The following is a 706,527-nucleotide window of genomic DNA, read 5'->3' on the forward strand; positions in this document are numbered from 1 at the left end:
CGATAAAACTGGGGTTACCTATTGGTGGGACTGTATTTGCTGAAGTTGCTATTTTTTCAGCCGTTGGCTTGATTATGGCGAAGTTTTCATCATTGATAATAGCTAGTCATCAGTCTGCCATGAACTTTTCATCTCTCATGTACGCTTTTCCTATGAGCATTTCAACAGCAATGGCTATTGTTGTTTCTTACGAGGTTGGTGCTAAACGTCAAGAGGATGCTAAGAAATACATAAAAATCGGACGACTATCAGCTATGGCATTCGCAATTTTAACCCTTTCTTTTCTGTATGTTTTTAGAAAAAATGTTGCCAGTCTCTATGGTCATGATCCAGAGTTCGTTCAACTAACTGCTAGTTTTATGACCTATAGCTTATTTTTCCAGTTAGCTGATACATTTGCGGCACCATTACAAGGGATTTTACGAGGCTACAAAGATACTGTCATACCTTTCTACCTTGGTCTCCTTGGATACTGGGGAGTTGCTATACCTCTTGGTTTGTTTCTAGATTATTCAACAAATCTCGATGCTTATTCATATTGGATAGGTCTTATCGTAAGTTTAGTTGTCAGCGGATTACTCTATCAGTGGCGTTTACAAGTTATTATGAAAAGATTCAAATAATTTGTTGAAAATATCCTTGAAAAATCACTTTGTGAAATAGTCATTTTACGTAAAGAAAAGTCTTGATTTCATTGACTTTTCTTTTTTTATATTGTGAAAAAATATTAAGCATAATCTTTGACTATAGTTAACCTATAAGTTAGAATAGAATTATAAGAAATTAAACTTAGAAAGGCAAGATTATGTCAACTTTAGATAAAAATCTTTTGCTTGAGATGTTCCGTAAGATGGAAGAAATTCGTCGTATGGATTTAAAAATTGCTCAATTAGTAAAAAAAGGTAAAGTGCCAGGTATGACGCACTTTTCTGTTGGTGAGGAAGCTGCAAACGTTGGGGCTATGTTAGCTCTAAACGAAGACGACCTCATAACATCAAACCACCGTGGTCACGGACAAGCCATTGCTAAAGGAATCGACCTTAATGGTATGATGGCTGAAATCCTTGGTAAGTATACTGGAACTTGTAAAGGTAAAGGTGGTTCAATGCACATCGCCGACCTAGATGCGGGTAACCTTGGTGCTAACGGTATCGTAGGTGGTGGTATGGGGATTGCAGTAGGTGCAGCCCTTACTCAACAAATGAAAAACACTGGTAAAATCGTTGTCTGCTTCTTTGGTGATGGAGCGACAAACGAAGGTGTATTTCATGAGGCTGTTAATATGGCTTCGATTTGGAATCTACCTGTTATTTTCTACTGTATCAATAACGGTTATGGAATTTCTGCCGACATTAAGAAAATGACAAATGTCAAGCATATCCATGAGCGTAGTGCTGCTTACGGTATTCCTGGAATGTTTATTGAAGACGGTAACAATGTTATCGATGTCTACGAAGGATTTAAGAAAGCAGTTGACCATGTTCGTTCTGGTAAAGGTCCTGTCTTGATTGAAAGTGTAACCTATCGTTGGCTTGGTCACTCATCATCAGACCCTGGTAAATATCGTACACGTGAAGAAGTCGATGAGTGGAAAGAAAAAGATCCAATCGAAAACCTTCGCAAGTACCTTGTTGAGAATAAAATTGCTAGTGCAGAAGAACTTGAAGAAATTCAAGCACAAGTTAAGGAAGCAGTGGAAGCATCTGTTAAATTTGCTGAAGAGAGTCCATTCCCTCCACTAGAATCAGCATTTGAAGATATATACGCAGACTAAGGAGAAGTAGAGAAAATATGGAAACTAAATTAATGTCTTTCCGCGATACCATTATCCTTGCAATGTCTGAGGAAATGCGTCGTGATGAAAATGTGCTTTTGATGGGTGAAGATGTCGGAGTTTTCGGTGGAGACTTCGGGACTTCTGTAGGTATGCTTGAAGAATTTGGGCCAGAACGTGTACGTGACTGTCCGATTTCTGAAGCTGCTATCTCAGGTGCAGCTGCTGGTGCAGCCATGACTGGACTTCGCCCAATCGTTGACATGACTTTCATGGACTTTTCTGTTATTGCCATGGATAATATCGTCAACCAAGCAGCTAAAACTCGTTACATGTTTGGTGGTAAAGGTCAAGTACCAATTACAATCCGCTGTGCCGCTGGTAACGGAGTTGGATCTGCAGCTCAACACTCCCAATCTTTGGAATCATGGTTTACCCATATTCCTGGTTTGAAGGTTGTAGCTCCAGGTACACCAGCTGATATGAAGGGTCTTCTTAAGTCTTCTATCCGTGACAACAACCCTGTTATCATTCTTGAATACAAATCAGAATTTAACCAAAAAGGTGAAGTTCCTGTTGATCCAGACTATACTATCCCACTTGGTGTCGGAGAAATCAAACGCGAAGGAACTGATGTAACTGTAGTAACATACGGTAAAATGCTTCGTCGTGTCATGCAAGCAGCTGAAGAATTGGCTGAAGAAGGCATCTCAGTAGAAGTAGTAGACCCACGTACTTTGGTTCCACTTGATAAAGAAATCATCATTAACTCAGTTAAGAAGACTGGAAAAGTAGTTCTTGTCAACGATGCCCACAAGACAAGTGGTTTTATCGGTGAAATTTCAGCTATTATCTCAGAATCAGAAGCATTCGATTATTTAGATGCACCTATTCGCCGTTGTGCAGGTGAGGATGTACCAATGCCTTATGCACAAAATCTTGAAAATGCAATGATTCCGACAGTTGAAAGCATCAAAGATGCAATCCGTAAAACTCACAACAAACAATAATACATAATATAAATTATGTAAATAAATTAATCGGACGAGATGCTTTGTATCTATAGATGCAAAGTTCTCTACGTCCTTGATATCTTATAATAGAATAGGAGAGGTCATGGCTGATGATAAGCTAAGAGCGACTCCTGCAGCTAGAAAATTAGCGGATGATTTAGGAATTAATCTCTACGATATTTCTGGCTCAGGCGCAAACGGTCGTGTCCACAAAGAAGACGTGGAAACATTTAAAGACACTAATGTGGTTCGCATTTCACCACTTGCAAAACGAATTGCCCTTGAACATAACATTGCATGGCAGGAAATCCAAGGAACTGGTCATCGTGGCAAGATTATGAAGAAGGATGTTTTAGCTTTCCTTCCGGAAAATATTGAAAACGATACAATCAAGTCACCTTCTCAGATCGAAAAAGTGGAAGAAATTCCAGATAACGTAACTCCTTATGGGGAAATCGAGCGTATTCCGATGACACCAATGCGTAAGGTTATTGCTCAACGTATGGTTGAATCTTACTTGACTGCACCAACCTTCACGCTTAACTATGATGTCGATATGTCTGAAATGCTTGCCCTTCGTAAGAAGGTCCTTGATCCAATCATGGAAGCAACTGGTAAGAAAATTACCGTTACAGACTTGCTTTCACTTGCGGTTGTTAAGACGCTTATGAAACACCCGTACATTAACGCTTCATTAACTGAAGACGGTAAGACAATTATCACTCACAACTATGTCAACCTTGCGATGGCAGTTGGAATGGATAATGGTTTGATGACGCCAGTTGTTTATAATGCTGAAAAATTGAGTTTGTCTGAGTTAGTAGTTGCCTTTAAAGATGTTATCGGACGTACTTTGGATGGTAAACTAGCTCCTAGCGAGTTGCAAAATTCAACCTTCACCATTAGTAACTTGGGAATGTTTGGTGTTCAATCATTCGGTCCAATCATTAACCAACCGAACTCAGCAATCCTTGGGGTTAGCTCAACAATTGAGAAACCAGTTGTTGTTAATGGTGAAATCGTGATTCGTCCAATTATGAGTCTTGGTTTAACAATTGACCACCGTGTCGTAGATGGTATGGCTGGTGCTAAGTTTATGAAAGACTTGAAAGCTTTAATTGAAAACCCAATCTCAATGTTGGTTTAGAGAATTTATTTTTAGAAATATAGATAAAGGAAGTAAGATATGGCCTTAGAAGTAATTATGCCAAAAGCAGGCGTGGATATGACAGAAGGACAAATCGTCCAATGGAATAAAAAAGTCGGAGAATTTGTAAAAGAAGGAGAAATCCTTTTGGAAATCATGACTGACAAAGTCAGCATGGAATTGGAAGCAGAAGAAGACGGTTACTTGATCGCTATCCTGAAAGGGGACGGCGAGACTGTTCCTGTTACTGAAGTTATCGGTTATCTTGGTGAAGAAGGGGAAAATATCCCAACAGCTGGAGCAGCTGCACCAGAAGCTAGCCCAGCACCTGCAGCAAGTGCTTCGAACGATGATGGTAAGAGCGATGATGCTTATGATATCGTTGTTATTGGTGGTGGACCTGCTGGTTATGTTTCTGCCATTAAAGCAGCTCAATTAGGTGGTAAGGTCGCTCTTGTTGAGAAATCTGAACTTGGTGGAACATGTTTGAACCGCGGATGTATCCCAACTAAAACTTACCTTCATAACGCTGAAATTATCGAGAATATCGGTCATGCAGCCAATCGTGGTATCGTGATTGAAAATCCTAATTTCACAGTTGATATGGAGAAACTTTTGGAAACTAAATCTAAAGTTGTCAATACCCTTGTAGGTGGTGTTGCAGGACTTCTTCGTAGCTATGGAGTTGATGTTCATAAAGGTATCGGTACTATTACTAAAGATAAGAATGTTTTGGTAAATGGTTCTGAATTGCTTGAAACTAAGAAGATTATCCTTGCTGGTGGTTCTAAAGTAAGCAAAATCAATGTTCCTGGTATGGAATCATCTCTTGTGATGACTAGTGATGACATCCTTGAAATGAATGAAGTACCAGAAAGCCTTGTGATCATTGGTGGTGGAGTTGTCGGTATCGAACTCGGTCAAGCCTTCATGACATTTGGTTCAAAAGTTACGGTTATCGAAATGATGGATCGCATTGTCCCAGCAATGGATGCGGAAGTATCTAAGAACCTTCGCTTGATTCTTGAACGCAAAGGTATGACTATCTTAACAGGTACTAAACTTCAAGAAATTATTGAAGAAGATGGCAAACTTCGTATCAAAGTTGAAGGAAAAGATGATATCATCGCAAATAAAGCCCTTCTTTCAATCGGCCGTGTTCCAGACCTTGAAGGTATCGGAGAAGTTGAGTTTGAGTTAGACCGTGGTCGTATCAAGGTTAATGAATACATGGAAACTTCTGTTCCAGGTATCTATGCACCAGGTGATATCAACGGTACTAAAATGTTGGCACATGCTGCCTTCCGTATGGGTGAAGTTGCTGCTGAAAATGCCCTTAAAGGAAATCACCATGTTGCTAAATTGAACTTGACTCCTGCAGCTATTTACACACTTCCAGAAGTAGCAGCAGTTGGTTTGACTGAAGAACAAGCTCGTGAAAAATATGATGTCCAAATCGGTAAATTCAACTTTGCTGCAAACGGACGTGCAATTGCATCTGATGCAGCTCAAGGATTTGTTAAAGTCATTGCAGACAAGAAATATGGTGAAATCCTTGGAGTCCATATCATTGGTCCTGCTGCTGCAGAGTTGATCAATGAAGCGTCAAGTATCATCGAAATGGAAATCACTGTTGAAGAAATGCTTAAGACAATCCACGGTCACCCAACATACTCTGAAGTTATGTACGAAGCATTTGCTGATGTTCTTGGAATGGCCATCCATTCACCTAAGAAAAAATAAAAATAGATAGACTAGACTGGAATTATTTTCCAGTCTCTATCGTATTAGAAGGTATCTTATGAAATACATTATCAATCATTCAAACGACACTGCCTTTAATATTGCTTTAGAGGAATATGCTTTTAAACACCTTTTGGACGAGGATCAAATCTTCCTTCTTTGGATTAATAAGCCATCTATTATTGTAGGACGTCACCAAAATACCATCGAAGAAATTAACCGTGACTATGTTCGTGAAAATGGAATTGAAGTAGTCCGTCGGATCAGTGGTGGTGGGGCTGTTTACCATGATTTGAACAACCTTAACTATACCATCATTTCAAAAGAAGATGAAAACAAGGCCTTTGACTTTAAGAGCTTCTCTACTCCAGTTATCAATACTTTGGCTGAACTTGGTGTTAAAGCTGAATTTACAGGCCGTAACGACTTAGAAATAGACGGTAAGAAATTCTGTGGAAATGCACAAGCCTATATCAATGGCCGTATCATGCACCATGGTTGTCTTCTCTTTGACGTGGATTTGTCTGTCCTAGCTAACGCACTTAAAGTGTCTAAAGATAAGTTTGAATCAAAAGGGGTTAAGTCAGTCCGTGCTCGAGTAACTAATATTATCGATGAGTTGCCAGAAAAGATCACTGTTGAAGAATTCCGTGATTTACTCTTGGAATACATGAAAAAAGAATACCCTGAGATGACTGAGTATGTATTCTCAGATGAAGAATTGGCTGAAATCAATCGCATCAAAGAAACTAAGTTTGGAACTTGGGACTGGAACTATGGGAAATCACCTGAATACAACATCCGTCGTGGAACTAAATTCCCAAGCGGTAAGGTTGAAATCTTTGCTAATGTTATTGAGTCAAAAATTCAAGATATCAAGATTTATGGAGACTTTTTCGGTATCGAAGATGTTGCAGCAGTAGAAGATGTCCTTCGTGGTGTCAAATACGAACGTGAAGATGTCCTCAAAGCCCTTCAAACCATTAACCTAGGTCGTTACTTCGCAGGAATCACTGCAGAAGAAATTGCTGAAGCAGTTGTTGAATAAACAAAAAAAGAAGTTGGTTTTTTCCAGCTTCTTTTTTTGTAACTATTATTTACATAATTTATATTATGTATTTTATAAACTATCCAAGGCGTTTTTCTGTTCGTCATTGACTATATGCGTATACAAGTCAGTGACTTGTGTGCTCGCATGTCCTAGCTGGTGGCTGACCAAAACTTGGGATTTGGTGGCATCATATAGACGGGTTGCAAGAGTATGGCGCAGTTTGTGGGGGGTTACTCGGACTTTAAAGTCTTCTGAATACTTGGCGACCATTTTTTCAACACTAGAAGCATCAATCCGGTTTGGAACACCTCGATACAAGGTTAAGAAGAGGGCAGTATCGGTCTTTTCTGTCTTATAACGTTTGTCTCGAATAGCAAGATATTGCTCTAAATAAGTCTTAGCAAAGGCAGCAACATTGACTGAGTCTCGTTTTCCACCTTTTCGAGTGACGTCAATCACCATCATCTTAAGATTGAGGTCTCGAAGATCTAGGTTAACTGCTTCAGAAAGACGGACACCAGAGGCAAGAAGGAGTGCAATAATGGCTAAATCACGCTCTTTATTCTTATTGAATGAAGATAAGGCGCGATTTGAGAGAGTTTGAGGGTACTCATGGTCGATATAGTTCAGGAAACCTTCTGTTTCATCCCCTAAAAAAAGCTTTTGCTTGATATTTTCAGCTCGGGCCGCCAAGGTTTCTTTCTTTTTCTTGGTAGCAACCTTCTTCATGACATTGCGATAGAAATAAGGTTCACCTTGTTCGTTTTCAACCTCCTCAGTCAAATACTTATAAAGACTAGAAAGTGCAGAAAGTGTACGATTAATGGTTGTTTGAGAGACACCATTTTTCGTCGTATTGGCATTGAGCAGAGGACGTTCACGTAAGTAAAGAATAAAAGATTCCATGTCTTTCTTGGTCATGTGCTCCAGAACGTCTAAGGGAATATTAGCCATGGTGTCAGCATCCGATATACCAGATTCCAAGACCCAAGTAAAAAATCGATCGTATTCCTTTAAGTATTCGTACAAGGTCGTAAAACTGTATGGAACAGCCAGTTTCGATTGATAGTATTCAAGAACATACCAGGGCATAACTTGTTTAAGTTTATCAATTCGTTCCAATAAGATCTCGCGTTTCATGTTTTTCTCCAAATCTTGCTATACTAGTAGTATAGCATACCCATGTATATTTTTCAAGAAAATTATAGTTTTTCGGAAAGATGTTATAGAGGAGAAAAGCGTTAACTGGAAAAAATTTTTCTCGAAATAATGTACTTTATTCCCGTGAAAACTAAATCTTTCGCATACTAAAATTCTGTACACTATCTACTTGAAAACTAAAAATACAATCTTTTAAAATAATGTACTTTATAAAAATCTATGATAAAAAACAAGTTCAAATTTGAACCTGTTTTTTAAATTTTCCTATAAGGAACAAAATGTTCTCTTTTTCGTCTACGCCCTTTACAAAATATGCATGGCTCGATAGATCGTTTTACATTTGCAATCTTATCTACAATAGCCATTCTATAACGATGCTCTGGATTATTCTTACAAATCCACCAAAATCTTAATTGCGTATTATTTGGGATTCTTTCTGGATCCCCTAGAATAAGATTGTTAAGATAGTCCCACTCGTTCATCAAATCTTCAAATGAGATATTATCTTGTCTTTCTTTTAATTCTGCACAAAATGGACACATTTCTTTAAGATCTTTTGTCTCGGAATTTAAATACTTATTTAATATAATGCTGAAGCGCTCATGAAATTCGAAGTTACATTCTTTGCAGCGCCATAAATAAAACCTTTTTTCAGTTAATAATGGAACAAAACTATCTATTGAGACTTTATTATTTGGTGCCCACAATTTTGCTAGTTCAGGGTACAAATAATCAAATGTATTATACCCATTCAGAGGCTTATCGTTGTTACAGAAAGGACAACACTGAGAAACTTCTCTTCGAATTGGGATAGAACATAAATATGTCCCATGACACTTTGAACAATCCCACCAATATTTTTTCGTTTCTATTGTTGTCTGAGATAAATGAATAGGAATTTTATTTTTATCGCTCCATTCTTTGATGAGTTTTGGTTCTTTAAGGAAAATATTATTTTTAAATACCTCAGTCCTCCAGTCACATTGATTGGGACATGTTTGAAAGTTTTGATTTTCTAAATCGGTTCGACTGATCATTTCGGCTGGGCTACATTGAAAGTTGATTTTACAACAAGGACAAACCCAACTAACTACATTATTTGACTTAAACCAATATTCGGAAAAATCCCTTTCATTACTGAGGTCCCAAAATTCCCTCAAATAGGGATGTGTTTCATTTAGTGTATTAAAATCCTGAAGTTTTTCTCTATTTGAACAAAATGGACAAGACCTATCTGTTTTTTCAAATAGTGAGCATGAATACTCTCCGTGACAATTCGTACATTCCCATAACACATGAACATTAGATAATACATCAACTTGATTAGGTGTATTATTGTTCCTTTTAGACCACTCCTTGAGCATGGAAGAATTTAAAAAAGATAGAGGAGAAACATCAAAATCTTTATCCAATAACTCTTCAAATGAAGAATGACACTCCAAACAGTAATGACCACTTCTTTTAATTCGGTTCAATAATCTATCAATAGATAATTCAAATTTGCAATGACACTTATCACATTCCCAATGGATAGGTACTGTTATATTGTAACTCAGCTTCAGTTCGTTAAATTTAAATTTGTTTAAATGTTCGCTATAGATTTTAGCTAAATTTGGATAAATTGATTTGTAATCGCAATGATAGGAAGTTTCATTGCAGCCAAAATGAAATAAATCCCCACTTGTTAGTTGAAATAACCTCTTATTTGTCGCAGAATCTTTCCAACTTAATTGACACGTCGGACATTTAAAATTGAATTTTCTTTTACTATTGAACGGCAAGGTAAGAAGTTTCTCATCTAATTCTTCATCTCGCTCAATGCTGTAGTTTATATAATTTCTGAAATCGGGATAAACCTGAAGGACGCTCTCATTTTCATCAATGGAACGTTCACCTAATCCACAATGGGGGCAACACCTAAGATATTCATAACTGTCAAGCTGCACATCAATGATTTTCGCTTCCCAATGGTGTTGACAATAAGGGCAAGACCAATAGGCATATTTTAAACTATTTGACGATAATTTTTTGGGGTCAAGAACATTTCGTTTTTGATCCCAGTACATGTAAATAGCTGGATTATCTTTAACTTTCTTGTTCATTTCTTTCCTCATTTATAATTAGTTTTGCTGTCTAGTAAGTTTTTAATAGAAACCACTTTAGTTGATTTTTGAGGATTTTCTTGTTCAATAAGACCACCAGAATGAAAATCTATTTCTGAATCAGCGGTGATGATATTGTCTGCTAGGAAATCCTCACTGATAACCTTTTGAGAATATTTTAACAATCCTTCTTCTTTTAAAAGCTCATTCGCAATTTCTGGATAGACACTTGTTTTGATTATTTGTAATAGTTTTTGATTCTCATCACTTAACTCATTTTCTCTTTGTAGCTTCTGTTTTAAATCTTCATTAGTTGACTGTAGTTCAGAATTTAAACTACGTAACTTATCTGCTTCTTGTTTATAGCTGGCCGCAATGTTTGCTATTTTCTTGTAGTATTGGCTAATTTCCACCAATGCTCTTTTCATAGCACCTGGAGCACGATTTTTTGCCATAAAATTGTCAGGATCTATGGTCTTATAAGTAATTACAGCTTCATAATTTTCATCTTGGTATTTAATTTCACTTTCTTTTAAAAAATCCCTGAATCTTTTATTACGTCTAATGGTTGTATCCGCAACATTTTGATAGCCATTATTCCTAACATAGTCACCAAACCGAGGGATTTTTACCAAGCTTAAATCACAGGAACACTGGGAAATTAAATACTGTTCAAACAAATGAATCAATTCATCATCAGAAATTGATTTCTTTCTAGCCATTAGACTTATTCTCCTCTAAAGATAGTTGTTTAGCATTTAAGTAATCTTGATAGGTATTGCTAACTGTTTTTAATTTCAACAAAGCTTCTCCAATATCTTCAATATGACCTTTCCCTTGCCTAACTTTTCTAATCGCTTCATCTACAACCATAGCTTTTTCATCAACTGACTTTTTAAATGTTTTATCCATTGAAAAATAATCTTTACCTGCTTTACGGTAAAAAGGGCAGCTCGTACAAGCACCTAGTTCTGCATGCTCACTAATAACTTTCAGACAATCTGAATAATCACCTTTCGCAAAGCGGGGTGAGTAACACCGTCCTTTATTTTCTAAAGTGATGTATTGTCCTTGTGCTGTATAAAATGGCTGTCTCTTACTTATGGTGTAATTCGTATTCTTACTCGTTAGTTTACGATACATTTGATAACTACGACATTCAATAAATTGGCTTAAATTTGAAAAATAGTGAGATGAAGTTGTCACATCTTCATGACCAGCTAAAAGCATAGCTGTAACAGGACTAGCCCCTTCTGCAATTAAATTGATCATTGCAATGTGTCTCGTATCCCCAATATGAATCAAATTAATCTCGTTTTCATCTAATCTAGCTGGAAAACTAAAATAATTAACTTGATAACCGTATTTTTGAGAAATAATCTCATTAAAAAAATACCTCAAAATAGTATTGAGATTAGTGTAAGTTAAAAATCGGTTATTAACACCTGTTCGACGACCCCAACGGTTATAATGAGGATCAGTCACAAATAATGTATCTAATTTAGTAGAATTATTATTTTCCGTAAGTTTGAGGTAAGTCTTTATTTCAGAAGCTAATGAATTAGTAATTTCATAAGTATTCAAAGTATAATCTTCAGAAATTTTATGTGCAACAAGTCGATCCCTTCCTTTGATTATATTTCTCCTTAATGTAAGAAAATATTTTCCATCTTTCTCGGTTAAACAGTTTCTTTGTATTAAAAGAAATTCTCTTGGCCTTAAAGGTAAAATTGCTGTAATCTGCCACCAGAGATACAATGGATAATAAAATAGACGTTCTTTCTTAGATAATGTTTGAGACCAATAATCATTTAAAATGTCATTAAAAGTAAAATAGGATTGAAATTGCGCTAATTGTCTTTGCTGTTTTGACCTCTGCTTTTTTTGAAGGTTGATAGTTAATTTATTATCTAATTGCTCCAATAGTTGATTTAGTTGACTATCATCTGAACAGGGAAGATTTGAGAAAAAGTCAATACATAAACCAGGAAATTTTACAGAAATATTTTCTAAATCTAAAAACGTATCTTTGGTTGTATTTTTAATAATTTGTTTAATATCCATTAGAAATAGCTGTAAAGTTTTTAAAACATGTTGTTTCATTGAGAAAACAATAAAACTTTTTAAGTAATTGATAAATTCCTTATAAGACAACTGAAAAAATGATTGATAAAATCTCCTATATTGAAATTCAGAAATGTTAAAAAACAGGCTAATATTGGCATATTCATTTGTAGTTTCCCATTTCTTATGATCAAAATCGTAACTTAGAATAATTCCTTTATCAAAATAGTCATCGAAAACTTCTTTTGCTCGCAGAACACAATCACGGTCAAAAGTTTCAAAATAATTTTCAATTTTAAAAAGTTTAGCTTGATTGTTCAATTTATTAACTCCTTTATTATTTCTTCGTAATCATGTAACACGTCATCTCCATATTGCTCGCATAAAGCTTGCAACATTTCAGTTAAACAAGGTTTTATTTGTTCTTCTAAAATACTCCGAATTTTACCTTTTTCTAAATCAGTTCGAACTCTAGAGTATTGTTTGTTCAAACGATTGAATTCTCCTACTAATAACAATAAAGTAGATTTCGTTTGTAATTCATAATGACAACCGATGCAATGTTGCCTATCGTCATATGGACAAATCTTTCCAAGCGCAGATAAAAGACACATGCTTTCACCTTGTTTTGAGAAGGCTTCACCGTTTCCTATACGATGACAAATAGTAAGAAGTTGATTAGGCTCTGCTTCTTCTTCTACCAAAATCTTTAATGCCTTTTGCGATTTCACTTCTGCCTGAATGCTTAAAGCCAATGTTTTTTCAATCTCATTTGGTGTCAAATCTAACTGTTTAATCATCTGAGTCTGTTGACTAGGACTTAATTCTTTATACTTTCCTCTAGTTACAATCGTCAGGATCATTGATGGAATCATAGATAAAACACCTCGTTCAAATAGTTCTCTCGCAACCATTTCTGGTTTAAGCTGGCTTAGTTGGGCATCTTTTAGGTACGTTGTTGTAGTTTGTGCAAATTCATCGAATGAACCTTTATGGCTACGGGCTAATGCGGCTAAAAAATAGCCTTTAATATTTAACTCAGATTTTTCTTGCAAAACATCATCTGCTAACATGGCAACAGTTTGAAGATAGGATTTATTTGCAGATCTAGAACTAAAATTCCTTTCAAGAAATAAGTCTCCAATTTCTTTCCCCATATATCGATTAATTCGTTTATATTCTTTTATTTGTCGAATTAAAGGTTCATCATTATTATCTTTATTCAACTGATAATGAGCTTCACAGATAGCCAACAACGTTCCAATCAATACCTGACAACTCTCAGGGACCTGAAATTTAATCTGACTAATATTTTTAGTTCGCTTTGTTTTGTTTGGAGTAATATTTAAATAAGTTAAACGAGTTGTAATACTTAAAAGAGTTCTTCTTGCCTCACTGCTACTCCAATTACCACTTCTAACTGATTTTAGAACTTCTTTCGGTGTTCTAGGAAGTTGTGGATGTCCAAGTTGTTCTAAATCTGTTCCACGTAGCGCACATATAAAATGAAGTGCTAGAAATAGCCAGGTATCTGCGTAGTCTTTTGAGATTGCTGCTTTATAAAGCATATCTTCTTTTCTAATGTAATTGTCATTAAAAAGAAAATACAGTAATTCTAAATATTCGTCTAACTCATAAGCGTTAGTCTCCTGTTCTAATGTGTATCGAGGTGTAAATTCATATCTTTTGTGATAGTTACATCTCATTTTATTCATTAACCACTTTAAAAAATCAATAAAAACTTCGCCTTTTTGCTTTTCAAGTGCATATACTGCTTCTTCAACCAACAATTCAATCTCATTATCATTACAGAGAAATAAATCTCTTTTAAGATAAAAAGCAAGAAAATCTTGAACATAAAACATGTTTTCCTTAGATAAGTTGCTATCTTCTGAGTATTGCTGAAAATATTTGTAAGTTAATGGGAATTTTTGTTTAAATATAGGCTGAATTCCTGCTAAACCAGTTGGTCCAAGAAGATAATTGGTTATTTTTTCTATTAATAATTGAGCATCTTTATCTGAGATAGAATAGTTATCCAAATCAATCTCAATATTAAACCAATTGTTATCAACTAAAAACTTACTAATTTTGCCTTTATACTGTATATCGTTTTTTCCGAGTTCACTTAACAGATTTTCGATCAAAGATTTAATTGAATAAGTCATACATTACCTTTCTAACTTATCACCAAAAAGTTCATTTGCTCGCCAATTCATATAGTCAAAAACACCATTATTAACTTGACCATATTGTTTTGCGATTTCTCCTTTGTTTTGTAGATAAACCCAAGCACTCTCAGGCGATTTATCACCTCTTGCTGACATAAGCTCACTTATTTCAGAAACCCCAGATAATACTAACTGTGTCGTGTACCAGTGTCTGAAAATATGTGGGGAAATATTATGCTCCTGCAAAAGCTGCCCAAAAAAGACAACCTCTGCATCATCAGATTTTAAGAAGATTGGGATCATTTCGTCGCGAATAATCTTACGAAATCGTTGATAGTATACATCGTATGATAATGCTTTTCCTCGTCTGTTAAGATTTAAAGGTCCATAATCCTTCTCATACTTCTTACCTTCCAGATAAGTCATATAGTCATTATAAGTGTCTAAAAAGACCTCCAGAAAGATATAAGGTACTGCTTGAAGTCTTTCCTTTTTAATCCGTCCAGTTGGCTTTAAATCGCTTCGGAGAGGTATTTCTTTTCGTAGATCGATCTCAATCTTAAATACTTGCCCATCACTTTGGTGAAACAAAATACCTGGCCCTAGAGGACTATCTTCACGTCTTACATTGCATGCTTCTGATGGTCTTAAGCCAACAAAGGCTCCCAAGGCCACAACCATGAGTAGATCTTTATGATAGTGTGCTATGTGAGAAAATAACATCTCAAAAGCACTATTTGGCATATCACGAAAAATAGCTTTCTCAGTGTTGCTATCATTTACGTATATTTCAAAATTTGGTTCTTTACGTTTTATAACCCGTCCTCTACTATTCGTAAAAGTTGTCGTAGAATACAATTCTTCTGCTTTTAACTTAGCCTTTCCCTCTCGCTCACTTAAATAAAGAGTTAAGAAGTCAAGAACTGCATTTACGCATTTTTCAACGGTGCTTTTCTTTCTTTTTTCTCTATCTCCTGGTAACTGAGATAATCCATAAAGCGTAAAAAATTCTCTAACCATTTCAAGTGTAAGTTGATCTATACTTTTAAGTCCAGAAGTACCAAATATAAAATTTAGAAACTTAACAACGTAAGAAAAGCGTTTATTCCCATCATCTGAAATAGACTTGATTCTTGAAGTAGATTTAACATAACGATGAAAATCAGTAAATTGTAAGTTGCCGTCATCGTGCTTCAGAACGATAAATTGCTTTGTCACGATGTTGTTATCACCTAAAACTAGTGAATGTTTATATACAACAAATCTCATGTTATCTCCTTGTTTAATATGACTGAAGGTTCTGACTGGGTTTTAGGATGTCAATACACAAAAAAACGATCAAATCAGTACCATTTTCCTTTGTGCTCTAAACTGCATAAAGGGAATATCGATGAGTACTTTCATTGATCGTTATTATTATTTGAATTAATTCAATAACAAAAGTAACTTCATCTAAGTAATAAGAGCAATTAATTAGCTCAGCAACAACGATAACCACAGCAACTCCTTCTAAACAATGAAAGGAATATCCGCCGTGGCTATCTATTTACTTTTTTTCTTTTACTTTTGTAAGTTACTTTTGTTATTTTTACTTTTTCTGTATTATATCATATTTTGATTAAATTGTCATCTGAGATAGTGATTTTAAAAAAACTGGAAATTTTTTTAATTGTATATTTTGACAATAAAAAACATTTTTATATCAATTTAATGATTTTAGAGCGTTTTTAGCTTATTTGATTTTAAAGTTGTCGTCTATTCCTCAGGATTACTTGAAGAACAGGAAAAATTCGACAACAAAGTAGTCGATCTATTCAGTTATAAAACCTATGAAGGTCTTTCTGCTGGAACTGGCCACTCCTACTTTGGAGATGTAGATTATACTCTTACTTATTCAACTGAGAATATCCCTCATGATTTCTCCTCATGTGCTGAGAGCTTTCTTCTATACTAATAGACGAAAGGGTGTGAAAATGATTTTTAAATGATACTGTGGAACGGAACAGTAGCCCTAGTATTGACTACTGTCGTTTCTATTCATATTGGCTATTCTAGGACTGAGATGAAAAAATCTATAAATGCTCAGAATAAAATTGAACCCGCAAATCTCCCCAAAACAATGGTGAGTCATGTACTTGTATTATTCCGAAAAAATACACCTCTGGTGCAGTGAGACAAATTGGTGTATCTTATAGTGGCTTCGTAGATGAAAGCTATACTCTACTATCACTCTTTGATGATGTAGAACAAATTGAAAAAGATAATAGACTTCAGACAGCTATTGATGTTGTCAGAGAACAGTTTGGTTTTTTAGCCATACAAAAAGGAACCGTCCTAACTGAAGGTTCCAGAAATATTGAACGCAGTAAACTTATCGGTGGTCATTCCGCGGGTGGATTGGAGGGATTAAAATGAAACAAGAAAAAAATACAGTACAATTTTCAGAAATCCGTAGCAAAGGATGTAATGATATTGAAATGCTTGAAAGATTTTTACATGGAATCGTTGAAACAGCAACTTCAAAACTTCGTCAGAGAAAACTCAAAACAACTGAAATATCGATACGACTAGTACATGCTAAATCTGAAAACCGATTACCATTGGAATTTACATTTAGCATTAAGCCAACAAGCTCATCTGTGATAATCTATACTGAGGTAATCAATCGCTTTAAAGAATGTTACACAGGTGGGGGAATTCAAGGTTTTACGATTCAATTTGATAAAAATACCCTTGCCTCTGCATAGAAAGGATTTGATATGATTGACCGTTCATATTTACCATTTCAATCAGCAAGAGAGTACCAGGATACAAAGATGCAAAAATGGATGGGCTTTTTCCTATCTGAACATGCATCAGCACTCTCTGATGATACAAACAAAGTAACGTACATGTCTGACTTATCACTAGAGAAGAAATTATTACTCCTCAGTCAAGTATACGCCGGGCAGCTACGCACACGCATTCAAGTGATTGAAAAAAACAAGCGTGTTTCCTACACTGGAACAATACCAAGTCTGACCAAAGATTTCATTTTGATAAAAACTACAACAGGTCACATCAATTTGAAATTAAAAGACATTATTAGTATTGAACTTGTCGAGGAGGTGCTCTATGAATCAGCTTGAGTTTCAGCGTAATCACCTACAAATGGACTATTATAGCGAGAGCTACCAAGATTTTGAACGTGACTTCTACCGCTACTCTAACATGAATATTCCATTGACCTTCCTAACTGATGATATCCTAAAAACAATGGCGACTTCACGTAAGAATTACTTTGTCCTCAATAAGGAAAAGTCCAGAGATAACCGCGATCACTTCTTCATATTTGAAGTAAGTACCGTAGATGAGAATCCGCTAATCTATCATTATACATATAAGAAAACTACAATATATTTAGCAGAAAAATAGGAGCAGTTCAATTGACTGTTCCTATTTTTAATATTCATAAAATCTAAAGTCTTTATACTCTTTAACAATGGAGTCGCCAACCAGAACAGACTATACTGACCAGCGACTACCTTAAATTTAATGTTTCAGATTTATTTTCTTATCTCTAATTTCATAAACTACATCTGCTACATTTTCGAGTAATCGTTTATCGTGGGTGATAAACACGATAGTTCCGGTGTACTCCTTCATTAGTATTTCCAAAGCCTCTAAACTTGGTATGTCAAGGAAGTTACTGGGTTCATCCATTATTAGGATGTTATATCTACCCATGAGCATTTTAGCAAGCAACAATTTTATAATTTCTCCACCGCTTAAAACAGATAAACTTTTTCCAATATCGTTCTGTTTGAACCCCATAGATGCTAGCACTGAACGAATTTCTGATATATTGTAGTCACAATCCTTCTGCATAAACTCCATAACATTCTGATTACTGTTGTACTTGTAACCATTCTGTGCAAAGTAACCTATTTTTGCCTTAGGCGAAATAGAAATTCCTTCTTCATGGTTTAAGATCATTTGGATTAAAGTTGTTTTTCCGATTCCATTACCACCAGTTAACGCCACTTTTGCTCCTAACGGAATTTGAAAAGATGCATTTTCAAACAGAGCCTTATCCCCAAATACTTTATTAATTTCTGCACCGACTATAGGGTATGGATTATGGAGCTCCAATGCTTTACTTTGCCTGAAACGAATTCTGCGAATGCCTTCCGGAGCTTCTACTTTTCCTAAGGCCGCAATCCTGTGCTCTAGGGTTTTAGCAGCATTATACATCTTTTTTTCCTTACTTCCTATTGATTTTTGATGAGCTAAACGCCCTCCGTCTTCAGTACTTTTTTTCTTTGAAGAACCTTTTGCCTTCTGTTCTATTTTACGAGCCTGTTTTCGCTTTTCCTCCGCAGCCCTTTCCAATCGGGCACGTTCCGCAATAAATTGTTCGTATTCTGCAGCTTGGCTCTTACGTTCTTCCTCTTTCTGACGAAGATAATCAGAATAGTTTCCCCAATACTCAGTGATTTTGCCATCTTTCAGTTCCCATATTTTATCTACTATTTCATCAAGAAAATAGCGGTCATGGCTAATAACTAACAGTGCACCTGTAAAATATTTTAGCTGTCCTATTAGAAAATCAATTCCTTCACGGTCTAAATGGCTCGTAGGTTCATCCGCTAAAATACCATGAACCTGTGCCGATAAGGCCTGTGCTATTTTAAGCCTTGTTTCTTCACCACCGCTCATAGTCTGTATATTTAATTGCTCAACACCTAGCTTGCCTACAAGTGCAAAATCTTTTTCCTCCTGCAGAGTTACTTCGTCCAACTGGGGAATATAGGCAAGTTCACCCAGACGATTCATTTTACATCCTGGGGGAGTTAATTCTCCTAAAAGTACCCTGAGTAAAGTGCTTTTTCCAGCACCATTTGCTCCTACTAAACCAATACGGTCATAATCATATACTTCTAATTCATTTATATCTAAAACATCGCGTCCTTTGAATTCCACACGAATGTCTTTTGCTTTTAATATTAATTCCATAACATTTCCTCCTGTCTATAATCGCATGCTTTCATTTGCTTGTATGCAGGGAAAACCCTGCGATTTTAGCAGGAAGAGTTACATGAAAATAAGATACATAAATATTCCTCCAATATTGTTTATTTTAAATCTAATTTTCTAACCTCAGTTATCATTTGGCAAACTATAGCAATGCCAATAATTAAAATACCTGATAGTAAAAACCAATGATTTACACCGATTTTATCAGCAAAGAATCCAGAAAGAATTAACCCAATTGGCATAGCAAGTGACATGATACTTCCGATCAAAGAAAATACACGTCCTAAATATTCAGGCTTAATTTTCTCCTGAAAAAGAGCTGTTTGCACACCGCTATAAAATGGCACCGAAAGCCCCATTATTGCACAGCAAACTACGAATATTACAAATCCATTTGGAGGAAGTATTCCCGAAACGGCTAAACTGGTCCCCATTATAAAAAATGAACTTGTTATTAGTAATACATGCTTTTCGAAGCCCCCTAATCTTCCTAATAATAAGCCTCCTGCTAGCATCCCAAATGCAAAGGAAATTTCCGTAATAGAAATATGCACAGGCGTTCCATTAAAGTGTTCCATGCTTATTAAAGGAAATAGTGCATTGATTGGCATATAAACAAAAGTATATAGTGTTCCTAAGAGTAATAAGGCAAACAATCCTTTGTTTTGTCTCAGAACCACAACTCCTTCTTTCATCTCCCTTATGAAATTTGGTTCTAAACTTTGCACTTGATTACCCAGCTTAGGTATACGTACAATTGCTACCGTAATAGATGCAATCACAGCACCCAATACGTCGATGGCAATAATAGCATTTAAATCCCAAACGGAGTATAAGAGTGCTGCAACTGCCGGACTAACAATATAGCTTATAGACTGCAAAGACTGACTATAGCCTGCGCATTTCGTTAGCTGTTCTTCTGGTACTAAAAGTGGTGTAACCGCATTGAGTGCTGGGGTATGAAAAGCTGTTCCAATGCTACGGATAAACAATACTATCATAATCATCCAGACAGGTAGCTCCATACAGAATGCAACAATAGCAAGCACTGCACCAGCTGCTGCGATAATTAAATCGGCACCAATCATTATCTTCTTCCTATCATGACGATCCACTAGCACACCAATGGCAGGTCCCAAAATCGCATAGGGTAAAAAACCTACTAATGAAGCCATAGACAAGACCATCGCAGATCCTGTTTTTTCTGTAAGGTAAAAAATAATCGCCATTTGCAGGATGGCACTAGTGATTAATGATACTGCTTGCCCTGCCCATATTGCATAAAATTTTCGTTTCCAATTGTTGTATTTTTCCATTTATATTATCTCCTGCATATTATTTTGCTTGAATTTCTATTTTGAATAGCATTCTAGGCAATAAAAAATGCAGGCCAAACCCCACAATGTGGCTTTTGGTCTGCATACATACAATTTGGAAACATTCATATTAAAGACATAGTTAAATAAAGGTATAGTTAAATAACCAATATCCTCACCGTAACTAATGAATGCTCAATATCGTATAAATAAGCACAACAAAAAAGCCTATCATCGGGTATAGATTCTGCTTTTTTTATTGCCAGCTTATCTTAAACGCATTGAGGCTGTCATAGTTTCGGTTCCTCCTACATCTTTTTTTATATCAATTTATAGTATAACACAACAAGATGATATGTTCAATATAAAAGTTATGGAATGAGACTCATACTTCCAATTCGATGCCAGATTTAAAGGATATGACGAAGTTTTCTTCATAGACTGTAACGCTCTGGATTATCTTCCTTAGTAGCAAGCGATTAGCTTTCACAAAATCTTCTGTTTGTAGTTTTAAAAATTCATCAGGATTTTCTAACTCAACCTCAAAATATTTCATTTTACATTCCCTCATTTCATTTATTGATAAATTGAGTTTGCAAAAAAGAGTGGACAATTTTTGTCTACTCTTAACCTTTAAAATAGTTTTTTTTAATCGATTTGAAGTTGCCTAAATTATTACTTATTCGGTAAAATGAAGTATTGCTTTCAACAGATTTCCTTCAACTACACTTCACTTGATTCAAACAAGGTGGGTACATTTCTATTCCCACAAACTCCTTGTCAATGGAAACAAACACGTACCCACAGGGTAAATGGAAATAGAAACTGATAATTTCTAGCTATCACTTCTACTCATTCCAAAAATTTTCTCACTCTGATACTTACCCACCATAAAGCAAAAAGCCTTGCAATCAAGGCTTTCATTATCCCTTTCGTTCAAAGGTTTCTAAGCTTTTACGAGCAGAGCGACACACTCAGCGGTTCGCTATCTCCGTTCTGTCTGCGTGCTAGCACTTGTCAATCACGGACAGCTATCGCATGGGCGGAAGTAAATGCTAATCTTCGTCGTTTTACTCCTTGACTAGCAAACTTACCGCCTCAACATGTGGTGCTAGCAAGCTTATATATTATAGAACGAAAAGGATAGAGTGTTTTATAAAATTATACTATAAAATGAAAGAGAATTACACACTCAACTCAAACAACTTATAAAACTCACCTCTCCTATCCATCAAATCACTGAAAGAACCATCTTCAACAATAACGCCATCTTTCATAAAGAGAATTCTATCGTATTTTTTCAAAATGTTCTCATTCAACTTGTGGGTTACTACAAGTGCAGTCAAATTTTGAATATCCAAGATTGAACTTTCAATTTCAGTAGTTACTTGATTATCCAAAGATGAAGTAGCCTCATCCAATAATAAGATTGGTGTTTTTCGAATCAAGGCACGCGCAATACTAACTCTTTGTTTTTGTCCGCCAGATAGATTTGAGCCATTCTCTCCACATAAAGTTTGTAGACCAGATTCATTTTCTAAAACATAACTTTCTAAACCCGACTGCTGTACAGCTTGCTTTATTTCCTCATCAGTGAAGGATTGATTAAGAGTAATATTTGCTCTTAAAGTATCATCAAAGATATAAACGTCTTGTTGAACAATTGTCATTAAGTTATAAAGGCTCTCTGCTGAAATAGCTTGCAAATCTATATTATCAATGGAGATGTGCCCACTTGTTACATCGTAAAAACGCAGTAATAGATTGAGCAAAGTTGATTTCCCACTCCCTGACATTCCAACAATTGCAATTTTTTCTCCTTTTTGAATCTTCAAAGATAAATGGTTAAAAATTTTTTCTTTAGTATTAGGGTAAGAAAAGTCTATATTTGAAAAAGAAATAACATCATCGAAATATTCTTTTGTTTCACCAGTCTGAAGCTCAGTTACATCTTTTACCTCAAATGCATCTAGTGTTGCCTGACCTTCACGAAATTTACTTATTCCCATTCCAACTTCATTCAGTGGCATTACTACAAAATTGACCAGTTGAACAATAGCTGTTACACTCCCAATTGTGGTAGAGCTATTAAATACGAGATACATCCCTCCACCAAAGGCTACCAAAAAAACAATCATCCCTGAAAGCTGTGAAATAACATTAGTTAAAACGTCAAATTTCCCTTTTATAAAATTTATTTCATCAAATTTTTCACTTTCATGACTATAATCCTCACAGATAGCATCTTTCACATTAAAACTTTTAATAACAAGAAATCCTGCTAAAATATCTTTAACCTTAGCTAAATACTTCTGATCGGCAACCATAGCTCTATTTTGTAAAGAGGCTGATTTTTGTCCAATAAATCCTGAAATCATCATCGGAATGATGCTAGCAATGATAACTAATAAGGTCAAAAACCAATTACCTATAAACATAGTTAGAAGTGAAAAAATCATTAAGGAAAGGTTTTTTGAAATATTAAAATACTGGTATAGATAATCTTGCTCAATTTTCTTCATATTTTCGGTTAATACGGAAATAAATTTCCCTGATTTTTCTTTAGAAAAGTCTCTATAATCCCTATCTAAAATAGATTGGAACACCTTGTTTTTGTATCTTGACATGATTTGCCTAACAAGTTTATTTCTCAATCGAAGAGATATAAAGTTGAGTGCTGCATAGATGAAAATAACAGTAGCTCCTACTAGTACCGCTTGAGTTAAGGCTTCTTTATTTTGGGACATGCCACTATCAATAATACCTTTAATAGAATAAGCAAAAGCAATATTAGTTAAAGGGACCAGTATATTAAATATCATGAAAGCATAAAAAGCCTTCTGATGGTTCTTTATCAATTGTTTCATCCTTAATCTACCTCATAATTCTTAATTTCATTTAGAAAATGTGACATAAAATATTCTTCTAAGTCAATATTCTCTCTCCTAATCTCTTTCATAGAAACCTGTTCTACAATTTCTCCATTTTTGATAAAGCCAATTTTATCTGCTATCTGTGAAATTTCCGATAATATATGACTCGATATTAGAATAGTAATTCCATGCTCCTTAGAAAGCGACAACAAAAGATTTCGAATTTCTTGAATCCCTATTGGATCTAAACCATTGATTGGCTCATCTAAAATTAACAATTTAGGTTTTGTTAGAAAGGCACGAGCTAAACCAAGCCTTTGCCTCATTCCTAACGAAAAATCTTTTACTTTTTTAGTCGTATTTTTTAAGCCGACCATTCTTAAGGCTTTTTTTATATCTGATTCAATAATATTTTTCCCCATATATTGAGCGTGAATTTCCAAAATTTCTTTTGCAGTGCAATTATCATAAAAAATTGGTGATTCAATAATACTTCCAATCTGACTTAGGATTTCTTCTCTGTGTTCTTGTAGATTTTTCCCAAAAATTTCAATACTACCTGATGTAATTGTTGATAAGGTTAACATACATTTCATTAACGTTGTTTTTCCAGCACCGTTCGGTCCTAAAAAACCATAGATTTCTCCTTCAGCAATTTGAAGGTTGATACCACTTAAAATTTCTTCTTTATCAATTGTTTTAAAAACTTCTTTTATTTCAACAATATTTCTCATTTCTATCTCTCTTTCTATATCCAGCTTTAAATGAAAGAATTTTTCTCCTGGAGCATAAATACCAACTTATACAGCCTCTTTTTTTATAGAAATCATCAAGGAATTATCACATTCCTTCAATTAAATTCAGCTATGCTACTTGATACTAATATCTTGTCTTGAAATATTATAAATTGAAAATGAAGTAATCATTAAACTTATGAAACTTGCAAATATCAAAAAGAATAAGTTATCAGCAATATTATTAGATAAACTTCCTGGACTGGCATTCGAAAGTAATGCTGCTAAACCAAGTCCTGTAAGCATTGTTATAGCTGTTGAATGCTTAATCATACCTAAAACAAATGGTAATAACCCTATTAGTACTGTTCCAAACGTAATTCCAGCTAAGTTAATTAATTGATTAGCTACAGGGATACAACTAGATTCAGTTACAACAGCCATGAATCTAATGAATATTTGAATAACTAAATGTGCAGAAAAATGGGCAATAAATGATATTAGGATGACTAAAAGAATTTTTCCCCATAGTAACTTTATTTTAGAAATAGGGTAAGAAAACAACTGAAAAATTGTTCTTCGTTTAAATTCATCAATGATAATCGTAGATAATAAATAAGATTCGAAAATCAAAAATGCTGCTTTTGTAAATAAAGATGAAAACAATGAAGCTACAATTGCCCAGCCTTCCCATTTACCAGTAACTCTAATAACATTAGAATCCTGACCAGCGAATTCTCCTAGTTTATTGTCAGTACCTAAACCCATAATAATGATTGCTGTAATGCCTAACACTATAAAAATAGTACACAACCAGGCTAAAAATAATTTAGGTTTAGAAATTTTATTTAATTCAATTTTAATAAGCGATAACATAGATTCTTTCCTCCAAAGTGTAAATAAAGAGTAAACTATTCAAACTAATCTCAACAAATATTTAAAAATTAGCTTATTTTTCAGACAATTACACCATACATACTATCGGTATGGCTACACTGAAAAATAAACATACCTACGGTATGTATAGTGGATTTTTAATAACACACTTTAAGTGTGTTATTTTTAAATTATAAATTATGTAATATAGTTTATTCAATTGATAATACATAAATAGAAATTAGTATTAACAAGAATGTCATGCGACTACTTATTTACTATTTTTTTAAGTGATCAAATAAGTTGAAAATCACCTCCATCATTTCATCAGAAATTAACTGTACCCCTAGACCTTCAAAAGTAAGTTTAATGAAATTCATTTTGCGCTTTAATTCTACTAATGAAAAAACGGAAATTTGAAAACCAATCCAAATATTTAGAGTTAAAACAATTAAATCTGCTAGCTCTTCTGGATATTCTGTTTTAATAGACCCATCTTCAACTCCTTCGTAAACTTTTTCTCTAATTTCGGGTAAAAAATCAGAAAATAGACCTAGATACTGCTCTCCTAACAAACGTGGACTTCTAAGCATGATTGAGGCAGAGTAAACGAGCCTTTGGTGTTCAAAATTAGAGAAAGAGTCCATCAAAGAATTTTGTATCTTTTCTAACCCAGTATTTCCTCTCCAATTATAATTTAAAATTTCTTGATTATTTTCGCTAATGATTGTTTGCAGTATATCGTATTTAGACTCAAAATGATGATAGATAACACCTTTTGTTAATCCACCTAACCCATCTATGATATCTTGTATTGACGTATTATCAAATCCTTTTTCTAAAAATAAATTTTTAGAGACCTCTAGTATTTTTTGTCTAGTTTCATGTGAGTTTCTATTTCTTGCCATTCCAGTCCCTTTCTATCATACCAATGGTATGTAATTCTATTGTAGTGGAAGTAACTAATAATGTCAAGTTCTTTATTGGAATATGAAAAACCTTTATAATAAAGGCTTTTCATTATTACTTCGCTACAAGGTTTCTAAGCTTTTACCAGCAAAGATACACACTCAACATGGGTTTTAGAGGACTAAATGGAGTCTGAATTGCCTGATAGAGATGTAGTATTGATTAAGCCATCAACAAAAAATGTACAAAACAAAAATAAAGTACACTACTTAATGAGTGCACTTTATTCTTCTAATTCAGTTTTATCAATGGTTTAGCTCTAGTTAAATCAATTGTACATAAACTTTTAGTTTTTTTTTGGAACAAAAATATCCTAAAGTCTACCCTATCAAAGTGAAAACTGGAAATTTATTAAACCTGAATTTTAGTGAGAATATACTTTACTAAAATCATATAGTTAAAGTCTGACAAGGAATTTGCCAGACTTTTTGTCATCAGTGTTCTTTAATATAATTCATCCCTGATTGATTCAACAAACTCCGTGTAAAAGCGCTGAATGGATTGCTTAACATAATCAGATTGGCGGTCATCAGTCCCATCTAACAATCTCTGATAGCTATCCAAAGATTCTACATCCTTGAGTTGACTTCAAAGGTGTGCCTAATACACCGGCTTCTCAAAGTCACTAAGAAATCCTTTTAGCGATTCTTTTTGCATTCCTTGGTAAATATTTTTATCTAACCGAATACCAAGAGTGTTTAACTCAGTTGATAGGTTGTCGTAAAGTTCTTGTAAGTCCATAATGTACTCTTTGTAAATAAATTTCATGCGGGAATAGAGATATCCATTTGGACATTTGGGAGAATATCTCTGAAATTATTGCTGTCTGTTAATTAAATACTTGCAATATTTTATAGTTTTGGTATAATATAGTTAACTCATCGACCAAGTTGTTGAAGGAGATTGCGATTACGTCCCTAATCATAGGGACGTTTTCTGTTTTTCTCAGTTAGTTTTATATTTATCGTATTCTTTCAGTTTCTTTCGAAGTACATTATCATAGTGTATGTAAAATGCTGTTATCAATAAATAGTAACTAGGTCTTTCTTCAAGTACAATAAAATAGCGATCTACTGGATCTAATAAAAATATTCTATTAGATTTTTTATACGGTCGTTCATATATTAAGAAACAATCTTGTTTGCAAATCTTGTTATGATCCGTTTCTATTGCAGGTCTTAACCAACATAATCTTTCGCTCCTTCTTAAATCAGGTTCTCGTTCTTCTGAATCTATATCAAAATTTTTACAGGTAAGATGAAAATAACTATCTTCTTTACCTTCAAAATACGGATACGACTTTAACTCGACAAATTTCCCTCTAAAAGTTATCTTGAAGTTGAACAATTGCTCTAAAAATACATTCTCATATAAAAAATCATCATAAAGAGCATAGTCACCATTAAATTGATCAAGTGTTATCTTCGGAGGAAGGATAGGACAAAAATCTGTTACGTTACTGCTCATCACTTAACTCCATTTTAAAAATATTGAATTTTATTGCGTTATACTTTGTATTCGTTGTTAACTCATGCTTAGCTCTATTAGAGATTAAATTACTTAGCCTGATTCTAGCTAAACTACTTTCAAAGCTCCTATTTTTATAAGCTACTGCCCCTATCAATAGGTCAGCTAATTGCATTATTGAGTTTTCATGAGAGCGAATTTGTTGAATATTTTTGATATGTTTGGGTGACTGCTTCCAGTTTTCAAGAATATTCTTTAACTTGTTAACTTTTAAAATACTATTTGTGTCTTTTATATCTATAAAAACGTTAACATCATCCTCAAAGAGAAATTTTCTTACTAAATAAAAGTACTGCTTATAGTAAAAATCATCGTGGGTTTGATTATATTTCTTATGGTTTAATTTATTTTTGTCTATTATAACTACTCTAAAATTAAGATGCTCATTATCAAAAAAATAATTTACAAGATCTTCATAAAAGGTAATTTTAGAATTTGAAACTTTCCTCCACTTTATTTCAGAACGTGAAGAAATACCGTGTTTTCTTTTTATTTCTTTTATCTCCTTATAGACAATATTCCTTACATAGTCTGGACAAGAAATCCCTCCTATTAACATTACACTCTCACCATCATTTTCCAAATGACAAGACTCATCACAATATAAGTTGAGCATCTTAATAACTCCTAATTTTTGTAGTAATAATTCTATTATACCACGAACCCCCAGTAAAACTAAGACTTACAAAGGATTATTCTTCAAGAATTAGTATGTATTTTTAAGAACAATAATCTAAAATAGATTGGAGAACAGACATCTTACTTCGGTGTCTGTTTTTCTATACCTAAAAATGTACTTTTGCTCTTCATCAACTTCACCAAACTTTCTTCTAAAATATACATTAAAAAATCTCCTAATGGACTACAATATAGATACCACGATGAACGTTATTCTAGCTTTTTCAATTTTACATAATAAAATAAAGTACATTTTTCAAATAGTCTACATTACTCCTTAAACTCAGTTGTATCAAGGGTTTATCCACTGTCTCGGGAAAAGTACAAAATTTTTTAGTTTTAACATGTAGTAATTTTCAATGAAAACTTTATGTATACAAATAAAAAAAACAATATATTGTGTTTTGCTGAGTCTTTAATAAAAATAATTTTAATTTTTTGTACTTTTTTATTCTATCAAATATCTATCTTAGACTTAAATTTTTTTCATTATTCCATAATTTGGGTTCATCAGGAAAAATATAGTCATGTGTTTTAAAATATTGCTCTCTTACCACATCAATCCACTTATTTAGCATTTTTGCAGCTATTATAGAATCACCAGATGGATATACCATCAAAAGCAACCCCGTAAGTTGCGCTATTGTTATAGCAGAGTGTTCACCAGGTATTGTTAGTCCATAATCAGTATGCCCTACACTTATTTTCTCTTCCCCGTCCATTAGACCTAATCGATTAAATGTGCCTTGTGATGATGCATGTGTGACTTCATTAGAGATTCGATATGGTTGTTGCCATAATTCTGATGGGAAATTGGATTTTTTTCTGATATCGTCAAAACTTATATATCTCTTTTTAGGACTAAATTCACCACAAGCTCTTGCCCATTCATAACGATCTTCTGTATTATGTGATGAAATATAAGCTTCAGCAACTTCCTCTCCATATTCTGAAATAAACGACGCAATAATATTTAATTCGTAAAGTGAACGCCATCTAGAATACGCACCATCAGCAAATCCATTTTTCATTAAAGTGATTATCTCTAAAAATTGTTGTAGACCTCTTCCGTGTATGTATTTTAAGGCTGTGTATTTATGAATAGATTTTTCTCTCTCCTTGTTATCAATTTTATTTACATAATCAGAATAATCTTTTACAGATTCAAGAACCATCATATACATGGTCTCAGATGTAGCAAACGCATTAGACCACTTTTGCTCTATTCTTGCAATTATTTCTGTTTCCTCTCCTCTAAACAGTAACGTATTCTCATGCATTATCATCTTAGCATCTCTTACCATTTGATTTGAAGTGTCATTAATCATTTCTAGATATAATCCTGAAAAATCAGCCTTTTCATATTTTTCATAAAATTTATCAATTTCAGATTGATTTTTTAATTCTTTTACATGTTCTACGAGAATTTCTTTTAGTGTATCTTTAAAAAACTGTCCAAATTTATCGGCCATTATAGCTCCTACCTTTTTAATAGTTTATACATAGTATTTATTGCAATAATCTTCTAGTCTAAAAGAAAATAAATTAGAAAATCTTGTATTTTACGTTTAGAAATAGCGCATCATCTATCATTAATTATACCATCAACAAAATAAAAATCTATATCTTGTGTTAAGTAGGAACATAAATAAGTTTTAAAAAAATGTACAATTGAACCACCACTTCTTCTGCACTTATTAGAGTAAAAAATGTACAAAATAATCCCTTAAATCAGATGATGTTATGAACTAGAAAACATACAAAATACCACTCCAGAATAATGTACAAAATAAAAATAAAGTACACTTTTTAAAGAATGTACTTTATGCTTCTAATTCAGTTGTATCAATGGTTTAGCTCTAGTTAAGTCAATTGTACATAAACTTTTAGTTTTTTTAGGAATGTTCAAATAAGCTATATAATTCTAAAAAACGAATAGATTGGCTAACTGAATTATTGATCATTAATTTATTGACTTAAAAAATTTCTAAGGCTTCTACAGTTTAAGTTTATTAGAATACAATATAAAAACTCGATACCATTATTTAGGAATCGAGTTTTGATTCATATGATTCGGTCTATCATTTTAATTACTAATCTTAGACCACTAATATACAAGACATAATATAATTTATGTAAATAACTAATCCTACAACAATAAATCTTTCACTTTTCCAATTTCACTTTTTGGTATCACGAGATGAATCATATCACCTAGATACATCCTTGTAGATCCATTAACTGTCTTACTCTTCCCATTATGTACTTGGGTTGTGATGAGTACGTTGTGTGGTAAATTGAGTTCATGTACCTGCTTACCAGCTATCTTATCAGAAACTGGGATTTCTATAAGAGTAACTTCACCATCGTCACTTGCGGTTTCTGGTAACATTTTTTCAAGCATGGCTTCATAGACAGGCGCTCCTTTGAGCAGATCCATAACAATATAGGCAACTAGGGTTACCATCCCTAAAGGCATGAGATTTCGGATATCCCCAACCATTTCCGTTACAAGAATCATAGCAGTCAAAGGTGCTTTTGAGATAGCCCCAAAATACCCGCTCATCCCCAGAATTACAAAGATAGGGAATTGCTGCTGGGTAACAAGGCCTAGATTGACACAAATAACACCTACCAGGGCACCAAGTAAGGAGCCTAAAGCTAAAATTGGCAAGAAAATACCACCTGGTAGTCCACTACCATAACTGATCATACTCCAGATAAAGCGAATAATAAAGTAAGCCAAGAGAATTTGAAAACTAAAATCCTGTTCTGTTAAGGATAAGACAACCTGATTGCCTCCACCAAGTATCTGTGGTAGGAATATTCCTACTGGAATGATAAGGAGAAAGGCTAGAATAGGATAATAGGCCTTATCCAGATGAATCTTTTGACCAATCCAATCATATACTTTTCCGACATTCAGAACGGCTTTTTCATAGAGAAAACCTGAGAGTCCTAGAAAAATTCCCATCACTAGATAAATCCAATATTGGCTCAAGTTCATGAGAGGGATATTGTCCGGCATATCAAGTACAGGTGTTAAGCCAAAGATGAGAAGGGAAACAAAGTTTGCTACTAGACTAGCAGCCAAGGTAGAAACCCAGAAGAATCGTGAAAAATGGTGATAGACTTCTTCTACTACAAATAATAACCCCGCAATCGGTGCATTAAAGGCTGCAGCAAGTCCAGCAGCAGCTCCGCTAGCAATCAAAGAACGCTCCTCAACAGGGCTAGAATTGAGCCATTTAGCAATTCCTTTTCCTCCAGCGGCACCTAGCTGAATACTGGGACCTTCACGACCGAGCATGAGCCCACTCGCAATGGCCAAGATACCTAGAATGTATTTCTTCCAGAGGACACTCCACCAGTTGAGAGACATGAGACCTTTTAACTCGGCTTCAACTTGAGGAATACCAGAACCTTTGATATCTTTTTCTGAACGTGTTAATTTGGCACTAAGTAAGCAAATGAGGATATAAAACAATAAAATAATCAATAGATTCCGTATCAGATTCTCTTGGTCTTGATAAAATCCTTGAACGATATGAAAGCCTTTTTCGATCAAAAATCGAAATGATCCTACAATAATTCCTACGACTAATCCAACAATAATACCTCGCCCTACTTGAGCTAAGATCGTACTGGACGCGAAGGCAAATTCTTTCTCGGAACTAAGTATTTCCGATTGTTCCTCCATAATTCTCTCCTTTAATTATCTTTTACTAGATTCTGAAACGATCGTTTTAATTGGTTCAAAACTGGTGCGATGAATAGGTATGACACCGTGCTTTTCAATTCCTTCTAGATGCTTAGCAGTACCATAGCCAGCATTTTGAGCAAAATCATAGCCTGGAAATTCTTGGTCATAGTTAGCCATGATCTTATCTCTGGTAACTTTAGCTATAATCGATGCTGCTGCAATAGATAAGGAGTTGGCATCCCCTTTGATGATGGATGTCTGAGAAATCAGCAAGTCCAACTTCATAGCATCGATCAAGAGGTGCTCTGGTTGTGGCTCAAGCTGATAAATAGCTTCCTTCATGGCTAGTTTCGTCGCTTCATAGATATTGACTTGGTCAATGACATGATTGTCCATAATCCCGATACCGATTGCTAAAGCACTATCCTTAACGGCTTGAAAAATCTCCTGGTGTTTTTTCTTAGGAATTTTTTTACTGTCATTTAAACCTTTAATTTTACAATTTTGAGGTAAAATCACTGCAGCAGCTACCACTGGACCAGCTAGCGGACCACGTCCAACCTCATCTACACCTGCAATTAGAGATATCCCTTTACTATATAGATCTTTTTCATATCGAAGCATGGCTTCTAAGCGAAGATTTTCATCCATTTCTGCTTGGATGGCCTTTTTACGCTTTTCGATTTCCTTTTGTACACCTGAACGAGAATCTTTTTCAAATTCCTTAAACAAGGGACTTTCAAGTTCTCTTATCTTTGCTAATGCTTCTTTTATTTCTTTAATCGTTGCCATTGAGATCATCCAATGTATCTAAGGTATAGTTACCAAGTTTTCCATCACGAATTTCTTTGACAAAGAGATTGTAAAAACGATCGTAATCATCACGGAAACCAAGGGTACGCGTCATATCCATGATAATTTCTGGAGCCTCATCGTCCAGATTCATTTGTTTGAAACGTTCTTGAAGCTTTTCAGGATAATGCGTTTTAAAGTAATTGAGACCGAAAATCGTTACCTCATCCATTGGAAGCAACTGATCCTTGATTGCTCCCGTAAGGGCAAGTTTAAGAGCGACCGTTTCATCTTCGAATTTTGGCCAAAGAATCCCTGGAGTATCCAAGATTTCAAGATCTTTATTGGTTTTAAGCCATTGCTGGCCTTTTGTCACACCAGGCTTGTTTCCAACTACAGCAATTTTCTTACCAGCTAAACGGTTCATCAGAGTTGATTTTCCTGCGTTGGGAATCCCAATAATCATGGTGCGTAAGGTTTCAATTTTAATCCCACGTTCTTTTTGACGAGCTATCTTATCTGCCATGAGTTTCTTAGCAGCATCCGTTACGACTTTTACTGTTATTTGTTCCTTAGAGTTGATAGCAAGTGTTTGAATGCCTTGTGATTCAAAGTGCTGACGCCATTCTTTTGTTAATACTGGGTCCGCAAGGTCTGCCTTGTTTAAAATTAATAGTCTTGGTTTATCTCCGACAATTTTAGTCAGCATCGGATTTTGACTAGACAAGGGCAAACGTGCATCTACTAAAACTGTTACAAAATCAACAAATTTTAAATTTTCCTGGACCTGACGTCGTGCTTTGGACATATGCCCAGGAAACCATTGAATAGTTGCCATTTTATTTCCTTTTCTTCATACAAACTTATTCTATAAAACATAGATGATTACTGACTATTTTACCATATTTTGGCTATTTTTGCAGATGAATGATATCTTAATGAAATGGAAATCCCCCTTTACCAAGAGGAAAAGAGGGATAAAATTCTTATTGATGAACAGCTTGCGCTGCTGTAATTAGAGTTAATTTGTAAACATCGTCAGAGTTACATCCGCGAGAAAGGTCGTTTACTGGTTTGTTAAGTCCTTGCAAGACAGGTCCAACTGCAGCAAATCCACCAAGACGTTCTGCCATCTTGTAACCAATGTTACCTGCTTCAATACCAGGGAAGATGAAAACATTAGCTTGTCCAGCTACGTTACTTCCTGGTGCTTTAAGAGCTGCAGTTTCAGGAACAAAGGCTGCATCGAATTGCAACTCGCCATCAATTTCAAGGTCTGGACGCAAGTCGTGGGCGATTTTTGTTGCTTCAACCACCTTGTCAACACTTTCACCAAATCCTGAACCTTTAGTTGAATAGCTAAGCATAGCAATCTTAGGTTCGATACCAAACATCTTAGCTGTGATAGCTGAGTTAATCGCAATTTCAGCTAGAGCATCAGCATCTGGGTTGATGTTGATAGCACAGTCACCAAACAAGTAACGTTCAGTGCCACGAACCATAAGGAAGGCACCTGATGTACGGCTCACATTCGGACGAGTCTTAATGATTTGAAGAGCAGGACGAACAGTTGAAGCTGTTGAGTGAATAGCACCTGAAACCATACCATCAACCAAGCCCATATAAACTAACATCACACCAAAGTAGTTAACATCATTGATGAGTACTTCTCTCGCTTCTTCTTCTGTCATTTTTCCTTTACGACGTTCAACAAGCGCAGCTACCATTTCTTCAAATTGTGGGTAATGTTCTGGATTGATGACTTCGTAACCCTCTGTAATTCCTTCGATTTCAAGATAAATTTTAATCTTATCAGGGTTTCCTAATAGGACAGGGATAACTTCTGTTTCTTTTACCAAACGCTTCGTTGCTTGTAGGATACGTGGTTCTTCACCTTCAGGTAGAACGATGCGAGCATTTTTACCAACTAGGTTGGCTTTCAAACTTTCAAAAACTTCCATGAGTTTTGACTCCTTTTAAGATAAATTATTATTTGATAACTGTGTAATAAGTGTGTCGAAATCATCCGGCAGTGGGCATTCTAGCTCTAACTGCTCTTCTAAGAAAGGATGATAGAACGATAAGTAATGGCAATGTAGAGCCTGGCGATCGATGCCATATTCTAAGCTTCCCCCATAAAGATCATCTCCTAGTAATGGAAATCCAATATGCGAGAAATGAACACGAATCTGGTGGGTTCTCCCGGTGTGGAGACGAATATCAACTAAGTGAATATTCCCATAAGATGCCACGATTTGATAGGACGTATGGGCATATTTCCCCCCCTTTGCTACTCGTCGAGTAATGATAGAATCTTCATCCCGGGCTATTGGAGCGATGATTTCTCCCTGAGATTCCAAATGACCATGTCCCTTAACTAGGGCGTAATAACGCTTTTCAATAGCCTTTTTTTGCAACTGTTTATCTAATCTGGCATGCGCATAGCCGTGTTTAGCAAAAAGCATCAATCCAGAGGTATCTCTATCAAGCCGAGTCACAATATGAACCTGCTGATTCTCATAGTTTTGTTTTACATAGTAGCCCTTAATAAAGTTGGCAATGGTATTGGAATGATTGACACTAGGGATTGAAGCGACTCCAAAGGGTTTGTTGATAATCAAGAAATGATCATCTTCAAATAGAATATCTAGAGGATAATCAATTGCTTCAAGTGTCTCGAATCCTTCCTCTGGCGGAATATCAATAACGACTTCATCTCCGATATCTAAGAGATAAGTTGCATTCTGCGGATGTCCGTTAACTCGAATATCACCACCTCGAAACTTAATCTTGGCAAGTAACCCTTTTGAAACTTCATGTTTTTTCAGAAAGGTTTTGACCTTGACATGTTCATCGGCAATAAACTGAAACCTCATTCGTCCACCTCACCAATAAAGGCATCTTTAACACGATTCCAAAAACTGGTGTGGCTTGGCGTGGCTACAAAATGAATCTTGTGGTGATCAATCTGATACTCTATTTTCTCAATATTTCGGAAAGAATAAATACTATTATCGATTGAGATTGTGTGATAGTCATTTCGAGTCGGTATCAGTTCGATTTTATCTTTCTTAGGAACAATGATTGAAGAACCGAGTGTTCGATAAATTCGATTATTCAGACTAGCAATTTCCGCCAATTGTAATGCTTCTATCGTTGGATGTAAAACTGCTCCACCAAGCGATTTATTGTAGGCTGTGCTACCTGTTGGAGTTGAAACCGTCAAGCCGTCTCCTCGAAAACGTTCAAAGGGAACATGGTTAATGATAACATCTGCAACCATCGTGCGATCCGCTCGACGAATACTAGCTTCATTTAGTGCTCGGAAAGACTTGACTTCTCCATTTTCAAGAAAGATTTTAACACTTAAGAGCGGATAAGAAACTCGAGCTCCATTATCCAACTGTAAATTTGTGACTAATTGATCCAACTCAAAATCACGATAATCCGTATAAAAACCTAAATGTCCAGTATGCACTCCAATAAACCGAACCTTATCCAGTTGATTTTCATACTTGTGAAACGCAGACAACAACATGCCATCCCCACCAATAGAAACGACAATATCTGGATTTTTATCATTCAGGATAAAATTATTCTTTTTTAATCGGTCTTTTAACTCAAATAGAACTTTCTGACTCTGAGGTTTACGGTTGGCAATTAGGTCAATTCGTTTACCTGTATTCTTCATCGGTATCGTCACTGTTTCCTACCCCGTCATTTAACTTTCTGTGCAAAGGATCAAAGAGCGCTTGTGCTTCCTGAATATCAGCACGTATTTTACTCATTTCTTCGTCTAGCTGATGAGAAATTCTGGCAGTAATCTCAAGCCTTTCTTTGATTTCCTCTGGGAAATCTCCTTGATATTTATAGTTGAGTGAATGTTCGATTGTCGCCCAAAAGTTCATAGCCAAGGTACGAATTTGAATCTCAACTAGAATAGTTTTCGCACCGTAAATCGTATCAACCGTATACTCAATAATCACATGGTAAGAACGATAACCCGATGCCTTTCTATGAGTAATGTAATCACGTTCTTGAACAACTCTCATATCCTGTCTTTTACGAAGGATTGAAACAACCTCGTTTACGTCGTCTACAAATTGTACCATGACACGTAAACCTGCAATATCTTGCAAATCTTGTTCAAGCGTGTCATAGCCAATACCCCGGCGTGCCATTTTTTCTTTGATGCTTTCAATCGGTTTAACCCGACCCGTGACAAACTCGATTGGAGAATGTCGGTTTTGTTTTCTATATTGTTTTCGGATTCCTCGGAGTTTTATTTTTAATTCTCCGACAGCTTGAATGTAAGGATCTAAAAATTCTTCCCATTCTGTAATCATATAACTCTTACGTCCAATTCTCTATGAAGTTTAATTTATCTAGTTTTTGATTTTCTCATGAAAATCATATACAATAAATACAATGCTTATTATACCATAAATCGCTTTCAAATATAAAGAAAAGGTTGAAAAAATGAAACATTTAGAAATTGAAATGAAAACACTTCTCAGTAAAGAAGAATATCAGAGATTGCAAGGTCAGTTTTCAGAAATTACACCAATTACACAAAAAAATTACTACTTAGATACACCTGATTTTTATCTTCGTCAACATAAGATTGCCATGCGCATTCGTACATTTGAAAATAGTGCCGAATTAACCATAAAAATCCCTCAAACAGTTGGAAATATGGAATACAATCAAGCCCTCACTCTTGAGGAAGCCAATGCTTGTCTTGAAGAATGCAAACTCCCTCAAGGATTGATTTTTGATGAGTTATCAAATCGAGGTGTTTCACCAAGTGGCTGGGTTGTCTTAGGTTGTTTAACTACTGTTCGTTATGAGAAAGAGACGTCTATTGGGCTCATGGCCCTTGATCAAAGCAGATACTTTAATGTTGTTGATTATGAACTAGAGTTGGAAGTCGAAAATGGAGACCAAGGAAGTCTTGATTTTCAGGAGTTTTTACAGGCAAATGATATCGAATACAAGAAAGCTCCTTCTAAATTAGTGAGATTTATAGAAAATATGAAAAAATACTGAAATTATCTTCTTTTTTTGATAAAATAGAAGGGATAAAAAATAATAGAATCTGTAATGGACTACAGTTGTTAATAAAATGTTTTCTTTTACTGATTCACATAGTTTATAGAGGACGGTTTATCAATGTCAGATACAAAGAATATGAAGCTTTTTTCACTTTCATCAAATCATGAAATTGCTCAAAAAATTGCGGATGCTGCAGGTGTTCCGCTTGGAAAATTATCATCACGTCAATTTTCAGATGGTGAAATCCAAGTTAACATCGAAGAAAGTGTTCGTGGCTATGATGTTTATATCATCCAGTCTACTTCTTATCCTGTTAGCAATCATTTGATGGAACTTTTAATCACTGTTGATGCCTGTGTTCGTGCTAGTGCAAATACAATCAATGTTGTCATGCCTTATTTTGGTTATGCTCGTCAAGACCGTATTGCTTCCTCTCGCGAACCTCTTACAGCTAAACTTGTTGCAAATATGTTAGTAAAAGCTGGGGTTAGTCGTGTATTGACACTGGACCTTCATGCTGTTCAGGTACAAGGTTTCTTTGATATTCCTGTAGATAACCTCTATACAATTCCGCTATTTGCAAAACACTACATTGATAAAGGTTTAACTGGTCCAGATGTGGTTGTTGTCAGCCCTAAAAACTCAGGTGTAAAGCGTGCTCGTAGCCTTGCTGAATACCTTGATGCTCCGATTGCTATCATTGACTATGCTCAAGATGATTCTGAACGTAGCCAAGGTTACATTATCGGAGAGGTTGAAGGTAAGAAAGCAATCTTAATCGATGACATTCTTAATACAGGCCGTACTTTCTCTGAAGCTGCTAAAATTTTGGAACGCGATGGTGCTACTGAAATCTACGCGGTATCCAGCCATGGATTGTTCGTCAACGGTGCTGCTGAGTTGTTGGATGCAGCTAATATCAAGGAAGTCTTGGTTACAGATTCTGTATTGACAGAAAGTAAAAAACCTAAGAATGTACAATATATTACCGCAAGCGAACTAATTGGTGATGCCATGGTTCGTATTCATGAAAGAAAACCAGTTAGTCCACTATTTAAATTTAAATAGAAATTAGGTGAATTTTTGATTTATTTAGATAATGCTGCTACGACACCCATGTCATCTGCAGCTATCTCAGCAATGACTCAAGTCATGCAAGAGACTTATGGCAATCCTTCTAGTATTCATGGTCATGGGCGTCAAGCAGGAAAATTATTACGAGAAGCCCGTCAAGAGTTGGCAGGTTTACTAGCTACAAAGCCACAACACATTTTCTTCACTTCTGGTGGTACAGAAAGTAATAATACAGCTATTATCGGCTACTGTCTTCATCATCAAAATCGCGGAAAACACATTATTACTACTGCTATTGAGCATCATTCAGTTCTTGAGCCTATTGAATACTTGGTTGAGAATTTTGGTTTTGAAGTAACAATTTTACAACCCATTAATCAAGAAATCACTGCAGATCAAGTCAAAAATGCACTGCGTGAAGATACTATTCTCGTTTCAACTATGTATGTTAACAATGAAACAGGTACTCTTTTACCAATCGCTGAAATTGGTCAGATTTTAAAAGTCCATTCAGCTGCTTATCATGTAGATGCTGTTCAAGCTGTCGGGAAGCTAGAGATTCTTCCTGAAGAACTAGGAATAGATTTCCTCAGTGCTTCTGCTCATAAATTTCACGGTCCAAAGGGTATCGGTTTCCTATACGCTGCTTCTGCAGATTTTGATCCTTATCTACATGGTGGAGATCAAGAACAGAAAAAAAGAGCAGGGACAGAAAACCTTCCCGCAATTATAGGTATGGTTGCAGCTCTTAAGGACGATATAGATCATCTAGAGACTAACTTTAATAAAGTTCAAAAACTACAGAAAGTTTTTCTAACTGAAATGGCTGGATCAACCTATTATCTCAATCAAGGTAAAGAGCAACTCCCTTATGTCCTAAATATCGGATTTCCGGGACAACGCAACGATCTACTACTACTTCGTTTAGACCTTGAAGGTATTTCTATTTCAACAGGTTCTGCTTGTACAGCTGGTGTTGTTCAGGTCAGTCATGTTCTTCAAGCCTTCTACGGAGAAGAATCTCCTCGCTTACACGAGTCTGTACGCGTCAGCATTTCACCTCAAAATACAGAACAAGAAATGATAACTCTTGCTAAAACTCTTAAAAATATCATCGGAGGATAAACTTAATGGCATTTGAGCAAACGATTAAACTTAAAAATTGTCGTTACGAATACACACTTAGTCCAATTGTTAAAAAATTTACGCTTAAAGATAATACTTTTTTTGAAACTAAAGTTGGGAACTATGAATTAACGCGTCTACTTGAAAAAGTTCCAAACAGTGGAGAAGGTTTTCAACTCAAGATTATCATCAACAAAGACTTGACAGGTGCAAAAATCAATATCACTGATAAATTTGGCTTACGTCTAGTTGATATCTTCAAATCAGAAGAAACTCATATCCACCAAGAAAAGTTCTACTTTTTGATGGATAGCCTGGTTGAACGTGGTGTATTTACAAAAAGCGAAAGATAGAAGGTCATTATGTTTCGATTAACTTATAAAGATGCCTATCAAGTAGAGCGAGTGCAAGAATATGAAGACTATGAAGCTCTTATGCTCTCTCTATCGGGTTGTGTAACTCTCCCTGATACTACTCATATTACTTCATTAACACATGATGGAGTTGAAATCTATCAAGGACTCCTAGGTAACCTCTACCGCTTTTTAGGGACTTACCACGAAACCAAGATAAACTAAGATTTTTTCTTAGTTTTTTTCGTTATTGTTGCAATTTTCACAAGCTTTCTATAAAATAGTAGATAGAAAGGTTGTGATTTTGTGAAAGAAAAACAGTCTGCTATTCCTAAAGCAACAGCAAAGAGACTTTCTCTCTATTACCGTATTTTTAAAAGATTTAATGCCGAGAAAATTGAAAGAGCTAATTCCAAACAAATTGCAGAGGCGATTGGAATTGATTCTGCCACAGTTCGTCGTGACTTCTCCTACTTTGGGGAACTCGGTAGACGTGGATTTGGTTATGATGTCAAAAAGCTCATGACTTTTTTTGCTGATCTTTTAAATGATAATTCTATTACCAATGTTATGCTTGTAGGTATTGGAAATATGGGGCATGCCCTTCTCCACTATCGTTTTCATGAGCGCAACAAGATGAAAATCATTATGGCATTTGATCTAGATGATCATCCAGAGGTCGGCACTCGAACTCCTGATGGTGTTCCAATCTATGGAATCTCTCAAATTAATGAAAAAATTAAGGATAGTGATGTGAAAACAGCTATTCTTACTGTCCCTAGTGTTAAATCACAAGAGGTTGCTGAACTTTTGGTCGATGCTGGTATCAAAGGTATTCTCAGTTTTTCTCCTGTTCACCTACATCTTCCTAAAGACGTAGTTGTTCAGTATGTCGATCTTACAAGCGAACTTCAAACTCTCCTCTATTTCATGCGTAAAGAGGATTAGAAAGTGAAAGTATTTATGAAAAAACCAGTTATTGGGATTACAGGAAATGAAAAAACTCATCCTGATGATGAGCTTATGATGAGTTATGCTGCAAAAGGCTTTATAGAAGGTGTTAAAGAAGCCGGAGGAATTCCCATTATCCTACCAATTGGTGATGAAGAAATGGCTAGTTACTACATTAGCCTAATTGATAAATTGATCCTAACTGGTGGGCAAAATGTAGACCCAAAATTCTATGGTGAACCTAAAGCTATCGAAAGCGATGACTACCATCTTCAAAGAGACATTTTTGAACTAGAGCTCATCAAAGAGGCCATCAAACAAAAGAAACCTATTTTCTCTGTCTGTCGTGGAACACAACTCTTTAATGTCGCTATGGGTGGAACTCTTTATCAAGATATCGAACATCATTGGCAGGACACTTCTGCTGAGTATACAACTCAGAGACTTGTTACTGAGCCAGATACTATTCTTCGAGAAATCTATGGGGAAATTTCTCATATCAACTCTTTCCACCATCAAAGTATTAAGGACCTAGCTCCGAATCTAAAAGTTGTAGCTCATGATCCTAAAGATGGTATTATCGAGGCTGTTACAACTACAGACGGTTTCCCTTATCTTGGTGTTCAATGGCATCCCGAATTTCTTTTTGAAAATCGTCCCAAAGATAAAACACTTTTCGACTATGTCGTCAATGAATTGTAAAACCTGTATTATATACAGGTTTTTTATATCATATCTGTCTTCTCACGATAACTAAAATAGTCGGAGTGTGAGACGATTAGATGGTCTAGTAAGACCAAGCCCATTAACTCACAGGCTTCTTTAACAAGCTTGGTAACATGATCATCATTGGGGCTAGGAAGTACTGCTCCTGATGGGTGATTGTGAACCAGAATCACAGATGTTGCCATATGCTTTAAGGCATAGTGGAGAATCTCCCGTGGTTCAGCAATACTTCTAGTAGCAGAACCTATAAAAATAGTTTGCTGATGAATAATTTGATTCTGAGTATTCAGATAGAGCGCCACCAGGTGCTCTTGTTTTTTATCCCCTAGTTCATCTTGCATCTTTTTCGCTAACTTTCGACTACTTAGGATACTCTCCATCTCTACTGTTTCGCGTTTATGAATCCGGTAGCCTAGTTCAATCATAGCTTGTAGTTCGATAGCCTTAACACGTCCAATACCTGATAGAGTCTGCAATTCCTGTAGACTCATTTTTTTTAGGTCAGTTAAACATGTCAGTTGATTTAAGACCTTCTGTGCTATTTCAAAAACATTGGCCTGTTTTGTCCCTGTCCTTAGTAATATTGCCAGTAATTCTTGGTTGCTGAGCGCTTCTACTCCTTCTTTTACTAATCTCTCTCTGGGTAAAAGCGAATCTTCTTGAAATGAAATACTATACATAAAAATCCTCCTCACTTTATTATTCGTGAGAAGGATGCTTAATTTGATAAAAACTAGTTATTTTTAGATTTTTTCAAGTGCAAGACGCAAATCTTCAATCAAATCATCGACATTTTCTAGTCCAATTGATAGACGAATTTGATTTTTAGTTACTCCTGCTGCTTCTAGATCAGAGTCAGACAATTGAGCATGCGTTGTAGTTGCTGGATGAACGACCAATGACTTTGCATCTGCCACATTGGCTAGGTTTGAAAAGATTTCTAAGCTATCAATCACCTTACGAGCTTCTGCTTCTCCACCCTTAACATGGAAGGTAAAGATTGAACCAACACCTTTTGGTAAATATTTCTCCGCTAAGGCATGGTAAGGGCTATCAGCTAATTTTGGATAATTAACTTTTTCAACTTTCGGATGATTCACAAGGAAATCAACAATTTTCTCAGCATTTTGCACATGACGTTCAACACGGAGAGATAGTGTTTCAAGACCTTGTAAGAGCAAGAATGAGTTAAATGGTGAAAGGGCGGCTCCCATATCGCGAAGTAATTGCACGCGAGCAGCAACGATAAAGGCTGCAGCACCTACATCTCGAGTATAGCTTAAATTATGGTAGCTTGGATCTTCATTGACGAATTGAGGGAATTTCCCTGAAGCAGCCCAGTCAAATTTACCGCTATCAACAATGACACCGCCAATAGTTGTACCGTGTCCACCGATAAATTTAGTTGCCGAGTGAACTGAGATATCTACACCGTGTGAAAAGACATTAATGAGATATGGTGTTGCAAATGTATTGTCAGAAACTAAAGGAATTTGGTGTTTGTGAGCAATTTCAGCTATTTTTTCAATATCAGGAATGTTGATAACTGGATTACCCAAAGTTTCAATCAAAACAAGTTTGGTATTATCTTTAATCGCTGCTTCCACTTCTTCTAAATTGTCAATATCAACAAAAGTTGTGGTGATTCCATAGCGGGGAAGGGTTTCTTTCAAAAGGTTAAAGGTCCCACCGTAAATAGTTGAAGCTGCAACAATATGATCGCCTGCATGAGCAAGTCCAAGGATAGTATAAGTAAGAGCTGCCATCCCAGAAGCTGTGGCAAGTGCACCTACTCCGCCTTCTAGTGCTGCAATACGCTCTTCAAAGGCTGAAGTTGTTGGATTGGTAATACGAGTATAGATATTTCCAGCTTTTTGAAGGGCAAAAAGGTCTGCCCCCTCCTGTGTATCTTCAAATACAAAAGATGTTGTTTGGTAAATTGGTACAGCACGAGACTTGGTAGTAGCATCTACCACTTGTCCTGCATGCAATTGAAGAGTTTCAAATTTAAATTCACGAGTCATCATCAGACCTCCAAAGATTTCATTAAATTAATTGTATCATCTATGGCATTCAGTTACAAATACAACTTTGTTATATATTATCATAAGCAATAGCTATGGCATTTATTAGAATTGAAAAACTTTTTTCAGATAGTTTAAAAAGTTTGTATTCGCTATTTCTATACTTTATAATGGATAAAAAGGAGAAGACTATGTCAGAAATTACACATGAAATTGATTCAAACTTCGCTGGTCGTTTAAATATTTTACGTGCTGGTGTGCTCGGAGCCAATGACGGGATCATTTCCATCGCTGGAGTTGTTATCGGGGTTGCCAGTGCAACCAGTAATATCTGGATAATCTTTCTTTCGGGTTTGGCTGCCATCTTAGCAGGTGCCTTCTCTATGGCTGGAGGTGAATATGTTTCAGTATCCACTCAAAAAGACACTGAAGAGGCCGCTGTAGCTCGAGAGCAATTACTTTTGGATAAGGATATCGAGGCTGCAAAGAAATCTCTCTATGCTGCTTATCTTCAAAATGGTGAGTGTGAAACTTCAGCTCAACTTTTAGTCAATAAAGCTTTTCTTAAAAATCCACTTAAAGCCTTAGTTGAAGAAAAATACGGAATCGAGTATGAAGAGTTTACCAATCCTTGGCATGCTGCAGCATCTAGCTTCATCGCTTTTGTTCTTGGTAGTTTACCACCAATGCTTTCCATTACCATCTTTCCAAGTGACTATCGAATCCCTGCTACTGTTTTTATCGTTGCGATGTCTTTATTGATTACAGGTTACACCAGTGCCAAACTCGGAAAAGCCCCAACCAAAACAGCTATGATTCGTAACCTTTGTATCGGTTTGTTAACCATGGGAGTGACCTATCTATTGGGTCAGTTGTTTAGTATTTAAAAAAGATACCGTACGGTATCTTTTTTATTATCCAAACATAAACAATTAAGAGAAACTACCAAAACCAACCTTCATTATCATTAATTGGTTCAGCCTCTTTCATCTTACGTGGTCCTGTTCCGTACATTTCAGCTTCGATATCTTCTTTTGTTGGCAAGATAGAGGCCAGGATGATGTAGATGATGATTCCAAGTCCGAAGTTTGCGATTGTAAAGATAGCAAAAATGAAGCGCACAAGAGTAACATCAAGGTCCCATTTATCAGAGAGTCCAGCAAGTACTCCTGATATCATACGATTTCGTCTCATTTTGTAAAAATTTTTATTCATAGTTTGTACCTCTTTCGGTATTCTTGAAATAAGTATAACATGAAATAAAAACTTCTTGCATCAGTCCTTAGGCGGATTTTGCAAAATGAGTTTGCCACGACAGAGACCACAACGATAGCGTTTTGTATCAATTCGTCGCTTTCGCTGATAAGTCTGACCACAAGTTTGACAAGTATAGACTAGAACTGGTGTTTGACTGACACTTGATAAGGGTGGAACAAAGCGGAGCCCGTCCACTTCTTTTAACAGTTCCTTAAAGGCTAGATCTTTATGTTTATACCCCTTGCCCTCATAGTATAGATGATAATGACAGAGTTCGTGACGGACAATTTTCCGAAAAACCTCTAAACCTAGTTCTTGATAGACTTTGGGATTAAAATCCAAATGCCCATCCTTAGGAAAGAATCGCCCACCTGTCGACCGTAGGCGAGTATTCCATTGAGCTTGGTGTTTGAAAGGTTTTCCAAAGTCTTCTAAAGAAACTTGTCGAACGTAATTAGTTAGATTCATCTGGGGCAAGGAGCGACAGATTTACTTTTTCACGTTGGACATCGATTTTATTAACCCAAACGGTTACCAAATCACCAACTGAAACGACTTGACTCGGATGCTTGATGAATTTCTTGCTCATATGAGAGATATGAATCAGGCCATCCTCATGAATACCAATGTCCACAAAGGCACCGAAGTCAACGACATTGCGAACAACTCCTTCAAGTTTTTGCCCAACTTTTAAATCCTTGATATCCAAAACATCCTGACGAAGGACTGGAGCATCAAAAGAATCACGGAAATCACGACCTGGTTTGAGAAGGTCTGCAATAATATCTTTAAGAGTTTCTTGACCGAGGTCTAACTCTTGTGCCATTTCCTTGATTGAAATAGATTTGAGTTTGGCTTGCGCTTCTTCATTTAGGTCTTTAATGTCCAAACGTTTAAAGAGTTCCTTGACTGCAGCATAATTTTCTGGGTGAACACCTGTATTATCAAGGATATTGCTACTTTCAGGGATACGGAGGAAACCTGCAGCCTGCTCAAATGCTTTAGCACCTAAACGAGGAACTTTCTTAATTTGGGCGCGTGAAGTGATTTTACCTTCTTCTTCACGATACTTCACGATATTCTCAGAGATCGTTTTGTTAAGACCAGCTACGTGTGAAAGTAAGGCTGGACTAGCCGTATTAATATTAACGCCGACTTGGTTAACAACTGTATCCACAACAAAGTCAAGACTTTCAGACAGTTTCTTTTGACTAACATCGTGCTGATATTGACCAACACCGATGGATTTGGGATCAATTTTAACCAATTCAGCAAGGGGGTCTTGCAAGCGACGAGCAATAGAAATAGCAGATCGTTTCTCAACAGTTAACTCTGGAAACTCTTGACGGGCAAGTTCACTAGCTGAGTAGACAGATGCCCCGCTCTCATTTACAATAACATAGCTGACCTCAGGAAAATCTTTAAGTACTTCAGCGACAAAGGCTTCACTCTCACGACTAGCAGTACCATTACCGATAGCAATGATTTCAACACCATATTGGCCAATCAAATCAGCCAAATCACGCTTAGCTTCTTCAATCTGACGAGCCGAAGCTGGTTTGACTGGATAAATGACTTGCGTTGTCAACATCTTCCCAGTCGCATCTACAACAGCAAGCTTAGCCCCTGTACGAAAGGCTGGGTCAAAACCGAGAACCACACGCCCTTTAAGCGGTGCTACAAGAAGGAGATTACGAAGGTTTTCTGAAAACAGTTGAATAGCTCCTTCTTCTGCCTTTTCTGTTAATTCTGTACGAATACGACGCTCAATAGCTGGTAATACCTTCTTCTTAACAGATTGCTGAATGACTTCGTCAATATAATCATTCCTAACCTTGAAACGAGCAGCAAAGAAGGCTTGAATACGTTCAACCGCATGCTCAAAACCGATTTTCAAGATACCAAGCTTCTCACCACGATTAAGCGCAAGAGTGCGATATCCCTGCATATTGGCAACTGTTTCTGAGAAGTCATAATAAATCTGAAAGACTTGTTTTTCATCTAAAGTTTCGTCCTTGACTTGGGAAGTAATCTTAGAATGTCTAAGTACCTCTTGATAAGTCATTGAACGCAAGTTGACATCTTCAGATAGAGCTTCAACCAAGATATCAACTGCACCTGCTAAAGCCTCTTGAGGCGTAGCAAATCCTTCACAGACAAATGATTCTGCTTCTTTTTCTAGGTCAGAAACATTTTGTAAGATTAAGCGAGCAAGTGGGAAGAGTCCTGCCTCACGCGCAATCGTTGCCTTAGTGCGACGTTTTTCCTTATAAGGAAGATAGAGTTCTTCTACATCAGCTAGTTTTTCAGCTGCTAAAATAGCTTCTTCTAACTCCTTAGTTAGCTTGCCTTGTTCTTTGATTTTGGCTAAGACAGCTTCTTTACGATCATTAAGAGCAGTTAGACTTTTATCAAGGTCTATAATAGCCTTAATGGCCACTTCATCCAAGCTACCAGTCATGTCTTTCCGATAACGAGCGATAAAAGGAATAGTTGCTCCTTCAGCTGTCAAAGATAAGACAGTATCAATTTGTTTTAAGGTTACACCCAAATCTTGGGAAATTTTTTCATATTTTTTATCCATGAAACTATTATACCATAAGGAAGAAAGCTTGTTTTCATTAATTTGTTGCTTTCATTCAACTTTATAAAGATAAAAGCCATGTTTATTTTAAAATCCAAACATTTCTCAGAAATAATAGTATAATAGTGTTAACTAAAAGAATAGAGGTATGCCTTATGGCTGTTAAATTTACAAAAACTGATGACTTAGATAAGATGTTTGAGGAGTTCGCCAAGCTTCCTGACTTGAAGCAAGTAACATTTCCAGATGACAAAGAAAAGAAAGATAAGGCAGAAAAGAAAAAATAGATGGCACTCTTTCAAAGTTTACCTTCTAATGTGCTACAAGCTGGCGCCATTTTTCTTTCAATTATCATTGAAGCTTTACCCTTTGTCTTAATTGGTAGTATCATCTCTGGTGCCATTGAAGTCTATGTCACACCTGAGAAGGTTTATAAATCTCTCCCTAAAAATCGATTGGGGAGAATCTTTTTTGGTAGCTTCATCGGTTTTCTCTTTCCCTCTTGTGAGTGTGGAATCGTTCCGATCATCAACCGCTTTTTAGAAAAGAAGGTTCCTAGCTATACAGCGGTACCTTTTCTAGTAACGGCTCCTATCATCAATCCTATCGTACTTTTTGCGACTTATTCAGCCTTTGGCAATTCAATTCAAATGGTTTTCCTAAGAGCTTTGGGCGCGATTCTAGTTGCTACTATATTGGGTATCTTTCTTGGTTTTGTATGGCAGGAACCTATCCAAAAAGAAAATAGATTGGCTTGTCATGAGCATAATTTTTCTCACTTTTCTAAAAGTCAAAAAATCCTTCAGGTATTCATTCAAGCTATTGATGAATTCTTTGATATGGGACGTTACTTGGTCTTTGGCTGTCTTTTTGCAAGTATAGTCCAAGTCTATGTTCCAACTCGTATCCTAACATCCATCAGTGCGACACCACTGCTCGCTATTGTTCTTTTGATGGTCTTGTCCTTTCTTCTATCACTCTGTAGTGAAGCGGATGCCTTTATCGGATCTTCGCTTCTCTCTAGTTTTGGCTTTGCTCCAGTGCTTGCCTTTCTGGTTATAGGTCCCATGCTTGATGTCAAGAACCTACTCATGATGAAGAATTATCTTAAAACGCGATTTATTTGGCAATTCATGACAATTGTAACTCTTGTTGTTCTTGTCTATTCTTATCTAGTCGGGGTGATGCTATGATTCGATTTTTTATCTTATTTGGCTATTTTATCTTAACCCTTTATCTGCACCTATCAGGTAAGCTCAATCAGTATATAAACCTCCACTACTCTTATCTGGCTTATATCACTATGTTTTTATCTTTGTTACTAGCCATCGTTCAAGCCTATATTTGCCTCAAACGTTTGAAAGAACATAGTCACTTACATAGTTTTTCAGCCAAGCTTGCTAGTTTTGTCCTCTTAAGTTTACCCTTGTTAGTTGGATTTACCTTTCCAACTGTCACTCTGGATTCACAAACAGTATCGGCAAAAGGATATTATTTTCCTTTGTCGGAAGGAACTGACAAGGCAATCCAAGCAAGTGAAGGAACGAGCAGTCAGTATCTTAAGCCGGATACCAGTCGCTTTTATTCACAAACAGCTCATGAAAATATTATTCGAAAGAGTGCTGATAAATACTTAGCTCAATCTAGTATAGTTATCAATGATGAAAATTACCTGGAGGTCATGGAAGCTATCTACGATTATCCAAATGAATTTGAAGACAAGGAAATCGAGTTTATTGGCTTTGTCTATAACGATCCAAATCATACCAATAGTCAATTTGTTTTTCGCTTTGGTATTATGCACTGTATCGCTGATTCAGGAGTTTTTGGCCTCTTAACCACAGGAAATACCAATCATTATGAGAATAACACCTGGGTGAGAGTTAAAGGAAAGATTAGCAATCACTATCACAAAGAACTCAACCAAGTCCTCCCAACCCTTGAAGTCCAGTCTTTCATCAAAGTAGACAAACCAGAGAATCCTTATGTTTACAAAGAATTTTAAAAAGTAGCCTGAGGGGGCTACTTTTTCTTGTTTAGTAAGTTTTTAACTTCTCGGGCTCCGATCTGATCGCCAGTTTTTTAAAGAGCTTGATATAACCCAGCAAATTGAGAAGGCTGTAATCCTTGCAAGTTTCTAACGAGAAGATTTCTGAGACTATTTTCTTGGCCTCATCAATCTTCCCTTCAAACAATAATTCCCAGGCTTGATTCATGCTTATTCTCCTCTAGCTTATGTTGTATAGAAATCAATCGACAAATCACTATCAGACTCGTATTTTTTCCAGGCTATACTAAAGCCATAATAATCTTCAAATTCTGGATGCCAGTCATAATAAAGTGGGATACGGCTAAATTTTCTTGCAACTACTTCGTCTTCAAATTCTGGGGACTCTCCTGCAGTAATTCCAAATTGAAGACCATTCATTTCCCAGGTGTTTCCCCAAACATTTTCGTCTGATAGAACGTCAATCCAACGAGAGGCGTCAATATCAAAATCTGCACATAATTCAAGTTCTAACAATTTTCTGTAGTTTACCTTGGTGGGTTTAATGAAGAAGGCACCCTCTACCTGATACCTTTTATCTTTAACTTGAATTTGTGTGATTTTCATCGGAATTGGAATTCTATTTAACTCCAACCAAAAATAGCCTAGAGGAGTTTTGATTGCATGGTAAATTTGTTTAGACTCTATATTTACTTTGTTCGAACAAGCATTTAGAATTTTTCCATGCTCAAGTATATTTTTACAAACTATTTTTGAAGTCTCAGGATCAAAAATAGAATACCTACGGATGACTCTTTTTAACTTTTCAACGGGATAAGTGATATCTCTTGGGTAAGCATGATATTTCTGTACTACCAGAGCTATTTTTTCAATATTTTCCTTCCCTGTTGGGACAATAACAGCATGTCCAATATGGATATTTGGCTCGTCACATATATAAGTATAACCATTTCCACCTTCTTGAAACTCAACAACTACAATATTTAACTCCTGATCAGGATCGAAAAGTGGTTCAGCTTCTCCACTGGTCTGGCGCTCATAAAAAGTGAAACAATTTGGATTATCCACTTCGCCAAAGACCATAAAACTACCACAATTTGGGCACTTCCACATATAGAAGGAAGCCTCCGAAATGTCTTCATAGGAAATTCTATCATGTTCGTCAGTATTGTTAAAAATATCTTCAAGCAACTCATCCGAATAAACCGAATAAGCATTTGGATCAGGCGCTTGGTGGTCGTTCATTGCTTGACCACATCTACAAGTCCATTTTCCCATAATTAACCTCAGTCACTACTTAATTCTTCAAGGAAAAATTGATTAAGAGCTTTCCAGTCTTTCTTTTCCTCTGTAACACTTTGGACGTAGTCATCCAGCTCTTGGATATTTTTGATGATAAAGTCCTGAATCGGCTCTATCGGCTCAATTTCCATGCCTTCGGGTCCCTTTACCTTTATTTCAAGCAATTTAGACACATGCTCTTTCATTTCATCAGGGAGGAGTTCTTTGACCAAATCATCAAACAAAATCGGTGGAACAGAGTGATGTTTTTCAATCCAACGACAAGCTAAAATAGGACGAAGTGCATAGAAATACTTTTTAGGTTTGACCTTATCTCCTGAAAGATACTTATTCATTTGAGTTCTAGCAGTATTCAAGTAATGGTGGAGCATCTTTTTCTCGGAAAAATACTGACTGACAAGCGGACGGATACGGTCAATAAAGCCTTCGTCTTGCTGGTAAACGATTGGCGACTGTAACCACTCAAAGAGGGTTGGATTTGACTTATAAAGTAACTTTAAAGCCTTGTCCAAATCCCAGCCACTCACATCCCATGTATCGTCAATTGGTAGTTCGATGACATCTCGATGATCGTTCAAGCTTAGATAAAAATCTTGCTTGTGCTTGTATACAAAACGTACATCAAAATCACTATCCGGAGACTCAAAGCCCCAAGCGCGACTACCAGACTCAATTGCCCACAAAACAGTAACATCATAATTACGCTCAATTTCTGCTAGTTTTTCAGGTACCAAAACATTCATTTCTTCTTGTGTTTGCATGGTGATTCTCTTTCTATTTTCAAGCTACTTCTTCGGCGCGATTATTGATTAAGTCAATTGTTTGGACAATATTCCTCAATACTGGTATTTGATGTTGAAATAGTACTTGTACAGATCCATAAGATTTAAACGGTTCTTGTGTCAGGATCGACTTATCCATATAACCATTTTCAACGACATAATCGACAATCAATTTCACAAAAGAAATTTGCTTAGCATTAAGGCTTTCATCTGACAAGAACTTTGAAAACACTTGATTAGCGGCCTCTCTATCCAAACCTATAATCTCACGAACTAATCTAGGAATAGCCTTGTTCTCATAGTGTTGCTGATAGTCAGATCTACTTCCTAATTTTTCCCACAATAGAGTTTCTAATGCTAATAAATCTTGTGCAATCAACTTCTTGTTATGATACAATTTAGAAATTGCTTCCTCATCCAAATGAGCTTTCAAATAGTGTTCAACTTTTTCGTTATAGGATCGAAGATCATTTACCTGCAAATAAGGAGTGGTTTCATAAACAGTAGAAAGAATTCGATCTTCAAAATTGACATAATATACCTTTCGGCTCTTTTTATCCAAGAATTGCAATAAATCTCTTAGAGAAAGGCGTATTTTTTCAAGTTCAGACAAGCTTACTTCCTCCCAAAATTCAGGTTCTTGAACTTTCCTTATAATTTCAGCCTGTGCAAAGACCTGAGGGATATTACCAACAGAAGCAAGAGCCTGAGCAGTTTTCATAACTTGTAATATATGAGTCCGTGATGGCTTAGAGGTTAGTTGTCCGACTTGAATTTCTAACATCCATAAATCAAAGCGTCTAGCCATTTCATTTTCATTATCTTCATCAAACATGAGAGGAGATATATGAGTATGAAGACTTTCACATGAAATCGTTGTAAGATTTTGCCAATTTTCTAATTTCTTATATGTATACACCGTATCTAGAACCATACGAACCCTAAAGTCTAACTCATTCAAGTCCTCTACATGGCTATGAAGTTCTGAGACCAGTTGCTGACGATACTCTCTTGCAAACTGATTTTCTTGATAATTAAGGCTCTGCAGTTCACGAATCAAGTCTACCTTGATATTAAACAAACGCTGTGTCAAGGGAACAATATGACGTCCATTTCCTTCTCTCGGATCTGCTTTGAAGTATTCAAAGTTGTCACCATAATCAAATACCAAGAAGTTTTCCTTATCCTGGTCAGGTCCAAACAAATCTTTACAGAGACGGGTTCCACGACCAATCATCTGCCAAAATTTTGTTTTTGAGCGTACTTTCTTGAAGAAGACTAAATTGACAACCTCTGGAACATCAATACCTGTATCCAACATGTCAACTGAAATTGCAATTTGAGGATATTTCTCCTTAATTTTAAAATCATCAATCAAGGTTTGATAATGTTTAATACTGTAATCAATCACCTGAGCATAGTCGCTCCCCTTTTCAGGATATCGTTTATTAAAAATCTCTCTAATAAATTCAGCATGGTGGTGATTCTTGGCAAAGATAATCGTTTTTCCAATCTCATCCCCTGAAGCTGTTTGAATTCCTCTCGTCATTAGTTCATCTAGAACAATCTCAACTGTAGCTTTATTAAAAATAAAGGAATTAAAAGCTCCAGCATCAATGTCTTTTTCTAGACTATCATCTTCAAATTGGCTATCAAAATATTCTTTATCTTCTTGGGATAGATCATCGTAATGAAGCCCATCTGTAGGTAATTCTAACTTGGTTTCAATCGAATGATAGGATACCAAGTAGCCATCCTCAACAGCCTTTTCAAGATCATAAGCATAGGTAGGAACACCATTTTCCAAGTTAAAAAATCCATAAGTGTTTTTATCAAGATCCTGACGAGGTGTGGCCGTTAAGCCTACGATTCTAGCATCAAAATAATCAAAAATGGCCTTGTATTTTTGATAAATAGAGCGATGGGACTCGTCAATAATGATAAGATCAAAATGACCAACAGTGAAAGGGCGTTGAATGACTTCTTCCTGATCACTAATAGCTCCAATCATGGTCGGATAAGTAGAAAACACCATACGACTTGATCGTGCCCCAGCTTTATCCTCTAAAAAGTTACAAACCGAAAGATCTGGAAGTAATTTCCTAAATGAATCATAGGCTTGTTTTACAAGAGATGTTCGGTCAGCTAGAAAGAGAACATTTTTGACCCAATTGTGACGTGATAGGATATCAACAAGAGAGACTGCTGTTCGAGTTTTCCCAGAACCAGTTGCCATTACCAAAAGAGCTTGTCTTCGATTGTTGGAAAAAGACTCACAAACACTTGCAATCGCATGTTTCTGGTAATATCGACCAGAGATATCGTCTCTGATTTTACTAGAAATATCCTCCAGTGGTTTTTGCAAATGTCGTCTGTCCATCAATAATTGCAATTCTTCTTGAGAATAGAATCCTGCAACCTGGCGACGATTTACACCATCAAGAATGTAGTGCTTGAGGCCATTTGTAATAAAACAAATCGGTTGGTAACCTATTTTTTCCTCTAGCGCTTTAGCATATTCCTTAACTTGTACTTCACCGACTTCTGGATTAACTGCAGCCTTTTTGGCTTCAATAATTGCTAAAATCTTTCCATTTTTACCATAAAGGACATAATCACAATAACCTGTTCCCGATCCGTGTTTCAGTCCATTAACAGCGACTTCAACTCGACAATTTTCTTCAAATGTCCAACCTGCTAAGCGTAAATCAATGTCAATAAAGAGTTTTCTCGTCTCAGCCTCAGATAACTGATCGATATGAAAAGAAATCTCTTGCCGTTGAGCAGCAGTTTCACGTTTTTCTGTATAATTTTCTTGAACTTCCAAGGACTGTACAGCCATTTGTTCATGAAAGTCAGGCATAACAGGTAAACTTTCTTGCAGTTCCACCATGGCTTGTGGTGTTTCTCTTTTCTTGACATTCTCTGAAATTGGCAATAACTTCTCGTCAAAAAAACGTTCCACAAACTCATTGCTGTAGCAGTAATCAATAAAGTTTACGAACTGGTACAAATGATGTAAGGCTAAAATCGCTTCACGTTCTTTGATCTCCCCACCATGAGCAGCATGATTGCCCCAACGTATCAAGAGAACCATCTGACTATGAAGCTCTGGATCTACGATTTCTCTAAAGTCATCATCCCAAACTAATGAAGACAAGGTAGCACGATAAGGGGCTTCCAAATAAGAATCATGGCTATAAATCCAATGAACAGCCTGCTCCAAGGCACGACGTGCCATGAAAGCTGTCGCTACAGTAGATGTCCCAATCATATTCTCAGCTTCTATACAGGGCTTTGAAAAAGATCCATACTCCTCGTTATTTAAAAGAAAATCAAAATTTCCCATTTTTCTCTCACTTTGATTAAATAGATACCTATATTATACTAGATTTCAAGCTATTTCTCCACAGTTTTATAGCCTTCTGACAAGCAAATTGTGATTTGTCAACCTGAGCCACAAAGTCTGCGAACTCGTTTTGGAGGGAAAGAGGGGGGAGGGGGATGGTTAATTCTTCAATCTGATTTTTTGTTATCGCTTGACGAGTAGCACCTGAACTTTCTCCTATTTTCTGTAGCAAACTCTTAAACTCGGAAGTTATTAAAAGTTGATTTAAAAATATTGGTGATAATAAGTGCTTTTTACAACGAATTATAGAAACGTGCTGATTAACTCTCGCAGGCAAAATAATTTGTGGAACAATACAACAACGAGATACAGATGCACCTGTAATATTCAGCAAAACATCGTCAGATTCAACAATTACATTATTTAATTTTTCAGCCTGAACATTAGTTAAATAAGCTAAATCTTTGAAAATAAACTTACCATCATATACATTCATACTTCTAATGAGCGCTATCCCTTCGTTGACATAACTTTCTCTTCCTCCTCTAGGTGTAGCACCTGAACCAATTTTTAATGTTAATTTTGATAATCTATGCTTTTCCCAACCCATTTCATTCAAAACAGGATCCCCAAACATCTCGTTAAATCGGGATTTGCACTTAAGAGATGAATTTCTGATGGGAATGTTTGACATTACTTTGGTTTACCATAGCATAGGCTAAGGTTGTGTCAATTTTGCTGTGACCTAGCAGTTTTTGGACTTGTTCGATAGGCATTCCCTTATCAATTGCCTTTGTTGCTAGTGTTCTTCTAAATTTATGTGGGTGGACCTTTTGTATTCCAAGCTTTTGACCTAACTTTCTTAATCGAATCTCAACACCAGCTATTCCAAGTCTCTGGGCTTTTCCAAGTAAGGTAACAAAAAGAGCTGGATGATTATCTTCTCTGCTATTGATATAGTTCTTTAAATGGATTTTCGTCCGAGCATCAAAGTAAACAGGTCTTTCCTTTTTACCTTTCCCAAATACAACACATTCTCGATTTTCAAAGTCAATATCTGAGCGATTCAGCTGCACAAGTTCTCCCACGCGCATTCCTGTTGAAGCTAGTAGATCGATCATTGCTAAATCCCTTAAGTTTTCACAATTGTCTCGCATGATTTCAAGATGTTCATCAGTATAAGTTTCTTTCACAGTTTGTTCGGTCTTAATCTTTTTAATCCTTCGAATAGGATTTTTGATGATATATTCCTCCTGCTCAAGCCAAGCAAAAAACGAAGACAGGATGCGTCGGATATTGTCCAAATTTGCTTTACTGCAATCTTTTTCTGACTGATACTGTGCTAGATAACTTCTCAAATCATCTGTTGTCAGTTGTGTTACAGACTGCTTTATGCTTGTAAATAAGTTTTCAATGGTCCTTTGATAATAACGAATGGTTTTTGCACTACAACCCTCCACCTGTTTAGCAGTAATAAATAAAGCTAACAAGGAATTATTCGTATACTTCTGTTGATTTACACTACTCACTAAATGGCGCTCTAAACTCTCCCGCAATGCTAGTAATTGTGCATTGTTTAAAAGGGGTAGCATTTCTTGAATGATAATTGTCACTTTTGTTTCCATATTTTCTCACTTTCATCATTTCAATAAAAAGAGACAATATTAGTTTTCTGCATTACAGAATTCTAATACTGTCTGTTTATCTATTTTTTTCTTATAGGATTTAAACATCCAAGCTTAATTTTTGCCATTAACTCTAAACGAATTTTCAGATACCCATTTGGTGTAGGAAGCTAACTTTTCATCTGTCAAGGCTTCTACTGCGATAGTAACGCACATAGCGACCGCTTCTTCAACTGTTACAGAAAAACGATATCCATTCAACTGTAGGAATTTCACTAAAACGAAGAAAGCAGTTCGTTTATTAGCGTTGGCAAAAACATGCTTCTTGATCAATTGGACAAATAGTATCGTTGCCTTATCAAAAATTGTTGGATAAAGAGGTTTGCCAAAGACGAATTGTTCTGGTAAATTGACAATCATATTTAAGGCAGAAGGACTAACTGTTTGAATTTTTTCATTAGGTGAATACCGTTGAATTGCTAAAGAATTGATTTTCTCGATTTGCCTTTCTGTCAGATAGACTGTCATTTTTCCACCAAAGCTTTGAAAACATCATCGTATTCGTCAAAAATTTTGTCCAAATTTAAGTCAAAGGCATCATCAGATACATAAGAAATCTGATGCCCAGACTCTTCGGGAGTAAAGATAATTTCACCACTTGGTAACAATTTCGCTTCGTATTTAACACCACTTGGAATATTGAATTCACTTGGAATGGTGATGGTGATTGAATTTCCTTGTTTTCTTGTTTTTACTACCATCTGATTTCCTCCTTTGAAGTATTATAACAAATAAATACCGTAATTACAATGACAGAATATCAGCCAAAATACTCTTGCATGAGAGATTTTTTCAAGGTTTCCAGTTCTTCTAGTGATTTTTGAATTGCCAATTGTGATTTGTCTACCTGAGCCACAAAGTCTGCGAACTCATTTTGGAGGGAAAGAGGGGGGAGGGGAAGAAGTATTTTTTTTAATTTTATAATTGGTAACTGAGGTTGAGCACTTCCTGATATCGCTCGACTATAATTATTATTCCTTAAAACGTGGATAATAAATATCTGATTTAGATTTGGTTTCTTAGGACGTAATATTACCATACCTGAATTTATGCGTAAATGTTTATATTTTATTGATTCATCGTAGTACGCTACATTTCCAACAGTACCTCTTGTTGTCAAGACTATATCATAACGCTCAAGTTTGCCTTTTCTAAGCAATTTATCCTTTGTTTCAGTAATAAATTGATTTGTAATAAATGAAAATCCATTTTTTGTAACATTCTTTGTATTTAAAAATAAGCAATATTCTTCATCAAACAACTCATCTGATTTCGGATAATTTTTTCCTCTATCACCATCTATAATATCAAATAGATTATCAATACTTTCAAATTGTTTATTTCCCCCAAACATCTCGTTAAATCGGGATTTTACAAGGTTAGAAAGTTCACTAAGTTGTTTATTTCTAATTATAATTTCATTGTCTAACTTTTCTAATATTCTAATAATTTTATCTTGTTCAATAGTACTTCTCATTGGAATCTGTGCATCTGATAAATTATTGAGCTTAATATACTTTATAACTCCTCCAATTGATTGATATCGTAAAACTTCAATGTACTTATCAAGAAAGTAGTATAAATATTTCATTCTTACATTAGAATTACTAGTCAAAATATAGGTTCTCTGATAAGCATTAAATTTACCTTTATAATACTTAACATTTAAATCCCCATTTCCTGCTACTAAAACGACTTCATCGTCATAAGCGTATTCATTAATACAAGAAATTTCTTTTGCTGTTGTAAAAAATGGATACTTACCTCCAGGAACTGCCTCATTAGCATCCAATTTACCAGTTTGAATAGAAACCAATTGCCCTAACTTCACTTTCTTCATGCAACCACCTCCTCGAAATATCGGGATTTGACGAGCTCATTTAATCCTTCTGACTGAATTTTACGAAAATCATAAATATGACTAATTGTATTTAGTTTTTTTGAAATTAACTTTTGTTCCAGTTTATTAGGCAAAACAAATGAGATATCTTTAATTTCAGCTACTGAAAGATGTTTTACTGTAACAAAAGGGGTCTTATCTTCAATTTCTTTCAGGAATTTCGGAATCAACCAAGCTATATAACCTTCATCTACACTTTTATCCGTAATTTTAATTTTACAGACACGTTGATTAAGTAGCGCTAAATCCCCCTCCCATTTTTTCAATATAAAACTGCCATCCATTGTAATCAATAAATCTCCATTTTTAATCAAATATTCTTCTGGATAAGCTCCTTCAAAGTAGGTATCAGAAAAACCTCTCTCTACATCTCGAATTCGGATTAAGGGAAGCCCAATTTTTTTATCGTTAAATTGTGATGATTTAAAAGCGTAACCAGATAAAATCTCACAAACTTCCCCCAACTTCACTTTTTTCATACATGCATCTCCCTACTTTAGTAATTCTTCTAACTCTGCTAAGCCAGCTTGAATTTCTTTTTCTAGATCATTGATTTTCTTTAAGATGACTTCTGTTGGTTCATAGTCAACTTTTTCATACTCGATTTCTTTGTATTTATTGATGGACAAATCAAAATCATTTTCCTTAATCTCATCAACTGGAACAAAGAAGGACTGGTCTGTTCTCTTACGATCTGTTTCTTTCTCTAATTGATGGTATCGTTGAATAATATCTGGAATATCATTTTCGTTGATAGGCTGGCGTTTATCATCTAAACTCAGACCGTCTGCTTTCATATCGTAAAACCAAACCTTATCCGTTCCACCATTTCCAGTCTTAGTGAAGATAAGGATAGCGGTTGAAACCCCTGCATAAGGCTTGAAAACACCACTTGGCATCGAAATAACTGCATCTAGTTTATGATGCTCAACGATTTCCTGACGAATCCCTTTATGAGCTTTAGAGGAACCAAATAGGACACCGTCCGGTACAATAACAGCTGCACGTCCACCTGGCTTCAAAGTGCGTAAGAAAAGGGCAAGGAAAAGCAACTCTGTCTTCTTAGTCTTAATCGTAGCCAACAAATCTCCAGAGGTTGAATCATAATCAAGAGATCCTTTGAAAGGTGGATTGGCTAAAACTAGAGTATATTTATCAGCTTCTTCATTATCTTGAGATAGTGAGTCTAGATAGCAAATTTGGGGATTTTCAACCCCATGGAGCATCATGTTCATAGCACCAAGTCTCAACATTGTCGTATCCGTATCATTCCCATGAAACATAGTATTGTGGAAATGCTTTACACTGTCAATATTTGTTTGCCACTCTTCTTTTCTTCGGTCTAGGTAGCGACTTGCAGAAACTAAAAATCCTGCAGACCCCATGGCAGGATCTGAAATAATATCCTTAATTGTCGGTTGCATTAGCTCAACCATCATATCAATGATATGACGAGGAGTACGAAATTGACCATTTGCCCCTGCCTGAGATAATTTTGACAATAGATACTCGTAGATGTCTCCAATATCTTTTATATCCGTAGGTAACTCATCCAGAGCAGCTATCGCCTTTTGTAAGGTAGCAGGTTTATTGATTTGAAAAATCGCTTCACGCATATAACGTGAAAAAGCTGTATCGTCAGTATCCCCCTTCAGATTCTTAATAAATGGAAAAATCTCTTGTGACATCAGACGATAAACTTCTTGGGCATCTCCTAAGTTCTTAAAGGTTGACCAACGATATTCGGGTTTATCTTTTGGGAAAATTCCCTCATAGGGAATACCTAGAAATTCAGCATCATTTTCTCGTCCAAGTTCAACTCTGTCCAAATCCTTCATAAATAAAAGATAAGTCAATTGCTCAATGTTGGTCAAAGGATTCGCATTCCCCTCTGTCCATAGCATTTCCCAAAGCTGATCAATCTTATTCTTTAATTCGCCTGTAATCATATTTTACCTCTCAAAATGTTTTAATTTTAAAAAACTGTCATTTAAAATTTTAAAACTTCTTATACCCCATTTTATCAGATTTCTAATACTTTATCAAAAATTAATATAGTATATAAAGAAAAAGCCTCTTAGAGGCTTTTTCTCATCTGACAATATCTTTATACATGTCTGGTCTTCTGTCTCTAAAGAGACCCCAGTTCAGGCGTTCATTCGCTCCCTTGTCAAGGTCATAAGTGGTTAAGAGGATTGCTTCATCTTGTCGTTCGGCTTGACTTAAAATAGCTCCTGTTTCATCGGTCATAAAGGATGAACCGTAGAAGTTAAGACTGGAACTTTGTCCTCCATTTTCCTCGCAAGGGGTGACTTCTTCTAAACCATAACGATTGGCTGCAATAACTGGCACAATATTTGCTGCTGCATGCCCTTGCATAGTACGTTGCCAATGACCACAACTATCTGTATCCAAAATAGGCTCTGAACCAATAGCTGTTGGATAAAAGAGCAATTCTGCACCATTTAAAGCAAGGCAACGGGCTGTTTCAGGAAACCATTGGTCCCAACAGATGCCAATACCAATCTTGGCATAGCGAGTATCCCAGACCTTGAAGCCTGTGTTTCCAGGTGTGAAATAGAATTTCTCTTGGTAATAATGGTCATCAGGAATGTGAGTCTTCCGATAAACGCCAAGCACTTCTCCATCTGCATCAATGACAGCAATAGAATTGTACAAGACATTACCATCCTTTTCATAGAAACTGATCGGTAAAACGACCTTTAGCTCCTTGGCAATTCCTTTAAAATGCTGAATGGCCGTATTTTCTGTCACCGACTGGGCATACTGGTAGTAGTCATACTGACGCTCCTGACAGAAATAGGGACGTTCAAATAATTCAGGCAAGAGAATAATTTGGGCTCCTTGCTCAGCAGCTTGTCGAACTAGACGTTCAGCTGTTTGGATATTGGTTTCCACATCCTTAGCGCATTGCATCTGAATAGCTGCAACCGTTACATTTCTCATCTTTTTCTCCTATTCTGGAATTTGTTGGGTAATACAGTGGATATTTCCACCACCTAAAAGAATATCTCTTGCAGGAATTCCGACAACTTCACGGTCTGGGAAACACTGGCTCAGGATATTCAAGGCTACTTGGTCGTTTACATCCTGAAATTGCGGCACTAATACAGACTTATTAGCAATGTAAAAATTTACATAGGAAGCTGCTAGACGTTCCCCTGCATAACGCTCCTCTTCGCCTTCTTCATATGTATATCCCGGCAAATCTTCTTCTGTAACTACTTGATGAATAGCTGGGATTGGAAGTTTATGAATAGTGAAACTCCGGCCTTTTGCATCAGTTTCCTTCTCTAAGAGAGCTAAATCAGCTGCAGACATGGCATACTGAGGATCTTCTTGGTCGTCCGTCCAAGCTAAAACAACCTCTGCAGGACCAACAAAGGCAGCAACATTGTCGACGTGTTCATTTGTCTCATCTTGATAAATACCATAAGGCAACCAAATGACCTTTTCGGCACCAAGGCTCTCTAGTAAGGTCTCTTCAATCTCCTCTTTAGTCAGGTGAGGATTACGACCCGGACTGAGCAAGCAACTTTCAGTCACAAGTATAGTTCCTTGACCGTCATTATGAATAGCTCCGCCTTCCAGTACAAATGGTTTGGCATCGTAAACAGGTATATCTAAAACTTCTGCAAAGCGACTGGCTACTTGGTCATCTGCTTCATAGTCTTGGTAAAGACCGTCAACAGCACCACCCCAGGCATTGAAAGACCAATCTACCGCCAACTTTTTCCTTTGATCATTGAGGAGAATGGTCGGACCTGTATCACGAGCCCAGGCATCATTTGTCTGAATATCTAGATAAACAACATTGTCTCCAAGATAAGATTGTGCTTCAGATAGATAGTCTTGCTCCACCAAAAGGTAGACTGTTTCCCCTTGAGCAATGGTTTTGATAATCCGGCTAAAAGCAGCTTTAGCGGCCTTGCCTTCAAATGGCCAAGAACCTGGTCGAGTCGGCCATATCATGAGAGTCCCATGATGGGGTTCATACTCTGCAGGCATACGATAACCTAATTTCTTTGGGCTGTCCATCATGATAATCTCTCCTTAAAGTCTTGGTAGCCAAATGCTTTGACTAGACTGCACTCACCCTCTTTATCCATGAGATACAAACTTGGAAGTCCAATCCCGTTAAAGGTATTATTTTTGACAAAGGAGTAAATAGCCATGTCTTCAAAATAGAGGCAATCACCGATTTCTATCGGTTTTTCAAAGCTGTAATCCCCAATGATATCACCTGTCAGGCAAGTATTTGAAGAGAGTCTATAAGTATAAGGTTTTTCTTGCGCTTCAAATCCATCTCTTAATGGGGGACGATAAGGCATCTCAAGAACATCTGGCATATGGCAGCTTGCCGAGGCATCTAACACCAAGGTCTCAATCCCGTTTTCAACAATATCTAAGACTTCTGTTGCTAGATAACCCGCATTAAGTGCAATGGCTTCACCTGGTTCGATATAGACATCAAGGTTATAAGTTTCTCGAATTCGTTTAAGCTCAGAAATCAGTAAGTCCACATCATAGTCATCTCTCGTAATATGATGACCACCACCCATATTGAGCCATTTAACTTGATGCAAATAGGCTCCAAACTGCTCTTCTACTGCTTTCAAAGTCGTTTGTAAATCATCTGCCCCTTGCTCACAGAGAGTATGAAAATGAAGTCCGTCAACCAATTCCAATAAATCACTTGGTATCTTATCCAAAGTTACTCCAAAACGAGAGCCAGGTGCACAAGGATCATAAAGCGCGTGGTCACCCTGCGTTGAACATTGAGGATTGATGCGAAGACCTACACTTATACCAACTTCACGACAACGTTGACCATATTTTCGTAGTTGTCTCTCTGAGTTAAAAACAATATGATCAGATATTTGCAGCAACTCTTCCATATCTGATTCCTTGAAAGCAGGCGCAAATACATGGACTTCCCCCGGAAACTCTTCTCTAGCCAGCTTGGCTTCATAGAGTCCACTAGCTGTCGTACCTGATAGATACTGGCTAATTAGGGGATAGGTTTTATAGAGAGAATAAGCCTTTTGAGCTAGCAAAACCTTACAACCTGCCTTTTCCTGAACCTCTTGCAGAATTCTACAATTTTCTTCTAGTTTTGCTAAATCAATGACGTAAGCTGGTGTTGGTACTTGTTCTAATTTCATTAGTCCACCATTTGTGGATTTTCAACCACAACCCATGGCAAACCGTATTTATTTAAAGCTTCCATGAATGGGTCTGGATCCAACTCTTCAAGGTTATAAACTCCTGGTTGTTTCCATGTACCATCCATCACTAATTTTGTCCCAATCATAGCAGGAACACCTGTTGTGTAAGAAATGGCTTGTGAACCAACTTCTGCGTAACATTCTTGATGGTCGCAAACATTGTAGATGTAGATGGTCTTTTCAACTCCATCTTTGACACCAGTAAAGATACATCCGATATTAGTTTTTCCAACAGTACGTGGTCCAAGGCTTGCAGGATCTGGAAGCAAGGCTTTCAAGAATTGAATCGGAACAATTTCTTGTCCGTTAAAGTTAATCGCATCTGTACGAAGAAGCCCAACGTTTTCCAAGCATTTCATGTGCGTTAGATAGGATTGACCAAAAGTCATAAAGAAACGAATGCGTTTAACACCTGGAATATTCTTTGCTAATGATTCGATTTCTTCATGGTGGAGGAGATACATGTCTTTTTGACCAACTTGAGGGAAATCATACTCACGTTTGATAGACATTGCTTCGACCTCAACCCATTTTCCATCTTCCCAGTAAGAACCTGGTGCAGAAACCTCACGTAGATTGATTTCTGGGTTAAAGTTAGTTGCAAATGGATAACCATGGTCCCCACCATTACAGTCTAAAATGTCGATATAGTGGATTTCATCAAAGTAATGTTTGAGTGCATAAGCTGAAAAGACGCTGGTTACACCTGGGTCAAAACCAGAACCAAGAAGAGCTGTCAAGCCTGCTTCCTTGAATTTTTCTTGATAAGCCCATTGCCATGAGTAGTCAAAGTAGGCTGTAAAACCAAGTTCCTTACAACGTTTCTCATAGATGGCACGCCATTCAGGGTCTTCTGTGTCCTCAGCCTCATAGTTGGCAGTATCGATATAGTGGACTCCTGTTGCCAAACAAGCATCCATAATAGTCAAATCTTGGTATGGTAGAGCTACGTTCAAAACAGCTTCTGGTTTGTAGCTTTCAATCAAGGCAATCACTTCTTCCACCTTGTCAGCATCAAGAGCAGCTGTTTCAATTTTAGTACTTGTTTTTCCTTCTAATTTAGCCTTTAATTCATCACATTTTGACTTGGTACGGCTAGCAATCATAATTTCTTTAAAAGTATCGCTATCTTGGCAAATCTTTGATATAGCAACTTGGGCAACGCCCCCACATCCAATAACTAATAAACGACTCATTTTTTTCCTTCCTCTTCTTCTAAAATGTCTTCAACGTATTTTGGCAACATAAAGGCACCAACGTGTAGGTTTGCAGTGTAGTATTCTGTGAAAAGCTGGCGTTTTTTCCAGCCTTCCTTGTCAAAATCTTTGACAGGGTGATATTTTTTCGATGCAAATCCAAATAACCAATAGCCAGCAGGACTAGTTGGGATATGTGCTTGGTAAACCCTGCTGATTGGAAAGGCTTGATTGACCTTGCGGTGCATACTTCGGCAAGCCGACTCATCTTCGTCAAAGAAAGGACTACCATGTTGGTAAATCATAATACCATCTTCTTTCAAGGCTCTGTAACTATTGCCGTAAAATTCCTTGGTAAAGAGCCCTTCCGTATGGCCAAATGGATCTGTCGCATCGTTAATGATGATGTCGTAATCATCTTCACAGTTTCTCAAAAATCTCAGTCCATTTTGGTAGTAAATGGTGACACGAGGGTCATCAAGTCCCGCAGCAAAATCTGGGAAGTATTCTCGACAAACCTCAACCAGCATCTCATCTGGTTCCACGATATCAATTTGCTCCAGTTCAGGATATAGCGTTAATACTTGGGCAACACCACCGTCTCCCCCCCCGATAACCAAAACTTTCTTTGGATTGGGATGGACAGCCATTGGAACATGGACTGTCATTTCATTGTAGACAAAATCATCTGCATCTGAAAACAAGACATGCCCATTTAAAATTAACACTTTCCCAAAAGCTGGTGTATCTAATACTTCAATATCCTGCCATTCACTTTGACCAGAATACAGTTGCTTTGCTGTTCTCATCGTTAACTTCACATCTGGAGTATGAACTTCAGAAAACCATAAATCCATCTAGTTCTCCTTTCTTTCAATGACGTTGATGTGATTGACCTCTGGATCTTCCGTTCCTTGGAGGGAGCAACCACGTTCTTTGGCGAATTTTATATAATCCACAATTTCTCGTGTAATCCGTTCACCTGGCGCTAGGATTGGAATACCTGGAGGATAACACATGACAAATTCTCCGCAGACTTGCCCCACAGACTCGTCTAATGTTAAGCTTCTTCTCTCTGCATAGAAGGCTTCCTGAGGGGATAGCACCAACTCAGGCTGGATATATTCTCCAGCAATCAAGTCCTTCCCATCTCGTGAGTATAGTCTCTTGATATCAGCCAAAGCACCTACCAAGCGCTCAATATCTTGGATACGGTCACCGATCGAAATGTAGGCCAAGATATTCCCGATATCACCAAACTCGATCTGAATGTCATATTCATCTCGTAAGAGGTCATAAACCTCGATACCTGTTAAGCCAATACCCTGAGTATAGACTGACAACTTAGTCACGTCAAAATCACAAACTGAGACACCGTCTATTAGTTCTTTTGAGTAGGCGTAGTAGCCACCGATGGCATTGATTTCACGACGAGCATACTCAGATAACTCAATAACTTTCTCAAAGGAATCTTTGCCACGAAGGGCTAGGTTTCTACGAGAAACATCTAAACTAGCCATTAGCAAGTAGGATGCTGATGTTGACTGTGTCAGGTTAATAATCTGACGTACGTACTCAGGATTCATCTGATCGCCAACTAAAAGAAGGGAACTTTGAGTCAAGCTGCCACCGGACTTATGCATGGATACAGCTGACATATCTGCTCCTGCGTCCATAGCAGACAGAGGAAGTTTATCTGTAAAGTGCAGATGAGCACCGTGCGCCTCGTCTACTAAGACTTTCATTCCTGCGGCGTGTGCCATCTCTGTTAAACCCTTAAGATCTGAACAAATCCCATAATAGGTTGGATTGTTAATTAGGATAGCCTTGGCATCCGGATGGTCCTTAATAGCTTGCGCCACACGGTCATTCTCAAGCCCCAAAGCAATACCGATTTTGGGATCCACACTCATCTCAATATAGATAGGAATTGCTCCGCATAAAACGAGAGCATTAATAGCTGATTTATGGACATTTCGTGGAAGGATGATTTTATCACCGGATTTACAGGTGGAAAGAATCATGGTTTGCACGGATGAGGTTGTCCCGCCAATCATTAAAAAGGCATGAGCAGCACCAAATGCTTCTGCTGCTAGTTCTTCTGCATCTCTGATAATCGAAATGGGATGTCCTAGATTATCCAAAGGTTTCATAGAATTGACATCGATACCAACACATTTCTCACCAAGAAGTTCCACTAATTCCGGATTCCCACGACCACGCTTATGACCAGGTACATCGAACGGTACAATTCTTTTTTTTCGTAATTTGACCAACCCCTCATAGATGGGAGCTTGGTTTTGATTTAACATGTTTTAGACATACTCCTTTACCATAGTTTTACACCTTAACAATGCAAGGCTCTAAAGGATACTTATGAAAAAAAGAGCAGGTTGGCACCTGCTCTACAATCTACTGACGTGTTTATGTTTGTTTCTTTTGAGTATGTCTGTTCCTGATGTTTCCTAACTCTCTAGTAGCAAATATTACGTACTTTATTGATCGTTTCACAAGATGACGTGTGCTTTCACCACACTAACAAATCTTTACGAATTAGAACTAATGTCCTAACATCAACTTATAAAAGTAGGCTTTTAACCCTATCAATAATGTGGCTTTTCAACCACGCTTCGGCATTCAACCCTGCCTGTCCGTAGGCATTTTTTACTCGGGTTTATATTTGCTAGAAAACATCATCTCATTTTCTAAGCTTCATTACTATACCATGATTTCACAATCTTGTAAAGTATTTTTAGAACTTTTTTTAAATAATTTAATATTTAGTTCGTGTAATTTATTCAACCAAGAAATAGAAATCGTTTTACATTTAAATCAAAAACAAAAAAAGGAACTAAATAAATTAATTCCTATAGATAGTCATAAGCAAATTCAACTATTCAAAATCGTATTTACTCATCACGCGCAACTTTGGCAGCTAGTTCAAAATCAGTCATCAAGTAATTTTCATCTAGGCGGATGAGACTATAATACTCATTCCAAAATAGAGAGTCACTGTGACTTGACCACTGTAATCCATACCACAATTGAGTGACATCACTTGTATTTGATGGGGGGATTGACCATAGATGCTTTTTGAAAGTTTCTTGAACAAGCGGGATATCAAGTCTAGTAGTCAAGTCGAGTTCATCTAACTTGAAAGTGATAGAATGTTTCTTTGCTTCTTCAATACTGTCCTTATTAGATCGAACCTGAATAACCTTAGAATCTTCTAAAGCCACATCCTGGTCCTCAGCACCGTAAAAGGAAATACTGCCAAGAACTATGCCATCTTTTGCCAGAAGATAGGGAGCGTAGGGAACAGCATTGCTATCAAGTCTAAAGCCTTTTTCGATAGTGACTGATTTATCTCCTGAATACTTTTGAAAATTGCCATCTGTCAGGAGGTCTTCGTAGTCGCTACCACCATCACCTTGTCTGACATAGATATCAAATCCAGCTTCCATCAAATCACTTGCTTTGGTTTCTGCTAAAGTGATTTTACTTTCATTAATTTGCAAAATCGGTGCTTGAGGTGGCAAACCAATCGTGAGATGAAACATGACTCCTACTAGAAAGACCATCAAGGTTATAAGGAGGGCAAGCATAGACTTCCCAGTCCTTTTTCTCGCATTGAAAAGGGCCATTATAGCAGGTAGGAGAATCATTTTGGCTAAAATAGAATTCCCAACACCACCTCTATTTAAGGTCTGAAAGGCAAAGAGCCCTGCGATGACAATCAGGGACAGGTAGACCAAAATCTCTCCTAGACCCAGTTTTTCTGTTCGAGTTTGCTGATTTACAGGAGTTTCGTACAATGACTGCCCATTCTCTTTCCTCTTTTTTAGAAAGAGATAAAAACCCAGACCGAGTAGCAGATTAAAGATTGCAAAAACTATTAAAGTACCTATAATCACCGTTCTACCCATTGCTCTCTACTCCTTTATGTTCTCTCTCAAATCTTATCTTTCTCTTCATTGTCCAATTCCCAATCAATAAAACCATTAAGAAGAAGGGGGCAGCCTTCTATCAGCACAATCGGTAAAGCTTAAATGGCAATGATTCTCATCTTTTTATCTTTAAGGAAACTGCTGATATTTCTAGCTCTATTTCCCTAGAAAGTGCTATAATGGAGCTAACAAAATTGTTCTCTAGCAATTGAAAAACGGGGGAAGTAGTCATGCTCACCACTATTGTTTTAGGATTTTATGCTCTTTTCTTTCTATCCTTGTGCTTTACTATCTATCTCTATATTAGACTTGTAGTTGCGGTTAAAAAAGGCAAAGACATTCCCAAATGGATTTATAAACTCGGCCATGCTGTTCAAGGAAGAATTCACGTTGACTATGAAGAAATCACTGATGCTAATGCCCTTAAAGAGATTCATTGGTTCTTGCTAATCTATTTAATCGTAAATCTACTCGTATTGGCTGTCTTCTATTATCATGGTAATAGCTTTCCTCAAGCCATTTATGAATGTTTGAAAAAACAATTTTTTATCGTAATTGTTAGTATGGTTTTAAAAAGTATTGGCAAATTTGTTGTACTTGCTATAAGAAAGAACTTTCATAACAGTCATGTCTATGCATCAACCAACGCTTTTATCGGGACAGCTTTTTTAACGAGTTATGTTTTTATGTTTTGCATGATGATGAGTGGACTTCCAGCTCAACCTGTTTCAGTAACCATTCAAGATACCACTGTCATTATTGGTGAGACCAAGGCTTCCGAGCTTTTGGACCAAGGCTTTAGCTTCGAAGATAAAAATCCAGAGAGTTCCATCACCAATCCCAAAAACGACCACTTCTACTACGGTCAGCTTCTCGAAGTCAAGCGGGATAATCAGTCCTACGGCTTTATGAGCCTTACTCCTACGGGTAGAGATACTGATCAACTCAAAAACTGCGTCATCACCTATTACAGAACACCTAAGGATAACAATCAACTAGAAGAAATTTCCATCAATCATGTCAAGTTAGCAAATCTCAAGCTCCAAGATTTTCAAACACGAAAATTAATCGATATCTTTGAAGTCAATCCAGCTGATTATAACGTCTCTGATAAAGATACTAACTTTATCCTAACCATCCAAACAGCAGATTACGACCTCTGGAAAAGGTACCGTATTGAATCCAAGTTTAATTCAGATGGTTCGATTGATAGCTATGGAGTCAGAGCTCAGCATAGCATGTGGGAATGATGGAGTGTTAGCTTTAGTCATTAGTAAGCATATAATCAAATAGATGAGCGTTTAGGCGCTCCTACTTGATTTTATGCTTATTCATTTTTTCTTGGAAAATATCAGTAAGAATTTGTCGTAATTCTTGAGCTTCTTTATCTGGAAGTTGGCCTTCTTGTTCAGCAACAGCGTACAATTCCGGATACTCAAGAGAGATTCTCTTAATCGTACGAGTAATCGCATGTTTTCTAACAAAAAACGGGATACGCTTAATGTATTCTTGAGGGATTAGAGCGATAATCTTATCGGTTGTTTCCTTATCGCTAAGTTTAGAGAAAGTCAGTCCCTTTTTAATCATTTCTTGTTCTTTTTCTGTAAAATCTTGTAATTCCATATGTCTAGTCCTCATCTTCTGTCACTTCCCAAATCTCTGCTTGGTAGGGTTCTCCATCTTCATCGTATCGATTGATATAACCAATAAATCTTTCATTATTTCTGGGTCTCTGCTGGTTTCCTTTGATAACCCAAACAGCCCATACCCCAATTAGGAATAAGACTATCATTCCAAACAATGCATCCATAATGTCTACTCCCTTAAAATTGAACCCACTTATCATTATCCATAATAAATGGTTTAGCTAGACCTTCTCCTGTATAGTTTTCGTATTTTGTATCTAGATATTTGTAACAATCTTCCTTGGTCGCAAATTTGATGGCTTGATAAGGCTCCTCAAAGGTTAACTTTTCAACAAAGAGATAGCCGTCCTCACTTGGTACAAGTATCCCGACATGGCCAATAAAGAGGGATTGACCATCCAAGTCATCATGGACGACTACGGAGAGCATTCTTGCATTTTCATTAAACTTGAATTGAGAAAGGAATTGTTCCATCTTTGCAGCATGAACTTTGACATCTGTCGTTGCTTCGGTCTTGACTCTTGAGAATAAAATATCAAAGGCATCCTTGTCTTCTGCATCAAAGACCTTACCTTTGTCAATGGCATCATTATCGACAAACAAGAGAGAATCATCTTTCTCTAATTTAGGAATTTCGATAGAATTTTTTAATAAACAATAACTGTTAATACGACAGTTGGTACCGACAAAATCACCCTTTTTAGGAGCCCAAAGATTGCTTATCTTTTCAACATCATAGTCTGTTTTGGTAAATGGAGAAAAATCTCCAGTTAAGCCTACTGAACCGACAGTCGCGTTGTAATCATTGACAAGGTTAAAAAATGCATCGACACTATCTTTATCCAAATGTGCAGCTAAGGCTTTCCGAACTTCTTCTACACTCGGTTGATTATTCAAATTGCTATAAGTTGCTTTCCAGGAAACCTGATTTGACTGTGATTGAGTCACTGAAGTTTCAGCAGTACTATCAGAAGCCTTTTGAGTTTGACTACAAGCTACTAAGGTCAAAAGAAGTGTTGAGCAAAGACTAACAGTTGCTAATTTTTTAATTTTCATAGGCTTTCCTTTATTAAAAAATATCGTTAAAAAGACTTGTCAAAGTTTAAAAATCTTATTCTTTCGGTTGAGAATAGACCTCGATATGCTGACCTAGCACCTTGATTTCTACTGGTAGGTCATCAGATTTGTCACCATCAACATCTGTTTCTAATTCAGAATCAGAAGAAATTTTTATATGACGAGCTTTTATATACTCGATATTATCATTTACGACGACATCCCCTTTTAATAAATCAGGGATAACTGCCAATTTAGTAAGGATTGAAGCATCTTTTAAAATTAAAAGATTGGCATAACCATCCTTGTCTTCATCAAAGATTTTTTTGTCAGCGAAATAATTGGTAAGAAGAACTAAAACATGGCTAGCTGGGCCAATATAATTTCCATTTTCTGTCTCAACAGAAATATTAAATGCTTGATCTGTCACGACAGACTTCATGGTATTAATCACATAGGCAAGCATACCAAATTTTGTTTTATCTTCTATCCCAACGTTGTGGATAGCTTCTGGCAGTGAACCAATACTAAAAATGTATCCGAAATAGTGCCCATTTGATTTTCCGATATCAATCTTATTGGTAGAATTGAAATCGAGTTCGTCAATGGCACCATCAATATCTTGATTAATTTCTAATAGTTTGGTGATAAGATTTCCAGTTCCTCCTGGGATAATCGCAAGTTTAGGAATGTAGTCTTTTTCCGCGATACCAGAGATTACTTCATTGACAGTCCCATCACCACCAAAAACAAGAACAGCATCATAGTGCTCACGAGAAGCTTCTTCAGCAAAGTTTGTGGCGTCTTGCGCTTTCTCCGTAATTTTAATTTCCACATCTTCAAAATAGTCTCTAGCTTTATTCTCAAGTTTCACCTTATAATCCAAAGCTTTTTCGCCACCAGAGGTTGGATTGATGATTACCATAATTTTTTTCATTTATAATTCTCCTTACAACCTAACTATAAAAAATTAAGTTTCAATATAGCTTTTTTAATACTATGCCATTATATAACTAAATTCTCAAAATTAAAAATTGGATGTCCTGAATTTAAATAGATTGATCTCTTGCCTTTTATTGCCTTAATATTAATTCTTAAAGTTCTTAAGTTTTCAATGTTAAAAATCATCTAGAATAGAATGCTTGCTAATGGTATCCTTTGACACTCCATCTTGAGAGAACTTATTAAATCTAGTTAAAAAGGACGTTTATAGTCGTTCTACTTTTATTCCTTGACTCTTAAAAATATCCTCAACTTGTTCAAAATTACTAGTCATAATTGTCGCTTTCTTCAGATTAGGAAACTGTTGCAGTTCTTTAAGACTAACTTCATTTAGATCGAAACTATCATCTTCACCATCCCACTGAGGTATCAGATTCATATAAATCTCGTTACCTCCATCCATATCGATTTCTTGAACTTGTTCAGCATATTTCTTAGGTATAGGAAGATTTATCATATAATCAAGTGCTGGTTGAATAATCTCCATACTTTCTGTGTCGATATTCAACTCACTGGCTTCCTCTGCAAAATCAAAAATATTAAAAACAGGTTTCAAAACCTCTAAATCATACATTAAAACCTGGATAATGGCTAGTTTAAAAGTTATATTGTCAAAGTGAAGCACTTCTTCATCAGTTGTTTTTAACTTGTAACTTTCCGGTTCACGTTTTATCTCTGGAAAATAAGAAATAGAAAGTGTGTCTGTGATTGTCTCTGTAATTCCTTTAAAATTTGTTCCATAAGGAGTCCATAAAATAAGGTTAAAATCCCCTACTCTATGCCTATCAGAAAAGAAATAAGGCGATTTTCCATCTGATAATACCACAGCTTGACATGGTTGTTTTGGCAATTCTTTCTCTCCAGTCATAGATTTTACAACATCGCCATAGTAGAGGAAAACAGTAGAAATCAAATGTTCCTCATCAATGTATGTTTTAGATTTTTTTAAATGATTTTTAATTGAGAAAGAATGTTCAAATACAATACCAATATTGTCATAAATGTATTTAATAAACTTATTATCTCTTTTGACAACCTGGTCAGGCTTCCCCAAAACAGTTTCAATATCTTTCAAGGACAAAGGAAAAGATAAGCTGGTTCCGTTAATAATCATTGAGTTGTTATGGAGATTGATTTCAAGTTTTTTGTGTGTTGTTTTCTTAAAAAATTTAAACATATTACTACCTTTTCTTAAGTTTCTTCCAGATAAATCTTGACCGCTTGGTATTCCTGCTCTTTAGCATAGGCAAACACCTCTGAAGCTCTAATGTAATCAAAGATATTTTCCTCTAAATCTTCATCCCAGGTCGATTCATGAAATCTTTCATTCTCTTGACATGCTTCATAGAAAATATCGAGGTGGACTTGATAAAACTCTTCATCTTCATTTGGGGCTTGCCTTACTAAGGATAGTTGAAACATTGGCTTATCAGATATAGCTGTAAATGTCCCTGTTTCAAATAAAATCATCTCATCCTCAATAGGCTCACGGCACAAGTCTTCAAAGATTGCTACCATTTCCTCTAAGGACATCTTATCGGTAATTCTTTGTCTTAAAAATTCAAGTGATTGCTTCATATTTTTTCTCTTTCTAGATGTTTTCGTTCTTAGAATAATTCTATTAAAAAATTGAATCCCTACACCTTTTATTATACTACATTAACAGAAAAAAAGACCGAACCAGACGGTTTTCACCGTGGTTTCATTCTAGTTTTTTTATAACGAAAAAGTCTCTATGAAGACTCTATTTCAAATATAAACTCTTAACTTAAATTGATTAATTAGGTATAAGCTTAATTAAAAGTAGGCATTTTCAATTTGCAACTCACATCCTCTAGAAATTCTCATGAGCGACTTCTTCAAGATAGTCATCCAGATGATCGTAAATTTGTATATCTTCCTCTGAACTATCTAGTAAAACTGCAAATACCTTCACTTTCTCATCATTGACAAATACGAAATTATGTTCACCAAAATAAGCCTGATAACCCTTGTCAACTAAAGTCCAAAGTTCATCTTTTTTTAAACCAAAAATATCTTTTTTTACAAGATAGGTTTTCCCGACTTCCATTTCCATGATAGATATTTCTCCTTAAGAAGCTAGATAGTGCTAGATGTTTCTCTTTACTGCTCAATTCGTCTACTCAAGCGGTGGCATACACTCACAAAGAACTTTGGTTGACTATTGAATATCTTCCATAGCTTCTTTCACATATCCTTCGACATCTTCAATCTCTACAAACAGCGGGTCTAAGTGACATAAGAAGTGCCAATCTTGGGCGCCTTTTTTTCTGTAGACAATCGCTTCGCCGTCTTCACTTCCGAAAAAGCTTCTATCAACTTCATACCCTTTGCTTTCTAAGAAAGCTTTTGCCTTGCGGAAGTTTGCTTCTCTTGAATTGATATAAGCTTTGACTTCATCGTTATTCACGACATACGCGTCGACTTTTGTAGCTCCTTCAATCACTTTATCGTTTGGTTCGGATAGATTCGAAATCTCTTTCCAAATAATGTCCACGTTTTCCTCAGGATCAAACGAAAATCTAGATAAAGGGACAATATTTCCATTGAACACAATTTCCATATAATCCGGTAGATTTTTTGGATTAAAATACTCCATTTCAAACCCATCTTCGTTTTCTTGAGTATATCCAGGAATTTGAGCTACAAAATCTTTCCCTTCTTCTAAAGTCTCAAATACGACTAAATCCTTTTGATAATCACCTTGATACAATTCCAATATAACCATCGATAACTCTCCGTCATTCAGTATCAGTCCGCATAACGCCTATCTATTATTCTATTACAACCGTTTCTTCCCATCGTCTGAGCACCTCTTTCAAAGGCTCATCTAGATAGCTATAGGCCTTGTCCTTAATCCACTCAGGAACTCCATAAGCTGCCTCGGCGATACTTCCTGTGATTGCAGCAAGAGTGTCGCTGTCCCCACCAAGAGAAATCGCATTTCGAATCGCATCTTCAAAATCTGTACTCTCTAGAAAGGCAACGATAGCTTGAGGAACCGTATCCTGACACGTTTCATTGAATCGATACGTAGGACGAATTTCATCTAACGTTTTAGAAAGGTCATATCCATACTCTTTCTCGATATGTTCCTTGATACGTCTTTTAATATCCGCAGGGTTATCGCTACCATCACCGCCAAGGAAATAACGGCACATAAAGATAGCATCCGCTATGGCCATCGCTCCTTTGATTCCTTCTGGATGGTTATGCGTCACCTCTGCAGAAAGTTGTGCCAGACGTTTCACCTCGGACGGCAACTCGTCTGTTGTGGCATCCATGATCCAAGCGCACGGAGAAACGCGCATCGCAGACCCATTTCCAAAACTATTGTATGGTTCACGGTTGTCCGTTATCAGCCACCGGTTACACCTAGCACCGTAATCCGCGTTTGGATACCTTCTGCCGTACTTCTTCATGGCATCAATGAAGTCATCCTTCTGACCACCATTCATAATTGCTTCTGCAACGGCGCAGGTCATGACAGTGTCATCTGTGAAAAAACAGTCATCCCTAAACAATGGAAAGTCTTTCGTTTTAATGTTGTCCCATTCATAAACAGAACCTACAATATCTCCAACTATTGCTCCTAGCATCAGATTCCTCCTTGTGATATATCAGATTCATTACACATTTCCAATGAATCGCTCTTTAAAAACGGCTCTACCAAATCAATCCACTCTTGAGGTAGATAAGCTGATAAATAGCCGTGGTTATAGCCCTTAGCTTCATACAAGATCGTGTTTTGATGTATTTGTTGAAATAATTTTGCCGATGCTTTCACACAGTTCAATTCTTTTTCACCGTAGATATACAGAACCTGCGCCTTACTAGCAGAAATCGTGTCCTTCAGCTTGTAACGCTCCATATAGGTTTTGTAAATAGTCACTAATGTTTTGATAGGCGTCCTTGGCAGATCCTCCAAATAATAAGCTTTTATTTCCTCTGGATAAGCCAGTTTAGGATAGAGTCTGTCCATCATGCTTAATTGGAGTTTGCAAGAGAATTTACTGAACATCAGTTTACCAAATAGGGATACTAGAAAGATGCTGATTTTAGCTAACCCTGGTTGAGGAATACAGAGGCTTCCGTCTATGATGGCCTTCTCAGCTATATTGCTATCTAAGGATAAAAGCTCCATAGCAATTTGACCACCAAGTGAAACGCCACCAATCGCAAACAATTTCCCACCACAGTTTGCTTTGATATAGTCTAGAATCTCCAAAGCAGAATCTTCAGTAGAAATATAATCAAGTTGATATTCTTCGCCGTGGCCATTCAAGGTGGGTAGAATGACACGGTATTCTTCTGACAAGATCCGTGCTTGACAAAGATAATTCCACCAAGAACTGCCACCGCCATGTATCAGCAAGATAGAAGGCAAATTCTTATCACCAAATTCATGGAATTTCATATTTAAACTCCTTACTGTAAGACATTCCTAGCTACATCTTTGTTTAATCTGTTTGAACAAGCTGTGATACCACTTTAAACAGACAATCTCTAACATCGATTATCTAGAAAGAATGTTACCTTTAATAATGGGTATCCTGATCTAAATTTTAAAATCTTTTTTCCTTACTAATTCTATTACTCGCCAATATAGTATAGATTATATAACCAATAAAAATGATAATAAAAATAACATAGCAGCCAGTCTTACAACTTACTACTTTTCATATGATAATTTACAAATGTTTTTCCAGCCACTCGATCTTTTTAAAATCCTTATTGTTATTTTGTTCATTTCGATAGGAGTCTTGAGAAGAAGCTTTGTAAATACTTAGATACTGCACCAGACTTGGAAGACGAAAAGTGATGCCTTCAATGTGAATAAGCTCTATATCCGATTCCGAAACTCCTGCAAAATCGAGTAAGGAATCGATACTTCCAAATTCAACACTCTCTCTATCCTTTTGGAATTCATGCTCATGAATATCTATTAAGACGTAGCCTAAGTCTTTCATCACTTTCATTATCTTTTCCCAGTCATAAATTCTGAGATGGTCAGGTGCTTCCCAACCTCTAGGGTCACCAGGTACATGAATGTCAATGTCAGACGGCCCCCAATTTTCTTTCGTTCTAAACTCCAATCCCAAAGAACCCATCAGTGTCGGTGTAATTCCGACTCGATTTAAATGGAAACAAATGGTTTTAAATTCTTCAAATAAGAGACTCATGTTTACTCTAAACCTTTCATCTAAATGTTCGTTTACACTTTAGTTACCTAAATCAAGATTTAGATAATGTAAACTAGTCAATTTTCTCTATGATATTTCCAAGTTTATCCAATACAAGACATGAATGATCATTTAGTGGAATTACGGGAACATCAACAAGTTCTTCAGCTCTATCCTTATTAGCTTTATCATTCCATGAATCATAATGGACACTAATTAAAAACTGACTAAAGATTCCTAATCCATTTTTTATCATTATCTGATGATCTGAATTATCATTAGGTGAGACATAGACTTTTTCTCCTAATAATAGGGCTCCTGCAGAAAAACCTATAACTTTCGCCCCTTTATTAATCATATGATCGATATAATTTTTAAACTGCTGATTGACGTAAGTAGCTAGATACTTTTCCGTATTTCCACCACCAATGATGATTAGATCAGCGTCTAAATAGCTATCAAAATCAATCTGCTCAGTGTCCAAAAGTAAGTAATCAGTGTTTAGATTAGGAAATTGACTTTAGAAAACTTCCGTGTACTTTTTCATATAGGGTTGCCAATTATCTCGAAAAACTGTAAAAATAACAATTCTTTCAATCTTGCTTGATAATACAATTTTATTAACAATCGTATGGTTCTTTATCGGCGGATTTCCACTCATCAAAAGAATTTGTTCTTCCAATCTTTCACACTTTCTAAAGATACATAAAGTTTAAACAAGTTTATCCACGTTTCTAAATTATAATTTTTTCTTAAAATGAATAATTCTATTTGCCTCCTGAAATCCAATATTGAGATGAAATCTTATAGAATCCGTATTCGTTAAAGTACAGTCACTTGCAAATTCCTTACATCCTTTATTTTTCGCCCATTCCTCACATTTTGTACAGAGATTTTTAGCAATATCCTTTAAACGATATTCCTCGTCGACAATAATCCCTTCTAAGAATCCAACAGGACTATATTTACAACCTTCAACATAATCAAATCTGAGTGAACATAGTGCTAGACCTACAATTGTGTCACCTTCAACTTCAGTAAAGATTGCAGTATTTTTGCCATTCGTATATTTTTTTACTTCATCAAAAGCTTCTTTATCGGTCAATTCGGGCCATAATTGGTTTATTAGTTTAGCCGTTTTTATAGAATCTTTTGTTATTCCATCCATATTGATGTTCCTCCGCAAATTACAAGCAAATGTTTCGAATCATGCTGTTACTTTGTTACTCATTGATTGATACCAATACCATCCCCTTCTACTTTTCGACTGTCTTAGATCGGAAGAGCAGAGCCATGCACTCAGCGGTTCGTTATTACCGTATCGTTTCGTCGTATACTCCATACTCTACGACAGCTATCGCATGGGCAGATCATCTACTTCTACTTCGCTGATGCCTCAGCTCGTACAAGCAGTGATACTGCCTCAACATGATGCGTCTGCGGAAAAAGATCAACCGGCTGCACTTTCTTCAGTTCATAACCCAACTCTTGATAGAGTTTGATATCACGCGCCATAGTAGCGACGTTACAGGAGATATAGGCGATGCGGTAAGCGCCTGTTTGGGCACTTGCTTTGATAAAGCTTTCGGTTAAACCTTTGCGTGGTGGGTCGACCAAAATAACGGTTGGTTGGATACCTTCCTTGAGCCAATTCTTCATAGCATTTTCTGCTGTATCACAGACATAGTGGGCATTGGTGATACCATTCAACTCTGCATTCTTAATGCTATTCTCCACGGCTTCTGAAATGACCTCAACCCCATAGACTTCCTTGACATGTTTAGCGACTGATAAGCCAATGGTTCCGATTCCTGAGTAGGCATCGATGACCACATCATCTTCACTTAACTCCGCAAAATCAATGGCTGTCTGATAAAGCTTCTCTGCAATTTCTGTATTGACCTGGTAAAAGGCTGGTCCTGAGATTTGGAAGCTATTCCCCAACATTTGGTCTGTAATGTAATCTTGACCATAAAGTGTACGCCATTCTTTCCCGAAAATGGCATTGATATTCTGGTCATTGATATTTTGCATGACAGACACAATCTCTGGGAATTGCTTGATGACTTGTTCAATCAACTGTTCAACTCGGAAAATTTTAGGACGAGTGGTCACCAAAATAACCATGATTTGACCTGAATGATGGCCACGACGAACAACAAGGTTACGAATCAAGCCGGACTGTTCCTTCTCATCATAGGGTTTTAAGTCATAGCGACGAAGCAAATCACGTAAAGCAAGGATAACTTGGTCAATCACTGGATCTTGGATATAAAAATCCTCAAGAGGCATTAGATCATGAGAATTCTTACGGAAGAAACCAGTCTCCAGAACACCATTAACGCGACGAACAGGAACCTGAGCCTTGTTACGATACTTGACAGGATTTTCCATACCAAGTGTATCTGCGACCTCTATATCCGTGATTCCAGCAATCTTATATAGGCTATCTTTTACTTGCTTGGTTTTAAACTTGAGTTGCTCTGGATAAGCCAGATGTCCCAAGTCGGCAATGCCTGAACGCAGGTAAGCCAAATCTAAGTCTTGATTACGATGTGGAGATTGCGTAAGGTATTCCTCAACTTTACCAAAGCCAATCTTCTTGTTGACTTTAAGGACTCGCATAAGGACTTTTTCAGTTGGAAGAGCATTCTCTACAAAAAAGACCAAGCCATCTACCTTGGCAACACCTGCTCCTTCATGGGTCAAATCGACAATCTCAACTTCTACAATATCATTTTTCTTTAACATAATTTTCACTTTCTATAAGACGGCAACAATCCTGTTACCATCTATTATACCATGAATTGACCTAAGCACCAAAACTCTTGAAGAAATCAAGGATAGCTTGCCAAATTGAGCTAAGGATGTTTCCACCGTCTTGAATAGCTTTATTGGCATCAAAGTTTAAATCGATATTGCTAAAACTATCACCTGCTTGTGCAACGATACTTTGTTTCAAATCTTTTAGCGTCTTAGTAAAGTCTTCGTTGTTAAGAATATCGCTCTTAGAAAGATTGAAGGCAAAGTTGATGATGACATTGACTTGGTTGCCTGTAACAACTTGATCAAGTTTGTAGTTCTTTAAGGTATCTTCAACAATCTTACGAACATCATCTTCTGTAAGTTCACCCTTAGACTCTTTGGCTTTAGCAATAGCAGACTTGATATCAGCAAGGGCTACGTTCAGTTTATTGGCATCAAAGCCAGATTTGTCCTTGTTTTCATCATTGATATCTGACAAGGTTTTTAGCTCCTCTTGAGCCAAGTCTTTATTTTCTTGTGGAAGTTTGACCCCATTGGACTCAAGGGAATAGTAAATACCTGCTAGGGCACTTTCCCCAGTAACTGGAATTGGTGCCGCAACGGTGATACGCGCGTGCTCCACACCCAAGGTAACAGCCGCATTACGGTACATATCTTGCGTCACTTTAGTGATATTTTCAGGTGTCTCAATCTTGACCTCAAGTGGAGATTTTTCTCCTAATTTTTGAATTTTTGCTGATGAATAAAGTTGAAGACTAGAGTCGTTGGCCACATTCATAATTTTTGAGTAGACATCTGGTGTCATGGTCTTCAAATCTTTAGTATCTTTTGAGGCATCATAGCCAAGTTTTTTAAGTGTTTGATTTTTTTGATCTTCTGTTAGTGAAGAACCCAAGACATACTCAGGTTGAACATAGGTTTCATCAATTACTTTTTGAACATCAGTTGCTGCATGAACGTTTTGTAATGTTGCAACCGCCAAAAGAACTGCAGCACTCGTCAGAAAGAATTTCTTTCGCATGAGACGTTCCTCCTTTTCCACTCTAGCATATTAAAGTATTCTTAAAGAAAACTTATAAAAAGCACCTAGAAATTCTAGATGCTTAAAATAGATTAAAAATTTTCATGATATAGAGATTTACTTGAACCTGTCTAGAGTAATAATAGTTTCCCCCATCGACATAAAGTTCTCCACCCTGAAAAATGGAAATAGGATTGATGTAGCGATAGGTTTTTCCTGTTGTATTCCCTAATGTCGGCGCAACTGTATCTCTAGAATATTGTTTAGCTAGAGCAATCGTGTTTTTCTTGCCATTTTGGGCGATAAAATCAATATAAGCAGGTCCAAAGTTATAAGCTTGAATGGCTGTCCAGACATCCACTCCTTTTTCTTGAGCAAGATAGAGATTTTCTGTCAAGGTTTGAACCCCTTGCCGAATACTACTTGCATTATCGTTTATGGTATCAGTAGAGCCACTAGCAGATTCACTTGACTGCATCACGTCCCCTTCTTTACCCTTAGTTTCTGTATAAATCATGGCGAGCACAAGCTCTTCGTTTGCTGGGGTATCTTTTTCATTCAAGATTTCGCGAACCATGGGTTGGTAGGTCATGACTTGTTTGACATCCTGACGAATCAGATAAGCTTTATATCCAGCGAAAAGGAAGACTGCTAGTACCAGCATTCTTCGTATAAATTTAAACATTATTTATTTTGTATATCCTCGATGTTTTTGATTAAGATAGAATAGGTTCCATTATCGTTTTGAATGAACTCAACTGATTCCGCATCTTGATAGACATTGTTTGGTACGATGAGTTCAATTCCATTTGACAAGGAAAGTTTCTGATTCTCAAATCTCTTTAACTGACGACTGGCATCAATCTCATCAAACTGTACTGGCTCTGGTACTGCTTCTTTAACCTGGTCAATGAAGCTAAGTCGAGCAGTAAGATTATTGTCAAAAAGATCATTGGCTAATTTTTCTGGAGAGAGCTCATTATTCTCTTCAAGATTATTGAAAATTGCTGATTTTACCTTGGATTGAAATTGAAAATCATCTGTGTTAAAGGTTTCGGCAATCTTTTGAGCCGTTTTTTCCAGTTCCTTAATAGATTTCTTAGGTGAAATCTTTGGTTGTGCTTGAATAAGATTCTCAGAAAAATAGTTTAAAAAGGCTCCATTATACTTGATGCGTTTTTCAATCAAGTGATACTTGCGACTTTTAAGATTAACAACTAGGGCTTCATCTGCTCCAGTTCCAAACCCAGGTAAGTTATTTTGAGTCAGTTTGATTGGATTGTCAACCTCGCCACCCAAGTGTGTCAAGGTTTCGCGTAATGCAATTCGTAGAAAGGCAAAGTGGTCTACTCCCTCTTTTGAAAACTGGACAAAAACCAAGTCATTCGTCTTTTGGTTTTCAGATACAGAGAATTCCTCTTTCCAGAGATTAGCAATTGTAACAGATGTTTCCATTAAATCTTCTGTGATGTGATTGAAAAAAGGATTATCCTCTTCAAAAATACCAGTTTTGGCATCATCCGAATACACACGCTCCACTTTTTTACGCAAGTATTCCTCGATTTTAGGAGTGATATTGAGAAACTTATCCGCCAAGAACAACTCTGTGTCATCAGGGCTAAACTGATGGATAATGGCTTTCTTAATATAAATATCCATAAAATATTAGTCCTCATATAATGGGAAGGCATCTGTCAAGGATTTGACTGCACTTCTCACTTCTTCTAAGACAGCTTCGTTTTCTGCATTCTTAAGGGCTTTAATAATAAGTTCAGCAACTTGACGGCTTTCTTTTTCACCAAAACCACGAGCAGTAATTGCTGCCGCTCCGATACGAATACCACTTGTCTTAAATGGTGACAATGTTTCGTAAGGAATTGAATTTTTATTAAGGGTAATGTTAACCTCATCCAATAAGTTTTGGGCTACTTTTCCACTTTCTACAACCTTTGTTACATCCACTAAGAAGAGGTGGTTTTCAGTACCACCAGAGATAATGCGGAAATTAGGATCTTGCAAGAAGACATCTGCCATGGCCTTGCTGTTCTTTATGACATTAGCTGCATATTCTTTAAAGGCTGGATCCAATACTTCTTTAAAGGCTACAGCCTTAGCAGCAACAACATGCTCTAATGGTCCACCTTGGATGCCTGGGAAAATAGCGGAATTGATTTTCTTAGCAAGATCTTCGTCGTTAGTCAAAATCAACCCACCACGTGGTCCACGAAGAGTTTTGTGAGTTGTTGTCGTTGTGATATGTGCGTATGGAACTGGATTTGGGTGAAGACCGGCTGCAACCAAGCCAGCAATGTGTGCCATGTCGACCATGAGTTTTGCGCCCACAGCATCCGCAATTTCACGGAATTTTGAGAAATCAATAATGTGAGAATAGGCTGAGGCACCAGCTACGATAAGTTTTGGTTGAACTTCTTGAGCTTGTTTCAAGATAGCGTCAAAGTCCAATAGCTCTGTCTCCGGATCAACGCTATATGAAACGAAGTTATAGGTTTGACCTGAGAAGCTAACAGGAGCTCCGTGAGTCAAGTGCCCACCTGCAGCTAAATCCATCCCCATAACCGTATCACCTGGCTCAATCAAAGCCATATAGGCAGCACAGTTAGCTTGACTTCCTGAGTGAGGTTGGACATTGGCAAATTTAGCACCAAAGATTTCTTTGGCACGTTCAATAGCTAGACTTTCGATAACATCCACTACATCAGTACCACCATAGTAACGACGTCCAGGATATCCTTCAGCATATTTATTAGTCAAGATAGAACCTTGAGCAGCCATAACAGCCTTAGAGACTACGTTCTCTGAAGCGATCAATTCAATATTATTTTGTTGGCGTTCCTCTTCTTTAGCAATAGCATTCCAAAGTTCTGCGTCATATGTTTTAAAATCATCTTTGTCAAAAATCATAGTTTTTCTCCTTTAATTAACTTAATAAATCGTTTCTGCACTTTATCACAAGTATAACCCACTCTTTCATAAAATGCATGAGCACCAAGACGATGGTCTGCAGAGTTTAATCGAATAAACTTATAGCCACGTTTTTCTGCTTCTTGTTCTAATCCTTCAAGTAAATCTCTACCAAAACCTCTACCCTGGCTTTGTGGCAACACTGCCAAGGCTAAGATATTGAATCCTGCTTTAGAATAAAGAGACTCATAAACCTCAGCGTGAATATAACCAACTAGTTCGTGACTAGTATCATCCTCATAACCAAGTAGGAAATGATGTGAGTCTTGGGATAATTTGGTTAGTTGACTAGCCGTTTCCTCAGGGCTAAAATCATAACCTAAAGCTTCTTTGTTAATCTCATGAATCGATGCAACATCTGTTGCTTTCAAAGCACGTAGCATATCATACCTCCTCAAAAGGAATTTCAGGTATCTTGGCAAGGATATCTTCTCGAGTTATCGAACCTTGGCGTAGAATTCTTGCCTTAGAAGCAGTCAAATCTAAAATAGTCGAATCTTGACCTGTTAAAAAAGCATCATCTTCTATTCCCAGAACCTCTTGTCCAAATTCTTTTAAAATTTCTTCAAAGCTAACACCGCTTGTATGCCCTGAAATATTTGCAGACGGGCCGATTAAGGGACCAAACGCACGAATCAATTCTAGAGTTATAGGGTGACTGGGCATCCTAAAACCAACTGTCGGTAATCCTGAATTGACCCAGTAAGGGACCTTGTCATTAGCTTCTAAGATAATGGTCAATGGACCAGGAAGAAAACTATCAACAAGTTTTTGTAAATAAGGTGGCTGATTCTTAGAAAAGTTCAAGATATCGTCTAGATGAGCGGCATTGAGATTAAGTGCCTTGTCTCTAGGACGACGTTTAAGCTGGTAGACATGGTCAACAGCCTTTTCATCCAATGCTTTTGCAAAAAGTCCATAAACTGTCTCCGTTGGCAAAACAACAGCTCCACCTTTTTCCAACTCTTGCTTAATTTTCTCCATCATCAATGACTACCATCCTATCTTGGCCAAATTGGTCTTTGAGCGTTCGAACTCGTTTCTCGGGAAAATTTTCCGTAAAGAGAGCGGGCACACTTTGACCTTGTTTGTAGCCAATTTCGAGATAAATCTTACCACCATCATTTAGATAGTCCTTAGAGCTTTCCGCGATTCTACGATAGATAGCTAGGCCATCCTCGTCAGCAAAAAGTGCCAAATGTGGTTCTGAATGCAAAACATTCAAGCCAACTTCTTCTTGATCTTCACGAGAAATGTATGGTGGATTGGATACAATTATATCATATTTTGAAGAAATTTTAGAGAAACAGTCAGATTTGATAAAAGAGAGATTTAGATTTTGAACGTTAGCATTCTCTGTTGCAAGCTCTAATGCATCCTGTGAAATATCCGCTGCCGTAACCGACCAATCTGGCCTATTTTTAGCTAAAACAAGGGCTATTGCACCGCTACCCGTTCCGATATCTAGAACTTTTAGATTGTCCTTTAGATTCTCGGCTAGGATGAGCTCTACCAACTCTTCTGTCTCTGGGCGAGGAATCAAGACCCGCTCATCAACCTTTAACTGCATCCCAAAAAATTCTGCATGACCGATAATGTACTGGGCAGGAATGTGTGCTGCTAATTTCTTGAAAATTTCTTCCACAAATTGCTTCTCTTCCTCTGTTACTTCTTGCTGGAGGGCAAAGACGAAGTCTGTAAAAGATAGATTTTTTAGGCTACGATAGACAAAGGAGAGGCTTTCTGCTTCCTCTCCTTGTACTATTAACTTTTCCTCAAAATCTTTAAAAATTTGAGCTAATTTCATTATTTGTTTAATTCTTCCAATTTTTGTGTTTGGTCATAAAGAACCAAGGCATCTACAACTTCATCCAATTTACCAGCTAGAATTGTATCAAGTTTTTGTAGAGTCAAGCCGATACGGTGGTCTGTGACACGGTTTTGTGGGAAGTTATAAGTACGAATACGCTCTGAACGGTCACCAGTACCGATAGTAGACTTACGTTCAGCATCTTGTTCATCTTGGGCAATCTGTGCAAAGTGGTCAGCAACACGCGCACGAATGATTTTCATGGCCTTCTCACGGTTTTTCTGCTGGGTACGTTCTTCCTGCATCTCCACCTTGATATTGGTTGGCAAGTGAACAATACGAACGGCAGTTGCAACTTTGTTGACGTTCTGTCCACCAGCACCAGATGCGTGGTAGATGTCCACACGAAGATCTTTTGGATCAATATCGTACTCTACTTCTTCTACCTCAGGCATGACAAGGACAGTTGCTGTCGAGGTATGAACACGCCCTTGACTTTCTGTCACAGGGACACGTTGCACACGATGGGCTCCAGACTCATACTTAAGCTTAGAGTATACAGACTGACCTGATACCATGGCAACCACTTCTTTGAAACCGCCGACACCGTTCATTGACACTTCCATGACTTCAAAGCGCCAGCCTTGGGCTTCAGCATACTTTTGGTACATTGTTAGAAGGTCACCAGCAAAAAGTGCTGCCTCATCTCCACCAGCAGCTCCACGGATTTCAAGGATGATGTTCTTATCATCGTTTGGATCTTTTGGAAGAAGCAAGATTTTCAATTTTTCTTCGTACTCTTCTTTTTCTGCCTTAGCATCCTTGAGTTCTTGCTTGGCCATTTCTTCCAAGTCGGCATCTCCGCCAGACTCTTTAATCATTTCTTCAGCATCAACGATGTTTTGGAGGACTTGTTTGTATTCACGGTAGGCGGTTACGGTGTCACGAGTTGAAGCTTCCTCTTTTGAAAGCTCCATGAAACGCTTGGTGTCAGAGACCACATCTGGGTCACTCAGCAATTCTCCCAACTCTTCATAACGGTCTTCTACAGCTTGTAGTTGATCATAGATGTTCATTCTTTCTCCTTATTTCTCAATTGTTAAATCGTATATGGCTACTACTTCGTTCTCAAATATTTCCCCAGTTTCTTTAAATCCATAACTGAGGTAACAAGATCTTGCATGTTCATTTTCTGATTCATAAGACAACCAAAGTTTATTGGATAAACCTGCTGGCGCTGTCCGAACATAGTCTAGCACCTTATCCATAATTGGTTTAAAATATCCTTGATCTTGAAAATGCTTATCAATCATGAAACGAAATAGTAAATAATTTCCATTACTAATTCCGATTTTTTTATCATAAGCTAACATCACAAAACCTATGATTGCATCATTATCGTAAACTGCCAATGGAGCTACAAAATCTCCATTTTTTGTGTAGACATATGCTTCAGCTAAACTAATTGCGTTGGTAGCAATAAATTGTTTTTGATATTCCTTAACATCCAAATTCAGAACATCAAAATAATTTTTCATTGTAACATCTCTTAGTTCAATTGTCATAGTCTTGCTCCTTTTTAGATGTTATCAGTGGGGCAAAATAATGTTTACGGCAAACCGAGATATAGGTTTCATTACCACCTATCTGGATTTGTTCACCTTCATAAGTAGGTTTCCCATCTAACGTTCGTAGTACCATGGTCGCCTTTTTCTTACAATACTGACAGATGGTTTTAATCTCATCAATCTTGTCTGCTAGTAACAATAGATGTCTAGATCCTTCAAAAAGTTCATTACGAAAGTCGTTCTTTAAACCAAATGCCATAACAGGTATGTCTAACTCATCGACGACACGAGCTAAATCGTAAACATGATGACGCTTCAGAAACTGGGCCTCATCGACCAAAACACAGTAGGGTTTTTCAGGTAAGTCTCGAATAAAACCAAAAATATCCGTAGTATCATCGATAGCAACTGCTGGTCGCTTCATGCCAATCCGACTCGACACATAGCCTATACCGTCTCTTGTATCCAGAGCCGAAGTCATGATCACAACTCCCTTTCCTTGCTCCTCATAGTTATAGGCTACCTTGAGAATCTCGATGGTCTTTCCTGAATTCATGGTCCTATAACGATAATACAACTGTGCCATGTTTCTATTTCACGTCCATTTCTAATTTTCTGCTACATTCTAGTATATCATATTTTCCAAAAGCTTTAAACGGCAAAATGTGGTAAAATAGAAGAAATCAAAAACTAATGGAGGAAGCTATTATGCCATTTGTACGCATCGATTTATTTGAAGGTCGCACACTCGAGCAAAAGAAAGCCCTAGCAAAGGAAGTAACTGAAGCTGTGGTTCGTAACACTGGTGCACCACAATCTGCTGTTCATGTCATCATCAACGATATGCCTGAAGGAACTTACTTCCCGCAAGGGGAAATGCGCACTAAGTAAAGCTTAAGCGAAATGCTTAGGCTTTTCTTTATAAGTGGCATTCGTTGAATAAAAAACTATATTTTGTTACAATTTTAAGAGATATTTGTATATAAATTGTTAAAAGGAACTGAAATGATTACACGTGAATTTGATACCATTGCTGCAATCTCGACTCCGCTTGGTGAAGGAGCTATTGGTATTGTCCGCTTAAGCGGAACAGACAGTTTTACCATTGCGCAAAAGATTTTTAAAGGCAAAGACTTGAGTCAGGTCGCTAGCCACACACTGAACTACGGCCACATTGTTGACCCTTTGACTGGTAAGGTTATGGACGAGGTTATGGTTGGAGCTATGAAGTCTCCAAAGACCTTCACTCGCGAGGATATTATCGAGATTAACACCCACGGTGGTATTGCCGTAACCAATGAAATTCTGCAGCTGGCTATCCGTGAAGGGGCTCGCATGGCAGAACCTGGAGAATTTACCAAACGTGCCTTCCTCAATGGTCGTGTGGACTTGACTCAGGCTGAAGCTGTTATGGATATCATCCGTGCTAAGACTGACAAGGCTATGAATATAGCAGTCAAACAACTTGATGGATCCCTGTCTGACCTCATTAACAATACTCGTCAGGAAATTCTCAATACCTTGGCTCAGGTTGAGGTTAATATCGATTACCCTGAGTATGACGATGTAGAAGAAGCCACTACTGCTGTTGTCCGAGAAAAAACTATGGAGTTTGAACAACTCTTGACCAATCTCCTAAAAACTGCACGCCGAGGTAAAATCCTCCGCGAAGGAATTGCAACGGCTATCATTGGTCGTCCCAACGTTGGGAAGTCAAGTCTACTTAATAACCTCCTGCGCGAAGATAAAGCCATTGTAACAGATATTGCAGGGACTACTCGAGACGTCATCGAAGAATACGTCAATATCAACGGTGTTCCACTGAAGTTGATCGATACTGCAGGTATTCGTGAAACGGATGATGTCGTGGAACAGATCGGTGTTGAACGCTCCAAAAAAGCCCTCAAGGAAGCTGATTTAGTTCTACTGGTTCTAAATGCTAGTGAACCACTAACTGCCCAAGACCGACAACTTCTTGAAATTAGTCAAGATACTAATCGAATCATTCTTCTCAACAAAACTGACCTGCCAGAAGCGATCGAAACTGCTGAGCTTCCAGATGATGTCATTCGTATTTCAGTCCTTAAAAATCAAAACATTGATAAGATTGAAGAACGCATCAATAACCTCTTCTTTGAAAATGCTGGCTTGGTCGAACAAGATGCTACTTATCTATCCAACGCCCGTCATATTTCATTAATTGAAAAGGCAGTTGAAAGCCTACAGGCAGTTAACGAAGGTCTTGAACTGGGTATGCCAGTTGATCTGCTTCAAGTTGATTTGACTCGTACTTGGGAAATTCTTGGCGAGATAACTGGTGATGCAGCGCCAGATGAACTTATTACTCAATTGTTCAGCCAATTCTGTTTAGGTAAATAAAAAATTGTAAAAAGGAGTTATGATGAAATACCCTACATTACTAGAGCGTTTTTTAACTTATGTTAAGGTTAACACACGTTCAGACGAAAATTCTACTACTACACCAAGCACTCAGAGTCAGGTAGACTTTGCGACTAATGTCCTCATCCCAGAAATGAAACGTGTCGGTTTGCAAAATGTCTATTATTTGCCAAACGGTTTTGCTATCGGTACACTTCCAGCTAACGATCCAAGTTTAACTCGCAAGATTGGTTTTATCTCTCACATGGATACGGCTGATTTTAATGCTGAAGGTGTTAACCCACAAGTTATTGAAAACTACGATGGGGGAGTTATCGAGCTTGGGAATTCTGGTTTCAAACTTGATCCTGCAGATTTCAAGAGCTTAGAGAAATATCCTGGACAAACCTTGGTTACTACTGATGGAACTACTCTTCTCGGTGCCGATGATAAATCAGGTATCGCCGAAATCATGACAGCTATCGAATACTTAACTGCTCATCCTGAGATTAAACACTGCGAAATCCGTGTCGGCTTTGGACCTGATGAAGAAATCGGTGTTGGTGCCAACAAATTTGATGCAGAAGATTTCGATGTCGACTTTGCTTATACAGTTGACGGTGGACCTCTTGGTGAACTTCAATACGAAACCTTCTCCGCAGCAGGTGCTGAACTTCATTTCCAAGGACGTAATGTCCACCCTGGAACTGCTAAGGGACAAATGGTTAACGCTCTTCAGTTGGCGATTGACTTCCACAACCAACTCCCAGCTGGAGACCGACCTGAATTGACTGAGGGCTACCAAGGTTTCTACCATCTCATGGATATAACTGGTAGTGTTGAGGAAGCGCGTGCTAGCTACATCATTCGTGACTTCGAAAAAGAAAACTTTGAAGCGCGTAAAGCTGCTATGCAAGCTATCGCTGATAAGATGAACCAAGAACTTGGTAGTGATCGTGTAACCTTGACTTTGACAGACCAGTATTACAACATGAAAGAAGTCATCGAAAAGGATATGACACCAATCACCATCGCTAAATCAGTAATGGAAAGTCTTGATATCACACCTATTATCGAGCCTATCCGTGGAGGAACAGATGGTTCTAAGATTTCCTTTATGGGAATTCCAACGCCGAATATCTTCGCTGGCGGTGAAAACATGCATGGTCGTTTTGAATACGTTAGCCTTCAAACCATGGAACGTGCAGTTGATACTATTATTGGAATTGTAGCTTATAAAGACTAAAAAAGAAGTAGCAATGCTACTTCTTTTTAATTTACTTCTTTGTCACTTGTTTCAGGACTTGTAGTTGTTAAATGTGAACTTGATTCTTCACTTGTTACTTCGGTGCTAGCTTGACCTGGTGTTTCTTGTTTTGCTTCAACAGGTGTTTCTTGACTTGGCGTTGCTTTAGATCTAAGCTCTTGATTTAACAAGACTATTTCTTGGGCAAGAGCTAGAAGAGCCTGCTTATCTTTGCTTGCTGCACTTAGCTTATCAAACAAGGCATCTACTTTATCAAAGTCCGCATCAGAACCATTATTCATTTCCAAATAAGTATGGAGAGCAATGACACCGTTATAGAGTTTTTGGTAAAGAACTAAAACCTCTGGGTCTTGTTTCGAATTATCACGTTCATTTTGGATTGTTAGTGAAATACGTTTCAAGAGATCTTGAACCTGTGTATTTAATTCATCAAGGTCTGCGTCTTCTTTCTCCATAGCAACCTTCAGATTTTTCACTTCGTCAGAGAGTGAAGCTTTAACCCCCTCCTCATTGACTTGATTCACTAATTCTTCAGCTTTTGTTAGTAACTCTTCTACTTGCCCTTTTAAGACATGGTTACTTTGTTCCTCAGGTTTGAGATCATCATACAAACCTTTCAAGAACTCATAGACTGCAGTTTTAGCACTATGTCCATCCACTTTTTCTGTATCTAAGATTGTTTCAGAAGTCTTGCTTGCAACTGGCTCATTTTTCAGTGCTTCTTCTACTTCCAGTTTTGTTTGATAGATTTCTGGGAAGAGTTTGTTTAAGTCAGTTGCCTTAAGGAAGGATTGTGACTGATAAAGTGTCCACGTTAGGTTGGCAACTTTATTTCTAAGAGTGTCATTTAAACGACCGTCAGATAGATGTTGGTAGAAATACTTGATGTATTCTACTGTTGTAACTCCAGTACGGTCATTAAAATCTTGCAAAGCTAGTAACTTAGCTTCAACTGCATCTAAACCTGCTTCATCTTGGGCAAGTTTATTTTCTTGAAGCTGAGTCAATAAATCCTTCTTAGGAAGTCCATAAGCATCTGTGTCTAAGGTATTAATCTTATCTACTAATGCTTGATATTTCTTGTCTAAAGGACTGATTTCTGTTGGTTTGACACTTGAGTCAATGTGAATATACTGCTTATCAAACAAATCCAAAGCTGCCAAATAACCTGCAGTAGAGTTGGTTGATAGCTTCTTCATATTCTCAGAAAATTGCCCCAAAGCAAGTTCAATCTGTCTTTGTAAAATCGGTTTATCTTTATAAATTTCGCGCCTTTCTGCCAAGAGTTGATCAATCTTATACTGGACTGCTTTTTCATCAAAAGCACCAGGTTGGTAAGTTGACTGTAATGCAGGAATTTTGTTTTTCAAAGCGACTTCATAACCTTTAGTTTGAACCTTGATGTAGTGGTTATGGTCACCATGAGGGATAACAAAGCTACCATTTTCAACCTGCAAGCTATAAGGAGAAACACCATCACGTAGAGCAGTTGTATAGAGTTCGTTTAGGAAATCAAGCTCTGCATCACCTGTTTGAAGCGGAATACGAACGTGTTCCTTACGAACAGCGTAAGGGTGAATGTGAGTTGGGTCATAAGCCTGGTCTGGATTACCAAATACAAAGAATCCATTTGAAATTCTGATAGCCTCAAGAGGAACGCCATATGTTTTAGAAATATAAGCTATTTTTTCTTCATCGCTGGCATCTCGAGAGAAACTTTCAACCGTCTTGGCAAGAGGTTTAACAGGTTCTGTCTGCTGATGGCCATGAAGATGGTCTTGTGCAGCCTTAATCTGCTCTGCTGATAAATCTTTCTTAAAGAAATAATGGGCATGGTCTCCATGTGAAACTACAAAACCTTGCTCATCTTCACTTATCACTCGGTCAGCATCGAATCCGTGATCGTGGTCTCCACCATGGTGGTGATCATGCCCGTCTTCATCATGGTGATCATCTGATGGATTAGGTTTAACTTCGGTTTTGCCTTTCAAGTGTTCCTGGGCTTCTTTAATCTGTTGAGCCGTTAAATCTTTCTTGTAAAAATAATGATTGTGGTCTCCATGTGAAACTACGAAACCTTGGTCGTCCTCACTAACCACTCGATCAATAGCAAAGCCATGATCGTGGTCTTCTCCGTGTCGATGATTAGCATGGTCGTGGTCATGGTCTTCTTCGTGTTGATGATCAACATCTTCGTGGCCATGGTCGTGATCATGATCTTCGTTTGGTTTACTTGGAGTTTCTACGGGATTTGATGGTGTTACTAGACCTGAAAGTGGCATCAAGCGTGCAATCTTTTGCTCCAAAGCAGATAAACTAGTATAAGGGATGAAATGGTAATGATTCCCATGAGGGATAGCAACTCCATTAGGCGTACGACTGGTAATTTTAGCCGGGTCAAATACCAAACCATCAGATTCTTTATAGCGTTGACTAACTGGTAAAGCGTAAAGCTGTTCTAGAAGTTTTTGAAGATTATTTTCTTCTTGTACTGGATTGCTTGTAGCCGGTTTCTCTACTTGATGACTTGGTTCAACACTTGGAATCGGTTTGTAGTCTGTTAGACTTTGTTGACTTCCTCTTCCAGCAAGGTAAGCTTGAGCGGCAGCCAATTCACTTGAAGATAGAGCACTTTTAGGAACGTAATGATAATGGCCTCCATGAGGAACGATATAAGCGTCACCTGTGTCTTCAATAATATCTGCAGCATTAAAGACGTAACCGTCATCAGTTGTATATCGACCTTGTGCTCTGGCAGCAATAACCTCATTACTTGTACTGCTACTATCTGATGTGTGTTCTTGTTTTTGTTGCTCGATTTGGTCTTTGGTACGAATATTATCTGCGTGACTAGCATCCTTCAGATAGACATAATATTTGCCATCCACCTTGATGATATAGCCACCTTTAATCTCATTGACAATATCTCCATCACTTAGTTTATAGTTTGGATCTTTCATGACCAATTCTTCACTAAAGATGGCATCAAAAGGCACCTTACCATTGTAGAAATGGAAATGGTCACCGTGGGAAGTCACATAGCCTTGATCTGTAATCTTAGTAACAATCTGTTCAGCTTCTATTCCTTCTTTTTGGTTAACTTGATCAGGTGTCAGATTTTCATTCTTTTTAGCATCAGACTCTTTCCCATCAACATAGGATACACGGTTATTTTCTTTGTTCTCAGGCGCTTGATGTTGATTTAAAGCGTAAGCGCAGACACTTAATGCAAGGACCACTGCAGATCCTGCTAGATATTTTTTATTAATTTTCATAAACTCCTCATTTCAATTCTTCAGCTAAAATAGCTATATTGTCTTCTAAATTTTCCAAGTAGGACTTATCGTTTTGTGGGTCGGCCTCTAAAGGATTGAGTGTTTTAAGAGTCACACCTGTTGATTTGACAAGTGTATCAGCAACTTTAGACGAAGCATTGCTCTCTGTAAAGATAGTTTTGACCTTATAATTCTTTACAAATTCTTGAATTTCGGTTAACTGTCTCGGGCTTGGTTCTTGGTCTGGTGAAATACCAGCTATTCCAAGTTGATTTAATCCAAAGCGTTTAGCTAAATATGAAAAAGCTGTGTGTTGAGTTACAAAATTTCTTTGACTGACTTTTTCAAAAATGGGTTGGTATTTCTTGGTCAAATCATGAGCTTTAGCACTAAAATTTTGTGCGTTTTTCTGGTAAGTTTCCTTGTTAGCGCTGTCTAGTTCGGATAACTTATCAGCGATAATCTGGGCTTCTTCAGCAACCTTTTCAGGATCAAGCCAAGTATGAGGATCATACAAGGTCTTCTCATCAATCCCGTCTCCAGCTTTCATATCTTCTAATCCAGGCACGCGCTCCAAGGTCATACCTTCTGATGCTTCTAAAACCTTTACCTTAGACTTTTGCAGGCTTGGATCCAAACTTCCCGCCCATGATTCCAAGGTATGAGAATGATAAACGAAAACATCGGCATCATAGATGGCTGCAATATCATTTGCCGAAGGTTCAAAGGAATGGATACCTGAACTCGACTGAATCATCCGAACATCATTTAGGTCACCCGAAATTTCTTTGACCATGGCATATACAGGATAAAAACTAGTCACAATCTTCATTCCCTTAGTTTCATTCCGATTGTCTTGATTAGCCTTTTGTCCACAAGCTCCCAAAACGAGAACAAAGAAGGTAATCATGACCCATAGAATACTTCTTTTTTTCATAACAACTCCTTAACTAGTATTTAACCATTTAATTAACTAGTAAATAGTTTATCTTTTTTTATTTATTAAGTCAAGACTTTTTATCGTAAAAATAAAATCATTGTTTTAGAATTCCTTGATTCATTTTTTAATACAGCAAATTTCAGTTTTTTAACAAATAAAAGGACATTATTCAATCAAAAATCGAACAATATCCTTTCGAGTAGATTATAATTGATAAAAATATTTTAAGGCTTTACTTGTTTTAGTGTCTTAATGTCATACATCACTAATTCACCATTTTTATTGTAAAACTGAACACCTTCTGGCTGAAAAATTAGAAACTTAGGATCGATTTGAGCAATTTTTGCTAACTTTTCTATATGTTCATTTAAAGTTACTTTATCCAATCCGTAGTCTGGTAAATCATCGTCACTTTCTTCTTTGGAGTTTTCTTTATCTTCAACCTTGTTTTCTGAAGGAATTTTATTGGTTGTACCAGTCTCATTTACGCCTGTATTATTCTTCGGTTGCTCCTCAGTTTTATCTACACCAGTCTTATTTTTATCACTATTTTCAGTATTATTTGAATCAGGTTTTAATTCTTTATTAGGATGTGTAGACGTTTCAGTTTTGGATTCTTTTTCTTTTATTCTTTTTGCTATTAAGTCTTGTGCTTGTTTCCATTCTACTTCTGACAAGTCGGATTTAGTGATACTTCTCAATGAACCACCTCCCGCTCTTGGAATACTAAATGATTTGTCTTCCCATATAAAAGTTTCTTTTGCCAATACATCTTTCGGATCAAAAATATAACCATCTGGAGTTGCAAATCGACCTTCTGCAAGAGCTTTCTGAACTTCTTCAGCAGAATGGATAATTTGCCAATTCTGCATTCCAGCGCGTTTTTCAAGAGGAGTCACATTAGCAATAACGGAACCTGAGTCCTCGTGACCCGGCTTAGACCAAACTTCAGGACGAACCTCAGGGTGTTGCATGACATATTTAATAGTCGCAATTTGATCAGGCTCTAACCATGAGTAAGGCACAACGTGAATATGATCAATGTGTGGAATAATGAATGAACTTCCAGTATCATAAGTAGTATTTGCTGCATGCATCGGCAAACTTGAGACATCTACAGCTAATCTTGGTTTAATCCCTGTGTCTACTATATCATAACGATAATGATCTCGATCCTTAAGCATTAGTTCTTGCTCAGAAAAAGCAATTTGAGTAAGATCAAGTTCGTCTCGAGAATAGAAGTATTCTTTCCCGTCTTCTTTAAGAACATATCCAACTTTACCATCTTTGGTAACTTTGCTAGTCACTTTTTTTGAATTAAATTTTGGTTTATCTTCGTTATTCATTTTCTCTGAAGGAATAACACTATCATTAGCTTGACCTTTTTCCTTCATCCACTTGCTAACTTCATCTAATTCAAATTGTTCTAACTCTCCAAATCCCACATAATGGAAATGATTTCCATGTTTCGCTATAATGCCTGATTTATCAACTGAATAGATAGAATCTTTACTGAATACATATCCATCACTAGTATCGTATGGTTTGCCATCCAGCCCCTTACCATAAGCTTTAATTGAATTTCCTAAAAACGTATGCTCAACTGTACTGTTTGTTGGCTTTTGGGTATTTACTGGCTTGTTGTTCCCATTATTTTGTCCTTTTACTGGAATTATCCGTGAAATCTTTTCTTCCAAAGCTGACATTTGACTATAAGGGATAAAATGATAGTGATCCCCATGAGGTACTGCTACCCCATTTGCTGTTTTTTTCGTGATTTGGGCAGGGTCAAAGAGCAAACCATCGGATTCCACATGACGTTGGCTGAGTGGCAAGGCATAAAGTTGTTTCAAAAGACTAGATACATCTTCACTTGGACTTGCTTGATAACTATTATCCACTTGTGGGCTAACACTTGGGGTCCATCTTCTAGTATTTGCCTCAACATTGCTTTGATTCGTTTGTCTATATGTACTACTATTCGAAGCATCTGATGAGCTGCTAGAAGAATTTGTTGACTGTCGATACCCAACTGAGCTTGTTTGACCACCTTTAGCGGATAAGAAGGCTTGAGCAGCAGCTAATTCACTGGCAGACAAGTCACTCTTAGGAATATAGTGGAAATGATTGCCATGTGGAACGATGTAAGCATCACCCGTGTCCTCAATAATATCACTAGCATTAAAAATATAACCATCATCCGTCGTATAACGTCCCTGAGTTCTTGCAACAGCGACTTCATTACTAACCTTTACTCCTCCACCATGTCCATGTTCCTGCTTCTGACGATTGATCTCATCCTTACTACGAATATTTTCGGAATGAGAAGCATCTTTGAGGTATACATAATAGCGACCATCAACCTTAATGACATAGCCACCCTTGACTTCGTTGACAATATCCTCATTTCGAAGTTGATAATTCGAATCTTTCATCAAGAGTTCTTCACTAATAATAGCGTCATAAGGAACCTTACCATTAAAGTAATGATAATGGTCTCCATGTGAAGTTACGTAGCCTTGATCGGTAATCTTAACGACTATCTGTTCTGCATTGATTCCTTCTCGCTGACTAACTTCATCTGGCGTCAAATTTTCTCTCTTAGTACTAGCCTGATTTCCATCTATATAAGCCACACGATTAGACTCTTTGCCAGTCTGTACTGCTTGATAACGCCCTAATTCATAACTTGAAAGGCTTAAGGCTAAAAGAGCTACAGAACCAAGAACATATTTTTTATTGATTTTCATCTAAACACACTTTCTATTTTTACTACTAAATATAAGATTTAGGCAACACTATAAGTTTTGTGTCATTAACCAGTTAAGTTTATGACTAGAAATATTTATAAAAACAATTAAAATGTTCTAATCCTTTTTATAGATTTCTAGTATTGTTTAGCCAAATATATTGGATATATAAACTTAACCATTTAATTAACCAGTAAATATTCTACTCCTTAACATTTAAGATGTCAAGTTATAAATTCACTTTTTCCAAAATTTTACCCAAAAGGAAAAGCACCCTAAAAGATGCTTTCTTATAAACTACCAATGTTGATCTCAGGAAATTTTTTTGGAAGAAGATTCCAGAATTCTTCTAATTGTTCTTCTACTCTATTAGTATTTCGAATAGTTAGGCTATAATTCTTAGAACTATCTTTTCGAGTGTATACAAACTGATAAACTTTTGTAAAACGGCTATAACTTGTACGTACTAAATAGATCCTCCACACATCTCTAAGATCTAGAGCTTGGGTTCCTTTGTAATAAGTAATGAGATGATTCTTATACAAAATAACTTTCAAGTCCTGGTCGTAAAATTCAGCTTGAGTATCAAGCAGCTCAAGATTTCCGTCTAATTCAGGGTACAGACGATACAGCTCTTTGAATGAATCAACTGTTTTCTTTCGTATGATAAATGCTGCGATTAAAGTCATTAGCCCCATGCCGGAAAAAATCACAATACCAAAAATATAGCTCAGACTGTCTCGTAAGTATTCACTGAGACTGAGATAAATTCTTGTATTCATATTACGAGCGACAACCGATTTAGCAGGAAGAATAGAGCTAATAAATTCATCAAGATTGATAATCTTAGTGTTCTTCGAAGTATTGACAAAATTGGTATCAGTGAGGGGTTCTAACTGTATACCTGTGAGAGTTTCAGGATTATCAGCAAGACTGTCTGCGTTCTCAAGAAGTTTATTAATTGACTCATCTTTCACTTTAGATTCAACTACAGCAAACTTTCCTTCACCTTCCTTGCTATATTGCACAATATAAACAACAGTTCCACCATCAACTTCACCAACAGGTTCAGGATAGATACCGTAGACTGACATAGTAACTTCTTTTCCAGTATCAGTTGTATCTGCAAACCTCTCTGTAGGCTTCTTGTGCATTTGACCTAAGAATCCTGAAATAGAAGCAATCGCAAAGAATACCAGCGAAAGCATCAGTACAGAAATAAAACCCTTATTTCTTTTTTCTTTAAACATCATAATCTCCCTTAATCTCTTATTAGAATTATACCAGACTTAAGTTTATATCTCATCTCTTATTCTAATTTTTATTAGATTTTAACAAAATAAAAAGCTCGAATTTTCATTCGAACTTGATTTTATTTTCTTGCAGCTTTTTCATCTTCTTCGAGTTGTTTGACCAGTTGTTCAATGCCGTCAAATTTTACCATATCTCGGATACGATCTAACCAATAGACTGTCACTGTTTCGCCATAAATATCTTCATCAAAATCAAAGATATTCACTTCAAAACGCTCTTCCTCTCCATCAAAAGTTACGTTCTTCCCGACACTGGCCATTCCTCGATAGAGTTTTCTTTTGATTTCGATATCAACGGTATAGACACCATCTGCCGGCATATAAGTACGATCCAAGAGCACGAGATTGGCAGTTGGATAACCGATTGTTCGGCCACGAGCATTGCCATGAACGACAATTCCTATTGTTGGAAGTGGGCTACCAAGCAATTGGCCAGCTTCTTTCACATTCCCTTCTAGGATAGCTTGTCGAATGCGAGTAGAGCTAATCTTTCCTTTTTCATCTTCTACAGGTGGTACTACGACTACTTCTCCATCAAAGATTTCTTTTAAATCTTCTGCTGATTTTCTATCAGAACCAAGACTATAATCAAATCCAACTACAATGGTATCAGCTTTAACTTCTTTGACAAAAGTATCTACAAACTCTTGAGCTGTCATATTAGCGATACGACTTGAGAAGTCCATTAAATAAAGATTTTCAACACCAGCACGTTTAAACTTACGTTCACGTTCTTCTGCATTCAGGATATGAAGTAAATTTTCTGGTGTATAGGGTTTTAAGGTTAACTTCGGTGACTCATGAAAGGTAATTAAAGCAACGCTTAATCTCTTCTTAGCAGCAATTTCACCAGCAATACTAAATAATTTTTGATGTCCTAGATGAATTCCATCAAAATATCCTAAAACGAGGACTGTTGGACCTGGTGTTGCAATGTCTTTTTCAGTTTTTATAGGTATTGTTACAATCATAGTCATATTATACCAGAAAGAAGAAAGCATTCAAAATATTACGAATTTAAAAAACTATAAGTTACTTTTTACTTCTTTTCTCAATTGCTCCAGACTTTCGATATTATATTTGTCCATGACTTTTGGTAGGTTATCAATGATATCAGGACAGGCATAAGGATTGGTAAAGTTTGCTGTACCGACTCCTATTGCTGACGCACCCGCCAAATACATTTCTATAGCGGCTTCAGCTGAATCAACTCCTCCCATACCAATGATTGGAAGATTAGTTGTTTGAGCTACTTGACGGATTAGTTTAAGAGCTACCGGAAAGACTGCAGGCCCAGACATTCCACCAGTACCATTGGCAATGATTGGTTTTCTAGTTTTGAGATCAAAGCGCATACCAACAAGGGTATTGATCATAGTGAGACCACTAGCACCTGCGTCCTCTACTGCTTTTGCGATGGTTACGATATCAGTTACACTGGGTGTCAATTTAACGTAAACTGGCACATCTGATGCCCCTACGGCTGCTTTTACCACATCATAAGCTAAATCTGGGTCTTGCCCAATCAAAAGTCCGTGATTCCCATGATCGACGTTTGGACAAGAAATATTGAGCTCAATGGCTTTCACGTTAGGTGCCTTGGAAATACCACTAGAAACGGTTGCGTATTCTTGCTTTGAAAATCCAGCAACATTTGCGATTATTGGAAGATTGGGAAACTCTCTTTGCAACCAAGGTAATTTTTCAGAGAGAACGGCATCTAGTCCTGGATTTTGTAGACCAATGGCATTCAGCATACCAGCAGGTGTTTCTGCCACTCGTGGAGTGGGATTACCAAAGCGAGATTCAAGGGTTGTAGCTTTAATCATGATAGAGCCCAAGAGATCCAAATCATAGTATTTGGCATATTCTTGACCAAAGCCAAAACAGCCTGAAGCAGGAATGATTGGATTCTTTAGTTCTAAGCCTGGTAGAGAGACTTGTAATCGATTTGTAGTCATGACACTCTCCTTATAAAACAACAGTTCCTGTTTTAAATACAGGCCCATCTTCGCAGACGCGTTGACTAACTGTTTCACTATCTGGTACTTTCAAAACGCAAGCGTAGCAAGCTCCCATGCCACAGGCCATACGAGATTCTAGAGATAGATAAGCTCTTGGATGGTCATGAAAGGTTTGATTGATGTATTTCATCATACCAGGCGCACCGCATGAATAGATGGCATCAAATTTTGTGTCAAATTCATTAATCACTACCGATACATTTCCTTTAATACCATAAGATCCATCATCAGTCGTTACAAAGACCTGACTAAATTTGGATAATTCATCTTCCAAAATAACAGCATCTTTAGTAGCGAATCCTAAAACAGTTGTTATTTCAACACCACACTCATTCAGTTGTTTAGCTACTTCAAGTAAGGGCGGCACTCCTATTCCACCACCAACTATAAGAACACGATTCTTCTTGTCTAAATCAGATAAATCGAAACCATTTCCTTGAGGTCCCATAACATCTATGCTATCACCTGTTTTTAAGCTTGAAAAGATTGCTGTCCCTGCTCCTTCAACTCGATAGATAAGTCTGCATTGCTTAGTCACCTTATCAATTGATGAAATCGAAATTGGACGACGTAAGAGATGGGCATCATCAGGTACACGCAAATGAAGAAATTGGCCCGCTTTCATAGCTTCGACCATTTCTCCTTCAAGTACAAGCTCAAAGATTGCCGGCGCGATTTCCTCCTGAGATACTACTCTCATAACTTCCAAGTGAATGACACCCATTCGTTTTTTACAATTTGGATTCATAACTTTTCCTCCTTAAATTTTAAGGGGATCAGATAAAGAAAAACCTTGCTATTGCAAGGTTTCAGTTAAGATATTTACACAAAAGTAGCAAATAAGCACTCGCTTACTTGTTTCCATTGTTGCTTCTTTTTCTGACACCTTGTGAGTCTCTCTGGACTTCCCTTAAAGGTTAAATTTTCACTAGTATACTGTATCAAACATGAAAAGTCAAGTAAAAATAGGTAAGGTATCAGTTCATAAAAGTTGCTTATTTTTGTGAAGAAAGAATTTTTTCTAGTTTTTGATAATCTTTAACACTGTCAATTTCGTAGATAGAATTTTCTTCTAACTCCTCTACATAAACATCTAGTTCTTTGATGTTATCTTTAACCATGTTATCCCAGTAAAGGTCAACAAACTCGCCACTTTCATAGGCTTGGTTAATAAATCCTACAATCTTCTCAGCTGTTGGAGCATCCCAGAACGATACCCCACTCAAGATGCGTCCGTTTTTACTATCGACAATGATATCTTGAACTTTGAAGTCATCACCATAAACTAGGAACCACTCATTATCACAGTCTTCGCGATAAACACTAAAGTAAGTTGAACGTTCGATATCATTGCGGAACATATTCTTGAAAAGATAGTTATCTGCATCGATAACGTAGCTATTAGCCAATTCTTCTTTTACCAAGTAAAGAGAGTAAAAGTTATTGTAATCAGCATACTTATCGTTGAAGACCAAACGAACCCCGTACTTTTCTTTAAGATAGTCGAATTGTTCTTTTAAATAACCGACAACGATGATAATGTCATCAATTCCACGTTCTTTCAAAAATTCGATTTGATATTCAACCAATGGTTTTTGATTGACTTTAACCAAGGCTTTGGGAGTATTTTCTGTCATGGGTCTCAAACGTGTTCCCAAGCCAGCTGCTAAGATAATCGCTTTCACGCGTTTTCTCCTTTATTCTTTAATAATAATATAAACACCAGCCATTACGATAAGTGAAGTAATGATGGTCAGCAAATTAAGGGGCGAACCCAAGAAAATTGCTGCAAACAAAACAGTCCATACTACATAACTCACATTTAATCCAGTAGCTTTTGCTGGCTGCAATCGATTGATAGCAATGTAGTAGGCAAGGTAAGAGATCATATTACATGCTGCAAAGACAATTAATAGACCAAATAATTGTCCATTTGCCACTTCTGCAAATGAATGATGCGAGAAGAGAACAATAACAAGATAGGACAAGAAAGATGTGACTTGTCGTATCAAGAGTGCTTCGAGTTCACTGAGTTCACTTTCCATAGCAAATGAGCTGAGAACACTTTCACTTCCCCAAGCAAGGGCACAGATCAAGGCACAGAGGATACCAATATAGAATGAATTGACCTGTTCAACCTTGTAGGTCTGAGCAATAATTCCTGCAATGATTAATAAAATTCCAAATACTGTATTCTTCGAAACCTTATGCTTAAGAATAAAGAAGGCAAGAAGGACAGAAACCGCAGGATAAATCGCTGAAACAGATGATGCTAAAGAACTACCGATATACTTGACTGCATAGAGATTGGCCTGCATGCCTATTGGCCCAGCCAATAGTGCTCCTATAATAACACTGACATTTCGAATGTTCAAGAAAATTGAAAAACGTACCTTTCCTTCTTTAACTAGAAGATATCCTAGCAAGATAAAAATACTAAGAAAGTCGTGCGCTGCTGCTACTACAAAAGGTGACAAGTCAGTAAATATAGAGAAGATATAAGCACTAATGGTTAGCCCTAATCCCCAAAAAATACCTGATATAAGTCCAAAGGAAACTCCATTTTTAGTCTTCATCAATACCTCCCTGAGACTGCAATCCTTTTACAGCTCTATTATAACGAGTGATTCCATAATCTCCAAAATCTGCACCATTTTCTTCTTTGTAAATGGTCCATAGGCTCCAAATAATGTCTTGCAAGATTTTGTAGATACGAATTTTTTTCCGAGAAACTGGTGTCTGTTCGCTTTCATAATAAGACAAGAAGGAATCTTCTTCGTCTGGAGTAAATTCAGATTCTAAAAAGAGTGCTGCAAGGTCCCACATAGGGTCGTTCATGGAAGAATATTCCCAATCAATCAGATAAAGATGTCCATCTGGTCCTTCAATAAAGTTTTCTGGAACCAAATCAATATGACATGATTTCTTCTCAATACCAATTTTTTCAAGCTCATTTTTTAAAGAAAGAACTGATTTTCTGACAGCTTCATAATTAGGATAAGAAATCTCCCCTTGAATCAATGATTCATATTTTTTAATTTCCTCAAAAGGAGCAAACTCTCCTTTCAATTCTTTACCAGAAGCATGAATCGTTTGTAAAATTGGAGCTATCTTTTCAAATTTGGTTTTAATGATAGTTGAATCAAGTGTCTCAGCATTTTCAATGTATTGATTAACCTTAATTCCTGCTTCAATATCGAAAAGATAATTTTCTACATCTAATTTCAAATCTTTCAACAACTCAAGATTGTACTTTTCATTCTGGCGGTCGATTAATTTATCAGTACCTTTACCGAAAAACTTAACGATGTACTGGTTTGAGGTTGTCTTAACCAAATAGTTTTGATTGGTCATCCCCCCCAATTGTTCAACGATCTGAATTTCTTCGTCAGCTGACAATAAGGAAGCAATCTTTGCTTTAACGATTTCCTTCACAATCATCCTCCATTATAATTCCCACTTAAAGACTGTCTTAAATGCGGTATTTAAGTCAGTTGCAAAAACTCGGTGAATATCTTTAATTTCTCTGACTGGTTCTTCTAGATAAATGATATTCTTCAAACGATTGGCAAATTTTTTAATTTCCATCATTTGGATAGCATTTTCAAAGTCAATTCTTCCTGAACGTGAAGAGCCGACTAGTAACAAGCCTTTTTCCAATGAATCCCGAGTGTTGATGTTGACCTTATACTCACTAACACCCATCATCAAAATGGTCCCTTGTGGTTTGATGTAACGAATCAAGTCATTAATAGCAGGCCCGCATCCATCACCACCACAGCATTCGAAACCATGGTCAAAACTTAAATCTTCTGGAATACTATCAGTAATGTAAAGCTCTTTTGCAAATGAGAAGAGTTCTAATTTCTCCCAATGACGTCCGATAACAATAATCTCAGCATCAGGCAAAGTGTAGTTGATAATATTGGCCATGACAAAAGCTAAACTTCCATCACCAATGACAGCGATGCGTTGGCGTCTGCTGTGAGATACCGTCATGAAACGATTCATAGCATGCATGCCAACACTGACAAACTCTGTAATGGCGGCAACTGTGTCTTCGATTTCTTTGTAAGATACAACACGATCCTTAGGCAGAGATACAAATTCTCGCATAAACCCATCATAACCACTTGATAAGAAATATGTTCCAGTCATGTAATTTTCGTAGAATTCCTCATCACTTTGCATAGGTGGTTGATTTGGAACCATAACAACCTTCTGACCAACCTTATAGGTACCTGTTGGATCAGAAATAACAGTTCCACAAGACTCATGAATCATAGCCATTGGAAGCTTTTTAGATAATATTTTGGGATCACGCTTTCCTTGGTAATAGCGTTGATCCGCATGACAAACCGCCATATAATTTGGTCGAATGAGGATATGATTCTCTTGGTCAATCTCTTCTTCCTGATATTTAATATTGATAAATTTTGGTTTTGTCAGTTGATAAATTTGATTAATCATGTCTCTAGTCTTTCTCAATCATGCTTTTAGCAATCTTCAAGTCTGTAACTGTTGTAATTTTAAGGTTTGAGTATTCACCTTTAGCCAAGGCCACATCTTTACCCTTAATGACAAAGATTTTACATGCATCTGTTAAAATTTCTTTTTCTTCTGCTGATAATGAACCATACAAATCAATAAAGTCTTTACAACGGAATGTTTGTGGAGTCTGTCCTTGGTAAAGATGAGCACGATTTGGAATATCTGTAATAAACTGACCATTTGTGCTTTCAACAATTGTATCCACCGCTTCAACCACAGTGTCAACCGCATCATGTTTTTGAGCAAGAGCGATATTGTCTTGAATCATACGAAGAGTGATAAAGGGACGAACCGAATCATGTGTTACTACGATATCATCTTCTGTTAGTGGACGGTAAGCATCGATGGCTTCAATAATCTTTTCAATACTAGAATTACGATCAGCCCCACCTTTTGTAATGATAATACGGTCCTTGTGGAGTGGAAGGAATTTTTCAACTAAATCTTCAGCATGTGTCACCCAGTCTCCATGAACTCCGACTACAATTTTTTCAATACTTGGTTCTAAGACAAATTTTTCAATTGTATGGATTAGAATTGGGCGATCTCCCAACTCAAGAAATTGTTTGGGTAAATTACTGATACCCATACGCGTGCCGGTTCCACCTGCTAAAATTCCAGCGTAAATCATATCGATTCTCCTTTAGTTTGTTCTAAAAACTCATTCTTTACTATTATATCATAATCTAGCATTATCTTGAAATAAATACTAGTTCTCTCCAGTTAGAAACTGATGGCGAGAGCACTTTAGGCTTTGAACATTAAAAAATTTAATCCTTGCATTTTTATTTCTCGGTTAAAATAGAGTTCTTCAGAATAATATAGAAAGCTTAAAGAAACCTTAAATCAATGGTTGATATGTATAGAGATCCTGAAATTTTAATTAGACTTTTCCAATTAAAATTGTTAAAATAAAATGGAAAATAAAAGAAAAGGAAGCTAACTACCGCCATGATGAATATGCAAAACATGATGCGTCAAGCTCAAAAACTTCAAAAACAAATGGAGCAAAGCCAAGCTGAATTGGCTGCCACAGAATTTGTTGGGACTTCTGCTCAAAACCTTGTAACTGCTACCTTAACAGGTGATAAAAAAGTCGTAAAAATTGATTTCGATCCTGCAGTTGTGGATGCTGAAGATATTGAAACACTTTCAGATATGACTGTTCAAGCGCTCAATGCTGCTCTTGAACAAATTGATGAAACTACTAAAAAGAAACTTGGAGCATTTGCTGGTAAGTTGCCATTTTAATTATATTCTTAAAAAGAGGCTGATTTACAGCCTCTTTTAATTTATGTTAATAAGCAAAGAACTCATTTGCTTTATTTAGCAATAAGTCACTATATTCAGGGTCTTCCTGAGCAGTTACTAATTCTTCTTTTATGTTTTCCAAGTCGTCTGTAATCATTCCGTCAACACCTAGGTGAAAAGACTTATTAAATGATTCCGAACTATTGATTGTCCATACATAGAGCTTTTGTTCAGTATTCCATAGTTTCGTCACAAAGTATTCATCTAAAGTAGAGTACTCCATTGTGTAGCCTGTAGCAACCGTTCTAGGAAAAACAGAATTATAGGGAAGAATAAAGTAGACAGGAATATCCTTGTCATACTCTCTTACTTTTTCAATAACCTTATAATCCAAGGATTGCATTTGATGACCATAAACCTTAATTTTTGCACCGTATTTGTCTAGAAAATGTTCCATCATCTGCGGGCTATCTTTGTGGCTGGTCTTAATCTCAATGAGTAGTTTCTGATGCAGTTCATTTGCACGATTCAGATAATCATCAAAACTTGAAATCTTTGTCTCATAACCATTCTCATGAATGTCAATCTGCGTTAACTCTTCTAAGGTCAAATCCTGTGGTGTTTTATTAATACCAGCTAAGCCTTTAAGATTAGCATCATGCATCATAACAAATTGACCATCTTTAGTCTCCTGGATATCCATCTCGATTAAATCTGGTTTTAACTGCGCTGTCTTTTCTAAGGATTCTACTGTATTTTGGACACCATTTCCATTCGATACACCACGGTGTGAAATCACAAGCGGTGGATTGACTACTGGAGCTTCCAGATAATTATAGCCTTCAATCGCAAAGAAGATACATGCACACACCATAACACCCCACCTCATGATATGGTCCTTCTCGCGTCTTGGCATAATGTCAAGTTCTTCTCCTGTTAAGAAGGACGTAAATTTCACAAGGAAATAGGTCAGTGCCATATAGTGGAAATTCTTGATAAGAACGAAGTTGCAAATAGCAAGGAGTAGAGATTCTCTCTGAGTAAGGCTATCTACTAAATACTGGATTGATAGTAAAGGGATGAGAGGAAGATAGAAGAATAGATTGGTTTTTACAATAATTAAGAATAAATGCCAAGCATAAAACCAAAAGAAATTCTTAGTTTTATCCAAACTATAAATGATTGCTTCCTTAACCGTCATCTTTTCATAAAAGACCTTGGGCAGAGTGAATATCAAGCGAACTGAAACATAAAAGAATAAGAGTGATAAGATAATAATGGCTACCCACCACATCCAGTACTTATCTTCCATGTAGGTTTGAATAAACTCTGGAATTACGATTTTATTGAAATAATAAATCTTAAATATCTTTCTGATAAACGGAAATAGCATTGCTACAAATATAAAGATGAACAAAGCTTTTGAAATAGTCAATTCCTTCATAAAAGCAAGGCTTTCACGAAATACTTTTCGACTGTATTCTATAAGAGTTCTTTTTTCGTGATATAGGAGGTGGCGAGCTCCAATAAAGAGAATACTAAGTTGAAAATAGGCTACCAGCAGATTGATGGCTATTAAGATTACGAAGCCAAGACTGACTATAGGTGCGTTTTTTATAATCTCAAAAATATTGTTGTAGGAAATAAACAAATATCCAGTCTGACTTAGTAAAAATCCAGCTATCACTGAGTTTAATGGCAACCAGATATAGTCAACCAACATAAAGATTAGAAAGAATAGAAAGAGGATTTTATCTAGATTTAGGTAAATCTTTTTAAAACCCAATTTTTTCGGTTTTTCAGGTTTCATAAAACCTCCTAATCAAAAAACTGTGATAGATCTAAGGCATCAAATGGATTCGAATTGAGACTACTCTGAGAATTGAGTAACAGCCTACTCTCATCTGACTCAAGAAAAGCTTCATACACTCGAGCAGTCATACGAGCATCCTCTAAACTATTATGAGATCGCCCTTTAAAACCTAGAAAATTAGCCACAGTTTGTAATTTTAGATTAGCAATTCCATGCAAATCAGAACTACGTCGCTCAAGTGCCTCATTATAGAGATCGACTAAATATTGTTCTCGATAGTCCAAACCATGTTCTAGTAAAATCGGTAAATCACTCTTTGCTGCATTATAACCAACAAGGGGTAAATCACCAACAAAATCTTGAAATTTTTGGAGGACTTCTTCTACCTTTGGAGCATTCTTGAGAGTCTCTGAAGTAATACCAGTCAAACCATTAATAAAACTCTTTAAAGGTACATCTGAGTGAACATAAGAGTCAAACGCTTCTACCTCTTCACCATCTTTAAAGTGCACTGCCGATACCTGAATCAAATGAGTCTTATCCTGGTGTTTGTTGAATTCTAAGTCAAAGGAGATATAATCTCTTAATGTTTCCATCTTATCATTCCTTATTGATTTGTAAAAAGAAACCACCTGGTCTAGTCATAGAAACCAAGCAGTTTTTTCTTATTTGCCAAATAAGCGAGCAAAGAAGCCTTTCTTCGATGCCTGAACTTCTTGCTTAGCTTGATCCAACTCCAACTGAAGTGTTTCTTGATCCTTCATAGCTTGAAGGGTTAACTGTTGTTGTTGGTCCAATTGCTTATCTTTTTCAGCGATTTGGCGGTCTTTGACACGCATCTGTTCATCTTTTTCAGCCAGTTGCTTATCTTTAGCTTTCAATTGCTCATAAAGACGAATGATTTCAGCGTTCTTTTCATCAACAAGAATTTCCATGAGTTCTCGTTGCTTAACTTCATCACTAACCGGTTCATCTTCAAAGATAGTCTTTTTGTAGATTTCTTCAAGTTTGATCAATCCACTGCGAGTAACAACAGTAACACCCTTGTCGTTTTTTGTAATATCTTCTTCTGGTAATTCTTTGACACGATTATTGATTGCTTGTCGGGATAGTCCCAAGACCTCAGCAATCTCACTGACAGTCATTTCAATACTCATAATATCCTCTATTTTTCTCTAGCTTTTCTTAAATTAAATCTTATCATAAGTAAGCAAAACTGTCAAATAACACTGTATTTTCAATGGTTTTTTAAAACATAAAATATAAAAACTATTTATTGGCTAATATTTTAAAAAAATGAGAGCATCTCATCTTTAAACTAGTAGATAAAAATCATTGCTTTTCCAAATACTTAAGAGAAAACCTTTCTCGGTTTGTAAAGATGTTCTCGTTTCTCCATAATAGCAAGTAGCTTCTCGCCTTCGAAAGCGGCAACTTCTTTCTCGCTACACTCTAACTCAATAAAACGACCATAACGGACTTCATCTGCCTGCTCAGGAGTCAAGTTTACTTTTACTAAATCCCCTGTACCAATCTCAAGCGGATGGAGAAAGTCTAATTCACCAGCCTCTACTTTTTCTGCAATTTCTTCTAAGGTCAAGGAATCTTCTAACTGTAAACCAGCTGCACTAGTCCGTGTAAGATGAGACATGTGAGCTGCATAACCAAGCTTCTCGCCCAAGTCAACCGATAAGGTACGGACATAGGATCCCTTGCTACATTTTACTCGGAAGGTAAAACGCGCAAGTTTATCCTCGTAGCAAATGGGACTGGTTCTTTCAAAACTATAAATGGTCACCTGACGTTCTGGACGTTCGACTTCCTGACCAGCACGCGCATACTCATAGAGCTTGCGACCATTGACCTTGACAGCCGAATACATAGGTGGTATCTGAATGATAGGTCCAGTCAGACTAGCAATGGCTTCATCGACAAGCTTTTCATCCAGTGGAGACAAAACAGGAGTCTCTGCGACAAGTTCCCCACTAGCATCCTCGGTCGTTGTAGAATATCCTAATGTGATTTCCCCCTCGTAGACCTTACCCTCATCCTGCATGAACTCTACCATACGAGTCGCCTTCCCTACAGCAATGGGCAAAACACCCACAACATCCGGATCCAAGGTCCCACCGTGTCCGATTTTCTTGGTACCCAAAATCTTACGCAGTTTAAAGACCGCATCATGGGAGGTCATCCCTGCTTCTTTCTTTAAGTTGATAATACCGTTCATGTTTGCTTTCTGATTTCCTTTTCACTTTATATCAACATACTCTATCTTAGACAGATTTTAAAACTATATCAGCTCATTCTTCTAAATATTTCTGCGCTTCCTGAACATAAAAGAGTTCTGGATTTTCATGGGCGATGCTTTCAAACAAACTGCGAGTACGAGCTTCATCTCCTTTTAATTGGGCATTGAGAGCGCCGTAATAAGAAAACATGATTCGAGCTAACTTATTTTCTGGTTCCGCAGTGTCAAAATAGTCGTTTGATATTTTATTTAAAACAAGATCCTCTATAGCTTGTATTATGTTTATTGCATTCGTCTGCCTAGTGACCTGAGAATTTGTTCGAACTTTTAATGTAGCTAACATATCGATTTGGTTCGAAATTTCTTCTGTTTTATCAGCATGGATTAGAGAAAGAATCTTAAAGTAAGCTGTGGACAATTGGATCTCAAATTTCTTATTAAAATTTTTATCCTCAAAATTTATTCGTTCCAAATTATCAAGTGTTTCTTCAAACTTTCCTTGGTAGTATGACGCTTGGGCAATAGCTAGTAAATAATTTGCATTATTAAACAGTTGTTGAGACTTGACTGAGTGTTCAGCCACATAACGATAATAACTTATGTGCTTGTCGAAATTAATATCCGTCAAAAGGATATTATCTACAGCTAATTTAACTAGTTTATTGTTTAATGAAAGGAGTGTCTCAAACCCAAAACATACTACCGTATAAGTAATGAATTTCATAAAATTCATTTCCCCACCTTTAAATAATTCAACAACCATCCCTATAAATGCTAGACAAACTATAGGAAATAAGCAAATGTATACTATTTTTGTCAAATTATATAATTTTGGAATTTCAAATCCAGATATTTTCAACGAATAGTTATTTAATATTTCTTTCATCATTATCCTCCATTGTAGAACTTAAATATAAGAAGGCGCTCGCTATTACTGGAGCCGCTATCGAGACTCCAAATCCAAATGTTGATGCATTAACTGCTACCCCATAAATTATCACATCTATAACAAAAACTGTAGCAACAACCACTCTACATGTACTCATAATTCTCTTTATGACATCTACCCTTCTCATCCCCTGTTTCAGTGGTCGTGTTAACTGTTGCGTAGTCTTTTTTTGACCTGGTTACTCTCTTTACTTAATTTAGGGGAAAGGTACTAGACAACATTATTGCTTACAAAATATTTCTTCGCTTCCTGAACATAAAAGAGTTCTGGATTTTCATGGGCGATGCTTTCAAACAAACCACGGGCACGAGCTTCATCTCCTTTTAATTGGGCATTGAGAGCGCCGTAATAAGAGAACATGATTCGAGCTAACTTATTTTCTGGTTCTGTGGTATCGAAGTAGTCGTTCACTTCTTTATTGAACACAATGTCTTTTATGGCTTGAGTTTGGGCGACTAGTTTAGCTTTGCCTCCTTTAAAATCTGGCGCCTTGGACAATTGTTCCTCAAAGAAAGCAATATCTTGTGCATCTTGAAGATGAATGCAAACTTTTAATAGCTCATAGGTTGATATTAAAAATGTATGGTTCCTGAATCTCTTCCAAATTTTCTTCAAATCATATTTGGACATATTTTCCTTGGCAGCTTGAAAATCTCCTTTTAGATAAGCCACTTGACCTTGGATAAATTGGCAATACTCACGATATGTTGCCCTAAAGGGCTTAATAGACTTTTCTGATTGAACCCTGAACATGTCCACATAGAGCTTAAGATTAATAGCATCGTTTAACACTAGATAAATAACTTTGTTTAGGACAAAACGTAGGTATAAAACTAGACTAGCAAATAGTACTACTACTACTACTAATATTACTCCCCACTTTTTGGTATCACTTTGGAAAATTAAAAATACAGCCAACACATCCAAAACAAGTCCAATAATTGAGCTAATTTGACTAATAGTCTCAATTTGTAGAAGAATATTCTCTGTCGCCCTACTTACTATTTTTTCAATTAATTTCATATGTTACTCTCTTATTCCCCTGATCCTAAATATTTCTGCGCTTCCTGAACATAAAAGAGTTCTGGATTTTCATGGGCGATGCTTTCAAACAAACTGCGAGTACGAGCTTCATCTCCTTTTAATTGGGCATTTAGAGCTCCGTAATAAGAGAACATGATTCGAGCTAACTTATTTTCTGGTTCCGCAGTGTCGAAGTAGTCGTTTGATATTTTATTACAATAGATGTCAACAATAGCCTTTAAACTCAAAATATCTTCCTGATATTTTAGAATTTGAGATTGAACATTACTTGTTAGTCCTTCAATTTCTACCATCAATTCTTTTAATTCTAAACAATTATTCAAATGAAGCAAGTTTAGGATGCTATAATACTTGATATTAAATACATAGTACAGATTTTTGGATTTCTTTAGATTACTATTTTTTATGTTATTCAGCAATTCTAAACTATCTTGGAAGTGTCCTCTATAAAAGGATACTCTTGCATTTGCCAAATATTTTGGAAGAACTTGAACATTTCTATTTAAAGAATTTTCCTCAGCTCTAGCAATTATTTCTTGATACTTTGCTAAATTGATATCTTCAGATAAAATATCAATTAAAGCCTTATCAAGTAATAGTTTAGATAGAAGAATAAACAGTATAACAAAGACAAGAAATATTGTTAATGCCTTTGTGTAAGTGGTCGATGAATGGTTAAAAATATAGACATAAACAATTACCGTTGAAAACACTAATAAATACAGCAAGTATTTAAATATAATTTTAAGAAATACTAATTCTATTTTATCAGCTGACCATGTTCTAATAATTTCTATAACTCTTTTCATATAAATTCCTGGTTCTATGGAAAATTTACTCCCCCTTCAAGGCATCAAACTTAGCCTTCATGGTCGGATTCTTCCGAGTCAATTTTTTAACAGATACATCATCCAACTTATTATTGGCAAGTCGGAGTTGGTTTTCTGATGTTGTTAGGAATTTCTTGACATCTTCCATCCTTTTGATGGCCTTGTCGATTTCATCGATGGCCTTGCCAAAGTTGACTGAGGCTGAATTGTAGTTCTTAGCAAAGGCAATCTTGAAGGCGTCTAGGTCTTCTTCAAAGTGGGTAATGTCAATATTTTGCTCACGGATAAGTGCTAACTCCTGCTTGTATTTTAGAGAATTAAGGGCAGCATTACGCAAGAGCCCGATCAGTTGAATAAAGAATTGAGGACGAATGACATACATTTTCTCATATTCGTGACTAACATCGACAATCCCTGTATTAAAGGAGTCAGCATCAGCTTCAAGCATACTTACCAAAACCGCATACTCACATTTCTTTTCTCGTCTGTCCTTATCCAACTCCTTGTAGAAATCGGAATTCTTGTGTTTACTTTTTGTGCCATCAGCTTCATTTTTCATCTCAAACATGATGGAAATAAATTCTAGGCCATTTTCATCAAAATCACGGAAAATAAAGTCACCTTTAGAGCCACGTTCAGAAACCTTGTTGTCCTTTTCGAAATAGGCATTTGGAAAAGCTAAGCTACGAATCTTGTTGAACTCATTTTCCGCATATCTCTCTAAACTTTCACCGATTTCCTTGGTTGACTGTTGGGCCTTGAAATTCTTGTAAAACTCAACTTGCTCACTAGCTGCCTTGAGCTGGGCTTCATAGTTTTGTTTCACCGAAGCAAGAGAAAGCTCGTTTTCTTTTTCTTGTAAAAGGAGCTGATTTTTAACCTGATCGCGTTCTTTTTCAAGATCAGAAAGAGTTTTTTGTAGTTGATTTTCATGCTCTAAGCGTAAGGTAGCTAATTGATTCTCAAGAGCTTGGACCTCTTTTTCTTTTTCTAACAGACTTTGGCTAGCACTTTGCTCCACTTCTTTCTTAGCCAATTCTTTTTCAGTATCGAAATTTTGGATTTGACTTTGTAGCTGGGCAATTTCTTGGTCTTTTTGAGCGAGTTTTGCCTGTTGTTCATTTAAAGCTTTTTGTTCCACCAATGTCAATTCTTGCTTGATTCGCTCGTGCAATTCCTTGTCAAACTCTACAGTACGAACTTGAGAGATCAGCTCTGCATATTGACTTTCATTTACTGTAAAAACTTCCCCACAATTTGGACATTTAATTTCGTTCATAATTTTCCTCTATATCAAACTATTCTCCATTCATTATAGCATGGAAAAACAAAAAGAAAAAGTTGGAATCAATCCAACTTTTAATCTACGTATGTATCTTCGTTTTTGTTTAAGAAGGCGTAAGGCAATCCCATCAGTAGACCACCACCGATAAAGTTACCGATGAAGGTTACACCCCAGTGACGAAGAATATTTCCAATACCGAAGTTAGCGATTGAATCAGCAGCAACACTGAACTTCACAATAGCAAATGATGCAAAGTTTGCAGCGATGTGTTCATTTGTTAAGAATACAAACATGTAAATGGCTGAAAGAACCAACCAAAGTTTAGCTCCACCATCTTTAACCAAAACAAATGAAAGGATGGCGATGTTTACAAAGATATTAGCTAGAATACCTTCTAGCAATACTAATTCATTCGAACGTGCTAACTTCATTTCTACAACGCCAGAAATAAAGCTATCATGTGTAAGATTTGCATAGGCTGCTGAATGAGCAAATCCCCAACCGGCAATAAGCGCACCAATTAAGTTAAAGAAAGTACAATACAAAAGAATTTCAGCTGTTTTTCTCCAGCTAATTTTTTTCAAAAAGCTACCAGCTGTAAGGAACATCATATTAGATGTAACCAACTCAGCATTCAAGAATACAATGTAAGCCAATCCCCAAGCGAAAACAAATGGGAAAAGGAATCGTCCGCTACCTGGTGCAATCTTATTAATCAAATCTGCACCAACTGCTCCTGCTGCTGTACTGAAGGTAAGGAAAGCACCTGCAAACATTGAACGGATAGCATACTTGAATTTACTATTTGAATAAAGACTTTCTTTCTTTTTACAAGCAAATTCAATTTTTGAGATAAATTCTGATGAAACCATAAAAACTCCTAAAACTTTTATTTGTGAATATTATAACATAAAACCGACTTTATGGAAAGGCTTTCTGAAATTTTAAAAAAATTAAAACCTATGATTCTAAAATGCGAATTTTGATATTGTATTTTTTCGTTTCATTTTTTAGATTTCTGACAAGCTTATCATTCTCTTTTGATTGGCCAAAGAAAAAGGCTAGAGCTTTTCCGTTCTTTTGTTGGATACACAAAAAATATCTAGCTCCATTCAATTAACACTTGGAATAAAATGGACCTCAATCTTTTTTATATTATTCAGTGGTATAATTCGCTTTCTAAAAACATAAGCATTATGGATATAAAATCTTCCCTTAGCAATATGAAATGGGGCAAAAAAGTTTCCACCACTTTGACGCACAATGATATAACGGCGCCATAGAATCAGTAAAAGAAGGAGGGATACAAAGCAAATAGCAAAAGTCAAAACCGAGCTTTTCATCATCGATTTTAGCCCAATCAAAAAATAATCAATCATAATTAAACCTCCTTTTTCCCTTATTATATCACTTTTATTGAACTACTAGTTTTATGGACAAAGAAAAAGACTGAACAAAGTTCAGTCCTTTTCACAAATATTTGATGTGATATCTTTATCTAGTCAAATCAATACGTTGACCAATTTTACCAATGATAATTGCACCGACAATTAGTGAAGCGAATTCTCCGATTCCAGTAGTGAACCAAGTAAAGAAGAAAGGTGCTTCTGCTACGATGTTCAATTCAGCAGCAATGGTGATCATTGAAATTGAAAATAGAATTGAAAAGAAGAAATGATCTTTCCGAATCAATCCATTAAAAAGATAGTCTTTACTATATTTACTGAACAACAAAACTCCTAAGCTTAGGAAGACAAGAGTTGATCCTCCACCAACAGCGACATCAATGAGTCCAAAACTGAAAAAATTAGCAATCATACATCCAAGAGTAACACCAATAATGTACTTAGGATTGTAAAAAGCTAGAAAGTTCATCATTTCAGAAATACGGAATTGGTAAGCTCCGTAGCTAATGGCATTGAGTGGTGGTGTAATAGTCAAAACCACATAAATTGCTGCGACAATGGCAATGTCAGCCAAATCGCGGACAGTAAGTTTTTTCATGTTTTCTCCTTTAGCGGCTCCACCGCGTTTAATATGCTTGGTGAAAGAAGCTAAGCACCAAGGGTTGAACAAGTCAACTTTGTTAGTATAGCACATTTAAAGGCTTTATGCTATACTAATCTTATGAAAAGATACATTAAAAAATTCTTCGATAACGAAATTTTATCTTATTTATTTTTCGGCGTTGCTACTACTGTTGTTTCTGTAGGGACTCGAATGATTATTTTTTACTTGACTCAGCAAGAATTAACAGCTACTGCTCTAGGTAATATAACAGGTATTCTATTTGCTTTCTTTACCAATGACACTATTGTTTTTAAACAAAAACGAGAAAATTGGTTTGGACGTCTCATTAAATTCTCTGGAGCTAGATTTTTTACCTTCTTACTTGATATGGCACTAACCTTTATTTTTGTCACCAAGTTTCCTCATATAATTGGTCAATTTATAGATGATGATATTAATATAATTAATACGGTTGAAATAGTTCTCGCTCAAGTTACAATTGTCGTTCTAAATTACCTTTTTAGCAAGCTTTTTGTTTTTAAAAATAAATGAGCACTTTTCTTGCATTCAACATAAATTTACGATATAATGTGCCTGTAGAAATTTGATAAAATTTTGAAAGGAAAATATTATGTTAAAGGAACTTAAAGATTTCTTGCTCCGTGGCAATGTCGTTGACCTTGCTGTCGGTGTGATCATCGCCACTGCTTTTGGTGCTATCATCAATTCATTTGTTAATGATATCATCACTCCACTTCTATTGAACCCAGCCTTGGAAGCTGCGAATGTACAAAACATTGCTGAGCTTGCTTGGAATGGTGTTACATATGGTAAATTCTTGAGCGCTGTTATCAACTTCGTTGTAATTGGTACTGTTCTCTTCTTCATGATTAAAGCTATTGAAAAAGCTCAAAACCTTCGTAAGAAAGAAGAAGTTGCTGAAGAAGCTCCAGCAGGTCCAACTGAATTGGAAGTTCTTCAAGAAATCAAAGCACTTCTTGAAAAAAAATAAAAATGTAAAAGGATTTAGATATTGTCTAAATCCTTTTTTCTTCCTCTTTTTATATTGGTTTTAGTCTTGAGTAAAACTCCTATTTTTGATATAATGATGAGAGTTTCCACCCTTAGTGTAATGGATATCACGTAAGATTCCGGTTCTTGAGATGGGGGTTCGATTCCCTCAGGGTGGATAGATACAAACGAAAAAGCAACGGTGCCGTTGCTTTTTTATTATTAAACTTTTTCCGATAATTCTTCCCACTCTAGCATCGCTTCTTCCTGGCGCTGACTAATCTTATCTAGTTCAGCTTGTAATTGCATGAGTTCATCTGCATCATTGGTGGTATGCATTTGTTCAGAGATAACTTGGGCTTGAGTTTCCAGCTCTTCGATTTCTGTCTCAAGACTTTCGATTTGTCTCATCAATTTACGAAGTTCTTTTTGACTTTCCTTTTGAGCTTGGTAGTCATTAACTGGAGAAGCCTCTTTTTCTTGGCTAACAGCTGCCGCTTCTTCCTCTTGACTAGTTGCTAGCTCTGTTTTTTTCTCCACATAATAGTCATAATCTCCAAGATAGAGGGTCGAACCATTTTCGGACAATTCCAGAACATGTGTAGCGACACGATTGATAAAGTAACGGTCATGGCTGACAAAAAGTAAAGTACCATCAAAGTCAATCAGTGCATTTTCCAGAACTTCCTTACTATCAATATCCAAATGGTTGGTCGGCTCGTCAAGAATCAGGAAGTTATTATTTTCCATTGATAGTTTAGCCAGTAACAAGCGAGCTTTCTCACCACCTGAAAGCATGCCAACTGATTTCTTAACATCATCACCTGAGAATAGAAAGGCACCTAAACGGTTTCGAATTTCCACTTCTGGCGTCAATTTAAAATCATTCCAGAGTTCATCTAGAACAGTATTACTTGGTGTAAGCTTGCTTTGTGTTTGATCATAGTAGCCAACTTCGACATTGGCACCGAAACGCTTCTCACCCTTTATAAAAGGAATCTGATCAACAATAGACTTGATAAAGGTTGTCTTTCCAATCCCATTCGGACCTACAACTGCCACAGCATTCATCTTACGAAGATCAAGATTGATAGGCTCTGATAAGATTTCTCCATCATATCCAATAGCAGCATTCTCAACTGTCAGCACAATATTACCAGATGTTTTATCAGAGTGAAAGGTCATATTTGCTGATTTATTCCCAGCTTCAGGCTTATCTAAACGCTCCATCTTTTCCAGTTGTTTACGTCTAGATTGAGCACGCTTGGTTGTCGATGCTCGAACGAGATTTCGGTTAACAAAGTCTTCTAAAGCAGCAATTTCCTTCTGTTGCTTTTCGTAGTTCTTAGCTTCAGTCAGTAACTTCTGCTCTTTCTGCTCCACAAAACTAGAGTAGTTCCCTACGTATCTATCTAAAGAATGTTTGGTTAAGTCGAGCGTTATGGTTGCTACCTTATCTAGGAAATAACGGTCGTGACTGACAATTATCAAGGCACCACTGTAATTAACCAGATAGTTTTCTAACCAGGCAATGGTTTCAATATCCAGGTGGTTGGTCGGCTCATCCAAAACCAAGAGATTTGGTTTTTCAAGTAACATTTTTGCCAGAGCTAAACGTGTATTTTGCCCACCAGAAAGCTCAGCGATTCGCATCTGCCACATAGACTCGTCAAACTTGAAACCATTTAAAATAGAGCGAATATCAGCTTCATAGGTAAATCCTCCAGCTTGACGGAATTCTTCAGATAGACGATCGTAGTCTGACATGAGCTTATCGAGTTCTGCACCTGTCTTTTCCCCCATCTCTAGCTCCATTTGTCGAAGTTGTCTTTCAGTAGTACGTAAGTCGTCAAAGACGTGAAGCATCTCGTCATAGATAGTATTTTCGGATTCAAATCGACTATCCTGTGCTAAGTAAGAAAGGGAAATGTCTTTTTTCTTATTAATCTCACCAGAAGTTGGCTCTTCTTCCCCGACTAATATCTTTAATAGTGTCGACTTACCTGCTCCATTTTTTCCAACGAGAGCAATACGATCTCTTTCATCTACTTGTAGATTAATATTTTCAAATAGAACATCGCCTGCAAAAGAACGTTCGATTTTATTAGCTTGTAAAATAATCATGTAACTATTTTACTATCTTTTTCTGTTTTTAACAATTCAAATAAAAAAAGTTCGAGATTTAAACTCGAACTTTTAGATATTAATAACCGATACCACCACGGAATGTACGTGCCATATCTTTTAAGTTATAGTTCTTAGAAGATGTGTCGATTGTCCATTTACCGTCTTTCTTAGTCATCTTGATTTCGTATCCTTCTTTTTGCATATTATCGCTAGTATCAAGAGGAGTTGAATCAAATTGACTTGGTGCATTTTCTAAAATGTACTTCTCACCAGCTTTCATAGCTTCTGAGTAGCTGCTGTATTTACCTTTGTTTTCGTCGTAGAATTTACGGCTCAATTCATAAACATTTAAGTTATCCAAGTCGATTGTTTCTGGTCTTACATAAACAACTGCATAGTCTGGTAAATAAGTTTTTACTTTGTAATCAACTTTTGCTCGTTTTGCATTTGCTTTGATATATGCTTCTGCAAATGTACGAAGTTCAGAATCAGAAGGTTTGTAGTTGTAGAATCCTTTACCGAATGATTCGATGAATTTCTTGATAAATTCTTCTCTATCAGCCTTCACGTCATTTGTAATCACATCAGAATCGTTTGAAGATTTTTTGTCATCTGATTTTTTGTCTTCAGACTTATTATCATCTTTCTTTTCTTCAGATTTCTTGTCGTCTGATTTCTTGTCGTCTGATTTCTTGTTGTCTGATTTTTTATCTTCAAGTGCGACGATTTGAGTTTTGTCATTAGTAAAGCTTACGTTTGATGCACCACCAGTGTTTTCACCATCTAGGTAAACAGCATCAACATATTTTTTCATAGCTTCTTTAGCTTCATCAATAGTGTCTTCGTATTGAGTTGGGTCAACCTTGATAGCTACGTCATTTTTACCTTTTTTGTTTTCTTTTACATCATCGTAAAAGCTTGGGGCAAAGTGAAGTTCATATTTTGCATCTTTATCAACTTCATAAACTACATAACCAGCAACACTCTTGCCTTTAGAGAGGCTATCTCCGTACGACATGAATTTAGTTTTACTGTCTGACTCATAAATTTGAATTGGTTCAACTTTTTCGTCTTTTTCGTTATAAAGCGCGATATCTTGGCTAGTAAAGCTAAACTGTTTATCACGATTGTTTTTAATCTCAACTTGAAGTGCAAGGTAGTGTGAATTTGAATCTTCATCTTTTGGAAGAACATACATACCGTCTTTAACAGAAACTTCAAAGTTTGAATTAGATGCAGTACCATTGTCACTTGCTTTTTTACTATTTCCACAAGCTACTAATGCTAAAGCAGTTAAAACTAAAGCTGAATGCTTAAGAACTTTTTTCATAATAGAAAACTCCTTTTATTATTGACTATATTGTACCATATAGTCAATAATTTTCAAACTAAAAAAAGGAAATCGCTTTAAAAATATTGTAAATTTTTAAATATAATAAATTTCTACTCATTCTATGATTAAAATGAAACTTAAATTCAAAGAACTGAGCCACGCTAACGTTTTACTAAAACTTTAAATCGTGGTATAATGAAGGCGATTAGATTATATATTAAAGGAGATAACTTATGACTTACCAAGAAAACTACCAAAAATGGGTTGATTTCGCAGATCTTCCAGACTATCTTCGTCGTGATTTGGAAAGCATGGATGAAAAAACAAAGGAAGATGCCTTTTACACAAACCTTGAATTCGGTACTGCTGGTATGCGTGGTTTGATTGGTGCTGGTACAAACCGCATTAATATCTACGTTGTTCGCCAAGCAACTGAAGGTTTGGCTCGTTTGATCGAATCAAAAGCTGGAAACGAAAAAGAACGTGGTGTTGCCATCGCTTATGATAGCCGCCACTTCTCTCCTGAGTTTGCCTTTGAATCTGCTGCAGTTCTTGCAAAACACGGTATTAAATCGTATGTTTTTGAAAGTCTCCGTCCAACTCCAGAACTTTCATTTGCTGTTCGTCACCTCAATTGTTTCGCAGGTATCATGATTACTGCCAGTCACAACCCTGCTCCGTTTAACGGATACAAGGTATATGGTGAAGACGGTGGACAAATGCCTCCACACGATGCAGACGCTTTGACTACCTACATCCGTGCTATCGACAATCCTTTCGCTGTAGAAGTCGCTGATGTAGAAGCTGAAAAAGCTTCTGGCTTGATTGAAGTTATCGGCGAAGCAGTCGATGCAGAATACCTCAAAGAAGTTAAAGATGTAAACATCAACCCTGCCTTGATTGAAGAATTCGGTAAAGATATGAAGATTGTCTACACCCCACTTCATGGTACTGGTGAAATGTTAGCTCGTCGTGCTCTTGCTCAAGCAGGATTTGATTCTGTTCAAGTCGTTGAAGCTCAAGCAACTCCAGACCCAGACTTCTCAACTGTTAAATCTCCAAACCCAGAAAGCCAAGCAGCCTTTGCCCTTGCTGAAGAACTTGGTCGCCAAGTAGGCGCTGATGTTCTTGTTGCAACCGACCCTGACGCTGACCGTGTCGGTGTTGAAGTCCTTCAAAAAGACGGAAGCTACCTTAACCTTTCAGGGAACCAAATCGGTGCCATCATGGCTAAGTACATCTTGGAAGCTCACAAAAATGCTGGAACTCTTCCTGAAAATGCCGCTCTCTGCAAATCTATCGTATCAACTGACTTGGTAACGAAGATTGCTGAAAGCTACGGCGCAACTATGTTCAACGTTTTGACAGGTTTCAAATTTATCGCTGAAAAAATCCAAGAATTCGAAGAAAAACACAATCACACATACATGATGGGATTTGAAGAAAGCTTCGGTTACTTGATTAAGCCATTCGTACGTGATAAAGATGCCATCCAAGCCGTTCTTGTCGTTGCTGAACTTGCTGCCTACTACCGTTCACGCGGTTTGACACTTGCTGACGGTATCGAAGAAATCTACAAAGAATACGGCTACTACGCAGAAAAAACAATCTCTGTAACTCTCTCAGGTGTTGATGGTGCTGAACAAATCAAAGCGATCATGGCGAAATTCCGCAACAATGCTCCAAAAGAATGGAACGCAACAGAAATCACAGTCGTAGAAGACTTTAAAGCACAAACATCCACTGCCACTGATGGTACTGTAACAGCCTTGACTACTCCTCCAAGTGATGTCTTGAAATACACACTTGCTGATGGTTCATGGATTGCAGTTCGTCCTTCCGGTACTGAACCAAAAATCAAGTTCTACATTGCCGTTGTTGGAGAAAGCAACGAAGATTCACAATCTAAGATTGCTAATATCGAAGCTGAAATCAATGCCTTTGTAAAATAAACAATTAAAAGATGAGATCAACCAATCTCATCTTTTTTCGTATCAAATCTAAGCATTTTTAAAAACTTTATGGCATACTAGATTTAAAAGAAAGCGAGGAAAACTCATGGAACAATTTTTAGAAAACATTAAAGATCTTGAAGTGACAACTGTTGCGCGTGCGCAAGAAGCTCTTGATAAAAAAGAAACTGCTACATTCTTTATCGGTCGCAAAACTTGCCCTTACTGCCGTAAATTTGCTGGCACATTGGCTGGTGTGGTAGCTGAAACCAAAGCACACATCTATTTCATCAATAGTGAAGAACCAAGTCAACTTGAAGCACTGCAAGATTTCCGTTCACGCTATGAAATCCCTACTGTACCAGGTTTTGTTCATGTTGAAAATGGAGAGATTAAGGTACGTTGTGATTCTTCTATGTCAGCTCAAGAAATCAAAGAATTTGCTGGATTATAAAAATATATAAAAAAGAAGGCGTCTGCCTTCTTTTTTATATGTCTGTTAGTGGTGTTGCAGTGTCTGGAGACGTATCGTGAACTTGAAAATCCACCCCTACTCCTAGATCTGCTTGAGCTAGCTGATTGACCATGGTCATGTGGGCTAGCTCCTTGATATTATTTTCCTTGGATAGATGGCCTAGGTAAATTTTCTTCGTACGATTTCCTAGTGTGCGAATCATAGCGTCTGCTCCATCTTCATTTGAGAGGTGACCAAGGTCAGACAGGATTCGTTGTTTGAGTCGCCATGCGTAAGATCCTGCTCGCAGGATTTCAACATCATGATTAGACTCAATCAAGTAGCCATCGGCATTCTCGACAATGCCAGCCATACGGTCACTAACATAGCCTGTATCCGTCAGCATAACAAAGCTCTTGTCATCCTTCATAAAACGGTAGAATTGGGGAGCAACTGCATCATGGCTAACTCCAAAACTCTCAATGTCGATATCTCCAAATGTTTTGGTTTTCCCCATTTCAAAGATATGCTTTTGTGAAGAGTCAACTTTACCTAGATACTTACTATTTTCCATAGCTTGCCAGGTCTTTTCATTGGCGTAAAGATCCATGCCGTACTTACGAGCTAAAACTCCAACACCATGTATATGGTCAGCATGCTCATGCGTAATCAAAATAGCATCCAAATCTTCTGGTTTACGATTGATTTCACCCAATAAGCTTGTAATTTTTTTACCAGATAATCCTGCGTCTACTAAAATCTTTTTCTTAGGGGTTTCTAGATAGAAGGAATTACCACTAGAACCCGATGCTAAAATACTATATTTAAAGCCTGTTTCACTCATTCTAGTCTTCTACTTCATCCTCCCATACTTCTTCTTTTACAGCATCATTATCATAAGGAAGAACAATGGTAAAGGTAGAACCCTTCCCGTATTCACTCTTGGCCCAGATAAATCCATTGTGTTGTTTAATGATTTCTTTTGCTATAGCAAGACCTAAACCAGTCCCACCTTGGGCACGACTTCTAGCCTTATCAACCCTATAGAAACGGTCAAAAATCTTCGGTAAATCTTCTTTAGGAATCCCAAGTCCTTGGTCCGAAATAGATAAAATCATCTGGTCATCAGTGGTTTTCATGCTAACCGTAATTTTCCCACCATCAGGCGAATACTTGATGGCATTGTTAAGAATATTATCGATTACCTGAGTCATCTTGTCTGTATCAATTTCAATCCAGACCGATGTAATCGGATAATCTCGAACCAACTCGTATTTCTTTTCTTGATCCTGAGATCGCATCTTATCGAAACGGTTTAGGATAAACGTAATGAAAGCTGTAAAGTTAATCAATTCAACATCTAAATGGCTAGTTGCATTATCAATACGCGAAAGATGCAAGAGGTCCGTTACCATTCGCATCATACGGTTGGTCTCATTTAGAGATACTTTGATAAAATCGGGAGCAACAGGTTCATATAATGCACCCTCATCCAAGGCCTCTAGGTAAGATTTTACACTGGTCAATGGAGTTCGCAATTCATGACTAACGTTGGAAACGAAAAGCCTTCTCTCGCGTTCTTCCTTCTCTTGTTCAGTCGTATCATGTAGAACTGCTACCAAGCCAGAGATAAAGCCAGACTCTCTACGAATCAAGGCAAAACGCACACGCAAACTAATATACTCCCCATTTACATTTTGGGAATAAATCATCATTTCAGGACTTTGCGTAATTAAGTCTCTAAGCTCGTACTCATCTTCAATCTTGAGCAACTCTAAAATGTTCTGATTGAGCGCGTCATCACTTTCAACCCCAAGTTGTCTTTTAGCCATATCGTTAATCATAGTGATTTGACCACGACGATTGGTTGCAAGAACCCCATCAGTCATGTATGATAGAATACTATGCAGTCTTTTACTTTCCTGCTCAAGGTTTTCTTGAGTTAGACGAATAACTTCAGACAAATCATTTAAGTTATTCGTAATGTTAGTGATTTCAGTATTCCCCTGCATATTTAATACCTGAGAATAATCACCAGCAATTAAATCTTTAATCTTTTGATTTAACTGTTTGAGTCGAATATTATCTCTACGGCCTTCAAGCAAGAGAAAGCTAACAAGCATGATAAAACCAATTAATATGAGTACAAAGACGAAATCTCTGGTTAAAATTGTTTGTTTAATTATATCAATCATTATTTCTCATATAATAACCCACACCACGACGAGTTAAGATATATTCAGGTCTACTTGGTGTGTCTTCAATCTTCTCACGTAGACGTCTAATGGTAACATCTACAGTACGAACATCACCAAAATAATCATAACCCCAAACAGTCTCAAGAAGATGTTCACGGGTAATAACTTGACCAAGATGAGAAGCTAAGTGATGCAACAACTCAAACTCTCTGTGAGTTAAATCCAATTCTTCTCCATATTTTTTGGCTACATAAGCATCTGGAAGAATCTCTAAATCCCTAATTTGAAGACTTTGCAATTTAGTATCTTCCTCTTGGTTATCTACTGCTACTAACTCCGTACGACGAAGAAGAGCCTTCACACGCGCTTGTAGCTCACGGTTTGAAAATGGCTTGGTCACATAATCATCCGCACCAAGTTCAAGACCAATAACCTTGTCAAACTCACTATCTTTTGCTGAAAGCATGATAATTGGAACACTACTTGTCTTGCGAATTGTTTTAGCCACTTCAAGACCATCAATTTCTGGAAGCATCAAATCCAAAATAATAATATCTGGTTTCTCAGCTTCAAATAATTCGATGGCTTCGCGTCCATTAAAGGCTGTAACAACCTCATAACCTTCCTTGGTCATATTAAACTTAATAATATCTGAGATTGGTTTTTCATCATCTACAATCAATATTTTTTTCATATAGTCACCTTTTTCCTTATATCAATTATACCAAAAAAATGCAAAGAAGACACGAAAGACTGGTATTATCCTATCTTTTTAAATATGCTTGCCAAATTTTTTGTTGAGGTTTTGCTAGTGGATAGAGGTCAAACTCTTCAGGAGTTAACCAAACTACCTCTTTATCACAATATTCTTTGCTATCAACTACTTTCCCGGATAGGATTCGTACATGCCACTTTCGATGGCTAAAGATATGTTTCACTTCTTCGAAATGACTATCCTGCCACTCAACTTCTAAATCATAATCCTGCTCAAAACTTTCTTGCGGTGATGGCCCAAGTTGAATAGATGGTTCAGCTACCTGATTAAAGAGATTTAGTTCTTCATTTTTTGAAAATTCATCTACCTCAATCAAGGGAAAATGCCAAAATCCAGCAAGTAACTTTTCACTTTCATTCTTTTCTAGTAAAAACTGCCCCTTACCATTTTGAACAACTAAAGCATTAAGATAGACGGGAACTGGCTTTTTCTTTGGCGCTTTAATTGGATAGCGATCCATTGTTCCATTTTGATAGGCAGCACTAAAATCTTTAACTGGACTATCTTCTGGCCTCGGATTAACGGGTGCCTCAATATCTGAACCCAAATCCATCAAGGCTTGATTGAAATCACCTGGACGTTCTGGATCAATCAAATTTTCCATTATAGCTTGAAATATCTTGCGATTACTTGGATTACCAATGTCGTGATTGACTTCAAATAAACGAGCCAAAACACGCATGACATTCCCATCAACTGCAGGCTGTGCTAGATTAAAGGCAATACTTGAAATAGCTCCGGCTGTATAGGGACCTATCCCTTTCAAGCTTGAAATACCTTCGTAAGTTGAAGGAAATTCTCCATTAAATTCATTCATAATCTGCTGAGCTGCAGTTTGCATATTGCGAACACGAGAATAATAACCAAGACCTTCCCATGCCTTTAATAAGCATTCTTCAGATGTATTTGCTAAAGTCTCTACAGTTGGAAAGCTTTCTAAAAAACGTTCATAATAGGGAATAACTGTATCAACTCTGGTCTGCTGCAACATGATTTCAGATACCCAGATATGGTATGGATTTTTACTTCTTCTCCAAGGTAGGTCCCGCTTATTTTCATCATACCAGGCTAAAAGTTTTTGACGGAAAGAGAGAATTTTCTCCTCTTCCCACATGGTCACGCCGTATTTCTCCAAATCTAACATATATCTAGTATAGCATATCCTTATAGGATACTCAAAAAATGAAAATTGTCCTTGTTTTGGTATCGGCTCTCTTATCATACCTGACTATAAGTCATATCTCTACTCTTTCTGTTATTTTCTATGATTTTTTGATATAATGACTCTTGAATGATTCTTTAAAAGGAGATATCCATGCGTTTTAATCAATTTAGTTATTATCCCGTTACAAACCAACAAGCTTTACAGGAATTATCTGAGCTTGGATTCAAGCTTGATCTTTCAGCTTCACATAAAGAACAGTTTGAAGCTTTTGTTAGAACTTGTTTTTTCAATTTTAAAAATACGGATTATCCCCTCACTACTTTAGCAGTTGATAAAGAAACAGATTTACTCACTTTCTTCAATTTAGACCGTGAATTGACAGCAGAAATTTTCTACACTGTTGCCTTTCAATTGCTTGGATTCAGTTACTTAGTAGACTTTGAAGATGCTCTTGCTTTTCACAAAGAAACAGCGTTTCCGATCGTTTACGGAGATCTAATCGACAATCTCTACCAGCTTTTAAACACACGCACTAAAAAAGGGAACACCCTTATCGATCAGTTAGTTAGTGATGGTCTTATTCCTGAGGACAATAACTATCACTACTTCAATGGCAAGAGTTTGGCAACCTTCAATACTAACAATGTCATTCGTGAAGTAGTTTATGTAGAGACTCGTGTTGATTCTGATAAAGATGGTCTACCTGACCTCATCAAGGTAAATATCATTCGTCCAGCATACAATGGAAAGATTCCAGCTGTCATGACAGCAAGTCCATACCATCAAGGAACCAATGACAAAGCAAGCGATAAGGCTCTCTATAAGATGGAAGCCGAACTAGAAGTCAAGGAACCACATGAAATTACGTTAGAAAATCCAACCCTGGACTTAGTTGAACCCGTTGGGGAGGCTGAACTTGTTTCTGAAGCTGAAGAAAAACTCACTCATATCAATAGCAGCTACACACTTAACGACTACTTCCTTCCAAGAGGATTTGCCAATATCTACGTATCAGGTCTTGGTACTAAAGATTCACAAGGTTTAATGACCAATGGAGATTACCGTCAAGTTGAAGCTTTTAAGAATGTTATCGATTGGCTAAATGGTCGTTGTCGTGCCTTTACGGATCATAGTCGTAAACGTCAAGTAAAAGCTGATTGGTCAAATGGTAAAGTGGCAACTACTGGTCTTTCTTACCTAGGAACAATGTCTAACGGTCTTGCTAGCACAGGAGTTGATGGTTTAGAGGTTATTATTGCAGAAGCAGGTATCTCATCATGGTACAACTATTACCGTGAAAATGGTCTTGTGACAAGCCCAGGTGGCTATCCAGGTGAGGACTTCGATTCATTAGATGAATTAACCTATTCCCGTAATCTCTTAGCTGGTGACTTTATTCGTGGAAACGAGGCTCATAAAGCTTCCATAGAAGAACTCAAGAAAAATCTAGACCGTAAAACTGGAGATTATAACCAATTTTGGCATGACAGAAACTACCTTCTTAATGCTAAAAAGGTTAAGGCTGAAGTTGTCTTTACTCACGGTTCACAAGACTGGAATGTAAAACCTCTTCACGTCTATCAAATGTTCAATGCTCTTCCAAGTCATGTTAAAAAACATCTCTTTTACCATAACGGCGCCCACGTTTATATGAACAACTGGCAGTCAATTGATTTCCGTGAATCCATGAATGCCCTTTTGACACAGAAATTATTGGACCAAGAAACTGACTACCAACTTCCAAGAGTCGTTTGGCAAGACAATACTGCTCCTCAAACTTGGCTGTCACTTGAAGATTTTGGAAATCAAACTGACCATAAAACTTTCTCTTTAGGTACTGAGGAAGCTGTCATTGAAAATCATTACCAAGATTCTGACTTCGAACGATTTGGAAAGACTTACCAAACCTTTAATAATGAACTCTATCAAGGAAAAGTCAATCAGGTAACTATTGACCTGCCAGTGACTGAAGATCTTCATATCAATGGTCGTGTTAAACTAAACCTTCGTCTCAAGTCAAGTACCAATAAAGGTCTTCTCTCTGCTCAACTTCTCGAACTTGGTCAAAAGAAATACCTTCAACCTTATCCTGGAGTCTTGGCTGCTCGTACTATTGATAATGGTCGTTACCATATGCTGGAAAACCTTTGCGAACTACCATTTAGCCCAAATGCCCAACGTGTTATCACCAAAGGCTACCTCAACCTCCAAAATCGTCATGATTTATTAAAAATTGAAGAAGTTAAACCAGATGAATGGATGGAATTCCAATTTGAACTCCAACCAACAATTTACAAACTAAGAAAAGGTGATACTCTCCGTCTCGTTCTTTATACTACTGACTTTGAGATTACAATACGTGACAATACAGACTATCAATTAACTGTAGACCTTGCGCAATCTAGTCTTGAAATCCCAGATCAAAAATAGTTAGAAACCAGAAAACCCGTGATACAAATATCACGGGTTCTTTTATTCTTATTTTTTTTCTTCGGCTTGTTTCTTCATTCTCGCAAGTCTCAATGAACGATTGGGATTGAGGCGATTAAAAAGTTCTTCTAATTTCTTTTCATTCCAGACGTCTGCAGCAGAAACAAAATTTCCATCAGCATCTCGGAAAGATATTGGTTTATCACCCATAGCTATCTCCTAGTCTACAAATTCAAACTCAAATTTTCCAATACGGACAAGGTCGCCGTCCTTAGCTCCACGAGCACGAAGAGCTTCATCAACTCCCATACCACGCAACTGACGCGCAAATTTCATGACAGACTCATCACGGTCAAAGTTAGTCATGTTAAAGAGTTTCATGAGTTTTTCACCTGAGAGAACCCATGTTGCATCATCGTCACGACCAATCTCAAATGGTTTTTCTTCCTCATCGAAGCCATAATAAACCTCTTCTTCCATATCTGACTCATCATAAAGAAGGAATTCTGGCGTTTTATCAAGAAGTTCAGCCGTTGCATCTAATAGCGGTGCAAGTCCTTGCTTAGTCAAACCTGAAATTGGGAAGATTGGTGGCAATTCTTCAAATTCATCATAATTAGCAGCCAATTTTTTCTTGAACTCTTCAAGGTTTTCTTGACTCTCAGGCATATCCATTTTATTGGCAACAATAATCTGTGGACGCTCCATAAGACGAAGGTTATAAGATTCAAGTTCCTTATTGATCGCTAAATAATCCTCATAGGGATCACGTCCTTCACTAGCTGACATGTCAATGATATGAAGAATAACGCGAGTACGCTCGATATGGCGAAGGAACTGGGTACCCAAGCCAACACCTTGGCTGGCACCTTCAATCAATCCAGGAAGGTCTGCAACGGCAAAGGATTCACCGGACTGGGTACGAACCATACCAAGATTTGGAACAATTGTTGTAAAGTGGTAGGCACCAATTTTTGGCTTAGCAGAGGTAATCACGCTAAGGAGTGTTGATTTACCAACAGATGGGAAACCAACTAAACCTACATCCGCAAGGATTTTAAGTTCTAACTGTAATTCACGTTCTTGACCAGGTTCTCCGTTTTCTGAGATTTCTGGCGCAGGATTTTTAGGTGTTGCAAAACGAATATTTCCGCGACCACCACGACCACCGTAAGCCACGATGAACTCTTGTCCGTTCTCTATCAAATCAGTAAGAACTTTCCCAGTCTCCGCATCACGCACGGTTGTCCCTTGAGGTACACGGACAATCAAGTCTTCTGCCCCTCTACCATGCATTCCTTTTGTCATCCCTTTTTCACCTGATTGGGCCTTGAAATGACGATTGTAACGGAAGTCCATAAGGGTACGTAAACCTTCGTCTACAACGAAAACAACGTTACCACCACGTCCTCCATCACCGCCCCATGGTCCACCATTAGGGACGTATTTTTCACGACGAAAGGCAACCATGCCATCGCCACCATTACCAGCCTTTACTTTAATCTTGGCTGTGTCTAAAAACATACTCATATTCTTTTCTCACTTTAAAAAGGGCTGGGAAAATCCCAGTCACCAACTATTTGAAATAAATCCTACAACTAGCAATTTAGAATCTACTAAATACACCAATTGCAGTCGCAAAAATACCGGCTAAAGTAACAAACAACATGATTAATACGACAAACATTGTAAGTTTTTCAAAGAATGTTTTTTTACGTTTACCATTATCACCGAATGCCATGTTTTCTCCTTTACTCTAATACTCTAATATTAATACTCATCAGATACAGGAGCGATTGCCCACAAGATCAAGTAAGCAATAAGTCCTGCACCATAACAGAAAGCCAAAACTCCCCAAATAACACGTACGATTGTAGGGTCAATATCAAAATAATGTGCTAAACCAGCGCATACACCACCGATTTTTTGATCTCTACCACTTCTCATAAATTTCTTTTGCATATTTTTATTTCCTTTCTTTGATTTGATTAATCATTTAAATATTTTCTTAAATTTCTTAATTGTTTTCTAGATGCTTTAAGCATACGCTTCGAACCTTTAACTGGCATAGTAACAGCCTGTTGCGGAATATAGAAGACTGTCTTTAAAATACGTTTTGTAACAGGTTCGTCAGCCCCTGTTTCTTTGGCAAAATTATTTGAAATAATGAGGTCTAGATAAAATTCATGGACTCTTCTACCAAAATTCTCAGCAGAAATTTCATATAATTTTTCAGCCAAGTGTTTTTCATCCATTGACGGTGTAGCAAGTAAAGCCTCAAGAATCGCTCCTGCCAAGTCTCTTTCCTCATAATAAAGAGTTCCGAACATTTTATCATTGATGAGATTATCCAAATAAGGATTACCCTGGGCAATAACAGGTGTCTTACTAGCTAAACTTTCCAGATAAGTCAATCCCTGAGTCTCACTTGTAGAAGCCGATATGAAGAAATCAGCTGCCTTATAATAGAGTGCCGTCTCATTTGGCGGAATCATACCTGTAAAGATAACAGAATCTTGAATTTTTAAATCTTCTGCTTGCTCCTTAAGATTGTCTAAATAAGGTCCATCTCCAGCTACAACCAGTTTAACATTTGGTTCTTCTTTTAGGACATCTGGTAAAGCTTTAAGAACTGCTTGAATATTCTTCTCGTAAGAAACTCGAGAAAGACTTAGAAGCATCTTTTCGTCTTGTTGGATCCCTAGTTTATCCCTTAAGTCACTAATGTGTTCAGGACCAATCTCAGGGCGTTCAAATTTGGCAAGTTCAATTCCAGTAGGAATAACACGCTTTTCAACTTTTACCTTATAGTCAGATAAAAGATCGCGTACAATTTCACTCGGACAAATGACTCCATCAACGTCATGCAAAAAACCTCGAACAAGATATTTGACCATACTTGGACGAATCAACATCCCCTTAGCAATATAATGGACATAATCCTCATACTGGGTATGATATGTATGAATGACTGGGATTTTCAGTTCTCGAGCAATCCAAATTCCCAATAAACCAAGAGAAAACTCCGTTTGGGTATGAATAATATCGAGTTTATATTGTTTAGCAATTTCAAGAGCTTTCGTAAATCCGCGATAAGCAAAACGACGGTCTTTAAAGGCGAAGAAAGGAACACTAGGAATACGAATAATCTGCCAGTCTTCATAACGATTGACATCCTTATCGGTTGTCGTGAAGATAAAGACTGCATGCCCTTGCTTTTCAAGCTCTGTTTTTAAGGTTCGAATACTGGTTGCAACACCCGAAACCTGTGGGAAATAAGTATCTGTAAATAATCCAATTCGCATATACTACCTCATTTTTTTCCTAAAGCCGCTTGCTCCCGATAGAATTTTAGCCATATTTCAAGGAGATGCTCCTCTGAGTATTCTCTTGAAATAGCCTTGGCCTTTTCTTTTAACTCTTTCAAAGCTTCTGGATGCTCTCTATATTCCAAAATAGCTTGTTTCATCTCTTCCACATCGGTGGTTGGTCTGTAATTTCCTTCTAGAATCACCTTATAAAGATCTAAGTCCCGAAGCATAATGGGAGCTTCACAACTCGCAGCTTCTAGAATAGTCATCGGAAAGAGCTCATTATAGCTAGGAAGTAAGAACAGATCTGCCAAAGCATAGAGTTCTCTCATCCGTTCTGGCTCAACAATTCCAGGGAAAATCAGATTCTCCGGAGGATTATCCATGATTTTTTTATAGCGTTCATAACCATCTGTAATCCCACCAAATGAGAAGCCTCCCGCCCAAATAAAGGTGATATCCGGTAGTTCCTCAGCAAGAGTGATGAAATCATCGATTCCCTTACGCTTTTGAACCTGCCCAGCTCCTACTACTACAAATTGATTTTCGTTCAATCCCATGTCATTTCGAAGTTGACTTAGTTTTTCTGCAGAAAGTGGGTGCCATTTTTCTTTGTTAACAAAGTTAGGAATATAGGTCACCTTTTCACGATGAATACCAGCTGCAACCAAATCTTCGATAAAAGTAGGATTAACCACAACCAAGTGTTCCATACGGTCATAAAAGGAAAATACGTAGCGCTTCACGATTCCTTTTAGGAAGAACGGAATTTTCAAACTGCCCTCTAAGGTATCAGGTAAGAAGTGAACATAACCAATTCGACGTCCAGAGCGTTTCTTTTGGAAAGTGGATAAATAGTATGGAAGATCTATTGTATGAAAATGAGTAACATCAGCTTCCACAGGAAGATTCTCCGTTACAATTAGTTGGTCTTTCGCATCACGTTTCAAAAGTTGCACAAGTTCACGGTAAGCTCCAGAAACACCTTGTCCTGCTACCTTTTCACTCGAACTTAGCATGTTGATGCGTAATTTCTCTTTTTCCATACTATCCATTATATCATTTTATTGAAAGAAAATCAGCAAATTAAAAAAGAGATAGCATAAAAGCTAGGGAATTTCCTAACACTTATACTATTTCTTTTTTTATATCATTCTATTTAATACCTAAAGCGATACGTGCATAGCGACTCATTTTTTCAACCGTCCAAGCTGGATACCAAACTAATTTCACTTCAACGTTAGTAACCTCTGGTACATCTGTCATAGCATCATAAATTTGATCGGTCAAGAGATCTGCTAATGGACAACCCATAGTCGTTAAGGTCATATCAATCTCAGTATCACCGGTATCACCATCAAATCGAATCTCATAAATCAGACCTAGGTTGACGATATCGATTCCTAATTCTGGGTCGATAACTTCTTCTAGAGCAGATAAGATTTTCGTTTTGATAGTTTCAATTTGCTCTTCTGTGTAAGCCATATTTAGTCTCCTCTATCTTAATCCTCGATAAAGTCACGAAGCGGTTTGCTTCGACTTGGTTGGCGAAGTTTTCTCAAAGCTTTTGCTTCAATCTGACGAATACGCTCACGAGTGACGTTAAAGACTTTACCCACATCTTCTAACGTACGCATTTTACCATCATCGAGTCCAAAACGAAGACGCAAGACATTTTCTTCTCTATCAGTCAAGGTATCTAGAACTTCATCCAACTGCTCACGCAAGACGATACGAGTTGTGTAGTCAACTGGATTTTCAATCACTTCATCTTCGATAAAGTCACCAAGATGGCTATCATCTTCCTCACCAATAGGTGTTTCAAGAGAAACGGGTTCTTGAGCAATCTTAAGGATTTCACGAACTTTATCAGGTGTCATATCCATACGTTCAGCAATTTGCTCAGGAGTAGGATCTTGTCCCAACTCTTGAAGAAGATTACGTTGTTCACGAACAAGCTTGTTGATAGTTTCCACCATGTGAACTGGGATACGGATGGTACGAGCTTGGTCAGCAATGGCACGGGTAATAGCCTGACGGATCCACCAAGTTGCATAAGTTGAGAATTTGAACCCTTTAGAGTAGTCAAATTTATCAACGGCCTTCATCAATCCCATATTTCCTTCTTGGATCAAGTCAAGGAACTGCATACCGCGTCCAACATATCGTTTCGCGATAGACACTACCAAACGAAGGTTAGCCTCTGCTAGACGTTGTTTCGCTTCTACATCTCCCGCTTCAACAGCAAGAGCTAATTCTTTTTCTTCTTCGTTTGTAAGAAGAGGTACAACCCCAATTTCTTTCAAATACATGCGGACAGGATCGTTAACCTTGGCAGATGTTGAACCAATTAAGTCCTCATCACTTAGTTCCGGTTCTTCCTCTGTACTTAGAACACGCTCACTTGGATTTCCTTCGTTATCCGTGATTGCAATACCTGCATCTTGAATACGTTGCAAAAGATTTTCAATCCCTTCAACATCAAGAGCAAAAGGAATTACAAGGACATTGTTGATTTCGTCATCTGTCGCAGTACCAGTTTTCTTATGGTTACGAATAAACTCAGCGACTTGGACATCAAAAGTTGTTACTTCTTTTTGTTTTTTTGCCATTCTTACTCCATTCTTCTTTTTTGGGCAATTAAGCGTTTAAGCTCTTCTAAAGCAGTATCAGTATCACCTACATGACTAGCTTCCTGAACCTTCTTTTTAATTTGCAAGTTTTGTTGATTCAAAAGAGCACGATTACGAGACTCTTCCACTTCTTTTAGTTCTTCTGGAGACATTTCAGAAGGTAAATCCAAGGCTAACACTTGGTACCAAGCATTTTCAACTTCTCTAGTCTGATTTGCTAAGTCTTCAGAAGATATCGAACCATTATCAATCAAGAGTCCATACAAGGTCTGAAACTCTGGAGTTTCAAATACAAAATCATCTCTCAAACGATAATCATTCAACACAAGGGGGTGCTCCATCATACGATAAAGAATATGTGCTTCAGCTCTCATGACTGCAGTCAATTGTTTAGTAACCGACATAGTAATTGGTGTCGGATTAACAACCTGCTTCACTTTTTCTTGTCTTTGTCTGACACGACTTTCGTTGATGATGTGCTCAACTTGTTGATAATCAAAAGATGGTAAATGATCCGTCAACAAATGAATATAGGTGTTCTGGGCTGTGATAGAAGGTTCTTTGACGATAAGAGGTGCAATTTTCTCAATGAACTCAATCTGTGCTTGGAGATTATCACTATTACTAGGTTTGTAATGATGGATATAAAACTCAATCGGACTGATTCGAGTATTGGATAAAAGATAAGCCAAATCCTCTGGAGAATTCTTTTGTAAATACTCGTCAGGATCCATTGCATCAGGAATCTGGACAACTTGTACAGGTAGATCTTTAAGCTCGTCCAAAGCTTTAGCAGTTGCAGCTTGTCCTGCCTTATCACCGTCATAAGTGATAATCACTTTTTTTGTAAAGCGTTTGAGATGTTCGACGTGCTCAGCTGTCAAGGCCGTTCCCATGGAAGCTACTGCATTTTCAATACCAGCACGGTAGGCTGCAATAACATCCATAAAGCCTTCCATCAGATACATTTCAGGAGCTTTTCCAGACCCTTTTTTTACCCTATCCAAATGATATAATTCGTAACTCTTGTTAAAAATCGCCGTTGCTCGACTATTTTTATACTTGGCAGTTTGAGAATCTGTCTCTTGCCAAATCCGTCCAGAGAAAGCAATTACCTTTCCTTGGTCGTTTGAGAGTGGAAATATAATCCGGTTATGGAAAGTATCAAAAAATTGGTTACTCTCAGATAGATAAAATAGACCTGAATCCAGCAAGTCCTTCTCACTATAATCGTCTGCTAAACGCTGATAAAGATAAGAGCGTTCTGCTGGAGCTAGACCAATCATAAAGTGTTTAATGACATCATCAGTCAAGCCACGTTTATAGAGATAGTTTCTCGCCTCCTCACCCATTTTAGTCGTCATGAGGATTGCATGATAAAAGCGTGCAGCCTTGTCATGCATATCGTAGAGATTTTGATAGGGTGACGTGTGTGGGACAGGGTTATGTACAGGAGCTTCAAGGTGCATTCCGAGACGTTCGCCCAACATCCTTACCGCATCCGCAAAAGTTACTTGTTGATACTCTTCTATAAACTTAAAGACGTCTCCAGAACGACCACAACCAAAACAGTGGTAAAATTGCTTATCTTCGACCACGTTAAAGGAAGGGGTCTTTTCACCATGAAAAGGACAGAGCCCTAAAAAGTTCCGTCCAGATTTTTGTAAAGAAATCACTTCTCCTATGATTTCGACAATATTGGTATTGTTTTTGATTTCTTCGATGACTCTCTTGTCAACCATAGACAATACCTCCATTTTATCACAGTTTACTTTATATAGTATAGCTTATTTCTGAAAAAAAGTAAACCATTTCATACTCTTTACATGCTTCTATTTCATAGAAAATAGGCATTTTCGAGAGTAAAATTTTAGGAAATTACACATTTACTTAAAATTGAAAAAATATATAAATAAAAAAATCTCTATTTGCTCAACAAAAAACTTAGAGGTAAAATTTTATCCCTAAGTTTTTTGTAAATGAGTAATTTTATTCAAACAACTGATAGTAATCTGAAATCTTCATCTTGGCTTTTTCATCCTTGTTTAAATCTTGGATGATTCGTCCTTCCTTCATAACAATGAGGCGATTTCCATACTTGAGAGCATCTTCCATATGGTGGGTAATCATCAATGCTGTTAGATGGTCCTTGCTGACAAAGTCATCTGTCAATTCCATCAAGGCCACACTCGTTTTAGGGTCAAGGGCTGCCGTATGTTCATCCAACAAAAGGAGTTCAGGACGTTTCAAGGTTGCCATCAAGAGGCTCAAGGCCTGTCTTTGTCCACCTGACAAGAATTCAATCGGTGTATCCAAGTGTTTTTCTAGGCCATTTCCAACCTTCTCAATGGTTGCTTGAAATTCTTCCTTGTAAGCTGAGAGTCTTCTCGGAAAAAGTCCACGTTTTTCACCACGGAACTTTGCAATCAAGAGATTTTCTGCAACCGTCATTCGAGGGGCAGTTCCCATCTTAGGATCCTGAAAGACACGAGAAAGGTACTTAGCGCGTTTTTCAGGACTAAAATGAGTCACATCCTCACCCATAATACGGATAGTCCCACTAGTCAAGGGCAAAGTTCCTGCAATGCTATTAAAGAGTGTTGATTTTCCTGCACCATTTCCACCTAAGATTGTGATGAAGTCGTGTTCATAAATATCAAGCGAAACATCGTTTAGGATAATTTTTTCCTCGTCAAATCCATTTTTCACAATTTTTGTGGCATTTCTTAATTCTACAATCGCTGTCATTTGCTTAACTTGACTCCTTTCAAGTATTTATCCTTAAGGGTTGGAATGACTAGACAAGTTGCTAGGATAAGAGCACTGTATAGACGGAGGTAGCTAGTATTAAAGCCAAGAGCAATGACTCCCCATACCAAGAATTGGTAGCTAATAGACCCAACAACAATAGTAACCAAGCGTTCTGCTAGAGTCAAACTCTTAAAGAGTACTTCTCCGATAATTAAGCTTGCAAGACCAACTACGATAACCCCGATACCACGAGAAACATCTGCATATCCTTCTTGTTGAGCGATAAGAGCGCCAGCAAGTGCGATCACACCATTTGACAAGACCAAGCCCATCAACTCCATACGTCCAGTATTGATACCAAAACTACGAGCCATATCTGGATTATCTCCTGTTGCGATATAAGCTTGTCCCAATTTAGTATCTAGGAAGAAAAGCATAAGAAGGATAACCAAAGTCACAAAAATCAAACCTGTAAATAATTGATTAACCTCAGATGAGAAAGGAAGAACGTCCTGGATTTGTTTAGTTCCTAAGAGCCCAAGGTTTGCCCGTCCCATAATCATGAGCATGATAGAATGACAAGAAGTCATCACCAAAATACCAGACAAGAGTGTTGGAATCTTTCCTTTCGTGTAAAGAAGACCAGTCGCTAAACCTGCAAGACAGCCTGCTCCAACAGCTACTAAGGTAGCAAGAAAAGGATTGACACCTTGTGTAATTAGAGTTACTGCTACCGCTCCTCCAAGCGGGAAGGAACCCTCGGTTGTCATATCTGGAAAGTTGAGGATTCGAAAGGTCATAAAGATTCCCAAACCTAGAATAGCCCAGACAAATCCTTGTGAAATAATCGATACTATCATGTTACATTCATTTCCTTCTTTTAAAAATTGGAGGAGATGTCTCCAACTCCTCCTTCATTCTTATTCGATTACTTGACCAGCTTCTTTAAGAACTGATTCAGGTATAGTGATTCCAAGTTCTTGAGCCACTTTTTTATTGATAACTGATTTACCAGTTGAGAAGACATTAACTGGAGTATCAGCTGGTTTTTCACCCTTCAAGACTTTGGCAATCATCTTACCGGTAGCAACACCAAGATCGTGTTGGTCCACAACGACTGATGCCAAACCACCTGCTTCTACCATGGCAGTCGCACTTGGGTAGATTGGTTTTTTAGCTGTTTGGTTGCTTGATACTACAGTTGAGAACGCAGATGCGATTGTGTTGTCAATTGGAACCCAGATTGCATCTACTTTACCAGTCATAACGTTTACTGTAGAAGCAATTTCGTTAGTTGAAGGAACTGCAAAAGTCTCTACTTTCAAACCAGCTTTTTCAGCGTAAGCTTTGAATTCTTCGACTTGTGATTTTGAGTTATCTTCGCTACTTGAGTAAAGAGCTCCAACTGTCTTGACATCAGGAGTCAATGTTTTAATCAATTCAACCTGTTGTTCAGCAGGGTTATGGTCAGATACCCCTGTGATGTTTCCACCTGGTTTTTCCAAGTTTTGTACCAGGTTAGCTCCAACTGGGTCTGTAATAGCTGCCATGATAACAGGAAGGTCTTTTGTTGCACTTGCTAGACCCTGAGCTGCAGGTGTCGCAATTCCGACAACAACATCATTTCCATTTGACACCAATTGTTTACTCATTGTGGCAACCTTACTTTGGTCACCTTCTGAATTCATAAAGTCGATTTTAACTTGGTCGCCTTTATAGCCTTCTTCAGCAAGTCCATCTTGGATACCTTGGTAAATCAAGTCGAGTGATGGGTGACTGACGAACTGTAGAACACCAACCTTAGCTGTTTTGTTAGTTGTCTCGGTTTTAGTATCTTGTTTCATTAAGTTAGAGTAGACCAAGCTTCCTCCAACTACAAGTGCTAGTACTGCAATAATACCAATTAAACGTTTATTCATATCTATTTCTCCTTATTTCACTTAAACTTAGTAATGTTCATGTCACTTTCAATATAACTTTACCAAGCGTCGCCATCGTTTGATTTCCATCATTTTTTCCTCCCCATAGAAAAAGTCCTCACACAAAAAACTTGTGTGAGGACGTCGATGCGCGGTGCCACCTCAATTATAGGAATTATTCCTATCGCTCTTACTCGCTTCACGAGTTGCACTATAAGGTGTGCTCACCGAATTCTTATGATTTCAAATTCTTAATAACATCCAGCCCAATTTCTTCATCTTCATCTATCTGTTTCCACCAACCACAGACTCGCTAAAAAAATTCAATGATTACTTTCTGAATGCTTAAATTATATCATTTTACTAAAACTTGTCAAGGATTTTCATGAATTATTTTAAAAAATTATGAAAATTCCTACGGTTTTTGGAAAATATTTCTAGTATTAACCTGAATTACGTAATCCTGTAGCAATTCCGTTAATAGTTGTATGAATCAATCTTTCTTCATCTGAAGAAAGCTCGCCACGACGTTGACGCTTAATCAATTCCAACTGAATATAGTTAAGAACATTGAAATAAGGCATGCGGTAGTTCAAACTGTCTTTCAAGTAAGTATTTTCTGCCAAAAGTTCATCATAGCCTTCGATAGCTAATATAATGTTCTTGGTCAATTGCCATTCATCCAAAATAGTATAGTAGATTGCTTGTACTTCTTCGCTTTCACAAAGTTTAGCATATTCAAAAGCAATATTCATATTTGATTTTGATAAAACCATGTCAACGTTTGATAGGAGTGACTGGAAGAATGGCCAATTTTGATACATGTCACGAAGGTATTCAATATTTTTTGGATCTTGATCAATAAATTCCTTGAAGCTTGAACCAACACCATACCAACCTGGGAACATGACACGACTTTGTGACCATGAGAATACCCAAGGAATGGCACGTAGACCACCAATTTCAGTGATTGTTTTACGTGCTGCTGGACGAGAACCAATATTAAAGCTTGAGATATTCTTGATTGGACTAGATTCAAAGAAATAATCGTAGAAATGATCATTTCCAAATACTAGTTCACGGTAAATATCATAGCTACGACTGACTACTTGGTCCATGATGGCCTCATAGCGATTTGACGTATTGGTGTCACTCTTCTTCTGTGTAATCATACGGTTAATAGCTGCAGATACTAACATTTCTAAGTTATAGTAAGCTGCATCCTTGTTTCCGTATTTATTTCCGATAACTTCACCTTGTTCAGTTAATCGTATACGGTCCTTGATTGATTTGAGTGGCTGAGAAGCAATGGCATCATACGTAGGGCCACCACCACGGCCAACAGTACCACCACGACCGTGAAAGAAGGTTACTTTGACTCCAAATTCATCACCGATAGCGGTTAATTGTTGTTGAGCTTTGTATAGCGTCCAACAAGATGATAGATAACCACCATCCTTATTACTATCAGAGTAACCTAGCATGATTTCTTGATAATTATCTTTTGAAGCAATCCACTTCTTAGCAAGTGGTAATGAGAAATACTTTCTCATTGTTTCTTCGGAATGATCCAAGTCCTCAATTGTTTCAAAGAGAGGCACGATTTGAACCCGTGCTTTTTCAGCATCAACAAGACCGACTTCTTTCAGCATAATCGCCAATTCTAACATATCAGACACGCTGGTTGCATGAGAAATAATCGTTTGACGAATGACGTCTTCTCCCAAACGATCTTTTAATTCACGTGCAGTTTGGAAAATGGCTAATTCTTTTTCAAGAAGTTCAGACTTTTCAGCATGAGTAGCTGACAAGATTCGAGGATCTTCTAATAGTTCATGTAAAAGCAACTCGCACTTCTCATCTTCTGAAAGATCGCTATAATGGTCATTAATTCCGGCAGATGCTAACAATTCAGCAACACAGGCTTCATGAACACTTGAGTCTTGGCGCATATCGATAGATGCCAAGAAGAATCCAAAGACTTCAACAGCCTCCAAAAGCTCGGCAAACTCTCCAGTAAGCAAGGCCTCTGCCTTATTTTCAAGCAATGAATCTTTAATGATAGCTAAGTCTTGTTTAAATTCTTCAATTGTTTCGTAGTAAGGAGGACGATCTTCAGCCAATTCTTGAATGGCTCCTGAGAGACGGTTACTAATATAGTCAGTAACTACTCCTTGTTGATGTCCTTGAGTTCCAAAGAGTCGTTCAATGTGATGGCGTTCATCTGCTGATGAGCCGACAAGAGCCCACTCTTTCAAATTTAAAAGAGTTTGAATTAATTTTGATTGAATAAAGTGAAAAGCCCGACGATAAGGTTCTTTCTCGCGGAAAACAGAAGTATCTTGAGATTGAGCTGCCATTTCTTCAACCGCCTTACTTGTCTTAGATAAATTAGTAGAAAGAGAGAAGGTACGGTAGAGACTAGAAATCTTACTGATGTAGTAGTTTAAGATCACTTCACTTTGAATGGTAGCAGAACGCATGAGTGTCTCAGCAGTTACAAATGGATTGCCATCACGGTCTCCACCAATCCACATTCCCATGGTGATAGGTTTTGCTTGTTTTAGGTCAATTCCCTGCTCTTTTGCAAGACGCTTATACTCTAACATTAGATTTGGTACAGCTTGTAGGAAAGAACTATTGTAATATTCCATCACGTTTGTGATTTCATTCGTTACTTTTAGTTTCTTCTCACGAATCATATCCGTCTGCATGATAATCTCAATGTAGCGACGAAGATCATTATGCCATTTTTCTTTGTTAATAAGCCCCATTCTCACGTCACGGTATTTACGCAAGAGAGTATGGATATGATTAGTCAAGTCCAGCATACTCTTACGTTGAACCTGAGTTGGATGGGCTGTTAATACTGGCACCACGTTCAGATGTTCTAGAATTTCAGCCGCATTTTCTTTTTCAGCAACCATTTCAATGGTTGTTGACAATTTACCAAGATAATCTTGATCAATATTGTTTAGATGGTTAATCTCATATGCTAAGTCTACGTCTTCGGAGATGTTAATCAAAAGTGGTAAAATAGAGAAATATCTGGAGATGTAGACCATTTCATCATTTGAAAGGCTTCTCACTACATTATCTAGTCCTTGATAGTCTAGATTTGATGATAGCTTCTTCAACTGCATAATCTTGTCAAAGGTCTCAGCGGGAAGCATATTTTTAGTAATATCTTCAAGCAATTCTGTCAAAATTTGAACTTCTTCTTGCACGACAGTTTTGTTTCTGTTATTTTCTAGTTTTTGAAGAGACATATTTTTCTCCTTGTCACTTTTTCTTAGAGCTGTGCTTCATACTCGCTATAAAGTTTTGCACGTTTTTCACTAGCATCGATATTTAACACAAAGGCGATAGCTACTGATAGAACCAGGAGACTATTCCCCCCTTGAGAAAGGAATGGGAAGGTTACCCCTGTTGAAGGGATCAATCCTGAAATCCCTCCGATATTAACGAATACCTGAATTAAAATCATCCCACCAATACCGATTGCTACCATAGAGTTGAACGGATCTTTTGCTCGTACCCCCACTAAAATAATACGAAGAATTAGGAAGAATAATAGAGCTAAAATAAGACTGGCACCAACAAATCCAAACTCTTCAATTACAATAGAGAAAACAAAGTCCGTGTGTGCCTCAGGTAGATAGCCTCGTTTTTCGATAGAGTTTCCTAATCCTAGCCCAAACCATCCTCCATTTACCATAGCATAGTATGAATTTGCCAATTGGTGTCCTGCACCAGCGACATCATCAAAGGGATTAAAGAAAGCACTGAATCGTTTAGCTACGTATCCAAATACTGGAATCTTAGAAAACTTCTCAACACCAATAAACTTAATGGTTGTTAGAGAAACAAAGGATAAACTGGTCAATACTCCAAGAATAGTTGCAAACCATCGGTGAGCTATCCCACTAATTGAGTACATCAACAATGCTACTAAAAAGAGAATTGTAGCATTTCCAAGGTCAGGGAAAATAGCCAAACTACCAATCATGACTAGAAGTACAAACCGCCAATCGTTAAAGGATCTAGGCAACCATTGGTTTTGAGTTAAAACTTGGAAATCATAAACGGCAATTTCTTCTTGTTGTTTTGAAAAACGTTGAGCCAAGTACCAAATGATGATAATTTTCAAGTATTCCGCAGGCTGAACAGTAATAGGTCCTACTTTGATCCAACCGTAAGCACCATTGATGGGAATACCAATCAAACGAGCTAAAGCTAGTAACACTAACTCAGCAAACATAACGATAAATAACAAACGTTCGTTTCGAAGAAAACCAAGTTTCAGTTTATAGATTACTGCAATAAGCAACAAACTAACAATCCAAAACAAGCCCTGATTTCGAACCAATTGAAAGGCGCTCTTACCCTCCTGAATCAAGGATGCACTCGTTGTCGAATATACCACTATCAATCCCAGAACGGATAAGAGAATATAGGGCACTAAAATAGAGTAATTCAACAGGTGCCTTTTACTAATTTTCATATTTCACCATCCACTAAATTTTTAATTTTCTATTAATTCTAGTTTTACATGCTATTATACCACTTTTTAGACTAGAAAAAAACTCTTATCCGTTAAAGCCTAGAATTTAAGCTTTTAGAATTCACAAACATTTATTTATATTTTGGGATTTTAGCTAAGAAATCTCCAAAAAAACTCTACCTTTCAAGAGTAGAAAGATAGAGTTTTCATCTTTAGTTTGAAGATGTTGTTGTCGTTTCAGCTGCAGTTGTGGTCGTTTCAGTTGCTGCTGATGTTGTTGTCGTTTGAGTTGTTGTATCACTTTGAATGTACTGAGTAAAGATATTTTGGAAGGCTTGATCTTTAACCTTGATATTTGCTGCCTGCAACTCTTTACTAATTACACCTTGAACAAAAGTAGCATCATTTTGTTTTTGAGTCAGTATAACTGTCTTCAATTTTTCTTTATAATCTTCCCAGTTAGAAGATTTTTCTGTTTTCTTGGTCAATTTCACAATATAGAAACTGTTTGAATAAGCTTGCGTACCTGGAGCTGTGATCACATCTGAGATTCCATCAACATTTAGGGCAAAGGCTGCTTTTTTAACAACGTCTGGCAATTCTGTTGATGCAGAGTCGAAGGTGATTTCTCCACCATTTGCTTTTGTCTTTTCGTCAGTTGAATTATCCTTAGCCAATTGTGCAAAGTCAGCTCCAGATTCTTGCGCTTTAGCAAGTACTTCTTTAGCCTTATCTTCACTGTCAAGTTTAATCACTTGAGCAGTTACTTCTGGTGTGTACTCATCGTAAGCTTTTTTGTAGTTCTCATCTGTCAATTCAGCTTCTGCAGCTTTCTTAACAGCATATTCAACTAGTTTACTTGTACGAATTTGAGCTTTACGGCTTTCTGCTGTCATACCAGCACGAGAAAGAACGATTTGATAGCTATCACCATATCTTTTTTGCTCTTCTGCTACCGCATCTTCTACTTCTTTGTCACTTACTTCAGATCCATATTGTTTTTCAAAAACTTTTTGGATTGTCATATTGAGCAAGATTTGTTGAGCAGTTGGGTTGTTTTTCACTTCTTCATAAAATTGGTGCTCAGTGATGACATCACCCTTCATACTGATGAGGTCAGCTCCTTGAGAGCTATTTGAACAAGCAGCCAAAGTAGCTACTGATAACAAAGTGATGGCACCAGCCAATAATTTTTTCTTCATGTTTACTCCTTTTTATACACTAGATAAATGTTTACCTTATCTATTTTACTAAATTGTCTTAAAAATATCTGAAATTAATCAACATCAGGCAGTTCTATTTCTGCTTGATTCTTTCTTAGCATCAAGATTCCATCTCCAAGAGGAACTAGACTAGCTGTTAATCCTGGATTGTTTAGAGTTGCGTCAAATAGTCTTTGCAAACCACGATAAATGGTTCGTTGCCCGCGTCGGACTTCCATAATATCCTTAGCAATGTCTCCACCTTGGAAAATATCATCCAAGACAACTACTCCACCAACCTCAAGGTGTTTTAGGATTTCTGGCAAAAATACGATGTATTTGGATTTTGCAGAATCCATAAAAACAAAATCATAGGTCTCTGTCAATGTTGACAAAACGTCTACCGCATCGCCTTCCAAAAGAGTGATTTGTTGGCGATTATCAAACTTGGCGAAATTTTCCTTGGCAAAACCAATCATTTCAGGATTCCGATCAATGGTTGTAATTTTAGCCTCTGGGGCATGTTGAGCCATCAAAAGTGCTGAAAAGCCAATTGCCGTTCCAATTTCTAAAATATTTTTTGGTTGAATTGTTTCCATTAGAAAACGGAAATAAGCGACTGTTTCATGAGGAATGATAGGAATATTCTCCTTGCGAGCAAAGTTTTCTAGTTCTTTTAAAGAACCAGTCACCTGCTCTTGTCTGTGGCGCATAAATTCCACAATCTCATCCTTAACAACAGGCCGTCGCATGTTATGGTTAGCATTTTTACTGTATGACTCAACCATTTTATGCTAATCCTAATTTTTCAACAAGGGCTTCGAACTCATCCAAACGGCGTTCAAAGACTGCAAAGGCATCATTAAGATAGTCTTCTTTTTCCATATCAACACCAGCTTTTCGCATGATATTAAGAGGATAGTCTGACTTCCCAGCCTTGAGGTAATCAATATAACGGTCACGATCATCTTGACTACCATGAACAATCTTTTCAGCCAAGGCCGAAGCTGCTGCAAAGCCTGTTGAATATTGATATACATAGTAATTATAGTAGAAATGAGGGATACGAGCCCACTCGTACTGAATTTGAGGGTTGTCTTCCTTGCTCAAGCCATAATATTCTTGGTTCAAGTCAGCATAGAGATTGTTTAAGAACTCGCTTGTCAAGACTTCACCATTTTGATCGGCTTGGTGAATAGCATGTTCAAATTCAGCAAATTGAGTTTGGCGGAAGACTGTTCCACGGAAACCATCCAAGAAGTTGTTTAGAATAGCGAAGCGTGTTGCGTCATCTTGAACTTCTTGCAATAATTTTTCAGTTAAGATATTTTCATTGGTTGTTGAAGCAATTTCTGCCAAGAAGATTGAGTAATCTCCGTATACATAAGGTTGTGTTTCACGCGTGTAGCTAGAATGCATACTATGACCTGTCTCATGTACAAGAGTAAAGAGATTGTCTAGGTTATCTTGCCAGTTAAGAAGCATGAAGGCGTTAGTATCGTAGGAACCACCAGAGTATGCACCTGAACGCTTGCCTTGGTTTTCATACACATCAATCCAACGTTCGCTAAAGGCGCGTTTAACACGACTCAAGTAATCCTCACCAAGAACAGCCAAAGAATCTTCTGCTTTCTTCAAGGCTTCCTCATAAGTAAAGCTGTATTCTACTGAAGACAGTGGTGTATAGACATCGTACATTTTAAGATCTGGAATACCCAAGATTTTTGAACGAAGTGCGAGATAACGATGCAATAATGGCAAATGCTTACGAACAGCAGATACTAAGTTGTCATAGACACTTTCTGGAACAAAGTTGGTTGCAAGAGCTGCTTCACGCGCACTCTTGTAGTTCCGAACTTTTGCACGGTAGTTTTGTACTTTTACATTGGTCTGCAAGGTTTTAGCGTAAGTGTGCTGGTATTGCTCATAGGTAGAGTATAGTGCTTCATATGCACCACGACGAACTTCACGGTTCTTAGATTCTACTAAGCGCATATAGACACCATGTGACAACTGCACTTCATTTCCATCTTCATCTTTAACAAATGGAAAGACGATATCTGCATTATCTAAGATAGCAAAGGTTTCACTAGCTGCCCCGAAGATTTCACCAGCACCTGCTAACAACTCTTCTTCACGTTGTGAAAGGACATGTTCCTTATTTTGCAAGAGTTTATCAAAGAAGTGTTTATAAGGCTTGAGTTTTGGTTCTTCTGCTAAAAAGTTTTGATACAGCTCTTCAGTAATTGCCATAAATTCTGGCTCATAGAAAGAAAAGACTTGATCTAGTTGACTGTATAGAGTCATTGCCTTTGCATAATATTCTTGATATTTAGCAACTCGTGTATCCTGGTCGTTTTTCATATGAGCGTAGACATAGAGTTTTTCAAGACGACGGCTCAAATCCAAATAACGCTCTGTAATATTTAATAGGCTCTCTGCGCTATCCAAAAGATGCCCTTCAAGACTAGCTGCTTGTTTTGTATCTTCCGTTAGTAGGGCTAGTTCTTCTTCCCATTTTTGGTCTGTTTCAAAGATAGTGGACAAATCCCATGTATCTTTTTCATTGATTTCATTTCGTTGTAATACCATAAATTTCCTCCATCCTTTCTATTTTACCATATTTTTCGAGAAATACTGCTGATAAAAGGCAGGTGGATAGAGCTTTTGTTGTTGATTTTGTGAATTCAGTTCATAATAAGCCTGAAAGCTTCGATAATAATCATATAGATTTTGACTTATCTGACAAAAATGACCATGTTCTATCGGCCTTACTTGGGGATACCAGTCCTGTTTTTTTAGATTTAAAAGATTTTCTCCTCTCAAGTAAGCTTGGGCTTGTTGTTTCATCCAATAGGGATTTTGATAGTAGAGTTGTTTTTGAATGAAACGACAAATGTTTTTGTCCTGTTCAACTGAAAAAGTAATAAGAGCTTGTTGCTTATATGGACTACGTAAAATTTCTAGGAGATTTCCTTTGCCATAAGAAAATTCCTTGAGCTGATAATGGAGTTTCCCTTTCAAATCTTGGTGAAGGAGGTACTTGAGCCTCAAAACTTGTTTTTTATGATCTAACTCCCAAAGATAAAATCCCATATTATTACTAAAGTAAAGAAAATCTCTTTGAAGTTTAGTTAGTCGATCTTTAGGCCAGAGCTTTTCTCCCAGTAGCCAAAGAACTTGAATTCCCAAACTTCGATAACCATTGCTTCTCTCCCGTAAAAGTTCGCAAGAAATATGACTACACTGAACTTCTAGTGCTATTTTATTATTGATAAAGATATCTGCGATTTGCTTAAGTTCAGGAATCGAATATTCCATTTCTACTTCAGCATCTTTCTTAGCCCAATTAAAAAGTGCCACCTTATTCTCCAAATGTTCTGGTCCTTCGTTCTCATGATAAAAATCACAACTTTTTAAACTTTCATGCGCAAAATGAGTTCTTACATTTTTTCCTTTTTTCAAGCGAACACTCGTTCCGCAAGCTGGACAATAATAAACTTGTTTCTTTACTTCATTCTCTAAAGCGTTAATTAAGTTACCCTTTTCATCTCTAGCTATAAACATATATCCCCCTTTTCTACTTTATTCGAAAAGGATAAGAAAAGAGAGTGGGACAGAAATCGGTAATTTGTTAGAATTCGATTTCGTCGTCCCACCTCCGCACAGTTGAGTAGGGCTGTAAAAGCTGATGAAATCAGCATAGTAGAGCCCACTCAACCACTGCGTCTTGCTCGACAATCCAAAGACAATTGAGAGTCTAGAACTATTATCCCAGACTCTTCTTCACTATAACATCTAGTATCATTGACGTTTGTTCTTCATATATTTCCGTAACATGGGAATAAGATTCTGTATTTGATCCTGCTTTATCACCATTACACCATATTCCTGACAACGATTACTGTAAACGGGGTTAATCTTGCCTGAGCAAACAATTATTTTCAAACAATTATCACCTGCAAAATGATTGGCATAAACTTCAAGTTCGTTAATAGCTTCAACTGCTAGATCAGTCATTTTACAAGAAATGAAAACTACAGAGTGACCTTTACGAAGAATAACATCAATCTCATTTTGAACATTGTCAGCCTCAGGAAAAATCCCATTCCAGTCAATTTCAGTACCAATCATACATTCATTAAAATACTCCGACTCGAGAGCTAGTAAATAGATATACAATTCTAAAATATGCCCTTTAGTTCGACATAACAGATGTGCTTCTGGTGTTGGGAATGTATAAGTGACAGTATCCGTTGTTTCCTCTTCTACTTTCAATAAATTAGCTTTTGTGAACAAAGGAATCAAGCTACTGGGGTAAGAATAAATTTTTCTATTACTCTTTAAAACTTTTGCTGTTTCAGCGTGAAAATCATTTGTTTTTGCCAGTGCAAAGAATTGGGTAATCTGATACCATTTTTCAGGATTTTCGATAGCATATTTGGCCAATTTTTTAATAGCTAGCACTTGCTTATTAGAATGCTGAGGCCTTCTTGATTTAAGGACTTTTCCACCACGTAAAGCTATCAATTGTTCAATAGATAAACTAGGAATCTCTAACTTTTTATCATAAATCTTATCCCTTTCCCAGGCATACTGCATTCCTTGTTCTACATCCATAGCAATAATGGGAATACCTTTCTCCAAACCATACTGATATAGAACTATCGCTAATAGATTATCTCCACCAAAAACATCGATGGTCACTGTCTCAAAATCATTGATAAATACGTCTAATTCCTGGCAGATTTTTTCTAGGTGAAATTGTCGAAAATGTACTTGTTTTAAGTGTGGAACTTGTTCCATTAGAAAATGCTTCAAGGATAGCTTCTCTTCCTCAGCAATTTTTCTTGTAGAAAGATATAAAATCTCATCACAATCACTGACAAAAGCCTGATAGACATTTTTCTCAATGGTATGACGGTCGTACAGTTCAATTAAAAGACTAGTCATCCTAAGACCTCCTCTACAAAAAAGTTTGAAAGAATAGTGGTCGATTAGAATCATTTTAAAACCATCACAATTCTGTTTCATTTCATCGACTTCTCCTACTTCTAGTATAGCATAAATTGAGAATTCCCTTTCTTATTAGGGTAACAAATAAGGAATAGAAAACAACTGCTCTCTATTCCTTTTTTTCATTTATTTTACTTTTTTAGCCAACATGGTTGCAAAACGTAGTTGAATACGATTTCCGTTTTCATCGCGACGGTGGAGATGGCCTGGATTTTCATTGTACTTCACTAATTCCCAGTCCTTGTAGTAATTTGCCAACTCACCCTCTTTAAAGGTAAATGGGAAGTTCACTGAGCAAGGATAATCCTCCGTGTCCATAGCACACACAATCAAATTATAACCTCCAATTGAGGTTTGTTCTTGCATGTTTCGAATAATAGCTGGAATACGATCTGCTTGTAAAAACATGAGCACAACCGTTGATACGATAAAATCATAAGTTTGTCCAATGCTAGCTGAATTGATATCGTAGATACCGACAGGCATTTCTATATCTTCTTGCTCCACAATGCTTTGCAAGATTTCAAGAGATAGCTCATTTTGATCTACAGCTGTGACATCAAAGCCTTGTTGAGCTAGAAAGAGTGCATTTCTTCCTTGACCACATCCTAGGTCTAGTGCCTTACATGGTTTTACTGTATCCATAGCTTCTAAAACTTCCGAATGAACTGGATTAGTATTGTATTTCTTAGGGAAATAATCCTCCGGTTTACAATAGAATTCCAAGTACCATTCCACATCGTCTGTGGCAGCTTCTACTCTGTGCCAGGCTTGAGATTGCACCATAGGATTATCAGCACCTGCTTTAAAGAGATGCTCAGCTATCACTTCTCCCTCTTCGGTCAACTCAATAAACTTAAGAATCCCTTTTAATACGGTAATCTTACCCCAGGTTCCAACCTTAGTATTGTGTTTTCTTTGAACAGCCTCTGGCATGGTGTCTTTATTCCAGACAGGCATGCGTTTGTAGGCAACTAGTTTTTCCATATTCTTCACTCTTTCTATCGGTGGTTAACAGCTTTCATCACACGCGCAATATCACGATCTTGCTCACGGCGTTTGATAGACTCACGTTTATCGTAATCATGTTTCCCTTTTGCAAGTCCTAAAAGTAATTTGGCATAGCCATCTTTGATATAAACTTTAAGAGGAACCAAGGTCATCCCCGTCCCTTTTGTTTCTTGCTCTAATTTCTGGATTTGTTTCTTATGGAGCAGGAGTTTACGACGACGTTCGGGTTCCTGATTCCAGATATTTCCTTCTTCATAGGGTGCAATATGCACATTGCTCAGCCAAACTTCCCCATTTTTCACTTGGGCAAACCCATCTTTCAGATTGATGCGGGCTGCTCGAACACTCTTGATCTCAGTTCCTGTCAGGACCATTCCTGCTTCTAGCGTATCTACGATTGTATAGTCGTGGTGCGCCTTTTTATTTTGCGCGACGACCTTTCCCACGCCCTTTGCCATTCTTGGCTCCTTTCTTTACTACTTCCTTATAAAAAGGTTTCTTGCTTTTTTTCTTCTTGTCTTTTGGAGAATGCTTGCGCTTATCACCTAAGCGACCAGATTTTCTTTTGTCTTCTTTCTTATCTGAACGACGCCCTCTATCCTTACGACCAGAACCTTTCAAACCTTTTTCAATGACATCAAATTCACTTGGAATGAAGGAAAAATCGATCTCACCAGTCATCTTATCCGCTCTTTCGACACGAATACGGATCTGCTGCCCAACTCGGAAAGTAATTCCTGATTTCTCCCCACGGAGGGTTAAATCGCGTTCATTAAAATGGTAAAATTCAGGTAGATTGGTAATGTGAATCAATCCCTCAACTGTATTTGGCAATTCGACAAAAAGACCAAATTTAACGATGCTTGAAACAACTGCATCATACTCTTCACCAACGTACTCTTCCATGTATTCAGCTTTTTTCATGGCTTCGACTTCACGCTCTGCCTCGATAGCACGACGCTCACGGTTGGAAGATTGAGTCGCAATCTCTGGAATGACCTGTTCAAAATGATCTGCTACATCCTTAGAACGTCCATAGTCACGAATCATACGATGAACAAGGAGGTCCGGATAACGACGAATTGGGCTGGTAAAGTGAGTGTAGTAGTCTGCAGCTAATCCATAGTGACCGTGATTATGCTCAGAATAACGAGCCTGCTGCATCGAACGCAGAAGCATCATAGACAATACATCCGCATATGGCTCTCCCTCAACAGTACTCATGATGTCTTGGAGAGCTTCCTGACTTATCTCACTGGCAGTCCCATAAATTCGCAAACCAAAGCTCGAAGCATAATCAATAAACTTCTGAACTTTTTCAGCCTTAGGCTCCTCGTGAATCCGATAGATAAAAGGTAGGTCCAGCTTGCTAAAGTGCTCGGCAACTGTTTCGTTAGCAATCAACATAAAGGACTCAATCATACGTTCAGCAACACCACGATGACGAAGGACAATATCAACTGGCTTGCCTTTTTTATCGACTAAAATCTTAGCTTCATTGGTATCAAAATTTAAAGCACCACGCTTGATTCGCATACTTTCCAAAGTCTCATGGAGATTGGCCATAAGTTCGATACTAGGAACAATTTTCTTATAGTCTTGTCTCTTCTCCTCGTCACCAGCTAAAATGTCATTGACATCACTATAAGTCATACGAAAACTTGTCTTGATAACGGTCTGCGTAATCGTATAATTCACAACACGACCCTGCTTATTAATTTCCATAATAGCAGATTGAGTCAAGCGGTCCACTTGAGGGTTAAGAGAACAGATTCCGTTTGAGAGGCGCTCTGGCAGCATTGGAACTACACGGTCTGTCACATAGACAGAGGTCGCACGATTGAGAGCTTCCTTATCTAGAGCAGATCCCTCTGTCACATAGTAGGAGACATCGGCAATGTGAACACCTAGTTCGATATTTCCATTTTTCAATGGTTTGATATGAACAGCATCATCCAAGTCCTTAGCATCCGCTCCATCTATGGTAAATGTAATTTCATCTCTCAGATCTAGACGTCCGTTCAAATCCGCTTCAGATGGTGCATCTGGAACGCTCTCTGCTTCCTTAAGAACAGCCTCTGGAAACTCTGACACAATATCCATTGATTCCAAGACCTCGAGGACATCAATCCCTGCATCTGTAGAATGTCCAACAACATCTAGGACACTAGCGACAAAAAAATCGTGTTTCTTACTTGGGTACTTATCGATAAAGACCTTGAGAACTTCTGTACCGTCTAATTGAATAGCTGGTTTCTTAACGTAGATTGGTTGACTAATCTTTTGATTTTTTGAACGGATGTAACCTGCATACTTGGGTTTTTCCTCATCAAGAACGATTTGACCAACAACCGTCGTCAAACTGTGTTCTAAAATATCGATAATCTTTGCTTCAGCTGCAGTTCCTTTTTGGCGATCCGCAACCTTCTTGATTACAATTTCAACAGTATCGCCATCAATGGCATAGTTCACATCATTTTTTCCTACAAAAAGATCGTCTTCCTCACCTTCGAGACTAACAAAGCCGAAGCCATTTTTATGGGCATGAAAAGTTCCTTTAAGAGTAATCTCGTGTTTCTTCTTTTGGTCCAAGGTGAGACTACCATCTTCTTCAAAGCGAATTTGGTGCTTTCTCTCCATCAGGGACAAGGTTTTAATGAGCTCTCGAAAATCCTTGGAACCATCCTTTCCAAGAGCTTGGGCCAAGTCATTTACAGTGACTCGTCCTTTTTCTTTTAAATATTCTTTTATTCTATCTTTCATGTTTTCTTTCTAAATTGTAAATTTTTTTGGTGTAAAACCTTATTTCTTTCAAAAATAAAAATAGGCAAAGACCTAGTCTCGCCCATTATTTTCTTATCTACTTGATAATACCGTCAATGCTAAGGCAATGGCTAGCCAGAAAAAGACTAAGATTCCTGTCAAACGTTGCATTACGGCTTCAAAACCACGCGCTTTGCTACGTTCAAACAAGTCACCAGAGCTGGCATCAAATACATTGCTAGATTGATTTTTAGTTGGTTGCATAAAAATTGCAATCACAATCACAACAGATAATACTAATAAAATGGTTAATAATAGGTTATACATATCAAACTCCTTAAAATCCCTATTATTCTACCATAATTTCTACTTAGATTCAAGATGTAGCGTCACTTTTCTTTCTTTGGGACAATATTTTAAGACTTCAATCTTATCTGGATGTGTTTTGGAGTTCTTACTGGTTAGATAATTCATGCTGCCACAAGAGGAGCATTTTAGATTAATTTTTACACGCATTAGATTTTTTTGTATTTGATACTATTTCAATCTAAGATGATTTGAACAAACAATACCAAAATTCTCCTTCCTAACAATGTTAATTTATAGACACATTTCTTCAAGCAACTGAACTACTTGAGCTATCAACTGTTCCTGATTTCCATTATTATCTAGACTATGACTAGCCAGACTAATTTTTCTTTCTAAAGGCCATTGAGAGTTTAAACGGGATTCAGCTGCTTCTTTTGAAATTTGGTCCCGTTTCATTAATCGCTCCAATTGAACATCACGATTTACATAGACTAACCAAGTTTCGTAAAACCATGAAGCATAGTTCTGCTCAAAAAGCAGAGGAATATCCATGAAAAAGAGAGCTTCTGTTTGAGCCAAATGATTTCGTAATGCAGCTAACTCCTCACGAATAATCTCACCTTGGGTTATCTTAGACCATTCTTGCTCTTCAGGATTTGAAAAAATAAGGCTACCAAGCAAGGGGCGATTCAGTTCACCATTTTCAAGAAGGATTTTCTCCCCAAAATGCTCCACTAAAACCTGATAGAGTCGTCCACCTGGTTTTTGTAGTTGGTGGACGACTGCATCCGCATCTACAACTTGAAACCCTTTTTGTCTTAAAAATTCTGTTACAGTGGACTTACCTGACGCAATACCACCGGTGATTCCGATTATTTTTCCCATCACTTTCTCCTTTGACACTTAGGACAAAAGTGAGTTCCACGACCACCTAGTTGAATTTTTTCGATGATGGTTTCACAACGCGAACAAGCTTGACCTGCCTTGTCGTATACTTGATGGAATTCCTGCATGGTGCCATCTTCTCCAAATGCATTGGTATAAGTGCGAATTGTTGAACCACCCTTTTCAACCGCCTGACCTAAAACATTGATCGTTTCATCATGTACTTTTCTAGCCTCTTGTGCTGTTAAACTATTAGAGGTTCTAGAAGGATGGACTTTCGCTCTCCAAAGAACTTCATCAACATAGATATTTCCCAACCCTGCAACCAAAGTCTGGTCGAGAAGATGCGATTTGATTGGTTTTTTAGATTTTTTCAAGGCTAGTTTAAAACTCCCTAAATCAAAATCCTTCTCAGTGGGTTCCGGACCAAGTTTTTTTGAAATAAAGTAAGCTTCTAAAAGCTCAGGAGCAAGCAACTCCATAGTTCCGAACTTACGGACATCCTCATAGACTAAAGTCCCGCCATCCTTAAAATGAATCAACACATGTGCATGTTTGCGTTCTGGAACTTGGTCTGGGTAATAAAAATACTTGCCTTCCATTCTCAAGTGAGAGATTAAAACTTTGTCGGATAAATAGAAAAGCAAATACTTGCCACGACGTCCCATTGTTTGAATGACTTGACCAGGCATTTCCTTCTGAAATTCATGCAAATCAGTTTTAATCATCTTGGGGTAACGAATGTCAATGTTTGAAATCTTCTTCCCCAGAATCAATTTTTCCAGACCACGTCGGACAGTCTCAACTTCTGGTAATTCAGGCATAGCTCCTCCTTCTTTAAAAACAAGAAGCAGGCTCCTGCCCACCTCTTCTTAATATTCTTTTTCGTTGTAACCAAAATCGGCAAGATCTAATTTCTTATCGCGCCAATTTTTCTTGACCTTGACCCATGTTTCTAGGAAGACCTTGTCTCCTAGCATGAGTTCGATATCTTTGCGAGCCATGGTACCAATTTTCTTGAGCATGGCACCGCCTTTACCGATGATAATCCCTTTTTGGCTGTCACGCTCAACCATAATGGTTGCTCGGATATGAACCTTGTCAGTCTCTTCATCTCGTTTCATAGAATCAACCACTACTGCAACTGAGTGTGGAATTTCCTCACGCGTTAAGTGTAACACTTTTTCACGAATCATCTCTGATACTAGGAAACGTTCTGGGTGATCGGTGATTTGATCTGACGGGAAATATTGGAAACCTTCCTCTAAGTTTCCGCTCAAAATATCGATCAAACGCGAAACATTATTTCCTTGTAGAGCTGAAATCGGTACAATTTCCTTAAAGTCCATCTGATTACGGAAATCATCGATTTGCGCCAAAAGTTGGTCTGGGTGCACCTTGTCAATCTTGTTTACCACGAGAATGACTGGTACTTTAGCAGCCTTGAGGCGTTCGATGATCATATCGTCGCCCTTGCCTCGTGGTTCATCTGCTGGCACCATAAAGAGAACCGTATCGACTTCTCGAAGAGTGCTATAGGCTGACTCCACCATGAAGTCTCCAAGGGCTGTCTTAGGTTTATGAATCCCTGGCGTATCGATAAAGACGATTTGTTCCTTATCAGTAGTGTAGATTCCCATAATCTTGTTGCGCGTTGTTTGCGCCTTATCACTCATGATGGCAATCTTTTGCCCCATGACATGATTCAAAAAAGTTGACTTCCCGACATTGGGACGTCCTAAAATAGCTACGAAGCCTGATTTAAATGTCATAGTTACCTCTATAAATGTTTAAAATAGCAAATCCCAAATCCTAGGGATGAAAATGATAAGTCCAGTCACTGCAGCAAATAAAGACACTACAAGAACTGCACCTGCAGCCATGTCTTTAGCCTTCTTTGCAAGCATATCGAAGTGATAATGGCTAGCCAAATCCACTACATTTTCAATAGCAGAATTTAAAATCTCAAAAGCAATTACTAAAAAAATGCTTAATAGGAGAAAGAGCCATTCAATTCTGGAAACTTGAAAAACAATGCCTGCAAGTAGAACTAAGAGAGAAGTCACTGCATGCTTTCTCATATTACGCTCTTCTTTTATGGCAGTAAAAATACCTGTCAGGGCAAAATCTAGACTTGAGAGCAAGTCACGATTCTTCCATTTTCGTTTATTGTCTTGTGAGTCCATAGGCTGTTAAAATTTCTTCTTGTAAACCGAACATCTCCGCTTCTTCTTCCGGAGTGTAGTGATCATAACCGTTTATGTGTAAAAAACCGTGCACAGCTAAAAAGCCCATTTCACGTTCGAAACTATGCCCGTAGTCTTCAGCTTGCTCATGGGCCTTATCAATTGAAATGAATAACTCGCCGATATAAGAATCAAATTCTGACATCATTTCTGCTAAGTCAGGATCTTCTGCCAAATCCTCTTCGTCAAAGGTAATCTCTAATTCAGGTTTGTATTCAAGGCTAATAACATCTGTTGGACGGTCAGTAGAACGAAACTCTAAATTGAGTTCATGACTGCGTTCATTGGTCACAAAAGTGACTGCCATCTCCTTGTCTTCTTTTCCAAGCTTTTTAGCAGCAAATTCCAAAATTTCTTGAGTTTGCTTTAAAATTTCTTTAGAAACCTGACCAGTTTCATCTACCATTTCAATATACATGCGTTTCTCGATTCTCTTTACTTGGCTTTATTATACCATATTTCTATGATTTTATTCTACCTTTTTGATATAATACTATGGAATACATTCATAAGGAGAGAACCATGTCATTTGATGGATTTTTTTTACACCACATGGTTGAGGAATTGCGAGCTGAACTACTAAACGGTCGCATTCAAAAAATTAATCAACCTTTTGATCAAGAATTGGTCTTACAAATCCGTAGCAATCGCCAAAGTCATCGTCTGCTCCTTTCTGCTCATCCTGTTTTTGGACGCATTCAGTTGACAGAAACGACCTTTGAAAACCCTGCTCAACCTTCTACCTTTATCATGGTTTTAAGGAAATATTTACAGGGTGCTGTTATCGAGTCTATCGAGCAGATTGAAAACGATCGAATCGTTGAAATCACTGTTTCTAACAAGAATGAGATTGGAGATGATATTCAAGCCACCCTCATCATTGAGATTATGGGTAAACATAGTAATATCCTCCTCGTAGATAAGTCTAGCAACAAAGTTCTTGAGGTGATCAAGCACATTGGTTTCTCTCAAAATAGTTACCGTACACTCCTACCTGGTGCAACTTACATAGCCCCACCAAGTACAGAGGCCCTCAATCCTTTTACTATTAAGGATGAAAAACTTTTTGAAATCCTACAAACACAGGAATTGACAGCTAAAAACCTTCAAAGCCTCTTTCAAGGTTTAGGCCGTGATACAGCAATTGAATTAGAGAATTTATTAACTGATGATAGACTTTCCAATTTTCGTGACTTTTTTAAGCAAGAAACCAACCCATGCTTAACTGATAAGTCTTTTTCTTGTGTCCCTTTTTCAACTAAAATTGAAGGACATTTTTCAAACTTATCTCAACTTCTTGATGTTTTTTACAAAGATAAGGCAGAACGTGATCGTGTCAAACAACAGGCTAGCGAACTCATTCGTCGTGTTGAAAATGAACTACAAAAAAATCGGCAAAAACTGAAGAAGCAAGAAAAAGAACTTCAGGCTACTGAAAACGCTGAGGAGTTCCGACAAAAAGGCGAGTTACTAACGACTTTTCTTCATCAAGTTCCAAATGACCAAGACCAAGTCGTCTTAGATAACTACTACACCAATCAGCCTATCACGATTTCTCTCGATAAAGCTTTAACACCAAACCAAAACGCTCAAAAATACTTCAAACGTTATCAGAAGTTAAAAGAGGCTGTCAAATACCTGACTGATCTAATTGAAGAAACAAAGGCTACTATTCTCTATCTGGAAAGCGTCGAAACAGTCCTCAACCTAGCTGGGCTAGATGAAATTGCTGAAATTCGTGAAGAATTAATTCAAACAGGCTTTATTAGAAGACGCCAACGCGAAAAAATTCAAAAGCGTAAAAAGCCAGAGAAATATCTGGCTAGCGATGGTAAAACCATTATTCTCGTTGGACGAAACAATCTCCAAAACGAGGAATTAACCTTTAAGATTGCACGCAAAGAGGAACTTTGGTTCCATGCTAAGGATATACCAGGAAGCCACGTTGTCATCTCAGGAAATCTGAATCCTTCTGACGAAGTCAAGACGGATGCTGCAGAACTAGCTGCCTACTATTCGAAAGGACGCCTTTCCAATCTCGTTCAAGTTGATATGATTGAGGTTAAAAAACTCAATAAACCAACTGGTGGGAAACCTGGTTTTGTTACCTATACCGGTCAAAAAACTCTTCGTGTTACACCTGATTCCGAGAAAATTGAATCCATGAAGTTGTAATATCAGTCTTATTTTAATAATATTATTACTTCACTTTTACACAAAAATAGGAGGGGAGCTCAATGCTACGGCATATTAAACCAACTATAACTATTATATTCGGAGCTGCTATCTTCGCCTTCGGACTTACTTATTTTGTTGTTCCACATCACTTGTTCGAAGGTGGAGCAACAGGGATAACCTTGATTACCTACTATCTCTTTAATATCCCTATTTCGCTGATGAATATCTTAATTAATATCCCTCTCTTCCTACTAGCTTGGAAAATATTTGGACTAAGATCACTGTATTCCAGTCTACTTGGAACCATTGCCGTCTCCGTCTGGTTAGCTATCTTTGAGAAAATTCCTCTCCAGTTTAACCTTGAAGGAGATCTCGTTGTGGTTGCTTTAGTAGCTGGTGTCCTCCTAGGTGTTGGACTCGGTGTTATTTTCAACGCGGGTGGAACAACTGGTGGTACTGATATCGTCGCTCGTATCCTTAATAAATACACCAATATCTCTGTTGGAAAATTGCTTTTTGGACTTGATTTTCTGATTCTGATGCTGATTTTAATCATCTTCCAAGACCTACGTCTTGTAACCTATACTCTCTTATTTGACTTCATCGTTTCAAGAGTTATTGACTTAATCGGTGAGGGTGGATATGCTGGAAAAGGATTTATGATTATCACTCAAAAACCGATGGAATTAGCTGATAAAATTAATGAAGAACTCGGTCGTGGTGTTACCTTTATCTCAGGACAAGGCTACTATAGCCAAAAGGACTTAAAGATTATTTACTGTATTGTCGCAAGAAATGAAATTGTCAAGATGAAAGAAATGATTCATACAGTAGATCCGATGGCCTTTATCACTATCACGGAAGCTCACGAAATCCTTGGAGAAGGGTTTACTTTCCCAGCAAGAGACGAGGTTTCTTAACCTAAAAATAAAAAAGTAACTTCAATAGTTGAAGTTACTTTTTTTATTGACATATCATCAATTATTTTTCTGCTGTAAGTGCAGCCATTGTGATGTAGTTGTATGGTTTATTGAAGTGTGGCAAGAAGAATAGGTCTGTCAATGCTAATTTATCAATTGTAACGTGTTCTTGAATAGCAAGTGAGAACATGTGAATTCCCATGCTAATTGCTGAATCACGAGATACCATTTGAGCACCAAGGATTTCACGGCTATCTTTATCAAAGACGATTTTGATAGCTACTTCATAGTTGTCATGCTTCATAAATTCTGGTTTTTGAAGGTCGTTGAATCCAGTTTCAGTTGCGTTGTAACCAGCAGCTTTTGCTTTTTCAAGTGTCAAACCAGTTGAAACCATGTGAAGACCATAGATTGAGATACCATTTGATCCTTGAACACCGATTCCTTCAAGCTCATGTCCACAAGCATTGTAAGCACCTACGATACCAGTACGAACAGCGTTTGATGCAAGAGCGATGTAGCTAGTGTCTTTACGAGCGTTGTCATAAACAGTCGCACAGTCACCAACAGCATATACACCTGGGATAGATGTTTCTTGTTTCTTGTCAACAAGGAAAGCACCGTTACGGAAGAGTTCAATCTTACCATCAGCAAGTGCAGTGTTTGGGCGGAAACCAACTGCAAGAACAACCATATCCACATCAAATGTTTCTTTGTCAGTGATCAAGCGTTCAACTTTTCCTTCACCTTCGATAGCTTTAACAGTTTGACCAAGTGCCAAACGGATGTTGTGGTCTTCCAAGTTTTTAGCCATCAGTTGTGTGAAGTCTTTGTCATAGTATCCGTTCAATACAGTGTCAACGATATCAACAAGGACAACTTCTTTTCCAAGACGTTCAAAAGCTTCAGCAAGCTCAACACCGATGTAACCACCACCTACAACAGCGATACGCTCAAGGTGTTTGCTCTTGTCAGCAAGTTTGTTGATAACTTCTTCTGCGTTTTGGTACAATTTAACGAATTGTACGTTTTCAAGAGTTGCTTTGAACTCACGGTTACCTTTAACGATTTCAACGCCTTCGATTGGTGGCAAGATTGGAGTTGAACCAGTCGCAAAGATCAATTTGTCATAAGACTCTTTGTGTTCTTGACCTTCAACTTCTGCTGTTACAACTTTGTTGTCGTAGTCAATTGAAAGAACTGGTGAGTTCATGTAAACTTTAGCACCTTTCGCTTCCAATTTTTCTTTGTCAGAGTAGAACAAACCTTCAGGTCCGTCAATTTGTTCACCAATCCAAAGTGCCATTCCGCATCCAAGGAATGAAATGTTTGAGTTTTGGTCAAATACAACGATTTCGTTTTCGTTTCCAAAGTTATCCAACATTGTGTTGATACATGCAGTTCCAGCGTGGTTAGCTCCCACGACTACGATTTTACTCATAAGATAAATCCTACCTTTATTTTTTTATTTACCTCTCAAGTATACCATTATCTGTGAACGTTTTCAAGACTTTTGACCAGTTTGATGTTATTTAAGAAAGTTTTTGAAAGATATATCAACTTGTTTTCAAAGAGCTCTTATTGATTTGGAGCTGTTTTTATTTTTTTAAGCATATTTCTTGACTTTTTGTAAAAAATGATTTGTGAAAACGCTGACTTTATGATATTCTATTTATATGGAAATAGATTATAAATTTTAAATTTCTCATTCTTTCAAGATTTATAGCTATTTCCCAGTGATTTGAAGGGAGTTGATTCTTTGCCTCTTAGTTCATCATCTGAGCGATTAATGGGAACTACGATTACTATTTCCTTAGTACATGAACAAGCCGATAATCTTCTCCGTCAAGCTTTTGATTTGCTCAAGGAACTTGAATTCCGCTTCAATGCTAACAGTACTGAATCTGAATTAATGGAAATTAACTATCAGGCAGGTATCGCTCCAGTTAAAGTCCACCCTGATTTGTTTGAGCTGATTTCATTAGGTCTAGAACACAGTCTAGCACCTAAAAGTCATCTCAATATTAGTATAGGACCTTTGGTTCAAACCTGGCGTATCGGTTTTTCCGATGCAAAGGTTGCAAGCCCTGAAGAAATTGCTCAAGCTTTACCACTAATAGACCCTCATTTTATTATACTCGATTCAGTCAATTCTACGGTTTTCCTAGAAAAAAAGGGAATGAAAATTGACTTAGGGTGTTTAGCAAAGGGGTACAGTGCAGATAAGGTTGCAGCTTTCTTAAAAGAAAACGGCGTCACTTCTGCTCTTATCAATCTTGGAGGAAACATCCTCACAATTGGGAACAATCAATCAAAAGATGGACGTCCGTGGCAAATCGGCATTCAAGATCCAAATAATCCACGCGGTAATCACCTGATAACCTTGTCTATTACTGGAAAATCAGTGGTTACATCTGGGATTTATGAACGGCATCTTGCAATCAATGGCAAGGATTATCATCACATTTTCGATAGTGAAATAGGCTATCCTATTGAAACGGATTTAGCTAGTTTAACCATAATATCTGACCGCTCTGTTGACGGCGAGATATGGACCACACGATTATTTGGAGAACGCAGCGCCTCTATTATGTGGCAAGTCGAAAATATTGATGGTATCGAAGCCATCCTCATTGACAAAGATGGACACCTAGCTTGTTCATCTGGTATCCAACGATAAATCATTAATAATGCAAAAAGAGAAAGGAAAGCCCATGCTTAAACTTATTGCTATTGTAGGAACTAACTCAAAACGTTCCACAAACCGCCAACTGCTTCAATACATGCAGAAACACTTTGCTGATAAAGCAGAAATCGAATTGGTAGAAATTAAAGATCTACCTGTATTTAACAAACCAGCTGACAAACAAATCCCAGCTGAAGCTACGGAAATCGCTGCTAAAATCGAAGCTGCTGATGGAGTTATTATAGGTACTCCAGAATACGACCACTCAATCCCGGCTGTTCTTATGAGCGCTCTTGCTTGGATTTCATATGGTGTATTCCCGCTTTTGAACAAACCTGTCATGATTACAGGTGCTTCATATGGTACACTCGGTTCATCACGTGCTCAATTGCAACTTCGTCAAATTCTTAATGCTCCTGAAATCAAAGCAAATGTTCTCCCAGATGAATTCTTGCTTTCACATTCTCTTCAAGCATTTGATCAAAATGGTGACTTGGTAGATCTTGATGTCATCAAGAAATTGGATGCCATCTTTGATGACTTCCGTGTCTTTGTTAAAGTTACTGAGAAATTGCGTAACGCACAAGAGCTTCTTCGCAAAGATGCTGAAGATTTTGATTGGGAAAATTTGTAAGATAGGAGATCGAAAGAATGAAATTTGTTGGACTTGTTGGATCAAACTACGATCAATCATATAACCGCAAACTCTTGGAGTTCATCCGCCGTCAGTTTAAATTTAAATTTGAACTAGAAGTTTTGGAAATCGATGAAGTTCCAATGTTTAACCAAGACGAAAAATGGGACGAGAGCTTCCAGTTACGCCTTCTTTACAACAAAATTACTCGAGCTGATGGTGTGATTATTGCTACTCCAGAGCACAACCACACTATTTCTGCTTCACTTAAGTCAGTCCTTGAATGGCTTTCATACGAAGTTCATCCATTTGAAAACAAACCAGTTATGATTGTGGGTGCTTCATACTACGATCAAGGAACATCACGTGCTCAAGTTCACCTTCGTAAAATTCTTGATGCACCAGGAGTAAATGCCTACACATTACCAGGTAATGAGTTCCTTCTTGGAAAAGCCAAAGAAGCTTTTGATGCAAAAGGAAATATTATTAACGAAGGAACTGTTAAATTCCTTGAAACTTGCTTAGATAACTTTGTCAAATACGTAGGAGTCGTATCTAATTTGAAAAAACCAAAACCAATTGAACCAGAAGACTTGGATTGTGGAAAACCAATTGCCACAACTATTACAGAAGTTGACCCTGATGATCCAGAATGGGTAGAAAAAGTTGCAGAAATTACAGGTGCTGTTTCAGGTGATACATACGTTAAACTTGACCATGGTATCCTTACAGTTAACCAAATCGATATGTTCTTGAAAGCTATGCCTTTTGAATTGACATATGCTGATGACAACAACCAATTCCTATACTACAACAACGCTCATCAAGATCCAGAAACAATGTTTGCGAAACGTGTGCCACCTCAATCTGGTAGCCGTATGTCAACAGTTCACGGATCACTTCCACCTGCACGTATGAAAAACGTTGAGTGGGTTATTGGTACGCTTCGCAATGGCAACCAAGAATACGTACGTACAATTGTTCCTGGTTCACCTGCAGGTGTTATCAATACTCACAACTACCAAGCTATGTACTATCCTGATGGATCATATGCTGGTATCAATGAAATTGTCTTTAACTTCCAACCATGGCTTGACTGGTACTTGAAAGAAACTGGTCAACGTTTGGTAGGCGGTAGCGGACCTTTTGCTCCTGCTGCTGGAGGTCACGGAGATGCCGATGCTACTTCTGGTGCATCTGACGCTGGAGGACATGGTGATGGTGGCCACGGAGCTGCTGATGCTACTTCTGGTGCAAGTAACTAATAAATAACAAAAAGGAATCCAAAATGGTTCCTTTTTTATAATAGAAATCTCGGTTCGCACATACAAACCGAGAATTTTTTTATTTATGAATTCGGATCATCAAGACTACGGCCGTGTAAACCTTTTTCGCGTTGTACTTGACGAAGTTTTTCAGGAGTCACATCATTACCATCTTCATCGACGATTTTGATTCCTTCAACGTGATGACGAACTGAACGACGATAGCCTTCGATGTATTCTTCACGAAGTTTGGCTTGTTCTACTTTTTCTTCCGCAGTCAAGCCTTCTGTTTTTTTCTTCTTAGCAAGTTCATTAATACGAGCGATTTTTTCTGGTGTCATATTTGGACCTCCGATCTATTTTTCAATTACTATTTTGTATTAAGAAGGTTAAAAGCAGCCACTGTTTTTGCTTTATTGACAAGTTCAGCTAGAATAGCCAAACGATTATTCTTAACATCAATATCCTCTGCCATAACCATGGTATTGTCAAAGAATGCATCAATAACTGGACTAAGAGCAAATAGTTGTGTTAATTTATCGCTTGCTGAACCTTTCAATTCTAGGTTTTCTACCGCTTGAGCTAGTTCTTTTTCCTGTTCATTTTCAAAGAGACTTACATCAACTTTGACTGAACCTTCTGCCTTTTCTGCTAGGTTAAAGGCACGAGATAATGACTCAACTGATGATTTGTAATCTTCAGTTTTCGCAGCTTCTGAAAGAGCTTCTGCTGCTTCAATCATATCAGAGACAACAAAGTTTGAACTTGCGAGAACAGCCTCTTTAATATCTTTTGCAGTAGAACCCATCATCTTATCAACACGAGCTTTGATGAAGTTAAGCACTTCTTCTTGGTTATCGTAAGTTAAACTATCAAACGATAAAGCATAAAGACTCGCAATCAACTCGTCCATTGGAATATGCCATCCAAAGTCTTCTAAGATTCGAACAATCCCTTGTGTTGCACGACGAAGGGCATAAGGGTCGTTTGAACCAGATGGAATCAAACCAACAGAGAAGAAAGATAAGAGAGTATCTAATTTATCGGCTAGTGCAAGTATTGCTCCAACTTTAGATTCAGGAAGAGCTCCGTCTGCTGAGTCTGGAAGGTAGTGTTCACGGATTGCTTGTGCCACTGCAGCATTTTCACCTGCAAGAAGCGCATACTTCTCACCCATGATCCCTTGAAGCTCATCAAATTCACCAACCATACCAGTTAAGAGGTCAAATTTATAAATGGCTGCAGCACGAGCAAGATCAATAGATTCATCAACTGATAGACCAGCTTTTTCTGCTAGCAGGATAGCAATTTGCCCTGTACGAATCATATGTTCACGAAGTGAACCAATCTTTTCATGGAAGGTAACGTGTGAAAGTTTAGCAACTAAATCTTCAATCTTGAGTTTTTGGTCTTCACGCCAGAAGAATTCTCCATCTTCCAAGCGGGCAACCAAAACTTTCTCATTTCCTCGAATGACATTTTCCAAGTGTTCAGCATTTCCGTTACGAACTGAAATGAAGTTTGGTTTTAGATTTCCTTCAAGATCACGGACAACAAAATAACGTTGATGAGTTTCCATTGAAGTAACCAAAACTTCTTCTGGGACTTCTAGGTATTTAGGATCAAAATTACCCATAAAAGCGGTTGGATATTCGACCAGATTCAAGACTTCATTCAAGAGTCCTTCATCAATTTGTACCTGAACACCTTCTGATGCTTCAATTTCCTTAATTTGTTCACGAATCATATTTTCACGTTCAATGCTATCAGCAATGACATAGACTTTGCGTAAGTCTTCTTCGTAACTATCAGCATGACGGATTTCAACTTCATGTCCAAGGAAGCGATGTCCTCGACTCACTCTGCCTGAATGAATATCTAAGAAATCTAGTTCAAGAGCTTCATCATCCAAAAGCACTGTCAAAGTGTGGACTGGACGGATATATTCAAAAGTATTGTTTGCCCAACGCATGCTAACAGGGAAACTTAAGCTAGCCAAGACTTCTGGAATTCCAGTCAGAACTTCTTCTGCTGGTTTTCCAGCTTCATGCTTAGTTACATAGACGTATTCTTCACCTTTGATTTCACGAAATTCAATGTCATCTACAGTCAAGCCTTTTCCACGGACAAATCCTTGTGCTGCTTTAGAAAAGTTTCCTTCTGCATCCAAAGCAATTTTCTTAGAAGGCCCTTTAAAATCTTCAGTCAAATCAGTCTGCTGGTCTGCCAATCCAAGTACACGAACAGCCAAACGACGTGGTGTTGAGAAAGTTTGAATTCCTTCGTATGAAAGGCGATTTTCATCTAAGAAAGCTGCCATTTTTTCACCTAGTTGTTTTTCAGTTGGTGTGACAACGTAGGCTGGTAACTCTTCGAGTCCTAGTTCTACTAATAAGTTTTTTGTCATGTTTTTTCCTTTACACAATTAATGTTCTTCAACAAGACCTTTAGTAGTGGGGGACGCAAGCAAACCTTCGGTTTCATTGCTAACTGTCAAGCCTTAAGTCTCGTCAGTTCCCCAGTCGGATAAGAAACTTCTTATCCGACTTTCACTACAGCGATCTTGTTTTATTTAGCGACCTACGGTCGACTTTCAGTCATTTATTCCTGTAATTCTATCTATTCTTCCTCTTCTGCTAGGAGTTTCGCGCGTGTGGCTTCGTCGAGAAGTGGGTATCCGAGTTTTTTGCGTTCTGCGACGAAGGTTTTAGCAACGACACGGGCCAAGTTACGGATGCGGGCAATGTAACCGGCACGTTCTGTAACTGATACCGCTCCACGAGCGTCAAGCAAGTTGAAGGTATGTGAACATTTCAAAACGTAGTCATAGGCTGGGTGCACAAGGCCTAATTCCAAAGCACGTCCAGCTTCTTTTTCAAACTTTTCAAAGTTTTCAAGAAGCATATCTTGGTCAGAAACTTCAAAGCTGTATTTTGAATGCTCATATTCTGGCTGAAGGAAGATTTCTCCATATTTAACACCTGGAGCCCACTCAATATCGTAAACTGAGTCTACTTCTTGGATATAAGAAGCTAAGCGTTCCAATCCATAAGTGACCTCGGCGGTAACAGGACCTGTTGCTAAACCACCGACTTGTTGGAAGTAAGTGAACTGGGTGATTTCCATACCATCAAGCCACACTTCCCATCCAAGACCAGCTGAACCAGTTGATGGATTTTCCCAGTTATCTTCAACGAAACGAATATCGTGTTCCAATGGGTTGATTCCCAATTTTTCCAAAGACTCAAGGTAGAGTTCTTGGATATTTGATGGAGATGGTTTCATAACTACTTGGAATTGGTGGTGTTGGTAGAGACGATTTGGGTTTTCTCCGTAACGACCGTCAGCAGGACGACGAGATGGTTCTACATAAGCCGCATTCCATGGCTCAGGACCAATGGCACGAAGGAAAGTGTAAGGACTCATGGTTCCCGCACCTTTTTCGTTATCATAAGCCTGCATCAGCATACAACCCTGGTCATTCCAGTATTGTTGCAAAGTCAAGATAATCTCTTGGAAGGTTAGTTTTTTAGACATTATTAACTCCTTTTTTAAATTCTAACGACTTTGGATACAAAAAGAACCGTGTCTTTGCTCCTAAGTCAAGTGACCTAGGGGCGTCAAAAACGCGGTTCCACCCTAATTTATTACTTCATTATTTTTTATTAAAATACCAAAAGCGCCACACTTATCACTCAATCACCTGACTCTCACTATCTCAGGCTCGCTTAAGATCTACCGATAAGATATTCTTTCTTGCGTCTATTATAACAAAATGCAATTAAAAAGTAAATTTTTTTCATAAGGAATCTCCAATAATTCACCTAAAATAGAAATACTAATCTAACGTCATTCCCTTTTTTGCCCCTTCTAGAACAAAAAGAAAAACCGCTACTCCTAAGAATAGCGGTTTAATCATGTTTTTAAGCTACAAATGTAGTCGCTCTATTATTTAAGAGTAACTGAAGCTCCAGCTTCTTCCAATTTAGCTTTGATTTCTTCAGCTTCTGCAGTTGGAACACCTTCTTTGATGACACCTGGTGCACCATCAACAAGTTCTTTAGCTTCTTTAAGTCCAAGACCAGTGATTTCACGTACAACTTTGATAACGCCAACTTTTTTGTCACCAGCAGCTGTCAATTCAACGTCAAATGAGTCTTTAGCAGCACCAGCGTCAGCAGCACCAGCTGCAGCAACAGCTACAGGAGCAGCTGCAGTTACACCAAATTCTTCTTCGATAGCTTTTACAAGGTCGTTCAATTCAAGGATTGAAGCTTCTTTAATTTCAGCAATAATGTTTTCAATGTTCAATGCCATTGTTATTTCCTCCAAATAAGTTTAAATTTAATTTTGTTATTTTTTTGTAGCTAGGCTACGCTGCGTAGCTTATGATTAAGCTGCGTCTTCTTTGTTGTCTGCAACCGCTTTGACTGCAAGAGCAACGTTGCGCACTGGCGCTTGAAGTACAGAAAGGAGCATAGAAAGAAGTCCTTCGCGACTTGGAAGAGTTGCAAGAGCAACGATTTCTTCTTTTGATGCGACAGCGCCTTCGATTGCACCACCTTTGATTTCAAGTGCTTCAGCGTTTTTAGAAAAGTCGTTCAAGATTTTCGCTGGTGCGATAACATCTTCGTTAGAAAATGCTACTGCAGATGGTCCAACAAAAACAGATGCAAGATCTTCAAGACCAGCTTTTTCAGCTGCACGACGTAAGATTGAGTTTTTGATAACTTTATACTCAACTTCGCTTCCACGAAGCTCACGACGAAGAACTGTATCTTGTTCAACTGTCAAACCACGAGCGTCTACAACGACGATTGATGCAGCAGCTTTCATTTTCTCAGCTACTACGTCAACTAGTTCCGCTTTCTTAGCAATAATTGCTTCACTCATTAGTGTGTTCACCTCCGTAATTATTTTGCTTGGGGAATTTTTCCAAAAGAAAAACGCGCCCAAACCTAGACACGAAAGTACAATACGCTTCTTTTTACATGATACGTTTTGTCCTCGGTAGGATATTTATGAGTCTTGCTCCCCTACTGTCTTAGGCAGTTTTTTCAAACCGTTTATAAGTATATCACAAGAATTCTATCAAAGCAAGTATTTTTTAAAAAAAATTGAGTTTTTTCTCAATTCTACTGCCACTTAGAGAAGAATATTTAAATATTTTCTCAGTAAATGGAAAAGATTGGTACCAAGTTATTATAGATTAAGAGCGCATGAAAGATCAACATTAACACATGAAATATGAATGGAGTATTTTCCGTGGTTTGAATGTTCTGATTAGATTTTTGATTGTCTAAGAAAAAAGTTAATGACAAGAAAAGTAGGATTATGCCATAAATAATGCTAATGTGATAAAGAATGAGCCCTATGATACTGAAATAGAGGAAACCGAATATGGGTGTCGAGAAAACAATCAGAGCTAAGGAACCAAATGCGATTCTTATTATCGAAATCATTAAGAAACTATAGGCTGAAAATGTGGTAAATTTTGATACTTGGAATCCTGTTTTTTTCTGCTTGGATAAATAATGAATGATAAAAATCGGATAAAGAATATCTATCATCTTGACTCTCTCCTCTTTCTAAGATACTTTACTCTAATTTATTTTACCTATTTTTCCTTCAAAATTCAATTTCTCTCTTGACGGATAATATTATTTAGTGTACTATACAACTGTATATACACTTAAAAAGGAGTTATTATGAATACACAAAAGAAAACCCAATTCATGACTTTAACCGCATTGCTAACCGCTATCGCTATTTTGATTCCCTTGGCAATGCCCTTCAAGATTGTTATTCCGCCCGCTTCTTACACTCTAGGAAGCCACGTTGCAATCTTTATTGCTATGTTCCTTTCTCCTTGGATGGCAATCTTTGTCATTATAGCTTCTAGCCTAGGATTCCTCATGGCTGGTTATCCAATTGTCATTGTACTTCGAGCTTTCTCCCATATCTTTTTCGGCACTTTGGGCGCCTTCTATCTGCAAAAACATCCTCAAATCTTAGATAATCCAAAATCTTCTTTGATTTTTAACTTTGTACTTGGTTTAGTACACGCTATTGCCGAAGTCTTTGCTTGTATTATCTTCTATGCTAGTACAGGAACAGACCTAAAAAATATGTTCTATGTTCTCTTTGTATTGGTTGGTTTTGGAACTATTGTTCATAGTATGGTAGACTATTACTTAGCATTAGCTGTTTATAAAGCATTGAAAAAACGTCGTTAAGCGTTAAGAAAGAAGAATATGACAAAAAATCGAAAAGAAGCACTTCTACAACTCTTAAAAGAAGCTCAAAAACCTCAAAACGGAAAAAGCTTAGCAGAACATTTTCATGTCACTCGCCAGATTATCGTTCAGGACATTGCAGTTCTTCGTGCAGACGGTGCTCCTATCTTATCAACCAATCGTGGCTATATTTATAAAGAAAGCAAAACCAACCCGTATGTTCACAAGCTGTTTAAAGTAAAGCACGAGATGGAAGAAATCGGTCAAGAACTTCTAGCTATCGTCGATAATGGGGGGCGTGTTCAGAATACCTTAATTGATCATCCTGTCTACGGGGAAATTGAAACCTTGCTTAAACTCTCTTGTCGCCGTGACGTTCAGCATTTTTTAGAGCAAGTCGAACGGTCTGACTTTAGACCACTTTCTGAATTAACAGATGGCGTCCATTATCACCTAGTCGAAGCTGAAAACGAACAAGACCTCCTCTATATTGAGAAGGCCTTGGACAAGTTAGGGTATTTGGTAAAGGATTAAAAAATTCTTTTTTCCCATCCATCTTCTGTACGGTGACGGTAGAAAAATTCAGACTTGTCTGGAGCTTCCATCATCTTCATCAAAGGTAACATATCATAAGCCAGATCCAAATTCGGAATCTGGTCTTTTTGTACCCAGGAAACTTCTCCTTCTTCAGATGATTGTAGAGTACCAGTAAACTCAGTCGCCTTGTAACAAAAGACAATATAACGCTCACCTGTATCCAGTGGCCAATTTTTAATGCCGACAAGTTGAGGATTTTGGATTGTCAGACCTGTTTCCTCGTATATTTCGCGAATAACTGACTCTGCAAAAGCCTCTCCGTCTTCGACATGTCCTCCTGGAAAGGCATAGCCAGACCAGCGATTGCTTTCGGGTGAACGATACTGCATGACCACGCGCTGCTTTTCTAGATCTTCAATCATACAAATATTGGTAAGAATGGTTAATTGTGCTCGAGACATAGGACTCACTTTCTAATCTTTAATTTTCTATCTTATACTTAACTTTAGATTTCATAATCAAAGGATTAACTAAGTCATGATATTCATGAATTTCATGGAGCAAGGAACCTCTGATGATTCTAATTTCATTATTTTCTTTATTAACGTAGTAGTCTAAATTGATAGGCATAGATGAATCTGGAACCATGGAGAAAAAGAAAAATATCACGAACCAGATTATGAGAGCAAAGAATCCGCTGAGAGCTTGAAAAATCAAATGATGCCATTGAAAGATTCTTGTTTTATAAAAGATGGTCCATGGATGGATAAATAGGGTTAAGCAGAGACCAAAAAACCAGATATTCCACAAAACTGGGGTAAAAGCTAAACCAAATAAACCTAGGATAAAATGGAGTAGGGCAAATACCAAGAACAGTAGGTAAAGAATCCTAAATATAGTTAGATGTTTTCTCATAATTAACTCCTCTTATTTTCAATAAATTTCATAAACAAAATCGTTAAAGCAGCTACAGTAAAAAAGATTAGATAGGTTGCTATAGGAAACCAAATATAGCGGTGGTCTAGGGATACGAGAGAAGGTAAAATCCCTTTACTGTTTTTTCCACCAATCCCAATAAAGAGATGGACTATTAAACCGATACTATTAAGATAGATAAATAAATCTGCAAATCTTTTTATTGTCATCCTTGCCCCAGACAAGTCTAAGAACCAATAGTCAAATAATCGATATACCAGACAAAAAAGATTTATATATATCGGAAAACTATAGTTGATATCTCTGTATGGCGAAGGAATAGGGAGACATTCAAAAATTAGATTCAAACTTAGTCCTATTGCTAGGATAATTCCGAGAATCAAGAAGAATCCTAAAAATTTATGAGAATCTAGCCAAAGATGAAAACTTTCTCTCCTTGAGAGATTCTTTTTTGTATTTGAATTTCTTTTATTCTTTTTCATTTGAGTGGATTTTCCCTATTTTCTTCTTCCCTCTTTTTCTTTTCAATATGCTTGGAAATCAAAATGATCAAAGCAGGCACTAAGAAGAAAATTACATAAGTAAGAATAGGAAACCAGGTATAGTGGGGGTCTAAAGTTAGCAAGGGAGGAATACTCTTTCTATTTCGACCCATTATTCCAAAAAATAAGTGAAACAGAAAACCTACTCCATTTAGGTACAAGAATGGATTTGCAAAATCTTGGACTCTAGTCATTCCATCGAAATTATCTCTAAAAATACCCTGATAAAGTATATTCACTAAGAATACTAGATTCATATAAAGTGGAAAGACATAATTGAGGTTTTGATATGGTTTTGGAAGAAGAGTTGTCCCAAGTAACAAATAGATTATCCCACAAGCTGATAAGAAAAATATACTACTATCTAATAGAAAAGCTATTTTTGAATGCTGTAGCAACCACAATTTAACTTTATCCAGCCAGCTTATTTTTTGATTTTGCTTATAGTGTTTTTTTGATGTTTTCTGACTCTTATTTTCTTGTTTCATGATAGTTTCTTCACTTCTGCTGCAACCTTTTTGAGATGCTGTTCCCGCATACTAGCGGTATTCACATCCCGGCCAACTTCTCCTAAGATGCAGACGCGCTTGGTTTTAATCCCACAGTGGTTCAAGACGGCATTTTTCAAAACAGAGATACCATAACTATCAGGAATGTTGAGAGGACCTGAAAAGATCTTGTACCACCAGGTAGGTGCCATCGAAGTTGCATAAATACTTGCTGTTTTCCCTTTTAATAACTTTTTAAACTGTTTGCCTCTGAGGTAATTCCAAATAAAACTTCCCTGGTCATTGGCTGAGTAGGCAATTCCTGGTGTAAAGACACGATCAATCCAACCTTTCATAAGGCTAGGCATACTACTCCACCAGATGGGATAAACAAAGATGAAATGATCTGCCCACTTTATTAATTCCTGAGAACGAAGGATAAAAGAATCTTCTTCCATACGTTTTCGATAGCCATAACGTAAAACAGGATCAAAGTCCTCTTCATTAAGGTTGATGGCTTCAAGTTCATGGCGACCTGAGTCAAGATTTTCTACAATGGTTTGAAAAATAGCCTGACAGTAACTTTCCTTATCAGGGTGTCCATTGATGACTAGAATTTTCATTCGTCTTCTCCTTCATTTCTTTGGTTCATTCTATCTCTTTTAATTTTTTACTTGATTAATTGATAATGATTCAAAGATCGATAGATACGTCCTTTAGGAATCTTTATTTGAAGAACACACCATCCGCAATTCCTTAACAGATTTTCCAAGTTCAAGTATTTTTTCTGGGCCATCAACAGTAAAACCCATTTTTTGATAGAAAGCAATGGCTCGCTTATTATCTTTCAATACCCATAAATAAATTTCAGAGAAATGATCAAGAGCAGCAAATGCAGCATGCATTAACTGTTTACTCACACCTTTTCCATAGTAATCTTTTAAAACATATAAGGCTATGATTTCACCAGCTTGAATGGCTTCATCACGAAAATTTCCATAGCTGATAAATCCAACGACCTTCTTTCCATCCATCGCAATCAAGGTATTCTCTGGATATTTTTGACTAAAGAATCGACATTTTTCTAATGTCATCGTCTCCTGAAAATCCGCGGGTAAAAGATCGTCATAAGCCTCTCTCCACGTTTGCCAATGAACGAGAGATTTTCCTTCTATCTCTTCAGGAGTTTCCATTGTTTTAATGATAATCTTCATTCGCTTTATCCTATCTAATCCAAGGCCTTGACTTCCAACATCATATCACGTATTTGAGCAGCTAACTCGAAATCAAGCACTTCGACGGCTTCTTGCATTTGTTTTTCCAGTTTCTTGACAAGTTCTTTGCGTTCTTGTTTGTTAAGGCTATTAATATCGACTTCCTTGTCCTCTTCCTTGGCAACTACCTTGGTTACAGAAATCAGGTCACGGATTTCTTTCTTAATAGTTTGTGGCACGATACCGTGTTCTTCATTATAAGCCATCTGAATTTTACGACGACGAGCTGTTTCATCAATGGCGCGTTGCATAGACTGAGTCATAGTGTCTGCATACATGATCACGTGTCCCTCGCTATTACGGGCAGCACGACCGATGGTCTGAATGAGTCCACGCTCATTACGAAGGAAACCTTCCTTGTCGGCATCAAGAATAGCAACTAGACTCACCTCTGGAACGTCAATCCCTTCACGAAGGAGGTTAATCCCTACCAAGACATCAAAGACTCCTAAACGCAGGTCACGGATAATCTCTGTTCGCTCTAAAGTCTTGATATCCGAGTGCATGTATTTGACCTTAATCCCCATTTCCTTGAAGTAGTCAGTCAAGTCTTCAGCCATTTTCTTGGTCAAGGTTGTAATAAAGGTCCGTTCATTCCTTTCAACACGGGCGTTGATTTCACCTAAGAGATCATCAATTTGTCCCATAGTCGGACGCACTTCCACTTCTGGATCCAAAAGACCAGTCGGACGAATGATTTGCTCAATAACGGTCTCAGTCTGCTCATGTTCATAATCACCAGGTGTCGCTGAAACATAGACGATCTGGTGAACATGACTTTCAAACTCTTCACGACGAAGGGGACGATTATCCAAGGCAGATGGCAAACGGAAACCGTAATTAACCAACATTTCCTTACGTGAACGGTCTCCATTATACATGCCCTTGATCTGTCCCATGGTCATGTGGCTCTCATCAATCATAATCAAAAAATCATCAGGGAAGAAATCAAGAAGGGTGTACGGTGGCTCTCCTTCGCTTCGTCCATCCATGTGGCGGGAGTAGTTTTCAACCCCGTTTGTATAGCCCATCTCACGAAGCATCTCGATATCGTATTCTGTTCGTTGTTTCAAGCGTTGCGCTTCGAGGAGTTTACCTTCCTTCTCAAAGACAGCTAACTGCTCCTCCAACTCAGCCTCAATCTTAGCAATAGCTACTTCCATATGGTCATCATTCGTCACAAAGTGAGTCGCTGGAAAAATCGCCAAATGATCCACTTCACCCAGAACTTGACCAGTTAGAGCTTCAACTTCACGGATACGGTCAATCTCATCCCCGAAAAACTCAACACGAAAGGCATGCTCATCACGAGAGGCTGGGAAAATTTCCACCACATCCCCACGTACACGAAATCTTCCCCGTTGGAAGTCAATGTCATTGCGCTCAAACTGAATGTCCACCAAATCATTGAGCAGTTTATCTCGAGAAATCTCAAGACCTGGACGCAAACTAACCACGCTATCAGCGTATTCTTTAGGAGATCCCAAACCATAGATACAAGACACAGATGCAACAATGATCACATCATTACGCTCCAAAAGAGCTGATGTAGCGGAGTGGCGAAGTTTATCAATCTCGTCATTGACCGAACTATCTTTTTCGATATAGGTATCGCTAGAGGGCACATAAGCTTCTGGCTGGTAGTAATCATAGTAAGAAACAAAGTACTCAACAGCATTTTCAGGGAAAAATTCCTTGAACTCCCCATAGAGCTGTCCCGCTAGGGTTTTATTGTGGGCAATGACAAGAGTTGGTTTATTGACCTGGGCAATGACTTGACTCATAGTGTAGGTCTTTCCTGTACCAGTCGCCCCCATCAAGATTTGAGCCTTTTCTCCACCCTCAATATTATCCACTAACTGTTCAATGGCCTGCGGTTGATCCCCAGAAGGTTGGTATTTGGATACTAGTTTAAATTTGTTGTCTGTAATTCGATTTATCATAATAGCCTCATACATATTTTCTATCCTTCTATTTTACCATAAAAAGGAAAGAGTTTCTGTTTTTCAACAGACCACCTCACCTTGTTCTATGTTATATTTTCTTACATAGAAATATAAAATATTTGTCGTTCTTCAACTTTTTTGATATAATTTAAAAATATCTTGAAAGGAGACATCACATGAAGAAAAAAATCCTAGCTTGTTTGCTAATTTTATTTCCTATTCTTTCACTAGGAATAGCAAAAGCTGACACAGAAAAAACCAAGTATGTTATCGCCAGTGACTCATCTTTTGCGCCATTTGTTTTCCAGGACTCAAGCAATCAATACACTGGTATCGATATGGATCTAATCAAGGCAATCGCTGAAGACCAAGGTTTTGAAATCGAGATTACCAATCCAGGTTTTGATGCTGCTATTAACGCAGTCCAATCTGGACAAGCAGACGGTATCATTGCAGGTATGTCAGTGACTGATGCTCGTAAAGAAACTTTTGATTTCTCTGATTCTTACTATACAGCAAATACTATTCTTGGTGTTAAAGAATCAAGTACCATTTCTTCTTATGAGGATTTGAACAATAAGACTGTAGGTGTGAAAAATGGTACTGCTTCACAAACCTTCCTAACAGAGAATCAAAGCAAGTACGGTTACAAGATCAAAACTTTTTCCGATGCTGCATCTATGTATGATAGCTTAAACACTGGTTCAATTGATGCCGTTATGGACGACGAACCTGTTATTAAATATTCTATTAGTCAAGGACAAAAGTTAAAAACACCAATCGCAGGTACACCAATTGGTGAAACTGCCTTTGCAGTAAAAAAAGGAAGTAATCCAGAATTGCTAGAGAAGTTTAACAAGGGTCTTGCAAATCTTAAAGCAAATGGAGAATTCCAAAAAATCCTTGATAAGTATCTAGCTAGCGGTTCTACTACTACAAGTTCAACCGCTGATGAAACAACTATCTGGGGCTTGTTGAAAAACAACTACAAACAACTTCTCAGCGGACTTGGAATTACCCTCTCATTAGCACTTATTTCATTTGTAATTGCGATTTTCATCGGAATTATCTTCGGTATTTTTAGTGTCAGCCCTTATAAATCACTCCGTTTGATTTCAGAGATTTTCGTTGACGTTATCCGTGGTATTCCACTCATGATTCTCGCAGCCTTCATTTTCTGGGGAATTCCTAACTTTATCGAATCCCTCACAGGTCAACAAAGTCCAATCAATGACTTTGTCGCTGGTACAATTGCCCTCTCCCTAAACTCAGCTGCCTACATTGCTGAAATTGTTCGTGGGGGTATCAAGGCCGTGCCTGTTGGACAAATGGAAGCCAGTCGAAGCCTTGGTATTTCATATGGAAAAACCATGCGTAAGATTGTCCTGCCACAAGCAACCAAGCTCATGCTTCCAAACTTTGTAAACCAATTTGTTATCGCTCTTAAAGATACAACAATCGTATCTGCAATCGGTTTGGTAGAACTCTTCCAGACTGGTAAGATTATCATTGCTCGTAACTATCAAAGTTTCAAAATGTATGCAATTCTCGCAGTCTTTTACCTTGTGATTATCACTCTTCTAACTAGATTAGCGAAACGCTTAGAAAAGAGGATTCAATAATGGCAAAATTAAAAATTGACGTTCATAACTTACATAAACAATATGGTAAAAACAAAGTCCTTAAAGGAATTTCAGCGAAATTCTATGAAGGAGATGTTGTTTGTATCATTGGACCTTCTGGTTCAGGTAAGTCAACTTTCTTGCGTAGCTTAAATCTCCTCGAAGAAGGAACAAAAGGAAGCATCACAGTCAATGGCTATGATCTAACGGATAAATCTACCAATGTAGACCATGTTCGTGAAAATATCGGAATGGTGTTCCAGCACTTCAATCTCTTTCCACATATGACCGTATTGGAAAATATCACTTTCGCTCCTGTAGAACATAAGTTAATGACTAAGGCTGAAGCTGAAAAATTGGGTATGGAACTCCTTGAAAAAGTTGGGCTTGCTGACAAGGCCAATGCCAATCCTGAAAATCTATCCGGTGGTCAAAAACAACGTGTGGCTATCGCTCGTGGTTTAGCAATGAACCCTGATATTATGCTCTTTGACGAGCCAACTTCTGCCCTTGACCCTGAGATGGTTGGCGATGTTCTGAACGTTATGAAAGAATTGGCTGAACAAGGCATGACTATGATCATCGTAACCCATGAAATGGGATTTGCTCGTAAGGTTGCCAATCGAGTAATATTTACAGCAGACGGTGAATTCCTAGAAGATGGTACACCTGATCAAATCTTTGATAACCCACAACACCCTCGTCTAAAAGAATTTTTAGACAAGGTGCTCAACGCTTAAAAAACTGCAAGGTTTACCTTGCAGTTTTTTTCTCACTTGTATTGGATTTTTGGATTTTTTAGAAAATTATGATAAAATAAAGGGTATGAAAATGGGGATTCCTCATGCCTAGGATATCTAGGAAAGTAAATAGAAATTAGGTAGCTGGATGTCATCTAAAGTTATTGTTACAATTTTTGGTGCTAGTGGAGATTTGGCTAAACGCAAGCTCTACCCTTCACTTTTTAGACTTTACAAATCAGGTAATTTATCTGATCATTTTGCTGTTATTGGAACTGCTCGTAGACCTTGGAGTAAGGAATATTTCGAATCTGTTGTTGTCGAATCTATTTTAGACTTGGCAGATAGCGCAGAAGAGGCTCAAGCTTTTGCTAGTCATTTTTACTATCAAAGCCACGATGTTAATGATACCGAACACTATATCGAATTACGTAAGCTTCAGGCTGAGTTAAATGAAAAGTATCAAACTGAACACAACAAGCTCTTCTTCCTCTCAATGGCACCACAATTCTTCGGTACCATCGCCAAACACCTCAAGTCTGAGCAAATCGTTGACGGTAAAGGCTTTGAACGTTTGATTGTTGAGAAGCCTTTCGGTACGGATTATGAAACCGCAAGCAAACTAAACGAAGAGCTTCTAGCTACTTTTAACGAAGAGCAAATCTATCGTATCGACCACTATCTTGGTAAAGAGATGATTCAGAGTATTTTTGCCATTCGTTTTGCCAATATGATCTTTGAAAATGTTTGGAATCGGGAACATATTGATAATGTTCAAATTACCTTTGCAGAACGTCTAGGTGTTGAAGAGCGTGGTGGCTACTATGATGAGTCTGGCGCCCTTCGAGACATGGTTCAAAACCACACACTTCAGCTTCTGTCACTCCTTGCTATGGACAAGCCTGCAAGCTTTACAAAGGATGACATTCGCGCAGAGAAAATCAAGGTCTTCAAGAACCTTTACCACCCTACAGATGAGGAACTTAAAGAGCACTTCATCCGTGGTCAATATCGTTCTGGTAAAGTTGATGGCATGAAATATATTTCATACCGTAGCGAACCAAATGTCAACCCAGAATCAATGACAGAAACCTTTGCTTCAGGTGCCTTCTTTGTCGATACTGATCGCTTCCGTGATGTACCTTTCTTCTTCCGTACAGGTAAACGCCTAACTGAAAAAGGAACACACGTAAACATTGTCTTTAAGCAAATGGATTCAATTTTTGGAGAGCCTCTAGCACCAAATATTTTGACCATCTATATCCAACCAACAGAAGGTTTCTCTCTCAGCCTTAACGGTAAAGAAGTTGGAGAAGAGTTCAAACTTGCACATAACTCGCTTGACTATCGAACAGATGCGACTGCAACAGGTGCTTCACCAGATCCTTATGAAAAGCTAATCTACGATGTATTGAATAACGATTCAACTAACTTTAGCCACTGGGAAGAAGTTAGCGCTTCTTGGAAATTGATTGACCGTATTGAGAAGCTTTGGGCTGAAAACGGTGCTCCACTTCATGACTACAAGGCTGGTAGCATGGGACCTCAGGCTAGTTTTGATCTCCTTGAAAAATACGGAGCCAAATGGACATGGCAACCAGATATCGCCTATCGTAAAGATGGTCGTTTAGAATAATCAAAAACAATCCTGCAAGAATTCTTGCAGGATTTTCTTTTATATCAAACCTTCTAGAAGGCTCTTCATAAAGTTTTCAGAGTTAAACTCACCGATATCATCGATTTTTTCACCAAAACCAATTAGCTTAACAGGGATATTGAGTTCCTCACGGATAGCAAGAACAACACCACCTCGGGCAGTTCCATCAATCTTGGTTAAGACAATACCTGTCAAAGGAGTGATTTTTGAAAATTCTTTTGCTTGTACAAGAGCATTTTGACCTGTTGAGGCATCGAGGGCTAGAAAAGTTTCATGTGGTGCTTCTGGCACTACGCGTTTGATGATACGACCAATCTTTTCCAATTCTGCCATTAAGTTTTCTTTGTTTTGCAGACGGCCAGCTGTATCAATCATGAGAATGTCAATACCTTCTGCTACTGCTCGTTCCATCCCATCAAAGACAACACTAGCTGGATCTGCCTTCTCAGGACCAGTAACGACAGGAACATCTACACGACGTCCCCATTCTGCTAACTGAGCAACCGCACCCGCACGGAAGGTATCAGCAGCAACAAGCATAACCTTCTTGCCAGCTTGTTTGTATCGATTAGCTAATTTACCAATTGAAGTTGTTTTCCCGACCCCATTAACTCCAACAAAAAGCATAACCGTTAATCCATCTTGGAAGTTAATATTTTCATTATATATGCCGTCCTTTTCGTATAGCTCCACCAATTTTTCGATGATAACACGACGAAGGGCATCAGGTTTCTTAGCATTCTCAAGCTTGGCTTCATAACGCAATTCTTCCGTAAGATTTGAAGCCACCTGCACACCAACGTCACTCATGATGAGCAGTTCTTCAAGTTCTTCAAAAAAATCTTCATCGACTGAGCGGAAATTTGCAAAGAAAGCATTCAAACGGGCACCGAATCCAGTACGAGTTTTCTTGAGACTGCGGTCATATTTTTCCTGTACAGTCTCTTGAACTTGAGGAGTTTCTTCGATTACTAGATCTTCTTCCACTTCCTCAGCGATTTCCGGCTCTGTTTCATTTGATTGAGGTTGAACAGTTTCTTCCTCGTCACTTTCATTTGAAGGGATCTCTTCAACAGGAACCGATTCCACTTGAGGACTTTCTACCTCTTCAACTTGAATTGGGTCTTCTTGAGGAATTTCAACTTCATCAAGAGGTTCAATGATCGCTTCTTCTACAGCCTCTACTTCAGGTGAGTCTTCATTTGTTTCTTCCTGAGGTTCTGCAGGTAAGATAACTTCTTCTGATTCTGTCACTACAGCATTTTCAAATTCTGATGTATCGTTTTGCTCGTTATCATCTGATAAATCAATGTTTTCTAATGCTTCTTTGACGACATCTTCAATTTTCGGTTCTTCTATTTTTCCAAATAAACGGTCAAATAATCCCATACTTTAATTCTCCTTCAGTACATATTTTTCAATAGCCCAGGCGACGGCTTCCTCATCGTTGGTCATAGGCGTTACCACATTAGCCACAGCCTTAACTTCTGGCACAGCATTTTGCATGGCTACACCAAGACCTGCCCATTCAATCATGGAAAGGTCATTAGCTTCATCTCCACAAGCCATGACCTGACTTCGGTCAATTCCTAAATGCTCAATTAACTTAGCTAGTCCTGTCGCCTTATGAACATTCTTTGGTGACCATTCTAGCAAGAGTTCACGTGATTTAAAAATTTCATATTGGTCGTATAATTCTGGTGAAATCTTTTGAATAGCTTCATCCAAAGGCTCCTGAGGAAAGGCAGTCACACATTTATTGTATGTTACCTGACTAGACAAGTCTTCAAAAGCAGTTGGAACAAAAGTTAGAGCCGGGTTAAACTGAGCATATAAACTTTCTTGGTCAGACTGAATCTGGTAAACTGTTCCTTCTGAAATTGCATCTAAGGGGATTCCTAATTTTTCAGTTTCTTCATAAATACGTGTCACATCATCAATTGAAAAGACTGTCTTATCAAGAATCTCACCTGTATTTTTCTGAACCAATCCACCGTTGAATGTGATAGTATATTCGTCATCATGGCCGTCTGTTCCAAGCTCTTTAAGGAAGAAATCCATAGCCTTGAGAGGACGTCCAGTTGTTAGGACTACTTTGACACCCTGTTCACGCGCAGCCTTTAAAGTTGCCTTGGTACGATCAGTTAATTTCTTGTCTGTCGTCAGCAAGGTTCCATCCAAGTCTAGGGCAATTAATTTAATATCTGCCATTATAATCCCTCCATATAGGCGATAACTGATTGGTCCTTATGGTGACCGATAACTGTTTCGGCAAGTTCCAAAATCTCTGGGCGAGCATTTTCAGGTGCGACTGGGTGCCCTACAACTTGCATCATGTGAAGGTCATTGAGATTGTCACCGAAGGCCATCACTTGATCCATATCCAGATTTAACTTCTTAGCCAATTCGACAATCGCAACTCCCTTGTCCACATAATCAAGAACAATATCAATGGATTCAAAACCTGTCGTCATTGCCTTAACACCAGGAACATGTTCATTGACCCAAGCTTCGCCAGCTTCTACTGTCTCTTCTGTAAAGTTCGTCGTGAATTTGAAAATCTCATCTGTGATATCTTCAAGTTTGGCTACTTTTTGAATATTCTCATTGTAATGATGACTAAACATGAGATAGATTTCATCTACAGTATCTAAAACATAACAAGCTTTCTTACCTGTCAAGAGCATCTTCTTTTCATCAAAATAAGGTGAAGTCTTTAGCTTTTCAAATGTTGATAGGTAAAAATCTCTAGGCATGGTTGCTTCATAGAGGTCTTGTCCATGAAAACGAACGAGACTCCCATTTTCGGCAATAAAAATAATCTCATCTTTGACATCCGCAAAATGCTTTTCAAGCGACAAAAGACCACGGCCAGAAGCTACAGCAAAGTAAATCCCTTTTTCTTTATAAGAATGGAGAAGCTTTTTTAAACGCTCCATATCAAATTGGCCAGCTTCATCCAAAAAAGTCCCGTCCATATCTGTTGCGACTAGTTTAATCATAAATACTTCTATTCTCCAGTTGTAAATCTATCTTCTATTATACCATAGAAAAAGTAAAAAAAGATGTGCTGAATTGACACGTCCTTGTATTCTATAAATCAATTCCTGGAGCAATTTTGAAGGCCAGAGTGATTTGATTACCTTCTTTTATATCCAACCTCTCAACACTTTTCTTCCAAAGTTCTTGATTAAAGTCTATTCTGAGAGTTAATCAGCTATTGCGTAAAAATTATCAATCTTTGGTTGAGATATATTTGTCACAATCATAAATAGTATATAGTTCTTGACATATAGTCTTGCATATGAAAAAATACTTGTTGGAGGTTGATAATATGACTGAAAAAATCAAAAACTGGGTTAATATTTGCGTTTTGAAAAATCAAGAAATTTTATTACTTAATAGACAGCACGATAATTTTCCTGGCTGGATTCCACCGGGGGGAAAAGTTGAATTTCCTGAAAGTTTTTTTGAAGCTGCATTACGGGAACTTAAAGAAGAGACTGGACTCACTGCATTAAATCTTGAATTAAAAGGAATTTCAGGCTTTACTAATTCAATCGGAAATGAGAGATTTGTCTTCTATGACTTTTTGTGTACTCAGTTTACTGGTGAACTAAGCACATCTGATGAAGGTGAGCCAAAATGGTGGAATCTAAAAGAAATCGATAAAATACCAATGCAAGATGAAATCAGAAAAAGGCTACCCCTTTATTTAAGAAAAGGAAGCTTTGAAAGTATTAACTATTGGGATGATAATAAGAAATGCATTAGTGAAAACAAAACAATTTTATTTGACTAATATTCTCTACAGTATAATCAAATACAAAATTCTCAATCCATTAGTAATTTTTGTATAATTCAGTACTCAATACAATCTGTCTTTAATAACATATAGTTTAGAGTTTTACAAAATAATGGTATCTAATAATAATCATCTACTCTGACAATTTTTTCTTGTATCTATTGATAGCTAAAAAGCCTTGGAAACAGCTTATTCCAAGGCTTTCTCTATATTTAGAGCCGGTCGTTATTATAAATATAAGCCCCTCTCCACACTTTCCTGAATCAAATCTTCCGTCAGTTTCCATAATTCTTCTGATTCACTTTTTATGAACTTTTTCTTATCTAATACCATGTCTGCACTGATATTATCAGGGTTATAATTTAATTCTGACACTTCTAAGTGATTTATCAGTGGTAGCAATGCATCGATCACTCTTGCATATCTTGCTTCAGCACTCTGCCCTTTTTCAAATTCCAACCACAAATTTTTCATATTCAAATATTTCTCTTCTGGAAGGAGGCTCATTGTTTTTTCTATAGATTCTAACTCTCTATCATGAGAATGAACCTTTTTTTCATCATCAAAAACCCAAGTATCTCCGGCATAAATCTCACCTAAATCATGAATCAATAACATAGAAATAACTTTTTCCATTTTCAACTTTTCAGGATAATAATCTTGAAGAACTATAGCAGCTATAGCACCTTGCCAAGAATGCTCGGCACTATTTTCAAATCTTCCATCAAGAGTTCTATTAAATCTTGTTACTGACTTTAACTTCTCTATTTCTTTAATAAAATCGACTGAATTCTTTAAATTACTCATTGTAGCTCCTATCTTATTTAAAATTTTAGATATAATACCAAAAAATATTAATTTCATCAAATATTTCCCGTATTTGCAAAAATAAAACAGCGCCTAATCCATACGAGATTAGACGCTTGATTAAACTTGTAATTTATAAAATATTTCTCAATCGAGTGATTGAGCTTTCCTACCATCAATCAATTCCAAGTCTTTTTATCCATATTTGGCAAAGAGAGCTTAAACTTGATAATACAGAGTCGAATCACAAAACCGACAATTGAGAGAATGATAAAAGCAGTGATTCTTGGAAAGTGAAGGACAAAGGCCAACCAGTAATAAATAACGCCAATTACAAAAGATAGAAGGGCATAGATGTCCTCTTTTAGAACACTTGGGACTTCATTAATCAAGAGATCTCGGATGATACCTCCGCCAGCACCTGTTAAACAGGCCAAAATCCCTGCAGACATCAAGTTCAATTTACTATCAGCTAAAGCTGTAGCCCCGATTAGAGAGAAGATAATCAATCCAATCGAATCAAAGATGAGATAGGTTTCTCTCAGCCACTTATAGAATTTTTTTTCTTGACTAGCATTGGCTTGTTTTGATGTCACAAAGGCATACATAATAACAGCTACAAGGATAGAGACATAAATCGGTCCAGGATCTGCAAGAGCGGAGGGAAAACGACTGATAATAGAATCTCTTAAAATACCCCCGCCTACTGCCGTTACAATTGCCAATAAACTAATTCCAAAAATATCTAAACGTTTACCAAATCCTTTGATGGCTCCTGACGCCGCAAAGGCTATAGTCCCAATATAATTACAAATCATTAGGAATAGGTCAAAATCCATATAAGCTCCTCAATTTATTTTTGTAACCTTTCCGACTTCTTGAAGGTCTTTCTACATGCTTTAGCTTGAAATTTTGTAACAAGAACCAACTAAGCATCCATATTCTCTAAATCTTTTAGTTTAACAGATACAATCTTAGAAACACCAGATTCTTGCATAGTTACTCCATAAATAGAATCTGCGGCTGCCATGGTTCCCTTACGGTGGGTAACAACGATAAACTGGCTATCCTTGTCAAATCGGTTAAGATAATCTCCAAAGCGTTTAACGTTAGCCTCATCGAGTGCAGCCTCTACTTCATCCAAAATAACAAATGGAATGGTCTTGACACGAATGATTGAGAAAAGCAGAGCCAAAGCTGACAAGGCCTTCTCTCCACCACTCATAAGGTTGAGAGATTGGATTTTCTTACCAGGCGGTTGAACAGAGATTTCAACACCCGCTGTCAATAAATCTCCCTCGGTCAGGATTAGGTCCGCTTGACCACCACCAAACATCTGCTTAAAGGTCACTTTGAAGGATTCACGAATAGCTTCAAAGGTTGATTTAAATCGTTCCTTCACTTCATCGTTCATCTCTGTAATGGTTTCAAGAAGAAGATTTTTGGCAGAAAGAATGTCATCACGCTGACTATTTAAGAATTCCAAGCGTTCGTGAACTACGTCAAACTGTTCAATGGCATCCAAATTGACTGGACCAAGTGAACGGATAGATTTTTCTAAATCCTTGACCTCTTGTTCAGCGACAGCCAAATCTTCTAACGGATTGGCTTGTTCTAAAGCTTCCGTATAACTAATCTGGTATTCTTCAGTCAGTTGACCTTGAAGATAGCGAAGGCGGTCCATAATCTTCTCTTTGGTTGCTTCTGCACGTGTTTGCTTACGAATCCATTCTTCATTTTGCTGACGAGCTTGTTCTAAATGACTAGCAATATCATCCAATTGGCCTTCAATATCATCCAGCTCAAACTGCTTACGAATGAGTCCTTGTTGAATTTCTTCCTTCTGACTCTTAGCTTCTGCTTCCTGCTTGGTCAAAAGTTCCGTATCAACCTTTTCAAGATTGTCTACCTTTTCTTGGAGAAGGCGTTCGATTTCATCTTGCTCCATATCAAGGTGTTCAAGCTCTTTGTTGATACGCTCAATATCCGCAACTTCATAACGCTTTTGCCCTAACATTTCAGTCTTGCGAAGCCGCTCTTGAGAAAGTTTTTCCTGCAAGTTTTGGTAACGTTCCTGGATAGCATTTTTATTGGACTTGATTTCTTCAATCTCAGACTCCAGCTTTTGCTTTTCAGTTGAAATAACTGCAAGACGTTCTTGGCATTTTTCTTTTTCAGTTTGCCAATCTCCACCTCTTAGATTGTTTAATTCTTTTTCCTGAAGTTCTAACAGTGTTTCGAGTTCTTCGACTTGTTGGCAAGTTTGTTGATAAGCCAGATATAAGCCTTGCTCCTCTATTCGAGCTTGCTCTCCCTGGGATTTAATAGTTTCCAAAGTTTGACTAAGTTCATTCAAGGCTACTTGAACTGACTTGAGATTTTCTTCCTCTTGACGAAGAAGCTTTTCTTCTTGAGCAATCTCTTTTTGCAACTGTTCTAATTCAGGCTTGATGAAAATGCTGTTATTTTGACGATTGGCACCACCAGCATAAGAACCACCTGTACGCAATTCTGTACCATCTAGGGTTACCATACGAACTTGATAACGTACCTTACGAGCAGCATCACGCGCATGCTCAACCGTATCAAAGATTGCTGTTGTAGCTAGCAAGTTTTTAAAAATAGCTTCATGCTTTGCATCAAAAGTAACCAATTCATCTGCCATTCCAAGAAAACCTGGACTTGAGGCAATCACATCTTGGTTCTGACCAGAAATGCTACGAGCCTTGATGGTTGTCAAAGGCAGGAAGGTAGCACGACCAGCTCGGTTTCGCTTAAGGAAATCAATAGCTTTAGTCGCAGCCTGTTCATCTTCAACGATGATATGTTGACTACTTGCACCGAGGGCAATTTCAAGAGCTGTTTGATAACGAACATCAAAAGTTAAATGTTCACTGACCGCTCCGACAATACCGCCCAGGCGATTTTTTTCTTGTAGAACACTCTTAACACCCGCATAGAAATTACTATGATTTTTAAGAATGTTTTCCAGACTTTGCGCCTTGGCCTGCTTGTTTTTCAAACTATCTAGGCGGTCAAAAAGTTGATTTTGCTGACTTTGATAAGCCTGCTTTTGTTCTTCTTCCTGTTTAGCATTCGTCTGATAGTCAGCAAGCAAGGTCTGTACTTTTTCTTTTGCTGATTTAAGAGCAGTTTCTTGTTCACTTGCCTTAGATTTGGCAGAAGCTAATTGTTCCTTCAAGGACTCCAATTGTTCTTCTTGCTTTTGAGTCTGTTGGCGACTATTTTCAAGATCATTTTCAATCCGTGTCAATTGGTTAGAGACATCCGCTTCTTCCTGCAAGAAAGCAACAAAGCGCTCACGCAATTGCTCAATCATCTGATCTGGATCATCAGAAAATGCTTCTAACTCAGCTTCTAAACGAATGAGCTCCTTAGTATTGACTGCTAGATTTTCTTCTAACTGACTGAGATTTGCTTCTTTTTCTTCCTTCTCTTGAATAAGAACATTTCTCTTTTCATCCAAACTAGCTAAACGAGCTTGAGCCTCTTGTTGATTGAGAGCAACCTGCTCTGTCTCCAGTTTAGACAAGGCCAATTTCCGTTCTAAATCACTGATTAGAGCAGTCAAATCCATCAAACTAGTTTGATCTTTAGCCATCTCTGCTTGTAAATCTTGTCTCTGCTTCTTGAGAGATTGATTTTCAAGTTCTAGTGACTCGCGTTTTTGATAATAACTAGTCAACAGTTCTTGAACTTGGTTTAATTCTTCTTCTGTTAGATTCAATTCAGCCTTATTGGCTTGAATTTGTGCAACTAAAACATCTAAGTAGATGCCTTTACGCTGACTGTCCAAGTCTATAAATTTACGAGCTGTTGCTGCTTGCTTTTCTAAGGGCTTGATTTGATTGTCTAACTCATAGATGATATCTTCCAAGCGGTCTAAATTGTCTTGAGTTTGTTGCAGTTTACTTTCCGTCTCTTTACGACGAGTTTTATATTTTAAAACTCCCGCCGCTTCTTCAAAGATAGCCCGACGTTCCTCAGGTTTGGAGTTAAAGATTTCTTCGACCTTCCCTTGGGAAATAATGGAGAAGGAATCACGTCCAAGTCCGGTATCTAAGAAAAGATCATGAATATCACGAAGACGGACTTTTTTACCATCAATCTTGTATTCACTATCCCCAGTACGATAGATATGACGCTCCACCTTGATTTCCTGGCCTGCATCCTTGATGAAACCGTCCTGATTATCTAGAGTAACAACTACAGAAGCATAGTTTAATGGTTTTCTACTTTCTGTCCCTGCAAAGATAACATCAGGCATCTTCCCACCACGAAGACTTTTGACACTGGATTCCCCAAGAGCCCAGCGTAAACTTTCTGTGATGTTAGATTTTCCAGAGCCATTGGGTCCTACAACCGCTGTTACTCCTTGGTCAAAAACAACCTTGGTCTTATCAGCAAAGGACTTAAACCCCTGAATCTCAATTTCTTTTAAATACATGAATCCAGTCCTTCCTCAACTGCATTTTTAGCGGCTTCCTGTTCGGCCAATTTTTTAGATCGTCCTTGACCCCTACCTAAACTTTGACCCTCGACAAGGACTTCAACCTCAAACATCTTATCGTGGGCTGGTCCGATCTCTGAAATCACCTGATAACGAATATCAACATCACCATTGACTTGGAGTAATTCTTGGAGGTGAGTCTTGTAGTCTTTAATCATCTCAAAATCACCAGCCTCAACCTTCGGTATCATGACCTGGTAGATAAACACTTTTACCGTAAGTAGATCCTTATCTAAAAGCAGGGCACCCAAAAAGGCTTCGAAAGCATCTCCCAAGATGGTATCTCGATTACGGCCTCCAGATTTTTCCTCTCCCTTTCCTAGCTTGATAAACTGATCAAACTGGCAGTCACGGGCAAAACCAGCTAAACTCTCCTCGCGTACAATCATGGCACGGAGTTTAGACAGGTCACCTTCTGGTTTTTTAGGATATTTTTTGTACAGATATTCTGAAATCAATAATTGCAGAACAGCGTCTCCTAAAAATTCCAAGCGTTCATTGTGTGAAATTTTTAAGAGGCGGTGCTCATTGGCGTAACTAGTGTGAGTAAAAGCTGTTTCAAGTAATTGTTTATCTGAAAAAACAAGCCCAAAACGTTGCTCTAACACGGTTTCTAATTCTCTCATAAGAACCTCTTTCTAAAACATTATAATACACTCCATTATACCAAAAAAAGGTTTCATAGTCAGAAAATAACCGTTAAAAGTCCTTTTTCTGACTTGTGTTTAAAATCAATCCATTACTAGCAGTTCAGGCTATTTTTTGGTATAATAAATCTTATGGAAATTGAAAAAACCAATCGAATGAATGCTCTGTTTGAATTTTATGCAGCCCTTTTAACTGATAAGCAGATGAACTATATCGAGCTCTACTATGCAGACGACTATAGTTTAGCTGAAATTGCAGAAGAGTTCGGTGTCAGTCGCCAGGCTGTTTATGATAATATCAAACGTACAGAAAAGATTCTGGAAGATTATGAAATGAAGCTTCATATGTATTCTGACTACATTGTTCGCAGTCAGATTTTTGATCAGATTATTGAGCGTTATCCAGAAGATGCTTTTCTCCAAGAGCAAGTTGAGATTTTAACAAGTATTGACAATAGAGAATAAGAGGAATAAATATGGCATTTGAAAATTTAACAGAACGTTTGCAGAACGTCTTTAAAAACCTACGTAAAAAAGGAAAAATTACAGAGAGCGATATCCAAGAAGCAACCAAGGAAATTCGTCTGGCTCTTTTAGAAGCCGACGTTGCCTTACCAGTTGTGAAGGATTTTATCAAAAAAATTCGTGAACGAGCTGTCGGGCATGAAGTCATTGATACCCTCAATCCAGCCCAACAAATCATTAAGATTGTCAATGAAGAATTGACGGAGGTTCTTGGTTCAGACACAGCTGAGATTATCAAGTCCCCAAAAATCCCAACTATTATCATGATGGTTGGTTTGCAGGGTGCTGGTAAAACAACCTTCGCTGGAAAACTCGCTAACAAACTCAAAAAGGAAGAGGATGCTCGTCCCCTGATGATTGCGGCCGACATCTATCGTCCTGCTGCTATCGACCAATTGAAAACACTGGGACAACAAATCGATGTTCCTGTCTTTGCTCTTGGAACTGAAGTTCCTGCAGTGGAGATTGTTCGCCAAGGTTTGGAGCAAGCTAAAGCCAACCATAACGACTATGTCTTGATTGATACAGCCGGTCGTTTACAAATCGACGAACTTCTCATGAATGAACTCCGTGATGTCAAAGCTCTAGCTCAACCAAATGAAATTCTTCTTGTCATCGATGCCATGATTGGTCAGGAAGCTGCAAACGTTGCGCGAGAATTTAACGCTCAATTAGAAGTTACCGGTGTCATCCTTACCAAGATTGACGGGGATACTCGTGGTGGTGCGGCCCTTTCTGTCCGTCATATCACAGGAAAACCAATCAAGTTCACTGGTACTGGTGAAAAGATTACCGACATTGAAACCTTCCACCCTGACCGTATGGCCAGCCGTATTCTCGGTATGGGAGATATGCTGACTCTGATTGAGAAAGCTTCCCAAGAATACGATGAGCAAAAAGCCCTTGAAATGGCTGAAAAGATGCGGGAAAACACTTTTGATTTCAACGATTTCATCGATCAGTTGGATCAGGTGCAAAATATGGGACCGATGGAAGATTTGCTCAAGATGATTCCTGGTATGGCTAACAATCCTGCCCTTCAAAATATGAAGGTGGATGAAAAACAAATTGCTCGCAAACGTGCCATCGTCTCATCTATGACTCCTGAAGAACGTGAAAATCCAGATTTGCTCACTCCAAGCCGTCGTCGTCGTATTGCAGCTGGTTCTGGTAATACCTTTATCGATGTCAACAAGTTCATCAAAGACTTTAACCAAGCTAAACAACTCATGCAAGGTGTTATGTCTGGTGATATGAACAAGATGATGAAGCAAATGGGTATTAACCCTAACAACCTTCCTAAAAACATGCCTGGTGGCATGGATATGTCAGCCCTTGAAGGTATGATGGGACAAGGTGGCATGCCGGATATGTCTGCTCTCGGAGGAGCTGGAATGCCCGATATGAGCCAGATGTTTGGTGGAGGTCTCAAGGGTAAAATCGGTGAATTTGCTATGAAGCAATCCATGAAACGCATGGCCAACAAGATGAAAAAAGCTAAGAAAAAACGCAAATAAAAAGGACTCAATTGAGTCCTTTTTTTCTAATTATCTATAAAAGAAACTTTCTGGTGAAATAACTGCTGACTGACTAATTGTCGAAGCTTCGATTAAACGCTCCTTTGTCGCATCAGATTCACCGTTATTTGAGTAGGCAGGATTGCCAGCAGGAATCAATACATATGAGAGAGGCCCATAAGGATTAGATTCTTCTAAGTTCAATGTCAAAAGAGGTAACTCTGGATTTTTACGAAAGGCAGTTACTTGGAATGTTCCTTGTTTACCCTTATGGTGTTTTATTTCTTTACTTGTAATTGTAACAGTTTCTCCGCTACTATTAGTCCAATTCCCTTCAATGCTAGATACATCTCCAGCAAAAACAGAAGAAATATCAGCTTTTAATGTTGATTGTACTTCTTTTGTAACATCATCTTTATCTTTACTAGTATTTTGTTTAAAGTCGTTCCAAGTCACTTGTTTAAAATCAACTTTCTCAGATGAAATACCTAAAACTTCTGCTGGTTCATTCCCTTGAAACTGTTTAAAATCTTTCTTCACAATTTCTTCTAATTTGCCATCTTTTAATTGATAAGAGGTTGCTTCCCAGTTTGGATCAGTACCTTGACCAGCTAAATACTGTAACGTTCCGTCTTTGTAAATCGTTAGACTACTTCGCATTGACCCACCACCAGTACCCGCTCCTTTAACAAAAACTGGTTTCCCATCTTTCAATGTGTATATAGCTAGGATAAACTCTGAATCACCAATTAGAAGTTCCTGGGTTTTATCATTGTTAATGTCATAAAAAGCATATTTTTTCGTCTGCCCATTTTCTTTTATTTGAGCTACGTAATTCATTACCATAGCCTCTTGAGTTTCTGTTCCCTCTACTGCTGATTTGAGCGCGTCATTACCATTAGTAGTCAACTTCTCAAATTTTTCAATAATCGACGCGTATTGTTCCTCTGGTTTTAACTCAATTTCAGTAGTTGATGTAGTGCTTATTTCGCTTGTTTGAGATGTTAATTCTGTTTTTTCTGCTTTTCCTGAACATGCAGTCAATAAAAGTACAGAACCAAATAAAATCAAGAAACCTACCTTATTTGTCATAAAAACTCCTTTAAAAATTATTTCACCAAATATCTATTTACAATCCCAAAAATCTTCTTACTCTCTATAGTAAGAAGGTTTTAATAAATTAATAATAATGATTATGTCTTCTTAAACTCTTAAATTTTTTAGATAAGAAGTTGCTTCAGCAGTATTTAGACGAATATCTTCTAATTGTCCGATATGTAAGGTTTGCAAATAATTATTATATCGAAGTAATTCAATCATCCTCTTACTATTAATATACTGTTGTTTCTGTAATTGTAGCATCTCTGCTTGATAGGCTAACTGAGTCGCTTTGTATTGAGTATCATCATATAAATTGACCAATTCTTTTATATTATCAGCCTTAAAATTTTCAAGAGAAACAATAAAAAAATCCACAGCATCTATAAAATAATAATTTTTTGGATACCAATCTTTACCAAATACGAATAAAGCCTTTGCTGCTTCTGTTCGCTCGAGTTCACACTGAGCTTTTATTCTAGTAATTTCTTTGTTTTTCTCGATTTGACGATTATATTCCTCAATATTCTTTTCATTATTCTTTATACGCATACGATTTTCTTCATCAATTAAATTATTAGTAAACTCAATCCATTTTGGGTAAAATTTATTACCGAGATACAAAGAAACAGTCAACATTATTACTAATAAAATACCATATACGATTGTACCCAAGATGTCAAGACTTAACAATGACTTAACAACTATTTCAATAATATTAGCAGGTGTTGTTATAACTATGAAAACTGATACTAGGATACCTAGATTAGCCCATACATTTTTAGGTTGTCTCATCTTTCTTTGAATCATCGCAACTAGAAAAGCACTCGCTAATAAATAATTAAAAAGTTCGCCAATGTTACCCGCACCCCAAAGAGCTAAAAACAAAAATTTTATAATATTTCCAACTGTTCCCATTAAAACAGCGTAAAATAACCACTTTAAAAATCTTTCTGAAATTGGTTTTGATCCATCACCAAATGAATCAACTAATTCTTCTTGGGTAAGAATAACCTTTCTTCTAGAATTTTCAAGATCATTCAACTCGATTTCTTTTTCATAAATAAATGTAAGTCCTTGACGTACCATGTAAAGATTATTCAATAATTGCGTTCTATTATCCATTTTATATTCTGTTAAATTTTTCTATATTATTAAGAAAAATAAAGCAACAAGTGCTTTATTTTTCCCACCACCACTTATATCTCATCCTACTTGGCTTAGTAGCTACTTTAGATACTCTACCAGTTTCTTGAAAAATGTATTCCGTCAAAACTCCTATAGCTACAAAGAGTATCATTATAAATTTCAATAGGTATGATAAAAGTACTTTTACATCTTTCATATTTCACCCTTTACGCTTTCTAATTTCACCAAGTAAATAAATACCTGACAGTATTACAGCCCCAACTAACCCAAATAAGCTTTCTTGTTCACCTGTCTCCGGCAGTGTTTTTGCTCGTTCTACTCGTGAATAAATTGGCTTACTTGATACTTGTTGCTGACTTGTGTAGGCTTGACCATTAACAGTAACATTGCCTTTGTCATCAATAGCGAGTATCTTACTATCGTCAAGTCCTTTGTTCAAACTGTTAATGTCAAATTCTGGAAGCTCTTCGGCCGTTGGTGATCCATTAGGAATAGCAACAATTGTTCCGTCAGGCAATGTTGCAATGACATTATCTTTTGCTTTTTCTTCCAAATCTTGAAGTTTGTCAAATTTACTTTGAATTTCATCAAGTTTAGTTTGTTCAGCTTTAAGTGTTGTTGTAATCGCTTCAACAAGATTTTTTGCGCTTTTAGCTTTAGCTTCAGCATTTTTAAGTGCATCTTGTTTTTCAGCTAATGTTGTTTGAGCTTTAGCCAAATTGATTGGTGCTTCAACATAAGCTTTTAATTCTTCAGCAAGAGCTTTAGCTTCTTCTACTAAGCGGTCTTTTTCTTCAACCAATTTAGCTTTTTGAGCTTTAAGAGCTTCAAGTTTTGATTCTTGAGTTTTAAGTTCAGTTTTTGCATCAGCAAGAGCTTGAACTTTTTGTTCTTGAACACGTTTAGCTGATTCAAGAGCTGATTTAGCATTATCAAGAGCTTGTTTCTTAGAAGCAAGGTCAGCTGAGAAGTTATCAACTGCTTTTTGAGCATCAGCTTGACGTTTTTGTGCACTTTCAAGAGCAAGTTTTGCAAGACGCAAGTTGTTTTCAGCAACTTGTGTTTGAATTGGCGTAGCAGTAGCGTCAGATAATGTTTTTTCAGCTGAGGTCTTAAGTTCTAATGCACTTGCGTAATCAGCAGATGCTTGTTTAAGAGCGTCATTTGCTTTTTCTGAAGCAGTTTGAGCTGTAGCTTTTTCAGCTTTTAATTTAATAATGTCAGTTTTAGGTGTTAATGATTTAAGATAATCCAAATACTGACGATTTGTTACCATGTAATCAGCAGAGTCACTTGTGTCAACTCCGATACCAGCTGATGATAAAGTGTGCATCATTAGAGCATTTTTATCTGTAATAGTGAATGCAATTGCTGTATAAGGATATTGTGTTGTATTATGACGTGCGTGCCCCCACCCAGCATGTGCATCATTACTTGTTGAGTTCACTATTTCACGAATGACAGCTGATTTTAATTCAGCCATTGTACGATGGTAACGGTCTTTTCGTTTTTCAAAATTAGTTAAGTCTGATGATGTCGTTTCATCTAGACTGGTTCCAGTTCCAAAAATATTTTCGCTTAAAATATTGTATTTGTTAAGAATACTGTTATCGTGTCCATCAATGAAACCTTTAGCCATATATGCTTTTGCAACATTATATGCATTTTCTATAACTCCTTTAGACAGCTGACTTGGAGTAAACTTACTATTATCATAAGCTGCTTTTTGTTCACGTAGGTCATTTAAAGTACGAATTGCTAGTTCATTGATATCTTTTAAATCTTCAAATGACATATTTCGAACATCGACCCATTTTTTGGTGTCTGTAAATGTGTAAGGTTTACTGTACATTTCTTCAATGTTAATTCGATTGTTTCCAAAATAATTTTGTGCTTCAATCATTAAGTTCTTTGAACGTTTAACATTGGATTCAAAAACAGTTTTATCATGACTTGATGGAACATATGTTTTTGGAATAAAAGTTAAATCAATACCTGTATTTTCTTCAGGAAATAAATTTAACGAGAAAATAGAGGTTTTGTTTTCACCAACTAAAGCGTTAGATGTTTGTTCTGTTTTTTTCACAGCATCAGTTGCTTTTGCTAAAACAATATCTGTATTTTTTACCGCATCCTGTGCGTTTGTTAGAATGACTTTCTTAGTTTCAACACTGTCTGATTTTACTTTGACATCATTTTGAGCATTTGTGATAGCTTCTTGACGTTTTTCATCAGCTTTCTTAGCGTTAGTTAAAGCGTCATTTGCAAGAGCGACATTCTTTTCAGCACCCTTAGTTTCAGCTTTAGCTTCATCAAGTTTATCTTCAGCTTGAGCAAGTCCAGTTCCTGAAATTGCATCTTTAGCAGATTGAACTTGAGTTTCTTTAGCAGAAACATCAGCATTAGCATTTTTAAGTGCTTGTTCAGCGTTAGATACTTCTGATTTAGAGCTGTTAACAGCTTCAGTTTGAGTTGCAATTTTTGCATCAGTAGTAGCTGTTTCTGTAGCATTAGCTTCTTGGTCAGCAAGATTAGCTTTCTGGTCCGCTTTATTAGCTTTGATGTTTTGAGGCGTAGCCTTAGAAGCAACTTCTTCAGCGTGTTTAACATTAGCTTGAGCATCATTCACGTCTGATTGAGCGCTAGACACTTGTTTGTTAGCGTCATCAGCTTTAGCTTGAGCTTCAGTAAGTTGTTCTTTAGTTTGTTTTACAACTTTCTTTTGAGCATCAAGAATTGGTTTGACGTCTGATGATTTTTCAATAGTTGGCTTTTCAACAAGAGCTGGTTCATTTACACTTGTTGTCGTATCTACATCAGTGTTAGCTTCTTGAGCTAATGCAGGAATAGCAGCTGATGCAAGTCCAATAACTGCTGTAGTTGTCAGAATTTGCAATTTCTTCATCAATTTCTCCTTTAATCACTTATTGAGTGATTTTTTATAGTTTCATTATATTATTTTATCATTTGTCAGTGTAATATTCAACACTTAATATCATTTTAAGTGTAATTTATGCTACTTATTATTTATAATTTTTATCTTTACAATATAAAGTGAAGGTAAAAAAAATATGAATCAAAATAACTTACAAACATTTATTGCAAAAAGAATAAGATACTTACGCCTTACAAAAGGATTAAGTCAAGAGAAACTATCTGAATTGGCAGGATTGGGTTCTAAACATATTCATAACATCGAAAATGAGAAATATAATTTTCAAATACAAACACTGAATAAAATTCTAACTGCTCTTGAAGTAGATGAAAGAACTTTTTTTAACTTTGATTTCCCAATCCAAAGTAAAGAAATTGAAAACATCATCAGTCAACTTGAACAGCTTCCAGAGCCACAAAAAACAGATATAATAGATGCAATATCGACTTTATTAAACAATATAAATAACCATTAAAAAAACGCAAATAAAAAGGACTCAGTTGAGTCCTTTTTTGTTTAGTTGTTTCGAAGTTTTTCCAAAGTCTCTCTAAAGATAGCTGGGATATCGGAAGTAAATTCCATAGTTTCACTAGTCCTTGGATGGGTAAAACCAAGAGTCTTGGCATGGAGAAATTGCCCATGTCCCTTTAGGGTTTTACGAGGACCGTATACCTCATCACCAGCGACAGGATGACCGATATAAGCCATGTGCACACGGATTTGATGGGTCCGTCCTGTTTCCAGTTGTAATTCCAGTAAGGTATAATCACCAAAGCGTTCCAAGACTTGGAAACGTGTCACTGCTGGTTTTCCTTTGGCAGTCACAGCTTGTTTCTTGCGGTCTTTTTCGCTACGACCAATCGGCGCCTCAATGACTCCACGGTCATTTGGAAGATTACCATGAACAATGGCCCAATATTTTCGAAGAGATTTCTTGTCTTTTAATTCTTGAGCTAGTGCTAAATGGGCATCATCGTTTTTAGCAATCATGAGAAGCCCTGATGTGTCCTTATCAATACGGTGGACAATTCCTGGACGCAGCACACCATTGATTCCTGATAAGTCTTTGATATGATACATAAGGGCATTCACCAAGGTACCACTGGTATGACCAGCACTTGGATGAACGACCATCCCTTGAGGTTTGTTGACTACTGCTACATCCTCATCTTGGTAAATGATTTCTAAAGGAATATCTTCAGCCACATACTCTAAAACTTCTGGTTCAGGAATTTGGTAAGTGATGACATCCCCCTCTTGGACCGTATACTTGGCTTTCTTAACCTGGCCGTTGACCAAGACTTGACCAGACTTGATTTGCTCATTGGCGAGACTACGAGACAATTCTGTCAAATCTGACAAAGCCTTATCTAAACGTAGTCCACCTGTTTCAATTTTTATTTCCATTCATTTCCTCTTTTAGCATTGCAAGCAATAACACAACGACCCCTACTGTCAGATAACTATCAGCCACATTGAATATGGCAAAATTGACAAAGTCTAAGTGAAACATATCCACGACAAATCCTTGGCTAATGCGATCAATGAAGTTTCCCAGACCACCTGCAATAATCAGAACCAATCCAAAGACTGTCCAGAGGGAATCTTCTATATGCTTGTGCAAATACCAGATAGCCCCTGCCATAACTACTAGAGTAATCACCGCAAAAAACCACTGTTGATCTTGAAGAATAGAAAAAGCTGCTCCCCTATTTTGCAGATAGGTTAAACTAACTAGATTTGGAATCCATGATTTGATTTCATCAAGAGCAATATTATTAACGACATAAGCCTTTACCAATTGATCTAATACAATCAAGGCAGCTATAATTCCTGCTACTATTCCTCTTTTTTTCATGCTTTCCTCTTCTGATCAAAATACTCTTGCATGACCTCTACAAATAAAGTCCCTGCTTGACTCAAGTCTACTTCCTCACGTTTCACATAAACCATGCGATTATTGAGATTATCATTTAGCGGAATAACGGTGATTCCGTTCACACTATCGCTATCTAAGAATCCAGAACCAGTCGCATAAGCATTTGTTCTTTCAAGAATTCCATTTAAAGTAGCGCGGTCTGTTACGTTAAACATCTGAGAGCTGGCACTTGTGTCCACAAAGTTTTCTGAGTAATAGAGATATTCATCCTTCTCTTGTGTGAAACGAACTGTTGGCAAATCAACTAAATCCTCCATAACCAACTCTTTTTTCTTGGCTAAAGGATGTCCTTCACGAAGATAGATATGCGTCTGGAAAGGAATCAACTCAATCACTTCAAGGCCTAATTTTTCAATCCGCTGCATGATACCTTTTTGGTTTTGATTGTTGAGGTAAATAATCCCAATCTCACTATGACCTTGGGCTACTTCATCCAAAATCTGAACAGTTGTAGATTCAAAAATACGGAAATTTTTATATTCAGGATATTGTTGTGAAAATGCTGTAATGGTTGGTGGCAAGAAATCATAGTGCTGGCTGGCTATTGAAAACTCATCCTTCTCCTCTTCAGGATTAGCATACTGATTTTGAAATACATCAAACCCTTTTACTAACTCTTGTGCCTTTTCATAAAATTCCATTCCTCGGCGAGTAAGAAAGGTACCCGAACTAGTTCTGCGGAAAATCTTGAATCCTAGCTCTTTCTCCAGATCTCTTACAGAAATAGATAGACTGGGTTGGCTAACGTACATTTTCTCAGCAGCTTCACGAAAAGTACCACTATTTGCAATAGCAACAACGTAGCGTAATTGTTGAATATTCATGATTTCTCCTTCGTTTTCTATCTTATCATTATACCATAAATAAAGCCTATCCAACAAAGGAAAATCATGAGACAGTTACTTCTAAAAAATGCAAACAAAAAAACACCTTTAAAGCTAGACCCAAAATCCAACTAAAAAGGAGTGTTCACAAATGCGATTATTTAGCTGCTGCGTAAAGCTCGTCTACTTTGTTCCAGTTGATAACTGAGAAGAAAGCTTTGATGTAGTCAGGACGAACGTTGCGGTATTTCACGTAGTAGGCATGTTCCCAAACGTCCAAGCCCAAGATTGGTTTTTTACCTTCTGAGATTGGTGTATCTTGGTTTGCTGTTGAAGTCACTTCAAGTTTACCTTCTTTGTTAACAACCAACCATGCCCATCCAGAACCGAAACGAGTAGTTGCTGCTGCAGTAAATGCTGCTTGGAATTCTTCGAACGAACCAAATGTTGCATCAATTGCTGCTGCAAGTTCTGCTGAAGGAGCTGTTTTTTCAGGAGTCATCAATTCCCAGAAAAGAGCGTGGTTCAAGTGTCCACCACCGTTGTTGATAAGCGCTTGGCGGATATCAGCTGGGATAGATTCTACGTCAGCAAGCAATGCTTCAAGGTCTTCACCAATTTCAGGGTGTTTTTCAAGAGCTGCGTTTGCGTTGTTGACATATGCTTGGTGATGTTTATCATGGTGCAAATGCATCGTTTCAGCATCAATATATGGTTCCAAGGCGTCGTAAGCGTATGGAAGATCTGGTAAGATAATAGCCATCTGTAATACCTCTTTTTCTTTCTATATAAAAATGATAACGCAAACAACCTTTTTTTTCAAGTTATTTGCTCAATTTGACTGGCTGGCAATCTGCAATAAAGCCTTCTCAAACAAGTACCCTTTTTCGTAAACACCAGTCTTAATTTGATAATCTGCCTGAATGAGATAACGAATAGAATCTTGTAGGAAATTCAGGGACAATCCTCGCGTGTCACGAAGGGCAAATTTGATTTGATAGGGATTCGGATTGCGACCAAGATAGTGACCCAAACTGCTAACCATCTGTGATTCTGTCTGACCAGACTCTTGCAATATTTTTACCTGTGTATAGAGTCTAAACTGCCCCAGCATAATGGCAATCAGTTTAATCTCATCTTCACCCTGTAAGGTCAAATCTTTAACTAAATCTCTTGCCTGATCAATTTTCTTAGTTAATATTAATTGGGTCAAATCAAAAATATTATCCTGCAAAGTCTTTGGAATTGCTTCAACAATATCTTCTTCTGTTATTAGACCACTATCCTTATAAGACTGTAAGAAGAGCAGGTTTTTCTGAATTTCACTGAATTGAAAACTAGATTTGATAAGCAACTGTTCAAAGGAATTTCCATCAAAAATAAGTCCTTGTTCCTGAGTCCACTTTTGAAAATAGGCTCGCAACTCTTGCTCTTTAGGTTCAAGAGCTTCAAAAACAGTTGCATCTCTCTTGAGCAATTTGACCAAACGTCTCTTGCTATCTAACTTGCCTTCAGCAAAGATTACTAATTTACTTGATGCTACAGGATTTTCCAGATAGTCTTCAAAGGCCTTGAGCTCATCATCAGTTAGATAGCGTTTTTTAGCAGTTGTAATATCGAGAAAATGATCTAAAATAACAATTTTTTCATCCGAAAAGAAAGGAAGACTGACCAGCTCAAGTTCCAAGCTATTGTAGTCTACTTCTTTCATGTCAAAATAAGCAAAATTCAAATCTGCAGGATCGTATCCGATTTGCTTTAGAACCTGAGTTTTCATGATGTCGTACTGTCCTTGATCAGCCCCTGTAAACAGGGTCAAACTAGGAAGGTTCGCTAAGGATAGCTTTCGACTTTCTTCTATGGCTAGCATTTATTCTCCTTTCTTTTTAATTTAGCTTCTGTTTAATCCATATAATTCAATTTTCCACGGAAATCCTCTAGGCTTTGGTATCCTTTTTCCGACATAATTTCTTTGAGTTCCTTTGTAATACGCTCAAAAGCACCCACACCTTCTTTGTGTAGGGTAGTTCCTACTTGTACCATGCTGGCACCACATAGAATATGTTCAAAGGCATCACGCCCCGTTAATACTCCACCAGTTCCGATGATTTGAATCTGAGGATTTAAGCGTTGATAAAAGGCATGAACGTTGGCAAGGGCAGTTGGTTTAATGTATTCTCCACCAATTCCACCAAAGCCGTTCTTAGGACGAATCACGACAGACTCGTCTTCTATATAAAGACCATTTCCAATAGAGTTGACACAGTTGACGAATTTGAGTGGATATTTATTAAAAATAGCTGCCGCTTGATCAAAATGTACAATATCAAAATAAGGTGGAAGCTTAATTCCTAGAGGTTTTGTAAAATACTCAAAGACTTCTGACAAGATACGGTCTGTTGTTTCAAAATCATAGGCAATCTGAGGTTTTCCTGGAACATTGGGACATGAGAGATTGAGTTCAGTTAGACCACGAAAATCACTTTCTTGCACCTTTTTTAAGATAGTATGAGTTTCCTCTGGAGACATTCCAACTAAAGATAGGAAGAAGGTACGATTTGGTTCCTTTTCTTGCAATTCCAAAAGGTAGTTCAAATAATAGTCTAAACCATTATTCGGTAGACCCATAGAGTTAATAGAACCAAGTGGAACATCTTGATAGCGTGGTTCAGGATTTCCCTGACGAAATTCCAAGGTTGCAGTCTTAGTGACAAAGGTTCCAGCTGCTGAATTTTTGACACCTTCCAATTCCTCAATTGTCATACAAGCAACACCTGCTGCATTCATCAAGCAATTATCAAACTCAAAACCAGCAATCTGCGTTTTCGTTGATACCATGATTCTATTCCTCCAAAATCCATTATTTCTTTATTATTATACCATACTTTGCAAGGAGCCTTTTAATAAAACTAACCCTATAAAAAGGTTTCTAATTCAGCTAATAAAACTAGCTTATTCAAATTGAAAGAATTTTTAGAAAATTTATGTTTTTTTCTTTACACTGAAAATTTTTTCTGCTATAATGTCTCATGTAATAAAATATGACAACAAAAAAAGGAGAACGATATGACATCTGCTAAAGAATATATCCAAAGCGTGTTTGAAACTGTAAAAGCTCGTAACGGGCATGAGGCTGAATTTCTCCAGGCGGTTGAAGAATTCTTCAGTACTTTGGAACCTGTCTTTGAAAAACACCCTGAGTATATTGAAGAAAACATCTTGGCACGTATCACTGAACCTGAGCGCGTAATTTCTTTCCGTGTTCCTTGGGTTGACCGTGATGGAAAAGTTCAAGTTAACCGTGGTTACCGTGTTCAATTTAACTCTGCTGTTGGACCATATAAAGGCGGACTTCGTTTCCACCCAACTGTAAATCAAGGGATCTTGAAATTCCTCGGCTTCGAACAAATCTTTAAAAACGTTTTGACTGGACTTCCAATCGGTGGAGGTAAAGGTGGATCAGACTTCGATCCTAAAGGCAAAACTGATGCTGAAGTGATGCGCTTCTGCCAAAGCTTCATGACTGAATTGCAAAAATACATCGGACCATCTCTTGACGTACCTGCTGGTGATATCGGTGTCGGTGGACGTGAAATTGGTTACCTTTACGGACAATACAAACGCCTCAACCAATTTGATGCTGGTGTCTTGACTGGTAAACCTCTTGGATTTGGTGGTAGCCTGATTCGTCCAGAAGCAACTGGTTATGGATTGGTTTACTACACTGAAGAAATGCTTAAAGCAAACGGCAACAGCTTTGCAGGTAAGAAAGTTGTTATTTCAGGTTCTGGTAACGTAGCTCAATACGCTCTTCAAAAAGCAACTGAACTTGGTGCAACTGTTATCTCTGTATCTGACTCAAATGGTTATGTCATTGATGAAAACGGAATCGATTTTGACCTTCTTACAGATGTGAAAAACAACCGTCGTGCTCGTTTGACTGAATACGCTGCAGAAAAACCAACTGCTACTTACCATGAAGGTTCTGTATGGACTTACTCAGGCAACTACGACATCGCCCTTCCATGTGCGACTCAAAATGAAATTGACGGTGATGCTGCAAAACGTTTGGTAGCTCAAGGTGTGAAAGTTGTCTCTGAAGGAGCAAACATGCCAAGTAACTTGGAAGCTATCCATGTTTACAAAGAAAATGGTGTCCTTTACGGACCTGCAAAAGCTGCCAATGCTGGTGGTGTTGCTGTATCTGCCCTTGAAATGAGCCAAAACAGTCTTCGCCTTTCATGGACACGTGAAGAAGTTGACGGACGTCTCAAAGACATCATGACAAACATCTTTAACACTGCTAAAACAACTGCAGAAACATACGGTCTTGGTACTGACTACCTTGCAGGTGCAAATATTGCAGCCTTTGAAAACGTAGCAAATGCTATGATTGCCCAAGGTATTGTTTAAAATGAATAACTAAAAACCCCAATCACTCCGACTGGGGTTTTTAGTTTCGCATTTAAGAGCTTTACATAATAAAAATAAGAGGCCCTATGGACCTCTTATTTTTTTGGATTCTTAAACAAGATTTTATTGAAGCTTACTCTTAATTTTTCTTCTTTTTAAGCAGATAAGCTGCAAGGCTAACTCCAGCAAGAGCTAAGATTAGGCTAAGAATAGATTCAGTCGAACCAGTATTTGGCAACTCAACTTTCTTTTTCGGTTCTTCAGTTGTTGTAGTTGGAGGAATACTTGGTTCATGTTTATTTGTAAGAACAACATTACCTTGACCGTCATCGGTTTTCGTCACTTGGTAACCTGTTGGAACATCTACTTCTTCCACCGTGTAGGTGATAGCTTTGCCCTTGACATTTTTGTCCAAATCCGCAAAGGTATGAGTCCACTTGTTCTCAGCTGACAACTCAATGACTTCACCAGATTTCTTACCATCCGCATAAAGTTGCACTTTCACACTCTTCGGACGAAGGCCATCTTTGTCCTCTTGGTCATCCCACTGTTTGGTTACAGAGAGGGTGGTCTTACCTGGAGTGTGCGTATTGGTAATAGTATAGCTTTCTTGGTCAATGCTTGGTGAATAATTTTCAACCTTTTCTTCTTGAAGGGTGTAGACGATTTCCTTGCCATCCTTAAACTTAGGAAGGCCAGTAAAGGTTTCTTTCCAATCGGTCTCGCTTGTAATATCTTTGCGAGCCACTTCTCCACCATTGGCCAGAAGCTTCACAGTGATTTTAGCCGGACGAAGACCATCTTGGTTGTCATTGTCCAACCAGATCTTAGTGACTGGAATATCCACCGTACTTGGAGCGTGCGTGTTGGTCAAGACGACATCGCCCTTCTCCTTGCTCTCTTCTGTTACGGTGTAACCTTCCGGAACATCCACTTCTTTCACAGAATAGTGAATGTCTTGTCCGTTTGCTTTTTCAGCAAGTTTCTCAAAGGTATGAGTCCATTTATTGTCTGCAGACAAGACAACTTCCTTGCCTAGCTTTTGATCACCCGCATACAATTGGACGCGAATTTCTTTTGGACGTAGACCATCTTGGTTATTAGCGTCATCCCATTTCTTAGTTACTTGGATCTGAGTGACATTTGGTTCATGCTTATTGGTCAAGACAAGATGTGCTGGATCTTTATCATCGATCGAAAGAGTATAGCCTTCTGGGACATTCTCTTCTTTTACAGTGTAGTTAAGAGCCTTACCAGCTACATTTACATCAAGGTTTTCAAAGGTTCCATGCCATTGATTAGCTTCTGACAATTCCAGAGTCTGGTCTGTAGGTGCACCATCCTTATAGAGTCTAACCGTAATTGATGCTGGACGAATACCATCTTGGTTGTTGGCATCATCCCATTTCTTAGTTACTTGAACTTTAGTCTTAGAAGGAGTGTGGGTATTCGTAATCACTACCTGACCTGGATTAGTTGCTTCAACCGTTTGAGTATAACCTTCTGGCACTTCTGTTTCTTTCACTGTATATTGAACAGCTTTGCCATCTTTTTTCTCATCCAATTCAGAGAAGGTGTAAGTCCATTTGTTATCTTCAGAGAGCTCTACTACTTTACCTAATTCTTGACCATCAGCATAGAGTTGAACCTTGATAGTCTTTGGACGAAGGCCGTCTTGGTTTTCTGCATCAGCCCATTTCTTAGTCATTGTTAAACTAGTTTTACCTGGTTTGTAAGTGTTTGTGATAGTTGTACCGTCGATGGTTGTTGTGTAGTTTGCTACAGTATCTTCTGTCACAGTGTAGATGATTTTTTGACCTTTTTTATAGACTGGTAGGTTTGTGAAGGTATGACTCCATGTTTCACCCTCACCAGAAACTGTTGCTGTTTGGACTTTCTCACCATTAGCTAAGAGATGAACTGTAATGCTGGCAGGACGGAGACCGTCTTGATTTTTAGCATCATCCCAAACTTTTTTCACAGTTACTTCTGTTGTTTCAGGAGTACGCTTATTGGTAATTGTTGCTTTTCCATCTACAAACTGAGCTTCTTCTTTATCAACTGTGTAATAAGTTGGTACTTTAACTTCTTTTACTGTATAGCTGATGAGGTTGCCATTACTATCTTTATCTGGAAGATTGCTAAAGGTTACTTTCCAGTCACTTCCTGCTGAAAGTGCTACTGGATTCCCTTCTGCTTTTCCATTTTTGTACAATTGGAACTCGATGGATTCAGGACGAAGACCTTCTACGTTGTCTTGGTCATCCCAAACTTTAGTCGCTTCTAGATTGAGATATTTGATATCATTCTCATTTGTGATTAGTTTTGGTGAAGCTTTTGAACCAATAGCTTCTCCGTCAATTGTGACATGATAGATTTGTTGATCTGCATCGTAGGTCACCACGACTGCATGTTCAGTCTCATCCAACTTATAATTAGTTGGTGCTTTAGTTTCTTTAAGAGTATAAGTTCCTTCTGTTAAGGTTGTAAAAGCAACATTTCCATCCTTATCAGAAACTTGGGTCGCAAGGACTGCACCACTAGCATCCAATAGATTGAACTCAGCACCAGCTAATCCTTTGCTAGTATCGTCTTTATCAACCTTCTTCACATGGAAGCTAGCGCCAAAAATTTGAGAAGTTACTGTATTTGACTCACGGTTTCCTTCATGGCCTTTAGCCTTGTAACCAAATTGGTTATGGGCTTGCACGACACCAGAACGGCCACCATTGTCTTTGTTATCTTCTGTTCGGTCTAGCATCAATTGCTTAACTTGGTCTGTCAATTCACTTGGATTGACAACAGGTACAGCAATATCTACTTGACTACGAGCACCAATAGTGGTTCCTTCATTAGCGACAATCTTAATTCCTGTTACTTGACTGTAGTCTGTAACATCTTTTGACCAAATATCTTTATCTGCAGCTTGTGCCATGGTACTAGATGTAACTGTGGTATCTGTTGTGTAGTATGCTGTCCATCCTTCTGGCGCAGTGATAGGACCGCGAAGACTTACAGTGTATTCTGTCTTACGGGCTGAAGCATCAAGTGTATTGACATCACCTACTTTTGGAAGGGCATCAAAAATAACAGTATTTTCAACAGGAGTATCTGTATTATTTTTGATTGTTAATTTATAATTAAAGGTTTCCCCTGGTTTAAAGGTACGAGTCACTGTTGATGCATCAGATAAGTCGTCATTCTTGGCAATAAACTTACGAGAATATACACCTTCAGCAGCAACAATGGTATAGTTTGATTCTGCATGTGGGATTTTATCCGTTGTAGAACCATTGTTATTTAAATCAAAGTTATCTACTGCAACTTTATTAGGGTTAGCAGTTTCTAAATCCCAAAGTCCTTCTCCTGCCATATAGATATGGTTGGTAAAGATTCCACCGTCATCCTTACCTTTAAGCTTAGTATAGATAAATGGTAAACGAACTTGACCACCAGTCTCTAGAGAGCGTTTGATAAATTCCTTCTGATCCAAGTGGAAAATCAAGGCAGAACGTCCAGAGTTGTGGTAGTTTTCGATGACCTCATAGGATTTATACCAAGGGCTATAATAGCGACCGTTCTTATCAAAATATTGATCTAAGTTATTGAAGTCGATATCCAGCGTATTTGGATCAAAGAGGTCAATGACTCGCAAGTCTTTGTAGTCCTTACCTGGATCCAAACGCACATTCTCCGCAGATAGAGCAAAACGAATAGTTTTCCCATCTGTGAACTGGACATTGTTATAATCAGTATTTTTAGTTAGTTCAACATTTTCTGTCAATGGAAGAAGCTTAAATTTCCATTTAGCAGATTGATCTCTATCTGCGCCTGATTGAGTTTTATAAGTAATGCGACCAGTATTTTCATAGACATTCTTGGTCTCATCATTCTCGTCGTATTGAGTTTTTTCTGGATCTTTGAAGGCTGTGTAGGTAGTAATAAAAATCCCTTGACCTGATGGAAGCTCAAAATCATCTTTCATCTCCAGCTTCCAGCCAACGACCGTTCCATATTTGGTCAAATCAGTACTTCCAAATCCATCCTTGTCTGCCTCTGGTTGGATTTCTTTGGTCGAACCATCTTCCATTGTAAGGATGATGCGTTTTACATATTGATTGATCAAAGGTCCATTTCCATAGTTCCCAATCATCATGCGAGTATATTCTATCTTAGTGAACTTCAAACGAGAGTCTACTTGCTCGTCATAAAAGACAAGGTTTTTCTGAGCAAATGGTGTGATGTTATTGTATTTCAAGAGCCATTTGTAGTTGGCTGCCTTGTAGTCGGTCGAGTCGTAAACATTTCCTTCTGCTTGTTTCGCAAAAGATCCTTTTCCTTCCAAGTCACGAGAGGTTAATCGGAAGATGAGAGAGTCTTCAGCCGTTACATCAGGTTCTCCCTCCCCACGTTCCGCAGGAACCCCCACGACAGTTGCAGTATTAGTCAAGTCTTTCACTAAGACATCCTCTAGGGTTTGGTCTTTCTCCATGACCAAATCAGGGAACTTCAAGTACAAGAAACTCTTGTCTTGAATCTTTTGCATCAAATCTCCGTGGTAACTTTGAACATTTTTATTTTCATCAGCCACAAAAGTTTTTGAAACTGTGCCATCCCCATTGTCGACCCAGCCTTCTGATTTTTCTATATCTAGAACCGCTGTACGAGTTTTTCCATCTTTGTCCGTATAGGTTGGCAGCTTATCTGTGATCGTTGCAGATTCCAACTGACGATAGCTACCATTGTACTGTCCACGCATTCCATCTAACAAGAAGGCAAACGGAACTGAGGTAGTTTTTTCAATGTACTTTTTGCCATCTGCTCCAGTTACAATCCCTGGAGATGCTTCCGCATAGTCTCTAGACATCGTCGCATTATAGTTCTGATTGACAAACTTGGTCAAGGTATAATCCTTGTATTGAGGCTTCCAAGTGATACTATTTAAAGCAGTCTCAGCACCATTGATATTGAGCGTCCCTGTAATATCCATCAAGTAGTTGGTAGGAGGGAATCCTAACTTAAACTTGGCGATGAATGGCAGGGTCAAGACTTCAGATTTTTGGTAGTTCGTAAAATGTAGAGTTACATGGTAGTCATCTCCTACCTTGGTCACAGCTGGTGCATCATGTTGCGAACTACTATTGAAATCGGGAATATTAACCTCATCCAGGTATTTCCCTGGTAACACTAGATTCACAGCAACATCATCAAGGTCTGTTGTCAAATTTTTAGGTGTAATCTGGATGTACCCAGACATAGTGTCACCTGTACTATAGGCCATCCCACCAGGATGGTCTTGTTTATCGCCATACAATAGACTAACATCTAAGGCACCATTATCTCCGACCGCTAGTTCTTTAGCCAGAACTGATACAGTTCCTTGGCTCATTTGTCCTAGCATCATCAATATGGTGAATAGGGCAAAACCTTTCCTCAAAAAGGTTTTCCATAAGGACTTTCTCCTTTTCATTTTTCTTCTCCTTTATATTAATTGAAACACAATGGCTCAAATTAATTTTATCACAACTTATAAAAATAATCTACGAATTTATACATTTTTTCTCCCTATGTACATTTTTTTATATTTCTGTGTTTTGGAATCATCATATTTTTAGTAATTATTTCACCATAGGATAGATTGGATTCATTTACTACTAAAGAAATGACCGTTATTTTCTAATTAGTTATGAAGAGAATATTTCTAATAACCTCTAATAAATAAAAAATCTACCAAAATTGGTAGATTTTCTGTTTATAGTTTACCTGCTACTGCATCCAATAATTCTTGGATTTTCGCTTGGTTGCTTCCTCCTGCCATGGCCATGTCTGGTTTACCACCACCACGTCCATCAACGATTGGAGCTAATTCTTTAACCAAGTTACCTGCGTGGATGTCTTTTGTCTTGCTAGCTACAAGAAGGTTGACCTTGTCACCGATGGCTGCGACAAGAACAAGGACGTCTGAGTAGTCTTTTTGCTTCCAGTTATCTGCAAAGGTACGAAGAGCACCTGCATCTGAAACAGAAACTTGACTCGCAATGTAACGGTGGCCATTTGCTTCCTTAACGTCTTTGAAGACATCACCTGCCGCTGCTGCTGCCGCTTTTTCCTTCAATTCTGCATTTTCTTTTTGTAATTGACGGAGTTGTTCTTGAAGTCCTTCAACCTTATGAGGTACTTCTTTGAGTTGAGGTGCTTTCAAGGTTGCTGCGACTGCTTTCAGTGCATCTTCTTGTTCACGATAAGCTTCGAAGGCTTCCTTACCAGTCACTGCCAAGATACGACGAGTTCCTGATCCGATTCCTTCTTCCTTAACAATCTTGAAGAGACCAATTTCAGAAGTGTTACCTACGTGAGTACCACCACAAAGTTCAACTGAGTAGTCACCAATGGTCACAACACGGACTTCTTTACCGTATTTCTCACCAAAGAGGGCCATAGCTCCCATTTCTTTGGCTGTGTCAATGTCTGTCTCAACAGTTTCCACTGCGATGGCTTCCCAGATCTTCTCATTGACTTGTTGCTCAATAGCGCGTAATTCTTCAGGAGTGACAGCTTGGAAGTGAGTGAAGTCAAAGCGAAGGAATTCTACTTCATTCAGAGATCCTGCTTGAGTAGCATGGTGGCCAAGGATATTATGAAGAGCTGCATGGAGCAAGTGAGTGGCTGTGTGGTTCTTCATGACACGATGACGACGATTGCTATCGATAGCCAAAGTGTATTCTTGGTTTAAAGCAAGAGGAGCAAGAACTTCAACGGTATGCAATGCTTGTCCGTTTGGTGCTTTTTGAACGTCTGTCACAGTCGCTACGACATTTCCTGCAGCATCCAAGATTTGACCATGGTCAGCTACTTGTCCCCCCATTTCAGCGTAAAATGGAGTTTCTGCAAAGATCAGTGATGCAGTTCCTTCTGAAACAGCTTCTACTTCCGCATTGTCCGCTACGATAGCCACTAATTTTGAAGGTAATTGGCTGGCATTGTAGTTGAAGACACTCTCTACAGTGATGTTTTGAAGGGTTTCATTTTGCATCCCCATGGATCCGCCTTTAACAGCTGATGCACGCGCACGTTCTTGTTGCTCTTTCATGGCTGCTTCAAAGCCTTCACGGTCTACAGTCATTCCTGCTTCTTCAGCGATTTCTTCTGTCAACTCTACTGGGAATCCGTATGTATCATAGAGTTTGAAGACATCTTGTCCAGCGATAACTGTTTGGCCTTTTTCTTTCAAGTCTGCTACGATTGTTTCTGCAAAATGCTGACCTGAGTGAAGGGTACGAGCAAATGACTCTTCTTCGCTCTTGACGATTTTCTCGATAAAGTCACGTTTTTCAAGCACTTCTGGGTAGTAACTTTCCATGATTTTTCCAACAGTTGGAACGAGTTTGTAAAGGAAAGGCTCGTTGATGCCCAATTTTTGACCATGCATAGAGGCACGACGGAGCAAACGACGGAGGACATAACCACGACCTTCATTTCCAGGAAGAGCACCATCCCCAATCGCAAATGAAAGAGAACGGATGTGGTCAGCGATGACCTTAAAGCTCATGTTGTCGCCATCTTGGTCATAGACCTTACCAGACAATTTCTCCACTTCACGGATGATTGGCATGAAGAGGTCAGTTTCAAAGTTGGTCTTAGCACCTTGGATAACGGCTACCAAACGCTCCAAACCAGCGCCCGTATCAATGTTCTTGTGTGGCAATTCCTTGTATTCGCTACGAGGAACTGCTGGGTCAGCGTTAAATTGTGACAAGACAATGTTCCAGATTTCGATGTAACGGTCATTTTCGATATCTTCTGCAAGCAGACGGAGACCGATGTTTTCTGGGTCAAAGGCTTCTCCACGGTCAAAGAAGATTTCTGTATCAGGTCCAGAAGGTCCCGCACCGATTTCCCAGAAGTTGTCTTCGATTGGGATCAAATGACTTGGATCTACTCCCACTTCAATCCAGCGGTTGTATGAATCCTTGTCAGCTGGATAATAAGTCATGTAAAGTTTGTCTTTAGGGAAGTCAAACCACTCAGGACTTGTCAAAAGCTCATATGCCCATGTAATTGCTTCGTCACGGAAGTAATCCCCGATTGAGAAGTTCCCCAACATTTCAAACATAGTATGGTGACGGGCAGTCTTCCCTACGTTTTCGATGTCGTTAGTACGGATGGCTTTTTGGGCATTGGTAATACGTGGATTTTCAGGGATAATAGTCCCATCAAAGTATTTCTTAAGGGTTGCAACCCCTGAATTGATCCACAAAAGTGTTGGGTCGTTTACTGGAACCAAGCTAACGGATGGTTCTACTGAGTGGCCTTTTGTAGCCCAGAAATCAAGCCACATTTGGCGGACTTGTGCACTAGATAATTGTTTCATATGTATCTCCTTTTTACTAATTTGATTGGCTTTCTAGCATTTCTACATAGTCGATAGAGACACAGAGGGAAATGACTAGGTCTGCATAAGATTCGTCATAGACTGTTACAGTATAGGTAGAGGTTAAATGGAAAAGTTCCTTGGTAATCTCAGCAATCACTTGGTCACGATCATCCAGCAATTTAAAATTCAAATCCCAGACATTTCCTTCGATGCGAAGGCCGAGATTGTCAAACTCATAATTATCCTTCCAGAAAGTCAACTTCTTCCGAATATAAAAATGATTGCCGTTACTCAGTTGAATTTCAAAACGAGGTAGAAAAGTTAAGACTTCCTTACTAATCTCACTGACCTGTTCACCAGCAATATCATAGATGGTAAAGGTCTTCGGAATCTTTAAAAATGAACCTTCAACCTGATAGGCAACATTGCCCAACTCATCCTTGATATCAAAGCGTTCACCACCTAGGCGAAATTTTTGTTTGACAAGAAATGTTCTCATAAACACCTCCAAAAATAAAAGACAAATCCATATCACGAAGGGCGAAAAACCGCGGTACCACCTTCATTCAATGAACTTGTCATTCTTTCGTTCTTATGCAATTGTTAGATTGAGTAGCATGATTTTCTATCTTAGATGGCTCGCAGCACCGCCAATTCTCTGAACTAAGATGGAGAGAAAATCAATTCTCAACTCTAGTATTATACCGTTTTGATAGAAATTAGTCAAGTTTTATAATTTTATCGGTACTACACCAAGTAATAGATTCTGAAGCTTATATAGTAATCGTCTCTCCTACAGATAGGACTGTATAATTGGAAGCTTCAACTTCTGTTTTTGTCGTCTGGTAATGACTATAATCATCAATATGAATTGGATAGATATTTTGGGGCTGGAGTATAGTTTCTAATTGCTGTAACATCTTTAAATTCATTGTGAATGGACCACCAAATGAATCAGATTTAACGGCTCCAAGATTTGCAAAAATAGCATCACTTTTTTGGGGAACAAAATCTGTTACCCTTGGATATAAAATCGTGTCACCTGTAAAGTAGATTATTTTAGTTTGCAAAGGATTTGTGATTGTTATTTGATATCCATTAACCTTTCCAACTATTTTTTGCATTATATAATTACTCGCATGATAAGACGGTACAGCTTTAATGGCAATTTGATATTCATCAACTGAAAACAACTGCTCTTCTCCCCAATTTAAAACTATACTTTTTAAACATGACAAATCTTTTGTGATTTTTCTGTTGGGAGTAATTACAGTTTTATCCTTCAGGTATCCTTTGCCAACTTCATCTAAATGGTCTTGGTGACCATGAGTTATTAACCAAATATTAACATTATCAAGTAACTTCTTGTCGTTATTGACATCAGTTTGTTTTTTAGATACAAAACCATTAAATTGAACTAAAGTACCTTTAGGGGATAAGTCAGGGTCAATTCCTATATAAAATTTGTCATCTACAGAAATGACTCCACATGCAACTCCACAATAAGTAAACGAAATAGACATAATACTCCTACAAATACTACCCTAATCACTTTTTCTATGAAAAGATAGATTCCTTATGATTAGAAAATTATAACACGATTCACAAATTATTACTACTTAACACTTGTAACAATAATAAAACCTAGCTATAGAAACTTTACTAGTTACTCATAGCTAGGTTTTGTTCTACTTTAATTGAAATTTTTTACGACAGTTGGAAAACCGCTACTTCCGATACATCTTAAATTGTAGGAAGAGGTCACTATAGATACCTGTCCATTTATGGTCAAATTTCTCATAAACTTCTAGGTGTTTCATAGTATCTGCATCTGGATAGAAGGACTTATCCTCTTTTGTCTCCTCTGGGAGCATTTCCCTAGCTGTATTGTTTGGTGTTGAGTAGCCGACATACTCAGCATTCTTGAGAGCATTTTCGGGTTTCAACATGAAGTTGATAAAGGCATAAGCTGCATCCTGGTTCTTAACAGTCTTGGGAATAACCATATTATCAAACCAGAGGTTACTTGCTTCAGTTGGAACGACATATTTGAGGTTAGGATTCTTTTCCAACATCTGGCTAGCTTCCCCTGAGAAAGTCACACCGATAGCAGCATTATTCTGAATCATGTAACCCTTCATCTCATCGGCTACAATAGCCTTGATATTAGGAGTCAACTCATACAGTTTATCAACCGTTTGTGACAGTTGCTCTGGATTTTTTGAGTTAAGGCTATAGCCTAGTGAGTTAAGACCTAAACCAAGAACCTCACGCGCCCCATCAAAGAGCATGATCGAATCCTTGTATTCTGGTTTCCAGAGGTCATCCCAATGTTCAGGCGCTTCTTCCACCATGGTTTCATTGTAGACAATTCCCAAAGTTCCCCAGAAATATGGGATTGAGTACTGGTTGTTTGGGTCAAAAGACTGGTTGAGAAACTCTGGACCGATATTCTCAATTCCCTCAATCTTACTATAATCCAGTGGAACTAGAAGATCTTCATCCTTCATCTTATTAATCATGTACTCACTTGGGATAGCAATATCATAGGTTGTTCCACCCTGCTTGATTTTCGTGTACATGGCTTCGTTAGAGTCAAAGGTTTCGTACTGGACTTGGATTCCTGTTTCTTCTGTAAATTTCTCCAGAAGTTCAGGATCTATATAGTCTCCCCAGTTGTAGATAACCAGTTTTTGACTATCCCGACTATTGATTTTTCTATCAAGATGATAGGAAATTCCCCACAAGACAAGGATAATCGCTAAAATTCCTGCTAAAAATGAATAGAGTCGTTTCATGCTTGTTCCTCCTTCTCACGTGAAATGAAGTAATACCCTACAACCAGGATAATACTAAAGAGAAAGACCAAGGCTGAAAGAGCATTGATTTCTAGCGAAATTCCCTTACGAGCTCGAGAGTAGATCTCAACTGAGAGGGTTGAAAATCCATTACCCGTTACAAAGAAGGTCACGGCAAAGTCATCTAGTGAATAGGTGAAAGCCATAAAGTAGCCTGCGATGATAGAAGGCGTTAGGTAAGGGAGCATAATTTCCTTAAACATCTGGAACTGGCTAGCTCCAAGGTCATAGGCCGCATGAATCATATCTCCATTCATCTCTTTCAATCGAGGCAAGACCATGAGCACTACAATTGGAATAGAGAAAGCCACGTGACTGGACAAGACTGTCAGAAAACCAAGCGAAAACTTGAGTTGGGTAAAGAGAATCAAGAAGCTAGCACCAATCATAACGTCTGGCGCAACCATCAAAATGTTATTGAGAGATAGAAAGGTTTCTTGGTATTTTTTGCGTGATTGGTAAATATAGATAGCCCCAAAAGTCCCAATCACTGTTGCTATCAAGCCTGATAGAAAGGCTAGTAAAAAGGTCTGAACCAAGATGAGCATGAGTCTTCCATCTCCAAACATGGTTTCAAAGTGAGACAAACTAAAGCCTGTAAAGCTATTCATATCATCCCCGGCATTGAAGGCATATCCGATCAGGTAAAAGATTGGCAAATAAAGGACAATAAAGACAAAGGCTAGGTAAAGATTTGATAATTTTTTCATCGTTCTCTCCTTTCCTTAGTCACCCACATAGTGATAAACATAGTCAGGATAAGAACAACACCGATTGTTGAACCCATACCATAGTTGTCATTGGTCAAGAAGTTCTGCTCGATGGCAGTCCCCAAAGTAATCACTCGGTTCCCCCCAATCAAACGGGTCAACATGAAAAGACTCAAACTTGGGATAAAGACAGATTGGACTCCGCTTCGCACCCCGTTCATAGATAGAGGGAAAATGACATGACGGAAGGTTTCCCACTTGGTTGCACCAAGGTCATAGCTGGCATTGATGAGATTGTTATCCATATCATCCAAGACATTGAAGATTGGCAAAATCATAAATGGAAGCTCGATGTAGCTTGCAACAAAGATAAATGAGAAATCTGTAAATAGCAACTGCTGAGAACCAATTCCGATAAATTCTAGAAATTGATTAATAGAGCCATTTTGACCAAAAATCCCGATAAAGGCATAAGCCTTAAGGAGAAGATTGATCCAGGTTGGCAAAATGATTAGCATAAGCCATAGTTGACGGTGTTTGAGACGAGTCAAAAAGAGGGCTGTTGGATAACTGATAAGAAGCGTCACTAGAGTTACAATCCCTGCATAGAGAACTGAGTTGAAGCTCATTTTGAGATAGGTTAAGTTTTGCGACGCAAAATAGGATTTATAGTTTTCTAAACTAAACTGACCTTCGATGTTGAAAAATGATTGTCCAAAAATCAAGACCAAGGGTGCCAATACAAAGAGGGCAATCCAAAGCATGTAGGGCACGACAAAGAGTTTAGAGGTTGTTTTCTTCATCTCTTTCCTCCTCAATAGCGTTAATCAAACCTGCTTCATGCTCTTCGATTTCTACGTACTCTTCGATACGAGCATCGAACTCTTCTTCTGTTTCATTGAGACGCATGATGTGGATGTCTTCTGGTTCAAAGTCCAGACCGATTTCCTCACCAACGATGGCCTTACGAGTCGAGTGGATCATCCATTCATTACCAAGTTCGTCATAGGCGATAATCTCATAGTGAACCCCACGGAAGAGCTGCGTATCGACCTTCACTTGAAGTTTTCCTTCTTCTGGAAGAGTAATGCGCAAGTCCTCTGGACGAATGACGACTTCGACCGGTTCATTTGGCTTCATCCCACCATCGACCGCTTCAAAGCGTTTGCCGTTGAACTCGACCAAGTAGTCCTCAATCATGGTCCCTGGCAAGATATTTGATTCACCGATGAAGGTTGCAACAAAGTGATTGATTGGCTCGTCGTAGATGTCAACTGGTGTTCCTGACTGAACGATTTCCCCGTCATTCATGACAAAAATCCAGTCACTCATGGCCAAGGCTTCTTCCTGATCGTGAGTAACAAAGACAAAGGTGATACCCAAGCGTTGTTGCAGCTCACGCAGTTCGTACTGCATGTCTGTCCGCAACTTCAAGTCAAGGGCTGACAAGGGTTCATCCAAGAGCACCACACGAGGCTGGTTGATAATCGCACGCGCAATAGCTACACGCTGACGTTGGCCTCCAGATAACCTACGGATAGAACGTTTTTCATAGCCTTCAAGCTGTACCATCTTGAGAACTTCTAAGACACGTTGTTCGATTTCTTTTTTATCGACCTTGCGTAATCGCAATGGAAAGGCAACATTTTCAAAGACATTCATGTGCGGGAACAAGGCGTAAGATTGGAAGACTGTGTGAACATCGCGCTTATTGGTAGGGATATCATTGATTCTTACGCCGTCCAGTAAAATATCACCCGTCGTTGCATCCAGCAAACCGGCGATAATATTGAGAATGGTTGATTTTCCTGAACCAGAAGCTCCTAGCAGTGTATAAAATTTTCCTTCTTCCAACTCAAAGTTAATATCCTTGAGAACCTTAGTGTCACTATCTTCAAAAACTTTAGAAACGTTTCTGAATTCGATAATTGGTTTTTTCAATTCCTCTAAATTCCTTTTTCTTCGTAAATTAACAGATTGGGACCTTGTTAAATGCTAGCAATAACTGTAAGGAATTGACCCAAACCATATCTAGCGAAAGAATCCCAATCTTTGTATAATGTGTAATAATAATGTTATTCGTGTTCACCCAAGATACGAACTTCTCGCTCTAAGGTAACACCTGAATGTTCTTTAACTTTTTCAATGACAGACTCAATTAAGTCTTCATAATCTCGAGCAGTCCCATCGGCTACATTAATCATAAAGCCTGCATGTTTTTCTGAGACTTCGACACCACCGATACGGTAGCCCTTCAAACCAGCTTCTGAAATCAATTGTCCTGCAAAATGCCCAACCGGACGTTTAAAGACAGAACCACATGATGGATATTCCAAAGGTTGTTTGAGTTCACGAAGGTGGGTCAAGCGGCCCATTTCTTGATTAATAATCTCATAATTCCCTGGAGATAGTGCAAATTTAGCTGATAAGACTACTGCTCCAGAATCTTGAATAGCTGAATGACGGTAACCAAAGGCCAAGTCCTTGGCTGATAAAGTCTCGATTTCCCCATCCTTGGTCAATACTTTGCAAGACTGCAAAATATGAGCAATCTCACCTCCATAAGCACCAGCATTCATAAAGACAGCTCCACCGACGCTTCCGGGAATGCCACAGGCAAACTCAAATCCTGTCAAACTATGGCGTAGAGCGATACGAGTGGTCTCAATCAAGTTAGCTCCCGCTTCTGCTTCAATGGTGTAACCATCGACTGAAACATTGTTGAGCTTGTCACACATAATGACAAAGCCACGAATTCCGCCTTCTCGGACGATAATATTACTGGCATTTCCAAGAACCATCCATGGGATATTTTCTTGATTAGCGAACTTAACCACACGGGCCATCTCATAATGATTGCGAGGAAAAGCTAAGTAATCTGCCTTCCCTCCGACTTTGGTATAGGTATAAGTTTTCAATGGCTCATCGAATCGAATATCAATTCCTTCTAATGTTTCTTTTAATTTTTCTAATACAGTCATCTTTCTTATCCTTTTATAAAATTCATTCCATTATACCATTTTTAGCGATTTTTTTCGACGATTTGAAAAGCTTTTTTTATTCACACAAGTAAAAAAGAGGTCAGACCTCTTTTGCATGATTATTTTTTATATAAGATAGTTTTTGTAAAGTATACAAATAGAACAACTTCCACTGCTAACAATCCTTCAACAAGAAGCGGATTTGAAATCCAACCAACCTGAGATAGACTCGGAGCCAGATCAAAGAAGGCATGTAAACCATAAGCAGTTACTAGATAAATCCAATTCTTTTGACGGACTGCTTGATAAACCCAGAAAGAGAGACCGATTTGCATAACAAGAGCAAGCACACGCTCAACACCAAGTAAATAAACCTGCCATCCAGATAGAGATTGTACTGTTTCAAGTGTATTTTTGGGAAGGAGATTTGCCAAATCTGGATTTGAAGACTCTAATAAGGAAAAGAGGATCAAAAGACTAATCAAGCTTCCCATTCCGAGGTAGAGCAATTCCAAGCCACCATGACCAAGTCCATAGGCGAGGGCATCTGAATCTTCCAAAGCTCTCTTCTTCTCCAACCATTTAAAGAAGACAAGCCGAGCTGTTTCTTCAAATAAAGCAGCCATAAAGATCCCGTAAATCACATAGAGAAGGGGATTTTCCGTCATGAGTGGAACTGTCCCATCCTTTTGTGGATGAAGAACTATAAGGTGAACAATTTTCTCCAGTACTTGAGATGAGACAAAAAATGCAACTGCCCCAAGTCCTAAAACTGAAAGGTTAATCTTGTACTTCTTTTTTGAGAACCAAATGGCAGCTATGAGAATTACAAATAAAGCTATCATTGTGATTATTACATGAATTTTCATACTTTTCTCCTTTTATTCAGCCTGATCGATATCTTTTTTCATCTCATCAACATTGAACTTAGCAAAGAGGTACTGACGATCCTGGACAGGGAAACGTTGATCCAACTGATCGACAGCTCCAACCTCTACGATTCCTTCCTTGATGACAAAGTCCATAACGTGACCACCAAAGGTTAGGTCATCTGAAATAAAGTGCAAATGATAGCCTGCGACACTGACACCATGGAAAATTTCAGGTGTCCAGAATCCAACGATAGTCCCAGAGACATCTTCGCAACTATATTCAGGCTGATGAGTCGCAACCTCAGCAAATTTTGTTTCGCTTGTCGATTTTGGAATCATGCGAACATGCATGTGTTTAAAATCACCATGAATCTTAATCGAACGGAAAAGATTTTCTCCATCATAGTAGGACTCAATACGTTTTTCTAGTTCCTGATCAGTCATTTCAAAACGCTGGCGGAAAATAACTTCTGCCTGGTGGGGTACAACTGCCGCATAAGGAATCAGTGCATCTGGTGAAACTTCAACGATTTCAGGTTTCTCACCTGAACCTTTAGCTTGATAGGCTTTACCATCTAAGACAATTAACTCCCCATCAATAGAGTCCAAGGTTCCTAGCCCTAAATCTCCATGTTCAAGTAACTCACCAACTGTCATGGTCCCGCCGTAAAGTCCTGCCATCAAAGCTCCCAAAGTATTATATTGGAATAATTTAACTGGTTCTTGCACCTTTATCATCTCACTCTTCTTTGAAAATTTACTTACTAAGTATATCACATTTCTTCTTAGAATTGAATGCTAGACCACCTTTTAACATTGCCAAACGTTTAAAAAAAAGGTACAATGTAACAAAATCAAGAAAGGTCTGGAATGAAGCAAGAAAGTAAGTACGAACAAGTTGTTCACTATCTAAAAGAAGAGATTGAATCAGGAAAACTTCAAACAGGAAGTCGTCTACCTTCTATCCGAAAACTCAGTCAAGATTTTCACTGTAGCAAAGACACCATACAGCGCGCACTCTTAGAGCTCCGATACGAGAAATACATTTACTCCAAACCTCAAAGTGGCTATTATGTTTTAGAACAACAAGCTAGCCACGAAGACCTCGTTATCTCGGTCAATGACGAACATGCTGCTGCCTATGATGATTTTCGTCTTTGTGTCAATGAAAGCTTGATCGGTCGAGAAAATTATCTCTACAACTACTATGAACACCAAGAGGGTTTAGAAGAATTACGAAAGTCTGTTCATAAACTACTGTTTGACCAAGCTATCTATAGTAAACCCGATCAATTAGTCATGACAACTGGAACCCAGCAAGCACTGTTTATTCTTTCTCAAATTGACTTTCCAGGTAAGGGCCAAGAAATACTGGTCGAACAACCAACCTATCACCGAATGAACCAACTTCTGCTGGCTCAAAATATCCCCTATCGAACCATTGAACGTCGCGTGGATGGCATTGACCTGAAAGAACTTGAGAAACATTTTCAAAGTGGTAACATTAAATTTTTCTACACCATTCCTCGATTCCACTATCCTCTGGGTCATTCATATTCTGAAGAGGAGAAACGTGCTATCCTTGATCTAGCAGCCAAATATCAAATTTATATCGTTGAAGATGATTATCTGGGAGACCTAGATCCTAAAATGGGACAAACCTTTCATTATTTGGACCAAAATGATTTGGTCATCTACATCAAGTCTTTTTCAACAAGTATTTTCCCTGCACTTCGAATTACTGCTCTCATACTTCCAAATCCTATTAAAGGTCTTTTTGTGGCCTACAAAAACATTCTGGACTATGATAACAACCTTATTATGCAAAAGGCTTTATCACTCTACATTGATAGTCAACTCTTTGAAAAAAATAGAGTAGCAAGATTGGCACTGCAAGAGAAAAGTCAAGGCTTCATTCATAAGCTATTAAAATCTTATCCCCTTTCCCTGCCAAACTATCCTCTCCATGATGGACTTTTGCTTGATCTCAGAAACTATCCTAAGATTGCAAGCCTCAAACACAGCTCTTTAAATCTAGACTTTTTCGAATCGTCCTACATTGAGACTTGCCCCTATCAATTTGCTAAGGTTCCTTTAGAAAATCTTGAAACAACATTAAATTACTTAAAAACAGAGAGTGGGACAGAAATCGGTAATTCGTTAGAATTCGATTTCATCGTCCCACCTCCGCACAGTTGAGTAAGGCTGTAAAAGCTGATGAAATCAGCGTAGTAGAGCCCACTCAACCACTGCGTCTTGCTTGATAATCCAATGACAATTGAGAGGCTAGGACTTTTGTCCCAGCCTCTGTTATTTTTTATTGCTCTACTTCTGTTAGCTTGGCAGCTTTTTCAAGATATGTTTGATAAGTACCGTCATCTTTCAGTTTTTGAATAACCTTATCAACTACTTCCTTCAAATCTGAGTTGCCTTTCTTGATAGCAACTGCATTTTCTTCGCCTTCTTTCATAGTTAAGCTTACTGTTGCGACAGCCAAGTCAGCATTTTTTGTTGCATAGCTGAGGGCTACTGGCTCGTCCATATGAACAGCATCAACCTTACCTGATTGAAGTTCATTAACAGCTTCACCCATATTTGTCAATGAAGTCAACTGCGCTTTAGGAAGTTGCTCTTTGACCATAGATTCAGGAACAGTTCCTTTTTGAGCTGCAATATTTGCACTTGCTAGAGAATCTAAATCTTTGTATTTTTCAAGATCAGTTTTTCTGATTAGGAAGCTAATCTTGTTCTCATAGTAAGGAATTGAGAAATCAAAGACTTCTTTTCTTTCTTCAGTTGCACTAATTCCCGCAATGGCCAAATCTGCTTTCCCTGTTTGAAGACTGGTCAAGACATTATCAAAACTCATGCTGGAAACTTCCAATTTCACTCCAAGTTCATCAGCGATAGCTTGTGCCATATCAATATCAGCACCTACGACTTGGTTCTTGCCATCCACAAGTGCTTGAAATTCAAATGGTGCATAGTCTGGGCTAGTTGCGACAACTAATTTACCTTTTTGTTTGATTGCCTCTACTGCAGACTGTGAACTTGAGCTAGATGATTGGCAAGCAACTAAAAAGAAACTTGCAAGAAAACTACATAAGACAAATATCCATTTTTTAAACTTCATAAATAAACAACCTCTCTATCAATTTTGTATAATTATAACTTAATTAAAAATAATTGTCAACATTTTCTTGCGTTTTCCATAGAATAAATTTATAAAAAATACAAATTCAATGATTGGTTTATCTATCTATTGGGAAACAATTTTCAAAAAAATCATTTATCATATCTTGATGTTGCTGGTTTACAATTGTGATATTTTGCATGTCCCTGTGATCAAACAACCCTAATTCTAAAGTTTCATCACTCGTAAAAACATTTGTAGAGATCGAAGTTTCAGATGTAACTAAATACAACATTGTAATAACTTGTGCCTCATCACCATTTGGATAACTATCTGAATATTTTGTATAAACATTTAAGAGTTTTTTCACTATTACTTTCACTCCAGTTTCTTCATAAAACTCTCTCACTAATGCTTCTACAGCCGATTCACCTAATTCAATAGCACCACCTGGTAACCCCCAAGTTCCTTTGTCTGCTCGTTTTTGTAATAATATTTTTCCTGATTGACTTAAAATTCCACAAGTAAAATTTAGAATAATTTTATCTTTTCCAACTTTTTTTCTTATACTCTGTATATAGTTCATTATTCACCTCTGACAAAGTAAACTATCGATACAATGAAAGCTTACTATATTAAAAAGTAAGCTTTCACAATAATTTTTATCTTCTAAATATTTTACAATTCGACAATCTTACCTGTTTCAAAGTAAACAACCCATTCACAGATATTTTTAGCATAGTCACCGATGCGCTCCAAGTATGAAATCACTTGGAAGTAATCACGACCTGTGACAATAGCATCTGGATTCTTTCTGATTTCTTCAGTTGCCAGATCACGAATATTTTCAAAGTAATGGTTGATTTTTTCATCCATGGTTGCAACTTCATAGGCCTTATCAACTGATCCGTTTAGGTAAAGTTCAAGGGTTGTTTCTACGAAATCTTTAACATCACGTCCCATCTTTTTGATTTCTTCTTCAACTGCTGGGATGCGTTGTTCACCCTTCATACGAATGGTTGCCTCAGCAATGGATACTGCGTGGTCACCCATACGTTCCAAGTCTGAAACAGCCTTTAGAACTGTTAGAACTGTACGTAGGTCTTGTGATACCGGCTGTTGAAGGGCAATGATTTCAAATGATTTCTTTTCAAGTTTCAATTCGTATTCATTGACTTCTGCGTCTTGCTCAATGACTTCTTTAGCCAAGTCACGGTCATGGGTGACAAAAGCACGTACAGTACGATTGATTTGGGAAAGAACTTCTTGTCCCATAGCGTAGAATTGGTTATGCAATTTCTCTAAATCTTCTTCAAATTGAGATCGTAACATCTTTTTCTCCTTATCCAAATTTACCTGAAATGTAATCTTCTGTTTCCTTATGTTGTGGATAGAGGAACATTTCCTTGGTATCGTTAAATTCAATCAAATCTCCATTGAGGAAAAAGCCTGTTTTATCAGAGATTCGAGATGCTTGCTGCATGGAACGAGTAACCAATAGCATGGTGTACTTGTCCTTAAGACTATATAGGGTTTCTTCGATTTTTCCAGCTGAGATAGGGTCTAAGGCTGAGGTCGGCTCATCCAAGAGGATAATCTTTGGACTGGTTGCCAAAACACGGGCTACACAGACACGTTGTTGTTGTCCACCTGATAGACCAATTGCTGAATCATGCAAGCGATCCTTGACCTCATCCCAGATTGAAGCACGCTGTAAAGCTTTCTCCACAGCTTCGTCCAAGACTTGCTTGTCTTTCTCTCCATTAATTCTTAGTCCATAAACAACATTTTCGTAGATAGACATTGGGAAGGGATTGGGTTGTTGGAAGACCATTCCAATTTCCTTACGTAATTCAACCGTGTCGGTACGCGGACTATAGATATTGTGCCCATTATAAACCACTGATCCAGTTGTCGTCACTTCAGGATTAAGGTCACCCATTCGGTTAATAGCCTTGAGCAGGGTTGATTTTCCTGATCCTGATGGACCTATAAGAGCAGTAATTTCCTTGGGTTGGAAAGATAAGGAAACACTATTCAAAGCCTTCTTTTTGTTGTAATAAACAGACAGGTCTTTGACCTGTAAAATCGGTTCTGTCATACTGTTTCCTTTCTAACCAAAGTGTCCAGTTACGTAGTCATTGGTAGACTGTAGCTTGGCATTTTGGAAAATATTTGACGTTTTATCGTACTCAATTAAATCACCCAAATAGAAAAATCCAGTGTAATCACTTGCGCGCGCAGCCTGTTGCATACTGTGGGTCACGATAATGATGGTAAAGTCCTTCTTCAACTCCAGCATAGTTTCCTCAAGCTGAGCTGTCGCAATCGGATCCAAGGCTGACGCCGGCTCATCCATCAAGAGAATGTCTGGTTTTACAGAAATAGCACGCGCGATACAGAGACGTTGCTGCTGACCACCTGAAAGCGTCAAGGCTGACTTATGAAGGTCGTCTTTAACCTGATTCCAGAGGGCAGCCTGGCGAAGTGAGGTTTCAACAATTTCATCTAGGACTTTCTTGTCCTTAACACCTGCACGTTCATGTGCAAAGGTGATGTTGCGGTAGATTGATTTAGCAAATGGATTTGGACGTTGAAAAACCATTCCAATATGTTTACGCATTTCATAAACATTGATCTCAGGACGGTTAACGTCAATTCCTTGATAGAGAATTTGGCCTGTAACTTTAGCAATATCAATGGTATCATTCATACGGTTGAGACTGCGTAGGTAGGTTGATTTACCTGATCCTGATGGACCGATTAAAGCTGTAATTTTATTTTTTTCGAATTGCATATCCACGCCCTTGATGGATTCATTTTTACCGTAGTAAACATGTAAATCCTTCGTAGAGAGGGCCACTTTTTCTTCTGGAAAAGTAATGATATGCCTTTCATCCCAATTATATTTCGACATGGCTTCTCCTTTAGGCAGCAGTTAATTTCTTATGTAGATAGCTTCCGAGTTTACGTGCTCCAAAGTTAAAGATCAAGATAAAGATTAAGAGCACCGCAGCAGAACCTGCTGAAACCAAAGTTCCATCAGGAATGGTTCCTTCACTGTTGACTTTCCAGATATGGACGGCCAAGGTTTCTGCTTGACGGAAGATTGAGATTGGACTGGTTACGCTGAGGACATTCCAGTTAGACCAGTCCAGAGCTGGTGCCGATTGACCTGCTGTGTAGATAAGGGCTGCAGCTTCACCAAAGATACGACCTGATGCAAGCACGATCCCCGTTACAATTCCAGGAAGAGCTTCAGGAATCACGACATGTAGGACTGTTTCCCAACGAGAAAGTCCAAGCGCCAAACCAGCTTCACGTTGCGTATGGTGAACGTGCTTCAAACTATCTTCAACATTACGAGTCATCTGAGGTAGGTTAAAGACGGTCAAAGCCAAGGCACCAGAAATAATAGAAAATCCATACTCAAACTGGACTACAAAGATGAGGTAACCAAAGAGACCTACAACAACAGATGGTAGAGAAGATAAGATTTCAATACAGGTACGAACGAAATTGGTAATACGACCTTTTTTAGCATACTCTGCTAGGAAAATTCCAGCTCCCATTGATAGAGGCACAGAGATGAATAAGGTAATCACCAAAAGGAAAAAGGAATTATAAAGCTGAATCCCAATACCACCACCTGCTTGATAAGAGGATGATTTTCCTGTCAAGAATGACCAAGAAACATGAGGTAAGCCTCGAACCAAGATATAGAGAATCAAGGAAGCTAGAATGGTCACAATGATTCCTGCGATGGTGTAGAGGACAGCTGTTGCAAGTTTATCTAATTTCTTAGCGTGCATAGTTTTTCTTTCCTCTTTCTTTCGTAATCAATTTAATCACACTGTTAAAGGCCAAACTCATCAAGAGCAATACTAAGGCCAGTGACCAAAGAACATTATTATCAACAGTTCCCATAACGGTATTACCAATTCCCATGGTCAATACAGATGTGAGAGTCGCTGCTGGTGTCGTCAATGAAGTTGGAACAACTGCTGAGTTACCGACAACCATCTGAATCGCAAGGGCCTCACCAAAGGCACGAGCCATTCCGAAAACTACTGCCGTAAAAATACCTGAACGAGCAGCCTTCAAGGTTACACGCCAGATAGTTTGCCAGCGAGTTGCTCCCATAGCCAAACTAGCTTCACGATAGTGACGAGGCACGGCACGTAGGCTATCTGTAGTCATGAAGGTAACAGTTGGCAAGATCATAACGAAAAGAACAAAAATTCCTGACAAGATTCCAAACCCTGTTCCACCAAAGATACTTCGAACAAAAGGCACTACGACCTGCAAACCTATAAATCCATAAACTACTGAAGGAATCCCAACTAAGAGTTCAATAGCAGGTTGCAAAATCTTGGCTCCTTTTGGTGACACTTCTGTCATAAAGACTGCAGCACCAATGGCAAATGGAGTTGCAATAAGAGCTGACAGGATGGTAACAATAAAGGAACCTAAAATCATGGGAAGGGCACCGAATTGTTTCCCAGAAGGATTCCAAGTCTGTCCAAATAGGAAATCAAAAATGTTGACTCCATTGACAAAGAAGGTCGATAAGCCTTTCTGGGCCACGAAAATCAAAATCATAGCAACGATGATGACAATCAAAGAAAGGCAAGCAAAGGTTAGCCCTTTTCCTAATTTCTCAAGACGAGAGTTTTTTGAAGGAGAGAGCAATTTTTTTGATAATTCTTCTTGATTCATTATTGGCTCCCTTCTATTGCTGTCACTGTACCTGCAGCATCTTTTTCAACCTTCATTTCCTTGACAGAAATATAGCCCATTCCTTTTACGATTCCATTCTGAGCTTCATCTGAAAGAACAAAGTTCAAGAATTCTGCAACCAAATCATTAGGCTCACCTAGTGTATACATATGCTCATACGACCACAAAGGCCAGTTATTCGTGGTTACATTCTCAGAAATTGGTTCATAGCCGTTAAGTTTAATAGTCCCAACAGAATCATCAACATAGGCGAAAGCCAAGTATGAGATAGCACCTGGTGTTTGGGAAACTATGGACTTCACCATACCGTTTGAATCCTGTTCCTGACTTTGAACCGCTGACTGACCATTCATAATCACACTGTCAAAGGTAGCACGAGAACCTGAGCTCGCAGCACGGTTGATAATAGAAACAGCTAAATCCTTACCGCCGACTTCTTTCCAGTTGGTAATTTCACCTGTAAAAATTTTGCGAAGTTGTTCTGTCGTAAGATTATCAACATCTACTTCTTTGTTGATGATAACAGCTATGCCCGCAACAGCTACCTTATGGTCAACTAAGGCAGATGCATCGATTCCGTCTTTTTCCTCGGCAAATACATCCGAGTTACCGACGTCTACCGCCCCAGACTGGACTTGAGACAGACCTGTACCTGAACCACCGCCTTGAACATTGACAGTTTTACCAACGTGTGCGGACGCAAATTCATCTGCTGCCGCCTCGACTAAAGGTTGAAGGGCAGTTGAACCGACAGCCGTCATAGACTCCCCACGATCAATCCAACTTGCACATCCTGCTAGCGAACCAGCAAGTAAAAGAGTTGCAAGAGAGAGGGTGAGTTTTTTAAATTTTTTCACTATTTGTCTCCTTGAAAATAATGATGAATATCTTGAATTTTCGCCCTTATTTTCTATTGTTTTCAGGGAAAATCCATACTTCCACTATAACATAGAATACTGTTTTTGACTAGTTTTTCACCTGAAACCTCAAGCCCTTGGGAAAATAATTCTTCAAGGTATTTCCGGTTACTTTTGCAAAACCTAGACCATTTCCACCAACCAAAACTTGGTACCAACCATTTGGAAGAGTTTCAGCTAATTGGACCGTTTCACCAGCCACATATTTGACAAAGTCTTCTTGATGAATTTCGATTCCTTGCTTGACTTTGCTTGGTTTTAAAGCTAAGCCAAGAGCAAAACTTGGTTCAAAACGTTTTTTCTTAAAAGTTCCAAGATGAAGACCATTACGAGCTATCTTGAGTTTTCCTATATCGGGTAGGACTTCTGGCAAGAGATAAAGCTGGTCTCCAAAAACTTGTAGGACACCGGTCAGTTTTTCTTTAAGGTGTTTTTTCTCAAAATCCTGCCATAAGGAAATCTGTTCACGAGATAGGTTGGATTTAGAAGGTTTGAACTTCCCAGCCTTGTTTTGACCTTTAAACTGAAGATGGGCCACGAACTGACCTTCTCCCTTAAAGTGATGAGGGTACATCCGAGCTGTTTCAGGTAAATCAATCCCATGTACCATTCCATTGATGTGTTGGATTGGAATCAATTCAAAATGATAGCTATCCAGTAACCATTGGACGATTTCTTCGTTTTCTTCTGGCGCCCAGGTACAGGTTGAATAGACTAGTCGACCACCATCAGCCAGCATGGTAACAGCATCTGCTAAAATCTCACGTTGTAAACTAGCGCACTGACTAGGATAATCGACACTCCAATAATCAATAGCGTCTGGTTGTTTACGAAACATCCCTTCTCCTGAGCAAGGTGCATCTAAAACGATCAGGTCAAAATAGCCTTTAAAAACCTTGGCTAAACGGTCTGCTGATTCATTGGTCACAACGACATTAGTCGCACCAAAGCGTTCCATATTTTCAACTAAAATCTTTGACCGTTTGCTTGAAATCTCATTTGAAACAAGAAGACCGTCTCCTGCAAGATAGGAGGCCAGTTGAGTGGATTTCCCACCGGGAGCCGCTGCCAAGTCTAAGACCTTCATACCTGGCTTTGGCTGGGCTACTTGAGCGACCATTTGTGCGGCAGGTTCTTGTGAATAGACCAAGCCAGTTACATGTTCTGGTGATTTCCCTGAAACCTTCCCATAGTAGCCCCAGGGTGTATTGGGAATAGCATCTGAAAAAGAAAGCTGTCTTTCTTTTAAAGGGTTGATACGAAAAGCAGAAACAGCCTCATCATCAAAAGAGGCAAGAAAAGCTCTTGCCTCATCTCCCAATATTGTTTCGTATTTTTTTACAAATCCATCCGGAAATTGCATGTAGGTTTATTTCCTTTCATAGATATAGGATTGAATCTCATCTTTCATCTCGACTGGCACCATCATAACGGCCTGTCGTGTTTGAAAATCGACTTCCTCGCCAGCAATCGTAAAAACCTTATAACCCAAACTCTCACCTAGAATACTTGCAGCCGCATAATCCCAAGGTTGTAAATAAGTGATATAAGTTAAAAGTCGACCTGACAGCACCTTAGCAAAACTAATAGCGGCGCTGCCATAAACTCGTGTCCCAAGTGCAGCATTTCCCAAATCCGCTAAGCCCCATTCGTTAGTCGCTAACATTCCAGAATTACCAGCTACCAAAAATTCTCTCAAGGGTTTCTTTTTAAAGAGTGGTAAAAGTTCGTCATTGCGACAGGGCGGGAAGTCTCCTCCACCATGGTAACAATCACCCTTCATAACATCATAAATAATACCAAACTTACCAACACCATCCTCAAAATAGGCCAGCATAACAGCAAAATCTTCACCTTGTGCTACGAAGTTGTTGGTTCCATCAATAGGATCAATAATCCATACAGAACCTTGTCCTACTGCTGCACGCATGCAGCCTTCTTCTGCACAAAATAGATCATCTGGATAGCGAGAACGGATTCTTTTAATAAGTAAGTCTTGAACTTCTTTATCTAACTTAGTTACCAAATCTGTAGGGGAAGACTTTTTCTCAACATGGAGATCTTCTTTCATATGCTGGAGAATGTATTCCCCAGCTTCCCTGACAATTTCTTTGGCAAATGTAAATTTATTTTCCAAGTGAAATCTTCCCTTCTCCTTTTTCTTTGGCCAACTGGACTGCACGGTAGAAAGAGTATCCACTAACTGATTCAAACTCACGTCCCAAACGTTTTTCTTCGCTCTTGCTAGGCACAACTGACTTGAATACCTTGTAGGAATCTAATAGTTTCTTAGCATCTACCTGTGTCTCATAGGCAGCTTCAACATCATTAAAAAAAGAAAGCACTGAAGCAAGTTCTTCAGTGCTCCACGACAAATCTAGTGGGTAACTATACTGTTTATTCATCTAATTAATACCAGCTCTTAATGTAGCTTCTTTCAATTCTTGCTTACGGTAACTGCGAGGAAGAAATGCACGAATCTCATCTTCATTAAAGCCAATCTGCATACGTTTATCATCAATGATGATTGGACGACGCAAAAGACTAGGATATTGCTCAATTAAATTAAGCAACTCTGTCACCGAGATACTTTCCACATCGATATTTAACTTTTGGAAAATTTTTGAACGAGTTGAAATAATGTCATCGGTACCGTTTTCGGTCAAGGAAAGAATGTGTTGTAATTCTTTTCTTGATAAAGGACTGGTCATAATGTTGTGCTCTTGGAAAGGCACTTTATGATTATCAAGCCAGGCCTTTGCCTTACGACATGATGTACAACTCGGTGATAAAAATAGTGTAATCATGCTATTCTCTTCTTTGCATACTTTTCTAACTCTATTATACAAAAAAATAAAGCGCTTGACTAGTTATTTCCGAAAAAAAAACCTACTTTTTAAAGAAAAATAGGTTTTTCGTATAATTTTTAAAACATTTTTATGCATTTATGTTATTTTTGGTAATTTTTTCCAACTTAGTAGATAAATAAAGCCAAAAAGCAGTTCATACAAGCAGAAAAATAGGAGAAAGGCATGCAGGAAAAAATCCTCTGGTAGAATAAGAATGACCGGATCTTTAGCGGGATCAAAAAGCCAGGTATCATCACCTACAAATAGAATTTGATGAAACAAGGTAAAGAATTGTTCAAAACCAATGAAGACACCAACTAAACCAAGAACCAAAGGTAAAGACAGCATAATCAAGAGACCTCTGCGATATAGAGACAGAAAACCTTTCTGAATGACTTGCTTCCAAAAAAGGTAGAAAATCGGTAGAGTTACAATTGCTACTCCTTGCGCTAGGTGAAAGAGTCCCTTTACAACCACAAAGTGGTGAATTCCAGAGGCAGACGAAGGAAAATCTGGCATTGCTAATACTTGACTCAATGGATTGGTCAAATAATTCATCAAAACATTAAAGTTATGTTGGATGGTCTGAGGTTGGACATGAACACGACTTGTCAGATTTAACCAAGAAATCTCCAGAGGGTAAACCAACCAAGACAGGTAGATGGTCAATAAAATTGCAAGCGAGAGGAGAAAGAGAAGACATCCTACAAAAGTAAATTTAGTTTTCATCGAAATTCCACTCCGCTAGACTTGAGAGGACATGGGTTGGGGCGATTTGTAAATCCGCTACTTCTTCAGGTTTTGTAAATCCTGTCGTCACCAAAAGGCTAGGGATCCCATTGTCAATACCAGCGCGAATATCAGTCAGGTAATTATCTCCCACCATGACAATTTCTTGACGTTCAAGTCCTAGGTGTTCAACAGCCTTATCCATAATAATCGCATTTGGTTTTCCAATATAAACTGGTTTTACACGAGTTGCTGCTTCAAGAAGAGTAATCAGTGAACCAGCACCAGGTAAAAGTCCACGTTCTGTTGGAATATTTAAATCTGGATTGGTGCCGATAAAATGAGCACCTTTATGGATAGCTAGGGTTGCAGTAGCAAATTTTTCATAGTCAACTTGCCAGTCCAAACCTACAACCACATAGGCTGGATTTTCTTTATTTTCAACATAACCAGCTGCTTGAATGGCTTCCTTGAGCCCTGCTTCTCCAATTACATAAACAGTCTTTTCAAGACCTAAATCATTCATGTAATCAATAGTCGCTAAGGTTGCAGTATAGATTGTCGATACAGGTGTGTCGATGTTAAATTGATTTGCCAACATCTCTTGGACACTTTCAGGTGTACGAGTAGTGTTGTTTGTTACAAAAAGATAGGGAATCTCTCTCTTTTGTAACTCGTGAACAAAAGCTTCTCCCGCTGGAATTCTATCTTTTCCTTTATAAATTGTACCGTCTAAATCAATTAAATAGCCTTTATAAGTCATATATTACTTTCTAATCTGTGTTAATTTCTTGCCAAATTATCTTTGCCTGAGCATTGATATCGCCATCACTTGTGACTTGGTGATTGCTTTCTAGTTGATTCAATTCGTAACTAGAAGTAATCATACCACCTGGTCGAACTTCCTTGACATACTTGAGGTTTATTTTTTTAGGAATATGATTGGTTAGGAAATCTGCCCCCATGACCTCAAAAATCCAGTCTAGGTATTTGCTGTTATTGACGTGGCCATTCATATCCAAGTCGTAAAAACGGACATGATAATCTTTGCTAATCGCTTCTTCCAGCTCCAAGTATTTTGGCCCGCGAAGGAGTTTCTTAGAAAACTCAGATTGATAAGGGGCGACAATTTCTGGTTCTACAGGGTGGACCTTACGACTATCACGATCCATAAGGACAAAGGTAGCTAACATGCGAATGATTTCTTGACCATCTTCATCATAAATAGTAAATCGGCGGTAGCAAAATAGACGATTATAGGTCAAAGCTTCCGTTTCGATGGTAATTTCCTCGGCAAAACGAGGAAGTCTAATCACATCGATATCATAATCAGTGATAATCCAGACTAGATTATATCGTTCTAAAACGTCCTTATCACTCACTCCTAGATTAATGGATTGCATTCCTGATACTTGCAGGGACAACAAAATAACATCTGGCAACTTGATATGACCATTCATGTCAGCCATATCAAAAGGAATTTTCATCTTCATTTGATAAGTTAAGCCCATAATTCTACTCCAATATAAATCGTTCTGCTACTGTATCTCCTAAAAAGAGACCTCTTTTTGTCATTCGTATTTGTTGACCTTCTACTTGTAAAAGACCTTGATGACACAAATCTCTTACAACTTGACCATATAAATTTTCAAAAGACGTGCCAAATTTTTCTTCGAATCTTGCTTTTGAAACTCCTGTCTTCTTGCGAAGTCCAAGAAACATCTCTTCTTCCATTTGTTCCCTTAGACTCAGGTGTTCCTCATTGATGCGAGCATTGCCTTCTTCTACTGCCTTTAGATAATGGCGGATAGGTCCATGGTTTTTATAGCGAACACCATTTACATAGCCAGACGCCCCTGCACCTATACCATAATACTCAGCATTATCCCAGTACATAAGATTGTGACGACTTTCAAAACCAGGTTTTGAAAAATTTGAAATTTCATAATGCTCAAAACCAGCTCTCTCTAATTCAGCAATGATATATTCGAACATTTCAGCTTCTACTTCTTCTTTAGGAAGTGGTAACTTCCCACGACGCATACGATTCATAAAGACCGTATGGTTTTCCAAAATCAAGCTATAAAGACTCATGTGGGGAATGTCCAAAGTGATGGCCTTGGCAACATTGTCCTTGACCTGGTCCATAGTCTGACCAGGAAGAGCGTAGATTAAGTCAATGGAAATATTATCAAACCCTGCTAACTTTAGACGATCAATGTTTTCATAGATATCCTTCTCCAAGTGACTTCGACCAATTTTTTTCAGCATTTTGTCATCAAAGGTTTGGACACCCAATGAAACACGATTGACCGCTGAATTTTTCAAAACTGCAATCTTATCCTCATCCAAATCACCAGGATTAGCCTCAATGGTTAATTCTTCTAAGACTGACAAATCTAAGTTTTTAGTCAATCCATCCAGAAGAACCTCTAACTGTGGCGCAGACAAGGCTGTCGGTGTCCCTCCCCCAATATAGAGAGTACGCAACTTCTGAATGTCATAAGAATGAAATTCTTGCAGTAGATGTTCTAGATAGCTGTCTACTGGTTGATTTTTAATAAAGACCTTAGAAAAGTCACAATAATAACAGATTTGTGTGCAAAATGGAATGTGCACATAAGCTGATGTTGGTTTCTTCCGCATAGTATTTATTATACCACAAAGACTTCACTCAAGAAAAAAATCACCATCTCCGACTCTAAGGGAATCAAAAATGGTGATTTCTATTTTAATCTTCTTCGATTTCGATGATGATTTCTTGACCGTCTTCTGGGTCTTCAACAACTACTTTTTCTTCCAATTGTTCCTTGAGACTGTTCAAGGTCTCTTTTGAAGCTTCAGTAGCTTGTTGAGCTAAAGATTTAGATTTCTCAAGAACTGAATCCAAGGTAATTTCGCCTGATTCTACTTGTTCTTTTGTCTTTAGAACAAAATCTCTGGTTTGTTCTTTGACTTCTGTCAATTTTTCGATTGCTTGTTCCTTAGCATATTCTGGATCTTCTCTCAGATTTTCAATAAAGTCTTGTGCCTGACTAGTAACGCGTTTTCCTTTTTCACTTGTTAGAAACAAGGCAACAGCCACACCTGAAACAGTTCCTAAAAGGATTGATGATATTTTACCCATGAGTTATCTCCTTTTTATTTTTTAAAAAATTTACTTGCAATACGAACGGCAGATAAGCCTGCACTAGTCTTTAATGTTTTTGAACCTGCAGATGATGCTTTTTTACTCAAGACACGAGCCTGCTCATTTAAGTCAGAGACAGAAACAGAAAGGTCTGCAACTGCTGTAAAGAGTGGATCAATGGTTGCAACTTTGATATTGATATCATCAGCAAGAACATTGACCTTGGCAAGAAGTTCGTTTGTGTGATGTAGAGTAACATTTACATCTGAAGTTAGCGTTTTAACAGTATTTTCTGTTTCATCAATTACACGTCCAACTTTTTGAAGGGTAATAATCAAATAAACAATAAATACAATCAAGGCAATAGCCACAATAATATAAGCAACTTCTAACATTTTAATTCTCCTTTTTTACATTATAAAATGGTGCTTTTTTCCGATTTTGATAAACGATAATATAAATACCAAGTCCAATTAATAGAACAGACAACCACTGAGATACTCGAAGTCCAAAGAACATGAGACTATCTGTACGCATGCCCTCAATAATCATACGTCCAAAACCATACCAAATTAAGTAAAAGGCTGTGATATGACCACGACGAATGCCATTTAATCGGCGTCTAAAAATAACAATTAAACTAAAACCAATCAGGTTCCAAATAGATTCGTACAGGAAGGTTGGTTGTCGATATGAGCCATCAATATACATCTGATTCTTAATGAAACTAGGCAAGTAGTCAAGATTCTCTACAACTGCACCGTAAGCTTCTTGGTTAAAGAAGTTCCCCCAACGTCCTAGACTCTGAGCAATCATTACACTCGGAGCTGCAATATCCAAGAAATCCCAGGTATTGATTAATTTACGGTCTGCGAAAATATAAAGTACAATCGCTCCGGTAATTAGACCGCCGTAAATCGCAAGACCACCATTCCAGACAGCAAATATCTCCCCTAAATGTTGGCTATAATAGTCAAATTTAAAAATAACATAGTAAAGTCTCGCGCCGATGATTGACAAAGGGAAAGCCACTAAGATAAAGTCCAGAATATCTTCTGATAAGATTTTCTTTTTAGGAGCTTCTTTACTTGCCAAATATACCGCTAAGATAAGGCCTGAAACGATACAAAGTGCATACCATCTAATGGCAAATGGACCTATTTGAAAAGCAACTGGATCAATCATTTTGCACCTCGTTCTTTTCAATTAATTTCGTCAATCTTTCTTCAAACAGACGCGTCGCATCAAAGCCCATGTCTTTTGCACGATAATTCATAGCTGCCGCCTCGATAACAACAGAAATATTGCGCCCTGTTTTAACTGGGATGCGGATACGTGGAATGGTAACTCCAGAAACTTCTAGTTCTTCAGCATTATTTCCTAAGCGATCAAAGGTCTTATTTGTATCATAATTTTCCAAATAAACAGCTAGCTGAACTTGTGAAGAATCCTTAACGGCACTGGCACCGTATAGACTCATGACATCGATGATCCCTACTCCACGAATTTCGATCAGATGTTTCAAGATTTCAGCAGGTTCACCCCAGAGAGTCATTTCATCCTTAGAATAGATATCTACCCGATCGTCTGCTACCAAACGGTGACCACGTTTAACTAGTTCTAAACCTGTCTCACTCTTACCGATTCCACTATCACCTTGAATCAAAACACCCATACCATAGATATCCATTAGGACCCCATGTACACTTGTACGTTCCGCTAAGCGGGAGTCCAGATAACTAGACAGTTCTCCAGACAAACGACTGGTTGCTGTGCGACTTGTTAAAATTGCGATTTTACATTCTCTAGCTGCCTTTAACATTTCCTCAGGAACAACTAGACCACGCGCAACAATAACTGCTGGTGTTTCTGGTAGGAACATTTTTTTCAAAACAGTATAACGGTTGTGAGAAGACATACTGATCAGATAAGACCATTCCTTCATCCCCAACAATTGAATACGCTCTGGAGTATAGTAATCAAAATAGCCTGTCATTTCAAGACCAGGTCGCGTTATATCTGCAGTATTAATTTCCTTTTCAAGTAATTCAGGCTCTCCATAGACAATGTCTAATCTAAGCTTCTCAATTACTTCTTTTACTGAAACCGACATATATTTCTCCTTAAATCGAGTTCTCTTACTATTATATCAGATTGTAGGAAGAAGTTTGTATTTTTTACCGTGTTTACGCTATTAATTTATCTGATAATATTTGAACGATACAAAAAAGGATTAAACAACAAATTGTTGTCTAATCCTTCTGACTATTATTTCATAATAGATAGTGCACTTTAGTTATCTTGTTTCTTTAATCCCAAGACTCCAAGACCAGCTACCAAGAGTGCTACACCAGTTGTAAACAATGATTCTTTAGAACCAGTATTTGGCAATTCCTTTTTAGATTCAGATGTTGTAGATGTAGTTTCAGATTTTGTTTCTTCAGTTGTTTTACCTGAAGGAGTTTCTTCACTTGATTTACCTGGAGTTGTCTCAACTGTTGTAGTAGTGGTAGTTGATTTTTCTGTTGTTGTAGTTGTTGTTGGCTCTTCTGTCGTTGTAGTTGTTGAAGTAGTCCTTGGCTCTTCTGTTGTTGTAGTTGTTGTCGAAGTAGTACTTGGCTCCTCTGTGGTTGTCGTGGTAGTTGTTGTCGAAGTAGTACTTGGCTCCTCTGTGGTTGTCGTGGTAGTTGTTGTCGAAGTAGTACTTGGCTCCTCTGTGGTTGTCGTGGTAGTTGTTGTCGTAGTACTAGTTGTTGTTGTCGTAGTTTGTTCAACTTTTTTATACCAGTGGATACGATTTCCTTCACGATCTTTTTCTGTTTTTACAAACTCATAACCATCAATAGTAGCTGGATCTTTCCAACCCTTATCCTGTGGTTTAAGATTTTCTTTTGTATCGATATCTTTGTAGTCTGTCACAAGCGTATCAAGAACTAATTGTGCACCTGCAGAGTCATTAATGATACGGTAAATATAGATACCCTTTGAATCTTTCCCATCAATAGTTGCCGTAGCTACTTTCGAAACATCATATTGCATTTTTTCAAGATCAATCTTAGATTTATCGATGATATTAATACGGTTTTGACCAACGCCGAAGAATACACCTAATTCTTTAGGAACATCTCCTGAAATCATTTCCATTGTAATTTTCTTTTCAGAAATAGAAGTTACTTTGAATGTTGGCTCAACACCTGTCGGGAATACATATGCGCCATATTCATTGACTTCATATGTACTATATACAGGCAAGATAAATCTTGAAGTAAATGTATCTCCTACTTTGAGTGCAGTATCACCACTTGTTTTCCACTCGATACCTGAAGCATCATTGAATTCTAACTCAACAGTTGAACCAACTTTCATACCTTCACTTCCACGAACTTGGAATTGTGTAGTCGTTTCATATGATCCATCAGCCTTGAATTTAATCGTATTTCCAGAAGGTGTGAAGTTGATTGAATTTGTCTCAGTAGCAAATTGTTCTACTTTCGGAATATCTACTGTACTTGTCACAGAAGAAGACCCCACTTTAATCACTTGGTTTAAAGTGTAGTCTTTATTTGCGATTACAGCTCCATTATAAGCGTTATCTGATTTAATTTGGAACTTGACTTGTTTCAATACATCTGGTTTTTCAGCTTCAATAGCTTTCGTAAATGTAATTTTTAATGTCGCGCGTGTTGATTCCAATTGAGCTTGTCGCATTTGAGCTGTATCGTTTGAACCTTGACGTGCTTTATTGACGTTTTCAAACGAAACAATTGAAATTTTACCAATTGTCTTACCTTCGTAAGTGACATCCTTGCCATTTAATTGATTTAAGATAGCGACGTTTTCTAATGTAACTGTAACATAGTCGCCTTCTTTCACATCATCTTCTGTAATTGAAAAAGAAAGGTCTACATCTGTATAGTATTCAAAGTATTTAATGTCATGGTTTTTTATGGTACCAGTCACTTCTGCAGCTACTTCTCTAGCTTCACGTGCAGGAGTTTCTGTAGTTGTTACTGCTTCAGCAGTAGTTGTTGCTTCAGCACTTGTTGTAGAAATTTGCTCAGCCGTTGTTGTTTCTTCGGCAGTGATAATTTCTTGACTTTGAAGCGCAGCCAAAAGCACTCCAGTAGACAACAAAGTGATCAATAATTTTCCAAACCTTTTCTGGTTTTTCATCCCTATTTACCTCCGTGTAAAATTACACTATTTTATTACAATTTTACTACATTTGTCTTTCAAAATCAATTGAAATGTATGATTGTTTTTATATTTCAAATAAATTATTGAATAACTTCTACAATTTTTTGACCAACGAATCAATTTAGACAGATCTATATTTGATAATTGTAGGTGAAGATCTATTTCTTAGTTATTACTTTCTATTTCTTAGTAAGCAAGTGATTTATTTAGAAAATAACACCATCATCATTTCAATACTTTAGCCAAATCCACTGCAAATCGATCAACATCTATTCCCAAAACCCTTCCTGATTTTTCTATGTGAATTCTCGGAAGTTCATTTTTTAGTATTTTGTTTGCATCAGCCATATCTTGTGGATAGATATAGAACTGTTGTCCTTGTGGAAACTGATTTTGAACTTGCCATTTTTCAAATTCCTGCAGAAAAGTCTTATGAGACGGCATCCGAACCTCTTCAAACATGGAATCATCAAAATATTTCACCAAGCGATAAAGACCATGAACTTCATCAGCGAAGCATTTATCTATCTTCTCAAAGGGATAACCCCGTCTTTGATAAGCTAGGCATAAGTTTTGTAAGTTTTGGCTTATCCCAGCTGCGTCTTTTCTTGCCAAGTTTATAAAGTAACGAACAGAAAATTCTTCCATACCTGTTCGTTTTTTCTTCTCTAGAAACTGTTGTGCCAATATGATAGACTCTGATAATCTGTCTTCATCCTGATAATAAAGAGCGTGCAAAAGATTGATGACATTTTGGGGATAATAGGTTCCTTTCAGTAAAGGCAAGTCTTTTGGTATATAAGATGAAATGACTGAAAAATCGTTACATGCAAAAGAGGTAAATAAGCCCCTCAAAATACCATCAGTATAGATTGTTCCACTTGCAAGCAAACCACCTCTAATCAATTCTTCTCTTCCTGTTTGCCACATAGCATTATTTAATTGTTTGTAATCTCCGTCTAAAAAAGCTATATAGTATGCAAAATACTTGATATCATCTAGCAATAAGCTACTGTACAACTTTGTCCGTAAAACATCATCGGACAATACTTTCGAATCCTTCAAATACTTTTGAAAAATCCTCTGATTAGACTCTTCAAATTCCTGCCAGTTTATAGGAGTTGAATAATAACCCCAATCCTTAAAGCGTTTTTCGCGCATCTTTTGATATTCTTTTATATACTCTTTCATAAGTTCATCCTATCTCTAAACAGTGTACAAAAAAAGACTAGACAAGCCTAGCCTTTCATTTCAATTAGAATTTTTTACGTTTACGAGCTGCTTCTGATTTACGTTTACGTTTTACAGAAGGTTTTTCATAGAATTCACGTTTGCGTGTTTCTTGAAGAGTACCAGCTTTAGTAACCGCACGTTTGAAACGACGAAGTGCATCGTCAAGAGATTCATTCTTACGTACTACTGTTTTAGACATTTTTTTCACTCCCTTCAAGTTCAAGATCTATTCTATTTTACATGGAATGATATAAATTGTCAAGAAAAAATAGTGTAATCTATTCATTTCATTCATAAAAAAGAGGACATTAGAGCCCTCTTTTAAAAATTATAGTTGTTCTAAATCAATTATTTAGAATAATTCTTTTTCAGAACTAGAGCACTTGCAAACATCACAACACCTGCAATAACTAGTGCTAAACTAGTAGACTCCCCAGTATTTGGAAGTTTTGTTTTTTCCTCTGTTGTAGTCGTACCAGGAATATCTGGTTTTGAAGTTGTTGTTGTCGTTGAAGTAGTTGTTGACTCTTCTGTTGTTGTCGTTGTTGAAGTAGTCGTTGGCTCTTCTGTCGTTGTTGTTGAAGTAGTCGTTGACTCTTCTGTCGTTGTTGTCGTTGAAGTTGTTGTTGACTCTTCTGTGGTCGTTGTCGTTGAAGTAGTCGTTGGCTCTTCTGTCGTTGTCGCTGTTGAAGTAGTCGTTGGCTCTTCTGTCGTTGTTGTCGTTGAAGTAGTCGTTGGCTCTTCTGTCGTTGTTGTCGTTGAAGTAGTCGTTGGCTCTTCTGTCGTTGTTGTCGTTGAAGTAGTCGTTGGCTCTTCTGTCGTTGTTGTCGTTGAAGTAGTCGTTGGCTCTTCTGTCGTTGTTGTTGAAGTTGTCGTTGACTCTTCTGTCGTTGTCGTTGTTGAAGTTGTTGTGGTTTGTTCTTTTGGATTGACAATAGTTTTCGTAACTGACTTATCTGCTCCAAAATCTGTTGCATTTACTTCTGTATCTGCAGCATTCATAACATAACCTTTTGGCGCTTCAACCTCTGTGAGAATATACTTATCTTTTAAGAGACCAGTTACTGTAATTTTTCCTGCAGCATCTGTAACGTATTCTCCAATAACTTGATTATTAGCTTGTCGTACGACTTTAAACTTAGCACCAGCTACTGGTTGATTTTCATCATCAACTTTATGAATATTAATCGTAAATACGTATCCAACCCCAGAACCACCTGCTACTTGAACGACAGTGGATTGCTCAACATATTTGATAGCCTTTCCTTTACCTTTTAGGACAGCATCATTATTTAATACTTCTCCGTCTGCCGGTGAATAATTGGCTTGAACATTATATTCAATGCGGTATTGGTCATTTTCTGTGATATCACCAAGTTCAATAACAAATGACTGGCCATCTTCGCTTACTGTAACAGTATGTTGGTCTGTTACATCTGTTCTATCAGTAAATTCCCAAAGACCACTGACATACTCAAACTTACCTTTGATTACTCGAATGCTATCTTTGATATAAGTTGCATTAGAAAACTTCAAAGTATCTTCTACTGTAGCATCTTGAAGGCTTTCCTTAGTACGGTTGATTGAAATGGTATATGAAAGAGTCTTTTGATCCTCACTACTTACCCATCCTGTTTTAGAAAACAACACAGGATTTCCATCTCCAACACCGGTGAAGTTAACTTTTCCAACTACTTGTGTTTTCCCATTAATTGTAACCTCGACAGGGATTTCTCCTTCTTCAGGGTGTTTTTGGAAATCTACTCGAGTATAGACATAGAAAGAACCTTTGGTATCAGAGTGTTTTTCAACATAATCAGTATAGGTTAAGACGATATGTTTTTTTGTTTCATCAATCTGAGCATTTGCAATAATTTCATTTGTTTTCTCATCACGAATTTCAAAGTTTTGGGATTCTATATATAGAAAATCTGATAAATCAACTGTAGTTGTATCGCCAGCTTTAACATTTTTATCTGTTAAGTCATAATTTGCATTTAGCTTAAATGTAACCCACTGCTGCAAATCTTTATCAAGATTACCACCTTTTTCATTCGTAATATTGAGTGAAGTAATTGTGTCAACAGTCTTGCCACTGGTTGTATTTTCTGCAAAAGCTTTGCTCAAGCTAAGAGAAAATATAACAGTAAATACGAAAATCATAAACGAAAAAAATGTAATTTTTTTCTTATTCACCTTGAATTGTCTCCTTAAATTTAATTGTTTAACAGTAAACGAATTCAGTATACCAGTATTTTTTACTAAAGTCTAGTTTTAATCATAAAATAATTTGAAATATAATTACAAAATAATTGTTTCATATATTTATTGTATCCTAAAAACATTTTTGTGTTATTTATACTTTTTATTTCCTGTCATGTCTTGTAATTTTTTTCTTTTTACTTACTAGTATTTAAAAAAAGCCATCCAAACTAATTGTTTGAATAGCTCAAATGATAGAATGATACCTTTTAATTGTTTAATAGGCTTAACGCTCCAGCATCCGCAATAATAGTTACATCTGGATGGTTTTGTAAACTACTTGCTGGAAGACTTTCAGTAACTGGACCTTCAACAGTTCCAGCGATAGCTTCTGCCTTAGATTCACCATAAGCAAAGAGAAGAATAGATTTTGCATCTAGAATATTTTTAATTCCCATTGAGATAGCCTGTGTTGGTACATCTTCAATCTTATCAAAGAAGCGAGCATTTGCTTCAATAGTAGATTGATCAAGATCTACAAGATGCGTTTGACTATCAAATGGAGTTCCCGGTTCATTAAAGCCAATGTGACCGTTTCGACCAATTCCAAGAATTTGCAAATCAACTGGATGGTCAGCAAGAATTTGATTATAGCGTTCTACTTCTTCTTCTGCATTATCTTTGACACCACGAGGTAAAAAGCTTTCTTTAAATGGCTTTTTATTGAATAGATTTTCTTGCATAAAGTAACGATAAGATTGAGGGTTCTCTCCATCAAGTCCTACATATTCGTCCAAGTTAACGCTAGTAAGATTTGAAAAATCAAGATCACTCTTAACGATTTCTCCATAAAATTCAAGCGGACTGCTACCTGTCGCAAGTCCTAATGTTTGAGCACCGTTTGCTAACTTTTCTTTTAAAATTTCAAAAGCTACTTTTCCACCTTCTTCAGGATTTTTCACTTTAATAACTTTCATAATTGTTCCTCCATATTTCTTTATTTTATTATATGGTATAGACCAATTTTTGTCAAGTGTAAACGGTTTAATATTTTAAATTTTATAGGATAAAGTTAAGTAAAAAAGGCCCTGCTCTTTCGAGCAAAGCCTTTTATGTTAGAGCTAAAATTGTTATGTCAACACCAAAATGCTGATGTCATCTCAATCTTAGTCTTCACGTCTTTTTGGTTTTGCAATTAAACCAAGTCCTACTAGACCAAGGGCTGCACCTAGAGCAACTAATCCAACTTTAGATTGCTCACCAGTATTTGGCAACTCACGACCTTTAGGTTTTTCAGGAGTTGGTGGCGTTACTGGTGGTGTTGGTGGTGTTGGTGGTGTTGGTGGTGTTGGTGGTGTTGGTGGTGTCGGTGGTGTTGGCGGTGTTACCTTGTTGTTAAACTCAGTATCTTCAGGCATTTGTGAAGTAAGAGTCAACACTTTACCATCCTTAGTTACAGTAACTCCAACAGTCGCTACCATCTTATCGTACTCAACTCCAGCCTCTGTACCTTTCACTTCTTCTACATGATAAATATAAGTACCTTCTTGACCGCGTTTGAATTCAAGAGCAGAGAACTTGATCTTACCTTCAGCATCATTGCTTACAGTTTCAATCAAATTTCCATCCTTGTCTTTCAGTACAAAAGTAAACTCGCCAGCCTTCAGTGCACGACCTTCCAATTTCTTAGTGAAGTTGAATTCAACTTTAACTGGAATATTTACAACACGTTTTTCAGTTGGTTTTTCTGGTTTTTCAACTTTCTTCGTAGATGGGTTGTAGTAGTTTACAATTTGCGCTGCTGTATTTTCGATGTCTACTCCACCTTCAACGTCTGTTTTAACAGTGGCTGGGATATCGAATTTATAGTAGCGACCAAACTCGAATTTAGTTGTGTCGATGATTTGTGTATTGTCTGCGTCTCCAAGTGACTTAGTGAAGCCAGCTTTAAGAGTTGCGGTCATAACACCATTTTCAACCTTGATGTCGAATTTGTTTGTTACATCGTCACCAGTTACTGAATCGTAAGCCTTGATAGCTGAAGCGTCTACATCAACCTTAGTTTCATCGAAGTCATCAGAAATACTTACTGACTGGATATTATCCTTGTTGTTTGCGTCGAACTTAGTAGTATCAAGCCATACTTGGTAGTAGAGCTTAGCTCCACGCTTAACAGTCTTGGTATTCAAGTTTTCTGCTTCGTTGTTGTCAGTCTTATCTGCGTATGGATCTTTATTGGTATCTCCGTACTTGTCTGTCAACTCAGAATCATCATCAAGAAGCTTGTTATCAGTAATTGAGAACTTAGCTGTATCCAATACATACTTCTCTGGTTGGAACTTAGGCTCTTCTGGTGGAGTCACAGTGTTGTTAAACTCTGTATCTGGAGCGTCTGTCACTGTCTTCACAAGTGCTTTAGATTTTCCATTGTGTTCAACTTCTACTGTGATTTCAGCCTTCATGGTATCGTAAGTGACTGTAGCGTCAGATCCTTTAACTTCTTCTACAGTGTACTTATGAGTTCCAACTTGAGCCTTAGTGAATTCAAGTTTAGCGAATTTCACCTTACCATCTTTGTCGTTCTGAACTGTTTCGATTTCAGTACCTTTAGAGTCTTTCAATACGAAGCTAAACTCGCCAGCTTTCAACTCACGGCCTTCGAGTTTCTTAGTGAAGTTGAATTCGACTTCAATTGGAACTGAGTTGACACGTTTTTCAGTTGGTTTTTCTGGTTTCTCAACTTTCTTCGTAGATGGGTTGTAGTAGTTTACAATTTGCGCTGCTGTATTTTCGATGTCTACTCCACCTTCAACGTCTGTTTTAACAGTGGCTGGAATATCGAATTTATAGTAGCGACCAAACTCGAATTTAGTTGTGTCGATGATTTGTGTATTGTCTGCGTCTCCAAGTGACTTGGTGAAGCCAGCTTTAAGAGTTGCGGTCATAACACCATTTTCAACCTTGATGTCGAACTTGTCTGTCACATCTGCACCAGTTACTGAATCGTAAGCCTTGATATCTGAAGCATCTACATCAACCTTCGTTTCATCGAAGTCATCAGTGATTCCTACTGATTGAACGTTTTCTTTGTTAGTTGCTGAGAATTTAGTTGTATCCAACCATACTTGATAGTAGAGCTTAGCTCCACGCTTAACAGTCTTGGTATTGATGTTTTCTGCTTCGTTGTTGTCAGTCTTATCTACGTATGGATCTTTATTAGTATCTCCGTACTTGTCTGTCAACTCAGAATCATCATCAAGAAGCTTGTTATCAGTAATTGAGAACTTAGCTGTATCCAATACATACTTCTCTGGTTGGAACTTAGGTTCTTCCGGAGGAGTCACAGTGTTATTGAACTCTTTATCTGGAGCATCAGTTAGTGTCTTCACAAGTGCTTTAGCTGTACCATCGTAAGAAATTTCAACAGTAATTTCAGCCTTCATGGTATCGTAAGTTACTGTAGCGTCAGAACCTTTAACTTCTTCTACAGTATACTTATGAGTTCCTTCGTCACCCTTCATGAATGAAAGTGGTTCAAATTTCACCTTACCATCTTTATCATTCTTGACAGTTTCGATCTCGTTACCTTCTTCGTCTTTCAATACGAAGCTGAACTCACCAGCTTGCAGTTCACGACCTTCGAGTTTCTTAGTGAAGTTGAATTCGATATCAATTGGAATTGAGTTGACACGTTTTTCAGTTGGTTTAACTGGTTTTTCAACCTTCTTGGTTGATGGATTGTAATAATGTACTAACTGACTTGCAGTATTTTCAATATCAGCACCTGGTTTAACAGTATCTTTGACAGTAGCTGGGATATCGAATTTATAGTAACGTCCAAATGCGAACTTAGTTGTGTCGATGATCTGAGTGTTTTCCGCGTCTCCAAGTGACTTGGTGAAGCCAGCTTTAAGAGTTGCGGTCATGACACCATTTTCAACCTTTATGTCGAACTTATTAGTCACATCAGCACCAGTTACAGAGTCATATGCCTTGATAGCTGAAGCATCTACATCAAGTTTAGTTTCATCGTAATCATCTGTGATTCCAACAGTTTGGATATTATTCTTATTGTTTTCGTTAAACTGAGTTGTATCCAACCAAACTTGGTAAACGATTTTATCACCTTTATGAACTCCCAATGTGTTGATGTTATGTTCTTCGTTATTGTCATATCTATCAACATAAGGGTCGTTGTTTGTCTCTGTTACTGAATCAGCTAGTTCTTTATCATCATCTAATAATGACTTACCTTTAATATCAAAACCTTCTTGATCCAAAACATATTTCTTAGGTTGGAACTTAGGTTCTTCCGGTGGAGTTACAGTATTATTGAACTCTTTATCTGGAGCGTCTGTAACAGTTGCTACAATTGCCTTAGCAGTACCATCATGGGCTACCTTCACTGTAACTGTTGCAACCATATCGTCGTAAGTTACTGTTGTATCAGTACCTGCAACCTCTGAAACAGTATAAGTGTAGGTCTTGCCAAGATCATCTTTTCCAAACTTAAGTGTCTTAAAGGTAATCTTACCATCTTTATCATTCTTAACAGTTTCAACTGCAACATTGTCTTTCTTAAGAACAAAGCTAAATTCACCAGCTGCTAGAGTACGGCCTTCCAGCTTTTTAGTGAACTTGAGATCAACTGTAACTGGTACAGAGTTGACACGTTTCTGAGTTGGTTTTTCAGGTGTTTCTACAGATTTGCTTACTGGGTTGTAGACATGAACGATTTGGTTGGCTTTATTTTCAATATCAGCCCCTGCCTTAACTGTGTCTTTAACAGTAGCTGGAATATCAAATTTATAGTAGCGACCAAATTCGAATTTAGTTGTGTCGATAACTTGAGTATTATCCGCATCACCTAAAGACTTGTTCATAGAAGCTTTAGAAGTTGCTGTAATAACACCATTTTCAACTTTAATGTCAAACTTAGCAGTTACATCTTGGCCAGTTACACTGTCATATGCCTTAATATCAGCAGCATTAACTGTTACTTTTTCAGCGTCATAAGTATCAGAGATACCAACAGATTGGATGTTATTCTTATCTGAGAAGTTTCTAGTATCTAACCATACTTGGTAAACTAATTTCTCACCACGTTCAACGGTCTTAGTATTGATATTTTCTGCTTCGTTGTTCGTAGTTTTATCAGCGTACGGATCTGCATTGGTTTCTGTATACTCATTAGTCAACTCGTTGTCATCATCAACTAATTTAGTACCAGTGATGTCATACTTTTCTTTGTTAAGTACAAATTTTTCTGGTTGGAATTCAGGTGTTGCTGGAGGAGTGATTTTGTTGTTGAATACTTTATCTTCCTTACCATCAGTTGATGCTCCGTTATCATCTACACCACCAGTTGATGATACGCTTGTTACTGTAGTAAGTGTATGACCGTTCTTAGCAACCTTAACTGTAATAGTTGCCTTCATCGTATCGTAAGTCATACCAACTTCTTTCGTTGTTGGAATAACTTCTTCTACAGTATAGGTATGTGTACCAATTTTCGTATTGTCAAATGACAATTCAGTAAATGTCACTGTACCATCTTTTTTGTTGGTAACAGTTTCAACTTCTTGACCTCTTGAATCTTTAAGAACAAAGTTGAATTCTCCGTCTTTAAGTTCACGTCCAGCCAATTTCTTCGTGAAGTCAAATTTAACTTTTACTGGTGCTACCACATAGTTGTTGAAGATTTTATCATCATCACTTGATTTGAATCCACCTTCAGCACTGTATTTAACAGTTGCTTGCAATTCACCTTTAGAATTCTCAGTTACAGTAACTGTCATGGTAACAGTCATTGCGTCATAGTCAACGTCTGTATCAGAACCCTTTTGTTCAGTGATCTTGTATTTATAAGTACCAGCTTTGTTAAAAGTAAGCTTGCTAAATGTAGCTTTTCCATCCTTGTTGGCAACAGTTTCTTCGTGCTTATCAGGAGTACTTTTCTCTTCCGTTAATTTGAAAGTAAACTCGCCGTCTGTCAAGACACGTCCCTCTAATTGTTTTTCAACTTCTGGAGTGACTGTTACTGGTTCTTGTTTGACATAGTAATAAATTGGTTGTTTGTATGGTGTCAATGAGTTGAGCAAGTCAACGTTTGTACCTATTTGTACATATGCACCATTTTCTAATTGACTATTTGGTGAAAGGTGTCCGATACCGTCTCCTAAGAATGGTACGAATACCGTTTTATACGGTGTATATCCAGCAGCTTTTTGGAAATCAAATGTAACTTCTTTACCGTTTGGATAATTTACACCTTTATTATCAGTGAAAGCAATTGTGTTAAGAGGTGATTTCTTAACATTTAATTCTTGTTTGTTATAATCACCAGGTTTAATCGGCTTGGTTTCTGCCAACAACATGTAGCCATCAGTGCTCAATGTACCATCAGAACGTTTGCTTTGTTGTTTTGGATCTAGAAGATAAACACGAACGACTACAGTTCCATCTTCACCTACGATTTCCTTAATACGCTTAATTCCTGCACGCTCCGCGTCCATGAATTTGGTACCAACAATATAAGGACGGCTTACATAACCAGATGTTGAATCTGGATCTGCCGTTTGATACAATTTGTAGCCATCAAATTGGCGCTCACCAGATGCTGTGAAGTTTTGTCCTTCCATGGCTTTAGTTGTATATCTAGCCAAGTCTACTTCATTACCATTTGGTACGTAATCTTGAACAGTTTTATCTGTTTTATTAGCGTTAAATGTTGGGTTATTTTTATCAACTACTCTGTAGTAAGTTGTTTTATCAACGAATATTGGAATTTTAGCATTTGTATCTGTGATTGTACGACCATTATAAGCTGGTTCTACAACGTTAATAATATCAGTTGATGTACGAGCGTTATAAACATCTTGATATAATTTTTGTTCAGCTTCATTCTTTGGATTTACTAAAGCTTGAATACTTGCACCAACTTCATAACCTAATTGGATAAATGGTTGGTCCGTTTTACCAGGTCCAGCTCCTGTACCTGGGTTGTAATCAACTTGCCAAGTTAATTCACCATTTGATGCCGTCTTAGTAGTAGTGAATTTTTGAATTCCACTTGTTGCTGTGATTTTTCTAGTCTCTACTACATTACCAGTCGTTTTATCAATCAATTCAACCGTTGTGTCTGTAGTAACATCAAAATTCTTATATGCACGTGTATAGTAGTTTGTATTATAACGTTCATTGAACTTAGTAAGGTCTACGATACTATAAGTATAGTAATCACCTTCTTTTCTTGCATATCCAGCTGGTACAGTTTGAGACCCAACCGTAGCTCCATTTGGGTTTTGTATAGTTGGATCAACTGTTTCACCATCTTTTAGATATGTACTAACACTGACTGGCTTAGAGTTGTGATCTCCAGAAACTGCATCTTCCGTTGTAGCACGACGATTACGAACTTTAGGTTTATCACCTTCTGAAACAGCTGGCTTAGTTTCTTCAGCTTTTTCAACCGGCTTAGCAGTTTCCTTACTAGCAACCTCAGCCTCAGTTGAAGCAGGTTTTACTTCTTCTGATTTTTCTGAAGACACTGGTTCAGATTTAGCTTCTTCTGTTTTAGCCTCAGAAGCTGCTTTCCCTTCTTCAACCTTGTTTGTCTCAGCAAGTTCAGTTGTTGCAACATTTTCTACAACATTCTCTTCCTTCTTAGAGGAATCCTCGCTGACACTATCCTTTTTCACCAACTCTGTTTTTTCTTCAGAACTTGGTTGCGTAGGAAGTTCAGAAGCTTTTACTGCACCACCATTTGCCAACATAAAGCTAAGAGTTGTTCCTAAAAATACCGATGCAACACCTACCTTATATTTCCGCAAAGAAAAACGTTGTCGTTCTTTTCTTATCATATGATAAGTTCTCCTTTATATTTTTTACTATCAGAAGGTAATATTTTTACAATAATTGTATCTTAGGTACAATTATTGAAGTGTATAGAATACCCACTCTAGCATCTCCATCATATCAAAAGCTCAAACGGTTTTCAAAGAATTATGTGCTCCTGAAAACGTTTTCTTTATTGAATTTTAGGGTTTTAAAAAAACAAAAATACTCATTATATATATTTATATGTATGGAGATTTAGTTCCCCTTATTTATGGTTTTTTTATTTAACTATCTCATTATTTATTATAATTTTATTACTTAGTATTTCATTTTGATTACATTTTAATGATTGTGAAAATATTATCATTTTCATAAAATAAAAAATGATTCCCTTACGAGAATCATTTTTTTATTTAGATGGCTTCTGTGACAAAACTTCTGCTTTCTAGTACTTTGAGCATGGCATCTGCTGTGTCTAGAGCTGTAAAGAGAGGAACTCCATGTTCAATTGCTGAACGTCTGATTTGCTCACCATCTTCATCAGCTGTCCGTTTGGTACCAACTGTGTTGATGATAGCTTGAATTTTTCCTTTGCGGACGTAGCTTGGGATATCGTGCTCATTATCACCAATCTTTCCAACGAGTTGAGCCTGCAATCCATGACTTGCAAAGAAGTCTGCTGTTCCTTCAGTAGCAAGGATTCCGTAGCCAATATTTTGGAAACGACGAGCCAAATCTAGTGCTTCTTCTTTTGCATCATCTGCGATAGTGAAGACAACATTACCAAAGGTTGGTAAGTGAAGATAAGAAGCTTCAAAGGCCTTGTAGAGTGCTTTTTCAAGAGTGGTATCAGAACCCATGACTTCCCCTGTTGACTTCATTTCAGGGCCAAGAAGGCTGTCTACCTTAGCTAGCTTGGTAAAGGAGAATACTGGTGCCTTGATATGAACGCGAGTGCTTTCTGGGTAAAGTCCATCTTGGTAACCAAGTTCTTCAAGACTTTGACCGAGAATTAGCTTAGTCGCTACCTGTGCCATAGGGATATTGGTTACTTTAGAAAGGAATGGAACAGTACGGCTGGCACGAGGGTTTACTTCAATGACGTATACTTTCTCATCCTTGATAACAAACTGAATGTTCATCATCCCAAGACAGTTGAGGCCGATTGCAAGGCGTTTGGTGTAATCTGCAATCGTTTCTTGCACTTTTTGCGACAAGGTTTGAGGAGGATAAACCGCCATGGAGTCACCTGAGTGGACACCAGCGCGTTCGATATGCTCCATGATACCAGGGATGAGGACATTTTCTCCGTCTGAAATGGCATCGACTTCACACTCTTGTCCGACGATATAAGAGTCAACAAGAACAGGGTGGTCAGGACTTGCCTTAACCGCAGTACGCATGTAAGAACGAAGATCATCTTCATTCTCAACGATTTCCATAGCACGTCCACCCAAAACATATGAAGGGCGAACGAGAACTGGGAAACCAATTTTACGTGCAGCAAGTACTGCTTCTTCTTCATTAGTTGCTGTTTGTCCAGGAGGTTGTGGAATATCCAAGTCTTTGAGGGCTTGTTCGAAGAGGTCACGATCTTCCGCACGGTCCAAGTCCGCAACTTGAGTACCAAGAATAGTCACCCCAGCTTTTGCTAATGGCTCAGCTAGGTTGATAGCTGTTTGACCACCGAACTGAACAATAACACCTTTTGGTTGCTCCAAATCGATGACATTCATCACATCTTCAAAAGTCAATGGCTCAAAGTAAAGTTTGTCAGACACAGAGAAGTCTGTTGAAACTGTCTCTGGGTTTGAGTTCATAATGATGGCTTCGTAGCCAGCAGCTTGGATTGCCTTAACAGAGTGAACTGTCGCATAGTCAAACTCTACCCCTTGACCGATACGGATTGGACCAGAACCTAGGACTAGTACAGATTCCTTATCAGACTTGATAGACTCATTTTCCCATCCATATGTTGAGTAGAAGTACGGAGTTTCTGATTCAAATTCTGCGGCACAAGTATCTACCATCTTGTAAACTGGGACAATCTTATTTTCTAAACGAAGTTGGCGAACTTGATCAGCTGTAGTTCCCCAAAGTTCTGCGATTTTACGATCTGAGAAACCATTGAGTTTTGCTGTTTTCAGGACATCGATATCCTGAGGATGTGCGCCCAATTCTTGTTCAATCTCAAAGATATGCAAGAGTTTATCAAGGTAGAAAATATCAATCTTAGTTAAGTCAGCAATCTCTTCTGGTGTATAACCACGACGAATGGCTTCTGATACATAGAAGAGACGGTCATCTTGAGCCTTGACAACTTTTTCAATCAAGGCATCATCTGAAACATCTGCAAGCTCAGGCATTTCATTGTGATGGACACCAATTTCTAGAGAGCGACAAGCTTTAAGGAGAGATTCCTCGATGTTCCGACCGATGGCCATAACTTCTCCAGTTGCCTTCATCTGGGTACCAAGACGACGTTCCCCTTTTTCAAACTTGTCAAATGGGAAACGTGGAATCTTAGCCACCACATAGTCAAGGGCTGGTTCGAACATGGCATAGGTTGAACCTGTAACTGGGTTAATAACTTCATCCAAGGTCAACCCTACAGCAATCTTAGCCGCCAATTTGGCGATTGGGTAACCTGTTGCCTTAGAAGCAAGGGCTGAAGAACGAGATACACGAGGATTTACTTCAATGACATAGTACTTAAAGCTGTGTGGATCAAGTGCAAGCTGAACGTTACATCCGCCTTCAATCTTGAGAGCACGGATAATGCTCAAACTAGCATCACGAAGCATTTGGTTTTCATAGTCGGACATGGTTTGCGCAGGGGCAAATACGATAGAGTCCCCTGTGTGAATACCGACAGGGTCAAAGTTTTCCATGTTACAAACAACAAGTGCATTATCAGCTGAGTCACGCATGACCTCATACTCGATTTCCTTGAAACCTGCAATGGAACGTTCAATCAAACACTGGGTAACAGGTGACAACTTCAAACCATTTTCAGCAATTTCACGCAATTCTTCCTCATTGGCACACATACCACCACCAGTACCACCTAGGGTAAAGGCTGGGCGGACGATAACTGGATAGCCAATAGTTGCTGCAAAGGCAACTGCTTCCTCTACTGTGTTGACAATTTCTGATTCTGGAATTGGTTGCTTGAGTTCTTCCATCAATTGTTTAAAGAGATCGCGGTCCTCAGCTTGGTCAATAGCAGACAATTTAGTGCCGAGAAGTTCTACTCCAAGCTCATCTAAGATACCATTTTTAGACAACTCCATTGCCATATTAAGCCCTGTTTGCCCACCAAGTGTTGGAAGCAAGGCATCTGGACGTTCCTTACGAAGAATACGTGTTACAAACTCAAGTGTAATCGGCTCAATGTAAACCTTGTCTGCAATCTCTTTATCCGTCATGATGGTTGCAGGATTTGAGTTAACCAAGACAACCTCATACCCCTCTTCTTTCAAAGACAAGCAGGCCTGGGTTCCAGCATAGTCAAACTCAGCAGCCTGACCAATAATAATCGGACCAGAACCAATCACCATAATTTTTTGAATATCAGTACGTTTAGGCATAGTTTATGATACAAAGCCCGTCAAGAACAAAGTGAAAATAGGAAACTCGGTGCAGACGCCTTCAGCGTCAAGACGATGTTTATCTTTTTCACACAGTTCTTAGGGCGTGTTCACTTCCGCGAACATTGTACCCTTCTCCTTTCTATTCGTCGCCTCTCAGGGCGACATTAAATAAGATACAAAGGACGATAAGAAAGCAACTGAATTTTAGGAAACCAAAGAAGGATTTCTATCTTTGTTGGTTTCTCTAAATTCCGAGCTTTCCGTCCGTGTTCAATTCCATAAATTCTCCGACGATTTCTCACTCGTCTTTAGTTTGCTTGTTTGAAAGCTTCCATCATCTCTATGAACTCATCAAATAGATAACTTGCATCATGTGGCCCAGGAGCTGCGTCTGGGTGGAATTGCACAGAGAAACCTGGTAGATATCTGTGACGTACGCCTTCAACTGACTTGTCATTGATTTCTTCGTGGGTGATGATTAAGTGCTCTGGTAAATCCTCACGGCTAACTGCGTAACCATGATTTTGACTAGTGAAATCCACGCGCCCAGTTGCAATTTCACGAACAGCATGGTTAAAGCCACGGTGACCAAACTTCATTTTATAGGTCTTAGCACCATTTGCCATCGCAAAGAGCTGGTGACCCATACAGATACCAAAGATTGGAATTTTCCCGAGAATACCTCGGATCATCTCAAGAGCTTCTGGTACATCTTCTGGATTTCCAGGACCATTTGACAACATAACTCCGTCAGGGTTTAAATGCAAGATTTCCTCAGCCGTAGTTGTGTATGGAACTACAGTTACGTTACAATCACGTTTAGATAGCTCTCGTAAAATAGAGTGTTTAAGGCCGAAATCTACTAAAACAACGCTCAAGCCAACTCCTGGAGCCGGATAAGCCGTCTTTGTAGAAACTTGTCTGATATTATCAGTCGGTAAGACAGTTGCTTGAAGTTGATCTGCAATGTGATCAATACTATCACCAGCATGTGTTAGAGTCGCTCTCATGGTACCATGTTTACGAATAATCTTTGTAAGAGCTCGAGTGTCAATGCCTGAAATTCCAGGAATTTTCTTAGCCTTCAAGAATTCGTCCAGCGTCATTTGGTTACGCCAGTTGCTGGCTCTACGAGCCTCTTCGAAAACCACAACTCCCTTACAAGTAGGACTGATAGACTCGTAGTCGTCACGGTTAACTCCATAATTCCCTACTAGTGGATATGTGAAGGTCAAGATTTGTCCATTATAAGATTGGTCTGTAATGGATTCTTGATATCCTGTCATTCCAGTGTTAAAGACTATTTCCCCTGTTACATCAATATCTGCACCGAAGGCCTTACCTTCAAAAACTGTGCCATCTTCTAAAACTAGAAGTCGTTTTGTCATATTTTCACCTCTCGTGGACGCTCACTGGCGTCTTTTAACGTCTTGTGTATTATTTGGCTTTTCTACTTGCCAATACGGATTCTAAGATTGCCATTCGAACAAATACTCCATTGGTCATTTGTTGGACAATGCGTGATTTTGGTGCTTCAACAAGATGATCGGCAATTTCCACATCCCGATTAACAGGAGCCGGATGCATAATGATTGCTTCTTCTTTTAAACGATTATAGCGTTCTTGGTTCAAGCCATGTTGAGCGTGATACTCTTCTTTTGAGAAGACTGCTCCACTTTCGTGGCGTTCATGTTGAACTCGAAGCAACATCAGAACATCCACCTGGTCAACAATCTCGTCAATAGTTACGAACTGACCATAATCTGCAAACTCTTGACTTCTCCATTCCTCAGGTCCTGCAAAGTAAAGTTCAGCACCTAAACGTTTCAAAATCTGCATATTGGACTTGGCAACACGTGAATGGTCCAAGTCACCAGTAATGGCAACCTTGAGCCCTTCAAAACGGCCAAATTCCTCGTAAATTGTCATCAAATCAAGCAGACTCTGACTAGGATGTTGCCCTGAGCCATCACCACCATTGATAATCGATGTCGTAATGGTTGGGCTCGCAATCAATTCCCTGTAGTAATCAACCTCTGGGTGCCGAATAACACAGATATCTACACCAAGTGCAGACAAGGTCAGGATTGTATCATAGAGTGTCTCACCCTTGTTTACCGAGCTTGTATTCACATCAAAGTCAAGTCGTTCCAATCCCAGTTTAATCTCTGCAACTTCGAAGGATTTATGCGTTCTTGTCGAATTTTCAAAGAAAAGGTTGGAAACAATGGGATGGTCTTCGTAGGGCAACTGGGCTCCATTTTTAAACTCAATCCCTCGTTTAATCAATTTTATAACCTGATCTACAGTGAGATCTTCCATGGACACCACATGTTTTATTGCTTGTTGATTTTCTGACATGGCTACTCCTTTAGCTTTTAAGCTTCTTCAGTAATCAAAACTCTATCTTGGCCATCAAGTTCTGTCATCTCAACGATGATTTCTTCAGAACGACTAGTTGGAATATTTTTCCCAACGTAATCTGGACGAATTGGCAATTCTCTATGTCCACGGTCCACTAGTACTGCAAGACTCACACGGGCAGGGCGACCATGTCCGACAATGTTATCGATAGCGGCACGAATTGTACGACCTGTGTAAAGAACATCATCCACCAAGATAACTTCGCGGTCTGTCACATCCACAGAAATCAAGGATGTATCTTCACCACTTTTGACATCGTCACGGTAAGGTTTGGTATCTAATTCTACAACGGGAACAGAGATATTTTCCAATTGTTCCAAGCGCTCTTGGATGCGGTGAGCGATAAAGACACCACGTGTTTTAATTCCCGCTAAAATGATTTTGTTCAAATCTTTGTTGCGTTCGATAATTTCATAAGTGATACGCGTAATTGCTCGCTTGACGGTTAATTCGTCTACAACTTCTTTTGTCTTCATGACAAACCTCCAAAAAGAAAAGTCTCCTTAGACAAGGAGACTTGAGAATGTATCATTAAGCGAGCCATACTGGAAACAGCATAGACTTACCCTTCTACTTTATCGAGCTCCTTGCCTGCCTCACGGGACAGGTTTAAAGGAATATTTTATTGTTCTTACTATATCACAAAGCCCAGTTCAAAGCAAGTAAAAACATTCAATGTTTGACCTTATAATGAACTAAAATCATACAATTGTGGATAGTGTTCGCATTCTGGATTTTTCGGATGACAGATAGCACGACCAAAGTAAATCATGGCCTGATGCGCCGCCAACCACTTTTCTGGTGGCAAGACATCCATGACACGTTTTTCAACTTCTAATGGTGTAGCTGATTTTTTAACAATATCATGGTGTTTGCAAATGCGCTCCACATGAGTGTCCACTGCAAAAGCTGGAATTCCAAAGCCCACACTCATGACAACATTGGCTGTCTTGCGACCAACTCCTGCTAGACTTTCTAATTCCTCTCTAGTCTGAGGAACTTGACCATCAAAATCTTCTAATAACTGTTGCGCACATTTTTTAAGAAATTTTGCTTTATTTCGATACAGACCTAAACGAGAAATATGTTTTGCAATTTCACTCTCACTTGCGTCCGCCATGGCTTGAGGCGTAGGGAAGGCTTCAAAAAGAGCTGGAGTCGCTTTGTTTACTGCCGCATCTGTCGTCTGAGCAGACAACATAACTGCAACTAAGAGTTCAAAATGATTGCGAAAATCTAGACTAGGTTTTGCATCTGGAAAAAGAGCTATGATTTCCTCAATGACATGACGGGCACGTTTCTTGGATAAAACCATCTATTCGTCTCCATCAAACAGCCCTTGTAAACCTGCAAAAGGACTATTTTCTTCTTTTTTGACTGCTTGTTGAGCTTGATATTCTTCCTCAGTCATGATTTGCCAGTCATTTCCAGAAACAAATCCCTGACCAGCTTCTTCTTCTGCTGTTAAGACCTTGATTGGAATGTTTAGCAAGATATTATCCGAAACACTTTCAGCAAGGTCGATTTCACCATTTTCGATAGGTAAAACCAAGTCATCATCAAGAACTTCTTGGTCCAGTTGATTGGTAGCACCTTCCATAAAGACTTCTGTCACTGGATAAGACTCTGATAATTCAACAGGTTCCATACTACGACTAGAAGCAAGTACAATGGTATAAGACAGTTGGTAATCTAGGAAAAACATACGATCTTCGTACTGTACTTTCCCAACCGCTAGAATATCTTTTACGTCTAAAATTTCTTGGTTACGCTCACGTAAGTCAGCTGACAAGTCTAGAGTTTGCTCAAAATACAAACCTTCAGGCTGCTTACGAACTTCTTGAATATTTAATTTCATACTTCCTCCATAAAGATTTACTCACTTGATTATACCATGAAAGGAGGTCAAGTAAAGCCTCTAAACTTTTAAAACATCTTTCTGTATTTTTTGATATATTTATTATGACAAATTTATTTTTTGTGCTATACTATAGGCATCAATACATGAGCAAAGGAGGACGCTCATATGGAAGACAAAGCTCTTTTAACAGAAGCCTATCAGCTCGTTTCAGAATTAAACCAAACAATACAAAGTTGTAAACAGGGATTGCCAGATGACCTACGCTTACAACAAAATATAGACGAAATTCTCAGAGCACTTAAAAAAGCTGACAAACTAGACAACGCCATCTTAATTGAACTGGAAAGTTTTTACCAACGGACTAGTCTTTTGATTGGACTTGGTAGTCTAAAACTAAACGACCAGGCTCGCACTGCTTGGCGAAACTATGACAAGTTCCACTACGATCACGTTAAACATACATTGACACTTTACGGACCTGTTTTTGGTCTTTAATAAAAAGAGGATTTTCTGGCTTAATCTTGACAAATTTTCGCAAAAAGAGTATGATGATTGCAGCAATACTCGGAGGTAAGGGAGACATGAACAACTAAGTCTATCAAATAAAGAACCTTTATTTAGTAGATCTTGTTTCTGTCTCTTTTTCTGCTTGATTTTCAGCCCTTTTAAAAGAGTTTTTTTGACATAGACGATTAGCTCTACTAGATAAAGTAGAGCTTTTTGTTATGCAATATGGACATTCTAGAAAGGGCAATAATATGATAAAAATCAATCATCTGACCATTACACAAAACAAAGATTTAAGAGACCTTGTTTCCGATTTAAACATTAACATCCAAGACGGAGAAAAGGTCGCTATTATAGGCGAAGAAGGAAATGGAAAATCAACCTTACTTCGAACTTTAATGGGAGAAAGATTAGCTGATTTCTCTATCAGGGGAGAAATCCAATCTGACCTTCAGTCCCTGGCCTATATTCCCCAACATCTCCCTGAAGAACTGAAGAAAAAATCTCTACAGGACTACTTCTTTTTAGAGTCTACAGATTTGGACTACAGCATTCTCTATCGCTTGTCTGATGAATTACATTTTGACAGCGACCGTTTTGCAAGTGATCAAGAAATTGGTAGTCTCTCGGGTGGTGAAGCTTTGAAAATTCAGCTTATCCATGAATTGGCCAAACCCTTTGAGATTTTATTTTTAGATGAACCTTCAAATGACCTGGATATAGAGATGGTTGATTGGCTAAAAAAACAGATTCATAAAACCAGGCAAACCGTTATTTTCATTTCTCATGATGAAGACTTTCTCTCTCAAACAGCAGACACCATTATCCACTTGCGACTGATCAAGCATCGAAAGGAAGCGGAAACCCTAGTAGAACATTTAGACTACGATAGCTATAGTGACCAGAGAAAGGCTAATTTTGCCAGACAAAGCCAGCAAGCTGCTAACGACCAGAGAGCCTATGACAAAACCATGGAGAAGCATCGTCGCGTCAAGCAAAATGTAGTAACTGCACTTCGAGCTACCAAAGACAGTACTGCCGGTCGCCTATTAGCTAAAAAGATGAAAAATGTTCTTTCTCAAGAAAAACGCTACGAAAAAGCAGCTCAGTCCATGACCCAAAAGCCACTTGAAGAGGAACAAATCCAACTTTTCTTTTCAGATATAGAGCCATTAGCGGCTTCAAAAGTTTTAGTTCGACTAGAAAATGAGACTTTATCCATTGGCCAACGAATTCTGTCTCAAGGGCTACAATTAACTGTCCGTGGTCAAGATAAAATCGGAATTATCGGTCCCAATGGCGTTGGCAAATCCACTCTTTTAGCAAAGTTACATCAACTACTAAGCGGCAAAAGAGAGATTTCGCTTGGATTTATGCCACAAGATTACCAAGAAACACTACAATTGAATCTATCCCCAGTAGAATTTCTCAGCCAAACTGGACACAAAGAGGAAATACAGAAAATCCAATCTCACTTAGCCAGTCTTAATTTCAGCTATCCAGAGATGCACCACCAAATCCACTCCTTATCTGGAGGTCAACAAGGTAAACTCCTTCTTTTGAATTTAGTTCTGCGAAAGCCAAACTTTCTCCTTCTGGATGAACCCACACGAAATTTTTCTCCAACTTCTCAACCAAAAATCAGAAAACTCTTTGCCAATTATTCTGGTGGTCTTGTCACTGTTTCGCATGATCGACGTTTCTTAAAAGAAGTTTGTACGAGTATCTATAGTCTGACAGAGCATGATTTAGAAGTAGTTGATTTACAAGATCTTTAACTTTTGGAAATAAAACATCCAGAGAAAACCTCTGGATGTTTTTTACATATGTTTCAAACGCTCAATCCGTTCTGAAATGGGTGGATGCGTATAAAATAGTTTTTTCAAGAAACCTGGTTTTTGAGGATCATTGATATAAAGTGCACTACTAGCATCATCCACATGATGACTCATGGGTTGACTATTGTCTAATTTTTGTAAAGCATTGATCATCCCTTGCGGATTACGAGTTAATTCCACACTTGAAGCATCTGCTAGAAATTCTCGTTGGCGAGAAATGGCTAACTGTACCAAAGTTGCTGCAATAGGTGCTAGAACAATTGCTAGGAGAGAAATGACTAACATAATCACTTCAAGTCCTCCACTGTCACGGTCACTATTCCTTCTACTACGTGATGCTCCACCCCACCACATCATACGACCAGCCGTACTTGATAATAGCGTAATTGCACTAGCCAGAGCAACAGCAATGGTAGAGATTCGAATATCTAAGTTGCGAATGTGACTAACTTCATGCCCGATTACTGCCTCTAACTCCTCACGATTCATAATCTCTAGAAGGCCTGACGTAGCAGCAACAGCAGCATTTTGAGGATTCGAACCGGTGGCGAAGGCATTCAAACCCGGGTCATCAATTACATAAACTCGTGGCATAGGAATCTGCGCCACCATTGCCATATCCTCGACAACATGATAGAGAACAGGTTCTTCGTTTCTATCAACTTCACGCGCACCATTCATACTCATGACAATCTCTGTAGATTGAAAAATCATGGTCAAGGCATAGATAAAGCCAAGAATCATGGCTATAGTCACGCCCCCAAATCCTGAGTTCATGAAAAGATATCCAACTGCATAACCTACAATAGCTAACAAAAGAAAGAAGACAATTAAAAGAACCCAAGTTTTACGTTTATTACTAGCGATTTGTTCGTACAGCATCTTAGTCACCTAAACCACTAAAATCAACTCTAGGAACAGCCTTTTCTTCTTCTGGAGTCTGAAGGAAATCTGCTGCCTTGAAGCCAAAGATAGCCGCAACCAGATTACTTGGGAAAGTTTCTAATTTAACATTGTAGTTGCTAACGACACTGTTATAAAGTTGGCGAGAATATGATATTTTGTTTTCTGTGTTAGTCAGTTCTTCTTGTAAGTGAGCAAAGTTGCCACTAGCCTTCAAATCAGGGTAGTTCTCTGCAACCGCAAAGATACCAGATATCTGACGAGTCAGTGCATCACTAGCTTTCATGGCTTCTGCAGGTGTAGTTGCTGCAGCTACTTGTCTACGGAGTTCAGTCACCTTTTCAAGAGTAGAACTTTCGTATTTAGCATAACCTTTTACTGTTTCAATCAAGTTTGGGAGGAGATTATTACGACGCTTCAACTGAACATCAATCTGGCTCCAAGCCTCCTTGGTCTGCATACGATTTTTCACCAAACCGTTATAGCTAACAATCACAAAAATAACAATCAGAGCCAAAACTCCAAGAATAATCCAAGTCATAATCTTATCCTTTCTGCTTTTAGATTAGTACAAGTATATCAAATTTCCATGTTTTTGTGGTAAAATAAGATGATATACAAGAAGGATATAACTATGAAAACAGAAACTTTTTACTCACTACTTGACCAACAGAATATTAATCTTACTGACCAGCAAAAATTTCAATTTGAGCGCTATTTCGAACTCTTAGTCGAGTGGAACCAAAAAATCAACCTGACTGCCATTACTGAAAAGGAAGAGGTTTACCTTAAACACTTTTATGATTCTATCGCTCCTATCCTACAAGGGTTGATAGAAAACCAAGAAATTAAGTTACTGGATATTGGCGCTGGTGCAGGATTCCCAAGTCTTCCTATGAAGATTCTCTACCCTCAGCTAGATGTGACTATCATTGATTCTCTGAACAAGCGCATTAACTTCCTTCAGCTTTTAGCTGAGGAGCTTGATTTAGAAGGGGTTCATTTCTACCATGGACGTGCCGAAGACTTTGCCCAAGACAAGAATTTCCGTGCCCAATTCGACATTGTGACAGCTCGTGCAGTTGCACGCATGCAGGTCTTGTCTGAATTAACCATTCCTTATCTAAAGGTAGGAGGAAAACTTTTGGCTCTTAAGGCAAGTAATGCTCCTGAGGAATTGACAGAAGCCAAAAATGCTCTCAACCTTCTCTTTAGTAAGGTTGAAGATAATATCAGCTACACACTTCCTAATGGAGACCCTCGCTACATCACCATTGTAGAAAAGAAAAAAGAAACTCCAAACAAATATCCACGTAAGGCCGGTATGCCCAACAAACGCCCACTTTAGGATATTTTAAATAGATACTCACAAGATTATACCTCGCGTCTTTATTTCCTTGCTCGGGAAAAAATGATTTACAAAATCATTTTTTTCTGCTATACTATCACAAGCAAAGGTTTTTAATGTCATCCCGTGAGGTGACGAAGACGCAGATATATATGAAGTTCTTTAAATATTGGGATAACCATGTTTTAAAGATGTCTTACTCTGAGAGCCTATTGCTGTAAAATAATGGGCTCTTTTTTGATGCCCAAAAAGTGAGGTATTTATGAAACAAGAATCAACTGTTGATTTGTTACTCGACGTTGACCAACGTCCTTCTTTTGGTAAGGGGATTCTACTCAGCTTCCAGCACGTGTTTGCCATGTTTGGTGCTACCATCTTGGTGCCACTGATTTTGGGAATGCCTGTATCTGTTGCCCTGTTTGCATCAGGTGTTGGAACACTGATTTACATGGTATGTACTGGCTTTAAAGTTCCGGTCTATCTCGGTTCTTCTTTTGCCTTCATCACTGCAATGTCTCTTGCTATGAAGGAAATGGGTGGCGATGTTTCTGCTGCTCAAACAGGGGTTATCTTAACTGGTTTAATCTACGTTCTTGTTTCAACTAGCATCCGCTTTGCTGGTACAAAATGGATTGACAAACTTTTACCACCAATCGTTATCGGACCTATGATTATCGTAATTGGTCTGGGTCTTGCAGGTTCAGCTGTAACAAATGCTGGTCTTGTTGCTGATGGCAACTGGAAAAATGCTCTTGTAGCTGTGGTTACCTTCCTCATCGCTGCCTTTATCAATACAAAAGGAAAAGGATTCCTTCGTATCATTCCTTTCTTGTTTGCCATTATCGGTGGATATATCTTTGCAGTCTTTCTTGGTCTAGTAGACTTCACACCTGTTCTTCAAGCTAACTGGTTCGAAATTCCAGGCTTCTACCTACCATTTAGCACAGGTGGTGCCTTCAAAGAATACAACCTTTACTTCGGTCCAGAGACGATTGCAATCTTACCAATCGCGATCGTAACAATCTCAGAACACATTGGAGACCACACGGTCTTGAGCCAAATCTGTGGCCGTCAATTCTTGAAAGAACCAGGTCTTCACCGTACCCTTCTTGGTGACGGTATCGCAACATCTGTATCTGCCTTCCTTGGTGGTCCTGCTAATACTACCTACGGTGAAAATACAGGGGTGATCGGTATGACTCGTATCGCTTCTGTCTCAGTTATCCGTAACGCAGCCTTTATCGCAATTGCCCTAAGTTTCCTTGGAAAATTCACTGCTTTGATTTCTACAATCCCTAGCGCCGTACTTGGTGGTATGTCAATCCTTCTTTACGGGGTTATCGCCAGCAACGGTTTGAAAGTCTTGATCAAAGAGCGCGTTGACTTTGGTCAAATGCGTAACCTAATCATCGCAAGTGCAATGCTCGTGCTTGGACTTGGTGGAGCAATCCTTAAACTTGGTCCAGTTACACTTTCAGGTACTGCCCTATCAGCAATGACAGGTATCCTTTTGAACTTGATCTTGCCATACGAAAATAAAGACTAAAAACATTCATAAAAAAATCCACTCAAATGAGTGGATTTTTTGCTTAAGTTCTCCAAGTAATCAAGAGGTACAAGAGACTTGAACCAAACATATCTGCAAGAGCGTGCATGAGAAAGAATGGCAGTAAATTCTTGACTACATACTTGTACAAGAAATAATAGAATAGTCCGTAAACAAGACCAATAACCAAGGCCCAGAGTAATCCTTGGTAGGTATGGAAAGAAATCCGTATGATTACCGAGTATAATAGAACCAGCCACTGATGCTTTTCTCTTACTGAAGTCAGCAATCCCAAGAAGAAAAATTCTTCGTAAAAACCATTTAAAAGCGCATAGCCAATAGCCATTGGCGTTAAGGCCATGAATTTTCTAATGATTTCCATTGGGTCTATAAAAGGAATCAACTGAGGATTAAAATAATTGTACTCACCACTAAGGGTTGTTACAGTATCTCCAATTATTCCAACAATAGCGAAGATAAGGGGAACCCAGATGAAAACAGACCAGGAAAAACGTATAGGAAGTTGTTTAAAATCATAATTTCGAATCAAGAGATAAAGGAAAGTAATCCCTAACATCATCAGTTGAAAAGTAAAATTACTAGAATAAGCTGCCCCATCACTTGCTACATTTGTTGTAGTTTCCGCAACACTAGAAATAGTTGAAGGTGATAGACTCTCCATAAATTGTTGAGTAGAACGGATGATAAACTCTCCAAACATTAAAACAGTGATGATTAAGATGTCGAACCATTTTAAGTATCTTAAAGGTTTAGCAGGATGAATACTTTGTATAAAATTCATATTTCCTCCGTTTAGCTTATTTTTGTAACTTTATTATAAACTTTCAATCTTAAAATTAATTAAATTGATACTAGAGCATAAAAAACAACCTCTATATAAGGTTGTTCTGTTCTTAAATGGACTTGTGTTTCTTTTCTAGCATTAAATCCTTTAAAGAAATAATAGTCACAGCCAATAAAATCATTGCCATACCAAGAAAATCTACAGGATAAAAGATATCTCCCATAATTATGAAAGCAAAGAATACAGCAGAAATAGGCTCAATGGATGCTAAAAGACTCGACTTAACTGGTCCAACCAGACTTGCCCCCTTAAGAAAGGCCGTGTAGGCAAAAACAGTCCCGATGAGAATAATTCCAGTAAATGCTAAGAAGATATCAAAAGACATAGGTAGACTAGTACCGATAATCCCAGTAAATGGCACTGCTACAAAACCAGAGATGGTCATACCGACACCAATAACCAGAATACTCCCCCATTTTTGAATGAGCTTAATGGGTAAAATGATATAAAGAGCATAGGTTAAAGCAGAGAACAAACCCCAAAAGAGACCTGCTGGTGTCATAGAAAGCTGATCCATTTGACCGTGAGTCGCAATTAAAAAGGTTCCACCTATAGCCAAAAACATAGAAAGGATTTCTGCTATAGTAGGTGCTACCTTATCCTTTATACATGTGTAAGCCAAGATTCCAACAGGACAGACATACTGAAGAACCGTCGCTGTGCCAGCATTTGTCTCTTGAATGGCTGATAGATAAGCCAATTGATTTAGAAAGAGACCAAATAAAGAAAATAGCAAGAGAGAAAACAGACTCGATTTATCTTTTAAAAAAGCTAAAAATTGCTCTTTGGACTTAATATACGATAAAAGAACTAAGAGGAGACCTGCGATTATTAAACGGATATTAGTTAGGACTAGAGCTGATATTCCGTGAGCCATCAGGTACTGACCACTGGTCCCAGATAAGCCCCAAGCGATACCTGCAATTACTGTAAAAAGAGTTCCTTTAACAACCTTTGACATGCTTCCTCCCTAGTCTGCTTCACGAATTAGGTCCATGACCTGATTACGGTCTAGGATCCACTGGGCACGCTCGTCTTTTTCGTAGGTTCTATTGGACAAGAAAATCGCAGCTTCCTGCTTCTTACGATTCCACATGATAAAGGTTCCAGTATAGCCTGTATGGTCTAGCCAATCACCTTCAAGATTCCAGGCCAAGGAGCGTTCCTTATCACTCAAATCTGAAAAATTCTGGCTTAATCCGTCAGCAAAATCATCCTGTAAATAATGCTCAAGGAAGATTTTAAAATCCTTCACAGTTGAAAACAAGCCTGCACTTCCAGCATGTTTACCTAGTAAACGTGCCTTAGGATCATGCACCACTCCTGCTTTCTGTCCCCGAACTGTAGGAACAGCACTGCTAACTGGTCCAAACTGAGTTTCCTTCATCTTCCATGGATCCAAAACTTGCTCTTGTAAAATCTGTTCTAAATCTTTTTCAAAGTAGTTCTCTAGGAGAAAACCGAGCAAGAGAAAGTGCACATCCGAGTAGAGAAAGGCTCTCTTCTCTCGTCGATTCAAATGAAACATAGCTTCTTTCAATTCTTCTGCATTCAACTGGTCTCTATTGATAATAAACGGGTCCAAGTCCGTAGAATGTGTGAGGAGTTGACGAATAGTGATATCTGGATAATCCGCCTCTGGAAGATAGGTCTTTATGGATTGATTGATCTCAATCTTGCCTTGTTTCCACAAGAAGGTTAAGACAGTTCCAACTCCAACAACTTTGCTCACACTTGCCAAATCATAGACTAAACCTTGACAAGTCTGCTCTCCAATTTCTGGATTTGCTTCTCCGAGGTAGCAATCAGACCATTCACCATCCCGATAATACGCAAAAGAGGCACCAGGATAAATCCCTGCCTCAATTTGTTGCTCTATTTTTTGAATGATTTCTTGTTTCATACTTCTTCAAACCACAATTCGATATTGTTGGCATCCTTGGTTAGGAAAAACTTCTCAGACTTAGGAATAAAGTAACCTGCAGTTTCAAAACGTTGACGGAGACTAGCCAATTCAAGTTCTTTTACCTGGAATTTCAACATAGACAAATCCCAAGTTACATTATTTTCAACAAGCAAATCACTACCTTGGGCTTGTTTAAAAGTTATGCTAGTTTCGATTTCCTCTTTTTCAAGCAGGCTCGTCGTTTCAGCAGGCAAGTTAATTTCTGCTGAAATATCAAACGCTGTTAAATATTGCAGTTTCTCATCTTTTGTGAAAGTAACAGTTTCATCAAACTTTCTCAAATCTTTGATGTCATCTTCTGAATGGATTAGGACAAGATCCCCTTCTGGTGAAAAGATTTCAAAAGCATATCCCTTGTTTCCTTTATAGAGTTGAGGAAGTTTTTCCATTCTAGCTAGCAGTGCTTCAACCTCGGATGGATTCGCTACTTTTACAATCAATCTAGCTAATTTTTTGATCCCTTCAACCTTACGGCTTCTCATACTTGGTGATTCTTCTAAAACCAATTTTTCAATGCCTGACTGGTCTCCTAGCGATAAGAAAGCAGACTCTTCAAGCAAGGGTTTCATACCCAAGGTTTGGATATAAAACAATTCATTTAATCTTCTATTATTTATTTTAAGCGTCGGGATTATACGCACAATTTGATTTACATTCATAAATTCCTCCAACACATTTTATTTTAAAGGATTTTATTTCATTTTACAAGTTATTCAACTAAAAACTTTAACTATATTAACCTTTTTAGCACATGAAACTCCCTTCTAAATTAGAAGGGAGCCTATTGTATTTAGTAAACTAGTTATATCAATTCTTCCAAGAAAGTTCTGCTTGAAGACCGTAGTGATCACTGACCTGCGGACTTGCTTGGCCATCAAAAACTACCTGTAACTTTTCTACCTGAAGATCTTTTGTCGTAAAGACGTAATCAATTCGAAGCGGTTCTGTATTACCCTTCCAACCGTCAATTTCAGGTGGGACTGTATAGCTACCGCTTCTTTCTTGAGCAGCTTCATAGGCATCCTGTAAGCCTAGCGGACTAGTTAGGATAGCTTGATATCCTTCCTGACCTGCAGGGTTGTTAAAATCTCCTGCTAATAACAGAGGTTTATTCAACTCTTTTAAAACTGCTTCAAATCTTGTCCATTCCTCTTGGAATCCTTTATCCCACCAAGAGAGATGCACACTCGCAACTGCAAGCTCTTTACCTTCTACTACTGTTTCTACTAGTGCAACTCGACGAGTGTGATAATCAGTTGGATCATCTACATCTGAAACCAAAATCTCACGCGCCTCAATCGGTGTTTTAGATAGAATTGAAACTCCCTCATGATAACGGTCATATCCGATATGATTATAAGCCCATGTCCAATAATAGTCCAGTCCTTTTTCAGACAACTTCTCTACCAAAAGACGAACATAGTGGTCTTGGTGAATGGGTTCTGCTGAAGGTAACGGATTGTAAAGTGGTCCAGACTCTACTTGAGTTGATGTAATTTCTTGGTTGATTTCTTGAAAACAAATCAAATCATAACTGTTTTCAAGTATATCTTGAAACAAGAGCTGAAATTTTTCTTCAGGATTTTTTTCCATCCAACTATGAGTATTGAGTGTTAAAAACTTCATGTTTTTCTCCTATAAACAAGAGGTTGGAAAACAGCTTCCAACCCCTTAGTGTATTACAATTCTACTTTTGCAACTGCTGTTTTAGCTGCAAGAGAACCGGTTTTTTCTAATTTAACTGACTTGATGGCATATCCATTTGTAAAGACTACTACTGTTGTAGTTTCACGCTCAGCAGCCTGAATTGCTCCGAGGTCAGCTTTGACCAAGAGATCACCAGCAGCTACTGTTTGACCTTCTGAAACCACTACTTCAAATGGTTTTCCTTCAAGACTTACAGTATCAAGACCAATATGAACAAGAACTTCAAGACCTGCTTCAGTTACAAGACCAAGAGCATGTTTAGTTGGGAAGACGCTTGATACAGTACCAGAAACTGGAGATACAATGTTTCCGTTTGCTGGTTCTACTGCGAATCCATCACCCATCATTTTTTGTGAAAAGACTGGATCCTTAACTTGTTCCAATTCAATGACTTGACCGTCAGCAACTGAATAAACTTCTTCAGTTACACCTTTGTAGACAACAGTATCTTTTTGAGCTGCTGCCATTTGACTTGGAAGAGTTTCAGGAATCACTTCTCCAGAATCAAGAATATCTTGGATATCTGATTTCAAAACGTCAGCTTTAGGTCCGTAGATAGCTTGGACACCTTGTCCTTTCATGACAAGTCCCATAGCTCCTTCAGATTTCCATTGTTCTTCTGTTCCAACTTTTTCTGCATCTTTTACAGTAACGCGAAGACGAGTCATACATGCGTCAACATCAACGATGTTCGCACGTCCACCGAGAAGGTTGATGATGTTAACAGCTTGAGAAGCTTCTGCAACTTTAGTTTCACCGGCAGCTGAAGATTCAGAAGAACCATCTGCATTTTCGTAGTTACCGTTACGTCCTGGAGTTGCATAGTTGAATTTCTTAATCATGAAGTTAGCGATAAAGTACATGATAACTGCAAAGAGTACTGTCACCCAGATAAAGTTAACAATATCCATTCCAATACCAGCGTTGATAGCTAGCGGAGTACGAGTCAAGAATTCGATTGAACCGAATGAGTGCACACGAAGGTTCACAATATCAGCCATTGCAAAGGCAGCACCTTGAACAAGAGCGTAAACAAGGTAAAGAGGTGTTGCGATGAACATGAACATGTACTCAATTGGTTCAGTTACCCCTGTCAAGAATGTTGCAAGAGCTGTTGCAATCATCATACCTTTGTATTGGTGTTTCTTATCTGGATCAACGTTACGGTAGATAGCCACAATTACACCCATCAAGATACCAAATGAACCAATCATTTGTCCAACTTTGAAACGAGCTGGATGTACTGTATCTAACAAGTGTTGGTATTGAGCTGCGTCAGTACCTTTAAGGTTTACAAGGTCAGTTACCCATGCAAGCCAAAGTGGATCTTGACCAAATACTTGAGTACCTTTTGCCGCACCAGTCATGACATCATAAGTACCACCAAGAGCTGTATAGTTCATTGGGATAGTCAACATGTGGTGAAGTCCAAATGGCAAGAGTAAGCGTTCCAAAGTACCATACAAGAATGGTGCTAGAACTGGAGCTGTTTCTTGAGAGTTAGCGATCCAGATACCAAAGCTATTAATACCTGTTTGAACAAGTGGCCAGAAAATTGAAAGCAAGATTGCCGCAATTACTGAACGAAGAATAACTACAAACGGTACAAAACGTTTTCCGTTAAAGAATGAAAGTGCATCAGGAAGCTTACGGAAATTGTAGTATTTGTTAAAGGCAGTCGCCCCAATAAAACCAGAAATAATCCCTACGAAGACACCCATGTTAAGCGCTGGAGCTTCAAACACGCTGATAAAGTAATCAGAAACTTTGATAGAGTTACCAAAGATTGTTGAAACCATTGCATTAGGATCTTTCAACATATCACCACTAACACTAAAGATAGCACCAGTGATACGGTTGATCAAGATAAAGGCAAGTCCTGCTGCAAAAGCACCACCTGCACGTTCTTTAGCCCAGCTTCCTCCGATAGCTAGAGCAAATAAAATGTGAAGGTTAACGATAACTCCCCAACCGATTTGCTCAAGAATTCCACCTGTAATAACAAGTGGGGCAAAGTTAGGATTAATCATTGCAAGCGTCTTACCGATTGAAATCATCAAACCAGCCGCTGGCATAACAGCGATAACCACCATTAGAGCCTTACCGAATTTTTGCCAAAACTCGAAAGACAAAACATTTTTGAATGTATCTTTCATCATTCAAATCTCCTTATTTTTATTTTAATGCAAACGATTTACGAAAACGTTTGCACCATTAACACCTCTATTATACCACTTTAATTTTTTTTGTAAAGGATTTATATAAAATTTTTTCATTTTAAAAATTTCTTACTTCTCTTCAATTGTTTACTAACTTTGAGTTTACTGGGGTTTTCTGATATAATGTTAGCTATGAAATCCTATAATACCTTGAATGATTATTATCGAAATTTATTCGGAGAAAAAACTTTCAAAGTTCCTATCGATGCCGGATTTGATTGTCCCAATCGTGATGGTACAGTAGCTCATGGAGGTTGTACTTTCTGTACGGTTTCTGGATCTGGTGATGCTATTGTTGCGCCTGATGCTCCTATTCGTGAGCAATTTTATAAAGAAATTGACTTTATGCACCGCAAATGGCCAGATGTAAAAAAATATCTAGTCTATTTCCAAAACTTTACTAATACTCATGAAAAGCTCGAAGTGATTCGTGAACGCTATGAACAAGCTATTAATGAACCCGGTGTTGTTGGAATCAATATTGGTACACGACCAGATTGCCTGCCTGATGAGACTATCGAATACTTGGCAGAACTATCAGAACGAATGCATGTTACTGTAGAGTTAGGTTTACAAACAACCTATGAGGAAACTTCTGAATTGATTAACCGTGCCCACTCCTATGAACTCTACGTGGAAACGGTTAAGCGCTTGAGAAAATATCCAAAGATTGAGATTGTAGCCCATTTAATTAATGGTTTGCCAGGTGAAACTCATGACATGATGGTGGAAAATGTTCGTCGCTGTGTGACTGATAATGATATTCAAGGGATTAAACTTCACCTACTTCACCTTATGACAAATACTCGGATGCAACGTGATTATCACGAGGGTAGACTGCAGCTTATGAGTCAAGATGACTATGTGAAAGTTATCTGTGACCAACTTGAAATTATTCCCAAACATATAGTCATCCATAGGATTACGGGTGATGCGCCTAGAGATATGCTAATTGGTCCTATGTGGAGTCTCAATAAATGGGAAGTTCTAAATAGCATAGAAGCTGAAATGAGACGTCGAGGTAGTGTCCAAGGATGCAAGGCTGTAAAATAGGAGTTTATGAATGAAAAAACCACTTGAAATGGCGCATGATTTTCTTGCCCAAGTCATCACAAAAGATGATGTTGTTGTAGATGCAACAATGGGAAATGGACATGATACACTTTTCCTTGCCAAATTAGCTAAACAAGTCTACGCTTTTGATATACAAGAACAAGCTCTTGAAAAAACAAGTCAACGTCTACAAGAAGCCGGTTTGACCAATGTCGAGTTACTTCTACAAGGTCATGAAACTGTTGATCAGTTTGTAATTGAGGTGAAAGCAGCCATCTTTAATCTAGGTTATCTTCCTACTGCCGATAAGTCTATCATAACTAAGCCTCACACAACCATTGAGGCACTTGAAAAACTCTGTCAGATGCTCGTTAAAGGGGGACGAATTGCCATCATGATTTATTACGGGCATGAAGGCGGAGATATAGAACGGGATGCAGTTATGGATTATATTAGTCAGTTACCGCAACAAGAATATACTGCTACTATCTATCGCACCCTCAACCAAATTAACAATCCACCATTTTTAGTTATGATTGAAAAATTAGAAAGGTATCGCCATGGATAAACAATACCTAAAAGATAAAATCGAAGCTCTTCGTCACAACTTTGTCGAGTCAACCCAACATGAACGTGCAGTTGGTATTTTGGATGAAGCACATATGAGTAAAAAAATGCTGAAAATCAAGAAGAAAATGATTTCACTTGAAATGGAGCGTTGTCAGAAGAAAATCGAGCATAAGGAATGCTCAAAGATTGATCAAAAAATCCAAGAACAAAAGGAACTTTTTGAAAATTGTCGTAAACAAAAATAGGGAGGTGGAAAATGAATTTACTTTTTTATCTCTTGGTATTTTTACTAGTTCTTATTGTTTCTAGTACGACCAATAAGCTTCTGCCCTTTTTACCCATGCCTCTGATTCAAATTTTGTTAGGGATTGGAATTGGGCTTTGCTTACCCAACAACCAATATCATTTAGATACTGAGTTATTCCTAGCTTTAGTCATTGGACCGCTACTATTCCGAGAGGCTCAAGAAGCAGACATTACTTCTATCCTAAAACACTGGCGGATTGTCCTCTACTTGATTTTCCCAGTTATCTTTATATCAGCGCTGAGCATGGGAGGAGTCGCTCATGTCCTTTGGGCTAGCCTTCCATTGGCCACCTGCGTAGCAGTTGGTGCTGCTTTAGGGCCTACTGACCTAGTAGCCTTCGCATCCCTTTCTCAACGCTTTTCCTTCCCAAAGCGGGTCTCTAATATCCTAAAAGGGGAAGGTCTTCTGAATGATGCTTCTGGACTAGTAGCCTTTCGAATGGCTCTCATCGCTTGGACAACAGGAACATTCTCCCTTACCCAAGCCGGAACTTCATTAGCCATTTCCATCGTTGGAGGATTTGCAGTCGGCTTGATAACAGCCCTAATCAATCGCTTCCTTCATACCTTTCTACTCAGTGTCCGTGCAACAGATATCGCAAGTGAGCTCTTATTGGAACTTAGTTTACCTCTCTTGACTTTTTTCATAGCCGAAGAAATTCATGTTTCAGGCATTATCGCCGTTGTTGTTGCTGGGATTCTGAAAGCCAGTCGTTTCAAGAAAATAAATCTACTTGAAGCTCAAGTTGACACTGTCACTGAGACTGTTTGGCAGACTGTAACCTTTATGCTCAATGGGTCTGTCTTTGTCATTCTTGGGATGGAACTGGAAATGATCGCGGAACCAATTCTTAAGAGTGCTTTCTACAACAAAGTTCTTCTCTTACTCAGTGTTTTTCTCTTGACCTTCCTGCTTTTTGCTATCCGCTTTGTCATGATCTATGGATTTTACGCATTTCGGATTAAGAAGCTTCATAAAAGTTTAGACAAATATGTCAAAGACATGCTCCTTCTTACCTTTTCTGGTGTGAAGGGAACTGTATCCATTGCCACTATCCTTTTGATACCGTCTAATCTGGAACAAGAATACCCTCTTCTTCTCTTCCTCGTAGCTGGTGTAACCCTGGTAAGTTTCCTGACGGGATTACTCGTACTCCCACACCTTTCTGAAGAGAAAGAGCCATCTAAGAATCAGCTCATGCACATCGCTATCTTAAACGATGTTGCTATGGAATTAGAGAAGGATTTAGAGAACACAAAAAACAAGGTTCCACTCTATGCGGCTATTGACAATTATCATGGACGTATTGAAAATCTTATTCTTAATCAAGAAAACAAAGAAATTCAGGAGGACTGGGAAGCTCTTAAACTCTTGATTCTCAGTGTTGAAAGCGATGGTTTGGAACAAGCCTATGAAGAAGGAAAGATTGGAGATCGTGCTTATCGTGTCTACCAACGCTACTTGAAAAATATGGAGAAAAATATTAAGCGAAACTTTGCTTCTCGACTAACCTACTACTTCCTTGTCTCCATACGCATTCTTCGTTTTCTACTTCATGAATTGCTCACATTTGGGAAAACATTCCGTTCATGGAAAGACAAGGAAAAACAGCGACTTCTTGCCATTGATTATGACCAGATTGCAGAACTCTACCTAGCTAATACGGAAATTATTATCGAGAGTTTGGAAAACCTCAAAGGGATTTATAAGAGTTCTCTGATCAGCTTCATGCAGGAATCTCGTCTTCGCGAAACCAGTCATATTACGAGTGGTGCCTTTGTGGAACGGGTTATCAATCGTATCAAACCCAATAACATTGATGAAATGCTCAGAGGATACTACCTTGAGCGTAAATGTATCTTTGAATACGAAGCTCAAAAACTCATCTCAGCTCAATATGCCAAAAAGCTACGCCAAAATGTCAATAATTTAGAAACTTATTCCCTAAAAGAATCTGCTAATACCTTACCTTACGATATGATGGAATTAGTTCGAAGAAATTAAAGTCTATAGAAAACAAGAGAAAAACTGGAGGATTGTAACATGAAAAAGTTGTGGAAACAGCTGACTGATAGACCCTTATTAAAAGCTTTTTTGCACTACTATCAAGCCTCCGATAGTGAGTTAACTAGCGTTGCTGTTGCCTACTATTGGTTAATTTCAATCTTCCCTTTACTCATGATAGTGGTCAATATCTTGCCCTACTTTCAAATTCCCATCTCAAACTTTCTATTAACAATCAAGGAATTTTTACCAGATACAATCTATGAAGTTGTTGCAAAAATTGTCAGAGAAGTTCTAACTCAACCATCAACAGGTTTACTAAGTTTTGCTATCTTATCAGCTCTTTGGACATTTTCCAAATCCATGGATTTTCTTCAGAAGGCCTTTAATAAAGCCTATGGAGTTGCAAAAAATAGAGGAATTATCTCACACCAGCTGATGAGTCTCTTGGTTAGCTTTGGCCTTCAAATTCTCTTTGCCCTTGCCTTATTCCTCAGTATGTTCGGCCATATGTTATTGGACCTGCTTAAAAACTACTGGAAATCCGAGAGTGCTCTATTTTCTTATCTACAGGATTTTACAGGACCGCTGATCTATGCCTTCCTTTTTGCTACCGTGATTATGCTCTATTATTTCCTACCAAATGTTAAAGTAAGTAAGATTCGATACGTCATACCTGGAAGTCTCTTTGTACTAGTTACGACGATTGCTTTATTAAACATCTTTGCAGCTTATTTCAACAATTATGTCAATTATCTCGTTGACGTCAGATTTTTCAGTTCTATCGTCGTTGTTGTGATGATGTTCTGGTTCATTATCATTGCCAAGATATTAATTATCGGTGCTGTCATCAATGCCAGTGTTCAAAGCCTAAAAGACCCAGACTTTAAAGCAAATCAATAATTTTTTATCGATTAATACTCAATGAAAATCAAAGAGCAAACTAAGAAGCGAGCCGCAGGTTGCTCAAAACACCGTTTTGAGGTTGTGGATAGAACTGACGAAGGCAGTTCAAAATACTATTTTGAGGTTGCAGATGGAAGCTGACGTGGTTTGAAGAGATTTTCGAAGAGTATAAACAAATCAATCCCCCAGTCATTTGATACTGGGGGATTTTTGAATTTTCTACTTTATTGTCCACTCGTTAGGGCTTGCAATTCTGTTTTTAGATACTGAGCCAAATGTTGGTGAGCAAAAATATTGCCATTTTTTTCTGCGGTAGGATTGTAGTTGGTGTTGGTATTTACATCATAGACATAAATGTCTCCACTCTCTGATTGAACCCATTCAATCGCCGCAACTTCAATCTGAGCATTTTTCAAGAAATTCTCATAAGCTTCTCTCCGGTCATCTGGTAGAGGTTCTGTAATCTGGAATTTTTCAGACGTTTCTAGTTGCTCTGGTCTCTTGCCGATTTGGCAACCATCTGCTGGACACAGTTGGAAACCATCTGAAGAATCAATCGAAACAGTATAGAGAAACTTTTGATTGATAAATTCTGAACGACGGATACGTCCATCACTTGGCTTGATGTAGGCTTGTAACAAGGTAATCCCGTCCACTGAAGGTTCAAAGAGGGGACTATTGACATAAGCTGCCAGTTCCTCTTCATTTTGGAAGAGTTGAACGCCTAATCCCTTACCTGCTCGATTGTGCTTGGTAATCAAAGGATAAATGTTTAATTTTCTTGCTGCTTCAATGATGTTTTCTTGACCCAAAACTGCAACTGTCGCAGGAGTCTCGATACCAGATTCGTTTAACTTCAAATATTGTTTGACTTTACTAATTTCAAGGTTGATAGCACCGGTACCATTCACAACTTTGCGTCCGTGTGCTTCTAACCAAGTAATCACTTGCTCTGTAAATTCTGGAGCATAACGATGTCCTCTTGTGTGAGAAGAGGCAGACATACGATTGTAAAAGATACCTTGTGGCGGTGGACTTTGCAAATCTAAAATCCCACTAGACAAATCCCATAGTTCATAAGGGACTTCTAATTCTTCCAACCATTTCACTAAATGTTGAGTCCATTCTAGATTCTCATGAATCACATAAACTTTTGCTTCACTCATTACTTATAAACTCCTTAAGAAAAGCTGACTGATAATTGGCTTTCCTTTTCTTCCTCTAAAATATATCCTTCTGTTTTTTCAATAACGCTAACTGTTAAGATTTGTCCCAAAACATTGATCATGGTACGACCTGCATTGACAAAGAAATCAACTGCAAAAATCAAGGCCACTCCTTCAACTGGCAAGCCCAATTGAGGTGCTGCAGCTAATAGAACTACGATAGCTCCTGATGGCACAGTTGCTGCAGTTTTTCCAATCAAAGTCAACAATAAAACAGTAAACAAGAGACTTGATAAAGAAAATTGAATGCCATAGGCGTGGGCGATAAAAATTGTTGCTACTGAGAAATAAACCGCTGCTCCTTCTAAGTTAAAAGTATATCCTAAAGGAACAACTAAATCAATTGTATGCTCGTCATGCCCCTGTTTTTTCAAATCTTTAAGTAGTGATGGCAAGACCACACTAGAACTTCCAGTAACAAAAGCCAAAGTTAAGAGACTCCAATTTTCACGAAAGGCTGATAAATACGGTACTTTAAAGAAGAAAGCAATCAAAGGGAAAATAAGGAGAACCAAAACAGCATAAGCCAGATAAGTTCCAATTACAAACTGACCAAGCCCAATCAACTTGTCGACACCCGTAGTTGCAACATCTTTAGCGATAAATCCAAAAATTCCAATCGGTGATAGTTTGATAATTACTGCAACAATCTTGTAAATGGCTTCAATCCAGATTTGGAAACCTTCGATAATCTTCTGAGATTTATCAGTCTTAAGATTCCCAATTCCGTAACCAAGAAAGATTGCAAAAACGATAATTGGCAATAGAGCGCCATCTGAAAGAGATTTAACGATATTTGATGGAATGAAACCAAGCAAAAATTCGCTGAACTTGACATTGTTAGCAATCCCATCAAGGTTTCCACCAGTTTGACCGATATTCACTCCTTGACCAAATCCTAAATAGTAACTAGCAAATACAAACAAAAGAGTAATGGCAGTTGTTACAGCAAAAAAGTAAACCAAGCTCTTGGTCAAGATTTTTCCGAAAGATTTTTTTCCGATAACTCCAGCTACTGCAACAACGATGGTTGGGAAGATTAGCGGAATGATAACCATATTGATCAATTTAATAAAGGCTTGACCTAAAAATTGATAAAAGCCTGCAAATTGTGGCCAGATAAGGGCAGCGATAACACCCAAGACCAAAGCCACCAATAATTGAATGCCTAGTGAGAGTTTTGACCATAAAGTAACTAATTTCATAAGAAACTCCTTTGTTTTATTTGCTACTCATTCTACTACTATTCTTCTCTCCTGACTAATATATATTTTTTATTGTCACCATAAAAAAGATTTATCATGAAGGTTCAAACTACTCCAACTTTACAAAGTAAATCACATTGACGTTTGAAATAGTATAAAAAATCAGTTTCTAAACAAAAATTTTTAGAAAAACACTGTTAAATCAAGGAATATGCTTTCCTTTTATTCAAATTTTATGATACAATATTGTTATGATTTTAATGAAACTCGCTTCCGTCTTGCTTTTGGTACTAACCTTGGCTTTGGCTATTATCTTTAGTAGATTTTTTAAGTTAAAGAAAAAGGGGATTAACTTTGCAGATTTGGCTTTTCCTTTTCTGATTTTTGAATACTATTTAATCAGTGCAAAGGTTTTTACCCATAATCAACTTCCCATTTTGGGGGCAGCCCTATCTTTGCTAGCTATTATTCTAGCTTTTTTCTTCCTGAGCAAAAAACGCAGCTTTTATTATCCAAAATTCCTTAAATTCTTTTGGAGAGCTGGATTTCTACTCACATTGCTCATCTACATCGTTATGATTATTCAAATCTTCATGATGAAATAAAAAAAAATCATGCCAGCACCTCAACAGTTGGCGACTAGTTCTTCCACATGAGGTGCTTTTCTAATGACATTTTAAAAAGAGATTATTAAAAAAATAGGAGATCAAACAAGTGAAAAAAACGCTCTTGGCAAGTGCCATCACGCTTACTTACCTAGGAATCACAACAAACCCAGCTTTAGCTGAAGAAAGTAAAGTACAAACTACTTCAGCAGAAACAACGCAACAGCCTACAACGGCTAACAAGGTTGAAACGAAGGAAGCAGTTCCTTCTACTGAAGCAAGTTCAAGCGTACCAACAACTTCTACAACAAATCCAAGTGAAACTCCAGCTAAGAAAGAGGAAGACAAGGCTCCAGAAGTCAAAAAAGAAAGTTGGGTATTTGAAGAAAATATCTGGCGCTTCTATGAAGCAAACAAACCTGCTCTAAACTGGAAAAAAATTCAAGGAAAATGGTACTACTTCAACAAAGATGGCATCATGCTGAGCGATACTATTTTTGACGGATATATCCTGACTAGTAGCGGGGCTATGGTCGATTCTGGTTGGAGTAAACTCCAAGATAAATGGTATTACGCTAACGCTTATGGAAAAATTTCTCAACAAAAATGGGATAAAATCGGTGGTGTCTGGTACTATTTTGATCAAGACGGAGTCATGCTCAGCAACACCATTTTTGACGGTTATCTCTTTTCTAACAGTGGTGCCATGGCTGAAAATTCCTGGGTAAAACATGATGGCAAATCATATTACGCTCTAAGCTCTGGTAAAGCAGCACAACAAAAATGGGAAAAAATCGCTGGATCATGGTACTATTTTAACAAAGATGCCAGCATGGCAAACAACCAATGGCAAGGTAACTACTACCTAAAAGCTAACGGGGTTATGGCTGAGAAAGAGTGGATTTTCGATAAAAACTACAATAGTTGGTTCTACTTGAAATCTAGTGGTACTTATGCTGCGCGTGAATGGATTGGTTCCTACTACCTCAAGTCCGGTGGTTATATGGCTAAGAGTGAATGGATTGACGACAGCTACTACAATGCCCGTTACTATGTAGATGAAAATGGTGTCTATGTCACAGGAACTCGTAAAATCGATGGAAAAGCACATCAGTTCCAAAGTAATGGGAAATGGATTGGTGAAGTTCCAGTAAGTCGTGGGTTTGAAAAAGGAAAATACACGAAGACTGTTTTCTTAGATCCAGGACATGGCGGTACAGATCCTGGTGCTGTTTATTATAACACTCAGGAAAAAGACCTAACCATGCAAGTTTATCAAAAACTACGCAAGGAACTACAAGGTCTAGGTTATACCGTTCTTTCTTCGAGAGATAGTGATGTCTATGTTGATTTTATTACTGAACGTTCAAAAATGGTCAACAAGACAAACTCAGATATCTTCATAAGTATTCACTTCAATGCTAGTGGCAGCCCTGCTTCTAACCGTTCTGGAATTCAGACCTATTCTTACGAAGACGACCCGGGCTATCGCTCTAAGATTAATCCATACTGGCATAACCATCCTGATCGTATCAGTGAAAGTAATCGCCTGGCTGCTGATATCCACTATTCTCTTCTAGCTGAAACAGGTGCCAAGGATGCAGGTCTCCTCCAAAGTAGCTTTGCTGTCCTTCGAGAAACGGATAAACCAGCTGTTCTATTGGAGCTTGGTTACATTGACAATTTCAACGAAAACCAACAAATTCGTAGCGACGCCTATCAAAATAGACTGGTGAAAGGCATTGTCAAAGGTATTCAAAAATATTACGCAGGTAAATAATAAAAAGTCTCGAGAAAGCTCGAGACTTTTTTGTATTATGCTTCTTTCTTATTCGTTTCTGGGAAGAGGAAACCAATCCCCACACAAGCTAGCACACCTGCACCGATAACCAAACCACTTGAAAGTGGCAAGATATCAAGAATTGCATTTGCGATGATAAAGGCAATAATCAAGCTCATGAGACTGGCCTTATAATCTTTTTTGACTAGATTTTCAAGTGTAAAGAATAGAAATAGACCTACTGGAAAGAGGGCCCAGATGTTGACATCCAAACTTGGCCATCCAACAAAACCAAAATACAAGACCGCTACTGCAATAACTAAAAATCCGATCCCTAATACTTTTTTCATGATATAACCTCATTTTCTAATTTGTTAGGAAGCTTTATCTCCCTTTGACAGTTACTACTATAACAGAAATAAAAATCACAAACAATAGCTTTTGCCTATGTGGTAGACATCGCAGACTATGTGGTCAGAATCTTATCAAAAGAAAAAAAAGAAGTCCAAGAGGACTTCTTTTACTCTGCCGATTGCAGGGATCGAACCTGTGACCTACGCGTTACGAGTGCGGTGCTCTACCAACTGAGCTAAATCGGCAATTACCTTCTTAGTATAGCACTCTGAGAATAGATGTCAAGAAATTTTCATCTCCATTAGAAAAAGCCTATCCTGAGACAAGGCTTTGAGATTATTCCTCTTAGGAACCCGCACTTTCGTAGGCATCCAAGCCCCTGTCCCATAGTTTCAAAGAAATAACAAAGAAGACAAGGGAAATCAGAATCAAACCACCGATATTAAAGAGTCCATCCTTGCCCTGTAAGAAATAGCTGGCAGGATAGTAGGCCGTAAAGGCGAAAGGAACGATAAAGCTAATCAACCAACGAAGAAGCGAATTGTAAATGGAAATCGGATACTTGGCAAAATCATTAAACATATAGAAAATATAAATCATGGCACCTGACTGCTTGGTCCAAAAAGCGATGCTGGCTGTTGCAATTTTCAAGGAAGTATAGATCAAGGTCGCAAAAGGAATACAAACTAGAAAAATCAGGAATTTTGGAAGGGTCCAAGCAATGCTAGTCGCCGTTGTCGCTAGTAAAATTCCACCAACCAAAAGTTCACCCAAGGCATCAATCTGAAAGGTCTCAACGAGGATATGGAAGAGAGGATTGATGGGTCGAGTCAGATACTTGTCAAACTCTCCCTTTCTCACCAAGCGTTGCCCCAGTGCCCAGAGATTGTCAAAAAAGAGATGATCTAATCCCTTTGGAATTAAGGAAAATCCATAGATAAAGGCAATCTCTTGAAAGGTCCACCCTTCTAGCGAGGGGATGTGTTGAAAGAGTACATTAAGAAACAAGAGGTTCAGGCCTTGAGTCAGAAAGACTCCCAAGACACCTACCACAAAATCAACTTTGTATTCCATGATTTGCTTGATGTATTGTCTGATAAAAATCAGATGCATGCGTTGATATTTTTTCATCCTAACCTCCTTGAATGGTGATAAATGACTGGACTCGTTTCCAAATCAACTGAGACAAGCCCACCATCACTATAAGCCAGAAAAGCTGAAGCAAAAGTGCTTGAAGAATCTGACTGGTATCGTATTTCCCAACAATGATCATGACCGGAGTGTAAATTAATGATGAAAAAGGTAAGAAGGACAGAATATCTGAAACGATTTTCGGAAAGAAAGCCAAGGGAATTAAACTTCCAGACATAAAGGCCACTATTGAAGTTTTGAGTAGATTGGAACCCCATAGATTTTTAAACACAAAGGCTGAAAATCCAAAACAGATATTAAAGAAAAAGTTAATCAGATAAGCCAGAGTTAAGCTAAAGAGGTAAAGGACAGTTAATCCTAGCACCTCTAGAATACCTTGCCCAGATAAGATTTTCATCAAAACAATGACACTTAAAAATGGCAATCCAACAGAGATAAAAATCAACCACTTGGAACCAAGTTCGGTGAAAAGGTAAGAAGCCGCAAAATGCACTGGTCGCAACAAGCGCATGATAATGGAGCCATCCTTGACCTCCTCCCCAATCATAAAAGAGCTATCAGACCTGGTCAACAGATTGGTCACAAAACTCATAATGATGTAGAGGGTGATATCTGCCATACTGAAACCCTGAATCAAAGACTCTTTCGAAGAATCAAAGACAGCCTTCCAGAGATAAAAGGCCACAAAAGCCCCCATGACATCACCGATCCGATAGAGAATAAAGTTGACTCGATAGGTAATCAACTCCTGAATTCCTGCATTGATAAAGGGTTTATAACGTCTCCACAATTTGACCATCTTAGAGCTCCTTTCGATAGAAGCGACGGATAATATCTTCAATATCCGTATCTACCATCTTCAAATCACGAATTTCAAAATCAGACAGGGTTTGCTTGATAATATCAGCTGATTGGTAGCGGGAACTATCGAATTCAATAGTTAGGTTATTTCCTTGTCTATCAATGGACATATCAGACAAGCCTTCATAATGGGAGAATAGATGACTTTGACCTGGTAGCAGTTCAAAGGAGAGAGTCTTCATCTTGCCAAAGGTCTCCTTGAGCTGGCTCACCGTCCCATCAAAAATCTCTTGCCCCTTGTCAATCATAAAAATCCGATCACAGAGTTGCTCAATATCACTCAAATCATGAGTAGTCAAGAGAATAGTTGTCTCTTCCTCCTGATTGATCTGGGTGATAGCACGTCGAATGTTGTCCTTGACCGACACATCCAAACCAATGGTCGGCTCATCTAAAAAGAGAACTTTGGGATTGTGAAGTAAGGAAGCCGCAATATCCGCCCGCATCCGTTGACCCAGTGAAAGAGTCCGCACAGGATCCTTGATAAATTCCTTCAAATCCAAAACTTCATTTAAAAAGTCCATGCGCTTATGGAAAAGCGAGTCTGGCACATCGTAAATCTCCTTCAAGACCGTGTAGGTCTCTTGCAGTGCCAAATCCCACCATAGCTGGGTACGTTGTCCGAAAACGACTCCAATATCCTTGACATAATCTTGTCGATTGTCCTGTGGAATCTTGCCGTTAATCCGACAAAAACCAGATGTCGGTTTTAAAATCCCTGTCAGCATTTTGATGGTGGTTGACTTCCCAGCACCATTTGCCCCTATAAATCCTAAAATCTGCCCTTTTGGAACTTCAAAGGTTAAATCCTTGACCGCTTCAAATGTCTGCTTTTCAGGATGAATAAAGGAGCGCAAAGCTCCCTTCAAGCCCGGTTCCTTAACTGTCTTCACAAAATTTTTCTGAAGATGTTGCACTTCTATCATTGCCATATCTATCTCCCTATCGTAAGAAACAACATTGTATTTTTGACTACAAATATTCTAAATCCTTACTTTCTACACCTTCTCAATATTATTACAGAAGGATTTATACCAACCTATTATAATCCAATAAAAAAAGGAATGCAAGCGTTTGCTTATAGATTATGAAATTAGAGATTTCTCTCTTAAAATACTACTTTTGAATCAAAAATTCTGGTTTAATAGTTTCCTTAAAACATCAAAAAACCTGCCCCTAATGGGCAGGCTACGAATTGTAAAAAGGCAAACTATTTTGATCCATATGAATCACTATTTAATCAAAGAACTAATCTTTCATAATTCTTTTCACAATCCCATTTCTATCAATTAGAAAACAATCTGGAAAGGTCATCTGCTCCCATTTTTCATAATCAAAACTAGAATCAAAGTGATGTAGTAGTATTCCTATCAGATTCCCGTGTGAACTAAGTAAAATCGTTTTTTCTGAGTATCTCTCTTCCAACTCCATTAAAAAATTTAGTACTCTAGCTAGTGCATCTTGATTTGATTCCCCTCCTGAAAGAGATTCACTGGGATTTTGCCATAAATATTTAATACTGTCTTCAAACTCAGAATCTTTTATAAAGGTTGAAGATAATTTTCGCTCTCGTAACCGATTATCAAGAACTATTTTATCAAATTGAATTGGCGAGCTATTAATCGTTTCAAATGCTCGTTTATAAGGACTAGAAAAATAATAATCAATATTAAAAGAATTCAAAAACTCTAACTGGTCAAGAGATGAAAATCCTTTTTCTGATAAAGTTCTATTAAAATCATCACTTGAAAATCTTGAATGAGCATGTCTAAGTAAAATATAAGAATTATTCATAAGTCATTCCTTTCAATTATTGTCATCAGTATAAAATTTAAATAATCTCTAAACCATCAATTACTCTTTAAAAATTCTTCAATCTGAGAAACTATTTCATGACTTTGATAATAATAAAGTTCGTGAGGCGCATCCATATAGACGACTTTCACATTGGAGTGTCCACTAGCAAATCTCTCTGCATAGTTCTTCCACTCTAATTGACTAAAGCTAGTGCCTTGACCGTTAGAAACCAGTAGTAAGGCAGGAATTTTAGGATTAATTGAATTTCCTACTTTCTTAGCATTCTCCTTTACCAAACGGGATTCATGAAGCATGGCTTGTGACATCAACTGCTTATATGCTAGTAATTTATATTGTTGTCGTTCAGTTTCAGTCAGAGTTGGATTTTTTATATAAAAGGACTCAGGGAAATAGCGTAATAAGCCAATCTTACTGCTCCAATAAGCCACAGTAAGCAAGGCCTGATTATCCTTTAAATCCTCATAACTTGCTGGCAGTGCCCAATCCAGACCAACCAAGGCTTTCACTTCATCAGGATACTTTTCCTGCCAAGCCAGACTTTCGAGACTAGCCATGGAATGAGACAGAATGATAAAAGGTCCTGTTACATTTGCTTGTGATAGAGCTTGACGTGTCTCAGACAAAACCTCCATCACATCTCTGGATTGATTACTATCCTCGCTATAACCATAGCCAGCCCGCTCCACAATGACTACCTTATATTTTTTTGATAAGGAATCTGTTAGATTCTTAAAGTCTAATATAGGTGAAGCAATTCCAGCACCTGATAGAACTACTATTGTCTCTGGACCATCCCCCTCAACGTAGACATTAATTTTGTGCCCATTAACGAGAACAGTTTTACCCATAGGAGTTAGAGAGGCTTGTTCCTTTTCTAAGCTGATACGATGAAAGATAAATGTCCCTACTAAAAACAAGATAAGGAAACTAAGAAGGACAAGGGCTAATTTTTTCAGTATTTTCATAGCATTATTGTACAAAAATTAGACTCTTTTAGCAACTTAAGTTTAAGAATTTTCCTGTATAATCTGTCTATACCCAGAAACAAAAAACCCACCTTCACAGGCGGGTTTCATTTTGTATTGTTCAGCTAGATTATGCTTTACCTTCTGAACCGAATACGTCGATACGTTCTTCAACTTTAATATTCACTTAAAACTAATCCATACACTCACCTTTTTCATTAACTCTATAACCATCTATAGTAGTATTAACTGCGAGCTCTCCTGATGAATATGAATAGTACCATTTTTCTCCAACTTGATACCAACCGGTTGCCATCGAACCATTGTCATTTAAGTAATACCAAGCTCCATCGTCTTGAATCCATCCGGTTGCCATTGCCCCATTATCTTTTAAATAATACCAGACAACTTTGTCTTTAAGCCATCCGGTTGCCATAGTCCCATCATCGTTTAGATAATACCAATTGTCATTATCTTGAATCCAACCCGTTGCTAAAGAACTACTATTATTCAGATAATACCAAGCACCATCATATTGATTCCAAACTGAATCGGATGAATTCTCACTACCATTTAATACCTGAATTGCATCTATAATTTCTCTCAATTCAACTTTTTTTCTGTCTTTGATAACAGATTGAACTTGGCTCTCAACAAACTCTTTTGCATAGTTTCTACTTCCCTCTTTTCTCTGGAACATATCTTTTAATAAACCTTCTAAATGCTCATTAAATACACCTTCTTGAATTCTATTAAATTCTTCCTGAGACAAAGAAATTATCATTACAAGATCAATAAATTCTTCTTTTAATTGAGCAAACATTTCCACACGATCATCTTCTATAAATTGATCCGCAATGAGTTTAACTCCAAATCCTCCTGCGATACCACCAGCAATAGCTCCTACTGTGGCTCCTAATGGTCCAGCAAGTGCTCCACCTAATGCTCCTGCTCCTGCTCCTGCAAGCATCCCACCACCAGCAACCGCTGCGTTTTTTAAGAGTTGTTGTGAGGAAATTCTTCCTATTAGAGCATCAAATATATCTGGTGTAATAATAACTGCAAACGATATCACTGGTGCAGCTCGTCTTGCAACTACTTCAGCTGTAACTTTTTTTCCAAAATAATCATTAATTTGTTTTGTAAATACTTTTGCAAATTGCTGAGACGCAACATAGATACTAGTTCCCATTGCTAAAGTTCGTAATCCGGCTTTACCTGCCATCAATGCAGCATCCTTTGTTTCAGATCCTGACCACCGTGCCTGAGAAAAGACAATCACAAAACTAATACCCACACCAGGTAATGAATTAATAGCTCCATCAATTGCATCAAATTTAATAGAGGTCAAATTGCCTCCTTGAGCTATTAATTTTGCTTCCCTATAGGTAACATGCCCCTTTCTGATGTAATTTTTCGCTTCTTTTGGATTAGTGACTCCTTCAACCTTGCCTTGTTTAATTTTTTCTTCAAACAGCTCTACTGCTTTATCATACTGGTCTTTAGGAACTTCCAATTGCATTCCTTTATATCTATACATACCTCCATCACTCTTAGACTCAAAAGCTGAGTTTACAGTTCCACTTGCTCTGGCATAATATTTGGTTTGAATTTTTTGATTTCCAACCATTCTATCTGCGCCATTTTTTGCATTATCTTGACCTGTCTGTCTTACATATTTGAATGGATATTTGATCTTATCCATTAGATTATTTGCATACTCAGTGCATGACCATGACCTGATGGAGCACTAACAATCGAATTTATTTGAGCTTTATGTAGTTTATCACCAACATTTAGTAAAATCCAAGAAATAACACCTATCTGACTCCCTTTTACAAAATTAGTTGAATTAATATTTTTTTTTCCAATTTTCAATAACTGCGAATTTAAATTCTCTACTTGCAAATCATTGGTATATCCAGAAGCAATTAATTCGTTAAATTCTCTCAAAGTATAAATTAGGTTTTTTGGAGAATTCAATCGTTTGATAATGCCATATGGATAGTAAAATACTAAATTATCATTTTCGTCAACTGATACTTTCCATAAATTTGAAAAAGGGAAAAACTGTACATTACATTCTTCTTGATCTTTTATTTGAACTTTTTCAAAAATACCATACTGTGTCAGAAGTAAACCATACTCTTTAAACTCTTCTTCTTTTAAACTTCTAACTGGAGAATAACCAAAAAATTCAAATTCAGTATTACAAAATTCATAGTAAAAATCTTTTTCTGAATCAATAAACCATTTTGCACGACCATAAGGAACAGCTTCTCCATAATAATCAAATGCATTCCTTGCAATTGTTCTAAAAATCTGCCTTACCTTTTCTTCGCTATGATTGTGTACGCCTTTTATTTTTCTTTTCCAGGAAAAATATTGAAAAAAACTCACTATGTTATCTTTCATATGTAATAAAGAACCTCTCGAGTATTAACTAAAAACTATAAAAATAAAATTACTTTTTCCAAAATACCGGTTAAAATCATTTGTATAAATTATCAATATTTAGTTGTAAATTAAATAAATTATAACAAAAGTATAATATAAAGTCTATATGATTTATAATAATCATTTTATGTTTAAAAATAAAATTAATCCTCTTTTACTAAAATTACGAAATATATTAGAAACACAAAAAACCCACCTTCACAGGCGGGTTTGATTTTGTATTGTTCAGCTAGATTAAGCTTTACCTTCTGAACCGAATACGTCGATACGTTCTTCAACTGATGCTTGGATAGCTTTGACACCGTCAGCCAAGAATTTACGTGGGTCGAAGAGTTTCTTCTTGTCGTATTCTGCTTCGTTTGCTTCGTAGTCACGAGCAAATTTACGAGTTGCGTTAGCGAATGCGATTTGGCATTCAGTGTTAACGTTAACTTTAGCAACACCAAGTTTGATAGCTGCTTGGATTTGGTCATCAGGAATACCTGATCCACCGTGCAATACGATTGGGAAGCCTGGAAGAGCTTCTGTCAATTTTTGCAAGTGGTCAAGGTCAAGACCTTCCCAGTTTGCAGGGTATGGACCGTGGATGTTACCGATACCAGCTGCCAAGAAGTCAATACCAGTTGCAACCATTGCTTTAGCGTCTTCGATTGGAGCCAATTCACCTTTACCGATGATTCCGTCTTCTTCACCACCGATAGTACCAACTTCAGCTTCTACTGAGATACCTTTAGCGTGTGCTTTTTCAACTACGTCTTTAGCCAATTTAAGGTTTTCTTCAACTGGAAGGTGTGAACCGTCAAACATGATTGAAGTGTAACCAACTTCGATACACTCAAGTGCATCTTCGTAGTGACCGTGGTCAAGGTGGATAGCTACTGGTACAGTGATACCCATTGATTCTACAAGGTTAGCGATCAAGTTGCGAGCAACTTTGTAACCACCCATGTATTTAGCAGCACCCATTGAAGTTTGGATCAAAACTGGAGCTTTTTTAGCTTCTGCTGCGCGCAAGATAGCTTGAGTCCACTCAAGGTTGTTTGTGTTAAATCCACCAACTGCATAACCGTTGTCACGAGCTGCTTGGACAAATTTTTCTGCTGAAACGATTGCCATTTTATCAGGCCTCCTGTATATTTTTATGGGATATCCCATTTACATTGTTCATTTTATCACTTTTTGACAAAAAAATCTAGTTTTTCCTGTAGTTTAGATTGAATTTCTTCTATCTAAAAATATGGAACTCTCCTCAAAGTCCTAATCTTATAGGTCTTTAGGTAGGTTCATATAAAAGGCTAAGTGGTCTTCATAGCGTTCAAATCGATAGTCAATTTCTTCGTTTTCCAATAAACTTTTAACTACGAATAGTCCCAAACCAGCTCCCTTACTTTGTCGACTAGAAACCGCAAAGGATTGTTCAAACTTATCTTGCTCATCAGGAGTACAGGCGTTCTCAATGAAAACCCAGCCTTCTTCTGCCCCAATTTTTAGATAACCACCTTGAACAGAGTGTTTCACAGCATTACTGATAAGATTGGAAAGAATCAGCTTGAGTACCGAAGGATTTAGATATGTTTGTTGGTCAGTCAGTTGATTCACGACTGAGATTTCCCTCTCTTTGGCTAATAAATCATAATCCTTTAAGAGAAAATCTGTCATTTCAAGAAGGTTGATTACTTCCTTCTTATCTCGCAACTCCTGCACTGAAGAAAGGGATAAGATTTGCTGAACGTGATGACTCAAATCATCAACAATACCCAAAGAAACTCCCAGATAATAGTCACGATCTTTATAGCGTCCAATATTGGCTTTCATATTCTCCAGAAGAATCTTTAGGCTAGCTAGAGGTGTTTTCAGTTCATGGGAAGCACCTCGTAAAAACTCAACCTTCATCTTTTCCAGCTGGAGAATGGCCTCGTTTTTCTCATGCAAATCTGCAATCACAGTCAAGAGATGCTGATAAAGACTGTTGATTTGTTCTTTAAGATCGCCAATTTCATCCTTAGAATCCACGCGCAACCTTACTTCTGCATCCAAATCCATCATCCGTCGAGTCACTCGTTTAATTTCCAAAATAGGAGCAACAATGGTTCTAGCATAGATAAAGGCGATGAGGAGCGAAATGATAAAAGACGCTAATAGCGTATAAGGCAAAAATTGCAGACTGATGTCTTCTGCTTCTTTCTGCAAATCCATAGAAGCTAAAAACTGTAAGGTCATCGTCTGACCATCCTTAGTTTGAACTTCTCTTTCCTCAATAACCAAGGAAGCTGTTTGACGTTGTCTATCAATGGGAAGATTATCATTGACTTCCAACTTATCCTGAGTCATCTCTCCCTTAACAGCTCCCTTAATATCACTACTTTTAGAATAAAGTTCAAGGACTTCCTGAATAGCTTGACTATCTTTGCCTTGGAGAGACTGGGCAATTTCTGTAGCCTTTTGCCCGATGCTTTCCTGACGGTGACTGAGATAGGTCGGAGGAAAGAGGAAATAGATGGCCAAATGCAAACAAATGACCAAGGTAGAAAATACCGAGAAGGTATAGATAAAAATTTTTTTAAATAAACCTGAACGTCTCATTTTCTCTCCAATTTATAACCAACATTGCGCACGGTAAGAATACAGTCTAAATCTAATTTTTTCCGTAGTTCCTTGATATAGACATCGATCACTCTGTCAAAAGGAACCTCATCTGTCATCTTCCATACAGCATCGATAATCTGCGACCGTGTTAAGGCTCGACCTTCATTTCTAACCAGATAGTCTAAAATTTCCAGTTCTTTTGCATTCACTGCAACTTCTTGACCAGACACTTTGGCGCTATAACTGTCAAAGTCTACCTCGGTGTTCCTATAGGTAAAAATACGACCAGTATCATAATAGCGTTTAAAGATGGCATCCACTCGTACTTTTAACAAAGATAGAGAAAAAGGCTTTTCCAAATAACCATCTGCTAATGCAGCAAAGGCACTCATCTTATATTCCTCATCCTGAAAGGCTGTCAACATCAAGACCGGAACTTGGCTGCTTTTACGGATTTCTGACAAAACCTCTAAACCATTAAGTTTCGGCATTTGAATATCTAAGAGAACCAAGGCAACTTGGTGATTGGAAAATTGTTCTAAGGCCTCAAGACCATCTGCTGCCTGAATGGTTTCATAGCCACAATCCGTCAAATAGTCACTAATTCCCTCACGGATCATGTCTTCATCTTCTACAATTAGAATTTTCATATAAATCCTTTTCTATCAAAAATGCTACCTATATTATATCTCATTTGAGTGAGAATAGGTAGCAGGTTTTTTTATTCACTATCCAACAAGAGTTCTTTTGGTTGTTTAAAGAGGAGATTACTTGAAGCAAGTGCCATAACTAATACTACTAGAACCAAGCCAAGTACAAAGATGATAGCAAAGTCTGTGGGTTGAATGGAAATATCCAGACTTGAAAGTGTCTTGCTAAAGCCGTCAACTTCTGCACCACCACCAAGATTAGAGGCTTGGGCTGCCTTACTAGCTTGCTTAGCCACATCTGATGTGACATTTGCAAGAACTGTATTTCCAATGGCGCGAGCAGTATAGTTAGCTAAGAAGTAAGCTGAAATTAGTGCTGGAATTGCAATCATAACTGCTTCTGTGATAAATTGTCCTAGAATACTTGCTTGTTTTAGACCAATTGAAAGGAGAATTCCAACCTCTTTACGACGAGCGTTAATCCAAAGTGTCAGTAAGAGAGCAAGTAAAAGAACAGAGAAGCTCAAGCTACCCCAGAAGAGAAGATTAGCCATCTTGTACATGCCTGAGATAGATTGTTCGAGGGCAGGATAGTTAGATGAACTCTTAATCAAGCTATACATCTTCCAGTTGATGCCGTTGATCGACCCTAATTCTTGCATGACAGTATCTAGGTTCTTATCTCCAGCTACAAAGAAGGTAGCATCTCCATAAATAGCTGTATCTTCTGTATAACCATAGAGTTGGGCAGCTGTGTGAATATCTGTGATAGCTGTATTCTCATAAAGTTCTTGTGAATAGGTCACAGCAGATTTGTTATGTCCATCAAAAAGTCCTTTGATCGTTACTTCTACTGTTTCCTTTGCTCCTTTTTCATTATCTGCATCGTAGATATTGGAGTTCAGTTTGACCTTATCTCCTACCTTCCAGCCATGTTTAGCAGCCAAGTCTTTATGCATGAGAATCTGGTATTTGTCGTCGCTGGTTAAATGTTCTCCTTCGACCAGTTTGTAAGAGCCTGACACAAACTTGTCTTCTTTAGAAGAGTCATTTACACCTGTTATCATCAAGCTATTTCCAAAACGTTGAGCTCGATCTGCAGTTAGATTTTTCTTGGTTTCAGGCGTTTCAATCAGTTCATAGCCTGTCAAATCACCGATAGCATTAATCCGTTTGATGTAGGATTCAATGGCCTTATTCTCAGTAATTTTTTTGATATCTTCACCCTTGATATTCCCAGCACCACGTGGAGTTCCTTGATTAACCCTGCGGTTGATTTGCATGGAGAAACTATTGGTGATATTTTTAAAGGTTTCTTGAGAAGCCTTGGCTGTCGCTCCTTTGATAGATAAGCCGACCAAACTCAAACTAGCCATCAAGAGAATGATAAGAAAGATCACAAGCGACTTGAAAAATTTTCTTGTGACATAGGCAAATGCGTTGTGTAACATAAGATTCCTTTCTAGATTTACTTCCGTTTTTAATATGTTTAAAAGTTTTAGTTACTGTTTGTACTTATTTCAGTCAGTTTCTTATCCTTCAATTCAAGTGTAATATCTGATGCTTGTGCTACTTCCTTGCTGTGGGTCACAACGATCACACACTTGCCTGTTTTCTCAGCGAGAGATTTGAGCAGGTCAATAATATCTCCAGCAGTCTTAGGATCTAGGTTTCCTGTTGGTTCATCTGCTAAAATCACTGGTGCTTCCGATACAAGGCTACGAGCAATGGCAACCCGTTGTTGCTGCCCTCCTGATAATTGGAGAACATTCCGCTTGATTTGACTTTCATCTAAACCAAGTTCAAGAAGAGTATCTTTGCTAGCTTTTTTATTAACCAAGCGGATATTTTCCAATGGAGAAAGATAATCAATCAAGTTATAGTTTTGGAAAACTAGCGAGATATGGTGCATGCGATGATAAGAATAACCTTGTTCACGAATATCCTTGCCTTCGAATAGGATAGCTCCTTCGACTGGGCTATCAAGTCCTGCTAATAGAGATAAGAGTGTTGACTTCCCAGCTCCTGATTCTCCGATAATACTATAAAACTTACCAGGTTCAAAATCGTAATTGATTTTATATAATACTGCTTCTGCAGTGTTTTTATAACGATAAGTAAGATCTTGTAATTGTAGTAAAGTCATGATTTCTCCTTCATTAACTAATAGATGATAAAATTTCCTTAGGTGATTTTCTAAATAAAAATAGAAAACAAAGTGCAACTGACAAACAGCTAATTATAAGTAGGAAAATATAAGATTCTCCAAATGATAGAAGACTTGTTGAAAGATTCGTTGCTTTTGCCAGCGTATCTTGTAGGGCAGCTTGGTCGCCACTTGCTAGTACAGTCTTCAAGAGATAGGAAGTAATGGTATTCCCAGCCACAAATGCCGGCAGAATAGATGCCAATGAAACTAGGATGACTTCCAGGCAGAATTGGCTAAAGATTGCTCCTTTTCCTTTACCTAGTGCCAATAAAATACCAACCTCGTAGACTCGCTCTCGTAACCAAAGTGACAAGACCAAGATCAGCGCTCCTACACCAGCAATCATAATGCCATAGAGGAAAATCTGTAGAAAGGTTTGGAAGGTCGAAACTGAATCCTTGATTTGTTCAAAAGCCTTATTTTCCTTTTCAACTTGGTAACCTTTCGTTTCAAGAGATAACTTTTCAACCTCTTGAATGATACTATCCATATCTTTTGGATTTTCTAAATAAAAACGAGCGGCGCTAACTTGAGCTTCCTTATTTCCAAGAAGAGTTTGGCTACTTTCGTAGTCTGTATAGACCGTGTTTTCACTAAAATCTGACGAAAGACCAGTGAATTTTTCTTGCTTCTTACCTGAGAAAATACCCACGATTTCATAGTCTATCCTTTGTCCACTATTTCCTTCAACTTGTCCAGAATTTAAGTTAATCTTATCTCCTAGCTTTAGATTGTTTTTCTTAGCTAAATCTTCGTGGATTAAGATTTTTTTACTGTCCCCTTTTTCGAGATGTCTTCCTTCTTTAAGACTAAAGGCGGAGCTTGTAAAAGAAACATCCTTGGAAGAATCTTCTAATGCAATTAAAGTGATGAGATTTTTTTCAGCTTCTGTCAAATCATCCCTTTGGATGCTTTGTTCTCCAGTAACAACTTCTTTGTCAGTTAACTTGGCTATTGTTTCTAGCTCAGGTGAAATTTTCTCAAGCCCCTTTATGTTTTTAAGGTCATCTAGTTGAGACAGTTGAAAGGTCTGATCTACTTCTATTCTTTTAATCGAAAAAGACGTATTCAATGAGCGATAGAGATTATTTTCTACTGTTTTGTTGGACTTCATGAGCGTCAAACAAGCCGATATTCCAGCCAATAAGACAAATAGAATCAGGAATAATATGAGACTTCTCAGTCGTTTTCTGCTGACGTAAGCCCAAGCTCTTTGAGTGGGATTCATATAGCACCTCCATATTTGTAAAACCATTATAATATTCAAATATGAAATGTTTATGAAATACCAAAAAAAGAGCAAAAATATTTTTGCTCTTTTTGATGAAAAATAAAAAGCTAGCCAAAGCTAGCTCACTACTATGCGGAGAGAGGGACTTGAACCCTCACGACCTAAAGCGGTCACAGGATCCTTAGTCCTGCGCGTCTGCCAATTCCGCCATCCCCGCGTCGATTACTTTACTAGTATATCAACTTTGAAAAAAATTGTCAAGACTTTTTTCAGATTTTTTCATCTTGAAATGTATTATTCTGTAATTTCAAGCAAATTTTCATCAACCAATTTCGCACCAAGTGTATTCTTGAAATGTCCAAGTGCAAAGGCATGATTTTCAGGCCAAATGGATGCAACTGCTGGTTTGACCACTTCTATTTGATAACCAAGATTATAAGCATCAATGGCCGTATGCAAGACACAAATGTCAGTAAGAACTCCTGTCAAAATGACTGTATCTACCCTACGCTCTCTGAGACGGATATCCAAATCTGTTCCAGAAAAGGCCGAATAGTGACGTTTGTCCATCCAAAAAACACGACTATTATCGGCGTATTCCTGATAGAACTCGGCTAGTTTGCCATACAAGTTTCGTCCACTAGTCCCAATAATATTATGTGGTGGGAATAGTTTGCTTTCAGGATGAAAAACATCATTTTCTTCATGGGCATCGATGGTAAAAAAGATGTAATCGCCACGTTCAAAAGCCTTTTGGGTCACATGATAGATATCATCAGATATTGCTTGAGCTGGAGCGCCCGCAGTCAGTTTCCCATGATTCGCTACAAAATCTTCTGTATAGTCAATAGAAATTAAAGCCTTAGCCATTAATAGTCCCTCTTTTTCACTTCTTCAAAAATATCTGGAATGAGAACTTTGAGATAAGTTCCTTTCATACCAAGAGAACGACTCTCAATAATCCCTGCAGATTCGAGTTTACGAAGGGCATTAACAATTACAGAACGAGTGATACCGATACGGTCAGCAATGACTGAAGCTGTTAATTGACCTTCATTACCATTTAATTCAGCTAGAATAGCCGATACTGCTCTAAGTTCAGAGTAAGAAAGTGTATTGACCGCCATAGTTACAGCCGTACGACGACGAATATTTTTCTCATCTTCTTCACGTTGGAAGTTCAAGAGTTGAATTCCTACTACTGTACTGGCAATCTCAACCAGAATCAAATCATCTTCTTCAAACTTTTTATCATTGCGCCAAATAATCAATGAACCCAAGCGAATACCAGAGACATGGATTGGAGCAATCGTTGTCAAACCATCTGGGAAATCAGAACGACTCTCAGTTGGGAAAATTGTCAAATCATGCTCAACTGGAAGATTAGCCTCCGTATCGTAGATCATGTTCGCACCTTGCACATAATCTTCTGGGAAAGTCTTTGATTGGAAGAATTGCTCTACTCGGTCATTATTAGTTTTGTAGCGCATAAAGTAGCCCAACAAACGACCCTTGCTATTCACAATACAAGCGTTACAGTCAATAATATCTGCTAATTGACGTGTAATGGCATTATAAGGAAGCTCATCTTGTAATTGCTCCTCCGAACGCTTTAACATTGATGTGATTTTTCTTGTTTTTTCTAATAAATGTGCCATTTTTTACCTCGCATATAATCGCTTTCATTATATCATAAAATTCTGACTTTTTCAACAATTATCTGAAAATTGTTTATTGAATTGCAATTCAAGTGTATTCGAAAATTTTTCCTATTTTTTATAATTTTCTTATTGACAGCTTCCTAATTTTTTGATAATATAATATTACAAGATAACAAATATATAAATTCAATTTCAAGTATAACTTTATCTACTTTAATTTAGGTCTCCTTATATATAAAAAGCGATTCACAAAGTGAACCGCTTTTTATTATTTATCACCCTTGTTACGAATTACAAAGCCTGTTTGCTTCTCGCTTGAAGTATTGCGTGGTTTTTTATTGTCCTTACGGTAACGCTTCTCTTTATCAAAGCGATCCTTTGAACGTCCACCTTTACGATATTCATCACGACGTCCATTGCCACGGCGTTCACGGTCTCTACGGTCGTCACCACGACGGCCTCCTCGACCACCCTTGCCTTTGCCACCGAAACCACCACCAGATGGTTTAAATGGTAACGGTTTTTCACGGGCAATCTCAACCTCAGGAAGACTATCTGGGTCTTGAACAGTTAAGCTGAGAATATACATGGCCAATTCTTCTGGGCTGAATTCTGAAGCCAATTGACGAGCATCCTTGCCAAACTTCTCAAAGTTACTACGAATCTCCTCATTCGCAAAATCACGTTCAATTTTCTTAAGAGCTACTTGCTTCTTAGCTTGGAAGGCTTCTTCTGCACTTGCAGGTTTAAGACCTTTCATACGTTTCTTAGTCAAGTTCTCAATGATTTGTAGATAACCCATTTCATTTGGTGAAACGAAGGTAATAGACTGACCTGACTTACCTGCACGTCCTGTACGACCAATACGGTGAACATAACTCTCAGGGTCTTGTGGGATATCGTAGTTGTAGACATGAGTCACACCTGAAATATCCAAACCACGAGCAGCCACGTCTGTTGCAACTAAGACATCAAGGTTGCCATTTTTAAAATCACGAAGGACACGAAGACGTTTGTTTTGGTCCAAATCTCCATGGATCCCTTCTGCACGGAAACCACGGATTTTAAGCCCACGAGTTAACTCGTCCACACGACGTTTGGTACGACCAAAAACGATTGACAATTCAGGTTGATCAACATCCATAAGACGAGTCATGGTATCGAATTTTTCTTGTTCCTTAACGCGGATATAGTACTGGTCTACCAGTTCTGTTGTTAATTCTTTTGCAGCAATCTTTACATGCTCAGGTTCTTTCATGAACTGAACACCAATACGTTTGATAGCATCTGGCATAGTCGCTGAAAAGAGCAAGGTTTGACGATTTTCCGGTACACGAGAGATGATATCTTCAATATCTTCAAGGAATCCCATGTTCAGCATTTCATCTGCTTCATCTAAAATCAAGGTTTCAATATCATGCAACTTCAAAGCCTTGCGTTTAATCAAGTCAAGTAAACGTCCCGGTGTTCCTACAACGATGTGAGCACCTGATTTAAGAGCCTTGATTTGTTTTTCAATACTTGAACCACCGTATACTGAACGGACTTTCACACCTTTACTACGGCCAAATCGGAAAAGTTCTTCCTGACTTTGAACAGCCAGTTCACGAGTTGGGGCAATTACTAAAGCTTGGATAGTTGCTTCTTCTGTACGAATTTTTTCAAGGGTTGGCAATCCAAAGGCTGCAGTTTTCCCTGTACCAGTCTGTGCTTGACCGATAACATCTTTTCCCTCAAGAGCCAAAGGAATAGTTTGCTCTTGGATAGGACTTGCTTCTACAAATCCTGCTTTTTCAATTTCTGCTAACAAATCAGCAGAAATATTAAATTCATTAAATTTCACGTTTTTCTTCTTTCTAAAGATGGTGCGAAGCCATCCTATAGCGCTTAGTTTATACTTTTCTTGTCATGACGTACTTTCAGTTTTTATGAAAGACCGTGTTGCTTCTTTTCCACTAAAGAAAAGTACTGCTTTCTTTGCAACTTATCTAGTATAACACAAGAGAGGGCCAAAAGATAGTCTAACCACTTGATTAAATCATGTAAACGATTTTTCTATTTTTTGAACTTGATTCCCGAAAGCTTTCGTTAGACTATTTTAGTCCAATATTTTTTCCCGTAGCAGATTTGTGCAAAAGTTTTTTTCTTGTGCTAGAATGAAATCAAATAGGAGGATTTAAAAATGTTAACATACGATTTAATTGTAATTGGATTTGGTAAAGCCGGTAAGACTTTGGCTGCTAAGATGAATGCAGCTGGTAAGAAAGTTGCTGTCATCGAGCGCAGTAAAGCGATGTATGGTGGTATTTGCATTAATTTTGCTTGTATCCCAACCAAGACTATGATTGTAGCAGCTGAAAAGGGCTGGTCATTTGACGATACCATGAAAGAGCGTGGTGCGGTGACTGGTCGTCTTAACGCTAAGAATTATAAAATGTTGGCAGACAATGGCGTTGATGTCATTGATGCAGAGGCACATTTCGTGTCAAATAAGGTCATCGAAGTAGTGGCTGGTGATGACCGCCAAGAGCTTACGGCTGAAACTATTGTCATCAATACAGGTGCTGTGTCTAATGTCTTGCCGATTCCTGGGTTGACAACAACTGAGCATGTCTACGATTCAACTGGTATTCAAACCCTTGAAGCCTTGCCAAAACGTTTAGGTGTCTTAGGTGGTGGTAATATCGGTCTTGAATTTGCTGGCCTTTATAACCGTTTGGGTAGCCAAGTGACTGTCTTGGATGCAGCGACTAGCTTCTTGCCACGTGTGGAGCCATCTATTGCTAAGTTGGCTAAGGAATACATGGAAGAGGACGGCATTGTCTTTGAGCAAGGTGTTAAAACATCTGAAGTTAAGAATGACGGCGATGAAGTTGTCGTTGTTACTGATAAAGGAGACTTCCGTTTTGATGCGCTCCTTTATGCAACAGGACGCAAGCCTAATATTGAACCTCTTCACTTGGAAAACACTGATATTGCCTTGACTGAACGTGGCGGTATCCAGGTTAATAAGCATTTGGAAACAAGCGTTCCAGGTGTCTTTGCAGTAGGTGATGTCAATGGTGGTCTTCAATTCACTTATATTTCATTAGATGATTTCCGTATTGTCTTTAATTACTTGACAGGGGATGGTAGCTATAATCTTGAAACACGTGGAGCTGTTCCAACCGCTATGTTCCTCAACCCACCTTTGGCACAAGTTGGTCTTACTGAAGACCAAGCCAGAGCAGCAGGTGGACCAGTTGCTGTCAAGGAACTTCCAGTTGCTGGCATGCCTCGTGGTCATGTTAATGGCGATTTGCGTGGTGCCTTCAAAGCTGTGGTAAACCCTGAAACTAAGGAAATCTTGGGTGTGACCCTCTTTGGTCAAGAATCTCATGAAATTATCAATTTGATTACTCTTGCTATGAACCATCATATCCCATACACAGATTTGGCTAAACAAATCTTTACTCACCCAACTATGGCTGAGAACCTAAACGATTTGTTTGCGATTTAATACTCTTCGAAAATCAAATTCAAACCACGTCAGCTTCACCTTGCCGTACTCAAGTACTACCTACGGCTAGCTTCCTAGTTTGCTCTTTGATTTTCATTGAGTATAATTTTAGAAAGCAGCCCTCGTCGGGCTGTTTTTTCTTCACTGAAATCTCAAATCTATCTTTTCTGGCTTTTATGATATAATAGAAACATGAAATTAAAAACTACTTTGGGCCTTCTTGCTGGGCGTTCTTCTCACTTTATTTTGAGCCGTCTTGGCCGTGGAAGTACGCTCCCTGGAAAACTTGCCCTTCAATTTGATAAAGATATTCTACAAAATTTAGCAAAAAACTACGAAATTGTTGTGGTAACTGGTACCAATGGGAAAACCTTGACAACCGCTCTCACTGTCGGTATCCTAAAGGAAATTTATGGTCAAGTGTTAACCAATCCAAGTGGTGCCAACATGATCACAGGGATTACGACTACTTTCTTGACTGCAAAATCTTCAAAAACTGGAAAAAATATAGCAGTACTTGAAATCGACGAAGCTAGTCTCTCACATATCTGTGACTACATCCAGCCTAGTCTTTTCGTTATCACTAATATCTTCCGCGATCAGATGGACCGATACGGTGAGATCTATACAACCTATAACATGATTTTGGATGCTATTCGAAAAGTTCCTACTGCTACTGTTCTGCTGAACGGTGATAGTCCGCTTTTCTACAAGCCTGCAATTTCAAATCCTGTTCAGTATTTTGGTTTTGATCTAGAAAAAGGTCCAGCGCAACTTGCTCACTACAATACTGAAGGTATTCTCTGCCCTGAATGTCAACGTATTCTGAAATATGAGCTAAATACATATGCCAACTTGGGAGCTTATATCTGTGAGAATTGTGGATGTAAACGTCCTGACTTGGACTACCGTCTGACAGAATTGGTTGAGTTGACTAACAATCGTTCTCGTTTTGTTATTGATGGTCAGGAATATGGCATTCAAATCGGTGGGCTTTATAATATCTACAATGCTCTGGCTGCAGTTGCTATCGCCCGTTACCTAGGCGCTGATTCTCAACTGATTAAACAAGGATTTGACAAGAGTCGTGCTGTCTTTGGACGACAAGAAACCTTCCATATCGGTGACAAGGAATGCACACTGGTTCTTATTAAAAATCCTGTTGGTGCTACCCAGGCCATCGAAATGATCAAGCTAGCTCCTTACCCATTTAGTCTATCTGTTCTCCTCAATGCTAACTATGCTGATGGGATTGATACCAGCTGGATTTGGGATGCTGATTTTGAGCAAATCACTGACATGGATATTCCAGAAATCAACGCTGGCGGTGTTCGTCATTCTGAAATTGCTCGTCGTCTTCGAGTAACTGGTTATCCAGCTGACAAGATTACTGAAACAAGTAGCCTGGAACAAGTTCTCAAAACGATCGAAGTTCAAGACTGCAAGCATGCCTATATCCTTGCGACTTATACGGCTATGCTAGAATTCCGAGAATTACTAGCCAATCGTCAGCTTGTTAGAAAGGAGATGAACTAATGGTTTATACTTCACTTTCCTCAAAAGACGGCAATTATCCTTACCAACTAAATATCGCCCACCTCTATGGGAATCTCATGAACACCTACGGAGATAATGGAAACATCCTCATGCTCAAGTACGTCGCTGAAAAGCTGGGTGCACATGTAACAATTGATATCGTTTCGCTTCATGATGATTTCGATGAACATCACTACGATATTGCCTTTTTCGGTGGTGGCCAAGACTTTGAACAAAGTATCATTGCTGGTGATCTACCCGATAAAAAAGATAGTATTGATAACTTTATCCAAAATGATGGTGTCGTTCTTGCTATCTGTGGTGGCTTCCAGCTATTAGGCCAATACTATATTGAAGCTTCTGGAAGACGCATCGAAGGTCTCGGTGTCATGGGACATTACACACTCAACCAAACCAATAACCGATTCATTGGTGACATTAAAATTCATAACGAAGAATTCGATGAAACCTACTATGGTTTTGAAAATCACCAAGGCCGCACCTTCCTCTCAGATGACCAAAAACCATTGGGGCAGGTTGTCTATGGAAATGGCAACAACGAAGAAAAGGTCGGTGAAGGTGTTCACTATAAAAATGTTTTCGGTTCTTATTTCCACGGGCCTATCTTATCTCGTAACGCCAACCTAGCCTATCGCTTGGTCACTACTGCTCTTAAGAAAAAATATGGTCAGGACATTGTTCTACCAACTTATGAGGATATTCTCAGCCAAGAAATCGCTGAAGAATATAGCGATGTTAAAAGCAAGGTAGACTTCAATTAATATTTAGATTCCAACATGCTATTAGCTGTTGGAATTTTTTTAGGTTCTTTTCTCCTTCTTCCTTGCATTTTCTCCTAATTTTTGCAAAAATAGAGGGGTAGAAAGAAGGTAGCATATGTCTAAATTACAACAAATCTTAACTTATCTTGAATCAGAAAAGCTAGACGTCGCTGTCGTATCTGACCCCGTCACAATTAATTACCTCACTGGCTTTTACAGTGATCCACACGAACGTCAAATGTTCCTCTTTGTCCTTGGAAACCAAGAACCGCTTCTCTTCGTTCCAGCACTTGAGGTTGAACGTGCGACTAGCACTGTCTCTTTCCCAGTAGTTGGCTACGTGGACTCTGAAAACCCTTGGAAGAAAATCCAAAATGCTCTTCCACAGCTTGATTTCAAACGTGTAGCAGTTGAGTTTGACAATCTCATCTTGACTAAATACCACGGTTTGAAAACTGTCTTTGAAAGTGCTGAGTTTGAGAACTTAACTCCATTGATCCAACGCATGCGCTTGATCAAATCAGCAGATGAAGTGCAAAAGATGATGGTTGCAGGTGTTTACGCAGACAAGTCTGTTAAAGTTGGTTTTGACAATATCTCTCTTGATAATACGGAAACTGATATCATTGCGCAAATCGACTTTGCTATGAAACGTGAAGGCTATGAAATGAGCTTTGATACTATGGTCTTGACAGGAGATAACGCTGCAAATCCGCATGGTATCCCTGGAGCTAACAAGATTGAAAACAATGCCCTTCTCCTCTTTGACCTCGGTGTGATGGTGAATGGTTATGCATCAGATATGACTCGTACAGTCGCTGTTGGTAAACCAGACCAATTCAAGAAAGATATTTACAACTTGACTCTTGAAGCCCAACAAGCTGCCCTTGACTTTATCAAACCTGGTGTGACAGCTCATGAAGTAGACCGTGCGGCTCGTGAAGTGATCGAAAAAGCTGGCTACGGTGAATACTTCAATCACCGTCTCGGTCATGGTATCGGTATGGATGTCCACGAATTCCCATCCATCATGGAAGGAAACGACATGGTAATCGAAGAAGGCATGTGCTTCTCAGTTGAGCCTGGTATCTACATCCCTGGTAAAGTCGGTGTTCGTATCGAGGACTGCGGTGTTGTTACCAAAGATGGTTTCGATCTGTTTACAAGTACTAGCAAAGATTTGCTTTATTTTGATTAACGGTATTGTTTTATGTTAAATGATTTCTTTAAATTTGTAGATAACGTTACTAATGAAACTTCTAAAGTTGTAAATGGTATCGCCAATGAAACTTCTAAAGTTGTAAACGGTATCGCTAATGAATCCTCAAAGGTTGTAAATGATATTGCTACTGAGACTTCAAAAGCCGTAAAAGTAGTTGTTGATGAAACTTCAAAAATAACTAGTAATACTGTCGATGGAGTTGTTAGTGTAGCCAATAATACTATAACAGGAATTTCTAATGTTATTAGTATCCCAGGTAAAGTTGTAAATTTTGTTGCTGAAATACACTCATGGCATAGTCAAGAGCGTCTTGAAGAGAAACAAGACGAGGAGCTTAGACAGTCTTTATCCATTCAATTTCCAGAATTCTTAAATCAAGAAGAGTTCAATAGAATAATTCACGAAGAAATCGATAAAATTAATCGATTTAAAAAAGTAGAAATTAACCAAGCTTTAATTAATTTTGAGGTGTATTCAAATAGTCGAATTTCAACTTGGTGTTTTACTTTAGATTATAATGATTATGGAATTTTAACAGGGAAAGTTATAATCTCCAGTGAGAATAGTGATTCAAGTATTCCTGAAAATGTTAGTTTACGAATTTCGGAGCGACTTACTGATATTTTAAAAAATCAGTATATCCTTCCACCTGATGATTATGACATTTTACTTGCAAAAGAAGCTTCTGAAGTAAAAGAGCTTTTTGAAAATATTGGATTTCATAATGTAACATTACTTGAAAAAAAATATGAAAAATTACCTTATTTTATTAAGAATTACAAAATACATAGTATTACAATAGGAAATTGCAAATATTTTGATAAAGATTCTTATTTTGATAGTAATTCATTAGTTACAATATCATATTTTATGCAAGATGAGTAACCTTTCCACACTTCATATCTCAAACATTTTAATTAATACTTATAAAAAGAAAGAAGGAAAAGCAGCACTTTTCCTTCTTTTTTACTCCCAAAACGTATCAAAGACTGTGATTGGTAGGTGGCGTTTGTGTTGGCCTTTGTACCACCATTTTTCAATGGTTGCTTGGGCTTCTGGGCTTACTTGCTTACCTTCCAGGTAGTCATCAATCTCTGCGTAGGTTACACCGAGTGCAACTTCATCTGCCAATCCTGGTTTCTCTTCTTCTAGATCAGCAATCGGTACTTTTTCATAGAGAGCAGGATCAGCTCCTAGCTCCTTCAATAGTTGTTTTCCTTGGCGTTTGTTAAGACGATAAAGAGGGAGAATATCTGCTCCGCCGTCACCAAACTTAGTAAAGAAACCTGTGATATTTTCGGCAGCATGGTCAGTACCAATAACAGCTCCACTATGAGCTCCTGCGAGTGCATATTGGGCAATCATCCGGCTTCTAGCCTTGATATTCCCTTTATTAAAGTCTGACATTAGACTACCAGTAGCCTCTACTGCCGCTGCCATTGCATCTACAGAATCCTTGATATTGACCACCAAACTCACATCTGGCTGGATAAAAGCTAGGGCTTTTTGGGCATCATCCTCATCTGCTTGAATTCCATAAGGCAGGCGAACTGCTATAAATTTATAAGAATCATCACCGGTTTCAGCTCGCATTTCTTCCATAGCTAGTTGGGCAAGGCGACCAGCTAAAGTCGAGTCTTGACCACCAGAAATTCCTAATACAAAACTTTTAAGGAAAGGATGTTTTTTAAGGTATTTTTTCAAAAAGTCAATGGAACGACGAATTTCTTCTTGAGCATCAATGACTGGTTTAACACCTAGTTGTTGGATAATGGTCTCTTGCAAACTCATTCTTCTTCTCCTTCGCCCAGAGCTTCTTTACGCATCTTATCAATCAAGTCCATCTTGTCTTGCCATACATCACGAGCCAAGTCCACAGGATAATGTTGTGGGTTAAGAACACGTTTGTATTCGTCCCAAAGCTTGTCAAATTCCTTGCGAGCATAGGCTTGGATTTCAGGCAGACTTGGTAAATCATAGACTAGCTTACCGTCCTTGAAGATGTTTACCAAGAGAGGAACGGCATCAAAATTACGGACAGTTTTCTTGATGTAAGTATAGGTCGGATGGAACATCTTAATCTCTGTCATACTAGTAACATCTACACCATCGTAAGTAATGTAGTCACCTTCAGACTTGCCTTTTTCACGGCTGGTGATACGCCAAACTTGTTTCTTACCTGGTGTTGACACCTTCTCTGCATTGTTTGAAAGTTTGATAGTATTGCGCATCTGACCATTTTCATCTTCAATGGCAACAACCTTATAAACTGCTCCTAGAGCTGGTTGGTCATAAGCTGTAATGAGCTTAGTCCCGACACCCCAGACATCAATCTTAGCTTTTTGCATTTTGAGGTTAAGGATAGTATTTTCATCAAGGTCATTGGATGCATAAATCTTAGCATCCGTAAATCCTGCCTCGTCCAGTTGTTGACGAACTTTTTTAGAAATATAGGCGATATCACCAGAGTCAATACGAACACCCTTAAAGTTAATCTTGTCACCTAATTCTCTTGCAACCTGAATGGCAGCAGGAACACCGATACGAAGAGTATCATAAGTATCAACAAGAAAGACACAATCACGGTGAGTTGAGGCATAAGCCTTGAAAGCTTGGTAATCATTGCCATAGACTTGAACCAAGGCATGAGCGTGAGTCCCTAAAACCGGAATTCCAAAGAGCTTACCAGCACGCACATTACTAGTTCCATTGGCACCACCAATGACGGCGGCACGAGTTCCCCAGATAGCTGCATCCATTTCTTGCGCACGACGTGTACCAAACTCCATCAAAGGTTCATCATCAATGACCGAGCGAATACGAGCTGCCTTGGTCGCAATCAAGGTTTGAAAGTTGACAATATTCAAGAGGGCTGTTTCAACCAATTGACACTGCGCCAAAGGGCCTTCCACTTGAACAATCGGTTCATTAGCAAATACTAAGTCCCCTTCTTGAGCAGAACGCACAGTTAATTCCAACTTGAGATTACGGAGATATTCCAGGAAGGCACCATGATAACCCAGTGATTCTAAATAAGCAATATCGCTATCAGAAAAGCGCAGGTTTTCTAAGTAGTTCACAATTCGTTCCAAACCTGCAAAAACAGCGTAGCCGTTTTTAAAAGGTTGTTGGCGGAAATAAACTTCAAAAACCGCTTTCTTGTTATGAATTCCTTGGTTGAAGTAAACCTGCATCATGTTAATCTGATACAAATCTGTGTGCAATGTTAAACTGTCATCTTGGTACATATACTGTCCTTCTTCCTTATTTGTAAAAAGATGAAAATGCTTCTTCTTTTCTCATAAATTAGTACTATTATAACACATTTTACCAAGATGGATAAAAAGCTAACAAGCTATTCCATACTCTCAAGTTCATCCATATCTTTCTCAAACTTTTTCTGAGCCCATTCACCATAACTCTTTAAACCTAGGTTTCCAAGAAAGACCCAAGGAAGATAAAAGAGATAGGTAAAGCACCAAGCAAAAAGGTATTTGAAGTTTAATGGATTGTGCTGATAAATCTCTATATTGAACTGGTAGTTTTGCAACATTATAATAGTTGTGATTAGTAGTGTCATTAATAGACATCCCAAAATCGTAAAATGAAAACGACTATAGTAGGTCGCACCGAGGTTTCTCGCCCGGTTGAAGAAGTAAAAAAGTCCAATAATGTTAATGCTGAGAACCATAGTCGGATTAAAAAGACTTGGTGCTAATATAGCAATCATATAAGATAAAAGCAAGAAAACGATAGTGATATGGAAACTTTCTGCTCCTGCTTTATTCATCAGTTGTTCTTCTCTTTCATCCAATAATTGATAATAAAAAAATTTATTTTTCATCTTCTTCCTCCCAAAATAATTGATCCAGGGTTTTCCCTAAGCACCTACAAATGGATTGGCAAAGTGAAAGCGAAGGATTGTACTTGCCAGCTTCTATCAAGCCGATAGTCTGCCTAGTGACACCCACAGCTTCTGCCAAATCACCTTGTGTCATGTCAAGCTCCACTCGAGCTAACTTTAATTTTAAATTCTTAACCACTTGTTACCTCCTCCTTAATTTTAAAAGTCGCGCTTCTTTTTCAACTTTATTATATCATATATTTTACATAATGCAATATATATCTGTCATTTTGTGAGATTTTTTTTACAAAAAAACTCTACCACTTACATGATAGAGAGTTCTATGTTTACAAATCTTTTTGATAATAGTGCCTTTGTCCAGTGTAGGGATAATCTTTTAAGATAAAGACTTCCTTGTAGCCCTGCTTTTGATAAAAGGCTGGTGCTTGAAACTGATAGGTATTCACAAAAGCAAAGCGACAGTTTCTCATTTTAGCTTCACTTTCTGCTTGGTGCAATAGTTGGGAGCCGATTCCTTGTCCTCGCAAGTCCTCCTTCACAAACAAATACTCAATTTCTAACCAATTCCCGAAAGTCTCTGCTACTAAACCAGCCATGATTTCACCATGTTCATCTTCGACATAAAGGTTTAGTGGCTCACTTTCAGCAACTTCTCTTTTGGAACGATTATAGGAGCGAATCAAGTCTCCTATAATTTGCGATTTCTGAGACTCTGTATTTTCCAATCTTACCTGCATCCAAACCTCCTCGAAGATACTTATAGCTTGATTATAGTCTTATTACCAAGAGCTGTCAAACTAGAAAGCTCATCAACCTGAGTTGATGAGCTTATAACTTATTTTCTAAATTTCCATTGGCTATAAATACCAAAAGCAACAATCCAGATAGCTGAACCTCTGGCTCCCATTACAGTTGATTCTTGTAAGAAGAGAATTCCAAATACAAAGATAAAGAAGAGCATAGTCAGAGGATTTAGCAAGCGATATTGGGGCATGAGATAGCCATCTGCCATAAAGTCTTTTGACTTGCGATACTTAAGATGGGCCACCATGATTAAGATGTAGATGGCGATATAAACACCTGATGAAGAAGCCGTAATCAAAGCAAAGGCATCTGATACGCCAGGAAGTACATTGATGAAGGCTGCAAGACCAATCAATACCGCAGAAGCAATGATAGCATTCTGAGGAACGTTGTGGCGTGAAAGTGTATCTGCCTTAATAGCTTTCAAGAAACGATTTGGTGAATCATGGGCAATTTGATACAAGTGTCGACCTGTAGAATATAGGGTTGAATTCAAGGCTGATGCAGCTGATGTCAAGACAACGAAGTTAATCAAGGCTGCTGCCCACTTAAGACCAACAAGTTCAAATACCGTTACAAATGGTGAATCCGTCGCAGAAAGCTCACGCCAAGGAATAATAGACATGATTGCAAGCAAAGCCCCACCGTAGAAGAAGATAATTCGCAAAGGAATTTCCTTAACCGCCTTGGGCAATACTTTCCGAGGATCCTTAGTTTCAGATGTGGTTACACCGATAAATTCAATCATCAAGTAAGCAAAGAAAACCATTTGAAAGGCCATGACAAAGTTCATTCCTCCATTTGGGAAAAGGGAGAATTGCTCACTAATGTTGGTGAGACTTGCTGATCCATAAGGAGTTTCAAAGCCGGTCAAGACCATAAAAATACCCGTCGCAATCATGGCAAGAATAGCAACGATTTTAATCATGGCAAACCAAAATTCCACTTCACCAAATATTTTAACTGCAATCAGATTAACCAATCCTAAAATTGTTAAAAAGACAACCTGAATCAACCAAGACGGCCAAGACGGAAACCAAAACTGAACATAGTGAGCGATTGCTGTAATCTCAGCCATACCAATAAAGACTACTGATAACCAATAAGACCAAACCGAGAAATATCCCCAGCCCTTTCCAAGATAGCGAGTAATAAAATTGATAAAGGTGTGTTGCTCTGGGTCCTGGTACAACATTTCTCCGATAGCACGCATCATGAGATACATGAAGCCACCCGTAATCATATAGACCAAGACAATCGAAGGTCCAGTTAAACTGATAGACCGACCAGCCCCAAGAAATAATCCCGTACCAATCGTTCCTGCAATGGCCATAACCTGAACATGGCGATTGGTTAGGCCACGTTCCATTTTACTTTTCTTTTTGTGCTTTTTTTCTGAATTCATCTAGTCTCCTTAAGTTTTTAAAAAATAAGAAAAGGAGTGATAGAAGACGCTTTCCCTAAATCCACTCCTTCTTTTTATCCTATTAAGCGGTTTTTTCAACCTTTAAGATTTTAACATCATAGCTTCCAGCAGGTGTTTCGATTGTAACAACATCACCTTTTTTCTTACCAATCAATGCTTGACCAATTGGGCTTTCATTTGACACTTTTCCTGCAAAAGCATCTGCTCCAGCTGAACCAACGATAATGTATACTTCCTTTTCGTCTTCTCCAACTTCTTGGATTGTTACAGTTTTTCCGATAGCAACTTCATTTTTTGCAACGGCATCGCTGTTAACGATTTCTGCGTAACGAATCTTAGTTTCTAGACTTGAGATTTGTCCCTCAACGAAGGCTTGCTCATCCTTAGCTGCTTCATACTCACTGTTCTCTGACAAATCACCATATGAACGAGCAATCTTGATACGTTCTACAACTTCTGGACGACGTACTAGTTTCAATTCTTCTAATTCTTTTTCGAGTTTTTCCTTTTCTTCCAAGGTCATTGGATATGTTTTTTCTACCATTTTTCTCAACTTTCTTTTGATTTAATTAATAAATATATGCTTTAAAGCAAAATTATGTGGAAAACCACATAATTTAGTTTGTGCTATTTGATTGAGGTAATTTACTATTGATATGTTCTTGAACGTTACGATCATGTTCTTCTAGTGTTGTTGCATAGTAAACTTTACCATCTTGAACATTGGCTACAAAATAAAGATATTCACTCTTTGTCTGATTGATACTTGATTCGATAGCATCCAAGCTTGGGCTATCAACTGGACCAGGCATTAGACCTACTTTTGTGTAGACATTGTATGGTGAATTAATAGATGTATCAATGGCTGCATCATCAGAGAGACTGATGTTTTGACCAAGTTTGCCTTCTGCGTAAAGGATAGCAATATTACTTTGAAGTGGCATACCGAGGTTTAAGCGGTTATAGAAGATTCCTGCAATCAGCTTACGATCTTCTGTTTTTGCTCCTTCTTTCTCAACAAGTGATGCAATTGTTAAGAGCTCATTTACGGTCAAATTCTTTTCTTTGATAGCAGCATAGTGTGAAGAAAGGTTCTTATCCATAGCTGCAAGCATTGAATCAATTAAACTTTCAACAGTTGTACTTTCTTTGATCGTATAAGTCGCAGGGAAAAGATAACCTTCTAAACGGTAACGAACACCACTATCTTTTGCTGGCAAGCTTTCAAGCAAGTTTGGATATTTGGCAACCTCTTGAGCAATAAAGGTCTCATCTTGGGCCTTAGCCAAGAATGCTTCCGCTGTCAAAGGTTCCTTAAAGTCACCTTGAAGTTGGCCAACAGTTTGAGCAATTTGTTCCAAAGTATAGCCTTCAGGAATAGTCAAGTCTGCAAGAGCAACTTCCTGAGGTTCAGGTGTACCACCCTTTTGCAACTCTTTAATGACATCTTCAACACTCATACTCTTTTGCAAGTTATAATAACCAGACTTCAATCCAGTGTAGTTTTTATACTTGGCATAAAGTGTAAAGACCAAACCGTTCTTAATAACACCAGATTTTTCCAAAACTGAGCCAATTTCTTGAGTATTAGCACCATCTGGAATCTGAACTGACATATATTGTTTAGAACTTGGATCTACTGGTTGTAGAGCTGATTCAGCATAGCGTAGGCCAAAGAATCCACCAGCACCAATTAGAATCAATAATACCAAAACTGTTACTAAAAATCCTTTTAAGCGGGATTTCTTCTTTTTCTTGGCTGGTTTCACAGTCTCTCTCCGACTTCTTCTAGGAAGGTCTGCATCTTCAGTAGCTTCTTGACTTGTCAATTCTTCCTTGTGTGACGCAAGGTTTACTGTTTCTTTTTCTGGAACAGTATCAAATGCACGATAAGAAACTGAAACTCTAGTTGGAATTGAATCATTTTCTTCTTTTTCCGGAATTGATTGAGATGACTCAACTACTTCTTCTTGTACTGCTTCTGAAATTTCTTCTTGTACTTCCTCTGCAGCTTCTTCTGGAACTTCTTCTACAAGAACAGGACGCTCAGGAACAGTTGGGGCATTATCAATCAATTGATCAACAGCTGCAACTGATTTTGCAATCAACTCCTCTTCCGAAATACTTGGTTCCTTTTTTTCTGAAGTTGCTTCAGAAGATTTTGCTAAAGTTGAAAAAAGGTCATCCGTTTGTTCAACTTCATTTGCCTCTTTTTTTAGTCGTTCTAAATCTCGCAAAATTTGCTCTTTAAAACTCAACTTTTCTTCATTTGAATTTTCGCTCAAAGGTATTTACCTCCTTGTTGATAATCCTTAATATTATATCTTAAAAACTAAAGAAAAGCAACCTTAGAAGCCTTTCTACTCACTAATTCTTGTTTTCCCAGACCATATCATACCATTCTTCTCCCGCAAATTGGGACTTAGACTTTCCTTCATTGACAAAACCATGCTTCTCATAGTATTCAATAAGGTAGTCATGACAGGTCAGATTGATTCCCTCTCGTTCATGCTTGAGAGCCACTTCTTTCAATGCGGTCAGGAGTTTCTTCCCTAGCCCTAGAGATTGAGCTTTTTTTGCTATCGAAAGACAAGTCACAGATATATAACCACCTTCCTTATGACTGTGGTCTTGTATTTCTTCAGTGAAAGACTGGTCTTGTAAATAACGATGAGGGATTACCGGACCTTCGATATAACCAAGTATCTCTCCCTCTTTTTCAGCCACAAGGAAACTAGTTTTTATCTCTTTTAAGTGTGCTTCAAAGACAGATCGAGGTATGGCTTCTTCAATTGAAAAATTCTCTAATTCAATCTCTAAAATACGGTCTAAATCACTCAGTCTAGCTTGTCGAATAATCATAGTTCCTCCTGATAAAAGGGATTCTTCCAGCTCATGAGAAAATTAACTTCATTTCCGACTCCCAGATCTGCTATTCCTTGCTCTATAAATTCATTCATCTCAAAATAAGACAGGAATTCATCTTTACAGAGCAGATAAATACCTGGACTATTTTTCTGAAGAGCAACTTGTTTCATGGCTGCGAGCAACAAGGTTCCAAATCCTTGCCCTTGATAATTCGGATGAACAGATAAAGCATCAATAACAAGATTTTCATTACTAATAGCTTCTACATCTGCCATCTCTGCTATCCATCTACTTACTGAGGACGTAGCAAAATCTGTCACTAAAATATAAGCAATCACCTGATCATCCAAACTAGCTAAGAGAAACGTATCCGCAAAATTACGGATACGTTCTTCTATTATTTCTCTCTTAAATGTTTCTTGGAAGTTTTGAGTACTCTCCTGCATCAAGCAAACCTGCTCGATATCAGATTGCTGAACTTCCCTTATTTTAATTGGAAATTCCATGGTGTTCCTTACTGAACATTACTTGTCAAATTAGACAAGAGACGTTCGAATGAGTATTCATATGATTGAATGTCACCTGCTCCCATAAAGACGTATACAGCATTATCATGGTCTAAGAGCGGAGACACATTTTCAACAGTGATAACTTGATGTTTTTTATCAATCTTAGCTGCTAAATCCTCAACCTTAACATCACCATGGTCAACTTCACGAGCAGATCCATAGATTTGTGCTAGGTAAACTGCATCAGCCTGATTCAAGGCTTGTGCAAAATCATCCAACAAAGCAATTGTACGAGTAAAAGTATGCGGTTGGAAAATAGCAACGATTTCCTTGCTTGGGTATTTTTGACGTGCAGCATCTAGAGTTGCAATGATTTCAGTTGGGTGATGCGCAAAATCATCGATAATGACTGTATCGTTAACAATCTTTTCTGTAAAGCGACGCTTAACACCTCCAAAAGTATTCAAGTGTTCACGCACTAAATTCAAGTCAAATCCAGCAGTATAAAGCAAACCAATTACTGCTGTTGCATTCATGATGTTGTGGCGACCAAAAGTTGGAATGTGGAATTGACCCAATTCTTGACCACGGAAGTGAACTGTAAAGGTTGAACCTGTAGTAGAACGAAGTAAATCACTAGCTACAAAGTCATTGTTGTCTGCTTCAAAACCATAATAATAGATTGGAGCATTTGCCGTAATCTTACGCAACTCAGCATCTTCACCGTAGACAAACAAACCTTTGGTGATTTGTTTAGCATAATCATTGAAGGCATTGAAGACATCCTCTAAGCTTGTGAAATAGTCAGGATGGTCAAAGTCGATATTAGTAATAATAGAGTATTCTGGGTGATATGGCATGAAATGACGTTCGTACTCGTCTGATTCGAAGACAAAATACTTGGCATTTTCAGAACCACGACCTGTACCATCTCCAATTAGATAGCTAGTATCAGTGATGTGGGACAAAACGTGAGAAAGCATACCTGTTGTTGAAGTCTTACCGTGTGCTCCGGCAACACCCATGCTGATAAAGTCACGCATAAAGCTACCAAGAAACTCATGATAACGTTTATAGCTTAGCCCATTCTTGTCTGCATAGGCAATTTCAACATTGTTGTCTGGACGAAAGGCATTCCCAGCTATGATTTCTAAATCCCCTTGAAGATTTTTCTCATCGAAAGGTAAAATTTTAATCCCTGCTTGCTCTAGCCCACGTTGTGTAAAGTAATATTTTTCCACATCAGATCCTTGGACCTTGTGCCCCATTTGGTGCAACATCAAAGCCAAGGCACTCATTCCTGATCCTTTAATTCCGATAAAATGATAGGTTTTTGCCATCTTTTTCCCCTTTACTCTGTCATATTTGTCAAGTTCAACTCTTGAGCAATTTTACGTTCTTTTTCTGATTGATTTTCTTTTTTGTTATAAATTTGGCTTTTCTTTAAAAAATCATAATTATTTTTCTTTGGTCCAAGATGCTCTTCTTTGCTTGTCTGTTGCATCTGAGGAGCCATTTCAGCCAAAATATAATGGTTCTGAGTTAGTTTGTCACTAAATTTTGCTAGCTCCCCAGGATTTTCCTTTTGGAAAGGAGCTGTTGGCTGATTTGCCTGTCTTACTACATTATTTGAAGGTTTATAACGTTTCGTAAAACTAACATCTTGAGTCAAATATTTTGCTGAACGTTTCCGTTTTAGATCGGCTCTTGCTTCTTCACGAGCAAGTTCAGCATAGGATTTTTCCTTCTTTTCAGGTAGCTTATCTGATGCTTGAACCAGTGGCTTTTTTTCGGTAGTAATTGGTGACCATTCCAAGTAGTTTTTGTCCTGGTAATCTCCCTTGATATTACTAATGAGATCCGACTCATCATATAAATCCATAAATGGCATCTCTGTCAGCATAATCTCATCATCTGACACTATTGGAAATCGTACTTGTTTCATTTTTATTCCCTTTCAATACTCCATTATAACGTAAAGTCTTGATTTTTCAAGTCTTGGCTTCAGAAATTCCTAATATTTCTTGAATTTCAGTAAGTGTGAGACTTCCACGAGACTCTGTTCCATCCAATACTTCTGAGACCAGATTCTTTTTCTCTTCCTGCAACTCTTGAATCTTCTCCTCGATTGTACCTCTAGTTACCAGACGATACACCTCAACGGCTTGCTCTTGTCCCATACGGTGGGCCCGGCCAATAGCCTGCGATTCAACTGCCGGATTCCACCATAAGTCTACCAGAATAACTGTATCCGCACCAGTAAGATTGAGACCAACTCCACCAGCTTTTAGAGAAATCAAAAACACATCGCGCTCACCTTGGTTAAAAGCCTTGGTCATTTCTTGACGCTCCTGTGATGGTGTGGAGCCAGTAATCTTAAAGGAAGTTAAGCCAAGCTGAGGCAACTCCTTTTCGATGCGATCAAGCATTCCCCTAAATTGAGAGAAGATGAGTACACGATGATTTCCCTCAGCAATTTGACTTAGCAGATCTCGTAAACTATCAAGCTTCCCGCTATCTCCCTTATAATCCTCCATAAATAGAGCTGGAGTATCACAAATCTGGCGAAGACGCATGAGTCCTGTTAAAATTTCAACTCGATTTCGTTGAAATTCAGCATCGGTCACTTGTCCCAAGCGCTCTTGCATCTGTTGAAGTTGAGCTAGATAGATAGCTTTTTGCTGGTCCTCCAGTTCATTTTTATAAACGACTTCTATCAGATCAGGTAACTCTGTAAGAACATCCTCTTTTTTTCGACGCATGACAAATGGTTTGATAAACTGTGCCACTCTCTCAGCGGGCAATTTCATAAAGTCTTTTTTTGCCGGCAAAAGTCCTGGCAATACAATCTGAAAGATAGACCATAATTCCCCTAGATTATTTTCAATTGGTGTTCCGGAAAGAGCAAAAACTGATGGAACCACAAACTTTCTCAAAATCTTAGCAATTTTGGTTTGGGCATTTTTCATCACTTGTGCTTCATCTAGAAATAGAAAATCAAAAGATAAATTTCGATAGATTTCACTATCCTGACGGAAAGTGGCATAACTGGTCACATAGACCTGATGTTTTTCTGCTAAAATAGTCTCGCGATAAGGTTTCAATCCATGTACGACAGCCACATCCAAATTTGGTGCAAATTTTTTAAATTCATCAGCCCAATTATAGATGAGACCAGATGGAGCAAGAATCAAGACACGGCTATTCTCCTGAAGTTGGCTACTTAAAAAGGCGATGGCTTGTAAGGTTTTTCCAAGACCCATATCATCAGCTAAAATTCCACCAAATCCATAATGGTCTAACATCTGAAGCCATTGAATCCCTTTTTTCTGATAATCCCTGAGTTGGGCTCGAATATCTAGAGACTTCATCGGAAAATCCTCTGGATGCGTTAAATGATGCGCCAAATGACGAAATTCATCAGTAAAAGTAACTTGGTCCTGGTCCTTAAACAGATGAGATAAGGTATAAGCCAAAGACTTGCGAGCCTGGAAAGCAGTACTCTCTATCTCATCAATTCCTAATTCCTCTAAATCTTGTCGAATACGTTTTGTCTGTTCATCAAAATAATAGACCTGATCAGACGAGCTAATATAATAGTCCTGCTTGGCAACGAGAGCTTTCATTGCTCGATTGATTTCTTCTTGATCAATATCCTGGAAATCAAATTGAATTTCTAAAAGACTTCCCTTGGATGATATCTGAACTTGAGGTTTTTGAATTTGATAAAGATCTTGCATGCTCTCTGAAATCTTTAATTCTCCAAGTGCTGCAAAGGCTGGTAAAACTTCCTGAAAGAAAGCATGGACAGCTTCTGCTTTCAAACTTTGACGCCACGAACGAAAATCCGCTTCAAACCCAGCAGATAAGGCCAACTGAAAAATCTGTTTTTCCAATTGAATGTCACTAGCAAAAGGGAGGTTCTCTAGTTCATTACGATTGGTTACTAGGCAAGTTTCATATTGAAATTGCATATCTAATCGAATAGAACCATCCTCTTCACGATCCATGTAAAAAGACGGACGGAAGGATTGGATTTGTAGTGAATCAGGAGCCTCTACTTTTCCTAAGCATTTAAACTGTGACAAGGTCGAAGCTAAAAGATCTCGATCACGAGTATCAAACTGTAAGATTTTTTTGCCACCATTGTCTAAAGGAACTTTTCTAAGCGCATCTAATAAACTAGCCTGTTTTTTCGTCATCAGGAAAAAATTCCCTTTTGAGAATAGTACTTGTCCCCTATAAAAGAAATTGATCCCTGCCTGTTCGAAAATTTCCATCTCATAATAGGTGGATTTTTCTTCAATCTCAAAAGAAAACAAGCCTGCTTGGCCATCAAAATCTTGGAAAAGGAGTTCATGATAATTTGAAATCTGATGATCAAATTGAAACACATCTAAGCCCATTAAGAGACAAACCCCTTGCTCAAAAAAAGTCTTAGGGAAATAGAGGTGTCGTCCTTGATTTGGGAAAAAAATAGTGTACTCAATCTTCTCCTCAACCAAACCTAGTAAGAAATTCAAGACTTCCTGGCTGTCTTTATCAAAGTACTCAAATCTTAAAGAAGACTCGTAATGTTTTCCTATCATGTAAGGTTTGCAAGCCTCTATAACTTTTAAGAAAAGAGGGATATCCCTAATCATATAAAATTTGTCTTGCTGAGCAAGACCAATTCTTAAAGTCCAGATAATGCGATTGGTTCCTGCTTCCACCTGCCCTTGAGCAGAAAGCTGATATTTGTCAGTCTGACGCGGAACTTGGATAGACTTCAAGAATTCTCCTCCGAAAGTCACCTGTGTCTCAACAGTCTCCTTCTCTTCCTGATTAGCCTCCAGATTGAGTAAGATTTCCTGTCCTAGCTGGTCATTTTTCAAGTAATATTCTAGAGCTGCTAAATGAACACAGTAACCTCTTTTTTTGAAAAAATCACATGCACAAAAAATCAAGTCATCGTCTAAACTATAACGAATTTCTTCTTCCGCTACACGCGCATAGATGCGATGGTCTTGTTCTTTAATGATTTCAATCTGACCAGTTTCATAGAGTTCCACTCCCTCCATTCGAAGCTTTCCTGGAATCAATTTAGCCATAATTTCCCCTTTACTTTATCTCTTAATTATACCATATTTTCGCCTATGAAAATAGCCTTCTAGGAAGACTTTTCTCCTAAAAGGCTAGTTTTTAAAGATTTGAAAAAGTGGCAATGATTCGTTGGCAAACTTCTTCCAAAATAGATGTTGGCATGGCTACATTGAGACGAGCGTGGAGGGCTCCTTCTTCACCAAAGTCCAAGCCTCTGTTCAGGATAACTTTGGCTTCGTCTCTTAAAAGCTTTCTTAACTCTTCATCGCTAATATCATAGGCTGAAAAATCAAGCCAAATGAGATAGGTCCCTTGAGGTTTCATGACCTTGATTTTAGTTTCTTTGCCAAATACATCCACTACATAATTGATGTGTTTCTCAATCAGTTCTTTGAGTTCTGTCAACCAATCTTCACCATATCGATAGGCAGCTTCTGTTGCCAAATATCCCAAACCTGAGATTTCATGTTGATTATTAGCCAGTTGGCGTTTTTGGAAAGCAAGTCTCAACTTAGGATTTTCGATAATAGCGTAAGAATTTTTCGTCCCAGCAATGTTGAAGGTCTTGGTAGCACTACTTAAAATCAGTGAAAATTCTTTAAAATCTTCATTTACCGTGTTGAATGACTGGTGCTTGTTTCCAAATAGAGCTAAATCTTGGTGAATCTCATCAGATACTAGCAAAACTCCATGTTTTTGACACAGTTGTCCAATCTTCTCTAAGACTTCCTTTTCCCAAACGCGTCCACCAGGATTATGAGGATTGCAGAGAACGTAGAGTTTCACATCTTCTTCGACAAAGTCTTTCTCCAATTGATCAAAGTCAATCTCAAAAAGTCCGTCTTTTTCTACTAGAGAGTTGGTGATTAGTCTACGATTATTGAGCTTAATGCTTCGAGCAAAAGGAGGATAAACCGGTGTGTTAATCAGAACTGCTTGGCCTTCTTTGGTAAAGGATTGAATGGCTGTTGAAATAGCTGGAACTACCCCTTCGATAAAGACTAGAGCATCCTTTTCAAAGCGATAACTATGGTGTTTTTCCTCCCAGTTTTGAACGGCTACAATCAATCCATCACTAGCATAGGTATAACCATAGACTAATTGCTCAGCATAGTCATGGACAGTCTGACGAATCTCAGGTAAGACTTCAAAGTCCATATCAGCAATCCAGGCTGGCAATACTTGACGGTCAGTCTCTGCTTCTTTCCATTTGTAGGTATGATGTCCAAAACGATTGGGTAAAGTCGTAAAATCATATTTTCCCATAGTCTTATCCTTCCAAAGCTTGACGCAAATCTTCAATCAAGTCCCTTGCATCCTCAATACCAATAGACAAGCGTAAAAGGTCATCTGTTAATCCATAAGAATGACGAACCTCTGCAGGAATGTCTGCATGGGTTTGAGTGGTTGGGTAGGTAATCAGACTTTCTACACCACCCAGACTTTCAGCAAAAGAGAATACTTTCAAAGTGTTTAAGATATGAGGGATACGCTTCTCATCTGCTACTTTAAAGGAAATCATTCCCCCGCGACCTGTATACAAGACTTCTTTGACTGCAGGTGATTGTTCCAAAAAGGCTACGATTTCTTGAGCATTAGCTGTTGAGCGCTCCATACGAAGTGACAAAGTTTTAAGTCCGCGAATCAATTGATAACTATCAAATGGTGACAAAACAGCCCCTGTCGTGTTGAGATTGTAAAAGAGTTTTTCGTACAAATCAGCATTATCTGTCACAACTACACCGGCTAGAACATCATTATGGCCTGCAAGGTATTTTGTCGCTGAATGAAGGACAATATCAGCTCCTTCTTCTATCGGGCGTTGGTAAATAGGGCTGTAGAAGGTATTATCCACCACAACTGTCGCCCCTTTAGCATGAGCTAACTTTGATAATTTTTCAATATCAAATTCCAACATCAAAGGGTTGGTTGGTGTTTCGATATAAAGTACATCCACATCCTTTTCTAGCTCGGCAATTAGCTCTTCTTCTGTGTTGGCATAGGTAAAGTGGAATCGTCCTTCCTGCTCCACTTGATTGAACCAGCGGAAAGAACCACCGTAAAGGTCACGGACAGCTAAAACCTTGCTTCCTACTGGAAAAACGCTAAAGGCTAACACAATCGCAGACATACCTGAACTAGTCGCCAAAGCATACTTGGCTGATTCAATAGCTGCCAAAACTTCCTCTGCCTTGCTACGAGTTGGGTTTTTGGTGCGGGTATAGTCAAATCCAGTTGATTGACCAAATTCTGGATGTTGATAGGTCGTTGAAAAGTGAATAGGTGTAACCAAAGCACCTGTTGCCTCATCAGACTTGATGCCTGCTTGGGCTAAAATTGTGTTGATGTGAAATGATTTGCTCATACTTTACCTCCAAATCTATAGTAACTATTGTACCACTTATTTTGGATCCTTCGTTTTCTTGTTTTCAAGAGCTAGTTATAGTTTCAAACTATACAAAAACGATAGCTTCCTTAGAAACTATCGTTTTTCCTGTTGAATAGACTGATTATTTAACGTGTTTAGCAAAATCTTCTTGGGCTTTTTTATTAGATTCTTCTTTTTCTTTCAGCCATTTTTGTCTAGCTTCTTCATACTCAGCTGTTGTGACAATCTTATCTTGCAATTTCACGTATTTGTAGGATTCAACACCCTTATTACCAGCTTGAGAGAAGGCGGCAGAGAATGGAACTGTTTTTCTCAATGTAGGTGTTCCACCTTTAGAAACGTTTGGAATTGCTAGAGAGCTATCCACCAACCAAGCTTGTGCTTCAGCGTATTTATCATAACGTTTGTTCAAATCTTGTTCAGCATTGGCTTCTTCCAACATCTTAGTATAGACATCCAAACCAACAGCTGTTGCTTTAGCATTGGTTGCTCCTGGTTCCAAACCAAGGTTTTGTAGTGAGCCACCACTTGTTAAGCTAAGAGTATCGAGGTAAGTTGATGGGTCTTGGTAGTCTGGTCCCCAACCACCGTTATAAAGGTCATAGTCTTTTTGTGCAGCTGTATTCGCTAGATAACCAATACTATCCATTTCCTCAGTAGTCAGCATTTGAATATCGATAACGACATTATCTGCACCTAGAACAGATTCAATAGACTGTTTGAAAGAACTTGCCTCTAACACCCCCTTCTTAAAGGTTTGGTCAACCGGTAAATCCAGGTGAATTGGGAATTGAACACCTTTGGCTTCCAATTCTTTCTTGGCTTGAGCAAAAACTTCTTTGGCCTTATCGGCATTGTAGTAAGCATCTTGGGCATCAGCGAAGTTCATATTTTGCCATACTTGACCGTAATTGACCATCTTAGAAGCTACGACATCACCAAAATCTTTACCATCAAGTGTTACAAATGATGGTGGAACGAGCAAGTTTCTGATAATCTTAGTTGCTCCATCTTCCCCTTGAGATTGGGCACCATAAGCAGTACGGTCATAGGCAAAGTTGATAGCCTGACGGAATGATTTATTCAAAACTGCTTCTTGTTGGGCTGTCTTTTCAGCATCAGTTGTTTTTGAAGTATGGTTATAAGATTGTCTATCTAGGTTAAAGTTATAATAGTAGGATGTCGCATCTTGCATGCTGTAAATAATATTATCTTTATTCTTTTCCTTAATTCCTTCAAAGCTCGAACTATTTGGATAGAGACGTGCGTAGCTATAAACTCCTTCCATGAAGTTACGTGCCAAGGCATCTTGGTCGCTTCCATCGTAGTAAGTCAACTTCACTTCATCTACGAATACATTTTTTGCATCCCAGTAATTTGGATTTTTCTTGTATTCCATGACAGATTTAGATGTGAATGATTTGAGAATAAATGGACCATTATACAAGATATTTGCTGGATCCACTTTACCGAAATCATCCCCTTTTGAGTTCAAGAAGTCTGCATTTACTGGGAACAGAATAGTCGCAGTTGTTTTTGAGTTCCAGTAAGTTTCTGGGTGAGTCAAGGTATATTGGACAGTTTGGTCGTCAATAGCCTTTACACCAACTGTTGAAAAGTCTGTTGTTTTTCCGTTGATATAGTCATCCAAGCCAGCAACAGAATCTTGAACTAGATAGAGAGCTTCAGATTTTTTATCCGCAGCATATTTCAATCCTGTCACAAAATCTTGTGCTGTCACTGGTGCATACTCTTCACCATCTGCTGTATACCATTTGGCGTCCTTACGAAGTTTGTAAGTATAAGTCAAACCATCTTGGGATACAGTCCAATCTTCTGCCAATGAAGGAATATAATTTCCATACTGGTCATTTTCCATCAAACCATCTACCAAGTTTGTCACAACATCACCTGTTGTTGCACGATTCTCTAAGAGATAGTTTAGACTAGATGGATCGCTACTATATACATAGTTGTATGTTTTAGTAGAACTAGCTGAGTTGCTACAAGCCGCCAATAGCAGACCTGCACTTAGGACAACGCCTGCTAACGTCAGATATTTTGCCTTAGACTTTTTCATAAACAGAACCTCCAAATTTAAATATTTGTATCATTATACAGCTATTGTTTTTTTTAGTCAAGTGATTTTATCTAATTTTTACCAAATTATAGATTTTTTTCTACTAATTTTATATTTTATCCTATTTTTTAAATAAAAAAATGAACAATTTAAACTTTTTCGGATAGAAAAGTTCAAATTATTCATTTTATTTATAAATTTTTATGATAATTTTAATCGTGCTCGTAACTGATTGGCTTTTTCCTGTCCAATAACCTTATCCAAGAGACGAGTATAGAGACACATAACTCCGTAAAGCCCGCCACCGATTGTACCAATTAAGGCGACATATAGGAAACTCCAGAAACGTCCAGTTGGTTGGAAGACAAATCCAATAATCCATTGCAAGAGTCCTACTAGAATAAACATAACTAGAGTCAAAATAGTAACTAAGATTGTTCTCTTCAGAATAATCTTTCGACGCGCACCTGTCACCTCACATATATCACGGTACATCAAAACATTTGGAATAATGAGTCCGATTGTTGTTGAAATTAAAGGGCCATAACTATGGAATATCGCTATTGATGGTATTTGAAGAATAATTTTGGCGATAGAACCATATACAAAATACAAGACTGCTTTGCGGTTACGAAACATCGCCTGAAGCATCGGCGACAAAACCATGTACAAACCTAGAATTGTTGACTGCAAGACTGCAAAGACAAACAAACCCATAGCCAAGCCATCTGGCTTACCGTAAAAGACTGTATAGAGGGGTTCACCTACCATAACTACACCAACCGTTGCTGGTAAGAGGAATAGGAAGAGCATGGTGATACTATCTTGAACTAGACGAGAAGCCGCTGGCAAATCCCCTTTGACATAGTTCTCAGTCAAGAGAGGCAGACCAACACTACCAATCGAAACTCCAACCGAAATCAAAATCATAGTGATTTTATTAGGATTGGCAGAGAAATAAGAAAACATGACAACTAAGTCTTCATTACTATAGTTGGTAAACCACTTCATGCTATTGATAAAGGTCATTTGGTCCAAGATTTGGAAAAGCTGAATAGCCGAACCAGTCAAGATAAAAGGAATTGCTTCCTTAATCGTATCAACCAAAAGACTCTTACTGTCAATCTTATCTCGTGTTTCAAAAACTTTTTGGAGCAATCCTTCCTTATAAAGGAAATAAAGTAAGACTGCAAAACTAGCTACCATTCCCACAAAAGCTGCAAAGGTAGATTGGGTAACAGCTGATAGATAATCCTTTGAACCGAGCTTCATGATGATAAAGGTTGCTAAGAGCATCCAAATGACACGGATAACCTGCTCAGCAATTTGACTCATGGCATAAGGTTTAAGATTATTCATCCCTTGGAAAAATCCACGGATAACACTCATAGATGGGAATATCAAGACAGCCCACGCTAAACTTTGCATAATTGGAATTAAGTCCTTACCGACTCCGGAAAGGTCCGCCAACCAAGGTGCAAAGAGGTATAAGATCAAGGCAAAGGCAAGTCCTAGCACAGTCATAAAGCCCAAGAAACTTCGAATCAGGGCAAAACTATGCTCTTCCTCATGCATGGTATTGTATTTAGCGACCTGCTTTGCGACCGCCACTGGGATACCTGCTGTCGAAATCAACAAGAACCAAGCATAGATATTGTAACCCATGGTAAAGAGACCATTAGCCTTAGCAGCATATGTTCCCATCCAAATATACCAAGGGATAATGTAAATAGCCCCGAGCAGGCGACTGATAAAGTTACTAGCTGTAAGCCAAGCAGTCCCGCGTAACATCTGGGCCTGCTGATGATTATTTTCGTTAGACATAACTTCCTCATTCAATTTTAATCACTAGGAAAAGTTCCTTATCTTCCATTATAAACTTTTCCTTGTTACTTGTAAAATTCAGACTTTCAGTTTACAATAGAAAGTATGATAAAGATTGAAACCGTATTAGATATTTTAAAGAAAGACGATCTCTTCCGTGAGATTATCGACCAAGGACATTACCACTATAATTTTAATGATGTAACTTTTGATAGCATCTGCTACGATAGCCGAAAAGCAAAAGATAATAGCCTATTTTTTGTTAAGGGAGCTGCTTTCAAGAAGGAATTTCTTCTTTCAGCAATCTCACAAGGACTCGGTTGGTATGTAGCGGAGCAGGATTATGAAGTAGGCATTCCTGTCATCGTTGTTAGCGATATTAAGAAGGCTATGAGTTTGATTGCCATGGAATTTTATGGCAATCCGCAGGAAAAACTAAAACTTCTCGCTTTCACTGGGACCAAAGGAAAAACAACAGCGGCATACTTCGCCTACAATATCTTAAATCAGCAACATCGTCCTGCTATGTTATCAACTATGAATACGACTTTGGACGGAAAAACTTTCTTCAAGTCTGCTCTGACAACACCTGAAAGCATCGACCTCTTTGATATGATGGCGCAGGCAGTTGATAATGGAAGAAGCCACCTGATTATGGAAGTTTCTAGTCAAGCCTACTTGGTGAAGCGAGTCTACGGCCTCACTTTTGATGTAGGAGTATTCCTAAATATCAGTCCTGACCATATTGGTCCTATTGAGCATCCAACCTTTGAAGACTACTTCTACCACAAGCGTCTCTTGATGAAAAATAGCCGAGCAGTTGTCATTAATAGCGATATGGACCACTTCTCTGTTCTAAAAGAACAAGTAGAAAATCAAGAACATGACTTCTACGGTAGCCAATCTGATAACCAAATCGAAAACTCCAAAGCCTTTAGCTTCTCAGCTACTGGTAAATTAGCTGATGATTATGACATCCAGTTGATTGGACATTTTAACCAAGAAAATGCAGTCGCTGCAGGACTTGCCTGCCTTCGTTTAGGTGCTAGTCTTGAAGACATTAAAAAAGGGATTGCTACTACTCGTGTCCCTGGCCGTATGGAAGTTCTCACTCAGAAAAATGGTGCAAAAGTTTTCATCGACTACGCCCATAATGGTGATAGCTTGAAGAAATTGATCTCAGTCGTTGAAACGCATCAGACTGGAAAAATTGCTTTAGTTCTTGGTTCTACTGGAAACAAGGGAGAAAGCCGTCGCAAGGACTTTGGACTTCTCCTCGATCAACATCCTGAAATTCAAGTATTTCTAACGGCTGACGATCCAAACTATGAAGATCCAATGGCCATTGCTGATGAAATTAGTAGCTACATCCATCGTCCTGTTGAAAAGATTGCTGACCGTGAGCAAGCTATCAAGACTGCGATGTCAGTTACAAGTCAAGAACTGGATGCGGTCATTATCGCTGGTAAAGGAGCTGACTGCTACCAAATCATCCAAGGTAAGAAAGAAGACTATCCTGGAGATGCTGCTGTTGCAGAACGTTATCTATAGTATATTTAAATAAGGCTAGGAAATATCCTAGCCTTATTTTTTTATAAAAATGAATCGTTCTTTATCAAATTCTACAGCCAACTCATATTTCCCATCTTCATTTTGAACGATGTAGCCTAATAAGACTAGACTATCAACAAAGATATCACGTCGTTTCTGTAAGAGCTGGTCTTTTTTGAGGAACTTGAGCAAAAAAGTAGTCATGTACTTGAGAGCATACTCAGGATTGACATCCCCTAAAATTTCATACAGTCTCTGCTGTTCTTCCGTTAGTGGATACTGGAACTTGACCTTGTAGAAGTAATTAGACAAGGTCATCTTTTCCCTGGCAAAATCGGTGTGCTCTTCTAGGATAGCTGCATTTGTTTGATTGCGCAATTCTGTCTGAAAATCTTTCTCCAGGATTTCTTGATAGATAGGACTATCATCCCTCACAAAGACTTCTTGGTCAAGTGCAAGAGATTCTGTAGATTCTAGAAAGGGAAGATTGAGATAATAGCGTTTGTTTTCTCTCAAAATCAAACCCGCTTTAATATATTCCTCCAAAAACTTATCAACTGGTATCTCTGGAAACTGAGCCTTGATTTCACGGAGGATCACATCGTCATGCTGATCAAGATAGTCAACCAAATCCTTAAAGAATGGCTGTCGCGTTAAGCGAGATGGATTAAAAATCTGAATCATAAAGATTCCTTTCTTTACAAACTAAAAGAGGAGATACTGCTAATTGACTGGGATTGGTCCCCGGTTGGTTCAGAGGCACAGGAAGCCCCAACTCTCGATAGTATTCTCTCCAGAAATCACTGATTTCCTGTGTATCATCCCCAAACTTCATGGGAATGGTCTCATAAATAGGGAGGATTTCTGCTACAAACTGGGAACAATAGAAACCATCTCCATCTGGATAAAAGGACGCATTGTAGGGAGCCCCTAAGAGACTCTCTGCTCGCTTTTTGACCTCTGCACCATCAATCTGCTCATAGTGATAAAGGTCATAGACTTTTCCAGCTTCAAAGAAGTCCTCAGGAGCCTGGGTAAGGACGCCACCTTCCACCGTGGCATGATAGACCTGTCCGTCCAAAAAGATGGCCACATGGCTATAGTGACCAGTAGACTCCTGGATGGCCTGTCCTATATCCGAATCATCTTTCACAAAAATCAAATCACCATTTTCTAACATACTTCTCTCCTAGCAAAAAAGGAGCCGAAACTCCTTTTTAACAATGGGCTTCCCCATCTATGATTATGCATTAAAGCTTTCAGTCAATTGTGGTACCACTTGTTTCTTACGTGAAACAGCACCTGGAAGGAAAGCGTGGTTGTTTTCAAGTTTGAAGTTAAAGGCTGCTTCTACCTTGTCCATATTAGCACCAAGAGCCAAAATTTCTGAGTTAGAGTTGACGATATCTGTAATCATCAAGACAAAGTCAGAGTAGCCGTTAGCTGCAATTGCGGCTTGGATGGCTGCTTCGATTTCAGCTTGTCGTTCCAATACTTCAGCAATATCAACTGTGTTCACTTGAGCCACACGGACATTGTTTCCATTGAGTTCAAATGTCTTGGCATCGATATCAATCAATTCTTCAGCAGATTTACTTGCCAAGTTGGTACCAGCCTTGAGCATGGCAAGACCGTATTCTTCCAAGTTCACACCAGCCAATTCAGCCAATTCAGGAGCAATGACTTTATCTGATGGGTGAGTGGTTGGTGATTTCAAAAGAAGGGTATCTGAAATCAAACCAGATAGCATCAAACCTGCAATTTCTTTTGGAACAGCTACACCATGTTCTTTGAACATGCGGTATACGATAGAAGATGTGGATCCAACTGGTTCCAAACGCATGTAAAGTGGGCTGGCAGTTTCAAAGTTAGCCACACGGTGGTGATCCACCACACCGTAAACTTCTACTTCAGCGATATCTGAAACAGATTGTTGGAATTCATTGTGGTCTGTTAAGATGACTTGCTCTGCATCTTCTGCTTTAGCAGATGTGATCACGCGCGGTGCGTCTACACCAAAATAGTTCAAGACGAAAGTTGTTTCTTCATTTAGAGTTCCAAGAGCAACCGCTTCTGTATCCAAACCGTAAGCTTCTTTTGCAAGGTAAGCAAAAGCTACAGATGAACCAATGGCATCTGAATCAGGGTTTTGGTGACCAAATACTAGAATCTTAGACATGATAATACCTCGTTTCTTTATTCTCTTTATTGTAGCATTTTTTTCAATTTTTGACAAAAATAAGAGGAGCCAAAGGACTCCTCATTACATATCAAAAGCATCGACTAAATTCTTATTTTGACTCTCTTTGAGATAATGTTCTTTTTGCATGCGAGTCTTGCGCTTGAAAAGAGCTTCAGCAGACATGGCCTCTTCCTTGCTGTCAAAACCTTCCGCAAAGATGAGTTTTACTGGCAAGCGAGCTCGTGTATACTTGGCTCCTTTACCGCTATTGTGCACGGCAATCCGTTTCTTCACATCTGTTGTATAGCCTGTATAGTAGGAATCATCACAACACTCAACCACATACATATAAGCCTTATGATCCATAGTAAATCTCTTGAATTTCCGGTGTATAAGTACCATCACTATTATGAACAATGAGTGGTGGTAAAACCTTAAAGCCACTAGTGGAGCCGTCCTTGATAGCTTCAATCAAAAGCATATTAGCTTCCTTCTCCCGTTTAGGATAAACAAATTGCAGACGTTTTGGAGCCAGATTATGCTGTTGGAGCGTAGCTAAGATATCTAATAATCGATCAGGACGATGAACCATTGCCAAACGCCCATTTGATTTGAGAATACTCTGGGCACTACGACAGATTTCCTTAAGATTGGTTGTAATTTCATGCCGAGCTAAAAGGTAATGCTCACTTTCGTTCAGATTAGAATTTGGATCCACTTTAAAATAAGGCGGATTGCATAAAATCAAATCAACCTTGCTCCCCTGAATGTGACTAGGCATATTCTTCAAATCATCACAGATGACCTGCATCTGTCCGTCCAGCCCATTTAAACGTACTGAGCGTTCGGCCATATCAGCAAGACGTTCCTGAATTTCTACAGATAGAATTTTAGCTTTGGTCCGGCTACTGGCAAACAATCCAACAGCTCCATTGCCCGCACAGAAATCTACTATCAAACCATTTTTCGGAAAACGAGGAAAGCGTGACAAAAGTACACTATCCACCGAATAGCTGAAAACCTCACTATTTTGAATAATCTTGATATCTGTAGAGAAGAGTTGATTAATGCGCTCTCCTGTTTTTAATAATTGTTCTTCGTTCATACTTCCATTATAGCAAAATATAATAACATCACAATGATTTGAGGGATATCAATTACTGTTTTTCTTTAAATGTTCCAAGGCTTCTCGTGTCCAAACAGGCATCATGCGACCAAGCGGCGCGAATCCATGTTTGATGCGATCATTCGAAAAACGTCTCCGTCTAGGAAGTTGATGTTTTTCTTCTTCCAAGGTACGAATGGAAAGGCTAGCCTTCCCTGTATATTCGTCAAAATCTACTACTTGTACCTGGACCTCATCACCGATTTTTAAAACCTCGTAAATATTCTCGATAAATCCTGTCCGAATCTCCGAAATATGAATCAGTCCTGTCACTCCTGTTTCTAACTCAACAAAAGCTCCATAGGGCTGAATCCCAGTAATACGGCCATTTAGCTTATCACCGATTTTCATTTTAGTCCTCAATTTCAATAGTTTCAATTACGACATCTTCAACTGGCTTGTCCATTGCACCTGTTTCGACACCTGCAATTGCATCCAGAACTTCGTAAGAAGCTTCATCCGCAAGTTGACCGAATACAGTATGACGACGGTCTAGGTGAGGAGTTCCCCCTTGTTCTGCATAAATCTCCGCAATTGGCTCTGGCCAACCACCACGAGCGATTTCTTTCTTAGAATATGGCAAGTGTTGATTCTGCACGATAAAGAACTGGCTACCATTTGTATTTGGCCCAGCATTAGCCATAGAAAGTGCTCCACGGACATTGTAAAGTTCTTCTGAAAACTCATCCTCAAATGACTCACCATAGATAGATTCACCACCCATACCGGTTCCAGTTGGGTCTCCACCTTGAATCATAAAATCTTTAATAATACGGTGGAAAATCACACCGTCATAGTATCCATCTTTTGACAGAGCAATAAAGTTGGCTACTGTTTTTGGTGCGTGATCAGGGAAAAGTTTGATACGCATATCCCCATGATTTGTCTTAATAGTCGCAATTGGACCTTCTACTGCTTCAATGTTTACTTGTGGAAAATGTAATTCTTTTTCTACCATACCAAATCCTTCTAAGGCATCAAAGATGCCATCTTCTTCTAATGTTTTTGTAATATAATCTGCTTTTTCTTTGATTTTTTCATGAGAAATCCCCATAGCAACACTAATGCCTGCATAATCAAAGAGTTCTAAATCGTTAAGACCGTCCCCAAAAACCATAACGTTTTCAGGTTTTAAACCTAATTGGTCTACCACTTTGGCAACTCCAGCTGCCTTAGAACCGGAAATCGGCACCACATCTGACGAATGTTCATGCCAGCGTACCATACGCAAAGTCGATGCTAAAGCATCAGGCAATCTCAGGTCATCTCCCTGGTCCTCAAAGGTCCACATCTGATAAATATCTTCTTTTTGGTAAAAATCAGGGTCCACCTCTAAATCAGGATAAATCGGGTCAATAGCCTGGCTAATCATCTCTGTTCGCCTTGATAGTTTAGCAGCATGACTTCCCACCAAACCATAATCAATCCCAACTTCTTTGGTCCAAGTAATATACTCTTCAACCTTATCTTTAGCAATTTTGTTACTATAAATGACATTGCCCTTTTTGTCCTCAATATAAGCACCATTCAAGGTTACAAAGAAATCAGGTTTGAGGGCTTTAAGCTCTGGGACGACACCAAAAATACCTCGACCAGTCGCAATTCCTGTCAAAATTCCTTTATCAGGTAATTGTTTAAAGGCTGTTGGAATAGTGCTTGGAATAAAGCCAGTCTTTGAATTTCGTAAAGTATCATCTATATCAAAAAAGATAATCTTAATCTTCTTAGCCTTGTATCTTAACTTGGCATCCATTATAATACCTCCTTCAATTCACTCTTTCCATTATACCATAAAGTAGAGAAATCCCACATCCCCAATAAAATCCTTGTCTCTTATCCGAATTCCTTTACTAGATACAAAACCAAATCATCATTATTTTGGCTAGTTGCATTCATTTCCAAGGGTTGATTTCGATACCAGACACCTGTCCCATCTGGAATGTAGCCCCGTCTGATATACAATCTCTGAGCAGGGCCATAGCCTAAGTGCAAACCTACACCAAGAGTGACCTTACTCGAAACAAACTTGACTCGTTTTTCTGCTTCTTCTAGCAGTTGATTCCCAATCCCTTGATTTCGAAAAGGCTCAAAGACATTAAAATCTGATAATTCTGGATAGACTTCTGCAAAAGGACCATGTTTAGCAGAGGGCAAAATGGTAACATAGCCCGCTACAGCACCATCAATCTCTGCAACTAAGACTTCTCTCTCCCCACTTTCCTGTTCCAGGAAATATCTAGCTAAAATTTCCTCTCTACCAGGCCAACCCTGATTCATAAATCCATGAGATAAGGATTCAATATCAGACTTAATCATATTTCTAATCGTACAATTCATCTTTGACTTACCCACCTTTACTCTTTCTATTACAATTATAGCACGTCGAGGTCAGAAAAAAACTATCTCGTGAAAAAAGACCCGTAAGGGTCTTAATTCGCTTTCTTATTTCCGAGCTCATGAAAAAGAGGTCCAACCGGACCTCAACTCGCTCTCACATTTCAATGCTCATGAAAAAAAGACCCGTAAGGGTCTTACTCGCTCTCTTGTTTTCAAGCTCATGAAAAAGAGGTCCACTGGACCTCTTTTTTTAATCTTCGTTTACGAAAGGCATCAAAGCCATTACGCGAGCGCGTTTGATAGCTGTTGTTACTTTACGTTGGTTTTTAGCTGAAGTTCCAGTTACACGACGTGGAAGGATTTTCCCACGTTCTGAAACGAAACGGCTAAGAAGCTCAGTATCTTTGTAATCAACATATTCAATTTTGTTTGCTGCGATGTAATCAACTTTTTTACGGCGTTTGAATCCGCCACGACGTTGTTGAGCCATGTTTTTTCTCCTTTATAGTATTAATTGTCCATTAGAATGGTAAATCATCATCTGAAATATCCAAAGGATTGGTTGATCCAAATGGATTTTCATCACGTGAAAAGTCTGGTACTGAATTTGTAGCTGCTGCATGATTCGCAGTTGGTGCAGAATAAGCTCCACCACTTTGTCCTTCACGAGCACTACGGCTTTCCAACATTTGGAAATTCTCAGCTACGACTTCTGTCACGTAGACACGTTGTCCTTGCTGGTTATCGTAACTACGAGTCTGAATACGACCTGTAACCCCAATAAGTGAGCCTTTTTTAGCCCAGTTAGCAAGATTTTCAGCCTGTTGGCGCCACATAACGACATTGATAAAATCAGCCTCACGTTCGCCATTTTGACTCTTGAATGTACGGTTTACTGCAAGAGTAAAAGTCGCAACTGCTACATTTGATGGGGTATAACGTAACTCAGCGTCACGTGTCATACGCCCTACAAGTACAACATTGTTAATCATAATCTACCTTCTTACGCGTCAAGTTTGACGATCATGTGACGAAGAATGTCAGCGTTGATTTTTGAAAGACGGTCAAACTCTTTAAGAGCTGCGTCGTCGTTTGCTTCAACGTTAACGATGTGGTAAAGTCCTTCACGGAAATCTTGGATTTCGTATGCAAGACGACGTTTTTCCCAATCTTTTGATTCAACAACAGTTGCACCGTTGTCAGTCAAGATAGAGTCAAAACGTGCTACCAAAGCGTTTTTCGCTTCTTCTTCAATGTTTGGACGAATAATATAAAGAATTTCGTATTTAGCCATTGATATGTTCCTCCTTTTGGTCTAATGACCCCAAGCCTTTGCAAGGGGTAAGTGAGGTTTGCTCACAATAAACTATTATACTAGAAAAAAGTTTTTTTCGCAAGCTTAAAGTAAGTTATATTTTTCTTTTTAGAGTTTTTTTGCAGAAGTTTTTGTAATTTCATCTACGAGAATATTTTCATCCTCAAATTTCTTTTTCAATGATGAAAGATCAATGCTTCCCTCAATTTGTACTTCAATAACAATTTTACCATCCTTACGTGGAATGTTAACAGTATGAGAGATATTAAGATTTTCTTCAACGATTAAAGAAACTATCTTACCTAAAACTCCAACTTCATTTTCTGTGATAAAACGAACACGGATTCCCTCTTCACCATAACCAGCGATTTCAAGAAAGGCACTGAATACATCACGATCTGTAATGACTCCATACAATTGTCCATTGTCAACAACTGGCAAAATTCCAATCTTATTTTTAAGCATGAGATAAGTTGCATCTTCTAAACTTGCATAGCCTGAGACAGTAACAACATCTCGAATCATGACGTCTTTTACTTTTGTCTTATTAAGTAGATAATTCATCTCGAAGATTGAAAGACTAGTCGCTTTTGAAGGACTAGCTTCAGCGATTGTCCCTTCTGTTACCAAGCCTACTAATTTATCATTCTCAATAACAGGGAGACGGTGCAAGCCTTGTTCGCGCATCAAATCTGCTGCGTGTGCAACAGTTGTATCAGGACTGATATAAACGACCTTGCGTGTCATAAAATCTTTAACTGCCATAGGAAATCTCCTTTATGTTTATAGTTTTATTATACACTTTTTACGGAAAGCTATCAAACGCTTTCATTTCTTTTTCAAGATTCAGAAAAATCTGAAGGAGTTTACGAAAAAGAGCTCAACTTAGAGCCCTTAATCTTATACTTATGTAGATTGTATGATTGCTTTGCAATCTTTATCCGCCGACTAAAAAGGTCCCCCAGACTAGATGTTAATTGCTGACGCAATTTTTATCCGCCGACTAAAAAGGTCCCCCAGACCTTTTTAGCCACCTAGATATGCTTTTCTGACTTCGTCTGATGCTGCGAGTTCTTTTCCTGTTCCTGATAGGACAATCTTTCCTGTTTCAAGAACATATCCTCGGTCAGCGATAGCTAGTGCTTTATTAGCATTTTGCTCAATCAAGAGAACTGTTGTTCCTTGTTTTTGAATATCTTGGATGATATCAAAAATTTCTTGGATAAAAATCGGAGCAAGACCCATTGATGGTTCATCTAATAAAAGTAGTTTAGGCGTTGACATGAGTGCACGTCCCATGGCAAGCATCTGCTGTTCACCACCAGATAGAGTAGCCGCATCTTGATTTTTACGTTCTTCCAAACGAGGGAAACGAGAGAAGACTTTCTTCAAATTTGCTTGATTCTCTTCACGATTTTTCTTAAGAAAGGCTCCCATCTCCAAGTTTTCCAAAACAGTCAAACCAGGGAAGACATGACGTCCTTCTGGTACTTGAGAAAGTCCTGATGCCACAATCTTTTGCGCAGGCATCTTTTGGATTTCTTGTCCCAAAAATTCAATTCGACCAGAGCTTGGACGAACAAGGCCTGATAGGGTACGAAGGATAGTTGTTTTACCAGCACCGTTAGCACCGATAAGAGAAACAACTTCCCCTTCATTGACTTCAAAGCTCACATCACGTACAGCTTGAATCATGCCGTAGTGTACTGAGAGGTTTTCAACTTTTAACATAGACATTAGGCTTCACCTCCAAGATAAGCTTCGATAACTCGTTTATTGTTCTTGATTTCATCTGGTGTCCCATGAGCAATCAAACGACCGTACTCAAGTACGTAGATACGTTCAGTGACTTCCATGACCAAGTTCATATCATGTTCAATCAGCATGATAGTGATCTTGAATTCATCCTTGATGCGACGAATCAACTCAGTCAATTCTGCAGTTTCTTGTGGGTTCATACCTGCTGCAGGCTCATCCAAGAAGAGGATTTTAGGTTCAGTGGCAAGGGCACGAACAATTTCCAAACGACGTTGTTGGCCATAGGCTAAGTTTTTAGCTAAGGTTTCAGCATCACCATCTAAATCAAAGATTTTTAGTAATTCTAAGGCTTTAGCTTTTAATTCTTTTTCATTCTTATAAAAAGCTGGTAAACGCAAGAAACTTGCAAAAACATGTTGTTTGTGATGGTTACTAAATGCAATAAGAACGTTATCCAAAACTGTCAAGTCTTTAAAGAGACGAATGTTTTGGAAGGTACGCCCTAAACCAAGAGATGCGATTTTATAAGGTTGCTTACCATTTAATAAGTGGCCATCTAAGGTTACTGTTCCTTCGCTTGGTTCATAAACTCCTGTCAGCAAGTTGAAAAGAGTTGTTTTCCCAGCTCCGTTCGGTCCAATCAAGCCAACAAGTTCACCTTCGTTCAATTCTAGAGTTACATCTCCAACAGCAGTCAGACCACCAAAATGCTTGGTTAACTGTTTTACTTCAAGTAATGCCATTAGTTTTGTCCCTCCTTCTTACCTTTTTTAAAGAGTCTTGATAGGCTCAATTCCCAGGTTCCAAGAAGACCACCTGGTCTGAAAATCATAACGAGTACCAAGGCCAAAGCATAGATAATCATACGAACGCTAGCCACATCTTGAAGGAACATATTCAAAATACCAAGAACAATCGCAGCGACAATTGCTCCTGTAATTGATCCCAAGCCACCAAATACAACGATAATTAAAACGTTGATAGAGTTGATAAAGCTATAATCTTTTGGCACAACAGAACCGATAAATCCTGCTTGAAGGGAACCTGCAATACTTGCAGTCATAGCTCCAAAGACAAATGCGATAATTTTGATTTTTGTTGTATTGACCCCGACAGATTCAGCTGCAATTTCATCTTCACGAACAGACAAGGTTAAACGACCGATTGGACTACGAAGGAAATTCAGCGTTGCAAGTGTCGTAATCACGGCAAAAATGTATACCATTTGCCAATTAGTAAAGTTTGGAATACCAAGGATACCAGCAGCTCCGTTTGTTAAATCACCACCATTGACGATTAGGATACGGATAATTTCAGCAACCCCAAGTGTCGCAACTGCAAGGTAGTCCCCCTTCAAACGAAGGGTAGGAATTCCAACGACCAAGGCAACCAAACCAGCAATGATAGCACCAAGCAACATAGCTCCAAAAAAGGCACCATAAGTTGGAGATTTAGAACCAATAATGGCTGCTGCATAGGCACCGATAGCCATGAACCCAGCATGTCCAAGAGAAAATTGACCAGAAAAACCAACGATAAGGTTAAGTCCTACTGCAAGAATAATATTGATACCGATTTGTTCTAAAATCTGAATATGGAAAAGGTTTAAAATACCAAACGAAACTAATAAGCTAATCACACCATATCCAAGCAACAAAAGGAGCAACCAGAGAATATTAACTTTTAAATTTTCTTTCATTGTTTACACCTTCTCTTTCACATTCTTACCAAGGATACCAGCTGGACGAACAATCAAGATCAATAGCAAGATTCCGTACACGATAGCATCACGGAAATCTGACATTCCGAAGGCTGTTGCAAAAGTTTCCAATAGTCCGATTACAAAACCTCCAAGAGCTGCACCAGGAATAATACCGATTCCACCTAAAACGGCAGCCACGAATGATTTAATACCCGGAGTCATTCCCATCAATGGTTCAAGAGAGTTGTAGTAAAGGGCAATCAAGACACCTGCTGCACCAGCCAGAGCTGAACCTAAGGCAAAGGTGAAACTGATTGTACGGTTTACGTTGATCCCCATTAACTGAGCTGCATCACTATCTACAGATACGGCACGCATGGCTTTCCCCATTTTTGTTTTTTGCACGATGAGTTGCAAAAGAATCATCAAAACAATCGAAACCGTCAAAATCAACAATTGAATATTTGTTAGACTGATTGGACCCAAGTCATAACGAACTGTTTGGATTGCTTGAGGGAAGGCACGTGTATTGGCACCTACTAGATAGACCATTCCATACTCAAGCAAGAAGGATACCCCGATAGCAGTAATCAATACAGAGATACGAGTTGAATGTCGGAGTGGACGGTAGGCTAGAAACTCGATGATAACACCGAGAATTGCTGAACCAATCATGGACAAAATTAAGGCTAAAAAGAAATTTAAATGGAGGGCATTAATCAAGAAATAACCCATGAAGGCACCCATCATATAGATATCACCATGGGCAAAGTTAATAAGCTTGATAATTCCATAAACCATAGTATAACCCAGGGCTAGCAAGGCATAGACACTACCCAAGATTAAACCATTGACAAGTTGTTGAAGCATATGGTTCACTCTTTCTAAGTTTTATTTTTAGGATTTTATAAAAAATAATCCCTTTATAAATACCGAAACAGGGAGTGAGTAAAAGCTCATTCCCCATTTACGATATCTATAAAATTATGGTTTTACGACTTCTGCCGCATCTACTTTACCATTATTCATGGTCATCATGAAGGCTGTTTTCACAGTGTTATGATCTGCATCAAAGCTTGTTTGACCTGTAACACCTTCGAAGTTTTGTGTTTTAGCAAGATTGTTCTTGATATCAACTGAAGTTTTTGCACCTTTTGCTGCATTAGCTACAAGGTAAACTGAGTCATAAGCAAGAGCTGCAAATGTTGAAGGATCTTCGTTATATTTTGCACGATAAGCTTCAAGGAAGGCTTTTGCTTTATCTGAAACATCAACAGTAGTTGAGAATCCTGAGATGAAGTAGATATTTGATGCGCGTTCAGCAGTTGCTTGTTGAACAAATTCTGCACCGTTAAATCCGTCACCACCGATGATTGGCTTATCAATTCCCATACCACGAGCTTGGTTTACAATCTTACCAGCTTCTGTGTAGTAACCTGGCAATACGATTGCATCAAAGTCTTTATCTTTGATTTTTGTCAAAGCTGCTTGGAAGTCTGTATCACCTGATACAAATGTTTCATCTGCTACGATTTCACCTGTGAATGAATCACGGAAAGATTTTGCAATACCTTTAGCGTAGTCACTTGAGTTATCTGTATACAAGACCACTTTCTTAGCGTTCAATTTGTTTGAAACGTAGTTTGAGATGATTTTTCCTTGGAAACTATCTTGGAATGTTCCGATGAAGAGGAAATCTTGACCTTTTGTCAAACCATCTTGAGTAGCACTTGGAGAAATCAATGGGACTCCAGCTTGTGTAGCATTTGCTACTGCCGCTGCAGTTGCACCTGAAGTCGCAGGTCCTACGATAGCTGCTACCTTAGATTGAGTCACAAGGTTTGTTGAAACAGAAGCAGCTTCAGCAGTTTCAGATTTGTTATCTTTGTCGACTACTTCGATTTGTTTTCCATCGATACCACCTGCTGCGTTGATTTCATCAACTGCAAGTTGAGCACCCTTTTGCTCAGAAGTACCGTAAGATGCTACAGCACCAGTTTCTTCGAAGTTGAAACCAATTTTTACAACTTTTTCATCGATTGGGTTACCAGTTGTGTTTGAAGCTCCTGACTTCACTTCCCCACAAGCTGCTAAAAGAGCTGTACTTGCAAGAGCTACAAGTGACAATGCAAATTTTTTCTTCATGTTTATCTCCTTTTAATGTTCAATTTAAATTACATGTTAAGAATATACCGAATTATCAGAAAATTGTCAACAAGTTTCTCTCACTTTTTAAATGATAACGTTTTCGCTAGTTTTATATAGGTTCCCAACGAAAGGAGTTTCCAATTCTTGGATATGACAAACTCTCACTTTCTTGATAAATTTCTCTTTTCCTAAACGATTTACCAGCTCTTCTACTTCCTCTGTTGGGACATAAAGTTGTAGGTAACGATGTTTTTTTGAGTGGTAACAAATATCACCATAATTTGCGAGTTTTTTAGCATCGCGATTATAGTATAAATAGATAATCAGACCAGACCGATTCTCTTTTTGAAACATAATTCAACTTCCTTCTAACAATCTTCCTTCTATTATATCAAAAAAAACAAGCTCAGTCGAGCTTGCTTTAATAGTTTAATTCAAAGAATTATTAGCCATAATTTCGTCAATAAAACCGTAGTCAAGAGTTTCTTGAGCGCTCATCCAGTAATCACGTTCAGCATCTTTATGGATTTGCTCAACAGATTTGCCAGAGTTATCTGCTAGGATTTGCTCCAAAGTTTTACGAGTTTTAAGTAAGTGTTCAGCAGCGATGGCCATATCAGTCTGCTGAGTACCACCACCTGTACCACCCATTGGTTGGTGAATCATGTATTCTGCATTTGGAAGCATGAAACGTTTACCCTTTGCTCCACTTGATGCAATGACAGTCCCCATTGAGGCTGCCATTCCCATAACGATAGTTTGGACATCTGCCTTGATAAAGTTCATAGTATCAACGATTGCCAAACCAGCTGATACAGAACCTCCAGGAGTGTTTACATAAAGGTAAATATCTTTTGTACTATCTTGGGCATCCAAGAAAAGCAATTGGGCGATAACTGAGTTTGCCATATTGTCTTCGACTGGTCCAGTCAACATGATAATGCGGTCCTTAAGAAGACGTGAGTAAATGTCATACGAGCGTTCTCCACGACTTGTTTGTTCAATAACTACAGGAATCATTCATTTCTCCTTTTGATTTCTAATTTCTTTATTAATAGGATTATTATATATCTTTGGTCAAAAAAGGTCAAATTTTTGCTCTATCCTACTAACAGATACAAAAATTCAACCTCCTTTCAAAACTAAGACTAGGCTTTAGTCTCAATATCACTTTAGAATCTTATTTTGTTCCGAACAAGCGGTCTCCAGCATCTCCAAGACCTGGAACGATGTAACCATGTTCGTTCAAGCGTTCATCCAAAGCTGCTGTAAAGATTTCTACATCAGGGTGTGCTGCTTGAAGTGCCTTCACACCCTCTGGAGCTGATACAAGGCAGACAAACTTGATGTTTGAAGCTCCACGTTTTTTGAGGGAGTCAACAGCCAAAATCGCTGATCCACCTGTTGCAAGCATAGGATCAACTACAAAAATTTGACGTTGGTCAATATCTTCAGGTAATTTTACCAAGTATTCTACTGGTTGAAGGGTTTCTTCGTCACGGTACATACCAATGTGACCAACTTTTGCTGCTGGAACCAAACTCAATAGTCCATCAACCATACCAATACCTGCACGCAAGATTGGGACAATTGCCAATTTTTTACCAGCCAACTGTTTTTGAACTGTTTTTGTAATCGGTGTTTCGATTTCTACATCTTCAAGTGGAAGATCACGAAGCACTTCATATCCCATCAACATGGCAATCTCGTCTACTAGTTCACGAAAAGCTTTTGTAGAAGTGTCAGTGCGACGCAAGATTGATAATTTGTGTTGAATCAGTGGATGATTAATAACTTCAAGTTTTCCCATTTTCTGAATTCCTTCTTTCAATTTATTCTTCTTATTATACCAAAAAATGGTTTAAAAATCTTTCTAAACCATTTATTTTTTTATAACTCTAGATCAAATCTGCTGCTTGAAGAGCTGCTTGAACTGTCTCAAGTGGCAAATGTGTTAATTCTGTCCCTTTTTCTTGATAAAGGTATTGGGCATAATCGTCCATGCGATATTGATTAATATAAACCACACGCTCACATCCTACTTGTAGTAACTGCTTGGTACAGTTAAGGCATGGAAAATGAGTGACATAGGCTGTGAAACCTTTTGGAACGCCACGCTCTGACCCTTGTAAGATAGCATTCACTTCTGCATGAAGAGTGCGGACACAGTGGCCTTCAATCACCAGACAGTCATGATCGATACAATGCTCTGTTCCTGATACAGAACCATTATAACCTGTTGAAATAACCTTGTTATCCTTGACTAAAACTGCTCCTACCTTGGCACGTTTACAGGTTGAGCGATTGGCAATCAATAGGGCTTGAGCAGCAAAATACTCATCCCAAGCTAGTCTTTTTTCTGTCATAGCATTTCTCCTCATGTTTTATTTTTTGAAAAATGGCAGGCGTAGATCTGCGATTTTTTCAGCAGGAACCTTCATCCCATCCTTGATCCATTTAAGCAAGACCGATACGATGGCCGAACTCCAAAAAGAATGCAGGTAAGAGCTGACTCCTTTTGATTTTCCATAGTATTTTTCTAGAAATTCTTGCATGGCTTGCACAAAGATTTTTTCTAAGTGATAGTCTAGGGCAAGCTGAATAACTTTGGCTTCTTTCTTGGCTTCTCTAAAGAGGTGAACCCATACGAGATAAAGGTCTGTTTTAACATCGTAATGACTCAATTGCTCCATGATGTTATGAACGCTACGTTTAAAGACACTTTCTAAAATCTCTTCTTTTGAATCATAGTTTCGATAAAAAGCTGCACGAGAAACGCCAGCACGCTTGACTAACTCAGAAATGCTAATCTTGGCCAACTCCTTTTTCTCCAAGAGTTGCAAAAGAGCTGTTTCAATCGCTTCTCTGGTTAGCAAATTAGATTCTTGATTTGATTTTCTAAGGTTTTCAAGCGATTTTTCAGATATTTTACGTTCAGACATAACAATTTCTTTCTACTTGTGACAACAGAGAGGTACTACTTTTGTTTCAAGGGCTTTCATGATATAATTGTAAAAAAAGACAGAACCTTTGTCAATGTATAAGTGATAAAGATGGAGAATTTCTATGACTTGGAAGATTGTAGCTGACTCTGGTTGTGATTATCGCCAGCTGGAAAACCTTGCTTTTGATACTGAATTTGTCAGTGTTCCCTTAAAGATTCAGGTAGCAGATCAAGTCTTTGTCGATGATGCCAATCTGGATATCGATAAGATGATGGAAACTATGTATGCGACTTCTGAAGCTTCAAAATCAGCCTGCCCTAGTCCTGATGATTACTTACGAGCATTCGAAGGTGCCAAACATATTTTTGTAGTGACTATCACTGGAACTCTCTCTGGTAGCCACAATAGTGCTCAATTAGCTAAGAATATCTATCTCGAAGAACACCCTGATACTCAGATTCATGTCATCGATAGCTTATCAGCTGGTGGGGAAGTTGACCTAATCGTCGAAAAGATCAATGATTTGATCAAACAAGGACTTTCTTTTGAAGAAGTCGTTGAAGTGATTACTACTTACCAAGAAAAAACGAAGTTGTTGTTCATTCTTGCTAAAGTGGATAACCTGGTTAAAAACGGTCGATTGAGTAAGCTTATCGGTACAGTTGTCGGGCTCCTCAATATTCGTATGGTTGGTGAAGCAAGCGAAACTGGAACCTTGGAACTCCTCCAAAAAGCTCGTGGTGCTAAAAAGTCCCTTCAGGCTGCCTATGAAGAGTTGATCAAAGCTGGCTATGCTGGTGGGCGTATCGTCATGGCTCACCGCAGCAATGAAAAATTCTGCCAACAGCTCTCAGAGCTCTTACGAGAAAAATACCCACAAGCTGACATTAAAATCATCCCAACTTCTGGACTCTGCAGTTTCTATGCGGAAGAAGGCGGGCTTCTCATGGGATATGAAATTAACTAAGATTATAAGCAACAAGAGATGCCAAGCATCTCTTGTTTTTTATGGTACAATAGAGCTATGAAACATTTTGATACTATTGTCATCGGTGGTGGACCTGCTGGCATGATGGCTACGATTTCCAGTAGTTTTTATGGTCAGAAAACTCTACTCATCGAAAAAAATCGAAAACTTGGGAAAAAATTAGCTGGAACTGGCGGTGGTCGCTGTAACGTGACTAACAACGGAACTCTAGACGATCTACTCGCTGGCATCCCTGGAAATGGGCGATTCCTATACAGTGTCTTCTCACAGTTTGATAACCATGATATCATTAATTTTTTCACGGAAAATGGTGTTAAACTCAAGGTTGAAGACCACGGACGTGTCTTCCCAGTCAGCGATAAATCGCGAACCATAATCGAGGCTCTGGAGAAGAAAATTACGGAACTAGGCGGGCAAATTGCCACTCAAACAGAGATTGTTTCGGTTAAAAAGATAGACGACCAGTTTGTCCTTAAGTCCGCAGACCAGACCTTCACTTGTAATAAACTCATCGTCACAACAGGTGGTAAGTCTTATCCTTCGACTGGTTCGACTGGTTTTGGTCACGAGATTGCCCGTCATTTCAAACACACCATTACCGAACTTGAGGCTGCTGAAAGTCCCTTATTGACAGATTTTCCGCACAAGGCCTTGCAGGGAATTTCGCTAGACGATGTGACTCTCAGTTATGGCAAGCACGTCATTACTCATGATCTGCTTTTTACCCACTTTGGTTTATCTGGTCCCGCTGCTCTGCGTATGTCAAGCTTTGTCAAGGGTGGCGAAATCCTATCTTTAGATGTCTTGCCACAACTTTCTGAAGGCGACTTAATAAATTTTCTAGAAGAAAACCGTGAAAAATCCTTAAAAAATACCTTGAAATCTTTGTTGCCAGAACGCTTGGCAGAATTCTTTGTCCAAGGATACCCTGAAAAAGTTAAACAGCTAACTGAAAAAGAACGGGACCAACTTATCCAGTCTATCAAGTCCCTCAAGATTCCTGTAACAGGGAAGATGTCCCTTGCCAAGTCCTTTGTGACTAAGGGAGGGGTCAGCCTCAAGGAAATCAATCCTAAAACGCTAGAAAGTAAATTGGTTCCTGGACTTCACTTTGCTGGCGAGGTACTAGATATCAATGCCCACACAGGTGGCTTTAACATTACTTCCGCCCTCTGTACCGGATGGGTGGCAGGAAGTCTACATTATGATTAAACTTTAAAGTAAGAAATCGGCAGAGATTACTCCGCCGATTTTTTTACAATGTAAAGTTTTGCTTTTAGACCCAATATCTTATCAAGAAAAACGAAAATCGCTTTCTTGACAGGTTTCAGAAAACATGATAGGATAATCAAGTCTATCAATCAAATAAAAGGCTCTTAAAGAGCAATTGAGAGAGGGCTATTTGACAACTCAAGTAGCCTTTTCTTATTTTAAAAATAGATTGGAGTTTTAACGATGTCTGAAAAATCGCAATGGGGCTCAAAACTGGGCTTCATCCTTGCATCTGCTGGTTCTGCTATTGGCCTTGGAGCTGTTTGGAAGTTCCCTTATATGACCGCTGCCAATGGTGGGGGAGGTTTCTTACTGGTCTTTCTTATCTCGACAATTTTAATTGGTTTCCCTCTTCTACTGGCTGAGTTTGCCCTTGGTCGAAGCGCTGGCGTGTCAGCAATCAAAACTTTTGGAAAACTTGGCAACAATCACAAGTACAACTTTATTGGTTGGATTGGTGCCTTTGCTCTTTTCATCCTTCTCTCATTTTATAGTGTCATTGGGGGTTGGATTCTGGTATACCTTGGTATCGAGATTGGAAGATTATTCCACCTAATCGGAAATGGAGATTATGCCCAGCAATTCTCGTCCATCATTTCTAATCCAGTTATTGCTTTAGGAGCCCAAGCAGCCTTTATCTTCTTGAACATTTTCATTGTTTCACACGGCGTTCAAAAAGGTATTGAAAGAGCATCAAAGGTTATGATGCCCCTACTTTTTATCATCTTTGTCATTATTATCGGGCGTTCTCTTAGCTTGCCAAATGCTATGGAAGGCGTCGTTTACTTCCTCAAACCTGACTTTTCAAAACTAACAAGTGCTGGACTTCTCTATGCACTGGGTCAATCTTTCTTTGCCCTATCTCTTGGAGTTACAGCCATGCTGACCTACGCTTCCTACCTAGACAAGAAGACCAATCTGGTCCAATCAGGAATGTCTATCGTAGCCTTGAACATCTCAGTTTCTATCATGGCGGGACTTGCGATTTTCCCTGCTATGTCAGCCTTTAATATCCAATCTGAAGGTGGACCAAGTCTCCTCTTTATTGTTTTGCCGCAACTCTTTGACAATATGCCTTTTGGTACTATTTTCTATATTCTCTTTCTCTTGCTTTTCCTCTTTGCGACGATAACTTCCTCAGTCGTTATGCTTGAGATCAATGTTGGTAACATCACCAACCAAGACAATCGTAAGCGTGCTAAGTGGAGCATGATTTTAGGGGTATTGACTTTTGTCTTTGGTATCCCTTCGGCCCTATCCTATGGTGTGATGGCTGATGTCCATATCTTTGGAAAGACCTTCTTTGACGCTATGGATTTCTTGGTTTCCAACCTCCTTATGCCTTTCGGTGCTCTCTGCTTGTCCCTTTTTACAGGCTTTATCTTTAAAAAAGCACTCGCTATGGAGGAATTGCATCTTGATGAAACACCATGGAAACAAGGACTTTTCCAAGTCTGGCTTTTCCTTCTTCGTTTCATCATTCCAATTATCATCATCGTGGTCTTTATCGCCCAATTTATGTAAATACAAAAAAAGGACTTGAGAATATCTCTCAAGTCTTTTCTTTTTATGGATGGCTAACAATCAATTCTAGACCTTGCCCTTCCAAGGTCCAAGCTTCAACATCACTCGGCAAGATAAAGTGACTACCTTTTTGGATTGGATAATCTTTTCCGTCTACAGTCAGTTTCCCTTGACCAGCCAAGACACTCAACAAGCTGTAATCAGCCGTCTTCTCAAATTCAACTTTTCCTGTGATTTCCCACTTGTAGACTGCGAAGAAATCATTAGAGACAAGTAAAGTTGAGCGTAAATCATCAGCTTTGACAGTCACAGGACGGCTATTTGCAGGCTCACCAATATTCAAGACATCGATAGATTTTTCAAGGTGTAGTTCACGCAAGTTTCCATTATCGTCCTTGCGGTCAAAGTCGTAGACGCGATAGGTGGTATCACTAGACTGTTGGGTTTCAAGAATCAAGATGCCTGCACCAATAGCATGCATGGTGCCACTTGGTACATAGAAGAAATCTCCAGCCTTAACTGGTACTTTTGTCAACAGGTCATCCCAGTTCTTATCTTCGATTTGCTGACGGAGTTCTTCTTTTGACTTGGCATTATGCCCGTAGATAATCTCTGAACCTTCATCCGCAGAGATGATGTACCAACATTCTGTTTTTCCAAGTTCGCCTTCATGCTCTAGTCCATAAGCATCGTCTGGGTGAACTTGGACGCTAAGCCAGTCGTTAGCATCGAGTATTTTGGTCAAAAGTGGAAATACAGGTTCTGGACGGTTGCCAAACAATTCACGGTGTTCCGCATACAAAGTAGCTAGGTCTGTTCCCTCGTAGCGTCCATTTGCAACCTTTGAAACGCCATTTGGATGAGCTGAGATGGCCCAGTATTCTCCGATTTTTTCACTTGGGATGTCGTAACCAAACTCATCACGTAGCTTGGTACCTCCCCAAATTTTTTCTTGCATAACTGATTGTAAAAATAATGGTTCTGACATGTCAATCTCCTGTCTGATTTTTCTCCCCTCATTATAGCAAAAAAAGAGTTCGAATTGAACTCTTTTTCACATCTTATAAATTAGGGAGAAGATTTTATAAAAATAGTGAACAAATGTGCTCTACTCAATGCTTGCACCATTGCTGGCAATGACATCCTTGTACCAGTAGAAGGATTTCTTCTTGCTACGTTTGAGAGTCCCATTTCCTGCGTTATCTCGATCCACATAGATAAAGCCATAGCGCTTGTTCATTTCGCCTGTTCCAGCCGAAACCATCCGGAAAAGTCAGTTTTTCGGTCATAAGTCTACTCAACTTTCTTATTTGCTTGTTCATTTACTTATATTATAGCTCATTCTGAAACCTTTTCTTATAAAATACTGTGACATACTGATACTATTCTACTATTTAAGTTGATCAGATTGTTTTTTAAAAAATTATCCTCTCGAAAAAGCAAATAGCCTCCCCGGAAACAAAAAAAGAAGACTGAAAACTAGTCTCCTCTGTTCCTTTTAAATCAAAGCTGTGATAGCGGTTACTAGGCCAAAAATAATACCTGGTGCATTCGCTGCTGCAAGGGGGATATCTCTTTCTTTTTTGAAAAGACCGTAGTAGACCCATAGACTACAGTTGATCGCTGCAACCAAGGGCTCAATGAAATTTCCTTTTTGACCAGCCAGATTGTCCATGATTTGTGGGAAGTAAGACATATACATCATAACAGACATAAAGGTCGCTACCCAACCTAACATTTTCATTTGTTTTTCAGTTATTTTCAAAACCTATTTCATTTTTACTGAATCTTATTTTATAATCTTCTTTCAAAACAATCAAGACTTTGAAGCTTTTGTTATAAAGATGTAAACTATCACAATCTTGTGAGAAGAAAGAGGGAACAGAAAAAAGACTGGATTGCTCCGATCTGTTTAGTCAATCAAATATTAGAAAATGAATACTCCTTTTCAATGAATCGATTGATGGTAAATAAGCTGTTAGAAATTATTGACAGTATCGAAATTTTCTAGTAAAATGAATTTTGTTAATACCTAAATGGTGTGTAATTTTCTATCAACATAGTCAGGAGAAAAGGAACTTATGCTAAAAAAATTTAATGAATTGTCACTGAAAGATAAGGCTTATCTAATTGGCGGTTTGATCTTATTAGTCATTGTGATCTCCTTTGGTCTGCTCAATCGTCAAACAGTAACTGTCAGTCTTGTCTTTACACAACTATCTGCTCCCTTGATTTTGGTGATTTTTACTTGTCTAGTAATCGGGATCATTGTTGGTAGTGCTATTGGTTTTAGCTATCACCATGGCAAGACTCAAGAGCTGAAAAGCCGCATTGCTGAAGCAGAAACGACTATCCATAAAAAAGACAAGGAGCTTCTCCAGTACAAGGAACAGGTGCAACAATTAAAACAGGAAGCCAAACAATAAGTGTAGAAATCATAACCACCCGTCAGCGGGTGGTTTTTTGTCTCGCACCTAATGGAACGAGACGGACTGAAAATCGCATAACAGAAAAAAAACCGGATGACTCCGATCTTTTATTAGTTCATATTCTCATATTCTGTTTTAAGAATAGCTAAGGTTGACGTTAAATGACCACGCCTCCTACTTCATACGATAAAAATCAATCACTAGACCAGCAGGGCCTTCAACTAACAGGGATTCGGTTCCCCAATCGGTTACAACTGGGCCGTTTAAAACCTGGATACCAAGCTCTTTCAACCGTTTGTAGTTCTCGTCTACATCCTCAACCTCGATATGAAGAATGATTCCTGACTGAAAGTTTTCCAAAGGAACCAAATGATTTTGGGATAACATTAGACAATGACTGCCAATCGTGAACTGAGCAAAACTATCATCAGCATAATCTGCCTTTTTATCCAAGATATGCTCCAAGTCAGCACAGACTTGGGGAACATTTGAAACGATGATATCTATTTGATTTAAATTCATTTACTATCTCCATAAAAAGACCGGATTGCTCCGATCTTTTAAGTTTCCCTCTAAGAAAATCAATGCATAAAATCTACACTGTTTACTTTTGATTTTCGGCGAGAGGAATTATTTAATTGCGCGTGATTGCAATCCTTCTTCTTCCAAGAAGAGGCGGAATGGTACAAGCTCTTCAGCTTCGTATTTTTCCTTGAAGGCTTTGATGGCTTCTTCTGAGTGTTGTTTTGGATCCAACTCAAGAACTTCTACTGGAAGTGGACGGTGTTGAGTGATGCGAGCATCGATCACAACAGTTTTACCTTCTTTGTTCAATTTAACAGCTTCTGCAACGACTGCATCGATGTCTTCGATACGGTCAACTGTAAATCCTACAGCACCTTGAGCTTCAGCGATTTTCGCATAGTCAGCATTAGGGAAGTCACAACCAAACAAGTGTTTGTTTGTGTCTTCGTATTTGTCCTTGATGAAGGCATATTTACCATTTGAGAAGACAACGTTGATAACTGGAAGATCGTATTGAACGTTTGTGATAACGTCTGGGTAGCACATGTTGAATGCACCGTCACCCATGATGTTCCATACTTGGCGATCTGGATTGTCTTTCTTAGCAGCGATACCACCAGGAAGGGCGATACCCATTGTCGCAAAGAGTGGAGATGTACGCCACATGTTCTTAGGTGTCATGTGAAGGTGACGAGTAGATGTTTGAGTAGTGTCACCGACGTCGATTGAGTAGATAGCATCTTCGTCAGCGTATTTGTTAATAGCATTGTAAACTTGATACAATTGCAATTCACCCTCAGTTTTACCTTCGAGTTTGTTCATGTAATCACGCCAGTTTTGGTTGTTCTTCACGTTAGCACGCCACCATGGAGTAGACTCAACTGGGTTTACCTTATCAAGAATAGCTTGTGCTGCTTGACCTGCGTCACCAAGGATTGAAGCGTCAAGGGCGTGACGTTTACCAAGTTTGTAAGGGTCAATATCCACTTGGATGAATTTTTCAGTGTTCTTGAATGCTTCGTAAACTTCAGCAAATGGGAAGTTTGAACCAAGGAAAAGAACAGTGTCTGCTTCAAAGACCACTTCGTTGGCTGGTTTCCAACCAACACGGTATGCAGAACCTGTCAAACCTTCGTAGTTCCATTCGAAGGCCTCGAAGTTTTTACCAGTTGTAATGATTGGTGCTTTAATTTTACGAGACAATTCAGTGATCACATCACCCGCACCAACTCCACCGAAACCAGCGTAGATCACTGGGCGTTCAGCATTGTTCAAAATTTCAACTGCTTTATCGATTTCCACTTCGTTCAAGGCAGGAGCGATAAAGTGACGTTCATAAGAACCTGATCCGTAGTAAGAGTTTTCGTCGATTTCTTGGAAACCAAAGTTTACTGGAATTTCAACAACGGCTGGACCTTTTTTAGAAACGGCAGCACGGCAAGCTTCGTCGATTACTTTTGGTAATTGTTCTGCGTAAGCTACACGTTTGTTGTAAACAGCGATACCGTTGTACATTGGGTTTTGGTTCAATTCTTGGAAGGCATCCAAGTTCAATTCGTTAACTGGACGTGATCCAAGGATAGCAAGGAATGGAGTGTTATCCATCGCTGCATCGTAAACACCATTGATCAAGTGAGTCGCACCAGGTCCACCTGAACCAACTGCAACCCCGATAGAGCCACCAAATTTAGCTTGCATAACCGCTGCAAGAGCACCAGTTTCTTCGTGACGAACTTGCAAGAAACGGATATCTTTGTCTTCAGCCAAAGCGTCCATCAGTGAGCTAAGTGTTCCAGATGGGATACCGTAGATCGTATCTACACCCCATGTTTTCAATACGTTGAGCATTGCTGCAGATGCAGTAATTTTCCCTTGAGTCATAATGATAACTCTCCTTCAAAATAATTTCATATATTTACAAAAAACGCTTTTATATGTTATTTGAAAACGATTCAGTAAATTTACAATCCTAATTTATCACATTTGATTTTAGATTTCTAAGTATATGCTCAGAAACTTTCATTCTCTATTACAGTACAGTTTGGAAGCGTTTTGAAAATCTGTTTTAGAATAGAAAAAAGCGGTTAAGACCGCCTTTTTAATCGACTTTAGTAAAATTAAGCATGAGAGAGCTGATTAAAACAGATACTGAACTAAAGGCCATGGCCAATCCTGCAAGTTCTGGATTGAGTACCAAACCAAGACCAGAAAACACTCCTGCTGCAATCGGAATACCAATGAGGTTATAGATAGAAGCCCAGAAAAGATTGAGTAGAATACGATTAAAGGTCTTCTTACTCATATCAAAAGCACGTGCCAATCCTAGTAAATTGTTGGTTGTAAGGACAAGATCTGCTGATTCAATGGCAATATCTGTACCAGAGCCCATGGCAATTCCGACATCGGCTACACTGAGGGCCGGCGCATCATTGATACCATCTCCAACAAAGGCCAATTTGCCATTCTTTTGAAGCTTGTGAATTTCATGTGCCTTTTCCTCTGGCAAGACATTTGCGATTACTTCTTCGATTCCAATTTGCTCTGCAATCGCATGCGCTACTCCAGCATTATCTCCGGTAAGCATGACCGTTCTAAGACCACGTTTTTTCAATTTAGCAATAGCTTCTTTGGCATTTTCCTTAGGGACATCCTGCAAGGCAATTAAGCCTTTTAACTGACCATCTACGGATAGGAAGACAACTGTTTTTGCTTCTTTCTCAAGCAATTCAAATCGTTCTTGATAATCATGTGGAATAGCAAGGTCAGCTAAAAGTTTAGCATTACCCAGCAAGACTTGTTTACCATTAATAATCCCAGTCACACCTTTTCCATGCAAGGCTTGGAAGTTTTCCACTGGGTAAAGGCTAATTCCTAGTTCAGACGCACGATTAACAATAGCTTGAGCTAGCGGGTGTTGAGATACATCTTCCAGTGAAGCAGCCAAACTTAGCACTTCTCTTTCATCACCAATAACATCTGTCACTACTGGCTTCCCTTCGGTCAAGGTTCCTGTCTTATCAAAAACAACCGTTTGGACTTTTTGGATTTCCTGTAAAACTGTACCATTTTTGAGAAGAATCCCCATCTTGGCACTTCGTCCTGTTCCAACCATGAGTGCTGTCGGTGTCGCGAGTCCTAGTGCACAAGGGCAGGCAATAATCAAAACAGCAACTCCGTAAAGAAGTGAAGTCACAAAGCTTTCCCCTAGGAAAACAAACCAGATCCAAAAAGTAAGAAGTCCTAAAATGACAACTGCTGGTACAAAAATCCCAGAAATCTTGTCTGTCAAATCTTGAATAGGAGCACGACTCGTTTGCGCTTTTTTCACAAAGTCCACAATCTGAGCCAACATAGTCTCAGAGCCCACTTTTTCGGCTCTAAAAATGATCGTACCACTATTATTGATAGTTGACCCAATAACAGCATCTCCAACTGATTTATCGACTGGAATACTTTCCCCAGTCACCATTGATTCATCAATACTCGTTTCACCTTCTAACACAGTCCCATCAACGGCAATTTTTTCACCTGGTCGAACGCGAATGAGATCCCCAACTTTGACTTGTTCTAGAGGTATTTGAACATAAACATCATCACGCAAAACCTCTGCTGTTTTTGCTTGTAGGTCTAATAATTTTTCGACTGCCTGCGAAGTATTTTTTCGCATTTTTTCCTCAAAAACTGCTCCCAAAAGAATGAAGAAGAGGATAAATGCAGCACTTTCAAAGTAAACGGGCAGACCAGTGAAGAGGGCAACTAAGCTATAGAAATAGGCCACTAGAGTTCCCAGAGCAACCAAGGTATCCATGTTGGAATTATGCTTTTTAAAACTAGCCCAGGCGCTTCTGATATATGGAACTCCAGCTACCAGCATAATGGGTGTTGTGGCTAAAAAGGTGCCCCAACGCATGACTTGGTGACTAATTCCTCCTGTAGACATCCCAATCATGAGAATCACAAGAGGCACAGTAAAGATACTAGTAATCCAAAAACGCTGTAAAAGACTGAGAGACTTTTTAGTTTTTTCAACAACGGTGTATGTCCCCTTTTGCATCTTCATGCCGCATGAAAATTCATGCTCACCCAAGTCTTGAGGCGTAAAGCGAATGACTTTTTCCTCATCTTGAGCGATTGGTTCTAGAATCCCTTCTTCTTCGAAGAGAATTTCCTTATAACAGTTTGAAGGTGTCACACGATGAAAGGTAATCTCAGCAGGAATCCCTTTTTGCAGTTGAATGTGGGCTGGATGGTAGCCTTTGTCTGCCGTGATACGGATTTTTTGAACACCATTTTCAAGACTTGCTTTTACAATTTCAGTCATATCATTCTCCTATTCTACAATCATCTTACCGTGCATCATATTCATGCCACAAGAGAAACCATACTCACCTGCTTCTTCAGGAGTGATTTCAACCACATATTGGTCTCCCATAGGCAGATCTGCATGCACTCCAAAGTCTGGGAAAACGATTTGGTCCAAGCAAGGTGAAGGATCTTTTCGATCAAAAATAATACGAGCTGGTTGCGATTTTTTGAGGATAATAGTTCCTGGAGTGTATCCCCCCATGACTTCCACTCGAATTTCTTGATAGCCATTCTTTTCTTGAGCTCTCTTAGCATCTTCTTGCGGTTTTTTGAAAAACCAAAAGAGGATAAAAGCAATCATTCCTAAAACAACAATAGATACAAATAGATTTAACATAGCGTCTCCTTTACATACAATTACATCTTACTTCTGTTACAGCACTTGCTTTTTTCTTTGAAATCACTTCTTCCAAGCCTTCCAAGTCGGCTAGGGTAAAGTCACATTCTTCAATCAAATCAGCAAGTAACTGCTTGATCCTGCGGGAACAAACCTTGTCTTTGATATCCTGGACAAGTAACTTCTTGCTATCTTCCTGTGTCAACAGGGCTGAATAGATAAAGGACTTGCCCTGTTTTTCCCGAGTCAAACATTCTTTCTCCACCAAACGAGCCAAGAGTGTCTGGATCGTGGATTTGGACCAGCTAAACCTATTCTCTAATACTTTTATGAGATCAGTACTAGTCTGTTCTCCCTGCATCCAGATAATCTTCATGACCTGCCATTCTGCATCTGAAATCTGCATCAGCACACCTCCAAAATCTACATTTGTCAATTACAATTACCAGTATACTCTCAAAATCTACATTTGTCAACTAAATTTCCTAAAAATTTTAAAATAGTTTAAAATGTATTAAAATTTTTTCTTATATACTCGTTAAGTTCACTTTTTAAACTCTCTTTCATGTTTACAAAAACATAACTCAAAAACCTCCACATGGAGTGGAGGTTTGTTTTACTACTAATACAATTTTAAGTCACGAGGATCAACTGGGAAGGTTGGGTTGTAAGGGTTGTGACGGAGTTTGAATCGTTTCACATCTTCAATTGTCTGTGTTCCAGATAACTGCATAACTGTCTTCAATTCATCATTCAAATGTTCAAAGACTTGGCGTACACCAACACTACCACCAAGGGCTAAGCCATAAATGACAGGTCGTCCAATGGCTACTAAGTCAGCTCCAGAAGCCAAGGCTTTAAAGACGTGCTGACCACGACGAACACCAGAGTCAAAAACGATTGGCACACGTTTATTTACTGCTTCAGCCACTTCTTGTAGCGAGTCAAAAGCAGCCGGTCCACCATCAATTTGTCGACCACCGTGGTTGGTTACCCAAATACCTGAAGCCCCTGCATCCAGTGAGCGTTCAACGTCTTCACGGCATTGTGGACCTTTGACATAAACAGGAAGTCCTGAGTATTCTGCGATAAACTCTACATCTCGTGGAGATAGGCGCTGTTTGGCTGATTTATAGACATAGTCCATTGACTTACCAGCACCTTGAGGTAGGTATTCTTCTACGATAGGCATGCCAACTGGGAACACAAAACCGTTGCGTTTGTCTACCTCACGGTTACCTCCTACTGTCGCATCGGCAGTTAAGACAATAGCCTTATAACCTTCTGCCTTGACGCGATCCATAATGTGACGGTTAATGCCATCATCTTTACTAAAGTAGAATTGGAACCAATGAGGTGTCCCTTGAAGGGCTTGAGAAATTTCTGGCAGGTCAACTGTTGAGTAGGAGCTAGTTGTATAGAGTGAACCAAACTCGTGTACTCCACGCGCAGTCGCAACTTCTCCTTGCTCATTAGCTAGTTTATGGGCTGCAACAGGTGCCATAATGATTGGTGAAGATAGTTTTTCACCATCAAATACAATCTCTGTGCTTGGGTTTTCCACATCACAAAGCGTATGAGGAACAATGAGTTTGTGGTTAAAAGCTCGGATATTCTCTCTCAAAGTAAAAGTGTCCTCTGCACCACTTGCAATATACCCAAAAGAAGCTTTGGGAATAACTTGTTGGGCCATAGGCTCCAAGTCATAGGTATTTATAAAATCTACAGGTCCTTCTGCATTGCTTGTTCTATATGACATCAATAGTCCTCCTTAAACGTAACCGTTTACTTTTGTTTACTAGAATAGTTTAAAACTTTTTCATAATGTTTTCAAAAAATTTGTCTATATTTTTTATCATAAAGGTAAACAGATTAAGAACTAGAAGTTAAAGATGATACAGATTCACTCCGCCTATCCTACTCTAAACAAAGACTATGGTTATAAACCTTCCATTAAATAAAAAACTCAGGTAGTTCTATGAATACCTGAGTGTCTATCTATTTATACATTTTGCCAATTTTCTTGGTCTTCTTTAAAGCGTTTGAGGAGAGCAAGTCCTTCTGGTGTGATGTAGCCTTCTTCTTGGGCTAGGTGAATGAGCTCACTGTAGTTTGAAAGAGTCACTAGTTTGACACCAGCATCTGCAAAGTTCTTATCTGCTTTTGGTAATTGATAGCTGAAGATAGCCACAACGCCAAGCACATCTGCTCCTTCACGTTTAGCAGCTGCTACAGCTTCAAGAACCGACCCACCAGTTGAAATTAAATCTTCAACAACGACCATTTTTTGACCTTGGGCTACACGGCCTTCGATTTGATTCCCAGCGCCATGATCTTTTGGTTTGCTGCGGATATAAGTAAATGGCAGGTTCATCTTGTCAGCGATGATGGCACCATGAGGAATACCTGCAGTCGCTGTTCCTGCAATCACTTCTACCTCAGGGAATTCTTCCTTGATGGCTTCTACAAAACCATTCTCAATCAAAGTTCGAGTTTCTGGGTAGGCAAGTGTTACACGGTTGTCCGTATAAATTGGTGACTTGATTCCTGATGCCCAAGTGAAGGGCTCTTCTGGTTTGAGGTAAACGGCTTGAATTTTCAATAGATGGCTAGCAATGTCTTTAGCAAGTGTCATGGGATTCTCCTTTGTATTTTTACTTTATTCTTATTTCCAGTCTTGTGTCCATTCATCCTTGATAGCATGATAAGCTACTACTGGATCAGTGGCTTGAGTGATTGGGCGTCCAACAACGATATAGTCACTACCAATATGATAAGCATCTGCTGGTGTCATGACTCGTTTTTGGTCTCCAACAGCGGCTCCAGCAGGCCGAATACCTGGTGTCAGACAGATAAAGTCTTGGCTAGTAGCTTCTTTGATGAGTTTCACTTCTTGAGCTGAACAAACAACTCCATCTAAACCTGCTTCAGCGGTTTTCTTAGCATAATGAATGACCGATTCTTGAAGACTGGTTTGAATATTTTGAAACTCTCTCATTTGCTCCTCAGAGGTTGAAGTTAACTGAGTGACAGCAATCAATTTGGCTTCTTTCCCAAGTCCTTCACGCGCAGCCTTCATCATCTCTACGCCACCTGCTGCATGAACGTTTGTCATATCAACGCCAAGATGAGACAAGACCTTCATGGCTGATTTGACTGTATTTGGAATATCATGGAGTTTGAGATCCAGAAAGACACTATGTCCCAAACCTTTTAGATAAGAAACAATCTCAGGCCCTGTAGCATAATAGAGTTCCATACCTACCTTTAGATAGAGGCTCTCTCCTGCTGGAAAAAGAGCTAAAAATTGCTTGACTGCCTCAAAACTTGGAAAATCAAGAGCAATAACTGGACGAGCTTCACGCATACTTTTCTCCTTTTACCTTTGTGAGCTAGAGAGCATGAAAAAAGGAACCTGCCTACAGCAAGGTTCCACGAAAAATGGGTAGTCTCCACCCTTTCACCGTCTAACCTTAGCTGCCTCTCTGGACTGCTTTAAAGGTTTTTTACTATTCTATTATTTAAAGCGGTACTTGTCAAGTAAAAACAAGTAACTGAACGAATCATTTGAAACTTAGCGACTCTGTGTTGTTTGAGTCGTCTGTGTTGTTTGATCTTGATTTCCTTGCTCAGCTTGTTTTTTCTTCTCTTCTTCCTGCTTCTTCTTTTCCTCTTCTTTGGCTTTGACTCTTTCGTCATCCAGAGCCTTATCTACTAGACTATAGCTATAGATACCGACCTCCATGTCAATACCACTAGGAACTGTCAACTGTGGTTTTATCTTACTATAGTATGGTAATTTCTTCCCTAGTTCTGATAATGGCACCAAAATCTCGTCTGTGTCATACATGGTAATCTTTAGAAGGTCACTTGTTACCTTGCTTGGTGCAAGTTCAATCTTCTCAATCTCTTGCTTAATTTCTGGACTAACTTCATTTAGCTGAGAAATTAGGGTTTTAATCTGTTCCTCATCGTTAAATAAAACAGATATGTATTTCTCAGGTAAGTTGTCAGAACTAACGGCAGTTGATTCAATGCTTCCACTAGATAAGATTGGATAATAGTTATCTCCTGAAACTGAATAGGCTACAATCTCAAATTCTTTAACTTCAATAGTAAAGTGAACTGGGAATTGATAAACTATCTTAGCCGATTCAATCCAGTGATTTGATTTGACCATTTCCGCATGCTTATCTTTATTTAAAAGCAAGCTGATTGTATAGTCACTGTCACGAATGCCAGACGCTTCTTTAACTTGGTCTGCACTTGTCTGAACAGTGCCCGTAACCTCAATATGTTTCATTGTAGCTAGAGGGCTTAGAAGATAAATAGACAAGAATAAGATTATAAAACTTGGGACGAGGATTGTAACTGCTCGCCAGATATGTATAGAAGGAATGGCTGGTTTTGGAGGTTTACTCTTGGTTTTTGCCTTTTTCTGTTTCTTAACCTTTTCGTCAGCTTTTTCTTTCTCTACTTGAGCCTGACTCTTAGAGTCTTCTTGAGGAGTTTCCTCCGAATCTTTCTCTTCATTTGAAGTCTCATCGCTAGTACCCGAATCCTTCTCTTCAGATTTTTCGGATTCTTCGTCCACTTCTTCAGAACTCGTAGAGTTTTCTTCCGTTCTTTTGCTCAAATACTCGTGATGTTGTTTTTGCCATTCTGACACTTCTTGAGCGCTTTCAGAAGACTCTGATACTTGTTCTTCTTTTTCACGAGCTTCTTCTTCGGCACGTTTCGCCTCTTCTTCAGCTTTTTTTTGAAGATATTCTTGATTTCGTTTTTGCCACTCCGACAATTCCTTGCCTTGAGTGTCCTGATTCTTTTTATCCTTTGACATCAATTTTCCTTATGATAAATCTTTTTTGAGTAGCTCATAAAAATCTGCCACAGATTTTAATTCCTGAGAATTCTTCATCTTGTTTTGGTAAATCTCTTTGTTGGTCAAGAGTTGATTTACTTTTTCTTCTAAAGTTGACAAAGTCAAATCGCTCTCTTGCAACTCCTCAGCATAGCCTTTCTTGACAAAATAGGCTGCATTTTCAATCTGGTCTCCACGACTGGCTTCACGACCCAGTGGCACAATGACATGCAATTTAGCCATAGCAAGGAGTTCAAAAATCGTATTGGCACCACCACGAGTGATGACCACGTCAGCCATATTCATGAGTGGTTGATAGAGTTCCGTCGCATAGTCAACACGGTAGAGGTTTGAACTTAGTTCATTTAAACTAGCATCACCTGTCAGGTTAATGATATTATAGCGACTAGTCAGCTCTTCCTTATGGTCTGTTACTAGTTGGTTAAAGACACGCGCCCCAGCAGAACCTCCAACAAAGAGAAGAGTTGGTAACTTGTCGTTGAAAGAAGTTCGGATATCCACCATTTCTTCAGGTTCTTCCATAACTGGACCTGAAACCTTGGTCACAGCTCCTACATGTTCTACCTTAGTGAGACTAGACGCTTGCTCGAAAGTAGAGTACATCTTAGTCGCAAACTTATAGGCAATTTTATTGGCCAATCCCATAGAGAGATCAGACTCGTGGATGAAGACTGGTACTCTGCATACTCGCGCTGCGATAACAGGAGGAACAGATACAAATCCACCCTTAGAAAAGAGGGCTTGTGGACGAACTCGAAGCATGATAAAGAGCGATTGAAGAATTCCAAAAGCAACCTTAAAGACGTCAACCATATTTTGCCATGAGAAATATCGACGTAATTTCCCTGTTGCAATCGAATGGAAGGTAACATCTAAACCTGACTTGAGAATTTCATGATGCTCAATCCCATTTTTATCACCAATATAGTGGACTTCCCAGCCATCTTCGATAAACTTAGGCATTAACAAAAGGTTGAGGGTAACGTGTCCAACCGTTCCCCCACCAGTAAATACTATTTTTTTCATATTATCCCTTTAACTCCGCTACAGTGTCGATGAAAAGATCTCCACGTACTTCAAAGTTAGCATACATATCCCAGCTCGCATTGGCAGGACTAAGGAGAACAACATCTCCTTCTTCTGCAAGTTCAGAAGCCTTACGAGTCGCATCTGCAATATCAGTCGCGTCGACATAAGCCACACCAGCTTTATCCGCTGCACGTTTGACACGTTCTGCAGATTGACCGAGGATAACCATTTTCTTCAGTCCGGTAATATCTGGAACCAATTCGTCAAACTCATTGCCACGATCCAACCCACCAGCAATCAAGATAACCTTGCTATTATCAAATCCTGACAAGGCTTTTTGAGTTGCTAAGATATTGGTTGACTTACTATCGTTATAAAATTTAACGCCATTGATTTGGTCTACAAACTGGAGACGGTGTTTAACTCCTCCAAAGGCTGACAAGGTTTCCTTAATGGTTTCATTATCAACGCCACGCAGTTTAGCAACGGCAATGGTTGCAAGAGCATTTTCCACATTGTGGCTACCTGGAACACCGATTTCATCAGCTGCCATGACTTTTTCACCACGGAAGTAAAGAAGACCATCTTCAAGATAAGCTCCGTCAACCTTTTCAAATGTTGAGAATGGTACTACAGTCGCGTTTGTTTTTGTCGCAAGCTCTTTAGCTAATTCCTGGTTGAAGTTCAATACTAGGTAATCAGTTGCTGTCATATTGCTTTGGATATTCCACTTAGCTTCGACATAGGCTTCAAAAGAACCGTGATAGTCAATATGTGTTGGCATCAGGTTGGTGATAACAGCAATTTCAGGATGGAACTCCTGGATTCCCATTAATTGGAAAGAAGAAAGTTCCATGACAAGGGTGTCCTTATCTGTCGCAGTTTGAGCAACCTGACTAGCAGGATAACCGATGTTACCTGATAAGAGTCCATTTTGTCCTGCAGCAGTCAGAACTTCACCAATCATGGTTGTGGTCGTTGTCTTACCATTTGAACCAGTAATACCGACGATTGGTGCATCAGAAATCAAGTAGGCCAACTCAACCTCAGTCAAAACTGGAATGCCTTTTTCTATAGCTTTTTCAATCATAGGATTGGAGTAGGGGATTCCTGGATTTTTCACCATGAGGGCAAAATCTTCATCCAATAATTCCAAAGGATGTCCACCAGTGACAACCTTGATGCCCTCTTCCAAGAGACTTTGTGCTGCTGGATTTTCCTCAAAAGGCTTGCCATCATTAACCGTTACAATGGCACCTAACTTGTCCAAAAGTCGAGCTGCTGACTCACCTGATTTGGCTAAACCTAGGACTAATACTTTCTTATTTTCAAATTGATCAATTCGTTTCATATCTAGAACTCCATTTCTACTCTTACTATTTTACCATTTTTATGAAAATAAAAAAGCCACAAAGGGCTTTCTTATTTGTTTTTTGTTATTTGAAAACTCAATTATCAAGTTTAGCATCTTTGTTAAGGATTTTTTGCTACCAAGAAACATAAAAAAGCGGACAAGTTCTAGTTCTGTTTCTTGAAACTAGTTTGTCCACTTTTTATAGTTGAGATTGTTTTCTTGTCCAATCTCTATAATCTAAATACTGTCAGATTATTTTATTCTTCGTCTTTCTTCTTTCCCATTGCAAAGAGTCCAAGAAGCGCTCCCACAACACCTGCTGTTGCAAGGGTTGCATTTTCCTTAGTACCTGTTTCAGGGAGAATATGTTGACGGCTTGCAGGTGCCTGATAAGTCTTGTCTTGTGACATAGCAAGGGCTACAATCGACTGCTCATCTTTGTACTCCGGTACTTCATTAATCGCTGCTTCGGCTGCGTTCACGCCTCCAGTATATTCTGGAACTTCGTTCACCGCTGCAAAGACTGCATTGGCACCACCTTTGTACTCTGGCACATCGTTAACCGCTGCTTCGACCGCATTCACGCCACCAGTATATTCTGGTACTTCGTTCACCGCTGCCTCGACTGCATTGGCACCACCTTTGTACTCTGGCACATCGTTAACCGCTGCTTCGACTGCATTCACACCACCAGTGTATTCTGGAACTTCGTGAACTGCTGGTTCGACTACATTCGCTCCTAAAGTACGTTCTGGTACTTCGTGAACTGCTGCTTCAACTCCATTCACGCCACCTGTGAACTCTGGAACTTCATGTACTGCTGGTTCTTCTCCATTCACGCCTCCAGTGTATTCTGGAATTTCGTGAACTGCTGGTTCTTCTCCATTCACACCGCCTGTGAACTCTGGAACTTCATGTACAGCTGGTTCTGTCTTGGCGCTTTCAGTATCTGCCTTAGTCAATTGAATGCGGTATTCCTTAATATGTTTACCACTTTCTGAAACAAGATGAATCAAGACTGGAAGTTTATCATCACCACTATCAACAATAGTTGCTGCTACGTTTTCGCCAGCTTCAACTGTTACTTGAGGACGATTTCCACTGTAGGTTACTTGGTAATCCACACGATCTTCAGAGAAGTCAGCAATCTCTTTACCATCCACAAGAAGTTTTGCAGCTGTACTATCCTTAGGTTCCTCACTTGGAGCAATGAAGGCCATTTCTGTAATAGCTACACCCTTGGTATCAGCTTTTCTATCCATGCGCCATCTCATAGCCTTAGCTTTAACTGGGGCAAAGGTTACATGGATATCAGTACCTGCTTGAATCTCTTGATCCGCACGGTATTCAACCTTCTCCCAGTTAGAAGGAGTGTTGAATGGATGTTCTGGATCGTATGGTTGGTAGTTAGAGTAGTATTCTGGTGAGTCAAATTCTGGTCCCACATAGCGCTCTAAGACTAGTTTAGAAGGTGCATCTGTACCACCATCTGAGAAGAATCGAATGCTTCCTTCAGCAACTGTACGTTCAACAATCTTGCCAGCTTCTCTAAAGATAACCCCTACTGAAACTTCTGGATTATCAGATGGAGTTGGAGACCAGTTGGTCCAGCGACGGGTTTCATCATCAGAGCCATCGTTAACATAGTCCACACGGTCATGAGAATTTGGATCAATATCATTGGTTGCAGAAGCAAATGAACGGTTGCTATCGTCATCGAAATCAGGGTTGTCTGATAGGTTTTCACCGAGTTTATCAGTCACACGTACTGCCACTTCAGCAGTTAAATCAGTACCTAAAACGCGACCACGAACTGTAAATTCACCTGCATTCGCTAGATTTTCAGCTGGAACTTCATCCCATTCAACTGCCAAGTCTTTGACTTCATAGCCATCTTTACCTGTGAAGTAAACAGCGACTTTCGCAGGTAACTCAAGAGTATGGCCCTTAGCAACCAAGCGTGATGATTTCACAGCAACAACAGGTTTACTTGCTAGCAAGTCTTTATCATTTGTAAAGTGGAGACGGTATTCACCTAGAATATCTCCGTTTTCAGCCTTAACAACAACACGAACTGGATCCCCTTCACGAACGCTTGGAATCACTGTAGCAATACCATTATCTGATACACTTGCTGTTACAGTTGGTGCTTGGTCTTCTTTAGCTTCTAAATAATAGTCAGTCAAGCCAGGGTTAAAGTTTGGCAAATCTTTTCCATCTACTTGGATTTGAGCTTGAGCTTTCTTAGCTGCAGCTACTTGTTTAGAGAAGATTTGAATTTCTGTAATAGAAGTACCCCATTTGCCATCTGGTCTAACCATACGGATACGAACCGCATAGGTATTGACTTTATCAAAGCTAAAGTGAGTCATTTCTCCAGCTCTCACTTGATCTGGAGCTTTAAGATTTGTCACTTGTTTCCAGTTATTGTCATCGTTAAAGACGTGGTCTTCACTAGCTACAAAGCTTGGGTTCTTAGGAACTGTTGGAACATCTTTTCCTACATAGTATTCGATGACATAAGACTTAGGTGCACCAACACCGTGGTCTTCGTGGAAGGCAACATTGAGATTGTCAACCGAACGTTTAGACAGGATACCAGAATCACCAAAGAGGATTCCCACTGATGCTTCACTTGTACGGTTCCAGTTTGTCCAACGGTTAGCTGGTTGGTCGTTGTATGAGATTAGTTTGTCATTGACATTTGCTACTGAGTCACTTGGATTTGAGTCTGATGCAAAGGCAAGTGGTAACTCTGAACCTGTCCACTGGTCAGAAATATTGGCACCAGTTTCTGTCTGAGCAGATACACGAACATGAAGTTTTGTTGGTAACTGAGTACCTTCCACATGTCCTGTCACTGTAAAGCTACCTTCGTGTGCATACTGGCTTGGATCAATAGCATCCCAAGTCACTTTAGCTGAAGATACTTGTCCATTTGAATGGTAAGTACGGACGCTCTCTGGTAATTGAGGAGCTTCTGAAACTGGAGTTGTTGTAGTCACTTCTTCGACTGCAATGATACCTTCTACAGAAACTTTAGCATGAGCTTCGTTTTCAATTCCTTCTACTTTACCAAGAATATCAAAGCTATGGTATTTAGCAAGGTCTTCCTTAGCAACTGCTTGCCAAGTTACCTTGTGAACTTTTGGAAATCCTTTATCGTACTCTACCGTTACTGTATCAGGTAGACTTGGTTCTTGGTTCAAACCTGTCACGACACTTACTGGACGAATGGCCTGGACAACTTTATTTTCAGTATTTGCCTGAATGTTCAAGTCAATCTGACCTTCAGCTCCTTCAAATTGAGCTTTCAAAGTTACTTGACCAGGTTTATGCAATTCAAGCATACCTTTACGAACAGCTACGTCTCCTTCACCTGATGTTGAGAAGGTTACCTTGTCAGCTTTTAATACGGCCTGAGTTCCATCTTGATAATGAGCCAAGACTTTGATACCAACTGTTTGGTCTTCTTTCAGTGCGTCTGCATTTTCAACTTCTAGGCTTAAACGTTCAATCTGAGGAGCTTCTTGTAAGAATTGGATAGCATAAGTCTGAAGTGCTCCACCATCATTTGGTTGAACATAAATACTAGCACGCATACCATTTGCTTCGTTAGCTTGAATAACAGTAACTTGCGCATTTTCAGCTAAAGCTTTGACTTCAGGCAAAGTAGCTCCATAGACAAGTTTATGATATAGAACTGGTTGGTCAGTTGAGAGCCCTTCTACAGGCTGGTCTGCAACAGTTACAGTCGGTACTACTGGTGAAGATGCTTGACCTTCGGCAACTACGAATGTAGCAGCGATTTCATCATCACCTGAAATTCCTTTAGCTTGAATACGAGAGCCTGGGATAGTTAATTTAGCTTGATCTTCAGCTGCAACTTCCCACCTATCAACGTCATAGCTTCCTAGAGTACCATCTGACAATACATAGCTAACAGATGGATCAACCGTACTCAGATCTGTACTTGGTGCAATTCTCTTAACTACAGGTAATTCTGCTTCGAGCGCCAAGACTTCAACACGTGCTTCTACATCTCTTCCTTCTGCCACACCTTTAACAGTAAAAATACCAGGTTGGTTGACATCAACTGCGGACCATTCTACTGGAAGTTTTGCACGGCTGCCATCACTGTAGATAAATCCTACTTTTGAAGGCATTTTCGCTGCTTGACCGATTACTGTACGAACTTTAGGAACCTCTGTACCTAAAACAGTTTTTTCCTCTTGGTCTTTCTTACCTGTGAAGATAGTTGTTTGACCAGATTTCAAGAAATCAGAGTGGGCAGTCAAGGTGAATTTACCTGCTTGCTCAGTTGATTTGACAATCACAACACCCTTACCATTAAAGGCTTTGCGAATCCATGAACCATCTGCTTGTTCTTTATAACGTTCACGGCTGGCTTGTTCCCCGTTATCCACACCGACAATCTGACCTTGTCCATGCAACTGGAAGCGAACAAGATTATTGGCTGTAGGAACTACGTTACCTTTACTGTCAACAATTTCGTAATAGATATAAGTGAGGTCTTTTCCGTCAGCTGCGATAGCATTTTCTTCTTTGACCAAACGAACCCCTGCAGGTTCTCCAGCAGTCACAATCTTATCACGAGCAACGATATTACCAGCTTCGTCACGAGCTACTGCTTCTAAAGTACCAGCTTCAAAAGCAACCTTCCATTCAAGGTAAAGTTCATTCGGTTTAGCACCCTCTTGGTAAGTACGTCCATCACTTGTTTGTTTTTTAGTAAATGTCTTCTTGCCTAGAGTATTACCATTCAAGAATAGTTCTACACTTGCTGCATTAGAATAGGCACGGACTGGAATATTACCGTCTGCATCCGCTACATTCTCTTTTAGGGTAGGATTTTCCCAGTTCCAGTGAGGAAGCAAGTGAACCATTGGTTTCTTCTCAGCAGAAACCCATTGGCTTTGGTACAAGTAGTAGTCATTCTTTGGAATACCAGCTGTATCTACGATACCAAAGTAAGAACTCTTAACTGGTGTGTGGTTTTGGTTATGCCATGGAGTAGGTTCACCGATATAGTCCGTACCAGTCCAGATGAACTGACCTGCGTAACCTGCATTGTCACGGTCAAAAGTCCAAGATGCTGTAGCTGTTTTACCCCAACCAACACGGTCATTACCGTAGTCTGATTGCTCGTAATGACGGTAAGCCTGATTGCTGTGGACCAATTCACGTTCTGGACGGAAATAACTTCCACGTGTACGAGTAGCTGAGGAAGTTTCAGAACCGTAAATCAACCAATTTGGATGTTTCGCACGAAGTTTCTTGTAGTTGTCTTCTGAATAGTTAAATCCAACGGCATCAAGTTCATTGGCAATCTTTTCATGGTCACCACTACCATCACCAAAACGGAACTTATCTGCTCCCATAGTGACATAGCGTGTCTTATCAACAGCCTTGATAACTTGAACCAAGCGTTTAACCGTTGCTAGAGAACGAGGTTTCCCATCTGCTTCACCAATTTCATTACCGATAGACCACATGACAATAGCAGGGTTGTTTTTGCCTCTTTCGACCATGGTACGCAAGTCAAAATCAGACCATTTTTCACCTTTTTTAGCTTCTGGGTGAGTGGCATCTTTATCAAAGAAGCGTCCGTAGTCATACTGTTTCTTACCACCATACCAAGTATCGAAGGCTTCTTCTTGGACCAACAAACCAAGCTCAGCAGCAATCTGCAAAGTTTGCTCACTAGCTGGGTTGTGGGTTGTACGAATAGAGTTCACACCCATATCCTTCATCTGTTTAAGACGGCGGTATTCTGCTTTATAGTTTTCTTCAGCTCCAAGAGCTCCATGGTCATGGTGAAGAGAAACTCCATGGAATTTAATACGTTCACCATTCAAAGAGAAACCTTCGTTTGGAGTCCAGTTGTAGTAACGGTAACCAAACAAGTCTTTCTTAGCATCTACCAATTGACCGTCACGATAAACACGTGTAACCAATTCGTAAAGGGCAGGCTTGTCGCTATTAACTGTCCAAAGTTTTGGTTTATCAACTTGTAAAATAGCATTCAAGCTTGTTGATTGATGAGCTTTCAAGACTTGACTAGCAGTACGAACTAGGTCCGTTACAGCTTGACCATTACGTTCAATGATTTGATACTCAGCAAGAATTTCATAATCTTTATCATCAGTATTGACGATCTTACTTGTTACATGAGTATCTACCTTACCATTTTGTTGTTTTTCAAGGTCTGGAGTTAAGATAGTTGTTCCATTTTTCTCAGTATGGACCTTATCTGTGACTTGAAGGGTAACATCACGGTAAATCCCGCTTCCTGAGTACCAACGGCTACTTGGTTGTTTGTTGATGGCATGCACTGCTACGACATTCTCGCGACCGTCTTTATGGAGATAGTCAGTAATGTCATATGAGAATTGGTTGTAACCATTTGGATAATGACTAACTAGCTGACCATTGACATAGACCTGAGAATCCATATAAACCCCATCAAATGTGATACGAACATTCTTATTGAGGTCTTCTTCATCAAGTTTAAAAGTCTTACGATACCAAGCATCACCACCATTTAGCTGTCCACCTTCGTTTTGGGCAGGAGAGTTATGGTCAAAGTCATTGTAGATACTCCAGTCATGAGGGAGATCTAATTTCTTCCAACTAGTAACATCAGCATCCGGTTTGACTGCATCTTTTGCATTGGCATTGAGCTTGAAATGCCAGTTTTGGTTGAATTCTACTTTTCTATCCTCAATCAACTGTTTTACCTCATCATTAGTTGCAGGTTTGAGCTCTGGTTTTTCTGTTTGAGCAGATTGATCCTGAGTCACAGCTGGAGCTTGCTTCTCTACATCAGAGATTTCTTTTTTCTCAGAAGTAGTCTCAGTAGTTGGGGCTTCCACTTTTTTCTCTACTTCATGATTGGTTTCTACTGCTTCACTGGTAACAGTTTCTGTTGTTACAGGTTGTTCAGAAGCTTTTGATACTACAGCTTCCTCTTTAGGAGCTTCTTTCTCCACATTTTCTGTAGCAACAGCAACTGGAGTTTCATCCGCAGATACAGTACTTGCACTAGCTAGATTAGCTCCAAATAAAACTGAGCAAGTTCCGATTAACACTGAGCAAGTTCCTACCGTAAATTTACGGATGCTATAGACTCTTTTTCGATTCCAATGATCTTTTCCCATAGGGTTCTCCTTGTTAAGTAACCGCTTCCATTTTTAACCGAAAACGCTTTACTTTTGTTGTATTTATTACTTCTATTCTATAAAATAATATAGAAAACATCAATGGAATCCCTATAAAAATCATACTTTTGATTCTTTTTTCTATAATTTGTAGAAAAGCAGAAAAATGTGAATGTACATTTAGACAAATTCACCAAAAAAGCTGTTTCACTTATAGAAACAGCTGTTACTGAAAAACTATTCTGAATTTACCTTCGATTACTGATTATCCTTCTTTTCTTTTAACATCTTGAGCATCTCATTTTTACGTTCTTCTAGCTCTGAAATTTGCTGGAGTAAAAGTCCTGAAAAATCACAATGAAGCTCTTCAGTTTCGCCACTATTATACCAATCCAAAGCTACTATGTGATTGTCCTTATCAAAGCAGAAAATTACATCTCCATCACCGATGATAGACAAAAATGGAATATAATCCACAAAGCCCAGAGCGTGTAATTCCTTGGTTTTAATTCGAATATCTAAGAAATCTGGGATGCCATTTGCAATTCCAAAAACCTTAATACCTCGACAGAAGGTCCAAAATGGTGCTACATCGTAAACCTTGGCTCTTGGCCATAGCTCTTCCCTGACTTCCATAAAGAGACCTCCAAGAGCTGACCTGGTGAATTCTCTGAAATCTTCTGGAAGACGAATGCCATATTGAGTTTCAAAATCCTGAACATCTTCTTCCGATGGTTCATTGCCCATGCAAGCGACAACTTGATAAGTTTCCTTATCATAGTGACGAAAATAATCATAAACTTCCTTGAGTGCCATTATTTTAATCCTTTTTTACTCAGAAATATAGACCACAAATCCATCTGGCAAGATGACCTCTTGACCATCTTCAAACTGGCAATGACTCGCTAAGTCAACTGAATCTCTGTCTAAAGTATATTTCTCAGAAGACTGATTGAAGATGGCTTGAACTTCTATCCCTTGGTAGTTCCACTTCAAAGATAGGACATCTGGTTTCACTTCTTCCAAGCGATAATTTCCATGCTGAATAATGCTTGCCACTTCCTTACGGACTTGAATCAACTGTTTCATAAAATTCAGCATGTCATTGTCTTCAGAAACACGGTCCCAAGGCATGACACGACGGCAATCAGGGTCTGGTCCACCAATTAGTGCTAGCTCTGTTCCGTAATAGATACAAGGGGTTCCTTTTTGAAGATAGAGGAAAGTTAGGGCAGCCTTGACATGCTGAATATTTCCTTTGGCAGTTGTAAGGATACGCTCTGTATCATGAGAATCTAAAAGGTTAAACATCACCTCTGAGATTTGTTGCTTGTAGTACATAGACTGGCTGTTGATTTCTGAAATAAACTGCTCCGTTTTTTTATGCTGACGCAAGAAATAGTCCTTGATACTTTCAGAAAGTGGGTAGTTCATAACCGCATGGAACTCATCCCCTTCTAGCCAAGGCTGAGAAGTATGCCAGATTTCACCTAAAATATACAAATCAGGCTTTTTAGCGAGAACCGCCTTTCTGAAATCTCTCCAGAACTGATGGTCAATTTCATTGGCAACGTCCAAGCGCCAAGCATCGATATCAAAATTCTCAATCCAGTAGGTCGCAACACTTAAAAGATAGTCCCTAACCTCCGGATTAGCTGTATTCAACTTAGGCATGTAGCTAGCAAAGGCAAAGGTATGATAAGGGAGTTCTCTCGGGTTCTGAAGTTTATCCTCAGTAACTGGAAATTCTTGGATATGGAACCAATCTTTATAAGGGGAATTTTCTCCATTTTTTAGAACATCCTGCCATTGGGCAGACTGGTAGCCGATATGATTGAAAACAGCATCTAGCATAATCTTGATGCCCCGTTTGTGGGCTTCCTCAACTAGATTACGAAAGACTTCCTTGTCTCCAAAGTGACGGTCAATTTCAAAATAATCCGTCGTATCATACTTGTGATTGGTCGTAGCTTCAAAAATCGGACATAGGTAAAGTCCAGTGATTCCCAAATCTTTAAGATAGTCAAGATGGTCGATAATCCCTTGTAAATCTCCACCAAAAAAATCATCCCCATTAGGTGCAATGGCTGCATTCCACTCTCGAGCTCCATCTGGAGTCAAATTAGGATTTCCATTTGCAAATCGTTCTGGGAAAATTTGATACCAAACGGTATTTGAAACCCAGCTAGGAACCTGACATCCGTCGATTTCGTGAATGTATGGAAGTTTAAAGCCGTTTCCATCAGCATCCAAGTTTTCTTGAGTATGTTCTACGCAACCCTTATCACCGTAAAAAACACCTTGACCTTCTTTATCAAGGAGCTCAAAGAGATATTGAATCCGTGCAAAATCAACAGAGACCGTAACCTGCCAATAATCAAATAAAGCATCCGAGGTTACTTTAGTCATTTCTTTCTTGGCTTCATACTTATCCTCAATGAAAATAAAGGGATCTCCATAGTGTAAGATAACCTTCTGGACATCATTTTTCTTGGTTCTGATTCGGATATGTAGCTGACCTTCTTTGTAAAGATAAGCATACTCTGATTCTGGTCTATGATAAATGGCTGTTAATTCCATCATTTGTCTCCTAAAATTAATAAAACGCAAACGTTTCATAACTAACAGAACTAGTATACTATTTTAAGATTCGATTTGCAATTTTTATACCAGTTTTACGATAGATAGATAGATATATAGATGGACAAGGTAAAATTGAGTAGACTCTTTAAGAGCTTTAAAAAGAGAGTTTCCATGAACCGGAAAACTCTCCATCATTACGAATCAGATGATTAGAATAAATGCTATCTGATATCTTTAATCTTCTAAAATGAAAATTTCTTCAACATGTAGTCGTAGCAGCCTTGCAATTTTCATTGCTAGTTCAAGTGTAGGATTGTACTTGTCATTCTCGATAGCAATAATGGTTTGTCGACTAACGCCTAATATTTTTGCCATATCTTCCTGACGTAGTCCCTCAGATTTTCTTAACTGTTTGATATTATTTTTCATACAGCATTAGTCTTTCTGAAAAAAATAAACGCCAAGAGCCAATACTACGATAAGGATAACAACCATCAAAATTACTCCTTGAACAAGTTTATTTGGTTCTTTATACTCTTCATCACCAGCAATCATATTACGTTTCATTGCGGTTTGAGCAAATCCTTGCACACTTACAGATAAGATCAAAATTAAGCAAGGAAGCATTTCAAGTTTGCCACCACCAACAAGTGCTTGATAGATATTAAATCCTGTCCATGCACATAAACCCAAAAGCGCTGTTTTATAGCCCCACTCCTCAGAACGCAACTGAATATCTCTGTCCATTTCATCCATCTTTTTCATGGCTTTGTTCCTCCAAGTTTTTGTAATAATGTCAAGAGCTCTTTACATTTCTTATTATACTCTAAATAGATGAAATGTCAAGATGTTTTAACATTTTTACTTTTTTTATTTTCTTCATCTATTCTAAGAATATTCCTAACTCCAATTTACAGTCTAATCAATCTGACAAAGGGCAAGTTCTTTTAATCCTATTTTATCTTGACTTCATAAGCTTCCGCTATAGATATACTTTTAGTTATGTTAGACTCGAAGTTTATCCTCTCTTTTCTGCTTTCTTATCTCTATTTATACCTTAAATGGGCTTAATCGTTATAAACTGCCCGTTTATCATGAGATATTTGTCTACAAATTGACAACATAAAAAGCCATTCCTCAAGGGAACAGCTTTCTCACTTATAATTAAAAGTTTCTCCTGCCAACTTATCTGCTAACTTAGGAAAGAGGGTATAAAACTTATGAGCTAAATTTAACAACAGAGGGAGATTGAGCTCGCGTTTGTTTTTTCCTATGGTTTTGACAATCTTTCTAGCTACTGTATCTGGCTCGAGTAGAAAACGATCAACCGACTTGAGATAGGTACCATCTGGGTCTGCTTGGTCAAAAAATTCTGTACGGATAGGTCCTGGATTAACAGTTGTCACATAGACACCATAGGGCATGAGCTCAAGGCGAAGAGCATTTGAAAAACCAATGGCCGCAAACTTGGTCGCAGAGTAAAGACTGGACTTGCCAGTTGCTATCAAACCAGCCATGCTAACGATATTGATGATATGCCCTTTTCGAATCTCCTTCATACGAGAAGCAACCAAACGAGACAGATTCATCAAAGCAAAAGTATTGACTTCAAACATTTGATGAATATCTTGATTAGAAATCTTGTCAAAATCTTCAAAAATCCCGTATCCAGCGTTGTTAATCAAGACATCAATCTTACCATAACGATGATAGAGTTCAGCAACTAGGCTTTCTATAGCTTGAGCATCGGTAATGTCAATCCCAATCAATTCTGCATGTGGGTGATTTCCGTATAGTTGAGCTAATTTTTCCTTGTTTCTGCCGAGTAAGATGAGTTGGTCATCTAGCAAGAGTTTAACCATTTCTTGAGCTAGACCACCACTAGCTCCTGTTATGAGAATCGTACGCATACTCTTCCTTTCTCAATCTTCTAGATTTCCACTTCTTCTAGGTCTTTAACTACATGGACATTTTCAAAAATCGTTGCAGCATCTTTCTTAAGCTGGCTAATGTCTTTTGAAAGGAAGCGTGCACTGATATGGTTGAGCAAGAGTCGTTTGGCTCCTGCTTCTGCCGCTACTTGTGCAGCCTGCAGATTGGTTGAGTGACCGTGGTTGCGAGCAATCTTCTCATCACCCTTGCCATAAGTGGACTCATGAACAAGAACATCCGCATTGACTCCAAGACGCACACTAGCATCTGTTTTTCGAGTATCTCCCAAAATGGTGATAATCTTACCAGGTCGTGGGGCTGAGATATAATCTGCTGCCTTGATCTTGGTACCATCTTCTAGGATGACATCCTGACCGTTTTTGATTTTTCCAAAGAGAGGTCCAAATGGGACACCAGCAGCCTTTAGTTTCTCAGCATCCAAGGTCCCTTCAAGGTCCTTTTGCATGACACGATAGCCAACGCAGAAAATCGTGTGGTCCAACTCCTCTGCATAGACCGTGAATTTATCTATTTCAAGGATTTTCCCTAGAGAATCTTGGTCAAATTCATGGAAATGAATCTTATAAGGTAGGCGAGATCCTGATACCCGAAGGCTAGTCAAGACAAAAGACTTGATGCCTCGAGGTCCATAGATTTCCAAATCTGTTTGTTCTTCATTGGCCTGAAAGGCACGACTAGAGAGAAAGCCTGGTAGTCCAAAGATATGGTCTCCATGTAAGTGGGTAATAAAGATTTTACTAACCTTCCGTGGTCGAATCGTAGTTTCCAGAATGCGATTTTGCGTTCCTTCTCCACAGTCAAAAAGCCAAACTTCGTTAATCTCGTCCAAGAGTTTCAGAGCGAGACTTGAAACATTGCGGGCTTTAGAGGGCTGACCAGCCCCCGTTCCTAAAAATTGAATATCCATTCGTTACTTTCTAATTAATCAATATATAACATAGCGGTGCGGTTTTCCAAGCGGTAATAAAACTTGCCAGAGTAAGATTTAGCTTCTTGTAGTAAATCCTCTTGACTATAGCCTTTGAGACGCTTGCGACCATCTGCTAAGTTCTCCAAGTCAGTTAAAGCTGTGAGATTTTGAACGCTAACAACTTCCTCTTCTCCGATTGCCTTCATGTAAATTTTTCCAGACTCCTCAAAGACTAGCTGGTGAGGGAAGATTTGCGCAATCTCAAAGAGCAAGTCAGCAGTGATGACTTCCTCAACTTCTGAGAAAATCCGTCCAAGACCTTCTCTCTCATAGCAAAAACCAAAAGACTTTCCTGAGAGATTGAGGCGGATAAAAGGTTTGCTTTCTTCAGTGAAACTTGGCTCAACATTGTATAGGTTTAGCTCCTGAGTCAATTCAGCAAAATAATCTGTCGCAGCTTGAGGACTCTTTTTCTGATAAAGTTCTGCAAAGTAGGCATTCACTACACTGGGGGGAGGGGTGATGAGAGCTAGCTGCTCCTCTTCAGACCTACCAGCTAGTAGCTGGTCCAAATAGACCTTGTCTAGACTTGTATAGCCACCATACTTGAGTGCTAATGTTTTGATATCAGTCATAAAATTCTTCTAATCTCCATTTATTTTTCTCAGAAATGTAGCCTCTGATGACTTCGCCGTCATCTTGATAATCCCTTTCTTCTAGGATAGCAACACTCTCTAAATCGTGAATCTTATAGGATTTAGAAAAAGGTACACGCAAGGTAAAGGGTTCAAAAATGTCCTTAATCTTATCCAGCAATAAAGCCTGCAACTGTTCGCGACTATTCTCAGACTTGGCAGAAATCAGTGCATAAGGCGTTTGAGTAGGCGTAAAATCTTCCACCAAATCTGCTTTATTATAAAGGGTCAGGCGAGGAATATCCTCCATATCCAAATCTTTCATGATGGAGAGGACCGTTTTTTCATGCTCCTCGTGATAAGGATTGCTGGCATCGATCACATGGACCAGGAGATCTACATGCTTGCTTTCTTCCAAGGTTGATTTAAAACTAGACACCAACTCTGTCGGTAGGTCTTGGATAAATCCAACGGTATCTGTCAAGGTTACCTGAAGATTGCCCCCAAGATGGATGCTTTTAGTCGTCGCATCCAAAGTCGCAAAGAGCTCATCTGCTTCATACTGGGTCTTGCTGGTCAAAGTGTTCATAATAGTTGACTTCCCAGCATTGGTGTAACCAATCAAACCAATCTTAAAGGTACTTGACTCCAAACGTTTTTCTCGAACTGTCGCTCGGTTTTTCTCAACCACCTTGAGTTGACGTTCGATATCTGTAATCTGGTTGCGAACACTACGTCGATTAAGCTCCAGCTGACTTTCACCTGGACCACGGGAACCAATTCCCCCTGCCTGACGGCTAAGCATTATTCCTTGACCAACTAGACGAGGCAGGAGGTATTTAAGCTGTGCCAGATGAACTTGGAGCTTGCCTTCATGGCTTCGAGCTCTCATAGCAAAGATATCTAAAATCAACTGCATACGGTCAATGACCTTGACACCTAAGACTTCCTCTAAATTGACATTTTGTCGAGGTGTCAGACGGTTATTGACGATGACAGTCGTGATTTCTTCTGCGTCCACCATTTGAGCAATTTCTTCCAACTTACCAGAACCGACAAAGGTCTTAGAGTCGTATTTTTCTCGTTTTTGTCTGTAGCTATCTACCACAACTGCTCCAGCTGTCTTAGCTAGACTAGCCAACTCTTCCATGGAGAGGTCAAAATTATCCATGCCCTGGAGCTCAACACCAATGAGCAGGACTCGTTCCTCTTTTTTCTCCGTTTCAATCATTTAAAAACTCCTCAATCTGGCTTAAAATACGCTCTTTAACACCAGATTCTCCTATCTGATAAAAAGTCACATGCATGCGGTTACGGAACCAGGTCAACTGGCGCTTGGCAAATCGGCGAGTCGCCTGTTTGAGACTATCGCTAGCCTCCTCCAAACTCTGCTCTCCACGAAAATAGGGGAAGAGTTCCTTGTAACCTATCCCTTTAGCAGCCTGCACATCTGGATAATGGTCAAACAACCACTTGGCTTCGTCTAGAAGTCCAGCTTCAAACATCAGGTCCACTCTGTGGTTGATACGCTCATAAAGCTGACTACGCTCATCATCCAAGCAAATAATCAGCGGATCATATAAACTTTCTTGATTTTCCAAATCTTGACCAAAATGAGCAATCTCCAAGGCACGCATAGCACGACGACGATTAAATTGGGGAATTTCAAGACCTGCTTTCTCTACGAGATGAACTAACTCCTCATCCGAAACAGGTTCTAAACTAGCTCGATAGGTTAAAATCTCCTCGTGTGGTGTCTCTCCACCTAGATGATATCCCTCTAGTAGACTCTGGATATAAAGCCCTGTTCCACCAGCGATAATAGCAAGTTTACCACGATTTTGAATATCCTCGATGGCTGCCTTTGCTTCTGAAACAAAATCAAAAGCCGAGTAAGACTCGGTTACATCTCTCACATCAATCAAGTGATGAGGGACAGTTGACTGCTCCTCCGGACTTGCCTTGGCTGTTCCAATATCCAGGCCTCGGTATACTTGTTGGCTATCCCCACTGACTACTTCACCATTGAATCGCTGAGCAACTTCAATGGCTAGGGCAGTCTTTCCAACTGCAGTTGGACCAACAATCACAATTATTTTGCTTTTCATCGTTTTTCCTTGAAAAATTCCCATTTTTTCGTTACTATTATTATATCACAAAATAGACAGGCAGAAAAATGCTATATCTTAAGCTATTTCCGTCTGATTTATAAATAAAAGGAGGAAGACTCATGGCTAAAGGATTTGCTAAAGGTCTCGTAACAGGTGTTGCAGGAACTGTTGCTGCTGTTGCAGGTGCAGTATACGCATTCAAAAAGAAAGTGATTGAACCAGAAGAACAAAAAGCAGCTTTCATCGAAGAAAACCGTAAAAAAGCAGCTCGCCGTCGCGTATCACGCTAATTAATAAAAAAGAAGTTGGAATTTCCAACTTCTTTTTTTCTATTCTTTTATACTCAATGAAAATCAAAGAGCAAACTAGGAAGCTAGCCGTAGGTTGCTCAAAGCACTGCTTTGAGGTTGTAGATATGACTGACGAAATCAGTTACATATATCTACGGTAAGGCGACGCTGACGTGGTTTGAAGAGAATTTCGAAGAGTATTAAATAGCTAGGTCAAACTTCAACTGCGGCTTCACTGGATCATAGTCAACCAACTCAAAATCTTCTGCTTTAATATCAAAGAAGTTGGTCTTGTCTGGTACATTCAAGACCAAACGTGGTTGGCAATTTGAAGGCTCACGACGGAGCAATTCCCGAGCTTGTTCAAATTGATTATCATAGATATGAAGGTTATTGATAAAGTAGAAGAATTTCCCTACCTTCCAACCAAAGTGTTTGGCAATCATCATTTGAAGCGCCACATACTGCATGGCATTGATGTGATGAGCTACAAGCATATCGTTAGAACGCTGGGTCAAGGTTGCATCCAGATAGATGTCCCCATCTACACGACGGACATCAAACATGGTCTGGAAGGCACATGGAAGAAGGCCGTCTGTTTCCTCAAAAGCTTGGTAATCCCAGAGAGAGATGATATTGCGACGGTTCCAAGGATTAGCTTCCAACTGTTTGAGAATCTTGTTAATGATGTCATGCTTCTTAACAACAGCCCCGTAACGCTCACCGATTGTCCCTGTATCTCCTACTTCCCAGTCATTCCAGTAGTGAACATTGTACTTGTCATTGAGAACTTCTAGGCTATTTGTCTGGTCTTGGTAAATCCAAAGAACTTCCTTAATAGCTGATTTGATAGCAATTGGACGTAGGGTTGTGATGGGAAATTCACCCTTGGACAAATCATACTCCGCAAAAGTACCTGTGATGTACTTGGAGTTAGCCACTGTTCCATCCTTATACTTGGGACGAGCTTGTTCTGAAAAGACTCCTTCATTGAGAATTCGCTCAATATTTTCTTTAAAAATCTTATCTGCTTTTGTCATTTACTCTCTCCTCAACGTTTATTCTTAACTAGTATAGCATAAAAAAAGAAAGGAGGAAAATCACTCGCTTCGAGATAGTGATTTTCTCCTTCTTTTGTTTTTTTATTGCAATACAAGTGATGCTGCTCCGATAACTCCAGCGTCATTTCCTAGAGTCGCAAGAGCTAATTTCGTTGTTGTACGAACTTGCGGGAAGGTATTTTCGTCATAAACCTTTTGCACGCCTTGAAGAAGGAATTCCCCAGCAGCTGATACACCACCACCGATAACGATCGTTGATGGATTTAGGATAGAACCGATGTTGGCACACGCAATACCCAAGTAACGTGAGAAGTTACGGTAAACGATCAAGGCAAGATCGTCCCCTTCTTTTGCCAAGTCAAAGACAGTTTTAGCAGTTACTTCTTCACCGTCGTCAATCAAGCGTTTTAAGGCTGCATCGCCTTCATATTCGTCCGCGTAACGGCGAGTCAAGTTGACAATCCCTGTTGCTGAAGCCACTGTCTCAAGACAGCCTTTTTTACCACAAGTACATGGGATTGGTTGGTCAAAGTCAACTGTGATATGTCCAAGTTCACCTGCAGCACCTGCAACACCGTGAAGCAATTTGCCTTCTGCCACGATACCGCCACCAACACCTGTACCCAGAGTCATAAAGACAACGTCTGGTTGGTTTTCACCAGCACCCATCCAACGCTCACCAAGAGCAGCTACGTTAGCGTCATTGTCGATAAAGAATGGAATACCCAAGGCTTTTTCCATTTTCTCTTTGATCGGTTGAAGAGTTTTCCAGTTGAGGTTGTAAGCACCAATAACAGTTCCATTTTCACGGTCAACTACACCAGGTGAACCCATACCAATCCCTTGGAAATCCGTCGCAGCCAATCCAAGCAATTCAAAACGATGTTGAATAGATTCAATCATATCGTCTACGATATGGCTTCCTTCATCCAAAATGTTAGTCTTAATAGACCATTTTTCTTGGATTTCTCCTTCTTGAGTTAAAATTGCAAACTTGACAGAAGTTCCACCAAGGTCAATCCCAATAATCTTTTGACTCATATTATTCTCCTTTTTAATTGAAAATGCTTACAGACATAGTATAACAAAAAGATTTATACTATGCAAAGCTTTGCATGAAAAAGTTACATCTAATAATCAATAACTATTTATCCCCTAGTTTTTGAATGGCATAGTTTGCTTCTTCTTTTGTAAATTTTCCAATCCAAGGAGAAGTTAGCCTGTTATAAATTTCTGTTTTTGATAAATTGCTATATTTTCGATATTCTCTTGCTTTAACTAAAGCATTTGCTTTGTAATCTGCGTTCAAGTGATCAATGGCATACTGTGCTGCTGAGCTTGAAAAACCATGAGTAACTTGTGATGTTAACTGTTCATAAAGAGCTTTTTTTGACATATGTAAAGCCGAATTATAGCTTTTCGCTTTAGTTAAAGCAGCATTATACTGATTCCCGACTGCTGGTTTTGGTTGCCATACACCATTGTATCCCACATAGTAACGGCCACCATCTACCCATTTATCCCTAGCCATTTTACCATCTGATTCAACATAGTAACGGCCGCCATCTACCCATTCATTCTTGGCCATCTTACCATCTGATTTATAATAATAGTATCCTACCCATTTATTGCGGGCAGGGCTTCCTTCTGGTGTTAAATCTAGTTTTTGAATGGCATAGTTTGCTTCTTCTTTTGTAAATTTTCCAATCCAAGGAGAAGTTAGCCTGTTATAAATTTCTGTTTTTGATAAATTGCTGTATTTTCGGTATTCTCTTGCTTTAACTAAAGCATTTGCTTTGTAATCTGCGTTCAAGTGATCAATGGCATACTGTGCTGCTGAGCTTGAAAAACCATGAGTAACTTGTGATGTTAACTGTTCATAAAGAGCTTTTTTTGACATATGTAAAGCCGAATTATAGCTTTTCGCTTTAGTTAAAGCAGCATTGTTTTGATTCCCGACTGCTGGTTTTGGTTGCCGGACACCATTGTTTCCCACATAGTAACGGCTACCATCTACCCATTTATCCTTAGCCATTTTACCATCTGATTCAACATAGTAACGGCCACCATCTACCCATTCATTCTTGGCCATCTTACCGTCTGATTTAAGATAGTAATTTCCTATCCATTTATTACGGGCAATGCTTCCTTCAGCTGTTAAATAGTAATGAGAACCAGAATTTTTATCATAGATCCAATCGCTTTTTGCCCTCTTACCATCTGATTTAAGATAGTAATTCCCTACCCAAGTATTTCGGACAGCGTTTCCCGAAGCATTTAGGTAGAAATAAGAATTAGCTTTTTTATCAAAAATCCACTTATTAGCAACTTTAGCACCATTTTCATAATAAGATGAGCCTACCCAGCCAGACTGGACTGTAGACTTTGGCTTATCCTGTTTAGGTGTCGTATTCTTTTGTTTATCAGATTGCTTTCGTGCAGTATCTTTGGATTTCTCTGATTTTTTTGGAGCACTAGCTTTAGGCTTCTCTGATTGTTTTGGAGCGCTAGATTTAGGCTTTTCTGGTTGTTTTGGAGCGCTAGATTTAGGCTTCTCTGGTTGTTTTGGAGCGCTAGATTTAGGCTTCTCTGGTTGTTTTGGAGCGCTAGATTTAGGCTTCTCTGATTGTTTTGGAGCGCTAGATTTAGGCTTCTCTGTTTGTTTTGGAGCGCTAGTTTTTGGCTTCTCTGATTGTTTTGGAGTGCTATCTTTTGGCTTCTCTGATTGTTTCGGAGCGCTAGCTTTTGGCTTTTCTGATTGTTTCGGAGCGCTAGTTTTAGGCTTCTCTGTTTGTTTTGGAGCGCTTGATTTAGGCTTCTCTGTTTGTTTTGGAGCGCTTGATTTAGGCTTTTCTGACTGTTTTGGAGCACTAGATTTAGGCTTCTCTGATTGCTTAGGTAAATTACTTTCTTTTACGTTACCATTCTTAGGCGTACTCTTTTCTTGAGCAGAAACTTGCTGTATTGAAAAAGGGGACATACCTGCTGTATCTGTAAGCAAAGCAAGTCCAAGTGTTGCTGTCGCTATGCTTGTTACTATATATTTTTTTGATTTCATCTTAAACTATCCCTATTTTTAAATTTAATGACGCTTACATTATATCAAATGCTTAACTTTATTTCAAATTCAATATTTAATGTTCACAAATAATATCTAATAGCCATTATATTTTTAACTCATACAATTCCCTAACCGCATTGCAGGCATAAATAACTTCTGCTTGCTTCAAATCTTCTATGGTTAAGACCTTCTCTTCTACCTGCCCGCTTTCAAGTAAATGCTGGCGATAGATCCCTGGTAAAAGACCTAGCTGACTAGGAGGGGTATAGAGCTTGCTATTCATTTTTAAGACCAGATTCCCGATAGAGGTCTCAAGCAATTTTCCATCAGCAGTGTGATAGATGATTTCCTGCTCTCCCACTGTCAAATGTGGTCGGTGTGTCGTCTTAAAGTAGGTAAAGGCCTGCCCCAAATCAGCTTCTTGCTGACAAAGTTTGACCTGACAAAAGTTAGAGCTAAGTGGTGTCAATACTTGTCGTTCAATTTCAATCTCTCCAGATTTGCTGAGACTGATTCGCAAACGGTAGTCTTGATGAAGGTCACAAGCCTGGCACTCCTTCTCTAACTTTTGTCTTAAAACTTCTTGGTCAAATGGAAAGGCAAAATAACGACTAGCCTTTTGCAATCTTTCTAGATGTTGATTTTCAAAGAGCAATTTTTTCTGGCTGATTTTCCCTGTCGTAATCAGCTGAAAACGAGGTTGTTTTCGGTAAAGAACCGCTGCTTTTTGCTGGACTTCACAGTATTCTGACTTCCAAGTACTATCCCAAGTGATGCCACCTCCGACACCATAGATGGCTTGCCCTTCATGCAGTTGAATGGTTCGAATAGCCACATTAAAAATTCGTCGTCCATTGGGAAGTAAGAGGCCAACAGTTCCACAGTAAACTCCTCTGGGTTGGGGCTCCAAGTCCTTGATAATTTCCATGGTCGCTATCTTGGGAGCTCCTGTGATGGAGCCACATGGAAAGAGCGAACGGAAGATTTCCACTAGATCAACATCCGGTCGTAACTGACTCTTGATAGTCGAAGTCATCTGCCACACTGTAGAATACTGCTCCACTTGGCATAAACGCTCCACATGCTCACTACCAACTTCAGAAATACGATTCATGTCATTTCGCAAGAGGTCCACTATCATCATGTTTTCTGAACGATTTTTGGGATCCTGTTCCAACCAAGCCGCCTCTTGCAAGTCGTCATCGTCGTTCAGACCCCGTTTAGTCGTCCCCTTCATAGGACGAGTCGTCAACTCACGACCGTTTTGCTCAAAAAAGAGTTCTGGACTCATGGAAATCACTGCCATATCATCATGCTCTACGTAAGCATTATATCCCGCTTCCTGCTCCACCACCATACGATTATAGATAGCAAAAGGATTGGCACTTAAATTCTGCTTGAGTTGGACCGTATAATTGACCTGATAAGTATCGCCCTGTCGCAAATGATGGTGAATTTGGGTAATAGCCTTTTCATAGTCCTCTGCAGAAGTGATTTCCTGCCAGTTTGACGGCAAATCTACGTCCTCATAAGTCAGAGGTATACTCGATTTTTCTACACTTTCATGAACGGTGAAATAGAGGAGATACTCTCCCAGTAAGGGAGCTTTGTGGACCGCTAATTTTTCCTCAAAAGCAGGTGCTGCTTCATAACTAACATAACCAACTACATAATAGCCCTGTTCTTGGTAGCTTTCCACTTGTGCCAGCAAGTCTGCTACTTCTGCTAAATCTCTGGTTTTTAACTCTTTAATAGGCTGGGTAAAGGTGTATCTCTCGCCCAAAGCCCTAAAATCAATCACTGTTTTTCTATGCATATCCTAAGTATACCATAAAAGCCAGACCCCAAACAGGAAATCTGGCTTTTTAACTAATATGGTTGAGAAAACTTACTCAACATAATCCAACAAATAACCATAACCCTTTTCTTCCATTTGATCTTTAGGAATAAAGCGAATGGACAGACTATTGATACAATAGCGTAAGCCCCCCTTGTCCTGAGGCCCGTCTGTAAAGACATGTCCTAAGTGGGAATCACCAGTTCGGCTTCTGACTTCCGTTCTGTCCATATTATAAGACTTGTCTTCCTTATAGGTCGCAACATCTGGACTGATAGGCTGGGTAAAACTAGGCCAACCACAACCTGATTCAAATTTATCTTTCGAAGAAAAGAGGGGTTCGCCAGTCGCAACATCCACATAAATACCTGCTTCGAATTTATCCCAGTAACGATTTGAAAAGGCTCGTTCTGTTTGACTATTTTGAGTCACAGCATACTCCTCAGGAGACAGGAGCTTTTTCAATTCATCGTCACTCGGTTTTGGATATTTACTCGCATCAATAACAGGATAGGCTGCTTGATTGACATTGATATGGCAATAGCCATTAGGATTTTTCTGGAGATAATCTTGGTGATAGTCCTCAGCCACGATAAAATTTCTTAAGGCTTCTTTTTCAACCGCTAGAGGCTGGTCGTACTTCTTAGCAACTTGATCAAAAACTTGATTGATGACTTCTAAATCTTTCTCATCTGTATAGTAGACTCCTGTTCTGTACTGAGTCCCCACATCATTTCCCTGCTTATTCTTACTGGTTGGATTGATAATACGGAAATAATGGAGTAAGATTTCTTTTAAAGAGATTTGATTGGCATCGTATGTCACATGAACAGTCTCAGCATGCCCCGTTTGGCCAATTAATTCATACTGGGTTGTTTCTCCTCTGCCATTCGCATAGCCAGAAACAGCATCTGTCACACCCGCTACTCTTGAAAAATACTCTTCAACTCCCCAGAAACAGCCTCCCGCTAGATAGATTTCATGTAGGTCAGCATCTTTATCTGGCACAGTTTTTTTCTTAACACCTTGACCTTGACTAACTGCTGCCTTCTCGATTTGAGAGGTATCAGTGTTGATAGAGCTTCTTTTTTCCAAAAGAAACAAAACGCCTATGATGATCAAAATGATAGCTCCAATTAAGAATACTATTTTAAATTTATCATTCATGATCAACCTCTAATTCATGCTATTTAAGGTCTCTAGAATAGTTTTCTTGTCCATAAAGCCTGGTTGAGTCTTCACCAATTTGCCTTCTTTATCGATAAAGGCCTGAGTCGGATAAGAACGAACTCCGTAACTCGCTAAGAGTTTTCCTGAAGGGTCAAGAAGTACAGGGAGATTTTTATAATCTAAACCCTGATACCATTTTTGGAAGGCTTCTTCTGCTTGCTCTCCTTTTTGACCAGGAGAAACAACTGTCAAGATTACAAAGTCATCGCCAGCTTCTTTTGCCAGTTCATCGGTATCAGGTAAACTAGCTAGACAGACAGAACACCAAGAAGCCCAAAATTTTAGATAGACCTTTTTGCCTTTATAATCTGATAGGCGGTACGTTTTACCATCAACTCCCGTAAGCTCAAAGTCTGGAACTTCTTCTCCTTTTTTTGCAATTTGAGAGCTAACTTGCGTATTTTTGTCTCCATTTTGCTTATCAGCTTGGCTCTCCATCTGATTGTTACAAGCCGATAGACAGACCAGACTAGCACAGACCAATACAGTTGCTTGCCATTTTTTCATTTCCATAACCTTTCTTATTAGATATATGAATATAGATAACGATTTCATAGCTCTATTATATACCTACCTTTCTAAAAATACTCGGAATCTGCTCGGAAATTAATAGCACTTCTTGATGACAAGAAAACTCCCACCTGCTGAGCAGATGAGAGCTTTCAACTTTTTATCTATATTTTTCTTATAAAATCTTGAGGATATTGTGCACGCGCCCCTCCGATTAGTTTTGGACGACTAGCGAGGGCAGTTACGTGGGCTTGGCCGATTGATCTCAAAACTGGACGTATCGGCACTTGAACATGCTTGATATGCATCCCTATAGCTGTATCTCCAATATCGAGTCCTGCATCAGCTTTGATAAATTCGACTTCAACTGGATCTTTCATATAGCGAAAAGCCGCCAATTGCCCTGATCCTCCAGCGTTCAATGTCGGAAGGACACTAACAATCTCAAGATTGTATTTGATTGCAACCTCTCGTTCTACTACCAAGGCCCGATTGACATGTTCGCACCCTTGAACTGCTAGGTGGATTCCTCTAGCTGATAAGATTTCTAAGATTCTTTTAACAATTAATTCCCCAATTTCTTGACTAGAGGCTTTCCCGATGTGTCCTCCTATCACCTCACTGGAAGATAAGCCCAAAACAAAGAGAGCCCCCTCATGGAGAAAAGCTTTTGCTAATACATCTTCTAGGATTTCCTTTACCTCTTTTTGTAATTGTCCTTGGTCCATACTTTACCTCACTTACTCCTTTCTATGATATCGTTTTTTCATCATTTTAGCAAGCTAGGGACATAGCACACGTTCTATTGACTCATCTATTTTTTAACCAAAAAAGACAGAGAATGTCCATCTCTGTCTCATTTATAATTCTATTTATACTTTTTGGAGTCCTTGGACGGCATCGTGATTGATGATGATTTGACCGTATTCTTGGAGAACTGAACGGCTGATATCACTATCATCTGCGAATTCACGCATACGGGCCAATAACCACGCTGGATAAAGACTTGGATGATCCTCCACATCAACCAAGACTGTTAGATAGTATTGGTCGTTCATTTTGTAAAGTTCTGAAGTCTCCATTTGGTAATCAACTGTTTTCGCAAAAGAAACCAAACTAGTTAAGTCGTCAAAGCGTAGGATGTAGTAGATATAAGGTTCTCTTTTCCCTTCAGCCACCTCAGCAATTTCATCAATCACCGCTTCTTCCTCTTTTTCAACCTGCTCTAGAGATTGGATAGCTTCAATGTCTTCTTTAGTTTTCTCTGCCATGGTTTTTTCTAATGTTTTCAAAAACTCATCTGGAGACATTTTTGCTAGTTCATCCATATCAGGAAGGTCTGCCAAGTCCTCAAAATCCAAATTTTGGTCAATCTTAGACTTGGTTACAAAGACGTCGACCTTATCAGGCTTCGGTGTCACTCGGAAGCTAAGCATACCTGTATCCAAGAAACTGTCTGGCATCTCTAACTCATCCAGAATAGCATAGAAGAACTCTTCTGTTTTTTCCTGTGGAACGAGAAAGTCTGCGATTTCCATTCCACGATCCATCAAATCTTCTAAAGACATCGTGATTTTTAAAGTCGTATCACTGATTTGTTTCATTTTCATAGTTCGTAACCTCATACTTTCAGTTCTATCTATTATACAAGATTTAAATGATTTTATCAAAAGAATGGCGTCGGAATGTGATATAATACTAGTATCTATTTTAGAATGTAAGAAAGAAAGTTTCATGAAAAATATAAAAGTTAATGCTTTGGCCAGCTTGCTGGTCAATATTTTAAACATCGTTTTCCCTCTGATTACTAATCCCTATCTAACGCGGATTCTTAGTAAATCAAATTACGGCTACTTTAACACAGCTAACACCTGGGCGAGCTTTGTCATTCCACTAGCTGCCTTTGGGATTTACAATTATGGGATTCGAGCAATTAGTAAAGTAAAGGATGATAAAAATAAGATTAATTATGTCTTTTCTAAGTTGTTCTATATTTCGCTCATTACTTCAGTTGTAACAACAGCTATCTATTTCCTCTTTATTTATTTTGATACTAGTATTGTCAATCTAAAAATTCTTTACTACATCCTTGGAATCCAAGCTCTCTTCCAATTTCTGAATATCGAATGGATGAATGAAGCCTATGAGAATTATTCTTTTATCCTTTATAAAACACTCGTGATTCGTATTGGAATGTTGGTCGCTATCTTCGCTTTCGTTAAGACACCTGATGACATTGTTCCCTATGCTACAATCATGAGTGCAACAACCATTATCAACTATCTACTCAGCTTCCTATGGATTAAACGAGAAGTTTCCTTTGTCAAGATTGAAGTCATCGAACTTCTCAAAGCATCTAAGCCTCTTATGACCATGTTGCTCCTAGCAAATGCCAATATGCTCTACACCTTGCTAGACCGTATGTTCATTACCAAAGGACCTGATGAGAATTACATCTCCTACTACACTATTGCTTCAAGTATTGTTATGCTGATTGCTAGTGTCCTGAGTGGAGCTATCAATGTCAGCATTCCTCGACTTGGTTACTACTTAGGAAAAAAAGATTTTCATTCTTATAAGTATCTGGTCAACCAAGGTGCATCTCTCTTTTTCTTCCTCATGATTCCGACTAGTATCGGAATCATGGTTTTAGGAACTTATGCGACAGTTATCTACTCTTCTGAGAAATATATAGAAGCAGGAATTGTAACAAGCGTCTTTGCCTTTCGAACCATTATCTGGGCTATCGAATTAATCCTTGGAAAGCAAATTATCTTTATCAATGATCATGAAAACCGATTAACAGCTTTCTACTTTATCGGTGGCGGTGTCAATGTCATCCTAAACTCTCTACTCCTTTTCAATAACATCTTTACTCCTGCCTACTACATCGGGACAACGATTATTGCTGAAGCAATTGTGGTTCTGCTTGAAATCCGCTTTATTCAGAAACATAAACTCTTGGATTTGAAAGAAATCTTTGGAACATTGGCTCGCTACACAATTGTGTCACTAGGCTTTATTCCAATTTACTATATCTGTAAAATTCTCTTCCAAGTTCATTCATACACAGTGAATATGGCTATGCTCAGTATGGTAGTAGCTACAATTGCCGGATGTGCTATTTATTATGCTTTCGCTCTCTTCGCAATGAAGGATAAAACCCTTCACTATGCAATAGATCTAGTTCGTGCAAAAATCAAACGAAGTTAACAAAACACCTATAAAGCTTAAGCTTTATAGGTGTTTTTATTGTAGAAAAATTTAATTAAAAATCAGTTAAAAACTTAATTATTTTCTTGGCTCGTTTGTGTCTTAGGTTCAGTAGATTGATTTTTTTCCTCAGACGTAACAGATGAGCTTTCTGTTTGTTGTGTTCTCTCTACTTCTGTTGTTTCGAAAATGTGCCCCTGACTATTTGCCACAGTTCGTTCCTGAGTTGTTTCCTCGGTTGTAACAGTCGTCCAAATTCCATCTGCATTGAGCTTGTACCCGTCAGGACTTGTTCCATTTCTTAGGAGAGAACCATTTGTTTGGAAATAGTACCAGTTACCATTCAGTTGTTGCCAACCAGTTTCCATAGCACCACTTGCATTGAGATAATAGCTGGCTCCATTTATCTCTTGAAGGCCTGTTAGCATGATACCTTCCTTGTCGAGATAGTACCAAAGACCTTTGTCTTTGAACCAACCTGTTTTCATGGCACCACTTCCTGTGAAGTAATAATAATGGTTATCAAGCCATTTCCAACCTGTCTGCATAGCGCCACTTGCGTTGAGATAATAACGGGAACCATTAATTTCTTGAAGGCCTGTTAGCATGATACCTTCTTTATCTAGATAGTACCATAGTTCCTTATCTTTGAGCCAACCTGTCTTCATGGCTCCACTGCTTGTGAAGTAATAATAATGGTTATCAAGCCATTTCCAACCGGTCTGCATAGCTCCGCTTGCATTGAGATAATAACGAGAACCATCGATTTCTTGGAAGCCTGTTAACATGACACCTTCTTTATCTAGATAATACCAGATGTCCTTATCCTTGAGCCAACCTGTTTTCATCGCACCACTGCTTACGAAGTAGTAATAATGGTTATTGAGCCATTTCCAACCTGTCTGCATAGCGCCACTTGCATTGAGATAATAGCGAGAACCATTAATCTCTTGAAGGCCTGTTAGCATCACACCTTCTTTATCTAAGTAGTACCAAGTATCTTTATCCTTGACCCAGCCAGTTTTCATAGCTCCGGAGCTAGCAAAATAGTTCCAATGACCCTCAATTAAGGCCCAACCAGTTTGCATGATACCATTTTGATTAAAGTAATAGGTAGTGCCGTTGATATTCTTTTTACCAACTGTTCGAATACCATCTTCATCATAATAATACCAGCTTGAACCTTGCTTTTGCCAACTAGATGCGCTACCTTCTGTTTGAAGAGCGCCACTACTTGCAAAGAGCATCTTCTTGCCATTAAAGACTTGTAAGCCAGTCAGCATTTTACCATCTTTATCAAAGAGATATTTTTGACCACCAATTTCAGCTAGTTCATTGTAACGTCTTGCACCGTTTGACTGGATATAGTACCAAGTATTATCATGATAGAACCAACCACCCGTCTGCATTTTGCCATTATTGTTTAGGTAGTAGTCATTAAATTTTGGTTCTCCGTTCCATTCGTCGGTGATACGGAGCCAACGACCACTCTGCATTTGACCTTTTCCGTTAAAGAAATATGTAGCACCAGCAATGTCTTGCCAACCAATAGCCATCTGACCATCTTTCAAGCGATATTTCCAATGACCATCTTCTTGATACCATTTCTCTTCAACAGTAGGAATATTCGGAAAATCTCCTGAAACATTTGTAAAGCCTTTATCACTAATATCAAATACAGTTGCATCCTGAGTTTTACTTGATGCATGAATCACTTGAATATTTTTCTTTTGGAGATAATCTCTCGTTGAAGCAACGTTAATATCACCTCCAGTCGTTTGAATGACCATACTAGGAGAAAGATGATTAATGAAGTCAATTGTATTAGAAATCTTAGCATCATAGTGATGATTCCATTTCATCATATCTACTTTGCCAATCACAGGACCTAACTTGTCTTCTGCTCCTTCAGCATTATCTAAATCACCACCAAGATAAATTCTTTTTCCTGCAACAGTTACTACTGCTACAATTGAATTGGAATTATCATCAAGAACTCTTTTTAAGTTCCCATCAGAATCATATTCATTTTTATAATTATAAAGCTGAATATCCATGTCACCAAATTTGAAATGACTATCCTGATCTTTGATATCTTGAATTAATGTAACACCCTTATTCTGTGCAGCACGAAGAGCATTATCGTAATTGAAAAGGTTATCCCACAATCCCCAAGTGCTTGTAATTCGTTGATCCGAATATTTTTTCAAATAGAATTTATCGACTTGATAGCGATTAAGAATTTCATCTGCTCCACCTATGTGATCACTATGAACGTGAGTCCCTAGTATAAAGTCTAATTTCTTTACTCCTAACTGATCAAGATGACGAATTAAACGATCTTCTAATACTTGATAATTGTTAGTAGAAATTCCCCATCGATTTGGATAACGTGTATCCGTTCCATCCGGAAAGTCATAATCCTCTCCCATATCAATCAAAGCATAGTGACCATTACTTTCTAGTAAAATAGCATCACTTCCAGAGTTAGCTTTGGTATTGATAAAATGGATTCGATTCCCTGCACCTGCTGAGATTGTATCTGCATTTACTGTTTGTGCATGAATTATTGTTGCAGATAGAAGCACGGCACTAAGTAATATTGATTTTGTAAAACTTTTCATAAGGCATTCAGCTTTCTCTATTAATTCTCTACTCTTTCGCTAATCAATCCAATAATTCTTCTCATTTCCTGGTATCTGTTTGTCAGCAGGAGGTGGAGTCATATAATCTTCCCCAAATTCATAGACAAGAATCTCATGATATCTTCTTGGTACTTTTAGGATTAGATTTTCATAAGGCATATCAATTGTATCGTATAACCATTCTGTTTTAATACCAGCTGGATAGTATGAATCATAAGTTGAACAAACTAAGTCTGTAGAGTTTTCAACACTGTATTTTAAGGCAAGTTGTTCTAGCTTTTGATTCCAGAATTGAGGAGATGTAAATCTGAATATTGCTGATGCAATATAACGAGGAAGATTTTTAATTCCTCCGTTTTCATATTTAATTCCCTTAAAGTTTAACGACGATAGACGAATTAGTTGTTTATAGAGTTTCATTTTCTTACGATCTTGTTCATCTGTAACAAGACCATCGTACGGGAATACATCTACGCAAGTTCCAAGCACAACACTTGGATCTAAAAGATTTGAATCTCTCCGTGTTCGAATATCGTAAACACGCATATAACTATATGGATATCCCTTGGTTTCTCTAAAAGAAATCAGCTTATAGTATGGGTGTTCATCGTTTTTTAGAACAGCATATAACTTTTCAAATTCATCTCTAGCCAACGAAATGTCTGTATCATCATCCCAAGGAATAAAACCTTTATGACGAACTGCCCCTAGTAAAGTTCCAAAATCGATAAAATATTTGATATCATGTTTTTCACAAACTTGGTGTAAGTATTCTAGAATTCCAAGCTCAATTTGCTTGATTTCTTCAAGGCTTAAGATTCTTTCTGACATTACTTGTCACTCCTAATCTTTACTTCTTTGTTTAAATAATAATCTATTGGTTTTCAGTAATCTTCCACAATTTGAAGTCATGATGCGAAATTTGTTGCTCAACTGGAGGTAACTGCATGTAATCTCCATAATCTGAAGTTAGAATTTCATGATAATGTTTTGGAATCATAAATTCCTTACCTTCAAAGCTACCAGCTTCAACTTGTTCTAACCATTCACGTTTCCAAACGGGTTTATTCATATCTTTATAGACAACATAATCCACAAATTCATAATCTTCTACTTTTCTAGATTTAGCAAGCTCATCAATTTGGGCAACATACTTATTTGTGTTAGTAAAATAAAAGATAATAACAGAAATATAGCGGATAATTGAATTTACTACACTTTTACTATTCGTAATTCCTTTAAAAGTGTAGCAACTTAATTGACGCTTTTTAATGATCTTAGTCATCTTATCTTTAAATGCCTGATCATCTTCATATCCATCTACAGGAAAGATATCAACATAAATCCCCATATCTGAATCAATTCGAACATCTTCTTCAACCAAATAGGTATGATTGTCTTGAACTTTCATAAAAGGATAGACATAATTGACATTATTTTTATAAGACATTAATTCATAGCGCTCGTCTGGATGTGCAATCATATAATCTTGCAGTTTTTCATAATCATCACGAAGCATACAAATATCCATGTCATCGTCCCAAGGAATAAAACCTTTATGACGAACTGCCCCAATTAAACTACCATAGGACAAGAAGTATTTGACACCAATTTTATGACACACTTCATGGATATACTCCATGATTCCTAACTCCATTTGTTGAATTTCAGAAATATCAGTTACTTCTTTGTAACGGATATTTTTTTCTTTCTCACAAATCATTAGACCATATCCTACAACTAACCAAAAAATGATGTTGATGAAGTTGGTTGAATACATAATTTGGCTCTCAAACAACTGACCAAATAAAATTCCAAAGAATAGAATCATAATCAGTTTTTCACTATTTTTCTTTGATTTAACTAAGTAAGAAACAAAGCGGAAACCTACATAAGCAATGATGAGTATGAAAGAAATGAGACCCAAGAATCCGGAACTCACAAAAATTGTAACAAAGATATTGTGGAAATTACCTCCAATAAGTGAGTTTTCAATTTCAAATTTACTAAAATATTTTGTGTAATAATCTGATACGTTTCGAACACCATAACCAAATAGAGGTTTTGCACTTCCCATTTTGATTGCATTTTTCCAAATATAGGTACGTCCACTTGGAGTTGTTTCAATCAAGTGAAGTTCCCCATTTTTCTTAGCAACATCCGAATCAGTTTCAGAATAAGATTTACCTTTATTTAAGTCAATTACAGTTGCCTTGGCTGCTGAAATATATACTGAAGTTAAATAACTAATACCAATATTGCTACCTGTTAGTAAGATACTAGCTACTAAAAAAGTTAGCCATTTTTTGGCAAATCTTCCCCTAGTGACAAAAATACAATAGAATACTAGCATTAGAAGCACTGATAAAAGAGCTCCCCTACTTTGCATGGTTGCAAAATAAACTAACTGAACGACATTATTAATTTTAAGATAAACAGAGTATTTGCTTCCCTTATGTATTAAATACATAGCAAAAACGATACTAATGTATGAGAAAATCGCACTGGCGTTAGGGTTAACAAGTCCCCATAATCGGCCATTCATTACTCCGTAATAATAAGAGTTCTCTCCAATCTGAAATAGAATTAAAACTCTTGAAAGTAATAAAGCAAAAGCAAATATGGCCGAAGCAAATGAGACAATCTGTATGGTTCCTGCAATCATACCTAATAACTTCCTTAGCTGATCAGGTTTTACCATGGTAAATAATAAAACATAAGCCAGCATAAAGAAAATTTCAACCATATTTCCGAGCAGGTGTCCAGATCTATTAATGAGCGCTGATAAAAAGTGACTGCCCACTAAAAGACCAAATAGGGTAAGAAACTTCTTATCTATCTCTATTCGTTTCCAATTAAAAAATAAAGTTAAACAAATTGACAGAACAACAACTGCTGAAAGTCCCTTATAAATCGGATTTGTTATTTTATAAATTAGTGAACTCATACTTAAAATCGAAATGAAAACAAAAAGATATGAAATCCACAGTTTTGATTTTTCAAAGCATTCATTCATTTTTGAAAAATTCATCTTCAACTCCTTTAATGACATTATTTATTCAAGCCTACAATTTGTCTATAAATCCATGGAGAAATTCCCAGTGACAAAATGGCTATTTTCCGAAAACTAGTAAAATAAGGATCACTCAATATTTGCGAGGTATGACTAACTATCCACTTTCTCAATTGAGTTTTCTCATCTTGATATTCAGTCGAATCTGTGAAGATTATTTTATCGTAGACTGTAATATAAGACCAAGATTCTCTATTTACTAATTCAGGTTTTAATTGAGGGAAACATTGGTAAACTTTAGGAATAATGATTTTATATACTTCTATAGTGTCAAAAACATGGTTATTCACAGATGTAGTTGCGCTCCCTTCTCTATGATCGTAATAGTATATTGGTTTGTCTATAAATACACTCTTACATTTTGTTTCAAGTAAAACTTCTGTTAAGAATAGAGCATCTTCTGCTAAATGATAATCTGTACTAAATTTAAAATCTTCAATTAATTCCTTTTTAAATAATTTTGCAACAGGGAAAAAAGAAGTTCGAGTAGTCATCAATAGTTCTTTCATGGTTTGCTCAGCAGACCATATTGACTCTTGACCTGAAAACTCAGGCAAATCTGTCACTTGTCCATTTTTTACATGATGCAAACGAGCAACTGAGAAACCAACAGAAATATCTGATTTTACTGCGCTTATCAAAGTTTCCAAATAATCTGGCGTAATAAAATCATCACTATCAATAAAAGTAATCCATTCTCCAGTTGAGTTTTGGATACCTACATTTCTGGCATTGGAAACTCCAGCGTTCTCAAGATGAAAAACCTTGATATTTTCATTTTTAGAAACCAGCTGATCACACAAGTCACCACTCTGGTCTGTCGAACCATCATTGATAAGTAGCAATTCAAAATTGGTATAAGTCTGCTTTAAAATCGACTCAACACATCGTTCAAGATAATTTTCTACGTTGTATACAGGAACAATGATACTAATTTTTTCTTGCATTGTACTCTCCCTTATATTCTCTATAGCTCTTATCCATATCTGCTATTATGGCATCGTGGTGAGGTACTTGCTTGTCTGCAGGCGGTGGTGTCATATAGTCACCAAAAGCTGTACTAAGATAAGCATCATAACCAACCGGAATAGGCATTTCTGTTCCTTCAAAAGGTAGGAAGATGTTGTCTTCAAAGGCTTGAATTGGATACTTTTTCTTCATGTATCCTGGACCTGAACATAATTCTGTAATGCCATCACTTTCAGCTGGTCCATACTTGGTCATTTCTTTCTCAGCCTTTTTCCAGATACGATAGCGAAGCGATTTAGGAGTCAACCCTAGTAAAATGGTACTACCCCACTTCATGAGAGCTCCATGCTTTTCTGGAATGGTTTGTGCACAAAATAGAGAATAAATCAAAGCCCAGCGGACCTGTTTCTTGCGCTCTGCTGGATTTTTAGGGTAGTAGTCCAAGGGAAGAACATCCAAAGCCAAGCCGTGGGGAAGATCTAAATCTTGTTGATAAGGCTTGATACAAGTCGTCTCCTTATCACGAATGGTGATAAAGAGGTTACGGTCTACATAGTCTTTAGAACTCTTTGATAGGAAGTAACGCTCATCCGCATATTGAGGCCATAACTCTGCTAGTTTTTCATAGTCCTTTCGTGGCATAAAGAAGTCCAAATCATCATCCCAAGGGATAAAGCCCTTATTACGAAGGGCGCCAATGGCTCCTCCACCACAGAGATAGCACAACAAATCATGTTCTTTACAAAATGCGACGAAATATTCAGCCATTTCCAGACTACGAGCCTGAATCGCTTTCAAATCACTCATGTCTCTCCTCTTCTGTCCAATAACGAGTTATATCGTTTTATTATACCATAAAAAAGCCCTAAAAATCCATCAGATACTGAGAAAAATCAAAGCCTGAGACACCCATTTAGTTAGATGTTTCAAGCTTTGATTGTAGTATTTTTATCATCTAAATCCCATTTGGGCTAGCTTATTCTGGTAAGCTTTTTGATCCACTCGAAGGGCTTGGCCTCCATAGACATCATAGTCATCTACCCAGTCTCCAAGTTCCGGTACTGTTAGTCTTTCAATACCGTTCTGACCTCCTTCAAGGACGGATAAACCGTTGGTCAATAAGAAGGTATAAGGAAGGTTTGTAGATGTCATAGCGAATACTTTACCAAGTGCTTCTGAACCTGTGAAAAGTTTTGTAGGATCTTTAATTTGCTGTAAAACAGCAGTCATGACTTGTTGCTGTCTACGAGTGCGTCCATAGTCTCCTTCATCATCATCACGGAAACGTGCATAGTTGAGAAGAGTTGAACCGTTCATTTGTTGTGTCCCAACTTTAATAGTCTGTGTAGGTGATTCGGTTTCTGTCGCATGCAAGTCATCACCGACTGTAGCTTCTTTAACTGGAACACCATTTAGGGTTGAAAATTGAGCATCAATAGTCACACCATCAGGGAAAAGCGTATCAATGGCAGTCGCAAAAGCTTGGAAATCAACAAGGGCATAGTATTTGATATCTAGGTCAAAGTTATCTTTAAGGACCTTACGTACCATTTCAGCCCCTTGTTTTCCTTCTTGTTCCCCCAATTCGTAGGCCAAGTTCAACTTATGGTCAGCTTGTTTTTGTCCGTTAATAACTTGGCTATAACCATCAATATAAACTAGGTTATCACGCATAAAACTTACAAGTTTAAGCTTTTTATCCTTACCACTTACATTGAGAACCATAATAGAATCTGTCCGTGTTTCTGAACTATTCTGTCCAATACGGCCATCTGTTCCTAAGATAAGAATATTGACACCATCTCTTGTATCCTGTCCATTGAAAACTTCAACTTGGGCAGCCTTGGCATCTTTCGACCCGCTTGAGCCATTCGGATTGGCTGACTGGAAACCTTTCAAGAACATAAAAATCATTCCTACTGCAGCACAAAGCAACAGCATTCCTAACCAAGCAAGTATGCGTTTAAAGCGAAAGACTCTTTTTTTCTTTGGTTTCTTCTGCTTAGGAATCTTAGCTTTTGGTTGCGGTAGACTACTACGTCGACTAGCTCGACTTCGATTAGTATAACTCGGAAGACCTGTGTTAGGTTCCGTATAGTCTTGGCTTTCTGCTTCTTCTACGACAACTGAACGAGCTTCTTGTTGACCATCCAGCTTAGCTTGTAAAAAAGCAAACTCTCTCTTTTCTTTATCATTTAGATAGTGGATGTTTTTTAATAGATAGTCGTAACGTAGTTTCTCATGGTGTGTTAGAGGATTTTCTCTAGTCATTCCTTCTCCTTCCCTTTATCCTGTATGGTATAGATAGGGTAAGCTCCTAGTACTTTATAGTGGATCCCAATCGTTTCTAATTCTTTTTGAGCAAAATGGACCAATTCTTTGTCAGCATAGTCCACATCAATGATAAAAAAGTACTCACCTAGTGCTGTTTTTAGGGGGCGACTCTCAATCTTAGTTAGGTCAATCCCGCGCCAAGCAAAGGTAGAAAGTGCCTTATATAAAGCGCCTGGAAGATTGTCTGGCAAGGTCAATGCTAGACTCATTTTTTCAGTTGCAACTTGTAAAGGAATCTGTGGCAACTCTGCACCCAAAACCCAAAAGCGAGTGAAATTGGCTTCCATCTCTTGAATATCTTGAGCAATTAATTCCAAACCATATTCTCCAGCCGAACTTTTGGGGGCAATGGCCGCAAAAGGCTGTTCTGGATGCTCGGAAACATAGCGCGCAGCGTAGGCTGTACTGGCAGTGACTTCTAGTTGAGCGTCTGGATAATGCTCATCGATAAATTTCTTCCCCTGCGCCAAGGCCTGCGGATGAGAAAAGATTTTCTCAATTTTAACTTGCCCTGGCACTGCCATCAACTGTTGATGAATTGGCTGCACAATCTCCGCCACAGCTTGAATTCGAGCTTGATGAAAAAGATAGTCTAAGGTCTCATGAACACTACCTTCAATGGAATTTTCAACTGGCACTACTGAATAGTCTACCAAACCTTGTTCATATGCTTTGATAACGTCCGTAATATTTGAAAAAGGCTCTAGTTCCTCATGAGGAAAAGCCGTTTGCACCACATGGTGCGAAAAAGATCCTTTAGGACCTAGATAGGCAATTTTCATCTCAGTTCCTCTATAATTTCATCTGGGTTTAAACTTGATACATCTACAATCTGACTAGCCACTTCCTCATACCAAGCTTGTCTTTCTTTAAAAATTGCAGCCAAATCTTCCTTGCTATTCTTTAAAAATAGTGGACGTTGATTGTCCTTATCGGCTGAAATTCGCTGGTAAAGGGTATCGAAATCTGCTTTAAGGTAGATGTTGTCTGGATTTTGCTTGAGCAAGGCACGATTACGTGGCGAAATAACAATCCCTCCTCCTGTGGAAATAACTTTATCTGTCTTCAGCAGTTCAGCTAGGACCTCTTCTTCTAGCTGACGGAAGGCTGCTTCTCCTTTTTCTTCAAAGAAACGAGCAATCGGCATCCCCAGTCGGTCTTCCAGCAAGGCATCCATATCTACGAAGTCAGAATCCAGCTTTCTAGCAATAGTCGTTTTTCCTGAACCCATAAAACCTAGTAAAACCTTAGCCATGAATCAAAGTCTCCAAATCATCAAAGAAGCTTGGGTAGCTAGTATTAATAGCTTCGGATCGATCCAATTCGACTACTCCATCCGCAACCAAGAAAGCTGCAATGGCTGTCATCATACCGATACGATGGTCTCCAAAGGTGTTGACTTTGGCTTCATGGAGGGTAGATTTCCCTTTGATAATCATTCCGTCTGCTGTAGGAGTAATAGTTGCTCCCATGCTATTTAAAGCATCCGCAACAACTTGAATGCGATCCGTTTCTTTGACCTTGAGTTCTTCTGCATCTTTGATAACTGTTTGACCTTGAGCTTGGGTAGCAAGGAGCGCGATAATCGGCAATTCATCAATTAAACGTGGAATCAAGGCTCCACCAATTTCTGTCCCGTTTAGTTCTGAAGTCTCGACAGTCAAGGTTGCAGATTTGGCAATTGGATCCATATCAGTAATCTCTAATTTCCCGCCCATAGCTCGGATAACATCGATAATACCTGTACGTGTTTCATTAATACCGACATTCTTAAGTACCACTCGAGAATTTGGCACAATCAAACCTGCTACCAACCAAAAGGCTGCACTAGAAATATCTCCTGGTACGACAACCGTTTGTCCACTTAGTTTCTGTGGCCCCTGGACAGTGATTTTCTTACCATCGACACTCAAATCACCTCCGAATTGTTGGAGCATATCTTCTGTGTGATTACGAGTGCACTCCTTCTCGATAATGACTGACTGGCCGTGAGCCTGCAAAGCCGCAAAAATCAAAGCTGACTTGACTTGGGCAGAAGCGATTGGCAATTCGTATTGAATAGGTCTTAAGTTTTTCGTTCCTTTTAAGTACAAAGGTGGCAAGTCTCGCTCTGTTTGACCTGAAATGGTAACTCCCATCTTTTTCAAGGGAAGAGTTACACGATCCATAGGGCGCTTGGAAAGACTATCGTCTCCAAACATCTCTACTTCAAAGTCTGCGCCAGCAAGGACTCCTGAAATTAAACGAATAGAGGTCCCAGAATTCCCCATATCCAGGGCTTTCTGAGGTGCTTTCAATCCATCCATGCCAACACCTTGTATGGTAACGACACCATCCTTGTCCTCAATCTCTACGCCGAGATCACGAAATACCTGTATGGTTGACAAGACATCTTCACCACGCAAGATATCATAAACTTTAGTCTCACCCTCAGCCAAGCTTCCAAAAATAATAGAGCGATGACTGATGGACTTATCTCCTGGTACTCGAATACTACCTTTCAAATGGTTAACGTTTGTTTTTAACTTCATACCGGCCCTCATACTGACAATACTTTTTCTTATTTTATCATAAAAAGTCAGAAATTTCTTAAAAATTCCTGACTTTATGAGGTAAATTCTTATTTTAAAAGTTCTGAAATTGGTTCAAAGACAATTTTTTCAATATCAGAAAGGTAGATAGAAAGTTGTTGCTGTTTGGCAAAGAATTCTGACAAGAGAGAGTTCCCTTGAATCTGCTTACCAAAGCTTTCCATTTTTTCTTGGAAAGAAGCATCTGGAATTTGACCAGTCTGTGCCATGATTTGGATTTCATGTTGAAAAGCAATATAATCTGCAAAAATTTTGCTTGCTTCTGTATCCGCTTGGATGGCATCTCTAGCTTCTTTAACTGCCTTGTATTCAGGCAATTCGCGTAGTCCACGACTTAGGGCATTTGCACTATCATAAATATTTGACATAATTGTCCTCCTTATTTAATAACGACTGTGTAGTCAGTATTTTCTGTAATGACTTGCTCAGCACGTTTTAAATCCTGAGCATTCTTAAAGGAAATTTGCAGAATCCCGTGAACATCCTCACGGTTTTCCTCATTGATATGGATATTGACCAAAGAAGTTCCACGTAGCAATTCCAAGATGCGTAAAATCACATCTTCCTCATCGGGAACGTCTACATAGAGGTCAAATGAGCTATCTACTCCGCCACGTTTATGGATTTCCATAGCTTGACGTTGCTCACGCGCTTGATTGAAAAAATTCCAGATTTGGTTTTCATCACCCTTACTGATAGCTTGTCCAATCTCGTCCAAACGGCCCTTGAAGTCCTCGATGCGTTCAATAATGGTATCCCGATTGGATAAGAGGATAGAAGTCCACATGCCTGGCTCACTTTCAGCAATCCGGGTCATATCTCGAAATCCACCGGCCGCAAAGCGTCGCGCCATTTCATGCTCTTCAGCATAACTTGCAGTTTGTTCCATCAGGCCTGATGCTAAGATATGCGGAAAATGGCTAATCTGAGAAGTCACTCGGTCATGCTCATCAGCATCGATTTCAATGAAACGAGCATGGAGACCTGACAGCAAGTCTTTCATTTCTTCGAGCGTATCCGGAGTTGTCAGACTAGATGGCGTGAAGATATAATAGGCATTTTCAAAAAGATTAACATCCGCAGAGGCAGCTCCTGTCTTATGACTTCCTGCCATGGGATGAGCTCCAACAAAGCGAACGGACTTATCAGCAAAATACTTCTCTGCTGTAGCCACGATAGCTGACTTGGTCGATCCAGCATCAGAAATAATGACACCTTCTTTCAAGTTCAAGTTGGCCAATTCCTTAATAAAGGCAATAGTTTGCTCGATTGGCAGGGTAAGAATGATGACGTCTGCAAGTGGAGCAAAACTAGCAAAATCATCCGTCGCTCGGTCAATCATTCCTCTCTCCAAGGCAATATCTCTAGACGCTTGACTACGATTGTATCCTAAAATTTCATAATCAGGATGATCCCGCCTGATTCCGAGTGCCATGGAAGCACCAATCAAACCTAGTCCTGCGATATAGATGGTTTTTGCCATAAGAACTCCTTAATAATTCTTTGTATACTCCCGATGTTTCGCAACAGCTTCTTTTAATTCTTCCAGATTATCAGAGGAGAATTTCTCAAGGATTTCTTGAGCCAAAACCGTTGCTACGACTGCCTCCATAACGACACCTGCTGCTGGAAGAGCAGTAGGATCACTTCTCTCTACTGTTGCTTTATAAGGCTCATGAGTTTCAATATCAACACTCATCAACGGCTTGTAGAGAGTCGGAATTGGCTTCATAACTCCACGAACGATAATCGGTTGGCCGTTGGTCATACCACCTTCGAAGCCTCCAAGGTTATTAGTCCGACGAGTATAGCCATCTTCTGATGACCAGAGAATTTCATCCATGACTTGGCTACCCTTAAGATGGCCTGCTTTAAAACCAAGACCAAACTCCACACCCTTAAAGGCATTGATAGAAACAACAGCTTGAGCTAGCCTTGCATCTAGTTTACGATCCCATTGAACATAAGAACCAAGACCAACCGGAACACCTCCGACAACTGTTTCCACAACACCTCCGATGGTATCCCCATCTCGCTTAATCTGGTCAATATAGTCCTTAATCTCCTGCTCACGTTCTTGGTTGACGATAGAAACTTCAGACTGGGCAGCCAATTTCTTAATCTCTGAGACTGTTAAGTTTTCTGGAACATTGATTTCCTTACCACCGAAGATAACAACATGGTTAGCAATTTCGATATCAAGCTCAGCTAAAAGCCGCTTAGCAACAGCTCCAACTGCCACTCGCATAGTTGTTTCACGAGCAGATGAACGTTCCAAAGAATTTCGTAAATCATCAAAGCGGTATTTGATGCCCCCAACCAAGTCTGCGTGACCTGGACGAGGATGTGTGATTTTTCGTTTACTTTTGAGTTTGTCTTCAATATCCTCGGCAGACATGATATCTAGCCATTTTTGGTGGTCTTTGTTAATGACATCCATGGTAATGGGAGCCCCTGTCGTCTTACCATGACGAACCCCAGAAGTGAAGACAACCTGATCACTCTCGATTTTCATGCGTCCACCACGACCGTAACCGCCTTGGCGACGTTTGAGATCCTCATTGATATCTTCTGCAGTCAAAGGCAGTCCTGCTGGAATTCCTTCAATAATTGCTGTCAGACGAGGACCATGTGATTCTCCTGCTGTTAAATATCTCATACATTCTCCTTATTTTACTAAGTAATCTTTCATTTCTTCGAGAGAAACTGGGTGAATCGTCGCTGAACCAAGCTCAGGTACCAAAACTAACTTCATGGTATTCCCACGCGCTTTTTTATCATGAGTCAAAGCTTGATAGAGCTTTTCAAGATCCCAGTTTTCATAATCAACAGGAAGCCCAAATTTCTGACACATCTCTCGGATAGATTTGGTTATTCCCACTGGCATGAGTCCTTTTTCTTCGGCTACCTTAGAGACCTGAACCATTCCCATAGCTACTGCCTCACCGTGCATGACTTTTCCGTAACCAGCAGTTGCTTCGATGGCATGGCCAATTGTGTGACCAAAGTTGAGATATAAACGAACGCCATTATCCAACTCATCCTCAACTACCATCTTGCGCTTAACCTGACAAGAATGCTCAATCAAACTCTCGGAATGTTCCAATATGCTTTCGACAGAACCATCCATATCAGATAATAGGTCCCAAAGCTCTGAATCTTCGATCAGGCCATACTTGATGACTTCACCCATTCCTTCAATCAACTCTCTCTTACCCAAGGTCTCAAGAACAGTTGGGTCAATCAAAACACCATCCGGCTGGGCAAAAGTTCCTACCATATTCTTAGCAAAAGGAGTATTCACTCCTGTCTTACCACCGATTGAAGAATCCACCTGGGCTGTCAAACTAGTTGGAATTTGAACGAAATGAACTCCTCGCATGTAGGTTGAAGCCACAAAACCAGCCAAATCGCCAACTACACCACCTCCGAGGGCTACGATGCCATCACTACGAGTTAAACCTTGCTTAACTAAAAATTCATAGACTTTTTGAACTGTAGTCAGATTTTTTCGTTCTTCGCCCTCTAAAAAGTCAAAAACTGCCACTTGAAAGCCAGCATCCTCCAAACTCAATTTAACCTTTTCTGCATAGAGTGAAGCAACACGGTTATCCGTTATGATAACAATTTTTTGTGGTTGCCAAAGTTCGCGCAACCATTTTCCTGCTTGAGACAAGCATCCTTTTTCAATCTGAATATCGTAAGGATGATGTGGAAGGTCTATTCTAATTTTCATAGCAGATCTCCTTTTTCTTTATTGGTACTTTTGTTTTAATAATTCCCAGATTTGATCTGTTGGCATTTCCTTGCCTGTCCATAACTCAAAAGCTTCAGCAGCTTGGTAAAGCAACATGCCAAGGCCATTGATAGATTGATTTCCCTGCTCTTTAGCCCACTTTAGAAATGGAGTTTCAAAGGGTTGATAAATCACATCTGCTACCATGAGCTTCTCTGGTAAAACGATGCTGGTCGGGATCGGCTGAGAGGATCCATCCATGCCCACACTAGTAGCATTAACCAAGAGGTCGGCTTGAGTGATGCTGTCTTGAAGTTCTTGAATATCCTCTAATGCAAATAAATCTACTCTAAATCCAGTCGCATTCTGTATTTTTTCTAAGTAAGGTCTTGTTTTTTCCATGGATGAAGAACGAACAAAGACAGAAATCTGACTTACTCCATCCAAGATTGCCTGTGCCAAAATTGCCTTGGCTGCACCGCCTGCTCCTAACAAAACCACTCTTTTCCTTGATATTTTAAAAGAAGGCAAGCTCTTAAAGAATCCCTTGCCATCTGTGTTATATCCAATTAATGTTCCTTCTCGATTCACAACTGTATTAACTGCACCAATTAAACAAGCCTCTTCGCTCAACTGGTCCAGATAAGGAATCACTTGTTCCTTGTAAGGCATGGAAAGATTGATTCCATACATCTGGTAGCGACGAATATTAGCAACTGTTTCTGCTAGTTCAGCCGCATCTACTTCCCAAGCAAGATAAACACCATTGGTATTGGTTGCTTCAAAAGCGCTATTGTGAATAAAGGGAGAAATGGAGTGTTTGATAGGATTTGCGACTACAGCTGCTAAACGTGTGTAGCCATCAATCTTCATTTAGAAGCTCCCTAATTTTTTTCATGCTAGATAGTGAAATTTGTCCTGGAGCACTAGCTTCATCTAGACTTGCAAAAGACCAACTAGAACCAGTCACATCTGAAGTAATACGAGAGACCTTGCCCACTTTTCCCATAGAAATCGTTACATATTCTTGTTCAGGATTCAGTGTTTTAAAGCCACGTGTAAAGTTCATCAGATCCAACACATCTTGTTCTGTATTAGCCATAACAGCTATTTTCACAACCTTAGGATTTAAACTTGTTAACTCAGACAAGATTTCCATTAGATTCTCAGGTGTTTCTTGGAAGTTATGGTAGCTCAAGACGAGATTTGGAAAGTCCAACATCTGATCAAAAACATCCTTGTAGCTAAAATACTCAAAATCAATATAATCTGGTTGATAAAGCTGTGCCACTTCCTTGATAATCTGAACATACTCTTCTGAAGAGAGCTCAATTTGACCACCTTCGGCATGAGTACGTAAAGTGAAAACAAGCTCACGACCTGCAAATTTTTCAAAAATAGCTGGCGCTACCTGCAAGATAGCTTCCTTGGGTAAGAAGTCTGCTCTCCACTCAATGATATCTGCATCATGATACCGCATAACATCAATAGCCTGAGCCTCTTCTATACTTCTTGGCATGACAGAAACAATTAATTTCATTTACTAACCTTCATGGTAATCACTTTGAGGTAATTACTACTTTCATCTTTTTCATTGTAGACAAAGTCTGCTGGAAGTCCATATTTATGAAGGACCTGATACTTTCTACCTGCAAATCCTTTGTCGATTTGTTCTGTGAATTTTTGACGGGAAACATTAGCCGCATTGGTACTAGCAATAATGATTCCACCTGGGTTTAAAATCTCTAGGCTTTGGGAAATCAACTTATGATAATCCTTAGCTACAGAGAATGTTTGTTTTTTATTTCGGGCAAAGCTAGGCGGATCCAGAACAATCACGTCATAGCTTAAACCTTTTCTTTTAGCATATTTAAAGTATTCAAAGACATCCATGACAAGCAGTCGATGATTGTCTAGACTCAAACCGTTGGCATGAAAATGAGCTTCTGATAGTTCTCTTGAACGTTTGGCTAGGTCTACAGAGGTTGTTTCACTAGCTCCCCCCATAGCTGCAGCGACTGAGAAGGCCGCTGTGTAGGAAAACATATTGAGCAAGGATTTCCCCATTGCTAAACCATCAACCAAGCTCCCACGAACTTCATGCTGATCCAAGAAAATTCCTGTCATAAGACCATCATTCATAAATACTTGGTAGAAGACTCCATTCTCGAGAACAGTGAAATATTCAGCTGCTTCTTGACCATAGATATGGGCAGACTCATAGTCTAGACCTTTAAAGCGAATCTTTTCATAGGCACCTATGACTTCCGGGAATACCTGAGAGAAGGCTGCAATAATCTCTTGGCGAAGACTATAAATATAGGAGTTGTACCAAGAGAAAACAACATAATCTCCATAGAGATCCAGCGTCATTCCACCAAATCCATCGCCTTCTTGATTAAACAAACGAAAGGCAGTTGTCAACTCATCTTGATAGTAGGAAGAACGTTTTTGTTTAGCTTTTTCAAACAAGCTTTCAAAGAAGGTTTGATTAAAAGAAACTTTCTGGTTGGTTACAAACCAACCAATTCCCTTATTTTGTCGGGATAAATAAGCCTTCCCTAAAAATTCTTTGCTTTGGCTGAAAAGTTCAACTTCCTGATCAGTTTCAGATAAGTCTGGAAAATCAACTTCTTCCAAAAGAGCCTGACCTTTGTGGAGCTTTTTTTCGACACGCCGACTGACGAATACTTTATTCATAGATACAATTATATCAAATTTGTTGAAAATTCACAAAGTAGAAAGTGATTTCTCCATTGATGTCATAGGAACTAGCCAAGCTTTTTGTTTCTGCTTGATGATTTCTAAATGAGAATGGTCATTTGTGTTGAGAAATTTCATTCTATTACCGTAAAAATAGACATTCACATCCTGAGGTCTATTTTTGTAGCGCAAACGTTTGCTCATTTGCTTGCTTTGTGGTAAAATGATTCTCAAATTGTTAAGTATGAGGACTATCTATGAAAAACCAAACCCTAATGCAATATTTTGAGTGGTACCTTCCCCACGATGGACAACACTGGACGCGACTTACAGATGATGCTGAGCACCTTGCAAATCTAGGAATTAGCCACGTCTGGATGCCACCTGCCTTTAAAGCTACCAACGAAAAAGATGTCGGTTATGGTGTCTATGACCTTTTTGACCTCGGTGAATTTGACCAAAAAGGAACTGTGCGTACCAAGTACGGTTTCAAAGAAGACTATCTTCAAGCCATTCAAACACTTAAATCACATGGGATTCAACCTATGGCTGACGTCGTCTTAAACCATAAGGCAGCTGCAGACCGTTTAGAATCCTTCCAGGTTATTGAAGTCGACCCAGAAGATCGCACAATTGAACTTGGAGAACCTTTTACCATCAATGGTTGGACAAACTTTACTTTTGATGGAAGACAAAACACCTACAATGATTTCCACTGGCACTGGTACCACTTCACTGGAACTGACTATGATGCCAAAAGACGGAAGTCTGGTATTTACCTTATCCAGGGAGATAATAAGGGGTGGGCCCACGAGGAATTAGTCGATAACGAAAATGGTAACTATGACTATCTCATGTATGCGGACCTAGATTTCAAGCATCCAGAAGTCATACAAAATATCTACGATTGGGCTGATTGGTTCATGGAAACGACTGGCGTAACAGGTTTCCGCTTAGATGCCGTCAAGCATATTGACTCCTTCTTTATGCGTAATTTCATTCGTGATATCAAAGAGAAATATGGACAAGACTTCTATGTCTTTGGAGAATTCTGGAATCCAGACAAGGATGCCAACCTTGAATACCTTGATAAAATCGAAGAACGCTTTGACCTTGTCGATGTCCGACTCCATATGAGTCTCTTTGAAGCAAGCCAGGCTGGTGCAGACTACGATTTGCGTACCATCTTTAATGATAGTCTGGTTCAAATCAAACCAGATAAGGCTGTAACCTTTGTCGAAAACCATGATACTCAACGAGGACAAGCTTTAGAATCTACTGTAGAAGAATGGTTTAAACCAGCAGCCTATGCTCTTATTCTTTTGCGCGAGCAGGGTCTCCCTTGTGTCTTTTACGGAGACTACTACGGTATCTCTGGTCAATATGCTCAGCAAGATTTTAAAGAAGTTCTTGACCATCTGCTAGCTATCCGAAAAGATTTATCTTATGGAGAGCAGACGGACTACTTTGATGACCCTAATTGTATCGGTTGGGTTCGTTCTGGAGCTGACAACCAATCGCCTCTTGCCGTTCTTATCTCAAACGCTCAAGAGAATTTCAAAACCATGTTTGTAGGTCCAGAATGGGCTGATCATACTTTTGTTGATTTGCTTGGCAACCATTCAGACCAAGTGACTATTAATGCTGAAGGTTATGGTGATTTCCCAGTTGCTGAACGTTCTGTAAGTGTCTGGGGACTTACTTATTAAGAACACAAAAAAACTTGCCATAGGCAAGTTTTTTTATTGCTAAATATTAGTCTTTCCAAAGATCCATGGCATTTTTAAAATCAGATGAAACCTGAACATTTTGAGGGTTTGTTGCCTCTCTCTCTTGACGTTTCGCTTCTACCTGGGCTACACTCCTAATCCCTTCATGACGCCAGTTTCGTAGGATAGCTTGGATATATTTCCAATTTGGTTTTCCATTTAAAACAGCTTCTCGTAAGGCTTCTTTTATCAAATCTGCACTAGTTCCGTCTTCTTTCAAACTCTTTTCCAAATCTTCAATTTCAAATGGGCTCAATAGACGACCTAGCTCCTGTTGGAAAGTATCTACCAAGCTCTTTAAATCATTTGGAGCAGATTCCACCTGGTTTGGAGCTTGTTTTTCAAACAGTTGGTCTAGGCGCTCCAAGGCAAGAGTTGCATCGAAGATTACTTCTATTTCGCCATTCAGTTCAATGGTTCGGTATTGAAGCAACCCTTTTTCAGTCAATCGTGAAATAGCCTGATTGACTTCAGTGACATTTTTGCCGATTTTTTCAGCAATCTGACTTGGAGACAATTCACCTAAAGCCGTTGTATTCTGTAGGTAAAAGAACTGCCAAACCAAGAAATCATCGCTTGACGAGAACAGTTGATTGTAATGTAAGAGCAGGTCACTCGGTAACACTAAGTTTCCTGATTTGAAAGCATCTAAATATGTCATAATTCCTCTTATAAATATCCAAAATGAGACACATCATCTTCCACACTCTTCCACTCAAACGGCGTTTCTTGGTAAACTGCATAATTTACCCAGTTACTAAAGAAGAGAGCTGCAGATGAACTCCAACGCATACATGGGAGTTCATGAATGTCATCATTTTTGAAATAATTTTCTGGTATATGTGGATCTAAACCAGCATCTAGATCTCTAAAATATTCCTTTGCAAGCGTATCGCGATCATACTCTAAATGCCCAAAGCTATAGACTTCTCTCAAATCTCGACTCGCAAGGATAGAGATACCCACCTCTTTTCCTGATGCTAAAATCTCTAGATTTGTTTTATTCAGGATATCTTCTTTGTGGACTTCTGTATGGCGAGAATGAGGGGATACATATAAATCATCAAAACCTCTTAATAGGAGATGACCTTCTTTCAAAACATCTTGAGGATAAATCCCCGAAAGCTTTTGGTCCATCTGGTATTTATCTACGCCATAGCGATAGTATAGACCTGCCTGTGCTCCCCAACAAATATGCAAGGTCGAAAAGACATGAGTCTTAGACCAATCGATAACTTGGGTAAACTCTTGCCAATAGTCAACCTCCTCAAATGGAAGGTGCTCAACTGGAGCTCCTGTGATAATCAAGCCATCAAAATACTGGTCTTTGACTTCCGAGAAGGTCTTATAAAAAGTCTCCATATGCTCTGAGCGAGTTGTTTTTGATTGGTGACTTTCCATATATAAGAAATCAATATCTAATTGCAGAGGAGTATTAGCCAAATGTCTTAAGAGCTGAGTTTCTGTTACAATTTTTTGCGGCATTAGATTTAAAATAAGAATTTTCAAGGGTCGGATATCCTGATGAGCCGCCCGTTGATCATCCATGACGAAAATATTTTCTGTTTGTAAAATCTCAACTGCTGGTAATTTTTTATCAATTCGAATCGGCATGGAAATCTCCTAACTGTATCATACTGGACTCAAGTAACCTGACTGTCATCAAATGGAATAATCCAGCTGATGACACTTCTTCCCTTTATTATACTGTAAGAAGATATAGTTTTCAATTATAGTTTTTCTCTAACTAGATATAGCCTTTTTTTATATCATCATTAAGAGAAAACAGCCCTAGGGACTGTTTTTCATTAATAATGCATCAAAACTTTATAATCGTAATCTCCGATTGCCTCACGACCTTTTAGCTCATCAAGCTCAATCAAAAAGGCACAACCAGCTACGACACCACCTAATTTCTCAATCATTTCGATTGTCGCTTTAACAGTACCACCTGTTGCCAAGAGGTCATCTACAATAAGAACACGTTGACCTGGTTTGATAGCATCTGCGTGCATGGTCAAAGTATCAACACCATATTCTTTTTCGTAGTCAGCTGAAATCACTTCGCGTGGCAATTTCCCTGGTTTACGCACTGGTGCAAAACCAATTCCCAACTCAAAAGCAACTGGACATCCAACGATAAATCCACGCGCTTCTGGCCCTACGATCATATCAATCTTTTTGTCAGTAGCATATTGAACAATTTCACGAACAGCGTAGCTGTAGGCATTTCCATCTGCCATCAATGGGCTGATATCACGGAAAGTAATTCCTTCTTGTGGATAATTTTCAATACTTGCAATGTAATCTTTTAAGTTCATAGCGTTTCTTTCTTTTAAAGTTTTTACTCCCTATTATACCATAATTCCTAGAAAAGCAAAATAGAAAGAAGCCTTGAAACTTGGTACAAGACTTCTCATTTTTTCTTCAATTGTTGCTAGCATTCGCTGAATGAAGTACTTACTTCTTTTTGCTTTTAGTGCTTTGATTTCGCTCGCGATTTTGTTGGATGCACCACTCTCGCTCAAAGTAAGACATGGTTTCAAATACTCTCTTTGGTAAGCCAACATCCAGCAAATAGATTGGGATTTTCAAAACGTTAGAATGTTTTGAACTTGTAAATCTACTTCGAAGACGATACCAGAAAAAGTTGGATTTTAAAAGTTCCTTGTCATAAAACTGAACCTCAATCATATAAAAATCCCTTGCATTTCTACTACCCTTAATTCTCGTGAGAGCAAACTTTTCTACCTGTCCCCAGGAATAAAACTGCCAGTCCTTCTTTGGATATGGTTTATAGGAAAATCCTTGAGACGTAAATTTCAAATACTCTTTATCAGAAAAAAGCAGTCGCAAACGTTGATACAAAATGAAGCCAACGATGAGGATTAAGAAACCAATAAAGAGAATGAAAGCCACCAATCCCATAGGTGATTCTTCGGGATAGCTCAGCAAAAACGAAAAGATCCAAAGTAGAAGAGCCAATTCTAGTAGATAAAGAATAAGGCTCAAGACGATTTTCTTACTACTCCATTTAATAATCGTTTCTTCCATTATATCAACTCACTTAAATATTCATAGCGTTCATATTTTTCAAGCAAGGCTTCATTTTTCTCATCTAGCTCTTTTTGAAGAGTCGCTAGTTTTCCAAAATCAGAGCCATTTGCCTGCATTTCTTCTTCAATAGCCGCGATACGATTTTCCAGGTTTTCGATATCACCTTCAATACTTGCCCATTCCTGCTTTTCTTGGTAGGTCATCCGTTTCTTCTCTTCACGGACTTTGACGACTTTTTCCTTCTCAACTTTTTGACTTTGTGTTACTGCTTCTGCTTCAAAGGCCTTTTCATCTAGGTAGTCTGTGTAATGTCCAAAGAAAGGACGGATAGTCCCGTCTTCAAAAGCAAGAATCTTAGTTGCTACTTTATCAAGGAAATAGCGATCGTGACTAACTGTCAAGACTGGTCCTGCAAAACCTTGTAAGAAATTTTCTAGAACTGTTAAGGTCGCAATGTCTAGGTCATTTGTCGGTTCATCCAAGAGAAGCACATTGGGTTTTTCAAGGAGTAATTTGAGGAGGTACAGACGCTTCTTCTCTCCACCTGACAGCTTCTCAATCAAGGTACCGTGTGTTGAACGTGGGAAAAGAAATTGTTCCAGTAATTCTGCAATGGATGTCGTAGAGCCACCGCTCGTCTTAACTTCTTCTGCCACTTCCTGCAGGTAATTGATAACCCGCTTACTTTCATCTAAACCTTCGATTTGTTGAGAGAAATAAGCAATACGAACTGTTTCACCGATGATAACTTGTCCTTCAGTAGCTTCAAGTCTTCCTGCAATAAGGTTAAGAAGGGTTGATTTCCCAACACCATTGTCCCCGACGATTCCGATACGGTCTTTGGCTTGTACCAAAAGATTAAAATGTTTCAGAATCGGTTTATCGTAATAGGCAAAGGAAACATCCTTAAACTCGATAACTTTTTTACCGATACGGCTAGTTTCAAAATTCATGCTCAAGTCTGTCTCAAGGCTAGTATCTGAAACTTCCTTTTTCAAGTCATGGAATCGATTGATGCGAGCTTGTTGCTTGGTCGCACGAGCTTGAGGTTGCCGTCTCATCCAAGCTAATTCTTGTTTGTAAAGTTGTTCCTTTTTGTGAAGAAGAGCTGCGTCACGCTCATCCTGTTCAGCCTTGAGACGGACATAATCTTGGTAATTCCCCTGATACTCTGTTAATCCACCTCTATCCAATTCAAAAATTCGCGTAGAAAGAGCATCCAGGAAATAGCGATCGTGGGTGATGAAGAGGACGGTCTTCTTGGAATTCTTCAAGAAAAGTGTCAGCCACTCGATGGTCGCAATATCCAGATGGTTGGTAGGCTCATCAAGAAGCAAGAGATCATGATTTCCTAAAAGCACTTGCGCCAATTGAACCCGTCTACGAAGACCACCCGACAAAGCTCCAACAGGAGTTGATAATTCTTGAATGCCTAGTTTACTGAGAACAGTCTTGACCTGACTTTCGATTTCCCATGCTTGGAGAGAATCCATCTCCGCCATGACCCGTTCTAGACGCGCCTGCTTGTCCTCACTGTAGTTGAGCATAAGCAGTTCATACTCCCGAATCAACTGGATTTCCTTGAGGTCACTGGATAAAACAGTATCCAAGACAGTCTTGTTATCATCAAATTCCGGATTCTGGGTCAAATAACCAATCTTGTAATCACTCTTTGCTGAAAATGGGCTTACGTCACCATCAAAACCTGAAACACCAGAAAGCACATCTAGAAGGGTCGTTTTCCCAGTTCCGTTGACACCAATAAGACCGATGCGATCTAAGTCATGGATAATAAAGGAAATATCCTTAAAAACAGTCTTATCACCAACGGATTTACTTAGTTTTTCAACGATAAAATCACTCATTTTCTCTCCCTTAAGTATGAATGAATGGCTTCCACTTCATTATCTAGATTACCATCCACAATAGCGTACTCAATTTCCTCTAAAACATCTCCTAATTCTGGACCTGGATGATAGCCATATTCCTTGATGAGTATGCCACCATTAATTTGCATCTCTTTCTTATCATGAATAGTCAAGCTCTCGTAGGTTTCTGTGATCGCTTGTGGGTTGACTTCTTTTCCTTGAGCCTGACGAAGATTTTCAGCCTGTAGAAGCAAGTCCAAATCAAAACGGTAACAATCACGTTTACCTAGCTCCCCTTCTTCTCGGAGAGCCAAAATAGACAGCAAATCCTGTACCTGCTTGGCAAATTGGCGTGAAGTCTTCCAATGTTTCAAAAATTGTTGAGCATCTTCCACTTCTAAAACCCATAAAAGTGCTGCCCAAGCTTGCTCAGAAGATTCAAAAGTAAAATCATTTTCTAAATCAAACAAAGACTGGAGTTTCTCCTGACTGCCTACCATATCTGGTAGATAATCATAAGCTTGACTCTCAATCATAGATGATAAACCTACTCGCCAATAGGGAGCCAGTAAAAGCTTATCAAACTCGACAAAGGTGCGCTCCACAGAGATTTTATCTAAGAGTGGCGTTAAGGCCTTCATCGCTTCAAACGTTTCTTGCTCGAGTTCAAAACCAAGACTAGCTTGGAAACGAAAGCCACGCATGATGCGTAGTGCGTCTTCGTTGAAACGTTCACTAGCTACACCGACAGCTCGCAGGATCTGATTTTCTAAATCTTTGAGACCATCAAATAAATCAACGATTTCTCCTGTCTCATCCAAGGCAAAGGCATTGACTGTGAAATCTCGGCGTTTGAGATCTTCTTCGAGTGAACGAACAAAAGAAACAGAACTTGGTCTCCGATAGTCTACATAGACATCCTCTGTTCGAAAAGTGGTTACTTCGTACTCTTCATCTCCATCTAAAACCAAAACGGTCCCATGCTCAATGCCGATATCAGCTGTGCGTGGAAAAATCTGCTTGGTCTCTTCAGGATAAGATGAAGTCGCGATATCCACATCATGGATGGGACGATTGAGTAGGGCATCCCTAACAGAGCCACCAACAAAATAAGCCTCAAATCCTGCTTCTTTAATTTTTTCTAATACTGGTAAAGCCTTCTGAAATTCAGAAGGCATTTTTGTTAATTTCATAGTAAGTGTTCTAATCCATAGACAAGCTCATGACGCTTGACAACTTCTTTGATTCCCAAATTCACCCCTGTCATGAAGGAGCTACGATCATAGGAGTCATGACGCAGAGTCAATCCCTCTCCTTGATTGCCAAAAATGACCTCTTGATGAGCTACCAAACCTGGTAAACGAACCGAATGGATTCGCATACCATCAAAGTTAGCTCCACGTGCTCCCGCAATGAGTTCTTCCTCATCGCTAGCACCTTGTTGAATAGACTCACGAACTTCAGCCATCAACTCAGCTGTTTTGATTGCTGTCCCGCTCGGAGCATCTTTTTTCTTATCATGGTGAAGCTCAATAATCTCCACATTTGGGAAGTATTTAGCTGCCTGTGCTGCAAATTGCATCAGTAAGACAGCACCCAAGGCAAAGTTAGGAGCAATCAAGCCACCCAAGCCTTTGGAACGAGACATTTCTTTTAATTCTTCGATTTCTTGACTGGTGAAACCTGTCGTTCCTACTACTGGAGCAAAGCCATTTTCAAGAGCAAAGCGTGTATTCTCATAGGCGACAGCTGGTGTAGTAAAGTCCACCCATACATCTGCTTTAAAGCATGCCAAGTCATTTTTATCATTGAATACTGGAATTCCTTGCCATTCAGATGCAGTCTCAAAAGGATCCAAAACAGCTACTAGTTCAAGTTCAGGATCAGACAAAACCATCTGACAAGCAGATTGCCCCATTCTTCCCTTAAAACCAGCAATAATCACTCGAATACTCATCTTCACTCCTATCTAAGATACAAAGCCTGTAAGAACACAAAGTGAAAATAGGAGTTCTGATCAAGGAGTTTCTTCTCCTTGGAAGAACTATCTTTTTCACATAGGGTTCCAGGCGTGTTCAATTGCTAAGATACAAAGGACGTTAGCTGCCCATGAAAAATAGGGAATGGCGCCGACTTTCCATAAAAGGCAAGACTGGCATCTTTTTTCAAGAGGCAGATAGTCCGTGTTCAATTTTAAGATACAAAGCCTGTAAGAACAATCTAGACAATTGGTGTGTATGCCAAAGCGATGCTTCCTTCTCCCAGGTGGGTTCCAATAACACTACCAAAGGTTGCAATCTCAACATCTGTAGCTACTCCACTATCTAGCAATAGCTGACGTAAATCGGATGCTTTTTGAGAGGCATTCCCATGAATTACCATAATCTGGTAGTTTCCGTTACTTGTCACATCTTTGACAATTTCAACTAGACGTTTTGTTGCTTTCTTCTCTGTACGAACCTTCTCATAAACTTCGATAACACCTTGGTCATTGAAATATAGAATTGGTTTAATGCTAAGAAGATTCCCTAAAATAGCTGCGCCATTTGATAAACGACCACCTTTAACCAGATGATCAAGGTCATCTACCATGATAAAGGCAGAAGTATTTTCAATCTGTTCGGTTAACTTATCTAGTATAGACTGGAAATCATCTCCCTGATCAGACCATTGAAACACACTTTCCACCATAAATCCTAGGGGCGCACTTGTAATGCGAGTATCAGGAAAAGCAATGGTTAAATCTTCGAACTCATCCGTCATATACTGGATATTCTGGTGAAATCCTGAGATTCCAGAAGAAAGGAAGAGACCCAAAACATGAGTATAGCCTTTTTCTTTTAATGATGATAAAATTTCATCCAACTTTGCAATACTTGGTTGACTTGTTTTAGGTAGTTCAGATGAACGAGCCATTTTTTCATAAAATTCTTGAGCGGTTAGATTTACACCTTCAACATACTCCTGTCCGTCGATATTCACAGGAATATCAAGCATAAATAAATCTTCTTTCCGCAAGGTTTCCGCTTGTAGAAAAGCAGATGAGTCTGTTATGACCGCTAATTTCATTCTTTTAAAACTCCAAATTAATTCCTGGTAAGTCTAGTGCAATTTCCGTTACTTCATAAGTCAAACGGTTTAGCATATCCAAAGAAGGACGAGCAAGCGTCTCAACTTCTTCTTGACTAAAGTCACTTGGTTGATCTACGATACGACCTTCAACGTGGTTCACTTGAGAAATAGTACCGCTGATAACAAATTTATCAAAGACAATCATAAAGCTCAAAACAACTACGAGAGAAGTCACTTGATTTTCTTGGTCATGTTGAAGTAGTTGGAAGTTCACATCAACCTTTGTTTCAGGAATTCCGTTCTCATTTTCCCATTCAAAATTACGCGCATCAAAGTGATACTGACTAACAAATTCTTGTTCACGTTTTAAATTCATCATATTCTCCATGGTTACAATTTACTTTGACATTGTAACATATTTTCTTATTTTCTGCTAACTTTCCTAAATTCCGATTTCTGCTTTCACAACTTCAGCAATGGTATCCACATAGTAATCTACTTCTTCAGTTGTTGGTGCTTCAGCCATGACACGCAAGAGTGGCTCAGTTCCACTTGGGCGAACGAGAATACGTCCATTACCTGCCATCTCTTCTTCCATCTTATCGATAATAGCCTTTATAGCTGGTACTTCCATGGCTTTGTCTTTCATGGTGTTTTCCACACGGATATTAACCAATTTTTGTGGGTAAATTGTTACTTCTGAAGCCAATTGAGATAAGCTCTTACCTGTTTCTTGCATGATCTTAGTCAATTGAACTGCTGACAACTGACCATCACCAGTTGTATTGTAGTCCATCAAGATAACGTGACCTGACTGTTCTCCACCGAGATTGTAGCCCGATTTTCTCATTTCTTCAACTACATAGCGGTCTCCAACAGCAGTGACAGCTTTATTAATGCCTTCACGATCCAAGGCTTTATGGAAACCAAGGTTGGACATAACTGTTGTTACAATTGTATTTTGTGCCAATTGACCTTTTTCAGAAAGGTATTTACCGATGATATACATAATCTTATCACCGTCGACAATTTCACCATTTTCATCAACAGCAATCAAACGGTCGCTATCACCATCAAAGGCTAAACCAATGGCAGATTGATTTTCTTTTACAAGTTCTTGCAAGGCTTCTGGGTGAGTCGAACCAACATTCAAGTTAATGTTCAAACCATCTGGATTTTCTCCAATGACAGTGATTTGGGCACCCAAATCTGCAAAAATTTGACGAGCACTTGTAGAAGCTGCTCCATTAGCAGTATCCAAGGCTACCTTCATCCCTTCAAGAGCTGTTCCAGTTGAAACCAGGTAGGCTTCATACTTGCGTAATCCTTCTGGGTAATCAACAACAGTACCTAATCCTTCAGCACTTGGACGTGGGAGAGTATCTTCACTGGCGTCAAGCAAGGCTTCGATTTCTGCTTCTTTTTCATCGTCTAGCTTAAAGCCATCGCCACCAAAGAATTTAATCCCGTTATCAAGGGCTGGATTGTGGCTAGCTGAAATCATGACACCTGCGCTCGCTCCTTCAGTTTTGACAAGATAAGCTACTGCTGGTGTTGCAAGAACTCCAAGCTTATAAACGTGAATTCCGACTGAAAGGAGGCCTGCAATCAAAGCTGCTTCTAGCATTTGACCTGAGATACGAGTGTCACGTCCAACAAAAACCTTAGGCGCTTCTGTCGCATGTTGACTGAGGACATATCCTCCAAAGCGACCCAATTTAAAGGCCAATTCTGGCGTTAATTCTACGTTTGCTTCTCCACGGACTCCGTCCGTTCCAAAATATTTACCCATTTTAAGATTCCTTTTCTAGTTTAATGTTTATTTTAAGATTCTGACTTCGTCTCTGCTGCTGTCGTTGAAGAGTTTTCAGTAGATGAAGTATTACTTGTTGTGGTTGTGCTACTTGTTGTTCTTACAGCTTTGGTCGTTACTTTCATAGTAGTTTCAAAAGGTGTAATCACTGTTGGTAAGACAGCCCCATTTTTATCAACAGCTTGCAAAGGAACTGATCCAGAATAGTTCCCTGTAATCTGTTCACTCGTTGGTAAAACTGCAACAATCCGATCAATCTTAGATAGTGTATCCGCATCACTAGTTACTGAAACTTTTTCATCAGAAACAGTCACACGTTCGATTATAATCTTCTCATCAATTTGACTAGAATCAATTTGAGGTACAACAGGTACATTATCTCGAGTAACTTTCTTACCAACCTTGACTGTGATCTTTTGAGGTGTTGCTACAGCTGTCAAACCACTTGGAAGATTTTCAATGGTCAAGGGAACTTCAATCGTTCCTTCTGTAGCCTGGGTCAAATCAGCAGTCACTTTAAATTTACGAGTGCTTTCCTGCATCTCACTAGCCAAGGTGACTCGATTCGAACCCGTCAAAAATACCGTTACTTCTGAACTGAAACCACTGATAAAATACTGCTCACTATCATACTGAATATCAATCGGTACATTGACTACTGTATTGGTATAGGTTTCAGTTTTAGTTTGCCTTGCATTGGTATTGTTTTGATAATTGATTGATGTTGCATAGATAAACAGGACACATGCAAAGAGGAGTGAGGAGATGATATAAAGACTATTTCTTTTCATTATTCCAGCCTCCTAATAGACGTTCTTTTAAGCTTAGTTCTTGTTCATCCTTAGGTATCAGAATACGACGTAGTTCTTCCTCGAATTCTTCCAAACTTAGATCATGTTTGAAGACACCATTGTAGGTGATGGATATACCTCCAGTTTCTTCAGATACAACAAAAGTAAGGGCATCTGAAACTTCTGATAAACCAATGGCTGCACGGTGACGAGTTCCGAACTCTTTGGAAATACCTGTGTTTTCAGTCAGTGGTAAATAGGCAGAAGTTACTGCGATCCGATCTCCACTGATAATGACTGCACCGTCATGGAGAGGCGTATTAGGGATAAAAATGTTAATTAATAACTCAGCAGAAATCTTAGCATCCAAAGGAATTCCTGTAACGATGTACTCCTGCAAGGTTCTCACACGTTGAACAGCTACCAAAGCTCCAATCTTCCGTGGGCTCATATACTCAACCGATTTTACAAAAGCCTGTACCATCTGCTCTTCTGAACTTATAGGAGTATTTGAAAAGAAGTCCGTAGCTCGACCTAATCGTTCCAAACCTGTCCGAATTTCTGGAGAAAAGATAACAACCGCTGCGATAACTCCATAGGTAATCAATTGGTTAATCAACCAGGAAATAGTCGTCAAGCCCAAAAAATTAGCCGCAATCTGAGCTAAGATAAAAACTAAAACGCCTCGAACCAGAATCATAATCTTGGTTCCTGCAATTGATTTTGTAAATTGGTATAAGATATAAGCAACGATTAGAATATCAATCACATTTATCGCAATACTCCAAGGACTGGAAAACAAACTAGACCAGTATTGAAGATTAGATAATTGCTGAAAATTCATCCTGTGTCCCCTCTCCAAAAAAGCTTCTCTTCATTATACCATTTTTAATGGAAATTTTCTCCCCCCTACCTCATTTTAAATTGGCAGAAAATATGATAGAATAAAATGATAAAAATGAAATAAGGAGAAACCATGTCTGAATTATATGATATTACCATCATAGGGGGTGGCCCAGTTGGTCTTTTCGCAGCCTTTTATGCAAATTTACGTCAAGCTAAAGTACAAATCATTGACTCTCTTCCTCAATTAGGTGGCCAACCTGCCATTCTTTATCCTGAAAAGCAAATTCTTGATGTCCCAGGTTTCCCAAATCTCACTGGTGAAGAACTAACTAATCGCCTCTTAGAACAACTAAAAGGTTTTGATACACCAGCATATCTCAATGAAACTGTTCTTGACATTGAAAAAGAGAATGATGTATTTAAGATAACAACTACTAAAGGTATTCATAGTAGTAAAGCTGTTATTATCGCTATGGGTGGAGGTGCCTTTAAACCGCGTCCACTTGAATTAGAAGGTGTTGATAGTTATGAAAATATCCATTATCACGTTTCTAACATTCAACAATATGCTGGCAAGAAAGTAACCATCCTGGGTGGAGGAGACTCTGCTGTGGACTGGGCCTTAGCTTTTGAAAAGATTGCTCCAACTACACTTGTTCACCGTCGAGATAACTTCCGTGCGCTTGAGCATAGTGTCCAAGCTCTTCAAGAATCATCTGTTAGCATCAAAACACCATTTGTGCCAAGTCAACTTCTTGGAGATGGAAAAACTCTTGACAAGCTTGAAATCGCAAAAGTCAAATCCGATGAGACTGAAACCATTGAGTTGGACCACCTCTTTGTCAACTATGGCTTTAAATCATCAGTTGGTAATCTTAAAAACTGGGGACTTGACCTTAACCGTCACAAAATTATCGTTAATAGCAAGCAGGAGTCAAGCCAAGCTGGAATTTACGCTATCGGTGACTGCTGCTACTACGATGGTAAGATTGACTTGATTGCAACAGGTCTTGGTGAAGCACCAACTGCTGTCAACAATGCTATCAACTATATCTACCCTCAACAAAAAGTACAACCAAAACACTCAACAAGTCTATAAAAAACAACCACGAATCCTAGGATTTGTGGTTTTATAGTTCTTGAGCGCTTTGATGCAATCTTTCTGCTCTTGTATATCGTATTTATCTTTAGTATTGGTCAGCTTGATTATCTTTCTGATTGCCTTTTACAGCTTGCTGAAAGATTGCAAAGGCTAGTAATGCCTCATTGTTGCCAGCCATACCTATTTCTTCAAGTTGTTTCTTGATTTTACTATCCGTCACATCCAAAGATAAGAGGGTTTCAAATGCTTTTTTAGATCAATTTTTTTCTTCTAGCTATGCCAGACACTTTTCCTCCTTTTGAGCTAATAGCTCTTATTTCATCTTTGCTTCGTTCTGTAACTGGTTTTAAATTTTTAGTCCCATCTCTAGATAATTTTCACCCCCCTTTCAAACAAAAAAATCACAAATATTTTATACTTATGATTTCATTGTATATAGTAAAAAAGGGGATGTTTTACATTATTCCTAATAACTTTTCGATTTTGTTGAGTAAATCTCTATATTTTGAGTTGTCTTTTTCGTTGTTGACAAGATATTCGTTTGCAACGATGTTTAATGACTGATATAACCCGCCCATAATTCCGGATTGTTTCTCAGTCAGTTCAATCTTCTTAGCGTATTCATCATAATACATCTTGCAATTCTCATATATACGCTCATTCAACTTATTATAAAGATTAGTCATTTTCTATTGTACCTATCTATAGTTCATCAGCAATTTTATTAATCTTTCTCAGTCGATGATTGACACCACTTTTTGTGAGTGGATTTGTCAAACTGTCTGCCAATTGTTGGATAGAGTAGTCCGGATGTTGAATACGCAAATGCGCTACTTCCTGCAAATCTACTGGTAGGCTATCTAGACCTACGGTATCAATGATTTTACTGATATTGTTGATGGTTTTCATGCTCGCAGAAACCGTACGAGCGATATTAGCTGTCTCTGCATTATTAGCACGATTGAGATCATTCCGAGTTTCTCGGAGAATCTTGACGCCTTCAAAAGTATCTCTCGCCTCCATGGCTCCCACTAAAATCAGGAAATCCATAATATCTTCCGCTCGCTGAAGATAGGTCACTGCCCCCTTTTTTCGTTCGATAACCTTTGCATCTAGCAAGAACTGCTGCAAGAGCGAAGCAATCCCTTGGGCGTGGTCTAGATAAACCGAACTAATTTCCAACTGATATTTCCCTGACTCGGGATCACGAATGCTGCCATTCGCTAAGAAGGCTCCACAGAGATAGGCACGACCTGCTTCCTCATCTCCTAAAATTTCTGGATCAATCCCAGTCTCCAAACCAAAGAAAGAATCGGCCAAACGCAAATCTGCTAAAAGTTCCTGGACTCGCTCATCCGTAAATACAGTATAGACGCGATTTTTCCGTAGATTACTTCTCTGGTGGTGACGAATCTCAGACTTGATGCCATAAAAGTGCAAGAAAGATTCATAGAGATGACGGGCCAACTTAGCATTTTCTGTAATGACGGACAAGGTCAAACCAGAGCTCGATAAACCAATACTACCCGACATCTTGATAATAGCTGACAATTCATGACGACTCAGGTGATGCTGACTTAAAATTTCTTCTTTTACTGCTACTGTAAAACTCATTTTCTCACCTGTATAATCCGCATGAGCTCATCTACGATTAAATCACCATCGTGAAAGGCTCCCCCATTTTCCAAGCGTAGAAAGTTGGATGAAATGACACGTGGGACTTGCTTACGCAAACCTTCAAAATCATGCTCAACCTGCACCAAATACTCATCAAAACGGTTGGTATCCATATAGTCCCTCGGAACCTTTTCGATATTAACAAGGACAGTATCGATAAATGGACGGCCCAAATGACGATGCAAGACTTCTACGTGATCACTATCTGAGAAATGTTCTGTCTCTCCACGTTGAGTCATGATGTTGCAGACATAGGCAATTTCAGCCTTAGTTTCCAGAAGAGCCTGACCAATTTCTTCAATAACAATATTAGGCAAAATCGAAGTAAAGAGCGATCCCGGTCCCAAAACAATCATATCACTCTCAAGAATGGTATTGACAACACGACGGCTAGCCTGCGGTTTTTCATCATCTAGAGTGTTTGTCACATAGACATGGTCAATCATACCTGGATGATCTGCAATGTGACTTTCCCCAGCAACTTCTGATCCATCTTTAAAGACAGCATGGAGTGTCAAAGGATGGTCACTTGATGGGAAAATCTTCCCTGTAGTATGGAAAAATTTACTCAGCAATTGCATGGCATTATAGGTTGAGCCCTGCATTTCAGATAATCCAGCTATGATAATGTTTCCTAATGGATGACCAGCAAAAGCACCTGCATCCTCTGAAAAACGGTATTGAATGACCTTTTCATAGAATTTTGGCATATCTGACATGGCCACAAGGACATTACGTAAATCCCCTGGAGGTGTCAACTGTTGAATATTCTTACGCAATTCACCTGAAGAACCTCCATCATCAGCAACAGTTACAATGGCTGCAATGTCGACATCCTTTTCCCGTAAACTTTTTAAAATAACTGGGATCCCGGTTCCACCACCAATCACCGTAATCTTTGGTTTTCTCATGAACGGTTTACCGTTTCCTTTCTTCGGTCTTTATCACGATGACTTTCATTTACAGGCCAACTTTTAGATAGGTCATTCGCTAAACGCTTGGCAAAAGCGACACTTCTATGCTGTCCACCAGTACAACCAATCGCAATAGTTAAGACTGATTTGCCTTCTTTTTTATAGCCTGGTAGGATTGGTGCAACCAAGGCTAACAAATGACGGTAGAAATCTTCAGATTCCTCATGGTTCATGACATAGTCATAAACTGCCTGGTCTTCACCTGTCTGATTACGAAGTTCTGGCAGATAGTAAGGGTTTGGCAAGAAACGAACATCAAATACCAAATCGGCATCAATTGGAATGCCGTATTTAAAGCCAAAAGACATGACCTCGATACGGAAGGACTGAGTTTGTTCTTGGTCCGAGAATTGCTCTGCAATAGTCTTGCGAAGTTCACGAGGAGTTAACTCTGTTGTGTCAACCACGTTTTGACTCATATTTTTTAATGGGGCTAAGAGTTCGCGTTCTAGCTTGATACCATCCAAGATACGACCATCTGCTGCAAGAGGGTGACTTCTTCTAGTTTCCTTATAACGTGCCACCAATTCCTTATCAGCTGCATCCAAAAAGAGAATCTTGAAATCCAAATCATCTTGATTTTCCAATTCATCCAAGACAGCCTGAATCTCTGAGAAGAAAGAGCGGCTTCGCATATCCACCACTAAGGCTAACTTGTGGTCGTCATCCTTGGTCTCTACCAACTGCAAAAACTTTGGCAATAGAGCTGGTGGCATATTATCAATGGTAAAATATCCTAAATCTTCAAAGGATTGAATGGCTACAGTTTTCCCTGCACCACTCATCCCTGTTACAATCACCAGGTGAAGTTGTTTCATTGTCATCATAGTCTCCTTATATCAAAAGAAGTTTGGAAGAACCAAACTTCAACTCGCTTATCCAATCTCAGCGATGACTTCAATTTCGACTTTTACATCGCGAGGAAGACGAGCTACTTCCACAGCTGAACGAGCTGGAAATTCCTTATTAAAGGCTGTTTGGTATACCTCATTGAAAGGTACGAAGTCGTTCATATCGCTCAAGAAACAAGTTGTTTTAACAACATGGTCAAAATCTGTGCCTGCTTCTGCCAAAATAGCTCCAATGTTTTTCAAAACTTGTTCAGTCTGTTCTTGAATCGTTTCTCCTACGATTTCTCCAGTTTCAGGAGATAAAGGAACTTGACCGCTAGCAAACAAAAGGTTGCCAACGATTTTTCCTTGAACGTAAGGTCCGATTGCCTTTGGAGCTTTATCTGTATGAATTGTTTTTGCCATATGTATTCCTCACAATTTTTCTAAAATAGCATCCCAAGCTTTTTCCATTCCTTCCTTACTTACAGAAGAGAATAGGATAAAGTCATCACTTGGATCAAAATTTAATTTCTTTTTAATGGCTGATTCGTGCTTATTCCACTTGCCACGTGGAATCTTATCAGCTTTGGTAGCCACAATGATAACTGGAATCTCATAATATTTAAGAAATTCGTACATCTGTACATCATCTGCTGACGGATCATGACGAAGGTCAACGAGACTAACCACTGCTCGAAGATTTTCTCGAGTGGTTAAGTACTCCTCAATCATGCGTCCCCATTTTTCGCGTTCCTTTTTGGACACACGGGCATAACCGTAACCAGGCACATCTACAAAACGCATCTTATCATCAATATTAAAGAAATTAAGTAGTTGTGTTTTCCCTGGTTTTCCAGAGGTACGAGCTAGATTTTTACGATTGAGCATGGTATTGATAAAGCTCGATTTACCAACATTTGAGCGTCCTGCAAGAGCAATTTCAGGAAGTTCATCCTGCGGATAGTGGGACTTGTTGGCAGCACTCAGTAAAATCTCAGCATTGTGTGTATTGATTTCCATAGTCACCTCTAGGCTGTCTCTAGGATTGGCTTAGCTGTTCCATCAACTGCTTCTTTTGTGATACGAACAGTTTTCACATTTTCTTGACTTGGAACTTCAAACATAACATCTAGCATGGTTTCTTCGATGATTGAGCGAAGACCACGTGCTCCAGTTTTACGTTCAATAGCTTTGTTAGCAATCTCTTGGAGAGCCTCATCGTCAAATTCAAGCTCTACATCGTCATATGAAAGCAAGGTCTGGTACTGTTTAACCAAGGCATTTCTTGGCTCTTTCAAAATGCGAACCAAGTCATCCACTGTCAACTGCTCCAAGGCTGCAAAGACAGGCAAGCGTCCAATTAATTCAGGAATAATACCGAATTTCTGAATATCTTCTGCAATGATTTCTTGCATGTATGAGCTCTTTTCATCAATGGCCTTGTTATTTTGTCCGAAACCGATAACTTTTTCACCAAGACGCTGTTTGACAATTTCTTCGATTCCATCAAAGGCACCACCCACGATGAAGAGGATATTCTTGGTGTCTACTTGAATCATTTCTTGTTGTGGATGTTTGCGTCCACCTTGAGGAGGTACGCTAGCTACAGTTCCTTCGATAATCTTGAGGAGGGCTTGTTGAACACCTTCACCAGATACATCACGTGTAATAGAAACATTCTCGCTCTTCTTAGCAATCTTATCAATCTCATCGACGTAGATAATTCCACGCTCTGCTCGTTCAATGTTAAAGTCAGCTGCCTGCAAGAGTTTGAGGAGGATATTTTCCACGTCCTCACCTACATAGCCTGCTTCTGTAAGAGCTGTTGCATCAGCAATGGCAAATGGTACATTCAAACTTCTAGCCAGAGTCTGAGCAAGGAAAGTCTTCCCTGATCCAGTTGGGCCAATCATTAGAATGTTTGACTTTTGCAAATCAACATCTTCAGTCTCTTCACGAGTGTCATGGAAATTGATGCGTTTATAGTGGTTATATACAGCCACTGCCAGAGCACGTTTGGCACGATCTTGACCGATCACATAGTGGTTCAAAATGTTTAGGAGTTCGATTGGTTTTGGTACCTCAGACAAGTCAGCCAAAACTTCCTCAGCCAACTCCTCACGAATAATTTCCTGGGCCAACTCCACACATTCATTACAGATAAAGGCATTGTTCCCAGCAATTATTTTTTTAACTTCTTCTTGGCTTTTGCCACAAAATGAGCAATAAACCATCATATCATTTTTCCTATTTGTAGACATGATTCCCTTCCGTTCTAACTATTCATTCAATCTAAAATAAGGTCATATAAAAAGCATGAATGCTATTCACCAAGTTTGTGAAAGCATTTAGCCAAAGCAGAGTAGCAAGTCCAAAGCGCTTTTTACGAAAAGCGTGTGTTCCAGCTACAAGACAGACAGCACACAAAAGAGCTGTAAAAAATCCAAAAATACTGCGCTCCATTAGACTTCCTTTCTCTTTCTATATTCGATGGTAAAATCATAGACATTTTTCTCATCTTTGGAATAAGATTTGCTTGCAACAGTCTCAAAAACAGTCAAGTCAAAATCTTCTGGGAAATAGGTATCCCCTTCAACTTGAGCATGAATTTGTGTCACAATAATCTCATCGAGATAAGGTTCAAAAAGCTGAAAAATCTGCTTGCCACCAATGATATAGAGATTCTTAGCCTGATGATGATACCAGTCTAAAACATCCTCGACATTTTGGAAAACCAGTGCTCCTTCAATTGACTCTTCGGGATTGCGCGTCAAAATTAAGGTTTCACGTCCTGGAAGCAATCGTCGCCCCATCCCATCAAAGGTTACACGACCCATTAAAATGGCATGATTCAAGGTTGTTTCTTTAAAATGTTTTAACTCTGCTGGCAAATGCCAAGGCAAACGATCCTCTTTCCCGATCACACCCTTTTCATCTTGAGCCCAAATGGCTACGATTTTCTTTGTCATGCTTTCATCCTTTTCATTGATAGTTCTATTTTATCAAAAATCTTCAAAAAAGACTGTTTTGGAATGCCCTCTTGAATAGAAAAAATCCGTAGAAAACTTCTACGGATTTTTAGAAAAATACAGTATCTTACAAACCAGGTGCTTGTCCTAATTCTGCTGCAAGCATCCAGACTGTTTTTTCAAGATCTGCCTTAGCACCAACGAAGATATCATTGGTTACATCATCACCTTCTTCATCTGTTACATCCAATGCTTTTTGGAAAAGAGTGATAAGGTAACGATAAATTTCAAGGACACGTTCCAAACTTTCTTCTACGTTACGGAATTCTCCAACTCCTTCTTCGATTTCACTGTGTTGAAGGAATTCTGTCAAAGTAGAGTAGGGTTTGCCACCAAGTGTAATCAAGCGTTCGCTGATTTCATCAAGGTAAGCATCTAGACTATCCATGTATTCATCCATCTTAGGATGCCATACCATGAATCCACGTCCACGCATGTACCAGTGTACTTGATGAAGAGCGATATGTGCTACGTACAAGTCAGCTACGGCTTGATTCAAGACTTCTTTCGTTTTTACTAGCGTTTCAGGAGCTGTCTTAGATAATGTTGTTACGTCTTTTAATGCATCTTTTTTCAATTCTACCATTTTTCTCACCTCATAATATTATTTTTGTAACCATATTTATTGATTACTACCTCAGTATACTACACCTAGTAGACAAAAGCAAGAAAATTAACCCATATTAAAAAAGTTGTAATTGACTGATAATTTAAGAAAATGAGTGGCTATTTACCCTAGCTATTTTCTCTGTTTTTACTAGAAAATTGACTTTGATAAAGATCGTAATAGAAACCTTTTGCATCTAGGAGACTTTCATGATTTCCTTGTTCGATAATCTGCCCATCTTTCAGCACCAAAATTTTGTCAGCTTCCTGAATTGTCGAAAGTCGATGGGCAATGACAAAGCTTGTTCTCCCCTTCATCAAACGTTTCATAGCCTTTTGAATCAAGAGTTCTAGACGAGTGTCAACTGAAGAAGTCGCTTCGTCCAAAATTAAGATTGTAGGATCCGCCAAGAGAGCACGCGCGATAGTTAACAACTGTTTTTGCCCAAGAGAAATATTACTTGACTCTTGGTTCATTTCCATGTTATAGCCACCAGGAAGGGTGCGGATAAAGTGGTCAACATTGGCCGCCTTAGCAGCTTCAACGATTTCTTCATCTGTTGCATCCAGATTTCCAAAGCGAAGATTTTCCTTGATACTGCCTTCATAGAGCCAGGCATCCTGTAGGACCATACCAAACTGTCGACGATAGTCCTGACGAGACAGGTCACGAATATCTTGGCCATCTACTAAAATGGCACCAGCTGTCACATCGTAAAAACGCATGAGAAGGTTAATCAAGGTTGTTTTCCCTGCTCCAGTAGGTCCAACGATAGCTACCATCTCTCCAGGTTCAACATCTAAATTAAAATTGCGAATCAATGGTTTGTTTTCCACATATTGGAAATCAACATTTTTGAAGCTAACTTGACCTGTCAATGGTGCTAGTTCTTTCACTTCAGCAGTTTGGACTTCTTCCTGTTCATCTAAAACTTCGAAGACACGGTCAAGAGAGGACTTGGCACTTTGCATTTGCCCAGCTAACTGAGTGATATTTTGGATCGGCTGGCTGACTTGCCATACATATTGAACGAAGGCCTGCATGTTACCAATAGTCAAGCGTCCTGCAATAACCTGCAAACCACCTAAGACAGCAACAATCAGATAGGTTAAATCAGACACGATATGAAGGGCAGGCATCATCAATCCTGAAATAAAGCTCGCCTTAAATCCGACTTGTTGCAATTCATCCGTAATCTTTTCAAATCTCTCTTGAGAATTTTCTTCTCGTCCGAAAAGTTTTAAAACATTGAAACCTGTCAAGTTTTCCTGTACAAATCCATTCATACGTCCCAATATAGCTGCCTGCTGTTTAAAGTATGGCTGCGAACGATTTAGAATCGTTTTAGCTCCAAAATAAGTCACTGGAATCGACAAGATAACAATGATAGCCAACTGAAGATTTAGATAGAGGACCATTCCCATAACAAAAAGAATGGTAAAGACTGCATTGACAATCTGTAAGAAAGATTGTTGAAGGGCATTTGAAACAGTCTCTACATCACTGGTAAAACGGCCTAACAAATCTCCAAACTGGTGCTTGTCAAAGTAAGACACAGGAATACGATTGATTTTTTCACTCATTTCATTTCGCAAATCCTGTACCATAGACTGCACAGCATTGGTCATAAAGTAGTTTGAGTAGTAAGAACCCAACTCATAAAAAAGGCCACGCAAGAGATAGATCACCAGAATCACCGCGATATAACTGGTATTGATACCTGCTCCTGCAACACCATTTGCCATGGCAAGGAGGTTGCTGGTTAACTCAGTGATAGCAAGCCCCAATATGAATGGCTCAATAACACTCATTATGACGCTGACTATTTTCAAGAAGACTGCAAAGAAAACAGAGAAACGGTAGGCTTTTAAATAGCTCCATAGACGAGCTAGACTAGATTGTTGTTTCATCCTTTACCTCCTATTCTTCTGTCAGAGATGCATTTTTCAACTGCGACTCAGCAATTTCTCGATAGATGTCATTAGTCTCCATCAATTCTTCATGACGGCCACGACCAACGATTTCGCCCTTATCAAGGACGATAATCTGGTCCGCATCCATAATGGTTCCAACACGTTGCGCAACAATCAATACCGTAGCATCTTGAGTCACTTCCTTGAGACGACGGCGCAAGATAGCATCAGTACGGTAGTCCAAGGCTGAGAAGGAATCATCAAAGATATAGATATCTGGACCCTTGATGACTGCGCGGGCAATCGACAAGCGTTGCTTTTGACCACCTGATAGATTGCTTCCCCCTTCAGCTAGATGAGTTGCAAAACCTTCTTCTCGACTCTCGATAAAGTCCTTGGCTTGGGCTACATCAGCTGCTTGGTGCAAGTCCTCATGACTGGCGTCCTCTTTTCCGTAACGGAGATTATCTGCGATAGTCCCTGTAAAGAGCAAGGCTTTTTGTGGAATAAAACCAATTTTCTGGCGGAGTGATTTGAGACGGTAATCCCGGACATCAACACCATCGACCTTAATTTTCCCCAGTGTAACATCATAAAAACGAGGAATTAACTGAACCAGAGTAGACTTACCTGACCCAGTCGAACCGATAAAAGCAATGGTTTCTCCCGGTTTAGCAGTAAAGGAAATATTATGCAAAACAGGGCTTTCCGTCTCACCAGGATAAGCAAAGGTCACATTATCAAATTCTAAGTAACCATGTGTTTCTGTTTCTTGAATTCCGTCTTCATTTGGATCAATGGAAATAGGCATATCCATGATTTCCTTCAAACGCTCACTAGACACAGCCGTACGTGGATACATGGTAAAGAGGTTTGACAAGAAAAGGAAAGACAAGAGGGCGTGAAAACTATACTCGATGAAGGCTACCAAATCCCCAATCTGCAAACTTCCTTGCTTGAGAGGATCTAGAGCAAACCAAACGATAGCTACAATCATGGCAATAATGATTTGCACAAAAAGCGGCTCTGTCAAACCAGTCAATTTGAACAAACGATTTGAATTATCCGCATAGATTGCATTTTTCTCTTCAAAACGGATTTCTTGGAAATCTTCACGAGCAAAGGCACGAATCACTCGTAGCCCCATCAAATTTTCACGGACATATTGATTTATCTTGTCCAGTGTTTTCTGTTGTTTTTCAGATAAGGGGCGCGTTTTCACTGCCACATAAAGGACTACTACAGCTAGGAAAGGAACTGAAAAAGCGACAATCCAAGCTAGTGAGGGACTAGTTAAGAAAATCATGAGAATACTCGACAGCATCATCATGGGAGTGATCACACCCAACTTAAGCGTCTGCTCTGCAAACTGCATAAGGACAAAGGCATCACTAGTAATACGAGTCACCAATGAAGAAACACCAATTTGTTCATATTCGTGATGAGAATACTCTTGTAATTTAGCATAAACATCATTTCGCATATCCTTAACCATATTGGTGGTCAATTTACTAGCAGCATAGGATAGAACAACCCGCCCAAATGTCCCCAAGACGATAATAACCAACATTACGATAGCCCAAAAATAGAGCTTTTCTTCATTACCTTGATTAATCCCCTGGTCAATCATGCGAGCAAGAACAGTCGGTAGCCCAAGATTGACAATCACAAAGAAAATAGCTCCGAAGAAGTCTAACACTAGCCACTTGGGATAACGTTTGAGATAAGACCAAATATAAAGCATAATTCTCCTTTCCTTTTCATTCAAAATGCAGAAAAGAGCGTGCTTTCGCACGCCTTTTTACTAAAAGAAGACAGACAATCTTAACCTCGAGGGAGGGAACTGTCTGTCTCAGATATTTGAAGCTTATTTTACAAAGTCAAGCAATGCCAAGAAGCTTTCTGGATCAAGTGATGCACCACCAACAAGAGCTCCGTCAACGTCTGGACAAGCCATGTATTCTGCAACGTTTTCAGGTTTCACTGAACCACCGTATTGAACACGTACTTTATCAGCTACTTCTTGACCAAAGTCAGCTGCTACAACGTCACGAACAACTTTACACATTTTTTGTGCATCGTCTTGTGAAGCTGATTTACCAGTACCGATAGCCCAGATTGGCTCATAAGCGATAACTGATGAAGCTACTTGTTCTGCAGTCAATCCTGCAAGAGCAGCTGAAACTTGAGCACCTACGAATTCAGCAGCTTTTCCTGCTTCGTAAGTTTCAAGAGACTCACCACAACAGATGATTGGAAGCATACCGTTCGCAAAGATTGCTTTTGCTTTTTTGTTGATGTCTTCATCTGTTTCGTGGAAGTAGTCACGACGCTCTGAGTGACCGATCACAACATAGTCAGTACCGATTTCTTTCAAAACTTGTGGGCTAGTTTCACCAGTGAAAGCACCAGCATTTTCAAAGTAGCAGTTTTGAGCAGCAACTTTAAGATTTGAACCTTTAGCAGCAGCAAGAACAGTTGTCAAGTCAAGAGCAGGTACAGCAACCCCAGCTTCAACAAGGTCTGATGAAGGAAGTTTTGATGCTACAGCTTCAACGAATGCTTTTGCTTCTTCTGGGTTTTTGTTCATTTTCCAGTTACCAGCGATAAATGGTTTACGTGACATTTCACATACCTCTTTTTTCATTTTATTTTCTACTTATTTTATCATAAATATAGGGAGCTTGCAAATCTTACTCTGTAACTAGAAGTCTTCTTTTCAAATACTTTCCAGTCGTCAATTCTATTTAGAGTCTGGCTTTTTCCTGGTTAATTTGACCACTGCTTCTGTCCTAGCCGTGTGCGGAAACATATCAACTGACTGGATATAATGCAGGTCATAGACTTCAACCAAGCGGACTAAATCACGCGCCAGGGTAGATACATTGCAGGAAATGTAGACCATCTTTTCAGGAGCGTATTTGACGATGGTATCCAAGAGTTTGTCATCTAAACCGGTACGAGGCGGGTCTACAATCAAGGCATCGGCACGATAGCCTTCCTTGTACCAACGAGGGATGATTTCTTCTGCAATTCCAGCCTCATAGTGAGTATTGGTATAACCCATGCGCTGGGCATTTTCTTTGGCATCCTCAATAGCTTCTGGAATAATATCCATCCCTCTCAGACTTTTAACTTTTTTGGCAAAGGCAAAACCAATGGTTCCAACACCACAGTAGGCATCAATCAGATGGTCATTCTCATTTACGTCCAAGGCCTTAGCGGCTTCACTATAGAGGATTTCAGTCTGTTCAGGATTGAGTTGGTAAAAAGCTCGTGGTGAAAGAGAAAATTCATAATCAAGAACACCTTCGCCTATACTATTTTGACCCCAAATAATTTCAGTCTTGTCCCCATAAATCTCACTAGTTTTAGCGGTATTGGTATTGACTGCGACAGTCACTACTTCAGGATAATCCTTGACTAAATCTATCACAAATTGAGTCAGATTTAATTGACGATTGGTCACAATGATAATCTGAACTTGCCCAGTTTTCCGTGCGCGACGAACCATGATGGTCCGAACTCCAAGGATTTTTCGTTCATCCGTAATCGGAATTTGATGATAGGTCAAGAGCTCAGAAATGCGGTTGGCAATAGCTTGTGTCTCCTTGTCTTGAACCAGACAGTCTTTTAACTCGACCAAATAATGCGAATTTTGAGCATATAATCCTGTCTTGACCTGACCCTTAAACTTTCGAGTTTGGAATTGCAGTTTAGCTCGATAATACTTGGGTTCCTGCATACCAATGGTTGGTCTAATCTCAAAGTTTTCATAGCCTGCAGGTGCAAATTTTTTCAGAGCTTGATGGAGAAGATCCGTCTTGAACTCCAGCTGCTTGTCATAGTGCAGATGCATGATTTGACAGCCACCACACTCATTATAAATGGTACAGTCTGGAACCACTCGAAACTTAGATTTTTTATTGACCTCAAGCAGTTTGGCCTCAACGTAATTACGCTTAACAGAAGTCACCTGACAATAGATATCTTCTCCCTTGAGGGCACCTGGAACAAAAACAAGGGTTTTCTGGTAAAATCCGATACCCTCCCCGTTTATCCCCATACGCTTGATTTTTAATGGAATTTTTTGTTTGACTTTAAGACTCATAAGTCTATTATACCACGTAGTTTCTCAATGTTTAAGAATATGTTACAATAAAACCATGAATACAAAGATATCTCACTTTTCCCCATTGGATTTTCCTGAGCAATTACGAACTTATATAGAGGGAGCAACTCTTTCTGACAGCTCTTCTCATTCAGGCGCAAGGGTTCTCTATCTTGATTCAGGTTACTATTTGAAAATAGATCAAAAGGGAAGATTAGAGCGAGAAGCTAGCATTGCAAGTTTGTTTGAACAAGAAGGAATAGGAACTCCAGTCATCCACTATCTATCTACAAATAAAGACTACCTTCTGACGAAAGAGGCTATTGGCCATGATGCTCTCGCTTTTTTAGATCAGCCAGATAAAATTTGCCGAACCATGGCCGAGGCTCTTAAAAAACTTCACAGCTTTTATCCGCAAAATTTCCCATCAGAAAATCATTTACAGGCCTATAAAGACAGAGCCTTGAAAAACTATGAAAAAGGTGAGTTCTATGCCAAGGCTCTCCTACCCCAATTCCGGATTAGCAGTCGCGAAGAGGCCTTCCAGCTCATTCGAGAAGATGGGCACCTTTTAAAGACAGATGCCTTTATTCACGGGGACGCCTGTCTACCGAACTTTATTCTAAAAGATGCTGACCACTTCTCTTGCTTTATTGACCTTGGCTTAGCTGATTTCAGTGACCGACATATCGATCTCTTTTGGACAGTTTGGTCCCTCAACTATAACCTACATGACCCTAAATACGCTGAACTATTTCTTGACTGTTACGGGAGAGAGCTGGTTGATAGCAACAAACTTCGACTCGTTGCTGCCTTTGAAGCGTTTGGATAAAAGGAAAACCATGAAAATCACAAAACTAGAAAAGAAAAAACATCTCTATCTGCTAGAACTTGATAGCGACCAAACCTGCTATATTACAGAGGATACCATTGTTCGCTTTATGTTGACCAAGGATAAGGAAATTAGTCCTCAAGAATTTGCAGAAATTCAGACCTTTGCACAATTTTCCTACGGAAAAAATCTGGCCCTCTACCACTTATCCTTCAAGGCCCGTACTGAAAAAGAAGTCAGAGACTATTTAGTTAAACATGAGATTGATGAGAAAATCATACCACAAGTCATCCAAGCCCTCAAGGATGACAACTGGATCAATGACCGTCAATATGCTTATGCTATCATCAACTCCAATCAGCTATCTGGTGACAAGGGAAGCTACATGCTGATACAAAAGATTTCTCAAAAAGGAGTTGCTAAGGTCGTTATCCAAGACGTCTTACAAGAATTTGATCTGACGGAAGTCGCAGAGCGTACAGCCGAAAAACTACTGAAAAAATATCAGGGTAAATTGCCTGCTCGCGCTCTACAAGATAAGATAATCCAAAATCTTACCAACAAAGGTTTTTCCTACTCGGAAGCTAAAACAGCCTTTGATCAACTAGATAACCAGGTCGATGAAGAAACTGTTCAGGAACTAATCTTTAAAGAGTTGGATAAGCAATATCGGAAATATTCGCGTAAGTATGAAGGATACGAACTTAAGCAACGTTTGACCCAAGTTTTAGCTAGAAAAGGTTATGATTTTTCGGATATAGCCAGCGCTCTCAGAGAATATCTTTAATTTTTTCATGAAAAACTAAGAACTTTAAACAAAAATGTGATACAATAGTAAACGATAAACTTACAAATTGTAGAAAGTTGGTTAGTTATGAAACTTCCAAAAGAAGGCGACTTTATTACAATTCAAAGTTATAAGCATGATGGGAGTCTTCACCGTACTTGGCGAGACACCATGGTACTAAAAACAACAGAGAACGCTATTATCGGCGTCAACGACCACACACTTGTTACCGAAAGTGACGGTCGTCGTTGGGTAACTCGAGAACCGGCTATTGTTTACTTTCACAAAAAATATTGGTTTAATATCATTGCCATGATTCGTGATAATGGGATTTCCTACTACTGCAACATGGCTAGCCCTTATTATCTAGACGAAGAAGCTTTAAAATACATCGATTATGATTTAGATGTTAAAGTTTTTACAGATGGTGAGAAACGCCTCTTGGACGTCGAAGAGTATGAACGTCACAAGCGTAAGATGAATTATCCTGATGATTTAGACTATATTTTGAAAGAACATGTTAAGATTCTTGTTGATTGGATCAACAATGAACGAGGCCCCTTCTCAGAAGCCTATGTCAACATTTGGTACAAACGCTACGTAGAACTAAAGAATCGGTAAAGTTGTCAGAGGTCAGGAACAAAATCCTGACCTCGTTTTTTTTATAAGCAAAAACCTGCCTTGAGGCAGGTTTTCCTTTAAATATCTAACTTCGTAACAGTAAATTTGATATGGGAATAATCTTTCTCGATATCCTTATCTACCATAAAGGCTGTCGCATCCTTCTTGACCTGCACCAAGTCAATATTCTGTGCTTGAGCTGCATAGACACAGCCACAGTAACATTGGCGATAAATGTCGTACTCTTCACACATTTCTACAGAGCGTTTATAACCTTGATTTTTCTTAAAATCACTCGGAAGATAGTGAGTGGTGTAGATTTTCTGCACATCAATCCCAATACTGTTAATTGTTTGTGAATTTTTGTGAGGGCTGATGGTTAGGGCAGATCCAAAGTAATCAAATCCTAAGTCCATAGCCACTTGCGCTGTCTTGTCCAAGCGATAGTCAAAACATACCTTGCAACGGTCCCCACCTTCAGGTTCTTCTTCCAAACCTCGAACCAGTTTACGGTATTCATTTGGTTCATAAGGTGCTTCTAGGTATTGGACATGGTTACCAGTTCGTTCATTAAAATCGCTGACAAACTTTTTGGTTACATAAGCACGCTTGTGATACTCGGCTTTGGGATGAATATTTGAATTAGCAAAATAAATAGTCACATCTGCATATTTGGTCAAATACTCTAGAGTGTAAGTGCTACATGGAGCACAACAGACGTGCATGAGAATCGTTGGTCTCTCTTCATTTTTTTCCCAAACTTGGACCATCTTTTGCATAACACGGTCATAGTTGATTTTTTGATTGGGATTCATCTTGCTTAGAATTTCTTCTACATCAATCATGCTCTTCTCCTTTTCTTCTTGCTATTGTACCACAGGATCTTTCTTTGGGCAAATAGGGTTTCATGCTTTATTCAGTTATTAAGTCCATATCTAATAGCTTGCCCATCCTTTTTAGACCGATTATTAATATAGGACAACTTAAAAGTAAGATAAGGCCTAGAACTAAAAAGACAGCTACAAGACCCCAACGATCAATCAACCAACCTGTCAGTGGGAAAATGACAATCATGGAAAGACTAAAGAGCATGGAATTGATACTAAGCATTGTTGCTCTAACACTGGACGGTAAATAACCTTGTAAGTCATTGAAATAGATTGGCTGATAAACTGCATAGAGTGTATCGGTTAAAAGATAGACAAGAAGAAAAGCAAAGGGAGTTCCAGAAAACACCAATAGCAAGGCTAAGCCCGTTAGTGCAACAAGAGTCGGAAAAACTCGATTGCTATTCCATTTTTCACCAATTTGACTAGCTACATAAACTGCTATAAGATTTAAGCCACTACCAATCAGCATGACCAGCGATACCTGCCATCCTGCTAAGTCACTTACTTTCTGCTGATAGTAAAAGTAAAACATGCACATGAGTGTTCCGACTAGCTGATAAGTCATCATCCAATAAAAGAGTACTGGCTTTTCATGCCATTCTTTTCGAACTTGCAGGACAATCATTTTAAAGGTTAATGCTTCATTTTTTTCTCTCTTAGCCATTGGTTCTTTCATAAAATAAATCAAGATTATAGAAAGAAAAGATAATCCAATAGCAATTAGATAGGTCCAAGCCAATGCTCCGTGAATAAAGAAGCCTGCCACAACTGTACCTAAGGTTCGGGTGATTTCTGCCACACCAGACAAAAAGCTAGAAATCTGAAGATATCGATCCTTTTGCCCCGCTTCAACCGCCGAATCATATAAGAAAGCGGTACTGGTCCCCGAATCAAAATTGTAGGACCAAGCATTAACCATCATAGCGACAGCATAAATCCAAAAATTCCCCTTACCAAATAAAATCAAGATAGAGGATACAATACTGGCCAAGCGAGCCAAATAGAGATTGGTCTTGTAGCTAAACCGATCGGCCAACATACCAGACGGAATTTCACATAAGAGGCTTGTCCCGTGAAAGATACTTTCTAATAGACCGATTTGAAGTAAGGAAAGACCATTTTGAATGAAAAATAAAATCCAAAAACTGGTGATTCCAAAATAAGATGTAAATTCCAGACCTGCCAGGAGTGGAATATTGCGTTTGTAAGTTCTTTTAAACATCGTTTTCTCTCTTTCAATATGTAATATGAGTTTTTCTAAAAGACTTACTTAGAGTTGCCTACATTTTCTCCACCTCTTTCATTTAAAGTAATACTCAATGAAAATCAAAGAGCAAACTAGGAAGCTAGCCGCAGGCTGTACTTGAGTACGGCAAGGTGAAGCTGACGTAGTTTGAATTTGATTTTCGAAGAGTATAAAAACGCCAGACGGCGTTTTTATGGCTATTAAGGTTTGATACGGTGCAACATACGTGGGAATGGAATGGCTTCACGGATGTGTTTTGTACCTGCTGCAAAGGTTACCATACGCTCGATACCGATACCAAATCCACCGTGTGGTACTGTACCGTATTTACGAAGGTCAAGGTAGAATTCGTACTCTGTACGATCCATACCAAGTTCATCCATCTTAGCTACAAGGGCATCGTAGTCTTCCTCACGCATAGAACCACCAATGATTTCTCCATAGCCTTCTGGAGCAAGCAAATCTGCACAAAGCACGCGATCTGGGTTCCCAGGAACTGGTTTCATGTAGAAGGCCTTGATGGCTGATGGATAGTTGATCACAAAAGTTGGTACACCAAAGTGGTTTGAAATCCAAGTTTCGTGTGGTGAACCGAAATCATCTCCATGCTCAAGATGTTCGTAGTCAGCATCTTCGTCGTTCTCATGCTCTTGCAAAAGATCAATGGCTTCATCGTAAGTAATGCGTTTGAATGGCTCAGCAATGTAGCGTTTCAAGAGCTCTGTATCACGTTCTAATGTTTCCAAGGCTTGAGGAGCACGATCTAGAACACCTTGAAGCAACGCTTTAACATAAGCTTCTTGCAAGTCAAGTGACTCGTCGTGTGTCAAGTATGAGTACTCCGCATCCATCATCCAAAACTCAGTCAAGTGACGGCGAGTTTTTGATTTCTCCGCACGGAATACTGGACCAAAGTCAAAGACGCGACCAAGGGCCATAGCACCTGCTTCAAGATAAAGCTGTCCTGATTGGCTCAAGTATGCTGGTGTTCCAAAGTAGTCAGTTTCGAAAAGTTCTGTAGAATCTTCTGCAGCATTTCCTGAAAGGATTGGGCTATCAAATTTCATGAATCCATTCTTATCAAAGAACTCATAAGTTGCATAGATAATAGCGTTACGGATTTGCATCACTGCTACTTGTTTGCGTGAACGCAACCACAAGTGGCGGTTATCCATCAAGAAATCTGTTCCGTGTTCTTTTGGAGTAATTGGGTAGTCTTGAGATTCACCGATGACTTCGATGTCTGTAATATCCAACTCATAACCAAATTTTGAGCGTTCGTCTTCTTTGACAATCCCTGTCACGAAAACAGAAGTTTCTTGGCATAGGCGTTTGATGGTATCAAATTTTTCAAGACCTACTTCTTCACCGAATTTTTCGATAAAGTTTGGTTTGAAAGCCACGCCTTGGAAGAAGGCAGTTCCGTCACGCAATTGCAAGAAAGCAATTTTTCCTTTTCCTGACTTGTTAGCAACCCAAGCACCAATAGTCACTTCTTGACCAACGTAGTCTTTTACTTCGATAATTGTTACACGTTTTGTCATGTTTTATCTTCCTTTTTTTGTTTAACTTGTCTAAAGACATTATTACCCACTATTGTACCACAAATAATGCCTGATAGCTAGATTGTTCGACAGAAATTCATAAGTTTTTAAACACAAAAACCTCCGCCAAGGGGACGGAGATTTAGCTTCTTATTTTTCCATAAATTGGTGCAAGCGACGAATAGCTTCTTTGAGTGTATCTAGGTCTGTCGCATAGCTGAGACGGACATTCTCTGGTGCTCCAAATCCTGCTCCTGTAATCAGGGCCAGACCAACTTCCTCAAGAATAGCCGTTGTAAATGCTGTTACGTCTGTATAGCCTTTCATCTCCATAGCTTTTTTAACATTTGGGAAGAGATAGAAAGCTCCTTGCGGTTTGACTACTTCAAAGCCAGGGACTTGGCACAAGAGAGGATAAATGGTATTGAGACGTTCCTCGAAAGCCTGACGCATTGCTTCTACGGAGTCTTGTGGACTGGTTAAGGCCTCGATTGTTGCGTATTGTGAAACAGCGGTTAGGTTAGAAGTTGTTTGACCTGTTAGTTTACTCATAGCAGCAATAATTTCTGGATCACCTACTGCATAACCAACACGCCATCCTGTCATAGCGTAGGCCTTAGACACTCCATTGATGACAATAGTTTGTTTGCGAATAGCTTCTGACAGACTAGAGATTGGAACGAACTCATTCCCATTATAGACCAAACGACCATAAATATCATCGGCCAGGATGAGAATATCATGTTCAACAGCCCAATTTCCGATGGCCAAGAGTTCCTCACGAGAATAGATCATACCGGTAGGATTAGATGGTGAGTTAAGAACCAAGACTTTGGTCTTACCTGTGCGAACAGCTTCTAATTGCTCCACAGTTACTTTAAAGTGATTGTCTTCCTTGGCTTGGACAAATACTGGAAGACCTTCAGCCATCTTAACCTGATCCCCATAGCTGACCCAGTAAGGAGTAGGAATGATTACCTCATCTCCAGGGTTGATAACAGCCATAAAGAAAGTATAAAGGGAAAACTTGGCACCAGTCGCAAAAGTCACCTCGTTAGCTGATACAGAATACCCATAGTAACGTTCAAAATAGGTATTGACTGCTGCTTTTAACTCAGGCAAACCTGAAGCTACCGTATAGAAAGACGCGCGACCATCTCGAATGGCTGCAACCGCAGCATCCTGAATATTTTCAGGAGTATGAAAATCGGGCTGACCTAAAGTCAAGAAAAGAACGTCTTTTCCTTCAGCTTTTAACTTCTTTGCTCTTGCATCACTAGCCAGAGTAACGCTTTCTTCCATCTCTAAGACACGTTTGGATAATTTCATTGTTTCTCCTTTTCGACTAAGGCGCCAGATTCAAAATCTACTAGATAATAGTCTCCTCCAGACTTGATTTCCCAGACAGGCTTTTCAGCGTACCGTCCGAAGGTAATCTTGTCGATCTCAGTTGCTCCTTTTTCTCTGACAACTGCTTCTGCTTTTTCTCGAGAAGTACCATTTTCTAGTTGATATACGTAAATATTGTTGCTACTTTTCTCTATTAAGACAGCAACTGGTTTCTGGTTCTTATCTTGGCCAAGAACACTATAATAGCTTTCTAAACCATTGAAGATATCAATCTGGCTAACCGTTTCTAGATTTGCATACTGCTTAGCGAGTCTCTCACCTTCAACCTTTGCAGTTTGATAAGGCTTCATGCTGAGCCATACCAAGTAGAGAAAGGAAGAAGTGATGACTAGAGTTAACAAAGTTATACCAATAATGTACTGAAATAATAGGGAATTTTTTTCTTTTTTCTGTCTCTTTTTCACTCGTCTATTTTACCATCTATCCTAGTGAATTACAAGTGAAGTTAGGGGAGGAATCTGGATTTTCAATACGTTTTTAGGATATCATTACATAACTTCAAGCCGTGTTTTTATAGACTTTTCTACAGTCTTCATTTTTAATTAAAAACTTAGATTCTATTGATTTTATTTTCTGAGCATATCCCTTGCAAATGATTTTATCGTGTTGTAACATATATTATAACAACAGAGTGATTCTGATTAAAAGATTGAAATTTAAAGGAGACTCCCTATGTCTAAAAAAATATTGTTTATCGTTGGTTCACTTCGTGAAGGTTCATTCAACCACCAAATGGCACTAGAAGCTGAAAAGGCACTTGCTGGCAAAGCCGAGGTAAGTTACCTTGACTACTCAGCCATTCCTCTCTTTAGCCAAGACCTTGAAGTTCCTACACTTCCAGCTGTTGCAGCGGCTCGCGAAGCTGTTCAAGCTACTGATGCTATCTGGATCTTCTCTCCAGTCTACAATTTCTCAATTCCAGGGACTGTGAAAAACTTACTTGACTGGCTTTCACGCGCCATTGACTTATCTGACACTCGTGGAGCATCTGCTCTTCAAGATAAAATTGTTACTGTATCATCTGTAGCTAACGCTGGACACGATCAACTCTTTGCGATTTACAAAGACCTCTTGCCGTTCATCCGTACACAGGTTGTTGGTGATTTTACCGCAGCTCGTGTCAATGATTCTGCTTGGGCAGATGGTCAATTAGTCCTTGAAGATAGCGTCGCTGCTTCTCTTAAACAACAAGCTGAAGATTTACTTCAAGCTATTCAATAATAAAAAAGATAGTAGAAAATCTCATTTCTACTATCTTTTAGTTTATTCAACAAATTCTCCAATCATACTATGTTTTAATGGTAAACTACACATTACCAAAAGGAAGATGAAGGAGGATTGAATCCAAAAGAGGGCTAAATCAAAAATTCCATGCACAGCAACTACTGTTAAGAATGAAAGATAAAGACCAACAATTGGACGCTTGCTCGGCTCCTGACTCATATCAATCAACATTCGAATTGGACCAGAAGAAGCTATTCCTAACAATACCGTTCCTACCACACCGTAACTCAATATCGTATCAATGTATATACTATGAGCATGTTCGTGATAAGGAGCAAAAATACGAGGATAAGAGTGCATATAGGTTAGGGGACCCTCACCCCAGAAGGGATTTTGTTTGAATAAGGTCATACCTGCATTCCAGATCGACACTCGTTCTTCCATAGACGAATCGAGCGTTCCCATTCGAACTCCCAAATCACTCGAGAAGAGAAAGGCTAAACCAACACCAAAGACTCCGATACTGAGCCAGAAGGCACGCCAGTTCTTAATGGTAGTGAAAAGATAAATAATCGCACCAAAGATAATAGCTGGAAAAGCTGTTCTATTTTGGGTGAAATTCAAGCCAAACAAATTCGCAAAGATTGCAATGAGAGAGAAAATTCTCAACCATCTCAATCTAGTCGTACTAATTAGGTAAAATCCAATCATAATACAGAAGCAACAGATAATCCCATAATAATTAGGATTAAAGAAGGCTACCTCTGCACGGTTCTGATGCCAGACTTGCATCTTAGGTGATAAGAAAGTATAATCAAATTTCTTTACAATCTGAAAGTGCTCTAAGGCTGCAAAAACTGATGCTAGCACACTAAGCGACATAACCGATTGCAATACTAATCTGAAAAACTTAGGGGTTAAATGGGCTTGGTAATAATAAAAGAAAATTGCAAAGAGGAACATTCCTAAAGTGGAAACCATCCCCATCACATTTTGAGCTAAAAGCGAGATTACACCACTATAGCCGATAAATAAAAGTAAGATAAAATGGTGGGATAATCGTTTTAATATCCCCTTCATCTCTCCTGTAAATATTAGACCTATTAAGTAGGCGATAAAAATAATAACGAAAATATAAAAAGGCAAGAAAATACTTAGAATAACAGCTAGTAAGACTAGCTCTTGCTTGGATAAGCCTTTCAATTTTTCAATGATACCTATTGATTTCACAACAGATCCTTTCTCTCTGCGCTATAAAGCTCAGATAAATAAACTATTAAAACATTTTACCATTTTTCAAATGATTTGAAAACCACTTTGTCCATGGCATCCTGACTAAAACTAGGTAAAATTTTATAGCGAGCTAAGATATCTCTCAAAGCGCGCATCCTTTTTTAAAAATATGGTACAATAAATCTAGTTGTTCCAGAAAGGACCTAGTATGAAATCCTACCAAGAAGTTTACAAAATCTTAGCTCATGAAACAGATTATTTAAGCGGAGAGAAAATCGCTGAAATATTAAACCTCTCTCGCACCTCTGTTTGGAAGGCTATCCAGCGCCTCCAGCAGGAAGGTTTAGAAATTGACAGCATCAAAAACCGTGGCTACAAACTTCTTCACGGTGACCTAATCTTACCTCAAGAAATAGAAGCTAACAGCCCAATCTTAGTTCAATTTAAACCTATCACCAAATCAACCCAGAGTGATGCTAAGGAGGCCATGGAAGCTGGTGCCAAAGGAGACACACTCTACCTATCAACAGGCCAAACTATGGGACGTGGTCGATTTCAACGTCCCTACTATTCTCCAGAACAAGGTGGAATTTACATGTCTCTCCACCTCAAGCCCAATCTCTCTTATCTAGATTTGCCAGCCTATACACTCCTGACTGCAGCCGCAATTTATAAGGCTGTTAAAAACCTTTGTCTGATTGATTTAGATATCAAGTGGGTAAATGATTTATACCTAAATCAGAAAAAAATAGCCGGTATTCTAACCGAAGCCATCACTTCTGTCGAAACAGGCCTTGTCACAGATGTTATTATAGGTGTTGGTATCAACTTTTCTATCGCTGATTTTCCAAAAAACTTGCAAGGGAAAGCTGGAAGTCTATTCTCTCAAAACAGTCCAATCACTCGCAACGAACTGATTTCTGAAATCTGGAAATGTTTCTACGAAACTGAGGCCGATGAGCTGCTTTACCTTTATAAAAAACAATCAATTGTTTTAGGCAAAGAAATTTCCTTTAAGAAAGATCAAGAAATCATCTCAGGAAAAGCTTGTGATATCTCTGACCAGGGTCAACTACAGATCCAATTAGCTACTGGTGAAAAAATTTGGCTCAATAGTGGCGAAGTTTCGCTCACTAAATGGTGAAGATTTTTAAAAAATAAAAAATCGACCTCTCTTTCGAAAAGGTCGTTTTTCTTATCATTTATTTTTTCAAACGCTCAACATCACGCGCAATCACAAGTTCTTCATCAGTTGGGATGACAAGTACACGAAGTGTCGCAGCATCTGTAGAAATGTCTCCAGTTACTCCAAAGACATTTTTCTCTGGGTCTAGATCACAGCCAAACCAAGAGATACCTGAAATAACTTTCTCACGCACAAGAGTTGCATTTTCACCAACACCAGCAGTAAAGATAATAGCATCTGCCCCGTTTAGGACTGCCAAGTATTGTCCAATGTGTTTTTGGATACGGTCAACATACATTCCAAATGCCAAAGCAGCATCATGATCCCCTGCTTCCATTGCAGCAATCACATCACGCATATCACTAGACTTCCCTGAAACACCCAGCAATCCTGACTCACGATTAAGAATACGACTGATGTCCTCAGGCTTGTTAAAGTCCTCTGTATATTGCATTAAATAAGGAATGATGGCTGGATCAATATCCCCTGTACGAGTTCCCATCATAACACCACCAAGTGGAGTGAATCCCATTGATGTATCGATTGATTGACCACCTTTAACAGCTGTGATAGAAGCACCGTTACCAATATGGCAAGTGATCAACTTCAACTCTTCTAATGGACGTCCCAAAAGTTTTGCTGCTTCTTGAGCAACATATTGGTGACTTGTACCGTGTGCTCCATATTTACGAACCTTATTTTCTGTATAGTACTTAGTTGGTAATGGATAACGGTATGCTTTTTCTGGCATTGTTGTGTGGAATGATGTATCAAAGACTGCTACACTTGTAATATCTGGCAACAATTCTTTGAAGGCACGAATCCCAGCTGCATTGGCAGGGTTGTGCAATGGAGCAAGAAGTCCTAGTTCTTCAATTTTTTCTAAGACATCACCTTCAACAACTGTAGACTCTTTGAAGTACTCTCCACCTGCAACAACACGGTGTCCGACACCAGTAATTTCATCATAAGTTTTAATAATATTAAAACGAATCAAGTCATCAAGTAAAATCTTAACAGCCAAGGTATGGTTTTCAATATCAAGAACTTGTTCTTCAGAACGACCATCAAACTTAACTGTTGAAACAGAATCCTTCAATCCGATTCGCTCAATTAAACCTTTTGCAAGCACCTTTTCTTCTGGCATTTGATATAGTTGCCATTTCAAGCTAGAGCTTCCAGCGTTAATTGCAATGGTTTTTGTCATAAATTTATTCCCCTTTTTAAGCGTTTTCAACTATTATACCAAAATTTGCACTAGATTTCATGCCCTTGACACCATTTTTGAAAATTTTCCTTAAATTCCATCAAAATTTCAGGGTCACGAAGACTGGTAAGTGGATAAACAAATGGTTCAACTCCTTCTCCTGTCTTCTTTTGTAGGACAAAAATGCTCTTAGACTGAGCTCCTTGGGCGAAGAGATCCTCTGGTAAGGCAATAATTGCCACTAGTTGAGCCTGTTCAGTCAGCCATGATTTCAAAAGTTCACTCTGAGGACTTGTCAGGAGATCTGTTGGAGCTAGAAAAATCGCATAGCCTCCTGTTCTGAGATACTTGAGTGATTGTTCCATTAACAAATGATGAGCATAAGTATGTTCATTCTTAGCCGCTACTTGATAACGTGAGGCTGTCTGATCATCTGGATAGTAACCGACAGGCAGGTCGCTCACAATGATGTCACTTTCTTTTAATACTTGTGGACGTATTGCATCTCCTTGGACAAAGCCCATTTGAAGATCCATTACTTCCGCCATGCTTGCCGCCAAGTCAATCAATAGGTCATCAAGTTCTATTCCCAGGTAATCTACCTTTTTGTTCATGGACGTTAAGAAACTAGCTCCCAGAATTCCCATCCCAGACCCCAATTCCAATAAGCTCACATTTTCAGCAGGGAAAAGTTGTTCAATGATAAAAATCATCAAGTGACCAACCGCATCTGGTGTGAACTGGTGATTGGCTTGAAGAGGTTCTGTTTGAGCTGCCTTCATTAACAAAAATTGATAGGTCCGTAACCACTCCTCTTTTCGAAGTGCCAAACGTTTTAAGGCTTGGTTATTTTTTTTGACTTGCTCCAGAGCAGTTTGACCATCGAGATAAATCCCATTTTGTTCAATCAAGGCATCATAAAAACTTGTCGCCAAATCGTTTTGAATGATTTGGACATTTTCTAGTAAATAGGTATATGCTTGTTCAATTTTTTCAAAATCCATAATCTTATCTTACCAAATTCAGAGCTGATTTTCCAGATTTTCATAATACTGAGAACAAATATAAACCTCTGAGATGACTCTCAAAGGTTTATTCTACTATTTACTATTTTCAACAGCTGCTGTTACAAAAGCAGTGTAAAGTTCTTCTGGACGATTTGGACGACTTGAAAGCTCTGGATGGTACTGACAAGCCACAAAGAATTTGTTTTCTGGGATTTCAACAATTTCGACCAAGCGATTGTCTGGTGAAACACCTGAGAAGACAAATCCTGCCCCTTCAAACTGTTCACGGAAGGCATTGTTAAACTCATAACGGTGGCGGTGGCGACGTTGGACCACTTCTTTGTTATGATAAGCTGCCGCTGCCTTAGAACCACGTTTCAACTTAGAAGGATAAAGTCCCAAACGAAGGGTTCCCCCCATGTCCTCAACATCAATCTGATTACGCATGATATCGATGATTGGATATTTTGTATCAGGATCAAGCTCTGCTGAATTAGCCCCTTCAAGTCCCAAAACATGACGGGCAAACTCGATACAAGTCAATTGCATTCCCAAGCAGACACCCAACATTGGTACATCATTTTCTCGAGCATAGCGAATCGCTTGAATCTTACCTTCTGTTCCACGTTGACCAAAACCACCTGGAACGATAATTCCATCAGCGTCATCTAATAGTTCTGCCACATTGTCAGCTGTCACATCGTTAGCATTGACCCAATCAATCTTGACTTCTGTATCATTGGCATAACCAGAGTGTTTCAAGGCCTCTACGACAGAAATGTAGGCATCTTGCAACTCGACATACTTACCAACAAGAGCAATTTTGACTTGTTTTTTTAGATTCATAACCTTATCAACCATAGCTGACCACTCTGTCATATCTGCTGCCGGTGCATCAATCTTCAAATGGTCACAGACGATTTGATCCATGCCTTGAGCTTGCAGATTAAGCGGGATTTGGTAAAGATGATCTACGTCTAAGGACTCGATAACAGCATCTGGGGCCACATCACAGAACTGGGCTAGTTTGTTTTTAATCCCTTGTCCTGCTGGTTTTTCTGTACGAATGACTAACATATTTGGCTGGATTCCCAAACCACGCAATTCTTTGACAGAGTGTTGAGTCGGCTTGGTCTTCATTTCTCCAGCCGCCTTGAGGTAAGGAAGCAAGGTTGTATGGATATACATAACATTTTCTGCTCCGACATCAGACTTCATCTGACGAAGTGCCTCTAAGAATGGAAGGGATTCAATATCGCCGACTGTTCCCCCAACCTCTGTAATAATAACATCAGAGTCCGTTGTTAGGGCAGCACGCTTGATTTTCTCTTTCAAGGCATCTGTAATATGAGGAATGACTTGGACAGTTGCACCCAAATACTCTCCACGACGTTCCTTGCGAAGAACTTCACTGTAGATTTTACCAGTTGTCACGTTGGAATATTTGTTGAGATTGATATCGATGAAACGTTCGTAGTGACCCAAGTCCAAATCTGTCTCAGCCCCATCATCTGTCACAAAGACTTCCCCGTGCTGATAAGGACTCATGGTTCCCGGATCGATATTGATATAAGGGTCAAACTTTTGGATGGTTACCTTCAAACCACGATTTTTCAAGAGCCGTCCTAGGCTCGCCGCAACGATCCCTTTCCCAATAGACGACACCACACCACCAGTTACAAAAATATATTTCGTAGACATAGATTCCTCTTTCTAAAATGCTCAAAATCTTGTTCACTAGAGGGGGACTAAGAAAACAAAACTTCACCGATAACTACAATCCAGGATGATAATTTCCCTGGAAAAACAAAAATAGCTCCCTAGAAACTAGGAAGCTCCGACCTCAAAAAGAGGTGCCCGAACAATATCTTACCTCAATTTAGCTCATTTGTCAAATGTTATTCTTTGCTAGATTTATAGTTCTACTGTAGAAAAGAAAAACAACAAGGAAATTCCCTTGTTGTTTGGTATTATTCTTCTTCTTCCTCAGAATCTTCGTCATCTTCTTCAACGAGATCAACATCTTCCCCAAGATCGTCTGGTGCGATTTCGTTGATTTCAGCGTCGTAGGCTTCTACTTCGTTCTTCTCATCGTCTGGATTTTCATCATCATAAGAAAGAGCTGGATCTTCTTCGTAGGCGTCCTCATCCTCTGGATCATCTGCACCATAATCAATGGCATCCGTATCTCCATCCATAAAGGCATTAACACGTTTTTTCTTAGCCTTAGGTGCTACTTCTTCATCGTCACTTTCTTCAAGAGCAATGATTTCTTCGTCAATTTCATCAACTCCATACCATGAGCGAAGGCCCCATTTGTTATCTCCAAGAGAGATGAAGCTACCATCAAAGTTCAACTCTGTATAGAACAAAGGTAGTGCTTCGCGAATATCGCTATTAGAGGTACCAAGATAGTTTTGGATTTCATTGACCAAATCGCTAAAATGCATTTCGTGGTCGCGACCACGTTGTTCCAAGATGGCACGAGCCACCTCAATCATAGATAGTTCACTTTTTTCTTGCCCAGCAAATACTTCTAATTCCAAAGCGTTTCTCCTCTTTTTTTACTACTAATGCCAGAGTATATAAACTCTGGTCTCATTTTATCACGTACTCTTTATTGTACGATAATTTTCTTTATTAGTCAAAGGTTTAGAAGAAATTAATGTGAAATATTTCAGCGAATAAAAAGACCTGGGAGATACACTCACAGGTCCCTTACTTTATTTATAGCTTAAAGCTCGTTTAAAGGTTTTCCAGATACCTAAATCGTCTGTTTGGAGGACTAGGCTGGCATACATACGTCCGATAAAGGCGGTTGCAGTTACGGCAAATACAACTGTTATTGCAAGAGAGATCCAAGCCTCGATGCTATTTGCATAACCATTAATAGCTCTGAAAGGCATAAAGAAGGTCGAGATGAAAGGAATATAAGAACCTATTTTCAAAATCAAATTATCTCCTGCAGCGCCTAGGGCGGTTACCCCTATAAAACCTACCATAATTAAGAGCATCAAAGGGGACAAGGCCTTACCAGAGTCTTCAGGTCGAGAAACCATAGAACCCAGAAAGGCTGCCAAGACTACATACATGAAAAGACTGACTAAGACAAATAACAAGGTATTGATCGAAAAGGCTTCTCCCAAATGACTTAGAATACCTGAATTAGCCAAGAAAGGCATATCCTTAAAGAATAAGATAGCTCCAAGTCCACCTACAACATAAATACCAATATGAGTCAAAATGACAAGAAGCAAGGCAATCATGCGCGCGTAAAAGTAGTGGCTAGCACGAATACTCGAGAAGACCACTTCCATAATTTTTGTCCCTTTTTCACTGGCTACCTCTTGAGCAGTGACACTGGCATAAGTAATCAAGATCATATAGAGGAAGAAGCCTAGTCCTGCTGCCGCAAAGGTTTGGACCATCTTTTTACTTTCCTTAGATTCATCAATCTGCTCTGAGAATTGAATCGTTTGTGCCAAGTGCTGTTCCTGTTCCTGAGATAAATGTGCCTCTGAACGATTGAGTTGGTATTGGAGCTCATTCAACTTAGTTGTCACAGCTAATTTAATGCCACTCTCTAGTGAAGTTTCACCGTGATAGACTGCCTTGAGGACACTACCTTCTTGATCAATCGTTAGATAGCCCTTGATTTTTTCATCCTTGATGGCTTCTTGGGCGCTTGCTTCATCCTTATAGTCAAAATTAATGCCATTGGTCGATTTAAGACTCTCTGTTACAGCAGGTACCGAACTAACTACTGCCACCTTATTATTCTGAGCCAGAGAGGAACCTTGGAGATAGCCAATTCCGCCAGACAAGCCGATAAAGAGAAAAGGCGAGATTACCATAAAGAAGAAACTCCAGGATTTGACATGACGTAGATAAGTTTCTTTGATTACAACCAACATATTTCTCATACTTCCACCCCTGATTCTAGTTTAAAGATTTCATCAATTGTCGGAGCTTGCTGGTCAAAGGTCGCGATATAGTGTCCTTGAGTCAAGATAGCAAAAAGCTCCTGTCCAGCATTTTCATCATCTAGGATGAGCTTCCAAATCCCCTGCTTGGTCAAGCTAGCATGAATGACATGAGGAAGTTTTTCCAAGTCTTCCTGACTCTTTTCACTTGCAACAAAGAGTCTCGTTTTGCCGTATTGATTACGAACATCTTGGACTGGTCCATGCAAGACGACACGCCCATCACGAATCATAAGGATATCATCACATAGCTCTTCGACATTGGTCATGACGTGATCTGAAAAGATAATAGTTGCACCACGTTCTTTTTCTTTGAGGATAACCTGCTTGAGCAATTCAGTATTGACTGGATCCAGACCACTAAAAGGTTCATCTAGAATGATCAAATCTGGTTCATGCATTAAAGTAATGATCAGCTGAATCTTTTGTTGATTTCCTTTTGAGAGACTCTTAATCTTATCTGTCAATTTCCCCTTGACTTCCAGCTTCTCCATCCATTGAGGGAGTTTTTCTTTGACTTCTTTGGCATCCATGCCTTTTAACATGGCTAGGTAACGAACCTGCTCTAGGACTGTCAACTTAGGCATGAGACTACGTTCCTCGGGTAGATAGCCAATCCGAGCATAGGTTTCCTGACGAATTTCCTGGCCATCAAACTGAATTTCTCCTTGATAATCCAAAAATTTCAAAATACTGTGGAAAATGGTTGTTTTCCCTGCTCCATTTTTCCCAACTAGACCTAAAATTCTTCCAGGCTGAGCTTGAAAGTCAACGCCAAACAAGACTTGTTTTGGACCAAAATTTTTTTCAAGATTGCGGACTTCTAACATAATCCACCTCCTACTAATCTTACCCTCATTATACTCCTTTTTTTAGTCATTACAAGGATTTATGTACATTTTTATTAGTAGAATTTACTAGGCATTTTTTATATCAAAACAAATAAGATTCAACTTCATTTTTCTTTCCAATATTCGGCATTTACAAAGACAAAAAAATCCATCCCTCAGGATGGATTTTAGACTGTTAACGCACTTCTGCATTCACTTTTTCTTCGAGTGATGCTTGGATTTTTTCCATATAGCGTGCGACTTCTTCGTCTGTCAAGCTATCTTCTGGATTTTGGAAAGTCAAGCTATAGGCCATGGACTTCATACCAAGTCCTAGTTTTTCACCTGAGAAGACATCGAAAAGTTTGATATCTGTCAAACGTTTCACGCCAGCAGCTTTGATGGCGTCTACCACATCTTGGTGAGTCACTTCTGCCTTGAGGAGAAGGGCGATATCACGGCTGACTGCTGGGAATTTAGTAATTTCCACAAAGGCTGCTGCTGGTTGAAGGGCTTCTTCAATCGCTGAAAGGTTAAGCTCCGCTACATAAGTCTCTGGAATATCGTAAGCCTTAGCTGTCACAGGGTGCACTTGACCGAGGAATCCAAGAACTTGATCACCAAGTGAGATCAAGGCTGTACGTCCTGGGTGAAGACTCTTGATCTCTTGCGTTGCTGTATAGGTCACTTCAAGACCCAAGCGAGCAAATAGAGCTTCCAAAATTCCCTTAGCATAGAAGAAGTCAACTGGAACAGCTGGAGTCTGGAAGTCTTTTTCAGCGACTAAACCTGTCAAGGCAAAGGCAAAGCTGTTGATTTCATTTGGCAATTCTTCTTTTGGATTACCGATTTGCTCGAAGACTTTTCCAATCTCATAAAGAGCCAAGTTTTTATTCTTACGTGCTACGTTGTAGGCAACTGTATCCAAAATACCTGAAACCATATTTTGACGGAGAACTGAACGGTCCACAGTCATTGGCCACATGAGCTCCGTTAAGTTGCTTGGTGTAGTCGTAAACTCCACTGCTTTTTCAGGAGTTGTCAGAGCGTAGGTGATGATTTCTGTCAATCCAGCACCTTCTGCAATGGTACGAACTTGACGACGCAATTTTTGTGTCGCTGTTAATTCACCGGCTGTCCCATCATCTTTTGGAAGACTGGTTGGCAAGCGATCGTAACCATAAATACGAGCGATTTCTTCAAAGAGGTCCGCTTCGATAGTGATATCCCAACGGCGACGTGGAACGCTAACTGTGAAGGCTTCAGCATTTCCAGAAAGGCCAAATCCAAGACGACGGAAGACTTCCTCTACATCCGTGTAGGAAAGTTCTGTACCAAGAACACGATTAACGTCAGCAAGAGTTGAAGAAACTTCTACATCAGATGTATCCAACTGGCCTGCTGAAACGATTCCCTTCCGTACTGTCGCACCAGCCAATTCCGCAATCATGCTTGCTGCTGCATCAAGGGCTTCATTAACGGTTGCCACATTGATGCCTTTTTCAAAGCGAGAAGATGATTCAGAACGAAGGTTGAGGCGACCACTTGTCTTACGGATAGATTTGCCATTGAAGACAGCAGCTTCAAGGACGACACGAGTAGACTTTTCAGAGATTTCTGTAGCTTGTCCACCCATGACACCTGCAAGGGCTACTGGTTTGTCAGCAACAGTAATCACTAAATCAGTTGTTTCCAACTCACGCTCTTCGCCATCCAAGGTCACCAATTTCTCACCAGCACGTGCTTCACGCACACGGATATCGTTTCCTTCAAAGGTATCCAAGTCAAAGGCATGCATAGGCTGACCAAAGTAAAGCAGGATATAGTTGGTCACGTCGACGACATTATTAATCGGACGGATGCCTTCATTCATGAGGAGGTTTTGCAACCATTGTGGACTTGGTGCGATGGTCACATTGTCCAAGATACGAGTTGCATAATAAGGAGCCTTGTCTGTATCAATGCTGACAGAAAGAGCATCCGCTGCAACTTGGTCTGTTTCTGTTAAGGTAAATTCTTTGAAATTGACTGTCTTGTCATAGATAGCTGCTACTTCGTAAGCTACCCCACGCATAGAAAGAGCGTCTGCACGGTTAGGTGTGATAGAAAGCTCGATGATTTCATCATCCAAGTCGAGGTAAGAGAAGACTTCCTCACCTGGAACAGCTTCTTCTGGCAAGATTTGGATACCATCTGCAAATTCTTTCGGTACAACAGAGTCAGAAATCCCTAATTCACCAAGTGAGCAGATCATTCCGAGAGATTCCAAACCACGGATTTTCCCTTTTTTAATCTTGTAGTTGTCAGCGATGCGAGCTCCTGGAAGAGCCACCATAACCTTGATGCCTGCGCGCACATTTGGTGCTCCACAGACGATTTGACGGGCTTCTTCTTCGCCAACGTTAACCTGACAAACATGAAGGTGAGTTTCGGGCACATCTTCGCAAGACAAGACCTCACCGACGACAATTTTTGAGAGACCAGCAGCAGGTGATTCCACACCTTCTACTTCGATCCCTGTGGTTGACATTTTTTCAGCCAACTCTTGTGATGGTACATCAATGTCCACCAATTCTTTTAACCATTTATAAGATACAAGCATAATTTAGTTCTCCAGAATGACAGTTGTCACTCTAGTTTTTTTCCTTTCCTATCATTTCATTAGAAGAATCATCTTCTTACCTTAATTTCTTTTTCAGTAACCAATCCGTATCTACCTTTTGCCCAACCATAAAACGATGTTGGCTAAATTTTTCAAAACCATATCGATAATAAAATACTTGAGCTTTTGTATTATGCTCCCAAACACCTAGCCAAGCCCAGGAAAAACCATTTTTTTCGGCATGTTCCAGAGCGAATTCAAATAGTTGCTTACCAAGTCCAAATCCTTGATATGTTTGTAGCACGTAGAGGCGTTGAATTTCAAAAGCGTTCTCTAATTCTCTCTCGGTTTGAGCATTTCCCCAGTTGACTTTGAGAAAACCAGCTATCTCCTCTTCATGCATAATGAAATAGGTTTCGGAGTCAGGATCTTCCAACTCAGTTGACAAAACTCTCAGATTATAAGCCTCTTCAAAGTATTCCTGTAACTGCTCTTCCGTATTATCATGAGCAAATGTTTCACGAAAGGTTTGTTTGGCAATTTTTGCCAACACCTCAACATCTGCTATTTCCACTTTTCTAATCATTATTTAAACTGTTCTGAGAAGCGGACATCTCCTTGGTAGAATCCACGGATATCGTTGATTCCGTAACGAAGCATAGCTACACGTTCTTGTCCAAGACCAAAGGCAAAACCAGAGTATACAGTTGCATCGATACCACTCATCTCAAGGACACGTGGGTGAACCATACCGGCACCCATAATCTCGATCCAACCAGTTTTCTTACAGACGTTACAGCCGGCTCCTCCACATTTGAAGCACGAAACATCCACCTCAACAGATGGCTCAGTGAATGGGAAATAAGATGGGCGTAAACGGATTTGACGCTCTTCACCAAACATTTTTTGTACAATTAACTGGAGGGTTCCTTGTAGATCCGCCATAGAGATGTTTTTCCCAACAACCAAACCTTCGATTTGGTGGAATTGGTGACTGTGGGTTGCATCGTCTGTATCACGACGGAATACACGTCCTGGTGAGATCATCTTCAAAGGGCCTTTAGAAAAATCATGGGCATCCATCGCACGCGCCTGAACTGGAGACGTGTGAGTACGGAGCAAGATTTCTTCTGTGATATAGAAAGTGTCCTGCATATCACGAGCTGGGTGATCCTTTGGAAGGTTCATACGTTCAAAGTTATAGTAGTCTTGTTCTACTTCAAAACCATCCACTACTTGGTAACCCATCCCGATGAAGATGTCTTCAATTTCCTCACTAGTTTGTGTGAGGATGTGACGGTGACCAGTCGCAACTGGGCGACCTGGAAGCGTAACATCGATGCTCTCACTTGCTAGTTGAGCTTCAACTTTCTTTTCTTCCAAGAGCTTAGCTGATTCTTCAAATGCAGCTGTCAAAACATCACGCGCTTCATTGACGTGTTTCCCGATAATTGGACGCATTTCTGCAGAAACATCTTTCATCCCTTTCAGTATTTCAGTAAGAGAACCTTTTTTACCAAGGACATAGACGCGCAATTCTTGCAGCTCTTTTTCATTTTCAGCAGAAATCTGCTTCAAGCTAGCTAGCGTTTCTTCACGAAGCGCTTTTAATTGTTCTTCAATAGTTGACATAATTCCTCCATCAGTCTCTCGTAAGATAAAAAGAAAACCACATGCCAAAAACTCCACTCGGAGCGTTGACACGCGGTACCATCCGTTTTCATCTGACAAATCAGACCTTTATTTCTGAATCCATAGGCAAGTGAATTCACCCAGCTTTCATATAGAGAGCTTTCAGTCACGGCTCTCCTCCCTGATATACTTCCCCTGAGATACTAGTCTTGCAGATTCCTATTTAATTATTATTCATTTTATCAAATTTCAAGCATTCTTGCAAGATATTTTGCGACTAATCAACATAGTCCCCACCTTCAAAGCCGTAATACTCTTCCAAGCTGAGACCACTTGCAGCGATGTCCTTGGCTTCTTTCCCGACGTAGCGAAGGTGCCATTCTTCAGCCATATAGCCTGTTTCTTTTTCCTTACCTTTGAGATAGCGAACGACAAAACCATAGTCTGCAGCATGATCTAAAAGCCATTGGGCAGCTTTTTCTTCTGTCACTAAATCTCCATCTGTACCGATAAGGTCAAATGCTAGTCCAGTTTGATGTTCACTATATCCAGGCCGAGCAGAATAGCGGTCAGCCTCTGCCTTTCCGTCTTTGTTGACATAGTCCTGATAAAGTTGAGTTTGAGTTTCATAACTTCTGAAACCACTATAGTGGTCGCTGATTGGGAAACCTGCTTCCTGCATAGCAGCAATAAGCTTCAACAACTCTGCCTTTGCTGTAGGATTTTCTCCAGGATTATAGTCTTTAGACAAGGGATAATGCTTATTAGCGATAATAATCTCATCGTACTTCCCTTGAACGCTATAGTAATCTCCTTTATTAACTACTTCTGCCTTTTTCTGGCTTGCTTCTTGAGATTTACTACCGACAGTCCCTTCTTGGACGGTTTTTTCTTCAGTTGAAGTCTGCGTTTCTGAAGTCGCTGGCTTTTCTTGCGAACAAGCTGCCAATGTCAATGCTAGCAATCCTGATAATACAAGGTATCTTTTTTTCATTGTTTATCCTTTCATTTCTATCATTTGGTCCAAAGTTTTAGATAAGGTTTCAACCAAACCTTCTAATTTGCTTCCCTTAACCTGATATTCTTCAGCAACCATTTCTTCCCAAGGAACCCACCAAACTGGACCACGACCATTAAGACCATGTCCCTTCATATCACCCTCTCGTCTCGGAAAAATATGCCAGTGGGCATGTGCATCACCGTTTCCCAACAACTCTACATTCATCTTTTGAGCAGAAAAAGCCTTAGAGACGGCTTCCTGAACCAGACTCATTTCTTCTAAAAAGCGAAGTTTAACTGGAGCTTCCATATGATGTAATTCTGTGACATGTTCTTTTGCTAGGAATAGAGTGTAGCCTTCAAAATACTGGTGGTCTCCAATGACAACATAGCCTGTTTCCAGTTCTTTCACAAAGTAGGGATTATCCCCTGACTTTATCAATTCAATTCGTTGGCAAATCAAGCACATCTTAGTCCACCAACTCACTCTTGAGGTAAGCGTCTACCATACGCTCAGTAGCAAGAACAGAATCAATATGAGTTCGCTCGTAAGAGTGACTAGACTCAATACCAGCTCCGAGAAGGGCGTGTTTGACTTCTGCTCCAGCCGACATAGCTGCAGAAGCATCTGAACCGTAAAATGGATAGATATCAAGTTTAAATGGAATGTCCTGCTCTTTTGCCAGGGCAACCAGATGTTGACGAAATTCGTAGTGATAAGGACCTGAAGCATCTTTGACACAGATTGATACTGTGTACTCATCCGTCTGCTGGTCATCTCCCATTGCTCCCATATCTACCGCTAGATATTCGACAACCTGACTTGGAATACTTGAGTTAGCACCGTGCCCTACTTCTTCAAAAACCGAGAAGGCAAAATGCGTAGTGACAGGAAGTTCAATTCCTTCTTCCTTATAGACTTTAAGGAGATTTAGAAGGATAGCTGCACTGACCTTATCATCCAAATGACGAGACTTGATAAATCCTGAATCTGTCACGACAGTTCGTGGGTCAAAGCTGATAAAGTCACCAACCTCAATACCAAGTGCTCGTGTTTCTTTTTCATTAGTCACTTTTTCGTCCAAACGCACTTCCATATTGTCCTGCGTGCGTTCAGCAGTGCCAGCGTCCTTGTATACATGACAAGAAGTCTGGTGGATCAAAATGGTACCTGAAATAGTCTTACCTGTACTAGCCACATGAACTGTACAGTTTTCGCCTTCAATCATATTCCAAGGATAACCACCGATACGGTCCATTTTAAGACGACCATCTGGTTTAACTGCGCGAACGATAGCTCCCAAGGTATCCACATGGGCGGTCACATAACGCTGTTGCTCGTCATTTTTACCTTTGACAGTAACGTTGACACCACCTTTGGCAGTACGGATTGGTTGATAACCTAGTTTTTCAAGAGTCTCAACCAAATAATTCGTAATTTCACGTGTAAAACCTGTTGGCGATGCGATAGCAGTTAGTTCTTTGATATATTCTACAGTTTGATTCATTTCTTCACCTCTTCCTAATATTATATCACTTTTCCCATTTTAGTATGTGTAAAAAGGAAAAACGAATATACTTTGATTGCGAAAGTATTTTATGATATAATGAAAAAAGTTCTTATGATGAAAGGAAAAAATATGAACAGATATTTCAAAATGACGCTTCTCTTAGCCTTACCGTTGGCATTCTTGTTGGGATGTTCTAAACAATCATCAATAACTTCTAACTCCTCAAAAGCAGAGACAACTGAGGTAAAAACGACTGAAGCTGAAACTACAGAAAAGAAAGCTGAATCAAAAACTGTAGTCTTTGTTCATGACAGTAATCCAGGAAGACATTCTACCTTGACATATACTGTTGAGGGTGATGACGTTATGAAACAAGAAGTTTATAATGTTTTTGAACCTGAGATACTCAATAAGAGCGCTGATGAGCTTAAAGAACTTATCGTGAAAACTTATAAAGGGTATGAGGGAATCAAAGGTGTTACACAAAATATCGAATTCAAAGATGGAAAAGTCATCCATACCATGGTCATTGACATGACTGTAGTCAATCTTGATGAGATGAAAAAAGCAATGCCTAATGAATATTCAGGAGCTGGAAAACGAGTGAGTTTTTCAAAAACTAAAAAGATGCTTGAGGACCTTGGATATACTGAAAAAACGAACTAAGAGTAATAAAAAACCTTGGCATAAGCCAAGATTTTTTTTATTCCATCTCAAAAGCTTCACTCTTTTGCTTATTTGGAAGAACAAGAGAAAGTAAAATCCCAATGATCGCTGGTACTAACCATGGCAATGAAGCCTTAGCAAATGGTAGAGCATTCACAATGTTGGCAAGGAAGGTCACTTCAAATGAACTTCCCAAGACACTAGCTACGGCAATAGCTGTTACAAGTCCCATCGTCAATTGCATACCTGGTTTTGAAAGTGGTATAAACTTGTTCACAATCACAATCATAACAATCACAATGGTAATTGGATACAAGATAACTAGGACAGGGATAGAATATTTGATGATTGCATCAAGACCGAGGTTGGCAATTGCAAAACCAATCAAGGTAAAGACAGTCGCATAAACCTTATAGCTGAGTTGTGGGAAACGTCCGTTAAAGAATTCAGCAGTTGAAACAATCAAACCTACAGTCGTTGTGAAGCAAGTTACTGTTACCATGGCAGCTAGGAATAATTGAGCTGTTGAACCAAAGATTTCTTGGGTCGCTTGTGACAAGATATAAACCCCTGGAGTTCCACCCTTCATCGCTTCTTCTGTCATTGGGAAGTGATTTCCAAGGAAACCTAGGCCAATGTATAGAGCACTAAAGCCAAGCGCTACGACAATTCCGACTACCCAAATGGTTGAGATGTACTCTTTTTTACTCGAAAATCCAAGTTGTTTCAAGGTTTCAACCGCGATTACACTAAAGGCAACAGATGCGAGAGCATCTAGAGTATTATATCCTTCAAGGAATCCTGCTCCAAATGCTGAAGCTTGATAAGCTGCTGTAGCTGCTTGTGGAGCATTTCCACCATATTTGAGGGCTCCAAGGATTACCAAGATGATAATTAAGAAGGCAAAAACTGGTGTCAAAATACGACCGATACGATCCAAAATCTTTGAAGGATTAAGCGCGATTAAGAATGCTGCAACAAAGTAGATAAGGGTAAAGACAATCAAGCCTAGACCTTTGTCAGCATCTGCCAAGAGTGGACTAATCCCTACTGCATAAGAAGTTGTTGCAGTACGTGGAATAGCAAAGAATGGACCAATCGACAAGTACAAAACTGCTAGATAAATCGTTGCAAACCAAGGGGAAATCTTTGTAGAAATCTCATAGATATATCCCTTAGGATTTAAGGTCCCGATGATCAAGGTCAAGACGGCAAGTCCGACACCTGAAAGTACAAATCCTGCAATAGCAGGGAGAAAGTGTTCCCCAGATTGAGCACCTAGGGTAGGGGGGAAAATCAAATTACCCGCACCAAAAAATATTCCAAACAGGAGTAATCCTGTTAAAGCACCTTTTTTAGCCATAAACTCTCCTTATAAAAAATAAAATACTTTCTTAGTATAACATGATTAAAGGCTTGAAAAGGCTATCTCGGAATAATTTTAAAATGTTTTCAATTTTCTGATTTTTAGATTAAATAAACTCCCTTTAAAACCTTTCTTATTTTCGGTCTTAAAGGGAGATTTTCTTATTCTAAGGCATCCATGCCACCTTGGACATTGATAACCTCATATCCTTGTTCTGCTAAAAATTGACAAGCGCGTGCTGAACGCATTCCTGATTTACAAATCACGTAGTAAAGATTATCCTTATCTAGTTGTTTATAAGTATCAGCTAATTGGCTGAGAGGTAAATTACGAGCGCCTTCTAAATGAAGAGTCTCAAATTCCTCTACTTCTCTCACATCTAATACAGAAAGCGACTCTTTCTGGTATAGTTGGTAAAAATCATTAAAAGTAATTTCTTTCATTTTTCTTCTCCGAGAATTTTTTGAATTCTTTCTTTCAAGTCAGGCAAAACATCTGCTTCAAACCAAGGATTCTTTTTCATCCAGATTTGGTTCCGAGGTGACGGGTGCACCAAAGGGTAATAATCTGGCAAATAATCCTTAAAGCGATGCACACGGTCTGTTACCTTGCCACTGACTTTCTCATGTAGATAGTAGGCTTGGGCATACTGGCCAATCAAGAGTGTTAATTGAATATCTGGTAATTCTTTCAAAATTTTAGGGTGCCACTTTTCTGCAAAACCAGGTCTGGGCGGTAAGTCACCAGATGTCCCATGTCCTGGAAAATAGAAATCCATGGGCATGACAGCAAAGTAACCTGACTTGTAAAAGGTATCCTCATCCACACCCAACCAGTCTCGCAAGCGGTCTCCACTTTTATCCTTCCAGTAAAGTCCTGCTTCTTGGGTTTTGAGACCAGGTGCCTGCCCAATGATATTGATACGAGCAGTTTTTGGAGCTGCAAAGAGAGGTTCGATTCCTTGCTCAGTATAGTGTTGATTTTGTGGATCAGCCATGATGGCTTGTTTGATTCTTTCGATTTGAGACATCTACTCTCCTCCAAAAAGAAGTCTAAGCATAAAATCTCAGACTTCTATAGCATTATTTGATCAATTCATAGATAGCTTCAGCGTAGATGGCTGCTGCACGGAAAAGATCGTCCAAGGCGATAAATTCGTTGGCTTGGTGCATAGTGTCGATAGAGTCTGGGAACATAGCACCATAGGCTACACCACGCTCTAAGAGACGTCCGAAAGTTCCGCCACCAATAACTTGTTCATGCCCTTGAAGACCTGTTTGTTTTTCATAAACATTTAACAAAATTTGGACAAGCGGATCTTCCATTGGAACATAGTGAGGTGTGTGTCCATGTTCAGAAAGGCTAACTGAAGCAACCGGCAAGCTTTCAAGAACTGATTTGATTTGCTCTGGACTTGTTCCTTTTGGATAACGGAAGTTAAGGGCAATGGTATTGTCAGCACTTGTTTCATCAAAGCGGAAGACACCAGCATTCATAGAAAGAGCACCCATCTTTTCATCCACATGAGCCACTTTCAAGTTTTTGCCTTCATGGTCATTTAAGAGAATCTTACCTGCAATGTCAAGGAAGTCTTTTGCAGCTCCTTCAAAGGCAAATTGGCTGAGGAAGAGGGCTAGATAAGTTGCACCATTGACACCTGAAGCAGGCATAGCACCGTGGGCAGATTTACCGATAATCGTAACCTTGTACTTACCATTCTCTTCTTGAATGTCTCCTCTAAGCTTGTGCTCTGCAACAAATGCGTCTAGTTTCGCTTGCAAGTCAGCCAAGTCACCTGAAACAACTGCCGTTGCTGATTCTGGCACCATGTTTTCACGCAAACCACCTGTGAAGCTGTGAAGACGAGCTGCACCCTTGTTTTCACCGGCAAAGTGGAGGTATTCAGTGATATTTCCTTTTTCACCATTGATAATTGGGAATTCAGCATCTGGTGAGAAACCAAAATCTGGCTTCGCAAGTCCTACATGCTCAAAGTAGTAGTCCATGTCTGCCCAACCTGATTCTTCATCAGTTCCGACGATAAAGCGAACTTTTTTAGAAGTTGGAAGTCCCAATTCTTTGATGATTTTCAAACCATAGTAACAAGCAGTGGTAGGTCCCTTATCATCTGAAGCACCACGCGCATAGAGACGACCATCCTTGATGGTTGGAGTATAAGGATCAGTGTCCCATCCGCTACCTGCTGGCACCACGTCCATGTGGGCAAAGATACCGAGAACTTCTTCCCCTTCACCAAACTCAAAATGTCCTGCATAGTTGTCGACATTTTTTGTTGGGTAACCATCACGGTCTGCGATTTCAAGGAATTTCTCCAAAGCTTTTACCGGACCAGGTCCAAATGGGTGCTCCGCGTCTGCCTTACTGTCATCACGTTCTGAGTTGATTTCCAAAAGGCTAAACAAGTCAGCCAAGAGGGCTTCTTTACGTTTTTCTACTTCTGCTGTAAAATCAATAACTGTCATTTTTACTTCCTATCTTTTTTCGATAATTTCATCTACTGGCAAGCGGTAACTTGGTTCCAACTTCTCGTCTGTGTATCCTACTGTGATCAAAAGTTCTGGACGGAAGCGTTCTTCGATTTCCAAGACTTCATTGACTTTTGATTTGTCAAAACCAAGGATAATGTTTGAACCGATTCCCTGGTCAGTCAATGCAAGGACTAAGTTCATCGCAACCAACCCTGCATTAAGGGCTAGGTAGTCACTGATTTGTTGTTCATTGTAACGCGCAAACTCTGCTGGAAGATTTTTCATAAAGTACTGAAGTTGTTCTTCTGAGAAGTTCTTTGCTCCACCAACACGGGCAATCTTGCGAGCTCGTTTAGCTAGGTCAGTATCTGTAAACAAGGCAATGGTTACAGGGGCAGATGCTACTTGCTCAAAGTTTGAACCGTAAGCCAATTTTGCTAGTTCAGCATTTCTCTCGCGAACCACAACAAACTTCCAAGGCTGACTGTTGTGAGCACTCGGTGCCAAGGTTGCGATTTCAATAGCTGTTCGAACATCCTTAGGATCAACTGGTTTATCAATAAAATGCTTTGTCGCATGACGTTTTTTATTTAACTCAAGAAATTTCATAATTGATTTCCTTTTCTATTTCTACTGCTTCCATTTTACCACATTCTGAAAGAGCTTGCAGAGATTTTTCATTTGTGGCCTAAATTATCTTTTTCTTATCTGATTTAAATTTTAGATTACAAACTCAAACTGAAAATTATAATATTTTTCTATCACTTCCATAAAAAATATATATTGGCTATTTGATTGATTGTCTGGTAAGCTAGATACCATTAAGTAAAGGAGACACACATGAAAAAATTATTCTTATTATTAGCCATTAGTCCCTTGTTGGTGGCCTGTGGGCAATCTAAACAGGATAGTGCTTCAACTTCTACTACTAGCCCTAAAACCATTGTCGTAGCAACTGCTGGAGACATCCCTCCTTTTGATTTTGAAAAAGATGGTAATTTGACTGGATATGATGTTGAAGTTTTAAAAGCGGTCGATGAAAAACTAGATCAATACAAGATTGAATTTCAAAAAACAGCTTGGGAGAGTATCTTCCCTGGAGTTGATGCTGGCCGTTACCAAGCTGCTGCCAACAACTTGAGCTACACCAAAGAGAGAGCCGACAAATACCTCTACTCACTCCCAATCGCAAAAAATCCTTTGGTTCTCGTGAGCAGAAAAGACAAGGCTCTTACCTCTCTTCAAGACATCGCTGGTAAAACTACTCAGGATGACACTGGAACTTCTACTGCCAAGGTTGTTACAGACTGGAATCAAAGCCACTCCGACAATCCTGCTACCATCCAATATTCTGGCGAAGATGTGGCTAAGCGTCTGACTGACCTCGCCAACGGTGAATTTGATTTCCTAATCTTTGATAAAATCTCTGTTCAAAAAATTATCCAAGACCGTGGCTTAGACTTGAACGTAGTCGACTTGGAAAACAATGACAATCCAAACAACTACATCATCTTCTCAAGCGACCAAAAAGAATTTAAAGAACAATTTGACAAGGTTCTCAAAGAACTCTACCAAGATGGAACCCTTGAAAAACTCAGCAAAACTTATCTCGGTGGTTCTTACCTACCAGATTCTTCAGAATTAAAATAAAGAACAAGCAGTTTATAATATAAGCAAGCTCTCGTTAAGAGGGCTTTTTTGTATACAAAAAAAGCCATCCTTGCGGATGACTTTCTAGCAACCGAATCGGTGCTCACTTTTTCAAGTTGTGTACGGACAAAGCCTTATTTTAACTTGCTGTGTTGTTTCGAATAGTTCCAACACTATAATTGTATCACACATTACAAAGATTATCAAGTATATTGTTAATCAATTAGTGAGTAAAGTGTTAATTAATCTCTAAGCATTGTGAAAAAATATTTTATGTTCTAGAAGTAGTTATAATTAAGCATTTCTGTTAAAGCTTATTTTATTGTACTAGGATATTTCGGTAACTATTCGAAACAACACAGCTCTAAAACTGTTGTCGTCTTCCTCGAACCATTCGTCAAGTTTTGGAACCATTCGAAACAACACAGCTCTAAAACATATTACTGGCACTCATTCCCCGTTGTGTAGTTTTGGAACCATTCGAAACAACACAGCTCTAAAACCTTCCTCGCAGTGACAGACGAATGTCTGTCGTTTTGGAACCATTCGAAACAACACAGCTCTAAAACCAGCGCTATCTATTGTGTACTGTAAGGCTTGTTTTGGAACCATTCGAAACAACACAGCTCTAAAACACTATTGAAGAATGGGAAACCTGTACTGAAGTTTTGGAACCATTCGAAACAACACAGCTCTAAAACAGTCATTTTCAGATTGTCCGCTATTTGTACGTTTTGGAACCATTCGAAACAACACAGCTCTAAAACTACTCAGCCAATTCTTCTGAAATTTTTTCAGTTTTGGAACCATTCGAAACAACACAGCTCTAAAACAGGTGGACTAGCTATTGTCAATGACCAAAAGTTTTGGAACCATTCGAAACAACACAGCTCTAAAACCGAGGTCCGATAGGTCCGATATCCCCTTTAGTTTTGGAACCATTCGAAACAACACAGCTCTAAAACCGAGGTCCAGGTTCTCCATCTCGCCCACGCGTTTTGGAACCATTCGAAACAACACAGCTCTAAAACTCTGGTTTTTATGGGTCTGAATGTAACTAGGTTTTGGAACCATTCGAAACAACACAGCTCTAAAACACGCTGTGAAAACGAAGCTGATAGGAATATGTTTTGGAACCATTCGAAACAACACAGCTCTAAAACAGAACCGACTGCTCTGCAACTAGATCATGAGTTTTGGAACCATTCGAAACAACACAGCTCTAAAACTTGTTTCCAACGTTTTGTTGACGAGTACCAGTTTTGGAACCATTCGAAACAACACAGCTCTAAAACGCTAAGAAAGTATTACCAAATACTGGTGCTGTTTTGGAACCATTCGAAACAACACAGCTCTAAAACCTCGTAGAAAAATTTTTCTCACGAAATTTCGTAATCGCGCCATTCGTCTCAGCCAGACTTCAGCTCGTCAAGTTCCAATTGTTACTCTTATTATACCATATTTTCAGGGTTCAAGAAATAGTCTTGATCTAGTACATACTGCGGAAACTCAAAGACTTTTCGAGGCTCGACAAATAAAACTCTTAGTTGATTTAGTTTGATATACTCTATCAGATTTACTAACTCATCCTCTGATAGGTAGGCAGTAGCATTGATGAAAACAAGGAGTTTCTTTTTGGAAAGATATTTGAAGACCTGGACAATTTCAAGCATCTTTTCGAAAGGTGTATCACTCAGAGTTTCAACTTTGACTCCTAGTGCATCAATCAATTCTAGAATTGTGATTTCATCGTATTCTAGGTCTAGTTCATTTTCTAAGCATTCAAATGCCAATAATTCTGTAATCGTAGCAACCAACTTTTCAATCATGGACTTAACTTCGGGCTTGTCATTGAGTTGATTTTCTAAATCAGCATGTATTAGCTTTAGCATGGCAGGTGAGTTGAGATTGTATCCCAAGACATCTGTTATCACTAGCAATTCAGCCTCTTTCAGAGTTTTTAGATTTCTATCAAACAACTTCAACTCCCCATCATCGGTATATTGGTAGAACTGCTTGACGATAGTTGAAAAGGTAAGTTGGTCTTCCAACACTAAAAAAGTTGCATTTTCAATAGTTAATGGTTCATCCAATAGTGGGAAATTAATCTTCATCTCCAGGCTCCTCTCCTAGAAAGACCAAGCGTGCGTCGGAGTTTGCTACGCTGGTATTTCGCTCGCCATTTAAGTAAATCATGCGAGAAAACTGCTTTTCTGTAACGGTTAAGAGAGTAATGTTTCCTTTCTTAGGGTTATGAGTCTTGAGCCGCTCAATCATGGCGTTATTAGCAGAGTTATTGAGCAAGAGCTTGCTATAGATGGAGAATTGGTGCATGATAAATCCCTCATCTATGAGGAACTTCCGAAATTTCCGATAGGCCTTACGTTCCTCTACGGTATCAACGGGCATATCGAACATTAAAATCATACGCATATATCGATAACTCATATCCTAAACTCAGGAACTCCTTTCTCGGGTTGATTGAGAGCTTGGATGACTTTCTTAGTATAGTCACTGACGATATTGGACAGGTACATATCTTTGCCGTTGTAGTGGAAGGTATCTGAGAAAATAGTAAAAAGCTCTCGTTTGATTTTGACAAAAGAACTGCTTCGATTTTCATAGACGATCCTATCAATAATCGGACGAAAAGGTTCCATAATATCGCTAGCTAAGTTGAATTGATTGAACTGGTTGGCATGTTTCAATCCAAACTGAGTCATACAGCCAGACAACACAATTTCACGCGCAAACATACTCAAAATCAAGGTGTAGCCGTAGTCTAAGGCAGCATTGATATCACTATCTTGCTCACGGCTAAAATCATTTCCAAACAAGGTGTTGAAATAAATACGAGCTGCGTGCCCTTCGCGGTTACTAGGATCAAATAAATCCAAACCATGATAGAGATCGATGACGGACTGGCTCTTTTCCAAAAAACCACAACTCCCCAGATAAAAAGCCTGATTGAGAATCTTTTGTGCAATAATGGTGGTCCAAACTTGTGCTTTAGCCTCCTCGCTCCATGTGATTTGGCGAGAGAGTTGCAGACTGGAATCGTGCCGACCGTAGTAGGGCATTAAGTAGGCCGTTGGCAAACGTTTATCATCACAAAAGATGACCAGAATATTTTCATCCACCAAGCGTTTGATTAGCATAGTGGAGAGAACGATATCCGTTGTCTCCAAAAGCAGGATGTCCACCTCGGACAGGTGAATTAGCTCTGTCTGGGAGGCATCTTTAAAAATCAAGTGGTTATTTTTGTAAGAAAGCTTTGAATGTGTATTGACAACAACGGTTCTCCATCCCATCAGTCTTCTCCCAGTTTGCTCAAGTCTATACGAGTTTCATAAAGGCCTGTGATAGATTGGTGGATGAGGGTTGAGTTTAAAAGTGATGAAGGTGTATAGTCTCTATAACGTGGAATTTTAACACCTAAAAATTCAAAATCAGAGGCACTTCCTTGCGAAGTTAATTCAAATAGTCCTGCATTTTTACTATTTTCTGGACCAATGAAACTGAAACATAACTTTTCAATATCAACTGATTCCCAATCAGTAAATGCTTGTCTGATTCTTTCTCCATTTTTTAATGCGCCTACATACTTATCATTAAAATCAAGCACACATTCTAAAAGTTTAGCAAACTCTGCTCTATGTTTCGTAACATAATCCAAGTGTTCTGGTTCGAGAGACTTATTAATTCTCTTCGCATGATATAAAAGAGTAGTATACTTGTCAGGAAGGACTAATTCATTTCCTTTATGAATTTCTCCCCGTTTATTGTTTGTTGATAGAATACTTGCTAGTCTTCTTCTTGTACCATCAGGAAACTCAAACAAACTATATTTAGGTAAAGTAATTGTTGATAGAATTTCTATGTATCCTTTTTCAAGAAGATAATTTTCTTTATTCTTTTCAAATTTGATTTTATCTAAAATAGAAATCCCTTGAAATTCTAAAATCGTTTTTCTTTGTTTCTTTACTCCTTTTTCGATAATAGCTTTAACTAAGACAGCGTATGAGTTAGAAATACCTGCATAACCACCGTATTTTCGTGGATCAAGCCCTTGTTTAATTGGTACAAGATTTTCTTTACTATCTTCTGAAGGTTTAGGAGATGGATTAGAATTGAACAATCCTCTAGGTTTGCCTCTATCTAGACCATGTGTTTGAATCTCTGTTTTCTTCACAATATTCACTTGTGGATAGGAAAGCACTTTTTTGATTGTTGCGAAATCTTTTTCCTTATTCCAAGCGATTTCTCCAGTATCATTGGAGTATTCGATATTTTCTCTTTTTACAATGGTTCCGTCTGCGTAATGCACCTCTTCTTTGAAGAAGTTCAACAAGTTTGAGTAGAAGAAATACTTTTCTGTTGCTTTTTCAATTTCTTTAGGGTCTTTACTTCTTGAGATGTATCTCTTAAGATCATGTTTTTGATAGTCACCATAGACGAATTCAGGCTCTAGTTTAGGATATTTCTTAAGGATAGCCTTAGCAACCACTGCATTTAAGTATGCATCGTGTGCATGGTGATAGTTATTGATTTCCCTTACCTTATATAGCTTAAATTCTTTACGGAAGTTGGAAACAAGATTGGATTTTAAAGTGATGATTTTGACGTTACGGATTTTCTGCTTCTTCTCATTCACTTTTGTATTGAAGCGGGCATCCAAAATCTGTGCAACATGTTTTGTGATTTGACGTGTTTCAACTAACTGACGTTTGATAAAGACAACCTTATCTCGCTCATCTAGTCCGCCACGTTCAGCCTTGGTTAAATTATTGAATTTACGTTCTGAAATCAATTTAGAATCTAATAGTTGTTGCCAAAAACCTTTCATCTTTTCAACTACTTCAAGACTTGGGACATTATCAGATTTCCCACGATTATTTTTTGAACTCGTCAAGACACGATTATCAAGAGAATCATCCTTGATAAAGGCCTGTGGGATGATGTGGTCAATGTCATAACTGCTCAGTTGGTTTATATCAAGAGCTTCTCCAGTGTACATGTCTTTCCCATTTTGGAGATAGTAGAGGAAGAGACGGTCATTTTGAAGTTTAATATTATCTGTTGGATTTTCTTTTAATATATTTGAATCGAGCCCAGAAGCTAAATTTTTTAATGAATCTTCAATGCGCTTATATCTCTGTTGGGAATTCTTTTTCCCTCTGGCAGTAGTCTGATTTTCTCGTGCCATCTCAATCACAATGGACTCGGGAGCATGGCCCATAACCTTAACAAGTTCATCAACAATCTTGATACTTTGCAAAATTCCCTTTTTAATAGCAGGGCTTCCTGGAAGTTCTTGGACAACTTGTCGTAAATTATCTGTTTCACCCACAACTTGTGCTTTATCAATAATTTTCGTGAAAGAAAGTCCATCATCCTTGATTAACTGCATAAAGTTACGATTGCTCTTGCCATCATCCATCAAGTAGTCAAGAATAGTTTTCCCCGTTTGTTTATCCCTGATACCGTTAATCAACTTAGCAGAGAGTTTCCCCCAACCAGTGTAATGTTTACGAGACAGCGCCTTAATCACTTTCTCATCAAAGATAGAATTATATTGAGCAAGTCGTTGTTTAATCATTTCTCGATCTTCAAAAATTGTGAGAGTATGGATAACATTTTCAAGAATATCTCCATTTTTAGGATCATCCATAAATTCTTTATCTCTGATAATTTTTAGTAAGTCATGATAAGTAGATAGACTTGCATTAAATTGTTTTTCAATTCCTTTTAGTTCGATTCCATCGTAGTTATCAAGCTTTTGTAAACAATCGATGATATCATCTTCAGTTACTTTTCTTTTCTTTTTGAATAATTTATTGATAATTTCCTTTTTCTGTCCACTGTCAAGGAATTGATAGTCTCTCATTCCTTCAGCAATAAATTTTACTTTTGTTAATTCATTATAGACGGTAAATGTTTCATACAAGAGACTGTGTTTAGGCAAAACTTTCTCTTCTGGCAGATGCAGGTCATAGTTAGTCATTCTGTGGATGAAGTCTTCAGCAGAACTTGATTTATCAACAATTTCTTCGAAATTCCATGGTCGGATTGCATCGTCTGAATTTCGAGTCAGCCATGCAAAATCACGATTGCCACGAGCCAATGGACCAACGTAGTAAGGAATACGGAAGGTTAAGATTTTTTCAATCTTTTCTCTATTTTCTTTCAGAAATGGATAGTGTTCTCCTTGACGATGGAGAATAGCATTCATTTCTTGAAGATGAATTTGATAAGGAATAGAACCATTATCAAAGGTGCGTTGTTTTCTCAAAAAATCTTCACGTTCAATTTTATCAAGGAAATAATCGGCTCCGTCAAATGCAGATAGCAGTTTTTTGATATATTTATAAAATGCTTCTTGAGTGGTCTTCCCATCAACATACCCAGCATACCCATCTTTAGATTGATCAGAAAAAACTTCATCATATTTTTCTGTAAGATTGTTTTTGATGAATTGTTTTAAAGTTGCCAAGTCTTTTTGGTGATTTTCATAGCGCTCAATCATAGATGATGACAGAGGAGCCTGGGTTGTAGAATCTGTGACAGTTAATATTCCTGATAGGAGAATAGCGTCATAGAGTTTTTTAGCAACTAGGAAAAGGTCTGTATAGTCATCTCCAATTTGTCCGAGCAAGTTTTCTAAATCCTCATCATAGGTATCTTTAGAGAAATGTAGTGGGGCTTTTTCTTCTAAGTTAAAATGTTTTTTAAAATCAGCTTGATTCCCTAAAATTAGTTTCAAAAATTCAGCAAATAGTCCAATAGATTCTTTTTCTGGGAAAAGCTTTAGGATACGTTCTCTCTTTGCAGATTTAGTGATTTTATCAGTAAAAATTGCTTCTACTTGTGAGTTTTGTCCACTAAGCGAATTTCCTTCAAAGGTGTTGTCGTAAATGCTTAAAAATTCATTAAAGATTTTTTGGATATCATTGTTTTTAATATCGAAAGATTCTTCGTATAAAAAATGTCCGCGGTATTTAATCATATGAGCTAATGCCAGATAGATTAAGCGTAAGTCCGCCTTTTCTTTTGAGTCCGTCAAGTGTTTTCTCAAATGATAGATAGTTGGGAAATTCTTATGATATTCTTTTTCTTCTGACAAGGTAGGAAAAATAGGATATTTACTTCCTCTCTTTTCTTCAGGAACTAGGAATGAATCTTCTAAACGAAGAAAAAAGCTTTCATCTACTTTACTCATTTCTTCAACAAAGATTTCTTGTAAATAGCGAAGCCTATTGTGACGACGAATGTAACGACGGCGTGCTGTTCGTTTGAGACGTCTATCTTTAGCAGTAGTCCCCTCGTCAAATAACAATGCACCAATCAGATTTTTCTTTATGAAGTGTTTATCGGTATCACCTAGAACTTTCATTTTTTTTGACGGTACATTATAGTCATCCGTAATAATTGCCCATCCTACGCTATTTGTACCAATATCAAGACCGATAGAGTATTTTTTTGAATTCATGTATTTATAATCCTCCTATAAATAAATTTTTTAAAGTTTTCGAAATTAAAGTTAATTTTTTAACTACTATACTAATTTATTTTCATCCCTCTCCATTTTATAATTGTTATTATATAAAATATTTAACCCCTTAAAATATAACTATAGGTTCATTATACTACTTATTCTTAAGAATTCAACAAAAATAATGATTTATTAGTAAAAATTTGTTAAAATCAGTAAGGATGTTATATTTTAGTTTTAGAGCTGTGTTGTTTCGAATGGTTCCAAAATCTTCTTAAACTAAATATAGAACACCCCCCTAGTGCTTCTCCGTGCTAGGGGGTCTTTTAGTTCCTTAAATATCGTATATACTCTACTAATACGTAGATGAGGATTGTTAAACAAATAATCATCTCTAACCAAACGACGAGGTTGAGGACCGAAAACTGCAGAATGCCTTGGGCCATTTTCAATGAAGTTGCTGTGATGATGGTTGGAAAGGTTAGGGCTGAGAAAGCTGGTTGGAAACCTTGTTTTAAAATCCTTGGCAAGCGACTAAGGACAAAGAAAAAGAAGGTCTGTGATGCAAGGATCATAACTAGTAAAATCCAACTAGGAAGACTGTATCCTCCTACTCTCACTATTGCTGCCAAAAGGAGAGAAAATGGAGCACAATAAATACCTTCTTGCCCCAGCAAAGCGAGCGGTAATGGATTTTTCCTTAAATCTTGATAAATTAGAGGGTAAAGGATAAGGGTTAAGATAAAACCAAAAATCCAAGCTCCATAGGCAATCCCAACAATGCCCACCACGGGGTAGGTCAAACTTGCTACTGCTATTCCTACATAAAGAACCGTCCAAGTTGGTGTAGCACTGGCCCTTTGTTTAACCAAGGCATAGTTCTTTGTAAAGTATAAGATGAGGTAAACATCTAGAAGAAAAGCAAACCACCAGAGAATCTGTGCAACTATGCTCAAGCTCATAGGTAACGCTCTCAGCAAATAAGTCGATAAAATCATCCCTGCCATGGGAAAGGTTGCCATTCCTGACAAAACAGGGGCTTTTTTTAATTCTTGCTTACTTTCATGCCAGTTATTGAGGTGGCTCACCAAAAAATAAAACCATAAAATCAAGCCTGACAAACTAAAGATGTGTGATAAAAGCGGAAAAATATCCAAGATGAGATTTCCTGCTCCAGCCAATCCCAATAAGCAACCTGAAAAGGCTAAGGGGAGTTTTTTCATACCAACCTCCGAAAATGACGTTACTATCAGTATAGCATAAATAAAGCTCAGTTAGACAAGCCTTCATCAATTTTTTTGGCTATAAAACGATTGTACCCTTTTAAAATACTCACTAACAATAATAATTAAAATAAATTCATCAAAAAAGTACCTATCACTTGATAGGTACTCTTTTGACATTTCATTCTATAGCTTGGTTAGCCTTTAAAGGTTACGATAGTAGCTCCAGAACCACCTGCATTTTGTGGCGCATAGCCAAAACTCTTGACTTGCTTGTTTTTTTGGAGATATTTGGTTACTCCTTCACGAATGACTCCTGTACCGATACCATGGATGATATCCACTTGGGCCATGTTGTTGAGCAGGGCTTGGTCGATAAAGGCATCCAAGGCTTCCATTGCTTCCTCATAGCGTTTCCCACGAAGGTCTAGTCGAGCCTGTGGACCTTTACCACCTGCCCGTTTGACAACGTTGACTTGTTTTTTCTTGACTGGTGCTTCTTGCTGAGCCTGAACCAAGTCAAACTCTCTTTCCTCAAGGGTCATCTTAATCAAGCCAACTTGAGCTTCCCAGCGACCATCCTTGAGTTGATTAGTCAAGGTACCTCGTTGACCATAGCTTAAAACGATGATATCATCCCCAACTTTTGGAGCTCGTTTTTTCTTAGCCTTTTGGAGGACCTTATTTTTAGAAAGGTCAACTTTTTCAGGTGCTAACTTCTTGAGTTTGGCCTTGGCTTCGATAATCTCATGTGGTTTTAGTTGAGATTTGCTGTGAAGATTTTTAAGAATATCATCACTTTCTGCCAGAGCTAAGTCAACAATCTCCGCAGCTTGCTCACGCGCCTTGTTGAGTTCTGTTTCTTTCTCACGATTGAGCTCGTTGTAGAGTTTTTTTAGGGCACGGTTCATCTTGAGGTTTTCTTGCTCGACTTGGCGAATATTCTCAAGGCGTTTACGGCTTTCAAGCGTCTGCTCTTCCAATTGTTCAATAATGCGATTGACATCATTGTCTTGATTAATCTGCTTGCTAGCGTCACCTACAATGACATCTGACAAGCCGAGACGTTTAGCAATCTCAAAGGCATTGCTTCGACCAGGTACGCCTTGCATAAAGCGATAGGTCGGGCGCAAGCTAGCTGTATCAAATTCCATACTGGCATTCTGAACATAAGCCGTTTCAATCCCATAGGCCTTGAGTTCAGGATAGTGAGTGGTTGCCATAGTCTTGACCTGACGTAAACGCAAGTCTTCTAGGATAGACATGGCAAGGGATGCACCTTCTTGGGGGTCTGTTCCTGCTCCAAGCTCATCTAGTAACAAGAGCGAGTTTTGATTGACCTTACCAAGAATATCTACAATATTAGTCATGTGACTAGAGAAGGTTGAAAGACTTTGTTCGATGGATTGTTCGTCTCCGATATCCGCAAAGACCTCCTCAAAAATCCCTACACGACTTCCCTTATCGGCCAAAATCGGCAAACCTGACTGAGCCATCAATTGCGTCAAACCTAAGGTTTTGAGCATAATGGTCTTACCACCCGTATTGGGACCAGTGATGACGATGGCTGTTAGATCTTTACCAAAGTGTACATCATTAGCAACAGCATTTTGCACCAAGGGATGACGAACATGGAGGAGTTGAATCTCCTGGTCCTCAGAGACTTGAGGAACTACTGCTCCTGTCTCTTGGATAAAGCGAACCTTAGCCCGAATCAAGTCCAAATGTCCAATAATCCAGGCATCATTTGCGATTTCAGCTGCGTGCGGTCTTACTCGTTCAGAGAGTTCCTGAAGGATACGCATCATCTCATAGCGTTCGTCTGCACGAAGACTGGCGATTTCTTCGCTCAGCTTGACTACTTCACGCGGTTCGATATAGACAGTGTTCCCGCTGGCAGAAATATCATGAACCACACCGGCAATCTTATTACGATAGGTATTTTTGACAGGAAGAACCTGGCGACCATTTCTGCTAGCGATGATACCTTCAGTCAACATCTGAGCCTTTTGTTTGAGAAGTTCTTGCAAGACGTCACGGACTTGGCTCTCGCTATCATGGATTTTACGACGGATTCGTGCTAGTTCTTCACTAGCAAAATTCTCAATAAATCCAGCTTCATTGATGGCTTGGAGATTCCCCTGCAGATGTGGAAAATCATGAAGTTTCTCAAACCAATTTGCCAAGTGGTCCAAGCGTACATTTTCAAGATTATCATAGAAATTTTTCAGTTCACGGCTGGCAAATATGACACGTTTGAGAAGGAGAAATTCCTCTATGTTGAGATCGGCACCCATCTCCAAACGTTTGCAGGTAGCCGCAATATCTTTTGTTGCCGAAATGCTGAAATGAGGATGCTCAACAAAGAGTTCTTGCATCTCCTTCATCTCTGCAAAGGCCTGTCTAATTTTATCAGCTTTATCTGTTGGGACTAGCTCTTTTAACTGTTCTAGTCCTTGTTCCGTCAAAAGATGAGGTTCAAATAAAGCCTTGACCTTGTTAAATTCTAACGTTTCTAGTATTTTTGTGTTCATCTTATTTCCTTAGTATAAAAGTTATGGCTTTTCTTATTTTCAACTCTTTAAAGCAATCTCTTACTTTTCGAAATTGTAAACAAAAGGCTAGGAATAGTTCCCGCCCTTTTTAACCGATTATTTTAGTAACCCAAAGCTGTTTAATAAAATTAGTTGTGAATGGAATGCTTTGGATGATATGTCTAGCTACAAAGCTATTTTCAAGTGAATTTTGAACAATTTGTAATGGCACAGTCGCGAGAATCGTTAGCATCATCTGGAGGACAAACAAGGTCACACCGATTGATAGCACACCCGCACCGATACGATAGTATTTCCCATCAAGTATCTTACTTGGTACTAGGTTTAGAAAAAGACCAAGCAAACGGCCGATGCAGTAAAAAATCGTAAAGGCCAAGAGGAAGCCGACACCTGCATAAAAAACCTTATCTAGATGGAAAAGTTGATTGGATGGGAAAAAGAAAGTTCCCTGTCCTTCCTGCGGATTAGCATAAGGGATTAACAAGTTGAACTTCTGCCCTAAAGGCTGGTAATATTTGCTTGCAAAATAAGCAGAGACAATCGTTGCTACAAGATAATATGCTTGCAAAATAATTCCTCTGCGGTAGCCAATATAAAAGCTCCAAGCAAGGATTAATAAGAGTAGAATGGAAATCATAGGGAATCCTCAATCTTACTCTGCTCTTGTTTAGCCGCAACCACTTTATAACGGAGCGATTCTAACTCTTGCTCCTTATCATCAAATTCAATCTCACGGCTGAGCTGTGTTGACAAGCAGTTAACTGCTAAGAGAATAGCTACTGTCTCATCATCAGCTCCAGGCATTTGTTCTTTGATTGCTTCATACTTTTCCGTCGCAACTTTAGCAATCTCCTCCATGAAAAGATTGTCATGTTCAGTTGTCAGCGTTAATGTTTTTTTCCCAAATGTAAACTTGAATCGATTTAAATTTGCCATAAAATTCACCTCAAGATATTATACCAAATTTCACTTAGTTTGTCAGTTTTTACAAATTCTAGCGCTTTTATGGTACAATAGAGACTATGGCAAGTATCACATTAACTCCGAGTGAAAAGGAAATTCAGACTTTTGTTCAAAAGCATGAACATGCACTCACTCCTAGTAAAAATCCCTATATTCGCTACTTTTTAAAACTTCCTCAAGCCAGTGTTTCCGTCTATACATCTGGGAAAGTCCTCTTGCAAGGAGAAGCCGCTGAAAGCTATGCTAGCTTTTTTGGTTATCAAGTAGCACAAGTAGTTAGCGGGCAAAATTTCCCCTTGATTGGAACAGATGAGGTTGGAAATGGTTCCTACTTCGGTGGTCTGGCTGTAGTGGCGTCATTTGTAACTCCTGATCAGCATGACTTTTTACGAAAACTCGGGGTTGGAGATTCTAAAACACTGACTGACCAAAAGATCCGTCAGATTGCTCCCCTTCTTAAGGAAAAGATTCAACATCAAGCACTCCTTCTTTCGCCAAGTAAGTATAACGAAGTCATTGGAGAACGCTATAATGCTGTTTCTGTCAAGGTAGCTCTTCACAATCAAGCAATCTTTCTCCTCCTTCAAAAGGGAGTTGAGCCTGAAAAAATTGTTATTGACGCCTTTACCAGTTCACAAAATTATGAAAAGTATCTAAAAAATGAAGCCAACCATTTTCCCAATCCAATCACGCTAGAGGAAAAAGCTGAGGGCAAGTACCTAGCCGTCGCAGTTAGCTCTATCATTGCGCGTGATCTCTTCCTAGAAAATCTTGAAAACCTAGGACGAGAGCTGGGATACCAACTTCCGAGTGGGGCTGGTGCTGCTTCTGACAAGGTAGCCAATCAAATTTTGCAAGCTTATGGAATGAAAGGCCTCAACTTCTGCGCCAAACTTCATTTTAAAAACACTGAAAAAGCCAAGCAACTTCTAGAAAGGTAAAAGTATGAATTATTTTAAAATATTTTTAAAAGAGTGGGGAATTTTCTTCCTGATTATTGCATTAGTAGGTCTCAGCCGTCTCTTTCTCTGGAGCAATGTTCGTGTAGAAGGACACTCTATGGACCCTACTCTAGCTGATGGAGAAATTCTCTTCGTTGTCAAACATCTCCCTATCGATCGCTTTGATATAGTTGTCGCTCATGAGGATGAAGGGAATAAAGATATTGTGAAACGGGTAATCGGATTGCCAGGTGATACCATTCGTTATGAAAATGATAAGCTTTATATCAACGGACAAGAAACCGATGAACCTTATCTAGCAGAGTATCTCAAACGCTTTAAAGAGGATAAACTCCAATCTACCTATGCTGGAGATAGCTGGGATGGAAAAAAAGGTGAGTACTTCAGAAGCCTTGCTGAAAAAGCTGAGGCCTTTACCTTAGATGTTAATTTCAATACTAGTTTCACCTTCACTGTTCCAGAGGGACAATACCTCCTACTTGGTGATGACCGTCTAGTATCTAGCGATAGTCGACATGTTGGTACCTTTAAAGCAAAAGATATCATCGGAGAGGCTAAATTCCGCTTCTGGCCACTCAAACGTATTGGAACAGTTTAAGAACACTAAGAGGCCGAGAAATCTAAATCTCAGCCTCTTCTCATTCTATTCTGAATGATTTGCTCTCATTCATGAATGTAAAGGAATTATATGGAAGTTTATTTTACAGGTACGATTGAACGTATTATTTTTGAAAATATCAGCAACTTTTACCGTATTCTCCTTTTAGATATCGATGATACCAATGCCGAAAACTTTGATGATTTTGAAATCATTGTTACAGGGACCATGGCTGATGTCATTGAGGGAGAGGAATACACTTTTTGGGGGCAGATTGTTCAACACTCCAAATACGGGGAACAACTCCAAATGACTCGTTACGAACGAGCGAAGCCAACTAGTAAAGGTTTAGTCAAGTATTTTTCAAGTAGCCATTTCAAAGGGATTGGTCTCAAAACTGCCCAAAAGATTGTGGAACTCTATGGAGAAAATACCATTGATGAAATCCTGGAGCATCCTGAGAAACTCGAAACCATCTCAGGACTATCTTCTAAAAGTCGTGAGGCCTTCGTTTCTACACTTCGTCTCAACTACGGAACTGAAATGGTTTTGGCCAAGCTTGCAAACTACGGGATTCCTAATAAATTAGCTATTCAAATCCAGGATACCTATAAAGAGGAAACCATCGATATCGTTGAAAATTATCCTTATCAGTTGGTAGAAGATATCAAGGGTTTGGGCTTTACCATCGCTGACCAATTGGCGCAGGAATTGGGGATTGAAAGTCAGGCACCTGAACGCTTTCGAGCTGGCCTTGTTCATAGCCTTCTAAATGCATGTATGGAAAGTGGAGATACTTATGTTGAAGCCAGAGATCTATTAGAAAAGACTCTAACCCTACTTGAATCCTCACGACCTGTGGAATTAGAACCCAGTCAACTTGCACAAGAATTATCCAATCTCATTGAAGAAGAAAAAGTTCAGCAGGTTGATACGAAAATCTTTGACAACAGTCTCTTTTTCGCTGAAGAAGGAATTCACAATCACCTCATTCGTATTCTTGAAAAAGAAGACCCCAATAAACACGAAATAAAAACTATCCAGGAGCATATCGCAACGGTTGAGGAAGAATTAGGCATTCAATACGATACCATTCAAAAGCAGGCAATCTGCGATGCTATCCAAAACAAGGTCTTTATCCTGACCGGCGGACCTGGTACTGGAAAAACCACTGTTATCAATGGTATCATCGCAGTTTATGCACTTTTAGAAGGACTGGACCTGAAAAAAAAGAGTAGTCTTCCAATTATTCTAGCTGCACCAACTGGTAGAGCAGCTCGTAGAATGAACGAGTTAACTGGCTTGCCGAGTGCAACCATTCACCGCCACTTGGGTATGACTGGTGACGACGACACGAGCCATTTAGAAGATTATCTAGATGCTGACTTTATCATCGTAGACGAGTTCTCTATGGTAGATACTTGGCTAGCCAATCAACTCTTCTCAAATATCTCCTCTACTAGTAAAATTCTCATCGTTGGAGATAGTGATCAGTTACCATCGGTTAGCCCTGGTCAAGTTCTGGCTGACTTACTCCAGATTCCAAGTATCCCGCAGACGAGATTGGAACGAATATATCGTCAGAGCGAAGAATCAACCATTGTCACCCTTGCTAGTCAGATTCGTCAGGGAATTTTGCCTGCAGATTTCACTCAGAAAAAAGCAGACCGTTCCTACTTTGAAATCGCTAGTAACCAGATCCCAGCGACCATTGAAAAAATCCTAGACGCTGCCATCAGAAGTGGCATCCCTGCACGAGACATCCAAGTTCTAGCTCCTATGTATCGTGGAGCAGCAGGAATCGATGCCATCAATCAACTCATGCAAGAACTGCTCAATCCTCTTCAAAAGGGACAGAATAGTTTTGAAGCAAGTCAGTTTCAGTATCGTAGTGGAGATAAGGTCATTCATTTGGTTAACGATGCAGAAGTCAACGTTTTTAACGGAGATCTAGGCTACATCACGGACCTCATTCCTGGAAAATACACTGAATCTAAACAAGATGAAATGGTGATTGATTTTGATGGGAACGAGGTTATCTATCCACGCAACGAATGGTACAAGATTCGTCTTGCCTACGCCATGAGTATCCATAAATCTCAAGGAAGTGAATTCCCAGTTGTCTTTCTTCCTATCACCAGTGCTAGCAAGCGCATGCTAGAGCGTAACCTCATCTACACTGCTATTACTCGGGCTAAAAGCAAACTCATCCTACTCGGTGAACTTCAAGCCTTTGATTATGCGACTAAACATATTGGAACAGCTCGAAAAACCTATCTGATTGAACGTTTCAGCGACTTAACCGAAAGTTCTGAGGAACTAAATGAGCCAATTCTTGAAACAGAAAACCAGATTGATCCTCATCAACCTTACATCCTGACTGAAGAAAACTGGACTAGTATCCCAGCCATGATTGGGATTAGCCAAGATGACCTTGATGAGTTTTTCGGAAAATAAAGCACAAAAAAACCACCGGATTCGGTGGTTTTTTATCTTTTCAGATTATTTTACTGTTGCAGTGCTTGTGATCAATTCAACAGCTTTTTTGATTGTGATATCGTGTTTCAACATGTCGGCTGAAAGCAAGCTTTGTACTTGGGCAACTTCCATGTTGTAATCTGCAGCCAATTGCTCGATTTCTTTTTGGATTTCTTCTTCAGTAGCGTCAAATCCTTCAGCTTTCGCAACTGCTTCGATAACAAGGTTAGTCTTAGTGCGTGACTCAGCTTCTGCTTCGTATTGTTTGTGAAGGTCTTCTTGAGTAGTTCCAGTGATTTGGAAGTACATATCAGGGTTGATACCTTGACGTTGCAAGTTTCCAAGGAACTCATTTACTGAGCGGTGAACTTCTTCGTGGATCATTTCTTCTGGAAGTTCTACGATTTCAGCGTTTTCAACTGCTTTATCAATTGCTGCACCTTCAACGGCATCATTGTAAGCTTCTTCTTTAGCAGTAGCTAATTCTTTGCGGTATTTTTCTTTCAATTCGTCAAGAGTTTCAACCTCTTCGTCGATATCTTTTGCAAGTTCATCGTCAAGAGCTGGAACTTCTTTAGCTTTAACTTCGTGGATAGTTGTTACGAATTTAGCTTCTTTACCTGCAAGGTCTTCTGCTTGGTAGTCTTCTGGGAATGTTACGATAACGTCAACAGTTTCACCAGCTGAATGTCCAACTAATTGGTCTTCGAAACCAGGGATGAATTGACCTGAACCAAGTCCAAGTGAGAAGTTTTCACCTTTTCCGCCGTCAAATTCAACACCGTCGATAGAACCAACAAAGTCGATAACAACAGTGTCGCCTTCTTCAGCAGCACCTTCTTTGATCACCAATTCAGCCAAGTTGTTGCGTTCACGTTCGATACGCTCTTCAACATCAGCGTCAGTTACTTCTTTATCTACATCAACTGATACTTCAAGGTTTTTGTATTCACCCAATTTTACTTCAGGTTTTGTAACAACTTCTGCAGTGATAACCCAATCTTGACCTTTTTTCATAGAAGTTACGTCAATTTTTGGTTGAGCAACTACTTCAAGACCAGCTTCTTTAACAGCTGCTTCATAAGCGTCTGGCAAAAGAGCGTTCATTGCATCTTGGTAAAGTGCTTCTTCACCAAATTTTTGGTCGAAGATAGGACGTGGAAGGTGACCTTTACGGAAACCTGGAACGTTAAGAGTTTTCTTTACTGAGTTAAAAACACGGTCCAATTCTGGTTTGATTTGGTCTTGAGAGATAGTGAAAGTCAAGACACCACGGTTTGTTTCTTTGTTTTCAAATGATACAGACATTCTGTCATTTCTCCTTAAAATTTTTAATACAGTCCATTATACCACATAGTAGCGAACTTTTTCAAGTAATGGATGCGCTTTTCGTCCATGCTTCAGTTACATCCTATGTCCCCTAAAATTCATCAGAACCCACTAGATGATGTTGAAAAGCATAAACTGCTGCCTGGGTACGATCACTGACCTCAAGTTTGGCTAGGATATTGGAGACATGGGTCTTGACTGTCTTTAGGGAGATAAAGAGCTCATCTGCAATGCGCTGATTTTCATAACCCTTGGCAATCAGTTGAAGGACATCGCGTTCTCGCGCAGTTAATTCTTCGTGAAGTTCCATATGATTGCGGTGGTATTCTACTTTCTTACTCACCTCTTGTTCGATTGCTAGCTCTCCAGCTGCCACCTTTTGAACAGCATGGAACAATTCATCGGCACTTGATGTCTTGAGCATATAGCCTTTAGCCCCAGCATTTAAGACTGGCATGATTTTTTCATTGTCTAGATAAGAGGTCACAATCAAAATTTTAGCCTCTGGCCATTCTTTGAGAATAGCTAGAGTTGCGTCAATTCCGTTGACTTCAGGCATAACAATATCCATGACGATCACATCTGGACGAAGCTCCAAGGCCATGGAAATCCCTTCGGCTCCATTAGTTGCTTCTCCAACAACCTCTACATCATCTTGTAGTTCAAAATAACTTTTTAAACCAAGTCGCACCATTTGGTGGTCATCTACTAATAATAGTTTCATTTTATTTCCTTTTGTTCGTCAATCAAGCAAGGGGATCCGAATATCCACTGCCAAACCCTGCTTGGGTGCTGTTAATAGTTGTATGCTCCCTGCCATATCTTCCACTCGTTCTTTGATATTGCGTAGTCCATAGCTTAGTTCATCAACATCATCTAACTGAAAACCGAGACCATTGTCTACTACCTTCAACTGCAATTCAGTTTCCGTTTGATAAAGATAAACGTCTAGACAAGAAGCTTGGGCATGACGGAGAGTATTACTAATCAATTCTTGGACGATACGAAAGACATGCTCCTCAATCTTTTTAGGCAATTCGTCTACCTGATATTTAAAACTGACTTTGAGTTCACTTTTTTCTTCCAATTCTTTGAGAAGCAACTGAATTCCCTCAACCAAACTCTTTTGTTCCAGTTCAATAGGACGCAAATGCAGGAGTAGAATACGCAAATCTCTTTGGGCTGTCTCCAAAATAGCTGTTACACTCTGGAGTTGTGTCTGCATCTTCTCTTTGTCTAATCTGGAAGCTTGTTGACTGAGTCCTGATAAAATCATATGGGCAGCAAAAATTTCTTGGCTAACCGTATCATGCAAGTCACGCGCGATTCGCTTACGCTCCTTTTCAATAATCACTTCTTCCTTGATTAAGGCTTGATTGTCCGCTTTTTGAATGGCTTCTGTCAATAAACCAAGCTTGCCTGACAAGTTTCTAAAACTTGCGTCTAAATCAGCATCTCCAAGGCTTTTAATATCTTTACCAGTTAGCAGACGTTTAAGATTTGCTTGGATTCTTCTTCTTGAAATTTCGTCAACCATTGTCCAAAACAAGACCAATAAAAAGGCTAGAGCAAGACTAAACATCAAAGCTAGAAATAGGACTTTTTCTGTCTTTTCAAAATCTTGGAAAAGAGAAGTCCATTCCAAATCTAAGATCTTAAAAATGCTTCGAAATAGAAAAGCAACAAAGAAAAATGAGGTGAGACCAATTAAAATATAGGGTTGCTTTTTCATCCTCTCACCACCTCAACATCTCCAACCATAGTTGTCAAAAGAATCTTAACACTCTTTGGACTCTTGAGATAATCTCTGGTTTCTTGATGAAATTGCTCATTACGTAAAGAACGTTTAGGCTGGTCAAAAAAGGTTAAATCTCCGTACAGAGAATTGACGCATAGACTGACTTCAACATCCACTGGTACGATAATTCTAGTCGTACCAACCAGTTTTCTCAAGATGATGACATTATCATGATTGCTCAAAATCACGTGCTCTAGATGAATGGTATCCTTCCCCATAAGGCGAAAGAGATTGATATCATCAAAACGACAGGTCTGGTAACTTGAAAAATGGTGGAGATTTCCAAACCAACGATTTTTCTCCCTCTTTACTGTCACAACTTCTTCAAAAACCAGATTGGTATCTTCTCTTTCCTGGTTCATCATAGGGTAAAGCAGGAACAGGCTGTAAATCAAGGCTACAAAGATGGCTAAAATGACAAAGGGATTGAGCATGATGATAAAGAAAAATAGGATGCTCACTGCTACTAAAATAAAATTGTTCCCCTGTTTTCCAGTATAATATCGAATCAGCAGTAAAAACAAGAGCAAAATCAGTAGAAAACGGGAAAAATGCTCTGATACCATCATAATCAGAGCTCCTGTTAATAAACAAGCTTCAATAAATAGAAAAATTTGAAATTTTCGCATGTATCCGTCCTCTCCATTTAATTGTATCACAAATCCCAAAAGTCACATCAGTCTGAGGAATGATAAAGAGACCGGGACTAAAATCCCGATCTCTTTACATTTGATCTTTTGCTTCTTTCAATTTTCCATATAGGAGATAGTCAACCTCTTGCAAATCCTCAATTTTTTTACAATTAAGGGCACACATAATCAAGCGTAGGTCTTCCTTCCAACCTTCAACAATGGAAATAACGACATCAACAGAGTAATTTTCAACCAGCTCTAACATAGTGCGTGATAGACCAACTGCCTTGGCTCCAAACACCAAACATTTGATGATATCTAGTGGATTGCGAACTCCTCCACTAACCAAAAGTTCCATCTTGTCTTTCCAGTCTTGGGCATTCAGAAGAGCTTGCATGGTCGATTGACCCCAGTCATTTAGGTAATCACGCTGTCCACTGCGACGGTTTTCGATATAGGCAAAGCTCGTTCCCCCACGCCCAGACAAATCAACGGTTCGTATTCCCATCTCATAAGCCTTAGCAATGGTTTTCACATCCATACCAAAGCCGACTTCTTTTAAAACAAGTGGCACAGAGATTTGCTCAGCATAATCTTTCAGATTATGCTGCCATAATCTAAATTGACGTTCACCCTCTGGCATGAGCAATTCCTGCATGACATTAACATGAACTTGTAATAGAAGGGGATTCATCTCTTTTACTGTTTGTAATCCTAGTTCTACAGGTTTGTCTAAGCCAATATTGGTTCCAAGAAGGAGGTCAGGGTAACTAGTTTTGACTGAAAAAGAATCATCTGAAGGATCCTTGAGTGCAGCGCTGTATGAGCCCGTCACAAATAAAATCCCACAAGCATCTGCCACCTGAGCCAGCTTTTGATTGATTTCTCTCCCCTTATCGCTTCCACCTGTCATAGCATTTATATAAAAAGGAAAGTCCCACTTTCGACCTGCAAATTCTGTCGAAAGATCAATTTCATCTAAGTCATATAAGGGGAGCGAAGAATGAATTAGTTCAACTTCATCAAAACTATTATAAGAACTGTTTTGTTCAAGGGCATAGCGGATGTGTTCATCCTTCCGATTTGTCGTCATGTTCCATCCTTTCTTGATACAAGAGCTCAATTCCTAGATCAGCCCAGCGTTTTTTCAGTAATGTGGTCGAATCTTGGTCAAAGCTAAGTGCAATCCCACAGTCTCCTCCACCAGCACCACTGCTCTTAGCAACAGCTTTCAAGTCTTGGCTGGCATTTTTTAATTGCCTGAGCAAAGGTGTGTAAATATCTGAACTCAAGCCTTCTAAAAGTTGGCTGGCTTGTTCCAGCAAGTCAATAATGGTTTCTTCTTGACCTACCTCCAAAGCCTTTACCAAGTTAGCTACTGTTTCTTTTGAAGCCTGTAAAAAGCTAGCGTTCATATTATTCTTGATTTGCTTAACCATATGACTTGATACAGCCACTTCCTTGGTCCAACCAACCAGAAAATCAAATGTCAAGACCGGTTCAACACTCCTAATAGAAAAGCCCCAGTCACGTGCTAATACAGCTTGCAAGTCTTCTTTTTCTAGCCAATCTGCCACTTTCTCGCGGTCAAATGACTGATAGAGGATGAGGTCTTCTGATACGATACAGGCAATATCCCCCATGGAACCGTTGTCCCCACGTTTAAGAAGTACAGCACTCGCCAATTTAAACAAGAGTTCTCTGTCAGCTAATCTTTCATAGAAGGCAAGCATGGCCTTGATGACCAAAACAACCACACTGCCACTAGAACCCAGGCCAAATTTCTTCCCCTCGCGTTCCATTTTCCCACGAATATCTAAAGAAAAAGGCTGCAGTTCAACTCCTTGGGCAGTTAGATACTCCTCCACCAAGGCAACTGTTTCTTGAATCAAGGTATAAGAGGAATCCGGTCGCAAGTCTACACTATAGGAAAACATATCTGAGTAGAGTCGATAATTATTAGACGCTTTAATCTCAGCCGTCATATAGATGGGAATAGCCTTTATTAGTGCCAACTGTCCTGGTTCTAAAATAGCATACTCCCCAGCCCAATAGAGCTTCCCACAAGTTTTAACAATCGTCATCTTGGCTCAAATCCTTTGTTTTTGAAACGATTAAGCGATGGCGTTGACCTAAAAGTTCTGATAAATGTTCCAAGTCCTCTTCCAAGCAAAGAACCTTGACATTAGGGCCCGCATCCATGGTAAAGTAGCAAGATTCTCCTTGTTCTCTAAGCTGACGAACAAAATCCATAGCCTCATAACTAGCATCTGTCAGATAAGAGAAGGATGGAGTTGCAGTTTTTGTCGTAGCATGCATAGCTAACGCGTTCTTCTCTGTCAATTCTCCAACTTTCTTAAAGTCATTTTCCTTGAGGTAGACTAACATATCCTTGTAATCTTGTTCAGATTGACGAATCCACTCATCAAAAGTTGTCGAAGTCTCCACACAGAGCTTCATCCCATCTCGACTGGAAATTGGTTTTTTCTGGTCTTCCAAGACCAACATAATCATAGCTAGTTTCAAGTCGGTTTCAACAGGATAAATCTCTCCACTATCCTTGTCCCAGGCTGCCAAGGGGCCATAAAAACTACGAGACGAAGAACCCGATGCAAACTTAGCTTCCAAGGCCAATTCTCTCCGATTCAGCCCAAGTTGGAAATATGCATTACAAGCTTTGACCAAGGCAGATAAACCACTGGAACTTGAAGAAAGGCCTGCTGCTGTTGGCATATTGTTCTTAGTATCGATACGAACAAAACCTGCTCCTGCAGGACGGTAGCGGTCAATGATTTTACTCATCTTGTCATGCTCAGCTTCGTTTTGCAACTGACCATTGATGTAAAAGGCATCCGCCTTTGCATCTGCTGGTAAAGGAGAAAGTGTCGTCTCCGTATACATATTTTCTAAAGTCAGAGAGATACTGCTAGTCGCAGGAACCATCTCTTTTTCTGCTTTCTTTCCCCAATATTTAATAATAGCAATATTGGCATAGGAACGCACTGTTACAGGCTTTCGATCCATGTCTGAACAGCTCCTTTCTCTTCTAATCTTTCAGCTAGATCTTGAGCTTGGTGATAGTCAGCTACTAAGGCTATGATACAGCCACCTAAACCACCACCACTCATCTTAGCACCTAAAGCTCCATGTTGAAGAGCAGTATCAACCAAGGCATCAGCCTCAAGGCTACTAACTCCTATTTCTTTTAGATTTCCATGTGCTTTTGTTAAAATCTCTCCCAGCATCACGGCATCTCTTGCCTTTATTGCTTCTTCTGCTTGCTGGGTCAACTCTCCAAGTGCATACAAGAAAGGTAAAGCTTCCTTACCCTTGCTCTCTACAACTTGGATAGCTTCACGAGTATGTCCATAGACTCCTGTATCTGCAATGACCAGATAAGCCGACAAGTCCATGGCTAGTTCTTCAAAACCAACATTCTTGATAAAACGAATAGGTTGGTCACTAAGACAGGTCTTGGCATCCAATCCACTAGGATTCATATGGGCAATCATCTCAGCGCGATTGACCAGAATTTCTAACACATCATGTGGAAGTTCTGCTTGGTAATAATCAAATACCGCGCGAATAGCCGCAATGCTAATGGCTGCCGAAGAACCCATTCCACGTTTTTCTGGAATTGCAGAGTCAATTTGGCAACGGATGTAAGCATTTTTGATATTCAGATACTCGAGAGAAGCATAAACTGCCATGGACAAGGTATCCTCTTCAAAAAGGCGCCATGGTGTCGTTGCCGGTACAACCCGACAGGTCACTTCAACCTCTAAAAGAGGCAAAGAGATGGCTGGATAGCCATAAACTACTGCATGCTCTCCTATTAAAATAATTTTACTATGTGCCTGACCGACACCAACTTCTCTTGTCATTTAATCCTACTATCAGACGAAAAACGTCTTTTTCTAGATAAAATTTTAGAACTTTATTCCTTTCTATTTTATTATATTTTCACAAAAAAAGCGATTGTTTCATTCACAATCGCTTGTTTTCATTACTGGATCCACTCGCCATTATAGTTGACGTAGTAGCCACCTACTGTAGTATTCACAGCTAGGGCACCTGAACTATAGGCATAGTACCATTTCCCATTAACTTGGAACCAGCCTGTCTTCATATCGCCATTGCTTGCATTGAGGTAGTACCAAGTTGAGCCGTCTTGAAGCCAGCCTGTCGCCATAGCTCCTGATGAACGGAGGTAATACCAATAGCCATTGATAGAAGCCCAACCTGTTTTCATATCCCCATTTTCAGCGTCAAGATAATACCAAGATGAGCTGTCTTGATACCAGCCAGTCACCATAGCACCTGATGAACGGAGATAGTACCACTTGTTACCAAGGTATTGCCAACCAGTTTGCAATGCAGCGGTTGTTGGATCTAGATAGTACCAAGTTGAGTTATCATTGGTCCAGCCACGCACTAGCTCCCCAACCGTTAAACTGTTGACACGAGTATCGAAGCCACTATCCTTCTGTAAATAATACCACTGACCCTCGTCATATACCCAACCAGTTTTTAAAGTGTGATAGCTACGCTGATCTTCAAAATAGTAGACTCGTTTCTCAGCAGAGCTATCATATTGTTCACCATAATGTTTATTAGTGTTTGTAGCAGTTTTTGCTTCTAAAACTTGCTTGCCAACAAATTCTTGAAGAACTCCATCTTGACCAAAGTAATACCATTTTGACATTGGCATAAATTCCAACCTCGTACCATTTGGATAAGGACCAATGGTACTTCCTTGATATGGAAACGGAATGTATTGCCAACCAACAACCATCTCACCATTATAATCAAAATAATAGGTTTTTCCATCAATCACTCGCCAGGCCGTTTCTTTGAGTTCCCCCTTCTTGTAGTAGGTTCTACCATTTTCTTGGACAAATTGCCAACCTACTGAATCAGTGTCATCCGCTAATACTGTACTAGTTGCTAACAGACCAAAGAAAAATACTGCTAGTCCAACTTGCATCATTTTTTTCAAAAATTTCATTCTTGCTTCCTCCAAAATGATTATAGCAAAGACTGAACTATATGTCAATATATAATAATTTCAAAAAAAGCAGTTACACAAGGTAACTGCTTTTCTATTCTTGCATGGTGTAACCCACACCACGTACGGTTTTAATGTAACTCTTTTGACCTTTTACGTCAAGTTTGCTACGTAGATAACGGATATAAACATCCACAATATTGGTTTCGGTCGCACTTTCATACTTCCAAACACTTTCCAGCAACTGCTCTCGAGTTAAAACTTTCTTGCTTCCCATAAGGGTAGCCAAAAGGTCATATTCACGACGTGTGAGGGCAATCATTTCCTCACCACGATAGACTGTATGATGTTCTACGTCCATACGCAGATTGCGATAGGATGTCGGAACCTTCATTTGACTACAGTGTTGGTCGATAAAATCCCGACCTCGGAAAATTGCTGCAATACGAGCCACCAAATCATCAATAATGACTGGCTTGTAGATATATGAAACAGCGAAACGCTGGATTGTTTCAAGTTGGTCTTGCAATTCTTCTCGATGGTCCAAGACTATAATAACCGAAGCTGGCTTAGTCCGACTCAACTGTTCTGCAAAATCCTGGGCTGTCATATCCCCTAGATGAGCATTCAGTAAAATCAAGTCATAGTCTGTCTGAAGAGCCATGGAGAGGGCCTTTTGTCCCTCTTCTACCTGATCAACTCGGTATTGCTCTTTTTGGAGTTCCAGACTTAAAAAATGAGCTAGATTTCTTTCTTTCTCAAGTAATAAAATCCGTTTCCCCATGGCTGACCTACTTATTTTTCGTCATACCAAGAGTAGTGGAATGTTCCTTCTTTGTCTTTACGTTGGTATGTGTGGGCACCAAAGTAATCACGTTGTGCTTGGATCAAGTTTGCTGGAAGGTCAGCTGAACGGTAGCTATCAAAGTAAGTGATGGCAGCTGAGAATGTTGGTACTGGTACACCTGCTTGAACAGCAAGAGCTACGATATCACGAACTGATTGTTGGTACTTAGCAGTTACATCCAAGAAGTACTCATCCAAAAGAAGGTTAGCAAGGTCTGCATCACGGTTGTAAGCATCTGTAATTTTTTGCAAGAAACGAGAACGGATGATACATCCATCGCGCCAGATAGATGCGATGTCCGCAAATGGCAAGTTCCAGTTGTTTTCTTTAGATGCAACACGCAATTGTGCAAAACCTTGTGCGTATGAAATGATTTTTGAGAAGTAAAGGGCTTGACGGATCTTTTCGATCAACTCAGCCTTATCACCTTCAAATTTGAAAGCAGCTGGTTTTGGAAGCACCTTGCTAGCGTGTACACGTTCTTCTTTGTATGTAGAGATGTAACGGGCAAATACTGACTCCGTAATGAGTGACAATGGCACACCAAGGTCAAGCGCTGATTGGCTAGTCCATTTACCAGTTCCCTTGTTTCCTGCGGCATCCAAGATGTAGTCTACGATTGGGCCATCTTGACCTTCATCATCTTTACGTCCAAGGATGTCAGCCGTGATTTCGATCAAGTAGCTATCTAATTCGCCCTTGTTCCACTCAGTAAAGATTTCAGCCATATCTTGAGCTGAAAGGCCAAGCAAGTGTTGCATCAAGTCATAGCTTTCTGCAATCAATTGCATATCACCGTACTCGATACCATTGTGGACCATTTTCACATAGTGACCAGCTCCATCAGGACCGATGTAAGTCACACATGGTTTACCATCTTCTGGTGCTTTTGCAGAGATTTCTTCAAGAACATCTGCTACCAATTCATAAGCTTCTTTTTGTCCACCAGGCATGATAGAAGGACCTTCAAGGGCACCTTTTTCACCACCAGAAACACCTGTACCAATGAAGTTGATACCAGAGTTCGCCAATTCTTCGTTACGACGGATAGTATCTTTGTAGAACGTGTTTCCTCCGTCAATCAAGATATCGCCTTTATCCAAGTGTGGAAGAAGGGCTTGGATGGTTGCGTCTGTACCAGGTCCTGCTTGAACCATGAGCATGATACGACGTGGTTTTTCAATTGAGTTTACGAAGCTTTCGATATCATAGCTTGGCACAAAGTTCTTTTCAGGATGGCAAGCAACAACATCTTCTGTTTTTTCTTTACTACGGTTATAGATAGCAACTGTGTATCCACGAGATTCAATATTAAGGGCAAGGTTACGACCCATTACGGCCATACCAACAACACCAAAGTTTGCTTTTGTCATGTGACACTCCTCTTATTTAATAAGTTTTATTTTATCACGTTTATCTGTGAAAAGAAAGAATTTTATAACAATTTGACTAGTAGTCTAAATCATCCGCATGGCCAGAACCATTCCCAACAAAGTATCCTGTCTTACAGTTTAGAGTGAAGAGATAAGTTCCATCTGGTTTATAAAGATTGTAATATCCATTGCCATTCACAATATTTACACGTTCCAAGATATATTGGTTTCCAGTGATATATCCACGCGCACGGGATGTCTCAAGGATCTGTTCAAGAACACCATCTGCAAAGGTCCAGGCAGGATTACTACTATCGTTTACAGCAGATTGATTATACGGTACTCGGCTAGCGCTTCTTTGCAAATTAACACCTTCGCTTGACAAGCCACTATTAGTAGATGCCGCAGTATCACTTGTTGAAGTAGATGGACTGCTTTCTGTTGTTGGGCTTGACGCTTCCTGGCTCGCTGCTGTTGTCGAAGCAGTTGTTGAGGCCGTTGTTGTACTTGTTAATTGACTCTTACCAAGGCTGATTGCTTTATCAAGCAGTTTATCAATTTCTGTATTACCAGTCTTGATTTCCGTGAATTTAGCATCCGCTTTGATTTTTGCATTTGTATCCAAGACACCATCTGTAATAGCTGGAGTTTCAAATTGAGAGTTCACTTCTTGGATAGCCTTTATTTGAGTTTCTAGACTATCATATTTTGATTTAGCTAGAGTATGTTCTCTCGCTCCTTCTAGTTTATCTAGAAGTTCTTTCAATTGATTCAGTTGACTAAACTGGCTATTTTTAAGAGCCGTTTTGTTTTCATCAGTATAAAACGTGTCGTAGAGCGTATTAAATTGTTCATAGACTGACTGATTGCTTACCAAACCTGAATCCGCCGCCTTCGTTTGAAGCTCTTGAGAAGAACGCGTAATCTGACGATAAACGTAATAGCCACCTCCAAAAATCAAGAGGACTAGCAAAATAATGATTGATAAAATTGCCCATTTCTTTTTATTTTGTGGTTCATCATCTGCTTGAGCAGAACGAGACAAGGGTTGAAGTTGATCTTCATTTTCCTCATAAACCACTGCAACTTCGGAGTTATCAACCTCAGCCATTTCCACAGCTTCCAATTCATCCTTAAAAGGTTGCTCGAGAACTCTGGTTTCCTCTTCTTCGACTTCTTGGGCAACGATTTCAGTTGTATCTGTGGCTACTGCAAGAGCAATTGCTTCCTCTTCCGGACTTAACACATTTTCTTGTTCAGCAGTTTCTCTCACTTCTTGGATCATATCATCCAAGCTTTGAGTAGACTCCTCTTTTTTCGTTTGTAAATTTTCAAATTTGTCTGCTTCGATTTCTTCACGGTGTTGCTTGATATATTTATCTAAGATGGTATCATCTGGAGTCACACCTGCTTCAACCTCTTCGTTCTTACGAATAGCCTGACCAACCGTTAAATCTTTAGCCTCTTCAAATTCAAACTTAGATTCTTGCTCACCCTTGTGATGGCGATTGCGTCTTTTCTTACTCATTTGCATTCCTTTCCACTTTGACATCTTGTCTTTTCACTCGTTGACCAAAATATTGATATAAATCAACTTTCAAAGTACCGTTATAGAGTTTCCGTTTTTTATCTGCCTGACTACCATATTTACTTTCAAAAGCTTCATCACTGGTCAGGATAAATTTACTCCAGGTTTTAAGTGGTGCAAATACCTCTCCCATCTCAGCATAGAGCTTTGTTACTCCTGCGTCATCTAATAAGCGTTCCCCATATGGTGGATTCGAAATAATAACTCCATTAATCTTATCTGTTCGCAAATCCTGCACGCGCATCTGCTTAAAGTGGATATCCTTAGAAACCCCCGCAGCCTGAGCATTTTCCTTAGCAATTTCTACCATGCGGCCATCGATATCACAGCCCATGATGTCTAGCTCAATCTCACGATTAATCTTCTTGCTAGTTTCCGTACGAATCTCCTGAATCAAACGATCACTAACCCAATTCCATTCTTCGAAAGCAAAGGAACGGCGTAAGCCTGGCGCCATATTACGAGCAATCATAGCTGCCTCAATACAGAAGGTTCCTGAACCACAGGTTGGATCAATCAAAGGTTTATCTGGATACCAGTTTGATAATTGCAGAATTGCTGCTGCCATGTTCTCTTTAATAGGAGCACCACCTTTTTCAGTACGATAACCTCGTTTGAAAAGACTAGAACCACTTGTGTCAATCATGATAGTCGCAACATCTTTAAGAATTGAAACCTCTATTTTAAACTCTGGACCATTTTCCATCAAGGGAACGCCTTCTGGTCGAGCATAATGTTTCTGCAACTTCTTGACAACTGCTTTTTTAGAAATAGCTTGAACACTAGGTTCATTATGAAGTTTTGATTTGACACACTTAGCCTTTGAAATTGGAAAACGCGCTCCAAGTGGTAAATAGTTTTCCCAATCTAAGGCAAAAACTCCTTGAAAAAGTTCTTCAAATGTTTTTGCGGGAAAAGTCCCAACAACAATCTTAATCCTATCTGCAGCTCGTAGCCACAAATTAGTTTCAATAATTGTCTTTACATCTCCTTCAAAGCGAACGCGACCATTCTCAACTTGACAGTCATAGCCAAGTGCACGCACTTCCCGACCTACAACAGCCTCTAAGCCTGCTGCAGCAGTCGCGATTAAATTAAATGTTTGTTTCATGTCAGTCTTTAAAGACCTTTCTCTTGTTCACCTTTAAAAAATGAGGTTGAGAAAATTTCTCAGCCCCAACCTATATGCAATTTTCTATAAGCCATGTTTTGTTCCAGAAGTGACTAGGACCACTTCTTTCGATAATCATCTGTCTACCACTAACAGCTAGAAGCTGCTAGCAGTCAGAGTACTACGTTCGTTTCCGCGCACTCCATGCCCCGACCAAAATTTGGGTTGCTAGCTTGAGGGGTTTACCGCGTTCCACTCTCTCTGTTTCCAGAGAGACTTCGTCACTGTGGCACTTTCAGAGCTACTAAAACATATCCGAAAACTTAGTCTATTCACTCGCCGTAACGATTTCTCGTCCCTAGGCTTATGGTTTCGCCTAGCACAAACACTACAGGCATCACAGCCTGTGCTAGCATGGACTTTCCTCATGAAAAGATAAACTCTCCACGCGATTATCCAAAAATTGCACAACTGTATGATTCTAGAAATCAGAATTTTCTACGATTTGTTTGCCAAATACTTCTTTTTCAAGACGATTCAATCGTTTCAAGATATCAAAGTTAGTCATAGAAGTCGTACTTCCAAGCTCAGCAGGCTCAGACGTTACAGATACAGGTTCCACTTGAGGTTTGTTCGCCAATTGTTCTTTCAATTCTGCGACTTCCAAACGCAATGATTTAACCAACGCTGCATAGGTTTCATAATCCTTGATAACGTCATCTAAGAATTCATCTACCTCTGCTTTACTGTATCCACGTACTTCTCTTCCGAAATCCTGCTCAAAAATATCCTTTGCTGTAAAAATAATACTTGCCATGTCTCTCTCCATTCTCAGTTACTAGTATTATTATATAAAAAAAGGCAAACAAAAAGCAAGGTCAAAGCCTCAATTTTCGGAAAAATTTTCGGCTATTTCGTTTAAATCCTCAAATGTTAATCTTTTTGTAATATAGTTGTCTTTCTTTTTCATCAGTTCGTAAAAAAATCTCAGTTTTGTTTCGTTTTCTTGATCATAAAAAAGATAGGCTCCATCTGTATTTTCAAGTAAAAAAATCTGGTAATCTCTCAATTGGCTTTTATGCTCATAAGCCGGATAGGCATACTTTATAAAATCGACCTGTTTAAAATCACTCAATTTGATCTGATTTGCTTCATTCCAATTCGAGCCATGTGTTTCAAAATCAAAAATAGTCGCTAGTTGGAATCCATAGTCATCTTTCATTTCCTTGGCGACTTCTAAAACCCAATGTTCAAAACCAAGAGAACCTGTGAACACTAGCCATTGCAACCCTTCCTCAACCATTCTTTCCAAATCTCTTCGAATGGCTTTTTTGATAATTTTTAAGCGAATGTCCTTTTCATTAAACACTCCCAAATCAAAAGCTGAGTATCCCAAAACCATGGCTGTATGCATTTTTTCACCCTTTCTGAAAACCTTTGTGGTATAATAGAGTGATGTTATTGTACCAATAAGGAGGACTATGGTCAACTATCCACATAAACTTTCATCTAAGCCAAGCAAAACTTCTCTACCTCAAACTAAAAATTTCGCAAATCGAGGTATGAGCTTTGAAAAGATGATTAATGCTACCAATGACTACTATCTATCACATGGAATAGCAGTCATTCACAAAAAGCCAACCCCAGTTCAGATTGTTCGGGTCGACTACCCTCAACGGAGTCGTGCTAAAATTGTTGAAGCCTATTTTAGACAAGCTTCAACTACTGACTACTCGGGTGTTTATGAAGGATTTTACATCGATTTCGAAGCAAAGGAAACCAGACAAAAAAATGCTTTCCCGATGAAGAACTTCCATTCTCATCAGATACAGCATATGGAACAGGTTCTTGAACAAAAGGGAATTTGCTTCGTCCTAATCCATTTTTCTTCTTATCAGGAAACATATTTATTACCGGCAATTGACCTCATCCGTTTTTATCATCAGGATATGGGGAAAAAATCAATGCCACTTGATTATATCCGAGAGCACGGTTTTGTAATTGAACAACAAGCCTATCCTCAAATACCTTATCTCGATATCGTCAAACAACATTTACTAGGTGGTAAAACAATATGAACAAACAACTTATCTGGCGTATTGCTAAATATCTAGGGATTGGATTTTTAGCAGCCTTTATTGCTGCAATATTGATTGGTGGAAGTGTCTTCTTCTACTATGTATCTAAAGCACCAGAACTTTCTGAAAGCAAACTTGTCGCAACAACTTCAAGTAAAATTTACGACAGTAAAAACGAATTGATTGCTGACTTAGGAGCCGAGCGTCGTGTCAATGCTCAAAGCAATGAAATTCCTATTGAACTGGTTAATGCAATTGTCTCTATTGAGGATCACCGCTTCTTTAACCACAGAGGGATTGATAGTATCCGTATTATGGGCGCTTTCTTACGAAACCTCCGTAGCAATGGTCTCCAAGGTGGTTCAACCTTGACTCAGCAGTTGATTAAGCTAACATATTTCTCAACTTCTTCATCAGACCAAACAATCTCACGTAAGGCCCAAGAAGCTTGGCTAGCTATTCAGTTAGAAAGAACTGCGACCAAACAGGAAATTTTGACATATTACATCAATAAAGTATACATGTCAAATGGTAACTATGGGATGCAGACTGCTGCTCAAAATTACTATGGTAAAGATTTAAAAGACCTATCTATTCCACAACTTGCTCTTCTAGCCGGAATGCCACAGGCTCCTAACCAATATGATCCTTATTCTCATCCAGAAGAAGCAACAGAACGTCGTAATCTAGTCCTATCAGAGATGCAAAAGCAAGGTTATTTAACAGCTGAACAATATGAAACGGCTATAAATACACCTATCACTGATGGTTTACAAAGTCTTAAAGGAAGCAACTCCTATCCTCCATACTTAGACAATTACCTCAAAGAAGTGATTGAACAAGTTGAAACAGAGACAGGCTACAACCTTTTAACTACCGGAATGGATGTCTACACTAACGTAGACCAAGACGTTCAAAAGCGTCTTTGGGATATATACAACACAGATGAGTATGTTTATTATCCGGATGATGAACTTCAAGCAGCTTCTACTATCGTAGACGTTACAAATGGTAAAGTTATTGCTCAGCTTGGTTCAAGACACCAGTCAAGCAATGTATCCTTCGGACTCAATCAGGCCGTTGAAACCAACCGTGACTGGGGTTCTACTATGAAACCAATCACAGATTATGCACCTGCACTTGAATACGGAATTTACGACTCTACCGCAGCAATCATAAAAGATGCCCCTTATAACTATCCTGGAACAGATATTCCTGTTTATAACTGGGATAAAGCATACTATGGAAACATCACACTACAATATGCAATCCAACAATCGCGTAACGTACCTGCCGTTGAAACACTTGAAAAGGTTGGTTTAAACAAAGCCAAGACTTTCTTGAATGGTTTAGGTATTGACTATCCGGATATGCACTATGCCAACGCTATTTCAAGTAACACGACTGAGTCAAACAAAAAGTACGGAGCAAGTAGTGAGAAAATGGCTGCTGCTTACGCTGCTTTTGCTAACGGTGGTATCTACCATAAACCAATGTATATCAACAAGATTGTCTTTAGTGACGGTAGTTCAAAAGAGTACTCTGATCCTGGCTCACGTGCCATGAAGGAGACTACTGCCTATATGATGACAGAAATGATGAAAACCGTATTAACCTACGGAACTGGTCGTGGCGCCTATATGTCTTGGTTACCTCAAGCAGGTAAGACGGGTACATCTAACTATACAGATGATGAAATTGAAAATTACATTAAGAGATACGATTATGTCGCACCTGATGAAATGTTTGTAGGATATACCCGCAAATATTCAATGGCTGTCTGGACCGGTTATTCAAACCGCCTCACTCCAATCGAAGGAGATGGATTTAGAGTAGCGGCCAACATCTACCGATCAATGATGGAGTACCTTTCCGAGGATGATAACCCAGGTGATTGGACAATGCCTGAAGGTCTATATCGTAATGGTGAGTATGTCTTCAAAGTTGGCGCTCGTAGTAACTGGATCCCTCAAACAACCCAACAAGCTACTACAGAAGCTCCTACTACAACAACCGAAAATCAAACTACAGTAGCTGAAACTACTAGCCCAAATAATGGACAAAACCAAACTGTTCCAAATACTAATCAAAATCCTCAACAAAATCAAAATCCTCAAGGACAGCAATAATCTTAAAAGACCTAGGAAACATCTTCCTAGGTCTTTTATTAATGAAAAAGTGGAGTTAATAACTAACTCCACTTTCTTTTATTTTACATGGTTTGCAAGATCTTCTTGCGCTTTTTTATTAGATTCTTCTTTTTCTTTCTTCCATTTATCTTGAGCTTTTTGATATTCATCAGCAGTTACTGGTTTATCTTGAAGTTCAAGGTACTTGTACAAGAGGGCTTCACTCATACCCTTGTTACCTGAGTATGCAAATGGAAGGGTGAATGGTACCATCTTAGACAACATTGGACGTCCAGTTTGAGAAGTTGTTGGGATAATCAAAGCACTATCTGTCAACCAAGCTTGGGCCGCAGCATATTTATCATAACGTTTTGAAACATCTGTGTCTTCATTACCAGCTTCAACAACCATCTTTTCGTAATCTTCCAAACCAACTTGTTTGGCAGCAGCATTGTTTGTACCAGCATCAAATCCTAGATAAGTCTTAGTATTTTCACCAACAGATGGTTTGATGATATCAAGGTAAGTAGATGGGTCGATGTAGTCTGGAGACCATCCAACGTTATCTGAGAGATCCCAATCTTCTCCAGCAGCTGTTTCAGCAAAGTAGGTAACATTTAAGACTTCATCTTTTTGAAGTTGTTGAATGTCAATGACAACATTGTCAGTTCCTAACGTTGCTTCAAGCGATTGTTTCAATGATTGAACACGTTGAACTTTTGTAGTATTAGTTTGGTCAACTGGCATATCCAAATGAATTGGGAATTGAACGCCTTCTGCTTGGAGAGCTGTCTTAGCTTTAGCAAATTCTGCTTTCGCTTTTTCAGGATTGTATAGACCATCTTGAGCGTCGTCTAGATTAACATCCTTCCACTCGTCACCATAGGTTACCAATTTTTCTTTAACTAATTCACCAAAGTTTTTACCATCTGCTTGAACAAATGTTGGTGGTACGAACAAGTTACGAAGGAGTTTGCTTGCTCCGCTTTCTCCATTAACTTGAGAAGCATAAGCTGTTCTATCAAAACCAAAGGCGATGGCTTGACGGAAATCTTTGTTTAGGAGAGCTTTTTTAGTTGAAGTTTTTTGCTCATCTGTAGTCTTAGCGGTGTACTTGTAAGACTGACGGTCAATATTTGTCCCAACTAAGAAAGTAGCAGAATCTTGTGGTGTATAAACGATGTTGTCTTTAAACTCTTTTTCAAGTTCAGGATATCCTGCACTTGTTGGGAAGAGACGAGCCATTGAGAAGCCACCATCCTTAAAGGTATCTGCAAGTTTGCCTGTATCTTGACCATCCCAGAATGATAGTTTCACTTTATCAATATGAACATTATCCTTATCCCAGTAGTTTGGATTCTTCTCAAATTCTACTGAAGATTTTGCTACCAATGATTTCAACAAGAAAGGACCGTTGTAAAGAATACTGCTTGGATCAGTTGCTTTGGCAAAGTCACTTCCTTTAGAAGTAAGGAATTCTTCATTGACTGGTGCAAGAATACCCATGGTTGTCTTAGAGTTCCAGAAGGTTTCTGGTTTATTCAAAGTGTATTGAACAGTTTGATCATCAATTGCCTTGATTCCAACTTCTGAGAAGTCTTTTACTTCACCTTTGACATAAGCGTCAAGACCTTTAATAGATTCTTGAACAAGATAAAGGGCTTCTGACTTATTATCAGCTGCATATTTAAGACCTGTTACAAAGTCTTGAGCTTTCACAGGTGCATACTCTTCACCTTCAGAAGTGTACCACTTAGCATCTTTACGGATTGTATAAGTGTATGTCAAACCATCTTGAGATACAGACCAGTCTTCTGCCATTGATGGCACAAAGTTTCCGTAGCGGTCATTTTCCATCAAACCATCGATGACGTTACTAGTGATATTAGCAGTTGCAGCTTTACCAGTTGTCAAATAGTTGAGGTTGTCTGGGTCAGTTTCATACACGTAAGAAAACGTATTTCCACCTTTTGCGCTCGAACCTGAACAAGCTGCCAAAACACCTGACGCTAACAGAGTCACCCCTGCTAGGGCCATTACTTTTGAAAATTTCATAATAAACTCCTTTATGACTTTTTATACATTATAGTCCCTTTTTCGCCAAGTGTCAATACAATTTTCAGAATTTTTCAAATTGATTTGAAAATATTTTTTCCTATTTCTAACTTTTCAATAAATATCTGATACAAAGTTCTTTTTTTGACAATTATCAAATAAATCTTTATGATATAATGAAAGAAGAAAGTTGAAAGGAAATACTATGACAAAAGAAGTTATTGTTGAAAGTTTTGAACTAGATCATACGATTGTAAAAGCTCCTTATGTCCGCTTGATTGGAGAAGAGACTGGACCGAAAGGAGATATCATTTCTAACTTTGATATCCGCTTGGTTCAACCAAATGAGGACTCTATCCCTACTGCTGGACTTCATACAATTGAGCACCTCTTAGCTAAGCTCATCCGTACTCGCATTGATGGTATGATTGATTGTTCCCCATTTGGTTGTCGTACAGGTTTCCATATGATTATGTGGGGACGCCATACTAGCGCTGAAATCGCATCTGTTATCAAAGATTCGCTGAAAGAAATTGCAGAGACAACAACTTGGGAAGATGTCCCAGGGACTACCATTGAATCTTGTGGCAACTACAAGGATCACAGCCTATTTTCAGCTAAGGAGTGGGCAAAATTGATTCTCCAACAAGGAATTTCAGACGATGCCTTTGAACGTCATGTTATTTAACAATAGAAAAAGAACCAGCTTTTCAGCTGGTTCCTTTTTTATTTTCGAATTCTTGATTTAGGCTTTTTCACGAATGACCAAGACACCATCTTCCATGTCGGCTTCAAGGTGTTTAGCATCAAGATTATCCAAATGGAAGTCTGTTACTTTATCACGGATTTGTTGTTCAACTACTCGACGGAGTGGACGAACACCCATGACTTCATCGTAGCCTTCTTCAGCCATGTATTCTTTAGCAGCTTCGCTCACTGCCAAGTCGATTTCTTTCTTAGAAAGTGTCTTATTGACATCAATCAACATCAAATCAACAATCTTAGAAAGGTCTTCTTTGCTCAAGTGTGAGAATTCAATCACAGCGTTGAAACGGTTCAAGAATTCTGGACGGAAGTAAGGTTTCAAACGATCCAAGAGTTCTGGTTTATCCGCATCTTCTGTCAAGTTGGCTTCATAGCCAAAGCCAGCGTTCGAAGTTGCGATAATCACAGTATTCTTGAAGTTTACAGTGTTACCTTGACCATCTGTCAAACGACCATCGTCCAAAACTTGGAGGAGAAGGGTGATGACTTGAGGGTCAGCCTTTTCAATTTCGTCGAGAAGGACGATTGAGTATGGATTGCGACGAACACGTTCAGTCAAAGTATTGTTGTTATCGTCGTAACCAACATAACCTGCTGTTGTACCAATCAATTTAGAAACGGCTGTACGATCGCTGTATTCTGACATGTCCAAACGGATGATGGCATCTTTCGTTCCGAACATATCAAGAGCCAATTGTTTGGCCAACTCAGTCTTACCAACACCAGTAGGACCTACAAAGAGGAAGCTACCGATTGGACGGTTACCTTCATCAAAACCAGCACGGTTACGACGGATAGCTTTTGCTACTGCTTCAACAGCCTTGTCTTGACCAATAACTTTCGTTTGCAAACGGTGACCCATATCTTTCAAGCGTTCGATATCGGTTGCACCCATTTGTGATACTGGGATTCCAGTCATACGTTCGACAGATTCAGCTACATCATTAACTGTTGCTGTAACCTTGTGATCTTCTGTATGATTAGCAATTTGCTTTTCAAGCTCTTCGATACGGACTTTTGCATTTAGAGCTGCTTCGTAATCTTCTTTAGCCGCAGCTTCTTCTTGTTTAGTTTTTTCCGCTTGAATTTCGTGCTCAACTGCATGTACGTCTGTCACTGGGTGTTGTGCTGCCAAGTGAGCAGCTGTCACATCCACAAGGTCAATAGCCTTATCCGGCAAGCTACGTTGTGGAATATATTGAACAGAGTAATCAACGGCAGCTTTCAAGACTTCATCTGGCAAAATAACATTGTGGTGTTGTTGATAAAGATCTCGAATACCTTGAAGAATCTTGAAGGTATCTTCAGCAGATGGAGCATTAACCTTCACTTCGTTGAAACGACGAGCAAGGGCTGCATTTTTCAAGATAGTATTACGGTATTCATCTTGAGTAGTTGCGCCAATCACTGTCAATTCTCCACGTGAAAGAGCTGGTTTCAAGATATCAGCAAGACCTTTAGACCCTTGACCATCACCTGTGCTACCAGCACCTAGGATTTGGTGAATTTCGTCGAAGAAAAGGATAATATTTCCAGCTTCTTTGACTTCGTTTACCAAGTTTTGAATGTTTTCTTCAAAGCTACCACGGTATTGAGTACCAGCTTCAAGTCCAGAAATATCAATAGAAATGATCTCTTTGTTCTTGATTGCTGCAGGAACGTCACCGTTCACGATAGCTTGGGCCAATCCTTCTACTACTGCAGTTTTACCAACACCAGCATCACCGACGAGAACTGGATTATTCTTTGTGCGACGAGAAAGAATTTCAGAAGTTTCTTGGATTTCTTTATTACGTCCAATAACTGGATCTAACTTACCTTCACGTGCTTCTGCTGTTAAGTTACGTCCAAGTTTTGCAAGAACCCCATCTTGTTTCATACCTTTACCTTGAACGTACTGAGCTTGTTCACTTCCTTCGCTTGGAAGTTGACCAGTTTGACGGTAAATAGCGAATTCTTCAGGTGTTACTTCACGGCCGTTAATCAAGTAACGACGATTTTCTGAACTGTATCCACGCATACCGCCCATCAATTGGTTAAATAAATCATCCATGTTGTTAAAGTTATTAAAGTTGTTATTCATATTTCATACCTCGTTTGTTTTCAAATTTACTTAGTCAAAATAAATTGACTTTCTCTGACCTTTGTTTCAAAAAATTTAGACTAGCTATTTGCTACTCTACGTATAATTTCAGGTTTTTCTTTATCCAATACAGGTTTTTCGATTGGACTTCTAAAAATACTAATATTAACCATAGGTTGTACCTCTTTTCTAGGTTTTACCCATACTTTGATCTTAAGATACTATATACAATCACCTTAAAATCAAGGTTTTCTAAGGACTTTCATTATCCTTATGTTCTTAGTATATCACTTTGGTCAGTTTTAGTCAAGAGGTTTGATCAATTTTGACTAATTTTTTTTAAAAATTTTTATAACAAAAAAACCAGTCAGAGTGACTGGTTTTTGATTTACTATTTATAAATCTTAGCTCAATGCATCATCCATTGAAAGAACTTCGTGGAAGACACGTTGTGTTAATTCAGTTTTTTGTTCTGGAGTGAGGTATTTAGTGTTTACACAGTATCCAGAGATACGTACGATTACGTCTTCACCTGACATGATCTTTTCGTAAACATCGTTCAAGTCCATAACGTTCAAGTTAACGTGTTGTCCACCGTTTTCGAAGTAACCATCAAGGATTGTTACCAAGTTATCAACTTGTTCATCACGAGTTTTACCAAGAGCGCGAGGTGATACTTGAGTTGTCAATGAGATACCATCAGCTGCATAACCAAAGTCAAGGCTAGCAAGTGAGTTCAAGTTTTGCAACCATCCACCTTTAGCTTTGTTAGATGGGTTCGCACCTGGTGAGAAGAATTCCAATTTAGACAAGTTCACAGAACCATCTTCGTTGAGGTATACACCTTTGTGGACTGGTGAGTTACCAGTTTGTTTAGAGTAAGCAACGTTAGATGTGATTGTCAAAAGTGATACAGTAGCTTCTGCGTCTTTGTAAAGTTTGTGGCTACGTAGACGAGTTGTGTAAGCTTCGATCAACCATTCTGCCAATTCGTTTGAACGTGGGTCATCTTCACCCCAACGTGGGTATTCACCGATTGTTTCGTAATCGTAGATGTAGCCATTTTCGTCACGGATTGGTTTAACTGTAGCGTACTTGATAGCTGACAATGTATCAACAGTGTTAGCAAATCCACAGATACCGAATCCCATGTTAGCACGTTGTTTAGTTGGCAAGAAGGCCATTTGAACAGCTTCGTAGTTGTACTTATCAGTCATGTAGTGGATGATGTTCAAAGCATCTACGTAAGTGTCAGTCAACCAGTCAAGAGATTTTTCAAAGTTTGCTTTAACTGATTCGAATTCAAGAACTTCGTCACGGATTGGTTCGATGTCAAATACTTTATAGTCTTTATGAACATCGTCGTAACCACCGTTCAAACCAGTAAGAAGAGCTTTAAGAACGTTAACGCGAGCACCGAAGTACTGGATGTTGTGACGTTGCTCTTCGTTTTCTGGGTCAAGTGGAGACACACAACATGAGATACAGCTCATTTCACCGTATCCATCTTTAGCCATTGTTGTAACACCTTCGTATTGGATTGAAGAGTGTTTGTGGCTCATGTGCATACAGTAGCGACGGAAGTTGTATGGCAATTTGTCAGTCCAAAGAACTGTCAAGTTTGGTTCTGGAGAGTTACCGATGTTATCAAGAGTGTTCAAGAAACGGTAATCCATTTTAGTAACACGGTGACGACCGTCGTTACCCATACCAGCCATAGAAGTTGTGATGAAGGTTGGGTCACCTGAGTACAATTGGTCATAAGCTTTTGTACGAGCAAATTTAACTGTACGAAGTTTCATAACGAAATCATCAACAAATTCTTGGATTTCTGATTCAGTAAATGTACCACGAGCAAGGTCACGTTCTGCGTAGATATCCAATACGATTGGCACACGTCCTAGAGATGTAGCTGCACCGTTGATAACACGGCAGACAGCCATGAAGGCAATGTTTACCCATTGGATAGCTTCTTTAACGTTCATCGCTGGTTTGCGAACGTCAACTCCGTAAAGATCACCCAAGCGTACAACTTGTTGCAATGCTTGATATTGTAAGTTGATTTCTTCACGAAGACGGATTGTTTCTTCATCGATTTCTTCGATTGAGTTCCAATCGTTTACTTTTTCTTGCATCAAGTAGTCTGCACCATAAAGAGCAAGACGTGCATAAACACCGATGATACGTCCACGTGAGTATGCATCTGGAAGACCAGTTACAGTGTGAGCGTGACGAGCACGACGGATGTTTGAAGTGTAAGCACGGAAGATACCGTCGTTAACAGTTGTTACATATTTTGTGAAAATTTCGTGAACAGCTGGATCTGGTTCGTATCCGTTTTCTTTCAAAGTAGTTTCAGCCATACGGATACCACCTTTTGGCATGAAGTTCAATTTGAAGAGTTCATCGTTTTGGATACCATAAATAACTTCGTTTTCTTTGTCGATGAATCCTGCAGGGATGTCAGCGATAGAAGTTGGACGAGTGTCCATTGGGAAACGAGTTTCTTCGTAGTGTGCTTTAGTTTCTTCTACGATTTTTTTGATGTGAAGTGAACGCTCTGTTGGTCCTGCAAGGAAGCTTTCATCTCCATCATAAGGTGTGTAGTTAGCTTGTACAAAGCGTGATACACTTGCTTTTTCTTTCCAGTCAACACCTTTAAAGCCTTCCCAGGCTTTGTCAAAAATGTCCTGTGCTTCAACAACTGTCTTAACAACCATGTTAATGTCCTCTTTTATCTTTCTAGTAACAGTAATCTGTTACATTCATATATTCAGTATAACACACAGTAAACGATTTCAACAAGTGAAATCACACTTTTTAGGCACTTTCTTTTATAATACAGTTGTTATTTTAGTACAAACTGTAGTATATTTTTGAAAAATAATTAGCTATTTCCTATTTTTTCAGAAAAAAGGTATAATAAGGCTAGAAAAACTACCAAAGAAAGGCCATTTCATGCTGATATTTCCACTGATGAATGATTTATCCCGTAAAATTATCCATATTGACATGGATGCCTTTTTTGCTGCTGTAGAAATTCGTGACAATCCTAATCTTAAAGGGAAACCTGTTATTATTGGTAGTGACCCTAGGAAAACAGGTGGTCGGGGTGTTGTTTCAACCTGTAGTTATGAAGCCAGAGCATTCGGCATTCACTCAGCTATGAGTTCCAAAGAGGCTTATGAACGTTGTCCTCAAGCTATTTTTATTTCTGGGAACTATGACAAATATACTACTGTTGGCCAACAGATTCGAGCTATTTTTAAACGATATACGGATAAAATTGAACCCATGAGTATCGACGAAGCCTATCTAGATGTAACTGAAAACAAGCTTGGTATCAAATCTGCTGTTAAAATTGCTCGTTTAATTCAGCAGGATATCTGGAATGAATTGCGATTAACAGCTTCTGCCGGTGTATCATACAATAAATTTTTAGCTAAAATGGCAAGTGACTACCAAAAGCCTCGTGGTTTGACAGTCATTTTACCTGATGAAGCTGAAGATTTTCTCAAACAAATGGATATCGCTAAATTCCACGGTGTGGGCAAGAAAACAGTTGAAAAACTCCATCAAATGGGGGTATATACAGGTACTGACCTTTTAGAGATTTCTGAAATCACTCTCATTGATCGTTTCGGAAGACTTGGCTTTGATCTATATCGTAAGGCTCGAGGTATAGATAACTCTCCTGTCAAATCAAATCGTATCCGTAAGTCTATTGGTAAAGAAAAAACTTACAGTAAGATTCTAAGTCTAGATGAAGATATTAAAAAAGAGCTAACTCTCCTTTCGGAAAAAGTTGCTCTTAGTCTTCAAAAATATGAAAAAAGTGGTAAGATCGTCATTTTGAAAATCCGCTATGCTGACTTTTCTACTTTGACAAAACGAAAAACACTGAATCAACAAACACAAGACTCTGAAAAAATTGCTCAAAGTATTATCCAACTCTACGAAACACTGAGTGTTAAAGACAAGGGAGTCCGTTTATTAGGAGTCACTGTGACAGGATTTTAAAAACCTTGAAGGAATCTACCCTCAAGGTTTTTTTCTTATACAAATAATCGAACAAAGCTATAAAGTAGTAACACACTACCAAGGACAATACGGTATTTACCAAAGACTGTAAAGTCGTGTTTTTTTACATAGCTGGTCAAGAAACGAATGGCAACCATGCTGACTGCAAAAGCCACTACCATTGCTACCAAGAGCAAGAAGAATTGACCAAAACTCAAGACTTCTCCCGCCTTGATGAATTTAAAAATCTTCAAAGCACTGGCTCCAAACATAACTGGAATTCCTAGATAGAAGGTAAATTCTGTTACCACTGAACGACTAGTCCCATTCAACAAACCACCTACGATAGTTGCTCCAGAACGGCTAGTCCCTGGTAGAAGGGCCAAGACTTGGAAAAGACCGATATACAATGCTGTTTTGTAAGGTAATTTGTCTAACTCAGTAACTGTTGGCTCAATCGCTTGCGCTTTGTTGCGTTTTTCAAGATAGATAAAGGCAACCCCATAAACAATCAACATGATGGCTACTGAAACCATATTATGGAAGTGAGTATCAAACCAATCATCAAACTTAAAGACTAGGAGAAGAGGTAGGGTCGCAACAAAAACTTTGGACCATAATTGCCAAGTTCTACGAACTTGAACTTTATCCTTACCTGGTTTGAAGGGATTAAGCTTGTTAAAGTAGATAACCATAACGGCTAAGATTGCACCCAGCTGAATGACTACGTTAAACATAGTCATGAAGGCTTCATTTTGATCTTTATACTGGATAAACTCTTCTGCTAAAATCAAGTGACCAGTACTTGAAATCGGCAACCATTCCGTAATTCCTTCAACAATACCAAAAAAGATTGATTTTAAAATTTCAAAAAAATACATAGATTACTCCTTTTACTATCCTCCATTATATCATACTTTTAAAGCATGTGTTGAGTTTTATTTAGAAAGCACCAACACTTCCACCACCGCCACCGCCTGAGAAACCACCACCAGAGCTACCGCTTCCGGATGATACAGAAAAGGTACTTGCTGTATTTGCGACCGATGTGTATAGATTGATTTGAGTAGCAGATGTGTGAAATTGTTTATCCCACCCACAAGATACATAAAGATTCATAGCAGCATTTTCAAGTTGAATATTGTGAAGTTTCATGATTTTATTCACCTTCTTAGCGTATCCATAGAGAGTTGCATAGACCAAAAGACGATTCCAAACAACAATACTCTCTAGTTCAGCCTTATCAAGATGAGCAATATCCCGAAGCATATTTTCAAAACTTGTCCAGAGATAAACAACTTCTGCCCCTTCTTCATTTAAGACTCCATCACGAGAAGGTCCTCGAGTTACTAAATGAATCAAACCACTCGCTAGTAAACCAATTAAACCTAAGGAAAGTAAAGGAAGCGAGAAATAGCCATGTGTTCGAAAACTATAGTAGAAAATGATAAGTCCGACAACACCTGTTACAGCCGAACAGACTTTCATTTTTTTCACAAGATTATTTTCTTTTTCCGTTAAAGGTCGATAATAACTTGGAATTCGTAAAATTTTCACCTTGTCTCGAACACAACTTTGCATGCGTTCAAGTCGTCTCTCAAAGGAACGCTTGAGGTGCATGCCGAATTCTCGAATATGCTTCTCATCAGCTTCCTTAGCTCCATGGAACAATCCAGAAGAAACTTGATATTCAGGGAAAAGGTCTGAAAGAGCCAATTCTTTTTTTGTAGAAAGAGTCATCCGCAGGCACTCCTTCTCAAAATTAGACAAACCTTTTTCACTGTTAATTTTGATCCAAGGCTCTTCTTCACCTTGAAAAATGGATAAATGCCCTCGATCGACTAAATCTAACAAGGTTGCTTGAATTAGTTGTTCAAAGGTGAATTTACCAAACTTCTGCTTATTTAGAGGGCTAATTTCCTCTAAGGATGTTGAATAGATTGCTTCTGCCAAAACCATTGGAGGTAGGTCCATTGGGGGTTCGTAGAGACGATGATTCTTTGGATATACCTTTTTAAGAGTCGTATGCTGACGAAATTCTCTATAATAGTAGATCGTTAGTAGTAAGAGAGCGATAAAGAAGATTGGAAAAATCCATTTTATCATGACCTTGGCGTGCACTTTATCGGCTTTTATTTCTATCTCAACTCTTTTGAAGTTACTTAAATCATCTTCATTCAACCCTTGACTTGGAGCACTTGAGAAAGCCTCTCTTGGCCAATAGGCGTGTAGTTCAACTTGACGTTTTTTAGGAAGATCCTTCATCTTCACCCAGTAGATATCATTGACTTTTTCGACACTTTCCTCATTTAGGAGTTCGCCAGTATGGAAAAAGAGTTTCTCTGCCGGACTATCTGAAGTTACTCGAAATTCCAGATCTTTGATATCCCCTGAACTATCTGTCAATGGTTGCCAATTTAACTCAGCAATATCCTGATATAAGAAAAGAAGGTTTTTAAGTTGCCAAGTAACAGTCACACGAACAGTATCTCCTGCGTTTCCCGGATTAAAAATGGTGACCTTGTAGCCATCCTCTTCTTCCTTAGTATATGAAAGGACATCTTGAACAATCTGGCCATTTTTAGATACTAAGACAGTTGGTTCGTCATCAATTTCAAATCCCTTCGGCATTTTCCCTGCTTTTCCGAGTCCAATCAATTGACCATTAAAATCATCTTTAAAGTGGTAGGTGATTGTTTCTTTGAAAACCGCTGTATTATCTGCATGAATATTCAAATCACCCTTATAGGACAGAATATCGAAGTCTACTGCAAAAACTAGACGAGGCACAAATAGCAAACAGGTAAATACCAGAGCAAGAAGCCATCTCTTTTTCATTTTACATTCCCTTTCATGTTTTTTCACTATTATATCATTTTTTAGAAGTTAAGGTTTACTTGTATTGAAAATCTTACCATTTTTAGATACAATAGAGGGAGCCATTTTTAGACTAGAAATAGGAGAAAACATGAAAAAATTATGCTTATCTATCCTTGCTAGCTTAGCCCTTACTCTAGGACTAGTTAGCCAGGTCCAAGCCGATGAATATTTACGCATCGGAATGGAGGCAGCTTACGCACCATTTAACTGGACTCAAGATGACGACAGTAACGGCGCTGTCAAGATTGATGGAACAAACCAATATGCTAACGGTTACGATGTTCAAATTGCAAAAAAAATCGCTAAAGATCTGGGTAAAGAACCACTCATTGTAAAAACAAAATGGGAAGGACTTGTTCCAGCTCTGACTTCTGGAAAGATTGATATGATCATTGCTGGTATGAGTCCAACCGCTGAACGTAAGCAAGAAATTGCCTTCTCAAGCAGTTACTATACCAGTGAACCAGTACTTTTAGTCAAAAAAGATTCAGCCTATGCAAACGCCAAAACACTAGATGATTTTAAAGATGCAAAAATCACTTCTCAACAAGGGGTTTACCTTTACGACTTGATTTCTCAAATTCCAGGCGCTAAAAAAGAAACTGCCATGGGTGATTTCGCTCAAATGCGTCAAGCTCTTGAAGCTGGTGTCATTGACGCCTATGTTTCTGAACGACCAGAAGCCCTAACTGCTGAGTCAGCAAATGCAAAGTTCAAAATGATTCAGCCTGAACCTGGTTTTAAAACCGGGGAAGAAGATACCTCTATCGCTATCGGTCTTCGTAAGGATGACGAACGTATCAGCCAAATCAATGCTAGCATCGAAACCATCTCTAAAGATGAACAAGTTGCCCTAATGGATCGTATGATTAAAGAGCAACCTGTAGAAGCTACAACTACTGAAGAAAACAGCAGTAATTTCTTTAGCCAAGTTGCTAAAATTCTAACTGAAAACTGGCAACAACTCTTGCGTGGTGCTGGAATCACACTTTTAATTTCAATTATCGGTACCATCGTTGGTCTCGTTATTGGTCTTGCTATCGGTGTTTTCCGTACTGCGCCTCAATCTGAAAATCAATTTATCTACGTCATTCAAAATATAGTTGGTTGGATTCTCAATATCTATATTGAAATTTTCCGTGGAACTCCTATGATTGTACAATCTATGGTTATCTACTATGGAACTGCCCAGGCTTTCGGAATCAACCTAGACCGTACTCTGGCTGCTATCTTTATCGTTTCTATCAATACCGGTGCCTACATGACCGAAATCGTTCGTGGTGGTATCCTAGCTGTTGACAAGGGACAATTTGAAGCAGCTACTGCACTTGGTATGACTCATAATCAAACCATGCGTAAGATTGTTTTACCTCAGGTAGTTCGAAATATCCTACCTGCTACTGGTAATGAGTTCGTTATCAACATCAAGGATACTTCTGTATTGAATGTTATCTCTGTTGTAGAACTTTACTTCTCAGGAAATACAGTAGCAACACAGACTTACCAGTACTTCCAAACCTTTACTATTATCGCAGTTATCTACTTTGTCCTCACCTTTACAGTAACACGTATCCTACGCTATATCGAAAAACGTATGGATATGGATACTTACACTACAGGTGCTAACCAAATGCAAACGGAGGATTTGAAATAATGAATCAACCCATTCTTGAAATCAAACACCTCAAAAAATCCTATGGACAAAACGAGGTCCTAAAAGATATCTCTCTTACTATCCATAAAGGAGAAGTTATTTCTATCATTGGAAGTTCCGGTAGTGGTAAATCAACCTTCCTACGTTCAATCAACTTACTTGAAACACCAACTGAAGGTAAAATCCTTTATCACGGTGAAAATGTCCTCGAAAAAGGATATAACCTCACTCACTATCGAGAAAAACTAGGAATGGTCTTCCAGTCCTTCAACCTTTTTGAAAATCTAAACGTGCTTGAAAATACAATCGTTGCCCAAACAACTGTACTCAAACGTGATCGCTCAGAAGCAGAGAAAGTCGCTAAAGAGAACCTTGAAAAAGTTGGCATGGGAGAACGTTACTGGCAAGCCAAACCTAAACAACTTTCTGGTGGGCAAAAGCAGCGTGTTGCTATTGCTCGTGCACTTTCCATGAATCCTGATGCCATTCTCTTTGATGAGCCTACATCAGCCCTTGACCCTGAAATGGTCGGTGAAGTTCTCAAAATCATGCAAGATTTAGCTCAAGAAGGCTTGACCATGATCGTCGTAACCCACGAAATGGAATTTGCTCGCGATGTATCACACCGTGTTATCTTTATGGATAAGGGTGTCATTGCAGAAGAAGGCAAACCAGAAGATCTATTTACTAATCCCAAAGAAGAACGTACAAGAGAATTTTTACAACGCTATCTTCGATAATAAAAAAGACTGCCATTGCAGTCTTTTTTTTATATTCTAAAAAATTAAAAGGCAGATTCTTTTCGAACCTGCCTATATCCAAAGACTAATCTTCAAATTTTTCATGATTTTTATTGTAGAAATCAATTAAGCCGAGGGCTGTTTCAAAGGAAATGTTTTTAACTTTTGCACGTCCTTGAGCCAAAGCAATGATAGACATCTCACGCGCATTCGTTTCCTTAGAAATACGATACCCTGTGATTTTCTTATCACGAACCCAGCTAACAACTGCTTCTACTTTTTCAAAGTTAGACTTAGCCATGTTATTCTCCTATATTTTTTCTTTACGCAATCTCATTCTATATGTTTTTATAGTGTTTGTCAATTGAAACACATATATTAATAACGTTATTGCGTTAAGATTATAATTATTTAGCTTTCAAAGCTGATAATATATGGGTTCGAATATCTTCAACTCCATTAGGATTTGCTGGCAAGAATATTGTATTATTTCCTTGTTTATCTGCAAAATTATTCAATGTATCCAAATACTGATTGGTTAATAGGATTGACATAATTTGTTCTTCAGTTAATTCGACATTGGCTCCTTTTAACTCTTTAATAGAATCAGCAAGTCCATCAACAATTGCTTTCCGCTGCTCTGCGATCCCCACACCATGGAGGCGATCTTTTTCTGCCTCAGCTTCTGCCGCTGTAACGATCTTAATTTTATCTGCTTCAGCCAATTCTTGAGCTGCCACTCTCTTACGTTGGGCAGCATTAATTTCGTTCATTGATTGTTTGACTTCTGCATCCGGCTCAACTTTGGTAATGAGCGTTTTAACGATAATATACCCATACGTTGACATTTCTTCCGCTACTTGTTTTTGAACTTCTAATGCAATTTCATCTTTTTTCTCAAACAATTCATCCAAAGTTAACTTAGGAACAGATGAGCGCAATGCATCTTCAATATAAGATTTGATTTGAGCTTCAGGTCTCATCAATTTATAGTAAGCGTCTGTAACGTTTAACTCATTTACACGATACTGAGTTGCGACATTCATAGTCACAAAAACGTTATCTTGGGTTTTGGTTTCAACCACGATCTCACTTTGTAAAAGGCGTAGCTGCACACGAGCTGCAATTTTGTCAATGCCAAATGGTGCCCGTAGATGAATACCACTATTACTTAACTTTTGATACTTACCAAATCGTTCGATAATTGCAACAGACTGTTGACGAACGACATAAACAGAGCTCACTAACATAGCTCCTACAATAAGCATTAGAATCACTAGAACAAGTAAAACTTGTAAAACCATGGGAATCTCCCCCTTTCTTCACTTACATTATAGCACTCGTATATAGGTTAGGCAAATGATATGATAAAAATTTTATAGGATATTAAACAAGCATATTATATAGAGTTTCATTCCCATTCAAGTTAATATAAGACGGGTCAAATTTCTCCATTCGGTGAATCAAGCCCGCATAATCATGCTTGTTAGCAAGAGCAATACCGATTAAGACTGGTCCTGTTCCCTTGCTGGCACGTTTAATATACTCAAAACGAGTGATGTCGTCATTCGGTCCTAAAATATCATTTACAAACTCGCGAAGTGCACCTGGACGTTGTGGGAAGTTCACCACAAAGTAATGCTTGATGCCATCATAAATTAAGGCACGCTCTTCCATCTCTGGCATACGGTTGATATCGTTATTTCCTCCAGAGATGATACAACAAATAGTCTTACCCTTTATATAATCTGACAGTACTTCCAAGGCCGCCACACTAGCAGCACCTGCAGGCTCAGCTACAATCCCCTGTTTAGAGTATAGATCTATCAAGGTCTCAGAGATTAAACCTTCATCCACTCCGATAAGCGTTTCAACATTTTTACGGGTTGCTTCATAGGTCAATTGTCCAACCTTCTGCACAGCAATCCCGTCTGCAAACTTATCAATTTCTTTGAGTTTAACCGGACCTCCAGCCTCAAATGCTGCCTTCATGGAACGAGCTCCGTTGGCTTCTACACCCAGAACTTCAATAGCCGGATTCGTTTCCTTTATATAAGTAGAAACTCCTGCAATGAGTCCTCCACCTCCTACAGGCACCAAGACAGTATCAAAATCAATGGATTCTTTTCGCGCTTCTTCTAAAATTTCATAAGCCACTGTTCCTTGACCTGCTTGAACATTCAGGTCATCAAAGGGATCAATAAAAGTACGATTTTCAGCAACAGTGTAGTCTTGAGCCGCCTTAGCCGAGGCATCAAAGGTATCACCAACTAATTTGATAGTTACAAAATCTCCACCAAAGAAACGAACTTGCCCAATCTTCTGTTGAGGTGTTGTAATGGGCATAAAAATAGTTGCAGGAATTTTCATCTCGTTACAAGTGTAGGCAACACCTTGAGCGTGATTTCCCGCTGATGCGCACACTACACCACGTTCACGTTCTTCCTTAGTCAATTGTGAGATGGCATAATAAGCTCCACGAATTTTAAAAGAGCGGACTCGTTGAGCATTTTCTTTTTTGAGATAAATTTTAGCTCCGTATTTTTCTGATAAATAATGATCGTAGTCAAGTGGTGTATTGGCTACGACACCACTCAGAACCTTGTGGGCCTTCACCACATCTTTTGCACTAAGCATAATCTTCTCCTTGATTCTTTTTCAAGATAAAAAGCGGGTTAGGTACCCCCCAACTCGCCTTCTATTTTTATTCTCAAAAATTAGTTGTAGATTTTGAATGCGTCATCGTCGTTTTTACCAACAAATGGCATTGCTTTACGCAACTCAGCACCAACCTTTTCAATTTCAAGGTTAGCTGCTTGTTCACGGTAAGCAGTCAATTTTGGACGTCCAGCTTTGTAGTCGTTGACAAAGTCGTTAGCAAATGTACCATTTTGGATATCAGCAAGAACTGCTTTCATGTTTTCTTTCACTTGTTCAGTGATGACACGTGGGCCTGAAACGTAGTCACCGTATTCAGCTGTGTTAGAAATTGATTGACGCATTTTCTTGAATCCACCCTCGTAGATCAAGTCAACGATGAGTTTCATTTCGTGAAGCACTTCAAAGTAAGCCAATTCTGGAGCATATCCAGCTTCCGTCAAGACTTCAAAACCAGCTTCAATAAGGGCAGTCAAACCACCACAAAGAACTGCTTGTTCACCAAACAAATCTTCTTCAGTTTCTTCTTTGTAAGTTGTTTCCAAAAGACCAACGCGCGCTGCACCAACACCTTTACACCAGTCCATAGCGATGTTTTTAGCATTTCCGGTTGCATCTTGGTAGACAGCGTAAAGCGCTGGAACACCAAAGCCTTCTTCGTAAGTACGACGTACTAAGTGTCCTGGCCCTTTAGGCGCACACATGAAGACATCTACATCTGCAGGAACTTTGATGAATTCGAAGTGGATATTGAAACCATGCGCAAATCCAACTGCATTCCCAGCTTCCAAGTTTGGAGCAATTTCTGCTTCGTACAATTCTTGTTGGATTTCGTCTGGTGCCAAAATCATGATAACATCAGCCAATTTAGTTGCTTCTGCTACTGTATAAGTATCAAAACCATCTTCTTTTGCCTTATCAAAAGATTTACCTGGACGAACACCAATGATTACATCGTGACCTGAATCACGCAAGTTTTGAGCGTGAGCATGACCTTGTGAACCATAACCGATAACAGCGATTTTTTTACCGTCAAGTGCTGCTACTTTTACATCTTTTTCGTATTCCATTTGAACTGCCATAGTTTTTCTCTCTTTTCTATATTTATTGCCTGAAGGCTAGATTAACAAATTTAAGTTATTTTTTACACAATGAAAATCAAAGAGCAAATTAGGAAGCTAGGCGCAGGCTGTACTTGAGTACGGCAAGGCAAAGCTGACGTGATTTGAAGAGATTTTCGAAGAGTATTAATCGCGGGTAAACCCAGTTGCACCCGTACGAGCGATATTCTTGATACCGTATGGTCGAATAACCCGAATCAAAGCTTCGCTCTTTTCAGCATTTCCAGTCATCTGAACTGTAATGGAACTTGGAGCCACATCAACAACAGTTGCACGGAAAGGCTGGATAATAGCTAAAATTTCTGCTCGCTTCTCAGCTGGTGCTGAGACCTTGATCAGAATCACTTCACGCTCGAGGTGCGGTTTATCTGTGATATCACGGACACGAATCACGTCGACCTGACGGTTGAGTTGTTTGATGATTTGCTCCACTTCATCGTGAGATGCAACATCAATGATAATAGTAATCCGTGACACATTAGGATTTTCTGTCGCCCCTACCGAGATACTCTCAATATTGACTTGGCGTCTAGACAAGACACCGGTAAAGCGATTGAGAACTCCTGACCGGTTTTGAAGTTTGGCTGTTAACATTCTACGCATTAAACTTCACCCCCAACATCTCATGATTACTCTTACCAGCTGGTACCATCGGTAAAACATGCTCTTTACGAGAAATATCTACCTCGATAAACATTGGTACATCTTCCAAGATGACTTCCAAATCCTTCTCTAAGGTTTCAGGATTATCAAATTTATAATTCTTAATTCCATAGGCTTGAGCCATCAATTGGAAATCTGGGAGGCTATCAAAGACTGACTCTGATGTTCGACCATCGTAGAAGGCTTCTTGCCATTGACGAACCATCCCAAGTGAATGGTTATTAAGCATGATGACCTTGATTGGAATCTTGTAGATGTTCAAGATTGCCAATTCCTGATTGGTCATTTGGAAACCACCATCACCGACAAAGAGCACGACCTCCTTATCTGGATTGGCAATTTTTGCTCCAATGGCTGCAGGAACTCCAAATCCCATGGTTCCCAGTCCACCTGAAGTTACGAGTTGACGCTCGTTTTGGTATGGATAGTATTGAGCTGTCCACATTTGGTGTTGTCCGACGTCAGTTACGACAATGGCATCACCCTTAGTCAATTCGCCTATACGTTCAATAACCGCTTGTGGTTGGACGACACGTTCCTTCTTATCATAAGAACGAACACGATTCTTATCTTTTGTAACTTTTTCAATCCATTTTTCAGTATTGTTACGAACGATTGGCTCCGCTAGCAACTGCTGCAAGGCCTTTTTCGCATCACCAACAACTGGGATATCAACAGCGATAATCTTACCAATCTCTGCTGGATCGATATCAATATGCGCAACTTTGGCATTCTTCGCAAATGTCTTAGGATTACCAGTCAAACGGTCATCAAAACGACAACCAATCGAAATCATAAAATCAGCTTCTGTCATCGCAATATTAGCCGCAAAGGAACCATGCATCCCACCCATTCCCAAAAATAGCGGATGACTGGTTGCGATTGTTCCCTGTCCCAAAAGACTGGTCACAACAGGAATTTGATAACGCTCTGCAAATTCATTTAACTCCGCAGCAGCCTCTGCATAGCTAATCCCACCACCAGCTAACAAAACTGGCTTCTTAGCCTTAGAGAGTTGCTTCAAAATCTTCTTGATTTGCATCTCATTTGGCTCTAAAGTTGGTTGATAACTTGGTAAATCTATCTCTGAAGAATAGACAAAGTCCGTTTCAAGAGCAGAAACATCTTTTGGCAAGTCAATAACAACTGGCCCTGGGCGACCCGTAGTCGCAATATGTACAGCCTCTGTAATCACACGTGGAATATCTGCTGTCTCACGAACCTGATAGTTGTACTTGGTAATTGGCATGGTAATTCCGACAATATCTGCTTCTTGGAAAGCATCCTTACCGATTCCCGCTCTTGCTACCTGACCTGTGAAGACCAAAAGGGGAACACTGTCACTCATAGCATCTGCAATACCAGTAATGGCATTGGTAGCTCCTGGTCCACTTGTGACGACTGCGACACCAAGTTTCCCTGTTGACTTAGCATAACCTTCTGCTTCATGAAGACAACCTTGTTCATGCCGACCTAGAATATGGCGAATGCCTTTAAAATTATAAATAGCATCATATAAAGGCAATACCGCCCCGCCTGGATAACCAAAAATCGTATCGATTCCCAGGTCACGGAGCGTTTCCAAAACGAGTTCTGAACCTGACTTTGGTGAGTCTAAAATGATTTTCTCCATCGTTCCCCTTTCTCTTCTCTTAAAATGACTTGTTTCTATAATACCATTTTTTCAAAAATTTTCAAGAGAAAAGAAACAATTTTCTGAATTTTCTATCTAGATACTTTACACTATCAAATAGATTAGAAAGTTTATACGTATTTATATTTTTTGAATAGAAAAAAGGTTGAGACAAAATGTCCCAACCTTTTGATTATTTACTAATTAAAGTGAGTTAACGTCAACCTTGATACCAACACCTTGAGTAGTTGTGATTGTCAAGCTTGTTACGTAAGTTCCTTTTGCTGTAGCTGGTTTAGCTTTTTGGATTGTTTCGTTGAATGCTTTGAAGTTTTCAACTAACTTGTCAGCTTCAAATGAAACTTTACCGATGATAGCTTGTACGATACCTGCACGGTCAGCACGGTAAGTAATTTTACCACCTTTAGACTCTTCAACTGCTTTAGCAACATCCATTGTTACAGTACCAGTTTTAGGGTTTGGCATCAAGTTACGTGGTCCAAGGACACGTCCAAGACGTCCAACAAGAGCCATCATGTCAGGTGTAGCGATAACTACGTCGAAGTCCAACCAACCGTCGTTGATTTTAGCAACAAGGTCGTCTTCACCAACGAAGTCTGCACCAGCAGCTTTAGCTTCTTCAGCTTTTGCACCACGTGCAAATACAAGAACGCGAGCTGTTTTACCAGTACCGTTTGGCAATACCATTGCTCCACGGATTTGTTGGTCAGCTTTTTTCACGTCGATGTTCAAGTTGTATGCAACTTCTACAGTTGCGTCAAATTTTGCAAAGTTAGTTTCTTTTGCAAGAGCTACAGCTTCTTCTACGCTGTATGCTTTTGTGCTGTCGATTTTCTCAAGAGCAGCACGAAGTTGTTTGCTTTTTTTAGCCATTTTCTATTCTCCTTGTAAGTGGTTCAATCGATTTTCATCTCCCACGTCACTTCTCGAAATGATGAAGTCTTGCGGGTTATATAGGGAAGTTATTGATTAGTCAACAACAGTGAATCCCATAGAACGAGCAGTACCTTCGATCATACGCATTGCAGACTCAATGTTTGCAGCGTTCAAATCTGGCATCTTAGTTTCTGCAATTTCTTGTACTTGTGCACGAGTAACTGTAGCAACTTTAGTTTTGTTAGGTGTACCTGATCCTTTTTCAACACCTGCAGCTTTTTTCAAAAGAACAGCAGCTGGTGGTGTTTTAGTAACGAAAGTAAATGATTTATCTTCGTATACTGAGATAACAACTGGAATGATCATACCAGCTTGATCAGCTGTACGAGCGTTGAACTCTTTTGTGAATCCCATGATGTTGATACCAGCTTGACCAAGAGCAGGTCCAACCGGTGGAGCTGGTGTAGCTTTACCAGCAGGGATTTGCAATTTTACAAGTTTTTCGACTTTTTTAGCCATTTTTAAATCCTCCTTTGTGGTTTTGGCGGTAATTTAGAGATTTTTACCTCCCACAAGTATGTTTTACACATACCCTACTATTATACACTAATCTATCTCAAATGCAAGAGAAAAATTCTATTTTTAGAGAAATTTTATTACTGAATTTGGCTATTATTTCTTTCGTGAAAGAGTTCTGAACTACAAACAAAAAACCGCTCTGTTTTGAGCGATTATAAGAAATAATAAAGTTTAGTAGGAATCCAGTTTTAAGAGCAGGCTTTTCCCTTTTTCAGTACTTCCACTTTCCACAAATCCAAGGGACTCAAAACATCGTCTGGAGGCATAATTGAAATCATAGATTTCTTGAACTTTCAATTGTTTCCAACCCTTTTTCCGAGCTAGATCAATCAAAGTCTTCAATACCTTGCGTCCAATTCCTTGATGTTGATAAGTCGGATTGCCAATCACAATAGGAAGATTCTCCTGAGATAAGGTTACATCCCCAATTGGAAACCACTCTCCCTTTTCTCTAAACTCAATCCAAAACAAATCCCCGTGTTTTTCTAAATAGGAATACATAGCATTCAATTTTTCTACATTATAGGGGCTTCTGACTCCATCTACAAATTCAACCAAATCCACATCTTGATACCAGGCCAAAGCTGCATCCTGATGATCTGCTAAAAAATAAGGAACTAGACGTAGGGAATCATCTATCTGAATGATTTTTGTCATCATTTTCTACTCCTAATACTAGCTCCGCTGCTTGATTAAAACCATCACACCAGTTGTACCATTTTGCTTCATACTCATCTTGGGCTAAGATATGATTTTTTAAATCCAGAATAGAGTATATCTTTCTTTCCTCACAAGCTTGTGCATAGAGATGATATAGTTCATCACCACCATCTTTATCCCACTCAGCAAAAATCGTATCCCGACCTGCTAACAAAGCTTGGTAAGCTCTGTGATGCCCATCTGTAATCAGCAAGCGATCTCCAAATGCAAGAACACTGATTGGATCCATATTGATGATTTCAGCCGACTGATAAAGCATCTGGATATCTTGCAACTTCTTTTCTGATAAGTATAGTTGAGTTGGATGAAGATTTTTTATCTTGACTTCCATTTTTTCTCCTCAAGAAGAGTTAATATCTACTTTTGTTTGCCTGTAAAACGCCATTGAAAGCGAAGTTTGTCATAAAATGGAAATTCAATGAATAGAATTCCAAGACCCATACAGAGACTAGCAAGAACATCTGATGGGTAATGAACTCCCAGATAGACTCTGGAAATGATTACACTTACTAGGTAGATTCCCAGTAAAATCTGGAGAATGAGCTTTACAGTCCTATCTTTCACTCTCTGTCCCACAATGATAATTAGAGAACCGATTAAGAGGGTTACTGCTAGCGAGTGACCACTAGGGAAAGAAAAGCCCTCTTCTTCGACCAAGTGTAAAATTTCAGGTCGGGGACGCTGATAGAGGTGTTTTAAGGACACAATTAAAATTCCAGCCAAACTAAGATTGCCAGCTACTAAAAGGCTTTCTGACTTCCACTTTTTCAGATAAAAAATAACAGTCAATAGAATTGCCCAAGAAATAACGATTGGTAAGTCAATCAGACGAGTAATCCCTCGAAAGATAGTTGTCAATATAGCTGGTAAATCTCCACGGATTGCTGTCTGGATAGACGAATCAAATGGTATCAATTGTTCTGGATAAAACTTAACGACATAACCCAGAATTACAAATAGTAAAAGGGCAAAAGAGCCCTTTGTTAAATATGTTTGTTTATCTTTCATAGTATTTCAAAGTTGGTTTCAAGAGGACAAATAATAACCAGAATGAGATGGCAAAGATGACTCCTTCAATCAAATTAAATGGTAAGACCATTGCCAACAAGTAATTACTAAGTCCTAGAATATTCTCTATATCGAAGTTAGCAAATTTTGCGTACAAAGGTACAGCATAAACGTAGTTTAGAACTAACATGGCTAAAGTAAGACCAATCGTCCCTGCTAATGAAGCTAGGACAAAACGCATAGTTGTACGCTCTTTTTTCCAAATCAGACCAAAAGCAAGAACAAAGACTCCTAAGGCTACGACATTCATCGGCAAACCAATGTAGGTACTAACTCCTTGGTTGTTCAAAAGGATTTTCAACAAGGACCGAAGGAATAGTACTCCTAAAGCCGCTGGTAAATCCAAGACTACCAAACCTACAAGAACTGGTAAGATACTGAACTCAATCCTTAAAAAGGATGCCGTCGGTAGAAGCGGAAAGTCAAAGTACATCAACACAAATGAAAGTGCTGATAAAATTGCAATGGTCGAAAGTCGACGTGTGTTTGTCATAACAGGTTCCTCCAATTTTCTATAAAATCAGAAGAAGTTGGAAAGTTTCTCTCTATCTACTCTCTTAACTATCTCAAAAAAACAACCTAAGCTTACAAAGAACTGGTTTTATTTCTATTATAATGAAGCAGAATAGACAAAGCCATCCTTTCGTCTTCTCCCATCCAGACTATACTGTCGGTTGTGGAATCTCACCACATCAGCTTGCGCTCGCGGACTTATTTGGCTAAGATATTTTAGATTTATCTAGACGTCGCAGTCGAAGATAATACTTAAAGTATATCGAGACAAGACAACGAAGAGAAAGCTAAAATAGCTAGTCAAATTTACCGCCGGTCGGGAATCACACCCTGCCCTGAAGACCCCTTTATGATAACAAAAAAAGCTTGCAAGCGCAAGCATTTTATCTCTTCTCAGTATCTATTTCAACTTATCCGTTTCGTAAGTATGAACCAGTTCGAGACCCGCAAAATTTTGTTGACGAAGAGCCTCATAGACAATCATACATACTGTATTGGATACATTGAGACTACGGACATGTTCATCATTCATAGGAATTCTGAGAGCTTTTTCAGGATGTTCCCGCATAAATTCCTCAGGCAAACCTTTATCTTCACGTCCAAAAAGAAAATAATGATTTCCTTCTATCGTGAAGTCAGCATCTGAATAGACCTTTTCTGCAAACTTGGAAATCAAGTAGACTTGACCATCCATTTTTTTCATAAATTCATCTAAACTATCATAAAAATAGATTTCAAGTTTGTCCCAATAGTCTAGCCCGGCTCGCTTCATTTTACGATCATCAATCGGAAAGCCCATCGGTTTGATAATATGAAGGGGCGCATTCGTCGCCGCACAGGTTCGTGCAATATTTCCCGTATTCTGTGGAATTTGTGGTTCAAACAATACAATATGATTGGCCATGCCTTGCTTCCTCTCACTAGTGCAAAAAAATAGCCACACTGCCCGGAGTCAAGCTCAGCAAACAGCGTGGTTAAGGCATCGTTAACTTACCTCACAACAGGTTTGAAGTAAATCAGCGAAACTACTTTTTTAGTATAACACTTTCAGCTTGATTGTCAATAGAAATGACTTGATTTTTTCATTTTTTTTACAAGCATATTTACAAAAGTTAAAATTTCAACTTTCAGCAAGCAATATCATAGAATTTACATAGATTGAGAATTTTCGGAACAAGTTTTTTCATAAACATATGATGTTTAAAGCAAAATATTTATTCGAATTCCCCTAATCCCTTTATTAAAGAAGGAAACAGTCGGTTGTTGAGTGCATTTTTTTCTAAAAAAAGGTATGATAGAGACATATTGAAAAAGTAGGTTAACTAACTATGAAGATTATTCTTGTCGGAGGAGGAAAAGTAGGTTCTGCCCTCTGTCGTTCACTTGTTGCTGACAACCATGATGTTGTCTTAATTGAACAGAACGAAACTGTTCTAAAATACTTGACCAGCCGTTTTGATATTATGGGAATCGCAGGTAACGGAGCTGACTTTGCTATGTTAGAAGCAGCCAATGTTCAAGATTGTGATATTTTCATTGCCATGACTCAATACGACGAAGTCAATATGGTTTCGGCTGTTTTAGCAAAAAAAATGGGAGCAAAGGAAACCATTGTTCGTGTACGAAATCCTGAATATTCCAACCCTTACTTTAAAGAAAAAAATATTCTTGGATTTTCACTCATTGTAAACCCTGAACTCCTAGCAGCTCGTGCTATCGCTAATATTATAGACTTCCCCAATGCTCTTTCTGTTGAGCGTTTTGCAGGTGGATTAGTCAGCTTAATGGAATTCAAGGTACGAAATTTCAGTAATATTTGTCAGATGTCTATTGCTGATTTCCGTAAAAAGTTTGGTAATGTTATTGTCTGTGCTATCGAACGCGACCACAAACTCATGATTCCTAGTGGAGATATGATTTTAGAAGATAAAGACCGTATCTTTGTGACAGGAAGTCGTGTCGATATGATGCTCTTCCACAACTATATTAAGTCCAGAGTTGTTAAGAGTTTACTCATCATAGGAGCTGGGAAAATTGCTTACTATCTCTTAGGTATGTTAAAAGACAGTCGTATCGATACCAAGGTTATTGAGGTCAATCCTGAAAGAGCTGCCTTTTTCAGCGAAAAATTCCCTAAACTCTATATAGTCCAAGGTGATGGAACAACTAAGGACACCCTCTTAGAAGAAAGTGCACAAAACTATGATGCTGTTGCCACTTTGACAGGAGTCGACGAGGAAAATATCATTACCTCTATGTTTTTGGATAACATAGGTGTTCAGAAAAATATTACCAAGGTAAACCGCACTAGCTTATTAGAAATTATCCACGCAACAGATTTCTCAAGTATCATCACCCCTAAAACAATCGCTGTTGATACCATCATGCACTTTATCCATGGTCGTGTAAATGCGCAATATTCTGACCTTCAAGCTATGCACCATCTAGCAAATGGACAGGTAGAAACTCTTCAATTCCTGATCAAGGAAGCCAATAAAATGACTGGCAAGCCTTTATCTCAATTGAAGCTCAAAAAGGATATCTTGATTGCTGCTATTATCCGCAATGGAAAAACGATCTTCCCAACAGGAGAAGATACCCTCCAGGTCGGTGATAAGCTAGTGGTTATCACTTTGCTTTCAAATATCACCAAGATTTATGATTTGTTAGAGAGGTAAGCTATGAATAGAAGTATGGTACGCTTTCTTCTTGCAAAGCTACTCTTGATTGAAGCTGGGCTACTTTTAGTTCCGGTTGGTATTGCTCTCTACTATCGAGAATCTAATCAAGTTTTTACAGCTCTTTTCTCTACCATCGGGATTCTTGTTGTCCTAGGTCTACTCGGAATCATCAAAAAGCCTAAAAAACAACGTATCTATGCCAAAGAAGGAGTCTTAATTGTTGCCCTATGTTGGATCCTCTGGTCTTTCTTTGGCTCCCTTCCCTTTGTCTTTTCAGGTCAGATCCCTAATTTTATCGATGCCTTCTTCGAAACTAGTTCCGGCTTCACTACTACGGGAGCAACTATCTTAAATGACGTTTCCGTCTTAAGCCGTTCTCTTCTATTTTGGAGAAGTTTCACCCACCTCATCGGAGGTATGGGGGTGCTAGTTTTTGCCCTAGCTATTATGGACAATGCAAAAAATAGTCACCTTGAGGTTATGAAGGCTGAGGTCCCTGGGCCAGTATTTGGTAAGGTTGTGTCTAAGCTAAAAAATACAGCACAGATCCTCTACATCCTGTATCTGGCAATGTTCGCCCTCTTTGTAGTGATTTATTATCTTGCTGGTATGCCACTCTACGATAGTTTTGTCATCGCTATGGGAACTGCTGGGACTGGTGGTTTCACTGTTTACAATGATGGAATCGCCCACTATAATAGTTCTCTCATTACCTATCTGACGAGTGTTGGGGTCTTGATGTTTGGTGTCAATTTCAACCTCTACTACTATCTCATGCTTCGTCGAGTCAAGGAATTCTTTTTCGATGAGGAGCTTCGTGCTTATCTCTTGATTGTCGTTGTTTCTACCGGTTTAATTACTCTCAATACACTCCACCTTTATAGTGGCGTTTCACAAAGTTTTGAGATGGCCTTCTTCCAAGTTTCTAATATCATCACTACAACTGGTTTTGGTTACGGAAACATAACCAATTGGCCTTTGTTTTCACAATATATTTTACTGATGCTGATGGCGATTGGTGGTTCTGCTGGATCTACTGCTGGTGGTCTCAAAGTGATGCGTGGAGTTATTCTAGCTAAAATTGCTAAAAATCAATTTTTGTCTACCATATCACCTCACCGTGTTTTAACTCTCCATGTTAATCAAACGGTAGTCGACAAGGACACCCAACACAAGATTCTCAAGTACTTTGTAGTTTACGTCATGATTCTACTCAGCTTAATGTTCATTATCAGTTTAGATGCTGACAATTTAATGATTGTTACGAGTGCCGTTTTCAGTTGCTTTAACAATATCGGCCCAATTCTCGGAACAACTGCAAGTTTCTCCATTTTTAGTCCATTTTCAAAACTCCTCCTATCCTTTGCAATGATTGCAGGACGTCTTGAAATTTATCCAATCATATTACTCTTTATGAAGCGAACCTGGTCTAAGCGTTAGCAATGTTATTATCAAAAACCACATCCCTCAAAAATGAGGGATGTTTTTTTCTGTTGATAAGATTTTTAAAAGACAGTTGAGAGTCAAAAAATAACACTTGGGAAAAAGATGATTTTTCATGAATCATTTTAGTTATAATTTTTAAAAAAACGTAGGGGTTTTATATGGAAAAAATGAACAAATCAATCCAACTTCTTTTATTGATTTCCTTGGTATATTTAGGTTGCTGTAGTTGCTTAGTTTGGCCTGGTATTGCTTTAACACTCAAACAATCCTGCTTTTACTTTTTACTCCTCTTAATGTTATTAGCAGGCATCTGTACTTTTATCCACTATCTTTCAGGTCATACTCCCGTGAATAGTCAACTATGCAATCGTAGCCGATTCTTCTTTTTATTGTATGGCAGCATGGTGATCATTAACGTTGCTGGAGTCTGTTTTATTTTATTTGAAAGTATAAGCACTGACACTCTACTACAAAAGGAAATCGTTGACTTGTTACTCATCTCTTTCTTTTTCCTTTTCGGACTTGATATTGCTACCTTTCTGCCGTTAAACAAATGGAGAAAATTACCAACTCATAAAAAGACAGGCAGGCTAACAACCCTTATCTTTCTTAGTTTATTTTTTCTGCACAATCCTTTAACCATACTTTCTGTCGGCTTTTATATCCTCTTGGGAGCTAGCTTTCTCAATTTTTTATTTCCGAAAACCTTAAGACAAGATTTATCCTTCTATAGTCATTTAATTCGAAATATCTTACTTGTTTTATCTACACTTATGTTCTGGTAATTAATAGAATTCCTATCCAAAGTATGCTATAATAAGATAAATTTTTTAGGAGATATTTGGATGAATTTTTTTAAAGATTATCGCAAAAGACTGCTTTGGTTAGGAATCTTTCTTGTCGCTATGTGCCTATCGCAAGTTCCTATCGTAACTTTAATGTTACTTCAAAAAACTCAACTTGGATCTATCTGGTCATCTCTAATAGTTGGGCTTGTCTCTACCGCTATTGTTACACTCTTTTTATACAGTGCTCACAAAAGTAAGTTATTAAATCTAAAATCAAAACTCTTTACTATTAATGACGCCCCTCGAATCGCTCTTAGTTATGTAGCCATTGTCGCAGGAAATGTGATTGGTGCGATTTGGTTACAACTTCTGAAGCAAACAACTACTTCGAATCAAGAGGCTATCAATAGCATCATGTCAGAAAGCTCTCTAATTTCCAGCATTTTCGTGGTTGCAATAGTGGCACCTATTTGTGAGGAAGTTATCTGTCGAGGTATCATCCCTACTAAACTCTTCGAAGGATACGAGAAAATTGGATATATTTTCGGTTGGTTTCTCTTCACTATAGCCCATATACCAAATAATCTTCCTTCTTTCTTGATCTATGGCTGGATGTCTGCAGTACTAACTTGGACTGCTTATCGCACCAAACGACTAGAGATGTCTATCTTACTGCACCTAGTGAATAATGGAGTCAGCATTCTATTGCTTATCCTCCTTACATTCCTTATCAAGGTTGTTGGTATAGATGCTTTTCAATAAATAGAAGTTCCACTACTAATATAATTTAAAATAAAAAGACTAGAAATCTATCTAATTTCTAGTCTTTTTTGTCTATTTAAGAACGAAACACGAATTAGCTGCGAGAAGTTACAATACGGAGATAGTGACAGTAAGCTAGTCCACTCCTAAATGTTACGACACGAAGAGGCGAAAATGACTATTTTTCGTCGATGAGTTAGTAAGGCAACTAGACCGCTTTCTAACTATTACGACGAAAAAATCCACGAATCAATACCATTCGTGGACTTTTCCTAGTGAAGCGTTTAGGTAAACTGCCATAGCGGTTACCGTTTATTAGATTACGACACGGAGTTTGGCAAATCGATTATATTTACCAAACGTAGTTAGTAGGGCAGTTAGCTAGTTCGCCGAATAGCGACTAGCGTCCAACAATTAGGAACTTTAGTTCCAATTGTTGATACTGAGTTACATCTTTTCTTCCAACTCCACATCTGGATACTTGTCAGCAAACCAGCGGAGGGCAAAGTCATTTTCGAAAAGGAAGACAGGTTGGTCAAAGCGGTCCTTGGCCAAGATGTTTCGACTTGAAGACATGCGTTCATCTAAATCTTCAGGTTTAATCCAACGCACTGTCTTTTTACCCATTGGAGTCATGACCACTTCAGCGTTATACTCACCTTCCATACGGTGTTTAAAGACTTCGAACTGGAGTTGTCCAACAGCACCTAGCATATACTCACCTGTTTGGTAATTCTTATAAAGCTGGATAGCTCCTTCTTGTACCAACTGTTCCATTCCCTTGTGGAAGGATTTTTGTTTCATAACGTTCTTAGGCGAAACTTTCATGAAAATCTCTGGAGTAAAGGTTGGTAGTGGTTCAAACTCAAACTTATTTTTCCCAACAGTAAGCGTATCTCCAACCTGGTAGGTACCTGTATCATAAACCCCGATAATATCCCCAGCTACAGCATTAGTGACATTTTCACGACTTTCAGCCATAAACTGAGTGACGTTAGATAGCTTAGCTCCCTTACCAGTACGAGGAAGATTGACACTCATGCCGCGCTCAAATTCGCCCGATACAATACGGACAAAGGCAATACGGTCACGGTGACGAGGGTCCATGTTGGCTTGAATTTTAAAGACAAATCCTGAGAAGTCCTTATCATAAGGATCAACAATTTCTCCGTCTGTTTTCTTGTGTCCATGAGGTTCTGGAGCAAACTTGAGGAAGGTTTCAAGGAAGGTCTGCACCCCAAAATTAGTCAAGGCCGAGCCAAAGAAGACTGGTGTCAAATCACCTGCAAGAATGGCTTCCTCTGAGAATTCATTTCCTGCTTCATTCAAGAGTTCGATATCCTCTTTCACTTGTTCGTAGAATGGGTTGCTAGCAAAGAGTTTATCGCCATCTTCTAGGCTGGCAAAACGTTCATCCCCTTTGTAGAGTTCCAAACGTTGGTTATAGAGGTCGTAGAGCCCCTCAAAGGCTTTCCCCATCCCGATTGGCCAGTTCATTGGGTAACTCGCAATCCCTAATACTTCTTCCAATTCTTGCAAGAGGTCCAGTGGTTCACGACCGTCACGGTCCAGCTTGTTCATAAAGGTAAAGACAGGAATCCCACGGTGTTTAACAACCTCGAACAATTTCTTAGTTTGGGCCTCGATACCCTTGGCAGAGTCCACTACCATGACCGCAGCATCCACCGCCATCAAGGTACGATAGGTATCTTCTGAAAAGTCCTCGTGTCCTGGAGTGTCTAGGATGTTTACCCGTTTCCCATCGTAGTCAAACTGCATGACAGATGAGGTTACCGAAATCCCACGTTGTTTCTCGATATCCATCCAGTCTGACTTAGCAAAGTTTCCTGTTTTCTTCCCTTTTACAGTACCTGCCTCACGAATCTCTCCCCCAAAATAGAGCAATTGCTCAGTGATGGTTGTTTTCCCTGCGTCCGGGTGAGAGATGATGGCAAAGGTACGGCGTTTTTTAATTTCTTCTTGAATACTCATAAGTTCTCTTTCTTTCTACTTTTTTAATGATTTCAATTTATAATCACTCTTTATTACATCGGACCCTAACATTCCTTTCAACACTCCATTATATCGGATTTTAGAGAGTTTTTCAATTGCTTACACAAGAAAAAGCAGGTCAAGATACTAGACCTGCTCTTCAGATTCTTTTGTTCAATATTTATTTTGTATCTCTAGTTACAATCTCTTCAAAATTTAATTTTTTCTAGAGCAATTTTCTTTTGCCAACGTTTCTTAAACAAGATATCAAAAAGTACTAGGGCTGCAGATAGAATGATTGAAACCAGAAGATACTTTATCCATATAGGGGCATTTGGAATAAACGGCGTCGTATTCAAGAGTCCGTAATTCCCACCTGTTACTTGATTGACCCCAACTAGGAAAAGGTTGAGAATAAAAGTGTAGACGATAATTCGATACTTTTTAAGTAGGTTTTTATCGTAGTGATTCATGAGATAAACCAGGGAATTGACCAAGAGGGCATAATGGCCAATCAGGAAAGAAAAGCTGGTAATATGCGGGAAATCATAGGGGTCAAAAACAGGATAGCCTAAAGCAAATACTGCGCCGCTGGCTCCCATAAGGGCAAAATACTGCTTAGTTTTCCATTTGTCAGGTAAGAAAACAACCGCGAACATGGCCAAACGGCAATGGTAAAGAGGCAGGCTGTTCGAAAATGGAATGCTAAAACCTATATACCAAGTATAAAGAGCTAGCAATTGCGCTATTTGAATCCACTTAAACAATCGAACAAATTTGGGATTTTTGTAGTAAGTAAGAGAAGCATAAATAGACAAGGCAAGAAGGCCTATCATGACACCGTACCAAAAAATCGGAATAGGCGGTGGCGTCGTTTGGGTTCTTGTAATAAAATGATGCATAAAGTCTCCTTAAGGTAACGAATTCAGTTGTATATTAACTATTCTTATGTTTATATTTAACGAGTTGATTGATAAGGATGAGAATACCTGTTATCAAACTGGTTACTATCAAATAGTTAAGCAAACTACCATGATCCCCAATCACAGGTGGCTTGCTCATAAAGCCATAATTTCCTCCTGTCAAGAGGTTGGCAAAAAAGATAATGGCATTAACTCCAAGAGTCATCTGGCATATTTTCCAAGTATCCCCTTTTTCAACTTTATAATATCTAACAAGATAAATCAAGCAGTTAGCCAAGAGGGCCCAGTGTCCGAAAACATTGTTGACAGACGAAACATGAGGGAAAGGAAAAGGATAAAAGACTGGATAAACCAAGGCCATGATAGAACCAAAAACTCCCACTAAGGCAAAATATTGTTTGAAAAAGGTCTTATTAGGGGCAAAAAGTATAATCCACATAGCCATGCGACTATGGTAAAAAGGGAGAGCCTCAGACAAGGGCAGGCGTGCCGAAATATACCAAGCGTTGATAATGAGCAACTGAATCAATTGTCCCCAATACCAAAAGTTTCTGTAACCTTTAGATGATGCGAAACGAATCGATAAAACAGCTATGATTACCAAAGATGTAGGTAATAAAAAGTACCAGGCTCCCAAATGAGGAGGAACTGTCTTTTTACTGGTAAAAAGCAACTCCCAAAGCGTCATATGTCATCCTTAAAGTGTTCTAGTTGAGTCAATTCTACATCCTTTTTACCAACTAAAAACGACTGTTATTCTTTCTTCTAATTTCAACCATTATATCGAAATAAAAAGTATTTTTCAATTTCTGTTTCTTTTTAGCTTGGCTTGCCTTATTTATAGGAAAATATGGTAAAATAGAACAGATAAAGAATCATCATTTCACGAAAGGATATCCGATGAAAATTACGCAAGAAGAGGTAACTCACGTTGCCAATCTTTCAAAATTAAAATTCTCAGAAGAAGAAACTGCAGAGTTTGCGACAACACTCTCAAAAATTGTTGATATGGTCGAATTGCTCAGTGAAGTCGACACTACTGGTGTTGCACCTACTACAACGATGGCTGACCGTAAAACTGTTCTCCGACCTGATGTAGCCGAAGAAGGAACAGACCGTGACCGCTTGTTTAAAAATGTTCCTGAAAAAGATAACTACTATATCAAGGTGCCAGCTATCCTAGATGATGGAGGAGATGCATAATGACTTTTAACAATAAAACCATTGAAGAGTTGCACAATCTCCTTGTTTCTAAGGAAATTTCAGCAACTGAACTAACTCAAGCAACGCTTGAAGATATCAAATCTCGTGAGGAAGCCCTCAATTCTTTTGTTACAATCGCTGAAGATCAAGCTCTTGCTCAGGCTAAAGCTATTGATGAAGCTGGAATCGATGCTAACAATGTCCTTTCAGGAATTCCGCTCGCAGTTAAGGATAACATTTCTACAGATGGTCTCTTAACAACAGCAGCTTCAAAAATGCTCTATAACTACGAACCTATCTTTGATGCCACAGCTGTTGCGAATGCAAAATCCAAGGGCATGATTGTCGTTGGGAAAACCAACATGGACGAATTTGCCATGGGTGGATCAGGTGAGACTTCTTACTACGGTGCTACTAAAAATGCTTGGGACCACAGCAAGGTTCCTGGTGGATCATCAAGTGGTTCTGCTGCAGCTGTAGCTTCTGGACAAGTCCGTTTATCACTTGGTTCTGATACTGGTGGTTCTATCCGCCAACCTGCTGCCTTTAACGGGATTGTTGGTCTCAAACCAACCTACGGAACAGTTTCACGTTTCGGTCTCATTGCCTTTGGTAGCTCATTAGACCAAATTGGTCCTTTTGCACCAACTGTTAAGGAAAATGCTCTCTTGCTCAATGCTATTGCTAGCGAAGATGTCAAAGACTCTACTTCTGCTCCAGTCCGCATTGCTGACTTTACTTCAAAAATCGGTCAAGACATAAAGGGCATGAAAATTGCTTTGCCTAAGGAATATCTTGGTGAAGGGATTGATCCAGAAGTTAAGGAGACCATCCTCAAAGTCGCTAAACACTTTGAAAAACTTGGTGCTATCGTTGAAGAAGTGAGCCTTCCTCACTCTAAATACGGAGTTGCGGTTTACTACATCATCGCTTCTTCAGAAGCTTCATCAAACTTGCAACGTTTTGATGGTATTCGTTACGGCTACCGCGCAGAGGATACGACTAACCTTGATGAAATCTATGTAAACAGCCGCAGTCAAGGTTTCGGTGAAGAGGTGAAACGCCGTATCATGCTAGGTACTTTCAGCCTTTCATCAGGTTACTACGATGCCTACTACAAGAAGGCTGGACAAGTTCGCACCCTTATCATCCAAGATTTCGAAAAAGTCTTTGCGGATTATGACTTGATTTTGGGACCAACTGCTCCTAGCGTTGCCTACGACTTGGATTCGCTCAACCATGATCCAGTTGCTATGTACTTGGCTGACCTTTTAACAATTCCTGTCAACTTGGCTGGTCTCCCAGGTATTTCGCTTCCTGCTGGATTTGTTCAAGGTCTACCTGTCGGTCTGCAATTGATTGGTCCTAAGTATTCAGAAGAAACTATCTACCAAGCTGCTGCTGCTTTTGAAGCAACAACAGACTACCACAAACAACAACCCGTGATTTTTGGAGGTGATAACTAATGAACTTTGAAACAGTCATTGGACTTGAAGTCCACGTAGAGCTCAACACCAATTCAAAAATCTTCTCACCTACTTCTGCCCACTTCGGGAATGACCAAAATGCCAACACTAACGTGATTGACTGGTCTTTCCCAGGCGTACTACCAGTTCTCAATAAAGGTGTTGTTGATGCCGGTATCAAGGCAGCTCTTGCCCTCAACATGGACATCCATAAGAAGATGCACTTTGATCGTAAGAACTACTTCTATCCAGATAATCCTAAAGCCTACCAAATTTCTCAGTTTGATGAGCCAATCGGTTACAATGGATGGATTGAAGTGGAGCTAGAAGATGGTACGACTAAGAAAATCGGTATCGAACGTGCTCACTTGGAAGAAGACGCCGGTAAAAACACCCATGGTACAGATGGTTACTCTTATGTTGACCTCAACCGTCAAGGGGTGCCTTTGATTGAGATTGTATCTGAAGCAGACATGCGTTCACCAGAAGAAGCTTATGCTTATCTAACAGCCCTCAAGGAAGTGATCCAATATGCTGGCATTTCTGACGTTAAGATGGAAGAAGGTTCTATGCGTGTGGATGCCAACATCTCGCTTCGTCCTTATGGTCAAGAGAAATTCGGTACCAAGACTGAGTTGAAGAACCTTAACTCCTTCTCAAACGTTCGTAAGGGTCTTGAATACGAAGTCCAACGTCAAGCTGAAATCCTTCGCTCAGGTGGTCAAATCCGCCAAGAAACACGCCGTTACGATGAAGCCAACAAGGCAACTATCCTCATGCGTGTCAAGGAAGGAGCTGCAGACTACCGCTACTTCCCAGAGCCAGACCTACCACTCTTTGAAATCTCTGATGAATGGATCGAAGAAATGCGCACTGAGTTACCAGAGTTTCCAAAAGAGCGCCGTGCTCGCTATGTATCTGACCTTGGCTTGTCAGACTACGATGCTAGCCAGTTGACTGCTAATAAAGTCACTTCTGACTTCTTTGAGAAAGCTGTTGCCCTCGGTGGTGATGCTAAACAAGTTTCTAACTGGCTCCAAGGTGAAGTCGCTCAATTCTTGAACGCCGAAGGTAAGACACTGGAACAAATCGAGTTGACACCAGAAAACTTGGTTGAAATGATCGCTATCATCGAAGACGGCACTATTTCATCTAAGATTGCCAAGAAAGTCTTTGTCCACCTTGCTAAAAATGGTGGAGGTGCTCGTGAATACGTGGAAAAAGCAGGTTTGGTTCAAATCTCAGATCCAGATATCTTGATTCCAATTATCCACCAAGTCTTTGCCGATAACGAAGCCGCTGTTGCCGACTTCAAGTCAGGAAAACGTAACGCTGACAAGGCCTTCACAGGGTTCCTCATGAAAGCAACCAAAGGCCAAGCCAACCCACAAGTAGCCCTTAAACTACTTGCCCAAGAATTGGCTAAGTTGAAAGAAGATTCATTATAATATAACTGTCACAAGCTAATAAAAATTCTAGCTTGATGCCTTGCACTTTGTACTCACATAGTTAGGAGACATATGAAAAAGTTATATACTCTTATCGCTGCTTGCTTGCTTCTTCTCTTTGTGACACCCCTACAATCCATCGATGCAGGTGTCGGCCATTCTCGAAGTGGTAGCTCTAGTCGCAGTAGCTCACGAAGCAGTAGCAGTTCTCGCAGTAGTAGCTCTAGCCGAAGCCGTTCAAGTGGTAGTTCTTCTTCTAGAAGCAGCTATCGTTCTGGCGGTAGTTACTCGAATTTGGGGGATTCTTTAAGCACTGGCATGAACATTCTGATTATGTTTGGTGTCGGAGGTTTCATACTCTTCATGCTTATCAAATATCTGAATGACCAGAATTCATCATCTGGTAAATCTTATGGAAGTTCGACTAGCTACCAACCAGAAACAACTAGCCATCGTCGAGTTGAAAATAATAGCCAAGCTATTGATCGTCTTAGATACTATGATCCAAACTTTGATGCCTCTGCTTTCACTTCATGGGCTAAAGAAGTTTATATCCAGTTGCAGGCTGCTTGGACTAAAAAGGATTGGAATTTGGTGCGCTCGCTTGAAAGTGCTAGTCTATACACTCAACACAGTGCACAACTGGAAGAACATATTCAAGCACAAACAACGAATGTTTTGGAACGAGTTTACGTTGAAAATGTACGAATTAAAGATTTCAAGAGTAATCCAGATGGAAATGATACTTTAGTGGTTATCCTTTCATCTACTTTGAGAGACTATGTCATTGATGACAAGACTCGTAAGGTTATTGAGGGAGACCCTCAACAAGATCTATTTACAGTTTATCAAATGAACTTCATCCGCAAACATGGTAGCCAAACTGAAAACAATGTTCAAGATGAAGCTGTTAGCGACCACTGTCCAAACTGTGGTGCTCCACTTAAAATCTCAGCTATTAGCCAATGTGAATACTGCGGCGCTGAGCTCACACGTAGTCCAAATCAATGGGTTCTTGATACCTATGAAGTTGTGGATGAAGACGAACTATATAATTAGGAGGAAATTATGGGATTTATTCGTGCTGCCCTTTCAGCTGGGCTAAATAGTTTTAATGATAGCAAATTCAAGGAAGCCGTTGTACTTCCAGACCACGTCTCTTCAGACGTCATGGCCATCAAGGGACAATTGCTTACAAAAGACCCTGATGGTGGTTCAAGACAAAGCAACCAAAATACTGGTCTTTTAACAGACGGTTCTGTTGTTATTGTCCCTCAAGGATATGTTGCTGTTCTTGTCAATAATGGTACCTTCCTAGGGGATGTCCTTGAAGCTGGAAGCCATGAATGGCGTGCAGGTGATAACGCTTGGCTCCTTGAAAAAGGTGGAATTAAGGGTACTTGGGAAAACTTCAAAAACCGCTTCTCTTTTGGTGGACAAGTTATTACTCGACAAGAAATCATCTTTATCCGTATGCAACCAATCGCAGGGAATAAATTTGGTACCCAAAATGCTGTAGAGTATTTCAGTGAACGTTACCAACAAATGCTCAATATCCGTTTTTACGGTTTGTTTGACATCAAAGTTGCGGATCCAGTTCTTTTCTATGTTAGCTCTATCAGTCAACAAATTGAGGAACATAAACCATTTACACTCCAAGATATTGCTCAAGGAACACTTCGACAAAATATCTCTCCTAAAATCGCGATCGCAATTGCCAAATTTACTAATGAGTACCGAGTTGATATCTATAGCCTAAATGCTAATCAAGATACTTTCAATGAAATCGCTAAACAAGAAGTCAACAAGGTATGGACTGGTCTTTACGGTATTGAAGCAACCAATATCCTTCTTGAGGATTTGAGCTACGACCAAGAAAGCTTGGAACTAGTTCGCAAGCTTGACAGCGAACTAGTTGCCATGAAGTACAACACGATTGAGATTGAAGAACGTCGTGCTCGTAACGAAGCTCTTATTGCTGCAGCAAATAACGAAGGTAATGGCAATGGTATGAATATGTTTATGGGTATGAATCTCGGTCAAACTCTCGGTGGTCAACTCACCCAACAAGCTCAACCTGTTAGCCCAAATCAAACCGTTCCCCCAGTACAACCCGCTGATCCAAACCAAGCTTTTACTCCGGTACAAACTGCAAGTCCTGAGCAAGTTGCTAGCCCAGTAGAGACTGTTAGCCCTGAACAAACCGCTAACTCAGTAGAATCTACTAATCCTGAAATGACAACTCCTGCACAAGAATCTACAACTCAAGAAGTCTCAACTCCTGCAGAAGAATCTACTAGTCCTGAACAAACTACCAACTCTAAACAAACCGCTAATAAAAACTTCTACATCGAAGTCGATGGCAAGTACGTATTGGTAACCAAAGACGAAGAAGGAAACATCGTTCCTGTCAACTAATTTCACTTCCTTGATATTTGAGAAATCTTGCGACTTATGATACAATAAAGAGTAAATTATTTTATTAAAGAGGTAAAAACATGATCGAAGCAAGTAAATTAAAGGCTGGTATGACCTTTGAAACAGCTGACGGAAAATTGATCCGCGTTTTGGAAGCTAGCCACCACAAACCAGGTAAAGGAAACACTATCATGCGTATGAAATTGCGTGATGTCCGTACTGGTTCAACATTTGAAACTAGCTACCGTCCAGAGGAAAAATTTGAACAAGCGATTATCGAAACTGTGCCAGCACAATACTTGTACAAAATGGACGATACAGCTTATTTTATGAACACTGAAACTTACGACCAATACGAAATTCCAGTTGTAAATGTTGAAAATGAATTGCTTTACATCCTTGAAAATTCTGAAGTTAAAATTCAATTTTACGGAACTGAAGTAATCGGTGTAACAGTACCTACAACTGTTGAATTGACAGTTGCTGAAACTCAACCATCTATTAAAGGTGCAACTGTTACCGGTTCTGGTAAACCAGCTACAATGGAAACTGGACTTGTCGTTAACGTTCCAGACTTCATCGAAGCAGGACAAAAACTCGTTATCAACACTGCAGAAGGAACTTACGTTTCTCGTGCCTAATCTCTAGAAAGAGGTCATTCTATGGGAATTGAAGAACAATTGGGCGAAATCGTTATCGCCCCACGTGTACTTGAAAAAATCATTGCAATCGCTACAGCTAAAGTTGATGGTGTCCACTCTTTTTCAAACAAATCAGTATCTGACACCCTTTCAAAACTTTCACTCGGCCGTGGCGTCTATCTAAAAGAATCTGAAGAAGAACTAATAGCTGATATCTATCTCTATCTCGAGTACGGTGTCAAAGTACCTAAGGTTGCAATGGCTATCCAAAAAGCTGTAAAAGATGCCGTTCGTAATATGGCTGATGTAGAACTCAATGCTGTGAATATTCACGTTGCTGGTATTGCACCAGATAAAACACCAAAACCAGCATTAACAGATTTGTTTGATGAGGACTTCCTCAATGACTAGTCCATTATTAGAATCTAGACGCGAACTACGAAAATGTGCCTTCCAAGCACTGATGAGTCTTGAATATGGTTCTGATATTGAAACTGCTTGTCGCTTCGCTTATACTCATGATCGAGAAGACGACGAGGTAAAACTCCCTAGCTTCCTAATCGATCTTGTATCTGGTGTTCAAGCTCAAAAAGAGGAACTAGACAAACAAATCACTCAGCATTTAAAGTCTGGTTGGACGATTGAACGTTTAACCTTAGTGGAAAAGAATTTATTGCGTTTAGGAGTTTTCGAAATCACTTCCTTTGATACTCCTCAGCTTGTAGCTGTGAATGAAGCTATTGAACTTGCAAAAAGCTTTTCAGATCAAAAATCAGCCCGTTTCATTAACGGACTGCTCAGTCAATTTGTAACTGAAGAAAATTAAATAAAAAAAGTGTTTGATAGATATCAAACACTTTTTTATTTGTCTCCTCAAATTCTATCTAAAAAAAACGATTATAGATTAAATTAGAAAGCAACAACCAGATGAAATCTGCATGAATGAGAAAGTTAATAAAACTATGGCACAGGATGGTGATTTTTAAATTCTTTGTCCAACGGTATACTAAAGCAAAGAAAAGACCGAAAAAACAATAAATCATCAAACTGATGGGGTCGCGATGGGACAATACCAAATGACTGAGCCCAAATATAAGAGCTGATAAGATGACATCCAAGTAGTATTTGGACTGGGGAAAGAAGGTGTTCATAAAATATCCCCTATGAACTACCTCCTCCAATATAGGCCCCAAAATGACAACTGAGATAAAAGAGAAGCAAGTCGTTAAAATAGTAGATTGCTCACTGAAGGATAGGACCGAAAGAAGATCTTCAAAGATATAGTGATGATTAATGAAGCGACTAAACTGTAAGTAAAAAGCACTTAAGAACTGACGGACAAAATAAGCAGCCACTAAACTAACTACAAGGTAAAAGAATCTGGATTTCTTCGAGCCCCTTTTCTCAAAAATATAGAGCATTTTTTTCTTTTTAAGCCAATAGATAAATAGTCCTAAAAGAGCTAGTTGCTCTACTGCTACAATAATAGAATAGCCATCCATACCCCAGACAAACATCTTAGCCAGATAAAGACTACTGAAATCTAGTAGATAAATTGATAGGAATACCAGTAATGTATAGATTCCTAAATGCCCTAGTTTTTTCATACTCACTCCCAAAAAGCTTTGTTGACTTATTTTTATAGCACACGCATCCCTTGTTATATTAACAGATATTTTTACAAGAGTCAATTTTTCATCCTGAAATGTATTTTATAGAATCCAAAAAGCTAGAACTATATCTTAGTCCTAGCTTACTTTTTAGTATTTTCTAAAGCGTTGGTAACGTTCCTCAATGAGCTGCTCTAGGGGAAGTTTACCAAGTTCATCAAGTTCTGCTCGGAGTTGTACTTTTACTTGCTTGATCAGATCTTTACTTGATAGACCTACCTCAGAGATAACCTTATCAACAATTTTCATCTCTAGCAATTCGAAAGAAGTAATTTTCATCAACTCTGCAGCTTCCATGGCGCGACTGCCATCCTTCCAAAGAATAGAAGCAAAGCCTTCAGGGCTGAGAACTGCATAGATCGAGTTTTCTAACATCCAAACACGGTCAGCTACTGCAAGAGCTAAAGCCCCTCCTGAGCCACCTTCACCGATAATAATGGCAATAATTGGCACCTTAAGATCGCTCATCTCCATAAGGTTACGAGCAATGGCTTCACCTTGACCACGCTCCTCTGCTCCGACACCAGGATAGGCACCTGCCGTGTTGATAAAGGTTACAACAGGACGGCCAAATTTTTCAGCCTGCTTCATCAAGCGAAGGGCTTTTCGATAACCTTCCGGATGAGGTTGTCCAAAGTTACGGTTAAGATTATCTTGTAAGCTTTTACCTTTTTGGATTCCAACAACAGTTACTGCTTGGTTTCCCAACCAACCGATACCACCAATAATGGCACCATCATCACGGAAGGAACGGTCTCCATGCAACTCAACAAATTCATCAAAAATTCCTGTTGCAAAGTCCAAGGCAGTTAAGCGGGTTTGTTCACGTGCTTCTCTGACGATTTTTGCAATATTCATCAACAATCCCCCTTATGTAACCTTACTAATCGAGCAATCATATCTGGCAATTCTCTCCGTTTAACAATCGCATCCACAAATCCATGTTCTAACAAAAACTCTGCCTTCTGGAAATCCTCTGGCAAATCTTCCCTTACGGTATTTTCAATGACACGACGTCCAGCAAATCCTACCAAACTTTGAGGCTCTGCCAAGATAATATCCCCTTCCATAGCAAAGGAAGCTGTAACACCACCAGTTGTTGGATCAGTAAGGATTGTTAGGTAAAAGAGACCTGCATTGGAATGACGTTTGACTGCTGCAGAGATTTTAGCCATCTGCATCAAACTCATGATTCCTTCTTGCATACGTGCTCCACCAGATGCTGTAAACAAGACGACTGGTAATTTTTCAGCTGTCGCATATTCAAACAAACGAGTGATTTTTTCACCAACTACTGTTCCCATAGACGCCATGATAAAGTTGGAATCCATAATTCCGAGAGCAACTTTTTCGCCCTTAATCAAAGCAGTTCCTGTAACAACAGCCTCATCAAGACCTGTTTTTTCACGCATAGAGGCTAATTTTTTCTGGTAGCCTGGAAATTCCAATGGATCTTGCGTCTCAATTCCTGTGAACATCTCTAGGAAGCTTCCCATATCAATGGTTAAAGCAAGACGCTCTTGAGCTGAAATACGGAAGGTATAGCCACAGTGAGGACATATACGGTCACTTCCCAAATCCTTTTGGTAAATGGTATGTTTACAACCTGGACATTTTGAGAAGAGTTCGTCTGGAACCTCAGGCTTAGCTTGGGGCTTTTCTCTAAGTGAACGATTGGGATTAATTCGTATATATTTTTCTTTTTTACTAAATAGAGCCATACATCCCCCTTTTCAGTCTTATACTATTTTTATACTCAATGAAAATCAAAGAGCAAACTAGGAAGCCAGCTGCAGGTTGCTCAAAGCACTGCTTTGAGGTTGTAGATAAGACTGACGAAGTCAGTCACATTTATAATCCAAAGCGAAGCTGACGCGGTTTGAAGAGATTTTCGAAGAGTATTACATTATTCTTTTTCTTGATAGTGTGGTAAGAAAGTTTCCATCAAGAATGAAGTATCGTAGTCCCCTGCAATCACACGACGATCTGAAATCAAATCGAGTTGAAAATCAGCATTGGTGACCACCCCTTCAATTTCGAGTTCATAAAGAGCTCTTTGCATTTTCATGAGTGCATCAAAACGATTTTCACCATGAACAATAATTTTAGCAATCATACTATCATAGTATGGTGGAATGGTATACCCTGGATAAACTGCAGAGTCAACACGCAATCCAACACCACCGCTTGGTAGATAAAGATTAGTAATCTTACCTGGGCTCGGTGCAAAATTAAAGGCTGGGTTTTCTGCGTTGATACGGCACTCAATAGCATGTCCTTTTAGAACAATGTCTTCTTGTTTCAGAGTCAAAGGTTGACCTGACGCAATACGGATTTGTTCCTTGACAATATCCACACCAGAAACAAATTCGGTTACTGGATGTTCTACTTGGACACGAGTATTCATCTCCATAAAGTAGAATTTGCCACTTGCTTCATCTAGTAGGAATTCAATAGTACCAGCATTTTCATAACCAACAGACTCCGCCGCACGGACTGCTGCAGCACCAATTTCATTACGCAGTGTTTTTCCAATGGCAATTGAAGGACTTTCTTCTAAAACCTTTTGGTTATTCCGCTGAAGCGAACAGTCACGCTCACCTAGGTGAATCACATGTCCCATCTGGTCAGCAAGAATCTGTACCTCAATGTGGCGAGCAGGATATATCACGCGCTCGAGGTACATAGCCCCGTTACCAAAGTTTGCTTTAGCTTCACTAGAGGCTGTTTCAAAGGCTGATACAAGATCTTCTGCCTTTTCAACCTTACGAATTCCTTTACCACCACCTCCAGCTGAAGCTTTCAACATAACTGGATAACCAATTTTTTCGGCAACAGCAAGCGCTTCTTCTGCAGTATGGACTTCTCCATCTGATCCTGGAATGACAGGCACATTAGCCTTAATCATTTGAGCACGGGCGTTAATTTTATCTCCCATGACATCCATTACTCGAGCTGATGGCCCGATAAATTTGATACCGACTTCTTCACACATAGTTGCAAATTTGGAATTTTCACTTAAAAAACCAAATCCAGGGTGAATAGCTTCAGCTTCAGTCAAGACCGCAGCTGATAGGATGGCATTGATGTTCAGATAAGATTCTGTAGCCTTTCCAGGGCCGATACAGATAGCCTCATCAGCCAAAAGCGTGTGGAGAGCTTCCTTGTCAGCAGTCGAATAGACAGCGACTGTTGCGATTCCTAACTCTCGTGCCGCACGAATAATACGAACAGCAATTTCACCACGATTGGCAATTAAAATCTTACGAAACATGGAAAACCTCCCTAGTTTCCAATAGCAAAGGTCAGAGTACCGCTTGCTGCAAGCTTACCATCTACTTCTGCCTTCGCTTCTACTACGGCGATTGTGCCACGACGTTTGACAAAAGTTGCTGTCATGACAAGCTGATCACCAGGAACAACTTGTTTCTTAAACTTAACCTTATCCATACCAGCATAGAAGACAAGTTTCCCTTTGTTTTCAGGTTTAGACAATTCCAAAACACCTGCTGTCTGAGCCAAGGCTTCCATAATGAGGACTCCAGGCATAACTGGGTATTGAGGAAAATGACCGTTGAAGAACGGTTCGTTAAGCGTTACATTTTTAATAGCAACAATGGTGTCTTCGCTAACTTCTAAGACACGGTCCACTAAGAGCATGGGATAGCGGTGTGGCAAAGCTTCTTTAATTCCTTGAATATCAATCATTTGATACGTACCAAGCCTTTCCCGAACTCAACCATTTCTTCATTTTCAACAAGAATTTCTGTTACGACACCATCTTTAGGTGCTGGAATTTCGTTCATGACCTTCATAGCTTCGATGATGACCAAGGTTTGGCCTTTTTTAACAGTATCACCAACTGAAACAAAATTAGGTTTATCTGGTCCGGCAGCCAAGTATGCAACTCCGACAAGTGGACTTTCTACAAGGTCTCCTTCAGCTACTGATTCAGTAACACTTGATTCTGAAAATGCTTCTGCAGCTGGTGTTGTAGTTGGAGCTTGTGGTGCAGCTGTAGGTGCAACTGCTGGAACCACAGGTTGAGGTGCTGGACTTGTTTCTGCAACAAGTTTTGCTTCATTCTTACTGAAGACCAACTCATCCGTTCCATTTTTATAAGAAAATTCTTTCAAGCTTGACTGGTCAAATTGCGCCATCAAGTCTTTGATTTCATTTAAATTCATCTTTACTTATTCTCCCAACGTTTGAAAGCAAGAACTGCATTATGTCCACCAAATCCAAAGGTATTTGAGATAGCATAAGGAATTTCACGTTCCACACCTTGTCCATAAATAACATTTGCTTCAATGTAGTCTGATAATTCTGTTGTTCCAGCTGTCATTGGAACATAGTTGTTACGAATTGCTTCAATTGTTGCAATGGCTTCAACTGCACCTGCTGCACCGAGCAAGTGTCCTGTAAATGACTTGGTTGAAGATACAGGTACTGCCTTACCAAGAACCGCTACGATAGCACCACTTTCTCCTTTTTCATTAGCTGGAGTTGATGTACCGTGAGCATTGACATAGGCTACTTGGTCTGGTGTGATTTCAGCTTCATCCAAGGCAAGTTTGATAGCTTTAATAGCACCTTGGCCTTCTGGATGTGGTGAAGTCATGTGGTAGGCATCACAAGTGTTACCATAACCAACAACTTCGGCAAGGATAGTTGCTCCACGTTTTTCTGCGTGTTCTAAGCTTTCAAGAACCAACATACCTGATCCTTCACCCATGACAAATCCATTACGGTCTTTATCAAATGGAATAGAAGCACGAGTTGGATCTTCCGTTGTTGAAAGAGCTGTTAAGGCTTGGAAACCTGCAATCGCAAATGGAGTAATAGATGATTCTGAACCACCAACCAACATGATATCTTGGAAGCCAAACTTGATAGAACGGAAGGCATCTCCGATAGCATCATTTGATGAAGCACAAGCAGTATTGATAGATTTACAGATACCATTTGCACCAAAGCGCATAGCAACATTTCCTGCTGCCATATTTGGCAAAGCTTTTGGAAGTGTCAATGGTTTTACACGTTTTGGACCTTTTTCGTGAAGACGAAGCACTTGGTCTTCGATTTCTCTGATTCCACCGATACCTGATGCAACAATAACACCAAAGCGGTCTTTATCAAGCGCTTCTACATCAAGATTAGCATGGTCAACTGCTTCTTGAGCAGCATACAAGGCATACAAAGAATAATCATCGAAACGATTGGTATCTTTTTTTACAAAATATTTGTCAAAAGGAAAATCATTAATCTCTGCTGCATTATGGACGTCAAAAGCACTGTGATCAAACTTGGTGATTTCACCAATCCCAATCTTTCCGTTCTTCAGACTGTTCCAAAATTCTTCTGGTGTATTCCCAATTGGAGATGTTAATCCATAACCTGTTACTACTACACGATTTAGTTTCATTTTCATACCTCTATTTTAACTCTTATTGCATGGTAAGTCCACCATCAATTGCAATGACTTGTCCCGTTAGATAATCTTGGCTTGCAAGAAAGGCTGTCACCTCTGCGACCTGCTCAGCTTGACCAAATTGTTTCATCGGAATTTGTGCCAACATAGCATCTTTTACCTTATCAGATAGGACTGCAGTCATATCAGATTCGATCATTCCTGGTGCAATGGCATTGACACGCACATTACGATTAGCCACCTCACGTGCTACTGATTTGGTAAATCCAATTAGACCAGCCTTAGAAGCAGCGTAGTTTGCTTGACCGATATTTCCCATCAAACCAACGACACTAGACATATTGATAATGGCACCTTCACGTGCTTTTATCATCTGTTTCAAGACTGCTTGCGTCATGTTGAAGGCTCCCGTTAGATTGACTTTCAAGACCTTCTCAAAATCTTCTTCTGTCATCTTCAGCATGAGAGTGTCTTGAGTAATCCCAGCGTTATTCACTAGGACGTCAACTGAGCCTAGCTCTTCAATGGCTTGGTCTACCATACGTTTTGCATCCGTAAAATCAGAAACGTCACCAGAAATAGCAAGAACCTTCACCCCGTAAGGTTTAAAATCGTCTAGAAGCTCCTCGGAGATTTCACCACGACTATTCAAGACAACGTTGGCTCCCAAGCTGGCAAATTTATGAGCAATGGCAAGACCAATTCCTCGACTTGAGCCTGTAATAAAGACATTTTTCTGTTCTAGTTTCATTTTTCTCCTTTCAGAACTTCTACCATTTTGGTCTAATTTTCTAAGAGTGCTTGTAAACTTGCTTGATCTTCCACATTTGCAAGTTGAGCAGTTTTATCAATCTTTTTAACAAATCCTGACAAGACTTTCCCAGGACCGATCTCGATAAAACGCGTCACACCAGCTTCTTGCATGACTGCAATGCTTTCATAGAAACGCACAGGTTCCTTAACTTGACGAGTCAAGAGTTCTGCAATTCGTTCTTTTTCCATGACTTTTGCTTCTGTATTACCAACAAGTGGATAAGCAAAGTCATTAAACTCAACATCTTCTAAGACTTGAGCTAATTTTTGACTAGCAGGTTCCAATAAAGCTGTATGGAAAGGTCCAGAGACATTTAGCGGAATTAAGCGTTTTGCTCCTGCTTCTTGCAAGAGTTCAACTGCACGATCCACAGCAACCACCTCACCACCAATAACAATTTGACTTGGGGTATTGTAGTTAGCTGGAGTCACAACACCAAGTTGAGAAGCTTCTTGACAAGCTTCTTCAATAACTTCAACTGGAGTGTTGAGTACGGCTACCATTTTACCAGACCCTGCAGGTGCTGCTTCTTCCATATAAGCCCCACGTTTAGCAACTAGAGCCACCGCATCTTCAAAATCCAAGGCGCCACTAGCTACAAGGGCAGAATATTCACCAAGAGACAGGCCTGTCACTATATCTGGTTGGTAACCTTTCTCCTTTAGTAATCGGTAAATGGCAACGGATGTAGCCAAAATAGCTGGTTGTGTGTAACGAGTCTGATTTAGCTTCGTTTCATCGTTATCAATCAAGTCACGAAGATCATAACCTAAGACTTGGCTAGCTTGGTCGATTGTTTCCTTGACGATAGCCCATTGGTCGTATAGTTCACGTCCCATTCCAAGGTACTGGGCTCCTTGACCTGCAAATAGAAAGGCTGTTTTAGTCATTTCTTGTAACTCCTGCCCAACGAGCGGCTTCTTTTTGAATTTTCTCAGCTGCACCATAGTAGATATCTTTTAAGATTTCTTCAACTGTTTCTTCTTTAGATACCAAGCCTGCAATCTGGCCGGCCATTACTGAACCGCCATCTACATCACCATGGACAACAGCCTTAGCTAAGGCTCCAGCACCCATTTGTTCAAAGATTTCTAAGTCTGGATTTTCTTGTTTAAAGGCATCTTTTTCAGCTTGCTCGAAATCACGAGTCAATTGATTTTTGATGGCACGAACTGCGTGACCAAAATGTTGTGCTGAAATAGTTGTATCAATATCACGAGCTTTTAAAATCTTAGCTTTGTAGTTTGGATGAGCATTTGATTCTTTAGCAACTACAAAACGAGTTCCTACTTGCACAGCTTCCGCACCAAGCATAAATCCAGCAGCAGCTCCCTCACCATCTGCAATACCACCTGCAGCGATAACAGGAATTGAAACAGCCGCTGCAACTTGACGAACCAAGGTCATGGTTGTTAATTTACCAATGTGTCCACCGGCTTCCATACCTTCACAAATGACAGCATCTGCACCGATTTTTTCCATACGTATAGCCAAAGCTACGCTAGGAACTACAGGAATAACGGTGATTCCTGCTTCATGAAATCGCTCCATATATTTACTTGGGTTTCCTGCACCAGTTGTGACTACCTTAACCCCTTCTTCAATCACAAGGTCCACAATATCATCAACAAATGGAGACAAGAGCATGATATTGACACCAAAAGGCTTGTCTGTTAAAGATTTAATCTTATCGATGTTGGCTTTAACCACTTCTTTAGGTGCGTTTCCTCCACCAATGATACCGAGACCACCAGCTTTTGAAACAGCTCCAGCCAAATCGCCATCTGCTACCCAGGCCATTCCACCTTGGAAGATAGGATATTTAATATTTAATAATTCAGTGATACGTGTTTTCATATTGCCTCCATAAGTCTTGCTTACGTAATAGTTCGACTTTATTATAATTTGACGGTCAAACTATTACCTAAACAAGAGGGAGCGGGTCTCCCCTACTCCTTCTTTATTTATTCTAATTATTTAGTTTGCTCTTCAACGTAAGCAACCAAGTCGCCAACTGTTTTCAAGTTGTCTTCAGCTTCGATTTGGATATCAAAAGCGTCTTCGATTTCTGAGATTACTTGGAACAAGTCCAATGAATCTGCATCCAAATCATCAAAAGTAGATTCAAGTGTTACTTCTGATGCATCTTTTCCGAGTTCTTCAACGATAATTTCTTGTACTTTTTCAAATACTGCCATGATAGACTCCTTTAAAATAAATAGTTTTTTATAACAATGTGATCACCACATGATTACCTAAATTGTAACAATAAGTGTGCCCCATGTCAAACCTCCACCGAAACCTGACAAGAGAATTTTTTGGCTACCATCCAAATGGATGAGCCCTTCTTCTACACACTCAGAAAGTAAAATCGGGATACTTGCCGCACTAGTATTTCCATACTTCATCATATTAGCAGGAAGCTTGTCACGATCGACACCGATTTTTTTAGCCATCTTATCTAAAATTCGAATATTAGCTTGATGAAGCAATAGATAATCGAGTTCATCTGCTGATATTGGACTTTTTTCGATGGTCTGTTTAATAGATTTAGCCACGTCTCGAATTGCAAAGTCAAAAACTGCTCTCCCATCCATTTTCAAGAAAACATCAGGTTCTTCTTGAATCGAAAATGGTGAAATCAATCCTGTCTGTCCATACGTGAGACACTCACCACGAGAACCATCGCTATTGAGACTTTCAGCTAAGAAATGTTTTTGGTCACTTGCCTCAAGTAGTACACCACCAGCTCCATCTCCAAACAAGACAGCTGTTGAGCGGTCAGACCAATCCAAAGATTTTGACATGGTCTCACTACCGATAATCAGCCCCTTACGATATGTTCCTGAAGAAATGAACTTTTCTGCAGTCGATAGGGCAAAAACAAATCCACTACAAGCAGCTGTTAAATCATAGGCAAAAGCCTTATGAGCGCCAATCTTTGCCTGAACACGAGCTGCGGTTGAAGGCATCATCGAGTCAGGTGTCATAGTCGCTATAATGATGAAATCTAGCTCTTCAGCAGAAATCCCTGCCTTCTCTAGAAGTTGTCTTGCAACCTCTGTAGCCAAATCTCCTGTTGATTCTGTCTTGGAAATATGGCGTTCTTTAATCCCTGTCCGACTTGAGATCCATTCATCACTCGTATCCATGACCTGAGCCAAGTCTTCGTTAGTGATAATCTGCTCTGGAGCATAATGAGCGACCTGGCTTATTTTTGCAAAAGCCATTACTTCAAATCCTCCAAAAAGTGATAAAGATTAGTTAACCCTTTACCCATAACACTCATTTCTTCAGGGCTCATGCCCTCGATAATTCTTTCGACCATGGCCTTATGGAAACGTTTATGAAGACGATGAACGAGTCGACCTTTCTTTGTCAAATGCAGATGCACTACACGACGATCTTTATCTGAACGGATACGTTCGATGTATCCTTTTCGTTCCAAATTGTTTAAACTCGTTGTCACAGTCCCTAGAGTTACCATCAACTCTTTGGACACTTGACTTGGAGTCACTTCTGGATACTTACCGATAACATCAATCGTGTGCATTTCTTTGATAGAGATGTCTTTGAAACGACTACCTCGCAAACTTACTTCCTCGATCACTAGGACGTTGTTAAAAATTGATGTTAAATAATCATTGACTTGTTGGTAGTCCATTTCTCTTCCCTCCTTTATCAAAAAAAGTTTAATAATCAAAACATTTGACAAAAAAAGTATATCAAACTTCAAAGAATAGTGCAAGTATTTTTTATTTCCCGATAAATTTTGGACGTCTTCTTTCAGAATGTGCACGAACACCTTCTTTAAAATCTTCCGTATAGGATAGTGATTTTTGTAGTTCCAATTCAAGTTGAGCATATTCATGCCACTGCTTGAACTCACTTTCCCAAACAAGTTTCTTAATCGCAGCATAGGAATTTGAAGAGCCACGTCTCAACTTCTTCAACAATTGTTCTCTTGCTTTTCCTAATTGTTCACTAGTACATAGACGGTATAGAGCTCCTGCCTCCATTGCCTTTTCAGCGGTGAAAGCTTCTCCAGTCATAGCTAATTGAGTTGCTCTAGTTGCACCGAGCGATCTTGTCAGCAAGAATAAGCCACCCGCGTCAGGAGCTAATCCTACACCTACAAAAGCCTGAATAAATTTAGACTTGTCAGATGCGATACAGAAATCAACTGCCAAGGCCATATTGGCTGCAGCTCCAGCAACTGCTCCATCCACCTCCATGATAACAGGTTTAGGAATCTGTTTAATCTTATAAGAAATAGTATTGACCAATTCAGCAATTCGAGTTAAGGAAGCAATATCATCCTCATCAACAGCACGCTTCATTTCAACTAAATCGCCACCAACAGAAAACACCTTACCAGCAGCATTGATGAGAATAAATGAAACAGAATCGTCTTTTTCAGCTAATTCCAGTGCTCCTAAAATTTCTTCACACATAGGAATATGGAAACCATTTGCCACCTCGGGACGATTTAAAGTAATCACCGCTAAATCGTCTTGAATTTGAAAGATAATATGATTCATAGCCACTCCTTTAATTTAAAAAGCTGATTAAATTATTTTATCTTCAAAGTATATCTTTTTCTTGTTTATAAGACAAGAGAAAAATCGACCGAAAGTGTCTCGGCCGATTTTAAAACCTTAGTTTGGTCTCTAAAAATACAGGAAAACCAGTACTTGTATCATCCATGAAATCATAAATCACTTCAAGCATTCGCCCTCCTTCTCTCTGATAGAGCTGTTCTTGGTTGGATCCTTTATAGTAGAATTCTCCTGAAACCATGTAAAAAATACGATTTGGATCTTCAAGGTAGGCAAAAAGATTGCCTGTAAAAGGAGCTTCCTTGTCTCCGTCCTTGTTAACCAGACTTGTAGCTAAGAGTTTCGTGATTCCTCTATATTGTCCACTTTCATCTGTTCGACAATAAAACTTGACTCTAGCTTCATAGTTAGGATTGACGATAAGCTTTTCAGAGAGAATTCGATAGATCCTTGCCTTACTATCTGACAAGCCGATAGATAAGATAATTTTAGCCCTCTCAACTGAAATCTGACGCTCCTGCGCATACTCCATCGCTAATTCTTCTCCGGTCAAACGACCACTGGGAAGAGGATGAGACCTTGCTCCGATATTTGTAGGAATCATCACGAAGGTAAGGACTAGTAAGATTAAACAAACCACTCTTTTAATCATCTTCCCCCAACTCCTTCCATTAGAAGAGTCTTTCCTCCTACATCTTTATTATAAGCTTTCCTGATGAGACTTTCAAACAATTGTATAGGATATTTTCCAGATTGAAAAAAGCCCCTCTTTCTGCTATAATCGTATAAAATACTTACTTTAGGAGTTTTTATGAAGGTTGTAAAATTTGGGGGAAGTTCACTCGCCTCTGCAAGCCAATTGAAAAAGGTTTTAAACATTGTAAAAAGTGACCCTGAACGTCGTTTTGTAGTTGTATCTGCACCAGGGAAGCGCGATGCTAAAGATACCAAGGTTACGGATGCTTTGATTAAATATTATCGTGATTATGTAGCAGGAAATGATATCAGTGCTAGTCAAAATTGGATTATCGATCGTTACGCTGCAATGGTTAGCGAACTAGGGCTTAAACCTGCTGTTTTAGAACGAATCTCTAAAAGTATCCGAACTCTCGCTACCCTTCCAATTGAAAACAATGAATTTCTTTACGATACCTTCCTTGCTGCAGGGGAAAATAACAACGCTAAACTCATTGCAGCTTACTTTAACCAAAATGGATTAGAAGCTCGCTATGTTCATCCACGAGAGGCTGGTATTGTTGTTACAAGCGAACCTGGAAATGCTCGCATCATTCCTTCAAGTTATGATAAAATCGAAGAGCTCAATAATGGTACAGAAGTTCTAGTTATCCCAGGATTCTTTGGCGTGACCAAGGAAGATCAAATCTGTACCTTCTCTCGTGGTGGATCAGATATTACTGGTTCAATTATCGCAGCTGGAGTTAAAGCTGACCTTTATGAAAACTTTACTGATGTTGACGGAATTTTTGCTGCCCACCCTGGTATCATTCACAAGCCACACTCAATCCCTGAATTGACTTACCGTGAAATGCGAGAATTGGCCTATGCAGGTTTCTCTGTACTACATGACGAAGCACTCCTTCCAGCCTACCGCGGAAAAATCCCTCTTGTTATCAAAAATACCAATAATCCTGACCATCCAGGTACTCGCATCGTTCTAAAACACAGCAGTGATGAATTCCCAGTAGTGGGGATTGCTGGTGATTCTGGTTTTGTCAGCATCAATATGTCCAAGTACCTCATGAACCGCGAAGTTGGTTTTGGTCGTAAAGTACTTCAAATTCTAGAAGACCTGAATATTGGTTGGGAACACATGCCTACAGGTATCGATGACCTGTCTATCATCCTTCGTGAGCGCGAGCTTACACCAATCAAAGAGGAAGAAATCCTCCGTCAACTTGTTCAAAAAGCTGAAGTTGACCATGCAGAAATCGAACATGACCTGTCTATCATCATGATTGTTGGCGAAAAAATGAAGCGCCATATCGGTGTAACTGCTACAGCCACTCGTGCCTTATCTGAAAACAATATCAACATTCAAATGATGTCACAAGGTTCTAGTGAAGTTTCTATCATGTTCGTTGTTCACAAAGACCAAGAAAAAGCGGCTCTTAAGGCTCTCTACCAAGCATTTTTCGGTGAAAGTAAGGAAGACTAATCATGGCACAATCTCTCAACAAAGTCGTTGACTTACAAACTACTGGAACTTCTTACCTCTCTATACAAGGAAAAGTTGGAAAATTTCTGGTAGGAGACCAAGCCTTGGAGTTTTACTCGGATCGCAATATTGAGGATTATATTCAAATCCCATGGTCTAGCGTTAATCAAATCGGAGCCAATGTTTCAGGCCGTAAGGTTAGTCGTCATTTTGAAGTTTTTACAGACCAAGGAAAATTCCTCTTTGCCTCAAAAGACTCCGGAAAAATTCTTAAAATTGCTCGGGAAAAAATCGGAAATGAAAAGGTTGTGAAGCTTCCAACCTTACTCCAAATCATCGGTCGTAAAATCAAAAATCTATTTGCAAAAAAATAGAAAGTTTAGTATAATCATAGAAACGGATAAGTAGGTTATCCTCTTCTTCCAGAAAGTCTGCGGATGCTGCGAGCAGATAGGAGAGATAGGTGAAATTCTACCGTTGTTTTAAATCAAATACAGAATCAAGTGCACACCTGTGAAGTTGGATGGAACCGTGGCTCTGCCACTCCAACGCTTTGTCAGGTGTGCTTTTTTCATAAAGGAGTTTATATGCTAGATATCAAACGTATTCGTACAGACTTTGATGCTGTCGCAGAAAAATTGGCTACACGTGGTGTAGACGCTGCTATCTTGAACGAGATGAAAGAAATCGATGCTAAACGTCGTGACATCTTGGTTAAGGTTGAAACCCTCAAGGCAGAGCGTAACACGGTTTCTGCTGAAATCGCCCAAGCTAAGCGCAACAAGGAAAATGCCGATGATAAGATTGCTGCCATGCAAACCCTATCTGCCGAAGTCAAAGCACTCGATGCAGAATTAGCTGAAATCGATGCTAAATTGACAGAATTTACCACTACTCTTCCAAACATCCCAGCTGACAGTGTTCCTATTGGGGTAGACGAAGATGATAACGTAGAAGTTCGCCGTTGGGGAACTCCTCGTGAGTTTGACTTTGAACCAAAAGCCCACTGGGATCTCGGAGAAGACCTTGGTATTCTTGACTGGGAACGTGGTGGAAAAGTCACTGGAGCTCGTTTCCTCTTCTATAAAGGCCTCGGAGCTCGTTTAGAACGTGCAATCTACAACTTTATGCTAGATGAACACGGAAAAGAAGGTTATACTGAAGTCATCACCCCTTACATGGTTAACCATGACTCTATGTTTGGTACTGGTCAATATCCAAAATTCAAGGAAGATACTTTTGAGATCAGCGATACCAACTATGTCCTCATTCCTACAGCTGAAGTCCCTCTAACTAACTACTACCGTGATGAAATTATTGATGGTAAGGAACTGCCAATCTACTTTACTGCTATGAGTCCATCATTCCGTTCTGAAGCTGGTTCTGCTGGTCGCGATACTCGCGGTTTGATTCGTTTGCACCAATTCCACAAGGTAGAAATGGTGAAATTTGCTAAACCTGAAGAATCATACGAAGAACTAGAAAAGATGACAGCTAACGCTGAAAACATCCTTCAAAAACTCAACTTGCCATACCGTGTAGTTGCTCTTTCTACAGGAGATATGGGCTTCTCAGCTGCTAAGACTTACGACTTGGAAGTTTGGATCCCAGCACAAAATACCTACCGTGAAATCTCAAGCTGTTCAAATACAGAAGATTTCCAAGCACGTCGTGCCCAAATCCGTTATCGTGACGAAGCAGATGGTAAGGTTAAACTTCTTCACACCTTGAACGGTTCTGGACTTGCAGTTGGACGTACCGTTGCGGCAATTCTTGAAAACTATCAAAATGAAGATGGTTCTGTCACTATTCCAGAAGTCCTTCGTCCATACATGGGTGGAGCTGAAGTCATCAAACCATAACAATTTCAGATAAAAAAAGAGGAAGCTGAGCTCCCTCTTTTTAAGTGATTCAAAAGAAACAGGTAGAAATCATGATTTCTACCTGTTTTTATTTATTAGTAACCACCCATCATTGATGGATCCATAGCTGGAGCTGGTGCTACAGGTTCTGGTTTGTTAGCCACAACTGCTTCTGTTGTCAAGATAAGACTTGCTACTGAAGCTGCGTTTTGAAGGGCTGAACGGCTAACCTTAACAGGATCGATAATACCTGCTTCAATCATGTTAACCCATTCACCTGTTGCAGCGTTGAAGCCTGTACCAGCTTCTGCATTTTTCAAACGATCGATAACGATTGAACCTTCATAGCCTGCATTGTAGGCAATTTGGCGAACCGGCTCTTCTAAGGCACGAAGAACAATGCTACGTCCTGTTGCTTCGTCACCTGTCAATTCTAAAGCTTCAACAGCTGGAATGACATTCACTAAGGCAGTACCACCACCTGCAACAATACCTTCTTCCACTGCTGCACGGGTAGCGTTAAGGGCATCTTCGATGCGGAGTTTCATTTCTTTCAATTCAGTTTCAGTTGCAGCACCGACCTTGATAACTGCTACTCCACCTGATAATTTGGCCAAGCGTTCTTGGAGTTTTTCACGGTCGAATTCTGAAGTTGTTGTTTCGATTTGAGACTTGATGACAGCTACACGGTTAGCAATCGCTTCAGGATTTCCTGCACCTTCAACAATGACTGTGCTATCTTTATCTACAGACACTTTAGCTGCTTGACCTAAAGCTTCGATGGTAGCATCTTTCAACTCAAGACCAAGATCTTCTGTGATAACAGTTCCGCCTGTCAAAATCGCGATGTCTTCTAACATAGCCTTACGACGGTCACCAAATCCTGGTGCCTTAACAGCAACTACGTTGAAAGTTCCACGAATCTTGTTCAAAACAAGAGTTGGCAAAGCTTCACCATCAACATCATCTGCAATAATCAAGAGCGGACGACTGCTTTGAAGAATACTTTCTAGAAGTGGCAAGATTTCTTGGATATTTGAAATCTTCTTGTCTGTGATTAAAATGTATGGATTTTCAAGGTCTGCAACCATTTTTTCATTATCAGTAACCATGTATTGTGAGAGGTAACCACGGTCAAACTGCATTCCCTCAACCACTTCAAGCTCGGTTTCCATACCACGTGATTCTTCAATAGTGATAACTCCATCTTTACCAACTTTTTCCATTGCTTCAGAGATGTATTCACCAACTTTTTCAGAACGAGATGATACTGCAGCGACCTGAGCGATAGCTTCTTTATTTGCTACTGGAATAGCATTGTTCTTCAAGGCTTCAACGGCTGCAGCGACCGCAGCTTCAATCCCACGGCGAATACCAATTGGATTTGCGCCAGCAGTAACGTTTTTGATTCCTTCACGGACGATAGCCTGAGTCAATACTGTTGCAGTAGTTGTCCCATCACCAGCGATATCATTGGTTTTAGAAGCTACTTCTGATACCAATTTGGCACCCATGTTTTCAAAATGGTCTTCTAGTTCAATTTCTTTAGCGATTGTCACCCCGTCATTGGTAATCAATGGTGAACCAAATGATTTTTCAAGAACGACATTACGTCCTTTAGGGCCTAAGGTTACTTTAACTGTATCAGCTAAGATATCAACCCCACGGACCATTGCTGAACGTGCATCAGATGAAAATTTAATTTCTTTTGCCATACTTACTTCCTCCTATTATTCTTCCACGATTGCTAAAATGCTAGCTTCACCAACGATGATGTATTTTTCATCCCCATCTTTGACATCAATGCCTGCATGTACTTCAACCAAAACCTGATCTCCAACTTTTACACTTGGAGCAACCAAATCACCGTTCAAGGTGCGAACACCTTGTCCAGTAGCCACTACTGTAGCTGTTTTCGTTTCTTCTTGGGCTGATTTTGCGAGGACAAAACCTCCGACTGTTTGTTCTTTCTCTTCAATTTTCAAGACCACACGGTCTCCTAATGGTTTCAACATCTGCTTTCCTCCATAAGATAATCATATTATTAGCACTCTTAACATGCGAGTGCTAATCTATAGTTCTATTGTATCACTTAGTCAGAAATAGTCAAGAAAAAAACACCTCAAAAATGAAAGAGATGTTCCTTTAATATTAATTGAGAATCGTCAACTTTTGATTGAAATCATCGATAACCTTTTGGAGATTGATCCGCCCGCGGTAGATACCATATCCAAAAACCACCATTCCTAATATTCCAATCAAGGCAAGTAAAATTCCGAAAATTAAGAGTGGGAGGAAGGTTTTATGAAAAAGATAAATCAATACCACACCAATACTAGCAGTGATAAAGAGCAAACTGAACCAACGACCCAAATTTTCAAGCATGTGGCGTTGATACTTAATTTCTGTTTCATATCCATTAACAAGTTCTTGTTTTGTAACCATGAAAATCCTCCTGATAAAAATTGAGAATGAAGTGTAAGAGAAGGAGATTAGTCTACTTCATTCTCAAAATTTTTACTAGTAAATATTGGGTTCTCTTGACCTTAGTAATTAAGATGTGGGTCAAAGATACCTAGAGCAACACCAATTAAGGCAACAACAACTAGAATTAACATGACTTTGTTTGGTGAAACTTTTTTCTTAGACATCAACCACCAGCAAATAGTGATGAAGGTTGCTGTCAAGAGACCTGGATAAACACCATCAATCTTTTCTTGAATTTTAAGGAAGGCTTCTCCGTTAGCATTTTTGAATTCGAGTGCTGTTGTAACAGAGACCCAAGTCGCTGCTACAGCACCAATAACCATACCACCGACAACGCTGATTGCTTTACGAAGAGCTTGTCCTTTTGGTCCTACTAGGAATTCAACGGCTTTATCCCCTAATTGATATCCTTTGAAGAAGGCAAAGCGCATACCAAAGTAGACTAGGAAGTTCCATACGACGATGTAGAAGATAGCACCAGCGACGTTACCACCTTTAGAAAGACCAAGTGCAATCCCCAAAAGAACTGGAATCAAGGTACCAACGATCAAAGAGTCACCAATACCAGCGATTGGTCCCATCAAACCGGCACGCATCCCATTGATGGTTTCACCATCTACTGCATCTCCATTTGCACGTGCTTCTTCCAAACCAGCTGTAATCCCTACAACAAGAGATCCAAGTTGCGGTTCAGTATTGAAGAAAGCAGTATAGGTTTGCATAGCATCTTTTTGTTCTTCTTTTGTATCATACATTTCTTCTACGATTGGAAGCATAGAAGTCAAGTACCCAAAGGTTTGCATGTGTTCTTGAGAGAAACAAGTCAAATGACCATAATACCAATGATGAAATGCTTTTGCTAATGTTTTCTTTGAAATTTTCTTTCTATCAGCCATTTTAAATATCCTCCTCATCATCGTCTACGTAAACAACCCCAGCTGGAACAGCTTTCATAGATTTGATTACTTCAAGTTCATAGTAGATTACTGCAAAGATCAATGAAACAACCGCACTCGCTACCAAGTTCAAGCCGAGAGATTTAGCCAAGGTAAATCCAACAAAGAATGGAATGAAGTCAGTTGCTTTTGTAACAATTTGTTTCAACAAGATAGCAATACCGACACATGGGAGAAGAGCTCCGACTGTAAAGAGAGCTTTCATCCAGAAACCATCCATAGGAAGGTAAAGTTTCATCAAATCAACCATGTTTTCACCATATTTAGTGATAATCATAGTTGGAAGGAAAGAGAAGAGGAAGTGAGAGATCCATGGGTAAACCCAGTCAACTGCGTAGAGTTTTTTGAAATTTCCTTCTTCAACGGCTTTCCAACCAATGTGTTGCCAAAGCAAGTTCATGGTAGCTGTTCCGTAGAAAAGAACAGTACCGATTGTCCCAACGGCCGCACCGATTGGGGCTGCAGCTGCTGCAATTCCAGCTTCATCTGTGATGTGATTTGCATGCACAAACAAGATAGCAAGAGGAACACCGATATAAGAGATGGCACGAACATCGGCAGATACGGTTCCACCAGGTGTTACCAAGGCGATATAAACGACTTGAAGGGCAACCCCGACCATAATACCGGTTGTCACATCTCCAAGAATTAAACCTGAAATCAACCCACCGATCAAGGGACGACCGAGTGTATAGTTCCCGATACTGGAACCTCCCATACCAGGCATTGAAGACAAGCTGGCGAAAACAGCAAGCAAGATTGCTTGAATCCATGAAATTGTCATAACAAACGCTCCTTTTTGTTTGTAAATTTATTTAACAGTTGAACTGTTAGTTTTAAAAACCAAATTTTGATTTGAAATCATCCCAATAACCGATCGAAACATCAGGCAACAACTGGAATTTCACCTTATATCCTGCTGCTTGAATGGCTTGGAAGGCTTCTGCTTCTTCCTGAGTGATGGATTGGTTATTACCCAATTTCACTGCACCAGGACGATCATTTGCAGGGCCAACGATGATTTCTTTAACATCTCCTGGGAAAAAACCTTGATCCACCAAAATTTCCTTCATATCGATTGGATTTTTGGTGATCAAGAAGTACCGACTGTCAGATTCCGTTACTTTTGCTGACTTTTCTTTAAAGGCCTCTTTTGTCCATACAAAGGTTTTCTTGTCTGATGCGCCTTTGTAAGCTTGGATCAAAACCTTGTTTGATGCTGCTGCATCATTTACGGCAATCAAACCATCACATGGTTTTTCTTTTGCCCAGCGTGTGACTGTTTGACCGTGAATCATGCGGTCATCAATCCGTACAAATGTTACTACCATAAGGTACCCCCCTATTAAATATCGTCATCATCTTCTTTAGCACTAGTGGCTGAAACTTCAAAAGGTTGTAGTGCAGATTGTGCTTCTGATAAGATAGTTGCTGACAAATCGTCTCCATCCAACACATCCTTCATCACAACTGCTGTCAAGGCCATGGTGAGGTTCATCCCACCAAGGATCAAAGTTCCATCTAGCTTTCCAGCTTCTTCTAGGACAGTGGCTGCCGTGGTTAATGGACTACCACCTACAATATCTGCCAAGACCAGCACAGAATCATCTGCTGTCAATTCTGAAATGCTCTCTCTAAAGTCAACTGCAAAGTCATCGATCGATTTTCCTTCTTTAAGTCCAACTGCAATGACCTGATTCATCTTGTCACCAGCAAACATAGCTAGCGATGTTTTTAGCCCTTCTGCCAATCCACCATGACTGACTAAAATGAGGTATTTCATTTTGCTACGCCTCCTTTATTTGACTCTATTGTAGATTATTTGGAAGCGCTTTTACATTGTCAAATGTCACATTATAAACATGACATTTAGCAATAAAAAAATGACATCTGTCACTTGACACGATGTCATCTTATTTTCTTTAAACTCCTACCTGAAGACTACTTTCAATCTCCCTTTGAATTTGCGGCAGGCGGTTCTCAACATCCTGATCGCGTAAAGCATTGCTAATTAAATAGTCCAGCTTTTCTAACACTTCTTTGGATACATTCTTGGGACTACTTTCAACAGCTTGTTCCATGATACGATTTAAGGTCTGATTGGTCAAGGAATCCGTGCCAAAATCATCTACCTGTAGAAGATCTTTACTAGACTGACTTTGGACCACCTGTGGCATAACGGAAATCCCTTGAGATTGTGCAAAGAGGAGTTGTTGAATTTCTGGATCCTCTGTCAACACTTGCATCAATTCCCAAGCTAACTTTGAATGAGGAGTCCGAGCTGACATAGCAAAAGAAGTAGTCGTAACCAAGGTCGCCTTGGTGGTTTTTGACTTAGCAGGCATAGGAATACAGGTCCAGGTGAAGTTTGAATATTTGGAAACATGGTAGGGATAAGGTTTATAAGTCCTATATTGAGCCAAAGTCATGGGGTAAAACGCTACTTTCCCTTGGTCAAAATCTTTGGAACTCACCTTATAGTTCTTATTCAGCTCTTCCAATTTTTGTAAAAAAGTCAAAGATTCTTTGACTTCTGGAGCCGTAAGTTTGAGCATCCCACCCTGAAAGAGACTGCCTCCATTTGCTGCCAAAGCTTCTTTCCAGGTGTATTCTGTACTCCCAAACTGATCCAATTGACCATCTCCATTGGTATCTTTGGTTAGTTTTTTACAAATTGTATAGAACTCTTCCAAGCTCCAACCTTCTTTGGGAACCTCAATGCCTTCTTTATCCAGCAAATCTTTATTGACACACATCAAAATAGGATTACTTTCATATGGCAAGGCATAGGTTTGCCCCTGATAAACACCTGATTCAAATGCAACAGGATAAAAAGCAACTTGGTCTTCTTTATTCATATAGCCGTTTAACTTTTCTAAAACGCCACGTGCCGCCAATAAGGACAAATCTTTCTCAGAAACCATAAACACATCAGGGGTCTTTCCTGATACAATTTTTTCTGAGAGCCAGTTTGAATATTCCGACTGCGGAATTCCATTTTCATATTCCACACGGACATTAGGATGGGACTTTTCAAATTTTTGGATCGCAAGATCCAATGCATGAGAACGTTGACTGGTCGGTACATCCCAACTAGAGCCTGCATAAACTCCTATATGAAGGACGGTCGGTTGCTGTTTCCACCAATAAAAACCAGCACTCAAAGAGAGCATAAAAAGGAGACAAATCCCTAAACAAAGTTGCTTTCGCTTCAATTTCATTCCGTATTTCCTTTTGAAAAATCACGTCGGGTCACTCCTGTTTGGACTGACCAAATCGCTAATTGCGTTCGATCTCTTAGGTTTAATTTCGACAAAATCGTTGATAAGTAATTACGAACAGTTCCTTCTGATAAGAAGAGTTTAGCCGCAATCTCTTTATTTGACTCACCATAGCCAATCTCTTGGATAATGCGCCATTCCGTCATACTCAAATCCTTAACGTTATCCTCATCCACAGCAATAGAGAAATTTGATTTGGCCATTTGTGAGAAAATTTGAAAGACCTTGCTTGCGATATCAGGGTTGATCATTGCTCCTCCCTGATGTACCACCTTAATAGCTTCATAAAGCTCCTCTGTCGAGGCTCCTTTTAAGAGATACCCTGAAGCACCATACTTGAGCGCACTATAGATAAATTCATCATCGTCAAAGGTTGTTAAAATAATAATTTTGATATCCGGATAGTGCTCTTTTACTTCTTTTGTAGCCAAAACCCCATCCATGCCTGGCATCCGAATATCCATTAAGATTAAATCCGGATGCGAGTGTGGAATGCTAGACAAGACATGATTCCCATCTTCCACTGTGGCTACCACTTCAATATCTGAGTAGGCCGACAAAATAATTTTCAGAGATTCTCGAATCAAGGACTGGTCATCCGCCACCATTACTTTTATCATCATCTCTTATCTCCCTTCTTTATATTTTGGTAAACTAACACGTGTGAAAAATCCATCGCGACTTTCAAATTGAAGCTGGCCTCCTAGAATTGAAATACGCTCCATCATCTGTTTGAGTCCGTAGCCATAGGTCAAAGTTTCAAACCCAACTCCATTATCCTGCAACTCAATCATGTAATCTTCTTCGTCCTCAAAAAAATGGAGGTCCATGTGGCTGGCATGACCGTGGCGAACCGCATTAGTCATAGATTCTTGTATCACACGAAAGATTGTATCTTCAATCATGACGTCCATATCGACATCGATCCATTCATAGTTGAGATCAACTTGCAAGTTTGAAAGAATTTGGTACTCGCGGATTGTCTTTTCTAAAGCATCTTTGAGAGTTCGCTCCTCAAGGGCTCCTGGACGAAGGCGATTGAGAGAGCCTCTCACATCCTGGATTCCTTCACGGACGACTTCTGATACGTTTTTTACCTGCTCTTTGGCACGACTTGGATTGATATCAATCAAGACCCCGACAGCATCTAAACCTGCTGAAATCCCTGTTAACGCGTGTCCCAAGGTATCGTGAATCTCCCGAGCAATCCGCTTGCGCTCCCGATCCTCTGCAATCTTCTCAGATAAGGCCATATAGTTGTTCAACTCGGTATTAACCTTGGACACCATGGCCAGCTCTTGTTCAACTTCATGGTTTTCCGCAAGGACATTCATGATATAAAATAAAAGTGAAATAATGAAGAGTACCATATTCAAGGCGTAGAGGGAATTCTTTAAGAAAAAGGCCAAAATACGGATAGATTCAGGATAAAAATGAATATAGGTATCAAGAGAAGGAATTGGGAAGAAAAGCGAAAAGACGTCTGAATTGGTTACAAGGAGCATCAAGAAGCTCACTAGGATAAAGGCAAACCAATACTTCCGATCTCTCTTGGTATTCAACTCTTTGGAGCCATAGAAGATATCTGCAAAAACCAAGAGAATGAGCCCGTTATAAGCTATGTTCTGAACCCACATCAACAGTAACATCAGGAGAATCTCTAGAAGATTCCTCTTATCAAAAATGGACCATCGACTTGTTTGAGGTCTATAACGACTCATTGAGATTAAGGCAATCCCAGCAAATAAGATTGCTGACAACCAAAAAGTCGTAGATGGAGCAAAAGGAATACGCTCTAGGCGCTCCAATAATAGAGAGGCTTGGCGTTGAGCAATGATATAGTTGGTTGCTTGAAGATAGATGATGCTGTTGAGCATAACAGCAATAAAATTCACGACCATAAGAATGGCCAAACTGTATCGAACACCTCTAAACTTTCTCATTACTGCCACCCATTCACATCAAACTGATCAATGTTTTCCTTTGTCATCATTTCAACTGGAATGATCACCTCTTTGGTATAGCTCTTCCCTTCAGAAATATCTTGGATAACTTCCATAACACGGTCTCCCATCTTCAAGGGAGATTGAGCAACGGTTCCCACTACATCATCCGTCGAGTGCAACAAGGATTTCATATCTGGTGAGCCATCGATTCCATAAATTGCAATGGACTGGCTATTTCCTTGCTCCTTAATTGCAGCTAAAGCTCCTATAGCCGAGCGGTCATTTAAGGCAACCAAGGTATCAATTTCAATCCCTGATTGTAAAAAATTCTGGACAGCCGGCATGGCGATCTCCGTTTGCCCCTTGGTTTCTAGTTCCGATACAATCTGATAAGAACTGTGCCCCTCTATAGTGTCTTTAAACCCCTGAATCCGCGTATCTGCTGAGACAGTCCCTTTATGCTCCAAAAGGAGGACTCGAGCGCTAGAAGAACGTTTCATGAGCTCTTTAGCAATCATTACTCCCGCTTGGTAGTTATCAGATACAATACTTGCATCGGGCTTAAAATTTTTCAATTGGGTATCGACTGCAATGATTTTAATTCCTTGTTTTCTAGCTTTTTCAAGAGCAGTTAAAATGGACTGGCTATCCCCCTTGACCGGATTGATCACAATCACATCAACTTTTTGAGCACAAAAATCATCAATCTGCTGGCTCTGCCTTTCTTCATCCAATTCTGGATCTCGGACGCAAACAAGAGCTCCTCTTTCATCGGAAATTCGACTAATTTCCGAATGAATACTTTTATAGAACTCATTGTTCATGGTCATATAGGTTACACCAATTTTAGTCTGATCCTTGATGCCACTTGTTTGACAACGGCCAAAAATCCAAAAGAGAATACAGACCACTGGAATCAGCAGTAATATACGCTTTATCAGCCATTTCAACAATTCTTTTTTCTCTTTATTTTCCTTCAAATTTCATTCCTTTTCTGAAAACTCTGAATATATAATACTTTATTCTACTACTTTTTCAAAAAAAATGCTTGATTTTATTGTACAAGTACATTTATTTGACCTATTTTAAGAAGTAATTTCCGAACAATAAAACTAGAAACAATAGAAAAAGCTGGTCTATAAACGAACCAGCTTTTTCTATAATCAATCCTAGAAGGGAAGTTCCTCCTCTTCCAAAACCAGATCTGCTAAGTCTTGACCAGCATTATTTTCACGCATAGCACGTTGGGCGCGACTTTCCAAAAGTTGAAATCCTGTAGCAAGAACTTCGGTCACGTAGTTGGTCTGACCATTCTTCTCGAACTTACGGGTACGAAGTTCCCCATCGATAGAAATGAGACTGCCTTTAGTCGCGTAGCTAGCCAAGGTTTCAGCCAATTTCCCCCAGACAACAATATTGATGAAGTCCGCTTCACGTTCCCCATTTTGGTCCTTAAAACGACGGTTAATAGCAATCGTCGCACGAGCTACAGACTTATCATTGTTGGTTTTGTGCAATTCGGGTGTAGACGTCAAGCGTCCAATCATAATCACTTTATTATACATTTTTCATCCTCCTACTTATCTATTCGAAGGAAATCAAAAAAAGTTACAAGATTTGTAACTTTTTTAAAAATAATATTAATCTCGATGAATCATAAACCCAGTTGCTTGTTGATTAGCCATGATGGTCATATCTGTGATTTGCACACGACGAGGTTGACTGGTCACATAAACCACTGCATCAGCGATATCTTGTGCCTGTAAGGCTTCAAGCCCCTGGTAAACAGTCGCAGCCCGTGCCTCATCTCCATGGAAACGGACTTTTGAAAAATCAGTCTCTACAATTCCTGGCTGAATAGTGGTCACCTTGATATCTGTCGCAATGGTGTCAATCCGAAGCCCGTCTGAAAAAGTTTTAACTGCAGCCTTGGTTGCTGAATAGACTGCTGCACCAGCATAGGCGTAAATACCTGCAGTAGATCCCATATTGATAATATGCCCTTGATTAACTGCTACCATGGAAGGTAAGAGGCAACGCGTAACCGCCATTAAGCCCTTGACATTGGTATCCAGCATGGTCAACATATCCAACTCTTCATATTCCTGATAAGGTGCTAAGCCGAGAGCCAGTCCAGCATTATTGACTAAAATATCAATCTGACCTACAGTTTCTAAAATTTCTGAACAAACCGTTTTAACCATTGTCATGTCTGTTACATCTAGCGAAAAGGTCCAGATTTTTTGATTTGGAAAGGCTTCTGCGAACTCTGTTTTTAGAGCTTTGAGTCTTTCTGTTCGGCGACCTGTGAGAACGATATTCTCACCTTTTTCTAGATAAGCACGCGCAATAGCTTCACCAATACCTGATGTTGCACCTGTAATCACTACATTTTTTGCCATCTTATTTCCCTCCAGCGAACAGCATAGATAACTGTTACCAATTAAGCTGTCCAGTGTTTAGCCGGATCGAATGGAGTTCCTACAACTTGGTCTTCTGATAATTCAATGACACCACGTTTTTGGGGAGCATTTGGCAAGGCAAGTTCACGAGGACTACACATCATCCCAAAACTCTTTTCCCCACGAAGTTCCCCTGGGAAAATGAGATTGCCTTTTGGCATCATGGCTCCAGGAAGAGCAACAATGGTTTTCAAACCGACACGTGCATTGGGAGCACCTGCCACGATTTGTACTGTTTTGTCATTCCCAACAGCAACTTGGCAGATATTGAGGTGGTCACTATCTGGATGCGCAACCATTTCTACAATCTCTCCAACCACAAATTTGGGTTCCTTGTCGTTGATGATTTCTTCAGCAAATCCTTCTTCTTGCAATTCTTGGTTCAAACGTGCTACTTGGTCGTCAGTTAAAAAGACTTGACCGCGCTCAGCGATCTCAAACATGCTAGAAACTTCAAAAATGTTCCATGCGACAGTTTCACCAGTTTCTTTTAGGAAAACACGCGCTACATTACCTTTACGCTCAACATCTAGCTTGGCATCTCCACTGTTTTTCACGATGACCATAAGGACATCGCCGACATGTTCTTTATTATATGTAAAAATCATTCTTTTCTCCTATTTCAAACTTGCTAAAAAGTCATTGATTTGCCCCTTGGTTTTACGGTCACGATTGACAAAACGTCCAATCTCCTTGTCCTTGTCTAAAACAACAAGACTTGGAATCCCGTATACATCCCAAAGTTTAGCAAGTTCCATGTACTCATCTCGGTCTACCCGTATAAAAGTGAACTCCGGATTTGCCTCTTCAATCTCTGGCAAGGCAGGATAGATATAACGGCAATCGCCACACCAATCCGCAACAAAAAGGAAGACCTTCTTGCCATCCTGCTCTACTAGATTTGCTAATTCTTCTATACTTTTAGGAGAAATCATAAGACTTCCTCCTCGTAGATGAGATCTTCATCTTCATAGACAAAGGTATAGTGACGACCATCTTCAAAAATGACACCACCAACAAGACGTTCTAAGCTACTTTCGTATACTTGAACATAGAGAGTCCCAATCTCACCCATTTCTGAGAAATAGTCACGCACAATAGCAGTTAACTCTTCCTGTGTCTTCATGAGTTTATGATCATCAGCTACTTTCTTAGCACCAAAGGCAAGCGCTCCAAGCCCTGCCACGACTAAACCTGTTTTAATAATATTTTTCGTTTTCATGCTAACATTGTAACACAAAAAGGCTCAAGGAACAATGAAAAAGAGAGTGGGACAGAAATCGGTAAATCGTTAGAATTCGATTTCGTCGTCCCACCTCCGCACAGTTGAGTAGGGCTGTAAAAGCTGATGAAATTAGCGTAGTAGAGCCCACTCAACCACTGCGTCTTGCTCGACAATCCAAAGACAATTGAGAGGCTAGGACTTTTGTCCCAGCCTCCTTTCTAATTTCTAAACATTAATAATTTCTCTCGCCAAACAAACCTTCTGGTAAATCATGGAATCCCTTGCCTGCCTTGAAGTTTTCAAATTTACCTAGTAAGAACTGGTAGGCATCCAAGCGACTCTCGTAGCGAATCATGGCATCTTTAGCGCGCTCATCTTGATCTTCTTCATAGACCTTTTGACTTTCCTTAAGAGCCATTTCGTTGATCATAATCTGGGTATTAACCCAGGCTTCAAATTCCTTCATAAATTCTTGCTCGTAACTCATTTTTTCTCCTTATTCTAATCCACGGAAAAAGTCTGTATCAATCTCACGGTAGGGTTGGATGTCCTGAACATATTCCAAGACTCCTTGAAACTCTCCTGCTTGATCGTGGACAGCTGCGTAAGTGACATGGACAAACTTCCCACGTGATTCTGACTTGAACCACATCTCGTACTTGTCTTTTTTCCCTTCACGAAGACCTTGCATAATCGCTTTGACCTTCTCCAAATATTTTGGTGGATGGCATAGTTCGACATTTCGTCCAACCTGAGACGGTGTCCGCTTGAAAATCATTTCATCCGCTGGAGTATTGTCATTATAATACTGGAAGATATCATCCTTATTAACAAAGGTAATCTCCATAGGTAGATGGTTGAGGATTAGATTTGCCTGTTCAACTGAGAGATAGCCATTGCCAAAAGCCTGCTGGCTATTGCGATCTAGCACCGATTCCTTTTCCTTTGGTGTAAAGGTGATAGTAAACTGACCTTCTGGTGTATCAATCACTTGCTGAACTTGTCCATCTACAGTTTCTGGCTGAGTTGGTTCTTCTACACTTTTTTCCTCAACAAAAGGTTGACGTTCAGGAACCCATTTCTCAGACGGACGGATAATAGCATATCCATAGGCATCACTTTCCTCAGCAATCTGAATCCAGTCATCCTGGGTAAAGGATTCAAGCAGAATCATGAGAAGGATTGATTCTTCCTTAAAAATCATACTTTCAAACTCTGTCGCAAACGCTTCAAAAGCTTCCTTTACGGAGGAAATTGGCACTTCTGGGAGCGACTTAGTTGCCACTAAAGCTGTTTGAAAGAGATCCCTAATCTGATCATCCACTCCCCACATAACTTTGGGAGGTGAATCATGGCCATAACGTTCCATGATAGGAAAGAAGAGCTCTTCCTTGCGCTGGTAGTGAATATCAAATTGACCAACAAGACCCATCTGACGTACCAAACCCTTACGCATTTCCGCCAGCATTTCCTCATCGTCCACAGATTCATAAGTCGAGAGTAATCTACGGACCCGAATCAAAGCAGCTCGGAGGGCTAAATTTTCATCCTTAAAGACACGCACAGGGTGTCCAGGATGATCGGTGTCCTCAACTTCGACACCCTTAACAGCATTTTTAAAAAGATTGGCATGCACATCACATAGCTCCATGACATCTTCAAAGGTCACGCCAGAGTCAGAGTTCATCAACTCGTGCTCCATAAGGGAAATTTCAATAGCAGATACACCTGTAAAAGTAGCATCGAATCGTTCCTGAACGGACTCTGGAGAGGCCCCATTATGCAATTCTAATAAAATATCCCGCAGGATATGAATACGTTCATCTGTCATTAGTCTAACCCGATCACTTCGTAACCATTTGCTTCAAGCGTACGTACAATCTTATCCATAGGAGTCCCTTCAAGCTTTGAGCCTTGTTTGAGCGAAACTTTTCGCCCTACAGTATTACGCATCAAGGGATTTGCAAGAGGTTTAAAACCAAGCTCAACCAAAACATCTAAAACTTCTGGATGTTTATCCACCACTTCCGCAACGGGAATTGATACATCGATTATATTGTCCATGAGAACCTCCATGAGTCTATTTCTAATCATTTAACTGCTTTTATTATACCATAAGGAATGGGATTAAAAAAACTAGCAACACAAGACTTGCTAGTTTCTTCATATCAGTCAGCTTCGATTCTCTCAGCCTCTTTTCGAATAATTGCTATATCATTTTGATATTGCACTTCAGAATAGTTAACTAATTTGGACAATTCTTTTTGCAATCTTTCGCCCATGGGTTTCATAGTCGCATAGGTTAATCCCCCTGAAATAACCCCACCTAGAATAGGAATCGCTTTTCCCATTCCCTTTGCCAAGCCTCTCCTTGTAAGAGTAACCCCAAAAATTTTCATAACCTTTTTTAAAATAGGGTACCAGCCAGCTTTGGCTACGGCTTTCTGAGGTACTGTGGTCATTACATGTTTAGCGACTGTAACACCACTAGAACGAAGCAAGGCACCCGCTCCGTTTACCCCAAGCATGACCCCTAGATAAAGTAATAGTGTGTTTTTAGCTTCTTCACTTAAGTCATTTCTTGATGCCCAAAGATCATTAAATCCATAAATATATCCCAATTCTTGGGCTAATTTCAAGGAAAAAGCATAAAACTGAGCTACATCCGTTGGAATAGTAAGCGCCATTAGAATACCTCCAGGTAGACCTGCTAGAACAGATGTTCCACTTGCTCGTAAAACATTATCCTTTATGCAGGACCTGGCTACCCTATCTAAGGTTTCCTGGGGTAATAATGAAGGAGGACCTTGTTCTAACAATTTGGCAATATCCCTCTTATCTAATTCTTTAGAGAACTTCTCCACTAAAAATTTTTCTCTATTTACTTTCACGACAGGAAGCTTTACAACTTGTTGTAAAACTTTTATAGCTAGATCTTGTTTAGCCATCTATATCTCCATTTTATATTCAAGTTAAGCTTTATCATATCATACTATTAGAGATTTATACATTTTTTTAACCGACTTTTAAGAAGGGCAACTAATTAATCTATCATCATGTTTAAAGTAACAAAAAAGAGGGTTGCCCCTCTTTCTTATTTCTTATCCAGATTGCGTAACATTTCGTCAATCTTGTTTCCATACTCGATGGATTCGTCTTTGACAAAGGTCAAGTCTGGAATTTTATACAATTTCAAATTGTGACCAAGCTCACGTTTGATAGTTCCGGTTGCTTTTTCAAGCCCGATTTGAGCTTTTTGATTATCTGAAGCAAGATTACTCAAAATGGTGTAGTAAACCTTAGCTACAGACAAGTCACCTAGCATCTGAACATCTGTGATGGTCACTCCTTGGACACGGGGATCACGGACTTTCTTTTGCAAAATCTCATTGACTTCGCGTTTGATTTCCATGCCCACACGATCCGTACGGAAATGATTTCCCATGCTATTCCTTCCTCTCTATTGAATCAAAAGCTAGGCCAGCAGACCTAGCTATTTCTAGAAGATAGAGGAACTAGAGCCATTTGAATCTAGGAAACAAGCCTTAGATAGAACTGAAGTTCATCAAGGCGCTGTTGACAACGAGTCAAATGAGCTATCGTTTCTCTATTATCGTTTGATTTCTTCCATGATATAGGCCTCAATCACATCATCCATCTTGATATCATTGTAACCATCAATCATGAGACCACCTTCACGGCCGTTTGTAACTTCTTTGACGTCATCTTTATAGTGTTTCAAGCTTGCAAGTTCACCATCGTAAATAACGACACCGTCACGAATAACACGGACTTTAGAGTCACGGGTAACTTTACCGCTAGTAACCATAAATCCACCGATTGTTCCGACTTTAGACACTTTGAAGGTTTCACGGATAATCGCTTCACCGATAACTTTTTCTTCAAATTCTGGATCAAGCATACCTTTCATGGCTTCTTCCATCTCTTCGATAACCTTGTAGATAATGCTGTGGAGACGGATTTCTACATCGTCGGCTTCTGCTTGTTGGCGAGCTTGTGGTGTAGGACGTACGTTGAAACCAACGATAAAGGCATTTGAAGCTTCCGCAAGAGTCACGTCAGATTCGTTGATGGCACCAACTGCTGAGTGGACGATGGTAACTTTTACACCTTCCACATCAATCTTTTGTAGTGATGCAGAAAGGGCTTCAACTGAACCTTGTACGTCGGCTTTGATGATGACGTTAACAGACTTGAGTTCACCAGCTTTAAGAGTGTCAAAGAGGTTTTCAAGGCTTACACGCTGTGTAGCTTGACGTTGCTTCATAAGAGCACGTTTGGCACGCTCTTCACCTGCTGCACGAGCAGATTTTTCATCTTCATAAACGGCAAAGTGATCACCTGCCATCGGTGCTTCGTTCAAACCTGTAATAGATACTGGTGTTGATGGTCCTGCAACCTTAACACGACGTCCAAGGTCATTGGTCATGGCACGGACACGTCCGAAAGTATTACCAACAACGATTGGGTCTTGAACGTTCAAGGTACCTTGTTGAACAAGGAGGGTTGCAACCGCACCTTTACCTTTATCCAAGCGAGCTTCGATAACAGTACCGATGGCACGAACGGTTGGGTCTGCTTTGAGTTCTTGAATTTCAGCTACAAGAAGAACAGTTTCCAAGAGTTCATCGATATTTTGGTTGAATTTGGCTGAGATTTCTACAAACTCAGAATCTCCACCCCAAGCTGTTGACATAACACCGTGTTCAGCCAATTCGCCGATTACACGTTCTGGGTTGGCACCTGGTTTATCAATCTTGTTAATAGCAACGATGATTGGAACATTAGCTGCTTTTGAGTGGTTGATGGCTTCGATAGTTTGAGGCATAACCCCGTCATCTGCCGCTACGACCAAGATTGTAATATCGGTAACAGAGGCACCACGTGCACGCATAGAAGTAAAGGCCGCGTGTCCTGGTGTATCAAGGAAGGTAATCTTCTTACCATTTTCTTCAATCTGGTAGGCACCAATATGCTGAGTGATACCACCTGCTTCTCCTGTAGCGACACGAGAATTACGTAGGGTATCCAAAAGGGTTGTTTTACCATGGTCAACGTGTCCCATGATAGTTACAACTGGTGGACGTTCAACCAACTTGTCTTCATTTAGATATCCATCTTCTACGAAGAAACGTTCGATATCCGCATTGTCCACTTCTACCTTTTGTTTAGCTTCAATTCCATAGTCAACCATGAGGAGTTCGATTGTTTCTCCATCCAAAGATTGGTTTTGAGTGGCCATAACGCCCATCATAAATAGTTTCTTAACAATCTCAGCTGGTTCACGTTTGATACGTTTTGCGATTTCCGCAACAGTCATACCATCTGTATATTCAAATTCTGTTGGCAATTCATGGAATTTACGCTCTGTAATAGGTTTTGGAGCCTGATTACGGTTATTTTGTTTATTTCCTTTTTTATTTTTCTTATTGTTATTCCAGTTACTATTTCTTTGATTTCTCACTTGATTCTGACTACTTCGATTCTTTTGTTGTTTTCTAGGACCATCTTCCTCATGATCGTAATCATCACGATCTTTGTCTGGTCGAGCTTGCTTTTTACGACGTGTATCCACTACAGCCTCTTTGGCTACAGGAGCTACTTCAACTACAGGCTGAGTTTGTTCAGCTAGTTTAGCAGCTTCCTCAAAGATTTCTTCTGGCTCCTTGCGTTTATTAGCTTGAGCCAAGGCTTCTTTGGCAACTTGAGACTGTTTGAAGCGTTCCTCGCTTGAGCGTGCGTATTCTGCATTTTGCTCAGCCTTCAGAGCTGCTGCTCGGGCTTTAAAATCAATACGAGGACCAGCTTGGTTGGGACGATTATCAGCTTGTTGGCGATAATCATTGCCACGATTCCCTTGGCCTTGTGGTTTCTTCCCTTGGTCGTTAAAACGGCGATTGTCACGGTTCCCTTGACCAGGTTTCCCACCATTACGGTTATCGTTCTTTTGACGGTTACCGTTTTGTTGTTGATCGCGGTTGTTACCCTTGTTTTGCTTGCGTCGTTCCGCTTGCTCTTTGGCACGCGCTTCACGTTCCGCCTTAAAGTTTCGACTCTGCGGTCTTGCAGCTACAACTTTTTCTTCCTTAGAAGTTGCTGGCGTAGTTGGTTTACTTTCCACCTTCGCTTCACTTGCTTTTGGTGCTACAGGTTTTGCTTCTGTTTTTGGAGTAGCAGGCTTAAAGCTAGCTACGATTTTTTCAGCAGCAACCGCCTCTACGCTTGATGCATGGCTTTTCACTTCCAAGCCCAGCTCTTTTGCACGCGCTACAACTTCCTTACTTTCTTTTCCAAGTTCTTTTGCGATTTCGTACAATCTTTTCTTAGACAAATCATGTCCTCCTCTTCTATTCCATAAGAGACCTCATTTTCTTTGTAAATCCAGCATCTGTTACAGCCAAAACTTTTCTTGATTTTCCGACTGCTATGCTTAATTCCAGTGTTGAAAACACGGTAATAACTTCTACTTGATAATAGTGGCTTTTATCCTGAATCTTCTTGGTTAGATTTGGGCTAGCATCATGAGCTAGAAATACCAATTTAACTTTCCGGTCTTGAATGGCTTTGACAACCATTTCTTCACCCGAGATGATTTTCCCCGCTCGCTGAGCCAATCCCAAGAGATTACTTACTTTTTGCTTATTCAAGTCCTAACTCTCTTCTTTTTACTTTGTGATCAACATAGGCAATCAACTCGTCATAAAAGCTTTCTTCAACTTCCATGTTAAAGCTACGGTTAAAGACTTTTTTCTTTTTAGCCTCTAAGGCTTCTGCATTGTCTAGCTTGATATAAGCGCCCCGGCCATTAGCCTTGCCTGTCGGGTCGATAAAGACCTCACCTTCTTTATTCTTGACAATACGGAGTAAATCTCGCTTGTCAATCACATCGTTGGAAACAACAGACTTGCGCAAAGGGATTTTTCTTGTTTTCATCTTTCCCTCCTCTTGCAGATCTTATTCTTCAGTCAATTCGTCTGTTTCAGCGTAATCCACTTGACCTGCTTCTTCCATCGCTTCAAATTCACTTGCAGACTTGATATCGATACGGTAACCAGTCAAATGTGCTGCTAAGCGAACATTTTGTCCACGACGACCGATAGCAAGAGATAGTTTGTTATCTGGCACAACGACTAAGGCACGTTTGCTGTCATTTTCATCAAAGATAACTTGGTCAACTTCGGCAGGAGCAATGGCATTGTAGATAAACTCAGCTGGATCTGCTACCCATTCGATAACGTCGATGTTTTCTTCAACAGGAATCATGCGGTCGCTCTTAGCATCGTAGCGAGCTGGGTGGAATTTGCTAGTGATTTTCTTGATGTTTGCACCACCACGTCCAACGATTGTTCCGATAGCATCCACGTTAGGATTGTGGCTACGAACAGCAACTTTCGTACGGTCACCTGCTTCACGGGCTACGCTCATGATTTCAACAGTTCCATCATATACTTCTGGAATCTCTTGTTCCATCAAACGTTTGATCATTTCTGGGTGGCTACGGCTTACAAAAACGTTAACTCCACGAGGGTTGTCTTCCACTTTGTAGACATAAACTTCGATACGATCATGAGAAGCAAACACTTCTCCAGGAATTTGGTCTTGTTTAGACAATTGGGCTTCAATGCTGCCAAGGTTAACATAAATGAAGCGGTTGTCAAAACGTTCTACTGTACCTGACATGATTTCTTGTTCATGCTCTTTGTATGTATTGTAGGTAATGGCACGTGTTTGCTTACGCATTTTTTCCATGATTGTTTGTTTAGCAGATTGGGCTGCTACACGACCAAACTCTCCTGGTGCTTCTTCAAATTTGATTTTGTCACCAAGCTCATAGGCTGAATTAATAGCAAGGGCATCTTTTAAACTGATTTCCAAACGGCTATCAAATACTTCATCAACAACTTCACGAACAGTATAGACAGTAAAGTCCCCTGTCTTTTCGTTGAAATCAATAGCTACACTATCAGATTGACCATAGCGTCTACGGTAAGCAGATCGAAGTGATTCTACTACTGCGTCGATGATATCTTCTTTCTTGATTCCCTTGTCTTCTTCCAAAATGCGGAAGGCCTCTAGCATTTCTTTACTCATGTTCTTTTTACTTTTGAATTCTCAAAAGTTATCCTTTCTTTCTATAATTTTACTGCTAAACGTGCTTTTGATACCAAGTTATATGGAATTTGGACTGTTTTCTTGCGAGTTTTATCCATATATTCCATAGTCAACTCATCCTCTTCAAAGGACAACAAGGTTCCTTCAAAAACCTTTTGCTTATCGATGGCTTGATAGAGCCCGACATGGATATATTTCCCAACCGCTCCAGCGACTGCTTCCTTGGTTTTCAAAGGACGCTCCAATCCTGGACTTGTAATTTCTAGGAAATATTGTTCTGGGAAGGGATCCGGCTTGATAGTATCTAGGACAGGACTGATAATTTCAGTCAAGTCTGCCGTATCATTCAAGGTGATTCCTTCAGGCTTGTCTACAAAAATACTAAGAATCATGTCACTGCCAATCTTTCCGTACTCGATATCTACGAGTTCAAAAGGAGCTTCAATAACAGGTTCTACGACTTCTCTGACTAATTCAACGATAGTTGCGATTGCGTCCACCTCCTCATAAGCAAGAGGCGAAGATATCTCCCCGCCTCTCTTTCTTATATTCTTGTTATTAGTATAACACAAATCAATCCAACCTGCAAGGATTTGACCTTTTCACAACCAATAGAAAGCGTTCCTTCTATGGTTTCTGCATGATTTTATAAATGACGTTTCCTTTTACTGAGACGTATCTAATAATCCCAAGTCATATTTCCATGCTAAAATACGTCTTACAGACTCATCAATACGCTCTTCTGTCAAGTCCCCAGAAGAAATTTTCTTTAATAGATAAGGAATCTGAGTTTGGTAGGAAGAACCTAGGATTAAATCATTTCCAGCAAATATTACCTGGAGAGCAGCTTCATCCTGACTGACAAAATCGGCTAATCCTGCCATATCTAAATCATCCGTCATTATGACCCCTTTAAAATTCAGCTCCTTGCGAAGAATTTCGTTGATTTTTGGCGAGATAGATGACGGCACTGTATCAATTTTAGTCAGGATATTGTGAGAAATTAAAATACTATCCGCACCTGCATCTATGCCAGCTTGAAAGGGTAGAAAATCTGCTTGTCTTAAATCATCCAAAGAGCGGTTGTCTCGGATAATGTCGGTATGACTGTCTCCATTATCACCATATCCTGGGAAATGCTTCAAGGTTGAACCGACCTTATTCTTTTGAAGTTCTTCTACAACTTGCTTAACATATCTTGCAGTTGTTTGGGCATCTTGTCCGATGGTCCGATCGTAAATAAAGGCTGATGGATCACCTGCAAGATCCGCAACTGGAAAAAGTCCAGCATTGATACCAACAGATTTCAGCAGCTCTGCCTTCTGCCTAGTATCATAAAGAACAGCCTCCATCCCTCCTTGATGATAAAGGGTCATAGGAGATTGGAAAGGAGTATCCAAAATCGAACTGATACGTGTTACTGTTCCTCCTTCTTCATCGGAAGCAATCAATAAAGGAGTCTTTGAAGCGGCCTGGTAGCGACTTGTCAAAGTCTTCATATCCTCTAAGGTTTGTCCTTCAAAATCTCGTCCAAATAAGATATAACCAGACAAATGATAGGATTTGAGATCTTCTATCTGATGATTATCGGGAACTCTAGCCCAGAATAATTGTCCTACTTTCTCCTCCAAAGTCATCTTAGCTAATCTATCTTCAACAACCTTATCCTTATCTGTTTCACTGTTTTGTGTAGTTTTCTCAGTTTTTTCTACTTGCACATCTGCTTGTCGATGGTGTTGATGATCCAAAAAAATCAGACCACCTATCACAAGGAGAAAGAAAAGATAGACTACAACAGGTTTTATGCTTCTTCTCATAACCCCTACATTATACCACTTATCAGGGCACAAGTACAAATTTATCAAAATCCCAAATCTATTAAAAAACTCAAGGATTTAGTTCTGTCGAAGACAGAACTAAATCCTTGAGGTACATGTTTACATTCCATTTGAGTGAACGACAGTTTTTCACTAACAAGTCTTCACATTAAAACTGAGCTTCAACTCTATAAATGACTTGACCCTTGCTTGAAAATTTTTGCTCATACTCCGTCATAACATTTCCTTCAAAGTCGCTGGCATGTAAATCTAACCAAACGCCATTGAGTTTCATGCCATATTGTGAAAAGCTCACTAAGCTATATTCAAACAAGCCACGATTATCTGTCTTGAAATGAATTTCACCGTGTTCAGGCAAGATTCGCTTGAAAGTATCCAAGAAGCTCTTATAAGTCAAACGACGCTTCTCATGGCGTTTTTTAGGCCATGGATCCGAGAAATTCAAATACAAGCGATCAATTTCACCATCTTCAAAATAATTGGTCAATTCTGAACCATCAACCCATAGAAGTTTGATGTTGGGAACTCCAACTTCTAAGACCTTGTCTAAAGCATAGCTTAATACAGACTTCTGAATATCAATCCCGATATAGTTGATTCCAGGATTTTGTTTGGCCATTCCTGTTACGAAAGCACCTTTGCCACTACCAACCTCTACATGGATTGGATTGTCATTGCCAAATAAATCTCGCCACTTTCCTTTAGCTTCTGCGGGATTTATGACAACATAGTGCGGATTAGCCTCTAACAGTTCTGTTGCCCCTTTACGATTTCTAACTCTCATTTTTTCTTTCCATACTTATCTCGGAAGCTACGCAAAGCATAGATTTCCCGATTTACATTATCCAAATCTTGATTTTCATAGTATTTGGTAATGAGGCTCAAAAATGACAGTTGAGCATACCAATATAACTTATTCAAGACAGTTTGATTATACTTATAGCCATAATTAGTTAGCCATTCTTGCCACTGATACTCTGGGATATAGTGACAGAGCAGATAGGCCACATCAAACATACGATCAGTCAAGCGAACGGAATCCCAATCTACTAAATAAATCAAGCCACTCTCTGTCTCAAACCAGTTGCTATGACGGACATCCCCATGGACTATGGTTGCATAATCTTCCCTAAAGCCAGGAAGATTCTCACGTAAATCACCTAAAACCATACGTAGATACTGGTTGTTTTTTAAAGCATCCGGAGCCTTGTTCACCCATGACTGAAGTAAATCCGAAGGTGTTTCCATTGCATAGCCCAATCGTGTCAACTGGGTCATTAAGGGACGTGAACAGTGTAAACGTGTCAAAATATCGATAATTTGTTTACGGTTCATATCACTTGGCGTCAAAATTTTTCCTGTCAACCATTCCTGAGCGGACATATCACGGCCGTCTGGTAAACGACGGCTCCAGAGCAATTGTGGTGCAATTTGCTCTCTAGCTAAACCAGGCAGGATTGGAGAAGTATTCATTTTTATAAAAACACGTTTTCCATCAGGATAACTTCCCATATAAGCTTTTCCGCTCTTCCCAGATATCGGGGTTAGCGTTAGCTCAATATCACCCAAGTCCATTTCTTTCCTCCGAATAAAGTTTCCTTATTATTCTACTAATTTTTATGCTATTCGTCAACCAATCTTCTCAGTTGATACGGCAAATAAAGAAATTGCAAGACAAGACTTGCTCCCACAAGTGCTAGAACAAGAATTTTGTCCTTAAAAACAAGCAATCCTATGAGACTTTCCAAGATTAATACAAAGACCCCAATCGCTCTCAAAATTTCCTTCAAGCCTTTCTCTTTTTGCCCCTTACCTACTGGGAATAATTGCGTCAAATATTGATAGTCAAAGGCATGATAGAGGGCTAGAAGTTGGAATAACAAAAGATAATTGAATAAAATTACAATTGCGACTGCAATCCAAGATTGCTCAATGAAGATGAGAGCGGTCAAAGATAGGATTATGAGTCGCAGACTAAGGGCGAATAAATCTCCATTTCTCAGATAGGAGCGGAGATAAAGATTCTGCCAGATTTTTCCTGGTACTTTCTGAACTCCCTTTAGGATAAAGTCCAGATAAGCTCGGCGCTTAACACTATTTGAAATCCCCTTGACCTGGGTAAAGAGAGCAAAAAATCGAAGCAAGAACTGCTTCCGTTTGCTTTCCTGGGCAATAACATAATCCCAGTCAAGTCCATTTCCAAGGAAAAAGTTGCTAGACTTTTGGCGAAAAATCACGTATTTTGCTATCCCTAAGACAAGGAGATAGACTCCAAAAATCGGCAAACCAAGACCCATGGCTAAGAATAAAGGCGCAAACAGGAGCAAAAAGAGAGTCTGTACACTGACCCAAAAGATGAAAGAAATCAGACTTTGCTTCTGGATGTGTTCTCTCACTTCTTCTTCAGCAACTAAAAGAAATAGTTTGTCAGGCGCTTCTAGGTAGGTCGCAATACCGCCCCAAAGCAAAAGTAAAATAGATATCATCCCAATCAAAATTAGGATTGGGAAATGATTCTCAGGAAAGTGTTGGAGCAACTGGTTGTACTGATAGGCCAAAAATCCTAACAACACCAACAAAAATAAGACAAAATGATCATTGAGCACATAACGGAGGTAGCCCAAGCATTCTTTGCGAAATTCCTGCTTTCGTTTTAAAAACAAGTCCTTCATAGCTCCTCCTCTTTGGTCAGAGCCAAATAGATATCATTGAGGCTTGCTTCTGGCATATCAAAGGCTTCTCGGAGTTGTTGGAGATTTCCTTTGGCTCTTACTTGACCTTTGTGAAGAATGACAAAAGAGTCACACATCTTTTCAGCAGAATCAAGAACGTGGGTACTCATAAGGATAGACTTTCCTTTTTTCTTTTCCGCTTCTAGAAGTTGAATCAAATCTGAAATCGCCAAAGGATCAAGACCAAGGAAAGGTTCGTCTACGATAAAGAGACTAGGATCCACGACAAAGGCACAGATAATCATAACCTTTTGCTTCATCCCTTTGGAAAAATGAACTGGAAACCAATCCAATTTTTGATCCAAACGGAACATTTTTAAAAGCGGCTCTACACGTTCAAAAGCTAGATTTTGCTCGATACCATAGGCCATAGCAACTGTCTCAATATGCTCTCTGAGCGTCAATTCCTCGTACAAACTAGGAGTTTCAGGGATATAACCAATTTTCTTGCGATAGCTCGTAGCATCCTCTCTTAGAGTCAATCCGTCAATCTTAATCTCCCCACTATATGGCGTCAAAAGACCAATAATCTCATTGATAGTCGTTGATTTTCCTGCACCATTCAAACCTATCAAACCTACCAACTGTCCGCTCTCAACTGTAAAGGATACATCTTTCAAGACAGGGACATGAACATAGCCTCCTGTCAGATTTTTAATTTCTAACATATTTTCTCCGAATCTGGTATAATGTAGCTATATTATATCAAAATTCAATACACAAGAGGTGGTTTTTATGTCAGATTGTATTTTTTGTAAGATTTTAGCAGGAGAAATCCCTGCAGCCAAGGTTTATGAGGATGAACAGGTTCTTGCCTTCCTTGATATTTCTCAAGTAACACCTGGTCATACCTTGGTTGTTCCTAAAGAACACCATCGCAACCTTTTAGAAATGGATTCGACGAGCGCTAGTCAACTCTTTGCAAAGATTCCAGTCATTTCTCAAAAGGTTATGAAAGCTACCCAAGCTGAAGGCATGAATATCATCGCCAACTGCGAAAAGGTAGCTGGACAAACCGTTTTCCATACCCATGTCCACCTCGTTCCTCGTTATGGTGCCGAGGATGACCTAAAAATTGACTTTGTTGCCCATGAACCTGACTTTGACAAACTTGCCCAAGTCGCTGAAACGATCAAAAACGCTTAAGGAGTTCCTATGAAACTATCAAATTTACTACTTTTTGCTGGATCAGCAGTCGGATCTTACATCCTCGTTAAAAATCGTGAAGTTATCACTGAAGAAGTTTTAGATACAACTGATCGCGTTGAAGCAATCAAAGGTGATTTAGATGTTATCCAAAATAGCTTACAAATTATCAATCAACAAAAAGATGTCATCAAGGAATACCAAGAAGACCTAACCTATAAATTTAAAGCCTTAGAAAAAGATCTCCAAGCAAGGCTTGCTGTGATAAAAGAACTACGAGAAACTGAAGAAAACTAAAAAAGAAAGCATCCAACTTTCCTTATATCCCCTTAAATCCATCTTGGATTACCAGCTCCTAACAGAAAAGGGAGGGACTAAACATGAAACAGTTTTTAAAAGTCATCTTGATTATTTCCGGTTGCTTCTGTCTTTTTGTAACCCTAGCATTTCTACTTGTAGCCAATCTTTTCAAGGCCTCATCAAGTGATATTCGAGAAGGAAATGAAACCTTAAAACAAATCTTTATCTCCCTTGACCTGCCTCCAGAAAAAGTAGAATCAAATGGACACTATCATTACGAGGGTGGGGGCTTAGATTTTTATGTGACATTCTCTGATGAGGTCGTCAATAGCCACACTGTCCTTAAAGAAAGTCCAAACCTAACTAAAAACCGACTCAAAGTCTATGTCCTACAGACAGGAGATATTTCTTACTATAAAGTAGGGGATAACTTGTTCAATCATGGGTTAATACAATTTTTAGAGGAAGAAGGCGAGAAGCATTTCCGAGAAAACGGAAAGAAATCGCATTCTTCTTACACAATTCTAACTTTGAAAGATCCAGAAAGCATGAAAAAGGGAATCGCATTTTATGAAAAAGCTTTGACCTTGGTGGATATCCAGGACAATTCGGCGATTAAGCGCATTGATACCGTAACTGTGAAACCCGGTAAGGAAGCAGAACTCAAGCAACTCATCCAGGAGATGGATGCAGCTGGCTTACTCAAGCAAAAGTATAAATAATAGGCTAACTGGAAAATGATTTTTCGATTCTAAATTTTCAAAGATAACACAAAAAGAGCCTTATGGCTCTTTTTTGTTTTATTCACCCTCAAAGGCATCTTTTATGTGGTCAAAGAAGCCTTTTTTCTTTGGATTGACTTTCAAGTCACCTGCAGCTGCGAATTCTTTCAAGGCTGCTTTTTGTCGTTCGTTCAAGCCTGTTGGAGTCACGACATTAACAGTCACGTATTGGTCACCAACAGCACCACCACGAAGACTTGGAGCTCCCTTACCACGTAGACGGAATCGTTTACCGGTTTGAGTTCCCTCTGGAATCACCAATTCAACATCACCGTGAACGGTTGGGATATCGACAGTATCACCAAGAGTTGCTTGGACGATATTGAGGTTTAACTTGTAGAAAATAGTTGTTCCTTCACGCTCAAATTTATCGCTTGCTTCTACAGAAACTACTACATACAAGTCTCCATAAGGACCACCGTTAAAGCCTGCTTCCCCTTGACCAGCTAGACGAATTTGTTGACCAGTTTCGACACCTGCTGGAATTTTTACATGGACACTGTGGGCTTGTTTTTCATGACCTGTTCCATGACAAGTTGTACATGGATCTTTGATTTCTTTTCCACGTCCATGACAGACATCACAGGTTACTTGGCGACGCATCATACCAAGCGGTGTTTGAGTATCGACGTTGATAACACCAGAGCCATGACAACGTCCACAAGTAACTGGACTTGTCCCAGGCTTAGCACCTGATCCGTTACAAGTACGACAGCTTGATTCACGATTGTATTTGACTTCTTTTTCAGTACCAAAGATGGCTTCTTCAAAAGTCAAATTGACGCGATACTGGAGGTCATCACCTTGACGAGGAGCGTTTGGATTGCGAGAAGAACCGCCTCCGCCGAAAAAACTTGAGAAGATATCTTCAAATCCACCAAAACCGCCTGCACCATCGAAGCCACCGAAACCACCTGCACCACCAAAGCCACCGTTGGCTCCAGCCGCACCATATTGGTCGTAAGCAGCACGTTTCTGTTCATCACTTAAAGTCTCATAGGCTTCTTGAACTTCCTTGTACTTGTCCTCAGCACCAGGCTCTTTGTTGATATCTGGGTGATATTTTTTAGATAATTTCCGATAGGCTTTCTTGATCTCATCTTGAGACGCATTCTTTGAAACGCCCAAACGGTCATAAAATTCAGTATTGTTCATTTAAGATACCAAGACCGTAAAATTCGACTGAAAAATAGGAAATCTGACGCAGGAGCGATGCTCCTAGACAGATTTATCTTTTTTCCGAGAATTTAGGTCGGGTTCAGTTCCTTTCTTTCATATTGAGTAAGAAACTTCAGAGTTCGAGTTCAATTCCCCGAACGCTCTTTGTTCCTTTCTATTGATATTGTGAATCAAACCACGATTTAGGTCGGGTTCAATTCCTTTCTTTTATATTGATAAGACAAAATCCAAGCAAATCAGGTTTTATCTTTTTACCGAAAAACAGAGGCTGGGTTGCAACCTCTGGATTTAGATTATTTCTTTGAAATAAAAATAGTTGTATTATCTCTAGTAGTAATCTTCAAAGTCCTTTTAGCTAAATCAAGCTCAAATTTATTATAGTGTGGATCTTGTGTTTTATATAGTTTTAACTTCTGAAGATTATCGTCCGAAAAGTCAATCATAACATCTTTAATAACAGAAGTGTTGTCATATCTACTCTTATAAATAGCTACTTCTGTTAGTTCTTTATAAATTACATTTCCATTTCTTTCCACAGTCACCATCATCTCTGATGGATTAAAACTTAAATTATGCAACTCTTCAAACAACTTTATCTTTTCATGATAATCTGCAACATCAGAAACATTATTTTGCTTAACACCCATTATGCTATCCCCCTATTTCTCAGTAAACTCTCCGTCTACGACGTCATCGCCTGCGTTTCCTGTTGCTTGTGCGCCTTCTGCTCCTGCTTGAGCTTGTTGCGCTGCTGCGGCTTGTTCGTAGAGTTTCACAGCAAGTCCTTGAGCTTTTTCGTTCAATGCTTCAAGTTTTGCTTTCATTTCGTCCAAGTTGTTGTCTTCTTGAGCTTTCTTAAGATCATCAAGGGCAGCTTGTGCAGCATCACGTTCTGCATCGAATCCTTTGCCTTCAGTTTCTTTGATTGTCTTTTCAGTCGCAAAGATAGCTTGGTCTACTTCGTTACGAAGGTCAACTTCTTCTTTACGTTTCTTATCTGCTTCAGCGTTTGCTTCTGCATCTTTCATCATGCGATCGATTTCTTCGTCTGTCAAACCTGAGTTTGATTGGATAACAATTGTTTGTTCTTTTTGAGTTCCAAGATCTTTGGCTTTAACAGATACGATACCGTTCTTGTCGATGTCGAATGTTACTTCGATTTGAGGGATACCACGAGGTGCAGCTGGGATATCAGTCAATTGGAAGCGTCCAAGAGTCTTGTTGTCTGCTGCCATTGGGCGTTCCCCTTGAAGAACGTGGATATCAACGGCTGGTTGGTTGTCTGCTGCAGTTGAGAAGACTTGTGATTTAGATGTTGGAATCGTTGTGTTGCGGTCGATGAGTTTTGTGAAGACACCACCCATTGTTTCGATACCAAGTGACAATGGTGTTACGTCAAGAAGGACAACGTCTTTCACATCACCAGTGATGACACCACCTTGGATTGCAGCACCCATAGCAACTACTTCATCAGGGTTAACTGATTTGTTTGGTTCTTTACCAGTTTCAGCTTTAACAGCTTCAACAACGGCAGGGATACGAGTTGAACCACCAACAAGGATGACTTCGTCGATTTCTGACAAGCTCAAACCTGCATCTGAAAGGGCTTGGCGAACTGGAGTTTTAGTACGTTCTACAAGATCACGAGTCAAATCGTCGAATTTAGCACGAGTCAAGGTCATTTCCAAGTGAAGAGGTCCAGCCTCACCAGCAGTGATAAATGGCAAGCTGATTTGAGTTGAAGTCACTCCAGAAAGGTCTTTCTTCGCTTTTTCAGCTGCATCTTTCAAACGTTGAAGAGCCATCTTGTCGTTTGACAAGTCGATTCCATTTTCTTTCTTGAATTCTGCTACCAAGTGGTCGATGATTTTTTGGTCAAAGTCGTCACCACCAAGTTTGTTGTCCCCTGCAGTTGCCAATACGTCAAAGACACCATCACCCAATTCAAGGATAGATACGTCGAATGTACCACCACCAAGGTCAAATACCAAGATTTTTTCTTCTTTGTCAGTCTTGTCCAAACCGTATGCAAGGGCTGCTGCAGTTGGTTCGTTGACGATACGTTCTACTTCAAGACCAGCGATTTTACCAGCGTCTTTAGTTGCTTGACGTTGAGCATCGTTAAAGTAAGCTGGAACTGTGATAACAGCCTTGGTTACTTTTTCACCAAGGTATTCTTCAGCATAACCTTTCAAGTATTGAAGGATCATAGCTGAAATTTCTTGTGGAGTGTATTCTTTGCCGTTAGCAGAAACTTTTTCAGAAGTTCCCATCTTAGATTTGATAGAGATAACTGTATCTGGGTTTGTGACTGCTTGGCGTTTTGCAGCGTCACCAACGATGATTTCACCGTTTTTGAAAGAAACTACAGATGGAGTTGTACGGTTCCCTTCTGGGTTTGCGATGATTTTTGATTCAGTTCCTTCAAGAACTGCAACTGCTGAGTTTGTTGTACCTAAGTCAATACCGATAATTTTAGACATGTGTTTTTCTCCTTAAATTTTATCTTCTTTTTTTCTTTTTGATACTTCCCTTAAGTGGTGGGGACGTGAGCAACTCCCTTCGGGATTTCATCACTTATTTTTGAGCCTATTGTCTCAAAAATCCCCTGTTTCACCACGGCGGGAAATATCTTCCTTGCAAGCCTCCGGCTTGCTTCTTATCTTTCTTTCATAGTTTAGTGTCGTTTCGGACAAGGTTTTTTAGTTCTGTAGCCTAGTTATACACGACTACCATTGCTGGGCGTAGGATGCGGTCATGGAGTTTGTAGCCTTTTTGGAAGACTTGTGCGATGGTGTCTGCTGGATGCTCATCGTCAGCTGGGAGGGTTTGGATGGCCATGTGGTAGTTATGGTCAAATTCTCCGTCTGCTGGAATTTCTTCGATTCCTTCTTCTTTCAGAGCATGTACCAAACTTTCTTGGACCATTTCCAAGCCCTTCTTCACATCATCTGTCAACCCTTCAACAGCAAGGGCACGTTCTAGATTATCCAATGATGGCAAGATTGCTTTCGCCAAATCTTGGCTACGATAGCGTTGCAAGAGCTGGCGTTCTTCGTTGGCACGACGCTGAATGTTTTGCATTTCTGCGTGGGCACGAAGATATTTGTTTTCAAACTCCTCGGCACGTTCATTAGCTAAGTCCAATTCAGACTTCTCAGGAGTTGTTTCTTCAGCTGTTTCCACAACTTCCTCTTCTTTTATTTCTTCATTTTTTATATCTTGGGCCATTTTCGCCTCCTTTAATGATTTCAATCTTAATTCACTTCATAGTGATTGCTACTGAGATAGCGGTAAAAATCCGTCAACTTCATAGTCAAAACTCGATTGACAACATTAAGTTGATTAACCAATTGTTGATAATCCAAATTGACTGGACCAATAATCGCCAGAATTCCAAACCCACGATAAGGAATCAGGAACTTACTGCTAATCACTGCTAAGTCAGCAAGACAAGATTCTTGGCTATCAGCAACTCGGACACTTTGCATCTGGTCGCCAATCAGATTCTCTCGAATTTCCAAAGCTACCTTTTGTGGCTGATCAAAAAATTGATAGGCCGCTAAATTAGCGAAATTCAAAAGATTGACTTTGCCAGAAACCACGATATTTTCATTGAACATTTCTTTAAAGATATGCTCAATAAGATCCATAACGTTATCCGTTGTTGTGAAGTAACGTTGGATAATTTGCGGAATCTCTGTCCGAATCTTGTAGTGAATATCCAAAACAGTCTGATCCAGGAAACGTTCTTGAATCATGGTCTTGAGGCGGCTTAAATCCTCCTGCAAGAAATTTCTCGGAATCAAAAACTGACTGGTAACTGTTCTAGACTCATCAAGCGTAAAAACAGCAAGAGCTGTATGTTGCCCGAGGACAACAATATCAAAAGCTGTTAGCTTCTGCCTACTTGGTTCTACATCCAGCGCTACAACCGTACAACCACTCAAGTCTGACAAAATTTTCGTTGCCTCTTGAAGAATATCCTCAAGCTTGAAGAATTCTTGATCAAAGGCTTTTACAATCTCATAAACTTGATTTTCAGCTAAACGGTCAAAGGATAGGGAGTGTTTGACATAGTATTGAAAACCAGCCACACTCGGCATACGACCACTGGAAGTATGTGCCTTTTCAAGTAAACCTTGCTTTTCTAGAGCTGCCATATCATTTCGAATGGTAGCACTACTAGAGTTGATAGACTCTTGCAAGGCTTTAGATCCAACAGGTTCGTGCGTTTTGGTAAAGATGTCAATAATCAGATTTAAAATATTCTGCTGACGTTCTGTAACCATCTCGCTACTCCTCTCTGGTAGATCTTTTAGCACTCGACGCATCCAAGTGCTAACTTATGATTCTATTATACACCCTTAGAAAAGAATGTCAAGACAAAAACTCAAAAAATTAGCACTCTTTTGTCAAGAGTGCTAAAAATCGGTCTGAGGACCTAGAAAATCATCCTACATTCTCAAGATATTTCTTTTTAAGTCTGTAAAAACTATAGATTAGGTAAGAAATCATGAGGGCATAAAGGGCAAAAATAAGGAAGAAAGATTGAGAGAGACTTTCGCGAAACAGGCTCATACAAACAACTAGACCGCCAGAGATAGAAACTGTAGATGTACGAAGTCTAGATTTCACATCAGTCCATCGAAGACGATTGTCCATGAATGATTGATCATTTGAATCTACATCACAAGTTGCTTTTCGAAAAACAGTATAAGAACAATTTTCCACAAATTCCCATTCTCTATCCTTCATACTTTGTAAATCCATCTCATTTTTTCTAAGGTAGCTAGTATTCCACACACGGTAAATTACATCATCTGGTCGGCATGGTTCAAAATAGAAAAAGCCAAAACGATTCGATTTAAATTTCCAACCTTTCAAATGCATCTCATGCAAATAATCTTCTACCTTATCCAAATCAAAAATGGTAAACATTCGAAATTGTACTTTGCTTTTCATTGTCTAACCTCCAAAATGGTTTTATTTATCAGATAATTCTCTCCACTTTTGAAACAATCTCCAAAAAATATAAGAAACCTGAATCGTGAAAACTATCAATAAAGTACAGTCTATGATAACAATCAAAAACATTCCCCAACTGAAAGAACTACCTCCACTGACAAACTTTGAGAAAACCGGTAGTAGCGCTAAAAAGAGAAGCAAAATAGGAAGCATCCGCATTGTTAAAATCCGTTTGACATAAAAAAATCTTTATTTAAACAAAAATATTATGGTAAAATTTACGCCAATTTTTGAACGGCTGATGTAGATATTTTATACTTTCAAAATGTTTAAATGTGATTATTTATTTTTGAAAAATAGCTCACCAGCTCGACTGAAAGTGCTTGTAGAATGATAATAAGTCGCCTGCCGAAAACAGCGAAAAATAGCGGTGTTATGCGGAGATAATCTGACTCGATGCTAAAGTATATTGTATACTTATTTTCAACAATTTAGCAGAGTATTTTTATAAATATGATATAATAGAAGTATAATTTGTTCTGATAGTTTATTTTATGGAGGAGTAGATTTTTAGAATGCGGAGGGTTCAATATGGTTGAGTTTATAAAGTCTAAGAAAGAAATGAGTGAGGAGGATATTAAAGCAAATTTCATCACTCCTGCTATTGTATCCAAAGGATGGAAAAATGGTGAGCATATCGCTTACGAAGAATACTTCACTGATGGTCGAATTGAGGTTAGAGGAGATAAGGCTCGACGTAAAGAAGGAAAAAAATCAGACTACTCACTGTATTACCAATTTGGAACTCGAATTGCAATTGTTGAGGCAAAGGATAATAAACACAGCGTTCGAGCAGGATTACAACAAGCTATTGAATATGGAGAGATTTTAGATGTTCCATTTGTTTATTCTTCGAATGGTGATGGCTTTATTGAACACGACCGTATCACGAGAGAAGAACGTGAACTGGAGTTAGACGAATTCCCTACTCGTGAAGAATTATTTTCTCGTATGACGAAGGAAAAAGGATTGACGTACGAAATTACAGAAGCTATCTCAACTCCATACTATACAGACGCCTTCTCAATGAAAACGCCACGCTATTATCAGCAAATAGCTATCAACCGTACTATTGAAACAGTTGCCAGAGGACAAAAACGAGTAATGTTTGTGATGGCAACAGGAACGGGGAAAACGTTCATGGCTTTTCAAATTATTCATCGCCTTCGAAAAGCTGGTTTGGCTAAACGAGTTTTATTCTTAGCGGATAGAAACATCTTAGTAGACCAAACGATGGCTGAAGACTTTAAGCCATTCGAAAAGGTAATGACGAAAATTACACCAAAACTTTTGACTGCTCCTGAAAAATTAAATTCTTTTGAAATTTATCTGGGGCTTTATCAGCAACTAACTGGTGAAGATGGAACTGAAACACATTATCAAAAGTTCGACAAAGATTTCTTTGATTTAATCATAATTGATGAAGCGCACCGTGGCTCAGCTAAGGAAGACAGTAACTGGCGCAAGGTGATTGATTATTTCAGTTCTGCTACACAAATTGGGATGACCGCTACTCCTACAGAAACCAAGAATGCTTCCAATATGGAATACTTTGGTGAGCCAATCTATACTTATAGTTTAAAACAGGGAATCGAGGATGGTTTTTTGGCTCCATATCGTGTTATGAGGGTTAATTTAGATGTGGATGTGGATGGTTATCGTCCAGAAACTGGAAAAGTTGATACTAACGGACAATTAATAGAAGATAGGTACTACGGCAGGAAAGATTTTGACAAAACCATTGTCATTGATGATAGAACGCAAAGAGTTGCCAAGTTTGTTTCTGATTATATGAAGCAAAACAATGCACGATTTGATAAGACAATTGTTTTTTGTGTTGATATTGACCATGCCGAGCGAATGCGTGCTGCGCTTGTAAAAGAGAATCTAGACTTAGTCCAAGAAGACTATCGTTATGTCATGCAAGTAACTGGTGACAACGCTGAAGGAAAAGCTCAACTGGATAACTTTATGGATGTCAATTCTAATTTTCCCGCTATTGTAACAACGTCTAAATTATTAACGACAGGAGTTAATGCTAAAACATGTCGTTTGATTGTTTTAGACTCTAATATCCAATCCATGACTGAATTTAAACAAATTATTGGTCGTGGCACACGTCTTTATCCTCAAAAGGGGAAAGAATTTTTTACGATTATTGATTTTCGAAATGTTACCAATTTGTTTGCTGACCCTGATTTTGATGGTGAACCAGTGAAGGTTCTGGAAACGGGCGCAAAAACAAACAATGGTACTACACCTGGTTTTGTAAACGAAGGTGGTGACCCAGTAGAAAAATATATCGTTACAGATAAGCAGGTTACCATTCTTAATTCTACTGTTCAAGTATTGGACGAAAATGGGAAACTGATTACCGAAAGCCTGACCGACTACACTCGGAAGAATATCTTAGGTAGCTACGCCACTTTGAACGATTTTATCACAGTTTGGCATACGGCGGATAAAAAGAAGCTTATCTTAGACGAACTTTATAAAAAAGGAGTTTATCTAGATGCTATTCGAGAGTCGGAGGGAATATCAGAACAAGAAATCGATGATTTTGATTTACTCCTAAAACTTGCCTATGGTCAAAAAGAATTAACCAAAACGGAACGTGTCAATAAACTCAAACAAAGCGGATATTTATATAAATATAGTGAGGAAGCGCGTGCTGTTTTGGAAATTTTACTGGACAAATACATGGACAAAGGTATTGGAGAACTCGAAAGCATTGAAACATTAAAACTTCCAGAATTTCAGATATATGGTGGAACCTTCAAAATCATCAATACTTATTTTGGAGATAAAAAACGATATTTACAAGCAATTAAAGAATTGGAGAAAGAGCTATTTACAGTAGCTTAATGAAAGGAAAGTATGTCAATTACATCATTTGTAAAAAGAATTCAAGATATCACTCGAAACGATGCTGGTGTTAATGGTGATGCTCAACGTATTGAGCAAATGTCTTGGTTATTATTCTTAAAAATTTATGATAGCCGTGAAATGGTTTGGGAATTAGAAGAAGACGAGTATGAGTCAATTATCCCAGAGGAATTAAAATGGCGGAATTGGGCTCATGCTCAAAATGGGGAACGGGTATTGACAGGCGATGAATTACTTGATTTTGTCAATAACAAGTTATTCAAAGAGTTGAAAGAGCTTGAAATAACTTCAAATATGCCTATTCGAAAAACGATTGTTAAATCAGCTTTTGAAGATGCGAACAACTATATGAAAAATGGCGTCTTGTTACGCCAAGTCATCAATGTTATTGATGAAGTTGATTTCAATAGCCCTGAAGATCGTCATTCGTTTAATGATATTTACGAAAAAATTCTTAAAGATATTCAAAATGCTGGGAACTCAGGAGAATTTTATACGCCACGTGCAGCGACTGATTTTATCGCCGAAGTTCTTGACCCAAAACTTGGAGAATCAATGGCAGACCTTGCTTGCGGAACAGGAGGCTTCTTGACTTCGACTCTGAACCGTTTAAGTAGTCAACGTAAAACTAGTGAAGATACCAAAAAATATAATACAGCTGTTTTTGGTATTGAAAAGAAAGCATTTCCTCATCTTTTAGCAGTTACAAATCTGTTTCTTCACGAAATTGATGACCCTAAAATTGTTCATGGAAATACTTTGGAGAAAAATGTTCGTGAATATACGGATGATGAAAAATTTGACATTATTATGATGAATCCACCTTTTGGAGGGTCAGAATTAGAAACAATAAAAAATAACTTTCCAGCAGAATTACGGAGTTCTGAAACGGCTGATTTATTTATGGCTGTCATTATGTATCGTTTGAAAGAAAATGGTCGTGTTGGAGTTATTTTACCTGATGGTTTTCTATTTGGTGAAGGTGTAAAAACTCGCTTGAAACAAAAACTGGTAGATGAGTTCAACTTGCATACGATTATTAGGTTGCCTCATAGTGTCTTTGCACCGTATACAGGAATCCATACGAACATTCTTTTCTTTGATAAAACAAAGAAAACAGAAGAAACTTGGTTTTATCGTTTAGATATGCCAGATGGTTATAAAAATTTCTCGAAAACTAAGCCGATGAAGTCAGAACACTTCAATCCTGTTCGTGACTGGTGGGAAAATCGTGAAGAGATTCTGGAAGGTAAGTTCTACAAATCTAAATCATTTACACCTAGTGAATTGGCTGAGTTGAATTATAATTTAGATCAGTGTGGTTTTCCAAAAGAGGAAGAGGAAATCTTAAATCCCTTTGAGTTGATTCAGAATTATCAAGCGGAAAGAGCAACTTTAAATCATAAGATTGATAATGTATTAGCTGATATTTTGCAGTTGTTGGAGGACAAATAATGACACCAGAACAACTTAAAGCAAGCATTCTCCAAAGAGCGATGGAAGGGAAATTAGTGCCGCAAAATCCCAATGACGAACCTGCAAGTGAATTGTTAAAGAGAATTAAAGCTGAAAAAGAAAAACTTATCAGTGAAGGAAAAATCAAACGAGATAAAAAGGAAACCGAGATATTTCGTGGTGATGATGGGAAACATTATGAGAAGTTTGCTGATGGAAGCACTCAAGAAATTGATGTTCCTTATGATATTCCTGAGAATTGGAAGTGGGTGAGGATAAAATCAATTTATTGGAATTTTGGGCAAAATAAGCCAGAGAAATTCTTTAGGTATATAGATACGTCTAGTATTGATAGAAAAAAGAATATAATCAACTATAAAAATCTACAATATCTTTCACCTGAACAAGCGCCTTCCCGTGCTAGAAAATTAGTTTCGCAGAATAGTGTCTTATTTTCAACAGTTAGACCATATCTAAAAAATATTGCTGTAGTTAGAGAACTTAAAGAGTATTTGATAGCTAGTACAGCATTTATTGTTTTGGATACTTTACTTAACGAAACATATTTGAAATATTATTTATTATCAGATAATTTTATCAATCGTGTTAATAATAAATCTACTGGAACAAGTTATCCTGCAATCAATGATTATAATTTTAATCTATTGTTAATTGCTATCCCTCCGCTAGCCGAACAACAACGAATAGTAGAAGTAATCGAATCAGCTTTAGAAAAAGTAGATGAATATGCTGAAAGTTATAATAGACTAGAACAGCTAGATAAAGAATTTCCAGATAAACTAAAAAAATCTATTCTTCAATATGCTATGCAAGGAAAATTAGTTGAACAAGACCCAAATGATGAATCAGTCGAAGTTTTACTTGAAAAAATACGAGCAGAAAAACAAAAACTCTTTGAAGAAGGCAAGATTAAAAAGAAAGATTTGGAGATTTCAATTGTTTCCCAAGGAGATGATAACTCTTATTATGGGAATATACCTATGAATTGGGTTGTTATAAAAATAAAAGATATTTTTTCAATAAATACAGGTCTTTCTTACAAGAAGGGCGATTTAAGCATTAATAATAAAGGTGTTAGAATTATACGTGGTGGTAATATTAAGCCTTTAGAATTTTCTCTTTTGGATAATGATTACTACATTGATACACAATTCATCTCCTCTGAGCAGGTTTATTTAAAACATAATCAGCTATTAACACCTGTATCAACCTCTTTAGAACATATTGGAAAGTTTGCAAGAATTGATAAAGACTATGATGGTGTTGTGGCTGGTGGATTTGTTTTCCAATTAACACCCTTCGAAAGTTCAGAGATTCTTTCAAAATTTCTATTATTTAACTTGTCCTCTCCGTTATTCTATAAACAATTGAAAGCAATAACTAAACTATCAGGTCAAGCTTTATATAATATTCCTAAAACTGCACTGAGCGAGCTATCAATTCCGTTAGCCCCTTTTGAGGAACAGGAACTTATTACTCAGAAAGTTGAGAAACTTTTTGAAAAAGTAAGTCAATTTCCTGGGTAATACGCATTTGTTCATTCCTAGGTAATACAGGAATCAATATGTTCCCCAAGTTATTTTTACTAACACCTCCAATTATTCCAGATTTATTTTCTTGGAAATCACTTAAAAATTGTGGACTTTGAAGAAAATAATAAAGAAATTTATTTTCTCCGTAGTAAAATGATAAATTACACAACTTATTACCAAAGCAGACATCTTGTTTCAACAATCCTATTTTGCGTCCAGCACTGCCACCTTCTAAGCACAGCAATACAGAATTGAAGTAGCTAATTTTGAATTTTGACAAATAGTTATCGGGAATTTTAATACCATTATCATAATTAATAGTGTTATCAAAATTGACATCCTTGGTTGCAATATAATTAATCCCATCTACTCCAGAAAAATATTTTTTCTTTTCAGTAGCGTTAATACTATTTCCAGTATAGAGATTGGAGACACTATCTAGAGTTGAAAGCATCCAGTTTCTCGGTAACTGCTCATAATAAGAGCCATAATCACAAAAATAACAGGTAGTCAGTTTGACTACCTGTTATTTTTTACCAATTAACAATTTTATCTACAATATTTTGTTGTTCAGTAGCTGTTTTCCTTAGATAAATTCGAGTAGTTTCTATACTTTCGTGTCCCATCAAATCTGCGAGCAAGGCAATATCGTTATACTTCGCTAAAAAATTCTTAGCAAATAAATGCCTAAAAGAATGAGGGTAAATTACTTTAGGATTCATTTTGTATTTATCAGCATAATTTTTTAACTGTTGAGCAACTCCTCTTGCTGTAATTGGTTCGTTAAATTTATTCAAAAATAAATATCCACTTCGGCGATTTTCTGATTCTAACCAACTAAGACAACTATTTCTTAATTTTTTAGGAATGTACAGTCTACGAATTTTACCACCTTTTGAGTAAATGTCAAAATAACCGATTTCTACATGCTCTACTTTTAGTTTAATAAGTTCACTTACACGAGCCCCAGTTGCACCTAAAAACCAAACGACAAAATGCCATTTTAAAATACCATCTTTTTTCAAACTACGTTTAAGAAAAAGGTAATCAGCATGGCTAATGACATCTTCTAAAAACGGTTTTTGCTGTACTTTAACAAATTTTAATTTCAAATCATCATGACCAATAAAGGCCAGATATTTATTTACTCCTTGTAGTCGCAAATTGACAGTTTTAGGTTTAAAATTGTCTAATAAATATCCCTTGTATTCAAATAAATCTTCCATTTTGAGTTCGTAATTCTCCAAGAAAAATCGAACACCATAAAGGTATGATCGCACAGTATTTTCAGCTAAACCAGCTTTCTTCAAATGTAATTCAAAATCTTTCAACGCAAAACTCCTATCTTATGTTTGATAGAAATTCCACCGCACGTAAAACTATTATACTAAATTAGTGCGTCAATAATGGCGAAAGATTTTTCGATTTTATCAACTATTCTGGATTGTTCAGGAAGGGGTGGGAGAGGGATAAGAATAGAAGCAACTTTATCACTATTCAAGTTTTTCACAACAGCTCCACTAATTAGAGATAAAAATTGAGAATAAACTACATTTGATGAAAGAATATAGAATAGGTAATCTCTATTTAATGAGTTTTCATAGTTCGAAATAGCCAACCATCCATCGTGTATTGCACCATCAACATTCAAAATATAAGGTCTACCAAAACTCATAGAATTAGTTAACAAAAATGTACCTTTTTTTACAAATCTAGTTTTGTTAAGCCCTGATTTTTTGATTTTTTCTTTAACATTATTTATATACTTTTCACCCTTTTCAGTATCACCTATTTTTATCCAATTTATTCCATCTACTTCGGAAGTAAGATAATCTTTGATTGGTCGTGGAGAACCACCTCTAACAATTTCAACCAATGTAGAAAACCTCACCCACTCCCAACTTTTTGGTATTTCATAAGGAACTTCCTCATAATAAGAGTTATCATCTCCTTGGGAAACAATTGAAATCTCCAAATCTTTCTTTTTAATCTTGCCTTCTTCAAAGAGTTTTTGTTTTTCTGCTCGTATTTTTTCAAGTAAAATTTCGACTGATTCATCATTTGGGTCTTGTTCAACTAATTTTCCTTGCATAGCATATTGAAGAATAGATTTTTTTAGTTTATCTGGAAATTCTTTATCTAACTTTTGTAGTTGATTGTAGCTTTCAGCGTAAATTTCAACCTTTTTCAAGGATCGTTCAATTTGAGCAACAATCCGTTTTTGTTCGGCGAGGGATGGAAGGGGGAGGAGAGTTTCCTTTAACATTTTTTGAGTAACTTGAAAAATTGTAGTTGTGTTTGCATCGTCAAGCTGACTTCTGAAATGACTTGATTGAAAAAAATAGTTCATAAAAGTAGAGGAAACGGATATAGGACGAATTACTGACATAAATGCACCAAAACTCGTTTTCGTCTTTAAATTTCCGACAATAGCTGTCTTTCCGACAAGCTGCTTACTACCACTTCTAACAGCCATTAAAATATCATTTTTGTTTAGCCACTCATTTTCCTTTATTATTGTTTTTTCAGATACAAAGGCTAAATCTAGTGTGCTAATTTTCCCGTTTTTAATATTATTAGCCTTATAGATAGGTATTCCTGTTTCTTGAACTTCACTCGGTTTAAAAGTCAGCCCAATATTTGTAGTACAAATATTACCAACCCTCACCCACTCCCAATTCTCAGGAATATCATAAGGAACATCAATTTCTTGAACACTTCCATCAGCGAACTTCTCATAATGTTTCTTATGTGCTTCAAATATATAAAAAGGCGTAAAAATACGCCTATAGATAATGGAGTTAAAATAGGTTTATTGCTGATGAGATTGTAGATAGTTTAATTTTTTACTTCCAAACGAATATTCAAAACCTCCACTTTTTCTGCCTATAGTTGTTCGTCCTAAAATTCAATATTTTCAGATTTTTTCGTTTGGCAACCTCGGCAGAAATATTCTTGTGGTCGTTCAAGATTCAAAAATCGACAAGCATAAACAAAACGATCGCCATCATCATTTATTAGGATAATATAGTAGATTGAAATAAGATGTGAACAAATCGATTAGGAAAGTTAAATTAATTTCTAGAAATGTTTTAGCAGGTACAGTGTACTATTCTAGTCTCAATTCACTATAGGTTCAAATATATCTTTCAAAAAAATATTTACAGATGTGTAATTTTGAAGCTTGCAAAAGTTAGTAAGCTTGTAGATTTCGATTTGAGGCAGTTTGTTTTCTTTCCCGATATTGTTTTCAAAATTGAATTTTTCTATAGTGACTCCTTGATTTTCTTCTACACGTTTGATGATAGATCTAATTTGCAAAAGAATCAAGAGGATTTTCGAAAAATAAATAGCGACCGAAATCGCTAATTTAGGGGTTATAAGTATTCGATTGCTTAGACTGCTGTATGACTGCTTACCCTCAGACAATCTTTCTTCTCTATTAGTATAGATCTAAGTAGTTATCAATTTCCCATTGTGAAACGAAGGTTGCATAGCTTGCCCACTCAATTCGTTTGGCTTCAAGGAAGCTAGTGTAGATGTGTTCACCTAGAGCTGCTTTAACCACTTCATCTTCTGTCATAGCCTTCAAAGCGTTGTGAAGAGTTGATGGAAGGTCTGTGATACCAGCCTCTTTACGTTCTTCTGCAGTCATGATATAGATATTTTCTTCGATTGGCGCTGGTGCTTCGATTTTGTTTTCAATACCGTGCAAACCAACCTCCAAAAGAACAGCCATTGCGATATATGGATTTGCCATTGGGTCTACTGAGCGCAATTCCAAACGTGTTCCCATTCCACGAGTAGCAGGAACGCGTACTAACGGTGAACGGTTACGACCTGCCCAAGCGATGTAAACAGGTGCTTCATACCCTGGAACCAAACGTTTGTATGAGTTAACTGTCGGGTTCATGATAGCTGTGTAGTTGTAAGCGTGCTTGATCAAACCACCAAGGAAATGATAGGCTGTTTCTGACAATTGCATTCCTTTTGGATCATTTGGATCAAAGAAAGCGTTGTTCCCTTCATCATCAAACAAGGACATATTGCAGTGCATTCCTGAACCAGCGATACCAAATTTAGGTTTAGCCATAAAGGTTGCATACAAACCATGTTTACGCGCAATTGTCTTTACAACAAGTTTAAAGATTTGAATCTTATCACAAGCACGAAGAACTTCATCATACTTAAAGTCAATCTCGTGTTGACCTACGGCAACTTCGTGGTGACTGGCCTCTACTTCAAATCCCATTTTAGTCAAGACATTTACAATCTCACGACGGGTATTATCGGCAAGGTCTGTAGGCGCCAAATCAAAGTAACCACCCTTGTCATTTACCTCGAGAGTTGGGTCTCCATTTTCATCAAGCTTAAATAGGAAGAATTCTGGTTCTGGACCAAGGTTGAAAGATTTGAATCCTACTTTTTCCATGTGATGAAGAGCTCGTTTAAGGTTGCTTCGAGGATCTCCAGCAAATGGCTCTCCTTCTGTTGTATAGACATCACAGATCAATCCTGCGACACTACCGTTCTCATCTCCCCAAGGGAAGACAGTCCATGTGTCCAGGTCAGGGTACAAGTACATATCTGATTCATTGATACGAACAAACCCTTCAATAGAAGATCCATCAAACATAGCCTTGTTTGACAAGACCTTGTCTAGTTGTTCATCTGTAGCAGGAATTTCGACGTTTTTCATTGTTCCCAAAATATCTGAAAACATGAGACGGATAAAGGTTACATTTTTTTCCTTAACTTCACGACGAATATCTGCAGCTGTGATTGGCATGGTTTTTCTCCTTATATATGACGACTTGCGGTTGCCTAACCGCGACCAAAAGGTGATTGTTGAGAAGCAAAGCGACTTTGTTGAAGAACCTCATTCCGAAGGGCCCGACGCACCTCAGTTTGACTGACTGGTTTTTTAGCTTTCGCCTCACGTTCGGCATATTTTTTCTTGATAGCAGCAATGTTCAGACCTTCAGAGATATAATCCTTAATCTCAAGCAACCGATCCATATCATTTAAAGAATACATCCGGCGATTGCCTTCGTTTCGATCAGGTTTTATCAACTCCTGATCTTCATAATAACGAATTTGACGCGCCGAAAGATCGGTCAGCTTCATAACACTACCAATGGGGAAAACTGCCATATTGCGACGAAATTCTTTTTCCTTCATGTGCACTTCCTCTTCTTTCTGTCTATTATAGTCTAAAAAAAATCAATCGTCAATTGTTAATGTCATATCTTGTGACATTATTTTATTTTTTCTGTATGAGACTCCGCAAGCGATCAATATCATAATTTACTAGAATTGCTACAAAAACTCCCATAAAAGTCTCAAAAACTCGAGCAAACACGTACAAAACAGTCTCTCCGCTCGGAATTGATAGGGTAATAATCAGCATGGCTGCAACTCCCCCAATGACCCCTGACTTATTGTTCATGGCAACATTTGTCATGATGGTTAACATGGTACATATCGGAACCACAAGGAGAGTTACCCAAAAGGCTCCATGAAAAAAGTTATTCAAGAGAAAGAAAATCAGCGCATAAAAACCACCGATACTATTCCCTAAGATACGAGATGTCCCAAAATGGACACTCTTATCAAAGTCTTCTCTCAAGCTAAAAACGGCTGTAAGAGCTCCAATCTGAAGTCCCTTCCATCCAAAAAAACCAAAAATCATGAGGACCAAAAAAACAGCGATTCCTGTTTTAAAGGTGCGCATCCCCAACTTAAACTTAGATTTATCAAATCTATACTTTTTAAAATAACTCATCATTTCATCTTTCTTTTTTTCCATTTTATCATAATTTTACTTTTTTGAGAAAAGGATTCCTCAACTGAAGAAAATAGGAACTAAAAAGAGAAGGGTATAAATCCTTCTCTTTTATATTCCAATATTCTATTTTAGAATAAATACATGAAAGCCAAGGTGACGAGACTAGCAAGCAAGCCCACTCCCCAAAAGAAGAAATCGACTTTCCACTCACTCCATGCTTGACCTTTACCAGAAAATCCACCCAACTCAAAATGGTGATGAACTGGTGTCATTCGAAAGATACGTTTCCCGCCAGACAACTTAAAGTAGGTAACTTGCATCATGACAGATGTTGTTTCAAAAACATACACTATACCAATCAGGAGTAGCGTCCATTCTTGGTGCAGTGCCATAGAAATAGCGGCCAACATCCCTCCAAGAGCAAGACTTCCGACATCTCCCATAAAAACTTTAGCAGGCTTATGGTTAAAGACAAAGAAACCAAGAAGACCACCAATCATAGCAAGAATCACTAGGAGAATATCCAATTGGTTTTGTACATAAGCAATGACTCCATAGGCAGATAGGCTAATCACTACTGAGATACTTGCCAAGCCATCAATTCCGTCAGTCAAGTTAACAGCATTTGAAAAACCAACCAACCAGAAGAGAGCAAAGAAAATGTAAAGAACGCCTAAGTGCAATGGATAACCAAATACATTTAAGACATCCCCTCCTCTTTCATAAAAGAGATAGAAGATAACTCCTCCTACTAATTGAAGCAAGAGCTTTTGTTTAGGATTGAGCCCTTCATTGATTTTACGAAAAACCTTGAGGAAATCATCTAAGAAGCCAACCAAACCATACAAAACGAGAATAAAGAGGATCATTCCGACATTGTTGGTTAGTTGATTAGTCAAAAGTGCAAGAACTAAACTAACTAAAACACTTGTTACGAGGAAGACTATTCCTCCCATTGTTGGCGTCCCAGCTTTTGCTTGGTGCTGTTTAACATCCTCATGCATCTGTTGACCAGTAATTTGTGCTTTACGGTAAAAACGGATAAAAGCTGGAATTCCTACCACTGTAAGAACAAAAGTAAGGATCCCAGGAAAGATAGAAACTAGCATTCTAATCTCCTAATGTTATTTTTATTTTCTGTAAATCTTTTAAAGCTGTATTAGAACGAACACTTTGTTTTTTAACAATTTCTCCTGTACCTTCAAATTCAACTTCAAGATTCAACCATTTGGCAAAGGTTTCAACATTTTTCTTAGACCAGCCATATAAGTCAGGCATCTCTTCTACCTTGTCTGAAAGGAGTAAGATTTGCTCATTAGCGTCTAGATTGGTTCCTTCTGCCACTGAACTGTCCTTGATTTTTGTTCCTGAACCGATAACGATTGGTTGAACAAGATTGCGTCTCAGTTCCTCTGCCATATCTCCCGGACTATAGTCCTTGGTCGCTGGCATTGCATAACTAGTTGTTGTTGTAACTTGATCCAGATTTTTAGCTGTAGACTGAAGATTAAGAGATTCTTTCATGGCAGAAGCTCGTTCAAGAATAGGATTAGCAAATTCTCCAAACCAAGGGTTAGAAAAGTGTTCTGGCTGTTGAACTGTTACGTAAAGAATAAAATCAGGATTTTCAGAAGGATGCATGGTTACTACAGAAAAGATATAATTGGTTTTCCCAACTAAATATCCTCCGTTTTGCTCATCGGCAATTTGAGCTGTTCCAGATTTGACAGAAACATTCTGACCAGGAACAGTAATTACTGGTTTATTATCATTACGATTATACATGGTTCCATAGATAGGATCCGTACCAACCAAAATCATATTCTCACGAGTCAAACTAGCCGCTTCTTTAGAAACAGGATTCCCTACAATCTCCCTTTGTGATTTACGAACAGTCTGATCATTTGGATCATAGAGGGCACTAATAAACTTCGGTTCAAGCATAACCCCATCATTTGCAATTGCTGTAAAAGCACGAAGCATCTGGGTCTGAGTAACAGAAATCCCTTGACCAAAAGCACTCATGGCAATATTAACAACATTATCTTCAGGTAACTGACCAGCATACTCATCACTCATACCAAAACGGGTTGGAACTCCAAACTTAAATCGATTGAGGTATTCTAACCAAGTAGCATCCCCCATCTTTTGTTGGAGCAAGGTCATACCCACATTACTTGAGTGAGCAAAACCTTGAGAGTATGTCATTATACTTCCTGCTGATAAACCATCATTAACATCCCAGTCTCTGATAGTCGCATCAGCTACCTTCAATTCGCTACTGTTGAAATATTCTCCTCCAGGGAAGGTATTATTGTCAATTGCTGAAGCTAAAGTAATCACCTTCATGGTTGAACCTGGTTCATAGTTACTTTGGTAAAGGATATCACGCCAGACAAAGTCCTCTGTAATCCCTTCTTTGGTATCAGCATCAAAGGTTGGTCTTTGAGTTGTAGCGAGAATCTCTCCCGTCTTGGCACTAACCAAGGTCGCAGTCATATACTTGCCTTTTAGTTTTTCTTGGAAGGCATCCATTTGACTTTCCATAAAGGACTGCAAAGGACTAGATAGGGTCGTATAGACGTCTTTCCCGTTTACGGTCTGTTGGGTGACTTGTTCTGTACCAGGAACAATATTACCTAGACGGTCTTTTTCGTATGTAATAATACCATCTGTCCCTGCCAGCAAGCTATTTAAGGAGCGCTCCATACCAGATGTACCAATGAGACTTTTTGTCCCATCTTCATTTTCATGTAACTGTGCTAAACCAATAAAGGATGAGGCAAATTTCCCATTTGGATAACTTCGATTTGGACTAGTCGTAAAATTAACACCCTCAACCTTCGCAGCTTCTAAGTCCTGTTTAATGGACATCATATTAGCGTAGGTAATTCCATTTCCTTTAGCACCAAAGGAAACCTGTTTGAGATTTGGTTGAGAGAGTTGATCCTTGACGTAGGTCTCCTCCATATCCAAGTACTTATGGAAAATTTCGGCTACCTTATTGTACTGAGATTCTTCTACATATAGAACATCTCCATTAGCTGACTTATAATCCTTATCAATGACCGCATAAACATTGTAGGAGGTTGCATCTTCTGCAATCGGCGTTCCATTACGATCATAAATGGTCCCCCTCTTAGCAGGAACTGTCAGAGTTGTTTGGTGAACCTTACTAGCTTCTTTGACCAGGTCAACGCCAAACTTCTTCCCCGTACCAATAATCACCGCAAAGTTAACCAAAAAAACAGCAAAGAGAAAGACGGCTAAGAGACTAAGGCTCTTCCCAACTCGTCTGCGGTTTTCAAGGGGAGATTTGCGATTCTTAATGGCAAAGTGTACTATTTTTTCTTTCCAGGTTTTCATATACTACTCCGCCGATCGGATATTTTCATTGTTTAGTTGCAGTTCTTGCGAATCCGCAATCCCTGACAGTCGTTCTGAACGGATCAATTCATTGACTTCTTGCTTAGCATCATCCAACTCCGTTTTCTTTTCTTCAATTTGAGCATTAACAGTCGTTAGTTCACTCTGGACTTGTAAAAGCTTGGTTTGCATATAGACCACACTGATGGCTAAGACAAGGGCTGTAATGGCAATTGAAAGGTAAAAGGCCTTTTCAACACGTGAAAATCTCTTGATACGAGCTTGCAGTAATTGGCTCGTCGTTTCTCTTTTTTCTACCATTTTATCCCCTTACTTGTGAATTTTTCGAGCTACTCGTAGCTTGGCTGAGTGGGAACGATTATTGGCTTCCAACTCCTCCTTGCTTGGTAGAATCGGTTTGCGAGAGACTAATTCCATTTTAGGCTTGAGATCATCCGGGATGAATGGTAAGCCTTTTGGAACCTCTACCGTCGAAGCTTCCTTAAATAACTGTTTGGTCAAGCGGTCCTCCAGTGAATGGAAGGTAATCACTGATATTCTGCCATCTAGAGCCAGCATATCCATAGCCTGCTGGATTGATTCATCTGCAGCACCCAGTTCATCATTGACCTCTATACGGATAGCTTGGAAAATTTGTTTGGCTGGGTGGCCTTTTTTCTTGAGCTCCTTTGCCGGTTTGGCAGATTTGATAATCTCTGCCAATTCTGTCGTGGTCTCAATCGGTTTCTGTTCACGCGCCTGTTCAATTTTTCGAGCAATCTGTTTGGAAAACTTGTCTTCTCCATATTTGAAAAAGATTCTTACCAAATCATGGTAGTCGTAGTGATTAACGACTTCATAAGCGGTCAAACTAGCTTCCTGATTCATGCGCATATCCAGTGGTGCATCCTTCTTATAGGAAAAACCACGTTCACGCTGATCTAACTGCGGGCTTGACACACCTAAATCATAACAAATTCCATCAATTTCAGTCACACCTAAGTCATGTAAGCGGTCCTTCAAATGACGGAAATTATCCTTGATGAAGGTGACCATGCCCTTTTCAATGTAAGGCGCCAAACGTTTTTGTGCATTATCAATAGCGTTTTGGTCCTGGTCAAAGGCATATAAATGCCCCTTCTCACTTAACTTACTTAATAAATACTCGCTGTGTCCTGCTCCTCCCAAGGTCGCATCAACGTAAATACCACCAGGTTTTACATCTAGCATATCAATGGTCTCATGGAGCATGACCGTTACATGATGAAATTCTTTTGTCATATCTTATCTATTTTACCACAAATCCGACTAGCTTGCACCCACTAAAACCAAAACATTCCATTGCTACTTTATTCCTTGTATCCAAGAGGTTTCTCAGCTACTTGGGCTAGCGCTGAGTCTTCTTCTAGATTTAAGTGTCGATGAACTGCCTCTGCCACTGCTCTTGGTATACCAACTGCAACAATTTCGTCCACGCTAGCTTCCTTGATTTTTGTCAGAGATTTGAAATACTTCATCAAATTCTGCTTGCGTTTGGGGCCTAAGCCTTCAATTCCATCCAATTGAGAGGAGAAGGAATTTTTAGAACGAAGTTGACGGTGGAATGTAATGGCAAAGCGGTGCACCTCATCCTGAATGCGTTGCAAGAGGAAAAATTCCTGAGAATTGCGAGACAACTCTACCACCTCAAGCGGATCTCCAAAAAGTAATTCATGGGTTTGGTGCTTGTCATTCTTTTGAAGTCCTGCGATGGGAATGTCTAAGCCCAACTCTTCTTGAATAACCTGCTTAGCAATGTTAACCTGTCCCTGACCACCATCGATAACGATTAGATCTGGCGGTGTCAAACCGTCACGCTGGACCCGTCCATAACGTCTACGAATAACCTCTCGCATACTTGCATAGTCATCTGGTCCGACCACAGTCTTGATTTTATACTTGCGGTAATCCTTCTTACTCGGTTTTCCGTTGACAAAAACAACCATAGCAGAGACTGGACTAGTCCCCATAATATTAGAGTTGTCAAAAGACTCGATACGGACTGGAGTTGGAATTTGTAGAAGTCGCCCAAGATTTTCAATAGCTCCTTGAGTCTTTTCAACTGATTTTTCCAACAGATTAAACTTCTGCTCTAAACTAACACGAGCGTTTTTGATAGCCAGATTAACCAGTTGCTTCTTCTCCCCTCGTTGGGGTTTGAGAATTTTGGTATCCACCAAGGCCTTAACGGCTTCTTCATCAATATCCTGAGGAATCAAAATCTCATTGGGAACCAGATGAGATTTTTCTTGATAAAACTGTCCTACATAGGTCAAGAAATCCTCGTCTGGATCGTTGTAGTAAGGGAAGAGATTGACATCGCGTTCAATCAATTTACCCTGACGGACAAAGAAAACCTGGACACACATCCAACCCTTATCCACGTAGTAACCAAATACATCCCGGTTCTGCAAATCCTTGGCCATGACCCGCTGTTTGGTCCGCAGAGTCCCAATGGCCTGAATCAAATCACGGTATTCCGCTGCACGTTCAAACTCCATACTTTGGACCGCCACAGCCATCTTCTCCTTAAGTTCATCAATGATTTTATCGTCTTGTCCCTTGAGAAAATCAGAGACTTCTTGCGCCATAGATTTGAAATAGGCTTCATCCTTTTGACAAACCGTATGAGCCATACACTGGCCGATATGGTAATAAAAACAAACCTTGGAAGGAGGATTGGTACACTTACGAAATGGGAAAATCCGATCCAATAGCCGTTTGATTTCATTAGCCGCACCAACGTCTGGATAAGGACCAAAGTATAATCCCCCATCCTTCTTGACCTGACGGGTGATAATCAAGCGAGGATAGCGCTCATTGGTGATTTTGATGAAAGGGTAGGACTTATCATCCTTGAGCATAATATTGTACTTAGGCTTGTTTTCCTTGATGAGATTAATCTCTAAAAGAAGGGCCTCAATATTAGACTCCGTGACAATAAACTCAAAATCCACAACCTCAGATACCATGGCTTCTGTCTTGGTATCATGGCTCCCACGGAAGTAGGACCGCACCCGATTGCGCAGATTTTTAGCCTTTCCTACATAAATGATAGTGCCGTTTTTATCTTTGTGAATGTAACAACCAGGGCTAGTCGGCAAGAGCTCTAGTTTTGATTTAATCAAGTTATCCATAGTTCCATTATAGCAAAAAGCTCCCCTCATTGCTTACATCAGGGAGCTCTATTTTTCGTTTGAAAATCACTTATTCTCCAGACTCATAAAGTTCTTGAACTGCTTGAACATCTTGAGCCTGAATACCATAATAAGAACCTGCTGGCTGCATCACTGAAACTTCATTAGTATGCTCCAAACCAATCGCATGACCTAGTTCATGCTCTGCTGTATGCAAAATGCGAGCATCGCTATAGCCATAGTTTGGATTGGATAAATAATAATGATTCAAGCGAACGGTCACTGAAATGAATTGTTTGGTTAGGATATTTGTCTGACTTTCCGCCTCACCTGCTACAGCTGTCGAACCATCATTCATTTCGGTAGCGAAAATATCGGCCTGGTCCGCTTCTGTTACAAGCTCAAAGTTAAAAGCCCCTGTCTGGTTCCAGTTAGCAATAGCTTCAAGGTAGGCTTTTTGGAAAGTGGCATCCATTTGAGGATCAATATAGATAGTTGCTTGCGCCTTTGACCATTTTGCTCCTGAATCTTGATGATGATCTGTCTGAGACAAACCTTGCAACTTGCCAGTTTCTTGCCATTGCTGCCAACCTGCTTGGCCGACTTGAACCACTTTGCTAACTTGATTTAAAGTAGCAGGTAAATTACCTGTCACATACCAGAGAATCCCAAAAGTGATGAGAATTAAGAAGATAAGCGTCCATACAAGGCGCCAAAATATACGCAAAATCCCTAGTAAAAACCGACATAACACACGAATAATCCAGCCCATAATTGCCCACCTTTCTAAAAAAATAAGAATCCACCTTTAAGCCATGGATTCCCATTCTAAAGATAGATTCTTAATTCTACTAAAACAAACTGAAAGAATGCTAAAATTAAGACAAACGTTCTTCCAAAACAAAATCGATTGGCAAGGTAGTTAAAAAACGTTCCAATTGCTTTTCCCAATAATACCACTCATGGGTTCCTGCACTATGGCTATAGGTCACATCGAAACCAAGTTTCTTAAGATTTTTAACTGCTAGATTATTGGCAGAATAGAGATAATCTTGTTCGCCACACCAAACCCAGAGCTTGGTCTCCTTATCTGACTTTTTGGCAAGGGTCTCAAGCGAGTAAGGGCTATTCACCCAATCATTAACTTTGCCAAAAACACCTCGCCAGTAGGCACGCGTTCCTAAATCTTGACTCTCAGGAGAAAACTCCTCGAAGCTAAGCGCTCCAGAAAAGCTAGCCGCATGAGAAAAACGGTCAGTTGACAGTGCTAACTTAAAGGAACCGTAGCCACCCATTGATAAACCAGCAATGAAGGTTTTATCTCGCTCGTTGGTCATATTGGGGAAGAAGCGTTTGAGCACCTTAGGCAATTCTTCTGCTAGAGCTGTGTAGTAGTTATAGCCATACTGAGTATCTGTATACCAGCCGTTGTTTGTATTTGGCATGACAACTATCAGATTGGTCCCACGTAGCAAGCGCTCCACATTGGTTCGCTTGAGCCAGCTATTATGATTTCCTGACATCCCGTGAAGGAGATAAAGAACAGGGATATCTGTTGAATCTGGCTCCTCAACTCGAGACGCATCGGGGTAGAGAACATTCACACCCCACTCCATATCTAAAATTTCTGAGTAGTACTCAATCTTCATTACTGCCATAACTTGCTCCTTATTCGTTTGAGATAAGAAAAAGCCGAAACTCGACTTTCTCTCTTGCTATTTAATCCTTATTTTGCTTCCATGACTACTGGTAAAATGGCTGGACGACGTTTCGTTTGTTCAAAAAGGAATTTAGCCAAATTGTCACGAACCTTACCTTTAAGATCAGCCCAGTCAAAGTCCTCCCCTTGGAGATAGTCTTCAACTGTTTGGTTCACCAACTCTGTACTTTCGCGCAGAATATCTCGACTCTTCTTGAGGTAGACAAAGCCACGTGTATGCACTCGTGCTTTGGCAATGATTTTCTTCTCGCGACGGTTAACAGTGATAGCCACGATGAAAATACCATCTTCTGACAAGACCTTACGGTCACGAAGAACAACATTACCAACATCCCCAATGGCATTTCCGTCAATCAAGACATCACCTGCAGCAACTGCACCAGACGGGACAAAGTCCCCATGTTCATAAGACATGGTTGTGCCCTTTTTCGGGATAAAAATGCGTTCTGGCAACAACCCAACAGCCATAGCAGCCTTGGCATGAGCGTCCAACTCACGGTATTCACCCTGGATTGGGAAGAGATACTGAGGTTGCAAAAGATTAATCATCAATTGCAGATCACGCGCATTCCCATGTCCTGATACACGCAAGCTTTGAGTGATCGGTTTAACGACACCACCTGCTTGGTAGACCATATTTTCTACACGTGCCATAACAGCTTCTTTAGCGATTGATGGCGTTGTAACGATATAAACCAAGTCTCCATCCTTGATTTCAACATAGCGGTGACGACCGATTGACATTTTACGGAGTCCATTAATTGGTTCACCCATACGACCGGTTTCAAGGATGATTAACTCGTGGTCTTCAAAACGAGACATATCTTTAGGTTTAATCAAGAGACTTTCGTTAGCCAATGACAATTTTTTCAAGCGAATAGCTGTACGAACGATATTTTCAATATCAAATCCAGTCAAAACAACACGACGTCCTGTCTCTGCAGCAGCATCAAAGACTTGCTGAATGCGAGAAAGGTTACTTGCAACAGCAGCTACAATGATACGTCCATCCCAGTCAGAAATGGTTTGTGTAATTTCATCACCAACTTCACTTTCGCTAGCTACTTGAATATTACTGTCTGCGTTTGCTGAGTCGCTTAGAAGAGCTAAAACTCCTTCGCGACCAATTTCTGCTAAACGACCAAAGTCAGTTGCATATGATTCGCTAGCCGTTTGGTCAAATTTGAAGTCCCCTGTATAAACGATACTTCCTTCAGATGTTTTCAAAACGACACCCAGACTCTCTGGGATAGAGTGAGTTGTGCGGAAGAAGGAAACCTCCGTACCGCCAAAGTCGATTTCTGTATTTTCATCAATAACATGGAAATCATCGAATTTTTTAGCACTATCATTTCCTTTAACAAAAAGCTTAGCAAGCTCAATTGTCAACTCTGAACCAAAAACAGGAACTTTCACTTCTGACAAGAGATAAGGAAGTGCTCCAATCGCATCCGCATGTCCGTGCGTTAAAAAGACTCCTGCAATACGGTCGCTGTTTTCAAATAGATATTCCATATTTGGAATAACGACATCGACACCCAACTGTTCATTTTCAGGATATTTCAAGCCTGCGTCTAAAACGAAGATAGAGTCGTTAATTTCTGCGATGTACATGTTCTTCCCGTTTTCACGAACACCGCCCAAAGTTGTTAATTTAATATTGGTCATTTTCCCTCCGAAGCATTACTATAACGTGTTTGTAGAGTTTTCACAACTCTCTTTTTTTAAAAGTTCAATTTACTTTTATCCGAATCTTTTCCTCTCATTATACCATTTTTTTACTAATTTTCAAAATGAAGATAGGATTTTAGCTAGAGTTCATTCACCACTGATAAAGGAAGTTACTCAGAAATAAAAAAAGATTTAGAAATTCTAAATCTTTTTTTATTTTTAGTTTGGATAAATGTATCTTACAGTACCTTTTGAAGCTGTTGGATTAAACCATCCACGGTAATTTCCGATTGGTTGAGTACCACTACCATCATAGTTTGCTTCCAATACCTGGATAGAATTTTCACTTTGTACATCTGTCACATAAGCAACGTGTCCATATTCACCACCGTCCCAAACGGCGATTGCGCCTACTACAGGCACAGTTCCTGTCCTAAAACCTTGTGCACTAGCATAGATTGCCCAAGTGTTGGCATTTCCCCACCAGTTGCTAGCCCAAGGAGCCATTTCTTTCACGCCCCATGTACACTGACCAACAGGATATGAGTTTCCGTAGTTTGTAGGAGTATTTACGACAACATCAGCAGTTGCTACCCCATTCACAGTACTAGTTGCTTCATAAGCCGGAGCATTGTATGAATAGCTAGCTTGAGTTAGACCACTCACTTCTAGCACATCACCTGGGTGGATGGTGTCAAAAATGCTTTTTCCATTATTTGCCGCCAACACATAAGGATCCATACCACTTGCAGCAGCAATACCAAAAAATGAATCACCATCTTGAACAACGTAAGAGTCTGCGCTAACAGTCTGAGCACCAACTGTAGCCAAAATAGCTGTAGATGTTAAACCAAGAGTCAGTTTAGCAACTGTTTTTTTCATAACAATTTTCTCCTAAAATTTTATTGATAATTTTTAATTTTTATGTTGATAAGAGAATCATACCTGATTTACATGTCAGTTGTTTTAGATTTATGTTGTAGTCATGTTACAAATCTGTATACTTTTACTACATAAAGTTAAAAATCACTTACAAAAAGAGACTGAAATAGGTTACTTCAGCCTCTTTGTATTTATTTTTTCATCAAGAAATCATATATTTCCTGTACTGTACCTAGTGCCATCATTTCTTGGTCTTTAACAGTTTGCTTGAGATTTTGATAAATCTGACTTTCAGCAATATCCCGTTTAGCCGCATCTTTATTAACCCTCATCACACCATTTTCAATGGTGACAAAACCAAGTTCTTCAAAAATCTGAATCATTTTGACTAGCAAGATCTGTTCTATCTTCAAATAAGCTGATAAGTCCTTGAGCTTATAACGAATATCAAATTCCGGGAACTGGTAGATTGTCTTGTAAAGCTTAGCGAATTGCTCTCTTGTACCATAACCTGTCAAATAGTATGCTTTAGCGATATCATTTTTAAAGTAAATAGCAGAGAAATCCTGTTCTTGCAACACTTGTTTGAGAAGACTGAGATCCTCGGGAATATTTTTTACAACGATTGCTGGGCTAGAAAGCATTTCTGGCAAAGCACTGGTAAAATCTAGGACAGGTACTCCCTCTGGTATCTCTACACTCTTACTACGGATGTTAAAAAGTTGAACACCGTCCACACGGGCATCTACCATCATCAACTGGAGGGTTGTTTGCCCATTCCATTGGTTAACAGAAAGGGTAACTGCCAATTCCAGTTGTTTTACCTGAGAAAATTCTGTAGCCTTTGATCCTTGACCAAAAGCTACTACCTCAAAACTCGCGTTCCCTTTAGAAATCTTCAATTTCAGATGTCTATCGCTCGCTCCCATAGAACGAGCATTTTCAACTTGAAAATCTCGAATATAAAAAACAGGTTTTTGGTTATCCATTCCAAAAGGAGCTAATCGTTCAAAGCTTTTAACCGTCTCTAAACTTAGGCTTTCCAAATCTAATTCTTCATCTAGATATAATGTATTCTTGCCCTTGGCATCTATCCCTTTGTCTTTTACATAGGTTTCTAAAATTTCCGATAAGGCGTCTAGCTGTTCCACTTCAAGTGTCATACCTGCAGCGCCTGCATGCCCACCAAAGGCGATAAAAAGTTCCCGATGCGGATTCAAGGCTTCAAAGATATCGACTGCTTCAATACTTCGAGCACTCCCCTTGGCACGGCCATCTTCAATATTCAGAACAATAACTGTCTGTCCTAATTCTTCCAATAAGCGACCAGCTACAATCCCAAGCACTCCTGGATTCCAACCTTCTTTGGCTAAAACTTGAACACTTTTGTTAGGGTCTACCAAACTTCTAGCTTCTTCATAAATGGCTTGAACGATTTCCTTACGTTCTTCATTTTTATCTTGAATCATGAGGGCAATCTCACGCACCTCTTCATCATCAAAGCCAGTTAGTAAGTCAATAGCTGGATTGGGGTCATCCAAGCGTCCTAGCGCATTCAAACGAGGAGCTAGTTGAAAACCAACTGTCTCTTCTGTAAGGTCACTACTAGAAATCCCTGCAATTTCAAATAGTTCTTGGAGGCCTAGTCTTTGGGTATTGCGCAAAACTTCTAGACCATATTGAACCATAATACGATTTTCATCCGTCAAGCTGACCATATCGGCAATTGTCCCAATAGCAACCAAGTCTAGTAATTCAACCTGCACCTCTTCCAAGAGTGCACAAGCTAGTTTAAAAGCGACTCCACAACCCGCCAAATGTTTAAAAGGATAGTCTGATTCAGGATGCTCCGGATGAACGATTGCATGAGCATCTGGTAAGACCTCTGGTAGAGAATGGTGATCCGTTACAATAACATCTACTCCCATAGATTGAGCCAAGTCAATAGCTTCATGCCCTGCAACTCCATTATCTACGGTTACAATCAAGGATATCCCTTGTTGCTCAATGAAGTACTTGTAGACACTGGCATTAGGACCATAACCATCTGTAAAACGATTAGGAAGATAGACTAAACACTCGGCTCCTAATTGTTCTAATGTTTCTTTAAAGATAGAAGCTGATGTCATCCCATCTGCATCGTAGTCTCCATAAACGAGAATAAATTCACCCTGCTCTATAGCACGACGAATACGATTCACTGCCTTGTCCATATCGTGGAGAAGATAGGGATCGTGTAAATCATCTAGACTTGGTGCCAAAAAACGAGACAAACTATCTTCATCCTTAATACCACGGCTAAATAATAGACGAGCAGCTTCAGGCCCTAGCCCAGCTTTCTTGGCGATTTTTGTAAAATCCGCATCCTCAACTTGAGGTGCAAATTGCCAATTATAAGTCGGAATAATCAAAATTCATCCACTCTTTCTTACGATTCTATTCATTTATTATAACACGATTTTTAGTTTTTCTCTTGCTAATCTAACCACATTCCTGGCTAAATTCTCAGGCTACTTCAGCTAACACCCAGCATATTTAATTACGAAAAAAGCACCTAAACAACCAAGCTTTTCAGCTTAGCAATTCAGGTGTACCTTATTTTAAAATTTATTCTTTTATTCTTGCTTCTGCATCCGCCACTACTCGGGCCAGACTAGTTTGGCTTAATTCTTCTTCCATGGCTTCTTGAATTTTATCTAACTTTTCATCTAAAACCCCATGGATATTGGCTCCTACTGGACAGTCAGGATTAGGATTATCATGGAAACTAAAGAGTTGTCCAGTCTTTCCAAGGCATTCCACCGCTTGATAAATATCCAAAAGACTAATACCCTCAAGATTTTTGATAATCTCTGCCCCTCCAGTTCCACGCGCGACGGAAATCAAGTCTGCTTTTTTCAGTTGGGACAAAGTTTTTCGGATAATAACAGGATTGACTCCAACACTACTAGCTAGAAAATCACTAGTCACCTTGCTTTCCTTCCCTTTTAGGGCAATAATTACCAACATATGTGTCGCAATGGTAAATCGGTTTGAAATTTGCATGCAGTCCTCCTTTATTATTAACAAAGCTCATTCTTCTCTTATATTTATTATATCTCCTAGAGTTGTAATGTCAAGAGTTACGACTAAGCCAGTCGTCCAATTCAACATCATGTCCTTGACTCTGAGCAATTTCGTGCAACAAGTCCTGATTATGAGTATGGTGAATTCCATTGACTAAGCTTTCATAGTATACCTCATAATAGGGCAATTTCAAATCTCTAGCCAATTGTAATTCTGACTCAACATCGTAATCAACACGACGAAAATCTATATCCTTCAAGCCTTGGTCATCAAAATCCAAAATCATATATTGCGCCCGCAAATCCTCACGTAGACTTGCTGATAAAAAGAAGGGTTGCCCAATTGAACCTGGATTTAAAATGAGTTGTCCCTCGCTCCCATAGCGAAGAAATTGCTGGTGAATATGCCCATAAATCGCAATATCACAGTCAGGATTGGTTACCAAACGGTCAAAATCCTCCTGCTTGCCAAGATGGATCAGTTCTCTTCCCCAATTTTTATCCGGCAAATGATGGCTTATCCCTACCTTCAGATTTCCAAACTGGCGGTGTGTGTGCATGGGAAATGCCTGTAGAGCTTCAATATCATCTATACTAATTTCTTCCATAATATACTGACATTGGCGCAAGAGGTAGCGATGGCTAGGTCTACTTGTATCTAATTTTCGATGAGCAGCCCGCCATAAACTCTCTTCCCAATTCCCCAGAACTCGAATCGTAATCGGCAATTCCTCTAATCGTCTGAGAATATTTTTTCGTCCTGTCCCAGGCATGAGAATATCTCCCAAAAGCCAATATTCCTCAGCGCCTGCCTTCTCTGCATCTGCTAAAACAGCTTCCAGTGCTCTTGTATTTCCATGGATATCTGAAAGTACCGCAATTTTTGTCATATGATCCCCTCTTGCCTTCTCTCCTTTAATTATAACACTCTCAAAACCAAAGTCAAAAGCATTTTTGCTATCATGTTTTACTTTACTTTTTTAGTGAAAAGGATTACAATGAAGGTGATAAGAAATGAGGAGGTTTTTGCTATGACACAACGTTACGAAAACATCATGGTAGCAGTCGACGGTTCTAAAGAAGCTGATTTGGCTTTTATCAAAGGAGTTCAGTCAGCATTACGTAACCAGGCTAAATTAACCATTGCGCATGTAATCGATACTCGTGCTCTTCAAAGCATTTCAACATTCGATGCAGAAGTTTACGAAGAGTTACAAGTCGAGGCACAAGAGTTGATGGCAGAATATGAAAAGCGTGCAAGAGACGCTGGTCTTAAAGATATTCAAGTTGTCATCGAAATGGGAAATCCTAAAACTCTTTTGGCTAAAACAATCCCTGATCAAGAACATGTTGATTTGATTTTGGTTGGAGCAACAGGACTTAACGCCTTCGAACGTTTACTTGTCGGCTCTTCATCTGAATATATCCTTCGCCATACAAGCGTTGACCTTCTCGTCGTTCGAGACAAGGATAAAACTTTATAATGAGAAAAAAAGAGGTCGGGAAAATCCCGACCTTGCTTTTTATTAGTGATAGCCTTTTATACAGCAAGGACTATATTCGTCAAAAAATCCTAAACTAATCTGTAAAGTAAAGGAGAGGATATTCGAAAATTGACAGCGGTTTCAAAGAGTGGTATACTAAAAGCAACTGAGAATGTAATCATAGTTTAGAAAAGGAGACTCATTATTTTGCCACTTGTTATAGACGACTTGGCATTCTTACGTCTAAGGGTATCATACATTTTGTTTTGAAACTACTTACTCCATTTTCCTAGTTCTCTATTAACAATCCCTCGGGAATATGAGCCTTCGTTAACTAAATTAGCTAACCTCATCTATCATAGTAGCACTTTTCAAAGTTACTAATTCCGTATTCTTCTATCTTGAAGATGATAGATTGTTGTACACCTCCCTAAACTGTTACAATAATCTATGAGTTTAATTCGAAAGGATTGTATATGTCAAAAACAAAGAAAATACTTTTACTTATTTTCTGCATTCTTATCTTGACAGTCTTCCTCCCCATCTTGGTTGATTACCAAAAAGCAAGTGATCTAGGCATTCAATTGTTTAGCTGGAGAGAATGGAGTTTTGCTACATTCATTTCTAAATACATCTTTTGGGGGACATTAATCCTATCAGTATTAGTTTTATCATCAATCCTAGTTATACTATTTTATCCTAAGCAATATCTGGATATTCAATTAGGTACTAAAGATGATAAGCTTAAACTAAAAGATTCAGCTATTGAAGGGTTCGTTAGATGTGTTGTTGATGATTATGAGTTGATTAAAAATCCAACTATCCGTGTAAATGTCAGAAGAAATAAATGTTTTGTTTACGTGGAAGGTAGAATAATTACATCAGACAACGTCTCTACTAAGTGCCAGTCAATTCAAAATGAAATAACTCAAGGATTAAAGCAGTTTTTTGGTCTTGACCGTGAGGTAAAACTTGAAGTTTTGGTTAAAAACTATCAACCTCCAACTCAACACAAAAAAACTACAAGTCGTGTAGATTAAGGAAGTGAAAAGATGGAATTACTTAAAAAGTATCAGTATCCAATTTTATCAGGCTTAATAGGTATTATTCTAGCTTGTTTAATTATTTCCTTTGGTTTCTTCAAAACACTATTTGTTTTGATTTTCGGAGCTTTAGGAATTGTAATTGGATTATATATCCAAAAAAACTATATAAATAAATAATAAGGAGTCGCATATGTCAAACTTGGAAAAAAACGTTTCTACAGAAAAAAATGAATCTACTGCTACTACTCATGAAGTAAAAGGAAGCCTTACTTATGAAAATAAGGTTATCCAAAAAATTATTGGTCTAGCATTAGAAAAAGTACCTGGTCTTTTGGACGTTGATGGAGGATTTTTCTCTAATTTAACTGAAAAAATTATTAACACAGATAATGTTACTCGCGGAGTTAATGTTGAAGTCGGTAAAACACAAGTTGCTGTCGATTTGAATGTTGTTGTAGAATACAAAATTAACGTTCCTGAACTATACAACAAAATTAAAGAAGTTGTCACTTCTGAAGTTTCACAAATGACAAATCTTGAAGTTGTTGAAGTAAACGTGAACGTTGTTGATATCAAAACAAAAGAACAATTTGAAGCAGACTCAGTGAGTCTTCAAGATAGAGTAACTGACGCAGCAGAGTCAACAGGTGAATTTGCATCCGAACAATTTGAAAAAGTTAAAACTGGTTTCAGTAGTGGTGTATCAACTGCTAAAGAAAAAGCAAGTGAAGGTGTCGAAGCTGTAAAAGATGTAACATCTAATGAAAAAAGTCGTGTAAACTAGCTCCAAAATCTAATATGAACAAAAATACCTATTGAATAAATCCAATAGGTATTTTAATTTTTCATCTTGGAGCTTCTAACTCATTCTATTTTCTCTTTCTTTATGACGTTCATAAGCTCTAATCTGACGCTCAAGTTCCTTCTTGATAGCTGGTTCTGGAGCAAACTTCTCCTCCCAGCCTTCTGGTTTAAGTATCTTGTGAGTCACAGGATCAAACTGTGCCTTGCCATCTGGGAATATTTTACCCATGTTTGCTTGATGGACAATCTCAAATATCCGCTCTGGATCTACTCCCATCAGTACAAAACTACCATACGTAAAATAGAGAGTATCAATCAAGGCATCGACTTGTCCAACCAAAGTACTTTTAGCCGGTATTTTTTGAGAAACTTTATCTGCTGATACATCAAGTGCCTGATGTAAATCTTGTACAGCTTGTTGAAATTCCTCTTCAGAATTGCTGGCAGCATGGACAAACTCAACTAACTCTTCAATCTTAAAGCCTGCACGGTGGGTTGCCCCTTGCAAGTCCCAAGCTATAGGCTCTTCTTGAGTTCGCTCATCCATCATATGATGGAAGGTTTTAACCTTGTTGAAATGATAGTCACGACTGACAAAGACTTTTTCAGAAGACAAAACTCCAAAATATTCCAAAGCCTTGTGAATCCCATCGTTTTGGTTGCTGGCAGTAATATGCTTGGCAACTTCTTTTACGCTGCTACTACCATTTCCCATGGCAACAGACATTCCAACGCCTGCCAACATTTCCAAGTCATTATCCGAGTCTCCAAAAGCCATGACTTGGTTGAGATCAAAACCATACTCTTTCCCGACACGACGGATACCCTCTAACTTAGAATTTCCTTGATTGATAATATCGGCCGCGAATGGATTACTTCTGGTAAACTTCAGATTGTTTAATTCTTCAGCAGCATGGTTTGTCTCCTCAGGCGTCATCAACATAAGCACCTGATAGATTGGTTGATTGATTAAGTCCAACAAATCATCTTCCTTCTGAGGAAGGGCCTTACTGACCATACGATTAAAGGAATGACTAACAGTACGAGTCAAAAATTTAGGTACAAATCGACTGACGAGTTGTGAAAGAGGACTGAGCCCAAAGGACATAATCCGAGAACCGACAACGTCTTGTCGCGTTCCCATGGCAATCTCTTTTCGATTTTTCTTGGCATAAGAGATGATTTGTCTGAGGCTTCTCTTATCAATAGGGCTAGCAAAAAGAACTCGATCTTTGTTAAAGATATATTGGCCATTGTAGGTCACTGCAAAATCCAGATCCAAATCATCCATCAAATCCTTAACAAAAAAAGGTCCTCGCCCTGTTGCTACCCCAACAAGTACTCCTTGTTCTTTCACAATCTTGATAGCTTCCTTTGTGGACTTCAAAACACTCTTACTATCATTTACAAGCGTTCCATCAATATCAAAAAACACAGCTTTGACTTCCATTCTATCTCATTCCTTTCTTTTATGATACAATGATTATACCACATTTCAGAAAAAGTGAGTGAATCATGACTAAGAAAATCCTTGTTTTACATACCGGTGGCACTATTTCCATGCAGGCAGATGAGTCTGGAGCTGTAAGGACTAGTGCTGATAACCCTATGAATCATATCTCTAATCCTCTCGAAGGTATCGAAGTCCATTCCTTGGATTTTTTAAATTTGCCCAGCCCACACATCAAGCCTAAGCATATGTTAGCCCTCTACAAAAAGATTAAACAAGAGGCATCGTCCTATGATGGTGTTGTCATTACACACGGTACTGATACTTTAGAAGAAACGGCTTATTTCCTCGACACCATGGAGGTACCTCATATACCTATCGTCCTGACAGGTGCCATGAGATCTTCCAATGAACTGGGAAGTGATGGGGTCTACAACTATCTTAGCGCCTTACGAGTGGCCAGTGATGACAAGGCTGCAGATAAGGGTGTGTTGGTCGTTATGAACGATGAAATTCACGCCGCCAAATATGTCACAAAAACGCATACTACTAACGTTAGTACCTTTCAAACACCAACTCATGGACCACTCGGGCTCATTATGAAGCAGGAAATTCTCTACTTCAAAACGGCTGAACCTCGTGTTCGTTTTGACCTTGAGAGCATTCAAGGGCTGGTCCCTATTATCCCTGTTTATGCGGGCATGACCGATGAACTTCTCGATTTACTTCCTGTTGACCAACTAGATGGATTGATTATTCAGGCTTTTGGCGCTGGAAATGTACCAAAGGAAACAGCTGAAAAATTAAAATCTCTCAGTCAAGCAGGACTTCCTATTGCACTAGTCTCACGTTGTTTCAATGGGATTGCAGAACCTGTTTACGCCTACGAAGGCGGTGGTGTTTGTCTTCAGAATGATGGTGTATATTTTGTAAAAGAACTTAACGCTCAAAAAGCACGACTGAAGCTTCTTATCGCAATCAATGCTGGACTTAAGGGCGATGAGCTCCAAGCTTATATGGAAGGATAATAAAAAACCAGGAAATCAGCTAGATCCCTGGTTTTTTTATTACTTTTTGCGAGTTGATTTGCGTTCTGTCAAACCGTGAGGTAGGAGGACTTCACGTTCTTCTAATTCCTCTTTATGCATAATTTTAGTCAACATACGCATACTAATCGCACCTAAATCATACAAGGGTTGTGCGATAGTTGTAAGGCTTGGTCGAGTAAAGCGTGCGATTTGAGAATCATCACTCGTAATGATTTCAAAGTCTTCTGGTACTGAAACTCCATGATCAGCCAAGCCGTTCAAGAGACCAGCTGCCAATTCATCACCAGTCACAATCGCTGCAGTTGCTTTTGAAGAAACTAAGCGCTCTGCCAGAGCATAACCATCATCATAGCGATATTTAGATTCAAATACAAGTCCTTCACTATAGTTGACTCCTGCTGCTTTCAAAGCTTCTTTGTAGCCAACCAAGCGAATTTTACCGTTAATATCATCTACCAACGGGCCACTCACAAAGGCAATTTTTTTGTTACGCTTCAACAAATGGCGAACAGCATCCGCAGTAGCATTCTTATAGTCAATATTAACACTTGGAAGCTGGTGTTCTACATCCACTGTTCCTGCAAGAACTACAGGGGTACGTGAACGTGAAAACTCTGAGCGAATTTTCTCTGTTAAGTGATAGCCCATAAAGATAATACCATCAACTTGTTTTGAAAAGAGTGTATTCACTACTGCCACTTCTTTTTCATCATCCTCATCACTATTCGCAAGGACGATGTTATATTTGTACATCTCTGCAATATCATCAATCCCTTTTGCTAGCGCAGCAAAATACGTGTTAGTGATATCTGGAATGACAACCCCAACAGTTGTTGTTCGTTTGCTTGCCAAGCCACGAGCTACTGCATTTGGACGATAGTCTAGGCGATCAATCACCTCTAGAACTTTCTTACGAGTGTTTTCTTTGACATTCTTGTTGCCATTGACTACACGACTGACAGTTGCCATTGAAACTCCTGCTTCTCGGGCAACGTCATAAATTGTTACTGTATCATCTGTGTTCATACCGTTTCCTTTCTAATGTTGAAAATTTTGTTTTCATGTTTACACCACTACTAGTTTACCACTAATTGTAAGCATTTTCAAGGATTAATTGAACTTTCTTTGAAAAAATTTCACCGATAATCATATTTTTGTAAATTAGTTTACTTTTCTTGATTTTTAGGCCAGTTTGCAGTATGATAATAAAAAATTAAGTAGGAGGCATGGATGGCTTTTACGGATTCTCATAGACGTTGTGCCAGCTTTGGTGTGGTAACAAATCTTCCAGACGATGTGATTGACTCAATTTGGTACATTATTGATCATTTCTTAAAGCATGTTTTTGAATTAGAAGATGAGTTGGAATTTCAGCTCTTAAACAGTGACGGCTCCATCACCTTCCGTTTTTCAAGTGAGCACCTACCGACTACGATTGACTTCGATTTTAATCATCCCTTTGACCCATTGTACCCACCGAAAGTACTTGTTATGGATATGGACGGTAAGGAAACCATCCTCCTACCTGAAGAAAATGACCTATTTTAAAAACTCTAGCCTTCTGACTAGAGTTTTCTTTTTTTAATAAATAGAACGACTAACCACGATACCACCTGGTTTTTTAAATTCTAAATCCAGATAATCCTGATAGGTTCCAGGAACGATAAACCCTTGCGGGCTCAGGATATCTGTCCCAGCTTCTCCAACGATAGAATCTGCTAACAGAACACAGTTGGTACTGAGGACAAAGTAGGTTTTAAATTTAGATGATGTGAACTTATAGAGTGTCGCATCAGCCTCGTGTTTCAGTTGATAAGAGTAGGTATGTTTGACCTCTCCTTCCCTTCTTTTCAGCAGTTGTGAACTTGGCTCCCAAGGTATCAAGAGGCTTTCTATCTCTCTCAATCGTTCTTCGATGGCTTTTTTCTGTTGTTCAGACAGGCTTAAACCATAGGCGAATAGGGTTTTCTGGCTTTCTCTCTTACAAAGTTCAATATATTTTTCACGATTAGCCTTAAATAATACTCCGTCACCGATTGCCCCAAACAAGCGCTCTGAGTGAGGGTCATAAGAACCGTAGGAAATAACCTGACCTTGGTAGCAAATATCTACATGGCCCATGGCCAAGAAGAAGGATGATTCTGAAGTATGGATGAAAATTTCTAAGTCAACAGATTTTTCATTTTTTCTCTCCAAATGCACTTCGTTTTCTTCCGTCTGATGGGTAGCTAAGGTTTCATTCCATCTTCGTAAGGTACTAATAGGAATTAAAGCCGTCACAAATATAGGCAGTGTCATTCTCATTCTGCGCTTGAGCTTTGGATTACTTCTCCCTTTTTCAAAAAAGAATCCATCCCTGACACTACTCGCTCCCAACATGATTAAGTAAAAACCAAGCAGGAGCAACTCAAAATTTGTTGCATCATGAAAAGGGGAGATACTATAGAGACCAAATCCCATCATCCACAAAGCATCGAATAAGTAATTGACCCTTGGGCGAATATGATTTTTCCGGTATAGCAACCAGGTAATCAGACTGATTAGGCCTGTAAAAAGCTGATAACTCCCAATGATAATAACCAAGAGATAGAGAGCGATGTCCTGCAAGATGACTGAATCAAATAGGATGACTGCAAGAAAGAGCTTGGCTAGAGTTACAAATATATTTTCTCTACGGGACTTTTCTTGAAACCATCGCGTCAATAGTTGCCAAACTGCCGACAAGAAAAAGTAGGCCATCAGGAGTTGGTAACCCAGTATCGGAACTAACTGCCCAAAACAAACTAAGAGAAGGCCTAAGACAATAGCTACAAGACCTTCCCCTATACTTTTCCATTTACTATAAGTTTCAGAAACCTTGCCCATTTTCTTTCTCCAATTGACGATATAAGTGACGAATCGGTTGTCCTAAGACTGGATGGATAAAATGAGGCGCAATTTCCTGCAGCGACTCTAAGACAAAGAGTCGCTCAGCAACATAAGGATGCGGTAAGATGAGGTCATCCGTATAAATAACTTGATCCTCTACAAAGAGCAAGTCCAAGTCAATCAAACGAGGTCCCCAATGCACTTCTCTAATCCGACCCATTTCTGCCTCAATGTCCAACAAGGTTTCTAACAAGATTGGAGCCGGCAGCCAAGTTTCTACTTCAACCACCTGATTGGCAAAACTATCTTGCTCGACACCACCCCAAGGCTCAGTTGTAATCACACTAGATTCTTTGAGAATACGAATCCCTCGAGTACGCATCTTGTCAAGAGCTAGTTCGATATTAGCCGTCTTATCCCCCATATTGCTACCTAGAGCAATAAAGGCTCTTTGTTTGCGGCGATGGATAGTTACTGAACAGGTATCTAGTGGTAGATGAATAGGCGCCCATGGTTTTTTGAGTTCCAGTTTAATGTCTTGAACTATTGGATAGGTTTCAAAAGTGCGCTCTACTAGTTTGTGGGCTACTGTTTCAATCAAGTCTTCAGTGGTTTCCTGAAACCAAGTCGTCCATTGCTGACAGAGCTCGCCATAATGGACAGAAGCTTCCAAATCCAAGTCCGTAGCAGCCTTGGTCATATCATAGGATAAGCTTGCATCAATGATAAATTTTTGGCCCAGTTCCTTCTCACTCGGGAAAAGACCATGATAGGCAAAAATCTCCAAATCCTTAATGCGCAATTGATCCATAACTAGTCCTTTCTAGAAAAAATCGTTTGAATCGATTTTTATAACCCCATGAGACGGTATGCTTGATCTCGAAGATCTTTGTCTGTCTCAAAAACTCCACGAGCTACTGTTGTCAAGGTTGCAGTTCCTGGTTTTCGAACACCACGCATGCTCATACACATATGCTCTGCTTCAATAACAACGAAAGCACCTTTGGCACCAAGATAGTCCATCAAAGCATCTGCCACTTCGATATTCAAGCGTTCTTGAATCTGTGGCTTTTTAGCATAAACTTCCACAGTACGAGCTAGCTTTGACAAACCTGCCACACGTCCGTCTGGAATGTAGGCGATATGAGCTTTCCCATAAAAGGGCAAGAAGTGATGCTCACACATGGTATGGAAAAAGATATCCTTTTCTACTACCATATTGTCATCAATAATTTCAAAGGATTTTGACAAATGCTCCTCCGCAGTTTGACCAAGTCCTGAAAAAATCTCCTGGTACATGCGAGCTACACGTGCAGGAGTTTCCTGCAAGCCTTCGCGGTTAACATCTTCACCGACCGCTTCGATAATCATTTTTACAGCCGTCTCAATTTTTTGTGTATCCATTTTCTAGTTTTTCCTCTCCATTAGATAGGCTCTCACCTGGCTCAAGAAATACAAGGAGCCCGTTACTATCCTAACTGTTTTTTTCTCTTCATTTTCTGTCATTTTTTGGTCTAGAAATTCCTGCCAACTTTGATAGTTGAGATTTCTAGAATAAGCTACTTTTTTTAGTACTTCTTCGTCTGTCGCTCGACCGTCATCAAAGTGAGTCAATGTCAGCTCAGTATCTGGCAAAGTTTCTAACAAGTCTAACATATCCTCCAAGGCCTTGGTTTTGATACATGTAAAAAGTATTTCCTTGTGATAATCAGCAAATCGTTCTTGCAATGTTTCTACCAAAGCCTTGACAGCATGGGGATTATGGGCCCCATCTAAAATCATTAAGGGTTCTCTACAAACAACTTCAAAGCGTCCTGGCCAACTTGTTTCTTCTAAGGCCTGAGCCAACAAGTCATTTTCTGGTAATTCTCGTCCACTCTCCTGGCAGTACCTATCTAGTAAAGCTAGTGCCATCCCAGCATTCTCTACCTGGTGCAAACCCAGCAATCCTGTTTGAAAGCGACCTTGTCTAATCGGACTTGTATAGTCAAAGACTTCTCCCGTCCCCACACTCCCTTGATGACTGACTTGATAATCTTCCCCATAAACAAGCCTAGGAGCCTCTTTCGCTTTCGCGATTTGGTTGATAACTGCTAAGGCTGCTGGGACAATATTTCCTGTTACCAAGGGAACTCCTTGTTTGATAATTCCAGCTTTCTGCTCCGCGATAGCTTCCAAGCTATCCCCTAGTAAAGCTACGTGATCCAGGCCAATGGTCGTAATACCTGTTAAGATAGGCTGACAAACATTGGTGCTATCCAAAAGTCCGCCCATACCTACTTCCATAATGGCCACATCGACTTGCTCAGAAGCAAAATAATCATAGGCTATAGCAGTGATAATCTCAAACTCTGTCGTTCCCTGCAAATCATGAGCATGTTCCCCCTCAAGTAGTGAGCGATAGTCTACCATCAAGGTCTCTAATCTTGCTTCTGGGATAGATTCCTCATTAATGGCAATCTGATCGGTATAATGAATCAGATAGGGTGAGCTAAAGACTCCAACTCTTAGCCCCATCTTTACCAACATGTTCTTCAAAAAGGCTATAGTAGATCCCTTACCATTGGTTCCTCCGATATGGATAACCTTGAGTTTCAGATGGGGATTGCCACGTAGGGCTAACAGCTTCACCATCCTTTCCAAACCAAAATGCGGTTGGTCTGTCCGATAGTTAGCTATCCACTGATTCGTTTCATTTTTATTCATCTTATTTATACTGTTTCAAGTTTAAATTTTCCGCATCATCTGCCAGACGAATAGCAGACGCGATCTCGACTGCCATCTTGTGGCTGGCTACATCGTGTACACGCACCACTTCTACACCCTGTCTAGCAGCGATACTGGTCACATGAGCTGAAGCAGTATCACGATTTCGGAAGCCTGCTTCAGTTTCTGGGTTTACTTCAAAACCATTTTCTTCCAGAATATTGATGACAAAGCGCTTGCGAGAGACTCCTAAAAAGATAGGATAGCCCATCTCGTGTAATTTATCAAGGTCACGTAGAAGTAGCAGATTTTCCTTTTTGGTCAATCCAAAGCCAATCCCAGGATCCAGCATGATATTTTCTTTCGAAATTCCTGATTTTTCCGCTCTTACTAGAGCACGGTCAAAGAAAGCTGTCATCAATTCTTCTACTGGTAGTTTTTCAAACTCATCTAGGTCTTCCTTTGTAAAAGGCTCTCCAAAGCCAAAATGAGGAAAGATAAGTGAACTAGGGTGCTGAGGGCGTGCCATGACTGGATTAAACATGATGACTACCTGAGCTCCAGCTTTAGCAACCACTTCCGCCATCTTCTCATCCCCCATAAGACCTGTAATGTCATTGACTATATGGGCCCCAGCCTTTAGAGCTGCTTCTGCAACTTGACTTTTCCAAGTGTCTACCGAAATCAGAACATCACTTTCTTGACGGATAGCCTTAATGACTGGAACCACACGTTGGATTTCCTCTTCAATCTCAACATAGCTACTTCCAGGTCGAGTAGACTCTCCACCAATATCTAAAATAGTGGCACCTTCAGCAATCAATTTTCGAGCTTGTTTTAAGGCTTCTTCAATAGCAAAAAATTGGCCCCCATCAGAGAAAGAATCTGGGGTGACATTGATAATACCGCAAATAGCTGTTTTTGTATGATTGTCTCTTTTTTCCACGATTATCACTCAAATTTCATTTAGATTGGTATTCCTCTATTTTACTGTTTTTTTTGGATTCTGTCCAATTATCCCTCGCTACTCTCAAACTTTAAAAGAGCGCAAAAAAAAAGTGTGGGACAGAAATCGGTAATTCGTTAGAATTCGATTTCGTCGTCCCACCTCCGCACAGTTGAGTAGGGTTGTAAAAACTAATGAAATCAGCGTAGTAGAGCCCACTCAACCACTGCGTCCTGCTCGAAAATCCAAAGACAATTGAGAGGCTAGGACTTTTGTCCCAGCCTCCTTTTTTATATTCTTATTTTTCAGTCAAAGCTGCAAGTCCTGGAAGAACTTTACCTTCAAGAAGTTCCATTGAAGCTCCACCACCAGTAGAGATCCAAGAGAACTTGTCTGCACGACCAAGGTTGATAGCTGCGGCAGCTGAGTCACCACCACCGATGATTGATTTAACGCCTGGTTGTTTCACGATAGCGTCCATTACACCGATTGTACCAGCTTGGAAGTCAGGGTTTTCAAATACACCCATTGGTCCGTTCCATACAACTGTTTTAGCACCAGTCAAAGCTTCGTCAAATTTAGCGATAGATTTAGGACCGATATCCAAACCAAGGAATCCTGGGTCTACTGCTTCACCTTCAGTGTCTTTAACTTCAGTGTAGTCAGCAAATGCGTTTGCTTCTTTTGAGTCAACTGGCAAGATCAATTTTCCGTTTGATTTTTCAAGAAGAGATTTCGCAACATCCAATTTGTCTTCTTCTACAAGTGAGTTACCGATTTCGATACCTTGAGCTTTATAGAATGTGTAAGTCATCCCACCACCGATAAGGACTTTATCAGCTTTTTCAAGCAAGTTTTCGATAACACCGATCTTGTCTGAAACTTTTGAACCACCAAGGATAGCCACGAATGGACGTTCTGGAGCTTCAACAGCTTCTTGGATGTAAGCAATTTCGTTTTCAAGAAGGAATCCAGCAACTGCTTTTTCAACGTTTGCTGAGATACCTACGTTAGATGCGTGTGCACGGTGAGCTGTACCGAATGCATCGTTTACGAAGATACCATCTCCAAGTGATGCCCAGTATTTACCAAGTTCAGGATCGTTTTTAGATTCTTTCTTGCCGTCAACATCTTCGTAACGAGTGTTTTCAACCAAGAGAACTTGTCCATCTTCAAGAGCGTTAATCGCTGCTTCCAATTCAGCACCACGAGTAACACCTGGAAGGAATGTAACTTCTTGACCCAATTTAGCAGCCAAGTCAGCAGCTACAGGAGCAAGTGATTTACCTTCTTTGTCTGCTTCTTCTTTCACACGTCCAAGGTGTGAGAAGAGGATTGCACGTCCACCTTGTTCAAGGATGTACTTGATAGTTGGAAGAGCTGCAGTGATACGGTTATCGTTAGTGATCACGCCATCTTTTACAGGTACGTTGAAGTCAACACGAACGAGAACTTTTTTCCCTTTCAAGTCAACGTCTTTAACAGTCAATTTTGCCATTAGATATGACTCCTTCTTTTTTTTTACGTGTTAATTATATCACAAAATCAATAAAAGAGATAGCAAAACCTTAAACTTTTCTTGCTCTCTATTCCATCTGGCAAAATTGACATTAACTTTGTTTATCAAACAAAACCTTTATCCATTTTCCTCTCTAATTAAACCTGTCTTGATACTTTTTATTAAATAACCACTGCAGATTGATGAGGGGTTTACTCTGTACATCAAGTATGGGTTTAAGGGTCTCTCTAATCTCTCCTTTTATCTTTGTTTCATCAATTGTTGCAAGATCAATTTTTTTATAATCTTTGTCGAGAGCCCACTCAAGCTCAAAATTCTTATTAAACTTATAGGACACATCGTTTTTATCACTGTAGTGATAACCTCCATCAAACTCACCAAAATTTGTAGGACAATCACTTGAATCGATAGAATTTTCGATAAAATTCGCTCCATCATCATCATAGCGAATACCCTCAATTTTCGGGGTATAAATCGAACCCATATTTTCAATCAACATGACTAAGTCGGGTTCTGTTCCCTCCTTATGAGGCATCCGTTGTGCATAATAGACTGAGTTAGATAGCAAATTAATCGTAGTAACAGCATACATACTCGCTCCTATAAATACTACTAAGCCAATGCTCACTACTACAATGATTACAGCAATTACTACTTTTAATAATTTCATCTTCTTTTTCCTTTCTTATTCCCAAACCAATTCTTGATGGAATTAACGATAAATAGCTTTTAAAACTCTACATACATAATCAATCTTCGAAGCAAAACATGCAGATATCTCACTACAACAATTCTTATGAAATAATAAAAATCTTAACATAAACATTCTAAGAATGCAAAAAGGCAGGAGCCAAAAATAGCTCTTGCCTTTTATTACTATTATCTTGTCAGACGGTAATTTAGAAGTTCAACTTAATCTTCTTTTTTCTTTTGAGCGAGTAGTCCAAAACCACCTAGGACTCCAACCAATCCAAGGGCAAGGAGATTTGCATCTACTCCTTCACCCGTACTTGGAAGTTGTTTTCCTTCAGGTTTTTCAGCTTGTGCTTCTGCTTTTGCTGGTTCCTGCTTAGCTGCTTGTGCTACTGGAGCAGGTGCAAGAGGTTTTTCATCTTGGACATCCACTTTTGGCCCAATCTCAACAATCTCAGTAACAGTTTCTTTGATAAGCTCTGTTCCCTTAAGACTGCGGTTGCCTTCAGTATCAACTTCTACAAGATTTCGACGAAGTCCTTCAACTCCTGCTTGAACCAAGTGGCGTTCTCCTGCTTTAAGACTAGGATTTACTCGTTCTTCATGGCCGTATGCAACCTTTTCTTCCTCAACCACTAATGCTGGATTGCTAATGGTCAAATCTTTGACTCCGTCTAGTGGTTGAACACGGCTTTCTACCTTGGTACCAACTTCAGTAATCTCAGCCACTGCTTCCTTGACTACTTCTGTCTCAAGAAGCGTGCGGTTGCCTTTGGCATCAACTTCAATCAGACGACGAGTCTGACCTTCTACACCTGCCTGAACGATTCTACGTTCTCCTGCTTGAAGGCTAGGATTTACTCGTTCTTCATGGGCGTATGCAACTTTTTCTTCTTCAACTACTAATGTTGGATTGCTGATAGTCAAATCTTTGACTCCGTCTAGCGGTTGAACACGACTTTCTACCTTGGTACCAACTTCAGTAATCTCAGCCACTGCTTCCTTGACTACTTCTGTCTCAAGAAGCGTGCGGTTGCCTTTAGCATCCACTTCAATCAGACGACGAGTTTGACCTTCTACACCTGCCTGAACGATTCTACGTTCACCCGCCAATAGGTCTCCTGACGGACGTTCTTGGCGTTCGAAGGCTTGAGTTTCTGTTTCAACCACTAGCTCAGGTAGAGTTTCAACTGTTGGAGCAGATTCCCCTTCTTCTAAGCTACCTACATGGTGGCTTTCTTCTGCAGGAGCTAGTTTCTTATTCAGCTTTTCTTTCATGTCCGCAAATGCTGCTGGAGTTGGCGTTTGTGAAGATAATAAAACTTCAGCTTGCGCAATCAACTCAGATTGAGGATCTTTTTTAAGAACGGATTCAAGCAAGCTTTCCAATTCTTCTCTAGCAGTTTGATAACGTTGATTTCCATCCAAGTCTGCACCAGCTTGTTTCAAGTCATTCAAGGCTTGGTTGACTGCTTCTTGACTAGCATCATGGTTTTCTAAGATGGCTTTTGCTGCATCAAGCTTCTCAACAAGAGCTGCTTGTTTTGCTGCATCCGCAAATGTATAAGCTAATGTTTCTTTGCGTCCTTGAGCAGATGTGATTTCTTGTTTCAGATATTCGTCGTTAATGGCTGCCTTAGGTGATACTAGAACATCAAATTCGACAGTTTGTCCTTGATAGTGCAACTCAAGTTTTTGACGGCCTGTCTTTTGAGGATCATAGCCTGTAATTTCGACTCCTTGGTCTGTAAAGCTATGTTCTGTCTCAGTTTCATCATCATACAAGACCTTGAAGCGTCCTTCTGATAAATCAAGAGCATCGCCTACAAAGTAATCAATCTTCGGTTGTTTACTAATATACAGGGCTGCGACTTCTTTTGGACCAGCTTCTTCACCAGTCACTTGAACCTTGAAGCTTCCTGCAACTGGAAGACCAAGATAGGTTACTGTTAACTCTTGTTCACCATGATGGTGAGCATCATAGCCGTTAACAACTACACCTGCATGACTGAGGTTGATGACTTCATCTGCTTCTTCTCCCTCATATTTGACACGGAGAAGACCACCTTTGAGATTCAATTCCTCGCCATCTTGGTAAGTCGTCTTTTTAGGTGTTGCTTCTAGACTGATAGCCTTAATCTTTCTTTCATCCTGAGGAATCGTTACAGCAAGAGTATTACTGATTTCTTTACCTGGCAATTGTGTACGATAGTAAAGAAGGCTTGGACGTTTTTCAAAGCTCAATGGTTCTGTTGCCAAATCTCCTCCAACTACTGTGTTTAAAGTAGCGATAGGAGTTTGTGAATCTGCCTTGTCATAGACTGTAATGGTTGCTCCAGCAGGAACTTCTGAGAATCCAAGTTGAATCTTATTGTCTGTCAGAACACGCGCTGCAACTTTAGCCATTGGAATGTTTTGGCTCTCCGTATCAAGAGTTTCATACATCTTCCAGTTGTAGATACGAATAGCTTTCCATGGTGTTCCATTGTCAGATGTAATAACGTGCAAACGCCAGTCTTGCGCTGTAATTGGGCTATCAAGGGTAATATCTGAAACATGGGCTCTATTGCCACGAACAGCCTTGGCTAGTTTCCATTCTCCAGCTTCATCCTTATAGTAGAGGTCAAAATCCTTAGTATTCATCAAACCATCGTTGACAGACTCTCCACCAGCTCCTGCGTGGTCCATGACCCATCTAACAACACGGCGTGGTTGGGTCAAACGAATATCAACGCTACCACTCAACTGAGCAGAAGACCATTTATCAGATAAGCTAGTGATAGTTCCATTCAACATACCTTCGATACCTTCGCCGCCTTCTGTGTCTGGGAAGGTACTTCCGATAACAGTCGCTCCTGGAACGATATTTTCTGCTAATGGTCTTGGAAGACTTGTGTCTTGGACAGTCATCCCCCACTCAAAGTTTGTAGTTGCTGCTTCAGAACGAAGGCCATTCTTCCCAACTGCGACAACCTTCAACTCCTGACTAGTACCAGTTGCACTAGCTGAACGGCTAACTTTTGGTAGGTAGATCGTAGTTGCAGATGAACCTGTCAGTAGGCGCCAAGCATCGCCATCCTTCTCATAAACTTCATAGAAATCAGCATCTTTATTTCCAGTAAATTGGACAATGGCTTCTGCTTCTTGGGCATTTTTAAGGGATTGTTTAGCTACTTTGAGAGCTGTTGGTGCTTGAGGAGCCTCTTGATTATCTGTTACAGTCAACTCACCCAAGTTAAATTGATAGCCCTTAAGGGCAGCAGTATTTTCAAAAGTGAGCTTGATACCGTAAATAGTCTGACCTGCCAAGGCACTCAAGTCAAATTCGTCTTTTGTCCAATCGTCAGTTAGAGTCAGCTCTTTACGAGCATTCTCTCCGCCATAAGTATAGTTTTCCTGAGTCGCAAACTCTACATAGACCTTGCTTCCCTTACCACCTTTATGGGCGACACGAAGTTTCGTTTTATCTGTTACTTCCAGTTTTGTAGAGTAAAGGCGAACATCTTGATTTGTATTTTCAGCTAAATCACCCGCAAACTTAAGTGAGTTTCCACCATTGTAAGCATCTTCAAAATCATAGTCAGCTTGGAGTTTAGCTCCTGATGAAGTTTGCCACCAGCGCCATGTAGGCAAGATACCTGATACAGAACGATAGTTCCATTCAGAATCCTTGGAAACTTTGCCGTCTACAAACCATTTTTTACCATGTCCTGTGTTAAAGGATGTTGTAAAGGTACGTCCCACTGCTGGTGTACGGTCAGCTACAAGGTTGGCTATCCCGTACCAGTCCTTGTCCTCTGGTTTTTGCCCAGTTGGATCTCCTTGGTAACCTGTAAAGAAGATGTTTTCATTCTTGTGATAGTCTTCTCCTGTCTTACCAAGACTAGTAATTGTATCTGGAGCAAAGAGTCCAAGTGATAAGCGGAGCTTGCCATTTTCATCAAAAAGGGCATCCCATTTCACTTTTGTCTTGTAAGAACCACCTTGTTGCAATTCCAAACCTGCAAAGACATCGTACTGACTACGTCCAAGCCATTTGGCCATAGTTACAGAGTAGTCATTTTTCTCTTTGGTCCAGTTAAAGTTGGCAAAGAAGTGATCCGCAGGAACCTTGTCTCCCTCTTTTTCCATGAATTGGTAATTGTATTCACCCAAACCATCTTCATGATAACGACCATATTCATAGGTCATGGCATCATACCAAGAATATTTGACTGGATGATTGACTTGGGCTGCATATTCCTTGGTATAGAGCATGAAGTCACGCATTTTCTTACCAAGAGGCGTTACGATATCACCCGTAGTTTCTTGGTTGATAAAGTAGCCATCAAATCCATAATATTTAGCCAAATCAACTAACTTACGAGCGATAGGGAAAGTTCCGTCTTCGTCTTGTTTAAGGGCTTCAGCAAATTTTTCTTGGTCTGCAATACTATTAGACCAGTTGAAGAAGAGTGTACCCAATACAGGGACACCATTACGGTGACCAGCATCAATCACGTCCGGAGTTGGAACGAGTCCTTCCCAGAAGACCATTGAATTCAAGTATTGCCAGTAGTCAAAAGCATAGGCTTTAAACTCTTCACCACCTACAGAAGCGTGATCTTTGGCCTTAGAGTTGGTATTGGCAAGAGCTTCAACCTTGGCGTCCTTATTGGCTTTTTCGTTGACTACATGCCCACGGTAACGTTTAACCAATTCAACTGAAGAACGATTAATAGCGTCGTCTTCACGGGCACCCGGTTCCCATTTCAACAAATCTTCCCAAGTGTCAAATTTAATTTCTTTTGGTCGAAGACTTTTTTCTTCTTTCTTAGGAACATCTGAAACAGTTGCTTTCTCTTCAGCCTTATTTTCTGTAGCCACAGGTGCTTCTTTAGCCTTATTTTCTGTAGCTACAGGTGCTTCTTCAGCCTTATTTTCTGCAGCTACAGGTGCTGCTTCAGCCTTAGGCGCTTCAGCAACCGGACTAGCTACTTCCTTATCAGCTGCAGTCAATTGGTCCAAGGTTGGTTTTTCTTCTGAAATAGGTTGTTCACTAACCTTGTTTTCTGTCTCTTCCAACTGCTTTAATACCTCAGGTGAAGCTGTAGTTGGTTGATCTGATGTGGCAGGCGATGCTTGCTCTGTAGCCACAGCAGTAGTCCTTGTTTCATTCGCTGGGATTGCAACTTCTTCTGCTAGAGCTTGGTTGGCAAATAAAACCGAACCAATCATCAAAGAGCAGGCACCCACTGATAATTTTCGAATACTATAGCGGCAACGTTTCTCAAAAAATGGATTCTTCATTTTTTCTCCTTTCACTTCCAAAAAAGTAAGCGCTTTATTTTTGTTTTAAAAAAGTAACTGCCCTTAAAATAGCAGAACTGTTCATTTTTATTTTACGATATTTATAAGTAGAGTCAACAGTCATCCTAAAATATCTATAAAGGGGTGAATAAATGATATAAATTAGACAATCAATTACCTTTTTTTACATTTTCATGATATTTTTCTAAAAAAATGTGTTTACTACTTGTTAGATTGCTTAGAATCCTTTAAAATAGAATGGGAGAAATTCCGCGATTAGTTTTCGGAGGGAAAATAAAATGTCCATTAATTGGCAGGAAATTGCATTTCACTTTTTAGGTGGCCTGGGACTATTCTTATATAGTATCAAAACCATGGGGGACGGTTTGCAACAAGCAGCTGGAGATCGTCTTCGATATTACATTGACAAATATACTAGCAATCCTTTCTTTGGAATTTTAGTTGGAATTGGGATGACTGCCCTGATTCAATCGAGTTCAGGTGTTACGGTTATTACAGTTGGTCTGGTTAGCGCTGGACTATTGACTTTACGTCAGGCTATTGGGATTGTTATGGGAGCCAATATTGGAACAACCGTCACATCCTTTATCATTGGTTTTAAATTGGGAGACTACGCATTACCTATGCTCTTTCTCGGAGCAGTCTGTCTCTTCTTCACAAAAAATAGAACTATCAATAACATCGGACGAATTGTCTTTGGTGTCGGTGGTATCTTCTTTGCCCTCAATCTTATGAGTGGCGCTATGGAACCCCTTAAAGATTTACAAGTCTTTAAAGACTACATGGTAGAACTTAGTAAAAATCCAATCTTGGGTGTTCTTGTCGGAACAGGTTTAACCCTTCTGATTCAAGCCTCCTCAGCGACCATCGGGATTCTACAAAATCTCTACGCTAGCAATCTGATTGACCTTCAGGGTGCCCTACCAGTTCTCTTTGGAGATAACATCGGAACTACTATCACTGCTATTATCGCTTCTTTGGGTGCTAATATTGCAGCCAAACGTGTGGCGGCAGCCCATGTGGCCTTTAACGTTATCGGGACTGTTATCTGTATTATCTTCCTCGTTCCATTTACAGGCTTAATCCAATGGTTTGAGAGCTTCTTAAATCTAGCTCCAGAAATGACCATTGCCTTCGCCCACGGAACCTTCAACATTACCAATACAATCATTCAGTTTCCATTCATCGGAGCTCTTGCCTTCTTGGTAACCAAACTTATCCCTGGAGAAGACGAAGTTGTCAAATACGAGCCACTTTACCTTGATGAGCAACTGATCAAACAAGCTCCATCTATCGCTCTTGGAAATGCTAAAAAAGAACTTCTACACTTGGGTAATTATGCTGCGAAAGCCTTTGACCTCTCTTACGACTATATCATCAATTCTAATGAAAAAGTTGCAGAAAAGGGACATAAGACTGAAGAAGCTATCAATACCATTGATGAAAAATTGACTCGTTACCTCATTAGTTTATCTGGTGAAGCTTTGAGCCAAAAAGAGAGTGAAGTCTTAACAAATATCCTTGACTCTTCACGAGACTTGGAACGTATCGGAGACCACGCTGAAGCTCTTATCAATCTCAACGATTACTTGCAACGTAAAAATGTTCAATTCTCTGAGGCTGCCTTAGAAGAACTAGCAGAGATTTATCTTAAAACTAGTGATTTCGTCAAAGATGCTCTTGAGAGTGTGGAAAATAACGACCTCGAGAAAGCTCAAGCTCTTGTCGAGCGACACGAAGACATCAACAACATGGAACGTGTCCTTCGTAAGACTCACATCAAACGTCTAAATAACGGTGAATGTTCTCCTCAAGCAGGTGTCAACTTTATCGATATTATTTCACACTACACTCGTGTATCAGACCACGCTATGAACCTTGCTGAAAAGGTTTTGGCAGAACAAATTTAAAACGAAAAAAATGCTTTGATTCTTTCGAATCAAAGCATTTTAAATAGCTCTCCAATCATAAAGGAAGATGCAGCTGCGCCCTTGTACCTAGCTTCTTCCTTTTGGATAAAGCGGGCCAGATTGACTAACTCTGGCGAAGGTGTTCTAGGATTCTTGAGTAGTTCAAGTGTGACTAGCCCTGAAAGTCGGACTGCAAGCAAGCGCTCATTGGTGCTGGGCAATTGCTTAGCAGTCTCTAGGAGCGCAGCCACTAAATCCTCACTCAGGTTTTGACGGGCATGATTGTAAAGATCCCGTATCAAGGTTTCTAGGTTTGGTTCTTCCATCCCTATTACCTCCATCATTTCTGTTTAATAATTTTTGATTAAATCTACTGTAGAACGATCCAATTTTTTAACCAAAGCTTGTAAGAAAGCTTGAGCTTCAAGGAAATCGTCCATTGCATAAAGGGTTTGGTGAGAGTGGATATAACGGGCACAAACACCGATTGTTGTTGATGGGACACCACCATTTTTCAGATGAGCTGCACCTGCGTCAGTTCCACCTTTTCCACAATAGTATTGGTACTTGATACCAGCTTCTTCAGCTGTCGTCAAAAGGAAATCCTTCATACCTGGGAGAAGCAAGTGACCTGGATCGTAGAAACGAATCAAGGTTCCATCGCCAATCTTACCTTGACCACCATAAACATCACCAGCTGGCGAGCAATCCACAGCAAGGAATACTTCTGGATCAAATTTAGTTGTTGAGGTATGAGCACCACGAAGTCCGACTTCCTCTTGGACGTTAGCCCCAAGATAAAGTTCATTTCCTAGTTTTTGGCCTGACAAGTTTTCTGCCAACTCACTAACCATGAGAACTCCGTAGCGGTTGTCCCATGCTTTTGAGATGATATTTTTTGAGTTAGCTGTTAGGATTGCACTACTATCTGGAACAATGGTATCTCCTGGGCGGATACCATAACTTTCAGCCTCAGCCTTATCCGCAAAACCACCATCAAAGACGATATCTGAAATAGCTGGCATGGTTGGTCCGCCTGTTCCACGAGTCAAATGTGGAGGTACTGAACCTGAGATAACTGGAATTTCACGTCCTTGGCGCGTAAAGAGTTTAAATCGTTGGCTGCTGACAACCATCGGGTTCCAACCACCGATTTCAACTACTCGGAAGGTTCCATCTGGTTTGATTTCACTTACCATAAAACCAACTTCATCCATGTGAGATGCTACCAAAACACGAGGTGCATCGACTGCTTCTGAGTGTTTGATACCAAAAATACCACCTAGGCCATCTGTTACTACTTCATCCACGTGAGGAGTTATTTTCTCACGAAGATAAGCGCGTACAGGTGCTTCATGACCTGAGATAGCAGAAAGTTCTGTTACTTCTTTGATTTTAGAAAATAATGTTGTCATTTCTATCCCTTCTTTCTTTCAACCATTTTACCACTTTTTATAGGAGAAGGGTAGTGAAAATCATCAATCTATAGATCTATCTACACCAAAAAAGAATCACGACTGTGATTCTTTTTATTTTGAATTTCTCTTTAAAGAAAAGTGATCTGGTACGGGGTCCTTACCTATTTCAGACCAAGGATGACATCGTAAAATCCGTGCCAACCCCATCAGAACCCCCTTAAGTCCATGCTTTTCAATAGCCTGAATCATGTAGTTTGAACAAGTAGGCTCAAATCTACAAGAAGGTGGGAATGCTGGGGATATAAAGCGTTGGTAAAAGCGCACAGGCGCAATTAAAATTCGTTTCATTATTTATTAGTTGTTACAGCCATGGTATGTAGTTGGCTGATTTCTTTTTTGTTAAGACGACGGGATTCTCCTGGACGGAGACCTGTCAAGTCTAGGTGCCCAAAACGTGTCCGTGATAACTTATCCACTTGGAGGCCCACAGCTTCAAACATCTTTTTAACCTGGTGGTTACGTCCTTCATGAATGGTCAACTGCACCACGGAACGATTCTTGACTGGGTCTACTTTAAGAATCTCATAAACCGCTGGCTTGGTTTTCTTACCATCAATCTCAAGACCACGAGTTAAGGGGCGGAGGTTTTCCTTGTTAGCAATCCCTTTTACACGCGCCACGTAGACCTTGTCGATTTCATTACGTGGGTGAATCATCTCATCGGTAAAGTCACCATCATTGGTCAAAATCAAGACACCTGATGTATCCCAGTCCAAACGACCTACAGGGTAGATACGCTCTTTCACATTCGGCAAAAGATCGACAACCGTCTTACGTCCCTTATCATCTGTTACACTGGAAATCACACCGCGTGGTTTATTGAGCAGATAGTAGACCTTTTCTTCGTTATAGATTGGTTGTCCTTCAACTTCAACCTTGTCGCCTGACTTGATAGTCGTTGCTAATTCACGCACCACTTGTCCGTTAACCGTCACCAATCCTTGCTTGATCAACTCTTCTGCTTTTCTCCTACTGGCCACACCTGCGTGGGCAATATACTTATTGATTCTCATCTTCTTCTATCCTTTCACCAAATAATTGGCTTTCTTGTGCTTGAATTTCAAGCTCATCAATCACAGGCAATTCTTCCAAATGGTTAATACCCATGTAATCTAGAAAATAATCCGTAGTTACATAAAGATTAGGGCGACCAAGAACTTCTTTCTTTCCATCTTCTCGTATCAAATCGAAGGCCTGTAACTTAGCTAAGGCCCCACTCGAATTAACCCCACGAATAGCATCGATTTCTATACGTGTGATAGGTTGCTTATAAGCAATGATGGACAAGGTTTCAAGCGCAGCCCGAGATAGACTCTGGTTGATTGGCGCCTTAGAATATTCTTTTAAAATATCAGCAAATTGAGGCTTGGTTACCAATTTGTAGGCACCTCCTGTCTCAATCAGGGTCAAACTAGAATCCTGGTCTTTTTCATACTTTTTGGCTAATTTTTCTAAGCTTTGCTGAATTCCTGTTGGTGGTAACGATAAGAGTTCTGCTAACTGACGAGCCCTAATCCCATCTTCACCTGACACAAACAGGAGCGCTTCTATTTTTGCTAAAGTACTCATACTTCCTCTCTATCAAGCCTGACTTTGCTCTACTTGATTTTCCTCATTCTTTTTCATGAGATAGATATCTCCAAAACTCTCTTTTTGAATCAAGAGAATTTCTTGGGTTTTAATCAACTCCAAGGTTGCTAAAAAAAGTGTAATGACCTCTTGTAAATCCTTGGTTTCTTTAAACAAATCCTGCAGACATAGTTGTTGCCCTTCTACCAAGGCTTCCCGAACGATGACCATCATATCCTCAATCTTATACTCATCTCGTAAAATGGTTGTATGGTTTTTCGAGAATTCTTCCTTTTTCTTGGTCAATAAAGTTGAAAAGGCTAAGAAAAGATCGATCGTGGTCTTATCATGCACGAGTTCTGCATCTTCGTAAATTAACTCTGTCGGTGCTTTTGAGTAATATTGAGCTCGTTCTTGGTGTTTCACTTCCAACTGCTCTCCCAAAAGTTTAAACTTGCGGTATTCTTCAATCTGAGAAAGAAGATCCTGCTCTAGGTCATCCTCTAAATCAGACACTTCCGCAACCTTTGGCAAGAGCTTACGACTTTTGATCAGCATCAGTTGGCTAGCCATCACCATATATTCACCTGCTACTTCTAAACGCATGGCTTGTAAGGTTGATATGTAGGCTAGATACTGCTCAATAACTTCTGTAATCGGTACATCATAGATATCCATCTGATACTTTGAAACCAAGTGTAAGAGCAAGTCCAAAGGCCCTTCAAAATCTTTTAATTTAATATCCATTATCTATATTTTTCTAAGGTCATAACTGTTTTTAATCCCAATTTTTTGGCGATTTCGTACAAGTCAACCTTCTCTTCAATTTGTCTCAGTATAAACTGTTCCCTTAACCCTTGAGCCGATAAATCTGCAAAGCCTTTTTCCTTTAGAAAGGCTTCTAACTGACGAAAGGCCCACTGACGAGAGTATGGCTTACCAGTTTTTTCAAAGAGGTAGGTCTGTCCCATCAAGGGTTCTAACTCTGCAAGTAATTTTGTGGGAAGACTCAAGATTCTTTGTTGAGAGGCTTTATTGATTCTCAACACTTGAAAATCTAGATTCACATCACTTATTTTTATGGCTAGAATTTCACTAGGCAAGAGGCCCAATTCAACTATCAATAAGGCTATTAAACGCCCTTCTGGATAGGTACTTTCTTGCCAGAAAGAACTCAAGTCTAAAAGCTCTGACTTAACTTGTTTTTTCTCAGCCTGTTTCGGCAATTCTAAACGATAAAAGGTGCCAATCTTTCCTTTCTGATATAAAAAGTAAAGAAATTGATTGCAAGCAGAAACTTTACGCTTTTGGGCACTAATTTTAAAATTTGATAGTTGAGCTTGGTAGATTTTTAAACTTGTCTCAGAAATTCGTCCTCCAATAAGATCTAAAAACTGCTCCAAGTCATATTTATAAGACTGTTTAGAATTACTAGATAGATTTTGCTTTTCTTCTAAAAATGTTAAAATCCATTCTCTCATTTGCTTTGAATCTCATATTCCTTACTAAAGTCATGCAGGAGGGCATTGACAGCCTTGAGGATTGACTTCCGCGTGATAATCCCTTGGAAAATACCATCCTTATCAACGACTGGCAGGAAAGACTCATCCACTAGCTTGTGCAATACATCCGTCAATGTATAGTCTGGATTAACTACCGCGACATCCTTCTTTGTCATGTGAACAATATCCATATCCGCCATGATTTCCTGACTCAAACCCTGCTCCATTTGGTATGCAAAAATATCTCTAAGCCCTATGGTCCCAACAAATTTTTTCTCAGCAGTCACTACTGGAACTCGTGTAAAAGTCATCTGGCTAAGGAGGAGAATTGCATGATCTGCATTGTGAGTATCAATGAGCACAGCCAAATTTTCAGCAGAAGTCAAAAAGGTTTCCTCTTGCTCCAGCAAAAAGAGTTCAAATTCTTTGGCAATCATCGAGCAAACTCCTTGGATAAGCCAGGATAAACCTCATGATTACGTGTCAAAAAGTCCACTTTGAAATAGCTGTCATCAATTTCCACACGAGCGTAGAGACATTCTCTGATGGTTCCACGTGGTTGACTGATAGAACCTGGATTTAGAAAGAGTGTCTTCCCTTCCATCCAAGCATTTGGCACATGCAAGTGACCATAGAGACAAATATCAGCATCTTCCTCTTGAGCCCAGAAATCTAGTTTTTGGAAATTGAAGTTAATGTCAAATAAGTGTCCGTGAGTCTGGATAATCTTGGTAGGACCCAGTTGAGTCACTAAGCGTTCTGGATAATCTGAATAGAAATCCATATTTCCTCTAACTACCTGAATCCCTTCCCAGAGTGGTGAATCTGGGCGAAGCTCCGAGTCACCATCATGAAAAATGGCATCAACTTTCCCAAGATAGCGATCACGTATTTCTTCTACAATCAAGCTATCTCCATGGGAGTCGCTCATTACAATGATGGTTTGCTTTGCCATGATGGAAATACCTCCAAAAGTTTCTTAACGGCTAAGGCACGGTGAGATTGACTATTTTTTTCTTCAAGGGTTAATTCAGCTGATGACTTGCCTGTTTCTCCTACTAGGAAAAGAGGATCATAGCCAAAACCATTTTCACCCTTAGGTTCAAAGTTAATGTAGCCTGGCCAATCAGCTTCGACCACCAAGCTTTCCTTACCTGGGCTAGCCACAACCAAAGTGGTGTGGAATTGTGCCGAACGGTCCTTGAGTTCAAAGACCATGGCTAATTCGTGCAAGAGTTTAGCATTGTTTTCCTGGTCAGTGGCTCCCACTCCTGCAAATCGAGCTGACCAAACGCCTGGCAATCCACCGAGGACATCGACTTTAAGACCAGAATCATCTGCTAGAACCATCTTTCCTGTCAATTTGGAGATGGTTTCAGCCTTAAGGCGAGCATTTTCTTCAAAGGTCATACCAGTTTCAGCAACTTCAGGCAGTTCTGGGTAATCATTGAGATTCTCCACATCATATCCAAGTTTATCAAAGATAGCACGAAATTCCTTGGTCTTCCCTTCATTACGAGTCGCTATCAACAAGGTTTCTCTGACTTTGCTAGTTTCAAAGAAGGCTTCCACATCGACTCCTTCTTTAGGTAATTCCACATGCAAGAGTTGTCCATTTTCAACTAAGAGCAAGGCACCTTGGCGTTGAATGACTTCCAAATTTCGACCGGCTTCTGCATTTAAAATCTCAACGATAAAAGAGAGTAAACGGAAGTTGGAAGACCAGCGCATTACCGTAATCGTGATTGGAAAACCATTTTCCTCATCACGGAAAATGCGAGCCAAATCCATAAAATCGAGATCAAGAGGATCTTTTATGAGGCTATAGATTCCACCGTAGACGTCCCAGACACCTATATACCAGTCCTGGTCATCCTTGTATTCATAAATTTTGTTTGTCATAATGTTACATGCTCCACATGAATCTCTTTTTCTAGCCATTCCTCTCCAATCTGAGCAAAACTATGGCTATTTGCAGTCGTATAAAAACGGTGTTGTAGAGGCCCTGCATCGCGGCCACGATTAATCTCGAAATAATTGAGTAAGACAGAAATATCCCGTACACACTCCGCTCCACTATCGATTAGTTGGACCTTAGGCCCCATTACATTTTGGATAATGGGTCTGAGAAGCGGATAATGGGTACAACCCAAAATCAAGCTATCCACTTTTCCAACCAAGGGACGTAGGGTTTCATAGACCACTTTCTTGGTAACGCTCGTTGAAAGTGCTCCTGACTCAACCAAAGGAGCGAATTTAGGGCAAGCCAAACTTTCAACTTGCAAATTTGGATCTAGGTCATGAATTTTTTGACGATAGATATCTGATTGTACTGTCATCGGTGTTCCAATCACACCGATTCTCCCACCCTGACTTGCTTTGATAGCAGCTGAAGCGCCCGGTAAAATGACACCGAGGACAGGGATATCCAACCTAGCTTTGACTTCTTCCCAAACAACTGCTGTTGCAGTATTGCAGGCGATGACAATCATCTTGACATCCTTAGTCAAAAGAAAGTTGACCAACTGCCAAGTATATTCACGAATTTGCTCAGCAGGACGAGGCCCGTAAGGTGCCCGTGCCGAATCTCCAATATAGACGATTTCTTCATGGGGAAGCTGGCGCATGAGCTCACGTACAACGGTCAAGCCTCCAACGCCCGAATCCAAAAAACCAATTGGTCGATTATCCATACAGTCTTCTTTCTAGTCTTATTTTTCTGATTGATAGTTCATTATCATTACATTTCTCGCTGAAATTTCTGACAGACTGGTAAACTCCAGACTATCTCCCTCTTAATCATAATCAAATATCAATAGAATGCAAGGAAAAAGTCTTATCCTTAAATATCAGTTGAACATAGTGAGAAGTCTGGAATTTTCATCCCAGACTTTTCCTATTTATTTCTTTTTATTGTTAGCAAGGGCTGCTTTTTGTTGGCGAATGATTTGGTGGTACACTTGTTGTACCTTAGCTTCGCTTGGCTTTTGACCATTTGCACTCAACAGAGTACGAACTGCTTCTGCATTCAAACGTGGGTTATCAGCAAATTCTTTTTCAATTTGCTTGCGCACCAAGTACATTCCTCCAAGAGCTCCACCTAGAAAAGCTAAAACAATCAAGACAATTGCTAAAATAAGGTCCATAATATTTCTCCTGTTTCTTTTTGAATCTTCTATATTATACCATAAAGTCCCACGCCTGACTAGTTTGATTTACGCTTTCAAAAGGGTAGGGCATTACTCAGATTCTTTTTCAGCTCTAATCTTTTTTAATTCAATAAAATTAAAAAAGAACTAAAATTTGGTAAAATAATTCAGTTTTTCCTAAAAAACCTTGCATTGAATCTATTTATTTGCTATATTAAGATTATACAAAACAAAGGAAACATCTTTCTGCAAGGCTTATTTTTTTTACAAGAAAATGTATGCGCTTACAGATTTGAGAAAGGAGTTTTTATGGAGAAGAGCTATTGGGAAAAATCCTGTAAGTATAGCATCCGAAAATTGACCGTTGGAACTGCTTCTGTTTTACTGGGAGCTGTTTTTCTAGCAACACAGAATGTAGCTGCCGATGGCATCGAAGTGAAAGAAAATCAAGCAAGTGTCAGTGAGACTACGGTTCAAGTGAATACAAAAGTAGAGGAACCCACTCAAGAGAATAAGGAAAATCAACCAAGCACAAAAAATCAAACTTCTACTGAATTAGCTGACAAAGAGGTAAAACCTGAAAAGGAAACACCTCAAACACATCATCAATCAGAGACTAACGCTGTAGTTGAACCTTCTGAAAATAAGGAGAGTGAAAAACCAGAACTTCCTATGACTAAGCAAGAAAACTATCAACTTCATTACGACCAACCAACTGCTCCTTCTTATGACGGCTGGGAAAAACAAGCCCTGCCAGTCGGAAATGGAGAAATGGGGGCAAAAGTTTTTGGGCTCATCGGTGAAGAAAGAATCCAATACAATGAAAAAACTCTCTGGTCTGGTGGGCCACAACCGGATAGCACCGACTACAATGGAGGGAACTATCAAGACCGCTATAAGGTCTTAGCAGAAATTCGTAAGGCATTAGAAGAAGGAAACCGCCAAAAAGCAAAACAATTAGCGGAGCGCAACCTAGTCGGACCAAACAATGCTCAGTATGGTCGTTACTTATCTTTTGGTGATATCTTTATGGTCTTTAACAACCAAAAGAAAGGCTTGGAGAATGTTACCGACTATCATCGTGGCTTAGATATTTCTGAGGCCATCTCGACCACTTCTTATACCCAAGACGGTACAAACTTTAAGCGTGAAACCTTCTCTAGCTATCCTGACGATGTTACTGTCACCCACTTGAGTAAAAAAGGTGATAAAACCCTTGATTTTACACTCTGGAATAGCTTGACTGAAGATTTGATTGCGAATGGCGACTACTCCTGGGAATATTCGAATTATAAACAAGGAGCAGTTACGACTGATTCTAATGGTATTTTGCTCAAAGGAACTGTCAAAGACAATGGTCTGAAATTTGCTTCCTATCTCGGAATCAAGACAGACGGACAAGTCACTGCACAAGATGGCTATTTGACTGTCACCGGAGCCAGCTATGCGACCCTTTTACTCAGTGCCAAGACCAACTTTGCTCAAAATCCAAAAACCAATTATCGCAAGGATATTGACGTAGAAAATACTGTTAAGTCTATCGTAGAAGCTGCCAAGGCAAAAGATTATGAAACCCTAAAAAATAACCACATCAAGGATTATCAGAGTCTCTTCAACCGTGTTCAACTAAATCTTGGTGGCAACAAGTCTAGCCAAACTACAAAAGAAGCTCTGCATACCTACAACCCAGAAAAAGGGCAAAAACTAGAAGAACTCTTCTTCCAATACGGACGTTATCTACTCATCAGCTCTTCTCGTGATAAGACAGACGCCCTTCCTGCCAACTTGCAAGGAGTCTGGAATGCAGTAGACAATCCACCTTGGAACTCAGATTACCACCTCAATGTCAACCTTCAGATGAACTACTGGCCTGCCTACATGAACAATCTTGCAGAAACTGCTAGGCCAATGGTCAATTATATTGATGACATGCGCTACTATGGTCGTATCGCTGCTAAAGAATATGCAGGTATCGAATCCAAAGAAGGCCAAGAAAACGGTTGGTTGGTTCATACTCAGGCAACACCATTTGGCTGGACAACTCCAGGTTGGAATTATTACTGGGGTTGGTCTCCTGCTGCCAATGCTTGGATGATGCAGAACGTCTATGACTACTACAAATTCACCAAGGATGAAACTTATCTCAAAGAAAAGATTTATCCAATGCTCAAGGAAACAGCCAAGTTCTGGAATTCCTTCTTGCACTACGACAAATCTAGTGACCGTTGGGTTTCTTCTCCATCCTACTCACCAGAGCATGGAACTATCACGATTGGGAATACCTTTGACCAATCTCTAGTTTGGCAGTTATTCCACGACTATATGGAAGCAGCCAATCACCTGAAGGTCGACCAAGACTTGGTGACAGAAGTGAAGGCTAAATTTGACAAGCTCAAACCACTTCATATCAACCAAGATGGCCGAATCAAGGAATGGTACGAAGAAGACAGTCCTCAATTCACTAATGAAGGAATTGAAAATCATCACCGCCACGTTTCTCATCTGGTTGGGCTCTTCCCAGGAACCTTATTTGGCAAAGATCAGCCTGAATATCTGGAAGCAGCACGCGCAACCCTAAACCATCGTGGAGATGGCGGAACGGGTTGGTCTAAGGCCAATAAAATCAACCTCTGGGCTCGTCTCCTAGATGGAAATCGTGCCCATCGTTTGCTGGCAGAACAACTCAAATCCTCAACTCTAGAAAACCTCTGGGATACGCACGCTCCTTTCCAAATTGATGGGAACTTTGGTGCAACCAGCGGTATGGCAGAAATGCTCCTTCAGTCTCACACCGGCTACATTGCCCCATTACCAGCCCTTCCAGATGCATGGAAAGATGGTCAAGTCTCAGGTCTAGTGGCTCGTGGTAACTTTGAAGTCAGCATGAAATGGAAAGAAAAGAATCTTGAAACGCTATCTTTCATTTCTAATGTTGGTGGGGATTTAGTCGTAGACTATCCAAATATCGAAGCTAGCCTTGTCAAGGTAAACGGTAAGGAAGTACAAGCTACCCGCATCAAAGACAACCGTATTCAACTTACGACACAAAAGGGCGATGTCATTACCTTTGAAAACTTCCCTGGTCGTATTACTCGTCTGACTGCCCAACGAAAAGATTCAACGACTGCTGAACTCAACTTCAATACAGTTGAAGGGGCGACTCATTATGTCATCCATCGGGAAAGTAGAGATGAAACTAGTCAAACTTCTACTGTCCGTGAATTTACAACAAACCAAACTCGCTTTATCGACCGTTCTATTAATTCAAGCCATGTCTATACTTATACCGTTAAGGCTATGCTAGGAGACCGTTCAACACCTGTTTCTGATGTTGCTTCAATTTCCGCCTTTAGTGAGCTCATGGACGATCGTGACTCTCGCATTCAGTATGGCGCTGCCTTTGGAGACTGGTCTGACTCAGAACTATTTGGCGGAACAGAAAAATACGCCGATATCTCAAATGGAAATTATTCCGATAAGGATGCAACAGCAACCATTCCTTTCAATGGACCTGGTATTGAAATCTACGGACTCAAATCTTCTCAATTAGGACTTGCTGAGGTTACAATCGATGGCAAATCTGTTGGTGAGCTTGATTTCTATACGGCTGGAGCTACTGAAAAGGGTATCCTAATCGGTCGTTATACAAATCTTTCTTCAGGTCCTCACCTCATGACTATCACTGTTAAGCGTGAACATAAGGGACGTGGAAGTGAACGCTCAAAAATTTCCTTAGACTACTTCAAGGTCTTCCCAGGACAAGGAGAAACAGTAGAGAAAATAGATGATCGTGATTCTCGTATCCAGTACGGATCGGCATTTAAGGACTGGACTGATGCGGAACTCTATGCATCTACAGAGAAATATGCAGATATCAATGCAGACGATAATCTTGCTCCTGAAGCAACTGCAAGAATTCCATTCTCTGGTACAGGTATCCGTATCTATGGACTGAAAACATCTGCTCTTGGTAAGGCACTTGTGACTCTCGATGGAAAAGAAATGCCAAGCCTTGACTTTTACACTGCCGGAGCTACCGAAAAAGGAGCATTGATTGGAGAGTTTACTAATCTAGCAGATGGCAACCATGTCCTAACTTTGAAAGTGGACCCAGATTCTCCAGACGGACGAAAGAAAATCTCCCTTGATTCATTCGATATTCTAAAAGCTCCATCAGTATCATTAGATACACCAAGCCTCGAACCTATAAAGGTAGAAGATAAGACAGTTACCCTAACTTTACCAACTGGTAACTGGGATGCTGTTGCTGTGACCTTCCCTGGTGTTACAGATCCCCTACTCCTAAGAAAAGTCGATGAAGATCATCTTGTCACTTCTGGCGAGCAAACTGTATTAAGCATAAAGGATAACAAGGTAGAAATCGACATTCCTGAAACTACGGAACGTAAAACTGGCAATCCAATAGAAGCTTATGCTATCCTAGGAGAAACACGAAGCAGTACTATTGTAACAGTCTTGCCAAAAGGGGAAACTGCACCTGTAGAAGATCAAGTTGTTACAAGCAAAGGTGACGAGCCTGCTCCAGTAGTAACCATTCCTGAATATACTGACCCAATTGGTACTGCGGGAGAACAGGAAGCGCCTATCGTGGACATTCCTGAGTACACTGAGCCTATCGGTACTGCGGGAGAACAGGAAGCGCCTATCGTGGATATTCCTGAGTACACTGAGCCTATCGGTACTGCGGGAGAACAGGAAGCGCCTGTCGTAGATATTCCTGAATACACTGAGCCTATCGGTACTGCGGGAGAACAAGCGGCTCCTATCGTAGATATTCCTGAATACACTGGCCCTATCGGTACTGCGAGCGACCAAGCGGCTCCTGTCGTAGATATTCCTGAGTACACTGAGCCTATCGGTACTGCGGGAGAACAGGAAGCGCCTATCGTGGATATTCCTGAATACACTGGCCCTATCGGTACTGCGAGCGACCAAGCGGCGCCTATCATCTCTCTTCCTGAGTTTAAACTCAAAGCCTTAAAAGACCAGGCTACCGGAGTTCAAGTCATTAGTGGATCAAATGAGCTAGGTGAAGCAAGTTATCTTGAAATCCAGAAAGTAGACAAGCAGGAACTCTTGGGCAAGAAATATGATGCCTACGACATTCAACTCAAGAATGAAAATGGTCAACTAATCCAAGCAAAAGGTGCTGTACTGGTTCGGTTACCAATTTCTGGCACAGTCCAAGAATTCTATCGCTTCAGTTCAGAAAAAGACTTGAAAGCACAAGATTTCACAATTCGTGATGGCATGCTTGAGTTTCTCACCATTGATTTGACTACTTATGCTATCGTCTACAAGACTGAAACAGAAGTCCAACAACCAAGCTCAAGTCAAATCGAAGAAGCTAGTCCATTAGCAAATAAAAACCAGCTCAATGGTGAAAATTCTACAAATGACAAACAACTTCCTGCCACTGGAGAAGAGGCCAGCCCACTCCTCTTCATGGCAAGTCTCAGCTTAGCTTTAACTGCAGCCTTCTTGCTTAAAGGTAAAAAAGAGTGATCCCAATAAATCTATAAAGATTTAGAAAAATAGAAAAAGGATGAGTAAATTACTCATCCTTTTGATTTCTTTCAGAGTCTTTTAAAATAAACTAAAAAGCCAGTTATAAATCCAGTTAAAAATCGAATATAACAAATTCAAAAGGAATTCATAAAAAAATAAACAAATGTGATACCAAATGAATTCTACAATCGTAATCAGTGGCTTGACTAGGATATAAAATAAAATATCCCAAATAAATTTCATTTTTTATCTTCCTTTCTAGGAAGTCCCGCAATCCAAGGCAGAGCAGATATCATTTTATAAGCCGCAAGAAATTTAACAACCTCTAAGGCTTTTGGCTCAGATTCCTTCTTCTCAGTCAGTACTTCCATTCCTTTTACCCAGAGGCATGTCCCAATAATTCTAGCCATTCCTGTAAAAAAATTTGGTTGGTTGTCCATGTGATTCTCCCCTAGTTCATGTCATTTCTAACAGATTAGTTCTTATTGTATTCAGTATATCAAATTTATATAGATTATCAAGTTTTTATCTGCAAAATAAAAAAGTTTCATAATCTTTCTAGAAGCCTTCTAGCTAGATTATAAAACTTTAGTGATTATTTCATTTCTTTTTTATAGCGTTCCAATTCTTCTTGGTTAGCCCAAACGTAATGACCTGGACGAATTTCAACCATAGAAGGTTTGTCTGTTTCATAGTCATGTTGGTCTGGATCATAGACTTTCAAAACTTTCTTACGTTCCAAGATTGGATCTGGAATCGGCACAGCTGATAAAAGTGCTTGTGTGTATGGATGAACTGGATTGTTAAACAATTCTTCAGTTTCAGCCACTTCAACAATAACACCCTTATAAATTACCGCGATACGATCAGAGATAAAACGAACTACTGACAAATCGTGGGCGATAAAGAGATATGTCAAGCCCAATTCCTTCTGGAATTTCTTGAGCAAGTTCAAAACTTGGGCACGAACAGAAACGTCCAAGGCTGAAATCGGCTCATCTGCGATTACAAAGTCAGGTTGCATAACCAAGGCACGAGCGATACCAATACGTTGACGTTGTCCACCTGAAAACTCATGAGGATAACGTGTCAAATGTTCAGCTAAAAGTCCAACTTCACTAATAATCTTTTTAACTTTCTCTTGTCTTTCTTCCTCATCCTTAAATAGATGGAAATTATAAAGACCTTCAGAAATGATATAGTCAACCGTTGCACGCTCATTCAAACTAGCAGCAGGGTCTTGGAAAATCATTTGAATACGACGGATTACTTCAGCTTCTTGAGCTCGTGATTTTTTACCGTTGATCTTTTTACCTTCGAAGAGGATATCCCCTTTACTGGTATTATTCAAACCGATAATTGCACGACCAATCGTTGTTTTACCACTACCTGACTCACCAACTAGAGAGAAAGTTTCACCTTTGTTGATAAAGAAGTTAGCATTTTTAACAGCTACAAACTTTTTGCTTCCTTCACCGAAGGAAATCTCTAAGTCTTTAATTTCTACTAATTTTTCAGACATTTCCTTCCTCCTAGTTTTCCAGATGAACAAGACCCATTCTCTCACGAATCTTGTCATGTAAATCTGCAATTACTGCTGGTTTTGCAACTTTTGGTGCTTGATCATGAAGTAACCATGTTTTAGCCCAATGAGTATCTGACACAGCAAATTGAGGTGCTTTTTCTTCAAAATCGATCTTCATTGCGTAATCTGAACGAAGAGCAAATGCATCACCTTTTAATTCTGTATATAGTGACGGAGGAGTACCTGGAATTGAATATAGTTCTCCTTTATCATCAGCTAACTGTGGCAAACTTGATAAGAGGCTCCATGTGTATGGGTGACGTGGATCGTAGAAGATTTCTTCAACTGTACCATACTCAACGATTTCACCAGCATACATAACCGCAACTTTGTCAGCAATACTTGCTACCACACCAAGGTCGTGTGTGATAAAGATTGTTGTAAAGTGATATTCATTTTGTAGAGACTTCAACAAGTCAATAATCTGAGCCTGAATCGTCACATCAAGGGCAGTTGTTGGCTCATCACAGATAAGAACATCCGGACGACATGCAAGAGCGATAGCGATAACGATACGTTGACGCATCCCTCCAGAATATTGGAATGGATACTCCTCAAAACGCTTTTCAGCATCAGGAATACCAACCTTATTCATGTAGTCGATAGCCATTTCTTTTGCTTCTTTAGCTGTTTTACTTTGGTGTTTAATAATAACCTCAGTAATTTGGCTTCCGATTGTTTTGATTGGATCCAAACTAGTCATAGGATCTTGGAAGATAGTTGCAATCTTAGCCCCACGAATTTGTTCCCAATCTTTGTGAGACGAAAGTGCTGTTAGGTCTTGTCCACGGTAATCGATGCTCCCCTGAGCGATACGCCCGTTTTCTTCTAACATTCCTGTAAAAGTTTTTGTCAAAACTGATTTACCCGAACCTGATTCTCCAACCAAGGCAAGAACTTCTCCTTCAATCAACTCAAGAGAAACTCCGCGAATAGCGGTCAAAACTTTGTCACGAACATCAAATTCCACGACAATATCTTGAGCAGATAAAATTACATTTTTATTATTCGTCATTTCTACTCCTATCTATGTGTACGTGGATCACTAGCATCGGCTAAGTTTTGTCCAACAATGAATAGTGATAAAGAAACCAAGACCAAAGTTGTCAATGGAATCCAGAAGAGGTAGGCATTTGTCGTTACGTTCTGAGAATAATCTGAGATCAAACGTCCCAAACTTGGAACTGTAATCGGCAATCCGAGTCCAAAGAATGAAAGGAAAGCTTCATACGAGATAAAGGCTGGCAGCATTTGTGTCAAAGTCGTCACGATAACAGATACCAACTGAGGCATAATATTTTTTACTATAATTTTATAAGTTGGTGTCCCCAGCGTCTGAGAAGCAAGGTTATATTCCAAATCACGATAACGCATGATTTGAATACGGATTGAATAAGCAATACCAATCCATGTAGTTACACTCATGGCAAAAATCAAGTTCCAGAAACCTGCTCCGATAGAGTAAGTCAAAACGATAACGATCAATAGCGATGGAATATTGTTGATAACGTTGTAGACTTCCATCATGATACGGTCTACTGATTTTGAAATACCCCAGATTCCACCTACAATCACACCGATAACAAGGTTGATAAAGGTCGCAATTACAGAAATCAAGATAGAGTTACGAGCTCCAAACCAGACACCATCAAAGAGAGATTTCCCGTTACTATCTGTACCGAACCAATATTCACCATTCGGTTTGATATAGCGAGCACTAAAATCATTTACCTTACTTACATCGTTAAAGTCAAAATCTGAGAACATTGGATAGATGAAACTCATCAAAACGATGGCAATCAAGATACCGAGCATGATGACTGTTGATTTTTTCTTCAAAAACTGTCTAAAGACAGAACCCCAGTATGAATAAGCAGGAGTATCAATTGCTTCAGAGGCAAAATCATCACGTTTTACAAATTGAAATTTATCATTACTAATTGTAGACATTATTTGCCTCCTTTCTCTGTCAGTTTAATACGTGGGTCAATCATAGTCATCCAAATATCCCCTACAAATAATGAGAAGATAGAAATACATGTAAAGATAAAGACAAGACCAACAACCATATTGTTGTTTGATGCTTTTACAGAGTCAATCAGCATTTTACCCATACCAGGGAAAGCGAAGACTGTTTCTGTAAGAGTTGCTCCACTGATAACACCAATAATAGAACCTGGAATACCTGAAACGAGTGGTACCATAGCGTTCTTAAAGATGTGTTTGTTTGAAATTTCTTTCTCAGATAGACCTTTTGCACGTGCAAAACGAACGAAGTCTTGAGATTGTAAGTCAATCATGTAACGACGAATCCAAATTGCCATACCAGGTGCACCCAACAAGCCCAAAATCACTACAGGTAAAACATATGAACGCCAGTCTCCAGCACCCAAGATAGGGAATGAATCTGGGAATCCAATTGAAGAACCAATCAAACGAATGATGTATACAAGGGCAATCGTTGGAAGAGCAAGTAAGAAGGTCAAAGCTCCTGTAGAGAAACTATCAATCCATGTATTTTTGTAACGAGCCATTGCAGAACCAAGTGGAATTGCAATCGCGTATGAAATAGCAAGACCAATCAAACCTGTGATAGCAGAGCTTGTAATCATTGAAGGATATTGATAATTACTTTCAGTAGCTGTATAAGGATCATCCTTACCATAGTTTGCTACTTCACGTGCATCTGCTTGACTTGGAGATTTGTAGGTTCTTGAGTAAATGTTAACTGATGATGTTTTCTTACCAGTTGGGAATTGAACTTCTGAAGTCTTGGTTTGTCCTTGACCTTGTGTGATAACTTGAAGAACAGGAGTATTGGCATAAGTTGGGTAAGAATCTCCTAAGTTCAAGTTGACAAAGTTTTGGTGAACAAATGGGAATTGACTGTTGAAGTACAAGAGGTATTTATGTTTAGTCCCTGAACCTACTAGAGACCATCCAATAGCCGGATCGTTTTCAAATCGCAAATAACGCTCTAAATTAGGATTTTCCGGGTCTTGAATCTTGTTTGTATGGTCAATGTCAAGCAAGTTTGCATAGAATTTGAACACACGCTCGAAAATAGGGATTTCACGAGTAGCATAGAATTGTCCGCTCTCTGTGAATACACCCAAAGTCCAACCGTTACCAAGTTGTTGGATATATTTTTCGTAGATAGCTTTATTTGTATCGTTTGCATCAACGGTTACAGAAGGGTCAATGCTACTAGCTTTTTCCTGCAACTCTTTCGTATCGTAATATTCGATATACCCCATACGCTCAAAAACGGTATTTTCATAGTTATCACGTTTATCAGCTGTTGTTGCAATTTTATTGTAGTTAGTATCTTGTTTGAAGATCAACTTCCGTGGAACCATCGTATAGATGATTGTGTAAATCAAGGTCGTTACTAAAAAGATAGAAACTAACGACCGCAAGATACGCATAAAAACATATTTTTTCATATTATTTCCTTTAAAATCCCAAAAGAACCTTCTCCTTTTGGAGAGAAAGTTCTGATGAGCATTATTTATTTCACGTGGCTCGCTAATTCTTTTTGAGCTTTTTCATTTGATTCAGCTTTTTCTTTGATCCATTTTTCACGAGCTTTTTGGTATTCTTCTTTTGTAATAGGTTTTTCACCAACTTCAGTGTACTTCAAGTAACCTGAGGTTTCTCCTTTAAGACCCGCAACTGAGTATGAAGAAGTAAATGGAATAACTTTAGATACAAATGATACAGCAGTTTCTTTCGGACCTGCCATTACAGGAATTGTCAAACCGTTGTCTGTTAACCAAGCTTGTGCAAGGGCATATTTTTCATAACGTTTTTGAACGTCTTGATTTTCTTTGTTTGCTTCATCAAGTAATTTTTCATAGTCAGACAAACCAAGTTTTTGGATAACTGATGCATCAGTATCTTTATCGATACCCATAATCAAACGAGTATTACCGCCTTTAATCGTGAACTGGTCTAAGAAAGTTGATGGATCTTGGTAATCAGGATTCCATCCAGTCAAGGTATGAATATCCCAGTCTTGTTCTTTAGCTGTTGGAGCACTAAATGAAAGTGGTAATGCTTCTGCTTGAGTCATTTGTTGAAGATCGATGACAACATTGTCAGCTCCAAGTACGTTTTCAATAGACTGTTTAAGTGATTGAACACGGTTTACAACTGCTGTAGACTCTTGGATTGTTAGAGCATCCAAGTGAATTGGGAATTCTACCCCTTCTGCTTTCAAGCTTTCTTTTGCTTTTGCAAAGGCAGCTTTAGCTTTTTCTTCGTTGTAGAGACCATTTTGCGAATCAGCAAGCGATACGTTTGACCATGTGCTTGAGTTTGTCTTCGCAAGACTTTCTTCTACAAGTTTACCAAACTGTTTGTCCCCAACTTGAAGATCATATGGTGAGAAAGTATTACGGATTCCAACCGCAGCTCCCTCTGTACCATTTGTCTGAGCCGAGTATGAATTACGGTCTACCGCAAAGTTAAGAGCTTGACGGAATTCCTTGTTTAGCAAAGCTTTTCTTGTAGATTCTTTTTGGCTATCTGTTGTTTTTGAAGTATGGTTATAAGTTGTACGACCATAGTTCACACTTACAGTAGCGATAGCTGATCCTGGTTCATTAAAGAAGATATTATCTTTGAACTCAGACGCATATTTTTCATATGTTGAACTAGTAGGATAGATACGAGCTTTACTGTATTGTCCTTCTGAGAATCCTTTGGCAACAACATCTTGGTCTTTACCATCCCAGTAAGTAAATTTGATGTTTTGAATTTTAACAGCATCTTTATCCCAATAAGCGTCGTTCTTAGCCATTTCAATTGATGATTTAGCTGTGATTGATTTCAAAACAAATGGTCCATTGTACAAAATAGAAGATGGATCTGTAGGTGCACCAAAGCTTTCCCCTTTTGATTTAAGGAAATCTTCGTTAATTGGCATCATCACGCCGTTTGTTGTTTTGTCATTCCAGAAAGTTTCTGGTTGGTTCAATGTATATTCAAGAGTGTTGTCGTCAACTGCTTTTACACCAACCGTTGAAAAGTCGTTTGTTTCACCATTAATGTAAGCGTTGAGTCCTTTAATTGATGAACTAATAACTGACAAACCTTTTGATTTGCCTTCTACCGCGTGTTTCAAACCTGTCACAAAGTCTTGGGCTTTAACTGGAGCATATTCTTCTCCTTCAGCAGTAACCCACTTAGCATCCTTACGGATCTTATAAGTGTAAGTCAAACCATCTTGTGAAACTGTCCATGATTCAGCAATCGATGGTACAAGGTTTCCATATTTATCATTAGCAAGCAAACCATCTACCGCATTTGTAGTAACAAAAGAAGTAGAGTCAACGTTGTTAACAACATAATCCAATGTTTCAGGATCAACTGAATAAACGTATTTATAATCTGATGCTAATTTTGTGTTGCTTGAACCTGCATTTGAATTTGAACATGCAGCAAGTACTCCGACAGCAAGCAAGGATACTCCCGCTACCGCAAGAATCCGACTTTTTTTCATGTTTATAAACTCCTCGTTTTAAATTGTGGATATTGAAGATTATACCACAGTTTTTTTAAAAAGTAAACGAATTTTCAGAATATTTTGTCGCATGTTTTTTTAAACATTTGAATCTTATGTTTTCAGAAAAGAAAACTATTGACGAGAAACAATTTTCAAGGTATAATAATAAAAGTTAAGGCGGTATAGCCAAGTGGTAAGGCACGGCTCTGCAAAAGCTTGATCGTCGGTTCAAATCCGTCTACCGCCTTTTTTATACTATTTTATAGGAATTTATCCGAAAAGAAAGCCCGATTTACGGGTTTTTTTGTTTTTCTTTTAGGATAAAAAAGGATAACTTTAAAAATCATTTAGGGCGAGTTTGGGGCGAGGGTGTTTTTTAGAGCTTGGATTTAAAATCCAAGCTTTCAGTGTAAATAAAAAAAAGACCGCTCAAAAAAGCTTTATCAGTCTTCTCTGATAAAGCTTTTGTTTTATTCAGTTTCTTCTTCTGATTCAAGTTCTTGAATTTGAACCTTAAGCTTGGTGACACGACCATTTTTTACCTTGTCATTTGTCAAGGTGATATGCTTATTTCCACTATCTAACTCATAGCTGAGTTTCTCAGATGTTGGAATAGTTCCCACACCTGTCAAATAATAACCAGCAATAGTATCTACATTGTCACTTTCAAGCTCGACATCAAAATAATCATTGAAATCGTTCAAATTCATTGTCCCTTGGACAATATGAGTGTCCTCGCCGATAGTATGAACATAGACTTCAGCACGGTCAGTTTCATCATCAATCTCACCAACAATCTCTTCAAGGAGATCCTCAAGTGTTACCAATCCAGCCATTCCTCCGTATTCATCAAGAAGAATAGCCATCTGTCTTTGTGAATTTCTCAGTTCTTTTAACAAATCGTCCACAAAAATGGTTTCAGGTACAAATAGAGGTTCCTGTAATATCTTTCTCAATACAATATTATCAAAACCATCGGCAAACCCTGCTTTTAGCAGATTCTTTGTATGAATCAAACCAATGACATTGTCCTTATCGCCGTCATAAACAGGAATTCGAGAAAAGTTTTGTTTTAAGATACTTTCGATAATGGTCTGAGTGTCATCTTGGATATCTACCATAAAGGCATCTGTTCGAGGAACCATGACTTCACGCGCCATAAGCTCATCCAGTGAGAAAATCCCCTGCAACATCTCGATTTCATCAGCATCCAAAGTTTCTTCGCTTTTAGTCAGCATGTACTCAATCTCATCACGAGTCATTTTTTCGTCTGCATCGTCAAATGTCATCGGCGTCAAACGGCTCAAAAGATTGGTTGATGCAGATAGCAACCAAACAAAGGGACTCACAATCTTACCGATAGCAATAATAAATGGTACAGTTCGGATTGCCAAGGCATCCTTAAGATTTAGAGCAATGCGTTTAGGATAAAGTTCGCCAAAAACGATAGAGATATAGGTCAAGAAAGCAAGTGACAGGAAGCTTGCGATTGCGTGCGCAGTTTCGCTATTTCCCATCCATGAGGCTATCAATTGTCCTAGAGAGTCTGCTAGTTTAGCCCCTGACAAGATTGTAATTAAAGTAATACCAACTTGAATGGTTGATAAAAAGTGATTGGGGTTTTCAAGTACCTTTAGCAAACGGATATAGCGTTTATCCCCCTCTTCAGCCTTTTGTTCAACACGTGAGCGACTAAGAGAAACCATAGCCATCTCTGTAGCAGAGAAAAAAGCATTTAAAAAGGTCAAAACAACTAATAATACAAATTGCAGTAACAAATCCTGACTGCTCGGGTCTTCCATTTTCCTTCTCCTAAAAAGTATAATTGTGACTATTATACCATATTTTTCAACTTCTACACATTAAATTGTGATTTCTATAGTAAATCCCCTACCGAAACAATAAGGGACCGACTATCTATTAGTTCTTTGTAACAGTTACTTTTCCTGTTCGGTAATCTAACTGAATTCCCTTTTGAATGTTAGGAACTACGACGTTAAACTCCAATTCACCATCAGATGATTTGGCTTCAATCTGAGATGCAGAAGGAACCAAATCTTCTTCTGTAGCGTAGAGCAATGTGACACGGTAACGCACGCGCTTATTTTGATCCAAGGCTTTTCGAACTAAACTTTCATAGTAGTTTTGTCCCGTGGAATCTTCTGCGCGTGCTTGGTTAGCCCAGGCTGTTTGTACAGCGATATTTTTGGGATTGCTAGTAGATGCATCAAAACCATCCAAACCACCAATCAAGGCATAGCCTAATAAATGCCCTCTATCTACTGCGTGATTGTAGGTTCCTTTTAGATTCTTAACTTGATGCCATCCTGCTGGTGTCCAAGAAGTTGAACCATTCCCCGTCTCTTCACGGTCTTTGTACTGTCGAGTTGCCTTTGACATGAGCGCATTGGCTACGGTAGGAACGGTCTCACCACCTACAGTTTTTGTTTTATTATCAGCATAGGGTTTACTTGATACCTTAGCATCTAGATTGGTTTTGTTCCCATTAACAATAAAGGCACCTGCTCCATTCCACTCAAGGGATCCCTTTATTTGTTTTTTGACCGAATCAGTCAATACACTCTCAGCCAATTCTTGACTAGGAGTATCAGGTGACTCTGACTTTTGCTGTACCTGTGTTTGTGGTGTATTATTGGAAGCCTGCATTTCTCTTATGTAGTAACTTCCTGCCGACAAAAGTAGAAAAATCAGGAGACCTATGAGGGCCTGTCTGGTTTTTTTATTCATATTTCCTCCTTACTTTTATCCCTAGAAAAAGGCCGGTTCCCCAGCCTATTTCCCTGTAAATTTTGCAATCAGTTCATGCCATTTATCGGGTGTCAAAATCGCCCATGGATCTTGACCCTTTCCTACGATGCCATAGCCAATCATCAAACCAATTCCAAGCGCCAAAATCCCTAGAAGCAAAACAATAATGACCAATAGAAATCGACGTAGCACATAAGATACTTGTTTATTCATCTTCATCAGCTTCCACACTTACCCGTTCAATACTAGCTCCTAACTGAGCTAATTTTTCATGGAAACGATAATAGCCTCTATCCAAATGGACAAGTTTCCCAACAACTGTCTCACCCTCAGCCACTAAGCCTGTCAATATCAAGGCTGCACTTGCACGAAGGTCTGTAGACAACACTTCTGCCCCTTGGAGAGGTTGCCCGCCGACAATACGAGCTGTATCACGGATAATCTCAGAATGCAAGCCCATACGACGCATTTCCTCTAGATGTTGGAAACGATTCTCAAAGACTGTCTCAATCATAGTCGATTCTCCTTGAGCAACCGTCATAAGAGCAGTAAACTGCGCCTGCATGTCCGTAGGGAACCCTGGATGCGGAAGTGTCTTAACATGAACTGCTTTTAGTTTGTCTCGTTGAGAACGGATACGGATACCTTCATCCTCATCAATGACTTCAACACCCATTTCCTGTAATTTCGCTATCAATGGTCGATTGTGTTCCCAGATAGCATCTTGAATTAGTACATCTCCACCTGTCATTGCAGCGGCAACCATGAAAGTCCCTGCTTCAATACGGTCTTGTACAACGTTATGTGTTGCACCATGCAATTTTTCAACACCAGTGATGGTGATGCTTTCTGTTCCTGCACCTTTGACTTTAGCTCCCATCTTATTTAAAAGAACAGCTAAGTCTACAATTTCAGGTTCACGTGCTGCATTTTCAATAACAGTGACTCCATCAGCAAGCGTCGCAGCCATCATTAAGTTTTGGGTTGCTCCAACACTTGGAAAGTCCATATAGATGTGAGCTCCGTGCAAACGGTCCGCCTTAGCTTCGATATAACCTGCCGTTTGAGTAATCTGAGCTCCCATTGCCTCCAAACCTTTAAGGTGAAGGTCAATCGGACGACTACCAATTGTACAACCACCTGGCATCGAAACTTTAGCGTGACCAACCCTAGCTAGGATTGGACCCAAGACTACAATAGAAGCACGCATCTTGCTGACATACTTATAGGGAGCTTCTTCTGTGATATCATCTGTCGCATCCACTTCAACAATGTGTGCATCTTGATCAAAATTAACTTTCGCATTTAATCCACGAACTACTTGGTTCATGGTAAAGACATCCGATAGGATAGGAACATTTTTTAAAACTGTTTTTCCTTCGCTTGCTAAAATTGTCGCCGCAAGTAGTGGCAAAACTGCATTTTTCGCGCCCTCAATGGTAACACTTCCGACAAGGCGATTATCGCCACCTCGAACTACAATTTTTTCCATAAATATTTTCCTTTACTTTCGAGTTTAGAATAATGTCCGTACTGCTTCTTGCCATAACTGATAGAGATTTAGGAAAAAGGAACTAATCAGATACCCTAAACCAATACTACACAATACTACCAAAAGTCGTACTTTCCTCGCATTGTCCTTGGTCACCTTCAAAATTTGATCCCATTTAACCAAATCTTTCAAGAGTTGAAACACTAGGTAGACAAAAAACATATGACTACTGAGGGTAAAAAACAATTGAATCATCTGCCTATTATACCATCTTCTCTTTTTCTACGCTAGTCTATGGACTTGCACTATATTCTATGGGTTGTTTTTCAAGTAATCAATTGCATCCTGAAGTGTTTTTACAGGAACAATCTTCATGTCTGTTTTAATCATTTCAGCAGCTTCTACAGCCGTGTCATAATTACTTTTAGCATTAGGATTGGCCTTTTTAGCTTCTTCAGTTACTGGATTGTTAGGAGCAAAAAATACAGTAGCTCCTTTTTTTGCAGCAGCAACAACTTTTTTGTCAATTCCACCAATATCACCAACATTTCCATCTCTGTCGATACTTCCTGTACCGGCAATAATACGTCCATTTCGAAGAGTTGGATCTGCAATTTGCGTATAGATGGATAAACTAAACATCATTCCAGCACTCGGACCACCAATGCCAGCAGTTGAAAACTTGATTGGCACATCACTTGATACTTCTGTGCGGTCAATCAACCCAATTCCGATACCATTTTTCCCATTTTCAAGAGTAATGATTTTCCCTTCAGCCGTTTTAACTTTCCCATCCTCTTGGTAAGTAACCTTAACCTTGTCACCTAGAGTTTGAGAGTTGACGTAGTCGACCATCTCCTTAGAACTCTCAAAAGTCTTATCATTCACCGCTGTCACAGTATCAGCGATATTCAGAATACCCTTAAAAGTTGAATTGTCTGTCACAGTCAAAACATAGACGCCCAGATATTTGAGCTCTATTTCCTTACCAGCTGCCTTGAGTCCTTGATATTTGGCCATGTTCTGCGAAGTTTCCATGTAAAACTGGTTGATTCGCATAAATTCTGCATCTGAAGAACCACCTGTCATTTCTTTGGCACTACGAATATCTGTAAAAGGTGTTAGCCAAGCATAAACTAAGTCCACCATTCTGGCGTGTTTAACTCCTACCGTCACAAATTGGTAAGAACCTTCTTCTTGGTCAGATTGGTTATTGACTTGTAAAACCTTTCGAATATCTTCTGAAGTTCCTGGCACCTCAATGTAATAAGGAAGTGGTACCGTAAAAGCTATAAAAGTGATAATGAGCCCGATGATTAAATATATGGGCCATCTAGTTTTTTTCTTCATTCTTTAACTCCTCCAAGACTACATTTGGTACATACTTGCTAATATCTTGTTCAAACTTCAATAGTTCTCTCACAGCCGAAGAGCTGATGTAAACATGCTCTGGGCGACTATGGAGATAGACTGTCTCAATCTCTCCTGCTAATTGATGGTTGTAAAAATCAAAACTGGCTTCATACTGAAGATCCGCAGCGTTACGCAAACCACGAACAAGAACATGGACACCCAGTTTTCTCGCAACATCAACGACTAATTCATCATGAGAGGATATGACCTGGACATTTTTTAGGTGTCCCACCGCTTTTTCAACCGTCTCTAGCCGACTTTCTATCGGTAAAAATCCATTTTTGTGTGGATTATAAAAAATCCCCACATACAATTTATCAAAGAGCTTACTTGCACGCTCAATGAGATCCATATGCCCATTTGTCATTGGATCAAACGAACCTGTAAATAGCCCAATTTTATCTGACATAAACCGTCACCTTACTAATCCCATATATTTTTTCCTTCCAGATGCCTAAACAGGCGATTTCTTCTGGAAGCTCTACTGATTTATCGGTCTCGCAGACCACCATGACATCTTCTGAGAAAAGATTTCTCTCAGCCATTTTTTCAATGTCGGATACGATTTGCTCCTTGGCATAGGGAGGGTCCAAAAAGATGAGATCAAAGACACCATCCACTTGCTCCAATGCACGACTGGATTCCATTTTCAATAATTGAAATTTAGAAGTCTCCTTGGTCATCTGAATGTTTTCTGCCACAATATTCTGTGCTCGGCGATCCTTCTCAACTAGGACAGCGCTCGACATCCCTCTTGAAACTGCTTCAATGGATAAGCCCCCACTACCAGCATAGAGATCTAGCACACGTCCTCCTTCAAAGTAAGGGCCAATCATATTGAAAATAGCTCCGCGGACCTTGTCCGATGTTGGCCTCGTTGTTTTCCCGTCCAAGGTCTTTAAAGGACGTCCTCCGTAGATTCCTGATACGATTTTCATAAGGTATATTATACCAAATTCTGATGAAATAAGAAAATCGAACCTCTCGGTTCGATTGATTAAAGAATATTCTCGTAAGTATCTCTAACTTCTTGTGGCCAAACACTGGTTTGAACTTCACCGATGTGCTTCTTACGAAGTAAGAACATGGCCATACGAGACTGTCCAATTCCTCCACCAATTGTCAATGGGAAGAGTCCATTCAAGAGAGCCTTATGCCATTCAAGAGATAAGCGGTCTTCATCTCCTGTAATAGCTACCTGTCGACGAAGAGTGTCTTCATCGACACGAATCCCCATTGAAGACAATTCAAAGGCTGCACCCAAATTATCATTCCAAACAAGGATATCTCCATTTAGGCCCTTGTAGCCATTTTCAGATTCTGTTGTCCAGTCATCATAGTCCGGTGCACGTCCGTCATGAGGTTTCCCATCTGACAATACACCACCGATACCAATCAAGAAGACTGCACCGAATTCCTTACAGATAGCATTTTCACGTTCTTTTGGAGTTAAGTCTGGGTAGCGTTCTACCAATTCTTCAGTATGGATAAAAGTAATTTGCTTGGGCAAGATTGACTCAATATCATAGCGGGCTTCAACTGCCAACTCTGTTAAACGAATGGCCTTATAAATCTTTTCAACGGTTTCCTTGAGGTAGGCTAGATTACGGTGCCCGTTAGGAATTACCTTTTCCCAGTCCCACTGGTCAACATAAACTGAGTGAGTCGCATCTAGTGAGTCTTCGTCTGGACGAAGGGCCTTCATGTGAACAAAGAGGCCTTCTCCCTCACCAAAACCAAAACGAGCCAAGGTATGGCGTTTCCACTTAGCAAGTGAATGCACCACTTCATAGGTTTCATTAGGAATCTGCAAAACCTTAACTGAAACTGGATTTTCAATACCTGAAAGGTTGTCCTGCATCCCGTCTCCAACCTTACTTAAGATTGGTCCTTGCACTTCTACTACTTCTAACTTATCTTTTAAATATTGGGTAAAGGTATTTTTCACAAAGGAAATCTCTTCTTGCTGATGGATAAAACTTTTCTTCATACGTTCCTCCTTTTGAATAATAAAAAGATTATACCCTTTTGTTAGTAAAAATGAAAGTAAAAATTAAAAAAGAGCTCATTTGAGCTCTAAAAGTATTAATCGTCTCTTCCAAAGATACGTAGGAAGCTAAGGAAGAGGTTGATAAAGTCGAGGTAGAGGCTAAGTGCTAAAGAAATTGCCCAGCCTGTAGCTACCTGACCATCTGACTCTTCGTAAACATAACGAATTTTTTGATTATCCCAAGCAATGAGACCTGCAAAAACAAGCACCATAACAATACTAATAATATAATCCATTAGGTCACTATTTAAGAAGATATTGACAACCATAGCTAGTATCAAACCAAATAGGGCTGCAATCAAAGCACGACCGATTCCACTCAAATCCTTTTTAATGACTACTCCTACGATAGCCATCACAAAGAAGAGGGCTGCACTAGAGATAAAGGCTGTCAAAACTGTTCCAGGAAGATAGAGCGACACAATGAAGCTTAGTGAAAAACCATTGACCGCTGAGTAGAGCAGGAATATTGGAAAGGTTGCTGGACTATTCTTTACAGCTAAACCACTCGCAAAAATCACTAGAGCTACTTCTACAATTCCTGTTACGATTAGCCATATGCGAGCGTTAAGCATTAACTGAACAAGAAGATCTTGGAAGGTTGTTAACATCAAGGCTGAAACAATTGCAGATAAGGCAATCCCGATTCCTACAAAAGCATAGACTTTTGCATAAAATTGATTCAGACCAGAACGTTCTTGAATAATTGTTTGATTCATATCTTTTTTCTCCTTATGAAATCTTTTTACTTATTATAACAAAAATAAAACAATTTAACTCAAATAAAACATGAGTATGCCTGCAGCAATGGCAACGTTGAGACTTTCCGCTTGCCCTTTCATGGTAATATGAACCAGTTGATCTGCCTGATTTGTCATGAATGGACTAATGCCTTGACCTTCATTTCCCATAACCAAGACGAAATCTGCTAGCTGAGCAAGCTCACGATAATCTTTAGAGTTTTGGGACAAAGTAGTTGCCAGAATTGGTAAATTGCCCTTTTTAGCCTCTTCAACAAAAGTTTCAATAGGCATCCGATAAATCGGTAAATGAAAATGACTGCCCTGCATGGATCGAAGAGTCTTCAAGCTATAAATATCTGCTGACTTGCTTGAAACAACGACTCCCGAAAAACCTGCCGCATCTGCCGTTCGGATCATTGTGCCAACATTTCCAGGATCCTGCACGTCTTCCAAGAAAAGATATTTCCCTTGGCTCAAATCCGGCAACTGCTCTTCTTCCTTTTGAACAATGGCTACAATGCCCTGAGGAGTTTGTGAATCTGCTAAATCAAGCAAGATTTCTTCGGCCACAAAGACAGTCTGAGGGTAGTCCGTTAATTTTTCACCATACTCTGAAAGGGCAAATATTTTCTCAATCTTTGCACCAGCCTGAACAGCCTCTTCAAACAAATGCCATCCTTCAATTAAATAAGAAGATTTTCGATATTTTTTTTGATGCAATTTCTTGGCATTTTTTACCACAGAATTGGCTTTAGAGGTTATAATAGTCATAGGAGTATTATAACACAATCAAGGAGGTTTGGTATGCAAAAGGTCAAAATGATCGCACAGGGTCGAGTTCAAGGCGTTGGTTTCCGCTGGGGCGTCTACACCCTTGCCCTCGAACTAGGTGGAATCACTGGTCGTGTCTGGAACAATGATGACGGAACCGTTGAAATTCTTGCCCAAGCAGAGTCTTCAGCTATCATGGCTAAGTTCATCCAAGAAATCCGAAAAGGACCTACTCCCTTCTCAAAAGTAACCTACCTAGATGTGCAAATGAGCAACTTCCCATCCTATTCAGATTTCAAAGTAGCAAATTAGGTCTCTAGAACTATTGTATATTTTCAAAAAAAAAAGTAGAATAGAAAGGTATAATTTTTAAAGAAGGAATAAAAACAGTGAAATCAATTAAACGAATCGCCCTCTCTATCATGGGAGTGGCTATGCTATTAGTCTTGACAGGCTGTGTCCAGGTTGATAAAGCAACTGGACAACCAACAGGATTTATTTGGAATACAATTGGAGCACCTATGGCTGAAGCTATCAAGTACTTTGCTACTGATAAAGGGCTAGGCTTCGGGGTCGCTATTATTATCGTAACCATTATCGTCCGCTTGATTATTTTGCCACTTGGTATCTACCAATCATGGAAGGCAACGCTTCATTCTGAAAAGATGAACGCCCTCAAGCATGTTCTTGAGCCACATCAAACTCGTCTGAAAGAAGCAACGACTCAAGAAGAAAAACTTGAAGCCCAACAAGCTCTCTTTGCTGCTCAAAAAGAGCACGGTATCAGCATGTTTGGCGGAGTAGGATGTTTCCCTCTCCTCATCCAAATGCCTTTCTTCTCAGCGATCTACTTTGCAGCTCAACATACAGAAGGTGTTTCTGAAGCTAGCTTCTTAGGAATCGCACTTGGTTCTCCAAGTTGGATTCTTATCGCCTGTGCAGGTGTTCTCTACTACGTCCAATCGCTCCTTTCACTACACGGAGTTGAAGACGAGACTCAAAGAGAACAACTTAAGAAGATGATTTACATGAGTCCAATGATGATTGTCATGTTCTCAATTTTCTCACCAGCCAGCGTTACGCTTTACTGGGTTGTCGGTGGTTTCATGATGATCCTTCAACAATTCATCGTCAACTACATCATTCGTCCAAAACTTCGTAAAAAAGTACGTGAAGAATATGCCAAGAACCCACCACAAGCAAGCAAAACTTCAGCTACTCGTAAAGATGTAACTCCTGAATCAGCAGCAGTTATCCCAACTTCTAATAAAAAGAAAAACAAAAAACGCAATTCTGGAAAACAACATTCTAGATAAAGCTACGTGTGCTATCCAATAATTAAAAAAACGAATGAATGACAATTAGTTTTCATGAACTAGGTATCATTCATTCGTTTTTATTATCTACTTTCACATCTTAATTTATTTAAATCCTATGACAACAAATTAGTAAGTAAATCACTTTGATTTAATACAATTAAGAGCCATTAAAACTTCTGCTCCCTCGTCTCTATTTCTAAGCTCAACTCGGCCTTTGTGCAGTTTTGCAACTCTACATACAAAACTAAGTCCAATACCAAAATGTTGCTCTTTAACCGTTCTAGCTTTATCCATACGATAAAAGAGCTTCCCAAAATTAGTTAAAACTTCATCTGGAAATTCAGAGCCATTATTCCATATCCCTATTTTCAATTCCTTCCCCTCTTGCTCTACCCTAATTTTAATTTTAGGATTCTGTTTATCTGCATACTCCAAAGCATTTGTTAAAATATTTTGTATTGCACGAATCAGAAGAGATGGATTTATATAATAACCTTCAGTTCCTTTCAAATTTTGTTCAAAAGAAAACTTCATCTGATTTTTTATCAAAAAAGAGACTTCTTTCTCTAATTCATTGATAAAATCTGAAGAAGAATACTCCGTCCAACCTGTCTCATCATCATAGTAAGTTTTAGAATAATGAATCAACTGATTAAAATAATCAAGCAAGCGTTGACTAGCATGAACTATATCCGCTAAACATTCTTTAGACTGCTCATCTTTAGTGGAAATGTGCAAAAATTCTGCATTCCCTTTGATGATAGTTAGAGGTGTCTTTAAATCATGAGAAGCTGCTGAAACCTGAAACATCAAATCTTCTTTCTGTTGCTTCTCATCATCTAATAGCTGTCGAATACGATTTTGCATCACAATAATGCGATTACCAGTCTCACGAAACTCCTTAACCGTTAATCTTTCTGTACATTCGCTTTCAAGCCACATACTATTTTCATAAATCAAATTCATTTCATAACTTAGTTTTTTCAACAATTTACCAATGTGATAACTTATTAGAATAATCAATAAAACACAAATATATATCCATGATGACACATTGAAAAAAATTGATTGAACATCATTATTTTTAAGAGGCTTCCCATCTTCATTTATTTGTATAGATACTGAAGCTAAGGGAATAAGATAGGCCATTAGTAAGCCAAGACTAAACTGCCAAATAATTCTCCAGCAGGTTTCTCGAATTAATTGTCTAAAACTTTTGATTCTACCCATTGATATCCTCCACCGTACAAGGTTTTAATTGGATTTAATTGATAAGGTTTCAGCTTTTGACGAATTTGATAAATGTACTCTGAAACCGAACGTAAAAGAGCTTCTGAACTTTGTGGATATAAATAATTATAGATTTCCTCTATAGAATATATTTTACTTGGGTTACTTGCTAAAAGATTCACTATATCAAATTCCCTCCTTGTCAAGGCAATCTTATCTTCGTTTACAAATAGTTCCTTACTATCCGTATATAGTATAAGCTTCCCAATCTTTATTTGATGAACATTTCCTTTAGTCCGTTCTTCACGACGTAAGTGCATTTTAACACGTGCTAAAAGCTCTGGCATACTAAAGGGCTTGATAATATAATCATCAGCTCCTGCATTGATCCCAGCCACCAAATCTTCATCCATATCCTTAGCAGTTATAAAACAGATAGGAACAGATATCTGCTCGCGAATCATCTGACAGACTTCTAAACCACTAACAGGCATCATAATATCTAATAAAATCAAGTCAAATCCTGTAAAATCACAAAGATCAATCTCTTCTATGTTATTTCGTATGACTACTTCATACTTTTCATACTCTAGTACCTTTTTTATTAGGCGAAGAATAGCAAGATCATCATCTACCACTAAAATTTTATAAGCCATAACTCACGCTCCTAAATTATATTATATCATTAACTGAGAAAAAGACAGGATAGCCCCTGTCTTTAGCGTATATTTCTTCCTATAAGTATCAGTGTAGCTAATAGAAAAACAATTAATAACCATACTATTTGTATCCCCAGACCTTGCCAAACTGGGTAATAAAGTGATAAAGGATGGATATAGTAACAGTTCATACTAGCTAGTAATGGTAAATTTCTAAAAAAAGAACTGAATTGTAGTAGCATTTGTCCCAAGCCCAATAAAAGAGATAAACTTATTCCCAAAATTAAGGTAAAAGATCGGAAAATAAATACAAAAATACCACTTAAAAGAGAGAAGGTTAAAATAGAAATACAAACTGGAAATAGGATTGTTAGAACATTTTTAATATTGCTCAAAAGATTGATATTGTAGTATCCTTGGGCAATTAGTATACATACTGATATTAAAGCTAGCAATAATACAATTTCCACACATAACACAATAGCTAGTTTACATATTATAAATTTTAAACGATTTGGACATGTAATAAAACTTGTACGAAGGCTAGAACCTGTAAATTCTTGACCTATAAATAGTATAGCTAGACTAATAAAACCTGCCTGTCCTAAATAGAGACTTTGCAGTAGCTGTTCCAAAACAAAGTGTAGGGTCAACTGATCTGGTTTACTATTTAAAAAAATAACCATCGGCGGAACACAAAGTAATAGAGCACCTATAATCAACCAATGCCAAGGATTCATAATAAACTTGAGATACTCACTTTTAAATTGCTCTTTCAACTCATTCCCCTCCTCCAACATCTGACTTAAGTAACCGGTAAATTGCCAAAACCAAGAATGACAAATTCCAACATAGTAAAAGCAAAATATTTTGTAAACTATTCTGTTCTAACATTTGAGGAGATGTAGCAATAAGTCCATAGCTCAATGAAACTGGAAGAAATTTCGCAATTGATATATGATCGGCTAAGAATGTTCCTAAATTGTAGACTTGAGGAAGCAAAAACAATAGGGGAACAAGGGCTTTTTTAAATGTTAAAGCCAGAATATAGGCTAAAAGCCCCAACAACGTCCAAGCTATACTGTCCAAAAACATATAGAACCAAACTGTCCCATTTAGTGAAAAAAGTAATAAACCATCTTGTCCTAAAACATAATGTGTCATGTTAATCGTCAGAAATATTGATAGGAAGGAAATGACAAAAGAAAATACCAGCCAAACTAATGTTTTTGAAACTAGGAAAGTACTTCTACTCGTATTAGAGAGGAGGCTTGTGCGAATAACAGAGCCTTTATACTCTTCTGCTCCGTAGATTGATCCTAAGATAATCATAAAAAAAACGCCAACTAAAGTAACATCAAAACCTAAAAATTCAATAGGGGGAATAGCTTCTACTAACTCTGGGGTTGTCTCTGGGGTAGCATGGATACCAACTGAAACAATTTGAGATGCACCAATATTTGCTAAAAACGTTTGAAATACTAGTATCAAGAATAGTACAATATGAGTAGCTCTCTTATAAAGTAATTTCAATATTTCAGAATGAAGAGAGTAAATAAGTGCCATGTCACTTTCCTCCCTCTGTTAATCTAAAGAAGACTTCCTCCAGTGAAGAAAGATTTTTCATCACTTCTTGTAAAGTCCCTTTTATAAGAACTTTGCCTTTATTTATGATGACCACATCATCTGTTACTGCTTCCACTTCCGATAATATATGAGATGATAGCAAGACTGTCTTCCCTTCTTGAGCTTGTTTTTTTATAAACTCTCTAAACCACCGAATTCCTCTTGGATCCAACCCATTTGTCGGTTCATCCAATATCAGATACTGAGGATCCCCTAATAGAGCTGTTGCAATTCCCAAGCGTTGTCCTTCTCCTAATGATAATTTTCCTATTTTAGATTTTTTCTTATGACTAATATCCACCATATCCAAGACTTGCTCAATTCGCTGGCTGGATATTCCATTACTAGCAGCAACAATTTTCAAATGTTGATAAACAGTCCGATCATCAGGAGCTCCGACACTGTCAAATGAAGCTCCTACAGTCTTTAGAGGAAATTTTAATTCCTTATAAGTTTGATCTCCAATTTTGGTAAGACCAGATGTTGCTTTGTCTAATCCTAATAAGATACGTAAGGTTGAACTTTTACCAGCTCCATTTGGGCCAAGGAAAGCAGTCACTTTACCTGCTTTTGCTTCAAAAGAAATATCTTTTAAAATTTGAGTTTGACCATATGACTTACATAGATTTTTAATGGTAATGCTTTGTTCCATAGATGTCTCCTGTTCAATTTTTTGTTTTATCGTTTTAAACAAGTATATATTAACCGATAATTTTCGGATTTTTTTCAGAATTTTAAATCTTTATAAAATCTGTATTGTCATATAAATCATAAAAATTTTGTTTAATTTAATCTTATTTGTATTTATTTGTGTAAACTTAAAAGCCCGATGTTCCCATCAGGCTTCTTTTTATCCATGTACACGTTTCATGTAATCTTGATAACTTTCTGTATCCATCAATTCCTTAGCGTTCTTCACACGATCTGCTGTTGGAGGTTTAACCCCTTCAAGCGAATAAGGAATTCCAAGTTCACGCCATTTGAATTCTCCCATAGTGTGGTAGGGTAGGATTTCAAACTTATCAACGTTTTTAAGAGTTTTTACGAACTTCCCAAGTTCAATCAAATCTTCATCACGGTCTGTCAATCCAGGCACAAGAACGTGACGAATCCAAACAGGTTTCCCAATATCTGACAAGTACTGAGCACATGCCAAGATATTTTTATTGGTTTGACTGGTTACAATCTTGTGTTGTGCTTCGTTGATTTCCTTGATATCAAGAAGAACCAAGTCTGTCACGGCCATTAACTTGTTGAATTTTTCTAGATAGCGTGGTTTATTACGGAATGGAAGGGCACAAGTATCCAAGGTACAGTGGATTCCTTTTTCTTTTGCCTTGGTAAAGAGGGCAATCAAGAAATCAATCTGCAAGAGAGCTTCTCCTCCACTGACTGTGATACCTCCCTTGTCTCCCCAGAAACCACGATAACGAAGCGCTTCTTCTAGAACATCATCTACTGTTCGTACACGAGATTTATTGGTTTCCATCGCCCATGTGTCAGGGTTATGGCAATATTGGCAACGCATCTGACAGCCCTGCAAAAAGACAATGAAACGAATTCCGGGACCATCTACCGCCCCAAAACTCTCTGTCGAATGTACCATTCCTGTCACTTGTCCGTAGTCTATTGTTTCTTCTGACATCACGTCACCTTCCTTGAAACCGTTTTATAGCTTTATTATATCATGCCTGAAAAGAAAAACCACAGATTTTGTCTATTTTTTAGAAAACAAACTGTTTTTCACTTTCAACTTTCATGATTTTCAAAAAATCTTCTAATCCTTGTCAAAGTCAAACCCATAGAGAGTCGCAAAATAGTCCTCAGGTCGCTCTGCTCTACGGATTAGTCGAGCACCACCATCCTCCGTGTAGAGAATCTCTGCTGAACGAAGTTTAGCATTGTACTGGTATCCCATAGAGAACCCATGGGCACCTGTATCATGAATGACTAACAAATCACCAATTTCTGTTTGAGGCAGCTCACGATTTACTGCAAACTTATCGTTGTTTTCACAAAGAGAACCAACAACATCAACTACTTCAGCCTGACCGTCAGGATTCATCATATTGGTGATGTGGTGATAAGCTCCATACATAGCCGGTCTCATAAGATTGACAGCTGATGCATCTACTCCGAGATAAGTACGGTAGGTTTTCTTTTTATGGGTTACTTTAGTCACTAGAATTCCATGAGACGCTAACATAAAGCGTCCTAGTTCTGTAAAAATCTTAACTTTACCAAGACCTGCTGGCGTAAGAACTTCTTCATAAACCTGATGAACACCCTCACCAATTAAAGCAATATCATTTGGCTCCTGGTCCGGACGATAGTTGACCCCGATTCCTCCAGAAAGATTGATGAAGTCCAGCGAAATACCTAACTTTTCCTTGATTTCTACAGCCAGTTCAAAGAGCTGGCGTGCCAATTCTGGGTAATAGAGATGAGTAACAGTATTGGAAGCTAGGAAGGAATGAATCCCAAAAGTTTTTGCTCCCTTTTCTTTCAAGATAGCAAAGGCTTCAAAGAGCTGTTCCTTAGTCATCCCGAACTTAGCTTCACCAGGATTATCCATAATATCCGTTCCTAATTCAAATACTCCACCAGGATTGTAACGGCAAGAGATAATCTCAGGGATCCCTGCAGCGCGCTCTAAATGGTCGATATCTTCAAAGGCATCCAAGTTGATAGTCGCCCCTAATTCACGGGCATAAGCGTACTCTTGGTCTGGTGTATTGTTAGATGAAAACATCATCTCCGCCCCTGTAAACCCAAGCTTATGACTCATTAAGAGTTCTACATAACTAGAACAATCCACTCCACATCCTTCTTCTTGCAAAATCTTCAAGATAGCTGGAGTTGGGGTTGCCTTAACTGCGAAGTATTCTTTAAAGCCTTTATTCCAAGAGAAGGCTTTGTTTACTGCGCGTGCTTTCTTGCGAATACCTTTTTCATCGTAGAGATGGAATGGAGTTGGAAACTCTTCAACAATCTTTTCTAAGTCTTCACGTTTGATAAATGGTGCTTTCATAAGACTCCTTTATATTCATTATCAAAGAAAGGCTGGGACGAAAGTTCCAACCTTTAAGCATCTTATTCTCTCTTATTTTTCTATTTCGAAGATGTTCCCAACTTCAACTTCAATTTGTTGGTTCTTCACATCAATATTGGTAACTTTTAAGAGTGATTTGTAGTCAAACTGCTGTTCACGATCTTCCTGCGCATTATCAGCAAAGACAGCTACACCAGCCAACTCAGAATCAAACTCTGTTAAAAGGCTAATCATCCCGTTAATCGTTCCTCCGCCTTTCAAGAAGTCATCAACAATCAAGACACGGCTTCCTGCCTTAAGGCTACGTTTTGAAAGGAACATTTTTTCAATACGGTCGCTAGAACCTGAGACATAGTTAACACTCACAGTTGAACCTTCTGTGATTTTCAAGTCACGACGGACAATGACAAAAGGTACGTTGAGAACATTTGCTACTGCATTTGCAAGCGGAACCCCTTTGGTCGCTACCGTCATAACAGCATCAATCTTTTGGTCCATAAAGCTCTTAGCAATAATACGGCCGATATTTTTCAAAATAGCTGGAGTGCTAAGGAGATCAGACAAATAAATGTAGCCTCCTGGCAGAATACGGTCGCTCTCTGAAAGTTTATCGCGAAGTTCTTGGATGATTGTTTTGGACTCAAGGGTAGAAATAGATGGTGTAAAAATAACTCCTCCACCAGCACCTGTCACCGTTTGAATATGGCCGATTTCAATTTCTTCAAAGGCGCGCTTAATAATGACAATATCTTCTGAAATAGAAGATTTGGCAGATTCATACTTTTCCGCAAAGGTATTGAGACTGGTTAATTTGTATGGATTGTTAATCAAATAATTGGAAATAACAACCATCCGATCACTTCTTCTTAATTTCATTAGTTATTCACCATTCTTTTTAATTAGTCTTTTTCTCATTATATCACAATAAAGCAAAAAAACGAACTTTATTGTCTAAATAAAGCTCATTTTTTTAGTTTCTAGTCTAATTTTGGCTTGTAGAAGGAACGATTGTCCATAGCAAAGACTTTATTGGTCATTTCACCCTCATCAACAAGAGCCAGAGCTGTTGACATCATCATCATACTCGCATCCAAATTATCAATCATATGAATAATTTCAGCTTCCATCACACGAGGACGAACAGGACTACCATACTCGAGTAATCCATGGTGGCTGAGAATCACATGGCGCAGAAGCACCACTTCTTCTCGAGTATCATCAATGCCAAGTTCCATAACCGCTTTGGTAATTTCACTATCAATCAAAGCAATATGACCAATAAGGTTTCCTCTTACTGTGTACTCTGTCTGGTCGGGACCTGTTAACTCAATAACTTTGGCCAGATCGTGCAACATAATCCCCGCGTAGAGCAAACTCTTATTGAGCTGAGGATAAATATCTGCAATCGCTTCTGCCAAACGAACCATAGTAGCAGTATGGTAAGCAAGACCTGTCTCAAAAGCATGATGGTTGGTCTTAGCAGCTGGATAGGAGTAGAATTCCTTGTCATATTTGGTGTAGAGATTCCGAACAATTCGCTGCCAAATTGGATTTTCAATTTTAAAAATCATCTGCGCCATATACTCACGAATCTCTTTGGCATCTACTGGAGATTTAACCTTAAAGTCCGCTGGGTCGTTGGGTTCGCCAGGCTGAGGTAAGCGAAGGGTGATCTGATTAACCTGAGGGGTGTTATTATAAACTTCTCGGCGTCCCTGCATGTGGACTACTTTCCCTGCTGTAAAGGTTTCAACATTGTGGGGTTGAGCATCCCAGAGCTTCCCTTCGATTTCTCCACTATCATCTTGGAAGGTGAAGGCTAGGTAGTTTTTCCCAGCACGTGTCTGTCTCAGGTCAGCTGACTTGATCAGGTAAAAGCCTTCAAAAAGCTCATCTTTCTTCATGTGACTAATCTTCATATTCTTCCTCATCTTCTTGGAATTGGAGCAAATCAAGCGCAGGCTCACCTTCTGATAACTCAATGTGACGAAGCGTTCGCTCGATAGCTGAAGTACGTCGGTTTAACAATTCATCAATATTACCAGTGGCATGTTGGAGGTGTTTTTGCGCTTTAACCAGAATACCACCAAACTTGCCAAATTCGGTTTTGACGTTAGCTAGAGTTTGGCTAATATGGTCAGCACTCTTTTGGATATTCAGAGTCTTGAAGCCAACAGATAGGGAATTGAGAAGTGCTGACAAGGTACTTGGTCCCGCAACAATAATCTGCTCATCCCGTCTCAAACCATCAAAGAAAATCGGATTTCTAACGATTTCTGAGTACAGACCTTCTGTCGGGACAAACAAGACTCCAAAATTGGTCGTCCTTGGCGGTGCTATGTACTTGTTCTTGATATCTTTGGCAAAACGCTTAACGCTTGTTTGGAGTGATTTGCGACAATTTTCGATTTCATCCTTATCACCTGCTTCATAGGCTTCTTCTAGACGGTAATAATCTGCCAGTGGAAACTTAGAATCAATCGGTAGATAAACATATTCCTGGTCACCTTGCCCAGGCAACTTGATGGCGTACTCGACTCGCTCACTCGAATTTTCAACCGTTGCAAATTCTCGTTCATACTGAACAGGCGTCATGATATCTTCGATAATCTGCCCCAGTTGTAATTCTCCTAGAATTCCTCGAGTTTTAGTTCCAGAAAGAACTTTATTTAGCGCACCAACATCACGCGCCACCGTCTGCATTTCTCCAAGGCCGCGATTGACAGATTCCAATTGCTTGGAAACTGTCTCGAAAGACGCTTGCAAGCGTGTCTGCAAGGTCTTTTCTAACTTTTCCTCGACCGTTTGGCGCATCTGCTCTAAACGTTGCTCATTTGATTCCTGCAAGGCCTGTAGCCTTTGGTCAGTCTTATCTCTGGTTTGGAGGAGGTTTTCATTCATCTCCTGTCGAACCTGGGTCAGACCTTGGTGCAATTCGATTCGCACCTCCTGCAAACGGTCACTGACAGCCACTTCAAGATTTTTTTGGTCAAGCTGACTAGACTGTCTGGCTTGCTCAAATCGATAATCTAACTGATCTGAAAGATTATCTACCTGGTCTTCTAAACTCTTGGTCAGATATTTCTCCTGCCTATCCTGCCTTTGCCAAATGAGAGAGAGGCCGGCTAGGTTAGCTATTAATAACAGTAGTAATATAATCTCCATCCTATCTCCTGTCCTTGCTATGCAGTACAACCACATAGCCATCTGGGCAAGTCACCGAAACTTCCCTATCTATATATTCGTTAGAAGCATAAACTTTCTTAAAGAAAAAATTCTCCTCAGTTAGTTCATACTTGGCTCCGATAATAGTCAACTGACTATCCCTCACAGGCATAAAAGCAAGGTAATCATAGTCCGAACGTGGTTCTAGCTGACTGGTTCCTTCTGGACAATAGCTAATCAAGTTTTGCCCATCCTCAATCTCTATCTGACGCATATAGGGCGCCAATTTAGGATTGCTAGGCAGAAAGACATTAGCCAACATATGGTCAATGCGACCACCTAGGGCACCAAAAATAGTCACCCGAGCTTGAGGATTCTTTTCAAAAATCGTTAAAAGTGCTAGTTCCAGATCGGTATCATCTTTTTCTGGCTGGGCTTGAACAAAATGCTGGGCACGTTTTTGAATCAACTGACGTTCTTCTACAGTCACAGAATCAAAATCCCCAACGGCTAAAGCAAGAGGAAGTTTTTCCTCCAGTACCCAAAGTGAGCCTCGATCCACACCGACAAAGCAGTCAAAATCTGTCCGATAGTGACCGCGGTCTCCGCCTGCAAAAACTGCAACTTTAGTCCAGTTGTTTTCTGAGAGCTTGCACTCGTTCATTGACATCTCCCTTAAAGACATAGGACCCTGCTACAAAGACTGTTGCACCAGCTTCTTTGGCTTGAGCAATAGTTTTATCATCAATCCCACCATCAACTTCGATTTCAAAGTTCAAGCCCTTCTCCTCACGAAGTGCCACTAACTCACGAATCTTATCCATGGTTTCAGGCAGAAAAGCTTGCCCACCAAATCCAGGGTTAACGGTCATGACTAATACTTGGTCAACCAAATGAAGCACATGTTTAATCGCCTCAACAGGTGTTCCAGGGTTAATGACAACAGAAGGCTTCACTCCCAAAGATCGAATTTTTTGAAGGGCCCCATGGATATGAGGTGTTGCTTCTGCATGGATGCTGATGATGTCTGCACCTGCACGCGCAAAGTCTTCTAAATGATGTTCGGGATTTGATACCATCAAATGGCAATCAAAGACCATCTTGCTATGAGGACGAAGACTTTCGACCACACCTGCACCAAAACTGATTTGGGGTACAAAGTGACCATCCATGATATCGATGTGGGCATATTCAGCCCCAGTTGCTTCTAAGCGTTTGATTTCACGTTCAAAGTTGGCATAATCCGCTGCCAGAATTGACGGAGCAATCTTGTATTGAGACATAGGTTTCTCCTTATTTTGGAATTTTTTTGCTGACTTTTTTATAGGTTTCTCTACGATTTTCAATCTCACTGAGGAATTGCAGGTAGTTGTCAAAACGGAAGGTAGCAATGATGCCCTCTTCTACTGCTGGTTTTACAGCGCAAGATGGCTCATGGGTATGGGTACAAGTGCGGAATTTACAATCACGACTGACACTAGCAATCTCTGGAAAAGCCTGATTCAGATCTTCTGCTGTTGTTACTTCGTAATCCAGCGATGAAAAACCTGGTGTGTCTGCGATTTTCCCACCATTGAGATTGTAAAAACTAACCGCTCGAGTAGTGTGACGACCACGACCCAGACTGTCTGAGATTTCTCCCGTTTCTAGATTGAGATCAGGTGCGATTTTATTGAGCAAAGTTGACTTTCCAACACCCGTCTGCCCCATGAAGACCGTAATCTTGCCTGTCAACAAGGGTAAAAGTTCTTCTTTACTCGTCACAAAATCGTAACCAATAGCACGATAGGTTTTCTCGTAGAAATCCAGTTCTCTCCTATCCTCTAGTAAGTCCATTTTGGAAATATAGACGATAGGATGAATGCCCTTGTGCTCCAAAAGAACCAAGAACCGATCCAATAAGTTGCTATTAAAGTCAGGCTCTTTGACCGACATGATCACCACAGCTTGGTCAATATTGACAATCGGTGGACGAACCAGACTATTTTTTCGTTCGTGAATCTTGAGAATATAACCTTCGGAATTTTCCTCCGCAGAAAAATCTACCCAATCTCCAACATAGGGCGTATGACCCTTTTTACGAAAATTTCCACGCGCGCGTGTTTGATAAACCTGACCATCACTCTCCACATAGTAGAATCCGGCCAAAGCTTTAATGATTTGTCCCTGCATCTTAGAGCCCTTGTCCTTTAAGCGCATCTGCTAGACTGGCAAATTCTTCTAAGCCCAGAGCTTCACCACGTACACTCGGTGACAAGCCCGCTTGATCTAAAGCCTTTGTCAGTTTGTCCTTGATCTCCTCAGTTTTCCCAAAGTAACCTGTCAAGTTGTTCCACAAGGTCTTGCGACGATGGGTGAAACTAGCCTTGGAAACCTTAAAGAAGAAGTTCTCGTCTTCAACTGCTACAGCTGGTTCTGGACGGCGCACCATTTTCAGGATAGCCGAGTCCACGTTGGGCGCTGGCACAAATACTGTACGAGGCACGATAAAGGCAACCTTGGCCGTCATATAATACTGAACTGCAATTGACAAGCTACCGTAAGCCTTGGTATTTGGCTTAGCAGAGATACGATCTGCCACTTCTTTTTGCATCATGACCACAAACTCACTAAAAGAAATGCCACTCTCGATCAAGTGCATGAGAATAGGCGTCGTGATATAGTAAGGCAAGTTGGCTACTACCTTAATAGGCAGGTCAGGGTTTTTAAAATTCTGGATATGTTGCGGTAGATCGACTTTTAGAATGTCCTCGTTGACTACGGTCACATTGTCAAAATCACGCAGGGTATCTGCTAGAATTGGTACCAAGCGGTTATCAATCTCAAAGGCCATAACTTCAGCCGCACGCTCAGCCAAAAATTCCGTCAAAGCACCAATTCCTGGACCAATTTCAATAACATTGACCTGATCATCAATCTCAGCCGTATCCACGATTTTTTGAAGGATATTGGTATCGGTCAAGAAATTTTGCCCGAAGGATTTTTTAAAGGTAAAACCGTGACGCTCCAGCACTGCCTTGGTCACGCTATAATCTGCAATTCTCATTTATTCTCTTTTCTAATATTGAAAGGTTTTCTAATCTTGAGCTCTTCCTTCTTGTTCCTCACTAAGTTTTTGCATGTCTCTAAAAGCTGTTAGGCTAACATAGGCACCCGCTTCATAGTATTCCGTTGGGTTTATGGCATAGTCAAAACCTTCAATCATGCCTCCAGCTTCTTCAATCATCCCATTCCATTTTTCATCAAAAACCATTCTCAGACGTTTCCAATCTGTAAATACTGGAACAGAGTTTCGCCCATCTTTTCCTTCTCTAACGGGAATATTAAAGTTAGCGTCTTTTTCCAAAACAAAGGAATTTCCTTCTGAATTATCCTCTGGGAATCCTGATGTTGCATCTAATGGAAGCAAGAATTTTGCTTTAGGCATAGCCATAGAGAAGAACTTGTAGTAAAGCCCATAAACTAGTTCTTGCTCTTCTGTAGTCGGTTGGTCCATCTGTCCCATCAAGAGCATCCATCTTACCAGGTCAGGATTCATGACAGGAACTTGTATTTCTGGCAAATTAGAAAAATCTGGTTTTTGAACCAAGGCTGAGGCACTGATGCTGACTTCCTTGGAATTAAAGATTGCTCCCATGGCACCGTTTAAGTAAAATGCTGTCCCAAGGAAATTCTCAATCCCTTTTTTATCTTCCGTATTTTCAATCAATTTTACGACTGAGTTTGGTCGGCTGTCAATGGTTTCCTTGAATTGGCGATACCAAGATGGGGTCAACAGCATGATCATGGGATCAGTACACAGATAACCTTCCTTACCTCTGTCATAAGTAGTTGAAAAGAGGTAAGGTTCGCCCGTTTTTTCCGAATATACTGCATAAACAGAATCTGCTGCTAACAACTTGTCTTTGACGATTTCCGCGAGACGTTCCAACTTACGAGTGTTGGATTGATAGCTTTCTTCGCTTTCAGTTTCCTGATTTTGACGGCATTTCCATAAAAAGAGACGTAAAATCTCTACGCTGTCATCAAGGGTAGCTGCCAAATAGTCTTCATTTGTTAACTGACCCTCTTGGATGGCTACAAAAGCACGATAAAGAGCATCTGAATAGCTAGATAATTTTTGCTCTTCCTCAATACCTGAACTAAAGAGCACACTTCCTTTTTTCAGTTTATCCAAAGAAGGAATCCTATCAACCACTAGATGGGCAAGAACTTCATCCGTTAGACTATCTGCATCTTTGTTTTGACTGCTGAGTTTTTTAACCTCTACAGTACCAAGACTTTCCATTCCTTGGTCGGGATTGCAAAACTGCAACTGACTTCCAACCTTGATACTACCTTCTAGACTCCCAACAATCAATAATTGGTTCGTTTCCTTCATCGGGAACAAATCTAGAACACCCACGCAAGCATTGTCTTTCGCCTCTTCTGCTTCCTTATTGGATTCAGTTGTTTCAGTAGGCTTTGTTGCTTCTGTCTTTTTTAAAAAATCAAAGATTCCCATAACTTTTCCTCATCATCTCCACTTAGCACAATTTCTATGGAGTCACTTTTCTAATGCTTGCTACCAAGCCTGATTAAACCGTATATGCTTACTTCTATTGTATCACATTCCCTCCACATTTTGGGGGAGTTTCTCAATTCTCATATGATTTCATAGCTTCTTCAACTTCAGCTAGACTGATCCCAAATAACTCTAAACGTTTAAGGAGTTGTTTCCCATTGGAATAACCGATACGAAGGCTTTCTCCTAGATATTCTCTGCGTTTTCGGCTATCTGATCCGGCTAGAAAACCAAGGCGAATCAAGTCACTACGGCTAATATCAAAGTCGCTTTCTGCTTCAAACTGCTCAGTTACTTGTTCTAGTGCTGTCTTCAAGTCTTCATAGTTAGCATGCTCAATTCCTAGAGAACGTCCCTTGGTCTTAGATTTTGGCACTGCCTCATCACGTTTGAGAAAGGCGTGCTGAACTGTCGGAATGGCCGTCATAATCATCCGACGAATGCGTTCCCCGTTAAAATCGGGATCTGTAAAGACAATCACCCCATGACGCTCATGTAGACGTTGGATTCGTTCAAGGTCCTGTTCATTGATAGCCGAACCACGAGTCTCATAGGTCTCCACATCAAAATAACGTTTAAGATTGGCCGTATCATCGCGTCCTTCAACTACGATGACTTGGGAAATTTTCTCTTTCATGATTTACGTTCCAATCCAAAGATGCCTTCTGCATTGGTACTTGTCGCAGCTGCCAATTCTTCTGTCGTCATGCCACGCAAGTCGGCGATAAAGTCCACTACATAGCGCGTGTAAGCTGTCTTGTTTTCACGACCACGCTTGGGTACTGGGGCTAAATAAGGTGCATCCGTTTCTACCAAAATCTTATCCAAAGGCAACTCTTTGGCCGCTTCCTGAATATCTGTCGCCTTCTTGAAAGTCACCACTCCAGAAAAGGAAATTGTCATACCAAGCTCCACAAACTTCTCAGCCCACTCTAGAGAACCTGAGAAGGAGTGCATGATGCCGCCACGAGGACCAACTCCCTCGCTCTTGATAATCTCATAGGTGTCTTCTAGCGCATCACGGGTGTGAACCACAAAAGGTAAATCTAATTCCTTAGATAGCTGAATCTGACGACGGAAAACTTGTTCCTGCACTTCTTTAGATGCTGTCATCCAATGATAGTCCAAACCAATCTCACCCAAGGCAACAACTTTAGGATGTTTTAGTTTTTCTAGCAAGTAAGACTCCACTTCCTCTGTATAAGTCCCTGCCTCTGTCGGATGCCAGCCAATCGTCGCATAGAGTTGGTCATACTTATCTGCTAGTTCTATGGCCCGCTCAATAGTCGGTTTGTCAAAACCAACAATGTTCATCCGAGTTACGCCCATTTCAGCCGCTAAGGTAAGTTCTTCTTCTTCGCGTCCCAAAAATTCTTCCACATTCAAGTGGGTATGAGTATCAAAAATCATTTATATTCCCTCGTTTTTCTACCTTCTATTATACCAAAAAACTAGTCTCATCCTTATAGGAAAAAATATTTTGAAATCATTCATTTTTTCTTGACGACTTTTTTTCATAGCAGTATAATAACTCTTGTTGAATTTTTTCAGAAAAGGAAAGAAAATGTTTACAAAACTAAAATATACCTTTATTGGTCGTCCCCTTAAGTCCTTAACTGAAGGCGAGGGAGGACTACTTGGAAAAACGCAGGCACTCGCAATGCTATCAAGTGATGCCCTATCTTCTATCGCTTATGGACCTGAACAGGTCGTTCTCGTATTGGCTAGTCTTTCTCCGCTTGCTATCTGGTGGAGTCTCCCTATTGGCATTTTTGTCCTCTTACTATTAGCTAGCCTGACCATTTCTTATAGACAAATCATCCATGCCTACCCTCAAGGTGGAGGTGCCTATATGGTTACTCGAGAAAACCTCTCCCCTGAGTTAGGTTTGATTGCTGGGGGAAGTCTGCTTGTTGACTATATGCTAACAGTAGCCGTATCAGTGGCAGCAGGAGCTGATGCTATCACTGCTGCACTTCCTGCCCTCCATCCTTACAACCTCCACATCTCTATTTTTCTAGTATGTTTGCTCATGCTTTTAAATCTACGAGGCTTGAGGGAATCTGCTAGTTCTCTGATGATCCCCGTCTATCTCTTTATCTTTAGTACGGTCTTCCTCTTATTGTTTGGTATCTTCCAACTGTTGACAGGTTCTCTCAGTTATCATGCAACTTCTGCAATTGGTCAAACTGTCCCAAGTCTGTCAATTGTCCTAATTTTAAGAGCCTTTACCAGCGGTTCGGCTTCACTAACAGGGGTTGAAGCCATCTCAAATGCCGTTCCATTTTTCAAAACTCCCAAAGAGAAGAACGCTGCTCAGACACTGACCATCATGTCTCTGATTCTCGGATTTCTATTTGCAGGGATTACCTTCTTAAACTACTGGATGGGGATTACACCTCAACACGGAGAAACAATCCTCTCACAAATGGCTAAAGGGATTTTAGGGGATTCAGCTCTCGGTCAGATTGTCTATTATCTCTTCCAATTCTCAACTGCCCTAATTCTAGCCGTTGCTGCAAATACTGGTTTTTCTGCCTTTCCAATGTTGGCTTACAATATGGCTAAGAACAAGTACATGCCCCATCTCTTTATGGAAAAGGGAGACCGCCTGGGTTATTCAAACGGTATTTTAACCTTAGCTTTTGGTGCTATAATCCTTCTGCTTATTTTCAACGGAAATACAGAACGCTTGATTCCTCTCTACACTATCGGAGTTTTTGTTCCTTTTGCCCTTTCTCAAACAGGCATGATTCGCCACTGGAAAAAAGAAAAAGGCTCTCATTTCTTAAAATCTGCCTTTGCAAATATCCTCGGTGCCATCATTTGTTACGCCATCGTCCTTATTCTACTCCTCTTCAGGCTTGGAGATATCTGGCCATTCTTCCCAATTATCCTGGTCCTAACCTTCCTCTTTTTGTCCATCCACAGTCATTACCAAAAAGTGGCCAAACAACTTCGACTTTACGAAGGAATTCAAAAGAAAACCTACGACGGCAATGTCGTCCTTGTCTTAGTGGGAAATGTTACCCGAGTCAGTGTTGGAGCGATTAATTACGCTCAAAGCATCGGAGATGAAGTTTTGGCCATGCACATTTCCACCAAGGAAACTGAGGAAAAAGACCAAGAAATCCTCCAAGAATTTGCCGACTACTTCCCAAATATCACTCTAAAAAACATTAATACCAGCTATCGCGATATTATCACACCTACAGTTCGATATGTTCGAAAAATCTCTCAAGAAGCCAAGAACAAGAACTACACGGTTACAGTTCTAGTACCCCAATTTATCCCTAACAAACCTTGGCAAAATATCCTACACAATCAAATGAGCCTCAAATTAAAATATGCTCTCAGATGGCACGAAGATGTCGTCGTGGCTAGCTACTCTTATCATTTGAAAGAATAAAGAAAAGCTCAAAATCAGAGAAATTATCTTCTGATCTTGAGCTTTTTCTATATGTGATTTTTTCAAGACGTCTTCTAAAATGTCTATCCTCAATCAATAACTTTAGAAAATTCTATCTTTTAGATAAAAGAAAAATCAGTAGGCTCGAGTTCCTACTGACTTCTTTGTTTCATTTGTTTGGATTATGCAGCCAAAACTTTGCGTCCTTTACGACGACGAGCTGCCAATACGCGACGACCGTTTTTAGTTGACATACGGTTACGGAATCCGTGTTTGCGCGCACGACGAAGTTTACTTGGTTGATAAGTACGTTTCACGATGAATACCTCCTCATAGATTTTGTATTCGTTTAGCCGGCTATAAAGTGATCAGTTACTAAACATACTTTACTATTCTATCTGATTCTTACGTATTTGTCAATAGCTCTGACAAATGTTTCCAGCTTTTTTGCTATGAAAGCCTTATCTACGATACTGCTTCAAGAAGCGAGTCATCTTTTCCTGTATTTGGGCCAACTCATCGACACGTGGTAGATAAACGATACGGAAGTGATCTGGTTCTTTCCAGTTAAAACCACGTCCATGTACCAAAAGCACTTTTTCTTGTTTCAAGAAATTAAGGACAAATTGTTCATCGTCATCGATACGGTACATATTGCGGTCGATTTTAGGGAAGATATAAAGACCCGCTTTTGGCTTAACAGCTGATAAACCAGGGATATCTTGAATGGCATTATAAATAAAGTTTCTTTGTTCATAGATACGACCACCAGGAAGAAGCAACTCATCCACTGACTGGTGACCACCTAGTGAAGTTTGAACAACCTGTTGAGCAAGCACATTCGAACAAAGTCGCATGTTTGAGAGCATGTTGAGACCTTCAATGTAGCCCTTTACATGATGTTTAGGTCCAGACAAGACCATCCAACCAACACGGAAACCAGCGATACGGTGAGATTTAGACAGACCATTCATACTGACACAGAAAAGGTCTGGAGCCAAACTTGCGACTGGTGTGTGGACATTGCCATCCATAACCATACGGTCGTAGATTTCATCCGCAAAAATAATCAAGTCATTTTGACGAGCAATCTCGATGATATCTAGTAAGAGTTCTTTAGGATAGAGAGCCCCCGTTGGGTTATTCGGATTGATCAAAACAATAGCCTTGGTATTTGAACTAATCTTAGACTTAATGTCATCTAGGTCTGGATACCATTCCGCTTCTTCATCACAGACGTAGTGAACGGCATTTCCCCCAGCCAAGCTGACTGCCGCAGTCCAAAGTGGATAGTCAGGCATAGGAACCAAGACTTCATCGCCGTTATCCAAAAGCCCTTGCATAGACATAACGATTAGCTCACTAACCCCATTTCCAAGGTAGATATCATCAATATCCACATTGGGGAATTTCTTTAGTTGGCAATACTGCATGATGGCCTTACGAGCTGAAAAGATACCTTTTGAATCTGAATAGCCTTCACTATCACGGGCATTCATAATCAAGTCGTGGATAACCTCATCTGGAGCTGTAAAGCCAAACTCAGCTGGGTTCCCTGTATTCAAACGAAGAATTTTTTCTCCATTTGCGCGCATGCGCATAGCTTCTTCCAAAACTGGACCACGGATATCATAAGCCACATGCTCTAATTTTATTGATTTGTTAAATTCTTTCATTCGAGTTCCTCTATTCATCAGGATAGTTAATATTATACCACTCCAAAACGAAATCGTAAATTTCCCAGTACTATTCCACAAAAAAACCTTGCATAATGCAAGGTAACAGAGCAAAGTCGATTTCTTTCTATTTTTGGAGAAGAAAGAGTAGATATACTTCTCTAAAAAGATGGACAAATTGGACCAAAATCTTTGTAGAGAAACTCTGGTAATCGAAAACAAAGTCATTGTAAGGGATGGTAACTGCATGAACAAAAGAATTTCTACTTCTATTCAGCAAAACGCAAAGAAAAAATAAGTAGACTGACCAACATTAGGAATAATGTTAGACTAAGCCGAGTCTAGTTGTAAAAATACCATCTCATCAACTTATTTCCTTGCCCTGTCAATTCATATTATACACTAAAATCTTTGCATTTTCAAACAAGTATACATATAAAAAGAACTCAATATTTGAGCTCTTTTTGTATGCTATTTCGCAATTTCTGCCAACATTTTTTCGATGTGTTGGATGGATTTTTCACGTCCAAGCAAGTAGATGGTATCTGGCAATTCAGGACCATGCATTTCACCTGAAACGGCGATACGGATTGGCATGAAGAGATTTTTCCCTTTGATACCAGTTTCCTTTTGGACCGCTTTGATTTGTGGGAAGATATTTTCTACCACAAACTCATCGTCTGACATGGCTTCGAGTTTCGCTTTAAAGGCTTCAAGTACAGTCGGAACAGTTTCGCCAGCCATGACTTCTCGCTCAGCTTCTGTCAATTCTGGGAAGTCTGAGAAGAAGAGATCCGTCAATGGAACAATTTCGTCCACTGACTTCATTTGTGGTTTGTAGAGCTCCACCAATTTCTCAGCCTTGTCTGTCAAACGTCCTGCTTCTTCAAGGAATGGTTTTGCCATTTCAAAGATAGTCTCAAGATCCGCATTCTTAATGTACTCATTACTCATCCAGTCCATTTTCTTCTGGTCGAAAGCCGCTGGAGATTTGCTGAGGCGGTTTTCATCAAAGAGCTTGATGAGCTCTTGACGAGAGAAGATTTCGTCTTCTCCACCAGGATTCCATCCAAGAAGAGCGATGAAGTTAAAGACTGCTTCTGGAAGGTACCCTTTCTTACGGTAATCTTCGATAAATTGAAGGGTATTAGTATCACGTTTAGATAACTTCTTACCAGTTTCAGAGTTGATAATCAAGGTCATGTGACCAAACTCAGGTGCTTCCCATCCAAGCGCTTCATAGACCATGAGCTGTTTTGGTGTATTGGCAATGTGGTCATCTCCACGGATAACGTGAGAAATTTGCATGTCGTGGTCATCAATGACAACGGCAAAATTGTAAGTTGGGTAACCATCTTTCTTTTGGATAACCCAGTCCCCACCGATATTGCCACCTTCAAATTCGATATCACCTTTGACCATATCATGCCACTTGTAAATACCAGACTCATTGACAGCCAAACGAACCGTTGGGATGATGCCTGCCGCTTCACGTTCTGCGATATAAGCTGCTTTTTCTTCTTCGCTCATACCAAGGTATTCGTTGATGTAGCGAGGTGTTTCACCGGCTGCTTCTTGGCGTTCACGTTCTGCTGCCAATTCTTCTTCTGTAACGTAAGATTTGTAGGCTTTTCCTTCAGCTAAGAGTTGGTCGATATATTTTTGATACAAGTCCAAGCGCTCAGACTGGCGGTAGTTTTCATGAGTTTCTGGACTTTCATCCCAATCCATACCCAACCAACGAAGGTTTTCAAGCTGTGAACGTTCTCCATCTTCGACATGACGTTTGCGGTCAGTATCTTCGATACGGATGATAAAAGTTCCACCATGGTGGCGTGCATACAAATAGTTAAACAATGCTGTACGGGCATTACCGATGTGTAATAGTCCTGTTGGACTTGGTGCATAACGCACACGAATATCTTTTGACATATCTTCTCCTATAAAGTCTCTAGGCGTCTGCCTTTTTGCTCTCTATATTATATCACAAGTCTTGCCAGAGTCCAATTTCTCTTTTCAAGAAATAGCAAAAAGAGTGGATTTACCACTCTTTTTAGTCAATTATAGACGAGCATTAAGTTCTTTGCTCAATTCTTCAAATCCTGGTTTACCAAGAAGGGCAAACATGTTGCGTTTGTATGCTTCAACACCTGGTTGGTCAAATGGGTTGATGGCATTCAAGTAACCTGAAAGGGCGATAGCCAATTCGAAGAAGTAGATAGTGTATCCAAGAGTGAAGGCATCTTGCTCAGGAAGAGTTACGTACATGTTTGGCACGTCACCATCAGTGTGGGCAAGAAGAACACCGTCAGTTGCTTTTTTGTTAACGAAGTCAACGTCTTTTCCTTGAAGGTAACCAAGTCCGTCAAGATCTTCTTCCAAAGTAGGGATGATCACGTTCTTACGAGGTTTGTCAACGCGGACAACTGTTTCAAACATGATACGAGTTCCTTCTTGGATAAATTGACCCAATGAGTGCAAGTCTGTTGAGAAGTTAGCTGAAGTTGGGTAAATTCCTTTTTGGTCTTTTCCTTCTGACTCACCAGCTAATTGTTTCCACCATTCTGAGAAGTATTGAAGGGATGGCTCGTAGTTTACCAAGATTTCAGTTGCATAACCTTTACGGTAAAGGATGTTACGAACAGCTGCATATTGGTAAGCTTCGTTTTCAGAGATTTTATCTGAAGTATAGTCTTTACGAGCTGCGTTAGCACCTTCCATAAGGGCTTTGATGTCTGCACCTGACGCAGCGATTGGAAGCAATCCAACTGCTGTCAATACTGAGAAGCGTCCACCGATATCATCTGGAACAACAAATGTTTCCCAACCGTTAGCATCTGCTTCAACCTTAACAGCACCTTTTTGGCGGTCAGTTGTTGCGTAGATACGTTTGTTAGCTTCTTCTTGTCCGTATTTCTTAACCAAAAGTTCTTTGAAGACACGGAAAGCGATCGCTGGTTCAGTTGTTGTACCTGATTTAGAAATCACGTTCACTGAGAAATCTTTATCTGAAACGTACTCTACCAAGTCTGCAAGGTAAGTAGATGAGATTGAGTTTCCAGCGTAAAGGATTTGTGGTGCTTTACGTTCTTCTTTTGTTTGCAAGTTTGCAAAGTGGTGGTTCAAGAAGTCAATGGCAGCTTTTGCCCCAAGGTATGATCCACCGATACCGATAACCACCAAAACATCGCTGTCTGATTTGATTTGTTCAGCAGCTTTCAAGATGCGATCAAATTCTTCGCGGTCATAGTTTTCAGGAAGGTCCAACCAACCCAAGAAGTCGCTCCCAGCACCAGTTCCTTTACGGATCAATTCGTCTGCTGCTGTAACTTGTGCTTGCATGTATTCCACTTCATGTGGTGCAACAAATTTGTCTAATACTTTTGAATAATCAAATTTAATATGTGACATAGTATTCCTCCAAAATTTCTTCTTTTCTATCATAACGCTTACTAACAATTTTTTCAAGTTTTTATACTAAAAATTTCCAATTTTTATCACAATTCAAACGTTTGCGTAAAACACGATTCTATAAAGATTCGTAAATAATGAATAAAAAAACGACTAAGATTCTAGCCGTTATAATTCATTCAATAAATACTCAAATAATTCTAAGTTGCCATCTTCTTCATTGACCAAGAATTCTGGATGCCACTGGAGACCAATAATACGGTGTTCGTCGATAGATTCGATTGCTTCAACAGTTTGATCACGTGGATCCACAGCCGTCACACGGAAATTGGGTGCCAGATCTTTAATGCTCTGACGATGCACTGAATTAACCTGACTTTCTTTACCAAATAATTTAGACACTACACTGCCATCCACTGTCTCAATAGAATGTGAAGTCCCAAAAGGTAGACCTTGCCAATGACCTTCAATATCCTGATTGAGTGTCCCACCAAAGGCAACGTTGACAAGCTGAACGCCACGGCAAATGGCTAAAATTGGTTTATTCTGACGCAAGGCTTCTTGTAGAAGAGCTAGCTCAAACTCGTCGCGAGTTAGGTTATAGTCGTCGCTATCAATTGTTTTTTCCTCACCATAAAACTGAGGATGAACATTTTGTCCCCCAGTCAAGATAAGCTTATCAATCATTTCTACATAGTCATGGACCACAGATTCATCACCAACTGGGATGACTAAAGGAAGTCCGCCAACCTGACGAATACTCTCAGCAAATTTACAAGAGACTGATGAATGAATATTTTTTCCTTCTGCGTCCACAGGACATAGATTTGCTGCAACTCCAACAACTGTTCTTGCCATCACTGATTTCCTTTCCTCTTCTATTGATAATCTTATCTTATCATCCTTGCCCACTCCTGTCTAATATGTATTTTTTAAGTCCGTGATAAATTTTTTTTATCAGAAAAAGTTGCCCAAAATTAGGACAACTTTTTTGCTTATACTCAATGAATATCAAAGAGCAAACTAGGATGCTGACGTGGTTTGAAGAGATTTTCGAAGAGTATTATTCAAAGACAAATTGATTGTGATAAAGTTCGGAGTAAAAACCTCCAAGCTTGAGCAATTCGTGATGATTTCCTTGTTCGATAACCTCACCATCCTTAAGAACAATAATCTGATCTGCATTGAGAATAGTTTTCAAGCGATGGGCAATCACAAAACTAGTTCTTCCTGCTACAATTGCCTCCATGGCATTTTGAATCTTGCTCTCTGTTACAGTATCCACGTTTGATGTTGCCTCATCCAAAATTAAGACCTGAGGATCTGTCATCAAGGTACGAGCAATAGAAATCAACTGTTTCTGACCGGTTGAGAATACGCTCTGATCATCATTAATCAGAGTATCGTACTTATCTGGTAGACTTTCGATGTAGTCATGGATGTGTGTAGCCTTAGCAGCTGCTTCTACCATCTCTTGACTAGCATCAGGGACACCAAAGCGAATATTGTCTCGGATGGTTCCGCTAAATAAAACTGAATCCTGCAAGACAATTCCCACCTTGCTTCGCAAGCTATCCAAATCAAACTCGCGAATATCTGTTCCATCAAAGCTGATACTACCTGCATCCACATCATAAAAACGATTGATCAAGTTCATGATGGTTGTTTTTCCTGACCCTGTTGGACCAACAACCGCAATCATTTTCCCTTTTTGAGCTGAAATGCTAACATCTTTCAAAATGGGTTTTCCTGGCAGGTAGGAGAAGTCCACGTTACGAATCTCCACACCTTCTTTTAATTCGTTAACGACTGGAGCATCTTGAGGACGAATTTCTTCTTCTGCATCAAACATTTCTTGGATACGTTCTGCACCTGTAAAGGCCAGTTGCAAACTTCCCCAGCTCGCTGCCAATTGGATAATGGGTTGGTAATATTGCTGAGAAAACTGGGTAAACATGACAATCAAACCCAGAGCAGTTGCTGTTTCGATGTTCTGATCATTCAGTAAGACAGCTGAACCGACAAAAATAACAATAGCTGTATTGACCAAGCTCATTCCGTTCATGACAGGAAAGAGAATTCCTGAAAACATTCTTCCCTTAAAGGTTGCTTTTCGAACACGCTCGTTTTGCTCGACAAAACCAGCGATTACATCTTCTTGAATGCCTTGAACAATAACGGCTTTCTGACCCGAAATACTCTCATCCATATAAGCATTGAGCTTCCCAACTTCCTTTTGTTGGAGGTTGGTGTATTTTCTTGCCAATTTCAAAATGACGATCAACATGATGACAGCTATTGGAGTGCTAGCAATCGTAATCAAAGCCAAGGTCACATTTTTTGCGAACATGACAATCAGCAAGCCAATATAAAGGGCAATATTGGTCATCACAGACACCAGACTTTCGTTAAAAGCCTGTAGGATGTTATCCAAATCACTGGTAAAACGTGACAGGATATCACCATCTTGATGGCGGTCAAAGAAGGAAACAGTCAAGCGAGAAAGCTTGCCAAAAAGTCCCTTACGCATCTCATTTGTCGATTCGGCAATAATACGGCTCATCAAAACCATATAGATAAGACTCGACACCACGAGCACAATCAAAATATAAGCAAGATTCATCAAGAGTCCTAATAGACTTTGCCAAACCATATCAGGATTTCCATTTTGATAAGCTATAACTAAGTTAGCCAGTTCCGTGACTGTTTGACCTGCAAATACTGGAAAGAGGGCTTGTGCAATCGTTGCAATGATAATCATAGCAATAACAACGACAAAGGATATCTTATAAACTTTAAAATAGTTCCAAAAGAATTCAAATGTCTTCATCCTACTCCTCCTTTCCTTTTTGCGTCTCGTAAATTTCACGATAAACTGGGTTTGATACAACCAAGTCAGTGTGTTTGCCTTGACCAATCAAGCGACCTTGGTCAAGCACTAAAATTTTATCAGCATGCACAACAGAGCTAATTTTTTGTGCGATGATAATCGTAGTCGTCCCCTTCAAATCCTTGTTGAGGGCTTCTTGAACCAAACGTTCCGATTTGGCATCAAGGGCAGAGGTTGAATCATCGAAAATCAAGATACGAGGATTGCTGACAATTCCACGCGCAATAGACATTCTTTGTTTTTGTCCACCAGAAAAGTTAGTCCCACGTTCCTCAACCGGACTCTCAAAGGCCAAGTCCATACGACTAATAAATTCACTGGCCTGGGCGATGCGAGCTGCGCGTTCCATTTCTGAAACTGTCGCATCTCCCTTACCTTGTCTGAGATTATCTGCGATAGTTCCACTAAAGAGAATGGCTTTTTGTAGGACGATAGAAACTGTCTTACGAAGCGTCCCTTCACTAACTGTCCGAATATCCTTTCCACCAATCTTGATCGAACCTTGCTGAGGATCAAATAATCGTGGAATCAACTGAGCCAAGGTTGATTTCCCTGCACCAGTTGCTCCGACAACCCCAACCATTTCACCAGCTGCGATATCGAAGGATACATCTTTTAGGATAGGTTCTTCATCATTTGGATAGGTAAAGGTAACATTTTCAAAACTGAGACTTCCTTCCAATTCTTCATCTTCCACATCATTGAAAGTCATAGCTGGTTCTGTATCAAGGATTTCACGAATACGACGAAGGGAAATCATAGCACGAGTGACTGAATTCCCCAAAAATCCAACCATGACGATGGTAAAGATAATCTGACTCAGGTAGTTTACAAAGGAAGCAATGGAACCAACTACTGATGGATCTGACTCTGCCATACCTGCTACAAGCCAGATTGAGAGAAAAACAGCCCCGTAAGAAATCAACATCATTGCAGGTTGCATAACAGAAAAGGCATAACCGATATAAAGGTTTTCTCCCAACAATTCATCTGACACCTGCGTAAATTTATCAAACTGATCTTTTTCTCGGACAAAAGACTTAACCACGCGCACACCACGCAAATTTTCTTTAGCAATGGCATTGATACGCTCTAGTAAGGTCTGGAATTTTGCAAAGCGCGGTCCCACAACTCCCATCATAAAACCCATTATGGCAACAATCAGAACGACCATGAGAACTAGCACCCACCACAGAGAAGGTAGGGTGACAACTGCTAGAATAAAGGAACCGATAAACAAAAGTGGTAGTCGAAAGAGAATTTGGAAGGTCATCATGACTACGTTCTGAATCTGGTTGATATCGTTGGTCATACGAACAACAAGGTTCCCTGCATTAAACTTCTCAATATTGGCGTATGAAAAAGTTTGAATCTTACGAAAGGCATCTTCACGTAAGTCAGACGAAACTCCTTGAGCAATGTAGGCAGCTAACACAACATTAATGCCACCTGCAATCAAACCAATCAAGGCAACAAGGATTAACCAAAAACCAATATGATAAATAGCTTCATTATCACCCGTTAGCAGTGCCTCTAAAACTTCCTGTAGATAACGTGGTTGCAAGAGTGAACTCGTTACCATTAGACCTGTCATAATCAAGGAAGCCAGGACCTGCCATTTATAGGCTTTTATTTTCTGAAACAGCATATTTCCCCCTTATAAGATAGACAAAAGGGGACGACAGTTCTGTCAGTCCCTTCTTATGCTTTCATGTTGATACTATTCTAACAAAAAAGAATGCTATTGTCAAATCACTCAGCTCTCTCAAGCTTGTGAATCACGACATCAGCATTCTATCAATCCTTTAAAAATTCTTCTAAATTTAGTGCTGAATTTTATTGTTCTGAACTATCTTGCTCGTCTAGCTTAACTCGTCCAATTTCACGGTAGCTACAGTCCCCAACAATCTTTACTGAAAACTGACCATCTTCGTACTCTAGAATCGTCACACTTCCGTTATCAAGACCATGTGGATGCATGCCGTTAATGAGGTAAACAATAGTTCCAATTGTCATTCCATGGCTGACTACCAGGGCATTTCCTCCACCATTGGCTTCCATTTCCTTGGCAATGGCTTCAAAGCCTTCCCAGATACGACCACTTAGCTTTTCCCATCCTTCAGCCCAACCTGCTGTGTCTACTTCTACCAGACCTTCAGCCAGCTCAGCATAGGACAAACGATGCACATGATCGACATTAAAGATACGAGGAATAATCCCCATAAATAAGTCCCCATCATAAGCACCATCAAAGCTACCAAAGCACCATTCACGGATTCGCTTATCCATACGATAAGGAATTTGCCCTGTTAAACCTAGTTCCTCAAGGATAATTCCCATAGTCTGGATGGTACGTCCTGAGTCACTCGAGTAAGCACGCTCAAACTTTAAGCCTGACTCACGCAAACCAATTCCCAGTTCGTGAATGCCTCGCTCACCTTCAGCTGTTAAAGGAGTATCACTCCAGCCTTGAGCACGCCCAATCGTATTAAACATTGTTTTCCCATGACGCACTAGATACAATTTTACACTTGCCATTTTTGGTCCTCCATATGTATCTATTATAGCATGATTTCATGTAAAAACCTCGTACTAACTACTCTGTGCCCTTCTTTGAAGGTGCTAATTTGGAAGACCTAGCAGTCTCTTTTTTGATCCCTTCTTCTGTTTTCTCCTCATTTCCTTCTTTGGGCTTGTCTTCTGTTTTCTCAGACTTTTGACCGGTCCTTTTTAAAGGAGAAAAGTGAAATTCAAACTGATTTTTTCCTGTGTCAATAGTCGTTGTGAAGAATTTTTCGTCATTTCGATAAGTTGACTTCCCTACATTAAATGACTGCTCTCCATTTTCAGAAGTAGCTTTTTCATAGGTTCTCTTAGCCATAGCAAATGCAAGAAGTTTTTCTTTATTTAAGGCATAATCCTGATGATGTGCTAGTTGCCGATTTAGATAAAACTGCAACAAAAGACTAAAAATTCCAGCAATAGTGACAGCGTATAGGAGAACTCCTGCTCTAACTTTTTTCTTTTTCAACACGATAGATAAATTCCCTCTCTAGTCCCTTTTCAAACTGAAAGTGAAAGTGCAACTCCTGCCCTTTTTCTTGAATTCGAGCTGATTTTAGGCCGTAGACCATGGGTTGATAACCACGTCCACTAGCATCTGTTTTCCGGAAATCATTTGACTTTGATTTACCCATGGAAATGGGTTTGCCTTCCTGTTTGAGGTAAAGCCTATCATTCTCCACTTTTTCAAATTGGGCTCGATTCAGCTCTGCTTCCAGCTGATCCACAAATAAGAGCCATTCTTTTTGCTCACTTTTCTGCTGGTAGCGAACTTCTGAAACCAAGAGTTGGCTCATAGATTGAAAAAGAAGCAAACTCCCACTAATCACAATAAGAGCAACCAGGGATTCTAAAAGAGTAAACGCTCTGACTCTACTTATCTTGAATCGCCAGTAATTTTTCAGTTCCATGATACACCTCCAAACCTCGCTCATTCGAGACAACATGAACCGTAAGGCCATTGACAGTCAATTGCTTTTGTCCAGTCTGCAAAGCCATACGAGCCACACGCAAAACTTCTTCCTGTTCTAAGAGTCTTGCTTCCTGTCGTCTACTTTCTTGAATCTGCCCTAACAAGAGGGTTGCAATACTGGCAAAAATAGCTAGTGAAATCACTGCCTCCAGTAAAATAACCGCCTTAATTTTTTGCTTCTTGAATACGTTTAATCTTTCCATTTCCTAGATATAGTTGGTAGCGAACTACTTCTTTCCTTGTTTGAAATCTCACACTTGCAAGAGACGAATTCCCTCCAGCCTTATCAAAGGTAATTGACTGATTAGACTGCAATTGAATGCCTTTAGGGATGGCTAATTTCTGATAGCCATTCCCAATACTTCTCTCTTCTAGCATTAAGATCATCTTTTGCTGACTAGCCAGACTTCGCTTCTGTGTTTCTCGATAAAGTTCCTCAAACTCCATAAAGAAAATTTGCTCTTCCACAGCTGCAAAAGTCGACTGAACTGAACTTGACAAACCCAAGGCTAACAGGCTGACTATTCCTAAGACCAATAAACTTTCTAGCATAGTAAAGGCCCTAATCTGCAACAGTTTGACTTGTATTTTGTTTTGCATGGTATTCTTTGTAGGCTTTTGCTTGCTCAGCAGTAATGCGTCCATCTGCCTGTAATTTGCTTAGACTAGCATCTTCATTTTTATCCAGACTATAGAGTTCTGCTTGGCTTTCTACCACCTTAACGACAGCTGCTTTCCCCTTATCATTGACTGCATCCTTTTGCTTGGTAAGATTTGGCACAAAAAGCAAGAGTAGGACGCTAATGATAAGCAACACCACCAACATTTCTACCAGTGTAAAAGCTTTTGCCTTCGTTTCTTTTAATTTCATCATCATTTTTTTCATCTAAAAATTTACCTCCATATTTTGATACATTGGCAGCAACATAGCTGCATACAATAAAACGATTAGCAGGGCTACAAAAATAAAGACCAGTGGTTGAACAAGGTTCATGGTCCGATTGACTCGGGTAAAGAAGGATTCCCAGGTTTTTTCCGCATATATTTCCAATTCGCTTCCCAACTTGGATTTAACCTCTCCATATTCAATGATTAATCCCAACTCCTTTCTAAAGAAGGGATAGTTCTGAACAACCTTAGAAAATTCATGCCCATTTTGCAAAGATTGATCTAAATCGTATCCAATTTCCTTAAAAAGAGGATCTCCTTGCTCCTGCATCATCTGGAAAATCTGTGCCAACTCTAAACCTTGTCCAATCATATTTCCCCATTCCCGAGCATAATAAGCAGTTAGATAGTACTGAACAAACACACCTAAAAAGGGGATTCTAGCCAGATAAGAAAAGACTTGTATCTTCTTAGATTTTCTGTAGAATATCAGTCCTGTTAAAGATGCAAGACTTAGTGCCAGAATAAGTCCGAGAAAAATCTGTGGCAGGTTACTAATCACTAAGGTAGCTATGTTACTACTATCCAGTTGGGGCAAGAGATAATTCCGCAATCCTAGCATAATTAACAGTAAAAAAGCTAGCAAAATAAGTGGGTAGGTCGCAACTTCAATTAACTTCTTCTTGACCTTAGCAAGATTATCCAAATATTCTTCAATTTTCCCCAAACTCAAATGGAGATTTCCATGAACTTCAGCCAATGAAAGCTGAGTGACAATCGCACTCGAAAAACCTAAATTCCCCATCATTTCCGAGAAAGATTTTCCTTTCGATAGTCCTAGGCGCATCTGCGAAACATATTCCTTCTCCAACAAAAGACTTCTATCAAGAAAGGAAATGATTTCTACCAAGTGAAAACCACTAGAAAACAAATTGTTAAAGAGAGTGATGATTTTCTTCTGCTTACTGGTAGCTAATTTTCTCCGTTTCAGCTTGAAGGGCAGTGATATGTCCGTCTTTAAGAAGCTGATCAATTTGCTCATTCCACTTTTCTGCCTGGTGTTCTGAATAATTTTGGTTTGCAAAATCAATAATTCCTCCTCCCCCGATTAGTCTCTGGTAGCAAACACCTTGTAAAACAACTGCGAGTTCATCTTCACTAACACCAAGTTCTAAAAGACGCTCATAGACCCCACGAATACTCTTTGCATGTATGGTCGAAAACACTGTAGCTCCCGTTAAGCTCGCTCTTACAACAGCACGGGCTGTTTCGCTATCCCGGATTTCTCCAATGATTAAAAGATCTGGTCGGTGTCGCAAAGAAAGTTTTATCAAGTTTTCATAACTCAATCCAATAGCTTCATTGAGTTGTAATTGCAGCATCTCTTCTTGCTTAATCTCGACTGGATCCTCAATGGACATGACTTGTTGTCCCTTAAACAATGACTTAGCTAATTCATGCATTAAGGTAGTTTTGCCACTTCCTACAGGTCCTGCAAATAGATAAAGGCCGCGTTGCCTAAAGCCCTTTTCTAGTTCCTTAAGGTCTTGAAACCAGAAGCGCAACTCTTGTTCTTCATCGTGCAAAAGGCGAATAACTAAACTCTCATGACCACGATAATCTCCTACCGTCGATAAGCGGAGTGAAGAAACCTTGCCATCATGCTGATAATCACAGGACCCAAGCTGACTACGACGCTTTTCTCCAACATTCATCCCCGCAATAAATTTAAAATGACTAATCACTGCGCCCAACTTTTCAAAGTCATAGCTATTAATCAAACGCCTTTCATCACCTATTCGCATATGCAACTCATAACCCTTGTCCTTGGGAATAAAATAGATATCCTGAGCTCCATCCTTTTTTGCGAGACTAATCAATTCTTGTGCAAGTGCTTGTACCATATTCCCTCCTCAGTTAATTATTCGAAGAAAATACAAAAAAAAGAACAACTTTATTAAAAAGTTGTTCCATCTTTTTTGATGCGACACGTCCGGTGGATTTCTAAACCAGTTTGTTTTTCATAACCCGGTCTGAATTTTTCATCTGGTATAACTTGACCATCTTCCAGTAAAGCCAAGGAATGATATTGCTGCAGAAATTCATCACATTCCTCACACCAACGCTTATCCTCCGGATTCCAAAATATGGTCATTAAGTCTCCTCGACTTTTATATAGTGGAATTTTCTTTTCCAGTTCAAACCAGCAAGATTTATAATACTTCAAGGCATCATAGTAATTTTCAAATTTCTTACTACTAATGACGTCTTCTTCCCATCCTTCTATGAACCACCAAGGTTCAAAATCCCCGTACATTTCTATAACTCGATACATAGTTTCATTTCCTTTGTATCGTATATTATAGCGAAATTTTAAGAACAATGAAAGAAATTTGCTTGCTTTCACGAATTATCTAATATTTTCAAAAAATCCAGCTATTCTAAAAAGAATAACTGGATTCAAAATTCGATTAACCTTCTGAAATATCGTTTTCAATGATAACCTTAATCGCATGATGATCTGCAGCCTTACCAAATACTTCATAGGCCTTTTCAATTTCACTTAGTTTGAAGTAATGAGTTACCAATTTTTCTGGTTCAATTTTATGACTTTCTAAAGCTTTCAAAAGCTGAGGAGTTGTGTTGGTAGAAACCAAACCGGTAGTTACGTTAATGTTACGAATCCATAGAGTATCCAAATCAAACTGAACTGGCTTACCATGCACACCACAGTTGGCTACTGTTCCATCTACACCGATAATCTTTTGGCAGAGATCAAACGTTTCAGGAATACCAACAGCTTCTATAGCAACATCCACACCTCTACCATCTGTTAAATCATAAATTTCTTGAATTGCTTTTTCAGGGTCTGAAGAATTAATCTTATGAGTAGCACCGAAAGAAACTGCAGTATCCAAACGGTTATCGTCTAGGTCTACCATGATCAATTTAGCAGGTGAATAGAATTGAGCAGTCAATAGAGCTGCTAAGCCAACTGGACCTGAACCAACGATAGCCACACTACAACCAGGCTCTACTTTCCCTTTTAAGACACCAATTTCATAACCAGTTGGTAGGATATCAGATAACATAACCAAGGCTTCATCAGACAAATCAGCTGGAGTGTGGTAGAGAGTATTATCAGCATGAGGAACACGAAGATATTCTGCTTGCATACCGTCGATCAAATGTCCAAAAATCCAACCGCCTTCGTCTTCACAGTGGGCATAGATTCCCTTTTTACAGTAGTAGCATTTACCACAGGCACAAACACAAGAAATCAAAACTTTATCGCCTTTTTTGAAGTTTGAAACGCCTGCTCCAACTTCCTCTACAATACCAATTCCCTCATGTCCAAGGATAGTTCCACTCTTACAAGCAGGAACATCCCCTTTAATGATATGTAGGTCAGTACCACAAATAGTAGTCTTAACGATACGCACAATAGCATCTGTTGGCTTGCGAATAACTGGTTTGTCAACATCAACAAATGAAGCAAGTCCTGGTTTAACATAAGTATAGGCTTTCATAAAGCTTACCTCCGTTTTTTTATTTGTATTGTTTATATCATAATTGTAAGCCTTTTCATAAATAAAATCAAGTAATATGTGAAGAAATTAACAAACTGAACTAAAAAAAGTAGAAACTAAACTAGTTTCTACTTTAGAGATTATGCTTGATAACGTTTTTCACCATCAATGTAAGTTGCTACCAATTCCAAATCCTTATCAAGAACGATAAAGTCAGCATCGTAGCCTTCACGGATTTGTCCGCAAACATCATCAATATGAACTGATTTTGCTGGGTTGAGACTGGCCATCATAACTGCTTCATGTGGATTTGCAATGCCCCATTCAACAACATTTTTCAAACCATCTTTAAGTTTGAGAATAGAACCTGCCAAGTTCCCAGTAGATTTGAGACGAGCAGTACCATTTGCAACCACAACTGGGAATTCTCCTAGCATATAGTCCCCATCTTGCAAACCACCCGCTGTCATACAGTCAGTGATAAGAGCAATATTTTCAGTACCTTTTTGTTTAAGTAGGATGTCACAAGCCTTAGGATCAACGTGATGCCCGTCGCAAATCAATTCAGCATAAGTATGTGGCAATTCATACATAGCACCAACCATACCAAGCTCACGGTGAGTTAACCCACGCATACCATTATAAGCATGAACCCAAACACTTGCACCAGCGTCAACAGCCTTCTTAGCCTGATCAAAAGTTGCATTTGAGTGACCTAAAGCAACAGTCACTCCTTCACCAGTAACCGTACGTACAAAGTCCTCAACACCTTCACGTTCAGGTGCAAGGGCAATTTTATTTAGAAGACCATTAGCAGCCTTCTGCCAAGCACGAAATTCATCCATGCGAGGATCTTTCATGTAAGCAGGGTTTTGAGCTCCTTTAAATTCCTCAGTAAAGTATGGACCTTCAAAGTAAATCCCACGAATTTTAGCACCAGAAGCCTCTTGATAACGCGCACCAATATTTTCAGTAACAGCTAATAATTGTTCGTATGATGATGTTAGAGTAGTTGGTAGGAAACTAGTAACACCTGTGCTAAGAAGACCCTCACTCATTGTATGAAGAGTACCTTCGATGTTATTATCCATAACATCAACCCCACCAAATCCGTGAATATGTGTATCAACAAGACCAGGAGCAATACTATAACCAGTATAGTCAATAATTTCTGCGTCCTCAGACACTTGATCCACATGCTTACCAAATTTACCATCAACTAGTTCTAGAAAACCGCCACGGCGAACACCATGAGGATAGAAAAATTGATCCGCTTTAATATATTTAGGCATAATGATAACCTCCGTAATTCATTTTTCTAATATTTATTATGTCAATTACATTATAAACCTTTCTGTGTAATTTGTAAATGGTATAGACCTATTATAGTTAAATTTATAAAGAAATAAACTAAGATTTAGTAAATATATAGTAAAGAAATATTGAACATTGAGGTTTAAAATAAAACTTAGAAAAAAATAAGTAATTTTAAGTAACTGCGAGAGAAAAAAATGAAAGAAAAATAAAAAAACAAGGTCCGAAAACCTTGTCTTTATTACTATACCGGCGGCCGGGGTCGAACCGGCACGTCCTTGCGGACACTGGATTTTGAGTCCAGCGCGTCTGCCAATTCCGCCACGCCGGCAAATAGTAACTGGGGTAGCTGGATTCGAACCAACGCATGAGGGAGTCAAAGTCCCTTGCCTTACCGCTTGGCTATACCCCAATAATATAAAATAGGCGAGTGAGGGGAATCGAACCCCCGAATGTCAGAGCCACAATCTGATGTGTTAACCACTTCACCACACCCGCCATAACGTTTAACACGGGCAGTAGGAATTGAACCCACACTGAAGGTTTTGGAGACCTTAGTTCTACCTTTAAACTATGCCCGTATAAGATGGAAGGGGAGGGATTCGAACCCCCGAACCCGAAGGAGCGGATTTACAGTCCGCCGCGTTTAGCCTCTTCGCTACCCTTCCGTATAATATAAGAAATGGCGCGAGACGGAATCGAACCGCCGACACATGGAGCTTCAATCCATTGCTCTACCAACTGAGCTACCGAGCCAAATATTGCGGGAGCAGGATTTGAACCTACGACCTTCGGGTTATGAGCCCGACGAGCTACCGAGCTGCTCCATCCCGCGTTAATAATAAATAAAGGAGGATGTGGGATTCGAACCCACGCACGCTTTTACACGCCTGACGGTTTTCAAGACCGTTCCCTTCAGCCGGACTTGGGTAATCCTCCAAAAAAATAGTCCGTACGGGATTCGAACCCGTGTTACCGCCGTGAAAAGGCGGTGTCTTAACCCCTTGACCAACGGACCATATTTATAAAAATGGGCACGAGTGGACTCGAACCACCGACCTCACGCTTATCAGGCGTGCGCTCTAACCACCTGAGCTACGCGCCCAAGTTAAAAACTTGGTAATTGAACAAAGTTCAAAGCGGGTGACGAGAATCGAACTCGCGACAACAGCTTGGAAGGCTGTAGTTTTACCACTAAACTACACCCGCTTATATGGGAGTTAACGGGATCGAACCGCTGACCCTCTGCTTGTAAGGCAGATGCTCTCCCAGCTGAGCTAAACTCCCTCGAGCTAAGCGACTTCCATATCTCACAGGGGGCAACCCCCAACTACTTCCGGCGTTCTAGGGCTTAACTTCTGTGTTCGGCATGGGTACAGGTGTATCTCCTAGGCTATCGTCACTTAACTCTGAGTAA

669 protein-coding genes, 16 tRNA genes, 1 rRNA gene, 1 other RNA gene, 9 pseudogenes, 1 CRISPR repeat array, 2 riboswitches and 1 other annotated feature (1 of these 700 running past the window's edge) are annotated in these 706,527 nt (G+C 39.0%); of the genes and pseudogenes, 124 read left to right on the top strand and 572 right to left on the bottom strand.

Annotated elements, in window-relative coordinates:
* From KBU52_RS02265 to KBU52_RS02290, 6 genes are all read left to right on the top strand, one after another.
* Nucleotides 1-623, top strand: partial view of an MATE family efflux transporter gene (locus KBU52_RS02265; RefSeq protein WP_006152275.1) — the final stretch only. 718 nt of this gene lie to the left of the window's left edge; the window shows 623 of its 1,341 coding nt (coding positions 719-1,341); its start codon lies off the left edge, out of view; its stop codon occupies nt 621-623.
* Nucleotides 624-805: 182 nt separating this feature from the next.
* Nucleotides 806-1,774 (top strand): thiamine pyrophosphate-dependent dehydrogenase E1 component subunit alpha, encoded by a 969-nt coding sequence (locus KBU52_RS02270; protein WP_036757432.1) that lies wholly within the window; start codon nt 806-808, stop codon nt 1,772-1,774.
* 17 nt (nt 1,775-1,791) lie between these two features.
* Nucleotides 1,792-2,784: an alpha-ketoacid dehydrogenase subunit beta gene (locus tag KBU52_RS02275; protein WP_049548449.1), complete on the top strand. Its 993-nt coding sequence runs from the start codon at nt 1,792-1,794 to the stop codon at nt 2,782-2,784.
* 106 nt (nt 2,785-2,890) lie between these two features.
* Nucleotides 2,891-3,934, top strand: coding sequence for a dihydrolipoamide acetyltransferase (locus KBU52_RS02280; protein WP_223333047.1), 1,044 nt, complete (start codon nt 2,891-2,893; stop codon nt 3,932-3,934).
* A gap of 39 nt (nt 3,935-3,973) precedes the next feature.
* Nucleotides 3,974-5,677, top strand: a complete 1,704-nt coding sequence (lpdA, locus tag KBU52_RS02285) for a dihydrolipoyl dehydrogenase (protein WP_006151487.1) — start codon at nt 3,974-3,976, stop codon at nt 5,675-5,677.
* 58 nt (nt 5,678-5,735) lie between these two features.
* Complete coding sequence (locus KBU52_RS02290; protein WP_254724182.1) at nt 5,736-6,725, top strand: lipoate--protein ligase; 990 nt, start codon at nt 5,736-5,738, stop codon at nt 6,723-6,725.
* A gap of 72 nt (nt 6,726-6,797) precedes the next feature.
* On the opposite strand, the gene xerS is transcribed toward KBU52_RS02290, so the two are convergent.
* The 6 genes from xerS to KBU52_RS02320 form a co-directional block, all read right to left on the bottom strand.
* Nucleotides 6,798-7,868, bottom strand: a complete 1,071-nt coding sequence (gene xerS, locus KBU52_RS02295; RefSeq protein WP_254724183.1) for a tyrosine recombinase XerS — start codon at nt 7,866-7,868, stop codon at nt 6,798-6,800.
* A 275-nt stretch (nt 7,869-8,143) separates the two neighbouring features.
* Nucleotides 8,144-9,991, bottom strand: a complete 1,848-nt coding sequence (locus KBU52_RS02300) for a zinc-ribbon domain-containing protein (RefSeq protein ID WP_006152013.1) — start codon at nt 9,989-9,991, stop codon at nt 8,144-8,146.
* Nucleotides 9,992-9,999: 8 nt separating this feature from the next.
* Nucleotides 10,000-10,713: a hypothetical protein gene (locus tag KBU52_RS02305; protein WP_006151858.1), complete on the bottom strand. Its 714-nt coding sequence runs from the start codon at nt 10,711-10,713 to the stop codon at nt 10,000-10,002.
* Nucleotides 10,706-12,376 carry a hypothetical protein gene (locus KBU52_RS02310; RefSeq protein ID WP_006151537.1) on the bottom strand — a complete coding sequence of 557 codons (1,671 nt, stop codon included), beginning with the start codon at nt 12,374-12,376 and terminating at the stop codon, nt 10,706-10,708. Before KBU52_RS02310 ends, KBU52_RS02305 begins: the two co-directional genes overlap by 8 nt.
* On the bottom strand, nt 12,373-14,223 hold the full coding sequence (locus KBU52_RS02315; protein WP_025197155.1) for a hypothetical protein: 1,851 nt from the start codon (nt 14,221-14,223) through the stop codon (nt 12,373-12,375). The genes KBU52_RS02310 and KBU52_RS02315 overlap by 4 nt, the downstream gene beginning before the upstream one ends.
* 3 nt (nt 14,224-14,226) lie before the next feature.
* Nucleotides 14,227-15,495, bottom strand: a complete 1,269-nt coding sequence (locus KBU52_RS02320) for a site-specific integrase (protein WP_006151645.1) — start codon at nt 15,493-15,495, stop codon at nt 14,227-14,229.
* A 900-nt stretch (nt 15,496-16,395) separates the two neighbouring features.
* Here KBU52_RS02320 and KBU52_RS02325 point away from each other — a divergent pair.
* The 4 genes from KBU52_RS02325 to KBU52_RS02340 are packed head-to-tail and all read left to right on the top strand — an operon-like array spanning nt 16,396 to nt 17,640.
* Nucleotides 16,396-16,641 (top strand): hypothetical protein, encoded by a 246-nt coding sequence (locus KBU52_RS02325; RefSeq protein ID WP_001813542.1) that lies wholly within the window; start codon nt 16,396-16,398, stop codon nt 16,639-16,641.
* Nucleotides 16,638-16,973, top strand: coding sequence for a hypothetical protein (locus tag KBU52_RS02330; protein WP_000806926.1), 336 nt, complete (start codon nt 16,638-16,640; stop codon nt 16,971-16,973). Before KBU52_RS02325 ends, KBU52_RS02330 begins: the two co-directional genes overlap by 4 nt.
* Before the next feature lie 12 nt (nt 16,974-16,985).
* Nucleotides 16,986-17,354: a hypothetical protein gene (locus KBU52_RS02335; RefSeq protein ID WP_000567222.1), complete on the top strand. Its 369-nt coding sequence runs from the start codon at nt 16,986-16,988 to the stop codon at nt 17,352-17,354.
* Nucleotides 17,341-17,640 (top strand): DUF5960 family protein, encoded by a 300-nt coding sequence (locus KBU52_RS02340; RefSeq protein WP_001072467.1) that lies wholly within the window; start codon nt 17,341-17,343, stop codon nt 17,638-17,640. Before KBU52_RS02335 ends, KBU52_RS02340 begins: the two co-directional genes overlap by 14 nt.
* A gap of 117 nt (nt 17,641-17,757) precedes the next feature.
* Here the strand turns inward: KBU52_RS02340 and msr(D) are convergent, their stop codons facing one another.
* The 18 genes from msr(D) to KBU52_RS02430 all read right to left on the bottom strand — a co-directional run bounded on the left by msr(D) (nt 17,758) and on the right by KBU52_RS02430 (nt 37,056).
* Nucleotides 17,758-19,221 carry an ABC-F type ribosomal protection protein Msr(D) gene (gene msr(D), locus KBU52_RS02345; protein ID WP_000420313.1) on the bottom strand — a complete coding sequence of 488 codons (1,464 nt, stop codon included), beginning with the start codon at nt 19,219-19,221 and terminating at the stop codon, nt 17,758-17,760.
* Between the two features lie 119 nt (nt 19,222-19,340).
* The gene (gene mef(A), locus KBU52_RS02350) at nt 19,341-20,558 is read right to left on the bottom strand and encodes a macrolide efflux MFS transporter Mef(A) (protein WP_000417519.1); all 1,218 of its coding nucleotides are present in this window, start codon (nt 20,556-20,558) and stop codon (nt 19,341-19,343) included.
* A gap of 385 nt (nt 20,559-20,943) precedes the next feature.
* Nucleotides 20,944-21,114 (bottom strand): hypothetical protein, encoded by a 171-nt coding sequence (locus KBU52_RS02355; protein WP_000873143.1) that lies wholly within the window; start codon nt 21,112-21,114, stop codon nt 20,944-20,946.
* A gap of 628 nt (nt 21,115-21,742) precedes the next feature.
* Nucleotides 21,743-23,425, bottom strand: a complete 1,683-nt coding sequence (locus KBU52_RS02360) for an ABC transporter ATP-binding protein (RefSeq protein ID WP_009731041.1) — start codon at nt 23,423-23,425, stop codon at nt 21,743-21,745.
* Between the two features lie 2 nt (nt 23,426-23,427).
* A complete protein-coding gene (locus KBU52_RS02365; protein WP_001244586.1) occupies nt 23,428-24,165 on the bottom strand; it encodes an ABC transporter ATP-binding protein in 738 nt (245 codons plus the stop codon).
* A 135-nt stretch (nt 24,166-24,300) separates the two neighbouring features.
* Nucleotides 24,301-25,041 carry an ABC transporter permease gene (locus KBU52_RS02370; protein WP_000949747.1) on the bottom strand — a complete coding sequence of 247 codons (741 nt, stop codon included), beginning with the start codon at nt 25,039-25,041 and terminating at the stop codon, nt 24,301-24,303.
* A gap of 278 nt (nt 25,042-25,319) precedes the next feature.
* Nucleotides 25,320-25,949, bottom strand: a complete 630-nt coding sequence (locus KBU52_RS02375) for a TetR/AcrR family transcriptional regulator (protein ID WP_000113543.1) — start codon at nt 25,947-25,949, stop codon at nt 25,320-25,322.
* A gap of 661 nt (nt 25,950-26,610) precedes the next feature.
* Nucleotides 26,611-26,778: a hypothetical protein gene (locus tag KBU52_RS02380; RefSeq protein ID WP_153299135.1), complete on the bottom strand. Its 168-nt coding sequence runs from the start codon at nt 26,776-26,778 to the stop codon at nt 26,611-26,613.
* A gap of 177 nt (nt 26,779-26,955) precedes the next feature.
* On the bottom strand, nt 26,956-27,477 hold the full coding sequence (locus KBU52_RS02385; protein ID WP_000097857.1) for a hypothetical protein: 522 nt from the start codon (nt 27,475-27,477) through the stop codon (nt 26,956-26,958).
* Nucleotides 27,467-28,153 carry a DUF3800 domain-containing protein gene (locus KBU52_RS02390; RefSeq protein ID WP_000933618.1) on the bottom strand — a complete coding sequence of 229 codons (687 nt, stop codon included), beginning with the start codon at nt 28,151-28,153 and terminating at the stop codon, nt 27,467-27,469. Before KBU52_RS02390 ends, KBU52_RS02385 begins: the two co-directional genes overlap by 11 nt.
* A 526-nt stretch (nt 28,154-28,679) precedes the next feature.
* Nucleotides 28,680-29,687 (bottom strand): DUF5677 domain-containing protein, encoded by a 1,008-nt coding sequence (locus KBU52_RS02395; protein WP_000763879.1) that lies wholly within the window; start codon nt 29,685-29,687, stop codon nt 28,680-28,682.
* A gap of 677 nt (nt 29,688-30,364) precedes the next feature.
* Entirely contained in the window at nt 30,365-31,915 is a 1,551-nt protein-coding gene (locus tag KBU52_RS02400; protein WP_254724184.1) for a ClC family H(+)/Cl(-) exchange transporter, read from the bottom strand.
* Nucleotides 31,916-31,930: 15 nt separating this feature from the next.
* Nucleotides 31,931-32,710, bottom strand: coding sequence for a ribonuclease HII (locus KBU52_RS02405; RefSeq protein WP_254724185.1), 780 nt, complete (start codon nt 32,708-32,710; stop codon nt 31,931-31,933).
* Entirely contained in the window at nt 32,697-33,548 is an 852-nt protein-coding gene (gene ylqF / locus KBU52_RS02410) for a ribosome biogenesis GTPase YlqF (protein WP_254724186.1), read from the bottom strand. The genes KBU52_RS02405 and ylqF overlap by 14 nt, the downstream gene beginning before the upstream one ends.
* Before the next feature lie 148 nt (nt 33,549-33,696).
* Complete coding sequence (gene pta / locus KBU52_RS02415) at nt 33,697-34,671, bottom strand: phosphate acetyltransferase (RefSeq protein ID WP_254724187.1); 975 nt, start codon at nt 34,669-34,671, stop codon at nt 33,697-33,699.
* A gap of 15 nt (nt 34,672-34,686) precedes the next feature.
* On the bottom strand, nt 34,687-35,586 hold the full coding sequence (locus KBU52_RS02420) for an RluA family pseudouridine synthase (RefSeq protein ID WP_254724188.1): 900 nt from the start codon (nt 35,584-35,586) through the stop codon (nt 34,687-34,689).
* Complete coding sequence (locus tag KBU52_RS02425; RefSeq protein ID WP_254724189.1) at nt 35,583-36,401, bottom strand: NAD kinase; 819 nt, start codon at nt 36,399-36,401, stop codon at nt 35,583-35,585. Before KBU52_RS02425 ends, KBU52_RS02420 begins: the two co-directional genes overlap by 4 nt.
* Nucleotides 36,385-37,056: a GTP pyrophosphokinase family protein gene (locus KBU52_RS02430; RefSeq protein ID WP_036754017.1), complete on the bottom strand. Its 672-nt coding sequence runs from the start codon at nt 37,054-37,056 to the stop codon at nt 36,385-36,387. The genes KBU52_RS02425 and KBU52_RS02430 overlap by 17 nt, the downstream gene beginning before the upstream one ends.
* A 133-nt stretch (nt 37,057-37,189) precedes the next feature.
* On the opposite strand from KBU52_RS02430, the gene KBU52_RS02435 reads away from it, so the two are divergent.
* The 7 genes from KBU52_RS02435 (at nt 37,190) to KBU52_RS02465 (ending at nt 41,970) form a co-directional block, all read left to right on the top strand.
* Nucleotides 37,190-37,759 (top strand): CYTH domain-containing protein, encoded by a 570-nt coding sequence (locus KBU52_RS02435; protein ID WP_006152060.1) that lies wholly within the window; start codon nt 37,190-37,192, stop codon nt 37,757-37,759.
* Nucleotides 37,760-37,882: 123 nt separating this feature from the next.
* Nucleotides 37,883-38,833, top strand: a complete 951-nt coding sequence (locus tag KBU52_RS02440; protein ID WP_004252940.1) for a ribose-phosphate diphosphokinase — start codon at nt 37,883-37,885, stop codon at nt 38,831-38,833.
* A gap of 15 nt (nt 38,834-38,848) precedes the next feature.
* Entirely contained in the window at nt 38,849-39,964 is a 1,116-nt protein-coding gene (locus KBU52_RS02445; RefSeq protein ID WP_254724190.1) for a cysteine desulfurase family protein, read from the top strand.
* Between the two features lie 5 nt (nt 39,965-39,969).
* Nucleotides 39,970-40,317 carry a DUF1831 domain-containing protein gene (locus KBU52_RS02450; RefSeq protein WP_254724191.1) on the top strand — a complete coding sequence of 116 codons (348 nt, stop codon included), beginning with the start codon at nt 39,970-39,972 and terminating at the stop codon, nt 40,315-40,317.
* A gap of 9 nt (nt 40,318-40,326) precedes the next feature.
* Nucleotides 40,327-40,542, top strand: coding sequence for a DUF4649 family protein (locus KBU52_RS02455; RefSeq protein ID WP_254724192.1), 216 nt, complete (start codon nt 40,327-40,329; stop codon nt 40,540-40,542).
* An 81-nt stretch (nt 40,543-40,623) separates the two neighbouring features.
* Nucleotides 40,624-41,265 (top strand): redox-sensing transcriptional repressor Rex, encoded by a 642-nt coding sequence (locus KBU52_RS02460; RefSeq protein WP_254724193.1) that lies wholly within the window; start codon nt 40,624-40,626, stop codon nt 41,263-41,265.
* A 15-nt stretch (nt 41,266-41,280) separates the two neighbouring features.
* Nucleotides 41,281-41,970, top strand: coding sequence for a gamma-glutamyl-gamma-aminobutyrate hydrolase family protein (locus KBU52_RS02465; RefSeq protein WP_042759351.1), 690 nt, complete (start codon nt 41,281-41,283; stop codon nt 41,968-41,970).
* A gap of 23 nt (nt 41,971-41,993) precedes the next feature.
* Here KBU52_RS02465 and radC read toward each other — a convergent pair whose 3' ends face one another.
* Both radC and KBU52_RS02475 read right to left on the bottom strand, forming a co-directional pair.
* Entirely contained in the window at nt 41,994-42,674 is a 681-nt protein-coding gene (radC, locus tag KBU52_RS02470) for a DNA repair protein RadC (RefSeq protein WP_024053312.1), read from the bottom strand.
* A gap of 63 nt (nt 42,675-42,737) precedes the next feature.
* Nucleotides 42,738-44,018, bottom strand: a complete 1,281-nt coding sequence (locus KBU52_RS02475; protein WP_254724604.1) for an O-acetylhomoserine aminocarboxypropyltransferase/cysteine synthase family protein — start codon at nt 44,016-44,018, stop codon at nt 42,738-42,740.
* A gap of 191 nt (nt 44,019-44,209) precedes the next feature.
* On the opposite strand from KBU52_RS02475, the gene KBU52_RS02480 reads away from it, so the two are divergent.
* Nucleotides 44,210-44,905 (top strand): VIT family protein, encoded by a 696-nt coding sequence (locus KBU52_RS02480; protein WP_006151383.1) that lies wholly within the window; start codon nt 44,210-44,212, stop codon nt 44,903-44,905.
* Between the two features lie 55 nt (nt 44,906-44,960).
* Here the strand turns inward: KBU52_RS02480 and KBU52_RS02485 are convergent, their stop codons facing one another.
* From KBU52_RS02485 to KBU52_RS02495, 3 genes are read right to left on the bottom strand one after another with little or no spacing between them, the layout of a single operon-like run.
* On the bottom strand, nt 44,961-45,233 hold the full coding sequence (locus KBU52_RS02485) for a PspC domain-containing protein (RefSeq protein ID WP_254724194.1): 273 nt from the start codon (nt 45,231-45,233) through the stop codon (nt 44,961-44,963).
* A 60-nt stretch (nt 45,234-45,293) separates the two neighbouring features.
* Nucleotides 45,294-45,743: a SprT family protein gene (locus KBU52_RS02490; RefSeq protein WP_254724195.1), complete on the bottom strand. Its 450-nt coding sequence runs from the start codon at nt 45,741-45,743 to the stop codon at nt 45,294-45,296.
* Nucleotides 45,730-47,859 (bottom strand): Tex family protein, encoded by a 2,130-nt coding sequence (locus tag KBU52_RS02495; RefSeq protein ID WP_254724196.1) that lies wholly within the window; start codon nt 47,857-47,859, stop codon nt 45,730-45,732. Before KBU52_RS02495 ends, KBU52_RS02490 begins: the two co-directional genes overlap by 14 nt.
* A 155-nt stretch (nt 47,860-48,014) precedes the next feature.
* Between KBU52_RS02495 and KBU52_RS02500 the strand changes: the two genes are divergently transcribed.
* From KBU52_RS02500 to KBU52_RS02510, 3 genes are read left to right on the top strand one after another with little or no spacing between them, the layout of a single operon-like run.
* A complete protein-coding gene (locus KBU52_RS02500; RefSeq protein WP_000268695.1) occupies nt 48,015-48,146 on the top strand; it encodes an SPJ_0845 family protein in 132 nt (43 codons plus the stop codon).
* Nucleotides 48,147-49,052 carry a permease gene (locus tag KBU52_RS02505; RefSeq protein ID WP_254724197.1) on the top strand — a complete coding sequence of 302 codons (906 nt, stop codon included), beginning with the start codon at nt 48,147-48,149 and terminating at the stop codon, nt 49,050-49,052. It abuts the gene before it with no gap.
* Complete coding sequence (locus tag KBU52_RS02510) at nt 49,049-49,864, top strand: TIGR03943 family protein (RefSeq protein ID WP_254724198.1); 816 nt, start codon at nt 49,049-49,051, stop codon at nt 49,862-49,864. Before KBU52_RS02505 ends, KBU52_RS02510 begins: the two co-directional genes overlap by 4 nt.
* Nucleotides 49,865-49,895: 31 nt before the next feature.
* Here KBU52_RS02510 and KBU52_RS02515 read toward each other — a convergent pair whose 3' ends face one another.
* From KBU52_RS02515 to KBU52_RS02600, 18 genes and pseudogenes are all read right to left on the bottom strand, one after another.
* Nucleotides 49,896-50,075 carry a hypothetical protein gene (locus tag KBU52_RS02515; RefSeq protein WP_254724615.1) on the bottom strand — a complete coding sequence of 60 codons (180 nt, stop codon included), beginning with the start codon at nt 50,073-50,075 and terminating at the stop codon, nt 49,896-49,898.
* A 17-nt stretch (nt 50,076-50,092) separates the two neighbouring features.
* Nucleotides 50,093-51,145, bottom strand: a complete 1,053-nt coding sequence (locus KBU52_RS02520) for a hypothetical protein (protein ID WP_254724199.1) — start codon at nt 51,143-51,145, stop codon at nt 50,093-50,095.
* Between the two features lie 8 nt (nt 51,146-51,153).
* Nucleotides 51,154-51,930, bottom strand: coding sequence for a nucleotidyltransferase domain-containing protein (locus KBU52_RS02525; protein WP_254724200.1), 777 nt, complete (start codon nt 51,928-51,930; stop codon nt 51,154-51,156).
* Between the two features lie 19 nt (nt 51,931-51,949).
* Nucleotides 51,950-55,300 (bottom strand): DEAD/DEAH box helicase family protein, encoded by a 3,351-nt coding sequence (locus KBU52_RS02530; RefSeq protein WP_254724201.1) that lies wholly within the window; start codon nt 55,298-55,300, stop codon nt 51,950-51,952.
* Between the two features lie 28 nt (nt 55,301-55,328).
* Nucleotides 55,329-55,994, bottom strand: a complete 666-nt coding sequence (locus tag KBU52_RS02535) for a restriction endonuclease subunit S (protein ID WP_254724202.1) — start codon at nt 55,992-55,994, stop codon at nt 55,329-55,331.
* Nucleotides 55,960-56,925 (bottom strand): site-specific tyrosine recombinase/integron integrase, encoded by a 966-nt coding sequence (gene xerA, locus KBU52_RS02540; protein WP_254724203.1) that lies wholly within the window; start codon nt 56,923-56,925, stop codon nt 55,960-55,962. Before xerA ends, KBU52_RS02535 begins: the two co-directional genes overlap by 35 nt.
* Before the next feature lie 114 nt (nt 56,926-57,039).
* On the bottom strand, nt 57,040-57,453 hold the full coding sequence (locus tag KBU52_RS02545) for a type II toxin-antitoxin system death-on-curing family toxin (RefSeq protein ID WP_006151792.1): 414 nt from the start codon (nt 57,451-57,453) through the stop codon (nt 57,040-57,042).
* Entirely contained in the window at nt 57,450-57,686 is a 237-nt protein-coding gene (locus tag KBU52_RS02550) for an AbrB family transcriptional regulator (protein WP_000260607.1), read from the bottom strand. Before KBU52_RS02550 ends, KBU52_RS02545 begins: the two co-directional genes overlap by 4 nt.
* A 59-nt stretch (nt 57,687-57,745) precedes the next feature.
* Nucleotides 57,746-58,825, bottom strand: coding sequence for a restriction endonuclease subunit S (locus tag KBU52_RS02555; RefSeq protein ID WP_254724204.1), 1,080 nt, complete (start codon nt 58,823-58,825; stop codon nt 57,746-57,748).
* A 17-nt stretch (nt 58,826-58,842) separates the two neighbouring features.
* Nucleotides 58,843-59,364: pseudogene (locus KBU52_RS02560) on the bottom strand (restriction endonuclease subunit S); the annotation flags it as partial.
* Nucleotides 59,365-59,376: 12 nt separating this feature from the next.
* Entirely contained in the window at nt 59,377-60,834 is a 1,458-nt protein-coding gene (locus tag KBU52_RS02565) for a class I SAM-dependent DNA methyltransferase (protein ID WP_006151818.1), read from the bottom strand.
* A gap of 142 nt (nt 60,835-60,976) precedes the next feature.
* Nucleotides 60,977-61,852, bottom strand: coding sequence for an N-carbamoylputrescine amidase (aguB, locus tag KBU52_RS02570; protein ID WP_254724205.1), 876 nt, complete (start codon nt 61,850-61,852; stop codon nt 60,977-60,979).
* A gap of 9 nt (nt 61,853-61,861) precedes the next feature.
* Complete coding sequence (aguA, locus tag KBU52_RS02575; RefSeq protein WP_254724206.1) at nt 61,862-62,947, bottom strand: agmatine deiminase; 1,086 nt, start codon at nt 62,945-62,947, stop codon at nt 61,862-61,864.
* Complete coding sequence (gene nspC, locus KBU52_RS02580) at nt 62,944-64,071, bottom strand: carboxynorspermidine decarboxylase (RefSeq protein ID WP_254724207.1); 1,128 nt, start codon at nt 64,069-64,071, stop codon at nt 62,944-62,946. The genes aguA and nspC overlap by 4 nt, the downstream gene beginning before the upstream one ends.
* Entirely contained in the window at nt 64,071-65,330 is a 1,260-nt protein-coding gene (locus tag KBU52_RS02585; protein WP_254724208.1) for a saccharopine dehydrogenase family protein, read from the bottom strand. Before KBU52_RS02585 ends, nspC begins: the two co-directional genes overlap by 1 nt.
* The gene (gene speE, locus KBU52_RS02590; RefSeq protein WP_084857435.1) at nt 65,327-66,187 is read right to left on the bottom strand and encodes a polyamine aminopropyltransferase; all 861 of its coding nucleotides are present in this window, start codon (nt 66,185-66,187) and stop codon (nt 65,327-65,329) included. The genes KBU52_RS02585 and speE overlap by 4 nt, the downstream gene beginning before the upstream one ends.
* Nucleotides 66,188-67,642: an aminotransferase class I/II-fold pyridoxal phosphate-dependent enzyme gene (locus tag KBU52_RS02595; RefSeq protein WP_254724209.1), complete on the bottom strand. Its 1,455-nt coding sequence runs from the start codon at nt 67,640-67,642 to the stop codon at nt 66,188-66,190. It lies immediately after the preceding gene.
* Nucleotides 67,643-68,239: 597 nt separating this feature from the next.
* Nucleotides 68,240-69,256 (bottom strand): hypothetical protein, encoded by a 1,017-nt coding sequence (locus tag KBU52_RS02600; RefSeq protein WP_254724210.1) that lies wholly within the window; start codon nt 69,254-69,256, stop codon nt 68,240-68,242.
* 251 nt (nt 69,257-69,507) lie between these two features.
* On the opposite strand from KBU52_RS02600, the gene KBU52_RS02605 reads away from it, so the two are divergent.
* Complete coding sequence (locus KBU52_RS02605) at nt 69,508-70,527, top strand: hypothetical protein (protein ID WP_254724211.1); 1,020 nt, start codon at nt 69,508-69,510, stop codon at nt 70,525-70,527.
* A gap of 61 nt (nt 70,528-70,588) precedes the next feature.
* On the opposite strand, the gene KBU52_RS02610 is transcribed toward KBU52_RS02605, so the two are convergent.
* The 14 genes and pseudogenes from KBU52_RS02610 to aac(6') form a co-directional block, all read right to left on the bottom strand.
* A complete protein-coding gene (locus KBU52_RS02610) occupies nt 70,589-70,900 on the bottom strand; it encodes a hypothetical protein (RefSeq protein WP_254724212.1) in 312 nt (103 codons plus the stop codon).
* Between the two features lie 4 nt (nt 70,901-70,904).
* A complete protein-coding gene (locus tag KBU52_RS02615) occupies nt 70,905-71,087 on the bottom strand; it encodes a hypothetical protein (RefSeq protein ID WP_254724213.1) in 183 nt (60 codons plus the stop codon).
* Between the two features lie 13 nt (nt 71,088-71,100).
* Complete coding sequence (locus KBU52_RS02620; RefSeq protein ID WP_254724214.1) at nt 71,101-71,979, bottom strand: DUF4300 family protein; 879 nt, start codon at nt 71,977-71,979, stop codon at nt 71,101-71,103.
* A 55-nt stretch (nt 71,980-72,034) separates the two neighbouring features.
* Entirely contained in the window at nt 72,035-72,916 is an 882-nt protein-coding gene (locus KBU52_RS02625) for a diacylglycerol kinase family protein (RefSeq protein ID WP_254724215.1), read from the bottom strand.
* Between the two features lie 270 nt (nt 72,917-73,186).
* The gene (locus KBU52_RS02630) at nt 73,187-74,158 is read right to left on the bottom strand and encodes a hypothetical protein (protein ID WP_254724216.1); all 972 of its coding nucleotides are present in this window, start codon (nt 74,156-74,158) and stop codon (nt 73,187-73,189) included.
* A 14-nt stretch (nt 74,159-74,172) separates the two neighbouring features.
* Nucleotides 74,173-74,559: a hypothetical protein gene (locus KBU52_RS02635; RefSeq protein WP_254724217.1), complete on the bottom strand. Its 387-nt coding sequence runs from the start codon at nt 74,557-74,559 to the stop codon at nt 74,173-74,175.
* A gap of 256 nt (nt 74,560-74,815) precedes the next feature.
* Nucleotides 74,816-75,058, bottom strand: a complete 243-nt coding sequence (locus tag KBU52_RS02640; protein ID WP_254724218.1) for a phosphohydrolase — start codon at nt 75,056-75,058, stop codon at nt 74,816-74,818.
* Nucleotides 75,059-75,163: 105 nt separating this feature from the next.
* Nucleotides 75,164-75,730, bottom strand: coding sequence for a hypothetical protein (locus KBU52_RS02645; RefSeq protein WP_254724219.1), 567 nt, complete (start codon nt 75,728-75,730; stop codon nt 75,164-75,166).
* Between the two features lie 46 nt (nt 75,731-75,776).
* The gene (locus tag KBU52_RS02650) at nt 75,777-76,601 is read right to left on the bottom strand and encodes an ADP-ribosylglycohydrolase family protein (protein WP_254724220.1); all 825 of its coding nucleotides are present in this window, start codon (nt 76,599-76,601) and stop codon (nt 75,777-75,779) included.
* Entirely contained in the window at nt 76,601-77,419 is an 819-nt protein-coding gene (locus KBU52_RS02655; protein ID WP_254724221.1) for an alpha/beta fold hydrolase, read from the bottom strand. Before KBU52_RS02655 ends, KBU52_RS02650 begins: the two co-directional genes overlap by 1 nt.
* 148 nt (nt 77,420-77,567) lie before the next feature.
* Nucleotides 77,568-77,651, bottom strand: a pseudogene (locus tag KBU52_RS08855) (CPBP family intramembrane glutamate endopeptidase); the annotation flags it as partial.
* Nucleotides 77,652-77,693: 42 nt separating this feature from the next.
* The gene (locus tag KBU52_RS02660) at nt 77,694-78,185 is read right to left on the bottom strand and encodes a phosphoribosylanthranilate isomerase (RefSeq protein WP_254724222.1); all 492 of its coding nucleotides are present in this window, start codon (nt 78,183-78,185) and stop codon (nt 77,694-77,696) included.
* A 73-nt stretch (nt 78,186-78,258) separates the two neighbouring features.
* Nucleotides 78,259-78,867 (bottom strand): annotated as a pseudogene (locus KBU52_RS02665) (Type 1 glutamine amidotransferase-like domain-containing protein).
* A gap of 57 nt (nt 78,868-78,924) precedes the next feature.
* Nucleotides 78,925-79,353: an aminoglycoside 6'-N-acetyltransferase gene (aac(6'), locus tag KBU52_RS02670; RefSeq protein WP_254724223.1), complete on the bottom strand. Its 429-nt coding sequence runs from the start codon at nt 79,351-79,353 to the stop codon at nt 78,925-78,927.
* Between the two features lie 41 nt (nt 79,354-79,394).
* On the opposite strand from aac(6'), the gene KBU52_RS02675 reads away from it, so the two are divergent.
* A complete protein-coding gene (locus KBU52_RS02675; RefSeq protein ID WP_301788278.1) occupies nt 79,395-79,577 on the top strand; it encodes a hypothetical protein in 183 nt (60 codons plus the stop codon).
* Here KBU52_RS02675 and rlmD (KBU52_RS02680) read toward each other — a convergent pair.
* The 11 genes from rlmD (KBU52_RS02680) to KBU52_RS02730 all read right to left on the bottom strand — a co-directional run bounded on the left by rlmD (KBU52_RS02680) (nt 79,566) and on the right by KBU52_RS02730 (nt 88,918).
* Entirely contained in the window at nt 79,566-80,936 is a 1,371-nt protein-coding gene (gene rlmD, locus KBU52_RS02680; protein ID WP_254724225.1) for a 23S rRNA (uracil(1939)-C(5))-methyltransferase RlmD, read from the bottom strand. The genes KBU52_RS02675 and rlmD (KBU52_RS02680) overlap by 12 nt on opposite strands.
* Before the next feature lie 61 nt (nt 80,937-80,997).
* A complete protein-coding gene (locus tag KBU52_RS02685; RefSeq protein ID WP_254724226.1) occupies nt 80,998-81,972 on the bottom strand; it encodes a DUF1002 domain-containing protein in 975 nt (324 codons plus the stop codon).
* Nucleotides 81,973-82,054: 82 nt separating this feature from the next.
* Entirely contained in the window at nt 82,055-82,657 is a 603-nt protein-coding gene (locus tag KBU52_RS02690) for a lysozyme family protein (protein WP_254724227.1), read from the bottom strand.
* Nucleotides 82,657-83,631, bottom strand: coding sequence for a nucleoid-associated protein (locus KBU52_RS02695; RefSeq protein ID WP_254724228.1), 975 nt, complete (start codon nt 83,629-83,631; stop codon nt 82,657-82,659). The genes KBU52_RS02690 and KBU52_RS02695 overlap by 1 nt, the downstream gene beginning before the upstream one ends.
* 6 nt (nt 83,632-83,637) lie before the next feature.
* Nucleotides 83,638-84,894, bottom strand: coding sequence for a serine hydroxymethyltransferase (gene glyA, locus KBU52_RS02700; protein ID WP_254724229.1), 1,257 nt, complete (start codon nt 84,892-84,894; stop codon nt 83,638-83,640).
* Entirely contained in the window at nt 84,891-85,337 is a 447-nt protein-coding gene (locus KBU52_RS02705; protein ID WP_254724230.1) for a GNAT family N-acetyltransferase, read from the bottom strand. Before KBU52_RS02705 ends, glyA begins: the two co-directional genes overlap by 4 nt.
* A 1-nt stretch (nt 85,338) precedes the next feature.
* The gene (locus KBU52_RS02710) at nt 85,339-85,941 is read right to left on the bottom strand and encodes an L-threonylcarbamoyladenylate synthase (RefSeq protein ID WP_254724231.1); all 603 of its coding nucleotides are present in this window, start codon (nt 85,939-85,941) and stop codon (nt 85,339-85,341) included.
* The gene (prmC, locus tag KBU52_RS02715; protein ID WP_254724232.1) at nt 85,925-86,761 is read right to left on the bottom strand and encodes a peptide chain release factor N(5)-glutamine methyltransferase; all 837 of its coding nucleotides are present in this window, start codon (nt 86,759-86,761) and stop codon (nt 85,925-85,927) included. The genes KBU52_RS02710 and prmC overlap by 17 nt, the downstream gene beginning before the upstream one ends.
* Entirely contained in the window at nt 86,761-87,840 is a 1,080-nt protein-coding gene (gene prfA, locus KBU52_RS02720; RefSeq protein ID WP_254724233.1) for a peptide chain release factor 1, read from the bottom strand. The genes prmC and prfA overlap by 1 nt, the downstream gene beginning before the upstream one ends.
* Nucleotides 87,841-87,849: 9 nt before the next feature.
* Nucleotides 87,850-88,329 carry a GNAT family N-acetyltransferase gene (locus KBU52_RS02725; protein WP_254724234.1) on the bottom strand — a complete coding sequence of 160 codons (480 nt, stop codon included), beginning with the start codon at nt 88,327-88,329 and terminating at the stop codon, nt 87,850-87,852.
* Nucleotides 88,319-88,918, bottom strand: coding sequence for a thymidine kinase (locus KBU52_RS02730; RefSeq protein WP_254724235.1), 600 nt, complete (start codon nt 88,916-88,918; stop codon nt 88,319-88,321). Before KBU52_RS02730 ends, KBU52_RS02725 begins: the two co-directional genes overlap by 11 nt.
* Nucleotides 88,919-89,040: 122 nt before the next feature.
* On the opposite strand from KBU52_RS02730, the gene KBU52_RS02735 reads away from it, so the two are divergent.
* The 3 genes from KBU52_RS02735 to pepT all read left to right on the top strand — a co-directional run bounded on the left by KBU52_RS02735 (nt 89,041) and on the right by pepT (nt 91,957).
* A complete protein-coding gene (locus tag KBU52_RS02735; protein WP_001117401.1) occupies nt 89,041-89,223 on the top strand; it encodes a 4-oxalocrotonate tautomerase in 183 nt (60 codons plus the stop codon).
* A gap of 114 nt (nt 89,224-89,337) precedes the next feature.
* Nucleotides 89,338-90,711 carry a tRNA uridine-5-carboxymethylaminomethyl(34) synthesis GTPase MnmE gene (gene mnmE / locus KBU52_RS02740; protein WP_254724236.1) on the top strand — a complete coding sequence of 458 codons (1,374 nt, stop codon included), beginning with the start codon at nt 89,338-89,340 and terminating at the stop codon, nt 90,709-90,711.
* A 22-nt stretch (nt 90,712-90,733) separates the two neighbouring features.
* Nucleotides 90,734-91,957, top strand: coding sequence for a peptidase T (gene pepT / locus KBU52_RS02745; protein ID WP_254724237.1), 1,224 nt, complete (start codon nt 90,734-90,736; stop codon nt 91,955-91,957).
* A gap of 26 nt (nt 91,958-91,983) precedes the next feature.
* On the opposite strand, the gene KBU52_RS02750 is transcribed toward pepT, so the two are convergent.
* From KBU52_RS02750 to KBU52_RS02805, 12 genes are all read right to left on the bottom strand, one after another.
* Nucleotides 91,984-95,253 (bottom strand): pneumococcal-type histidine triad protein, encoded by a 3,270-nt coding sequence (locus KBU52_RS02750; RefSeq protein WP_254724238.1) that lies wholly within the window; start codon nt 95,251-95,253, stop codon nt 91,984-91,986.
* Nucleotides 95,254-95,260: 7 nt separating this feature from the next.
* Entirely contained in the window at nt 95,261-96,190 is a 930-nt protein-coding gene (locus tag KBU52_RS02755) for a zinc ABC transporter substrate-binding protein (protein ID WP_254724239.1), read from the bottom strand.
* A 227-nt stretch (nt 96,191-96,417) separates the two neighbouring features.
* Nucleotides 96,418-98,943 carry a pneumococcal-type histidine triad protein gene (locus tag KBU52_RS02760; protein ID WP_254724240.1) on the bottom strand — a complete coding sequence of 842 codons (2,526 nt, stop codon included), beginning with the start codon at nt 98,941-98,943 and terminating at the stop codon, nt 96,418-96,420.
* A 290-nt stretch (nt 98,944-99,233) separates the two neighbouring features.
* On the bottom strand, nt 99,234-100,193 hold the full coding sequence (locus KBU52_RS02765; RefSeq protein ID WP_223334338.1) for a hypothetical protein: 960 nt from the start codon (nt 100,191-100,193) through the stop codon (nt 99,234-99,236).
* A 122-nt stretch (nt 100,194-100,315) separates the two neighbouring features.
* Nucleotides 100,316-101,227 (bottom strand): bifunctional riboflavin kinase/FAD synthetase, encoded by a 912-nt coding sequence (locus KBU52_RS02770; RefSeq protein WP_254724241.1) that lies wholly within the window; start codon nt 101,225-101,227, stop codon nt 100,316-100,318.
* Between the two features lie 54 nt (nt 101,228-101,281).
* A complete protein-coding gene (locus KBU52_RS02775) occupies nt 101,282-102,265 on the bottom strand; it encodes a dihydroorotate dehydrogenase (protein WP_254724605.1) in 984 nt (327 codons plus the stop codon).
* Entirely contained in the window at nt 102,228-103,028 is an 801-nt protein-coding gene (locus KBU52_RS02780; RefSeq protein ID WP_254724242.1) for a dihydroorotate dehydrogenase electron transfer subunit, read from the bottom strand. Before KBU52_RS02780 ends, KBU52_RS02775 begins: the two co-directional genes overlap by 38 nt.
* Before the next feature lie 247 nt (nt 103,029-103,275).
* Nucleotides 103,276-103,965, bottom strand: a complete 690-nt coding sequence (locus tag KBU52_RS02785; protein WP_254724243.1) for a sugar phosphate nucleotidyltransferase — start codon at nt 103,963-103,965, stop codon at nt 103,276-103,278.
* A gap of 12 nt (nt 103,966-103,977) precedes the next feature.
* Nucleotides 103,978-104,856 carry a DMT family transporter gene (locus KBU52_RS02790; protein ID WP_254724244.1) on the bottom strand — a complete coding sequence of 293 codons (879 nt, stop codon included), beginning with the start codon at nt 104,854-104,856 and terminating at the stop codon, nt 103,978-103,980.
* Nucleotides 104,846-105,715: a choline/ethanolamine kinase family protein gene (locus tag KBU52_RS02795; protein WP_254724245.1), complete on the bottom strand. Its 870-nt coding sequence runs from the start codon at nt 105,713-105,715 to the stop codon at nt 104,846-104,848. Before KBU52_RS02795 ends, KBU52_RS02790 begins: the two co-directional genes overlap by 11 nt.
* Before the next feature lie 12 nt (nt 105,716-105,727).
* Nucleotides 105,728-106,750 carry a ribitol-5-phosphate dehydrogenase gene (locus tag KBU52_RS02800; RefSeq protein ID WP_254724246.1) on the bottom strand — a complete coding sequence of 341 codons (1,023 nt, stop codon included), beginning with the start codon at nt 106,748-106,750 and terminating at the stop codon, nt 105,728-105,730.
* 4 nt (nt 106,751-106,754) lie between these two features.
* On the bottom strand, nt 106,755-107,462 hold the full coding sequence (locus tag KBU52_RS02805) for a 2-C-methyl-D-erythritol 4-phosphate cytidylyltransferase (protein ID WP_036752755.1): 708 nt from the start codon (nt 107,460-107,462) through the stop codon (nt 106,755-106,757).
* Nucleotides 107,463-107,782: 320 nt separating this feature from the next.
* On the opposite strand from KBU52_RS02805, the gene KBU52_RS02810 reads away from it, so the two are divergent.
* Nucleotides 107,783-108,082: a YbaB/EbfC family nucleoid-associated protein gene (locus tag KBU52_RS02810; protein WP_142557396.1), complete on the top strand. Its 300-nt coding sequence runs from the start codon at nt 107,783-107,785 to the stop codon at nt 108,080-108,082.
* Nucleotides 108,083-108,128: 46 nt separating this feature from the next.
* Here KBU52_RS02810 and KBU52_RS02815 read toward each other — a convergent pair whose 3' ends face one another.
* The 11 genes and pseudogenes from KBU52_RS02815 to KBU52_RS02865 form a co-directional block, all read right to left on the bottom strand.
* Nucleotides 108,129-109,892 carry a glycerophosphoryl diester phosphodiesterase membrane domain-containing protein gene (locus KBU52_RS02815; protein WP_254724247.1) on the bottom strand — a complete coding sequence of 588 codons (1,764 nt, stop codon included), beginning with the start codon at nt 109,890-109,892 and terminating at the stop codon, nt 108,129-108,131.
* Nucleotides 109,893-109,900: 8 nt separating this feature from the next.
* Nucleotides 109,901-110,491, bottom strand: coding sequence for a 3'-5' exonuclease (locus KBU52_RS02820; RefSeq protein ID WP_254724248.1), 591 nt, complete (start codon nt 110,489-110,491; stop codon nt 109,901-109,903).
* 69 nt (nt 110,492-110,560) lie between these two features.
* Entirely contained in the window at nt 110,561-111,052 is a 492-nt protein-coding gene (locus KBU52_RS02825; protein ID WP_004252719.1) for a DUF536 domain-containing protein, read from the bottom strand.
* A gap of 194 nt (nt 111,053-111,246) precedes the next feature.
* Nucleotides 111,247-112,125 (bottom strand): tRNA pseudouridine(55) synthase TruB, encoded by an 879-nt coding sequence (truB, locus tag KBU52_RS02830; protein WP_254724249.1) that lies wholly within the window; start codon nt 112,123-112,125, stop codon nt 111,247-111,249.
* Nucleotides 112,126-112,198: 73 nt separating this feature from the next.
* Complete coding sequence (locus tag KBU52_RS02835; protein WP_254724250.1) at nt 112,199-113,032, bottom strand: hypothetical protein; 834 nt, start codon at nt 113,030-113,032, stop codon at nt 112,199-112,201.
* Between the two features lie 273 nt (nt 113,033-113,305).
* Complete coding sequence (locus tag KBU52_RS02840) at nt 113,306-114,118, bottom strand: hypothetical protein (protein ID WP_254724251.1); 813 nt, start codon at nt 114,116-114,118, stop codon at nt 113,306-113,308.
* An 11-nt stretch (nt 114,119-114,129) separates the two neighbouring features.
* Entirely contained in the window at nt 114,130-114,948 is an 819-nt protein-coding gene (locus tag KBU52_RS02845) for a hypothetical protein (protein WP_254724252.1), read from the bottom strand.
* Between the two features lie 25 nt (nt 114,949-114,973).
* Nucleotides 114,974-116,248 carry a DUF2130 domain-containing protein gene (locus tag KBU52_RS02850; RefSeq protein WP_254724253.1) on the bottom strand — a complete coding sequence of 425 codons (1,275 nt, stop codon included), beginning with the start codon at nt 116,246-116,248 and terminating at the stop codon, nt 114,974-114,976.
* Between the two features lie 80 nt (nt 116,249-116,328).
* Entirely contained in the window at nt 116,329-117,126 is a 798-nt protein-coding gene (locus tag KBU52_RS02855; protein WP_254724254.1) for a formate/nitrite transporter family protein, read from the bottom strand.
* Between the two features lie 88 nt (nt 117,127-117,214).
* Nucleotides 117,215-117,633, bottom strand: a pseudogene (locus KBU52_RS02860) (hypothetical protein).
* 115 nt (nt 117,634-117,748) lie between these two features.
* On the bottom strand, nt 117,749-118,258 hold the full coding sequence (locus tag KBU52_RS02865) for a QueT transporter family protein (RefSeq protein ID WP_006153693.1): 510 nt from the start codon (nt 118,256-118,258) through the stop codon (nt 117,749-117,751).
* Nucleotides 118,256-118,353: riboswitch (PreQ1 riboswitch) on the bottom strand. It overlaps the preceding gene by 3 nt.
* Before the next feature lie 28 nt (nt 118,354-118,381).
* Between KBU52_RS02865 and KBU52_RS02870 the strand changes: the two genes are divergently transcribed.
* The 3 genes from KBU52_RS02870 to KBU52_RS02880 all read left to right on the top strand — a co-directional run bounded on the left by KBU52_RS02870 (nt 118,382) and on the right by KBU52_RS02880 (nt 119,454).
* Entirely contained in the window at nt 118,382-118,816 is a 435-nt protein-coding gene (locus KBU52_RS02870; RefSeq protein WP_254724255.1) for a GtrA family protein, read from the top strand.
* Between the two features lie 79 nt (nt 118,817-118,895).
* Complete coding sequence (mscL, locus tag KBU52_RS02875; RefSeq protein ID WP_254724256.1) at nt 118,896-119,276, top strand: large conductance mechanosensitive channel protein MscL; 381 nt, start codon at nt 118,896-118,898, stop codon at nt 119,274-119,276.
* A 106-nt stretch (nt 119,277-119,382) separates the two neighbouring features.
* A tRNA-Arg gene (locus tag KBU52_RS02880) sits at nt 119,383-119,454 on the top strand.
* Nucleotides 119,455-119,497: 43 nt separating this feature from the next.
* Here KBU52_RS02880 and KBU52_RS02885 read toward each other — a convergent pair.
* Nucleotides 119,498-121,399, bottom strand: coding sequence for an ABC-F family ATP-binding cassette domain-containing protein (locus KBU52_RS02885; protein WP_254724257.1), 1,902 nt, complete (start codon nt 121,397-121,399; stop codon nt 119,498-119,500).
* 79 nt (nt 121,400-121,478) lie between these two features.
* Nucleotides 121,479-122,732, bottom strand: a complete 1,254-nt coding sequence (locus tag KBU52_RS02890; protein ID WP_254724258.1) for a DUF4352 domain-containing protein — start codon at nt 122,730-122,732, stop codon at nt 121,479-121,481.
* 236 nt (nt 122,733-122,968) lie between these two features.
* On the opposite strand from KBU52_RS02890, the gene KBU52_RS02895 reads away from it, so the two are divergent.
* Nucleotides 122,969-124,687 carry a phospho-sugar mutase gene (locus KBU52_RS02895; RefSeq protein ID WP_254724259.1) on the top strand — a complete coding sequence of 573 codons (1,719 nt, stop codon included), beginning with the start codon at nt 122,969-122,971 and terminating at the stop codon, nt 124,685-124,687.
* Between the two features lie 106 nt (nt 124,688-124,793).
* The gene (locus tag KBU52_RS02900; RefSeq protein WP_004252697.1) at nt 124,794-125,141 is read left to right on the top strand and encodes a thiol reductase thioredoxin; all 348 of its coding nucleotides are present in this window, start codon (nt 124,794-124,796) and stop codon (nt 125,139-125,141) included.
* Nucleotides 125,142-125,175: 34 nt separating this feature from the next.
* Here the strand turns inward: KBU52_RS02900 and KBU52_RS02905 are convergent, their stop codons facing one another.
* The 4 genes from KBU52_RS02905 to mutY all read right to left on the bottom strand — a co-directional run bounded on the left by KBU52_RS02905 (nt 125,176) and on the right by mutY (nt 129,258).
* Nucleotides 125,176-125,985 carry an MBL fold metallo-hydrolase gene (locus tag KBU52_RS02905; RefSeq protein WP_036752845.1) on the bottom strand — a complete coding sequence of 270 codons (810 nt, stop codon included), beginning with the start codon at nt 125,983-125,985 and terminating at the stop codon, nt 125,176-125,178.
* A 1-nt stretch (nt 125,986) separates the two neighbouring features.
* Nucleotides 125,987-127,336, bottom strand: coding sequence for a cell wall metabolism sensor histidine kinase VicK (vicK, locus tag KBU52_RS02910; RefSeq protein WP_036752842.1), 1,350 nt, complete (start codon nt 127,334-127,336; stop codon nt 125,987-125,989).
* On the bottom strand, nt 127,329-128,033 hold the full coding sequence (gene yycF / locus KBU52_RS02915) for a response regulator YycF (protein WP_004252689.1): 705 nt from the start codon (nt 128,031-128,033) through the stop codon (nt 127,329-127,331). Before yycF ends, vicK begins: the two co-directional genes overlap by 8 nt.
* A 70-nt stretch (nt 128,034-128,103) precedes the next feature.
* On the bottom strand, nt 128,104-129,258 hold the full coding sequence (mutY, locus tag KBU52_RS02920) for an A/G-specific adenine glycosylase (RefSeq protein ID WP_036752839.1): 1,155 nt from the start codon (nt 129,256-129,258) through the stop codon (nt 128,104-128,106).
* Between the two features lie 171 nt (nt 129,259-129,429).
* Here mutY and KBU52_RS02925 point away from each other — a divergent pair, with 171 nt between their 5' ends.
* Complete coding sequence (locus KBU52_RS02925) at nt 129,430-131,709, top strand: Xaa-Pro dipeptidyl-peptidase (RefSeq protein WP_254724260.1); 2,280 nt, start codon at nt 129,430-129,432, stop codon at nt 131,707-131,709.
* 48 nt (nt 131,710-131,757) lie between these two features.
* Here KBU52_RS02925 and KBU52_RS02930 read toward each other — a convergent pair whose 3' ends face one another.
* From KBU52_RS02930 to ybeY, 29 genes are all read right to left on the bottom strand, one after another.
* On the bottom strand, nt 131,758-131,919 hold the full coding sequence (locus tag KBU52_RS02930) for a hypothetical protein (protein ID WP_006148428.1): 162 nt from the start codon (nt 131,917-131,919) through the stop codon (nt 131,758-131,760).
* Nucleotides 131,920-131,928: 9 nt separating this feature from the next.
* Nucleotides 131,929-133,239 carry a GTPase ObgE gene (gene obgE, locus KBU52_RS02935; RefSeq protein ID WP_254724261.1) on the bottom strand — a complete coding sequence of 437 codons (1,311 nt, stop codon included), beginning with the start codon at nt 133,237-133,239 and terminating at the stop codon, nt 131,929-131,931.
* 76 nt (nt 133,240-133,315) lie between these two features.
* Complete coding sequence (locus tag KBU52_RS02940) at nt 133,316-133,450, bottom strand: DUF4044 domain-containing protein (RefSeq protein WP_000863850.1); 135 nt, start codon at nt 133,448-133,450, stop codon at nt 133,316-133,318.
* 29 nt (nt 133,451-133,479) lie between these two features.
* On the bottom strand, nt 133,480-133,671 hold the full coding sequence (locus KBU52_RS02945) for a PspC domain-containing protein (RefSeq protein WP_006148426.1): 192 nt from the start codon (nt 133,669-133,671) through the stop codon (nt 133,480-133,482).
* A gap of 26 nt (nt 133,672-133,697) precedes the next feature.
* On the bottom strand, nt 133,698-135,014 hold the full coding sequence (locus KBU52_RS02950) for a glycosyltransferase family 4 protein (RefSeq protein ID WP_254724262.1): 1,317 nt from the start codon (nt 135,012-135,014) through the stop codon (nt 133,698-133,700).
* Between the two features lie 8 nt (nt 135,015-135,022).
* Nucleotides 135,023-136,066 (bottom strand): glycosyltransferase family 4 protein, encoded by a 1,044-nt coding sequence (locus tag KBU52_RS02955; RefSeq protein WP_254724263.1) that lies wholly within the window; start codon nt 136,064-136,066, stop codon nt 135,023-135,025.
* A 109-nt stretch (nt 136,067-136,175) separates the two neighbouring features.
* Nucleotides 136,176-136,505: a metal-sulfur cluster assembly factor gene (locus KBU52_RS02960; protein WP_004252676.1), complete on the bottom strand. Its 330-nt coding sequence runs from the start codon at nt 136,503-136,505 to the stop codon at nt 136,176-136,178.
* Nucleotides 136,506-136,522: 17 nt separating this feature from the next.
* Nucleotides 136,523-137,632 (bottom strand): RNA polymerase sigma factor RpoD, encoded by a 1,110-nt coding sequence (rpoD, locus tag KBU52_RS02965; RefSeq protein ID WP_004252673.1) that lies wholly within the window; start codon nt 137,630-137,632, stop codon nt 136,523-136,525.
* Nucleotides 137,633-137,634: 2 nt separating this feature from the next.
* Entirely contained in the window at nt 137,635-139,395 is a 1,761-nt protein-coding gene (dnaG, locus tag KBU52_RS02970) for a DNA primase (RefSeq protein WP_254724264.1), read from the bottom strand.
* A gap of 247 nt (nt 139,396-139,642) precedes the next feature.
* Nucleotides 139,643-140,401 carry an ABC transporter ATP-binding protein gene (locus tag KBU52_RS02975; RefSeq protein WP_195184164.1) on the bottom strand — a complete coding sequence of 253 codons (759 nt, stop codon included), beginning with the start codon at nt 140,399-140,401 and terminating at the stop codon, nt 139,643-139,645.
* Nucleotides 140,398-141,264: an ABC transporter permease gene (locus KBU52_RS02980; RefSeq protein WP_036752806.1), complete on the bottom strand. Its 867-nt coding sequence runs from the start codon at nt 141,262-141,264 to the stop codon at nt 140,398-140,400. The genes KBU52_RS02975 and KBU52_RS02980 overlap by 4 nt, the downstream gene beginning before the upstream one ends.
* 60 nt (nt 141,265-141,324) lie before the next feature.
* Nucleotides 141,325-142,323, bottom strand: a complete 999-nt coding sequence (gene trpX, locus KBU52_RS02985) for a tryptophan ABC transporter substrate-binding protein (RefSeq protein WP_254724265.1) — start codon at nt 142,321-142,323, stop codon at nt 141,325-141,327.
* 443 nt (nt 142,324-142,766) lie between these two features.
* Nucleotides 142,767-145,592 carry a phosphoenolpyruvate carboxylase gene (gene ppc, locus KBU52_RS02990; RefSeq protein ID WP_254724266.1) on the bottom strand — a complete coding sequence of 942 codons (2,826 nt, stop codon included), beginning with the start codon at nt 145,590-145,592 and terminating at the stop codon, nt 142,767-142,769.
* A 23-nt stretch (nt 145,593-145,615) separates the two neighbouring features.
* Nucleotides 145,616-146,827, bottom strand: a complete 1,212-nt coding sequence (locus KBU52_RS02995) for an FtsW/RodA/SpoVE family cell cycle protein (protein WP_254724267.1) — start codon at nt 146,825-146,827, stop codon at nt 145,616-145,618.
* 212 nt (nt 146,828-147,039) lie between these two features.
* The gene (prsA, locus tag KBU52_RS03000) at nt 147,040-148,029 is read right to left on the bottom strand and encodes a peptidylprolyl isomerase PrsA (RefSeq protein WP_254724268.1); all 990 of its coding nucleotides are present in this window, start codon (nt 148,027-148,029) and stop codon (nt 147,040-147,042) included.
* Between the two features lie 74 nt (nt 148,030-148,103).
* On the bottom strand, nt 148,104-148,817 hold the full coding sequence (locus KBU52_RS03005) for an O-methyltransferase (protein ID WP_074324722.1): 714 nt from the start codon (nt 148,815-148,817) through the stop codon (nt 148,104-148,106).
* Between the two features lies 1 nt (nt 148,818).
* Nucleotides 148,819-150,621 carry an oligoendopeptidase F gene (pepF, locus tag KBU52_RS03010; RefSeq protein WP_254724269.1) on the bottom strand — a complete coding sequence of 601 codons (1,803 nt, stop codon included), beginning with the start codon at nt 150,619-150,621 and terminating at the stop codon, nt 148,819-148,821.
* A gap of 18 nt (nt 150,622-150,639) precedes the next feature.
* Nucleotides 150,640-151,596: a competence protein CoiA gene (locus KBU52_RS03015; protein ID WP_254724270.1), complete on the bottom strand. Its 957-nt coding sequence runs from the start codon at nt 151,594-151,596 to the stop codon at nt 150,640-150,642.
* A 237-nt stretch (nt 151,597-151,833) separates the two neighbouring features.
* Nucleotides 151,834-152,982, bottom strand: a complete 1,149-nt coding sequence (locus KBU52_RS03020; RefSeq protein ID WP_254724271.1) for a hypothetical protein — start codon at nt 152,980-152,982, stop codon at nt 151,834-151,836.
* A 189-nt stretch (nt 152,983-153,171) separates the two neighbouring features.
* A complete protein-coding gene (gene tehB / locus KBU52_RS03025; RefSeq protein WP_254724272.1) occupies nt 153,172-154,032 on the bottom strand; it encodes an SAM-dependent methyltransferase TehB in 861 nt (286 codons plus the stop codon).
* A 14-nt stretch (nt 154,033-154,046) separates the two neighbouring features.
* Nucleotides 154,047-154,514, bottom strand: a complete 468-nt coding sequence (gene smpB / locus KBU52_RS03030; protein WP_235084073.1) for an SsrA-binding protein SmpB — start codon at nt 154,512-154,514, stop codon at nt 154,047-154,049.
* Nucleotides 154,477-156,819 carry a ribonuclease R gene (gene rnr, locus KBU52_RS03035; RefSeq protein WP_254724273.1) on the bottom strand — a complete coding sequence of 781 codons (2,343 nt, stop codon included), beginning with the start codon at nt 156,817-156,819 and terminating at the stop codon, nt 154,477-154,479. Before rnr ends, smpB begins: the two co-directional genes overlap by 38 nt.
* Before the next feature lie 93 nt (nt 156,820-156,912).
* On the bottom strand, nt 156,913-157,146 hold the full coding sequence (gene secG, locus KBU52_RS03040) for a preprotein translocase subunit SecG (protein ID WP_000282517.1): 234 nt from the start codon (nt 157,144-157,146) through the stop codon (nt 156,913-156,915).
* Between the two features lie 39 nt (nt 157,147-157,185).
* Nucleotides 157,186-157,335 (bottom strand): 50S ribosomal protein L33, encoded by a 150-nt coding sequence (gene rpmG / locus KBU52_RS03045; protein ID WP_007519517.1) that lies wholly within the window; start codon nt 157,333-157,335, stop codon nt 157,186-157,188.
* An 84-nt stretch (nt 157,336-157,419) separates the two neighbouring features.
* The gene (coaE, locus tag KBU52_RS03050) at nt 157,420-158,013 is read right to left on the bottom strand and encodes a dephospho-CoA kinase (RefSeq protein ID WP_254724274.1); all 594 of its coding nucleotides are present in this window, start codon (nt 158,011-158,013) and stop codon (nt 157,420-157,422) included.
* A complete protein-coding gene (gene mutM, locus KBU52_RS03055; protein ID WP_254724275.1) occupies nt 158,013-158,837 on the bottom strand; it encodes a DNA-formamidopyrimidine glycosylase in 825 nt (274 codons plus the stop codon). The genes coaE and mutM overlap by 1 nt, the downstream gene beginning before the upstream one ends.
* 48 nt (nt 158,838-158,885) lie before the next feature.
* Complete coding sequence (era, locus tag KBU52_RS03060; RefSeq protein ID WP_254724276.1) at nt 158,886-159,785, bottom strand: GTPase Era; 900 nt, start codon at nt 159,783-159,785, stop codon at nt 158,886-158,888.
* An 18-nt stretch (nt 159,786-159,803) separates the two neighbouring features.
* On the bottom strand, nt 159,804-160,199 hold the full coding sequence (locus KBU52_RS03065) for a diacylglycerol kinase family protein (protein ID WP_004252647.1): 396 nt from the start codon (nt 160,197-160,199) through the stop codon (nt 159,804-159,806).
* On the bottom strand, nt 160,180-160,677 hold the full coding sequence (ybeY, locus tag KBU52_RS03070) for an rRNA maturation RNase YbeY (protein ID WP_254724277.1): 498 nt from the start codon (nt 160,675-160,677) through the stop codon (nt 160,180-160,182). Before ybeY ends, KBU52_RS03065 begins: the two co-directional genes overlap by 20 nt.
* Before the next feature lie 104 nt (nt 160,678-160,781).
* Between ybeY and KBU52_RS03075 the strand changes: the two genes are divergently transcribed.
* Nucleotides 160,782-162,434: an NFACT family protein gene (locus tag KBU52_RS03075; RefSeq protein WP_254724278.1), complete on the top strand. Its 1,653-nt coding sequence runs from the start codon at nt 160,782-160,784 to the stop codon at nt 162,432-162,434.
* 62 nt (nt 162,435-162,496) lie between these two features.
* Nucleotides 162,497-163,357: a YitT family protein gene (locus KBU52_RS03080; RefSeq protein ID WP_074324730.1), complete on the top strand. Its 861-nt coding sequence runs from the start codon at nt 162,497-162,499 to the stop codon at nt 163,355-163,357.
* A 61-nt stretch (nt 163,358-163,418) separates the two neighbouring features.
* On the opposite strand, the gene nox is transcribed toward KBU52_RS03080, so the two are convergent.
* Complete coding sequence (gene nox / locus KBU52_RS03085; RefSeq protein ID WP_254724279.1) at nt 163,419-164,798, bottom strand: H2O-forming NADH oxidase; 1,380 nt, start codon at nt 164,796-164,798, stop codon at nt 163,419-163,421.
* A 318-nt stretch (nt 164,799-165,116) separates the two neighbouring features.
* Here nox and KBU52_RS03090 point away from each other — a divergent pair, with 318 nt between their 5' ends.
* Genes KBU52_RS03090 through KBU52_RS03100 form a run of 3 tightly spaced genes read left to right on the top strand, consistent with a single transcriptional unit; the run spans nt 165,117 to nt 167,942 of the window.
* On the top strand, nt 165,117-166,037 hold the full coding sequence (locus KBU52_RS03090; RefSeq protein ID WP_254724606.1) for an FAD:protein FMN transferase: 921 nt from the start codon (nt 165,117-165,119) through the stop codon (nt 166,035-166,037).
* A 34-nt stretch (nt 166,038-166,071) separates the two neighbouring features.
* Nucleotides 166,072-166,677, top strand: coding sequence for an NADPH-dependent FMN reductase (locus KBU52_RS03095; RefSeq protein WP_049495091.1), 606 nt, complete (start codon nt 166,072-166,074; stop codon nt 166,675-166,677).
* A 17-nt stretch (nt 166,678-166,694) separates the two neighbouring features.
* On the top strand, nt 166,695-167,942 hold the full coding sequence (locus KBU52_RS03100; protein ID WP_004252639.1) for an NAD(P)H-dependent oxidoreductase: 1,248 nt from the start codon (nt 166,695-166,697) through the stop codon (nt 167,940-167,942).
* A gap of 83 nt (nt 167,943-168,025) precedes the next feature.
* On the opposite strand, the gene KBU52_RS03105 is transcribed toward KBU52_RS03100, so the two are convergent.
* From KBU52_RS03105 to rplJ, 5 genes are all read right to left on the bottom strand, one after another.
* Nucleotides 168,026-168,283, bottom strand: a complete 258-nt coding sequence (locus KBU52_RS03105; protein WP_070678121.1) for a DUF896 family protein — start codon at nt 168,281-168,283, stop codon at nt 168,026-168,028.
* A gap of 29 nt (nt 168,284-168,312) precedes the next feature.
* A complete protein-coding gene (gene glyS, locus KBU52_RS03110) occupies nt 168,313-170,349 on the bottom strand; it encodes a glycine--tRNA ligase subunit beta (RefSeq protein WP_254724280.1) in 2,037 nt (678 codons plus the stop codon).
* A 212-nt stretch (nt 170,350-170,561) separates the two neighbouring features.
* Nucleotides 170,562-171,479: a glycine--tRNA ligase subunit alpha gene (gene glyQ / locus KBU52_RS03115; RefSeq protein WP_000038760.1), complete on the bottom strand. Its 918-nt coding sequence runs from the start codon at nt 171,477-171,479 to the stop codon at nt 170,562-170,564.
* A gap of 411 nt (nt 171,480-171,890) precedes the next feature.
* Entirely contained in the window at nt 171,891-172,259 is a 369-nt protein-coding gene (gene rplL, locus KBU52_RS03120) for a 50S ribosomal protein L7/L12 (RefSeq protein ID WP_001196964.1), read from the bottom strand.
* Nucleotides 172,260-172,334: 75 nt separating this feature from the next.
* Complete coding sequence (rplJ, locus tag KBU52_RS03125; RefSeq protein ID WP_006152070.1) at nt 172,335-172,835, bottom strand: 50S ribosomal protein L10; 501 nt, start codon at nt 172,833-172,835, stop codon at nt 172,335-172,337.
* Between the two features lie 38 nt (nt 172,836-172,873).
* Nucleotides 172,874-173,009 (bottom strand) — a sequence feature (ribosomal protein L10 leader region).
* 641 nt (nt 173,010-173,650) lie between these two features.
* Between rplJ and KBU52_RS03130 the strand changes: the two genes are divergently transcribed.
* Both KBU52_RS03130 and KBU52_RS03135 read left to right on the top strand, forming a co-directional pair.
* Nucleotides 173,651-174,178: an ECF transporter S component gene (locus tag KBU52_RS03130; RefSeq protein WP_006148387.1), complete on the top strand. Its 528-nt coding sequence runs from the start codon at nt 173,651-173,653 to the stop codon at nt 174,176-174,178.
* Between the two features lie 18 nt (nt 174,179-174,196).
* Complete coding sequence (locus KBU52_RS03135) at nt 174,197-174,712, top strand: transcription repressor NadR (RefSeq protein WP_254724281.1); 516 nt, start codon at nt 174,197-174,199, stop codon at nt 174,710-174,712.
* On the opposite strand, the gene KBU52_RS03140 is transcribed toward KBU52_RS03135, so the two are convergent.
* From KBU52_RS03140 to uvrB, 7 genes are all read right to left on the bottom strand, one after another.
* On the bottom strand, nt 174,709-175,176 hold the full coding sequence (locus tag KBU52_RS03140; RefSeq protein WP_254724282.1) for an 8-oxo-dGTP diphosphatase: 468 nt from the start codon (nt 175,174-175,176) through the stop codon (nt 174,709-174,711). The two genes, KBU52_RS03135 and KBU52_RS03140, sit on opposite strands and share 4 nt — an antisense overlap.
* Nucleotides 175,177-175,195: 19 nt before the next feature.
* Nucleotides 175,196-175,630 (bottom strand): hypothetical protein, encoded by a 435-nt coding sequence (locus KBU52_RS03145; RefSeq protein WP_006148384.1) that lies wholly within the window; start codon nt 175,628-175,630, stop codon nt 175,196-175,198.
* Nucleotides 175,631-175,632: 2 nt separating this feature from the next.
* Nucleotides 175,633-176,133, bottom strand: coding sequence for a hypothetical protein (locus KBU52_RS03150; protein ID WP_254724283.1), 501 nt, complete (start codon nt 176,131-176,133; stop codon nt 175,633-175,635).
* Nucleotides 176,130-176,681 carry a hypothetical protein gene (locus KBU52_RS03155; protein ID WP_254724284.1) on the bottom strand — a complete coding sequence of 184 codons (552 nt, stop codon included), beginning with the start codon at nt 176,679-176,681 and terminating at the stop codon, nt 176,130-176,132. The genes KBU52_RS03150 and KBU52_RS03155 overlap by 4 nt, the downstream gene beginning before the upstream one ends.
* The gene (locus KBU52_RS03160) at nt 176,678-177,304 is read right to left on the bottom strand and encodes an NAD(P)H-dependent oxidoreductase (protein ID WP_254724285.1); all 627 of its coding nucleotides are present in this window, start codon (nt 177,302-177,304) and stop codon (nt 176,678-176,680) included. Before KBU52_RS03160 ends, KBU52_RS03155 begins: the two co-directional genes overlap by 4 nt.
* Nucleotides 177,305-177,397: 93 nt before the next feature.
* Entirely contained in the window at nt 177,398-177,895 is a 498-nt protein-coding gene (locus tag KBU52_RS03165; protein ID WP_254724286.1) for a GNAT family N-acetyltransferase, read from the bottom strand.
* Between the two features lie 14 nt (nt 177,896-177,909).
* Nucleotides 177,910-179,898, bottom strand: coding sequence for an excinuclease ABC subunit UvrB (gene uvrB, locus KBU52_RS03170; RefSeq protein ID WP_254724287.1), 1,989 nt, complete (start codon nt 179,896-179,898; stop codon nt 177,910-177,912).
* 179 nt (nt 179,899-180,077) lie between these two features.
* Here uvrB and KBU52_RS03175 point away from each other — a divergent pair, with 179 nt between their 5' ends.
* From KBU52_RS03175 to zwf, 3 genes are all read left to right on the top strand, one after another.
* The gene (locus tag KBU52_RS03175; protein ID WP_254724288.1) at nt 180,078-181,523 is read left to right on the top strand and encodes an amino acid ABC transporter substrate-binding protein/permease; all 1,446 of its coding nucleotides are present in this window, start codon (nt 180,078-180,080) and stop codon (nt 181,521-181,523) included.
* On the top strand, nt 181,523-182,263 hold the full coding sequence (locus KBU52_RS03180; protein ID WP_254724289.1) for an amino acid ABC transporter ATP-binding protein: 741 nt from the start codon (nt 181,523-181,525) through the stop codon (nt 182,261-182,263). The genes KBU52_RS03175 and KBU52_RS03180 overlap by 1 nt, the downstream gene beginning before the upstream one ends.
* A 148-nt stretch (nt 182,264-182,411) precedes the next feature.
* The gene (gene zwf / locus KBU52_RS03185; RefSeq protein WP_254724290.1) at nt 182,412-183,899 is read left to right on the top strand and encodes a glucose-6-phosphate dehydrogenase; all 1,488 of its coding nucleotides are present in this window, start codon (nt 182,412-182,414) and stop codon (nt 183,897-183,899) included.
* 39 nt (nt 183,900-183,938) lie between these two features.
* Here zwf and ftsY read toward each other — a convergent pair whose 3' ends face one another.
* Genes ftsY through KBU52_RS03200 form a run of 3 tightly spaced genes read right to left on the bottom strand, consistent with a single transcriptional unit; the run spans nt 183,939 to nt 186,922 of the window.
* Nucleotides 183,939-185,309: a signal recognition particle-docking protein FtsY gene (gene ftsY, locus KBU52_RS03190; protein ID WP_254724291.1), complete on the bottom strand. Its 1,371-nt coding sequence runs from the start codon at nt 185,307-185,309 to the stop codon at nt 183,939-183,941.
* A gap of 3 nt (nt 185,310-185,312) precedes the next feature.
* A complete protein-coding gene (locus tag KBU52_RS03195; RefSeq protein WP_254724292.1) occupies nt 185,313-186,131 on the bottom strand; it encodes a Cof-type HAD-IIB family hydrolase in 819 nt (272 codons plus the stop codon).
* A complete protein-coding gene (locus tag KBU52_RS03200; RefSeq protein ID WP_250307076.1) occupies nt 186,131-186,922 on the bottom strand; it encodes a Cof-type HAD-IIB family hydrolase in 792 nt (263 codons plus the stop codon). Before KBU52_RS03200 ends, KBU52_RS03195 begins: the two co-directional genes overlap by 1 nt.
* Nucleotides 186,923-187,254: 332 nt before the next feature.
* Between KBU52_RS03200 and KBU52_RS03205 the strand changes: the two genes are divergently transcribed.
* Nucleotides 187,255-187,722, top strand: a complete 468-nt coding sequence (locus tag KBU52_RS03205; RefSeq protein WP_003004973.1) for an 8-oxo-dGTP diphosphatase — start codon at nt 187,255-187,257, stop codon at nt 187,720-187,722.
* Nucleotides 187,723-187,953: 231 nt separating this feature from the next.
* Here the strand turns inward: KBU52_RS03205 and KBU52_RS03210 are convergent, their stop codons facing one another.
* The 4 genes from KBU52_RS03210 to rnc all read right to left on the bottom strand — a co-directional run bounded on the left by KBU52_RS03210 (nt 187,954) and on the right by rnc (nt 193,689).
* Nucleotides 187,954-188,532 (bottom strand): HD family hydrolase, encoded by a 579-nt coding sequence (locus KBU52_RS03210; protein WP_254724607.1) that lies wholly within the window; start codon nt 188,530-188,532, stop codon nt 187,954-187,956.
* 179 nt (nt 188,533-188,711) lie between these two features.
* A complete protein-coding gene (locus KBU52_RS03215; protein WP_254724293.1) occupies nt 188,712-189,371 on the bottom strand; it encodes a trimeric intracellular cation channel family protein in 660 nt (219 codons plus the stop codon).
* 89 nt (nt 189,372-189,460) lie between these two features.
* Nucleotides 189,461-193,000, bottom strand: a complete 3,540-nt coding sequence (gene smc / locus KBU52_RS03220; RefSeq protein WP_254724294.1) for a chromosome segregation protein SMC — start codon at nt 192,998-193,000, stop codon at nt 189,461-189,463.
* Entirely contained in the window at nt 192,991-193,689 is a 699-nt protein-coding gene (gene rnc / locus KBU52_RS03225; RefSeq protein ID WP_254724295.1) for a ribonuclease III, read from the bottom strand. The genes smc and rnc overlap by 10 nt, the downstream gene beginning before the upstream one ends.
* Before the next feature lie 153 nt (nt 193,690-193,842).
* Here rnc and KBU52_RS03230 point away from each other — a divergent pair, with 153 nt between their 5' ends.
* Both KBU52_RS03230 and ffh read left to right on the top strand, forming a co-directional pair.
* The gene (locus KBU52_RS03230; protein ID WP_004252600.1) at nt 193,843-194,175 is read left to right on the top strand and encodes a putative DNA-binding protein; all 333 of its coding nucleotides are present in this window, start codon (nt 193,843-193,845) and stop codon (nt 194,173-194,175) included.
* A gap of 11 nt (nt 194,176-194,186) precedes the next feature.
* Nucleotides 194,187-195,752 carry a signal recognition particle protein gene (gene ffh / locus KBU52_RS03235; protein ID WP_254724296.1) on the top strand — a complete coding sequence of 522 codons (1,566 nt, stop codon included), beginning with the start codon at nt 194,187-194,189 and terminating at the stop codon, nt 195,750-195,752.
* Nucleotides 195,753-195,782: 30 nt separating this feature from the next.
* Here the strand turns inward: ffh and KBU52_RS03240 are convergent, their stop codons facing one another.
* The 3 genes from KBU52_RS03240 to KBU52_RS03250 form a co-directional block, all read right to left on the bottom strand.
* A complete protein-coding gene (locus KBU52_RS03240; protein WP_254724297.1) occupies nt 195,783-196,844 on the bottom strand; it encodes a DUF6287 domain-containing protein in 1,062 nt (353 codons plus the stop codon).
* 111 nt (nt 196,845-196,955) lie between these two features.
* On the bottom strand, nt 196,956-197,939 hold the full coding sequence (locus tag KBU52_RS03245; protein WP_254724298.1) for a hypothetical protein: 984 nt from the start codon (nt 197,937-197,939) through the stop codon (nt 196,956-196,958).
* Nucleotides 197,940-198,198: 259 nt separating this feature from the next.
* Nucleotides 198,199-200,904: an SEC10/PgrA surface exclusion domain-containing protein gene (locus tag KBU52_RS03250; protein WP_254724299.1), complete on the bottom strand. Its 2,706-nt coding sequence runs from the start codon at nt 200,902-200,904 to the stop codon at nt 198,199-198,201.
* 166 nt (nt 200,905-201,070) lie between these two features.
* Between KBU52_RS03250 and KBU52_RS03255 the strand changes: the two genes are divergently transcribed.
* On the top strand, nt 201,071-201,409 hold the full coding sequence (locus KBU52_RS03255) for a helix-turn-helix domain-containing protein (RefSeq protein ID WP_254724300.1): 339 nt from the start codon (nt 201,071-201,073) through the stop codon (nt 201,407-201,409).
* Between the two features lie 41 nt (nt 201,410-201,450).
* On the opposite strand, the gene KBU52_RS03260 is transcribed toward KBU52_RS03255, so the two are convergent.
* From KBU52_RS03260 to KBU52_RS03285, 6 genes are all read right to left on the bottom strand, one after another.
* Nucleotides 201,451-202,341 carry an RluA family pseudouridine synthase gene (locus KBU52_RS03260; RefSeq protein WP_254724301.1) on the bottom strand — a complete coding sequence of 297 codons (891 nt, stop codon included), beginning with the start codon at nt 202,339-202,341 and terminating at the stop codon, nt 201,451-201,453.
* Nucleotides 202,325-202,792, bottom strand: coding sequence for a signal peptidase II (lspA, locus tag KBU52_RS03265; RefSeq protein ID WP_254724302.1), 468 nt, complete (start codon nt 202,790-202,792; stop codon nt 202,325-202,327). Before lspA ends, KBU52_RS03260 begins: the two co-directional genes overlap by 17 nt.
* A complete protein-coding gene (locus tag KBU52_RS03270; protein WP_254724303.1) occupies nt 202,789-203,697 on the bottom strand; it encodes a LysR family transcriptional regulator in 909 nt (302 codons plus the stop codon). The genes lspA and KBU52_RS03270 overlap by 4 nt, the downstream gene beginning before the upstream one ends.
* A gap of 157 nt (nt 203,698-203,854) precedes the next feature.
* Entirely contained in the window at nt 203,855-204,460 is a 606-nt protein-coding gene (gene sodA, locus KBU52_RS03275) for a superoxide dismutase SodA (RefSeq protein WP_000974725.1), read from the bottom strand.
* A gap of 69 nt (nt 204,461-204,529) precedes the next feature.
* Nucleotides 204,530-205,567 carry a DNA polymerase III subunit delta gene (gene holA / locus KBU52_RS03280; protein ID WP_254724304.1) on the bottom strand — a complete coding sequence of 346 codons (1,038 nt, stop codon included), beginning with the start codon at nt 205,565-205,567 and terminating at the stop codon, nt 204,530-204,532.
* 32 nt (nt 205,568-205,599) lie between these two features.
* Nucleotides 205,600-206,535: a dihydroorotate oxidase gene (locus tag KBU52_RS03285; RefSeq protein ID WP_254724305.1), complete on the bottom strand. Its 936-nt coding sequence runs from the start codon at nt 206,533-206,535 to the stop codon at nt 205,600-205,602.
* Nucleotides 206,536-206,763: 228 nt separating this feature from the next.
* On the opposite strand from KBU52_RS03285, the gene gdhA reads away from it, so the two are divergent.
* Nucleotides 206,764-208,110, top strand: a complete 1,347-nt coding sequence (gdhA, locus tag KBU52_RS03290; protein ID WP_049494576.1) for an NADP-specific glutamate dehydrogenase — start codon at nt 206,764-206,766, stop codon at nt 208,108-208,110.
* 139 nt (nt 208,111-208,249) lie between these two features.
* Here gdhA and KBU52_RS03295 read toward each other — a convergent pair whose 3' ends face one another.
* From KBU52_RS03295 to budA, 11 genes are all read right to left on the bottom strand, one after another.
* A complete protein-coding gene (locus KBU52_RS03295; RefSeq protein WP_254724306.1) occupies nt 208,250-213,580 on the bottom strand; it encodes a Cna B-type domain-containing protein in 5,331 nt (1,776 codons plus the stop codon).
* A 282-nt stretch (nt 213,581-213,862) separates the two neighbouring features.
* Nucleotides 213,863-216,481, bottom strand: a complete 2,619-nt coding sequence (alaS, locus tag KBU52_RS03300; protein ID WP_254724307.1) for an alanine--tRNA ligase — start codon at nt 216,479-216,481, stop codon at nt 213,863-213,865.
* A 16-nt stretch (nt 216,482-216,497) separates the two neighbouring features.
* Nucleotides 216,498-216,983 carry an LURP-one-related/scramblase family protein gene (locus KBU52_RS03305; RefSeq protein ID WP_254724308.1) on the bottom strand — a complete coding sequence of 162 codons (486 nt, stop codon included), beginning with the start codon at nt 216,981-216,983 and terminating at the stop codon, nt 216,498-216,500.
* Nucleotides 216,984-217,257: 274 nt separating this feature from the next.
* On the bottom strand, nt 217,258-218,007 hold the full coding sequence (locus KBU52_RS03310) for an MBL fold metallo-hydrolase (protein ID WP_254724309.1): 750 nt from the start codon (nt 218,005-218,007) through the stop codon (nt 217,258-217,260).
* Nucleotides 218,008-218,211: 204 nt separating this feature from the next.
* Nucleotides 218,212-219,282: an ABC transporter substrate-binding protein gene (locus tag KBU52_RS03315; RefSeq protein WP_254724310.1), complete on the bottom strand. Its 1,071-nt coding sequence runs from the start codon at nt 219,280-219,282 to the stop codon at nt 218,212-218,214.
* Nucleotides 219,279-220,052 carry an ABC transporter permease gene (locus tag KBU52_RS03320; RefSeq protein ID WP_254724311.1) on the bottom strand — a complete coding sequence of 258 codons (774 nt, stop codon included), beginning with the start codon at nt 220,050-220,052 and terminating at the stop codon, nt 219,279-219,281. The genes KBU52_RS03315 and KBU52_RS03320 overlap by 4 nt, the downstream gene beginning before the upstream one ends.
* Nucleotides 220,049-220,855 carry an ABC transporter permease gene (locus KBU52_RS03325; RefSeq protein ID WP_000754116.1) on the bottom strand — a complete coding sequence of 269 codons (807 nt, stop codon included), beginning with the start codon at nt 220,853-220,855 and terminating at the stop codon, nt 220,049-220,051. The genes KBU52_RS03320 and KBU52_RS03325 overlap by 4 nt, the downstream gene beginning before the upstream one ends.
* Nucleotides 220,836-221,993: an ABC transporter ATP-binding protein gene (locus tag KBU52_RS03330; RefSeq protein ID WP_254724312.1), complete on the bottom strand. Its 1,158-nt coding sequence runs from the start codon at nt 221,991-221,993 to the stop codon at nt 220,836-220,838. The genes KBU52_RS03325 and KBU52_RS03330 overlap by 20 nt, the downstream gene beginning before the upstream one ends.
* Nucleotides 221,994-222,127: 134 nt before the next feature.
* Entirely contained in the window at nt 222,128-223,033 is a 906-nt protein-coding gene (murB, locus tag KBU52_RS03335; protein WP_254724313.1) for a UDP-N-acetylmuramate dehydrogenase, read from the bottom strand.
* A gap of 119 nt (nt 223,034-223,152) precedes the next feature.
* Nucleotides 223,153-223,902 carry a YhfC family intramembrane metalloprotease gene (locus tag KBU52_RS03340; RefSeq protein WP_254724314.1) on the bottom strand — a complete coding sequence of 250 codons (750 nt, stop codon included), beginning with the start codon at nt 223,900-223,902 and terminating at the stop codon, nt 223,153-223,155.
* A gap of 12 nt (nt 223,903-223,914) precedes the next feature.
* Nucleotides 223,915-224,643, bottom strand: a complete 729-nt coding sequence (gene budA / locus KBU52_RS03345) for an acetolactate decarboxylase (protein WP_254724315.1) — start codon at nt 224,641-224,643, stop codon at nt 223,915-223,917.
* 132 nt (nt 224,644-224,775) lie between these two features.
* Here budA and KBU52_RS03350 point away from each other — a divergent pair, with 132 nt between their 5' ends.
* Nucleotides 224,776-226,104, top strand: coding sequence for a PLP-dependent aminotransferase family protein (locus KBU52_RS03350; RefSeq protein ID WP_254724316.1), 1,329 nt, complete (start codon nt 224,776-224,778; stop codon nt 226,102-226,104).
* A 118-nt stretch (nt 226,105-226,222) separates the two neighbouring features.
* Here the strand turns inward: KBU52_RS03350 and KBU52_RS03355 are convergent, their stop codons facing one another.
* The 32 genes from KBU52_RS03355 to KBU52_RS03510 all read right to left on the bottom strand — a co-directional run bounded on the left by KBU52_RS03355 (nt 226,223) and on the right by KBU52_RS03510 (nt 262,749).
* Complete coding sequence (locus KBU52_RS03355; RefSeq protein WP_225750466.1) at nt 226,223-227,038, bottom strand: ABC transporter substrate-binding protein; 816 nt, start codon at nt 227,036-227,038, stop codon at nt 226,223-226,225.
* A gap of 118 nt (nt 227,039-227,156) precedes the next feature.
* A complete protein-coding gene (locus KBU52_RS03360; protein WP_254724317.1) occupies nt 227,157-227,624 on the bottom strand; it encodes an NUDIX hydrolase in 468 nt (155 codons plus the stop codon).
* Nucleotides 227,625-227,716: 92 nt separating this feature from the next.
* On the bottom strand, nt 227,717-228,370 hold the full coding sequence (gene phoU / locus KBU52_RS03365; RefSeq protein WP_004252561.1) for a phosphate signaling complex protein PhoU: 654 nt from the start codon (nt 228,368-228,370) through the stop codon (nt 227,717-227,719).
* A 10-nt stretch (nt 228,371-228,380) separates the two neighbouring features.
* A complete protein-coding gene (gene pstB, locus KBU52_RS03370; RefSeq protein ID WP_006148225.1) occupies nt 228,381-229,139 on the bottom strand; it encodes a phosphate ABC transporter ATP-binding protein PstB in 759 nt (252 codons plus the stop codon).
* 12 nt (nt 229,140-229,151) lie between these two features.
* Nucleotides 229,152-229,955 carry a phosphate ABC transporter ATP-binding protein PstB gene (pstB, locus tag KBU52_RS03375; protein WP_254724318.1) on the bottom strand — a complete coding sequence of 268 codons (804 nt, stop codon included), beginning with the start codon at nt 229,953-229,955 and terminating at the stop codon, nt 229,152-229,154.
* A gap of 10 nt (nt 229,956-229,965) precedes the next feature.
* Entirely contained in the window at nt 229,966-230,850 is an 885-nt protein-coding gene (gene pstA, locus KBU52_RS03380; RefSeq protein ID WP_254724319.1) for a phosphate ABC transporter permease PstA, read from the bottom strand.
* On the bottom strand, nt 230,840-231,757 hold the full coding sequence (pstC, locus tag KBU52_RS03385; RefSeq protein ID WP_254724320.1) for a phosphate ABC transporter permease subunit PstC: 918 nt from the start codon (nt 231,755-231,757) through the stop codon (nt 230,840-230,842). Before pstC ends, pstA begins: the two co-directional genes overlap by 11 nt.
* Nucleotides 231,757-232,635 carry a phosphate ABC transporter substrate-binding protein PstS gene (locus tag KBU52_RS03390; protein ID WP_254724321.1) on the bottom strand — a complete coding sequence of 293 codons (879 nt, stop codon included), beginning with the start codon at nt 232,633-232,635 and terminating at the stop codon, nt 231,757-231,759. Before KBU52_RS03390 ends, pstC begins: the two co-directional genes overlap by 1 nt.
* A gap of 109 nt (nt 232,636-232,744) precedes the next feature.
* On the bottom strand, nt 232,745-234,058 hold the full coding sequence (locus tag KBU52_RS03395) for an RsmF rRNA methyltransferase first C-terminal domain-containing protein (RefSeq protein WP_254724322.1): 1,314 nt from the start codon (nt 234,056-234,058) through the stop codon (nt 232,745-232,747).
* 6 nt (nt 234,059-234,064) lie between these two features.
* Entirely contained in the window at nt 234,065-234,832 is a 768-nt protein-coding gene (locus KBU52_RS03400; protein WP_254724323.1) for an inositol monophosphatase family protein, read from the bottom strand.
* Nucleotides 234,822-235,100, bottom strand: coding sequence for a UPF0223 family protein (locus KBU52_RS03405; protein WP_004252549.1), 279 nt, complete (start codon nt 235,098-235,100; stop codon nt 234,822-234,824). The genes KBU52_RS03400 and KBU52_RS03405 overlap by 11 nt, the downstream gene beginning before the upstream one ends.
* Nucleotides 235,101-235,502 (bottom strand): Spx/MgsR family RNA polymerase-binding regulatory protein, encoded by a 402-nt coding sequence (locus KBU52_RS03410; RefSeq protein WP_006148218.1) that lies wholly within the window; start codon nt 235,500-235,502, stop codon nt 235,101-235,103.
* Nucleotides 235,503-235,640: 138 nt separating this feature from the next.
* A complete protein-coding gene (locus tag KBU52_RS03415; protein WP_254724324.1) occupies nt 235,641-236,273 on the bottom strand; it encodes a TIGR01906 family membrane protein in 633 nt (210 codons plus the stop codon).
* Complete coding sequence (locus tag KBU52_RS03420; RefSeq protein ID WP_195183621.1) at nt 236,263-237,036, bottom strand: TIGR01457 family HAD-type hydrolase; 774 nt, start codon at nt 237,034-237,036, stop codon at nt 236,263-236,265. Before KBU52_RS03420 ends, KBU52_RS03415 begins: the two co-directional genes overlap by 11 nt.
* 10 nt (nt 237,037-237,046) lie before the next feature.
* Complete coding sequence (locus tag KBU52_RS03425) at nt 237,047-237,784, bottom strand: acyl-[acyl-carrier-protein] thioesterase (RefSeq protein ID WP_254724325.1); 738 nt, start codon at nt 237,782-237,784, stop codon at nt 237,047-237,049.
* Nucleotides 237,785-237,788: 4 nt separating this feature from the next.
* On the bottom strand, nt 237,789-238,919 hold the full coding sequence (gene hemW / locus KBU52_RS03430) for a radical SAM family heme chaperone HemW (RefSeq protein WP_254724326.1): 1,131 nt from the start codon (nt 238,917-238,919) through the stop codon (nt 237,789-237,791).
* Between the two features lie 85 nt (nt 238,920-239,004).
* Nucleotides 239,005-239,400: a YtxH domain-containing protein gene (locus tag KBU52_RS03435; RefSeq protein ID WP_254724327.1), complete on the bottom strand. Its 396-nt coding sequence runs from the start codon at nt 239,398-239,400 to the stop codon at nt 239,005-239,007.
* 14 nt (nt 239,401-239,414) lie between these two features.
* Nucleotides 239,415-239,798, bottom strand: coding sequence for a DUF948 domain-containing protein (locus KBU52_RS03440; protein WP_024053556.1), 384 nt, complete (start codon nt 239,796-239,798; stop codon nt 239,415-239,417).
* Between the two features lies 1 nt (nt 239,799).
* A complete protein-coding gene (gene lgt / locus KBU52_RS03445) occupies nt 239,800-240,588 on the bottom strand; it encodes a prolipoprotein diacylglyceryl transferase (protein ID WP_254724328.1) in 789 nt (262 codons plus the stop codon).
* Entirely contained in the window at nt 240,581-241,516 is a 936-nt protein-coding gene (hprK, locus tag KBU52_RS03450) for an HPr(Ser) kinase/phosphatase (RefSeq protein WP_074324899.1), read from the bottom strand. The genes lgt and hprK overlap by 8 nt, the downstream gene beginning before the upstream one ends.
* A gap of 179 nt (nt 241,517-241,695) precedes the next feature.
* Nucleotides 241,696-243,576 carry an LPXTG cell wall anchor domain-containing protein gene (locus KBU52_RS03455; RefSeq protein WP_254724329.1) on the bottom strand — a complete coding sequence of 627 codons (1,881 nt, stop codon included), beginning with the start codon at nt 243,574-243,576 and terminating at the stop codon, nt 241,696-241,698.
* A 249-nt stretch (nt 243,577-243,825) separates the two neighbouring features.
* The gene (locus tag KBU52_RS03460) at nt 243,826-244,791 is read right to left on the bottom strand and encodes a hypothetical protein (protein ID WP_254724330.1); all 966 of its coding nucleotides are present in this window, start codon (nt 244,789-244,791) and stop codon (nt 243,826-243,828) included.
* Nucleotides 244,792-244,855: 64 nt separating this feature from the next.
* On the bottom strand, nt 244,856-245,032 hold the full coding sequence (rpsU, locus tag KBU52_RS03465) for a 30S ribosomal protein S21 (protein ID WP_000048054.1): 177 nt from the start codon (nt 245,030-245,032) through the stop codon (nt 244,856-244,858).
* Between the two features lie 149 nt (nt 245,033-245,181).
* Nucleotides 245,182-246,996, bottom strand: coding sequence for an LPXTG cell wall anchor domain-containing protein (locus tag KBU52_RS03470; RefSeq protein ID WP_301796716.1), 1,815 nt, complete (start codon nt 246,994-246,996; stop codon nt 245,182-245,184).
* 308 nt (nt 246,997-247,304) lie between these two features.
* Nucleotides 247,305-248,012, bottom strand: a complete 708-nt coding sequence (locus KBU52_RS03475) for a glucosamine-6-phosphate deaminase (protein WP_254724331.1) — start codon at nt 248,010-248,012, stop codon at nt 247,305-247,307.
* Between the two features lie 189 nt (nt 248,013-248,201).
* Nucleotides 248,202-254,897 carry an SspB-related isopeptide-forming adhesin gene (locus KBU52_RS03480; RefSeq protein WP_254724332.1) on the bottom strand — a complete coding sequence of 2,232 codons (6,696 nt, stop codon included), beginning with the start codon at nt 254,895-254,897 and terminating at the stop codon, nt 248,202-248,204.
* A 390-nt stretch (nt 254,898-255,287) separates the two neighbouring features.
* Nucleotides 255,288-258,464: a carbamoyl-phosphate synthase large subunit gene (gene carB, locus KBU52_RS03485; protein ID WP_254724333.1), complete on the bottom strand. Its 3,177-nt coding sequence runs from the start codon at nt 258,462-258,464 to the stop codon at nt 255,288-255,290.
* Between the two features lie 311 nt (nt 258,465-258,775).
* Nucleotides 258,776-259,855, bottom strand: coding sequence for a carbamoyl phosphate synthase small subunit (locus KBU52_RS03490; protein ID WP_254724334.1), 1,080 nt, complete (start codon nt 259,853-259,855; stop codon nt 258,776-258,778).
* Between the two features lie 49 nt (nt 259,856-259,904).
* A complete protein-coding gene (locus KBU52_RS03495; RefSeq protein ID WP_254724335.1) occupies nt 259,905-260,828 on the bottom strand; it encodes an aspartate carbamoyltransferase catalytic subunit in 924 nt (307 codons plus the stop codon).
* 17 nt (nt 260,829-260,845) lie between these two features.
* The gene (gene pyrR, locus KBU52_RS03500) at nt 260,846-261,367 is read right to left on the bottom strand and encodes a bifunctional pyr operon transcriptional regulator/uracil phosphoribosyltransferase PyrR (protein ID WP_004252509.1); all 522 of its coding nucleotides are present in this window, start codon (nt 261,365-261,367) and stop codon (nt 260,846-260,848) included.
* Between the two features lie 209 nt (nt 261,368-261,576).
* Nucleotides 261,577-262,206 (bottom strand): endonuclease III, encoded by a 630-nt coding sequence (nth, locus tag KBU52_RS03505; protein WP_254724336.1) that lies wholly within the window; start codon nt 262,204-262,206, stop codon nt 261,577-261,579.
* Nucleotides 262,207-262,749 (bottom strand): DUF177 domain-containing protein, encoded by a 543-nt coding sequence (locus KBU52_RS03510; protein ID WP_254724337.1) that lies wholly within the window; start codon nt 262,747-262,749, stop codon nt 262,207-262,209.
* Between the two features lie 168 nt (nt 262,750-262,917).
* Between KBU52_RS03510 and KBU52_RS03515 the strand changes: the two genes are divergently transcribed.
* Together KBU52_RS03515 and KBU52_RS03520 are read left to right on the top strand one after the other, a co-directional pair.
* Entirely contained in the window at nt 262,918-263,247 is a 330-nt protein-coding gene (locus tag KBU52_RS03515) for a helicase BlpT (protein ID WP_254724338.1), read from the top strand.
* Nucleotides 263,248-263,477: 230 nt separating this feature from the next.
* Nucleotides 263,478-265,037, top strand: coding sequence for an ATP-binding cassette domain-containing protein (locus KBU52_RS03520; RefSeq protein ID WP_254724339.1), 1,560 nt, complete (start codon nt 263,478-263,480; stop codon nt 265,035-265,037).
* 42 nt (nt 265,038-265,079) lie between these two features.
* Here the strand turns inward: KBU52_RS03520 and htpX are convergent, their stop codons facing one another.
* Both htpX and KBU52_RS03530 read right to left on the bottom strand, forming a co-directional pair.
* A complete protein-coding gene (gene htpX / locus KBU52_RS03525) occupies nt 265,080-265,979 on the bottom strand; it encodes a zinc metalloprotease HtpX (RefSeq protein WP_254724340.1) in 900 nt (299 codons plus the stop codon).
* 1 nt (nt 265,980) lies between these two features.
* Complete coding sequence (locus KBU52_RS03530; RefSeq protein ID WP_254724341.1) at nt 265,981-266,541, bottom strand: LemA family protein; 561 nt, start codon at nt 266,539-266,541, stop codon at nt 265,981-265,983.
* Nucleotides 266,542-266,634: 93 nt separating this feature from the next.
* Between KBU52_RS03530 and rsmG the strand changes: the two genes are divergently transcribed.
* The gene (gene rsmG, locus KBU52_RS03535) at nt 266,635-267,348 is read left to right on the top strand and encodes a 16S rRNA (guanine(527)-N(7))-methyltransferase RsmG (RefSeq protein WP_254724342.1); all 714 of its coding nucleotides are present in this window, start codon (nt 266,635-266,637) and stop codon (nt 267,346-267,348) included.
* A 262-nt stretch (nt 267,349-267,610) separates the two neighbouring features.
* Nucleotides 267,611-268,894, top strand: a complete 1,284-nt coding sequence (locus KBU52_RS03540; RefSeq protein ID WP_036753427.1) for a uracil-xanthine permease family protein — start codon at nt 267,611-267,613, stop codon at nt 268,892-268,894.
* A 43-nt stretch (nt 268,895-268,937) separates the two neighbouring features.
* Here KBU52_RS03540 and KBU52_RS03545 read toward each other — a convergent pair whose 3' ends face one another.
* From KBU52_RS03545 to KBU52_RS03570, 6 genes are all read right to left on the bottom strand, one after another.
* Nucleotides 268,938-269,696 carry a CPBP family intramembrane glutamic endopeptidase gene (locus KBU52_RS03545; protein ID WP_254724343.1) on the bottom strand — a complete coding sequence of 253 codons (759 nt, stop codon included), beginning with the start codon at nt 269,694-269,696 and terminating at the stop codon, nt 268,938-268,940.
* A gap of 112 nt (nt 269,697-269,808) precedes the next feature.
* A complete protein-coding gene (locus KBU52_RS03550; RefSeq protein ID WP_254724344.1) occupies nt 269,809-270,720 on the bottom strand; it encodes a DMT family transporter in 912 nt (303 codons plus the stop codon).
* A gap of 9 nt (nt 270,721-270,729) precedes the next feature.
* Nucleotides 270,730-271,662: a serine hydrolase domain-containing protein gene (locus KBU52_RS03555; RefSeq protein ID WP_254724345.1), complete on the bottom strand. Its 933-nt coding sequence runs from the start codon at nt 271,660-271,662 to the stop codon at nt 270,730-270,732.
* Complete coding sequence (locus KBU52_RS03560; protein ID WP_074324602.1) at nt 271,659-272,384, bottom strand: CppA N-terminal domain-containing protein; 726 nt, start codon at nt 272,382-272,384, stop codon at nt 271,659-271,661. The genes KBU52_RS03555 and KBU52_RS03560 overlap by 4 nt, the downstream gene beginning before the upstream one ends.
* Before the next feature lie 148 nt (nt 272,385-272,532).
* Nucleotides 272,533-273,351 carry an endonuclease/exonuclease/phosphatase family protein gene (locus KBU52_RS03565; RefSeq protein WP_254724346.1) on the bottom strand — a complete coding sequence of 273 codons (819 nt, stop codon included), beginning with the start codon at nt 273,349-273,351 and terminating at the stop codon, nt 272,533-272,535.
* A 53-nt stretch (nt 273,352-273,404) separates the two neighbouring features.
* The gene (locus KBU52_RS03570) at nt 273,405-275,591 is read right to left on the bottom strand and encodes a PTS transporter subunit IIBC (RefSeq protein ID WP_254724347.1); all 2,187 of its coding nucleotides are present in this window, start codon (nt 275,589-275,591) and stop codon (nt 273,405-273,407) included.
* A gap of 183 nt (nt 275,592-275,774) precedes the next feature.
* Between KBU52_RS03570 and KBU52_RS03575 the strand changes: the two genes are divergently transcribed.
* The 5 genes from KBU52_RS03575 to KBU52_RS03595 are packed head-to-tail and all read left to right on the top strand — an operon-like array spanning nt 275,775 to nt 280,488.
* Nucleotides 275,775-276,704: a TIGR01212 family radical SAM protein gene (locus tag KBU52_RS03575; RefSeq protein ID WP_254724348.1), complete on the top strand. Its 930-nt coding sequence runs from the start codon at nt 275,775-275,777 to the stop codon at nt 276,702-276,704.
* Between the two features lie 10 nt (nt 276,705-276,714).
* On the top strand, nt 276,715-277,272 hold the full coding sequence (locus KBU52_RS03580; RefSeq protein ID WP_254724349.1) for a class I SAM-dependent methyltransferase: 558 nt from the start codon (nt 276,715-276,717) through the stop codon (nt 277,270-277,272).
* Nucleotides 277,265-277,519 (top strand): hypothetical protein, encoded by a 255-nt coding sequence (locus tag KBU52_RS03585; RefSeq protein WP_254724350.1) that lies wholly within the window; start codon nt 277,265-277,267, stop codon nt 277,517-277,519. Before KBU52_RS03580 ends, KBU52_RS03585 begins: the two co-directional genes overlap by 8 nt.
* Nucleotides 277,520-277,530: 11 nt before the next feature.
* Nucleotides 277,531-279,585, top strand: a complete 2,055-nt coding sequence (locus KBU52_RS03590; protein WP_254724351.1) for a sodium:proton antiporter — start codon at nt 277,531-277,533, stop codon at nt 279,583-279,585.
* Between the two features lie 39 nt (nt 279,586-279,624).
* Complete coding sequence (locus KBU52_RS03595) at nt 279,625-280,488, top strand: YihY/virulence factor BrkB family protein (protein WP_247912593.1); 864 nt, start codon at nt 279,625-279,627, stop codon at nt 280,486-280,488.
* Nucleotides 280,489-280,715: 227 nt separating this feature from the next.
* Here KBU52_RS03595 and KBU52_RS03600 read toward each other — a convergent pair whose 3' ends face one another.
* Both KBU52_RS03600 and KBU52_RS03605 read right to left on the bottom strand, forming a co-directional pair.
* Complete coding sequence (locus KBU52_RS03600; RefSeq protein ID WP_254724352.1) at nt 280,716-281,657, bottom strand: RimK family alpha-L-glutamate ligase; 942 nt, start codon at nt 281,655-281,657, stop codon at nt 280,716-280,718.
* 14 nt (nt 281,658-281,671) lie between these two features.
* Nucleotides 281,672-282,922 (bottom strand): dicarboxylate/amino acid:cation symporter, encoded by a 1,251-nt coding sequence (locus KBU52_RS03605; protein WP_254724353.1) that lies wholly within the window; start codon nt 282,920-282,922, stop codon nt 281,672-281,674.
* Between the two features lie 245 nt (nt 282,923-283,167).
* Here KBU52_RS03605 and KBU52_RS03610 point away from each other — a divergent pair, with 245 nt between their 5' ends.
* Nucleotides 283,168-283,527 carry a DUF3397 domain-containing protein gene (locus tag KBU52_RS03610; RefSeq protein ID WP_254724609.1) on the top strand — a complete coding sequence of 120 codons (360 nt, stop codon included), beginning with the start codon at nt 283,168-283,170 and terminating at the stop codon, nt 283,525-283,527.
* A 109-nt stretch (nt 283,528-283,636) separates the two neighbouring features.
* The gene (locus tag KBU52_RS03615; RefSeq protein ID WP_254724354.1) at nt 283,637-285,307 is read left to right on the top strand and encodes an N-acetylmuramoyl-L-alanine amidase; all 1,671 of its coding nucleotides are present in this window, start codon (nt 283,637-283,639) and stop codon (nt 285,305-285,307) included.
* A gap of 35 nt (nt 285,308-285,342) precedes the next feature.
* On the opposite strand, the gene KBU52_RS03620 is transcribed toward KBU52_RS03615, so the two are convergent.
* The 19 genes from KBU52_RS03620 to KBU52_RS03710 all read right to left on the bottom strand — a co-directional run bounded on the left by KBU52_RS03620 (nt 285,343) and on the right by KBU52_RS03710 (nt 303,094).
* Nucleotides 285,343-285,657, bottom strand: coding sequence for a hypothetical protein (locus KBU52_RS03620; RefSeq protein ID WP_254724355.1), 315 nt, complete (start codon nt 285,655-285,657; stop codon nt 285,343-285,345).
* A gap of 176 nt (nt 285,658-285,833) precedes the next feature.
* Nucleotides 285,834-285,906, bottom strand: a tRNA-Thr gene (locus KBU52_RS03625).
* Nucleotides 285,907-286,006: 100 nt separating this feature from the next.
* Nucleotides 286,007-286,792, bottom strand: coding sequence for an ABC transporter permease (locus KBU52_RS03630; RefSeq protein ID WP_016466087.1), 786 nt, complete (start codon nt 286,790-286,792; stop codon nt 286,007-286,009).
* A gap of 1 nt (nt 286,793) precedes the next feature.
* On the bottom strand, nt 286,794-287,612 hold the full coding sequence (locus KBU52_RS03635) for an ABC-2 family transporter protein (protein WP_254724356.1): 819 nt from the start codon (nt 287,610-287,612) through the stop codon (nt 286,794-286,796).
* 1 nt (nt 287,613) lies between these two features.
* Nucleotides 287,614-288,606 carry an ATP-binding cassette domain-containing protein gene (locus KBU52_RS03640; protein ID WP_254724357.1) on the bottom strand — a complete coding sequence of 331 codons (993 nt, stop codon included), beginning with the start codon at nt 288,604-288,606 and terminating at the stop codon, nt 287,614-287,616.
* A gap of 316 nt (nt 288,607-288,922) precedes the next feature.
* On the bottom strand, nt 288,923-289,468 hold the full coding sequence (locus KBU52_RS03645; RefSeq protein WP_254724358.1) for a histidine phosphatase family protein: 546 nt from the start codon (nt 289,466-289,468) through the stop codon (nt 288,923-288,925).
* A gap of 56 nt (nt 289,469-289,524) precedes the next feature.
* Nucleotides 289,525-290,457: an alpha/beta fold hydrolase gene (locus KBU52_RS03650; RefSeq protein ID WP_254724359.1), complete on the bottom strand. Its 933-nt coding sequence runs from the start codon at nt 290,455-290,457 to the stop codon at nt 289,525-289,527.
* 193 nt (nt 290,458-290,650) lie between these two features.
* Complete coding sequence (locus tag KBU52_RS08860) at nt 290,651-292,162, bottom strand: hypothetical protein (protein WP_367618053.1); 1,512 nt, start codon at nt 292,160-292,162, stop codon at nt 290,651-290,653.
* Nucleotides 292,162-292,872, bottom strand: coding sequence for a hypothetical protein (locus KBU52_RS03660; protein ID WP_254724360.1), 711 nt, complete (start codon nt 292,870-292,872; stop codon nt 292,162-292,164). Before KBU52_RS03660 ends, KBU52_RS08860 begins: the two co-directional genes overlap by 1 nt.
* 276 nt (nt 292,873-293,148) lie before the next feature.
* Nucleotides 293,149-294,030: a class II fructose-bisphosphate aldolase gene (locus tag KBU52_RS03665; RefSeq protein WP_016466093.1), complete on the bottom strand. Its 882-nt coding sequence runs from the start codon at nt 294,028-294,030 to the stop codon at nt 293,149-293,151.
* A 147-nt stretch (nt 294,031-294,177) separates the two neighbouring features.
* Nucleotides 294,178-295,497, bottom strand: coding sequence for a sensor histidine kinase VncS (gene vncS / locus KBU52_RS03670; RefSeq protein ID WP_254724361.1), 1,320 nt, complete (start codon nt 295,495-295,497; stop codon nt 294,178-294,180).
* Nucleotides 295,494-296,150, bottom strand: a complete 657-nt coding sequence (locus KBU52_RS03675; RefSeq protein WP_254724362.1) for a response regulator transcription factor — start codon at nt 296,148-296,150, stop codon at nt 295,494-295,496. The genes vncS and KBU52_RS03675 overlap by 4 nt, the downstream gene beginning before the upstream one ends.
* A 71-nt stretch (nt 296,151-296,221) precedes the next feature.
* Entirely contained in the window at nt 296,222-297,601 is a 1,380-nt protein-coding gene (gene vex3 / locus KBU52_RS03680; RefSeq protein ID WP_254724363.1) for an ABC transporter permease subunit Vex3, read from the bottom strand.
* A gap of 47 nt (nt 297,602-297,648) precedes the next feature.
* The gene (gene vex2, locus KBU52_RS03685; protein ID WP_254724364.1) at nt 297,649-298,296 is read right to left on the bottom strand and encodes an ABC transporter ATP-binding subunit Vex2; all 648 of its coding nucleotides are present in this window, start codon (nt 298,294-298,296) and stop codon (nt 297,649-297,651) included.
* Between the two features lie 13 nt (nt 298,297-298,309).
* A complete protein-coding gene (locus KBU52_RS03690; RefSeq protein WP_254724365.1) occupies nt 298,310-299,587 on the bottom strand; it encodes an ABC transporter permease in 1,278 nt (425 codons plus the stop codon).
* A gap of 134 nt (nt 299,588-299,721) precedes the next feature.
* Nucleotides 299,722-299,807: transfer RNA gene (locus KBU52_RS03695), tRNA-Leu, on the bottom strand.
* A gap of 77 nt (nt 299,808-299,884) precedes the next feature.
* Complete coding sequence (locus KBU52_RS03700) at nt 299,885-300,460, bottom strand: cysteine hydrolase family protein (protein ID WP_254724366.1); 576 nt, start codon at nt 300,458-300,460, stop codon at nt 299,885-299,887.
* Complete coding sequence (gene codY / locus KBU52_RS03705; RefSeq protein ID WP_004252433.1) at nt 300,460-301,248, bottom strand: GTP-sensing pleiotropic transcriptional regulator CodY; 789 nt, start codon at nt 301,246-301,248, stop codon at nt 300,460-300,462. The genes KBU52_RS03700 and codY overlap by 1 nt, the downstream gene beginning before the upstream one ends.
* Before the next feature lie 271 nt (nt 301,249-301,519).
* Nucleotides 301,520-303,094 (bottom strand): DEAD/DEAH box helicase, encoded by a 1,575-nt coding sequence (locus tag KBU52_RS03710; RefSeq protein ID WP_254724367.1) that lies wholly within the window; start codon nt 303,092-303,094, stop codon nt 301,520-301,522.
* A gap of 339 nt (nt 303,095-303,433) precedes the next feature.
* On the opposite strand from KBU52_RS03710, the gene KBU52_RS03715 reads away from it, so the two are divergent.
* The 5 genes from KBU52_RS03715 (at nt 303,434) to KBU52_RS03735 (ending at nt 309,175) form a co-directional block, all read left to right on the top strand.
* On the top strand, nt 303,434-304,750 hold the full coding sequence (locus KBU52_RS03715; protein ID WP_049503099.1) for an FAD-containing oxidoreductase: 1,317 nt from the start codon (nt 303,434-303,436) through the stop codon (nt 304,748-304,750).
* 192 nt (nt 304,751-304,942) lie between these two features.
* Nucleotides 304,943-306,286: a lipid II isoglutaminyl synthase subunit MurT gene (gene murT / locus KBU52_RS03720; RefSeq protein WP_254724368.1), complete on the top strand. Its 1,344-nt coding sequence runs from the start codon at nt 304,943-304,945 to the stop codon at nt 306,284-306,286.
* Nucleotides 306,286-307,068, top strand: coding sequence for a lipid II isoglutaminyl synthase subunit GatD (gatD, locus tag KBU52_RS03725; protein WP_254724369.1), 783 nt, complete (start codon nt 306,286-306,288; stop codon nt 307,066-307,068). The genes murT and gatD overlap by 1 nt, the downstream gene beginning before the upstream one ends.
* Nucleotides 307,069-307,183: 115 nt before the next feature.
* Nucleotides 307,184-308,266: a Xaa-Pro peptidase family protein gene (locus tag KBU52_RS03730; protein ID WP_254724370.1), complete on the top strand. Its 1,083-nt coding sequence runs from the start codon at nt 307,184-307,186 to the stop codon at nt 308,264-308,266.
* A gap of 12 nt (nt 308,267-308,278) precedes the next feature.
* On the top strand, nt 308,279-309,175 hold the full coding sequence (locus tag KBU52_RS03735) for a hypothetical protein (RefSeq protein WP_254724371.1): 897 nt from the start codon (nt 308,279-308,281) through the stop codon (nt 309,173-309,175).
* Between the two features lie 81 nt (nt 309,176-309,256).
* Here the strand turns inward: KBU52_RS03735 and nadE are convergent, their stop codons facing one another.
* From nadE to KBU52_RS03820, 17 genes are all read right to left on the bottom strand, one after another.
* Nucleotides 309,257-310,081, bottom strand: a complete 825-nt coding sequence (gene nadE, locus KBU52_RS03740; protein WP_254724372.1) for an ammonia-dependent NAD(+) synthetase — start codon at nt 310,079-310,081, stop codon at nt 309,257-309,259.
* Nucleotides 310,078-311,538, bottom strand: a complete 1,461-nt coding sequence (locus KBU52_RS03745; protein ID WP_254724373.1) for a nicotinate phosphoribosyltransferase — start codon at nt 311,536-311,538, stop codon at nt 310,078-310,080. Before KBU52_RS03745 ends, nadE begins: the two co-directional genes overlap by 4 nt.
* Nucleotides 311,539-311,645: 107 nt before the next feature.
* On the bottom strand, nt 311,646-312,134 hold the full coding sequence (locus KBU52_RS03750) for a DUF6773 family protein (protein WP_006148151.1): 489 nt from the start codon (nt 312,132-312,134) through the stop codon (nt 311,646-311,648).
* Nucleotides 312,124-312,333 carry a helix-turn-helix transcriptional regulator gene (locus tag KBU52_RS03755; protein ID WP_006151491.1) on the bottom strand — a complete coding sequence of 70 codons (210 nt, stop codon included), beginning with the start codon at nt 312,331-312,333 and terminating at the stop codon, nt 312,124-312,126. Before KBU52_RS03755 ends, KBU52_RS03750 begins: the two co-directional genes overlap by 11 nt.
* A 148-nt stretch (nt 312,334-312,481) precedes the next feature.
* Nucleotides 312,482-312,892: a GNAT family N-acetyltransferase gene (locus KBU52_RS03760; RefSeq protein WP_254724374.1), complete on the bottom strand. Its 411-nt coding sequence runs from the start codon at nt 312,890-312,892 to the stop codon at nt 312,482-312,484.
* Nucleotides 312,893-312,990: 98 nt separating this feature from the next.
* On the bottom strand, nt 312,991-314,364 hold the full coding sequence (locus KBU52_RS03765) for an amino acid permease (protein WP_052063247.1): 1,374 nt from the start codon (nt 314,362-314,364) through the stop codon (nt 312,991-312,993).
* A gap of 82 nt (nt 314,365-314,446) precedes the next feature.
* On the bottom strand, nt 314,447-314,929 hold the full coding sequence (gene greA, locus KBU52_RS03770) for a transcription elongation factor GreA (protein WP_006148148.1): 483 nt from the start codon (nt 314,927-314,929) through the stop codon (nt 314,447-314,449).
* Between the two features lie 73 nt (nt 314,930-315,002).
* Entirely contained in the window at nt 315,003-316,670 is a 1,668-nt protein-coding gene (mltG, locus tag KBU52_RS03775) for an endolytic transglycosylase MltG (RefSeq protein ID WP_254724375.1), read from the bottom strand.
* A gap of 82 nt (nt 316,671-316,752) precedes the next feature.
* The gene (locus KBU52_RS03780; protein WP_254724376.1) at nt 316,753-317,247 is read right to left on the bottom strand and encodes a GNAT family N-acetyltransferase; all 495 of its coding nucleotides are present in this window, start codon (nt 317,245-317,247) and stop codon (nt 316,753-316,755) included.
* On the bottom strand, nt 317,244-317,759 hold the full coding sequence (locus KBU52_RS03785; RefSeq protein WP_254724377.1) for a GNAT family N-acetyltransferase: 516 nt from the start codon (nt 317,757-317,759) through the stop codon (nt 317,244-317,246). The genes KBU52_RS03780 and KBU52_RS03785 overlap by 4 nt, the downstream gene beginning before the upstream one ends.
* A gap of 8 nt (nt 317,760-317,767) precedes the next feature.
* Nucleotides 317,768-319,102 (bottom strand): UDP-N-acetylmuramate--L-alanine ligase, encoded by a 1,335-nt coding sequence (murC, locus tag KBU52_RS03790; protein ID WP_004252402.1) that lies wholly within the window; start codon nt 319,100-319,102, stop codon nt 317,768-317,770.
* 11 nt (nt 319,103-319,113) lie between these two features.
* On the bottom strand, nt 319,114-319,707 hold the full coding sequence (locus KBU52_RS03795; RefSeq protein ID WP_006151855.1) for a hypothetical protein: 594 nt from the start codon (nt 319,705-319,707) through the stop codon (nt 319,114-319,116).
* A 46-nt stretch (nt 319,708-319,753) separates the two neighbouring features.
* Nucleotides 319,754-322,852 carry a DEAD/DEAH box helicase gene (locus KBU52_RS03800; RefSeq protein WP_254724378.1) on the bottom strand — a complete coding sequence of 1,033 codons (3,099 nt, stop codon included), beginning with the start codon at nt 322,850-322,852 and terminating at the stop codon, nt 319,754-319,756.
* A 91-nt stretch (nt 322,853-322,943) separates the two neighbouring features.
* Nucleotides 322,944-324,110, bottom strand: coding sequence for a MalY/PatB family protein (locus tag KBU52_RS03805; RefSeq protein ID WP_254724379.1), 1,167 nt, complete (start codon nt 324,108-324,110; stop codon nt 322,944-322,946).
* Between the two features lie 4 nt (nt 324,111-324,114).
* Nucleotides 324,115-325,209 (bottom strand): cystathionine gamma-synthase, encoded by a 1,095-nt coding sequence (locus KBU52_RS03810; RefSeq protein WP_254724380.1) that lies wholly within the window; start codon nt 325,207-325,209, stop codon nt 324,115-324,117.
* 145 nt (nt 325,210-325,354) lie between these two features.
* Nucleotides 325,355-327,313 (bottom strand): peptide ABC transporter substrate-binding protein, encoded by a 1,959-nt coding sequence (locus KBU52_RS03815; protein WP_254724381.1) that lies wholly within the window; start codon nt 327,311-327,313, stop codon nt 325,355-325,357.
* A gap of 201 nt (nt 327,314-327,514) precedes the next feature.
* Nucleotides 327,515-329,137: a polysaccharide biosynthesis protein gene (locus KBU52_RS03820; RefSeq protein WP_025170332.1), complete on the bottom strand. Its 1,623-nt coding sequence runs from the start codon at nt 329,135-329,137 to the stop codon at nt 327,515-327,517.
* A 105-nt stretch (nt 329,138-329,242) separates the two neighbouring features.
* Here KBU52_RS03820 and KBU52_RS03825 point away from each other — a divergent pair, with 105 nt between their 5' ends.
* Nucleotides 329,243-330,688: a UDP-N-acetylmuramoyl-L-alanyl-D-glutamate--L-lysine ligase gene (locus KBU52_RS03825; RefSeq protein ID WP_254724382.1), complete on the top strand. Its 1,446-nt coding sequence runs from the start codon at nt 329,243-329,245 to the stop codon at nt 330,686-330,688.
* Between the two features lie 33 nt (nt 330,689-330,721).
* Here KBU52_RS03825 and KBU52_RS03830 read toward each other — a convergent pair whose 3' ends face one another.
* The 22 genes from KBU52_RS03830 to KBU52_RS03935 all read right to left on the bottom strand — a co-directional run bounded on the left by KBU52_RS03830 (nt 330,722) and on the right by KBU52_RS03935 (nt 346,237).
* Entirely contained in the window at nt 330,722-331,372 is a 651-nt protein-coding gene (locus KBU52_RS03830) for a DUF1803 domain-containing protein (RefSeq protein ID WP_254724383.1), read from the bottom strand.
* Nucleotides 331,356-331,868: a YiiX/YebB-like N1pC/P60 family cysteine hydrolase gene (locus KBU52_RS03835; protein WP_254724384.1), complete on the bottom strand. Its 513-nt coding sequence runs from the start codon at nt 331,866-331,868 to the stop codon at nt 331,356-331,358. The genes KBU52_RS03830 and KBU52_RS03835 overlap by 17 nt, the downstream gene beginning before the upstream one ends.
* Nucleotides 331,869-331,931: 63 nt before the next feature.
* Entirely contained in the window at nt 331,932-332,867 is a 936-nt protein-coding gene (locus tag KBU52_RS03840; protein ID WP_254724385.1) for a manganese-dependent inorganic pyrophosphatase, read from the bottom strand.
* An 84-nt stretch (nt 332,868-332,951) separates the two neighbouring features.
* Complete coding sequence (locus KBU52_RS03845; RefSeq protein WP_254724386.1) at nt 332,952-333,236, bottom strand: GIY-YIG nuclease family protein; 285 nt, start codon at nt 333,234-333,236, stop codon at nt 332,952-332,954.
* Entirely contained in the window at nt 333,226-333,975 is a 750-nt protein-coding gene (locus tag KBU52_RS03850; RefSeq protein ID WP_006151401.1) for a tRNA1(Val) (adenine(37)-N6)-methyltransferase, read from the bottom strand. The genes KBU52_RS03845 and KBU52_RS03850 overlap by 11 nt, the downstream gene beginning before the upstream one ends.
* A 48-nt stretch (nt 333,976-334,023) precedes the next feature.
* Nucleotides 334,024-334,386, bottom strand: a complete 363-nt coding sequence (locus tag KBU52_RS03855; RefSeq protein ID WP_004252382.1) for a S1 RNA-binding domain-containing protein — start codon at nt 334,384-334,386, stop codon at nt 334,024-334,026.
* A 1-nt stretch (nt 334,387) separates the two neighbouring features.
* Nucleotides 334,388-335,788 carry a bifunctional Cof-type HAD-IIB family hydrolase/peptidylprolyl isomerase gene (locus tag KBU52_RS03860; RefSeq protein WP_254724387.1) on the bottom strand — a complete coding sequence of 467 codons (1,401 nt, stop codon included), beginning with the start codon at nt 335,786-335,788 and terminating at the stop codon, nt 334,388-334,390.
* Between the two features lie 80 nt (nt 335,789-335,868).
* A complete protein-coding gene (locus KBU52_RS03865; RefSeq protein ID WP_004244450.1) occupies nt 335,869-336,372 on the bottom strand; it encodes a GNAT family N-acetyltransferase in 504 nt (167 codons plus the stop codon).
* Between the two features lie 250 nt (nt 336,373-336,622).
* A complete protein-coding gene (gene rpsR / locus KBU52_RS03870) occupies nt 336,623-336,862 on the bottom strand; it encodes a 30S ribosomal protein S18 (protein ID WP_000068664.1) in 240 nt (79 codons plus the stop codon).
* A gap of 31 nt (nt 336,863-336,893) precedes the next feature.
* On the bottom strand, nt 336,894-337,364 hold the full coding sequence (gene ssbA, locus KBU52_RS03875) for a single-stranded DNA-binding protein SsbA (protein WP_254724388.1): 471 nt from the start codon (nt 337,362-337,364) through the stop codon (nt 336,894-336,896).
* Between the two features lie 11 nt (nt 337,365-337,375).
* Complete coding sequence (gene rpsF / locus KBU52_RS03880) at nt 337,376-337,666, bottom strand: 30S ribosomal protein S6 (RefSeq protein ID WP_002896497.1); 291 nt, start codon at nt 337,664-337,666, stop codon at nt 337,376-337,378.
* A 129-nt stretch (nt 337,667-337,795) separates the two neighbouring features.
* Nucleotides 337,796-338,452: a CBS domain-containing protein gene (locus KBU52_RS03885; protein ID WP_006148127.1), complete on the bottom strand. Its 657-nt coding sequence runs from the start codon at nt 338,450-338,452 to the stop codon at nt 337,796-337,798.
* A gap of 261 nt (nt 338,453-338,713) precedes the next feature.
* Nucleotides 338,714-339,424, bottom strand: a complete 711-nt coding sequence (locus KBU52_RS03890; RefSeq protein WP_006151996.1) for an ABC transporter ATP-binding protein — start codon at nt 339,422-339,424, stop codon at nt 338,714-338,716.
* Nucleotides 339,424-340,188, bottom strand: coding sequence for an ABC transporter ATP-binding protein (locus KBU52_RS03895; protein ID WP_195184155.1), 765 nt, complete (start codon nt 340,186-340,188; stop codon nt 339,424-339,426). The genes KBU52_RS03890 and KBU52_RS03895 overlap by 1 nt, the downstream gene beginning before the upstream one ends.
* Nucleotides 340,188-341,144: a branched-chain amino acid ABC transporter permease gene (locus tag KBU52_RS03900; RefSeq protein ID WP_195184154.1), complete on the bottom strand. Its 957-nt coding sequence runs from the start codon at nt 341,142-341,144 to the stop codon at nt 340,188-340,190. The genes KBU52_RS03895 and KBU52_RS03900 overlap by 1 nt, the downstream gene beginning before the upstream one ends.
* A 3-nt stretch (nt 341,145-341,147) precedes the next feature.
* Nucleotides 341,148-342,017, bottom strand: coding sequence for a branched-chain amino acid ABC transporter permease (locus KBU52_RS03905; protein ID WP_004252371.1), 870 nt, complete (start codon nt 342,015-342,017; stop codon nt 341,148-341,150).
* A gap of 114 nt (nt 342,018-342,131) precedes the next feature.
* Nucleotides 342,132-343,292, bottom strand: coding sequence for an ABC transporter substrate-binding protein (locus tag KBU52_RS03910; RefSeq protein ID WP_195184153.1), 1,161 nt, complete (start codon nt 343,290-343,292; stop codon nt 342,132-342,134).
* 87 nt (nt 343,293-343,379) lie between these two features.
* Nucleotides 343,380-343,649, bottom strand: a complete 270-nt coding sequence (locus KBU52_RS03915) for a YlbG family protein (RefSeq protein ID WP_004252368.1) — start codon at nt 343,647-343,649, stop codon at nt 343,380-343,382.
* A gap of 75 nt (nt 343,650-343,724) precedes the next feature.
* Nucleotides 343,725-344,315, bottom strand: a complete 591-nt coding sequence (gene clpP / locus KBU52_RS03920) for an ATP-dependent Clp protease proteolytic subunit ClpP (RefSeq protein WP_004252366.1) — start codon at nt 344,313-344,315, stop codon at nt 343,725-343,727.
* 160 nt (nt 344,316-344,475) lie between these two features.
* Nucleotides 344,476-345,105: a uracil phosphoribosyltransferase gene (upp, locus tag KBU52_RS03925; RefSeq protein ID WP_004252365.1), complete on the bottom strand. Its 630-nt coding sequence runs from the start codon at nt 345,103-345,105 to the stop codon at nt 344,476-344,478.
* An 88-nt stretch (nt 345,106-345,193) separates the two neighbouring features.
* Entirely contained in the window at nt 345,194-345,661 is a 468-nt protein-coding gene (locus KBU52_RS03930) for a cytidine/deoxycytidylate deaminase family protein (RefSeq protein ID WP_254724389.1), read from the bottom strand.
* A gap of 18 nt (nt 345,662-345,679) precedes the next feature.
* Nucleotides 345,680-346,237, bottom strand: a complete 558-nt coding sequence (locus KBU52_RS03935) for a TetR/AcrR family transcriptional regulator (protein ID WP_004252362.1) — start codon at nt 346,235-346,237, stop codon at nt 345,680-345,682.
* A 124-nt stretch (nt 346,238-346,361) separates the two neighbouring features.
* Between KBU52_RS03935 and KBU52_RS03940 the strand changes: the two genes are divergently transcribed.
* The 3 genes from KBU52_RS03940 to KBU52_RS03950 all read left to right on the top strand — a co-directional run bounded on the left by KBU52_RS03940 (nt 346,362) and on the right by KBU52_RS03950 (nt 350,024).
* Nucleotides 346,362-347,207, top strand: a complete 846-nt coding sequence (locus tag KBU52_RS03940; protein WP_254724390.1) for a DegV family protein — start codon at nt 346,362-346,364, stop codon at nt 347,205-347,207.
* A 57-nt stretch (nt 347,208-347,264) separates the two neighbouring features.
* A complete protein-coding gene (locus KBU52_RS03945; RefSeq protein ID WP_254724391.1) occupies nt 347,265-348,440 on the top strand; it encodes an NAD(P)/FAD-dependent oxidoreductase in 1,176 nt (391 codons plus the stop codon).
* 243 nt (nt 348,441-348,683) lie between these two features.
* Nucleotides 348,684-350,024: a sodium-dependent transporter gene (locus KBU52_RS03950; RefSeq protein ID WP_254724392.1), complete on the top strand. Its 1,341-nt coding sequence runs from the start codon at nt 348,684-348,686 to the stop codon at nt 350,022-350,024.
* A 43-nt stretch (nt 350,025-350,067) separates the two neighbouring features.
* On the opposite strand, the gene manA is transcribed toward KBU52_RS03950, so the two are convergent.
* From manA to KBU52_RS03965, 3 genes and pseudogenes are all read right to left on the bottom strand, one after another.
* Nucleotides 350,068-351,012 carry a mannose-6-phosphate isomerase, class I gene (manA, locus tag KBU52_RS03955; protein WP_254724393.1) on the bottom strand — a complete coding sequence of 315 codons (945 nt, stop codon included), beginning with the start codon at nt 351,010-351,012 and terminating at the stop codon, nt 350,068-350,070.
* Between the two features lie 120 nt (nt 351,013-351,132).
* Nucleotides 351,133-351,288, bottom strand: a pseudogene (locus KBU52_RS03960) (family 1 glycosylhydrolase); the annotation flags it as partial.
* A 234-nt stretch (nt 351,289-351,522) separates the two neighbouring features.
* Entirely contained in the window at nt 351,523-351,783 is a 261-nt protein-coding gene (locus KBU52_RS03965; protein WP_025170330.1) for a SemiSWEET family transporter, read from the bottom strand.
* A 322-nt stretch (nt 351,784-352,105) separates the two neighbouring features.
* Between KBU52_RS03965 and KBU52_RS03970 the strand changes: the two genes are divergently transcribed.
* On the top strand, nt 352,106-352,450 hold the full coding sequence (locus KBU52_RS03970) for a lipopolysaccharide assembly LapA domain-containing protein (protein ID WP_049503129.1): 345 nt from the start codon (nt 352,106-352,108) through the stop codon (nt 352,448-352,450).
* A 177-nt stretch (nt 352,451-352,627) separates the two neighbouring features.
* Here KBU52_RS03970 and KBU52_RS03975 read toward each other — a convergent pair whose 3' ends face one another.
* The 22 genes and pseudogenes from KBU52_RS03975 to miaA form a co-directional block, all read right to left on the bottom strand.
* The gene (locus KBU52_RS03975; RefSeq protein ID WP_254724394.1) at nt 352,628-352,975 is read right to left on the bottom strand and encodes a VOC family protein; all 348 of its coding nucleotides are present in this window, start codon (nt 352,973-352,975) and stop codon (nt 352,628-352,630) included.
* Between the two features lie 108 nt (nt 352,976-353,083).
* Nucleotides 353,084-354,859, bottom strand: a complete 1,776-nt coding sequence (gene spxB / locus KBU52_RS03980; protein WP_201087544.1) for a pyruvate oxidase — start codon at nt 354,857-354,859, stop codon at nt 353,084-353,086.
* 217 nt (nt 354,860-355,076) lie between these two features.
* Nucleotides 355,077-357,299, bottom strand: coding sequence for a heavy metal translocating P-type ATPase (locus tag KBU52_RS03985; protein WP_254724395.1), 2,223 nt, complete (start codon nt 357,297-357,299; stop codon nt 355,077-355,079).
* Between the two features lie 9 nt (nt 357,300-357,308).
* Nucleotides 357,309-357,680, bottom strand: a complete 372-nt coding sequence (locus KBU52_RS03990; protein WP_254724396.1) for a cupredoxin domain-containing protein — start codon at nt 357,678-357,680, stop codon at nt 357,309-357,311.
* Between the two features lie 10 nt (nt 357,681-357,690).
* The gene (locus KBU52_RS03995) at nt 357,691-358,086 is read right to left on the bottom strand and encodes a CopY/TcrY family copper transport repressor (RefSeq protein WP_254724397.1); all 396 of its coding nucleotides are present in this window, start codon (nt 358,084-358,086) and stop codon (nt 357,691-357,693) included.
* 216 nt (nt 358,087-358,302) lie between these two features.
* Nucleotides 358,303-359,439: an L-lactate oxidase gene (gene lctO, locus KBU52_RS04000; protein WP_254724398.1), complete on the bottom strand. Its 1,137-nt coding sequence runs from the start codon at nt 359,437-359,439 to the stop codon at nt 358,303-358,305.
* Nucleotides 359,440-359,682: 243 nt separating this feature from the next.
* Nucleotides 359,683-360,315, bottom strand: a complete 633-nt coding sequence (gene pyrE, locus KBU52_RS04005; protein ID WP_254724399.1) for an orotate phosphoribosyltransferase — start codon at nt 360,313-360,315, stop codon at nt 359,683-359,685.
* Nucleotides 360,316-360,345: 30 nt separating this feature from the next.
* Entirely contained in the window at nt 360,346-361,047 is a 702-nt protein-coding gene (gene pyrF, locus KBU52_RS04010; RefSeq protein ID WP_254724400.1) for an orotidine-5'-phosphate decarboxylase, read from the bottom strand.
* A gap of 207 nt (nt 361,048-361,254) precedes the next feature.
* Nucleotides 361,255-362,520 (bottom strand): cell division protein FtsQ/DivIB, encoded by a 1,266-nt coding sequence (locus KBU52_RS04015; protein WP_254724401.1) that lies wholly within the window; start codon nt 362,518-362,520, stop codon nt 361,255-361,257.
* Between the two features lie 9 nt (nt 362,521-362,529).
* Nucleotides 362,530-363,588: a UDP-N-acetylglucosamine--N-acetylmuramyl-(pentapeptide) pyrophosphoryl-undecaprenol N-acetylglucosamine transferase gene (locus KBU52_RS04020; protein WP_036755417.1), complete on the bottom strand. Its 1,059-nt coding sequence runs from the start codon at nt 363,586-363,588 to the stop codon at nt 362,530-362,532.
* 1 nt (nt 363,589) lies between these two features.
* On the bottom strand, nt 363,590-364,942 hold the full coding sequence (gene murD, locus KBU52_RS04025; protein ID WP_254724402.1) for a UDP-N-acetylmuramoyl-L-alanine--D-glutamate ligase: 1,353 nt from the start codon (nt 364,940-364,942) through the stop codon (nt 363,590-363,592).
* Between the two features lie 260 nt (nt 364,943-365,202).
* Nucleotides 365,203-369,852 carry an SIALI-17 repeat-containing surface protein gene (locus tag KBU52_RS04030; RefSeq protein ID WP_367618086.1) on the bottom strand — a complete coding sequence of 1,550 codons (4,650 nt, stop codon included), beginning with the start codon at nt 369,850-369,852 and terminating at the stop codon, nt 365,203-365,205.
* A gap of 396 nt (nt 369,853-370,248) precedes the next feature.
* Nucleotides 370,249-372,126 (bottom strand): annotated as a pseudogene (locus KBU52_RS08865) (sugar-binding domain-containing protein); the annotation flags it as partial.
* Nucleotides 372,127-372,384: 258 nt separating this feature from the next.
* Complete coding sequence (locus KBU52_RS04035) at nt 372,385-372,942, bottom strand: SMI1/KNR4 family protein (RefSeq protein WP_254724404.1); 558 nt, start codon at nt 372,940-372,942, stop codon at nt 372,385-372,387.
* A 15-nt stretch (nt 372,943-372,957) separates the two neighbouring features.
* Nucleotides 372,958-374,706, bottom strand: a complete 1,749-nt coding sequence (locus KBU52_RS04040) for a glycoside hydrolase family 13 protein (RefSeq protein ID WP_254724611.1) — start codon at nt 374,704-374,706, stop codon at nt 372,958-372,960.
* 237 nt (nt 374,707-374,943) lie between these two features.
* Nucleotides 374,944-375,138, bottom strand: a complete 195-nt coding sequence (locus KBU52_RS04045) for a helix-turn-helix transcriptional regulator (protein ID WP_006148098.1) — start codon at nt 375,136-375,138, stop codon at nt 374,944-374,946.
* A 6-nt stretch (nt 375,139-375,144) separates the two neighbouring features.
* Nucleotides 375,145-375,474, bottom strand: coding sequence for a hypothetical protein (locus tag KBU52_RS04050; RefSeq protein WP_006148097.1), 330 nt, complete (start codon nt 375,472-375,474; stop codon nt 375,145-375,147).
* Between the two features lie 389 nt (nt 375,475-375,863).
* Nucleotides 375,864-376,619: an SDR family oxidoreductase gene (locus KBU52_RS04055; RefSeq protein WP_254724405.1), complete on the bottom strand. Its 756-nt coding sequence runs from the start codon at nt 376,617-376,619 to the stop codon at nt 375,864-375,866.
* A gap of 20 nt (nt 376,620-376,639) precedes the next feature.
* On the bottom strand, nt 376,640-377,569 hold the full coding sequence (rnz, locus tag KBU52_RS04060) for a ribonuclease Z (protein ID WP_254724406.1): 930 nt from the start codon (nt 377,567-377,569) through the stop codon (nt 376,640-376,642).
* Nucleotides 377,570-377,583: 14 nt separating this feature from the next.
* Nucleotides 377,584-378,207: a cystathionine beta-lyase gene (locus KBU52_RS04065; RefSeq protein WP_254724407.1), complete on the bottom strand. Its 624-nt coding sequence runs from the start codon at nt 378,205-378,207 to the stop codon at nt 377,584-377,586.
* A complete protein-coding gene (hflX, locus tag KBU52_RS04070) occupies nt 378,200-379,438 on the bottom strand; it encodes a GTPase HflX (protein ID WP_254724408.1) in 1,239 nt (412 codons plus the stop codon). Before hflX ends, KBU52_RS04065 begins: the two co-directional genes overlap by 8 nt.
* Nucleotides 379,431-380,315, bottom strand: a complete 885-nt coding sequence (gene miaA / locus KBU52_RS04075) for a tRNA (adenosine(37)-N6)-dimethylallyltransferase MiaA (protein WP_254724409.1) — start codon at nt 380,313-380,315, stop codon at nt 379,431-379,433. The genes hflX and miaA overlap by 8 nt, the downstream gene beginning before the upstream one ends.
* A gap of 122 nt (nt 380,316-380,437) precedes the next feature.
* Here miaA and KBU52_RS04080 point away from each other — a divergent pair, with 122 nt between their 5' ends.
* Entirely contained in the window at nt 380,438-380,608 is a 171-nt protein-coding gene (locus KBU52_RS04080; protein WP_001051780.1) for a DUF3042 family protein, read from the top strand.
* 200 nt (nt 380,609-380,808) lie between these two features.
* Here KBU52_RS04080 and KBU52_RS04085 read toward each other — a convergent pair whose 3' ends face one another.
* From KBU52_RS04085 to mecA, 8 genes are all read right to left on the bottom strand, one after another.
* Complete coding sequence (locus KBU52_RS04085; RefSeq protein ID WP_254724410.1) at nt 380,809-381,648, bottom strand: thymidylate synthase; 840 nt, start codon at nt 381,646-381,648, stop codon at nt 380,809-380,811.
* A gap of 102 nt (nt 381,649-381,750) precedes the next feature.
* A complete protein-coding gene (locus KBU52_RS04090) occupies nt 381,751-382,710 on the bottom strand; it encodes an ROK family glucokinase (protein WP_036755444.1) in 960 nt (319 codons plus the stop codon).
* Between the two features lie 103 nt (nt 382,711-382,813).
* Nucleotides 382,814-384,727 (bottom strand): Ltp family lipoprotein, encoded by a 1,914-nt coding sequence (locus tag KBU52_RS04095; RefSeq protein WP_254724411.1) that lies wholly within the window; start codon nt 384,725-384,727, stop codon nt 382,814-382,816.
* Nucleotides 384,728-384,833: 106 nt separating this feature from the next.
* Entirely contained in the window at nt 384,834-386,546 is a 1,713-nt protein-coding gene (pabB, locus tag KBU52_RS04100) for an aminodeoxychorismate synthase component I (protein WP_254724412.1), read from the bottom strand.
* A gap of 72 nt (nt 386,547-386,618) precedes the next feature.
* Nucleotides 386,619-387,734: a peptide-methionine (R)-S-oxide reductase MsrB gene (gene msrB, locus KBU52_RS04105; RefSeq protein WP_254724413.1), complete on the bottom strand. Its 1,116-nt coding sequence runs from the start codon at nt 387,732-387,734 to the stop codon at nt 386,619-386,621.
* A 9-nt stretch (nt 387,735-387,743) separates the two neighbouring features.
* On the bottom strand, nt 387,744-388,304 hold the full coding sequence (locus KBU52_RS04110; protein ID WP_254724414.1) for a TlpA disulfide reductase family protein: 561 nt from the start codon (nt 388,302-388,304) through the stop codon (nt 387,744-387,746).
* Between the two features lie 167 nt (nt 388,305-388,471).
* Nucleotides 388,472-389,035, bottom strand: coding sequence for a TIGR01440 family protein (locus tag KBU52_RS04115; protein WP_254724415.1), 564 nt, complete (start codon nt 389,033-389,035; stop codon nt 388,472-388,474).
* Nucleotides 389,036-389,179: 144 nt separating this feature from the next.
* Nucleotides 389,180-389,917 carry an adaptor protein MecA gene (gene mecA, locus KBU52_RS04120; RefSeq protein WP_254724416.1) on the bottom strand — a complete coding sequence of 246 codons (738 nt, stop codon included), beginning with the start codon at nt 389,915-389,917 and terminating at the stop codon, nt 389,180-389,182.
* Between the two features lie 124 nt (nt 389,918-390,041).
* Here mecA and KBU52_RS04125 point away from each other — a divergent pair, with 124 nt between their 5' ends.
* Nucleotides 390,042-391,520 carry an oligosaccharide flippase family protein gene (locus tag KBU52_RS04125; RefSeq protein WP_036757213.1) on the top strand — a complete coding sequence of 493 codons (1,479 nt, stop codon included), beginning with the start codon at nt 390,042-390,044 and terminating at the stop codon, nt 391,518-391,520.
* A 74-nt stretch (nt 391,521-391,594) separates the two neighbouring features.
* On the opposite strand, the gene KBU52_RS04130 is transcribed toward KBU52_RS04125, so the two are convergent.
* The 16 genes from KBU52_RS04130 to KBU52_RS04205 form a co-directional block, all read right to left on the bottom strand.
* Nucleotides 391,595-394,144 (bottom strand): MBL fold metallo-hydrolase, encoded by a 2,550-nt coding sequence (locus KBU52_RS04130; protein ID WP_036757210.1) that lies wholly within the window; start codon nt 394,142-394,144, stop codon nt 391,595-391,597.
* Between the two features lie 39 nt (nt 394,145-394,183).
* Entirely contained in the window at nt 394,184-394,996 is an 813-nt protein-coding gene (locus KBU52_RS04135) for a phosphorylcholine transferase LicD (RefSeq protein WP_254724417.1), read from the bottom strand.
* Between the two features lie 43 nt (nt 394,997-395,039).
* The gene (locus KBU52_RS04140; protein ID WP_254724418.1) at nt 395,040-397,196 is read right to left on the bottom strand and encodes a LicD family protein; all 2,157 of its coding nucleotides are present in this window, start codon (nt 397,194-397,196) and stop codon (nt 395,040-395,042) included.
* A gap of 20 nt (nt 397,197-397,216) precedes the next feature.
* Nucleotides 397,217-398,185, bottom strand: a complete 969-nt coding sequence (locus tag KBU52_RS04145; protein WP_254724419.1) for a glycosyltransferase family 2 protein — start codon at nt 398,183-398,185, stop codon at nt 397,217-397,219.
* Nucleotides 398,169-399,014 carry a phosphorylcholine transferase LicD gene (locus tag KBU52_RS04150; protein WP_254724420.1) on the bottom strand — a complete coding sequence of 282 codons (846 nt, stop codon included), beginning with the start codon at nt 399,012-399,014 and terminating at the stop codon, nt 398,169-398,171. The genes KBU52_RS04145 and KBU52_RS04150 overlap by 17 nt, the downstream gene beginning before the upstream one ends.
* 144 nt (nt 399,015-399,158) lie before the next feature.
* Complete coding sequence (locus KBU52_RS04155; RefSeq protein ID WP_254724421.1) at nt 399,159-400,478, bottom strand: LCP family protein; 1,320 nt, start codon at nt 400,476-400,478, stop codon at nt 399,159-399,161.
* Nucleotides 400,475-401,323 carry a prephenate dehydratase gene (gene pheA, locus KBU52_RS04160; protein ID WP_254724422.1) on the bottom strand — a complete coding sequence of 283 codons (849 nt, stop codon included), beginning with the start codon at nt 401,321-401,323 and terminating at the stop codon, nt 400,475-400,477. The genes KBU52_RS04155 and pheA overlap by 4 nt, the downstream gene beginning before the upstream one ends.
* Nucleotides 401,320-401,796, bottom strand: coding sequence for a shikimate kinase (locus KBU52_RS04165; protein WP_254724423.1), 477 nt, complete (start codon nt 401,794-401,796; stop codon nt 401,320-401,322). Before KBU52_RS04165 ends, pheA begins: the two co-directional genes overlap by 4 nt.
* Nucleotides 401,789-403,072, bottom strand: coding sequence for a 3-phosphoshikimate 1-carboxyvinyltransferase (aroA, locus tag KBU52_RS04170; RefSeq protein ID WP_254724424.1), 1,284 nt, complete (start codon nt 403,070-403,072; stop codon nt 401,789-401,791). Before aroA ends, KBU52_RS04165 begins: the two co-directional genes overlap by 8 nt.
* Before the next feature lie 89 nt (nt 403,073-403,161).
* Nucleotides 403,162-403,500 (bottom strand): YlbF/YmcA family competence regulator, encoded by a 339-nt coding sequence (locus KBU52_RS04175; protein ID WP_254724425.1) that lies wholly within the window; start codon nt 403,498-403,500, stop codon nt 403,162-403,164.
* An 11-nt stretch (nt 403,501-403,511) separates the two neighbouring features.
* Nucleotides 403,512-404,615, bottom strand: coding sequence for a prephenate dehydrogenase (locus tag KBU52_RS04180; protein ID WP_254724426.1), 1,104 nt, complete (start codon nt 404,613-404,615; stop codon nt 403,512-403,514).
* Between the two features lie 9 nt (nt 404,616-404,624).
* The gene (aroC, locus tag KBU52_RS04185) at nt 404,625-405,791 is read right to left on the bottom strand and encodes a chorismate synthase (RefSeq protein WP_004252234.1); all 1,167 of its coding nucleotides are present in this window, start codon (nt 405,789-405,791) and stop codon (nt 404,625-404,627) included.
* 9 nt (nt 405,792-405,800) lie between these two features.
* Entirely contained in the window at nt 405,801-406,868 is a 1,068-nt protein-coding gene (gene aroB / locus KBU52_RS04190) for a 3-dehydroquinate synthase (RefSeq protein ID WP_254724427.1), read from the bottom strand.
* Nucleotides 406,869-406,886: 18 nt separating this feature from the next.
* Nucleotides 406,887-407,741, bottom strand: a complete 855-nt coding sequence (locus KBU52_RS04195; protein WP_254724428.1) for a shikimate dehydrogenase — start codon at nt 407,739-407,741, stop codon at nt 406,887-406,889.
* The gene (gene aroD, locus KBU52_RS04200) at nt 407,731-408,408 is read right to left on the bottom strand and encodes a type I 3-dehydroquinate dehydratase (RefSeq protein ID WP_254724429.1); all 678 of its coding nucleotides are present in this window, start codon (nt 408,406-408,408) and stop codon (nt 407,731-407,733) included. The genes KBU52_RS04195 and aroD overlap by 11 nt, the downstream gene beginning before the upstream one ends.
* Nucleotides 408,405-409,568, bottom strand: a complete 1,164-nt coding sequence (locus KBU52_RS04205) for a class I SAM-dependent rRNA methyltransferase (protein WP_036757171.1) — start codon at nt 409,566-409,568, stop codon at nt 408,405-408,407. Before KBU52_RS04205 ends, aroD begins: the two co-directional genes overlap by 4 nt.
* A gap of 260 nt (nt 409,569-409,828) precedes the next feature.
* Here KBU52_RS04205 and KBU52_RS04210 point away from each other — a divergent pair, with 260 nt between their 5' ends.
* On the top strand, nt 409,829-411,280 hold the full coding sequence (locus tag KBU52_RS04210; protein ID WP_254724430.1) for an alpha-amylase: 1,452 nt from the start codon (nt 409,829-409,831) through the stop codon (nt 411,278-411,280).
* A gap of 46 nt (nt 411,281-411,326) precedes the next feature.
* Here the strand turns inward: KBU52_RS04210 and KBU52_RS04215 are convergent, their stop codons facing one another.
* From KBU52_RS04215 to cdaA, 12 genes are all read right to left on the bottom strand, one after another.
* Nucleotides 411,327-412,001: a DnaD domain-containing protein gene (locus KBU52_RS04215; protein WP_254724431.1), complete on the bottom strand. Its 675-nt coding sequence runs from the start codon at nt 411,999-412,001 to the stop codon at nt 411,327-411,329.
* A gap of 8 nt (nt 412,002-412,009) precedes the next feature.
* Nucleotides 412,010-412,954 carry a homoserine O-succinyltransferase gene (gene metA / locus KBU52_RS04220; protein WP_225750608.1) on the bottom strand — a complete coding sequence of 315 codons (945 nt, stop codon included), beginning with the start codon at nt 412,952-412,954 and terminating at the stop codon, nt 412,010-412,012.
* Between the two features lie 194 nt (nt 412,955-413,148).
* Entirely contained in the window at nt 413,149-413,661 is a 513-nt protein-coding gene (locus KBU52_RS04225) for an adenine phosphoribosyltransferase (RefSeq protein WP_006154681.1), read from the bottom strand.
* Between the two features lie 139 nt (nt 413,662-413,800).
* Nucleotides 413,801-414,394 carry a hypothetical protein gene (locus KBU52_RS04230; protein WP_254724432.1) on the bottom strand — a complete coding sequence of 198 codons (594 nt, stop codon included), beginning with the start codon at nt 414,392-414,394 and terminating at the stop codon, nt 413,801-413,803.
* Complete coding sequence (locus KBU52_RS04235; RefSeq protein WP_254724433.1) at nt 414,394-416,262, bottom strand: ABC-F family ATP-binding cassette domain-containing protein; 1,869 nt, start codon at nt 416,260-416,262, stop codon at nt 414,394-414,396. The genes KBU52_RS04230 and KBU52_RS04235 overlap by 1 nt, the downstream gene beginning before the upstream one ends.
* Nucleotides 416,259-417,458: a CCA tRNA nucleotidyltransferase gene (locus KBU52_RS04240; protein WP_254724434.1), complete on the bottom strand. Its 1,200-nt coding sequence runs from the start codon at nt 417,456-417,458 to the stop codon at nt 416,259-416,261. Before KBU52_RS04240 ends, KBU52_RS04235 begins: the two co-directional genes overlap by 4 nt.
* Nucleotides 417,455-418,222, bottom strand: coding sequence for a 4-hydroxy-tetrahydrodipicolinate reductase (gene dapB / locus KBU52_RS04245; protein WP_254724435.1), 768 nt, complete (start codon nt 418,220-418,222; stop codon nt 417,455-417,457). Before dapB ends, KBU52_RS04240 begins: the two co-directional genes overlap by 4 nt.
* Nucleotides 418,223-418,485: 263 nt before the next feature.
* Entirely contained in the window at nt 418,486-419,334 is an 849-nt protein-coding gene (locus tag KBU52_RS04250; RefSeq protein WP_036757147.1) for a DegV family protein, read from the bottom strand.
* 4 nt (nt 419,335-419,338) lie between these two features.
* The gene (locus KBU52_RS04255) at nt 419,339-419,713 is read right to left on the bottom strand and encodes a DUF1149 family protein (protein WP_004252208.1); all 375 of its coding nucleotides are present in this window, start codon (nt 419,711-419,713) and stop codon (nt 419,339-419,341) included.
* A gap of 66 nt (nt 419,714-419,779) precedes the next feature.
* On the bottom strand, nt 419,780-421,129 hold the full coding sequence (gene glmM, locus KBU52_RS04260; protein WP_254724436.1) for a phosphoglucosamine mutase: 1,350 nt from the start codon (nt 421,127-421,129) through the stop codon (nt 419,780-419,782).
* Nucleotides 421,130-421,161: 32 nt separating this feature from the next.
* Nucleotides 421,162-421,941 carry a YbbR-like domain-containing protein gene (locus KBU52_RS04265; protein WP_006151670.1) on the bottom strand — a complete coding sequence of 260 codons (780 nt, stop codon included), beginning with the start codon at nt 421,939-421,941 and terminating at the stop codon, nt 421,162-421,164.
* On the bottom strand, nt 421,928-422,785 hold the full coding sequence (gene cdaA, locus KBU52_RS04270) for a diadenylate cyclase CdaA (protein ID WP_247912694.1): 858 nt from the start codon (nt 422,783-422,785) through the stop codon (nt 421,928-421,930). Before cdaA ends, KBU52_RS04265 begins: the two co-directional genes overlap by 14 nt.
* A gap of 132 nt (nt 422,786-422,917) precedes the next feature.
* Between cdaA and KBU52_RS04275 the strand changes: the two genes are divergently transcribed.
* Nucleotides 422,918-423,886 (top strand): NAD(P)/FAD-dependent oxidoreductase, encoded by a 969-nt coding sequence (locus tag KBU52_RS04275; RefSeq protein WP_254724437.1) that lies wholly within the window; start codon nt 422,918-422,920, stop codon nt 423,884-423,886.
* Between the two features lie 39 nt (nt 423,887-423,925).
* Here KBU52_RS04275 and KBU52_RS04280 read toward each other — a convergent pair.
* From KBU52_RS04280 to rlmD (KBU52_RS04345), 14 genes and pseudogenes are all read right to left on the bottom strand, one after another.
* Nucleotides 423,926-424,206: pseudogene (locus KBU52_RS04280) on the bottom strand (stress-induced protein); the annotation flags it as partial.
* Between the two features lie 138 nt (nt 424,207-424,344).
* Nucleotides 424,345-424,524, bottom strand: coding sequence for a hypothetical protein (locus KBU52_RS04285; RefSeq protein ID WP_006152171.1), 180 nt, complete (start codon nt 424,522-424,524; stop codon nt 424,345-424,347).
* Nucleotides 424,525-424,591: 67 nt separating this feature from the next.
* Nucleotides 424,592-425,503 (bottom strand): DNA-binding protein WhiA, encoded by a 912-nt coding sequence (gene whiA / locus KBU52_RS04290; RefSeq protein ID WP_006152058.1) that lies wholly within the window; start codon nt 425,501-425,503, stop codon nt 424,592-424,594.
* Complete coding sequence (locus KBU52_RS04295; protein ID WP_254724439.1) at nt 425,500-426,477, bottom strand: YvcK family protein; 978 nt, start codon at nt 426,475-426,477, stop codon at nt 425,500-425,502. Before KBU52_RS04295 ends, whiA begins: the two co-directional genes overlap by 4 nt.
* Nucleotides 426,474-427,364, bottom strand: a complete 891-nt coding sequence (gene rapZ, locus KBU52_RS04300) for an RNase adapter RapZ (RefSeq protein WP_254724440.1) — start codon at nt 427,362-427,364, stop codon at nt 426,474-426,476. The genes KBU52_RS04295 and rapZ overlap by 4 nt, the downstream gene beginning before the upstream one ends.
* 51 nt (nt 427,365-427,415) lie before the next feature.
* Nucleotides 427,416-427,796 (bottom strand): RidA family protein, encoded by a 381-nt coding sequence (locus tag KBU52_RS04305; RefSeq protein ID WP_001140424.1) that lies wholly within the window; start codon nt 427,794-427,796, stop codon nt 427,416-427,418.
* A 9-nt stretch (nt 427,797-427,805) separates the two neighbouring features.
* Nucleotides 427,806-428,393 carry a ribosome biogenesis GTP-binding protein YihA/YsxC gene (gene yihA / locus KBU52_RS04310; RefSeq protein ID WP_254724441.1) on the bottom strand — a complete coding sequence of 196 codons (588 nt, stop codon included), beginning with the start codon at nt 428,391-428,393 and terminating at the stop codon, nt 427,806-427,808.
* A gap of 8 nt (nt 428,394-428,401) precedes the next feature.
* Complete coding sequence (clpX, locus tag KBU52_RS04315; RefSeq protein ID WP_254724442.1) at nt 428,402-429,634, bottom strand: ATP-dependent Clp protease ATP-binding subunit ClpX; 1,233 nt, start codon at nt 429,632-429,634, stop codon at nt 428,402-428,404.
* A gap of 201 nt (nt 429,635-429,835) precedes the next feature.
* The gene (locus KBU52_RS04320; RefSeq protein ID WP_254724443.1) at nt 429,836-430,342 is read right to left on the bottom strand and encodes a dihydrofolate reductase; all 507 of its coding nucleotides are present in this window, start codon (nt 430,340-430,342) and stop codon (nt 429,836-429,838) included.
* A gap of 127 nt (nt 430,343-430,469) precedes the next feature.
* On the bottom strand, nt 430,470-430,988 hold the full coding sequence (locus KBU52_RS04325; RefSeq protein WP_223333507.1) for a DNA starvation/stationary phase protection protein: 519 nt from the start codon (nt 430,986-430,988) through the stop codon (nt 430,470-430,472).
* 149 nt (nt 430,989-431,137) lie between these two features.
* Nucleotides 431,138-432,919, bottom strand: coding sequence for an ABC transporter ATP-binding protein (locus KBU52_RS04330; RefSeq protein ID WP_254724444.1), 1,782 nt, complete (start codon nt 432,917-432,919; stop codon nt 431,138-431,140).
* Nucleotides 432,920-432,929: 10 nt separating this feature from the next.
* Nucleotides 432,930-434,666 carry an ABC transporter ATP-binding protein gene (locus KBU52_RS04335; protein WP_254724445.1) on the bottom strand — a complete coding sequence of 579 codons (1,737 nt, stop codon included), beginning with the start codon at nt 434,664-434,666 and terminating at the stop codon, nt 432,930-432,932.
* Between the two features lie 123 nt (nt 434,667-434,789).
* Nucleotides 434,790-435,548: a triose-phosphate isomerase gene (gene tpiA, locus KBU52_RS04340; protein WP_006154694.1), complete on the bottom strand. Its 759-nt coding sequence runs from the start codon at nt 435,546-435,548 to the stop codon at nt 434,790-434,792.
* Nucleotides 435,549-435,665: 117 nt separating this feature from the next.
* Nucleotides 435,666-437,033 carry a 23S rRNA (uracil(1939)-C(5))-methyltransferase RlmD gene (rlmD, locus tag KBU52_RS04345; protein WP_254724446.1) on the bottom strand — a complete coding sequence of 456 codons (1,368 nt, stop codon included), beginning with the start codon at nt 437,031-437,033 and terminating at the stop codon, nt 435,666-435,668.
* A gap of 55 nt (nt 437,034-437,088) precedes the next feature.
* Here rlmD (KBU52_RS04345) and KBU52_RS04350 point away from each other — a divergent pair, with 55 nt between their 5' ends.
* The 3 genes from KBU52_RS04350 (at nt 437,089) to KBU52_RS04360 (ending at nt 439,273) form a co-directional block, all read left to right on the top strand.
* Nucleotides 437,089-437,865, top strand: coding sequence for an aminoglycoside 3'-phosphotransferase (locus KBU52_RS04350; RefSeq protein WP_254724447.1), 777 nt, complete (start codon nt 437,089-437,091; stop codon nt 437,863-437,865).
* 10 nt (nt 437,866-437,875) lie between these two features.
* Nucleotides 437,876-438,652 carry a recombination regulator RecX gene (recX, locus tag KBU52_RS04355; RefSeq protein ID WP_254724448.1) on the top strand — a complete coding sequence of 259 codons (777 nt, stop codon included), beginning with the start codon at nt 437,876-437,878 and terminating at the stop codon, nt 438,650-438,652.
* A gap of 87 nt (nt 438,653-438,739) precedes the next feature.
* On the top strand, nt 438,740-439,273 hold the full coding sequence (locus tag KBU52_RS04360; protein WP_004252157.1) for a DUF402 domain-containing protein: 534 nt from the start codon (nt 438,740-438,742) through the stop codon (nt 439,271-439,273).
* Between the two features lie 77 nt (nt 439,274-439,350).
* Here KBU52_RS04360 and KBU52_RS04365 read toward each other — a convergent pair whose 3' ends face one another.
* From KBU52_RS04365 to KBU52_RS04385, 5 genes are all read right to left on the bottom strand, one after another.
* On the bottom strand, nt 439,351-440,118 hold the full coding sequence (locus KBU52_RS04365) for an epoxyqueuosine reductase QueH (protein ID WP_254724449.1): 768 nt from the start codon (nt 440,116-440,118) through the stop codon (nt 439,351-439,353).
* 67 nt (nt 440,119-440,185) lie between these two features.
* The gene (locus KBU52_RS04370; protein ID WP_254724450.1) at nt 440,186-441,385 is read right to left on the bottom strand and encodes an MFS transporter; all 1,200 of its coding nucleotides are present in this window, start codon (nt 441,383-441,385) and stop codon (nt 440,186-440,188) included.
* A gap of 224 nt (nt 441,386-441,609) precedes the next feature.
* Nucleotides 441,610-442,953, bottom strand: a complete 1,344-nt coding sequence (gene asnS, locus KBU52_RS04375; protein ID WP_254724451.1) for an asparagine--tRNA ligase — start codon at nt 442,951-442,953, stop codon at nt 441,610-441,612.
* A 150-nt stretch (nt 442,954-443,103) separates the two neighbouring features.
* The gene (locus KBU52_RS04380) at nt 443,104-444,282 is read right to left on the bottom strand and encodes a pyridoxal phosphate-dependent aminotransferase (protein ID WP_254724452.1); all 1,179 of its coding nucleotides are present in this window, start codon (nt 444,280-444,282) and stop codon (nt 443,104-443,106) included.
* Nucleotides 444,279-444,767: a DUF5590 domain-containing protein gene (locus KBU52_RS04385; RefSeq protein WP_254724453.1), complete on the bottom strand. Its 489-nt coding sequence runs from the start codon at nt 444,765-444,767 to the stop codon at nt 444,279-444,281. Before KBU52_RS04385 ends, KBU52_RS04380 begins: the two co-directional genes overlap by 4 nt.
* Nucleotides 444,768-445,035: 268 nt before the next feature.
* On the opposite strand from KBU52_RS04385, the gene KBU52_RS04390 reads away from it, so the two are divergent.
* Entirely contained in the window at nt 445,036-445,584 is a 549-nt protein-coding gene (locus KBU52_RS04390; protein ID WP_254724454.1) for an NADPH-dependent FMN reductase, read from the top strand.
* Between the two features lie 42 nt (nt 445,585-445,626).
* Here the strand turns inward: KBU52_RS04390 and KBU52_RS04395 are convergent, their stop codons facing one another.
* A complete protein-coding gene (locus KBU52_RS04395; protein ID WP_254724455.1) occupies nt 445,627-446,817 on the bottom strand; it encodes an O-antigen ligase in 1,191 nt (396 codons plus the stop codon).
* A gap of 211 nt (nt 446,818-447,028) precedes the next feature.
* Here KBU52_RS04395 and birA point away from each other — a divergent pair, with 211 nt between their 5' ends.
* Nucleotides 447,029-447,964: a bifunctional biotin--[acetyl-CoA-carboxylase] ligase/biotin operon repressor BirA gene (gene birA, locus KBU52_RS04400; protein ID WP_254724456.1), complete on the top strand. Its 936-nt coding sequence runs from the start codon at nt 447,029-447,031 to the stop codon at nt 447,962-447,964.
* A 58-nt stretch (nt 447,965-448,022) separates the two neighbouring features.
* On the opposite strand, the gene KBU52_RS04405 is transcribed toward birA, so the two are convergent.
* The 12 genes from KBU52_RS04405 to KBU52_RS04460 form a co-directional block, all read right to left on the bottom strand.
* Entirely contained in the window at nt 448,023-449,213 is a 1,191-nt protein-coding gene (locus KBU52_RS04405; protein ID WP_254724457.1) for an acetate kinase, read from the bottom strand.
* 50 nt (nt 449,214-449,263) lie between these two features.
* Complete coding sequence (locus KBU52_RS04410) at nt 449,264-450,217, bottom strand: class I SAM-dependent methyltransferase (RefSeq protein ID WP_254724458.1); 954 nt, start codon at nt 450,215-450,217, stop codon at nt 449,264-449,266.
* A 96-nt stretch (nt 450,218-450,313) separates the two neighbouring features.
* Nucleotides 450,314-451,921, bottom strand: coding sequence for a CTP synthase (locus KBU52_RS04415; RefSeq protein ID WP_254724459.1), 1,608 nt, complete (start codon nt 451,919-451,921; stop codon nt 450,314-450,316).
* 269 nt (nt 451,922-452,190) lie between these two features.
* Entirely contained in the window at nt 452,191-452,766 is a 576-nt protein-coding gene (gene rpoE / locus KBU52_RS04420) for a DNA-directed RNA polymerase subunit delta (RefSeq protein WP_006148015.1), read from the bottom strand.
* A gap of 177 nt (nt 452,767-452,943) precedes the next feature.
* On the bottom strand, nt 452,944-454,143 hold the full coding sequence (locus KBU52_RS04425; protein WP_254724460.1) for an ABC transporter permease: 1,200 nt from the start codon (nt 454,141-454,143) through the stop codon (nt 452,944-452,946).
* Nucleotides 454,140-455,033, bottom strand: coding sequence for an ABC transporter ATP-binding protein (locus tag KBU52_RS04430; RefSeq protein ID WP_254724461.1), 894 nt, complete (start codon nt 455,031-455,033; stop codon nt 454,140-454,142). Before KBU52_RS04430 ends, KBU52_RS04425 begins: the two co-directional genes overlap by 4 nt.
* Before the next feature lie 196 nt (nt 455,034-455,229).
* Nucleotides 455,230-457,635, bottom strand: a complete 2,406-nt coding sequence (gene pheT, locus KBU52_RS04435; protein ID WP_254724462.1) for a phenylalanine--tRNA ligase subunit beta — start codon at nt 457,633-457,635, stop codon at nt 455,230-455,232.
* Nucleotides 457,636-457,711: 76 nt separating this feature from the next.
* Nucleotides 457,712-458,221: a GNAT family N-acetyltransferase gene (locus KBU52_RS04440; RefSeq protein WP_036757072.1), complete on the bottom strand. Its 510-nt coding sequence runs from the start codon at nt 458,219-458,221 to the stop codon at nt 457,712-457,714.
* Nucleotides 458,221-459,267 carry a phenylalanine--tRNA ligase subunit alpha gene (gene pheS, locus KBU52_RS04445; RefSeq protein ID WP_036757069.1) on the bottom strand — a complete coding sequence of 349 codons (1,047 nt, stop codon included), beginning with the start codon at nt 459,265-459,267 and terminating at the stop codon, nt 458,221-458,223. Before pheS ends, KBU52_RS04440 begins: the two co-directional genes overlap by 1 nt.
* Nucleotides 459,268-459,544: 277 nt before the next feature.
* Complete coding sequence (gene ldcB, locus KBU52_RS04450; RefSeq protein WP_036757063.1) at nt 459,545-460,261, bottom strand: LD-carboxypeptidase LdcB/DacB; 717 nt, start codon at nt 460,259-460,261, stop codon at nt 459,545-459,547.
* Nucleotides 460,262-460,264: 3 nt separating this feature from the next.
* Complete coding sequence (locus KBU52_RS04455) at nt 460,265-460,735, bottom strand: HIT family protein (RefSeq protein WP_006151611.1); 471 nt, start codon at nt 460,733-460,735, stop codon at nt 460,265-460,267.
* A gap of 1 nt (nt 460,736) precedes the next feature.
* A complete protein-coding gene (locus KBU52_RS04460) occupies nt 460,737-461,774 on the bottom strand; it encodes a M42 family metallopeptidase (RefSeq protein ID WP_036757060.1) in 1,038 nt (345 codons plus the stop codon).
* Between the two features lie 132 nt (nt 461,775-461,906).
* Between KBU52_RS04460 and KBU52_RS04465 the strand changes: the two genes are divergently transcribed.
* On the top strand, nt 461,907-462,443 hold the full coding sequence (locus tag KBU52_RS04465; RefSeq protein WP_254724612.1) for a DUF1307 domain-containing protein: 537 nt from the start codon (nt 461,907-461,909) through the stop codon (nt 462,441-462,443).
* A gap of 37 nt (nt 462,444-462,480) precedes the next feature.
* On the opposite strand, the gene brnQ is transcribed toward KBU52_RS04465, so the two are convergent.
* The 5 genes from brnQ to KBU52_RS04490 form a co-directional block, all read right to left on the bottom strand.
* Complete coding sequence (gene brnQ, locus KBU52_RS04470; RefSeq protein WP_254724463.1) at nt 462,481-463,806, bottom strand: branched-chain amino acid transport system II carrier protein; 1,326 nt, start codon at nt 463,804-463,806, stop codon at nt 462,481-462,483.
* A 164-nt stretch (nt 463,807-463,970) separates the two neighbouring features.
* Nucleotides 463,971-464,252, bottom strand: coding sequence for a rhodanese-like domain-containing protein (locus KBU52_RS04475; protein ID WP_006152169.1), 282 nt, complete (start codon nt 464,250-464,252; stop codon nt 463,971-463,973).
* The gene (locus KBU52_RS04480) at nt 464,249-464,839 is read right to left on the bottom strand and encodes a uracil-DNA glycosylase family protein (protein WP_254724464.1); all 591 of its coding nucleotides are present in this window, start codon (nt 464,837-464,839) and stop codon (nt 464,249-464,251) included. The genes KBU52_RS04475 and KBU52_RS04480 overlap by 4 nt, the downstream gene beginning before the upstream one ends.
* Before the next feature lie 52 nt (nt 464,840-464,891).
* Nucleotides 464,892-466,292, bottom strand: a complete 1,401-nt coding sequence (gene pepV, locus KBU52_RS04485) for a dipeptidase PepV (protein ID WP_254724465.1) — start codon at nt 466,290-466,292, stop codon at nt 464,892-464,894.
* 9 nt (nt 466,293-466,301) lie between these two features.
* Complete coding sequence (locus KBU52_RS04490; protein WP_049548371.1) at nt 466,302-466,907, bottom strand: nitroreductase family protein; 606 nt, start codon at nt 466,905-466,907, stop codon at nt 466,302-466,304.
* A 231-nt stretch (nt 466,908-467,138) separates the two neighbouring features.
* On the opposite strand from KBU52_RS04490, the gene KBU52_RS04495 reads away from it, so the two are divergent.
* Nucleotides 467,139-467,948: an amino acid ABC transporter substrate-binding protein gene (locus KBU52_RS04495; RefSeq protein ID WP_254724466.1), complete on the top strand. Its 810-nt coding sequence runs from the start codon at nt 467,139-467,141 to the stop codon at nt 467,946-467,948.
* Nucleotides 467,949-468,283: 335 nt separating this feature from the next.
* A CRISPR array of direct repeats spans nt 468,284-469,309; the repeat unit is 36 nt; unit sequence GTTTTGGAACCATTCGAAACAACACAGCTCTAAAAC.
* Nucleotides 469,310-469,399: 90 nt separating this feature from the next.
* Here the strand turns inward: KBU52_RS04495 and csn2 are convergent.
* The 8 genes from csn2 to zapA form a co-directional block, all read right to left on the bottom strand.
* Nucleotides 469,400-470,062, bottom strand: a complete 663-nt coding sequence (csn2, locus tag KBU52_RS04500) for a type II-A CRISPR-associated protein Csn2 (RefSeq protein ID WP_254724467.1) — start codon at nt 470,060-470,062, stop codon at nt 469,400-469,402.
* The gene (cas2, locus tag KBU52_RS04505; protein ID WP_061587800.1) at nt 470,052-470,396 is read right to left on the bottom strand and encodes a CRISPR-associated endonuclease Cas2; all 345 of its coding nucleotides are present in this window, start codon (nt 470,394-470,396) and stop codon (nt 470,052-470,054) included. The genes csn2 and cas2 overlap by 11 nt, the downstream gene beginning before the upstream one ends.
* Nucleotides 470,393-471,259, bottom strand: coding sequence for a type II CRISPR-associated endonuclease Cas1 (gene cas1 / locus KBU52_RS04510; RefSeq protein WP_254724468.1), 867 nt, complete (start codon nt 471,257-471,259; stop codon nt 470,393-470,395). The genes cas2 and cas1 overlap by 4 nt, the downstream gene beginning before the upstream one ends.
* Nucleotides 471,259-475,437: a type II CRISPR RNA-guided endonuclease Cas9 gene (gene cas9 / locus KBU52_RS04515; protein ID WP_254724469.1), complete on the bottom strand. Its 4,179-nt coding sequence runs from the start codon at nt 475,435-475,437 to the stop codon at nt 471,259-471,261. The genes cas1 and cas9 overlap by 1 nt, the downstream gene beginning before the upstream one ends.
* 329 nt (nt 475,438-475,766) lie before the next feature.
* On the bottom strand, nt 475,767-476,663 hold the full coding sequence (locus KBU52_RS04520) for a TDT family transporter (RefSeq protein WP_254724470.1): 897 nt from the start codon (nt 476,661-476,663) through the stop codon (nt 475,767-475,769).
* 197 nt (nt 476,664-476,860) lie between these two features.
* Entirely contained in the window at nt 476,861-479,197 is a 2,337-nt protein-coding gene (locus tag KBU52_RS04525; RefSeq protein ID WP_254724471.1) for an endonuclease MutS2, read from the bottom strand.
* A 109-nt stretch (nt 479,198-479,306) separates the two neighbouring features.
* Entirely contained in the window at nt 479,307-479,855 is a 549-nt protein-coding gene (locus KBU52_RS04530; RefSeq protein WP_254724472.1) for a CvpA family protein, read from the bottom strand.
* Nucleotides 479,852-480,154 (bottom strand): cell division protein ZapA, encoded by a 303-nt coding sequence (gene zapA, locus KBU52_RS04535; RefSeq protein ID WP_004252047.1) that lies wholly within the window; start codon nt 480,152-480,154, stop codon nt 479,852-479,854. Before zapA ends, KBU52_RS04530 begins: the two co-directional genes overlap by 4 nt.
* Before the next feature lie 86 nt (nt 480,155-480,240).
* Between zapA and rnhC the strand changes: the two genes are divergently transcribed.
* The 3 genes from rnhC (at nt 480,241) to KBU52_RS04550 (ending at nt 484,198) form a co-directional block, all read left to right on the top strand.
* The gene (gene rnhC, locus KBU52_RS04540) at nt 480,241-481,122 is read left to right on the top strand and encodes a ribonuclease HIII (protein WP_254724473.1); all 882 of its coding nucleotides are present in this window, start codon (nt 480,241-480,243) and stop codon (nt 481,120-481,122) included.
* Between the two features lie 4 nt (nt 481,123-481,126).
* Nucleotides 481,127-481,741 carry a signal peptidase I gene (lepB, locus tag KBU52_RS04545; protein WP_254724474.1) on the top strand — a complete coding sequence of 205 codons (615 nt, stop codon included), beginning with the start codon at nt 481,127-481,129 and terminating at the stop codon, nt 481,739-481,741.
* Nucleotides 481,742-481,831: 90 nt separating this feature from the next.
* Complete coding sequence (locus tag KBU52_RS04550; protein WP_254724475.1) at nt 481,832-484,198, top strand: ATP-dependent RecD-like DNA helicase; 2,367 nt, start codon at nt 481,832-481,834, stop codon at nt 484,196-484,198.
* 45 nt (nt 484,199-484,243) lie between these two features.
* Here KBU52_RS04550 and tig read toward each other — a convergent pair whose 3' ends face one another.
* The 16 genes from tig to KBU52_RS04630 form a co-directional block, all read right to left on the bottom strand.
* Entirely contained in the window at nt 484,244-485,527 is a 1,284-nt protein-coding gene (gene tig, locus KBU52_RS04555; RefSeq protein ID WP_254724476.1) for a trigger factor, read from the bottom strand.
* A gap of 112 nt (nt 485,528-485,639) precedes the next feature.
* Complete coding sequence (locus KBU52_RS04560; RefSeq protein ID WP_254724477.1) at nt 485,640-486,272, bottom strand: response regulator transcription factor; 633 nt, start codon at nt 486,270-486,272, stop codon at nt 485,640-485,642.
* Between the two features lie 18 nt (nt 486,273-486,290).
* Nucleotides 486,291-487,280: a sensor histidine kinase gene (locus KBU52_RS04565; RefSeq protein ID WP_254724478.1), complete on the bottom strand. Its 990-nt coding sequence runs from the start codon at nt 487,278-487,280 to the stop codon at nt 486,291-486,293.
* Nucleotides 487,277-487,975, bottom strand: a complete 699-nt coding sequence (liaF, locus tag KBU52_RS04570; RefSeq protein WP_254724479.1) for a cell wall-active antibiotics response protein LiaF — start codon at nt 487,973-487,975, stop codon at nt 487,277-487,279. The genes KBU52_RS04565 and liaF overlap by 4 nt, the downstream gene beginning before the upstream one ends.
* 94 nt (nt 487,976-488,069) lie before the next feature.
* Complete coding sequence (fni, locus tag KBU52_RS04575) at nt 488,070-489,071, bottom strand: type 2 isopentenyl-diphosphate Delta-isomerase (protein WP_254724480.1); 1,002 nt, start codon at nt 489,069-489,071, stop codon at nt 488,070-488,072.
* Nucleotides 489,049-490,062, bottom strand: coding sequence for a phosphomevalonate kinase (locus KBU52_RS04580; protein WP_254724481.1), 1,014 nt, complete (start codon nt 490,060-490,062; stop codon nt 489,049-489,051). Before KBU52_RS04580 ends, fni begins: the two co-directional genes overlap by 23 nt.
* Nucleotides 490,049-491,002, bottom strand: coding sequence for a diphosphomevalonate decarboxylase (gene mvaD / locus KBU52_RS04585; protein ID WP_254724482.1), 954 nt, complete (start codon nt 491,000-491,002; stop codon nt 490,049-490,051). The genes KBU52_RS04580 and mvaD overlap by 14 nt, the downstream gene beginning before the upstream one ends.
* Nucleotides 490,984-491,862 carry a mevalonate kinase gene (gene mvk / locus KBU52_RS04590; protein ID WP_254724483.1) on the bottom strand — a complete coding sequence of 293 codons (879 nt, stop codon included), beginning with the start codon at nt 491,860-491,862 and terminating at the stop codon, nt 490,984-490,986. Before mvk ends, mvaD begins: the two co-directional genes overlap by 19 nt.
* Before the next feature lie 122 nt (nt 491,863-491,984).
* The gene (locus KBU52_RS04595; protein ID WP_254724484.1) at nt 491,985-492,986 is read right to left on the bottom strand and encodes an N-acetylmuramoyl-L-alanine amidase family protein; all 1,002 of its coding nucleotides are present in this window, start codon (nt 492,984-492,986) and stop codon (nt 491,985-491,987) included.
* A 94-nt stretch (nt 492,987-493,080) separates the two neighbouring features.
* Nucleotides 493,081-493,770 carry a response regulator transcription factor gene (locus KBU52_RS04600; RefSeq protein ID WP_254724485.1) on the bottom strand — a complete coding sequence of 230 codons (690 nt, stop codon included), beginning with the start codon at nt 493,768-493,770 and terminating at the stop codon, nt 493,081-493,083.
* Between the two features lie 11 nt (nt 493,771-493,781).
* The gene (gndA, locus tag KBU52_RS04605) at nt 493,782-495,206 is read right to left on the bottom strand and encodes an NADP-dependent phosphogluconate dehydrogenase (protein WP_006151777.1); all 1,425 of its coding nucleotides are present in this window, start codon (nt 495,204-495,206) and stop codon (nt 493,782-493,784) included.
* A 76-nt stretch (nt 495,207-495,282) separates the two neighbouring features.
* Nucleotides 495,283-496,734: a cell division site-positioning protein MapZ family protein gene (locus KBU52_RS04610; protein WP_254724486.1), complete on the bottom strand. Its 1,452-nt coding sequence runs from the start codon at nt 496,732-496,734 to the stop codon at nt 495,283-495,285.
* Complete coding sequence (locus KBU52_RS04615; protein ID WP_254724487.1) at nt 496,727-497,905, bottom strand: class I SAM-dependent RNA methyltransferase; 1,179 nt, start codon at nt 497,903-497,905, stop codon at nt 496,727-496,729. The genes KBU52_RS04610 and KBU52_RS04615 overlap by 8 nt, the downstream gene beginning before the upstream one ends.
* An 82-nt stretch (nt 497,906-497,987) precedes the next feature.
* Nucleotides 497,988-498,369: RNase P RNA component class B (gene rnpB / locus KBU52_RS04620), an RNA gene on the bottom strand.
* 17 nt (nt 498,370-498,386) lie between these two features.
* On the bottom strand, nt 498,387-498,722 hold the full coding sequence (gene gpsB, locus KBU52_RS04625; RefSeq protein ID WP_006152068.1) for a cell division regulator GpsB: 336 nt from the start codon (nt 498,720-498,722) through the stop codon (nt 498,387-498,389).
* 69 nt (nt 498,723-498,791) lie between these two features.
* Nucleotides 498,792-499,319 carry a DUF1273 domain-containing protein gene (locus tag KBU52_RS04630; protein ID WP_254724488.1) on the bottom strand — a complete coding sequence of 176 codons (528 nt, stop codon included), beginning with the start codon at nt 499,317-499,319 and terminating at the stop codon, nt 498,792-498,794.
* A 67-nt stretch (nt 499,320-499,386) separates the two neighbouring features.
* On the opposite strand from KBU52_RS04630, the gene recU reads away from it, so the two are divergent.
* Entirely contained in the window at nt 499,387-499,983 is a 597-nt protein-coding gene (gene recU, locus KBU52_RS04635; RefSeq protein WP_254724489.1) for a Holliday junction resolvase RecU, read from the top strand.
* Nucleotides 499,980-502,112 carry a penicillin-binding protein PBP1A gene (gene pbp1a, locus KBU52_RS04640; protein WP_254724490.1) on the top strand — a complete coding sequence of 711 codons (2,133 nt, stop codon included), beginning with the start codon at nt 499,980-499,982 and terminating at the stop codon, nt 502,110-502,112. The genes recU and pbp1a overlap by 4 nt, the downstream gene beginning before the upstream one ends.
* A gap of 78 nt (nt 502,113-502,190) precedes the next feature.
* On the opposite strand, the gene KBU52_RS04645 is transcribed toward pbp1a, so the two are convergent.
* Nucleotides 502,191-504,167 carry a peptide ABC transporter substrate-binding protein gene (locus KBU52_RS04645; protein WP_254724491.1) on the bottom strand — a complete coding sequence of 659 codons (1,977 nt, stop codon included), beginning with the start codon at nt 504,165-504,167 and terminating at the stop codon, nt 502,191-502,193.
* A gap of 205 nt (nt 504,168-504,372) precedes the next feature.
* On the opposite strand from KBU52_RS04645, the gene KBU52_RS04650 reads away from it, so the two are divergent.
* The gene (locus KBU52_RS04650; protein ID WP_254724492.1) at nt 504,373-504,855 is read left to right on the top strand and encodes an S-ribosylhomocysteine lyase; all 483 of its coding nucleotides are present in this window, start codon (nt 504,373-504,375) and stop codon (nt 504,853-504,855) included.
* A gap of 57 nt (nt 504,856-504,912) precedes the next feature.
* Here KBU52_RS04650 and KBU52_RS04655 read toward each other — a convergent pair whose 3' ends face one another.
* Entirely contained in the window at nt 504,913-507,015 is a 2,103-nt protein-coding gene (locus KBU52_RS04655) for an AAA family ATPase (RefSeq protein ID WP_254724493.1), read from the bottom strand.
* 404 nt (nt 507,016-507,419) lie between these two features.
* Nucleotides 507,420-509,735, bottom strand: coding sequence for a formate C-acetyltransferase (gene pflB / locus KBU52_RS04660; RefSeq protein ID WP_006151871.1), 2,316 nt, complete (start codon nt 509,733-509,735; stop codon nt 507,420-507,422).
* Between the two features lie 238 nt (nt 509,736-509,973).
* Here pflB and dinB point away from each other — a divergent pair, with 238 nt between their 5' ends.
* Nucleotides 509,974-511,035, top strand: coding sequence for a DNA polymerase IV (dinB, locus tag KBU52_RS04665; RefSeq protein WP_254724494.1), 1,062 nt, complete (start codon nt 509,974-509,976; stop codon nt 511,033-511,035).
* A gap of 35 nt (nt 511,036-511,070) precedes the next feature.
* On the opposite strand, the gene KBU52_RS04670 is transcribed toward dinB, so the two are convergent.
* A complete protein-coding gene (locus KBU52_RS04670) occupies nt 511,071-511,916 on the bottom strand; it encodes an undecaprenyl-diphosphate phosphatase (RefSeq protein WP_254724495.1) in 846 nt (281 codons plus the stop codon).
* Nucleotides 511,917-511,977: 61 nt separating this feature from the next.
* Nucleotides 511,978-513,873, bottom strand: coding sequence for a DUF2207 domain-containing protein (locus KBU52_RS04675; protein WP_254724496.1), 1,896 nt, complete (start codon nt 513,871-513,873; stop codon nt 511,978-511,980).
* 130 nt (nt 513,874-514,003) lie between these two features.
* Here KBU52_RS04675 and KBU52_RS04680 point away from each other — a divergent pair, with 130 nt between their 5' ends.
* The gene (locus KBU52_RS04680; protein ID WP_225750674.1) at nt 514,004-515,569 is read left to right on the top strand and encodes an ABC transporter substrate-binding protein/permease; all 1,566 of its coding nucleotides are present in this window, start codon (nt 514,004-514,006) and stop codon (nt 515,567-515,569) included.
* Nucleotides 515,569-516,309: an amino acid ABC transporter ATP-binding protein gene (locus KBU52_RS04685; RefSeq protein WP_004251965.1), complete on the top strand. Its 741-nt coding sequence runs from the start codon at nt 515,569-515,571 to the stop codon at nt 516,307-516,309. The genes KBU52_RS04680 and KBU52_RS04685 overlap by 1 nt, the downstream gene beginning before the upstream one ends.
* Nucleotides 516,310-516,394: 85 nt before the next feature.
* Here the strand turns inward: KBU52_RS04685 and KBU52_RS04690 are convergent, their stop codons facing one another.
* The 13 genes from KBU52_RS04690 to KBU52_RS04750 form a co-directional block, all read right to left on the bottom strand.
* Nucleotides 516,395-516,610: a hypothetical protein gene (locus KBU52_RS04690; protein WP_004251963.1), complete on the bottom strand. Its 216-nt coding sequence runs from the start codon at nt 516,608-516,610 to the stop codon at nt 516,395-516,397.
* 106 nt (nt 516,611-516,716) lie between these two features.
* Entirely contained in the window at nt 516,717-517,613 is an 897-nt protein-coding gene (locus tag KBU52_RS04695) for an SPFH domain-containing protein (protein ID WP_004251962.1), read from the bottom strand.
* A gap of 82 nt (nt 517,614-517,695) precedes the next feature.
* Complete coding sequence (gene ilvA / locus KBU52_RS04700; RefSeq protein WP_254724497.1) at nt 517,696-518,946, bottom strand: threonine ammonia-lyase IlvA; 1,251 nt, start codon at nt 518,944-518,946, stop codon at nt 517,696-517,698.
* A gap of 80 nt (nt 518,947-519,026) precedes the next feature.
* On the bottom strand, nt 519,027-520,049 hold the full coding sequence (gene ilvC / locus KBU52_RS04705; RefSeq protein ID WP_006147961.1) for a ketol-acid reductoisomerase: 1,023 nt from the start codon (nt 520,047-520,049) through the stop codon (nt 519,027-519,029).
* A gap of 165 nt (nt 520,050-520,214) precedes the next feature.
* Nucleotides 520,215-520,691 carry an acetolactate synthase small subunit gene (gene ilvN, locus KBU52_RS04710; protein WP_004251957.1) on the bottom strand — a complete coding sequence of 159 codons (477 nt, stop codon included), beginning with the start codon at nt 520,689-520,691 and terminating at the stop codon, nt 520,215-520,217.
* Nucleotides 520,684-522,384, bottom strand: coding sequence for an acetolactate synthase large subunit (locus KBU52_RS04715; protein ID WP_006152123.1), 1,701 nt, complete (start codon nt 522,382-522,384; stop codon nt 520,684-520,686). Before KBU52_RS04715 ends, ilvN begins: the two co-directional genes overlap by 8 nt.
* Nucleotides 522,385-522,588: 204 nt before the next feature.
* Nucleotides 522,589-523,278 (bottom strand): 50S ribosomal protein L1, encoded by a 690-nt coding sequence (gene rplA / locus KBU52_RS04720; protein WP_001085672.1) that lies wholly within the window; start codon nt 523,276-523,278, stop codon nt 522,589-522,591.
* A gap of 96 nt (nt 523,279-523,374) precedes the next feature.
* Nucleotides 523,375-523,800, bottom strand: a complete 426-nt coding sequence (gene rplK, locus KBU52_RS04725; protein WP_001085808.1) for a 50S ribosomal protein L11 — start codon at nt 523,798-523,800, stop codon at nt 523,375-523,377.
* A 231-nt stretch (nt 523,801-524,031) separates the two neighbouring features.
* Entirely contained in the window at nt 524,032-524,517 is a 486-nt protein-coding gene (locus tag KBU52_RS04730) for a GNAT family N-acetyltransferase (RefSeq protein WP_006155723.1), read from the bottom strand.
* On the bottom strand, nt 524,492-524,911 hold the full coding sequence (locus tag KBU52_RS04735) for a ParB-like protein (RefSeq protein ID WP_254724498.1): 420 nt from the start codon (nt 524,909-524,911) through the stop codon (nt 524,492-524,494). Before KBU52_RS04735 ends, KBU52_RS04730 begins: the two co-directional genes overlap by 26 nt.
* Nucleotides 524,912-524,937: 26 nt before the next feature.
* Nucleotides 524,938-525,588 (bottom strand): phosphatase PAP2 family protein, encoded by a 651-nt coding sequence (locus tag KBU52_RS04740; protein WP_254724499.1) that lies wholly within the window; start codon nt 525,586-525,588, stop codon nt 524,938-524,940.
* Nucleotides 525,578-526,141 (bottom strand): ECF transporter S component, encoded by a 564-nt coding sequence (locus KBU52_RS04745; protein ID WP_254724500.1) that lies wholly within the window; start codon nt 526,139-526,141, stop codon nt 525,578-525,580. The genes KBU52_RS04740 and KBU52_RS04745 overlap by 11 nt, the downstream gene beginning before the upstream one ends.
* A 148-nt stretch (nt 526,142-526,289) precedes the next feature.
* Nucleotides 526,290-526,508, bottom strand: a riboswitch (FMN riboswitch).
* Nucleotides 526,509-526,561: 53 nt separating this feature from the next.
* Nucleotides 526,562-527,065, bottom strand: a complete 504-nt coding sequence (locus KBU52_RS04750; RefSeq protein WP_036756945.1) for a tRNA (cytidine(34)-2'-O)-methyltransferase — start codon at nt 527,063-527,065, stop codon at nt 526,562-526,564.
* Between the two features lie 424 nt (nt 527,066-527,489).
* Between KBU52_RS04750 and trkA the strand changes: the two genes are divergently transcribed.
* From trkA to KBU52_RS04770, 4 genes are all read left to right on the top strand, one after another.
* Nucleotides 527,490-528,839 carry a Trk system potassium transporter TrkA gene (trkA, locus tag KBU52_RS04755; protein ID WP_254724501.1) on the top strand — a complete coding sequence of 450 codons (1,350 nt, stop codon included), beginning with the start codon at nt 527,490-527,492 and terminating at the stop codon, nt 528,837-528,839.
* A 3-nt stretch (nt 528,840-528,842) separates the two neighbouring features.
* Entirely contained in the window at nt 528,843-530,282 is a 1,440-nt protein-coding gene (locus tag KBU52_RS04760) for a TrkH family potassium uptake protein (RefSeq protein ID WP_254724502.1), read from the top strand.
* Nucleotides 530,283-530,446: 164 nt separating this feature from the next.
* Nucleotides 530,447-531,073 (top strand): hypothetical protein, encoded by a 627-nt coding sequence (locus KBU52_RS04765; protein WP_254724503.1) that lies wholly within the window; start codon nt 530,447-530,449, stop codon nt 531,071-531,073.
* Between the two features lie 153 nt (nt 531,074-531,226).
* The gene (locus KBU52_RS04770) at nt 531,227-531,838 is read left to right on the top strand and encodes a CPBP family intramembrane glutamic endopeptidase (protein ID WP_254724504.1); all 612 of its coding nucleotides are present in this window, start codon (nt 531,227-531,229) and stop codon (nt 531,836-531,838) included.
* A 447-nt stretch (nt 531,839-532,285) separates the two neighbouring features.
* Here KBU52_RS04770 and KBU52_RS04775 read toward each other — a convergent pair whose 3' ends face one another.
* The 3 genes from KBU52_RS04775 to KBU52_RS04785 all read right to left on the bottom strand — a co-directional run bounded on the left by KBU52_RS04775 (nt 532,286) and on the right by KBU52_RS04785 (nt 535,441).
* Nucleotides 532,286-533,830: a peptide chain release factor 3 gene (locus KBU52_RS04775; protein ID WP_006147949.1), complete on the bottom strand. Its 1,545-nt coding sequence runs from the start codon at nt 533,828-533,830 to the stop codon at nt 532,286-532,288.
* A 209-nt stretch (nt 533,831-534,039) separates the two neighbouring features.
* Nucleotides 534,040-534,732, bottom strand: a complete 693-nt coding sequence (locus KBU52_RS04780; protein ID WP_254724505.1) for a TIGR02206 family membrane protein — start codon at nt 534,730-534,732, stop codon at nt 534,040-534,042.
* 34 nt (nt 534,733-534,766) lie between these two features.
* Nucleotides 534,767-535,441, bottom strand: a complete 675-nt coding sequence (locus tag KBU52_RS04785) for a TIGR02206 family membrane protein (protein ID WP_254724506.1) — start codon at nt 535,439-535,441, stop codon at nt 534,767-534,769.
* A gap of 212 nt (nt 535,442-535,653) precedes the next feature.
* Here KBU52_RS04785 and gatC point away from each other — a divergent pair, with 212 nt between their 5' ends.
* The 8 genes from gatC to nusB all read left to right on the top strand — a co-directional run bounded on the left by gatC (nt 535,654) and on the right by nusB (nt 542,755).
* Entirely contained in the window at nt 535,654-535,956 is a 303-nt protein-coding gene (gene gatC / locus KBU52_RS04790) for an Asp-tRNA(Asn)/Glu-tRNA(Gln) amidotransferase subunit GatC (protein WP_006147946.1), read from the top strand.
* Nucleotides 535,956-537,422: an Asp-tRNA(Asn)/Glu-tRNA(Gln) amidotransferase subunit GatA gene (gene gatA, locus KBU52_RS04795; protein WP_254724507.1), complete on the top strand. Its 1,467-nt coding sequence runs from the start codon at nt 535,956-535,958 to the stop codon at nt 537,420-537,422. The genes gatC and gatA overlap by 1 nt, the downstream gene beginning before the upstream one ends.
* The gene (gene gatB, locus KBU52_RS04800; protein WP_254724508.1) at nt 537,422-538,870 is read left to right on the top strand and encodes an Asp-tRNA(Asn)/Glu-tRNA(Gln) amidotransferase subunit GatB; all 1,449 of its coding nucleotides are present in this window, start codon (nt 537,422-537,424) and stop codon (nt 538,868-538,870) included. Before gatA ends, gatB begins: the two co-directional genes overlap by 1 nt.
* A 72-nt stretch (nt 538,871-538,942) precedes the next feature.
* Complete coding sequence (locus KBU52_RS04805; protein ID WP_036756921.1) at nt 538,943-539,929, top strand: zinc-ribbon domain-containing transport protein; 987 nt, start codon at nt 538,943-538,945, stop codon at nt 539,927-539,929.
* A 9-nt stretch (nt 539,930-539,938) separates the two neighbouring features.
* Nucleotides 539,939-541,288: an SPFH domain-containing protein gene (locus KBU52_RS04810; protein WP_254724509.1), complete on the top strand. Its 1,350-nt coding sequence runs from the start codon at nt 539,939-539,941 to the stop codon at nt 541,286-541,288.
* An 80-nt stretch (nt 541,289-541,368) separates the two neighbouring features.
* The gene (efp, locus tag KBU52_RS04815; protein ID WP_004251910.1) at nt 541,369-541,929 is read left to right on the top strand and encodes an elongation factor P; all 561 of its coding nucleotides are present in this window, start codon (nt 541,369-541,371) and stop codon (nt 541,927-541,929) included.
* 21 nt (nt 541,930-541,950) lie between these two features.
* Complete coding sequence (locus tag KBU52_RS04820; RefSeq protein WP_036756919.1) at nt 541,951-542,340, top strand: Asp23/Gls24 family envelope stress response protein; 390 nt, start codon at nt 541,951-541,953, stop codon at nt 542,338-542,340.
* Entirely contained in the window at nt 542,333-542,755 is a 423-nt protein-coding gene (gene nusB / locus KBU52_RS04825; protein WP_004251901.1) for a transcription antitermination factor NusB, read from the top strand. The genes KBU52_RS04820 and nusB overlap by 8 nt, the downstream gene beginning before the upstream one ends.
* Nucleotides 542,756-542,813: 58 nt before the next feature.
* Here nusB and KBU52_RS04830 read toward each other — a convergent pair whose 3' ends face one another.
* The 15 genes from KBU52_RS04830 to KBU52_RS04900 all read right to left on the bottom strand — a co-directional run bounded on the left by KBU52_RS04830 (nt 542,814) and on the right by KBU52_RS04900 (nt 555,055).
* On the bottom strand, nt 542,814-543,536 hold the full coding sequence (locus KBU52_RS04830) for a CPBP family intramembrane glutamic endopeptidase (RefSeq protein ID WP_254724510.1): 723 nt from the start codon (nt 543,534-543,536) through the stop codon (nt 542,814-542,816).
* A 153-nt stretch (nt 543,537-543,689) separates the two neighbouring features.
* The gene (locus tag KBU52_RS04835) at nt 543,690-544,457 is read right to left on the bottom strand and encodes an acetyl-CoA carboxylase carboxyl transferase subunit alpha (RefSeq protein WP_254724511.1); all 768 of its coding nucleotides are present in this window, start codon (nt 544,455-544,457) and stop codon (nt 543,690-543,692) included.
* The gene (accD, locus tag KBU52_RS04840) at nt 544,457-545,320 is read right to left on the bottom strand and encodes an acetyl-CoA carboxylase, carboxyltransferase subunit beta (RefSeq protein WP_254724512.1); all 864 of its coding nucleotides are present in this window, start codon (nt 545,318-545,320) and stop codon (nt 544,457-544,459) included. The genes KBU52_RS04835 and accD overlap by 1 nt, the downstream gene beginning before the upstream one ends.
* Nucleotides 545,321-545,505: 185 nt before the next feature.
* The gene (gene accC / locus KBU52_RS04845) at nt 545,506-546,873 is read right to left on the bottom strand and encodes an acetyl-CoA carboxylase biotin carboxylase subunit (RefSeq protein ID WP_254724513.1); all 1,368 of its coding nucleotides are present in this window, start codon (nt 546,871-546,873) and stop codon (nt 545,506-545,508) included.
* An 11-nt stretch (nt 546,874-546,884) separates the two neighbouring features.
* On the bottom strand, nt 546,885-547,307 hold the full coding sequence (fabZ, locus tag KBU52_RS04850) for a 3-hydroxyacyl-ACP dehydratase FabZ (protein ID WP_254724514.1): 423 nt from the start codon (nt 547,305-547,307) through the stop codon (nt 546,885-546,887).
* Nucleotides 547,304-547,786, bottom strand: coding sequence for an acetyl-CoA carboxylase biotin carboxyl carrier protein (accB, locus tag KBU52_RS04855; RefSeq protein ID WP_254724515.1), 483 nt, complete (start codon nt 547,784-547,786; stop codon nt 547,304-547,306). Before accB ends, fabZ begins: the two co-directional genes overlap by 4 nt.
* A gap of 2 nt (nt 547,787-547,788) precedes the next feature.
* Complete coding sequence (gene fabF, locus KBU52_RS04860; RefSeq protein WP_254724516.1) at nt 547,789-549,024, bottom strand: beta-ketoacyl-ACP synthase II; 1,236 nt, start codon at nt 549,022-549,024, stop codon at nt 547,789-547,791.
* Between the two features lie 22 nt (nt 549,025-549,046).
* Nucleotides 549,047-549,781, bottom strand: a complete 735-nt coding sequence (gene fabG, locus KBU52_RS04865; protein WP_006151891.1) for a 3-oxoacyl-[acyl-carrier-protein] reductase — start codon at nt 549,779-549,781, stop codon at nt 549,047-549,049.
* Between the two features lie 32 nt (nt 549,782-549,813).
* Entirely contained in the window at nt 549,814-550,734 is a 921-nt protein-coding gene (fabD, locus tag KBU52_RS04870) for an ACP S-malonyltransferase (protein ID WP_254724517.1), read from the bottom strand.
* On the bottom strand, nt 550,727-551,701 hold the full coding sequence (gene fabK, locus KBU52_RS04875) for an enoyl-[acyl-carrier-protein] reductase FabK (RefSeq protein ID WP_254724518.1): 975 nt from the start codon (nt 551,699-551,701) through the stop codon (nt 550,727-550,729). Before fabK ends, fabD begins: the two co-directional genes overlap by 8 nt.
* 116 nt (nt 551,702-551,817) lie before the next feature.
* The gene (locus KBU52_RS04880; protein ID WP_000257840.1) at nt 551,818-552,042 is read right to left on the bottom strand and encodes an acyl carrier protein; all 225 of its coding nucleotides are present in this window, start codon (nt 552,040-552,042) and stop codon (nt 551,818-551,820) included.
* Nucleotides 552,043-552,099: 57 nt separating this feature from the next.
* Nucleotides 552,100-553,074, bottom strand: coding sequence for a beta-ketoacyl-ACP synthase III (locus KBU52_RS04885; protein ID WP_254724519.1), 975 nt, complete (start codon nt 553,072-553,074; stop codon nt 552,100-552,102).
* Nucleotides 553,074-553,508 carry a MarR family winged helix-turn-helix transcriptional regulator gene (locus KBU52_RS04890; protein ID WP_070677052.1) on the bottom strand — a complete coding sequence of 145 codons (435 nt, stop codon included), beginning with the start codon at nt 553,506-553,508 and terminating at the stop codon, nt 553,074-553,076. The genes KBU52_RS04885 and KBU52_RS04890 overlap by 1 nt, the downstream gene beginning before the upstream one ends.
* Nucleotides 553,509-553,599: 91 nt before the next feature.
* A complete protein-coding gene (locus tag KBU52_RS04895) occupies nt 553,600-554,385 on the bottom strand; it encodes an enoyl-CoA hydratase (RefSeq protein WP_254724520.1) in 786 nt (261 codons plus the stop codon).
* Between the two features lie 109 nt (nt 554,386-554,494).
* Entirely contained in the window at nt 554,495-555,055 is a 561-nt protein-coding gene (locus KBU52_RS04900; RefSeq protein ID WP_254724521.1) for a hypothetical protein, read from the bottom strand.
* Between the two features lie 159 nt (nt 555,056-555,214).
* Here KBU52_RS04900 and KBU52_RS04905 point away from each other — a divergent pair, with 159 nt between their 5' ends.
* From KBU52_RS04905 to serS, 3 genes are all read left to right on the top strand, one after another.
* On the top strand, nt 555,215-556,579 hold the full coding sequence (locus KBU52_RS04905) for an aspartate kinase (RefSeq protein ID WP_006147931.1): 1,365 nt from the start codon (nt 555,215-555,217) through the stop codon (nt 556,577-556,579).
* Between the two features lie 2 nt (nt 556,580-556,581).
* Nucleotides 556,582-556,953 carry a DUF956 family protein gene (locus KBU52_RS04910; protein ID WP_004251868.1) on the top strand — a complete coding sequence of 124 codons (372 nt, stop codon included), beginning with the start codon at nt 556,582-556,584 and terminating at the stop codon, nt 556,951-556,953.
* Between the two features lie 213 nt (nt 556,954-557,166).
* Nucleotides 557,167-558,441, top strand: a complete 1,275-nt coding sequence (gene serS, locus KBU52_RS04915) for a serine--tRNA ligase (protein ID WP_254724522.1) — start codon at nt 557,167-557,169, stop codon at nt 558,439-558,441.
* A gap of 95 nt (nt 558,442-558,536) precedes the next feature.
* On the opposite strand, the gene groL is transcribed toward serS, so the two are convergent.
* The 31 genes from groL to KBU52_RS05070 form a co-directional block, all read right to left on the bottom strand.
* Complete coding sequence (groL, locus tag KBU52_RS04920) at nt 558,537-560,156, bottom strand: chaperonin GroEL (protein WP_254724523.1); 1,620 nt, start codon at nt 560,154-560,156, stop codon at nt 558,537-558,539.
* Between the two features lie 15 nt (nt 560,157-560,171).
* The gene (gene groES / locus KBU52_RS04925) at nt 560,172-560,456 is read right to left on the bottom strand and encodes a co-chaperone GroES (protein WP_254724524.1); all 285 of its coding nucleotides are present in this window, start codon (nt 560,454-560,456) and stop codon (nt 560,172-560,174) included.
* A gap of 136 nt (nt 560,457-560,592) precedes the next feature.
* A complete protein-coding gene (locus KBU52_RS04930) occupies nt 560,593-560,886 on the bottom strand; it encodes a hypothetical protein (RefSeq protein ID WP_000256768.1) in 294 nt (97 codons plus the stop codon).
* A gap of 101 nt (nt 560,887-560,987) precedes the next feature.
* On the bottom strand, nt 560,988-561,842 hold the full coding sequence (locus tag KBU52_RS04935) for a PTS system mannose/fructose/sorbose family transporter subunit IID (RefSeq protein ID WP_029689583.1): 855 nt from the start codon (nt 561,840-561,842) through the stop codon (nt 560,988-560,990).
* A complete protein-coding gene (locus KBU52_RS04940; protein WP_178895417.1) occupies nt 561,826-562,668 on the bottom strand; it encodes a PTS sugar transporter subunit IIC in 843 nt (280 codons plus the stop codon). The genes KBU52_RS04935 and KBU52_RS04940 overlap by 17 nt, the downstream gene beginning before the upstream one ends.
* Before the next feature lie 52 nt (nt 562,669-562,720).
* Entirely contained in the window at nt 562,721-563,215 is a 495-nt protein-coding gene (locus tag KBU52_RS04945) for a PTS sugar transporter subunit IIB (RefSeq protein WP_254724525.1), read from the bottom strand.
* Nucleotides 563,216-563,229: 14 nt separating this feature from the next.
* On the bottom strand, nt 563,230-563,667 hold the full coding sequence (locus KBU52_RS04950) for a PTS sugar transporter subunit IIA (RefSeq protein WP_254724526.1): 438 nt from the start codon (nt 563,665-563,667) through the stop codon (nt 563,230-563,232).
* Nucleotides 563,668-563,806: 139 nt separating this feature from the next.
* On the bottom strand, nt 563,807-565,105 hold the full coding sequence (locus KBU52_RS04955) for an ABC transporter substrate-binding protein (protein WP_250306800.1): 1,299 nt from the start codon (nt 565,103-565,105) through the stop codon (nt 563,807-563,809).
* Nucleotides 565,102-565,785 (bottom strand): response regulator transcription factor, encoded by a 684-nt coding sequence (locus tag KBU52_RS04960; protein ID WP_254724613.1) that lies wholly within the window; start codon nt 565,783-565,785, stop codon nt 565,102-565,104. The genes KBU52_RS04955 and KBU52_RS04960 overlap by 4 nt, the downstream gene beginning before the upstream one ends.
* Nucleotides 565,786-565,791: 6 nt before the next feature.
* On the bottom strand, nt 565,792-567,108 hold the full coding sequence (locus KBU52_RS04965; protein ID WP_004251849.1) for a sensor histidine kinase: 1,317 nt from the start codon (nt 567,106-567,108) through the stop codon (nt 565,792-565,794).
* On the bottom strand, nt 567,108-568,091 hold the full coding sequence (locus KBU52_RS04970) for a substrate-binding domain-containing protein (protein ID WP_004251845.1): 984 nt from the start codon (nt 568,089-568,091) through the stop codon (nt 567,108-567,110). The genes KBU52_RS04965 and KBU52_RS04970 overlap by 1 nt, the downstream gene beginning before the upstream one ends.
* Nucleotides 568,092-568,280: 189 nt before the next feature.
* Nucleotides 568,281-568,676, bottom strand: a complete 396-nt coding sequence (locus KBU52_RS04975) for a single-stranded DNA-binding protein (RefSeq protein ID WP_004251844.1) — start codon at nt 568,674-568,676, stop codon at nt 568,281-568,283.
* Nucleotides 568,677-568,751: 75 nt separating this feature from the next.
* Nucleotides 568,752-569,513, bottom strand: a complete 762-nt coding sequence (locus KBU52_RS04980; protein WP_004251841.1) for an SDR family NAD(P)-dependent oxidoreductase — start codon at nt 569,511-569,513, stop codon at nt 568,752-568,754.
* Nucleotides 569,514-569,554: 41 nt separating this feature from the next.
* The gene (ytpR, locus tag KBU52_RS04985; protein WP_247921875.1) at nt 569,555-570,181 is read right to left on the bottom strand and encodes a YtpR family tRNA-binding protein; all 627 of its coding nucleotides are present in this window, start codon (nt 570,179-570,181) and stop codon (nt 569,555-569,557) included.
* A 9-nt stretch (nt 570,182-570,190) separates the two neighbouring features.
* The gene (locus KBU52_RS04990; RefSeq protein WP_254724527.1) at nt 570,191-570,508 is read right to left on the bottom strand and encodes a thioredoxin family protein; all 318 of its coding nucleotides are present in this window, start codon (nt 570,506-570,508) and stop codon (nt 570,191-570,193) included.
* Nucleotides 570,505-570,795: a DUF4651 domain-containing protein gene (locus tag KBU52_RS04995; protein ID WP_024053819.1), complete on the bottom strand. Its 291-nt coding sequence runs from the start codon at nt 570,793-570,795 to the stop codon at nt 570,505-570,507. The genes KBU52_RS04990 and KBU52_RS04995 overlap by 4 nt, the downstream gene beginning before the upstream one ends.
* Nucleotides 570,796-571,030: 235 nt before the next feature.
* Nucleotides 571,031-571,285, bottom strand: a complete 255-nt coding sequence (locus KBU52_RS05000) for a DUF1912 family protein (RefSeq protein ID WP_070677046.1) — start codon at nt 571,283-571,285, stop codon at nt 571,031-571,033.
* A 9-nt stretch (nt 571,286-571,294) separates the two neighbouring features.
* Nucleotides 571,295-572,629 (bottom strand): DUF438 domain-containing protein, encoded by a 1,335-nt coding sequence (locus KBU52_RS05005; RefSeq protein ID WP_254724528.1) that lies wholly within the window; start codon nt 572,627-572,629, stop codon nt 571,295-571,297.
* Nucleotides 572,629-572,862, bottom strand: a complete 234-nt coding sequence (locus tag KBU52_RS05010) for a DUF1858 domain-containing protein (protein ID WP_006151852.1) — start codon at nt 572,860-572,862, stop codon at nt 572,629-572,631. The genes KBU52_RS05005 and KBU52_RS05010 overlap by 1 nt, the downstream gene beginning before the upstream one ends.
* 104 nt (nt 572,863-572,966) lie before the next feature.
* Entirely contained in the window at nt 572,967-573,746 is a 780-nt protein-coding gene (locus KBU52_RS05015; protein ID WP_006151732.1) for a hypothetical protein, read from the bottom strand.
* Between the two features lie 146 nt (nt 573,747-573,892).
* Entirely contained in the window at nt 573,893-574,243 is a 351-nt protein-coding gene (gene rbfA / locus KBU52_RS05020) for a 30S ribosome-binding factor RbfA (RefSeq protein ID WP_004251823.1), read from the bottom strand.
* Between the two features lie 165 nt (nt 574,244-574,408).
* The gene (infB, locus tag KBU52_RS05025) at nt 574,409-577,150 is read right to left on the bottom strand and encodes a translation initiation factor IF-2 (protein ID WP_254724529.1); all 2,742 of its coding nucleotides are present in this window, start codon (nt 577,148-577,150) and stop codon (nt 574,409-574,411) included.
* A 16-nt stretch (nt 577,151-577,166) separates the two neighbouring features.
* Nucleotides 577,167-577,466: a YlxQ-related RNA-binding protein gene (locus KBU52_RS05030; protein ID WP_004251819.1), complete on the bottom strand. Its 300-nt coding sequence runs from the start codon at nt 577,464-577,466 to the stop codon at nt 577,167-577,169.
* Nucleotides 577,459-577,752 (bottom strand): YlxR family RNase P modulator, encoded by a 294-nt coding sequence (locus KBU52_RS05035; RefSeq protein ID WP_004251817.1) that lies wholly within the window; start codon nt 577,750-577,752, stop codon nt 577,459-577,461. The genes KBU52_RS05030 and KBU52_RS05035 overlap by 8 nt, the downstream gene beginning before the upstream one ends.
* A gap of 21 nt (nt 577,753-577,773) precedes the next feature.
* Complete coding sequence (nusA, locus tag KBU52_RS05040; protein WP_004251816.1) at nt 577,774-578,910, bottom strand: transcription termination factor NusA; 1,137 nt, start codon at nt 578,908-578,910, stop codon at nt 577,774-577,776.
* Nucleotides 578,911-578,951: 41 nt separating this feature from the next.
* Nucleotides 578,952-579,431 (bottom strand): ribosome maturation factor RimP, encoded by a 480-nt coding sequence (gene rimP, locus KBU52_RS05045; protein WP_004251813.1) that lies wholly within the window; start codon nt 579,429-579,431, stop codon nt 578,952-578,954.
* 165 nt (nt 579,432-579,596) lie between these two features.
* Nucleotides 579,597-580,748 carry a glycoside hydrolase family 3 protein gene (locus KBU52_RS05050; protein WP_254724530.1) on the bottom strand — a complete coding sequence of 384 codons (1,152 nt, stop codon included), beginning with the start codon at nt 580,746-580,748 and terminating at the stop codon, nt 579,597-579,599.
* 169 nt (nt 580,749-580,917) lie between these two features.
* Complete coding sequence (trmB, locus tag KBU52_RS05055) at nt 580,918-581,553, bottom strand: tRNA (guanosine(46)-N7)-methyltransferase TrmB (RefSeq protein ID WP_254724531.1); 636 nt, start codon at nt 581,551-581,553, stop codon at nt 580,918-580,920.
* Nucleotides 581,550-582,344, bottom strand: coding sequence for a cell cycle regulator CcrZ (gene ccrZ / locus KBU52_RS05060; RefSeq protein WP_195183828.1), 795 nt, complete (start codon nt 582,342-582,344; stop codon nt 581,550-581,552). The genes trmB and ccrZ overlap by 4 nt, the downstream gene beginning before the upstream one ends.
* A 47-nt stretch (nt 582,345-582,391) precedes the next feature.
* Entirely contained in the window at nt 582,392-583,441 is a 1,050-nt protein-coding gene (locus KBU52_RS05065) for an ABC transporter permease (protein ID WP_036754831.1), read from the bottom strand.
* Nucleotides 583,438-584,169, bottom strand: a complete 732-nt coding sequence (locus KBU52_RS05070) for an ABC transporter ATP-binding protein (RefSeq protein ID WP_254724532.1) — start codon at nt 584,167-584,169, stop codon at nt 583,438-583,440. Before KBU52_RS05070 ends, KBU52_RS05065 begins: the two co-directional genes overlap by 4 nt.
* 67 nt (nt 584,170-584,236) lie before the next feature.
* On the opposite strand from KBU52_RS05070, the gene KBU52_RS05075 reads away from it, so the two are divergent.
* From KBU52_RS05075 to KBU52_RS05085, 3 genes are all read left to right on the top strand, one after another.
* Nucleotides 584,237-584,647 (top strand): HIT family protein, encoded by a 411-nt coding sequence (locus tag KBU52_RS05075; RefSeq protein ID WP_254724533.1) that lies wholly within the window; start codon nt 584,237-584,239, stop codon nt 584,645-584,647.
* A gap of 9 nt (nt 584,648-584,656) precedes the next feature.
* Complete coding sequence (locus KBU52_RS05080) at nt 584,657-584,944, top strand: hypothetical protein (RefSeq protein WP_036754823.1); 288 nt, start codon at nt 584,657-584,659, stop codon at nt 584,942-584,944.
* 83 nt (nt 584,945-585,027) lie between these two features.
* Nucleotides 585,028-585,669 (top strand): hypothetical protein, encoded by a 642-nt coding sequence (locus KBU52_RS05085; protein WP_254724534.1) that lies wholly within the window; start codon nt 585,028-585,030, stop codon nt 585,667-585,669.
* A 78-nt stretch (nt 585,670-585,747) separates the two neighbouring features.
* Here the strand turns inward: KBU52_RS05085 and dnaJ are convergent, their stop codons facing one another.
* From dnaJ to KBU52_RS05115, 6 genes are all read right to left on the bottom strand, one after another.
* A complete protein-coding gene (gene dnaJ, locus KBU52_RS05090) occupies nt 585,748-586,884 on the bottom strand; it encodes a molecular chaperone DnaJ (RefSeq protein ID WP_006155394.1) in 1,137 nt (378 codons plus the stop codon).
* Between the two features lie 317 nt (nt 586,885-587,201).
* Nucleotides 587,202-587,555, bottom strand: coding sequence for a hypothetical protein (locus tag KBU52_RS05095; protein WP_254724535.1), 354 nt, complete (start codon nt 587,553-587,555; stop codon nt 587,202-587,204).
* 12 nt (nt 587,556-587,567) lie between these two features.
* Nucleotides 587,568-589,391 carry a molecular chaperone DnaK gene (gene dnaK / locus KBU52_RS05100; RefSeq protein ID WP_254724536.1) on the bottom strand — a complete coding sequence of 608 codons (1,824 nt, stop codon included), beginning with the start codon at nt 589,389-589,391 and terminating at the stop codon, nt 587,568-587,570.
* Nucleotides 589,392-589,623: 232 nt separating this feature from the next.
* Nucleotides 589,624-590,139, bottom strand: coding sequence for a nucleotide exchange factor GrpE (grpE, locus tag KBU52_RS05105; protein ID WP_254724537.1), 516 nt, complete (start codon nt 590,137-590,139; stop codon nt 589,624-589,626).
* Nucleotides 590,140-590,165: 26 nt separating this feature from the next.
* A complete protein-coding gene (hrcA, locus tag KBU52_RS05110) occupies nt 590,166-591,200 on the bottom strand; it encodes a heat-inducible transcriptional repressor HrcA (RefSeq protein ID WP_254724538.1) in 1,035 nt (344 codons plus the stop codon).
* 160 nt (nt 591,201-591,360) lie between these two features.
* The gene (locus tag KBU52_RS05115) at nt 591,361-591,873 is read right to left on the bottom strand and encodes a DUF2812 domain-containing protein (protein WP_254724539.1); all 513 of its coding nucleotides are present in this window, start codon (nt 591,871-591,873) and stop codon (nt 591,361-591,363) included.
* 594 nt (nt 591,874-592,467) lie between these two features.
* On the opposite strand from KBU52_RS05115, the gene hsdR reads away from it, so the two are divergent.
* The 3 genes from hsdR to KBU52_RS05130 are packed head-to-tail and all read left to right on the top strand — an operon-like array spanning nt 592,468 to nt 597,824.
* A complete protein-coding gene (hsdR, locus tag KBU52_RS05120; protein WP_006147897.1) occupies nt 592,468-594,801 on the top strand; it encodes an EcoAI/FtnUII family type I restriction enzme subunit R in 2,334 nt (777 codons plus the stop codon).
* 12 nt (nt 594,802-594,813) lie between these two features.
* Nucleotides 594,814-596,277 (top strand): class I SAM-dependent DNA methyltransferase, encoded by a 1,464-nt coding sequence (locus KBU52_RS05125; protein ID WP_000029046.1) that lies wholly within the window; start codon nt 594,814-594,816, stop codon nt 596,275-596,277.
* Nucleotides 596,277-597,824, top strand: coding sequence for a restriction endonuclease subunit S (locus tag KBU52_RS05130; protein WP_254724540.1), 1,548 nt, complete (start codon nt 596,277-596,279; stop codon nt 597,822-597,824). The genes KBU52_RS05125 and KBU52_RS05130 overlap by 1 nt, the downstream gene beginning before the upstream one ends.
* Here KBU52_RS05130 and KBU52_RS05135 read toward each other — a convergent pair.
* From KBU52_RS05135 to KBU52_RS05155, 5 genes and pseudogenes are all read right to left on the bottom strand, one after another.
* Complete coding sequence (locus tag KBU52_RS05135) at nt 597,772-598,284, bottom strand: restriction endonuclease subunit S (RefSeq protein ID WP_254724541.1); 513 nt, start codon at nt 598,282-598,284, stop codon at nt 597,772-597,774. The two genes, KBU52_RS05130 and KBU52_RS05135, sit on opposite strands and share 53 nt — an antisense overlap.
* A gap of 79 nt (nt 598,285-598,363) precedes the next feature.
* On the bottom strand, nt 598,364-599,161 hold the full coding sequence (gene psrA, locus KBU52_RS05140) for a tyrosine-type DNA invertase PsrA (RefSeq protein WP_000651177.1): 798 nt from the start codon (nt 599,159-599,161) through the stop codon (nt 598,364-598,366).
* A pseudogene (locus tag KBU52_RS05145) lies at nt 599,161-599,922 on the bottom strand (restriction endonuclease subunit S); the annotation flags it as partial. The gene psrA and the pseudogene KBU52_RS05145, both read right to left, overlap by 1 nt.
* 114 nt (nt 599,923-600,036) lie before the next feature.
* Nucleotides 600,037-600,498, bottom strand: a pseudogene (locus KBU52_RS05150) (restriction endonuclease subunit S); the annotation flags it as partial.
* A 452-nt stretch (nt 600,499-600,950) separates the two neighbouring features.
* Nucleotides 600,951-601,100: a cell envelope gene (locus KBU52_RS05155; protein ID WP_080555153.1), complete on the bottom strand. Its 150-nt coding sequence runs from the start codon at nt 601,098-601,100 to the stop codon at nt 600,951-600,953.
* On the opposite strand from KBU52_RS05155, the gene KBU52_RS05160 reads away from it, so the two are divergent.
* Nucleotides 601,047-601,199: a glutamine synthetase gene (locus KBU52_RS05160; protein WP_254724614.1), complete on the top strand. Its 153-nt coding sequence runs from the start codon at nt 601,047-601,049 to the stop codon at nt 601,197-601,199. The genes KBU52_RS05155 and KBU52_RS05160 overlap by 54 nt on opposite strands.
* A 73-nt stretch (nt 601,200-601,272) precedes the next feature.
* Here KBU52_RS05160 and glnA read toward each other — a convergent pair whose 3' ends face one another.
* From glnA to KBU52_RS05235, 15 genes are all read right to left on the bottom strand, one after another.
* Nucleotides 601,273-602,619, bottom strand: a complete 1,347-nt coding sequence (gene glnA, locus KBU52_RS05165) for a type I glutamate--ammonia ligase (RefSeq protein WP_004251784.1) — start codon at nt 602,617-602,619, stop codon at nt 601,273-601,275.
* A 35-nt stretch (nt 602,620-602,654) separates the two neighbouring features.
* Entirely contained in the window at nt 602,655-603,011 is a 357-nt protein-coding gene (gene glnR / locus KBU52_RS05170) for a transcriptional repressor GlnR (RefSeq protein ID WP_000659542.1), read from the bottom strand.
* An 82-nt stretch (nt 603,012-603,093) separates the two neighbouring features.
* Nucleotides 603,094-603,615 carry an aromatic acid exporter family protein gene (locus KBU52_RS05175; RefSeq protein WP_075568048.1) on the bottom strand — a complete coding sequence of 174 codons (522 nt, stop codon included), beginning with the start codon at nt 603,613-603,615 and terminating at the stop codon, nt 603,094-603,096.
* A 131-nt stretch (nt 603,616-603,746) separates the two neighbouring features.
* Nucleotides 603,747-604,727, bottom strand: coding sequence for a phospho-N-acetylmuramoyl-pentapeptide-transferase (mraY, locus tag KBU52_RS05180; RefSeq protein WP_254724542.1), 981 nt, complete (start codon nt 604,725-604,727; stop codon nt 603,747-603,749).
* Nucleotide 604,728: 1 nt separating this feature from the next.
* Nucleotides 604,729-606,984: a penicillin-binding protein PBP2X gene (gene pbp2X, locus KBU52_RS05185; protein WP_254724543.1), complete on the bottom strand. Its 2,256-nt coding sequence runs from the start codon at nt 606,982-606,984 to the stop codon at nt 604,729-604,731.
* A 3-nt stretch (nt 606,985-606,987) separates the two neighbouring features.
* Complete coding sequence (gene ftsL / locus KBU52_RS05190; protein WP_254724544.1) at nt 606,988-607,305, bottom strand: cell division protein FtsL; 318 nt, start codon at nt 607,303-607,305, stop codon at nt 606,988-606,990.
* 9 nt (nt 607,306-607,314) lie between these two features.
* Nucleotides 607,315-608,265, bottom strand: a complete 951-nt coding sequence (gene rsmH, locus KBU52_RS05195) for a 16S rRNA (cytosine(1402)-N(4))-methyltransferase RsmH (RefSeq protein ID WP_254724545.1) — start codon at nt 608,263-608,265, stop codon at nt 607,315-607,317.
* A 68-nt stretch (nt 608,266-608,333) separates the two neighbouring features.
* Nucleotides 608,334-610,160, bottom strand: a complete 1,827-nt coding sequence (uvrC, locus tag KBU52_RS05200; RefSeq protein WP_254724546.1) for an excinuclease ABC subunit UvrC — start codon at nt 610,158-610,160, stop codon at nt 608,334-608,336.
* A 70-nt stretch (nt 610,161-610,230) separates the two neighbouring features.
* Entirely contained in the window at nt 610,231-610,932 is a 702-nt protein-coding gene (locus tag KBU52_RS05205) for a M57 family metalloprotease (RefSeq protein ID WP_254724547.1), read from the bottom strand.
* A 106-nt stretch (nt 610,933-611,038) separates the two neighbouring features.
* On the bottom strand, nt 611,039-611,818 hold the full coding sequence (locus KBU52_RS05210; RefSeq protein WP_254724548.1) for an alpha/beta hydrolase family protein: 780 nt from the start codon (nt 611,816-611,818) through the stop codon (nt 611,039-611,041).
* 68 nt (nt 611,819-611,886) lie between these two features.
* Nucleotides 611,887-613,548, bottom strand: a complete 1,662-nt coding sequence (locus KBU52_RS05215; RefSeq protein ID WP_004251767.1) for a ribonuclease J — start codon at nt 613,546-613,548, stop codon at nt 611,887-611,889.
* 222 nt (nt 613,549-613,770) lie between these two features.
* Complete coding sequence (locus tag KBU52_RS05220; protein WP_247921891.1) at nt 613,771-614,433, bottom strand: CHAP domain-containing protein; 663 nt, start codon at nt 614,431-614,433, stop codon at nt 613,771-613,773.
* Between the two features lie 191 nt (nt 614,434-614,624).
* A complete protein-coding gene (gene recJ / locus KBU52_RS05225; RefSeq protein ID WP_254724549.1) occupies nt 614,625-616,844 on the bottom strand; it encodes a single-stranded-DNA-specific exonuclease RecJ in 2,220 nt (739 codons plus the stop codon).
* 196 nt (nt 616,845-617,040) lie between these two features.
* Nucleotides 617,041-617,478, bottom strand: a complete 438-nt coding sequence (locus KBU52_RS05230; protein ID WP_254724550.1) for an Rrf2 family transcriptional regulator — start codon at nt 617,476-617,478, stop codon at nt 617,041-617,043.
* Between the two features lie 70 nt (nt 617,479-617,548).
* The gene (locus KBU52_RS05235; protein WP_254724551.1) at nt 617,549-618,388 is read right to left on the bottom strand and encodes a metallophosphoesterase; all 840 of its coding nucleotides are present in this window, start codon (nt 618,386-618,388) and stop codon (nt 617,549-617,551) included.
* A 141-nt stretch (nt 618,389-618,529) separates the two neighbouring features.
* Between KBU52_RS05235 and KBU52_RS05240 the strand changes: the two genes are divergently transcribed.
* The 4 genes from KBU52_RS05240 to KBU52_RS05255 all read left to right on the top strand — a co-directional run bounded on the left by KBU52_RS05240 (nt 618,530) and on the right by KBU52_RS05255 (nt 620,812).
* The gene (locus tag KBU52_RS05240; protein ID WP_006155803.1) at nt 618,530-618,982 is read left to right on the top strand and encodes a universal stress protein; all 453 of its coding nucleotides are present in this window, start codon (nt 618,530-618,532) and stop codon (nt 618,980-618,982) included.
* A 476-nt stretch (nt 618,983-619,458) separates the two neighbouring features.
* Nucleotides 619,459-620,022, top strand: a complete 564-nt coding sequence (amaP, locus tag KBU52_RS05245; RefSeq protein ID WP_036754766.1) for an alkaline shock response membrane anchor protein AmaP — start codon at nt 619,459-619,461, stop codon at nt 620,020-620,022.
* Between the two features lie 12 nt (nt 620,023-620,034).
* Entirely contained in the window at nt 620,035-620,205 is a 171-nt protein-coding gene (locus tag KBU52_RS05250) for a DUF2273 domain-containing protein (protein ID WP_006144923.1), read from the top strand.
* Between the two features lie 13 nt (nt 620,206-620,218).
* On the top strand, nt 620,219-620,812 hold the full coding sequence (locus tag KBU52_RS05255) for an Asp23/Gls24 family envelope stress response protein (protein ID WP_254724552.1): 594 nt from the start codon (nt 620,219-620,221) through the stop codon (nt 620,810-620,812).
* 75 nt (nt 620,813-620,887) lie between these two features.
* Here the strand turns inward: KBU52_RS05255 and KBU52_RS05260 are convergent, their stop codons facing one another.
* On the bottom strand, nt 620,888-622,282 hold the full coding sequence (locus KBU52_RS05260) for a Cof-type HAD-IIB family hydrolase (protein WP_254724553.1): 1,395 nt from the start codon (nt 622,280-622,282) through the stop codon (nt 620,888-620,890).
* Nucleotides 622,283-622,347: 65 nt separating this feature from the next.
* On the opposite strand from KBU52_RS05260, the gene KBU52_RS05265 reads away from it, so the two are divergent.
* A complete protein-coding gene (locus KBU52_RS05265; RefSeq protein WP_254724554.1) occupies nt 622,348-623,310 on the top strand; it encodes an asparaginase in 963 nt (320 codons plus the stop codon).
* A gap of 39 nt (nt 623,311-623,349) precedes the next feature.
* Here the strand turns inward: KBU52_RS05265 and ccpA are convergent, their stop codons facing one another.
* Entirely contained in the window at nt 623,350-624,357 is a 1,008-nt protein-coding gene (gene ccpA, locus KBU52_RS05270) for a catabolite control protein A (protein ID WP_004251755.1), read from the bottom strand.
* Between the two features lie 204 nt (nt 624,358-624,561).
* Between ccpA and KBU52_RS05275 the strand changes: the two genes are divergently transcribed.
* Nucleotides 624,562-624,879 (top strand): DUF960 domain-containing protein, encoded by a 318-nt coding sequence (locus KBU52_RS05275; protein WP_254724555.1) that lies wholly within the window; start codon nt 624,562-624,564, stop codon nt 624,877-624,879.
* 33 nt (nt 624,880-624,912) lie between these two features.
* On the opposite strand, the gene KBU52_RS05280 is transcribed toward KBU52_RS05275, so the two are convergent.
* The 8 genes from KBU52_RS05280 to KBU52_RS05315 form a co-directional block, all read right to left on the bottom strand.
* Complete coding sequence (locus tag KBU52_RS05280; RefSeq protein ID WP_254724556.1) at nt 624,913-626,196, bottom strand: DUF308 domain-containing protein; 1,284 nt, start codon at nt 626,194-626,196, stop codon at nt 624,913-624,915.
* Complete coding sequence (gene folB / locus KBU52_RS05285) at nt 626,180-627,010, bottom strand: dihydroneopterin aldolase (protein WP_254724557.1); 831 nt, start codon at nt 627,008-627,010, stop codon at nt 626,180-626,182. Before folB ends, KBU52_RS05280 begins: the two co-directional genes overlap by 17 nt.
* 38 nt (nt 627,011-627,048) lie before the next feature.
* Complete coding sequence (gene folE / locus KBU52_RS05290; protein ID WP_045614600.1) at nt 627,049-627,603, bottom strand: GTP cyclohydrolase I FolE; 555 nt, start codon at nt 627,601-627,603, stop codon at nt 627,049-627,051.
* A gap of 3 nt (nt 627,604-627,606) precedes the next feature.
* Entirely contained in the window at nt 627,607-628,905 is a 1,299-nt protein-coding gene (locus KBU52_RS05295; RefSeq protein ID WP_254724558.1) for a folylpolyglutamate synthase/dihydrofolate synthase family protein, read from the bottom strand.
* A 1-nt stretch (nt 628,906) separates the two neighbouring features.
* Entirely contained in the window at nt 628,907-629,851 is a 945-nt protein-coding gene (folP, locus tag KBU52_RS05300; RefSeq protein ID WP_254724559.1) for a dihydropteroate synthase, read from the bottom strand.
* Nucleotides 629,852-630,149: 298 nt separating this feature from the next.
* A complete protein-coding gene (pgk, locus tag KBU52_RS05305; protein ID WP_036751902.1) occupies nt 630,150-631,349 on the bottom strand; it encodes a phosphoglycerate kinase in 1,200 nt (399 codons plus the stop codon).
* Between the two features lie 154 nt (nt 631,350-631,503).
* The gene (locus KBU52_RS05310) at nt 631,504-632,040 is read right to left on the bottom strand and encodes a hypothetical protein (RefSeq protein ID WP_254724560.1); all 537 of its coding nucleotides are present in this window, start codon (nt 632,038-632,040) and stop codon (nt 631,504-631,506) included.
* A 242-nt stretch (nt 632,041-632,282) separates the two neighbouring features.
* A complete protein-coding gene (locus KBU52_RS05315) occupies nt 632,283-637,352 on the bottom strand; it encodes a G5 domain-containing protein (protein ID WP_254724561.1) in 5,070 nt (1,689 codons plus the stop codon).
* A 299-nt stretch (nt 637,353-637,651) separates the two neighbouring features.
* Here KBU52_RS05315 and KBU52_RS05320 point away from each other — a divergent pair, with 299 nt between their 5' ends.
* The gene (locus KBU52_RS05320) at nt 637,652-639,283 is read left to right on the top strand and encodes a Na/Pi cotransporter family protein (RefSeq protein WP_254724562.1); all 1,632 of its coding nucleotides are present in this window, start codon (nt 637,652-637,654) and stop codon (nt 639,281-639,283) included.
* 29 nt (nt 639,284-639,312) lie between these two features.
* Here KBU52_RS05320 and KBU52_RS05325 read toward each other — a convergent pair whose 3' ends face one another.
* The 12 genes from KBU52_RS05325 to KBU52_RS05380 all read right to left on the bottom strand — a co-directional run bounded on the left by KBU52_RS05325 (nt 639,313) and on the right by KBU52_RS05380 (nt 646,978).
* Nucleotides 639,313-639,609, bottom strand: a complete 297-nt coding sequence (locus tag KBU52_RS05325; RefSeq protein ID WP_254724563.1) for a bacteriocin immunity protein — start codon at nt 639,607-639,609, stop codon at nt 639,313-639,315.
* Nucleotides 639,610-639,633: 24 nt separating this feature from the next.
* On the bottom strand, nt 639,634-640,698 hold the full coding sequence (gene pepA / locus KBU52_RS05330; RefSeq protein ID WP_254724564.1) for a glutamyl aminopeptidase: 1,065 nt from the start codon (nt 640,696-640,698) through the stop codon (nt 639,634-639,636).
* A 114-nt stretch (nt 640,699-640,812) separates the two neighbouring features.
* Nucleotides 640,813-641,049, bottom strand: coding sequence for a membrane protein insertion efficiency factor YidD (yidD, locus tag KBU52_RS05335; RefSeq protein WP_223333750.1), 237 nt, complete (start codon nt 641,047-641,049; stop codon nt 640,813-640,815).
* Complete coding sequence (locus KBU52_RS05340; protein ID WP_004251725.1) at nt 641,049-641,774, bottom strand: pseudouridine synthase; 726 nt, start codon at nt 641,772-641,774, stop codon at nt 641,049-641,051. The genes yidD and KBU52_RS05340 overlap by 1 nt, the downstream gene beginning before the upstream one ends.
* Nucleotides 641,761-642,330, bottom strand: coding sequence for an SMC-Scp complex subunit ScpB (gene scpB / locus KBU52_RS05345; RefSeq protein ID WP_254724565.1), 570 nt, complete (start codon nt 642,328-642,330; stop codon nt 641,761-641,763). Before scpB ends, KBU52_RS05340 begins: the two co-directional genes overlap by 14 nt.
* A 12-nt stretch (nt 642,331-642,342) precedes the next feature.
* On the bottom strand, nt 642,343-643,077 hold the full coding sequence (locus KBU52_RS05350) for a segregation/condensation protein A (protein WP_254724566.1): 735 nt from the start codon (nt 643,075-643,077) through the stop codon (nt 642,343-642,345).
* Nucleotides 643,077-643,811: a site-specific tyrosine recombinase XerD gene (gene xerD, locus KBU52_RS05355; RefSeq protein ID WP_006147858.1), complete on the bottom strand. Its 735-nt coding sequence runs from the start codon at nt 643,809-643,811 to the stop codon at nt 643,077-643,079. Before xerD ends, KBU52_RS05350 begins: the two co-directional genes overlap by 1 nt.
* Entirely contained in the window at nt 643,808-644,269 is a 462-nt protein-coding gene (gene cbpB / locus KBU52_RS05360) for a cyclic-di-AMP-binding protein CbpB (protein WP_254724567.1), read from the bottom strand. Before cbpB ends, xerD begins: the two co-directional genes overlap by 4 nt.
* Nucleotides 644,266-644,787, bottom strand: coding sequence for a metallophosphoesterase (locus KBU52_RS05365; RefSeq protein WP_004251713.1), 522 nt, complete (start codon nt 644,785-644,787; stop codon nt 644,266-644,268). Before KBU52_RS05365 ends, cbpB begins: the two co-directional genes overlap by 4 nt.
* Nucleotides 644,763-645,734: a nucleoside-triphosphate diphosphatase gene (locus KBU52_RS05370; protein ID WP_254724568.1), complete on the bottom strand. Its 972-nt coding sequence runs from the start codon at nt 645,732-645,734 to the stop codon at nt 644,763-644,765. The genes KBU52_RS05365 and KBU52_RS05370 overlap by 25 nt, the downstream gene beginning before the upstream one ends.
* Complete coding sequence (racE, locus tag KBU52_RS05375) at nt 645,731-646,525, bottom strand: glutamate racemase (protein ID WP_254724569.1); 795 nt, start codon at nt 646,523-646,525, stop codon at nt 645,731-645,733. Before racE ends, KBU52_RS05370 begins: the two co-directional genes overlap by 4 nt.
* Before the next feature lie 207 nt (nt 646,526-646,732).
* The gene (locus tag KBU52_RS05380) at nt 646,733-646,978 is read right to left on the bottom strand and encodes a YneF family protein (RefSeq protein ID WP_004251708.1); all 246 of its coding nucleotides are present in this window, start codon (nt 646,976-646,978) and stop codon (nt 646,733-646,735) included.
* Between the two features lie 312 nt (nt 646,979-647,290).
* Between KBU52_RS05380 and KBU52_RS05385 the strand changes: the two genes are divergently transcribed.
* Nucleotides 647,291-652,507, top strand: a complete 5,217-nt coding sequence (locus KBU52_RS05385; protein ID WP_254724570.1) for an SIALI-17 repeat-containing surface protein — start codon at nt 647,291-647,293, stop codon at nt 652,505-652,507.
* A gap of 242 nt (nt 652,508-652,749) precedes the next feature.
* On the opposite strand, the gene KBU52_RS05390 is transcribed toward KBU52_RS05385, so the two are convergent.
* The 6 genes from KBU52_RS05390 to KBU52_RS05415 form a co-directional block, all read right to left on the bottom strand.
* On the bottom strand, nt 652,750-652,950 hold the full coding sequence (locus tag KBU52_RS05390; RefSeq protein ID WP_006147852.1) for a hypothetical protein: 201 nt from the start codon (nt 652,948-652,950) through the stop codon (nt 652,750-652,752).
* 155 nt (nt 652,951-653,105) lie between these two features.
* Complete coding sequence (locus tag KBU52_RS05395) at nt 653,106-654,032, bottom strand: ATP-binding cassette domain-containing protein (protein ID WP_006147851.1); 927 nt, start codon at nt 654,030-654,032, stop codon at nt 653,106-653,108.
* 10 nt (nt 654,033-654,042) lie between these two features.
* Nucleotides 654,043-655,110: an ABC transporter ATP-binding protein gene (locus tag KBU52_RS05400; protein ID WP_006151550.1), complete on the bottom strand. Its 1,068-nt coding sequence runs from the start codon at nt 655,108-655,110 to the stop codon at nt 654,043-654,045.
* 8 nt (nt 655,111-655,118) lie between these two features.
* On the bottom strand, nt 655,119-656,045 hold the full coding sequence (gene oppC, locus KBU52_RS05405) for an oligopeptide ABC transporter permease OppC (RefSeq protein ID WP_036752266.1): 927 nt from the start codon (nt 656,043-656,045) through the stop codon (nt 655,119-655,121).
* Entirely contained in the window at nt 656,045-657,541 is a 1,497-nt protein-coding gene (locus KBU52_RS05410; RefSeq protein WP_036752263.1) for an ABC transporter permease, read from the bottom strand. The genes oppC and KBU52_RS05410 overlap by 1 nt, the downstream gene beginning before the upstream one ends.
* A 65-nt stretch (nt 657,542-657,606) precedes the next feature.
* Nucleotides 657,607-659,601, bottom strand: coding sequence for a peptide ABC transporter substrate-binding protein (locus KBU52_RS05415; RefSeq protein ID WP_254724571.1), 1,995 nt, complete (start codon nt 659,599-659,601; stop codon nt 657,607-657,609).
* Between the two features lie 179 nt (nt 659,602-659,780).
* On the opposite strand from KBU52_RS05415, the gene KBU52_RS05420 reads away from it, so the two are divergent.
* Nucleotides 659,781-659,851, top strand: a tRNA-Cys gene (locus KBU52_RS05420).
* Nucleotides 659,852-660,074: 223 nt separating this feature from the next.
* On the opposite strand, the gene KBU52_RS05425 is transcribed toward KBU52_RS05420, so the two are convergent.
* The 11 genes from KBU52_RS05425 to KBU52_RS05475 all read right to left on the bottom strand — a co-directional run bounded on the left by KBU52_RS05425 (nt 660,075) and on the right by KBU52_RS05475 (nt 668,842).
* Complete coding sequence (locus KBU52_RS05425) at nt 660,075-661,406, bottom strand: hemolysin family protein (protein ID WP_254724572.1); 1,332 nt, start codon at nt 661,404-661,406, stop codon at nt 660,075-660,077.
* Between the two features lie 118 nt (nt 661,407-661,524).
* Entirely contained in the window at nt 661,525-662,352 is an 828-nt protein-coding gene (locus KBU52_RS05430; RefSeq protein WP_254724573.1) for a DNA/RNA non-specific endonuclease, read from the bottom strand.
* Nucleotides 662,353-662,397: 45 nt separating this feature from the next.
* Entirely contained in the window at nt 662,398-662,592 is a 195-nt protein-coding gene (locus KBU52_RS05435) for a DNA-directed RNA polymerase subunit beta (RefSeq protein ID WP_254724574.1), read from the bottom strand.
* Nucleotides 662,579-663,865, bottom strand: a complete 1,287-nt coding sequence (gene murA / locus KBU52_RS05440) for a UDP-N-acetylglucosamine 1-carboxyvinyltransferase (protein WP_254724575.1) — start codon at nt 663,863-663,865, stop codon at nt 662,579-662,581. The genes KBU52_RS05435 and murA overlap by 14 nt, the downstream gene beginning before the upstream one ends.
* A 24-nt stretch (nt 663,866-663,889) precedes the next feature.
* On the bottom strand, nt 663,890-664,120 hold the full coding sequence (locus KBU52_RS05445) for a DUF1146 family protein (protein ID WP_033587493.1): 231 nt from the start codon (nt 664,118-664,120) through the stop codon (nt 663,890-663,892).
* A 57-nt stretch (nt 664,121-664,177) separates the two neighbouring features.
* A complete protein-coding gene (locus KBU52_RS05450; RefSeq protein ID WP_006147840.1) occupies nt 664,178-665,215 on the bottom strand; it encodes a SepM family pheromone-processing serine protease in 1,038 nt (345 codons plus the stop codon).
* A complete protein-coding gene (gene coaD, locus KBU52_RS05455; protein ID WP_254724576.1) occupies nt 665,199-665,687 on the bottom strand; it encodes a pantetheine-phosphate adenylyltransferase in 489 nt (162 codons plus the stop codon). The genes KBU52_RS05450 and coaD overlap by 17 nt, the downstream gene beginning before the upstream one ends.
* Nucleotides 665,677-666,216 carry a 16S rRNA (guanine(966)-N(2))-methyltransferase RsmD gene (gene rsmD / locus KBU52_RS05460; RefSeq protein WP_049494510.1) on the bottom strand — a complete coding sequence of 180 codons (540 nt, stop codon included), beginning with the start codon at nt 666,214-666,216 and terminating at the stop codon, nt 665,677-665,679. Before rsmD ends, coaD begins: the two co-directional genes overlap by 11 nt.
* Nucleotides 666,217-666,275: 59 nt before the next feature.
* A complete protein-coding gene (gene asnA, locus KBU52_RS05465; RefSeq protein ID WP_254724577.1) occupies nt 666,276-667,268 on the bottom strand; it encodes an aspartate--ammonia ligase in 993 nt (330 codons plus the stop codon).
* Nucleotides 667,269-667,363: 95 nt separating this feature from the next.
* Nucleotides 667,364-668,047, bottom strand: a complete 684-nt coding sequence (locus KBU52_RS05470; RefSeq protein WP_254724578.1) for a Bax inhibitor-1/YccA family protein — start codon at nt 668,045-668,047, stop codon at nt 667,364-667,366.
* Nucleotides 668,048-668,101: 54 nt separating this feature from the next.
* Nucleotides 668,102-668,842: an RNA methyltransferase gene (locus KBU52_RS05475; protein WP_036752228.1), complete on the bottom strand. Its 741-nt coding sequence runs from the start codon at nt 668,840-668,842 to the stop codon at nt 668,102-668,104.
* A gap of 33 nt (nt 668,843-668,875) precedes the next feature.
* Here KBU52_RS05475 and KBU52_RS05480 point away from each other — a divergent pair, with 33 nt between their 5' ends.
* Both KBU52_RS05480 and yidC read left to right on the top strand, forming a co-directional pair.
* Entirely contained in the window at nt 668,876-669,154 is a 279-nt protein-coding gene (locus KBU52_RS05480) for an acylphosphatase (protein WP_049502928.1), read from the top strand.
* Nucleotides 669,155-669,231: 77 nt separating this feature from the next.
* The gene (yidC, locus tag KBU52_RS05485; protein WP_254724579.1) at nt 669,232-670,158 is read left to right on the top strand and encodes a membrane protein insertase YidC; all 927 of its coding nucleotides are present in this window, start codon (nt 669,232-669,234) and stop codon (nt 670,156-670,158) included.
* 141 nt (nt 670,159-670,299) lie between these two features.
* On the opposite strand, the gene KBU52_RS05490 is transcribed toward yidC, so the two are convergent.
* From KBU52_RS05490 to KBU52_RS05570, 17 genes are all read right to left on the bottom strand, one after another.
* Nucleotides 670,300-671,391, bottom strand: a complete 1,092-nt coding sequence (locus tag KBU52_RS05490) for a sensor histidine kinase KdpD (RefSeq protein WP_254724580.1) — start codon at nt 671,389-671,391, stop codon at nt 670,300-670,302.
* Nucleotides 671,361-672,047, bottom strand: a complete 687-nt coding sequence (locus tag KBU52_RS05495; RefSeq protein ID WP_014713377.1) for a response regulator transcription factor — start codon at nt 672,045-672,047, stop codon at nt 671,361-671,363. The genes KBU52_RS05490 and KBU52_RS05495 overlap by 31 nt, the downstream gene beginning before the upstream one ends.
* 62 nt (nt 672,048-672,109) lie before the next feature.
* Nucleotides 672,110-672,829, bottom strand: a complete 720-nt coding sequence (locus KBU52_RS05500; protein ID WP_138261582.1) for an ABC transporter permease — start codon at nt 672,827-672,829, stop codon at nt 672,110-672,112.
* Between the two features lies 1 nt (nt 672,830).
* Nucleotides 672,831-673,616: an ABC transporter permease gene (locus KBU52_RS05505; RefSeq protein ID WP_014713379.1), complete on the bottom strand. Its 786-nt coding sequence runs from the start codon at nt 673,614-673,616 to the stop codon at nt 672,831-672,833.
* Between the two features lies 1 nt (nt 673,617).
* Nucleotides 673,618-674,328, bottom strand: a complete 711-nt coding sequence (locus KBU52_RS05510) for an ABC transporter ATP-binding protein (RefSeq protein WP_254724581.1) — start codon at nt 674,326-674,328, stop codon at nt 673,618-673,620.
* A 198-nt stretch (nt 674,329-674,526) separates the two neighbouring features.
* Nucleotides 674,527-675,321, bottom strand: coding sequence for a pyruvate formate-lyase-activating protein (gene pflA / locus KBU52_RS05515; RefSeq protein ID WP_004251620.1), 795 nt, complete (start codon nt 675,319-675,321; stop codon nt 674,527-674,529).
* A 132-nt stretch (nt 675,322-675,453) separates the two neighbouring features.
* On the bottom strand, nt 675,454-676,707 hold the full coding sequence (locus KBU52_RS05520; RefSeq protein ID WP_254724582.1) for a diaminopimelate decarboxylase: 1,254 nt from the start codon (nt 676,705-676,707) through the stop codon (nt 675,454-675,456).
* A gap of 72 nt (nt 676,708-676,779) precedes the next feature.
* Complete coding sequence (gene purR / locus KBU52_RS05525) at nt 676,780-677,604, bottom strand: pur operon repressor (RefSeq protein ID WP_254724583.1); 825 nt, start codon at nt 677,602-677,604, stop codon at nt 676,780-676,782.
* Between the two features lie 101 nt (nt 677,605-677,705).
* Nucleotides 677,706-678,647 carry a 3'-5' exoribonuclease YhaM family protein gene (locus KBU52_RS05530; protein WP_254724584.1) on the bottom strand — a complete coding sequence of 314 codons (942 nt, stop codon included), beginning with the start codon at nt 678,645-678,647 and terminating at the stop codon, nt 677,706-677,708.
* Nucleotides 678,637-679,893, bottom strand: coding sequence for a DNA recombination protein RmuC (gene rmuC / locus KBU52_RS05535; RefSeq protein WP_254724585.1), 1,257 nt, complete (start codon nt 679,891-679,893; stop codon nt 678,637-678,639). Before rmuC ends, KBU52_RS05530 begins: the two co-directional genes overlap by 11 nt.
* Nucleotide 679,894: 1 nt before the next feature.
* Nucleotides 679,895-680,557, bottom strand: coding sequence for a thiamine diphosphokinase (locus tag KBU52_RS05540; protein WP_225750747.1), 663 nt, complete (start codon nt 680,555-680,557; stop codon nt 679,895-679,897).
* Complete coding sequence (gene rpe, locus KBU52_RS05545; protein WP_254724586.1) at nt 680,520-681,176, bottom strand: ribulose-phosphate 3-epimerase; 657 nt, start codon at nt 681,174-681,176, stop codon at nt 680,520-680,522. The genes KBU52_RS05540 and rpe overlap by 38 nt, the downstream gene beginning before the upstream one ends.
* 10 nt (nt 681,177-681,186) lie before the next feature.
* Complete coding sequence (gene rsgA / locus KBU52_RS05550) at nt 681,187-682,065, bottom strand: ribosome small subunit-dependent GTPase A (protein WP_178895663.1); 879 nt, start codon at nt 682,063-682,065, stop codon at nt 681,187-681,189.
* Between the two features lies 1 nt (nt 682,066).
* Nucleotides 682,067-682,939, bottom strand: coding sequence for a 16S rRNA (adenine(1518)-N(6)/adenine(1519)-N(6))-dimethyltransferase RsmA (gene rsmA, locus KBU52_RS05555; RefSeq protein ID WP_254724587.1), 873 nt, complete (start codon nt 682,937-682,939; stop codon nt 682,067-682,069).
* A 30-nt stretch (nt 682,940-682,969) separates the two neighbouring features.
* Complete coding sequence (locus tag KBU52_RS05560) at nt 682,970-684,397, bottom strand: SseB family protein (RefSeq protein ID WP_223333808.1); 1,428 nt, start codon at nt 684,395-684,397, stop codon at nt 682,970-682,972.
* Nucleotides 684,398-684,530: 133 nt separating this feature from the next.
* A complete protein-coding gene (gene rnmV / locus KBU52_RS05565; protein ID WP_254724588.1) occupies nt 684,531-685,094 on the bottom strand; it encodes a ribonuclease M5 in 564 nt (187 codons plus the stop codon).
* A complete protein-coding gene (locus tag KBU52_RS05570; protein WP_254724589.1) occupies nt 685,091-685,867 on the bottom strand; it encodes a TatD family hydrolase in 777 nt (258 codons plus the stop codon). Before KBU52_RS05570 ends, rnmV begins: the two co-directional genes overlap by 4 nt.
* Before the next feature lie 154 nt (nt 685,868-686,021).
* Between KBU52_RS05570 and KBU52_RS05575 the strand changes: the two genes are divergently transcribed.
* Nucleotides 686,022-687,866, top strand: coding sequence for an APC family permease (locus KBU52_RS05575; RefSeq protein ID WP_223333814.1), 1,845 nt, complete (start codon nt 686,022-686,024; stop codon nt 687,864-687,866).
* Between the two features lie 182 nt (nt 687,867-688,048).
* Here KBU52_RS05575 and rpmH read toward each other — a convergent pair whose 3' ends face one another.
* The 31 genes from rpmH to rrf form a co-directional block, all read right to left on the bottom strand.
* Nucleotides 688,049-688,183, bottom strand: coding sequence for a 50S ribosomal protein L34 (gene rpmH, locus KBU52_RS05580; protein WP_000831905.1), 135 nt, complete (start codon nt 688,181-688,183; stop codon nt 688,049-688,051).
* Between the two features lie 144 nt (nt 688,184-688,327).
* Complete coding sequence (locus KBU52_RS05585) at nt 688,328-689,542, bottom strand: pyridoxal phosphate-dependent aminotransferase (protein ID WP_004251584.1); 1,215 nt, start codon at nt 689,540-689,542, stop codon at nt 688,328-688,330.
* 471 nt (nt 689,543-690,013) lie between these two features.
* Nucleotides 690,014-691,474 (bottom strand): glutamate--tRNA ligase, encoded by a 1,461-nt coding sequence (gene gltX / locus KBU52_RS05590; RefSeq protein ID WP_254724590.1) that lies wholly within the window; start codon nt 691,472-691,474, stop codon nt 690,014-690,016.
* 129 nt (nt 691,475-691,603) lie between these two features.
* Nucleotides 691,604-692,953: a glucose-6-phosphate isomerase gene (locus KBU52_RS05595; RefSeq protein ID WP_006155638.1), complete on the bottom strand. Its 1,350-nt coding sequence runs from the start codon at nt 692,951-692,953 to the stop codon at nt 691,604-691,606.
* A gap of 168 nt (nt 692,954-693,121) precedes the next feature.
* Nucleotides 693,122-693,811: a gamma-glutamyl-gamma-aminobutyrate hydrolase family protein gene (locus tag KBU52_RS05600; RefSeq protein ID WP_004251575.1), complete on the bottom strand. Its 690-nt coding sequence runs from the start codon at nt 693,809-693,811 to the stop codon at nt 693,122-693,124.
* A 205-nt stretch (nt 693,812-694,016) separates the two neighbouring features.
* Nucleotides 694,017-695,783, bottom strand: coding sequence for an ABC transporter ATP-binding protein (locus KBU52_RS05605; protein ID WP_254724591.1), 1,767 nt, complete (start codon nt 695,781-695,783; stop codon nt 694,017-694,019).
* 1 nt (nt 695,784) lies between these two features.
* Nucleotides 695,785-697,491: an ABC transporter ATP-binding protein gene (locus KBU52_RS05610; protein ID WP_254724592.1), complete on the bottom strand. Its 1,707-nt coding sequence runs from the start codon at nt 697,489-697,491 to the stop codon at nt 695,785-695,787.
* A 188-nt stretch (nt 697,492-697,679) separates the two neighbouring features.
* Entirely contained in the window at nt 697,680-698,381 is a 702-nt protein-coding gene (locus KBU52_RS05615) for a histidine phosphatase family protein (RefSeq protein WP_074324295.1), read from the bottom strand.
* A 58-nt stretch (nt 698,382-698,439) separates the two neighbouring features.
* Nucleotides 698,440-698,877: a competence type IV pilus minor pilin ComGG gene (gene comGG, locus KBU52_RS05620; RefSeq protein ID WP_254724593.1), complete on the bottom strand. Its 438-nt coding sequence runs from the start codon at nt 698,875-698,877 to the stop codon at nt 698,440-698,442.
* Entirely contained in the window at nt 698,855-699,316 is a 462-nt protein-coding gene (gene comGF / locus KBU52_RS05625) for a competence type IV pilus minor pilin ComGF (protein WP_254724594.1), read from the bottom strand. Before comGF ends, comGG begins: the two co-directional genes overlap by 23 nt.
* Nucleotides 699,279-699,581: a competence type IV pilus minor pilin ComGE gene (gene comGE / locus KBU52_RS05630; protein WP_049529718.1), complete on the bottom strand. Its 303-nt coding sequence runs from the start codon at nt 699,579-699,581 to the stop codon at nt 699,279-699,281. The genes comGF and comGE overlap by 38 nt, the downstream gene beginning before the upstream one ends.
* Nucleotides 699,544-699,978 (bottom strand): competence type IV pilus minor pilin ComGD, encoded by a 435-nt coding sequence (comGD, locus tag KBU52_RS05635; RefSeq protein WP_254724595.1) that lies wholly within the window; start codon nt 699,976-699,978, stop codon nt 699,544-699,546. The genes comGE and comGD overlap by 38 nt, the downstream gene beginning before the upstream one ends.
* Nucleotides 699,941-700,264, bottom strand: coding sequence for a competence type IV pilus major pilin ComGC (gene comGC, locus KBU52_RS05640; protein ID WP_254724596.1), 324 nt, complete (start codon nt 700,262-700,264; stop codon nt 699,941-699,943). The genes comGD and comGC overlap by 38 nt, the downstream gene beginning before the upstream one ends.
* Nucleotides 700,265-701,308, bottom strand: coding sequence for a competence type IV pilus assembly protein ComGB (comGB, locus tag KBU52_RS05645; RefSeq protein ID WP_254724597.1), 1,044 nt, complete (start codon nt 701,306-701,308; stop codon nt 700,265-700,267).
* Nucleotides 701,229-702,170, bottom strand: coding sequence for a competence type IV pilus ATPase ComGA (gene comGA / locus KBU52_RS05650; protein ID WP_070676995.1), 942 nt, complete (start codon nt 702,168-702,170; stop codon nt 701,229-701,231). The genes comGB and comGA overlap by 80 nt, the downstream gene beginning before the upstream one ends.
* A 53-nt stretch (nt 702,171-702,223) precedes the next feature.
* Nucleotides 702,224-702,601 (bottom strand): DUF1033 family protein, encoded by a 378-nt coding sequence (locus tag KBU52_RS05655; protein WP_036752150.1) that lies wholly within the window; start codon nt 702,599-702,601, stop codon nt 702,224-702,226.
* A 136-nt stretch (nt 702,602-702,737) separates the two neighbouring features.
* On the bottom strand, nt 702,738-703,796 hold the full coding sequence (locus KBU52_RS05660; protein WP_004251543.1) for a zinc-dependent alcohol dehydrogenase family protein: 1,059 nt from the start codon (nt 703,794-703,796) through the stop codon (nt 702,738-702,740).
* A 140-nt stretch (nt 703,797-703,936) separates the two neighbouring features.
* Nucleotides 703,937-705,088 (bottom strand): N-acetylglucosamine-6-phosphate deacetylase, encoded by a 1,152-nt coding sequence (gene nagA / locus KBU52_RS05665; protein ID WP_036752146.1) that lies wholly within the window; start codon nt 705,086-705,088, stop codon nt 703,937-703,939.
* Nucleotides 705,089-705,357: 269 nt separating this feature from the next.
* Nucleotides 705,358-705,441, bottom strand: a tRNA-Leu gene (locus tag KBU52_RS05670).
* A 9-nt stretch (nt 705,442-705,450) separates the two neighbouring features.
* Nucleotides 705,451-705,522: transfer RNA gene (locus KBU52_RS05675), tRNA-Gln, on the bottom strand.
* Nucleotides 705,523-705,535: 13 nt separating this feature from the next.
* Nucleotides 705,536-705,608, bottom strand: a tRNA-His gene (locus tag KBU52_RS05680).
* A gap of 12 nt (nt 705,609-705,620) precedes the next feature.
* Nucleotides 705,621-705,691, bottom strand: a tRNA-Trp gene (locus KBU52_RS05685).
* Nucleotides 705,692-705,697: 6 nt separating this feature from the next.
* Nucleotides 705,698-705,778: transfer RNA gene (locus KBU52_RS05690), tRNA-Tyr, on the bottom strand.
* 15 nt (nt 705,779-705,793) lie between these two features.
* Nucleotides 705,794-705,866: transfer RNA gene (locus KBU52_RS05695), tRNA-Phe, on the bottom strand.
* Nucleotides 705,867-705,871: 5 nt separating this feature from the next.
* Nucleotides 705,872-705,945, bottom strand: a tRNA-Met gene (locus KBU52_RS05700).
* Between the two features lie 14 nt (nt 705,946-705,959).
* A tRNA-Ser gene (locus tag KBU52_RS05705) sits at nt 705,960-706,049 on the bottom strand.
* A 7-nt stretch (nt 706,050-706,056) separates the two neighbouring features.
* Nucleotides 706,057-706,128: transfer RNA gene (locus tag KBU52_RS05710), tRNA-Glu, on the bottom strand.
* Nucleotides 706,129-706,141: 13 nt separating this feature from the next.
* Nucleotides 706,142-706,215 (bottom strand) — tRNA-Ile (locus KBU52_RS05715).
* 33 nt (nt 706,216-706,248) lie between these two features.
* Nucleotides 706,249-706,319, bottom strand: a tRNA-Gly gene (locus KBU52_RS05720).
* Nucleotides 706,320-706,324: 5 nt separating this feature from the next.
* A tRNA-Val gene (locus tag KBU52_RS05725) sits at nt 706,325-706,397 on the bottom strand.
* Nucleotides 706,398-706,401: 4 nt separating this feature from the next.
* Nucleotides 706,402-706,517: ribosomal RNA gene (gene rrf / locus KBU52_RS05730) — 5S ribosomal RNA — on the bottom strand.
* Between the last annotated feature and the right edge of the window lie 10 nt (nt 706,518-706,527).

It is taken from the genome of Streptococcus sp. 9.1(2021) (assembly GCF_030466425.1).
GTDB classification, from domain to species: domain Bacteria; phylum Bacillota; class Bacilli; order Lactobacillales; family Streptococcaceae; genus Streptococcus; species Streptococcus wuxiensis.

Excerpts from the sequence above, each read along its gene's own strand:
- KBU52_RS05210 (WP_254724548.1), bottom strand. The coding sequence starts at position 611,818 with ATGGCAGTAATGAAGATTGAGTACTACTCAGAAATTTTAGATATGGAG.
- pyrE (WP_254724399.1), bottom strand. The coding sequence starts at position 360,315 with ATGACACTTGCTAAAGACATTGCTAGCCATCTATTGAAAATTCAAGCC.
- ccrZ (WP_195183828.1), bottom strand. The coding sequence starts at position 582,344 with ATGGACTTGGGTGATATTGAGCTAACGCTAACCCCGATATCTGGGAAG.
- KBU52_RS05605 (WP_254724591.1), bottom strand. The coding sequence starts at position 695,783 with ATGAAGACATTTGAATTCTTTTGGAACTATTTTAAAGTTTATAAGATA.
- KBU52_RS04615 (WP_254724487.1), bottom strand. The coding sequence starts at position 497,905 with ATGAAACAAACATTTAATTTAATCGCGACTGCTGCAGCAGGCTTAGAG.
- asnA (WP_254724577.1), bottom strand. The coding sequence starts at position 667,268 with ATGAAGAAAAGTTTTATCCATCAGCAAGAAGAGATTTCCTTTGTGAAA.
- grpE (WP_254724537.1), bottom strand. The coding sequence starts at position 590,139 with ATGGCCCAAGATATAAAAAATGAAGAAATAAAAGAAGAGGAAGTTGTG.
- KBU52_RS04030 (WP_367618086.1), bottom strand. The coding sequence starts at position 369,852 with ATGGTTCACTTGCTTCCTCACTGGAACTGGGAAAATCCTACCCTAAAA.
- tpiA (WP_006154694.1), bottom strand. The coding sequence starts at position 435,548 with ATGTCACGTAAACCATTTATCGCTGGTAACTGGAAAATGAACAAAAAC.
- KBU52_RS02725 (WP_254724234.1), bottom strand. The coding sequence starts at position 88,329 with ATGACAATTGAACTAAGAGATGTTACAATGAAAAATTATTTTGATGTT.
- KBU52_RS02605 (WP_254724211.1), top strand. The coding sequence starts at position 69,508 with ATGCTCACCACTATTGTTTTAGGATTTTATGCTCTTTTCTTTCTATCC.
- KBU52_RS08860 (WP_367618053.1), bottom strand. The coding sequence starts at position 292,162 with ATGGATAAGATCAAATATCCATTCAAATATGTAAGACAGACAGGTCAA.
- KBU52_RS04715 (WP_006152123.1), bottom strand. The coding sequence starts at position 522,384 with ATGGAGAAAATCATTTTAGACTCACCAAAGTCAGGTTCAGAACTCGTT.
- KBU52_RS03305 (WP_254724308.1), bottom strand. The coding sequence starts at position 216,983 with ATGAGAACATTTCTTGTCAAACAAAAATTTCGCCTAGGTGGTGAACGC.
- KBU52_RS05530 (WP_254724584.1), bottom strand. The coding sequence starts at position 678,647 with ATGAAGATTAGTCACATGAAGAAAGATGAGCTTTTTGAAGGCTTTTAC.
- KBU52_RS04015 (WP_254724401.1), bottom strand. The coding sequence starts at position 362,520 with ATGTCAAAGGATAAAAAGAATCAGGACACTCAAGGCAAGGAATTGTCG.
- efp (WP_004251910.1), top strand. The coding sequence starts at position 541,369 with ATGATCGAAGCAAGTAAATTAAAGGCTGGTATGACCTTTGAAACAGCT.
- KBU52_RS04530 (WP_254724472.1), bottom strand. The coding sequence starts at position 479,855 with ATGATTTCCATTCTACTCTTATTAATCCTTGCTTGGAGCTTTTATATT.
- ssbA (WP_254724388.1), bottom strand. The coding sequence starts at position 337,364 with ATGATTAACAATGTTGTACTTGTAGGGCGTATGACACGTGACGCTGAG.
- KBU52_RS03590 (WP_254724351.1), top strand. The coding sequence starts at position 277,531 with ATGAATTTACTTTTTTATCTCTTGGTATTTTTACTAGTTCTTATTGTT.
- KBU52_RS03145 (WP_006148384.1), bottom strand. The coding sequence starts at position 175,630 with ATGAGAAAACATCTAACTATATTTAGGATTCTTTACCTACTGTTCTTG.
- KBU52_RS02770 (WP_254724241.1), bottom strand. The coding sequence starts at position 101,227 with ATGATTGTAACAATACCTATAAAAACTGAAAAAGACATTGCAACACCA.
- aguB (WP_254724205.1), bottom strand. The coding sequence starts at position 61,852 with ATGAGAAATGTAACGGTTGCAGCTATTCAGATGCAATGCGCTAAGGAT.
- KBU52_RS04295 (WP_254724439.1), bottom strand. The coding sequence starts at position 426,477 with ATGAGAAAACCAAAGATTACGGTGATTGGTGGTGGAACCGGGATCCCA.
- KBU52_RS05230 (WP_254724550.1), bottom strand. The coding sequence starts at position 617,478 with ATGCAAATTTCAAACCGATTTACCATTGCGACACATATGTTGGTAATT.
- KBU52_RS04965 (WP_004251849.1), bottom strand. The coding sequence starts at position 567,108 with ATGAGAAAGTTTAGAGGTGTTCGATACAGTTTGGCCATTCTTATGGTC.
- KBU52_RS04835 (WP_254724511.1), bottom strand. The coding sequence starts at position 544,457 with ATGAATATTGCAAAAATCGTCAGAGAAGCACGTGAACAAACCCGCTTA.
- KBU52_RS05520 (WP_254724582.1), bottom strand. The coding sequence starts at position 676,707 with ATGAAAGCACCATTTATCAAACGTGAAGACTTAGAAAAGATTGTTGAA.
- KBU52_RS02650 (WP_254724220.1), bottom strand. The coding sequence starts at position 76,601 with ATGCTAGGAGCAATAGTTGGAGATATTGTAGGTTCTGTTTATGAATGG.
- csn2 (WP_254724467.1), bottom strand. The coding sequence starts at position 470,062 with ATGAAGATTAATTTCCCACTATTGGATGAACCATTAACTATTGAAAAT.
- rlmD (WP_254724446.1), bottom strand. The coding sequence starts at position 437,033 with ATGAGTCTTAAAGTCAAACAAAAAATTCCATTAAAAATCAAGCGTATG.
- secG (WP_000282517.1), bottom strand. The coding sequence starts at position 157,146 with ATGTATAACCTATTATTAACCATTTTATTAGTATTATCTGTTGTGATT.
- KBU52_RS04550 (WP_254724475.1), top strand. The coding sequence starts at position 481,832 with ATGGAAGTTTATTTTACAGGTACGATTGAACGTATTATTTTTGAAAAT.
- KBU52_RS03075 (WP_254724278.1), top strand. The coding sequence starts at position 160,782 with ATGTCATTTGATGGATTTTTTTTACACCACATGGTTGAGGAATTGCGA.
- KBU52_RS02550 (WP_000260607.1), bottom strand. The coding sequence starts at position 57,686 with ATGGTAGTAAAAACAAGAAAACAAGGAAATTCAATCACCATCACCATT.
- KBU52_RS03865 (WP_004244450.1), bottom strand. The coding sequence starts at position 336,372 with ATGAATTGTACGATTAGAAATATGATTAAGTCTGATATTGAATCCTTA.
- KBU52_RS03140 (WP_254724282.1), bottom strand. The coding sequence starts at position 175,176 with ATGTCTCGAGCACAATTAACCATTCTTACCAATATTTGTATGATTGAA.
- KBU52_RS04960 (WP_254724613.1), bottom strand. The coding sequence starts at position 565,785 with ATGATAAAAGTAATGGTGGCGGATGACCAGTCCTTGATTCGAGAATCT.
- KBU52_RS04225 (WP_006154681.1), bottom strand. The coding sequence starts at position 413,661 with ATGAACTTAAAAGATTACATTGCAAGTATTGAAAATTATCCACAAGAA.
- KBU52_RS04735 (WP_254724498.1), bottom strand. The coding sequence starts at position 524,911 with ATGGAAGTCAAGATAAAAAATCTTCATCCAACTCAACTATACTTATCA.
- KBU52_RS03360 (WP_254724317.1), bottom strand. The coding sequence starts at position 227,624 with ATGAACTATATACAGAGTATAAGAAAAAAAGTTGGAAAAGATAAAATT.
- cdaA (WP_247912694.1), bottom strand. The coding sequence starts at position 422,785 with ATGAATTTTCAGCAATTATCTAATCTTCAATACTGGTCTAGTTTGTTT.
- KBU52_RS03570 (WP_254724347.1), bottom strand. The coding sequence starts at position 275,591 with ATGATGAAAGATACATTCAAAAATGTTTTGTCTTTCGAGTTTTGGCAA.
- KBU52_RS04285 (WP_006152171.1), bottom strand. The coding sequence starts at position 424,524 with ATGTATTATGATGAATACGCTAAGAAGATTGAACTGACTGAGAAACAA.
- ilvN (WP_004251957.1), bottom strand. The coding sequence starts at position 520,691 with ATGCGTAGAATGTTAACAGCCAAACTTCAAAACCGGTCAGGAGTTCTC.
- oppC (WP_036752266.1), bottom strand. The coding sequence starts at position 656,045 with ATGTCTACAATTAGTAATGATAAATTTCAATTTGTAAAACGTGATGAT.
- KBU52_RS04520 (WP_254724470.1), bottom strand. The coding sequence starts at position 476,663 with ATGAAAAAACTCCCCTTAGCCTTTTCAGGTTGCTTATTGGGATTGGCT.
- KBU52_RS03905 (WP_004252371.1), bottom strand. The coding sequence starts at position 342,017 with ATGCTTCAACAACTTGTCAATGGTTTAATCTTGGGTAGTGTCTATGCC.
- rpsU (WP_000048054.1), bottom strand. The coding sequence starts at position 245,032 with ATGTCTAAAACAGTAGTACGTAAGAATGAATCTCTTGACGATGCACTT.
- purR (WP_254724583.1), bottom strand. The coding sequence starts at position 677,604 with ATGAAATTAAGAAGAAGTGATCGGATGGTTGTTATTTCCAATTATTTG.
- KBU52_RS05600 (WP_004251575.1), bottom strand. The coding sequence starts at position 693,811 with ATGGCAAGAACAGTTGTTGGAGTTGCAGCAAATCTATGTCCTGTGGAC.
- KBU52_RS04380 (WP_254724452.1), bottom strand. The coding sequence starts at position 444,282 with ATGAAATTATCCAAACGTGTCTTAGAGATGGAAGAAAGCGTTACTCTG.
- KBU52_RS04940 (WP_178895417.1), bottom strand. The coding sequence starts at position 562,668 with ATGACAATTTCATGGATTCAAGCAATCTTGCTTGCTGTTTTCGCCAGC.
- KBU52_RS03395 (WP_254724322.1), bottom strand. The coding sequence starts at position 234,058 with ATGCAATTTCCGGATGGATTTGTAAAAAAATACGAAACAATATTGGGA.
- KBU52_RS03620 (WP_254724355.1), bottom strand. The coding sequence starts at position 285,657 with ATGAAAAAAGTATTAGGGATCGGATTTTTAGTTATTGCAGTAGCGGTC.
- ytpR (WP_247921875.1), bottom strand. The coding sequence starts at position 570,181 with ATGATTTTTACATATAATAAAGAACATGTCGGCGATGTCCTTATGGTC.
- KBU52_RS05585 (WP_004251584.1), bottom strand. The coding sequence starts at position 689,542 with ATGAAAGAATTTAACAAATCAATAAAATTAGAGCATGTGGCTTATGAT.
- KBU52_RS04335 (WP_254724445.1), bottom strand. The coding sequence starts at position 434,666 with ATGCTTTATATTTGGTCTTATCTCAAACGTTATCCCAAGTGGCTAGTG.
- pgk (WP_036751902.1), bottom strand. The coding sequence starts at position 631,349 with ATGGCAAAATTGACTGTTAAAGACGTTGACTTGAAAGGGAAAAAAGTT.
- KBU52_RS03700 (WP_254724366.1), bottom strand. The coding sequence starts at position 300,460 with ATGGCTAAGGCTTTAATTTCTATTGACTATACAGAAGATTTTGTAGCG.
- KBU52_RS03660 (WP_254724360.1), bottom strand. The coding sequence starts at position 292,872 with ATGAAAGATAACATAGTGAGTTTTTTTCAATATTTTTCCTGGAAAAGA.
- KBU52_RS02850 (WP_254724253.1), bottom strand. The coding sequence starts at position 116,248 with ATGAACGAAATTAAATGTCCAAATTGTGGGGAAGTTTTTACAGTAAAT.
- KBU52_RS03745 (WP_254724373.1), bottom strand. The coding sequence starts at position 311,538 with ATGTACCAAGATGACAGTTTAACATTGCACACAGATTTGTATCAGATT.
- KBU52_RS05280 (WP_254724556.1), bottom strand. The coding sequence starts at position 626,196 with ATGGGCAAGGTTTCTGAAACTTATAGTAAATGGAAAAGTATAGGGGAA.
- KBU52_RS04950 (WP_254724526.1), bottom strand. The coding sequence starts at position 563,667 with ATGAAATACCTCATTTTAGTCAGTCATGGTGGATTGGCAGAAGGGCTA.
- KBU52_RS04975 (WP_004251844.1), bottom strand. The coding sequence starts at position 568,676 with ATGTATAATAAAGTGATTATGATTGGACGCTTGACGTCTACACCCGAA.
- folE (WP_045614600.1), bottom strand. The coding sequence starts at position 627,603 with ATGGATACACAAAAAATTGAGACGGCTGTAAAAATGATTATCGAAGCG.
- KBU52_RS05320 (WP_254724562.1), top strand. The coding sequence starts at position 637,652 with ATGTCCATTAATTGGCAGGAAATTGCATTTCACTTTTTAGGTGGCCTG.
- KBU52_RS04415 (WP_254724459.1), bottom strand. The coding sequence starts at position 451,921 with ATGTCTACGAAATATATTTTTGTAACTGGTGGTGTGGTGTCGTCTATT.
- KBU52_RS03650 (WP_254724359.1), bottom strand. The coding sequence starts at position 290,457 with ATGAAAATACTGAAAAAATTAGCCCTTGTCCTTCTTAGTTTCCTTATC.
- KBU52_RS04040 (WP_254724611.1), bottom strand. The coding sequence starts at position 374,706 with ATGGAATTAACAGCCATTTATCATAGACCAGAATCAGAGTATGCTTAT.
- KBU52_RS03820 (WP_025170332.1), bottom strand. The coding sequence starts at position 329,137 with ATGTCTAACGAAAATAATCATCAGCAGGCCCAGATGTTACGCGGGACT.
- KBU52_RS03240 (WP_254724297.1), bottom strand. The coding sequence starts at position 196,844 with ATGACAAATAAGGTAGGTTTCTTGATTTTATTTGGTTCTGTACTTTTA.
- gatA (WP_254724507.1), top strand. The coding sequence starts at position 535,956 with ATGACTTTTAACAATAAAACCATTGAAGAGTTGCACAATCTCCTTGTT.
- KBU52_RS03855 (WP_004252382.1), bottom strand. The coding sequence starts at position 334,386 with ATGAAAATCGGTGATAAGCTAAATGGCCGTATTACTGGGATTCAGCCC.
- rpsF (WP_002896497.1), bottom strand. The coding sequence starts at position 337,666 with ATGGCTAAATACGAAATTCTTTATATTATTCGTCCAAACATTGAAGAA.
- KBU52_RS04135 (WP_254724417.1), bottom strand. The coding sequence starts at position 394,996 with ATGTCAGAAAGAATCTTAAGCCTTGAAGAAATCAAGCAAATTGAGCTT.
- KBU52_RS05080 (WP_036754823.1), top strand. The coding sequence starts at position 584,657 with ATGAAACTATCAAATTTACTACTTTTTGCTGGATCAGCAGTCGGATCT.
- KBU52_RS03340 (WP_254724314.1), bottom strand. The coding sequence starts at position 223,902 with ATGAAAATTCATGTAATAATCACAATGATAGCTTTATTTGTAATTCTC.
- KBU52_RS02890 (WP_254724258.1), bottom strand. The coding sequence starts at position 122,732 with ATGAAAAAAGTTCTTAAGCATTCAGCTTTAGTTTTAACTGCTTTAGCA.
- KBU52_RS04430 (WP_254724461.1), bottom strand. The coding sequence starts at position 455,033 with ATGTTAGAAGTCCGCAATCTTGAAAAAAATTTTGGTCCAAAACAAGTC.
- KBU52_RS02655 (WP_254724221.1), bottom strand. The coding sequence starts at position 77,419 with ATGAAATTCCATGAATTTGGTGATAAGAATTTGCCTTCTATCTTGCTG.
- KBU52_RS02690 (WP_254724227.1), bottom strand. The coding sequence starts at position 82,657 with ATGTTTAAATTTATACGAAGAATGCTGGTACTAGCAGTCTTCCTTTTC.
- KBU52_RS04680 (WP_225750674.1), top strand. The coding sequence starts at position 514,004 with ATGAAAAAATTATGCTTATCTATCCTTGCTAGCTTAGCCCTTACTCTA.
- KBU52_RS02515 (WP_254724615.1), bottom strand. The coding sequence starts at position 50,075 with ATGAATCAAGCCTGGGAATTATTGTTTGAAGGGAAGATTGATGAGGCC.
- KBU52_RS04885 (WP_254724519.1), bottom strand. The coding sequence starts at position 553,074 with ATGGCTTTTGCAAAAATAAGCCAGGTCGCTCATTATGCTCCAGAGCAG.
- nox (WP_254724279.1), bottom strand. The coding sequence starts at position 164,798 with ATGAGTAAAATCGTAGTCGTGGGAGCTAACCACGCTGGAACTGCATGT.
- KBU52_RS05480 (WP_049502928.1), top strand. The coding sequence starts at position 668,876 with ATGCAAAAGGTCAAAATGATCGCACAGGGTCGAGTTCAAGGCGTTGGT.
- yidD (WP_223333750.1), bottom strand. The coding sequence starts at position 641,049 with ATGAAACGAATTTTAATTGCGCCTGTGCGCTTTTACCAACGCTTTATA.
- KBU52_RS05325 (WP_254724563.1), bottom strand. The coding sequence starts at position 639,609 with ATGGAAGAACCAAACCTAGAAACCTTGATACGGGATCTTTACAATCAT.
- KBU52_RS03970 (WP_049503129.1), top strand. The coding sequence starts at position 352,106 with ATGCTAAAAAAATTTAATGAATTGTCACTGAAAGATAAGGCTTATCTA.
- KBU52_RS02900 (WP_004252697.1), top strand. The coding sequence starts at position 124,794 with ATGGAACAATTTTTAGAAAACATTAAAGATCTTGAAGTGACAACTGTT.
- KBU52_RS02815 (WP_254724247.1), bottom strand. The coding sequence starts at position 109,892 with ATGAAACCTGAAAAACCGAAAAAATTGGGTTTTAAAAAGATTTACCTA.
- brnQ (WP_254724463.1), bottom strand. The coding sequence starts at position 463,806 with ATGGCTAAAAAAGGTGCTTTAACAGGATTACTCCTGTTTGGAATATTT.
- xerS (WP_254724183.1), bottom strand. The coding sequence starts at position 7,868 with ATGAAACGCGAGATCTTATTGGAACGAATTGATAAACTTAAACAAGTT.
- uvrB (WP_254724287.1), bottom strand. The coding sequence starts at position 179,898 with ATGATAAATCGAATTACAGACAACAAATTTAAACTAGTATCCAAATAC.
- KBU52_RS04945 (WP_254724525.1), bottom strand. The coding sequence starts at position 563,215 with ATGGTAGTAACATTTGTACGGATTGATGACCGCATGATTCACGGTCAA.
- KBU52_RS02820 (WP_254724248.1), bottom strand. The coding sequence starts at position 110,491 with ATGGAAACATTAAGAGATTATATCTCCTTTGACTTAGAATTCAACAAA.
- KBU52_RS03425 (WP_254724325.1), bottom strand. The coding sequence starts at position 237,784 with ATGGGCTTAACTTATCAAATGAAGATGAAAATTCCTTTTGATATGGCT.
- KBU52_RS02975 (WP_195184164.1), bottom strand. The coding sequence starts at position 140,401 with ATGACAGCGATTGTAGAATTAAGAAATGCCACAAAAATTGTGAAAAAT.
- KBU52_RS03560 (WP_074324602.1), bottom strand. The coding sequence starts at position 272,384 with ATGAATGTAAATCAAATTGTGCGTATAATCCCGACGCTTAAAATAAAT.
- aroC (WP_004252234.1), bottom strand. The coding sequence starts at position 405,791 with ATGAGATATTTAACAGCAGGAGAATCACATGGTCCTCGTCTGACAGCA.
- KBU52_RS03510 (WP_254724337.1), bottom strand. The coding sequence starts at position 262,749 with ATGAAATTAAATATTCAAGAAGTTCGTAAGCAGCCTGAAGGTTTGTAT.
- KBU52_RS05130 (WP_254724540.1), top strand. The coding sequence starts at position 596,277 with ATGACACCAGAACAACTTAAAGCAAGCATTCTCCAAAGAGCGATGGAA.
- KBU52_RS05260 (WP_254724553.1), bottom strand. The coding sequence starts at position 622,282 with ATGGAAGTCAAAGCTGTGTTTTTTGATATTGATGGAACGCTTGTAAAT.
- gndA (WP_006151777.1), bottom strand. The coding sequence starts at position 495,206 with ATGACAAAAGCAAACTTTGGTGTTGTTGGTATGGCCGTAATGGGTCGT.
- KBU52_RS02330 (WP_000806926.1), top strand. The coding sequence starts at position 16,638 with ATGAAACAAGAAAAAAATACAGTACAATTTTCAGAAATCCGTAGCAAA.
- KBU52_RS02380 (WP_153299135.1), bottom strand. The coding sequence starts at position 26,778 with ATGAAATTTATTTACAAAGAGTACATTATGGACTTACAAGAACTTTAC.
- KBU52_RS03080 (WP_074324730.1), top strand. The coding sequence starts at position 162,497 with ATGCTACGGCATATTAAACCAACTATAACTATTATATTCGGAGCTGCT.
- KBU52_RS04440 (WP_036757072.1), bottom strand. The coding sequence starts at position 458,221 with ATGATTAGAAAAGTGGAAATAGCAGATGTTGAGGTGTTGGCAAAAATT.
- cas2 (WP_061587800.1), bottom strand. The coding sequence starts at position 470,396 with ATGAGTTATCGATATATGCGTATGATTTTAATGTTCGATATGCCCGTT.
- KBU52_RS02855 (WP_254724254.1), bottom strand. The coding sequence starts at position 117,126 with ATGGTTTCATCAGAATTTATCTCAAAAATTGAATTTGCTTGTAAAAAG.
- murB (WP_254724313.1), bottom strand. The coding sequence starts at position 223,033 with ATGACTGTATTAGAAAAATTAAAAGAAACATTAGAAGGAATTGATATT.
- lepB (WP_254724474.1), top strand. The coding sequence starts at position 481,127 with ATGAATTATTTTAAAATATTTTTAAAAGAGTGGGGAATTTTCTTCCTG.
- KBU52_RS02595 (WP_254724209.1), bottom strand. The coding sequence starts at position 67,642 with ATGTTAAATCAAAACCAAGCTCCCATCTATGAGGGGTTGGTCAAATTA.
- KBU52_RS03200 (WP_250307076.1), bottom strand. The coding sequence starts at position 186,922 with ATGATTAAACTAGTCGCAACAGATATGGACGGGACTTTTTTGGATGAA.
- KBU52_RS03585 (WP_254724350.1), top strand. The coding sequence starts at position 277,265 with ATGGATAAACAATACCTAAAAGATAAAATCGAAGCTCTTCGTCACAAC.
- KBU52_RS04730 (WP_006155723.1), bottom strand. The coding sequence starts at position 524,517 with ATGACAAAAATCATTCAGATAGATGATTCCCTACGTCTAGTTCCTTAT.
- KBU52_RS03095 (WP_049495091.1), top strand. The coding sequence starts at position 166,072 with ATGCTTAAACTTATTGCTATTGTAGGAACTAACTCAAAACGTTCCACA.
- hprK (WP_074324899.1), bottom strand. The coding sequence starts at position 241,516 with ATGTCGGTTTCAGTAAAAGAAGTAATTGAGAAGCTTAGATTAGACATT.
- budA (WP_254724315.1), bottom strand. The coding sequence starts at position 224,643 with ATGATAAAGGTGCAAGAACCAGTTAAATTATTCCAATATAATACTTTG.
- KBU52_RS04085 (WP_254724410.1), bottom strand. The coding sequence starts at position 381,648 with ATGACAAAAGCAGATAAGATTTTTAAAGAAAATATTGAGCGAATTCTC.
- rnr (WP_254724273.1), bottom strand. The coding sequence starts at position 156,819 with ATGAAAGATAGAATAAAAGAATATTTAAAAGAAAAAGGACGAGTCACT.
- murT (WP_254724368.1), top strand. The coding sequence starts at position 304,943 with ATGAAATTAAAAACTACTTTGGGCCTTCTTGCTGGGCGTTCTTCTCAC.
- KBU52_RS03730 (WP_254724370.1), top strand. The coding sequence starts at position 307,184 with ATGTCTAAATTACAACAAATCTTAACTTATCTTGAATCAGAAAAGCTA.
- rpsR (WP_000068664.1), bottom strand. The coding sequence starts at position 336,862 with ATGGCTCAACAACGTCGTGGCGGATTCAAACGCCGTAAAAAAGTTGAT.
- KBU52_RS04065 (WP_254724407.1), bottom strand. The coding sequence starts at position 378,207 with ATGACTGATATCAAAACATTAGCACTCAAGTATGGTGGCTATACAAGT.
- KBU52_RS03325 (WP_000754116.1), bottom strand. The coding sequence starts at position 220,855 with ATGAAGAAAACAACCTCTAAACTCTTTGTCGTGCCCTACATGCTTTGG.
- KBU52_RS03210 (WP_254724607.1), bottom strand. The coding sequence starts at position 188,532 with ATGAGTAATTTAAAGAATTCAGTCGATTTTATTAAAGAAATAGAGAAG.
- KBU52_RS02810 (WP_142557396.1), top strand. The coding sequence starts at position 107,783 with ATGATGAATATGCAAAACATGATGCGTCAAGCTCAAAAACTTCAAAAA.
- clpX (WP_254724442.1), bottom strand. The coding sequence starts at position 429,634 with ATGTCTACAAATAGGAAAAATGATATGATGGTTTATTGCTCATTTTGT.
- KBU52_RS05595 (WP_006155638.1), bottom strand. The coding sequence starts at position 692,953 with ATGTCACATATTAAATTTGATTATTCAAAAGTATTAGACAAATTTGTT.
- KBU52_RS02730 (WP_254724235.1), bottom strand. The coding sequence starts at position 88,918 with ATGGCACAGTTGTATTATCGTTATAGGACCATGAATTCAGGAAAGACC.
- gatD (WP_254724369.1), top strand. The coding sequence starts at position 306,286 with ATGGTTTATACTTCACTTTCCTCAAAAGACGGCAATTATCCTTACCAA.
- ftsL (WP_254724544.1), bottom strand. The coding sequence starts at position 607,305 with ATGGTAGAAAAAAGAGAAACGACGAGCCAATTACTGCAAGCTCGTATC.
- mutY (WP_036752839.1), bottom strand. The coding sequence starts at position 129,258 with ATGTTAGATTTGGAGAAATACGGCGTGACCATGTGGGAAGAGGAGAAA.
- nusB (WP_004251901.1), top strand. The coding sequence starts at position 542,333 with ATGACTAGTCCATTATTAGAATCTAGACGCGAACTACGAAAATGTGCC.
- alaS (WP_254724307.1), bottom strand. The coding sequence starts at position 216,481 with ATGAAACAATTATCTAGTGCACAAGTCCGCCAAATGTGGCTTGATTTC.
- KBU52_RS03595 (WP_247912593.1), top strand. The coding sequence starts at position 279,625 with ATGAAAAAGTTGTGGAAACAGCTGACTGATAGACCCTTATTAAAAGCT.
- KBU52_RS04695 (WP_004251962.1), bottom strand. The coding sequence starts at position 517,613 with ATGGTTTTACAAGTTTTACTTGTTCTAGTGATTCTAATGCTTATTGTA.
- KBU52_RS05505 (WP_014713379.1), bottom strand. The coding sequence starts at position 673,616 with ATGGCACTTATTTACTCTCTTCATTCTGAAATATTGAAATTACTTTAT.
- KBU52_RS04495 (WP_254724466.1), top strand. The coding sequence starts at position 467,139 with ATGAAAAAATTATTCTTATTATTAGCCATTAGTCCCTTGTTGGTGGCC.
- rbfA (WP_004251823.1), bottom strand. The coding sequence starts at position 574,243 with ATGGGAAATCATTTCCGTACGGATCGTGTGGGCATGGAAATCAAACGC.
- KBU52_RS04780 (WP_254724505.1), bottom strand. The coding sequence starts at position 534,732 with ATGCATCATTTTATTACAAGAACCCAAACGACGCCACCGCCTATTCCG.
- KBU52_RS04465 (WP_254724612.1), top strand. The coding sequence starts at position 461,907 with ATGAACAGATATTTCAAAATGACGCTTCTCTTAGCCTTACCGTTGGCA.
- KBU52_RS03150 (WP_254724283.1), bottom strand. The coding sequence starts at position 176,133 with ATGAAAAAGAATAAAAGAAATTCAAATACAAAAAAGAATCTCTCAAGG.
- KBU52_RS04455 (WP_006151611.1), bottom strand. The coding sequence starts at position 460,735 with ATGTGCTTGATTTGCCAACGAATTGAATTGATAAAGTCAGGGGATAAT.
- KBU52_RS04990 (WP_254724527.1), bottom strand. The coding sequence starts at position 570,508 with ATGATTTCTCCTAAAAGTATAGAAGAATTAGCAAATCTAGTAGAGCAG.
- glyQ (WP_000038760.1), bottom strand. The coding sequence starts at position 171,479 with ATGTCTAAAAAACTAACCTTCCAAGAGATTATCTTGACTTTGCAACAA.
- carB (WP_254724333.1), bottom strand. The coding sequence starts at position 258,464 with ATGCCTAAACGTACTGATATTCAAAAAATTATGGTGATTGGTTCTGGT.
- KBU52_RS05235 (WP_254724551.1), bottom strand. The coding sequence starts at position 618,388 with ATGACAAAAATTGCGGTACTTTCAGATATCCATGGAAATACAAGAGCA.
- KBU52_RS04110 (WP_254724414.1), bottom strand. The coding sequence starts at position 388,304 with ATGAAAAAATGGCAAGCAACTGTATTGGTCTGTGCTAGTCTGGTCTGT.
- racE (WP_254724569.1), bottom strand. The coding sequence starts at position 646,525 with ATGGATAATCGACCAATTGGTTTTTTGGATTCGGGCGTTGGAGGCTTG.
- KBU52_RS03785 (WP_254724377.1), bottom strand. The coding sequence starts at position 317,759 with ATGGAATTTCCAATTAAAATAAGGGAAGTTCAGCAATCTGATATCGAG.
- cas9 (WP_254724469.1), bottom strand. The coding sequence starts at position 475,437 with ATGAATTCAAAAAAATACTCTATCGGTCTTGATATTGGTACAAATAGC.
- smc (WP_254724294.1), bottom strand. The coding sequence starts at position 193,000 with ATGTATTTAAAAGAAATTGAGATTCAGGGGTTTAAGTCCTTTGCTGAT.
- KBU52_RS04250 (WP_036757147.1), bottom strand. The coding sequence starts at position 419,334 with ATGAAATTAGCGGTCATAACAGACTCATCTGCTTTTCTACAAGCGGAA.
- KBU52_RS04890 (WP_070677052.1), bottom strand. The coding sequence starts at position 553,508 with ATGGACTACCAACAAGTCAATGATTATTTAACATCAATTTTTAACAAC.
- KBU52_RS05395 (WP_006147851.1), bottom strand. The coding sequence starts at position 654,032 with ATGTCTGAAAAATTAGTAGAAATTAAAGACTTAGAGATTTCCTTCGGT.
- KBU52_RS02510 (WP_254724198.1), top strand. The coding sequence starts at position 49,049 with ATGATTCGATTTTTTATCTTATTTGGCTATTTTATCTTAACCCTTTAT.
- comGB (WP_254724597.1), bottom strand. The coding sequence starts at position 701,308 with ATGAGCAAATTGATCAGCTTCTTAAAGACGGACATATCACTGCCCTTC.
- KBU52_RS02930 (WP_006148428.1), bottom strand. The coding sequence starts at position 131,919 with ATGGGTGATAAACCAATATCTTTCCGAGATGCTGATGGAAATTTTGTT.
- obgE (WP_254724261.1), bottom strand. The coding sequence starts at position 133,239 with ATGAGTATGTTTTTAGACACAGCCAAGATTAAAGTAAAGGCTGGTAAT.
- KBU52_RS05015 (WP_006151732.1), bottom strand. The coding sequence starts at position 573,746 with ATGGCTAAACAAGATCTAGCTATAAAAGTTTTACAACAAGTTGTAAAG.
- KBU52_RS02475 (WP_254724604.1), bottom strand. The coding sequence starts at position 44,018 with ATGACTCGTGAATTTAAATTTGAAACTCTTCAATTGCATGCAGGACAA.
- KBU52_RS02800 (WP_254724246.1), bottom strand. The coding sequence starts at position 106,750 with ATGATTAATCAAATTTATCAACTGACAAAACCAAAATTTATCAATATT.
- KBU52_RS04600 (WP_254724485.1), bottom strand. The coding sequence starts at position 493,770 with ATGGGGAAACGGATTTTATTACTTGAGAAAGAAAGAAATCTAGCTCAT.
- KBU52_RS03910 (WP_195184153.1), bottom strand. The coding sequence starts at position 343,292 with ATGAAGAAAAAATTTGCATTGTCACTTGTAGCTCTTGCAAGTACAGCT.
- KBU52_RS05065 (WP_036754831.1), bottom strand. The coding sequence starts at position 583,441 with ATGAAGGACTTGTTTTTAAAACGAAAGCAGGAATTTCGCAAAGAATGC.
- KBU52_RS03715 (WP_049503099.1), top strand. The coding sequence starts at position 303,434 with ATGTTAACATACGATTTAATTGTAATTGGATTTGGTAAAGCCGGTAAG.
- pstC (WP_254724320.1), bottom strand. The coding sequence starts at position 231,757 with ATGAATCAAGAAGAATTATCAAAAAAATTGCTCTCTCCTTCAAAAAAC.
- KBU52_RS04645 (WP_254724491.1), bottom strand. The coding sequence starts at position 504,167 with ATGAAATTTTCAAAAGTAATGGCCCTAGCAGGGGTGACTCTGTTAGCG.
- KBU52_RS04810 (WP_254724509.1), top strand. The coding sequence starts at position 539,939 with ATGGGATTTATTCGTGCTGCCCTTTCAGCTGGGCTAAATAGTTTTAAT.
- KBU52_RS03470 (WP_301796716.1), bottom strand. The coding sequence starts at position 246,996 with ATGATTTTCGTATTTACTGTTATATTTTCTCTTAGCTTGAGCAAAGCT.
- KBU52_RS02420 (WP_254724188.1), bottom strand. The coding sequence starts at position 35,586 with ATGAGGTTTCAGTTTATTGCCGATGAACATGTCAAGGTCAAAACCTTT.
- KBU52_RS02945 (WP_006148426.1), bottom strand. The coding sequence starts at position 133,671 with ATGCAAAAGAAATTTATGAGAAGTGGTAGAGATCAAAAAATCGGTGGT.
- pstB (WP_006148225.1), bottom strand. The coding sequence starts at position 229,139 with ATGACAGAACCGATTTTACAGGTCAAAGACCTGTCTGTTTATTACAAC.
- KBU52_RS04820 (WP_036756919.1), top strand. The coding sequence starts at position 541,951 with ATGGGAATTGAAGAACAATTGGGCGAAATCGTTATCGCCCCACGTGTA.
- KBU52_RS04475 (WP_006152169.1), bottom strand. The coding sequence starts at position 464,252 with ATGAAAGAAATTACTTTTAATGATTTTTACCAACTATACCAGAAAGAG.
- KBU52_RS02640 (WP_254724218.1), bottom strand. The coding sequence starts at position 75,058 with ATGGAAATGGAAGTCGGGAAAACCTATCTTGTAAAAAAAGATATTTTT.
- accC (WP_254724513.1), bottom strand. The coding sequence starts at position 546,873 with ATGTTTCGTAAGATTTTAATTGCCAATCGTGGTGAAATTGCTGTTCGT.
- fabK (WP_254724518.1), bottom strand. The coding sequence starts at position 551,701 with ATGAAAACACGTATCACTGAATTATTAAATATTAAATATCCTATCTTC.
- fni (WP_254724480.1), bottom strand. The coding sequence starts at position 489,071 with ATGACGACAAATCGGAAGGATGAACACATCCGCTATGCCCTTGAACAA.
- KBU52_RS05265 (WP_254724554.1), top strand. The coding sequence starts at position 622,348 with ATGACTAAGAAAATCCTTGTTTTACATACCGGTGGCACTATTTCCATG.
- KBU52_RS02735 (WP_001117401.1), top strand. The coding sequence starts at position 89,041 with ATGCCATTTGTACGCATCGATTTATTTGAAGGTCGCACACTCGAGCAA.
- KBU52_RS05655 (WP_036752150.1), bottom strand. The coding sequence starts at position 702,601 with ATGTATCGAGTTATAGAAATGTACGGGGATTTTGAACCTTGGTGGTTC.
- pyrR (WP_004252509.1), bottom strand. The coding sequence starts at position 261,367 with ATGAAGACAAAAGAAGTTGTAGACGAATTAACCGTCAAGCGAGCAATT.
- KBU52_RS05125 (WP_000029046.1), top strand. The coding sequence starts at position 594,814 with ATGTCAATTACATCATTTGTAAAAAGAATTCAAGATATCACTCGAAAC.
- KBU52_RS03665 (WP_016466093.1), bottom strand. The coding sequence starts at position 294,030 with ATGGCAATCGTTTCAGCAGAAAAATTTGTCCAAGCAGCTCGTGACAAC.
- KBU52_RS02685 (WP_254724226.1), bottom strand. The coding sequence starts at position 81,972 with ATGCGAAAGAAATTCTTTCTGACGAGTGCTGCAGTTCTTTTGGCGGTT.
- KBU52_RS04410 (WP_254724458.1), bottom strand. The coding sequence starts at position 450,217 with ATGGATTTTGAAAAAATTGAACAAGCATATACCTATTTACTAGAAAAT.
- KBU52_RS05415 (WP_254724571.1), bottom strand. The coding sequence starts at position 659,601 with ATGAAAAAAAGTCGGATTCTTGCGGTAGCGGGAGTATCCTTGCTTGCT.
- KBU52_RS02555 (WP_254724204.1), bottom strand. The coding sequence starts at position 58,825 with ATGAAGAAAGTGAAGTTAGGGCAATTGGTTTCTATTCAAACTGGTAAA.
- KBU52_RS03735 (WP_254724371.1), top strand. The coding sequence starts at position 308,279 with ATGTTAAATGATTTCTTTAAATTTGTAGATAACGTTACTAATGAAACT.
- KBU52_RS05370 (WP_254724568.1), bottom strand. The coding sequence starts at position 645,734 with ATGACAAACAAAATTTATGAATACAAGGATGACCAGGACTGGTATATA.
- KBU52_RS04055 (WP_254724405.1), bottom strand. The coding sequence starts at position 376,619 with ATGCGTACGATTCTCATAACAGGAGCTAGTGGTGGTCTAGCTCAAGAA.
- KBU52_RS04905 (WP_006147931.1), top strand. The coding sequence starts at position 555,215 with ATGAAGGTTGTAAAATTTGGGGGAAGTTCACTCGCCTCTGCAAGCCAA.
- KBU52_RS05050 (WP_254724530.1), bottom strand. The coding sequence starts at position 580,748 with ATGAGAAGAAGCATAAAACCTGTTGTAGTCTATCTTTTCTTTCTCCTT.
- cas1 (WP_254724468.1), bottom strand. The coding sequence starts at position 471,259 with ATGGGATGGAGAACCGTTGTTGTCAATACACATTCAAAGCTTTCTTAC.
- ftsY (WP_254724291.1), bottom strand. The coding sequence starts at position 185,309 with ATGGGATTATTTGACCGTTTATTTGGAAAAATAGAAGAACCGAAAATT.
- KBU52_RS03800 (WP_254724378.1), bottom strand. The coding sequence starts at position 322,852 with ATGGCTAAATTGATTCCAGGAAAGCTTCGAATGGAGGGAGTGGAACTC.
- KBU52_RS04405 (WP_254724457.1), bottom strand. The coding sequence starts at position 449,213 with ATGACAAAAACCATTGCAATTAACGCTGGAAGCTCTAGCTTGAAATGG.
- KBU52_RS04460 (WP_036757060.1), bottom strand. The coding sequence starts at position 461,774 with ATGAATCAAACTGTAGAATATATCAAAGAACTAACTGCTATCGCATCG.
- KBU52_RS04690 (WP_004251963.1), bottom strand. The coding sequence starts at position 516,610 with ATGGCTAAGTCTAACTTTGAAAAAGTAGAAGCAGTTGTTAGCTGGGTT.
- KBU52_RS04655 (WP_254724493.1), bottom strand. The coding sequence starts at position 507,015 with ATGAATAACAACTTTAATAACTTTAACAACATGGATGATTTATTTAAC.
- rnmV (WP_254724588.1), bottom strand. The coding sequence starts at position 685,094 with ATGAAAGAGAAAATTTCCCAAGTCATCGTAGTTGAAGGACGCGATGAT.
- KBU52_RS03975 (WP_254724394.1), bottom strand. The coding sequence starts at position 352,975 with ATGAATTTAAATCAAATAGATATCATCGTTTCAAATGTTCCCCAAGTC.
- radC (WP_024053312.1), bottom strand. The coding sequence starts at position 42,674 with ATGTATAGTATTTCATTTCAAGAAGATTCGCTTTTACCCAGAGAGAGA.
- tehB (WP_254724272.1), bottom strand. The coding sequence starts at position 154,032 with ATGGAAAAACTAGTTGCCTACAAACGCATGCCTGTCTGGAATAAAGAC.
- rsmD (WP_049494510.1), bottom strand. The coding sequence starts at position 666,216 with ATGAAAATCGTATCAGGAATCTACGGAGGACGTCCTTTAAAGACCTTG.
- KBU52_RS03930 (WP_254724389.1), bottom strand. The coding sequence starts at position 345,661 with ATGACAGAAAAAAGACTAGCTTGGGATGAGTATTTTGCTGCTCAAGCC.
- KBU52_RS03285 (WP_254724305.1), bottom strand. The coding sequence starts at position 206,535 with ATGGTATCAACGAAAACGCAGATTGCTGGTTTTGAGTTTGATAATTGC.
- KBU52_RS04265 (WP_006151670.1), bottom strand. The coding sequence starts at position 421,941 with ATGAAAAGAAATAGTCTTTATATCATCTCCTCACTCCTCTTTGCATGT.
- nusA (WP_004251816.1), bottom strand. The coding sequence starts at position 578,910 with ATGAGTAAAGAAATGCTAGAGGCCTTCCGCATTTTGGAAGAAGACAAG.
- rpoD (WP_004252673.1), bottom strand. The coding sequence starts at position 137,632 with ATGGCAAAAAAACAAAAAGAAGTAACAACTTTTGATGTCCAAGTCGCT.
- murD (WP_254724402.1), bottom strand. The coding sequence starts at position 364,942 with ATGAAACGAATTGATCAATTTGAAAATAAGAAAGTATTAGTCCTAGGT.
- rnhC (WP_254724473.1), top strand. The coding sequence starts at position 480,241 with ATGGCAAGTATCACATTAACTCCGAGTGAAAAGGAAATTCAGACTTTT.
- KBU52_RS03490 (WP_254724334.1), bottom strand. The coding sequence starts at position 259,855 with ATGACAAAACGACTTCTAGTTTTAGAAGATGGCACAGTTTTTGAAGGT.
- rplK (WP_001085808.1), bottom strand. The coding sequence starts at position 523,800 with ATGGCTAAAAAAGTCGAAAAACTTGTAAAATTGCAAATCCCTGCTGGT.
- KBU52_RS04305 (WP_001140424.1), bottom strand. The coding sequence starts at position 427,796 with ATGGCAAAAACAATTCATACAGATAAAGCTCCAAAGGCAATCGGACCT.
- metA (WP_225750608.1), bottom strand. The coding sequence starts at position 412,954 with ATGCCGATTCGAATTGATAAAAAATTACCAGCAGTTGAGATTTTACAA.
- KBU52_RS04930 (WP_000256768.1), bottom strand. The coding sequence starts at position 560,886 with ATGGTTACAAAACAAGAACTTGTTAATGGATATGAAACAGAAATTAAG.
- KBU52_RS05135 (WP_254724541.1), bottom strand. The coding sequence starts at position 598,284 with ATGCTTTCAACTCTAGATAGTGTCTCCAATCTCTATACTGGAAATAGT.
- KBU52_RS05085 (WP_254724534.1), top strand. The coding sequence starts at position 585,028 with ATGAAACAGTTTTTAAAAGTCATCTTGATTATTTCCGGTTGCTTCTGT.
- KBU52_RS05205 (WP_254724547.1), bottom strand. The coding sequence starts at position 610,932 with ATGGGCTGGATTATTCGTGTGTTATGTCGGTTTTTACTAGGGATTTTG.
- KBU52_RS02885 (WP_254724257.1), bottom strand. The coding sequence starts at position 121,399 with ATGATTATTTTACAAGCTAATAAAATCGAACGTTCTTTTGCAGGCGAT.
- KBU52_RS03950 (WP_254724392.1), top strand. The coding sequence starts at position 348,684 with ATGTCTGAAAAATCGCAATGGGGCTCAAAACTGGGCTTCATCCTTGCA.
- KBU52_RS05340 (WP_004251725.1), bottom strand. The coding sequence starts at position 641,774 with ATGAGAATCAATAAGTATATTGCCCACGCAGGTGTGGCCAGTAGGAGA.
- vncS (WP_254724361.1), bottom strand. The coding sequence starts at position 295,497 with ATGAGACGTTCAGGTTTATTTAAAAAAATTTTTATCTATACCTTCTCG.
- pstA (WP_254724319.1), bottom strand. The coding sequence starts at position 230,850 with ATGCACGCTAAGAAATTAGATAAACTTGCAACAGCTGTCCTCTACACC.
- glyS (WP_254724280.1), bottom strand. The coding sequence starts at position 170,349 with ATGACAAAAAACTTATTAGTAGAACTAGGACTCGAAGAGTTACCAGCC.
- KBU52_RS04490 (WP_049548371.1), bottom strand. The coding sequence starts at position 466,907 with ATGAAATTTCTTGAGTTAAATAAAAAACGTCATGCGACAAAGCATTTT.
- KBU52_RS05570 (WP_254724589.1), bottom strand. The coding sequence starts at position 685,867 with ATGATTTTTGATACTCATACCCACTTGAATGTGGAAGAATTTTTGGGA.
- KBU52_RS05255 (WP_254724552.1), top strand. The coding sequence starts at position 620,219 with ATGTCAAACTTGGAAAAAAACGTTTCTACAGAAAAAAATGAATCTACT.
- KBU52_RS03100 (WP_004252639.1), top strand. The coding sequence starts at position 166,695 with ATGAAATTTGTTGGACTTGTTGGATCAAACTACGATCAATCATATAAC.
- KBU52_RS04595 (WP_254724484.1), bottom strand. The coding sequence starts at position 492,986 with ATGAAATTTTTGAAAAAAATGATGCAAGTTGGACTAGCAGTATTTTTC.
- KBU52_RS04325 (WP_223333507.1), bottom strand. The coding sequence starts at position 430,988 with ATGGTAGAATTGAAAAAAGATGCATTAAAAGACGTAACAACATTATCT.
- KBU52_RS03350 (WP_254724316.1), top strand. The coding sequence starts at position 224,776 with ATGAAGCAAGAAAGTAAGTACGAACAAGTTGTTCACTATCTAAAAGAA.
- manA (WP_254724393.1), bottom strand. The coding sequence starts at position 351,012 with ATGTCAGAACCATTATTTTTACAATCAGTTATGCAAGAAAAAATTTGG.
- KBU52_RS05240 (WP_006155803.1), top strand. The coding sequence starts at position 618,530 with ATGACACAACGTTACGAAAACATCATGGTAGCAGTCGACGGTTCTAAA.
- accB (WP_254724515.1), bottom strand. The coding sequence starts at position 547,786 with ATGAATTTAAATGAAATCAAAGACTTGATGGCGCAATTTGACCAGTCA.
- KBU52_RS02705 (WP_254724230.1), bottom strand. The coding sequence starts at position 85,337 with ATGCTACGTGCTTTGAAAGCAACAGATGTTGCATCGATTCATGAGATT.
- KBU52_RS05495 (WP_014713377.1), bottom strand. The coding sequence starts at position 672,047 with ATGGCTTATAAAATTTTAGTGGTAGATGATGATCTTGCTATTCTTCGC.
- KBU52_RS04785 (WP_254724506.1), bottom strand. The coding sequence starts at position 535,441 with ATGACGCTTTGGGAGTTGCTTTTTACCAGTAAAAAGACAGTTCCTCCT.
- KBU52_RS04050 (WP_006148097.1), bottom strand. The coding sequence starts at position 375,474 with ATGAAAAAGATGGATGAAATGGACAGAGATATTCAGTTGCGTTCTGAG.
- KBU52_RS02660 (WP_254724222.1), bottom strand. The coding sequence starts at position 78,185 with ATGAGTCTCTTATTTGAAGAATTTAAAACCATTTGTTTCCATTTAAAT.
- KBU52_RS03435 (WP_254724327.1), bottom strand. The coding sequence starts at position 239,400 with ATGGGTAAAATATCATCAATCCTTTTAGGAACTGTTTCAGGTGTGGCT.
- vex3 (WP_254724363.1), bottom strand. The coding sequence starts at position 297,601 with ATGTTACACAACGCATTTGCCTATGTCACAAGAAAATTTTTCAAGTCG.
- KBU52_RS05410 (WP_036752263.1), bottom strand. The coding sequence starts at position 657,541 with ATGAAAAAATATGTTTTTATGCGTATCTTGCGGTCGTTAGTTTCTATC.
- KBU52_RS04125 (WP_036757213.1), top strand. The coding sequence starts at position 390,042 with ATGAAAAATATAAAAGTTAATGCTTTGGCCAGCTTGCTGGTCAATATT.
- rpe (WP_254724586.1), bottom strand. The coding sequence starts at position 681,176 with ATGTCTCAATACAAGATTGCTCCGTCAATTCTGGCAGCGGATTATGCC.
- KBU52_RS04830 (WP_254724510.1), bottom strand. The coding sequence starts at position 543,536 with ATGAAAAAACTAGGGCATTTAGGAATCTATACATTACTGGTATTCCTA.
- KBU52_RS02760 (WP_254724240.1), bottom strand. The coding sequence starts at position 98,943 with ATGAAAATCAATAAAAAATATGTTCTTGGTTCTGTAGCTCTTTTAGCC.
- KBU52_RS03935 (WP_004252362.1), bottom strand. The coding sequence starts at position 346,237 with ATGTCTGAACGTAAAATATCTGAAAAATCGCTTGAAAACCTTAGAAAA.
- KBU52_RS03135 (WP_254724281.1), top strand. The coding sequence starts at position 174,197 with ATGACAAAAAATCGAAAAGAAGCACTTCTACAACTCTTAAAAGAAGCT.
- comGD (WP_254724595.1), bottom strand. The coding sequence starts at position 699,978 with ATGCAAAACAAAATACAAGTCAAACTGTTGCAGATTAGGGCCTTTACT.
- KBU52_RS05615 (WP_074324295.1), bottom strand. The coding sequence starts at position 698,381 with ATGGCAAGTGTAAAATTGTATCTAGTGCGTCATGGGAAAACAATGTTT.
- recX (WP_254724448.1), top strand. The coding sequence starts at position 437,876 with ATGAAAATCACAAAACTAGAAAAGAAAAAACATCTCTATCTGCTAGAA.
- aroA (WP_254724424.1), bottom strand. The coding sequence starts at position 403,072 with ATGAAGTTAAAAACAAACGTTAACCATTTGAAAGGTAGTATTCGAGTA.
- KBU52_RS02485 (WP_254724194.1), bottom strand. The coding sequence starts at position 45,233 with ATGAATAAAAATTTTTACAAAATGAGACGAAATCGTATGATATCAGGA.
- coaE (WP_254724274.1), bottom strand. The coding sequence starts at position 158,013 with ATGGGAAAAATAATCGGAATCACCGGTGGTATTGCGTCAGGTAAGTCC.
- KBU52_RS02905 (WP_036752845.1), bottom strand. The coding sequence starts at position 125,985 with ATGAGTGAAACAGGCTTTAAATATAGTATTTTAGCATCGGGTTCTAGT.
- pabB (WP_254724412.1), bottom strand. The coding sequence starts at position 386,546 with ATGCATAGAAAAACAGTGATTGATTTTAGGGCTTTGGGCGAGAGATAC.
- dnaG (WP_254724264.1), bottom strand. The coding sequence starts at position 139,395 with ATGGTTGACAAGAGAGTCATCGAAGAAATCAAAAACAATACCAATATT.
- KBU52_RS04210 (WP_254724430.1), top strand. The coding sequence starts at position 409,829 with ATGAAAAACCAAACCCTAATGCAATATTTTGAGTGGTACCTTCCCCAC.
- mscL (WP_254724256.1), top strand. The coding sequence starts at position 118,896 with ATGTTAAAGGAACTTAAAGATTTCTTGCTCCGTGGCAATGTCGTTGAC.
- pflA (WP_004251620.1), bottom strand. The coding sequence starts at position 675,321 with ATGTCAGAAGAAACAATAGACTACGGACAAGTGACAGGAATGGTACAT.
- KBU52_RS02750 (WP_254724238.1), bottom strand. The coding sequence starts at position 95,253 with ATGAAAATTAATAAAAAATATCTAGCAGGATCTGCAGTGGTCCTTGCA.
- KBU52_RS03310 (WP_254724309.1), bottom strand. The coding sequence starts at position 218,007 with ATGTCTATTTCGTTTACTTATTGTGGAGTTGCATGTGGAGTCATTTCT.
- glmM (WP_254724436.1), bottom strand. The coding sequence starts at position 421,129 with ATGGGTAAATATTTTGGAACGGACGGAGTCCGTGGAGAAGCAAACGTA.
- KBU52_RS02425 (WP_254724189.1), bottom strand. The coding sequence starts at position 36,401 with ATGAAGAATACAGGTAAACGAATTGACCTAATTGCCAACCGTAAACCT.
- KBU52_RS03180 (WP_254724289.1), top strand. The coding sequence starts at position 181,523 with ATGGCAAAATTAAAAATTGACGTTCATAACTTACATAAACAATATGGT.
- KBU52_RS04175 (WP_254724425.1), bottom strand. The coding sequence starts at position 403,500 with ATGTCAAATATTTATGATAGTGCAAATGCCCTAAGTCGTGGACTACGC.
- scpB (WP_254724565.1), bottom strand. The coding sequence starts at position 642,330 with ATGAGTACTTTAGCAAAAATAGAAGCGCTCCTGTTTGTGTCAGGTGAA.
- KBU52_RS03260 (WP_254724301.1), bottom strand. The coding sequence starts at position 202,341 with ATGGAAATAAAAATTGAAACAGGTGGACTACGTTTAGATAAGGCTTTG.
- KBU52_RS02365 (WP_001244586.1), bottom strand. The coding sequence starts at position 24,165 with ATGAGAAATATTGTTGAAATAAAAGAAGTTTTTAAAACAATTGATAAA.
- prmC (WP_254724232.1), bottom strand. The coding sequence starts at position 86,761 with ATGAAATTAGCTCAAATTTTTAAAGATTTTGAGGAAAAGTTAATAGTA.
- pepT (WP_254724237.1), top strand. The coding sequence starts at position 90,734 with ATGAAATACCCTACATTACTAGAGCGTTTTTTAACTTATGTTAAGGTT.
- groL (WP_254724523.1), bottom strand. The coding sequence starts at position 560,156 with ATGGCAAAAGAAATTAAATTTTCATCTGATGCACGTTCAGCAATGGTC.
- KBU52_RS03515 (WP_254724338.1), top strand. The coding sequence starts at position 262,918 with ATGGAAGACAAAGCTCTTTTAACAGAAGCCTATCAGCTCGTTTCAGAA.
- pta (WP_254724187.1), bottom strand. The coding sequence starts at position 34,671 with ATGGAAGTTTTTGAAAGTTTGAAAGCCAACCTAGTTGGTAAAAATGCT.
- KBU52_RS04670 (WP_254724495.1), bottom strand. The coding sequence starts at position 511,916 with ATGTATTTTTTTGAAATTTTAAAATCAATCTTTTTTGGTATTGTTGAA.
- KBU52_RS02375 (WP_000113543.1), bottom strand. The coding sequence starts at position 25,949 with ATGGCAAGAAATAGAAACTCACATGAAACTAGACAAAAAATACTAGAG.
- KBU52_RS02950 (WP_254724262.1), bottom strand. The coding sequence starts at position 135,014 with ATGCGAATTGGATTATTTACAGATACTTATTTCCCACAGGTTTCGGGT.
- KBU52_RS03550 (WP_254724344.1), bottom strand. The coding sequence starts at position 270,720 with ATGTCAAAGGTTGTTAAAGGAACTCTTTTTACAGTAATTGCAGGTATC.
- KBU52_RS03475 (WP_254724331.1), bottom strand. The coding sequence starts at position 248,012 with ATGAAAGTTATTAAAGTGAAAAATCCTGAAGAAGGTGGAAAAGTAGCT.
- gltX (WP_254724590.1), bottom strand. The coding sequence starts at position 691,474 with ATGTCAAAAGATATTCGTGTGCGTTATGCACCAAGTCCAACAGGACTA.
- greA (WP_006148148.1), bottom strand. The coding sequence starts at position 314,929 with ATGGTAGAAAAAACATATCCAATGACCTTGGAAGAAAAGGAAAAACTC.
- rsgA (WP_178895663.1), bottom strand. The coding sequence starts at position 682,065 with ATGCAGGGACAAATCATTAAAGCTTTGGCCGGATTCTACTATGTGGAG.
- KBU52_RS05075 (WP_254724533.1), top strand. The coding sequence starts at position 584,237 with ATGTCAGATTGTATTTTTTGTAAGATTTTAGCAGGAGAAATCCCTGCA.
- gdhA (WP_049494576.1), top strand. The coding sequence starts at position 206,764 with ATGACATCTGCTAAAGAATATATCCAAAGCGTGTTTGAAACTGTAAAA.
- KBU52_RS03765 (WP_052063247.1), bottom strand. The coding sequence starts at position 314,364 with ATGAATTCAGAAAAAAAGCACAAAAAGAAAAGTAAAATGGAACGTGGC.
- KBU52_RS03890 (WP_006151996.1), bottom strand. The coding sequence starts at position 339,424 with ATGTCTATGTTAAAAGTTGAAAACCTCTCAGTACACTACGGCATGATT.
- KBU52_RS03940 (WP_254724390.1), top strand. The coding sequence starts at position 346,362 with ATGACTTGGAAGATTGTAGCTGACTCTGGTTGTGATTATCGCCAGCTG.
- vicK (WP_036752842.1), bottom strand. The coding sequence starts at position 127,336 with ATGATTGATATAATTAAACAAACAATTTTAACCAGAGATTTCGTCTTT.
- KBU52_RS03555 (WP_254724345.1), bottom strand. The coding sequence starts at position 271,662 with ATGAAACAAGAAATCATTCAAAAAATAGAGCAACAAATTGAGGCAGGG.
- KBU52_RS03205 (WP_003004973.1), top strand. The coding sequence starts at position 187,255 with ATGACTGAAAAAATCAAAAACTGGGTTAATATTTGCGTTTTGAAAAAT.
- KBU52_RS02630 (WP_254724216.1), bottom strand. The coding sequence starts at position 74,158 with ATGTTTAAATTTTTTAAGAAAACAACACACAAAAAACTTGAAATCAAT.
- gatC (WP_006147946.1), top strand. The coding sequence starts at position 535,654 with ATGAAAATTACGCAAGAAGAGGTAACTCACGTTGCCAATCTTTCAAAA.
- KBU52_RS04130 (WP_036757210.1), bottom strand. The coding sequence starts at position 394,144 with ATGAAAAGTTTTACAAAATCAATATTACTTAGTGCCGTGCTTCTATCT.
- KBU52_RS04370 (WP_254724450.1), bottom strand. The coding sequence starts at position 441,385 with ATGTTTAAAAGAACTTACAAACGCAATATTCCACTCCTGGCAGGTCTG.
- KBU52_RS04080 (WP_001051780.1), top strand. The coding sequence starts at position 380,438 with ATGGCTAAAGGATTTGCTAAAGGTCTCGTAACAGGTGTTGCAGGAACT.
- yihA (WP_254724441.1), bottom strand. The coding sequence starts at position 428,393 with ATGGAAATCAATACACACAATGCTGAGATTTTACTGAGTGCTGCCAAC.
- KBU52_RS04955 (WP_250306800.1), bottom strand. The coding sequence starts at position 565,105 with ATGAAATTGAAGCGAAAGCAACTTTGTTTAGGGATTTGTCTCCTTTTT.
- KBU52_RS03815 (WP_254724381.1), bottom strand. The coding sequence starts at position 327,313 with ATGAAAAAGTCTAAGGCAAAATATCTGACGTTAGCAGGCGTTGTCCTA.
- KBU52_RS03835 (WP_254724384.1), bottom strand. The coding sequence starts at position 331,868 with ATGTTAGAAAATGGTGATTTGATTTTTGTGAAAGATGATTCGGATATA.
- KBU52_RS03830 (WP_254724383.1), bottom strand. The coding sequence starts at position 331,372 with ATGATTCAGATTTTTAATCCATCTCGCTTAACGCGACAGCCATTCTTT.
- fabF (WP_254724516.1), bottom strand. The coding sequence starts at position 549,024 with ATGAAACTAAATCGTGTAGTAGTAACAGGTTATGGATTAACATCTCCA.
- clpP (WP_004252366.1), bottom strand. The coding sequence starts at position 344,315 with ATGATTCCTGTAGTTATTGAACAAACAAGTCGTGGAGAACGCTCGTAT.
- upp (WP_004252365.1), bottom strand. The coding sequence starts at position 345,105 with ATGGGAAAACTTGAAGTTATTAATCATCCACTGATTCAACACAAATTA.
- KBU52_RS03355 (WP_225750466.1), bottom strand. The coding sequence starts at position 227,038 with ATGAAGTTTAAAAAATGGATATTTGTCTTATGTAGTTTTCTTGCAAGT.
- vex2 (WP_254724364.1), bottom strand. The coding sequence starts at position 298,296 with ATGACTTTACTACAATTACAAGATCTTACTTATCGTTATAAAAACACT.
- KBU52_RS04180 (WP_254724426.1), bottom strand. The coding sequence starts at position 404,615 with ATGGCAAAAACCATCTATATCGCAGGACTAGGTTTGATTGGTGCTTCC.
- KBU52_RS02615 (WP_254724213.1), bottom strand. The coding sequence starts at position 71,087 with ATGGATGCATTGTTTGGAATGATAGTCTTATTCCTAATTGGGGTATGG.
- lctO (WP_254724398.1), bottom strand. The coding sequence starts at position 359,439 with ATGTCATATAGAACAAGCAATGCAGAAGGACCTGTAGATTTTATAAAT.
- KBU52_RS03565 (WP_254724346.1), bottom strand. The coding sequence starts at position 273,351 with ATGAAGTTTTTAACACTCAATACTCATAGTTGGATGGAAAAAAATCCT.
- coaD (WP_254724576.1), bottom strand. The coding sequence starts at position 665,687 with ATGTCAGATAAAATTGGGCTATTTACAGGTTCGTTTGATCCAATGACA.
- KBU52_RS02305 (WP_006151858.1), bottom strand. The coding sequence starts at position 10,713 with ATGGCTAGAAAGAAATCAATTTCTGATGATGAATTGATTCATTTGTTT.
- yycF (WP_004252689.1), bottom strand. The coding sequence starts at position 128,033 with ATGAAAAAAATATTGATTGTAGATGATGAAAAACCAATCTCAGATATT.
- tig (WP_254724476.1), bottom strand. The coding sequence starts at position 485,527 with ATGTCTGTATCATTTGAAAACAAAGAAACAAACCGTGGTGTCTTGACT.
- KBU52_RS02440 (WP_004252940.1), top strand. The coding sequence starts at position 37,883 with ATGTCAGATACAAAGAATATGAAGCTTTTTTCACTTTCATCAAATCAT.
- murC (WP_004252402.1), bottom strand. The coding sequence starts at position 319,102 with ATGGCAAAAACCTATCATTTTATCGGAATTAAAGGATCAGGAATGAGT.
- KBU52_RS03600 (WP_254724352.1), bottom strand. The coding sequence starts at position 281,657 with ATGAGTGAAGCAAAAGTTTATGTGATTCATGAGAATCTAGAATGGACT.
- KBU52_RS04910 (WP_004251868.1), top strand. The coding sequence starts at position 556,582 with ATGGCACAATCTCTCAACAAAGTCGTTGACTTACAAACTACTGGAACT.
- pheA (WP_254724422.1), bottom strand. The coding sequence starts at position 401,323 with ATGAAAATTGCCTATCTAGGTCCTAAAGGATCTTTTTCGCACCATGTG.
- KBU52_RS04900 (WP_254724521.1), bottom strand. The coding sequence starts at position 555,055 with ATGATTAAAAGAGTGGTTTGTTTAATCTTACTAGTCCTTACCTTCGTG.
- trkA (WP_254724501.1), top strand. The coding sequence starts at position 527,490 with ATGAAGATTATTCTTGTCGGAGGAGGAAAAGTAGGTTCTGCCCTCTGT.
- nadE (WP_254724372.1), bottom strand. The coding sequence starts at position 310,081 with ATGAGTTTGCAAGAGACCATTATCCAACAACTAGGTGTTAAACCAGTC.
- KBU52_RS05220 (WP_247921891.1), bottom strand. The coding sequence starts at position 614,433 with ATGAAAAAAACAGTTGCTAAACTGACTCTTGGTTTAACATCTACAGCT.
- KBU52_RS02960 (WP_004252676.1), bottom strand. The coding sequence starts at position 136,505 with ATGGCTTACACAGAAGAGCAAATTGAAACTATCAAAACGAAAATCTTA.
- fabD (WP_254724517.1), bottom strand. The coding sequence starts at position 550,734 with ATGACTAAAACAGCCTTTCTATTTGCAGGTCAAGGAGCCCAGTACCTT.
- murA (WP_254724575.1), bottom strand. The coding sequence starts at position 663,865 with ATGGAAAAAATTGTAGTTCGAGGTGGCGATAATCGCCTTGTCGGAAGT.
- gpsB (WP_006152068.1), bottom strand. The coding sequence starts at position 498,722 with ATGGCAAGTATTATTTTTACAGCAAAGGATATTTTTGAGCAGGATTTC.
- phoU (WP_004252561.1), bottom strand. The coding sequence starts at position 228,370 with ATGTTACGATCTCAATTTGAAGAAGATTTAGAGAAATTGCATAACCAA.
- hrcA (WP_254724538.1), bottom strand. The coding sequence starts at position 591,200 with ATGGTTACAGAACGTCAGCAGAATATTTTAAATCTGATTATTGACATC.
- nspC (WP_254724207.1), bottom strand. The coding sequence starts at position 64,071 with ATGAAATTAGAACAAGTACCAACACCAGCTTACGTCATTGATTTAGCA.
- KBU52_RS04480 (WP_254724464.1), bottom strand. The coding sequence starts at position 464,839 with ATGTCTCAAATCGAAAGAATCAAACAAGCCATCATGGCTGATCCACAA.
- uvrC (WP_254724546.1), bottom strand. The coding sequence starts at position 610,160 with ATGGATAACTTGATTAAATCAAAACTAGAGCTCTTGCCGACTAGCCCT.
- KBU52_RS04095 (WP_254724411.1), bottom strand. The coding sequence starts at position 384,727 with ATGAAATCAAAAAAATATATAGTAACAAGCATAGCGACAGCAACACTT.
- KBU52_RS02895 (WP_254724259.1), top strand. The coding sequence starts at position 122,969 with ATGACTTACCAAGAAAACTACCAAAAATGGGTTGATTTCGCAGATCTT.
- KBU52_RS02695 (WP_254724228.1), bottom strand. The coding sequence starts at position 83,631 with ATGGATATTTATATTAAGAAAGCCATTATCCATCAGTTTAGCCCTGAT.
- KBU52_RS03895 (WP_195184155.1), bottom strand. The coding sequence starts at position 340,188 with ATGGCATTACTTGAAGTAAAACAGTTAACCAAGCATTTTGGTGGTCTG.
- KBU52_RS03840 (WP_254724385.1), bottom strand. The coding sequence starts at position 332,867 with ATGTCTAAGATTCTAGTATTTGGTCACCAAAACCCTGATTCAGATGCC.
- KBU52_RS03760 (WP_254724374.1), bottom strand. The coding sequence starts at position 312,892 with ATGCAGGTAAGATTGGAAAATACAGAGTCTCAGAAATCGCAAATTATA.
- whiA (WP_006152058.1), bottom strand. The coding sequence starts at position 425,503 with ATGAGTTTTACAGTAGCAGTAAAAGAAGAAATTTTAAGTCAGCATCAC.
- KBU52_RS03675 (WP_254724362.1), bottom strand. The coding sequence starts at position 296,150 with ATGAAAATTCTAATTGTAGAAGATGAAGACATGATCCGTGAGGGAATT.
- KBU52_RS03230 (WP_004252600.1), top strand. The coding sequence starts at position 193,843 with ATGGAAATTGAAAAAACCAATCGAATGAATGCTCTGTTTGAATTTTAT.
- KBU52_RS02825 (WP_004252719.1), bottom strand. The coding sequence starts at position 111,052 with ATGAGTATTGAAATGACTGTCAGTGAGATTGCTGAGGTCTTGGGACTA.
- KBU52_RS03795 (WP_006151855.1), bottom strand. The coding sequence starts at position 319,707 with ATGAAACAAGTACGATTTCCAATAGTGTCAGATGATGAGATTATGCTG.
- KBU52_RS03995 (WP_254724397.1), bottom strand. The coding sequence starts at position 358,086 with ATGCAGATTTCAGATGCAGAATGGCAGGTCATGAAGATTATCTGGATG.
- dnaK (WP_254724536.1), bottom strand. The coding sequence starts at position 589,391 with ATGTCTAAAATTATCGGTATTGACTTAGGTACAACAAACTCAGCAGTT.
- KBU52_RS03495 (WP_254724335.1), bottom strand. The coding sequence starts at position 260,828 with ATGTCAGAAAATCAACAAGCAATAAAACATGTGGTGTCCATGGAAGAT.
- truB (WP_254724249.1), bottom strand. The coding sequence starts at position 112,125 with ATGAACGGTATTATCAACTTAAAGAAAGAAGCAGGGATGACCTCCCAT.
- KBU52_RS03690 (WP_254724365.1), bottom strand. The coding sequence starts at position 299,587 with ATGAATCCCACTCAAAGAGCTTGGGCTTACGTCAGCAGAAAACGACTG.
- KBU52_RS02525 (WP_254724200.1), bottom strand. The coding sequence starts at position 51,930 with ATGCAAACACAAGAAGAAATGAATGTTTTGGTACCTGAAAAACTAGCA.
- speE (WP_084857435.1), bottom strand. The coding sequence starts at position 66,187 with ATGGATTTATGGTTTTCTGAAGTTCATACTCCAGATGTGAAGTTAACG.
- zwf (WP_254724290.1), top strand. The coding sequence starts at position 182,412 with ATGTCATCTAAAGTTATTGTTACAATTTTTGGTGCTAGTGGAGATTTG.
- KBU52_RS05295 (WP_254724558.1), bottom strand. The coding sequence starts at position 628,905 with ATGAATAAAAATGAAACGAATCAGTGGATAGCTAACTATCGGACAGAC.
- KBU52_RS04765 (WP_254724503.1), top strand. The coding sequence starts at position 530,447 with ATGGAAAAAATGAACAAATCAATCCAACTTCTTTTATTGATTTCCTTG.
- KBU52_RS05175 (WP_075568048.1), bottom strand. The coding sequence starts at position 603,615 with ATGAGTTATTTTAAAAAGTATAGATTTGATAAATCTAAGTTTAAGTTG.
- KBU52_RS03015 (WP_254724270.1), bottom strand. The coding sequence starts at position 151,596 with ATGTTTATAGCTAGAGATGAAAAGGGTAACTTAATTAACGCTTTAGAG.
- pflB (WP_006151871.1), bottom strand. The coding sequence starts at position 509,735 with ATGGTTGTTAAGACAGTTGTTGAAGCACAGGACATTTTTGACAAAGCC.
- fabG (WP_006151891.1), bottom strand. The coding sequence starts at position 549,781 with ATGAAACTAGAACAGAAAAATGTCTTTATTACAGGCTCAAGTCGAGGA.
- KBU52_RS02790 (WP_254724244.1), bottom strand. The coding sequence starts at position 104,856 with ATGAAGACTAAAAATGGAGTTTCCTTTGGACTTATATCAGGTATTTTT.
- KBU52_RS05315 (WP_254724561.1), bottom strand. The coding sequence starts at position 637,352 with ATGAAGAATCCATTTTTTGAGAAACGTTGCCGCTATAGTATTCGAAAA.
- KBU52_RS02320 (WP_006151645.1), bottom strand. The coding sequence starts at position 15,495 with ATGAGATTTGTTGTATATAAACATTCACTAGTTTTAGGTGATAACAAC.
- lpdA (WP_006151487.1), top strand. The coding sequence starts at position 3,974 with ATGGCCTTAGAAGTAATTATGCCAAAAGCAGGCGTGGATATGACAGAA.
- KBU52_RS04045 (WP_006148098.1), bottom strand. The coding sequence starts at position 375,138 with ATGAAAAATAATATCAAACAGTTAAGAAAATCTGAGGGACTACGTCAG.
- KBU52_RS02620 (WP_254724214.1), bottom strand. The coding sequence starts at position 71,979 with ATGAAAATTAAAAAATTAGCAACTGTTAGTCTTTGCTCAACACTTCTT.
- KBU52_RS03990 (WP_254724396.1), bottom strand. The coding sequence starts at position 357,680 with ATGTTAAATCTATTTGTATCTATTGTTGTTTTAGGAATGATTGCTTTT.
- KBU52_RS02530 (WP_254724201.1), bottom strand. The coding sequence starts at position 55,300 with ATGGGAAATTTTGATTTTCTTTTAAATAACGAGGAGTATGGATCTTTT.
- KBU52_RS03810 (WP_254724380.1), bottom strand. The coding sequence starts at position 325,209 with ATGAGCAAATCATTTCACATCAACACAATTTTAGCCCAAGCAGGCATC.
- msrB (WP_254724413.1), bottom strand. The coding sequence starts at position 387,734 with ATGAATGATAAATTTAAAATAGTATTCTTAATTGGAGCTATCATTTTG.
- KBU52_RS04895 (WP_254724520.1), bottom strand. The coding sequence starts at position 554,385 with ATGAATCATATTATCTTTCAAATTCAAGACGATTTAGCGGTGATTACT.
- KBU52_RS05400 (WP_006151550.1), bottom strand. The coding sequence starts at position 655,110 with ATGACGAATAATAAAAATGTAATTTTATCTGCTCAAGATATTGTCGTG.
- KBU52_RS02840 (WP_254724251.1), bottom strand. The coding sequence starts at position 114,118 with ATGAAATTAATTGAAAAAATAGTAAGTAGGGCGACAGAGAATATTCTT.
- hflX (WP_254724408.1), bottom strand. The coding sequence starts at position 379,438 with ATGATTGAAACGGAGAAAAAAGAGGAACGAGTCCTGCTCATTGGTGTT.
- KBU52_RS02805 (WP_036752755.1), bottom strand. The coding sequence starts at position 107,462 with ATGATTTACGCTGGAATTTTAGCAGGTGGAACCGGCACGCGTATGGGT.
- KBU52_RS03245 (WP_254724298.1), bottom strand. The coding sequence starts at position 197,939 with ATGGTACGTCAAGGACTTACATTTATTTATGAAAAAGAAATCGAGTTG.
- codY (WP_004252433.1), bottom strand. The coding sequence starts at position 301,248 with ATGGCACATTTATTAGAAAAAACAAGAAAAATCACATCAATGTTAAAG.
- KBU52_RS04195 (WP_254724428.1), bottom strand. The coding sequence starts at position 407,741 with ATGAAGATTGATGGCTACACACGTTTAGCAGCTGTAGTCGCAAATCCT.
- lspA (WP_254724302.1), bottom strand. The coding sequence starts at position 202,792 with ATGAAAAAAAGAGGAATAGTAGCAGGAATTATAGCTGCCTTGATTGTA.
- KBU52_RS05350 (WP_254724566.1), bottom strand. The coding sequence starts at position 643,077 with ATGGATATTAAATTAAAAGATTTTGAAGGGCCTTTGGACTTGCTCTTA.
- serS (WP_254724522.1), top strand. The coding sequence starts at position 557,167 with ATGCTAGATATCAAACGTATTCGTACAGACTTTGATGCTGTCGCAGAA.
- KBU52_RS02545 (WP_006151792.1), bottom strand. The coding sequence starts at position 57,453 with ATGACAGTCTATCTGACAGAAAGGCAAATCGAGAAAATCAATTCTTTA.
- KBU52_RS03640 (WP_254724357.1), bottom strand. The coding sequence starts at position 288,606 with ATGGCAATGATAGAAGTGCAACATCTTCAGAAAAATTTTGTGAAGACA.
- KBU52_RS04650 (WP_254724492.1), top strand. The coding sequence starts at position 504,373 with ATGACAAAAGAAGTTATTGTTGAAAGTTTTGAACTAGATCATACGATT.
- nth (WP_254724336.1), bottom strand. The coding sequence starts at position 262,206 with ATGGTTTTATCCAAGAAACGTGCCCGTCATGTCATTGAGGAAATCATA.
- pbp2X (WP_254724543.1), bottom strand. The coding sequence starts at position 606,984 with ATGAAAACCTGGAAAGAAAAAATAGTACACTTTGCCATTAAGAATCGC.
- rnz (WP_254724406.1), bottom strand. The coding sequence starts at position 377,569 with ATGGATATTCAATTTTTAGGAACGGGGGCTGGTCAGCCCTCTAAAGCC.
- KBU52_RS04610 (WP_254724486.1), bottom strand. The coding sequence starts at position 496,734 with ATGAGTAAGAAAAGACGCAATCGCCATCACAAGGGTGAGCAAGAATCT.
- KBU52_RS03165 (WP_254724286.1), bottom strand. The coding sequence starts at position 177,895 with ATGAAGATTATCATTAAAACAATGGAAACTCCTGAAGAGATAGAAGGA.
- KBU52_RS04675 (WP_254724496.1), bottom strand. The coding sequence starts at position 513,873 with ATGAAAAAGAGATGGCTTCTTGCTCTGGTATTTACCTGTTTGCTATTT.
- KBU52_RS02455 (WP_254724192.1), top strand. The coding sequence starts at position 40,327 with ATGTTTCGATTAACTTATAAAGATGCCTATCAAGTAGAGCGAGTGCAA.
- KBU52_RS02610 (WP_254724212.1), bottom strand. The coding sequence starts at position 70,900 with ATGGAATTACAAGATTTTACAGAAAAAGAACAAGAAATGATTAAAAAG.
- ylqF (WP_254724186.1), bottom strand. The coding sequence starts at position 33,548 with ATGGCAACTATTCAATGGTTTCCTGGGCATATGTCCAAAGCACGACGT.
- KBU52_RS04350 (WP_254724447.1), top strand. The coding sequence starts at position 437,089 with ATGAATACAAAGATATCTCACTTTTCCCCATTGGATTTTCCTGAGCAA.
- KBU52_RS04115 (WP_254724415.1), bottom strand. The coding sequence starts at position 389,035 with ATGGACCAAGGACAATTACAAAAAGAGGTAAAGGAAATCCTAGAAGAT.
- KBU52_RS04770 (WP_254724504.1), top strand. The coding sequence starts at position 531,227 with ATGTTACTTCAAAAAACTCAACTTGGATCTATCTGGTCATCTCTAATA.
- KBU52_RS04330 (WP_254724444.1), bottom strand. The coding sequence starts at position 432,919 with ATGAAACAACAATCTAGTCTAGCTCGTCTATGGAGCTATTTAAAAGCC.
- asnS (WP_254724451.1), bottom strand. The coding sequence starts at position 442,953 with ATGACAAAACGTGTAACAATTATCGAAGTAAAAGACTACGTTGGTCAA.
- pepA (WP_254724564.1), bottom strand. The coding sequence starts at position 640,698 with ATGACAACATTATTTTCTAAAATCAAAGAAGTAACAGAACTTTCTGCT.
- birA (WP_254724456.1), top strand. The coding sequence starts at position 447,029 with ATGAAATCCTACCAAGAAGTTTACAAAATCTTAGCTCATGAAACAGAT.
- KBU52_RS02465 (WP_042759351.1), top strand. The coding sequence starts at position 41,281 with ATGAAAAAACCAGTTATTGGGATTACAGGAAATGAAAAAACTCATCCT.
- amaP (WP_036754766.1), top strand. The coding sequence starts at position 619,459 with ATGTCAAAAACAAAGAAAATACTTTTACTTATTTTCTGCATTCTTATC.
- KBU52_RS05435 (WP_254724574.1), bottom strand. The coding sequence starts at position 662,592 with ATGAAGATGAATAAACAAGTATCTTATGTGCTACGTCGATTTCTATTG.
- KBU52_RS03105 (WP_070678121.1), bottom strand. The coding sequence starts at position 168,283 with ATGACACCAGAAAAAATCGCTCGTATTAATGAACTTGCTAAGAAGAAA.
- nagA (WP_036752146.1), bottom strand. The coding sequence starts at position 705,088 with ATGCCTAAATATATTAAAGCGGATCAATTTTTCTATCCTCATGGTGTT.
- KBU52_RS04880 (WP_000257840.1), bottom strand. The coding sequence starts at position 552,042 with ATGGCAGTATTTGAAAAAGTACAAGAAATTATCGTTGAAGAACTCGGA.
- ybeY (WP_254724277.1), bottom strand. The coding sequence starts at position 160,677 with ATGTATATTGAAATGGTAGATGAAACTGGTCAGGTTTCTAAAGAAATT.
- trpX (WP_254724265.1), bottom strand. The coding sequence starts at position 142,323 with ATGAATAAACGTTTAATTGGTATTATTGCAGTACTAGCACTTGTAGTT.
- KBU52_RS04155 (WP_254724421.1), bottom strand. The coding sequence starts at position 400,478 with ATGACTAGAGAAAATCCTCTAACACACCATGAGAAACTACGTTACGAC.
- lgt (WP_254724328.1), bottom strand. The coding sequence starts at position 240,588 with ATGATTGATCCAGTTGCTTTTCAAATAGGTCCATTTGCCATTAGATGG.
- KBU52_RS03195 (WP_254724292.1), bottom strand. The coding sequence starts at position 186,131 with ATGGCAGATATTAAATTAATTGCCCTAGACTTGGATGGAACCTTGCTG.
- KBU52_RS04205 (WP_036757171.1), bottom strand. The coding sequence starts at position 409,568 with ATGAATAAAGTATTCGTCAGTCGGCGTGTCGAAAAAAAGCTCCACAAA.
- KBU52_RS05575 (WP_223333814.1), top strand. The coding sequence starts at position 686,022 with ATGTTTACAAAACTAAAATATACCTTTATTGGTCGTCCCCTTAAGTCC.
- prsA (WP_254724268.1), bottom strand. The coding sequence starts at position 148,029 with ATGAAGAAAAAATTATTGGCTGGTGCCATCACTTTGTTATCAGTAGCT.
- KBU52_RS02625 (WP_254724215.1), bottom strand. The coding sequence starts at position 72,916 with ATGAAAAAAATTATGGTAATCATCAATCCAACCTCTGGTGGCGAAAAA.
- KBU52_RS04140 (WP_254724418.1), bottom strand. The coding sequence starts at position 397,196 with ATGAATTTTTCAAAAATGAATGAATGCTTTGAAAAATCAAAACTGTGG.
- KBU52_RS02675 (WP_301788278.1), top strand. The coding sequence starts at position 79,395 with ATGCTGTTACTTTGTTACTCATTGATTGATACCAATACCATCCCCTTC.
- gatB (WP_254724508.1), top strand. The coding sequence starts at position 537,422 with ATGAACTTTGAAACAGTCATTGGACTTGAAGTCCACGTAGAGCTCAAC.
- KBU52_RS04425 (WP_254724460.1), bottom strand. The coding sequence starts at position 454,143 with ATGAGAAATATGTTGGTTGTAATCAAAGAAACTTATCTACGTCATGTC.
- KBU52_RS03440 (WP_024053556.1), bottom strand. The coding sequence starts at position 239,798 with ATGTTAGAAGTTGCTTATATTATTGTGGCTATTGCCTTGATTGTATTT.
- mnmE (WP_254724236.1), top strand. The coding sequence starts at position 89,338 with ATGATTACACGTGAATTTGATACCATTGCTGCAATCTCGACTCCGCTT.
- KBU52_RS03415 (WP_254724324.1), bottom strand. The coding sequence starts at position 236,273 with ATGAAAACTAAATTTACTTTTGTAGGATGTCTTCTCTTTCTCCTCTCG.
- KBU52_RS02270 (WP_036757432.1), top strand. The coding sequence starts at position 806 with ATGTCAACTTTAGATAAAAATCTTTTGCTTGAGATGTTCCGTAAGATG.
- groES (WP_254724524.1), bottom strand. The coding sequence starts at position 560,456 with ATGTTGAAACCATTAGGAGACCGTGTGGTCTTGAAAATTGAAGAGAAA.
- KBU52_RS04995 (WP_024053819.1), bottom strand. The coding sequence starts at position 570,795 with ATGAAAACGAAAAATATTATTAAAACAGGTTTAGTCGTGGCAGGGCTT.
- KBU52_RS02335 (WP_000567222.1), top strand. The coding sequence starts at position 16,986 with ATGATTGACCGTTCATATTTACCATTTCAATCAGCAAGAGAGTACCAG.
- KBU52_RS03540 (WP_036753427.1), top strand. The coding sequence starts at position 267,611 with ATGAAACAAGAATCAACTGTTGATTTGTTACTCGACGTTGACCAACGT.
- KBU52_RS03805 (WP_254724379.1), bottom strand. The coding sequence starts at position 324,110 with ATGGGAAAATATGATTTTACGACTTTACCCAATCGTTTTGGACATCAT.
- rsmA (WP_254724587.1), bottom strand. The coding sequence starts at position 682,939 with ATGAGAATTGCAGATTATAGCGTGACCAAGGCAGTGCTGGAGCGTCAC.
- prfA (WP_254724233.1), bottom strand. The coding sequence starts at position 87,840 with ATGAACATCTATGATCAACTACAAGCTGTAGAAGACCGTTATGAAGAG.
- smpB (WP_235084073.1), bottom strand. The coding sequence starts at position 154,514 with ATGGCAAAGGGCGTGGGAAAGGTCGTCGCGCAAAATAAAAAGGCGCAC.
- glyA (WP_254724229.1), bottom strand. The coding sequence starts at position 84,894 with ATGATTTTTGACAAAGATGATTTTAAAACATATGACGCAGAACTTTGG.
- KBU52_RS03915 (WP_004252368.1), bottom strand. The coding sequence starts at position 343,649 with ATGTTTCAAAAAGAGAATCGGTCTGGTCTGATTATCTATTTATACTAT.
- KBU52_RS02635 (WP_254724217.1), bottom strand. The coding sequence starts at position 74,559 with ATGAAGCAATCACTTGAATTTTTAAGACAAAGAATTACCGATAAGATG.
- KBU52_RS03645 (WP_254724358.1), bottom strand. The coding sequence starts at position 289,468 with ATGAATAATTCTTATATTTTACTTAGACATGCTCATTCAAGATTTTCA.
- KBU52_RS03630 (WP_016466087.1), bottom strand. The coding sequence starts at position 286,792 with ATGAAAAAATATCAACGCATGCATCTGATTTTTATCAGACAATACATC.
- KBU52_RS03460 (WP_254724330.1), bottom strand. The coding sequence starts at position 244,791 with ATGAAAGAGTATATAAAAGAATATCAAAAGATGCGCGAAAAACGCTTT.
- KBU52_RS02755 (WP_254724239.1), bottom strand. The coding sequence starts at position 96,190 with ATGAAAAAAAGAAGTATTCTATGGGTCATGATTACCTTCTTTGTTCTC.
- KBU52_RS04630 (WP_254724488.1), bottom strand. The coding sequence starts at position 499,319 with ATGCATACAGCCATGGTTTTGGGATACTCAGCTTTTGATTTGGGAGTG.
- ilvC (WP_006147961.1), bottom strand. The coding sequence starts at position 520,049 with ATGGCAGTTCAAATGGAATACGAAAAAGATGTAAAAGTAGCAGCACTT.
- KBU52_RS04740 (WP_254724499.1), bottom strand. The coding sequence starts at position 525,588 with ATGAAAGATAAACAAACATATTTAACAAAGGGCTCTTTTGCCCTTTTA.
- aguA (WP_254724206.1), bottom strand. The coding sequence starts at position 62,947 with ATGATGGACAGCCCAAAGAAATTAGGTTATCGTATGCCTGCAGAGTAT.
- KBU52_RS03020 (WP_254724271.1), bottom strand. The coding sequence starts at position 152,982 with ATGACTAGTCTTTTAATTGAACTGTACGACCGTCATACCATTGAGAAA.
- hsdR (WP_006147897.1), top strand. The coding sequence starts at position 592,468 with ATGGTTGAGTTTATAAAGTCTAAGAAAGAAATGAGTGAGGAGGATATT.
- KBU52_RS03850 (WP_006151401.1), bottom strand. The coding sequence starts at position 333,975 with ATGAACGAAGAACAATTATTAAAAACAGGAGAGCGCATTAATCAACTC.
- KBU52_RS03825 (WP_254724382.1), top strand. The coding sequence starts at position 329,243 with ATGATAAAGATTGAAACCGTATTAGATATTTTAAAGAAAGACGATCTC.
- rsmG (WP_254724342.1), top strand. The coding sequence starts at position 266,635 with ATGAAAACAGAAACTTTTTACTCACTACTTGACCAACAGAATATTAAT.
- KBU52_RS03605 (WP_254724353.1), bottom strand. The coding sequence starts at position 282,922 with ATGAAATTAGTTACTTTATGGTCAAAACTCTCACTAGGCATTCAATTA.
- KBU52_RS05390 (WP_006147852.1), bottom strand. The coding sequence starts at position 652,950 with ATGGACAACCAACCAAATTTTTTTACAGGAATGGCTAGAATTATTGGG.
- KBU52_RS03155 (WP_254724284.1), bottom strand. The coding sequence starts at position 176,681 with ATGAAACAAGAAAATAAGAGTCAGAAAACATCAAAAAAACACTATAAG.
- KBU52_RS03480 (WP_254724332.1), bottom strand. The coding sequence starts at position 254,897 with ATGATAAGAAAAGAACGACAACGTTTTTCTTTGCGGAAATATAAGGTA.
- KBU52_RS02405 (WP_254724185.1), bottom strand. The coding sequence starts at position 32,710 with ATGGCAACGATTAAAGAAATAAAAGAAGCATTAGCAAAGATAAGAGAA.
- KBU52_RS02370 (WP_000949747.1), bottom strand. The coding sequence starts at position 25,041 with ATGTTATCGCTTATTAAAATTGAATTAAATAAAATTTCTAAACCTAAA.
- KBU52_RS04565 (WP_254724478.1), bottom strand. The coding sequence starts at position 487,280 with ATGAAAAAGCAACCCTATATTTTAATTGGTCTCACCTCATTTTTCTTT.
- KBU52_RS05425 (WP_254724572.1), bottom strand. The coding sequence starts at position 661,406 with ATGGAAGACCCGAGCAGTCAGGATTTGTTACTGCAATTTGTATTATTA.
- KBU52_RS05475 (WP_036752228.1), bottom strand. The coding sequence starts at position 668,842 with ATGACTATTATAACCTCTAAAGCCAATTCTGTGGTAAAAAATGCCAAG.
- KBU52_RS04165 (WP_254724423.1), bottom strand. The coding sequence starts at position 401,796 with ATGGCTAAGGTTTTACTAGGTTTTATGGGTTCAGGAAAAACGACTATT.
- rplJ (WP_006152070.1), bottom strand. The coding sequence starts at position 172,835 with ATGAGTGAAGCAATTATTGCTAAGAAAGCGGAACTAGTTGACGTAGTA.
- KBU52_RS03530 (WP_254724341.1), bottom strand. The coding sequence starts at position 266,541 with ATGACTTGGATTATTCTTGGAGTTTTGGCTCTGATTGTTATTTTTGTG.
- KBU52_RS05385 (WP_254724570.1), top strand. The coding sequence starts at position 647,291 with ATGGAGAAGAGCTATTGGGAAAAATCCTGTAAGTATAGCATCCGAAAA.
- rplA (WP_001085672.1), bottom strand. The coding sequence starts at position 523,278 with ATGGCTAAAAAAAGCAAACAACTTCGTGCTGCTCTTGAGAAAATCGAC.
- glnA (WP_004251784.1), bottom strand. The coding sequence starts at position 602,619 with ATGCCAATCACAGCTGCAGATATTCGTCGTGAAGTTAAGGAAAAAAAT.
- KBU52_RS05660 (WP_004251543.1), bottom strand. The coding sequence starts at position 703,796 with ATGAAAGCCTATACTTATGTTAAACCAGGACTTGCTTCATTTGTTGAT.
- KBU52_RS04235 (WP_254724433.1), bottom strand. The coding sequence starts at position 416,262 with ATGAGTGATTTTATCGTTGAAAAACTAAGTAAATCCGTTGGTGATAAG.
- KBU52_RS03420 (WP_195183621.1), bottom strand. The coding sequence starts at position 237,036 with ATGACTTATAAAGGCTATTTAATTGATTTAGACGGTACAATTTATAAA.
- ffh (WP_254724296.1), top strand. The coding sequence starts at position 194,187 with ATGGCATTTGAAAATTTAACAGAACGTTTGCAGAACGTCTTTAAAAAC.
- ccpA (WP_004251755.1), bottom strand. The coding sequence starts at position 624,357 with ATGAACACAGATGATACAGTAACAATTTATGACGTTGCCCGAGAAGCA.
- KBU52_RS02435 (WP_006152060.1), top strand. The coding sequence starts at position 37,190 with ATGAAACATTTAGAAATTGAAATGAAAACACTTCTCAGTAAAGAAGAA.
- recU (WP_254724489.1), top strand. The coding sequence starts at position 499,387 with ATGGTCAACTATCCACATAAACTTTCATCTAAGCCAAGCAAAACTTCT.
- KBU52_RS03885 (WP_006148127.1), bottom strand. The coding sequence starts at position 338,452 with ATGGCAGTTAAAGATTTTATGACACGCAAGGTCGTTTATATCAGTCCT.
- rpmG (WP_007519517.1), bottom strand. The coding sequence starts at position 157,335 with ATGCGTGTAAAAATTAATCTAAAATGCTCCTCTTGTGGCAGCATGAAT.
- dapB (WP_254724435.1), bottom strand. The coding sequence starts at position 418,222 with ATGAGTATTCGAGTGATTATTGCTGGTTTTAAGGGAAGAATGGGGCAA.
- holA (WP_254724304.1), bottom strand. The coding sequence starts at position 205,567 with ATGCTAGCCATAGAAGAAAGTCGAAAGCTATCCTTAGCGAACCTTCCT.
- KBU52_RS04090 (WP_036755444.1), bottom strand. The coding sequence starts at position 382,710 with ATGAGTCAAAAGATTATTGGGATTGACCTTGGTGGAACTTCTGTCAAG.
- pheS (WP_036757069.1), bottom strand. The coding sequence starts at position 459,267 with ATGTCAACTATTGAAGAACAATTAAAAGCGCTTCGTGAAGAAACGCTA.
- KBU52_RS04750 (WP_036756945.1), bottom strand. The coding sequence starts at position 527,065 with ATGGCCAATCATATTGTATTGTTTGAACCACAAATTCCACAGAATACG.
- dinB (WP_254724494.1), top strand. The coding sequence starts at position 509,974 with ATGCTGATATTTCCACTGATGAATGATTTATCCCGTAAAATTATCCAT.
- KBU52_RS04255 (WP_004252208.1), bottom strand. The coding sequence starts at position 419,713 with ATGAATTTAAAACGTGAACAAGAATTTGTTAGTCAGTATCACTTTGAT.
- dnaJ (WP_006155394.1), bottom strand. The coding sequence starts at position 586,884 with ATGAACAATACTGAATTTTATGACCGTTTGGGCGTTTCAAAGAATGCG.
- KBU52_RS02430 (WP_036754017.1), bottom strand. The coding sequence starts at position 37,056 with ATGATTACAGAATGGGAAGAATTTTTAGATCCTTACATTCAAGCTGTC.
- KBU52_RS03315 (WP_254724310.1), bottom strand. The coding sequence starts at position 219,282 with ATGAAACGACTCTATTCATTTTTAGCAGGAATTTTAGCGATTATCCTT.
- spxB (WP_201087544.1), bottom strand. The coding sequence starts at position 354,859 with ATGACTCAAGGGAAAATTACTGCATCTGCAGCAATGCTCAACGTATTG.
- KBU52_RS03900 (WP_195184154.1), bottom strand. The coding sequence starts at position 341,144 with ATGAAAGAAAATTTAAAAGTTAATATTCTCTGGTTGCTCCTTTTGTTG.
- KBU52_RS05010 (WP_006151852.1), bottom strand. The coding sequence starts at position 572,862 with ATGGACAATATAATCGATGTATCAATTCCCGTTGCGGAAGTGGTGGAT.
- KBU52_RS04980 (WP_004251841.1), bottom strand. The coding sequence starts at position 569,513 with ATGGCAAAAAATGTAGTGATTACAGGTGCAACATCAGGTATTGGTGAA.
- KBU52_RS02535 (WP_254724202.1), bottom strand. The coding sequence starts at position 55,994 with ATGTCAAACATTCCCATCAGAAATTCATCTCTTAAGTGCAAATCCCGA.
- comGC (WP_254724596.1), bottom strand. The coding sequence starts at position 700,264 with ATGAAAAAAATGATGATGAAATTAAAAGAAACGAAGGCAAAAGCTTTT.
- ppc (WP_254724266.1), bottom strand. The coding sequence starts at position 145,592 with ATGTCTCTTCAAAAACTAGAAAATAACAGAAACAAAACTGTCGTGCAA.
- KBU52_RS05365 (WP_004251713.1), bottom strand. The coding sequence starts at position 644,787 with ATGGCAAAGCAAACCATCATTGTAATGAGCGACTCCCATGGAGATAGC.
- KBU52_RS02480 (WP_006151383.1), top strand. The coding sequence starts at position 44,210 with ATGTCAGAAATTACACATGAAATTGATTCAAACTTCGCTGGTCGTTTA.
- KBU52_RS04745 (WP_254724500.1), bottom strand. The coding sequence starts at position 526,141 with ATGACAAACACACGTCGACTTTCGACCATTGCAATTTTATCAGCACTT.
- KBU52_RS05275 (WP_254724555.1), top strand. The coding sequence starts at position 624,562 with ATGGCTTTTACGGATTCTCATAGACGTTGTGCCAGCTTTGGTGTGGTA.
- KBU52_RS02495 (WP_254724196.1), bottom strand. The coding sequence starts at position 47,859 with ATGGATAAAAAATATGAAAAAATTTCCCAAGATTTGGGTGTAACCTTA.
- KBU52_RS05380 (WP_004251708.1), bottom strand. The coding sequence starts at position 646,978 with ATGGACCTTATTTTAGCAATTGTCTTGATTGTTTTAGCTTTTCTAGGT.
- KBU52_RS02275 (WP_049548449.1), top strand. The coding sequence starts at position 1,792 with ATGGAAACTAAATTAATGTCTTTCCGCGATACCATTATCCTTGCAATG.
- KBU52_RS02845 (WP_254724252.1), bottom strand. The coding sequence starts at position 114,948 with ATGAAAAGAGTTATAGAAATTATTAGAACATGGTCAGCTGATAAAATA.
- KBU52_RS04685 (WP_004251965.1), top strand. The coding sequence starts at position 515,569 with ATGAATCAACCCATTCTTGAAATCAAACACCTCAAAAAATCCTATGGA.
- pepF (WP_254724269.1), bottom strand. The coding sequence starts at position 150,621 with ATGGTATTACAACGAAATGAAATCAATGAAAAAGATACATGGGATTTG.
- KBU52_RS04240 (WP_254724434.1), bottom strand. The coding sequence starts at position 417,458 with ATGAAATTAACAAAAATGCCTTCTGAATTTCAGAAGGCTTTACCAGTA.
- KBU52_RS03250 (WP_254724299.1), bottom strand. The coding sequence starts at position 200,904 with ATGAAGAAATTGCAAATTCTGACAACTACAGCAGTTATTGGACTTGCA.
- KBU52_RS05490 (WP_254724580.1), bottom strand. The coding sequence starts at position 671,391 with ATGGGTAGAATCAAAAGTTTTAGACAATTAATTCGAGAAACCTGCTGG.
- KBU52_RS04805 (WP_036756921.1), top strand. The coding sequence starts at position 538,943 with ATGAAAAAGTTATATACTCTTATCGCTGCTTGCTTGCTTCTTCTCTTT.
- KBU52_RS04275 (WP_254724437.1), top strand. The coding sequence starts at position 422,918 with ATGTCTGAATTATATGATATTACCATCATAGGGGGTGGCCCAGTTGGT.
- cbpB (WP_254724567.1), bottom strand. The coding sequence starts at position 644,269 with ATGATTGCCAAAGAATTTGAACTCTTTTTGCTGGAGCAAGAGGAAACC.
- KBU52_RS03860 (WP_254724387.1), bottom strand. The coding sequence starts at position 335,788 with ATGGATGCCAAGTTAAGATACAAGGCTAAGAAGATTAAGATTATCTTT.
- KBU52_RS03295 (WP_254724306.1), bottom strand. The coding sequence starts at position 213,580 with ATGAAAAGGAGAAAGTCCTTATGGAAAACCTTTTTGAGGAAAGGTTTT.
- KBU52_RS05070 (WP_254724532.1), bottom strand. The coding sequence starts at position 584,169 with ATGTTAGAAATTAAAAATCTGACAGGAGGCTATGTTCATGTCCCTGTC.
- KBU52_RS02490 (WP_254724195.1), bottom strand. The coding sequence starts at position 45,743 with ATGAATCTAACTAATTACGTTCGACAAGTTTCTTTAGAAGACTTTGGA.
- KBU52_RS05610 (WP_254724592.1), bottom strand. The coding sequence starts at position 697,491 with ATGCTGTTTCAGAAAATAAAAGCCTATAAATGGCAGGTCCTGGCTTCC.
- aroB (WP_254724427.1), bottom strand. The coding sequence starts at position 406,868 with ATGAAAATTAGAATAGACCTTCCACATCATCCTTACGATATTCAGATT.
- KBU52_RS03455 (WP_254724329.1), bottom strand. The coding sequence starts at position 243,576 with ATGAAAAACCAGAAAAGGTTTGGAAAATTATTGATCACTTTGTTGTCT.
- KBU52_RS02355 (WP_000873143.1), bottom strand. The coding sequence starts at position 21,114 with ATGAAATATTTTGAGGTTGAGTTAGAAAATCCTGATGAATTTTTAAAA.
- pyrF (WP_254724400.1), bottom strand. The coding sequence starts at position 361,047 with ATGCGTGAAGCTCGTCCAGTTATTGCTCTTGATTTTCCAAGTTTTGAG.
- mecA (WP_254724416.1), bottom strand. The coding sequence starts at position 389,917 with ATGAAAATGAAACAAATCAGTGATACGACTTTAAAAATCACGATGTCT.
- KBU52_RS04020 (WP_036755417.1), bottom strand. The coding sequence starts at position 363,588 with ATGAAAAAAATAGTATTTACTGGTGGGGGAACGGTTGGACACGTTACC.
- glnR (WP_000659542.1), bottom strand. The coding sequence starts at position 603,011 with ATGAAGGAAAAAGAATTTCGTCGCAATATGGCAGTTTTCCCCATTGGT.
- KBU52_RS03175 (WP_254724288.1), top strand. The coding sequence starts at position 180,078 with ATGAAGAAAAAAATCCTAGCTTGTTTGCTAATTTTATTTCCTATTCTT.
- KBU52_RS03780 (WP_254724376.1), bottom strand. The coding sequence starts at position 317,247 with ATGATTATTCGACAAGCTAGACTGAGTGATTTAGACCGTATTTTAGAG.
- trmB (WP_254724531.1), bottom strand. The coding sequence starts at position 581,553 with ATGAGAGTTAGAAATCGTAAAGGGGCAACAGAACTGTTAGAGGCTAAT.
- rmuC (WP_254724585.1), bottom strand. The coding sequence starts at position 679,893 with ATGGAGATTATATTACTACTGTTATTAATAGCTAACCTAGCCGGCCTC.
- KBU52_RS02340 (WP_001072467.1), top strand. The coding sequence starts at position 17,341 with ATGAATCAGCTTGAGTTTCAGCGTAATCACCTACAAATGGACTATTAT.
- KBU52_RS02360 (WP_009731041.1), bottom strand. The coding sequence starts at position 23,425 with ATGAAACAATTGATAAAGAACCATCAGAAGGCTTTTTATGCTTTCATG.
- xerA (WP_254724203.1), bottom strand. The coding sequence starts at position 56,925 with ATGGAAACAAAAGTGACAATTATCATTCAAGAAATGCTACCCCTTTTA.
- KBU52_RS03635 (WP_254724356.1), bottom strand. The coding sequence starts at position 287,612 with ATGGTCAAATTGTGGAGACGTTATAAACCCTTTATCAATGCAGGAATT.
- zapA (WP_004252047.1), bottom strand. The coding sequence starts at position 480,154 with ATGGCAAATTTAAATCGATTCAAGTTTACATTTGGGAAAAAAACATTA.
- KBU52_RS04360 (WP_004252157.1), top strand. The coding sequence starts at position 438,740 with ATGAAACTTCCAAAAGAAGGCGACTTTATTACAATTCAAAGTTATAAG.
- KBU52_RS02585 (WP_254724208.1), bottom strand. The coding sequence starts at position 65,330 with ATGAGTCGTTTATTAGTTATTGGATGTGGGGGCGTTGCCCAAGTTGCT.
- pepV (WP_254724465.1), bottom strand. The coding sequence starts at position 466,292 with ATGACAGTTATTGATTTTACAGCAGAAGTAGAAAAACGTAAAGAAGCC.
- mvk (WP_254724483.1), bottom strand. The coding sequence starts at position 491,862 with ATGACAAGAGAAGTTGGTGTCGGTCAGGCACATAGTAAAATTATTTTA.
- KBU52_RS02395 (WP_000763879.1), bottom strand. The coding sequence starts at position 29,687 with ATGGCCGATAAATTTGGACAGTTTTTTAAAGATACACTAAAAGAAATT.
- rnc (WP_254724295.1), bottom strand. The coding sequence starts at position 193,689 with ATGAGAGAATTAGAAACCGTGTTAGAGCAACGTTTTGGGCTTGTTTTT.
- KBU52_RS02955 (WP_254724263.1), bottom strand. The coding sequence starts at position 136,066 with ATGGAAAAAGAGAAATTACGCATCAACATGCTAAGTTCGAGTGAAAAG.
- pbp1a (WP_254724490.1), top strand. The coding sequence starts at position 499,980 with ATGAACAAACAACTTATCTGGCGTATTGCTAAATATCTAGGGATTGGA.
- KBU52_RS03320 (WP_254724311.1), bottom strand. The coding sequence starts at position 220,052 with ATGAAAAAATTATCAAATCTTTACCTAGCCTTTGTCTTTATTGTCCTT.
- rsmH (WP_254724545.1), bottom strand. The coding sequence starts at position 608,265 with ATGACAAAAGAATTTCATCATGTAACGGTCATGCTCCATGAGACCATT.
- pheT (WP_254724462.1), bottom strand. The coding sequence starts at position 457,635 with ATGCTTGTATCTTATAAATGGTTAAAAGAATTGGTGGACATTGATGTA.
- fabZ (WP_254724514.1), bottom strand. The coding sequence starts at position 547,307 with ATGATTGATATTCAAGGAATTAAAGAAGCTTTGCCACACCGCTATCCC.
- KBU52_RS03270 (WP_254724303.1), bottom strand. The coding sequence starts at position 203,697 with ATGAATATTCAACAATTACGCTACGTTGTTGCTATTGCAAATAGTGGT.
- KBU52_RS02645 (WP_254724219.1), bottom strand. The coding sequence starts at position 75,730 with ATGGTTATATTGGAATTGTATCAAGGTGATTATCAAAAGGATTTAGTC.
- era (WP_254724276.1), bottom strand. The coding sequence starts at position 159,785 with ATGACATTTAAATCAGGCTTCGTAGCTATTTTAGGACGTCCCAATGTC.
- KBU52_RS02385 (WP_000097857.1), bottom strand. The coding sequence starts at position 27,477 with ATGAGCAGTAACGTAACAGATTTTTGTCCTATCCTTCCTCCGAAGATA.
- KBU52_RS02290 (WP_254724182.1), top strand. The coding sequence starts at position 5,736 with ATGAAATACATTATCAATCATTCAAACGACACTGCCTTTAATATTGCT.
- KBU52_RS03160 (WP_254724285.1), bottom strand. The coding sequence starts at position 177,304 with ATGAAAATTCTAGTCATCAATGGACACCCTGATAAGGAAAGTTACTGT.
- KBU52_RS02520 (WP_254724199.1), bottom strand. The coding sequence starts at position 51,145 with ATGGGAAAATGGACTTGTAGATGTGGTCAAGCAATGAACGACCACCAA.
- KBU52_RS02870 (WP_254724255.1), top strand. The coding sequence starts at position 118,382 with ATGAAAAGATACATTAAAAAATTCTTCGATAACGAAATTTTATCTTAT.
- KBU52_RS05470 (WP_254724578.1), bottom strand. The coding sequence starts at position 668,047 with ATGAATCAAACAATTATTCAAGAACGTTCTGGTCTGAATCAATTTTAT.
- KBU52_RS05035 (WP_004251817.1), bottom strand. The coding sequence starts at position 577,752 with ATGAAAACAAGAAAAATCCCTTTGCGCAAGTCTGTTGTTTCCAACGAT.
- ilvA (WP_254724497.1), bottom strand. The coding sequence starts at position 518,946 with ATGCTTAGTGCAAAAGATGTGGTGAAGGCCCACAAGGTTCTGAGTGGT.
- KBU52_RS03405 (WP_004252549.1), bottom strand. The coding sequence starts at position 235,100 with ATGAATAAACAGTATAGTTACCCACTAGATTTGTCGTGGAGCACTGAA.
- KBU52_RS04365 (WP_254724449.1), bottom strand. The coding sequence starts at position 440,118 with ATGATTGATGTAGAAGAAATTCTAAGCAAGATGAATCCCAATCAAAAA.
- KBU52_RS04320 (WP_254724443.1), bottom strand. The coding sequence starts at position 430,342 with ATGACAAAGAAAATCGTAGCCATTTGGGCTCAAGATGAAAAGGGTGTG.
- KBU52_RS04525 (WP_254724471.1), bottom strand. The coding sequence starts at position 479,197 with ATGAACACAAAAATACTAGAAACGTTAGAATTTAACAAGGTCAAGGCT.
- KBU52_RS05450 (WP_006147840.1), bottom strand. The coding sequence starts at position 665,215 with ATGAAGAAAAAAACTAGATGGCCCATATATTTAATCATCGGGCTCATT.
- rapZ (WP_254724440.1), bottom strand. The coding sequence starts at position 427,364 with ATGACAATGAAACAACTTCACCTGGTGATTGTAACAGGGATGAGTGGT.
- KBU52_RS02710 (WP_254724231.1), bottom strand. The coding sequence starts at position 85,941 with ATGATGGAGAAAATTAAGCAAGAGTTGGAAAAAGGTGGAGCTGTTGTT.
- KBU52_RS02600 (WP_254724210.1), bottom strand. The coding sequence starts at position 69,256 with ATGGGTAGAACGGTGATTATAGGTACTTTAATAGTTTTTGCAATCTTT.
- KBU52_RS04150 (WP_254724420.1), bottom strand. The coding sequence starts at position 399,014 with ATGAGTGATTTGAAAGCGATTCAGGCTCGTAGTCTGGAAATGGCTGAA.
- sodA (WP_000974725.1), bottom strand. The coding sequence starts at position 204,460 with ATGGCTATTATCTTACCAGATCTTCCATACGCTTACGACGCCTTGGAA.
- KBU52_RS04230 (WP_254724432.1), bottom strand. The coding sequence starts at position 414,394 with ATGGAAGAAACGATTATTAAATGGAGTAGTAAGAAAATCGTCTTGAGC.
- KBU52_RS04390 (WP_254724454.1), top strand. The coding sequence starts at position 445,036 with ATGTCTAAAAAAATATTGTTTATCGTTGGTTCACTTCGTGAAGGTTCA.
- KBU52_RS03065 (WP_004252647.1), bottom strand. The coding sequence starts at position 160,199 with ATGGACTCACAAGACAATAAACGAAAATGGAAGAATCGTGACTTGCTC.
- KBU52_RS02400 (WP_254724184.1), bottom strand. The coding sequence starts at position 31,915 with ATGGAGGAACAATCGGAAATACTTAGTTCCGAGAAAGAATTTGCCTTC.
- KBU52_RS02315 (WP_025197155.1), bottom strand. The coding sequence starts at position 14,223 with ATGACTTATTCAATTAAATCTTTGATCGAAAATCTGTTAAGTGAACTC.
- KBU52_RS03520 (WP_254724339.1), top strand. The coding sequence starts at position 263,478 with ATGCAATATGGACATTCTAGAAAGGGCAATAATATGATAAAAATCAAT.
- KBU52_RS04145 (WP_254724419.1), bottom strand. The coding sequence starts at position 398,185 with ATGCAAGAAAAAATTAGTATCATTGTTCCTGTATACAACGTAGAAAAT.
- comGF (WP_254724594.1), bottom strand. The coding sequence starts at position 699,316 with ATGGAACTGAAAAATTACTGGCGATTCAAGATAAGTAGAGTCAGAGCG.
- KBU52_RS05250 (WP_006144923.1), top strand. The coding sequence starts at position 620,035 with ATGGAATTACTTAAAAAGTATCAGTATCCAATTTTATCAGGCTTAATA.
- rlmD (WP_254724225.1), bottom strand. The coding sequence starts at position 80,936 with ATGTTAAAGAAAAATGATATTGTAGAAGTTGAGATTGTCGATTTGACC.
- KBU52_RS02775 (WP_254724605.1), bottom strand. The coding sequence starts at position 102,265 with ATGGGCCTGTATTTAAAACAGGAACTGTTGTTTTATAAGGAGAGTGTC.
- mutM (WP_254724275.1), bottom strand. The coding sequence starts at position 158,837 with ATGCCTGAATTACCAGAAGTTGAGACTGTCCGACGTGGTCTGGAAAAA.
- KBU52_RS03845 (WP_254724386.1), bottom strand. The coding sequence starts at position 333,236 with ATGGATCATAAGGCTTATATGTATGTGGTTGAGTGTTGTGATGATTCC.
- KBU52_RS05540 (WP_225750747.1), bottom strand. The coding sequence starts at position 680,557 with ATGAACGAGTGCAAGCTCTCAGAAAACAACTGGACTAAAGTTGCAGTT.
- rplL (WP_001196964.1), bottom strand. The coding sequence starts at position 172,259 with ATGGCATTGAACATTGAAAACATTATTGCTGAAATTAAAGAAGCTTCA.
- comGE (WP_049529718.1), bottom strand. The coding sequence starts at position 699,581 with ATGGAAAGATTAAACGTATTCAAGAAGCAAAAAATTAAGGCGGTTATT.
- miaA (WP_254724409.1), bottom strand. The coding sequence starts at position 380,315 with ATGAAAAGCAAAATAATTGTGATTGTTGGTCCAACTGCAGTTGGAAAG.
- KBU52_RS05510 (WP_254724581.1), bottom strand. The coding sequence starts at position 674,328 with ATGGAACAAAGCATTACCATTAAAAATCTATGTAAGTCATATGGTCAA.
- KBU52_RS04935 (WP_029689583.1), bottom strand. The coding sequence starts at position 561,842 with ATGAGGAGGATATTTAAAATGGCTGATAGAAAGAAAATTTCAAAGAAA.
- KBU52_RS02835 (WP_254724250.1), bottom strand. The coding sequence starts at position 113,032 with ATGAAAGAAATATTAAATAACTATTCGTTGAAAATATCTGGATTTGAA.
- htpX (WP_254724340.1), bottom strand. The coding sequence starts at position 265,979 with ATGCTGTACGAACAAATCGCTAGTAATAAACGTAAAACTTGGGTTCTT.
- mvaD (WP_254724482.1), bottom strand. The coding sequence starts at position 491,002 with ATGGATCGAAAGCCTGTAACAGTGCGTTCCTATGCCAATATTGCTATT.
- KBU52_RS02300 (WP_006152013.1), bottom strand. The coding sequence starts at position 9,991 with ATGAACAAGAAAGTTAAAGATAATCCAGCTATTTACATGTACTGGGAT.
- KBU52_RS04560 (WP_254724477.1), bottom strand. The coding sequence starts at position 486,272 with ATGAAACTATTATTAGTAGATGACCACCAAATGGTGCGACTTGGTTTA.
- KBU52_RS02280 (WP_223333047.1), top strand. The coding sequence starts at position 2,891 with ATGGCTGATGATAAGCTAAGAGCGACTCCTGCAGCTAGAAAATTAGCG.
- KBU52_RS04035 (WP_254724404.1), bottom strand. The coding sequence starts at position 372,942 with ATGGCACTCAAGGAAGTTTATGATTATTTTCGTCACTATGATAAGGAA.
- KBU52_RS03580 (WP_254724349.1), top strand. The coding sequence starts at position 276,715 with ATGAAAAAACCACTTGAAATGGCGCATGATTTTCTTGCCCAAGTCATC.
- KBU52_RS03545 (WP_254724343.1), bottom strand. The coding sequence starts at position 269,696 with ATGAATTTTATACAAAGTATTCATCCTGCTAAACCTTTAAGATACTTA.
- KBU52_RS05095 (WP_254724535.1), bottom strand. The coding sequence starts at position 587,555 with ATGGGTGTTAAGCAAAATAATGTTTCTGATGTTGCAGATTATCATGAA.
- mraY (WP_254724542.1), bottom strand. The coding sequence starts at position 604,727 with ATGCTAGTTTCTATCTTTCCTGGGATCCTTACTTTTGTTCTTACAGTG.
- folB (WP_254724557.1), bottom strand. The coding sequence starts at position 627,010 with ATGGATCAATTGCGCATTAAGGATTTGGAGATTTTTGCCTATCATGGT.
- pstB (WP_254724318.1), bottom strand. The coding sequence starts at position 229,955 with ATGTCGAAATATAATTGGGATGAAAGGCATATCATTACTTTTCCAGAA.
- hemW (WP_254724326.1), bottom strand. The coding sequence starts at position 238,919 with ATGCGGAAGAAACCAACATCAGCTTATGTGCACATTCCATTTTGCACA.
- liaF (WP_254724479.1), bottom strand. The coding sequence starts at position 487,975 with ATGCGAAAATTTCAAATTTTTCTATTTATTGAAGCTTGTTTATTAACA.
- KBU52_RS05215 (WP_004251767.1), bottom strand. The coding sequence starts at position 613,548 with ATGACCAATATTAAATTAACAACTTTGGGCGGTGTTCGTGAAAACGGG.
- KBU52_RS03255 (WP_254724300.1), top strand. The coding sequence starts at position 201,071 with ATGAATCAAAATAACTTACAAACATTTATTGCAAAAAGAATAAGATAC.
- comGA (WP_070676995.1), bottom strand. The coding sequence starts at position 702,170 with ATGGTACAAGCACTTGCACAAGAATTGATTAGTCTCGCAAAAAAGGAT.
- KBU52_RS03130 (WP_006148387.1), top strand. The coding sequence starts at position 173,651 with ATGAATACACAAAAGAAAACCCAATTCATGACTTTAACCGCATTGCTA.
- accD (WP_254724512.1), bottom strand. The coding sequence starts at position 545,320 with ATGGCTCTATTTAGTAAAAAAGAAAAATATATACGAATTAATCCCAAT.
- KBU52_RS02565 (WP_006151818.1), bottom strand. The coding sequence starts at position 60,834 with ATGATTACAGGCGAATTAAAGAATAAGATTGATCAGCTTTGGGAAATG.
- KBU52_RS03005 (WP_074324722.1), bottom strand. The coding sequence starts at position 148,817 with ATGGTTGAGTCATACAGTAAAAATGCTAACCATAACATGCGACGGCCT.
- KBU52_RS02780 (WP_254724242.1), bottom strand. The coding sequence starts at position 103,028 with ATGAATCCAAATTGTAAAAAACGAATGGGTGTCATTCACTTGGAAGTT.
- KBU52_RS02500 (WP_000268695.1), top strand. The coding sequence starts at position 48,015 with ATGGCTGTTAAATTTACAAAAACTGATGACTTAGATAAGATGTTTGAG.
- KBU52_RS02390 (WP_000933618.1), bottom strand. The coding sequence starts at position 28,153 with ATGCTCAACTTATATTGTGATGAGTCTTGTCATTTGGAAAATGATGGT.
- KBU52_RS05115 (WP_254724539.1), bottom strand. The coding sequence starts at position 591,873 with ATGAAAAGCAAAGTACAATTTCGAATGTTTACCATTTTTGATTTGGAT.
- KBU52_RS02865 (WP_006153693.1), bottom strand. The coding sequence starts at position 118,258 with ATGAAAAAACTTACTGTCCGCGATTTGGCTGACATTGCCATTGTCGCA.
- xerD (WP_006147858.1), bottom strand. The coding sequence starts at position 643,811 with ATGAGAGAATGGATTTTAACATTTTTAGAAGAAAAGCAAAATCTATCT.
- KBU52_RS04215 (WP_254724431.1), bottom strand. The coding sequence starts at position 412,001 with ATGACATATTTAGATGCTTTCAAATCAGGAAACTTAGTGTTACCGAGT.
- KBU52_RS03575 (WP_254724348.1), top strand. The coding sequence starts at position 275,775 with ATGTTAGCTATGAAATCCTATAATACCTTGAATGATTATTATCGAAAT.
- KBU52_RS02995 (WP_254724267.1), bottom strand. The coding sequence starts at position 146,827 with ATGAAAATTAGTAAAAGGCACCTGTTGAATTACTCTATTTTAGTGCCC.
- KBU52_RS02940 (WP_000863850.1), bottom strand. The coding sequence starts at position 133,450 with ATGGCATTCGGTGATAATGGTAAACGTAAAAAAACATTCTTTGAAAAA.
- KBU52_RS05560 (WP_223333808.1), bottom strand. The coding sequence starts at position 684,397 with ATGGGAATCTTTGATTTTTTAAAAAAGACAGAAGCAACAAAGCCTACT.
- KBU52_RS03985 (WP_254724395.1), bottom strand. The coding sequence starts at position 357,299 with ATGACTGAAATTGTAAAAGCAAGTCTTGAAAATGGTGTTCAAAAAATC.
- KBU52_RS03215 (WP_254724293.1), bottom strand. The coding sequence starts at position 189,371 with ATGGATTTTGACCTATTCCTAATGATTTGTAATTATATTGGGACTATA.
- KBU52_RS02505 (WP_254724197.1), top strand. The coding sequence starts at position 48,147 with ATGGCACTCTTTCAAAGTTTACCTTCTAATGTGCTACAAGCTGGCGCC.
- KBU52_RS05310 (WP_254724560.1), bottom strand. The coding sequence starts at position 632,040 with ATGAAATTATTAAAAGTAGTAATTGCTGTAATCATTGTAGTAGTGAGC.
- KBU52_RS03410 (WP_006148218.1), bottom strand. The coding sequence starts at position 235,502 with ATGATTACACTATTTTTATCACCGAGTTGTACATCATGTCGTAAGGCA.
- KBU52_RS04760 (WP_254724502.1), top strand. The coding sequence starts at position 528,843 with ATGAATAGAAGTATGGTACGCTTTCTTCTTGCAAAGCTACTCTTGATT.
- KBU52_RS05445 (WP_033587493.1), bottom strand. The coding sequence starts at position 664,120 with ATGATTCAATTGTTTTTTACCCTCAGTAGTCATATGTTTTTTGTCTAC.
- KBU52_RS02765 (WP_223334338.1), bottom strand. The coding sequence starts at position 100,193 with ATGTTTAAAGAAAAAAGAAATAAGGGTTTTATTTCTGTACTGATGCTT.
- aroD (WP_254724429.1), bottom strand. The coding sequence starts at position 408,408 with ATGAAATTAATTGTTTCTGTCATGCCAAGAAGTATAGAAGAGGCTCAG.
- KBU52_RS02450 (WP_254724191.1), top strand. The coding sequence starts at position 39,970 with ATGGCATTTGAGCAAACGATTAAACTTAAAAATTGTCGTTACGAATAC.
- KBU52_RS02980 (WP_036752806.1), bottom strand. The coding sequence starts at position 141,264 with ATGATAGTATCGATTATTTCACAAGGATTTGTCTGGGCTATTCTAGGT.
- KBU52_RS04775 (WP_006147949.1), bottom strand. The coding sequence starts at position 533,830 with ATGAGTATTCAAGAAGAAATTAAAAAACGCCGTACCTTTGCCATCATC.
- KBU52_RS02925 (WP_254724260.1), top strand. The coding sequence starts at position 129,430 with ATGCGTTTTAATCAATTTAGTTATTATCCCGTTACAAACCAACAAGCT.
- KBU52_RS05005 (WP_254724528.1), bottom strand. The coding sequence starts at position 572,629 with ATGACAGATGAACGTATTCATATCCTGCGGGATATTTTATTAGAATTG.
- KBU52_RS05430 (WP_254724573.1), bottom strand. The coding sequence starts at position 662,352 with ATGAATAAAAAAACCAGACAGGCCCTCATAGGTCTCCTGATTTTTCTA.
- KBU52_RS03945 (WP_254724391.1), top strand. The coding sequence starts at position 347,265 with ATGAAACATTTTGATACTATTGTCATCGGTGGTGGACCTGCTGGCATG.
- KBU52_RS03750 (WP_006148151.1), bottom strand. The coding sequence starts at position 312,134 with ATGAAAAATAAATTTTTTTATTATCAATTATTGGATGAAAGAGAAGAA.
- KBU52_RS04580 (WP_254724481.1), bottom strand. The coding sequence starts at position 490,062 with ATGACGATTGTTAAAACTTGTGGGAAGCTCTATTGGGCTGGGGAGTAT.
- KBU52_RS05000 (WP_070677046.1), bottom strand. The coding sequence starts at position 571,285 with ATGAGTTACGAGCAAGAATTTATGAAGGAATTTGAAGCCTGGGTTAAT.
- ldcB (WP_036757063.1), bottom strand. The coding sequence starts at position 460,261 with ATGAAAAAAAGATACCTTGTATTATCAGGATTGCTAGCATTGACATTG.